Annotated in this window: 791 protein-coding genes, 15 tRNA genes, 3 rRNA genes, 1 other RNA gene, 9 pseudogenes and 1 riboswitch (2 of these 820 cut by a window edge); of the genes and pseudogenes, 487 read left to right on the forward strand and 332 right to left on the reverse strand. The window is 62.6% G+C overall.

What is annotated here, in order from left to right:
- From DAD186_RS10775 to DAD186_RS11240, 4 genes are all read right to left on the reverse strand, one after another.
- On the reverse strand, positions 1-29 hold the 5' portion of the coding sequence (locus tag DAD186_RS10775; protein WP_065247113.1) for a hypothetical protein. 898 nt of this gene lie to the left of the window's left edge; the window shows 29 of its 927 coding nt (coding positions 1-29); its start codon is at positions 27-29; the stop codon falls past the left edge of the window.
- Positions 30-290: 261 nt separating this feature from the next.
- Complete coding sequence (locus DAD186_RS00885) at positions 291-902, reverse strand: hypothetical protein (RefSeq protein ID WP_065247114.1); 612 nt, start codon at positions 900-902, stop codon at positions 291-293.
- Positions 899-1,666: a flagellar basal body-associated FliL family protein gene (locus DAD186_RS00890; RefSeq protein WP_065247115.1), complete on the reverse strand. Its 768-nt coding sequence runs from the start codon at positions 1,664-1,666 to the stop codon at positions 899-901. Before DAD186_RS00890 ends, DAD186_RS00885 begins: the two co-directional genes overlap by 4 nt.
- Positions 1,667-1,700: 34 nt before the next feature.
- Positions 1,701-2,387, reverse strand: a complete 687-nt coding sequence (locus DAD186_RS11240) for a hypothetical protein (RefSeq protein ID WP_157457055.1) — start codon at positions 2,385-2,387, stop codon at positions 1,701-1,703.
- A gap of 93 nt (positions 2,388-2,480) precedes the next feature.
- Here DAD186_RS11240 and DAD186_RS10780 point away from each other — a divergent pair.
- Positions 2,481-3,777: pseudogene (locus DAD186_RS10780) on the forward strand (IS3 family transposase).
- A gap of 31 nt (positions 3,778-3,808) precedes the next feature.
- Here the strand turns inward: DAD186_RS10780 and DAD186_RS10785 are convergent.
- The 4 genes from DAD186_RS10785 to DAD186_RS00920 form a co-directional block, all read right to left on the reverse strand.
- Positions 3,809-3,973, reverse strand: a complete 165-nt coding sequence (locus tag DAD186_RS10785) for a hypothetical protein (protein ID WP_157457056.1) — start codon at positions 3,971-3,973, stop codon at positions 3,809-3,811.
- Positions 3,960-4,676 carry a hypothetical protein gene (locus tag DAD186_RS00910; RefSeq protein WP_065247117.1) on the reverse strand — a complete coding sequence of 239 codons (717 nt, stop codon included), beginning with the start codon at positions 4,674-4,676 and terminating at the stop codon, positions 3,960-3,962. The genes DAD186_RS10785 and DAD186_RS00910 overlap by 14 nt, the downstream gene beginning before the upstream one ends.
- Positions 4,676-5,428: a flagellar basal body-associated FliL family protein gene (locus tag DAD186_RS00915; RefSeq protein ID WP_157457057.1), complete on the reverse strand. Its 753-nt coding sequence runs from the start codon at positions 5,426-5,428 to the stop codon at positions 4,676-4,678. The genes DAD186_RS00910 and DAD186_RS00915 overlap by 1 nt, the downstream gene beginning before the upstream one ends.
- Positions 5,429-5,589: 161 nt before the next feature.
- Complete coding sequence (locus DAD186_RS00920) at positions 5,590-6,150, reverse strand: hypothetical protein (protein WP_157457058.1); 561 nt, start codon at positions 6,148-6,150, stop codon at positions 5,590-5,592.
- A 195-nt stretch (positions 6,151-6,345) separates the two neighbouring features.
- Here DAD186_RS00920 and DAD186_RS00925 point away from each other — a divergent pair, with 195 nt between their 5' ends.
- Positions 6,346-7,134, forward strand: coding sequence for a DUF981 family protein (locus tag DAD186_RS00925; RefSeq protein ID WP_065247120.1), 789 nt, complete (start codon positions 6,346-6,348; stop codon positions 7,132-7,134).
- A gap of 66 nt (positions 7,135-7,200) precedes the next feature.
- On the opposite strand, the gene DAD186_RS00930 is transcribed toward DAD186_RS00925, so the two are convergent.
- From DAD186_RS00930 to DAD186_RS00945, 4 genes are all read right to left on the reverse strand, one after another.
- Positions 7,201-8,688, reverse strand: coding sequence for a DUF1846 domain-containing protein (locus DAD186_RS00930; protein WP_065247121.1), 1,488 nt, complete (start codon positions 8,686-8,688; stop codon positions 7,201-7,203).
- A gap of 167 nt (positions 8,689-8,855) precedes the next feature.
- Positions 8,856-9,686 carry a carbohydrate ABC transporter permease gene (locus DAD186_RS00935; protein ID WP_065247122.1) on the reverse strand — a complete coding sequence of 277 codons (831 nt, stop codon included), beginning with the start codon at positions 9,684-9,686 and terminating at the stop codon, positions 8,856-8,858.
- The gene (locus tag DAD186_RS00940; RefSeq protein WP_065247123.1) at positions 9,683-10,573 is read right to left on the reverse strand and encodes a carbohydrate ABC transporter permease; all 891 of its coding nucleotides are present in this window, start codon (positions 10,571-10,573) and stop codon (positions 9,683-9,685) included. The genes DAD186_RS00935 and DAD186_RS00940 overlap by 4 nt, the downstream gene beginning before the upstream one ends.
- 91 nt (positions 10,574-10,664) lie before the next feature.
- Positions 10,665-11,957 carry an ABC transporter substrate-binding protein gene (locus DAD186_RS00945; protein ID WP_065247124.1) on the reverse strand — a complete coding sequence of 431 codons (1,293 nt, stop codon included), beginning with the start codon at positions 11,955-11,957 and terminating at the stop codon, positions 10,665-10,667.
- 219 nt (positions 11,958-12,176) lie between these two features.
- On the opposite strand from DAD186_RS00945, the gene ptsP reads away from it, so the two are divergent.
- On the forward strand, positions 12,177-13,895 hold the full coding sequence (gene ptsP, locus DAD186_RS00950; RefSeq protein WP_082991010.1) for a phosphoenolpyruvate--protein phosphotransferase: 1,719 nt from the start codon (positions 12,177-12,179) through the stop codon (positions 13,893-13,895).
- A gap of 79 nt (positions 13,896-13,974) precedes the next feature.
- Here the strand turns inward: ptsP and DAD186_RS00955 are convergent, their stop codons facing one another.
- From DAD186_RS00955 to DAD186_RS00965, 3 genes are all read right to left on the reverse strand, one after another.
- A complete protein-coding gene (locus tag DAD186_RS00955) occupies positions 13,975-14,247 on the reverse strand; it encodes an HPr family phosphocarrier protein (protein ID WP_065247125.1) in 273 nt (90 codons plus the stop codon).
- 122 nt (positions 14,248-14,369) lie between these two features.
- Complete coding sequence (locus DAD186_RS00960) at positions 14,370-14,930, reverse strand: PTS mannitol transporter subunit IIA (RefSeq protein WP_082991011.1); 561 nt, start codon at positions 14,928-14,930, stop codon at positions 14,370-14,372.
- Positions 14,931-14,965: 35 nt separating this feature from the next.
- Positions 14,966-15,451, reverse strand: coding sequence for a GtrA family protein (locus DAD186_RS00965; protein ID WP_065247126.1), 486 nt, complete (start codon positions 15,449-15,451; stop codon positions 14,966-14,968).
- Between the two features lie 53 nt (positions 15,452-15,504).
- Here DAD186_RS00965 and fdhD point away from each other — a divergent pair, with 53 nt between their 5' ends.
- Positions 15,505-16,377 (forward strand): formate dehydrogenase accessory sulfurtransferase FdhD, encoded by an 873-nt coding sequence (fdhD, locus tag DAD186_RS00970; RefSeq protein WP_065247127.1) that lies wholly within the window; start codon positions 15,505-15,507, stop codon positions 16,375-16,377.
- Positions 16,378-16,447: 70 nt separating this feature from the next.
- Complete coding sequence (locus DAD186_RS00975; RefSeq protein ID WP_065247128.1) at positions 16,448-16,828, forward strand: hypothetical protein; 381 nt, start codon at positions 16,448-16,450, stop codon at positions 16,826-16,828.
- 94 nt (positions 16,829-16,922) lie between these two features.
- Here the strand turns inward: DAD186_RS00975 and DAD186_RS00980 are convergent, their stop codons facing one another.
- From DAD186_RS00980 to DAD186_RS00995, 4 genes are read right to left on the reverse strand one after another with little or no spacing between them, the layout of a single operon-like run.
- A complete protein-coding gene (locus DAD186_RS00980; protein WP_065247129.1) occupies positions 16,923-17,807 on the reverse strand; it encodes a carbohydrate ABC transporter permease in 885 nt (294 codons plus the stop codon).
- Positions 17,804-18,748, reverse strand: a complete 945-nt coding sequence (locus DAD186_RS00985) for a carbohydrate ABC transporter permease (protein ID WP_065247130.1) — start codon at positions 18,746-18,748, stop codon at positions 17,804-17,806. The genes DAD186_RS00980 and DAD186_RS00985 overlap by 4 nt, the downstream gene beginning before the upstream one ends.
- Entirely contained in the window at positions 18,745-20,133 is a 1,389-nt protein-coding gene (locus DAD186_RS00990; protein WP_065247131.1) for an extracellular solute-binding protein, read from the reverse strand. The genes DAD186_RS00985 and DAD186_RS00990 overlap by 4 nt, the downstream gene beginning before the upstream one ends.
- Before the next feature lie 13 nt (positions 20,134-20,146).
- The gene (locus DAD186_RS00995) at positions 20,147-21,079 is read right to left on the reverse strand and encodes an endo-beta-N-acetylglucosaminidase H (RefSeq protein ID WP_065247132.1); all 933 of its coding nucleotides are present in this window, start codon (positions 21,077-21,079) and stop codon (positions 20,147-20,149) included.
- A gap of 210 nt (positions 21,080-21,289) precedes the next feature.
- Here DAD186_RS00995 and DAD186_RS01000 point away from each other — a divergent pair, with 210 nt between their 5' ends.
- Positions 21,290-22,669, forward strand: a complete 1,380-nt coding sequence (locus DAD186_RS01000) for a glycoside hydrolase family 125 protein (protein WP_065248648.1) — start codon at positions 21,290-21,292, stop codon at positions 22,667-22,669.
- Here DAD186_RS01000 and DAD186_RS01005 read toward each other — a convergent pair.
- A complete protein-coding gene (locus DAD186_RS01005) occupies positions 22,666-23,691 on the reverse strand; it encodes a LacI family DNA-binding transcriptional regulator (RefSeq protein ID WP_065247133.1) in 1,026 nt (341 codons plus the stop codon). The two genes, DAD186_RS01000 and DAD186_RS01005, sit on opposite strands and share 4 nt — an antisense overlap.
- Before the next feature lie 71 nt (positions 23,692-23,762).
- Here DAD186_RS01005 and DAD186_RS01010 point away from each other — a divergent pair, with 71 nt between their 5' ends.
- The 6 genes from DAD186_RS01010 to DAD186_RS01035 all read left to right on the forward strand — a co-directional run bounded on the left by DAD186_RS01010 (position 23,763) and on the right by DAD186_RS01035 (position 33,005).
- The gene (locus tag DAD186_RS01010) at positions 23,763-24,953 is read left to right on the forward strand and encodes a glycoside hydrolase 5 family protein (RefSeq protein ID WP_065247134.1); all 1,191 of its coding nucleotides are present in this window, start codon (positions 23,763-23,765) and stop codon (positions 24,951-24,953) included.
- 89 nt (positions 24,954-25,042) lie between these two features.
- Positions 25,043-28,102 carry an alpha-mannosidase gene (locus tag DAD186_RS01015; protein ID WP_065247135.1) on the forward strand — a complete coding sequence of 1,020 codons (3,060 nt, stop codon included), beginning with the start codon at positions 25,043-25,045 and terminating at the stop codon, positions 28,100-28,102.
- Positions 28,103-28,268: 166 nt separating this feature from the next.
- Positions 28,269-29,549 carry an ABC transporter substrate-binding protein gene (locus tag DAD186_RS01020; protein ID WP_065247136.1) on the forward strand — a complete coding sequence of 427 codons (1,281 nt, stop codon included), beginning with the start codon at positions 28,269-28,271 and terminating at the stop codon, positions 29,547-29,549.
- A gap of 76 nt (positions 29,550-29,625) precedes the next feature.
- A complete protein-coding gene (locus DAD186_RS01025) occupies positions 29,626-30,510 on the forward strand; it encodes a carbohydrate ABC transporter permease (RefSeq protein WP_065247137.1) in 885 nt (294 codons plus the stop codon).
- Positions 30,511-30,523: 13 nt separating this feature from the next.
- Positions 30,524-31,465, forward strand: a complete 942-nt coding sequence (locus DAD186_RS01030) for a carbohydrate ABC transporter permease (RefSeq protein ID WP_208854262.1) — start codon at positions 30,524-30,526, stop codon at positions 31,463-31,465.
- A 151-nt stretch (positions 31,466-31,616) separates the two neighbouring features.
- Positions 31,617-33,005 carry an extracellular solute-binding protein gene (locus tag DAD186_RS01035; RefSeq protein WP_065247138.1) on the forward strand — a complete coding sequence of 463 codons (1,389 nt, stop codon included), beginning with the start codon at positions 31,617-31,619 and terminating at the stop codon, positions 33,003-33,005.
- Positions 33,006-33,045: 40 nt separating this feature from the next.
- Here DAD186_RS01035 and DAD186_RS01040 read toward each other — a convergent pair whose 3' ends face one another.
- From DAD186_RS01040 to DAD186_RS01050, 3 genes are read right to left on the reverse strand one after another with little or no spacing between them, the layout of a single operon-like run.
- Positions 33,046-33,912: a carbohydrate ABC transporter permease gene (locus DAD186_RS01040; protein WP_065247139.1), complete on the reverse strand. Its 867-nt coding sequence runs from the start codon at positions 33,910-33,912 to the stop codon at positions 33,046-33,048.
- 13 nt (positions 33,913-33,925) lie between these two features.
- Positions 33,926-34,846: a carbohydrate ABC transporter permease gene (locus DAD186_RS01045; RefSeq protein WP_202974886.1), complete on the reverse strand. Its 921-nt coding sequence runs from the start codon at positions 34,844-34,846 to the stop codon at positions 33,926-33,928.
- Positions 34,847-34,851: 5 nt separating this feature from the next.
- The gene (locus DAD186_RS01050) at positions 34,852-36,150 is read right to left on the reverse strand and encodes an extracellular solute-binding protein (RefSeq protein ID WP_065247140.1); all 1,299 of its coding nucleotides are present in this window, start codon (positions 36,148-36,150) and stop codon (positions 34,852-34,854) included.
- A 377-nt stretch (positions 36,151-36,527) separates the two neighbouring features.
- On the opposite strand from DAD186_RS01050, the gene DAD186_RS01055 reads away from it, so the two are divergent.
- The gene (locus DAD186_RS01055) at positions 36,528-37,037 is read left to right on the forward strand and encodes an NUDIX domain-containing protein (protein WP_065247141.1); all 510 of its coding nucleotides are present in this window, start codon (positions 36,528-36,530) and stop codon (positions 37,035-37,037) included.
- A gap of 100 nt (positions 37,038-37,137) precedes the next feature.
- Here DAD186_RS01055 and DAD186_RS01060 read toward each other — a convergent pair whose 3' ends face one another.
- The 3 genes from DAD186_RS01060 to DAD186_RS01070 are packed head-to-tail and all read right to left on the reverse strand — an operon-like array spanning position 37,138 to position 40,238.
- A complete protein-coding gene (locus DAD186_RS01060) occupies positions 37,138-38,013 on the reverse strand; it encodes a carbohydrate ABC transporter permease (protein WP_208854263.1) in 876 nt (291 codons plus the stop codon).
- 12 nt (positions 38,014-38,025) lie between these two features.
- Positions 38,026-38,946 (reverse strand): carbohydrate ABC transporter permease, encoded by a 921-nt coding sequence (locus DAD186_RS01065; RefSeq protein WP_208854264.1) that lies wholly within the window; start codon positions 38,944-38,946, stop codon positions 38,026-38,028.
- Positions 38,947-38,951: 5 nt separating this feature from the next.
- Positions 38,952-40,238, reverse strand: a complete 1,287-nt coding sequence (locus DAD186_RS01070) for an ABC transporter substrate-binding protein (RefSeq protein WP_065247142.1) — start codon at positions 40,236-40,238, stop codon at positions 38,952-38,954.
- Between the two features lie 393 nt (positions 40,239-40,631).
- Between DAD186_RS01070 and DAD186_RS01075 the strand changes: the two genes are divergently transcribed.
- From DAD186_RS01075 to DAD186_RS01095, 5 genes are read left to right on the forward strand one after another with little or no spacing between them, the layout of a single operon-like run.
- Positions 40,632-43,823, forward strand: coding sequence for an alpha-mannosidase (locus DAD186_RS01075; RefSeq protein ID WP_065247143.1), 3,192 nt, complete (start codon positions 40,632-40,634; stop codon positions 43,821-43,823).
- Positions 43,820-44,875, forward strand: a complete 1,056-nt coding sequence (locus DAD186_RS01080) for an alkaline phosphatase family protein (RefSeq protein WP_065247144.1) — start codon at positions 43,820-43,822, stop codon at positions 44,873-44,875. Before DAD186_RS01075 ends, DAD186_RS01080 begins: the two co-directional genes overlap by 4 nt.
- Complete coding sequence (locus DAD186_RS01085) at positions 44,872-45,546, forward strand: HAD family hydrolase (protein ID WP_157457059.1); 675 nt, start codon at positions 44,872-44,874, stop codon at positions 45,544-45,546. The genes DAD186_RS01080 and DAD186_RS01085 overlap by 4 nt, the downstream gene beginning before the upstream one ends.
- Positions 45,543-47,066, forward strand: a complete 1,524-nt coding sequence (locus tag DAD186_RS01090) for a beta-N-acetylhexosaminidase (protein ID WP_082991013.1) — start codon at positions 45,543-45,545, stop codon at positions 47,064-47,066. The genes DAD186_RS01085 and DAD186_RS01090 overlap by 4 nt, the downstream gene beginning before the upstream one ends.
- Before the next feature lie 59 nt (positions 47,067-47,125).
- Positions 47,126-47,803 carry a metal-dependent transcriptional regulator gene (locus tag DAD186_RS01095; RefSeq protein WP_065247146.1) on the forward strand — a complete coding sequence of 226 codons (678 nt, stop codon included), beginning with the start codon at positions 47,126-47,128 and terminating at the stop codon, positions 47,801-47,803.
- Here DAD186_RS01095 and DAD186_RS01100 read toward each other — a convergent pair.
- The 8 genes from DAD186_RS01100 to DAD186_RS01135 all read right to left on the reverse strand — a co-directional run bounded on the left by DAD186_RS01100 (position 47,787) and on the right by DAD186_RS01135 (position 55,237).
- Positions 47,787-48,653 (reverse strand): metal ABC transporter permease, encoded by an 867-nt coding sequence (locus tag DAD186_RS01100; RefSeq protein WP_065247147.1) that lies wholly within the window; start codon positions 48,651-48,653, stop codon positions 47,787-47,789. The genes DAD186_RS01095 and DAD186_RS01100 overlap by 17 nt on opposite strands.
- On the reverse strand, positions 48,650-49,582 hold the full coding sequence (locus tag DAD186_RS01105) for a metal ABC transporter permease (protein WP_065247148.1): 933 nt from the start codon (positions 49,580-49,582) through the stop codon (positions 48,650-48,652). Before DAD186_RS01105 ends, DAD186_RS01100 begins: the two co-directional genes overlap by 4 nt.
- Positions 49,579-50,307, reverse strand: a complete 729-nt coding sequence (locus DAD186_RS01110; protein WP_065248655.1) for a metal ABC transporter ATP-binding protein — start codon at positions 50,305-50,307, stop codon at positions 49,579-49,581. Before DAD186_RS01110 ends, DAD186_RS01105 begins: the two co-directional genes overlap by 4 nt.
- A 53-nt stretch (positions 50,308-50,360) precedes the next feature.
- Positions 50,361-51,302: a metal ABC transporter substrate-binding protein gene (locus DAD186_RS01115; protein ID WP_157457060.1), complete on the reverse strand. Its 942-nt coding sequence runs from the start codon at positions 51,300-51,302 to the stop codon at positions 50,361-50,363.
- A 529-nt stretch (positions 51,303-51,831) separates the two neighbouring features.
- Complete coding sequence (locus tag DAD186_RS01120) at positions 51,832-53,004, reverse strand: hypothetical protein (RefSeq protein WP_065247149.1); 1,173 nt, start codon at positions 53,002-53,004, stop codon at positions 51,832-51,834.
- 152 nt (positions 53,005-53,156) lie between these two features.
- Positions 53,157-53,241, reverse strand: a tRNA-Ser gene (locus DAD186_RS01125).
- A gap of 125 nt (positions 53,242-53,366) precedes the next feature.
- Positions 53,367-53,483, reverse strand: coding sequence for a methionine/alanine import family NSS transporter small subunit (locus DAD186_RS01130; RefSeq protein WP_065247150.1), 117 nt, complete (start codon positions 53,481-53,483; stop codon positions 53,367-53,369).
- Positions 53,480-55,237, reverse strand: coding sequence for a sodium-dependent transporter (locus DAD186_RS01135; RefSeq protein WP_065247151.1), 1,758 nt, complete (start codon positions 55,235-55,237; stop codon positions 53,480-53,482). The genes DAD186_RS01130 and DAD186_RS01135 overlap by 4 nt, the downstream gene beginning before the upstream one ends.
- Positions 55,238-55,415: 178 nt before the next feature.
- Between DAD186_RS01135 and ffs the strand changes: the two genes are divergently transcribed.
- Positions 55,416-55,511, forward strand: an RNA gene (gene ffs / locus DAD186_RS01140) — signal recognition particle sRNA small type.
- A 19-nt stretch (positions 55,512-55,530) separates the two neighbouring features.
- Here ffs and DAD186_RS01145 read toward each other — a convergent pair.
- Complete coding sequence (locus DAD186_RS01145; protein ID WP_065247152.1) at positions 55,531-56,121, reverse strand: DUF421 domain-containing protein; 591 nt, start codon at positions 56,119-56,121, stop codon at positions 55,531-55,533.
- A gap of 59 nt (positions 56,122-56,180) precedes the next feature.
- Between DAD186_RS01145 and DAD186_RS01150 the strand changes: the two genes are divergently transcribed.
- Entirely contained in the window at positions 56,181-59,105 is a 2,925-nt protein-coding gene (locus DAD186_RS01150) for a DNA polymerase III subunit gamma and tau (protein WP_065247153.1), read from the forward strand.
- Positions 59,106-59,311: 206 nt separating this feature from the next.
- Here DAD186_RS01150 and DAD186_RS01155 read toward each other — a convergent pair whose 3' ends face one another.
- A complete protein-coding gene (locus DAD186_RS01155; RefSeq protein WP_065247154.1) occupies positions 59,312-60,817 on the reverse strand; it encodes an amidase in 1,506 nt (501 codons plus the stop codon).
- A 7-nt stretch (positions 60,818-60,824) separates the two neighbouring features.
- Entirely contained in the window at positions 60,825-61,400 is a 576-nt protein-coding gene (locus tag DAD186_RS01160) for a GyrI-like domain-containing protein (protein WP_065247155.1), read from the reverse strand.
- Between the two features lie 78 nt (positions 61,401-61,478).
- On the opposite strand from DAD186_RS01160, the gene recR reads away from it, so the two are divergent.
- The 9 genes from recR to DAD186_RS01205 all read left to right on the forward strand — a co-directional run bounded on the left by recR (position 61,479) and on the right by DAD186_RS01205 (position 71,059).
- Entirely contained in the window at positions 61,479-62,072 is a 594-nt protein-coding gene (gene recR, locus DAD186_RS01165; RefSeq protein ID WP_065247156.1) for a recombination mediator RecR, read from the forward strand.
- A 107-nt stretch (positions 62,073-62,179) separates the two neighbouring features.
- Positions 62,180-63,787 (forward strand): hypothetical protein, encoded by a 1,608-nt coding sequence (locus DAD186_RS01170; RefSeq protein WP_157457061.1) that lies wholly within the window; start codon positions 62,180-62,182, stop codon positions 63,785-63,787.
- A 112-nt stretch (positions 63,788-63,899) separates the two neighbouring features.
- Positions 63,900-65,264 (forward strand): aspartate kinase, encoded by a 1,365-nt coding sequence (locus DAD186_RS01175; RefSeq protein ID WP_065247158.1) that lies wholly within the window; start codon positions 63,900-63,902, stop codon positions 65,262-65,264.
- 22 nt (positions 65,265-65,286) lie between these two features.
- On the forward strand, positions 65,287-66,357 hold the full coding sequence (locus DAD186_RS01180) for an aspartate-semialdehyde dehydrogenase (protein WP_082991015.1): 1,071 nt from the start codon (positions 65,287-65,289) through the stop codon (positions 66,355-66,357).
- A gap of 187 nt (positions 66,358-66,544) precedes the next feature.
- Positions 66,545-67,213: a TetR/AcrR family transcriptional regulator gene (locus tag DAD186_RS01185; protein ID WP_065247159.1), complete on the forward strand. Its 669-nt coding sequence runs from the start codon at positions 66,545-66,547 to the stop codon at positions 67,211-67,213.
- Between the two features lie 5 nt (positions 67,214-67,218).
- The gene (locus tag DAD186_RS01190; RefSeq protein WP_065247160.1) at positions 67,219-67,563 is read left to right on the forward strand and encodes a PRC-barrel domain-containing protein; all 345 of its coding nucleotides are present in this window, start codon (positions 67,219-67,221) and stop codon (positions 67,561-67,563) included.
- A 193-nt stretch (positions 67,564-67,756) separates the two neighbouring features.
- Positions 67,757-69,091 carry a UDP-glucose dehydrogenase family protein gene (locus tag DAD186_RS01195; RefSeq protein ID WP_065247161.1) on the forward strand — a complete coding sequence of 445 codons (1,335 nt, stop codon included), beginning with the start codon at positions 67,757-67,759 and terminating at the stop codon, positions 69,089-69,091.
- A gap of 36 nt (positions 69,092-69,127) precedes the next feature.
- A complete protein-coding gene (gene rfbB / locus DAD186_RS01200; protein ID WP_065247162.1) occupies positions 69,128-70,144 on the forward strand; it encodes a dTDP-glucose 4,6-dehydratase in 1,017 nt (338 codons plus the stop codon).
- A 9-nt stretch (positions 70,145-70,153) separates the two neighbouring features.
- A complete protein-coding gene (locus DAD186_RS01205) occupies positions 70,154-71,059 on the forward strand; it encodes an SDR family oxidoreductase (protein ID WP_065247163.1) in 906 nt (301 codons plus the stop codon).
- Here the strand turns inward: DAD186_RS01205 and DAD186_RS01210 are convergent.
- Positions 71,056-72,360 carry a hypothetical protein gene (locus DAD186_RS01210; RefSeq protein WP_065247164.1) on the reverse strand — a complete coding sequence of 435 codons (1,305 nt, stop codon included), beginning with the start codon at positions 72,358-72,360 and terminating at the stop codon, positions 71,056-71,058. The two genes, DAD186_RS01205 and DAD186_RS01210, sit on opposite strands and share 4 nt — an antisense overlap.
- 133 nt (positions 72,361-72,493) lie before the next feature.
- Positions 72,494-73,903 (reverse strand): NAD(P)/FAD-dependent oxidoreductase, encoded by a 1,410-nt coding sequence (locus tag DAD186_RS01215; RefSeq protein ID WP_065247165.1) that lies wholly within the window; start codon positions 73,901-73,903, stop codon positions 72,494-72,496.
- Between the two features lie 260 nt (positions 73,904-74,163).
- Between DAD186_RS01215 and DAD186_RS01220 the strand changes: the two genes are divergently transcribed.
- Positions 74,164-76,413, forward strand: a complete 2,250-nt coding sequence (locus DAD186_RS01220; protein ID WP_065247166.1) for a bifunctional metallophosphatase/5'-nucleotidase — start codon at positions 74,164-74,166, stop codon at positions 76,411-76,413.
- Between the two features lie 67 nt (positions 76,414-76,480).
- On the opposite strand, the gene DAD186_RS01225 is transcribed toward DAD186_RS01220, so the two are convergent.
- Positions 76,481-76,951, reverse strand: a complete 471-nt coding sequence (locus DAD186_RS01225; RefSeq protein WP_065247167.1) for a VanZ family protein — start codon at positions 76,949-76,951, stop codon at positions 76,481-76,483.
- Positions 76,952-76,993: 42 nt separating this feature from the next.
- Here DAD186_RS01225 and DAD186_RS01230 point away from each other — a divergent pair, with 42 nt between their 5' ends.
- The 3 genes from DAD186_RS01230 to DAD186_RS01240 all read left to right on the forward strand — a co-directional run bounded on the left by DAD186_RS01230 (position 76,994) and on the right by DAD186_RS01240 (position 81,902).
- On the forward strand, positions 76,994-78,187 hold the full coding sequence (locus tag DAD186_RS01230; protein ID WP_065247168.1) for an exonuclease SbcCD subunit D: 1,194 nt from the start codon (positions 76,994-76,996) through the stop codon (positions 78,185-78,187).
- A gap of 4 nt (positions 78,188-78,191) precedes the next feature.
- Positions 78,192-81,332 carry an AAA family ATPase gene (locus tag DAD186_RS01235; RefSeq protein ID WP_065247169.1) on the forward strand — a complete coding sequence of 1,047 codons (3,141 nt, stop codon included), beginning with the start codon at positions 78,192-78,194 and terminating at the stop codon, positions 81,330-81,332.
- A gap of 63 nt (positions 81,333-81,395) precedes the next feature.
- Complete coding sequence (locus DAD186_RS01240; protein WP_065247170.1) at positions 81,396-81,902, forward strand: DUF456 domain-containing protein; 507 nt, start codon at positions 81,396-81,398, stop codon at positions 81,900-81,902.
- On the opposite strand, the gene DAD186_RS01245 is transcribed toward DAD186_RS01240, so the two are convergent.
- Positions 81,899-82,882 (reverse strand): helix-turn-helix transcriptional regulator, encoded by a 984-nt coding sequence (locus tag DAD186_RS01245; protein ID WP_065247171.1) that lies wholly within the window; start codon positions 82,880-82,882, stop codon positions 81,899-81,901. The genes DAD186_RS01240 and DAD186_RS01245 overlap by 4 nt on opposite strands.
- Positions 82,883-82,970: 88 nt before the next feature.
- Here DAD186_RS01245 and DAD186_RS01250 point away from each other — a divergent pair, with 88 nt between their 5' ends.
- Both DAD186_RS01250 and DAD186_RS01255 read left to right on the forward strand, forming a co-directional pair.
- Complete coding sequence (locus DAD186_RS01250) at positions 82,971-83,336, forward strand: VOC family protein (RefSeq protein ID WP_065247172.1); 366 nt, start codon at positions 82,971-82,973, stop codon at positions 83,334-83,336.
- 124 nt (positions 83,337-83,460) lie between these two features.
- Complete coding sequence (locus DAD186_RS01255) at positions 83,461-84,300, forward strand: class I SAM-dependent methyltransferase (RefSeq protein ID WP_065247173.1); 840 nt, start codon at positions 83,461-83,463, stop codon at positions 84,298-84,300.
- 9 nt (positions 84,301-84,309) lie between these two features.
- On the opposite strand, the gene DAD186_RS01260 is transcribed toward DAD186_RS01255, so the two are convergent.
- Positions 84,310-84,939, reverse strand: coding sequence for a DUF6318 family protein (locus DAD186_RS01260; RefSeq protein WP_065247174.1), 630 nt, complete (start codon positions 84,937-84,939; stop codon positions 84,310-84,312).
- A 160-nt stretch (positions 84,940-85,099) separates the two neighbouring features.
- Here DAD186_RS01260 and DAD186_RS01265 point away from each other — a divergent pair, with 160 nt between their 5' ends.
- Both DAD186_RS01265 and DAD186_RS01270 read left to right on the forward strand, forming a co-directional pair.
- Positions 85,100-86,869 carry an ABC transporter ATP-binding protein gene (locus DAD186_RS01265; protein WP_065248657.1) on the forward strand — a complete coding sequence of 590 codons (1,770 nt, stop codon included), beginning with the start codon at positions 85,100-85,102 and terminating at the stop codon, positions 86,867-86,869.
- Positions 86,866-88,869 (forward strand): ABC transporter ATP-binding protein, encoded by a 2,004-nt coding sequence (locus tag DAD186_RS01270; protein WP_065247175.1) that lies wholly within the window; start codon positions 86,866-86,868, stop codon positions 88,867-88,869. The genes DAD186_RS01265 and DAD186_RS01270 overlap by 4 nt, the downstream gene beginning before the upstream one ends.
- On the opposite strand, the gene DAD186_RS01275 is transcribed toward DAD186_RS01270, so the two are convergent.
- Complete coding sequence (locus DAD186_RS01275) at positions 88,866-89,987, reverse strand: aldo/keto reductase (protein WP_082991018.1); 1,122 nt, start codon at positions 89,985-89,987, stop codon at positions 88,866-88,868. The two genes, DAD186_RS01270 and DAD186_RS01275, sit on opposite strands and share 4 nt — an antisense overlap.
- 126 nt (positions 89,988-90,113) lie before the next feature.
- Between DAD186_RS01275 and DAD186_RS01280 the strand changes: the two genes are divergently transcribed.
- From DAD186_RS01280 to DAD186_RS01290, 3 genes are read left to right on the forward strand one after another with little or no spacing between them, the layout of a single operon-like run.
- On the forward strand, positions 90,114-91,076 hold the full coding sequence (locus DAD186_RS01280; protein ID WP_065247176.1) for an ABC transporter substrate-binding protein: 963 nt from the start codon (positions 90,114-90,116) through the stop codon (positions 91,074-91,076).
- A complete protein-coding gene (locus DAD186_RS01285) occupies positions 91,073-92,026 on the forward strand; it encodes an amino acid ABC transporter permease (protein WP_065247177.1) in 954 nt (317 codons plus the stop codon). The genes DAD186_RS01280 and DAD186_RS01285 overlap by 4 nt, the downstream gene beginning before the upstream one ends.
- 56 nt (positions 92,027-92,082) lie before the next feature.
- On the forward strand, positions 92,083-92,859 hold the full coding sequence (locus DAD186_RS01290; protein ID WP_167550790.1) for an amino acid ABC transporter ATP-binding protein: 777 nt from the start codon (positions 92,083-92,085) through the stop codon (positions 92,857-92,859).
- Here the strand turns inward: DAD186_RS01290 and DAD186_RS01295 are convergent.
- The 3 genes from DAD186_RS01295 to DAD186_RS01305 all read right to left on the reverse strand — a co-directional run bounded on the left by DAD186_RS01295 (position 92,856) and on the right by DAD186_RS01305 (position 95,670).
- On the reverse strand, positions 92,856-93,641 hold the full coding sequence (locus DAD186_RS01295) for a hypothetical protein (protein WP_065247178.1): 786 nt from the start codon (positions 93,639-93,641) through the stop codon (positions 92,856-92,858). The genes DAD186_RS01290 and DAD186_RS01295 overlap by 4 nt on opposite strands.
- A 95-nt stretch (positions 93,642-93,736) precedes the next feature.
- Complete coding sequence (locus DAD186_RS01300; protein ID WP_065247179.1) at positions 93,737-94,336, reverse strand: hypothetical protein; 600 nt, start codon at positions 94,334-94,336, stop codon at positions 93,737-93,739.
- Positions 94,337-94,398: 62 nt separating this feature from the next.
- Positions 94,399-95,670, reverse strand: coding sequence for an App1 family protein (locus DAD186_RS01305; protein ID WP_065247180.1), 1,272 nt, complete (start codon positions 95,668-95,670; stop codon positions 94,399-94,401).
- Positions 95,671-95,787: 117 nt separating this feature from the next.
- Here DAD186_RS01305 and DAD186_RS01310 point away from each other — a divergent pair, with 117 nt between their 5' ends.
- Positions 95,788-96,315, forward strand: a complete 528-nt coding sequence (locus DAD186_RS01310) for an arsenate reductase/protein-tyrosine-phosphatase family protein (RefSeq protein WP_223845720.1) — start codon at positions 95,788-95,790, stop codon at positions 96,313-96,315.
- 17 nt (positions 96,316-96,332) lie between these two features.
- Here the strand turns inward: DAD186_RS01310 and DAD186_RS10790 are convergent, their stop codons facing one another.
- From DAD186_RS10790 to DAD186_RS01340, 6 genes are all read right to left on the reverse strand, one after another.
- Entirely contained in the window at positions 96,333-97,562 is a 1,230-nt protein-coding gene (locus DAD186_RS10790; RefSeq protein WP_065247182.1) for a hypothetical protein, read from the reverse strand.
- Positions 97,563-97,791: 229 nt separating this feature from the next.
- Complete coding sequence (gene pgm / locus DAD186_RS01320; protein ID WP_065247183.1) at positions 97,792-99,432, reverse strand: phosphoglucomutase (alpha-D-glucose-1,6-bisphosphate-dependent); 1,641 nt, start codon at positions 99,430-99,432, stop codon at positions 97,792-97,794.
- A 38-nt stretch (positions 99,433-99,470) separates the two neighbouring features.
- Positions 99,471-100,316 carry a hypothetical protein gene (locus tag DAD186_RS01325; protein WP_065247184.1) on the reverse strand — a complete coding sequence of 282 codons (846 nt, stop codon included), beginning with the start codon at positions 100,314-100,316 and terminating at the stop codon, positions 99,471-99,473.
- A 118-nt stretch (positions 100,317-100,434) separates the two neighbouring features.
- A complete protein-coding gene (locus DAD186_RS01330; RefSeq protein ID WP_065247185.1) occupies positions 100,435-101,502 on the reverse strand; it encodes an inorganic phosphate transporter in 1,068 nt (355 codons plus the stop codon).
- Complete coding sequence (locus tag DAD186_RS01335) at positions 101,502-102,131, reverse strand: DUF47 domain-containing protein (RefSeq protein WP_126848229.1); 630 nt, start codon at positions 102,129-102,131, stop codon at positions 101,502-101,504. Before DAD186_RS01335 ends, DAD186_RS01330 begins: the two co-directional genes overlap by 1 nt.
- 247 nt (positions 102,132-102,378) lie before the next feature.
- Positions 102,379-103,026, reverse strand: coding sequence for a hypothetical protein (locus tag DAD186_RS01340; RefSeq protein ID WP_065247187.1), 648 nt, complete (start codon positions 103,024-103,026; stop codon positions 102,379-102,381).
- Positions 103,027-103,138: 112 nt separating this feature from the next.
- Here DAD186_RS01340 and DAD186_RS01345 point away from each other — a divergent pair, with 112 nt between their 5' ends.
- The gene (locus tag DAD186_RS01345; protein WP_082991020.1) at positions 103,139-103,747 is read left to right on the forward strand and encodes a DUF4126 domain-containing protein; all 609 of its coding nucleotides are present in this window, start codon (positions 103,139-103,141) and stop codon (positions 103,745-103,747) included.
- Between the two features lie 3 nt (positions 103,748-103,750).
- On the opposite strand, the gene DAD186_RS01350 is transcribed toward DAD186_RS01345, so the two are convergent.
- A complete protein-coding gene (locus DAD186_RS01350) occupies positions 103,751-105,793 on the reverse strand; it encodes a M3 family metallopeptidase (RefSeq protein WP_065247188.1) in 2,043 nt (680 codons plus the stop codon).
- A gap of 119 nt (positions 105,794-105,912) precedes the next feature.
- Entirely contained in the window at positions 105,913-108,231 is a 2,319-nt protein-coding gene (locus DAD186_RS01355; RefSeq protein WP_082991021.1) for an alpha-galactosidase, read from the reverse strand.
- Positions 108,232-108,367: 136 nt separating this feature from the next.
- Here DAD186_RS01355 and DAD186_RS01360 point away from each other — a divergent pair, with 136 nt between their 5' ends.
- Complete coding sequence (locus DAD186_RS01360) at positions 108,368-109,579, forward strand: pyridoxal phosphate-dependent aminotransferase (RefSeq protein WP_065247189.1); 1,212 nt, start codon at positions 108,368-108,370, stop codon at positions 109,577-109,579.
- Between the two features lie 29 nt (positions 109,580-109,608).
- Here the strand turns inward: DAD186_RS01360 and DAD186_RS01365 are convergent, their stop codons facing one another.
- The 4 genes from DAD186_RS01365 to DAD186_RS01380 form a co-directional block, all read right to left on the reverse strand.
- The gene (locus DAD186_RS01365) at positions 109,609-111,060 is read right to left on the reverse strand and encodes an FAD-dependent oxidoreductase (RefSeq protein ID WP_065247190.1); all 1,452 of its coding nucleotides are present in this window, start codon (positions 111,058-111,060) and stop codon (positions 109,609-109,611) included.
- Positions 111,061-111,315: 255 nt separating this feature from the next.
- On the reverse strand, positions 111,316-111,981 hold the full coding sequence (locus DAD186_RS01370) for an AIM24 family protein (protein WP_065247191.1): 666 nt from the start codon (positions 111,979-111,981) through the stop codon (positions 111,316-111,318).
- A gap of 61 nt (positions 111,982-112,042) precedes the next feature.
- Positions 112,043-114,376 carry a heavy metal translocating P-type ATPase gene (locus tag DAD186_RS01375; RefSeq protein ID WP_065247192.1) on the reverse strand — a complete coding sequence of 778 codons (2,334 nt, stop codon included), beginning with the start codon at positions 114,374-114,376 and terminating at the stop codon, positions 112,043-112,045.
- A gap of 47 nt (positions 114,377-114,423) precedes the next feature.
- Positions 114,424-114,645 carry a heavy-metal-associated domain-containing protein gene (locus DAD186_RS01380; protein ID WP_065247193.1) on the reverse strand — a complete coding sequence of 74 codons (222 nt, stop codon included), beginning with the start codon at positions 114,643-114,645 and terminating at the stop codon, positions 114,424-114,426.
- A gap of 146 nt (positions 114,646-114,791) precedes the next feature.
- Here DAD186_RS01380 and DAD186_RS01385 point away from each other — a divergent pair, with 146 nt between their 5' ends.
- The 5 genes from DAD186_RS01385 (at position 114,792) to DAD186_RS10930 (ending at position 121,207) form a co-directional block, all read left to right on the forward strand.
- On the forward strand, positions 114,792-116,870 hold the full coding sequence (locus DAD186_RS01385) for a protein kinase domain-containing protein (RefSeq protein ID WP_065248662.1): 2,079 nt from the start codon (positions 114,792-114,794) through the stop codon (positions 116,868-116,870).
- Between the two features lie 81 nt (positions 116,871-116,951).
- The gene (locus DAD186_RS01390; protein ID WP_065247194.1) at positions 116,952-117,782 is read left to right on the forward strand and encodes a DsbA family protein; all 831 of its coding nucleotides are present in this window, start codon (positions 116,952-116,954) and stop codon (positions 117,780-117,782) included.
- A 38-nt stretch (positions 117,783-117,820) separates the two neighbouring features.
- Positions 117,821-117,896 (forward strand) — tRNA-Thr (locus tag DAD186_RS01395).
- A gap of 198 nt (positions 117,897-118,094) precedes the next feature.
- Positions 118,095-120,059 (forward strand): NAD(P)/FAD-dependent oxidoreductase, encoded by a 1,965-nt coding sequence (locus DAD186_RS01400; RefSeq protein WP_065247195.1) that lies wholly within the window; start codon positions 118,095-118,097, stop codon positions 120,057-120,059.
- A gap of 773 nt (positions 120,060-120,832) precedes the next feature.
- Positions 120,833-121,207, forward strand: a complete 375-nt coding sequence (locus tag DAD186_RS10930) for an endonuclease domain-containing protein (RefSeq protein ID WP_167550746.1) — start codon at positions 120,833-120,835, stop codon at positions 121,205-121,207.
- Positions 121,208-121,507: 300 nt separating this feature from the next.
- Here DAD186_RS10930 and DAD186_RS01410 read toward each other — a convergent pair whose 3' ends face one another.
- The gene (locus DAD186_RS01410; RefSeq protein WP_167550747.1) at positions 121,508-122,227 is read right to left on the reverse strand and encodes a TetR/AcrR family transcriptional regulator; all 720 of its coding nucleotides are present in this window, start codon (positions 122,225-122,227) and stop codon (positions 121,508-121,510) included.
- 250 nt (positions 122,228-122,477) lie between these two features.
- Positions 122,478-123,170, reverse strand: a complete 693-nt coding sequence (locus DAD186_RS01415; protein ID WP_065247198.1) for a uracil-DNA glycosylase — start codon at positions 123,168-123,170, stop codon at positions 122,478-122,480.
- 36 nt (positions 123,171-123,206) lie between these two features.
- On the opposite strand from DAD186_RS01415, the gene DAD186_RS01420 reads away from it, so the two are divergent.
- The 3 genes from DAD186_RS01420 (at position 123,207) to groL (DAD186_RS01430) (ending at position 126,106) form a co-directional block, all read left to right on the forward strand.
- Positions 123,207-123,443, forward strand: a complete 237-nt coding sequence (locus tag DAD186_RS01420; protein WP_065247199.1) for a DUF3263 domain-containing protein — start codon at positions 123,207-123,209, stop codon at positions 123,441-123,443.
- Positions 123,444-123,516: 73 nt separating this feature from the next.
- The gene (locus tag DAD186_RS01425) at positions 123,517-124,176 is read left to right on the forward strand and encodes a LytR C-terminal domain-containing protein (RefSeq protein WP_065247200.1); all 660 of its coding nucleotides are present in this window, start codon (positions 123,517-123,519) and stop codon (positions 124,174-124,176) included.
- Positions 124,177-124,471: 295 nt separating this feature from the next.
- Complete coding sequence (groL, locus tag DAD186_RS01430; protein ID WP_065247201.1) at positions 124,472-126,106, forward strand: chaperonin GroEL; 1,635 nt, start codon at positions 124,472-124,474, stop codon at positions 126,104-126,106.
- Between the two features lie 71 nt (positions 126,107-126,177).
- Here the strand turns inward: groL (DAD186_RS01430) and DAD186_RS01435 are convergent, their stop codons facing one another.
- The 4 genes and pseudogenes from DAD186_RS01435 to DAD186_RS01450 form a co-directional block, all read right to left on the reverse strand.
- On the reverse strand, positions 126,178-126,534 hold the full coding sequence (locus DAD186_RS01435) for a DUF4298 domain-containing protein (protein ID WP_236886264.1): 357 nt from the start codon (positions 126,532-126,534) through the stop codon (positions 126,178-126,180).
- A 138-nt stretch (positions 126,535-126,672) separates the two neighbouring features.
- Positions 126,673-126,726 (reverse strand): annotated as a pseudogene (locus tag DAD186_RS11275) (hypothetical protein); the annotation flags it as partial.
- A gap of 386 nt (positions 126,727-127,112) precedes the next feature.
- A complete protein-coding gene (locus DAD186_RS01445) occupies positions 127,113-130,649 on the reverse strand; it encodes a Rib/alpha-like domain-containing protein (protein ID WP_065247204.1) in 3,537 nt (1,178 codons plus the stop codon).
- A gap of 574 nt (positions 130,650-131,223) precedes the next feature.
- Entirely contained in the window at positions 131,224-132,225 is a 1,002-nt protein-coding gene (locus DAD186_RS01450) for an LLM class flavin-dependent oxidoreductase (protein ID WP_065247205.1), read from the reverse strand.
- A gap of 127 nt (positions 132,226-132,352) precedes the next feature.
- Between DAD186_RS01450 and DAD186_RS01455 the strand changes: the two genes are divergently transcribed.
- Positions 132,353-133,165, forward strand: coding sequence for an RNase H family protein (locus DAD186_RS01455; RefSeq protein WP_065247206.1), 813 nt, complete (start codon positions 132,353-132,355; stop codon positions 133,163-133,165).
- A 78-nt stretch (positions 133,166-133,243) separates the two neighbouring features.
- Here the strand turns inward: DAD186_RS01455 and DAD186_RS01460 are convergent, their stop codons facing one another.
- From DAD186_RS01460 to DAD186_RS01485, 6 genes are all read right to left on the reverse strand, one after another.
- Positions 133,244-133,594: a DUF4298 domain-containing protein gene (locus tag DAD186_RS01460; RefSeq protein WP_065247207.1), complete on the reverse strand. Its 351-nt coding sequence runs from the start codon at positions 133,592-133,594 to the stop codon at positions 133,244-133,246.
- 110 nt (positions 133,595-133,704) lie between these two features.
- Positions 133,705-135,171, reverse strand: coding sequence for a HAMP domain-containing sensor histidine kinase (locus DAD186_RS01465; RefSeq protein WP_236886266.1), 1,467 nt, complete (start codon positions 135,169-135,171; stop codon positions 133,705-133,707).
- Between the two features lie 50 nt (positions 135,172-135,221).
- Positions 135,222-135,941, reverse strand: a complete 720-nt coding sequence (locus DAD186_RS01470) for a response regulator transcription factor (RefSeq protein ID WP_016663830.1) — start codon at positions 135,939-135,941, stop codon at positions 135,222-135,224.
- A gap of 75 nt (positions 135,942-136,016) precedes the next feature.
- Complete coding sequence (locus DAD186_RS01475; protein WP_082991024.1) at positions 136,017-136,598, reverse strand: LapA family protein; 582 nt, start codon at positions 136,596-136,598, stop codon at positions 136,017-136,019.
- Between the two features lie 119 nt (positions 136,599-136,717).
- Positions 136,718-138,391, reverse strand: a complete 1,674-nt coding sequence (locus DAD186_RS01480; RefSeq protein WP_065247208.1) for a DNA repair helicase XPB — start codon at positions 138,389-138,391, stop codon at positions 136,718-136,720.
- Positions 138,384-139,232: a hypothetical protein gene (locus DAD186_RS01485; protein ID WP_065247209.1), complete on the reverse strand. Its 849-nt coding sequence runs from the start codon at positions 139,230-139,232 to the stop codon at positions 138,384-138,386. Before DAD186_RS01485 ends, DAD186_RS01480 begins: the two co-directional genes overlap by 8 nt.
- A 147-nt stretch (positions 139,233-139,379) precedes the next feature.
- On the opposite strand from DAD186_RS01485, the gene gndA reads away from it, so the two are divergent.
- The gene (gene gndA, locus DAD186_RS01490; RefSeq protein WP_065247210.1) at positions 139,380-140,840 is read left to right on the forward strand and encodes an NADP-dependent phosphogluconate dehydrogenase; all 1,461 of its coding nucleotides are present in this window, start codon (positions 139,380-139,382) and stop codon (positions 140,838-140,840) included.
- 89 nt (positions 140,841-140,929) lie between these two features.
- Here gndA and DAD186_RS01495 read toward each other — a convergent pair whose 3' ends face one another.
- On the reverse strand, positions 140,930-143,152 hold the full coding sequence (locus tag DAD186_RS01495; RefSeq protein ID WP_065247211.1) for a helicase-associated domain-containing protein: 2,223 nt from the start codon (positions 143,150-143,152) through the stop codon (positions 140,930-140,932).
- 42 nt (positions 143,153-143,194) lie between these two features.
- Between DAD186_RS01495 and DAD186_RS01500 the strand changes: the two genes are divergently transcribed.
- The 4 genes from DAD186_RS01500 to DAD186_RS01515 all read left to right on the forward strand — a co-directional run bounded on the left by DAD186_RS01500 (position 143,195) and on the right by DAD186_RS01515 (position 146,553).
- Positions 143,195-143,270 (forward strand) — tRNA-Leu (locus DAD186_RS01500).
- A gap of 110 nt (positions 143,271-143,380) precedes the next feature.
- Positions 143,381-144,088, forward strand: a complete 708-nt coding sequence (locus DAD186_RS01505) for a YggS family pyridoxal phosphate-dependent enzyme (protein WP_065247212.1) — start codon at positions 143,381-143,383, stop codon at positions 144,086-144,088.
- A gap of 63 nt (positions 144,089-144,151) precedes the next feature.
- A complete protein-coding gene (locus DAD186_RS01510; RefSeq protein ID WP_065247213.1) occupies positions 144,152-145,531 on the forward strand; it encodes an MFS transporter in 1,380 nt (459 codons plus the stop codon).
- Between the two features lie 77 nt (positions 145,532-145,608).
- Positions 145,609-146,553 carry a Bax inhibitor-1/YccA family protein gene (locus DAD186_RS01515; protein ID WP_065247214.1) on the forward strand — a complete coding sequence of 315 codons (945 nt, stop codon included), beginning with the start codon at positions 145,609-145,611 and terminating at the stop codon, positions 146,551-146,553.
- Between the two features lie 79 nt (positions 146,554-146,632).
- Here the strand turns inward: DAD186_RS01515 and DAD186_RS01520 are convergent, their stop codons facing one another.
- Entirely contained in the window at positions 146,633-147,628 is a 996-nt protein-coding gene (locus DAD186_RS01520; RefSeq protein ID WP_065247215.1) for a hypothetical protein, read from the reverse strand.
- A gap of 202 nt (positions 147,629-147,830) precedes the next feature.
- Here DAD186_RS01520 and thiM point away from each other — a divergent pair, with 202 nt between their 5' ends.
- From thiM to DAD186_RS01550, 6 genes are read left to right on the forward strand one after another with little or no spacing between them, the layout of a single operon-like run.
- Positions 147,831-148,709, forward strand: coding sequence for a hydroxyethylthiazole kinase (thiM, locus tag DAD186_RS01525; protein WP_167550748.1), 879 nt, complete (start codon positions 147,831-147,833; stop codon positions 148,707-148,709).
- Positions 148,706-149,401, forward strand: a complete 696-nt coding sequence (thiE, locus tag DAD186_RS01530) for a thiamine phosphate synthase (protein ID WP_065247216.1) — start codon at positions 148,706-148,708, stop codon at positions 149,399-149,401. The genes thiM and thiE overlap by 4 nt, the downstream gene beginning before the upstream one ends.
- A 46-nt stretch (positions 149,402-149,447) precedes the next feature.
- On the forward strand, positions 149,448-150,290 hold the full coding sequence (gene thiD, locus DAD186_RS01535) for a bifunctional hydroxymethylpyrimidine kinase/phosphomethylpyrimidine kinase (protein ID WP_065247217.1): 843 nt from the start codon (positions 149,448-149,450) through the stop codon (positions 150,288-150,290).
- 2 nt (positions 150,291-150,292) lie between these two features.
- Positions 150,293-150,991 carry a TenA family protein gene (locus DAD186_RS01540; RefSeq protein WP_065247218.1) on the forward strand — a complete coding sequence of 233 codons (699 nt, stop codon included), beginning with the start codon at positions 150,293-150,295 and terminating at the stop codon, positions 150,989-150,991.
- Positions 150,992-151,049: 58 nt separating this feature from the next.
- Positions 151,050-153,119: a prolyl oligopeptidase family serine peptidase gene (locus DAD186_RS01545; RefSeq protein ID WP_065247219.1), complete on the forward strand. Its 2,070-nt coding sequence runs from the start codon at positions 151,050-151,052 to the stop codon at positions 153,117-153,119.
- A 9-nt stretch (positions 153,120-153,128) separates the two neighbouring features.
- Positions 153,129-154,466 (forward strand): alpha/beta fold hydrolase, encoded by a 1,338-nt coding sequence (locus tag DAD186_RS01550; protein ID WP_065247220.1) that lies wholly within the window; start codon positions 153,129-153,131, stop codon positions 154,464-154,466.
- 3 nt (positions 154,467-154,469) lie between these two features.
- Here the strand turns inward: DAD186_RS01550 and DAD186_RS01555 are convergent, their stop codons facing one another.
- The 5 genes from DAD186_RS01555 to DAD186_RS01580 all read right to left on the reverse strand — a co-directional run bounded on the left by DAD186_RS01555 (position 154,470) and on the right by DAD186_RS01580 (position 161,338).
- A complete protein-coding gene (locus tag DAD186_RS01555; protein WP_167550749.1) occupies positions 154,470-156,149 on the reverse strand; it encodes a DUF2079 domain-containing protein in 1,680 nt (559 codons plus the stop codon).
- 616 nt (positions 156,150-156,765) lie between these two features.
- Entirely contained in the window at positions 156,766-159,000 is a 2,235-nt protein-coding gene (locus DAD186_RS01565; RefSeq protein ID WP_065247223.1) for a copper-translocating P-type ATPase, read from the reverse strand.
- A gap of 50 nt (positions 159,001-159,050) precedes the next feature.
- Positions 159,051-159,377 (reverse strand): heavy-metal-associated domain-containing protein, encoded by a 327-nt coding sequence (locus DAD186_RS01570; protein ID WP_065247224.1) that lies wholly within the window; start codon positions 159,375-159,377, stop codon positions 159,051-159,053.
- A gap of 114 nt (positions 159,378-159,491) precedes the next feature.
- Positions 159,492-160,619, reverse strand: coding sequence for a sensor histidine kinase (locus tag DAD186_RS01575; protein ID WP_065247225.1), 1,128 nt, complete (start codon positions 160,617-160,619; stop codon positions 159,492-159,494).
- The gene (locus DAD186_RS01580) at positions 160,616-161,338 is read right to left on the reverse strand and encodes a response regulator transcription factor (protein ID WP_126848146.1); all 723 of its coding nucleotides are present in this window, start codon (positions 161,336-161,338) and stop codon (positions 160,616-160,618) included. The genes DAD186_RS01575 and DAD186_RS01580 overlap by 4 nt, the downstream gene beginning before the upstream one ends.
- Before the next feature lie 404 nt (positions 161,339-161,742).
- Between DAD186_RS01580 and DAD186_RS01585 the strand changes: the two genes are divergently transcribed.
- From DAD186_RS01585 to msrA, 3 genes are all read left to right on the forward strand, one after another.
- A complete protein-coding gene (locus DAD186_RS01585; protein WP_065247227.1) occupies positions 161,743-162,321 on the forward strand; it encodes a CueP family metal-binding protein in 579 nt (192 codons plus the stop codon).
- 305 nt (positions 162,322-162,626) lie between these two features.
- On the forward strand, positions 162,627-164,198 hold the full coding sequence (locus DAD186_RS01590; protein WP_236886267.1) for an aspartate:alanine exchanger family transporter: 1,572 nt from the start codon (positions 162,627-162,629) through the stop codon (positions 164,196-164,198).
- Positions 164,199-164,262: 64 nt separating this feature from the next.
- Positions 164,263-164,943 carry a peptide-methionine (S)-S-oxide reductase MsrA gene (gene msrA / locus DAD186_RS01595; RefSeq protein ID WP_065247229.1) on the forward strand — a complete coding sequence of 227 codons (681 nt, stop codon included), beginning with the start codon at positions 164,263-164,265 and terminating at the stop codon, positions 164,941-164,943.
- On the opposite strand, the gene larC2 is transcribed toward msrA, so the two are convergent.
- A complete protein-coding gene (larC2, locus tag DAD186_RS11190; protein ID WP_167550750.1) occupies positions 164,940-165,398 on the reverse strand; it encodes a nickel pincer cofactor biosynthesis protein LarC2 in 459 nt (152 codons plus the stop codon). The genes msrA and larC2 overlap by 4 nt on opposite strands.
- Positions 165,391-166,305, reverse strand: coding sequence for a nickel pincer cofactor biosynthesis protein LarC (gene larC, locus DAD186_RS11195; protein WP_082991027.1), 915 nt, complete (start codon positions 166,303-166,305; stop codon positions 165,391-165,393). The genes larC2 and larC overlap by 8 nt, the downstream gene beginning before the upstream one ends.
- Positions 166,306-166,331: 26 nt before the next feature.
- Between larC and DAD186_RS01605 the strand changes: the two genes are divergently transcribed.
- The 3 genes from DAD186_RS01605 to larB are packed head-to-tail and all read left to right on the forward strand — an operon-like array spanning position 166,332 to position 169,278.
- Positions 166,332-167,666, forward strand: coding sequence for a lactate racemase domain-containing protein (locus tag DAD186_RS01605; RefSeq protein ID WP_208854267.1), 1,335 nt, complete (start codon positions 166,332-166,334; stop codon positions 167,664-167,666).
- Between the two features lie 17 nt (positions 167,667-167,683).
- Positions 167,684-168,532: an ATP-dependent sacrificial sulfur transferase LarE gene (larE, locus tag DAD186_RS01610; protein ID WP_418235825.1), complete on the forward strand. Its 849-nt coding sequence runs from the start codon at positions 167,684-167,686 to the stop codon at positions 168,530-168,532.
- Positions 168,529-169,278 (forward strand): nickel pincer cofactor biosynthesis protein LarB, encoded by a 750-nt coding sequence (larB, locus tag DAD186_RS01615; RefSeq protein WP_082991028.1) that lies wholly within the window; start codon positions 168,529-168,531, stop codon positions 169,276-169,278. The genes larE and larB overlap by 4 nt, the downstream gene beginning before the upstream one ends.
- A 16-nt stretch (positions 169,279-169,294) precedes the next feature.
- Here larB and DAD186_RS01620 read toward each other — a convergent pair whose 3' ends face one another.
- The 7 genes from DAD186_RS01620 to DAD186_RS01650 form a co-directional block, all read right to left on the reverse strand.
- The gene (locus DAD186_RS01620) at positions 169,295-170,605 is read right to left on the reverse strand and encodes a TRAP transporter large permease (protein WP_157457062.1); all 1,311 of its coding nucleotides are present in this window, start codon (positions 170,603-170,605) and stop codon (positions 169,295-169,297) included.
- Between the two features lie 3 nt (positions 170,606-170,608).
- Positions 170,609-171,244, reverse strand: a complete 636-nt coding sequence (locus tag DAD186_RS01625) for a TRAP transporter small permease (RefSeq protein ID WP_065247232.1) — start codon at positions 171,242-171,244, stop codon at positions 170,609-170,611.
- Complete coding sequence (locus DAD186_RS01630) at positions 171,241-172,179, reverse strand: TRAP transporter substrate-binding protein (protein WP_236886268.1); 939 nt, start codon at positions 172,177-172,179, stop codon at positions 171,241-171,243. Before DAD186_RS01630 ends, DAD186_RS01625 begins: the two co-directional genes overlap by 4 nt.
- Before the next feature lie 191 nt (positions 172,180-172,370).
- Positions 172,371-173,672 (reverse strand): TRAP transporter large permease, encoded by a 1,302-nt coding sequence (locus tag DAD186_RS01635; RefSeq protein ID WP_065247234.1) that lies wholly within the window; start codon positions 173,670-173,672, stop codon positions 172,371-172,373.
- Positions 173,669-174,241, reverse strand: a complete 573-nt coding sequence (locus DAD186_RS01640) for a TRAP transporter small permease (protein ID WP_065247235.1) — start codon at positions 174,239-174,241, stop codon at positions 173,669-173,671. Before DAD186_RS01640 ends, DAD186_RS01635 begins: the two co-directional genes overlap by 4 nt.
- 5 nt (positions 174,242-174,246) lie before the next feature.
- Positions 174,247-175,272, reverse strand: a complete 1,026-nt coding sequence (locus tag DAD186_RS01645) for a TRAP transporter substrate-binding protein (protein WP_082991029.1) — start codon at positions 175,270-175,272, stop codon at positions 174,247-174,249.
- 34 nt (positions 175,273-175,306) lie between these two features.
- Positions 175,307-177,820, reverse strand: a complete 2,514-nt coding sequence (locus DAD186_RS01650) for a glycoside hydrolase family 31 protein (RefSeq protein ID WP_065247236.1) — start codon at positions 177,818-177,820, stop codon at positions 175,307-175,309.
- Positions 177,821-177,972: 152 nt separating this feature from the next.
- Between DAD186_RS01650 and DAD186_RS01655 the strand changes: the two genes are divergently transcribed.
- Genes DAD186_RS01655 through DAD186_RS01665 form a run of 3 tightly spaced genes read left to right on the forward strand, consistent with a single transcriptional unit; the run spans position 177,973 to position 181,855 of the window.
- Entirely contained in the window at positions 177,973-179,010 is a 1,038-nt protein-coding gene (locus tag DAD186_RS01655) for a LacI family DNA-binding transcriptional regulator (RefSeq protein WP_065247237.1), read from the forward strand.
- The gene (gene uxaC, locus DAD186_RS01660) at positions 179,007-180,452 is read left to right on the forward strand and encodes a glucuronate isomerase (RefSeq protein ID WP_065247238.1); all 1,446 of its coding nucleotides are present in this window, start codon (positions 179,007-179,009) and stop codon (positions 180,450-180,452) included. Before DAD186_RS01655 ends, uxaC begins: the two co-directional genes overlap by 4 nt.
- On the forward strand, positions 180,452-181,855 hold the full coding sequence (locus DAD186_RS01665; RefSeq protein WP_065247239.1) for a mannitol dehydrogenase family protein: 1,404 nt from the start codon (positions 180,452-180,454) through the stop codon (positions 181,853-181,855). Before uxaC ends, DAD186_RS01665 begins: the two co-directional genes overlap by 1 nt.
- A gap of 25 nt (positions 181,856-181,880) precedes the next feature.
- Here DAD186_RS01665 and DAD186_RS01670 read toward each other — a convergent pair whose 3' ends face one another.
- The 4 genes from DAD186_RS01670 to DAD186_RS01685 all read right to left on the reverse strand — a co-directional run bounded on the left by DAD186_RS01670 (position 181,881) and on the right by DAD186_RS01685 (position 186,512).
- A complete protein-coding gene (locus tag DAD186_RS01670; RefSeq protein WP_065247240.1) occupies positions 181,881-183,191 on the reverse strand; it encodes a THUMP-like domain-containing protein in 1,311 nt (436 codons plus the stop codon).
- Positions 183,192-183,213: 22 nt separating this feature from the next.
- Positions 183,214-184,137, reverse strand: coding sequence for a carbohydrate ABC transporter permease (locus tag DAD186_RS01675; RefSeq protein ID WP_065247241.1), 924 nt, complete (start codon positions 184,135-184,137; stop codon positions 183,214-183,216).
- On the reverse strand, positions 184,134-185,117 hold the full coding sequence (locus DAD186_RS01680; protein WP_065247242.1) for a carbohydrate ABC transporter permease: 984 nt from the start codon (positions 185,115-185,117) through the stop codon (positions 184,134-184,136). The genes DAD186_RS01675 and DAD186_RS01680 overlap by 4 nt, the downstream gene beginning before the upstream one ends.
- 87 nt (positions 185,118-185,204) lie before the next feature.
- Positions 185,205-186,512, reverse strand: a complete 1,308-nt coding sequence (locus DAD186_RS01685; RefSeq protein ID WP_065247243.1) for an ABC transporter substrate-binding protein — start codon at positions 186,510-186,512, stop codon at positions 185,205-185,207.
- Positions 186,513-186,694: 182 nt separating this feature from the next.
- Here DAD186_RS01685 and DAD186_RS01690 point away from each other — a divergent pair, with 182 nt between their 5' ends.
- The 3 genes from DAD186_RS01690 to DAD186_RS01700 are packed head-to-tail and all read left to right on the forward strand — an operon-like array spanning position 186,695 to position 188,976.
- On the forward strand, positions 186,695-187,981 hold the full coding sequence (locus tag DAD186_RS01690; protein ID WP_065247244.1) for a molybdopterin molybdotransferase MoeA: 1,287 nt from the start codon (positions 186,695-186,697) through the stop codon (positions 187,979-187,981).
- A 57-nt stretch (positions 187,982-188,038) separates the two neighbouring features.
- A complete protein-coding gene (locus tag DAD186_RS01695; protein ID WP_065247245.1) occupies positions 188,039-188,332 on the forward strand; it encodes a DUF6457 domain-containing protein in 294 nt (97 codons plus the stop codon).
- Complete coding sequence (locus tag DAD186_RS01700; protein WP_065247246.1) at positions 188,329-188,976, forward strand: hypothetical protein; 648 nt, start codon at positions 188,329-188,331, stop codon at positions 188,974-188,976. The genes DAD186_RS01695 and DAD186_RS01700 overlap by 4 nt, the downstream gene beginning before the upstream one ends.
- 100 nt (positions 188,977-189,076) lie before the next feature.
- On the opposite strand, the gene DAD186_RS01705 is transcribed toward DAD186_RS01700, so the two are convergent.
- The 5 genes from DAD186_RS01705 to DAD186_RS01725 form a co-directional block, all read right to left on the reverse strand.
- Positions 189,077-190,783: an ABC transporter family substrate-binding protein gene (locus DAD186_RS01705; RefSeq protein WP_065247247.1), complete on the reverse strand. Its 1,707-nt coding sequence runs from the start codon at positions 190,781-190,783 to the stop codon at positions 189,077-189,079.
- A gap of 193 nt (positions 190,784-190,976) precedes the next feature.
- Positions 190,977-192,710, reverse strand: coding sequence for an ABC transporter family substrate-binding protein (locus DAD186_RS01710; RefSeq protein WP_065247248.1), 1,734 nt, complete (start codon positions 192,708-192,710; stop codon positions 190,977-190,979).
- Between the two features lie 75 nt (positions 192,711-192,785).
- On the reverse strand, positions 192,786-194,861 hold the full coding sequence (locus tag DAD186_RS01715; RefSeq protein WP_082991030.1) for a dipeptide ABC transporter ATP-binding protein: 2,076 nt from the start codon (positions 194,859-194,861) through the stop codon (positions 192,786-192,788).
- Positions 194,854-195,852 carry an ABC transporter permease gene (locus DAD186_RS01720; RefSeq protein WP_065247249.1) on the reverse strand — a complete coding sequence of 333 codons (999 nt, stop codon included), beginning with the start codon at positions 195,850-195,852 and terminating at the stop codon, positions 194,854-194,856. The genes DAD186_RS01715 and DAD186_RS01720 overlap by 8 nt, the downstream gene beginning before the upstream one ends.
- Positions 195,853-195,856: 4 nt before the next feature.
- Positions 195,857-196,852 carry an ABC transporter permease gene (locus DAD186_RS01725; protein WP_065247250.1) on the reverse strand — a complete coding sequence of 332 codons (996 nt, stop codon included), beginning with the start codon at positions 196,850-196,852 and terminating at the stop codon, positions 195,857-195,859.
- A gap of 367 nt (positions 196,853-197,219) precedes the next feature.
- Here DAD186_RS01725 and moeB point away from each other — a divergent pair, with 367 nt between their 5' ends.
- Positions 197,220-198,389: a molybdopterin-synthase adenylyltransferase MoeB gene (gene moeB / locus DAD186_RS01730; RefSeq protein WP_065247251.1), complete on the forward strand. Its 1,170-nt coding sequence runs from the start codon at positions 197,220-197,222 to the stop codon at positions 198,387-198,389.
- On the opposite strand, the gene DAD186_RS01735 is transcribed toward moeB, so the two are convergent.
- Positions 198,386-198,682, reverse strand: coding sequence for a MoaD/ThiS family protein (locus tag DAD186_RS01735; RefSeq protein WP_236886269.1), 297 nt, complete (start codon positions 198,680-198,682; stop codon positions 198,386-198,388). The two genes, moeB and DAD186_RS01735, sit on opposite strands and share 4 nt — an antisense overlap.
- Before the next feature lie 4 nt (positions 198,683-198,686).
- Positions 198,687-199,916 carry a GTP 3',8-cyclase MoaA gene (locus tag DAD186_RS01740; protein ID WP_065247253.1) on the reverse strand — a complete coding sequence of 410 codons (1,230 nt, stop codon included), beginning with the start codon at positions 199,914-199,916 and terminating at the stop codon, positions 198,687-198,689.
- A 98-nt stretch (positions 199,917-200,014) separates the two neighbouring features.
- On the opposite strand from DAD186_RS01740, the gene DAD186_RS01745 reads away from it, so the two are divergent.
- The 4 genes from DAD186_RS01745 to DAD186_RS01760 are packed head-to-tail and all read left to right on the forward strand — an operon-like array spanning position 200,015 to position 202,831.
- Positions 200,015-201,337 (forward strand): molybdopterin molybdotransferase MoeA, encoded by a 1,323-nt coding sequence (locus tag DAD186_RS01745; RefSeq protein WP_082991031.1) that lies wholly within the window; start codon positions 200,015-200,017, stop codon positions 201,335-201,337.
- Positions 201,334-201,861, forward strand: coding sequence for a cyclic pyranopterin monophosphate synthase MoaC (gene moaC, locus DAD186_RS01750; protein WP_065247254.1), 528 nt, complete (start codon positions 201,334-201,336; stop codon positions 201,859-201,861). The genes DAD186_RS01745 and moaC overlap by 4 nt, the downstream gene beginning before the upstream one ends.
- Entirely contained in the window at positions 201,858-202,352 is a 495-nt protein-coding gene (locus DAD186_RS01755) for a MogA/MoaB family molybdenum cofactor biosynthesis protein (RefSeq protein WP_065247255.1), read from the forward strand. The genes moaC and DAD186_RS01755 overlap by 4 nt, the downstream gene beginning before the upstream one ends.
- Positions 202,349-202,831, forward strand: a complete 483-nt coding sequence (locus DAD186_RS01760; protein WP_082991032.1) for a molybdenum cofactor biosynthesis protein MoaE — start codon at positions 202,349-202,351, stop codon at positions 202,829-202,831. Before DAD186_RS01755 ends, DAD186_RS01760 begins: the two co-directional genes overlap by 4 nt.
- A gap of 100 nt (positions 202,832-202,931) precedes the next feature.
- Here DAD186_RS01760 and DAD186_RS10795 read toward each other — a convergent pair whose 3' ends face one another.
- Positions 202,932-203,105 carry a hypothetical protein gene (locus tag DAD186_RS10795; protein ID WP_157457064.1) on the reverse strand — a complete coding sequence of 58 codons (174 nt, stop codon included), beginning with the start codon at positions 203,103-203,105 and terminating at the stop codon, positions 202,932-202,934.
- A gap of 483 nt (positions 203,106-203,588) precedes the next feature.
- Here DAD186_RS10795 and groES point away from each other — a divergent pair, with 483 nt between their 5' ends.
- The 6 genes from groES (at position 203,589) to guaB (ending at position 209,526) form a co-directional block, all read left to right on the forward strand.
- A complete protein-coding gene (groES, locus tag DAD186_RS01765) occupies positions 203,589-203,885 on the forward strand; it encodes a co-chaperone GroES (RefSeq protein WP_016663894.1) in 297 nt (98 codons plus the stop codon).
- Between the two features lie 10 nt (positions 203,886-203,895).
- Positions 203,896-205,482 (forward strand): chaperonin GroEL, encoded by a 1,587-nt coding sequence (groL, locus tag DAD186_RS01770; RefSeq protein WP_065247256.1) that lies wholly within the window; start codon positions 203,896-203,898, stop codon positions 205,480-205,482.
- 276 nt (positions 205,483-205,758) lie between these two features.
- Entirely contained in the window at positions 205,759-206,379 is a 621-nt protein-coding gene (locus DAD186_RS01775) for a hypothetical protein (RefSeq protein WP_157457065.1), read from the forward strand.
- Positions 206,380-206,408: 29 nt separating this feature from the next.
- Positions 206,409-207,386 carry a pseudouridine synthase gene (locus DAD186_RS01780; RefSeq protein ID WP_157457066.1) on the forward strand — a complete coding sequence of 326 codons (978 nt, stop codon included), beginning with the start codon at positions 206,409-206,411 and terminating at the stop codon, positions 207,384-207,386.
- The gene (locus DAD186_RS01785) at positions 207,379-208,020 is read left to right on the forward strand and encodes a hypothetical protein (protein WP_065247258.1); all 642 of its coding nucleotides are present in this window, start codon (positions 207,379-207,381) and stop codon (positions 208,018-208,020) included. Before DAD186_RS01780 ends, DAD186_RS01785 begins: the two co-directional genes overlap by 8 nt.
- A gap of 9 nt (positions 208,021-208,029) precedes the next feature.
- Positions 208,030-209,526 (forward strand): IMP dehydrogenase, encoded by a 1,497-nt coding sequence (gene guaB, locus DAD186_RS01790; protein ID WP_065247259.1) that lies wholly within the window; start codon positions 208,030-208,032, stop codon positions 209,524-209,526.
- A 299-nt stretch (positions 209,527-209,825) separates the two neighbouring features.
- Here guaB and DAD186_RS01795 read toward each other — a convergent pair whose 3' ends face one another.
- Positions 209,826-213,203, reverse strand: coding sequence for an ABC transporter ATP-binding protein/permease (locus tag DAD186_RS01795; protein ID WP_065247260.1), 3,378 nt, complete (start codon positions 213,201-213,203; stop codon positions 209,826-209,828).
- A gap of 97 nt (positions 213,204-213,300) precedes the next feature.
- Here DAD186_RS01795 and DAD186_RS01800 point away from each other — a divergent pair, with 97 nt between their 5' ends.
- Positions 213,301-214,005 carry an exonuclease domain-containing protein gene (locus DAD186_RS01800; RefSeq protein WP_065247261.1) on the forward strand — a complete coding sequence of 235 codons (705 nt, stop codon included), beginning with the start codon at positions 213,301-213,303 and terminating at the stop codon, positions 214,003-214,005.
- Positions 214,006-214,015: 10 nt separating this feature from the next.
- The gene (locus tag DAD186_RS01805) at positions 214,016-215,128 is read left to right on the forward strand and encodes a GuaB3 family IMP dehydrogenase-related protein (protein ID WP_065247262.1); all 1,113 of its coding nucleotides are present in this window, start codon (positions 214,016-214,018) and stop codon (positions 215,126-215,128) included.
- A gap of 77 nt (positions 215,129-215,205) precedes the next feature.
- Here the strand turns inward: DAD186_RS01805 and DAD186_RS01810 are convergent, their stop codons facing one another.
- Positions 215,206-216,423 carry an acetate/propionate family kinase gene (locus tag DAD186_RS01810; RefSeq protein WP_236886270.1) on the reverse strand — a complete coding sequence of 406 codons (1,218 nt, stop codon included), beginning with the start codon at positions 216,421-216,423 and terminating at the stop codon, positions 215,206-215,208.
- Positions 216,424-216,441: 18 nt separating this feature from the next.
- A complete protein-coding gene (pta, locus tag DAD186_RS01815) occupies positions 216,442-218,502 on the reverse strand; it encodes a phosphate acetyltransferase (RefSeq protein WP_065247264.1) in 2,061 nt (686 codons plus the stop codon).
- Between the two features lie 82 nt (positions 218,503-218,584).
- Here pta and DAD186_RS01820 point away from each other — a divergent pair, with 82 nt between their 5' ends.
- Genes DAD186_RS01820 through guaA form a run of 3 tightly spaced genes read left to right on the forward strand, consistent with a single transcriptional unit; the run spans position 218,585 to position 221,479 of the window.
- Positions 218,585-219,427: an SURF1 family protein gene (locus DAD186_RS01820; protein WP_065247265.1), complete on the forward strand. Its 843-nt coding sequence runs from the start codon at positions 218,585-218,587 to the stop codon at positions 219,425-219,427.
- Positions 219,428-219,468: 41 nt separating this feature from the next.
- Positions 219,469-219,849 carry a DUF3817 domain-containing protein gene (locus DAD186_RS01825; RefSeq protein ID WP_065247266.1) on the forward strand — a complete coding sequence of 127 codons (381 nt, stop codon included), beginning with the start codon at positions 219,469-219,471 and terminating at the stop codon, positions 219,847-219,849.
- Positions 219,850-219,874: 25 nt separating this feature from the next.
- The gene (guaA, locus tag DAD186_RS01830; protein ID WP_157457067.1) at positions 219,875-221,479 is read left to right on the forward strand and encodes a glutamine-hydrolyzing GMP synthase; all 1,605 of its coding nucleotides are present in this window, start codon (positions 219,875-219,877) and stop codon (positions 221,477-221,479) included.
- A 63-nt stretch (positions 221,480-221,542) separates the two neighbouring features.
- Here the strand turns inward: guaA and DAD186_RS10800 are convergent.
- The 3 genes and pseudogenes from DAD186_RS10800 to DAD186_RS01850 form a co-directional block, all read right to left on the reverse strand.
- Positions 221,543-222,839 (reverse strand): annotated as a pseudogene (locus tag DAD186_RS10800) (IS3 family transposase).
- A 159-nt stretch (positions 222,840-222,998) separates the two neighbouring features.
- Entirely contained in the window at positions 222,999-223,988 is a 990-nt protein-coding gene (locus tag DAD186_RS01845) for a GNAT family N-acetyltransferase (protein ID WP_065247268.1), read from the reverse strand.
- A gap of 50 nt (positions 223,989-224,038) precedes the next feature.
- Positions 224,039-225,592, reverse strand: coding sequence for an MFS transporter (locus DAD186_RS01850; RefSeq protein ID WP_065247269.1), 1,554 nt, complete (start codon positions 225,590-225,592; stop codon positions 224,039-224,041).
- Positions 225,593-226,007: 415 nt separating this feature from the next.
- Here DAD186_RS01850 and speC (DAD186_RS01855) point away from each other — a divergent pair, with 415 nt between their 5' ends.
- Both speC (DAD186_RS01855) and potE read left to right on the forward strand, forming a co-directional pair.
- A complete protein-coding gene (gene speC / locus DAD186_RS01855) occupies positions 226,008-228,185 on the forward strand; it encodes an ornithine decarboxylase (RefSeq protein ID WP_065247270.1) in 2,178 nt (725 codons plus the stop codon).
- Between the two features lie 67 nt (positions 228,186-228,252).
- Positions 228,253-229,659 (forward strand): putrescine-ornithine antiporter, encoded by a 1,407-nt coding sequence (potE, locus tag DAD186_RS01860; protein ID WP_065247271.1) that lies wholly within the window; start codon positions 228,253-228,255, stop codon positions 229,657-229,659.
- Between the two features lie 863 nt (positions 229,660-230,522).
- Here the strand turns inward: potE and DAD186_RS01865 are convergent.
- The 4 genes from DAD186_RS01865 to DAD186_RS01880 form a co-directional block, all read right to left on the reverse strand.
- Positions 230,523-230,596, reverse strand: a tRNA-Lys gene (locus DAD186_RS01865).
- Between the two features lie 219 nt (positions 230,597-230,815).
- Positions 230,816-232,348 (reverse strand): lysine--tRNA ligase, encoded by a 1,533-nt coding sequence (gene lysS, locus DAD186_RS01870; RefSeq protein ID WP_065247272.1) that lies wholly within the window; start codon positions 232,346-232,348, stop codon positions 230,816-230,818.
- A 308-nt stretch (positions 232,349-232,656) separates the two neighbouring features.
- Positions 232,657-234,837 carry an ornithine decarboxylase gene (gene speC / locus DAD186_RS01875; protein WP_065247273.1) on the reverse strand — a complete coding sequence of 727 codons (2,181 nt, stop codon included), beginning with the start codon at positions 234,835-234,837 and terminating at the stop codon, positions 232,657-232,659.
- Between the two features lie 676 nt (positions 234,838-235,513).
- On the reverse strand, positions 235,514-237,745 hold the full coding sequence (locus tag DAD186_RS01880; protein ID WP_236886271.1) for an alpha-amylase family protein: 2,232 nt from the start codon (positions 237,743-237,745) through the stop codon (positions 235,514-235,516).
- A gap of 445 nt (positions 237,746-238,190) precedes the next feature.
- Here DAD186_RS01880 and DAD186_RS01885 point away from each other — a divergent pair, with 445 nt between their 5' ends.
- The 4 genes from DAD186_RS01885 to DAD186_RS01900 all read left to right on the forward strand — a co-directional run bounded on the left by DAD186_RS01885 (position 238,191) and on the right by DAD186_RS01900 (position 249,660).
- The gene (locus DAD186_RS01885; RefSeq protein WP_065247274.1) at positions 238,191-240,050 is read left to right on the forward strand and encodes a ribonucleoside triphosphate reductase; all 1,860 of its coding nucleotides are present in this window, start codon (positions 238,191-238,193) and stop codon (positions 240,048-240,050) included.
- Positions 240,047-240,877 carry an anaerobic ribonucleoside-triphosphate reductase activating protein gene (locus DAD186_RS01890; RefSeq protein ID WP_065247275.1) on the forward strand — a complete coding sequence of 277 codons (831 nt, stop codon included), beginning with the start codon at positions 240,047-240,049 and terminating at the stop codon, positions 240,875-240,877. The genes DAD186_RS01885 and DAD186_RS01890 overlap by 4 nt, the downstream gene beginning before the upstream one ends.
- Before the next feature lie 271 nt (positions 240,878-241,148).
- Positions 241,149-247,331 carry a G5 domain-containing protein gene (locus DAD186_RS01895; RefSeq protein WP_065247276.1) on the forward strand — a complete coding sequence of 2,061 codons (6,183 nt, stop codon included), beginning with the start codon at positions 241,149-241,151 and terminating at the stop codon, positions 247,329-247,331.
- Between the two features lie 214 nt (positions 247,332-247,545).
- Positions 247,546-249,660 (forward strand): bifunctional metallophosphatase/5'-nucleotidase, encoded by a 2,115-nt coding sequence (locus DAD186_RS01900; RefSeq protein WP_065247277.1) that lies wholly within the window; start codon positions 247,546-247,548, stop codon positions 249,658-249,660.
- 134 nt (positions 249,661-249,794) lie between these two features.
- Here the strand turns inward: DAD186_RS01900 and DAD186_RS01905 are convergent, their stop codons facing one another.
- Both DAD186_RS01905 and DAD186_RS01910 read right to left on the reverse strand, forming a co-directional pair.
- The gene (locus tag DAD186_RS01905; protein WP_065247278.1) at positions 249,795-250,190 is read right to left on the reverse strand and encodes a type II toxin-antitoxin system VapC family toxin; all 396 of its coding nucleotides are present in this window, start codon (positions 250,188-250,190) and stop codon (positions 249,795-249,797) included.
- A complete protein-coding gene (locus DAD186_RS01910) occupies positions 250,187-250,474 on the reverse strand; it encodes a type II toxin-antitoxin system Phd/YefM family antitoxin (protein ID WP_065247279.1) in 288 nt (95 codons plus the stop codon). The genes DAD186_RS01905 and DAD186_RS01910 overlap by 4 nt, the downstream gene beginning before the upstream one ends.
- Positions 250,475-250,733: 259 nt before the next feature.
- On the opposite strand from DAD186_RS01910, the gene DAD186_RS01915 reads away from it, so the two are divergent.
- The 4 genes from DAD186_RS01915 to DAD186_RS01930 all read left to right on the forward strand — a co-directional run bounded on the left by DAD186_RS01915 (position 250,734) and on the right by DAD186_RS01930 (position 260,547).
- Complete coding sequence (locus DAD186_RS01915; protein ID WP_065247280.1) at positions 250,734-252,299, forward strand: MDR family MFS transporter; 1,566 nt, start codon at positions 250,734-250,736, stop codon at positions 252,297-252,299.
- Between the two features lie 85 nt (positions 252,300-252,384).
- The gene (locus DAD186_RS01920; RefSeq protein ID WP_065248674.1) at positions 252,385-253,032 is read left to right on the forward strand and encodes a TetR/AcrR family transcriptional regulator; all 648 of its coding nucleotides are present in this window, start codon (positions 252,385-252,387) and stop codon (positions 253,030-253,032) included.
- 26 nt (positions 253,033-253,058) lie between these two features.
- Positions 253,059-254,660 carry a helicase HerA-like domain-containing protein gene (locus DAD186_RS01925; protein WP_065247281.1) on the forward strand — a complete coding sequence of 534 codons (1,602 nt, stop codon included), beginning with the start codon at positions 253,059-253,061 and terminating at the stop codon, positions 254,658-254,660.
- Positions 254,661-255,090: 430 nt separating this feature from the next.
- The gene (locus DAD186_RS01930; RefSeq protein ID WP_065247282.1) at positions 255,091-260,547 is read left to right on the forward strand and encodes an LPXTG cell wall anchor domain-containing protein; all 5,457 of its coding nucleotides are present in this window, start codon (positions 255,091-255,093) and stop codon (positions 260,545-260,547) included.
- A gap of 288 nt (positions 260,548-260,835) precedes the next feature.
- Here the strand turns inward: DAD186_RS01930 and DAD186_RS01935 are convergent, their stop codons facing one another.
- Genes DAD186_RS01935 through DAD186_RS01945 form a run of 3 tightly spaced genes read right to left on the reverse strand, consistent with a single transcriptional unit; the run spans position 260,836 to position 263,858 of the window.
- Positions 260,836-261,576: a phosphoglyceromutase gene (locus tag DAD186_RS01935; RefSeq protein WP_065247283.1), complete on the reverse strand. Its 741-nt coding sequence runs from the start codon at positions 261,574-261,576 to the stop codon at positions 260,836-260,838.
- Positions 261,577-261,585: 9 nt separating this feature from the next.
- Positions 261,586-262,035, reverse strand: a complete 450-nt coding sequence (gene dtd, locus DAD186_RS01940; RefSeq protein WP_065247284.1) for a D-aminoacyl-tRNA deacylase — start codon at positions 262,033-262,035, stop codon at positions 261,586-261,588.
- Positions 262,035-263,858 carry a phosphotransferase gene (locus DAD186_RS01945; RefSeq protein ID WP_065247285.1) on the reverse strand — a complete coding sequence of 608 codons (1,824 nt, stop codon included), beginning with the start codon at positions 263,856-263,858 and terminating at the stop codon, positions 262,035-262,037. The genes dtd and DAD186_RS01945 overlap by 1 nt, the downstream gene beginning before the upstream one ends.
- Before the next feature lie 87 nt (positions 263,859-263,945).
- Between DAD186_RS01945 and DAD186_RS01950 the strand changes: the two genes are divergently transcribed.
- From DAD186_RS01950 to purM, 6 genes are all read left to right on the forward strand, one after another.
- Positions 263,946-264,395, forward strand: coding sequence for a DUF3151 domain-containing protein (locus tag DAD186_RS01950; protein ID WP_065247286.1), 450 nt, complete (start codon positions 263,946-263,948; stop codon positions 264,393-264,395).
- A 79-nt stretch (positions 264,396-264,474) separates the two neighbouring features.
- Positions 264,475-265,806: an adenylosuccinate synthase gene (locus tag DAD186_RS01955; protein ID WP_065247287.1), complete on the forward strand. Its 1,332-nt coding sequence runs from the start codon at positions 264,475-264,477 to the stop codon at positions 265,804-265,806.
- Positions 265,793-266,218: a sterol carrier family protein gene (locus DAD186_RS01960; RefSeq protein ID WP_065247288.1), complete on the forward strand. Its 426-nt coding sequence runs from the start codon at positions 265,793-265,795 to the stop codon at positions 266,216-266,218. Before DAD186_RS01955 ends, DAD186_RS01960 begins: the two co-directional genes overlap by 14 nt.
- A gap of 6 nt (positions 266,219-266,224) precedes the next feature.
- On the forward strand, positions 266,225-266,548 hold the full coding sequence (locus DAD186_RS01965) for a hypothetical protein (RefSeq protein ID WP_157457068.1): 324 nt from the start codon (positions 266,225-266,227) through the stop codon (positions 266,546-266,548).
- A gap of 182 nt (positions 266,549-266,730) precedes the next feature.
- Positions 266,731-268,206: an amidophosphoribosyltransferase gene (purF, locus tag DAD186_RS01970; protein WP_082991037.1), complete on the forward strand. Its 1,476-nt coding sequence runs from the start codon at positions 266,731-266,733 to the stop codon at positions 268,204-268,206.
- Positions 268,203-269,327: a phosphoribosylformylglycinamidine cyclo-ligase gene (purM, locus tag DAD186_RS01975; RefSeq protein ID WP_065247291.1), complete on the forward strand. Its 1,125-nt coding sequence runs from the start codon at positions 268,203-268,205 to the stop codon at positions 269,325-269,327. The genes purF and purM overlap by 4 nt, the downstream gene beginning before the upstream one ends.
- 231 nt (positions 269,328-269,558) lie before the next feature.
- On the opposite strand, the gene DAD186_RS01980 is transcribed toward purM, so the two are convergent.
- Positions 269,559-269,762 carry a DUF3073 domain-containing protein gene (locus DAD186_RS01980; protein WP_065248675.1) on the reverse strand — a complete coding sequence of 68 codons (204 nt, stop codon included), beginning with the start codon at positions 269,760-269,762 and terminating at the stop codon, positions 269,559-269,561.
- Positions 269,763-269,976: 214 nt separating this feature from the next.
- Between DAD186_RS01980 and DAD186_RS01985 the strand changes: the two genes are divergently transcribed.
- Positions 269,977-270,972 carry an alpha/beta hydrolase gene (locus DAD186_RS01985; RefSeq protein WP_065247292.1) on the forward strand — a complete coding sequence of 332 codons (996 nt, stop codon included), beginning with the start codon at positions 269,977-269,979 and terminating at the stop codon, positions 270,970-270,972.
- Here DAD186_RS01985 and DAD186_RS01990 read toward each other — a convergent pair.
- The gene (locus DAD186_RS01990) at positions 270,969-272,030 is read right to left on the reverse strand and encodes a lysylphosphatidylglycerol synthase transmembrane domain-containing protein (protein ID WP_167550753.1); all 1,062 of its coding nucleotides are present in this window, start codon (positions 272,028-272,030) and stop codon (positions 270,969-270,971) included. The genes DAD186_RS01985 and DAD186_RS01990 overlap by 4 nt on opposite strands.
- Before the next feature lie 104 nt (positions 272,031-272,134).
- On the opposite strand from DAD186_RS01990, the gene DAD186_RS01995 reads away from it, so the two are divergent.
- From DAD186_RS01995 to pntB, 4 genes are all read left to right on the forward strand, one after another.
- Positions 272,135-272,473: a hypothetical protein gene (locus DAD186_RS01995; protein ID WP_065247294.1), complete on the forward strand. Its 339-nt coding sequence runs from the start codon at positions 272,135-272,137 to the stop codon at positions 272,471-272,473.
- 94 nt (positions 272,474-272,567) lie between these two features.
- Entirely contained in the window at positions 272,568-275,312 is a 2,745-nt protein-coding gene (gene pcrA, locus DAD186_RS02000; protein ID WP_065247295.1) for a DNA helicase PcrA, read from the forward strand.
- Between the two features lie 160 nt (positions 275,313-275,472).
- The gene (locus DAD186_RS02005; protein WP_065247296.1) at positions 275,473-277,014 is read left to right on the forward strand and encodes a Re/Si-specific NAD(P)(+) transhydrogenase subunit alpha; all 1,542 of its coding nucleotides are present in this window, start codon (positions 275,473-275,475) and stop codon (positions 277,012-277,014) included.
- 3 nt (positions 277,015-277,017) lie between these two features.
- Positions 277,018-278,463, forward strand: a complete 1,446-nt coding sequence (gene pntB, locus DAD186_RS02010) for a Re/Si-specific NAD(P)(+) transhydrogenase subunit beta (protein ID WP_065247297.1) — start codon at positions 277,018-277,020, stop codon at positions 278,461-278,463.
- Positions 278,464-278,567: 104 nt separating this feature from the next.
- Here the strand turns inward: pntB and DAD186_RS02015 are convergent, their stop codons facing one another.
- From DAD186_RS02015 to DAD186_RS02030, 4 genes are all read right to left on the reverse strand, one after another.
- Positions 278,568-279,128, reverse strand: a complete 561-nt coding sequence (locus DAD186_RS02015) for a flavodoxin domain-containing protein (RefSeq protein WP_065247298.1) — start codon at positions 279,126-279,128, stop codon at positions 278,568-278,570.
- A gap of 83 nt (positions 279,129-279,211) precedes the next feature.
- Entirely contained in the window at positions 279,212-282,181 is a 2,970-nt protein-coding gene (locus DAD186_RS02020) for a multicopper oxidase domain-containing protein (RefSeq protein ID WP_065247299.1), read from the reverse strand.
- Positions 282,182-282,261: 80 nt separating this feature from the next.
- Entirely contained in the window at positions 282,262-282,765 is a 504-nt protein-coding gene (locus DAD186_RS02025) for a hypothetical protein (protein ID WP_065247300.1), read from the reverse strand.
- A complete protein-coding gene (locus DAD186_RS02030; RefSeq protein WP_065247301.1) occupies positions 282,765-283,052 on the reverse strand; it encodes a hypothetical protein in 288 nt (95 codons plus the stop codon). The genes DAD186_RS02025 and DAD186_RS02030 overlap by 1 nt, the downstream gene beginning before the upstream one ends.
- A 135-nt stretch (positions 283,053-283,187) precedes the next feature.
- Between DAD186_RS02030 and sucC the strand changes: the two genes are divergently transcribed.
- From sucC to DAD186_RS02050, 4 genes are all read left to right on the forward strand, one after another.
- On the forward strand, positions 283,188-284,357 hold the full coding sequence (gene sucC / locus DAD186_RS02035; protein ID WP_065247302.1) for an ADP-forming succinate--CoA ligase subunit beta: 1,170 nt from the start codon (positions 283,188-283,190) through the stop codon (positions 284,355-284,357).
- A 7-nt stretch (positions 284,358-284,364) separates the two neighbouring features.
- Positions 284,365-285,240: a succinate--CoA ligase subunit alpha gene (sucD, locus tag DAD186_RS02040; protein WP_065247303.1), complete on the forward strand. Its 876-nt coding sequence runs from the start codon at positions 284,365-284,367 to the stop codon at positions 285,238-285,240.
- Positions 285,241-285,487: 247 nt separating this feature from the next.
- Complete coding sequence (locus tag DAD186_RS02045; RefSeq protein ID WP_065247304.1) at positions 285,488-286,669, forward strand: Cmx/CmrA family chloramphenicol efflux MFS transporter; 1,182 nt, start codon at positions 285,488-285,490, stop codon at positions 286,667-286,669.
- Positions 286,666-287,667 (forward strand): IS481 family transposase, encoded by a 1,002-nt coding sequence (locus tag DAD186_RS02050; RefSeq protein ID WP_065247305.1) that lies wholly within the window; start codon positions 286,666-286,668, stop codon positions 287,665-287,667. The genes DAD186_RS02045 and DAD186_RS02050 overlap by 4 nt, the downstream gene beginning before the upstream one ends.
- On the opposite strand, the pseudogene DAD186_RS02055 reads toward DAD186_RS02050, so the two are convergent.
- Both DAD186_RS02055 and DAD186_RS02060 read right to left on the reverse strand, forming a co-directional pair.
- Positions 287,664-288,650: pseudogene (locus DAD186_RS02055) on the reverse strand (IS481 family transposase). The gene DAD186_RS02050 and the pseudogene DAD186_RS02055 overlap by 4 nt on opposite strands.
- Positions 288,647-289,885 (reverse strand): MFS transporter, encoded by a 1,239-nt coding sequence (locus DAD186_RS02060; protein ID WP_065247306.1) that lies wholly within the window; start codon positions 289,883-289,885, stop codon positions 288,647-288,649. Before DAD186_RS02060 ends, DAD186_RS02055 begins: the two are co-directional and overlap by 4 nt.
- A gap of 66 nt (positions 289,886-289,951) precedes the next feature.
- Here DAD186_RS02060 and DAD186_RS02065 point away from each other — a divergent pair, with 66 nt between their 5' ends.
- The 16 genes from DAD186_RS02065 (at position 289,952) to DAD186_RS02140 (ending at position 306,575) form a co-directional block, all read left to right on the forward strand.
- On the forward strand, positions 289,952-290,683 hold the full coding sequence (locus DAD186_RS02065; protein WP_082991038.1) for an ArsR/SmtB family transcription factor: 732 nt from the start codon (positions 289,952-289,954) through the stop codon (positions 290,681-290,683).
- A 164-nt stretch (positions 290,684-290,847) separates the two neighbouring features.
- Positions 290,848-291,267: a hypothetical protein gene (locus DAD186_RS02070; protein WP_157457069.1), complete on the forward strand. Its 420-nt coding sequence runs from the start codon at positions 290,848-290,850 to the stop codon at positions 291,265-291,267.
- Between the two features lie 67 nt (positions 291,268-291,334).
- The gene (locus DAD186_RS02075; RefSeq protein ID WP_065247309.1) at positions 291,335-292,723 is read left to right on the forward strand and encodes a hypothetical protein; all 1,389 of its coding nucleotides are present in this window, start codon (positions 291,335-291,337) and stop codon (positions 292,721-292,723) included.
- 141 nt (positions 292,724-292,864) lie between these two features.
- On the forward strand, positions 292,865-293,545 hold the full coding sequence (locus DAD186_RS02080) for a hypothetical protein (RefSeq protein WP_157457070.1): 681 nt from the start codon (positions 292,865-292,867) through the stop codon (positions 293,543-293,545).
- Positions 293,546-293,598: 53 nt separating this feature from the next.
- Entirely contained in the window at positions 293,599-293,898 is a 300-nt protein-coding gene (locus tag DAD186_RS02085) for a hypothetical protein (protein WP_157457071.1), read from the forward strand.
- Positions 293,899-294,053: 155 nt separating this feature from the next.
- The gene (locus DAD186_RS02090; protein ID WP_065247312.1) at positions 294,054-294,782 is read left to right on the forward strand and encodes a metal-dependent transcriptional regulator; all 729 of its coding nucleotides are present in this window, start codon (positions 294,054-294,056) and stop codon (positions 294,780-294,782) included.
- A gap of 184 nt (positions 294,783-294,966) precedes the next feature.
- Complete coding sequence (locus DAD186_RS02095; protein WP_236886272.1) at positions 294,967-295,884, forward strand: C40 family peptidase; 918 nt, start codon at positions 294,967-294,969, stop codon at positions 295,882-295,884.
- Between the two features lie 87 nt (positions 295,885-295,971).
- Positions 295,972-296,853 carry a hypothetical protein gene (locus DAD186_RS02100; protein WP_065247314.1) on the forward strand — a complete coding sequence of 294 codons (882 nt, stop codon included), beginning with the start codon at positions 295,972-295,974 and terminating at the stop codon, positions 296,851-296,853.
- 173 nt (positions 296,854-297,026) lie between these two features.
- Positions 297,027-298,433, forward strand: coding sequence for a GntT/GntP/DsdX family permease (locus DAD186_RS02105; RefSeq protein WP_065247315.1), 1,407 nt, complete (start codon positions 297,027-297,029; stop codon positions 298,431-298,433).
- A 49-nt stretch (positions 298,434-298,482) separates the two neighbouring features.
- Positions 298,483-299,853 carry a D-serine ammonia-lyase gene (locus DAD186_RS02110; protein ID WP_236886273.1) on the forward strand — a complete coding sequence of 457 codons (1,371 nt, stop codon included), beginning with the start codon at positions 298,483-298,485 and terminating at the stop codon, positions 299,851-299,853.
- 244 nt (positions 299,854-300,097) lie between these two features.
- A complete protein-coding gene (locus DAD186_RS02115; protein ID WP_065247316.1) occupies positions 300,098-301,309 on the forward strand; it encodes an ROK family transcriptional regulator in 1,212 nt (403 codons plus the stop codon).
- Between the two features lie 41 nt (positions 301,310-301,350).
- On the forward strand, positions 301,351-302,673 hold the full coding sequence (locus tag DAD186_RS02120) for an ABC transporter substrate-binding protein (RefSeq protein ID WP_065247317.1): 1,323 nt from the start codon (positions 301,351-301,353) through the stop codon (positions 302,671-302,673).
- Positions 302,670-303,641 carry a carbohydrate ABC transporter permease gene (locus DAD186_RS02125; protein ID WP_208854268.1) on the forward strand — a complete coding sequence of 324 codons (972 nt, stop codon included), beginning with the start codon at positions 302,670-302,672 and terminating at the stop codon, positions 303,639-303,641. The genes DAD186_RS02120 and DAD186_RS02125 overlap by 4 nt, the downstream gene beginning before the upstream one ends.
- Positions 303,634-304,533, forward strand: a complete 900-nt coding sequence (locus DAD186_RS02130; RefSeq protein WP_065247318.1) for a carbohydrate ABC transporter permease — start codon at positions 303,634-303,636, stop codon at positions 304,531-304,533. Before DAD186_RS02125 ends, DAD186_RS02130 begins: the two co-directional genes overlap by 8 nt.
- 36 nt (positions 304,534-304,569) lie before the next feature.
- Positions 304,570-305,574 carry a Gfo/Idh/MocA family protein gene (locus DAD186_RS02135; protein WP_065247319.1) on the forward strand — a complete coding sequence of 335 codons (1,005 nt, stop codon included), beginning with the start codon at positions 304,570-304,572 and terminating at the stop codon, positions 305,572-305,574.
- Positions 305,571-306,575 carry a Gfo/Idh/MocA family protein gene (locus DAD186_RS02140; RefSeq protein ID WP_082991039.1) on the forward strand — a complete coding sequence of 335 codons (1,005 nt, stop codon included), beginning with the start codon at positions 305,571-305,573 and terminating at the stop codon, positions 306,573-306,575. The genes DAD186_RS02135 and DAD186_RS02140 overlap by 4 nt, the downstream gene beginning before the upstream one ends.
- Positions 306,576-307,102: 527 nt before the next feature.
- Here the strand turns inward: DAD186_RS02140 and DAD186_RS02145 are convergent.
- The 8 genes from DAD186_RS02145 to DAD186_RS02180 all read right to left on the reverse strand — a co-directional run bounded on the left by DAD186_RS02145 (position 307,103) and on the right by DAD186_RS02180 (position 311,382).
- On the reverse strand, positions 307,103-307,687 hold the full coding sequence (locus tag DAD186_RS02145) for a hypothetical protein (protein WP_065247320.1): 585 nt from the start codon (positions 307,685-307,687) through the stop codon (positions 307,103-307,105).
- Entirely contained in the window at positions 307,684-308,154 is a 471-nt protein-coding gene (locus tag DAD186_RS02150) for a hypothetical protein (protein WP_065247321.1), read from the reverse strand. The genes DAD186_RS02145 and DAD186_RS02150 overlap by 4 nt, the downstream gene beginning before the upstream one ends.
- Positions 308,155-308,232: 78 nt before the next feature.
- Entirely contained in the window at positions 308,233-308,427 is a 195-nt protein-coding gene (locus tag DAD186_RS02155; RefSeq protein WP_065247322.1) for a hypothetical protein, read from the reverse strand.
- Positions 308,428-308,485: 58 nt separating this feature from the next.
- Positions 308,486-309,067 (reverse strand): HGGxSTG domain-containing protein, encoded by a 582-nt coding sequence (locus DAD186_RS02160; protein WP_065247323.1) that lies wholly within the window; start codon positions 309,065-309,067, stop codon positions 308,486-308,488.
- On the reverse strand, positions 309,064-309,297 hold the full coding sequence (locus DAD186_RS02165) for a hypothetical protein (protein ID WP_065247324.1): 234 nt from the start codon (positions 309,295-309,297) through the stop codon (positions 309,064-309,066). Before DAD186_RS02165 ends, DAD186_RS02160 begins: the two co-directional genes overlap by 4 nt.
- A 175-nt stretch (positions 309,298-309,472) precedes the next feature.
- On the reverse strand, positions 309,473-310,504 hold the full coding sequence (locus tag DAD186_RS02170; protein ID WP_065247325.1) for an AAA family ATPase: 1,032 nt from the start codon (positions 310,502-310,504) through the stop codon (positions 309,473-309,475).
- Entirely contained in the window at positions 310,501-311,007 is a 507-nt protein-coding gene (locus DAD186_RS02175) for a hypothetical protein (RefSeq protein WP_065247326.1), read from the reverse strand. Before DAD186_RS02175 ends, DAD186_RS02170 begins: the two co-directional genes overlap by 4 nt.
- Positions 311,008-311,178: 171 nt before the next feature.
- Positions 311,179-311,382, reverse strand: coding sequence for a helix-turn-helix transcriptional regulator (locus tag DAD186_RS02180; protein ID WP_065247327.1), 204 nt, complete (start codon positions 311,380-311,382; stop codon positions 311,179-311,181).
- Between the two features lie 79 nt (positions 311,383-311,461).
- Here DAD186_RS02180 and DAD186_RS02185 point away from each other — a divergent pair, with 79 nt between their 5' ends.
- Positions 311,462-312,109, forward strand: a complete 648-nt coding sequence (locus DAD186_RS02185; RefSeq protein WP_065247328.1) for a hypothetical protein — start codon at positions 311,462-311,464, stop codon at positions 312,107-312,109.
- A gap of 119 nt (positions 312,110-312,228) precedes the next feature.
- The gene (locus DAD186_RS11280; protein WP_418235827.1) at positions 312,229-313,188 is read left to right on the forward strand and encodes a tyrosine-type recombinase/integrase; all 960 of its coding nucleotides are present in this window, start codon (positions 312,229-312,231) and stop codon (positions 313,186-313,188) included.
- Between the two features lie 54 nt (positions 313,189-313,242).
- Here the strand turns inward: DAD186_RS11280 and DAD186_RS02195 are convergent.
- Positions 313,243-313,315 (reverse strand) — tRNA-Arg (locus tag DAD186_RS02195).
- Between the two features lie 128 nt (positions 313,316-313,443).
- Between DAD186_RS02195 and mobA the strand changes: the two genes are divergently transcribed.
- Together mobA and DAD186_RS02205 are read left to right on the forward strand one after the other, a co-directional pair.
- On the forward strand, positions 313,444-314,136 hold the full coding sequence (gene mobA, locus DAD186_RS02200; protein ID WP_065247329.1) for a molybdenum cofactor guanylyltransferase: 693 nt from the start codon (positions 313,444-313,446) through the stop codon (positions 314,134-314,136).
- Between the two features lie 26 nt (positions 314,137-314,162).
- Positions 314,163-314,843 (forward strand): copper resistance CopC family protein, encoded by a 681-nt coding sequence (locus tag DAD186_RS02205; protein WP_065247330.1) that lies wholly within the window; start codon positions 314,163-314,165, stop codon positions 314,841-314,843.
- 291 nt (positions 314,844-315,134) lie between these two features.
- On the opposite strand, the gene DAD186_RS02210 is transcribed toward DAD186_RS02205, so the two are convergent.
- Entirely contained in the window at positions 315,135-315,350 is a 216-nt protein-coding gene (locus tag DAD186_RS02210; RefSeq protein ID WP_065247331.1) for an Rv0909 family putative TA system antitoxin, read from the reverse strand.
- Positions 315,351-315,543: 193 nt separating this feature from the next.
- Between DAD186_RS02210 and DAD186_RS02215 the strand changes: the two genes are divergently transcribed.
- Genes DAD186_RS02215 through proC form a run of 3 tightly spaced genes read left to right on the forward strand, consistent with a single transcriptional unit; the run spans position 315,544 to position 321,065 of the window.
- A complete protein-coding gene (locus tag DAD186_RS02215; RefSeq protein WP_157457072.1) occupies positions 315,544-320,037 on the forward strand; it encodes a DUF4011 domain-containing protein in 4,494 nt (1,497 codons plus the stop codon).
- Positions 320,034-320,207, forward strand: coding sequence for a hypothetical protein (locus DAD186_RS10940; protein ID WP_167550755.1), 174 nt, complete (start codon positions 320,034-320,036; stop codon positions 320,205-320,207). Before DAD186_RS02215 ends, DAD186_RS10940 begins: the two co-directional genes overlap by 4 nt.
- An 18-nt stretch (positions 320,208-320,225) precedes the next feature.
- Positions 320,226-321,065, forward strand: a complete 840-nt coding sequence (gene proC, locus DAD186_RS02220; RefSeq protein ID WP_065247332.1) for a pyrroline-5-carboxylate reductase — start codon at positions 320,226-320,228, stop codon at positions 321,063-321,065.
- 41 nt (positions 321,066-321,106) lie between these two features.
- Here the strand turns inward: proC and DAD186_RS02225 are convergent, their stop codons facing one another.
- Positions 321,107-321,775 carry a potassium channel family protein gene (locus DAD186_RS02225; protein ID WP_065247333.1) on the reverse strand — a complete coding sequence of 223 codons (669 nt, stop codon included), beginning with the start codon at positions 321,773-321,775 and terminating at the stop codon, positions 321,107-321,109.
- Positions 321,776-321,794: 19 nt separating this feature from the next.
- Entirely contained in the window at positions 321,795-323,201 is a 1,407-nt protein-coding gene (locus tag DAD186_RS02230; protein WP_208854269.1) for a TrkH family potassium uptake protein, read from the reverse strand.
- Positions 323,202-323,346: 145 nt separating this feature from the next.
- On the opposite strand from DAD186_RS02230, the gene DAD186_RS02235 reads away from it, so the two are divergent.
- From DAD186_RS02235 to DAD186_RS10560, 3 genes are all read left to right on the forward strand, one after another.
- Positions 323,347-325,128, forward strand: coding sequence for a dynamin family protein (locus tag DAD186_RS02235; RefSeq protein ID WP_065247334.1), 1,782 nt, complete (start codon positions 323,347-323,349; stop codon positions 325,126-325,128).
- Complete coding sequence (locus DAD186_RS02240) at positions 325,125-326,819, forward strand: GTPase family protein (protein ID WP_065247335.1); 1,695 nt, start codon at positions 325,125-325,127, stop codon at positions 326,817-326,819. Before DAD186_RS02235 ends, DAD186_RS02240 begins: the two co-directional genes overlap by 4 nt.
- Positions 326,820-327,059: 240 nt before the next feature.
- Entirely contained in the window at positions 327,060-327,158 is a 99-nt protein-coding gene (locus DAD186_RS10560; RefSeq protein WP_005504750.1) for a 30S ribosomal protein bS22, read from the forward strand.
- A 359-nt stretch (positions 327,159-327,517) separates the two neighbouring features.
- Here DAD186_RS10560 and DAD186_RS02245 read toward each other — a convergent pair whose 3' ends face one another.
- Together DAD186_RS02245 and DAD186_RS02250 are read right to left on the reverse strand one after the other, a co-directional pair.
- Positions 327,518-327,853 (reverse strand): glutaredoxin family protein, encoded by a 336-nt coding sequence (locus tag DAD186_RS02245; RefSeq protein WP_065247336.1) that lies wholly within the window; start codon positions 327,851-327,853, stop codon positions 327,518-327,520.
- Between the two features lie 24 nt (positions 327,854-327,877).
- Positions 327,878-328,420 (reverse strand): YceI family protein, encoded by a 543-nt coding sequence (locus DAD186_RS02250; RefSeq protein WP_065247337.1) that lies wholly within the window; start codon positions 328,418-328,420, stop codon positions 327,878-327,880.
- 226 nt (positions 328,421-328,646) lie between these two features.
- Between DAD186_RS02250 and DAD186_RS02255 the strand changes: the two genes are divergently transcribed.
- The 9 genes from DAD186_RS02255 (at position 328,647) to DAD186_RS02295 (ending at position 336,803) form a co-directional block, all read left to right on the forward strand.
- Positions 328,647-329,153: a MarR family winged helix-turn-helix transcriptional regulator gene (locus DAD186_RS02255; RefSeq protein ID WP_065247338.1), complete on the forward strand. Its 507-nt coding sequence runs from the start codon at positions 328,647-328,649 to the stop codon at positions 329,151-329,153.
- 64 nt (positions 329,154-329,217) lie between these two features.
- Positions 329,218-329,865 (forward strand): histidine phosphatase family protein, encoded by a 648-nt coding sequence (locus tag DAD186_RS02260; RefSeq protein WP_065247339.1) that lies wholly within the window; start codon positions 329,218-329,220, stop codon positions 329,863-329,865.
- The gene (locus DAD186_RS02265; protein ID WP_065247340.1) at positions 329,862-330,440 is read left to right on the forward strand and encodes a TlpA family protein disulfide reductase; all 579 of its coding nucleotides are present in this window, start codon (positions 329,862-329,864) and stop codon (positions 330,438-330,440) included. The genes DAD186_RS02260 and DAD186_RS02265 overlap by 4 nt, the downstream gene beginning before the upstream one ends.
- A 5-nt stretch (positions 330,441-330,445) precedes the next feature.
- On the forward strand, positions 330,446-331,195 hold the full coding sequence (locus DAD186_RS02270) for a cytochrome c biogenesis CcdA family protein (protein WP_150333852.1): 750 nt from the start codon (positions 330,446-330,448) through the stop codon (positions 331,193-331,195).
- A 32-nt stretch (positions 331,196-331,227) separates the two neighbouring features.
- Positions 331,228-332,856 carry a cytochrome c biogenesis protein ResB gene (gene resB, locus DAD186_RS02275; RefSeq protein WP_065247342.1) on the forward strand — a complete coding sequence of 543 codons (1,629 nt, stop codon included), beginning with the start codon at positions 331,228-331,230 and terminating at the stop codon, positions 332,854-332,856.
- Positions 332,857-332,866: 10 nt separating this feature from the next.
- On the forward strand, positions 332,867-333,910 hold the full coding sequence (gene ccsB / locus DAD186_RS02280) for a c-type cytochrome biogenesis protein CcsB (protein WP_065247343.1): 1,044 nt from the start codon (positions 332,867-332,869) through the stop codon (positions 333,908-333,910).
- A 51-nt stretch (positions 333,911-333,961) separates the two neighbouring features.
- Positions 333,962-334,732, forward strand: coding sequence for a fructosamine kinase family protein (locus tag DAD186_RS02285; RefSeq protein WP_236886274.1), 771 nt, complete (start codon positions 333,962-333,964; stop codon positions 334,730-334,732).
- A 44-nt stretch (positions 334,733-334,776) separates the two neighbouring features.
- A complete protein-coding gene (locus tag DAD186_RS02290; protein WP_065247345.1) occupies positions 334,777-335,571 on the forward strand; it encodes a nucleotidyltransferase family protein in 795 nt (264 codons plus the stop codon).
- On the forward strand, positions 335,568-336,803 hold the full coding sequence (locus tag DAD186_RS02295; RefSeq protein ID WP_065247346.1) for a GHMP family kinase ATP-binding protein: 1,236 nt from the start codon (positions 335,568-335,570) through the stop codon (positions 336,801-336,803). The genes DAD186_RS02290 and DAD186_RS02295 overlap by 4 nt, the downstream gene beginning before the upstream one ends.
- On the opposite strand, the gene DAD186_RS02300 is transcribed toward DAD186_RS02295, so the two are convergent.
- The gene (locus DAD186_RS02300) at positions 336,800-337,330 is read right to left on the reverse strand and encodes a PLD nuclease N-terminal domain-containing protein (RefSeq protein WP_065247347.1); all 531 of its coding nucleotides are present in this window, start codon (positions 337,328-337,330) and stop codon (positions 336,800-336,802) included. The genes DAD186_RS02295 and DAD186_RS02300 overlap by 4 nt on opposite strands.
- Before the next feature lie 37 nt (positions 337,331-337,367).
- Here DAD186_RS02300 and DAD186_RS02305 point away from each other — a divergent pair, with 37 nt between their 5' ends.
- The gene (locus DAD186_RS02305; protein WP_065247348.1) at positions 337,368-337,652 is read left to right on the forward strand and encodes a DUF4229 domain-containing protein; all 285 of its coding nucleotides are present in this window, start codon (positions 337,368-337,370) and stop codon (positions 337,650-337,652) included.
- Between the two features lie 31 nt (positions 337,653-337,683).
- Here DAD186_RS02305 and DAD186_RS02310 read toward each other — a convergent pair whose 3' ends face one another.
- Genes DAD186_RS02310 through DAD186_RS02320 form a run of 3 tightly spaced genes read right to left on the reverse strand, consistent with a single transcriptional unit; the run spans position 337,684 to position 341,151 of the window.
- Positions 337,684-338,583: a 1,4-dihydroxy-2-naphthoate polyprenyltransferase gene (locus DAD186_RS02310; protein WP_065247349.1), complete on the reverse strand. Its 900-nt coding sequence runs from the start codon at positions 338,581-338,583 to the stop codon at positions 337,684-337,686.
- Positions 338,584-340,113, reverse strand: a complete 1,530-nt coding sequence (locus DAD186_RS02315; RefSeq protein WP_065247350.1) for an AMP-binding protein — start codon at positions 340,111-340,113, stop codon at positions 338,584-338,586.
- A gap of 57 nt (positions 340,114-340,170) precedes the next feature.
- A complete protein-coding gene (locus DAD186_RS02320) occupies positions 340,171-341,151 on the reverse strand; it encodes a 1,4-dihydroxy-2-naphthoyl-CoA synthase (RefSeq protein ID WP_065248682.1) in 981 nt (326 codons plus the stop codon).
- Between the two features lie 180 nt (positions 341,152-341,331).
- On the opposite strand from DAD186_RS02320, the gene DAD186_RS02325 reads away from it, so the two are divergent.
- From DAD186_RS02325 to DAD186_RS02340, 4 genes are all read left to right on the forward strand, one after another.
- On the forward strand, positions 341,332-343,794 hold the full coding sequence (locus DAD186_RS02325; RefSeq protein ID WP_065247351.1) for a phosphoketolase family protein: 2,463 nt from the start codon (positions 341,332-341,334) through the stop codon (positions 343,792-343,794).
- Between the two features lie 127 nt (positions 343,795-343,921).
- Positions 343,922-344,908 carry an o-succinylbenzoate synthase gene (locus DAD186_RS02330; RefSeq protein WP_065247352.1) on the forward strand — a complete coding sequence of 329 codons (987 nt, stop codon included), beginning with the start codon at positions 343,922-343,924 and terminating at the stop codon, positions 344,906-344,908.
- A gap of 9 nt (positions 344,909-344,917) precedes the next feature.
- On the forward strand, positions 344,918-346,582 hold the full coding sequence (gene menD / locus DAD186_RS02335) for a 2-succinyl-5-enolpyruvyl-6-hydroxy-3-cyclohexene-1-carboxylic-acid synthase (RefSeq protein ID WP_065247353.1): 1,665 nt from the start codon (positions 344,918-344,920) through the stop codon (positions 346,580-346,582).
- A 9-nt stretch (positions 346,583-346,591) separates the two neighbouring features.
- Positions 346,592-347,716, forward strand: a complete 1,125-nt coding sequence (locus tag DAD186_RS02340) for a S1C family serine protease (protein WP_065247354.1) — start codon at positions 346,592-346,594, stop codon at positions 347,714-347,716.
- Here DAD186_RS02340 and DAD186_RS02345 read toward each other — a convergent pair.
- On the reverse strand, positions 347,697-349,082 hold the full coding sequence (locus DAD186_RS02345; RefSeq protein ID WP_236886275.1) for an isochorismate synthase: 1,386 nt from the start codon (positions 349,080-349,082) through the stop codon (positions 347,697-347,699). The two genes, DAD186_RS02340 and DAD186_RS02345, sit on opposite strands and share 20 nt — an antisense overlap.
- Positions 349,083-349,094: 12 nt before the next feature.
- On the opposite strand from DAD186_RS02345, the gene DAD186_RS02350 reads away from it, so the two are divergent.
- A complete protein-coding gene (locus tag DAD186_RS02350; protein ID WP_065247355.1) occupies positions 349,095-350,597 on the forward strand; it encodes a cell division protein PerM in 1,503 nt (500 codons plus the stop codon).
- Here DAD186_RS02350 and DAD186_RS02355 read toward each other — a convergent pair.
- Positions 350,594-351,010: a hypothetical protein gene (locus DAD186_RS02355; protein ID WP_065247356.1), complete on the reverse strand. Its 417-nt coding sequence runs from the start codon at positions 351,008-351,010 to the stop codon at positions 350,594-350,596. The two genes, DAD186_RS02350 and DAD186_RS02355, sit on opposite strands and share 4 nt — an antisense overlap.
- A 73-nt stretch (positions 351,011-351,083) precedes the next feature.
- Here DAD186_RS02355 and purN point away from each other — a divergent pair, with 73 nt between their 5' ends.
- The 3 genes from purN (at position 351,084) to ppk2 (ending at position 354,435) form a co-directional block, all read left to right on the forward strand.
- Positions 351,084-351,659 carry a phosphoribosylglycinamide formyltransferase gene (gene purN / locus DAD186_RS02360; RefSeq protein WP_065247357.1) on the forward strand — a complete coding sequence of 192 codons (576 nt, stop codon included), beginning with the start codon at positions 351,084-351,086 and terminating at the stop codon, positions 351,657-351,659.
- Positions 351,660-351,724: 65 nt separating this feature from the next.
- Positions 351,725-353,335: a bifunctional phosphoribosylaminoimidazolecarboxamide formyltransferase/IMP cyclohydrolase gene (gene purH, locus DAD186_RS02365; protein WP_065247358.1), complete on the forward strand. Its 1,611-nt coding sequence runs from the start codon at positions 351,725-351,727 to the stop codon at positions 353,333-353,335.
- Positions 353,336-353,484: 149 nt separating this feature from the next.
- A complete protein-coding gene (gene ppk2 / locus DAD186_RS02370; RefSeq protein WP_065247359.1) occupies positions 353,485-354,435 on the forward strand; it encodes a polyphosphate kinase 2 in 951 nt (316 codons plus the stop codon).
- A gap of 24 nt (positions 354,436-354,459) precedes the next feature.
- Here the strand turns inward: ppk2 and DAD186_RS02375 are convergent, their stop codons facing one another.
- Positions 354,460-355,926, reverse strand: coding sequence for an aspartate ammonia-lyase (locus tag DAD186_RS02375; RefSeq protein ID WP_065247360.1), 1,467 nt, complete (start codon positions 355,924-355,926; stop codon positions 354,460-354,462).
- Between the two features lie 98 nt (positions 355,927-356,024).
- Between DAD186_RS02375 and DAD186_RS02380 the strand changes: the two genes are divergently transcribed.
- Positions 356,025-356,312 (forward strand): DUF3017 domain-containing protein, encoded by a 288-nt coding sequence (locus tag DAD186_RS02380; RefSeq protein ID WP_065247361.1) that lies wholly within the window; start codon positions 356,025-356,027, stop codon positions 356,310-356,312.
- 35 nt (positions 356,313-356,347) lie between these two features.
- Here DAD186_RS02380 and DAD186_RS02385 read toward each other — a convergent pair whose 3' ends face one another.
- Positions 356,348-357,004, reverse strand: coding sequence for a carbonic anhydrase (locus DAD186_RS02385; RefSeq protein ID WP_065247362.1), 657 nt, complete (start codon positions 357,002-357,004; stop codon positions 356,348-356,350).
- 51 nt (positions 357,005-357,055) lie between these two features.
- On the opposite strand from DAD186_RS02385, the gene DAD186_RS02390 reads away from it, so the two are divergent.
- Both DAD186_RS02390 and galK read left to right on the forward strand, forming a co-directional pair.
- Positions 357,056-358,618: a threonine/serine exporter family protein gene (locus DAD186_RS02390; RefSeq protein WP_150333577.1), complete on the forward strand. Its 1,563-nt coding sequence runs from the start codon at positions 357,056-357,058 to the stop codon at positions 358,616-358,618.
- Positions 358,619-358,628: 10 nt separating this feature from the next.
- Positions 358,629-359,828, forward strand: a complete 1,200-nt coding sequence (galK, locus tag DAD186_RS02395; protein WP_065247364.1) for a galactokinase — start codon at positions 358,629-358,631, stop codon at positions 359,826-359,828.
- A 6-nt stretch (positions 359,829-359,834) separates the two neighbouring features.
- Here the strand turns inward: galK and DAD186_RS02400 are convergent, their stop codons facing one another.
- Together DAD186_RS02400 and DAD186_RS02405 are read right to left on the reverse strand one after the other, a co-directional pair.
- Positions 359,835-360,881, reverse strand: a complete 1,047-nt coding sequence (locus DAD186_RS02400; protein ID WP_065247365.1) for an adenosine deaminase — start codon at positions 360,879-360,881, stop codon at positions 359,835-359,837.
- Between the two features lie 3 nt (positions 360,882-360,884).
- Positions 360,885-362,108, reverse strand: a complete 1,224-nt coding sequence (locus DAD186_RS02405; RefSeq protein ID WP_065247366.1) for a pyridoxal phosphate-dependent aminotransferase — start codon at positions 362,106-362,108, stop codon at positions 360,885-360,887.
- Positions 362,109-362,326: 218 nt separating this feature from the next.
- Between DAD186_RS02405 and DAD186_RS02410 the strand changes: the two genes are divergently transcribed.
- The 5 genes from DAD186_RS02410 to rplA all read left to right on the forward strand — a co-directional run bounded on the left by DAD186_RS02410 (position 362,327) and on the right by rplA (position 364,757).
- Positions 362,327-362,399 (forward strand) — tRNA-Trp (locus DAD186_RS02410).
- Positions 362,400-362,470: 71 nt separating this feature from the next.
- A complete protein-coding gene (gene secE, locus DAD186_RS02415) occupies positions 362,471-362,734 on the forward strand; it encodes a preprotein translocase subunit SecE (RefSeq protein WP_065247367.1) in 264 nt (87 codons plus the stop codon).
- Between the two features lie 28 nt (positions 362,735-362,762).
- A complete protein-coding gene (gene nusG, locus DAD186_RS02420; protein ID WP_065247368.1) occupies positions 362,763-363,518 on the forward strand; it encodes a transcription termination/antitermination protein NusG in 756 nt (251 codons plus the stop codon).
- An 81-nt stretch (positions 363,519-363,599) separates the two neighbouring features.
- Positions 363,600-364,031 carry a 50S ribosomal protein L11 gene (gene rplK, locus DAD186_RS02425; protein ID WP_055089313.1) on the forward strand — a complete coding sequence of 144 codons (432 nt, stop codon included), beginning with the start codon at positions 363,600-363,602 and terminating at the stop codon, positions 364,029-364,031.
- 6 nt (positions 364,032-364,037) lie between these two features.
- On the forward strand, positions 364,038-364,757 hold the full coding sequence (rplA, locus tag DAD186_RS02430) for a 50S ribosomal protein L1 (protein ID WP_065247369.1): 720 nt from the start codon (positions 364,038-364,040) through the stop codon (positions 364,755-364,757).
- A gap of 89 nt (positions 364,758-364,846) precedes the next feature.
- Here the strand turns inward: rplA and DAD186_RS02435 are convergent, their stop codons facing one another.
- Positions 364,847-366,430 carry a peptide MFS transporter gene (locus tag DAD186_RS02435; RefSeq protein WP_065247370.1) on the reverse strand — a complete coding sequence of 528 codons (1,584 nt, stop codon included), beginning with the start codon at positions 366,428-366,430 and terminating at the stop codon, positions 364,847-364,849.
- A gap of 364 nt (positions 366,431-366,794) precedes the next feature.
- Between DAD186_RS02435 and DAD186_RS02440 the strand changes: the two genes are divergently transcribed.
- Positions 366,795-367,976, forward strand: a complete 1,182-nt coding sequence (locus DAD186_RS02440) for a Gfo/Idh/MocA family protein (RefSeq protein ID WP_065248684.1) — start codon at positions 366,795-366,797, stop codon at positions 367,974-367,976.
- An 80-nt stretch (positions 367,977-368,056) separates the two neighbouring features.
- Here DAD186_RS02440 and adhE read toward each other — a convergent pair whose 3' ends face one another.
- Positions 368,057-370,672, reverse strand: a complete 2,616-nt coding sequence (gene adhE / locus DAD186_RS02445; RefSeq protein WP_065247371.1) for a bifunctional acetaldehyde-CoA/alcohol dehydrogenase — start codon at positions 370,670-370,672, stop codon at positions 368,057-368,059.
- 681 nt (positions 370,673-371,353) lie between these two features.
- Here adhE and rplJ point away from each other — a divergent pair.
- The 15 genes from rplJ (at position 371,354) to tuf (ending at position 391,627) form a co-directional block, all read left to right on the forward strand.
- Positions 371,354-371,869, forward strand: coding sequence for a 50S ribosomal protein L10 (gene rplJ / locus DAD186_RS02450; RefSeq protein WP_065247372.1), 516 nt, complete (start codon positions 371,354-371,356; stop codon positions 371,867-371,869).
- A 117-nt stretch (positions 371,870-371,986) separates the two neighbouring features.
- Entirely contained in the window at positions 371,987-372,373 is a 387-nt protein-coding gene (rplL, locus tag DAD186_RS02455) for a 50S ribosomal protein L7/L12 (protein WP_016664006.1), read from the forward strand.
- 149 nt (positions 372,374-372,522) lie between these two features.
- Positions 372,523-373,377, forward strand: coding sequence for a hypothetical protein (locus DAD186_RS02460; protein ID WP_065247373.1), 855 nt, complete (start codon positions 372,523-372,525; stop codon positions 373,375-373,377).
- A gap of 36 nt (positions 373,378-373,413) precedes the next feature.
- A complete protein-coding gene (locus tag DAD186_RS02465) occupies positions 373,414-374,169 on the forward strand; it encodes a hypothetical protein (protein ID WP_150333571.1) in 756 nt (251 codons plus the stop codon).
- An 83-nt stretch (positions 374,170-374,252) separates the two neighbouring features.
- Positions 374,253-374,552, forward strand: a complete 300-nt coding sequence (locus DAD186_RS02470) for a hypothetical protein (protein ID WP_065247375.1) — start codon at positions 374,253-374,255, stop codon at positions 374,550-374,552.
- Positions 374,553-374,897: 345 nt separating this feature from the next.
- On the forward strand, positions 374,898-375,839 hold the full coding sequence (locus DAD186_RS02475; RefSeq protein ID WP_065247376.1) for a hypothetical protein: 942 nt from the start codon (positions 374,898-374,900) through the stop codon (positions 375,837-375,839).
- Complete coding sequence (locus tag DAD186_RS02480) at positions 375,836-376,873, forward strand: hypothetical protein (protein WP_065247377.1); 1,038 nt, start codon at positions 375,836-375,838, stop codon at positions 376,871-376,873. The genes DAD186_RS02475 and DAD186_RS02480 overlap by 4 nt, the downstream gene beginning before the upstream one ends.
- Positions 376,858-377,577 carry an ABC transporter ATP-binding protein gene (locus DAD186_RS02485; RefSeq protein WP_082991042.1) on the forward strand — a complete coding sequence of 240 codons (720 nt, stop codon included), beginning with the start codon at positions 376,858-376,860 and terminating at the stop codon, positions 377,575-377,577. Before DAD186_RS02480 ends, DAD186_RS02485 begins: the two co-directional genes overlap by 16 nt.
- A 217-nt stretch (positions 377,578-377,794) precedes the next feature.
- Positions 377,795-381,280, forward strand: coding sequence for a DNA-directed RNA polymerase subunit beta (gene rpoB, locus DAD186_RS02490; protein WP_065247378.1), 3,486 nt, complete (start codon positions 377,795-377,797; stop codon positions 381,278-381,280).
- Positions 381,281-381,397: 117 nt separating this feature from the next.
- A complete protein-coding gene (locus DAD186_RS02495; protein ID WP_065247379.1) occupies positions 381,398-385,285 on the forward strand; it encodes a DNA-directed RNA polymerase subunit beta' in 3,888 nt (1,295 codons plus the stop codon).
- 337 nt (positions 385,286-385,622) lie between these two features.
- Entirely contained in the window at positions 385,623-386,870 is a 1,248-nt protein-coding gene (locus DAD186_RS02500) for a septal ring lytic transglycosylase RlpA family protein (RefSeq protein WP_074297688.1), read from the forward strand.
- 407 nt (positions 386,871-387,277) lie between these two features.
- The gene (gene rpsL / locus DAD186_RS02505) at positions 387,278-387,652 is read left to right on the forward strand and encodes a 30S ribosomal protein S12 (RefSeq protein ID WP_065247381.1); all 375 of its coding nucleotides are present in this window, start codon (positions 387,278-387,280) and stop codon (positions 387,650-387,652) included.
- A complete protein-coding gene (gene rpsG, locus DAD186_RS02510; RefSeq protein ID WP_016664015.1) occupies positions 387,652-388,122 on the forward strand; it encodes a 30S ribosomal protein S7 in 471 nt (156 codons plus the stop codon). Before rpsL ends, rpsG begins: the two co-directional genes overlap by 1 nt.
- A gap of 42 nt (positions 388,123-388,164) precedes the next feature.
- A complete protein-coding gene (gene fusA, locus DAD186_RS02515) occupies positions 388,165-390,312 on the forward strand; it encodes an elongation factor G (protein WP_065247382.1) in 2,148 nt (715 codons plus the stop codon).
- A gap of 127 nt (positions 390,313-390,439) precedes the next feature.
- Positions 390,440-391,627: an elongation factor Tu gene (gene tuf / locus DAD186_RS02520; RefSeq protein ID WP_065247383.1), complete on the forward strand. Its 1,188-nt coding sequence runs from the start codon at positions 390,440-390,442 to the stop codon at positions 391,625-391,627.
- A gap of 105 nt (positions 391,628-391,732) precedes the next feature.
- Here the strand turns inward: tuf and DAD186_RS02525 are convergent, their stop codons facing one another.
- Entirely contained in the window at positions 391,733-392,455 is a 723-nt protein-coding gene (locus DAD186_RS02525; protein WP_065247384.1) for a YflT domain-containing protein, read from the reverse strand.
- 467 nt (positions 392,456-392,922) lie between these two features.
- Between DAD186_RS02525 and rpsJ the strand changes: the two genes are divergently transcribed.
- From rpsJ to rpsQ (DAD186_RS02580), 11 genes are read left to right on the forward strand one after another with little or no spacing between them, the layout of a single operon-like run.
- Positions 392,923-393,231 (forward strand): 30S ribosomal protein S10, encoded by a 309-nt coding sequence (gene rpsJ, locus DAD186_RS02530; protein ID WP_055089348.1) that lies wholly within the window; start codon positions 392,923-392,925, stop codon positions 393,229-393,231.
- Between the two features lie 13 nt (positions 393,232-393,244).
- The gene (gene rplC / locus DAD186_RS02535) at positions 393,245-393,925 is read left to right on the forward strand and encodes a 50S ribosomal protein L3 (protein WP_065247385.1); all 681 of its coding nucleotides are present in this window, start codon (positions 393,245-393,247) and stop codon (positions 393,923-393,925) included.
- 5 nt (positions 393,926-393,930) lie between these two features.
- Positions 393,931-394,875 (forward strand): 50S ribosomal protein L4, sunset domain variant, encoded by a 945-nt coding sequence (gene rplD / locus DAD186_RS02540; protein ID WP_065247386.1) that lies wholly within the window; start codon positions 393,931-393,933, stop codon positions 394,873-394,875.
- On the forward strand, positions 394,872-395,174 hold the full coding sequence (gene rplW, locus DAD186_RS02545; protein ID WP_065247387.1) for a 50S ribosomal protein L23: 303 nt from the start codon (positions 394,872-394,874) through the stop codon (positions 395,172-395,174). Before rplD ends, rplW begins: the two co-directional genes overlap by 4 nt.
- 46 nt (positions 395,175-395,220) lie before the next feature.
- Entirely contained in the window at positions 395,221-396,057 is an 837-nt protein-coding gene (gene rplB, locus DAD186_RS02550) for a 50S ribosomal protein L2 (RefSeq protein WP_065247388.1), read from the forward strand.
- A 21-nt stretch (positions 396,058-396,078) separates the two neighbouring features.
- On the forward strand, positions 396,079-396,360 hold the full coding sequence (rpsS, locus tag DAD186_RS02555) for a 30S ribosomal protein S19 (protein WP_065247389.1): 282 nt from the start codon (positions 396,079-396,081) through the stop codon (positions 396,358-396,360).
- A gap of 59 nt (positions 396,361-396,419) precedes the next feature.
- A complete protein-coding gene (gene rplV / locus DAD186_RS02560; RefSeq protein WP_065247390.1) occupies positions 396,420-396,785 on the forward strand; it encodes a 50S ribosomal protein L22 in 366 nt (121 codons plus the stop codon).
- A complete protein-coding gene (rpsC, locus tag DAD186_RS02565; RefSeq protein ID WP_065247391.1) occupies positions 396,785-397,612 on the forward strand; it encodes a 30S ribosomal protein S3 in 828 nt (275 codons plus the stop codon). Before rplV ends, rpsC begins: the two co-directional genes overlap by 1 nt.
- A 5-nt stretch (positions 397,613-397,617) precedes the next feature.
- On the forward strand, positions 397,618-398,037 hold the full coding sequence (rplP, locus tag DAD186_RS02570) for a 50S ribosomal protein L16 (RefSeq protein ID WP_016664027.1): 420 nt from the start codon (positions 397,618-397,620) through the stop codon (positions 398,035-398,037).
- Positions 398,037-398,270, forward strand: coding sequence for a 50S ribosomal protein L29 (rpmC, locus tag DAD186_RS02575; protein WP_016664028.1), 234 nt, complete (start codon positions 398,037-398,039; stop codon positions 398,268-398,270). The genes rplP and rpmC overlap by 1 nt, the downstream gene beginning before the upstream one ends.
- Before the next feature lie 17 nt (positions 398,271-398,287).
- Positions 398,288-398,563, forward strand: coding sequence for a 30S ribosomal protein S17 (rpsQ, locus tag DAD186_RS02580; protein ID WP_016664029.1), 276 nt, complete (start codon positions 398,288-398,290; stop codon positions 398,561-398,563).
- A gap of 389 nt (positions 398,564-398,952) precedes the next feature.
- Here the strand turns inward: rpsQ (DAD186_RS02580) and DAD186_RS10805 are convergent, their stop codons facing one another.
- Together DAD186_RS10805 and DAD186_RS02585 are read right to left on the reverse strand one after the other, a co-directional pair.
- Positions 398,953-399,099, reverse strand: coding sequence for a hypothetical protein (locus DAD186_RS10805; RefSeq protein WP_167550756.1), 147 nt, complete (start codon positions 399,097-399,099; stop codon positions 398,953-398,955).
- A complete protein-coding gene (locus DAD186_RS02585; protein ID WP_065247392.1) occupies positions 399,096-399,497 on the reverse strand; it encodes a hypothetical protein in 402 nt (133 codons plus the stop codon). The genes DAD186_RS10805 and DAD186_RS02585 overlap by 4 nt, the downstream gene beginning before the upstream one ends.
- Before the next feature lie 567 nt (positions 399,498-400,064).
- Here DAD186_RS02585 and rpsQ (DAD186_RS10810) point away from each other — a divergent pair.
- From rpsQ (DAD186_RS10810) to rplQ, 24 genes and pseudogenes are all read left to right on the forward strand, one after another.
- Positions 400,065-400,145 (forward strand): annotated as a pseudogene (rpsQ, locus tag DAD186_RS10810) (30S ribosomal protein S17); the annotation flags it as partial.
- Between the two features lie 265 nt (positions 400,146-400,410).
- A complete protein-coding gene (locus DAD186_RS02595; RefSeq protein WP_082991044.1) occupies positions 400,411-401,121 on the forward strand; it encodes a hypothetical protein in 711 nt (236 codons plus the stop codon).
- Positions 401,118-401,681, forward strand: a complete 564-nt coding sequence (locus DAD186_RS02600) for an OmpA/MotB family protein (RefSeq protein ID WP_065247393.1) — start codon at positions 401,118-401,120, stop codon at positions 401,679-401,681. The genes DAD186_RS02595 and DAD186_RS02600 overlap by 4 nt, the downstream gene beginning before the upstream one ends.
- A complete protein-coding gene (locus DAD186_RS02605) occupies positions 401,671-402,444 on the forward strand; it encodes a response regulator transcription factor (protein WP_065247394.1) in 774 nt (257 codons plus the stop codon). The genes DAD186_RS02600 and DAD186_RS02605 overlap by 11 nt, the downstream gene beginning before the upstream one ends.
- Positions 402,441-403,352 (forward strand): sensor histidine kinase, encoded by a 912-nt coding sequence (locus DAD186_RS02610; protein WP_065247395.1) that lies wholly within the window; start codon positions 402,441-402,443, stop codon positions 403,350-403,352. The genes DAD186_RS02605 and DAD186_RS02610 overlap by 4 nt, the downstream gene beginning before the upstream one ends.
- Before the next feature lie 505 nt (positions 403,353-403,857).
- Positions 403,858-404,226, forward strand: a complete 369-nt coding sequence (gene rplN / locus DAD186_RS02615) for a 50S ribosomal protein L14 (protein WP_016664037.1) — start codon at positions 403,858-403,860, stop codon at positions 404,224-404,226.
- A gap of 1 nt (position 404,227) precedes the next feature.
- Positions 404,228-404,638 (forward strand): 50S ribosomal protein L24, encoded by a 411-nt coding sequence (gene rplX, locus DAD186_RS02620; protein WP_055089370.1) that lies wholly within the window; start codon positions 404,228-404,230, stop codon positions 404,636-404,638.
- Positions 404,638-405,195, forward strand: coding sequence for a 50S ribosomal protein L5 (gene rplE / locus DAD186_RS02625; protein WP_065247396.1), 558 nt, complete (start codon positions 404,638-404,640; stop codon positions 405,193-405,195). Before rplX ends, rplE (DAD186_RS02625) begins: the two co-directional genes overlap by 1 nt.
- 1 nt (position 405,196) lies before the next feature.
- Positions 405,197-405,382 (forward strand): type Z 30S ribosomal protein S14, encoded by a 186-nt coding sequence (locus DAD186_RS02630; protein WP_016664040.1) that lies wholly within the window; start codon positions 405,197-405,199, stop codon positions 405,380-405,382.
- Positions 405,383-405,445: 63 nt separating this feature from the next.
- A complete protein-coding gene (gene rpsH, locus DAD186_RS02635; RefSeq protein ID WP_065247397.1) occupies positions 405,446-405,844 on the forward strand; it encodes a 30S ribosomal protein S8 in 399 nt (132 codons plus the stop codon).
- Positions 405,845-405,862: 18 nt separating this feature from the next.
- Entirely contained in the window at positions 405,863-406,405 is a 543-nt protein-coding gene (gene rplF / locus DAD186_RS02640) for a 50S ribosomal protein L6 (RefSeq protein ID WP_034372280.1), read from the forward strand.
- Positions 406,406-406,407: 2 nt separating this feature from the next.
- Positions 406,408-406,794, forward strand: coding sequence for a 50S ribosomal protein L18 (rplR, locus tag DAD186_RS02645; RefSeq protein ID WP_034372282.1), 387 nt, complete (start codon positions 406,408-406,410; stop codon positions 406,792-406,794).
- A 35-nt stretch (positions 406,795-406,829) separates the two neighbouring features.
- Positions 406,830-407,522: a 30S ribosomal protein S5 gene (rpsE, locus tag DAD186_RS02650; RefSeq protein WP_065247398.1), complete on the forward strand. Its 693-nt coding sequence runs from the start codon at positions 406,830-406,832 to the stop codon at positions 407,520-407,522.
- The gene (rpmD, locus tag DAD186_RS02655) at positions 407,519-407,701 is read left to right on the forward strand and encodes a 50S ribosomal protein L30 (protein WP_034372287.1); all 183 of its coding nucleotides are present in this window, start codon (positions 407,519-407,521) and stop codon (positions 407,699-407,701) included. Before rpsE ends, rpmD begins: the two co-directional genes overlap by 4 nt.
- A 3-nt stretch (positions 407,702-407,704) precedes the next feature.
- Positions 407,705-408,157, forward strand: a complete 453-nt coding sequence (rplO, locus tag DAD186_RS02660; RefSeq protein ID WP_065247399.1) for a 50S ribosomal protein L15 — start codon at positions 407,705-407,707, stop codon at positions 408,155-408,157.
- Between the two features lie 158 nt (positions 408,158-408,315).
- On the forward strand, positions 408,316-409,623 hold the full coding sequence (gene secY, locus DAD186_RS02665; protein ID WP_065247400.1) for a preprotein translocase subunit SecY: 1,308 nt from the start codon (positions 408,316-408,318) through the stop codon (positions 409,621-409,623).
- On the forward strand, positions 409,620-410,204 hold the full coding sequence (locus DAD186_RS02670; protein ID WP_065247401.1) for an adenylate kinase: 585 nt from the start codon (positions 409,620-409,622) through the stop codon (positions 410,202-410,204). The genes secY and DAD186_RS02670 overlap by 4 nt, the downstream gene beginning before the upstream one ends.
- 6 nt (positions 410,205-410,210) lie before the next feature.
- Positions 410,211-411,071 (forward strand): type I methionyl aminopeptidase, encoded by an 861-nt coding sequence (map, locus tag DAD186_RS02675; protein ID WP_065247402.1) that lies wholly within the window; start codon positions 410,211-410,213, stop codon positions 411,069-411,071.
- 177 nt (positions 411,072-411,248) lie between these two features.
- On the forward strand, positions 411,249-411,470 hold the full coding sequence (infA, locus tag DAD186_RS02680; RefSeq protein ID WP_016664050.1) for a translation initiation factor IF-1: 222 nt from the start codon (positions 411,249-411,251) through the stop codon (positions 411,468-411,470).
- 75 nt (positions 411,471-411,545) lie between these two features.
- Positions 411,546-411,659 carry a 50S ribosomal protein L36 gene (gene rpmJ, locus DAD186_RS10570; protein WP_016664051.1) on the forward strand — a complete coding sequence of 38 codons (114 nt, stop codon included), beginning with the start codon at positions 411,546-411,548 and terminating at the stop codon, positions 411,657-411,659.
- A gap of 172 nt (positions 411,660-411,831) precedes the next feature.
- Complete coding sequence (gene rpsM, locus DAD186_RS02685; RefSeq protein WP_065247403.1) at positions 411,832-412,209, forward strand: 30S ribosomal protein S13; 378 nt, start codon at positions 411,832-411,834, stop codon at positions 412,207-412,209.
- Between the two features lie 77 nt (positions 412,210-412,286).
- Positions 412,287-412,694 carry a 30S ribosomal protein S11 gene (gene rpsK, locus DAD186_RS02690; RefSeq protein WP_016664053.1) on the forward strand — a complete coding sequence of 136 codons (408 nt, stop codon included), beginning with the start codon at positions 412,287-412,289 and terminating at the stop codon, positions 412,692-412,694.
- Positions 412,695-412,790: 96 nt separating this feature from the next.
- Positions 412,791-413,792 carry a DNA-directed RNA polymerase subunit alpha gene (locus DAD186_RS02695; RefSeq protein WP_055089393.1) on the forward strand — a complete coding sequence of 334 codons (1,002 nt, stop codon included), beginning with the start codon at positions 412,791-412,793 and terminating at the stop codon, positions 413,790-413,792.
- A 30-nt stretch (positions 413,793-413,822) separates the two neighbouring features.
- Complete coding sequence (gene rplQ, locus DAD186_RS02700; RefSeq protein WP_065247404.1) at positions 413,823-414,341, forward strand: 50S ribosomal protein L17; 519 nt, start codon at positions 413,823-413,825, stop codon at positions 414,339-414,341.
- A 137-nt stretch (positions 414,342-414,478) separates the two neighbouring features.
- On the opposite strand, the gene DAD186_RS02705 is transcribed toward rplQ, so the two are convergent.
- A complete protein-coding gene (locus DAD186_RS02705) occupies positions 414,479-416,785 on the reverse strand; it encodes an N-acetylmuramoyl-L-alanine amidase (protein WP_167550757.1) in 2,307 nt (768 codons plus the stop codon).
- Positions 416,786-416,878: 93 nt separating this feature from the next.
- On the reverse strand, positions 416,879-419,173 hold the full coding sequence (gene purL / locus DAD186_RS02710; RefSeq protein ID WP_065247406.1) for a phosphoribosylformylglycinamidine synthase subunit PurL: 2,295 nt from the start codon (positions 419,171-419,173) through the stop codon (positions 416,879-416,881).
- Positions 419,174-419,261: 88 nt separating this feature from the next.
- Here purL and DAD186_RS02715 point away from each other — a divergent pair, with 88 nt between their 5' ends.
- The 4 genes from DAD186_RS02715 (at position 419,262) to DAD186_RS02730 (ending at position 423,192) form a co-directional block, all read left to right on the forward strand.
- Positions 419,262-420,203 (forward strand): hotdog family protein, encoded by a 942-nt coding sequence (locus tag DAD186_RS02715; RefSeq protein ID WP_065247407.1) that lies wholly within the window; start codon positions 419,262-419,264, stop codon positions 420,201-420,203.
- 150 nt (positions 420,204-420,353) lie between these two features.
- Positions 420,354-420,641, forward strand: coding sequence for an FmdB family zinc ribbon protein (locus DAD186_RS02720; protein WP_055089403.1), 288 nt, complete (start codon positions 420,354-420,356; stop codon positions 420,639-420,641).
- Between the two features lie 34 nt (positions 420,642-420,675).
- Complete coding sequence (gene fmdA, locus DAD186_RS02725) at positions 420,676-421,932, forward strand: formamidase (protein WP_065247408.1); 1,257 nt, start codon at positions 420,676-420,678, stop codon at positions 421,930-421,932.
- 84 nt (positions 421,933-422,016) lie between these two features.
- Positions 422,017-423,192 carry a class I SAM-dependent methyltransferase gene (locus DAD186_RS02730; RefSeq protein ID WP_065247409.1) on the forward strand — a complete coding sequence of 392 codons (1,176 nt, stop codon included), beginning with the start codon at positions 422,017-422,019 and terminating at the stop codon, positions 423,190-423,192.
- On the opposite strand, the gene purQ is transcribed toward DAD186_RS02730, so the two are convergent.
- Together purQ and purS are read right to left on the reverse strand one after the other, a co-directional pair.
- Positions 423,189-423,917 carry a phosphoribosylformylglycinamidine synthase subunit PurQ gene (purQ, locus tag DAD186_RS02735; RefSeq protein ID WP_065247410.1) on the reverse strand — a complete coding sequence of 243 codons (729 nt, stop codon included), beginning with the start codon at positions 423,915-423,917 and terminating at the stop codon, positions 423,189-423,191. The genes DAD186_RS02730 and purQ overlap by 4 nt on opposite strands.
- Positions 423,917-424,174: a phosphoribosylformylglycinamidine synthase subunit PurS gene (gene purS, locus DAD186_RS02740; RefSeq protein ID WP_065247411.1), complete on the reverse strand. Its 258-nt coding sequence runs from the start codon at positions 424,172-424,174 to the stop codon at positions 423,917-423,919. The genes purQ and purS overlap by 1 nt, the downstream gene beginning before the upstream one ends.
- Positions 424,175-424,291: 117 nt before the next feature.
- Here purS and DAD186_RS02745 point away from each other — a divergent pair, with 117 nt between their 5' ends.
- On the forward strand, positions 424,292-425,035 hold the full coding sequence (locus DAD186_RS02745; RefSeq protein ID WP_065247412.1) for an MBL fold metallo-hydrolase: 744 nt from the start codon (positions 424,292-424,294) through the stop codon (positions 425,033-425,035).
- On the opposite strand, the gene pflA is transcribed toward DAD186_RS02745, so the two are convergent.
- The 5 genes from pflA to purD all read right to left on the reverse strand — a co-directional run bounded on the left by pflA (position 425,032) and on the right by purD (position 430,907).
- Positions 425,032-425,898 carry a pyruvate formate-lyase-activating protein gene (pflA, locus tag DAD186_RS02750; RefSeq protein WP_065247413.1) on the reverse strand — a complete coding sequence of 289 codons (867 nt, stop codon included), beginning with the start codon at positions 425,896-425,898 and terminating at the stop codon, positions 425,032-425,034. The genes DAD186_RS02745 and pflA overlap by 4 nt on opposite strands.
- A 164-nt stretch (positions 425,899-426,062) precedes the next feature.
- The gene (grcA2, locus tag DAD186_RS02755; RefSeq protein WP_055089418.1) at positions 426,063-426,314 is read right to left on the reverse strand and encodes an autonomous glycyl radical cofactor GrcA2; all 252 of its coding nucleotides are present in this window, start codon (positions 426,312-426,314) and stop codon (positions 426,063-426,065) included.
- Between the two features lie 101 nt (positions 426,315-426,415).
- Positions 426,416-428,533 (reverse strand): pyruvate formate lyase family protein, encoded by a 2,118-nt coding sequence (locus tag DAD186_RS02760; RefSeq protein WP_065247414.1) that lies wholly within the window; start codon positions 428,531-428,533, stop codon positions 426,416-426,418.
- A gap of 158 nt (positions 428,534-428,691) precedes the next feature.
- Positions 428,692-429,606 (reverse strand): phosphoribosylaminoimidazolesuccinocarboxamide synthase, encoded by a 915-nt coding sequence (locus tag DAD186_RS02765; protein ID WP_065247415.1) that lies wholly within the window; start codon positions 429,604-429,606, stop codon positions 428,692-428,694.
- The gene (gene purD, locus DAD186_RS02770) at positions 429,603-430,907 is read right to left on the reverse strand and encodes a phosphoribosylamine--glycine ligase (protein ID WP_065247416.1); all 1,305 of its coding nucleotides are present in this window, start codon (positions 430,905-430,907) and stop codon (positions 429,603-429,605) included. The genes DAD186_RS02765 and purD overlap by 4 nt, the downstream gene beginning before the upstream one ends.
- Positions 430,908-430,943: 36 nt before the next feature.
- Between purD and truA the strand changes: the two genes are divergently transcribed.
- From truA to glmM, 5 genes are all read left to right on the forward strand, one after another.
- Entirely contained in the window at positions 430,944-431,849 is a 906-nt protein-coding gene (gene truA, locus DAD186_RS02775) for a tRNA pseudouridine(38-40) synthase TruA (protein ID WP_065247417.1), read from the forward strand.
- Positions 431,850-432,202: 353 nt separating this feature from the next.
- Positions 432,203-432,646: a 50S ribosomal protein L13 gene (rplM, locus tag DAD186_RS02780; protein WP_016664071.1), complete on the forward strand. Its 444-nt coding sequence runs from the start codon at positions 432,203-432,205 to the stop codon at positions 432,644-432,646.
- A 44-nt stretch (positions 432,647-432,690) separates the two neighbouring features.
- Positions 432,691-433,182 carry a 30S ribosomal protein S9 gene (rpsI, locus tag DAD186_RS02785; protein WP_065247418.1) on the forward strand — a complete coding sequence of 164 codons (492 nt, stop codon included), beginning with the start codon at positions 432,691-432,693 and terminating at the stop codon, positions 433,180-433,182.
- An 87-nt stretch (positions 433,183-433,269) separates the two neighbouring features.
- On the forward strand, positions 433,270-434,862 hold the full coding sequence (locus DAD186_RS02790) for an aspartate:alanine exchanger family transporter (protein WP_236886277.1): 1,593 nt from the start codon (positions 433,270-433,272) through the stop codon (positions 434,860-434,862).
- Between the two features lie 67 nt (positions 434,863-434,929).
- Positions 434,930-436,303 carry a phosphoglucosamine mutase gene (gene glmM / locus DAD186_RS02795; RefSeq protein WP_065247419.1) on the forward strand — a complete coding sequence of 458 codons (1,374 nt, stop codon included), beginning with the start codon at positions 434,930-434,932 and terminating at the stop codon, positions 436,301-436,303.
- Between the two features lie 198 nt (positions 436,304-436,501).
- Here glmM and coaA read toward each other — a convergent pair whose 3' ends face one another.
- Positions 436,502-437,509 (reverse strand): type I pantothenate kinase, encoded by a 1,008-nt coding sequence (gene coaA, locus DAD186_RS02800; RefSeq protein ID WP_065247420.1) that lies wholly within the window; start codon positions 437,507-437,509, stop codon positions 436,502-436,504.
- Positions 437,510-437,580: 71 nt separating this feature from the next.
- Here coaA and glmS point away from each other — a divergent pair, with 71 nt between their 5' ends.
- From glmS to DAD186_RS02835, 7 genes are all read left to right on the forward strand, one after another.
- Positions 437,581-439,449 (forward strand): glutamine--fructose-6-phosphate transaminase (isomerizing), encoded by a 1,869-nt coding sequence (gene glmS / locus DAD186_RS02805; RefSeq protein ID WP_065247421.1) that lies wholly within the window; start codon positions 437,581-437,583, stop codon positions 439,447-439,449.
- Between the two features lie 43 nt (positions 439,450-439,492).
- Positions 439,493-439,942 (forward strand): holo-ACP synthase, encoded by a 450-nt coding sequence (locus DAD186_RS02810; protein WP_065247422.1) that lies wholly within the window; start codon positions 439,493-439,495, stop codon positions 439,940-439,942.
- Positions 439,939-441,705 carry an alanine racemase gene (gene alr, locus DAD186_RS11040; RefSeq protein WP_065247423.1) on the forward strand — a complete coding sequence of 589 codons (1,767 nt, stop codon included), beginning with the start codon at positions 439,939-439,941 and terminating at the stop codon, positions 441,703-441,705. Before DAD186_RS02810 ends, alr begins: the two co-directional genes overlap by 4 nt.
- A 1-nt stretch (position 441,706) precedes the next feature.
- Entirely contained in the window at positions 441,707-442,423 is a 717-nt protein-coding gene (tsaB, locus tag DAD186_RS02820; protein WP_065247424.1) for a tRNA (adenosine(37)-N6)-threonylcarbamoyltransferase complex dimerization subunit type 1 TsaB, read from the forward strand.
- Between the two features lie 74 nt (positions 442,424-442,497).
- Complete coding sequence (locus DAD186_RS02825) at positions 442,498-442,938, forward strand: GNAT family N-acetyltransferase (protein WP_236886278.1); 441 nt, start codon at positions 442,498-442,500, stop codon at positions 442,936-442,938.
- Positions 442,939-443,134: 196 nt separating this feature from the next.
- Positions 443,135-443,809: a DUF6318 family protein gene (locus DAD186_RS02830; RefSeq protein WP_065247425.1), complete on the forward strand. Its 675-nt coding sequence runs from the start codon at positions 443,135-443,137 to the stop codon at positions 443,807-443,809.
- 565 nt (positions 443,810-444,374) lie between these two features.
- Positions 444,375-444,818 carry a PKD domain-containing protein gene (locus tag DAD186_RS02835; RefSeq protein WP_065247426.1) on the forward strand — a complete coding sequence of 148 codons (444 nt, stop codon included), beginning with the start codon at positions 444,375-444,377 and terminating at the stop codon, positions 444,816-444,818.
- A 370-nt stretch (positions 444,819-445,188) separates the two neighbouring features.
- Here the strand turns inward: DAD186_RS02835 and DAD186_RS02840 are convergent, their stop codons facing one another.
- The 3 genes from DAD186_RS02840 to DAD186_RS02850 are packed head-to-tail and all read right to left on the reverse strand — an operon-like array spanning position 445,189 to position 449,591.
- Complete coding sequence (locus DAD186_RS02840; RefSeq protein ID WP_065247427.1) at positions 445,189-446,967, reverse strand: hypothetical protein; 1,779 nt, start codon at positions 446,965-446,967, stop codon at positions 445,189-445,191.
- Positions 446,952-447,740 (reverse strand): ABC transporter ATP-binding protein, encoded by a 789-nt coding sequence (locus tag DAD186_RS02845; protein WP_065247428.1) that lies wholly within the window; start codon positions 447,738-447,740, stop codon positions 446,952-446,954. The genes DAD186_RS02840 and DAD186_RS02845 overlap by 16 nt, the downstream gene beginning before the upstream one ends.
- Before the next feature lie 33 nt (positions 447,741-447,773).
- Positions 447,774-449,591, reverse strand: a complete 1,818-nt coding sequence (locus DAD186_RS02850; RefSeq protein WP_065247429.1) for a hypothetical protein — start codon at positions 449,589-449,591, stop codon at positions 447,774-447,776.
- A gap of 125 nt (positions 449,592-449,716) precedes the next feature.
- On the opposite strand from DAD186_RS02850, the gene DAD186_RS02855 reads away from it, so the two are divergent.
- On the forward strand, positions 449,717-450,991 hold the full coding sequence (locus tag DAD186_RS02855) for an AI-2E family transporter (RefSeq protein ID WP_065247430.1): 1,275 nt from the start codon (positions 449,717-449,719) through the stop codon (positions 450,989-450,991).
- 141 nt (positions 450,992-451,132) lie between these two features.
- Here the strand turns inward: DAD186_RS02855 and greA are convergent, their stop codons facing one another.
- Positions 451,133-451,621 (reverse strand): transcription elongation factor GreA, encoded by a 489-nt coding sequence (greA, locus tag DAD186_RS02860; protein WP_065247431.1) that lies wholly within the window; start codon positions 451,619-451,621, stop codon positions 451,133-451,135.
- 222 nt (positions 451,622-451,843) lie between these two features.
- Positions 451,844-452,251, reverse strand: a complete 408-nt coding sequence (locus DAD186_RS02865; protein WP_065247432.1) for a DUF4307 domain-containing protein — start codon at positions 452,249-452,251, stop codon at positions 451,844-451,846.
- 190 nt (positions 452,252-452,441) lie between these two features.
- On the opposite strand from DAD186_RS02865, the gene mca reads away from it, so the two are divergent.
- Together mca and DAD186_RS02875 are read left to right on the forward strand one after the other, a co-directional pair.
- Positions 452,442-453,284, forward strand: coding sequence for a mycothiol conjugate amidase Mca (gene mca, locus DAD186_RS02870; protein WP_065248689.1), 843 nt, complete (start codon positions 452,442-452,444; stop codon positions 453,282-453,284).
- The gene (locus DAD186_RS02875) at positions 453,281-453,550 is read left to right on the forward strand and encodes a hypothetical protein (RefSeq protein WP_065247433.1); all 270 of its coding nucleotides are present in this window, start codon (positions 453,281-453,283) and stop codon (positions 453,548-453,550) included. Before mca ends, DAD186_RS02875 begins: the two co-directional genes overlap by 4 nt.
- Here the strand turns inward: DAD186_RS02875 and trhA are convergent.
- Positions 453,547-454,323, reverse strand: coding sequence for a PAQR family membrane homeostasis protein TrhA (gene trhA, locus DAD186_RS02880; protein ID WP_236886279.1), 777 nt, complete (start codon positions 454,321-454,323; stop codon positions 453,547-453,549). The genes DAD186_RS02875 and trhA overlap by 4 nt on opposite strands.
- A gap of 131 nt (positions 454,324-454,454) precedes the next feature.
- Between trhA and uppS the strand changes: the two genes are divergently transcribed.
- Together uppS and DAD186_RS02890 are read left to right on the forward strand one after the other, a co-directional pair.
- On the forward strand, positions 454,455-455,228 hold the full coding sequence (gene uppS, locus DAD186_RS02885) for a polyprenyl diphosphate synthase (RefSeq protein ID WP_065248691.1): 774 nt from the start codon (positions 454,455-454,457) through the stop codon (positions 455,226-455,228).
- Positions 455,229-455,411: 183 nt separating this feature from the next.
- Positions 455,412-456,725: a PhoH family protein gene (locus DAD186_RS02890; RefSeq protein ID WP_157457075.1), complete on the forward strand. Its 1,314-nt coding sequence runs from the start codon at positions 455,412-455,414 to the stop codon at positions 456,723-456,725.
- Positions 456,726-456,731: 6 nt separating this feature from the next.
- On the opposite strand, the gene DAD186_RS02895 is transcribed toward DAD186_RS02890, so the two are convergent.
- Positions 456,732-458,144 (reverse strand): class II fumarate hydratase, encoded by a 1,413-nt coding sequence (locus tag DAD186_RS02895; protein WP_065247435.1) that lies wholly within the window; start codon positions 458,142-458,144, stop codon positions 456,732-456,734.
- A gap of 1 nt (position 458,145) precedes the next feature.
- A complete protein-coding gene (locus DAD186_RS02900) occupies positions 458,146-459,087 on the reverse strand; it encodes a carbohydrate kinase family protein (protein ID WP_082991047.1) in 942 nt (313 codons plus the stop codon).
- 85 nt (positions 459,088-459,172) lie between these two features.
- On the opposite strand from DAD186_RS02900, the gene DAD186_RS02905 reads away from it, so the two are divergent.
- Together DAD186_RS02905 and DAD186_RS02910 are read left to right on the forward strand one after the other, a co-directional pair.
- On the forward strand, positions 459,173-459,784 hold the full coding sequence (locus DAD186_RS02905; protein ID WP_157457076.1) for a DUF4245 family protein: 612 nt from the start codon (positions 459,173-459,175) through the stop codon (positions 459,782-459,784).
- A gap of 6 nt (positions 459,785-459,790) precedes the next feature.
- Complete coding sequence (locus tag DAD186_RS02910) at positions 459,791-460,432, forward strand: hypothetical protein (RefSeq protein WP_065247438.1); 642 nt, start codon at positions 459,791-459,793, stop codon at positions 460,430-460,432.
- A gap of 77 nt (positions 460,433-460,509) precedes the next feature.
- Here the strand turns inward: DAD186_RS02910 and pcp are convergent, their stop codons facing one another.
- The 7 genes from pcp to DAD186_RS02945 form a co-directional block, all read right to left on the reverse strand.
- Positions 460,510-461,154, reverse strand: coding sequence for a pyroglutamyl-peptidase I (gene pcp / locus DAD186_RS02915; protein ID WP_065247439.1), 645 nt, complete (start codon positions 461,152-461,154; stop codon positions 460,510-460,512).
- 13 nt (positions 461,155-461,167) lie between these two features.
- The gene (locus tag DAD186_RS02920) at positions 461,168-462,097 is read right to left on the reverse strand and encodes a DUF979 domain-containing protein (RefSeq protein WP_065247440.1); all 930 of its coding nucleotides are present in this window, start codon (positions 462,095-462,097) and stop codon (positions 461,168-461,170) included.
- Positions 462,094-462,807, reverse strand: coding sequence for a DUF969 domain-containing protein (locus DAD186_RS02925; RefSeq protein WP_065247441.1), 714 nt, complete (start codon positions 462,805-462,807; stop codon positions 462,094-462,096). Before DAD186_RS02925 ends, DAD186_RS02920 begins: the two co-directional genes overlap by 4 nt.
- 105 nt (positions 462,808-462,912) lie before the next feature.
- The gene (locus tag DAD186_RS02930) at positions 462,913-463,182 is read right to left on the reverse strand and encodes an exodeoxyribonuclease VII small subunit (RefSeq protein WP_065247442.1); all 270 of its coding nucleotides are present in this window, start codon (positions 463,180-463,182) and stop codon (positions 462,913-462,915) included.
- A gap of 21 nt (positions 463,183-463,203) precedes the next feature.
- Positions 463,204-464,487, reverse strand: a complete 1,284-nt coding sequence (gene xseA, locus DAD186_RS02935; RefSeq protein ID WP_236886280.1) for an exodeoxyribonuclease VII large subunit — start codon at positions 464,485-464,487, stop codon at positions 463,204-463,206.
- 148 nt (positions 464,488-464,635) lie between these two features.
- A complete protein-coding gene (locus DAD186_RS02940; RefSeq protein WP_065247443.1) occupies positions 464,636-469,198 on the reverse strand; it encodes a lamin tail domain-containing protein in 4,563 nt (1,520 codons plus the stop codon).
- 127 nt (positions 469,199-469,325) lie between these two features.
- Positions 469,326-470,525: a DNA recombination protein RmuC gene (locus DAD186_RS02945; protein WP_065247444.1), complete on the reverse strand. Its 1,200-nt coding sequence runs from the start codon at positions 470,523-470,525 to the stop codon at positions 469,326-469,328.
- Between the two features lie 89 nt (positions 470,526-470,614).
- Here DAD186_RS02945 and ychF point away from each other — a divergent pair, with 89 nt between their 5' ends.
- Entirely contained in the window at positions 470,615-471,718 is a 1,104-nt protein-coding gene (gene ychF, locus DAD186_RS02950) for a redox-regulated ATPase YchF (RefSeq protein ID WP_065248693.1), read from the forward strand.
- Positions 471,715-472,788 carry a type I restriction enzyme HsdR N-terminal domain-containing protein gene (locus DAD186_RS02955; RefSeq protein ID WP_065247445.1) on the forward strand — a complete coding sequence of 358 codons (1,074 nt, stop codon included), beginning with the start codon at positions 471,715-471,717 and terminating at the stop codon, positions 472,786-472,788. The genes ychF and DAD186_RS02955 overlap by 4 nt, the downstream gene beginning before the upstream one ends.
- 754 nt (positions 472,789-473,542) lie before the next feature.
- Here the strand turns inward: DAD186_RS02955 and DAD186_RS02965 are convergent.
- The 3 genes and pseudogenes from DAD186_RS02965 to DAD186_RS11050 form a co-directional block, all read right to left on the reverse strand.
- Positions 473,543-475,126 (reverse strand): recombinase family protein, encoded by a 1,584-nt coding sequence (locus tag DAD186_RS02965; RefSeq protein ID WP_065247447.1) that lies wholly within the window; start codon positions 475,124-475,126, stop codon positions 473,543-473,545.
- A gap of 177 nt (positions 475,127-475,303) precedes the next feature.
- The gene (locus DAD186_RS11045; RefSeq protein ID WP_208854270.1) at positions 475,304-475,966 is read right to left on the reverse strand and encodes a recombinase family protein; all 663 of its coding nucleotides are present in this window, start codon (positions 475,964-475,966) and stop codon (positions 475,304-475,306) included.
- Positions 475,963-476,241: pseudogene (locus DAD186_RS11050) on the reverse strand (recombinase family protein); the annotation flags it as partial. The gene DAD186_RS11045 and the pseudogene DAD186_RS11050, both read right to left, overlap by 4 nt.
- A 185-nt stretch (positions 476,242-476,426) precedes the next feature.
- Here DAD186_RS11050 and DAD186_RS02975 point away from each other — a divergent pair.
- The 6 genes and pseudogenes from DAD186_RS02975 to DAD186_RS03000 all read left to right on the forward strand — a co-directional run bounded on the left by DAD186_RS02975 (position 476,427) and on the right by DAD186_RS03000 (position 486,503).
- Positions 476,427-476,948, forward strand: coding sequence for an ECF transporter S component (locus DAD186_RS02975; protein ID WP_236886259.1), 522 nt, complete (start codon positions 476,427-476,429; stop codon positions 476,946-476,948).
- 37 nt (positions 476,949-476,985) lie between these two features.
- Positions 476,986-479,268 (forward strand): ATP-binding cassette domain-containing protein, encoded by a 2,283-nt coding sequence (locus DAD186_RS02980; RefSeq protein ID WP_082991210.1) that lies wholly within the window; start codon positions 476,986-476,988, stop codon positions 479,266-479,268.
- Between the two features lie 35 nt (positions 479,269-479,303).
- Complete coding sequence (locus DAD186_RS02985) at positions 479,304-481,046, forward strand: ABC transporter ATP-binding protein (RefSeq protein ID WP_013170751.1); 1,743 nt, start codon at positions 479,304-479,306, stop codon at positions 481,044-481,046.
- A gap of 14 nt (positions 481,047-481,060) precedes the next feature.
- The gene (locus tag DAD186_RS02990; protein ID WP_065247003.1) at positions 481,061-482,803 is read left to right on the forward strand and encodes an ABC transporter ATP-binding protein; all 1,743 of its coding nucleotides are present in this window, start codon (positions 481,061-481,063) and stop codon (positions 482,801-482,803) included.
- A 273-nt stretch (positions 482,804-483,076) separates the two neighbouring features.
- Positions 483,077-484,304, forward strand: a pseudogene (locus tag DAD186_RS02995) (IS256 family transposase).
- Positions 484,305-484,811: 507 nt separating this feature from the next.
- Positions 484,812-486,503, forward strand: coding sequence for a DUF262 domain-containing protein (locus tag DAD186_RS03000; protein WP_065247449.1), 1,692 nt, complete (start codon positions 484,812-484,814; stop codon positions 486,501-486,503).
- A 23-nt stretch (positions 486,504-486,526) separates the two neighbouring features.
- Here DAD186_RS03000 and DAD186_RS11120 read toward each other — a convergent pair whose 3' ends face one another.
- The 3 genes from DAD186_RS11120 to DAD186_RS03015 all read right to left on the reverse strand — a co-directional run bounded on the left by DAD186_RS11120 (position 486,527) and on the right by DAD186_RS03015 (position 488,026).
- On the reverse strand, positions 486,527-486,733 hold the full coding sequence (locus DAD186_RS11120; protein ID WP_065247450.1) for a hypothetical protein: 207 nt from the start codon (positions 486,731-486,733) through the stop codon (positions 486,527-486,529).
- A gap of 157 nt (positions 486,734-486,890) precedes the next feature.
- Complete coding sequence (locus tag DAD186_RS03010; protein ID WP_016664107.1) at positions 486,891-487,772, reverse strand: IS3 family transposase; 882 nt, start codon at positions 487,770-487,772, stop codon at positions 486,891-486,893.
- The gene (locus DAD186_RS03015) at positions 487,742-488,026 is read right to left on the reverse strand and encodes a transposase (RefSeq protein WP_016664108.1); all 285 of its coding nucleotides are present in this window, start codon (positions 488,024-488,026) and stop codon (positions 487,742-487,744) included. Before DAD186_RS03015 ends, DAD186_RS03010 begins: the two co-directional genes overlap by 31 nt.
- 225 nt (positions 488,027-488,251) lie before the next feature.
- Between DAD186_RS03015 and nrdI the strand changes: the two genes are divergently transcribed.
- From nrdI to DAD186_RS03040, 5 genes are all read left to right on the forward strand, one after another.
- Positions 488,252-488,767 carry a class Ib ribonucleoside-diphosphate reductase assembly flavoprotein NrdI gene (nrdI, locus tag DAD186_RS03020; RefSeq protein ID WP_019174207.1) on the forward strand — a complete coding sequence of 172 codons (516 nt, stop codon included), beginning with the start codon at positions 488,252-488,254 and terminating at the stop codon, positions 488,765-488,767.
- Positions 488,764-490,938, forward strand: a complete 2,175-nt coding sequence (gene nrdE / locus DAD186_RS03025) for a class 1b ribonucleoside-diphosphate reductase subunit alpha (RefSeq protein WP_065247451.1) — start codon at positions 488,764-488,766, stop codon at positions 490,936-490,938. The genes nrdI and nrdE overlap by 4 nt, the downstream gene beginning before the upstream one ends.
- 102 nt (positions 490,939-491,040) lie before the next feature.
- The gene (gene nrdF, locus DAD186_RS03030) at positions 491,041-492,069 is read left to right on the forward strand and encodes a class 1b ribonucleoside-diphosphate reductase subunit beta (RefSeq protein WP_016664111.1); all 1,029 of its coding nucleotides are present in this window, start codon (positions 491,041-491,043) and stop codon (positions 492,067-492,069) included.
- A 215-nt stretch (positions 492,070-492,284) separates the two neighbouring features.
- Complete coding sequence (locus DAD186_RS03035; RefSeq protein ID WP_034372399.1) at positions 492,285-493,505, forward strand: ATP-binding protein; 1,221 nt, start codon at positions 492,285-492,287, stop codon at positions 493,503-493,505.
- 222 nt (positions 493,506-493,727) lie between these two features.
- The gene (locus DAD186_RS03040; protein ID WP_065247452.1) at positions 493,728-494,540 is read left to right on the forward strand and encodes an Abi family protein; all 813 of its coding nucleotides are present in this window, start codon (positions 493,728-493,730) and stop codon (positions 494,538-494,540) included.
- Between the two features lie 16 nt (positions 494,541-494,556).
- Here the strand turns inward: DAD186_RS03040 and DAD186_RS03045 are convergent.
- Positions 494,557-495,773, reverse strand: a protein-coding gene (locus DAD186_RS03045; protein WP_157457077.1) for an IS3 family transposase whose coding sequence is annotated in 2 segments (ribosomal slippage) — positions 494,557-495,512 and positions 495,512-495,773 — 1,218 coding nt in all. Because the reading frame shifts where the segments join, the coding sequence is not laid out codon by codon here.
- Between the two features lie 137 nt (positions 495,774-495,910).
- On the opposite strand from DAD186_RS03045, the gene DAD186_RS11055 reads away from it, so the two are divergent.
- Together DAD186_RS11055 and DAD186_RS11060 are read left to right on the forward strand one after the other, a co-directional pair.
- On the forward strand, positions 495,911-500,947 hold the full coding sequence (locus DAD186_RS11055; RefSeq protein ID WP_208854272.1) for a non-ribosomal peptide synthetase: 5,037 nt from the start codon (positions 495,911-495,913) through the stop codon (positions 500,945-500,947).
- A gap of 14 nt (positions 500,948-500,961) precedes the next feature.
- Entirely contained in the window at positions 500,962-506,766 is a 5,805-nt protein-coding gene (locus DAD186_RS11060; RefSeq protein ID WP_208854273.1) for a non-ribosomal peptide synthetase, read from the forward strand.
- Between the two features lie 2 nt (positions 506,767-506,768).
- Here the strand turns inward: DAD186_RS11060 and DAD186_RS03060 are convergent, their stop codons facing one another.
- Entirely contained in the window at positions 506,769-507,755 is a 987-nt protein-coding gene (locus DAD186_RS03060) for an alpha/beta hydrolase (protein ID WP_224784305.1), read from the reverse strand.
- A gap of 77 nt (positions 507,756-507,832) precedes the next feature.
- On the opposite strand from DAD186_RS03060, the gene DAD186_RS03065 reads away from it, so the two are divergent.
- A complete protein-coding gene (locus tag DAD186_RS03065) occupies positions 507,833-508,777 on the forward strand; it encodes a methionyl-tRNA formyltransferase (protein ID WP_005325328.1) in 945 nt (314 codons plus the stop codon).
- Positions 508,778-508,842: 65 nt separating this feature from the next.
- Positions 508,843-509,859, forward strand: a complete 1,017-nt coding sequence (locus DAD186_RS03070; RefSeq protein ID WP_005291893.1) for an iron-siderophore ABC transporter substrate-binding protein — start codon at positions 508,843-508,845, stop codon at positions 509,857-509,859.
- 97 nt (positions 509,860-509,956) lie between these two features.
- Here DAD186_RS03070 and DAD186_RS11345 read toward each other — a convergent pair whose 3' ends face one another.
- Positions 509,957-510,679: a siderophore-interacting protein gene (locus DAD186_RS11345; protein WP_141750574.1), complete on the reverse strand. Its 723-nt coding sequence runs from the start codon at positions 510,677-510,679 to the stop codon at positions 509,957-509,959.
- A gap of 44 nt (positions 510,680-510,723) precedes the next feature.
- Between DAD186_RS11345 and rplE (DAD186_RS03080) the strand changes: the two genes are divergently transcribed.
- Together rplE (DAD186_RS03080) and DAD186_RS03085 are read left to right on the forward strand one after the other, a co-directional pair.
- Complete coding sequence (gene rplE, locus DAD186_RS03080) at positions 510,724-511,296, forward strand: 50S ribosomal protein L5 (RefSeq protein ID WP_019176091.1); 573 nt, start codon at positions 510,724-510,726, stop codon at positions 511,294-511,296.
- Positions 511,297-511,524: 228 nt separating this feature from the next.
- Positions 511,525-512,145 carry a DedA family protein gene (locus tag DAD186_RS03085; RefSeq protein ID WP_005291889.1) on the forward strand — a complete coding sequence of 207 codons (621 nt, stop codon included), beginning with the start codon at positions 511,525-511,527 and terminating at the stop codon, positions 512,143-512,145.
- Positions 512,146-512,155: 10 nt separating this feature from the next.
- Here DAD186_RS03085 and DAD186_RS03090 read toward each other — a convergent pair whose 3' ends face one another.
- The 3 genes from DAD186_RS03090 to DAD186_RS03100 all read right to left on the reverse strand — a co-directional run bounded on the left by DAD186_RS03090 (position 512,156) and on the right by DAD186_RS03100 (position 515,201).
- A complete protein-coding gene (locus DAD186_RS03090) occupies positions 512,156-512,992 on the reverse strand; it encodes an ABC transporter ATP-binding protein (protein ID WP_005291888.1) in 837 nt (278 codons plus the stop codon).
- Positions 512,989-513,963: a FecCD family ABC transporter permease gene (locus tag DAD186_RS03095; RefSeq protein WP_226998078.1), complete on the reverse strand. Its 975-nt coding sequence runs from the start codon at positions 513,961-513,963 to the stop codon at positions 512,989-512,991. Before DAD186_RS03095 ends, DAD186_RS03090 begins: the two co-directional genes overlap by 4 nt.
- 119 nt (positions 513,964-514,082) lie before the next feature.
- Positions 514,083-515,201: a FecCD family ABC transporter permease gene (locus tag DAD186_RS03100; protein ID WP_019176088.1), complete on the reverse strand. Its 1,119-nt coding sequence runs from the start codon at positions 515,199-515,201 to the stop codon at positions 514,083-514,085.
- Positions 515,202-515,528: 327 nt separating this feature from the next.
- Between DAD186_RS03100 and DAD186_RS10580 the strand changes: the two genes are divergently transcribed.
- Positions 515,529-516,533, forward strand: a complete 1,005-nt coding sequence (locus DAD186_RS10580) for an integrase core domain-containing protein (protein ID WP_208854274.1) — start codon at positions 515,529-515,531, stop codon at positions 516,531-516,533.
- On the opposite strand, the gene DAD186_RS03110 is transcribed toward DAD186_RS10580, so the two are convergent.
- On the reverse strand, positions 516,530-517,219 hold the full coding sequence (locus tag DAD186_RS03110) for an IS3 family transposase (RefSeq protein ID WP_257737092.1): 690 nt from the start codon (positions 517,217-517,219) through the stop codon (positions 516,530-516,532). The genes DAD186_RS10580 and DAD186_RS03110 overlap by 4 nt on opposite strands.
- 39 nt (positions 517,220-517,258) lie before the next feature.
- Here DAD186_RS03110 and DAD186_RS03115 point away from each other — a divergent pair, with 39 nt between their 5' ends.
- The 3 genes from DAD186_RS03115 to DAD186_RS03125 are packed head-to-tail and all read left to right on the forward strand — an operon-like array spanning position 517,259 to position 518,269.
- On the forward strand, positions 517,259-517,540 hold the full coding sequence (locus tag DAD186_RS03115) for a type II toxin-antitoxin system RelE/ParE family toxin (protein ID WP_055089482.1): 282 nt from the start codon (positions 517,259-517,261) through the stop codon (positions 517,538-517,540).
- Entirely contained in the window at positions 517,527-517,832 is a 306-nt protein-coding gene (locus DAD186_RS03120) for a HigA family addiction module antitoxin (RefSeq protein WP_065247455.1), read from the forward strand. Before DAD186_RS03115 ends, DAD186_RS03120 begins: the two co-directional genes overlap by 14 nt.
- On the forward strand, positions 517,829-518,269 hold the full coding sequence (locus tag DAD186_RS03125; RefSeq protein ID WP_065247456.1) for an HIT family protein: 441 nt from the start codon (positions 517,829-517,831) through the stop codon (positions 518,267-518,269). The genes DAD186_RS03120 and DAD186_RS03125 overlap by 4 nt, the downstream gene beginning before the upstream one ends.
- A 237-nt stretch (positions 518,270-518,506) precedes the next feature.
- Here the strand turns inward: DAD186_RS03125 and DAD186_RS03130 are convergent, their stop codons facing one another.
- The 4 genes from DAD186_RS03130 to DAD186_RS03145 form a co-directional block, all read right to left on the reverse strand.
- Positions 518,507-520,399: a heavy metal translocating P-type ATPase gene (locus DAD186_RS03130; protein WP_065247457.1), complete on the reverse strand. Its 1,893-nt coding sequence runs from the start codon at positions 520,397-520,399 to the stop codon at positions 518,507-518,509.
- Positions 520,396-520,755, reverse strand: a complete 360-nt coding sequence (cmtR, locus tag DAD186_RS03135; protein ID WP_065247458.1) for a Cd(II)/Pb(II)-sensing metalloregulatory transcriptional regulator CmtR — start codon at positions 520,753-520,755, stop codon at positions 520,396-520,398. Before cmtR ends, DAD186_RS03130 begins: the two co-directional genes overlap by 4 nt.
- Positions 520,756-520,818: 63 nt before the next feature.
- Positions 520,819-521,271, reverse strand: coding sequence for a flavin-dependent oxidoreductase (locus DAD186_RS03140; RefSeq protein WP_082991049.1), 453 nt, complete (start codon positions 521,269-521,271; stop codon positions 520,819-520,821).
- 242 nt (positions 521,272-521,513) lie between these two features.
- A complete protein-coding gene (locus DAD186_RS03145; RefSeq protein ID WP_065247459.1) occupies positions 521,514-521,897 on the reverse strand; it encodes a MerR family transcriptional regulator in 384 nt (127 codons plus the stop codon).
- A gap of 197 nt (positions 521,898-522,094) precedes the next feature.
- Between DAD186_RS03145 and DAD186_RS03150 the strand changes: the two genes are divergently transcribed.
- A complete protein-coding gene (locus tag DAD186_RS03150) occupies positions 522,095-523,618 on the forward strand; it encodes a SulP family inorganic anion transporter (protein ID WP_065247460.1) in 1,524 nt (507 codons plus the stop codon).
- A 93-nt stretch (positions 523,619-523,711) separates the two neighbouring features.
- On the opposite strand, the gene DAD186_RS11125 is transcribed toward DAD186_RS03150, so the two are convergent.
- Positions 523,712-523,840, reverse strand: a complete 129-nt coding sequence (locus DAD186_RS11125; protein ID WP_034372423.1) for a hypothetical protein — start codon at positions 523,838-523,840, stop codon at positions 523,712-523,714.
- A 439-nt stretch (positions 523,841-524,279) separates the two neighbouring features.
- Complete coding sequence (locus DAD186_RS03155) at positions 524,280-524,822, reverse strand: DUF488 domain-containing protein (RefSeq protein ID WP_034372426.1); 543 nt, start codon at positions 524,820-524,822, stop codon at positions 524,280-524,282.
- Positions 524,823-525,334: 512 nt separating this feature from the next.
- Here DAD186_RS03155 and DAD186_RS11130 point away from each other — a divergent pair.
- On the forward strand, positions 525,335-526,309 hold the full coding sequence (locus DAD186_RS11130; protein WP_082991050.1) for a GNAT family N-acetyltransferase: 975 nt from the start codon (positions 525,335-525,337) through the stop codon (positions 526,307-526,309).
- A gap of 101 nt (positions 526,310-526,410) precedes the next feature.
- On the opposite strand, the gene DAD186_RS03165 is transcribed toward DAD186_RS11130, so the two are convergent.
- On the reverse strand, positions 526,411-526,806 hold the full coding sequence (locus DAD186_RS03165) for a GNAT family N-acetyltransferase (RefSeq protein ID WP_065247461.1): 396 nt from the start codon (positions 526,804-526,806) through the stop codon (positions 526,411-526,413).
- Between the two features lie 186 nt (positions 526,807-526,992).
- Here DAD186_RS03165 and DAD186_RS03170 point away from each other — a divergent pair, with 186 nt between their 5' ends.
- Positions 526,993-529,155, forward strand: a complete 2,163-nt coding sequence (locus DAD186_RS03170; RefSeq protein WP_065247462.1) for a KAP family NTPase — start codon at positions 526,993-526,995, stop codon at positions 529,153-529,155.
- Positions 529,156-529,269: 114 nt separating this feature from the next.
- Here DAD186_RS03170 and DAD186_RS11225 read toward each other — a convergent pair whose 3' ends face one another.
- The 7 genes from DAD186_RS11225 to DAD186_RS03205 form a co-directional block, all read right to left on the reverse strand.
- Positions 529,270-529,548: a HepT-like ribonuclease domain-containing protein gene (locus DAD186_RS11225; protein ID WP_082991051.1), complete on the reverse strand. Its 279-nt coding sequence runs from the start codon at positions 529,546-529,548 to the stop codon at positions 529,270-529,272.
- Positions 529,496-529,666, reverse strand: a complete 171-nt coding sequence (locus DAD186_RS10955; protein ID WP_164497577.1) for a hypothetical protein — start codon at positions 529,664-529,666, stop codon at positions 529,496-529,498. The genes DAD186_RS11225 and DAD186_RS10955 overlap by 53 nt, the downstream gene beginning before the upstream one ends.
- A gap of 330 nt (positions 529,667-529,996) precedes the next feature.
- Entirely contained in the window at positions 529,997-531,421 is a 1,425-nt protein-coding gene (locus DAD186_RS03185) for an ApeA N-terminal domain 1-containing protein (RefSeq protein ID WP_065247464.1), read from the reverse strand.
- 106 nt (positions 531,422-531,527) lie between these two features.
- On the reverse strand, positions 531,528-533,054 hold the full coding sequence (locus DAD186_RS03190) for an Abi family protein (protein ID WP_065247465.1): 1,527 nt from the start codon (positions 533,052-533,054) through the stop codon (positions 531,528-531,530).
- 309 nt (positions 533,055-533,363) lie between these two features.
- Positions 533,364-533,645, reverse strand: a complete 282-nt coding sequence (locus DAD186_RS11290; RefSeq protein ID WP_375545358.1) for a nucleotidyltransferase domain-containing protein — start codon at positions 533,643-533,645, stop codon at positions 533,364-533,366.
- A gap of 136 nt (positions 533,646-533,781) precedes the next feature.
- Positions 533,782-534,084: a HigA family addiction module antitoxin gene (locus DAD186_RS03200; protein WP_065247466.1), complete on the reverse strand. Its 303-nt coding sequence runs from the start codon at positions 534,082-534,084 to the stop codon at positions 533,782-533,784.
- Positions 534,071-534,352, reverse strand: coding sequence for a type II toxin-antitoxin system RelE/ParE family toxin (locus tag DAD186_RS03205; RefSeq protein WP_055089482.1), 282 nt, complete (start codon positions 534,350-534,352; stop codon positions 534,071-534,073). The genes DAD186_RS03200 and DAD186_RS03205 overlap by 14 nt, the downstream gene beginning before the upstream one ends.
- A 423-nt stretch (positions 534,353-534,775) precedes the next feature.
- Between DAD186_RS03205 and DAD186_RS03210 the strand changes: the two genes are divergently transcribed.
- Positions 534,776-535,129 (forward strand): type IIL restriction-modification enzyme MmeI, encoded by a 354-nt coding sequence (locus tag DAD186_RS03210; RefSeq protein WP_311201274.1) that lies wholly within the window; start codon positions 534,776-534,778, stop codon positions 535,127-535,129.
- A gap of 70 nt (positions 535,130-535,199) precedes the next feature.
- Here DAD186_RS03210 and erm read toward each other — a convergent pair whose 3' ends face one another.
- The 3 genes from erm to DAD186_RS03225 all read right to left on the reverse strand — a co-directional run bounded on the left by erm (position 535,200) and on the right by DAD186_RS03225 (position 539,740).
- Positions 535,200-536,054, reverse strand: a complete 855-nt coding sequence (erm, locus tag DAD186_RS03215; protein WP_065247467.1) for a 23S ribosomal RNA methyltransferase Erm — start codon at positions 536,052-536,054, stop codon at positions 535,200-535,202.
- Between the two features lie 349 nt (positions 536,055-536,403).
- A complete protein-coding gene (locus DAD186_RS11075; RefSeq protein WP_233187660.1) occupies positions 536,404-536,616 on the reverse strand; it encodes a recombinase family protein in 213 nt (70 codons plus the stop codon).
- A 532-nt stretch (positions 536,617-537,148) separates the two neighbouring features.
- A complete protein-coding gene (locus DAD186_RS03225; RefSeq protein ID WP_065247468.1) occupies positions 537,149-539,740 on the reverse strand; it encodes an excinuclease ABC subunit UvrA in 2,592 nt (863 codons plus the stop codon).
- Between the two features lie 225 nt (positions 539,741-539,965).
- On the opposite strand from DAD186_RS03225, the gene DAD186_RS03230 reads away from it, so the two are divergent.
- The 5 genes from DAD186_RS03230 to DAD186_RS03250 are packed head-to-tail and all read left to right on the forward strand — an operon-like array spanning position 539,966 to position 544,768.
- Positions 539,966-540,853 (forward strand): siderophore-interacting protein, encoded by an 888-nt coding sequence (locus DAD186_RS03230; RefSeq protein WP_065247469.1) that lies wholly within the window; start codon positions 539,966-539,968, stop codon positions 540,851-540,853.
- A 53-nt stretch (positions 540,854-540,906) separates the two neighbouring features.
- A complete protein-coding gene (locus DAD186_RS03235) occupies positions 540,907-541,959 on the forward strand; it encodes an iron-siderophore ABC transporter substrate-binding protein (RefSeq protein WP_082738637.1) in 1,053 nt (350 codons plus the stop codon).
- Between the two features lie 3 nt (positions 541,960-541,962).
- The gene (locus DAD186_RS03240; protein WP_065247470.1) at positions 541,963-542,949 is read left to right on the forward strand and encodes a FecCD family ABC transporter permease; all 987 of its coding nucleotides are present in this window, start codon (positions 541,963-541,965) and stop codon (positions 542,947-542,949) included.
- Complete coding sequence (locus tag DAD186_RS03245; protein ID WP_065247471.1) at positions 542,946-543,980, forward strand: FecCD family ABC transporter permease; 1,035 nt, start codon at positions 542,946-542,948, stop codon at positions 543,978-543,980. Before DAD186_RS03240 ends, DAD186_RS03245 begins: the two co-directional genes overlap by 4 nt.
- Positions 543,977-544,768 carry an ABC transporter ATP-binding protein gene (locus DAD186_RS03250; protein WP_065247472.1) on the forward strand — a complete coding sequence of 264 codons (792 nt, stop codon included), beginning with the start codon at positions 543,977-543,979 and terminating at the stop codon, positions 544,766-544,768. Before DAD186_RS03245 ends, DAD186_RS03250 begins: the two co-directional genes overlap by 4 nt.
- 132 nt (positions 544,769-544,900) lie before the next feature.
- On the opposite strand, the gene DAD186_RS03255 is transcribed toward DAD186_RS03250, so the two are convergent.
- Positions 544,901-545,254, reverse strand: a complete 354-nt coding sequence (locus DAD186_RS03255) for a VOC family protein (RefSeq protein WP_065247473.1) — start codon at positions 545,252-545,254, stop codon at positions 544,901-544,903.
- A gap of 100 nt (positions 545,255-545,354) precedes the next feature.
- Positions 545,355-546,143, reverse strand: a complete 789-nt coding sequence (locus tag DAD186_RS03260; RefSeq protein WP_065247474.1) for a class I SAM-dependent methyltransferase — start codon at positions 546,141-546,143, stop codon at positions 545,355-545,357.
- Positions 546,144-546,387: 244 nt separating this feature from the next.
- Between DAD186_RS03260 and DAD186_RS03265 the strand changes: the two genes are divergently transcribed.
- The gene (locus DAD186_RS03265; RefSeq protein ID WP_065247475.1) at positions 546,388-546,816 is read left to right on the forward strand and encodes a tetratricopeptide repeat protein; all 429 of its coding nucleotides are present in this window, start codon (positions 546,388-546,390) and stop codon (positions 546,814-546,816) included.
- Here DAD186_RS03265 and DAD186_RS03270 read toward each other — a convergent pair.
- Together DAD186_RS03270 and DAD186_RS03275 are read right to left on the reverse strand one after the other, a co-directional pair.
- Positions 546,809-547,237 carry a GNAT family N-acetyltransferase gene (locus DAD186_RS03270; RefSeq protein WP_065247476.1) on the reverse strand — a complete coding sequence of 143 codons (429 nt, stop codon included), beginning with the start codon at positions 547,235-547,237 and terminating at the stop codon, positions 546,809-546,811. The genes DAD186_RS03265 and DAD186_RS03270 overlap by 8 nt on opposite strands.
- Positions 547,238-547,334: 97 nt before the next feature.
- The gene (locus DAD186_RS03275; protein WP_065247477.1) at positions 547,335-548,267 is read right to left on the reverse strand and encodes a DUF2382 domain-containing protein; all 933 of its coding nucleotides are present in this window, start codon (positions 548,265-548,267) and stop codon (positions 547,335-547,337) included.
- Positions 548,268-548,515: 248 nt separating this feature from the next.
- Between DAD186_RS03275 and DAD186_RS03280 the strand changes: the two genes are divergently transcribed.
- On the forward strand, positions 548,516-549,046 hold the full coding sequence (locus DAD186_RS03280; RefSeq protein ID WP_065247478.1) for a GNAT family N-acetyltransferase: 531 nt from the start codon (positions 548,516-548,518) through the stop codon (positions 549,044-549,046).
- Here the strand turns inward: DAD186_RS03280 and DAD186_RS03285 are convergent.
- On the reverse strand, positions 549,043-550,641 hold the full coding sequence (locus tag DAD186_RS03285) for an inorganic phosphate transporter (RefSeq protein ID WP_065247479.1): 1,599 nt from the start codon (positions 550,639-550,641) through the stop codon (positions 549,043-549,045). The two genes, DAD186_RS03280 and DAD186_RS03285, sit on opposite strands and share 4 nt — an antisense overlap.
- A 380-nt stretch (positions 550,642-551,021) precedes the next feature.
- On the opposite strand from DAD186_RS03285, the gene DAD186_RS03290 reads away from it, so the two are divergent.
- Positions 551,022-552,257 carry a threonine/serine exporter family protein gene (locus DAD186_RS03290; protein WP_065247480.1) on the forward strand — a complete coding sequence of 412 codons (1,236 nt, stop codon included), beginning with the start codon at positions 551,022-551,024 and terminating at the stop codon, positions 552,255-552,257.
- Positions 552,258-552,266: 9 nt separating this feature from the next.
- On the opposite strand, the gene DAD186_RS03295 is transcribed toward DAD186_RS03290, so the two are convergent.
- Positions 552,267-552,911 carry a hypothetical protein gene (locus DAD186_RS03295; protein WP_065247481.1) on the reverse strand — a complete coding sequence of 215 codons (645 nt, stop codon included), beginning with the start codon at positions 552,909-552,911 and terminating at the stop codon, positions 552,267-552,269.
- Between the two features lie 53 nt (positions 552,912-552,964).
- Positions 552,965-555,592 carry an MMPL family transporter gene (locus DAD186_RS03300; protein ID WP_065247482.1) on the reverse strand — a complete coding sequence of 876 codons (2,628 nt, stop codon included), beginning with the start codon at positions 555,590-555,592 and terminating at the stop codon, positions 552,965-552,967.
- 224 nt (positions 555,593-555,816) lie between these two features.
- Between DAD186_RS03300 and DAD186_RS03305 the strand changes: the two genes are divergently transcribed.
- Complete coding sequence (locus DAD186_RS03305) at positions 555,817-556,329, forward strand: phosphoribosyltransferase (RefSeq protein ID WP_065247483.1); 513 nt, start codon at positions 555,817-555,819, stop codon at positions 556,327-556,329.
- A 19-nt stretch (positions 556,330-556,348) separates the two neighbouring features.
- Here DAD186_RS03305 and DAD186_RS03310 read toward each other — a convergent pair whose 3' ends face one another.
- On the reverse strand, positions 556,349-557,284 hold the full coding sequence (locus tag DAD186_RS03310; protein ID WP_065247484.1) for a DUF808 domain-containing protein: 936 nt from the start codon (positions 557,282-557,284) through the stop codon (positions 556,349-556,351).
- Between the two features lie 185 nt (positions 557,285-557,469).
- Here DAD186_RS03310 and DAD186_RS03315 point away from each other — a divergent pair, with 185 nt between their 5' ends.
- Positions 557,470-558,729 (forward strand): MFS transporter, encoded by a 1,260-nt coding sequence (locus DAD186_RS03315; protein WP_065247485.1) that lies wholly within the window; start codon positions 557,470-557,472, stop codon positions 558,727-558,729.
- Positions 558,730-559,114: 385 nt separating this feature from the next.
- Here DAD186_RS03315 and DAD186_RS11135 read toward each other — a convergent pair whose 3' ends face one another.
- The gene (locus DAD186_RS11135; protein ID WP_065247487.1) at positions 559,115-559,378 is read right to left on the reverse strand and encodes a ribbon-helix-helix protein, CopG family; all 264 of its coding nucleotides are present in this window, start codon (positions 559,376-559,378) and stop codon (positions 559,115-559,117) included.
- A 1,359-nt stretch (positions 559,379-560,737) separates the two neighbouring features.
- Between DAD186_RS11135 and DAD186_RS03335 the strand changes: the two genes are divergently transcribed.
- Entirely contained in the window at positions 560,738-561,925 is a 1,188-nt protein-coding gene (locus tag DAD186_RS03335) for an MFS transporter (RefSeq protein ID WP_065248695.1), read from the forward strand.
- Positions 561,926-562,110: 185 nt separating this feature from the next.
- On the opposite strand, the gene DAD186_RS03340 is transcribed toward DAD186_RS03335, so the two are convergent.
- Positions 562,111-562,569, reverse strand: a complete 459-nt coding sequence (locus tag DAD186_RS03340; RefSeq protein WP_065247489.1) for a hypothetical protein — start codon at positions 562,567-562,569, stop codon at positions 562,111-562,113.
- A gap of 421 nt (positions 562,570-562,990) precedes the next feature.
- On the opposite strand from DAD186_RS03340, the gene DAD186_RS03345 reads away from it, so the two are divergent.
- The 3 genes from DAD186_RS03345 (at position 562,991) to DAD186_RS03355 (ending at position 566,666) form a co-directional block, all read left to right on the forward strand.
- Complete coding sequence (locus tag DAD186_RS03345) at positions 562,991-563,998, forward strand: PPK2 family polyphosphate kinase (protein WP_065247490.1); 1,008 nt, start codon at positions 562,991-562,993, stop codon at positions 563,996-563,998.
- A gap of 111 nt (positions 563,999-564,109) precedes the next feature.
- Positions 564,110-564,604 carry a thiol peroxidase gene (gene tpx, locus DAD186_RS03350; protein ID WP_065247491.1) on the forward strand — a complete coding sequence of 165 codons (495 nt, stop codon included), beginning with the start codon at positions 564,110-564,112 and terminating at the stop codon, positions 564,602-564,604.
- 151 nt (positions 564,605-564,755) lie between these two features.
- Positions 564,756-566,666, forward strand: a complete 1,911-nt coding sequence (locus DAD186_RS03355; protein WP_065247492.1) for a potassium transporter Kup — start codon at positions 564,756-564,758, stop codon at positions 566,664-566,666.
- A 20-nt stretch (positions 566,667-566,686) separates the two neighbouring features.
- Here DAD186_RS03355 and DAD186_RS03360 read toward each other — a convergent pair whose 3' ends face one another.
- The 4 genes from DAD186_RS03360 to pgi form a co-directional block, all read right to left on the reverse strand.
- Positions 566,687-568,921 carry an NADP-dependent isocitrate dehydrogenase gene (locus DAD186_RS03360; protein ID WP_065247493.1) on the reverse strand — a complete coding sequence of 745 codons (2,235 nt, stop codon included), beginning with the start codon at positions 568,919-568,921 and terminating at the stop codon, positions 566,687-566,689.
- Between the two features lie 72 nt (positions 568,922-568,993).
- The gene (locus tag DAD186_RS03365; RefSeq protein ID WP_065247494.1) at positions 568,994-569,767 is read right to left on the reverse strand and encodes a ZIP family metal transporter; all 774 of its coding nucleotides are present in this window, start codon (positions 569,765-569,767) and stop codon (positions 568,994-568,996) included.
- 50 nt (positions 569,768-569,817) lie between these two features.
- A complete protein-coding gene (locus DAD186_RS03370) occupies positions 569,818-570,852 on the reverse strand; it encodes a 6-phosphofructokinase (protein ID WP_016664171.1) in 1,035 nt (344 codons plus the stop codon).
- 196 nt (positions 570,853-571,048) lie between these two features.
- Positions 571,049-572,740, reverse strand: coding sequence for a glucose-6-phosphate isomerase (gene pgi, locus DAD186_RS03375; RefSeq protein ID WP_065247495.1), 1,692 nt, complete (start codon positions 572,738-572,740; stop codon positions 571,049-571,051).
- Between the two features lie 178 nt (positions 572,741-572,918).
- Between pgi and typA the strand changes: the two genes are divergently transcribed.
- The 11 genes from typA to DAD186_RS03430 all read left to right on the forward strand — a co-directional run bounded on the left by typA (position 572,919) and on the right by DAD186_RS03430 (position 584,110).
- Positions 572,919-574,835: a translational GTPase TypA gene (gene typA / locus DAD186_RS03380; protein WP_065247496.1), complete on the forward strand. Its 1,917-nt coding sequence runs from the start codon at positions 572,919-572,921 to the stop codon at positions 574,833-574,835.
- 15 nt (positions 574,836-574,850) lie between these two features.
- Positions 574,851-575,327, forward strand: a complete 477-nt coding sequence (locus DAD186_RS03385) for a hypothetical protein (protein WP_065247497.1) — start codon at positions 574,851-574,853, stop codon at positions 575,325-575,327.
- On the forward strand, positions 575,324-575,656 hold the full coding sequence (gene fdxA, locus DAD186_RS03390) for a ferredoxin (protein ID WP_065247498.1): 333 nt from the start codon (positions 575,324-575,326) through the stop codon (positions 575,654-575,656). The genes DAD186_RS03385 and fdxA overlap by 4 nt, the downstream gene beginning before the upstream one ends.
- Positions 575,657-575,888: 232 nt before the next feature.
- Positions 575,889-577,073, forward strand: coding sequence for an extracellular solute-binding protein (locus DAD186_RS03395; protein WP_065247499.1), 1,185 nt, complete (start codon positions 575,889-575,891; stop codon positions 577,071-577,073).
- Positions 577,074-577,082: 9 nt separating this feature from the next.
- Positions 577,083-577,976: an ABC transporter permease gene (locus DAD186_RS03400; RefSeq protein ID WP_065247500.1), complete on the forward strand. Its 894-nt coding sequence runs from the start codon at positions 577,083-577,085 to the stop codon at positions 577,974-577,976.
- A 1-nt stretch (position 577,977) separates the two neighbouring features.
- A complete protein-coding gene (locus tag DAD186_RS03405) occupies positions 577,978-578,778 on the forward strand; it encodes an ABC transporter permease (protein ID WP_065247501.1) in 801 nt (266 codons plus the stop codon).
- The gene (locus DAD186_RS03410; protein ID WP_065247502.1) at positions 578,775-579,920 is read left to right on the forward strand and encodes an ABC transporter ATP-binding protein; all 1,146 of its coding nucleotides are present in this window, start codon (positions 578,775-578,777) and stop codon (positions 579,918-579,920) included. The genes DAD186_RS03405 and DAD186_RS03410 overlap by 4 nt, the downstream gene beginning before the upstream one ends.
- The gene (locus DAD186_RS03415; protein WP_082991056.1) at positions 579,917-580,720 is read left to right on the forward strand and encodes a glycerophosphodiester phosphodiesterase; all 804 of its coding nucleotides are present in this window, start codon (positions 579,917-579,919) and stop codon (positions 580,718-580,720) included. Before DAD186_RS03410 ends, DAD186_RS03415 begins: the two co-directional genes overlap by 4 nt.
- Entirely contained in the window at positions 580,717-581,550 is an 834-nt protein-coding gene (locus tag DAD186_RS03420; protein ID WP_065247504.1) for an inositol monophosphatase family protein, read from the forward strand. Before DAD186_RS03415 ends, DAD186_RS03420 begins: the two co-directional genes overlap by 4 nt.
- Before the next feature lie 29 nt (positions 581,551-581,579).
- Positions 581,580-582,731: a succinyldiaminopimelate transaminase gene (gene dapC, locus DAD186_RS03425; protein WP_082991057.1), complete on the forward strand. Its 1,152-nt coding sequence runs from the start codon at positions 581,580-581,582 to the stop codon at positions 582,729-582,731.
- 29 nt (positions 582,732-582,760) lie between these two features.
- Positions 582,761-584,110, forward strand: coding sequence for a citrate synthase (locus DAD186_RS03430; RefSeq protein ID WP_065247506.1), 1,350 nt, complete (start codon positions 582,761-582,763; stop codon positions 584,108-584,110).
- Between the two features lie 19 nt (positions 584,111-584,129).
- Here DAD186_RS03430 and DAD186_RS03435 read toward each other — a convergent pair whose 3' ends face one another.
- Both DAD186_RS03435 and dapD read right to left on the reverse strand, forming a co-directional pair.
- On the reverse strand, positions 584,130-585,056 hold the full coding sequence (locus DAD186_RS03435; RefSeq protein ID WP_065247507.1) for a hypothetical protein: 927 nt from the start codon (positions 585,054-585,056) through the stop codon (positions 584,130-584,132).
- Positions 585,057-585,058: 2 nt separating this feature from the next.
- Entirely contained in the window at positions 585,059-586,009 is a 951-nt protein-coding gene (gene dapD / locus DAD186_RS03440; RefSeq protein ID WP_065247508.1) for a 2,3,4,5-tetrahydropyridine-2,6-dicarboxylate N-succinyltransferase, read from the reverse strand.
- Between the two features lie 69 nt (positions 586,010-586,078).
- Between dapD and dapE the strand changes: the two genes are divergently transcribed.
- From dapE to DAD186_RS03455, 3 genes are all read left to right on the forward strand, one after another.
- The gene (gene dapE / locus DAD186_RS03445; RefSeq protein ID WP_065247509.1) at positions 586,079-587,170 is read left to right on the forward strand and encodes a succinyl-diaminopimelate desuccinylase; all 1,092 of its coding nucleotides are present in this window, start codon (positions 586,079-586,081) and stop codon (positions 587,168-587,170) included.
- A gap of 10 nt (positions 587,171-587,180) precedes the next feature.
- The gene (locus tag DAD186_RS03450; protein ID WP_065248696.1) at positions 587,181-587,927 is read left to right on the forward strand and encodes an LOG family protein; all 747 of its coding nucleotides are present in this window, start codon (positions 587,181-587,183) and stop codon (positions 587,925-587,927) included.
- 98 nt (positions 587,928-588,025) lie between these two features.
- The gene (locus tag DAD186_RS03455) at positions 588,026-588,196 is read left to right on the forward strand and encodes a DUF3117 domain-containing protein (RefSeq protein ID WP_065247510.1); all 171 of its coding nucleotides are present in this window, start codon (positions 588,026-588,028) and stop codon (positions 588,194-588,196) included.
- A gap of 42 nt (positions 588,197-588,238) precedes the next feature.
- On the opposite strand, the gene DAD186_RS03460 is transcribed toward DAD186_RS03455, so the two are convergent.
- Positions 588,239-588,895 (reverse strand): O-methyltransferase, encoded by a 657-nt coding sequence (locus DAD186_RS03460; protein WP_065247511.1) that lies wholly within the window; start codon positions 588,893-588,895, stop codon positions 588,239-588,241.
- A 132-nt stretch (positions 588,896-589,027) separates the two neighbouring features.
- On the opposite strand from DAD186_RS03460, the gene DAD186_RS03465 reads away from it, so the two are divergent.
- Positions 589,028-589,468 (forward strand): twin-arginine translocase TatA/TatE family subunit, encoded by a 441-nt coding sequence (locus DAD186_RS03465; RefSeq protein WP_065247512.1) that lies wholly within the window; start codon positions 589,028-589,030, stop codon positions 589,466-589,468.
- A gap of 33 nt (positions 589,469-589,501) precedes the next feature.
- Here the strand turns inward: DAD186_RS03465 and DAD186_RS03470 are convergent, their stop codons facing one another.
- From DAD186_RS03470 to DAD186_RS03485, 4 genes are read right to left on the reverse strand one after another with little or no spacing between them, the layout of a single operon-like run.
- The gene (locus tag DAD186_RS03470) at positions 589,502-590,620 is read right to left on the reverse strand and encodes an Mrp/NBP35 family ATP-binding protein (RefSeq protein ID WP_065247513.1); all 1,119 of its coding nucleotides are present in this window, start codon (positions 590,618-590,620) and stop codon (positions 589,502-589,504) included.
- 6 nt (positions 590,621-590,626) lie between these two features.
- Complete coding sequence (locus DAD186_RS03475) at positions 590,627-591,289, reverse strand: DUF1003 domain-containing protein (protein ID WP_065247514.1); 663 nt, start codon at positions 591,287-591,289, stop codon at positions 590,627-590,629.
- A gap of 5 nt (positions 591,290-591,294) precedes the next feature.
- Positions 591,295-592,617 carry a magnesium transporter MgtE N-terminal domain-containing protein gene (locus DAD186_RS03480; protein WP_065247515.1) on the reverse strand — a complete coding sequence of 441 codons (1,323 nt, stop codon included), beginning with the start codon at positions 592,615-592,617 and terminating at the stop codon, positions 591,295-591,297.
- The gene (locus DAD186_RS03485; protein ID WP_065247516.1) at positions 592,614-594,146 is read right to left on the reverse strand and encodes an aminopeptidase P family protein; all 1,533 of its coding nucleotides are present in this window, start codon (positions 594,144-594,146) and stop codon (positions 592,614-592,616) included. The genes DAD186_RS03480 and DAD186_RS03485 overlap by 4 nt, the downstream gene beginning before the upstream one ends.
- A gap of 72 nt (positions 594,147-594,218) precedes the next feature.
- Here DAD186_RS03485 and DAD186_RS03490 point away from each other — a divergent pair, with 72 nt between their 5' ends.
- The gene (locus DAD186_RS03490; RefSeq protein WP_065247517.1) at positions 594,219-595,070 is read left to right on the forward strand and encodes a PHP domain-containing protein; all 852 of its coding nucleotides are present in this window, start codon (positions 594,219-594,221) and stop codon (positions 595,068-595,070) included.
- Between the two features lie 6 nt (positions 595,071-595,076).
- The gene (locus DAD186_RS03495) at positions 595,077-596,426 is read left to right on the forward strand and encodes a hypothetical protein (protein ID WP_065247518.1); all 1,350 of its coding nucleotides are present in this window, start codon (positions 595,077-595,079) and stop codon (positions 596,424-596,426) included.
- Between the two features lie 20 nt (positions 596,427-596,446).
- Here DAD186_RS03495 and DAD186_RS03500 read toward each other — a convergent pair whose 3' ends face one another.
- From DAD186_RS03500 to DAD186_RS03510, 3 genes are all read right to left on the reverse strand, one after another.
- Entirely contained in the window at positions 596,447-597,913 is a 1,467-nt protein-coding gene (locus DAD186_RS03500) for a DEAD/DEAH box helicase (protein ID WP_065247519.1), read from the reverse strand.
- 19 nt (positions 597,914-597,932) lie between these two features.
- Entirely contained in the window at positions 597,933-598,154 is a 222-nt protein-coding gene (locus DAD186_RS03505; protein WP_065247520.1) for a DUF3107 domain-containing protein, read from the reverse strand.
- Positions 598,155-598,352: 198 nt separating this feature from the next.
- Positions 598,353-598,964, reverse strand: a complete 612-nt coding sequence (locus DAD186_RS03510) for a TetR/AcrR family transcriptional regulator (protein WP_065247521.1) — start codon at positions 598,962-598,964, stop codon at positions 598,353-598,355.
- A gap of 141 nt (positions 598,965-599,105) precedes the next feature.
- Here DAD186_RS03510 and DAD186_RS03515 point away from each other — a divergent pair, with 141 nt between their 5' ends.
- The gene (locus tag DAD186_RS03515; protein ID WP_065247522.1) at positions 599,106-602,321 is read left to right on the forward strand and encodes a PD-(D/E)XK nuclease family protein; all 3,216 of its coding nucleotides are present in this window, start codon (positions 599,106-599,108) and stop codon (positions 602,319-602,321) included.
- Complete coding sequence (locus DAD186_RS03520) at positions 602,318-605,614, forward strand: ATP-dependent DNA helicase (protein WP_236886282.1); 3,297 nt, start codon at positions 602,318-602,320, stop codon at positions 605,612-605,614. Before DAD186_RS03515 ends, DAD186_RS03520 begins: the two co-directional genes overlap by 4 nt.
- Positions 605,615-605,618: 4 nt before the next feature.
- Here DAD186_RS03520 and DAD186_RS03525 read toward each other — a convergent pair whose 3' ends face one another.
- Positions 605,619-606,593, reverse strand: coding sequence for a phosphotransferase (locus DAD186_RS03525; RefSeq protein ID WP_065247524.1), 975 nt, complete (start codon positions 606,591-606,593; stop codon positions 605,619-605,621).
- Between the two features lie 57 nt (positions 606,594-606,650).
- Here DAD186_RS03525 and nudC point away from each other — a divergent pair, with 57 nt between their 5' ends.
- Together nudC and DAD186_RS03535 are read left to right on the forward strand one after the other, a co-directional pair.
- On the forward strand, positions 606,651-607,538 hold the full coding sequence (gene nudC / locus DAD186_RS03530; protein ID WP_065247525.1) for an NAD(+) diphosphatase: 888 nt from the start codon (positions 606,651-606,653) through the stop codon (positions 607,536-607,538).
- Positions 607,535-609,631 carry an ATP-dependent DNA helicase UvrD2 gene (locus tag DAD186_RS03535; protein WP_065247526.1) on the forward strand — a complete coding sequence of 699 codons (2,097 nt, stop codon included), beginning with the start codon at positions 607,535-607,537 and terminating at the stop codon, positions 609,629-609,631. The genes nudC and DAD186_RS03535 overlap by 4 nt, the downstream gene beginning before the upstream one ends.
- Positions 609,632-609,717: 86 nt before the next feature.
- Here DAD186_RS03535 and DAD186_RS10960 read toward each other — a convergent pair whose 3' ends face one another.
- Positions 609,718-609,879, reverse strand: coding sequence for a DUF5679 domain-containing protein (locus tag DAD186_RS10960; RefSeq protein WP_016664205.1), 162 nt, complete (start codon positions 609,877-609,879; stop codon positions 609,718-609,720).
- A gap of 582 nt (positions 609,880-610,461) precedes the next feature.
- Here DAD186_RS10960 and DAD186_RS03540 point away from each other — a divergent pair.
- Positions 610,462-611,004 (forward strand): M48 family metallopeptidase, encoded by a 543-nt coding sequence (locus DAD186_RS03540; protein WP_074297321.1) that lies wholly within the window; start codon positions 610,462-610,464, stop codon positions 611,002-611,004.
- A 12-nt stretch (positions 611,005-611,016) separates the two neighbouring features.
- Here DAD186_RS03540 and DAD186_RS03545 read toward each other — a convergent pair whose 3' ends face one another.
- Both DAD186_RS03545 and DAD186_RS03550 read right to left on the reverse strand, forming a co-directional pair.
- On the reverse strand, positions 611,017-611,553 hold the full coding sequence (locus DAD186_RS03545; RefSeq protein ID WP_065247527.1) for an NUDIX hydrolase: 537 nt from the start codon (positions 611,551-611,553) through the stop codon (positions 611,017-611,019).
- Positions 611,550-613,097 carry a zinc-dependent metalloprotease gene (locus DAD186_RS03550; protein ID WP_065247528.1) on the reverse strand — a complete coding sequence of 516 codons (1,548 nt, stop codon included), beginning with the start codon at positions 613,095-613,097 and terminating at the stop codon, positions 611,550-611,552. Before DAD186_RS03550 ends, DAD186_RS03545 begins: the two co-directional genes overlap by 4 nt.
- Before the next feature lie 144 nt (positions 613,098-613,241).
- Between DAD186_RS03550 and DAD186_RS03555 the strand changes: the two genes are divergently transcribed.
- The 10 genes from DAD186_RS03555 (at position 613,242) to DAD186_RS03600 (ending at position 624,764) form a co-directional block, all read left to right on the forward strand.
- Positions 613,242-614,345, forward strand: coding sequence for a YlbL family protein (locus DAD186_RS03555; protein ID WP_082991058.1), 1,104 nt, complete (start codon positions 613,242-613,244; stop codon positions 614,343-614,345).
- Between the two features lie 52 nt (positions 614,346-614,397).
- Positions 614,398-615,111 (forward strand): HAD family hydrolase, encoded by a 714-nt coding sequence (locus DAD186_RS03560; protein WP_065247529.1) that lies wholly within the window; start codon positions 614,398-614,400, stop codon positions 615,109-615,111.
- 101 nt (positions 615,112-615,212) lie between these two features.
- Positions 615,213-616,895, forward strand: a complete 1,683-nt coding sequence (gene ettA / locus DAD186_RS03565; RefSeq protein ID WP_065247530.1) for an energy-dependent translational throttle protein EttA — start codon at positions 615,213-615,215, stop codon at positions 616,893-616,895.
- A gap of 131 nt (positions 616,896-617,026) precedes the next feature.
- Positions 617,027-617,407 carry a GntR family transcriptional regulator gene (locus DAD186_RS03570; protein ID WP_065247531.1) on the forward strand — a complete coding sequence of 127 codons (381 nt, stop codon included), beginning with the start codon at positions 617,027-617,029 and terminating at the stop codon, positions 617,405-617,407.
- Positions 617,404-618,120 carry an ABC transporter ATP-binding protein gene (locus tag DAD186_RS03575; protein WP_065247532.1) on the forward strand — a complete coding sequence of 239 codons (717 nt, stop codon included), beginning with the start codon at positions 617,404-617,406 and terminating at the stop codon, positions 618,118-618,120. Before DAD186_RS03570 ends, DAD186_RS03575 begins: the two co-directional genes overlap by 4 nt.
- Before the next feature lie 67 nt (positions 618,121-618,187).
- Positions 618,188-618,943 carry a hypothetical protein gene (locus DAD186_RS03580; RefSeq protein WP_150333465.1) on the forward strand — a complete coding sequence of 252 codons (756 nt, stop codon included), beginning with the start codon at positions 618,188-618,190 and terminating at the stop codon, positions 618,941-618,943.
- A gap of 103 nt (positions 618,944-619,046) precedes the next feature.
- Positions 619,047-621,575, forward strand: a complete 2,529-nt coding sequence (gene glgP / locus DAD186_RS03585; protein WP_065247534.1) for an alpha-glucan family phosphorylase — start codon at positions 619,047-619,049, stop codon at positions 621,573-621,575.
- Positions 621,576-621,667: 92 nt separating this feature from the next.
- On the forward strand, positions 621,668-622,531 hold the full coding sequence (locus DAD186_RS03590; protein ID WP_065247535.1) for a carbohydrate ABC transporter permease: 864 nt from the start codon (positions 621,668-621,670) through the stop codon (positions 622,529-622,531).
- A gap of 11 nt (positions 622,532-622,542) precedes the next feature.
- Entirely contained in the window at positions 622,543-623,373 is an 831-nt protein-coding gene (locus DAD186_RS03595; RefSeq protein ID WP_065248699.1) for a carbohydrate ABC transporter permease, read from the forward strand.
- A gap of 98 nt (positions 623,374-623,471) precedes the next feature.
- Positions 623,472-624,764 (forward strand): ABC transporter substrate-binding protein, encoded by a 1,293-nt coding sequence (locus DAD186_RS03600; protein ID WP_065247536.1) that lies wholly within the window; start codon positions 623,472-623,474, stop codon positions 624,762-624,764.
- Positions 624,765-624,774: 10 nt separating this feature from the next.
- On the opposite strand, the gene DAD186_RS03605 is transcribed toward DAD186_RS03600, so the two are convergent.
- Positions 624,775-625,683 carry an NAD-dependent epimerase/dehydratase family protein gene (locus tag DAD186_RS03605; RefSeq protein WP_065247537.1) on the reverse strand — a complete coding sequence of 303 codons (909 nt, stop codon included), beginning with the start codon at positions 625,681-625,683 and terminating at the stop codon, positions 624,775-624,777.
- Positions 625,684-625,803: 120 nt separating this feature from the next.
- Here DAD186_RS03605 and DAD186_RS03610 point away from each other — a divergent pair, with 120 nt between their 5' ends.
- The gene (locus tag DAD186_RS03610; protein ID WP_065247538.1) at positions 625,804-626,577 is read left to right on the forward strand and encodes a TetR/AcrR family transcriptional regulator; all 774 of its coding nucleotides are present in this window, start codon (positions 625,804-625,806) and stop codon (positions 626,575-626,577) included.
- On the opposite strand, the gene DAD186_RS03615 is transcribed toward DAD186_RS03610, so the two are convergent.
- Genes DAD186_RS03615 through DAD186_RS03625 form a run of 3 tightly spaced genes read right to left on the reverse strand, consistent with a single transcriptional unit; the run spans position 626,574 to position 629,492 of the window.
- Positions 626,574-627,506 (reverse strand): SMP-30/gluconolactonase/LRE family protein, encoded by a 933-nt coding sequence (locus DAD186_RS03615; RefSeq protein ID WP_065247539.1) that lies wholly within the window; start codon positions 627,504-627,506, stop codon positions 626,574-626,576. The genes DAD186_RS03610 and DAD186_RS03615 overlap by 4 nt on opposite strands.
- Complete coding sequence (locus tag DAD186_RS03620) at positions 627,487-628,392, reverse strand: acyl-CoA thioesterase (protein ID WP_065247540.1); 906 nt, start codon at positions 628,390-628,392, stop codon at positions 627,487-627,489. The genes DAD186_RS03615 and DAD186_RS03620 overlap by 20 nt, the downstream gene beginning before the upstream one ends.
- Before the next feature lie 35 nt (positions 628,393-628,427).
- Complete coding sequence (locus tag DAD186_RS03625; RefSeq protein WP_065247541.1) at positions 628,428-629,492, reverse strand: D-2-hydroxyacid dehydrogenase; 1,065 nt, start codon at positions 629,490-629,492, stop codon at positions 628,428-628,430.
- 101 nt (positions 629,493-629,593) lie between these two features.
- Between DAD186_RS03625 and DAD186_RS03630 the strand changes: the two genes are divergently transcribed.
- From DAD186_RS03630 to DAD186_RS03645, 4 genes are all read left to right on the forward strand, one after another.
- Positions 629,594-630,112, forward strand: a complete 519-nt coding sequence (locus DAD186_RS03630) for a gluconokinase (protein WP_082991061.1) — start codon at positions 629,594-629,596, stop codon at positions 630,110-630,112.
- A gap of 45 nt (positions 630,113-630,157) precedes the next feature.
- Positions 630,158-630,478, forward strand: coding sequence for a putative quinol monooxygenase (locus DAD186_RS03635; protein ID WP_065247542.1), 321 nt, complete (start codon positions 630,158-630,160; stop codon positions 630,476-630,478).
- 106 nt (positions 630,479-630,584) lie between these two features.
- Positions 630,585-631,958 carry a sodium/glutamate symporter gene (locus tag DAD186_RS03640; RefSeq protein ID WP_065247543.1) on the forward strand — a complete coding sequence of 458 codons (1,374 nt, stop codon included), beginning with the start codon at positions 630,585-630,587 and terminating at the stop codon, positions 631,956-631,958.
- A 15-nt stretch (positions 631,959-631,973) separates the two neighbouring features.
- The gene (locus DAD186_RS03645) at positions 631,974-632,453 is read left to right on the forward strand and encodes an acyl-CoA thioesterase (protein WP_065247544.1); all 480 of its coding nucleotides are present in this window, start codon (positions 631,974-631,976) and stop codon (positions 632,451-632,453) included.
- Positions 632,454-632,462: 9 nt separating this feature from the next.
- Here DAD186_RS03645 and DAD186_RS03650 read toward each other — a convergent pair whose 3' ends face one another.
- Positions 632,463-633,389 (reverse strand): mechanosensitive ion channel family protein, encoded by a 927-nt coding sequence (locus DAD186_RS03650; RefSeq protein WP_065247545.1) that lies wholly within the window; start codon positions 633,387-633,389, stop codon positions 632,463-632,465.
- 116 nt (positions 633,390-633,505) lie between these two features.
- Positions 633,506-636,061, reverse strand: coding sequence for an aminopeptidase N (gene pepN, locus DAD186_RS03655; protein ID WP_065247546.1), 2,556 nt, complete (start codon positions 636,059-636,061; stop codon positions 633,506-633,508).
- A gap of 237 nt (positions 636,062-636,298) precedes the next feature.
- On the opposite strand from pepN, the pseudogene fdnG reads away from it, so the two are divergent.
- The 3 genes and pseudogenes from fdnG to nrfD form a co-directional block, all read left to right on the forward strand.
- Positions 636,299-639,487: pseudogene (gene fdnG / locus DAD186_RS03665) on the forward strand (formate dehydrogenase-N subunit alpha); the annotation flags it as partial.
- A gap of 242 nt (positions 639,488-639,729) precedes the next feature.
- Positions 639,730-640,713, forward strand: a complete 984-nt coding sequence (locus tag DAD186_RS03670; RefSeq protein WP_065247548.1) for a 4Fe-4S dicluster domain-containing protein — start codon at positions 639,730-639,732, stop codon at positions 640,711-640,713.
- Positions 640,710-641,813 carry an NrfD/PsrC family molybdoenzyme membrane anchor subunit gene (gene nrfD, locus DAD186_RS03675; protein WP_065247549.1) on the forward strand — a complete coding sequence of 368 codons (1,104 nt, stop codon included), beginning with the start codon at positions 640,710-640,712 and terminating at the stop codon, positions 641,811-641,813. The genes DAD186_RS03670 and nrfD overlap by 4 nt, the downstream gene beginning before the upstream one ends.
- A 134-nt stretch (positions 641,814-641,947) precedes the next feature.
- Here nrfD and DAD186_RS03680 read toward each other — a convergent pair whose 3' ends face one another.
- Both DAD186_RS03680 and selD read right to left on the reverse strand, forming a co-directional pair.
- Positions 641,948-643,390 (reverse strand): beta-N-acetylhexosaminidase, encoded by a 1,443-nt coding sequence (locus DAD186_RS03680; protein ID WP_082991062.1) that lies wholly within the window; start codon positions 643,388-643,390, stop codon positions 641,948-641,950.
- Between the two features lie 38 nt (positions 643,391-643,428).
- Complete coding sequence (gene selD / locus DAD186_RS03685; protein WP_065248702.1) at positions 643,429-644,472, reverse strand: selenide, water dikinase SelD; 1,044 nt, start codon at positions 644,470-644,472, stop codon at positions 643,429-643,431.
- Positions 644,473-644,512: 40 nt separating this feature from the next.
- Between selD and DAD186_RS03690 the strand changes: the two genes are divergently transcribed.
- From DAD186_RS03690 to selB, 3 genes are all read left to right on the forward strand, one after another.
- Positions 644,513-644,607: transfer RNA gene (locus tag DAD186_RS03690), tRNA-Sec, on the forward strand.
- A gap of 111 nt (positions 644,608-644,718) precedes the next feature.
- A complete protein-coding gene (gene selA / locus DAD186_RS03695; RefSeq protein ID WP_065247550.1) occupies positions 644,719-646,074 on the forward strand; it encodes an L-seryl-tRNA(Sec) selenium transferase in 1,356 nt (451 codons plus the stop codon).
- Between the two features lie 10 nt (positions 646,075-646,084).
- Positions 646,085-647,890, forward strand: coding sequence for a selenocysteine-specific translation elongation factor (selB, locus tag DAD186_RS03700; RefSeq protein WP_065247551.1), 1,806 nt, complete (start codon positions 646,085-646,087; stop codon positions 647,888-647,890).
- A gap of 66 nt (positions 647,891-647,956) precedes the next feature.
- On the opposite strand, the gene nagE is transcribed toward selB, so the two are convergent.
- The 4 genes from nagE to DAD186_RS03720 all read right to left on the reverse strand — a co-directional run bounded on the left by nagE (position 647,957) and on the right by DAD186_RS03720 (position 654,542).
- On the reverse strand, positions 647,957-649,942 hold the full coding sequence (gene nagE, locus DAD186_RS03705) for an N-acetylglucosamine-specific PTS transporter subunit IIBC (RefSeq protein ID WP_065247552.1): 1,986 nt from the start codon (positions 649,940-649,942) through the stop codon (positions 647,957-647,959).
- 104 nt (positions 649,943-650,046) lie between these two features.
- The gene (locus DAD186_RS03710; RefSeq protein WP_065247553.1) at positions 650,047-650,709 is read right to left on the reverse strand and encodes a ribonuclease FAU-1 family protein; all 663 of its coding nucleotides are present in this window, start codon (positions 650,707-650,709) and stop codon (positions 650,047-650,049) included.
- A gap of 210 nt (positions 650,710-650,919) precedes the next feature.
- Complete coding sequence (locus DAD186_RS03715; protein WP_082991063.1) at positions 650,920-652,767, reverse strand: ABC transporter ATP-binding protein; 1,848 nt, start codon at positions 652,765-652,767, stop codon at positions 650,920-650,922.
- Complete coding sequence (locus DAD186_RS03720) at positions 652,764-654,542, reverse strand: ABC transporter transmembrane domain-containing protein (protein ID WP_236886283.1); 1,779 nt, start codon at positions 654,540-654,542, stop codon at positions 652,764-652,766. Before DAD186_RS03720 ends, DAD186_RS03715 begins: the two co-directional genes overlap by 4 nt.
- A 109-nt stretch (positions 654,543-654,651) precedes the next feature.
- Between DAD186_RS03720 and DAD186_RS03725 the strand changes: the two genes are divergently transcribed.
- From DAD186_RS03725 to DAD186_RS03745, 5 genes are read left to right on the forward strand one after another with little or no spacing between them, the layout of a single operon-like run.
- Positions 654,652-655,272 (forward strand): mycothiol-dependent nitroreductase Rv2466c family protein, encoded by a 621-nt coding sequence (locus tag DAD186_RS03725; RefSeq protein WP_065247554.1) that lies wholly within the window; start codon positions 654,652-654,654, stop codon positions 655,270-655,272.
- Positions 655,273-655,310: 38 nt separating this feature from the next.
- Entirely contained in the window at positions 655,311-655,775 is a 465-nt protein-coding gene (locus DAD186_RS03730; protein ID WP_055089617.1) for a ribose-5-phosphate isomerase, read from the forward strand.
- Positions 655,776-655,792: 17 nt separating this feature from the next.
- Entirely contained in the window at positions 655,793-656,800 is a 1,008-nt protein-coding gene (locus tag DAD186_RS03735; RefSeq protein ID WP_065247555.1) for an Fpg/Nei family DNA glycosylase, read from the forward strand.
- 1 nt (position 656,801) lies between these two features.
- Positions 656,802-657,302, forward strand: a complete 501-nt coding sequence (locus DAD186_RS03740; protein WP_082991064.1) for a GNAT family N-acetyltransferase — start codon at positions 656,802-656,804, stop codon at positions 657,300-657,302.
- Positions 657,303-657,323: 21 nt separating this feature from the next.
- Positions 657,324-658,292, forward strand: coding sequence for an isoaspartyl peptidase/L-asparaginase family protein (locus tag DAD186_RS03745; RefSeq protein ID WP_082991065.1), 969 nt, complete (start codon positions 657,324-657,326; stop codon positions 658,290-658,292).
- Between the two features lie 96 nt (positions 658,293-658,388).
- Here DAD186_RS03745 and DAD186_RS03750 read toward each other — a convergent pair whose 3' ends face one another.
- The 8 genes from DAD186_RS03750 to DAD186_RS03785 form a co-directional block, all read right to left on the reverse strand.
- Entirely contained in the window at positions 658,389-659,969 is a 1,581-nt protein-coding gene (locus DAD186_RS03750) for a glycoside hydrolase family 10-like protein (protein WP_065247556.1), read from the reverse strand.
- A gap of 122 nt (positions 659,970-660,091) precedes the next feature.
- The gene (locus DAD186_RS03755) at positions 660,092-661,003 is read right to left on the reverse strand and encodes a MurR/RpiR family transcriptional regulator (RefSeq protein WP_065247557.1); all 912 of its coding nucleotides are present in this window, start codon (positions 661,001-661,003) and stop codon (positions 660,092-660,094) included.
- A gap of 10 nt (positions 661,004-661,013) precedes the next feature.
- Positions 661,014-662,012 (reverse strand): N-acetylmuramic acid 6-phosphate etherase, encoded by a 999-nt coding sequence (gene murQ / locus DAD186_RS03760; protein WP_065247558.1) that lies wholly within the window; start codon positions 662,010-662,012, stop codon positions 661,014-661,016.
- Entirely contained in the window at positions 662,005-663,228 is a 1,224-nt protein-coding gene (locus DAD186_RS03765) for an anhydro-N-acetylmuramic acid kinase (protein ID WP_065247559.1), read from the reverse strand. Before DAD186_RS03765 ends, murQ begins: the two co-directional genes overlap by 8 nt.
- On the reverse strand, positions 663,225-664,724 hold the full coding sequence (locus tag DAD186_RS03770) for a glycoside hydrolase family 3 N-terminal domain-containing protein (RefSeq protein WP_065247560.1): 1,500 nt from the start codon (positions 664,722-664,724) through the stop codon (positions 663,225-663,227). Before DAD186_RS03770 ends, DAD186_RS03765 begins: the two co-directional genes overlap by 4 nt.
- 9 nt (positions 664,725-664,733) lie before the next feature.
- Positions 664,734-665,534, reverse strand: coding sequence for a carbohydrate ABC transporter permease (locus DAD186_RS03775; RefSeq protein WP_070460129.1), 801 nt, complete (start codon positions 665,532-665,534; stop codon positions 664,734-664,736).
- Between the two features lie 65 nt (positions 665,535-665,599).
- The gene (locus tag DAD186_RS03780) at positions 665,600-666,568 is read right to left on the reverse strand and encodes a carbohydrate ABC transporter permease (RefSeq protein WP_065247562.1); all 969 of its coding nucleotides are present in this window, start codon (positions 666,566-666,568) and stop codon (positions 665,600-665,602) included.
- A gap of 89 nt (positions 666,569-666,657) precedes the next feature.
- Positions 666,658-667,962: a sugar ABC transporter substrate-binding protein gene (locus DAD186_RS03785; protein WP_065247563.1), complete on the reverse strand. Its 1,305-nt coding sequence runs from the start codon at positions 667,960-667,962 to the stop codon at positions 666,658-666,660.
- Positions 667,963-668,093: 131 nt separating this feature from the next.
- Here DAD186_RS03785 and DAD186_RS03790 point away from each other — a divergent pair, with 131 nt between their 5' ends.
- The gene (locus DAD186_RS03790; RefSeq protein WP_065247564.1) at positions 668,094-669,113 is read left to right on the forward strand and encodes an N-acetylglucosamine kinase; all 1,020 of its coding nucleotides are present in this window, start codon (positions 668,094-668,096) and stop codon (positions 669,111-669,113) included.
- On the opposite strand, the gene DAD186_RS03795 is transcribed toward DAD186_RS03790, so the two are convergent.
- From DAD186_RS03795 to DAD186_RS03820, 6 genes are all read right to left on the reverse strand, one after another.
- Complete coding sequence (locus DAD186_RS03795; protein ID WP_065247565.1) at positions 669,110-669,511, reverse strand: ankyrin repeat domain-containing protein; 402 nt, start codon at positions 669,509-669,511, stop codon at positions 669,110-669,112. The genes DAD186_RS03790 and DAD186_RS03795 overlap by 4 nt on opposite strands.
- Entirely contained in the window at positions 669,508-671,673 is a 2,166-nt protein-coding gene (locus DAD186_RS03800) for an ATP-binding cassette domain-containing protein (protein WP_082991067.1), read from the reverse strand. The genes DAD186_RS03795 and DAD186_RS03800 overlap by 4 nt, the downstream gene beginning before the upstream one ends.
- Positions 671,670-672,278 (reverse strand): ECF transporter S component, encoded by a 609-nt coding sequence (locus DAD186_RS03805; RefSeq protein ID WP_082991068.1) that lies wholly within the window; start codon positions 672,276-672,278, stop codon positions 671,670-671,672. The genes DAD186_RS03800 and DAD186_RS03805 overlap by 4 nt, the downstream gene beginning before the upstream one ends.
- The gene (locus tag DAD186_RS03810) at positions 672,275-672,919 is read right to left on the reverse strand and encodes an ECF transporter S component (RefSeq protein ID WP_065247566.1); all 645 of its coding nucleotides are present in this window, start codon (positions 672,917-672,919) and stop codon (positions 672,275-672,277) included. The genes DAD186_RS03805 and DAD186_RS03810 overlap by 4 nt, the downstream gene beginning before the upstream one ends.
- Before the next feature lie 53 nt (positions 672,920-672,972).
- Positions 672,973-673,078, reverse strand: a riboswitch (TPP riboswitch).
- A 46-nt stretch (positions 673,079-673,124) separates the two neighbouring features.
- Positions 673,125-673,667 (reverse strand): hypothetical protein, encoded by a 543-nt coding sequence (locus DAD186_RS03815; protein WP_082991069.1) that lies wholly within the window; start codon positions 673,665-673,667, stop codon positions 673,125-673,127.
- Positions 673,668-673,712: 45 nt separating this feature from the next.
- Positions 673,713-675,707, reverse strand: a complete 1,995-nt coding sequence (locus tag DAD186_RS03820) for a M13 family metallopeptidase (protein ID WP_065247568.1) — start codon at positions 675,705-675,707, stop codon at positions 673,713-673,715.
- 139 nt (positions 675,708-675,846) lie between these two features.
- Here DAD186_RS03820 and DAD186_RS03825 point away from each other — a divergent pair, with 139 nt between their 5' ends.
- Complete coding sequence (locus tag DAD186_RS03825; protein ID WP_065247569.1) at positions 675,847-676,860, forward strand: YeiH family protein; 1,014 nt, start codon at positions 675,847-675,849, stop codon at positions 676,858-676,860.
- Positions 676,861-676,875: 15 nt separating this feature from the next.
- On the opposite strand, the gene DAD186_RS03830 is transcribed toward DAD186_RS03825, so the two are convergent.
- Positions 676,876-677,697, reverse strand: a complete 822-nt coding sequence (locus tag DAD186_RS03830; RefSeq protein WP_082991070.1) for a hypothetical protein — start codon at positions 677,695-677,697, stop codon at positions 676,876-676,878.
- A gap of 193 nt (positions 677,698-677,890) precedes the next feature.
- On the opposite strand from DAD186_RS03830, the gene DAD186_RS03835 reads away from it, so the two are divergent.
- Positions 677,891-678,970: an ADP-ribosylglycohydrolase family protein gene (locus tag DAD186_RS03835; RefSeq protein ID WP_065248710.1), complete on the forward strand. Its 1,080-nt coding sequence runs from the start codon at positions 677,891-677,893 to the stop codon at positions 678,968-678,970.
- 176 nt (positions 678,971-679,146) lie between these two features.
- Here DAD186_RS03835 and DAD186_RS03840 read toward each other — a convergent pair whose 3' ends face one another.
- Positions 679,147-681,714, reverse strand: a complete 2,568-nt coding sequence (locus DAD186_RS03840; RefSeq protein ID WP_065247570.1) for an FtsX-like permease family protein — start codon at positions 681,712-681,714, stop codon at positions 679,147-679,149.
- Complete coding sequence (locus tag DAD186_RS03845) at positions 681,711-682,436, reverse strand: ABC transporter ATP-binding protein (RefSeq protein ID WP_065247571.1); 726 nt, start codon at positions 682,434-682,436, stop codon at positions 681,711-681,713. The genes DAD186_RS03840 and DAD186_RS03845 overlap by 4 nt, the downstream gene beginning before the upstream one ends.
- Before the next feature lie 279 nt (positions 682,437-682,715).
- On the opposite strand from DAD186_RS03845, the gene DAD186_RS03850 reads away from it, so the two are divergent.
- From DAD186_RS03850 to DAD186_RS03865, 4 genes are read left to right on the forward strand one after another with little or no spacing between them, the layout of a single operon-like run.
- Positions 682,716-683,855, forward strand: coding sequence for a trans-sulfuration enzyme family protein (locus DAD186_RS03850; protein WP_065247572.1), 1,140 nt, complete (start codon positions 682,716-682,718; stop codon positions 683,853-683,855).
- A 26-nt stretch (positions 683,856-683,881) separates the two neighbouring features.
- Positions 683,882-684,685 (forward strand): transporter substrate-binding domain-containing protein, encoded by an 804-nt coding sequence (locus DAD186_RS03855; RefSeq protein WP_065247573.1) that lies wholly within the window; start codon positions 683,882-683,884, stop codon positions 684,683-684,685.
- 21 nt (positions 684,686-684,706) lie between these two features.
- Entirely contained in the window at positions 684,707-685,393 is a 687-nt protein-coding gene (locus tag DAD186_RS03860) for an amino acid ABC transporter permease (protein ID WP_065247574.1), read from the forward strand.
- Positions 685,380-686,168 carry an amino acid ABC transporter ATP-binding protein gene (locus DAD186_RS03865; protein ID WP_082991071.1) on the forward strand — a complete coding sequence of 263 codons (789 nt, stop codon included), beginning with the start codon at positions 685,380-685,382 and terminating at the stop codon, positions 686,166-686,168. Before DAD186_RS03860 ends, DAD186_RS03865 begins: the two co-directional genes overlap by 14 nt.
- Positions 686,169-686,214: 46 nt before the next feature.
- On the opposite strand, the gene DAD186_RS03870 is transcribed toward DAD186_RS03865, so the two are convergent.
- On the reverse strand, positions 686,215-686,775 hold the full coding sequence (locus DAD186_RS03870) for a methylated-DNA--[protein]-cysteine S-methyltransferase (protein WP_065247575.1): 561 nt from the start codon (positions 686,773-686,775) through the stop codon (positions 686,215-686,217).
- A gap of 324 nt (positions 686,776-687,099) precedes the next feature.
- On the opposite strand from DAD186_RS03870, the gene dnaK reads away from it, so the two are divergent.
- The 4 genes from dnaK to DAD186_RS03890 all read left to right on the forward strand — a co-directional run bounded on the left by dnaK (position 687,100) and on the right by DAD186_RS03890 (position 691,207).
- Entirely contained in the window at positions 687,100-688,962 is a 1,863-nt protein-coding gene (gene dnaK / locus DAD186_RS03875; protein WP_065247576.1) for a molecular chaperone DnaK, read from the forward strand.
- Positions 688,959-689,606 (forward strand): nucleotide exchange factor GrpE, encoded by a 648-nt coding sequence (locus tag DAD186_RS03880; protein WP_065247577.1) that lies wholly within the window; start codon positions 688,959-688,961, stop codon positions 689,604-689,606. Before dnaK ends, DAD186_RS03880 begins: the two co-directional genes overlap by 4 nt.
- A 137-nt stretch (positions 689,607-689,743) precedes the next feature.
- Positions 689,744-690,739 carry a DnaJ C-terminal domain-containing protein gene (locus tag DAD186_RS03885; protein WP_065247578.1) on the forward strand — a complete coding sequence of 332 codons (996 nt, stop codon included), beginning with the start codon at positions 689,744-689,746 and terminating at the stop codon, positions 690,737-690,739.
- A gap of 33 nt (positions 690,740-690,772) precedes the next feature.
- Complete coding sequence (locus DAD186_RS03890) at positions 690,773-691,207, forward strand: heat shock protein transcriptional repressor HspR (protein ID WP_065247579.1); 435 nt, start codon at positions 690,773-690,775, stop codon at positions 691,205-691,207.
- Here the strand turns inward: DAD186_RS03890 and DAD186_RS03895 are convergent.
- From DAD186_RS03895 to DAD186_RS03905, 3 genes are read right to left on the reverse strand one after another with little or no spacing between them, the layout of a single operon-like run.
- Positions 691,204-692,256, reverse strand: a complete 1,053-nt coding sequence (locus DAD186_RS03895) for a glycosyltransferase family 4 protein (protein ID WP_065247580.1) — start codon at positions 692,254-692,256, stop codon at positions 691,204-691,206. The genes DAD186_RS03890 and DAD186_RS03895 overlap by 4 nt on opposite strands.
- 12 nt (positions 692,257-692,268) lie before the next feature.
- Positions 692,269-693,054, reverse strand: a complete 786-nt coding sequence (locus tag DAD186_RS03900; protein WP_082991072.1) for a TVP38/TMEM64 family protein — start codon at positions 693,052-693,054, stop codon at positions 692,269-692,271.
- The gene (locus DAD186_RS03905; protein WP_208854275.1) at positions 693,051-694,349 is read right to left on the reverse strand and encodes a glycosyltransferase family 4 protein; all 1,299 of its coding nucleotides are present in this window, start codon (positions 694,347-694,349) and stop codon (positions 693,051-693,053) included. The genes DAD186_RS03900 and DAD186_RS03905 overlap by 4 nt, the downstream gene beginning before the upstream one ends.
- Positions 694,350-694,655: 306 nt before the next feature.
- Here DAD186_RS03905 and DAD186_RS03910 point away from each other — a divergent pair, with 306 nt between their 5' ends.
- The 6 genes from DAD186_RS03910 (at position 694,656) to DAD186_RS03935 (ending at position 701,821) form a co-directional block, all read left to right on the forward strand.
- A complete protein-coding gene (locus DAD186_RS03910) occupies positions 694,656-695,966 on the forward strand; it encodes a carboxylate--amine ligase (protein ID WP_065247582.1) in 1,311 nt (436 codons plus the stop codon).
- On the forward strand, positions 695,966-696,715 hold the full coding sequence (gene cuyB / locus DAD186_RS03915) for a cysteate racemase (protein WP_065247583.1): 750 nt from the start codon (positions 695,966-695,968) through the stop codon (positions 696,713-696,715). Before DAD186_RS03910 ends, cuyB begins: the two co-directional genes overlap by 1 nt.
- 230 nt (positions 696,716-696,945) lie before the next feature.
- The gene (locus DAD186_RS03920) at positions 696,946-698,193 is read left to right on the forward strand and encodes an aminopeptidase P family protein (protein ID WP_065247584.1); all 1,248 of its coding nucleotides are present in this window, start codon (positions 696,946-696,948) and stop codon (positions 698,191-698,193) included.
- Between the two features lie 116 nt (positions 698,194-698,309).
- Positions 698,310-699,152 carry a creatininase gene (locus DAD186_RS03925; protein ID WP_065247585.1) on the forward strand — a complete coding sequence of 281 codons (843 nt, stop codon included), beginning with the start codon at positions 698,310-698,312 and terminating at the stop codon, positions 699,150-699,152.
- Between the two features lie 38 nt (positions 699,153-699,190).
- Complete coding sequence (locus tag DAD186_RS03930) at positions 699,191-700,945, forward strand: BCCT family transporter (RefSeq protein ID WP_065247586.1); 1,755 nt, start codon at positions 699,191-699,193, stop codon at positions 700,943-700,945.
- A gap of 75 nt (positions 700,946-701,020) precedes the next feature.
- Entirely contained in the window at positions 701,021-701,821 is an 801-nt protein-coding gene (locus DAD186_RS03935) for an IclR family transcriptional regulator (RefSeq protein WP_065247587.1), read from the forward strand.
- Between the two features lie 81 nt (positions 701,822-701,902).
- Here the strand turns inward: DAD186_RS03935 and DAD186_RS03940 are convergent, their stop codons facing one another.
- The 5 genes from DAD186_RS03940 to DAD186_RS03960 form a co-directional block, all read right to left on the reverse strand.
- Positions 701,903-703,531 carry a glycoside hydrolase family 13 protein gene (locus DAD186_RS03940; protein ID WP_065247588.1) on the reverse strand — a complete coding sequence of 543 codons (1,629 nt, stop codon included), beginning with the start codon at positions 703,529-703,531 and terminating at the stop codon, positions 701,903-701,905.
- Between the two features lie 64 nt (positions 703,532-703,595).
- The gene (locus DAD186_RS03945) at positions 703,596-705,545 is read right to left on the reverse strand and encodes a glycoside hydrolase family 13 protein (RefSeq protein ID WP_236886284.1); all 1,950 of its coding nucleotides are present in this window, start codon (positions 705,543-705,545) and stop codon (positions 703,596-703,598) included.
- 7 nt (positions 705,546-705,552) lie between these two features.
- A complete protein-coding gene (locus tag DAD186_RS03950) occupies positions 705,553-706,449 on the reverse strand; it encodes a sugar ABC transporter permease (protein WP_065247589.1) in 897 nt (298 codons plus the stop codon).
- Positions 706,450-706,473: 24 nt separating this feature from the next.
- Entirely contained in the window at positions 706,474-708,057 is a 1,584-nt protein-coding gene (locus DAD186_RS03955) for an ABC transporter permease subunit (RefSeq protein ID WP_065247590.1), read from the reverse strand.
- 119 nt (positions 708,058-708,176) lie between these two features.
- Positions 708,177-709,448, reverse strand: coding sequence for a sugar ABC transporter substrate-binding protein (locus DAD186_RS03960; RefSeq protein WP_065247591.1), 1,272 nt, complete (start codon positions 709,446-709,448; stop codon positions 708,177-708,179).
- Between the two features lie 205 nt (positions 709,449-709,653).
- Here DAD186_RS03960 and DAD186_RS03965 point away from each other — a divergent pair, with 205 nt between their 5' ends.
- The 3 genes from DAD186_RS03965 to DAD186_RS03975 are packed head-to-tail and all read left to right on the forward strand — an operon-like array spanning position 709,654 to position 712,558.
- A complete protein-coding gene (locus DAD186_RS03965) occupies positions 709,654-710,655 on the forward strand; it encodes a LacI family DNA-binding transcriptional regulator (RefSeq protein ID WP_065247592.1) in 1,002 nt (333 codons plus the stop codon).
- A gap of 5 nt (positions 710,656-710,660) precedes the next feature.
- The gene (gene trpS, locus DAD186_RS03970; RefSeq protein ID WP_208854276.1) at positions 710,661-711,761 is read left to right on the forward strand and encodes a tryptophan--tRNA ligase; all 1,101 of its coding nucleotides are present in this window, start codon (positions 710,661-710,663) and stop codon (positions 711,759-711,761) included.
- Positions 711,762-711,769: 8 nt separating this feature from the next.
- Positions 711,770-712,558 carry an SIR2 family NAD-dependent protein deacylase gene (locus DAD186_RS03975; RefSeq protein ID WP_065247593.1) on the forward strand — a complete coding sequence of 263 codons (789 nt, stop codon included), beginning with the start codon at positions 711,770-711,772 and terminating at the stop codon, positions 712,556-712,558.
- A gap of 18 nt (positions 712,559-712,576) precedes the next feature.
- Here DAD186_RS03975 and DAD186_RS03980 read toward each other — a convergent pair whose 3' ends face one another.
- Positions 712,577-713,116, reverse strand: coding sequence for a GNAT family N-acetyltransferase (locus DAD186_RS03980; RefSeq protein ID WP_257737090.1), 540 nt, complete (start codon positions 713,114-713,116; stop codon positions 712,577-712,579).
- 158 nt (positions 713,117-713,274) lie between these two features.
- Between DAD186_RS03980 and gcvT the strand changes: the two genes are divergently transcribed.
- The 5 genes from gcvT (at position 713,275) to DAD186_RS04005 (ending at position 720,467) form a co-directional block, all read left to right on the forward strand.
- Entirely contained in the window at positions 713,275-714,396 is a 1,122-nt protein-coding gene (gene gcvT, locus DAD186_RS03985) for a glycine cleavage system aminomethyltransferase GcvT (RefSeq protein WP_065247595.1), read from the forward strand.
- A 78-nt stretch (positions 714,397-714,474) separates the two neighbouring features.
- The gene (gcvH, locus tag DAD186_RS03990; RefSeq protein WP_065247596.1) at positions 714,475-714,843 is read left to right on the forward strand and encodes a glycine cleavage system protein GcvH; all 369 of its coding nucleotides are present in this window, start codon (positions 714,475-714,477) and stop codon (positions 714,841-714,843) included.
- Positions 714,844-714,866: 23 nt separating this feature from the next.
- Positions 714,867-717,860, forward strand: a complete 2,994-nt coding sequence (gene gcvP / locus DAD186_RS03995; RefSeq protein ID WP_208854277.1) for an aminomethyl-transferring glycine dehydrogenase — start codon at positions 714,867-714,869, stop codon at positions 717,858-717,860.
- 123 nt (positions 717,861-717,983) lie between these two features.
- Positions 717,984-719,207, forward strand: coding sequence for a cobalamin-independent methionine synthase II family protein (locus DAD186_RS04000; protein WP_065247597.1), 1,224 nt, complete (start codon positions 717,984-717,986; stop codon positions 719,205-719,207).
- A gap of 120 nt (positions 719,208-719,327) precedes the next feature.
- Complete coding sequence (locus tag DAD186_RS04005) at positions 719,328-720,467, forward strand: glycosyltransferase family 4 protein (protein ID WP_065248716.1); 1,140 nt, start codon at positions 719,328-719,330, stop codon at positions 720,465-720,467.
- A gap of 162 nt (positions 720,468-720,629) precedes the next feature.
- On the opposite strand, the gene DAD186_RS04010 is transcribed toward DAD186_RS04005, so the two are convergent.
- Complete coding sequence (locus DAD186_RS04010; protein WP_065247598.1) at positions 720,630-721,400, reverse strand: type 1 glutamine amidotransferase; 771 nt, start codon at positions 721,398-721,400, stop codon at positions 720,630-720,632.
- A 127-nt stretch (positions 721,401-721,527) separates the two neighbouring features.
- Between DAD186_RS04010 and DAD186_RS04015 the strand changes: the two genes are divergently transcribed.
- Positions 721,528-721,752, forward strand: coding sequence for a hypothetical protein (locus tag DAD186_RS04015; protein ID WP_082991074.1), 225 nt, complete (start codon positions 721,528-721,530; stop codon positions 721,750-721,752).
- 69 nt (positions 721,753-721,821) lie between these two features.
- Here DAD186_RS04015 and deoD read toward each other — a convergent pair whose 3' ends face one another.
- Positions 721,822-722,544, reverse strand: coding sequence for a purine-nucleoside phosphorylase (gene deoD / locus DAD186_RS04020; RefSeq protein ID WP_065247600.1), 723 nt, complete (start codon positions 722,542-722,544; stop codon positions 721,822-721,824).
- A gap of 29 nt (positions 722,545-722,573) precedes the next feature.
- Here deoD and DAD186_RS04025 point away from each other — a divergent pair, with 29 nt between their 5' ends.
- On the forward strand, positions 722,574-723,866 hold the full coding sequence (locus tag DAD186_RS04025) for an MFS transporter (protein ID WP_065247601.1): 1,293 nt from the start codon (positions 722,574-722,576) through the stop codon (positions 723,864-723,866).
- A gap of 32 nt (positions 723,867-723,898) precedes the next feature.
- Here the strand turns inward: DAD186_RS04025 and DAD186_RS04030 are convergent, their stop codons facing one another.
- Together DAD186_RS04030 and DAD186_RS04035 are read right to left on the reverse strand one after the other, a co-directional pair.
- Complete coding sequence (locus DAD186_RS04030; protein ID WP_065247602.1) at positions 723,899-724,519, reverse strand: L-threonylcarbamoyladenylate synthase; 621 nt, start codon at positions 724,517-724,519, stop codon at positions 723,899-723,901.
- A gap of 9 nt (positions 724,520-724,528) precedes the next feature.
- The gene (locus DAD186_RS04035) at positions 724,529-725,938 is read right to left on the reverse strand and encodes an AMP-binding protein (protein ID WP_065247603.1); all 1,410 of its coding nucleotides are present in this window, start codon (positions 725,936-725,938) and stop codon (positions 724,529-724,531) included.
- 155 nt (positions 725,939-726,093) lie between these two features.
- On the opposite strand from DAD186_RS04035, the pseudogene DAD186_RS04040 reads away from it, so the two are divergent.
- Both DAD186_RS04040 and clpB read left to right on the forward strand, forming a co-directional pair.
- Positions 726,094-726,530, forward strand: a pseudogene (locus DAD186_RS04040) (RNA-binding S4 domain-containing protein).
- A gap of 132 nt (positions 726,531-726,662) precedes the next feature.
- Positions 726,663-729,281 carry an ATP-dependent chaperone ClpB gene (gene clpB / locus DAD186_RS04045; RefSeq protein ID WP_065247604.1) on the forward strand — a complete coding sequence of 873 codons (2,619 nt, stop codon included), beginning with the start codon at positions 726,663-726,665 and terminating at the stop codon, positions 729,279-729,281.
- A gap of 62 nt (positions 729,282-729,343) precedes the next feature.
- Here clpB and DAD186_RS04050 read toward each other — a convergent pair whose 3' ends face one another.
- Together DAD186_RS04050 and leuS are read right to left on the reverse strand one after the other, a co-directional pair.
- A complete protein-coding gene (locus tag DAD186_RS04050; protein WP_157457081.1) occupies positions 729,344-730,558 on the reverse strand; it encodes a hypothetical protein in 1,215 nt (404 codons plus the stop codon).
- Between the two features lie 198 nt (positions 730,559-730,756).
- A complete protein-coding gene (leuS, locus tag DAD186_RS04055) occupies positions 730,757-733,741 on the reverse strand; it encodes a leucine--tRNA ligase (protein ID WP_065247606.1) in 2,985 nt (994 codons plus the stop codon).
- A gap of 169 nt (positions 733,742-733,910) precedes the next feature.
- On the opposite strand from leuS, the gene DAD186_RS04060 reads away from it, so the two are divergent.
- Positions 733,911-734,447 carry a GrpB family protein gene (locus tag DAD186_RS04060; RefSeq protein ID WP_065247607.1) on the forward strand — a complete coding sequence of 179 codons (537 nt, stop codon included), beginning with the start codon at positions 733,911-733,913 and terminating at the stop codon, positions 734,445-734,447.
- On the opposite strand, the gene DAD186_RS04065 is transcribed toward DAD186_RS04060, so the two are convergent.
- The 3 genes from DAD186_RS04065 to panD are packed head-to-tail and all read right to left on the reverse strand — an operon-like array spanning position 734,444 to position 736,277.
- Positions 734,444-734,908: a low molecular weight protein-tyrosine-phosphatase gene (locus DAD186_RS04065; RefSeq protein WP_065247608.1), complete on the reverse strand. Its 465-nt coding sequence runs from the start codon at positions 734,906-734,908 to the stop codon at positions 734,444-734,446. The genes DAD186_RS04060 and DAD186_RS04065 overlap by 4 nt on opposite strands.
- Positions 734,909-734,934: 26 nt before the next feature.
- Positions 734,935-735,852, reverse strand: a complete 918-nt coding sequence (locus DAD186_RS04070) for an AEC family transporter (protein WP_157457082.1) — start codon at positions 735,850-735,852, stop codon at positions 734,935-734,937.
- Between the two features lie 17 nt (positions 735,853-735,869).
- Positions 735,870-736,277: an aspartate 1-decarboxylase gene (gene panD / locus DAD186_RS04075; protein WP_065247610.1), complete on the reverse strand. Its 408-nt coding sequence runs from the start codon at positions 736,275-736,277 to the stop codon at positions 735,870-735,872.
- Positions 736,278-736,477: 200 nt separating this feature from the next.
- On the opposite strand from panD, the gene DAD186_RS04080 reads away from it, so the two are divergent.
- The 6 genes from DAD186_RS04080 to rlmB all read left to right on the forward strand — a co-directional run bounded on the left by DAD186_RS04080 (position 736,478) and on the right by rlmB (position 743,724).
- A complete protein-coding gene (locus tag DAD186_RS04080; RefSeq protein ID WP_065247611.1) occupies positions 736,478-737,941 on the forward strand; it encodes a DEAD/DEAH box helicase in 1,464 nt (487 codons plus the stop codon).
- A gap of 52 nt (positions 737,942-737,993) precedes the next feature.
- Positions 737,994-739,412: an L-serine ammonia-lyase gene (locus tag DAD186_RS04085; protein WP_065247612.1), complete on the forward strand. Its 1,419-nt coding sequence runs from the start codon at positions 737,994-737,996 to the stop codon at positions 739,410-739,412.
- Between the two features lie 82 nt (positions 739,413-739,494).
- On the forward strand, positions 739,495-740,655 hold the full coding sequence (locus DAD186_RS04090) for a LacI family DNA-binding transcriptional regulator (RefSeq protein ID WP_065247613.1): 1,161 nt from the start codon (positions 739,495-739,497) through the stop codon (positions 740,653-740,655).
- Between the two features lie 74 nt (positions 740,656-740,729).
- Positions 740,730-741,236 carry a phage holin family protein gene (locus DAD186_RS04095; RefSeq protein ID WP_065247614.1) on the forward strand — a complete coding sequence of 169 codons (507 nt, stop codon included), beginning with the start codon at positions 740,730-740,732 and terminating at the stop codon, positions 741,234-741,236.
- Between the two features lie 80 nt (positions 741,237-741,316).
- Positions 741,317-742,753 carry a cysteine--tRNA ligase gene (gene cysS, locus DAD186_RS04100; protein ID WP_065247615.1) on the forward strand — a complete coding sequence of 479 codons (1,437 nt, stop codon included), beginning with the start codon at positions 741,317-741,319 and terminating at the stop codon, positions 742,751-742,753.
- A gap of 8 nt (positions 742,754-742,761) precedes the next feature.
- On the forward strand, positions 742,762-743,724 hold the full coding sequence (gene rlmB / locus DAD186_RS04105) for a 23S rRNA (guanosine(2251)-2'-O)-methyltransferase RlmB (protein WP_065247616.1): 963 nt from the start codon (positions 742,762-742,764) through the stop codon (positions 743,722-743,724).
- Positions 743,725-743,737: 13 nt separating this feature from the next.
- Here the strand turns inward: rlmB and DAD186_RS04110 are convergent, their stop codons facing one another.
- Entirely contained in the window at positions 743,738-744,991 is a 1,254-nt protein-coding gene (locus tag DAD186_RS04110; protein WP_065247617.1) for a DUF4032 domain-containing protein, read from the reverse strand.
- Between the two features lie 99 nt (positions 744,992-745,090).
- Complete coding sequence (locus tag DAD186_RS04115) at positions 745,091-746,170, reverse strand: ABC transporter ATP-binding protein (RefSeq protein ID WP_065247618.1); 1,080 nt, start codon at positions 746,168-746,170, stop codon at positions 745,091-745,093.
- 180 nt (positions 746,171-746,350) lie between these two features.
- On the opposite strand from DAD186_RS04115, the gene DAD186_RS04120 reads away from it, so the two are divergent.
- Positions 746,351-747,166, forward strand: coding sequence for a peptide deformylase (locus tag DAD186_RS04120; RefSeq protein ID WP_236886287.1), 816 nt, complete (start codon positions 746,351-746,353; stop codon positions 747,164-747,166).
- A gap of 33 nt (positions 747,167-747,199) precedes the next feature.
- On the forward strand, positions 747,200-747,964 hold the full coding sequence (locus DAD186_RS04125) for a hypothetical protein (RefSeq protein ID WP_065247619.1): 765 nt from the start codon (positions 747,200-747,202) through the stop codon (positions 747,962-747,964).
- A gap of 73 nt (positions 747,965-748,037) precedes the next feature.
- Here DAD186_RS04125 and DAD186_RS04130 read toward each other — a convergent pair whose 3' ends face one another.
- A complete protein-coding gene (locus DAD186_RS04130) occupies positions 748,038-748,550 on the reverse strand; it encodes an inorganic diphosphatase (RefSeq protein WP_065247620.1) in 513 nt (170 codons plus the stop codon).
- A 195-nt stretch (positions 748,551-748,745) separates the two neighbouring features.
- Between DAD186_RS04130 and DAD186_RS04135 the strand changes: the two genes are divergently transcribed.
- The 14 genes from DAD186_RS04135 to DAD186_RS04200 all read left to right on the forward strand — a co-directional run bounded on the left by DAD186_RS04135 (position 748,746) and on the right by DAD186_RS04200 (position 761,819).
- Positions 748,746-750,248 (forward strand): D-alanyl-D-alanine carboxypeptidase/D-alanyl-D-alanine-endopeptidase, encoded by a 1,503-nt coding sequence (locus DAD186_RS04135; RefSeq protein WP_065247621.1) that lies wholly within the window; start codon positions 748,746-748,748, stop codon positions 750,246-750,248.
- On the forward strand, positions 750,245-751,345 hold the full coding sequence (gene tilS, locus DAD186_RS04140; protein ID WP_065247622.1) for a tRNA lysidine(34) synthetase TilS: 1,101 nt from the start codon (positions 750,245-750,247) through the stop codon (positions 751,343-751,345). Before DAD186_RS04135 ends, tilS begins: the two co-directional genes overlap by 4 nt.
- Positions 751,346-751,388: 43 nt before the next feature.
- Positions 751,389-751,934: a hypoxanthine phosphoribosyltransferase gene (hpt, locus tag DAD186_RS04145; RefSeq protein WP_372487308.1), complete on the forward strand. Its 546-nt coding sequence runs from the start codon at positions 751,389-751,391 to the stop codon at positions 751,932-751,934.
- A 118-nt stretch (positions 751,935-752,052) separates the two neighbouring features.
- Positions 752,053-754,086, forward strand: coding sequence for an ATP-dependent zinc metalloprotease FtsH (ftsH, locus tag DAD186_RS04150; protein ID WP_065247623.1), 2,034 nt, complete (start codon positions 752,053-752,055; stop codon positions 754,084-754,086).
- A gap of 53 nt (positions 754,087-754,139) precedes the next feature.
- The gene (gene folE, locus DAD186_RS04155; RefSeq protein ID WP_065247624.1) at positions 754,140-754,742 is read left to right on the forward strand and encodes a GTP cyclohydrolase I FolE; all 603 of its coding nucleotides are present in this window, start codon (positions 754,140-754,142) and stop codon (positions 754,740-754,742) included.
- Positions 754,743-754,782: 40 nt separating this feature from the next.
- The gene (gene folP, locus DAD186_RS04160) at positions 754,783-755,733 is read left to right on the forward strand and encodes a dihydropteroate synthase (RefSeq protein WP_065247625.1); all 951 of its coding nucleotides are present in this window, start codon (positions 754,783-754,785) and stop codon (positions 755,731-755,733) included.
- Complete coding sequence (folK, locus tag DAD186_RS04165; RefSeq protein ID WP_065247626.1) at positions 755,730-756,656, forward strand: 2-amino-4-hydroxy-6-hydroxymethyldihydropteridine diphosphokinase; 927 nt, start codon at positions 755,730-755,732, stop codon at positions 756,654-756,656. Before folP ends, folK begins: the two co-directional genes overlap by 4 nt.
- Positions 756,656-757,171, forward strand: coding sequence for a DUF3180 domain-containing protein (locus DAD186_RS04170; protein WP_065247627.1), 516 nt, complete (start codon positions 756,656-756,658; stop codon positions 757,169-757,171). Before folK ends, DAD186_RS04170 begins: the two co-directional genes overlap by 1 nt.
- Positions 757,172-757,202: 31 nt before the next feature.
- Entirely contained in the window at positions 757,203-757,763 is a 561-nt protein-coding gene (locus DAD186_RS04175) for a PH domain-containing protein (RefSeq protein ID WP_082991076.1), read from the forward strand.
- Positions 757,760-759,382: a PH domain-containing protein gene (locus DAD186_RS04180; protein ID WP_065247628.1), complete on the forward strand. Its 1,623-nt coding sequence runs from the start codon at positions 757,760-757,762 to the stop codon at positions 759,380-759,382. Before DAD186_RS04175 ends, DAD186_RS04180 begins: the two co-directional genes overlap by 4 nt.
- Entirely contained in the window at positions 759,379-760,272 is an 894-nt protein-coding gene (locus DAD186_RS04185; RefSeq protein WP_257737091.1) for a Rossmann-like and DUF2520 domain-containing protein, read from the forward strand. Before DAD186_RS04180 ends, DAD186_RS04185 begins: the two co-directional genes overlap by 4 nt.
- Positions 760,269-761,141: a pantoate--beta-alanine ligase gene (gene panC, locus DAD186_RS04190; protein ID WP_065247630.1), complete on the forward strand. Its 873-nt coding sequence runs from the start codon at positions 760,269-760,271 to the stop codon at positions 761,139-761,141. The genes DAD186_RS04185 and panC overlap by 4 nt, the downstream gene beginning before the upstream one ends.
- On the forward strand, positions 761,128-761,361 hold the full coding sequence (locus tag DAD186_RS04195; RefSeq protein ID WP_065247631.1) for a hypothetical protein: 234 nt from the start codon (positions 761,128-761,130) through the stop codon (positions 761,359-761,361). Before panC ends, DAD186_RS04195 begins: the two co-directional genes overlap by 14 nt.
- Positions 761,362-761,492: 131 nt before the next feature.
- Positions 761,493-761,819 (forward strand): histone-like nucleoid-structuring protein Lsr2, encoded by a 327-nt coding sequence (locus DAD186_RS04200; RefSeq protein ID WP_065247632.1) that lies wholly within the window; start codon positions 761,493-761,495, stop codon positions 761,817-761,819.
- Positions 761,820-761,885: 66 nt separating this feature from the next.
- Here DAD186_RS04200 and DAD186_RS04205 read toward each other — a convergent pair whose 3' ends face one another.
- Complete coding sequence (locus tag DAD186_RS04205; protein WP_065247633.1) at positions 761,886-762,800, reverse strand: aldose 1-epimerase family protein; 915 nt, start codon at positions 762,798-762,800, stop codon at positions 761,886-761,888.
- A gap of 10 nt (positions 762,801-762,810) precedes the next feature.
- A complete protein-coding gene (gene mqo / locus DAD186_RS04210; RefSeq protein ID WP_065247634.1) occupies positions 762,811-764,301 on the reverse strand; it encodes a malate dehydrogenase (quinone) in 1,491 nt (496 codons plus the stop codon).
- 175 nt (positions 764,302-764,476) lie between these two features.
- On the opposite strand from mqo, the gene DAD186_RS04215 reads away from it, so the two are divergent.
- Together DAD186_RS04215 and DAD186_RS04220 are read left to right on the forward strand one after the other, a co-directional pair.
- Positions 764,477-766,987 carry an ATP-dependent Clp protease ATP-binding subunit gene (locus DAD186_RS04215; RefSeq protein WP_065247635.1) on the forward strand — a complete coding sequence of 837 codons (2,511 nt, stop codon included), beginning with the start codon at positions 764,477-764,479 and terminating at the stop codon, positions 766,985-766,987.
- A 22-nt stretch (positions 766,988-767,009) separates the two neighbouring features.
- Positions 767,010-767,633 carry a DedA family protein gene (locus DAD186_RS04220; protein WP_065247636.1) on the forward strand — a complete coding sequence of 208 codons (624 nt, stop codon included), beginning with the start codon at positions 767,010-767,012 and terminating at the stop codon, positions 767,631-767,633.
- A gap of 15 nt (positions 767,634-767,648) precedes the next feature.
- On the opposite strand, the gene DAD186_RS04225 is transcribed toward DAD186_RS04220, so the two are convergent.
- The 4 genes from DAD186_RS04225 to DAD186_RS04240 form a co-directional block, all read right to left on the reverse strand.
- Positions 767,649-768,551 carry an HhH-GPD family protein gene (locus DAD186_RS04225; RefSeq protein WP_065247637.1) on the reverse strand — a complete coding sequence of 301 codons (903 nt, stop codon included), beginning with the start codon at positions 768,549-768,551 and terminating at the stop codon, positions 767,649-767,651.
- Positions 768,552-768,773: 222 nt separating this feature from the next.
- The gene (gene mscL, locus DAD186_RS04230) at positions 768,774-769,172 is read right to left on the reverse strand and encodes a large conductance mechanosensitive channel protein MscL (protein ID WP_016664342.1); all 399 of its coding nucleotides are present in this window, start codon (positions 769,170-769,172) and stop codon (positions 768,774-768,776) included.
- A gap of 70 nt (positions 769,173-769,242) precedes the next feature.
- Positions 769,243-769,920: an SAF domain-containing protein gene (locus tag DAD186_RS04235; RefSeq protein WP_065247638.1), complete on the reverse strand. Its 678-nt coding sequence runs from the start codon at positions 769,918-769,920 to the stop codon at positions 769,243-769,245.
- A 96-nt stretch (positions 769,921-770,016) separates the two neighbouring features.
- Positions 770,017-770,640: a 5-formyltetrahydrofolate cyclo-ligase gene (locus DAD186_RS04240; RefSeq protein ID WP_065247639.1), complete on the reverse strand. Its 624-nt coding sequence runs from the start codon at positions 770,638-770,640 to the stop codon at positions 770,017-770,019.
- Positions 770,641-770,731: 91 nt separating this feature from the next.
- Between DAD186_RS04240 and DAD186_RS04245 the strand changes: the two genes are divergently transcribed.
- The 11 genes from DAD186_RS04245 (at position 770,732) to DAD186_RS04295 (ending at position 780,065) form a co-directional block, all read left to right on the forward strand.
- Entirely contained in the window at positions 770,732-771,313 is a 582-nt protein-coding gene (locus DAD186_RS04245) for a GNAT family N-acetyltransferase (RefSeq protein WP_065247640.1), read from the forward strand.
- Positions 771,314-771,385: 72 nt separating this feature from the next.
- Complete coding sequence (locus DAD186_RS04250) at positions 771,386-772,270, forward strand: hypothetical protein (protein WP_065247641.1); 885 nt, start codon at positions 771,386-771,388, stop codon at positions 772,268-772,270.
- 29 nt (positions 772,271-772,299) lie between these two features.
- Positions 772,300-773,511, forward strand: a complete 1,212-nt coding sequence (locus DAD186_RS04255) for an alanine racemase (RefSeq protein WP_082991078.1) — start codon at positions 772,300-772,302, stop codon at positions 773,509-773,511.
- A 29-nt stretch (positions 773,512-773,540) separates the two neighbouring features.
- Positions 773,541-774,869, forward strand: a complete 1,329-nt coding sequence (locus DAD186_RS04260) for a D-arabinono-1,4-lactone oxidase (RefSeq protein ID WP_065247642.1) — start codon at positions 773,541-773,543, stop codon at positions 774,867-774,869.
- Between the two features lie 4 nt (positions 774,870-774,873).
- Positions 774,874-775,671 carry a molybdate ABC transporter substrate-binding protein gene (gene modA, locus DAD186_RS04265; protein WP_065247643.1) on the forward strand — a complete coding sequence of 266 codons (798 nt, stop codon included), beginning with the start codon at positions 774,874-774,876 and terminating at the stop codon, positions 775,669-775,671.
- Positions 775,672-775,676: 5 nt separating this feature from the next.
- Positions 775,677-776,483: a molybdate ABC transporter permease subunit gene (gene modB, locus DAD186_RS04270; protein ID WP_065248721.1), complete on the forward strand. Its 807-nt coding sequence runs from the start codon at positions 775,677-775,679 to the stop codon at positions 776,481-776,483.
- Entirely contained in the window at positions 776,480-777,499 is a 1,020-nt protein-coding gene (locus DAD186_RS04275) for a sulfate/molybdate ABC transporter ATP-binding protein (RefSeq protein ID WP_065247644.1), read from the forward strand. The genes modB and DAD186_RS04275 overlap by 4 nt, the downstream gene beginning before the upstream one ends.
- A gap of 72 nt (positions 777,500-777,571) precedes the next feature.
- Positions 777,572-778,468, forward strand: a complete 897-nt coding sequence (locus DAD186_RS04280; protein WP_065247645.1) for an inositol monophosphatase family protein — start codon at positions 777,572-777,574, stop codon at positions 778,466-778,468.
- Positions 778,461-778,949 carry a DUF4870 domain-containing protein gene (locus tag DAD186_RS04285; RefSeq protein ID WP_082991079.1) on the forward strand — a complete coding sequence of 163 codons (489 nt, stop codon included), beginning with the start codon at positions 778,461-778,463 and terminating at the stop codon, positions 778,947-778,949. Before DAD186_RS04280 ends, DAD186_RS04285 begins: the two co-directional genes overlap by 8 nt.
- Positions 778,946-779,554, forward strand: a complete 609-nt coding sequence (locus tag DAD186_RS04290) for a LysR family transcriptional regulator substrate-binding protein (protein WP_065247646.1) — start codon at positions 778,946-778,948, stop codon at positions 779,552-779,554. Before DAD186_RS04285 ends, DAD186_RS04290 begins: the two co-directional genes overlap by 4 nt.
- Positions 779,555-779,597: 43 nt before the next feature.
- Entirely contained in the window at positions 779,598-780,065 is a 468-nt protein-coding gene (locus DAD186_RS04295) for an S-ribosylhomocysteine lyase (RefSeq protein ID WP_065247647.1), read from the forward strand.
- Positions 780,066-780,083: 18 nt separating this feature from the next.
- On the opposite strand, the gene DAD186_RS04300 is transcribed toward DAD186_RS04295, so the two are convergent.
- Positions 780,084-781,673, reverse strand: coding sequence for a dolichyl-phosphate-mannose--protein mannosyltransferase (locus DAD186_RS04300; RefSeq protein WP_065247648.1), 1,590 nt, complete (start codon positions 781,671-781,673; stop codon positions 780,084-780,086).
- 37 nt (positions 781,674-781,710) lie between these two features.
- On the opposite strand from DAD186_RS04300, the gene rsmI reads away from it, so the two are divergent.
- Positions 781,711-782,577: a 16S rRNA (cytidine(1402)-2'-O)-methyltransferase gene (rsmI, locus tag DAD186_RS04305; RefSeq protein WP_082991080.1), complete on the forward strand. Its 867-nt coding sequence runs from the start codon at positions 781,711-781,713 to the stop codon at positions 782,575-782,577.
- A 52-nt stretch (positions 782,578-782,629) separates the two neighbouring features.
- On the opposite strand, the gene rpmF is transcribed toward rsmI, so the two are convergent.
- Positions 782,630-782,800 (reverse strand): 50S ribosomal protein L32, encoded by a 171-nt coding sequence (gene rpmF / locus DAD186_RS04310; RefSeq protein ID WP_065247649.1) that lies wholly within the window; start codon positions 782,798-782,800, stop codon positions 782,630-782,632.
- Positions 782,801-783,021: 221 nt separating this feature from the next.
- On the opposite strand from rpmF, the gene DAD186_RS04315 reads away from it, so the two are divergent.
- The 3 genes from DAD186_RS04315 to DAD186_RS04325 all read left to right on the forward strand — a co-directional run bounded on the left by DAD186_RS04315 (position 783,022) and on the right by DAD186_RS04325 (position 786,741).
- Positions 783,022-783,984: a TatD family hydrolase gene (locus DAD186_RS04315; RefSeq protein ID WP_065247650.1), complete on the forward strand. Its 963-nt coding sequence runs from the start codon at positions 783,022-783,024 to the stop codon at positions 783,982-783,984.
- On the forward strand, positions 783,981-784,877 hold the full coding sequence (rsmA, locus tag DAD186_RS04320; protein WP_065247651.1) for a 16S rRNA (adenine(1518)-N(6)/adenine(1519)-N(6))-dimethyltransferase RsmA: 897 nt from the start codon (positions 783,981-783,983) through the stop codon (positions 784,875-784,877). The genes DAD186_RS04315 and rsmA overlap by 4 nt, the downstream gene beginning before the upstream one ends.
- 61 nt (positions 784,878-784,938) lie before the next feature.
- Positions 784,939-786,741, forward strand: a complete 1,803-nt coding sequence (locus DAD186_RS04325) for an ABC-F family ATP-binding cassette domain-containing protein (RefSeq protein WP_065247652.1) — start codon at positions 784,939-784,941, stop codon at positions 786,739-786,741.
- A gap of 7 nt (positions 786,742-786,748) precedes the next feature.
- Here DAD186_RS04325 and DAD186_RS04330 read toward each other — a convergent pair whose 3' ends face one another.
- The 4 genes from DAD186_RS04330 to DAD186_RS04345 form a co-directional block, all read right to left on the reverse strand.
- Positions 786,749-787,078 (reverse strand): hypothetical protein, encoded by a 330-nt coding sequence (locus tag DAD186_RS04330; RefSeq protein WP_065247653.1) that lies wholly within the window; start codon positions 787,076-787,078, stop codon positions 786,749-786,751.
- Positions 787,075-788,328 carry a TFIIB-type zinc ribbon-containing protein gene (locus DAD186_RS04335; RefSeq protein WP_236886289.1) on the reverse strand — a complete coding sequence of 418 codons (1,254 nt, stop codon included), beginning with the start codon at positions 788,326-788,328 and terminating at the stop codon, positions 787,075-787,077. Before DAD186_RS04335 ends, DAD186_RS04330 begins: the two co-directional genes overlap by 4 nt.
- 89 nt (positions 788,329-788,417) lie before the next feature.
- On the reverse strand, positions 788,418-789,632 hold the full coding sequence (locus DAD186_RS04340) for an SPFH domain-containing protein (RefSeq protein ID WP_065247655.1): 1,215 nt from the start codon (positions 789,630-789,632) through the stop codon (positions 788,418-788,420).
- 75 nt (positions 789,633-789,707) lie between these two features.
- A complete protein-coding gene (locus tag DAD186_RS04345) occupies positions 789,708-790,367 on the reverse strand; it encodes a TetR/AcrR family transcriptional regulator (RefSeq protein WP_065247656.1) in 660 nt (219 codons plus the stop codon).
- 87 nt (positions 790,368-790,454) lie between these two features.
- On the opposite strand from DAD186_RS04345, the gene DAD186_RS04350 reads away from it, so the two are divergent.
- The 18 genes from DAD186_RS04350 (at position 790,455) to rrf (ending at position 813,283) form a co-directional block, all read left to right on the forward strand.
- A tRNA-Gln gene (locus DAD186_RS04350) sits at positions 790,455-790,526 on the forward strand.
- 47 nt (positions 790,527-790,573) lie between these two features.
- Positions 790,574-792,034, forward strand: coding sequence for a bifunctional UDP-N-acetylglucosamine diphosphorylase/glucosamine-1-phosphate N-acetyltransferase GlmU (glmU, locus tag DAD186_RS04355; protein ID WP_065247657.1), 1,461 nt, complete (start codon positions 790,574-790,576; stop codon positions 792,032-792,034).
- A gap of 4 nt (positions 792,035-792,038) precedes the next feature.
- Positions 792,039-793,019 (forward strand): ribose-phosphate diphosphokinase, encoded by a 981-nt coding sequence (locus DAD186_RS04360; protein WP_065247658.1) that lies wholly within the window; start codon positions 792,039-792,041, stop codon positions 793,017-793,019.
- Positions 793,020-793,243: 224 nt separating this feature from the next.
- Positions 793,244-793,876, forward strand: coding sequence for a 50S ribosomal protein L25/general stress protein Ctc (locus DAD186_RS04365; protein ID WP_065247659.1), 633 nt, complete (start codon positions 793,244-793,246; stop codon positions 793,874-793,876).
- A 149-nt stretch (positions 793,877-794,025) separates the two neighbouring features.
- Positions 794,026-794,628 (forward strand): aminoacyl-tRNA hydrolase, encoded by a 603-nt coding sequence (gene pth, locus DAD186_RS04370; RefSeq protein WP_065247660.1) that lies wholly within the window; start codon positions 794,026-794,028, stop codon positions 794,626-794,628.
- Positions 794,625-798,293, forward strand: coding sequence for a transcription-repair coupling factor (mfd, locus tag DAD186_RS04375; protein ID WP_065247661.1), 3,669 nt, complete (start codon positions 794,625-794,627; stop codon positions 798,291-798,293). Before pth ends, mfd begins: the two co-directional genes overlap by 4 nt.
- Positions 798,293-799,309 carry a MazG nucleotide pyrophosphohydrolase domain-containing protein gene (locus tag DAD186_RS11140; RefSeq protein WP_236886290.1) on the forward strand — a complete coding sequence of 339 codons (1,017 nt, stop codon included), beginning with the start codon at positions 798,293-798,295 and terminating at the stop codon, positions 799,307-799,309. Before mfd ends, DAD186_RS11140 begins: the two co-directional genes overlap by 1 nt.
- Positions 799,310-799,453: 144 nt before the next feature.
- Positions 799,454-800,734: a phosphopyruvate hydratase gene (gene eno / locus DAD186_RS04385; RefSeq protein ID WP_065247662.1), complete on the forward strand. Its 1,281-nt coding sequence runs from the start codon at positions 799,454-799,456 to the stop codon at positions 800,732-800,734.
- A 217-nt stretch (positions 800,735-800,951) separates the two neighbouring features.
- Positions 800,952-801,377, forward strand: a complete 426-nt coding sequence (locus DAD186_RS04390) for an FtsB family cell division protein (RefSeq protein ID WP_065247663.1) — start codon at positions 800,952-800,954, stop codon at positions 801,375-801,377.
- 30 nt (positions 801,378-801,407) lie between these two features.
- Entirely contained in the window at positions 801,408-801,962 is a 555-nt protein-coding gene (locus DAD186_RS04395; protein WP_065247664.1) for a DUF501 domain-containing protein, read from the forward strand.
- Entirely contained in the window at positions 801,959-802,924 is a 966-nt protein-coding gene (locus DAD186_RS04400) for a Ppx/GppA phosphatase family protein (RefSeq protein ID WP_065247665.1), read from the forward strand. Before DAD186_RS04395 ends, DAD186_RS04400 begins: the two co-directional genes overlap by 4 nt.
- A gap of 39 nt (positions 802,925-802,963) precedes the next feature.
- Positions 802,964-804,316 carry an NAD(P)/FAD-dependent oxidoreductase gene (locus DAD186_RS04405; RefSeq protein ID WP_065248725.1) on the forward strand — a complete coding sequence of 451 codons (1,353 nt, stop codon included), beginning with the start codon at positions 802,964-802,966 and terminating at the stop codon, positions 804,314-804,316.
- 188 nt (positions 804,317-804,504) lie between these two features.
- Positions 804,505-805,278, forward strand: a complete 774-nt coding sequence (gene nagB / locus DAD186_RS04410) for a glucosamine-6-phosphate deaminase (protein ID WP_065247666.1) — start codon at positions 804,505-804,507, stop codon at positions 805,276-805,278.
- Between the two features lie 71 nt (positions 805,279-805,349).
- On the forward strand, positions 805,350-806,846 hold the full coding sequence (locus tag DAD186_RS04415) for an NCS2 family permease (RefSeq protein ID WP_065247667.1): 1,497 nt from the start codon (positions 805,350-805,352) through the stop codon (positions 806,844-806,846).
- 55 nt (positions 806,847-806,901) lie between these two features.
- The gene (locus DAD186_RS04420) at positions 806,902-807,606 is read left to right on the forward strand and encodes a class I SAM-dependent methyltransferase (RefSeq protein ID WP_065247668.1); all 705 of its coding nucleotides are present in this window, start codon (positions 806,902-806,904) and stop codon (positions 807,604-807,606) included.
- A 495-nt stretch (positions 807,607-808,101) separates the two neighbouring features.
- Positions 808,102-809,619 (forward strand): 16S ribosomal RNA (locus DAD186_RS04425).
- A gap of 374 nt (positions 809,620-809,993) precedes the next feature.
- Positions 809,994-813,054 (forward strand): 23S ribosomal RNA (locus tag DAD186_RS04430).
- 112 nt (positions 813,055-813,166) lie between these two features.
- Positions 813,167-813,283 (forward strand): 5S ribosomal RNA (gene rrf / locus DAD186_RS04435).
- Together the 16S, 23S and 5S rRNA genes form the textbook arrangement of a ribosomal RNA operon.
- 282 nt (positions 813,284-813,565) lie before the next feature.
- Here rrf and DAD186_RS04440 read toward each other — a convergent pair.
- The gene (locus tag DAD186_RS04440) at positions 813,566-814,186 is read right to left on the reverse strand and encodes a hypothetical protein (RefSeq protein WP_065247669.1); all 621 of its coding nucleotides are present in this window, start codon (positions 814,184-814,186) and stop codon (positions 813,566-813,568) included.
- Between the two features lie 36 nt (positions 814,187-814,222).
- Between DAD186_RS04440 and DAD186_RS04445 the strand changes: the two genes are divergently transcribed.
- Genes DAD186_RS04445 through DAD186_RS04495 form a run of 11 tightly spaced genes read left to right on the forward strand, consistent with a single transcriptional unit; the run spans position 814,223 to position 826,137 of the window.
- The gene (locus DAD186_RS04445; RefSeq protein ID WP_208854278.1) at positions 814,223-814,993 is read left to right on the forward strand and encodes a hypothetical protein; all 771 of its coding nucleotides are present in this window, start codon (positions 814,223-814,225) and stop codon (positions 814,991-814,993) included.
- Between the two features lies 1 nt (position 814,994).
- Positions 814,995-816,008 (forward strand): HAD-IIA family hydrolase, encoded by a 1,014-nt coding sequence (locus DAD186_RS04450; protein WP_236886291.1) that lies wholly within the window; start codon positions 814,995-814,997, stop codon positions 816,006-816,008.
- Between the two features lie 10 nt (positions 816,009-816,018).
- Positions 816,019-816,879: a TlyA family RNA methyltransferase gene (locus DAD186_RS04455; protein ID WP_065247672.1), complete on the forward strand. Its 861-nt coding sequence runs from the start codon at positions 816,019-816,021 to the stop codon at positions 816,877-816,879.
- Between the two features lie 38 nt (positions 816,880-816,917).
- Positions 816,918-817,886, forward strand: a complete 969-nt coding sequence (locus tag DAD186_RS04460) for an NAD kinase (protein ID WP_065248726.1) — start codon at positions 816,918-816,920, stop codon at positions 817,884-817,886.
- Complete coding sequence (locus DAD186_RS04465) at positions 817,887-819,593, forward strand: DNA repair protein RecN (RefSeq protein ID WP_065247673.1); 1,707 nt, start codon at positions 817,887-817,889, stop codon at positions 819,591-819,593. It abuts the gene before it with no gap.
- A gap of 3 nt (positions 819,594-819,596) precedes the next feature.
- Entirely contained in the window at positions 819,597-820,778 is a 1,182-nt protein-coding gene (gene steA, locus DAD186_RS04470) for a putative cytokinetic ring protein SteA (protein WP_065247674.1), read from the forward strand.
- Positions 820,775-821,848 carry a copper transporter gene (locus DAD186_RS04475; RefSeq protein WP_065247675.1) on the forward strand — a complete coding sequence of 358 codons (1,074 nt, stop codon included), beginning with the start codon at positions 820,775-820,777 and terminating at the stop codon, positions 821,846-821,848. The genes steA and DAD186_RS04475 overlap by 4 nt, the downstream gene beginning before the upstream one ends.
- Positions 821,845-822,732 carry a hypothetical protein gene (locus DAD186_RS04480; protein ID WP_065247676.1) on the forward strand — a complete coding sequence of 296 codons (888 nt, stop codon included), beginning with the start codon at positions 821,845-821,847 and terminating at the stop codon, positions 822,730-822,732. Before DAD186_RS04475 ends, DAD186_RS04480 begins: the two co-directional genes overlap by 4 nt.
- Positions 822,729-824,399, forward strand: a complete 1,671-nt coding sequence (murJ, locus tag DAD186_RS04485) for a murein biosynthesis integral membrane protein MurJ (RefSeq protein ID WP_167550759.1) — start codon at positions 822,729-822,731, stop codon at positions 824,397-824,399. The genes DAD186_RS04480 and murJ overlap by 4 nt, the downstream gene beginning before the upstream one ends.
- A 4-nt stretch (positions 824,400-824,403) precedes the next feature.
- Positions 824,404-825,534: a glycosyltransferase family 4 protein gene (locus tag DAD186_RS04490; RefSeq protein WP_065247678.1), complete on the forward strand. Its 1,131-nt coding sequence runs from the start codon at positions 824,404-824,406 to the stop codon at positions 825,532-825,534.
- 3 nt (positions 825,535-825,537) lie between these two features.
- Positions 825,538-826,137 (forward strand): NUDIX domain-containing protein, encoded by a 600-nt coding sequence (locus DAD186_RS04495; protein WP_065247679.1) that lies wholly within the window; start codon positions 825,538-825,540, stop codon positions 826,135-826,137.
- On the opposite strand, the gene DAD186_RS04500 is transcribed toward DAD186_RS04495, so the two are convergent.
- The 9 genes from DAD186_RS04500 to DAD186_RS04540 form a co-directional block, all read right to left on the reverse strand.
- Positions 826,134-827,384: an HRDC domain-containing protein gene (locus tag DAD186_RS04500; protein WP_065247680.1), complete on the reverse strand. Its 1,251-nt coding sequence runs from the start codon at positions 827,382-827,384 to the stop codon at positions 826,134-826,136. The genes DAD186_RS04495 and DAD186_RS04500 overlap by 4 nt on opposite strands.
- 7 nt (positions 827,385-827,391) lie before the next feature.
- Positions 827,392-828,000, reverse strand: a complete 609-nt coding sequence (locus DAD186_RS04505; RefSeq protein ID WP_065247681.1) for a DUF3000 domain-containing protein — start codon at positions 827,998-828,000, stop codon at positions 827,392-827,394.
- 69 nt (positions 828,001-828,069) lie between these two features.
- Positions 828,070-828,510 (reverse strand): peptide-methionine (R)-S-oxide reductase MsrB, encoded by a 441-nt coding sequence (msrB, locus tag DAD186_RS04510; protein WP_065247682.1) that lies wholly within the window; start codon positions 828,508-828,510, stop codon positions 828,070-828,072.
- Positions 828,507-829,292 carry a dihydrofolate reductase family protein gene (locus tag DAD186_RS04515; RefSeq protein ID WP_065247683.1) on the reverse strand — a complete coding sequence of 262 codons (786 nt, stop codon included), beginning with the start codon at positions 829,290-829,292 and terminating at the stop codon, positions 828,507-828,509. Before DAD186_RS04515 ends, msrB begins: the two co-directional genes overlap by 4 nt.
- Entirely contained in the window at positions 829,292-831,073 is a 1,782-nt protein-coding gene (gene treZ / locus DAD186_RS04520; protein WP_065247684.1) for a malto-oligosyltrehalose trehalohydrolase, read from the reverse strand. The genes DAD186_RS04515 and treZ overlap by 1 nt, the downstream gene beginning before the upstream one ends.
- On the reverse strand, positions 831,070-833,589 hold the full coding sequence (gene treY, locus DAD186_RS04525) for a malto-oligosyltrehalose synthase (RefSeq protein WP_065247685.1): 2,520 nt from the start codon (positions 833,587-833,589) through the stop codon (positions 831,070-831,072). Before treY ends, treZ begins: the two co-directional genes overlap by 4 nt.
- A gap of 30 nt (positions 833,590-833,619) precedes the next feature.
- Positions 833,620-835,851: a glycogen debranching protein GlgX gene (gene glgX / locus DAD186_RS04530; protein ID WP_065247686.1), complete on the reverse strand. Its 2,232-nt coding sequence runs from the start codon at positions 835,849-835,851 to the stop codon at positions 833,620-833,622.
- 142 nt (positions 835,852-835,993) lie between these two features.
- A tRNA-Gly gene (locus DAD186_RS04535) sits at positions 835,994-836,069 on the reverse strand.
- Between the two features lies 1 nt (position 836,070).
- Positions 836,071-836,142, reverse strand: a tRNA-Val gene (locus tag DAD186_RS04540).
- A 367-nt stretch (positions 836,143-836,509) separates the two neighbouring features.
- On the opposite strand from DAD186_RS04540, the gene DAD186_RS04545 reads away from it, so the two are divergent.
- The 4 genes from DAD186_RS04545 to DAD186_RS04560 all read left to right on the forward strand — a co-directional run bounded on the left by DAD186_RS04545 (position 836,510) and on the right by DAD186_RS04560 (position 837,719).
- A tRNA-Gly gene (locus tag DAD186_RS04545) sits at positions 836,510-836,582 on the forward strand.
- Between the two features lie 22 nt (positions 836,583-836,604).
- Positions 836,605-836,675: transfer RNA gene (locus DAD186_RS04550), tRNA-Cys, on the forward strand.
- 47 nt (positions 836,676-836,722) lie between these two features.
- Positions 836,723-836,796 (forward strand) — tRNA-Val (locus tag DAD186_RS04555).
- A 68-nt stretch (positions 836,797-836,864) separates the two neighbouring features.
- Positions 836,865-837,719, forward strand: a complete 855-nt coding sequence (locus DAD186_RS04560) for an HAD hydrolase family protein (protein ID WP_065247687.1) — start codon at positions 836,865-836,867, stop codon at positions 837,717-837,719.
- Position 837,720: 1 nt separating this feature from the next.
- Here the strand turns inward: DAD186_RS04560 and DAD186_RS04565 are convergent, their stop codons facing one another.
- Positions 837,721-838,710 carry an L-lactate dehydrogenase gene (locus tag DAD186_RS04565; protein WP_065247688.1) on the reverse strand — a complete coding sequence of 330 codons (990 nt, stop codon included), beginning with the start codon at positions 838,708-838,710 and terminating at the stop codon, positions 837,721-837,723.
- Positions 838,711-838,875: 165 nt separating this feature from the next.
- On the opposite strand from DAD186_RS04565, the gene thrS reads away from it, so the two are divergent.
- The 12 genes from thrS to DAD186_RS04625 all read left to right on the forward strand — a co-directional run bounded on the left by thrS (position 838,876) and on the right by DAD186_RS04625 (position 852,218).
- The gene (gene thrS / locus DAD186_RS04570; protein ID WP_065247689.1) at positions 838,876-840,876 is read left to right on the forward strand and encodes a threonine--tRNA ligase; all 2,001 of its coding nucleotides are present in this window, start codon (positions 838,876-838,878) and stop codon (positions 840,874-840,876) included.
- 5 nt (positions 840,877-840,881) lie between these two features.
- Positions 840,882-841,484 carry an HIT family protein gene (locus DAD186_RS04575; protein ID WP_065248727.1) on the forward strand — a complete coding sequence of 201 codons (603 nt, stop codon included), beginning with the start codon at positions 840,882-840,884 and terminating at the stop codon, positions 841,482-841,484.
- A complete protein-coding gene (locus DAD186_RS04580; protein WP_065247690.1) occupies positions 841,481-842,761 on the forward strand; it encodes a PrsW family intramembrane metalloprotease in 1,281 nt (426 codons plus the stop codon). Before DAD186_RS04575 ends, DAD186_RS04580 begins: the two co-directional genes overlap by 4 nt.
- A 23-nt stretch (positions 842,762-842,784) precedes the next feature.
- On the forward strand, positions 842,785-843,540 hold the full coding sequence (locus DAD186_RS04585) for a YebC/PmpR family DNA-binding transcriptional regulator (RefSeq protein ID WP_065247691.1): 756 nt from the start codon (positions 842,785-842,787) through the stop codon (positions 843,538-843,540).
- Positions 843,541-843,560: 20 nt separating this feature from the next.
- Positions 843,561-844,145, forward strand: coding sequence for a crossover junction endodeoxyribonuclease RuvC (gene ruvC, locus DAD186_RS04590; RefSeq protein WP_065247692.1), 585 nt, complete (start codon positions 843,561-843,563; stop codon positions 844,143-844,145).
- Between the two features lie 27 nt (positions 844,146-844,172).
- Positions 844,173-844,829, forward strand: a complete 657-nt coding sequence (gene ruvA / locus DAD186_RS04595) for a Holliday junction branch migration protein RuvA (RefSeq protein ID WP_065247693.1) — start codon at positions 844,173-844,175, stop codon at positions 844,827-844,829.
- Entirely contained in the window at positions 844,826-845,935 is a 1,110-nt protein-coding gene (gene ruvB / locus DAD186_RS04600) for a Holliday junction branch migration DNA helicase RuvB (protein ID WP_065247694.1), read from the forward strand. The genes ruvA and ruvB overlap by 4 nt, the downstream gene beginning before the upstream one ends.
- Before the next feature lie 68 nt (positions 845,936-846,003).
- Positions 846,004-846,387 carry a preprotein translocase subunit YajC gene (gene yajC / locus DAD186_RS04605; protein ID WP_157457084.1) on the forward strand — a complete coding sequence of 128 codons (384 nt, stop codon included), beginning with the start codon at positions 846,004-846,006 and terminating at the stop codon, positions 846,385-846,387.
- 62 nt (positions 846,388-846,449) lie between these two features.
- Complete coding sequence (gene secD / locus DAD186_RS04610; protein WP_065247696.1) at positions 846,450-848,321, forward strand: protein translocase subunit SecD; 1,872 nt, start codon at positions 846,450-846,452, stop codon at positions 848,319-848,321.
- Positions 848,321-849,310: a protein translocase subunit SecF gene (gene secF, locus DAD186_RS04615; protein WP_065247697.1), complete on the forward strand. Its 990-nt coding sequence runs from the start codon at positions 848,321-848,323 to the stop codon at positions 849,308-849,310. Before secD ends, secF begins: the two co-directional genes overlap by 1 nt.
- Complete coding sequence (locus DAD186_RS04620) at positions 849,307-849,855, forward strand: adenine phosphoribosyltransferase (RefSeq protein WP_065247698.1); 549 nt, start codon at positions 849,307-849,309, stop codon at positions 849,853-849,855. Before secF ends, DAD186_RS04620 begins: the two co-directional genes overlap by 4 nt.
- Positions 849,856-849,935: 80 nt before the next feature.
- The gene (locus tag DAD186_RS04625; RefSeq protein ID WP_065248728.1) at positions 849,936-852,218 is read left to right on the forward strand and encodes a RelA/SpoT family protein; all 2,283 of its coding nucleotides are present in this window, start codon (positions 849,936-849,938) and stop codon (positions 852,216-852,218) included.
- Here DAD186_RS04625 and DAD186_RS04630 read toward each other — a convergent pair.
- Positions 852,173-852,901, reverse strand: a complete 729-nt coding sequence (locus tag DAD186_RS04630; protein WP_065247699.1) for a hypothetical protein — start codon at positions 852,899-852,901, stop codon at positions 852,173-852,175. The two genes, DAD186_RS04625 and DAD186_RS04630, sit on opposite strands and share 46 nt — an antisense overlap.
- Positions 852,902-853,002: 101 nt before the next feature.
- A complete protein-coding gene (locus tag DAD186_RS04635) occupies positions 853,003-854,631 on the reverse strand; it encodes a DUF349 domain-containing protein (RefSeq protein WP_065247700.1) in 1,629 nt (542 codons plus the stop codon).
- Between the two features lie 162 nt (positions 854,632-854,793).
- Between DAD186_RS04635 and DAD186_RS04640 the strand changes: the two genes are divergently transcribed.
- From DAD186_RS04640 to DAD186_RS04660, 5 genes are all read left to right on the forward strand, one after another.
- Complete coding sequence (locus tag DAD186_RS04640; RefSeq protein WP_167550760.1) at positions 854,794-855,534, forward strand: MBL fold metallo-hydrolase; 741 nt, start codon at positions 854,794-854,796, stop codon at positions 855,532-855,534.
- Positions 855,535-855,582: 48 nt separating this feature from the next.
- Positions 855,583-856,929, forward strand: coding sequence for a histidine--tRNA ligase (hisS, locus tag DAD186_RS04645; RefSeq protein WP_065247701.1), 1,347 nt, complete (start codon positions 855,583-855,585; stop codon positions 856,927-856,929).
- Positions 856,930-856,967: 38 nt separating this feature from the next.
- Positions 856,968-857,339, forward strand: a complete 372-nt coding sequence (locus DAD186_RS04650; protein ID WP_055087681.1) for a thioredoxin family protein — start codon at positions 856,968-856,970, stop codon at positions 857,337-857,339.
- A gap of 109 nt (positions 857,340-857,448) precedes the next feature.
- Positions 857,449-858,303 (forward strand): siderophore-interacting protein, encoded by an 855-nt coding sequence (locus DAD186_RS04655; RefSeq protein ID WP_065247702.1) that lies wholly within the window; start codon positions 857,449-857,451, stop codon positions 858,301-858,303.
- Positions 858,304-858,401: 98 nt separating this feature from the next.
- Positions 858,402-859,013 carry a DNA-3-methyladenine glycosylase I gene (locus DAD186_RS04660; RefSeq protein WP_065247703.1) on the forward strand — a complete coding sequence of 204 codons (612 nt, stop codon included), beginning with the start codon at positions 858,402-858,404 and terminating at the stop codon, positions 859,011-859,013.
- Positions 859,014-859,025: 12 nt separating this feature from the next.
- On the opposite strand, the gene nirD is transcribed toward DAD186_RS04660, so the two are convergent.
- Entirely contained in the window at positions 859,026-859,379 is a 354-nt protein-coding gene (nirD, locus tag DAD186_RS04665; RefSeq protein ID WP_065247704.1) for a nitrite reductase small subunit NirD, read from the reverse strand.
- Positions 859,380-859,607: 228 nt separating this feature from the next.
- Between nirD and nirB the strand changes: the two genes are divergently transcribed.
- Genes nirB through DAD186_RS04680 form a run of 3 tightly spaced genes read left to right on the forward strand, consistent with a single transcriptional unit; the run spans position 859,608 to position 864,251 of the window.
- Positions 859,608-862,316: a nitrite reductase large subunit NirB gene (gene nirB / locus DAD186_RS04670; RefSeq protein ID WP_065247705.1), complete on the forward strand. Its 2,709-nt coding sequence runs from the start codon at positions 859,608-859,610 to the stop codon at positions 862,314-862,316.
- Between the two features lie 4 nt (positions 862,317-862,320).
- On the forward strand, positions 862,321-863,409 hold the full coding sequence (gene cobA, locus DAD186_RS04675; RefSeq protein WP_065247706.1) for a uroporphyrinogen-III C-methyltransferase: 1,089 nt from the start codon (positions 862,321-862,323) through the stop codon (positions 863,407-863,409).
- Complete coding sequence (locus DAD186_RS04680) at positions 863,406-864,251, forward strand: uroporphyrinogen-III synthase (protein WP_065247707.1); 846 nt, start codon at positions 863,406-863,408, stop codon at positions 864,249-864,251. The genes cobA and DAD186_RS04680 overlap by 4 nt, the downstream gene beginning before the upstream one ends.
- Here DAD186_RS04680 and DAD186_RS04685 read toward each other — a convergent pair.
- The 3 genes from DAD186_RS04685 to metG are packed head-to-tail and all read right to left on the reverse strand — an operon-like array spanning position 864,232 to position 867,549.
- Positions 864,232-864,954, reverse strand: a complete 723-nt coding sequence (locus tag DAD186_RS04685) for a sirohydrochlorin chelatase (protein ID WP_065247708.1) — start codon at positions 864,952-864,954, stop codon at positions 864,232-864,234. The genes DAD186_RS04680 and DAD186_RS04685 overlap by 20 nt on opposite strands.
- A 9-nt stretch (positions 864,955-864,963) precedes the next feature.
- Positions 864,964-865,737, reverse strand: coding sequence for an ABC transporter permease (locus DAD186_RS04690; protein ID WP_065247709.1), 774 nt, complete (start codon positions 865,735-865,737; stop codon positions 864,964-864,966).
- A 15-nt stretch (positions 865,738-865,752) separates the two neighbouring features.
- Positions 865,753-867,549 (reverse strand): methionine--tRNA ligase, encoded by a 1,797-nt coding sequence (metG, locus tag DAD186_RS04695; RefSeq protein WP_065247710.1) that lies wholly within the window; start codon positions 867,547-867,549, stop codon positions 865,753-865,755.
- 51 nt (positions 867,550-867,600) lie between these two features.
- Between metG and DAD186_RS04700 the strand changes: the two genes are divergently transcribed.
- A complete protein-coding gene (locus DAD186_RS04700; RefSeq protein ID WP_065247711.1) occupies positions 867,601-868,974 on the forward strand; it encodes a UTP--glucose-1-phosphate uridylyltransferase in 1,374 nt (457 codons plus the stop codon).
- A gap of 287 nt (positions 868,975-869,261) precedes the next feature.
- Positions 869,262-869,618 carry a hypothetical protein gene (locus tag DAD186_RS10825; protein WP_126845834.1) on the forward strand — a complete coding sequence of 119 codons (357 nt, stop codon included), beginning with the start codon at positions 869,262-869,264 and terminating at the stop codon, positions 869,616-869,618.
- Between the two features lie 1,253 nt (positions 869,619-870,871).
- On the opposite strand, the gene DAD186_RS04710 is transcribed toward DAD186_RS10825, so the two are convergent.
- Together DAD186_RS04710 and DAD186_RS04715 are read right to left on the reverse strand one after the other, a co-directional pair.
- On the reverse strand, positions 870,872-871,444 hold the full coding sequence (locus tag DAD186_RS04710) for a TetR/AcrR family transcriptional regulator (protein WP_021353195.1): 573 nt from the start codon (positions 871,442-871,444) through the stop codon (positions 870,872-870,874).
- A 17-nt stretch (positions 871,445-871,461) separates the two neighbouring features.
- Positions 871,462-872,961 (reverse strand): MFS transporter, encoded by a 1,500-nt coding sequence (locus tag DAD186_RS04715; protein ID WP_065247713.1) that lies wholly within the window; start codon positions 872,959-872,961, stop codon positions 871,462-871,464.
- Between the two features lie 176 nt (positions 872,962-873,137).
- Here DAD186_RS04715 and DAD186_RS04720 point away from each other — a divergent pair, with 176 nt between their 5' ends.
- Entirely contained in the window at positions 873,138-873,377 is a 240-nt protein-coding gene (locus tag DAD186_RS04720) for a hypothetical protein (RefSeq protein WP_065247714.1), read from the forward strand.
- 220 nt (positions 873,378-873,597) lie between these two features.
- On the opposite strand, the gene pdxY is transcribed toward DAD186_RS04720, so the two are convergent.
- Together pdxY and DAD186_RS04730 are read right to left on the reverse strand one after the other, a co-directional pair.
- Complete coding sequence (pdxY, locus tag DAD186_RS04725; protein WP_016664434.1) at positions 873,598-874,452, reverse strand: pyridoxal kinase PdxY; 855 nt, start codon at positions 874,450-874,452, stop codon at positions 873,598-873,600.
- 41 nt (positions 874,453-874,493) lie between these two features.
- Positions 874,494-875,105 carry a thymidine kinase gene (locus DAD186_RS04730; protein WP_016664435.1) on the reverse strand — a complete coding sequence of 204 codons (612 nt, stop codon included), beginning with the start codon at positions 875,103-875,105 and terminating at the stop codon, positions 874,494-874,496.
- 82 nt (positions 875,106-875,187) lie between these two features.
- On the opposite strand from DAD186_RS04730, the gene DAD186_RS04735 reads away from it, so the two are divergent.
- The 8 genes from DAD186_RS04735 to DAD186_RS04775 all read left to right on the forward strand — a co-directional run bounded on the left by DAD186_RS04735 (position 875,188) and on the right by DAD186_RS04775 (position 886,066).
- Positions 875,188-876,159, forward strand: a complete 972-nt coding sequence (locus tag DAD186_RS04735; protein WP_065247715.1) for a sugar phosphate isomerase/epimerase family protein — start codon at positions 875,188-875,190, stop codon at positions 876,157-876,159.
- Between the two features lie 114 nt (positions 876,160-876,273).
- Positions 876,274-877,299: a 3-oxoacyl-ACP synthase III gene (locus DAD186_RS04740; protein ID WP_065248730.1), complete on the forward strand. Its 1,026-nt coding sequence runs from the start codon at positions 876,274-876,276 to the stop codon at positions 877,297-877,299.
- The gene (locus tag DAD186_RS04745) at positions 877,293-879,956 is read left to right on the forward strand and encodes an alpha/beta fold hydrolase (protein ID WP_065247716.1); all 2,664 of its coding nucleotides are present in this window, start codon (positions 877,293-877,295) and stop codon (positions 879,954-879,956) included. The genes DAD186_RS04740 and DAD186_RS04745 overlap by 7 nt, the downstream gene beginning before the upstream one ends.
- Positions 879,953-880,933, forward strand: coding sequence for an NAD-dependent epimerase/dehydratase family protein (locus DAD186_RS04750; protein WP_065247717.1), 981 nt, complete (start codon positions 879,953-879,955; stop codon positions 880,931-880,933). The genes DAD186_RS04745 and DAD186_RS04750 overlap by 4 nt, the downstream gene beginning before the upstream one ends.
- The gene (locus DAD186_RS04755) at positions 880,926-881,594 is read left to right on the forward strand and encodes a vitamin K epoxide reductase family protein (RefSeq protein WP_065247718.1); all 669 of its coding nucleotides are present in this window, start codon (positions 880,926-880,928) and stop codon (positions 881,592-881,594) included. Before DAD186_RS04750 ends, DAD186_RS04755 begins: the two co-directional genes overlap by 8 nt.
- A 92-nt stretch (positions 881,595-881,686) precedes the next feature.
- The gene (locus tag DAD186_RS04760; protein WP_082991085.1) at positions 881,687-882,529 is read left to right on the forward strand and encodes a ComEA family DNA-binding protein; all 843 of its coding nucleotides are present in this window, start codon (positions 881,687-881,689) and stop codon (positions 882,527-882,529) included.
- Positions 882,510-884,903, forward strand: coding sequence for a ComEC/Rec2 family competence protein (locus DAD186_RS04765; RefSeq protein WP_126845839.1), 2,394 nt, complete (start codon positions 882,510-882,512; stop codon positions 884,901-884,903). Before DAD186_RS04760 ends, DAD186_RS04765 begins: the two co-directional genes overlap by 20 nt.
- A 464-nt stretch (positions 884,904-885,367) precedes the next feature.
- Entirely contained in the window at positions 885,368-886,066 is a 699-nt protein-coding gene (locus tag DAD186_RS04775) for a GntR family transcriptional regulator (RefSeq protein ID WP_167550761.1), read from the forward strand.
- Positions 886,067-886,085: 19 nt separating this feature from the next.
- Here DAD186_RS04775 and DAD186_RS04780 read toward each other — a convergent pair whose 3' ends face one another.
- Together DAD186_RS04780 and DAD186_RS11200 are read right to left on the reverse strand one after the other, a co-directional pair.
- Positions 886,086-886,646, reverse strand: coding sequence for a sulfite exporter TauE/SafE family protein (locus DAD186_RS04780; protein ID WP_335582195.1), 561 nt, complete (start codon positions 886,644-886,646; stop codon positions 886,086-886,088).
- Positions 886,535-886,879 (reverse strand): TSUP family transporter, encoded by a 345-nt coding sequence (locus tag DAD186_RS11200; protein ID WP_250647503.1) that lies wholly within the window; start codon positions 886,877-886,879, stop codon positions 886,535-886,537. Before DAD186_RS11200 ends, DAD186_RS04780 begins: the two co-directional genes overlap by 112 nt.
- Before the next feature lie 108 nt (positions 886,880-886,987).
- On the opposite strand from DAD186_RS11200, the gene holA reads away from it, so the two are divergent.
- A complete protein-coding gene (gene holA, locus DAD186_RS04785; protein WP_065247723.1) occupies positions 886,988-887,977 on the forward strand; it encodes a DNA polymerase III subunit delta in 990 nt (329 codons plus the stop codon).
- Between the two features lie 291 nt (positions 887,978-888,268).
- Complete coding sequence (locus tag DAD186_RS04790) at positions 888,269-891,910, forward strand: coiled-coil domain-containing protein (protein WP_065247724.1); 3,642 nt, start codon at positions 888,269-888,271, stop codon at positions 891,908-891,910.
- A 183-nt stretch (positions 891,911-892,093) separates the two neighbouring features.
- Here the strand turns inward: DAD186_RS04790 and rpsT are convergent, their stop codons facing one another.
- Both rpsT and DAD186_RS04800 read right to left on the reverse strand, forming a co-directional pair.
- Positions 892,094-892,360: a 30S ribosomal protein S20 gene (rpsT, locus tag DAD186_RS04795; RefSeq protein WP_065247725.1), complete on the reverse strand. Its 267-nt coding sequence runs from the start codon at positions 892,358-892,360 to the stop codon at positions 892,094-892,096.
- Positions 892,361-892,613: 253 nt separating this feature from the next.
- Complete coding sequence (locus DAD186_RS04800; protein ID WP_065247726.1) at positions 892,614-893,216, reverse strand: type II toxin-antitoxin system PemK/MazF family toxin; 603 nt, start codon at positions 893,214-893,216, stop codon at positions 892,614-892,616.
- Between the two features lie 121 nt (positions 893,217-893,337).
- On the opposite strand from DAD186_RS04800, the gene lepA reads away from it, so the two are divergent.
- Genes lepA through hemW form a run of 3 tightly spaced genes read left to right on the forward strand, consistent with a single transcriptional unit; the run spans position 893,338 to position 897,133 of the window.
- The gene (gene lepA, locus DAD186_RS04805) at positions 893,338-895,179 is read left to right on the forward strand and encodes a translation elongation factor 4 (protein WP_065247727.1); all 1,842 of its coding nucleotides are present in this window, start codon (positions 893,338-893,340) and stop codon (positions 895,177-895,179) included.
- Positions 895,180-895,191: 12 nt separating this feature from the next.
- The gene (locus DAD186_RS04810; protein ID WP_065247728.1) at positions 895,192-895,965 is read left to right on the forward strand and encodes an MOSC domain-containing protein; all 774 of its coding nucleotides are present in this window, start codon (positions 895,192-895,194) and stop codon (positions 895,963-895,965) included.
- Positions 895,949-897,133, forward strand: a complete 1,185-nt coding sequence (gene hemW, locus DAD186_RS04815; protein WP_065247729.1) for a radical SAM family heme chaperone HemW — start codon at positions 895,949-895,951, stop codon at positions 897,131-897,133. The genes DAD186_RS04810 and hemW overlap by 17 nt, the downstream gene beginning before the upstream one ends.
- Positions 897,134-897,637: 504 nt before the next feature.
- On the opposite strand, the gene DAD186_RS04820 is transcribed toward hemW, so the two are convergent.
- Positions 897,638-898,519 carry a DUF3097 domain-containing protein gene (locus DAD186_RS04820; RefSeq protein ID WP_065247730.1) on the reverse strand — a complete coding sequence of 294 codons (882 nt, stop codon included), beginning with the start codon at positions 898,517-898,519 and terminating at the stop codon, positions 897,638-897,640.
- Positions 898,520-898,644: 125 nt separating this feature from the next.
- On the opposite strand from DAD186_RS04820, the gene hrcA reads away from it, so the two are divergent.
- The 11 genes from hrcA (at position 898,645) to DAD186_RS04875 (ending at position 909,342) form a co-directional block, all read left to right on the forward strand.
- The gene (hrcA, locus tag DAD186_RS04825; protein ID WP_065247731.1) at positions 898,645-899,673 is read left to right on the forward strand and encodes a heat-inducible transcriptional repressor HrcA; all 1,029 of its coding nucleotides are present in this window, start codon (positions 898,645-898,647) and stop codon (positions 899,671-899,673) included.
- A 33-nt stretch (positions 899,674-899,706) separates the two neighbouring features.
- The gene (dnaJ, locus tag DAD186_RS04830) at positions 899,707-900,858 is read left to right on the forward strand and encodes a molecular chaperone DnaJ (protein ID WP_065247732.1); all 1,152 of its coding nucleotides are present in this window, start codon (positions 899,707-899,709) and stop codon (positions 900,856-900,858) included.
- Complete coding sequence (locus DAD186_RS04835; protein WP_065247733.1) at positions 900,855-901,646, forward strand: 16S rRNA (uracil(1498)-N(3))-methyltransferase; 792 nt, start codon at positions 900,855-900,857, stop codon at positions 901,644-901,646. The genes dnaJ and DAD186_RS04835 overlap by 4 nt, the downstream gene beginning before the upstream one ends.
- Before the next feature lie 124 nt (positions 901,647-901,770).
- Positions 901,771-902,121, forward strand: coding sequence for an HIT domain-containing protein (locus DAD186_RS04840; protein ID WP_065247734.1), 351 nt, complete (start codon positions 901,771-901,773; stop codon positions 902,119-902,121).
- A 2-nt stretch (positions 902,122-902,123) separates the two neighbouring features.
- Entirely contained in the window at positions 902,124-903,131 is a 1,008-nt protein-coding gene (locus DAD186_RS04845; RefSeq protein WP_065247735.1) for a PhoH family protein, read from the forward strand.
- Entirely contained in the window at positions 903,128-903,622 is a 495-nt protein-coding gene (gene ybeY / locus DAD186_RS04850; RefSeq protein WP_065247736.1) for an rRNA maturation RNase YbeY, read from the forward strand. Before DAD186_RS04845 ends, ybeY begins: the two co-directional genes overlap by 4 nt.
- Positions 903,619-904,920: a hemolysin family protein gene (locus tag DAD186_RS04855; RefSeq protein ID WP_065247737.1), complete on the forward strand. Its 1,302-nt coding sequence runs from the start codon at positions 903,619-903,621 to the stop codon at positions 904,918-904,920. The genes ybeY and DAD186_RS04855 overlap by 4 nt, the downstream gene beginning before the upstream one ends.
- Complete coding sequence (gene era, locus DAD186_RS04860; protein WP_065247738.1) at positions 904,886-905,869, forward strand: GTPase Era; 984 nt, start codon at positions 904,886-904,888, stop codon at positions 905,867-905,869. The genes DAD186_RS04855 and era overlap by 35 nt, the downstream gene beginning before the upstream one ends.
- 177 nt (positions 905,870-906,046) lie before the next feature.
- Positions 906,047-907,759, forward strand: a complete 1,713-nt coding sequence (gene leuA, locus DAD186_RS04865) for a 2-isopropylmalate synthase (RefSeq protein ID WP_055088698.1) — start codon at positions 906,047-906,049, stop codon at positions 907,757-907,759.
- 15 nt (positions 907,760-907,774) lie between these two features.
- Positions 907,775-908,545 carry a DNA repair protein RecO gene (recO, locus tag DAD186_RS04870; protein ID WP_055087753.1) on the forward strand — a complete coding sequence of 257 codons (771 nt, stop codon included), beginning with the start codon at positions 907,775-907,777 and terminating at the stop codon, positions 908,543-908,545.
- Between the two features lie 11 nt (positions 908,546-908,556).
- The gene (locus DAD186_RS04875) at positions 908,557-909,342 is read left to right on the forward strand and encodes an isoprenyl transferase (RefSeq protein WP_065248731.1); all 786 of its coding nucleotides are present in this window, start codon (positions 908,557-908,559) and stop codon (positions 909,340-909,342) included.
- Between the two features lie 6 nt (positions 909,343-909,348).
- Here DAD186_RS04875 and DAD186_RS04880 read toward each other — a convergent pair whose 3' ends face one another.
- From DAD186_RS04880 to DAD186_RS04900, 5 genes are read right to left on the reverse strand one after another with little or no spacing between them, the layout of a single operon-like run.
- Positions 909,349-909,912: a DedA family protein gene (locus DAD186_RS04880; RefSeq protein ID WP_065247739.1), complete on the reverse strand. Its 564-nt coding sequence runs from the start codon at positions 909,910-909,912 to the stop codon at positions 909,349-909,351.
- A gap of 15 nt (positions 909,913-909,927) precedes the next feature.
- Complete coding sequence (locus DAD186_RS04885) at positions 909,928-910,335, reverse strand: Fur family transcriptional regulator (RefSeq protein WP_335582194.1); 408 nt, start codon at positions 910,333-910,335, stop codon at positions 909,928-909,930.
- A 5-nt stretch (positions 910,336-910,340) separates the two neighbouring features.
- Positions 910,341-911,210 carry a metal ABC transporter permease gene (locus DAD186_RS04890; protein ID WP_065247741.1) on the reverse strand — a complete coding sequence of 290 codons (870 nt, stop codon included), beginning with the start codon at positions 911,208-911,210 and terminating at the stop codon, positions 910,341-910,343.
- Positions 911,207-911,989, reverse strand: a complete 783-nt coding sequence (locus DAD186_RS04895; RefSeq protein WP_167550762.1) for a metal ABC transporter ATP-binding protein — start codon at positions 911,987-911,989, stop codon at positions 911,207-911,209. The genes DAD186_RS04890 and DAD186_RS04895 overlap by 4 nt, the downstream gene beginning before the upstream one ends.
- Complete coding sequence (locus DAD186_RS04900) at positions 911,986-913,116, reverse strand: metal ABC transporter substrate-binding protein (protein WP_065247742.1); 1,131 nt, start codon at positions 913,114-913,116, stop codon at positions 911,986-911,988. The genes DAD186_RS04895 and DAD186_RS04900 overlap by 4 nt, the downstream gene beginning before the upstream one ends.
- Before the next feature lie 140 nt (positions 913,117-913,256).
- On the opposite strand from DAD186_RS04900, the gene DAD186_RS04905 reads away from it, so the two are divergent.
- From DAD186_RS04905 to dnaG, 4 genes are read left to right on the forward strand one after another with little or no spacing between them, the layout of a single operon-like run.
- Positions 913,257-914,645 carry a glycine--tRNA ligase gene (locus tag DAD186_RS04905; protein WP_065247743.1) on the forward strand — a complete coding sequence of 463 codons (1,389 nt, stop codon included), beginning with the start codon at positions 913,257-913,259 and terminating at the stop codon, positions 914,643-914,645.
- Positions 914,646-914,661: 16 nt separating this feature from the next.
- Entirely contained in the window at positions 914,662-915,819 is a 1,158-nt protein-coding gene (gene dusB / locus DAD186_RS04910; protein WP_065247744.1) for a tRNA dihydrouridine synthase DusB, read from the forward strand.
- Between the two features lie 3 nt (positions 915,820-915,822).
- Positions 915,823-917,133, forward strand: coding sequence for a deoxyguanosinetriphosphate triphosphohydrolase (locus DAD186_RS04915; protein WP_065247745.1), 1,311 nt, complete (start codon positions 915,823-915,825; stop codon positions 917,131-917,133).
- A gap of 18 nt (positions 917,134-917,151) precedes the next feature.
- A complete protein-coding gene (gene dnaG, locus DAD186_RS04920) occupies positions 917,152-919,158 on the forward strand; it encodes a DNA primase (RefSeq protein WP_065247746.1) in 2,007 nt (668 codons plus the stop codon).
- A gap of 31 nt (positions 919,159-919,189) precedes the next feature.
- Here dnaG and DAD186_RS04925 read toward each other — a convergent pair whose 3' ends face one another.
- From DAD186_RS04925 to DAD186_RS04940, 4 genes are all read right to left on the reverse strand, one after another.
- Positions 919,190-919,681: a DUF3145 family protein gene (locus tag DAD186_RS04925; RefSeq protein ID WP_065247747.1), complete on the reverse strand. Its 492-nt coding sequence runs from the start codon at positions 919,679-919,681 to the stop codon at positions 919,190-919,192.
- A gap of 85 nt (positions 919,682-919,766) precedes the next feature.
- The gene (locus tag DAD186_RS04930; RefSeq protein WP_065247748.1) at positions 919,767-920,252 is read right to left on the reverse strand and encodes a peptide deformylase; all 486 of its coding nucleotides are present in this window, start codon (positions 920,250-920,252) and stop codon (positions 919,767-919,769) included.
- Positions 920,252-920,740: an OsmC family protein gene (locus DAD186_RS04935; protein ID WP_065247749.1), complete on the reverse strand. Its 489-nt coding sequence runs from the start codon at positions 920,738-920,740 to the stop codon at positions 920,252-920,254. The genes DAD186_RS04930 and DAD186_RS04935 overlap by 1 nt, the downstream gene beginning before the upstream one ends.
- Before the next feature lie 83 nt (positions 920,741-920,823).
- A tRNA-Asn gene (locus DAD186_RS04940) sits at positions 920,824-920,896 on the reverse strand.
- A 151-nt stretch (positions 920,897-921,047) separates the two neighbouring features.
- On the opposite strand from DAD186_RS04940, the gene DAD186_RS04945 reads away from it, so the two are divergent.
- A tRNA-Ile gene (locus DAD186_RS04945) sits at positions 921,048-921,124 on the forward strand.
- A 72-nt stretch (positions 921,125-921,196) separates the two neighbouring features.
- Here the strand turns inward: DAD186_RS04945 and DAD186_RS04950 are convergent.
- Positions 921,197-922,288, reverse strand: coding sequence for a site-specific integrase (locus tag DAD186_RS04950; protein ID WP_065247750.1), 1,092 nt, complete (start codon positions 922,286-922,288; stop codon positions 921,197-921,199).
- 285 nt (positions 922,289-922,573) lie between these two features.
- Between DAD186_RS04950 and DAD186_RS04955 the strand changes: the two genes are divergently transcribed.
- Positions 922,574-922,746 carry the 5' portion of a hypothetical protein gene (locus DAD186_RS04955; RefSeq protein ID WP_065247751.1) on the forward strand. Its footprint extends 109 nt past the window's final position, so the window shows 173 of its 282 coding nt (coding positions 1-173); its start codon is at positions 922,574-922,576; its stop codon lies beyond the right edge, outside the window.

The raw sequence follows: 922,746 nt of genomic DNA on the forward strand, positions 1-922,746 counted from the left end.
GCACCTGGCTGCCATTCGTTGTTGCTCATGTATGTTCTTTCTACTGTGCTGGGTCGCGAAGGTGCGAGGTGCGGATGGGACGTGTCGCTGGCGCAAATATAGGCGCAGCTGTCGGTGAGTATTACACATCACAGCGAAGGAAGCCTAGGGGTGGCCGCGTCGAGTTTGCGCTGGGAGAACGAGGAACCGAACGGCGAGGTCGAGTGGACTCCCGTCAGCCTTGCCTAGGCTTCGCATATAACGCGATGCGTGTTGACGTGGTGGTCGATGTTGTGCGGCAACCGTCGGAACTAGTCTTTGTTTTTAGTGCCTTTCAGCATCTCGGCTACGAATGCATCGCACCACCTCGACGATTCGATCGACGCAATGCTCGTGGAGTGCACAACGATGAGCCCTATCCCTTCGACCGTTCCTACGCACCCACTGCCAGTAGCGTCTACGCCACATTCAAGACGCCCAAGTTTGTGGCGGTCCTCGAGCGAATCGAGAAGCGCCTGACCCGAGCCGTCGTCCTCGTTTTTGACACCGACGTTGTACCTAGTTCCGTTCGGGTGTTCGTAGACTGCATCGATGTCGTACCCGTTTTGGCTTTGCCCCGGAGGTACGGAAGTCACGAGAGTTGTGGACCACACGGCTGCGGGCTCACCTGCCTGCGGCTCAACCTGGGGATGGATCGTGCCGCCGATCGATGTTGCCGGGGCCTCGGCGGCAGGATCGCTGCTCTGAGCGTGCACCGGGGTGGCCGTACCCGCGCCCTCGTTCTTGCCTTGGGTGGCAAGAGCCCACACGAGTCCTCCGCTTGCAAGTACGAGGACGAGGAGCAATACCGCGAGCGCTAGCGCGAGCCAGAGACTCAGGCGTGAGTGCCTGGGCGATGAGACTTGCCGATAAACGTTGTTCATTCGATGGGCTTCTGCGATTCTTCCGCGAGTTGATCGCCGAACTGTGCAATCTCGTTGAGGTCCTTTACTCCGGAAGCCATGATAAGCACGATTGCGCCTTCGGGACCTTGCGCGTAGCAGTCGCCACCGCTGTCAGCGAAGGCATCTTCTTGGCATTTCCAGTTCCCGATTTGCGTGCCGGTCGCGTCGATGTCTTGGACCCAAATTTTGCCGTTTTCAGGATCGTTGAATACTTGGACCCAGAAAGATGCGGTGCTGTTCGGCGAGGAGTAAGCCTTTTCCGTGTCCCCGAAATTGAACGGCGGCAGGGTGGAATCGACTTTGAACTCACCTACCTGATCCGGCGGCACATAGCCGCCGCCAGCGTTCGGCCCAGGGGCGGGATCTGGACCACCCGGTTTCGGGTTCGGTCCCGGGTTCGGCTGTGGTGCCGGATCGGGCCCTGGAGCCGGTGCCGGGTTTGGCCCTGGAGCCGGTGCCGGGTTGGGATTTGGTTGGGATCCGCCGGGGTTCGGTTGAGGTTTCGGAGCCGGCTCATCCCCACCGTTATCGCTTGCCGGGGGCTTGGGCTTTGGCTGCGGAGCGGGTGCGCTTGTGCTGGTTCCTTCTTTCGGTTCCGACGCTTTCTTGTCCTTACCGTTCAAGAGCATGAAGGCGAGAATCCCGCCCGCGATGAGAAGAAGAACGAACACGATCCCCATCCCGATCGCGACCCACACGAGGGTCTTACTTTTTTGTGGTGCCGCGCTGTTTGGGTACGTCATCGTGTTCTCCCTGTGTGATGGCTGTGGCGTGCGACTACTTCATTTGAGAAAGGAGCTGGTCGCCCCAGGCAGCCACGTTCTCCATCGGAAGGCCGCTTGCGGCCCCGGCACTGATGTACACCAGCTTGCCATTGGGCCCGGTCGCGTAACAGCTGCCGCTGATATCGGAGGTTTGGGCGCACTGCCAATTTCCGATGGCTTTCATTTCACCGGTCGAATATTTGGTGAGCATCTCTTGCATGTCGGAGTCGGTCACGATCGACACGATATACACCGTTTGTTTGTCGGGCGACATGTACGTGGCCTCCTCTTCACCGAGACCCATCTCGGACATCGACGAGTCTGCTGTCATGTCGCCGACCTTCGGCGGGAGACTTCCCATGCCCGCGCTGCCGCCCCCGTTACCGCCGGGGTCTGGAGCTGGGTTGCCGCCGGGGTCTGGGGCGGGGACGCCGCCGGGGTCTGGGGCCGGGACGCCGCCGGGGTCTGGGGCGGGGTTGGCACCGGGGTCCGGTGCAGGGGCCGGTTTGGGGGTGTCGCCGCCTGTGTCGCTTCCGCCGGCGTTTGGTGCAGGGGCGGGTGCGGCGGCACTCGTGGTGGTGTCATCTTTGGGTTCCGACGCTTCCTTGTCTTTACCGCTCAACAGCACAAAGGCGAGCACGCCACCTGCGATGAGGAGCAGAATCAAGAGAGCACCGCACCCGAGTGAACTGCTCCCCATTAGTTGGACTGAGAAATCAGTTACCGACTAGTGGGGAGTAGTTTTCTTTGAGAGCACGAAGTTCGCTGAGTGAGCATCAGCGCGAGCAGCTGGTTGAACTGTTTGAGCAAGGCATGGGCTCTCAAGCCGCTGCGAATGCTCTTGGTGTCTCCAAATACGCCGTCCGTAAGTTCTATCGTCGGTTTAAGCTGCATGGCAGGCTATGTCTTGTGGAGAAACCGACTAAGCAGCAGTATTCGTTCGACATCAAGAAGGAAGTTGCCGAGCGCCACCTTGCTGGTGAGACAGCGATGGATCTTGCGCGCGAATTTGGACTGTCATCAGAGCAGTTAGTCAGAGCGTGGTCGTGGAAATGGCGCAAAGGTGGCGATGAGGCACTAATGCCGAAGCCGAAGGGCAGGCCCAAAGGCTCGGTCGCGCCGAAGCCGCTCTCGGAGGAAGAGAAGCTGCGTCGCCAGATCGCACGGTTGGAAGCGGAAAACGCCTATCTAAAAAAATTGCGGGACTTGAGGAATCAGGGACGCGCCTGAAAGTCCAGGCGATTGTCATCCTCAAGTCACAGCATCCTCTGCAATACCTTTTGGATGCGGCAGATATGCCGAGATCGACGTTCTTCTACCACCAGAAACGCCTCAGCGAGCCGGATAAGCACGCTGCGCTCAAAGACGCGATCCGGGAAAGCTTCGAGCGTAACAAGTATCGCTACGGCTACCGGCGAGTGCTACTTGACCTGCGCAACCAGGGGTGGGTGGTCAACCACAAGCTCGTCTACAAACTCATGTGCGAGATGGGGCTTCGAGCGAAAGTCCGCCAGCGCAGGCCATATGTGTCCTACAGCGGGACGAGCAGCCACATTGCCGACAACACGCTTGACCGCAAGTTCACCCCAGATAAGCCCAATACCGTCTTTGCCAGCGACGTCACCGAGTTCAGGGTCGCAGGCCGCAAGGTCTACCTGTCACCGGTGATGGATCTGTTCGACCGTTCAATCGTTGCCCACACCGTGGCTACATCGCCGTCGACAGCGTTCACCGCCGATTCGTTAGCTAAGACGATTAACACGTGTGCGCCTGAACCTGGGTGGATGATCCACACCGATCAAGGTTTCCAGTACCAGCATTCGACCTGGCGCAACCTCATTCATGACAACGGTGGTGTTCAGTCGATGTCGCGTAAAGCCAACTGTTACGACAACGCGGTCATGGAGAATTTCTTCGGGCACTTGAAAACCGAGATGTACCACGGAGAAGTCTTCGACACCGTCGCAAAGTTCAACCAGGCGATCGACGAGTACATCCAGTGGTACAACACCGAACGCATCCAACAACGACTCAAGGGCCTGACCCCGATGCAATATCGAAATCAGACCCTTGAAGCCCTAACCGCCTAGAATTAAACCAGTCCAACTTTCGGGGGCCAGTTCAGAGACCGATCCACAGGCCCGTTTTGTTTTTCTTCTCGGGAGGCATCCCGTTCGCATACCCCATCGAGGACGCGTCATTGGGTATTTGATACTGGGGTGGCTGCTGGTATTGAGGTGCCTGGCCCGTGGGATCGGGCGCTTGCTGCCAATCATTGTTGCTCATTGAGTGCTCCTATAAATTGATCGCCCCATGCGGCGAGAGTTTTGAGGTCACTGGTTATGCTCGCGATTGCGACATAGCCGTGAGTGTCGTCTTGTGTCACGCATCCGGAGAGCGATCCGTTTTCTTCGGTAACGCATGTCCACCTGCCGATCTTCTGGGCGCCGGGGAGGTCCTTCGTCACGCTCGCGGCGGTGCGGTCGGCGTTCTTACCAGCCCCAACTTCGACCTGGGTACCGTCGGATTTCTCGTAAAGCGCGTGAATGTCAAAGTTTTGCGGCGGCTGGTGCGGTTCGTCCGACTGGACGAGGACAAAGTCTGCGAACTGTTGGGGCTCCCCACCTCGCGCTTCGACGGGCGTGGGTTCGCCGTCGGGGCCGGGTTCTGGTTGCGGTGCGGGCGCAGGTGTGGGGTCCGTTTCGTTGCCGCCGTCGTTCGGGCCGGGCGCTGGTGTCGAACTTTCGCCACCGCTGGTCTCGCTGGGATTCGGGGCGGGAGCCTCAGCGGAGGTCGTTGCCGTCTCGCTCTCCTGTGACTTCTTTGAGTCGTCGCCACCCATGAGGGTGAGGGCGAGGGCTATGCCGCCCACAATGAGGGCCAGCAGCACGAGGCAGCCGCAGCCGAGGCCGATCCACAGGCCGGTTTTGCTCTTTTGGGTCGGTGGCATGCTTTGCGGAAGGCCGCTGTAAGGTGAGGGTTGCGCCATCAGCTCGCGCCTCCCGCGGAGATGAACTGCTCGCCAAAGTTCGCGAGAGTTTGTGCGTCTGCATCACCGATGACCTTGATGACGTTCGTGCCATTGGTGGATTTCACGCAGATGCTCTCGTTGCCCGACGCACCCCCATAGAAGGGGCCGCACGTCCAGCCGCTGATCTCCTGGGCGCTTCCGCTCAGGGTCAGCATATCTATCTCGTCTTCGATCGGTGCGAGGGGGTTCTCAGCACCGGAGACGATGATTTGGCCGGTCGAGGAAGTATAGGTGGCGCCGTAGTCGGCGCCGACGACGTTGTCTGTTGCGACTTCACCCAGGGTGTATTCTCCAACCTGCTGAGGCAGATTGGAGTTGCCGCCATCAGGGGCCGGCGCAGGGTTGTCGCCGCCACCGTTCGGGGCAGGAGCGGGATTGGGTGCTGGGTTGTCGCCGCCGCCGTTGGGAGCGGGGTCGGGAGCTGGGTTGTCGCCGCCGCCGTTGTTCTGGCCGGGTGCCGGGGCCGCGGCCGATGTGGTTGTGCCGCCGTCGCCCGAATCCTTCGGGTCGTCCCCGCCCATGAGCATCACTGCGAGCGCGATGACGCCGATCAGGAGCGCCAGGAGTACGAGGCAGCCGCAGCCGAGGCCGACGTACAGGCCAGTTTTGCTCTTTTTCTCCGGAGGCATCGCACCCGGGTACCCCATAGGCGGTTGCCCTTGCGGCGCTCCTTGACCGGCTGGAGCCTGGTTCCACTGATTGCTCGACATATGCGTAATCCTCATCGGATGGGGCGGTCTGCGCACGCGCACAAGGGATAGCGCAGCACACTGTAATGCAGGCCGTGCGTCAGTATTACACATCACACCGAAGGAATACTAGGGTTGCCCTAAATCTCTGCCGCGGTGTCGATGGGCGAGGTCCCCCTCGGCTATTTGAGTTGCTCCATGAACTCATCGCCCCAGGCTGCAATGGTGCTGAGGTCGGCGTCTGAATCAAGCGGAACGAGGAGAACTCTTCCGCGTTCGTCGTCGGCCATGCACACGTTCATCTCGTATTGCGTTCCGCACGACCAACGCCCAATGGTCTGTGGGTTCGTGAGGTCGGCGACGTCCTCTTCGAATGTGCGACCCGGATCGTTCTCGATTCCAATCTCGTATCCGTCGCCGCTCTCATCTTCGTAGCGAGCGCGCACGACGTAGTCGAACTTTGGATCTTCGCCGCGGGCCTCGGACATGACGAGGCGTGTATTGCCCACCGTCTCGGGCTCACCCGATTTGGGGGTGACAGCCTCGGAGTGTGAAGTGCCCGAGGAGCCCGACGTTTGCTCGCCCGTATTGTTCAGCAGCACATAGGCGAGGATCCCGGCGCCCGCGAGTGCCGCGAGCACAGCGAACATGCCACCGCAGCCAAGTAGCACCCAAAGAAGAGTGTTGTTCTTGCGTGCCGGGGATGCAGAGGGGGGATTGAGGTGACCCATTGGTGGTTGCATGGCACAAGGCTAAAGGGAAACGGTGTTGCTCTCGCAGTGACGCGCACGAGTCTTTCGAAATCGCCGATATTTGATGACGCTTCGAGGCGATTGCTGAGCTTTTGACCCGCTTGGCACCCTCCAAACCTAGTCCTCTAGGATAAAACCTGCAGGCAGATGCTAGTTTGAGCAAAATCCACCTTTCAAGGAGGACCAATGGGAACATTTTTCACCGGTGAGAGCACGCCGGGGCTCATCGACTGGTCGTCGATGCCTACTTACAACACGATCATGGCGGTCGCCGCTGGTGCGACCCTATTCGCACTCGTACTTTTCGTACGGGGACTCGCGAAGCGCAGTGCACTCTCGCGCACTGAGGCATTCGCGGAAGGAACCGAGGAACGCCGCGAGCTCGCTGCTTTTCTCGACGGTTATGCCGTTGCCTTTGGGGTATTCGGTCTCATTCTTTTTGCGACCGGCCTCCACATGATCCTGACGTGGCCGCTCGCAGAGGGCGGCTTCCCGTTCGACAACATCGTCTTTGGTGAAACATGCGTGCCGCTCGGTGCCCTCGCTCTCGGACTCTCAATCTATTTGTGGCGCCGCCGCGATAGCGTGCTCGAGGCTCCGAACCCGCTCGTGCATCTTGCGCGCGTCGCGAGTCCTGTCGGGTTCTTTACGATCCTCCTGGGCCTTGCACTGATCGGCATCGCGCTTGCGGGTCTCGTTTATCAGCTGTTCGCAGCGCCCCCGCAAGAACCGATTTCGGGTGCGTTTTCGAACATGCCCATGCTCGAAAACGGTGCACTCGCGATTCTTTTCTGTCTTGTCGCCTTCGGTGCGATCTGCTTCCCCTTCATCACTAAGCAGATTCGTGACACAGGAACTCTCACGCCCCTCGCAACGGCCGCTGGTTGGTGTCTTGCGATTGCTGGCATCGCGTGGGGCCTTTTTGGCGCGATGAACTTCTACACCCACATTGGGCTCATCGTGAACACCATGTGAGCACCAGTCCTCGATAGTGAAGGCGGGCCGACTCGTTGAGGGTCGGCCCGCCTATCCTTCTACTCGCTATTTGTGGAAAAGGCTCTTTTTGCCGAAGACCGGCTCGCTCGTGACGAGCACGCCAAGCGCGCGGAACACCGATTCATCCACCGAGCCGAGGATCGTCGTGGTGTGCACGTCGCAGCCGCGCAGATTTTTAATCTGTGCGAGTGCCGCGGCGGCATTTTCGTCGCTGCCTGCCGAGACCGAAAGGGCGATGAGCACCTCGTCGGTGTGCAGGCGCGGGTTGCGTGACCCAAGGTGATCGACCTTGAGGGTCTGGATTGGCTTGATCGATTCGGGGGACAGCAACAGCGCATCCTCGGGAATTCCCGCGAGATGCTTGAGCGCGTTGAGGAGCATGGCAGCGGAAGCACCGAGCAGATTTGAGGTCTTTCCTGTAATCAGGGTGCCGTCGGAAAGTTCAAGACACGAAGCGGGCGCACCGGTTTTTTCGGCAAGCGCGAGCGCGGGTTGCACGGTGGGGCGGATCGTTTCCTCCACGCCGAGTTTGGCCATCACGAGCTTGATGCGCTGCGATTCGTTTGCGGGTAGTTCGAGCTTCTTTTCGGAGACCCGAGCCTTGTAGTAGCGGCGCACGACCTCTTGCGTGGCAGCCTCGCGGCACGCGTCATCGTCGGTGATCGCGTAGCCCGCCATATTGACGCCCATGTCGGTAGGGGAGGAGTAGGGGCATTCGCCAAGGATGCGCTCAAGGAGGATCCTGAGCAGCGGAAAAGCCTCAATATCGCGGTTGTAGTTCACGGCCTTTTCGCCGTAGGTTTCGAGGTGGAACGGGTCAATGAGGTTCACGTCGTCGAGATCCGCCGTTGCCGCCTCATAGGCGAGGTTCACGGGGTGCTCGAGCGGAAGATTCCAAATCGGGAACGTCTCAAACTTTGCGTAGCTTGAATCGATCCCGCGCTTGTGATCGTGGTAGATCTGCGACAGGCACGTCGCGAGCTTGCCTGACCCCGGCCCCGGCGCCGTCACGATAATGAGGTCGCGCTCGGTTTTCGCCCACTCGTTTTGACCAAGCCCCTCCTCGGACACGACGAGGGTCGGGTCCGGGTAGCCTTTGATCGTGCGGTGGCGCACGACCGTCAGACCGAGCCGCTCCATGCGAGTTTTAAACTGCGACGCCGCCTCGTTACGATCGTCCATTTGCGTGAGCACGATCGTGTTGACGAGGAAACCGCGCTCGCGGAACACATCCACGAGGCGCAGAACGTCCTCCTCATACGTGATGCCGAGGTCGGCTCGCATCTTGTCGTGTTCAATATCGTGGGCGTTGATGGCGATAAGGATCTCGAGCTCATCCTTCAGCTCGTAGAGCATCGCGATCTTGTTATCGGGTGTGAACCCGGGAAGAACCCTCGAAGCGTGCAGGTCGTCGAAAAGCTTGCCGCCCATCTCGAGATACAGCTTCCCGCCGATCTGAGCGCGCCTTTCGGCGATGTGCTTCGACTGCAGCTCGATGTACTTCTTCGGATCAAAACCTTGCGTGCGTGCCACGCGAGCCTCCTGCGATGAGATGAGAAAAATGAGGGGGCCGGTGGCATACGACCTGCATGTGCAGCCCTCGGCATTCTAGGGTAAAAATTCGGCGATTTCCGGGACCGTTGAGAGCCGACGGCCCCGCGCGCACCCGCGAGGCCTACTTTCTCGTGGAGGTTCCGCTCTCAGCCCTTCACGGAACCGCTCATCATGCCCGAAATGAAGTACTTCGATAGCAGGATGTACACGACGAGGGTGGGAGCCGAGGCGAGAAGTGCGCCAGCCATCGACACCCCGTAATTGGTCAGCAACGCGCCGTTGGCGAGGTTGTTGAGGGCGAGGGTTACCGGGCCGTTCATCGGCGTCGCGAAGAACACCGCGAAAAGGAAGTCGTTCCACGCATTCGTGAATTGCCAGATCATGACCACCACGAAACCGGGAATCGAGATGGGCAGCGCGACGGACCAGAACGTGCGGAGCATCCCCGCGCCATCAACCTTGGCGGCTTCGATGAGCGATTCGGGAACCGTCTCGAAGTAGTTGCGGAAGATAAGCGTGCAGATCGGGATACCGAACACGACGTGCACGAGAATAAGCGAGGGAACGCCCGAGTCGATGGGTAGAGCAAGCACGAGCGAGAGCAGGGGGATCATCACGGCCTGGTAGGGCAAGAACATGCCAAACAGGAGGAAGGTGAAGACCAGATCCGCCCCGGGGAAACGCCAGCGAGATAGCACGAAGCCGTTCATGCATCCGAGAGCCGAGGAGATGATCGTCGAGGGGATGACCATCGCAAACGAACGCCCCATCGCAGGCGAAAGCGTTTCCCAGGCTTCCGCCCAGTTCTCAAGCGTCCACTCGCTCGGCAGCGCCCATGCGCGGGCGGCTGAGGCATCGCCGCTCGTTTTGAAGCTCGTGACGATGAGGACGTAGACGGGAATCAGGACAAGGACGACGCCGATGAGGAGAAGGGCAAGGCGGACGTACCGCCACGGGGAAACCGAGGAGGTGTTCACGACTGACGCTCCCTGTGTTGCTGGATGAGATAAGGAACGATGAGGACGCCCACGATGATGAGAAGAATCGTGCCGACGGCAGCCGCGTTCGCGTAGTCGAAGCTCGACTTAAACACGAACATGTCCACGGCGGGGATCTTGGTTTGGTAGTTCGAGGGTTTCGAGATCGACATGATGAGGTCGAAGCTCTTGAGGCTCATGTGCGCGATAATTACGAGAGCACTCATGATGATGGGGGTAAGCTGCGGGAAAATCACGTGGCGGTAGATCTGCCACTCGCTCGCGCCATCCATGCGTCCCGCTTCGCGAAGCTCATCGGGAACGCCGCGGAAGCCAGCGAGAAAGAGCGCCATGACATAGCCGCTCAGCTGCCAAATCGCCGGAAGGGCGATCGCGGCGATGCCCCACGTAATGTTGTTCCACCAAGGGTTTTGGAGAAAGCCGAGCCCCACCATCTGAAAGAGGCGGTTAAGACCGCTAGCACTCTCGCCCTGGTTGGAGTTGAGGAGCCAGCGCCACACCACGCCCGAGGCCACGAAGGACACGGCCATGGGGAAAAGGTAGATGGTTTGGAACACTCGACCACCTTTGATGGGGCGGTCGAGAAGCCACGCCCACACGAATCCGGTGATCATCGCGCCGCCCAAGAACACCGCCGTGAAAATCACGAGGTTCATGAGTGAGTGGCGAAAATCGGGGCTCGAGAGAAGAGCGATGTAGTTATCGAGGCCCACGAACTTACTGGGTTGCACGCCGTTTGTTTGCGCTGCCGTGTGGTTGTCCGTGAGAGAGGTCCATACGTTCTGCGCCATAAGCACGTAGACGAAGATCCCCACGAGAATGAGCGAAGGCGAGATGAGCAGCAGTGGCGCCGCATACTTTTTCATGCCTGGTCCTAGGGTGAAGGTGGCATCGGTGGGGGCCGGGCGAGCGTCGGACATGAGATCCCCGGCCCCGAAACCGATGTGAAAGCGGAGCTTACTTCTTCATATTCGATTCGGCAGCGGACACGAGCTCGGCCTGGAACGCCTTGGCGTCGGTCGCGCCGGAGGTGAACTTGCTCGTTGCGTCGGAAATGGCGTTGAGCCACGCGACCGAAGTTGCCGCACCGTGGGCGATCGAGGCGCAGATCTTGTCGTGTGCGAAGGACTCGAGCGCAGACTGCTGATACGCCGGGAACTTCGAGACATCAGCGTCGGTGCGCGCGGGGATCGAGCCCTTGGCGAGGTTGAAGGCTTCCTGGCCCTCAACGGACGAGATGGTCTTGAGCCACGCCTTTGCATTGTCGGGGTGCGGTGCGCCCACGGGCAGGGTGAAGGAGTCCGCGAGGAAGCCGAAGATCTTGTCGCCAGAGGCGGCCGAGGGCACCTCGAAGTAGACATAGTCCTTCATGTCTTCCTTGCCGGCTTCCTGGAATGCCGCAACGGCCCAGTCGCCCATGACGTTGTAGGCGGCCTTCTCGTCGATCACAAGGGCGGTCGCTTCGGGCCAATCGAGTGAATCTCGATCGGAGTTGGTGTAGCCCACGAGCTTCTCGAACGCCGCGATCGCAGTGGCGACCTCCGCACCTGCCCAGTCAGTCGAGCCGTCGAACAGACCGTTATAGGCGTCCGTGCCGAGGTGGGACATGAGCACTGCTTCAAGCAGGTTGACCTGCGTCCACGGTGCCGCGAGAGAAAGCGCGGTGACACCCGCAGCCTTTGCCTTTTCGAGGTCAGCGAGCCAGGCATCGAACGTCTCGGGAACAGCCTTCGGGTCGATACCGGCCTTTTCGAGCACGGCTGTCGAGGCCCACACGACATTCGAACGGTGAATGTTGGACGGCACCGAGTAGATCTTGCCATCCACCGTCAGGAGCTCGACCAAGCTGTCAGGGAAGGCCTTGCGAAGGTCGAATTCGTCGTAGAGTCCAGAGACGTCCTCGATCTGGCCAGCATTGATGTAATCGGTCAGCTCGCCACCGGCGTGCGCCTGGAAAGTGTCGGGCGGATTCTTGGTCTGCAGGCGCGACTGGAGCATGTCTTTTGCGGCGCTGCCCGCGCCACCCGCGACGGAGCCATTGACGAACTTAATCTTGGGGTTTTGTTCGTTGAATACCTTGACGAGAGCATCGAGGCCAGCCTTCTCCGAGCCCTGGGCCCACCACGTGAACACCTCGACGGAGTCGTCCCCGCCAGCGGAACCGCCACCGGAGGAGTTGGAACATGCCGCGAGCGCGCCAAGCGCAATACCAGCGGACGTGAGAGTGAGGAAAGTCCTCCGTGCGATCATTGCTGTTCTCCTTTAAACAACAGGGGCGTCATTGCCGAGTGCCGCGAGGCGGCGGCCTCATTGTAGTCACACTGTGGCCTATGATCCAATCCTCACGGTTGGAATGTTGTAAGTGCCGGTCCCGCGCGGGCGCGGCGCATCGGCGTGTTTACGATGAGGTGGCATCGTCAGTAGAGAACAGAGACCGCGTCCGCCTAGGGCGCAAGAGGGAGAGAGAGCGTGACGACATACCGAGGTGTTGCCGTAAGTGCCGGCCGCGTCATCGACCCGGTCAAGGTCATGGCTCCTCCCGTGTCTGAGCCGGAACGCGGTGCGGCTATTGCCGAAGGCGAGCCCCGTGAGTTGGAGGCTTCCCGCATTACCGAAGCAGCTGCCGCGGTGAAGGCTGATCTCGAGGCCCGTGCCGCACGCGCAAGCGGCGACGGCAAGGCCGTTCTCGAAGCAACGGCACAAATGGCGGCAGACCCAACTTTGACCACGAGCGCCGAGCAGCTCGTACGCGGCCAGGGCCTCAGTGCCGAGCGAGCCGTGTGGGAGGCCGGTGACCAGGTCTCGGCGATGCTCGAAAGCCTGGGCGGCTACATGGCCGAGCGCGCGAGTGACGTCAAGGACGTGCGCGCACGCATCGTTGCGCAGCTTCGCGGCGTTGAAGCCCCCGGCATTCCCGTTTCCAAGGAGCGCTTTGTTCTCGTGGCGCACGACCTCGCCCCCGCCGACACTGCGATGCTCGACCCGAACATCGTGTCCGCCCTCGTTACAGTCGACGGTGGCCCGCAGTCCCACACGGCAATCCTCGCGCGCCAGCTCGGCATTCCCGCCGTGGTCGCCGCGAAGGGGGTCGATGAGATCGAGCCGGGAACCGTCGTGTACGTCGATGGCGCCGCCGGAATCGTCACGAGTGAGTTTGGCGAGCGCGAGCGGGAACTTTCCGCAGCTTGGTGCGAGCTCGTGAAAAACCCGCTCACGTACTCCGGTGGGGGAGCGGAGCTTTCCGACGGTACTCGCGTTCCACTGCTTGCCAACGTGGGAGGTGAGAAGGACGCCGCCTTCGCCGCCGAAGCCAACGCCGATGGCGTGGGGCTTTTCCGTACCGAATTTTGCTTCCTCGACCGTGATGAGGAGCCGAGCATTGACGAGCAGGCTGAGGCGTATGCGGGGGTGCTTCGTGAGTTCCCCGGCAAAAAAGTCGTGATCCGCACGCTCGACGCGGGAGCCGATAAGCCCCTGCCGTTTCTCACGGACGCCGAAGAGCCGAACCCTGCACTCGGTGTGCGCGCCTACCGCACGTCGTGGGAGAAGCGCTCCGTGCTTGAGAATCAGTTGAAGGCGATCGCTCAGGCGAGCGCCATGACCGATGCTGAGCCGTGGGTGATGGCCCCGATGATCTCGACGCTCGAGGACACCGAAGACTTCGTGTCGATGGCACGCTCCGCTGGGGTGGAGTGCGCCGGCATCATGGTCGAAACTCCGAGTGCGGCACTCACAAGTGATCACCTCATGACCGTCGCCGACTTCGCCTCGATCGGCACGAACGATCTCACGCAATACACGATGGCCGCCGATCGCATGCTCGGCTCGCTCGCGAAACTCAATGACCCGTGGCAGCCCGCCGTGCTTGCGCTCGTGGGCGCAACGGCGAGCGGTGCGCGCCTTGCCGGTGGTGACCCCGAAGCGTTTGGCGACGGTGCGAACAAACCCGTAGGCGTATGTGGCGAAGCTGCGGGTGATCCCGCGCTCGCGGTTGTTCTCGTGGGGCTCGGCGTGAACTCGCTATCGATGACGCCGCGCTCCCTGCCCGCGGTGGCAAAGGTTCTTTCGACCGTGTCGCTCGATCAGGCGCGCGAGCTCGCTCGCCTCGCCGTGAGCGCACCGACTGCGGCCGAAGGCAAGCAAACCGTGCGCGCGAAACTTCCCATCATTGACGAGCTTGGGCTGTAGACGCCCTCATGAACGAAAGAGAAAGGGCACGCCGTGTGACGTGCCCATTCTCTTTGCAGTGGAAGTATGCGGTGCCTTATTAGGCCTGCGCGTCGAGATCCGTCTCGAGGAGTTCCGCAAGAGCGTTGATTGACTCCTCCGCGCCATCGCCCTCGGCGCGCAGCACGACCTCGTCGCCGTGGCCAGCTCCGAGTGTCATGAGCATAAGGATCGAGGAAGCATCGATCGGCGCACCGCCGACCTTCTCGATCGTCACCTTTGCGGGCTGCTCACCCGCGGCCTTCGAAAAAATAGCGGCGGGGCGGGCGTGGAGCCCGGAAGCGGCCGCAATCTTGACGGTGCGTTCTGCCATGATGTGCCTTTCGACGAGCCGGGATGCCGCACGGGCAAACACCAGCGGAAAAAGTTGAGTGAGGCCACCCTACCGAATGACGCTGCGGGCGGCCTTGTCGGGGATATCAAGAGGGGCCACACTCATAGCCCGCGGATCTCCTCGAAGTCAGGATCAAAAACCGCAAGGATCTCCAGGGGAGCCTCCGCCTCGCTTAACGCTCGGCGACGATCCTCCTCGGCGAAGACCTGCGAGATCGCCTGAAGGAGCATGAGATGGTCATCGCCGATGCCCGCAATCGCCACGACATAGGAAACCTTTTCCTCGCCATCGTCGCCCCACGGAATCGGCTCGTCATACTTCACGACGCTCATCGCGGTGCGGTGAATGCTGCGCTTTGCCTCGCTCGTTGCGTGAGGCACCGCGACGCCGTGCCCCATGAACGTCGAAACCTCGACCTCGCGCTCATGCATCGCCTCGACGTACGCGGGATCAATTGCCTCAAGCTCGACGAGAAGGTCGCCCGCCTCCTCGATCGCTTCGCTCTGAGTGCGTGCAAGGCCCGGAACCCGAATGGCATTGGGCGATAAGATCACCGCCTCGCCCGAGGCCGAGGGGGAGCCCTTCCCGAGATCGCGCGTGACATCGCATACCCACCGGGGGGCTTCGTGCTCCGATCCTTCACGTCGTTGTGAAATGTTCATGATCCACGCCTTTCAAAAGAAGCTTCACCACAAGTCTAGGTGGCGTCGGACCCCTTCGCCTCCGGAAAAACGAACCGGCCATACGTGAAGTACCGGAACGTCGTGGACACCACCTGACCGATGAACGTGCCGCTCACGTTATCCGCGAGGGCCGAATCGAGCCCAAGAATGTAGCGAGAAAATCCCAGGCAACCGAGCTGCAGCGCGCTCGCGATCACATTCACGATAATGAACGCGACAATCGATTTCGCCGTGTGCGGCTTACCGCGATCCCCGTACGTCCAAAAGCGATTTCCAAGATAGGTGAGGCAGCTGGCCGCGGCAATCGTCACGATCTTCGCGAGGATCGGCTGGCCATGCATGAGGCCCTCGCCCCAGCCGTGCGTCGGGCTCCAAAACACGAGCACGTTGTACATCGCCGCATCAAAGAAGAACACGAGGCCGCCCACGATGAGAAACTTCGAGCCCCGCAACGCATGGGCGAGGGCAGCAGTTCTCGACGGGGAATCCTTCACGGTCACGAAGCAAGGGTACAGGCCGTGCCGGAGTGAGAGAATGCGGCTAGGGTGGGCTCATGGGACGAGTGACAGCATCGACGCGGCTAACGCGCATACGAATCCGGGACGGCAAGCTCTACCGCTCCGAACGGCCCGATAACGTGGCGGTCGAAGAACCGCTCGACATTCGCCTCAACGGCCAGCAGCTTTCGATGACGATGCGCACCCCCGGCCACGACGTTGAACTCATTCACGGGTTCCTTCATGCCGAGGGGTACATTACGAGCCGCGAGGATGTGCGTGAAGCCCGCTATTGTGACGGGGCCGTTGTCGAGGATGATTCCGGTTTCGAACGCAACACCTATAACGTCATGGACTTCACCACCCGCACCATCACCACAGCCCCGGTGATCACGAAGCCGTTCCTGACCTCGAGCGCGTGCGGCGTGTGCGGGTCCGCTTCGATTGACCAGGTCACGAAACGAGTGCGGCACGAATTCGTTCCGACGTTTGCCATGCAGCCATCGCACCTTCTTCGCGCGCAGCGTGAGCTAGGTGACGGACAAGCGGCGTTCTCCAAGACTGGTGGTGTGCACGCCGCGGCGCTCCTCACCCCCGAAGGGGAGCGTCTGGTGCTGCGCGAAGATGTGGGCCGCCACAACGCCGTCGACAAGGTCATCGGCTGGGCGCTCCTCGAAGATCGCCTTCCACTCAGCGACACCGTGCTCCTTGTGAGCTCTCGCGCCTCTTTCGAAATCGTGCAGAAAGCCGCCATGGCCGGCATCGGTCTCATCGCGTGCGTGAGCGCCCCGTCCTCCCTCGCGATCGACACCGCCGCACGCCTCGGCATCACCCTGTGTGGGTTCGTGCGCGGTGAAGACGACATCGATGGGCGCTTCAATGTGTACTGCGGAATCGAGCGGATTGATCTTTCGGGCAGCGAGAGCTGACAGTCGGGTTCTCTCCAGCACCGAGTGCCACGATGGGCGTGTCCATAGACATCCCCTTGGAGGAGGAACCATGAAGAACAAGCTCATTCTTGCGACTGGCATCGCCATCGGTTTCGTGATCGGCTCGAAGATGGGCCGTGAGCCCTACGAGAAGCTCGAGGCCACCGCTAAGCAGTATGTTGATGATCCGCGCGTGCAGGAGAAGGTTGGCCAGGCGCGCGAGACCGTGTCGAAGGTGGCGAAGGACGCGGCCGAGACGGTGAAGGATAAGGCCCCCGAGGTTGCCGAGCAGGCGAAGACCGCCGCGAAGGGTGCCGCCTCGACCGCGAAAGATAAGGCGAATGAGGTTCGCGCCTCGCACAAGGCCGATACCCCGAAGGTGAAGGCCACAGACACCTCGAGCGACTCGAGTGTGGCCGGCGGCGACGCCGAGGTGCACGAGGCGAAGTAACTCGCCTCGCGGCACCCACCACCGCATATATGAAGAGCGCTCCCGGCCATCGAGGCCGGGAGCGCTCTTCAGGTTAAAGCAACCGTCGGACCACCTAGCCCTTGACGCCGCCCGCCGCAGCGAACCCGGTGCCGAGGCTGCGACCGAGCGCCAAATACAGCACGACGATCGGCGCGGAGTAGAAGATCGAGAACGCCGCGAGCTGGCCGTACGCCACCTGGCCGTACTGGGACGAGAACGTGTACAGGGTGACGGCTGCCGGGAGTTTCTCGGGGCTGAGCAAAAGCATGAACGGCACGAAGAAGTTGCCCCACATGCCCACGAACGTGAAAATCGTGGCGACGGCGAGGCCCGACTTCATGAGTGGAAGAACGACCGAGAGGATCGTGCGCACCACACCCGCGCCTTCCGTCCACGCGCTTTCCTCAATCTCGACGGGCACCGAATCGATGAACCCTTTCGTGAGGAAGATGGCGTAGGGAAGGGACGACGTGGCAAGGAACAGAATCGCGGCGGGCATCGAGTCCACGAGATTGACCTGCACAAACATCGAATACACGGGGATCATAATCGCCGTGATCGGCAGACCAGTGGAGAACAGGATGCCCATGAGAAGTGGGCGGCGGGCGCGGAAGCGGTAACGCGAGAACGCGTACGCGCACAGAACCGCGACTGTCATCGTGATAATCGTGGCAAAGCCGCACAGCACGAGCGAATTGAGAAGCGGGCGGAAAGTCGTTTGCTCGTTCCAGATTGCCTGGTAGTTGCCGAGGCTCCAGTTCTTTGGGGCCTTCACGGCGAGAGTCGCTTCGGTGTCGAAGGACGCGAGCACGACCCACAGAATCGGGATCGCGAAGCTCACGCTGATCAATGCGATGACGATGGATGAGAGAACGGATGCGAGGCGCCCGCGCGCCGTGTGCGGCTTGTCGAGGCGGTCGTTCTGCGCGCGAGTTTTCGTAGGGGCTGCGGTGGTCATCGCTTGTCCTCCTCGGGCAGAAGCTTCAGATAGATGAGTGAGGCGATCGCCCCGATCGCGAGCAGGATGAGGGCGATGGCGGTGCCGTAGCCGAGCTGGCCGTACGAGAACGCCTGCTCATACATGTACAGGGGAAGAGTTTGGCTGCGACCGGAAGGCCCACCACCGGTCATGATGAAGATCAAACCGAAAACGGAAAGGGTCTGCAGCGTAATGAGCATGAGGTTTGTGGCGATCGCGGTGCGCATGAGCGGAATGGTGATGCGCATCAGTCGCGTGAACGCCCCGGCGCCGTCAATCTCCGCTGATTCGTACACGTCCTTGGGAATCGACGTGAGAGCCGCCGAGTAGATGAGCATCGTGAACGCTGTTCCGCGCCAAATATTCGCGAATGACACCGCGAGGATCGGCGCGCTAAAGAGCCAATCCTGCCCGGGAAGCCCGATGCTCGTGAGGAGCGTGTTGAGGGAGCCCTGATCGGCGAAGAAGGTGTACAGGAGGTAGCCCGCGACGACTTCTGGGAGGATCCACGCGAGAATCACGACCGACGTGCCAATAAAGGTCACGATGCGGTTGGCCTTCTCCATGAGGAGTGCGAGAACCATGCCGAGGAGATTTTGGCCGATCACCGCGGATATCAGAGTGAAAATCAGGGTGAGGACGACGGCGTTCCAGAACCGATCGTCGCTGAAGGCCGTGATGAAGTTGTCCAGCGCGACGAACTCCACGGATTTCGCGTTCTCGCCGCGCACGGCTTTATTCGTAAACGCGAGATAGATCGAATAGACGATCGGGCCGAGCATGAAAATCGCGATGAGCACGAACGCGGGAACCATGAGGAGGCCGCGGCGGGCTGTGAGGCGATTGCCGAGCGGGCCTTGCTTACGCTTCGGTGCTGCGTGTGGCGGGGGAGTGGTCACGGTATCGACTGAAGTACTCATGCCTTACGCACCTCGATGTTTTCCTTGCCTACAAGCTCGGTGAGCTTGGAGTCGTACCAGGCTGCGGCCTGCTCGGGCGTTTTATCGCCCACCATCACGGTGTCCATCGCATCTTGGAGGGCGGAGGACACTTCAGGGTAAATCGCGAACGCGGGTCGGTAAAAAGCGGTCTCGAAAATGTCGGTGAAAAATCCGACGGTTGGCGAATAGGTCCGGTACTCCTCATTTTTCGCGACGTCTTTCCTTGTCGTGAGGTTGGCGGCACTTTTGTTGCGGTAGACGAGGCTCTCGAGTGTGCACAGTTCCTTAATGAGCTCGAAGGAAAGCTCGCGATCGCGCGCGTGCGTGGGGATCGTCCAACCCCAGCCGCCAGCGAGGGTCGTGGAGCCCGGGTCTTCCCCGTTTTGCGTGGGCATCTGTGCGAGGCCTACGTCGTCCTGCCAGGTGGGCCACGGCGCGGGGCCGTCTTCAGCCCACTGATTGGAAATCCACGAGCCGTCGATGAGGATCCCGAGCTTGCCTGAGGGGAATACCGTCGATTGGATCGCCTCGGCGATATTTGGGTCGAGGTGCTGGGAGACGGGAAGCGTGAGTTTTTCGTCGAACTGGCGTTTGTAAAACGTGAGCGCATCGATGAAGCCTTGTGACCCCGCGACCCACTTCTTCGTCTCGGGGTTGTAGAGCGTGTCCTTCGTGCCGTAGAGCAGCATCTCGAAGCCTTGCATCGAGGCTTTCTCACCCTGGGTTTTGCCGCAATACATGAACATGCCGGTTGCGTCGATGTTCGCGTCGCGAACCGCCGCGGCCGTCTGTGCGATCTCGTCCCACGTACTCGGCTGCCAGTCGGTGGGAAGCCCCGCTCTCTCGAACACCTTCTTGTTGTAGTAGATGCCGCGCGTATCGGTCTCGGTCGGCACGCAGTGCACGAGTCCCTCGGGGTCGACGGCCGCGGCTTGCGAAGCGGGATAGAGGTTCTCCCAACCTTCCCACCCCTTCACGAGATCGTCGATCGGTTGAATGTATCCGGCGGCAACGTCGGAGAGCAGGATGAAGGTGTCTTCGAAAACGAGATCGGGGCAGCTTCGCGGCGAGGACATGAGTAGTTCGTTCTTCGTGAAGTAGTCGTTCTCTGCCGCGACGATCGGCACGAGCTCGACGCTCACTTCTGGATGCGTTTTCGTGAACTCCGCGATGATCTTCGTGAGCCACTGCTTGAGGGTCGTACCCGAACCAAACTGCTGATAGGCGACCCTGAGCGTAGACGAATCGCGGTCACCCGAGCAGCCTGCGAGCATCGCGAGGGGGAGTGTGGTGGCGATTCCTCCGGTCACCTTCAGGAAGGTTCGCCGTGAGGATCGCTCCGTCACCTTGACTGATGGACGCATCGCGCGGCTCCTTTCATAGGACGAATTCGCCCGTATAGGTGGCTTCGCTTCCATACAGCGCACGCGTGAAGGCGCTGACCTTCGCGGACTGATCGCCGGGTTGAAGCTCGTACGTCACGAAGGCTCCGAAACCGTCGTCGACAGTGCGTCGCGCAGTCTTTTCAATTCCGTCCAGGGAAATTCCACTCGCCTTCGAAAGGTCGATCGCGGCCGCGCCGTAGCGCTCTTTCGGCAGTCCCGGGACGTCGAAAACGTTGTACTGGTTGTAGTACGGGTTCCAGGCGTAATCAACGAGCTGGCCCGCGCTGAGACCTCGATACTCGGCGTGCTCGGAACTCGGGCCGATGAAGTAGAACGAGATCACGCGGTTGGGCAGTCGCTTGCGCAGCGACGACAGCATCGCAAGGAACGAGAAATCATTCGGTTCGCCCGTGTCATTCTTGCCGTATTCGACCCATTCGTCGTCGAGATCGACGCCGTCGAGGCCGTAGCGGCGAACGGTACGCGAGACCTGTTTTGCGAAGTCGTCGGCTGCCTTGCGGTTCGGGAAGTTCGCGAGACCAGCGCCCTCGTGGTTGCCGAGGACGGAAAGGAGGACCTTGATGCCGCGCTGCTGGAGAGGGCGGATCGTGGTGTCAGCATTATCGAGGACTCGTTGAACATTCTCGTTCATGTGGAGATAGGCTTTTTCTCCGTCATAATTAATATTGGCGGCAAAAATCACGACGTAATCGAATGCCGGTGAGCCATCGGAAAGAACGTAGTTGCCAACGTTCAGAATCGAATTACTGTTGACCTCGATATAGGCGACCGAGGCAATCCTCGAACCGCGCCCGGGGCGATGCGGGTGTGCAAGTGCAGGTGACGCCAGCGACAACGCACCTATGGCGGCGGCAAAGGCGGCACTTCCGCGAAGAAGGGTGCGGCGAGAAAAAGGGCGATTCATGTCTCACTCCGTTGTAGACGTGTCTATGCCAGTCGCTCATCTATGGCGCGATTCACGTTCGAGCCTAGAGTGCCTACCTGGGAATGTAAAGGCGCGAAGCGGGCGCGGGGCGTGTTGCCTTGATGGTGAGACATGCGAGAAAGTAGAGGCGTCTCAGTTAAGAAACCGCCGTTGGTGGCGGCCGAAAACCCCGAGCGAAATGAGCGAAAAGTGACCCGCTTAGCGACCGTCGGAACCCCCCACCCCCAAGGCATCGAGCTTGCCCCCGACCTCCTCGAAAAAGTGGCTGCCCGCGTGCGCGAAGCGGCCGGCGATGACGTTGCCGAGGCAGTGGTGCGCTTTCTCGACAACACAGCTCGCACGACCGTGCGTAAGCGCGGAGCGAATGACACGTTCGTGATGACGGGCGACATCCCCGCGATGTGGTTGCGGGACTCGTGCGCACAACTTTCGCCACTCCTTCGCCTGGTCAGCGAAGACGAAACTCTCGGTGACCTGATCGGCGGCCTGCTCGCGACGCACTGGCGCATGATCCTCATCGACCCGTACGCGAACGCGTTCAACGAGGAGCCGAACGGCAAGCGCTGGGACGACGACGAACCCGCGCAGGGGCCGTGGGTGTGGGAGCGCAAGTTCGAGATCGACTCGCTCGCCTACCCCATCGACCTCGCCGCGCGCATGCTCTCGACCGGCAATACCTCCTGGATTACCGCCGATACGCTTCCCGCCCTCGACGCCGTTCTCACGGTGCTCGAGACCGAAACCGCTCATGAGGAGCGCTCCGAATACTTTTTCCGCCGCACCGATTGCCCCGCGCAGGACACCCTCGTGCGGGAGGGACGCGGGCGCCTCACCACGCCCTGTGGGCTCGTGTGGCAGGGTTTTCGCCCGAGCGACGATGCGTGCACGCTCGGCTTCAATATCCCGGGGAACCTGTTCATGGCGTCGGCGCTGCGCGCGGTGCCCGCACTTGTGGAGGCATGCGAGAAGGCTGGGTTCCGTGAGGAGCCGGGGGAGCAGGGTGATGGGGTCCGACGCTTGCCTCTCTCGCGCCGCGCCGAAGATCTGCGCGAGGAGATCCTCAAGGGGGTCGAGGCGCATGGAATTATGCGGGATGAGGGTGCTACTCGGCTCTGGTACGAGGTCGACGGCGCCGGGGAATCGCTTTTCATGGACGATGCGAACGTGCCCTCACTGCTTTCGCTTCCGTATCTCGGCGTGGTTGAGGCCGATGATCCGCTTTACCTGGCGACCCGGGCCGCGGTGCTGAGCGAAAAGAACCCCTATTACTACGAGGGAACGGCGCTCGCGGGCGTGGGCTCCCCGCACACACCCGCGGGGTATGTATGGCCCATCGCGAAATCCGTCGAAGGCCTGACGTCGACAGACGTCAACGAGAAGCGTGCGATCCTCGAGCTACTGCTCGCCACGACCGGTGGGACCGGCTACATGCACGAGGGGGTTGACTGCAACGACCCCGCACAGTTCACGCGCGAATGGTTCTCGTGGTCCAACGCGATGTTTTGCGAATTGGCCCTCGACGTCGCGGGAGTGGAGAGGCCCGCGCTCATTCGCGAGCCACTGCTTTAGCCCTGAGTATTCGCGGGGAGTGTGTCGCGCGCGTGAAGCCGCGGGCACTCGAGCTCGCGCGTGCGCGGCCCCGGCCCCGGATTGTCGCGCATGTCGCGGAGGAGGTCGACGGCTGCTTCGCCCATGTCGGCGGGGCTTCGCTCGAGTGTCGAAACCGCGGGACTGCGCAGCGTGAGGCCTGGCGACGATTCCCATGACACCACGCCTGCATCTGCGGGAACGTTGATCTCGAGGTCTTGGAGCGCGCGCAGGGTTGCGAGCGTGAGGTCCTCGCTTTCGCACACGAACGTCGTCGCGGGGGTGAGGTCGAGCATCGAGACGAAATCGCGGATCGCGGCGTGGGCCTCGGTGATGCTGTTCGAGGGGATGCCGTGGTCGATCGCGGTGAGTCCCTCGCGGTGTCGCCTGAGGGCCGCGAGGCGCGCTTCGCCGTGGCTGTAGTGGGCGTGCGAATGGAGGTAGGCAACGCGCCTGGTTCCACGGGCGGCGAGGTCCTCGATGAGCGTGCCCATGACGAGGGCGTCATCGATGAACACCGAGGAGAACGGCTCGTTTGTGCCTGGTTTGCCAATAAACACGGTGGGAATTTCAAGCCGGTTCGTGAGCTCCGGCCGGGGGTCCTCGGGGCGTGGATTGACGAGGATGAGCCCGTCGACGCGGGACTCGCCGTGCCACTGGCGAATCGCCGTGAGCTCATCCTCGAAGCTCTCGACAATCTTGAGAACGAGAACGACGGGGCTTTCGGCGAGCATGCGTTCAACCCCCGCGATGAGCTGGAGAAAGAACGCGTCGCGTGCAAGTTCGGCATAGGGGGCGGTGATGATGAGCCCGAGCGCGTCAACGCGCGAAGTTGAGAGCGCCCGTGCTGCCCTGTTGGGACTCCAGCCCATGTCGTGGGCGATCGCCATGATTTTGTCGCGTGTAGGCTCGGCGACTCCCGGCCGCCCGTTGAGCGCGAACGAGACAGCAGTGTTAGAAACACCGGCTGCGCGAGCGATATCGGCGATAGTGGGGCGGGACATGCGTTCATGATACCTTTTGAGCTAAAGCGCTTTAGGTGGCGCGTGTGCATCAGTGACAACGAGGTGACGCGGTGAATCAACAGCATGCATGGGGCGCGAACTACACCCCCCGAAAGGGATGGTTCCACTCCTGGGCGAACCTCGACCTCGGCTCGGTCGAAAACGACTTTGCCACGCTTGCCGATCTCGGCCTCGACCACGTGCGCATTTTCCCCCTGTGGCCGCTCTTGCAGCCCAACCGCACCTTCATTGACACGAAAGCGATCGACGATGTTCTGGCCGTCACCGACGCCGCCGGAAGCGTGGGCCTCACTGTCTCCGTTGATCTCCTCCAAGGACACCTCTCGAGCTTCGATTTCCTGCCAGCTTGGGTGAGTACGTGGCACCGCCGCAACATCTTCACGGACCCCGACGTCGTGAGCGGCCAGCACACGCTCGCCCGCACCCTCGCGAGCGAACTCGTTACCCGCACACACGTTTCGGGTCTCACCCTTGGCAACGAAATCGGGCAGTTTGCGGCCCCACGGCACCCCGAGCGCCATGAGATTACCCCTGAAGAAGCCCACGGGTGGCTCGACGGCATGCTTGCCGAGATCCGCGGCGCCTTCCCGCGCGGATCCCACCACCATTGCTTTGACGACGACACGTGGTTCGTGGATGCCCACCCGTTCACGCCCCGGGCCGCGGTCGAACTTGGCGACTCCACAACCGTGCACTCGTGGATCTTTGGCGGTGCCGCCCAACGTTACGGTGTCGATGCACCTGAGCTTCCCCACTTCGCCCGTTACCTGCTCGAGGTTGCGGATTTGTGGCACAGGGTGAGCGGGCAACCGTCGGACCGCCCCGTGTGGCTCCAGGAGGTGGGCGCCCCCACCCCTTGGGTGAGCCCCGAGAACGCCGCCGATTTCCTCGAGGGGACCGTTCGCGCCGCTCTCGGGTACCGGAACCTCTCGGGTATCACCTGGTGGTGCTCGCATGATGTTTCGCGAACGCTTGCCGACTTCCCAGATCTGGAATATAGCCTGGGTCTCATCGACTCCAACGGCGAAGTGAAGCCCGCGGGCGAGCGCCTGCGGGAGCTCATTTCTCTCGAGAAAGCCGGCGAGCTTTCCGCGACCCCAACCTCGACGCAGAGCGTGATCGTGGAAGGGCTCAGGCCCGATGGATCGAACCGCTCCCTCACCAATACAGGATCCGATGTCTTCGGCGAATGGATGGACTTCGCTCGCCGTGGAGAGTACCGAAGCCTCGAGCTCGGATAACGCGAGCACCGTCGTTCGCCACACGCCCATCACGACCGTGCCCGCTTCCTACCCGATCGCGCCGCACACCCTCGACGAAAGGCCACCCGATGTTCAACAACCGCGCGCACAGTGAGGATCGAGTCCGACGGTTCCTCGCCGAACAACTCCCCGCGAGGCGCCACCTCGATACCGCGCCCGTCACGATCGAAGCGTGGGAGGTGCCCGGCGAGCCCGTGCCCTTCGCCGAAGCGAAAGCGCAAAACTATAGCCCCATCGAGGTCGGCGCGCGCTGGGGTCGCCCCTGGTCGACCCTGTGGCTGCACGTGACGGGTGAGGTCCCCGAGGAGTGGGTGAGCGACGACGAACGCGACATCGAACTCCAGCTCAACCTCTCCTTCACGAACATGCCGGGCTTCCAGGCCGAGGCGCTCATCTGGAATACCGACGGCACGACCGTCAAGGCGATCAATCCCTACAACCAGTACCTCACGCTCGAACCCGGCACCACGAGCTTCGAGTACTACCTTGAACTCGCCGCCAACCCCAATGTCGCCGGCGACTGGACGTTTGCCCCCACGACGCTCGGTGAGTGGGAGAGCGTGGGAGACGACCCGATCTACGACCTCACGGAACTTCGCCTCGCGTGGCGGTCGACAACCATCTGGGAACTCGAGCAGGACGTCGTTGCCCTGAGCGGCCTCATGCATGAACTGCCCGAGGACAGCACGCGTCGCCAGGACATCCTCCGCTGCCTCGACGATGCGCTTGACGTCGCCGATCCGGACGATCTGCACGCGACGGCTCACGACGCGCGCGAGGTACTGCGTCGCGAACTCGACAAGCCCGCCAATGCCTCCGCGATGACCGTGATCGCGACCGGCCACGCCCACATTGACTCCGCGTGGCTCTGGCCCGTGCGCGAGACCGTGCGCAAATGCGCGCGCACCTTCTCCAACGTGTGCTGGCTCCTCGAACATTACGACGACCTCACGTTCTCGTGTTCATCGGCGCAGCAGTACCAGTGGATCCGCGATTTTTACCCCGAGCTTTTCGAGCGCCTCAAGACACATGTCGCGAACGGTCGTTTCATCCCCGTGGGCGGCATGTGGGTCGAGTCCGACACAAACATGCCCGGCTCCGAAGCGATGGCCCGCCAGTTCATTCAGGGCAAGAGCTTCTTCCTTCGCGAATTTGGGCTCGAAACGACAGAAACCTGGCTGCCCGATTCCTTCGGCTATTCGGGCGCGCTCCCGCAGATCTGTGCGGCCGCCGGCAACACCAACTTCCTCACCCAAAAGGTCAGCTGGAACCAGTACTCGGTGTTCCCGCACCACACGTTCTGGTGGGAGGGCATCGACGGCACGACCCAGTACACGCACTTCCCGCCCGCCGACACCTACAACTGCCAGCTCACCGGCAAAGAACTCGCATACGTCGAGAAGAATTACAAGGACAAGGGCCGCAGCCACATCGCGCTCAGCCCGACCGGCTGGGGTGATGGCGGTGGCGGCCCCACGCGCGAGCAGCTCGCGGCGAGTCGCAGGGCCGCGAACCTCGAGGGTTCGCCGAAGGTCGAGTTCTCGAGCCCCACCGCATTTTTCGAGCGCAGCCGCGCCGAGTACGCCGATGCGCCCCGCTGGAACGGTGAGCTGTACCTCGAGCTGCACCGCGGCACGTACTCGTCGCAGATCCGGGGTAAGCAGGGCAACCGCCGAAGTGAAGCGCTCATGCACGACGTCGAGAAATGGAGCGCGCTCGCGGCACGCCTAGACGAGAGCTTTGAATACCCCTACGACGAGATCAACGAACTGTGGGAGAAGGTTCTCCTCCTCCAGTTCCACGACATCCTGCCCGGAAGCGCGATCGCCTGGGTACACAAGGAAACCGAGCACAACTACGAGGGCATCGCGGAGCGCGGCGAGGCGCTCGTAGAAAAGGCTCTCGACGCCATTGCGCGCGCTCGCGGCAGCGCGGGCGAGAGCGGCGGCGCGAGCGTGGGAGCGGGTGCCGTGACGTGCGAGGAGTCCGACGGCTGCTTCGCCCTCAGTAACGGTCACGTTTTCGCGCGGATTGACGGCGAAGGCCACCTCGTGAGCCTCCGCGCTGGCGAAAGCGGCCGCGAGCTCATTGCTCCCGGCGCCAAGGGCGCGCTGCTCCAGCTTCACCGCGATACCCCCAACGCGTGGGATTCGTGGGACATAGACGAGTTTTATCGCCGTGTTGGTAGGGACCTGGCAGCCGTCGGACCCGTGAGCGTGGAGCGCGAAGGCGAGGCGGTGCACGTGCGCACCACCTACGAGACTCGCACGGACGGCGTGCACACGAAGGAGCACCCGTACCCCGGAGCGCCCTCGAACGGGGCCGGCTCGAGGATCACGCTCACGTATGTGCTCGCCCCCGGCGCTAAGGGCCTCGAGATTGTGCTCGACGTCGACTGGCACGAGCGCAAGAAGGTTCTCAAGCTCGCGTTCCCGTTCGATCTGCGTGCATCGCACATGGCGAGCGAAATTCAATTCGGGCACATTGAGCGCCCCATCCCTGTGAATACGATCGATGACTTCGGTCGGTTCGAGACGTGCGCGCACCGCTGGGTGCGCATCCATGAGGGGGGCCAAGCTGGCGCTGCTGTGTCCCTGTCGAACGACTCGTCGTACGGCCACGACGTGCGCCGATGCCTTCGCGAGAATGACGGTGGAACGACGACGATCGTGCGCGCGACCGTGATCCGCGCCGCCGAGTTCCCCGATCCGCGCGCCGAAGAAGGCGAGTATCGGATGCGGTACTCACTCGTGCCCGGTGCGTCGATCGCCGAAGCGATCGACGAAGGTGTGCGCCTCAATCAGGTGCCGCGCGATATCGACGAGGACCTTGTTGGTGAGGCGCTTGCGCGCATCGAGGGCGAGGGCACGTCGCTGCGAATCCAGACGCTCAAGCTTGCCGAGGATCAGTCGGGCGACGTGATCGTGCGTCTGTACGAGTCCGAGGGCGTGCGCGGCGAAGGTACCGTCGTGGTTCCAGGCGCGAAGGACATCGTTGCCGTGGACCTCCTCGAGCGTGAGCTCACCGAGGAATCGGTGCTGCACTACCAGGCGCAGCGCGCCGAGGGGGAGCAGATCGAGGTTGCGGCGCGGCCGTTCCAGATCGTGACCCTCCGCGCCCGTTTTTAACTGGATTCCATAGGGGTTGTGGGGGTTTGAGCCCGCGGGTGGAGAGATCTGCCCGCGGGCCTTCAGTCTTCCGCGTGGCTGAGGAGGCATGTACACTTAACTTTAGCGGTTTAGTTATCACCGGTTCGGTGCCGCTCACGACATCTCAAGGAAGAGGTACACGGCAATGAAAACAACTCGTCGCGCGGTTCTCGGTGCGGGCGTGGGGCTCATGGGGCTCACCCTCGCGGGATGCGGTCTGAGCGGTGGCGGCGGCAGCGCCGAACAGGAGAAGGCCGCCAAGGAAGCCAAAGAGGGCAAGGTTGAGGGCGAGATTTCGTTCCAAACCTGGTCGCTCAAGAACGAAAAGTTCACCCCCTACTTTGAAGACCTCGTCGCGAGGTTCGAGAAGGAGAACCCCGGCGTCAAGGTGAAGTGGATGGACCAGCCGGGCGAAGGCTATGAGGACAAGCTTCTTGGGCAGGCAAACTCCGGTGCGCTCCCAGACGTCGTCAACGTTCCGCCGAACTTCGCGTACTCGCTCGCGAAAAACGGCATGCTCCTCGACCTCGCGAAGGCCGACGAGAAGCTCAAAGACGTGTACGTCGAGGGCGGCGTTAAGGCCTACGAAATGCCGGGAATCGACGGCAGCTATGGCTATCCCTGGTACCTCGGTACCGACATGTCCTGGTGGAACATCGATGCGCTGAGCAAGTTTGGCGTGAGCGAAGATTCGCTGCCCACAAACTTCGACGAGCTCTACGACCTGGCCATGGAAGCCGCCAAGCAAGGGGGATCCGCCCCGATCATCTCCTCGCTCCCCGAAATCATCATCACCTCTGGTGACGACGGCAAGTTCAACTTCAACACCGACGAAAACGTTGATTTCCTCCAGAGGTACGTGGAGCTGTACAAGGCCAAGGCCATGCCGGTCGAAGTGCTGAGCGATAACTACACGGGCAACGCTCAGCTGTATAAGCAGGAGAAAGTCCTCTGGACGACCGCGACCTCGAGCTACCCCACCGAGCTCAAGACCGATAACCCCGGCCTCATCGACAAGACTGTCGTGACGAAGCGCATGGGAGAGCCGCCACTCTTCGTGCAGGGCATTGCCGTATCGGCGAAATCGAAGGCTCCTGCCGCGGCGCTCGCCTTCGCGAAGTTTGCGACGAACACTGAGAACCAGATCGAATTCGTCAAGCTCGCACAGGGCTTCTTGCCCGGCACGAAAGAAGCGGCGGCGGATCCCAGCAAGTTCGCCGAGAAATCCGACATCGAGCTGCAGAACAAGGCTGTTGAGCTCGCCGCGGAGTCGATGAAGACCGCAGTCGACCCCACGAATGTCATGTGGACCGAAGACATGAAGACAAACATGGGCCAGCAAATGGCGCTCGCGATGCGTGGCGACATCACGGCGAAAGAGGCGCTCGACGCCGCCGTGAAGTACGGCAACGATCAGCTCAGCTGAGACCAAAGGTCGGGCGAAGCTCAAGGGGGCTTCGCCCGACCTTTTCACGCCTCATCGTTGGAAGGGAAGAAGTAGCGTGCATTCATACAAGTGGTACGTGCCGTGGCTCCTCGTGGGACCCGCGGTCCTGTGGGTCGTCGTATTTGCTCTCTGGCCGTTCGTCAATACTGTGGTCTTGAGTTTCACGAATGCGCGCCCACTCACGGGCGGAACCTTTGTCGCTTTCGACAACTATGCAGCGCTCTTTAGTGATTCGCGCGTGTGGACATCACTTGGGACAACGCTCCTCTTCACCGTCGCGTGCGTTCCCCTTCTGACGTTCCTGCCGCTCTTACTTGCCCTCCTCGTCCACCGCGTCATTCCCGGCATTTCGTTCTTCCGCACGACGTTCTATTTCCCGGTGATCGCGTCGGTCGTCGTCGTGGCCCTCATCTTCCAGTGGCTCTTCGACTCGCGCGGCGTGATCAACGAAACCTTGCAGTTCCTCGGCCTTGTCCAAGGGCCACTGCCGTTCCTGGCCTCGAGATGGGGCCTCATCTTCACGGCCGTCGTCCTCACCGTGTGGAAGGGCCTCGGCTACTACATGGTTGTGTACCTCGCGGCACTTGCCAACGTCGGCAACGAGCTCCACGAGGCCGCCGCCATGGACGGCGCGAGCGCCTGGCGCCGCTTCTGGTCGGTCACCGTGCCCGGCGTGCGCGGCGCCATGTTCCTCGTGAGCGCCCTCATCACCGTGAGCGGCATGCGCGTGTTCTCCGAACTGTACGTGCTCTCGAAAGGCTCGGGTGGACCCGGTGGCGAGGCGTCGTCGCTCGTGATGCTTGTCCAGCAGGTCGGCTCGGGCCTCAACGGCAGGCTCGGATACGCGTCAGCGCTCTCCGTGCTGCTGTTCCTCTTCACGGTGGGGCCGCTCATCCTCGTGGCCTACCTCAACAACCGGCCAGATTCGAACGCGCACTAAGGAATTGAAGGGCATGTCCACTCTTGAAACCGGGGCCGGCACCGTGAACCAGGAAGCCGTCGGAACCTCGCCTCGCACCTATCGCAACACGAACCGCCCGTGGCGCAGCAAGGAGTCAGGGGGGTTTCATAAGCCGACGCTTGCCGGGTTGATCGTGCGCTACGTTTTGCTCGTGGCGGTTTTCCTCGTGTCGGTGGGGCCGTTCCTGTGGCAACTCAGTACGAGCTTCAAAGGCCCGAGAGACCCGATCTACCAGTTCCCGCCGTCGCTCATCCCCAGCGATTTCACGCTCCACAACTATGTGGAGGTCGCCAACACTGTTCCGATTCTTGGCTACGCGTGGCATTCGCTCATCGTTGCCGTGACGCTGGCGATTGCGAATGTCGTGTTCTCGACCCTTGCGGGTTATGCCCTCGGGTGCCTCAGATTCAAGGGCAAGAAGATTGCTCTGGGGATCCTCTTTTCCACGCTCCTTTTGCCCGGCGAAGTAACGCTTATGAGCCAGTTCCTCACGATCAAATCGCTGGGCCTCGCCGACTCGCTCGCGGGCGTTGTGCTTCCCGGCCTGATCGGCGCAGTCAACGTCCTGCTCATGATGGCGGCGTGCCGCTCGATTCCGCCGGCGCTGCTCGATGCTGCCGTGATCGATGGTGCGAGCACCTGGCAGATCATCACGCGTGTGGTGTGGCCGAACGTTCGCGGCATGGCGAGCGTCGTTGCGATCTTCGCGTTCATCGGTGGGTGGGATGACTTCCTGTGGCCGCTGCTTGTGCTGAGCGATCCCGATAAATACACGCTCACCGTGGGTATGCAGTATCTCAACTCGAACTTCGGTTCGAACCCGCGCGTGATTGCTGCGGGCACCATGATTGCGCTCGTGCCGATTATTATCTTCTTCGCCGTATTCCAGCGTTTCTTCTTCAAAGGAGTGGAGGACGGCGCCGTCAAGGGATAGCAGTCCATGCGCCGCACGCGTTCGTGTACTCCTGATCGTCATCAGCGCCGGAATCGGTAAGCTGGGGAGACCTCGCCGGGGCCCGTGCCTTGAAAACGAGGTAACCCCAGCCGAGAGGACCGGTTGGCCCACGAGCGAGAGGATTGCGGCCATGCACCCACCCGTGACGGTCACGAGCGAAATTCCACGCCGCGGGTTTCTCAGGGTTGCGGGTGGTGCCGCTGTGGCGCTTCCCCTCGGGATGCTCGCGGGCTGCGGAACTGAGCGCGACGCCTCGACACTGCGAATAGCTTTCCAGCAGTTCGGCTCCGACACGAACCTCCAGCGGTGGCTCGCGGGGGTTGCGGAGGCGTTTACCGCGAAAAACCCGGGCACGAGCGTTGAACTCGTGCCGATCGTTGCCGCGACGAACGACTACTTCACGAAAAACGAGCTGCTCATGGCCTCGCCGCGCAGCTGCCCCGACGTTGTCTTCGAAGATTCCTTCATTCTCCAATCCGACATCGCCGCCGGCTACCTCCAACCGATCGACGATCTCGTTGAAGCGTGGGAAGCCTGGGAAACCTTCTACCCGGCCTCCAAGGAGGCTGCCAAGGACCCCGAGGGGCGCGTGCACTTCATTCCCACGGAGACGGATACGCGCGGCATCTACTACAACAAGAGAGTGTTTGAGAAGGCGGGGCTTCCCACCGAGTGGCAGCCGCGTACGTGGGACGACATTGCCGAAACCGCCGCGGTGATCCGCGACGCGAACATCGGTGCTACCGGGATGTTCATGTTCTGCGGAAAGGCCCAGGGGGAGACGGCCTCGATGCAGGGGTTCGAGATGCTCCTGTATGGCACAAAAGACACGCTCTACAACCCCGACACACAAAAATGGGTCGCGGGCTCGCAAGGGTTCATCGACTCTCTCGCGTTCTTCAAGCGCCAATTTGATGAGGGCCTTACGCTGCCCGTTGCCCGCCATTTCGACCCCAACCTCATGGATGCCGTGCAAGCCACGATGTTCCCCGAGGGAGAACTCGGCATTCTCGTGGACGGCTCGTGGATTTCATTTCTCTGGGCCGAGGGGAGCCTTGCACCGTGGCCCACGTGGCCCGAGGACGTTGGCGTTGCTGCCATGCCCACCCAGCACGGCGAAACCCCGGGTTCTACGACGCTTTCTGGTGGCTGGGGCTGGACGATCCCCACGCACGCTCGCGACCGCGACATGTCGTTCGAGCTCATTAAAGATCTGTGCTCGCTCGAGAAACAGGTGCAGCGGAATATCTCCGGCGGCACTCTCACCACGAGAAGGGACGTCGCGATGAACGAGGAGTACAGGTCATATTCGCCGACCGTCGGATTCTTCACCGACATGCTCGAATCTGCGTACTACCGCCCGGCGTTCGCGGTCTATCCCGAAGTGTCGACCGCCCTCCAGGACACGATGGACACCGTGATGGTGGGCGACAAAACCCCCGAGCAGGCTGCGAAGTGGTACGACGCGAAACTCATCGAGCTCGTGGGTGAGGAGAACGTCGAAACCCGCAAAGCCTGAGCGTCGAGGGAGTAGTTGCCGCCGCTCATGAGGGAGTGGGCTAGGATTTCACCGCGCCCTCGGCGATACCCGCGATGAACTGCTTCGCGCCAATGATGAACACGATGATGAGCGGCACGACCGCGATCAGAGCGGAGGCCATGAGCATGCCGTAGTCGCTTCCGTGGGCTGTCTTGAGCTGGCTCAATGCGACCTGGAGCGTGAGTTTATCGGGGTTCGTGAGCACGATGAGGGGCCACATGAAGTCGTTCCATGCGCCGATGAAGGTGAACATGCCAAGGAAGGCGAGGGCCGGCCTGATGAGCGGGAGGCACACGTGGCGGTACTGGCGCAGGAAGCCACAACCGTCGATGCGCGCGGCCTCGAGAAGCTCCGTTGAGATGGAGTTCGTGGCGTACTGCCGAAGCCAGAACACGCCGAACGCACTCGCGAGCGACGGGAAGATCAGGGCCTTGAGGTCGCCGGTCCAACCGAGCTTGCTCATGAACAGGAACTGCGGGATGCTCGCGAGCTGGGCCGGCAGAAGGAACGTGGCCATGATGATGAGGAAGAGGCCTTTTTTGCCGGGGAACTCGAACTTCGCGAAGGTGAATGCGGTGATCGACGAGATGAAGAGCCCGAGCACCGTCACGGACAGGGCCACGACCAGGGTGTTGCCCATCGCCGCCCAAATGTTGATCTTCGAGGTGATGGTCTCGATGTTGGTGCCGAGACGATCGCCGGGAAGCACATCCGGCGGGAACTTGAAGATCGCGGACGACGGGTGGGTCGCGAGAATGAACATCCAGTAGAACGGGAACAACGAGACGAGCGCACCCGCCGTGAGCGCAATGTATTTGAGGATCGTGGTGATCCGGATCGGTTTGCGGCGGCGCACAATCGTGTTCGTATGAGTCTGAGCTGTCATGTCGAGGCGCCCCTTAGTCCTTGCGCTCGCGGGTCACGAGCCAGTTGATGATCGAGAAGAACATGACGACAACGAAAACGCCCCACGCGATCGCGGCGCCGTAGCCGTAGCGGTTCTCTTGGAAGGCCACCGAGTAGAAGTACATCACCATGGTGAGACCAGAGTTGTTGATGCCGCCCGCGCTTGCTGCGCCTCCGGAGTTCGAGGAGGTCAGCACCTGCGATTCGGTGAAGCTTTGGAGTGAGCCGATCGTCGACATCAGGGTGACGAACAGGATGATCGGCCGCAGCTGGGGCAGGGTGATGCGGAAGAAGATCTGCCACGAGTTTGCGCCGTCGAGGGCGGCGGCTTCGTAGAGGGATTTGTCGATCGCTTGGAGGCCGGCGAGGATAAGCAGCGCGTTGTAGCCCACGAACGCCCAGGTCGTGAGGCATGAGATCGCAATCTTGATGCCCCATTCGGTTTGAAGCCACGCGATGTTCTCGAAACCGAACACGTTGATGATGGCGTTCGCGATACCGAATTGGCTCGAGAAGATCGAGCTGAACAGCATACCCATCGCGACCATCGACGTGATGTTTGGGATCAGGTAGATGACCTTGTAGGTCGTCGAGAACCTGAGGGTCGAGTTGAGCATGAGCGCGAGGATCGTCGCGAGAACGAGGGTGGGCACGGTGCCCATGACCCACAGGATCAGGGTGTTGACGAGGGATTTGTAGAAGAGGGGATCGGAGATCAGGTACTTGAAGTTGGTGAAGCCGATCAAGTCGAAGTCGCCCAACCCCGACCAGTTCGTGAACGCGAGCGCCATCGTGAAAACGACCGGCATCGCGCCGAACACGAAAAAGAAGAAAAAGTACGGCGAGATGGCCAGGTATTGCGGCAGCGCCTTTTTGATGCGCGTCCCGAGTGGCCGGGGTTGGGGATTGCTCATATCTGTTACTTCACCTTGATGCCGGCCTGTTCGGCGATGCGCTTAGCGGCCGTGACCGCGTCCTTCCACGCCTTTTCAGGATCCTTGCCTGTCGATTCGATTTGTTCGAGCTCTGCAGTGAACGGTGCGATGACCGATTCGGAGTTCGGGTCTTCATACAGCGGGCGAACGGTTTCGGCGGCGGCGCTGAAGACCTCCGCGGCTTTTTGGCCGCCGAGGAATTCAACGGCACCGTCGACTTCGGGCATCGAGTGCGCCTCGGGTGCGGCGGGGAAGTTGCCGCTGAAGGTGTACTCGACTGCCTGGTTCTTCGCGTTGAGGATGAAGGAGATGAGCTCGAACGACTTCTTCGGGTCCTTCGCGCCCTTCGGGATTGTCAGGAACGAACCGCCCTGGTTGACGGCCTCACCGGGGTGCTTGCACACGCGCCACTTGCCGGCAGTTTCGGGGGCGTCGACTTTCATGTCGGCGAGGTGCCAGGACGCGCCGAAGTCGGCGGGGAGGCGCCCCTCGTTGACGGCTGCCGCGGAGTCAGCGCTCTGCGAGTCAAGGGCGGCATTGATACCGGCAGCATTCGCCTTGACCGAGAGATCCCAGGCCTTGCGGATGTGGTCCTGATCGCCGATGAACATCTGGTTCTCGTCGATAAAGCCCTTGCCGCTTTGACGGTACGCGGTGCTGAAAATGCCGGAGCTGTTACGGATCAGGTAAGTGCCGGGTTTCTTGGAGATGAGTTCCTTGCCGAGTTCGAAGTAGGCGTCCCATTCGCGAATCGCGGCTTCGAGCTCGGCGGGTTCGGAGGGCAGGCCCGCTTCTTCGAATACGTCGATGCGGTAGAAGAGGGCGGTGGGGCCGATGTCGATCGGGATGCCGAGCTGCTTGCCGTCTTTCGAGGTGGCCTGCTGCCACTTCCAGTCGAGGTAGTTGCCTTTGATGTCTTTCGCGCCGAGCTCGTTGAGATCCTCGAAGTAGTCGGTCTTCGAGAGGAAGAAGGCGATGTCTTCACCCTTGACGCCGGTGATGTCGGGAAGGCCGGAACCGGCGCTGAAGGTGGTCGTGAGCTTCTGCTTGAAGTCGCCGCCGATGACATTTTGGCGGAAGTTGATGTCGGGGAACTGTTCTTTGACGGCCTTGAGGGTGTCCTCACTGAAGCCCTCGGGCCAGGTCCACAGAGTGAAGTCCTTGTCGCTGCCTCCGCCCGAAGCGGAGCCAGATTTACCGGTGGAGCAGCCCGTGAGGGCGAGAGCGATGGGGCCGAGGGTGAGCGCGCTGGCGCCCAGAAGCGAACGGCGTGAGATATCCATGGAAAACTCCGTAATTCAGAAAGCGCGAGGTTATGGGAGCTCCTGAGTCCGCAGCCGTCGCGAACACAGAGCACCGAACCTTACTTCCGGGTATTGATGATGTGAAAATCCGCGGGGATATAAAGCTATCCACACGTGTGGGGTGATGAAATATGTGCGCCCCGCCGACGGTGGCAGGGAGGGCGGCAGTGCCCCATTTCGCTGGCTCCGCTGCCCGTTCGAGTATAGCGCGCGAGCGGGGGACTTTCGCCCGCGCGCCGTGCGTGGTGCGGCGCGGGAGTGGCACACCGGGCGAGGCGACCTCGACGAGCATCGACGTAAAATGCAGGCGCCCTCCGACCCTGACCGGGCTCAGGCTGCCTCGCTACCGTGGAGGCATGAGCGACCTCCTCCCGAACCCCTACTTCTACCAGCAACTGCCTACCCTCTTCAGCTCGGGTGCGGCCGTGATCCGCGACGAGCGCGGTCGAATCCTCGTGGAAAAGCCGAACTACCGCGACCACTGGCTCTTGCCGGGCGGAGGCGTGGATGCCGGCGAGGACGCGCGAGAGGCAACCGCCCGGGAGCTGCGCGAAGAACTCAACCTCGATCTTCCGGTCGGCCGGCTCCTTTCGGTGAGCTGGGTGCCGTCGAGCGCCGCTTACGGCGCCCCGATGGGGGTTCATTTCGTGTTCGATGCCGGGGTGGTTCCCGAGGCGGAGCTTCGCGATCGAGTGCATCTGCAGGAGGAGGAGCTGGAGGCGTGGGATCTCATCGACCCACGGGACGCCGCGATTCTCTCGCCGTGGGGCGCCGAGCGCGTGTGGCATGCTCTCGATGTTCTTGAAGGCCGCTCGGAGGTCGATCTCTTCTCGGTCAAGAAAGGCGGGAACGCGGAAGCACCGTAAAGACCTCAGGAGCGCCGCGAGATGGGCGGGCGTCGGAAATTCCGACGGTTGCCGCGCTTACGGTGAGGGCTTTGGTGGAGGGGTGTGCTCGAGCGAGACGCTACTTCAGGGCGCCCTCGGCGATGCCGGCGATGAACTGCTTTGCGCCGATGATGAACACGATGATGAGCGGCACGACCGCGATCAGAGCGGAGGCCATGAGCATGCCGTAGTCGCTTCCGTGAGCGGTCTTGAGCTGGCTCAATGCGACCTGGAGCGTGAGTTTATCGGGGTTCGTGAGCACGATGAGGGGCCACATGAAGTCGTTCCACGCGCCGATGAAGGTGAACATTCCAAGGAACGCGAGGGCTGGCCTGATGAGCGGGAGGCACACGTGGCGGTACTGGCGCAGGAAGCCACAACCGTCGATGCGCGCGGCCTCGAGAAGCTCCGTTGAGATGGAGTTCGTGGCGTACTGCCGAAGCCAGAACACGCCGAACGCGCTTGCGAGCGACGGGAAGATCAGGGCCTTGAGGTCGCCGGTCCAACCGAGCTTGCTCATGAACAGGAACTGGGGGATGCTCGCGAGCTGGGCCGGCAGAAGGAACGTGGCCATGATGATGAGGAAGAGGCCTTTTTTGCCGGGGAACTCGAACTTCGCGAAGGTGAATGCGGTGATCGACGAGATGAAGAGCCCGAGCACCGTCACGGACAGGGCCACGACCAGGGTGTTGCCCATCGCCGCCCAAATGTTGATCTTCGAGGTGATGGTCTCGATGTTGGTGCCGAGACGATCGCCGGGAAGCACATCCGGCGGGAACTTGAAGATCGCGGACGACGGGTGGGTCGCGAGGATGAACATCCAGTAGAACGGGAACAGCGAGATGAGCGCGCCGATCGTGAGGGCGACGTATTTCAGCACGGTCGAAAGGCGAATGGGCTTTCGCCTGCGTGGAACCGCGTTCGCGAGGGGCTTTGCTTGCGTGGTCGAACTCATGACGTTGCTCCCCTAGTCCTTTTTCTCGCGCGTGACGAGCCAGTTGATGATCGAGAAGAACATGACGACAACGAAGACGCCCCACGCAATCGCGGCGCCGTAGCCGTAGCGGTTCTCTTGGAAGGCCACCGAGTAGAAGTACATCACCATGGTGAGACCAGAGTTGTTGATGCCGCCCGCGCTTGCTGCGCCTCCGGAGTTGGAGGAGGTCAGCACCTGCGATTCGGTGAAGCTTTGGAGCGAGCCGATCGTCGACATCAGGGTGACGAACAGGATGATCGGCCGCAGCTGGGGCAGGGTGATGCGGAAGAAGATCTGCCACGAGTTTGCGCCGTCGAGGGCGGCGGCTTCGTAGAGGGATTTGTCGATCGCCTGGAGGCCGGCGAGGATAAGCAGCGCGTTGTAGCCCACGAACGCCCAGGTCGTTAGGCATGAGATCGCAATCTTGATGCCCCATTCGGTTTGAAGCCACGCGATGTTCTCGAAACCGAACACGTTGATGATGGCGTTCGCGATACCGAATTGGCTCGAGAAGATCGAGCTGAACAGCATACCCATCGCGACCATCGACGTGATGTTTGGGATCAGGTAGATGACCTTGTAGGTCGTCGAAAACCGGAGGGTCGAGTTGAGCATGAGGGCGAGGATCGTCGCGAGAACGAGGGTCGGCACGGTGCCCATGACCCACAGAATCAGGGTGTTGACGAGGGATTTGTAGAAGAGGGGATCGGAGATCAGGTACTTGAAGTTGGTGAAGCCGATCAAGTCGAAGTCGCCCAACCCCGACCAGTTCGTGAACGCGAGCGCCATCGTAAACACCACGGGCATCGCACCGAACACGAAAAAGAAGAAAAAGTACGGCGAGATGGCCAGGTATTGCGGCAGCGCCTTTTTGATGCGCGTCCCGAGTGGCCGGGGTTGGGGATTGCTCATATCTGTTACTTCACCTTGATGCCGGCCTGTTCGGCGATGCGCTTGGCAGCCGTGACTGCATCGCTCCACGCCTTTTCGGGGTCCTTCTTTGTCGATTCCACCTGCTCGAGTTCCGCGGAGAAGGGGGCGTTCACTGCTTCCGAGTTCGGATCCTCGTAGAGCGGGCGCACGGTTTCGGCGGCAGCGCTGAAGACCTCCGCGGCCTTCTGACCACCGAGGAATTCGACCTCACCGTCAACTTCAGGCATGGCGTGAGCCTCGGTGGCTGCGGGGAAGTTTCCGCTGTGCTTGTACTCGAGTGCCTGGTTCTTCGCGTTGAGAATGAAGGAGAGGACCTCGAACGATTTCTTCGGATCCTTGGCGCCCTTCGGGATTGTCAGGAACGAACCGCCCTTGTTCACGGCCTCACCCGGGTGCTTGCACACGTGCCACTTGCCGGAGGTCTCGGGAGCGTCCGACATGAGATCGGCGAGATGCCATGAAGCTCCGAAGTCGGCCGGAAGGCGTCCCTCGCTCACTGCTGCCGCTGAGTCGGTGGTCTGTGCGGCGAGCGCGCCGTTGATGCCGGCAGCGTTGGCCTTGACCGCGAGATCCCACGCGGCACGGATGTGCTCCTGGTCGCCGATGAACGCGCCGTTTTCGTCGATGAAGCCCTTACCGGCCTGACGCCAAGCCGTGCCGAACACGCTGGCCGTGTTGCGAATGAGGAAGGTACCGGGCTTCTTCGCAATGAGTTCCTTGCCGAGTTCGAAGTACTCATCCCACGAGCGGATCGCGTTCTCGAGCTCCGTGGGATCGGAGGGAAGGCCCGCCTCTTCAAACACATCGAAGCGGTAGAAGAGGGCGGTGGGGCCGATGTCGATCGGGATACCGACCTGTTTGCCGTCTTTCGAGGTGGCCTGCTGCCACTTCCAGTCGAGGTAGTCGCCCTTGATGTCTTTCGCGCCGAGCTCGTTGAGATCCTCGAAGTAGTCGGTCTTCGAGAGGAAGAAGGCGATGTCCTCGCCCTTGACGCCGGTGATGTCGGGAAGGCCGGAGCCGGCACTGAAGGTCGTCGTGAGCTTCTGCTTGAAGTCGCCACCGATGACATTTTGGCGGAAGTTGATGTCGGGGAACTGTTCTTTGACGGCCTTGAGAACGTCGTCACCGTAGCCCTCGGGCCACATCCACAGGATGAACTCGTTGCTGTCGCCGGCGCTTGACCCGGAGTTGCTTGTCGAGCAACCGACGAGAGCCAGTGGGCCAAGCGTGAGCGCGCTGGCTCCGAGGAATGAACGACGGGAAATATTCATTGAAAACTCCAAGTAAGCCTCGGTGGGATGCGCCGTGGATGATTCCTGTACGGCCGCGTTGCCGTGCCAGTCAATACCCGTGCGGTTAACGTCAAGTAAATGGAAAATGATGACGTAAGTAAACTTTTATCGATGCGGTTTGCGCCGACCGAAGAGTGCACTGTCTTCGAGCTAGGCCTCCGGCGTGTTTTCCCCTGTCATGGGGGTTTTTCTGGGTCGGTGCGTGAGATGCCCGGTCGTGCCTCATCGAAAGCGTGGTTTCTTCCCAGGGGTAAAAGGTCATTAGGTGTGCGTTTAGTTACACGAGGTGTTTTTGTGGCTGATAGGCTCGCTGCGTGCGCGGTTTAGCTATGGTGCTGGCCGTGAAACGAGGGCGATGTTCTGGAGGGTGGAATGTTTGACGATTCAACGCTTGTGGAGGACCGCATCGAGCGTCTCCACGAGAGGCTGGGCAAGGAGCTCTTCAGGGTTCTCGCGCCCGTTCACGTCACCGCGTGGAAGGCGCCGGGTGAGCCCGTTGACTTTGCAACGGCAGCGGGCGCGAGCTATACCCCGATTGCCTCGGGGGATCGCTGGGGGCCGGCGTGGAGCACGTGGTGGTTCAAGCTTTCGGGCACGGTTCCCGCCGAGGCGAAATCTGAGCGCGTGCAGCTGCGCGTGGACCTCGGCTTCGAGGGGGATTGGGCTGGCAATCAGTCTGAAGGCCTCGCCTACACCACCTCGGGCACGCCGCTCAAGGGCGTCAACCCCATGAATCGCCTCATCCCACTCACGGGCAAGGGCCTTCCCGAAACGATCGCGAAGGCGGGCGAGAGTCTTCTCGACGAGAACGGGAATGTGGACCTCTTCATCGAGTCCGGCGCCAATCCCAACATGGGTGACTACATGAACAACCCCACCGATCTCGGGGATCTCTCGACTCGCCCCGATAAACCCGTGTGGACGTTCGGTGGTGCTGACCTCGTGGTGCGCAACGAGAGCGTGTGGCACCTGTGGCTCGACATCGAGGTGCTCTGGGGCACCCTCAAAGAGCAGCCCAAAGACTCGACTCTTCGCGCGACCCTCCTGCGCACGCTCGAAGAGGCGGCCGACATCGTCGATGCCGAGGGTATCCACGAGGGTGCCGACGCCGCCCGCGCCCACCTCGCGCCCGTGATCGCGAGTGGTGCCGGAGCCTCCGCCCAGGTGATGAGCGCCGTGGGACACGCGCATATCGATTCCGCGTGGCTGTGGCCCTTGCGTGAAACGCGCCGCAAGGTCGCACGCACCTTCTCGAACGTCCTTGCCCTTGCCGAGGACTACCCAGAATTCACCTTTGCGTGCACGTCGGCGCAACACTACGCATGGCTCAAGAGCGGCGCACCGGCGCTGTTCGAACGCGTGAAGGACTCGATCGCGAAGGGTCAATGGCACCCGGCGGGCGGAATGTGGGTCGAATCCGACACCAACCTCCCCGGTGGCGAAGCCCTCGTTCGACAGTTCACCGTGGGGCTTAACTGGATGGAGCGCGAGCTCGGAGTTGCCCCCACGTGCACGTGGCTTCCCGACTCCTTCGGGTACACGGGCGCTCTCCCGCAGATTGCGAGATTGAGTGGCATGACCACGTTCTTCACGCAGAAGCTCAACTGGAGCCAAACGAACACGCTCCCGCACCACACCTTCTGGTGGGAGGGGATCGACGGCACCCGCATCTTCACGCACTTCCCGCCCGTGGACTGCTACGACTCGATCGTGAGTCCCGAAGAGGTCTACAAGGCCGGACGCAACTTCAAGGAGAAGGGGCGCGCGAAGCGTTCACTCCTCCCATACGGCTACGGCGATGGTGGCGGCGGTCCCGTCGCGGAGATGGTCGAGCGCGCACGGCGTTTCGCCGATATGGAAGGGGCGCCGCGCCTCGAGTTCGATTCGCCCGACGGCTTCTTCGACAAGGCGCGCGAAGAGTACCCGAACGCTCCCGTGTGGAGTGGCGAAATGTACCTCGAGTTCCATCGCGGCGTGTACACGTCGAGCGCCGAGCTCAAGCGCGGCAATCGCGAAGTTGAAGCGAAGCTCGCCGTTCTCGAATGGCTCGGAGCCCTCGCGACCGAGCGCGGAATCGACTACCCGCTCGACGAGGTCGAAGAGCTGTGGCAGCGCGCCCTCCTTCTCCAGTTCCACGACATTCTGCCCGGCTCGTCGATCCACTGGGTCAACCGTGAGGCACGCGCCGAGTACGAGGCGCTGCGCACCGACATCGAACGCCTCATCGACTCGCTCTTCACCTCCCTCGCAGGTGAGCACAAGAGTCAGGTCGAGGTGCGCGAGGGCGGCCACGGTCAGGCCGCGGGGCTCGCGGGCTCCGAACCCACCGTTCTCAATCCCTCGCCCGTGGTTCGCCGCGAGGTGTGGGAGCATTCCGACGGTTGCTCCCTCATCGAGGTTGCTCCATTTTCCGCTGCACCTCTCTCCTCGGTTGAGGTGGAGCCGGAGAACCCCGTGACGTGTGAAAAGCGCGAAGGTGGCACCGTGCTCAACAACGGCCTCGTGGAGGTTGTGATTGACGCAAACGGTCTCGTGTCGTCCCTTCGCGACCTCGAGGTAGGCGGCCGGGAGTTGCTTGCTCCGGAAGCGAAGGCGAACGCGCTCAGTATCCACCCGGACTTCCCGAGCTGCTTCGATGCGTGGGAGCTCCAGCACCAGTACAAGCGAAGCGAGACCGTGCTGAGCGAGGCACTCGAGGTGAAGGTCGTACGCGACACGCCTTGCACGTCATGCGTCGAGGTGCGCCGCGCGCACGGTGATTCTACGTTCACGCAGCGGATCACTCTCGAGGCCGATTCGCGCGCGGTCGATTTCGAGGTGCACGTCGATTGGCGCGAGAAGCATCGCGTTCTCCGCGTGGGCTTCCCGCTTGCGCTCAATGCCCGCACGGATCGTTCGGAGATCCAGTTCGGGCATATCGATCGTGCAATTGCGAAGAACACGTCGTGGCAGGAGGCGCAGTTCGAGGTGAGCGGTCACCGCTGGGCGCTCCTCGAGGAGCCCGGCTACGCGGTCGCATTCGCGAACTCGCAGACCTACGGTCATGACGTGCGCGTACTCGATGCACCCGGCAATGAGAGGCGCGGCGGCGTGGCGTTCGGCTACACGCTCTTGCGCTCCGCTACGGCGCCCGATCCCGAGGTCGATCTCGGTGAACATACGCTTCGCTACAGCCTTGTGTGCGACGCGGGCCTCGAAGAAGCACATGCGGCCGGGCTTCGTCTCACGCAGCCGCTTCGCGAAGCAACGCCCGGTTTCGAAGTCTCCCCCGTCGCAAGCATCGACCTCCACGAGGGCGACACGCTCGCCTTCATTGACGCCGTGAAGCCCGCCGACGATGGCTCGGGGGACCTCATCGTGCGCCTGCACGAAGCCGAGGGACGCACGGGCAAAGCCCACGTGCGCTTCGCCACCGCACCACGCGAGGTTCATGCAACGAACCTCCGCGAAACCGACACACCTGAGGCCGCGCCAGGCCTCACAGCATGCAGCGAGGATTCCTCGCTCTACGAAGTATCGATGCACGAATTCCAGATTGTGACCTTGAGGGTGGCACACGCATGAAACTCCTGCTTATTTGCCTCGATGGTGTGAGGGCCGATGTGGCCCTTCCCGAATTCGTGGCGGCCGATCCGCACTTCGCGAAGCCCGATCATGACGCGGATCCCCGATTCCGTGCCGTGAACGATGCGGGTGAGCCTGCCGTCGGACCCCACGACCCCCCGCTCGACCGCACCCTTCCCCTTGATGAGGCCCCGAAGAACCTCGCGCCCACGCTCGCGCGCCTCGCGCGCGGCGACGACCACTCGGGCGGGCGCATCACGCCCATGTGGATGACCCCGCCCACGGATTCCGCGCCGGGGTGGTCGTCGATCCTCACGGGTTCCACTCACGAGGAATGCAACGTGTGGTGGAACGAGTTCGTGGGGCATGACCTCGCGCGCCATCCCGACATCCTCTCGCGCGTGTACTTTGCGAACCCTGCCGCACGCACGCTCGCTGCGGCTACGTGGGAGGCATTTTGCGCCCCTCACGGGCTTGGGCCGCTTCTTCAGCACCGCATGGACCAACAGCGCACCGGCCAGCACCAGACGTTCCACCCCGACCTCAACGACGGTCTGGACAGCGCAGACGATGACGTTGCGCACTGGGCGACGTGGAAGCTTCTCCACGAAGGTCCCGATGCGGCCGTCGTGTATTTCGAGGGCGTCGACGGTGCGGGCCACGCGCACGGTGCCGAGTCGGAACAGTATCGAGACGCGATCCGCCACGTCGATGAACTCACACGCCACCTCGTCAAAGCCGTGGCTGAGCGCCACGAGCAGCTCGGCGAGGACTGGCTCGTGGCCGTCACGACCGACCACGGCCACAAACCCGAAGGCGGCCACGGTGAGGATGAAGTGGAAGTGCGCCGTAGCTTCCTCATCACGCACCGCTTCGGCGCGCCCCTGCCCGCTGTTCTCACCTCGCGCGACGTGCTCCATAGCGAGCAGGTCATGTGGGATCTCCTCGATGCCATGGGCGTGAGCCAGGGCAGCTACGACTCCGAAAACGTGGGGGTGCTCCGCGACATCGAGCAGGTGGGCCCCACGCGCAACCTCGCCTTCGAGTGGTGAAAGCGACCGTGGTGGAGGCACTTCCGGGCAAGGTTGCCGGCGTCATTTTCGACATGGACGACACGCTTTTTGATTCCGAAAAAGCGTGGCACGAGGCGGCCGCGGCTCTCTGGCGCGAGGCCGGTGGGGTTTTCCGCGGCCACGATGATCGCGGCGGCACCGTCGAGGATGTCGCCAATGACTACCTCGACGAATTCGGGTTCGAGGGCGCGCGCGAGGACCGGATGGCGGAGGTGTGCGCTCGGATCGAGGCCTCGATCCGCGAGCGGCTTCGAACCGACCTCGAGCCCATGCCCGGCGCCGATGCACTAACGTCGCGTCTTGCGCGGGTCATGCCCATCGCGATCGGCTCCAACTCACCTCAGGCCATCGTCGAGCAGTGCGTGCATGCGGTTGGCTGGCAAGACCGTTTCAAAGCTGCTCTCGGTGTCAATGAGGGCATGAACCCGAAGCCGGCCCCCGACCTCTACGTCGAAGCTGCAAGGCGTCTCGGCGTCGATCCACGCGACTGCGTCATCTTTGAGGACTCGCCCACGGGTGCCCGTGCCGCGGTCGCCGCGGGCGCCTTTGTCGTGACGATTGGCGAGGCTGCGCGCGGAATTGGCTCAGCGGCGGTCGATACGCTTGAACACGACCTGATCACCTCGTGGACACCGGAGAAGCTGACATGAGAACACTCATCCCCGAACCGACCACCGTGCGCGAAATGGGCGGCGAGTTTGCCCTTCCTTCGCCCCTCCCGATCGCGGGTGGTGGGAACGCCGCGGCGTACCTTGCCGAGCGCCTTGGTCGTGCCGCGGGCGTGCGCGTGAGCGAAGGTTCTGGAGGCATCGAGTTTGCCCACGATCCCTCGCTCGGCGAAGAGGCTTACCGCATGCGTGTGAGCACCGAGGGCATCCGCATCGAAAGCGCCGACGAGCGAGGTGCCGGATGGGCGGTGCAGACCCTGCTTCAGCTTCTGCCTCCAGCGATTTATTCGGCCGGACCCATGGAACCCACGTCGTTGGTGGTGCCGTGTGTCGAGATCGAGGATGCCCCGCGCTACCACTGGCGTGGCTCCCACATCGACGTGGCCCGCAACTTCCTTCCGCTCGAGGGCCTCTACAGGCACCTCGAGATGATGGCGATGCACAAGCTCAACGTTGTGCATCTCCACCTCACCGACGACCAGGGTTGGCGAATCCCCATCGAGGGCTTCCCGAAGCTCATCGAGAAGGGATCCACGCGCCCCGGGACCCTCGCGGGGCATCAGCCGCCTCCCGACGAAAACGACTGCGACGATGTTGCCGAGCATGACGGCATCGAATGCGGCGGTTACTACACGCGCGAGGAGATCACCGCTCTGGTGGAACGCGCGGGGATGCTCGGCATCCAGGTGGTCCCCGAGATCGACATGCCCGGTCACATGGAATCGGTCGTCGCTGCCTACCCCGAGCTCGGCTGCGTGCCGATCGAGCATCCGCGCACGTGCTGGGGCATCTCCGAGCACGTCCTCGCTCTCACTGACGAAGCCGTCGAGTTCTGCCGCGCCGTGCTCACGGATGTCGCCACCCTTTTCCCGGGCTCGCCGATCCACGTCGGTGGCGACGAATGCCCGGGCAAGGAATGGGTCGAACATGAGGCTTCGCGCGCAACAATGGAGCGCATTGGCGCTACGACCCCCGCCGAGGCGCAGGCCTGGTTCGAGAATGAAATTTGTACTCACGTTCTCGACATGGACCGCCGCGTGATCGCGTGGGACGAAGTTCTTGAGGGTGGCGTCCCGCAGGGAACGACCGTCATGGTGTGGCGAAAGTCCGAGGCGGTCGAAGAGGCACTGCGCGCGGGTCACGATGCGATCGCCGCCCCGACCGAATTCACCTATTTCGACTACCGCCAGCATGCGGGCGAGGATCATCCGCTCACGATCGGTGGGAACCTCCCGCTCAGCAAGGTCGCGGGCCTCAGCGACCTCCTCGATGCCGTGGGTGGCGAGGGTGAGGGGGCCTTGCTCGGCGCACAGTTCCAGCTGTGGAGCGAATACGTGCACGATTGGGCGAAGGCCGAATACCTGCTGTGGCCGCGCGGGTGTTCCGTTGCGCAGCAGCTGTGGTCCGGCTCGGCCGGCAACGCTCGCGAGCTCGCGACCATGGAGGAGCATCTTTCGCGCCTCACGGCACGCGGCCTCAACTGGTGCCGCACGGCTGAATAGCCTTTGATCGGCTCAGCCGTGAGCCGCTCATGAGAGTGCTGTGTTGCTACTGTGGTGGCGTGTCAGTAGAGAAGCTCTCCGGTAGCGTGCAGGATTACCTCAAGGCTGTGTGGGTTCTAGGCGAATGGTCGAACGAACCCGTGACGACCTCGAAGATTGCCGCGCGCGTGGGAGTTCGACCGGCAACGGCATCAGAGACCATTAAGAAACTGGCCGCACAGGCGCTCGTGGAGCATTCACCTTACGGGGCAATCACGCTCACGGAAGAAGGACGCTGCCTCGCCCTCGCTATGGTGCGCCGACATAGACTCATCGAGACCTTCCTTGTTGAAAAGCTTGGCTACGGGTGGGAGGAGGTGCATGCCGAAGCAGAAGTGCTTGAGCATGCGGTTTCCGACCTCATGGTGGAGAGAATCGACGCCGCTCTGGCGCACCCCACGCGAGACCCGCACGGTGATCCGATTCCAGGGCCCGACGGAAAACTTGAAACGATCCCCGCGTTCCAGCTCACAAAACTTGCGGCTGGGGAGTCGGCACGGGTGGAGCGAGTGTCGGATGCTGATCCAGCGCTTTTGCAGTTCCTCGCGGGGAAAGGGCTCACCTTTGGGTCGATCGTGCGTGCGCGCGAATCGGAGCCTTTCTCCGAGACGCTCGACCTTGAGGTCGACGGCGTGAAGGGGATAGCGACGCTCGGCAAGACTGCGACCGACGCTGTGTGGGTCACTGTTCTCGAATAGGAGGGCGACCCCGAGAAAGCGCCTTTCGGACGGCGAGTACGCAGAAAAAGATGAGGCCATAGACCACTGCCATGCCCGCACTCGTCGCCGCGCCGAGAACGTAGGCGAGCCAAAAACCCACAAGTGTGCCGAGCGTTGCGACGAGAGCGCTTCCGATGATCATTTCTCGAATGCTTCTGCACCACAGCCTCGCGGTCGCCGCGGGAACCACGACGAGGGCAAGCACGAGGACGGCTCCAGCTGCGTGGAAAGCGGCCGTCACGGTGAGCGATGTGAGAAACATGAAGACCACATTGATGGCTCCCGTGCGCACGCCGATTGATTGGGCGAATGCTGGATCGTAGGTCGTGACGGTCAATCGTGGGAACAACGCGGCGATTACGCCGATGTTAAGGGCGAGAACCGCGAGCATGACGTAGAGGTATTGCGGTCCAACGTCGATGCCGCCGATAGTGAGAGGGGTCCACGCGGCGAGATTGACATCGCCCACTAGAACCGCGTGCTCGTCAAGGTGGACATTGCCGAAATCGATCGAGATGAGAAGAACGCCGGCGCTGAAAAGAGCGGGAAACACAAGGCCCTGCGACGCATCTCCCGCGAGCAAACGCGTGCGTGAGAGTGCTTCGCTTCCGAGCACGACGAGGAGCCCCGCGCCTGCGGCGCCGACGATGAGCAGGGGAGAGGTAAGAGAGTGCGTCAGCGCATAGCCGATCACGACTCCTGGAAGAACCGCATGGCTCATACCATCGACCATCATCGAACTCTTGCGAAGTACGACGAAAACTCCGGGAAGGGCAGTAGCGAGTGCCGTCGTGACAGCTAGGGCACACGTACCAAGGATGAAGTTCACCGTTTCCTCCCTTGCCCGGGCGACGATCGAAAAGTGCGGCGCGTCGTCGAAGACGCGACCATGCGCGCAAGGATTCCACGTCGAGGGGCGCACAAGAGTGACACGACGAGAGCCCCGACGAGCACGAGAACGGTCACGGGTCCGCTCGGCAGTTCCCCGAGCGCGACAGATGCATAGGCGCCGAGGCTGCTTGCGCCCGCACCAACGAGAGCGGAGCAAAGTGTCATGGAGGAAAGCTCGCGCGTCCACTGGCGTGCGACCGCCGGAGGGGTCACAACGAAAGCCACCATGAGCACGAGCCCGACGGCTTTTACCCCCGCGACCGTGGCGATCGCGAGCATGGCGAACATGGCCGCATCGATCGCCTTGCCGTTCAGTCCGAGTACCGTGCAAAACTCCGGATCGAACGCGCGCAGCGAAAACTCTTTCCACAGGGCGAGCGTCACGAGGATTGCGCACCCGCCGACTACCGCGCTCGAGGTGATGTCGGCTTTCGTGAGCGTTGAGGCGTTACCGAAAAGAAACACACCGATCCCACCCTTACCGGGGAGGGAACTTTTACTGATGAACTGAAGGAGCAGCATACCGGTTCCGAAAAAGAGCGAGAGCGTCGTGGCCATCGCGGCATCGATCGTGAGCGGTGTGCGAGACGCAACGATGTTCGCGACGAGATGCGCTGCCGTTCCGGTGACCGCCGCTCCTATGACGAGTAGAAGTGGCGAATGTATGAAGGCGCCCGGACCAAGCGTTGAAAAAAGGAAGGCGAGGAGAACCCCGGGGAGGGCTGAATGCGAGATGACGTCGCTCGCAAGCGACTGGTGGCGCACATAGGCGAAGCAGCCGAGCGCCCCAGCGATAGCCCCGATGAGGCTCGTCCCCACAAGGACGCTGCGGTAGGTGTAGACCGAAAGAAAATCGACGATGCTCACGAGTGACCTTCTTCGCGAGAGACGAGGGCGCGCGAGAGACATCCATCGAGGTCATACGCGCGCCGAATAGCTACGTCTGTGAGGGTGCGTTCCACGGGGCCCGACGCGATGAGTTCAGTATTGAGAATCGCAACGTCAGAGCAAAACTCCCGAACAGTCGCAAGATTGTGATGAACGAGCACAACGGTGCGCCCTTTCGAGCGGAAGTCGGCAAGAACATCAAAGATTGCACGCTCGCTTCGCGCATCGACCCCTTGAAATGCTTCGTCGAGGATGAGGAGGTCTGGCTCTTGTACGAGGGCGCGGGCGAGAAAGACGCGTTGGCGCTGACCACCCGAGAGCTCATTAATGTGGCGTGTGCTCAGATCCTCGAGGCCGACCTGGCGAAGCGCCGCGAGCGCACGCTCACGCTCGCGGCGCCCCGGCTGGCGAAACCACCCGAGAGTGCCGTAGGTCCCCATTGTCACAACGGTGAGCGTGGTCGCGGGAAAGTCCCAATCGACGCTCAGAGATTGCGGCATGTACCCCACTCGCGAACGCGCCACGCGGAGGCTTTGTCCGAAAAACTCGGCCGTGCCCGTGAGGGGTGGAACGAGCCCAAGCATGGCTTTGAGCAGAGTGGATTTTCCCGCCCCGTTGGGCCCGACGATTGCCATGCAGGCGCCGCGTGCCACCTCGAGCGTGACACCTTTGAGGACGATATTTTCGCGGTAGGCGACTGTCATGTCGGTGACGCGACACGCGGGCGCGGCGACACTCTTAGCAGGGGGTTGCGCCGTCACTTCGCAAGCGCCTCCGCGACAGCGTCAACGTTGTGGGTGAAAGCTCCCAGGTACGTGTCGACCCCGGGTTCCGCTCCAAGGGAATCCGCGTACAGCTCGGCATCCGAGATCTTGACGTCCCACCCTTTCGCGTGCACGGCTTCTTGGAGACTCTTGATGGCCTGCGGGTTGGCCTGGTTGTCGAGGAAGATCGTGGGAACTTTCTTCGAGGCGATGAGGGTTGCAAGCTCGTCGATTTCCTTTGCGCTCCGCTTGGCTTCCGTCGAGATGAAATCGGTCGCGTGAACCTCGAGATCGAAATGCTTTCCGAAATAGTTGAAGGCGTCGTGCCCCGTCACGAGGATGCGGGGCGCATCGATCTTTGCGAGTTTTGCGTCGGCCTCACTCACTGCTGCGCGAATTTTTTCCTTGTATTTCTCGGCGTTCGCGCGATAGGTTTTTTCGTTTTTGGGGTCGGCCTCGGCGATCTTGTCGGCAACCGAGTCAACGGCGATGAGCCATGCTTCAGGGCTGTTCCAGATGTGCGGGTCATGGAGCGGGCGCCCTTTGTCGTCCTTTTCTGGCCACGGCAGGAGAAGCTTCTCGGGGATCTTCGATCCGACAGCGAGTTGACGATCGCCGAAGCTTTCGAGCTGAGAGGTCATGTGGGCCTCGAGGTTCAAGCCGTTCCAGAAAACGAGGTCGGCGCTTCGCATTTTTTCGATGTCTTGGGTGGAGGGCTGGTAGGTGTGGGGATCCCCTCCGGGACCCACCATCGTCGTGATCTCGGCGTCTGGGGCGATGTTCGCGACGGCATCGGCGAGGTAGCCCGTCGTCGCGTACACGGAGAGTTTCTTGCCGTCGTCTTGGCTTGCGGTTTGGCCTGAGCAGCCTGTGAGTGCGAGCGCCATGGCAGCGAAGGCAACGACGGCAGCGCGTGCTGACTTTCGAAGGTTCACGTTATCCCTTTGATGCTGGAGTGAAGACGTGCCGAGCAGGCGTGCATCCGTGCACGTCGGATGTCGATCCGTCTCTCGCGTCCTATGACGCGAGAAATCCAGGATGCACTAACAACGAAGTTAGGGCAACCTAAAATCGTGAGTGTTGTGTGTCACGAGAGCGCGGTCGAGCAAGGAAGATGCATCGTTGTGCTCCCTCGCGCCTCGATTTAACCGTGGGTCGATTTCTCTCGATTAGCCGGGTGTCCTGGAGTGCTACGTATGGAGCATCGAAGGGTGTCCGCTTCGTGTTCGACGCTGACATCGTTCCCGAGGGGAGCTTCGTGGGATAGTCCGTTTACAGGAGGCGGAGCTTGAGGCTTAGGCGCCAGAGAGTTTCCTCGCGATCCGGGCAAACGGGGTGAAATCCCCGGCGGGGGAGCGAAGCACCTCGGGTTTGCGATTCCGACGGTAGCCAGGCAACCGTCGGACTCCACATCAAAAGCTGATGCCGCCGGGCCTAGCTTCCCGGCTACGCCAGCCCCCCCATTTAGCGTTGCGCGTTCTTCGCGGCCTGTGCACGTGCCACATCATGTGCGAGTGCAAATGCATCGGCGTTGCGCATGAAATCTCGTGCCCACTCCGCTCGTCTCGTGGCTGCACGTCGGTACTGACTGCGCTGAACCGTGTCCCCGGAAGTGGCAAACCCCTGCGCGTTCTCGAGCCTCTCAAAGTGTTCCATGACCTTCGCGAAGGCATCGTCGGGGGAGGCGAGAGCGTGCGTGATGCTCTCGCCGTTCTCGATTTCGTCGTACAGCCAGCGCCCCTGAGCGTTCCGAAGCGCCCACGCGGGGGCTCGGTCGCCAATCTCCCTGCGCAGGTACGCATCGGGTTCCTCGGCCACGGTGATGTCGATACGCGCATACCGATCGCGCACGGCGGGCGAGCAGCGGAAGAGACGGCTAATGTCCCGCGCGTCGAATCCGGAAAAGTAGGGAACCTGCCCTGCAAGGGAACCGTCGGACTGAATCAGGTGATTGAAGAGGTAACTCGCGCTCCCGATGTACAGGCGGTCGCTGCCGGAGGTTAACGGAGAGAGGTACTCTTCGACGTAGTACACGCACGAAAGGATGGCGGCCATGTCGGCGGCAATGGCCCGATCGAACTCTTGCGTACTTTCGGGGCGGAACTCCCACGTTGCACTTCCGTATTCCTTGTAAATCAGGTCGCGGAAAGCCTCAACGGCTTCGTCGATTTTGCCCGTCACGCGTGGATCCCCTTCACCGGAATCTTTGGTCGAAAACCGATGCCTAACGTGCTTATCCGCGCGATCGGCGAACACGAGCTTCCACGTACCGCTTCCGTCGCTCCTTACGTTACGAAAGATCCCATACGAAACCGGTAAAACCCGACTCGTCGCCGTGGTCACCATGTTTACACCTTTAATTTCGCCCGGCTCGCTCCCCTCAAATTTCTCGTCGAGGTCATCTTTGAGGGACCGAAGGAAGCGATCGGGGGCCCCGCTCCTCGGCCGCACACGCCTCAGCTCACGAATGTGGAAACCCGAAATGTGGTCGATGACACTCTCGGAGCGCAACTCATCGAGATAGAGGCTTGCAGCAATCTTCGTGGGGAAGTGGTGTTCGGGCGGCTCCTGCGAGCACGCCTCTGCGCTCTGGGCGGTGCACTGTTGAATCTTGTCGAGCGGGGTAATGTGCCACATGCGGGACTCCAGGCGCCGGTCGTCGCTTCGTCGTGATTGAAAGGTGTGCGCACCGAGTTTACGTACCGGTTCTGGTGGAACTGCGAGAGCCCCAGCGCGAAAAACGGGCACCGGCCCAACCGTGAAGGCTGAGGCGGTGCCCGTTCAATCCGCGGAGGATAGGGGATTTGAACCCCTGAGGGCGTGAACCCAACACGCGTTCCAGGCGTGCGCCATAGGCCGCTAGGCGAATCCTCCATTGGCTGCCGGCCGCGAAAAACTCGCGTGCGCAAGGCAACGCGCTCCAGTGTACCCAAAAAGCTCCGTGCGGCGCATGTGCGGGCCGGAATCGCTCGGTGCGGACGGGGCGAAGGTCACACGGCTTAGTCGTCTTCGGCTGAAAGGTCGGGGTGGCGAACGAGGTTAATGATCGCGGCGCCAAGCCCGCCCCACAGCATGAGCATCGAGACGACCAGCAGAGCAATCGCAGAGGCATTCATCGTGTGTCTCCCTTCGTGAACAGGCGCGAGAAGAGGCCTGCGCGCGCGGGGTCATCGTCGGCGCGCAGCTCTTGCGGGAACTGGGTTTCGGGCGTGGGAACCTCGAGGGGCTTGCCGCGCACGATGCTCTCGGCAATCGGGTCGCCGTCGGAATCGAGCTTGCCCGCGTTCGACTTTTGGGGCCAGGGGACCGCGCTCATGACAATTGAGAACGCGACGAGCACGGCAGCCATTCCCCAACCGAACGTGTTGACGAACCAGTCCGGCATGCCGCCGTAACCGTTGTTGACGATCTCTTTCGCATCGAGAACGAGGGTGACGGCGAGAATGGCCGGCGCGATCACAGAGACCATGACGTACCAGAAGTCGCCCACCTTGAACGACCCGTACATGTTGAGATGGTCGCGCAGGGCGGGGATTGCTCGCACAACGTAGGCGAGGATGAGCGTGCCCACGAGAGCGGCAACCACGATGCCGAACGAATTGACGAACTTGTCGGAGACATCGAGCAGGTTCAGGCCCGTCGTCGTGGAAAAGCCGAGGGTCGAAAGGACCGCCATGGGGATGCCCACGGCGAGCGTGCCGGCAACGCGGCCAAGGCCCAGCTTGTCCTGCACAGCGGCGATGATGACCTCGAGGATCGAGATGAGCGACGTGAAGCCCGCAAGCAGAAGCGAGCCAAAGAAGAGCGCCCCGATGAGCGCCCCGAGCGGCGCTTGGTTGATGATCGTGGGGAACGCAATAAACGCGAGGCCGATGCCGTCTGCGGCGACATCCGAGACCTGCTGACCCGTGGAAGCCGCCATGAATCCGAGCGCGGCGAAGACGCCAATACCAGCGAGCAGCTCGAAGCCCGAGTTCGAGAAGGCAACGACGAGGCCTGAGCCGGTCAGGTCGGTCTTCTTTTTGAGGTAGGAGGAGTAGGTCAGCATGATGCCGAAGGCCACGGACAGCGAGTAGAAGATCTGTCCGTACGCCGCGATCCACACCGAGCCATTCGTGAGCGCACTCCAGTCCGGAGTGAAGAGCGCATCGAGCCCCATCGCGGCGTTCGGCAGCGTCACCGCGCGCAACACGAGCACCAGGAACATCGCGATGAGCAGGGGGATGAAGATCGTGCTCGAGCGGGCGATCCCGCCTTGAACGCCGAGAGCAAGAACGGCGATGGTGGCGACCCATACGATGACCATCGCGATGAGAATCTTCGGCACGAAATCGAAGCCGATGCCAGTCGTTTCTGCCGGGACGGATGCCGTGAACGTCCCGAAAAATGCCGCCGGATCCTCGCCCCACGCCTTGTTAAAGCTGAAGATGAAGTACCACGCGGACCACGCGAGGATTGCCGCGTAGTAAGCCGCAATGACGATGCAGATCATGACTTGCCACCAGCCGATCGCTTCGGCCTTCCGGTTCATGCGACGCCACGCGAGTGGTGCGGAGCTACGCCAGCGGTGTCCGATCGCGTAGTCCACGAACAGGAGTGGGATGCCCGCGGTCAAAAGCGCGATCAGGTAGGGGATCATGAACGCCCCGCCGCCGTTCTCGTAAGCGGTGTAGGGGAAGCGCCAAATGTTGCCGAGTCCCACCGCGGAGCCGATTGCCGCGAAAATGAAGGCGCTCCTGCCGGAGAACGCCCCTCGGTTTGCTCGTTGCTGCTGCTCGGGCGCAGCGTGGGCGGTCGACTGCACGCCCGCGGGCCGGCTCGTGCTCGGGGCCGACGGTTCCGCGCCCAAATGGTGGGAATGCTCAGTCATGGTGTTCTTTCCTCGGTTTTTCGCTCGCGTGGCGAGATCAGACTTCACAGTGTGGGGAGGGGGAGCCTCGGTTGTCCACCGTCGTCCGCATTATGGTCGGGTCGGTCGGTGAAGCTCGGCTATGTCACAGAGGCCGACGGTGACTGTGCGAAAAATCCGGTGAGGCTGTATCGTTGTGGGCGACTCCCCGTGTGGTGTCATCCATCGGAATCCCCCAGGGCTTGACGGCAGCAAGGGTACGAAGGCTCTGGCAGGTGCGCGGGGAGTCGTTTTATGCCGTCAGTGTGCGGGGGCTAGTCGAGCGAATCGTCTTCGGGAAGAACAAATTCCTGGCCCACGACTCCCGTGATGAGGAGGGGGTCAATAGTTTCTCCCTCGCGGATGACGCTAATGAAGCCGTTCGGTTCCATGATGGCGCACTGCACCTGGGATCGGTGGGCGATGCCGGAGCGACGGAACGCGAATGCGAGGTCCTGGTCCGTGACGCGGGCCCGCCGCGCATAGTGCTCGATTTTCTTACCGTGCGCGAAGACGACGACGGGGCGTTTGTTGAGGCCAAGCGCGGGATATTTCGTCGATCGTGACAGCGCCGTGTTCAGCGCTCCAAAGATCACTTCCATGAGCACGAGGGTGACGAGCCCGATCACACCTGCGGCGAGTGTCGGTGGATGCCCGATCACGACGCGACCTGCGACCGCACCGAGCATGATGATGACCGCCGCGTCGAAGCTCGTGGAGCCCGTGAGAATGCGCGGCCCAAAAATGTGGATGAGCAGGTAGAAAACGAGGTAGATGACCACGGCGGAGAGGATCACGATGGGGATTCGCCACCATTCGATGCCGATCGCTGAGATCAATGCCGCGGTCCACTCCTCAATCGTCATGCCTCAAGCCTAGGCCACCCGACGAGAGCCGCGGTGCTCGCCTCCATTAGGCTGGTGTCGTGGCTACAGCTCTTTACCGTCGTTATCGCCCCGAGTCCTTCGCCGAAGTGATCGGCCAGGACCACGTCACCGAGCCGATCCGGCGCGCATTGAAGTCGGGCCGCATCGGGCACGCCTATTTGTTCTCCGGCCCCCGCGGCTGCGGCAAGACCACCTCGGCGCGCATCCTCGCCCGTTGTCTTAACTGCGCTGAAGGCCCCACCGATACGCCGTGCGGCACGTGCGATTCGTGCCGCGATCTCGCGCGAGATGGGGCGGGCAGCCTCGATGTCGTCGAGATTGACGCGGCGAGCCACGGTGGCGTTGACGATGCTCGTGACCTGCGTGAACGTGCAGCTTTCGCTCCGGTCCGCGACCGCTTCAAGGTCTTCATCATCGACGAGGCCCACATGGTCACCTCGGCCGGCTTCAACGCGCTCCTGAAACTCGTCGAGGAACCGCCCGAGCACGTCAAGTTTGTGTTTGCGACGACCGAACCGGACAAGGTGATCGGCACGATCCGATCGCGTACACACCACTATCCGTTCCGCCTCATCCCGCCGCAGGTGCTCCTTCCCTATCTCGAAGAGATCTGTGCGCAGGAGGGCGTCGCCGTGGAGGATGGAGTCCTCTCTCTCGCCGTGCGCGCTGGCGGCGGCTCTGCCCGAGACACCTTGAGCGTGCTCGACCAGTTGATCGCGGGTTCCGATGAACGCGGCGTTGAACTGGAGGTTGCGACCAACCTGCTGGGATTCACCGATGTGGAGCTGCTCAATCGCGCGGTTGAGGCGATCGCTGAGCACGATGCCGCGACCCTGTTCGGTGTGCTTGACGAGGTGATCGGTTCAGGCCACGAGCCTCGACGTTTCGTTGAGGATCTGCTCGAACGCTTCCGCGACTTGATCGTTCTGGTTGCCGCTCCGGAGCGTGCCCGCGACCTTCTTCCCGATGTGCCGCTCGATCAGCTCGACCGGTTGAGCACCCAGGCCGAGCGCTTCGAACCGCGCACTCTTACGGACTTGGCGCAGATCGTGAGCGAGGCCCTCAACTCCATGGTGGGCGCCACGTCGCCGCGTCTGCACCTCGAGCTTCTCGCCGCCCGCCTCATCCTTGGCTCATCCGCAAGCTCCGGCGCCGCAATGGGCGGGGCACACACGAACGCGAGCGGCACCGGCGGCTCGGCTCGCGGTGGTGCGCCGGGTGGGGCTTCTCAGTCCGACGCTTCCCGGCAAACACTCTCGCCACGTCAGCGCGCCGTGCAGGTGGCACGCGAACAAGCGGCGGCGGCAGCGGGTCGCGACAGCGATCGAGAGTCGCAATCGCCGCAAGCCGAGGAGACCGCGTCGGCGCAACCCCAGTCGCAGTCGGCGCAGCCTCAATCGCAGTCGGCGCAACCCCAGTCGCAATCGCCGCAGCCTCAACCACAGTCGCCGCAGCCTCAGTCGCAACTGGAAAAGCCTCAGCCACGGCGGGAGGCTGCGAGCAGCAACGACGATTCGTGGGGCGACCTCGTGGCGTCGCAACCGTCGGACTCCCTCAAGCCTGCCCCCGCCACCGCGCCACCGGCACCTTCCGCGCAGAGCGCGCCAACCCCGCAGGCCGCGTCGGCGAAATCGGGAGCGAGCGTGAGCGATGTCGAGGGGCACTGGTCGGCGCTTATGGATACGCTTCAGACGCTCAAGCGTGCGTCCTGGGCGCTCATCGCCCAAAACGCGGGCCTTCACTCGTTTGATGGGTCAACCCTCGTGTTGAGTTTCCGCAGCCAGGGGCTCGTGAACGCGTTCTATCGAGGCCAGCACGCGCCGAATATGGCCGAAGCTGTGCGCCGCATCATGCGTGTGGACGTGACGGTCGAAGCTACTTCTGGTGACGCGCCACCGAGTGGCGGCCAAAGCACCGGCGGCGGTGGCCGTTCCCGCGGTGGCGCGCCCAGCGGCGGGATGCCGAACGGCGCTCCTGCGAATGGAGGGCGGCCGAGTGGGCAGCCCAGTCAGGGAGGGCCCGCACCGGGTGCGTCGTCGAGCTCGGCTCAGAGCGAGCGGTGGGGCGATGCGCTCAACACGTCGGCGCCGAGCCGGGTGCACGAAGCGGAAGCGAAGAATGCGCCCGCGCGGGGCGTGGAGAACTCTCGCGGTGGGCGAGGCGCCCTCGATGATGCGCCGCCGTTTGTGGACGACGAACCGCCATTCGACGAAGACGCACCGCCAGAGGACTGGACGCCAGCACCGGAACCCAAGGCTCCCGAATCGCCCGCTTCGGAAATTGCGACGCCGGAAAACCCGCGAGGCGCCCGTGAAATGCCGCGCGGCGTGACGGAGCCGGTGCGGATTCCGGCGCAACCCGGCGAAGGTGAGCCTCGCACGCACGGCCAGCAGGCTCTCGAACGCGCGATGCGGCAAGCCTTCGGTGAGGGCTTCGAACCGGCAGCGACCCTCGTGGAAGAACCCGAGGCCAACGTGCCGGCGGGGCACGAGAAAGACCCTGCTCTCGAGAAAGCCCAGGCGGAGGTCGAGGCGGAGCACGCGGATGCGTGGTCCGGATCAGCATCGCCCGCTCCGGCGGGAGACGACGGCTGGGGGCTGGGCGAAGCGACGGGGGAGAAGGTCGAACCTGCCGCCGAGAAACGCGAGCTCAAGCGCGGCCCGGGACTAGGGCCAGCCGGTGCGCCCCGCCTCACGGGCGCCGCACTCGCACGCCAGGCACTCCATGAAGCACAGGCCAATCGCCACTCGGGCAGTGGTCGCAGCTACGGGGAGAACTCAAGCGCGTCGTCGGCGCAAGAAGCGCCCGCCGCCGAACCGCAAGGCTACGACGACCCGTTCCAGGGAGCGTCGCTCGATGATGAGGACGCTTCGTCCGTGGGATCGCAGCGTCGCCCTGGGCGCGACATCGTCGAGGAATTTCTCGGCGGCGAGGTGCTCGAGGTTATCGACGAGCAGCCCTGAGCTCTTCTGCCGCTACGGATGATGAAGAAAGTGCGGGTCAGGGGCCTGGTTGGGGGTTGTGCCGGTAGTTTTTTCATGAAGTGTGACGGCGAAGAAGCCAGAGTCGGTAGGAGCGGCAAAGTGTGACGGCGCGAGAGCCAGGGTCGGAACTGGAAACTGCGGCGGGGCAGTGCCGGGGCCGGTGCGAGCGGGGAATTTGGCGAGCCTCAGGGGGTGATCAGCGTGGGCCAGGGGTCGAGGGCCTCGAGCTGGGCGGCGATGCTCAGCAACACTCCCTCGGCTCCGGGGCGCGTTCCCCCGAGGTGGACGCCCACGGGGAGCGTGACTCCCTCCACCACGGTGCGGTGAATCGGCACACTCATCGCGGCAAAGCCGTTCATGTTCCACACACTCGTAAACGGCGTGAAGCGCGACTGGAAGTCGAAGTCCTCATGCGGATCGGAGGGAATCCGGTTAGCGAGCAAGGGAGGCTCGGACAGCATCGGCGTGAGGATCGCCTCGAAGCCCTGCCACGCCTCGGCCATGCGCCTCGTCAGCTCTTGAATCCGTGCGAGGGCAGCGGCGTATTCGATTCCGCTCACGCCGGCGCCAATGCTGCGTAACCAGCGTGTCAACGCACCCACCCCCGCGGCTTCCTCGCCGACACGAGCCTCGGCACTCCCGGCCGGCCCGAAGGGCAACGGCAACGAGGCGGCGCCCACCGCCCACACGGGCATAAACGTTTGCCAATCCTCGGGCGTCATGGGGGCGGGGATCTCCACGACCGTGTGTCCGAGGGCTTCGAGAAGCGAGCGGGCACGCTCGACGGCTTCGAGAGAGGAGGCCGCGAGCTCTACCTCGGCGACCATGGGCGAGGTGAGCACACCGATCCTGAGCGGTGAGACTTCTCGCGCATCGAGGGCGGCGAGCGACGACTCGACTGAAGAGGTTGCGCCGCAGCCGGCACTCCGTATGGACCGCGTGCCTGCGAATGCATCGCCTGGCCGTGCGTGGGCGATGAGATCAATGCCGAGGGCGAGATCCGCGACCGTTCGCGCGAGCATCCCGTGACGCGCAAGACCCGGCCCATCCAGCCCATGCGGGCCGGAGCTCACCGTGCCGCGCGAGGTCACCATGCCGAGCACGCCATTGCAGGCCGCGGGCACCCGCACGCTCCCGCCGGCATCGTTGCCGTGAGCGAGCGGCGCGATACCGCTCGCGACGGCTGCTCCGGCACCGCCGCTCGAGCCACCGGCGGTGCGCCGCGTATCCCACGGGCTGCGCGCTGCCCCAAGCGGCGATTCGCTGAACACACTCATGCCGAATTCGCTCGTGGTCGTTTTCCCGATCGTGAGTGTCCCGGCATCCATGATGTCCTGAGCCACGCCATCGGTGTGTGTCGAGACGTTCCCGGCGAGAGCTGGAGAACCGGCCTCGAAGGGGAGACCCTCGACCTCGACGAGGTCCTTGATCGGTACGGGAATGCCCGCGAGAAGCGGCGCCTTGACTCCATTTCCCGCACGGAGCATCTCCTCGGCGCGCTCGGCCTGCCTCCTTGAGAGATCATCGGCAAAGCACGAAAAAGCTCCGAGCTTCTCTCCTCGTTCGTGGGCGCGCTCAAGCACACGCTCAATGTGGACGCTCGGCGTGAGCTCCCCGTCGCGATAGGCACGCGCGAGGCGCAATGCGCTGAAATCGAGCGGGTCTTCTTGAGTGCCGGCGCTCACCATCATCAGCCTCTTAGTTCAGCGGTGCGAGAGGCGCGAAAAGGTCGGTGCGCGAGGTCGTCACGACCGTATCGTTCTCGCCCACCGGGACAGACACTTCCCAAAACGGAGGCGTGGGCTCGAGTCCACGGTCGGTCAGTGTTGTCAGCAGGGCACTCCACGAGTCGTCGCGCGTGCTGTAGGGGCCGTTGTGGGAAAGGGCCGCGATGCGCCCCTCGGGCAGGGTAACGGTGCTCGCCGCGAGGTCGGTGAAGGCTGAGGTGGCGTCGGAGACCACCGCGATTTCCTCCTCGAGCGGCGTTTCGATCGGGAAGCCGATCGCCACATCGCTTTTGGCGTGCGCGCTATCGATGCCGCCCACGCGGTAGAACACGACGACGAGATGCCCCGTGATCGCGGCCCCTTCGCGTTCGAGGGCCGGGGGAAGGGCCTCGGCAACCACGCGTGCACATTCTCCGAGAGCGTCCATCGCGAGATCGTTGACGCGGACGGCGGCGAGAGGCACGGAGGGCTGGTCGAGCACGGTCAGTGTCGAGTAGCCGCGGCCGTTTTCAACATCGCTTCCGCCGGGGGTCGTGTGGATGGTCATGGTGTGCTTTCGCGTTGAGAATAGGCGTGGGGCGAGTTTACGAGTTTATTTGTCTCACCCGTGCCATAGAGTTTAGGTGTGTTTCAGGGAATCGTGCAGGATCTGATCGACGAACTCGGGATGCTTCCCGGGGTGGGCCCCAAGTCGGCGCAGCGCATCGCGTTTTACGTGCTCGGTGCGGAAAGCGCGTCGATCGAGCGGCTGGCCTCGACCCTCACCGAGGTGAAAAGGCGCATCCGCTTTTGCGAGGTGTGCGGCAACATCGCGGAAGAAGAGCGTTGCGCGATCTGCCTCGACGAGCGCCGCAACGGTGAGCTTCTGTGCGTTGTGGAGGAGCCGCGCGATGTATTCGCGATCGAGCGTCTTCGCGAGTACCGGGGCCGCTACCACGTGCTCGGTGGGGCGATCGACCCCATCGGCGGGGTTGGCCCGGCGGATCTGCGCATTCAGGAGCTTCAGGATCGCGTCTCACAGGGAGGCGTCACCGAAGTCATCCTTGCGTTGGACCCGAACGTTCAGGGCGAGGCCACGAGCACGTACATCGCGCGCACGCTTGCTGATTCCGGAGTCGAGGTCACTCGCCTCGCCTCGGGGTTGCCGGTTGGCGGGGATCTTGATTATGCGGACGAAATGACTCTTGGCCGCGCCTTCGCGGGGCGCCGGGCGTTCTAGGGGGATCGATGGTGCAGGTCGTTCAACCGGGTGCGGCGCCACAGGGGGGAGTCGGGGGTCCGACGCCTCCTGGGCTCACCGCGCAGCCACTTCCTCCACTGCTCGGCTTGCCTGAGCCGGAAAAGTTGCCCACGGGGGATCAAGTGGTCGATCTTCCGGAAGAGGTTCTTTTCGAATCAGCGCAAGTGATGCGCACGAAGGCTCGCTGGAAGATTTGGGTGTGGATGGCCCTCGTCGGGGCCGCGTCGTGGGGAACCCTCGGCATGGTTTTTCTTGGCTCGCTCACGCCCCTGTTCATGTTCCTTCCTCTTTTCGCACTTGCGGAGCCTGGCTTCGTCACCTCGCTTTTGAGTGGCCTCGGGGTCTCCCTGTGGGAAGTGCTGGTCGTGGCTTTGGGATCGGCGCCTTTTGGCGCGCTCGCGGGCCTCGGCGCGGCGGCACTTGGTTTGCGTTCCGCCGCGAGGCTTCGCCCCCGTGAGTACCTCACGGAGCAGCTGTTTCGGCGGGCGATTGGTTGGTCGTTTGCGAAGTGGCTTTTATGGCCGCAGCTCGCGGTGCTCGGGCTCTCAATGCTGCTCACGGCCCTTCCTGGCAATAGTTTTATGCTCGCCGATTTCTCCTACATCGTTGTCGCGGGCTATCTTTCGATGCTTGCCGTAGCGATCGTGAGTGTGCCGGTCGCGGGCGGGTGTGCCCGCGCGGCGAACCCTCTCGGGCTCCCGGGGTACAACGCACTTGAAGGAAAGCGGCAAGCGGCTGTGGGCACACCCAAGTTTGCCCAGTACACGCGCGTGATGTTTGCGCAGGATCGCCGGCACTTGCCGCGCAACAAGCTTGTAGTGAACTCGCGCATGTTTCTCGAATCGTTCTGGACGATTCTTCGCTACCGCGCGTGGCAGATCGTGCTTTTTGCCGCTCTCCTTAGCCCGTTCTACTTCCTCTCCGATATCGCCCAGCTTTTCAGCAACATTGACGATCTGAAGCAGGCGAGCAACGCGACTGATTTCTCTCTTGGTACGCGCCTTGCGTTCGTTCTTCTCGTGATCGCGTGGGGGAGTGCCTTTGCGTGGCTTCCGCCTCTCGTGCTCTCGCTCTTCCACCTCATTCCCTCGTCAAAGCGAGGGGTTCGTGATCAGCGCACGTACCCCACGATCACCGAGCGATTCGCCGTGAACCGCTGGGAACGCGGAGTCGTGTGGGTAACGACCCTTGGGCTCGCGGCGATCGAGGCCACGTGTCTCCTCGCGTTCCTGATCGTGTTGAACGCTTCCGGTGATGCGGGCGGGGCGGGCAGCGTGCACATCATGGCCCTTGCGTTTGCCGGGTTCAGCGCGAGTGCGCTCGGCATGATCGCCACGTATCGCGCGATGGCGATTGACCTGCGCACGATCGTGTACGGCCCCGCCGGCTGGTACGCGCGCCGCGAAGTCCCCTTTGCGGCGATCGCTCCCAAGCGAGGAACCAGAACAGACATGGCCGACGACCCGCGCGTGAGGGCGGCCCTGCGAGAGCGCCAAGCGATGGCCCTTGGCCTACCGAAAAATGCGAGCCTCGAGCAGATCGCGAAAATTGCCTCGCGCACCGGGGTCCTCCCCGATTTCGGGCTCGGTGAGCAACAGATGGCCCCCGCGACCATCGAGCCGCCAAAAGTGAAAGGCGAACACGATATTCCGGAAACTCTCGAGGAACTCCACGCGGGACGCCTCACACTGTGAGCCTCGCCGGGCGTGCTGCGCTCGCACCTGCGCGCCGGCCTGCCACAATGACATGAGCATTAATATTCATGCCACCTTCGCGGGAAACCGCGCATGAAAGGGAAACTCGCCCATGGCGCTTGTCGTTCAAAAGTTTGGCGGATCGTCCGTCGAGGATGCCGCTGCGATCAAGCGCGTCGCCTCACGCATCTCGATGTACGCCAAAGCGGGGCACGAGGTCGTTGTCGTCGTCTCAGCAATGGGGGACATGACCGACGAGCTCATCGACCTCGCCCATGAGGTAACGGCTCAGCCGCCTGCCCGCGAACTCGACATGCTGCTCACGGCCGGCGAGCGCATCTCTATGGCCGTGTTGTCGATGGCGCTCAATGCGAATGGCGTGAGTGCCCGCGCCTACACCGGGTCGCAGGCCGGGATGATCACCGATGAGCTTCACGGCGGCGCCCACATCATCGATGTGACACCGGGGCGAATTCGCACTGCACTCGATAACGGCCATGTCGCCATCGTTGCGGGGTTCCAGGGCGTTTCGCGAACCACGAAGGAGATCACGACTCTTGGGCGAGGCGGAAGTGACACGACCGCGGTTGCCCTCGCGGCAGCGCTCGAGTCGGACGTGTGCGAGATTTACAGCGATGTGGACGGTGTTTTCACAGCGGATCCGCGCATCGTGCCGAGCGCGTGTCGCATTCCCGAAATCAGCTCGGAGGAAATGCTCGAAATGGCCGCGGGAGGTGCCAAGATCCTCGCGCTGCGGTGCGTGGAGTACGCTCGGCGCTTTGAGGTGCCGCTCCACGTGCGCTCGAGCTACAGCGGCCGGATCGGCACCGTGATTTGCGAGGATCCCGAGCGTGATTTTCCCATCGACCCCGATATGACGAGGCACGGCGCCCTCAAGGCCGCCCACGCCGTTTCACCCACGAATGAGGAGGCCCCCGTGGCGTTCCAGATAGAGGGGGGCCACGAGGCTCCGCTGATTACGGGTATTGCCCACGATCGAAGCGAGGGGAAGGTTACCCTCGTTGAGGTCCCGGATACCCCCGGTAAGGCCGCTGCGGTGTTCGAGCTCGTTGCCTCGGTCGGGGCTCACGTCGACATGATTGTTCAAAACGTGTCGACTGTTGACGGGACGGTCGCCATCTCGTTCACGATCCCGGAGGCCCACGCTGAAGCGGCAACGCGCGCCCTCGAGGCGGCAAAGAAGGACATTGGCTACCGCGAGCTTCGCTACACGGACCAGATCGGGAAAGTGTCGGTGATCGGTGCGGGCATGAAGTCTAACCCTGGGGTTTCAGCGATGGCATTTCGTGCGCTCGCCAACGCAGGAATCAACATTTCGATGATCTCCACCTCGGAGATTCGCATCAGTATCGTGACGCGCGCCGATCAACTCGATCAGGCCGTACGCGAATTGCACACGGCTTTCGGCCTCGACGGTGAGGGCGAAGCCAAGGTTTATGCCGGAACGGGCCGCTGAGAGCGGACGGAAGGAGAAGGCCATGGGCGAGAAGGTTATGGACAAGGACCCTTCGGGGCCCGTCATTGCAGTCGTGGGAGCCACGGGTCAGGTCGGCCGCGTGATGCTCGCGCTCCTCGAGGAACGGCGCGTTCGCCACTCGAGGATTCGTGTGTTCGCCTCCGAGCGTTCTGCGGGTTCGCGCCTTCGCGTGAACGGTGAGGACCTCGTGGTGGAAAATGCCGAGAAAGCGGAGCTCGAGGGCGAGGGTAACCGTGTGGACATTGCGTTGATGAGCGCGGGCGGTGCGACGTCCAAGAAACTCGCGCCCGTGTTCGCGGCCGCGGGGGCGACCGTGATCGATAACAGCTCCGCGTGGCGCAAAGATCCGGAGGTTCCCCTCGTCGTTGCCGAGGTCAACGGCCAGTGCGCGGAGAACACCCCGAAGGGGATCATCGCGAACCCTAACTGTACGACCATGGCGGCGATGCCGGCGCTCAAGGCGCTCCACGAGCGCGCGGGACTCGAGCGGCTCACGGTGGCGACCTATCAGGCCGTCTCGGGAAGCGGCGTCAAGGGTGTCGAGGAACTCGCGAGCCAGGCCCGGGCACTGTCGGCCACCCTCGAAGAGCTTTCCCTTGACGGTAGCCTCGAGGCCGAGCCGGCCCCGAGTGTGTATCCCGCACCGATTGCCTTCAACGCCGTGCCGTTTGCGGGCGCTCTTGTGGAGGATGGCTCTCTTGAGACAGATGAGGAGCAAAAGCTTCGTCACGAGTCACGGCGCATTCTTGAGCTTCCGGAGCTACGCGTCTCCGGAACGTGCGTGCGCATCGGTGCGTTTACGGGGCACTCGCTCAGCATTCACGCTGAGTTTGAGCGGCCGATCAGCGTGGAAGAAGCGCAGGAAGCGGTGCGGGCCCAGGCAGGCGTCAACCTCGTTGATCTGCCCACGTCGCGCCTCGCGGCCGGGCGCGACGGCACGTTCGTGGGGCGCTTCCGCCGTGATCAGGCGGTCCCTGACGGTCGTGGACTCATCTTCTTCGTGTCCTCGGATAACTTGCGTAAGGGGGCGGCCCTCAACGCGGTACAGATTTGCGAACAGCTCGTGGGGTGAAAAGTCTCGAGCTGTGCAATACTGGTAGTAACTGCTGTAATTATCGGTATTTGTCCGTGAATTTTCCCCCACCAGCATCACGGTAACTTACCGTACGTGCAGGTCGAGCCTCGAAGGTGCGGTTCGAATCATGCGTACGCGGCAGTCACTCGAAAGCACCGTTGAAAAAGCCTAGGAGTGTTGACACATGACCCCCGATCGCCGCACCTCTCGTCTCACGGTCGAGCCCTCGCGCGAAGCCGGTGCCCGAGTCAACCTCACGCGCGCCCGCGGTGAACGCACGAGAGAGGTCATTCTCGAAGAAGCCACAATCCTGTTCTCGAAGTATGGCTATCGCGGCACCTCGCTGCGAGACATCTCCGAGCGCGTGGGCATCTCCCACCCGGGAATGCTTCATCACTTCTCCCGCAAGGAAGCCCTGCTCCAGGCCGTTCTTGAGCGCGTCGCCGAGCACTTCGAGGCCCTCATTGACGACTTCGTGAAAACGGCACAAGAGCCGGCGGCCGTCCGCGAGTGGGATGCCGTTCGCCAGTACCAGTCGGTGATGTTCGCGGTCGTGCGTGCTGAGGCCGTGGAGAAGGATCACCCCGGTCACGAAGCAATCGTGGGCATGCAGACGATGGCCGAAGAAAAACTGACCGACCTGTTCAAGATGTACGAGGAAAAGGGCTGGCTTGAGCAGGGGGCGGAACCGGAGTGGATCGCCCGATCGATCGTCGCGATGTGGACCGGAGTGTTCATGCGCGATGCACTCATGGATGATGGCCTCTATGATCATGACCTCTCGATCTTCCTGCGCATGTTCGTGATCCCCCTGCGCGAAGCTGACCCGTTTCCCCCGAAGGAGAGAAAGTAGGGCCTATGGCGACCGAGGTTGAGCTCGACCGGCTCCGCAACGCTACCGTTCGGGAGTCATCAGGCGCGCGCCTCGGAAAGGTGTGCGAAATTTTCCTCAATGATCGCACGCAAAAAATCTCGTTTGTCACCATCGCACTCGGCCCTTTTGGGATGCGTGAAGTCTATATTCCCTATGAATATATCGACCTCGATAATGAAGGCCCCAAAACCTCTCTCTGTCGCGAAATACTCGAGGCTGCCCCCCGCGCTAACGGGCTTGGTCATTTGACGTTCACGCAAGAAGAACAACTGCGTGCCTACTACGAGTCGGCCGTCGTGGTCGATCCGCACTCCACCCCGAAGTTCTGATCCGCCGAGGCTTCGATGGGGCGCGGCAACCGTCGGAAAATCAGACCTTGTTAACGGGCGCGTGAACGCCCGAAAGTACCCGGTGAACTCTCGGTGACCCCGGCGGGCGCGCACCTGCGCGGTCGATAGAGTCGAATCAATGGCATTTTTTCGCCACTGGATAATAGTTTACTGATTCGGCACGAGGGTATATATGAAAATCTCGGTGATTGGGCTCGGATATCTTGGCGCGGTTCACGCAGTCTGCATGGCAGAACTGGGGCACGATGTCGTGGGAATCGATGTTGACACCGAGAGGATCGCCAAACTTGAGCGCGGCGAAGCGCCCTTTTTTGAGCCCGATTTCCCCGAAAAGCTCTCCGCAGCACTCGAGCGCGGAACACTCCGGTTTTCAGCAGACCTTTCGGATGTACGCGAGTGCGATGTGCATTTCGTGTGCGTGGGCACGCCACAGGGATCCGACGGTTCCGCCGACCTCGGTGCGCTTCACGCTGTTCGCGAAGGTCTTCAGAAGGTCCTCGCTGATTCCACTCGCGAGAAAGTTCTCGTGGTGGGCAAATCGACCGTGCCGGTGGGCACGGCGCGTGGCCTGAGCGAAGCCTTCGCCGAATTGCCAAATATTGAACTCGCCTGGAATCCGGAATTCCTGCGCGAGGGATACGCCGTGAAGGACACGCTCGGTCCCGATCGCCTGGTATACGGCGTGCACGAGGATCAGCAGTTTTCAATCGCGCACCTTGACGCGGTGTACGCTCCCATCCTCGAAGCCGGTACACCTCGACTCGTGTATGGCTATGAGAGCGCCGAACTCGTGAAGGTGAGCGCAAACGCGTTCCTCGCGACGAAGATCAGCTTCGTCAATGCAGTCGCGGAAATGTGCGAAGCGACGGGTGCGGATGTCGTCGAAGTCGCCGAGGCCATCGGTCTCGACGAACGCATTGGACGCCGCTTCCTCAAGGCCGGTATCGGTTTCGGCGGCGGGTGCCTCCCGAAGGACGTGCGTGCGTTCATCGCGAGCGCCGAGGACCACGGCGTGGGGGATTCCTTTGAGTTTCTCCGCAACGTCGACCGGATTAACCAAAAGCGCCGTGCGCGCCCCGTTCAGCTCGCTCTCGAACACTTCGGCGGCAACCTCGCGGGCGTGCCCATCACCGTTCTTGGTGCGGCATTCAAGCCCTATAGTGACGACGTGCGCGATTCGCCGGCCATCGACATTGCGCTCTCGCTCGCGCGCCACGGCGCCGATGTGCGCATCACCGATCCGCAAGCCCTCGACGTTGTGCGGGGCCGCTACGAAGAGCTGACCCTCGTGGACGACCTCGAAGAAGCGATGAGCGGTGCGCGCCTGCTGATCCTCGCGACGGAGTGGCAGATCTACCGCGATCTTGATCCCGAGCGCGTTGCTGAGCTCGTGGCGGAACGTGTGGTGATCGACGGCCGCGGCGTGTTCGACCTTGCTCGCTGGCGCAAGGCGGGATTCGAGATCATGGCGCTCGGTCGTGGTGATCGGGCCGGGAGGCTCGCCTAACGGTCTGGAGTGCCGTGCCGTGGCACACTAGCGGCTATGGGTGCAGCTCAGTTGATTGTGACGGGTGGCGCGGGGTTCATTGGTTCGAACTTCGTGCGCCACGTTGTCACACATACGGATTATTCGGTGACAGTGCTCGACAAGCTCACGTATGCCGGATGCGAAGAAAACCTTGCGGATCTTCCCGAGCACCGCGTGCGTCTCGTCGTCGGGGACGTTGCCGATCGTGAGGTGACGCGTACGCTCGTGGGGAGCCTCGACCCCGAGCGTGATGCCGTGGTGCACTTCGCCGCCGAATCCCACAACGACAATGCCCTTGCCGATCCCTCCGTGTTCGTGCACTCCAACATCGTGGGGACGTTCGCGCTCTTGGAGGCGGTGCGCGAGTATGGTGTGCGCCTGCACCATGTCTCGACCGACGAAGTGTACGGGGACCTCGCTCTCGATACCGAAGAGCGCTTTACGGAAGGGTCTCCCTACCGGCCCAGTTCGCCCTATAGCGCATCGAAAGCGTCGAGTGATCTCCTTGTGGGCGCGTGGGTGCGCAGCTTCGGCGTGAGAGCGACGATTTCGACGTGCTCGAATAACTACGGCCCTCGCCAGCACGTCGAGAAGTTCATTCCCCGGCAAATTACGAACCTTATCGACGGCGTGCACCCGCGCGTCTTCGGCGATGGCGCGCACGTGCGCGATTGGATCCACGTTGACGATCATTCGTCGGCCGTTCTTGCTATTCTCGAGCGCGGACGCATCGGTGAAACCTACCTGGTTGGCGCCGGGTGCGAGAAAAGCAACCGCGAGGTCGCCGAAATTATCCTTGAGGTATGTGGGCGCGAGGCCGGCGAGATCGACTTCGTGGCCGACCGGCCCGGGCACGACGTGCGCTACGCACTCGATGCCCGCAAACTCGAGCAGGAACTTGGGTGGCGCCCGCGCCACCGTGACTTCACAGCCGGTATCCGTGAGACCGTACGCTGGTACCGCGACAACGAGCAGTGGTGGCGGGCCTCGAAGGCCGCGACCGAGGCGACATACGCGAAAAACGAACAGTAAGGAATGCCCGTGTCCCACGATTTTGCAACCTCGCCTGTGGAGAGTGCATGGCAGCAGGCAACCGAAACCCCCGAGCGTACCCTTGTGGTGGGCGCCGGCGGGCAGCTTGGTCGCGCCCTCCAGGGTTTGTGGCTTGGCCGCGACGACGTGGATTTTATCGAGCGCGAGGTTCTCGATATTGGCGCGCATGCCTCGATTGAGGCCTTTGGTTTTTCGCCCTACTCGGTGATTGTCAACGCTGCGGGATATACCGACAAGGATGGCGCGGAGAGCGCCGAGGGCCGCCGTGAGGCGTGGGCCGTGAACGCTCAGGGCGTGGCGCTACTCGTGTCGGCCGCGCGCGAAGCGGGCGCCGTTCTTGTGCACGTCTCAAGCGACTACGTGTTCGATGGCTCGGAAGCGTTTCATACCGAAGAAGAGGGCTTTGCGCCGCTTGGCGTTTACGGTCAAACAAAGGCAGCTGGGGATGCGGCGGTCTCGACCCTCGCGGCGCATTACATTCTCCGCACGAGCTGGGTTGTAGGCGAGGGCAAGAACTTTGTGGCGACGATGCGCGAGCACGCACGAAACGGCGAATCGCCCTCCGTTGTGAACGACCAGTTCGGGCGCTTGACCTTCACCGAGGAAATCGCCCGTGCGATTGACTTCGTGTTGCGTGAACACGCGCCGTTTGGCACCTACAACGTGTCGAATTCCGGCGATCCCGCGTCGTGGTTTGACATCGCTCAAAAGGTCTTCGAGCTCACGGGGCACGATCCCAACATGGTCCAAAGCGTGTCGAGTGCGGAGTACCTCGATGCGCACAAGGGCATCGCTCTGCGCCCCATCAATTCGGCGCTTGATCTGAGCAAGATCACCGAAGCGGGTTTTCGCCCGCGTGAACAGTTCGAGGCTCTCGCGGCGTACCTCGCCTAGCGATCGAAGTTGCGGCGCATGAGCACGATTGCGCCCGTTGCCGCAAGGCCAAGGCCCGCAATTACGCCCCCGATGAGCCATGCGACCGAGAGCCCGAGTGGTTGGCGAGAGGGATCGGTAATGAGCTGGGTCGAGCCTTCGTTCGACTCGTCGTCAGGCTTTGCGGGGAAGCTGCCCGGCGTGGGACCGGGCCTGTCAACGCCATCACTGCCCTTGCCATGGCCCGCGAGTTTTGAATAGTCGCTTCCTACAGCGCCGAAATCGGCCGAACGGCCGTGACCATTTCGCGCGGGGATACGTGACATGTGCGGGGCTCGAGGGCGAACGAAGTCGGAGCCAGCAGCCTCGGTTGAGGAGTTTCCACTTTCGCCGTTGGTGTCGAGCCCGGGGGCCTGGTCGGTGTCACCGGGAGCCTCACTCGGATGTGCGTGCGAGGGCTCGCCTGAGTTGGGAAGAGGCGAAGGAGCTGCCGATGGTGAAGGCGCGGCCGGTTCCGAAGGCGCCGCTGTGGGGTGTTCCGTGGGTTCCGGTTCCTCGGAGGGAGACTCCGTGGGGCTCGGCTTGGGCTCTTTTGATGGCGTTGGGGAAGGGGAGGGCGTGGGTTCCGCCGTGGGTTCCGCCGTGGGCTTCGGTGTCGGCTCCGAGGTTGGCTTCGGTGTCGGCTCGGTGGTCGGTTCCCGGGATGGCTCGGGGGAAGGCTCCGTGGTGGGCTTCGGTGTCGGCTCCGGTGTAGGGGAGGGGCTCGCCGTGGAGTCCTCGGGAGGTTCCTTTGTTGACGTGGGGCTCGGTGCCGGGTCCGACGGTTCAGCCGGCGTCGTCGGGGGCGGAGCTTGATCGGTGATCTCGACCGTCGCCTTGGAGGCGGTTCCCTCCTCGAGTGGCACCACGCTGATCGCGTAGGTTCCGGGTTCGGCGATCACGAAGGTCACCGTTGCGCGCCCATCAGCGCCTACCGCAGCAATCTCGCGCGAATAACCGAGCGGTGCGGTGCCCTTGGGAATTCCCTCGACGGGAGCGGGCACGGCATCACCCGAGCCGGACGGCGAAGCATGTCGATACTCGCCGCGCACGCGCTGCCCTTCCTTGAGGCCGCACACGAGAGCGGTGAACTCTTTGGCCTTTTCCACCTTCTTCGCGGAAAGGGTAGCGGCGCCGGGCGTGCAGGTAGTGTCGGCAGCGAACGCCGCCACGGGGTGAAACGAGACCGGTGACGAAAGCGCAAGGCTCGAGGCCAGAACGCTCGCGCCCACGACGGCACCGCCGAGGCGGCGCCGAAGCGCGGTGTTCCGGTGCTGTGCCATGCGGTGTCCTCACGGGGTTGGCGAGCGGTGGTGAGCAGCGCGGCGAAATTGTCACGCACGATTCACCATAGGTGACGGAACAACCGCAAAGCGTTTAACGCGCTTAAAACCCGTGTAAAACCCGGGGCATGCCCTAGCGGCGCGTGCGCGGCTTGCCCGGATCCTTGAAGCGCTTGCCCGCCTGGTAGCCGAAGCGTCGGATCGGAGCGTTCTCACGGAAGGCTCGTCGTGCCTCGAACGAATCCACATCGCCCACGACCGGGTTCGGTACGCGCGACATCCCCGTGCCGTTGTAGAGGTAAAGAAGATTCGCCGCGACCGAGCGGCGGTTGCGTGTGCCGAGAAGCTTCGAGACGTGTACGCCGAGCCACGCGAGCCAACCGATCGACCCTTGTAGATTGACCCCACCGGGGAGTTCCGCGATAGCGGCACGTCGGCCGATTGTGGCCATCGCCCCCAGGTCGTTGTACTTAAACGGCTTCTCCGCTGCGGCTTCATCACCTTCGACGAGCGCCCTGATGGCGCGCGCCACGTGCTGGCCCATTTGGACCGCTGGCTGGGCGAGCTGCGGCTGAGGGTTGTCACCGCCGGCGATATCGCCCGCGGCCCACACGTTGTCGAAACCCTTGACGCGCAGCGTGGGATCGACATCGATTCGCCCCCCGCGCCCCTGCGGGAAGCCCCACGCGTTAACCGACGTCGACACGCTCACGCCCGCGGCCCAAATCGTGATGTCTGATTCGACGTAGGAGCCATCGGCGAGGCGCACAAAGTCGTAGCCGACCTCTTCAACGCCCTGGCCGAGACGTAGCCTCACGCCACGTTTTTCGAGCTCGCGCGCCGCATATTCACGGTGTTGCGGCTCAAAGGCCTTGAGGAGTTCATCGCCGCGTTGAATGAGGGAGATCTCGAGGGTGCCTGGGTCCACCTCCGGGTAGAGCACATCGAGCTCGCTGATGCGGAAATCGGCAAGCGCACCCGCAATTTCCACGCCCGTGGGGCCGCCACCCACGATCGAAATCGCGAGACGGTCGGTGAAGCTCATCTCCTTGAGCTGAGTTGCGCGCTCGAGCTCCGCGAAAATTCGCTCACGGATCTCAAGGGCCTGCGAGCGGGTGTACATCGGCATCGCGAATTCCTCCGCGCCCGGCGTACCGAAATAGTTCGTGGTGGCGCCACTTGCCAAAACGAGGTGGTCATAGCGCACCGAGCCGCCGTCGGAAAGTTTCACAACCTGCTCGTCGGTGTCGACCCCGGTGACCTCGCCCTGGCGGAAGCGCATGTTGGGGGCGTGGAGGGAGAGCCCGCGCAGGAACATCGTGACATCGCCGGAGTTCAGGCCGGCGGTGGCCACCTGGTAGAGAAGCGGCTGGAAGGTCTTGTAGACGTTCCGATCGATGAGGGTCACGCGCACGCGCACGTCGCGAAGGGCGAGTACGAGGTGGGCGCCGGCGAATCCGCCGCCAACGATCACGACATGGGGCCAGCTTGCGCCGTCTTTGGCGGGCACGGTTTTGCGGTAGAACGCGGGGAGCAAGGGCATGAACGATCTGTTCCTTCGGTAATGCAACTCGGCTACGGCCGCCCACAAGGTTAAGGCGAGAAGTGTGAAAGAAAGCTCCACATTGTGGTAGCGCCGAGGGGGAGCACGAGAACGACGCAAAATGAACGCGCCGTGAATTTTGCGTCCCAGTTGCGTCAAATTCACGCACGCGCGCGAACTCTCTCGTGTGCAATAAAGGTGAACCCTTTTAGACCCGCGCGGTCTTCCCCGTGCCCGCGCACGACCCCTCAAGGAAAAACATGGCTCTCTCCCTGCGCCGCGCCGGTGCACTCCTCGCCGCGGCATTCGTGACGGCTCCGCTGGTGGCCGCATCCCCGGCCTTCGCCGAGGAACAGCAAGACACCCTTACTCTTTTCAATATCAACGACTTCCACGGCCGCATCAACGCTTCGGCGAAGGACCTCGCCTGCACGCTCGAAGAAGAACGCGCGAAGGTCGACGGCCCTTCGTTCTTCCTTTCGGCTGGCGATAACGTCGGCGCGAGCGAGTTCGAATCGTTCATCCAGCAGGATGAGCCGACGATCGACTACCTCAATGCGCTCGGTCTCGAGGCTAGCGCCGTCGGTAACCACGAGTTCGATCAGGGACTTGATGATCTCACTGGACGCATTGCGAAGAACTCGCATTTCGAGATCCTCGGTGCGAACGTGTACAAGGACGGAAAGCGGGCGCTGCCGGCCTATTCGATTGAGGAGCACGACGGTTTCAAGGTCGCCGTGATCGGTGTTGTCACCGAGCAAACTCGTGACCTCGTGTCCCCCGCGGGAATCGAAGGTGTCGAGTTCACCGATGCCGTAGACGAGGTTAATAAGGTCGTCAAAGAAATGGAGGCCGAGGGCGTCGAGTACGACTTCCTCGTGGCTGAGTACCACGCGGGCGGTGCTAAGAGCGCCGAGCCTGGTTCGACGATCGACGACGCGCTTCTCGCGCGCCTCGCGGAGGACACCTCCCCAAAGGTGAACGCTATCTTCACCGGCCACACCCACAAGTCCTATCTGTACGTGCACAACGGTCGTTCGATCATCCAGACCGGCGAGTACGGGCAGAATCTTGGCGCCGTTTCCTTCACGAAGGATGCCGAGGGTAATTGGAGCGCCGGGGAACCGACACTCGTGCCCACCAAAGGTAAGTCTGAGGGGGAAGGCTGCGCGAACTACCCGCGGTACGTCGAGGCTGCGAAGATCGCCGACGCTGCGATTGCGAAGGGCGACGAGCTCGGCTCGAAGAAGATCGGCGAGGTCACGGGTGACGTTACGACCGCGTGGGACGGCTCGAAGGCCGAGTACAAGAACGATACGTGGAGCCGCAAGGCCGGTGATGAGAGCAAGAAGGGCGATGACCGTTCGTCCAGTTCCGCAATCTCCAATATCGCCGCTGAATCCCAGGTGTGGGCGCTGAACCGCGATTCCTACCCGGGTAAGAAGCCCGATCTCGGCGTCATGGGCCCCGGTTCGATGCGCGCCGAGCTCTATTACAACGAGGATGGAACGGTGAGCGTCAAGAACGCAAACGACGTCATGCCGTTCGCCAACAACGTGCACACGGTCGACCTGACGGGCGCGCAGCTCAAAACCATGCTTGAACAGCAGTGGCGCGATAACGCTGATCGCCCCTACCTCCAGCTGGGGCTATCGAAGAATGTGAGCTACACGTTCGATCCGAGCGCCGAGAAGGGCGAGCACATCACGGGCATCTGGCTCAACGGAAAGCAGATCGACCTTACCGACACCGAGAAGCTCTACACGGTCGTCGGCCAGAGCTTCCTGCTCGACGGTGGTGACGAGTTCAGCGTCTTCAAGGAGGGCAAGAACCACGTCGATACGGGTCTTCTCGATCGCGATACGTGGATGGACTACATCGCGAAGAATTCCCCCCTCACGCCCGATTACAGTCAGCGCGGCGCGGGCATCGAGTTCCTCAACGAGGATCCTGCGTCTGCCGGCACGAAGGACAACCCGCTGCGTGTGCGGATCACGAAGCTCCACTCGACTTCACTCGGGGCACCGAAGATTACGAAAGCAATCGTGACGATCGGTGGTCACACGTACGAGGCCGACTACGCGTTTGACGAGACGCTCGGCGAGTGGGCCGCAACCGTGGACCTCTTCCCGCATGAGTGTCTTGAGGCTGGCGAGTACGACGCAACCGTCACGGCTGTTCCCGAGACCGGCACAGCGATCACCCTTCCACTGAAGGTGACCCGCACGGGTGACGTCCCCGCGAACTGCTCCGAGGGCGGCACTGACGAGGGTGGCACCGATGAGGGTGGCAGCACCGAAGATGGCTCGGGTGAGGGCAGTGACCGGGGCGATGGCGAGGATTCCGACGCCGGCACGCCAGAATCGCAGCCGTCGACGGAGCACGACGCTCGCACACCTTCTGTGTCGAGCCTTCCGCGAACAGGTGCAGAAGTCACCAGCCTTGTCGCTCTTTCCGCTGTTGTCATGATTGCGGGTGCGAGCGTGCTTGTGCATCGCCGTCGCGCATAGATGTGCGCAGTTCATGAGCGCGGGGCGCCTTGCACCGGACCATCGAGCCCGGGTGCGGGGCGCCCCATCAATTTGTGGAGAGGCGTGAGCGAGAACGCTGGGCGAGCGCGAGTTCGATCCACAGGGCTCCGACGCCGAGAGCGATTCCGCAGGCATCTGCAAGGAGGTCGGTGAAGTCAGCCGAGCGCGCCGGCATGAACGACTGCAGGACCTCGATTGCGGCGCCCCAAAGAATGAGGGTCGCGATGACGGCGAGCAAGCGTCGGACCCGCACGGACCCGAACACCGAACCGAGCTGCGCGTGACCCCTTTCGTGGGCGCCGTGCGCTGGCGCGGAGGACCACGCGAGAACGCTTTGATCCTGAAGTGTCAGGAGCCTCGCAAAAGCCCAGGTTGTGAAGGCAAAGATGAGAGTGTGACCGATCTTATCGGCGCCGGGGAGGCTCATGACGGGCTCGGCGGCGTTCGGAATCTTCGGCATGAAAAACACGGCGTTGGCGAGCGCCGCCACGAGGGCGAGAAAAGGTGCGGAATTCATGAGGTGAGTTTAAATGTCCCACCCTCCTTTTAGAGTGAAAGCATGAAAATTCTTCACACGTCGGATTGGCACCTCGGGCGCACCCTTCACGGCGAAAACCTGCACGAAGAGCAGCGAACTTTTCAGGAGTTCCTCCTCGCGAAGGTTCGCGAGACGCGCGCCCACGCGCTCGTGATCGCGGGGGATATTTACGATCGCTCGGTGCCGCCCGTCGAGGCGGTCGAGCTTCTCCACGCATCGCTTGCGGCGCTTGCGGAGGAAACCACGGTGATCCTCACGCCTGGAAACCACGATTCGGCGGTGCGTCTTGGCTTCGGCGCAAAACTTATGCGGCCCGGCATCCACATTCTTGCGAATATCGAAGGCATTGAGCATCCGGTTTCGGTGGCCGATGAGCACGGTGAGGTGCTCTTTTTCGGCCTGCCCTTCCTCGACCCGGATCTCGCGCGCTACAGCCTCGCGCCGAAGGGCGCAGTGCCGTTGCCGCGTTCTCACGAAAGCGTCACAGCGAACGCGATGGATCGCGTGCGCGCGAAACTCGAGGTGCTCGGGAACCCGCGAAGTGTCGTGCTTGCCCACACCTTTGTCGCGGGTGGCGATGGCTCGGATTCGGAACGTGATCTGAGCGTGGGTGGCGTCGCGTCTGTTCCCGGCAGTGTGTTTGAAGGTGTCGATTACGTTGCCCTCGGCCACCTCCACGGCTGCCAAAACATGAGCGCCCTCGTGCCGGGGGAGCGGCCCGTCGCGTGGTACTCGGGAAGCCCCCTCGCATTCTCATTCTCGGAGCGTCACCACACGAAGGCCGTTCTTCTCGTGGAGATGAACGAATCTGGGGCGGTCGAGGTCGAACGCCTCCCCACCCCCGTGCGCCGAAGGCTCGTGGAACTCGAGGGAAGCCTCGCGAGCATTCTTGCGCACAAAGAAGAGCACGGCGAGGATTGGATCCACGCGATCGTGAGGGAGGAATCACGCCCCGCACACCTCCAACAGACCCTTCGCGCAGCCTTCGAGCACCTCCTCTTCACGGAGTTTCACTCGACACGCGCGCAGGTGAGCACCGAGGCACCGGTGGTGACGCGGGAAGCCTCGCCCGCCGAAGTCGTCTCAGAATTCTTCGACTACCTCACGGGTGCCGAGCCGAACGCCGCACAGCGCGAGATCATCGAGCAAGTTCTTACCGATGCGCGCGCCCGCGCCGATCTCACCGAATCGCACGCGAAAAGGAAGGTCTCCTAGACGCATGAAGCTTCACCACCTCAGCTTCGAGGGCATCGGTCCATTCAAAGATCGGGTCGATCTCGACTTTGATGCGCTCGGCGCGAGCGGGCTGTTCCTTCTCGAAGGAGCCACGGGCTCGGGGAAATCGACCATCATCGATGCGATTGTGTTCGCGCTCTACGGCAACGTTGCAGGCGGCGGTTCGAGTGATGCCCGTGTGCGCAGCGATTTTATGCCGAACACGCGACCGAGCGTTGTGGATCTCTTCTTTGAAGTACCGCGGGGCATCTACCGAGTGCGTCGTACCCCGGCCTACGAACGCGCGCGACTTCGCGGCACAGGTGCGCCCGTGCATGAGAATCAAACCGCGAAGCTGTGGAAGCTCAGTTCGCCGGAGGCACTCGCCGAGGCCATTCACGGAACCGAACGCGCCAACGACATCGAACCGATCGCGAACCGCCCCCAGGATGTTGGCGCGGAGGTTCGCGAGCTCCTTGGCCTCACACACGCGCAGTTCACGCAAACCGTTGTTCTTCCCCAGGGTGAGTTCGCACGCTTCCTCAAAGCCGACACGAGTGAACGCAAGATTGTGCTGGAGCGGATCTTCCAGACTCAGTTCTATGAACAGATCGAGCAGTCCTTTGGCGAGCTCAGGCGCGAGGCCCAGCGAGATGTCGATGCCTCGAAAGCGGAGCTCGGCGCAACCCTCGAACGTGTTCTCGAAGCGGCCTCGGCAAGCGAGGACCAACGAGCCCAGGCACTTGCCGATACGAGAGGCTTCACGCCCGCAGGCCTCGAGCGCGCACGTGAAATTGGCGCGGAACTCGAGGAAGCGGCCGAGGAAGCTCTTGGTGAGGCCACGCGCATGCGGGAGATGGCGTCAGTTGCGTCAAACGAAGCGGAAGAAGCGGCGAAGGATGCCGCCGAACGCCACGATCTGCTCGTGCGGAAAAGTCAGCTCGACGCCCACGAAAAGAAACGCGCGGGGCTTGACGAGGCGGTGCGTGAGGCGCGTGAACACCTTGCCGGCCACGAGCGCGCCGAGAAGCCGTTTTATGCCCACGAGCAGGAAAAGAGCGCGGCCGAAGCACTGCACGCCGCCGCTCGAGAACTGCCGGAGGCCGAGCGTGAGGAATCGCCGCAGTGGGAAGCGCGAGGTCAGGAGGAAAGTGAGCGCGGCGAAAGTGCGCTGCGTATGGCTGCCGCGCTCGCGGGGCTCGAAAAAGAGGAGGCTGCGCTCCCGCGTCGAGAGCAGGAGGTGAAGAAGGCGGAGCAACGGGCTGAACGCGCGGAGGCGGACTCGCAGAAAAAGACCACCCTCCTGAAGAAGCGTCCGGCGGAACGCGAGAAGCTCATCGAGAAACATCGTGAGTTCAGCGAGAAGGCCGCGAAGCTCGTCGCACTCAAAGAAAAACGCGAAGCCCACGCCGCTCGCGTGCGCATCGCTGCGGAGGCGCGCACAAGCCTCGACACTTACCGTACCCAGACACAGCGCGAGTGCGACTCCCTCGCGGTGCTCAAGCGCGCGAGCGAGGAAGAGTCGCTCCTTCGTCGCAAGAGAATCGACGCGATCGCGTTCGAGCTCGCCGCGAACCTTGTGCAAGGTGAGGCGTGTCCCGTGTGCGGTGCGTGCGAGCATCCGGCCCCGGCGCGTACCGAGGATGAGCTCGTAAGCCAAGAACGCATCGCCCAGGCGGAACATGCACGGGTGACGGCAGAGCAGTGCCTGAGTGAAGCGCGCTCGGCAGCTGCGGCGACCAAGGCCCTCCACATCGACGCGCTCGAGCGTGCGTGGGGCGAGAGCGTGAACGAAGATCTCACCCGATTTCAGGAAGAGTTGCCAGCACTCATCGAGCGCCTCGACAACGAAGGCGCCGCACTCGCGAGAGAAGAACACGCTGCGCAGGAAGCTGAAGTCGAGCGTGAACACGTAAGCACGGAAATCGCGAAGTTCGATGAGCGCACGAGTGCCCTCGAGCGCGAAGCGCATGAAAGTGCCTTGACCGCGGAGCGTGCAGCTGTCGACTCCCAGCACCTTGCGAAGAACCTTACGGAAACCCGCCAGGCGATTGCCGCTGAACTGAAGGCCCATAACGATACTCACGAGACTCTCGCAGAGCTTCGTTTGTCGCTTCTTTCGGTGGGGGAGGCCGCACGCGCGCACGCGCGCCTTCTTGACAAATGCCTCGAAGCGCGGAGCGTGCATGAGCGCGCGAAAACTCGCCTCGCCGAAGCACTCGCGGCGAGCGGCTTCGACAACGTCGAGGAGGTGGTGCACGCGCGTCTTTCGACCGAACGAAAGCACACCTACGAGAACACCGTGCGCGAATACTCGTCACTCACGGCAGTAATCGAGGAGGCCAAAAAGGACGAACGCCTCGCCCAGATCGAGGCGAATGCTTCCGCCCTTGAAGCGGCTACCGAGGCCCTTGAAGTGACGCAGGCGCGCGTGCGTGTCAAACGCGATGAGCACACCGCGGCCGCGGGTCTCCACGCCACCCGCGCCAAGATACTTGAGCGCGTGAAGCGTGCACGCGCCGATTTCACGGCCCGCGCCGCCGCGCACGAGAAACGCTCGGCTCGTCAGAGCGAAGTGTTGCACCTCGCGAATGTTGCCACGGGCAATTCGAGCGACGCGAAGGCGCGACTCACACTCTCAACCTTCGCGGTCATGCGCCGCTTCGAGAAAGTCATCGAGGCGGCAAATGTGCGCCTTGGTGCTCTTTCCGGCGGGATCTACGAGATTCGCCTCGCGCATCCAGAGAAGATTGGCCGTAAGCAGGTAGGCCTCGATCTCGAGATGGTCGACCTGCGTCACGACTCGTCCCGCTCACCCTCGACTCTTTCAGGCGGTGAAACGTTCTACGTGTCGCTCGCTCTAGCTCTCGGCCTCGCCGACATCGTGAGTGGGGAAACCGGCGGCGTGCAGATGAACACCCTCTTTATCGACGAGGGCTTTGGCACGCTTGACCCCGAGAAGCTCGACGGTGTCATCGCCGAGATCAGGGAACTCGCTGCCCACGGTCGCACAGTCGGGATCATCTCCCACGTTGCCGAACTCAAATCGCAAATTGCGGAAAAAGTGCACGTTGAAAGAAAGTCCGACGGCACGTCACGTATCAGCGTGAGTGCACAGCCCACGCAGCTCCCGCAATTCTCCTAGACTGAAGTTTCTACTCACGACGAGCATCCGGACCCTTGACCGCCCCGCACCGAGGAGAACATCGTGCCCGTGGACATCATCGTCACCATCATCGCCGCGCTGTGCTTCGCGGTGGGGATCACGGGCATCGTGCTGCCCGTGCTTCCCGGATCCTTCCTCATCCTCCTCGGGATGCTCGTGTGGGCTATCGGGATCGGCGGGTGGACGGGCTGGATTGCCTTCGCGCTTGTCGCCGTCTTCTCGATCGCAGGCATGACCAGTAGCTACGTGCTCACCGGCCGCAAACTCAAGCAGAGCGAAGTTCCCACATGGGCGATCCTCGTGGCGATCGGATGCGCGATTCTTGGCCTGTTCCTTATCCCCGGCCCGGGCCTCCTCATCGGGTTTATTCTCGGTTTCTTCCTCGTTGAGCTGAGCCGCAAGCGTGAGTTCCACGACGCCCTCAACTCGACCCTCTCGACTTTGAAAACCCTCGGGATCGGCATTCTCGTAGAACTCCTGCTCGCGATGGCGAGTGGAACCGTGTTCATCGTCGCGCTTGGCATCCACCTCTTTTCGAGGGCTGGTTAGCGATCGCGGCGGCGATGATCGGCAGTGCTTTGTGCTGAGTGAAACTGCACGATCTGGACCGCGATCTCGCGGAATCGAACCACCGCTGCGGCTGGTCTTAAGATCCGAATGTGGTCCCCGAATTGGAGGAGCTGTCGAACCGATTCAACGTCTGGATAGTGGACGACGATATGAGTCCACTCGTCCTCGGAGCCGTCGAAACGGATCATTCGCCCTCTAAGGATTCGTCGGGCCAGATCTAGGCGGGTCGAGCGCAGCTGTGCGTGCACCTCGATACCAGGCGCCGACTGAAAACTGGTCAGCAGTTCTTGCCACACTGAGCGCAGATCGCAGTCCGGTCGTAGCACTGCGGAATCCGTAAGCAGCTCGCGGGTCTCAATGCGGCTGGTGTTAAACATGCGGGGTTGTGAGGCGACGTCAGCCACTAGATACCAGGATCCGGCTTTGTTCACGAGACCGTAAGGGTCCGCGACAACCCACTTCCCGCTGCTCTCGCCGCTGCGTCGATATCGGAGGCGGATGCGTTGTCTATTTCGTGCAGCGGTGAGAAGGTCGGCCACGTCGAGTTCCTGCTCGGCCGTGAACCATCCAGAGGGATCGACGTGGAGCACTTCGGGCAAGGGCAGAGTGGCGGAAGGTTGCTCACGCGCCGCAACAGCAGTCAGCTTCTGCTGGGTTCTGACATGTACGGCATGGAGCCCGATCTGTTCGAGAAGATCCTCATCTAGTCCTGCGACGGAAAGCAGCTGCAGTTCATGTGGATCGAGGCGTGAGACGTCGAGCCGGGCCCGATGGTCCAGCACGATGGCTCCACCCCGGCCTCGCTCGGTGTAGATCGGCACCCCAGCAGCCGACAACGCCGTAATATCACGCAAGATCGTGCGTGAAGATACCTCGAGGCGGCGAGCCAGTTCTTGACTGGTCATTCGTTCATGGGTTTGCAGTAGAAGCAGGATCGACATCAACCGGGACGACTTCATTCCCAATCCCTTTAGAAAATATGACAGTAGGTGTCGTCTTTGCCTGATTATATGGGGCTCCCTGATCCACTGACTTAAGGAGAGACCCATGCCGGTCCCGAATCTGTTTCTGACCTACGTCAGCGATGTCGAGCGATCCACCGATTTCTATAGTCGCCTGTTCGACATCGAACCCACCTTCACCAGCCCGCGGTACGTCGCTTTTGAGGTTGCGCCCGGTGTGCTTTTCGCAATCTGGACTGGGCACAACGAAGATCTCACATCAGCAACACCGCGCACGAACGAAATCGGACTCATGATTCCCGGTCCCTCCTCTGCCATCGACGACGTCTACGAGGAATGGGTCGCGAAAGGAGTGCACGTGATCGAGGAACCGCACGACGATGTCTTCGGTCGCACCTTCGTGATAGCCGACCCCGACCACAACCTCGTACGGGTCAGCCCCGTTGACTAGCCCCAATAGCGGTTCCATCGGCGGCGGGCGCAAGCTCGCCGCCGCGTGGCACTTGTGCCGTTAACCTTGCTAAATCTGCAGACCATTACGCGGAGCATCAAGAGCCCCGCTAAGGTGGGCTTTCGTGAGTACTGACGATAGGCGCAGCGTTCCCGGCCCGATTCCGAATATTTCGGGTCGCGATGAACCGCGCTATGGCTCGCGGGAGCGAAAAGAAGAACTCGCGAAGGGATTTTTAGGCGAGGGCGCCGGCTATGACGAAGTGCGGCCGGGTTACCCAAACGGAGTGCTCGACGCGATGCTGGCGGCCGTCGGAACCGCTGCCTACCCCCGCGTGGTGGATCTCGGCGCCGGAACAGGGAAACTCGCGCTTGCCCTTGCCGGTCGCGGTTGCCACGTGACGGCGCTTGATACGAGCGAGTCGATGCTTGAAGTGGCGCGCACGCAAGCGGTCGCGGGCCAAATGGCGCAGCGGTTCGAGGCGTGCGTGGCGCCGGCAGAGGCCACCACTCGTGAGGCGGGAAGCGCGGATCTCGTGACTGCCGCGCAAGCGTGGCACTGGTTCGAGCGGGATGCGGTCAGCGCCGAAGTTCGCAGGATTCTCGCGCCAGGCGGTGTGCTCGCTCTCGTGTGGAACACGCTCGATGTGAGCGTGCCGTGGGTGCACAGGTATTCGCGGATTGCGCACGCGGGTGACGTGCAACGCGAAGGTTTTCTCCCCGATGTGGGTGAGGGGCTCGAGCTCGTGACGCGGCACGTCGAGCACTGGGGAGATGCGCGCCCCACGTGGGATTTTGTGCGCCTTGCGACGACCCGCAGCTACTATCTCACCGCTTCGGAAAAGATCCGCGCGAAGGTCCTCGACAATCTCGACTGGTACCTTCATGAGCACCTCGGGCACGCGCCCGGCAGCCGAATCTCGATGCCGTACCGCACGGACCTCTTTCTGTACAGGCCCGCCTAACCGGCGGTCTTAACCGACCGCCATCGATGTCACGCGCCAGTGGCCATCAACGAAACGGAGGCCTACGGAAAACTTCCCCTGTGAAGCCCCGCGCGTTGCGGGTTCGCGTGTGGGGTCGTCGATGAGCTGCGCGGGTGCCTCGTGGAATGTCGCGTCGACCTTCGCGGTCGTCGAGGCGCCATCACTCGCGCCGCTGCCCTTCGTGAGCGTCACCTTCTCGTCACTAAGGGTGATGTCGCCGCCCACGATCCAGCCTCCCGCGGTGTGAAGCTGCTCGGCGTTGTCGGCGAAGCGCATGCATTCCTCGCACGACGGGTCCATGAGCTCGCGCCACGCGCTCGTGTCACCAGTGCCGATCATGTAGGCGTAGACCGCGAAAAGGTACCGGGCGCTCGCCTGCGCTCCCGTTTCGGTTTCCTCATCGATACCCGGGAAGTCCGCGCGCGATGGTTCCGTGGTGTTTGTCGGCTTCGGCTGGCTCGCCGGATCGACCTTCTTGCGGGTATCTTGCGCGGAGTCAGCCACCTGCTGTTCGCCCTGTTTGTTCTGCGTGAACTGGCCCATCCCCACGAGCCCCGCGGGAATGATGAGGGCAAGAGCGAAGATCAGGACGACGATGCGCTGGGTCGTTTTACTCACCGCTCAAGGCTAATACAGCGCGTGATGGGAGGCAGTGTCGATCGTGCCTGGGTCGTTTTTGCGGGGTGGCGAGCAGCGATATTCTGATGTCGTCGTCACCTCGGGCGTGGCAGGCGTCGGCCTCCCCTCGCCCACACGAGCACGAAAGGCTCTTTCTCCCGTGACCCTCCTGAGACTCCTGTGGAATTACGTGAAACCATCGTGGTTCTCGCTCGTGCTCGTCGTGGTGTTCCAAGTCGCGGCGCAGCTCGCCGCGCTTTACCTCCCCACGCTTAATGCCGACATGATTGACGACGGCATCGCCAAGGGGGATATCGACGCGATTTGGCGCCTTGCCGGTTGGATGCTCTTCGTGAGCCTCGCGAATATCGCCGCCCTCGTGGCTGCGAATTATTTTTCGGGACGCGTTGCCATGAGGCTTTCGAGGGACCTTCGCTCGGACGTTTTCTCGCAAGTCCAGTCGTACAGCGCGAAAGAGATCAGCCACTTCACGCCCGCCTCGCTTATCACGCGCAACACGAACGATGTGCAGCAGCTTCAGAACCTGTCGTTCTTTGGGCTCATGTTTCTTGTGTCAGCGCCAATTACGGGCATCGGAGGTGTGGTGCTTGCGCTCAAGCAAGAGGCGCAGCTCGCATGGCTCATCGCGGTCATGGTGCCGCTCATGCTCGTGGCGATCGCGCTCGTCATATGGAAGGCGTCCCCGCTTTTTCGCGAGATGCAGGAGCGGATCGATGATCTGAACCTCGTGCTTCGAGAACAAATCACGGGCATTCGCGTGGTCAGGGCTTTCGTGCGCGAGCCCTTTGAGCGGGATCGTTTTGATACGTCAAATAGGCGTCTCACGAGCATTAACCGCAGCATTGGGCACCTCATTGCTTTTCTCAATCCGATCGTGATGTTCCTTCTTTCGTTCAGTTCCGTGCTCGTGCTGCTGGTGGCCGCGGGGCCGATTGACCGTGGCGAGATGCAAGTGGGGTCGATTACGGCATTTATCGCCTACCTCATCCAGATCCTCATCGCGGTCATGATGGCGACGTTCATGACGATGATGGTTCCGCGTGCGATGGTTTCCGCCGAGCGCATTACGGAGGTGCTCGATACGCACAGTTCGGTGGTGCTTCCTTCTCCTGAGGTCGCCGTCCAGCCGGGGGATCCGCGTGTCAGTGAGCGCGCCGAGCTCGAATTCGACGACGTCACGTTCGCGTATCCAGGAGCGGAACGCCCCGTTCTCGAAGGCATTTCATTTAAGGCCCACGCGGGCCACACAGTCGCGATCATTGGCGGCACGGGTTCCGGCAAAACTACGCTCCTTGGGCTTATCTCGCGCCAGTTCGACGTCACGGAGGGCGCGGTCAAGGTCAACGGTGTGGACGTACGCGAGGCGGCCCCGGAGATGCTTCACGGCACCCTCGGTTACGTGCCGCAGCGGCCCTATCTGTTTAGCGGCACGGTTGCCTCGAACGTGAAGTTCGGAAGGCCCGAGGCGAGTGAAACGGAGGTGTGGCATGCCCTCACGATTGCGCAGGCGCGCGATTTTGTTGCCGAGATGCCCGACGGGCTCGAGTCGCCTATCGCTCAGGGCGGCACGAACGTGTCGGGTGGTCAGCGCCAGCGCCTCTCGATCGCGCGGGCGCTTTTGGCGAAGCCCGACATCTACCTTTTCGACGACTCCTTTAGCGCGCTCGACCTGCAGACCGATGCGCGGTTGCGCGCGGCTCTTGCTCCCGAAACTCGTGACGCGCTCGTGGTGATCGTCGCGCAGCGAATCTCGACCATCACGAGCGCCGATCTGATCCTCGTGCTCGATCACGGCCGAGTCGTCGGGCGCGGCACCCACGAGGAGCTCTTGCAGTCGAATGAGACGTATCAGGAGATCGTGGCTTCGCAAGGCACGGCGGAAGAATATGAGGAAGGAGCGGCGCGATGAGCGAGGAAAAGAAGCATAGCGAGCGAGGCGTGCGTCCCGGGCAGAAAGCCCAAAACTTCGGGCCGTCCTTCACACGGCTCATGGGCTTCCTCATGGCTGAGCGCACCCTGCTTTTCAGCGCCCTCGGAATCGGGATTATTTCGGTCATTCTGAGCGTGATCGGACCGAAGATTCTCGGTCGGGCGACCGACATTATCTTCAACGGCGTCATCTCGAAACGCATGCCCGCGGGCGTCACGAAGGACCAGGTGGTCGCCGGAATGCGCGCGAGTGGCCAAGAGCAGCTTGCGGACATGGTCTCGGGCATGGATCTGAATCCCGGTCACGGGATCGACTTCGGTGCCCTCAACACGGTTCTGCTCACCGTCACGGTGCTGTATGTGGTCGCGGCATTTTTCGCGTGGCTGCAAACCCGGATGCTCTTGCGCGTGGTGTACCGCAGCATCTACCGGCTCCGCCGTGATGTCGAGGAGAAACTCCATCGCGTGCCGCTGAGGTACTTCGATTCTCGGCGGCGCGGCGACCTCTTGTCGCGCGTGACAAACGACGTGGATAACCTGCAAAATACCCTCAACAACACGCTCGGCGGCATTATCAGCGATGCCCTGACCGTTATCGGCACGATCATCATGATGCTCGTGATTTCGCCGATTCTCACTCTCGTCGCATTGATCGTGATCCCGCTTGCGCTCGTGATTACCGCGGTGATCGGCAAGCGCGCCCAGAAGCTCTTCGGAGAGCAGTGGGATGCCACGGGTGAAGTGAACTCTGAGGTCGAGGAGGCATTCTCCGGACACGAGATCGTGACGGTTTTCGGGCGTGAGAAGGATGCGCGCGCGAATTTCGAGAAGAAGAATGCCGAGATGTATCGCGCGAGCTTCGGTGCGCAATTTGTCAGCTCGCTCATCATGCCGTTCATGATGTTTGCGGGGAATATTTCCTATGCGGCGGTGGCCCTCGTGGGCGGCCTCAAGGTCGTCTCGGGGCAGCTCACGCTCGGTGATGTGCAGGCCTTTATTCAGTATTCGCGCCAGTTTACGCAGCCTGTTTCGCACCTGGCCTCGATGGTCACGCAGCTTCAGTCGGGCGTGGCGTCGGCGGAGCGCATTTTCGAGTTTTTGGATGCCGAAGAGCAGGTCCCGGAGAGCTCGAGGCAGGGGTCCGACGCTTGCCGCACCAAAGCCGAGGCCACATCGCCCGGTCGTGGCGAGGTGCGGTTCGACCACGTGCGCTTTTCCTACTCGCCCGAAAAGCCTCTCATTTCGGATTTGTCGCTCGTGGCGTGCCCCGGGATGACGGTTGCGATCGTGGGCCCCACGGGGGCGGGTAAAACGACGCTCGTCAACCTCATCATGAGGTTCTATGAGATCGACGGCGGTGCGATCACGATCGACGGCGTGGATACGCGCGAGATGACGCGCGAGGAACTCCGCAGCCGCACCGGAATGGTGCTGCAGGATACGTGGCTGTTCAGGGGTACCATCCGGGAGAACATCCGCTACGGCCGCCTCGGCGCGACCGACGAGGAGGTGCTCGAGGCCGCGAAGGCAACCCACGTGCATGACTTCGTGCAGCACCTCCCCGAGGGGTACGACACGATCATCGACGACGAAGGCTCGAGCGTATCGGCGGGCGAAAAGCAGCTGCTCACGATCGCGCGTGCCTTCCTCGCGCGGCCCGAACTGCTTATTCTCGACGAGGCGACTTCGAGTGTGGATACGCGCACCGAGGTGCTCGTGCAGAAGGCGATGAATACCCTGCGCGAGGGGCGCACGTCATTTGTGATTGCCCACAGGCTTTCGACGATTCGCGATGCCGATCTGATTCTCGTGATGGAACACGGTGACATCGTCGAGCAGGGCACCCACGACGAGCTTCTCGAGGCGGGCGGCGCCTACGCGCGGCTGTATCGCTCGCAGTTCGAGGGCGCAAGTAGCGAGATTGCGGACTCTCCCGAGCAGGAGCCGGTCGCTCCCGCCCAGGATTCGCCAATGTTTTAGTCCTCAAGGACGGGATCGGCGAGGATCGCCTCGATCCGCGAGATCTCCTCGTCGCTGAAGTGTGTGGCTGGAACGCTCTCGCCCGCGCGCACGATGGTTCGTGCAGCAGCGATGTTCGCGCGCAGCTGCTGCACGCTTGAGGCTCCCACGATCGCGGATGTCACGACGCGCTTGCGCAGCACCCATGCGAGGGCCATTTGCGCGAGGCTTTGTCCGCGGTCGTCGGCGACGCGGCTGAGTGCGCGAACCTTCTCGAGGTAGCGGGGGTCCTTCGCGACGTCCTCCCCGAGGAACACGTTCTGCGCGGCGCGTGACTTCTCGGGAATGCCCGTGAGGTAGCGGTTCGTGAGAAGCCCTTGCGAGAGCGGAGAGAACGCGACGACCCCGATGCCGAGCCGCTCGCATACCCCAAGGAGCGAATCTTCCGCGTGCCCGCTCGCACTCTCTTCGGGCGTACGGGAGAGCATCGAGTAGCTCGCCTGATTCACGACGAGCGGCACACCCATGGTGCGCAGCATCGTTGCGGCCTCGCGGGTCTTCTCGGGGGAGTAGTTCGAGATGCCTGCGTAGAGCGCCTTGCCGCTCTTGACGGCGTGCGCGAGTGCCCCCATCGACTCCTCGAGCGGGGTCGAGTCGTCTTGGCGATGGTGGTAGAAGATGTCGACGTAGTCGAGGCCGAGGCGCGTGAGTGACTGGTCGAGCGAGGCGAGCAAGTATTTCCTGCTGCCGCCGTCGCCGTATGGCCCGGGCCACATGCGAAAGCCCGCCTTCGTGGTCACGAGGATTTCATCGCGGTGTCCAGCAAGGTCCTTGCGGAAGATTTCCCCGAAGGTCTCTTCGGCGCTGCCGGCGGGCGGACCGTAGTTGTTGGCGAGGTCGAAGTGGGTGATGCCGTGATCGAAGGCGTAGTGCACGATCTCCCGTTGGCGCGAGAAGTCTGCTTTGGGGCGTTCGCGAACCTCGTGTTCGAAGCCGCCTTCGAAGCGTTCTCGCCCGAAGTTGTGCCAGAAACCGAGGGAAATTGGCGGGAGCATGAGCCCCGAGGTTCCAAGGCGGCGGAAGTGTGCGTAGCTCGCCTCATCCATGGTGGCGCGGCTTGTGGGGGTGCTCTCGTTCATGGTGGCCTCCTTGCCGGGTAATGCCTGTAATCCCAGTGTAATGCTCATCACCAAGTCTTTTGGCCTCGGGGCAGGTCACAGTGCGGCGCCTTGCGCCGCAGGAATAATCATGCATACGATTGCAAAATGATGCACGTTAGTGAATGTCGGTCCGACGCTCGCCAGGCAGCCGTCGGAACCCCCAGGCGCGCGTTCCTCCGCGCGATCCCCGCCGCCCTCGCGGCAGGCGCTCTCGCCCCCAGCCTTGGGGCGTGCACTCGCGCCTCCGAAACCCTCGCAGCCGAGGCGAGTCTCATCCCCGAGGTCGATTTCAGCGGGATCGAGTACCAGGACGACATTGCCGCACTCCTGCCCGAAGAAATCCGCGCGCGAGGCGAACTCGTGAATGGGGCCGAGCTGAGCTACGCGCCCGGCGAGTTCCTCAACAACGGTAAAGCGGTGGGCTACGACATCGATCTCCTCACCGCTCTCGGTATCGTGTTCGGGCTCAAAACTCGCACCGAATCCGCCGTGTTCTCCCAAATCATCCCTGCCGTGGGCAGTAAATACGACGTGGGAATCTCAGGCTTCACGATCAACGACGAGCGACTAGAAACCGTGACCATGGTGAGTTACTTCGAGGCCGGTATCTCTTACGCGGTCAAGAAAGGCAACCCCTATGGGATCGACCCGCACGACCTGTGCGGCAAACGCCCCGCGGTGCAGGTTGGCTCCTACCAGGAAGAGATCGCCCTCGCCGCCGATGAACAGTGCCGCGCCGAAGGAAGGCGCTCCGTGGACGTCCTCGCCTACGCCAACAACTCCGATGTCGTCACGAACGTTGCAGGTGGTAAGGCTGATGTGCTCATTGCCGATTCGCCCGTCACGAGCTACGCGATCGCGCGTTCGCGCGGCAGCCTCGAACAGGTCGGCGACGTCGAGGAATCGGCACTCAACGGGATCGTGGTCAAGAAAGGCGAGGACCAACTCGCCGAAGCGCTGTGTGCCGCTGTGCAGCATCTCATCGACACCGGCGCCCTGCGCACGATCATGAGCGCGTGGGGCAACGACGCAGGGCTGATCGAGAAAGCAGAGGTCAAGAAGGCATGAATACGAGTATCGACACCCCGATCCCGAACCGGATTCGCGCCAAACGAGCGCCGAGGCCGGGCACGTGGATCGCCGCGGTCATCGTTGCACTGCTCAGCGTGTGGCTCATCGCCTTCGCCGCGGGCAACGAGGTCTTCGAATGGAACGTCGTAGGAACCTACCTGTTCGACGTCAAGGTCATCAAAGGCGTTGGTTGGACCCTGCTTCTCACGCTCGTGTCGATGGTGATTGGCACGGTGATCGCCCTGACTGCCGCGATCATGCGGCTCAGCTCCAACCCCGTTCTGCGGGGTGTCTCATGGGCCTACATCTTCGTGTTCCGCGGTGTCCCCGTCTACACGCAGCTCGTGTTCTGGGGTCTCATCACCGTGATCGTTCCGAAGATCGTGATCGGCGTGCCCTTCGGCCCCGAGCTCGTGAGCCTTTCCACCCGTGAGTACTTCACGGCATTCTGGGCGGCAACCGTAGCGCTCGGCCTCAACGAAGGTGCCTACCTTGCGGAGATCATGCGTGCGGGGCTGACGAGCGTGGAGCGCGGCCAGAGCGAAGCCGCAAAATCTCTCGGCATGAAGAACTCGCTCATTCTGCGCAGGATCGTGATCCCTCAGGCTATGCGCGTCATCATCCCGCCGCTCGGCAACGAAACGATCGGCATGCTCAAGACGACCTCGCTCGTGCTCGCCGTGCCGTTCACGCTCGATCTCACCTATGCCTCGAATTCGATCGCGAACCTCCTATTCAAGCCCGTACCGATGCTCATCGTCGCGGCACTGTGGTACCTCGCCGTGACGAGCGTGCTCATGGTGGGGCAGTACTACATTGAGCGATACTTCGGTCGCGGCTTCGATGACCGCCCCGCCGCGCGTCCCGGATCGCGCGCCTCGCGACAGGCATCCGTCAACGCCTTGGGCACGACCCCGAAGGATCCGCTTCCGGAGGTGGAGCTGTGAGTACGAGCTCGGTAGCGACATCGACACACGACAACGGCAAGGAAAAGAACATGTCCATGGTGGCGGCGCCCAAGGTGCGGCTTGAGAACATCCACAAGGCCTTCGGGAACCTGCACGTTCTGCGTGGAGTCGACCTCGAGGTCGGCGAAGGCGAAGTGTGCGTGCTCATCGGCCCCTCCGGCTCGGGTAAATCCACGCTCCTTCGCTGCATCAACCAGCTCGAGGAGCCCACGGGCGGGAAGATCCTCATCGACGGCGAATTGCAGGGATACAGCCCGAAGCCGCTCGCCGACGGTCGCTGGCAGAAACTCTCCGAGAAAGAGATCGCGGCGCAGCGCTCGCGCATCTCGATGGTGTTCCAGCGCTTCAACCTATTCCCGCACATGACCGCCCTTGAGAACGTGTGCGAGGCACCGATCCACGTGCGTGGTGTGCCCAAGGTCGAGGCCCGCTCAAACGCGCTTGAGCTCCTCAAGCGCGTGGGACTCGGTGATCGCGCGGATCACTACCCGAGCGAGCTTTCGGGCGGGCAGCAGCAGCGCGTTGCGATCGCGCGGGCGCTCGCAATGGAGCCCGAGATCATGCTGTTCGACGAGCCCACCTCAGCGCTCGATCCGGAACTCGTCGCTGAAGTGCTCCAGGTTCTCAAGGACCTCGCTGTCGAAGGCCAAACCATGGTGGTGGTGACGCACGAGATCGCCTTCGCGCGCGAGGTCGCCGACCACGTCGTGTTCATGGATGGAGGTCAGGCGGTCGAGGCTGGGCCGCCGAGTGAGATCCTCGATCACCCGCGTTCGGAGCGGCTCAAGGCCTTCCTCGCGAGTGTGCTCTAGCGGCCGGATCGGAACCGTTCTGCTGCGGCGATAATCTCGCTTGGCGGAACGTCGAGGTACATCCCGAAATACACCATGTTGGTGTGGGGAAGGTGCACCACGAGATTCGTATCGCCCCTTGGTGAGGCCTTCGTGATCGAGAGGCTCACATCGTGCCACGGGTAGGTTCTGCGCTCGCCTCCCTTTTCGAGGAGGGCGAGGCCTTCTCGGTCGAGCCACAGCCCCTTGCCGTTCTTCGAGCGACCCCACTTGATGGTCCGATCCGTGGGGGCCGCGACGATCTTGCTCGCTCTGGCGCGGATCTCCTGAAAACTTGACGTGAACGCGTCGCTGAAGCGTGCCTCTTTCGGCACCGAAAACCCGCGTTCATCGAGGGTATAGACACCTTCGATGGGAGCGTTGTGATACGCGCTCGCGGCTTCCCTTTCAGCACGACGCTGTTCCCGGCGTACACGCGCGCGCTGCACGATGCGAAGAATGAACGGCAAGACGACAAGGAGCACGAACCCCATGATCAAGGGAACAAAGAACTTTAGTTTAGCCGGAAGAACGTCGCTATTGAGGAGCGAGAGGGTCACGCTCCCCGCGATCCCAATCGCAAGGAAGGCGCCCGCGACGCGAAGAACTTCACTCATGAGATGGGGGACGTCTTTGCGGAGGGAGTCGTGCATCTCCTCGCGAGAACCCCCGAGGGACTCGAAGGGCATCTTCGCAAGTGCCCCGAGCTTCTCTCGCGTATCCGGGAGGCCGTTGTCCTCGTAACCGACGCACATCTGATCCAAGCGAAGCCCCTCTCGCTCCCGTGGGTTCCACTTTGATTTTACGCGAGCGTGACTTGAAAAGTCACGCAATCACCTGCTGTAACAGCGAAATTGGGTTAGGCGCGAAGGCTTTGCGCGCGCGCGACAATTTCCGCGGCACTCAGCCCGAGTTTGTCACCGCTATAGCGCAGATGTCGGTGGGGCAAATGCACGATGAGGTCCTTCTTGCCGATGCGCGTGAGCGCTGTCTCCTCAAGGCGAACCTCGCTCCACGGGTAGGTCTCGTAGTGGTCCGCATCCGGTACGAGGCCGAGGAAGTCCTCGCCGAGCCACAGCCCAACACCGTCGATCGAGTAGGCCCATTCGAGCGCGTCGCTACCCGTCGCGGCTGGGGGAGCAGCTGGCGGGTTCTTGCGGTGGTCGAGGAACACTTGCTCGTAGAGTACGCGGCCCCTGCGGTAGAACGCGTAGCCGAGAAGTGCGAACACGGTTCCCGAGATCACGAAGGAAATGAAGAAGATGTGGATGCCGAAGGTTTTCTTCAAGAAAATATCGGCGAGAATGCCCGCAATGAGAAGCGCAATGAGGGTGCCGAGGTGCCGTCGACACAGCGCCGTGAGGGCCTGCAGGTAGCGGCGTGCGCGCGCCTCGCGCGGACTCGCGGCGCTTGCGAGGCCGCCTTCGTCGTAGCGCACGGTAAAGGCGTTTTCGTCCATGCCTCCCCCTCTTTTTTCCCCTTCAGGGTGAGGATCAACGCGCGACGAACCCTGACTTGAGGCTACCCTCTCTTTTTTACACCCTGAATTTTGCGGCTGCCGAGGATTCCGATCGCGCGCGCCGCCCTGATCAATCCGAAGCCATCGGGCGCACTCATCCACGGCACGCCGTGGTGCTCGTGCACACTCTCGTGAGCGCGCTCGTGTGCAGGATCCGCTGGAGTGCGGGTTTCGCCGTGTAAGGAAGGTCCGACGGTTGCCGGGCGATCGTCGGACTCTTTTCTCCCTACCGTGCTGCGCCACACCTTTGGCACGGCCCCCACGAGAGCGCGCCCGAGGGCGCCGATCGACGCGAGGGGGCGTTCGGCGCCGTGGGCAAGGTCCTGCTCATCGTCGGTGAGTTCGCGAATCGCGACCGCTGCGACCGACTCCGGGTGTTGATCAACAACATTGCCGTAGATCGAGGGATCGTGTTGGCCGTCGTCACCCACGAGGAGCCAGCGCGTGTTCGGGAACATCTCGCGCAGCGAGGCGAGAGTGGTGAGTTTGTGGCGCGTGCCGGAGCGGAAGAAACCCGTGTTCGTGGGGCCCCAGTCGGTGAGGAGAAGCGGCCCCGCGGGGTAGCCGTTCTTGAACAGGAAGCGTTCGAGCACCGGGGCCACATTCCACGCGCCCGTTGAAAGGTAAATGAACGGCGTATTCTCGCCGTAGTGGCGGCGAAGCTGCTGGTAGAACACGGCCATGCCGGGAACGATGCGGCGCGAGGCCTGCGAGATCACGAAGGCGTTCCAACCGGCGATGAGAGGCCGGGGCAAAAGCGTGATGAGCACCGTATCGTCGATGTCGCTCACGACCGCGATTTCCTGCGCTTCATCGTCAAACACGTGGGCGTTCGCCGTGACGGTGTTGCTGCCATCGGTACTGAGGGTGATGCTGTGAAGTCCAGGTTCGAGTTCGACGGCAATGACGTCGTCGACAATGCCCGAGCGATCCGCGTACGTCTCAAAAACCCGCGGCCCCTCGGAGGTGCTCACCGTGACCTCGACCCGTACGTGCGGGTCGATTTGCGACGTGAAATTACGAAATCCGCGCCGTGCGAGAGAACGCATATCGTACACGGGCTGATCGAAGTGATCGGGCTTCGTCCCGGCACCCGCGAAAAGAACCCGCCCGAGCACACGCAGTCGTGTACGCGAACCGTACGCCGTGTACGGCTGGATTCGGGCCTCGAAGCCGAGAGCTCGAAGGAGCCGGGCAGTCGCCGTGTTTTTCTTATCCTCGAGGCGGGCCGACCAATGGGGTCGGTCGGGGCGCGAAAACGAATGTGAGCCCAACGCACACCTCCCTGTACCTCGGATCGCGGCAGGCCCCCGGTGGGAGCTTGTCTATCCTAGTGGACGCGCCGCACGGGAGCCTTAACGCGCGCGCTGAAAATGCGGCAAGATAGTGGCGTGAGCAAATATCGAGTATTGACCGTGTGCACGGCGAACATCTGCCGTTCGCCTGCCGCCGCCGTCATGCTCAAAACCGGCCTCGAACAGGCGGGGCTCGAGGAACTCGTCGAGGTCGAGAGTGCGGGAACCACGTACGAGTCGGAGGGCTTCCCCATGGACGACCGCATCGTCCTCGCCCTCGAGCGTGCCGGGTACAGCCCCGAGGCGCACGCGGCACGCACCGTTCTTGTCCACCAGCTCGGCGAATGGGACCTCGTTCTCACGATGAGCACCAAGCACCTCGCGGAAATGAGCCGCAAACTTGAGGCGATTCCCGAAGGCGTGGAACCGCCCACGCTTCACATGTGGGGAGAGTTCGATCCCGCGAAGCCAGCCGTTGCCGAACCCGAAGACCTCGAGGTTCCCGACCCGTTCTACGAGGGGCAGAAATTTTTTGATCGCACCGTGCTCAAGATGGAGCGCGCGGTTCCGTCGATCTTGCTGTTCATCAAGTCGCGCCTTCGCGACCGCGGCGACATCGCCTAGCCGTAGCGCGCGACGGCTTACGGCCTCTTCGCGCGTGCCCTGAGCGTCAGGGCACCGAGACCTCCGGCGACACCGACGCCTACCGCGACCGTAGTCGCGAGAATGGTTTTGAGTGTGCCGAGCGCACTTCCATCGGGATTGGTCCACACCGAAAGGATGGTGTCGACCTTTTCCTCGTCCTCTTCACCGCGAATCTCATTCGCGGGAGGTGTTGAGCCATCCGTGGGGGCCTCAGTGGGGTTCAGGCGAACGCCCGGGGGAGCGGTCTGGGGCTCTTCTTCTTCGGGTACCGTGAGCGCGGGAATCTCAGTGGCGCCGTTTTTCGGAGTCAGGAGGGGATCGGGCTCAGGGGTGGGAACGGGAGGAAGGGGAGAATCTTCCGGCTCTGGTTGGGCCTCAGGCTTTGTTTGGGCCTCAGGCTCGGATTCGGCCTCAGGTTCGGATTCTGCCTCAGGCTCGGGTTCACTCTCGGGTGTGGGCTCCGCCTTGGGAGTCGGCTCAGCTTCGCGCGAGGGCTCCGCTTCTGGCTCGGGTTCAGGAGTTTCGAGGCGCTTTTTGGGTGCTGGGGCAGCGGCCGGCATCGCGGGGGCCGGTTCAGGCTCTGGCTCTGGCTCGGGCGCTGGTTCTGGTTCAGGTGACGGCTCTGGCGAGGGCACCGGGGCGTGATCTTCCGTGGGCTCGACTGTAGGCTCCGGTTCGGGCGTCGGCTCCTCGGTGGGTTCCGGTTCCGGCGCAGGCTCCTCCGTGGGCGTCGGGCTGGGCTCTTCCGTCGGCTCCGGAGATGGCTCGAGTTCGGGCGTCGGTTCCTCGGTGGATTCCGGTTCGGGCACCGGTTCTTCGGTGGGCTCGGGCTCCTCGGTGGGTTCGGGCTCCGGGGTGGGCTCGGGAGCCGGCTGCTCACCGAGGCACGGCTCTTCGCCCGGATGCTCGATCCACCACTTGACCCAGCGGAAACCCGCGATGAAGAAATACTCCTCGCCGGGAACCACGCAATCGGGGGTCTCTGGGGCCGACGGGTCATGGGCCTCGATCGGGGAGTCATTCGCAGGTTGAGCTGCGGCGACCTGGGGCAATGCCGGCGTAGATTCTTCGGCGGCAAAAGCAAGAGGCGCCGCCGGCACGCCAAGGATCGAGAAGGCGAGCGCGATGGCGCCAATGCGTTTGGCGAGCGGGCGATGTCGTGAGGGCAGACTGCGTGCCGGCGTGTGATGCGCCGCATGGCGCACGCCGGGGTGTGAAGTGAACATGCAGTCTCCCGAGGCCAAGAAAATTTATAGAAGCCTATTTTTCTTAAAGTGATAAGGCGCGACGGGTCAAGACTACGCGCGGGTAAGCGTGCCTGTCACCTCAGTTATCGTTTTGTAATAAAAACAGTAGCGTTTAGTGCACAAATCGTCACCGACAGGAGAGGAAATCGGGGGTATCCGTTCGCGCGGACACCCCCGATGATGCGTTGAAAGCGGCTGTGAACAGCGGTTATTTGCTCAGGGCTGCATCTACGACATCCTTGGCGGCTGCCTGGACGCTCTTAAGGTGATCTTCGCCCTTGAACGATTCGGCGTAGATCTTGTAGATGTCCTCGGTCCCCGAAGGGCGCGCCGCGAACCATGCGTTCTTAGTCGTGACCTTGAGGCCGCCGATCGGATCACCCGAAGGGGCGTTCGTCATGATCGCCGTGATCTCTTCACCCGCAACGCTCGTGGCTGTCACGGACTCGGGGGAGAGGTTCTTGAGCTTCGCCTTGGCCTCGCGATCCGCGGGAGCGGAAATGCGCGCATACGCACTCGCCCCAAACTCGCCAACGAGATCCTCGAGATGCTCGTGGGGATTCTTCCCCGTGACCGCGGTGATTTCTGAGGCGAGCAGCGCGAGAATGATGCCGTCCTTGTCCGTCGTCCACACATCGCCGTTCATGCGCAGGAACGATGCTCCCGCGCTTTCCTCCCCGCCGAATCCCACCGAAGAATCGAGGAGACCTGGGACGAACCACTTGAAGCCCACGGGGACTTCGAGAACGTCTCGGCCAATCTTTGCGCCGACGCGGTCGATGAGTGAGCTCGACACGAGGGTCTTACCGATCTTGGCGTTGCTCGGCCATTCGGGGCGGTGATTGAACAGGTAGGTGATGGCAACCGCGAGGTAGTGGTTGGGATTCATGAGACCGCCCTGTGGCGTGACGATGCCGTGGCGATCTGAATCCGTATCGTTACCCGTGGCGATATCAAACTTTTCGCGCTGCTCAAGAACCGAAGCCATCGCCCACGGGCTCGAGCAGTCCATGCGGATGATGCCGTCGGCGTCGAGAGTCATGAACGAGAAGGTCGGATCAACCTCGGGGTTAACGACAGTGAGGTCGAGTCCGTGGCGCTCGGCGATGCGACCCCAATACTCGACGGCGGCGCCGCCGAGAGGATCGGCGCCAATCTTCACGCCGGCTTTCGCGATCGCCTCCATGTTGATAACGGAAGGAAGATCCTCGACGTAAGTCTTCGTAAAGTCGTAGCGCCCGGCGCCCTCGACCGCTTTCGCGGTGCTGACGCGGCGCACCTCGCGAAGCCCGCCAGCGAGGATCTCGTTCGCACGATTCGCGATCCAGGAGGTCGCATCGGTATCGGCAGGCCCGCCGTGAGGGGGGTTGTACTTGAAGCCGCCATCGCGCGGGGGGTTGTGGCTTGGCGTGACAACAATGCCGTCGGCACGCGAATCATCGCTCGCGCCCTTGCCGCGATTGTGGACGAGGATCGCGTGCGAGATCGCGGGCGTGGGCGTGTAGCCATCACCCGAGTCAATGAGCACGGTGACGCCGTTGCCCACGAGTACCTCGAGGGCCGTGTCGAACGCGGGCTTGCTCAGCACGTGCGTATCGCGCCCCATGAACAGTGGGCCACGAATGCCCTGCCCAGCGCGGTACTCCACAATCGCCTGCGTGGTCGCAGCGATGTGGCCCTCGTTGAATGCCGTATCGAGCGAGCTGCCGCGGTGCCCCGAGGTCCCAAAGCTCACGGCCTGGTCTGGATTCTCGGGGTCCGGGCGCAGCGAATAATAGGCGTCGATGACCTTGGACGGGTCGATCAGGTCGGAAGGAAGCGGGAGTTCCCCCGCCCTTTCGTGAACCATGGAAAACTCCTCACATCCCTTGTGCCCTCGCGGGCTTTTTAATTCCTGCTCCGGCCGATCGCGCGCACGATCATGACGATGACGCCCACGAAGAACAGGAAGCCGCCGAGGAGGCCGCACACGAGCGAGGCAAGGCCCCAGCCGAAGCCGCCGCCGAGCATGTTGAACGGATTGATCGGGCCGATGACAGACACGGGTGCACTCACACCTTCACACGTGAGCGTGCCTTTGCCCTCGACGTTGTTCGCTACGAACGAGTCCTTGTAGGGGACGTACTCTTGCCCGTCAATGGTGAGGGGCTCGGAGTCCGACGACTCCGCCTCGGCTTGAAGCTCGGTTCCGTCCTCGAGAACGGCCTTGCACGTGGCTTTCTCAGCGTCGACTTTCGGAATGTAGACGATCATCATTTCAATGCCGTCGACCTCGAAGTCGTAGGTGGCCTTACCGCTCTCAAACTTGCTGTTGGACTTTTCGAAGTTTTCGAGACCACCCATCTCGTCCATGAAACCGGCACCGGTGCGCCATGCGGCGACGCCGAACAGGATCGCGGCAATAATCATGAACACCACACCGATAAGTGTGAGAGCGATGCCAATGGGCTTCTGCTTCGGCTTCGCCGCCGCACCACCGTAGTTGTAAGGAGTGCCGTAGCCGCCAAAAGCGCCCTGCTGACCCTGGGGCGCGTACTGGGGCTGCGAGTACTGCTGATTCTGCTGCTGGTATTGCTGGCCCTGCGAGTACTGCGGCGAGCCCTGATACTGGTTCGAACCCGCTGCCTCAGGGGCGCTCGGCTGGCCATAAGGCGAGTACTGGCCGGGGGCTTCGTTGGCGCTTTGGCCGTAGGTAGGGCGCGGGCGATCGTTGCCGTTGAAGGAATCGGACACGTGTGCCTCCATAAAAGTTCGGGGACCGCGATCACGGGCGTGACGCTCTGCACGCCAAGCCTACAAGGTTGCCCTTGAGGCCCGCGTGAAAATGCGTACCGTTTCCACGCGCCGATCTCTAGGGGAGCACAAGAAGAACGGCACCCCACGCGATCCCCGCACACGCGAGCGGCGTGAGCACCCACCACAGGGCGATGCGCCCGAGCAGATTCCACGCGACCGACTTCCTCGATACCGCGAGGGAGGAGCCGACGATTGAACCGACGATCGTGAACGACGACGAGACGGGGAAGCCGAGCCACACACTCGCGCCATACAGGAGCACCGCGGTTGATGTTTCCGCAGCTAGGCCCTGGCTCACCGTGAGGTCGGTGAGGCGCCGGCCAAGAGTGCGCACGATCTCGCGGCCCCCCACGAAAGTCCCGAGCGCCATCGCTCCCGCAAGAAGCAACGCAATCCATAGTGGCAGGGTGGACATTCCCGCATGCGCGGAAAGAAGGTGGCCGAGGGGACCGTCGGACTCCAATCCGTGCAGCTGCGAAACGCGCGTGCCCGACCCACCGAGGGCTGCGAGCGCGACAACTACGATCCCGAGCGGGAGGCGGATATTGCTAAGCCCATGCCCGAAGGCCACGAGCCCCGCGGTGAGGGTCTGCGTCCATCGCACCGTCTCGGTTGTGAGGCGGCGCTTGGCTTGTGAGCGGCTTACGGCCCGGGTGAGAGCGAAGCTGAGGGCAAAGCCGAGGAGGGGGCCGATGAGGACGAGGAGAAACAGCACAGCGATGTCGCCAAGCTGGCGTATGTCGCCGAGGGCACCAGTGAACGCCCCCGCGAAGGCCGCGAGCGTCGTCACCCAACCTGAGAGGGGAACGCCCCGCCACCAGCCTATGAATAGGCATGCGATCGCGGTCGATAGGCCGCACACGAGCGCGAGGCCAAGGGCGCGAGGTTCAGAAAGGAGTGCCTCGGGAACGCCCACAACCCGCACGAGTGAGAAATGTAAAAACACCATGCTCACGAGGCCGAACATTGCGCCCGCACCATTCATGATGGCCGCGTAGGTGAGGGCGAGCCGCTCGGGGAGAACACGTGTGACGATCGTCGTCGTGACCGCGTTCGGGGCGTCCTGGGCGCCGTTCGCGAAGGCCCACACCACCGCAAGAGCAACGATGCTCCACGCGAGCATCAGATGTCCTTGACGCGCAGCAAATCGACGCAGCGCGAAAGGTTCTGGAAAGCAAGCTGCACACACTCAAGCGCACCGATCACCTCGCGTGTGCGGGCCGCAACGGGGAAGTCAGACGGCTGCGTGTAGTTCTCCCACAGCTCGGCAATCGCCGTGCGGGAATGCTCAGAGGCGTGGGTCGCGAGGCGTCGCATGTCCTCATCAAATGCCGAGAGCTGCTTCGGGTTCTCGAGCTTCCACGCGCACTGCACCACGAGTTCCGCGGCGCGCTCGATGACCGAGAGGATCTCGAGAAGGCGATTGGGGAGCATGCCGAGGTTGAGCCGCACGGTGAGGTCGGCCGTACGCTCCATTTCAGTGACGCAAAGTTTCATGGCGGAGGCGACACCGTGAAGGGCATCGGCCTGAAACGGAGTGATGAGGCTAGTGGAGAGCCTGTTCGCGATCCTGTGATTGAGTTCGGCGGCATCGATGGCGTGCGCCTGGAGGCGCTCGAACGCCTCTTGTCGCGCTTGGCCCTCAAGCGCGAGAGCTTCCGCGAGGGTCTCGGAGCTTGCCTGCACGCACTGCGCGAGGTCCGTGAAGATGTGATACACGGACTTTTCGCGAGGTAGGGAAAACAGCGGCATGCGCTCAGGGTACCGCCCGAAAGTAACCAAATCGGGCGTGCGGAGCGTCGATCATCTCACGCGCAGAAAAGAAGAGTGAGGCGCCGGACCGGGGGCGCCTGTCGGCGCGAAGGCCGCTCGTAGCGGCAAATGTTGGAGCCCGGGGCCACCGCGGCCCGGCGCGCGTTCAAGCCTAGCAGTGCGCGGCGTGTGCGCTTCAAGCTCGCAGGTGGGTGAGTAAACAAACAGCATCCGCAGGTCTTCGTGGTTAGGCGAGAGTGCCCGCCGCGGCCGAGGTGGCGGCCTCGCTGAGTGCTTCGCCCGTGTGGAGAAGTCGTTCGGCGCGCGCCGTGAGCTCTTCGGGAGTGGCGGGTTTTCCAAGGGTCGTGGCGAGCTCCGCGCGAGCCTCAGAGGAATCAGCGGCGTGGGCAGAGCCGTAAGCGGCGAGCATCGCGACGGCTCCCGCGCGCGAGAGTGCCACCGAAAGATCGCCCGTGAATGCGCCCGAAAGGATCGCGTCGAGTGTCACGCGCATCGAATCGATCGTGGGTGGGTCGCTAAAGCCCACGAGATAGGTGAGCCCCGGCGCCGTGGAGCGGCCGAGTTCGAAGAGTCGCCGCACCTCGTCGGTATCGCGCTGAACCCACGTATGAAGCACATACAGCCGCCACAGGGCACCGGGAAGCGATGCTGCTTCCGCGCCTGACCACAGCGCAGCGAGATCCTCGAGACCCTCCCGCTCCACGAGTCTCAGCACGCGCTCGACAACCTCGGGTCGCGCATTCTCGCGCGTCTCGCGAAGGAGCGCCGCGGCACTCTCGTGCGCCGCCTCATTTTTGAGAGCGGGATCGACACCTCCCTCGATCGCTTCTTGACGCTGGGGAGAAAGTGATGCTGGACGCCTGAACTGTGCCATGTTTATAACCCTACTCGTGACGGCCCGAGCGCCTTTGGGTACGGTAGTTCCGACGGTTGCCCGGCAAGCGTCGGCCCCTCAGTTTTCCCGCCCTCACCCAAAGGAGACTGCCGTGGATGCTTTCATGATGACCTTGAGTTCGGGTGTCGTGAGCGGCGTGAGGCCGTACCTCATGCTGTTCGTGCTCGGTCTTTCGGGGCGACTTCTCGAAATTCAAGAGATTCCGCAAGTCATGCAGCGCACCGACGTGCTCGTGATTACCGCGGTCCTCGTGATCGTTGATTTTCTCGCGGATAAAGTCCAGTTCCTGGACTCGGTGTGGGACGGCATTAACACGTTTGTGCGCCCCGTTGCCGGCGGCGCGATCGGTTTCCTGCTCGGCGGCGAAACAGACACGACGACGGCGGTGATTTACGCCATCGTGGGCACTGGTGCAGCACTCGGCACGCACGGGGCGAAGGCCGCAACCCGCGCGGCGGTCAATGTTTCGCCCGAGCCGGTCTCAAACGTGCTCGTGAGCGTGATTGAGGACGTTGGCGCGGTGGTCCTCGCGATTCTCGCGGTGCTGCTTCCGATCCTTGCGGGCATCGCCGCAGTGCTGATTTTGATTGCGGCGATCGTGGCGATCGTTGTGCTCGTGCGGTTCGTGCGCAAGTGGTGCGCGCGCCGGGAGGCAAGAAACGGGGCGGTACCCGAAGGCACCGCCCCACCATTGAAGTAAGGACTAGATGAGGCCGCGTCGCTTGAGAAGCGGCTCGTAGCGTGCCTCGCGGCCCGTCATCTCCCTGAACGCCTCGGGGATCGGGCGCGTTGCGCCGATCGAGAGCACGTGTGTGCGGAACTTGTCGCCGTTTTCGCGCGTCAGCCCGCCGTTCTCCTCGTACCACGCAACCGTGTCGGCATCGAAGACTTCGGCCCACAGGTAGGAGTAGTAGCCGGCCGCGTAGCCACCCGAGAACGTGTGGTTGAGATAGCTCGTGCGGTAGCGTGACTCGACGAGCGGGTGCATGAGTCCCGCGTCTTCGAGCGAGGCCTGCTCGAACACGACCGGATCCTCGATCGGCTCGGCCTCGAGAGAGGCGGGCAGGCGGTGCCACGCCCAGTCGAGGGCCGCTGCGCGCAGGTACTCGACGGTGCCGAAGCCTTCGCCCCACTGCTGCGAGGCGGTCACGGCCTCGATGAGTTCTTGCGGAACGACCTCGCCGGTCTCAACGTGCTTCGCGTAGTTCGGCAGGATCTCCGGGTGGAACATCCACATCTCGTTGACCTGGCTCGGGTACTCGACGATGTCGCGCTCGACCGTGAGCCCCGAGAGAGTCTCGTACGTGACGTTCGAGAAGAGGCCGTGCAAGGCATGCCCGAACTCGTGGAAGAGCGTGCTCACCTCATCCAGCGACACGAGCGCCATATCGCCATCGGCGGGGGCGCTGATGTTGAGGTTGTTGACGACGACGGGCTTCGTGCCCTCCGAGAGCGACTGGTCAACGATGTTGTTCATCCATGCGCCGCCGCGCTTCGTGTCGCGTGTGAAATAGTCGCCGAGGAACAGGCCGAGCCCCTCGCCGCTTTCGTCGAAGACCTCCCACACTTTGACCTCGGGGTGGTAGCCCACGAGATCCTCGCGGCGCTTAAAGGTGATGCCATAGAGCTTCTCAGCGGCATAGAACACGCCGTCCTCGACCACGCGATCAAGCGCGAAGTAGGGGCGCAGAGCCGCGGTGTCCACGCTAAACTCCTCGGCCTTGACCTTGTCGCTGTAGAAGGCCCAGTCCCACGGCTCGAGAGTGTCGATGCCGTCTCGTTTCGCGCGGGCCGCGATTTTTTCAGCTTCGCGGTCGGCGTTCGTCATGGCGGGCTCGCTGGTTTTGGCGAACAGCTCATCGACCGCGGCGGTGGTGCGGGCCGTGCGATCGGCAACGGCGAGCGAGGCGAAATCCTCGAAGCCGAGCATCGCCGCCTTGCGGGCGCGCAGAGCAGCGATTTCGGCGGCCATTTGCCACGTGCGATCGCCGCGCTCGATGCTCGCCTCGTACAGGCGCTTGCGTACGTCGCGATTCGTGAGCGAGCTGAGCGCCGGCTGATTCGTGGGGAGGATGAACGTGAGGAGCCAGCCCTCGCGGCCGGCGTCCTTCGCGGCGCGGGCGGCGGCCTTGGAATCCTCGCTTAGCCCCGCGAGCTCGTCCTCGTTCGTCAGGTGGAGAGCGGCGGCATTCATGTCGCGCGTGACCTGCTGGCTGAACTCGGTTTGCGCCTTCGAAATCTCAAGGTTGAGCTTCGCGAGGTCCTCGCGTTGCTCCTCGCTCAAGGCTGCACCCGCAAGCGTGAAACGCTGGTGGAACTTCTCGGTGAGGCGCACCTGCTCGGCGCTCAGGCCCGCCGATTCGCGGCTCTCGTACACGGCGTTGAGGCGCTCGAAGATCCGCGGGTTGAGGTGCAGTTCGTTGTCGAGCTCGGTGAGCAGCTCTGAGACCTTTGACTCGATCTCGAGAAGAGGCTCGGTGCCATCGGCGCTCGCAACGTTGTAGAACACGGTCGCGGCACGATTCAGGGTGCGGCTCGGCTGGTCGAGCACGGCGACGACGTTCTCAAAGGTTGGTTCCGAGGCGTCGTTCGCGATCGCGGCGTAGGCCTCGCGTGCTTCGCGAAGCCCCTGTTCGATCGCGGGCAGGTAGTGCTCGTCGCGGATCGCGGCAAAGTCGGGAAGGTTGTAGGGGAGGGCTGATGCCTCGAGGAGCGGATTTGACGTCACTGTTGCTTCTTCACTCATGCGGCAACCGTATCGGACGCCGCATCCCTGCGCACCGGCGTACCAGAGTCCAAAACGCCTGCGTCCGCTCCGCCGGATAAAGCCCGGTGGAGCGGACGCGAAACGAGGATGCGGCGGGCTCAGCTCACGCGTGTGAGCTGGAACAGCACCGTGTTTTCGGGGTTCAAGATCGGGGCTGTGATTCCGATGTTTGCCCACGCCCTACCGCTCAGCACCTGGTCCGTGATGCCGCGATCGTGGAGTTCGGCATTGAGGCGCTCGTAGTCGCGCGCATTGCCCGGCGTGGGAGCGAGGAAGCCCGAGGCGTTGCTCATGACGGGCGAGGGGACGTAGCCCGACGGCTTCGCACCCGGCATCACGACGTCGAACTTGTAGCGTGCGTCATCGTCAAGTCCCGGGAAGTAGAGGCGACCAGTTTGGTTGGCGTCGCTCCTCGAAAGCGCGGTGAAGGCGAAGAGGGCCTTGGAAGCGTCGGACGCCACCACGCCGTGTAGCGCGACCGACTCGTCGCCGAGGTCCACGCGCACCCGATCACCCGTGAAGAGCAGATCGCGCACCTCCTTATAAAGCTGAACCCACTCGCGAAGCTCCGCCATTTCCTCCTCGGTTGCGAGGCGCAGATCCCACTCGATGCCGAGGTGACCGAAGAGCGCTGTTGCAGCGCGGTAGCCGATCGAGTGGAGGCGACCCGTGGTGTGCGAGGCACCCGAGGCGACGTGCGAACCCATGAGCTCGAGCGGGATGAGCTGGTTCGTCCAGCGGTTCATCATTTGGCGCTCGAGCGGATCGATGCAGTCCGAGACCCACACGCGATCCGTGCGTTCGAGAACGCCGAGATCCACGCGCGCGCCGCCCGAGGAGCATGATTCGATTTCGAGACCTGGGAAGCGCTCCTTCAGCTCGTCAAACAGGCGATACGCGGCGAGGGTCTGCGCGTGGGTTGCCGGCTGACCGGTCTCGCGGAAACCCGCCTCGATGAGGTCGCGGTTGTGATCCCACTTGAGGTAGTCGATGTCGTTGTTCTCGAGGATCTGGACCATCTGATCGCGCACGTGTGCATACGCCTCGGGAATCGCGAGGTTGAGAACCTGCTGGTGGCGCGACTGCTCGGGCAGGCGCTCCATCGTGGTGCCCATGATCCATTCGGGGTGTTCGCGCGCCACGTTCGAGTCCTCATTCACCATCTCGGGCTCGAACCACAGGCCAAATTGCATGCCGAGGCCCTTGACATGCTCGATGAGTGGCGTGAGGCCATTTGGCCACACGTCCTCGCTCACGACCCAGTCGCCGAGGCCCGCGTAGTCATCGCGGCGATCGCCGAACCAGCCATCGTCGAGAACGTAGCGCTCAACGCCGAGTTCGGCAGCGCGATCCGCGAGGTCCTTGAGCCGCTCGAGATCGTGATCGAAATACACGGCCTCCCACACATTGAGCGTCACGGGGCGCTGCGTATCCACGTGGTTTTCGCGCGAGCGCAGCCACGCGTGGAAGCGCTGCGCGACCTCGTCGAGTCCCACGCCGTGGCTCGCGTACACGAACGGCGATTCATAGCTCTCGTTTTCCGCGAGTACAACCTCGCCCGCGAAAAGCCCTTCGCCGCCCGCAAGGATCGTCTCGCCCGCGCTCGTGCGCTCCACAATGTGCCTGTGCTGGCCGGAAAAGCCCGTGTGCAGCGCCCACACTTCACCGGAGGAATAGCTGAAGCCGCGCTCGCCCACGTGCATGAGGAACGCCGAATCGGCGCCCGTGCGGCCTCGGCGATTTTCACGCAGGTGCTGACCCACGCGCACCGGGAGGCGCTGGGGTTCGCGCTCGCGGGTCCAGCGGCCAGCAAAGTCAAGGATCTCGTTCGCTTCCGACGGCACCGGGAGCGCCATCGTGAACGACTGTAGCCGGTAGGTGCCTTCTCCACGATTCGTGAGGGTGCCGCGCATGCGCACGAGGCCCGAATTCAGAAGTTCGAAGGTGAGCGTGACCTCGAGGCCAAGCGTGGCGTCTTCGAGCGTGAGAGTAAGAGAGTCTTTTTCGCCGGAACCGTCGGATACGTTGTGCTCGAGCGTATGTGCCGTGAGGCCAAGCCGCGGGGCGAAGCCGGCCCCGTTATCGCGCCCGCCAAGGAGGCCTGGCTCGCCGAGCCAGCCGTCGGCGTCCTGGGGAAGAAGGCCAGTGCGGGGTGGAATGTCGAGGGCATTTTGGTTGGGGGCGACCGTGGCTGCCTCGAGGATGAGGTCCAGCTCGTCGCTCGTGAGCTCGCCGAGGTCGGAGCCCCAGTAGGCGACGGCAGGCATGCGCCCCTCGGTGAGGTCGAGGACGATGCCCACTCCCGCGCGGCTCAGGTAGAGGGCGCTTTCGGTTTCGAGGGCGCGGTTTTCACAGGTGCGGAACGCGCGGAAGGAGCGCGAGGCGGCGGGGGAGTGGGCGGTGCGGGCGAGAGACATGAGGAAGTCCTTTGTGCTCGTGCGGGCTCGGGGTCGTCCGTGACCCACTTATTTTTTCACCAAAATAAATTAGCGTCCACCTCCGCTGGCAGGGGAGAGAAAATAACTCGTAGAGGCCAGGGAGTACACTCAGCCCATGGAATTCACGCAGGCGGCGAAGCTACAGAACGTCCTCTACGACATCCGCGGGCCGGTCCTCGACGAGGCCGCGCGCATGGAGAACGAGGGGCACCGCATCCTCAAGCTCAACATCGGCAACCCCGCACCATTCGGCTTCGAAACGCCCGACGAAATCCTCGTGGACTTCATCCGCCAGGCGCACGTTTCCCAGGGCTACACCGACTCCAAAGGCATCGTTGCGGCTCGCCGCGCCGTCGCCCAGCACTACCAAACCCGGGGCCTGCCGGGGCTGCGGCTTGACGACATCTACCTCGGCAACGGCGTGAGCGAGCTGATCCAGCTCACCGCGCAGGCCCTCGTGAACGACGGCGACGAGGTGCTCATCCCGATGCCCGACTACCCGCTGTGGACGGCATGCGTCACCCTCGCGGGTGGCACCCCCGTGCACTACCGCCTCGATGAAGACGACGAGTGGCTTCCCGACCTTACCGACATTGCCGATAAGGTTACGCCGCGCACCAAGGCCATCGTCGTGATCAACCCGAATAACCCCACCGGTGCGGTGTACACGAAAGAGAACCTTCAGGGGATCGTGGACATCGCCCGTAAGCATGGGCTCATGATCCTCGCCGACGAGATCTACGACAAGATCCTCTACGACGATGCGACCCACACCTCGATCGCCTCACTCGCCCCCGACCTCTTCACGATCACCTACAACGGCCTGTCCAAGGCCTACCGCGTTGCGGGCTTCCGTGCCGGCTGGATGGTGCTGTACGGACCGAAAGACCATGCCAAAGGCTTCATCGAAGGCCTTGACATGCTCTCCAACATGCGCCTTTGCGCGAACGCCCCCGCGCAGCACGTGATCCCCACGGCGCTCGGCGGCTATCAAACGATCAACGATCTCGTGGCCCCGGGTGGGCGCCTGCGCGAGCAGCGCGACGTCGCCTACGAATCCCTCGCACGGATCCCCGGCGTGAGCGTGAAGAAAGCCAAGGGCGCCCTATACATGTTCCCGAAGCTCGACCTCGACATGTACAAGATCGAGGACGACGAGGAATTCGCGCTCGGCCTGCTTCGCCAGAAGAAAATTCTCATCACAAAAGGCACGGGATTCAACATCCCCACGCACGATCACTTCCGAGTCGTGACCCTGCCGGACGTGGACGTGCTCGAAAACGCGATCGACCGTATCGCCGACTACCTCGAGGGAATCCGCCGCTAGGTGCGCCGCAAGAACCCGGCGGCGGCGGGCTATTCGCCTCGTGCGATCCGAATCATCTGCTCGCGGTCGATCTGCTTGAGCGATGGTCGGGGGCTGCCGTCGGAATCCTGCCGCTTCGCCCCCTCCTGAATTTCGTGGTCGTGCAGGCGCAGCCACCCGTCCCAGTCGACATAGCGGATGCCGCGCTCGTCGAGCAGGTGCACTATGGAGTTGGGGTCGCGGTCCGGGCAGGGTTCGAGCACGCCGCCCTCGATGTCCTCGATCATGTGGGTCACGGTTTCGATCGCGTCGGATTTCGTGGCACCGATGAGGCCCACGGGGCCGCGCTTGATCCAACCATTTGCATAGCATGCGGGCACGGCCTCGCCCTCGGCCGTCGTGACGCGGCCTTCGTCGTTGTGGATCACGCCGCGCACCGGGTCGTAGGGAACCCCGGGCAACTCCGAGCCGAAATAGCCCACGGCACGGTAGACCTGCTGAACGTCGTACTCGACCATCTCGCCCGTGCCTTCGAGCGAGCCGTCCGCCGTGAGGCGCGTGCGCTCAAACCTCATGCCGGTCACGCGGCCATCCTCACCGAGCACCTCCACGGGACGGTGCCAGAAATGAAGGTGGAGCCGACGCTTGACCTCGCCACCGTCGCGGTCGGTGGGCTCAGCGCCGCTCTCCTCGCGCTTCTTCTGCTCCTCGAGCCAGCCCTCGAACGTGCTGACGACCTGATCGATGCGCTTGTCGGCCCGGATGCGCTCCCATTCCTCGTCGCTGATCTGGGCAAAGTCGCGCTCGTCCAGAACGACCTGCACGCCCTTCGGATGAGCGAGCTCGCGGGTCTCGAGCGGGGAGAATTTCGCCTGGGCGGGGCCGCGGCGGCCAAAGACGTGCACGTCGGTGACCCGTGAGGCCGTGAGGCCTTCGTAGACGTTGTCGGCGATCTCGGTCGCGAGGAGCTCGTCGGCACTTTTGACGAGCATGCGCGAGACGTCGAGCGCAACGTTGCCGTTGCCGATCACCGCGACGGATTCGGCATCGAGGTTCCACTCGCGCGGGTAGTCAGGGTTCGAGTCGTACCACGCGACGAAATCGGCAGCGCCGAAGCTGCCCTCGAGGTCGATCCCGGGAATGTCGAGTTGGGCGTCCTTGAGTGCGCCGGTGGCGAAGATGATCGCGTCGTAGCGCTCACGCAGGTCTTCGAGGCTCAGGTCCTTCCCGAAGGCGACGTTGCCGAAGAAGCGCATGTCGCGACGGTTGAGGATGCGGTGGAGCGCAGTGGTGATGCCCTTAATGCGCGGGTGGTCGGGCGCGACCCCGTAGCGAATGAGGCCAAACGGCGTGGGGAGCGCGTCGAAAATATCAACCTCGATTTTCAGGCGTCCCTTTTTGACGTGTGGTGTTTTGTTGAACGTCTCCGCCGCATACACGCCGGCCGGGCCGGAGCCAATCACGGCGATGCGGAACGGGATGTCGGTGAAGGTGCTGCTCACGGAGGTCCTTGTGCTCGGCGGATACGCGCGGGACGTCGTTTGGCCCGCGGGCTTTTCGATACTCGAGCCTAGCGTTAAAAGAGGGGGCGGGCGAGGGAAGTGTGAGCAGGGCGAGACGAGTAGCGGGCGGCGAGCCGGCTACCCGGCATCCACCCTGGCCGTGAGCACATGGCTGAGGGTGGAGAAAACGACCTCGCACCCCTCATGTGGGGCATTCTTGGTCTTTTTCTCCACCCTCACAAGTGGGGAATGAGTTTAGTACTCGGCCGGCTGCACCACCACAAAGCCGGGGCCGTGGAAAGCGAGCTGGAAAGCTTCGCCCGAGCCGCGGCCAATAAGTGCACCGGCGTTAAAGTCGTTCTTGATCTGCGGCTGGAGGTTCGCCGACCAGCACACGACGGCCTGCGGATCCACGTACGTGGGCTGCTGCGAGCAGTCGAGCAGAAGTGGCTCGCCGTGCGAGGTGATCGCGACCATGCCGTGTCCCTGGAGGAACAGGTTCGTGAAGCCGCCCGCGACGAGACCCGCGCCGAGGCCGCCGCCGATCATCTTGATGTCCCACTCGATGCTCGAGTCGAAAGCGAGCATCTTCGAGGTGTTGAGAGAGAGGGCTTCGCCTTCGAGCTGGATGAGGAAGATCTGCGAGCCATTCTTGGCGAAGAAGATTTCGCCGTTGCCGGTGGTGCGCATCATGTTGGCGCCCTCACCTGTGGCCAGCTTCTTGACGAGCTTCATGCCGCCGCCCGAGCCCTGGTACTTGAACTTCATCTCGCCCTGGTAGGCAACCATGGCCCCGGCGGAGGAGACGATTTCGGGTGCGCCGGGATCGAGGCGGCAGCGCAGCATTCGCTTGGACTGGAGGGCCCAGCGGTCGTTGGTTTGGACTTCCTGGTGTTCTGGTGAAAAGAGTTCAGATCTCATGGCTTCACCCTAGAGTGAGCTAGCTCCTATCTTCCTGGAGATCATGAGAAAAGAACGATTGTTATTGGAACCGCTTGAGCCGTAGCGAATTGCTCACCACGAAAACGCTTGAAAACGCCATCGCCGCGGCCGCGATCACGGGGCCAAGAAGCCCGAGCATCGCGAGCGGGATCGCGATCACGTTATAGATGAATGCCCAGAAGAGGTTCCAACGGATCGTGCGCACACTCGCGCGTGAGAGCCGAATCGCGGTCGGGATCTGCGAAATATCGCCGCCCGTGAGCACGATGTCGCCCGAGTTCATCGCGGCGTCGGTGCCCGTGCCTATCGCGAAACCAAGATCGGCTTCGGCAAGCGCTGCGGTGTCGTTGATGCCGTCGCCCACCATCGCGACGCTTGCCCCTTCGCCACGAAGGGACTTCACGAGGTCGAGTTTTGCCGCGGGGGTAAGCGAGGCGTGAACCTTTCCGATGCCGACTTCGCGCGCAATGTGCTCGGCCGCGGCAGGGTTGTCGCCGGTCGCCATGACGGGCTCGATGCCGAGCGCGCGAATCTCCTCAACGACCTTCGTCGCTTCGGGCTTCACGGTGTCGCTCACGCGCACGAGCCCCGCAACCTCGCCGTTGACGCGCACGAGGGAGGTCGTGTGACCCGCCTGCTCGGCTTCGCGGAGGGAAGCGGCGAGAGGGGCGGGCAGGCTTTCCGGGGCGGGCTTTTCATCTCCGACGGTGGCCTGGCGAGCGTCGGACACCGCAGTAATCTCGACCTCCCACGGCCCCTTGTTCTCACCGAGCGCCCCGCTCACGCGTGCCCTGAGGCCCCGACCGACATGCGCCTGGGCGTCCTCGAGCGTGAGGGCATCGCTGCTGCTGCCAGCCGCTTCCACGATTGCCCGCGCGATCGGGTGCTCCGAACCGGATTCGGCGGCACCCGCGAGCGCGCGGACGTCTGCTTCGCTCCAGCCTTCGGCGGGTGTCACGGAATGCACGCGCATCGCGCCGCTCGTGAGCGTGCCGGTCTTGTCGAGAACGATCGACGCGATGTCGCGTGAGGTCTCGAGCGTGCGTGCGGAGCGGATGAGGATGCCGAGTTCGGCGCCGCGGCCCGTGCCCACCATGATGGCCGTGGGGGTCGCGAGGCCGAGGGCGCATGGGCACGCGATGATGAGCACGGCGACGGCCGCGGTAAACGCCTGTTCGGTGGTGTGGCCGAGAAGGAGCCACGCCACGAGCGTGAGGATCGCGAGCACGATCACGACGGGGACGAAGATGCTCGCGACCTTGTCGACGAGCTGCTGCACGGGGGCTTTGGAAGCTTGCGCGTCCTCGACCATTTTCGCGATGTGGGCAAGCTCGGTGTCCGCACCCACGCGCGTGGCGCGCACAAGGAGCCGGCCCGTAGTGTTGACGGTGGCGCCCGTGACCTCGGTTCCGGGGGCGACGTCCTCGGGGATGCTTTCGCCCGTGAGCATCGAGCGGTCGATGGCGGAGGAGCCCTCGAGGATCACGCCGTCTGTCGCGACCTTCTCCCCGGGCCTCACGACGAAAACATCGCCGACCCGCACCGCGCCGATGGGAACCTCGACTTCGGCGGTGCTGCCGTCGGACTGAAGCTCCATGATGGTGGCATTCTTCGCGCCGAGGTCAAGCAGCGAACGGATAGCTGCGCTCGACTGGTGGATGGCGCGGGCTTGCGCGTAGCGCCCCACGAGCACGAGGGTCGTGATGACCGCTGCCGACTCGAAGTAGATTTCGTGCGCACCGTGGTGGTTCCGGCTGAAAGCGGCGCCGAGGCTCATGTCCATCGTCATGCCGATCTCGCCTGCGCCGCCGAAGAGGAGCGCCCAGATCGACCACAGGTACGCGGCAAACGTTCCCATCGTGACGAGGGTGTCCATCGTGAAGCCGCCGTGCTTGATGTTCACCCAGGTCGCACGGTGGAAGGGTGCGCCGCAGTAAAACACGACCGGCGTCGCGAGAATGAGCATCGCCCACTGCCAGCCGGGGAACTGCAACGCCGGAATCATTGAGATGAGGAAAATTGGCGCCGAGAGGATGGCTGCGAGAATCGTGCGGTTCAGCGTGTCGCGCTTCTCGCGCGCGGCGCGCTCCTCGGCGCTTGTGTCGGGGCCGTGGATCGATGTGCTTTCGGCTGCCGCCTCCCGCACGTGCGCCCCATAGCCGCCCTTTTCGACGGCTTCGACGAGCTGCGCATCGGTGATCGACGGGTCGCTCACCTGCACGCTCGCGCGTTCGAGTGCGAGGTTGACGACCGCGTCGACATCGCCCACGCGCCGCAGCTTCTTCTCCACGCGCGCGACGCAGCTCGCGCACGTCATGCCGGTGACGTCGAGGGTGACGGTGCGCGGTGCGGTGTGGGTTTCAGTGCTGCTCATGGGGTCCTTCGGGGTGTGGTGCGGCCGGGTTCGGGATGGGGGAGGAGTTATCCGACGATGGCGTAGCTTTCGCCGGCTTCCTCGATTGCGGGGGCGATGTCGGCCTTGGTGAGGGCGCGATCTGCCTGGATCGTGAGGGTCGATTCGCCGCCCTTGACGAGTTCGACCTCGGCGTTTTCAACGCCAGCGAGCTCGCCAACTTCTTCCTTGACGGCATTGACGCAGTGGCCGCACGTGAGGCCCGTGATCTTGAAGGTCGAGGTGGTCATGGTGTGCTCCTTGATGTTTGTGATGGTCCTGGTTCGTGTGGGCGCGGTTGGTGGCCCGGCATCCAACATACCCCCTAGGGGTATCGACTTCAAGGGGGTGTGGCGACTTCAGAGCATCGATGAGGCGGATCGGTAGCATGGGGCGCATGAGTACCCCCACGAATCCAGGCGGCAACGTTGGCGCGCGCACGCCCCAGCGCCGCCCCAGTTTCTATGAATCGCACCTTCGCGAAATGCTCGCCGACTCGGGCTATGCCATTCATGAACGCATCGGCAGTGGGGGAATGGGGATCGTCTACCGCGCAACCGATGCGGCCGGACTCGACGTCGCCCTCAAGGTGCTTCGCCCCGAAATTGCCGGCGACGAGCGCGCCCGTGCCCGCCTCAGCCGCGAGATGCGCGCCCTGCAGCGCGTCAACCACCCGAACGTTTCCCGCGTTCTCGACGCCGAATTTGACCTCGACGTCGCCTTCCTCGTCACCGAGTACATCTCGGGCCCCACGTTCCAGAAAGTCATTGACGACTGGGGGCACCTTCCGCTGCGATGCGTACGCGAAATCGGCTTGCCGCTCGGCAAGGCCCTTCTTGACGTTCACGAGAAGGGGATCGTGCACCGCGACCTCAAACCAAGCAACATCATGCTTCGCACCGGTCATGGCTCGCACTTCGACTTCGACATCGATCCAGTCGATCCGGTCATTATCGATTTCGGCATCGCCCAAGCCGCCGAAGAGTCCCGCATGACCTCGACGGGGCTCATGATGGGCACGATCTCCTATCTTGCCCCCGAGGTGATCAGCAACAACATCGTCGACGCCGCTGCCGACTGGTGGGCCTGGGCCGCAATGCTCGCCCACGCCGCGACCGGCTTCCCGCCCTTCGGTAAGGGGCGACTCGGCACGGTCTACAACCTCGCTACGATGGCTGGCCCCGACCTCGAGGGGCTGCCGGAGCCGTGCATTGAATGGTTCAAGGGCGCGTTTGCCCCTGAGCCTGGCGATCGCACGCCGCCGGAGAAGCTCATCGAGGCACTCGAGCACGATGTGGATGCATGGGTGTATGGGAACTACGATCCAACCTCCTCGTCCCCGTCTTCCCCTTCCACCTCCGCCGAGCTCCCCACCTCTCGGATTGAGGCGGGTGAACGCGGCACACCGGGTGGTCCAATCGGCGCCGGAGCGTCGGGTTTGGGTGCCGCGGAATCTACGGATGCAGCAGCTCGCGCAGCTGAGGCGACTGCGCCGATACCTCCGCATAGCCCACTGAGTCCCGGAGGGGGAGAGGAGGAGGGCATGGGGGCAATGCGCGACGCCACTGATGAATTGGACGACACCGATGAGTGGGATGTCTCCAACGAAGATCCCACCCAAGTCATGCCCGTCCTCGACGAAACACCGACCGCGAAATTCGCTCCCATCTCGACCCCCGCGGCCCCGCCCACTCCCCACTACGAGGAAGCGATGCAGGGGTGGCAAGCGTCGGACCACATGCCGCAGCCGCCCGCCCCCACACCCGCTCCGCAAAGCCCCTACCAGCAAGCGCCCCTCGCACCGCAGCCCTACGGCGCGCAAAACTATGGGATGCCGCCACAGGGATTTATGCCGCCACCCGTGCCGTACCACTTGCGTGAGCCCGAGCGGCGTACCGTACTCGTGCTGCTCGGCATGGTGCTCTTTACAGCATTCGGCGCGCTCGTGCCTCTCGCCGCGCTGATTTTGCTCGTACTGATGACGGCGCTCGCACGCACGTGGCAACGCTCGTGGATTGCGTCGGAAAAGGGGACTGACAAGGGAAGAAGCTCAGGAAGCATCACAACCGCGGCGGTGCTCCTCGCCGTTCCGCGCTTGATACTCGCGCTCCTCGAGGCGATCCTTCAGGCACTCATCCCGGTGATCGTGACGGCGGGTGTGCTCCTCGCGATCGATGCCGCGATCGTGTGGCTCACCAACTTCGAGCTGCACTACGCGATCTACGCCGGTGTGCTCGTGGGGGTCACGACCCTGTCGCTGTGGTGGGGAATCGGCGCGCGCACCACACGCTACGGCGGCCACAGGCTCGTGCATGCGGCAGCCCCGAGCGGGCTATGGACCGCGATCATCGCGGCGCTGCTCATCCTGCTCATCGTCGCGGTGGGCTTCACTCTCGCCTCGCGCGGAGGCACAATCGATTACTTCCCGTACGTGGGCGAGTTCCGCCTCGAAGACATCTCGCCCTGGCGACGCTGATGCGCCCGCGAAGGCATCCGTTAGGATGGCACGCGGCGAAAGCCCCGCTCACCGTTCATATTTGACCCCTCCGGAGGATTCATGGCCGAGAAGCCCTCAGCTCAAGACGTGCGCGAAGCGCAGCGCGTGGAGCTTCGCAAACAACGCGAAAAAGAGCTGAACCGCCAAAAGCGCGTGCGCACCGCCGTCATCGCGGCCATCGTTGTGGTCGCGCTCGCGGTGGTGGCAGGACTCGGCTACCTCATTTATCAGGCGAATGCTCCCGAACCGGAACTCGAGCTGAACCAGCCAGCTTCGATCAGCAAGGAAGAGCCCACTCTCGCCTTCAAGGCCGACGATACGAAACCCGTCGTCGACGTCGTGTTCGACTACATGTGCCCGTTCTGCGGCGCCTTCGAACAGGTCAATAATGCGGACATCCACGAAATGATCGACAACGGCGAGGCGACCGTGAACTTCCATGTGCGCACCTTCCTCTCCTCGAAGATGTCCACCACGGAATACTCGGCTCGCGCGGGCGGCGCAGCCGTGTGCACCTACGAGGATTCGCCCGAAGTGTTCCTCAAATTCCACGAGCAGCTCTTCGCGAACCAGCCGGCCGAGGGCGGCCCCGGCCTGAGCGACAAAGAACTCGAAACCTACGCGAAGGATGCAGGCGCGAGTGAGGAAACGCTCTCGTGCATCAAGGACCAAAAGTTCCGCCGCTACGCGGTCGACGTGCTCGAGCCCGTTGGCGCGAAACTCTCGCCCGCCACTCCCGCCGTGTTCATCAACGGCAAGGAATGGGGATCCGACGGCGCCTGGCAGAAGCCCGGTGCTCTGAAGGAAGCCGTGGCCTCCTCGGGTACTCCCGGCGCGAGCGACGCCGGTGGCGCAAGCGATGCTGGTGGCGCAAGCGATTCGGGTAACTAAACTCGCGGCGCACGCTACACTAGTGCGAGCGCCGCATTGCTGAAGTAGCTCAGTTGGTAGAGCAGCTGTCTTGTAAACAGCAGGTCGTGGGTTCGAGCCCCATCTTCAGCTCCAATGAAAGCCCAGGTCGATTCGGCATTACGTCGTAAGGCCTGGGTTTTCTTGTGTTGTGTGAGAAGCCGCGAGCGTGAGAGAGCCGGAGACCCGCGCGGGTGAGGCGCATCGCGCCGAAAGTCCTGCCGTCTAGGGGGTTAGGGGCGTAGCGTGAGTCACAAGTGACTAGTGATAACCGACACGCGAAAAGGACCCCTGATGACTGCGACCACGCAGACCCAGCGCACACTCGCCACCCCCTTCACCATCAACACCGTTGAAATTCCCAACCGCCTCGTCATGACCCCCATGGGCAGCGACCTCGCAAACCCCGACGGCACGGTTGGCCCGCGCCTTCTCAAGTACTGGCTCGAGCGCGCCGAAGGCGGCTGTGGCCTCCTCATCACCGAGATCACCCGCGTGAACGACGAGCACGGCGCCGGCACCCCAAAGCAGCTGTCCGTGACCCGCGACGAGCTCGTCCCGCAGCTCGCCGAAGCGATCGAGGCCGTGCATGCGCGAGGCACCAAGATTTTCCTCCAGCTCCAGCACCCTGGAAACCAGGGCATTCCCCAGCTCAATAAGGGGCAGGTCACCGTCGGGCCTTCCGCCGTTCAATCCCAGCTCACCAAGGCTCCCGTGCGTGCCCTCGAAAACGAGGAAGTGAAGAGCCTCGTGCAGGACTTCATCAACGGTGCACGCCGCGCCAAGGAAGCCGGTGCGGATGACGTGGAGATTCACGGCGCCCACGGCTACCTCATCGACGAATTCCTCTCGCCGCACACCAACAAGCGCGAGGACGAGTACGGCGGCTCGTTTGAGAACCGGTGCCGCTTCCTCGTGGAAATTCTCGACGGCGTTCGTGAGGTTGTGGGCCCCGACTTCCCGATTTCGGTGCGTCTCTCGATCTCGCAGTGCTACGACCTGATCGGCATGCCCGGCGAAGGTAACGAGGTCGCCGACGGCGTGCGTATCGCGAAGCTGTGTGAGGAGCACGGTGCTGACCTCATCTCGGTGTCGTCGGGCACCTATGAGACCGGTGTGACCGTCATCGAGCCCGTCAACACTCCGCGCAACTGGCGCGATCCGATGATTCGCGCCGTGCGTGACGCCGTGAGCATTCCCGTCATGGGCGTATCGATTATCCGCGAGCCCGAGCAGGCCGAAAAGATGCTCAACGACGGTCTCGTGGACCTCATCGCCATGGGGCGCTCGTGGCTCGCCGACCCGCAGTGGGGAATCAAGGCCATCGAAGGTCGCGACGCCGACATCACCCGCTGCATCGGCTGCATGTACTGCTTCGAGGCGCTCTTCTCGGGCGGGCACGTCGAATGTGCTGTCAATCCGCGCTGTGGCTTCGAATCGGAGTTTCCGCTAGAGCCCGAGCGCAATGCTGAAGGTCGCACGGCCCTCGTGATCGGCGGCGGCCCCGCGGGCTGTGAAGCGGCGGAAACGTTCGCGAAGCGAGGTGCCAAGGTGACGCTCGTGGAGGCTGAGGATACCCTCGGCGGCCAGGTCGTGCCCGGCACGAACCCCCCGGGTAAGGACCCGATGGGCTGGCTCGTCGAGAGCTACACGCATCGACTCGAGCAGGCCGGCGTCGAGGTGCGACTCTCGACGCGCTTCAGCGCCGACGAGGTGCGAGACTTTGGTGCTGACGCGGTCATCGTCGCAACGGGCGCCGTGCCGGTTGTGCCGCCAATCCCGGGCATCGACGGCGATCACGTGGTGGACGCGATTGACGTGCTTGGCGGCACGCGCGAGGTGCGTGGCCGCGCCATCGTCGTGGGCTCCGGCATGACGGGCCTCGAAACCGCAGAGCTCATTGCCGCGAACGGCGGCAAAGTTGCCGTTTACGAGATGGCGCCGCAGCTTGGCGCAGGCGCGTTCCACATGAACCTCATCTCGGTCACCTCGAAGCTCAAGAAGGCCGGCGTGCCCATGCTTACCGGGCATCGCCTCGTGGAGGTGAACGATTCGGGCGCGGTATTCGAGGCCGACGGTTCCTCGGTGAACGTCGAGGCCGAGACCGTGGTACTCGCGATCGGTATGCGCAGTGCGAACACGCTCGCGTCTGAGCTCAAAGATGCGGGAATCGACTTCCGCACCGCGGGCGACGTGTCGAAGGTCGCGAAGGTCGCGCAGGCGGTGGCTACGGGCTACCGCGTGGGGCTCGAGGCCTGAAATTAGCTGAGGGGGGTGCTGCCACGGCAGCATCCCCCTTTTCTTTCCTCCTCACCCTCCTCACCCTCCCTCCCTTATCCTCCCTGCCCTCCCTCCTCTCCCTCTCTGACTCGCGAAAGTGGTGAATAACCGCGTGAGATCAATGAGCCTTGCCGTGAGGCGGCTGTTTCTCACCACTTGCGGAAAGTGGCGGCAGGGAAGCCGGGGCCTCGACTCGTGCTCCACATTCCCCGGCTATCCACGAGTGCGGCTTGCTCCTGGTGCGGGGAGTTCTAGCGCACCAAAGTGGAGGCATGACGCCTCGCCAACCAGCACCCCTGTTTTCAACGTCGCAGCTTCGCGAGCAGGGGTGGACGCGCGCTCGCATAAAGGAGTGTGCGGAACGTGGGGACCTCCTCGAAGTTTCACGCGGAAGATTTCTTCCGATGCGAAAGTCAACGCCCGAGTCGGTCCGCGTTGCCGCTAGAAGTGGCTGCTGGGTGACCTGCTTCTCGGCGCTCAAGCTCTATGGGCTCTGGGTCCCGCCGATGGATATAAGGCCGCACCTCACGACGACGTGGCGGCGACTTGAGACCGGCCGTGCACGCGCATCTGACTTGGGAAAACATCGCCGTTTGAATCGCCCAGTTCGGGGCGGCCTTGTTGTGAGTCCCAAGGACGCGCTGATAGCGGCTGTCAAGTGCGGCACGCCTGAGCAGGCCTTCATCGTCCTTGAATCGGCCCTAAAACTCGGGGTTGCCACTCGGGACGAAGTTCGCGAAATTCTTACGCACGTGAGTAAGAAGAAGGCGCGGATAATTGGAGTGCCCGGCTCCCGGTCCGATTCGGGTTCGGAATCCGCTCTCGCCTTTCGCTTACGGAAGCTCAAACTCGAATTCGCGCAGCAGGTGTGGATTCGTGACGTGGGTAGGGTGGACATCCTTGTGGGCCAATCGCTCGTCATCGAGCTGGACTCATGGCAGCATCATCAAGCCGACCGAAAGGCCTATCACCGAGACCGTGAGAGAGACGCGGTTCTCATTGCCCGCGGGTATACGGTTGTGCGCCTTGCCTATGCTCATGTGTTTTTCGATTGGCAGAAATATGAGGCGTTGCTCAGGGGATACATCAAGCGAAGGTTGCACAAGCGCCCTGTGCGGGCGTGGTGATATGAGCCCGCGAGGAAGCAAGCGTTAAAAGTGATGAAAAACTGCCGAAAAGATCGCGATCTGATCGCGTGGTGGCTGTTTTTCACCACTTACGCAAAGTGGGAATCGGATTCGGAATTCACCCTCGCGGCGGGCTAAGAATAGGTTGCAGCTTGGCGGCCCAGAGCTGAGCACTGGTGGCCCAGAGGTAAGCACTGTTGGTCCACGGCTGAGCACTGATGTATTTGAGGCTCGGCTGCGTAGCAAGTGCTGGGGCGGAGGCTGACGCAGGGGTGGGCGCGTGGCCGAGGCTGGGCCTCTTTACTCGCGGCTCGCCTTGAGCGCGGCCTTGACCATCGCGCGCACGAAGTCGGTGAAACCCGCGGCGTCGATGAAACCCTGGATTTCAAGGTGGGTCCAACCGTGGGCGCTTGCCCACACTGCGCGCAGAAGCGTCGTGGCATCCTCGGGAGAAATCTCGCCACTCGCACCGTACTTCGTGCGGCCCTCGGTCATGGCCTGAGAAAGATGCTTCGCGATCGCTTCGAATTCGTCAACATTGGTGCCGAGGTCGCGGAATGCCGTGAGCAGGTGGTTGTCGCGACGCGAAAGACCGGACCCAGTAGAGCCGGAGGTGGTGTCGGACTCGGTGGTGCCTGCCGCACCCGGGGCCCCATTGGCCTGTGCTGCCCGGCCGGGGACCTGGTTGGCTTGGGTGAAGATGACGTCGAACAGTTCGGGGTTGTTCACAGCCCAGTCGTGGAGGGCGGTTGCGAGGGCGATGAGGTAGTTTTCCGGATCCTGGTCGCGGTCAACTTCGGTGAGGTGCTTCGCGAGGTCGCCAGCGGAGGTGACGACGACTGAGTTGAGGAGCTGCTTTTTCCCGCCAAAGAGGGAGTAGACGGCGGTGGTGGAGGTATTGCATGCGGCGGAGATGTCGCGAAGGGAGACCGCTGTGGGGCCGCCTTTGGCGAGTGCCTTCGACGCTGCTGCGATGAGTTCGGCGCGCAGTTCTTCGTCGTGGTGGCGGGGAGTATTCATGCCCATGGACTCCAATCGGGTGCGGTGTTGGCGGGTCCGGTTTGTAACGACTTCGTAACTATAGGCCTTAATTCCATGAATGCAACCCCGAAAGTCCCGGCGTACGGCACGCGTAGTGCAGTCATTTAAGAGCTCTAACCTGGGGTTTTGCCAAAACTTTAATGGCTGGTGCGGTTTCGTAGAAGTCTAGACCCTTGCGAGGGTGAGGGATGTCACTCTCGAGGGTCGGGTTTGAGTCCTGTAGTGATGGTTACGGCGTGCTCCAGTCCACAGGCTCGGCGCCACGGTCGGCGAGCAGTGCGTTCGCGCGCGAGAACGGCCGTGACCCAAAGAACCCGCGGCGCGCCGACAGTGGCGAAGGGTGTGCCGACTCGATAGTGCCCACGCCACCCGCATTGAGCATTGGCGAAAGAGAGCGGGCGTCGCGCCCCCACAGAATTGCGACGAGTGGACCGCCACGCTCGATGAGCGCGTTGATCGCCCGCATCGTGATCTGCTCCCAGCCTTTGCCACGATGCGAGGCGGGAGCCCCCGGTGCAACTGTGAGAGCTCTGTTGAGGAGCATGACGCCCTGGCTTTGCCACGCCGACAGGTCCCCATGTTCGCTCGGCGGGATGCCGAGGTCAGCCTCGCGCTCGAGATAAATGTTTTGAAGTGACCGCGGCAGCGGGTGCACGTGGCGTTCGACGGCGAAGCTCAACCCAATGGGGTGGCCCGGTGTGGGGTAGGGGTCTTGGCCAACGATCAGCACGCGAACGTCGGCAAGCGGCGTTTCGAAGGCGCGAAAGATGCGATCGCCGGAAGGGAGGTAGTGGCGCCCCGCGGCGAGCTCGGCGCGCAAAAAGGCACCCATCTGGCGGATGTTCGGTTCGACGCTCGCGAGGGCTTCGGCCCAGTCGGCGGCCATAACGGCAGTCAGGGGAGGTGGCGCGGTCTCGTTCATGCCCCCAGGGTACGGGGCGTGCCTAGACTTGAATCCATGACCGATGAGCCACTGGCCGATAAACCGCAGCTAAGCGAAACCGATCGCGCGATCCTCGACCTCGAGGCACGCGTGTACCGCAGTGCGGGCGCGAAGGAACGCGACATCTTGCGGCTCACGGGCCTCACGCCGGCCCGCTATCACGCGCGGCTCGTGCGGCTCATGCGAGATCCTGCAGCGGTGCGGTATGCACCCGGTGTGGTCCGACGCTTGCTGGGGCGTACGCGTTCCTGACGTGAGGACCGGAGTGCGGCGCGCCGCGGGCGCAATCGCGCGTTCGGTGCGCTACTGCCGATAGCATGTTCTCGTGGCAGATCAGAGCACGTACCCGTACGAACCGGACCAGTTTGACCGCGAGGCCGATCAGGTGGGCGCCCACGGCGCGCACCGTGCTGAGGAGCCGTTCTTCAAGCGGAATCTTTCGACGATCATCGTGATCGTCGCGGCACTTGTGGCGCTTGCGCTCGTGCTGTGGGCCGTCTCTGGTCTCGGTAAGGGGAGCGAAAATTCTCCGGCTCCGGTCGAGTCGTCGACGTCGGCACCGGCAGCATCCGGCGAGGATGCGCCGGTCGCGAGCGACAACGGCGGCGACCGGGGTGATAACGGCGGCGAGGATGCTACCGAAAAACCGTCCGAGGAAGCAGCCCCCGAAGTCGATCGCGAATCTCCCGTGCTCGTGCTCAACGGCAAGCGAAAGCAGGGGATGGCCGGGCGCTGGCAGAAGGCCCTCGAAGAGCAGGGCTGGACCAAGGTCGATACCGATACGGGTAAGCGTTCCAAGAGCGCCGGCGTCTACTACAAGAACGACGAGGATCAGGCCACCGCCGAAGCTCTCGCGAAGTACGTGGGTGTTGAAGCCGAAAAGACCGACAAGTACAAGGCGAACATCACGGTGGTCATCATCGATGAGCCGGGCGACCTTGCCGAGGTTGATAACGCCGGTCAGGGCGGCGACGAGGGTCAGTAGAGCTCGCTGTAGGGCGCGCCACAAGGGTGGACGTGAGGCTCGCCGTCACGCTCCCAGAGAAATTCCCAGCGAGCGTTAGCACTCTTCGCCTCAGAGTGCTTATGATGGTTTAGCACTCGCATGGCGTGAGTGACAACGGGCTTCCGGCAACCGTCGGACCCACCGCCACCCGCGCCGCCGCGAGCATTCCAGTGAGGTGAGAGCCCCACCAACCCAGACGTGAAGGGGAGGGCAAGGCTCGTCCGTCGCGGGCACCTGGCTGGAGCACACTCATACACTTTGGGAGTTACCACTCATGGCAAAGCTCATCGCATTTGACGAAGAAGCACGCCGCGGCCTCGAGCGGGGCATGAACCAGCTCGCTGACGCCGTGAAGGTGACCCTTGGACCGAAGGGACGCAACGTCGTCCTCGAAAAGTCCTGGGGCGCACCGACCATCACCAACGATGGCGTGTCGATCGCGAAGGAAATTGAACTCGAGGATCCGTACGAGAAGATCGGCGCGGAACTCGTCAAAGAGGTCGCGAAGAAGACAGACGACGTTGCCGGCGACGGCACGACCACCGCAACCGTTCTCGCGCAGGCCCTCGTGAAGGAAGGCCTCCGCAACGTTGCCGCGGGCGCCAACCCGATCGCCCTCAAGCGCGGCATCGACAAGGCTGTTGCCGCCGTGAGCGAGAAGCTCATCGCGCAGGCCGTCGAGATCGAGTCCAAGGAGCAGATCGCGAACACCGCCGCGATCTCCGCCGCTGACCCGGCAATCGGCGAACTTATTGCCGAGGCTCTCGACAAGGTCGGCAAGGAAGGCGTTATCACGGTTGAGGAGTCGAACACGACTGGCCTCGAGCTCGAGCTCACCGAGGGCATGCGTTTCGACAAGGGCTTCATCTCGCCCTACTTTGTGACCGATCCTGAGCGCCAGGAAGCTGTTCTTGAGGACCCGTACATCCTGCTCACCTCGTCGAAGGTGTCGCAGCTCAAGGATCTGCTGCCGCTTCTCGACAAGGTCATCCAGGCGAACAAGCCGCTCGTGATCATCGCCGAGGACGTCGACGGTGAGGCGCTTCCCGCGCTCGTCGTCAACAAGCTGCGTGGCGTGTTCAAGTCGGTTGCCGTGAAGGCCCCCGGCTTCGGCGATCGCCGCAAGGCCATGCTCCAGGACATGGCGATCCTCACCGGCGGCACCGTGATCTCGGAAGAGGTGGGCCTCTCGCTCGAGACCGCCGACCTCAACGTGCTCGGCCGTGCCCGCAAGGTCGTCGTGACGAAGGACGAGACGACGATCGTTGAGGGCGCTGGCGACGGCGAGCAGATCGCCGGCCGCGTCAAGCAGATCCGCAGCGAGATCGAGGTTTCGGATTCGGATTACGACCGCGAGAAGCTCCAGGAGCGCCTCGCGAAGCTCGCTGGCGGCGTAGCCGTCATCAAGGCGGGTGCCGCAACCGAGGTTGAGCTCAACGAGCGCAAGCACCGCATCGAGGATGCTGTGCGCAACGCGAAGGCTGCCGTCGAAGAGGGCATCGTCGCCGGTGGTGGCGTGGCTCTGATCCAGGCTGGCAAGGATGCGTTCGCCTCGCTCTCGCTCGAGGGTGACGAGGCGACGGGCGCGTCGATCGTGCAGGTCGCGATCGAGGCTCCGCTCAAGCAGATCGCCGCGAACGCTGGCCTTGAGGGTGGCGTTGTGGCGTCGAAGGTCAAGCAGCTCCCCGTGGGCGAGGGCCTCAACGCTGCGAGCGGCGAGTACCAGAACCTCATCGAGGCTGGCGTGCTCGACCCGGTCAAGGTGACCCGCTCGGCCCTTCAGAACGCCGCGTCGATTGCGGGCCTGTTCCTCACCACGGAGGCCGTCGTTGCCGATAAGCCGGAGCCGGTGAAGGCTCCCGCTGGCGGCGACATGGATGCCATGGGAGGCATGGGCGGCATGATGTGATCGCCTTTTAGCGAAAAGGAACCCTCGCACCATTTGTGGTGCGAGGGTTTCTTTATGCCTCGGTGGGGGCGTTAGCCTTCCTGCTCCTCTTCGCCGGGCACGCGGGTGAAGAACCCTGAGGAGAGCGCGAGGAGTTCGCGCATGAGTTCAAATTGGCCGCCGTGCATGTCCCAGATTTCATCTTCGCCGGCCGCTTCGGGACGCTCGTAGATCGACTCGGTTGTGGTGACATCGGCGAGCCAGCCGTTGTCGTAGTACGCCATGAGGGGTTTCATAGCCTCGTTGTACGCCTTAATGGCTTCGAGCCCTTCAACGGCTTTTTCGTAGGCTTCGCGGGATTTTACAAGGTTCTCTTGAGCCACGGAAAGGCGTTCGAGGGCGGCCTTTTGTTCAGGGGTGTGCTCTTCGGGAGCGGCGTTAATGTTCATGGCTTTAGTGTGGCATGAGTGTTTGACGTAGCACTGGGAAGTTCCGTCGTCTTTGTAGGGGGCGAAGAGCTGGGGGAGGCGGAGCCAACCGGTTTTCTCGTAGAGCGCGATGGCGTCTTGTTGGAGGCTGCCGGTGTGGAGGTAGAGCTTGGTTGCGCCACGGGCGGCGGCGTCCCGTTCGATGTGCTGCATGAGTGCCGTGGCGATGCCTTGGCCTCGGTATTTTTTCCGACGATAAGCCGTTTGACCTCGAGACGGTCAGGTAGTGCGCGAAGCATGACTGTACCGACGGCAGTGTTGCCGTGGACAGCGAGGAGGACGGTGAGGATCGTTTCCGGGTCGAGGGTTTCGTCGCTGCGGCCCTGGTGTTCGGGGTGGGCGGCGTAGTAGGCGCGGTAGCGAGGCTCGAGTTCGGCGTCTTTCTCGGCGTGGAGCGCCGTAACGCGTGGGTCGTTGTGGCTCACGCGAATGATGCCCACTTGTTCGCTCATGCCTCGATGTTAACGGGGGTGGCCCCCACTCCCGAAGGAGCGGGGGCCACACCGTTTTTAGCTACTGAACGGCGGTGAGGGGTGAGCTCACTGCTCGTTCTTGCGGCGGCGAGTCACGAGAGCCGCACCACCAGCGAGGAGCGAGGCCGCAGCGGCGAGGAGGCCGCCGGTCTCAGCACCGGTACGCGGGAGGGCGTGCCTGCCACCCTTAGCGGGAACCTTCTTGATCGGCTTGGTCGGGCGGTCGGAGCCAGCATCGCCAGGCTGCTCGCCTGCGTCGTCACCGGGCTCCTCCGTGCCTTCGCCGGGCTCTTCGGTGCCGTTGCCGGGCTCTTCGGTGCCGTTGCCGGGCTCTTCGGTGCCGTTGCCGGGCTCTTCGGTGCCGTTGCCGGGCTCTTCGGTGCCGTTGCCGGGCTCTTCGGTGCCGTTGCCGGGCTCTTCGGTGCCGTTGCCGGGCTCTTCGGTGCCGTCGCCGGGCTCTTCGGTGCCGTCATCGGTTCCATCGACCGGGGTGTCGATGACGTTGATCGTCGCAACAACGACCTCGCTCGAGCCGTCGGGGTAGGTCACGAGGACCTCGTAGACGTTCTCAACCGCGGCGAAGGTCGTCTCAACGGTGATCGCGCCGGTCTCCGGATCGATCGTCACGCCCTCGATCTCACCATCGTTCAGAGCGAACTTGGTGCCTTCAGGCATGTCGCGCTCTTCGCCGGTCTCCTCGTCCGTGAACTTCGGAGCCTCGATGGTGCCAACCTTGCCGCGCTCCACCTCGGCCGGGGCGTACACCGGCTGGTAGAGGGTGGCCTGTTCGGGTGCGACGACCTTGACCGTGGCGACGACAGTTTCCTTCGAGCCGTCGGGGTAGGTCACCTCAACCTCGTAGACGTTGGTGGCAGGTGCGGCGTGGGTTGCCGACGACTTGATTTCGCCGGTTTCCTCGTCGATCCAGACACCTTCGATGTCACCGTCCTTGAGGGCGAACTTGGTGCCTTCGGGCATGTCGCGCTCTTCGCCGGTCTCCTCGTCGGTGAAGACGGGGGCTGCGACCTCGGCAACGTCACCCTGGGTGACGGTGACCTCGGTGTAAGCCGGCTGGTAAAGCTTGACCTGCGGAGTCTCTACGACGTGGATGGTCACGAAAGTCGTGTCGGTCGAGCCATCGGGGTAGGTCACGAGGACCTCGTACACGTGATCCGCAGGCGACGCGAACGTTGCGTTCGAGGAGATCGCACCTGTTTCTTCGTCGATAGTGACGCCTTCAATCTCTCCGTCCTTGAGAGTGAACTTCGTGCCCTCAGGCGCGAACTCCACCTCGTCGGTCGCGAGATCATCGAAGGTCGGCGCATCGACGAAAGCCGTCTCGCCGCGCTCAACCGTGACGTCGGTGTACACCGGCGTCAGGTTCTCAGCATCGGTCGGGCCAACAACGGTGATGGTCTCGTAGATGGTGTCCTTCGAGCCATCGGGGTAGGTCACGTCAACGGCGATCGGGTAACGGCCCGGCTCGGCGTCCTCAGCCACGATGATTTCACCGGTCTCCGGGTCGACAGTGATGCCTTCGGGGAGCGGGGAGTACTCGTTCGGGCCGAAGGTCGTGCCTTCGGGAACGAACTCGACTGCATCCGTGGTCGGATCATCGAACGTCGGAGCATCCGAACGCTCTCCCTGCTTGAGGGTGGTGTCCGTGTACTGCGGGTTGTACTTATCCGCTTCCGGCTTGGCCTTGATGACGATCGTCTCGTAGACGATGTCGGTCGAGCCATCGGGGTAGGTCACCTCGACTGCGATCGGATAGCTGCCGGGCTCGGCGTCCTCAGCAATGGTGAGGGCACCGGTCTCGGGATCCACCGTGACACCTTCGGGCAGGCCGTAGTTGTCCTCGCTCTTGGGGGCGAACTTCGTGCCCTCAGGTGCGGACTCGACCTCGTCGGTGGTGGGATCATCGAAGGTGGGCGCGGAGGAGATGTCACCCTGGGTGAACTCGTTCTCCGTGTACTGCGGGTTGTAGTTGTCCGCTTCTGGCTTGGCCTTGATGACGATCGTCTCGTAGACGATGTCGGTCGAGCCATCGGGGTAGGTCACCTCGACAGCGGTCGGGTAGCTGCCCGGTTCGGCGTCCTCAGCAATGATGAGCGCACCAGTCTCGGGATCCACCGTGACGCCCTCGGGCAGGCCGTAGTTGTCCTCGCTCTTGGGGGCGAACTTCGTGCCCTCGGGAGCGGACTCGACATCGTCGGTGGTGGGATCGTCGAAGGTGGGAGCGGAGGAGATGTCACCCTGAGTGAACTCGTTCTCCGTGTACTGCGGGTTGTAATCGTCAGCGGTCGGCTTCGCCGAGACGTTGACCGTCACCTCAACCTCGTCGGTGGAGCCGTCGGGGTAGGTGACCTCGACAACAACCTTGTGCTCGCCGGCGGGAACGTCCTCGCCGATCACGAGAGCGCCGCTCTCTTCGTCAACGGTGATGCCCTCGGGGCCGTCCTTCTTCTCGAACTTCGTGCCCTCGGGAGCGGACTCAACCTTATCGGTTGCCGTGTCGTCGAACGTCGGAGCGTCCGAGACATCTCCCTGCGTCAGATCCGTGTCCGTGTAAGCCGGCTCGTACTTCACCTTGTCGAGTGTGATGAATTCGACGGAAAGGTGGGGTTGCTTGGCCTCAACCGTGGTGGTCCCACCATCGACGAGGGGGCTCTCGGGGTCTACGCGGAAAGTCTTGGCGTACGAGCCACTGAAAGACACGGAGTATTCGCCTACGGGAATATCGCCAAGGTTCTTGCTGATGGCCTTGCCCCGCCAACCCCGCCATTTAGTTTCCGACCTGTATGATTTGCCGTCCTTATCGGTGAACGTCACCTCAAAGTCGCGCAGCTCCTCCGGCAATTCGCTTGCGTCGGGGTAGGGCAGGCCTGCAAGGTTGCCGTTGGTGGTGACGTTTTTACCATCGATCGTCACGCCGAAGTTCACGAAGCCGGTCTCGGGCGTGGCAGGTGTCTCAGGAGTCGGGTCGGTGGGCTGCTCCGGATTTGGCGCGGGTGCCGGCTCGGGCGCAGGCTCGGGTGCCGGCTCAGGCGCGGGGGCTTCTGGGGTTGGGTCAGCGGGCTGCTCCGGATTTGGCGCGGGCGTTCCCGGGGTCGTGTCGGCTGGCTTCTTATTGACGACGAGATCAACGTCCTGGGTTGTACCGTCGCCGAAGGTGACGCGGATCACGTACACGTTCTTGGACTTTGTCCATTTCTTGCCTTCTGCTGGCCGCATGATGCCATCGGCGTATTCGTAGCCCTTCACGCCCGACCAACGGTTAGCGAACTTGACGTCTTCAGGGATGTCGACGATGTTGCCGTCCTTGTCCTTGAAGACCGGAGCCTGGCTTCCTTCGCGGCTGCCGGCAGTCACGGTCGATTCAGGGTACTCAACAGTGAAGTCTGCAGCAGTCGAAGGTGCGGGCGCCGCAGCATCGCCTTCCGCCGCGAAAGCGCTCGGGGCATCGATGGCGCTCGCGCCAACAACGCCGGTGGTGCCGAGGACGGCGCCTACGGCGAGGGCTGCAGCACCGCGGCGCCACAGGGGGGTAACTGAGGATTCCGCGCGGTGGCTGTTCCGCTTACGGAAAGCATCGAAGACCATGAGTTCTCCAACTTTCTGTGCTTGGGGAGTTAAAGGATTCGCCGCACAACACCTGTTGTGGGCGTCCAAACTCGACGCTAATCGCTTTTGGGCCATTTGTGAAGTGAGCAATTTTCCTCGAGGGGCTGGGCCTCGTGCGGGCACGCGAGAGACGTCCGGTGAGCGGTGCTGTTGAAGCAGGGGTGGCTGGAGGGAAGGAGATTCGTGCATAGCGATCGCGTGGGGAAACGTTGGTATAGCAAATGTTACGACATTGTTACGGATTAGTGACCCGACCCTCGCGACCCCGATGGTGGCTCCGTCATGGAAGCTCGCACGTCACAGTGTTGCGTAGGCCTTACTTCTTAGTGGAATGGTTGGTCGCTAAGAATGAAGAAGGACTTTCGTGAGGTCACAAAAGAAAGAGAAGTAAGGCCTCGATTAGTCGAAAATAGTCACCAGTTGTTAACCGTTCTAAAAATTACTTCCGGGAAAGAAAACGCCGACCGACAGCACCTCGTGGGTGCCGCCGGTCGGCGTTGGTAACGAAATCGTTATCGTGACAAAGGGTGAAGGCGGGACTTAAGTCCGCTCCTCACTTGAGCCATGCTTCGGCGAGCAGGCGCTGGCTCTCATAGCGCTCCGCGGGGTCATGGAAGTAGTTCGAGACGATGAACTCGTCAGCGTGGGTCTCCTCCGCGAGGCGTGAAAGCTCGGCCTCAACCGTGCTCGGGGAACCCACCGCGCGCACCGCAAGCGCCCCGTTGACGCGCTCAAGCACGGGGGCGGGGAGCAGCGCCGAGATCTCGGCGGGCGGCTGAATCAACTGTCGCTTGCCTATCCCAAGCGCTGCAAAGGCCTGTTGCAGGGTGGAGAACTGGCGTTCAGCTTCTTGATCCGTTGAAGCCACATACACATTCACACCCACCATCACGTGCGGCTTCTCCACTTGCGCGGTCGGTGCTTCGGCATTGAACTCGCGGCGATAAAGCGCGATCGCCTCCTTGTACTGGAAGGGCGCGAAGTGGCTTGCGACCGCGAACGGCAACCCGAGCTGCGCCGCAAGACCTGCGCCCGCGAGGGAGCTGCCAAGCACCCACATCGGCACGTTTGTGCCTTGCGCAACGTATGCGCCGATCCGGTACCGCGAGAGCGTGTCATCGCTTGCCCAGGCCTGCATATCGGCAACCGCCCGCGCGAAATCCTCCGGCTCAGCGCTCGTGCGCCCAAGAAGCTGCGCCGTGAGCGGATCCGTGCCGGGTGCGCGGCCAAGGCCCAAATCAATCCTCGGGCCGTGGAACTGCGTGAGCGTGCCAAACTGCTCGATCACCTGGAGCGGTGCGTGATTCGGAAGCATGACCCCGCCGGAACCGACGCGAATGCGCTTCGTGCGCGAGGCCGCCCGATCAATGAGGAGCGACGTCGCATTCGAGGCGAGATTCAGCGTGTTGTGATGCTCCGCGAACCAATACCGCTTGTATCCCTGCTCGTCGGCGAGCTCAGCTGCCCGCATTGACGCCTCGATTGCGTCGGCGAACGACTGCCCCTCGCTCACCCCCACGAGATCAAGAATCGCCAGGTCAGGACGCTTAGACATAGGAAACCTCCACAGAAGTGCGCTCGATAGGTGCGCGAAACCGTCGGACTCTCACCAAACGCCCTTTGAGCGCGCCGCTATTCCACCCACCCGCCCGGCTATTCAGGGGCTGTGAAAAAATATGACCATGACGATCACCGCAGCAGCAGACGGCTCCGCACTTGGCAACCCTGGCCCCACCGGCTGGGCCTGGTACATCAACGACGAGTGCTGGAGCGCGGGCGGAAGCACCCACGGCACGAATAACATCGGCGAGCTCACCGCCGTGCGCGAACTGCTCAGCCAAACCCGCGAAGCCGGTCACGTGGCCGAGGACCTCGTGATCCTGTGCGACTCGCAGTACGTCATCAACTCCGTCACGAAGTGGATGCCCGGCTGGAAAAAGAAGGGCTGGAAAAAGAAAGACGGCAAGCCCGTGCTGAACGTCGAGCTCATGAAGGCGATTGACCGCGAAATGCAGGGCCGCAACGTGCGCTTCGAATGGGTCAAGGGCCATGCGGGCCACGAGATGAACGAGGCCGCTGACGAGCGCGCCCGGGCCGCGGCGACCGCCTACCAGAAGGGCACGGCGCCGAACGTGGGGCCTGGTTTCACGGGTGCGGTCCACGCGGGTGCCCCGCGCACGGTTCCGACGCCTGCCAGCCTAGAGCGCTCCCTGTGGTGTGAAAGCGCGTCCCCGCGTGAGCGCCTCGGCGAGGATCCTCATTTCATTGATACCCGCGCTCGTGTGATGAGCATCGAGGAATGGGTGACGGGGGTCGAGGCTTTGCGTGCCCGAGGGGTGAAGCTGTGCGGTGAGGTGACGTCGCGAGAGGTCGGCCCGCACCTCCACCTGACCGACACCGTGCTCGAAGCTGCCGGCCGGAACTTTCGCATCGTGACCCTGTGGGGTGGCGAGAATCCGCGGATCCTCCACCAACAGTGGGCCTCGCTTAGTTGAGCTCGCAGCCGCGGCTAGTTCGACGTAGAACGTTGCCTAGCCGTCCTGCAGGTCGGCGACAGGAGCGCCACGGGGGTGTTAGTTCTCGTCTGAATCTTCGCCGGGCACGCGCACGAAGAATTGTGAGGAGAGCGCGAGGAGTTCGCGCATGAGTTCGTATTGGCCGCCGTGCATATCCCAGATTTCATCTTCGCCGGCCGCTTCGGGGCGTTCGAAGATCGAATCCGTTGCAGTGACGTCGGCTTGCCAACCGTTGTCGTAGTAGGCCATGAGGGGCTTCATGGTCTCGTTGTAGGCCTTGATAGCTTCGAGCCCTTCGACGGCCTTCTCGTATGCTTCGCGGGACTTGACGAGGTTCCCCTGGGCAACGCTGAGGCGCTCGAGGGCGGCTTTTTGATCGGGAGTGTGCTCTTCGGGTGAGTTGTTCATGGTCTTAGTGTGGCACGAGATGTTTGACGTGGCGCTGGGAAACTCGATCTTCGGTGGAGGGTGCGAAGAGGTGGGGAGGCGGCCCCAGCCGGTCTTCTCGTCGTGGGCGCTTAGCTGAGCTCGGCTTCCGGGAGCTCCACGCGGAACGTTGCCCCGCCGCCGTCCGTTTGATGGATCGAGATCGTGCCGTCGTGATGCTGCATGATTGTGGCCGCAATCGAGAGGCCAAGCCCCGCGCCGCCGCCTTGAGTTTGCTGGCGTTGGCGGGACTCGTCGGTGCGGAAGAACCGCTCGAAAACCCTCTCGCGGATGTCCGCCGGAATGCCCTCACCATGGTCGCGCACCTCAATAATGGCCTTACCATCGCGGCCATTGCCGAGCGCGACCTCCACGGGTGAACCCTTCGGCGTGTGCCTGTTCGCGTTACCCACGAGGTTCACAATGACCTGTCGAAGTGCAGCTTCGTCGCCAAGCACCCCGAGCGGGGGAACGGTCTCGGGTGTAAGAACCGCACCCGCGAGGTCAACGATCGCGACTTCTCTCGTGGGATCGAGCGCCCGCAAATCCTGCACCACGTCCTTCACGATCCCCGAGGCATCGAGCGGCACGAGATCGAAAGAACGCTGCTCATCGAGCCTCGCGAGCTTCAAAAGCGATTCAACGAGGGACCCCATGCGTTTCGCCTCATCCTCGATGCGGCGCATCGCCTGCGCGACATCCTCGTCGCGCGGCATCGCCCCCATGCGATACAACTCGCCATTGCCGCGGATCGCCGCGAGGGGAGTGCGAAGCTCGTGCGAGGCATCCGCAACGAAGCGACGCATGCGCGACTGGCTCGCGAGCGCCTCCGCCTGCGACTCGGCCTGGGCTTGAAAACCCTTCTCGAGGCGAATGAGCATCTCGTTGAGGGCCACGCTCAGCGAATGCACCTCTTGCGAGGAGTAGCTCACGGGGATGCGCGTGCCGAGAGTGCCAGCCGCAACGTTCTTGGCGGCCTTCTCCACATCGCGCAAAGGCTCGAGAGCATAGTGGAGCACGTAGCCGCCAAGCCCCACGCCAACGAGCACCACCATCGTGCCCACGAGCACGATGATGAGCGCCATCTCATTCATTGTGTTCTCCACGCCACGAAGCGGGAGAGCCACGAAAACCGAGGGGCCATCCGGATCGTTCGACGCAACCGCGCGCACACGCCACGACTCGCGATCATCCGCGACCAGAGTGAAGGGCTTTCCCTGGAGAGACACAACCTCCTCGCGCGTCAGCGGAGGGAGGTCGAGAGACGGGTCGCCGTCGGAATCCTGCACCACGCGCTGCAAAACCCCACCGGACTGATCCTGCCACTCCACCACGTAATCCACGGGCGTGTACTGCGCGCTCGGTGACCCCGTGGTGATGAGTGAAATGTTGCGGCGTGGATTGGCGATCGCGCTTGGGCTGACCGCTGCGGCGAGATCAGCGTCCACGCTTTCAATGAGGGTGCGCTTGAGGAGGAACAGTGAAAGCGCGCCCGTCACGATCGTTCCCGACACGAGAACGAGCGCGATGAGCGCGACAATTCGGGTCCATAGGGACACCGGGCGATTGGCCCGCGAAGCGCGGTCCTTCTTGGGGGCGTCGGTCAAGGTCAGCGCGGATCGGCCGGGCGCAGCACGTAGCCGATGCCCCTCTTCGTGTGAATCATGGGTTCACCAACCACGTCGATCTTGCGGCGAAGATACGAAATGTAGCTCTCGACGATGCCCACTTCGCCCGACCAGTCGTAATCCCACACGTGGTCGAGGATTTGGGTTTTTGACACCACGCGGCCCGCGTTCAGCATGAGGTAACGCAGCAGCTTGAACTCGGTGGGGGAGAGGTCGATCGGCGAATCGGCGCGCGTCACCTCGTGCGAATCCTCATCGAGGCGAAGATCGCCCACCACGAGCGCGCTTTCGCTCGGCTCGGCGACACCCACGTGGGTGCGGCGCAGCACCGCGCGAATGCGGGCTACGACCTCTTCGAGGCTGAACGGCTTCGTCACGTAATCATCGCCACCGACCGTGAGGCCAGCGACCTTATCCTTCGTTTCATCACGTGCCGTGAGGAAAAGGATCGGGTAGTGGTGGCCCTTGTCGCGAAGGCGGCGGGTCACCGTGAAACCGTCGATATCGGGCAGCATGACGTCGAGAACGATCAGATCGGGCTCGTTCTCGGTCGCCAGCTTGATGGCCTCCGCGCCATTGGAGGCCGCAAACACCTCGAAGCCCGCAAAACGCAGGCTCGTGGCGAGAAGGTCGCGAATGTTCGGTTCATCGTCGACAACGAGGAGGCGTGCCTCGTAGTCCTGCTCCTGCTCCGTGTTCATGGGTCAATGGTGTAACCCGAAGGTGAAGTTTCGCTGAACGTTGCCTGTGACTTGCGGGCGGGTGTGGCGAATCAGCTACTTCTGGTCACGGCGGAACTTGCGAAGCTGCCAGCCCATCTGAATCATGCGCACCGAACCGGCGAGCGCCATGATGAGCGCGCCCGCGATCGCCGCGAGGAGCATCGCCACGCCAAGCGGAAGGTTGAAGTGCCACGTGAAGTACTCGAACTGCGTGGACACATTGTTCTGAATCACGAACACGAGCAGCAGAATCAAAAGGAGCGCGCCCACGATGAGCGACGCCCACACGACGCCCATGCGCGACTTCGGCGCGGGCTGGGCAGCATTCTGATCACTCCGGGGCGCAGTCGAGGGAGCGGCCTTCGGCGCTTGCTGGGCCTGCGAGGTGCGCTGGCTCGTGGGCGCGGCGCTGGGCGTGGCCGGCTTCGCTTGCGTGACGGGGGCACTCGGGGCGCTCTTGGGGTCCGACGCCTGCCCCGCTCCACCGAAGCTCGGTGCCTCGGGCGCTGCCTGCGCCGAAGAGGAAGCGGTGCTCGCATTAGTCACGCCCGAACCGGCCGGGTGTGCGCGCGTGACTTCTTCAGCCTTGCTGTCGCGGTAAGAATCGGAGAAACCGTCGTATTCCTTAGAGTTCATATCCCAAGCGTACCCGCCTTAATCGAACGGGTGGTGACAGCCGTGCAAAGAACGAGCGCAGCAATGGAGCGCGGCAAGCGTCGGACCCCTCACTTAAGCGCTTGGGGCCGAACGGGTGGCTAGATATTTCCCGGCTCCACATCGCGCGCATCGAGGATCCGGTACCCGTACCCTTGCTCCGCGAGGAAACGCTGCCGATTTTGCGCGAAATCCTGGTCCTGCGTATCGCGCGTGACCACCGTATAGAAGTGCGCCGTTCGCCCATCGCTCTTCGGTCGCACGATCCGGCCGAGCCGCTGCGCCTCCTCCTGACGCGAGCCGAAAGCGCCGCTCACCTGGATGAGCACGCTCGCTTCAGGAAGATCGAGAGAGAAGTTCGCGACCTTCGACACGACAAGCAGATCGATCTCGCCCTCACGGAACTGCGTAAAAAGCGATTCGCGCTCCTTGAGGGAGGTATCGCCCGTGACGACCGGCGCGTCGAGCCGATCCGCGATCTCCTCGAGCTGATCGAGATACTGACCGATCACGAGGATCCCCTCGCCCCGATGACGTGCGACAAGGTGCTCGACGACGGTGACCTTCTCGGGGCTCGTTGCCGCGAGTCTCTGCCGATCCCTCGCCTCCGCCGAGGCGTATACCTTCCGCTCGGTGCTCGACATCGTGACGCGCACCTCCGTCATCTCGGCCGGGGCGATCCACCCTTGAGCCTCGATCGACTTCCACGGCGCGTCGTAACGCTTCGGGCCAATGAGCGAGAACACTTCGCCCTCGCGACCATCCTCGCGCACGAGGGTCGCCGTGAGGCCGAGCCGTCGCCGGGCCTGGAGGTCGGCGGTCATGCGGAACACTGGAGCGGGAAGAAGGTGTACCTCGTCGTAAATGATGAGGCCCCAGTCGCGGGCGCTCACGAGCTCGAGATGGGGATGGATCCCGCGGCGCTTTGAGGTGAGCACCTGGTACGTCGCGATCGTGACCGGCCGGATCTCCTTCTTCGCGCCGCTGTACTCGCCGATCTCGCTCTCCGTGAGCGACGTGCGCTCGAGAAGTTCGCGGCGCCACTGACGGGCGGAAACCGTGTTCGTCACGAGCACGAGACACGTGCGCTCGAGCGCCGCCATCGCGCCAGCCCCCACGGTCGTCTTGCCCGATCCACACGGAAGCACGACCACGCCGCTGCCACCCTTCGTGAAGTGCTCAACCGCCTCGCGCTGATACGGGCGAAGCTGCCACGTGCCCGGAGAATCCGTGAGCGCAATCGGGTGGCTCTCACCGTCCACAAACCCCGCGAGATCCTCGACCGGCCAGCCCAGCTTGAGGAGCTGCTGCTTGAGGGCGCCGCGCTCGCTCGGATGCACGAGCGACGTGGTCTCATCGATGCGCGCGCCCACGAGCGGCGCGATGCGCTTTGAGCGAAGCACCTCCGTGAGGATCGCCGGATCCTTCGCGAGGAGCACGAGGCCGTGCGCGGGGGAACTCTGGAGGCTTAGAACACCGTAGCGGTCCATCGTGTCCGCGACGTCCACGAGTAGCGCGTTGGGAACGGGAAAACGTGAATGCGTGAGGAGGGCATCGACGACCCATTCCGCGTCGAAGCCCGCCGCCTTCGCGTTCCACAGGCCGAGGTTCGTGAGCCGGTAGGTGTGGACATGCTCGGGCGACTTTTCGAGCTCCGCGAACGGCGCAATCGCGGCGCGCGCCTGCTCGGCCGAAGGGTGAGCGACCTCGAGGAGGATCGACTTATCCGACTGAACGATGAGGGCGCCCGAGCCTGGGCTACCGGCGCTAGACAACGGGGGCCGGGCGTGTGCCCTCGATACGCGCCAACATCGACATGTAAAAGAGCGCCACAAACGGCAATGCCGCGGGGAGCAGGATCAGCCCGATGCCCGTGATCGCGAGCACGAACATCACCGCGAAGGACACGAGCGGGGCGAGGATCACGTGTGCGGGCTTCGCGAGAGCTTTATTCGCTGCTTCCTTGAATGCAGTGATGGGCCCCGCATCGCGTCCCGCGGAAAGATACGGCGCGAGCGAGAAGAAGAACAGGCACGCGAGCTGGCCGAGGAACGGGATGATGATCGAGAAGATCGAGATGACTCCGTACAGAATGGAGGTGAGGAACGTCTTCCAGTGGAAGAGACCACTGCCGATCGTAGGCTTCTCGCCCCTCGCTACGAGGCCGGCCGCCCTGTAGGCCCCGCTTATCCACGCGGCCAGCGGGAGTTGAATCAGGAACATGACGAGGAAGACGATGAGCACGAAAACGAGCACCGCCACAGCTTCCGCGCCGTCGTTATTACCCGATTTGGCGCCATTGGCGAGTGCGATGATCGACGCGAAATAGCCCACAAAGAAAATGGCCAGCAAGCCCGCGTACACGACTGCCCAGATGATTCCTGGAACAACGAGTGCGACCCAGTTCTTGGTGAACGCCTGCCACGCCCACGAGAACGACTTCGAGATGTCATTGCCCACGTCGGTTCCGGGAGGCGGGCCGTCGTAGGCGCTACCGGTGGTGAATCCGGCATTCGGCTGCTGAGCCTGTGCCTGGAACTGGGGCTGTTCGACATTCTGCTCTCCAGGCGCCGAGTAACGAAACGTGCCGGGGGCCGGTTCATACGGATCGGTCATGATCTCTCCTCTATTCGGCTTAGGTGCCGGGACCGTTGGCCCTCATTATTGCGTATCGGGGCTGTACACAGCACGGACTCTTAGACTGTTCTTGAACGAGCGCCACCATGCGCCACACTCACCACATACCGAAGGAGCCGCACGAGCATGGCCAACTTTGATCCCGCCCCCCACTCTGTTGCCGACATCGGCGTGACCGGCATGGCGGTCATGGGCTCGAACCTCGCCCGCAACCTCGCCCGCAACGGATTCAAAGTGGCGATCCACAACCGCTCCGTGGAAAAGACCGAGCGCGTGTTCGCTGAGCATGGCCAAGACGGCGAGTTTGTGCCCGCGGAAACGATGGACGAATTCGTCGCGTCGCTCCAGCGGCCGCGCGTCGCGATCATCATGGTCAAGGCCGGCAAGGCCACCGACGCCGTGATCGAAGAGCTCGCAAGTCGCATGGACGAGGGCGACATCATCGTGGACTGCGGCAACGCCCTGTTCACCGACACTCTGCGCCGCGAGCAAGAGCTTCGTGCACGCGGCCTTCACTTCGTGGGCTCGGGCGTCTCCGGCGGCGAAGAGGGCGCCCTCAACGGCCCCTCGATCATGCCCGGCGGCTCGAAGGCAAGCTACGACCGCCTAGGCCCCATGTTCGAGAAGATCTCCGCGCACGTGGACGGCGTCCCCTGCTGCACCCACGTGGGGGAGAACGGCGCCGGCCACTTCGTGAAGATGGTCCACAACGGCATCGAGTACGCCGACATGCAGGTCATCGCGGAAGCCTACGACCTCATGAGCAAGGCGCTCGGCATGAGCGCCCCCGAAATCGGCAAAGTCTTCGAGAAATGGAACGAGGGCAACCTCAACTCCTTCCTCATCGAGATCACGGCGGCCGTGCTCACCCACACCGACAACGTGACCGGCAAGCCGTTCGTGGACATCATCCTCGACCAAGCGGGCCAGAAGGGCACGGGCGCGTGGACGTCGAAGACGGCTCTCGACCTCGGCATCCCCGTCACGGGTATCGCCGAGGCAACCTTCGCGCGCTCGACCTCGGGCGGTGCGGAGCAGCGCAAAGCTGGCCGCGCCGTGCTCAAGGGTGAAGCGCAGACGATTCAGATCGACGACGCTGAGCAGTTCATCAGCGACCTCCAGCAGGCGCTGTATGCCGCGAAGCTCGTGAGCTACTCGCAGGGCTTTGACGAGATCAAGGCTGGCGCGAAGGAATACGAGTGGGACATCAAGCTTGGCGACATGGCGCGCATCTGGCGCGGCGGCTGCATCATCCGCGCAGGCTTCCTCAACCGCATTACCGAGGCTTACGAACGCAATCCCGAGCTCCCGCTTCTGCTTGCCGATGAGTACTTCACTGCCGAAATTACGAAGTGCATCCCCGCGTGGCGTCGCATCGTCGCGTTTGCGGCAGCCGTCGGAATCCCGGCCCCCGTTTTCTCCTCGACCCTCGCGTATTACGACGCGGTGCGGGCCGAGCGCCTCCCCGCGGCCCTCGTGCAGGCGCAGCGCGACTACTTTGGCGCGCACACCTACCGGCGCGTGGATGCCGAGGGCACGTACCACGTGGAGTGGACGGGTGACCGTACGGAGACCCGCCAGGACTAACTCTTTCCTCCGAATTGCATAGGGGTTGTGGGGGTTTCGTTGCGGCGAATAACCCCCACAACCCCTATGCAATTCACGAAGAAGGCGGGTTAGGGGAGGAGCACCCGGTGGATCAGCACCGTGAACTCCTCGCCCGATTCCCTATCGCGCGCACGCAGCCTCCCGCCCTCGAGCGCGAGCGGCTCGACCCGCAGCACGCGCGTGCCGCCGCGGCCGTCAACGATCCCGATCTGTATTTCGTGCTCGTCCGCGATCGCCGCGAGTAAACGCTGCGGGACACTCACCTCGTCGAGACGACCCGCCTCAGCGGCGCGAATCCGCGCGAGTGCCTCGGAAGGCTCCACGTCGAGGGCCTGCTCGCGCGCATCAGACTCAAGCTCGAGCCCCACCGGGCCGCCACGCACGGTACCGAGCATGCGTTCATGAGCCGCCGCGCCGCTCGCCCCCGCCGCAAGAGGCGCGAGACCCGCCGCACGCGCCGAGCCCATCACGAACCCCGGATCGCCGCTCGAGATCACGACGGTCGGAGCGAGCCGCTTGAGGCCCAGCCGGCTCGCCTCGCTCGAGGTCATGAGCCGATCCAGGTGCTCTTCCTCGCCTGTAATGAACGAGGTCGCGGGGCCGACGGTGACCTGGCCACGCTTGCGGGCCTCATCCCGCACGAGGTAGGCGAGCACATCGGGAACGCCCGTGAGTGAAAGCGCCGCGAGCTCGTCGAGAAGGGCATCGGCGGAGCCGCCCGCACTGAGCCCCCGCGCGATCGAGTCACCCGTCACGCGAGCCACGACTCCCGCCCCGCGCGAGGTCACGTCAGTCCACTCGAGCACCGCTGCCACTCGCGGGCCGGGAAGCCCCGGAACGGTCACGGTGAGGTCGGAATCGAGGAGCACGTGCTCAACGGGCTCCGGCAGTCGCTCGGCAAGAACAGATTCGAGATACTCGAGAGCTTCGACTTCCTCGCACGCGAGAGCCTCGAGCGCCGCGGGAGCGAGGGCGCTCGGCACACCATCCACGAGCAGCCCGAAAGCCTCTGTCTCGCGCGTGAACGCATACGCCTCCTCGATGATCGCCGCGCGCTGCACCGTGGGAAACGCCCACGCGAGCGACTCCGCAAGGCTCGCCGCCCTCGCCTCCCGCTCGGGATAGTCCGCAAGGTGGCGCAGCATGTGGCGCCGCCTCACCTTCACCCCTTTTCTTCCGACGCTTGCCGAGAGCGCAGCGCGCGGACTTTCGCCCGTGCGGGCCTCTCCCTCATGAAGACCATCGAGGCTCACGTCTCCGAAGCGCGTCCCGGCGAGGGAGCCGAGGTAGTTGGAGCGCAAATACGCCAGGCAAAGGTCGGCCCAGCGGCGTGCCGGGGAGGCGTCGGAAAACTCCTCGAATTCGCGCGTGACCTGCCACGTTTCGCCGTCGTTGCCAATGAGCCCGCCCACCCACGAGGCGTGAATGATGCTCGTCCACGTTTCGTGGCTCGTGTGTGCGGCGGCGGCGAGGCGGCGCGCCTCTCGCAGGGGGATGCCGCCGCGCTTGAGCACCGACGGGGGGTCGGCGTGCCACGTGGCGATCGTTGCGGCGATGCGGCTTGCCTCGAGTGCGGCCTCGAGCGCTTGGGCGTCGCGAGCGCCCTCGAATCGTTCGGGCGAAGCTTCGGGGCCAGGGGTTGGGGCGTGCGCGAAAGTGCGGTGAACGACGCCGCTGCGAAGGGCGAGGTGAACAGTGCGGGGAATGAGGAGGCGCGGGCCTTCGGGCCCGTTGACTTTGGTGACGAGGCGCGCTTTGGTGAGCTGCCGTGCGAGCGAGGAATCGGGAGAGCCCGTGAGACGCGCGGGGGCGAACGCGAGAGAGTCGGCGATCTCGCGAAGTTCAGCGGGGAGGCTCTCGACTATTTCACGCGCGTCGTCCGGTGTGGGGTCGCTCGAGAGGCGAGGGGCGAGGCCAGCCGGGTGGGGGAGAGCTTCGGAGAGTGCCCGAACGGGGATCAGAGCTCGGCCGTTTTCGTCCGTGTACACGAGGGCAAGGGTCGCAAGCCGGTACACGTGAGGCGCGATCTGCTCGGTTGAGGCGTTCACGGCATGCGCGAGCTGTTCCGGGGCAACGGGTCCCGCGTAGGCGGCAAAGACTTCGGCAAGCTGAAGTTCGGGAAGAACGAGACTGCCGATCGCTTTGTGGACGCTCCCGGGCTGCGCGGCTCGCGCGGCAAGTGGGCCGATCCCGTGGGGGATCGGGGAGGTGAGATCTTGGCGTGCACGCAGAAGCTCGATGAGCCGTGCATCATCGAACTCTCTCAGGGCATCGGCAAGAGTGCGGGCCATGCCTTCAGCCTATCCCCTAGGATGGAGGGGCCCTTCGGGCACGCCCCCATAGCCCAATGGCAGAGGCAGAAGACTTAAAATCTTTTCAGTGTGGGTTCGAGTCCCACTGGGGGTGCCATGCATGCAGGTCCCGCCCCGTGCATGCGCTCGCGTGATATGACGGAGGCGTGGGCTTATTACGGTCGATGACCCACGCACTAAGCAACGGTGAAAGGGACGTGAACGGTCATGATGAGCGAAAAGATCGACGAGCTTCTTCCTCGGATCGAGGCGGCGCTCGCGCGAGGCGGGCGGTCGATGGACGGCCTCCTCATTTTGCTTGCGACTAAGACGCGCACCGCGCAAGAGATTCGCGAGGCCGTGGAGCTTTTCGAGAAGCGGGGCGTAAAGGTGGATGTGGGCGAGAACCGCCAGCAGGAATTCGCGAAGCACGCCGAGCTCGAGGATCTGCACGAGGCTGGAGTCATGCGCCACTACATCGGCACGATCCAGTCGAACAAGGCACGCGACATTTCGCGCTTTGCGGATCTCGTGCATTCGATCGATCGCGAGAGCGCCCTCACGAGCATCGAGAAGCGCGCAGCGAATGACGGGAAGGTGCAGCGAGTCCTCATCCAGGTGAACACCTCGGGCGAGGATTCGAAGGGCGGCTACGACCCGGATCTCGGCCTGCTCACGGAGATCGCGCAGCGCTGCGACGAGAGCGAGTCGCTTGCTCTCGAAGGCCTCATGACGATCGGGACCAACACGGACGACGAAGTGGAGATTCGTCGCTCGCTGCGACAGTTGAGGGAGCTTCGCGATGGGCTCGGCATCGAGGCTGTCAAGGAGTTGTCGATGGGCATGAGTAACGACCTCGAGATCGCGATCGAGGAAGGCGCCACTATTGTTCGCGTTGGTTCGGCGGTATTCGGCCCGAGGGACTATTCTCACTAGTACATCCGGGCCCGAGGGCGCGCAGCGGATTGGCCCACCCGCCACTTCCGAAGAAGGATCCTCGTGCGCCCTACCTCCTATGACACCCTGACGCCCCTCCAGCGTGCCTTCGCGCTTTTCGCCATTGCGATCGGCGGCTTCGGCATCGGCTCGAGCGAGTTCGTGTCGATGGGGATTCTGCCCGATATCGCCCGCTCGCTGCTGCCCGAGCAGATGGCGGCGAATCCCGAGCACGCGATCGCGCAGGCCGGTTGGGCGGTGAGTGCCTATGCGTTCGGCGTTGTCGTGGGTGCCCCCACGGTGTCGCTTCTTGGTGTGAAGATCGCGCGGCCAAAACTCATCATGCTGCTCGCGCTAGGCCTGCTTGTAGGCTCGGTTCTTTCCGCAACGATGCCGGTCTTTGGCCTGCTTGTGCCCGCGCGTTTCCTCGCGGGCCTTCCGCATGGCGCATTTTTCGGCGTGGCCGCCCTGCTCGCTGCCGATGTCATGGGCCCCGGCAATCAGGGCAGAGGCATTGCGCTCGCCCTCATGGGCCTCACGGTCGCGAACCTCGTGGGCGTGCCGCTGCTCACGGCGTTCGGTCAGCAGCTCGGCTGGCGCACGGCTTACTGGATCGTCGCGGGAGTGTTTGCCCTGTCGATCCTCCTCCTGTTCCTCGCGATCCCGCCGCAAGAGGCTCCGAAGGGCCGCAGCGCGAAGGATGAGCTCGCAGCTTTCAAGCAGCCACGCATGTGGATGGTCATCGTGATTGAATGCGTGGGATTCACGAGCTTCTTCGCGATGTATGGCTACATCGCCGACGTCACGGTGAGTGTGGCGGGTATCGATAAGCACCTCATTCCCGTGATTCTTGCGCTCGCGGGCGCCGGGATGACCCTCGGCAATTGGATTGCGGGCCATCTCACTGACTGGTCGTATCGCGCGAGCCTGTTCATTGTGCTCCCGATTTTCATCGTGATGTTCATCGTGCTCATCGCTCTCCGCGAGAATCCCGTGGGCTTCGGCATCGGCGTGTTCCTCGTGAGCGCCACGAGCTCGATCACGAGCCCCCTCATGCAGGCCTGGCTCATGACGAACGCCGGCAAGTCGGTGACCCTCGCCGCTGCCTCGCACCACGGTGCGTTCAACGTCGCCAACTCCCTCGGCGTGATGTTCGGCGGTTTCGTTTTAAGTGCTGGGCTTGGCTTTTCCTCGGTGCTCTCCCTCGCCGGTGGCCTCGCCCTGTTCGGCATGGTGGTCACGTTCGCGGGCCTATGGATCGACCGCGACGGTGTGCACGACATCAATGCGCTCAATGAGGAGAGCGAGGATCAGACCTTCGGCGTGAGCATTCTGCGCACGGAAACGGGGGAGATGCTCGCGATCGCGGCGGGTGCGGGCGGCGAGAGCGTTGCGCTCGAGGCCGACGACTCCTATCTGGAATCGCACCACCGTAAGGAATAGTGCGTCCCTGAAAGTCGTTGAAAGAGGTGTAACTAGACTGTGGGCTCGTAGTGATGCCCTCGAGAAAAGGACACCCCGTGGCGAGAAACAACGGAATTTTGAAGAACAGCCCGGCTTTCAGCAATTCGGGCGGATACGCTCCCGCTCCCGAGTACAACCAGGCACCGGGCGCCCAGCAGCAGTGGGGCCAGCCCCAGCAGCAGTGGGGTCAACCCCAGCAGCAGGCCCCGCAGTACCAGGCACCCCAGTATCAGCAGGACAACTACAGCCAGGCTGATCTCGAGGCGATGTACAACCGCCCGGCCGCCACGGGCTTTGACACGGGCCGCATGACGTGGCGCAACACGATGAATGCGATCACGGCGACCTTCGGCGTGATCATCGCCGTGGCGTTTGTGGTGATGATGCTTCCCACCGTTGCCTCTCTCGTGATCGGCACGGAAGAAGGCCGCCAGATTGGCTTCGCCCTCTCGTCGATCCTTGCGATCGTGGGCGCGATCGGCTCGTTCGTGGCCGTCATTGTGAATGCGTTTAAGAAGCAGCCGAGCATGATCGTCACGCTTGCCTACGCCTTCTTTGAAGGTCTTCTGCTCGGTGGCATCAGCGTGTACTTCGAGAGTGTGTATCCCGGCATCGTGTTCCAGGCCGTGATCGCGACGCTGGCCGTCGCCGGCGCGATTGCTGTGCTGTTCCGCATGGGGAAGCTGCGCACGAGCCCGAAGCTCACGAAGATCTTCTTCGTCGCGTTCGGTGCCTATTTCGTCTTCACGCTCGTGAACCTCGTGCTGGTTCTTCTCGACGTCACGAATATGCGCACGGGCATGCTCGGAATCGTCATTGGCCTCGTCGCCGTGGCCCTCGCGAGCTACAGCCTCGTGATGGATCTTGAGCAGGTCAAGAACGGGATCGACAACGGTGCCCCGAAGGCGTTCGCCTGGACGGCGGCGCTCGGCCTCGCCGTGACGGTCGTGTGGATGTACACGGAGATCCTCCGCATCCTCGCGATCCTGCGCGACAACTGACCGCGCACAACAGGAAACGGCCCGGGCCCCGCGAGGGGCTCGGGCCGACATCATTTTTGGAGTGTCGAGGATCCGACGCCTACTCTGTGACCTCGAGCGAGGCGATTGCCTCCTCGAGACCTTTCACGTGGTCGGGGTGATCGGCGGCAACGTCGGAAACGAGGGCGCTCGGCCCCTTGGGGGTTTCCACGACAATCGCCGTGACGATTGACGCGTCCGTTGTTTCAAGTGGCATACTCTGGCTGTTCTCGTCGAAGCCGTAGGTGGCTTGGACGATCCATGCGGGGTAGCCATCGACCGTGAGCGACTCGCTCTTGTAGTTGGTCACGGTGGGGTTCTTGCCGAACTGCTCAACGACATTAAAGTGGGTCGCGTAGCACTGGAACATTGTGACCGCCATCTGCTCGGTGCCGGGGTATGTGCCCTCGATATCGTCCTGCCATTGAACGCGGCCAACGGTCACAACGCTGTACCAAAACGACTCGACCTGCTTCGCGTAAGCGCCCGTGTCGTAGAGGTAGGGCACGTTCTCGTTCTGGTACCACGGCGCGTCCCATCCCTTGGGCGTCGTGAATTGAAGCCCGCCGCCCTTGATCCTGCTGCCACGTTGGTCGCGTGACACCGTTGGTTTCGTGGACATGAGGCACTGGCTGGTGGGTGCCTCGGTGAAAATCTCGGGTGGCGGCTCGTTCGGGGCTGCCGGCGTTGGCTGCTCTTCCTTTTTGTTCGGGTCACCCTTGGTGTTGACGCCAACCGTGGAGTCGTGCCCCGCGAGGGGTTCTTGTTCGATGCTGCGCATGGCGACTTGTGAAACGAACAAACCGAGTGCGGCAATGAGTGCGATGCCGCCAATCACCACACCGATGACGACCTTGCGAGAGTTGCTTCCCTCATCGCCGTCGTGCATCTGCGCATTGAGTGCAGCGCCCGATTCGGCGCCGAATGATGATTCGCCGGGAGCGCGAGAGGCGTCGGACCCCTGCCCGCCCATGCCGGCCGAGCCTGCGGAAAAATCGGGGAGCCGGGGCTCCGCGGAGCCTTCTGAGCCGGGGCCCTCGTGATCGGGTGTGCTCACGCGCGTCCCTTTCCTTTTCGCCGAGCGTTGTCGTGTGTGCCCTTATTCTCACACCCCGCGCCCATAGGAACATTCAGAAGGCGTCGACCCAGGTCGCGATAGGGTTGAGCACTGTGACTCGGGGTGCCCCGGGCCCAATCGTGGGCCGCGAGGGCTGAGATCAAACCCGTCGAACCTGCTCTGGAAACCTACCTGCGAAGGGATGTCACTCGTGACACAGTCATACTCTGCTGGAATCGAAAAAGCCGTGAGCGCCGCGCGCGAGACCACGCCGCTCGTGCACTGCATGACCAATACGGTCGTTCAAAACATCACCGCGAACGTGCTGCTCGCAGCGGGCCAGGCCCCCGCGATGGTCGATCATCCCGGAGAGGCCGCGACGTTCGCGCAAATTGCGAGTGGCGTGCTTCTCAATACGGGAACGGTCGCACCGCACCAGGTCGAATCGATGCCGCTCGCCGCCGAAGCGGCTGTGAAGGCCGGCGTGCCGTGGGTTCTCGACCCGGTCGCGATCGGCGCCCTGGAAGTGCGCACCGCTCTCGCACATCGCCTGCTTGAGCTCGCTCCCACGGCGATCCGCGGTAACGCCTCGGAAATTTCCGCGCTCGCGGGCCTCGGCGCCGGTGGGCGAGGCGTGGATGCGACCGACTCCGTCGAGGAATCCTTGCCGGCAGCCGCGTCCCTCGCCGAGCGTACGGGCGCGGTTGTCGCCGTGTCGGGCAAGCGCGACCTGATCGTATGGGATCGCGATGGCGAGACGCGTGCGCTCTGGCTCGAATCGGGCCACGACCTTATGCCGCGCGTGATCGGTACGGGCTGCGCGCTCGGCGCCACGATGGCCGGTTATGCGAGCATCGCTCCCGCACTCGAGTCTCTTTTTTCCGACGCCACCTTCGCCCCCATCGACGCGAAGGCCCTCGCAGTGCTGACTGCCCATGCACACTTCGGCGCGGCCGGTCAGCTTGCAGGTGAGCGCGCGGAGCGCCCCGGCTCGTTCGCGGTCGCCTGGATCGATGCCCTTGATGAGCTCAGCGGCGCCGACATCGCCTCGCGCGTGAGCGTGACCGAGGCGTCGGCATGAGTGTTTCCGCTTCGCGCGAGCGCGCGGCGAAAGCCGATTGGGCGCTCTATTTCGTGACCGATTCGGCGATGGCGGGCGGTGCCGAGAAGGTTCCCGCCCAGGTAGCCGAGGCGATCGAGGGCGGCGCCCACGTGATCCAGGTGCGCGATAAGGACCTCGACGACGCCGCCTACCTCGAACTCGCGCGCCGGGTGCGCGATGTTGCCCGCGAGGTGGGTGAGCAGCACGGCCGCGATATCATCGTCATCGCGAATGACCGTGTGGAGGCGGCACGCGAGCTTGGCCTCGACGTTCACGTGGGACAGGGCGACATGCCGGCCTCCCAGGTGCGTGGGCTCCTCGGCGCCGAGGCGATCATTGGCGTGAGCGTGTCGAACGCCGAACAGCTCGAGAGCGTGATCGCTGAGGGCTACGCCGATGTCGTGGGGATCGGCCCGATCTGGAACACCGCGACGAAGACCGATACCGACCCGGCCGTGGGGCTCGAGGGCCTCGCCGCTCTCACCGCGCGTGCACATGAAGCCGGTATCGTGGCGGTCGCGATCGGCGGGATTTCGATCCGCAATGCTGGCGAGGTTGCGGCGACGGGTTGCGACGGTATTTGCGTCGTCTCGGCGATCGCCGCCTCTGACGATCCAGCGACCTCGGCGACGTTCCTTCGCCGCGAATTCGTGATGAACCAGCCACTGTAGTTTCACATCGCTCTGAACAGCGAGCTTTTTCGAGGAGGAAAATCCCATGCGCCCACCCATTGCCCTCACGATTGCCGGAAGCGACCCGAGCGGTGGCGCCGGCATCCAGGCCGATCTCAAGACCTTCACGGCACTTGGAACCTATGGCTGCGCCGTTCTCACGTCGCTCACCGCGCAAAATACGCAGGGCGTTGACGGTGTGTTCACGCCGCCCGCGTCGTTTGTGCGCGATCAGCTCACGACCCTGCTCGACGATGTGTACGTCGACGCGACGAAGATCGGCATGATCCCGAACGCGGAGATCGCCGGGGTGATCGCCGATGTCATCGAGGAACGCCGAAGCGATTTTGGCAAGATCGTTCTCGACCCCGTCATGGTCGCGACCTCGGGCGACATGCTCATGGGCGAGGATGCAATGTCGATTCTCCATGATCGCCTGCTTCCGCTCGCCGACGTGCTCACTCCCAATATTCCCGAAGCGGCCCTCCTGCTTGGCGAAAATCCGGCAACCGACGAGGCCGAAATGAAGGAGCAGGGCCTCAAGCTCATTAACCGCGGCCCGAAATCCGTGCTCGTCAAGGGAGGCCACCTTCGCGGCTCCGCACTCGTGGATGTGTTTGTGCAGCTCGGCAATGTCGTGGACGTGCTCACTGGCGACATGATCAACACCCGCAACACTCACGGCACGGGCTGCACGCTCTCTTCCGCGATCGCCGCACAATACGCACGCGTCGCGGGCGGTGCTGACGCAACGGACATCGGCGTTGTGGCGAGTGCACGCGAATTCCTCCAGAGCGCGATCCTCCACGCGAAAGAGTGGGAGATCTCGAAATCGCCCGAAAGTGGCCACGGCCCCACGAACCATCTCATTACCGTTCAGGGAGTTTAACCATGGCGCTCATCGAACCCGCAGGCGCTCACACCGCCCGAATGTGGGAGGCTACCGCCGATATCCGCGCACGCATCGACGCCCTGCCGTTTCTCACTGAACTCGGCGCCGGCACGCTTGACCCAGAAAAATTCACGTTCTACATCCAGCAGGACGCGCAATACCTCGTGGCCTACCAAAAGTCGATGACGACTCTCGCGGGCAAAGCACCCGGCGCGGATGAGCTTCGCTTTTGGGCGCAGTCAGCCGTCGGCGCCGTTGCCGAAGAAAAGGCGATGCAAGAAGAGCTGTTCACGAACGACACGCTCGCCGCGCATCGCGTTGAAGGACTCGGCATGAGCCTCCATACCGCTGCCTACAGCAACTTCCTGCTCGCAAGCGCCACCTACGACACGTACGCGGTTGCCGCCGCGGCCGTGCTTCCGTGCTACTGGATCTACGCTGAAGCGGGCGTGGCCGTGCTCGAGGCGAGTAAGGGCGCGCTCGAGGGCCACCCTTACGGTACGTGGGTCGAGGCGTATGCAGACGACTCCTTCACGAGAATCGCGCGCAAAGCCGTGCAGATCGTGGAAGAAGCGTGCGAGGCCGTGGGCGTGGCCGAACGCGAACGCGCCATCGAAGCATTCCGCCAGGCCACGCGCTTCGAGGAACTGTTCTGGACGCAGCCCATGGACGATCCGGCAGATCGCATTCTCATTTGAGGCGCGGCGTTTAGGCTTGATCCAGAACTCAACACCGCCGTGGGAAAGAGGAGACTCCATGAGTGACCCGCATCTGTGGCTCGAAGACATCACCGGCGAGAAGCAGCTCGCGTGGGTGCGTGAACGCAACGCCCGCACCGAGGCCGAGCTCGACGCCGATCCGCTCACCGCTGAACTCGAAGCGGAGATCCTCGAGATTCTCAACGCGAGCGATCGCATTCCCAGCGTTTCTAAGCGTGGCGATTACCTCTACAACTTCTGGACCGACGCCGAGCACGAACGCGGCGTGTGGCGCCGCACAACTCTCGAGTCTTACCGAACCGAGAACCCCGAATGGGAAACCCTTATTGACGTTGATGCGCTCAACGACGCCGAGGGGGAGGACTGGGTGTGGCACGGCGCCCACGCGCTGCGCCCCGCCGAGGGAGAGCCGTATCGCCGCTTCCTCGTGAGCCTCTCGCACGGGGGAAGTGATGCCGACGTCACCCGCGAGTGGGACCTCGAGACCCGCAGTTTCGTGCCGGAAAGCGAAGGCGGCTTCGTGCGGCCCGAAGCGCGCGGCTTCGTCTCGTGGATCGACGACGACACCGTGTGGGTCGGCACCGACTTCGGCGAGGGGACGCGAAGCAACTCCGGCCACCCGCTCCAGGCGCGCGTGTGGAAACGCGGCACGGCCCTCGCTGATGCCGAGCTCGTGTTCGCGGGCGATCCGAGCGACATGCTCGTCTACCCAAGCCACGACCAGACTCCCGGCTTCGAACGCGACTGGGTCACGGTCATGCACACCTTCTACACCTCGACCACGTATGCCGTGGCTCGCGAAGGCGACGAGTTTCAGCTCCTCAAGGTAGATGTCCCAAGCGACATCGACGTGAGTGCGCACCGCGATCTCGCGATCTTGAGGCCCCGCACCGAATGGTCGACGGGAGACCGCACGTACGCCGCGGGCAGCCTGCTCGCGTGCGACTTCGACGCGTTCATGGCGGGAAGCCGTGACTTCGACGTGCTTTTCGATCCCACCCCCACGACGTCGCTCGATGGCCTCACCATGACGAAGGACTACCTCGTTGTGACCGTCCTCGACGACGTCAAACACCGACTCGACGTTCACTACCGAACCGGCGACGGCACGTGGGTGCGCGAGGACCTCTACCCGGAACTCACGGGCTCGCTCTACGTGGCCGCCGTCGATTCCGACGAGAACAACGACGTGTGGATCACCCGCAACGACTTCCATCTGCCCGCAACCCTCTGCCTCGCGAGCCTTGACGGAATCCGCGAGGGCAGCGGCGCGGGCGAGATCGAGACGATCAAAACGACGCCCGAACGCTTCGACGCGAGCGACGTCACCGTTACCCAGCATTTCGTTGACAGTGCAGACGGCACGCGCATCCCGTACTTTGAGATCGCGAAGGCCCAGGCCACCGTCGGCCCCCGCCCCACCCTGCTGTATGGCTACGGCGGTTTCGAAATATCGCTCACCCCGGCCTACCTCGGCGCGACCGGTAAGGCGTGGATCGAACGCGGCGGCGTGTACGTGCTCGCGAACATTCGAGGTGGCGGCGAATACGGGCCCGCATGGCACCAAGCGGGACTCAAAGACAACCGCCACCGGGTCTATGAAGACTTCTCGAGCGTGGCGCGCGACCTCATCGAACGTGGTGTGACCGATGCGAAGCACCTCGCCGTGCGCGGCGGCTCCAACGGCGGCCTGCTCACAGGCAACATGCTCACGCAGTACCCCGAGCTGTTCGGCGCCGTCGTAATCCAGGTGCCGCTTTTGGACATGAAGCGCTACTCGCACCTTCTCGCGGGCGCGAGCTGGATGGCGGAGTACGGGGACCCCGACACCGACGACTGGGACTTCATCAAGACTTTCAGCCCGTACCACCTGCTGCGCGATGACGTGGAGTACCCGCCCACCTTCGTGCTCACCTCGACCCGCGACGACCGCGTACACCCCGGCCACGCCCGCAAATTCACGGCCGCGCTCGAGGAGCTCGGCGCCCCCGTCAAGTATTGGGAAAACATCGAAGGCGGGCACGGCGGCGCCGCTTCCAACGCGCAAGCGGCACGCATGAACGCACTGGTCCACGCCTTCTTGTGGGCAACCGTCGGAAAGAAATAAACCGAGCGCATGGACCTCTACGACCGCCCCGCCGCGAACGAGCTTCTCGCCTCCCGCAATGACGTGATGACCGTCTACCGGGAGTTCGAGAACTCCGAAGGGCGCCTGTTCCCGCTCAGGTATGTGCGGGCCGGCTATCAGTCGGAACTTCCCACGATCATGGTGCTTCCCGACGGGCCGGGCGTCGCGAGCGTGTTCCCGTACGAGATTCTGCGGCGGGACATGGTCAAAAAGGGACTCGACGTCATCATGATGGAGCATCGCGGCGTGGGCATGAGCCGCGCGGATGCGCAGGGCAATGACCTTCCCGTTGGCGTGATGAGTGTGGAGAACGTGCTCGACGATGTGCGTGCCGTGCTCGATCACGCGCAAGTGCCGCGCGTGGTGCTGTACGGAACCGGGTACGGCGCCTACATTGCGCAACGATTCGCGCTGCGTCACCCGGAGCGCGTGTTTTCCATGGTGCTCGACTCACCGTTTACGGGCGTGCGCGACGGGCGCGCCCTGCGCGAGCTTATGCGAGATTTGTATTGGCGTGGCACATTCGACGCCACCGAATCGATCGCCCGCGCCGTGCGGATGCTCGTCGAGCAGCGAATCGTGCCCGCCGAAGAAACCGGTGCGGTACTGGCCGCCGTCCACGAATACGGCGGCGTGAACTCCGTGCGGGACCTCGTGGATCTTCTCGTTCAGGGGCGCGGGCAACTCGCGTGGGCGTCGATCCACCAAATCATCACGGGCCGCGAATGGTTCAACACCACGCCATACGTGTACGAAAACGACCTTGCGGGCCGCATCTCCGCGACCGAGCTGGGATTCGCCGAGGCAAGCGACGGCAAACCGCTCGACCCGCTCACCGTGTATGCGCGGCGCGCCGCGAAATTCCCGCCATTTACGGGGGAGAGCTTCGACTTGGAGACGGCGCGGCGCTCGATCACGACCCCCACTCTCGTGGTGGGCGGCGCGCGTGACGTGATCGTGCCGCTGTGGCGCTCACGGCTCGCGGCCGAGGAGATCCCCGGGGCACACGTCGGTTCCGACCCCACGAACCCGCGCTTGCGGTTTATCTCCGCGCACAACGTGGGCCACGCGCTCATCGACTCGCACATTGAACTTTCGGTTGTTGCGATGCGCTGGGCGGCCGCTGGCGCGATCGATCCGCTGCTCGATCGCGACATCAGCTCCCTTAATCGCAGCGTGCGCAACGAGGCTTACGGCCGGGGAATCCGTACGGCGCTCCTCGCCGAGCAGTACTCGCCACTGAAGCTTTGGTCGGTGCGCTCGCTCGCCGCGGGGCCGCTTGCCTCAGCCGACGCGCGCGGGCCGCGGGGGCTTACTCGACGCTAGCGCTCACTCGCCGCTAGCGCCGCCCTGGCATGCAACCTGCACGTACGCGTTCGCGAACACCAGATCGTAGGGCTTGCGCGCGCTCGTGATGACGGATGCGCCGTTGAGTTGTTCAGGTTTTGCGCTTGCATTCGCGGGCCATTTCTCGTTCGCCCACTCGGCCCAGCCGCCGGGGAACTGCTCCTGCTCGTTTTTGCCATACACGCCCGCGATGCATTCGGGTGCCCGCTTCGTCTCGCCGTGCATCCACTGCACGTCGTTCGTGGGAATGAGCGGCGCCATGAAACGGATATCGGTGGCGACTGTGACCCCTTCAGGCACGTGGGCTTGCGCCTCCCGCGCGGCGTTCGCAAACTCGGAATTCGGGTCGAGGCCGCCGGTCACGACCCACGTGAGGGGCAGCGCTGTCATGAGATACGCGGTCGAGGCGAGTGAGGCGGCAACGCCGAGCCGTTTCGTCCACAACTTCGCGGTGTTCGGGGCGATGGGGCGTTCGCGCAGCTCACCGAGTTGGGTGAGCAGTGTGCCGTTCACGTGCGGCAAGGTCGCAAGGAGCGCCGCGAATGCGATCGCCATGAGGAACGAGTTGTAGTGCCACTGCCAGGTCCAATAGTGCTCCACGGAGCCAAGGAAGCGCCAGGCAAGCGTCGGAAGAAGACCGAGCGCAAGCGGGCTTTTCACCCCCACGAGCCCCATAAACATCACAAACATGAGCACCGTTTGCCACTTCACGAGCGGCGTTAGCACCTGCGTGATCGGGGCGAAATTCTCGGTGTACACGTACGCGCTCGCGGGGCTCAGCGCCGGCAGAATCACCCACGTGGCGAGGCCAAACCACACGAGACCCCACGCGGCAAGCAGCAGCGCGGAGCGGGGTTTCTTTTCCGACGCTAGCTTCGCCACCGACCTGCGGACCTTTTCGGATGAGCTTCCCGCCTTCGGCCCCGGAGTGCACCACATCCACGCCATCGCGAGGCCGAGCATCATGACGGTAAGGCCCAAATCTTCCTTCACGAATACGAGCGCGCCGATCCAGAGGAGTGCAGCTTTGGGGCGGTCCTCAAGGAAGGCCGCAAGACCGAACGACACGAACAGCACCGCGAACGCGTATTCATGGAATTGGACGTTTTGGCTGCCCTGAAGACCGAAGGAGAAGGCGTAGCTGGCGCCCGCGAGCATGCCGAGCCTCGGGCCGAGTTTTGCCATCGCGACGCGCGTGAGCGGGTAGGCGCTCGCTCCGAACATGGCGGCTTGTGCCCACAACAGCATTGCAGGTGACGGCCACAGCCACCACAGGGGCGCGAGGAGTGCGAGAACGGGGTGGAAGTGATCGCCGAGAAGATTGAAGTTGTCGCCCTTGATCGGCACGATAGGGGCGTTGAAGTGGGCGTATTCCTTGACCGCTTCGGCGAAAATGCCGAGGTCCCAGCTGGGGAAGAAGAAGGAGTCCCACTGGAGCATCGAGAGCCACCCATACAGTGTCGTTGCTGCAAGGGCGAGGCCGAGTGGGGCGAGGCGGCGTGGATCGAGAACCGCGTCGAGGAATGTATCGGTGCGGGAACGTTGCTCGGACACGCGTGGAGTTGCGCTTGGGGTGTCCTTTTCGCGTGTACGTGCGTTATCGGTTGTAGTGCTGTTCGCGTTCGAGTTCGCGCTCATGGCATCAGGCTGCGAAGTTGTCACGCGCCCCATTGTGCCAGGCATGCGCTTCGACGGGACCGTTTTCACGATGCGCATGCAGCTAGACGCGGCTCGTGGTGGTCGGTTCTTAGCGTTGGGAGCGCCCTCGTTTCTTTTCCGCCCCCTTGCCCCGTTTCTTGCTCTAGTTCAAGCGCGATTTTCGCTCTTCGGACAGTCCTCGCGACCGGTTGCGTCGCTATAACGGATTCCTGTCAGGGGCTTCGTCCGCTTTCTTCTCAGCCACCGTCTTCTGCTCAGGCTTCGCCTTCTGTTTCGGTAGCTTCTCCCTTCCCTTTGTTTGCTGAAGGTGGGGGACACCCCCAATCCCCCAATCAATGCTGCCCTGCCGGCAGACCAGGGCGGCCGTGTGAGTATCGGACAATAATGCGTAGTCCTCCAAGGGGCTGGACACAGGAGCTTTCCCCTTTCCTCAGTGGTGCGACCAGAGGGAGAAGAAACATCCACCCCGGTGCACCCGCTGCGGTGATAACGACCCATCGCCCGCAGCAGGTGGCAATCGTCACGGTTATCCCTCTTTGGCGGGAGCGGAAAGAACAAGGGGGCGCTTCATAGTGGAGCCGTTCAGGAGCATATGGGGGCAGTGGAGAGAAGTGGTGGATCAGTGGACGGCGGTGGATGCCGGAGTAGGCGTGGTGTGTTCCTCCTTCGACTCGGTCGGAGCCAGGTGAGCCGGATCCAGATCAATGCGGCGCAACAGCTGGGCGTTCAGGGCCACCACGATGGTCGAGGCAGACATCAAGATCGCGCCCACGGCCGGGGACAGCACGAATCCGATCGGGGCGAGCACTCCAGCGGCCAGCGGCACGGCGAGGATGTTGTAGCCAGAGGCCCAGATCAGGTTCTGGATCATCTTGCGGTAGCTGGCCTGGGACAGCTCAATCATCGACAGCACTGCCCGCGGATCATCACTGGCGAGGACCACCCCGGCAGATTCCATGGCCACATCCGTGCCGGCACCGATGGCGATACCGACCTCCGCGCGGGTCAGGGCGGGGGCGTCATTGACACCGTCACCGACCATGGCCACGCTCAAACCCCGGTCCTGCAGCTGCGTGACCTTGGCGTCTTTGTCCTGGGGCAGGACCTCGGCGAAGACCTCATCAATGCCTAAGTCCTGACCGACAGCGTGGGCCACCTGCTGGGCGTCGCCGGTGATCATCGCGACCTTCACCCCGCGGTCCTGCAGGGCTTTCACGGCGGCGCGGGATTCGGGGCGGATCTTGTCCTCGACGGCCACCGCACCGATGATCTGACCGTCGCGGACAATATGGAGCACACCGGCCCCACGCCCGGTCCAGGTGCTGGTGGTATCGGTGAGCTCGGCCGGGGTGGTGAGGTTGAACTCGCGCAGCATGTTCGGCCCGCCCACGAGGATCTCAGCGCCATCGACAGTGGCTCGGACCCCCCGGCCGGAGGCGGCACTGAAACCAGTTGCACGGATTTGCCGACGGGAGGCCTCGGGATGGGCGGCCGCGGCCGCCACGATGGCGCGGGCCACGGGGTGCTCGCTGTCGGCCTCCGCGGCGGCGGCCAGGGCCAGCAGCTCACCCTCGGTGACGCCGACAGCTGCCGCGACACCGGTGACCGCGTGCGCACCCTCGGTCAGGGTGCCGGTTTTGTCGAAGAGCACCACGTCGATGGTGCGCATCCGCTCGAGCGCCATCCGGTCCTTGATGAGCACCCCGGATTTCGCGGCCCGCTCGCTGGAGATCGCAATGACCAGCGGAATCGCCAGGCCCAGGGCGTGCGGACAGGCGATGACCAGCACCGTGACCGTGCGCACCACGGCATCGTCCGGGCTGCCGATGATGGTCCACACCACCGCGGTGATCAGAGCGGAGATCAGCGCGAACCAGAACAACAACGCCGCCGCCCGATCCGCTAGGGCCTGGGCCCGGGAGGAGGACTCCTGGGCGTCGGCAACCATGCGTTGGATCCCGGCCAGGGCGGTGTCCCCGCCGGTAGCCTCCACCCGGATGCGGACGGTGTTGTCGGTGGCCACGGTACCGGCGACCACCTTGTCACCGGTGTCGCGGAAGACGGGACGGGATTCGCCGGTGATCATCGCCTCATCGAATTCGGCGGCGCCGTCGACGATGGTTCCGTCGGCCGGCACCCGGGCACCGGCCCTCACCAGCACGACGTCGTCGACGACCAGCTCCGAGATGGCCACGGTGCGGGTGGTCCCGTCGATGACTTTCTCGGCCTCATCCGGCAGCAGGGCAGCCAGCGCGTCAAGTGCGGAGGACGCGGCCCCGAGAGCGGACATTTCCAGCCAGTGGCCCAGCAGCATGATGGTCACCAGCAGGGCCAGCTCCCACCAGAAGTCCAGCTCAAAACCGCCCAGCCCCAGAGTGGTGATCCAGGAGGCGACAAACGCCACGGTGATGGCCATGGCGATCAAGAGCATCATCCCGGGTTGGCGGGATTTCAGTTCTTTCCATCCGCCCTTGAGGAAAGGCGTTCCGCCGTAGACGAAGATGATCGTGCCCAGCACCGGGGGGATCCAGGTGGATCCGGGGAATGCCGGGAGGTGGTAGCCGAGCAGGTGGGCGACCATGGGGCTGAAAATAACGACGGGAATGGACAGAATCAGCGACCACCAGAAGCGGTCGCGAAACATTGCGGTGCTGTGTCCGGCGTGTTCGCCGTGACCATGAACGTGGTGGTCTTCGTCCAGGGCGGAGTGCGGGTGATCGTGGGGCATCGCCTGGCCGTGGGTGTCGGCATCTGCGTGGTGCTCGTGGCTGGCGTGATCCGGGTGGTAGGTGTGGTCTGTCTCCGGAGCGGGGTGATCACCATGGTGATCGCTGGAATGGTGGGGAGTGCTCATGACGTTCCTTCCGCTCAACCCGGTCGGGTCGAGATGATGGGTAAAACTGATCAGGACAAGACGGTGTAGCCGGCTTCCTCGATGGCCCGGCGAACCATCTCCGGAGGTACGACACCGGTGACCGTGACGGTGGAAACACCACCAGCAGCGAGATCAATCTGGACGTCGTTGACCTGGGGGAGGGCCTGAAGGGCCTGGGTCACGCTTTTCGCGCAGTGCCCGCAGGTCAGGCCGGTGACCTGGTAGCTAGGGGAGGACTCTCCTGCTGACGAATCGCTGGCGGCAGGGATGGAGGCGGTGTCGGCACGTGAGGCAGGTCCGCAACAGCTGCAGCCGTGGGAGGTCATCGGCAAGAGGCGGGGCGGGGAGGTGATCATGGGAAAGCTCCTACGGGTCGGTGGGATGCGGCGATGCCGCTCTCGAGTGTATACCCCCCGGGGGTATACTTTCAAGGGGTGGAGGGCACGGCCCTCACGCGGGGCAGGGTGTGGTCACCGCGCAGCCTCCTCGCTGTCGGGAGGGGACAGCGGGAGGCGGAGGGTAAACACCGCTCCGTGACCGGGTCCGGGGGAGGTGGCGGTGAGAGTGCCGCCGTGGGCCTCGATCAATGCCTTGGAGATGGTCAGACCGATACCGGCCCCGCCGTCGTCCCGGCTGCGGGCGGCATCCCCCCGGTAGAAGCGTTCGAAGATGTGTCCGAGCTGGTCAGGTGGGATGCCCTCGCCGTCATCGGCGACGTGGATGAGTGCGGTGGACGCCCCCTGTCGGTGGACGCTGATCCGGACCTGCCCGCCGGTCGGAGTGTGCCGTAGCGCGTTCGACAGGAGATTGCTCATCACCTGGCCGAAGCGTTGCCGGTCCACGAGCACCCGGGCGGTGTCCGTAATGGTCTCGACCTGTAAGTCGACGCCTTTGTCAGCATAAGCTTCCCCCGCGGCAGCAGCGGCGGTATGAAGCAGATCCCCGAGCCCTTCCTCTGCCAGGTCCAAATCGATCCGGTGTTCCTGGGCCCGGGAGACATCGTCGATGTCTTCCATCAACCGGGTCAGGCGGGTGAGTTGGTCAGCCATGATCGTGTGGGTGGCATTATTCCAGTCCACGACCCCGTCCTGGAGACCATCGAGGTAGACCGTGAGCACCGATAAGGGGGTGCCCATTTCGTGGGCCAGATCAGAGAGCATCTGGCGGCGGACCTGTTCGGTGTGTTCCAGCCGGTCGGCCATGGTGTTGAAGGCATGCGCCAGGGTGGTGACCTCGGGGCCTGCTTCTCCGGCGGGCACGCGGATACGGGAGTTGCCGGCCGTCAGGCTGGTAGCGGCGCGGGTGAGATCCTGCAGGGAGGTGCGCAGGCGACGCGATAACCACTGGCTAGCCAGCAGGGCGCTGATTAAGGCGGTGGGCAGGGCGACAGCCAGAGTGATCAAGTTGGCGTCCCGGTAGGCCTGCTCGGCATGGAACAGCTCCAGCGAGGGGTCCTCCGGGCCGGTCATCAACATATGATCATGGAACAGGGTCGGGCCCACCATCGTGGCCACGGCCGCGGCCACCAGCAGGCCAATCACCACGACCAACACCTGGGCGGCCAGGAAGCGGAAGGTCAGGCCGGGTCCGTGATTCATGGCTGCCCCACCCGGTAGCCCACGCCACGCACGGTGTCGATAAACCCCCGGCCCCGGGTGTCGGTGCCGAGCTTGCGACGCAAGTTGCCGATATGGACATCGACGATGCGTTCATCACCGACCCACGTGGTGTCCCAGACCTCGGTGACCAGGTCGCGGCGGGTCAGCACCTGGCCGGGGCGCAGGGCCAGGGCAACCAGCAGCTCGAACTCCGTCCGGGTGAGCTCCACGGTTGTCTCCCCCACCTGCACCCGATGGGCGACGGGGTCAAGGATGAGGTCACCAACGATCAAGGGGGTGGTCACCTGCGGTGGGGTGGTGCTGGTGCGCGGGCGGCGCAGCACCGCATGCACCCGGGTCACCAGTTCCCGGATGCTAAAAGGTTTGGTGATGTAGTCATCCGCCCCCAGGGTCAAACCGTTGATCTTGTCGTCCTCGCTGCCACGCGCGGTGAGCATGAGGATGTAGCAGTCCGAGAAGGTGCGGATCCGTCGACACACCTCCAGGCCGTCGAGTTCGGGCAGCCCCAGATCCAGCACCACAACATCGGGGGAAAAGCGACGGGCCTCGTCCACGGCCTGGGTGCCGGTGTGCGCCTGGCGGGTATCGAAACCGGCCCGGATGAGGTAGGAGGCCACCATCTGAGCCAGGGGTTGTTCATCATCGACGACCAGCACCCGCCTCGGGGGCGTGGCGGTGGTCGGTGTGCGGTTAGCCATAGACCCCAGCATCGCTCCGGCCAGGAGGGAATACCACCCTCGCTTAGTGCCCAGCGGGGAAATCTTCATCAAATCTTCAAACATCACCCTTCGACCGCCGTCACCCCTGTGCCCCACCCCGGGCCGGTGGCATCGCCTCCCCTGGTTGGTTCAGCAGGCGCCACCAGGGATTTCACTGCCTGCATCGCATACCCGGGGTGGGTAGAAGGGCATCGCCCACGGCTGTGGGGTGGTGTCTCGGTGGTGACCCAGCCCACCGAATTCACCCCCTTTTCGCCCTGTTATAAGGCTGTGAGCAGGGTTTTTGATTTCTAGTTCGTCAGGCACCCGTGCAAGATAAAGGTATGGCATCGGCCTTGAGGCGGTGTCTTCTCACGGTCTTACCACGATCCAAGGAGATTGACGTGAAAAAACGAGCAGCGATCGCAACCGTCGCCCTTGCCCTCGCCCTCGCGGGGTGTTCGGCCGCCGACCCGGAACCCACCGCCGACGGGACGGTGTCCCAGGATGCATTCTTGAATACCCATGGCCTGGCCGCCATGGACGGGGTGGAGATCATTGATCACCTCGACCGGCAGAAGGTCACTGAGCGTCCCACGGATCTGATCGCCTCGGTGCGTGTCGATGAACTGCTGCTCTCGAGCGATGACCAGGAAGTCGTGGTCGATCTTCCCGACAATCAAACGTATGTCTCGATCGCACCCTATCTGACCTCCACCCACGACTGCTTCTACCACAGCCTCACGACCTGCCAGGGGGAACTCGCCAATGAGGATATCCAGGTCAAGATCACCGATGAGGCGACCGGTGAGGTGCTGGTGGACGAGGCGACAACCACCTTCGACAACGGGTTTATTGGCTTCTGGCTTCCCGATGATGTCACCGGCCTGATTGAGGTCAGCCACCAGGGGCATACCGGCACCACGGAGTTTTCCACCACCGACGACGGTGCCACCTGTGTCACAGACCTGCGCCTGACGTGATGGCGCAGTCGGCGATCGGCCAGCAGTTCGTCGACGCCGCCGAGGGGCACGGTGGGTCAGGGGTGTCCCCGAGTAGTGGACACCCCTGGTGCGTCATGAGCGCATCCGGCTCCGACGCTACCCAGGCAACCGTCGGACCGTGCACGTGCACGCATGTGCGCAACCGAAGGTGAAGAAAACCGCAAAGGCACCACCGAATCAGGCTGGATAACGTGGTTGTCTACACCTTGAGGGTGGGGGAGAAGGGCAAGAGCGGGCGCACACGGCCAGCAGTGCCTATTGTGGGAAATATGATCGACCTGCTCGTGAGCTCCCCCCTTCTGACACTCGTTGTCACGATGGCGCTTGGCACCCTCGTGGGTGCGATTCCCTTCGGTCCCCTCCGCTTCGGCCCAGCCGGTGCGCTCTTTGTGGGGCTCGCGATCGGCGCTCTCGACCCGCGTCTCGGCAGCGGCCTCGACCTTGTCGAATCACTGGGCCTCGCACTCTTCGTGTACACGATCGGTATCGCCTCGGGCGCTTCCTTCTTCCGGCAAATGCGCGCGCAAGGTTCCCTCCTCGTGGGCGGCATTCTTCTCCTCGGGGTTCAGGCCGCGCTTTCGCTCCTCACCGGTTACCTCTTCGGGTTTGGTAGCCCCATGGCCGCCGGCATGTTCGCGGGTTCGGGTGCGGCGACGCCCGCGCTCAGCAGCGCCAACCAGATCGTGCCTGGCGACACCAACCCCTCCGTGGGCTTCGCGATCGCCTACCCGCTCGCCGTCATTCTCGGCATGCTGCTCATCCCGAAGATCGCGCGCTCCAAGATGAGCGGCAAGAACGACCCCTCCTCCGTCTCGGCAACGGACCTTCTCGACATCACCGTCGAAGTCGAGAACACGATGAAGATCAGTAAGATCCCCGGCATCGCTTCCGTTCCCGGCAAGGCGGGCGGCGACCTGCGCGTCTCTTACCTGCAAAGGGGCGAGGAAATCCGCGTTGCGCATCCTTCGGAAACCCTGCACGAGGGCGACCGCGTGCTCATGGTGGGCGTGCCCGATGCCGTTCATAAGGCCGCCGCCCTCCTCGGCCGTGAAAGCGAAACGCACCTCGCGAACGACCGCACGAAGGTGAACTTCCGCCGTTTCGTGGTCTCGAACCCGCAACTCGCGGGCCGTACCGTTGCGGACCTGCACATTCCCACGCGCTTCGAATCGATCATCACGCGCGTGCGCCGCGGCGACACCGACATGCTCGCCCACGCCGAAATGACGCTTCAGCTCGGTGACCGCGTGCGCGTCGTCATGCCGCAGGACCGCCGCAAGGAGCTCACGGAGTTCTTCGGCGACTCCGAAATGCGCATTACCGAGGTTGATTTCTTGAGCCTCGGGCTTGGTGTCGCGATCGGCATTATCGTAGGGTTCCTGTCCCTTTCGGTGGGCGGTGCGAGCCTCGCCCTGGGAAGCGCCGCGGGCCCCCTTGTGGTGGGCCTCGTACTCGGGTACATGGGTCGCACCGGCCCGATCGTGTGGACCCTCCCCACGAGCGCGAACCTCACCATTAGGCAATTTGGCCTCTTCATGTTCCTGACCACCGTCGGACTCAAAAGCGGCCAAGCCTTCGCCGGGACTGCCTTCTCCGTGACGGGCCTGCTCGTGGGTATCGCGACCCTGCTCACCCTTGGAATTGCCCTACTTGGGCTGTGGGGAGTCGGGGCCGCGCTTGGGCTCAGCGCGGCACGCACCGCGGGTGCCATCGCGGGTTTTGTGGGCCAGCCCGTACTGCTCAATCACGTGAAAACTTTTGTGGATGATGAGCGCACTGACCCCGGCTATTCGGCGATGTTTGCGGCGGGAATGATCGCGAAGATCCTTTTCGCACAGGCCATCGTGCTGCTCTAGAGAAGCGAGAACGGGGGAGCGCCTCGCCCATGGGCCGTCCAGTCCAGGCGCGTAGGTTCACCTCATGCTTCCTTTTCTCGAGTTCATGAACGCGCACAAAAAGATCATGGTGAAGCCCGAAGACGCGCTTGCCGGCCGTGACGATTACCCGTTCCCGCTGTCCCGCGATCATCTCGTGCTCGGCACGGACATGCTCGGCGAGGGCGCGCCGGAAGGAGCACGCGAGCTGATCCTCGCGGGCGGGTGCTTCTGGGGTATCGAACGCCTCATGTGGCAGATTCCCGGCGTGTGGACCACGGCGGCCGTGTATGCGGGCGGGTACACGCCCCACCCCACGTACGAGGAAGTGTGTTCCGCGAAAACGGCGCACGCGGAGGCTGTGAAGGTCGTGTACGAAGATGAGGAAGCGCTCGCGCGCGTTCTCACCGAGTTCTGGCAGCAGCACGACCCCACGACCGAGAATCGCCAGGGTAACGACATCGGCACGCAGTACCGAAGCGCGATCTTTTGGATCGATCCCGCTCAGGAGCGAATCGTGCGTGCGTCCCTCGAGTCATATCAGGAGGCGCTCAACGCCGCGGGTCGCGGCAGCATCACCACGGTGGTGGCGCCGCTGAGTGAGGCTGGGGCGGGTAAGTACTACTACGCCGAGCCGGAGCATCAGCAGTACCTTGCAAAGAATCCGGGTGGCTACTGCAATCACGGTTTCAACGGGGTCGCGTGTTCCCTTGAAGGCGCACTCTAAGAGGAGTAGGCGTCCCGGGCGCGCCGCAGCGCTTCGCGTTCGGTGATGCCCAATTTTTGGGCGAGGGCCTGCACGTCTCGAAATTCAGGTCCGACGGTTGCCACGGAACCGTCGGAACGCAGAGCGATCTTGAAGGCCACCTCCACGCCCTCAACCTCGATTCTTTCGAACCGCCTGGTGAGGATTCGCCTGTGGAGAGGCGCGTAGCGCACACCGAGGGAACCGGTGAGATCGAGGAGGAGGTCGGCGAGGCGAATTTCCTCGCCCTCGCGGGAAAGTGCGTGCACGGTGACCGCGGGACGGCCGTGCTTCATGATGATCGGGGTGAGCCAGCAGTCGAGCGCGCCGGCCTCGAGCATAGCGTCGATGATGCCGGGCCACAGGCGGGGGTCGGCGTCGTCAACATTCGCCTCGAGTTGGATGACCTGCTCGGGAGTGTCGTGGGCGTCACGCATGAGGGTAGCGCTCCCCGAGGAAGACCCGCACAACATTCGGTCGACCGGGTGTGTCTTTCGTGCCCGCCCCAATACCAACCGCGTGCGTGACCATGCCCGGCATGGGGCCGTAGCTTTCCGCGAGACCGCGCATGAGGGCTACGCCCGTGGGGGTCGCGAGCTCACCGATGCCTGGAGCGACGCCTGATGGGGGCGCAGCCGCGTGGGGGCCGCCCGCGGCGTGCTCGGGAAGCGAGTGTTCATGGTGGTGGTCGTGAGAGTGCCCGTGCGCATGATCGTGGGAGTGCCCGTGCGCGCGTGGCGGCAGCAGGTCGCCGGCAACCGTCGGCCATCCTTCCGCCAGATAAGCCGTGGCCGGAACCGGCACCGGAATGTCCCCGTGCGCGGCGCGAATGCGTCCCGAGCCGACCGCGATCGTGCTGCCCGTCGCGCCCCCGACTCCGAGCTGACGCCAGGCCTCGCACGACCCGATCACGTCGGCGATCGAATCGAGCGCGCCGACCTCGTGGAAGTGCACATCCTCGGGATCGATGCCGTGGGCACGGCCCTCGGCGCGCGCGAGAAGACCAAAAACGCGCAAACCAAGGTCAATCGTGGCGTCGGGAATCGAGCCGCGCGCACCCTCGAGCATCTCGCGGATCGATGCCCACGTGCGGTGGGGCGGGTTCTCGACGAGCATTTCAACGTCGACCTTGACGCCGCGCTGCCCGCAGCGGTCCACGACACGAGAGGAGAGCTTCACGGCGCCGGGGATAAGGGCATCGATCACGGCTTGGACCTGCTCGAGGTTAGCGCCCGCATCGACGAGGGCGCCGAGGAGCATGTCGCCCGCAATGCCGGCCGTCGCATCGATCCACGCGATCGTATGGGGGGAGGTGTCGTCGTTGAGGTGTTCACTGTGTCCCATGGCAACCGATTGTAATCCGCGCGATAATGGACACCATGAGCGAACGAGTAAGTCACGTGAAGCCCATTCCCGCCTCGCTAGTGAGCGCCGCCGCTCGCATTGGTGGCCCCAACGACACCCTCACCGACGAGCAGATCGCAAGTTTTGTGGAGGAACAGCTCGCGAACACCGACCTCGACGGCAAGCGCGTGTGCGTGATCATTCCCGACGGCACCCGGTCAGTACCGCTTCCGCGCGTGATGCCCGCCGTCCACGACGCGCTCAAGGACCGCGCCTCCCACGTGACAGTGCTCATCGCGCTTGGCACGCACGCCGCGATGAGCGAAGAGCACATCGAGCGGATGCTTGGCACGGGCCCCGGCAAGCTCCGCGAGACTTACCCGGCTTTCGAGATTCGCAACCACGAATGGGACAACGAGGCTGAGATCGCGGACCTCGGCGAGATCAGCGCCGAAACGATCGCGGAACTCACGGGCGGGCTTCTGAGCGATGTCCCGATGCGCGTGAACATCAACCGTCACGTCGTCGAAGCGGACGTCAACCTCATCGTGGGCCCCGTGTTCCCGCATGAGGTGGTGGGCTTTTCGGGGGGCAACAAGTACTTCTTCCCCGGCTGCTCCGTGCACGACGTCATCGACATCTCCCACTGGGTGGGCGCGCTCATCACGGCGAGCCGCATCATCGGCGCGCTTGGCCTCACGCCCGTGCGTGAGCTCATCGACGCGGCAAGCGCCCGCATCGAGACCGAGAAATACTGCCTCGCGATGGTCGTGCGCTCCGCGAGCAGCGACCTGCACGCGATGAGCTTCGGAAGCCCCGAGAGCGCGTGGGCGGCCTGCGCACAGATCTCGGCCCACACGCACATTCGCTACGTCGAAAAGCCGTACAAGCGGATCGTCGCGATCATGCCGGAGATGTACGAAGACATTTGGACGGGGGCGAAGGGCTTTTACAAGCTCGAGCCGGTATGTGCCGACGGTGGCCAGGTGATCATCTATGCCCCGCACATCACGGAGGTCGCCGCCATGCATCCGGGCCTTCGCGACATCGGCTACCACAACATCGAGTACTTCACGAAACAGTGGGATCGCTTCAAAAACCACCCGTGGGGCGAGCTCGCCCACTCCACCCACGTCACGGGCCTCGGCACCTACGATGCCGAAACCGGCGAGGAGAAGAACCGCGTGCGCCGCGCGTTTGCCACGCAGATCTCGCCGGAGGTGTGCGCGGAGTACAACGTCGAGTACGTTGATCCCGCCTCTCTCGACCTTGAGGCGCTGCGTCATGATCCCGACACCCTCGTCGTGGATCACGCGGGTGAGGTTTTGCACCGCCTCGCGAGTGAGCGGCAGCCACTGTGAGCGCTTCGCTCACGACGGTGCCTAAGCTCACCGGAGACCTCGCCGTGCGCGCGGATGCCGCCATGCGCGAGCTCACCGAACATGAGCGCGTGGGAATCGCTTACTCGGGTGGGGTGGACTCGGCGACCCTCGCGGCGCTCGCGGTGCGGGCGCTCGGCGCCGAGCGCGTCGTAGCCCTCCTCGGGGTGTCGCCCTCGCTTGCGCGGCGCGAACGGCAAACCGCCCACGAGGTCGCGAAAGCGATCGGCGTGCCCGTTCAGGAGATCCAGACTCACGAGGGTGAGCGTCCCGAATACATCGCGAACGACGTGGACCGCTGCTTCTTCTGCAAGGACGAGCTTTTCACGCGCATCGAGGACGAGGTGCTTGACGAACTTGACCTCGATGCCGTGGCCTACGGTGAGAATGCCGACGATGCGAAGCGCCCCGATCGCCCCGGTGCGGGCGCCGCGACGAACCACGCGGTGCTCCGCCCCCTCGCGAGCGCGGGCCTCACGAAGAGCGATGTGCGCGAGGTTGCGCGAGCCCTCGGCGTTCCCGTTGCTGATAAACCGGCCGCGCCGTGCCTCGCTTCGCGCATTCCCCACGGCGAGAAGGTCACGCCCGAGAAGCTCCGCCAGGTAGAAGATCTCGAGGATGCCGTGTTTGACCTGGGCTTTAGCGACTGTCGCGTGCGCCACCACGGCCGCATCGCGCGCATCGAGGTACCTCAGGGCGAGCTTCCGCGCGCCGTCGAACCCGAGACCCGCGCGGCGCTCGTGAACGTCGGAAGGAAGGCGGGGTTCCGCAACGTCACCCTCGACCTCGCCGGCCTCCAATCGGGCGCGTTCACGCTCAGCATCATGAACGCGAAGGGAACGCTGTGAGCGCGGGGCGTGGCGCGGGCGCAGGCGCAGGTTCGGGGAAGGGGCTCGACGCTTCCCTCGCCAGCATCGCCAACCTCGACTTTGATCGTGCCGCAAGGCGGGGTGCCCCCGAGGCGATCCTGTGCGACGCGAAGAGCACGAAGCAGGTCGCGAGGATCGCTCGCGCGATTCGTGAGCACGCTGAACGGTCGGGCAGCGAGCCCGCGCTTCCCACGCTCTTCACCCGCCTCGACACCGAAAAAGCCGCCACGATCCGTGAAGAGTTGCCCGGCATGGCTTACGACGAAGAAGCGTCGATGGGGGCGTGGCCAGCGTCGGAACCGGACCCTACGGGCGGGCTCGTGACCGTGGCGTGTGCCGGCACGAGCGATCTTCCCGTTGCGCGCGAGGCGGAACTGACAGCGCGCTACCTCGGCCGGCCCACCCGACTCATCCCCGACATTGGAATTGCGGGGCTGCACCGGCTGCTCGAGCGCCTGCCCGAGCTGCGGGAATCCGCATGCATCGTCGCCGTCGCGGGCATGGACGGTGCGCTCCCCACGGTGATTGCAGGGCAGGTCGCGTGCCCCGTCGTCGCGCTGCCCACGTCGGTTGGCTACGGCGTCGCAGCCGGGGGAGTGAGTGCGGCCCTCACAATGCTCTCGGCGTGCGCGCCAGGCATCGGCGTGGTCAATATCGACAACGGATACGGTGCGGGGCACCTCGCCGCGCAAATTGCACGGTGGGCGCCCCGCGATACCGAGTAGCGAGTGTGCGCACTCGCTAGGTGAGCACTCCGAACACACCCGGCAGGAACAACGTGATCTGCGGAATGAACATCACGAGCAAAAGCCCGATCATGAGCGCGATAAAGAACGGCACGAGTGCGCGAATCACGGGCTCCACGCGTACTCCACCCACCTTCGCGCCCACGAACAACACGTTGCCCACGGGTGGGGTGATCGTGCCGATACACAGGTTGAACGTGAGCATGAGACCGAAGTGGATCGGATCCACACCGAGCTGCTCCGCGATGGGAAGGAAGATCGGCGTGAAAATCAAAATCGCGGGAGTGGGGTCCATGAAGGTCCCCACCACGAGAAGAACCGCCATCATGATGAGAAGAATGAGAATCTTTGAATCGGCGAGCGACAAGAGTGCGTGGGCAACGGTTTCCGGGATCGTCGCGTAGCTGAGGGCCCAACCAAGAGCTGAGGACACCGAGACAAGGAGCATGACCACGGCGGTCGTGCGCGCCGAGGCCGCGAGGATCCCGGGCATGTCTTTGAGGTGTAGCTCGCGATACACGAGGCCGAGAATGAAGCAGTACGCGACAGCGATCACGGCCGATTCCGTTGCCGTAAATATCCCCGCGAGAAGACCACCCACGACGATGACGATCATGAGGATTGCCGGCACGGCCTTCACCAGCGTCATGGCGGCTACTGCGAGGGGAATGCGTTCGGTGGTGCCGCGAAGCTCGGTGCGCCTGCGTGCCGCGAGCAGCACAACCGCCACACACGCGAGGACCCACACAAGGCCTGGGCCGTAGCCCGCGACAAACAGTGCGGCGACCGAGGTCGACGACACGAGCGAGTACACGATGAGAGTGTTCGACGGTGGGATCAGCATGCCCGACGGTGCCGAGGCCACATTGACTGCTGCCGCGAACGCGGGGTCGTAACCCTCCCGGCGCTGGCGCGGGTTCATCGTCGTGCCAACGGCTGCTGCCGAAGCGACCGCGGCGCCCGACACCGAACCGAAAAGTGCGTTAGCCACGACATTCGTATGCGCAAGCGAACCGGGGAGGCGCCCCACGAGCACCTTCGCCGCGTCAATGAGGCGCGTCGCAATGCCGCCACTGTTCATGAGGTTGCCGGCGAGCACGAAGAACGGAATGGCGAGAAGCGTGAACGAGCTTGAGCCCGTGAACATTCGCTGCGCCGCGACAAAAACCGCGGAATCCGCGTCGAGAACCGCAATGAGCGCGATGACCGAGGGCAGGCCAATCGCGACGGCAATCGGTGCGCCAATGAGAATGAGAAGAGCGATGCCGATGACAAGAATAGAACCGGCAAGCATTGCGGGATCCACGGGCTACACCTCCGTCGAGTCAGTCTTTTCACCGGATTCTCGGTGACGTGAATGGGGGCCCGCATCCGCGCTCTGACGAGGAATCGCGGGGGCGGGGATGACGTCGGAAGCCTGTGGCTCGAGTGAGGGGAGAACGCCAAATCGTGCGGCATCGATGAGGTCCAGGATGGCCACGACGAACACGATTGCGCCGCACACGGGAAGCGCGAGGTACATGTGGCCGATCGTGAGTGACAGGCCCGGGATCGATTGGCCCCACGTGAGCGCAACACCGCGGATGCCGCCCCACACGAGACCGAGACCTGCGAACAGCGCAACGGCGAGCTCAACGAGGATCGCGAGAATCTTCTGCACCGCTGGGGGCGCGAGACGCGACACGATATCGACGGCGACGTGGCCACGCTCCGCGAACACGAACGCCATCGAGAACAGTGTGAGCCACACGAGCATGTACTGTGCGACGGTCGTGGACCAGGTTGAGGGCTGGCTGAGGACCTGGCGTGCGAACACCTGCCACAACACGACGAGAACGAGAACCGCGAAAATTACGACGCTGACCCACTTGAGGGTCTCGATGATGCCGCGACGAAGTGAGGACACCTGCGCGGTGACCTGCGTAGAGACGGATGCGGTACTCATTTTGAATCTCCCTTCGCCGATTCGTGTTCGCGGACTTTCGTGTAAAGCTCCTCGTCTTCGGGAGTCGTGAGGAACTGCTCGGCGACCGAATCGATTGCCGGGCCGAACACCGAAGGGTCAATCTCGTGAATCGTCGAGCCGGCCTCCTTCATCGCGTCGATCGCCTTATCGGTCTCCGATTTCCACAACTCAACGAAGTAGTCCTGCGCCTTCGTAAAACAGTCGAGGAACGCTTCGCGATCGTCCGCGCGCATTTTCTTGAGCGTGTTCTCACCCGCGACGACGTAGTCGAGGCCGACGAGGTGGTTCGTGAGAGTGAAGTGCTTCGCGACCTCGTAGTGCCGCTGCGTCACGTAGCTAATCTCGTTGTTCTCCGCGCCATCGAGTACGCCAGCCTGAAGAGCGGTGTACACCTCGCCGTAGGCCATAGGCGTGGGAGAGGCACTCATCGCGCGCATGAGTGAAATGAACACATCCGACTCCTGCACGCGGATCTTCTTCCCCGCGAGATCGTCGGGTGAAGACACGGGTGCCTTCGTGTACATGTGCCGTGAGCCCTGCGTCAACCCGCCGATAACCCTCAGGTTCTTCGATTCGACGAGTGACTCGAAAAGCTCACCCACAATTGACTCGTCCTTGAGCACCGCTGCCTGGTGGTCGCTATCGGTGAAGACACCCGGAAGGTTCAGAGGGCGGAAGCGCAGTGAGAGGTTCTCCATTTGTGGACTCGAAATGACTGCCATATCGACGGCGCCATCCGCGACGAGCTGGACCACTTCCTGCTGCGCACCGAGACTTTCATTTGGGTACACGCGCGCGCCCCAACGGCCGTTCGTGGCCTCTCTGAGAAGCTCACCAAATTTCGCGAGTGCGATGTAACTCGGGTGTGTTTCCGTTTGGTTGAGGGACACGGACAAGACGTGATCGGTGCTCACGCTGCCCTCCGCCCCTCCACACGCCGCGAGCGCAGTGACCGCCCCGGCGGCCGTGGCAAGGCCGAGAACGGACCGTCGCGATATGACGCGGGAAGGGGAGCGGTGAAGCCCATCCACCCCTGCAAAAGGGTGCACTGGTGCCATGACGATCAATCTCCTTTGATTTCACACGCTGCCGACTGGCCGGCAGCTTACAAAAGCCCCATTGCGCCCGGCAGCCACAAGGACAGCGTGGGCACGAACGTGACGACGAGCAGCATGAGGAACAGCGCCGCAAGGTACGGCAGGAGCCTCGGGATGACCTTCTCGATCGTCGTGCCCGCAAGGCTCGTACCGATGAAGAGCACGGAGCCAACGGGCGGGGTCATCGTGCCGATGCACATGTTGAACACGAGCATCACGCCGAAGTGGACCGGGTCCACGCCGATGCCCTCCGCGATGGGGAGGAAGATCGGCGTGAAGATGAGGATCGCGGGCGTGATGTCCATGAACGTGCCCACGACAATGAGGACGACGTTGATGAGCAGGAGAATCACGATCGGGTTATCGGAAACGCCGAGGAGCAGGTCGCTAATGGCCTGCGGCATGCCCGTGTAGGCCATGACCCAGCTCATCGCGGAGCTCGCGGCAATGAGCAGGAGGATCACGCCGGTCGTCGCGATCGTACGGCCCATGATCGCCTTGATGTCGGCCCACGTGAGGCTCCGGTAGAGGAGCGCAAGGATGAGGCAGTACGCGACGGCGATGCCCGCGCCCTCGGTCGCGGTGAAGATACCCGCAACGATGCCGCCCACGACGACGATGATGAGCAGGAGCGCCGGGATCGCGTCGAGGATCGTCTTGCCGGCCTGCGAGAGGCTCACGGCGCCCGAGGTTGGGTACTTCTTGCGGATCGCGTGCACGAGCGCGACCGCGATCACGGTGAGGCCCATGAGAATGCCGGGAACCGCGCCCGCCATGAACAGCGCCGCGATCGACGTGCCGCCCGCGATCATCGAATACACGATGAACGCCGTGGTCGGGGGAATAAGCAGGCCCGAGGGAGCCGAAGCAATGTTTGCTGCTGCGGTGAACGCGGGGTCGTAACCGCGCTCGCGCTGCTGTTTGCTCATCGTGCCGCCGATAGCCGCCGCGGCGGCAACGGCCGAACCCGAAAGCGCACCGAAAAGCATGTTGCCCACGATGTTCGTGTGCACGAGTGAGCCGGGCACTCGGCCCGTCACGAGTTCCGCGAGCGCGATGAGGCGCTTGGCGATACCGCCGTTGTTCATGATGTTGCCCGCAAGAATGAACAGTGGGATTGCGAGCAGCGTGAACGACTCGAGGCCCGTGTTCATCTTCTGCATGACAACGAAGATGGCCTGGTCAGGCGGCAGAATCATGAGGATGCTCGCGAACGCGGCAACGGAAATACCGATCGCGATCGGTACGCCCACGGCGAGCAGGAGGAAGAAGGTGCCAAACAGGAGCAGGGTGACCGTCATGGTGCTCATGCGCGGGCCTCCTTAGTCTCGGTGGGGATATCTGCGGCGGCTTCGGCCACGAGCGTCTCGTCGTCGGCGCCAAGGTCGGTGTCGGGGAGGGTTTCACCCGTGAAGTCCTCCCACAGGTTGATGATCTGGGCGAGCACCATGAAAATGCCGCCGACGGGGGCCGCGCCATAGGAGAGGCCACGGGGAATCTGGAGGATCGCGGACGGGGCATCGAGCGACACGAGGGTGAGCTGCGTGCCGCCCCACACGATCACGATCGCCGCGAAGGCGAGCGCGAGTGCGTCGACGAGGATCATGACGATGCGCTTTCCAGCCTCGGGGAGGCGGTCGCGGAAGAACACGAGAGCCATGTGCTTGCGGTTGACGAAAGCGTAGGCGCCGCACAGGAAGCAGGCCCACATGAGCGAAACGGTGACGAGCTCCTCGGTCCAATCGGCAGGATCGGAAAGGACGTAGCGCGTGAACACCTGGATGATCACGAGCAGCGCCATCGCGGCAAGCAGGATGCCTGCGATCACGAACAGGCACACGGTGATGCCCTTTTTGAGCTTGAGCATGGTGTCGTACATGACCTTTACGCCCCCTTGCGTGCGTTGTCGATGGCGTCGAGCACGGTGCTGACGCCGTCGTAGTGGTCAACGAACTCGGGAACGATCCCCGAGGTGAGTTCGCGGAACGGCTCGCGGTCCACATTTTTCACGAACGTGACGCCCATGGCTTCCGCATCCGTGATGGACTGGGCGATTGCCTCACTCCAGATGGTTTTGTGTTGCTCGGTGGAAGCGACCGCCGCTTCGGTGAGCACGGTGTGGTGATCCTCCTCGAGGAGTTTCCACGTCGCCTCACTGAAAGAGAGGACGTCGGGGATCATCGTGTGCTCGGTGTAGGTGAACACCTTCGCGACTTCGCCGTGAGCGGAGTCGGTGAGGGCGGTCTCGTTCGATTCGGCGCCGTCCACGAGGCCCGTCTGGAGGCCAGTGTAGATTTCGCCGAACGGAAGAATGAGCGGCGTGCCACCGAGCTTGCTAATGAGCTCTGTTTGCGAGCGGAAGTTCTGCACGCGGATCTTGAAGCCGCGCAGGTCGTCGGGTGTTTCGATCGCCGTATCGACCGTGTAGAACGAGCGTGCGCCCGACGTGTAGTAGGTGAGGGTGCGAAAGCCGTCTTCGGTGCTCGAATCGAAGAAGGAGCGCATGTCGCCCGAGTCCATCGCGCGATAGTAGTGCTTTTCGTCGTCGAACAGGAACGGCAAACCAAAGGCGTTGTAGCCCGAGGAGTACGGGGCGATCGACGGCGCCGCGCAGCGCACGATGTCCACGACACCGCGGCTCAGCTGCTCGATCGACTCGGTCTCGCTGCCGAGAACGCCGTTGCCGAAAACCTCGATGCTGATCTCGCCGTTTGAACGGCTCTCGACCTCGTCCACAAAAATCTGGAGGGCCTTCGAGGTGGGGTGTTTGTCGCCCAGCGTGTGGGCCATGCGCAGTTTGACCTTGCCGTCCTTCGTGAACTTGCCGGACGAGCATCCGGCAAATGCAGCGGCGGACAGCGCGGCGGCCCCGAGGCCGAGCGCCGATCGTCGTGTCATGCGACGAGCCATGTTGCCTCCTTGCAACGGTGTAGGGGAGGGGCAGTTACATGCCGATCATGTCGAATTGCTCGAACGAGATCACGATCGTGTGTTCGTTCGAGTCCCATGGGGTTTTGATGCGGACGGTGGAGGTTTCGAGATCGTAGAGCCACACCGTGGCCTGCGAGTCGAAGTCGCTCGGATGTAGGGCGTGCGGGATATGCTCGCCGTCGATGCTCACCCAGAAGGGTGCCTGGCCAGGGGAAATGGCCTGGAGTTCGAGCGTGGTGATGCGGGTGTCGAGGTCGCCTTCCTTCGTGAAGGTGTAGAGCACTCGGTCACCGGCGGTCATGGTCACGGTTGTCGCGCAGAAGACGCCGCGCGTGTAGTCCATCGTGGTGCCGTCGTCCTCGTACAGCGTGAATTCGCCGTCGCGGCCCGGCGCGGTCACGAGCGTGAGGGAGTCGACCTGCTCCCTCGAAACGCTCATGAGGTTCTCGCGCGAAAGCGGGACGATGCCACCTTCGCGCACGAACGTGGGGATCGAGGCGAGCGTGACGGGAATGTCGTAGGTGTTCCCGCCTTCGTAGCGCTCGCGGGTCGCGAAGTCGTAGAACACTTCGCCCTCGGGGAGGGCGAAGGTTTTCGTTTCGGCGCCTTTCTCCACCACGTTCGCGATCAACAGTGAGTCGCCGAGCATGTAGTTCACGTCTTCGTCCCACACCGCGGGATCGTGCTGGAAAGCGCTCACGAGCGGTTCAGCGATTGGGAGCCCCGTGCGGTGCGCGCGCTCCATGAGCGAGTACAAGTACGGGAACAGACGGTAGCGAAGCTGAATCGCCTCGCGCACGAGAGGTGTAAGGCTTGGGTACATCCACGGCTCGGTCACCGAGTTGTCGGAGTTCACGGAGTGGATCGAGAAGCGCGGCTGGAAGATGCCGTTTTGAACCCAGCGCACGAAAAGCTCACCCTCGGGGGCGGGGCCGTGGAAACCGCCGATGTCGCCACCTTGATTGGCAACGCCGGACAGGCTCATGCCGAGCATCGTCGCGATGTTCGCCTTGAGGGTCTCCCAGCACGTGTGGTTGTCGCCCGACCATGTTTGCGCGAAACGCTGGATGCCCGCGTAACCCGCGCGGCACACGATGAAGGGCCTCTTATTGGGGTGGGTTTTTCCGATCGCGTCGGCGGTCAGCGAGCACATAATGTTCGCCATGATCGAGCGGGCCTCGGCGAGTGGCGCGCCGTAGCCGTCGAAGTCGCAGCGGGCGTCCTCATCCACAATCGAGTCGTACTCGCAATTGTCGTTCCAGATCGACGCCGTGCCGTAGTCGAGCATGTTCTCGGTGAGATCTTTTTCCCAGCGATCGCGGGCTTTGGGGTTCGTGAAGTCCACGAGATGCCCGGGGCCGCCCCACCAGCGCGCCGGCGCGGGCTCATCGGAGTCAGAGGAGCGCACGAATACGCCGTCCTCGATCAGCTCGGGCATGCGCGGGTGGACGTTCAAAACGCCCGGCTTCACGTTCGGCGAGACGACGATCCCTCGTTTTTCTGACTCGGCAAAAAAGTTTGTGGGGTCCTTAAAGCGTTCGGTGTTCCACGTGAGCACGCATCGCTTGAGGCCCGCCTCGGTTTCCTGCTGGCAGAAGCCGGAGGACAGTTGGAAGCCGTCCATCGGGATTTTCTCGAGCGCGGCGTGCTCGTAGAAGTTGAGAATTGCGTCGTCGGCATCCTTCGGCAGCTCGGGGTAGTACATCGAGCTGCCGAGGTAGCCGAGCGCGGCGGCGGGCAACATCGCCGAGGTGCCCGTGAGGAGCGTGTAGCGCGTGACGACCTCGCGCACGCTCGGGCCTGCGATGAGGAAAAGGTCGAGATCTCCGCCGTCAGTGCGGTAGGTCGAGTGGGCGGGCCAGTAGTTCGAGTGGGAGCGGCCCATGTCAAAATCGCACGCGAACGTGTTGTGGTAGAAGTATCCGACGGCTGCTCCGCTCACCTCGTTCGCCTTGATGTAGAACGGGATGTGCTTATAGAGGGAATCGGCCTTCTCGGCGTCGTAACCGAGGCAGTCCTGGGCCCGCATCGTCATGAACGATTTCGCCTTGTTGAACTCGCCGGTTTTTTCGCCGAAACCATAGAAGTGGTCGCCCGGGGCGATCTCGCTCGTGTGGATGCGCCGTTGATTGCGGTCCAGTCGGTACCCGCGATCGATCAGATCGGCGTGAAGCAGGGTGCCGTCGGAATCGAAAACCCTCAGGCGGAAGGGTTCCCGGTCGATTTCGACCCGCAAGCGTTCGCCTTGCACCGTGACGGTGGGGGAGTCGGGGTTGTCATCGAGAGTGAGGGGGGAGGGTTCGATTCGGGTGCGTTTATCGCCCATGTAGTCATCGAGCTCGTCGCTCCACGCCGTGGTCACGAGGCTGTAGGACGCTTCGCGGAACGCGCCGTCATCGGTGAAGCCCGCGCGGATGCGAAGAATCTCGGGCGTGAGGGCAAGGAGGCGGATGGGGGCGGCATCCGTGTGGAGGGTGACGGTGGCTCCTTCCTGTGTGCAGGAGAGGAGAGTGGTGGCGTGTCGCATCTGCGGGACCCCTTGTCGCGGCGGCGTCGTTGATTCCTGACGTGATCAGGGTCGCACACATCGGAGAATTGTGCAACCGGTTGCCGTCGCGGTGAACTCGGGGGTAGTCTCGACACGACGAGAGAAGACAAGGACGTCGCCGAAAGCCCACAATGCCGAACGAACACTCCGCAACGCCGCCCCGCACCCCTGCGCGCCGTGTCACGATCTACGACATCGCGAAACACGTGGGCGTGAGCCCCTCGACCGCCTCGCGCGCCCTTCACAAGCCCGGCCGGGTCAGTAAAGCGACAGAAGAACGCATCAAGCGCGCCGCCGCGGAACTCGGCTACCGCGCGAACCCCGCCGCGCGTGCCCTGCCCACGGGGCGCACCGGCACGATTGCTCTCCTCGTTGCCGACATTACGAACCCCGTCTCGTTCGAGATCGTCCGTGGCGCCGAACGCGAAGCAGAAAAGCATGGCTATGTGCTCGTGACCTCAGAATTTCGCGAGGACCACGTGAAGGAAGCTTCGCGCGCCCACTCGCTCGCTCCGTCGGTGGATGCCTTCGTGCTCGCAAGCTCCCGCCTCGACGACGAAGCGATCGCAAAAATCGCGGCTCTCAATCCCGTGGTCACGATCAATCGCGAGTCACCGTCGGCTTTTTCGGTCCTTGCCGATCATGAGCCGGCCCTGCGAGAACTCGTACGGACCCTCGCCGCCGAGGGACATGAACGCCTTTGCTACCTCGCCGGTCCCGAGAGTTCGTGGACGGACGCGAGGCGCTGGAGCGTCATCGAAGCCGCCGCAGGTGAGCGGGGCCTCGAGGCCGTGAGGCTCGGCCCGAACCGCCCCACCCGCAAAGCCGGCTCCGCGGCGCTCGAAGCCGTGCGCGCCACCGGCGCGAGTGCCGTACTCGCCTACAACGACATCATGGCGATCGGTTTGCTCACCGCCGCGCGCGACGCTCGCCTCAGCGTTCCGGGCGACCTCTCGATCACCGGAATCGACGATATTTTCGGCTCCGACTTTACGGCCCCACCTCTCACCACCATTGCCGCGCCGCTCGAAGACATGGGCGCCGCCGCCATCCGCCACGTTCACGCCGCACTCAGCGGCGAGCGTGAACCTGGAACCGATACCTACCCCACGCAGCTACTCATGCGAGGCTCCGTCGGCCCCGCACCTCGAACGAAAGGGAAAAAGTGACCGTGACACTCGACCTCAACCCGGACCGCCTCTTCCCGGCCGATCCCGATACGCGCGCCCTCGCGCGCGAAATCTACGGCGAGGTCAAGGATCTTCCGATTCTCTCGCCGCATGGGCACGTGGATCCGCGGCTTCTCCTCGACAACGAACCCTTCCCCGACCCCACGAACCTTTTCCTCACGTTCGACCACTACGTGTTTCGCATGCTTCACGCGAACGGCGTGGACCTCGCGACCGTGGGCGTGGTGGGCACCGCCGAGCCCGTTGACCCGCGCGAGGCCTGGCGAATCCTCTGCGCCAACTGGCACGTGCTCGAGGGCACCGCGAGCGGGTACTGGCTCACCGACGAATTCGTGTCCCTCTTTGACATCAGCGAGGAACCGAGCGAGGAAAGCGCCGACAGGCTCTACGATCAGATCGCCGCGAAGCTCGCGACCGAAGAATTCCGCCCGCGCGCCCTTTTCGAGCGTTTCAAGATCGCCTTCCTCGCGACGACCGACGACCCCCTCGACGACCTCGAGGCCCACGCCGAGCTCGCGCGACTCCACGAAGCCGGCGAGCTGTACGGGCGCGTCGTTCCCACCTGGCGCCCCGACCGCTTCCTCGACCCGAACAAGCCCGGCTTCACCGAGGCCGTGACCGCGCTCGCGGACAGCGTGGGTGGCGACCCGCGCTCCCTCGCGGATTACCTGCGCGCACTCAAGGCTTCGCGCGAGCGCTTCATCAAAGCGGGGGCGATCTCCGCCGACCACGGCGTGCCGACCCCGTACACGATCGACCTCGACGACGACGCGCTCGAGGCGCTCCTCATCAAGGCCGTTGACGGCACCGCGACCGATGCCGAAAAGCGCGACTTCACGGGCGCGATGCTCGTGCGCTGCGCCGAAATGAGCGCCGAGGATGGACTGGTGATGACCCTCCACCCGAGTGTGTTCCGTAACCACTCATCGGCGACGTTCGAGCGGTTCGGTCCCGATACGGGCCACGACATTCCCGAAGGAATCGAATACACGCGCAACATTCGCCCGCTTCTCGAAAAGGTGGGGCTTGAGGAGGGCTTCCACCTCGTGCTTTTCGGGATTGACGAGACAATGTACTCGCGCGAGGTTGCCCCGCTCGCCGGTTTCTACCCGAGCGTGTTCATCGGTGCGCCGTGGTGGTTCATCGACGCGCCCGACGCGATCATGCGTTTCCGCTCGGCGATCACCGAGACCGCGGGCTTCACGCGCGGCTCGGGCTTCATTGACGATACGCGCGCGTTTCTCTCGATTCCCACGCGCCACGATATGGCGCGCCGCTGCGACTCGGCGTTCCTTGCCCGCTATGTCATGGAGGGGCGGCTTTCGAAGGCGAGCGCGCTTCGGATCATTCGGGAACTCACGATCGATCAGCCGACGCGCGTGTTCAAGCTCGAGAGCGTGCTTTCGAAGGGAGAAAAGTGATGACTGTTCTCAGCCGCGACGCTGATATTTGTGCGAAGGGTGGCCTTGAGCGCCGTAACGTGCGCATCGTCCACCTGGGCCTCGGTGCGTTCTTCCGCGCTCACCAGGCGTGGTACACGAGCGAAGTGGATCCCGAAGGGGCGTGGGGGATCTCCGCCTACACGGGCCGCAGCCCCCGCGCCGCAGAGGAACTCTCGGCCCAGGACTGCCTGTACACGCTCATCGTGCGCGGCGCGGAGGGGGATGACGCGCAGGTCATGTCGGTCATTTCCGAGGCGCACGCGGCAAGCGACCTCGAAGGTCTGTGCGCAGACCTACGCTCGCCCGACGTCTCGCTCGTGACGCTCACCGTCACCGAGGCCGGCTACGGCACGGATGCGAAAGGATCGCTCGACCGCTCGAACAGCGCCGTGCAGGCAGATGTGAAGGCACTCGCGCAGGTGGGCGAGGGCTCGGGTGCGGGGGAGGGGGAGTCCGACGCTTGCCTTCCCCAGCTCGAAACCGCACTTGCACGTCTCGTATTCGGCCTTGAGGCGCGCCGCCGCGCGGGCACCGGCGCGATCACCATCGTGCCGTGTGACAACCTCCCCGGCAACGGCCCGCTCACGCGCGGCGTGATCGATGAATACGCAGCGTGCCTCGGCGCCGAGGCCGCGGCGTGGATCAAAGAGAACGTGTCGGTGACCTCGACCTCGATCGACCGCATCACGCCTAAGGCCACCGACGACGACCGCGAGGCAGCCGAGAAACTCACGGGCTTCGAAGACGCCTCGCCCGTGGTGACCGAACCTTTCGCCTCGTGGATCATCGAGGGCGAGTTTGTGGGCGATCGGCCCGAGTGGGAAAAGGCCGGGGCGATCTTCACGGACGACCTCGAGCCGTACGAGAATCGCAAGCTGTGGCTCCTCAACGGCGCTCACACGCTCCTCGCGAACGCTGCCGTGAACCGCGGCTATGAGACCGTTGCCGAGGCGATTGGCGACAGTGAGGTGCGCGCCGAAGTGGAGGCACTGTGGGACGAGGCCTCGCGTTACCTGCCCGATTTTGTCGAGGCTGGCGCCTACCGCGAAGCTCTTCTCGAACGCTTCGAGAACCCCCACATCAAGCACTTGCTCTCGCAGATCGGCAACGATTCGCTCGCGAAGCTGCGCATTCGCATCCTGCCGATCGCCCTCAAGGAACTTGAGGCGGGGCGCGGCGCAAAAGGCGCCGTGCCTGCGATCGCCGGCTGGATTCGCCGTCAGCGCGATGGTGTCGCCTCGCCCGATGCACAGCAAAGCGCGATCGATGAGGCCGTGGCGAAGGCTGGCGACGCCCGCGTGGAGCGCGCCCTTCTCGAGCTCCTCGAACCTGAGCTGCTCGAGTATCCGGACTTTGTGGATCGCGTGCTCCGGTCGGTCTAAGGCCTGCCCGGCCCAGTGGCGCGCCTCAGCTTCTTGTCGGGGATGAGCAGGGCGTGGCGATGATGGCCACGCGGCTTCCCCCGGCTCGCGTGGCGATGAGCGTCGCCGAGCCCGGAGCTCGACGGTCAAGCTTGAGGTCCTTCCTCAGGCGCGCCGGATCGATATCCATGCCGCGCTTTTTCACCTCGAGAGTGCCCACCTCGAGTTCGCGCAGTCGCGCCGCGATCTTCTTGACCGTGAACGGCACGACCTCGCGCACTCGAAACGCGCGTGCGAGGGGTGAGGCAAGTGCCGGCTCGGCAGCCTCATCGCTGCTGAGGTAGGCAATCGATTCCTCGATCGTGTGCGCGCCGAGCTTCCGCGCGAGAGTCCCGAGCAGCCCCGCGCGGATCACGGCGCCGTCGGGTTCCCACACGTACTCTCCGATCTCGCCCACGGGCGGGTTGCGCAGCTCGGCTTCGTCAAGAGAATCGGGGACGAGTTGGGCAGGGCGAGCGTCGGAGCCGAGCACGAGGGCGGAGCGGGCGATGACGGCGCCCTCGGGGAGGGCGCCCGAAGGTCCGACGGTGGCCTCGCCCGGCACCGCGAGTTTCCCGTTCCCGACGCGCCGCGCGAGCGGGCCGAAGTACATGCACGCCTCGAGAACCTGGCCGCGCCAGCTCACCCACTGCGTCTCGGTGCCCTCGACTAGATGCTCGTGGTCGATCGCGGGTGCGAGTTTCGCCCCCACAGCGCCGATCTGCTCGGCAGCCGCACGCACGAACGACAAAGGGGGTGCGGCCTCCTCGGGATCGTGCATGCGGGCCGTGCGGCCGCGGCGGGTTTCTCGGCGAGCTGGGTCGAACCACGCGGCATCCACGCGCGAGAAATCGAAATCTTCGGCGCGGCCGAGTTCGATGCGCGCATTCGGGAAGGGGCGCACATTCACGGTCGCGAGGGCCGCCGTTTCTTCGTCGCACTCGAGGCCAAGAACGGTGAGGCCGAGCCCAGCCTTCGCGATCGTGTCCCCTCCCAGGCCGCAGCCCAGATCCGCCACGCTCTCGAGGCCCGCGTCGCGAAAACGCGCGGCGTGATGCGCGGCCACCTCGAGGCGCGTGGCCTGCTCGAGTCCATGCGCCGTGAACAGCATGCGCGAGGCGAAATCGCCAAACTTGTCGCGAGCCTTCGCGCGGAGTCGAGATTGGGTGAGGACCGCTGCGACAAGGTCGGGGGAGTGTCCCTCGCCGCGCAAGCGCTCGGAGAGCGCAAGAGAGCCCTCCTCGGTGTACTCGGGAAGAGTATCGAGGAGGGCCATGCCCTCGGGCGTGAGCAGTTGCGAAAGACCGGAAGAACTCATGCCCTCAAGGCTACGCGACGGACTACTTGAGCGAACCCGCGCTGAGGCCGCCCACGATGCGACGCTGGAACACGAGCACCATGATGATGAGCGGAACCGTGACGATCACGCCCGCCGCCATCTTCGTGCCATACGGGGTGTCGAACTGCGAGATGCCCGAGAACTTCGAAATGGCGACGTTCGCGGTTTGCATCGCGGGATCGTTCACCATCGTGAGGGCGATGAGGAACTCGTTCCACGCGGCGATGAACGTGATGATCGCCGTCGTGAAAATGCCTGGCGCGGCAAGCGGGAGGATGATGCGCGTAAACGCCCCGAGGCGGGTCGTGCCATCGACCATTGCGGCCTGTTCGAGTTCCACGGGGAGCTGGCGGAAAAACGCGTTGAGATTCCACACGGCGAGCGGGAGCGCGAAGCTGATCGTTGGCAGGATCATTGCCTGGTAGGTGTTGATCCAGTTGATCGGTGCCCAATCGTAGCCGCCGCTGAACAGCTTGAGAAGCGGCACGATAAGTGTGATCACGGGGAACATCGAGGTCGAGACGATCGCGAACATCACGAGTACCTTGCCCCAGAAGTTGAGGCGCGCGAGGGCGTAGGCACCCGCGGTGCCGAGCACGAGCACGAGCAGAGTCGTGCCGCCCGCGACGATGAGCGAGTTGAGGAGCGCCCTCCCGAAATTATTCGCCGGGTCGAATACGGCAGCGAAGTTCTCGAACGAGATCGGGTTCGGGATGAGGTCGGTCGAGCGGCCCATTGTGGGAAGGCGCAGCGAGCTCACGAGCATCCAGTAGAACGGCGCGAGGCAGTACACGAGGATGAAGGCGACGCCGAGGCCCACGGTGATTTTCGCCCACACATTGCCCTTCTTTTTCTTGGGCGTGACGGGCGTGCGCGGTGTTTCGGCGGTGGTCGTTGATGCGGTATGGGTAGCGGCAGTGCTCACGGCATGCTCCCCTCGGTCACGGTGGCGTTTTTACTGGCGAGCAAGCTCGCTCGTTTCTTCTTTTTGGGTTTTTTCTCGGCGCTCTCACCGAGCACATCCGCGCCGAGGAGCTTGATGAACACGAAGGCCACGAGGCAGATGTAGCAGAACAGCACGATCGAATACGAGGACGCCATACCGTAGTTCGTTTTCGTTGCGGCGTCCTGCGCGAGCATCGAGAGAGTTTGCCCGGATTCGAGCCTGCCGAGGAGCACGTAGGGGAGGTCGAACATGCGCATCGCATCGAGCATGCGGAACAGCACGGCCACCACGAGCACGGGGCGAATCATGGGAAGCGTGATCCGCCAGAAGGTCTGCCAGCGATTCGCGCCATCGACTTTCGCTGCCTCGTAAACCTGCTCATCGATCGTTTGGAGGCCCGCGAGGGTCAAAAGACCAATGTAGGGAGCTGTTTTCCAAATATCGGCGATGAGCACCGCAGCTTTTGCGTGCCACCCTTCGGTGGTCCACAGCACTTGATGCTGAATGAGCTTGTTCGCGATACCGTTCGCATCAAAAATGAGTTGCCACATGAGCGCCGACACCACCGTGGGGATCGCCCACGGCACGAGAATCGACGCGCGAATGAGACCCGTTGCCCGCATCGCGCGCGCCATGATGAGCGCCATCGCGACGCCGAGGACAGTCTCGATGCTGACGCCAATGATCGTGAACAGCGTGGTGTTCCAGAAGGCATTCCAGAACCCCGCGCCCGCCCCAACAGAGGTGAACGCGTCCATGTAATTTTGCAATCCCACGAACGTGTCGCCCTGCTTGATGAAGCCTGTTTCGGGATCGATGCCGCCGCCTGCGACGAAGAACGACTGCCACACGGACAGCACGAGCGGAAAGCCGACGACGATCGCGAGAAGAAGCAGAGTGGGTAACAGAAGTACATAGGCGAGGCGGCCCTCGCCCTTCGAGGTTCTTGAGCGTGACATGCGGATATTCCGTCCTGTGGCTGAAAAGAATGCCGGGTCCGCAGCGAGCGCGTGGCGGCCGCTGCGGACCCGGTTCGTGGAGAGGCGTTAGGCCTGGAGTTCCTCGAGGGTCTTTTGGAGGGCGTCGAGCGAAGCGTTGACCTCCTTGGATCCGGACAACACGTCGTAGGCTGCTTCCTGGATCGCCTGGGTCACGTCACCGTACTTGACGACCTGCGGGCGGGCGGTGCCGGCATCGACGGCCGCCTTGAGGGTCTGGTAGTACGGGTACATCTCGAGCACTTCGGGGTCGTCGTAAACGGCGGAGTGCGCGGGCGCTTCGCCGGTTGCGAGGGCTTGGGCCTTCTGCTGCTCCTCGCTGGCGAGGAATGCGATGAAGTCGATCGCCGTGCCCTTGTTCTTCGCGAACGCCGAGATGCCGTAGTTGAGACCGCCAAGCGCGGTCGCGCCTTCGCTCCCGCCGATACCCGGGATGGGGCATACATCGAACTTGCCATTGATTTTCGACGAGCCGTCCTCAGCATTCGCGAGGTTCCACACGTAAGGCCAGTTCTGAAGGAAAGCGAGGCGACCATCCTGGAAGGCCTGGCGGCTTTCTTCTTCCTTGTAGGTGAGGGCTTCCTTCGGGATGTAGTTCTTGTCGAAACCGTCCTTGACCGCCTGGAGGCCGGCCTTCGCCTCGTTGGAGTTCGCCTGCGGTTTGCCGTCCGCCCCAAAAAGGTCCTTACCCGCGGACTTCGAAAGACCCGTGAGCTGCACCGTGAGACCCTCGTACTTCGAGTACTGCGAGCCAAAACCGAGCGTGTCCTTGCCCTCTTCGGTGCCGCGCATCGCCTCGATCAGCTGGTACATCTCTTCGAAGGTCTTGGGCGGCTCGTTCGAGCCGGCAGCCTCGAGGAGGTCCTTGCGGTAGTAAAGCAGCTCGGCGTTTGTCGTGTAAGGAACGGCGTAGAGCTTATCGAAGTACTTGCCGGTCTCGACGGTCGAGGGGAGGAGCTTATCGAGGTCGAACTTCTCCTCGGGAAGCTCAACGACCCACTGCTGGGCCGCGAACTCGGCCGTCCACACAACGTCGAGGCCAAGAACCGTGTAGGCATCCGACTTCGCCTGGGCGTTGTTGATGAGCTGCGAGCGCTGCTCATCTGCCGATTCGGGAAGCTCGATGAGCGTGACTTTTTCGTCGGGGTGCTTGTCGTTCCACTGCTTGATGAATTCCTGGAACTTACCGGTGTTGTCCTTGCCGCGCACGACGCTAATCGGGCCGCGCTCCTCAAAATCAGCCTTCGCCGCGCCACCGGCGCCGCCGGAGGAATCATTGGAACATGCAGCGAGACCCGCGGCGGCGGCACCAACCGCGGAGGCAGCGAGAACTGAACGACGGGTGGGTTTAAACATGGGGATCCTTCCACTGCGTTTCGAAAGCATCGATGCATTCGGGCCCGGGCTTCGTTACTCCGGGTGTTGCCCTCATTGTAGGGTACGTGCGGCTCACCTCACACATGGGGCGGTAAGTGCGTGGCGTGTCGCGGGCGTGTACGTTGGTGAACAATGACTGCCTCAGGAGGAAAGCCCTGGTTATGCATGTAAGCCTCGACGAATGGCGCGCCACGGTTCTTGGCCTCGCCGCGCTTGCCCCCGACCGCACGGAGGAAGCCCCACTCGAGGGGGCTCTTGGCCGAAGGCTCGCCGAGCCGCTCACCGCCCGCCGCCCCGCGCCGGACTTCCGCATGAGCGCGATGGATGGTTTCGCGGTAAGCGCGCGAGAACTCGGTCTCGGGGAGGGGGATTCCGACGCATGCCCCGCGCACCTCGAGGTCACGTGTGACATTTCTGCGGGCCGAGCAGCCGTCGGCAACCGCCGCCCGGGAACTGCCGCACGCATCATGACGGGCGGGCTCATGCCCGATGATCTCGACACCGTGATCCCGGTCGAGTTCACTGACGCCGACCCCACCGCCGCCGAAGCTCCCGCCCGCATTGCGCTGACGATCCCCAAAGCCGAGGCAGCGAAGGCTTTCACGCCCGGACGGCACGTGCGCAAGGTCGGCGAGGAAATTCCCGCGGGGGACCTCCTCGCACGCAAGGGGGATTTTGTGACACCCCAGATCATCGGCATCGCGCTTTCGGTGGGCGTGACACACGCGAAGCTCACGAGGCCACGCAAGGTCGCGATTGTTATGACGGGCGATGAACTCGTGACCGACCTGCGGGCAGGTGCGGGTGCACGCCCGGGCGCCGTGCTCGAATCGAACGGGCCCATGCTTCACGCCTCGTGCGCAAGGCTCGGTGCAGAGGCGAGCATCCACCACGTGGGGGATGATCCCGCAGAACTCATCGCTCTCGCGCGGTCGATCGCCCCTCGCCACGATCTCATCGTGACGACGGGAGGGGTGGGTTCCGGGGCGCGCGACGTCGTGAAGGCCGCGTTCGGCGAAGGCTTCGGCGAGCACAGGGGACTCAACTGTTCGAGGTTCGAACACCTCGCGATGCGCCCGGGCGGGCCGCAGGGGGTGGGGCGCTTGCCTCTCGACCCCGACGAGAGCGGCGACGCGATCCCCATGGTGCACCTTCCCGGAACACCCGTCGGCGCCTTCACCGCGTTCCACCTGTTCGTCGCACCCCTTCTCGGCTCACCCTCGAGGCCGATCACCCTCCCGCAGGACAACGTGCGCCGCGAAGCGAAACCCCTCAAACCAGGCGCAACCGTGAAACCCGCCCACCTCGCCATCGAAAACGGAAGCCTCATCGCGACCGAATGCGAGGGGTCGCGCCTTCGCCCCTTTGCCGAGGCCAATGCCCTCCTCATCCTCGAAAAAGACCGTGTGCGCGTCCTCTCGCTCGCCGGGAGCCTCCGCGCCCGATAGGCAATAACGCCCGATAGGCAATAATGGGCGCAAAACCGTTGTAAAGGAGAGACACTCATGAGCCCCAAGGCCGATGACCCGAAAATGATCGAAGCCCTCCAGCGCTTCATTGACGCCTCCGCGAACGACGCGGGCTTCGAACCGCCCTTTACCGAAGCTGACCGTGACCTCATCCTCTCCCTTACGGGCGTCGCCGCCCACACCGTCGTGCGCCCCGCGGGCCCATTCGCCTCGATGGTGGTGGGCTACCTCGTGGGTTCCGGCAAGGCCGAAAGTTGGGCCGACGCTCACGATCAGGTCAAGCGTTTCGTGCGCGAGTACATCGGCGATCCCGTCGAAGGCGACAAGTGACCCCCGGATTCGACACGAACGGCGAAAAACCACTCACACTTCGGCCCGCAAGCGCGCTGTGGATCCCCACGGTGACGTGGGCAGTAATCGCTTTTCTCCTCGTCGATGCGATCATCAAGAACCGCTGGGACACCGTGCTCCAGTTCGGTCCGTGGCTCGGCCTCGCCGCCTTCCTCGTGTGGCTCATCCTCTTCTCGCCCGCCACCCTCGTGTACCCCGCCGGCGTGGTCGTGCGCAACGTTTTTCACGAATACAGCGCCCCCTACGCCGCGATCGACCACATCGGCCTCGGCGTCATGGTCTCGATTCGCGCGCGCACCGAAAGCGGCACCACCCGCACGGTCACCGCATGGAACGCCCCGGGCATTGGCCGCGACAAACCCGCTGACGCGCACGTACGCATCTCGGGCCGCGACCGCTATGCCGACCGCGGACACGTAGGCCCCGCCGAACGCCTCCGCAATGACCGAGAACGCTCGCCGTCACGCGTGCTCGTCCACGCGTGGGAAGCATGGCAGGTCAGGCACGAAAAAGATTCCGACGCCGGCCCGGGAACGGGTGTTCTCCACACCAAACTGAGGATCATCCCCCTCGCAATCCCCGCCGCGTTCCTCATTCTCGGGATTCTCACGTCGGCCCTCTAGCGTCGGACCTCAAAACTCCGCGTTAACGAAACGGGCCGGGCCCCGCCCCCACCCCGAACACTCGGGGAGAGCGGAACCCGGCCCGAAGCCGGAAAACCGATCAGGCCTTCTTGCCCACGGCCGTCCAGTCAGTCGTCTCAAACTGCGCAGCGCCAACGTTCACGAAGCCCTCGGTGAGGCCAATGATCGTGGGAGAAGCGTAGAATGGAAGCACCGTAAACGCGCCAAACTGCTCCTTCGAGAACTTGTTGGCGATCTCCACGCGCTTGCTCGGGTCAAGCTCCGAGTGAAGCTCCTTGTTGAGCTCCTCGAGGCTCTCCGGCGCAAAGCCCGTGAAGTTCTGACCCGAATCCTTGAGGAACACGTTCGTTCCCGACTGCTCCGCAAAGAGCGTGCCGCGCCACCCGAACGAGACCGCAGCGAAGCGGCCCGGGATCACGTAGTCGTCAAAGTACTTGTCGCTCGGAACCGTCTGCAGATCGACCTTGAAGCCTACGGCGTTGAGGTTCGTCATGATCTGGCGTGCACGGTCCTCGCTCGACTTCGTCTCCGCCGGAATGATGATCGAGAACGCGAGCGGCTTGCCGTCCTTCTCGTACACATCGCCATTCTTCTTGTAGCCGGCTTCTTCGAGGAGCTTCGCGGACGCCTCCGGATCGAACTTCAGGTCGCCGAAGGAATCTTCGTAGCCCTCCTGGCCCGGCATGTAAATGTAGTTGTTCACGAGGATCACGGGCGACTCGAGCGGCTCCATGACCGCACGAGCCACGGCGTTGCGGTCGATGCCGCGGAAAATCGCCTCGCGAACCTTCGCGTCACCGAGCGCGCCGTCAGCGCCGCCCACGTTGAGCGTGAGGTGAGCCCACGCAAGGCCGTTCGACTTCTGAATCACGGCATCCTTACGGCCCTTCGCCTGACCGTAGGTATCGCCATCGGAAATATCGATGTAGTCGAGCTCGCCGTTCACGAACGCCTGCGCCTGGTTCTGCTGGGTCGTCACCTTAAAGACGATCGACTCGAGCTTCGGGGCGCGGCCCCACCACTTGTCGTTGCGCTTGACGGTGATCACGCCGCCGGTCGCGTCGATGTTGTCAATCGCGAACGGGCCGCGCGTGAGAGTCGGCTCAGTCGACAGGCCGTTAAAAGCCTCGGGCGTTGCCGTGACCGCCTTCGGCAGGCTCGGGTAGAGGTAGATGTTCCAGAACGGGAACGTCTCCGCATACTCGATCTCCGCCTCGAAATCGCTGATCTTGCGGATCTCCTTGATCGAGCTCCAGCCGGTCGTCGAAGCGGTCTGGTACTTGTCGTTTTCCCCGTTTTGGGCTTTCTGCTGAGAGATGAGGTCATCGACCGTCACGGGCGTGCCGTCGCTCCACACGGCCTTCTCGTTAAACTTCACGGTGACGATCTGCGGATCCTCGCTCGTGAGCTCCGCCGAGGTGAGGTAATCGGTGTCAAGCTCAACCTCGCCGTTCTCCGACGCCTTAAGCGGCGTTTGGGGGCACACGGTCTCCATGATCGCGGAGAGAGAAACCTCGTTGCCATCGATATGGTTTTGATTCCAGTTCGCGGGGACCTGAGAGATCGACACCGTGAACGTGCCGCCATCGGCGACCTGATCGTAGTCAACGCGCTCCCACGCGGTCGAGGGCAGCTTCATCTGCTCCTCGACAGCCTTGTCGTTGGCGGCGTTGGCCTGCTGCGCCTGTTCCTCCGCGCTCTTTTGCGAGCACGCCGTGAGGGCTGCGGCAGCGCCGGTGAGCGCGGTGCCCTGGAGGAAGAGACGACGGGTGCTAGTGAAAGCCATGATGGCCTTTCTCGAGAGGGGGTAATTCCACGTTAATGTTATCCACGTTTCATCGGTATTTCGGACATAAGGCCTGTTGAGACGGGTATTTGTGGGGCAACGAACATTGGAGATGAACAAAAGTGACCCCGCTTTTGCGCGTGTGCACAAAAGCGGGGTCAGCTCGTGGTGGCGCGTCAGCGCGACGAAGGCTTTAGCCCTCCATGCCCTTCTTGTAGCCCACCGCCGTGTGGTCCACGGTCTCAAACTGCGCGGAGCCAATATTCACGAGGCCTTCCTTCAGGCCGGTGATGTTCGGCGTCGCATAGAACGGGAGAACCGTGTAGCCCGAAGCGACCTGCTTCGAGTACTCGTTCGCGATCTCGCGGCGCTTATCCTTATCCAGCTCGGTCTGGAGGCGCTTGTTGATTTCGTTGAGCTTCTCATCCTTGAAGCCGGTGTAGTTCTGGTTCGAATCCGGCAGGTACGTGTTCGAACTCGACAGCTCCGCGAGAAGCGTGCCAACCCACGAGAACGTCACGAAATCGAAGTTCTGCTTGAGAACGTAGTCCGTGAAGTACTTATCGCTCGGAACCGTCTTGAGATCAACCTTGAAGCCGGCCTGGTTGAGGTTCGTCATCACCTGGCGTGCGCGATCCTCGTTCGACTTCGTCTCCGCGGGGATCACGACCGAGAACTTGAGCTGCTTGCCGTCCTTCTCGTACACGTCGCCCTTGAGCTCGTAACCGGCGTCCTCGAGGATCTTCTTTGCCTTGTCGGTCTCAGGATCGCCCGAAAGCTCGCCACCGAACGAATCTTCGTAGCCCTCCTGGCCAGGCATGTAGACGTAGTTGTCCTTGAGAACAACGGGCGCCTCGAGCGGCTCAACGACGGAACGGCCCACCGCGTTGCGATCCACGGCGGCGAAGATTGCCTTGCGCACCTCGACGTCTTCGAGCACGCCGTCACCACCATTCACGTTCATGGTGAGGTGAGTCCACGTGAGACCGTTGGAGCGTTGGATCTGAGCTCCCTTGCGGCCCTTCGCCTGACCAAGCGTGTCACCATCGGCGATGTCGATCATGTCGATCTCGCCGTTCGCGAACGACTGCGGCATGTTCTGCTGAGTCGTGACCTTGAAAATCACCTTCTCAAGCTTCGGGGCACGGCCCCACCACTTGTCATTGCGTTCCAACGTGACAACGCCGCCGTTGCGGTCGATGTTCGTGATCGTGAACGGGCCACAGCCGGGGACCGGGTCGTTCACATAGCCGGTGTTGAAGGCCTGAGGCGTCTCGAAAAGCGCCTTCGGGCCCGAAGGATAGGTGAAGCTCAACCAGTCGGGGAAGGCAGTCTTGTACTCGATTTCCGCGGTGAAGTCGTCCTTCGCGCGGATCTCCTTGATCGAATCCCAGCCCTGCGTGGTGACGGTTGAAAACTCCTCGTTTTCGCCGTTGCAGGCCTTCCACTCGGCGATGAGATCGTTCACCGTCACGGGAGAGCCGTCGTTGTCCCACACGGCCTTCTTGTTGAACTTCACGGTGATGATCTGGGGATCCTCGCTCGTGATTTCAGCCGACTCGACGTAGTCGGGATTCGGGCTCATCGCGCCCTTCTCGTCCGCCTTGATATTGGCGCCAAAGCCCTTCCATTCCGAGACCTGCCTCGTCGACACTTCATTGCCGTCGATGTGGCTGGGGTTCCAGTTGGCGGGCATCTGACCGATGCCGATCATGAGCGTGCCACCGTCGGCAACCTGCTCATAATCGAGTCGCTCCCACGCGGTCGAGGGAAGCTTCTCTGCTTCCTTCGCAGCGGCATCATTCTTTTTCTTGTTGGCTTCCTTCTGCTCCTCGGCGCTCTTCTGCGAGCAACCGGCCACGGCCGCGGCCACACCGGTGATAGCCGTGCCTTGGAGGAAAAGTCGGCGAGTACTCGTGATCTTCATGGTTCTCTCACTTCCTGTGGGAAGCCGCGGCCCGTTTTAAGGGAAAAGGGGGTTGTGGCTCGCGGCAAAGGGTTTTTACTGGTCGTCCACTAGACGCCAGGTCTCCTCGGCATGATGGCATTCCACGCGGGAGGCTCCGACCTGCGTGCCCTCGGGGTCCGCAGTTCGGCACAGGTTCTGCTGCTCTTCGCTCAGCATCCCGATCAGGGGGCAGCGCGAAGCAAAATTGCAGCCGATGATCTCTTCAGTGGGGCTTGGTTGATCCCCTTCAAGAAGAACTCGCGTACGGGCGCGCTCAAGCTTCGGATCCGGGACGGGAACCGCGGACATGAGAGCACGCGTGTAGGGATGCTTCGGGTTCTCAAAGACATCCTTGACGGGGCCGTATTCAACGATGCGACCCAGATACATGACCGCAATGTTGTCGGCGATCTCGCGCACAATGGCGAGGTCGTGAGCCACGAACAGGTAGCTCAAACCGAGTTCATCGCGGAGATCCTCGAGCAGGTTGATCACGCCAGCCTGAACGGAGACGTCCAGGGCAGAGACGGGTTCATCGAGCACGAGAAGCTTAGGTTCGGTGATGAGCGCACGCGCAATGCCGATGCGCTGGCGCTGGCCACCGGAAAATTCGTGGGGGTAGCGATCGGCCATCTCCGGGTCGAGGCCTACGCGTTCAAGGAGCTCGTAGACGCGCTTGTAGCGTTCATCCTTCGGCACCTTGTGCACGGTAAGGGGCTCGGCGATGATGTCGCCCACGGGCATGCGCGGGTCGACCGCGGCCATCGGATCCTGGAAGACGATCTGCACGTCTTTTCGCAGGGCGAGGCGGTCCTTCTTGTTCTTGAGGGTCGACACGTCGACGCCGCTCACCTCGAGAGTGCCGTGCTGCGGCGCAATAAGCTCAAGGATCTCGAGGCTCGTTGTGGACTTACCCGAACCGGATTCGCCCACGAGGCCGAGGGTCTGGCCCGGCTTGATCTCGAAGGACACGTTATCCACGGCCTTAACGACGCCCACCTGGCGGCGGAACACGGCGCCCTTATAGAGCGGGAAGTGGCGCTGAATCTCGGTGGCCTTCACGATCGGCTTTTCGGCCGAGTGATCCTTGATGGCGCGCTCCACGTGCGGGGGGCGGGGGAAAATATCCGACGGCTTCAGGGTTCCCGCCGCGATCTCCTTTGCGCGGTGGCACGCGACCTCACGGCTCGCATCGCCAACATGGGTCGTGAGCTCCGGCTCCTCCGTGCGGCAGATATCGATGGCTGCGGGGCAGCGGTCTGCGAACGGGCAGCCAGGCTTGAGGTTGGCGAGGCTCGGCGGGCGGCCCTCGAGGGGCACAAGACGATCCTTGCCGGCCGTGAGCATGTTCGGAACCGAGCGGAGCAAGCCCATCGTGTAGGGCATGTGGGGCTCGGCGAAGATCTCGTCGACGCCGCCTTTTTCCACGAGCTTGCCGGCGTACATGACCGCGACGCGGTCAACATTGCCCGCCACAACGCCAAGGTCGTGCGTAATGAGCACGACGGCAGCCCCCGTGACTTCCTTGGCCTTTTGAAGAACCTCGAGGATCTGCGCCTGAATCGTCACGTCAAGAGCGGTCGTGGGCTCGTCGGCGATGATGAGCTTCGGGTCGTTCGCCATCGCGATGGCGATCATGGCGCGCTGGCGCATACCGCCCGAGAATTCGTGGGGGAAAGCCTTGACGCGTCGTTCGGCGGCGGGGATACCCACGATCTTCAGAAGCTCGATTGAGCGCGCACGCAGTGCCTGCGAACTCATATTCGAGTGGTGAAGCGTGAGCGCCTCCTCGATTTGCTGCCCGATCGTGTACACGGGCGTGAGGGCACTCAACGGGTCCTGGAAGATCATCGAGATCTCGCGACCGCGAAGGTCGGAGAGCTGGCGATCGCTCTTACGCAGGAGCGACTCACCGCGATAGGTGATCTCGCCCGTAATTTTCGCCGAGGAGGGCAGGAGGCCCATGACGGCCATCGAGCTCACGGACTTACCCGAGCCTGATTCACCAACGATGCCGAGGAACTCGCCCTCGTTGACGTCATAGTTCACGCCACGCACGGCGCGAACATCGCCGGCGGCGTTCGGGAAGGTGACCGTGAGGTCTTTGACGGAAAGAAGTGGTTCAGGCACGGTTGACCTCGCTCGTGGGATCGATTGCGTCGCGAAGAGCGTCGCCAAGAAGGTTCACGGCGGTGAGCAGGGCGACAAGGAAGGCTGCGGGAATCACGAAGAGCCACCAGCGGGTAAGAACCGCGTTCTGGCCATTCGCGATGAGAGTTCCCAGCGAGACGTCGGGCGGCTGAATACCGAGACCGAAGAAGCTCAGTGAGGTTTCGGCCAGGATCGCACCGCTCACGCCGAGCGCCGCGTCGATGATGAGCAGCGACGCCACGTTCGGGATGATGTGGCGCGCGAGGATCGTGGTGGTTCCCACGCCCATGTAGCGCGCGGCCTTCACGTATTCGCGGTCTTTGAGGGACTTGGTCTGGTTCTTCACGATCTGCGCCATGACCATCCAGCCGAAACCCGCGATCGCCACGACGATGACGATCCAGCTCACGTTGGACAGAAGCGGCGAAATAATCATGAGCACGTAGAACACGGGCAGCACGAGCAAAAGGTTGATGACCCAGTTCACGAAGGTCTCGAGCTTGCCACCGATGTAGCCGGCGAGCGAACCCACGAACGCTGCAATAAGCGTTGCCGCGGGCGCGGCCAGAAGGCCAATGAGAAGCGACTTGCGCAGTGCCTCGACCATCGAAGCGTAGAGATCCACGCCGATCGCATCGGTACCAAACCAGTGCTGGCCGCTCGGGGGTGAGTTGTAGCTGTACGAGTCGGTCTCGCCGAGCTCATACACGTTCGGAATGTTGCCAAAAATCGCGAAGAGCACGATGGCGCCAAGAACGATCGCGCCGATCCAGAAGTTCGGCTTGCGCTTGAGGCGGCGCCACACGAGTGCCCAACGGGACAGAGGCTTTTGGCGCTTCTTTTCGGCCTTGCGCTGTCGCTTATCGTTCGGGGTGCTCGAAGTGGTTTCCGCGAGCTCTTCGGTTGCGGGAACAGCCTCCGGAAGTTCCGTGGCGTCGTTGACGGGGGGAATTGGGTTGCTGGAGCTCATGGCGTCACACCCTCACTCGCGGATCGAGCGCCGCGTAAAGAACTTCGGAAAGCATCGAGGAGAACAGAATCACGATCGACGTGAAGCACACGTTGCCCGCGAGGGCGTTGACGTCGGATTGCTGAACTGCCTTAATGCCGTACTCACCCATGCCGGCCCACGAGAAGATCATCTCGAGGAACGCCGCGCCAGCGACGAGCGTGCCGAAGGAGTACGCGAAGTATGTGGACATGGGGATGAGCGCTACGCGCACACCGTGCTTCACGAGAGCATGGTTACGGGTGGCGCCCTTCGCGCGGGCCGTGCGAATGAAGTCGCTGCCAAGAACGTCGAGCATGATCGAGCGCTGGTAGCGCGAGTAGCTCGCCGCACCGAAAGCCGCGAGAACGATGGTCGGCAAAATCAAGTGATTGACGCTATCGAGGAAGGCTGTCATGCCTCCTTGAGCGTGATAGGTCGGCGAATACGAACCGCTGAAGCGAATCAACTGCGTTCCGAGGGCCTGGTTGAGTTTCGTGGCGACAACCATCAACAGGAGGCCACCCACGAAGGTCGGGGTCGAAATAAGAATGTACGAAGCGTAAGAGACGACCTGATCCGAAAGCTTGTACTGGCGAACCGCACCCCACACGCCGAGAGCGACGCCGATGAGTGCGCCGAGGAGCGCACCGGCAATGAGCAGGCGCAGCGACACCCCGGCGCGCATCGCCATCTGGTCGATGACCCACTGGCCAGAAATGTCCTTGCCAAGCTTCTGGCTCCACGGCTTGACGACGATGTTGGAGAGCCACGTCCAGGTGCGCTGGAGGATCGGCACCTTGTCGTTCATGTTCAATTCGTTGAGTGCCGCGTCAATCGAGGCCTCGGGGATCGGAGGGTTCTGCCCGAGCCAACGGCGGCGCGGATAGAAGAAGCTGCCAGCCGCAATGTAGGCGAAGACGGTAGCCACGACGGTGAGGATCGCGTAGTTCGCGAAGCGGCGAAGAAGATACTTTGTCACGAGAGTGCTCCGATCAGAGCGGTGAAACGCTCGTTGACATCCCAAGGATCCTGAACGAGGCACGCGTAGGCGGCGCGAGGATCGCGAAGGGGAGTGGTCATAAGGGTCACGTGCGCTGTCCTTATAGTGGTTCGGCGCCCGAAGGCGGCGGGGTCGGGTGCGCCCGGTTGGACGCGTGGTGCCCCAGGGTAGTCCAATCCGCAATTCGTTGGGCCTCTGAACGTATCGTGAACAGTGGCGTCACGGAAAGGTCATGAACTATTCATGGAACGGTTGAACTGTACCCCATGTGAGCTGGTTCACCGCCCCATTGTGAAGAATTTTTCTACGGCGCCTGGGTTCAGGTCAAACTGTGAGACTACAAACTATGGTTAATTATGCATCAGGCGAGGCGAAGGGCGAGTTGAGTGGGGCGGAGTATCGGCGCTACTCCCGGCACCTTCTTCTCCCTGGCTTCACGCCCGAGAGTCAGCGAAAGCTCAGGTCGGCCAAGGTTGCCGTCGTGGGTGCGGGTGGGCTTGGGTCGCCAATCCTCCAATATCTTGCCGCCGCTGGCGTCGGTTCGCTGACCGTTATCGATGCCGATTTAGTGGATAGTTCCAACCTTCAGCGGCAGGTTATTCATTCTGAGGCGGCCGTCGGAACGCCAAAAGTCGCCTCCGCCGCTCACGCTGTTCACGCACTCAATCAGGCCGTCCACGTGCGCGAGGTGCCCGAAGTGCTCACACCGGCGAATGCGCTCGCGACCCTAGCCGGGCATGATCTCGTGCTTGATGGGACCGATAATTTTCCTACGCGTTACCTTGTGTCCGACGCGTGCGAGATCCTTAATGTGCCCCTGATCTGGGGTTCCATCCTTGCTTTCGACGGGCAGGTCGCCGTGTTCTTTGGCGACGAAGGTCGAGGCGTGACCTACCGCGACGTGCATCCGCGACCGCCGGAGCCCGGCGAGGTTCCAAGTTGCAGTGAGGCCGGGGTGCTCGGCCCGCTCGTGGGCGTGATTGGCTCGACGATGGCGATGGAAGCCCTCAAGGTGCTTACGGGACTCGGGTCCCCGCTCTATGGGCGAATCCAGCTCTATAGTGCCCTGACCGGTGACTGGACGCGGCTTGATGTCGCGCGGCGCGCGGGCCGTGCGCCCGTCACCGAAATCGAGGACCTCGTTGAGACGTGCGGCTTCCCCGCAGTAGAAGCCTCCGGGGCCGCGCCGGTGCGGGCGGAGGTTCTTTCGCCAGCGGAGGCACTGCGGGAGGCAGCGACCGGCCGACTCCTCATTGACATCCGCGAAGAGTCGGAGGCAGCGGAGGGCATGCTGCCTCACGCCGTCAACATCCCAAAGACCCAGCTCATGGAGTTTGCGCGAGGGGAGCGGGCAGGCGTCGGGCCTTTGAGCGAGGTAGGTGATCTTCACGGTGCGATCCTGCACTGCGCGGGCGGTGCTCGATCGGCGGCGGCGCAGGCAGAGCTGGCGGCCCTTGGAATTAGCGTGGCGAATATGGCGGGCGGCTACGTGGCTTCGGTGACGCTTCGCCCTTAGCCTCCCGCGAAGGGTGGCAGCACGTCGACGCGCAGCGTGCCGTCCTCTCCAGGCCCAAGCACTGCCGAGGGGTCGTTCTCGCTCACCGTGTTCACGAGGAAACTGCATCGCCTGAGCACCGTAGCGGAATCGGGCCCTGCCGACTCGACGGCTCCCGCGCTCAAGGCCTCGAGCAAGTCTCCGAGAGTTGTCCCCTCGAATTCGACCGTGTGCTGGCTCGTGCCAAAAGCGTGGGCCGCGCCGGCAAAAAAGCGAACGTTGGCACTCGTCATCGCGCCGCTCCTTTCACTCATGTTTCTATCCTCCGATGGCGCTCATGGGCCGCTCGGGCTGCACGAAATCGCTGCGATCCATGCCGTGGCCTGCCTGTTTGCCCCATTGGGCGGCGCGCCACCGCTCGGCGATGGCCTCGTCGCTCGCGCCTTGGCGCATGAGGCCAAGCAGGTCGGTCTCGCTGTGCGAGAACAGGCACGTGCGCACGCGACCCTCAGCGGTGAGGCGGGTGCGGGTGCAATCCGCACAGAAGGGCCTCGTCACGGAGGCAATGATTCCGACGGTTCCCAGCGCCTGCTCGTGCGGCCTTTCGCCGGCTTCCGCAAATGGTTTACCTGGGGCAGGGGGCAGAATGCTGCGCACCGCATCCGTGTTCGCAGGATCGATGCCGCGTGCCTTGAGCTCTCCCGCGATCGTGCCCGGAGCACCGGGGGCCGCAACGGCGGGCCTAGGCCACACGTCGAATTTCTCGGCGGGGGCGCCGCCACGTGCTTCGCGCACGGGGTGCATCACGTAGTAGGGGCTGAGAAGCTGCCACACATCGCTCGCCGTGACCATGCGTTCGCGGGTCCAGCGACCCGCGCCATCGAGAGGCATGTATTCGATGAATCGAAGCTCGAGTCCCCGCTCGAGGCACCACGCGAGGAGCTCGGCGGCTTCGTGTTCATTGGCACCGGGCTGGAGAACCGCGTTGATCTTGATGGGGCTCAGCCCTGCGTCGCGTGCGGCATCGATGCCCTGCAAAACGCGGTGGAGGAACGGGCGGCGGGTCATTGCTTCAAACGTTTCGGAGTGCGCCGAATCGAGGGAAATGTTGAGGCGGTCCAAGCCGGCGGCCACGAGTGTTTCGGCTCGCTTCTCGAGACCAATGGCGTTTGTTGTAAGGGAGATGTCTGGTCGTGGCGAAAGCCCTGCCACCGACTCGATGATGTCGGGGAGATCGGCGCGCGTGAGCGGCTCGCCGCCCGTGAAACGTACCTCGCGGATGCCGAGCTTCTCCACGCCGATGCGCACAAACCGTGCGACCTCGTCAACGCTCATGAGCTGTGGTTTCTTTAGGAACTGCAGACCGGCCTCGGGCATGCAGTACGTGCAGCGGAGGTTGCAAAAATCGGTCAGCGAGATGCGAAGGTCGCTCGCCGTGCGGCCGTAGGTGTCGATGAGCGCGCCCGTCGCGGGGCGGCCCTCGGTCGAGGGGACTTCCTCGACGGGGTCCATGGCGCGGGGCTTCGGCATCCCGAGGTCGATCGACATGCTCTCCTTTGGGTCTCGCGAAAGAGGTGTCACACCAGCTTAGGGGACTTTCGCACGCTACCCTAGAGGCCCTGGCCACACGAGGAAGGAACAGCACTGTGGAGCACGAGTCGCGCCTCGCGCCTGGTCGCATCCCGCTCGCCGAACATCGGCGGAGCCTTCGTGAGCTCGTGGGCGCGGTGCTGGATTCCCCGAATGCGCCGGGCGTGGCAACCGTCGGAATCGAGAGCGCCCGCGACCGAGTCCTCGCGCGCGACGTGACCTCGCCCGTGAACGTCCCACCCGTGGCGAATTCGCAGATGGATGGCTTCGCGCTGCACGTTGCGAGCCTCGCGAACGCCCCGGATGGGGCCTCGATCAGTCTTCCGCTCGGTCCGCCCATCGCGGCGGGCGAAGCGCCCTCAAATCTCGCGCCAGGCACGGCGCGCCCCATCATGACGGGCGCCCCGATCCCCGCGGGCGCGAACGCCGTGATCCCGGTTGAGGCCACGGACGTTCGGCGTTTTTCACAGCTCACACGCGAGGGGGCCGACGCTTGCCGGCTACCGTCGGACCTCACGTTTTGCCTTGCCCCCGAGCACCGCACCGAGGGGCGTTTCGTGCGGCACGCTGGAAGTGATACCGAGTGCGGCGATGTCGTGGCGCGCGCAGGTCAGCTGCTCACGCCGCGTCTCATCGGTCACCTGGCATCGGTGGGTGTAGCCGAAGTGGAGGTGCGCGAACCTTTGCGCGCCGTTGTCGTTTCAACCGGGAGTGAACTGCGCGATCGAGGTGATGACGCTGTCGATCAGTGGCGTATTTTCGATGCGAATTCGCCGCTCATCGGCGCTGCACTCGAGGAAGCCGGAATCGAGGTGTGTGCCAGGCTGCGCGTACCGGATGATCCGCGAGCGCTTCTCGACGAGGTACGCGCGGCGTGTGAGGCCGCGAATGCGCACCTCGTTGTGTCGAGCGGTGGCGTGAGTGCCGGCGCTCTCGAGCCGATCAGACAGGCCGCCGAGATGCCCCGTTCGCCGCTACGCCTCGCCTTCGACAAAGTGGCGATGCAGCCGGGGGGCCCGCAAGGGCTTGGTGTGCTCGCGTCAGCCCACGGCGAGGTCGCGTGGATTGCCCTTCCCGGCAATCCCGTTTCGGCGTTCGTGAGTCTCGAGATGTTCGTGCGCGATGCTCTCGGTGCCCCGGCCCGCCCCCGCATGTCGCTGCCCGTGCGCACGCAAACCGGTGAAAGAGAAGTATCCCCCGAGGGCCTCGTGCAAGTGCGCCGCGCGCGCCTCAACACCGATTCAACCGTGAAGCTCGTGGGCGGAGCGAGCTCGCATCTACTGGGCGCGCTTGCCCTGAGCGACGCGCTCGTGCTCATTCCTGCGGAGGTCACGCACGTGGCCGACGGCGATATTCACGAGGTGATGATTCTTCGATGACACGCAACAACACCGACGCCAATGCGGATCTCACGCACGTGCGCGCCGACGGTTCGAGCCACATGGTCGATGTTTCCGGCAAAGCCGTGACAACCCGAGAAGCGAGCGCGAGCGCGACCCTCACGAGCCGCAGCGACGTGATCGATCGCATCCTCACGGGCGACCTTCCGAAGGGGGAGGCACTCAGCGTCGCACGTGTCGCGGGCATCATGGCGGCAAAGCGCACGCACGAGCTCATCCCCCTGTGCCACCCGCTCCCGATCACGAAGGTGACGATCGATTTTTCGCGCCGCGCGCCCGAGATTCTCGAAGTGAACGCGCGTGTGAAAACCGAAGGCAAAACGGGGGTCGAGATGGAGGCACTCACGGCTGCGAGCGTCGCCGCACTTACGGTCTACGACATGATTAAGGCTGTTGACCACCTCGCGGTCATCGGCGATGTCAAGGTGCTTGCGAAGTCAGGCGGGAAGAGCGGCGATTGGGACCGCGAGGTCGCGAGCGGTGAGAAAGGCGGCGCAGCGTGAGCCTCGTGGGGGAGCATGGATGGTCGGCATGCGTGATCGTTGCTTCAACGCGCGCGGCCCGCGGCGAATACGAGGACCTCACGGGGCCAGACCTTTCGGCTTGGCTTGAGCGGTGCGGGTTTCGCGGGTGCGGGGTCACGGTGGTCCCGGATGGGTCCGACGTTGGCCGCGCCCTCGGTGAGGCCATATCGTCCGGGGTGGATCTCGCGATCACGACGGGCGGCACGGGCCTCACGCCGAGCGACGTCACGCCGGAAGAAACGCGCCCGCACCTCACGCGGGAGATCCCCGGGATCGCCGAAGCACTGCGCCTCAAGGGCTCTGAATCGACGCCGTACGCGGTTGTCAGTAGGGGGCTTGCCGGTTTTGCTGGTCGCACGCTCGTGGTGAATCTTCCGGGCTCACGCGGCGGCGTGAAAGATGGCATGGCTGTGCTCGAGCCAATTCTCGAGCACGTGCTTCGCCAGCGCGATGGAGGAGGGCATGAATGAGTGAAGGTGCGAAGCCCGCGCAGGATGAGCGCGATCCGCACCTCGGTGGTGTCGAGGAACGCGTGCGCCACGCGAGTGTGAGCGGCGAGCCGATTGCGGTCGCCGAGATGGTTCGGCTTGTGGAGGACAGGCGATGTGGCGCCCTCGTCACTTTCGACGGTCTCGTGCGTGACCACGACGAGGGGCGTGGGGTGGAGCGCCTCGCCTATGAAGCGCATCCGAGTGCCGGCGACGTCATGAGGGAGGTCGTGCGCACAATCGGTGAGCGCTACCCCGATGTTCTCGTCGCCGCGAGCCACCGTCACGGCGCTCTTGAGGTGGGCGACTCCGCGCTTGTGGCGGCGGTTGCGGCGCCGCACCGAGCCCGTGCCTTCGAGGCGTGTGCGGATCTCGTGGATGAGGTGAAGGCGCGCGTGCCGATCTGGAAGGATCAGTACTTTTCCGACGGTTCCCACGAGTGGGTTGCCGCGATTGGCTGAGCGCCGTGCTTGACGCCTGGTGCGGGGTATGAAAAACGCCCTGCGCTGCATCGCTCGGGTGAGCGGCGCGCGGGGCGTTCGGTAGATGAGGCTGAAGTTTTTAGCGACCGAGGCCGAGAGTGGTGAGGCCTTGGGTGCTGCGGGCCTGGGCAATGGCGGCGAAGTCGCCACCGAGTCGGTTCTTGTCCACCGTGTTGTGACGTTCGACGTCTTGCCCCACCATGTGATCAGCGAGGTTTTCGAAGGTCTTGAAGATCGAGCGGATGACGGTCATTTTTGTGTGTTCCTCACTACCGTTTGTTTGGAATTAGGCGCGAAAAGTGGCGGTAGAGGGCGCTCCACCGCTGCATTCTCACGTGCTTCAATCTTATGAAGTGGACGCGCGCTCGCGCTAGGGCGATACGTGTGATACGGAACGTCGATTCCGATATGCCGGATATGTGGTGCGGGAAACATTGATGTTCGGGACCAACGCCCCGTTCTGTCCCGGATCCCACCTTCTCGGATTGCATAGGGGTTGTGGGGGTTTGGATTGCACCCACTCCCGGATTGCAGAGGGGTTGTGGGGGTTTGGGGTGCACGTGAAGCTAGCACTCAGCTTTGACGAGTGCTAACCGGCACACTAGTGTGGAACCCGTTGGCAGTCTCAGCGCGAGAGTGCCAAATGGTGCGCCGGGTTGCTCGGCACCGCGACGACGAGCATCCCACCGAGGCACACCCGTCAACTTCACATTGATAAAAGAAGGAGTGAGGTCGCATGTCGGTCTCCATTAAGCCCCTCGAGGACCGTGTCGTCGTCCGCCCGCTCGAAGCCGAGCAGGTGACTGCTTCGGGCCTGATCATCCCCGATACCGCTAAGGAAAAGCCCCAGGAGGGCGAGGTCGTCGCCGTGGGCGAAGGCCGTTTCGACGACAAGGGTGCACGTATCCCCATGGACGTCAAGGTCGGTGACAAGGTCGTCTTCTCGAAGTACGGCGGCACCGAGCTCAAGTACGGCTCCGAGGAGTACCTCGTTCTGAGCCAGCGCGACGTTCTCGCAATCATCGAAGGCTGAAAGGCTCATCGTGGCTAAAGAAATCATTTACGACGAGGATGCGCGCCGCGCGCTTGAGCGCGGCGTTGACAAGCTCGCGGACACCGTCAAGGTGACGCTTGGCCCCAAGGGCCGCAATGTCGTCCTCGACAAGAAGTGGGGCGCCCCCACCATCACCAACGACGGCGTGACAATCGCCCGCGAGGTTGAGCTCGAGGATCCGTACGAGGATCTCGGTGCCCAGCTCGCGAAGGAAGTGGCGACCAAGACCAACGACGTTGCCGGCGACGGCACGACCACCGCGACGGTTCTCGCTCAGGCACTCGTGCACGAGGGCCTGCGCAACGTCGCCTCGGGCGCGGCTCCCGCAGCGCTCAAGCGCGGCATGGAGAAGGCCGTCGAGGCACTCAGCGAAAAGCTCGGCGAGATTGCGATCGATATTGACTCGAAGGAACAGACCGCGTCTGTCGCGACCGTTTCCTCGCAGGATGCCGAGATCGGCGAACTCCTCGCGGAGGCTTTCGACAAGGTTGGCAAGGATGGCGTCATCACGGTCGAGGAGTCCTCGACCACGGCGCTCGAGCTCGACTTCACCGAGGGTATGCAGTTCGATAAGGGCTTCATTTCCCCGCACTTCGTGACCGACGCCGACCGCCAGGAAGTCGTTCTCGAAGACGCCTACGTGCTCATCAACCAGGGCAAGATCTCGAACGTGCAGGAGTTCCTGCCCGTGCTCGAGAAGGTTGTCGAATCGGGTAAGCCCCTCTTCGTGATCGCTGAGGACGTCGAGGGCGAGGCCCTCGCGACGCTCGTGGTCTCGAAGCTGCGCGGTTCCTTCAAGGGTGCCGCCGTCAAGGCCCCCGCCTTCGGCGACCGCCGCAAGGCCATGATGCAGGACATCGCGATCCTCACGGGCGCCGAGGTCATTACGCCCGATCTGGGCCTCGACCTCAAGACGACCGAGCTCAGCCAGCTCGGCACCGCTCAGCGCGTCGTCATCACGAAGGACAACACGACCATCGTGGGTGGCGCCGGTGATGTGGAAGCCGTCTCCGATCGCGTTCAGCAGATCAAGGCCGAGATCGAGAACACCGATTCCGAGTGGGACCGCGAGAAGCTCCAGGAGCGCCTCGCGAAGCTCTCGGGTGGCGTGTCCGTGATCAAGGTTGGCGCTCACACCGAGGTTGAGCTCAAGGAAAAGAAGATGCGCATCGAGGATGCGGTTGCGGCAACGCGCGCCGCGATCGACGAGGGCATCGTTGCTGGCGGTGGCTCGGCCATCGTCCAGGCCGCGACCGTTCTCGCTGATGACCTCGGGCTCGAGGGCGACGAGGCCGTCGGCGTTCGCGCCGTCGCCAAGGCCGTCGCCGAGCCGCTTCGCTGGATCGCCGAAAACGCCGGCGAAGAAGGCTACGTCGTCGTGGAGAAGGTCAAGGAGTCCCCGGTGGGCACCGGCCTCAACGCCGCAACCGGCGAATACGTCGACCTCGTTGACGCCGGCATCATCGACCCGGTCAAGGTGACGCGCAGCGCCCTGCGCCACGCCGCCTCGATTGCTGGCCTCGTTCTCACGACCGAGACCCTTGTCGTTGACAAGCGTGAGGACGACGACGAGTAAGCAACCGTCGGACCTCATCTCACTCGCCCCGCTTCTTGAGCTTTTTCGAGGAGCGGGGCGTATTCTTGGCGAAGCGCACTCGAAGTGTGCCGAGCGCGCCCGCGCACGCCAAAGCCTGACCTGCCGATACTTGCGAGAGGGAGAGGGGACTGCATGAGCGCTGTGTCTCAATCACCCTCGCGAAGCACGTCGAATCGCGTGCCATCGGCCGAGGAGCCGATGACTCGCAAGGGTGGGAAGCCCCACAAAATCGTGATGCGGCCGAGCCCCGCGGCCATGAGTGCCGCCCTCCTCGCAGCGATCGTGTTTACGGTGCTGCTCGAGTTCCTCGTGGGCATTAGTTTCATCGGGCAGAGCTTGTGGAGCGATCCGCGCCTCTTCCATGACCACTGGTTCACCCTTCCGCTGTACGGGTGGTTCGCGGTCGTGGCTCTTGCCATCGTTGCCCTGCTCCGGATCCTCACGCAGTGCGTTGTGCTCTACGAGGATCGCCTCAAGGTGCGCGGTCTTTTCCGCATTCCTCGTTCGGCGAAGTGGAGTGCGCTTTCCGGGATTTGGCTCGTGCGAGATATCTACCGTGGGAAAGAACCTCGCGACCCCGTGGAAACCGAGGTTGATGCTTTCGATGCCGCCCTCATCATGCGTTCACACACGAGCCGCGTGGCGAACCTTTCAGGCGCGTTCTATGGCACGCGCGCGCAGTCGATTCTCGTGCGGGAAGCGGAGGAGCGCGGCGTGAAGGTCGAAAACATTGACCACGCACGGCCGGGTGAACTCGCGCGTATGATGCCGGGCTCGCTCTCATTCATCGATCGCCACCCGAATCTTTCTGTGCTCGCGATCGTCGCGTTTTATGCAGCACATAACGTTTTGACGTTCATGATCTGGGGGATCTGAGGCCACCGGTTCCTTGGCACAATGGAACCATGCCTGCCCGCCGTACTAAGCGTTTTACTCGCCCGCCCCTGCCGCAACGGGGTGGGCTCGATGCCGTGCGGGTGGTGGCAACGCCGCGTGAAGTAGGTCGGCCCGTGGGGGAGGTTTTGCTCGAGCGGTTCCCGGCGCTCGGTTCGGTGGAGGCGCGTGACCTCGGTGAGCGTTTCACCGCGGGGGAGTTCGTGGATCAGCTCGGTGAGCCGTGGGGCGAGACCGAGGCGGTGACGCGTGCGCGCGAGGTGTTCTTTCACAGAGAGCTCGCCCCCGAGGAGGTTGAGCCGCGCGAGATTCCCGTGGTGTTCGAAGATGAGCATCTGCTTGTGGTCGCGAAGCCGCGCGACATGGCGAGTATTCCGCGCGGCGAGCATGTGCGCCGCAGTGCGCTCGTGCGGCTGCGGGTGGCGCATGCTCTCCCTGAGCTCTCGCCGATTCACCGGCTCGATAAACAAACCGGTGGGATCCTTGTGCTGTCGAAGATTCCCGAGGAGCGTGGCGCTTACCAGCAGCTTTTTGCGCGCGGGGAAGTCCGAAAGCGTTACGTGGCGTGGGTGGAGGGGGATTTTCCGACGCTTGCCAGTCTCGAGCGCGGCCCGCTTGAGATTCGTGAGCCCATAGTGAAGAGGCACGGTGATCTTTGGGCGCACATCGATTCCGAGGGAAAAGAGGCGTGGACGAGTGTGCGAATGCTGCGGCGGGAGGCTGGCAGCCGTCGGACTTTGCTGAGCCTGACTCCGCACACGGGCCGCACCCACCAGTTGCGTGTGCACCTCGCCCACGTGGGCCTGCCCATCGTGGGGGATGAACTGTATCCCGCACCTGCGCCCGATCCGCTCACGGGGGAGCGTTACCGCAGGGAGGTGAGTGAGCCGCTCGCGCTGTGGAGTGTGCTTATGGCGTTTCATGATCCGGTGACGGGGGCGGAGCGCTGCTTCGAGTGGTGGCCACGGGAGGCGGAGAGCGATGAGTGAGCAGATCACCGCGCGCGTGAGGGGTACTGACGTGGCGCTTGGACCCACTTTTGCCGCGCGCCTCGTGCCGTGGCTCAGGTGGGGCGCGCCGCTGCTTTCCGCGGTGTTCTTGCCGGTCACGGGGCTGTATGTGCATCGCGAGTTGTGGTGGCCGTGGTGGGCTGCTCTTCCCGCAGCATGGGCTGCGGGGTGGGTGCTGCTCGCGCTTCTCATGCTTGCGGTGCTTCTTCTCACGCACCGCACGACCTGGTGGAACCGGGAGTCGGGGCGCGTGCACAGGGGGCGGCAGTGGTGTGACGCCGCGCATGTGCGGGCGGTGGTCCCGGATTTTCGTCCGCAGGGTGTCACGGTGCTCGAAGCGGGGGAGGAAGGCCGACGCCTGCTTATCCCCTATAGCGGCTGGGACGATCGCAGTTACGAGGGGATCGCCGAGTTTGAGCGGCATGTGTGCGGTGCGGCGAGCCCCTCGCGGCGGGAGTTACTTGCACGCGATCGTGCCGCCCGAAAGTCTTGGCAAAATCGCGCCCTCGCGAAACGGTACGCGATGACCTGGCGCGAGGAGTTTGAGGATCCGCACGTGTTTCTTGAAGCATTTGATGCGCGCAGGAAGGAACTGGCAAGGCGACGGCGCTAAGGTTGGAGCATGACGAATGATCCCTTCGGTTTTGTTGGCCTGACCTATGACGACGTGCTGCTTCTTCCCGGGGAGACGGACGTCATCCCGAGCGATGTAGACACGACCGCGCGGCTGACGCGCGAGATCAACTTGAGGGTGCCCCTCGCTTCCGCTGCGATGGACACCGTGACCGAAGCTCGCATGGCGATCGCCATGGCGCGCCTCGGCGGTATTGGCATTCTTCACCGCAACCTTTCGATCGAGGATCAGGCCCACCAGGTCGACCTCGTCAAGCGCACCCAGACGGGCCGCGTGCCGAACCCCGTGACGATCGGGCCGGACGCGACGCTCGAGGACTTCGATGCGACGTGCGGCAACTACCGCGTTTCGGGTCTGCCCGTTGTGGATGAGGACGGCATGCTTCTCGGCATCTGCACAAACCGCGACCTGCGCTTCATTCCCGTTGCCGAGTGGGCCAGCACGAAGGTTTCGGACGTCATGACGCGCGAGGTGTACACCGCGCCTACCGACGTGAGCCGTGAAGACGCAACGGCACTGCTGCGCAAGCACAAGCGCGAGCGCTTGCCCCTCGTGGACGAAAGCGGCAAGCTCACGGGCCTCATCACCGTGAAGGACTTCGTCAAGAGCGAGCAGTTCCCGAATGCCTCGAAGGACGCCGAGGGGCGCCTCCTGATCGGTGCGGGCGTGGGCTTCTTTGGGGATTCCTACGAACGTGCGGGTGCACTGCGCGATGCGGGTGTGGACGTGCTCGTGGTGGATACCGCGAACGGCCACGCGCGTCTCGCCCTCGACATGATCCGGCGTCTCAAGAGCGATAAGGCTTTTGACGGCGTGCAGATCATTGGCGGCAACGTGGCGACGCGCGAGGGCGCCCAGGCGCTTATCGATGCGGGCGTTGACGCCGTCAAGGTGGGCGTGGGCCCGGGGTCGATCTGCACGACTCGCGTCGTCGCGGGCGTGGGTGTTCCGCAGGTCACCGCCATCTACGAGGCGTCGAAGGCATGCAAGAGCGCGGGTGTTCCCCTCATTGGCGATGGTGGCCTGCAGTACTCGGGCGATATCGCGAAGGCCCTTGTGGCCGGCGCCGATACCGTGATGCTCGGCTCGCTCCTCGCGGGCACCGCCGAATCGCCCGGCGAAGTGATCCTCATGAACGGCAAGCAGTTCAAGAGCTACCGCGGAATGGGCTCGCTCGGTGCGATGGCCTCGCGCGGCAAGAAGTCGTTCTCGAAGGACCGCTACTTCCAGGCCGACGTGGAGACCGACGACAAGATTGTGCCCGAGGGCATCGAAGGCACGGTCGCCTATAAGGGCGCTCTCGGCACCGTCGTGCACCAGCTTACGGGTGGCCTCGCGCAGTCGATGTTCTACGTGGGCGCGCACACGATTCCCGAGCTCAAGGAGCGCGGCAAGTTTGTGCGCATCACGGCGGCGGGACTCAAGGAGTCGCACCCGCACGATATGGCGCAGATTGTGGAGGCGCCGAACTACCGCGCACGCTAGGGCTTCGGTGGTGCGGGGGCGAAGGCTTGTGGTGCCTTCGCCCCTTCTGATTTTTCTCCCGCTGCGACCCTAAAGTGGTGAAGCTGTTTCTCTGAAGTGGTGAAAAATCGCCGCCACACGGAGAAATTCCAGGGTCTAACGCCGTTTTTCACCACTTCCAGGATCGGCTGGGGTGACAGGTGGATACCGGGGGGTGGCAGGTGGAAGCCGGGGGGGTGACAGGTGGAAGCCGGGGGTGGCAGTCGAAGCCGGGCTGGGGTGAGGCAGTGCCGCCCCGATGGTATGGGCTCGCCCAAGGGCTACTCGGAACGGAGCGCTTCGACCGGGTCCTGCCTCGCCGCCCTACCCGAGGGGATCACGCCCGCGAGCACGGTGAGCAGCACCGAGATCGCCACGAGAATGACGCCCGCAACGGGCGGCAGGCTCGCAATGTTCTCCACGTCGAATTTTTGCTCGACGATGATGTTCGCCGGAATACACAGCAGAAGCGTGACGCCAACGCCGATAAGACCCGCGAGAAGCCCCTCGATCACGGTTTCCGCATTGAATACGTGGCGAACGTCGGCCTTTGACGCCCCCACCGCACGCAGGATGCCAATTTCCTTGCGCCGCTCGAGCACGGAAATATAGGTGATGATGGCGATCATGATCGAGGAGACCACGAGCGAGATCGACACGAACGCGATGAGCATCCACGTGATGACGTTGATGATGCTCGTGACCGAGCTCATGAGCATGCCCACCATGTCGGTGTAGACGATCTCCTTGTTCTTCTCGCCCCGCGCTTTGGCCTGTGCATTGTAGGAGTCGAGAATGGCCTTGACCTTGTCCTTGTCCTTGAAACTCGCAGGGTAAATATCGACTTGATCGGGACTCGTGCGGTCAGCCCAGCCGAGCTTTTCGAGATTGTCCTCGTAACTTGCCGCGCGCGTCGACACCATGGTCGACATGAACGCCGCGAGCTCTTCTTCGTCCATGTTCATCTCGAACGCGTCGGCGAATTTCTCCGGGTCGACGCTCATGGCCTTCGCGAAGTTCTCGCCCATCTGGGACATCGCGCCATTGATCTGGCTCTCGATTTCACTTTGCAGCGCGGTCATGTACTGCTGCATCATCGCGCCGATGGCGTTCGTCAAATACCCGCCAATGGCCTGTTGAATTTGGCTTGCGAGGGCGCCGCCGAGCTGCGTGGAAAGCTGTTCGGCGATGGCGTTCGAAAGATCGCTGCTCACCGCCGAGGAAATCTCCTGGAGCGCCGGGTCCTCACCGAGAGCATCGGAAAGCTGCTGCTCGAGAAGCTCCCGATTGACGACCCGATCGGAGTTCGAAATCTCCTCGATCTTCGCGCGGACCTCGTCGGTTTGGAGATACTCGAGCACTACTTCGGCCGTGTCCCTGTCGGGAATCTGGTCACCGTCGGAATCGGCATGGGCCGCGTAATATGTCTGGAAACCCTGGATGAGCGCACCCGCTTCGCCGCTGAGGTACTCGCCGGCACCCGGCTGAATCACCTCGCCTTCAAGTGCTTTCGCAAGGACGCCCGGGAGGTCGATATCGGCGAGCTGAGGGTAGCGGGCCGTGAGATCGGCAAGGTCGAGATCCCCCACGTCCACGTTCGGGCTTCCGACGGCTGCCGCGCTCGGATCGAGACTCGAGAGGTCAAGGTCGCTCATGTCGAAGGAGCCGGGGTCGAGGTTCGGCTGAGGCATTGAACTGAGGTCGAGCCCGCCGAGGTCCATCTGGAGCTTCGACTCGTCGATCTGGAATGCGCCGCGGATCTTCTCTTGGTCGACCGTAAACAGGGAGCTCATATCGAAGTCGTCGCCCTGATCGTCGTTTTTGAGTTCGTCGAATGTCTTTCCGGTGAAAACGTCGACATCGGGATGCGCCCGCTGCTCGTGGACGATCTCGGACTGGGCAGCTTCGGTGATGACCTCGTCCGTGAGGGCGGGGAGATAGGAGATACCCTGCTGGAGCGCGCCCATGTCCTCACCCTCGTTCGGGCGCACGATCCCCACGACCCTGAGGCGCTCGCCCTTGTCGATTTTTTCGCGCATAAAGTCGGCGTCGTTGCTGCGGTCGATCCACGTGCCCGTGTCGTCGTTGTGGGTGTAGGTCTCGAAGGCATTCACGCGAGAAAATTCGGTGCCAATGATCTGATCGAAGGCGTATTCGCCTGGCTTTGTGGAGGCTTTCTCACCCGAGGAACCGTCGGAATCTCCCGTGGCCCGGCCCGCCTGCATGTTCTCCATCATCTCGTCGAGTTTCGCGTGATCTTTGAGCCCGAACGTGTATTCGTAAAGATCGGGCATCTCACCGTTTTCGTCGAGAACGAGCACGAGTTCGCGAGAATTCTTGGGCCAGTGCCCGCTGAGAACCCGGTATTTCGACGTGTAAAGATCGGTGTTCGCGGGTAGCTGCCTAAAGGCGTTCATGGAGAACATGGAGCTCGCGGGGCTCATGGAAAAGCCGCCCGCATACTGGGAGAACGCCTGCTCGGGGTGCACCTGCACCGGTTTGTCGGTGCCGAGCGCATAGATCTGAGGTTCGGCCGCATACGAGTATTCGATCGCCTTGACGTAGGAGTTGATCCCTCCGCCGTTAGCGTCGAAATACTTCTTGAGGGAGGCGAGATCGTTAGTGCTCGTCGAATTCATCGAGCGCGTGTACATCTCCACGGCGCGCACCGTGTTCGCTTTTTCTTCGCCCTTGGGCTCGGCATTCGCGAGTCCCGATTCCATCGAGACCCCCGTTTTTTGGATGCTGAGCGGGTAGTTCGCGAGCGCGTTTTCCTCGGTTTTATCGATGTAGCTGTTGACGCCGTTGGCGAGCGCGAGAATCGCGGCAATGCCGATAATGCCGATCGAGCCCGCGAACGAGGTCATGAGCGTACGGCCTTTTTTCGTCATGAGGTTGTTGAAGCTCAGCATGAGCGCCGTGAGAGGCCCCATTCGCGTGTTGCGCGTGGGCTTCGCCGCGCGCGTTTCCTCAAGGGCCGGATCGAATGGAGCGGAATCGCCCACGACCTGACCGTCGGCGAATTCCACGACGCGCGTGGCGTACTCGTGGGCGAGTTCGGGGTTGTGGGTCACCATGATGACGAGGCGGTCGCTCGCGACCTCCCGAAGAAGATCCATGACCTGAACGGAGGTTTCGGAGTCGAGTGCGCCCGTGGGTTCGTCGGCGAGGAGGATCTCGGGGTCGTTGATGAGGGCGCGCGCGATCGCGACGCGCTGCATCTGCCCGCCCGAAAGTTGGCTTGGTTTTTTGTGAACGTGATCGCGAAGGCCCACTTTGGTGAGGGCGTCGAGCGCGCGCTCGCGGCGCGCAGAGCGGCCGACGCCTGAGAGCGTGAGAGCGAGCTCAACGTTCGCGAGGACGCTCTGGTGGGGGATGAGGTTGTAGCTCTGGAACACGAAACCGATGCGGTTATTGCGGTAGCGATCCCAGTCGCGGTCTTTGAAGTTTTTCGTGGAAATCCCGTCGATCACGAGGTCACCGGAATCGAAGTGATCGAGGCCTCCAACGACGTTGAGCATCGTGGTCTTTCCGGAGCCGGACTGCCCGAGGATCGCCACGAATTCATTGTCGCGGAAGGCAACGTTCACGCCCGCGAGGGCGACCTGCGTGAAGGATCCGGTGGTGTAAGACTTCGTGATGTTGTGGAGTTCGAGCACGGCTCTCCAATGGCGAACGGCGGGGACTTCCTCGCGGGGGTATCTCCATCGTAGGTGCGTGGAGTTTAAATGTCTCACCCCCGCGTAGGCTTGTGACATGAGTTGGATTGACGGCCCGATGCTGGGCTTTGATACGGAAACGACGGGCACGGATACGGCGAATGATCGCATCGTGACCGCGGCGCTCGTGTTCTCCACGGGGCCGGGCCGCGAGGGGGAAACGATCGCCACGTGGCTCATCAACCCGGGCATGGAGATCCCCGAGCAGGCCTCGCGCGTGCACGGCATCTCGAGTGAGCACGCGCGCGCCTACGGCATGGAGCCTACGCCCGCGCTCGAAGAAATCGCACTCCGCATCGTCGAATGCCTCGAACAGGGCGCACCGATCGTCGCGTTCAACGGCGGATTCGATCTTTCGATCATCGAAGCGGAACTTCGCCGCAATAACCTTCCCACGCTCGAGGATCGTCTTGGCCGTGCGATCGCGCCGGTGGTGGATCCGCTCGTTCTCGATCGCGGGCTTGATCGCTACCGCAAGGGCAAGCGCAACCTCTCGACCCTCATGGAGGTGTACGGCGTGGAGGAGCCGGAAGGCAATATGCATACGGCCGATGTCGATGTGTCCATGACCCTCGATGTGCTGCGGGCGATGGCGAAGAAGCACACGGTGATCGCCGAGAGCGACCTCGCCGAACTCCACAAGAAGCAAATCGAATTGCATCGCGCGTGGGCGGAAAACTTCATCGAGTACCTGAAGCGCCAGGGCAAAACACCCGACGTCAATCCCGTGTGGCCTCTGTAGACTGGAAACCGTGCAAAACGAAATCGAAATTGGACGCAATAAGCGGGGCCGCCGCACCTACGGCCTCGATGATGTAGCCGTGGTGCCCTCCCGCCGCACGCGGGATCCCGAGGACGTCTCGACCTCGTGGCAAGTGGATGCCTACCACTTCGACATCCCGATTTTCGCGGCCCCCATGGATTCCGTGATGAGCCCCGAAACGGCGATCCAGCTCGGCCAGTTCGGCGGGCTTGGCGTGCTCGATCTCGAGGGCCTGTGGACCCGCTACGAGAATCCCGAGCCGCTTCTCGAGGAGATCGCGCACCTTGATCCTGGCGACGTGCACGGCCGCATCCGTGAAATCTATGCGGAGCCCATCAAGCCGGGCCTTATCCGCGAGCGCATCACGCAGCTTCGCGAAGCCGGCGTTGTGGCGGCGGGATCCCTCTCTCCGCAGCGCACTCAGGAGCACTGGAAGAGTGTCGTGGATGCGGGCGTGGACATCTTCTTCATTCGCGGCACGACCGTGAGCGCCGAGCACGTCTCGGGTAATCGCGAGCCGCTCAACCTCAAGCGCTTCATCTACGAGCTCGATGTTCCCGTGATCGTGGGCGGCTGCGCCACCTACACGGCGGCACTGCACCTCATGCGCACGGGCGCGGCGGGGGTTCTCGTGGGCTTCGGCGGCGGCGCGAGCCAAACGACGTGGGAGACCCTCGGCATTTCGGTACCGCTCGCCTCTGCTGTCGCGGATGTCGCCGCAGCGCGCAGGGATTACATGGACGAGTCGGGCGGCCGGTACGTGCACGTGATTGCCGACGGCGGCCTGGGTCGCAGTGGCGACATCGTGAAAGCCATCGCGTGCGGGGCCGACGGCCTCATGGTCGGTGCTGCGCTTGCACGCGCCACCGAAGCTCCCGGTCGCGGCTTCCACTGGGGGAGCGAAGCGCACCACCCCACGATGCCGCGCGGTCACCGCGTCGAGGTTGGCCAGGTGGCGCCGCTCGAGCAGATTCTCTTTGGCCCGGGTCTCTCGGCCGATGGCACCACGAATCTTGTGGGCGCGCTGCGCCACGCGATGGCGACCACGGGCTACACGGACCTCAAGGAATTCCAGAAGGTCGAGGTCGTGACGACCCGCTAATCCTCGAAAGAAAAATGGGGCTCGCCGTTGGTGGCGAGCCCCATTTTTGTACGGCAATGTGAGCCGTGTGGAGGCTGTTAGCCGCGCGCGACTTCGAGAGTCTGCTGCGCGATCGCGAGCTCCTCGTTCGTGGGGTACACGAGCACGGTGACCTTCGATTCGGGCGCCGAGATGATCCACGGCTCCTTCTTGCGCTGCGCGTTCGCTTCTTCGTCAAGAATGATGCCGAACTCCTCGAGGCCTTCGAGGGCGCTCGAGCGGGCGAGCGAGGCATTCTCGCCGATGCCCGCGGTGAACGTGATGACGTCGAGGCCGCCGAGGATGAAAGCGTAGGCACCCACGTACTTCTTGACGCGGTGGGCCCACATGCCGAGCGTGAGCTTCGCGTTCTCGTCGCCGGATTCCACGGCGGCGGTGATGTCGCGGAAGTCGCTCATTCCGAGCTGGCCCATGAGGCCCGACTTCTTGTTGAGCAGCGTGTCGACCTCGGCGGGATCCATGCCGGCCTGGCGGCTGAGGAGCGCGTACACCGACGGGTCGATGTCGCCCGAGCGGGTGCCCATGACGAGCCCCTCGAGCGGAGTGAGACCCATCGAGGTGTCAACGGGCTTGCCGTTCTTGACGGCGGAGGCAGAAGCGCCGTTGCCGAGGTGAAGGACGATCTGGCGGAGATCCTCGCCTTCGCGGCCGAGGAAGCCCGGCACTCGCGAGGAAATGAACTCGTGGGAGGTGCCGTGAGCGCCGTAGCGGCGGATTTTGTACTGCTCGGCGACCTCCTTGTTGATCGCATACGTGTATGCCTCAGGCGGAAGCTGCGTGAAGAACGACGTATCGAACACGACGACGTGGGGGAGGTTCGGCAGGAGCGCACGGGCACCGTTGATGCCGTCCACCGCCGCGTAGTTGTGCAGGGGAGCGAGGGCACCGAGCTCGTGGATCTGGTCGCGAACCTCGTCGGTCACGAGGGTAGCTTCGGGGAACACGGCGCCGCCCTGGACCACGCGGTGGCCAACGGCGCTCACGGTTTCCTCGGTGAGTTCAACGCCCACCTTCGCGAAGAGTTCCTCCACGACCTGCATGCCTTTGACGTGGTCGGGAATCGCCCCCTCCCACGTTTCTTCCTTGTCGCCGGCTTCGATCGAGGCGTTGCCAGTGGGCAGCGTGATGCGCTCAACGATGCCGGAGGCGGTCACGTGGTTTTCAACGGGGTCGATGAGCTGGAACTTGATCGAGCTCGAACCCGAGTTGATCACGAGAACATTGCTGTTGGTCACGGTTTCTCCGTTCGTAGTCAAGAGGGGGCGTCTCGCCCGTCAGTTCTGGTTTTGCGCCTGGATCGCGGTGATCACGACGGTGTTGATGATGTCCTCGACGAGGGCGCCGCGCGAAAGGTCATTCACGGGCTTGTTGAGTCCCTGAAGAACCGGGCCGATCGCAATCGCGCCCGCGGAGCGCTGCACGGCCTTGTAGGTGTTGTTACCCGTGTTGAGGTCGGGGAACACAAACACGGTCGCGCGTCCTGCGACTGCCGAATCGGGAAGCTTGGTCTTGGCGACCGAGGCGTCCACAGCGGCGTCGTACTGGATGGGGCCTTCCACGTTGAGGTCGGGGTGGTTTTCCTTGACGAGCGCGGTCGCTTCGCGGACCTTGTCAACGTCGGCACCCGAGCCACTCGTGCCCGTGGAATACGAGAGCATGGCGATGCGCGGGTCCACGCCGAACTGTGCGGCCGTCGCGGCAGACTGGGCGGCGATGTCAGCGAGCTGCTCGGCGGTCGGATCAGGGTTCACGGCGCAGTCGCCGTATACGAGAACGCGATCCTCGAGCGCCATGAGGAACACGGAGGAGACGACCTTCGCGTCGGGCTTCGTTTTGATGATCTGGAGTGCCGGGCGGATCGTGTGGGCAGTCGAGTTGACCGCGCCGGAGACCATGCCGTCGGCGTAGCCCATGTGGACCATCATCGTGCCGAAGTAGGAGACGTCCTGGACGGTGTCGCGTGCCTGGTCGAGTGTCACGCCCTTCTTTGCGCGCAGGCGCGCGAACTCTTCGGCGAACTTCTCGACGAGTTCTTCGTCGTGTGGCGAGACGATGCGGGCCTCGGTGATGTCGTGGCCGAGCTGCGTGGCCTTCTGGCGAATCACGTTTTCGTCGCCGAGAAGCACGAGGTTGGCGACACCGCGGTTGAGGATGACCTCGGCCGCGGCGATGATGCGGGGCTCATCGCCCTCGGGAAGCACGATGGTTTTCTTCTCGCCCTGGGCGCGCGCGATGAGTTCGAACTGGAACATCATCGGGGTCACGACGTCGCTCTTGGCGAGGTCGAGGGCGGAGATGAGCTCGTTCATCGAGAAGTTTTCGGCGACGAGTCGGCGGGCAGCGTCGACCTTTTGCGGGGTCGAGGTGAGCTTGCCGTCGATGTTGCTCGCGGCAACGGCGGCCTCGAACGTGTTTTCTTCGGTCACGATGATGGGCAGATCTCCCGTGCCGAGGGCCTTGATTTCCTCGGGGAGGTCGTAGCCGCCAGTGAGCACGAGCGAGCTGAGCGAAGGGAACGTCCCCGACTGCTGCGACATGAGGATGCCCTGGATGAGATCGTAGCGATCGCCGGGGGCAATCACGGTGCTCGACTCGTGGAGGTTTTTGAGCACATTCGGAAGACCCATCGCGGCTACGACGATGTCGAGTGCCACGCGCTCGAGAAGCTCCGGCTCCCCCTGAACGACCGTGCCGTTGACGGCGTCCTTGATCGCGTTCACGCTCGGCGAGTACACGATGTCCGATTCGGGAAGAGCCGCGGTAATGACGCCCTCGGGGAGGGCCTTGGCGATCTCCTCGCGGGTCTGGGGGAGGTTCTCCGGCTCGGCGCGGTTGATGACGACGGCGACGGGGGTCGCGTGGTTCTGTGCGAACTCGTGGAAAGCGATCTGGGCCACGGTTGCGGCCTGCTGCGGGTCGCGGCGGCGCGAACTGACCACGAGGACAACGGGGGCGCCGATATTCGCGGCCACGGTGGCGTTGAAGGCCACTTCGGTGGGGTTCGCGAGGCCGTTGTAATCCGAGCCGAGCACGAGCACCGCTTGATACTTCTCGCGCAGCTCCTGATAGCGACGCATGATCTCTTCTTGCGCCTTCTCAGGATTGGAGTTCACGAGGTCGTAGGTGACGCCAAGCGCTTCCTCGTAAGTCTGACTAACGCCTGGGTGCGAGGTGAGCAGCTCAACGGCGGAGTCACGGTCGTGGCGCGAATCGATGATCGGCCTGAACACGGCGACGGTTTCCGACGTGGCGACGAGGGCTTCAAGGAGGCCGAGGGCAACGGTGGACTTGCCGGAGCGTCCTTCTGACGAGGTTACATACACACTGTGAGACACGTCTTCTAGGATAGGTCTACCGGTTGGACGCTGCCCGGGAACTGAGGGCCCATTCGCTCAATCTCACGCCTACACTTAAAGAATGCTCCGCGTCGCTCTTCGCCCCAAATTCCTGGGCCTGTTCGCCCTCATGGCGGCAGCGACCCTCGTGTGCGGGCTCCTCGCGAACTGGCAGTTCGAACGGGCCACGCGCGCACTCGATGCCCATGACGAAACGGCAACCGCGGCGCCCGCCCCGCTCGAGACGCTCATGGAGCGGCACAAACCCGTCACGAATGAGACCCAAGGTCGCCTCGCGTCGTTCACCGGGGAGTTCGTGCCTGGCGAGCAGGTTTTCGTTCCCGAACGGGAAATCGATGGGCGCAAGGTCGCCGTCGTCGTGACCAACGCGCGCATCACCGATGGCCCCCTGAACGGCACGTCCATTCCGGTGGCGCGCGGTTACACCGCCGCACCCTCGAGCGAGTGGGACAGCCTTCCTGAACCCCCCGCCGGTCCACGCACAATTGTCGTGAGGCTCGAGGCCTCCGAGGAGGCAAGCGGCACCGTGTCTCACGAAGGCGATGGGGGCGCGGCAACCGTCGGAACCCTTTCCTCCACCCTGCTCGTGAACGTGTGGGAGGGGCCCATGCTGGCCGGGTACGGGGCGATCACGAGTGAGGCGCGCGAGTACATGGCCGGGTCGGGGGAGTCCGACGCCGCCCAGGCGGACGCGTGGCAGAATCTCGGGCCGCTTCCCGCCGCTCAATCAGAATTTGCGAGTGGTCTCAACCTCCAAAATTTCGGCTACATGCTCCAATGGATCCTCTTTGGCGTGTTTTTCCTCTATATCTGGTGGCGAAGCGTGCGCGCGACGTACCTCGATGAGCAAGCTGAGCGTAGGCTCGAACTCGAAGCGCGGCTCGCCGGCGAAAGCCAGGAGTAGCCGCCACCTTCCCGTCCCTGTCAGTGCCGCAAGGAGGCCCCGTGGCTCGCAAGCCGCTCGATGAAACTCAGATCCGCACGTCATTCGCCCGCTTTCGGGTGGCCTCGATCGTGGAAGGCGTCGCGCTGCTGATTCTCGTCGCGATCATGATCATGCGCTACCTCGTGTACGGAGGCCAAAGCGACCTGTGGGCAACGATCTCGAAAACGTGGAGCCCCATCCACGGGCTCATCTACATGATCTACGTCGTGCTCGCGTTTGACCTGTGGAGCAAGATGCGCTGGGGCCTGGAGCGGATGCTCCTTCTGATGTTTTTCGGCGTAATCCCCGTGCTGAGCTTCTTCGGCGAGCGCTGGACTCACGCGAAGGTTGAGCGCGATCTCGCCGAGCGCCCCACGCTTGGCGATGCGGCGGGCCAGTAGTACGCACATTAGGATGGAGAGCGTGATGAACGACAACCAGCTCAGCACCCAGCAAGACCCGGTCCTCGTCGTCGATTTTGGTGCGCAGTACGCGCAGCTCATCGCGCGCCGCGTGCGCGAGGCGAACATTTACTCCGAGGTCGTCCCGAACTCGATGAGCGCGAGCGAGATCCTCGCGAAGAACCCGAAAGCGCTGATTCTCTCCGGCGGCCCCAGCTCCGTGTACGCCGATGGCGCCCCGAAGCTCGACCCCGCGCTCCTCGAGGCGGGCATCCCCGTTCTCGGCCTGTGCTACGGCTTCCAAGCTATTGCGCAGGCTCTCGGTGGAAAGGTTGCCCCCACGGGCACGCGCGAATACGGCGCGACCCTGCTCACTGAAATCCAGGGCGATTCCGTTCTGCTTGCGGGCCAGGATCTCCACCAGAACGTGTGGATGAGCCACGGCGACAGCGTGCACAAAGCACCCGACGGTTTCGACGTGATCGCTGTTTCCGCGGGCTCACCCGTTGCGGCTTTCGAAAACCGCGAACGGCGCATCTTCGGCGTCCAGTGGCACCCCGAAGTCAAGCACTCGGAGCGCGGCCAAGAAATCCTCGAGAACTTCCTCTACCGCGGCGCCGGCATCACGCCCGAATGGACGATGTCCAACGTCATCGACGAACAGGTCGAGCTGATCCGCAACCAGATCGGCGAAGACGGCACCGCCATTTGCGCCCTGAGCGGCGGCGTCGACTCCGCCGTTGCCGCGGCCCTCGTGCAGCGTGCGATCGGCGACCGCCTCACGTGCGTGTACGTCAACCACGGCCTCATGCGCCTTCGCGAATCCGAAGAGATCGAGCGTGCCTTCAGCGGCTCTACGGGTGGCGCAAAGCTTGTCGTGGTCGATGCCGAGGAACGCTTCCTCACCGCGCTCGCGGGCGTTACCGACCCAGAGCAAAAGCGCAAGATCATCGGCCGCGAATTCATCCGCGTGTTCGAGCAGGCGCAGGAAGATATCCTGCGTGAACAGGGAGTTGTTGATGGCGGCGAGGCGCGCCGCAAGGCCTTCCTCGTGCAGGGCACGCTCTACCCCGACGTTGTCGAGTCGGGTGGCGGCGATGGCACCTCCAACATCAAGAGCCACCACAACGTGGGCGGTCTCCCCGACGATCTGACCTTCGAACTTGTGGAGCCGCTTCGCCAGCTTTTCAAGGACGAGGTGCGCGCCGTTGGCTCGCAGCTTGGCCTTCCCGACGAGATCGTGTGGCGCCAGCCGTTCCCCGGCCCGGGCCTTGGCATTCGCATCATCGGCGAGGTGACGAAGGATCGCCTCGACACGCTCCGTGCCGCCGATGCCATCGCGCGCGAAGAACTTACCCTCGCTGGCCTCGACCGCGACATTTGGCAGTGCCCCGTCGTGCTTCTTGCCGACGTGCGCTCCGTGGGCGTCCAGGGCGACCACCGCACCTACGGTCACCCGATTGTGCTGCGCCCCGTGACGTCTGACGACGCGATGACCGCCGACTGGGCGAAAGTTCCCTACGACGTGCTTTCAAAGATCTCGACGCGCATCACGAACGAAGTCGACGACATCAACCGCGTGACCCTCGACGTGACGAGCAAGCCGCCAGGCACGATCGAGTGGGAGTAAACCCAAGAAAAGAGCGGGCCCGCCCCAGATGAACTGGCCCCCGAAAGTTGGACTGGTTTAATTCTAGGCGGTTAGGGCTTCAAGGGTCTGATTTCGATATTGCATCGGGGTCAGGCCCTTGAGTCGTTGTTGGATGCGTTCGGTGTTGTACCACTGGATGTACTCGTCGATCGCCTGGTTGAACTTTGCGACGGTGTCGAAGACTTCTCCGTGGTACATCTCGGTTTTCAAGTGCCCGAAGAAATTCTCCATGACCGCGTTGTCGTAACAGTTGGCTTTACGCGACATCGACTGAACACCACCGTTGTCATGAATGAGGTTGCGCCAGGTCGAATGCTGGTACTGGAAACCTTGATCGGTGTGGATCATCCACCCAGGTTCAGGCGCACACGTGTTAATCGTCTTAGCTAACGAATCGGCGGTGAACGCTGTCGACGGCGATGTAGCCACGGTGTGGGCAACGATTGAACGGTCGAACAGATCCATCACCGGTGACAGGTAGACCTTGCGGCCTGCGACCCTGAACTCGGTGACGTCGCTGGCAAAGACGGTATTGGGCTTATCTGGGGTGAACTTGCGGTCAAGCGTGTTGTCGGCAATGTGGCTGCTCGTCCCGCTGTAGGACACATATGGCCTGCGCTGGCGGACTTTCGCTCGAAGCCCCATCTCGCACATGAGTTTGTAGACGAGCTTGTGGTTGACCACCCACCCCTGGTTGCGCAGGTCAAGTAGCACTCGCCGGTAGCCGTAGCGATACTTGTTACGCTCGAAGCTTTCCCGGATCGCGTCTTTGAGCGCAGCGTGCTTATCCGGCTCGCTGAGGCGTTTCTGGTGGTAGAAGAACGTCGATCTCGGCATATCTGCCGCATCCAAAAGGTATTGCAGAGGATGCTGTGACTTGAGGATGACAATCGCCTGGACTTTCAGGCGCGTCCCTGATTCCTCAAGTCCCGCAATTTTTTTAGATAGGCGTTTTCCGCTTCCAACCGTGCGATCTGGCGACGCAGCTTCTCTTCCTCCGAGAGCGGCTTCGGCGCGACCGAGCCTTTGGGCCTGCCCTTCGGCTTCGGCATTAGTGCCTCATCGCCACCTTTGCGCCATTTCCACGACCACGCTCTGACTAACTGCTCTGATGACAGTCCAAATTCGCGCGCAAGATCCATCGCTGTCTCACCAGCAAGGTGGCGCTCGGCAACTTCCTTCTTGATGTCGAACGAATACTGCTGCTTAGTCGGTTTCTCCACAAGACATAGCCTGCCATGCAGCTTAAACCGACGATAGAACTTACGGACGGCGTATTTGGAGACACCAAGAGCATTCGCAGCGGCTTGAGAGCCCATGCCTTGCTCAAACAGTTCAACCAGCTGCTCGCGCTGATGCTCACTCAGCGAACTTCGTGCTCTCAAAGAAAACTACTCCCCACTAGTCGGTAACTGATTTCTCAGTCCAACTAATGGGGAGCAGTTCAAGATGGGGAGGGCCCGCTCTTCTATGCGGCCGAGCTGAGTGCGCTACCGGCCTAGAGAGTAATCTCCTTGTGCCACGTTTCTTTGCGGAAGTCCGGGCGCCAATGCATCTTCTCGTAAGCGAGGTTGGCACCCGTGGGGGAATCGGCATCAACGAACAACTCGCCCCTCGCGAAGCCGTGCTCGGTCGCAAGCGCATAGAACGCGTCGAGAAGGGCATGCGCCGCCCCCTTACCGCGCCCCTCACGCGTCACGCCGAGGTACTCGACATGGGCCGTGTTCGACTCGGGCAGCCATGAGGTCATGAGCGTTCCGATCACCACGGGCTCGGAGCCGTCCTCGGGAACGAGCTCCGCGAGGAGGTCACGATCCCATTCGTGGTGTGCATAGAGGTTCGTGCGCTCGCACCATTCGTCAAAGTTTTCCTCAAAGTGGTTGAAGTGATCCTCGAAAGCGTGCTCAAGAGCCGTGTGCGCGGCTCGGCGATCTTCCTCCTGGGCGAGGGTGCGCACGCGCACATTCTCAGCCACGCGGGGTGCCCGGGCGGCGTCGGACTCCCGATCGTGAATTTCCCGCATGCGTGCCGGAATATCCTGGTCCATGACCACCCACGTGCGCGCCTTCGCAAAACCGGCGTCGGTGAGAGCCTCCGCGCGAATGGTATCGGAGGGGCCAACTTCCGTGACAATCACAAAGCCCTCTTCGCCGCGCTTTTCACCGAGCGCTCGGGCTTGCTTCTCCACCCATTCGAGGCAGCGCGCCGCGTGCGCAATGTAAAACTCATCGCCGCGGCGCACAGCCCACTTCGCATCGATGCGGCCGCGAGCGTGATCGTGCACCATTGCGAATGCCACCACCGGGGCCGGATCTTCCTCGGTGCTGCGGTGTTCGCGGATCACCATTGCCGGATGGCCCGCCTCAATAGTGTTGATGAGGTCGGTGCCATCGAATGCCTCTGAGGGATCCGAGGCGCGCAAAAGATCCCGGGCAATAACGGCGATAGCGGGGTAATCAGCAGGGGTGGGTTTATCGACGATAGCCATGGCCGCAGCCTAGAGCAAAGACCTGCACCAAAACTGTGTTGAAAAGTCCTTTACTGCAGGTCAGGGGACTTCTGGGGCGGTTTCGTGCCGAGCTTGTCCTGGAGCTTCAAATGGAGTTCAGCGCGCATGCCGCGAAGCGCGATAATCGCGGCGGCGAAAGCCGCGAGACCCGCGAGATACATCGCCGCATTCTGCCCATCCACGAACGAAGCCTTCGCAAGGGTCCATGCGAGATCCGGGTTCGTGGAATTTCCCGGCTCGGCAAGCACCGCAGCCGAACCAATCGTTTGCTTCGCTTCCGCGAGCACCTGATCCGAAACCCCTAGCCCCGACTCTCGTGCGGACAGCGAAAGCCGATACGCGAGCATGCCCACGCCACCGAGAACCGCGGTGCCGAGAGCGCCGCCAAGCTCGTATGCCGTCTCGGAGATCGCCGATACGGAACCGGCTTCCTTATCGGGAGCCGACGACAAAATCGTGTCGTTCGTGAGCGGTTCCGCGAACCCGATGCCGAGACCGATGAGGAAGGTGCACAGGAAGTAGAAGAACGGGTCGAAATGCACCGTCACGAGTAGCGGCACCGTGAGGCAGCCAAGCCCACACGTGAGAAGCCCAAGCGCAACGAGCTGATTCGACCGGAACCTTCTGGCGAAAATCGGGGAAATAAGAGCACCGAGGATCGTTGCGACCACCATCGGCAATGCCCACAGGCCAGCCTCGATCGGCGAGAGCCCCGAGACCACCATGAGGTACTGCGGGAAGAAGAACAACGTGCCAATCGTGATGAAGTACGCGATGCCGTTAATGAGCGTTGCCGAACGGAACGTTGGCTCCGAGACCACATCCACATCAAGAATCGGGTTCTCGACCCGGTACTGGCGGCGCCAGAAAAGTGCGAGGCCGAAGGCCCCCACGACCAGCAGTCCCACCTGCCAAAGAGCAAAGTCCTCGATGAGAAGTTTGAAGCTCAGCACGAGCGCAAAAATTGAGGCGATCAGCACAACGGGGGAGAGGAGATCGATCCTTTCGGACTCCTCGCGATCCGATTCCGGAACGAAGAGCTTCGCGAGCACGACGAACGCGATGACGATCGGCACGTTAATGAAAAACACGTACCGCCAGTTCGCTACCTCGATCAAGATGCCGCCGAGCAGCGGCCCGATTGCGCTACCGCTCGAGAACGCCGCCGACCACAGCGCGAGCGCGAGGCGCCTCTCCGATCGCTTCTGGAAAATATGGCGAATTATGCCGAGGGTCGACGGCATGAGGGTCGCCCCGCCGAAGCCCTGAAGGGCGCGGCCAATGATGAGCATGACGGCCGACGTGCTGAATCCCGACATCACCGAGGCCGCGCCAAAAATCACGGAACCCCAGATCAATAAACGAAGACGCCCGAAGCTGTCACCAAACTTGCCCATGAGGATGAGCAGGCACGCGAGCACAAACGAGTATGAATCGACGATCCATAGAAGTTCGTTGGCCGACGGATGGAGATCCTGCGAGATGCCCGGGAGCGAGATGCTCAAAACCGTGACATCGATACTGATGAGGAAAACTGGCAACAGAACGACAGCTAGGGCAGCCCAGCGCGCTCTCCACGACATCTCTATACACCGTCTTAAATCTTTAGTTTATGGATCCAGTATATCTGAACGAGTGACCGCGCGGCCCGTCGGTGTGGGGAACATCGTTGTGGGTGTGTCGCGAACCACTGAAGAGTTCAGTGTCACACGGCGGTTGGGGCGCTCTCAGATCGGTGCGGTGGACGATGCGGGGTGACTGTGGGCTTTAGGGGGCGGTGGGTGCAGATTGGCGAAAGTGAGGCGTCCCCAAGGGACGGGTTGTCAACTTCGTCCAACTCGCGGGACCAGCGTCCTGGTGCTCCGGTGTCATCTGTGTGAGGATTTCATTAGACCTTGAGGCCTAGAACCCGGGCGGGTTAGCCATCTAGGTGAAAGGTTGAACAATGAAACAAATCCGTATCGTCAGAAAGGGCCCCGGCTCTGCCGAGGGATTGAAGTGAAAAACGGAAACGTAGTTGTCAGCGACGCGCTCGCTGAAAGTTATAAACGTTGGTTCCCAACCGAGCGCCAGGTTGTGGCTCTCAGCGAAAGCGATCTCACCGATGCTGCTGTGGTCGTTCTTTCCGAAGAGGACGTCCAAGACGGCAAGGGTAAAGAGGTCGAGGAGCTTGGCTGGGGTCTCCCGGTTATTGCGTGCGTGTCGGCCGAGCGTAAAGACCTCATTGGCAAAGGTGAAATCGATGACGTGATCACCAAAGACCGTATTCAGAGCGAATATTACGCACGTAAAGTCGAAAAGTTCGCGCGCCGCTACGACCGCGAGATCCTGCCCCCCTTCTTTGAGGCCCTGGTGGACTACCGCGATCTCGGCAACTCGAACTTCCCGAGCCCTGGCCACCATGGCGGCCAGTACTTCCGCCGGCACCCAACAGGTCGCCGGTTTTTTGAATTCTATGGCGAGAATCTCTTCCGCACCGACCTTTCCAGCTCGGACGTTGCGCTTGGCGACCTCCTGATCCACGAAGGCGCCCCTGAGGAAGCGCTTGACCGTGCAGCCGAGGTTTTCCACGCTGACGACACTTGGTTCGTTCTCAACGGCACTTCCTCCTCGAACAAGGTTGTCTTGAACGCCCTCCTCGCGCCTGGAGACGTCGTACTGTTCGACCGCAACAACCACAAGTCGATCCACCATGGCAGCCTCGTTATGGCGGATGCCAAGCCTGTCTACCTTGAGACTGAACGCAATGCGTTCGGTTTGATCGGCGGTATCGACGCGCATTGCTTCGACGAAGACTACATTCGTGAGCGTGTAGCGAAGGTTGACCCGGAGCGCGCCAAGGCTGAACGCCCCGTTCGCCTCGCGGTGTTCCAGCTTGGTACGTACGACGGCACGATCTACAACGCTCGCCGCGTCATCGATCAAATCGGGCACCTTTGTGACTACGTGCTGTTCGACTCCGCGTGGGTTGGCTACGAACAGTGGATCCCGATCATGAAGCAGTCGTCGCCGATGCTTCTTGAACTCAACGAAAATGATCCTGGCATCATCGTTACCCAGTCGGTCCACAAGGGTATGGCGGGCTTCTCTCAGGCTTCGCAGATCCACAAAAAGGACAACCACATCAAAGACCAGGCTCGTTACTGCGATTCCGATCGCTTTAACAACGCTTACATGATGCATGCTTCGACCAGCCCGTTCTATCCAATGTACGCTTCGCTGGACGTTAACGCACGCATTCACGCTGGTGGCTCGGGTGAGAAGCTCTGGGAAGAGGCACTTCGTGTTTCGATCGAAGCGCGCAAGATGATTCTGAAGGAGTGCAAGTACATTCGTCCGTTCCTGCCGCCGACCGTCAACGGTGTGAAGTGGGAAGACACCCCGACCGAAGAGATCATGGCAAGCCGTGAATACTTCGAGTTCAAGCCGGGAGAAACTTGGCACGGATTCCCGTCGTATGAGGAAGGTCAGTACTTCATTGACCCGATGAAGTTCCTTTTGACCACTCCGGGTGTTCGTAACACTGAGGACGGTTACGAGTACGAAGACTTCGGTGTCCCTGTCAATATCCTCGCGAACTACCTGCGTACGCTTGGAATCATCCCCGAAAAGTGTGACCTTAACACTATTCTCTTCCTTATCACTCCAGCGGAAACCCTTCCGAAGATGCAGGAATTGGTAGCTGCGCTTGTTCAGTTTGAACAAATGCTGGAAGAGGATGTACCGTTGGCCGAGGTGCTTCCGCGAGTTTACGCTGAAAATGAAAAGCGTTACCGCGGGTACACTATTCGCCAGCTCTGCCAGGAGATGCACGACTTCTATAAAGAGCGCGAAGTTGCGAAGCTTCAGCGGGCAATGTTCCGAGAAGAGACGCTGCCAAAGAGTGAAATCAGTGCGCGCGATGCGAACACTGCGCTCATTGCCGGAAACGTCGAGCTCATCCCGCTCAGCGAGGCTGAGGGCCGAATTGCAACTGAGGGCGCGCTACCTTACCCTCCGGGCATTATCTGTGTTGTGCCCGGTGAGGTGTGGGGTGGTGCCCAACTCAAGTACTTCCTCACACTTGAAGAGGGCATCAATGTGCTTCCCGGCTTCGCGCCGGAGCTCCAGGGTGTGCACATGGTGAACGAAGACGACGGCTCGACGCGAGCTTACGCCTACGTAGTCAAAAACTAAATAATTTTTCAAAGGGGTGGGGCCGCGGAGGCCCCCGGCCCCACCCCTGACTATGGAGATTTGAAACATGAACGATAAACCAGTTCAAAAGAAAATGGGAGTTGTGCAGTTGACCATCCTCACGATGGTTAACATGATGGGCTCCGGCATTATTATGCTTCCTACGAAGCTTGCTCAAATCGGCACAATCTCGATCCTTTCTTGGATTGTTACCGCCGGCGGTGCGACAATTCTTGCGTACTGTTTTGCCAAGCTTGGTCGTTACAGCCGAAACGCTGGTGGGATGGGCGGCTATGCCGAATACGCTTTCGGTAAGTCCGGCTCGTTCATGGCCAACTACACCTACATTCTCTCGCTCGGCATTGCCAACATTGCTATCGCTATCTCGGCTGTTGGCTACGGCCTTACGCTCTTCGATATTGATACGTCAGGCATGAGCAACGGTCCTCTGATTGTGGGTGGCCTCGCCATCGCCACGATGTGGCTCGCGACCGTTCTTAACTTCGGCGGTGCCAGCATTACCGGCAAGATCGGTTCAATTACCGTGTGGGGCGTTATTGCCCCGGTTCTCGGCATCTGCATCATTGGTTGGTTCTGGTTCTCGCCGTCGACTTGGACCGCTGCTTGGAACCCGCATGACCTTGGCTTCTTCAAGGCTGTTTCGTCGTCGATCGCCATGACACTGTGGGCCTTCCTGGGGCTCGAGTCCGCATCGGCTAACTCTGACGCTGTCGAGAACCCCGAAAAGAACGTTCCGATTGCTGTTATGGGCGGTACCCTCGGTGCCGCAGTCATGTACATCCTTTCGACTAACGTTGTCGCGGGTATCGTGAACCACGAGGAACTCGCTGCATCGAACGGCCCGTTCGGTCTGGCCTTCGCTCACATGTTCAACCCGACCGTTGGTCGCATCATCACTGCCCTCATGGTCATCGCTTGCTTTGGCTCGCTGCTCGGGTGGCAGTTCACCATCGCCGAGGTGGCGCGTTCGATGGCGAAGGTTGGGCAACTCCCCAAGATCTTCAACCATGTCACCAAGGCTGGTGCGCCGATTATCGGCATGTGCATCATTACGGGTCTTCAGACCCTCCTCTCGTTCTTTACGATGAGCCCGAGCCTTGCTGAACAGTTCGAGGTTCTGGTCAACCTTGCGGTTATCACGAACTTGATTCCCTACCTCCTTTCGATGGGTGCAGTCAAGATTCTGCAGAAGCGTTCGGGAGTTCCGTCCAGCAAGGCACGTGTTGTCAACGTTCTTGCGTTTATCGCAGCTCTGTACTCGCTTTACTCGCTGTTCACCGCTGGGGAGCAGGCCATGATGGGTGGCGCGCTCGTCACGTTCTTCGGCTGGACCCTGTTCGGTGTCCTCGCTCCGCGGCTGCTTGACGGTCGACAGAGCGACAATGACAAGGTTCACGAAGAGATTGAGAAGGCTAAGCAATCCCCGTCTGGGCTCAATCCAGCATCGGCTTGAGTTGGCCTCTCGGAACGGTTTCAGCTCTGGCTCTGGTTTGTAGTTTGAGCTGTAATCCCCGTTAGCGACTACCGTCCCACCTGCTAATTGCTCCTGCAGGTGGGACGGTTTTATGTGCCTTGGGTCCATTTGCCTATTGGAAATCAATGCACTACCGCACTTGTCTTAGCACCTTGTGTTTTTGTGCTGTTCCCAGACGTCTATTCAAGCCTCACAGAGGTAATGCCGGTTGGGTTGCGCCGTATGCGGGCAGGTAAGTTGCAGCACGAGTATGGAGAAAGCGTTATTGGGCTGTGTTTAGGCGGCTCGGCCTTTGAGAGATATTCGTCCTCGCCCAATGGTGTTAGCAACGCCGCCTCTTTGACGAACTAGTTCCAGTCTTTTGGATCTCGATAAGGCGTTTCGGTCGATCCTGATGCCTGGTGCTTTCACACCGGGTTTACTTAAGCCTCTTATGCACTTCCCCACGGGTCGTGAAGGGGGGAGTGCGACGAGAAGATAAGCATCGTCGCTTCTCTACCACTCGGGTGCAATTTTGGCTGTCATTGACAGGAAGGCGTCTAACCCATGTCTTGTTCCTAACGAGGGACAGACGCGTGGGGAGAAGTCGATCGGAAAGCCCTTGAAGGTTTGCGAGTGAAGTTTTGTCTTGTTGGGGCGATCTGAAGAGCATGCGGCGGCAACATTGATTGATGTCGGCACCGACGAGGAGAGAAACGTGGGCACTCCTGCCGCGAGAGCGCCGTGAGGTATGTTGTGATGTCGTGAGAAGTGATTTTAGGTGTTTAGTCCTCGCCTCGGCAGTGAGTGGTAGGCGCGTAGAAATGGAGAATCCCCACCGGAAGACCGATGGGGATTGGTTGTGCGCCATCAGGGATTCGAACCCCGGACCCACTGATTAAGAGTCAGTTGCTCTAACCAACTGAGCTAATGGCGCGATTGATCCATCATATCAATAAGGTCTGAGTTTCTCAATTCTGGTTGCGAGTCGAGTTTACGGTCGCCCAAACGAGTTTGGAAGGGGCGCAGATTATCCTCTGATAAGTGGTAACCGGGCCACCGTAGGGGCGCGTATGGTCTACCCGCGGTGGCCCGGTGCTGTTCGGGCAGAGAGCTAGTTGGTCATCAAGACTCGGCTCTTTACCCGTTTGTTGCCCTAGTTCTCGATCGGCTTGATGAGCGGGAAAAGAATTGTTTCACGGATCCCCAAACCGGTGATGGTCTGCAGAACACGGTCAATGCCGATACCCATGCCGCCTGACGGCGGGAACCCGAATTCCATCGCATCGCAGAAGTCTTCGTCGTAACGCATAGCATCTTCATCGCCGCCGGCGGCAAGTTGAGCCTGCTGAACGAACCGCTCCCTTTGGATGACGGGATCGGCGAGCTCGGAATAGGCGGTGCCAATTTCAGACCCGCGGATGTAAAGATCCCACTTTTCAACAACTCCGGGGCGATCACGGTGGTCGCGCGTAAGCGGGCTAGTTTCAACAGGGTAGTTCATGACAAACACGGGGTTGTACAGCTCTTCGGCAGGGATGAGGTGTTCCCAAATCTCTTCCACAAGCTTTCCGTGACCGAGTGTTTCTTCGTCGACATCCACTTCGAACTTGCGGGCGAGTTCGCGGAGGTGCTCCGCCGAAGTCTCAGGGGTGATCTCTTCGCCGGCATAGTGGGAGATGCTTTCGTAGAGATCGATGCGCTTCCACTCGCCGCCCAGATCGAACTCGGTGCCATCGTCAAGGGTGACCAAAGTCGATCCTGTTGCTGCAATGGCAGCATTCTGGATAAGTTCCTGAGCGAGGTTGGCCATGACGTTGTAGTCGGCATACGCCTCGTAGCATTCGAGCATGGTGAACTCGGGAGAGTGGGTCGAGTCCGCGCCCTCGTTTCGGAAGTTGCGGTTGATCTCGAATACTCGATCGAGGCCCCCCACGACCGCACGCTTCAGGAAGAGCTCAGGTGCGATTCGGAGAGAAACCTGCATATCGAACGCGTTCATGTGCGTATCAAAAGAGCGCGCGGACGCGCCCGAGGGCACAACCTGAAGCATCGGAGTTTCAAGCTCGATGTAGTTGCGTTCACGGAAAGTGTCGCGAAGAGCCTGGATGACGCGGGTGCGCAGGCGTGCAATGCGCTGGGCCTCGGGATTGACGATGAGGTCGACATATCGGCGACGCATTCGCATCTCGTCGCTGAGGTCGGTGTGGAGGTTGGGCAGTGGGCGAAGGGACTTGGATGCCATTTCCCAACGATCAGCGTAGATGGAAAGCTCGCCAGTTCGCGAGGTGCCAATTTCACCATGAACGAAGATGTGGTCGCCAATATCAACAAGACGGTTGAAATCTTCAAAGGCTTGCTCGCCCACTGCATTTTCAACGAGCATCGCTTGCAGTCGCGAATGATCGCCCGCCTGCAGAACGGCGAAGACGAGCTTGCCCGTCTTACGCACGTGAATGACGCGGCCGGAAATGCCGACGATGTCGCCGCTCTTGACCTCGGAGCCCTCGAGATCGCCGTGCTTTTCGAGGACGGCCTGGATCGTCGTGGTGTTTTCCACACCGACGGGGTAAGGCAGTCGCTCTTCCTGCTTGAGCATGTCGGCCCGCTTACCCATGCGCACCGCGCGTTGGTCAGCGGTAGTTTGGGTCTCGACGCCCGCGTTGGGGCCAGCATTGAGCTCAGACACGATGATCTCTCTCTCTTGATGTTGTGACTTTGTTCCTAGGTAAGGAACACGCTCAGTGTAACAGTAAATTCATGCAATCGTGTTACCTGTCTTACGTCGTAAAGTCGCATCCATGGTTACTTATGCGTAGCGACATCTAGGCGAATGAAGAGTATAAAAATAGACGCCTAGTTCTAGTGTGGAGCGCGATTCTGACTTTCGAATGCTTTTGAAACGGTGAATCAAAAGAAGAGCGTCCGCGTGGCGATTTGGAAAAACCACGCGGACGCTCTTCGCCCTATCGCATACCGGACTTGGTCCGGCAGCCTTTACTTGTTGCGGATGACGTACCCGTAGGCACGCTGGCGGCCGTCTTCTTCGGTCACCATGTGAACGCCCTGGAGCTCAGGAGCGAAACCGGGCAGCTGGTTGATGCCCTCTTCAAGTGCCATGAAGTAGTCGTACTGCGGGCCGCCCCAGACCTCACCGGGAACAACCACGACGACACCCGGGGGGTAGGGAAGAGCGCCCTCGGCCGCAACGCGGCCCTTGCACTCTTCGATCGGCAGGTAGTCGACGTTGCCGCGGATGAACTCGACGTTTGCTTCCTGCGGGGTCATTTCGACCTTCGGGAAGTTCTCCTCGCGGAACATGTCCTTCTGGAGCTGCGCAACCGTGCGGTTCTTGTAGAAGTCGTGCATCTCCTGGCAGAGCTGGCGGATCGTGTAACCGCGGTAGCGGTCCTCGTGCGCAGCGTAGATCTCCGGGAGAACGTCCTGCAGCGGGACGTCGTTCTCGACGGCCTCTTCGAAGCGGCGGAGCGCTGCGACGAGGTTCGAGTACTTCTGGATCGTGTCCGCCGGGGTGAGGAGGAACAGGATCGAGTTGAGGTCGCACTTCTCGGGGACGATGCCCTGCGTACGCAGGTAGTTCGCGAGAATGTTGGCCGGGATGCCGAAGTCTTCGTACTCGAAGCCACCGGTCTTGTTGATGAGGCCCGGCGTGGTGAGCAGGAGCTTCATCGGGTCAACGAAGTACTGGCCTTCAACGTAGCTGTCGAAGCCGTGCCACTGCTCGCCCGGGTGGAACTCGAAGAACTTACGGTTCGAGGCGATGGTTTCGGTGTCGTACGACTCCCAAGGCTTGCCGTCAACCTCGGTGGGGACGAACGGCTTGAGCATCTTGAGGTTGCCGAGGATGAGCTTACGAGCCTCAATCGAGTTCTTGAGGGCTTCGTCCCACAGCTTCTCGCCGGCGCCGTTCTCGTGCATCTTGGCGTTGATGTCGAGCGAGGCGAACAGCGGGTAGTAGGGGCTCGTCGAGGCGTGCATCATGTACGAGTTGTTGAACTGGTCAAAGTTCACGTACCGATCCTGGCCCTTGATGTGCGAGTCCTTCTTGTGGATCTGCGAGGCCTGCGAGAAGCCAGCCTGCTGCTTGTGCACGGACTGGGTCACGAGGATGCCGGGGTCGTTCTCGTCGAGCTCGAGGAGCATCGGCGAGCCTTCCTTCATGATGTCGATCCACTGCTCGTAGCCAACCCATGCGGAGTCGAACAGGATGTAGTCACAGAGGTGACCGATCTTGTCGACAACCTGGCGGGCGTTGTAGATCGTGCCGTCGTAGGTGCCGAGCTGGATGATCGCGAGGCGGAACGGACGCTCTTCCTTTGCACGCTCGGGGGCAACCTTCTCGAGGCGCTCACGGATGTAGTCCTCTTCGAAGCAGTGCTCGTCGATGCCGCCGATGAGGCCGAACGCGTTACGTGCGGTCTCGAGGTAGACGGGCTTGCCGCCGGCCATGATGAGGCCGCCGTGGATGTTCGACTTGTGGTTGTTACGGTCGAACAGCACGAGGTCGTCCGGGCCCACAACAGCGTTGATGGCAACCTTGTTCGACGACGAGGTGCCGTTGAGGATGAACCAGGTGTTGTCGGCGTTGAAGATGCGAGCGGCAGCTTCGGTTGCCTGAACGGGCGGGCCGTCGTGGATGAGGAGGTCACCCATGGCGACGTCAGCGTTACAAAGGTCGGTGCGGAAGAGCTCTTCGCCGTAGAAGTCGAAGAAGCGGCGGCCGGCCGGGTGCTGGCGGAAGAACTGGCCGCCCTGGTGACCGGGGCAGTCGAACGGCGAGAAGCCGCGGTTGTAGTACTTCGTGAGTGCACCGAAGAACGGGGGAAGAACCTCGTCCTCGAACTTGTCGGCGGCAGCAGCAACCTGGCGAGCGAAGTAGTCGCCCTGGAGGTCGTCGAGGGCGATAACGCCGTGGAGACCTTCGAGGTTGGTCGTGTCTTTGGTGCTCTTCACGGCAGCGAAGACGGGAATGCCAAAGCCGTAATCGTTGATCTCGGCAACCTTGCCCGCGTCGATATCGTCCTGATCGAGGATGATCGCGGAGATGTTCGCGAGGTCGCCGCCCTGGAGTGCGGTGAGTTCATAGCCGGGGATCGGGTGGATCGTGGTGTCAGAGCCGAGAAGTGCGGCACTGACTCCGATAGTCCTGCTGAGCATTTTCACTTTCCTTGCATTGGAGAAAATCTCGTCGGCACAACTCTGTCCGACTCTTTGACGCTACACCTTCACGGCGATCTTTTTCTAGGGAGTTAAGTCCCTTCTTTCGGTGGTTGACGGAATGTTCACGTGAGGGGCGTCGCGATTTGCGTACGCTAAGTGTTCGTGTAGTAGGCGAGAGGGGTGAGACTCGGCATTCAGGGCGCCTTTGAGTTTAGGTGGTAAAGGTGCGGGGTAATGGGTCGATCAGGGGTTTGGGTTTGTCGACATGGCCTGCGCAACATTGTGGTTAAGGGCACGACTTGGCGACCCCCTTGGCGGCGGCGGAGGGGCGCGCGGCGCGACTTTGGGTCGCAGGTGTGATGTTTTCAGCGCACCGCAAGCGACAAATATGCAAGTGCGGACCGCTTGGTAGACCATAGTTATGACGGATGTCGACGAACTGGTTCGTTATTAAAGTGTTTTCCGCTGCAAGTAATTGGCGCCCTTTTTGCCGCCTTTCGATGGCTTCTCAGTTTTCGTTGGATCTCCAGCGATGGGATGCCGTCGACGTTGCCTCCCGAAGTGTCGCTCCTTTGTGCTGGGGCAGCAGTGTGCGTGTGCGCGGGGCGATGCTCCGAATCTTGGGGCGGAGTCAGGGTTCTTTGCCCTGAGGTGCGTGTAGCGGAAAGAGGCACTACTTTTGCGGGGCTGTCCGCTCCGGCCCAAGGAACCACAATGTGGCATAGGGCTGAATCATGACCTGGTCCACGTCGAGGTCCCATTCGACGCCGGCGATCGCTTCGCGCGGCGTTGACCCCACGAACTCCCGGAGGAACGTCGGATTGAGCGGCACCGGGTACTCACTCATATTGAAGACCTCGAGCATTTCGCTGAGCGGGTGGTCGCGATGAAGAACGAGGAGCCGCGCATCTGGCGCCGCCACCGCTGTGGAGGACACGCTCGCATGGAGCTGCGGCAGGCCCTTTCTCACGCTGACGAGGTGCACGAAACGGGAGAGCACTTGTGCGGCGGCAGGCGTCGGATGGGAAGCCGAACCCGAACCCAGCTCCGCGCTCGCACTCGAGCCTTGACCTTCGTCGACCTGCGCGAGCGCCTCCCGCGCGAGTTCCCAGTCCATGCGGGGGCGGTGCACCCAGCGGTTGTCATCGGCGTGGGCGGGGTCGCATGCCCAGTGGGGGTCATTCAGCATGCCGAGCTCATCGCCCATATAAAGCAGTGGCTGCCCGCCGAAGCCAAGCATGGCGGCGTGTAGGAGGGTGATGCGGTCGATCGCGAGGGCGATGTCGCTCTCGCGCCCCGATTTCAGCGCTTTTTCGAGCCCTGCGAGCGAGGCGAGGGAGCCGCTTATGCGCTTATCGCCGGTTGTGGGGTTGTGCTGGAACACGAGGCCCTCGGCGAAGCTGCCGGGGAAGGTGCCGGAGTAGAACTCGGAGAGAAAAGCGCGGTGCGCGAATCCGTCGAGGCCGGCCTCGGCGGCGTCGGCATCGGTGACGGCCCAGCCAATGTCATCGTGGCAGCGCACATAGCTTCCCCATGTCGTGTTCGCCGGTTTCGGCGGGAACTTCGCGAGCGCCACGCGCAAGAGAGTGGTGTCGCGTGAGGCGAGGGCGCTCCACAGCTGCACCATGTAGCTGTTGTGGTAGGTCATGTCGGAGAGCTTGCCGGCGTGTTCGCCCACGCCGAGGTAGCCCACGAGGTCTTGGGGGCCCACGATCGCTTCGGCTTTGAGCGCGAGTGCGGGAGCGGCAATGCGGGCCGCCGCGCGCAAGGCGCGCGTGAGGAAATGTACCTCCGGCAGGTTCTGCGAATCGGTTCCTTTGCGCTTCCACGTGAAGGCGATCGCGTCGAGCCGCAGCAGGTCAACGCCACGGTTGGCGAGGGCGCAGATGATCTCCACGAATTCGCAGAACACATCGGGGTTTGCCCAATTGAGGTCCCACTGGAAGTCGTTGAAGGTGGTCCACACCCAACGCTGCAACGTTTCGTCGAACGTGAAGTTGCCCGGCGCGAAGTCGGGGAAAATCTCCGGAAGGGATTTTTCCCATTCGTCGGGTTCGGTGCGATCGGGGAATGTCAGGAAGTACTTGAGGTATTTGTCCTCGCCGGCCCTCGCGCGCTCGGCCCATTCGTGTTCTTTCGCCACGTGGTTGAGAACGAGGTCGAGCTCGAGGCTCATCCCTTTCTTATGCAGCGCCGAGGCGAGGGATTCGAGGTCGTCCATTGTGCCAAGATCAGCGCGCACCTTGCCGTAATCCTTGACCGCGTAACCGCCGTCGGAATTGCCCTCGCGTGGTTCGAGCAGCGGCATGAGGTGGAGGTGCGTGACGCCGAGGGTCTCGAGGTAATCGAGGTGCTGTTCCACGCCGCGCAGGTTTCCCGCGAAGCGATCGGCGTAGGCCACGTAAGCGAGCTGGCGCGGGTCCTGCAGCCAATCGGGGGAGAGGAGGCGCTGCTCGTCGAGGGTGCGCAGGTCCTCGCTGCGTTCCACCATCGCCTTCGCGACGATGCCGAGGACGCGTTCGAAGGTGTCGTTGGCTTTTTCGCCGTAGATCATGGTGAGGCCGCGCCGAAGATCGTCGCCATAGCGGGCAAGACGCAGGTCGAAGCTGGTCGTGAGGTGGCGGCTTGGCGTCTGCTCGTCGGTGGCCTGAGGTGGTGCGGCCATGGAGCCGCGCTCGTGTGCGGGCAGGGGAGCGGCGTGCGTTTGGCGCTCTTCGGGTGGGAGCTGGGTGCGCGGCGCGGGCGCGGTTCCGGGCGGCGCCCCCTGTGGGGTGACCTCGGCTGCGGGGGGTGTCGTGGGTTGTGGGTCCGACGCTTGCGCGTCTTGCACGCGCTCCTTTTTCGTGCGGGCGCTCTCGGGAGAATTCGCTGGCGAGGAAGTCTTTTTTCTGCCGAAAAGTGCCACGGGAAGGTCCTTTGCTGGGAGGGGCCGGCGCTCCTCGACAAGTCTATCGGCCTACTCCGTGGAAGTTCGGGGACTCTGCGCCACCTATTGCGTCAACCCAGCTCACCCAGCCTCCGCTGGAATCGGCACCTGCTGATGCTTGCTTCCCGAGATCTGCGATCACGAAAGTGGTGAAAAATCGCCGCCTCGCGTCGAAAAGCAATCATCTAACGCGGTTATTCACCACTTTCATGAATCTGGATGCGCGACGACCCACCTCCGGGACGCTCGTCCCGATCTGTGCCGCTGACACCGTCACTGAAACCACTACATATTGTGGCCACCGCGTGTCGCACCACAAGATGTTCCGTCTCCGGGGGAATCTGGGTGGGCAGTCGAGAGCGGCGCCACCGCGGCCCCATCGGCGCATACAGCCACACCACCCTTTTTGCGATAGGAGCGCACCATGCCCGCACGCCAGAAACCTGAGCGCACCCTTGTGGACCCGATTTCCACAATCAACGATTATCTTGCTCGCGCCGATTGGCGCGTGAATGCGAACGCGAATCAGGGCTACAGCGTGGGCGGGCTAGTGCTCAATTCTGCGGGCAAGCTCGTGGCGAACTACTGGCTCGACGAGGTTTTCAGTGAGGAGGCGGGCCGAGCGCACCGTGAGGGGGACATCTATATTCATGACCTCGACATGCTCACGGGCTACTGCGCGGGCTGGTCGCTGCGAACCCTTCTTCAAGAGGGATTCAATGGTGTGCCGGGGGCGATCGCTTCGGCCCCGCCGAAGCATTTCTCGAGCGCATGCGGGCAAATCGTGAACTTCCTCGGCACGCTGCAAAACGAGTGGGCTGGCGCGCAAGCGTTTAGTTCATTCGATACGTACATGGCGCCATTCGTGAGACTCGACGACATGAGCTACGACGAGATTCGTCAAAACATGCAAGAGCTCATTTATAACCTCAATGTGCCGAGCCGCTGGGGAAGCCAGTGTCCGTTCACGAATCTCACCTTTGATTGGAACTGCCCCGAGGACCTCAAGGAGCAATACCCGCTTGTAGGTGGCGAGGTGTGCGATTTTACGTACGGCGAACTGCAAGAGGAAATGGATCTCATCAATCGCGCCTACATCGACGTGATGACCGAGGGGGACGCCAATGGTCGCGTGTTTACCTTCCCCATTCCCACCTACAACATCACGCGCGATTTTGACTGGGATGCACCGAACACCGAGCGCCTCTTCATGATGACGGCGAAATACGGCCTCCCGTACTTCCAAAACTTCATCAACTCGGAGCTTGACCCCGGGCAGATTCGCTCGATGTGCTGCCGCCTTCAGCTCGATCTTCGCGAACTCCTCAAGCGCGGCAACGGTCTATTCGGCAGCGCCGAGCTGACTGGCTCGATCGGCGTGGTCACGATGAATATGGCGCGCCTCGGCTACCTTCACAAGGGAGATGAGCGCGCGCTCGTGAACGCTCTCGATCGCCTCCTCGAACTCGGGAAAGACACGCTCGAAAAGCGCCGCGCGACCGTGCAGGAGCTCATCGATCGCGGACTCTACCCGTATACGAAGCGCTACATGGGCCACCTCGGCAACCACTTCTCGACGCTCGGCGTGAACGGTATGAACGAAATGGTGCGCAATTTTACGGGCGACACCGAGAACCTCGTGACGGATGCGGGGCGTGCGATGTGCGTGCGCATCCTCGACCATATTCGCGAAAAGATGGTGCAGTTCCAGGAGGAGACGGGGAACCTCTATAACCTCGAGGCCACTCCGGCGGAAGGTGCAACGTATCGCCTAGCGAAAGCCGATCGTGAACGCTTCCCCGGTATTCTCCAGGCCGGCACGGATGAAAATCCGTATTACACGAATTCCTCGCAGATTCCCGTGGGCGCCACCGAGGATCCGTTCGAGGCACTCGAATGGCAGGACGAGCTGCAAACCAAATACACCGGCGGCACCGTGCTGCACCTATACATGAATGAGCAAATGAGTTCGCCCGAGGCCGCGAAACAGCTCGTGAAGCGCGCCCTCTCGAACTTCCATCTTCCGTATCTCACGATTACTCCGACCTTCTCGATCTGCCCGAGCCACGGCTACCTCAAGGGTGAACACCACGAGTGCCCCACATGCGGCGACGTATGCGAAGTATGGACGCGTGTCATGGGTTATCACCGGCCGGTAAGCTCGTTCAATATCGGGAAAAAGGGCGAATTCGAAGAGCGTACATTCTTCACGGAAAGCGCGGCCGGAAACCACGGGAAAATCACGGGTTCCGACGCTCGCTCGGCAACCGTCGTGACTGCATGAGCGCACGCTCCACCCCGCCTGCGGCGGAGGATCTGCGAATCGCGGGCCTCGTGCCCCTTTCAACCGTGGATTGGCCCGGCACGCTCGCGGCGACCCTGTTTCTCCAGGGCTGCCCGTGGAGGTGCAGCTATTGCCACAATCGGGCGATTCTCGATCCGCGCACGCCGGGCACGGTGTCGTGGAGCGAGGTTCGCGACCTGCTGGCCAGGCGGCGTGGCCTTCTCGACGGTGTCGTGTTTTCCGGAGGGGAAGCCACAATGCAGCACGCGCTCATCCCCGCGCTCGAGGAGGTTCGCGACCTCGGCTTTCGCGCCGGTCTTCACACGGGAGGCGCGTTCCCTACACGCATCGAAGCACTCGTGAATGCCGCGGGCGGCCCCCTCGTGGATTGGGTGGGTTTCGACCTTAAAGCTCCGCCCGAGGTTTTCGAGGCAACCGTCGGAATTCCCGCCGCCGGGCGGGGGCCCGCCCGATCCTGGGAAAACTCGCGGCGCTCGTTTCTCGCACTTGCGCGCGCCGGCGTTGACGTGGAGCTCCGCACGACTCTTACTCCACTGCTCGCCCCGTATGCGCCGCGAATCGTGGAAGTCGCTTCGGATTTGTGGCGCGAGGCGGGCGCGCCGCGGTATGCGCGGAGCCTGGTGTTTCAGCAGGTGAGAGCCGTCGGAGTCTCTGAATCTTTTGCATGCTCGCTTCCCGAGAAGCCCCGGTGGGATCGCATGTTTGAGACGGTGCTCGAGAGCGCGCGCGCCACGGGTGAAATCGTGGGAGTCGACGTCGAGGCGCGCCGTGCGGATCTCACTGAGGCGAATGTGATGAAAAAATAAAAGGTGAGATGTGCTCCCACTGCTCATCCTCGTGGCGAAATGTGAAACGAAAGGCCTGGTAGGTGGCGATTTTTGGAATTGCTCACGAGAGGGAAATGGGGTCTAGCGCGGAGTACGGGTGTGCGTTAGGCTCAAGGGTGGTAACGAGGTGATTTCTGCGCCTACGCCGCCCGGTGGCGTTGGCGGAGAGATCCCAAGTGATGATGCACTGCATCCGTCGCGCTCATTCCCCCTGAGCGCGGCATTTTCCCCAACTAAGAAGGATTGAAGAATGGCTTCTTCTCGTAGTACGGCACCCCGCAGGCTGAGGCCGCGCGCCGGTGTTGCTGCGCTTTCGGCTGTCGCGCTCGCGGTAGGCGCGCTCGGCGCATTTCCCCACAGTATTTTCGCGCCGCAGCCCGCGGCCGCCGCGACACTCACCGGAGGCATCCGCGGCGCCAACGGCGAAGGCGTCGTGGAAGAGGACGCTCAGAAGGCCTCGGACCTGCCGGCGGGTTCCTGTACGCTTAAAGGCGCTTCAGGTGAAGGTAGCCAGGCGGGCTTCTCGTGGGATATCCACGAGCCCGGCAAAGTTAGCGCCGACAAAAGGTCGTTCGGGGTGCAGCTCTCCTTCGATGGTTCAAAGGATCGCACCTTCAATGACTGGGTTGTGCGTGGCACAAACGCTAAAGCCGGTGAATACGCGGTCAAAGGTGAATATCCCGCCCTGGGGCCCAACGACCAGAACCCTCTCAAGGGCTTCGAACCCCCAACGGACAAGGCCGACGAGGTCTTGTCCGTCGCTAAAATCGGTCGTCAACCCTGGACGGCGACGATAGCTCCGGAGCTGTCGCCTGAGAAGATCGCGCAATATGCGGAGGCGACCGCAGAGGAGCCCGTAAGGTACCTCTGGGCTGCCCGGTATTCCCAAGACAATCCGCATAGCGATACCCAGTTGTTCCGTTACCCAGACGTCAGCGCAACTGTGAACCCGTGGCCGAGCGAAAACGTGGACTGTAACCCGATCACGGTGACGTGGGAGGACATCACGAAGCACGTGATCGTTCCCGGCGAAGAAACCAAGGTGGGGCACATCAACGTGCCGAAGCCCGCAGAGGGCGCTGACGATTCGCTCTCCCGCATCGTCGTCGAAGCGAATGATGGCACCGGAAAGTTCCTCGGCACGAGCGACACCGCAGCCTCGGGCGGCGGCGAAAAGCTCCTGCGCGTGGATGAGAACGGCGATATTTTCTACACGTGGCCTGCATACCGCGATGCGGACAATGCCGATCAGATGAAGGAGCAGCGCGAGATCGCCGGCCAGCAGAACGTGAACTTCTCGGTGATCGCGAAGCCGCGCACGGTGAAGCAGCTTGAGGACGCGGCTCTCCAGCGCGATAACGGCCGAGCGTTTGCCGTCGTCTCTGAAGAGTCCAATTCGCTGAAGCGCTACAACACGCCAAACGTGATCGACAGCAAGCCGTTCTCGCTTGATGACACGATGTACCACGATCCGGGGTATGACAAGGCTGACGCAACCATCATCTCCGGCGTCGAGGGACCGAAGGGCCCGCTCGCCGAAGCTCGCCAGTCGGTGACCTTCACGCAGGTTCCCGACAAGATCGCTGACCTCATCAAGAAGAAGGGGGACGGCGGCCAGGAGGCCACGGTCGCGCTTGACGAGACGTACGTCTACGACGGGTGGGACGTTGCACTTGACCCCGCCACGCATAACGTGACCGTGACCGCCCCTGAGAACCCCGTCCCGGGCACGTTCGCCCAGCCGCGCGTGGTTGTCACGTATTCCAATGGGTCGAAGGACGTCATCCCGCTGCTCGTCGTGATTGACCCGAACAACACGCAGGTCACGGATCTCGTAAACCCCGGCATGACGAAGGGGGCGCCGAACACGTCGCTCACCTCGCAGATCACCACGAAACCCGTCATGAAGGGTAAGAAGGCAGTCGCGCCGGCGAAATTCGAGGTTGATCCCTCGACCGTTCCGAGCGGTTGGACCGTGACGGTGGACGAGACGGGGAACGTCACGGCGAAGGCCGACGACACGGTGCCTTCCGGTACCGTCATTACCCCGAAGGTCACCGCAACCTACCCGGACCAGACCACCGACGAGATCAAGGTGCAGTTCCAGGTTGTGGAGAACATCAAGGTGCCGGAGTACCCGACGGTGACCGGTACGAACGGTGACAAGGTTTCCCTGCCCGTGAGTGTTCCCGAGGAGGGGCTGACCGGTAGCACGGATGACGCTGCCCCGAACCGCTACACCTTTGAAGATGGCAGCCTCACCTACACGAATGGTGACTGGACCGTCACGATCGACGAAAACACCGGCGAGCTCACCTCCACCATCCCCGCGAGCGCCGAAGAGGGCGACACCCTCGACGTCCCCGTGCTCGCGCACTACGCCGATGGCGTGAAACCGCAGAAGGTGACCGGCACGATCGCGGTCATCGCGGACGGTGCTATCCCGAGCTACTCCGTGGAATCGACAAGCCCGAACACCGCGGCAACGCACAAGATCGACGGCGCGCCCAAGGGCTCCACGTTCTCCTTCGGCATCAAGGACGGTCAGCCCGTCACCGAGCAGGAGGTCGACGGCTGGAAGTACACGATCGATCCCAAGACTGGTGACGTCACCGCTACGCCGCCTGCTGATGCGAAGCCGGGCGACAAGAAGACCGTCTCCGTCACGGTGAATCGCCCCGACGGCTCCACCCCGAAGGTGCCCGTCACCACCGTGGTGAAGCTGTCTAATAACTGGGAAGCTGAACCTTCTTATCCCGTAGAGACCGTGTACCCGGGCGAGACCGCTAAGTTGCCGGTTGCTCTGGATAAGCCGGACAACGTCAACGTCGCGAAGGAAAACCCATACAAGCTGGGTGATGTGCCTGCCGGTTGGAAGGTCATCATTGACGACAACGGCCAGGTCACCGCGACCGCTCCCGCAGACGCGAAGCCAGGTGATCAGGTCAAGATTCCGGTTACTGTGACTTACGAGGACGGCTCTACCGACACCGCTTACGCTGTGGTGAACGTTATTGACGTTCCCACCCGCGAGGTGCCGTTCAAGGTCGAATACAAGTACGACGACACCATCCCTGCCGGCGAGTACAAGGTTGAGACCAAGGGCGAGCCGGGCTCGGAGAAGCAGAACAAGGACGGCAGCTGGGAGCAGACGAAGGCTCCGGTGAACGAAGTCGTCGTCATCGGCACGAAGCCCGCTGCAAGCGCCAAGGAAGTGACCTGGAAGGTTCCGATCCCCTTTCCGACTGAGGTTCGCGAGAACCCGGAGCTGAAGCCTGGTGAAACCCGGGTAGTCCAGGAAGGTGAGAACGGCGAGAAGACCTACACCGCCAAGTTCACCGCCGAGGGTGGCGACGCTCAGGTGGCCGAAGAGGAAACCACTAAGGAGCCGAAGCCACGCATCATCGAGCACGGTCCGGGCCTGGCCCCCAGCGAGCTCGTGACAAAGACTGAGAAGCCGATTCCTTTCCCGACGAAGGTCGTTTTCGATGGCACCCTCGCCGAGGGTGAGCAGGTTATCGACCAGCAGGGCGAGCTCGGCACCGAGGTAGAGACCTCGACTCAGAAGCTCGTGGACGGCAAGCCTTCGGGTGAACCGACCGTGACAACTGAGCGCACCAAGGAACCAACCGAGCAGATCATTCGCGTAGGTACGAAGACCGCCGGTGAGACCAAGAAGACCGTCGAGTCCGAGGTCCCGTTCGGTGTGAAGATCGAGTTCGATCCGAACATGCCTGCCGGTACGTCTGAGGTTGTGACCGAGGGCAAGCCAGGTAAGAAGACCACCACGGTGACCCAGAAGGTCACCAACTCTCAGCCCGATGGCGAAGCCACCGTGGAGGAGAAGGTCACCGAAGAGCCCGTCGACCAGGTCATCAAGGTCGGCACCAAGCCTTCCGAGGCGTCCGAGAAGGTCATCTGGACTGCCCAGGTTCCGTTCGAGGTCGAAACCCGCCCGAACCCGGAGCTGAAGCCGGGTGAGATCAAGGTCGTCCAGAAGGGCGTGCCTGGGGAGAAGACCTACACTGCTGACTTCACTGCCAAGGGCGACCAGGCAACTGTCACCCCTGAAGAAAAGCAGACCAAGGACCCGGTCAAGGAGATCATCGAATACGGCCCGGCAGCCGAAGACACCACCGTCGTGACCAAGACGGAGAAGCCGGTGCCGTTCGAGACCACGATCGTCTTCGACGACAAACTCGAGGCCGGCAAGCAGGTTGTCGACAAGCAGGGCGAGAACGGCACCGAGGTTGTCACCTCGACGCAGAAGATCGTCGACGGCAAGCCTTCGGGCGACCCCGAGGTGACCACCGAGCGCACGAAGGAGCCGACGAACGCGGTGATCCGCGTGGGTACCAAGACTGAGGGCACGAACACCATTGAGTCCGAGGTTGAAGTTCCGTTCGAGACCGAGATTCAGTTCGATGACTCCCTGCCGGCCGGTACCCAGGAGACTGTCCAGGAGGGCAAGCCGGGCAAGGATAAGGTGACTACCACCCAGACCATTGAAAACTCGAAGGTCACGGGTACGACGACGTCCACCGAGCGCATTGCTGAGCCGGTCAAGAAGATCATCAAGGTCGGCACTAAGGGTGACACCACCTCCAAGACCGTAGAGTGGACCGAAAGCACCCCGTTCACGGTCGAGGTTCGCGAGAACCCTGAGCTCAAGGCCGGCGAGACGAAGGTTGTCCAGGAGGGCAAGCCGGGTGAGGTCAAGCACACCATCACGGTGACTTCCGACAACGGTGAGATCACCACAGATGACTCGACTGAGACCGTCAGCGAGCCGACCAAGCAGATCATCGAGGTTGGAACCGCCCCGGCACAGACGGAGCTGACCGATAAGCACACCGAGCAGCTACCGTTCGAGACGATCGTCGAATCCGACCCGAACCTCGAAGCCGGTAAGGTTGTCGAGGATCAGCCTGGCGCTTTCGGTGAGAAGGAAGTCACCAAGGTCTGGAAGCTGGAGAACGGCGTTGCCGTTGGCGATCCGGAAACGACCGAGAACGTCACCAAGGAGCCGACTCCGCGCAAGCTGCGCATCGGTACCAAGACGACTGGCACGAACACCGAGTCCTTCGAGACCGAGGTTCCCTTCGGCGTGAAGGTCGTTTACGACCCGAACATGCCTGCTGGCGAGTCCAAGGTGACCACCGAGGGTAAGCCGGGTAAGAAGACCGTCACGATCACGCGAGAGATCGTGAACTCGGTTCCTGGCGAGCCGAAGCTCACCGAAGAGGTCACCGAGCAGCCCGTTGACCAGGTGATCACCGTCGGCACGAAGCCTGGCAAGGCTACCGATGAGCTCACGTGGACGACCGCCGTCGGCTACGAGACCATCATGCGACCCAACCCCGACCTCGCCCCCGGCGAAGTCAAGGTTGTGCAGGAAGGTGAGTTCGGCGAAAAGACCATCACGGTCAAGTTCGATGCCACGATCGAAGAGGGCGGCATCCCCAACGTGTCGACCCGCTCCGACGTCACGACCAAGGACCCGAAGCCGCGCATCGTTGAATACGGTCCGCGCGCGAAGGACACCTCAGTGGTGACGAAGATTGATCGCCCGATTCCGTTCGAGACGGAGATCATCACCGATGACACCCTCGAGTCCGGTACGCAGGTCATCGACCAGAAGGGCGAGAACGGTGTTGAGGTTGTGACCTCGACGCAGAAGATCGTCGACGGCAAGCCTTCCGGCGACCCCGAGGTGACCACCGAGCGCACGAAGGAGCCGGTCAAGCAGATCATTCGCATCGGCACTAAGTGCGACTGCGATAACCCGAACCCGGCTCCGACGGACGATCCGACGGATAACCCGACGCCGGGTGAGGACCCGACGCCTGCTCCGGGTGAAGATCCGACGCCTGCTCCGGGTGAGGATCCGACGCCTGCTCCGGGTGAGGATCCGACGCCTGCTCCGGGTGAGGATCCGACGCCTGCTCCGGGTGAGGATCCGACGCCTGCTCCGGGTGAGGACCCGACGCCTGCTCCGGGTGAGGACCCGACGCCTGCTCCGGGTGAGGACCCGACGCCTGCTCCGGGTGAAGATCCGACGCCTGCTCCGGGTGAGGACCCGACGCCTGCTCCGGGTGAAGATCCGACGCCTGCTCCGGGTGAAGATCCGACGCCGGCTCCGGGTGAGGATCCGTCGGATGACCCGACGCCTGCACCGGGTGAGGGCCCGACTGATGGACCGAGCGTTGAGCCTGGTACGCCTGATGAGCCTGGTACGCCTGATAAGCCGGGCACGCCCGATCAGCCTGCTACGCCCGAGAAGCCTGGTACGCCCGAGAAGCCGAGCACGTCGCCTCTGCCGCTGCCCCGTACTGGCGCAGAGATCGCCGCGACGGCAGGCATCGCAGCGCTGCTCGTCCTTGGCGGCGTGGGTGTCCTGGCACTGCGCAGGAAGTCGCGTTCGCAGCGCTGATGAAGCGCCGATGAGGCTGTGAGGCCTCGTCGCTCACCGCACACAAGTGGCGGGGGAGCGGGAGAGATCCCGAGCCCCCGCCACTTTCGTATGCCCAGGGGAAAACGCGCACGTTCACCAAGCCGTCACCGGACCCACCCCGAATGGCAAACCCGGGTGAGTAGCCTTGGGGTGCTTCCCCCACTCCATGCCCCCATCTCCGTGAGGATCATTCATGCGCCTTTTCCCCCGCCGTGCCCTGCTGACAGGCGCGAGCCTGGCCACAGCCAGCGCCCTTGCCCTTTCCGCGACCGCACCCGCGCTCGCGACCGTGAACGATGACGGTTCGAAGACTGTCACCGTTGCAGCCTTCACCGACCTCCACGGCCACCTTGAACGAGTCCCGAACCTCGCCTACCAGATCGAACAGATCAAGGCCGAAAACCCGGGCGACACGATCGTTGCATCCAACGGCGACTCGGTGGGCGGCAGCGCCTACATCTCGTCGGTGCAGAAGGACGAACCCACCATTGAGGCGCTCAACGCGATGGGCCTTCAGGTGTCCTCGGCCGGCAACCACGAGTTCGACAAGGGCTACAAAGAAGACATGGCCGTTGGTGCCCGCCTGAACAAAGAATCGAGTTTCCCGTATCTTGCCGCGAACCTTACCGGTGCCGATCCCGAAGCGATCCCGCCGTACACGATTATCGACACGGACTCGGGCGTGAAGGTCGGTTTCATCGGCACCGCGCCGATCTCGTCCCCGAAGGGCATCGCGGTGGCTTCCTTCACGAACCAGGGCCTCGCCGTCACGGACCCGGTTGCGGCTGTTGATAAGTACGCGGCGCAGCTGAAGGACGGCGACGAGTCCAACGGCGAAGCCGACGTCGTTATTGCGCTTGTACACGACGATGCCGAGATCGCCGCCAAGGTCGGTGAGAACGTCGATGCCGCGGTGGGTGGCCACAGCCACCGCAAAGCGGAACTCACAACGGCGAGCGGGGCTCCCGTGATTCAACCGGCGAACTTCGGCAAGCTCCTTGGCCGCTTCGACATTACCGTCGCTGCGGACGGTGAGGTGAGTGTGGAGGCATCCATGAGCGAGGTTGCCGACATCGAGCAGACCCCCGACGCGCCCACCAATCAGAAGGCCATGGACATCTACTCGAAGGCCGCCGCCTACGCGGAGAAGACCAACAAAACCCTCGCCGAAATCGAGGGCAAGGCCCTTACGGCCCGCTCCTCGGGCGCCGAATCCACGGCCGTGAACATGATTGCCGACGGTTTTCTTGCGTGGGGCAAGGGCCAGAAGCAGGGCGCCGATCTCGGCTACCAGAACGCCGGCGGTACCCGTGCTGACCTTGATCCGAACCAGGACGGCAAGATCACCGTTGTCGAATCGGGAACGGTGCAGCCTTTCGGCAACACCCTCGGCACGGTCGAGATCACGGGCGCGCAGCTGGTCGGTCTCGTGGAAGCCCAGTTCGGTACCGACGACTCCGGCAAACCACGTGTCAAGAATGCAGGCTTCAGCCGCAACCTTTCCTACACCTACAACCCCACCTCCCCCGAGGGCTCGAAGGTGATGGATGTGCGCCTCGACGGTAAGCCGGTCGAGGCGAAGACAACCTACACGGTCGCCACGACTTCCTACCTCCTCTCGTCCGTATTCGGTGAGGGCAAGAACCGCATCGATTCGACCGAAGTTGACCTCGACGCGTTCAATGCATGGCTCCAGAAGGTCTCGCCTTACAAGGTCGATCAGGGGCAGCGCGGCATTGGCTTTGCGGCCTCAGCAGAGTCGTTCAAGGCTGGCGACAAGGTTGAGATCAGCCTCAGCTCGCTGTCCATGACCGCTGACGAGGACAAGCCGACTGAGGCCATCATGTATGACGAGAAGGGCAACGAGCTTGGCCGTGGTCCTGTGGACAACACGCTTGATGGCAACGAGACCGGCAAGGCCACGTTCACCATCACGATCCCGAACTACACCGAGGCTGGTTCGTACGTTTACACGATCAAGGCCGGCGCCACGACCGGCTATGTTGTTCTCGCGTTCGATCAGAGCGCTGTAGCGCCCGATACCGGGAACGGTACCGAAGAGGCCCCGGCGGATGGGTCCGGCCAGGATGATTCCGACGGTACCTCCGCTCCCGGCGATACCGAGGGCGTTCCGGCGCCTGCTGGCGGCAGGGGCCAGGATGTTTCCGGTTCGGCTACCTCGCGCGGTTCGCGTGTGTCGGCGCTTCCGCGTACGGGTGCTGAGTCGCTTGGTGTTGCGGGGGTGGCCTTCGCGATGGTCGCTGCAGGTGGCGTGCTCGTCGCGCGCCGCCGCGCTGACCGCGCCTAGCTTCTCGCGATCTGCGTCGTGCGGGACTCGGGCCCGGGCCGATGAGGCTCGGGACCGAGTCTTGTCGTTTAATGGCGGCGGGCTGGGTGCCGAGCCCTCCCGAATTTCGACGGGAAGATGTGCGGGCTCGGCGACTATGAGGGGGCGATGGTCTCGAGGCCGACGCTTTCGCAAGCTTCCGCGAGGCGGTGATCGTATGTCAGCATGGCGGCTGCACCCAAGCGGAGAGCGCTTTCGAGATGGAGGGCATCGAGGGTTCGAAGATGCTTCCCGGGCAAGAGGCCTGCGCTCCGAAAGGCTGTGCGATCCAAAGTGGCGAGTGAAACCCCGGCGAGGATTGCCGTGGCGACTTTTTGCTCGACGCCTTCGCGAACGGCGATCCGCCTCAGCTCAGTTTCGAGCAGGTCGCTCGAAACGAGTTCGGTCTGTGAAGCGTCGAGCCAAGAACTGAGCGCGGAGGAATCCGGTTCGCCGAGGAGTAGCTTCGCCAACGCGGAAGTATCAACATAGATTCGCGGCGCGACAGTCATAGTCGTTCCGCCCGCACGTCATCTAATGCTCGCTGCGCGCGACCGCTCGGAAAGGACGTGACGTGGGAATCGACGAGGTCGCTCCAACCGCCGATTCTCGAGGCGGGCCGCGTGATCGGAAGGCGAGGTTCCTGTTCGTCGATGGGCACGAGACGAGCGACAGCTTCGCCGCGATTCGTGACGACGAAAGATTCGCCCGCAGCGACTGCGCGTAGCACGCGCGCGGATTGATTCCTTAGCTCACGCTGCGGAAGGGTACGGTCAATTCCGAGTGCTTCGCTCATGCGGCAAACGTAGCACGTGTGCTACGCCGGCTCAAGGGGAGTGCGCCGGTGCGTCAAGGGAGGTTGTCGCCGTAGGTGCATCAGTGTTGGCTAATTTCGGCTGGTGCTAGTCGGCGGTAAGGGGCGCCACCATGATCCCTCCGTCACGTTCCACCGCGCGCCCCTTGGTCGAGGCCGGCATAGACGATAATCTCGCAGGCGGTAAAGATTTGCAGTCGCTGCACGTTTTGTGTGGTGGTGCACTGGCGAAAAGGGGATCATGTCTACATCAGTCCAGACCCGCGTGGAGCGAGGCGACGCACCGGTAGAGTTCACCGGCCTTGACCGCGACGGCAAACTCGTGTTCTTAGGCCTCATGCTCGGCATGTTCGTTGCCGCGATCTCGCAGACGATCGTCGGCCCCGCGATGCCGCGCATCGTCGCCGAGCTCGGAGGCATGGAGCACTACAGCTGGATCGCGACCGCGGCGATGCTTGTGTCGGCCGTCGCGGTGCCCGTCGTCGGCAAACTCTCGGACATGTACGGCCGCAAAAAGTTCTACATTGCGGGCCTCGTCGTGTTCATGATCGGCTCGGCAATGTCGGGCATGGCCACGAACTTCTGGTTCCTCGTCGTCTCCCGCGCCGTGCAGGGGCTCGGCATGGGCACGATCATGCCGCTGAGCCAAACGATCATTGGTGACATCATTCCGCCGCGCCAGCGCGGCAAATACCAGGGCATCATGGGCGCCGTGTTCGGCGTGTCCTCGATCGCGGGCCCGCTGTTTGGCGGCTGGGTGACGGACAATTTCGGTTGGCGCTACCTTTTCTATCTCACGCTTCCGCTCGGTGTCGTTGCCCTCGTGTTCCTCGCGAAGTTCATGCGCCTGCCGCACATGGGGCGTGCCGGAAAGTTCGACCTCATCGGGGCGCTCACGCTCACGCCGGGCCTCGTGATCGGCCTGCTCGCCGTGTCGTGGGGCGGCAACACCTACGACTGGGACTCCGCGGTCATCATGACGATGTTCGTGGTGGCGGCGCTGTTCCTCGCCGCGTTTGTGCTGATCGAAATGCGCGCCGAGAACCCCCTTATCCCGCTGCACATGCTTGCTGACTCGCAGGTCTCCCTCTCGATCCTCGCAAGCTTCGCGATCGCGGTCGCCATGTTTGGCGGCATTATTTACATCCCCGTGTTCGCGCAGGGCGTGCTTGGTGTCTCCGCCACGAATTCGGGCGCAATCCTCATTCCGCTCAACCTTGCCATGATCATCACCTCGATCGTCGTGGGCATCCTGATCACAAAGTGGGGCCGGTACAAGGGTCTGCTCGTCGCGGGCGGCATCATCATGAGCGCCGGCTACCTCCTGCTCGCCCGCCTCGACTGGCAGTCCACGCAGCTTCATCTCACGCTCGTCATGATCGTGATCGGTATGGGGCTCGGGATGTGCATGCAGACCTACACCCTCATCGTGCAGAACGCTGTGCCCCGTGAAGAACTCGGCGTCGCCACGTCAGCCGTGCAGTTCTTCCGCAATGTTGGCTCGACAATCGGCACCGCCGTTCTCGGCTCCGTCATGAGCGCTAATCTCATGCCGAAGATTCAGGCGCAGCTCCCGCCGCAGGCTGCCGCAGCCATGGGCAAATTCGGTGGGGACTCCGGCGGTGGCGCCTCCGCGATCCTTGATCCGTCGAAGCTCAAGGGGATCCCCGCCCCGATTGTCGAGGCGATCCGTCACGGCATGGGCGATGCCATGCACGTCGTGTTCATGACGGCTGCCCCGTTCGCGATTGTCGCCCTCGTGCTCTCGCTGTTCATCCGCCACACCGAGCTGCGCAGCACCAACTAACACGTGAGGAACTGCGTGGGGCCGCCCGGGCCGAAATTGCTCGGGCGGCCCCGCCCTCCCTCCCTACGATGAAAAGGTGATCGACGTGAGCGATACGGCCGCAACTGACAACGGGAAACCGTTGGACGCTCCAGCGTGCCACGAGGGCTTACGCGAGCGGAAGAAACGCGAATCGCGCGAGGCGATGCACCTCGCGGCGCTTGAGCTCGTGGCCGAGCACGGTTTTGCGCAGGTCACGGTTGATCAGATCGCCGAGCGGGCGGGCGTTTCACCGCGCACGCTGTTCAACTATTGGGGCACGAAAGAGGCGGTCGTGCTCGGTGTGGATACCGAGAACGTGAGGACGTTTGTGGGCATGCTCGAGGAGAGGCCCGCTGAGGAGGCCGCGCGTGATTCCATGCGTGTTCTGATCGAGGCGCATGTCAAGGACGCGTCGATGCGCAGCGAGAGCCGCAACCTCAAGAAGCACGTGATGATGCGTGAGCCGCAGCTGATTCAGATCGTCGCTAACCGCAACAAAGAGGTGAGCATGCAGCTCAGGGATGTTCTCGCGCAGCGTCTTTCGCCGACCCTCGGAGCGGAACGCGCGCGCGATGCCGCGGCGATTCACGTTTCGCGGGCCGTGGCGACCTTGCGGAGCGTCTACGCTATTGCTGTCAATCGAAATGTGGATCTCGCCGAGGCTCTGCCGATCTTCTACGATCTTGACGAATCGGGATGCCTCGACCTGTAGATCGCAACCGCAAGGAGTTTCGCACCATGGCCGACACCGCCCAGCCCCACAACGCGCCTGCGACGAGCGACCTCGTTGCCGCCTACAACTTTGCTGAGCCGCGCATCCACCTCGGTGCGGTGGTCGAGAGCGGTGAACCGAATCCTAAGGCCCCGCTCTACATGCCGCTCGGAATGCTGAACCGGCACGGTTTGATCGCGGGCGCCACCGGTACCGGTAAAACGAAAACTCTTCAGCTCATTGCGGAGCAAATTGCGGCGGCAGGAACCCCCGTTTTCGTGGCGGATATGAAGGGTGACCTTTCCGGAATCGCCGTTGCTGGGCAGGCGTCGGAAAAACTTACCGCGCGCGCGAAAGCCCGCGGCCAAGAATGGGTCTCCCGTGCCGGTACCACCGAATTTTTCTCACTCGGTGGCCATGGCAAAGGAGTGCCGATCCGCACGACGGTCACGGAATTCGGCCCGGTACTCCTTTCGAAGGTTCTTGGCCTCAACGACACGCAAGAATCCTCGCTCTCCCTCATCTTCCACTACGCCGACCAGAGCGGTCTCGCGCTCCTCGACCTCAAGGATCTGCGCGCCCTCATTCAATACCTCACGACCGACGGCAAGGATGAGCTCAAGAGCATCGGTGGGATTTCCACCGCGACCGCCGGCGTCATTCTGCGCAACCTCACCCAGTTCGAAAACTCCGGCGCCGATGCCTTCTTTGGCGAGCCCGCGTTCAACGTCGAGGACTTCCTGCGGAAGGATTCCGACGGCCGCGGGATGATCTCGTGCCTTGAACTTCCGGGCGTTGCCGAACGACCGGAGCTCTTTTCGACCTTCATGATGTGGATGCTTGCCGAGCTGTATCAGGTACTGCCCGAAGTGGGCGATCTTCCGCAGCCGAAACTGGTGTTCTTCCTTGACGAAGCGCACCTCCTCTTCAAGGGCGCCTCGAACGCGTTCATTGACCAGGTCATTCAAACGGTTCGGCTTATTCGCTCCAAGGGCGTGGGCGTCTTCTTCATCACCCAATCGCCCAAAGACATTCCCGCCGATGTGCTCGCGCAGCTCGGCAACCGCGTTCAGCATGCGCTGCGCGCCTTCACCCCCGACGACGCGAAGGCCATCAAAAAGGCCGTTGCCACCTACCCCACGACCGAATACGACCTCGAAAAGCTCCTCACCTCGCTTGGGACCGGCGAAGCGGTCGTGACCGTCATGAACGAAAAGGGCGCCCCGAGCCCCGTCGCCTACACCGCGATGCGCGCCCCCGAATCCTCGATGGATCCCGCGCCCGAGGCGGAGGTGGACCGGATCGTCGCCGCGAGCACCCTCGCAGGCCAGTACGGGAACGTCGTGGACCGCGAGAGCGCCTACGAGATCCTCAAGGCTCGCGCGGAAGGTGGTCAGGTGGGCGAGAAGGAGTCCGACGCTTCCCCGGCAACCGTCGGAACCGAGAAGCCCAGGGCGAGCGAGAATGACGCTGCCGACTCGACGCCCGCGAAAAACGAGCCCGGTTTCGTGGAGAAGATCGCGAGCAATAGTGCGGTGAAGAGCTTCTTCCGTTCGGCGGGGACGGTGCTTGGGCGTGAGATTACGCGTTCGCTGTTCGGGACCACGAAGAAGCGCCGCCGGCGTTAGCCCTCTCGCCATCTCTGATTGACGCCCCTCACCCCCGGCATTCCTCCAATGACATGCCTGGCGTTGGGGGCGTCAGTTTTTAAGGACCGTTGGGCGCGTGTGAGGGCCTGGCGCATGAGTGGTCATGGCTTGCCTAACACTGGCATAACAATCTTGTAACGACTGTGCCGGAGGCTGTGAATGTGGAATAGCCCCAATAACTCAGTAGTAGCTTACGGACGGGTGGGAAAAGCCGCGTCACACCTGTTCATGGGTGTGGGCGAGAGTTGCGGATTGGGGGAGATGAGGAAGCGGTAAGTTATGGACCGGAATTATGGTGGCTTACTCAACTGTGAGCGCGGTGTTAGTGTTTCATTCATGGAGCGCCCTTGCGTATGTTCATGCGCTTGAGCGCTCCGTAACCCCTCAATGCTTATTGATAGGAACACTCATGGTTTTTGATGCTTTCCGTGCGCGGAACACCCACCGTGCGACCGCCGCAACAACGCCGCTGTGGCGCCGCGGGGCCGCAGCTCTCGCCGTCGGCGCGATTCTCGGCACCGCGAGCGTGGCTGGCGCTGGCGCGTTCGACACGCCGTTTGTGTCCGCTGCTTCCGCCGCAGATTCGACCTCGCCGCTCACTCCGATCAACGCCGACGCCATCGAGAGCGGTTACATCAGCAAGACGGTCGACACCACCAACGCGCGTGGTGTTCTTTCTGGTACGGCCCAGGTTGTCAACAACAACGGCAACCCGTCGACGTTCCAGAGCAACAACTTCCCCGTTCCCGACGGCACCACCGTGTACCTGCGCTGGTTCGACAAGGATGGAGCGGTGTCGCCCGTCTACACGGCGAAGACCACGAGCGCGGTTGATACCAACGGTGACGGCGTTGCAGGTGGCTCCTACGCGTTCGACCTTCGCGTCAACGAGAAGGGCGAGCTTGAAAAGGACGCCAAGGGTAAGGTCGTGGCGGGCTGGAAGGATCACTCCGGCAAACGCCACGCCTACACCGCATCTGCCGGTCAGTACTACCGTCTTTGGATCCCCGAATACAAGGATCCCGAAACTGGCAACACCGTGACGATGATCCGCCAAAATGGTGGCTTCTTCCCCGGCTCGTTTGTGAACTCGGTTACCGACTCTAACCTGGGCCAGTTCCCGCTTATCGGCACCAACATGCAGAAGACCGGCGTTCTCATGGCTGAGCGCGCCGAGGGCTACATGACCCGCCCGCGCAGTGAGTGGGTAGAGGACACGGCAGGTCCGATCGCCAATCCGGCCCTCGTGACCGGTTTCACCGAAGCGGATAAGTCCTCGATTTCCGGTCAGGTGTGGCTTGAGACGGGCGCCGGTGACCGTGCCAACTCGGCGACCGGCCCCGTGAACAACGGTGATGCCGATCCGGACGCCAAGGGCTACCGCGTCGTTATCTCGAAGCTCACCGACGAAGGCATCGCTGCCTATAACGACCAAGTGGCAAGCCTCGACGACTCGAAGAAGGCGGCCGCGACCAAGAGGCTTCTCACTGACCACCCCGAGTACATCGCGTTTACGCGCTACGCCACTACGGACGCCAACGGCCGCTACACGGTCCGCGTGCCCAAAGGTGCGATCGCGCAAGGTGCAGTCACGAAGGACAAGGGCTTCTACATGTTTGTCGAGAATGACAAGGGTGAGAAGCTCCAAACCTATTCGTCGTGGATCAACCCGGAGTACCGCAGCAACGAGAAGACCAACTGGGCTGCCCAGGCAGCGTCCCTCAAGGGCGGTCTCGGCAACACCTACAACGTGAACTTCGCCATCATCCCCACGACCCAGATGAAGCTCGACATTCCGAACTTCGACACCATCGCCAACCCGGCGAAGGTGGGGGACACTGCTGAGATCAAGCTCGACGGTGTGGCGCTCTCCCCGCTCAAGAACAAGATTGTGTGGACCGACTCCAAGGGTAAGGTCCTCAAGACTTGTGACAACCTCACGAGCATGACTGAGGCCGAAAAATGCACCTTCACCGTTCCGGAGGGTATGCCCTCCGGTGAAATTGTGCGTGCAACCCTCTACGCCGATACCAACGCAGTAGCCGCCGATTCGTTCATCGTCGACAACGATCCACGCTGGGCTGACAGTGCCAAGACCCCCGAGAAGACCGCAGTTACCATCAAGAACGACGGTGGCCCGGTAGTCGACGGCACCAAGATCGGCACCGTGGAAGGTCCCGGAACCGCCACGCTTAACGACGATGGCAGCATCACGGTGACGCCGAACGACACGGCGAAGCCTGGCGACACGATCACCGTGCCCGTTGTCGCTCCTGACGGCAAAGTCATCGACACCATCACCGTAACTGTCGAAAACCAAGACAAGGACACCGACGGTGACGGTCTGAGCGATGCCAAGGAGAAGGAGCTTGGCACGGATCCGAACAAGGCTGATACCGATGGTGACGGCGTCAATGACGGTGACGAGGTTTCGGGTGAGAAGAACAAGGACTTCGACGGTGACGGTAAGGGTGACCCGACTGATCCGAAGAAGGCTGACACCGATGGTGACGGTGTGAACGATGGTGACGAGATCACCAACGGCACCGACCCGAACAAGGCTGATACTCCTGCGGAGGGCGATAAGGACTCCGATGGTGATGGCCTGACCGATGCCAAGGAGAAGGAACTCGGCACCGATCCGAACAAGGCTGATACCGATGGTGACGGCCTCAATGACGGTGACGAGGTCTCGGGTGAGAAGAACAAGGACTTCGGCAACAAACCGACCGATCCGAAGAAGGCTGACACCGATGGTGACGGTGTGAACGATGGTGACGAGATCACCAACGGCACCGACCCGAACAAGGCTGATACTCCTGCGGAGGGCGATAAGGACTCCGATGGTGATGGCCTGACCGATGCCAAGGAGAAGGAACTCGGCACCGATCCGAACAAGGCTGATACCGATGGTGACGGCCTCAATGACGGTGACGAGGTCTCGGGTGAGAAGAACAAGGACTTCGGCAACAAACCGACCGATCCGAAGAAGGCTGACACCGATGGTGACGGTGTGAACGATGGTGACGAGATCACCAACGGCACCGACCCGAACAAGGCTGATACCGATGGTGACGGCCTGACCGATGCCAAGGAGAAGGAGCACGGCACGGATCCGAACAAGGCTGATACCGATGGTGACGGCCTCAATGACGGTGACGAAGTTTCGGGTGAGAAGAACAAGGACTTCGACGGTGACGGTAAGGGTGACCCGACTGATCCGAAGAAGGCTGACACCGATGGTGACGGTGTGAACGATGGTGACGAGATCACCAACGGCACCGACCCGAACAAGGCTGATACTCCTGCGGAGGGCGATAAGGACTCCGATGGTGATGGCCTGACCGATGCCAAGGAGAAGGAGCACGGCACCGATCCGAACAAGGCTGATACCGATGGTGACGGCCTCAATGACGGTGACGAAGTTTCGGGTGAGAAGAACAAGGACTTCGGCAACAAACCGACCGATCCGACGAAGGCTGACACCGACGGTGACGGTGTGAACGATGGTGACGAGATCACCAACGGCACCGACCCGAACAAGGCTGATACCGATGGTGACGGCCTGACCGATGCCAAGGAGAAGGAACTCGGCACCGATCCGAACAAGGCTGATACCGATGGTGACGGCCTCAATGACGGTGACGAGGTCTCGGGTGAGAAGAACAAGGACTTCGGCAACAAACCGACCGATCCGAAGAAGGCTGACACCGATGGTGACGGTGTGAACGATGGTGACGAGATCACCAACGGCACCGACCCGAACAAGGCTGATACTCCTGCGGAGGGCGATAAGGACTCCGATGGTGATGGCCTGACCGATGCCAAGGAGAAGGAACTCGGCACCGATCCGAACAAGGCTGATACCGATGGTGACGGCCTCAATGACGGTGACGAGGTCTCGGGTGAGAAGAACAAGGACTTCGACGGTGACGGTAAGGGTGACCCGACTGATCCGAAGAAGGCTGACACCGATGGTGACGGTGTGAACGATGGTGACGAGATCACCAACGGCACCGACCCGAACAAGGCTGATACTCCTGCGGAGGGCGATAAGGACTCCGATGGTGATGGCCTGACCGATGCCAAGGAGAAGGAACTCGGCACCGATCCGAACAAGGCTGATACCGATGGTGACGGCCTCAATGACGGTGACGAGGTCTCGGGTGAGAAGAACAAGGACTTCGGCAACAAACCGACCGATCCGAAGAAGGCTGATACCGATGGTGACGGCCTCAATGACGGTGACGAGGTCTCGGGTGAGAAGAACAAGGACTTCGGCAACAAACCGACCGATCCGAAGAAGGCTGACACCGATGGTGACGGTGTGAACGATGGTGACGAGATCACCAACGGCACCGACCCGAACAAGGCTGATACCGATGGTGACGGCCTGACCGATGCCAAGGAGAAGGAACTCGGCACGGATCCGAACAAGGCTGATACCGATGGTGACGGCCTCAATGACGGTGACGAGGTCTCGGGTGAGAAGAACAAGGACTTCGGCAACAAACCGACCGATCCGAAGAAGGCTGACACCGATGGTGACGGTGTGAACGATGGTGACGAGATCACCAACGGCACCGACCCGAACAAGGCTGATACTCCTGCGGAGGGCGATAAGGACTCCGATGGTGATGGCCTGACCGATGCCAAGGAGAAGGAACTCGGCACCGATCCGAACAAGGCTGATACCGATGGTGACGGCCTCAATGACGGTGACGAGGTCTCGGGTGAGAAGAACAAGGACTTCGGCAACAAACCGACCGATCCGAAGAAGGCTGACACCGATGGTGACGGTGTGAACGATGGTGACGAGATCACCAACGGCACCGACCCGAACAAGGCTGATACTCCTGCGGAGGGCGATAAGGACTCCGATGGTGATGGCCTGACCGATGCCAAGGAGAAGGAACTCGGCACCGATCCGAACAAGGCTGATACCGATGGTGACGGCCTCAATGACGGTGACGAGGTCTCGGGTGAGAAGAACAAGGACTTCGGCAACAAACCGACCGATCCGAAGAAGGCTGACACCGATGGTGACGGTGTGAACGATGGTGACGAGATCACCAACGGCACCGACCCGAACAAGGCTGATACCGATGGTGACGGCCTGACCGATGCCAAGGAGAAGGAGCACGGCACGGATCCGAACAAGGCTGATACCGATGGTGACGGCCTCAATGACGGTGACGAAGTTTCGGGTGAGAAGAACAAGGACTTCGACGGTGACGGTAAGGGTGACCCGACTGATCCGAAGAAGGCTGACACCGATGGTGACGGTGTGAACGATGGTGACGAGATCACCAACGGCACCGACCCGAACAAGGCTGATACTCCTGCGGAGGGCGATAAGGACTCCGATGGTGATGGCCTGACCGATGCCAAGGAGAAGGAGCACGGCACCGATCCGAACAAGGCTGATACCGATGGTGACGGCCTCAATGACGGTGACGAAGTTTCGGGTGAGAAGAACAAGGACTTCGGCAACAAACCGACCGATCCGACGAAGGCTGACACCGACGGTGACGGCATCAACGACGGTGACGAGGTTTCGGGGGCCAAGAACGACAAGTTCGGCAACCGCCCCACGGATCCGAACAGCGCCGACACCGATGGTGACGACGTGCACGATGGCAAGGAAATCGCTCAGGGCACCGATCCGACGACCCACAATGGCCCGGAGGCGCCCGCGGGGGGCAAGCAGGAGCCGGTGAAGGTGGTTCCCGCGAAGCCGTCGCACAGCAACAACGGGCACCTGCCGCGTACCGGTGCGGAGACCGGCGGCCTCATGGCTGCTGCCGCCTCCCTCATCGCGGGTGGTGTGGCGCTCGTGACGCGCCGCCGTAAGAACGAGCAGTGAGGAATCGCCCGTAGCGGCACCCTCATATAGCTGAGAGTGGCCCTTGCTCCTTCGGGAGCGGGGGCCACTCTTTATGCCCGGACGCCGTCGGTCAAACCCCCACAACCCCTATGCAATCTGAGGGAGGAGGAGAAGCCGGGAAGCAACCGGAATTAAAGAGAAAGCCCCGGCGATCCGTGTGGATCTCCGGGGCGCTGGTTGTGGGGCAACCGTCGGAACCCGAGCGATTACGGGGCGGGCCTCACGCCCAAACCCCCACAACCCCTATGGAATTCGAAGGGGGAGGGGTTACTTCTTGCCCTGGTTGGCGACGGCCTCGGCGGCCTTGCGTGCGGCTTCCTCATCGAGGTAGCGGCCGCCCTTCGTGACGGGCTTGAAGTTTTCGTCGAGCTCGTAGACGAGAGGCTGCCCAGTCGGAATGTTGAGGCCAACGATGTCCTCGTCCGAGATGTCGTCGAGATACTTCACGAGCGCGCGCAGCGAGTTGCCGTGCGCGGCCACGAGAACGGTCTTACCGGCGGCGAGATCAGGCTTGATGCCCTCTTCCCAGTAGGGGAGGAAGCGCGCGATGACGTCCTTGAGGCACTCGGCCTTCGGCACCTCGGTGCCCTCGTAGCGGGGGTCGCTGTCCTGGCTGAACTCGCTACCGGCCTCAATCGCAGGCGGCGGAACGTCGAACGAGCGGCGCCACAGCATGAACTGCTCGTCGCCGTACTTGTCGCGGGTCTCAGCCTTGTCGAGGCCCTGGAGCGCGCCGTAGTGGCGCTCGTTGAGGCGCCAGTCGCGCTTCACGGGGATCCAGTGGCGATCAGCGGCATCAAGCGCGAGGTTCGCGGTCATGATCGCGCGGCGCAGAAGCGACGTGTGCACGACGTCCGGGAGAATGCCCGATTCCTTGATGAGTTCACCACCGTGGGTGGCTTCGCCGCGGCCCTTTTCAGAAAGGGGCACGTCAACCCAACCGGTGAAGAGATTCTTTTGATTCCATTCGCTCTCGCCGTGGCGGAGCAGTACCAGTGTGTACGTCATGCCTCCACCCTACTCGGTCTCGATGAGTATCGTCATAGGACCATCGTTCGTGAAACTCAGCTGCATGTGCGCGCCGAATTCGCCTTCGTGCACGGTGAGGCCGCGCTCGCGGACCTTGTCGATCACTTGCTGCACGAGCGGCTCCGCGACGGGCCCGGGAGCAGCTTTGTTCCAACTCGGGCGGCGGCCCTTGCGCACGTCCGCATAAAGCGTGAACTGGGAAATGATCATCACGGGCGCGTTCTTCTCGAGCGCGGATTTTTCGTCGTCGAGAATGCGCAACTCGCAGATCTTCCGAGCCATGGTTTCCACGGCCGAGTCGCCATCCTCGTGCGTGATGCCGAGCAACACCACGAGCCCCTCACCTTCAAACTCGCCGCCCATGCGGGGTGGTGTCGCGGAAGAATCATCGAGGATCTCCACCCTCGCTCCGGTCACCTTTTGCACGATTGCGCGCATCAGCGCACTCCTTCCTGTGGGTCCTCGGGTGCGGGCGTGGCGTTTTTGGGTGCGGGCTCCGCCGTATCGGCACGGTGAGTATTGCGCGGGCGAGGTTCCGACGGTTGCGCCGCCGCCATCGATTCCATCATCGTGTGGCGCGCGGGGCGCACACGCGGGTGTCGCCGCATGCCCGGCGCATACACGGGAGTGGGAGGCGACATCGAGATTCCGGCACGGCCGAAGTGCTCGTGAGAGTGTTCGTTCGCGCCATCGAGGGCGATCTCCATCTGGTGATCGGAAAGCTCGGGGATGGGCGGTAGTGGAATCGTGGGATCTTGCTCAAAGTGAGCGGCGCCGTGCGCGAACGACGTGTCGGCGCTCGGGATCGACGGCACCACGATGGGGGAGCGCTCGGTAGCCTGTGGAGGCTCGAACTCGCTTACGGATTCTCCCGTGTCGGCCATACCGGAGGCCTGCTGCCCCTCGTGAACCTCAGCAGCGTCGCGGGGCGAGGTGGCGTCGGAACCGGAAATGAGCCCACCCGGCATGGGCCCCACGTAGTGCGGGCCATATTCGGCGACCTGCACCCACGTTTCGGCCACGCGCACCATCGCCTCCGTGGCGCGTTCCCAGTCGTTTTCCTGCTGGCGGTGCGGGCCGGTGGCGAGGGAGAGCACCACGCCGGCGGCGCGCAGCGCGAGCTCCTGCGGGTCCACGCGGCCCGCAAAAACGGGGTACCACGTGCGGATTGCTTCGGCGACGCGCTCGTGGATGTCGAGGGTGAGGCGCCCCTGATTGGCGTAGTCGCCGAGCACCGAGAGGTGGGCGCACAGGCACGCGAGGTCGTCGGCGCGGCGGCCCGGACCCACACCATCGATGTCGAGCACGCCGACCACGCGAGAATTGTCCACGAACACTTGCGCCTCGTAGAAATCTCCGTGGACAACCTCGGTGGGTTCGAGTCCAATGCGTCGTTCCACATCGGCGAGGCCGAGTTCGATGCGGTACACGAGCACGTCGAGGCGGTCCTTGAGCGAGGGGAGGCTCGAAGCGACCACACCCGCGTAAAACTCTGCGGAATCGGTCCACGGCGGTCGCACGGGCTGGTTCATGAGGGAAGCGGGCAGGCGATCGAGCATCGCGACCAGATCCTCGGCGTGGCACGCCTGCGCACCGTCGTCGATCACGGCCTTCGCGAGCACCGTGCCGGGAAGCTCGGCGAGGACAACGAGACCATCGGTCGCGCCGAGCACGGCGGGAACGGGCACGCCCGCATCGAGCAGTGTGTGGTGGAGATTCACGACGCTCGAGGTCGTGTGCGGCTGAAACACCTTGAGGAACACATTGCGGTCGGCAAGGGCGGCCTTGAGCACGGCGCGGCGACCGGGACGATAGCTCACGACTTCCACGGGTACGGGCGTGCCTTCCGCATACCCCGTTGCCACTCCAAGCTGCGCGAGAGTTTCATGGAGAACGTCCGGGTAGCACACCTGCGGGAGCATCGGCAGCCACGGGTCGTGCGGGTAACGCCACACGCGCACGTTCATGTCGCCGTCGGTCATCACGAGCGACTGCTCGGGGGCGAGCACGTTCTTTTCTTGCTCGCCGATATGAGCGCTTACGCCGAACAGCTCGTCGCGCGGCTCCGCCTCGGGGCCGTCGATCTCTACCCAGCGCACCTTCGTGCGGAACATGGCTTTCGTGGAGCGCGAGGGCCGGTGATCGACGTGGTCGAGTGTCCATTCAACGAGTTCGCCACCAGCGTTCGTGACGGCTGCCTCGAGCACACCTCCGGCCTGGGGCCCCGTGAGAAGCTCGGAACCGTCAAGGGTCTCAGTCATGCCCCCATTGTTGCAGGTTACGGCGGAGCCCTTCTGAAGGGTGAGGCGTGCAGGGTGTGTGACACGCGCTCTTTGTAGAGTGGAGGTATGAGCGACAACACGACTTCACGCCCCCGCCCGGAACTTGGAGGTAACCTCCTCGGCCCCGAGCCCACTCACCTCCCCGATGAGCTCGACCGCCCCGTACGCGAGCGCGACGGCGACGACCCGAAGAAGGTCGCTGCCGATCACCCCACCTCGCCGCTCGCGTGGGCACTCCTTGCAGAAGAAGCGAGTGCTGACGGCGATGTGATCGAGGCCTACGCGTTCGCACGAGTCGGCTACCATCGCGGTCTCGATGCACTGCGTCGCGCCGGCTGGCGAGGCCAGGGCGCGGTTCCCGCCTCGCACGAACCCAACCGCGGCTTCCTCCTGTGCCTCCTCCACCTCGTGCGTGCCGCCGAGGCCATTGGCGAGACGGGCGAGGTAGAGCGACTCAAAGACTTCATCGCCGAATCGGACCCGAGCCTGAGTGGTGCCACAACCCTCGCCCCTTAACCTCCGCGCTCGTCCCGCGTAAAATAGGTCTTTGCTGTTTCGCTACCGCGCGCCAGGATGACGCGCCGAAGGAGATGTCATGCCCGCGATCGTGATCGTTGGAGCCCAGTGGGGCGATGAAGGAAAGGGAAAGGCAACCGACCTTCTCGGCGACCGCGTCGATTACGTCGTCAAGCCCAACGGTGGCAACAACGCGGGCCACACGGTCGTTGTGCACGGTGAAAAGTTCGAGCTCAAGCTCCTTCCTGCCGGGATTCTTTCCCCGAACGCCACACCCGTGATCGGCAACGGCGTGGTCGTGAACCTCGATGCGCTCTTTGAGGAGATCGACGCGCTTGAATCGCGCGGCGTTGACACCTCGCACCTGCGCATCTCCGCGAATGCGCACATCGTCGCCCCCTTCCACCAGACGATGGACCGCGTCACCGAGCGATTCCTCGGCAAGCGCGCGATTGGCACGACCGGCCGCGGCATCGGCCCCGCCTACATGGACAAAGTAGGCCGCCTCGGTATCCGCGTGCAGGACCTCTTCGATGAGTCGATCCTTCGCCAAAAGGTTGAGGGCTCGCTTCGCCAAAAGAACGGTGTGCTCGTGAAGCTCTACAACCGTCGGGCCGTGGAAGTTGAGGAGATCGTGGCGGGCCTTTTGCGCTACGCCGAGCGGATCCGCCCCATGGTCGTGGACACGACCGAGATGCTGAACTCGGCGCTCGACCGAGGTGAGCTCGTGCTCATGGAGGGCGGCCAAGCGACCTACCTCGACGTGGACCACGGCACGTACCCGTTCGTGACGAGCTCGAACCCCACCGCGGGTGGCGCGTGCACGGGTTCCGGTATCGGTCCGACGCGCATCGATCGCGCGATCGGCATCGTCAAGGCGTACACGACGCGCGTGGGCGCTGGCCCGTTCCCCACGGAACTCTTCGATAAATGGGGCGAATACCTTCAGCAGAAGGGCCACGAAGTGGGCGTCAATACGGGGCGCCCGCGCCGTTGCGGCTGGTACGACGCCCTCATGATTCGCCACGCCGTGCGCATCAATGGCTTCACCGATCTCGTGCTCACGAAGCTCGACATTCTCACGGGTCTCGACGAGGTGCCGATCTGCACCGCCTACGAGATCGATGGCGAAATCCACCGAGACATGCCCATGACGCAAACCGAGTTCCACCACGCGAAGCCCGTATACGAGACGATGCCCGGGTGGAGCGAGGACATCTCGAAGGCTCGCACGTTCGAGCAGCTGCCGATCGAGGCACAAAACTACGTGCGCCGGCTCGAGGAGCTCGCAGGGTGTCGCATTTCGGCGATCGGCGTCGGCCCGGACCGCGATGACACGATCGCGGTGCACTCGCTCATTCCCGGCGAGGCACGCCTCGCGGGGGAGGAGTCCGACGGTGCCTGCGCGTAAGGCGATCTCGATTTCTGACGGCGTGGCCGCGATCCGTGCCTGGTGCGAGAGCCGCGAAAACACGCCGCGGGCAACCCTCGCGCTCGCGGTGCGCTTCACCCTCCAGGTGCTCGCCGAGGACTACCCCGGCGGTGCCGTTGAAGTGCGAGTACCACCGTTTGGCGCCGTGCAAATCATCCAAGGCACGAGCCACACGCGCGGCACGCCGCCCGCGGTCGTCGAGATGAATGCCGCGACCTGGATGCGCCTCGCCACCGGCGAACTGACCTGGGCGGAGGGCCGCGCGAAAGGTGGCGGCGTGAGTGCCTCGGGCGAGCGTAGCGACCTATCCGAAATCCTGCCCGTGCCGATCGCCAGGAGAATCGCCGCTGGAGAAAGCTCCGGGCGCTCCACTACGACCGAGGAGAACTAACACGTGATGAGCGAGAACACGCCCGAAGAGCACGAGAAAAGCGAAGCCGTCTGCGCTCCCCAGGGCTCTGATTCGCCCGAGAGCCCCGAATCGCCTCAGCCCACCGCTCTTTTCGTGCGCCGCGAGCGCCGCATGAACCTTGGCGGATGGGTTGTTCTTGCCCTCGTGATCGGCGCGGTCTCGGGACTCGTGTGGGGGATGTTCAGGGGCGTATTCGAATTTGCGCCGCTCGTGATTGCGGCGCTTTACGGCGTACTTTTTGTGGGAGTGGGCCTTGCCCTCGTTGCTGTGATCATCGATTGGGTGCTCGAGCGCGCTCGCGCGAAATAGAGTACCTACCTGGATTCCATAGGGGTTGTGGGGGTTTCGGGAGCGGATCAAACCCCCGCAACTTCTATGCAATTGGTCGGGCCTGATGGCAGCTTCGTGGCAACTTCGTGGCGAACTCGTGGCAAAACCCCCACAACCCCTCTGCAATTCACGTGAGGCGTGAGCCGTATTAGACTGGGTTGGTGCTACCCGCGAACGGACGACTCACTCACGACCTCCTTCCCGACGATCGCCGCCCGCAGGACGAGTGCGGCGTTTTTGGCGTGTTCGCGCCAGGGGAAGACGTTGCCACACTCACCTATTTCGGGCTGTACGCGCTTCAACACCGCGGGCAAGAATCCGCGGGCATCGCGACCTCGAACGGCGAGCAAATCCTCGTATACAAGGACATGGGCCTCGTGTCCCAAGTGTTCGACGAAGGCAACCTCAAAACCCTCCAGGGACACATGGCCGTGGGCCACACGCGCTACTCGACGACCGGCGCGAGCCACTGGGTGAACGCTCAGCCAACGCTTGGCCCGCGCCCCGACGGTACGATCGCCCTCGCCCATAACGGCAACCTCGTGAATACACTCGAGCTGCTCGAACTTCTCCATGAACGCCACGGCGACTCGAAGATTGGCGAACTCAAACAGGGCAACACGACCGACACGGCGATCGTGACGGCGCTGCTCAACCACGAAGGCAGCCTCGAGGACAACATCAAAGACCTCATGGGCCGCATCCGCGGCGCCTACTGCTTCGTGCTCATGAACGAAAAAACCCTGTACGCGGCACGGGATCCGCAGGGTATCCGCCCGCTCGTGCTCGGCCGCCTCGCGAACGGGTGGGTGGTGGCCTCCGAAACTGCCGCGCTCGACATTTGCGGCGCGAGTTTCGTGCGCGAGGTCGCCCCGGGTGAGCTCATTGCGATCGACGAGGACGGCCTGCGCTGCGAGCAAGTATGTGAACCCGCGCGCAAGAGCTGCGTGTTCGAGTACGTCTACCTTTCGCGCCCCGACACGAACCTCAATGGGCAAAGCGTCAACGAATCCCGCATCGAGATGGGCCGCGAACTCGCGCGCGAACACCCCGTTGAAGCCGACCTCGTGATCCCCACGCCCGAATCGGGTACGCCCGCCGCGATCGGCTACGCGCAAGAATCCGGTATTCCTTACGGCCAGGGCATGGTCAAAAACGCCTACGTGGGCCGCACCTTCATTCAACCCACGCAAACGCTGCGACAGCTCGGTATTCGCCTCAAGCTCAATCCGCTGCGCGAGGTCATCGAAGGCAAACGGCTCGTGGTGATCGACGACTCGATCGTGCGCGGCAACACGCAACGGGCCGTTGTGCGGATGCTGCGCGAGGCCGGTGCGAGCGAGGTGCACGTGCGCATCAGCTCGCCGCCTGTCAAATGGCCCTGCTACTACGGCATCGACTTCGCCGACCGAGCCCAGCTCATTGCCAACGGTCTCGATACGGAAGAAATCTGCCGCTCTATCGGCGCTGACTCCCTCGGATACATCAGCTTCGACGGCATGGTGCGCGCCACGCGCCAGGTGCCACGCGAACTGTGCTCCGCATGCTTCACGGGTGAATACCCGATCCCTCTGCCCGCCCCCGATTCCGAAGGCCGCGAACTGCTGGGCATGGCCGACAAGGAGGTTCAGAAATGACTGACGCACGCGAAGACCAAGGCCTCACCTACGCCGCGGCCGGAGTCGACACCGACGCGGGCGACCGCGCCGTCGAACTCATGAAAGCTGCCGTGAAAAAGACGCACGGCACGAGCGTCGTTGATGGCGTGGGCGGCTTCGCGGGCCTCATCGACGTGAGCGAACTCAAGAACTATGAGCGTCCCCTGCTCGCCTCGAGCACCGACGGCGTAGGCACGAAGATTGCGATCGCGCAGGCCCTCGACATCCACGACACAATCGGGCAGGATCTCGTGGCAATGGTCGTGGACGACATCGTCGTGAGCGGCGCGAAGCCCCTCGCCATGACCGATTACATCGCGTGCGGCAAGGTGCACCCGGAGCGGATTGCCGACATCGTGCGCGGCATTGCCGAAGGCTGCGTCCTCGCGGAAACGGCGCTCGTGGGTGGCGAAACCGCTGAACACCCCGGTCTCATGGGTGAGCACGACTACGACGTGGCGGGTGCCGCCGTCGGCGTCGTCGAGGCCTCCCGCATGCTCGGCGCCGAGCGCGTAGGCGCTGGCGACGTGCTCATCGGCATGGACTCGAGCGGGCTCCACTCCAATGGGTATTCCCTCGTACGCGCCGTCGTGGATCGCGCCGGACTGAGCCTCGAGCAGCACATCGAGGAGTTCGGGAAATCTCTCGGCGAGGAACTCCTCACCCCGACTCACATCTACAGCGCGCAGATTTTGCGCGTGCTTGAGCAGGCAGGCGTCGGAAAACTTCACGCACTCTCGCACGTGACGGGCGGCGGGCTTGCTGCCAACCTTGCCCGCGTGATCCCCACCGACTGCGGCGCGCACGTAAGGCGTGCCTCGTGGGAGCCGGGCGCGGTGTTCCACATGATTGGTAAGTGGGGGAGTGTGCCGCTCGCGGATCTCGAGGCGACTCTCAACATGGGACTTGGCATGGTCGCGGTCGCGAGCGCCGAGAGTGCGGATGAGATCGTGCGACTCTTCGAGGCCGAGGGCGTGCGCTCGCGGGTGATCGGCGAGGTTGCCCGGCGCGAAACGTTGCCGAAGCCGCGTGGTGAGAATGACGTGCTCGTGCAGGGGGCGAAGGGGGCTCACGGCGGTCCCGTGCTCGTGACGGCCTGAAAAAATCCGATCCCCGAATTGCATAGGGGTTGTGGGGGTTTGGTGTGCTCGTGAAACCCCCACAAACCCTATGCAATCCAGTTGGGTGGGGCGGGTGGGGTGGCGCGGATCGCGCGCCCGTCGTTGCCTCTCGCCTCCCCTCGGCATCAAAAAATTGACGCCACTGCACGGCGGTCATTCACGCGAATGATGTTCGTGTAGCGGCGTCAATCTACAAAAGAGAAGGGCGGGTTAGGACTCCTCGTCCTCGTCGTCCCAATCGTCGTATTCGCTCGCCCACTTGTCTTCGTAGCGGTCGTCTTCGTCCCACGACGCGGACTCGTTCTTTTTCCCGCTCAATTCGCGCTGGAGCGCATTGAGATCAGTAGGCGGGCTGTAGTACTTGAGGTCCCGAGCAATCTTGGCCTGCTTGGCTTTCTGACGGCCACGACCCATAGGTACGACCCCCTGTGCGTCGAACATGCGGGCGATTTTCGCCCCTGGAGAGTAAGTTTCGGACTCTAGGTTACACTGCGGCGCCTGGGACTTAAAGTAGAGGCACGCCCGTGCGGGATCACGTCACACCCCAGAAGGCCCAGTGCGACGGGCGGAACGACGAGCGCAGAGATGCGCCCTCGAGTGCGAGAACCAACGAAAGAAGCCCTCAGCGATGCCTGCCCGCCATGACCGTACGTACCCGCCCGTCGATGACTCGGCGCTTCTCAGCGACGGCTTCGAGATCGCCCACCACGACCTTGGCGAGGACTCTTTCGGGCCGTGCGGCTTCACGACGATCGCGCGTCGCGCCCCGGAAGACCTCGCGACGGGGGCGATCGCGCTCTACCTGCACGGGTGGTCCGATTACTTCTTCCACCCGCACGTCGCCCGCTTCTTCAATGATCGCGGGTACGATTTCTGGGCGATCGACCTGCGTCGCAATGGCCGCTCCCTGCGCGATGGTGATGTGGCCACCGCAATCGGTGATCTCGCCGACTACGAGGAGGAAATCGGCGACACGATCGAGATGGCGAGCGCCGATGTGCGAGGGCGCGGTCTCGACCCGAAAAAACCGGTGATCTATGCACATTCGACGGGTGGCCTTACCGCGGTGACGTGGGCGGCAAGGCACCCCGGGCAAGCGTCGGCCCTGCTGCTGAATTCCCCGTGGCTCGAGTTGCACGGCGGGCCCACTGTGAGGCGCGTACTGCTGCCCGAGCTTGAGATGCTCGCACGCGCGCGCCCGTTGCACACGGTGGTGCCGGGGATGCCTGATTTTTATGCCCGCACGCTCCACGCGAATTTCGGCGGGCAGTGGGATTGGCATGTGCCGTATAAACCGTTCGAGTCGTTCCCGATGCCGGCGTGCACGCTCGCGGCCGTGGCGCGCGCCCAGTCCCAACTCGCGCGCGGGCTCGATATTCACGAGCCGATCTTCATGACCGCCTCAACGCGATCGGCGCTCGGGCCGGTGTTCACGCGACGCGCCTACACGAGCGATGCGATCTTGAACGTTGAGCACCAGGTGTCGAACGCGCACAATGCGGGGAGTGATCTCACGATTGCCCGGATTCCGGGTGCGACGCACGACATGGCACTGGCCTTCGAGGCCCCGAGGAAGCTGTTCTTTTCGGCGCTCGCGACATTCATGGATTCTCGCGGGCTTTAGCCCTGCCGGGCTTCGGCATCGGCGTGCGCATCGCGAACGCCGAGCGGGATGGCAAGTGCCCCGGCGAGGGCAGGCGTGAGTACCTGACTCAACGTGAACGCCAGCGCGCATGAGACGGCCGCGGCGTTCGGAGCGCCGCAGTGGACGAGTGCCCACGCCACTCCCACGTCAATCACGCCGATTCCGCCCGGCGTGAGGGGAATGAGCGAGAGGAGTCGGCTGAGCGCATAGATCCCGAAAAGCACCAGCGGGCTGATCTCGAACCCGTAGCCGAGCGTGCACCACGCGATGAAGGCCACACCTTGCGCGAGGCGTGCAAGGGTAGGTGCGCCAAGGATCACGACGCGAGAGCCGTGGGCGTCGGCGACCGCCATCGCGCGTGTGTCGAGAGCGGGAGTCACGAGGTCTCGGCTTTGACCGCCGAAGCCCTCGTTGAAGGCATCCACGATCTTTTGCACGCGCTCGAGAACCTTCCGCAGGAGCTTTTCGCTCGAGACGAATCCGAGAGCGATACTCGTGAGACCGAGGGCCAGCGCGGCGGCAATGAGCAGGGCAACGCGCCCCCACAGCGGAATGTCGAGCGGGGAAAGTGCCACGAGGGCGACGGCAAGGATCGGCAAGAGAATCTGCGCGAGAACGTCGGCGATCGACGCGAGCATCGTGCCCGAAGCGATCGTCTTAGCCCGGAGGCCGGCGCGTTTGAGGCGCGCGTAGATGAGTCCGAGAGAAATGGTCGAGCCCATGGGCACGACGACGGTGACCGCTTGCGCGACAGCGTTGGTTTCCGCGGCGGCTCTGAGGCTCACTCCGCGGAAGCACGCGGAAAAACCCACGGAATCGATCGCGAGAACGACGAGCGCGACGGCGATGAGAAAGAGAATCCACCACCAGCTGATCCCGTCGAATGACGCGAAAATGTGCGGCCACGACGTGTCCACAGCGCGCGGAATGAGCCATACGATCACGATCGCGGCGATCACGACGGAGAGTGCGGCGAGCAGCGCGTGGCGGCGTTTCTGCCGCGCGGTGAGTGGAGTGGGGGTGGAGGACTCGTTCATCGCGGACCATTCTTGCAGAAAGCCGTGCGCCGGTGACGTGATGCGGCTGACCATCGCGGGCGGCCTTGAGTTTAAATGTCTCACCCCTTTCGTAGAGTGGAGGCATGTACACACTCATGATGATTTTCGTGTTCTTGCACGTCCTTTGCTGGGCCGGCGCGTTCGGCATGTGGATCGCCGCTGTGAAGAATCGCCAGCCGCTTCCCGGCATGGCGCACATGGCCGCCGCTGCTCCCGTGTTCGGCCTAATCGCGGCCATTATCGCGATCACGGGTGGCATGGGTATCAACCACATGGCGATCGGCATCAAACTCGTGCTGTCGATCATTGTGGCGGTGTGCGCGTTCATCGCGATCAAGAAGCGCGAGGCAACGCCCGCGCCCGTGTGGTTCGCGATCCCCGTGGGTATCGTCGTGAATATCGCCATCGGCGTGTTCATGTAACTGGCAAACCGTCCGCATCGCCCCGGCCGGAGCGGGGTAGGGTTCAACTCGCCTGACTCGCCGCCCGACCCACACCGCTAATGAAGGTTCATGAATGTCCTCGCTTTTCGATGATTTCCCGCTTCCGGAATCCTTCCGTGCGCTCGGTGAGAGCGGGAACGGCAAGAACGGCAGGGGCGGCGGTAGCGATGGCGGTCCGGGTGTTGGGAGCCCGGTGAGTGACGCCGAGGCGGAACGCTCGGCTGCCAGTGGGAGTGCGCGGGGAGAGTCTGACGCCTGCCCGCCTCCCGATGAGTGGGATTTTTCCGAGGATGCCCCGCCGGAGGATTGGGAGACGGCGTTTGGCGAGGAGGCGTCGGAACCGCACGGTGACGAGCCGAGCCCACGCTTTGAGCCGGTTCCCGAAGAGCCCGAGCCCGTGTGCCACGAAAACTTCGCGGCGTGGGGCGGTCGTGACGAGGGAGCACTCGAGGAGATCGTTGAGGGCCTCAATCCGCCGCAGCGCGACGCCGTTGAGCACCGCGGCTCCCCGCTCTTGATCGTGGCCGGCGCCGGTTCCGGTAAAACTCGCGTGCTCACGCGCCGCATCGCGCACCTTCTGCGCAGCGGCGAAGCGCTTCCCGGTGAGATTCTCGCGATTACCTTCACGAATAAGGCTGCCTCGGAAATGAAGGAGAGGGTCGAGGCCCTCATCGGGCCTGCGGCTCGCTACATGTGGGTCTCGACCTTCCACTCGGCGTGCGTGCGCATTTTGCGGCGTGATGCCGCGGCAGCGGGGCTCAAGTCGACCTTCTCGATTTACGACTCCGCCGATTCGAAGCGGCTCATCACGAACATCGCGAAGGATCTGGGGCTCGATTCGAAGCAGCATCCGCCGCGTGCTTTCCAGTCGAAAATTTCTTCGCTGAAGAATGAGCTCGTGACGCCCGAGGAGTATGCGGCCCAGGCAGAGAACGCGAAAAATCCCGCCGAACGCACGATCGCACAAATCTACACGCAGTACCAGGAGCGGCTTCGCACGGCGAACGCCGTGGACTTTGACGACCTGATCGCGCTGACCGTGCGGCTGCTCGCCGAAAATCCGGCGATTCGCGAAGGGTATCGCCGCAGGTTCCGGCACGTTCTCGTGGATGAGTATCAGGACACGAATACCGCGCAATACAGGCTCGTGCGCGAACTCGTGGGCGATGACCCTGGCGCTGACCTCACTGTCGTGGGCGATTCGGACCAGTCGATCTACGCGTTCCGCGGCGCGACGATCCGCAACATCATCGAGTTCGAAGAAGACTTCCCGAGCGCCCGCACGATCGTGCTCGAGCAAAACTATCGCTCCACGCAAACGATCCTGAGTGCCGCCAACGCGGTCATCAAGGAAAACCAGGGCAGGCGGCCTAAGAAGCTGTGGACTGACCAGGGCGATGGCCAGCAGATCACGCTGTATGTTGCCGACGACGAGCAGGGCGAGGCCCGCTACATCACTCGCCAGATCGACGCCTTGATCGACGGGGGTGCGAAGGCCGGGGACATCGCCGTGTTTTACCGCGCGAATGCGCAATCGCGCGCGCTCGAAGATCAGCTCATCCGCGTGGGACTCCCGTACAAGGTTGTGGGTGGCACGCGCTTCTACGAGCGACGGGAAATCAAAGACGCGATCGCGTATCTGCGGGTGCTCACGAACCCTGCGGATGAGATCAACCTTCGCCGCATTCTCAACACGCCGAAGCGCGGTATCGGGGAGCGGGCCGAGGCAGCCATCTCCGTTCTTGCTGACCAGGAGCGCATCAGCTTTGGCGAGGCCCTTGAACGCGCGAGCGAGGCCCCGGGAATTGCGACGCGTTCCCTCGGTGCGATCGAGAAGTTCGTGGCCCTCATGTCCCGTGGGCGCGAGCAGGTGGAAAAGGGAGAGGGCCCAAGCGAGGTACTCGAATCGATCCTGACCGAGAGTGGCTACTATGCCTCCCTTCAAAGTAGCGACGATCCTCAAGACGAATCCCGCCTCGAGAACCTTGCGGAACTCGTGAGCGTCGCCGCCGATTTCGAAGCGGATCTCGCCGCTGCCGAGGCCGCGGCGTCCGAGTTCGATGACGAAGCGGGGATAGAAAACGATGCCTCCACCGGCTCGCTCGTTGATCAGTTCCTCGAAAAAGTTTCCCTCGTTGCTGATTCCGATCAGATCCCCGAGGGCGAGGATCAATTCGTCACCCTCATGACTCTCCACACCGCGAAGGGCCTCGAGTTCCCGATCGTGTTCCTTACCGGCATGGAGGATGGCACGTTCCCGCATCAGCGCACCCTCGCCGATCCGAAGGAGCTCGAGGAGGAGCGGCGCCTCGCGTACGTGGGCATTACCCGCGCGAGGGAGCGCCTGTTCCTCACGCGTGCAAGCGTGCGTGCAGCGTGGGGTTCGCCGCAATTCTTCCCCGCCTCCCGCTTCCTTGAAGAGATCCCCGAGGCTCTCGTGCACGTGGCGCGCGCGGGCAATGCGCGCGCGTACGCGGATGTTGGTGGCGGTTTTGGTTCCGACGGTTGGGGCGCCTCCGGTCGCTCCCGAGGTTTTGGCGGCTCGAGCAAGCGCGGCCCATCCGTCACGGGTCTCGGCGTGGGCGGTGGCCGACGCGACGTATCGAGGCCGAGCTTCGGCTCGGGCAAGAAGGCGAAAACGGCGAGCGAGATTCCGAATCTCGAGGTCGGCGATCGGGTCACCCACGACAGCTTCGGTATGGGCACCGTGATCTCCGCAAGCGGTGTAGGGGAGAAGCTCCAGGTCGAGGTCCAATTCCGCGATCCTCATGGCAAAAAGCGCCTTCTCGTGCGCTATGCGCCGATCACGAAGCTCTGAGCGAGAGGGGCCCGGCGACCGCCCGGGTACCCGTCTCTCAGGAGTGAGGCGCAGTTTTTCTCGACCCTCGAGAGTTTCGGGCCGTACGCCTTGCGCACACGGGGTAGATTCGTAGCAGGCCACATGCGCCCCATGGGCCACCTTTCACTAAGGAGTGACATTGCGAATCGGAATCCCGAGAGAAACCCTCGAGGATCAGCCGCTCGTTGCCGCCACGCCCGACACCGTTCGCAAGCTTCTCAAGCTTGGCTACGAGGTCGTGGTGGAGCGCGGCGCTGGAGAGCGCGCCTCTTACCTCGATGCCGCCTACGCCGACGCTGGCGCCGAGATCGTAGGGGAGGAGGTGTGGCAATCCGATATCGTCACGACCCTTGACACGCCGCCGCGGGAGACGCGCGAAAAGATGCTTCCCGGTGCCGTGCTCATTTCCCGCATGGCCCCAGGGCGCAACCCGGAGCTCATTGACGAACTGAAAGAGCATCGACTCACGGCGCTCGCGATGGATGCGGTGCCGCGTATTTCGCGTGCGCAATCGATGGACGTGCTCAGTTCGATGGCGAACATCGCCGGCTATCGCGCGGTCATCGAGGCCGCGAGCAATTTTGGGCGTCTCTTCACGGGCCAGGTGACGGCGGCCGGCAAGGTGCCGCCCGCGAACGTGTACGTGATTGGTGCTGGCGTTGCGGGTCTCGCCGCGATTGGCACGGCCAATTCGATGGGCGCGATCGTGAAGGCTACCGATCTTCGCCCCGAGGCTGCCGAGCAGGTCGAGTCGATGGGCGCGGAGTTCGTGGCGATCCCGGCGAAGACGGAGAAGTCGGAGGATGGCTACGCGAAGGAGATGACGGCGGACCAAGCGAAGGCGGCCGCGGAGCTCTATTCGCAGCAGTCAGCCGAGGCGGACATCGTCATTACGACCGCGAACATCCCGGGCCGCAAGGCGCCGGTGCTTCTCACCGCCGCGGATGTACAGAACATGAAGCCCGGCTCGGTGATCGTGGATATGGCCGCCGCGAACGGCGGTAACTGTGAACTCACAAAACCCGGCGAGGTCTACCAGACCGACAATGGCGTGACGATCGTGGGCCACACCGATCTCGCGGGCCGGCTCCCCGGCCAAGCGAGCCAGCTGTATGGCCAGAACATCGTGAATCTCATGAAGCTCGTGACGCCCCAGAAGGATGGCGTGATGATGCTTGATTTCGAGGACACGATCGTTCGCGGCATCACGGTGACGTTCGCGCACGATGGTGAGGCGGATGTGCTGTGGCCACCGCCTCCCGTGAAGGTGTCAGCGGCGCCTGCACCCGCACCCGAAGCGGCACCGGCTCCCGCCGGAGCGCCCGAAGCGAAGAAAACCCACGCGGGAACTATCGCGGCGATCATCGGCGGAATCCTCGGAGTGGCGCTTGTGCTTGCGAGCCCCTTCCAGGTGGCGGAGCAGTACATGGTGCTCATGCTCGCGATCGTGGTGGGCTACTACGTGATCACGTCGGTCACGCATTCGCTGCACACGCCGCTCATGAGCGAGACGAACGCGATTTCCGGGATCATTCTCGTGGGCGCGATTTTGCAGGTGGGCAGCGCGAATATTGCCGTGGCGATCCTGTCGTTCATTGCGATCGTGATCGCGAGCATCAACATTTTTGGCGGGTTCACGGTCACGCACCGCATGCTCTCCATGTTTTCGAGGGAGGGCTGATCGATGGACATGCAGCTGATTGATTGGACGCTGAGGCTCACGACCCTCGCGTACATTGCCGCGGCCATTCTCTTCATCCTCGCGCTCGTGGGGCTCAGCGCACAAAAGAGCGCGAAGCGCGGCAACATTTTTGGTGCGGCCGGTATGGCCATTGCGCTTGTGGCCACGATTGCGCGTGCGCTCGCGAACTCGCAGGTGGATCCCGAGCACTTCAATGGCCCGATCGTCACGCTCATCCTGATCATTCTCGCGATGGGTATCGGCGCTGGCGTCGGCATTCCGCTCGCGAAAAAGGTGGAGATGACGGGCATGCCCGAACTCATCGCCATGCTCCACTCGTTTGTGGGCCTTTCGGCGGTGCTGATCGGCTTCAATAGCTTCCTGCATCCGTACGGTATTTCGCCCGCGATGGAGACCTTCCATCTGGGCGAGGTGGCGCTCGGTATTTTCATCGGCGCCGTGACGTTCACGGGCTCGATCGTGGCGTACCTCAAGCTTTCGGCGAAGATCAAAGGCGCGCCGCTCATGCTTCCGGGCCGCAACTGGATCAACCTCGGCGTTCTCGTTCTCTCGCTCGTTCTCGCGATCGTGTTCATGGCGAGTGGCGGCGAGGGCTTTGCCGGTTGGGCCTCGATTCTCCTGCTCACGATCCTTGCGCTCTTCCTTGGCTTCCACCTTGTGGCGGCGATCGGCGGTGGCGACATGCCGGTCGTCGTCTCGATGCTCAACAGCTACTCGGGTTGGGCCGCGGCGGCTGCGGGCTTCATGCTCGGCAACAACCTGCTCATCATCACGGGTGCGCTCGTCGGCTCGTCCGGTGCGTACCTGAGCTACATCATGTGCAAGGCGATGAACCGCTCGTTCATTTCGGTGATTCTCGGCGGGTTTGGTTCCGACGGTGGCGCCTCCACCGTCGAGCGTGATTACGGTCAGCACACCGAGATCACGCCTGAGGAGACGGCCGAGCTTCTCAAGGTCGCCTCGACGGTCATGATCACTCCCGGCTACGGGATGGCTGTGGCACAGGCGCAGTACCCCGTCGCGGAACTGACGAAGAAGCTCCGCGAGCATGGCGTGGATGTCACGTTTGGTATTCACCCGGTGGCAGGCCGCTTGCCCGGGCACATGAACGTGCTTCTTGCCGAGGCGAAAGTTCCCTACGACATCGTGCTGGAAATGGACGAGGTGAATGACGACTTCGGCGACGTTGATGTCGTGCTCGTGATTGGCGCGAATGACACGGTGAATCCGATTGCCGAGGAGCCGGGCAGCCCGATCGCGGGCATGCCCGTGCTGAAGGTGTGGGAGGCGAAGCACGTGGTCGTGTTTAAGCGTTCGATGGGTGCCGGCTACGCGGGCGTGCAAAACCCGCTGTTTTTCAACGAGAACACGGACATGCTGCTCGGCGATGCGAAGACGTCGGTCGAGGCGATCTCGAAGGCACTGTAACCTTCCGCGTGTGATCGCGAGGCTCCGTGCACACCCGTATCGGGTGGGCGCGGAGCCTTCTTTGTGTGTGTCGGTGCGGCGGCGCTAGCCTCGCGCCTGGAGGGTCAGCCGAGGAGCGCTTTGAGCAACGGCTCGATGTTCTCGCGCTTGACGAAGTCGGTGTCCGTGCCCCACGTGTCGAGCATTTCCTGGTCGTTCGCGTGGCGTTTGCTCGCGGGCGTCGCCTTCATGAAGGCGTGCACGCCCGTGAGGGCAGCCTTGTGGGCGAAAGACACCTTGGAGTGGGCGAGGCCGCCGCGCGCGTGAAAGCGTTCGGTGCGCTCATACACGTCGCTCGGGAGGTTCGCGCGATGCACCTTCTCGACGTCCTCGGTGCGGCTCGGGTCAGCCCAGGCTACGGAGAGCAGCACGAGGCGTGCGTTCGTGAAGGCGTGCGCGGCGTTCACAAAGGCTTTGACGTCGTGGAGCTTGCCCGCATAATTGCCGCCCGCGTACACGACGAGGTCGGGTTCACCTCCGAGCGTCGTTGTTGCCGCCTCGACGGTGAATCCTTTGGTGGTGAGGGTGTGCACGTCCCAGCCCGCATCCGTGAGGGCGCTCGCGACCATCTCGGCGTATCGGCCGGAGTGCCCGTAGATCGAGGCGTTGAGGATGAGGGCTTTCATGGGTGCTCCTTTGCGGTGGTGGTCGGTACTTCCAGCCTGCCACGCACCGCCGCGCACGGGCAGGGACCACCGGTGCCCGGCGTTCAGGCTGTCACGTGAATGAGTGCGAGGGCGCCGCGTTCGAGGTCCACGAACTGGTGATTGACGGCCTTGTACGTGCCTTCCTCGTGGAACACCATTTCAACGAAGCCGCCCTGGCAGCTGCCGAGATCGAGGGCTTGTGCCCCGCCGCCCGTCGTGTTGTCGGGGCGCAGGAGATACTCGCCTTCCTTGAACACCGTGTCGAACACCGTTCCCACCACGTGGAAGGCAATCCCTCGGCTCGGTCCCGCGGCGAGTACCCAGATGCGCACGCGCTCGCCGACTTTCGCTTCGAGCGGCTCGTGCACGTACTGGTTCGCGTGCCCGTTGAACACGGTGAAGTCGGGGCGCTCGGCGAAGATTTTCTCCGAGGAAATGGCGTGAAGCGCGCAACCGTCGGGCCCCTGAGCCGGGCTTCCATCCGCGCCGGTGCTGGCCTCCGGGGCGAGGTAGTGCTCGGATTGCACGAGTACGTATTCGCGATCGGCCGGCGCGAGTCCCTGCGGCGGGACGATGAGGATTCCATACATGCCGCCGGAGAGGTGCATCGTCATGGGCGCGGTCGAGCAGTGGTAGAGCCACGCGCCCGCGTAGTCAGTGGTGAAGGGGTAGGTGAGGCTTTCACCAGGTGCGATCGTGCGCATGTAGCGATTAGGTGCAACGGTGCCCGCGTGGAAGTCGATCGAGTGCCCCATGTCGCCGCTGTTGGTGAGGGTTAATTCGATTTTTCCGCCAAGGGGGGAGGTGATCACGGGCCCCATCACCTCGCCGTTGTACACCATCGACTCCATCGCGATGCCGGGCGCGATCTCGAGGTTTTCCTCGGTGACGGTGAAGGCGAGTTTTTGCGGCGTGGCCGGGGAGGGGACGGCGGGCATCACCGGATCGCGCCGCGTGCGGGAGGAGCCGGGTGCGGAGGTGAGATCGGCGCTCACTCGGGCAAGGGGATCCGTTCCGACGCCTGCCGCGCCACCGTCACTGCTGTGACTTCCGCTCGTGCGTGCGCCGGTTGGGGTGATGGTGAGGGTCATGCCCATCGCGCGGTGGCCAACGATTGAGCACCACCCCTCGATGGGCGCGGTGACCACTCCGGCCTCGAGCACGACCGTGTCACCTGGATGCAGGCGCTCCGTGTGGGCACCGGTATCGAGAACGAGATCGTGGGTGTTCGCGGGATCGACGTTGTGCACCTCGATCTCAAGCCGATCGCCCGCGGGCACCTCGAGCGTATTCGGCACGAAACGCATTTCGGCGTTGGCTTCGACCGTGAGGCGGGTCGTGCGGCCGGTGGGAGCGATGGCCGGGCCTGCACCGTGCTCGGAGCCGGCGCCTTGGGAGGGGATTCCGACGGCGGTCGCGCCCGCGAGCGTGCCGTCGAAGGCACGCCCGACCGCGGCGAGGGAAAAGACCGTTCCCGCGCCTGCGAGTGCGCTCGTGAGGTGGCGCCGGCCGAGTGTTGCCGGCTCACGGCGAGCCTCACCTTCATGCGCCAGAGCGGGAGTGGAGCTCACGCCGGAGGCAATGGCAGCCGGGGCCGAGCCGCTCGTCCCCGACTGCTGCGGGTTTGCGGGAGCACCTATGCCGGGCATTCCGAGCTGGGCCGAGCGCTCCTTGAATTCGAGGCGCTCGCGCAGATTCACCTTGACCATGCGGAGCATGAGGACGATGAAAGAGGCGAGCACGAGAAACGCCACCGCGGAAACCAGAACCCGCGTGACCGAGCCGAATTGGCTCGGTGCGAACGTGCCGAACGTGAGAGCATCAAAGAGCGCCTCGCCAACCATGCCCGAGATGCTCGCGAACGCAAACATGCCAAGCGCGAGATTGAGCGCAACGACGCGGAAAACTGCCCAGCGACTCATGACGGCGAGGCCAGCCTTGAGAGCACGCGGGCCTCCACCCATCGAGGCCGGCAAAAGGTAACTCATCGCGCCGAGGAGCACTTGGAGGAGGAAACCCGCGACGAAGGGGACGCTCAGGTCATGAAGGCGTGCCGCGGTGAGCGAAAAGTTGAGGGGCGAGGTGACCGGGGAACCGTCGGAACTGCCGATCGAGCTGAACCACAGCCCCCACAGCGCCACGCACGTGCCGAGGAACCAGAGTGCGCCCGCACCGATCGAGAGCACGGGGAACAGGGCAAGTGGCTCGCGGCGCACCTGGCGGGATGATTGCCGCGCGAGCGCCACGAGGAGCAGGCCGATGACGACCTGGCCGAGAATGTAGAGGGTGAGACCCGCGAGCCCCACGAGAACATTGTCCACGAGAGCACCGAGCATCGCGATGAGCGTGCCGATCACCATGACGATGAGGAAACGCGAGGCTCGCGTGGCTTTCGCCGTATCGAGCTTCGTGCGTAAGACCGTGGGCCATAGCGTGAGCAGCGTTGCCGAAACCGTGACGCCCACGAAGCCGAGAATATTCACGATCTGATGCGCGAGAAGCAGGCGCCCTTGCCACGGCTCGCCGGGGGAGAACGCGAGGATCGCGCCGAGCGCTGCGCCGAAGGGGAGGAGGCACGCGGCAATGAGGTACGCCCGTACCACGAACGCGAAGCGTGGAGCGAGGGCCGCCTTAAGCTGCGCACCAAGAGCGAAGGCGTACCACAGGATCATGGCGCTCACGCCGATGGCGCCCAGCACCGTGAGGAGCGGGAGATTCGCGAGCATGCCCGCCATCGTGAGGATGATCGAGGCGGTGAGAGCCCAAATGCGCGCCACTTGCTTCGGCCGAGTTTCCTCACCAAGGCGGGTCTTGAGAAGAGCCTCCGTGAAATGCTGACCCCACACCATGATCGACGTGGTGACGAGGCCGAGGGTCACCATGTGCACAAGAAGCCACCGGAACTGCGGGATGAGCGGGTGCGCTGCGACGGCGATGACGAGCGCGATCATCCAGTAGGAGACGGGTTTCGAGGCCTTCCTATGCCAGCTTCGACGGGTGAAACCTTCGGGGCGAGCATCTCTCGAGTGCACGTGCGGCCTTTCGCGCTGGGGGACGACGAACGGGGCGCGAAAAACGCCCCGTTCATGCTATCGGCGCACAGCGAGGTTGGTCAGGACTTAAACTTCTTGACCTTCGCACCCTCCGGGAGATCCTCGCCAGCAATCCCCTCGGGATCGTCCAGGTCGGTTTCTTCGTACGCGTCCTGCGTGAGCGCGGCAATGATGCGCAAGAGCACGAGAACCGCAAGGAGAACGAGCATCCACGTGACGGGGATCGGGATGATCCTCGAGAACACGAACCAGATCGCACCGAGCGAAAGCGCGATGATCGACGTGTCGCGCAGGGCGGCGAGAAGGCGCTTCGTCATATTCGCGCGGCGATACCGGCGACCCGCGACCTTTGCGGCTGCGCGCATCGTTTTGGCAGATTCGCTCGCGGAGTTCTTCGCGCTTTCAGCGCCGCGGCGCACGTTATCGGCAGCTTTCGCCTCCCACACTTTCTGTGCGCCGCTCGCGTAGGCGCGGGCCTCCCGCTGCACGGCACGCTTCGCGCCGGGAGCCTGCTTGCGCGCCGTATTGCGCACGGCTTTCGCGTAGGTCTTCCAATCGGCCATTACTTCTCATCCTTCATGCGAATATCGCCATCGCGGCTCTCGCGCGGATTCGCGCGGCCTTCGCGGATGGCGGCGCGCTCGCGGTCGCGGCGCCACTCGTAGTAGTAGGAGAGCCCCACGTTGAGCGCGAGCGTGAGCAGGATCGACAGGACGAGGCTCGCGAACTTCGCCTTGATTCCCATGAGTGAGAGGACCACGAAAAAGAGCGTCATGACCACGACGGAGAAAAAGAGGTGGTCCATGATGCGCTGGCGGAGAGTTTTGCGCTTGGGGCGGGGACTCGTCATTGCTCCATCGTAACGGCCACCCGCACTGTGAAGATCTGGCTCACTGTGATCGGCACGCGCTTTTGCCCTTCCGCGGGCGACGCCGAGGTGCCGATACCCTTGGAAGAACGCTACTTCTCATGGAGGGACACCCGCGTGGATCTTCTCGAACATCAAGCGCGCGATGTGTTTGCGCGCCATGGCGTCCCCGTTCTTCCCGGAATTCTCGCGAGGACCCCGGCTGAGGCGCGCGCCGCCGCCGACAAACTCGGTACACCGGTGCTTGTCGTCAAGGCCCAGGTCAAGGTCGGCGGTCGCGGTAAGGCCGGCGGCGTTAAGGTCGTGCGCACACCAGTCGAAGCCGAAGAGGCCGCACGCGCGATCCTCGGCATGGACATCAAGGGCCACACGGTTCATTCCGTGCTCGTTGCCGAGGGCGCCGAGATCGCCGAGGAGTACTACTTCTCTATCCTTCTGGACCGTTCCTCGCACGGCCTCACGGCTCTGTGCTCGAAGGAGGGCGGCGTAGAGATCGAACAGCTGGCGAAAGAGCGCCCCGAGGCACTTGCCCGCGTGGAGATTGACCCTCTCGAGGGCCTCACAGCGGAAGCTGCGCGCGATCTTCTCGAAGCTGCGGGCTTCGATGTCGAGCAGGTCGGCGCCATCGCCCGGGTTCTCGAGCGGCTGTGGGAGGTGTATCGCGACGAAGACGCGACCCTCGTCGAAGTCAACCCTCTCGTGAGAACCGCGGGGGGAGAGATCCTCGCGCTCGACGGCAAGGTTTCCATCGACGATAACGCTCTCTTCCGCCACGAAAGCTTCGCCGCTTTCGCCGCGGAAGAAAATGCCGACCCTCTCGAGGAGGAAGCGCGGCGCCTCGGCCTCAATTACGTGAAGCTCGATGGCGAAGTCGGCGTTGTGGGCAACGGTGCGGGTCTCGTGATGTCGTCTCTCGATGTTGTCGCCTACGCGGGCCGTGACTTTGGTGGGATTCACCCCGCGAACTTCCTTGATATCGGCGGCGGTGCCTCGGCGAGCGTCATGGCTGACGGCCTCGGGTTGGTCCTCGCCGACCCTCAGGTGAAAAGCGTATTTATCAACGTGTTTGGCGGGATTACCGCGTGCGATCAAGTCGCCCTCGGCATCGTGGGCGCCCTCGAGAAGCTCGGTGACCGCGCGACGAAACCGATCGTCGTGAGGCTCGACGGCAACGCCGTGGAGGAGGGGCGCGAGGTTCTTCGCCGCGCGAAGCACCCACTCGTGCACATCGCGGATTCAATGGACGACGCCGCGAGGCAAGCCGCCGCGCTCGCCGCTGGAAAGTAGGGCTACCATGGCGATTTTTCTTGACGACCACTCCCGCATCATCGTGCAGGGCATCACCGGAAGCGAAGGGCTCAAGCACGCGCGCCGCATGAGCGCCGCCGGCGCCCAGATCGTGGGTGGGGTCAACCCGAAGAAAGCCGGGAGCGACGTGGACCTCGGCAACCGTCGGACCCCCGTTTTTGGCACGGTGGCCGAGGCGATGCGCGAAACCGGCGCAAACGTGTCCGTGGTGTTCGTGCCACCCAGATTTGCGAAGGGGGCCGTGATCGAGGCGATCGAGGCGGGCATGCCACTCGTCGTCGTCATCACGGAGGGCATCCCGGTTCTGGACACGGTCGAGTTTCATGCGCGCGCGAAGGCGAGCGGCCGCACGCGTATCATCGGGCCGAACTGCCCGGGGATCGTTTCGCCGGGGCTGTCCAATGCAGGGATCATCCCCGATCACATCACGGGCCGGGGCCCAATCGGGCTCGTCTCGAAATCGGGCACCCTCACGTATCAGATGATGCACGAACTTTCCGACATCGGCTTCACGACCGCGATCGGTATCGGCGGCGACCCGGTCGTGGGCACGACCCATATCGACGCCCTCGAGGCTTTTGAGGCCGATCCCGCGACCGAGCTCATCGTGATGATCGGTGAAATCGGGGGAGACGCCGAGGAGCGCGCCGCCGAATTCATCCGCGCGAAGGTCACGAAACCCGTCGTTGGCTACATCGCCGGCTTTACCGCCCCCGAAGGCAAAACAATGGGGCACGCGGGCGCAATTGTGAGCGGCTCAAGCGGCACGGCGCGCGCGAAGAAGGCGGCGCTCGAGGCCGCAGGCGTGCGCGTGGGAACGAGCCCGAGTGAGACCGCGAGGCTCGTACGAGAGGCCCTCTAGTTGTTGCTGGCCATGAGGTTGTTGACGTGCTTTGTGGGTGGCGACGTAAGCGGCTACGATGAGTCGTATGTCGAGCCCTGAATCGGACACTCAGGGGCTTTCGGTCACGCCGTCAGCCCCTCACCTCAGCTGAGCCCCTAGCTCCCTGCTGCCCGCTACGTGCAGCATGTCATTCGGGTGTCCTTTGGGCGCTGACCGTGGTGACGAGACGTTCTCTTGTTCGTACTCTCGCTTCGGAGCTATCTCGATGCCTTTCGCTCTTTATCTTCTTGCCCTGGTGGTCTTTGCCATGGGTACTTCCGAATTCATGCTCGCCGGCCTCGTGCCCGACATTTCCAGATACTTCGGCCTTTCCGTGGGGACCGCTGGTCTCCTGACGTCGGCGTTCGCCGCAGGGATGGTAATCGGTGCACCTGTGATGGCCGCGTTCACTCGTCGCCTCCCTGTAAAAGCGACACTCCTGGGTTGCGTGATCGGTTTCGCGCTGACCCATATCATCGGGGCTCTCACCCCGCACTTCACTGTTCTGTTTATCACGCGCGTGATCGCGGCGATCGTTAATGCAGGCTTCTTGGCGGTCGCGTTGGGTGCGGCAACAAAACTCGTAGCACCCGATGCCAAAGGTCGGGCCGTGGCGGTTCTGCTGGCGGGTACCACCGTCGCCACCGTCGCAGGCGTCCCCGCGGGTACGCTACTTGGTACGGCACTTGGCTGGCAGTCGACGTTCTGGGCGATCGCACTTCTCTGCATCCCCGCTGCGATCGGCATCGCTGCGGGCTTCACCACTAAAGCCGACGACTCGTCAAAGGAGGAGTCGTCCTCGACCTCGTTGCGCGTGGAGCTGGCGCAGCTGTCCTCTCCGCGCCTCGTCCTAACGATGCTGCTCGCTGCCCTTGTGAATGCCGGCACATTCGCCACGCTGACCTTTCTCGCGCCGATCGTTACGGACACCGCCGGCCTGACCCAGTGGTGGGTGCCGGTGGCGCTTGTGTTCTTCGGCGTCGGCTCCTTCATCGGCGTCACCGTTGCGGGACGGCTCTCGGATGCCCGACCCCGCATCGTCATCGTGGGCGGTGGCAGCGTTCTGGTGCTCGGGTGGGTCGCGCTGGCGCTCTTCGCAACGAACCCCGTCGCCCTGCTCGGGCTCGTTTTCGCTCAGGGTGTGGTGGGGTTCGCCGTCGGGAGCACGCTGATCACGCGAGTGCTTTATGCCGCGGCGGGTGCGCCCACCATGGCGGGGTCATACGCGACAGCGGCACTCAACGTGGGCGCGGCAGCCGGTCCCGTGCTCGCCTCTGCCGCACTCAGCGTTATGCCGGGCGCGCTCGGACCCGTTTGGGTAGCCGTGCTCGTGACCACCACGGCACTACTGCTCGCAGTTCCGCTTCTTCGGCTGATTGCACCCGTCGAGAGCGAGGTGGTCAAGTGACGCACGCAAACGCGCCCCTGACGGTCGAAGGTCGTCGTCGACTCGTCGCGCGCTGTCGGACTCGACCCATTTCTCATGTTGCCGCCGAGATGGGGGTCTCCCGTGCGACCGCCTCGAAATGGGTCAACCGATACAAACGATTCGGGAAGGTCGGCCTAATGGACCGCTCGTCGTCGCCGATCCGGCAGCCCTCTGCAACGCCTGGCCGCCTCGTGAAGCAGATCGAGTCAATGCGACGAGAACATAAATGGTCGGCGTCGCGTATCGCATTCGAGCTCAAGCAAGCGGGAACACCGGTCAGCCGGCGCACCATCACCCGGCTCCTCGCGCAGCTGGGCCTGAACCAGCGCAAGTTTATTGACCCCAACGGCGAGACGAACCGGGAACCGCAACACATCACCACCAAACGTCCCGGCCACATGGTGCACCTGGACGTGAAGAAGGTCGGTCGCATCCCCGATGGCGGCGGGTGGCGCGTGCACGGCAAAGGCAGCGAGAAGGCTAAAGCTGTTGCACGTAAGAAGACCCGAGGCACGAAGACGGGGTACGTCTATCTGCATTCGGCCATCGACGGGCACACCCGACTCGCGTACACCGAAGCGTTGCCGGATGAGAAAGCCGTCACTGCCGTCGCGTTCCTCGGGCGTGCAAGAGCTTGGTTCGCCGAGCACGGCATCGCCGGGATCGAGCGCGTCGTAACCGACAACGGCTCCTGCTACCGATCCGCAGCTTTCCGCGACGCAGTCGGGACCAGCCGACACCAGCGCATCACCCCATACACGCCCCGACACAACGGCAAAGTCGAGCGCTACAACCGGATCCTCGCCGAAGAGTTTCTCTACGCTCGCACCTGGCGCTCAGAAGACGAACGCGCTACCGCGCTCGAAGTGTGGAACCGGCACTACAACTATCACCGTCCCCACGGCGCTCACGACGGGCAACCGCCCGCCTCTGCGACACCGACACGAGTCAACAACCTCATGACCTCATACATCTAGCTGTACTGATCGGGGACGTTCGTTAATCGCGTGAAGGGTGGCTGGTTGCCGCAGGCGGTGTGGGGCCTGTGGTGGTTGTAGTAGTACAGCCAGCCCTCGAGCTCACCGCGGCGCTCGGCTTCAGAGGTGTAGCAGCGGGCGTAGGCCCAACCGTCGGCCAGGGTGCGGTGGAATCTCTCGATCTTCCCGTTGGTCTGCGGCCGATAGGGCCTGGTGCGCTTGTGCTTGATCCCGAGCTCATGGCAGGTGTCTCGCCACAGGTGTGAGCGGTAGGCGCCTCCATTGTCGGACAACACCCTCTCGACGGTGACGCCACGCTGGTTGAACCACTCGACAGCCCGGACCAGCACGGCAGTGGCGGTGAGGGCGGTTTCGTCGTCATGGATCTCGGCGTAGGCGACACGGGAGTGGTCATCGATGACGGTGTGGACGTACGCCTTTCCCATCAACGGGTCCCGCCACTTGTTGCGAGGCTTGTCCGGGGTGGCAGCGCGGTTGCGGTCGTCTTGTTGTCGGCCGACGTAGCGCCAGCCCCCGCCGTCAGGGATGTTGCTGAGCTTCTTCACATCGGCGTGCAGCATCGCCCCGGGATGGTCGTGCTCGTAACAGCGAACGGGCTCTCCCGTGGCGCGGTCGACATGGGAAAGCCGGTTCAGGTGCGCGTCGACCAGGATCCGATGGACCGTCGACGGGGCGATCCCGAGCCGGCACGCGAGCTGGACCGGTCCTTCGCGCAGGCGCAGGCGGAGCTGGATGCAACGCCTGGTCGTGGCTTGGCTGGTCTTGTTCGGCGACCGGTGGGGCCGTGAGGAGCGGTCCTGCATGGACTGGCCGGTGCGGTAGCGGTCGGCCTAGCGCTTCACGGTGGGCCAGGAGACCTGGAATCGGGCTGCGACTTCGCTGACCGGCCAGCCCTGGTCGACCACGAGCCGGGCGACGATCAGTCGGTGGCGGGGTGTGAGGGCAGCGTTGGGGTGGCTCATCGCGGGTTCTTCCTCGACCTGCGGGAGCGGGTGAAAGTGACCAAGACCAGGACGGCTGCTCCGACCCACCAAAGTCCTGCTGCGGCTCCGGTTCTCACGAGCAGCGGCGTTCCGCTCCACCATCCGGCTGCCCAGCCTCCGAGGGCCACGCCGAGGCTGGTTCCTGTCTGTCGGAGGGCGTTGTTGAGCCCGCTGGCCACTCCTGGGCGGCCAGGCCAGGCGGACAGGCTTTCGCCCACGATGGCGGAGGTCATCAACCCGAGGCCGACCCCGATGCCCAGCAGCCCTGGGGCGAGCCCCATGGTTCCCGGCAGCCGGCCCAGCGTCGCGAGTCCCACGGCGCCGACGCCGAATCCCAGGGCAGCGACGCGGCGTCGGCCGAGGCGGACGACAGCCCTCCCCGAGAGGGGGCCGAGCACGACGAATGGCGCTGTGGCGAGCAACAGCAGCAGTCCAGTCGGCCCGGCACCCATCCCGAGCCCGGACTGCAAGTGGACCGTGACGGCCTGGAGAGTGCCGTTCGCGCCCGAGGTCATCATCGCGGCCGCGATCACGGACCCGACCAGCGCACGCTTGGCCATCTCACCTCGACCAGCGGCGGCGGGCGGGCCGGCGTGCAGGACCGCAGGGCGAGCCGCATGCAGCTGGCGCCCGGTCCCCCACGCGGCGAAGAGGCCGAGGGGCACATTGATCCAGAACACGGCCCGCCATGACAGCGCGGCGACGAGTAGACCGCCCACGGCGGGTCCCAGCGCGGTCGCCACGGCGCTGATGCTCGACCAGGCCCCCAAGGCCTTGGCTCGCTCACCGGGCTCGGGCCATGCCTGGCTCAGGGCGGCCAACCCGGCCGGCAGCATCACGGCAGCAGCCAACCCCTGACCCCAGCGGGCCATCAGGACCACGAGCCATGTCCCGGCCAGCCCTCCGAGCAACGACGCGGCGGTGAACACGGTGATGCCGACCAGCAGGGCGCGACGTGGCCCGATGCGGTCGACCAACCACCCGGCGGGCAGCAGCGCGAGGGCGAGGGGCACGGTGTAGGCATCCACGACCTGGGCCCAGCGCGCCACGGGCACATGGAAGGTGCGGCCGACCGTAGGCATCGCCACGTTCATGGCCAACACATCCAGCAGCACCAGGAACATGGGGATGCACAACACTACGAGCAGGAATGTCCCGCCGTTGCGGCGGGCACCACCCCGGCGTGAGGCGGGGGCATCAGGAGAGAGGTTCATGTCTACCACGATGAGGTATGGACGCTTCGGTGGCGGTCGAAGTGTGACGGGGTGAGAATGGGTGCCATGGACCCACAGCCAGACATCGCCTCGGTGGCCGCGCACTTCGCCGATCGGTCACGCGCCGCGATGATGCTCGAACTGCTCGACGGCAACGCCCGCCCCGTGACGCGCCTGGCCCAGGTGGCAGGGGTGCGCACCTCCACCGCCAGCGAGCACCTGTCCCGCCTGGCGGGGGCAGGACTGCTCGTCGTCGAGCCCGAGGGACGGGTGCGTCGCTACCGGCTCGCAGGCCCCCACGTCGCGGTGGTCCTGGAGTCGTTGATCCCTCTGGCGTCCACCCCTGGCGTCACGGGGCTACGCCAGGCCAGCCAGTGGGACCGGTTGCGGGTGGCGCGCAGCTGCTACGACCACCTGGCCGGCAGTCTGGGCACCGACATCCTGGCGGGCCTGGTCGAGGTCGAGACACTGCGCCGCACCGACGGCATCCAGGGCACCGTTCGGGGTCCGCTCGATGCCATCGCCGGCCCGACGGCCACCGGCTACGTGCTGGGTCCCCACGCTGCCCAGCACTTCGCCCGGATCGGTATTGACCTCGCCGTGGTGCAGGCTGGGCGTCGTCCCCTGCTGAAGGTGTGTACGGACTGGACCGAGCAACGCCACCACCTCGCTGGAGGACTCGGAGCCGCGCTCATGCGCGCCCTCATCGACCGAGGGTGGATCGAACGCCGCCCCGGACGGCGCGACCTCCTAATCCACAAACCAGAGGACATTCAAGACTGGCTCACCACTGCCTGACTCGATCAACATCTCCGGTCAGTACATCTAGCGGGCGTCCCCTCCCGTCACGGATAGGCGAAGCTCGACGTCGCTTGCTCGCGAGGCCTACGTCGCGGTCGCTGTCTCGAAATTGCGACAATCTGCGCGCCCCACGGTGCCGGCACACTCAGTAACCTTGCCGCATGAGTACATCAGGACCCACCAGGAAAACGCCGAGCGAGGCCCCACGCTTCAATCCCTCGATGCTTGAGGGCGCTTCGAATTGGGACCTCACGCCCGCGCGCACCTCTCGTAGCGGCGCGTTCCTCAAATATCTCTTTGGCACGGGTCTCGGCCTCGCCGCGCTCTCGCTCGTGCTGAGCTTTCTCGGTGTTGTCTGCGCCGTGTGCTCGTTTTTCGAACCGCTCGCGCGCATGGGCCTTGGAACACTGCCCCTCGCGGTTCTCGCGCTCGTGCTCGCGTTTGTGAGCGTTCGCCTTTCGCAGCGACTGGGCGGAAGCGCCCTCCTCTCGTTTGCCGCGATCGCCGCGTCGTTCCCGCTCGTGTTCTTCGGGCTGATCTCGTATTCGTTTCTGTTCACCATGCCGGTGGGGAAGGCCTGAGATCCGACGGCACCCCGGCCCACTCGTTGCCAAAGGTTTCTAAGGAAACCGCTTTTAGGATGGGGGCATGAGTACTCCTTACGGCAACGATCCCGTCAACAACCCCCAGGGCTACCCAAAGCCCGAGAACCCCGAGAATCCGCCGAGCGTCGAGAACGCCCAGCAGGAGCAGCCATCGGCGCCGAATTGGCAGGCGCAGGAAGCGCTCGCCCCTTCGCACGACGAGTCCGCCGCTGCGACGCCCGAGGGCGGCGTTGTGCACGAGGTTGGACCGTTCGCCTCGCAGAATGCTGAGGCTGAGGGAGACCGAAAGTCCCCTGAAGCTTTGCAGAATCCCGAAGCGACTTCGCACGATAGTGGCGTGCAGTCGTACGGTTCGACGTTCCAGCCGGCTCAGTACGGTAAAGCAGAGGAATCGGCTCCCGCGGCACCGACCTACGGCGCGCCGGAGCAGAGCACTTCCCAGAGTGACTCGGCAGGAAGCGACGCCCCGCAGAACGACCGCGCTCAAAGCGAACCTGCGCACGTCGAGCAGCCTGAGCAGGCTGAGCAGCCTCGCGAAGAGGCCACGCAATACGGCGCATACGGTGCGCCTTCATTCAGCGGCGAACAGAATGTTGCTCAGCAGTCGAATGAGCAGGCGCCGCAGAATGCCTCTTACGGCGCTCCCGGCCACGAAGGTGCAGCTCCCGAGGCTCAGAGCTACGGCGCTCCCAGTTACGGTGCCCCGAGCTACGGTTCCTCGAATGAGGCCCCGGGTTACGGCACCGCGAGCGGCGCCCCCAGCTACGGCTCCTCGAACGAGGCGCAGGGTTACGGCACCGCGAGCGGAGCCCCCAGCTACGGCTCGTCGAACGAGGCGCAGGGCTACGGTCAGAATTATGGCCAGCAGAGCTACGGAGAACAGACCCAGCAGCAGAGCTACGGTCAAGAGTACGGTCAGGGCTACGGCGGGTCGAGCTACGGCCAGCAGGGTCAGCAGGCCCCGCAGGGCGGCTACAGTGCGATGAATTCCGGCCCTCACCAGTCTGCCCCGCAGGGTGGCTACAGCGCGCAAAATTCGAGTGCCAACCCGTTCGCGCAGAGCGCCCCAAGCGCACAGAGCGCCTACTCTGCCCAGAGTGCGAACAACGGCTACGCGACCCCCGCGAGCTACAACCAGCCGCAGGCGCCTGCCGTTGACACTGCCCCGAAGAAGAGCGGCACCGTGCTTGCCATCATCGGCATCGTGCTCGCCCTCATCGGCATCGGCCTTACGTTCGTGCCGATCATGCTCGTCTACGCGCTCTCGATCCCGCTCGGCATCGTGGGTCTCGTGCTCGGTATCTGGGGCGCGGCACGCGGCTTCAAGGGCGGAAGCGGCAAGGTAATTGGCATCATTGCTGCCGTGCTTTCGGTGATTTCGATTCTGATCGGCATCGTCTCGATCATCATTGGCCTCATCGCCATGCTGTAGCGATCAGCTCAACATTCACGCGACATCGCCCCGTGCCTGCTCTGTTGAGGAGCATGGTGCGGGGCGATTCTCGTGCCGTCGCTCAACGAAATCTTGTGACGCGCCATACCTTTTTGTGTGTGCGGCGATTATGATGGCCGCATGAGCGCACCGCCACTCGAACCTGGCATGAGCCAGCAGCCCCCAAAACCCCCGCGAAATCCTGCTCTCACCGGACTACTGATTGGCGGCAATCTCATGGTGAGTGTCGCGATTCTCGCGGTTCTCGGCGTGTTCGCCTATGTTCTTTTCACGAGCCAGGGGGCGAGTGCCGAAGCCGGTAGCGAGGAAACACCCGAAACGGCAGCGATCACGCCCTCACCTAGTCCCACCGGGATGCAGTACGGCATCACGCTTGGCGGAGGTGACGAGGAAATCTACCCGCCACCGCCACCGCCCGCGCCCCTTCAGCAAGGCACGCCCGGAACTCCGGTCGATGCTGGCAAGGTGACCGTGACGGTCGTGGACAACGGCTTCCACCCTGAACAGCCTACAGATGCGGGACCCTCCCAGTGCATCACCGTGGAAATCACCTCGAAGAGCAACGAGGGTGATGCGAACGCGGCGATGTTTTGGCTGACAAGCAGCACGCACCAGGGGGTGCGTTCGCGCCCCATGATCGTGCCGGGCCAACTCATCCCCGAGATTTTGCAAGAAGGCGAGTCGACATCCGGTTTCGTGTGCTTTCCCGATGAGGTCATGGGGCAGGGCGAAAAGATTCTCACCTTTACCAACGACGACGAGGACGTCGTGGAACACAACGTGCAGTGGCGATTGCCGTGAACAGCACACAACACGAGTCGCCCTTAGAAGCGAGAGGGGGTAGTGCCACGACCGTGCCCGAGCCCGCATCCCCTCGCGCCACGACCCGGACGCTCGTCTTTGGAATCGTCGCGATCATCTTCGCAATCATCGGTGGCGCCTTTGGAATTCTCAAGGGCATGGCCCTCATCAGCATTGGCGTCGCGCTGTCGCTTCTGGGGCTCGTGCTTGCGGCATGGGCTCTCGTGCTTGCCGTTCGGCGCGCGTCCAAAGGCGGAATGGTTGTTGGTGCCATCGCGGCAACCGGATCGTTCTTTGCTCTCACCGCGGGAGCCCTGACGCTGATCTCGAGGATCATCACTAAGGATGTTTGAGCTCGCACCGCGCTTCGCTCGGCTTTTTGGCAGGGGGAGAGCGCTTACACGAAGGTGAGTCCGACGCTTGCGAGGCAAACGTCGGAGAGGGACTTATAGAATCGAGCAGCGCCACCCACACCCGCGCGCCCCCTGTACCCACTCGAAGGAGCACCGTGACTGACCTGATCGACACGACGGAGATGTACCTCAAAACGGTGTTTGAACTCCTCGAACTCGGGATTACACCGATGCGGGCACGGATCGCGGAGCGCCTTCACCAATCGGGCCCCACTGTTTCGCAAACGGTCGCGCGGATGGAACGCGATGGGCTGCTCTTTCTTGACGATGCGCGCGTGATCCACCTCAGCCTCGAAGGTGAACGAATCGCTACGGGGGTCATGCGTAAGCATCGACTTGCCGAGCGCCATTTGATCGACGTCATTGGGCTCGAGTATTCGAAGGTGCACGAGGAGGCGTGCCGATGGGAACACGTCATGAGCCTCGACGTGGAGCGGAAGATCGCCTCTCTTTTGAAGCCCCCGTACCGTGATCCGTACGGCAACCCGATCCCGGGCCTCGCCGAATTGGGCTGCGGGCTCGAAGACATCCACCCCGGGGTGGCCGAGGGCGTCAATGGCTCGAATGTTCGGCAAAGTGCGGGTCAAAGGCTTGTGGACTGTGACCTGAGCGGGGGAGAGCGCCGCGTAAGAGTCGCCTCGATCGGTGAGGTCATTCAATCGGACGTGACGTTCTTGGCGGATTTGGAGAACCATGGGATAGTTCCCGGCGCTGACGTGCGTGTTTATGCCGACGCGGACGCGATCGTTCTCGAAGCGGTCGCGGGGGAGTCGATCTCGCTCACGCCTTCTGATGCGGGACACATTGGGGTCGATTTAGTGTGACCTCACCCGGTCTAGGTAAAGGGTAGTCAAAGACTTGTCACAGCCTCCGTCAGATCTCTCTGGCGGAGGCTTTTCATTCCGTAGAGTTTTACTCGGTTGCGGATGACCCGCGCCCCCGCTCCCGGATTTTCACTCCTGCTCCGGGAAGCCCGAAAGCTTAGGCAGGAGCCGCAAGGCCGAGAACATGGAAGGTCCCCAAGTGTCGAATCGTTCCGCGAAGACCCATCGCCGCCAGATGCGCCCCGTCACGCCCGTGGCCCGCGCAACCCGTGGCACCGCTGGCGTTGCTTTCGCTGCGACCTTCGTTCTCACCGGCACCACCGGCGCTCTCGCCGACGGCACTACCCAGGCCGATGCGGCTGCGGAGTCGGCGAACATTATCGCGCCCGTCACCGCCCCCGCCGTGACCATCCCGGCCGCGCAGAAGCACGATGATGCCGCCTTTGGTGTATTCTCTGCCGAAGCTGCGACTCTCAAGCCCAAGGCGCCCGTTGTTGCGGTCGAAGAAGCAGACAGCCACGACGCGGACGCGGAGGAGAACACTCGCGACGAAGACTCGCGCAACCGTGAAGATGAGCGCTCGAACCGCGATGAGGAGCGCTCGAACCGCGATGAGGGGCGCTCGAACCGCGATGAGGAGCGCTCGAACCGGAACAACGAGCGTTCGAACCGCGATGATCGTAATCAAGACGAGCAAGATTCGCGCGCCCAGGACGAGGGCGAGACGCACGATGAGGAGACCGAAGAGGCTGCAAGCCCCGCGGTCGCAGGCAGCTCGATCTTCGCCACCGCGAAGAGTGGCATTGGCGTTCGCTACGTGTTTGGCGGCAGCTCGCGCTCCGGCTGGGACTGCTCGGGCTTCACTTCATGGGTGTACCGCCAGCACGGCATCAACCTTCCGCACAGCGCGGGCGCTCAGGCTCGCATGGGTAAGCGCATCTCGAAGTCGCAGGCCCGCCCAGGCGATCTCGTGTATTACCCCGGCCACGTGGGCATCTACGCCGGTAACGGCATGATTCTCGACGCGGGAAACTCGCGTAAAGACACAAGCCTCCGCAAGATGTGGAAGGCTAACTGGTCGTACCACCGCATCGTTGACTGACCCTCATTCTTTCGAGGCGGCCATCTCGGTTCATTCCGAGGTGGCTTCCTTATTTAACCGCCGACCGCGTTTCGGTAGGGTGAGGCTATGACTATCGTGCGTGAAATCGGGGCCGTGCTCCTCGTGCTTATTTCGTTTGTGGCCACGACCGTGAGCGTTCCCGCGGCGTGGGTACGCGACCGCATTGTCGATAGGGACGGCTTCTTATCGCTCACGAGCCCCCTCGCGCATGACCTCGATCTGCAAAAGGACCTCGCGAACGAGGCGATGAACCAGGTTGGTGCAGGGCTTCCCATTCCCGCGGGCCTGCGCTCTACGGTTCAGGACACGATTCTGAGTCAAATCGGGGTCGTGACAGAGACTGAAGCCTACGGGCACATGTGGACCGGAACGATGGGGGACATGCACGATCAGCTCACGAGCGGCGCCACGACCGTGACGGTGCACGCCGACCTCACTCCCGTGTGGGATGCCCTCCTTGCCCCCGTGCAGTCTATTCTCCCGTTCGATCTCCCCGATGTAGGGCCAACGGTCGTGACCCTGGGAACATTCGATTCCGGTTGGTTCGAGGTCCTGGAGGCCTGCGCAGTGAACGCCACGCTCTTAACGGTTGTGGGAGTCGCTGCTGGTCTAGGCGCCCTGGCTATCTCGAACGTGCGGCTGCGCACACTCGTGCTTCTTGGTATCGCGGTAGTTCTCTCGGCGCTCACGTGGATAGCCGTTCTCTACAGCAACAGTCTTTGGGCGCCCGAATCTCTCACCGGGTCTACCGTTGGTGGGCCGCTGGTGCAGCGCGTGCTCGATGCGGCCGCGCACGACGTTTTCGTGCCGGCTGTTATGTGCGCACTCACTGGGCTTGGACTCATCATCGTGGCCGTCACGGGCATGTCGATTGTCGCGGCGCGGCGAGCTTCTGCCCGGCAACAGGTGGTAGCGCCCGCGCATATCGGATACCCCGAGCGCTGGTAAAAATGCTCGCCTCTGGGCCTGTACTCTCGCGCACATAGCCCCTGACCTGGGGTTTATAAGGACTTAGGGGCAGCGCTCGTCCATGTGACGAACGATACGGTAGAAGCACCGGAACCGCTCCCAGCGGTGAGGGTGCCGGCCAGTTGCCCCGATACCGCCAATGGAGGCGTGTGATGTCTACAGGTGCACTCGTTGCCGTGTTGCTTGCGGCGATTGCTCTGATCGTTGTTCTTATCGTCAAATTTAAGATGCACGGTTCGCTTGCGCTTGTGATCGCGGCTCTCGCGGTGGCGCTCGTGACTGGCGTGAAGCTTTCCGACATTGCCGATGTGATCGAGGGCGGTGTGGGAGGCACGCTTGGCTTCCTTGTACTCATCATCGGTTTTGGTGCGGTGCTCGGCAAGATGCTCGAAGTGACCGGAGGCGCAGAGCGCCTCGCGACGTCGCTTGTGCAGGCTTTCGGTGAGAAGCGAGCACCGCTTGCCATGGCGGTTCTGGGGCTTCTCGCTGGCATTCCGGTGTTCGTCGAAGTGGGCTTCGTGCTGCTCGTGCCGCTCGTATTCGTGGTGGCGAAGAAAGCGGGAATCTCGCGCGTCATCGTGGGTGTTCCCCTCGCGATCTCACTTATGACGGTGCACTGTATTCTTCCGCCTCACCCGGCGGCAACGGCAATCGCGGGTACTCTCGGGGCAGACGTGGGTATGGTCATTATGCTCGGCCTCGTGGTGGCGACTGCCTCGGCGCTCGTTGCGGGCCCGATCTTCGCGCGGTTCGTGCTTCCCGCTCTCGACGTTCGTGCGACCGTTGCAAGTGGCCCCGGTGAGCCCACCATTCCCGGTAACGCTACTGGTGTCTCGTCGGCCGATGCGGCGGTTGTCGAATCGCGACTTACCGACGCAGAAGCGGAGCATTCGCTCCCGGGGTTCTGGATCACGCTCCTCACGATTCTTCTTCTGCTCATCATCATGGTGGGCCGCACGGTGCTGCTGATCTTCATCGACGATTCTTCGACGCTCGGGGGAGTGGTCTCCTTCGTGGGGAACCCCATCACCGCGCTTCTCATCTCGGTTCTCTTCTCGTATGTTTCCCTTGGCCTCAGCCGCGGCATGAAGCTCACGAGTATCTCGGAGATCACCGATTCGGCATTCGGTCCGATCGGTGGCGTACTCCTTATCATCGGTGCGGGAGGCGGCTTTAACGCGGTACTTGAAGCTTCGGGTATCGCGGAAGCTCTCGCGGATTCGCTCGGGCAGCTACCGGTGAGCCCCGTGATCGTCGCGTGGCTCGTTGCCCTCTTGCTGCACTTCGCCGTGGGCTCGGCAACCGTCGCCATGATCAGTGCCGCAGGCATTGTGCTCCCTATGCTTGCCGCGAACCCCGATCTTTCCCCGGAAATTCTTGCGCTCGCGATCGGCGCCGGCGCGATTGGCCTCACCCAGGTCACCGATTCACTGTTCTGGATGTACAAGGAGTACATGCAGATCAGCGTCGCTGATGCTTTCAAGACCCTCACGCTCGGGACGACGATCAGCTCGGTCGTCGCTCTAGGGGCGGTTCTGGCCCTCAGCATTCCCTTCTAATCCTCGCGAGACAACTGTCCATAAGACCGAACTGTTCAAGGAGACAGATATGACTGACATGACTGATATGACTGACACGATTGCCGGGCGCACACGCGCTGCCTGGATCGACGAGTTCCCGCTCATTAGCGAGTTGGCCGCGATGCGCGAGCTTTCGTGGTTCAATCCGGAAATCGCAGGGACCGCGGAGGAGGGGATCGCCGACGTGGGCCTGACCGAGGCGGATATCCGCGATGCCTCAGCCCGGCTCAAGCGCTTCGCGCCCTACATCCGCTCGGTGTTTCCCGAAACTTCGGTGTCGGCGGGCATTATCGAATCCCCGATTGCCGCGGTCCCGAACCTTGCCTCCGTGATCGGTGAGCGCAAGGGCGTGCAGATGCCCGGTTCTATGTGGGCGAAGCTCGATTCGCACCTCCCGATTTCTGGCTCGATCAAGGCGCGTGGCGGCATCTACGAGGTGCTCAAGCACGCCGAAGAGATCGCCCTCAAACATGAGCTCATCACGCTCGACAGCGACTACAGCGTGCTTGATTCTGATGAGGCACGCGAGGTGTTCGGCCGCTACCGCGTGGCGGTTGGTTCTACCGGCAACCTCGGCCTGTCGATCGGGATCATGAGCGCGAAACTTGGTTTCAAAGCAAGTGTGCACATGTCTTCCGACGCTCGCCAGTGGAAGAAGGACCGCCTTCGCTCGCACGGCGTTGAGGTCGTGGAGTACGAATCGGATTATTCGATTGCTGTGGCGGCAGGTCGCAAGCAGGCGGAAAGTGACGAAACGATTTACTTCGTTGACGATGAGAATTCCAAGAGCTTGTTCCTCGGCTACGCGGTGTCGGGTCATCGGCTCGCGGGGCAGCTACAGGCGATGGAGGTGCAAGTCGACGCTGACCATCCGCTGTTCGTGTACCTCCCCTGTGGGGTGGGCGGCGGCCCCGGTGGTGTCGCTTTTGGCCTCAAGGTCGAGTTCGGAGATGCTGTGCGCTGTATCTTCACCGAGCCCACGCACTGCCCGTCAATGCTGCTGGGTGTGCACACGGGTGCGCACGAGGCGCTCGCCGTGCAGGACTTCGGGATTGACAACGTCACAGCGGCTGATGGCCTCGCGTGCGGCCGCCCTTCTGGTTTTGTGGGGCAGGCGATGGGGCGGCTTATCGACGGCTTCTATACGGTCGATGATGACGAGATGTACCGTCTCGTCGCTGAGGCAGACAGCGCCGAAGGGCTGAAGATGGAGCCGTCGAGCGCGACGAGCCTCCTTGGCCCCACGCACGTGTTGGCGAATGCCGAGTACCGTGAGCGGATTGGTGTCGACGAGGAAAAGCTCGCGAACGCCACGCACCTGTCGTGGATCACAGGCGGCAACATGGTGCCCGAAGAGGAAATGGCGAGCTACATCGAGAAGGGGAATTCTCTTCTGTAGCATGCGCGTCAACGCCTAAGGAAGCCCCGAGCGGATGCGCTCGGGGCTTCTTGCTGCTCGAGGGACGTGAGCCGCCGGTTCCGGCCACAGGTTGTCATGCGGGGACGTGCGTCTGAATTATGGGTGAACAGGTGCTGACATTTCGTTTCCTGCCTTGAGGAAAAGTCACGCCATTGGTTTATTTAAATCGTCTTTAAAAACTCCTGGTGCGAACGCGGCAGGTGCGAATTCGAGGAGGGTAACCATGGCGCGAGCGCGAAGTGCGGCATCCGCAGCGCGTGCGGTGCCGGCTGACCAGCGCACCCCCGCGCTCCTCGTTTCTCCCGAAGAGCAGTGCCTTATATTGCTTCGCGATCACCGCTCGCTTACGGCGAGCGCGATCGCGAGCCGCACCGATCTTTCGCGGCCCACGATCGATGCTGCTCTGCGCTCACTCGAGACAGCCCACGTTGTCACTTCGGACTTGCGCCCGACCGGAAAAGCGGGGCGACCTGGGCGAACATACACGTTCGTGCCGCGCGACCGAATGATTGGCGTGGACATTGGCGCGCATGCGATTCGTGCGATTGCTACTGACCGCGCCGGTCGCATCCTGGCACGCTACGAAGCGGATCGCGTGCGCGAGCCTTCGCGCGACACCTTCCTCCGTGACCTCGATGACGTGGTTCGGATCGTGAGCGAGGGCGCCTCGATAGCGGGTGTTGGGCTCGCGGTTCCCGGCATCGTCAAGTCCCAAAAGGTGAAGCTTTCGCGTGTGCTGCCCTACCTTAATGATTGGGATTTTCACCGTGAAATTGAATCCCTCATAAACGTGCCGCTTTTTGTGAGTAACGACGTCAAGGCGGCCGCGCTCGGGGAAGCGCGTCTCGGTGCCGGCACGGTGGATTCGTCTCAGGTGACGGTATGGCTCGGTCGCCGTGTGTCGACCGCTGTGACCCTCAACGGCGAGCTTTTCGAAGGTGCCAATGGTGTTGCTGGCGAAATGACGACGGCGGTGGGCACCCAGTGGACTCCTGGGTCTGTATGCGGTGACTGGAAATGGCCGGAGGGCAGGAGTCCTCTTGAGACTGCCGAGCGCGCCCACGCGGGCGACGCCGAATCCCTCGCGAGCGTGCACGAGTATCTCGAGGCCCTCGCCGACCCCCTGTCGCGTCTCGTCGCGATCCTCGATCCAGAGGTGCTCGTTCTCGCGGGCGCTCTGAGCGAGACCTCCGCGCCCCTCGCGGATTTTCTCGCGACCAACCTGAAGGAACGCCTCACGGTGCCCTTCTTGCCGCGGATCAAGCGCTCAGCGCACGGCCGTTATTCAACAGCCGTCGGAGCCCTTTACACCGCGTTCACGAACCCGAGTGCACCCGCACTCGCCCACTGGCAGCTGCCCGCGCCCCTGACCCTGACCGCCCCCGACCTTCCGACCGACACCACTATCCACTCAACCCGCACACATGCCAGTTGACTGTTGATCCCTCTTTTCTCCCACGACCCAAGGAGCACATCATGACGACATCCACCATTGCTCGTCGGTCTCTTCTCGCCGCAAGCGGCGCTGCCTTCGCGGCCGCCGCAGCTGGATGCGGCGGTGCCGGAACCGGAAACACTTCGAGTGAGGGTACGAAGAACGAAATCGGCGACGACCCCGAAAAGGTCGAAGGCAGCATTTCCTACGCCTTTTGGGACGTCAACCAGCAGGACATGCTGGAAGAGATGATCAAGGCGTTCAATGAGAAGTACCCGAACGTCAAGGTCAGCCTCCAGATGACCCCGTGGAAGGAGTACTTCGGGAAGCTGCGCACGCAGGTGTCCTCGAAAGCTCTTCCCGACGTGTTCTGGATGACCGGCCCGAACTTCCGCTCCTACGCCGAGAACGGCCAGCTCGCCTCGCTCAAGGGCCTCCAGGATGCCGGCCTGTTCGATCCGAAGAATTATCCTGAGGCGCTCGCTGACATGTACAGCGTCGACGGTGAGCCGTTCGCTGCGCCGAAAGACTTCGACACCGTCGCCATTTGGTACAACAAGAAGCTCTTCGACCAGGCCGGTGTCGCCTACCCCGACGAGACCTGGACGCTCGACACCTACAAGGAAAAAGCCGTCGAACTCGGCGAGAAGCTTCCCGACGATGTCTGGGGCTGCGCCGAGGTGTTCTCGCGCACGGCGTCCTACTACCACTCGATCGCTATCACGGGTGGCTACGTGATTTCGGAGGATAAGAAGAAGTCCGGCTATGACGATCCCAAGACCATTGAGGGCGTGAAGTTCTGGCGCGATCTGATCGAGATCGGCGCGTCCCCCGACCTTGACTATCTCGCCGAGAACTCCGCCTACGCCATGTTCGAGAGTGGCAAGTGTGCGATGCAGTGGTCGGGCAATTGGCGCGTGCCGGCGATGCTCAAGGCATCGACCAAGGATGACGTGACCGTCGCGACGCTGCCCGGCGGCGACATTCCTAAGACCGCCGTGCACGGCATCGGTAACTGCATCTCTGCCTTCACCAAGAATATGCCTGCCGCTCAGGCCCTCGTCGCCTTCCTCGCCGGTGAAGAGGCCGCAAAGATCAGCGCCGAATCCGGTGCCGCGAACCCGGCCCTCAACGGCACTCAGGATGGTTACGTCAGCGCCCACCCGGAGCTCAACCTCCAGGTGTTCATCGACCAGGCCGAGAACAACGGCGTGGCGTTCCCGATCTCGAAGAACTGCCCCGACTGGCAGGAGCTCGAAGGCGAATACCTCACGAAGGTCTTCACCGGTGAACTCACTGCCGAGGAAGGCTGCACCGAGCTCGCCAAGGCCATGAACGAGGTTCTCGCAAAGGAGAGCGAGTGAGCTCGATCGACGCTTCGAACGCTGCCGCTGGCGCCGCCTCTGAAGAAATTCACGAGGCGAGCCAGCGGCCCCCGCGGAAGAAGAAGCGCCGCGGAAGCATGAGCGACGGCATCTGGCCGTGGCTCTTCATCGCCCCGACCGTGATCGGCATTGGCCTCATGTACTTCGTGCCGATGATCATGAGCTTCGGCATGTCACTCACGTCGTGGTCAACGTTCGAGCCCGCGCACTTCGTGGGGCTCGACAACTTCAAGCGCCTTGCCGAGGATCCACAGCTCCCGCGCGCATTCCTCAACACGGTGATCTACACGGTCATCATTTTGCTCGCGATCCCGATCTCCGTGCTTTTCGCGGCGCTGCTTGAGCGCCCGGGGCTCAAGGGCGCCGGCATCTACCGCGCCCTGTTCTTCCTGCCGTACATCGCGATGCCCACGGCGATCTCGATGGTGTGGCGCATGATCTTCCACAGCGAAGCCGGCATCGTCAACGTGGTTTTGCGATTCTTCGGTATCGAAGGCCCACGGTGGATCACGACCGAATGGGTGGCCCTCATTGTCGTCGCGATCGTGGGCCTGTGGATGAGCATCGGTTTTAAGATCATCGTGCTCGGTGCGGGTCTGAAAACGATTCCGCCCGAAGTGTACGAGGCTGCGCAGCTCGATGGCGCGGGAACGTGGCGCCAGTTCTTCTCGATCACGATCCCACTACTGACTCCGAGCATTTTCTTCCTCACGGTCACGAGCATCATCGGTGGCTTCCAGCTTTTCGATCTCATTTTCGCGGTTCTTGGCGACGCCAACCCCGTCACGAAGAAGACGCTCTCGCTCGTGTACCTGTTCTACCGCGCGGCCTTCCCGGGCGACGACAAGGGCTACGCCTCCGCGATCGCCCTTCTCATCCTCGTGATCGTCGGCATTCTCACGATCGTCCAGTTCCGGGTCCAGAAGAAGTGGGTGAACTATGACTGATTCCCTCGCCCCCGATTTTCCCTTCGACGACACCAAGGCGAAGAAAAAGAAGAAGCAAAAGCGCAGCAAAGGCCTGCACGGGCACACGTGGGACGCGCACCTGATCCTCGCGATCGGCGCCCTCACGATGCTGTTCCCGTTCCTGTGGCAGATCAAACTCGCGCTCAGCACCCGAGCCGAGGTCGTCGAGATTCCGATGAACCTCTGGCCCGAGAAACTCCGGTGGGAGAACTTCGCGCGTGTCTTCGAGTTTGTCCCGTTTACCGAGCAGATGACCGTCACCGTCAGTTACGCGATCCTGAGGGTCCTCGCGGAACTCGTGACATGTTCACTCGCCGGATACGCATTTGCGCGCATGCGCTTTCGCGGCCGCAATGTCATCTTCTTCCTCCTGCTCACGGTGCTCATGGTTCCCGGGCAAATCTTCCTCATCCCGCAGTACCAGATGGTTGACGCGGCGGGGCTTCTCGACAACTTCTTCGCGATCCTCGCCCCGGGCCTCGTGAGTGCCTTCGGCGTGTTCTTCATGATGCAGTACTTCCGCCGCATCCCCGAGGAACTCGTGGACGCCGCGAAGCTCGATGGCTGCAACCCGTGGCAAATGTTCTGGAAGATCATGCTTCCGCTCGCGCGACCGGCGCTGTTCTCCTTCGGCGTGATCACGCTCCTGTCGGCCTGGAACAGTCTCCTGTGGCCGCTCGTCGTTATCAACTCGACCGAGAAGTACCCGGTGGCGGTGGGCCTCGCGATGCTCCAGGGCGACCACCTGGTGGGGCCCGACTACCCGATGATTATGGCGGCGAGCCTCATGGCCATGGCCCCGGTGTTCCTCGCGTTCGCCATCATGCAAAAGAAGGTCATCGAAGGCTTCGCACTTTCGAGCTTCCGCTAAAACCTTCGGTTCAGTGTCACTTGAAAGAATGAATGAATGACTTTCCATTCAGAGCCGAACCCGCGCGTGGGCATCGTGGGAACCGGAGGAATCTCCCGTTCCCACGCCCGCGGCTGGCGGGCCCTCGGTGCCGACATCCACGTGTTCAGCAGTCAGGGAGCGGAAGATTTCGCCGCCCAGTTCGCGCCCGTCACGATCCACGACTCGTTCGACAGCCTCCTCGGGGCGGCCGACGTCATTGACGTGTGCACCCCAACCCCTTCGCATCCCGAGTACGTGCACGCCGCGCTCGATCACGGCACGCACGTGCTGTGCGAGAAGCCGCTCGCGCTCACCTCGAGCGAGGCGACGCGCATGGCGGAACACGCTCGCGAGGCTGGTTTGATTCTTTTCCCCGCGCACGTTGTGCGGTTCTTCCCTCAATACGAGGTGCTTCGCCGTGCTGTTGATTCCGGCCGACTCGGCGATCTTGCTGTTCTGCGCTTCGAGCGCTCCGGTTCGATGCCCGTGCAGCCCTGGTTCGCAGACGAGTCCGTCAGCGGCGGCATCATCATGGACCAAATGATCCACGACATCGACCAGGCACTGTGGCTCGCGGGCGAGGTGAGAAGCGTCTTTGCCACACAGAACATCTCGAGCGGCGACAAGAGCGTGCGCGCCGCTCACGTGATTCTCACCCACGCACACGGCGCACTCACGTTCTGCCGCGGCCTGTGGGGTGCGAAAGGCACCGTCTTCCACTACTCCTTCGACGTCGCGGGAAGCAGCGGCAAGCTCACGTACGACTCCGCAATAAACACCGGGATCGAATTCGATGCGGTTGCCTCGTCGAGCGAAAGCAAGAGCTACCTGCCGAGCGTCGCCGGGATGCGCGATCCCTACGGGGCCGAGATCGAGGATTTCTGGAACTGCGTGAAGCAGGCGAGCGTCGGAAACCCCGGGCCCGCCCCTCGCGTGAACGGTTCCGACGCCGCCTGCGCCATCGCCGTTGCCGAGGCGGCCCGCGAATCCATCCGCACCGGCGAAAGGATCGTGCTGTGAACGCGACCGACCCCACCCTTGCGGGCCGCGCCCTGCGCGTGGCCGTGCTGAGCGCCGCCCACGTCCACGCTGCCTCCTACGTGCGCCTGCTGGAAAGTCGCGCCGACATCGAGGTGGTCCTCGCGGATCCGGACGGCTTCGGCGATGTCCCCGCCGAGCGCACCGTCGCGACGATCGACGAGGCATGGACGGCATTCGACGGTGAAGCCCCCGACGCCGTCGTCGTCTGTAGCGACAACGCCGGCCACAAAGCTCTCGTGCTCGAGGCCGCGCGTCGTGGCATCCACGTCCTGTGCGAGAAGCCGCTCGCGACAACCGTCGAGGACGCCGAAGCGATGGTGACGGCGTGCACGGAAGCCGGCGTTGTGCTCATGACGGCCTTCCCCGTGCATTTTTCGCCCCAGGTTGCCGCGCTGCGCCAAGCCGTTGACAACGGCAGCCTCGGCGAGATCATCGCGCTCGCGGGTGCCAACAACGGCAAGCTTCCCGCAGGCCGCGATTGGTTCACCGACCCGGAAGCTGCCGGTGGCGGGGCGCTCGTCGACCACGTCGTGCACCTCGCCGAAATTCTCGATTCGCTCTTCGGCGAACCCGAATCCGTGCACGCGGTCGCGAACGGAGTGCTGTACGGCCACACCGGTGAGGGCGACGCGGAAACGGGCGGGCTTGTGACGCTTCGCTACGCGAACGGGCTCATCGCGACGATCGACTGCTCGTGGTCGCAGCCCGCCGAAGCCCCCACGTGGGGAGGCCTGAAACTGCACGTGGCCGGCACGGGCGGCCAGCTCGACATCGATGCGTTCTCGCAACGCGTCGAAGGTCCCGGGCAGTGGCACCCCTTCGGCCTCAACCTTGATGCGCGCCTTCTCGACGCCTTCCTTGAGGCCGTGCGCAGCGGCGAGGGGCAAGAGCCGTCGGGCGCCGTTGGCGCGCGCACAGTGCGGATCGTGAACGCTGCGCAGGAGTCGGTGCGCACGGGAATGCCGGTGCCACTGCGCTGACGCGGCGGCCGCATGGCGGTCGAAGCTCCTGCGTACCCGGTGCGTACCGGAAGGTTCGTACGACGAAGCCCAGGCCTTCTGACCTGGGTTTTCGTTGTGCCCCCGAGACGATTCGAACGTCCGACACCCGCTTTAGGAGAGCGTCCTAGGGTCTTCAGTAGAGTTCTCTATTTGTAACTTGAACTCTATTGATGCAGGTCAGAGCGTTGAGCGGGGTATCTTTGTGTCTGCTGGTGCTACTGACTTCTAGTTGCTTTTGAGGGTAATTTGAGGGCATGAAGGTTCGAAGGGGCGGATGTCGGTCACCTCGTGATCTACGTGCGGTTGTGGGCGTTTCTTGCAGAAAGGCCCGCTACTGGTGGCAGGCCTTTGACGTACTTAGGGCCTCATCAGTTGCCCTGTGGGATTTAGGGGGCGCGGGAGTACTAGGGGCGCGGGGCACGAGGACGCCAAAAGGCCGCCCACCTCGCGAAAGGTGAGCGGCCAAAGCAAGAAAGGAGTCAGGAAGAATCCCTACCCCTAGGGTATCAGGATTGCTCAGCCTCGTATACGGCGTACACCCAGTCCTTTAGATACTGGGGCTGGTCATTGAGGCCACTCTCTCTGTTTTTGCGTCCGTCGAGGAACATTTCCAACTGTTCGATTCGCTTTTCCCTGTACGAAATATCGCGCTCCATCATGTCGAGCCTGCTATTTACGTACGATGTGACGCTGCTTCCCGGGCTAATGTCCGGGTAGTAGGGGCGATACTCCGCGGCGTCCAAGTCCGTGAGTTGCTTCAGGAGCTTTTGGACGGCCTTCTCGTGCGTATTTTTCTTCTTGCGTACCTCCACGAGAGTCCGCTTATCCTCCACTAAGTGCGCCTCCACCACGCCTTTCAATGCGTCGATCACGTGGGCCTTAGCCTGCTTCAAGCCGTTCTCAGCGGCGCGGGTTTTCGCGCTTGCTTCAGCGAGGGCTGTGCCGTAAGCGTCGATTTGGTCTACCTCAGGCGGGGCCGCGGTCTCTGCTTTCGCCTGTGCCGTCTTTGCTGCTTCGAGAGCTTTCTCCCATGAGGTGACGGCCTCTCGTGCACGGTCGAGTTCAGTTTCTGCCTTCTGAACCTTAATCACTTCGTGTCTCCGTTCTTGGTGGTGATGATTCGGCCGCTGCTTTCTTCGAGCATGACGCGGCGCGGCCCTCGTTTCGAGGTGGACTTCCTGGAGGTCGTGGGCCTGTGCCCGCGGGATGCTGTTTCCGTAGCCGCGTGGCGCTCACGTACCGCGCGGTTTTGCTTTCGCTGCTGTGCGTCCTTCTCGAAGGCGTCGAGAGCTTCACGGGTGACGTCGAGGGGGAATGATCCTCCGAGGTCCTGGGCGGCGTTCCACGTCTCTCGAAGCTGAGTGACGATCTTTGTTTCTGTTGCCGGGACACTTTCCAGGCCAGGGCCGTGTACGGCTACTTCGTGAGCGACGGCCCTAACGCGGGCGTCGAAGGCGGTCCCGTCTGGGTGGTCGAGCCAGGGGCGTTTCGCTCGTTCTACGCTTTCCGGTGTTGCCCCTTCAGCGAGTTGAGCGCTAAGCACGGGGTCGTGTTTCATGGTGTTCTCCTTCGTTATTTTTCTGGTGCCTGTTTTGGGTAGGCGGCCCTCCGTGACGTTTTCCGTTCGGGGTCACGGCTAGTCAATGAGTGCCTTCAGTTCCTGGAGGTTGAGGCGTTCCTTTACGCGGCGTTCGAGTTCGGGGCTCGTGGGGTCGAGTCCTTCAGCTTCGAGTTCGGCGGCGACTTCGCGCGTGATTGGCGCAATGATGGGGTAAAGGCGCATAAAGCGGGCGAAATATGTCAGGGATTCTTGTTCGGCTGTGGTGTTCATGGTGTCTCCTTGTGGTTCGAGTGCATGGGGTGAGGGAAGGTGAGCGTTATGCATAGGGTTATTCGGCGGCGGCTTTTCGTTCCTCTTCGCCCCATTGCATGAGTTCTTTTCGTACGGTCTCGTTGTACAGTTCGCGCTGTTCGGGTGTGAGGTCAGCACTGTCGCGGACACGTTCGAGGATGTCGACTACTCTTCTGGCTGTTTCCTCGCTTAGGACGTTTAGCCGTTTGTCTATGTCTAAGCGCGCGAGTTGTTCGAACGCTCGTGAGCACCGTTCCATTGCCCGTTCAAACAATTGGACGGTGGCGTCGATTTGTTCCAGGCCTGTGAGCGTGGGGTGTGTGAGGGACTGGAGCTGTTGGACTTGTTCAGCGAGGATGTCCCGCCACGCGATTGTTAGTCGCGCTGTTTCGAGTAGTTCCTCATACACCCATTGCGCGCTTACTGGTTCGCGGCGTTCGACCGTGAGGTTTTCCGCGAGGTATTGCACGCGCTGTTCGGTGATTCGGCGGCGGGCACCTCGAAGGGCCTGGGGGCTTTTGCCTCCGTGCATTCGGCAAACTGTCGAGCCCTGTAGTGGGTAGTTGTTGCATGCCTTGCCGTCGCGGTTGTGGGCCTTGCAGCGGGGCTTCTTGGTCATTGTTCCCCCTTTGTGTCGAGGTGGTGAAGGACGGCGTTCAGAGCGTCGCGAAGAGCCCGTGCGCCTGTGGTGGTGAGTTCTGTATGACCGACGAAGAACATGGGGCCGTGTTCGGGGTCGAGGGTTGCTTGGAACTGTTCGGGTGGGTTGATCCCGGGGGCCTCCAGGTCGGTCAGGGGGGTTGCGGGGATTCCGTCTGTCAACGTGAGGGTGAAGGGGGTGGTGTTCATGGTTCTTTCTCCTTGTTTTTGTTGCGGTTTTTGGGGGTGTGGCCGGGTGGTGCCCCCTTATAGGGGGGCACACCCATCGGCCACCTTCCACCGCGCGAGGGGTGGCCGGGTGTGGCCGGATAGGTTCGGCCACGCTTTGAGCTGCTGTTTTGTTGTGGGTGGCCGGGGTGTTCGGCTACGTGCAGGGGGTGGCCGAAAGGTGTGGCCGTGGGGTATCTGTTTTTGGGGTGTCACGGCCACCCTCTTCGAGCCGTTTTTTTCGCTCTCTTATGGCGACTTGTAGGTACTCGGTCGAGTACTTGACGCCCGCTTCTGTGAACGCTGTTCGTGCTTTACGTCCCCCGGTATCGTTCGGGAGTCCTAGCCGGTCGAGTTCGGCTATAAGCCGTTCAATGGCGGCGTGTTGTGTGCTTTCCGTTGCGGTTATGGCGGCGTGGCGTAGCGGGTCCATGTTGACGGTGAGCACGACTTGTTCGGGGGCGTGGCCGTTCCTGGAGTGTTCGCGCTTTAGTGTTCTTGTTCCTTTCCGTGGCTCGTAGGTGAGGCTGAAGGCGGTGTCGACGTCTGCGGCCTTCGCGATGGAGCCGCGGGCCCCTTTCGCTGCGTCCTTGCCGGTGTGGTCTATCCATAGGGCCGCTATGCCGTTTCGTCTCAGCGGTAAGGCTGTGTAGCGGTAGAACCGGCCCCAGGTGGCTGCCTCGTTCTCGTCTCCTTCAATGAACTTGCTGAGGGTGTCGAACACCATCAGATCGGGCATGAAGCGCGCTGCGAGTTCTGCGACTTGCTTGCCACCGTTCTGGGTGTCTAGCGGGGGCACTGGTGGGAATGAGAGGTAGGTCAGGCGTTGGAGGTCTCGCGGGCTGTAGCCCATATCGGTGAGGCGTTCGCGTAAGTCCGTTTCGGTGTTCTCCTGGTCGAGGTAGAGCACGTCTACGGGGTCGTTAGCGCGGCGGCCAAAATAGGGGTTGCCCGCGGCGGCGGCCGCTGCCATCTCTAGGGCTAGGAGTGACTTTCCTTGTTTGGGGGCGCTGTAGAGCGAAGCGAGTTGACCGCGTTCCACGAGCGGCCAAAGAAGCCACTCAGGGGGCTTTATTGGGCCGTTGAGGAGCTTCTCCCAGTCGACGGGCTGGAACTGCCCGGCGGGGCCTTCCTGGGCCGTAGGCGGGGCTTCCTCGCGTGACTGCTTCTCCCACTCAGCTGCTTTCATACTGTGGCTGCTCTTTCTAGGCGTTCTGTGAGGTCTGAGAGCGCGTCACGGGTGGCCTGTAGGGCGTTCTCCCATTCGTCGCTGGGCACTGTTTCAGCGGCCTGGGAGAGGCGCTCCAGGTGCTCGCGGGCTTTCCTTCGTGATGACGCTTCAACAAGGCTGTAGGCGTACGTCAGCGCCACGGGGCCTAGTGTCGATTCGGGTGTCACGAGGTCCGAGACGAACACCCCCATGCGCCCGCGGTCTTTCGCGCGGATATAGCCTGCCTTCGTCGCGATATCGGGAATGGTGACCTGGTTCGCGTCTAGCTCGTGTTCTTCGGCGTAAAGGAGGGCACCTACGAGGGCGCGTGACGCGGGTGTCGTGAAGTCTTCGGGCTTGAGTAGGGCAAGGACGGGGCGGCGCTGTTCGCGGTTCGCGAGGATGAGTCCGCCACCTATTTGCCGTTCGAGGTAGTCGACGTCACGAGGGTTCATGACGGTGGGCATGAGAGCGACTGTCATGGGCTCACCTCCGACGGTAGGGGTTGCAGGGGTGAGTGGTGGTGACGGTCGCGCGTCGAGTTGCTCGCTGTGCGAAACTGGTGGTGTGTTCGCCTTCGTGGGTGGGCATGGGGCCCCTGTCGCTATAGCCGCCAAGCATTCCAGCGACGGGGGCTTTTTTCTGTGTGGTTCTCATGCCGCGGTCTCACTGCTCTCGAACTGTTCGTTGATCCAGGCGTCCACGTCGCTTTTGCGGAACATGATTCGACCGGCGACTTTGCCGTGTTTTGGTGCTTTGCCTTCGTAGATCATTTGCCGTAGGCCTCTCTCTGTTCGTCGGATGTACTTTGCGGTTTCCGAGACGAACATGAGTTCTGGTGCTGGAGTGGTGCTCATGGCGGTCCTTTCAAGTGGTGGACACTTTTTGTCAGGATGTGTCCACTAAGAACTTTGGCATAGTGGTCGAAACTTGTCAATGACTGAACCACTATGTACTTTCGTGTTCCGCTCTGGTAGCTTTGCGGTTATGCAAACTGCTCAGCCACAACACGGCAGAAATGATGCCGAGGGCAACCCCTCCCCGTATGTACTCCCCGGCGAGATTCTTACGTACGACCCTTTTGAGTACGACACACCGCTTTCTGCGCTGGTCAGATTGCGTATGCGCCCGGGACCTGAAGCTCTTTGCTTTGAAGTTGGGCTGGAGATGCTGGCACCTTCATGGGCGGATGATGCGGCGCGCTGGCCTTCAGTTGTGAACTCTCTTAAGGTCGAGCCCTCTGAGGGGGCGGTAGAGGAGCGACTCACGGCGGGACTCGTTCGGTCGATTCGTTTCGGCGAGGTCCATCACTTCGCGCACGTGGGGGTGATGCATCATTACTTGAAGTTTGCGGATCCTGAAGTGGATGGTGGTAAGGCGCGGTGGGCTGAGATGATGCGTCAAAATGGCCCCGTAGACTCAACACTGCGTGAAGTAGCGGCCATATACCGCCATGCCGAGGCGATGGGGGCCCGGCCGGTAAAAATGGTCACCGAAACGTTCGATTTGCCCAGAACTACCGCCACCCGCTGGGTCAGGATGGCGCGCGAAAAGGGGTTCCTTGAACCTAAGAAGGGCGGCTAGTCGTGCCCTCCGTGAAAAGGATGAAAAGTGGGCGATGGCGCGCCCGGTACCGGCGCGACGGGAAACAGTACGAGAAGCACTTTAGGCGTGAGATCGACGCGACGCGATGGGTGCGAGAAATGACCGCGTCTGACGTAACCGGGGCGTTCGTCGACCCCTCGCGCGGGCGCGTTACTATCTCCAGCATTGCAGACGTTTGGCTCCAAACGCCTAGTTGGACCGAGTCTACTCGTGCCCGTAATAGGTCAATTGTCGGCACGTACATAATTCCGCGGTGGGGGAGTGTTCGCGTTGACCGAGTTGCCTACGAGACGGTTCAAGCCTGGGTGAACGAGTTGAGCTTGACTCTCGCCCCCACAACGGTGCATAAGGTAGCGGGTGTGCTGCGAAGTATTCTTCGCGTTGCAGTGAAGTCGCGGCGCATTGCGGTTAACCCGGCCAGTGACTTGGAACTTCCACGTCCAAAGGTGAAAGCGCGTCGATACCTTGACGCCTGTCAAGTCGAGTCCCTCGCTGAAGCGGCGGATGAACACTCGTTGCTGGTCTACGTCCTTGCCTACACCGGCCTTCGTTTTGGAGAGTTAGCCGGGCTTCAGGTTGCAAACGTTGACCTCATGCGGCGGCGTTTCAGGGTCGAGCGCTCTGTTACTGAGGTCAATGGGGCTTTAGTTTATTCGTCCCCTAAGGATCATCAACGCCGCTCAGTGCCTTACCCGGCTTTTCTTGATGATGAGATTCGTGCTCTCGTGTCCGGGCGTTCCTTGGAGGCCCCTCTCTTCACGTCCCCGCTAGGTGGGGTGCTGAGGTCACGGAATGTTCGCCGGGACTGGTTCGACCTAGCTGCGAAAATTGCGGGTGTAGAGGGCCTTACGCCTCACGAGCTTCGCCACACCGCTGCTTCGATGGCGATTAGTGCAGGGGCAACACCGTTAGGCGTCCAGCGGATGCTGGGGCATGAGAAAGCAAGTGTGACCCTTGATGTCTATTCGGACTTGTTCGACTCTGACTTGGACGATGTCAGTAACCGCATGGGTGCCCTTCGATCAAAAGCTAGTGAGGGCAAAATGAGGGCAATTTAGGTTCCTCTACCTTAAAGAATTGAACCCCAGGTGCTTTGACCTGGGGTTTTGTTGTGCCCCCGAGACGATTCGAACGTCCGACACCCGCTTTAGGAGAGCGGTGCTCTATCCCCTGAGCTACGAGGGCAATCGAAAGTCGCATGCTTCACGCTTTCGAGCCCTTCCACTCTAGCGGCGATCGCCGCAGCCTCAAAGTTCCACGCGGTGTGCGGAAGCGGATGTCACGCGAGGCGGCGCGGGTGGGAGGATGGAGGCATGGAAGCTTTCGAGGTTAAAGGTGCGGCGATTGTGCTTGCCGGCGGCCGTGGCTCGCGCATGGGCGGCGTCGATAAACCCACTCTCGAGGTCGAGGAGCGGTCAATGCGCGCGAGCGTGCTGTCGGCGGCGCGTTCCGCGCTCGGCGAAGGGGCGCCTCTCGTTCTCGTGGGGGAGCGGGGCGCGGACGTGCAGGGTATCGGTGCGGTGTGCGTGCGGGAGGAGCCGCCCTTTTCCGGCCCGGTTGCGGGGCTCGCGCGTGGACTGGCCGAGTTGGAGCGGCTCGGGAGCACTGACGAGGTGGTACTTGTGCTTGGCGGCGACATGCCTTGGCTCGAGCCGCGAGTGCTCGGCGCTCTCGTGCATGCGTGCGCGGAAGCACCCAGAAAAGTTGCGGGGGCCGTGGATGCGGGCGGGCGTCGGCAATTCCTGTGCGCCGCGTGGCCGCGCGCGGTGCTTGCGCGCGCCCTTTCGCACCTTGCAGGGGAGGGGGGCGGCGGATCTCTCGTTGGGGCAAGCGCGAAGTCCCTCTATCGCGCTCTCGGCGAGCTCACGCCCGAGCCTGTCCAGGCGGAGTGGCTTGACGTTGGTACGCTTGCAGGCGCGAGCGGACTAGCGCCGGCGCTAGTGGCCCGCTCGCTCAGCGATATTGATTCACCCGAGCAGCTCGAGCAGGCCCGCTCGCGCCGCTGAGTGCCGGTGTTTGTGAAAGGACTTTCATGCACGCGCTATCACGCCCTGCCTCTCGCTTTTTTACCCTCGTGTGTGCGGCCCTTGCCGCGATGATGATTCTCGCGGCGCCCGCTCTCGCGCACGACCGACTCGTGGGGTCGACGCCCGCGGATGGCGCCGAGATCCTTCAGGGAGAGGCTCGCACCATCACGCTCGAGTTTTCTGCGGAGCCGCTCAAACTTGGCAACGAGGTGCGCGCAAAGGATTCTGCCGGAAGGGTTCTGTTTGAGGGGGAACCCCAGGTTGATGGTCACGAGGTTCGTGTCGAGCTCGACCAGCTCCCGGCTCCCGGCGACATGACCCTCGAATGGCGCGTCGTGAGTTCCGACGGCCACCCGATTTCGGGCACGCTGACCTATGCGGTCACGGAGGACCCGACCAACCCCACCGAGGAAGCGGGAAGCTCCGCCACGGAAGAGAGCGCCGGCGAAGGGGCCGACGGTGGCTCGGCTTCCGGTGACTCCGGCAAGAGCGGCGATGCTGCCGATCAGGGCGATAAGAAGGACGACGAACGGGCCGAGGCGACCCCGACGTCTGTCGAGTCACCCGACAAAGTCGTTGATGAGCAGAAGTCGTTCAACTGGGCGCTGTGGATCCCGGTGATTGTGGTGGCGCTGCTCGCGATCGCCGTGGCTATTTGGCTTCTGCGAAAGAACGATGACGACTAACTCGCTCTTAACTGGATTGCATAGGGGTTGTGGGGGTAATGGTGCGCTAAACCCGTGAGGTTCGGGCTGGTGCCGTCGGGCGTTACGAGGCGGTGGGGCCGTCCGGTTTCGTGAGGCGCCTCCCAAACCCCCATAAGCCCTATGCAATCCACGGGGTTCCGGGGGTGGTCCCCCTAAATCTCGGCGGACCAAACCCCCACAACCTCTATGGAATGCGAGAAGAGGCGCTCCCGAAACGGGGAGCGCCTCTTCGGTGCTAACGCCGTGGCGCTAGCGACGAGTCAATGGTGATCAGCCGTGGAACTTGTCGAAAGCGTCCTTGCCCTTCTCGGCACCGCCAGCGATCTTGTCGCCGAGCTGGTCGGGAGCGACGTCCTGAGCCTTCTCGCTTGCCTTGTCGATCGCGCCGTCAACCTGAGCGTCGTGCTCCTTGGCGAAATCCTTGACCTTGTCTTCGTTCTGTTCGAACGCGCCCTTGGCCTTGTTCAGTGCGTCATCGAATCCCATGTCAAGTCCTTTCCTAGAGTCTCAACTGCGTGAGCCTCCCTTGTGGAAGCTACGACGAAAACGCTAGGGAAGAAACCTGGAGAGTTCGTGAACGTCGTCAGAAAGAGTGCGCGAGGGTAAAAATGCGGTAAGGAGCGGCGTGCCACATGCCCGCCTCAGCGCCTCAGCGCGTCACCTCGGATACCGTGGGAAGGTGAGTTGGTTTGGACGTTCAAAACGCGCGAAATCTCAGGGCAGTAAGAAGGCCGAGGATGACGCGCTGACTTTGCGCGCGCGCGAAAGTCACGCGTGGGTGGGAAACTCTGCGACCCCCGAGAGGGGCGAATCCACGGAGGGCACGGAGAAAGTGCCCGCCGAAGGCGGCTCGAGCGCCATTGAGGAGCCCACGCTCGAGATTCGCGACCCGCGCGCCTCGAAGAGCACCCCTCATGAGTACGCCGAAAGCAGTATCGACGACACGGGTGCGCACGTCTTCACGCCCGCGGACTTCGAGAGTGACCCCGACGAAACTGATCTTCAGGGTGCCCTTTCGCGCGTGCTCGTGACCGAAGCCACCCGCGAAGAGCGCATCGAAGAGTCGCTCGCAACCTGGCGCACCGCACTCGCTTCTCTCGCCGGTGAACACGACTTCCTTACGGACATGCGCTCCGGTGTTTTTCTCGATCTTACGAACTCGCACCCGCAGGGACTCGCGCACCTGTTTGCGAGTCGTGGATCCACGAGACTTTCTTCGCTTGTGCGCGAAGAGGCTTCCCTTGAACGCGCCCGCGAAGCCGCTTTCGAGATTCGCGAAAGCGCTCTTGCGCACGCCGAGAACCGCGGCCTCACGACGTGTCACCTGGCGATCGGCGAGGCCACGTGGACCGATCTTTCGGGAGAGCCCGTACACGCCCCGCTCCTCCTGCGCCCCCTCAACCTCCATGTGCGCGGTGGTGCACGCGAGGACATCGACATCGATCTCGACGCCGCAGTTGACCTCAACCCGGTTGTGCTCAGAGCCCTTCGCGACGAAGGAGTGCTCATCGACGCGCGTGCTCTGCTTGAACTCACCGACTCCCACCATGGCTTCGACCCCCAGCCTGTTCTCGACGCCTTCCGCTCGCTCGGCGAGCCGCTTCCCGGATTCCGCGTTTCCCACGCGCTCGTGGTGGGCAACCTCGTGGATGCCTCGGGCCCGATGCTCGAGGACTTCGACGTCCCCGCGACCGACCTCGCGGATTTGCCCATCATTGGGGCGCTCGCGGGCGATGAGGAATCCCGCGAAGAACTCGACGCAGAGGCGTTCACGTCGCACGACGTACCCGAGCAGGTCGCAAGCGCCGACCCGGACGCACGCCTCATTGCCGAGAACCTCCAGGATCGTCCCGCACTCGTCGTTCACGGCGCCCCGGGCCGCCCCCTCGCGCGCACGGTTGTGGCATTCGCCGCCGAGCAGGTTGCGGCAGGTAAGCGCGTGCTCCTTGTATCGCAGAGCTCGAGCCGCCTCGCCGAACTCCAGCGGGCGGTCCAGGACGCGGGCCTCGACGATATCCTCCTGAGCCTCGTGCCGGACCCTCATCTGCAGCGGGAGGCGAGCCGTTCGATGCTGCTTTCCCTCGCGAAGGCCAGTTCGTTCGTGCCTCCCGTGAGTCTCGCGGAACCCGAAGGCTTGGCGGAGGCGCGCGACGTGCTCACGGGCCACGTAGAAGCCATGCACCGCGTGCAGAAACCGTGGGGCGTGAGCGCCCACGAAGCGATCAACGAACTTGCCGATCTTGCGCGGCGCCGCCCGGCCCCGCGCACCGGTGTGCGCCTCACTCCGAACGTCGCCCAAGCGATTCTCCGTAACCGCGCGCGCTACGAGCAGCTCATGCGCGAGGCTGTCGCCTCTGGTGCCCTCACGATGGTTCCCGAGGACACCCCGTGGTACGGGGCATCCATCACGAGCGAGCACCAGGCGAAGCGCGCGCTTGAACTCGTGACCGAGCTCGATGAGGCCTCGCTTCCGCAGCTCATGGAGCACGCCGAGGCTCTCGGCGCACCGTGCAACCTCGAAAAAGCCCGAAGCTTTGCGGAGCTGCGTCACACGGTGCGTGTGCTCGATGCCATGCGCTCCCTCTTCGCTCACGTGCGCCCTGAGCTTTTCAACGAGAAGATCGACAGGCTTCTCGCGGCTGTCTCCGACAAGGCCTACCGTGAAGAGCACGGCGCGGTCATGGGCTTTGGAGAGCGTCGCCGCTGGAAGAAGCTTGCAAAGTCGATGCTGCAACCGTCGGAAAGCACGGAGAATCTCCGCGCACATCTCCTGGCTGCGCAGGACATCCATCGCCAGTGGGAAGCCATTGCGACGGATTCGGGCCTGACGCCCGTCGTGCCGAAGTCCCTCGGTGAGGTCGAGGCGCTCGTGGGAAGCACGCAAAAGAGCCTCGACGAACTGCAGGTTCTCCTCGCCGGGACCGAGAAGGGAACGGACTTCGACAACACCGAGCTCAGCGCACTTCACGAGCGTATGAAAGGCCTGCATGCGCAAAGCGAAGTGCTCGACGTGCTCCCGCGTCGCACGAAGGTCATGCGCGAGCTCGAGTTTGAGGGCTTTGCCGCCCTCCTTCGCGACATTCGCGGCCCGGAGATCACCGCTCAGCTCGCCGTTGACGAATTGAACCTCGCGTGGTGGGTGAGCGTGCTCGAGTTCATCGCCCGTGCCGAGCCGACCCTTTCGCAATACGACGGAACGAAGCTCTCCCAGGTCGCCGAACGTTACCGACGCCTCGACGAGCGGCATCTCAAGACTGGCCGTTTCCGCGTGCGTAAGCACGTGGATGAATTGCTCGTGGAGACCATGAAGCGTTTCCCCGAGACTTCCCGTAGCGCGATCATTGAACTCAATACTCCCGGAACGATGAGCGTGCGTGACACCGCCGCGAAATACCAGGACATCATGTTCCGCGCCCGGCCCCTGTGGCTCGCCTCGCCGTTCATGGTGCCGCAAATGATTCCCGCCGGCCGCCACTTTGATCTTGTGATCCTTGCAGATGCCGCTCGCCTTCCCACGGCCGCGGCGATTCCCGCACTCTCACGTGCGCGTCAGGCCGTTATCGTTGGTGACCCCTTCGACTTCGTGGATGGCGACGACGTGCGCGCTCACCACTCGGGCATGGCCCGCCTGCTCGATGAGGCGAGCCAGGTGGCGCCTGTGTTGCGGCTCGTGCGCGACACCCACCCCGCAACCGGTGGTGTGCGACGCTTCGTCGAGAACCGCGCGAAAGCTCTTGACGCGGGTTGGGGTGCGCTTCTCGCACCGCCGAGCCCCGAACACATTGATGAGGACACCTTCATCTATGTTCCCGACGGTCGAGGCCCCGTGCACCACGGTGCCGAGTTCGTGGAGTCAACCGATGCCGAATTGCGCCGTGTGACCGACCTCGTGATCTACCACGCGCGGCACAACCCCGAGCGTTCGCTCGCGGTCGTCACCCTGACGCCGAGTCACGCGAAGGCCGTTCACGACTCGGTCATGCGGTCTGTGAGCCGACTTCCCGACCTCCACGATTTCTTCAATCCCGAACGCGAGGAATTCTTCACGGTGGTGCCGGCACAAGCGGCAACCGCGGTTGTTCGCGACGACGTGATCGTGTCGCTCGGCTTCGGCCTCACCCCGCACGATCGCCTCTTGCACCGCTTCGGCCCGCTTTCGACCGATGCCGGTCGGCGTGCCCTCCTCACGCTCCTCACTCGCGCGCGTTTCCACACGAGTGTCGTGAGCGCCGTTCGCAGCAGCGACCTCGAGATCGATAGGCTCCGCACCGACGGCGCCCGTGACTTGCGGCTGTTGCTCGAATTCCTCGAAGCGGGCTTCTCGCAGAACGTGCTTGAGAGCGCGGATGTGGCTGAACGGGAGGAAGCGTCGGAACCCGCCGAGGTGACGGAGGGCGCCGACGCCGCCACGGCCGAAGGCGATGCGCAGGAAAATGCCGAGGTCAGCGAGAGCGTCGAAGATGCCGAGGATTCTTCCAAGGAGCCTTCCGAGGAGGCGGGGCCTGAAAACGATGCCGCGCCCGAAGAAGGCTCCGACTCGCGAGAGGCGCCCGAGATCCCCGATAGTTCTGAGGCTCTCGTTGCCGACCTTGCCGATCGCCTGTGGCGGGCCGGTTACACGATCGAACTCGATTACGGGCTCTCAACCGAACGTGTGGAACTCGCGATCGCCCACCCCGAGCTTCCCGGTCGCTACCTCGTAGCCGTGGCGACCGATGGGCCGCGCTACCGTGAGATCACGGACCAACGCGAGCGTGACCGCTTGAGCATCGAGCGCCTCGAGGCCGCGGGCTGGGCCGTGGAACGCGTGTGGTCGTGGGCGCTGTTCATCGATCCCGAAGGTGAAGCCGAGCGCGTGATCAAGAGTGTTGAGCGCGCCTATCACGACTATCTCGAGCAGCAGGACCTCAAGATTGGTCGTGGAACTGCCCGCCACCGTCTGCCGAAGCCGAAGATCCCCGCCGGTCACCCGCTGAGCTTCTACGGGCCGGATGATTTCGATCAGGTCGTTGCCTATATCTGCTCGGATGGTCAGGCCAGGCTTTCGGAGCAGCTCGCCTCGGAGGTGCGGGACTTTCTCGCCTTCACCGAGCGCAGCGTGCTCCTTGATGTGTCAGTTTCAGCAGCGATCCGGCGTTACCTCGCAAAGCAAAGCGAGGGGGAGGCGCGGTGAGTGACAAGAAGCCCGCGCGGCGCCCCATCGTCTCCTCGCTCACGGGAAAACCGATCGAGGTCACGCCACCGAAAGAGCGCGTGATTCCGTCGCGCGCGAAGGCCGACCGCGGTGACGATTCGAACGACGAACGCCTCATGCGGGACGTCCCGCCGCACTGGGGCCGCTGAAAAGGAGGCGGAAGCGCGATGGTGCATCTCAACGATCTCACCGTGACGGTGATCGGTGCGGGGAACATGGGCGGCGCTGTCGCGCGTGCCATCCGTAAGGTCGGCGTCGGCGCTGAGAGGCTCGTTCTCCTCAACTCGAGTGAGGAATCCACGGCGAAGGCTGCACGGGGGATTGGCGCTGCGAGTGCATTTGAGAAATACGGTTCCGACGCCACCCTCGCGTCTGCCGTTGCCGAATCTCACGTCATTGTGCTCGGCTTCAAGCCCTACCACCTCCAGGCCATGGCACCGAAGATCGCCCCGCACGTGCAGGAGGGGGCGCTGATCGTGTCGCTTCTCGCGGGCGCAAGCCTCGATACGCTGAGCGAGGCCTTCAATGGTCATACGGCGCTCGTGCGCGCCATGCCGAACACTCCTATCGCCGTTGGCAAAGGCGTGGTGGGGCTCATGCCCGGCGAACAGACGAGCGAGAGTGAGCGTGAGCTCGCCCGCGCCCTTTTCGCGCAGTCCGCGACCGTCGTCGACATTCCCGAGCATCAGGTCCACGGCGTGATCGGCGCCGCGGGAAGTGCGCCCGCCTATTTCTTCCTCATCGCCGAAGCCATGATCGATGAGGCCGTCGCCCAAGGCTTCACCCGCGCCGTGGCGACTGACCTGGTCGTTGGCACCATGGTGGGCAGCGCAAGTGTGCTGCATGAAACAGGAGAGGCGCCCACGAGCGCTCGCTACGCCGTGACCTCGCCTGGAGGCGCGACCGCGCAGGCCATCGCCGCACTTGAAGAGGGCGGGATCCGTGCGCTCATGGCCCGCGGCATGCGGGCGGCTGCACAGACGTCGCGAAAAATGGAGGAGCGCTAAGGGCGCAGCAAGCGTCGGACCCTCGCCCCGAAAACACCGCGCTACGGGCGGTTGGAGAAGCGTTCGATGAGGTCCGTGTGACCCGACACGATGAGGGTGTCATGCGAGGACACAACCGTGTCCGGCTCCGCGTAGGTGAAATCGCGGCCGGGGGACTTCACGCCCACGACCGTCACACCGTACTTGGTGCGAATATCGGATTCGCCAAGGGAGAAGCCTTGAATTTCGCGCGGCGGGTGCATCTTCACGATCGCCCACCCGTCGTCGAACTCGATGTAGTCGAGAAGGCGGCCATTGACAAGGTGCGCGACCCGCTGGCCCGCGTCTTTTTCGGGGAACACAACGTGGTGCGCGCCGATGCGCTCGAGAATCTTGCCGTGGGCAACCGAGATGGCTTTCGCCCAGATGACGGGGCCCGCGAGGTCCACGAGATTCGCGGTAATCAGCACGCTCGCCTCGATTGACGTGCCCACGCCAACGACGGCGACATCGAAGTGAGAAGCCCCCACTTGGTTGAGCGCTTCGATATTCGTGGCGTCCGCTTCAACGACGTGAGTGAGCTTGCCCGAAAAGTCCTGGACGAGATCAGCGCGTTTATCGATCGCGAGCACATTCGTGCCGAGCGATTCAAGGTTGAGGGCCATGGACGCCCCAAAACGACCGAGGCCGATGATGAGGACGCTACGGCCGAAGGAGCGGGAGTTTGCCATGTGTTCCAGCCTACCGGACTTAGCCGACCACGGGCCGCTCTTCGGGCAGGTGAATGACCCTGCGGCGACTACGCAGAGCGAGAGCCGCGCCGAGGGTCATGGGGCCGATGCGGCCCACGTACATGCACACGATGATGACGTACTTCGCGGCAAGGCTGAGATCACTCGTGATGCCCGTGGAGAGGCCCACGGTTCCATACGCGCTGAGGACTTCGAACAGCACGCGGTCGAGTGGGTAGTTGGTGAGGCGAAGCATGACCCAGGTGGCGATCGCGACGAAGAGCACGCTGATGACGAGCACGGCGATGGCTTGGCGGATGGTGTCGTAGGGGATGCTGCGGCTAAAGATTTCGATGTCGCGATCACCCCTCGCCTCCGCGACGATGGAGAGCACGAGCAGAGCGAACGTGGTGACTTTGATGCCGCCACCAGTGGATCCCGAGCCGCCGCCAATGAACATGAGAAGGTCCATGATCAGCCACGTGTCGGTGTTCATCGCGCCGATATCGAGGGTGGAGAAGCCGCCGGAGCGGGTCATGACGCTTGCGAAAGTGGAGGAGAGCACCTTTGTGCCGAAGCCGTGCCCGCCGAGGGTGGCGGGGTTGCCCCACTCGGAGAGGAGAATGGCGATTGAGCCGGCGACGAGGAGGATGCTCGAGGTCCAAATCGTCAACTTCGCATGGAGACTCCAGTGCTCGGGCGTGCGCCAATTTTGTACGAGCACGAGGATGACCGGGAAGCCGAGCGCGCCGACGAACACGGAGGTGGCGATGGGGATGGAAAACCACGGGTCACCGAGATAGCGTTCGATGCCGCCCACCTCGGGGATGAAGCCCGCGTTGTTGAACGCCGAGACTGCGTAGAACACGGAGTTGAAGAGGGCGTATTTGAGGGTCGCTTCGTGTCGCATGAGGAAGGGGACGAGGGCGATAAACGTCGCGACCTCGAAACCTGTTGACGTGAGCACGATCGTGCGAAGCACACCGCCAACTTCGCTCAGCTTCGCAGCTTTGGTTTCCCGTGCCGTCACGATTCGTTGGGCGAGACCCATGTGCCGCATCACACTGAGGCCGAGGAGTGAGGCGAGCGTGAGAACGCCGAGGCCGCCCACTTTGATCGCGGCCATGAGCACGACGAGACCAAAGGTCGACCAGTGGGTTTGCGTGGGTACGGTCACGAGGCCCGTCACGCACATGGCGCTCACGGCCGTGAAAAGTGCGTCGACGAAGCGGGTGCGCTGGCCTGAAACGCTCGAGATAGGTAGCTCAAGGATGAGCGTGAACAGCAAAATCATCGCCGTGAACACGAATAGTGCGAGGCGCGCGGGGGAGGTGCGGGCCGCTTCGCGTACGAGACGCGAAATGAAGGAAGCGACCGCGTTGAGGCGGCGCCGTGGTTTTTGGTGGGCAATGGTGGGTGCTCCCACGGGGCCTCCTTTCGACGCGGGCAGTACGGCCTCGTTCACTCTATTCCCTTTGGGCGGATCGGGGTATTTTGCATGGGGCCGGCTGCGGTTTTGGGGTCCGACGGCTGCCGCGCCTTGGGCGAGGCCAGTTCGGTAGTCTTATGTCATGAATGCACGTGTGGACTCCTCCCTTCTTTCGCCGATCACGCGGCATGCGCGCGAGGCGAGCCTGCCGTTTGAGATCGCGGGTGCAGCCGAGGCGCGCGAGAAGGCAGGGCATATTGCCCAGCAAGTTGAGGACCACCTCGCGCCGAGGATCGCCTCGCTCGAGGCGCCGTTGCTGGCTGTGGTGGGTGGCTCGACGGGTTCGGGAAAGTCCACTCTCGTGAACGCGCTCGTGGGGGAGAGCATCTCTCGTGCGGGGGCGCTGAGGCCCACCACGCGCCAGCCCGTACTCGTGCACAACCCGGCCGATAGGGAGTGGTTCGAGGGGGAGCGGATCCTGCCGTCGCTTCCGCGCGTGCATATGAGCGCCTCAAGCCCCGAGGCACGTGAGCGCGGGACGGGTTTTGGCACGGCGCTTCACCTCGTGGCGAGTGAGCGGGTTCCCCAGGGCGTTGCTCTTTTGGACGCGCCCGATATCGATTCGGTGAGCCGCGAAAACCGCGAGCTTGCCGGTCAGCTTTTGCGCGCCGCCGACCTGTGGATTTTTGTGACGACCGCCCACAGGTACGCCGATGCCGTTCCGTGGCTCGCGCTCGCGCAGGCAGCGGAGCGCGATGTCACGGTGGTCGTGGTCATGAACCGCATCCCGCACAAGGACGGCGTGGCAGAGGATCTCACCTCGCATTTGAGCGCGATGCTCGCGGAGCGCGGAGTCGTGACAGAGCGCCTGCTCGCCATACACGAACAGGAACTCGACGACGGGGAGCTCCTCGAGACAGAAGAGGTGCGAGAGCTCTCGGCGTGGCTCGGGGCTCTGGCGCGGGATAAGGAGGCGCGCTCGGCGATCGCGAGGCGCACGCTGCGTGGAGCGCTCGTCGCGACCGCGCAATCGCTCGATGAGCTTGCTGAAGCCGTGGGGGCACAAGAAGAAGAGCGGGACCGGCTCGCGGCTCTCGCACGCGCGGAGTTTGATGCGGCGAAGGATTCGATCGCGAGTCTCACGCGTGACGGTGCGCTCTTGCGCGGCGAGGTGCTCGCGCGCTGGCAGGATGTCGTGGGCACCGGGGAATTCTTCAAGGGGGTGCAGGGATGGATCTCGCGCACGCGTGATCGCCTCACGGCCGCGATCACGGGGCGCACGCGTCCAATCGTTGCAGCGGAGAACGCGATTGAAACGGGCCTTGTGACCGTGGTGATTGACCATGTCGCCAATGCCCGTTCCCGCACCGTCCGCGCGTGGAATTCTCACGCCGCCGGGTCCTCCCTTCTTCAGTCGAGCCCTGGACTCGCGGTGACACTCATGCAGGTGCCCGAGGATTTCCACCGCACGGTCGAGGATCAGGTGCGGGCCTGGCAAAAGGATGTTCTCGAACTCGTCGAGGCTGAGGGCTCTGATCGTCGCACGCAAGCGCGTGTGCTGTCGCTCGGCGTGAATGTCGTGGGCATCGCTCTCATGGTCGTCGTCTTCGCGTCAACTGCCTTCATGCCCACGGGTCTCGAGGTGGGCGCGGGAACGGCAACGGCGCTCGTGGGGCAGAAGCTTCTCGAATCAATCTTTGGTGATGAGGCCGTGAGGCGCCTCGCGAAGAAGGCGCGCGGAATGCTGGATTCGCGCATTGCAAATGTCGTGGATGCACAAGCTACGGCGTTCGCCAAGGCTCTTGCCGCGCAGCCCATCACGACCCCCTCGAGTGACATGAGGGCGGATGCCGAGGCCATCCGTACTCTCATTGAGAGCCTTGGTGGTCCTTCCGCTCCACGCGCACGAGGTGATCAGCGATGAGGGCCCGATCCGTTTCGAAGGCTCGCGGCCGCCTCGACGTTGCCGTCGACGCCCTCAATGACGCAATCGCGCAAGCGGAACCGCTGCTCACTGATGCCGAGCTTGCGAGCGCGCGGGCTGCGCGTCACCGGCTCACGGAGCGTCTCGAGCACTCGAGCGAACATACCGTCATCGGGCTTTTCGGCGCGACGGGCTCGGGAAAGTCCTCGCTCGTGAACGCCATCGTCGGCGCAGATATTGCGCGCGTCGCGCACAGACGCCCCACGACCTCGAGTGCGCTCGCGGTGCTCCCGGAGCCCACCGATGAGCGGGAAGGCGATTCCGCGTCCTCACTCCTGGACTGGCTCGAGATTCACGAGCGGCACACGGTGGGGCGCGGCTCGCTACCGCAGGGTGCAATCCTCGTGGATCTTCCCGATTTCGATTCCGTGGAGAGCGCGAACCGCGAGATCGCGGAGCGTCTTGCGGGTACGGTCGACGTGCTCGTGTGGGTCACAGACCCTGAAAAATACGCTGATGCCGTTTTGCACACCGAGTTCATTCGTCGATTCGCGCGCCATGACGCCGTCACGATCGTGGTCGTCAATCAGGCCGACCGCCTCTCGAAAGCGGATGGTGCCGCCGTGCGCTCCTCAATGAAGGCGCTTCTCGATGAGGACGGTCTCGCAAAGACAGAGGTGTTCCTCGTGAGCGCACTCGAGGGTAGCGGGCTACCCAAGCTACGCTCCGAGATTGCTTCGGTTGTCGAGTCGAAGCGCGCGATCCTCGAGCGTCTTTTCGCAGATGCGCGTGCCGAAGGGCACGCCATTGCCGAGGCGACGGGCGTGAGCATCACGCGCAAGTCTGCCGAGGTTCCCTCACTTCCGCGTGAGGTCCCCGATGCCGAGGTTGATCGCCTCGAGGAGGCGTGTGCCGCCGCAGCTCAAGTGGAGAAGATTTCCGAGGCTGTGGCGAAGAGCTACCGCACGCGCGCGGGGCGGCATACGGGCTGGCCGGCACTTCGCTGGATCGGAGCGTTCAAGGTGGACCCTCTTGAGCGAATGCGCATTGGGCGCGCGAGCAACAGTCACCGCACTGGAGATTCAGGCGAGGAGTTCGTGTCGCGTTCCTCCCTCTCGATCGATGCGCCTGGTGCCCGTGCGCGCATGAATCGTGCGGTTGAGGAGTGTGCGCTGGCACTTGCAGGCGAGGCGCCACACCCATGGCCCGGGCGTCTCACCGCCGCCCTCGATGAGGAAAAAGAGAGCCTCCCCGACGAAGTCGATTACGCGCTCACCCACACGGATTTTCGAGGTGCCGAGAAGTCCTGGACGTGGCTTCCGCTCAATATCGTGCAGTGGCTCGCGTTCCTCACGGCGATCGCGGGGCTCGTGTGGTTGCTTGCGCTTGCGGGATTCGATTTCCTCCAGGTGCCCAAACCACCGATGCCAATGCTCGAAGGCTTGTGGGTGCCCGTGCCAGTGCCTACGGCCATGATCATCGCGGGGCTCGGGCTCGGGATACTGTTGGGGGCTCTCGCGGCGTTTCTCAATTCGCTCATCGCGGGCTCCCGCAAGCGTCGGGCTCGCCGCGCGCTGCGTTCCTCGATCCGCGAGGCGGCCGAACGAACTGTCGTGGCACGTGCCCAAAGCGAGCTTGACAGGGCCGCGCGCCTTGAGGCGGCTCTGGCCGCGCTTGTGGCATCGACGTGAGTCAGCGAACCGTTGGGCTTCGGGGCACGGAACTCGTGAGCCGAATGTGCGTGCGTGAGGCCTCTCACGCTTCGTCAATGACCTTTGAGCACGCCCGGGTGCAGCGCTAAAATAGTTCATTGTCTGTGTTTGTGGCCGCTGCCCCGCGAGGGTAGCCGCCCCGGCTGCGCTCGGCGCTCGCCGGCCACTGACACCTGGGCGGCGCCGCCGCCACCACGCACTGTAAGAAAAGAGGCAATCATGGGTTCCGTGATCAAGAAGCGTCGCAAGCGCATGTCGAAGAAGAAGCATCGCAAGCTTCTTCGTAAGACCCGCCACCAGCGCCGCAACAAGAAGTAAGGCGCGGCGGTCTCGATTCCGCACGTGTCAAAAACTGCCGTTCTCCATTCCGGAGGGCGGCAGTTTTTGCTTGTGCTCCGTCGCCTGATCTTGAGTTGCGCCACCTGCTTTGCTTTACCGCGCCCTCCCCGGCGGCAGCACCGTGGTGAAAAATCGACATCTGGCGGCCAAAAAGCTGCCTCCAACGCCGTTTTTCACCACTTTCGTGTTTGAGGGGGGGGCTGCTTGAGGGGCTGCTTGAGGTGGTTGCTTTGGGAGGGGGCTGCTTTAGGGGGGCTTGGGGGGAGCGGGGATGGTGTCAGTTTTCCACCGAGGGCATAGGGCTTTAGTGGTCCTTAGGGGCTCCGTGCCTCATGCGACTAGCCGCGGCGGAGAAACCTCGTTGCTGCACCAAAGATCGGGTGCGGGCGCTTGAGGCCACGCGTGAGGGCGGCCATCAGGTCTTTTTCTTTGACGCGGTAGACCGCCACGACTTTGCCGTCAACGGCCACAACCGGGATCTCGATCGACCAGCGCCGCGCGAGCGCGTCGTCACTTTCGATATTGACCCTCTCGACCTTCTCGCCGGTGGCGGTTGCGACACGCTCGACGATGAGCGCCGCTTCCTCGCAGAGGTGACAACCGGGGCGTTCGAGGAGCACGATGCGCGCCCCCGAAGATGAGGAAAGGCCGGGGTCATGCGCGTTGTGGTTCATGACCCCAGCCTAAGAGATCGATGCTCAAGCCGCGGTGGGCGCGGTGAATTCGGCGTCGATCGTGATCTTCACGGTGTCGCCCACGAGCACGCCACCGGCTTCAAGCGCGGCGTTCCACGTGAGGCCGAACTCCTTGCGGGAGATCTCGGTCGTGCCCGAGAAACCTGCGCGATAGGTGCCGAACGGATCGGTCGCGGCGCCTTCGAACTCGACGTCGAGCTCGACATTCTTCGTGACGTCCTTGATCGTGAGGTCGCCCTTGAGAGTCTTACCGTCGAACGAGGTTGAGGTGAACGCCATGGCGGTGAACTGTTCCGCGTCGAAGAAGTCGGCGCTCTTGAGGTGCTGGTCGCGGTCCTCGTTGCCGGTTGTGAGCGAGGCGATCTGAATCTCGGCGCTAATGCGGGTGTCTTCGAGCGTCTCACCCACGATCATCTGGCCCGAAACCTCGTCAAACTGGCCGCGGGTTTTGGAAATGCCGGCGTGGCGAACGGTGAATGCGGCGGCGGTGTGGGAGGCATCAAGGGTCCAGGTTCCCTGCGTGAGGCCTTCGGGAAGTGCGGTCATGTGGTTCTCTCCTTTGGTTGGTAGAGCGGCGGTCCGACGGCCGCCACCCTAAAGTTGAAAACTAAACTATGGGAGCTGTGTGGCGAAGTCAAGCCCGCGACCGTGCTCGCGAGCGCCGCCCGGGGTGAGGCGGGAGACACCCTTGCGTGCACGAGCACCTCCACACGCGCATAATAGGAGGCGTTTTCATGCATTTTCCGAGAGCGTCGAGCGAAAGGAGCCGCAGGTGGCGAACGAGAACAACGGGCAGGAGGCACCGTGGCTCGACCTCGACGAACAAAAGGCCTGGCGCACCTACCTCTTCACGACCACCCGCCTCAAAGACCGCCTCTCCCAGGCCCTTGAACAGAATCCGAGCATCGACCTCTCGCTCGCCGAGTACGAAATTCTCGTGCGCCTCAGCGAGAGCGAAAACGAAAGCGTGCGCATGTCGGAGCTTGCGCAACAGGTTGTGCACTCGCGCTCAAGACTCACCCACACGGTGGCACGCATGGAGAAGCGCGGTCTGGTCGCGCGTGAGCGTTCGGTTGCCGACGGTCGCGGGCGCGTTACCGTTCTCACCACCGCGGGCCGTGAACTCCTGGAAAAGGCGGCGCCGATCCACGTGGCAAGTGTCCGTGAGCTTCTCCTGGACCGGCTGGGCAGGGAGGATTTCCTGGCGCTTGCCCGCATCCTCGATAAGCTCGTGAGTGATGAGGACCGCGAGTGCATCGAGTTTGCTGCCGGCGAGTGACGCGAGCCGATAGGCTGGAGCGCCAAAGCTTCATTACCACCCCGTCCCACCATCGAGAGGGCTTATGACTACGACGATCGTTCACCTGGTTCGGCACGGCGAGGTGCACAACCCGGGAAAGATCCTCTACGGGCGCCTGCCGGGCTACCGGCTTTCCGAGCGCGGCGAGCAGATGGCGCGCCTCACGGGTGAGGCACTTGCCGAGCGCGACATCGTGAAGGTCGTCGCCTCCCCGCTTCTTCGCGCGCAGCAAACGGCAAAACCTATCGCAGAGCCCCACGGGCTCGACATCGAGACCGATGAGCGTCTCACGGAGGCTCTCAACTACTTCGAAGGTCATCGAATCGGCCACGGCGAGGCGAGCTTCACGAACCCGAAGAACTGGAAGCACTTCCTCAACCCCTTCCGGCCGAGCTGGGGAGAGCGCTACCGCGATCAGGTCGATCGCGTGATGGCATCGGTGCGCGATGCCCGCCATGCAGCCGAGGGGCACGAGGCCGCGCTTGTGCTGCACCAACTCCCGATCTGGCTCACGAGGCGCGCCGCCGAGCACAAGCCCATGCTGCATGATCCACGAAGGCGCGAATGCGGCCTCGCGTCCGTGACCTCCCTCGTGTTCAACGGGGAGCACCTCGATCACGTTGACTACTGTGAGCCGGCAGCCTCGCTCTACGACGGTGCCGTGGACGCGACGGGCGGGAAGCTCACATGAAACGAGCACATCTCACGCGCCGCGCGGTTCTCGCGCTTCCCCTCGGGGCTCTCAGTCTTGCCGGCTGCGCAAGCACCGACACCTCCGAGCGCTACGACACCGGCTACGTCGAAGGCTCGGGCGTCAGCACCGAGGTATCGATCGATAAGCGGGGCGACGCCTACGATTTCCAAGGCGAAACGTTCGACGGCACGACTTTCACGCTGAGCGAGAAGCGCGGCACGCCAGTCGTGCTCAACGTGTGGTACGCCTCGTGTGCGCCGTGCCGCAAGGAGGCGCCCGACCTCGTGAAGCTGCACGGAACCTACGCCCCCAAAGGCGTCGAATTCATCGGCATCAACGTGCGTGACGAAGCCGGCCCCGCCCAGGCTTTCGAAAAGAAATTCTCGATTCCCTACCCGTCGATTCCCGATCGGGACGGCGCCATCCTCTATGCACTTCGAGGTCAGATCTCCCCGAACGCCGTGCCCTCGACCCTCGTCTTCGACAAGCAGGGTCGGGTCGCCGCCCGCATCTCCGGCCTCGCGGATCCCTCGATTCTGAGCGCCATGATCGATCGGGTTCTCGTCGAATGACCGAAATTCAGCACGTGTTCGCGAGCACCGTTCTCGATGGCTCGCTCCTCCTGGCCGCAGCGGTGAGTGCGCTCGCGGGCATCGTCGCCTTCCTCTCGCCTTGCGTGTTTCCCGTCGTTCCCGGCTACCTCGCCTACGTCTCGGGCATCGCGGGGCAGCGCGAGGAGTCGAACAACCGCACGGGGCGCCTCGCCCTCGGGGCCCTCCTGTTCGTTCTCGGTTTCACCGTGATCTTCATGGTCATGGGCGGCTTCGTTGGCGCGATCGGGTACACACTGAGCGCGCACGCGACGTGGATCAACCGCATCGCGGGTGTCGTTGTCATCCTTATGGGTCTGCTTTTTATCGGCCTCTTCCCGCGCCTGAGCGGAGAGGTGCGTGTGAAATCACGCCCCGACGCGGGCCTGTGGGGTGCCCCGCTCATGGGCATCATCTTCGGCTTCGGCTGGACCCCGTGCATTGGCCCCACCTTCGCAGCCGTGAGCAGCCTCGCTCTCGACGGCGGGAGCGCCACGCGCGGCGCCCTCCTCGCCCTTGCCTACTCGCTCGGCCTCGGCTTGCCGTTCCTCGCCTTCGCTCTTCTGTTCGACCGCGCGCTTTCGTGGTCGGCGTGGCTCAAGAAACACCGCCGTTCGATCACGGTTCTCGGCGGCGCGCTCCTCATCATCATCGGCACGCTGCTCCTCACGGGCCAGTGGGGCGAGTGGATGGCCCAGCTGGCCACCTGGACCGGTTCGTTCACCACCGTGATATGACCGGCCGAAGAGGCGAGAGAGGAGAAGCAGCGATGAAAGACCAGCAAGCGTCGGAAAACCCGGAGCCCGCGCACGAGCGCGCCTACGAAGGCGCGAGCGCTCCTACGATGCCCCGCCTCGGTGTGCGCGGCACACTCCGCTTCCTGTGGCGCCAGCTCACGAGCATGAATACCGCGCTCGTGCTCTTGCTTTTGCTCGCGGTGGCGGCCGTTCCCGGATCGCTCCTTCCGCAGCGCTCAGTGAACCCGGCGAAAACGGAGCAGTTTCTTGCCGACAACGGTTGGTGGGGCGAGCTACTCGACTGGGCCGGTTTCTTCGAGGTGTTTACCTCGCCGTGGTTCAGCGCGATCTACCTGCTGCTATTCATATCCCTCGTGGGCTGCGTGGTTCCGCGCTGCATCACCTACGCACGTCAAGTCGTCGCGAAGCCGCCGCGCACGCCGCGCCGGCTGCAGCGGTTCACGGGATACACGCGCCGCCCGCTCGCGAATGAGGCGCCGAAGGACATCCAGCTCCGGGCCGCGAGGCATCTCAAAAAGGCTGGCTATCGGGTGCGGACCCTCGAGGAGGGCTCGGGCACTCTGAGCGTCAGCGCCGAACGCGGCTACCTGCGTGAAGCCGGCAACCTCGTGTTCCATCTTGCCCTTCTCGGCGTGCTTCTTGGCGTGGGGCTCGGATATTTGACCTCGTACCGCGGGCAGATCACTGTCGTTGAAGGGGAGGGGTTTGCGAACTCCCTTACGAGTTACGACTCCTTCGAACCAGGCGCGTGGTTCGACCCGGATCAATTACCGCCGTTCCGCTTTACGCTCGACGAATTCCGCGCGGAATTCTCGACCGATTCCTCCAACCCGAAGTCCTTTGGCCTCCCCACGAAGTTCGAAGCGGACCTCACGGTCGATGCCCCAGGGCGCGAGACGTACAAGCAGCGCGTGCGCGTGAATGAGCCGCTCGAGGTCGATGGCGCGAGCGCGTTCCTCCTGGGCAACGGGTACGCCCCGATCATTACCGTGCGTGACCCAGAAGGGCACGTCGTTGCCGACGGCCCCATCCGCACGGTTTCCAACGACAAAAACTACACCGGCCAGCTCGTGCTCAAGATGCCTGACGCCTCGCCGAAACAAATGGCGCTCGTGGGAATTTTCGCCCCCACCGCTGTGATCGACGAGCGCGGCCCCCACTCGAAGTATGCGGGGCTCGTGGACCCAAAGATCTTCCTGACGGCCCACACGGGGGACCTGGGCCTCGATGACGGCGTGCCCACGAACGCTTACCAAATCGATGTCTCAAAGCTCGATCAGGTCGTGGACGACGAGGGAAAGCCCCTGCTCATGACCCTCGCGCCGGGCGAGAAGTTTGATCTCCCCGACGGTTCGAGTATCGAGTTTCGCGATATCAAGCGCTATGCTGCCTTTGACGTGAAGCACGACCCCTGGCAGGGGTTCACGCTTGTGATGGCGCTTCTTTCGGCCGCCGGCCTGATGCTTTCGCTCTTCATTCCGCGCCGCCGCATGTGGGTGCGTGCCACCCCGTCTGGCGAAGGCTCCGAGATTGAGGTCGCGGGACTCGCGCGAAGCGAAGATTTCGCCCTCGCCGACGACGTGACGCGCCTCGCTGATCGCCTCGCGCCTACACCAGCCTCCGCCGACCTACGAGAATGAGGACCGGAAAGTGAATCTCCAAGAGCTCGCCGCGGCATCGGATTTTTTCATTTTGCTCGCGATGGTCGTGTACATGATGGCCTTCGTCGCCTTCGCGGTCGACATCGCGAAGGCCGTGAGGGTGCGTTCGGATCTGCGCCTCGAAAAAAAGGTGCGCAAGCGTGAACTGGCAACCGTCGGCGCTCCCGCAGATCCCGATTCCGCGAGCGCGGCACGTCCCGTAGAGCCTGATCTCTCCGAAAACGCGAGCGGGGCCGCTGTGCCGGAGAACAGGGGCGGCATGAGCCCGCTGTCCTTTGCGCTCGGTGCCGCCGGAATCGCGACCGCGTTCCAGCTGCTTGGCGTCGTCGCGCGCGGTGTGGCGACCCAGCGCGTGCCGTGGGGCAACATGTACGAATTCTCAATGACGGGCGCCGCGGTCATCATGGCGGTGTTCCTGCTGCTCACTTTGCGCGTGCGAGACATGCGCAGGCTCGGGCTCTTTGTGCTCACCCCCGTACTGTTCATCATGGTCATCGCGTACACGTCGTGGTACCTGCCAGCTGCGCAGCTCACTCCGAGCCTTCAGAACTCGCCGTGGCTTGTCATCCACGTGATCGTCGCGGTGCTCTCGATGTCGCTCTTTTCGCTCTCGGCGGTCGTGGCCGTTCTCCAGCTCCTCCAGCACTCGCGGGAAAGCCGGCTTGAGGCGGGGGAGAAGCCTCGCTTCGCGCTCCTTGATCGAATTCTCGACCACCTGCCTTCGGCGAAACGCCTCGAGCAGATCGCGTTCCAGACGACGGCCGTGGGCTTTGTGATGTGGACCTTCACGCTCATCTTCGGTGCGATCTGGGCGAATTACGCGTGGGGCCGCTACTGGAACTGGGATCCGAAGGAAACGTGGACGTTCATCATCTGGGTCGTCTATGCCGCCTACCTCCACGCGCGCGCCACGGTGGGCTTTCGCGGAAAGGTCGCGGCCTACTTCTGCATCGCCGGCTTCGTGTGCGTGATCTTCAATTACACGATCGTGAACACGGTCATCAATAGCCTCCACTCGTACTCGGGTCTCTAAAGGATGGAGCGGCACCCGGAAGTTTTTCGCAAGAGAGGTTCGGCGCGCGCCGTGCAGTGGGAGCGTGCGGGGCTTGAGTGGCTCGCCTCAGCGTCCGCTCACGGCGGTGCTCGGGTGGTGGGGATCCTGGCCTCCGACGCCTCCCAGCTGTGCCTCGAGCAGATTTCGCCGGTCGCACCGAGTGCGCAATCGGCGCGGGAATTCGGTGCGGCCCTTGCCGTGACCCACAGTGCCGGCACCGGGCGCGAGAGCGAGGCGGGGCGCAGGAGCTTCGGGCTCGGCCCAATCGATGCCTCCGGTACCGCTTTTGAAGGCGATGGTTTCCAGGGGCCGGCGGGTGAGCAATTGCCGCTTCCGCTCGCGCGCGAAGGTGAGTTCACGTCATGGGGCGCGATGTTCGGGGATCTCCGGCTCGCCCCACTCGTGCGGGCTTCGGGAGATCTCTTCGACGCGGATGACCGTGCCCTCTTCGGCCGCCTTATAGCGCGGCTTCGCGACGGCGTATTCGATGATGATGACCCTCCTGCGCGCGTCCACGGAGACCTGTGGGCCGGCAACGTGCTTTTCGATGCTCACGGCGCCGTGCTGATCGACCCCACCGCCTATTCGGGGCACCGGCTCGATGATCTCGCCGCGCTCACACTCTTCGGCGCGCCCCACCTCGCGCACATGTTCGAGGGGTACGAATCAGCGCACTCCCTCACGCAAGAGTGGCGCGAGCTGATCCCGCTTCACTCACTGCACCTCGTGCTCTTGCACGCCACACTTTTCGGCGGCGGCTACGCCCGCGAGGCGCTCGGGATCGCCAGGCGTTACGTCTAAAATTGAAAATCGCTTCTGCACAATCGTCGGTTCGGAGGAACCTCGTGATCAACACCGCCGTGATCCTCGCCCGCGGCCTCGGCACACGCATGCGCGCCGAAGGCCAAAGCTCATCCCTGACCGCGGGCCAAGCCGCGGCCGCGAGCCTCGGCTACAAGGCGCTCATGCCGATCGGTGCGCATCGCCTCATCGACTATTCGCTGAGCGCTCTCGCCGATGCGGGAGTCACGAGGGCCGTGGTTGTCGTCGCGCCCGAGCATGAAGCGTTCAAAACGCACATGCGCGAACTCGCCCCCAGCCGCCTGCGCATCGAGTTTGCGGTCCAGGACGAGGCACTCGGCACGGCGAACGCCCTCGCGAGCGCCGAGATGGCCGTGGGGGAGGAGCCGTTCCTCATGGTGAACGGCGATAACCTCTATCCGCTCGAGGCCCTCGAAGCGATGACGCACGTGTCGGGAAATGCGATCGCGGGCTTTGAGCGTTCCTCACTCGTCGCACAGAGCAACATTCCCGCAGAGCGCATCGCGGCATTCGCACTCATCCGGCACGCCGACAACCGCCTGATCGGCATGATTGAGAAACCGTCGGAAGCCGAACTGGCCGAGTACGGCGAGAGCGCACCCGTGTCCATGAATCTTTTTGCCTTCGAGCCGACCGTGTTCGAGGCATGCCGCACGATCAAGCCGTCGGCGCGTGGGGAGTACGAGATTGTTGATGCCGTTCTCGCGCTCGAGAACGTGCAGGTTGTGCCCGTTTCAGGCGGGGTGCTCGATCTTTCGCGCCGGGATGATATCGCCGATGTCGAAAGTCGCGTCGCGCACGTGAGCGTGCGCCTGTGAGGGGCTGGCGCGTTCCGGGCCGCATCGAAGTGCTCGGTAAACACACTGACTATGCGGGCGGCCAGGTGCTCGTGTCGGCGGTGGGGAGGGCCGTGACGGTGCGTGGGCAACAAAAGTCCGACGCCTCCTCGCCCTTCTCGATTCGCACGTCTTTGAACGGTGAACGAGCCGAGCTCGTGCCGCTTCGCGATCCGCGCTTGCCGAACGGGCACTGGGGGCATTACGTCCAAACCGTCCTCGACCGACTCACCACGAACTTCGGTCCTCTCGCTTCGGCTGAGTTGACGATCGAATCAGACCTGCCACCGGCCTCGGGCATGAGCAGCTCCTCGGCGGTGCTGACCGCCGTTGCCCTCACTCTCGCGGACCTCAACGATCTCCCGTCGCGTGAAGAGTGGCAAAGAACCATCGCGAACCGCGTGGATCTCGCGGGCTACGCCGCCTCGATTGAGAATGGCAAGCGCTTCAAGAACTTCGCAGGTCTCACGGGCGTGGGCACCTCGGGTGGCTCGCTCGATCACACGGGCATGCTCGCCACCACAGAGGGCTCCCTCAGCCACGTGGTATTTGATCCCCCAACGGTTCTTGGCACTGCCTCGCTTCCGGGCGACCTTACGTTCGTGGTCGCCGTGAGCGGGGTGCTCGCCGAGAAAACGGGCGCGGCGCGCGAGGCATACAACCGCGGGCCCGCCGCCCTCGGTGCTGTGCTTGAGGCGTGGAACGCGCACACGGGGCGCGAGGACTCATCGCTCCATCGAGTCGTGCGCGAACTTACCGGTGTCACCGATCCCGCACAGCCGGTGGAGCGATCTTCGCGCGAGCTCGACGCGCTTCGGCGTGTCGCGCCAGAAGGGTATGCGAGCCAGAGGCTCGAGCAGTTCATCGAGGAGTCCGAGGTACTTGTGCCCGAGGCTGCCGCAGCCCTCAATCGAGGGGATATTGACGCGTTCTCGTCGATCGTGTTGCGCTCGCAGGACCTTGCGGAACGAAAGCTCGGCAACCAGATTCCCGAAACCGTCGAGCTTGCTCGCTCGGCCCGCGCCCTCGGTGCGCGCGCCGCCTCCGCGTTCGGTGCAGGCTTTGGCGGCAGCGTGTGGGCGCTCGTTCCCCGAGGCGACGCCGAGGAATTCGCGAAGCAGTGGAAACGCGACTACGAGGCGAAATATCCGCTGCGCGAAGCGACTACGCTCGTATCGGATCCTGGTAGTCCTGCGGAACGCCTCGAGTTTTAGCGACGAGCGCCGTCGTCGTCGGGGCCTTCGAGATCGCCGGTGCGCTTATCTTCGGGGCGCTCATAGTCGCGAACGGTGTAGTCGCGCGGCCCCTTCCCGGGCGTAATCGAGGAATCGTCCCTCGGTGCGGGTGTACGTGGCGGCGCCGGGCGTGGCCCGGTCGACGCCGTGGAGCTGCCGCCGTCGGCCCCCTCTCGCTTCTTGCGACGCATTTCGTCCTGAATCTGCTCGCGGCGGCGTGCACGATTCTCCTGATCGAGTTTCGCGAGGAAGGCCGGGTCGTCGTCCGGAGCGATCGGTCGCTGCGGCCCGCGCGCGCGTGAATTTCGGGGCGAGCGCGGCTCGGAGCCGTTGCTCTTGCCCAAAAGAAGCCACAGGAACGAGCCGAGGAACGGAACGAACACGATCACGAGGATCCACCCGATTTTCGGAAGCACCTTCGCGCGCGACTCGGGGGTGTTCGCCACATCGGCGAGAGCGTATACCGTGAGGGCAACGTAGGCGAGGACCAGGATCAAGCGAGGCATGTCGGTCATTCTTTCATGACGGGGGATAATGGGGACAATGCGAAACTACGTGCTTTACTCGATCATCCGCCTCGCCCTCTTTGCGGGGGTGTGGGCGCTCCTGTACTTCCTCATGCCCGGCGTGCACTGGTTCTTCACCGGCATCCTGGCCGCCGTGATCGCGATGCTCATCTCGATCCTCGCACTCGGCGAGCTCCGCCAGGGCGTTGCGGCGAACCTCGAGCATTCGGTCGAGGCACGCCGCGATAAGCGACGCGACCTGAAGACCGAAGCGGAGCTCGACGCCGAAGCGGAGGATTCCCTCCTCGACCGCGGCGAGTAGAGCATCAGCTGAGCCATCCGGCGCATCGCCCCTAGAAAAGCATGGTGCTCAGTGCGAAGCCCGCGAGCATCAGAAGAGAAGCGACGAGCTCAAGCTTGCCTGTCGCCGCGAGCACGGGAATCAGGTCGCGTCCCCCAGCACGCTGTTCAATCACGCGCCGCACCGGTGCCATCGCAAGGGGAAGCGCGAGGAACGTGAGCGCCACGAGTGGAGCGTGCGGAACCACGGGAATCAGCAAAAGGAACGGCACGAGGATCATCGCCGCATAGAGCAAACGCGTGGCACCATCTCCGAGTCGCACGGCGATCGTTCGCTTACCGGACACGCGATCGGAGGGGATGTCGCGAAGGTTGTTCGTGAGCATCACCGCGCACGCCCATAGTCCGATGGCGCTCGCGACGAGCAGATCACTCAGTCCCGAGTGCCCCGAGAGCAGGTAGCTCGTGCCCATGACCGCGACGAGCCCGAAGAAGACAAACACCATGACCTCGCCGAGGCCCATGTAGCCGTAGGGATGTTTCCCGCCCGTGTAGAACCACGCGGCAAGAATGCACACGACGCCCACGAGAATCATCCACCAGGCACCCGCGAGAATCACGAGCACGAGGCCCGCGAGGCCGCCCACCCCAAACGATGTGAAAGCGGCGCGTTTCACCGCGCTCGGTTTCGCCGCTCCCGAACCGGTGAGGCGGAACGGGCCGACGCGGTCATCGTCGGTGCCGCGGATACCGTCGGAATAATCATTCGCGTAATTGACGCCCACCTGCAGGGCGAGCGCGAGCACGAGCGCGAGCACAGCCCGCGGTACCGTGACGCCCGCCTGGTAACCCGCGTGCATGAGGGCGAGGCCCGTGCCCGCGGCCACCGGGGCGATTGCTGCGGGAAGCGTGCGGGGCCGTGCCCCCGCGATCCATTGCGCCGCGCTTGCCATCTACTCGTCCTCCCCCTCGCCAGGACCGCCGAACTCGAGCTCGTGGTGCCCGCCGTCGCCGAAGCGCGTCCCGAGGCTCTTCGCGTAGTCGAACGCCTCGATGTTCAAGAGCGCCTCTCGTGCGAGCTCTGCGGCGGCTTTTCGGTCGACCTTGCCGCTTTCGAGGCGGGGGAGGGCACCGGTCGTGAGGATCCTGCGAGGGATTTCGTGGCGTGCGTACCCAGCTCCGGTGAGGGCGGTCGCGACCGTGAGCTGCGTCTGGAGATCTGCCGTCCACGTTTGCGTCGGCATCGCACCTTCCACGCGAGGAACGGTCAGGGCGACTGCCTGCTCGCCCCATTCGTTCGACTCGACGGGAACGATGAGAACTTCGCGGAACTCACCCGTATCCGCGAGGGTGCGTTCAAGGGCCTGCGGCACGATCTTGCGTCCGCCTGAGATGATCACGTCGTCGGCGCGACCGAGCACCGTGAGACGAGTGAGCCCAGTGGCCTCGTCGCGCGTGAGACGCGCGAGATCGCTCGTGCGCAAGAGCCGCGTTGCGGCGAGCTCTGGTGTGGAAAAGAAACGACGGCGCGTATCGGCATCGTTGCCGTCAACATTCGTGAACGCCCCCGTCTCGTAGATGTAGCCGAGCGCGATCGATGGCCCGGTGATCATGAGCTGATCCTCATCGTTGACCTTGAGTTCGACCCCCTGGAGGGGGAGACCGTTGTAGACGCAGCCACCGGCGGTCTCACTCGAGCCGTACGTCGTGACGATTCGCGCGCCGAGCTTTCGCGCGCGATCGAGGAGCGCGGGCGCAGTCGCGGCGCCGCCCACGAGGATCGCCTCAAAACGGGAGAGGGCGCGCGCGATCTCGGCGTCTCCCGCTTCTGCCGCGCTCACGATTCGTTCAAGCTGCGTGGGAACGAAGGAGGTGTAAAGCGGCAGATCAGCGAGGGCTTCATCGCTGCAGACACGTGCGTCCCAGCGCTCCAGTGCACCCGTCAGCACCGTCGCATCGAAATGGTTTGACAGGTCCACAAGAGGCGCGAGGGCGCCAGGAAGACCATCGTGATCGTCGAGTCCCAGAAGCGTGCTTGCCACGCTCGCCCGAGCGATGACCTGTATGCCCGCAATGTGCGTGGGCGGCAGAAATAGCATCCACGCGCCGTGTGAGCCAAACTCGTAGGCCGTCGCGTGAATCGACGCCTTGAGGCTCTGCACTGAATGCGCGACCGACTTCGGCGTGCCCGTCGAACCCGAGGTTGGAACGACGAGGGCGATCTCGCTCGGATCAGGCTCGCTTACGCCCGCGTTGGAGCGTGTGCACGTGCAGCCTGCACACGCACTTTCTCGCGGCTTGCCGCACTCGAGCGCACCGATGAGCTCCGGGCGCTTATGGGCGCCGAGCCACACGCGCGCGGTGCCCGCGAGGGCCTCCCCAATCGCACGGGCATACTCCACTTGCGACGTGACGGTTCCGTCGAACGGGCCGGGCGCCAGCCACGGCGTCGACTCGCGCTCAGGTGCACTTTGGGTGCTCACGCGGGCTCCTTTCTGTCAAAGATTTTTTCCGACGTTTGCCGGTGAAGCGTCGGAACGCTAACCCTGCGGGTGGGGAAAGGCCGACCAATCGGGATCGCGCTTTTCGAGGAAGGCATCGCGCCCTTCAACCGCTTCGTCGGTCATGTAGGCGAGTCGAGTGGCCTCGCCCGCGAAAACCTGTTGGCCCATGAGACCGTCATCCGCAAGGTTGAAAGCGAACTTGAGCATGCGGATCGCCTGCGGGGACTTCGTGCCGATCACGCGGGCCATGCACAGAGCCTCGTTTTCGAGTTCCTCGTGGGGCACGACGCGGTTGACGGCACCCCAGTTGTATGCCTCCTCCGCCGAATACTCCTCGGCGAGGAAGAAGATTTCACGCGCGCGCTTTTGCCCGACTTGTTTCGCGAGGTACGCGCTTCCGTAGCCGCCGTCGAAGCTGCCCACATTCGCATCGGTCTGCTTAAAGCGCGCATGCTCACGGCTCGCGATCGAAAGGTCGGCAACGACGTGCAGAGAGTGACCACCGCCGGCGGCCCAGCCGTTGACCGCGGCGATCACGACCTTGCCCATCGTGCGGATGAGACGCTGAACTTCGAGGATGTGGAGGCGGCCTGCGCTCTCCGGGCGGATCGATTCGGCCGTGTCACCGTCGGCATACCGATACCCGCTGCGCGAGCGGATCCGCTGATCCCCGCCCGAGCAAAACGCCCACACGCCGTCCTTCGGGGCGGGACCGTTGCCCGTGAGGATGATGACGCCAACCCCGGGGTTGAGGCGCGCGTGATCGAGCGCGCGGTAGAGCTCATCCACCGTGTGGGGGCGAAAGGCATTGCGTACCTCGGGGCGATCGAAGGCGATGCGCACGGCATTGAGGTCACGCGTGAGAGCCTCGCCGCGCTCATCGCGCGTGCGTTCAACCGCGCGATGGTAGGTGATGTCCGTGAAGGGAGCGGAGCCGAGTTCCTCCTCGGTGATGTCGCGCCAACGATCGGGATCGAACGTCGCCGATACGGGAGAGGGGAGGGGTGCTGCTGTCATGTTTTCAAGCTTAAAGGTTCGTGTGAAAAGCACGCCGTCTCGAGCCCAGAACGGCCAAGGGGCCCGTCAAAAATGAGGCGTAGACTACATTGTGCAATCGGCATTGGCGCACGAGCGGCCCCTGCCGCCCTGCTTCTTGCCACCCGTCTAGTGCAAGTCCCGAAAAGGGCAGGGAGAGACATGAGCTCCGCACACGAATGGCCGAACGAGCCATCCCATCCGCTCACCGCTGAAGAAGCTCATCAGATCAACTCGTGGTGGCGCGCCGCGAATTACCTTTCGGTGGGCCAGATCTACCTCATGAACAATCCGCTCCTGCGCGAGCCACTCTCGCGCGATGACGTGAAGCCGCGCCTGCTGGGCCACTGGGGCACAACCCCGGGCCTCACGTTCCTGTACGCGCACGCGAACCGTGCGATCAAGCAGCGCGGCCTCAACGCGTTCTACGTCACGGGCCCGGGCCACGGCGGCCCCGGTCTTGTGGCCGCAAGCTACCTCGAAGGCACGTACACCGAGACCTACCCCGCGATCACGAAGGACGAGCGCGGTCTCAAGAAGCTGTTCACGCAGTTCTCCTTCCCGGGCGGCATCCCCTCGCACGTCGCCCCCGAAACCCCCGGTTCAATCCACGAAGGCGGCGAGCTCGGCTACGCCCTGTCGCACGCCTACGGCGCCGTTCTCGACAATCCCGACCAGATTGCGTTCACCGTCGTGGGCGACGGCGAAGCAGAGACCGGTCCGCTCGCGACGAGCTGGCACTCGAACAAGTTCCTCAACCCGAAGAACGATGGCGTTGTGCTCCCGATTCTGCACCTCAACGGGTACAAGATCGCGAACCCCACCGTTCTCGCACGCATTAGCGACGACGAGCTGCGTTCGCTCATGGTCGGCTACGGCCACACGCCGTTCTTCTTCGAAGGGGGCTTCGACGACGAGCCGATCGAGGAAACCCACAAGCGTTTCGCTGCGGTGCTCGACGAGGTGCTCGACATGATCACCGACATCAAGAAGCGCGCCGCCGAGGGCGACATCGAGCGCCCCCTGTGGCCGATGATCGTGTTCCGTACCCCGAAGGGCTGGACCGGCCCGAAGGAAATCGACGGCAAGAAGACCGAGGGCTCGTGGCGCAGCCACCAGGTGCCGCTCGCGAGCGCACGCGACACCGACGAGCACTTGAACGACCTGCGCGAATGGCTCGAGTCGTACAACATCGAGGAGCTCGTGAACGAGGATGGCGCCTTCATCGATGAGATCGTCGATGCGGCACCCGCGGGGGACAAGCGCATGAGCGCGAACCCCATCACCAACGGCGGCGAGGTCCTCCACGACCTCGTGCTCCCCGACTTCCGCGAGTACGGCGTCGACGTTCCCCACCACGGCGGCACGAACTCCGAAGCGACCCGCGTGCTCGGCACGTGGCTTCGCGACGTGGTGAAGAACAACATGCACAATTTCCGCGTGTTCGGCCCCGATGAAACCGCTTCGAACCGCCTCCAGGCGATCTACGAGGTTTCGGGCAAGCAGTGGAATGGCGAGTTCGAGGACCACGATGCGGCTGAGAATCTCGCGCAAGAAGGCCGCGTTATGGAGATGCTCTCCGAGCACCAGATGCAGGGCTGGCTCGAGGGCTACCTGCTCACGGGCCGCCACGGCCTCTTCTCGAGCTACGAGGCGTTCATTCACATCGTCGATTCGATGGTGAACCAGCACGCCAAGTGGCTCAAGGTCACGAATGAGATCGAATGGCGCCGCCCCATCGCTTCACTCAACTACCTTCTGAGTTCGCACGTGTGGCGTCAGGACCACAATGGCTTTAGCCACCAGGATCCGGGCTTCATCGACCACGTGGTGAACAAAAAGAGCGAAGTTGTGCGCGTGTACCTTCCGCCGGATGCGAACACGCTCCTGTCGACCTACGATCACTGCTTGCGCTCGCGCCAGTACATCAACGTGGTCGTTGCCGGGAAGCAGCCGAACCCGAACTGGCTCACGATGGACGAGGCGATCGTGCACTGCACGCGCGGTATCGGCATTTGGGAGTGGGCAGGAACCGAGGTCGACGGCGAAGGCGTGGACGTTGTGCTCGGCTGCGCCGGCGATATCCCGACGATCGAGACCCTCGCGGCGGCGAAGATTCTCCGCGAGGAGATCCCCGAGCTGCGCGTGCGCGTTGTCAACGTCGTGGACCTCATGCGCCTCCAGCACGAGCGCGAGCACCCGCACGGTCTTTCCGAAAAGGACTTCGACGGTCTCTTCGGCAAGGACATTCCCGTGGTGTTTGCGTACCACGGCTACCCGTGGCTTATTCACCGTCTCGCGTACCGCCATGACCCGAACGCGCGCATTCACGTGCGCGGGTACAAGGAAGAGGGCACGACAACCACGCCGTTCGACATGCTCATGCGCAACGACATCGATCGCTTCCACCTCGTGATGGACGTGATCGACCACGTCGATTCGCTCGGTACGCGGTACGCGGGCCTGCGCCAGCGCATGGCGGATGAGCGCATCCGCGCCCGCCAGTACGCGTTCACCCATGGCGCGGACATTCCCGAGGTCGCGAACTGGGTGTGGGACGATGAGCAGCACGATGCGGCGATCGCGAGCGAGGCCGTGAACGTGACGGGTGGCGACAACGAGTAGTCCCTCCCTCATCCCGTGGATTGCATAGGGTTTGTGGGGGTTTTGCCGCGCGCATTACCCCCACAACTCTTATGCAATTCGGTTCTATGCAGTTCGGCTTGGAGACGCCATTTCCCCCACAACTCCTATGCAATTCGAAGGACAGATCGAGCGCATCGAGATCGTGCGCATCCCCATGCGCACGCGCTTTCGCGGCATCGACGTGCGCGAAGCGGCTCTCCTGCGTGGCCCCGAGGGTTGGGGGGAGTTCTCACCATTTCTCGAATACGGACCTGAAGAAGCGTCGGCCTGGCTCGCCGCCGCACTCGAGCAGGCCACACTCCCGTTCCCCGAACCCGCGCGAGTTCGCATCCCGATCAATGCGACCATTCCCGTGGTGAGCCCCGAGCATGCGTACACGCTTGCCCGGTCGTTTGGCGCCGCCACCGCAAAGGTGAAGGTGTCCGACGCCAGCTGCGCCCACAGCGATGATCTGGCTCGCGTCGCGGCCGTGCGCGAAGCCCTCGGCGATGAAGCGCGCATTCGTGTGGACGCCAACGCGGCGTGGGGCGTGCGCGAGGCAATCGAGAAGATTCGCGAGCTCGACCGCGCGGCGGGAGGCCTCGAGTACGTTGAGCAGCCGTGCGTGAGCGTGCGCGAGCTTGCCGAGGTGCGGCGTGAGGTGCACGTCAAGATCGCCGCGGATGAATCGGTGCGCAAGGCCGAGGATCCCCTTGCCGTGGCACGGGCGAAGGCCGCCGATATCCTCGTGATGAAGGCGCAGCCGCTCGGGGGAGTGCGCCGCGCCCTCGCGCTCGCGGAGCAGGCGGGCCTTCCCGCCGTGGTCTCGAGTGCGCTCGAGACGTCGGTGGGGCTCAGCGCCGGCCTTGCGTTTGCGGCGGCGCTTCCCGATATCGAGCACGCGTGCGGGCTCGGAACGGCACGCCTACTGAAGGGCGACGTGACTGAAGCGCCCCTCGTGAGTGAGGACGGCACGCTTCCCGCGGGCCGCGTCGAGGTGAGCGAGGAATTGCTCGAGAAGCATCGCGCCCCCGAGGAACGCACACGTGTATGGCAGGCCAGGATCGCCGAGGCTGCCGAGGTTCTCGAGGCGCGCGGGTACTGGCCCCGGTAGGCTTGAGGCATGCGTATTTCCGCCCCGCCCCGCACCGGCTCGGGCGCACTCGAGGCCGCGTACGTCCTGCTTGAATCGCTCATCGCGTGCGGCCTGCGCCACCTCGTTCTTGCCCCCGGCTCACGCTCGGCGCCCCTCGCCTACGCGGTGAGTGCACTCGCCGAGAGGGGGGCGGAAGGCTTCGAGGTACACGTGCGCCATGACGAGCGCGCCGCGGCATTCACGGCGCTTGGCTTGAGCCGCGCGGGTGAGCTTGCGGCCGTCGGAACCACGAGCGGAACCGCGACCGCCCACCTACTTGCCGCCGCCATGGAAGCCCACCACAGCGGGATTCCGCTCGTGCTCCTTACGGCAGATCGCCCGGCCGAGCTGCGCGGAACCGGGGCAAATCAAACGACGTACCAGGCAGGGCTCTATGCGCCGTTTGCGGTGATGAGTACGGACCTTCCTGCGCCGGGCGCGCACGACGCAACCGAGAGTGAACTGCGTCTTATGGTCGATACAGCCGCCCGTGCCGCCCACGCTGCGCTGAACGCCCCCGGCCCGGTGCACCTCAACCTTGGTTTCCGCGACCCCCTCGCGGCGACGCACGCGCCCGAGCAAGGCTCCGATGCCACGTTCCGCGTCCCTGCACACGCCGCACCCGCGCCACACGCGGGCACGGCTCTCACCACTCTTCCCGCGCGCACCGTCATCGTCGCGGGCGACGGTGACGAGTCGGGTCATCGAGCAGCCGCGCTCGCCGCACGCCTTCGCCTCCCGCTCTTCGCGGAGCCGAGCAGCAACGCACGCGAGCTGGCTGACACGCTCGTGCCGTGCTACCCGGACGCACTCGCTCAGGTCATGGCGGATCGGGGCCACGCCCTTCGCCCCGAAGCCGCGATCGTGTTTGGCCACCCCACGCTCTCGCGCCCCGTGCTTCGCCAATTGCTCGGCGCGAGAGACATGGAGGTCACCGTTGAAAGTGGCCGTCTCGAATGGCCCGATGCCTCGCGCAATGCCTCACGCATCGTGCCCCTGATCGACGTCGAACACTCGAGCCTCGCCGCACAGCAGCAGGGATTCCTCGAGGCGTGGAGGAGTCTTGGCAGCGCCCTCGCGGCGCACAGTAGTGACAATCGAGCCCCGCAGGCCGAGGCCGCGCTCGCGGTGTGGGAGGCCTGCGCGAGCGATCACGCGCCCCTCGTGCTCGGGGCAAGTGCCCTCATCCGCGACCTCGAACGATATGCGGGAGCGAGCCGTGCCCGCGTGCATGCGAATCGCGGGCTCGCGGGGATTGACGGTACCGTCTCCATGGCGAGCGGTATCGCCCTTGCCGAGCGCAAACGCACGCGAGTTCTGCTCGGAGACGTCAGTGCGATACACGACCTCACGGGCTTCGTGGTCGGCCCCACCGAGCGTGAACCCGAGCTCGACATTGTGATTGTGGACGATAACGGTGGGCGCATCTTCTCGGGCCTCGAGCATCGCGAGGCACCCCGAACGGTCCTCGAGCGTTTCTTCACGACGCCACACGGGGTGGATCTCGCCGCGGCGATCGAGGGGCTCGGTGTCCAGGTGAAGCGCTGCGTACCGAGCGACCTCGCTGTGAGGCTGTCGTCTGCCTCACACGGTGCGCGTCGGCGAGTCTTTTTTGTGAGAATCGGAAGCGATTTTTCAGGAAAGGGGGCTTAGATCGCGCCTATGAAGAAATCACCGTCATGGCTCGCGACCGCCAGTCTCGTCATTATCGGCATGTTCGTGTCGTCGGTCTTTACGATCGGCGCTGCCGCGGGCCTCGGGCTCATGCTGTGGGGAGCGCCGGGCGAAGGATCCGGCAGCAGCCCCCACTCGTCGAACCCGGCAGAGAACGTTGGGCACGGCGGCGACGTTGTGGAGGATTCATGGGTGGATACCGCGCGCGTGATCTCGCCGAGCGCGGTCTCGATCCGCGTCGACACCGGCAAGGGTGGTTCTGAGGGCACGGGCATCGTGTATGACGACAAGGGGACGATCGTGACCAACGCCCACGTCGTCGCAGGCGCCATCCTTATTGACGTGACCACCGCGGATGGCCGCACCTTCGACGCGACTTTGATCGGCACCGACGAGAGCACCGACATCGCACTCGTGCGCCTGGTGAAACCACCGAAGAACCTCACGCCGGCGACGTTTGCGGACTCCTCGAAGCTCACGGTTGGGCAGGACGTCATGGCGGTCGGAACGCCGCTCGGCCTCGCGAACACAGCCACGACCGGCATCGTCTCGGCGCTCAATCGCCCGGTCGTCACTCGCCCCGAGCGCAGTGAAAACCAGGACCCTTCTACCGCTTCCTACACCTCGGCGATTCAAACGGATGCCTCCGTCAATCCCGGCAACTCGGGTGGCCCGCTCGTGAATCGCGCGGGTGAGGTCATCGGTATTAACTCCTCGATCGCGTCGAACGCCTCAACGAGCGCGGGCGCGGGAAGTATTGGACTCGGCTTCGCGATCCCCTCGAATACCGTCAGGCTCATCGCAGAGCAGCTCGCGCAGAGCGGGAAGGCGCAGCACGCATTCCTCGGTGTGCGCATCAAGGACGGGGAGGCCGGCACTGATTCGGCCACGATCAAGGGGGCGCACGTCGTGGAGGTCACGCCGGGGAGCTCCGCGTCGAAGGCGGGGATGGTGAACGGTGATCTCGTGACGAAGGTCGATGATGTGCAGATCGGCTCTTCCTCGGCGCTCACGGCTTACGTGCGCAGCCTTGAGGTGGGCAGCACCCACGCGTTTACCGTGTATCGCGGCGGCAAGGAGGAGACCGTCAAGGTCACTCTTCAGGGGAACTGAGCGAAGCGAGAGCCCGCACGATCGGGCGTGTTTTTGCGAGTGCCTCGGCGTGCTCGGTGAGCGGATCTGAGTCACGTACGAGCCCGCCGCCCGCTTGCACGGTGAGAGTGGTGCCGTGAACGTGGGCCATGCGCAGTGCGATGGCAAGTTCCCCGTTGCCGTCCGCACCGATCCACCCCACGGGGGAGGCATAGCCGGCGCGATCAACGCGTTCGAGCTGCGCGATGACCTCGTTAGCAGCCGTGCGCGGCGTTCCGGAGACGGCCGCGGAGGGGTGCAGTGCCCCCGCGATCTCGAGAATCCCGAGCCCGTCAGGTGCGACCCCGCGAATATCGGTCGCAAGGTGCTCGATCCCGGGAAGGTGGAGCACGAAGGGCCCTTCCGATGGTGGCAGGCTCACACCGAGCCTCATGAGCGGCTCGCGGACCGAGCGCGCCGCGAAATCGTGCTCGGCACGCTCCTTGGGATCGTTGAGGAAAGCGTGACGTTCTTCGGCACTCAGTTCGTCGTCCCCGCTCACGGGGCGTGAACCGGCGAGCACGCGCGAAAACACCTTCGGTCCGTCGGTGCGCACGAGCATTTCGGGCGAGGCACCCACAATATCGTCGAGCGCGAAGGTCCATGCTGTCGGGTAGCGATGATTAAGCTGCGCGGCGAGCGCTGGAACGAGGCATCTCGCCTCGAGCGTGCCGAGGTCGATCTCAAACCGCTCGGAAAGCACGATTTTCTCGGCGACGCCGTCATCAATTTCCTGCACGGCCTGTTTTACGAGCCCGCGATAAGCCTCGCCGGAATGTGCGGGCTGCATCGTGCGTGGGGCGACCGTGGGCACTCTCCCGGCGGAGAAAAGTGCGAGGATTTCCTCCGGTTCGGTGAGGGTTTTTCCGACGCTTTCCTCGGAATCACTGTTCACACACGTGACGAAAGCGCGGCCCTCTACGGATCCGAGGAGGTAGCGGGGGATCACGAGTCGCGACGGGCGCGAGGACTCGGGGGAGTAGGAGAACGAGGCAAAAGCTACAAGGCCACTGCCGCGGAGATTCGCGAGGTCCTCGACATCGGTGCTGGCCTCAAGGTCGCGAAAGGCATTCGCGAGAGCGTCGAAGCGATCCGGGCCCGTGGCCTCGAGCCTCGCGGCCTCACCGATGCCGATGAGTCCACCCGATTCGTGAAGCCACAGGGTGCTCGGGGCCTCGGGGATATGGTCGGCGAGAGTCGCGGGGGCGTCGAGCCGGATCGATCGCACAGTAAAACGGGGGCTCTCTTGCGCGGGGCGGGGGGAACTCGTGAATAAGATGGGCATGATGTCCACATTATTGCGCACCGCCGTTTGTTCCTTCGCACCCGTCGCGGCCTCGTTGACCATGGGAAGCGTGCTGTGAAACGAAACGATGCGACCCCGATCTTCCTTGGCGTGACGGCTGCCGTGATCGCGTTCACGATCAACGTCGCGATCGTCGCGGTACCCGTTCTCGTTGCCCACGGCTTCAACACGCTCACGCAAGCGAGCACGCTCGATGCCGTGATCGTGGCGCTGTGCCTGGTTGTGCTCGGCCACGGGGGAGCGATGTCGTTCACCGGGGTGGGGATCGATGGCACGGCCGTTCTTCCTCCGCTCGGGCTGACTCTCGTATTTGCGCTTGTGTGCGGCACAACGATGCTGCGAACGGGGCGGTCAATGACGCTCACGGAGCCGTCGGGCGCCCTCAAGCGGGGTGCGCTTACGGCGCTCGGGCTTATCCTCGCGGGCTTCGGTATTTCCTATGCCCTCATGGCGACCGTCTCCTCCCTGCTCGCCCGAACACCGGGTGTGCAGCCGGTGACCGTGAGTGCGGGCGTGAGTGCCCTTGCTCTTGCCGTGATCGCGGGGGCCGCGGGCCTCATGGCCTCTCTCGTGCGCCGCTCGAGTGATTCCGCGCCGCGGGTGGGTTTGCTCGCTCTCGTGAGTGAGCAATACGCCGCGGCGTTGCGGTCGATTGGCGTGCTGGTGCTCGGTCTTTTTGGGGGCACGGCGGTAGCGCTCACGGTGTGGATGGTGATCCGACGTGACGCGATGCTCTCCGTGCATCGCGGGCTCGAGCCCGACCTTTTCGGCACGGTTGCGCTCGTTCTCGCGGCTCTCGCCTTTTTCCCCACCATGCTCGTATGGGCTGTGGCCTTCGTGTGTGCGGGGACGGTCACGGTAGGTTCGAACACTCACGTGTCCTTTGAAGGGTCGCTCACGGGGGTGCTCCCCGCATTTCCCATCCTCGGCGCCCTCCCCGAACCCGGCCGCTTTTCGCCGTGGGTGTGGGCCTTCATTGCGATCCCCGCGCTTGCCTCGATCGCGGCGTCGGTGTTCCTCGCCATGCGCACCCGTCACTTCGACGTGCGCGCAAGGGTGGTCGCGTGGCTCACCTATGCGGTCGGTTCGCTCCTCGCACTCACGGTGATCTTCACGCTCGGAAGTGGGAGTATCGGCACGGCGCAGCTCTCGCACGTGGGCCCGCAGTTCACGTCACTGATGCTCCCCGTGGCGCTCCTCGTACTCGTGCCGGCAGCCCTCATCGCAGGATGGAGCCAAACCGGTCTCGATTCGTGGGTGCTTGGGAAGGCGCGTGCGGGCCGTACATACGTGAGCGAACGAACCGCGTCACTACGCGCACGTGTCGAAGAGGCCGAGAACAAAGCGGCAGAGACCGAACGCGGCGATGACGACTCGCGCGCGAGCGAACGCGTTTTAGAGCAGGCCGAGGCTGAGCACAGCGATGCTGTAGCTGCCGAGGAAGCCGAGCCTGACGAGCCAGCCGACGCCACCGCGTTGGAGGGTGGATCCGAGGCTCCGCTCAGTGACGATCACGAGCAAGAGAACGCGCCCGCTCTCACTCGCGATTCAGACTAGAACGGCAGCCACTCGAGGATCGCGCCCGGCAGATCCTTGCCGCATGACGAGACGGCTGAATTCGTGAGCGCCGAATCAAGGCACTCCTGGTACTGGGTCATCGGCCCATAGAACACGAGCGATAAGAGCGCAAGGCCGATCACGACGATCGAGGCAGGGATCCCGAACGCCGCTGTGACGCTCGCCGAACGCCGCGCGGGGGTTGGCCATGCGATCACCATGAGCCGCACGAGGAACACGAGGGCGCCGATGCCCGCGAGGCCCGCAATGAGACTGAACGGTAGGGGAAGGAGCGTTGCACCCCACGCGACAATCATGCACATCGCGGCAGAAAGCAAAGTGCGACTGAACGCTTTCTGGCGTTCCGGCGAGAAAGCGGGCTGGTCCTGAGGGCGGCGTGGTTCGGAAGTCACGGATCCCATTGTGCCGCATAGCCGCCGCGTGGTCGTAAGCGCACGGGCGCTTCGTGCCCGCTACTGTGGGATCATGAACGATTTCACGTGCGTTGTGTTCATTTCGGGAACGGGGAGCAACCTCCGCGCCATCCTTGAGGCGATTGACTCCGGTGCGCTCGCGGGCGTGCGGGTCGCGGCGGTGGTCGCGGACCTCGATGCGCCGGGCCTCGCCTTCGCACGCGAGCGAGACATCCCTACGCACATCGTTGCGCTCGCTGATTACGACTCGCGCGAGGACTGGGATCGTGCGCTCGCCGAGTGCACGGGCCGGTATGCGCCGGACCTCGTTGTTCTCGCGGGCTTCATGCGGCTGCTCGGCTCGCCCATGCTCGAAGCCTTCGGCGGGCGCATGATCAACACCCACCCCGCGCTCTTGCCGGCCTTCCCTGGTGCCCACGGCGTGCGCGATGCTCTCGACTACGGCGTGAAGGTCACGGGGGCGACCGTGATCGAGATCGATGAAGGTGTGGACACGGGCGCGATTATTGACCAACGTGCCCTGACCGTGCAGGAAGGGGAGAGCGAAGAAGCCCTCCACGAGCGGATCAAGGTCATCGAGCGCGAAATGCTCGTTGACGTGATCGCGAAGCGCGCTCGGACGCAGTAGCTCACCTGCCTGCTCGCCGTCACGCCACGTTCACCTGAACGCGATAGGTTTAAAGGGCATACCGCATGAGTATTGACGACGAAGGAGCCTCCCGCATGTCCCAGCGTGCTGTTACGCGCGCCCTGGTCTCCGTGTACGACAAGACCGGGCTGACCGAACTCGCGACCACTCTCCACAAGAGTGGCGTTGAAATCGTCTCGACCGGATCCACGGCGAAGGCGATCGCGGAGGCAGGGATTCCCGTGACCGCCGTCGAAAGCGTGACCGGCTTCCCCGAGATCCTTGACGGGCGCGTTAAGACTCTCCACCCCAAGGTTCACGGCGGTCTCCTTGCCGACCGTGACAAACCGGCGCACGTTGCGGCGCTCGAGGAACACGAGATCGCTCCGATCGACCTTCTCGTGTGCAACCTTTACCCGTTCGAAGAGACCGTCGCGAGCGGTGCGTCCTTCGAGGACATCGTCGAGAAGATCGACATCGGCGGCCCCGCGATGGTACGCAGTGCTGCGAAGAACTTCAGCTCGTGCGCCGTCATCACCAGCACCGAACAGTACGACCTCGTGGAAGGGGCGCTCGCAAGTGGCGGCTTCACACGCGAAGAGCGCCTCGTGCTCGCCGCCGATGCCTTCTCGCGAATCGCCGAATACGACGCCGCGATTGAAGAATGGATGGCGGATCGCGCCGACGAAACGCTCGGCATCGATCCGCAAGAACAGGACCTCACGCCACTGCGTTACGGCGAAAACTCCCACCAGCAGGCCTTCCTTGACGCGAGCCGCTCGCTGTTCGAGGACTCCACGACCCTTGCCGAAGCCGAGCTGCTGAACGGCAAGGCCATGAGCTACAACAATTACGTTGACGCCGACGCCGCTCTGCGCGCTGCCTTCGACCACCCCGAGCCATGCGTGGCGATCATCAAGCACAACAACCCGTGCGGAATCGCGATCACGCCCGAAGCGAGCGACGTCGCCGAGGCGTACACCAAGGCCCACGCGACCGACCCCGTCTCGGCTTTTGGCGGCGTGATTGCCGTGAACCGCCCGGTGAGCCTCGACATGGCAAAACGCGTGACCCAGGTGTTCACCGAGGTCATCGTCGCCCCCGGCTACGAAGATGGCACTCTCGACGTACTCAAGGCAAAGAAAAACCTGCGCATTCTCGAAATTTCGGGCGCGCCGCGCGCCGATTCCTCTCTCGAAGGTCGCGAGATCTGGGGAGGCGTGCTCTACCAGGAGCCCGACCGGTACCAGGCGCCCGGCGACAACCCTGAGAATTGGGAACTCGTGTGCGGCGAGCAGGCGTCGGAAGAAACCCTCGCGGATCTTGCCTTCGCGTGGCGAGCCGTGCGCGCACCCCGATCGAACGCGATTCTGCTCGCGAAGAATGGCGCCGCCGTAGGCGTTGGGATGGGGCAGGTCAACCGCGTGGATGCGTGCCGCCTTGCGGTTGAACGCGCCAACACTCTCGGCGAGGACGGTGAGGAACGTGCGCGCGGCGCGGTGGCGGCTTCCGACGCCTTCTTCCCCTTCGCCGACGGCCCCGAACAACTCATCGCTGCCGGTATCACGGCCATCGTGCAACCCGGCGGCTCCATTCGCGATAGGGAGGTGATCGACGCGTGCCAGAAAGCAGGAATCACGATGTACACGACGGGCACTCGCCACTTCGCGCACTGATCGCTTTCGTCAAACGAATCTTTGGAAAGCGACCCGAAGCCGAGCAAGCGTCGGCCCCTACCCCGAACCCCGAACCGGGGCCCGCACCTGCCCCACCCGAATCCACTCATGAGGATCCAACCCCCACCCCCACGAGCGAAAGACCAGCGATGAAAAAAGGTAAAAAGGGCACCGTTCCTGAACTCGACCTCAACGGCGAGCTTCCCCACAGCAGCAACCTGCGCGAATTTATCGAACACTTGCGCGAGCTCGGCTACACGGTTGCGGACGGACACTCGCCCGACCCCGATCTGATCGACCCGTACGGCAACCCCGTGTACACGTGGCAGGAGGGCTACCCGTATCCCACGCGTATGGCGCGCGAAGAATACGAACGTGAGAAGTACTACCTCCAAGTCGAGCTGCTCAAGCTCCAGTACTGGCTCGAGGATGCGAAGAAAAAGGCCATCATCATCTTCGAGGGGCGCGACGCAGCCGGTAAAGGTGGCACGATCAAGCGCTTTACCGAGCATCTCAATCCGCGCATGGCGCGCGTGGTTGCGCTCAATAAGCCCACCGAGCGCGAGAAGGGCCAGTGGTACTTCCAGCGCTACGTCGAGCACCTCCCAACCGACGGTGAAATGGTGCTGTTCGACCGCTCCTGGTACAACCGCGCGGGTGTCGAACGCGTGATGGGATTCGCGAGTGACGAAGAGTATGAAACCTTCATGACACAGGTGCCGCATTTTGAGCGCATGCTTGTGGATTCCGGCATTCACGTGACGAAGTTCTGGTTCTCCGTGTCGCAGAAGGAACAGCGCACGCGCTTCGCCATTCGTCAGCTCGACCCGGTTCGTCAGTGGAAGCTTTCGCCCATGGACCTCGAGTCTCTCGATCGCTGGGAGGCGTACGGTGCGGCGAAAGAAGAAATGTTCCGCCGCACCGATAAAAAGTACGCGCCGTGGACGATCATTCGCTCAAACGATAAGAAGCGTGCCCGCCTCAATGCGATGAAGTTTTTCCTCTCGCAGTTTGAGTATGAGGGGAAGGACCACGAGGTCGTTGGCACTCCCGATCCGCTGCTCGTGATGCGCGGCAAGAACGAAGAAGCCGACGAATAGCTCGCTACGCGGGGGCGGCCCGAGCTAGAGCTCGAGGTCGTCCTCGGCGATGGGATCAGAGCTGTCGAGCGCGGGGATTGCCCCCGTGGCGGTTGCCCTGTACGGCTGGGTCATGCGCGCCGGCGTAAGGATTTCATCGAGGTGCCCCTCGCTCACAAGGCCCCTCTCGAGCACGATTTCGCGCACCGATTTACCCGTGTGAAGGGCTTGCGAAGCAATATCTGAGGATGCCGCATAGCCGATCACGGGCACGAGAGCCGTGACGATCCCGATCGAACGCTCGAGGTTGCCCGCGAGCACGTTCTCGTTGACCGTGATGCCTTTGATGCAGCGCTCGGTCAGGGTACGCATCGCGCGCGTCATGATGCGCGTCGAGTTGAGGATGTTGTAGGCAATCACGGGCTCGAACGCGTTGAGCTGGAGTTGTCCGCCTTCGGCGGCGAGCGTCACCGTGAGGTCGTTGCCGATCACTTGAAAAGCGACCTGGTTGACCACTTCGGGGATCACGGGGTTGACCTTCCCCGGCATGATCGAACTTCCCGGCTGGACGGCGGGAAGGTTGATTTCGTTGAAACCCGCGCGCGGACCCGAGGAGAGAAGGCGCAGGTCATTACAGATCTTTGAGATCTTGACCGCGATGCGCTTCAGCACGCTCGAGAAGGTCACAAACGCGCCCGTGTCGCTTGTGGCCTCGACGAGGTCAGCCGCGAGGGTGAATTCCTTGCCCGTGATGCGGGTGAGTTCCTCAACGACGAGCGAGGCATACTTCGGGTCGGTCGTGATGCCCGTACCGATCGCGGTCGCGCCCATATTGATTTCGCGGAAGAAGCGTGCGGTACGCGTGAGCCTCTCGACATCCTCACTCATGGTCGTCGCCCACGCGTGGAACTCCTGCCCCACGGTCATGGGCACCGCGTCCTGCATTTGTGTGCGGCCCATCTTGAGCACGTGGTCGAACTCTTCGCCTTTCGCGCTCAGCGCATCGATGAGGCCTTGCATCGCATCGGCGAGATCGGGAAAGCTCAGCAGGATCGCAAGCCGCACCGCGGTGGGATAGACGTCATTGGTGGATTGACCGAAGTTCACGTCGTTGTTGGGGTGGAGGTACTCGTACTCGCCGCGCGCGTGCCCGAGGATTTCGAGACCGCGGTTCGCGATGACCTCGTTGGCGTTCATGTTCGTGCTCGTGCCCGCACCGCCCTGGATGAGGTCGACCACGAAATGCTCGTGATGCTCGCCATTTTCGATCTCCGTGCAGGCCTTCGCGATCGCGTCTGCCTTGGCTTTCTCGAGTCCGCCGAGACGCTGGTTGGAACGTGCTGCCGCGTGCTTGACGTAGGCGAGTGCTCGCACGAGCGACGGGAAATGGTGGAGGCGGAAGTCCGAGATCCGGAAGTTTTCGAGGGCCCTGAGGGTCTGAACGCCGTAAAGGGCGTCGGCGGGAACTTCGCGGTCTCCGAGCAGGTCATGCTCGATGCGCACGTCGGTCATGTGATGGTTCACGTCCTTGTGGTGAGGCAGGCGGTACTGCGTGGCGCCGCGATCAATGCGGTATCTCTAGCCTAACCACCTCGGGCTACCATGGAGGCGTGAATCGATCGCCCTATTCCCTTGGCGCTGCCGTGTATCGCCAGCGGCTTTTGCTTGTGACGCTGGGGTTTGTCTTTTTTGTGGTGCTCCCGATCGGGCTTATTTTTTCTGTCCCGACCGCCGGATACATGCTCTCGGCGCTGCTCTTCGCTCTCGCGGCCGTGCGACTCTTCCTCCCCGTGGAGGCGCTCGGCGCGCTCGTGGTGAGGCGCCGCTCGGTTGATGTCGCGACGATTCTTCTCCTCGCGGTCCTCATTTTTGTGCTCGCCTCGAGCCCTGGGCTTTAACCGGACTACGCGGCCCCGACCCGGCGGCCCCGGTGTCAATTTTCGGCACCGCTGAAGGTGACTCGTCCCGTTTCGAGGTCGTAAATAGCGTGGGCGAGTTCAAGGTCGCCGGCCTCGTGCGCGGCACGAATGAGAGGCGAGCGCGCATAGACCTCCGCCCTCGCTGCCGCGGTATTTCGGGCGGCCTGGGTCATGGGTCGAGGGGCATCGGTGAGGGCAGGAGTTTTGAGGTGAGTCTCGCCAGAGCCGGCCCCCAAACGCCGTGAAATCTGTTCGGCGAGCGCATTGAGGTGCCCCGGAAGGAGAACGAGGGGCGCTCCCGATGCTCGCTGAGCCATGAGGGATTCGGCCGCGGCCACGGCCCCGCAGCCCTCGTGACCGAGCACGAGGATCAGGGGAACCGAAAGCTCGTGAACGGCAAACTCAAGGGAAGCAAGCACCGCATTCTCGACCATTTGCCCGGCCGAACGAACGACGAACAGGTCGCCGAGGCCGCAATCGAACACGATCTCGGGAGGCACGCGCGAATCGGCGCACGAGAAGACCGCCGCGAACGGCGCCTGGCCCGAGGACACACCGAGACGCCGATCCTCATCGCTGTGGGGGTGACGGGTCGTACCGTTAGCGAATCGGGCGTTGCCTTCGCTCAGGCGTGCGAGCGATTCGTGCGCGTGGATTGCGGTGTGTGCCATTCGTTGATCCTTTCCGTGCGCGGCCTGCCGGCCGTGTGCCACGATGGTGGGGTGAGCACTTCCCTGACCCGCCTGCACCAGGTATTCGAACTCGCCATGCGTATCGGTGAGGTCATGATTTCGAACGGTGCCGCAGCGGCCGACGTGACCGCGACAATGCTACGCGTCACCGCGTCTTCTGGCATCCGCAACGTGTCGGTGCAAACGACTCTGACGGAAGTCTCAGTGTCCTATTATCAGGACACGCAATCGGCGCCGTTTACGCGCATTCGCACCGCGGGCGGTTACACCTACGACTTCACGAAGCTTGATCGGGTCGACCAGATCACGAGCAAGTACGTGAAGGGTGAGATGGGCCTTCACGAAGCACTCCTTGCCGTCGATCGTGTGCGCTCGATGAAGCGGTTCTATGGCCCGATAGTGACGACGCTCGCATGGATCCTCATGGGTGGTGCATGCGCGATGTTCTTCGGCGCAGGCATTCTCGTGACGGTCTTCGCGGCCCTCGCCGCGGGCGTGCTGTGGCAGGTGTACATTCTTTTCGACAAGATGCGCTTTCCGGTGTTCTACGCCCAGATCGCGGGCGGGTTCATCGTCGTGCTCATCTCGCTCATCGTGAATAGGCTCGACCCCACGGCAAACTCCTCCCTCGTGGTGGTCGCGTGCCTGGTCATGGTGCTCGCGGGTTCGACGTCGGTAGGCGCGATGCAGGACGCGATCACGGGGTGGTACGTCACGGCCGCGGGGCGCTTGCTCGAGACGTTCATGCTCACGGTCGGTGCCGTGATCGGCATCCGTGGCGGCATGCTCGTTGCCGACTGGGTTGGGGCAGATATTTCGATTACGTCGACGGTGCCGGCGACGCTTATTTCCACCTTGCTCGTGGCGATCGCGGGGGCGTTCATCGGGCTCGGCTATGCGGTGGGTTTTCAGGTACCGCCGCGCCTTTTGCACTGGGTGACACTCCTGCCGGGCTTTACCGCGACTTCGGCGTTTGTGATCGAAGTTGCGGGGCTTGAACGCGCGTGGGCGACGGGAATCACCGCGTTCTTCGTTGGCGTTTTCGCGGTGGCGATCTCGCAGCACGCGAAAGCGTACGTCAATATCCTCATTGCCCCCGCGATTATCACGATGGTGCCGGGATCCGTGATTTACCGCGGTCTTCTTGGCTTCAGCGACGGCAGCAACACGGGTGCGAGCTATCTGTTGCTGGCGTGTGAGATCGCGATCGCGATCTCGGCGGGCGTGATTCTTGGCGAGCTCGTCGCGAGCCATGTCGTCACACTCCTTGCGAGCGGGCGTGTGCGCGTGCCCACTATTTCGCAGCCGTTCGGCACGAATCGTCACCGCCGTATGGTGACCTTCAGGCGCCGTCGTAAACCTGGCGCTCTCACGACCGCGATTCCCGTCGTCCACCTCGATCCGGACGAGCTCGACCCCACGATCGATATCGAGGCCGGTCCTGACTGGCGCGAGGATCTTGAGAACCTCCAGCCGGACACGCGCGAATCGGGATTCGAAATCGTGGAGATGGCCCCCGAAGACATCGAGATGCCGGCGATCCGCGCCGATGAAAGCGCAGACAAGGACACACAATCTTCCGAGCCCCTCTAAACTTGTGGGTATGACTGAGTTGCATGCTGCTCCCCACGACGCCGATGCCATCGAGAAGGTTTCCCGCGAATTTAGGGAGGCTTTCGGCAGCGAACCGGAGGGTGTGTTTTCGGCCCCCGGCCGCGTGAACATCATCGGCGAACACGTGGACTACCAGCAGGGCCTGTGTGTGCCCATGGCAATCTCGCACCGCTGTTTCGTTGCCGCGCGGCGCACTGATGCGGGCGTCGTGCGGATGCGTTCGGTGCAATCCAGCGAGACGGTCGAGGCTCCCGCTGAGGGGCTGGCCCCCGGCGCGGTGGACGGTTGGGCGTCCTATGTGGCGGGCGTCGTGTGGGCGCTCGCGGACCGCTTTGACGGGGGAGTCGCGAGCGGCGTCGATCTGCTGATTGACGGCTACGTTCCGCTCGGCGCGGGGCTCAGTTCGAGCGCAGCCCTCGAATGCGCGGTTGCCGCGGCGATTGAGGAACTGTGCAAACTCGGCACCACGCCGCACGAACGGATCCGCGCGGCGATCAAGGCAGAAACGGAATTCGCAGGAGCGGCCACGGGCGGGCTCGACCAGTCCGCGTCAATCCTCTGCGAGGAGGGCCACGCAATTCTTCTCGACTGCCGGGATTTTTCGACGACGTCCGTTCCTTGGGACCTCGCCGGTCAGGGTCTCGCGCTGCTCATCATTGACACGCGTGCCCCGCACAGCCTCGTGGGCGGCGAGTATGCGGAGCGCAGGGCGCAGGCCGAAGCGGGGGCGCGTGCGCTGGGCGTGGAAAGCTTGCGGGATGTCCCGTTCGAGGGGGCTTCCGACGTTTGCCGTGGCATCACCGATCCCGTGGTCCAAAGGCGCAGCAGGCACATCATCAATGAGATCGAGCGCGTGCGCGAGTTCGCCGAGATTCTTGAGACGGGCTCGATTCGCGAAGGCCTTGGACGCATTGCCGAGCTGCTCAATGCTTCGCACGACTCCCTTCGCGACGACTACGAGGTGACCGTTCCGGAGCTCGATGTCGCGGTGGAGGCGGCACGCGAAGCAGGTGCCCACGGCGCGCGTATGACGGGCGGCGGCTTCGGCGGAAGCGTGATCGCGCTTGTGGAGGCGGAGCGCGTTGAGGCCGTGGCGGGCGCGGTGGAGAGCGCCTTCGCCGAGCATTCCTTTACCGAACCGGTGTTCTTCCTCGCGACGCCGAGCCGCGGCGCCGGACGCGACCGCTAGGAGTCTTTAGCCTTCACCCTCGTACCAGGCGCTCACGCGTGCGAGCTGCGCGTGCTTCTCCGTCTCGCTCATGCGCGATGCGCGGATGGATCCCGCGGCGAGATCCGCGATCTCTCGATCGGTCATGCCCATCGCGCGAACGGCTTCGTATTGCGCGAGCAGTCGTGAGCCAAAGAGGAGCGGGTCGTCGGCGCCGAGGGCGATTGTTGCGCCGTAGCGGGCTAGCTGTGGCACGGGCACGTCGCTGATATCGCGGTAGACGCCGAGGGACACATTTGATGCCGGGCACACTTCGAGCGCAATATCGCGTTCGACGAGTGTCTCGAGCAGGCGGGGGTCTTCGATCGAGCGTACGCCGTGGCCGAGACGCGTGGGCTCGAGGGAGTCGACAACCTCGTGAATGTGGGGCGGGCCGAGGAGTTCGCCACCGTGGGGCATCGACGCGAGACCGCCGTGGCGGGCGATCCGAAAAGCCGCCGCAAAAGAGCTCGTGTCGCCGCGTCGCTCATCGTTGGAGAGGCCAAAGCCCATCACGGTGCCCGCGTACTGCACGGCGAGGCGCGCGAGAATACGCGCATCGAGGGGGTGGCGCATTCGGCTCGCCGCAACGATGATTCCCATGGAGATGCCGAGATCGCGCTCGATGGCGCGCGCTTCGTCCACGATAATCTCGATCGCGGGGGTGAGGCCGCCGACGAACGGGGCGTAACTTGTGGGGTCGATCTGGAGTTCGAGTCTCACCGAGCCCTCGGCGAGATCGTCTTCGGCCGCTTCGCGCAAGAGGCGGCGCATGATGGTCTCCGAGTTGACGACCTTGCGCGCCGCGTCGTAAAAGCGCTGAAAGCGAAACCAGCCGCGCGCGCTCGGCTCGACCTTGAGCGCCGTTTGCTCCGCGAGGGTGCGCGGTAGCCGCAGGTTCTGCGTCGAGGCGAGTTCCTGAAGCGTGTCGTGGCGCATCGATCCCGTGAAGTGCAAGTGCAAATGCGCCTTGGGGAGGGTGCGCAGGTCACGCTCACCTTCGCGGCGGGGGGCGTGAGTGCCGACGTTAGCCATGGCCTAGCCGAGCACTTTCTGAAGTCGGGACACGCCTTCCGCCAAGTCGGCGTCGGAAAGCGCGTAGCTGAGGCGGAGGTGACCCGGTGCATCGAACGCTTCCCCGGGTACGAGCGCTACTTTCGCGCGCTCGAGGATGAGGGAGGCGAGTTCGGCGGAGCTTTCGACCCGCACCCCGGCGATTTCGCGGCCGAGGAGGCCTGTGACATCGGGGAAGGCGTAGAACGCGCCGCGCGGAGTGGGGAGCGAGAGGCCGTCAATCTCCCGGAGCGTGTCGCACATGGTGCGGCGTCGGCGATCGAACGCGGCTCGCATGTCATCGAGCGGTTCGGTGGGGCCCGTGAGGGCGGCGATCGCGGCCCGCTGCGCGATGTTGTTGACGTTCGAGGTCAAGTGGCTTTGAAGCCGTGCAACGCCTTTCGCAATGTCAGGGGGAGCGATAAGCCAGCCCACGCGCCAGCCCGTCATGGCAAACGTCTTTGCCACGCCGTTGAGGAGCACCGTGCGGTTCTCGAGTTCGGGGACGAGATCGAGGATTGAGTGGAACTGGGCACCGTCATACGTGAGGTGCTGGTAGATCTCGTCGGAGAGCACCCACAGATCGTTCTCGAGGGCCCAGCGGCCGAGTTCCTCCACCTGGTGTCGCTCCATGATCGCGCCCGTGGGGTTCGAGGGCGAACACAGAAGCACCACCTTGGTGCGGGGCGTGCGCGCCGCCTCAAGTTGTTCGACCTCGGGAATGTATCCCTGATCGGCGCCAGCGCGAACTGTCACGGGAACACCTCCCGCAAGACGGATCGCCTCGGGATAGGTCGTCCAATACGGCGCGGGCAGGAGGACTTCGTCGCCCGGATCGAGGAGCGCGGCAAAGGCCTCGTAGACGGCTTGCTTGCCGCCGTTTGTGACGACGATTCGCGAGGGCTCGACGTCGAGGTTGTCGGCCTCGGAGGTTGCTCGCGCGATCGCTTCCTTAAGTTCGGGAAGGCCCGTCGCGGGGGAGTAGCGGTGATTTCTGGGGTCGCGCGCCGCGGCGATGGCAGCTTCGACGATGTGTTCGGGCGTCGGGAAGTCTGGCTCTCCGGCGCCGAAGCCGATCACGTCCTCTCCGCTCGCGGCGAGTGCCTTCGCCTTCGCGTCAACGGCGAGGGTTGCCGACTCAGCGATCGATGCGAGACGCGCAGAAAGGCGCCGTTCGTGCTGTGCGGGGGTGGAGAGATCGAGGCTCATAGCTTCGATCTTGTCAGAAAAACCATGGCGTCGTGTGAAACTGCCACGTGGGAAGCGTAAAGCAGGGCGAAGGTAGGCCGTGAGCGAAGGCATGCAAGCCGAGTGCGTCACACAATCGCTCTGAGAACGCCTGCGACTAGACCTGGACGAAGGATTCGCCTATGATCGTATCTGGCCCTTTTGAGGGCTTCGCTCCTCGGGCAGTGCTCGTGAAGCACAGGGCAGTGGCGCAATTGGTAGCGCAACGGTCTCCAAAACCGTAGGTTGCAGGTTCGAGTCCTGTCTGCCCTGCTTTTTCTTTAAGCGGAAATCCCCAGCGCCGGATCGCCACGTCGCCGACGTGGAGATGGAGAAGGAAAACGATGAGCGTTCACCCCGAGACCGATCCCACTCGTGGCGACTTCGAGCAAGAGTCGAATATCGGCACGAAGAACCCGTTTAAGGCGTGCTGGATTTTCCTTCAGCAGGTCTTCGCCGAACTGCGCAAGGTCGTCACGCCAACCGGCCGCGAGATGGTCACGTACACGATCGCGGTGGTGGCTTTCGTTGTGTGCATGATCCTTCTTGTGTTCGGCATGGACTTCGTGTTCGGCTCGCTCGCGCGCGCGCTCTTCACTGCGCACTGAAAATCTTAAGAGTAAGGAAACGAAACTCGTGGCAGAAGACATGAACGACGACCTCGCAAACGAGGCGCTCGAGACCGCCCCGGAAACGACTGAAGCCCCGGAGAGCACCGAGGCTCCCGAAAGCGCTGAGGCGACTGAGGGCACCGAGGCCCCCGTTGTGCTTGACGCAGACTCTGAAACCACAGTCGAAGACCCGGTCGTGGCACTCAAGCGTCACCTGCGTTCCGCCCCCGGTGAGTGGTACGTCATCCACTCGTACTCGGGGCACGAAAACCGCGTCAAGACCCAGCTGCTCACCCGCACCGAAACTCAGGACATGGAGGACTACATCTTCCAGGTCGAGGTGCCCATGGAGGATGCGACCGAGATCAAGAATGGCCAAAAGAAGGTCGTTCGCCGCGTGCGCATCCCCGGCTACGTGTATGTGCGCATGGACCTCACCGAAGCCTCGTGGCGCGTGGTGCGTGACACCCCCGGCGTGACCGGCTTTGTGGGAAACAGCACCGATCCTGTACCTCTCTCGTTCGATGAGATTTACTCTCTGTTGGCGCCGTCGGTCAACCTGCCCGAGAAGAAGAAGTCCTCTTCGTCGAAGGCCAAGGAAAAGGCCGTTCCGGCGTTCGAGGTGGGCGAGTCTGTCACCGTGATGGACGGCCCCTTCGAGACGATGCCCGCGACCATCGCGGACATCGACGACACCAACCAGAAACTTCGGGTTCTCGTGTCGATTTTCGGCCGCGAGACCCCGCTCGAGTTGGGCTTCGAGCAGGTCGCCAAGATCTGAAAACGCCCACCCGCACTCGCGGGACCGTAGTGGGAGGGTGTCGAACGGCATCCGCCCGAACCACGACAAGAAGGAAGAGCAATGGCTCCCAAGAAAAAGGTCGCGAGCATTATCAAGCTCCAGATCCAGGCCGGACAGGCAACGCCTGCCCCGCCGATCGGCCCGGCACTCGGTGCCGCCGGTGTGAACATCGTTGAGTTCACCAAGGCCTACAACGCCGCCACCGAAAGCCAGCGCGGCAACATCATCCCGGTTGAGATCACCGTGTACGAGGATCGCTCGTTCACGTTCATCACGAAGACGCCGCCCGCTGCACGCCTCCTCCTCAAGGCAGCTGGCCTTGATAAGGGTTCGCCCGTGCCCCACACCCAGAAGGTGGGCAAGGTGACCATGGAGCAGGTCAAGGAGATCGCGCAGACCAAGATGCCCGATCTCAACGCAAACGATATTGACGCCGCCGCGAAGATCGTGGCTGGAACCGCGCGTTCCATGGGCATCACGGTGGAGGGCTGATCCAACATGGCAAAGAAATCTAAGGCATTCAAGGACGCAGCTGCGCTCATCGAGGAAGGCCGCCACTATGCGCCCCTCGACGCCGTGCGCATCGTGAAGAAGTCCGGCTCCAAGAAGACCGATTCGACCGTCGAGGTCGCCATGCGCCTGAGCGTTGATCCCCGTAAGGCGGATCAGATGGTGCGCGGCACCGTCAACCTCCCGCACGGTACCGGTAAGACCGCCCGCGTCATCGTGTTCGCTACCGGCCCCCAGGCTGAGGCTGCGCGCGCCGCAGGTGCCGATGAAGTCGGCGACGACGACCTCATCGAGAAGGTCGCTGGCGGCTGGACCGACTTCGACACCGCCGTGGCAACCCCGAACCTCATGGGTAAGGTGGGCCGCCTCGGCCGCGTGCTCGGTCCCCGTGGCCTCATGCCGAACCCCAAGACCGGCACCGTCACGATGGACACCGCCAAGGCCGTGGGCGACATCAAGGGCGGCAAGATCGACTTCCGCGTCGACCGCGCTGCAAACCTTCACTTCATCATTGGCAAGGCCTCGTTTAGCGAGCAGCAGCTCGTCGAGAACTACGTCGCGGCGCTCGAAGAGATCCTGCGACTCAAGCCGGCGAGCTCGAAGGGCCGGTACATCTCGAAGATCACGATGTCCACGACCTTCGGTCCTGGCGTCCCGATCGACGTGAACCGCACGCGTAACCTCACCGAGGAGACCGACGAGGCCTGAGCCTCGCTCCTCCCGTAAGGGAAAAGCATAAGAATCGGGCCCCGCGCACTGCGCGGGGCCCGATTCTTATGTGTGGATCGAGAGCGTCGTTATTTCGCGACCTTCACGCCCACATCGCGTGCGCCACTAAGCTCACGCTGATCCACGTCGTCCATCTTCGACTGCACCCACGGAGCGATCAGGAACATGATGATCGCGACCACGATCGTCACTGCACCGAGGCCGTAGTAATACACGGAGTCACCGAGATTTGCCCTCTTGACCTGGTCAATGATGACCGACGTGAGACCCATGCCGACGCTCGGCGCAAGGTACCAAAGGGTCATGGTCTGCGAGGCAAACTGCTTCGGTGCGAGCTTCGTGGTCACCGAAAGGCCCACCGGGTTCATGCACAGCTCGGCAACCGTCTGCACCACAAACACAAGACCGAGGTACCAGAACGGGGCAAGCATGCCCGCACCCGGCCATGTTCCGAAGCCGTAGCCCATGAGCAATGCCGACAGCGCGATGATGACGAGAGAAAGCGCGAACTTTGCGGCCGTGTTCGGGAACTTGCCCTTGCGGCGTGTGAAGATCCACGCGATGACCGGCGAGAGCAGAAGCACCGCGGCTGGGTTGATCGACTGATAGATCTCGGGGGAGAGGTTGAGGCTGCCGATCGTGCGGTCCGTATTATTTTCGGCGAAGAACGCCATCTTGCCGGCCGCCTGCTCGAAGATCACGACGAACAGGATCTGACCGACCCACAATGGCAAGAACGCGCCGAGGTGCGTGCGCTCCTCAGCGGTGACCTTGGAGCTCTTAAACATCGTGAGGAAGTAGTAGGCGCTCATCACGAGTGCGAAGGCGAACAGCGAGTAGGCAATCGCCGAGTGCAACTCGCCGAGAAGGGCGTTGAAACCAAGAACGAGCAGGGTCGCGATGACCACAACTCCGAGGCCACCAAGGGCGAGACGCGCGCCTTCGCCCTTCTGGAGCGGGTTCGGGATGCGGTAGGCGAATTCGCCGAGCTTGTGGCGACCGTAGAAGAACGATACGAGAGCGAGCGCCATACCGACGGCAGCGGCAAGGAAGCCCACGTGGTAGCCGAAGTGGCCGCGCAAGAAGCCCACGATGAGCGGCGCGACAAGCGAGCCGACGTTGACCGACATGTAGAAGTACTGGAAGCCGGCATCGCGCCTCGGGTCGTCTTCGTCGTAGAGGCCGCCCACGATGGTTGCGAGGTTTGGCTTGATGAGGCCGGTACCGATCGCAATGCAGATAAGACCCGACCACGACGTGATCGCGGCAGGGAATGCCAGCAGCACGTGGCCGAGCATGATGACCGAACCGCCGATAAGCCCCGAGATCCACGGCCCGAGGATGCGATCGGCGATGATGCCGCCCGGGATCGTCATGAGGAGCACCGCGGCGCCGTAGGCCGACACGATGACCTGACCGGCGGTATCGGAAAGCCCGAGACCCTGGTGAGCGGCGACATCGGTGAGGAAGTACAGCAGGATCGCGCGCATGCCGAACCAGCTGAAGCGTTCCCACATCTCTACCTGAAGCATCCAGGGCAGGCCGCCAGGGTGGCCGATGAAGGATTTATCGTTCTTGGAGGGGCCCGTGCGTAGTTCCGAGGGCCGGTACTTGTAGACCGCTGAATCTTGTGCGGACGGATTGGTCGTCATCGATAAATCCTTGCTTTGTCGATCTCCTGAGGACCGCGTGTAGCGGGCGAGGGGCGGCCGGCGCACGGGTTGTGGCCGGGGTGGCGCGGGGTGTGCGCCGTGTTTCGTCCATGACATCAGACCTCGAGTACGCGGCCCGGGTCAGAAATGGGAAAAAACGTGATCGCCGCAACTACCGATCCGGATGATCGGAAAGATAAGAGGAGTAGGGACCTAGGGCACGGGAAAGAAGGGCACACAGAGGGAATGGTCCGGTCACGTCATTGACGAAAAATTTGGGCGGGCGGGCCCGTATTATCAGAGGAATAGAGACCCACGGAACGTGTGTGGACCACTCTTGGAAGGCACCCGAAAGGAAAACTCGTTGAGGCAGAGCACAGATCTTCGAGTGGGGGTGGTGGGCTTCGGTGCCCGCGGCCCTCTCGCGCGTCACGCACATAAGCCGGGTGAAGGCTCCCGCGTGTCGGTCATCGCGGATCCCTCCGAGCGAGGCAAAGCGAAAGCACGCGAAATTATCGGCGAGGACGTACGCACCGTAGACACGGTTGACGATCTCCTTTCGGGCGGTGACGTGGACGCGGTGATGATCCTTGCCCCCGATAATCTGCACGCCCCGATTGCGCTGAAGACGCTTGAGGCGCGCATTCCCACATTTACCGAAAAGCCCATGGCAATTTCGGTCGAGGATGCCGATGCAATGTTGAACCTCGCGTATGAGAAACGCGCGCGCCTGTACGTGGGGCACAACATGCGCCACATGCCGGTGATCCGGCAAATGAAAGACATGATCGAGCAAGGAAAGATTGGGCGAGTGCGTGCCATCTGGTGCCGCCACTTCGTGGGCGCCGGCGGCGATTTCTACTTCAAGGACTGGCACGCTGAGCGAGCGCGCGCCTTCTCCCTCCTGCTGCAGAAAGGCGCGCACGATATCGATGTGATCCACTGGCTCGCCGGCGGGTATACCCGGCGTGTATCGGGGATCGGGGGCCTCGAGGTCTACGGTGACATCGAGGATCGCCGGGATAATTCGGATCGTCTTATGGGGGACTGGTTCGATGCGGAAGTCTTCCCACCATCGAGGCAAAAAGAGCTCAATCCCGTGATCGATGTCGAGGACATCTCGATGCTGCACATGATGCTCGACAACGGCGTGTACGCCTCCTATCAGCAGTGCCACTTCACTCCGGATTATTGGCGCAACTACACGGTGATCGGTGACGAGGGGCGCCTCGAAAACATGGGGGATCGTGCTGGTGACCAGATTTTTCTGTGGAATTCGCGGCACTCGGGGGCGGGACGCCCGGATGAGGTGGAAGTGATCGCGAGGGCCGACGGTGGCCACGGCGGAGCAGACCCCAGGCTTATCGCGGAATTCCTCGAATTTGCGAGGAGCGGTGGCCTTACAGATGTGTCGGTTCTTGCTGCACGTGAGGCCGTTGCCACGGGCGTGTACGGGGCTCTTTCGATCCGCGCGGGCGGGCACATGCTTGACGTTCCACCCGTGCCAGCGCGCGTACGCGAGTATTTCGACTCGGGGCAGTCCTAGCTCGCACCGCCTAGCAATCATGAAGGGTGGCCCCGCCAAGCGGAGCCACCCCTCATGCACTCAGGTGGAGAGCCTTTCGACTACTTCGCGTGCGTCTCGCTGTAGTTGAGCTCGCCCTCGAACGCGTCGCGGATGAGCGCCTTGAGTTCGCTCACGAGCGGCTGCTTCGGGTTCGCGGGCGTGCACTGATCCTCGTAGGCGCGATCGGCGAGAGTGTCGATCGTCTTCTCGAGGTGCTCGATCGTGGCGCCGTTCGCCTTGAGCGACATCTCGATGCCGATATCCTCGGCGAGTTCGGTGACGGCCTTGACGAGCGAGGCAACGCCCTCCTCCGTGGTCTTCGCCGGGAGGTTGAGCGCGCGGGCGATTTCGGCGAAGTCTTCGTCGGCACGGAACGATTCATACTTCGGGAAGAGCGCGTGCTTGACGGGCTTCTTCGCGTTGTAGTTGATCACGTGCGGGAGGAAGATCGCGTTCGTGCGGCCGTGGGCGAGGTTGAACTCGGCACCGACCTTGTGCGAAAGCGAGTGCACGATGCCGAGGAAGGCATTCGCGAACGCGATGCCTGCCATCGTCGACGCGTTGTGCATGTTTTCCTTGGCCTCGCGGTCGCCCTCCAGAACGGACTTGCGGAGGTTCGCGAAGATCATTTGGATCGCGCGGAGCGAAAGTCCCTTCGTGTAGTCCGAAGCCATGGTCGACACGTACGACTCAATCGCGTGGGTGAGCGCGTCCATGCCCGAATCCGCGGCGGTGCGCGCGGGAACGGTATCCACGAACTGCGCGTCGGCGATCGCGACGTCAGGCAGGATCGCGTAGTCGGCGATCGGGTACTTCACGTGGTTCTCGGAGTCGGTGATGACCGCGAACGGGGTGCACTCCGAGCCGGTGCCCGAGGTCGTCGGGATCGCGACGAAGCTTGCTTTTTCACCGAGCTTCGGGAACGTGTAGGTGCGCTTGCGGATATCGAGGAACTTCTGCTTCATGCCGAAGTAGGAGGCATTGCCATCCTCGTAGAACATCCACATGCCCTTCGCGGCGTCCATGGCGGAGCCGCCACCGAGAGCGATGATCGTGTCGGGCTTGAACTGGTTCATCTGCTCAACGCCGCGGAATACGGTGTCCGAGCTCGGGTTGGGCTCGACATCCGAGAAGATCTGGTACTGGATCGGGTTGCGGCGTTCACGGAGCTGCTCGAGAACGATGTCAACGTAACCGAACTGCACCATGCCCGGGTCGGTCACGATGAAGGCGCGGTTGATGCCTTCCATATCGCGCAGGTACTGGGTGGAGTAGCGCTCGAAGTAGGTCTTCGGGACCTTGAACCACTGCATGTTGTTACGACGCTCCGCAATTCGCTTGATGTTGATCAGATCGATGGCCGACACGTTGCGCGACACCGAGTTGTGGCCGTAGGAGCCACAGCCGAGGGTGAGCGAGGGGATGAGGCCGTTGTAGATGTCGCCGATGCCGCCCTGCGAGCTCGGGGAGTTCACGACGATGCGGCACGCGCGCATGGCGATGCCGTATTCGCGCTCTTGCTGCTCGTCGCGCGTGTGGATCACGGCGGTGTGGCCGAGACCGCCGTGCTCAAGGAGCTGGTTGGCAAGGTCGAAGCCCTCGGCGGCGTCCCTGACGACCTTGTAGCCGAGCACGGGCATGAGCTTTTCTTGGCTGAACGGGTGGTCCTTGCCCACGCCGTCGATCGGCACGAGAAGAACCTTCGTGTCGGCGGGAACGTTGAGGCCCGCACCTTCAGCGATCTTGAGAGCGCTCGAACCCACGAGTGCCGGGTTGACGCCGCCCTTCTCGGTGATCATGAACTTCTCGAGCTTTGTGCGCTCGGTCTTGTTCAGGAAGTAGCCACCGTACTTTTCGAACTCGGCGACGAATTCCTTGTTGATGTCGGTGTGCACGAGGACGCTCTGCTCGGAGGCGCAGATCATGCCCGAATCGAAGGTCTTCGAGAGAAGAAGATCATTGACGGTGCGCGTGATCTTCGCGGTCTTGTCGACATAGACGGGAACGTTACCGGGGCCAACGCCGAGAGCGGGCTTGCCGGTCGAGTATGCGGCCTTGACCATGCCCGAGCCGCCCGTGGCGAGAACGAGGGCAACCTTGTCGTGGTTCATGAGCAGGCCGGTCGCCTCGAGCGAGGGTGTCTCGATCCACTGGACGCAGTTTTCGGGAGCGCCAGCTTCGACGGCCGCTTCGTACACGACGCGAGCGGCGTGAGCGGAGCTTTCCTGCGCACTCGGGTGGAACGCGAAGATGATCGGGTTGCGAGTCTTAAGCGCGATGAGCGACTTGAAGATTGTGGTCGAGGTCGGGTTGGTCGTCGGGGTCACGCCCGCGATGACGCCCACGGGCTCGGCAACCTCGATGACACCGCGGGTCTTGTCCTCGTGGATGATGCCCACGGTTTTATCGTGCTTGATCGAATTCCAGATGTATTCCGAAGCGAAGATGTTTTTGATGATCTTGTCTTCGTACACACCGCGCCCCGTTTCCTCGACAGCGTGCTTGGCGATCGCCATGTGCTGGTCGAGTGCGGCGAGTGCCGCGTGGTGCACGATGTGGTCGACCTGCTCCTGAGTGAAGTCGCGGAACTCCGTGAGCGCGGTAGCGCCCTTATCGGCGAGGGCGTCGATCATCGCTTGGGTGTCGACATCGGGCGTAGCTTTGGCATCTGCCATGAGCGTGTCCATCCTTTTCTGGCGGGTGGAGTGAATAGGGAAGTACGTCGTTGTGCTTCAAACCTACGTGGCCGATGTGATGCACACAACCGCGGCAACTACGAATATAGAACAAGCAAAAGTGCTGGTCATGAAGGGGGTTCGTCGTAGTGCGAAGTTTTGGCGTTGGAGGTTGAATCCGGCGTGGCGTGGCGGGCGTCGAACCCGGTCACAAACCCCATCCTAGTACCCTAGGGGCATAAGGTCCCCGTTTTACCTGCGTGTTTGTTGAGACCATAAAACCTGGGAGAAGTTGGACTTTGGGCTCAAGTTTGAAGATAGGCTTTTTGGCTCGGTAACGAGTCGGTAGGGGTTCGACGGTCGCCAGGGGATATTGGTCCCCTTTTCGTAAGTGTGGGCTGATTCACCCTCGGGTTTCGGGCAGTAAGTCTGTGGGAGGGATCACCGCATACGGGGTTTTGCTGCGGGGTGTGTGCGAGTAGAGTTGAAGTCACCGAAGACCGCCGGTCGTCGCCCTGCCATCAGGGGGACCGAAAGCTTTCACCGTGGTGAAGCGACCTGCGCAGGTGCTCAAGAAACGATACGCGTACTTCCGCGTGTCCAAGCCTTGACCCCTGCGGTCAGGGCTTTTTTCATGATTGAAGCTTTCAGGCCGGCCTCGAGACCTCTGGAAGGAGGGCCATGGCGAGGCCTGACAAGGCAGCTGCCGTTGCTGAGCTTACGGAACTGTTCCGTGAGTCGAACGCGGCAATTCTGACCGAGTACCGCGGGCTGAGCGTTGACCAGCTCAAGACGCTGCGTCGTTCGCTCGGTGCCGATACCACCTACGCCGTGGTAAAGAACACGCTCGCCGCTATCGCGGCCCGGGAAGCCGGGATTGATTCCCTCGAAGGTGACCTGAACGGCCCCACCGCGATTGCGTTCATTAAGGGTGAGCCGGTTGAACCGGCCAAGGCCCTGCGTGACTTTGCCAAGGACAACCCCATGCTGGTCGTCAAGTCCGGTTACTTTGAGGGCAACCCCCTCACGGCTGACGACGTTGAGAAGCTTGCCGATCTCGAATCGCGCGAGGTTCTTCTTGCCAAGACTGCCGGTGCCCTCAAGGCATCGATGTCGAAGGCTGTTTTCGTTCTCGCTGCGCCGCTTACCAAGGCTGCGCGCACCGTGGACGCCCTGCGTGCCAAGAACGAGGGCTGAGGCGTCGAGTCTCATCCCGAGGCGTCATGCACGCGCTCGGCACAACCTTTTACACAAACACTCGGCGCACATGCGCCAGACACCTGCGGGTGTCGCTTGACAGGAAGGACTAGCCCCATGGCTAAGCTCACCAACGAAGAGCTCATCGAAGCTTTCAAGGAAATGACCCTCATCGAGCTCTCCGAGTTCGTGAAGCAGTTCGAAGAGGTCTTTGATGTGACCGCTGCTGCCCCCGTTGCTGTTGCCGCTGCAGGCGGTGCCGCCGGTGGCGAGGCTGCCGCTGCTGAGGAAAAGGACGAATTCGACGTCATCCTCGAGTCGGTCGGTTCGGCCAAGATCGCCGTCATCAAGGAGGTGCGCGCTCTCACGGGTCTCGGCCTCAAGGAGGCGAAGGACCTCGTCGATGGCGCTCCCAAGCCGGTTCTCGAGGCTGCTTCGAAGGAAGACGCCGAGAAGGCCAAGGAGCAGCTCGAGGGCGCTGGCGCAACCGTCACCCTCAAGTGATCTCCGCGCTCTAAGCGCACTTCATAGCCGAAAAGGCCACCCCGCGCGGGGTGGCCTTTTCGTTTTCTCCATAGAAGTGTGAAGCGCCTCTCAATAACACTTGGTAGGGTGTGCCGTGATTCCACCCCCACATCCCTCAAGGAGTCGACATGACCCCCACCTCTCCCGCCTTGACCCGCGCCGCGCGAGGCGTCGCTGCATTGCTCCTTGCCACCTCCCTCGCTGGCTGCGGGGCGCTCGGGAGCAGCGTCGCTAAGAAGAACGAATCCTCTCCCGCGGCCTCCACTTCGACCTCGAGTGAAGGCTCTGTCGAGCCCAGCGAGGAGGCGAGTAGCGATCCAAGCGATACGTCGAGCGCCACGCCGGGGGACACCTCTTCTACGACTCCCACCGGCGATGAAAGCGGCCCTGCAGCTCAAGGGGAGGAGCAGCCGGCCGGCGAGCCTGATGCGCCCGCGACCTGGCTTGCGAATACCCCGTACGTCCCCCTCGAAGGTATCGACAGCGTGACAGTTGACGGTGTTTATGGGGGCGCGACCGCCGGCAACACGTTCACGCTGAGCTTCACCTTCGACCACCCGAATGCTTCGCAAGCGTGCATCGATGCTGTCGCCGCAGTGAATAAGATCGAAATTCCCATCCAGCAGATGGCGGTCGCAAAATACGAAGGAAACTTTAAGGCGTTCGACCCCTCATCGATCGCTCCAACGATTCAAGCCGCCGCCGTTCTGAGCGATGAGGACCTCAACCTCATGGACGCCTACAACGACATCCTCGCCGAATGCGCGAATACCCCCGGTGAGCCAGCATCGGTCGTGGAAAAGCTTCCCGATCACGAGGGGCTGCACGTGCAGCTTGGATCCGCGGACCTGATCCTCGCCGGCAAGTCCCACGGCAATCGCCACATTTGGATGATCCTTGCGAATGTCGAGCCTGAGCAAGCCAAAACCTATATCGATGCCCAAATCGATCTTTTTGATCGCACCGTGACGAACGCCGCCTGACCGGTGAGGATTTTCATGATCAACTCAACTGCGCTCATGTCTGCTAGCCGCCCACGTGTGTGGTTTTCGGGCCTCGCCGCACTCGCCCTAGCCACATCGCTGACGGGGTGCGGAGCGCTTACCGATGCTGGGCAGAACGACCGATCGGACTCCTCGTCGACCTCGCATAGTTCAAACGAAAACGGGCACACGAAGGGGAGTGGCGGGCACGGCGTTCCCGATCGGAAAAAGCAGCCCGCAGGCAATGCCGATGATGTGAAGTCATGGCTTCTTACCGAGGAGCATCTGCCGGTCGACGGCATGAAGCCCAGCGAGGTAGAAGTCGACAAAGAGGAGGGCGACTTCGAGCTGAGCTTCTCACTCGAGCACCCGAACATCTCACCAGAATGCACAGATGCGGTCACCACGCTCAACAACACCTCGTTTACTTCCGCGACCGTTGCGACGAGCGTGTTCCGAGGGCGGCCCGCTCCGGGCTCCGTCAATGCGGAGTCGATGATTAAGATTGTCGCGTTGACGACCCCCGACGACATGAACGTCATGGACTTCTACAACGATGTTGTGCAAAAGTGTGGAAATATCCAGGGCGCACCGCCGATCACCGTTGATAAACCTTTCGGTGGTGAAGGGGTGCACGTCAAGCTTCCCGACGAAGAATTCTTCCTCGCTGGAAAATCCAGCGGCAAGCGCCATATCTTTGTCGTCATGTCCGATGTCGGTGATGACGATGCTCAAGCCGTGATTGATGCTCAGCTGGATCTCTTCGACCGGTCGATTGCGAGCGACCATTAGGTGACCGGCGGCCTCTCCACCTCGGTTGGAGACACAACAAGTGGCAAAACTCCGCACCGACTGCAGGGTGGAATCGAGAGTGAATGAACAGTGCCCCGACGGCAACGGAGTCACCTGGGCAACCGTCGGACCATGGGGGCTCCGAAGAAACTCAAGCAGACCTCGCACGCTGGCTCCTTTCGGCTGAAGAATCGGAGCAGCTGTCAAGCTTCACCAAGGTGACCGTTGAGGTCGAAACGCCGAGTGATCAGCGGCTTATTTTTCCGGTAGAGATACCCGACCCGAACTACCTTCAAGCCGACTACCGGAAAGACGGCAGAGCCGCTGTCCAAGCGATGCAGGCGCCTCAATCAGGTGTGAACACAGTCGCCGTGGCTGACTGAAGACGAGGGCAGGTTCAGCCGCAATAAACACCGACGCCCCAAAGCCTGGGTCATGCCGTTCCGCACCGATGAAGAGGTGGATATTATGCAGCTCTTCCACCTCGACGATGGGCTGTGCGGTGATGAATGCGGTCCAAAGCCCCTGTCGCTTCGGATAAGTTGCGAAATGCTCTTACTTCAACCTTGTGGCGCTAAAAACGTGATGGTAATCTCACGGTCAAAGTCTTAGGAAAGTAGGCGCAGTTCAAGGAGGAACGGTGAAAAACCTGGTGGCGTTAATCCTTGCGGTAACTCTCATCTTTTCGCGTGTAGCAGCGTGGGGTGACGGCGGAAAGGAGCGGCGGCATGGTGGCGTTACCCCGGTCATCTAACCTCATCGGTCTTATTGCTGCGGCCGGTGTTGCGGTGGTTCTGGGGCTAGCAGCAGGTTCGCTCTCGTTTTGGGCCCTCGTGAGTACCGGAATGGGCCCGGAAGAACGGGTAGCGAATGGTGCGCCGGCGCTATATGTCGATGCTCCCCTCGGCGATAATCCATTCGTGCGTGATTCCTCGAGGAAAGTGCACGAGGCGCCGGCGTCGGTGAAATCCTTAGCTTCGCCTGTGTGGTTTTACTCGCTGGGCGACCCTAGGGGCTTTGGCGGGCACAACAGAAAAAGCGACGAGGTGTTCTTTAATCCGAACATCAAGGGGCCAAGTAGAGATCATCTCGAGAAGACTTTCTCTCGGTCAAAAGTTCACCCGATCCCGAAGTCCCTTATGGGGGACATCTCTCGCGACTCGTTCCTGTTTGTTCACCTCGATAAGCTTGATCGCCCCAGTGGTCTGTACGTCTTCCCTGGGCTAAATGAAGGTGAAATAGATCGTCTGAGAAAAGACATTGAGAGCGAAGGGTATAGCGTTACCGTGCCAGAAGGCGGGGTAGCGGCAGGATTCTTTGGTATCCCTATCTTCGTGATGTTCCTCGTGATGCTTGCTGTGACCTTTGGGGTCGCCTGGAAGCTGGGATCTTTGCTTCGATCTTCGGGTGGGCATGCGGCGCTGGTCCGAGCGAATCTGGGGATAATTGACTCTGGTGCGCGTGTCTTTCACGTTGGTGTTTCTATTGCAATCTATGTGTTATTCGCAGTTCTCGCCGTCATCGGCCTCTTCCGCTTTATGGGTGGGATCGGTATAAGCCCGTGGGGGATTGGATGGTCAATCGCGGTCATTATTACCGTGGCCGCGGGGTTTCTCCTGGGTCAATGGCGTAGTGGAAAGAGCATTAGCTCAGCAAAGGAGCTGTCATGAGCCTCTTTCGAGACACCATTCGTGAAGACTGGACGGTTCTGCTCTCTCTTATGCTCCCCGTTGTTCTTGCTGTTGCCGTCTTTGCCTTCCCCGTGTCGAGCACGGTGGCGCAGCGGGACCTGAGGCTAGGGACGGTCGGCGACAGTGCTCAAGAGAGCCTGCGATTGACGGAATTTTTTCCTGGGGACTTCACCGCGGACCCCAGCCAAGTTGCGGCCCTTCAAGGACTCCTGCAGAAGGGGAGTATCGAGCTGAGGCTTCCGTTAGGGGCATTCTCCAACGAGACCGCAAAAGCCTCGCAAGGTGTCGTGGTCTCCGGTGCGACCTTTGATCGAATATGCGGCGTACCGGATGACGAAAAATACGTTGCCGCGAGCAAACTGGACGACGCATCGGTTGCGAGGATGCTGGAACCAACTCCGTTCCGAAATCCCGCAGAGATCGTGGAACTTTCCTCGCGAGCCCGAAGCGGGGCGCTCGGGTACGAATACATTGACCTCGACGAGGGGGTACTTGTGTGCGTGGCTCCCGAGGCCTTGGATGAATTGATCGCTCACGTGGGGGCAGCGACGGTGATTGACTCCGCCAAGGTCACGAGGCCGCTCGCGGATGCTGACCTCGATCCACTCACCAACAATTACGGCGCTGTGAGTGTAAGTGGGCAAGGCGATGAATGGGGCCGCTCTCGGATTGGTTTCGTTGCAGCCCTGAGTGCATGCGTGTTAGCCCTATTTGTGATGGTTGCCTGGGTTTTCGTGCGCACCGTTCGTGACAATGTCGCCGCGCTCAATGTTCGAAACGCCCTCGGGTACAGCCCGGCCGCTCTTCTGCGAGATTTAATCGGCCTTGCAGCGGTGATTTGGGTTGTACCCAGCATGTTCGCGTTCGTACCCGCAGCTCTCGTGGGGGCCTACCCGGTTCCTCTCTCACTGGTGTGTGGGGTAGCGCTCGTGCCCGCTTGTGTGCTCGTTGCGCTCACCTGGCATGGCGTCACCTCTCAGGGGGTAAAAACCGCGGCATGGGTGAGACGATGAAGAGCGAAAGTGGGATGCACTGGGTCAGAGCTGACGGTGTGACCAAGGCCTACGCAGTGGGCAAGGAAGAGATCCTCGCCCTTCCGCCAACGAGTGCGGAATTCCAGTCCGGAGACGTCCTTGTTGTTCACGGTCCTTCGGGGGTGGGGAAAAGTACTTTCCTCAAAATCATGGGGCTTGCCATCCCGCCAACGTCGGGAGAGGTCATTGTTGACGGCGCACCCGCCCCGCGCGTGCCTTCGAAGGCGGCTAGTCGAATGCGCGCCGAATTTTTCGGCATGGTGTTTCAGGACCTTCTTCTGGACGAACGTTTGACAGCCAGGGAAAATATTGTGCTGCCCGTGCGCGCTTCGAGGGGATGGAGAGGGGGAGGCCTCAGCGAAGAGACGCAGATGTGGGCTCTAGAACTCGCGGAGCTTTTCGGAGTGTCTCACCGGCTCGACTTTCCTGCTCGGCTTCTCTCCGGCGGGGAAAGGCAGCGCGTCGCGATCGCGAGGGCGATGGTGGTGAGGCCACCAATCCTCATTCTGGACGAACCAACAGCGAGCCTGGACCCTAAGAATGTCGAGATTGTCGTCACGGGGGTGGAGGCGCTTGCGAAGAGGGGGCACGGGATACTTGTCGCAACGCACGGCGAGCACTTCGATGCCCTCGCAGGTGCGACGCTCACGCTTGGGGCTTCCCACCGCGGCGATGCGGAGTGACGTGCTGCTCGACGTGACCACAGTCTCGCCAATTTTTTCGTGCGAAGTCTTGAGGGGAGAGCCGCTCTCGCATACTCTTGAAACTTAGCGCCCGTGTTTCGTGCGCCCTTTTTCAACTCATTCGACTCATATAGCGGGGTTGGTCGTGAATGAGGGGCCGAAACACATCGAGTCTATCGAAGCGTGTACGAGTCCTCATCCCGTGGAAGGATTACCCTTGGCTGCCTCGAGCACCGATTCTCACACCACTGCACTGCGCACCGCCTCGCCCCGCGTCACCTTCGCGAAGCTTGGCGATCCCATCGAAGTTCCCGACCTTCTGTCGCTCCAGACGAGCTCGTTTGACTGGCTGCTTGGCAACGAGCGCTGGCAAGAGCGTGCCGCGGAAGCTGAAGCAGCAGGCCGCGAAGACGTTCCGCAGACCTCCGGCCTCGCCGATATTTTCGAAGAGATCTCTCCGATCGAGGATCTTGGCGGCAACATGTCGCTCTCCTTCAGGAACCACTCCTTCGAAGAACCGAACTATTCGGTTGAGGAGTGCAAGGAAAAGGATCTCACCTACGCCGCGCCGCTCTACGTCACGGCGGAGTTCATGAACAATGAGACCGGGGAAATTAAGACCCAGACGGTCTTCATGGGCGACTTCCCGCTCATGACTGAAAAGGGCACCTTCATCATCAACGGCACTGAGCGCGTTGTCGTGTCGCAGCTCGTGCGCTCGCCCGGCGTGTACTTCGAGGAAAGCATCGACAAGACGAGTGACAAGCACGTCTTTAGCGCGAAGGTCATTCCCTCGCGCGGTGCCTGGCTCGAATTCGAGGTCGACAAGCGCGACCAGGTCGGTGTGCGCATCGACCGTAAGCGTAAGCAGTCGGTGACGACCCTCCTCCAGGCGCTCGGCATGTCTAAGAGTGACATCCTCGAGGAGTTCGGCGAGTTCGAATCGATGCGCGCCACGCTCGAGAAAGACAAGGTTGAGTCGCAGGACGAGGCGCTCATGGACATCTACCGCAAGCAGCGCCCGGGTGAGCCGCCCAGCCGCGATGCTGGCGAGACGATGCTCAACAACCTCTACTTCAACGACAAGCGCTACGACCTCGCGAAGGTTGGCCGCTACAAGATCAACAAGAAGCTCGGTCTCGAAGGCCCGCTCAGCGAGAGCGTGCTCAACCTCGAAGATGTCATTGCGACGATCAAGTACATCGTTGCCCTCCACGCTGGCATGGACAGCATGGAGAACAGCTTCGGCACCGAGATCCGCGTGGAGACGGACGACATCGACCACTTCGGCAACCGTCGTATCCGCGCCGTGGGCGAGCTCATCCAGAACCAGGTTCGCACGGGTCTGTCACGCATGGAGCGCGTTGTGCGCGAGCGTATGACGACCCAGGACGTCGAGGCGATTACGCCGCTCACGCTCATCAACATCCGCCCCGTGACCGCGGCGATCAAGGAGTTCTTCGGAACCTCGCAGCTCTCGCAGTTCATGGATCAGAACAACCCGCTCTCGGGCCTCACCCACAAGCGCCGCCTCTCGGCGCTCGGCCCGGGCGGTCTTTCGCGCGACCGCGCAGGCATGGAAGTTCGCGACGTTCACCCGTCGCACTACGGCCGCATGTGCCCGATCGAGACCCCCGAGGGTCCCAACATCGGCCTTATCGGCTCGCTCGCCACGTTCGCGCGCATCAACCCGTTCGGCTTTGTGGAGACTCCGTACCGCAAGGTCGTGGACGGCGTTGTCACCGATGAGATCGTCTACCTCACGGCTGACGACGAGGACCGCCACATCATTGCCCAGGCGAACGCGAAGATCGACGAGAACGGCAAGTTCCTCGAGGAAAACGTCCTCTCGCGTATGCCCGGTGGCGAGCCCGAGCTCGTGGAACCGAGCGACGTGACCTACATGGATGTTTCGGCTCGCCAGATGGTGTCGGTCGCGACCGCGATGATTCCGTTCCTTGAGCACGACGACGCTAACCGCGCGCTCATGGGCTCGAACATGCAGCGCCAGGCCGTTCCGCTTCTGCGCACCGAGATGCCGCTCGTGGGTACCGGTATGGAGCGCCGTGCGGCCGTCGATGCGGGCGATGTGATCGTTGCCGAGAAGGCCGGTGTCATCACTGAGCTTTCCGCCGACCTCATCACCGTCGCGGCGGACGACGGCACGAATCAGACCTACCGCATCGATAAGTTCCAGCGTTCCAACGCCGGCAACTGCTACAACCACCGTGTGCTCTTTGACGAGGGTGACCGCGTGGAGGCCGGCTCGGTTCTCGCCGACGGCCCCTCGACGGACGACGGCGAGCTCTCGCTCGGCAAGAACCTCCTCGTGGCATTCATGTCGTGGCACGGCCACAACTACGAGGACGGCATCATCCTCTCCTCGCGCCTCGTCCAGGATGACGTGCTCACGTCGATCCACATCGAGGAGCACGAGGTCGATGCTCGTGACACGAAGCTCGGTAAGGAAGAGATCACGCGGGATATCCCGAACGTTGGCGAAGACGTGCTCGCCGACCTCGACGAACGCGGCATCATCCGTATCGGCGCCGAGGTCGTTCCCGGTGACATCCTCGTCGGCAAGGTCACCCCGAAGGGCGAGACCGAACTGACCCCCGAGGAGCGCCTCCTGCGCGCGATCTTCGGTGAGAAGGCCCGCGAGGTGCGCGACACGTCGCTGCGCGTGCCCCACGGCGAATCGGGCACCGTGATCGGTGTGCGCGTGTTCGATTCGGAAGAAGATTCGGACATCCTCCCGACCGGTGTCAACGAGATGGTGCGCGTGTACATCGCGCAGAAGCGTAAGATCACCGACGGTGACAAGCTCGCCGGCCGCCACGGCAACAAGGGCGTCATCGCGAAGATCCTGCCCGTTGAGGACATGCCGTTCCTCGAGGATGGCACCCCGGTGGACATCATCCTCAACCCGATGGGTGTGCCTGGGCGTATGAACATCGGCCAGGTGATGGAAACCCACCTCGGCTGGGTCGCGAAGTCCGGCTGGGACATCGATGAATCGAACCCTGCCGCGAAGGATCTCCCGAAGGACGCCCTGCACGGCGAGCCCGGCACTCCCGTTGCCGTTCCCGTGTTCGACGGCCTGAGCGACACCGAGCTCGGTGCCCTCGTGGAGAACTACACGCCGAACCGCGACGGCGAGCGCATGATCCAGGACAACGGCAAGGCGCGTCTGTTCGACGGCCGCACCGGCGAACCGTTCCCGCACGAGATCTCGGTTGGCTACATGTACATCCTCAAGCTGCACCACCTCGTTGACGACAAGCTCCACGCGCGTTCGACCGGCCCGTACTCGATGATCACCCAGCAGCCGCTCGGTGGTAAGGCGCAGTTCGGTGGCCAGCGTTTCGGCGAGATGGAGGTGTGGGCGCTCGAGGCTTACGGTGCCGCCTACGCTCTCCAGGAGCTCCTCACGATCAAGTCGGACGACATCACGGGACGCGTGAAGGTCTACGAGGCGATCGTCAAGGGCGACAACATTCCCGAACCGGGTATCCCCGAGTCGTTCCGCGTGCTCCTCAAGGAAATGCAGTCCCTGTGCCTGAACGTCGAGGTCCTCGGCGCCGACGGCCAGAACCTCGAGGTGCGTGACCGCGACGAGGACATCTTCCGCAGCGCGGAGGAACTCGGAATCAACCTGTCGAGCCGCCCGAACGAGGGCGCGATCAACATCGAAGAGGTCTGATCGATCATCGGGGGAGGGTCCGACGCTTGCCGAGCGACCGTCGGACCCTCACACCCCGGAGATCTCAGCCCCACTCATTCAGACCTTGACGACTTTCTAGACGAGAGAAGGACACACGTGCTCGACGTCAACCACTTTGACGAGCTCAAGATCGGCCTTGCGACGGCCGACGACATCCGTTCCTGGTCATTCGGGGAAGTAAAGAAGCCCGAAACCATCAACTACCGCACCCTCAAGCCCGAGATGGACGGCCTCTTCTGTGAGCGCATCTTCGGCCCGACCCGCGACTGGGAGTGCTACTGCGGCAAGTACAAGCGCGTGCGATTCAAGGGAATCGTGTGTGAGCGCTGTGGCGTGGAGGTCACCAAGTCCTCCGTGCGCCGTGAGCGCATGGGCCACATTGAGCTTGCTGCCCCCGTGACCCACATCTGGTACTTCAAGGGCGTGCCTAGCCGCCTCGGCTACCTGCTCGACCTTGCACCGAAGGACCTCGAGAAGGTCATCTACTTCGCGGCCTACATGATCACGAAGGTGGACGACGAGGCACGTCACGCCGACATGCCCGAGCTCCAGAGCCGCCACGATCTCGAGATCCGCGAACTCGAAAACGAGCGCGACGCCGCCATCAACGAGCGCGCCGTGACCGCCGAGAAGGACCTCGCCCAGCTCGAGGAAGAAGGCGCGAAGGCCGACGCGAAGCGCAAGGTTCGTGACTCCGCCGAGCGCGAGCAGGCGCAGATCCGCAAGAAGTACGACGCGGAGATCACGCGCGTGCAGAACGTGTGGGAGCGCTTCAAGAACCTCGAGGTTGCGGACCTCGAGGGCGATGAGCAGCTTTACCGTGCGATGAAGCTCCGCTACGGCCACTACTTCGAAGGTGGCATGGGCGCCGAGGCCGTGCAGCAGCGCCTGCTCGACTTCGACCTCGACTCCGAGGCTGAGAAGCTCCGCGAGGTCATCGCGAACGGCAAGGGGCAGAAGAAGGCCCGCGCCCTCAAGCGCCTCAAGGTTGTTTCGGCGTTCCAGCAGACGACCAACTCGCCGGCAGGGATGGTGCTCGATTGCATCCCGGTGATTCCACCGGATCTCCGCCCCATGGTGCAGCTCGACGGCGGCCGCTTCGCGACGTCCGATCTCAACGACCTGTACCGCCGTGTGATCAACCGCAACAACCGTCTCAAGCGCCTCATTGACCTCGGTGCCCCCGAGATCATCGTGAACAACGAGAAGCGCATGCTTCAGGAGTCGGTGGACTCGCTGTTCGACAACGGCCGCCGTGGCCGCCCGGTCACGGGCCCCGGCAACCGCCCGCTCAAGTCGCTCTCCGACATGCTTAAGGGCAAGCAGGGCCGCTTCCGTGCGAACCTGCTCGGTAAGCGCGTGGACTACTCGGGCCGTTCGGTCATCGTGAACGGTCCTGAGCTTCACCTCCACCAGTGTGGTCTTCCGAAGGGCATGGCGCTCGAGCTGTTCAAGCCGTTCGTCATGAAGCGTCTCGTGGATCTCTCGCTCGCGCAGAACGTCAAGGCCGCCAAGCGCATGGTTGAGCGTTCGCGCCCCGAGGTGTGGGACGTTCTTGAAGAGGTCATCACCGAGCACCCGGTGCTGCTGAACCGTGCACCTACGCTTCACCGCCTCGGTATCCAGGCGTTCGAGCCGAAGCTCGTTGAAGGCAAGGCCATCCACCTGCACCCGCTCGTGTGTGGCGCCTTCAACGCGGACTTCGACGGTGACCAGATGGCTGTGCACCTCCCTCTTTCGCCCGAGGCGCAGGCCGAGGCGCGCATCCTCATGCTCTCCTCGAACAACATCCTTAAGCCTTCGGATGGCCGCCCGGTGACGATGCCCGCACAGGACATGATTATCGGTCTGTACCATCTGACGACCCCGAAGCCGGAGGCGCTCGGTCACGGCCGTACGTTCTCGTCGATCGCCGAGGCGATCATGGCCTTCGACAACAACGAGATCGACCTGAACGCACCGATCAACGTGCGCTTCACCGATGTCGTGCCACCGTCGGACTGGAAGGCCCCCGAAGGCTGGAACGAGGGTGACGCGATCACGCTCGAAACCACGCTCGGTGCCTACTACTTCAACGAAACCCTTCCCGAGGACTTCCCGTACGTGGAAGGCCAGGTGGGCAAGAAGCGCCTCGGCGGGATCGTTAACGCGCTCGCAGAACGCTATGACAAGGGTCAGGTTTCGGCTTCGCTCGACGCACTCAAGTCGTACGGCTTCTCGTGGTCGACCTATTCGGGTGTGACGTTCGCTTTCAGCGACGTTGTCGCGCCGCCGAACAAGGCTGAAATCATTGCGAAGTACGAGGCGAAGGCCGCGCAGGTCGAAGAAAACCGCGATCTCGGTCTCGTCTCCGAAGCCGAGCGCAGCAGCGAGCTCATCGACATTTGGACCGAGGCTACCAATGAGGTTGCCGAGGCGATGAAGTCGAACTTCCCGCTCGACAACACCATTTATCGCATGGTGCACTCCGGTGCCCGCGGTAACTGGATGCAGATTCGCCAGATCGCCGGTATGCGCGGCCTCGTGAATAACCCGAAGGGCGAGATCATTCCCCGCCCGATTCTCTCGAACTACCGCGAGGGTCTTTCGGTTCTCGAGTACTTCATCGCTTCGCACGGCTCGCGTAAGGGCCTTGCCGATACCGCGCTCAAGACCGCACAGTCGGGTTACCTGACGCGTCGTCTCGTTGACGTCTCGCAGGACGTCATCGTGCGCGAAGGCGACTGTGGAACCTCCAAGGGCTTCACGATGGCGATTGGCCAGGATCTGGACGGCACCATCGTGCCCGCCGACAATGTGGAGATCACAGCCTATGGCCGTACCCTTGCGCAGGACGTGGCTGGCGAAGACGGCACCGTGCTTGCTTCCGCGGGTGAGGACGTCGGTGACGTGCTCATCGAGAAGCTCATCGCTGCGGGTGTGACGGAAGTGAAGGTTCGCTCCGTTCTCACGTGTGATTCCGCCGTGGGCACGTGTGCGCAGTGCTACGGCCGTTCGCTTGCGACCGGCCAGCTCGTCGATATCGGCGAGGCCGTGGGTATCGTCGCAGCCCAGTCGATTGGTGAGCCCGGTACCCAGCTCACGATGCGTACCTTCCACTCCGGCGGTGTCGCCTCGGCAGAGGGCGATATCACGCACGGTCTTCCGCGTGTGCAGGAGCTCTTTGAGGCCCGTACCCCGGCCGGCTTCGCCCCGATTACCGAAATCGCGGGCCGCGTGAGCGTTGACGAAACCGACAAGCAGCGCAAGCTCACCGTGACACCGGACGACGGCAGCGAGCCCGTGACCTACACGCTCTCGCGCCGAGTGACCCCGCTCGTGTTTGACGGAGACCACGTTGAGGTTGGCCAGCAGCTTTCACCGGGTTCGGTCGACCCGAAGCAGGTGCTTCGCATCCTCGGCCCGCGTGCCGTGCAAAAGCACCTCGTGGACGAGGTCCAGAAGGTGTACGTGAGCCAGGGCGTGGACATTCACGCGAAGCACATCGAGGTCATCGTGCGCCAGATGCTGCGCCGCGTCACCATCGTGGCTTCGGGTGACACGAAGCTCCTCCCTGGTGACCTCGTGGAAAACGCCGCGTTCATTGAAGCGAACCGTGCTGTACTCGCCGAGGGCGGGGAGCCCGCACAGGGCCGCCCCGAACTCATGGGCATCACGAAGGCGTCGCTTGCGACCGAGTCGTGGCTTTCGGCCGCGTCGTTCCAGGAGACGACTCGCGTTCTCACCGAGGCTGCGCTCAGCTCGAAGAGCGACAAACTCATGGGCCTCAAGGAGAACGTCATCATCGGTAAGCTCATCCCGGCGGGCACGGGCCTTCCCCGTTTCCGCAACTTCGAGGTCGAGCCGACCGATGAAGCCAAGGCGCAGATGTACACGGTTCCCGGCTACGACGATTTTGGCCTCGCCGATTTCAGTGGGACCGGTTCGAACCTGAACCTCGACGACTTCAGCTACTCGGATCCGTTCAACACCGATTTCCGCTGATTCGACACTGAGCCTCGCGCGCGAGCGCGTGCTGGAGGGCCGTCTCTTTCCCGAGTGGGGGAGGGGCGGCCCTTCCGCCGTGAATGCGGTGTTTTCGCGCCTGCCGGAATTTCGCCGCAGGTGCGATGGTGGCTCATGCGACGCGTGCGCTGACCGCTGTGAAGTAGACCGCGATAAGCGTCAAGTAATGGCAAAGTTGCGGTTGCTCTTGGCTCAAGCGTTGGTTTTTCCTATGTTCGCGCGCGTGAAGGCGCGACAAGATGGACGTATTCAAGAAATCCGCACTCGCGCCCACCGCGCGACGCTTCCTGTGCACTCGTCAATGCGAAGGACACTCGTGAAGAAGAAGACTCCGATCATCGCCGCAGCCGCACTCGCGACCGTATTCGCGGGTGGTGGCGGTGGCGCCGCCTACGCGATGTCGAGCGAGGTGACCGTGAACGCCTACGGTCGTGTGGCCACCTTCCGCACGTTTGACTCGAAGGTGTCCGACATCCTCGAAGCACACGGCGTGGATGTGACCCACACCGACCTCGTGAAGCCGGCACTCGGCGAGACCATCGACTCGGGCGACAAGATCGTCGTGAAAGAACGCGAAGAGGTCAAGCTCAGTGTCGACGGCAAAGAGCAGTCGGTTCTCGTCGAGGGCGGCACCGTTGCCGATGCTCTCTCGCAGGCCGGAATCGACGCCAAAGGGGCCGCGGTGTCTCCGAAGCCCGACACCAAACTTGAGGATGTCGACGGGCCCGTGACCGTGACGACCCCCAAGGACATCACCGTGACCGGCATGAACGGCTCGTGGGTTGCCAAGGGCACGACCGTTCGAACGGTTCAGGACCTCCTCGATAAGTACTTCGCCGATTCGGTTGATGCCGATGATGAGGTCACGCCTTCGCGCGACACCGTTCTCAAGGACGGCGACACGATTCACCTCGTGCGCCTCAACTCCGAGGAAAAGACCGAGAAGGTGGCGATCGACTACAAGACCGAGACCCGCAAGGACGACGCGATCTACGAAGGTGAAACTCGCGTGGTCACGAAGGGCGAAAAGGGCGAAAAGACCATCGTCAAGAAGGTTTCGACGACCGACGGAAAAGTGACGGGCGAGGAAGTCGTGAAGGAAGAGGTCACGAAGGAGCCCGTCACCGAAGTCATCGCCAAGGGCACCAAGAAGCGCCCCGTTGAGGAATCGAAGAGCGAGGACGTGAGCGCGGATAGCAGCGATGACACCAAGTCGAGCCGCAAAAAGCGCAGCGAATCCGCCCCTCAGGGCGGCAAGGCTGTGAGTGGCGTTCGTTCGTGCGGTGCCTCGTTCTACGGCAACGGCGACGGAACGGACGGTGGCCCCACGGCGAGCGGCGAGCGTTTCAACACGCATGCGTACACCGCGGCCCACAAGAGCCTGCCGTTCGGCACGCGCGTGCGAGTGACCAACAAGGCCAATGGCCGCAGCGTGGTCGTGCGTATCAATGACCGTGGTCCGTACGTGGGCGGTCGCTGCCTCGACCTTTCGTACGCGGCGATGAAGAGCATCGGGGGCGTGAGCTCCGGCGTGGCGCGCGTCGACTGGCAGATCGTCGAATAAATCAGCACTCGCGAATTTCGGGCCGACGGTACTCAGCAACCGTCGGCCCGTTTTCTTTGCTGTTGCCTGCGCGACACTTCAAAGTTTCTCCGCATGTGATGTACAACGAAGTCCGCCCAGTCCTTTGACCGAAATAAATCCTGCAACGTAGACTGATGAACTGTGTCTGGGTGCCCTATGCCCTCTCGCGGCCTCGCCTCGTGCGAGCGCAATGAGCGGGGGTACGGTACCTCAGCCACCGGGCCTCGCCTGAGGCTCGAGCGGGTCGAGATCGACACACCCGAACGCGGGGGTCGGCCTCGAGTCGCGGCCCACTCCACACCCGTGGACACGGTGCTTCGGCGCCTGTGGGCAAAGAAGGTGATCTGGCCTCGTGAAGAGCGTGGCTAGCGACAGAAAGAGAACAAGTGCCTACTATTCAGCAGTTGGTGCGCAAGGGTCGTCAGGATAAGCCTGTCGCCTCGAGCACGCCCGCGCTCAAGGGTTCGCCCCAGCGCCGCGGCGTGTGCACCCGTGTGTACACCACCACTCCCAAGAAGCCGAACTCGGCGCTCCGTAAGATCGCGCGTGTTCGTCTCTCCTCCGGTGTCGAAGTGACGGCCTACATCCCCGGTGAAGGCCACAACCTCCAGGAGCACTCGATCGTCCTCGTTCGCGGCGGCCGTGTGAAGGACCTCCCGGGCGTGCGCTACAAGATCGTCCGTGGTTCGCTCGATACCCAGGCCGTGAAGGGTCGCCAGCAGGCACGCTCGCGGTACGGCGCGAAGAAGGAGAAGAAGTAATGCCACGTAAAGGTGCAGCTCCCAAGCGTCAGCTCGTGGTCGACCCGGTTTACGGTTCGCCCATTGTTACTCAGCTCATCAACAAGGTTCTCCTCGACGGCAAGAAGACCGTCGCTGAGCGTATCGTCTACGGTGCCCTCGAGGGCTGCCGTGAGAAGAACGGCCAGGACCCTGTAGCGACCCTCAAGAAGGCTCTGGATAACATCCGTCCGTCGCTCGAGGTTCGCTCCCGCCGAGTCGGCGGCGCCACCTACCAGGTGCCCGTCGAGGTTCGTGCCGGTCGTTCGACGACCCTCGCGCTGCGCTGGCTCGTTGGCTACTCGCGTGCTCGCCGTGAGCACACGATGACCGAGCGCCTGATGAACGAGATCCTCGACGCTTCGAACGGCCTTGGTGCCGCTGTGAAGCGTCGCGAAGACACCCACAAGATGGCGGAGTCCAACAAGGCCTTCGCTCACTACCGCTGGTAATCGCCGGCGGTACTCGAACCGAAGCGCAGAAAGGCATAGCCCGTGGCACTTGCAGTGCTTAAGGACCTCAGCAAGGTCCGCAACATCGGCATCATGGCTCACATCGATGCTGGTAAGACCACCACCACCGAGCGCATCCTGTACTACACCGGCGTCAACTACAAGATTGGCGAAACCCACGATGGTGCCGGCACCATGGACTGGATGGAGCAGGAAAAGGAACGCGGCATCACCATTACGTCCGCGGCAACGACCTGCTACTGGCACGACAACCAGATCAACATCATCGACACGCCCGGCCACGTCGACTTCACCGTTGAGGTGGAGCGCTCGCTGCGCGTTCTCGACGGTGCTGTTGCCGTGTTCGACGGCAAGGAAGGTGTCGAGCCGCAGTCGGAGACCGTGTGGCGCCAGGCTGACAAGTACAACGTGCCGCGCATTTGCTTCGTCAACAAGATGGACAAGATGGGTGCAGACTTCTTCTTCACCGTCGACACCATCGTTGACCGCCTCAAGGCAAAGCCGCTCGTCATGCAGGTGCCGATCGGCGCTGAGTCCGAGTTCCGTGGCGTGATCGACCTCCTCGAGATGAAGGCCTACGAATGGCCCGAAGAGTTCGAAGAGGACGCCCCCGAGTTCAACAAGAAGAAGGGCGATGCCGCCCTCGGCCAGTACCAGAAGGAAGTTCCGATTCCGGAAGACCTTCAGGCGAAAGCTGAGGAATACCGCGAGAAGCTCGTCGAAGACGTCGCCGAAGCAAGCGAAGAGCTTATGGAGAAGTACCTCGAAGAGGGCGACCTCTCGCTCGAGGACCTCAAGAAGGGCATTCGCGAGCTCACGATTTCCTCGCAGGCCTACCCCGTCTTCTGTGGCTCGGCGTTCAAGAACAAGGGCGTGCAGCCCATGCTCAACGCCGTGATCGACTTCCTCCCGTCGCCGCTCGACGTGCCGCCGATGGTTGGCCACGACGTGAAGGACGAGGAAAAGGAGCTCACGCGTAAGCCGTCGGCCGATGAGCCTTTCTCGGCTCTCGCGTTCAAGGTCGCTGCGCACCCGTTCTTCGGTTCGCTGACCTACGTGCGCGTCTACTCCGGTCACGTGGAGACGGGCTCCCAGGTGCTCAACGCCAATACGGGCAAGAAGGAGCGCGTCGGCAAGCTCTTCCAGATGCACTCGAACCAGGAGAACCCGGTCGACGAGGCATTCGCGGGCCACATCTACGCGTTCATCGGTCTGAAGGACACGACCACCGGCGACACGCTGTGCGACGCGCAGCACCCGATCGCGCTTGAGTCGATGACCTTCCCGGAGCCCGTGATCTCGATGGCCATCGAGCCGAAGACGAAGGGCGACCAGGAGAAGCTCGGTATCGCGATTCAGCGTCTCGCCAAGGAAGACCCGACCTTCCAGGTTCAACTCGACGAGGAAACCGGCCAGACGGTCATCAAGGGCATGGGCGAGCTTCAGCTCGACGTGCTCGTGGACCGCATGCGCCGCGAGTTCAAGGTCGAAGCGAACGTGGGCTCGCCGCAGGTGGCCTACCGCGAGTCGATTAAGAAGACCGTTGAGAAGTTCGATTACACGCACAAGAAGCAGACCGGTGGTTCCGGTCAGTTCGGTAAGGTTCAGATCACCTTCGAGCCTCTTACCGACGCTGAAGAAGGCGTGTTCTACGAGTTCGAAAACCTCGTCACCGGTGGTCGCATCCCGCGTGAATACATCCCGAGCGTTGACGCGGGTATTCAGGATGCGCTCCAGTCCGGCGTTCTCGCCGGCTACCCGGTGGTGAACGTCAAGGCATCGCTTATTGACGGTGCTTACCACGACGTGGACTCCTCGGAAATGGCGTTCAAGATTGCCGGTTCGATGGCGACGCGCGAGGCCCTCAAGAAGGCCCAGCCGATTCTCCTCGAGCCGATCATGAGCGTCGAGGTTCGTACTCCCGAGGAGTACATGGGAGATGTCATCGGCGACCTGAACAAGCGACGCGGTCAGGTTTCGTCGATGGAGGACGCGAGCGGGGTCAAGATTATCCGTGCTCTCGTCCCGCTGTCCGAAATGTTCGGCTACATTGGCGACCTGCGTTCCTTCACGCAGGGCCGCGCGATGTACACGATGCAGTTCGACAGCTACGCGGAGGTCCCGAGGAACATCTCGGAAGAGATCATCGCGAAGACGCGGGGCGAGTAAGCCTTACGGGAATTAGCGGGTAGAGTAGATCTGTTCGCTGGTTCTCGGACCGCTTGGGTCGCCCCTTCGGGGGCGCCCCACCCGTTCAACAGAAGTACACCCAACCAAAGTCCTAGGAGGACACACTATGGCTAAGGCCAAGTTCGAGCGTACGAAGCCGCACGTCAACATCGGCACCATCGGTCACGTTGACCACGGCAAGACCACGCTGACCGCTGCTATCTCGAAGGTTCTGTACGATCAGTACCCCGACCTCAACGAGAAGCGCAACTTCGATCAGATCGACAACGCCCCTGAGGAAAAGCAGCGCGGCATTACGATCAACATCTCCCACATCGAGTACCAGACCGAAAAGCGTCACTACGCACACGTTGACGCTCCCGGCCACGCCGACTACATCAAGAACATGATTACCGGCGCTGCTCAGATGGACGGCGCAATCCTCGTGGTTGCCGCCACCGACGGCCCCATGGCGCAGACCCGCGAGCACGTTCTTCTTGCTCGCCAGGTTGGCGTTCCCTACCTCCTCGTTGCGCTCAACAAGTGCGACATGGTCGACGATGAGGAAATCCTCGAGCTCGTCGAGATGGAGGTCCGTGAGCTTCTCGCTTCGCAGGAGTTCGATGAGGACGCTCCCGTCGTTCGCGTTTCGGCGTTCAAGGCGCTCGAGGGCGACGAGCAGTGGGTCAAGTCGGTTCAGGACCTCATGGCTGCCGTCGACGAGTCGATCCCGGATCCGGTTCGCGACATGGACAAGCCGTTCCTCATGCCGATCGAGGACGTCTTCACCATCACCGGTCGTGGCACCGTTGTGACCGGTAAGGTCGAGCGTGGCAAGCTTGCCATCAACTCGGAAATCGAGATCGTGGGTATCCGCGAGGCTCAGAAGACCACCGTCACCGGTATCGAGATGTTCCACAAGCAGATGGATGAGGCTTGGGCAGGCGAGAACTGTGGCCTCCTCCTCCGTGGCACCAAGCGTGAAGACGTGGAGCGCGGCCAGGTTGTCGTGAAGCCGGGTTCGATCACCCCGCACACCGACTTCGAGGGCCAGGTCTACATCCTCTCGAAGGACGAGGGTGGCCGCCACAACCCGTTCTACTCGAACTACCGCCCGCAGTTCTACTTCCGTACCACCGACGTGACCGGCGTTATCACCCTCCCCGAGGGCACCGAGATGGTCATGCCTGGCGACTCGACCGAGATGACCGTTGAGCTCATCCAGCCGATCGCTATGGAAGAGGGCCTCGGCTTCGCTATCCGTGAGGGTGGCCGCACCGTTGGCTCGGGCCGCGTTACCAAGATCATCAAGTGATCTGACGCTGCATAGCCTGCAGAGTTAAAGGAAAACGCCCCGGATTCGTCCGGGGCGTTTTTCTGTGAGTGGGTGGTTGATTGGCGGTGAAGGGACCGTGCGAGCTTAGTCTCGTTCGGTCTTTTCAGCAGAGTCCGACGGTAGACCGTACGTTGGGCGCTTCGCCAGCTGGCTGCCGTCACTCGTGGCGGCACCGGTGTTGTCCGCATCGGTGTTGCCGTCGGCGGGCGTCGAGCCTGGTTGGCCGAAAGTCGGGGTTCCTCCGTTTTGTGCGCTAGGTCTTTGTGCTGGTCGACCGGAGGAAGGGGCAGCCGGGCCTACGCCGCCAAAAGCCCCCTCGCCGAGGCGTACCCCGGCCTCGGAGAGAATGCGGCGGGCGTCCATGACGTTGCGGTGCTCGACGAGCAGCTCGTATTGCATCGGAACTGTGGCGGTCATTGAGGTGAAGTCGCGCTCACCGCCACTCATGGCATGGCCGATCACTGCCCACACGGTGAAGAACACCGCGCCGAGCACAATTGAACTGAGGATAGTTGAGAGCCACTGCTCGGAGAGCATGCTGAAGAGGAGGCCCACGAATAGGCCCATCCACATGCCGCTCAGTGCCCCGCCGAGAATGACGCGGGTCCACGTTTTGCGTCCGGTCACGCGCTCGATGAGACGTAGGTCGGTTCCTACGATGAGGGTGTTGTGGACGGGGAACCCGGCGTCGGCAAGAGTGTCGACTAAACGTTGGACGTCGGAGTACTCGTGGTAAGTTCCGAGCGATTGCGGAAATTCGAGGGAGAATGCTCGTGACTGGAGCGGGTTGTTTGGCTGTTGACTCATGCCTCTACTCTAGTGTGCTTCGCTGCGCACGTGTGCGGAGGAGTGGGTGCCCGGCGGGCCTCGGCCGCGGGCGCCGAGCAGAGGGAACGCGTGTGCGCCGTCGTGCGTGTGACGAACGGTCTGGGTAGGGAAGCCGTGTGCCAGACGCTTCCTGCTTGTGAGGCGTTCCACGCCTGAGCCCCTGGTGCCCATTTGAGATACGTGGCAAACTAGATGAGTTGCTTGCGCGAGCGGCCATGCCCGGTTCCGTTCCCCATCTCTGGGAATGACCACCGGATGACGCTCAGCCCAAGGATGCGAACAGTGTGGAAACTCCGCTGAGGGCGCATCGTTTGAGGGAACAGTCGCAAGGACATGGGTTTCGCGCGGCCTTTTTGCGCCTCGCAAGAGCGACACACCCGACCGCGGGTGTCGGTCTGGCCCACTCCATGTAAGAGCGGTTTTAGAGAAAGAGATAGACCTAGGCTATGGCGGGACAGAAGATCCGCATCCGGCTCAAGTCGTATGACCACGAGGTGATTGACAGCTCGGCGCGCAAAATCGTCGACACTGTCACCCGCGCTGGTGCAACGGTCGTGGGCCCGGTGCCGCTGCCGACTGAGAAGAACGTTTTCGTTGTGATCAAGTCGCCGCACAAGTACAAGGATTCCCGTGAGCAGTTCGAGATGCGCACCCACAAGCGCCTCATCGACATCGTCGATCCCACGCCCAAGGCTGTGGATTCGCTGATGCGCCTCGACCTGCCTGCGGACGTCAACATCGAGATCAAGCTCTGAGGTATCGGAACACATGAGTAACGAACTGACAGGGCAGCGCGATCGCGTCATCAATGGCGTGCTCGGCACCAAGCTTGGCATGACCCAGGTGTGGGATGAAGACGGCAAGATCGTCCCCGTGACCGTGGTTCAGGCCGGCCCGTGTGTTGTCACGCAGGTCCGCTCACAGGACGTTGATGGCTACGACGCTGTCCAGATCGCGTATGGCGCGATTGATCCCCGTAAGGTGACGAAGCCCCTCAAGGGTCACTTCGAGAAGGCCGGCGTGACGCCGCGCCGTCACCTCGTTGAGCTCCGCACGAATGATGCGGCGGAGTACGAGCTCGGCCAGGAGATCGACGCTTCGATCTTCGAGGCCGGCCAGAAGGTCGACGTCGTTGGCACGACCAAGGGTAAGGGCAACGCGGGCGTCATGAAGCGCCACGGGTTCGCCGGTGTGAGTTCCTCGCATGGTCAGCACCGCAACCACCGCAAGCCCGGCTCGATCGGTGGCGCCTCGACCCCCGCACGCGTGTTCAAGGGCATGCGCATGGCGGGCCGCATGGGCGGTAACCGCAACAGCGTCCAGAACCTCACCGTTCAGGCGGTGGACGCCGAGAAGAACCTCGTGCTCATCAAGGGTGCCGTTCCCGGCCCCAAGGGTGGCATCGTTCTGGTTCGCTCGGCCGTCAAGGGTCCGAAGAAGGGAGCCTGATTTTCATGGCTAACAACCTGACGGTCGATGTTCTCGACCCCGCAGGCAAGAAGACTGGCACCGCCGAGCTTCCCGCTCACATCTTCGATGTCCAGACCAACGTGGCGCTTATCCACCAGGTCGTGACGGCTCAGCTCAACGCTGCACGCCAGGGCACGCACAAGGCCAAGACCCGCGGCGAGGTCCGCGGTGGTGGCCGTAAGCCGTGGAAGCAGAAGGGTACCGGTCGCGCTCGCCAGGGCTCGATCCGCGCACCTCAGTGGACCGGCGGTGGCGTTGTGCACGGTCCGGTTCCGCGTGACTACACGCAGCGTGTGCCGAAGAAGATGAAGGCTGCTGCCCTCCGCGGCGCCCTCTCGGATCGCGCCCGCTTCGGTCGCGTCCACGTTTTCACCGCGCTTCTCGAGGGCGACAAGCCTTCGACGAAGCTCGTGGCGAAGACCATCGCTACCGTCTCGGACAGCTCGAACTTCCTCCTGGTCGTTCGCCGCAACGACGAGGTCGGCGCGCTCAGCTCGCGCAACCTCTCGAACGCTCACGTGCTGTTCGCCGATCAGCTCAACACCTACGACGTGATGGCTTCTGACCATGTCGTCTTCACCGAAGGTGCACTCGAGGACTTCGTGGCTGGTGCAACTCTCGCCGCCGTGAAGGCTCCTTCGCAGTCCACCACCGAAGCCGCCCCCGTGGCCGCCAAGGCTGAGGAGAAGACCGCGCCCGAGGCTGTTGAAGCTCCCTACGGCGAAGGCAGCGCCCTTCCGCTCGACGGTGGCAAGGCCCCCGAAGGTTTCACCATCAAGGGCAACAGCAACTCCATGAAGTACCACACCGAAGAATCGCCGTGGTACGGCCGCACCAAGGCTGAGGTCTGGTTCGCGACGCCGGAGGCAGCGGAAGCTGCCGGCTTTGTGAACGCCGTTCGCCCGGCCGATGAGGAGGAAGCCAAGTGACCTCGATCCACAAGAACCCGCGCGACATCCTTTTCGCGCCGGTCCTCACCGAGAAGTCCTACGGCCAGATGGACGAAGGCAAGTACGTCTTCGTCGTCGATCGCCGCGCTAACAAGACCGAAATCAAGCTCGCCGTCGAGGAAATCTTCGACGTCAAGGTTGCTTCGGTGAACACCATCAACCGTCAGGGCAAGACGCGTCGCACGCGTTTCGGCATTGGCAAGCGCAACGACACCAAGCGCGCCATTGTCACCCTCAAGGACGGATCCATCGACATCTTCGGAGGCGCGACCGCCTGAGCGGTCGTGACCCGAAGACAAACGAGAGAGTCTGAGGAAACCCACGATGGGAATTCGTAAGAACAAGCCGACCTCGCCGAGCCGTCGCGGTTCGAGCGTCGCCGACTTCGTCGAGATCACTCGTAGTGAGCCGGAGAAGTCGCTGGTCCGCCCCCTGTCCAAGACGGGTGGCCGTAACAACAAGGGTCGCGTGACCTCGCGTCACCGCGGTGGTGGCCACAAGCGTGCCTACCGTGTGATTGACTTCCGTCGCCACGACAAGGACGGCGTCAACGCTAAGGTCGCCCACATCGAGTACGACCCGAACCGTACCGCTCGTATCGCGCTGCTCCACTACATGGACGGCGAGAAGCGCTACATCCTCGCCCCGGCGAAGCTTCGCCAGGGTGACGTGCTCGAAAGCGGTCCGAGCGCCGACATCAAGCCCGGCAACAACCTTCCGCTGCGCAACATCCCCGTGGGTACCGTTGTGCACGCTATCGAGCTCCGCCCCGGTGGCGGCGCGAAGATCGCCCGCTCGGCGGGTGCCTCCGTGCAGCTCGTCGCGAAGGAAGGCAAGTTCGCCCAGCTTCGTATGCCGTCCGGCGAAATCCGCAACGTCGATGCGCGCTGCCGCGCGACCATCGGCGAAGTGGGCAACGCCGAACAAGCCAACATCAACTGGGGCAAGGCCGGCCGCATGCGCTGGAAGGGCAAGCGCCCGCACGTCCGTGGTGTTGTGATGAACCCCGTGGACCACCCGCATGGTGGTGGTGAGGGCCGCACGTCGGGCGGTCGTCATCCCGTTTCGCCTTGGGGCCAGCCGGAAGGCCGCACCCGCAAGCCGAACAAGGAAAGCGACAAGCTCATCGTGCGCCGCCGCCGTACCGGCAAAAAGCGCTGATAGGACGAGGGATAAACAGATATGCCACGCAGTATTGCTAAGGGCCCCTTCGTTGACGATCACCTTCAGAAGAAGGTCGACGCTCAGAACGAAGCCGGTACCAAGAACGTCATCAAGACCTGGTCGCGCCGTTCGGTCATCACGCCGGACTTCCTCGGCCACACTTTCGCAGTGCACGATGGCCGCAAGCACGTCTCGGTGTTCGTCACCGAGTCGATGGTGGGCCACAAGCTCGGCGAGTTCGCTCCCACGCGCACTTTCCGCAGCCATGACAAGGACGACATGAAGGGACGTCGTCGCTAATCGCCGCTCCGGCGTAGTGATGATGGCCCTCGCTATTCACTAAAGAAAGCAGGACAGCAATGGAAGCCAAGGCGCAGGTGCGGTTCATCCGTATTTCGCCCATGAAGGCCCGGCGCGTCGTTGACCTTATTCGTGGTAAGAGCACGGGTGAAGCCCTGGAGATCCTGCGGTTCGCACCGCAGGCCGCCAGCGAGCCCGTCTCGAAGCTCGTAAAGTCCGCGATCGCCAACGCCCGCGTGAAGGCAGATCAGGCAGGGGAGCGTTTCGATGAGCAGGATCTCGTCGTGTCCGCTGCGTTCGTCGACGAAGGCCCGACCATGAAGCGGTTCCAGCCGCGTGCTCAGGGTCGCGCATTCCAGATCAAGAAGCGCACCAGCCACATCACCGTGGCTGTTGCCCCGTCGAAGAAGAAGGAGACCCGCTAGTGGGCCAGAAGGTCAATCCCAACGGGTTCCGCCTCGGTATTACGACCGACCACACGAGCCGCTGGTTCGCCGACTCCACGAAGGAAGGTCAGCGCTACCGCGACTACGTGAAGGAAGACGTCGCCATCCGCAACCTCCTCTCCGAGGGGCTTGAGCGTGCTGGCGTGTCGAAGGTCGAGATCGAGCGCACCCGTGATCGCGTTCGCGTTGATCTGCACACCGCTCGCCCCGGCATCGTGATCGGTCGCCGTGGCGCGGAGGCCGAGCGTCTCCGTGGTCAGCTCGAGAAGCTGACGGGCAAGCAGATTCAGCTCAACATCCTCGAGGTCAAGAACCCCGAGGCAGACGCGCAGCTCGTTGCTCAGGGCATCGCCGAGCAGCTCGCGAGCCGCGTGTCCTTCCGCCGTGCGATGCGCAAGGGCATTCAGTCCGCGCAGCGTGCTGGCGCGAAGGGTATCCGTGTCGCCGTTTCGGGCCGCCTCGGTGGCGCCGAAATGAGCCGCAGCGAGTTCTACCGTGAAGGCCGCGTGCCTCTGCACACGCTTCGCGCGAACATCGACTACGGCTTCTACGAGGCCCGCACCGCATTCGGCCGCATCGGCGTGAAGGTGTGGATCTACAAGGGCGACATCACGTCCAAGGAACTCGCTGCACAGCAGGCCGCCCAGGCTCCGCGCCAGGGCCGTGGTCCGCGCGCTGAGCGCCCCCGTGGCCGCCGCAACGAGCGCAACGCCGCCCGCCGTGAGAAGGCGGAAGCTTCGGCTCAGGCTCAGGCCGCTACCGAGGCTCCCGCTGCCGCTCCGGCCGATAAGGGAACGGAGGCCTGAGTCCAATGCTGATTCCGCGTAGGACCAAGCACCGCAAGCAGCATCGCCCCACCCGTACCGGTATGGCCAAGGGTGGCTTCGATCTCGCGTTCGGCGACTACGGCATCCAGGCTCTCGAGCCCGCCTACGTCACCAACCGCCAGATTGAGGCCGCACGTATCGCCATGACGCGCTACATGAAGCGTGGCGGCAAGGTGTACATCAACATCTACCCCGATCGCCCCCTCACGAAGAAGCCTGCCGAGGTCCGCATGGGTTCCGGTAAGGGTTCGGTGGAGTTCTGGGTAGCGAACGTCAAGCCCGGCCGCGTCATGTTCGAGGTTGCCGGCGTCGATGAGCCGACTGCACGCGAGGCACTGCGCCTTGCGATGCACAAGCTCCCCATGAAGTGCCGAATCCTCAGCCGAGAGGGTGGTGACATCTGATGGCAGCCACGAAGCTTACCGCTGACGAGCTCAACAAGCTCGATGACGCGAAGCTCACCGAAGAACTCGCGAAGGCCAAGGACGAGCTGTTCAAGCTCCGTTTCCAGGGCGCGACCGGTCAGCTCGAGTCGAGCGCTCGCTTGCGTTCGGTCAAGAAGGACATCGCACGGATCTACACGATCCTGCGCGAGCGCGAGCTGGGGATCCGCCAGGCCCCCGGTTCGGCCGAGTGAACGAGCGAGGTTAGGTAATGAACGAAAATCAGGTCGCTGAAGAGCGTCCGTACCGCAAGACTCAGCGCGGCTACGTCGTCTCCGACAAGATGGATAAGACCATCGTCGTCGAGGTCGAGGAGCGCGTGAAGCACTCGCTGTACGGCAAGGTTATGAAGAAGCACAAGAAGTTCAAGGCCCACGATGAGGAGAACACCGCCGGTGTCGGCGATCTTGTTCGCATCATGGAAACCCGCCCGCTGAGCGCTTCCAAGCGCTGGCGTCTGGTGGAGATTCTCGAGAAGGCTAAGTAAGCCGTTCTCAGGTTCGCCTGAACATAGAGAGGCCGGGGTGGAATCGCAATGCGGATCCACCCCGGCCTCTCTTTTGTGCCTTCGTGGTGCGGGTTGCGAGTGCTTCCCACGTGCGAGGTTCGTGACGCGCCAGCTGCCGTCGGCCTGCTTTGCCAACGTGAGGGACCCGGTGAGTTCGGGCGTGAAGCCCATATGTGCCGCGTCGCCGTACTCGTACTGGACCCGGGCAATCCTGCCGCGAACATCGATACCCGCAACGCGTCCGTCTTCGGGCATTCGGGGGCGGGGTGGTGCAACGAGCGGCTTCTGGAGTTCGCTGCAGCTGTGCGGGAAGTGGGGCCGACGGTTGCCTTCAACCCGGGGCACGAATCTTGCCGGCCGCTCATGGCTCATGCATGAGCGGATTCCTTGATTGTGTCTTCTTCGCTGTCCGAGGTGAGCAGCAGCCACAATGCGAGGGTTCCGGCACAAAGCCCAGCGATAACGAGGCCGGTGCACGCGGTGAGGATAATGGCGGCCTTGGGCTTCGCTGTCACGGCATCTTCCAGCTGTTGTTGCTGCTCTTGCTTCCAGTGATCTTCCATTCGCCATCCTGGAGCTCGAGGTCGAAGACGTGGTCTGTCTCGGGGACGCTCACGGCTGGGTCGTGCAGTGTGGTGGTGACCTCCACCTGGGCCTTGGTGTTTTCGGTGCTGATGTGTGTGATGTCGTAGTCGAATCCGCCGCGACGGTCGATTTCCGCTGCGGCTTCCTTGAAACGCTCGCAATCGACGCTGTCAGCCGCTTGATCCTCGAGAGCGCCCGTGAATGCCGAACAATCCTGGGACTCAATGGCAGCGAACATGTCGTCCACAGTGTCCTTGGGCCCATGGATGAGGGCCGCTCCACCGCCGATGACGAGAACGAGGGCGGCGATACCGGCGAGGCTGAGCAAGCTTAGGCAACCGCAAATGCCACAAAAAACGCCCCTACTGGAACCTTGGGGGCGGACGTATGGGGGAGGGGGTGCAGGGGAGTAGTGGGGGTAGGTCATTGTGCACCTTTCGCATGACCTGCGCTACAGTTGCCAACATACCCGCTTGAGATTGCACGTGCAAACATGTGTTGCGGAGGCTTGGGGATTGGGAGGTAGGGCGCAGCTTGGGCTTGGGCTTCGGTTGGGGTCACGGGCGAGAAGCTCGCCCGTGTGACGCGCGAACAACAACGAGGATTGGCAAAGCAATGTGGGGCCGGCCAAAGGGGGCCGGCCCCACATTCGGTGGAAAAGGGTTAATTTCTCAAACATGTTTCCGACGTCGGAGATGACCCACTTTCCATCTTCCTTGACGAGGGTGAACGTTGAGGTCTTTGTGTCCGTCTCTCCGGTCTTCTTGTTCTTGGCGGTGAGCTTCGTGGGAACCGTGGCCTTGTCGCCGAGGGAGTTCGACGGCAACGGCAACTACACCTTCGGCCTCACGGAACAGGTCATGTGTTCCATGAGATCGATCAGGACAAGATCGGCCGCGTTCGCATCATGGAGACCAGGCCGCTGAGTGCTTCGAAGCGCTGGCGTCTCCTCGAAATCATCGAGAAGGCTAAGTAAATCTGTCGGGCTGAGTCCCGAAAGATCTCCGAGAAGGGGTCGTCCGCTTATCAGCGGGCGGCCCCTTCCGCTATTGAGCGGGCGTTTGCGCCCGCGTGACGTTACGATGACCGATAGCCATGCGCGTGACGACAGTTGTCGCAAATCTGCGACACGGCATGGCAGAGTAGGTACCGCGTCGCAACGCCGCCGCGATATCCGGGCAATAGCGTGGAGGTAACGAGGAGGCGAGAAGCGGCTCCCGTGACTTTGAGGAGTGAATCCCATGACGACGACCACGATGACGAAGCGCCGCCTCGCGGCAGGCCTTGCAGCCGCGTCTCTTCTTGTTGCCGGTGCGAGCGGATGCTCTTTCGGCGTGCTCGGTAGCAGCGATGAGAAGCCCACGGAGCAGACGAGCGCGGCAGCCCCTGCAGACAGCAGCAACAGCGGCGATCAGGGAAGCGGGTCCGACGGCGCGAATCCCGCGCAGGGCGCGAGCGATGCCGGCGGCGCTTCGCCGGCAGGTTCCGATCAGGGCGGCGCAAACAGCCAGCAGGTGGCGGGGGACCCCAACGGGGCGAACTACCCCGCGCCGATCTTCACGACGGAGGCTCCTGTCGTCGTGAAGGGCGATCCGAACGCGACTGTCACGGCTTCGCTTCACGGGCTGAAGCGAGAGGGGGAGACCGTCACCGCCCTCTACTCGTTCAAGCTCAATACGACTGTGAAGGAGGCGCAGGGTTTCTTTTACCTCAACGGTAATGAAAGGTGGACGCCATTCGTTATCGACACGAAGAACCTTCGAAAGCACACGCCACTTGCGACGGAGAATACCCAAGAGCGTGCAATGACTGAGCTCCACGATGTGGACATCATGCCCGGTCAGACCGCGTATGCTTTTGCGACCTTTGCCGCTCCGCCGGCGGACGTCAAGACCATGGACGTGATGCTGTGGTCGACGGGTGAGGTCGCAAAGGGGGTCGAAATCAAGTGAAAAAGCGTCACCTTGTAAGCCTCACGGCCGCGGCTTTCGTCTTCGCTGCGGGCCCCGCGGCCCTCGCGGACAATGGGGACGAAACGCCTGCCCCCGAGCCGCCGAGCACGATCGGTACGTACGAGCCCAATATTTTTCCCCTCGAGCAGAATATCTACCAGCTCGAGCAAAACATCGAAGACCTCAATACCGATACACAAGAGGGCAACACGAAGGTTGTCACCTTGAACTCGGACATCCTCTTCGATTACGGCTCGAACAAACTATCTGACCCGGCGAAGAAACGCATCGGGGAGCTCGTCAAAGACGTTCCGCAGGGTGCGACCGTGAAGGTCGATGGGCACACTGACAACATCCCGTACCGCCGAGGAAACGACGTGCTCTCCAAGGAGCGCGCCCAGGCGGTGGCCGACGCGATCTCCGCGGCCCGCCCTGACCTCAAGCTCGAGGTCGCAGGCCACGGCGACACGAAGCCCGTGGAGCCGAACAAGAACGGCGATGAGGACAACCCGGAAGGACGCGCCAAGAACAGGCGCGTGGAGATCCGCTATGACGGGTAGCCACACTCCTTCATTCGCGTCGGGATCGGCCGGTTCATCGGAGCCGGCCGATCCGGCGCGTCAGCGCATCCTGCTCGTCGACGACGATGAGACGATTCGCGAGCATCTCGGGGGAGTGCTCTCACGCAGCGGGCTCGACGTGCGCATGGCAGCGAACGGCGCCGAGGCACTCGAGAGGCTCGATGAGGAGGAACCCGATCTCGTGATCCTCGACGTCATGATGCCGGTCATGGACGGTCGAGAAGCGCTTCGCCGCATCCGCGAACGCCATGAATGGCTACCCGTCATCCTTCTTACCCAGGTGGGGGAGAGCTTCGAGCGCGCATCCGCGCTCGACGAAGGGGCCGACGATTACCTCAATAAGCCGTTCGACCCGCACGAGCTCCTCGCGCGGATCAGGGCAGTCCTGCGTCGAAGCTCGCGCGGCTCGGCCCCGCTCAGCACGTCCTCGACACTCACCTCTGGTGAGCTGCGCATCGATCGCACGGCCCGACGGATCTTCGTGGGTGGCAAGGAAGACCAACTCACGCCACGGGCATTCGCGCTCCTCGAGTACCTCATGGCGCACCCCGGCGAAGTGTTCACGCGTGAGCGGCTCCTGCAGACCGTGTGGGGTTTCGATGCGATCGTGACCACGCGAGCCGTTGACCATCGCATCGCCGAGATTCGCCGCGTGATTGGTGCGGCCGACGGTTCCCCCACGTATATCGAGACAGTCCCGAGCCTCGGCTATCGCTTCGCCCAGAAGGTCGAACGTTCATGAAGAAACACCCACTTGCCTACGCCTCGGCTTTCGCCGCGCTTCCCCTCGCGATCGGCGTGGTGGTCTCCCTCGTATGGAGCGTCCTCGGCGAATCGAGGCACATCTACTTTTCGATGTCGCTCGCCTGGCTCCCGCTCACGATTGGCGCGGTTCTCACTCTCGCCGTTCTTCCAGCCCTCGGCGCGTGGTGGTACACGCGCCACGCCGTCAGCAAGGCGCGGCGCGAAACCGTGGCCGAGCAGACGGCAAGCCGGCGTCGGCTCATCGCCCGACTCGACCACGAAATAAAGAACCCGATCCAGGGCATTCGAGCGGCGCTTGCCGATGAGCCGTCCGAGCGCCAGCGCTCGAGCATCGACGCCCAATCACGCCGCCTCACCTCCCTTCTGAGCGACCTGCGCAAAATTGGGGAGGTCGAGCACACGCAGCTCGAGATTACGCAGATCGATCCTTCGCGCCTCGTCCACGACGCCATCGAGACCGCGCGCGAGGTGCCCGGTGCGAGCGAACGCTCGATCCGCGTCTCGCTTCCCACGGCTCCGCGTCCTCTGCCGCCGATCAATGGCGACGAAGACCTCCTCTTCCTGTGCCTCGTGAACGTTTTGAGCAACGCCGTGAAGTACTCGCGGCCGGGCGATGCGATCGAAGTGCGGGGGCGTCAGCTCGAAAACGGCATTGTGCTCGAGGTTGCCGATACCGGGCTCGGGATTTCCCCGGACGACCTTCCGCTCGTATGGGAAGAGCTTGGTCGCGCGAGCGAGGTTCGCGGTATCGAGGGCTCGGGCCTCGGCCTGCCCATGGTGAGAGCGATCGTCGAGCGACACGGAGGCGCTGCGACCCTCACGTCGTGGCATGGCGAAGGAACATCCGTGAGCCTTACGCTCCCGTTTGCGGGGCCGGCGCGGTAAAACACCTGGAAGGTGCGGGTCGGGAAAGCGCGCGAGCGCTCGTCCAGGCGAGGCTGGGCGAAGGGCGCGTGTCAAAAGAAGGTCCGACGCTTGCCGGCCACCGTCGGACCCACGGCTGCACGCCGTACCCCACCGACCCACCAGGCGTTGCCACACGCAGCGAGACCAAGCACACATGCAAAGGCATCCCCGCCCCCTTACGAAGAGTGCGTGTGTGCCGTAAACTAGACGGGTTGCTGTGTGAACGCACCCGAAAACCGAGAGGTTGGCGGGATGCGCCACTGAGCACAGGACCCGGTCCTCGGGCCCCAAGTGGGACCCATCCCAGCCGGAGACCCTGCATCGCCTTTCGGCAGTGCCTGAGTCCGGCTCGGGGTTTTTTGATGCCCGGGAACTGGAAGCCGCCGCGCCCACTCGTGAGCGTGGCGGAAAACAAGTCCGATATCCGTTCCGCAAGGCTCGAGGCTCACGCCGAGAGAACCGGCGAGACGCAAGGAGAACGTTAGTGATTCAGCAGGAGTCGCGACTCAAGGTCGCCGACAACACCGGTGCAAAGGAAATCCTCTGCATCCGTGTTCTCGGTGGCTCCGGTCGCCGTTACGCCGGCATTGGTGACACCATCGTTGCGACCGTCAAGGACGCAATCCCTGGCGGAAACGTCAAAAAGGGCGATGTTGTGAAGGCCGTCGTGGTTCGCACCACGAAGGAACGCCGCCGTGCCGATGGTTCATACATCCGATTCGATGAGAACGCAGCTGTCATCCTCAAGAATGATGGCGAGCCGCGTGGCACGCGTATCTTCGGCCCCGTGGGCCGCGAGCTGCGTGACCGCCGGTTCATGAAGATCATCTCGCTGGCACCGGAGGTGCTGTGACATGAGCATGAAGATTAAGAAGGGTGACCTCGTTCAGGTCATCACCGGTCGCACGAGCGACGCAGACAAGATCGCCAAGCGCAACGAAACCCGCGCCGAAAAGGGCAAGGGCGAACTGACCGCTGGTGACAAGGGCAAGCAGGGCCGCGTGCTCCAGGTGTTCCCCGACACCCAGCGCGTGCTCGTCGAGGGCGTCAACCGCATCACCCGCCACAACAAGCCCGGCTACAACGGCCAGGCCGGTGGCATTGAGCAGGTTGAAGCCCCGATCCACATCTCGAACGTCGCCCTCGTGGCTGATGACGGCAAGCCCACCCGCGTGGGCTTCCGTGAAGAGAAGGTCGAGCTCGAGGACGGTCGCACGAAGACCATTCGTGTGCGTTACTCGAAGCGCACCGGGAAGGACATCTGATGACTGAGACGACCACCCCGCGCCTTAAGACCAAGTACCACGAAGAAATCAAGGATTCGCTCCAGAGCGAGTTCAACTATGCCAACCCGATGCTCATCCCCGGTCTCACGAAGATCGTCGTGAACATGGGTGTCGGCGACGCCGCACGCGATTCGAAGGTGATCGACGGTGCCATCGCGGATCTGACCGCGATCACCGGCCAGAAGCCGCAGGTGACGCGTGCCCGCAAGTCGATCGCGCAGTTCAAGCTTCGTGAAGGTCAGGCCATCGGCTGCTACACGACCCTTCGCGGCGCTCGCATGTGGGAGTTCCTCGATCGCCTGCTCTCGACCGCTCTTCCGCGTATCCGCGACTTCCGCGGGCTTTCGCCGAAGCAGTTCGACGGCAACGGCAACTACACCTTCGGTCTCACCGAACAGGTCATGTTCCATGAGATCGATCCTGACAAGATCGACCGTGTTCGCGGCATGGACATCACCGTGGTGACCACCGCCAAGACCGACGACGAGGGACGTGCGCTGCTTCGTGCGCTCGGCTTCCCGTTCAAGGAGAACTGATATGGCCAAGACAGCGCTTAAGAACAAGCAGCAGCGCAAGCCCAAGTTCGCTGTGCGCGCCTACACCCGGTGCCAGAAGTGCGGTCGCCCGCACTCGGTGTACCGCAAGTTCGGCCTTTGCCGCGTGTGCCTTCGCGAGATGGCCCACCGCGGTGAACTGCCCGGTGTCACCAAGAGCAGCTGGTAAGGACTATCGCCACAGGTCCCCGCTTCACGCGAGGGAAACCACGGTGAGAAAGAAGCATTCGACATGACAATGACTGATCCGATCGCGGACATGCTCACGCGAATCCGGAACGCCAACACCGCGTTCCACGATTCCGTGACCATGCCGTACTCGAACCTCAAGTCCCGCATCGCGGAGATTCTGAAGGCCGAGGGGTACATCAAGGACTGGCACGAGGAAGAAGCCGAGGTTGGAAAAAACCTCGTCATCGAACTCAAGTACACCGACGATCGCGAGCGTGCGATCTCGGGCGTGCGCCGTGTCTCGAAGCCCGGCCTTCGCGTATACGCAAAGTCCACCAACCTGCCCAAGGTGCTCGGCGGCCTCGGCGTGGCCATTCTGTCCACGTCCTCCGGCCTCCTCACCGACAAGCAGGCCACGAAGAAGGGTGTGGGTGGGGAAGTCCTCGCCTACGTCTGGTAACCGGAAAGGAGAACCGTAATGTCCCGCATTGGACTTCGTCCGGTTTCCGTACCGGCTTCCATCACTGGTGTGACGATCGACGGCCAGCACGTTCAGATCGCTGGCCCGAAGGGCGAGCTTCAGTATGACGTTCCGAAGCCCCTCAGCGTTGAGCGCGCTGAAGACGGCTCGATCGTCGTGCGCCGCCCCAACGAAGAGCGTGAAAACAAGGCCCTCCACGGCCTCGCACGCACCCTCATCGCGAACATGGTCCAGGGCGTCACGGAGGGCTTCGAGAAGAAGCTCGAGATCGTGGGCACTGGTTACCGTGTTGTCGCGAAGGGAACCGACCTCGAGTTCGCACTCGGGTTCTCGCACCCCGTTCTCGTGAAGGCCCCCATGGGCATCACGTTCAACGTGGAGAGCCCCACCAAGTTCTCGGTGTCGGGTATTGACAAGCAGCTGGTCGGCGAGACCGCCGCGAAGATTCGCAAGATTCGTAAGCCCGAGCCGTACAAGGGCAAGGGTGTGCGTTACGCCGACGAGACCGTGAAGCGCAAGGCCGGAAAGGCTGGTAAGTGATTATGGGTTTCGCTGAAAAGCACACTCGCGGTGACCGCAAGAGCCGCGTCCGCGCACGCGGCCGCCGTCACCTGCGCCTCCGTCGCCGTGTGGCGGGCACCGCTGAGCGCCCCCGCCTCGCCGTGACCCGTTCGGCGCGCCACATGTACGTTCAGGTCATCGACGACACGAAGGGCATCACCCTCGCGTCGGCGTCGACCATGGAAGCAGACCTCCGCGCCTCGGAGGCCACGAAGACCGAGAAGGCCAAGCAGGTCGGCTCGCTCGTGGCGCAGCGCGCGAAGGAAGCCGGTATTGACGCCGTGGTCTTCGACCGTGGCGGCAACAAGTACCACGGTCGCGTGGCCGCCGTTGCTGACGGTGCCCGCGAGGCCGGACTGACTCTGTGACCACCCCCCGGAAATAGGACGAGAAGAGGATTCACATGGCTGCTGAGCAGCGTAACAATGGTCCCGCGGCCTCCGGTCGGAGGGGCGAAAACGAGGATCGTAACAACCACGGTCGTGGCAACGGCCGCAATCAGGGCGGTCGCCGCGGCGAGGGCCGTGGCGGTCGTCAGGAAGAGAAGTCGGCATTCCTCGAGCGCGTTGTCACCATCAACCGCGTCTCGAAGGTCGTCAAGGGCGGTCGCCGCTTCGCCTTCACCGCGCTTGTGGTGGTGGGCGATGGCGACGGCACCGTCGGCATCGGCTACGGAAAGGCGAAGGAAGTTCCTGCCGCCATTTCGAAGGGTGTTGAGGAAGCGAAGAAGAACTTCTTCCGTGTTCCCCGCATCCAGGGCACGATCGTGCACCCGGTTCAGGGAGAGGACGCCGCAGGCGTCGTTTTCCTTCGCCCGGCTGCACCCGGTACCGGTGTAATCGCCGGTGGTCCGGTGCGTGCGGTTCTCGAGTGCGCGGGCGTCGCCGACGTTCTGTCGAAGTCGCTCGGTTCCTCGAACACGATCAACATCGTGCACGCGACCGTCAAGGCCCTCAAGCAGCTCGAGGAGCCGGAGGCAGTGGCAGCACGCCGCGGTCTTCCCCTCGAGGACGTCGCCCCCGGCTACCTCCTCCGTGCGCAGGCCGAGGGCCGCGCTGCGGCCCGTGAGGCACGTGAAGAGAAGGTAGGTGCCTGATGCAGCTCAAGGTTACTCAGGTCAAGTCTGTAATTGGCGGTAACGACGCACAGCGTTCGACGGTGCGAGGCCTCGGCCTCAAGCGCATCGGCGACGTCGTTGTGAAAGAAGACCGCCCCGAGATTCGCGGCATGATCAATGCCGTCCGTCACCTCGTGACGGTTGAAGAGGTGGACTGATCCATGGTTAACGAAAACCCGCTTAAGCTTCACGATCTTCGCCCGGCTCCCGGCGCGAAGACTGCCAAGATCCGCGTGGGCCGCGGTGAGGGCTCGAAGGGTAAGACCTCGGGTCGCGGTACCAAGGGCACGAAAGCTCGCTACCAGGTGAAGGCCGGCTTCGAGGGTGGTCAGACCCCGATGCACCGCCGCCTTCCCAAGCTGCGTGGCTTCAAGAACCCGTTCCGCGTGGAGTTCCAGGTCGTGAACCTGGATACCATCGAGGCGCTGTTCCCCGAGGGTGGCACGATCACCGTCGAGGATCTCGTCGCGAAGAATGCCGTGCGCAAGAACCAGCCCGTCAAGGTGCTCGGTTCCGGCGACATTTCCGTGAAGATTGACATCACCGCCCAGAAGTTCTCGGCTTCGGCCGAGGAGAAGATCACCGCCGCCGGCGGCTCGGTCACCGTGGCGTGAGTTGAAGCAAATTTCATAGTGCTTCTTTGACCAGGCGCCGCGACTCGGGATATTTTGAGTCGCGGTGCCTGTTTCTATAGGCCATTAATCCCTTGCTCTAATGCGCCCCGTGTGCATTATTGGCCCACCCCTCGGGCCGCCCCGACAGGAGGAACCTGGTGGACAACGCCTTTGTGCGCGCTTTCCGCACCCCTGAGCTGAGGAACAAGCTTCTGTTTGTTCTGGGAATGCTCGCCATTTATCGCTTCGGTGTGTTCGTACCGACCCCCGGCTTCGACTTCACGAACATCAACGCCTGTGCTGATCAGGCGCTCAGTGGTGAAGGCGGCGGCGTGCTCGGCATGGTGAACTTGTTCTCCGGCGGGGCGCTGCTGCAGATGTCCGTCTTCGCACTTGGCGTGATGCCGTACATTACGGCGTCGATTATCGTGCAGCTTCTGCGCGTGGTGATCCCCAAGTTCGAAGAGCTTCATAAGGACGGTCAGGCGGGGCAGGCGACCCTCACGCAGTACACGCGTTACATGACGATTGGCCTCGCCGTTCTCCAATCCACCACCGTGATTACGCTCGTGCGCAGCGGTGCGTTCTTCCCGGGCTGCAACCTGCCCCTCGTGCCCAACCAGTCCTGGTGGATTCTTGTTCTTATGATCCTCACGATGACCACGGGCACCCTCGTGATCATGTGGCTCGGTGAGCTCATCACCGAAAAGGGCGTGGGCAACGGCATGTCGCTGCTCATCTTTACGTCGATCGCCGCTGGCTTCCCCGGCTCGTTCGGTCAGATCCTCAAGCTCCAGGGCTGGATGACGTTCGCTCTTGTCATGCTCGTAGGCATGGTGATCGTCGTGGCTGTGATCTACGTCGAACAGTCTCAGCGCCGTATTCCGGTGCAGTACGCGAAGCGCCAGGTCGGCCGTCGCCTCGTGGGTGGCTCCTCGACCTATATCCCGATCAAGGTCAACCAGGCGGGCGTGATCCCCATCATCTTCGCGTCCTCGCTTCTCGCCCTTCCCCAGCTCATCGCGTCCTTCGGTGATCCGACCTCCGCTTGGGTGCAGTGGATCCATGCCCACTTCGTGCTCGGTCAGGGATTCTCGTGGATTTACTCGCTCGTGTATTTCGCCCTCATTGTGTTCTTTGCGTTCTTCTACGTGTCGATCACCTTCAACGCTGAAGAAATTTCCGACAACATGAAGAAGTACGGCGGTTTCGTGCCCGGTATCCGTGCCGGACGCCCGACCGCGCGTTACCTCGAGTACGTGATCAATCGCGTGCTCTCCGCGGGGTCGCTTTACCTTGGCGTCCTCGCCCTCGTTCCGCTGATCGCCTTCGCGCTTCTTGGCGCGGACCAGAAATTCCCGTTCGGCGGAACTTCGCTCCTCATCATTATCGGTGTTGGCCTCGATACCTTGAAGCAGATCAGCTCCAAGCTCCAACAGCACCACTACGAAGGGATTCTCCGATGAACGCCTCTACCCCCGCACGCCGCCTCCTTATCGTTGGTCCTCCGGGTGCCGGCAAGGGCACGCAGGCCGAGCGGATCGTGGAGAAGCTCGGTGTCCCCGCCATTTCGACCGGAGACATCTTCCGTGCAAACGTGTCGAAGAAAACCGAGCTTGGCGTTCTCGCGAAGTCCTACATGGACAAGGGCGAGTATGTTCCCGATTCGGTCACGAACGACATGGTCGAGGGACGCCTCGGCGAAGCTGACGCCAAGGACGGCTTCCTTCTCGATGGCTACCCCCGTACCGTCGCGCAGGTTGAAGCCCTCGATGGTATTCTCGCGAAGCTTGGTGTCGAGCTCGACGCCGTGGTGCTTCTCGACGTTGACAGCGAAGCAATTGTTCAGCGTCTTCTTCAGCGCGGCAAGGAGCAGGGCCGTAGCGACGACAACGAAGAAACGATCCGCCGCCGGATCGATGTCTACGGCGAGCAAACAACCCCGCTGATCGACATTTACGAGCGCCGCGGTCTCGTCAAGCGCATCGACGGCATGAAGGACATCGACACCGTGACTGCCGAAATTCTCGCCGCACTCGGAGCCTGAACCCGAATGTCTTTTCGCCGAAAGCCCCGCGTAAGCCTCAAAACTCCCGAGCAGTTCGGGACGATGCGCCGCGCGGGGCTTTTGCTTGCCCGGATCCATGAGGAGATCGAAAAGAGCCTTTGCGCCGGTATGACGACTGCGGACATCGACCAAATCTCGCGCGACATCATCGCGAGTGCGGGCGCGAAGTCCAACTTCCTCGGCTACCACGGGTTCCCTGCCACGGTCTGCGTGAGCGTGAATGAAGAGATCGTCCACGGCATTCCTGGCTCCCGAGTCATCCGTGAAGGTGACGTGGTGAGCGTGGACGCCGGCTGCATCGTCGAGGGGTGGCACTCCGACGCTGCCCGGACGCACATCGTGGGCACAGCGAAAAGCGAGGCCGATCGCGAACTCGTCGAGGTGACTCGGGGAGCGATGTGGGAAGGCATCGCGGCTCTTGCAAACGCGAAGCGCGTGGGGGAGATCGGCGCCGCGATCGAAGACTACGTCGCCGACTGTGCGGGGGAGCGGATCCAGCACCTCGAAGAATTTGGCGGGCACGGCATCGGCCGGGCGATGCACGAGCCGCCCGACGTCATGAATTTCCGCACGCGCGATCGCGGCCCGAAGATCGTGCCCGGTATGGCCCTGTGCATCGAACCCATGCTCATCCAAGGCGACGGTGACTTCGAGATTCTCGAGGACGACTGGACCGTCGTCGCGACCAAGGGTGGCCGCGCCGCTCACTTTGAACACTCCGTCGCGGTCACCGAAACGGGGATCTTCGTGCTCAGCGCCGTTGATGGCGGCAAGGCGGAACTCGAAAAACGCGGCATTATGATCGCCGAGGAACCGTCGGACTCCTCCGCCACCACCGGAAGGTGAGCGAACCCACGCCTATAGCCACTTATCGCGGGGCTATCGCGCGTGTACGATAGAGAACCGAGTGCGCTCTTTGGGGCTACCCCCGTTAATTCTGGCGGTTCGCCGCCCGTTAAAGCGCGCTCGAAGGTAGCACATGCGAAACCAGTCCCCGAAAGGGGCAGAGGGACAGTAGAGACTATGGCGAAAAAAGACGGCGTGATCGAAGTCGAGGGCACCGTGACCGAAGCGCTCGCGAACGCGCGCTTCCGCGTTGAGCTGGACAACGGCCACAAAGTACTCGCGCATATCTCGGGCAAGATGCGCCAGCACTACATCAGGATCCTTCCTGAGGACCGCGTGGTGGTGGAGCTCAGCCCGTACGACCTTGAAAAGGGTCGCATCGTTTACCGATACAAGTAAGCCGGGCCGCACACGCGGTCAGGTACGCTCCTGAGCCTCGAAGGTTCAAGGGCAGATCAACTGTAGAAGGGCATCATGAAGGTTTACCCCAGCGTGAAGCGTATCTGTGACAACTGCAGGGTGATTCGTCGCCACTCGCGCGTCATGGTTATCTGCACCAACCCGCGGCACAAGCAGCGCCAGGGCTAAGTGCACCGCCTCTCGAGGAGAGGCACACCGCGGTGACAGCCGCACCTTATAAGTAAAGAGACAGCATGAACCTCATTTCGAGGATCACCCGCGGGCCAGGGGCCGCGGCGCACCGCTCATGCGGGAGCGACATGCTGGATCAGGCCCCTGAGAAACAGTAGGAGAACTGCTCATGGCACGTCTCGTTGGCGTCGATCTTCCGCGCGAAAAGCGCCTGGAAGTCGCCTTGACGTACATTTTCGGCGTGGGTCGCACCCGCGCACTTGAAGCTCTCAACGCCACCGGCGTTGACGGCAACCAGCGCGTCCACCAGGTTTCCGATGAGGACCTCGTCAAGCTGCGCGATTACATCGAAGAGAACTACCAGGTCGAAGGTGACCTGCGACGCGAGATCGCCGCGGACATTCGCCGCAAGATCGAGATCGGCTCGTACGCCGGCATGCGTCACCGCCGTGGTCTTCCGGTTCGCGGTCAGCGCACCAAGACCAACGCCCGCACCCGCAAGGGCCCGAAGCGCACCGTGGCCGCCAAGAAGAAGGCCACTCGCTGAGCCGCAGTTACTCCACGAGCGGTGCCCAGCACTGACTCGTATCGATCACCTTTTACAAACTCAAGGAGTTTTGGCATATGCCTCCAAAGTCACGACAGGCCGCTGCGGCGCGTAAGCCCCGCCGCAAGGACAAAAAGAACGTCGTTAACGGCCAAGCACACATCAAGAGCACCTTCAACAACACCATCGTGTCGATCACTGACCCGAGTGGCGCTGTGATCTCGTGGGCCTCCTCCGGCCAGGTCGGGTTCAAGGGCTCGCGTAAGTCCACCCCGTACGCTGCGCAGATGGCTGCTGAAGCCGCTGCTCGCCGCGCCCAGGAACACGGCCTCAAGAAGGTCGACGTCTTCGTCAAGGGCCCGGGTTCGGGTCGCGAGACCGCCATCCGTTCGCTCACTGCGGCGGGCCTTGAGGTCGGTTCGATTCAGGACGTCACCCCGCAGCCCCACAACGGCGTTCGCCCGCCGAAGCGTCGCCGCAACTGAGCATTGCTCGGGTGCGCGAAACGATAACCGTCATCCATCAGTGTCGTACCGCCACCGCGAACGTCATATAGCGGACGTTCCAAGAAAGGACACAACGTGCTCATTGCACAGCGCCCCACGCTGACCGAAGAGGTCGTTTCTGACTACCGTTCACGGTTCGTCATCGAGCCTCTTGAGCCGGGCTTCGGCTACACCCTCGGCAACTCGCTGCGCCGCACACTGCTCTCGTCCATCCCGGGCGCGGCAGTGACGTCGATCCGCATCGACGGCGTTCTCCACGAATTCTCGACCGTTCCCGGTGTGAAGGAAGATGTCACCGAGCTCATCCTGAACATCAAGAACCTCGTGGTGTCGTCGGAGAACGACGAGCCGGTCGTCATGTACCTGCGCAAGGAGGGTGAGGGCGTCGTGACCGCCGCCGACATCACCCCGCCTGCCGGTGTTGAGATCCACAACCCGGACCTGCACATCGCGACCCTTAACTCCAAGGGCCGCCTCGAGGTTGAGCTGATCGTTGAACGTGGCCGCGGCTACGTTTCGGCCCAGCAGAACAAGGGCGCCGAGGGCGAGATTGGCCGCATTCCGGTTGACTCGATCTACTCGCCCGTTCTCAAGGTGACGTACAAGGTTGAGGCAACCCGCGTTGAGCAGCGCACCGACTTCGATCGACTCATCATTGATGTCGAAACGAAGCAGGCGATCGCTCCTCGCGACGCCATCGCGTCGGCGGGTAAGACCCTCGTGGAGCTCTTTGGTCTCGCTCAGGAGCTCAACCAGGAAGCCGAAGGCATCGAGATTGGCCCTTCGCCGACCGACCAGGCTCTCGCCGCTGATCTGGCGCTTCCGATCAACGACCTCAACCTCACGGTTCGTTCGTACAACTGCCTCATGCGCGAGGGTGTGTACACCGTCGGTGAACTCACCAACCGCTCCGAGGCAGACCTGCTCGACATCCGTAACTTCGGCCAGAAGTCCATTGACGAGGTGAAGGCGAAGCTCGCTGAGCTGGGCCTCTCGCTCAAGGATTCCCCGGCCGGCTTTGATCCTTCCACTGTTCTTGACTCGTACGGCGACGACGAGTTCGGCGAGCAGTTCTGATTTCCATCTTTTTCTTCGAGGAGAAACAACATGCCTGCACCCACTAAGGGCGCTCGACTCGGCTCGTCCCCGGCTCACGAGAAGGCTATTCTCGCGAACCTCGCGACCGCCCTGTTTGAGCACGGTGCCATCACTACGACGCAGACCCGCGCGAAGCGCGTTCAGCCCCTTGCCGAGCGCCTCATCACCCAGGCGAAGAAGGGCGACCTTGCGAACCGCCGCCGCGTGATGCAGACGGTCAAGACCAAGGAAGCTGCGCACCTTCTTATGACCGAGATCGCTCCGAAGTTCTCGGAGCGCCCCGGCGGCTACACCCGCATCACGAAGCTCGAGAACCGCAAGGGTGACAACGCCCCCATGGCCCTCCTCGAGCTGGTTGAGGAAGAGTACTCGCCGAAGCAGGCCGTCGTGAAGGAAGCGGAAGGCGCTGCCAAGGCTTCCGCGAAGGCTGACGAGGCTCCCGCTGAGGAGACCAAGGTTGAGGAGACCGCTTCGGAGGAGTCCGCTGAGGAGACCGCCGAAGAGACCTCGGAAAAGACCGAGGACTGAGCCTCGGCTCCTCTTTACGTAGAAGAAACGGCCCGACACCCCGCTAAGGGGAGTCGGGCCGTTTCCTCTATTGTTGGCGACTACAGCTGTGCAGTTCTGCGCAGCAGTAACCGCGCAGGACGGCACGCAGTTGATTCTTAACGCCGTCGGGTAAAGGTGACCGATCGCCTCTTGGAATCCCACGTGAGACGCCCGCCTTGGAAATCTTGAACGGTACGCCCGCGGGAGTCTTTGAACTCGTCCGTGGTCGGGAAGCCGAGCGTGCTTTTTTCTCCCCCTTGCTGAAGCCAATAGGTGAGGAAACCATTCTTGATAATGTGTGCGCCAGTCGCTCGCGACCAGTACACTCGTTGACCGTTCTCGAAGACTTGGTATACACCGCCCTTGACCGCGGTTTCCTCGCTCGCGGGGTAACCGAGGCTTCCACGCTCGAAGTTCTCGCGCAGATAAACACCGCGGATCGCACCCTTGACGCCAAAGGTTTTACCGTTCCTTGCATCGTGGAGCACAATTCCACCTTGGAAAAACTGCGAGCTGCCGCCATTCTTAAGCCTGGTGAAAGGATCTCGGGCAGGGTACTTCAGCCAGCTCTTTTCGGCGCCAAGCTTGTTCCAGTAGTGGAGGATAGCCTCGCTTACCGTTACGGCCCCAGTAGCGCGGGACCAGACAATGAGGCCATTGCGGAAGGATTGTGCGAACCCTCCGCCGCTCAGAACTCGCTCGCGGCTCGTGGGGAACCCAAGCCTGGATCCGGTTGCGCCAAGGGAATTCCACTTGGCGCCGATGGCGTTACGCGTATCGTAAGCGCCGGTCGCAGGGTGCCACGAGATGGTGGAACGAGCGAATTTCTGCTGGTATCCGCCGTCGATGCGGAATTCCGAGCCTTGCGGGGCGCCAAATTCCGCTGCACCACCGTTGCTCACGTAGAAAGCCCCGATCGCGCCGGTGACGTCTTCGGCCGAAGGCGGGGCCGCGTTCTTCTGTGGCGTGAAAGTGACCTTGCCATTGGCGCGTTTTGCGGTGCCGTTTTCGAACCGCTGCGTCTCGCCTGCGGTGCTTTCCACAGGGCGGCCCCACGAACCCTTCCAGTCGGCAGCGAACGCGCTCTTGTGCGCCGTGGTGCGTCCACCTGCCGTGAGGATCAGGCCTTTCGTGAGGCGCGTGACGTCGAAGCCGCCTTCGGGGCGCCGCACGTGGGTGACGGTGCCGAACGCGGCTTTACCGCCGCCGTTCACGAAAGCCACGAGGTGCTCGGGGTAGCGGCTCTTGAAATCCGTGAGTTTTTGCTGCACGAGCCTGCGCAGGGCGGGGAGCTGGCCGTAGTACGTGTCACCGGGGCAGTCGGTGTAGTTAACGTCGCGGTGGGCGAACACGTGCGGCATGGAGAACGTTCCGGTGCGCTTCACGCGAGAGATGGTGACGGTCCACTCTTCGCTTCCGTAAACGTCCTGGATGAAAGCGCTGCCGAGCTTCCACGCGGCGGCCGTCGCGATAGCGTTGAGCGCGGCGGTGGGAACGGGAATGTCCATGTAGTCGCCCATAACGGAGATGCCACACGAGCCCGTGTTGAAGCCGCGGGCGTGGGCGCCGGCGACGTTGCGGTGGAGGCCGCCGCTGCGGCCTTCGAAGATTTGACCGTATTTGTCGACGACGATGTTGTAGCCGAGGTCGGACCAGCCGAGCGTGTCGTGATGGTAGGCGAACATGCCGCGCACGATCTGCGGGCTCTGCGCCTGCGTGTAGTTGTTGGAGCCACCGGTGTGGTGGATGCAAATCGCCTTGATTTCCTTCGCGTAGCTGAGGCGCGAGGCTTTCACCGATCCCGCATTCCACTCCTTGCGGGTGATGAACGTCGGTGCACCGGTGCCGGGCGTGACAGTCGCGGGGAGGATGCGGGTGATGCCGGTGTCGCCGCCGCTCGAGGCGAGGCGTACGTCGCTTCCAGCTTCGGAGGTCGTGATGAGGTGCGCGGTGAGCTGGTCAGAGACGTCGTGCCCGTCGCGGAATGCGCGTACGTTGACCGCGCTCGAGGGGCCGAGCCACACTGCGTCGGTCGCGTTTTCGTCGATGTCGGTCATGAGCTCTGCGCTGATCCAGTCGCCCCAGTCACCAGTGTTCACGTCTTGGCCCTGGAATTCAACGACGTCGGGGGCGTCGGTGTCCTTTGGCCATGTTGCCGCAGCCATCGTGATGTAGCCGGCGACCTGTTTTGCTTCGGTGCCGTCAAGTTCGGGGTTCTTTTCCGAGCGGCCCTGGGTCTCCACCGTGTCGGTGCGCGCGAGGTCGCGATCCACAACGGCGGTGTCGCCTCCGCTGGGAGCGGGGGAACCGTCGGCGAGGGCGAGGCCCATGCCAACTGCCCCCACGCCTGCGACAGCGAGGGGAGTAACGGCGCCGATCTTGAAAAGGGCGCGACGATTAAAAGGGGATTTTTCGAAGCTCATGGGGGAAGTGCTTTCGTGTGAGGGGGAAGTCGACTTCACCATAGCCCACGAGGACTCTTATTGGGAAGGGCCTCGTGGGCTCTTGCGTGAAGTTCAAGCGAGGTGCTGTGGAAGCGTTCGTGCGCGTCGCTCGCGCAGCTCCGTCACGGGGAAGGTTCCGACGCCTGCCAGCTCAAGATCAGTTCCACCGCTCGTGCCGATGCGGGCCGCGGGGACCGAAGCACTACGTGCGAGCTCCTCGAGGGCCGGGGCATCTTCGGGGCGCACGGCGACGATAGCGCGGGCGTGCGATTCGGACACGAGGGCGGTGAACGTATCGATGGTGTCGCTTTCTGTGAGTGAGGACAGGTCGATCTTCGCCCCCACGCCGAATCGAGTTGCCGAATCCACGAGTGCCTGGAAGAGGCCGCCTTCGCTCAGGTCATGGCTTGCCTGCGCGAGGGTTTTTTCCGCGGCGCCGATGAGCACCGAGGCGAGTGCTTGTTCTTTCTCAAGAGATACGCGTGGGGGCGTGCCGCCGAGGTGGGAGTGGATGGCGTCGGCCCATGCCGAACCGGAGAGCTCCTCGCGGGTGTCGCCAAGGAGGTAGATCTCGAGCCCTTCTTCGTGCCAGCCGGAGGGCACGCAGGTCGCAACGTCGTCGAATACACCGAGAACGCCAACGACGGGTGTCGGGTGAATCGCAGAGTTGAGGCGCCCGGGTTCGCCCGTGGAGTTGTAGAGGGAAACATTGCCACCGGTCACGGGGACCTCGAGCTCTTGGCAAGCGTCGGCGAGCCCCGTAATGGCTTCGACGAACTGCCACATCCGGTCGGGGTCTTCGGGCGAACCGAAATTGAGGCAATCGGTCACGGCGAGGGGGCGTGCGCCCACCGTTGCGACGTTGCGGTAGGCCTCGGCGAGTGCGGCACGAGCACCTTCACTCGGGTTCAGCATCGTGTAGCGGCCGTTGCCGTCGGTCGCAATCGCGATACCGCGGCCGGTTTCTTCATCGATGCGGAGTACCCCCGCGTCGTCGGGCATGGCCAGCGCGGTGTTGCCTCCAACATAGCGGTCGTACTGGTCGGTGACCCACGCGGTGCTCGCGAGGTTCGGGGACGTGGTGAGGGCCCACAGTTGCTCGACGAGTTCGTCGCTGCTTGCGGGGCGGGGGAGATCTTCGGCGCGGTCGGCCTCGAGGCCGTCCTGCCACGCGGGTCGCGCGTAGGGGCGGTTGTAGGTGGGGCCTTCGTGTGCGACTGTCGTGGGGTCGACATCGACGATGCGTTTGCCGTAGTGGTCGATCGTGAGCCGGCCTTCGCCCGTGACTTCGCCGATGACGGCAGCTTCGACGCCCCACTTATCGGTGATCGCGAGGAAGTCATCGAGGTTCTCCGGCGTGACGACGGCCATCATGCGCTCTTGAGATTCACTCATGAGGATCTCGCCGGCCGTGAGCGTGGGGTCGCGAAGGAGCACGTTTTCGAGGTCGATGTGCATGCCTGAGCCGCCGTTGGAGGCAAGTTCGCTCGTCGCACACGAAATCCCGGCAGCGCCAAGATCCTGGATTCCCTCCACGATGTTTTTCGCGAACAGTTCGAGGCAGCACTCGATGAGCAGCTTCTCCATGAACGGGTCGCCCACTTGAACGCTCGGGCGCTTCGCCGGCCCCTCGTCCTCGAAAGTTTCTGAGGCGAGGATTGAGGCACCGCCGATGCCGTCGCCGCCCGTGCGAGCGCCGAACAGCACGACCTTGTTGCCGGCACCGGTCGCGGAGGCGAGGTGAATGTCCTCGTGGCGGAGTACGCCTACGGCGAGGGCGTTGACGAGGGGATTGGTTTGGTAGGCGGGGTCGAACACGGTTTCACCGCCGATATTGGGCAGGCCGAGGCAGTTACCGTATCCGCCGATACCGGCGACGACGCCGGTGGCGACTCGCGCGGTATCCGGGTGATCGATCGCGCCGAAACGAAGCTGGTCCATGACGGCGACGGGGCGGGCGCCCATCGAAATAATGTCGCGGACGATGCCGCCCACGCCGGTCGCGGCTCCCTGATAAGGCTCGACGTAGCTCGGGTGATTGTGTGACTCGACCTTGAACGTCACGGCCCAACCATCGCCGATATTTACCACGCCCGCGTTCTCGCCGATGCCCACGAGGAGGTTTTCCTTCATCGCGGGGGTCTGCTTTTGACCGAACTGCTTGAGATGCACTTTCGAGGATTTGTAGGAGCAGTGCTCCGACCACATGACGGAGTACATGGCGAGCTCGGCGTTCGTGGGGCGGCGGCCGAGGATCTCGCGAATTTTCGCATACTCCTCTTCCTTGAGGCCGAGGTCGGCCCACGGCTGCGTTTCGTTCGGGGTTTCGAGGGCCCGTTCGATCGTGTCTGGCTCGTGGGTGTTCATGCTGGCGGCTGTCCTCCGTGTCGGTTGTTCTCAGCACCTTGCATTTTACGTCCTCGCGCGCGGCCGTGCGGGATGAAAGAGTAGAGGTATGTCGCCCACCACGAAGACCCTCGCGCGAGTTCCGAGCGCTGCAGCTGTGTGGGCGGCGATTCTTACGCGCGCGCCCATTGCGCGGTCCGAAAAACTCCCCGGTCTTCGCTACATTGTGCGCGGGGTGCGCGTGGACCGCGCACGCGCGGTGCGCTATGCGCGCCTCGTGGCCCCGCATCGCCGGGATCCGTGGCCTGACGCACACGTCGCTCACCCCGGATTCCTGCACGCTCTCGCGCAGCCTCTGGGCCTCGCCCTCATGGCGCGCCCGCGTTTCCCGCTTCCCGCACTCGGGCTCGTGCACGTCAAGAATTCTCTTCTCCTGCACAGGCCCGTGCACGTTGAGGAAAAGCTCGATATTGAAGCGCGTTTGGGATCGGTGTCGCACACGCCGCGCGGGCACATGTGCGAGATCGTCTCGGTGTTTTCACGGGGCGACGACATCCTCGCGACGAATGTGTCAACGTACATCTTGCGGGGCTCGGCTAGTCGAGAGCCGCGAGACGGTGAGGCGATGAGGAGTGAGCGACATCCGCTTGCCTCGCATACACCGCGCTCGCGCTGGAAGCTTCCAGTGGGGATTGGGCGAGAATTTGCGCGCGTGAGCGGGGATGCGCATCCGATCCACGTGAGCGCACTCGGTGCAAGGGCGCTTGGAGCCCCAGCTCCGCTCGCGCACGGCATGCTGCTTGGTTCCCGGGCGCTGAGTGAGGTTAGCCCGAGCGTGGGCACACCTCTTTTGTGGGAATTCGAGGTGCCCTCGCTTCCGCCTCTTCCCTCGACCGTGTGGGTGCGTTACGAGCGCGAGCAGCAGCAGATGGCACCCGCCGCAGGCCAGTCGGTCGCGTTTTCGGGCTTTAGTCTCCGAGGTCCGACGCCTGCCGAGCGCACGGTGCGCCTCAATTTTTTCGGGCGTGTGCGCACCCTGGCGTCGATGTAACGGCTTTATGAGTGCCGGCCGCTGCCGGGAGTAGGGGAGAGGTTCAGGAGGGTTCAGGAACGCTGCTGAGGTGCGCGTTAGTGTGAAACGCGCAAAGGCAAGGGGCGGTGCCGCAGGTGCACCGCCCGAAGGTGCGGACGAAGGAGTGCCATGCCCCTGTACGAGTTCCGGTGCGGTGAAGGTCACCTCAGCGAAGCCTTGTTGCCCATGAGCAGCACGACTCGAGAACGCCAGTGCCCCGAGTGCGAGAACCCCGCAAAGCGCCTCGTGAGCGCCCCCGCGGTGCGCTCGCTCAACCCGGCCCTGACGAATGCGATTGATTCGGCGAACCGCAGCGCGTATGAGCCTCAGGTTCATTCGTCGCTTCCGTCTTCGCCTGGCGCGAAGCCCACCCCCGTGTCGCACGATCCGCGCCATCGTGCACTTCCGCGTCCCTGACGCACTCGGGTAGGCGAGCAAAGGAGCACACGCAATGCCTAAGAATCTTTTCCCGCTTGATTCTTCGAAATCGTTCAAAGACCAGGACATCGTTGGTCACAACCGTTGGCACCCTGACATTCCCGCAGCTGTCACGGTCAACCCGGGCGACACGTTCCGCATCGACTGCCGCGAGTGGTTCGATGGCGACATCAAGAATGACGACAGTGCCCAGGACATCCTCGAAGCTCCCGTGAGCAAGGTGCACGCGCTCTCCGGCCCGTTCCACATCAAGGGTGCGAAGCCTGGCGACCTGCTCATCGTCGACATCCTCGACGTGGGCCCGATCCCGCAGGAAGACGAGGGACCGCTCGCCGGTCAGGGCTGGGGCTACACCGGCATCTTCGCGAAGAACAACGGCGGTAGCTTCCTCGTGGATCAGTTCCCGGATGCGTACAAAGCCGTGTGGGACTTCAACGGCCAGACCGCGACCTCGCGCCACGTCCCCGGCGTGTCGTTCACGGGTCTCATCCACCCGGGTCTCATGGGCACCGCGCCTTCGCACGAACTGCTCAAGAAGTGGAATGATCGCGAAGCCGCGCTCATCGCGACCGACCCGAATCGCTTGCCTCCGCTCGCGCTTCCGCCCGAACCGAAGGATGCCGTGCTCGGCACTCTTACGGGCGAGGATTTCGACCGCGTTGCAGCCGAGGGTGCACGCACCGCACCGCCGCGTGAAAATGGCGGCAACCAGGACATCAAGAACCTCTCGAAGGGCACGCGCGTGTTCTACCCCGTGTACGTGGACGGCGCGCACTTCTCGGTGGGCGACCTTCACTTCTCGCAGGGTGATGGCGAGATCACCTTCTGTGGCGGCATCGAGATGTCGGGCTTTATCGACGTGCACGTCGACGTGATCCCCGGCGGCATGGACAAGTACAACGTCAAGGAAAATGCGATCTTCATGCCCGGCAACGTCGAGCCGCGCTACAGCGAGTGGATCTCCTTCTCCGGCACGTCCGTCACGCTTGACGGCGAGCAGCGCTACCTCGATTCGCAGCTTGCCTACCAGCGTGCCTGCCTCCACGCGATCGACTACCTCACGACCTTCGGCTGGACGCCGGAGCAGGTATTCCTCATGCTCGGCGCCGCTCCGATTGAGGGGCGTTTCTCGGGCGTTGTGGACATCCCGAACTCGTGCGCGACCGTGTACATCCCGACCGCGATTTTCGACATTGATGTTCGCCCCGGCGCCGGCGACGTGCCGAAGATCGACCCGGGCATTGGTGCACCGCGCGCGGCAAATGCGTAACGCACGCGCGTGACATCGCCGAGGGCGGGAGACAGCTCGAAAGGGCCAGCTCTCGCCCTCGGCCTATGCCGTAGGCTCGACGTTATGATCTTCGCCCCTGAGGAGAATGCCGACGCTCTCGACCGCCTCATCGTTCATGACGCCGCCGAGAATGCGCCAAACGTACCGGGAGACATCCTCGTGCTCGATGACCGCTCGGGCGCACTCACGGCCTGGGCTTGTGCCCGGATCGAGGGGCGCTCGCGGGTATTCGTTCGCAGTGTCTTGCGCTCGCACGCTGCGTCGGCGCGTGCAATCGCGGCGAGATCGGGAAAATCCGATGATCGCGTGCTCATCGCCGGAGATAATCTCGCTGCGCCCGACCTCGGCACCTTCCTCGCCGAGCACAGCTTTTCCGGCAGCCTCGCTCTCGGGCGCCTGCCGAAATCGCTTGCGGCGCTCGAGGAAAATGCCCGGTTCCTCGCGCGGCACGCGCACACAATGGATCGGGAGATGACGCTCGTGCTTGGAGGCGCGACCAAACACATGACGCGGTCGATGAATGATGCACTCCGGGCCGGTTTTGGTGAGGTCCGTGGACTGCGCGGCAAGGGCAAGTTCCGCTCGCTCTATGCTTCCGTTCCAGGCGAAGGAGTCGCCCCGCCCCTGGCGCGTCGCTCGGCCTGGAGTAGTGGCGAGCTCGTCGCCTACGGGGGAGTATTTTCCGGGGCCAAAGCCGATCGCGGGGGAGAGGCCCTCGCACGCGTTGCCACGACGTGGATCGCGACCGCGACCGAGCGTGGGATCGCCTCGCCTCGCGTTCTCGACCTCGGCTGTGGGAACGGCATGCTTTCCCTCGCCGTGAGTGAGGCGGCTGCGCGCACCGGAGCGGCCCTCTCCCTTACGGCAACCGATGTCGATCTCGACGCGGTGCGTTCAACGCACGCTACTCTCGCGCCCTATTCGTGGCAGCCCGGGATCGACACGCGTGTCACGTGGGACGATGCCGCCGGCGGGGAACCGTCGGAATCTGCTGATCTCGTGATGCTTAATCCGCCATTCCACGACGGTACGCGCGTGGATGCGACCCTCGTCGAACCCCTGCTCGAGGCGGCGCACCGCGTCCTTGAGCCCGGCGGGGAACTGCTCCTCGTGCACAACTCGCACCTTCGCTACCGGGCGCTGCTCGAACGGCGTTTTTCCGCGACGAGAGAGGTGAGCCGCGACCGCACGTTTACCGTGCTGAGCGCGACGAAAGCGATCTCGAAGCGCGAGCGTTAGTCGAGGATCGAGTTCATGACGGACGCGAAGAACCCGAGGCCGTCCACACCCGTGCGTGTGCCCTCGCCGGGAACATCCGGGCCGAAACCTGCCTCAACCGCGTGCTCGGGGTGAGGCATGAGGCCCACAACGTTGCCGTATTTGTTCGTGATGCCGGCGATCCCTCGGTAGGAGCCGTTCGGATTGTCCTCGAAACCGGCGGGGCCGCCCTCGGCGCCCTCGGCGTAGCGGAACACCACGCGGTTTTCCGCTTCTAGCTCGTCGAGGGTTTTTTCGTCGGCGACGTAGAGGCCATCCTGGTTCTTGAGCGGAACCGTGATGACCTGGCCCTGCTCGTAGGCGGTCGTCCACGCCGTGCGGTTGTTCTCCACGCGCAGCGGTTGGTCTCGGCACACGAACGTACGGTGCGCGTTCTTGATCATCGACCCCGGAAGGAGGTGGGTCTCGGTGAGGATCTGGAAACCATTGCAGATGCCGAGCACGGGCATTCCGCCCTTTGCAGCATCCACAACGCGCTCCATGATCGGGGCAAAGCGCGAGATCGCGCCCGCCCGCAGGTAATCGCCGTAGCTGAAGCCGCCAGGAAGAATCACCGCGTCCACATCGCGAAGATCGTCGTCCGCATGCCACAGCGCCACCGGCTCTGCACCCGCGATCCTCACGGCACGCAGGGCGTCGCGATCATCGAGAGTACCCGGGAAGGTCACCACACCGATTGCGGGCATCAGGCCTGCTCCTCCTCGACGCGCACCGAAACGACGTCCTCGATGACGGGGTTGGAAAGGAGCTCGGTCGCGGCTTCGCGCACGCGCTTGAGAACCTCGCTCGTCACCTCGCCCTCGACTTCGAGTTCGAAACGCTTGCCTTGACGAACCGAAGTGATCTGCTCAAAGTCGAGCCTTCCGAGGGCGCCGAGAACGGCCTTTCCCTGCGGGTCGAGAATTTCGGGTTTCGGCATCACGTCGACGATGAGGCGGGGCATGTCATCTCCAGAAAACAGTAGGCACGAAAAAGTCGTCGAAAACTGCGCGGGTTGCGCACTCCTTGATTCTACCGGTCCGTGCGGGCTCCGCTCATCTTTCGCCCCTACGGTGGCGGTATGGAGATCACACACTTCGGCCACTCAGCTCTGCTCCTCACCTACGCGGGGGAGGGCAGGGCCGACGCCTACAGGGTTCTCTTCGACCCCGGAAACTTGAGTGACCCCCTCGTGGCGGGGCTCGAAGGTCTCGACGCGATTGCGGTAAGCCATCAGCACCCCGATCACGCGCACCCGCCCTACCTCGAAAAACTCTTCGAGAATAATCCCGAGGCGGCCATCCTGCTTGAGCCTCAGACGGCAACGCTCCTGGGTGAGGTCGATGAAACCTCCCGCTTCCGGGAACGGTTTACCGCTCTTGCACCCGGTGGGCGAGCAACCGTCGGAAATTCTCACGTGACCATACGGGCAGCCGGTGGTGCGCACGCGACGATCCATCCCGCGATCCCGCCCGTGGGAAACGTGGCGTTCATTGTCGAGGCCCCGGGGGAGCAGACCTTTGCCCACACGGGAGACTCGCTCGTGCCGCATCCCGAGCTGATCGGCGCTCACGTGCTCTCGTTCCCCGTCGTGGCACCGTGGTCGAAAATGCAGGAGACGATCGACTTTTTGCGAATCGTGAAACCGGACGTGGCGATCCCCGTGCACGATGGGGTCGCCTCGGCCGCTGGGCGCGCGATCTACCTCAAACAGTCGAGCGCGTACAGCCCTGACTCATGCGAGGTGCGGGATTGGCCCCGCGGAACGGAGCCTGGAGAAGGACGAGTCCTGAGCTTCCCGCGGTCAACCCGCGAAGCTCGTTAGTGAACCTCGAAGCCGCCGCGTGCGCGGAACTGTTCACGCACGCGCTCCACGAGTTCTTTCTCGGGCGGGCGCGTGTCGCGAAGCTTGTAGTCGAGGCCGAGTGAGTCCCACTTATCGGTGCCCATTTGGTGGAAGGGCAGCACCTCGATACGGCTCACGTTCGAGCGCCAGCGCTCAACGATGTCGGCGACCTTCTCGACGTTGTCGTAGTCGTCGGTGAGGCCGGGAACGAGGACGAACCTGGCCCATACCTCGATGCCCTTCTCGTTCAAGCGATCGCCAAAGTCAATCGTTGGCTGAAGCGCGCGGCCGGTCGTGCGCTTGTAGACCTCGGGATCGCCACTCTTGACGTCGAGGAGAACGAGATCGACCGATTCGAGCAGTTCGTCGGAAGCGTTGCGGCCGAGGAAGCCCGAGGTATCGATCGCGGTGTGAACGCCCATGTCTTTCGCTGCCTCGAGGAGGCGCTTCGCAAAAGCAGGCTGCTGGAGAACTTCGCCGCCCGAAAGAGTAATGCCGCCGCCCGATGCCTTGAAGATGCGGCGGTAGCGCTTGATCTTTGCGATGAGCTCATCCGCGGTGACGTCCTGACCGTTCTTGGCTTCGAACGTGTCGGGGTTGTGGCAGTACAGGCAGCGAAGCGGGCAACCGCTAAAGAAGATTGTGAGGCGCGTGCCGGGGCCGTCAACGGCCGTGACGAGCTCCCATGAATGGATGGAGGCGAGGTCGCCCTCGCGCACCGCCTGGAGGCGATCGGGGCGTTCAAGATGCGACTCTTCGAGGCCCTCGATTCCGGCGCCCTGGCGCCTCTTATGAAGCGGAAGATCAACCTGGGTGATGCTCGCGCCCGCGGACTCGGTCATGGATCGCCTCTCGTCAAAGTCGTGGTAGGCGTGGAATCGGAGGCCCGCATGGGTCGGGGACACGCCCTAAAGAGTTGGGCCCGGAAACCGGAGCTTCCAGGCCCAACAGGTGAACGCTTCGATGCGCTTAATTATTGCGCATCACGCGTGTGAAGTGATGTGTCTCAGGCGCCCTGGTGGAAGGTGCGGTTGAGCACGTCGAGCTGCTGCTCGCGCGTGAGCTTCACGAAGTTCACGGCGTAGCCCGACACGCGAACGGTGAGGTTCGGGTAGTTCTCCGGGTTCTCCATCGCGTCCACAAGGGTGTCCTTGTTGAGCACGTTGATGTTCGCGTGGTAGAGGCCGGACTCCATGTTGTTCTCGGCGCGGTTGGTCTTCATGGACTGAAGGCGCTCATCGAAAGTCTTGACTGCCATTGTTCTCTCCTCAATCAGAGTGATGGAAATGTGGGGGTGAAAACCGGTCGGGCCCAAGGGGGCTCGCGCCCGACCGATTCACGTTGTGGGGATTCAGACGATCAGTCTTCGTCATCCATGATGAAGCCCGAGTCGAGAATGCCGACCAGGTTCTTCACCTGTTCGTCCTTCGTACGGCCAAGGCCCTGCGGGGTAATCGTGTTGGTCAGCGAGATGCCGTCCAGCGCGTCGTTGTAGTCGAGCTTGCCAACGGAAAGCATCGAGGCCACCATGCCGTGGCTGTCCATGCCGTTCTCCGGGTTGGCGCCCGGTGCGAAGGGTGTGCCCTTCTCGTGGCCCGAGGGGAACGAGCCGGTCGCCTTGCCGTACACGACGTTCGACGTAATCGTGAGCACCGACTGGGTCGGGATCGCGTCACGGTACATCGGGATCGCCTTGATCTTCGACATGATCGTGTGGACGACGGTCGCGGCGATGTCGTCGGCGCGGTCATCGTCGTTGCCGTAGATCGGGAAGTCGCCCTCGGTGCGGTAGTCGACCACGAGGCCCGACTCATCGCGAACCGGGTAGACCTTCGCGTACTTGATGGCGGAGAGCGAGTCGGCAACGATCGAGAGGCCAGCGATGCCACAGCCCATCGTGCGCGTGATATCCGAATCGTGAAGCGCCATCTCGACTGCCTCGTAGGCGTACTTGTCGTGGCAGTAGTGGATGATGTTGAGCGCCTCAACGTAGGTGCCCACAACCCAGTCCAGCATCTCTTCGTATTTCTGCCAGACCTCGTCGAAGTCGAGCGGGCCCTCGCCCTGGATGGGCTCGAACAGACCTGCTTCGGTGACCTGCTTGCCGCTCATCTCGTCGCGGCCGCCGTTGATCGCGTACAGAAGCGCCTTAGCGGAGTTCACGCGAGCGCCGAAGAACTGCATCTGCTTGCCGACCTTCATCGGGGACACGCAGCACGCGATGGCTGCGTCATCGCCCCAGCGGTTGCGGATCTGCTCATCGGACTCGTACTGGACCGAGCTCGTCTCGATCGAGATTGCCGAGCAGAAGTCCTTGTAGCCCTGCGGGAGGCTCGGATCCCAGAAGATCGTGATGTTCGGCTCGGGAGCCGGGCCGAGGTTACGAAGCGTCTGGAGGAGACGGAACGAGGTCTTCGTGACGAGCGTGCGGCCGTCCTCGCCGATGCCGGCGTCGGACCAGGTTGCCCAGTAGGGGTCGCCCGAGAAGATCTGGTCGTAGTCGATCGTGCGGAGGAAGCGCACGATGCGGAGCTTGATCACGAGAGCGTCGATGAGCTCCTGCGCGTCGGTCTCCGTGATGCGGCCTTCGTCGAGGTCGCGCTGGATGTACGAGTCGAGGAACGGCGAGAGGCGGCCGATCGACATGGCGGCACCGTCCTGGCTCTTGACCGAGGCGAGGTAGGCCATGTAGACCCACTGTACGGCTTCCTGAGCGGTAGCGGCGGGGCGGCGGAGGTCGAGGCCATAGGCGTCACCGAGGTTCACAAGCTTGTTGAGAGCCTTGATCTGCTCGGCGTGCTCCTCGCGGAAGCGGGCCCAGTGCTCGCTGAACGGCTGATCCGAAACTGCGTCCTTCGCGGCCTTCTTCTCGGCGATCAGGAAGTCCGCGCCGTAGAGCGCGAGGCGGCGGTAGTCGCCAATAATGCGGCCGCGGCCGTACGCATCGGGAAGACCGGTGATGATGTGCGAGCTACGTGCTGCGCGGATGCGCGGGGTGTAGATGTCGAATACGCCATCGTTGTGGGTCTTGCGGTACTTGGTGAAAATCTTCTTGATCTCGGGATCCGGCTCCTTGCCGGCTTCCTTGATCGCGGTCTCCACCATGCGCCAGCCACCGAAGGGCATCATCGCGCGCTTGAGGGGAACGTCGGTCTGAAGGCCGACGATGACGTCATCGTCTTCGCTGATGTAGCCAGCGGGGAAGGCATCGATATCGGCGGGGGTCTTCGTATCCACGTCGTACACGCGGCGGCGGCGCTCCTCCGAGAGGTACTTCTTCTCGAGGGTGTCCCACACGCGAAGAGTCTTGTCGGTCGCACCCGCGAGGAACTCGGCGTCGCCCTCATAGGGGGTGTAGTTGAGCTGGATGAACTCGCGAACGTTGATGTTCTCGTTCCAGTCGCCGGACTTAAAACCGCGCCACGGGTCGAGTTGTTCGCCCTGGGCTCCGGTGTTCTTTTCTTCCACAGCAGTCATGTGAGCCTTCCTTCCATGGCGGGGGCTAAGCCGCATGCTCGTGAGGTGTGCTGGTAGTTAAACGGTAGGAGCGGTGCCTATTTATGTATGGGACTTAGAGCCCGTTCCGTGGCGTCGGCCACATGGTAGCGCCGGGGTCTGGAAGGGGGTTGGGGAGGTTAGAAGGTGGTGCCTGACAGTCGCTCGTAAGCTTCGATGTATTTCGCGCGCGTAGCCTCCACGATGCTCGCGGGGAGTGCGGGGGGCGCAACCAGGGAATTCTTGCTCCAGCCGCTCTCGTTTGCGAGCCAATCGCGCACGAATTGCTTATCGAAGCTTGGCTGCGCGGAGCCCGGTTGGTACTGGTCAGCGGCCCAAAATCGCGACGAATCGGGAGTGAGAACTTCGTCACCCAAGACGATGTTTTTGGTGTGTCGCGAACGGCCGAACTCAAGCTTTGTATCGGCGAGGATGATGCCTCGCTCCCGGGCAAAGCTCTCCGCCGCGCGGTACACGGCGAGCGTGCGATCTTCGAGTTCCTCCACGAGGCTCGCACCGAGCCTCTCTCGCGCTTCGCCAACCGAGATGTTCTCGTCATGCTCGCCCTGTTCAGCCTTCGTTGAGGGGGTGAAGATCGCGGAAGGCAAGCGGGAGCCGTCAACGAGCCCCGCGGGGAGTGCATGGCCGCCGACCGCACCCTCGCGGCGATAGTCTGCGAGCCCCGAACCCGTGAGATACCCGCGCACAACGCATTCAAGCGGCACCATGTCGAGCGCTTCGCACCGAAGGGCGCGCCCGCGCACCGCGGCGGGAACGTCGCTCGCGCTGAAGACGTGGTTCTCTGTGACATCTGCGAGATGCTCGAACCACAAAAGAGACATCGCCGTGAGGATGCGTCCCTTATCGGGGATCCCAGGGGTGAGCGAGTAATCGAACGCGCTAATGCGGTCGGTTGCGACGACGAGGACTTCGCTCGCGTCCTCGAGAGTGCTTCCATGGGGAACATAGAGTTCCCGCACCTTGCCGCTTAGCGCGTGATCCCAGCCCTCAAGGGTGGGAGCCTCCACTAGAGCCCCGTTTTCGTCCGTGTTCATAGTCGTACCGTCCTTTCGATCTCGCCGTGAGCAGCTCGTTCGGCGATATCCGTGCGGTAATGGGAGCCGTCCAGTAGCACGTGCGCGATAGCCGATTGCGCGCGAACGCGCGCATTTTCGAGGGTGTCTTCTCGGGCGACGACGCTCAGCACGCGGCCTCCACTCGAGAGGAGGGTGCCGTCGGCATCCCGTTTTGTGCCCGCGTGGATGACCGCGCAGTCTTCCTGTTCAACCGAGTCGAGACCCGTGATCTCGCGGCCCGTGTGCGCCGCGAGCGGATAGCCCTCGCTCGCGAGCACCACCGCGACGGCGCTCTCCTCGTGCCACGTGGGGGTCGCCACTTTCGTGAGGTTCCCCGTTGCGGCGGCGTGCAATAGTGCGCCGAGGTCGCTTTCGAGTCGCTCGAGAACCACGAGGGTCTCGGGATCGCCGAAGCGCACGTTGAACTCGATGACCTTGAGGCCGTCCCGCGTTGCGGCAAGGCCGCAAAAGAGAAGCCCTATAAAAGGGGTGTCTCTCTCTCGCATCGCCCGCACGAGCGGCTCGGCAATTTTTTCGACGCTCGCTCGCATGGCGGCTGCTTCGTCGAGCCAGGGAAGCGGGGAATACGCGCCCATCCCACCCGTGTTCGGGCCTTCGTCGCCCTTGAACGCGCGCTTGAAGTCCTGGGCCGGAACGAGTGGCAAGACCCGCTCGCCATCGCTCACGCAGAATACCGAGAGCTCGGGGCCGTCAAGAAACTCCTCGAGGACCACCCGGGCATCATCGGCGGTGCTTGTGAGGCATGCGCGAGCGTGCTCAAGCGCTTCGTCGCGCGAGGCCGTCACGACAACGCCCTTGCCTGCCGCGAGCCCGTCGGCCTTGACGACGTAGGGGACTTTTCCGCCGGTATTGAGCTGATCCATCGCTGTCTCGAGTGCGGCGGGATCCGTCACCGTGATCGAGCGCGCCGTGGGGATGCCCGCGTCGTTCATCACGCGCTTCGCGAAATCCTTCGAGCCCTCGAGCTTCGCGGCGGCCTTCGAGGGGCCGAAAACCGTGAGACCGGCTGCGCGCATCTCGTCGGCAAGTCCCGCGACGAGCGGCGCCTCCGGACCGATGACGACGAGCTCGATTCCGAGGTCGCACGCGAGACGCGTGAGGGCCGGGCCATCGCCGAGAGCGACGTCGTGAAGCGTCGCGTGCTCGGTCATACCCGGGTTGCCGGGAGCGGCATGGAGGTCATGAGAAGAGGAATCTTTGCTGAGGCGTCGCACGAGGGCGTGCTCGCGCGCGCCCGTGCCCACTACGAGAATTTTCACGCCCTCAAGCCTAGCGGTTCGGGCTAGGCTTCTCGCGTGAACACCGAGCCCAAAGCCCCAGACTCCTCGCCTGCCCCCGAGAAACGCCTTCGCGTTCGTCTCGACCTCGCCTACGATGGCACCGCGTTTAAGGGGTGGGGAATCCAGCCGGCACTTCGGACCGTGCAGGGTGAGCTTGAGGCGGGACTCGCGAAGATCGTGCGCGAGAAGGTGCGCGTCACGGTCGCGGGCCGCACCGATGCGGGCGTGCATGCGAGCGGCCAGGTTGTGCACGTGGACATCCTCGAAAAGCAGTGGCGACGCATGCCGGGCCGCAGCGATCGCACGTGCGAGGAGTCAATCATCCAGCGCCTCGCCGCTGTCCTGCCGAGCGACATCGCGGTTCACCGAGCATGCGTTGTGAGCGAGGATTTCGATGCGCGCTTCAGTGCGCTTTCGCGCACCTACCGCTACCGCATTTGCGACGATTACGCGCGCCGCGACCCTTTGCGCCGCGACGTTGCCTTTCACAAGCGCCCTCTCGATGCAGAGGCGATGCACAATGCGGCCCGCGCGCTCGTTGGCGAACATGATTTTCTCTCCTTCTGCAAACCCCGCGAGGATGCCACGACAATCCGCACCCTTCACGCGGTCACGTGGGAGCGCCCGAACACAGGCAAGGATGAGGGGCTCGTCGTCGCCACCGTCACGGCCGACGCCTTCTGCCACCACATGGTCCGCTCCATCGTTGGTGCGAGCGTTGCCGTGGGGGAGCATCGCCTCGACGCCGAGTGGATGGCAGCCCTCGTGACGATTCCGCGCCGTGATGAAGCGGGAAGCGCGCCCATGTTCTCTCCCACGGGCCTCACGCTCGAGGGCATCGAGTATCCGGAGGAGTCGGCTTGGGCTGCTCGCGCCACCCAAACGCGCGGCAAGCGCGGGGTGCCATTCACGCGCGGGTGAATGGTTCGGCGGTTGCTGAGGCCGCGCGAGTCTGCACTCCTCAAATGTGAGGGAAAACAAGGGCGCGGCAGCCGTCGGCCCGTTGCCCTCGCCGAGGATCCGGACTAGAGTTGTGGGCTGTTGTGCCATAGATGCGCGCTCTGCCGCTGCCGCTTTCTCACGCTCGGCGCGAAAGAGCTCCTCACACGCATCTGAGCTTTACGCCCGCTCCTAAACCCGGGCTCACGGTTCAGCACGGCATTTCTTGGTCATGCTTTAAACCAAAGGAAGCGTGTCCACGGTCCATTCGAACCGTGCTTTCGCACGCCCGAAAGGGGCGTTGCGGGGCACTTAAACGAGAGAAGAAGGCACGAGTGCGTACGTTCACCCCGAAGCACGACGACGTCGAGCGTTCCTGGTACGTCATTGACGCAACTGATGTCGTCCTCGGCCGGCTCGCTTCCCACGCCGCTCAGCTCCTGCGCGGCAAGCACAAGCCGGTCTTCGCACCCCACGTGGATGCGGGCGACTTCGTCATCATCATCAACGCTGAAAAGGTTGCCCTCACGGGCAAGAAGCTCGAGCAGAAGCTCGCTTACCGCCACTCGGGTTACCCGGGCGGTCTGCGCGCGACTCGGTACGCCGAGCTGCTCGAGAAGAACCCCGAGCGCGCGATTGAGAAGGCTGTCAAGGGCATGCTCCCGAAGAACAAGCTTGCCACCCAGCAGCTCAAGAAGCTCAAGGTGTACGCGGGTCCCGAGCACCCGCACCAGGCTCAGAAGCCGGTCCCGTTCACCATCGACCAGGTGGCGCAGTAACGGGCCCCGCCCGGCTACGCCGATACGAGATCTGAGGAAATCAAGTGGCAGAAACCACCCCCGAAGTTGAGGAGTTCGAAGGCGAAGCCTCGAACTACACCACCGAATCCACCAACGAAGCTCCCGTAGGTAAGGGCTCGTCGATCTCCGCCCCCGGCTACGGCACCGGCCGTCGCAAGCAGGCTGTTGCCCGCGTGCGCCTCGTGCCCGGCACCGGCGAGTGGACGGTCAACGGCCGCACCCTCGAGGAGTACTTCCCGAACAAGCTTCACCAGCAGGAAGTGAACGATCCGTTCAAGCTCCTGGACCTCCAGGGCCGCTTCGACGTCATCGCCCGCATCTCCGGCGGTGGCCCCTCGGGCCAGGCCGGTGCGCTGCGCCTTGGCGTGTCGCGTGCGCTCAACGAGATCGACTCCGAGTCGAACCGCCCGGCCCTCAAGAAGGCAGGCTTCCTCACGCGCGATGCTCGCGTCATCGAGCGTAAGAAGGCCGGCCTCAAGAAGGCCCGTAAGGCACCGCAGTTCTCGAAGCGCTGATTTTCAGCCCTTTGCACTGTATCGAAGGCGTCACCTTATCGGTGGCGCCTTCGAGCGTTAACGGTGTCAGGGCCTAAGGTTGTAACCGTGGTCGTTCTCGATATTCTCACCGAGCAGCCGCTCCTCGCCCTCTTTCTTGTGATGGCGCTCGGCACCCTCCTCGGGCGAGTGCGTTTTGGCCCGGTCCAATTCGGCGCGGCTGGTGCTCTCTTCGTGGGACTTGCTATAGGCGCGCTCGACCCCCGCCTTGGCGAAGGTTTTGGCACGTATCAAACATTCGGGCTTGCCCTGTTTGTGTACATGATCGGGCTCAGCGCTGGCAACGGGTTCTTCCGCGACATGCGCAAGCAGTACCGGCTCATGCTGGCCGTGGTGGGAATTTATGCGATTTATGCCTTGGGCGTGAGTGCCCTTGGTTCCTTCGCGGGTCTTGGCAAGGAACTCACCGCTGGCACATTCACGGGCACACTCACCTCGACCCCCGCACTCGCCGCCGCGAGTAGGGCCTCCGGAAACTCCACGATTCCAGCCGTCGGCTACGCGATCGCGTACCCGTTCGGCGTCATTATCCCCATGGTGCTCGTGTCGCTCATGATGGCAAGCCCCCGGATACGCTCGAAATTCTCCGCGCGCAGGGATCCAGGCCGCCCGCGCGGCGCACAGATCCGCGACATGAGCGTGCGCGTGACCTCCACAATCGCGCTGATGGATGTGCCCGGGGTGCGCGAGGGGACCGTTTCCGCCTCCTACCTCCTGCGCCGCGGCATGATGACCATCGTGCGCACGGATACGGTGCTCCACGAAAACGACGAAGTCGTGCTCGTGGGATTTCCCGAATCTCTCGAAAGGGCGCTCGAGGTGATCGGTGAGCGCGCCGAGCACCGCCTCCTTGATGATCGCAGCGCCGTGGACTACCGCCGCATCCTCGTCTCGAACCCGCGGCTTGAGGGACGGCTCCTTCGTGAAACCCGGATCGCCTCGCGCTATGGCGCGATGGTCACACGCCTGCGCCGGGGAGATGAAGATATGGTTGCCTCGCCCTGGACTCGCCTCGAGCTCGGCGACCGCGTGCGCGTCGTCGCTCCGCGCGAGGAGATTGGCCGCATCACCGAATACCTTGGCGACAGCGAGAAGCGCATCAATAGCGTGGATTTTCTCGCGCTCGGCCTCGGTATTTCGCTCGGCCTTCTCCTCGGTCTCGTGGGGATTCCCCTTGGCGGAGGCGCGTCGTTCGCGCTCGGAAACGCGGCGGGTCCCCTCGTCGTGGGGCTCATCCTTGGCCGGTGGGAGCACACGGGCCCCATTTTGTGGACCCTTCCGCGGCCCGTGAACCTCACGATCCGCCAGCTTGGCCTCTCCGTATTTCTCGCAGCGGTCGGCGTAATGTCGGGCCCCGCGTTTGCCGAGAACGTTTTTACCATGACGGGTCTCAAGGTCGCGCTTGTCGCTGCGGCCTCGCTCGCGCTCATGCTTCCCCTCGTTCCCATCGCCGGTGCTCTGCTCGGAGTAAGTCTCGAGCGCGCGGCCGGTGCCGTTGCGGCCTTTGTGGGGCAGTCGGTCGTTCTCGAGCATGCCCTCAACCTCGGCCGTGACGATGAGCGCACGGCATCGGGGTATGCCGCCGTGTACGCCCTCGGTATCGTTGTGCAGTTGCTACTCGTGCAGTTCATGGTCACCTAAAGCCTCCCCGCTACACTCGAAGAGTTTTCCTGCACGCCTCGTGCACCCCGATGAAGGAAGAAACCACATGGCGCGTTTGTTTGGAACCGATGGCGTTCGCGGAGTCGCGAACAAGGACATCACCGCGGAGCTCGCGGTCGAATTGGCTGTCGCAGCGGCCCATGTTCTTGGGCAATTCGGCGCATTCGAAGCGCGCAATAGCGGGGAGCGCCAGGCTAAGCCTCGTGCAGTCGTCGCGCATGACCCGCGCCCCTCGGGCGACTTCATTTCCGCCGCAATTTGCGCGGGCCTTGCATCCGCGGGCGTTGATGTTCTTGACGCCGGTGTGCTTCCCACCCCGGGCCTCGCCTACCTTGTGAAAGATTCGGGCGCCGATCTCGGCGTCATGATTTCCGCGAGCCATAATCCCCACCCAGACAACGGCATCAAGTTCTTTGCACGCGGAGGCACGAAGCTCCCCGACGAGGTCGAGGATGCGATCGAGGCGCGCCTGCACGAAGAATGGGCCCGCCCGCTTGGCGCAGAGGTGGGGTCGATCGCCCCGTACGAGAACGCGGTCGATGCCTACGTCGCTCACCTCCTGTCGACCCTCGAGGTTTCCCTCGAAGGCCTGAGCGTCGTTGTGGACTGCGCCAACGGTGCCTCCTTCGAAACGGGACCCAAGGTTCTCGAGCGTGCGGGTGCGAGCATCCACGTTCTTGGCGACTGTACCGATGGCCGGCACATCAACGAAGGCTGCGGCTCGACCCACCTTGAACAGCTCCAGGCCGCCGTGGTGGAACACGGCGCCGATATTGGCGTGGCGTTCGATGGCGATGCTGACCGCTGCCTCGCCGTTGACGCGGAAGGCGCGGTGATCGACGGCGATCAGATCATGGCCATCCTTGCTCTCGCACTCAAGGAAAAGGGCAAGCTCGCCGACGACACGCTCGTCGTGACCGTCATGAGTAACCTTGGCCTGAAGCTCGCGATGCGCGAGCATGGCATTCAGCTCGGCCAGACCTCCGTTGGCGACCGTTACGTCCTTGAAGAGATGACGCTCGGCGGCTACTCAATCGGTGGCGAACAGTCAGGCCACGTCATCCTTCTCGAGCACGCCTCGACGGGCGACGGTGAACTCACGGCTCTCCACCTCCTTCAGCGCATGAAGGAGACCGGAAAGAGCGCTCGCGAACTCGCCAGCGTCATGACTCGCATGCCGCAGGCCCTCATCAACGTGAGCGGTGTCGACAAGAACCGTGCGCAAATCGACGCGGTCGTGACGAAAGCCGTTGAGGAAGCGGAGGCCGAACTTGGCGACACCGGCCGCGTGCTTCTTCGCCCCTCGGGCACTGAACCGGTTGTGCGTGTCATGGTCGAAGCAGCCGAGGACGAGCATGCCCGTAGCGTCGCTGAGCGCCTTGCCGGGGTCGTGCGCGAGCGTCTCACGCTTGAGGGCTGACCCTTCGAGTGTGAAGGCAGTTCACGTCCTCAAAAATTTGGGGTCCGACGGTTGCTGAGCAGCCGTCGGACCTTATTTTTTTGGTGGAGAAGCGCGGACCGGGGGAGGCGGATCGTTCCGGTTGGCGCACTCGAAAGGGAGAGCGGTTGGGGACTGCTCACGAGGCTCGGGGCTTTGCGAGGTGGCAGGTGGTGGCTTCTAGATGCGGCGTAGCAAAACCGAGTGGATCTGGTGGTTTGGCCCTTTGCGGAGGATGAGGTCGGCACGCCCACGCGTGGGCTGCACGTTTTCCTTGAGGTTCGGGCCGTTGATTGTGTCCCACACGTGGCCGGCACGCTCGATTGCTTCGGTGTCGCTGAGATCGGCGTAGTTGCGGAAATACGACTCGGGGTTCGAGAAAGCGGTTTCGCGCAGTGTCAGGAAGCGGTCGATGTACCAGCGGCGGATGTCGTCTTCCTTGGCATCGACGTAGACCGAGAAATCGAAGAAATCGGAGACGGCAACACCGAGGCGGCCGTCGGCGCGAGGGCGAGCCGGCTGGAGCACGTTGAGGCCCTCGACGATGAGCACATCGGGGCGTTCCACGATGATGCGTTCGCCTGGAACGCGGTCGTAGGAAATATGTGAGTAGACGGGCGCTTCGACGCGGTCCTTGCCGCTCTTGACGTCGGCGATGAATCGTAAGAGTGCCCGGCGATCGTAGCTTTCGGGAAAACCTTTTCGTTCGAGGATGCCGCGGCGCTTGAGCTCTGCGGTGGGGTAGAGGAAGCCGTCGGTCGTGATGAGCTGGGCGCGCGGAGTTTCAGGCCAACGCGCTGTGAGGAGGCGCAAGAGGCGCGCCGTCGTGGATTTGCCAACCGCGACCGAGCCGGCGACGCCGATCACGAAGGGGGTGCGGCGGAAGTGCTCTTGGAGGAAGCTCTGGCGAAGGTTGCGCAGGTGTTGCGCGGTCATGACCTGAAGGTTGAGCAGTCGTGAAATGGGCCGGTAAATGTCGTTGACCTCGGCGTAGTCGAGAGGGTCGCCCTGACCGCGGATTTCCTTGACTTCCTCGGGTGTCATGGGAAGCGGCGTTTGGTCGCTGAGCCTTGCCCAATCTGCGCGACTGATCTCCGTGAAGGGAGTGAGATGGGAGTCATCGAGCGCCGCGCGGCCCTGATGCGGGTCGCGGGCAAAGGAGGCGTCAGAGTCCAAGTGGTCGAGCATTCTTTAAGTTTAGGGTGACGCGCGAGTGCGGAGTACCGTTTTTTCTCGGGTGGGGCGTTACTCTCAGTGGCATGTGTGGAATTGTGGGATATGCAGGACCCGCCGCCGCGGGCACGTCGTCGCGACCGAGTGAGGTCGTTCTCGGGGGACTTAGCCGCCTCGAATACCGGGGCTACGACTCGGCAGGCCTCGCGAGGTGTGGCGATGGCGAAATCGAGCTCTTCAAGGCCTCGGGGAAGATTCAGAACCTTCGCGACAAGCTTGAGGGGCAGGAATCGTCGATTTCGAGTGTGGCCATTGGGCATACGCGCTGGGCGACTCATGGAGGCCCGAGCGACGTTAACGCCCACCCGCATCTCGGCGGGAAGAACGGCGAGATCGCGCTCGTGCACAACGGCATCATTGAAAACTTCGCGTCCCTCAAAAAGGACCTCGCTGAGGCAGGCTACGAGTGCGTGTCGGATACCGACTCGGAGGTGGTGGCGCACCTGCTCGCACGCGAATTCGAGAACGCCGAGAACCTCACGGAAGCGATGCGCGCGTGTGTCGCTCGTCTCGAGGGGGCGTTCACGCTGCTCGCGATCCACAAGGACACCCCGGGAACAATTGTGGCGGCGAGGCGCAATAGCCCTCTCGTTGTGGGGCTTGGTGAGGGGGAAAACTTCCTCGGCTCCGATGTTGCGGCATTCGTGGACCACACGAAGCGCGCGGTTGAAATCGGCCAAGATCAGATTGTGACCGTGAGTGCCGAGAGCATCGACGTGATCGGCTTTGACGGCACGCCCGTTCCCGAACCGAAGCAGTACACGATCGAGTGGGACGCGGCCTCCGCGCAAAAATCCGGCTACCCCTCCTTCATGGCGAAGGAGATTCACGAGCAGGCGAAGGCCATCTCCGATACCCTCCTCGGGCGCCTCGAGAACAATGAGATCGTTCTCGACGAAATGCACATCGACCCCTCGCACTTGCGTTCGATCGACAAGATCATCGTGGTCGCGTGCGGCACTGCCGCCAACGCCGGCGAGGTCGTCAAGTACGCGATCGAACACTGGTGCCGCATCCCCGTCGAAGTGGAACTGGCCCACGAGTTCCGCTACCGCGACCCGATCGTGCACGAGCGCACGCTCGTCGTTGCCATCTCGCAATCGGGTGAAACGATGGATACCCTCATGGCGGTGCGCTACGCGAAAGAGCAGGGTGCGAAGGTCGTCGCGATCTGCAACACGCGTGGTGCCACCATCCCTCGCGAATCTGACGCCGCCATCTACTTGCACGTGGGCCCGGAAATCGCCGTGGCCTCCACAAAGGCGTACCTTGGCCAAATCGCCGCGTGCTACCTGCTCGGTCTTTTCCTCGCACAGGTGCGGGGCAATCTTTACGGGGACGAAATCGAGGCGATCATGCGCGACCTCGAGGAGATTCCCGCCAAGATCCAGAGCGTCCTCGACAACTCCGGTCAGGTGGAAAAGCTCGCGCGTGACATGGTCGATGCCACGAGCGTGCTGTTCCTCGGTCGCCACGTGGGCTTCCCGACCGCACTCGAAGGTGCCCTGAAACTCAAAGAGATCGCCTACATTCACGCGGAAGGCTTCGCCGCGGGCGAACTCAAGCACGGACCGATCGCCCTCGTGGAAGAGGGGCAGCCGGTGTTCATCGTTGTGCCGAGTCCCCGAGGTCGCGATTCGCTTCACGCAAAAGTCGTCTCGAACATTCAGGAGGTGCGTGCCCGCGGCGCCCACACACTTGTGATTGCCGAAGAGGGAGATTCTGATGTCGAGCCCTATGCCGATGTGGTGATCCGTTACCCGCAAACGCGCACCCTGTTCGCGCCGCTGCTGACGATCATCCCGCTGCAAATTTTCGCGTGTGAGCTTGCCACGGCGAAGGGGCTCGACGTTGATCAGCCTCGAAACCTCGCGAAGTCGGTCACGGTCGAGTAACGGCCTCGGGCAGGGTGAACCGCCCAGACCTACAATGGGGACTATGTCGAACCCCTCGAATGCGCGTGAGCACAGCTTCGTGCCCCTCGGGGGTGAAGCAGTTTCGGGAATCGGCGTGGATATTGTGGATATCGAGCGTCTCGGTGACCGGCTCGAGCGGCAACCGCGGCTTTGCGAGAGGCTTTTCGCGCCCGAGGAGCGAGAGCTGAAGCTTGCTTCTCTTGCTGCGCGCGTCGCCGCGAAGGAGGCGCTTGGTAAGGCGCTCGGGAATCCGGGCGACCTGTCGTGGCACGACGCGATCGTGCGCCGCACGGAGACCGGTCGCCCCTATCTCGTGCTTCGCGGCGCCGCGCTCGAGACCGCGATTGCGCAGGACGTACGATTCGCGCACCTGTCCCTTTCGCACGACGGCAACCTCGCGACCGCGATGGTTGTGCTGGAAACCGTCGGAAACCGTGGGCGGGCGCACGGGGATGAGGAGCCCCAATCATGAACCTGACACCGGACATCGACCCTCTTATGAGCCCTAACCGGGCGGAAGTCTCGCTCAAGGCGATCGCGCACAATGCCGCGCAGCTGCGCGCCGCGATCCCGGATTACATCGCCCTCATGGCGGTCGTCAAGGCTGACGGCTACGGGCACGGCATGGTCGATGCGGCTCGCGCGGCGATTGCCGGCGGTGCGACCTGGCTGGGCGTTGCCCACCCCGCGACAGCCCTTGACCTCGCGCGTGCCGAGCTCGAGGTGCCGATCCTCGCGTGGCTGCATGAGCCGGTTTCGGCCAAGGAGGTTCTCCCACACGCGATCGGCGCCGGCGTAGACCTCGCGGTGAGCTCCCTCGAGCAGCTTGAGGCAGTGATCGATGCAGCGCGTTCGATTGAGCGCCGCGTCCGCGTGCATGTCGCGCTCGATACGGGAATGGGGCGCGAAGGCGCGCGTGGCGAGCAGATCGAAGCGATTGGCGCGGCGATTCTCGAGAGCTCACACGTGTCGCTCGCGGGCGCCATGAGCCACCTGTATAACGCGGATGTGCCAGGTGAGGCGAGCGTGCGAGAGCAGGCTGAGCGGTTTGACGCGATGTGCGAGCGTCTTGAAGCTGCCGCGGGCCCGATTCCGCTGCGTCACCTGTCGGCAAGTGCCGGGGCGCTCGTGGGCGAGGAGTTCCGTTACGACATGGTGCGCCCGGGCATTACGCTGTACGGCTACTCGCCGGTCGAGACCGATCTGGATCTTCGCCCCGCGATGTCGCTGACGTCGCGTATCTCGCTTGTGAAGCGCGTCGAAGCGGGGCAGGTCGTGGGGTATGGCGCTCGCTATGTGACCGAGCGGCCCACGACTCTCGCACTCGTGCCGATCGGCTACGCCGACGGCCTGGATCGACGGCTCACGAACCGGCTCCAGGTGCTCGTGCAGACGGCGTCGACGTCGCGGCTTGTTCCTCAAGTGGGCACGATTTCGATGGATCAGATCGTTCTTGATCTCGGGCCCGAAACTGACGCCTCGCCGGGCGACCGCGTCGTGATTTTCGGCGACCCTCAGCGTTACCCGGGGGTGTGGACTGCGGAGGACCTCGCGCGTGAGGCAGGGACGATTCCGTACGAGATCCTGACATCTATCTCCTCGCGCGTTCCTCGAGTGGCGTTGCCTCTCGTGACTGATCCGTCCGAGCGAACGTGGAGTGTGCAGGGCGACCGCCCGGCGCCGCGATCGTTCACGGTGCACACGAGTGGCGCGGAAGATACGAGGCGTGCGGCACGCGCGATCGCGCATCATGCGAAGGCCGGCGATCTCTTCGTGCTGGACGGGCCGCTCGGCGCTGGAAAGACGACATTCACGCAAGGGTTCGCGCGGGCCCTCGATGTTCGCGGCAATGTGGCATCGCCGACGTTCGTGATTGCGCGCGTGCATCCCGCGAATGCAGAAGGCCCTGATCTTGTGCACGTCGATGCGTATCGGCTCGACGAGGACTGGGATATCGAAGATCTGGATCTGGATTCGGATCTTGACACGTCGATCACGCTCGTTGAGTGGGGCCGCGACCGCGTAGAGCATCTTGCAAGCTCATATGCGATCGTTGAGCTCCATCGCGAAGAGAGCCTGCAGGGTGGGCCGCTTGATGATGACCCGGATGACACGGATGAGGAGCGCAGCCTCAGCGTGACGTTTGTGGGCGAGCGTTATACGCGCGAAGAGCTCGTGCGTATTGGCATTGATTTGCGCGAGGCTGGTTTTAGCCCGGAACAGGGCGGGGAGTGACATGGCTAATCTGACGCTGGGAATTGATACGTCGGGTGCGGTGAGCGTGGCGGTTGCCGACGGCCGCCAGGTTTTATCGCGCCGCATGGATGAGCGTGCGCGGCACCACGACGAGGTACTCCTTGAGATGATCGACGCGGCGCTCGCCGAGGCGGGTGCGTCGCGCGCGGACATTTCGTGCGTCGTTGCTGGCCGCGGGCCGGGGCCTTTTACCGGGCTGCGTGTGGGTCTTGTGACGGCGCGGTCGATCGCCACGATCTTAGGTGCGCGGCTCATTGGCCTGCCGAGTCTCGACGCGATTGCGCTCGAGGCGGCGAAGGAGAGTCCGGACGCAAAAACGATCGCGGTTGCGCTCGACGCGCGACGCCGCGAGGTGTACTGGGCGCTCTACGAAGTCAGTGGTGGCTTTTCCGACGCTTCTTCGCGCGAGATTGTGCGCACGTTTGAGCCGGGAGTCGCTGCGCCGGCAGAGGTGGCGTCGAGTCTTGCCGCCGCCGATGTTCTCGTGGGAAGCGGCGCGCATTTGTACCCGGAGATCTTGCCACCCACGGGCGAGCTGCGCCATGCGGATGCGGGCTTTCTCATCCAGGCCGCGCTGAATGCTGAGGCGCGAGGTGAGGATCTCAGTTCCACGGAGCCTCTTTATTTGCGCGAGGCCGATGCCGCGAAGCCAAAGCGCCGTAAGTCGGCGCTCGGTCTCGGCGACCGACCCGCCTAGCCATGCCGGCGATTGGGCGGCCTCTTGAGCCCTCGCGTATGCGACCTGGTGCGGGGCCGTGGAGCCTTCGTCGTGTGACACGTGCGGATGCTCCTGTGCTCGCGCGTCTGGAACGTGAGCTCTTCCCGGATGAGGCGTGGAGTCTCGATATGGTTCTCGACGAGATCACCCACCCGAGCCGCGCCTACGTTGCCGCAGTTGACGAGGCCGGCGGTGTTCTCGGCTACGCGGGAATCTTTGTTGGGGGCGATGCCGCCGATGTGCAAACGATCGGCACGATTCGCGAGGGGGCGGGGATTGGGCGTGCCCTCCTCGCGTGGTGCGAGGAACGTGCGCGCGAGGAAGGCGCCGCGAGTTTGTTCCTCGAAGTGCGGTGCGATAACGCCCGGGCGAGAGACCTGTACGTGCGAGCGGGCTTCGCCGAGATAGGTGTGAGGCGAGGCTATTACCGCACCCCCGATGGGCCGATCGATGCAATCGCCATGCACAAACCCCTCCCCACTCGAATTCCATAGGGGTTGTGGGGGTTTGAAGCCGTCCCCCGCCCGCCTCTTACCCGAATTGCATAGAGGTTGTGGGGGATTGATGGCCCCTAGGGAAGCCGGTGTCCACATTTGTGTCACAGCCGTTGCGCGCGGCGAACGCGCATGGTTGGCTATGTGACATGGGCCTCGCTCGGGGGAGTGTGGCCGGCTTTCGGAAGGGGCGCACATGCGGAGCGGGCACACGCAAGTTTTCGGCGCGATCGCTGTCGTGACACTGGTGGCGGCATTGGCGGGTTGCGGGGGCGAAAAAGCTGGTGGCAGTCCGACGTCTGCTTCGCCCACCACTGTCGTTTCACCCGCTAGTGATTCCGGCGGTGGTTCCTCTCAGGATGCGTCGGATTCCGGTGGTGCGGAATCCGATGGCCGCACGGAGGGCTTGCCGCCGGAAAACGAGGCACTGAAGGCCCCAGACAAGGCGGATTACCTCGGTATCAAATATCCAACGGACCAAGGCGCGCAAGCGGCCGCGAAATACTTTTTCGACGCGATGTTCTATGGTCACGCGACCGGCGATACTACTCCCTTCGCGGAGATAATTGACCAGGACTCCTGTAGTACCTGCAGCGACACTCTTGACCAGATCGTTCAGTGGCGGAGTCAAAAGAAATTTATAGGCCGCGTCTCGGTGTCGCCGAATGATATTTGGGTGGACGAGAAGAACGATCAGTACTTTGTCGTCCAGTATCAATACTCCATCGGCGAGGTCCCGGTGTTTGTGAATGGTGAACGCGAGTCTTCGCTACCTGGAAAAAGCTTTTCTGCTGCTGTGAAGCTGCGCTTTGCTGATGATCACTGGCAGGTTATCGACGCCGCTTGGAAGGACCGTCAGAGCGATGACTAGCAAGCGGGCCGTGTTTGCCGCGATCATTGTTTTCTCGCTCCAGATACCGGTCGTCTCGACAGCTTTCGCTGAAGAGGACACTCCAAATTTTTACGGAGGTGCCGACGGAGGGAGCCTCGTCATCAGTGGTGAGCGAGGCCCGGGTGAGAAGAAAGGTGGCACCACTGATCTGCCTGATGACAGGGGCCGTGCGCGAGGTGATGCGGTGACGGATGGGCCTCGGAGGGTGTGGGCTGCGGCTGATGATCCGGATCTGGGTTGTCGGGCTGATAAAAGTAGTTTTGCTGTGCAGGCTGTAGGTATTGGGTGCAGTGGAATAAGCGTTGTGTGTTCGACTGCGTTCCCTGGCGCGTCGATGAGTGTTGGTAGGGATGTTGATGCTGCCACGGGGGCTCCGGTGTTTGGCTCTGAACGGTGGTCGGGTTGTTCGCGGCCGTCGTCGGGCGGTGGCGGTGTGGCGCCGGCGATGCCCGTGGTAACGGAGTCGGATTTCCGTTCGCTCGGTGTTCAACCACTTGTCGCACACATAGGACCGCCTGATGGATGGATTCCGATAGGGATCGACATGATCGCGTGGGCGGAATCGGATGTGCAGAATTTTGAGATGCAGATGCTTGGTCAGGCGGTTCGGGTGCGGGCGACCCCGGTGAAGTATGTGTGGGACTTCGGTGATGGCACGGTGCTCACGACGTCGTTTCCCGGTCGCCCATACCCTGAGCGAGACGTTTCGATGCGATACGCGCACCAGGGGTGGTATGAAGTTTCACTCGTGACGCAGTTCAGCGGTGAATACTCGGTCAACGGCGGCGCGTGGCAGCCGATCGCGGGAAACATCGAGGTGGCGAGTGAGAAGCGATGGATCTATTCGGATCTTCGCGAGTCACGCCTTGTGGGCGATGACATCCCAGAGCAGTACATGCGAGAGCCGGAGCGTGGCCCCGACACCATGGGGCCGCTGAACCCGAATGCCCGTGTGGAAACACTGACCGAGCCGAAAAAGCAACGCTAGAGCTTACAGGATTCCAGCGCCCTCCGAACTCTCCCTGGCGACAGACAAACTGTAGAGGTAGGGAGCGGAGCCAACACGATCACCCCGAGGCCCTCGATTGTGAAACGCCGATTAAGAATGCTGAGGCCAATGCTCGACGCTCCCCGCGGGCCGCACTCCAAGGCGAGCAAACGTCGGAATGAGTGCGTGAACCGGCCCCGGGGAATTCCCGACCAGCCCGCCCCGGCCCACTGACGGAAATTTCCTGCATTGAACCGTGCCAACCCGCGAGGGGGAGGAGACGGGTGGCAGTGAGCATAAGGGAGTGAGGGAAAGGTGCGCCGCTGTGGTGCACCAAACCCCCACAACCCCTATGCAATTCAGGTGGGAGCTAGTTGGTGAAACGCCTGATCTTCTGGAACTCATCCGCGTAGTGAGCGTCGAGGTGCTTTACCGCGAACTTTTGGCCGAGGTACAGCGTGATGGCGCCGATGACGAGTGCAAGCACTGCCCCCGCGTATTCAAGGCCGTGAACGAGCTTGAGGCCCACGACCATGAGGATGATGCTCGGGGCAAGCGGAAGCCACGTGCCTACGAACGTCGAGAGGAACGTGATCCACATGTTGCCGCTGCCACCACCGCTGTTCGAGTTTTTCATCGTTCCCGGTCGAGGCGCGGGAGAAGGAAAGAACGCCGTCGTGAGAAGGGAAACACCCCACGAGCTCGCCACGAACCCGAGCGAGGCCGGAATCGTGAGCACGATGAACTGGGGCTGAGATTGGAGGAGCGGAGCCGCGATCGCGACGATCACCACGAGCGGAAGCATGAGAACACCGAGAGCGACATACCTGCCGAGCAGATTCGCGCGATTGTCCATACCCGCGACGATGTGGACCCACGAGGATGGGCCGTCGAAGCCGATCTCGTTGCTGATCGTGATGCCGGCAAGCCACGCCACGAGTGCCACGGCGAAGTACGCCATAAAAGCGTTGCCGTCGACGACGACGCTCATCGCGAGCATGAAAATCGCGAGGATCGGCGCGATGATGAGCGCCGTCGAATAACGAGTATCGCGGCGCCAATACTTGAGCGAGCGCCCCGCCGAAGCTCCGAGCGGGCCCGGCTTGAGGAACCGCGGTACGAGAGGTTTGATCTTGGCATCTTGCTCCTGGCTCGCGCCCTTCAGCGCCTGGAGCTGGCCTTCGGCAAAGCTCAGGCCCCACCACTGCCACAACAGCCAAATGGTGGCGATTGTGAGAACAAAACGGATGAGCGCGGCGAGCCACAGTCCTTCGGCGAGGTCCATGGGCACAGCAAACGGGGCACCGAAAGGCGTCCATAGGAGGATTTCGTACACGGGCCCCGCGAGGCGGGCAATGCCATCCATGATCCCCCCGCCCGAGTTGAGAAGGAGGTTTGCGCCGTAGGCGATGACGAGGACGGCGATGAGCAGGAATGCCTGCAGTCGTTCCTTCTTTCGCTTCGCGATGCGGATCGTCGAGGTCCACGCGAAAATCGCGCGTGGAATGAGCACGCAAAGGAGAAGCCCGAGCACGGTCATGGGGACGAGAGAGATGAGGGCAATGATGGCACCCGGCGTCGAGATTGCGGCGCCGTTGTTCGAGACCAGTGCACCAATGAGCCAAATCGCCTCGAGCACAACAGCCACGAGCGCCGCAAGCGCTGTGAAGAGAAAACCGACCGAGATAAATGAGGCCACGAGGATCGGCTTCAAAAGCTCCTTGGGGCCTCGACCGAACTGCGCGAAGCGAGCGGGGGAGAGCGTGTCATCCACGCCGAACAGGAAGAGTGACTGGACGGTCCACACAACCACGGCGCCGAGGCCCACCGCGCGAATCACGAGGGTAAAAAGCCCCGAGTCGGCGGGAGCAAACAAGAAGCCCGACATGGCGATCGTAAAGAACACGAGTGCGCCGACGCCGTACAGAAGCGCGAATCCGAGCCCGATGATCTTAGGCCAATTCTTGTGGAAACTGCGCTTGAGCAGTGTCCATTGAAGCCGTGGGAGCAATCGCATGAGGCTCGGGGTCTTCTGAGGCGCTGCCTTCGATCCATCGTCGGCGGTCGTCGAGCTTTCTCGGTCGAGGTTGTCGAAAAACTCTTTGGTTCCGACGCTTGCCGGGGCCTGATCGTTTACTGGTTCAGCCACGAAAGATCCCCCTGTGCTTCGTCGACACCGGCGATTTCAATGAAGCGATCCGTGAGGCTGCCGCCACGTCGAACCTCGTCGATCGTGCCCTCGGCGCGCACTTCGCCATCGGCGATGATGGCAACGTGCGTGCACAGGCCCTCGACGAGTTCCATGACGTGGCTCGAGATGACGACGGTGCCTCCACCTTCGACGTACGAGGTGAGGAAGGTGCGGATGCCGTGGGCTGAGACCGGGTCGACGGCTTCGAGTGGCTCGTCGAGCACGAGCAGGCGCGGCGCATGGATGAGGGCGCACGCGAGCAGGATCTTCTTCGTCATGCCCGCGGAGTAGTCGGTGACGAGTTTGCCTTCGCTATCGGCGAGACCGAGCGCCTCGAGGAGTGACTGCGCGCGAGTGTTCACCGTGTCGATGTCCATGCCGCGGATGAGACCCACGTATGTGAGGAGTTCGCGGCCCGTGAGCCGGTCAAACGTCGGAAGCCCATCCGCGAGAACGCCCATCTGCGCCTTGGCGTCGTTCGGGTGCGACCAGACGTCGGTCCCGAGTACCTCGGCGCTGCCGTCGTCGGGGCGGAGCAAGCCTGTCGCGATCGACAGGGCCGTTGTTTTGCCAGCGCCGTTGGGGCCGACGATCGCGTAGAACGATCCGCGCGGAACTTCGAGTGAGACACCGTGGAGAACCTCGGTGCCGTCGAAGGATTTGCGCAGGCCACGCATGGACAGTGCTGGTGTTACGGCCGAGTTATCGACCGATGTGTCAATGGTAGTCATGCCATAAACGTAGCAGGGGGGGATGTGGAGAATTCAGGTTCGCCGGGAGCGCCTGGATTCCGCACCGATATTGCCGCGCACCCGCACAAGTGTGAGGGCGAAAGCCCCGAGGAGTACGAGCACCGTGACGATGCCCGCGAGGTACGGGTTTGAAAACACCGACAGCACACCGATGAACGCGATGAGGAGCACGAGGATAAGCTCGCGAAGCTCGTCGGCGAGGGCCGATTTTCGGCTCGCCCGCAAGCGCACAACTCCGAGTTGCGAGGAATCGAGGTTGAGCCTGTTGCGCAGGCTTTTCTCAAGCAGAATCGGTGCGAGATCAGAGGTCGCACCGAGGTGGGAAGTCGGGTTCGCGTAGAGGCCCGTTTTCGACTTTGTGAGAGCGCCGTGGCGGCGTTGCACCTCTTCGCTCATCGCTACCGCGCGCACGCGCACCTCAGGACTATGGCCATCCGGGTGAGGGCACCCTTCGATCACGAGTCGACCGCCATCCTTCATACCGAGGAGTCGAAGCGTGAGGGCATCGACGAGCGCAATCTCCGTTTCCATGTTCGAATGATCCGCGGTGTAGACCCGTGCCGTGACATAGCGTGTGGGGCACACCGCGTCCGCAACGGGATTTGAGGCAACGCGTGCCGGGGCAAGCTGCACGTATTCACCGAGACCCATGCCGAGCGATTCACGTATGGTCTGGTCAGCCTCGAGCGTGCCCTCGGGAACGTCGTCCCTATAGTCAACGGACGCGATGACGCCGGGCCGGGTCTCTAGTTCACCGTTGTTGCGGAAGCTTCGGTAGGTAGTTGTGACCGAGGCGTGGGTGCCGATGTCTTGGCGAAGCGACGGGTGGGCCACGACCTTCGTTTCGCGCGAGCGATTGAGGTCATCGCGCGTCGAGGTGACGCGAAGCCAGGGAGTGCGGCCGCTTCCCTCCCACGCGGGAGGCTCGAGCGAGGGGATTGTTGCGTACGCGGTGTACCCGTCACGTGCATGCGCAATAGCGCCATCGGGTGCGAGGTTCGGGAGGGCGCGCAGCTCGTGTTCGACGAGGAGCTTCTCGAAGCGAGCGATAGCTTCGGGGGAGGTGAAGCCCTCTTGGATCTCACGATCGTCTTTGGCGAAGAACTCGGCGAAGCTCGCGTACTCACTCCGCTTCGAGAGCTCACGGAAGTAAGCGAAAATTTCCGATTGCGTCGTGAGGATTTTCGCCTCGCGCGTATCGGCGTCAAGAATGTACCCCTGATCCGCGTCATACACGTAGAACGATTCGGGGCGCTCGGCAACGACCTCGCTACCGTCTTCGGCGATGGAGAGGATCTCGAGTGGAAAGTCCTCGGCACTGACCTCGCGACACGAATAGCCAGGTTCGGTTGAGTTGAGTGCAAGGAGCTGGTCGGTCGTGAGCCACGATGCCCACACGATCGTCTCCGCACCCCTTTTTTGAAGCGGGGTCGCGGCGATATACCCCCGCGGCGCGACGGAAGCGAAATAGCCAATCGCCATGTTCGTGACACGGGCCTTCACGATCGGGAAGAAATCCGAACCGTTCCAGTTGCGCTGGTAGAACTTATTGCACATGACTGACGGCGCCGCGTTTGAGCCAACCGCGATAACGAGGTGGCGAAACTCCGCCCACGGCTGGTGCTTGAGCTTTGCGAGCGAGTCGAAAGACCACACGTCGTCGTTGTAGCGCACGTTTGCAAAGCCGAACCGGCGCTCCTTGACGGGGTTGAGAGGGCTGGTCTTGAACGACGTGGAGCTTTCGATCTTGTGCACAAGGAGGCTGCCGCTTGGTGGCTCCCAAGGATAGAGGAGGGGGTCGTTTGTCGCGGAGATCGATTCCTGGCGCATGCCACCAGTGTGGCATAAGAGGGGTGCCTCACGGATTGAGGGGCTGAAGGCCGTTCGGTAGGATACGCTGTGGTTCTTCCGTCTCGGCTGCCGTGGGCGCCGGGCCCCACCTGTTTGGAGTGCATATGCAACCGCCTAGGCGCGTTAATCTTCCCACCGAAAAACCCACAGGCCGCAAGGGGCAGAATCTCGCCCTTCCCCTCGAAGTGGAGGAGCTGCCCATGGGGCTGCGCCGCGCGGCCGCGTGGAGCTGGCGCTTCATTGTCGTCATTGGCGCTTTGTGGCTCATCTTTAATGGCTTCGGTATGGTCTCGACCCTTTTCATCAGTGTGCTCGTGGCGATCCTGCTCGCCTCGATGCTCCAGCCATTCGTCAAGCTTCTCACGACCCACACTTTCCTTCCGCGCATGGCGTCGGCCGCGATCGCTCTCGTGGGCCTCATCGTGGTGGTCGTGGGAATGTTCGTGCTCGCCGGCCGCCAGCTCGTAGATTCGTGGGACGGAATTGCCACGGCAGCAGTATCGGGTTTCACGCAGCTGTGGAATGACATTACGGGGTACTTCAAGATCGACCTTGATTCACTTGGGAACCTCGGTCAGCTCCAAAAGGAGGCTCTCGATCAGCTCCAGAAGAACTCCTCGAGCATCATCTCCGGTGCCTCGAGCGCCGTAAGTACGGTGGGCAATCTTGGCACGGGCGTGCTCGTGTGCCTTTTCGCGTTGTTCTTCTTCCTCGCCGACGGTGGAAATATCTGGCGCTGGTTCCTGGGCTTTGTGCCCTCTCACTCACGCCACGTGACGCACGAGGCTTTTCGCCGTGGATGGAAGGCTCTTTCCTCATACTGCCGCACGCAAATTCTCGTTGCGGCAGTCGACGCGACGGGTATTGCCCTCGGTATGGTCGGCATCGATATCGTGAGCGGCATCATGGGGCGCTCAGCGGTCGCGCTTTCTCCCTACGCCGTTCCGATCTGGCTCATCGTGTTCCTCTTTAGCTTTATTCCGCTCGTTGGCGCGATCGTGTCGGGTGCAATCGCCATGCTCCTCGTGTTCGTGCTCCAGGGGTGGATCCCCGCGCTCATCATGCTTGGCATCGTGATTCTCGTGCAGCAGCTTGAATCGAACATTCTGCAGCCGATCCTCATGGGGAAGGCCGTGGAGCTCCACCCGCTCGCGATCTTCCTCGGTGTTTCTGCAGGCGCCGTTGTTGCGGGAATCCCGGGCGCGCTTTTCTCGATTCCGCTTCTCGCGTTCCTCAATGCTCTGTATTGCTACCTTGACGGCCGCGACCCCGATCCCTCGCTCGGTATCGATGAGAAAAACATCGCCTACTTCGAGACCCGTGAACGGGAGCAAAAGAAGACTCTCGCGGAACGCGCGCGACTCATCCCTCAGAAGTAAAACGCAGGCCGCAATAGTCACGAGAGCTTATCGCGGTCTGGCGCGCGGTCGCTCTCGTGAGTGAGCGCAAAGCGAAAGGGCGTGGAGTTCGCTCCCAAGGGGGAGGCTCCACGCCCTTCGTTCGTGTGGCGACTTCGCCGCTCACACCGTGTACGGCTTTGCGGCCTTAATTTCAATCGGAATCGACTTGCCGTTGGGGGCCGTGTAGTCAACCGTGTCCCCGGCCTTAGCACCAACGATGGCAGCGCCGAGCGGAGACTCGGGCGAGTACACCTCGACGTCTTTGCCTTCGGCAATTTCGCGGTTGCCAAGCACGAATGTGCGCTCCTTGCCGGCCATCGTAATGGTGACCAGCATGCCGGGCTCGACAATCCCGTCGTCCGCGGGGGTCTCGCCAACAATAGCGGTCTTGAGGAGGGCCTTGAGCTCGGCGATGCGAGCTTCGAGTTTGCCCTGTTCTTCGCGTGCGGCGTGGTAGCCGCCGTTTTCTTTGAGGTCGCCCTCGTCGCGGGCGGCCGCGATGCGCTCTACAACCTCGGTGCGTCCGGGACCCTCGAGATGCTCGAGTTCCTTGACGAGGCGGTCGTAGGCGTCCTGAGTGAGCCAGGTGCCCTGGTTGGGTTCGCTCATGGTTCTCCTTGGGATCAAAAAAAATGCGGACCCCATGGTGGCCATGGGCTCCGAATCCACGTCTCAGTGGTCACACAAGTATACAGTGAACGAACGTGAAAAGAGATGAGGCACTCGCCACAGCGTCACATTGAGGGGCAATCGTGCCGCGGCCGTTCCGCTTTGATGCGGCCATCAGCTCTCGGGACTTCTCCGATTGCTCGGGGATCATTGCTGAGACCGCTATTGCTGCGCTGCCTCACATTTCCTCACGACCCCGCTCACGGCGCTTCCCTGCGTCGTGATCTCGGCGGTGTGCGTTGACAGGCGGTTCGTTTGGGGTGGGATGTGCACGACCGTGTAGCCCACTTGCGCGCGTACAGAATTGAGGGCTTCGAGTGAGCAGTCGAGCGCCGTGCCGGGAGTGGCGTTAACGGAGAACGTCACCGAGACGCGAGAGTCGTTGATGTGGCGGTAGGAGAGCGTGTTCGTTTTGATCGCTTGCGAGGAAATGAAAGCGAAGGCTACCCAGATCACGGTTGCGACGAAGCCCACGGCGATGACCACGGTCCCCACGAGCGCCCAGCGGCGTTTTTCCGGGGAATTTCTCACGCCGTAGCGTTCTTGAAGTGTGCGCTCGCGGGAAGTCATGCCTACATTGTTTCACGTGTGTGAACTTTGTGTAATGACGACGGGGCGCTACCGCGCAGGCGTGGCGCCAGAGGAGACGGGTGTGCCGAAAGCTGCCCTCGCACCGAGCGATGAGACCTTCAAGGCACTCTTGAAGCATGGCGGGCACCCCGAAGCCGAAGTCGAGAAAAACCCGTGTCGCTTGCGACTCATGGCCGTTCATGCGCACCCTGACGATGAGTCCTCTAAGGGCGCTGGAACCATGGCCCGCTATGTCGACGAGGGCGCCGAGGTCACCGTTGTGACGTGTACGGGCGGCGAGCGTGGTGACATTCTCAACCCGCGCCTCAAGGACGATCCTGAAGCCAATGCCGATTTGAGCGCCGTGCGCCACCGCGAAATGGACCGCGCGCGAGAAATCTTGGGAATTAACCAGGTGTGGCTCGGCTACATCGATTCGGGCCTCCCCGAAGGCGACCCGCTGCCCGCGCTTCCGCAGGGGTGCTTTGCTCTCATTGATCCCGAGGAGGCAGCGCGTCCTCTCGTGAAGCTCGTGCGGGAGCTGCGGCCTCACGTCATGCTGACCTACGACGAAAACGGGGGCTACCCCCACCCCGACCACATCCACACGCACAAGATCAGCATGCTCGCCTACGAACTAGCGGCGGACCCGAACTACATGCCCGAGCTCGGCGAGCCGTGGGCCGTGGCGAAGATTTACTATCAGCTGCTGTTCCCGCCGGCCCAGATGATCGCGTACGCCAAATACATGCGCGAGCATGCTCTCGAGAACCCCTTTGAGGCGCAAATGGAGTACTTTGAAGGCCTCGATCAGCGCCCCATCACTACGCGGATCAACGTTTCGCGGTATCTTGAAGTTCGTGATGCTGCGCTTCTCGCGCACGCGACGCAGGTCGATCCGGATGGGTTCTTCTTCGCCGTCTCGAATGAGATCAAACGCGAGGCGTGGCCCACCGAGGACTTCCAGCTGCGACACTCGCGCATCGGCGTGACGCTTCCGGAATCCGACCTCTTCGAAGGGATTCGCCAATGATTCTCGCGCATTTCTCGCCCGTCATTCTCCTTGCCGATGGCGCGACGACGCCTCCCGGACTGGAGGAGATGACGACCGCGACGGTGACACCGGGGCTGCCCGGCTTTTTCGTGTTTCTTGCGATGGCCGTCGCGATGCTGCTCCTCGCGCTCGATTTATCGCGGCGCGTGCGCCGTTCGAGCGCGCGTGAAAACGTTCGGCGCCGCATGGAGGAAGCGGCGGAAGCCGAGCGTGGCGAGAGCCGTAACGAGGCTGAGCGTTCTTAGACGACCGATAGCCACACGGCGACGAGGTGGCATACGAAACCCACAACCGTGAACGAGTGGAAGATTTCGTGGAAGCCGAACCACGCCGGTGAGGGGTTGGGCTTTTTCGTGCCGTAGACAACCGCGCCGAGCGTGTAGGCGACGCCACCCGCGATGATGAGCGCGATGACGGCTGCACCGCCGCCGGCATAGAGCTGAGGCATGTAAAAGATTGCGACCCAGCCGAGGGCGACGTAGGCGGGGACGTAGAGCCAGCGCGGGGCGCTCGTCCAGAAGATTCTGAAGGCCACGCCGATGAGGGCGCCGACCCAGCACACCGCGAGGAGCACGGTCGCATCCTGCTGATTGAGGAGCGCGACGGCGAGCGGGGTGTAGGTACCGGCGATGATGAGGAAGATGTTTGCGTGGTCGAAGCGCCGGAGCGCCAGCGTCCCCTGAACCGACCAGGTCCCGCGGTGGTAGGTCGCGGAGACGCCGAAGAGCATGCCAGCGGTCACGATAAACACGACGGTTGCGAGCCGCACGGCGAGGGTGGAGCCAGTCGCGATGAGGAGCATGCCCGCGATGAGCGCGGCGGGAAAGGCCACCAGGTGGATCATGCCGCGCAGCTTCGGCTTATTCGGCAAAGTGGGCAGGTGAATGCCGTACGCGCCGAGGAGCTCGGGAACGCTTGTTCCGGTGCCGGCGCTGGGAACAGCTTCACCGGCGGTCGGGGTCTTGGAAGTTCCGACGCTTGCCTCGCTTCGCTGCGCATCTCGCTGGTCAGTGCTCATAACGGTAGCGTAACTTACGGTGACGTAGGTGTCACGGCGGCGGGTGAATCTTGACGTGTTCACCCCACTTTTGTGAAGGAGTCGTGGCAATCCTTTGCGGCGTGCACGGGAGAGCGTGCACGCCTGCCACAATGGGGGACGTGAATTCTTCGAGAAACCCCGACACTTCGCCGCCCGCCGCGTCTTCAGCGGAGCGTGGGCCGCGCCATGTCGGCATCATTCTCGACGGTAATCGGCGATGGGCGCGTGCGAAGGGGCTCGAGGTCTCCGAAGGTCACCGCGCCGGTGCCACGGTAGTTCTCGACGCCATCGACTGGGCACGCGAGAGCGGGGTCGAAATCCTCTCGCTTTGGTTGCTCTCCACCGATAACTTCCGAAGGCCCGAGGCGGAGCTCGCGCAGCTCTTTGACATCATCACCGACCTTGCGCGCGCAGTCGCCCACAAGGGCTACCCACTACGTATTCTGTGCGCTGAGAACGTGCTGCCCGCCCCCCTCGCCGAGCGACTCCATGCGCTGACTTCCGCGGAAAGTGCGACCGAGAAAGCGGAGCGGAATTCGCCCTTCGAGGTCAACCTGGCGATTGGCTACGGCGGCAGGCGCGAGATTATCGAGGCCGTCCACGCCCTCATCGACGAGGAAATCGCGCGCGGGGGAGACCTCACGAGCCTGCGCACCGCCGTGAGCGAAGGTAGCGTCGGAACCCACCTCTCCACCGCCGGTCAAAGTGCACCGGACCTGCTTATTCGCACCTCCGGAGAACAGCGGCTTTCAGGCTTTCTCCTGTGGCAATCCGTGCACTCCGAACTCGTGTTTTGCGAGGCGTTGTGGCCAGACTTCACGCGCGGCGATTTCGATGCCGCTCTCGACGAATACGCGAGCCGGGAGCGTCGCTTCGGCGCTTAAGGGCGAAGGTGTGTGCGGTTACTGCAGGGGATGATCCTCCGCCCCCGGGTAACGCGAGGGTGAAGGCTCGGTGACCGTCTTGCTTGCGCGGCGCGCCAGGCGGCTCGAGCGGCGAAAAGCGGTGCAAGGATCGAAGCGATAGCCGGTCGCGGGCGACCGGAAGGACTTCGAAAGCGAGAGACCATGAATGCGCCGCTGACCTATGTTCTCGATACGTCCGTTGTGCTGGCGGACCCCCACTCGATCTTTCGATTCGCGGAGCACCACGTTGTGCTCCCGATCGTGGTGATCACGGAACTGGAAGGAAAGCGGCACCACTCCGAACTCGGGTACTTTGCGCGCCAATCCCTGCGCATCCTCGATGAGCTGCGCGAGACTCACGGCACACTCGCCGAGCCACTCCCGCTCGGAACCCAGGGCGGCACACTGAGAGTTGAACTCAACCACCAGAGCCCCGAGAACCTTCCCGACGGCTTCCGCCTTGGAGACAACGACACGCGCATCCTCTCCGTGGCGAAAAACCTCCAGGTCGAAGGGGCCGAGGTCGTGCTCGTTTCAAAAGACCTGCCGATGCGCATTAAGGCGAGCGCCTCGGGACTGAAAGCCGAGGAGTACCGCGCGGAACTCGCGCGCGATCGTGCGTACACGGGCATCACGTCCGCCGAGATCACCGAAGAGCAGATGGCAGCGCTGTGGAGTGAAGAAAACGGCGCGCGCCACGTGGGCATCGAGATCCCGGAGCTTGCCGAACTTGGCACCCACACGGGCCTCAAACTTTCCTCTCCTCGTGGTTCCGCTCTCGCGCGCGTGCTTCCAAGCGGCAACGCGCGCCTCGTGCCGGGGGATAGCAATGTGTTTGGGGTGACGGGCCGCAGCGCCGAACAACGCATTGCGATTGATCTCCTCCTCGACGATGACCTCTCGATCGTGAGCCTCGGCGGCCGCGCAGGCACGGGCAAGTCAGCGCTCGCCCTGTGCGCGGGGCTCGAGGCCGTTCTCGAAAAACGACACCAACGCAAGATCATGGTGTTCCGGCCGCTGTACGCGGTTGGTGGGCAAGAGCTCGGCTATCTCCCCGGCGACCACGACGACAAGATGGGGCCGTGGGCACAAGCCGTGTTCGACACGCTCGGCTCGATGGTCTCCAGCGCGGTCGTGGATGAGGTACTCGGGCGAGGCCTCCTCGAGGTTCTCCCGCTGACCCACATTCGAGGCCGCTCTCTCCACGACGCCTTCGTGATCGTTGACGAGGCGCAGTCGCTCGAACGGAACGTGCTGCTCACGATGCTTTCGCGAATCGGCCAAAACTCACGCGTAGTGCTCACTCACGACGTGGCTCAGCGCGACAACCTGCGCGTCGGTCGATACGACGGCGTTGCCTCCGTGGTCGAGGCGCTCAAAGGTAACGAGCTCTTCGCCCACGTGACGCTGCAGCGTTCCGAGCGCTCGAGGGTCGCCGAACTCGTGACCCGCGTGCTCGACGCGCCGATTTCGTAAGCCGCGCTACTCGCCCGGGGTTGAGGCCGGGGGAGTGGTCATCGCCGACACGTCGAGCGCGGAATCGAGCTGCTCTTCGGTGAGCTCGCCGCGCTCGACGTAACCGAGGGCGATCGTCGCTTCTCGAACGGAAACGCGATGCGCGACCGCGTGCTTCGCGATCGCCGCCGCGTTCTCGTACCCAATGAGTCTATTGAGAGGCGTGACGACCGAGGGAGAGGCCTCGGCAAAGAAGCGTGCGCGATCCTCGTTCGCGCGGATTCCCTCGATCGTTTTCGTTGCGAGGACGCGCACGGAGTTCGACAAAAGCGTGATTGATTCCAGAAGCGCCGTGCCCATAAGGGGGATCTGGACGTTGAGTTCGAACGCCCCTTGCGCACCACCCCACGCGATCGCCGCGTCATTGCCCACGACGCGCGCGCACACCATGAGAACCGCCTCGGGAACAACCGGATTGACCTTCCCGGGCATGATTGAACTGCCCGGCTGGAGATCGGGGAGCGCAATTTCCCCGAGACCCGTGTTGGGGCCCGAGCCCATCCAGCGCAAATCGTTGCAGATCTTCGTGAGCGACACCGCGAGCGTGCGCAGCGCGCCGCTCATCTCCACGAGCGCATCGCGCGCCGATTGCGCCTCAAAGTGGTTGCGGGCCTCCGTGAGTGGAAGGCCCGTGCGCTCGCGGAGAATCTCAATCACACGGGGAGCGAATCCGGCGGGGGTATTGATCCCTGTCCCCACGGCGGTTCCACCAAGCGGGAGCTCGGCGGTGCGGGTGATCGCGGCCGTCACTCGCTCGATCCCGTAGCGCACTTGCGCGGCGTAGCCGCCGAACTCCTGGCCGAGCGTGACCGGGGTCGCGTCCATGAGGTGCGTGCGGCCGCTCTTGACGACGCTCGCGAACTCCTCTTCTTTGCGCTCGAGGGCCTCCTTGAGAGCCTCGAGAGCCGGCACAAGGCTTTCCGTAACGTCGCGGGTGACCGCGAGGTGCACCGAGGTGGGGAACGTGTCGTTACTCGATTGCGAGGCATTGACGTGGTCGTTCGGGTGCACGAGAAGCGCGTCCGTGCTTGCGAGACGGGCGAGCACTTCATTCATGTTCATGTTCGAACTCGTGCCCGAGCCCGTCTGGTACACGTCGATCGGGAACTGCGCGTCAAACTCGCCTGCGCTCACGTGCTCGGCTGCTCGTGCGATCGCCGTCGCGCGGGCGTTGTCGAGAACACCGAGCTCGGCGTTGGCGAGTGCAGCGGCGCGCTTCACTTCCGCGAGTGCGTGGATGTTCGAGGGTGCGAGAGGACGATGGGAGATGGGGAAATTCTCGACTGCACGTTGGGTCTGGGCGCCGTAGAGCGCCGAAACCGGAACGCGTACCTCGCCCATGGTGTCGTGCTCGATACGGAAGTTCTCGGTACCGGTCATGTCAGTCCTCCGCGGGGGAAAGCGTGCAGCGGTCAGCAATGTCGCGCGCCCACGGCGGGTTCGCTCCGGCGCGCGAAACGGTTACCGAGGCAAGGAGGGCGGCGTGCGAGAGGATTTCTTCGATTTCGGTGGCCTCGAGCGTGGCAATTTTCTCGCGGCCTTCAGCTCCGAGGAGGCCCTTGCGCGAAAGCGCATCGAGAAGGCCAGCCGAAAAGGTGTCGCCCGCGCCGACTGTGTCTGCAACGTCGACGCGCACGCCTGGAATGTCCACGCGGCCTCTCGCCGTGAATGCTGTTGCGCCCTGCCCGCCGCGCGTGATGACCGCGAGCTTCACCCCGCGGCGAAGCCACGACTGGGCCGCTTGATCGATATCGCTCGTCTCGTAGAGCCACTCGAGGTCTTCGTCGGAAGCCTTCACGATGTCGGCGAGCGCGATGTTCTCCTCGATCGGTTTGCGCGCGAGCGAAGGATCACCCATGAGGCTCGGGCGAGCATTCGGGTCGTAAGAGATGAGGGCGCTCTCGCGGAGCGAAGCCACGACCGTGCGGAGGGTATCGGCACCGGGATCGAGCGTCGCGGCAATCGAGCTCGTGTGCACCGCCTCGACTTTTGCGGGAAGATCGCGCGGATCCGGATCCCACGTGATATCGAACTCGTAGGTTGCCGCGCCACCCTCGCCGATCGTCGCCGCGGCGGTCGATGTAGTCGTTCCCGGCTTGATCGAACCCTGCGTGAGCGAAACGTTTGATGCTTCCACGTGACGCTCGATTGCGCGTCCACGCTCATCGTCACCGATGTGCGTGAGAAGGTGCGACGTGTGACCGAGACGGCCAAGGGCAACGGCCACGTTCATGGGCGAGCCGCCCGGGAACTCAGCCGTTGGGGCGTCGGTGCGGATCACGATGTCTGTCAGGGCTTCGCCGATTGTTAGATAGGTGCTCACCTTCCATATTGTTTCAGATCACAGCACGAGCCGCATCACTCAAAGTCACGGCGCGCACCGCGGTGGAATTTGGGACAATGCGGGTATGTCCGAATCACACGAGAGACCTCAGCGGAAAAAGCGCGAACTGCCCACGAAGAAAAACACCTCGGTGAGAAACCTGGTGTGGGCAATCGGACTCAATCTCATCGTTGTGGCGATTGCGGCGGTCGTGATCGTTGGTCTCGGTCGAAACGACAGGGATACGACCACATCCGCGCACTCCAACGTCAATGTGGAAGAGAGCGCTGCTCGTGCGAGCGAGGCACTCGGATTTCGTGCGGCTGATGCTGAACCCGAAGGTTTCACGGTGCGCGACGCGCAAATGTCGATGGCAGAACCGGCCTTCTGGGAGGTGCGCTACACCTCGCCCTCCGGTGCGCTGGAAACACTGCTGCAGGCGCAAACGGATTTTTCCACGCTCTCCCCTCGAATCCGCGGAAAAGTCACGCAGGCGGACTACTTTGAGATCACGGGCACCGAATGCGCCCAACTCAATGTCGAGGTTCGCTCAACCGATAAGGACAGTGGGGGTACCAAGGCCGCGACGGGCCTCGTGTGCTCCGCTCGAGAAACGACGCTCATCGTGTACGGGCCGGGGGAGAAAGATGAGCATCTCGCGCTCATGAAGGCCGCCCTCGACCGTGTCAACAAGTGAGGAACCATGAAAGAGAACTCCCACCGCGCCCCGCACGGCGCCGCCGATGCTACAGAAAAATTGGACGCCACCGAGAAACTGGGTGCCACTCTCGGGGCCGAGCCAACCGAGGTTCTTACGCCCCTGAACAACCCCACCTCCACTGCGCCAACAACCACGGCAACATCGCCGCGCGTGGCTGCACCCGCCTCTGAGCCGAACGCTGAGCCTTCGATTCCCCGATCCGCAGCCGCGACCCCTTCCAAGGCGCCGAAGCAACCGGCTCGCCGCCGACGCTCGACACTTGCCCCCGTCATCGTGGTGCTCGGTCTCATTGCCACCGTGCTTCTGGCGATTTACGCCTGGGGAGGCATTTTCACCACCGCACAGCTTGCGTGCGTCATCGCGGGAGCCGCACTGTTCGCACTGACGGGAATTCTCGCGGTGCGGACGTGCAAGAGTACCGCCGGGCTCATCATTGCGTGGATCCTCGCCTTTGTGCTTCTCTTCGCCCCGCTCCTCGTCGCGATCTTTGCGCAGGGCGGGCCAGCCCTCACAAGCACCCTTATTTTCGGGGCGATCGGCATGTGGGTCTCGGGTGTCGCAGCCGTCGCTCTCGTTGTCGCCGTAGTTGGCACTTTTCTTCACGCACGCGCGGCAGCGCGGTAATACGGCCACGCTGCCGCTACTCGCGCCGCCGTACACCGCGTGGGGTACATCGCGTACGTGCGCGACAGAACGACACGTCAGTGCGTGGCGCCCTCGGCCGTTGCCACGTCGCTTTCGTTTTCTACGATCGCGGCGATAGCGGCAGCGAGTCCCTTCGTGATCGTCTCCGTGGAGAGCGAGGGCTGGCCGGGCTTGCCAACGGTCTGCTCAGGGATGAAGGGAACGTGCACGAACCCACCGCGTGTTTCGCGGGGTCCGACGGTTGCCAGGTGATGGAGCACGCCAAACATGATGTGGTTGCACACGAACGTGCCCGCGGAGTTTGAGACGGACGAGGGGACGCCTGCTTCGCGGATCGCTTGCGCCATCGCCTTAATCGGAAGCGTGGCAAAGTACGCGGGGGGAGCGCCTTCGACCACAGGCTCATCGATCGGCTGTTGACCCTCGTTGTCGGCAATGCGCGCATCGTCGATGTTGATCGCGACGCGCTCGGGCGTGATGTCGAAGCGGCCGCCAGCCTGGCCAACACAGAGCACGGCGCTTGGTTGGTGCTCGTCGATTGCGGCGGTTGCGGCCTCAATCGCTTTGCCGAACACGGTCGGTACTTCGACAGTGACGATCTTTTCTCCCGCGATTTCGGCGGGAAGCGCCTTCACGGCTTCGAGTGCGGGATTGATTTTTTCCCCGCCAAACGGGTCAAATGCAGTCACAAGGATTGACATGGTGTTCCTCCAGTTAGAACGCGAGTGTGTACATCAGCACGATATGGACAAGCAAAAGCAGCGTGGCGGTCACGGCCTGCGATTTGATGACTCCGTACTTGTCTTTCATCTCGAGCAAGACCGCGGGAACCACGTTGAAGTTCGCCGCCATGGGAGTGAGAAGTGTGCCGCAGTAGCCGGCTGTCAGTCCTAGCGCCGCCACCACGATCGGGTTGCCGCCTTGCGCGACCACGAAGGGGATACCGATGCCTACGGTGATCACGGAGAACGCCGCAAAGCCGTTCCCCATAATCACGGTGAACAGTGCCATTCCTACGCAGTAGGCGATGACACCGATGAGGGGATTGTGCGCAGGAATGACCTTGGCGACGGTGTTCGCGATGACCTCGCCCACACCCGCGGCGGTAAACACCGCACCGAGGGCCGCGAGAAGCTGGGGCAGGATCCCCACCGGCCCGACGTCCATCGTGAGGCGCGCACCGTCGATCGCCACGAACTTTGCGGGCGCCTTCGTGACGATGAGCCCCACGACGGTGGCGAGCACGGCGCCGGTTCCCACCGCGAGGTAGGTGGGCATCTCGAGTTTCTGGTACACGGTTGCCGCGACGAGCGCGAAAACGGCGAGCGACAGCGCGGGAATAAACACTTTGTAGCCGAGTTTCGAGGCGCGTTCCTCGACGTGCGCGGGGTCGGGGCGATCCACCGCGGCGGGCTTTACGCCCCACACGGCGGTGATCGTGGCAAGCGCAATGACGCAGATGCCGATGAGCCACGCCGGAACCCACGGACCGGCGATAAACGCGAACGCGAGAATGAACCAGAAGGTTGCTGCGGGGATGCGGTTCTTGAGTGCGGCATCTTTCCCGCACAGGCCACCCGTGATCGCGAAGATCACGCCGACGAGAATGAAAAAGAATTCGCCGATCACGATATCGGGGGTCATGCCTTCACGCTCCCTTCAGTGCCAGCCGATGCAGTGCCGGAGGTCGATTCGGTGCGAAGGCGGCGGTCGAGAAGGAAGTTGCGCACGACGCCGAAGATCATGGTCGCAATCGCGACGGGAATCGACCACAGTGCCACCGAGAGCGGGGTGACCTGGGTGTAGCCCTGCTCCGCCATTGTCGACACGATGAGCAGAACGCCCGGTGCACCGAGGAACAGGTTCTGCGCGAAGAAGTTGCCGAAGTTATCGGCAGCGGCGGAGGCGCCCTTAATCGAGTCGCGCTGCTTCTCGGTGATCGAGCCGAACTTCGCCTCAGCAGCGCCCTCAGCCATCGGTGAAATGAGCGGGCGCACGAACTGCGGGTGGCCGCCAAGTTGAACCGAGAATGCGATCGCAACTGCGCGAATCAGCTGGTAGAGCGAAAGGACAGTGCCGGTCGTCGCATTCTTGACGGATCCGATGAGGTCCACGGCTTTTTGCTTGAGGCCGTAGCGCTCACAGATGCCGACGACGGGCAGGGTCAGGATAAACAACGTGGCAACGCGTTGATCGGTGAACGACTGGCCGAGAAGGGTCAGCAGTTCCAGTGGGCTCAGCCCAGCCACGAGGCCAGTAACCAGACCGGCTACGACCACGACGGCAAGCGTGTCTCGTTTGAGCACGAAGCCCACCACGATAATCACGATGCCGATGAGCTTCAGGTACTCCATGAGTAGCCTTTCTCATAACGGTAAGTAAGTGTGCGCAGTCACTCTAGTCGTTACAAAACGGTGACGTCGAGTCGTGCACAGGCGTGAGACGCCTCTTCGCGTGCGCTATTCCTGCGAAGCGTCTTCGTCGGGCACATCCTGCTGGCGCTCGAGTGCGCGGTCGAGCCGTTCGCGTGCTCCATCGAGCCACTGCTCGCATCGCTGAGCGAGAAGCTCGCTGCGCTCCCACAGCGCGATCGATTCCTCGAGCCCGCTCTGGTTGCGCTCGAGGGTCTGCACGATTGAGAACAGCTGGTCGCGGGCCTCCTCGTAGCCGAGCTCCCGAATATCCTCGGGAAGTTGTTGTGTCTCGTCTTTCGCGTTCTCGTTGTCCATAGCTTTTCCCTTCAGCTTCTGTTATTCCTCGCCGAGCGACGTTGCGCTTACGCGGCCACCCGCGAGCCTGATGGAGAGGCGAGCGCCCTCCGGCGCTTCGCTCGGATGGGTGAGCGCTGAGCCATCTGTGCCTTGCACGACCGCGTAGCCGCGTTCAAGGGTGTGAAGTGGTGAGAGTGCCCGGGCCTGATCGGCGAGTGCTTTCACGCGCTCGCGGGCGCGCTCGAGAGCAATCGTGACCGATGCGCGAGCCGAGGCAATAGCCCCATCGATCACTTCGGCGTGGCTTTCGATCATCGTGTGAGGCTCGGCGAAGGCCGGCCGCGCTCGAACCGCAGCGAGAGCTTCTTTCTCCCTATCGATTCGTGAAGTAAGCGCGGAGTAAGCGCGCCTGCGGGCCTCATCCAATTGCGTCCGTTCAACGACAATGTCGGGGACGACGGTCTTTGCCGCGTCAGTCGGGGTCGATGCGCGATAGTCCGCGACGAGGTCAAGCAGGGGCGTATCGACCTCGTGTCCAATGGCCGACACGATCGGTGTGCGAGCCGCTGCGGCGAGCCTTACGAGGGATTCATCCGAGAACGGCAGCAGGTCCTCGAGGGAGCCGCCGCCGCGGGAAATGATGATGACGTCGACGTCCCCGCGCGCATCAAGCTCACGCAGTGCTTCACTCACTTCCGCTACCGCCTTCACGCCCTGAACTGCCACTTCACGCGTGGCAAAGCGCACTGCTGGCCACCGCTTTTCGGCGTTCACGATCACGTCGCGCTCCGCCGCGGATTTACGGCCGCAAATGAGCCCGATTGTTCGTGGAAGGAACGGCAGTGGGCGTTTGCGATCAGCGTTGAACAGGCCTTCGTTGAAGAGCGTGCGCTTGAGTCGTTCGAGGCGCTGAAGAAGATCGCCAATTCCTACGGCTCGGATGTCGTAGGCATCGAGTTGGAGGCTCCCGCGCCGGCTCCAAAAAGTGGGCTTACACTGCACCACGACCTCGCTGCCTTGCTGCGGCTCGAGGTCAAGCTTGGCGAATGCGCTCGCGCGCATCGACACTGAAAAACTCGCATCGTCCTTCGTATCGCGCAACGTCATGAACACGAGAGCGCCTTTGCCTCGGCTCACCTGCACGAGCTCGCCGCGCACCCATACGACGCTCATGCGGTTCACGTAATCGCGTACCTTGCGGCTCAAGAGCGCTACAGGCCACGGGCGTTCCGCAGTCGTTTCCGCTGCCGTTGCGGGTAGCGCCGGGACGTTCTCTCCCTCCGGTGCGTACATGCGGCTGTGGTTCACGCCTCGCTTGTCCATATCTCTACTGTGCCAGAACTGCGGCAGTTCCCGTGGGCTCCGCCCGTTAGTGTGGACAATCCACCGGCAAAGAAAGGCCGACGCCACCCTGTTTCGGGTAGCGCCGGCCCTTTGGATAGACCGCTCGCTTAAGCGGGGCTCATGCTACTCAGCGCGAGAAGCGGCGCGAGCGGAGAATCGCGATACCGCCCGCAACGAGCGCGAAGCCTGCCGTGAGAATTCCCGCTACCTCAGCGCCCGTGCGCGGGAGCCCATGCGAGGGCTTCGCTGGCCTGGCGGCGGAGGAAGCGTCGGACCCGTGCGAGCCCTTGCCCGGATGCCCCGTGCCAGAACCAGCGCCGCCTGTGCTGCCGGTGTTGCCGTTTTCAGGCTCGCCGCCCTTGCCGGGCTTGCCGCCCTCACCGGGCTTGACCGTGCCGTCCGGGTCGACTGTCGTGCCGCCATCCTGGCCGCACTCGGTCTTCGTCACAGAGGCGTTGCGCACCTCGCTGTAGTGCTTCGCGCCGTACGGGTCGGTCGTGAGCGTGTACCACGAGAACTCGCCGTCGGGCAGATTGCTCGCGGGGACACTCACGGTGTCGCCGGAGGCGACGCCGTCCTTGTGACCGAATTCCTTGGTCGTGAGCACATCGATGCGTGCATCGTTCGTCGTGAGGTTCTTATCCTCGGGCTTGATTCCGAGCGTGCTGTAGGGCACCTCGAAGTGTTGGACGTTGCCCTCTTCCTCTTCAAACATCGGGTCGTCGGAGTCGTAGTCCTTGAGCGACGGTGAGTAGGTGCGGATGATCATGCGACCGTTCTTGTTATCGAAGTGCATGAGGCGGAGGTAGCCGAGGCCGCCCTCGGGAAGGCCCTGGTAGTCGAACAGCATCTGGGTCACGATGCGATCCGGGGTGCCGTCGCCGTTGTCATCGAACTTGTCGTAGCGTGTGTGAGCGTCGTGGTAGTGGCCGCTCATGACCGCGCGCACGTTCGGGTTGGTCGCGATGACTTCGTCGTAGATTCGCTGCGGGATCGGGCCAAGGCCACCGGTGGTGAGCATGTACTCGTGCAGCTCAATGAAAGCGATGCGCTCGGGGTACTGGGCGAGCACCTCGTTCATCCACTCGATCTCCTCATCGCCCGGGCCCCAACCCATGTACAGGATGATGTAGTCCTGGCCTCCGGCGCTGATGAGGTCGTAGTGGCCGCGGTTGTCCTTGTAGCTACCGCCGTACCAAGGGTTGTTCTCATAGCGCTTCTCGCCGAAGTACTTGCTGTACTTCGAGTAGTCGCCCGCCTGGTGATAGACGTCGTGATTGCCCGCGAGCACGCCGTAGGGGAGTTTCGCGTCGTCGAGCTTCTTGTAGGTCTCGTCGGCGCGGACCCAGCCCTCGTCATTCGGGAACTTATCGACGATGTCACCCGTGTGGAAGAGGTACTGGAGGTTCATTTTCTCGCGCACGCGCAGCAGATAGTCGTGAATTGCGAGCTGATGCTTGTAGATCTTCGGATCATCGTTGTAGTACTGGGTGTCGGTCTCCCACGCGAACGTGTAGTCGTAGTCCGAACGCGGGGTGTCGTCGGCGTGTTCGCCAACCTCTTCACCCGAGCGATCCGAGAGGTCCGCACCGGCGTATCCAACACCCTGCTGGACGAGAGCCTTGATCTCGCCATCCACATTGTGGTTCTTGAGCGGGACGATCGCTTCGAGCTTTGCCTCGCCAGACTTGCTATCCGTGAGGACCGACTGGACTTCTTCCCAGCCGTTCTTCTCGGTGTTCCACACGAGCAGGCGCACGCGCTGTCCCTTGTTGGAGGCACCGGTCCAGCTCACGCGAATCTCCGAGTCTTCGCCTGCGCCCTCGGGCACGGCGGTCGAGAACTCGTGGAAGGGAAGTGCCTCACCCGCAGTCGTCGTCTCGCCGGCCTTGATTGCATCGCCCTTGCGGTCTGCTTGATCGGCGTCGTGGACGCTTCCCGCGCTGCCCGCGAGCGTGCCTTCGCTCAGCGAGGTCGTGTAGCCCTCGCGGAACGACACCGTGAGGTTGTCCTTGCTCGGGTCAGTCGCGGTCGCCGAGAGCGAATCGTCCACGCACACGTTCAGGCCCGCGCCATCCGCCGTATCAAGGGTGGCCGACGGTTGCTCGACGGGCGTCGTGAACGTGATCGTCTTTTTCGACTCGTTACCGAGCTTGTCCGTCGAGACGATCGTCAGCGTGTGCGTGCCCGCCGCGAGGGTAAGCGAGGAGAACTTCGTGCCTGATGCGACCTTCTCGCCGTCAAAGGTCGCAGACGTGCTCGCGACGCCGGAACCGGCATCGGTCGCCTCGAAGTCCACGGTGAACTCGCCGCGCTGCTCGGAGCCATCCTCAATCGAGGACGTGATCGTCGGGGCGGTGTTGTCGACGATAACGGTCGTCTCAACAGTGTCGCCGGCAGCATTCTTACCGAGAACCTTGTGTTCGCCGTCAGCGACCTTGGTGGTGTCCCACTGGTAGGCGTTCGCGGTGAACGCATCGCTCGGGATCGAGAACCGCGCGTTGAGAATCTCGACCTTCCCCTTCGAATCGCCCATGTTAATGATCTGGGTGGGATCGCTGACCGGGACCGTTGTGCCTTCCGCGCCCGGGTAGTCGGCCGCGCGCAGGGTGCGCCCGTCCGGAAGGATGAGGCGTGCGTTGCGGGCGTTGAAGTCGTCGTTGTTTTCGTTCGGGTCGATACCGGGCTTTGCCTTGGTGCCCGCCGCGACGTCCACCTGAAGCTCTTCGCCTTTCGTGACGTACTTAAGCGGGACATCGGCGGTCACGGTTTCCCAGTTCTCGTAGAAACCCTTGTCGAAGATCGTGAGGATCTCGTCCTTGACGAGCACGCCGTTGCGGAAGAACGCATCGGTCTGCGTCGCGTCGATGGCGAAGACTGGCTCTTTCTCGAGCGAGGGGATATCCGCGTTGACCTCGATCCCGTCAACGGCAAGCGTGCGAGTGTCGTTTTCGTTGTCGCTCGAAACCGAGAGGCGGGTCGTGCCGCTCACGTACTGCTTCTCGGAGACGTTGAGGCGGACCGGGCCTTGCTCCGTTCCTTCGACCGCAACGCGAGTCAGCGGAATAGTGGCGATGTTGGTGCCGTCGGAGGCCTCCACCGAGTACTCGAAGTACTTCTTCCCCGTGAGGTCTGCCTGGGGAATCGTGAGGGTGAACGTGCCATCCTCGTTCGCGAGGAGGTCCTTCACCATCGGTTTGTCGTCGGTGTTCGACTGGAGCGAGACGGTGAGGCGGCGAACCTGGACGTTGTCGGTCGCCTTGATCGTGATCTGGGCGTCCTTCGTCGGGTCGAGGGACTTTGCGGTCTGATCCACCAGGGCTGGCTTTTCGGTGTCCTCGTTGAGCTTGACGAGTTTCGAGGGAACCTTCGCGGGAGCCGCCTGTCCAGGCGTCGCTTTCGAGACCTCTCCGATCTCGCTCACCTGGAAGTTCTCGGGATTGACCGCGTAGTGAATGCCCTGATCCGCCTGGGTGTCATCGCGACCGTCCTCGTTGTAGAAGACACGGCTTACGGTCTGGCCCGTGCGGGTCTGAATCTCCATGCCGCGAAGCGAGCCGTTGGCCATGCCCCCCACGTGGGACTCGACAATGGTGAGGCTGTTCGGATCAACACCGTAGTTCTTGGCGAAGTCGTCGACGGTCTTATCGTCGTTGTGGCCGTTCTTGATCCACACGATGACCGTACCGCCGGGCTCGACGACCTTATCGGCGGGTTCCATGGGCCACACGGCCTGGTTGCCCATCTTGCGGCCCGCACCGGGGTATTGATAGGCGACCTGGTAGTCAGCAAGGCTGATCGGCTTGGTGGTCGGGTTGTAGATTTCAATGAATTCGTAGCCGTCGCCCTCACCGGTGTTGGTGGAATCGGGAACGAGCTCGGTAATGAGGAGCTGGCCAACAGTCGTGTCGGCCGCCGGGCCGGGGATGTTTTCTTCCGGTTCGGGCTGCGCCGGTTCTTCGGGCTGAGAATCGGCCTTGCGATCCTCAAGTTGCGCCGGGTCAACTTTGCCTGCGGTGGGAGCGGCCGGGCCTTCGAGAACTTCGAGGCTCTTCACGCTCGAATCGGCAGGGGTACGGAACTGTGCGGACTTGTCCTCAGCGACCGAGCCTTTCGGGTAGAACGAGCGCGAGACTTCTTTGCTGTTCGAGTCGAGAACGCGAATGCCGCGGTTGCCGCCGTTCGCCATACCCCCCTGGCCGGTGATGCGCTCGACGCGGGCGGAAGCGTCCATTCCCCACTGAGTGCGGAATTCTTCGACGGTGTGAGCGCTCGAATCGACCTTGCCGTCATCGCTCGTGTAGCTCAGCCACAGGGTCACGCTTTCTCCGGCGGCCAGTTCGATCGGCTTCTCAGGTGCGAGGGCGACGTCCTTTGCGGTGCTATCGCTGTCTTCATAGATATAGGCGAGCGAGTAGCCGCCCTCACCGATCGTGAGGGGTTTGTCGGTCGTGTTGGTGACCTCGAAATACTCGTAGTGGTCCGAGCCCGCATTGTTCGGGGCAATTTCAGTGACGACGAGCGGCCAGGTGCTCGCGGGGGCTGCTTCGGCAGCGGTGAGGGTTGAAGGAGCAATACCGGCGGGAACGATCGCGGGGCTCGCGACAAGAGTCAAGCCGAGCGCCGCTGCGGCGAGGGATTTGGAGTAAATGGCGGGGGTGCGGCGCGTGCCGCGCGACTGAGGAGTCATACCCTTCACTTTCGCTAAGTGCCTGTTGGGAATTTGCGGGGAAACGCCCTCCAAATTGCTCCGGAACATTAACAAATCAGTAAAGCAACGGTTGTTATTTGCTGTACTCGCCATGTACGAGTGGAAATCAGGCATTCAGGTTTTGTGGATTGACCTCGCGTGCGAGCTGGGTCACTGGTTCGATTCCTTCGAGGGCGCCACCGACGAGGTGAAGCTCCTCCATCGAGCGCGCCGCTGGTACTACTCGCGCCTCGTATGAGCCCACCGCGTTGTTGAACGCGCGCACCGACGAATCGAGCGAACGGCCGAGTTTTGCAAGGTGGCCGCCGAGAGTGCCGAGCCTCTTGTGCACCTCTCGACCTGCTTCGAGCACGCGGAGGGCGTCCTGGTTCAGTGCGTCCGTGCGCCATGTGTGGGCGACGGTGCGAAGAAGTGCCATGAGGGTGGCGGGGGAGGCGATCACAACATCGAGCGTGAAGGCGCCATCGAGCAGCCCTGGATCTGCCTCGAGCGCTCCAGCGAGAAGACCGTCGCTCGGCACAAACAGGACCACGAATTCGGGGGAGTCGCCGAGCGAGGCCCAGTACGACTTCGAGCTGAGGTGCGTGACGTGCGAGCGCAATGCTCGCGCGTGTTCCGCGAGGTATTTCGCGCGTTCGTTCTTCTCCGTGGCCTGGGCAGCACGCAGGTACGCATCCATGGGAGCCTTCGCGTCCACCACGATTGTGCGCCCGTGGCTCAAATGAACGACGAGATCGGGGCGTTGGTTCTTCTCTCCGCTCACGTTTTTCCCGCTGAGCTGTTCGGTGAAGTCCGTGTGCTCGAGCATGCCCGCGGCCTCGACGATGCGCCGCAGCTGCACCTCTCCCCACTGGCCCCGGCTCGTGGGAGCCTTGAGTGCCGCCACCAGGGCGCTCGTGCCTGCTCCAAGATCGCGCGTGCGCTCCGAGAGGTTTTTCAACTGTGAGGTGAGGTCACCGTCGGCCTTTTGCCGGGCCGCCTCCGTGCGCGCAACCGAGCGCTCCAAACTCGTGAGGGTTTCCGAAATGGGGGAGAGCGTGCGGGCAAGCTGCTCCGAGCGTGCCGCATCGACTGCTTCGCGCCGAGCCGAATCGCGATCGAAGCGCTCCGAAGCGAGCTGCAAGAGCTGCGTGCTCGAAGCATTCACCGCGCGTGCCGCGAGTGCTTCGACATCGGCGCCGTTCGCCTCCGCCCGCGCTTCCGCTGAGCGCACCTGCTCGCGCATGAGCGCCCACCCGAGAAACGCGCCGATGACGCCCCCGATGAGGAGTGGCAAGAGGACAGTCACAAGAGTCGAAAAGTTCATACTCCTACCTCACCACGGGGGTGAGACATTTAAAGTGCGGCACGCCCTGAGGAAGGCAAGCGTCGGGCCCTGCCCCTAGAATGAAGGGCGTGGCTTTGACAATTGGAATCGTTGGCCTGCCCAACGTTGGTAAATCGACCCTGTTCAACGCGCTCACCCGTGCGGAGGTGCTCGCGGCAAACTACCCGTTCGCGACGATCGACCCGAACGTCGGCGTGGTGCCGCTTCCCGATTCGCGACTCGGGCGCCTCGCCGAAATCTTTGGCAGCGAAAAGATCCTCCCCGCGACCGTGAGCTTCGTGGACATCGCCGGCATCGTGAAGGGTGCGAGCGAAGGTGAAGGCCTCGGCAACAAGTTCCTCGCGAACATTCGTGAGGCTGATGCGATCTGCCAGGTCACGCGCGCCTTCAGCGATCCCGACGTCACGCGCGTTCCCGGCTCTGAGACTCCCGCGGGTGACATGGAGACGATTTCGACCGAGCTCATCCTTGCTGACCTCCAGACGATCGATAACGCCCTTCCGCGCCTCGAGAAAGACACGAAGCGCAAGGTCATCGATGCCGCGATCCTTCCCGAGGCGCTCAAGGCCAAAGAGCTCCTCGAATCCGGGAGCACTCTCTTCCAGGGTGCCGACGGCGCCGGAATCGACGTGTCGCTCCTCAAAGACCTGCAACTCATGACCGCCAAGCCGTTCATTTACGTGTTCAACACCGATGAAGAGGGGCTCGCGGACACCGCGATGCAGGAGGAACTGCGCAGGGCCGTCGCGCCTGCCGAAGCGATCTTCCTCGACGCGAAGTTCGAGAGCGAGCTCATCGAGCTCGAGCCGGAAGAGGCCGCGGAGATGCTCGCGTCGACCGGGCAGGAAGAATCGGGCCTCGATCAGCTCGCACGCGCCGGCTACGAGACCCTCAACCTCCAGTCGTACCTCACGGCCGGCCCCAAAGAATCACGCGCATGGACGATCCGCAAGGGGTGGACGGCGCCCCAGGCAGCAGGCGTGATTCACACCGACTTCGAGCGCGGCTTCATCAAAGCCGAAATCGTTTCCTTCGACGAGCTCGACGATGCCGGTTCCATGCAAGAGGCGAAGGCCCGCGGTAAGGTGCGCATGGAGGGCAAGGACTACGTTATGCAAGACGGAGACGTGGTCGAATTTCGATCAGGACTAACGTCTGGCGGTAGAAGGTGAGCCGCCCAGTTGTCCAGAGCGATGCGCCGCATGGCGGGTTTGCGATTGTCCCGCCCGGCAAAGTGCTCGACTTCATCGACGGCGCCACGTTGAGGCAGGACACGCCCGAGGAGTATGTCCGTCAGGAGATCCTCAAGTCGCTCGTGCGCGAGTACGGGTACGACAAACGCGACATTCGGGTCGAATTCCCGATCAAGTTCGGTAGTCGACGGGTCCGCGTCGACATCGTGGTGTTCCCGCCCGACCTTCGGGCGTCAGAGCAGACCCAATCAACTGCCTGGCTCATCATTGAGTGCAAGAGCGCCAAGGTCCGTCCCTCAATGAAGAAGGACGGTGTCGAACAGATGCTCAGCTACATGGCCGCATGTCCGAACGTCGAAGTCGGCATGTGGACCAACGGTGAGGATATGGCGAGCTACGCCTTTGAAACGGGGACGTCTGGCCAGCGGGTCTCCGTTGAGATCCCTGACATTCCCCACTGTGGTGACAGTGCTGAGGCGGGCACGCCGCGTTTCGACCAACTGCGCCCGGCTGCATCGGACTCTTTGCTGTTTGCTTTCCGGAGGGCTCACAGCTATATCGCTGGTAATCAGGGGATGCAAAAGCCGGAGGCGTTCTGGGAGCTGCTGAAGCTCATATTTTGCAAGATCCAGGATGAACGTGATTCCAGCTCGCCGCAGTTTTACGCAACACCTAAGGAACGTCAGAACATGACTGGCCTGATGCGGTGCTCCTCGCGGATCGGGAAGCTATTCGAGAACGTCAAGACTCAGTACCCTCAGATTTTCAAACCAGTCGAGCAAATCGAACTCGACCCTAAGGTTCTGGCATACATTGTCACGCAGCTTCGGATGTTCTCGTTGCTTGACTCCGATGTGGACGTCAAGGGTAAGGCGTATGAAGAGGTCGTAGGTTCGAACCTTCGCGGGGACCGAGGAGAGTTCTTCACCCCCCGCAACGTCTGCAACATGATGGTCGAGATGCTGGACCCCAGTGACAAAGACCTCATACTTGAAACTTTCATGCCACAACGGATACAAACGCGCGCCAACTACGATTTAGCCGCTTGATTGGTTCACGCCGAAGGAATTGACTAATGGAATTGAATCAAACTACCCGTCAGAGGCTTGAAAGCTTCATTACCGAGACTCCCCCACGCCTCCTTCACACTGCCGGACTGGCTTGCTTCTTCTTGACCGCAGCTCCCAGTACGTCTGGCGCGGTCTGCGTACCTGCCGCGTCTGCCATGCTCACGGCGTTGACTAGGTTCGAGATACCGGCAATCGCGGTTCCAGCTGTCGTACGCGTCTCTTGGTCCCGCTTCGAGAGAGGAAACAGATGCCCAACGCTTGACAGCGCGGGAAACACTAATGGACACGTTGTAGTTATCACCGAGGAGGACGACTTTATTGACGCCTCGGTTCTGCAGTTCGACGATGTTGTCGAGCGTCGCGACCCGTCTGGCTTGATGCCACTCGTTGGGAACCAGTGCGGACTGTGGAAGTCGCTGACTTCGCCAGCCTCGGCAGTTGGTGAGCCCCTGAATACCGCAGAGTTCCTACTTGCACCCTCAGGGGATCATATTTGCTACGCCCTCTACCATCCAGCACCAGCCGCGGATATTGTTCAACGCTACAGAGAGCTCAATAGTAGCAACAATTTGCTGGCGTGGGAGGAGAGTATGGCTGATTTGTATGCCTGGATAGCTGCTAATAAACTCCCACAGCTTCAACTTCCAAACGCTTCCGTCAACAGCGGGCTGCAGCAGGCAATGGATCTCTGGAGAGGGCAGCCGCAGCCCAACTGGAATAGCTGATGAGCTGGTCAGTCCTTGGCGATGTCTTGTTGGCTTCCGTCACGGAAGATGAACGTCACTGTGCCATGCTGGCTGACGGTGGCGTGGTCGAGGAGAGTCACGCACAGGTAGGGACTGAAGGTTAGATTGTTGATCTCGAGGTCGGTAGTTTCTTGCCGGTAGTAGCGGTAAGCGGCGAGGCGATTCTGTTTGCTCTGGATCTGGGCGTATACCTCGGCATGTCGCGCGAGGAGTGCTTGGTGCTGCTGGTGGACTGCGTTGAACTTCTGCTCATAGGCGTGTTGGTCTTGTGCGACGCGTGCGTTGTGGGCGATCAACGCTTGGATTTTCTTGGCCACCTCATCGATTTGGGCGACTAGACCTGCGGCTTGAACTTCCAGGTCGCTAGTATCGAGTACCTCTAATAACGCCTGGCTTGTGCTGTCATCGGCTGGCTTATCGAAGCGCAGTTGGATGGCGTCGAGGAACAGGTCTTTGAGGCGCTGATCGTCGATGTGCCCGGTGGCGCATTTTTCCTGGCCTGAGTATTTGTGGCCGCACCGCCAGATGACCTTTTCGTACTTACTGCCCGCGTGCCAGGTTTTCGATCCGAAGAAGTGTCCGCATTGGCCGCAGATGAGGGTGGATGAGAAGGGGCGGGTGCGGTGCTGTGTTCGCTGATCTCTAGCGCCTTTAGCGATTTCGGCTTGGACAAAGTCCCACACGGCGGGGCTGATGATGGCCTCGTGGTTTCCGGTGACGTAGTACTGGGGTACTTCGCCCTCGTTGATGACTTGCTTCTTAGTGAGGAAGTCTGCGGTGTAGCTCTTTTGCAGGAGTGCGTCTCCTTTGTATTTCTCGTTGGTGAGAATGGAGCGCACGGACTGGTAATGCCAGGTTTTATTCCCTGCTGCCGTGTAGGTTGCTGGCTCGTCTGTCAGGGTGTGCGCGATATGCCTGATGGAGTGGCCCTCCAGGTACATGCCGTAGATACGGCGCACCAGTTTTGCCTGCTCAGGGTTGACGACGAGGTTGCCGTCTTCACCCTTGTCGTATCCGAGGAAGCGGGAGTATGGGACGGTGACTTTGCCGTCGGCGAAGCGTTTGCGGTGTCCCCAGGTGACGTTTTCTGAGATGGAGCGGGCTTCTTCTTGGGCGAGGGAACTCATGATGGTGATGAGGAGCTCGCCTTTGGCGTCGAAGGTCCAGATGCCTTCTTTTTCGAAGAAGACCTCCACGCCTTTGTCTTTGAGGGTTCGAACGGTGGTGAGCGAGTCGACGGTGTTGCGGGCGAACCGGGACACACTCTTGGTGATGATCAGGTCGATCTTGCCGTCGAGCGCGTCGGTGACCATCTGCTGAAATCCAGCGCGGTGTTTGGTTGAGGTGCCTGTGATGCCTTCGTCGGTGTAGACCTTCACGAACTGCCAGCCCGCGTGATCGCTAATGTAGCGGGTGTAGTAGTCGACCTGGGCTTCGTAGGACGTCACCTGATCGTCGTGGTTGGTGGACACGCGGGCATACCCGGCGACCCTGCGCAGAGTCGTTTGTCCAAGTGGAGCACCAGTGTGGAGCGCTCGGGTGGCGGGGATTGCTGTGACGGTGCGGGCCATTTAGCGTTCGCCTCGCTCGGCGCGCAGGCGCTCAGCCTCTGCCTTGGCCACGGCCCGGTACTTCGCCAATGCTTCTGGTGGTGTTGGTGCTTGCCGTGGGTTGTTCAACCCGAGCCTTTTGGCTTCGGCCCAGCGGGCACGCAAGAGTTCACCCCAGGCGGCTTTTCTTGCTGGGGTTCACGAGCTCTTCTTCAGGTTTGGTCGCCACGTGTGCGAGCTGCTGGTGCCATCGGTGTAATGAAACGTGTAGTGGTCTTTTCCCTGCACGTCGATGTGGTCGATACGCTCGTTGAACACCTCTTGGTCGAAGGTCTCGATGTCAAGGACTTGGGCGATGAAGCCTTTGAGTGCCGTGTCAGAGATCTCGCAGGTGTCGCATCCGGTTTTGCGGCCTTTCTTGCGTTCGGTGCAGATCCAGTGCTCGGTGGAGATCGAGTTTTGGGTTTTCGGATTGCGTATGTTGCGCACGAACGAGCAGTTGCAGGACACGCATTTGATCTTCGCCGTCAACGCCACAGTTTCGATGGACCAGTTCGCCCGGGCCCCGAGTTCACGGCGGCGTGTGATCTCGGTTTGTACAGCGGTGAAGGTGTCGCGGTCGATGATCGCGGGGATCGCGTTTTCCACCAGGTATTGCGGCAACTGGCCGGTGTTGCGCACTGCTCGTCCAGGCCTGCCCTCCGGAGTGGACCATCGCCCTAACAAGAGGTCGCCGGTGTAGTGCGGGTTCTTCAGGATGTGACGGACCCATTCCCCGGGCAACTTGTTATCAGCCTGGTGCGGAACCCTACCGTCAGCGATGAGCTGTGCGGCCATCTTTTCGCACGAGGTCTTCTTCATGTACTGGGCGAAGATCCAACGCACCACTTCACGTTTTGGCTGATTTGCTCCGATTCTGCCTGCGCGAAAGACGCCAGCAGGGTGAGCATGAGTTCACCGCCAGCGCTGGTTGAGGAGATGTTCTCTTTATCGAATCGCACCTCCACCTCGAGGTCTTTCAGCTCGCGAACGGTTTCGAGCAGGTCGACGGTGTTGCGAGCGAATCGCGAGATCGACTTGGTGAGGATCAGGTCGATCGCTCCTTTCCGGGCAAGGGCCAGCATTTCTTGGAACTGGGGTCGATGCGTGGGCTGCGTCTCTGCGCAGGCTCAACGTCTAGCTCAAGGGACTTGACCCCAGTCGGGAGTTAGGTTAGGCTAACCTAAGTGAAAGGAGGTTTGCTGTGACAGACCGATCCGGTACAGTTCGACGCTCAGCTCGCGGGGGATTAACCGACTCAATTCTAGGTACCCGAAATCTCATGATGGTGGCCTCCCTGTCGGTGGTCGGCCTCATCATCCTCATCCCACTGAGCTACATCGCGCCGGCGGGTGCGGCTTCGCAGAGCGCAGTCTGGCTCGGGGTGTCCCTTCTCGGACTTTGGGTCATTCCCTACCTCCTTCCTCTGGCCGTTGTGCGAAGGCCGGGCGCTTCGCTGCTGGCCGCGCTGATCATCGGAGTTGTGAGCGTATTTACTACTCCCACTGGGCCTGCCGCGATTGTCGGTAACGTCATTGGCGGGCTCCTGGTTGAGTTTCCCATGGCGTTGATGCTGTACCGGAAGTGGACGTGGTGGGCGTATCTGATCTCCGCCGCATTCTTCGGGGCATTTAACAGCCTGTTGTACCTCACGCTGCTCAAGCACGCGGTGGGAATCTCGGTATCGGGACTGATCGTGCTGGTGGGAGTCACGTCGTCCGTCATTGGCGGTTTGGCCGTCGTCGGACTAACCCGTTTGCTCAACAATGCAGGCGTAGGCGTAGGCGTAGACCATCGTGAGTGAAAGGCTGGCCTCCACTTTGAGCAGCGAGCAACGGTCTGTGAGCGAGTCCGCGCGGGCGCTCCTGGCGGTTGAGGATCTTTCCGTTCACTACTTGGGTCAGGACCGGTGGGTGCTGCAACGTCCAAGCCTGGTCCACCTGAGCGGTCAGGTAACGGCCGTCATTGGGCCCTCTGGATGCGGTAAAACTACCTTCGTCCGAGCCGTGTGCGGCCTTGTGCCCCACTGTCTGCCGTCCGAATACTCCGGCAGCGTTCAAATTGCCGGCGCCGAAATCGCCGACGCCACGGTCCAGTTGATCGCTACCAATGTCGCCTACGTGGGACAAAATCCGGATGCCGCAGTCATTACCCGTACGGTGTATGACGATGTCGCGTTTGCGCTGCAGAACCTCTGCCTGCCTGTTCCTGAGATTGATCGACGGGTACGCGAGGCATTGGCTGCGGTTGGTCTGGAGACCAAGCTGTGGGAGAGCCCATGGAGATTATCGGGCGGCCAACGCCAGCGCCTAGCGATCGCGGTAGCACTGGCTATGCAGCCCCGCTTACTTGTCCTCGATGAGCCAACATCGACTATTGACACGCAAGGCACGGACGAGTTTTACAGCGTCATCCAACAGCTGGTTAGCGATGGCGTGGGCATCGTGGTGATCGACCATGACCTCGACCCGGTCCTACCCCTGTGCGATCACGTCATAGCGCTCAACGCGCAGGGCGCGGTGATCGCGCAGGGAACTCCACATGAGGTTTTTCTCAGCCATACCGCGGAACTTGAGGCGTGCGGAGTGTGGCTGCCCCGTGCGTTACGCGACGAATCCCCGCACCACGCCTTGACCTGCGAGCAGGCGGGCATTCGAGTTCCCCGCATCACGGATATCTGTGGTGATTCGGTGCAATATCAGCGGCGCACCGAAGCAGGATGGGAAACCATCGATGCGATTGACACGCTCGACGGTGGAGGCAGCGCCACGGTAGAGCTGGCAGATTTCTGTGTTCCCGGACGTTCCCCAGCTATCTCTATGCGGCTACGGGGTGGCGAGTTTATCGCGCTTATAGGGCCGAATGGCGCAGGCAAAACATCCCTGCTCGCGGCGCTGGCGGGTCTCATACCATCAAAGGCACAACGCGCTACGGTCTGCGGAGAGGTTGTGCGGCGAGGGCGGCACCAGGTCGGCTACGTGTTTCAAAACCCGGAACATCAGATGGTTTGTTCCACCGTGGCTGGCGAAATCTCCACGGGGGATGTTTCCGCGTCTAAAGCCGAGGCTATTGTGGAGCAATTCCATCTCTCCCAGTATCGAGACCAACACCCGTTGACTCTCTCAGGCGGCCAGATTCGTAGACTATCGGTGGCTACGATGGTCGCCGAGAGCCGCGATGTGATTGTCCTTGACGAGCCCACGTACGGCCAGGACTGGGCGAATACCTGCGAACTCATGGCCTTCATCGACGAACTGCGCGCTGAGGGCAGAACCGTCATCATGGCCACCCACGACCTAGAACTTGCCCTATCACGCTGCAGCCACATCATCGCGCTACCTGCTGCCGTTAGCGAAACTCGTGAAAACGCCGCATCCGCAGCACCAGCGAACCCGCCTTCGCCGTCCGTGCCCCGTGGACTCTTCTCATCGTTCAATCCTGTGACGTTGCTATTGGCGCTAATCCCGGCGATGGTCATGGTGTTCGTATGCAAGGACCCGGCCGTCAATGTTGGAGTGCTCATCGCAGCGAGCCTGGCCATGGTAGCCGCGAGAGCGAGTCGCGCTCGAACGGTCATGTCACTGCTAGCACCCTGGGTCATCGCAGCTGTGCTACTGCCGGTGTTCCGCTACAACTACACCATTGAAGAGGTCAGCCCACTCTACAATCACGGTGGCGAGCTTGCGGCAGCGAGCGGTATCGGGGCACTGTTGTCCCTCATGCTGCTTTCAGGCATCAGCACTCATCCGGAAGCGCTGCTTCGCACGTTGACGACGACGTTCAAGCTTCCCTATCGGGTCACTGCGGCGGGAGCTGCGGCTGTCGCCTTCGTCACTCGTTTCCGGCAAGATTTCCAGCTGTTGCGCACAGCGCGGGCATTGCGGGGTATTGGGGCATCATGGGGGCCGTTAGCGCCCGCAATTCGATGGGTGGGTTCCCTCGTGCCGCTGGCGATCCTCGCCGTCCAGCACGGCGAACGGGTTGCCCTGTCGATGGATTCACGTGGCTTTGGCGCCTATCCGCGGCGCACGGAACTCCAACACACACCGTGGCAGGTGCGAGATTGGTGCCTGGTGGGCCTCCTTTGGGCCGTTACTGCGTTGCTGTGGTGGTGGCGCCAATGAACGTTTCGAAAGACTCGACTCGACAGGAGCCTGATGTGAGTATTTCCGTCGCCGCACTAATCCGCCCGGCCAAGGGCGCGATGGTCCTTTCCGCAGTCCTCACAGCCTTAGGCGCTATCGTCACGCTGGTGCCGTTCGTCGCCTTACACAACATGGCCGCGATCTGGCTTGACGGGCAGGTGCGCACCGGCTGGACCGGAAAGCCGTGGGTTTGGGCCGTGATAGCGGTGCTTTCGCTGTTCGTGGGCCAATTGCTCTACCTGTTTGGATTGGGTGTCACCCACGAGGCAGAAGCCAAGCTCCGACATCGGTTGCGCGGCAATGTGGTCCAAGCGCTGGGCAGTTTGCCCTTGGGTAGGGTCTCGCAGGTGCCGCATGGGGCCATCCGCAAGATGGTGTGTGACGATACCGCAGCTATCCATACTCTCGTTGCGCATGTTCCCGGTGATGTCACCAACGCCGTGGTCTCGATGGTCGTAGGCCTCGGGTATCTCGTGTGGGTCGATTGGCGACTGGCGCTCGCGCTCTTTGGAACGTGGGCCGTAGCGATCATGATCATCGTCAGCACGACCATGCGCGGCTATAGCGATATCACCGAGCGATTCGGACATGCCCAGACCGCACTGGCCGCAGCCACCGTCGAAATGCTTGAGGGCATTAAGGAGATCAAGAATTTCCAGGCCACCGATGCGACCCGAACGCGCTTTAACGCCGCCCGCCAGCAATTTTCTGCCATCTCCTTCGACTGGGTTCGTCGCTCCGGCAGAGCGATTAGTCTGCTCGGTTCGCTACTGCGTCCAGCCACGGTCTTCGTCACGGTCGCGTTACTGGCGGCGCTATTCGTCGCGCAGGATTGGAGCACGCTGTCGGCGACGCTGCCATTCTTCCTGATCGCTCCCGGTATCCCGGAGGGGTTCACGGTGCTAGTCGGTCTGATGCAGCATATCTATGAGTCGCAGCTGGCGGCTCGCACCACGGCAGAGCTGCTTTCCGAGAAACCCATGCCCGAAGGCAGCCGCACCCAAGAAGAGGGCCCAAACCCCGGCCAAGTTGAGGTCTGTGAGGTTTCCTTCTCCTACGAGCCTGACGTGCCCGTTGTGCACGGTGTCTCCTTTACGGCTGAGCCCGGAACGGTCACGGCTCTGGTGGGCCCGTCGGGCGGAGGGAAGTCCACACTGGCCCGGCTGATTGCGCGCTTTTACGACGTCAATGATGGCGTGGTACGCATCAGCGGTGTGGATGTGCGCGAGGCGAGTTTTTCGTGGCTACTTTCCCGCGTCGCGATCGTCCTACAGGACGTAACGTTGTCGAACGATTCGGTCCATACCAATATCGCGCTGTCGAAACCGTCGGCAACGCGCGCCGAGGTCGAGGCAGCAGCCCGTGCGGCATGCATCCACGATCGCATTATGCGTCTGCCCGAGGGGTATGACACCGTGCTTGGCGAGGTTGGTGGCTTCCTCTCGGGCGGTGAGCGGCAACGCATCACCCTGGCGCGAGCATACTTGCAGGATGCGCCGATCTTGATTCTCGACGAGGCCACCGCGCAAGCAGACCCCCAGTCGGAGCGTGCGATCCACGAAGCGCTCAGCACCTTGGCATCCGGGCGCACGGTGATCATCATCGCGCATCGACTCGCCACCATCCGAGACGCCGACCAGATCCTCGTGATTGAGGACGGCCACATCACTCAGCGTGGTAGGCACGAGGACTTGGTCGACCAAGCGGGGACCTATAGCGAGATGTGGCGGGCCCAAGAACTCCATTACATGGCCTAAGGAGAAACACGCTCATGTGGAACCTAATGATCAGGGTCGTCAACAGGGCCGAGTTGCGTACGTTGGTGGGCTGGTTCGCCTTCTCCGCTGTCCTACAAGGCATCACACTGGCGTTGATGATCCCCTTCCTTCGGGCATTATTCTCCCGCTCTGAAACCCTTGGCACCTGGCTCGTCGTCGTTGCCATCCTCGGCGCGATCACGGTGACGGTCGACACCTTCGCGATGTACCGCTCCTATCGGATCAGCGTCTATGAAGTATGCGATACCTTAATTGATCGCGTAGCAGATCATGTCTTGCAGCTGCCGCTTGGGTGGTTTAATGCCAAACGCGAAGCGGACGTGGCTAATGCGACATCCAAGGAGATCAACACCCTGTCGCATCTGGCATCAATGGTGATCCCGAACCTGTGCAACGCCTTCATCGTGCCGTTGGTGATGCTCGTTGCCACCGCATTCATTGAGTGGCCGTTAGCTGTGGTCATGGCAGTGTCGATCTTGCCGTTTATTCTCACGTGGCGGAAAATGTCGGCGGCAACAACCAGAGCCAATGACATGGAAGACCGTACCTCGGCCGCCGCAGCCGGCCGGTTGATTGAGTTCGCCAGGCTACAACCGGTGCTTCGAGCCACGGGTGCCGCGACGTCGTGGGACCCCGTACAAGAGACTCTGCAAGCCGACTCTGAGGCGACGTTGGCCGGGCTTCGGATCAAGGGCCGACCTGCCCAAGGATTCAACCTCATCGCTAACGTGACTTTCGCGGTGGTGCTCGCCTTGGGGCTGTCGTTCGTGACCGGAGCGCGTCTGGACCCGATTGCGTATCTGGTGATCGCGGCGGTCAGTGCGCGCATGCTGCTGCCGCTCACAAAAGCCGCGCTCTACGCATCTGAGGTCGATAACGCCGCAGTGGCGTTGCGCCAGATGGGAATAATCCTTGATGCCGCGCCACTTGCCGAACCTGATTCCGAGCAGGCACGGGAACCGCGTGGGACGTCGATTGATTTCCGAGGAGTGTCGTTTTCCTACGAGTCAGGCCGGCCTGTCCTAGACGATGTCTCGCTCACCGCCCCGCAGGGAGCAGTCACCGCACTAGTGGGGCCGTCAGGGGCCGGGAAGTCGACGATCTTGCGTCTCACCGCAAGGTTTTGGGATGTCGACGCCGGTAGCGTGACCATCGGCGGGGTGGACGTGCGCGAGATTCCAACCACGCGGATCATGGAGCTGACCTCGATGGTGTTCCAGGACACCTACCTGTTTGACACCACGATCCGGGAGAATCTGCGGATTGCCCGTCCCAATGCGACGGACGCCGAGTTGGAAGAAGCAGCTCGCAAGGCGAGACTTGATCGGGTGATTGAGGCGCTGCCTCACGGTTGGGATACCGAAGTGGGGCCTGCCGGGCAGAGCCTGTCTGGAGGTGAGCGCCAACGAGTGGCAATCGCTCGGGCATTCATCAAGGATGCTCCGATACTGCTGCTCGACGAGATTACCTCGGCGCTGGACGGCGAGAATGAATCGGCGATTAGCGACGTCATCAGTCAACTATCTGAGGGCCGCACTGTGATCGTGGTAGCGCACAGACTATCCACCATAGATAGCGCCGATCAGGTGGTCTTCCTCGAACCCTTAGCGGACGGTGCTATCGTCGCCGAAACCGGCACGCCTAAGGAATTGTCTAGTCGGCCCGGACGGTTCCACGATTTCGTGGCTGCCGCCGATGCGTCGTATCGTTGGCAGCTGAGACACACCTCAGATTAGCGGACGCGGTCCCGGTGTCAGGCGCCAAGCCCTAAACCCACAGCTCGAATCGGAGTACCTCGACACGTTTGGCACACGTGGTGCTGTCGCGAACATGGCGCTAGTGGGATCATGTGCGAACAGCATCTCGCTGATGAGCGAGGGCGCTACTAATCACCAAGGGAGTTGAGTCCCTCATAGTGGTGTAGCGGGGTGGTCGTGCTGGACAGCAGGGCGGTCACCGTGTGATCCTCGAGTTTCGTCCCCTACAACTCACTCGCGAAAGGCCACACGATGACCGCTACCCATATTGTCGACCCTGCCGGGCTGCTTGGCGAACTGCTTGCCGAGGCGTCACCTGTTGCAGACTGTGATCAACGAGTTGCTGTCTGCGGATGCTGATGCGGTTGCAGGTGCCGAGTACGGCCGCCCAGATCCTGACCGACGTGCCCAGCGCAACGGCTACCGCCACCGGCCTCTCGATACCCGTGTTGGGACCTTGGACATCGCGGTCCCGAAACTACGCCAGGGCACCTATTTCCCTGAGTGGCTGCTGGAGCGTCGCAAGCGCGCCGAGTCCGCATTGATCACTGTTGTTGCCGACTGCTATCTCGCTGGAGTCAGTACTCGCCGGATGGACAAGTTGGTCAAGACGTTGGGAATCAACCGGCTGTCGAAGTCCCAGGTCTCTCGCATGGCCGCCGAGTTGGACGAGCACGTCGCCGAGTTTCGACACCGTCCACTAGGCGATGCTGGGCCGTTCACGTTCGTGACCGCCGACGCGTTGACGATGAAAGTTCGCGAGGGAGGTCGTGTGGTCAACGCGGTCGTCATGCTCGCGACCGGGGTCAACGCCGACGGGCATCGCGAAGTCTTAGGGATGCGGATCGCCACGAGCGAGACCGGCCCGGCCTGGAACGAGTTTTTCGCCGATCTGGTCGCCCGAGGACTGTCCGGGGTCCGGCTGGTCACCTCCGACGCCCACCAAGGCCTCGTGGAAGCGATCGCGGCGAACCTGCCCGGTGCCGTCTGGCAGCGTTGCCGCACTCACTACGCCGCGAACCTGATGAGCATCACTCCCAAGAGCTTGTGGCCGGCGGTCAAGGCCATGCTCCACTCCGTCTATGACCAGCCTGACGCCGATGCTGTTCACGCCCAGTTCGACCGGCTGCTGGACTACACCGCCGAGAAACTCCCCGACGTCGCAGACCACCTCGATGCCGCCCGCGCTGACATTCTCGCGTTCACCAGCTTCCCGACCGAGGTCTGGCAGCAGATCTGGTCGAACAACCCCACCGAACGGCTGAACCGCGAGATCCGGCGCCGCACCGATGCGGTTGGGATCTTCCCAAACCGGGAAGCGATTGTCCGGCTCGTCGGCGCCGTCCTGGCCGAGCAAACCGATGAATGGGCAGAAGGCCGCCGCTACCTCGGCCTGGAAGTCCTCGCCAAGAGCCGCCTCAACCTGATCACCACACCCACAACCACGACCGATGCCGACATGCCCGCACTCGCAGGCTAAAACCCCAAACGAGAGGAAAACACCGTTACACCACTACAAGGGACTTGACCCCCAACTTGCTAAAAGCTTTGTAGTTGACTAGGAGTGCAGATGGTCGTCGGCCCACCTGCAAGAACGAATAGCAAGCGGTATCGTCTACAGGTAGAGGTGCTACCCGCATCATTTGTCGAGACCCCGCGTCTATTCTTGCGCGCGAGATCCCGACTGGTTCACCCCCTCTACGGACGCCAGCCGGGTAGTGACGTGCCAGATACTCAGCGGTACAGCAGGCTAATCTCCAAACGTCCGCGGCAGCCGGAAATCCCAGTTCATAGCCGGTATCGAAGCTGTTCGATGGCCCTGCTCCGCACTGGGGTCTTGTATCCAACGTGACCAGTTGTGCGAAACTTTCATTCCACGACGGATACAAACGCGCGCGAGCTACGATTTGGCCGCCTGACTGGTTCACTCCGCAATCCATGAGCAATTTGAGAGAATGCCATCCAACCGACGACTTAGGGGCAAGTAATGACTGGCGAAAATAGGCAGCTCGATGCAAAGGAAATAAGCGTCGGCAGGCTACTTAATGATGGAGACTACGAGTTTGTCATCCCTGAATACCAACGCCCTTATGCCTGGGGCGTCGAGGAAACCCTGCAGCTCCTTTCCGACTTGCTTGGCGCGCTGGAACGTGACACTGACGAGCCTTATTTCCTCGGTTCCGTCGTCTTGGTCAAAGACCCAAGCAACCCCCGCGCTGAGGTCATCGATGGGCAGCAACGACTGACTACCCTCACCCTTTTGCTTTCGCTTTTACGCGACCTGGCTACCGATGACGAATTGCGTAGAGACATCCACAAGCTCATTGAGGAACCGGCGGTTGGCTGGGAGGACAAGGCCGCTCGCCCCCGTTTGGCGCTACGTCCACGCGACAACCAGTTCTTCTTAGAGAACGTCCAACAGCAGGGCGGCACTCTCGGGTTGGTCGGGCTGAGCGACAACATCCCGGAGACGGACGCCCAGCGCGGTCTGCGCGACAACGCCAAGGCACTCTACGAGGAGTTGCAGAGCCTTACTTCCGACCTGCGCAAAGATCTGTTTCGCCTCATCGCACGACGAGCATTCTTGGTCATCGTCGCAACCCCTGACTTGAACAGTGCGTATCGTATCTTCTCGGTGATGAACGCTCGGGGACTGCCTTTGTCTCCCCAGGATATTTTCAAGTCCCAGATCATCGGTGCGATCCCTGAAGAACAGAAGCAGCATTACGCTGACCGGTGGGAACGTCTTGAGGAAGATTTGGGCCGTGATGAGTTCGGAGATCTGTTCCTTTATATTCGTGCGATTAAAGCACGCACCCGAAGTGTCAAGAGTTTGTTGCAGGAATTCCCTCAGCAGGTTCTCAACGTCTATCTGCCTGACAACGGAATCGGTTTCATGAAGGAAGTTCTCGAGCCGTATGCCAAAGCAAACATTCGTCTGAATGCTCAAGACTTCCAAGGAGATGTCCCACTTTGGGAGCAGATCAACAACTGGCTAAAGCGTTTAGCTCAACTCGACAATGATGACTGGCGTCCCCCGGCTTTGTGGGCGATCACCGAACACGGCGAAGACCCCGAATTCCTAGTCGCGTTCTTCAGCAAGCTCGAACGCCTCGCTGCCAGCATGCTTGTCCGCCGGGTCTACGCGACGCCACGACAGCAGCGTTACATGGAGCTACTCAAACAACTCGCTGATGGACATGGCCTGGATTCGCATAGCTTCGAACTCACCGAAATTGAACGGGCAGAGACGTTGGAACGCCTCGACGGTGACATCTACTTGGCTACGCGTGTTCACAAGTATGTGTTGCTACGGCTGGACTCCGTGTTGGCTGATGACCCAGGAGCTTCCTACGATCACAAGATCATCTCGGTCGAGCATGTTCTGCCCCAAACCATCGATCCCGATAGCCAGTGGGCCTCGAACTTCACGGAGGAAGAGGCAGCGACGTGGACGCATCGTCTTGGGAACCTATTGCTGCTCAACCGCCGGAAAAACTCCAGCGCCGGTAATTACGACTTCGACGTTAAGAAGGAGAGGTACTTCAAGTCGGGGAAAGGCGTGGCGGTGTTCGCACTCACCACGCAGGTACTTGGAGAACCGGTGTGGACTCCGAGTGTTATCGAGCGACGTCAGAAAGAACTTCTTGAAATTTTGAAGAAGGAATGGCAACTCTAGTCACACCCTGACACCTTCCCAAGTTACTGCTTGATGGCGACTACTTGGGTGCTGCCGTCGCGGAAGTGGAAAGTCACCGTACCGTCGATGTTAACGGTGCCTTTGTCGAGCAAAGCTACGCAGAGGTATGGGTTGAAGGCCAACTGTTCAAGTTCAAGGTTGGCGGTCTCTTGCCTGTAGTAGTGGTAGGCGGCTAGTCGGTTGTGCTTGTTGTGGATTTCGTCGACCACGGCAGCGTGCTCAGCTAACAGCGCCTGGTGCTGTTCGTGGCTAGCGTTGAACGCCTTCTCGTAAACCTGTTGGTCTTGCGCGACGCGTGCGTTGTGGGTGATTAGTGATTCGAGCTTTTTCGCTACTGGAGTGGCCTAAGAATTAGGCCCACTCGGTTTAAGTGTTGACCGTGTTTTCTTGTTTCCATTGTTCCGCGTATTTCCGTGGGCTGAGGTAGCCGAGTGAGGAATGCGGATGGAAGTTATTGTAACGTGATGACCATTGGGCCACGAGTAGGCGGGCATGCTCGAGATTCTCGATACTGTTGTCCTCCAAGAGTTCGTCTCTCATCCGGTTATGGAAAGACTCAACGAACCCGTTATGCCAGGGCTGGCCTGGTGGGATGAATGCCTGGATTGTCTCACCCTCGGCTGCCCACTCCTGGAGCGCATGAGCGATGAACTCGGGCCCGTTATCCATCCGGATCACCCGCGGGCGCCCGCCGTGCTCCAGACAAGCCACGTCAAGGAGTTCGGTCACCGAGACCGCGTTAATGTTCTTGTCGACCGTGAAGGCGAGGTGTTCGCGGGTGTATTCATCGATAATGTTACAGATTTTGATTGTCTTGCCGTGCCAGGTTGAATCGAACTGGAAGTCCAACGCCCACACGTTGTTCGGGTACTGGCCGGCAGGAACATCACGATGGGTATCGGCAGCTAGACGCTTGAGCTTCTTCCTAGGCAAGACACGCAAGCCCTCTTCACGCCAGATCCTGCGGAAAGTCTCGCGGCATATCCCGTACCCTTCGGCGAGGGCGTTTCTCCAGGCGCGCCGGTGTCCCCACCGGCGATGATCCTTAACGAAGTCGTGCATCCACGCGCGTAGGTCCGCGTACTTATCCGGCTTGTTCTCGCGGGTCCTAGCGCGCCGGTAAGCACTGCGAGAGAGCCCAACAATCTGGCAGGCAAGTCTTTGGGAGTAGCCCAGCCCGACCAGATGCCAGACGGCATCATGGCGGCGAGCTGGGCTTAGAAGTTTCCCTCCGACAATTCTTTCCACGCAGCCTTTTCCAGCTCTGCCTGACCTAGGAGGCGTTTGAGGCGCGTGTTTTCCTCGCGCAGGCGCTGGAGCTCTTTCGCCTCGCTCTTGGTCATCGCCCCATAGGTAGCCTGCCACCTGTTCAACGTGGCTTCGCTAATCCCCAACGTGGTCAGGATCTGAGCTGTAGTTGATCCCGATTCCTTCAATTCCCGCGCCCTATCGAGCTTACGAACAATCTGCTCGGGAGTATGCTTGCTGAATTTCTTCACCATTCATCCATTCTCCCCACCCACAGGCAGGGCATCAATGGACAGCACTCAAGTCACCTGGACCTAAAAACCTAGAGCACTCCAGGTTCGGTATGACGTAGTCTGTACTTCGGCGTGTCGTAGATTTGTGAGATTATTCGTGCTAACCACTATATGTGGTGCCCGCAATGTGGGTCAGGACTAGATGTAGGGGTGGGATTGCTGAGGTGCAAATGCTGAGAGGAGAACATGCTGATGAGTGAACGCAGGGAAGGCCGAACACGAAGCGTCGCGGAGGTGCGAGTGCTCGAGGGGCAAGATTCACCTGACCTGGTGTTTTTCTCGAGCGTTTCGGAGAACACCCTCCGCTTCGTCGAGAAGCTCGAGCGCCCGGCGGTGCGGATCCCACTCCGACCGCGCACAGAGGGAATGATCCGAGTGACCAGGCCCTACGTGCTCGTGGTTCCGACCTACGGCGGCGGAGCGCAGGCCGGGGCGGTGCCGCGGCAGGTGATTACGTTCCTGAACGATCCTGCAAACCGCGCGCTGATCCGCGGCGTGATTACCGCGGGGAACACCAACTTCGGTGAGCACTACTGCATCGCAGGACCGATCATCTCAGCCAAGTGCAAAGTTCCTGAGCTGTACCGCTTTGAACTTCTTGGCACCAACCGCGACGTTGCTCGAGTCAAGGCTGGTTTAGACGAATTTTGGGCACGACAGAACACATTAGAAGCAGAAGCAAATGAGGAGGACGTCGCATGACGATCGCCACACCATCAGAAACAACCACCCCCAACACTGCACGGGTTGGCGGGGTCGGCGAGCGGAAGGACTACCACGCGCTCAACGCCCAGCTGAACCTGTTTGCGGCGGACGGGTCGATCCAGTTTGACAAGGATCACGAAGCGGCGGAGGCCTACCTGAACCAGCAGGTCATCCCGAACACGAAGCAGTTCGCTTCGGTGTGGGAACGCCTGGAGTGGCTGATCGAAAACGAGTACTACGAAGCCGAATACCTGCGCGCCTACGACAAGGACTTCGTCGAGCGCCTCCACGAACAGGCCGACGCTTTCGGGCACAAGTTCCAGACCTTCCTCGGTGCGTTTAAGTTCTTCACCTCCTACGCGCTGAAAACCTTCGACGGCAGCCTCTTCCTCGAAAACTTCGAGCAGCGAGTTGTTGCCACGGCGCTGTTCCTCGGTCAGGGTGACGAGGAACTGGCTTCGAAGACGGTCACCGAGATCCTCTCGGGCCGTTTCCAGCCGGCAACTCCGACGTTCTTGAACGCGGGTAAGAAACAGCGCGGCGAGCTCGTGTCGTGCTTCCTGCTGCGCGTTGAAGACAATCTCGAATCGATTGGCCGCAGCGTTAACTCTGCGCTGCAGCTGTCCAAGCGCGGCGGCGGTGTGGCGCTGCTGCTGTCAAACCTCCGCGAGGCGGGTGCCCCGATTAAGCAGGTCGAGAACCAGGCTTCCGGTGTTGTTCCCGTGATGAAGATCCTCGAAGACAGCTTCAGCTACGCGAACCAGCTCGGCGCTCGCCAGGGCGCAGGCGCTGCGTACCTGCACGCGCACCACCCCGACATTATGCGGTTCCTCGACACGAAGCGTGAAAACGCTGACGAGAAGATCCGCATTAAGACCCTGTCGGTTGGGGTTGTGATTCCGGATGTGACCTTCGAACTGGCTAAGCAGAACAAAGATATGCACCTGTTTAGCCCCTACGATGTGCTTCGCGAAACCGGTATTCCGCTTTCGGATCAGTCAATCACCGAGCGCTACGACGAGTTCGTCGCGAACCCGCGGATCCGCAAGACCACGATCAGCGCGCGCGAGTTCTTCAAGACCCTCGCTGAGCTGCAGTTCGAGTCGGGCTACCCGTACGTGCTGTTCGAAGACACTGTGAACCGTGCGAACCCGCTCGAGGGGCACATCAACATGTCGAACCTGTGCTCGGAGATTCTGCAGGTGAACACCGCCTCTGAGTACGACGCCGTAATCGGGTACGAGACGATCGGTCACGACATTTCGTGCAACCTCGGCTCGCTGAACATTGCGCAGGCAATGGCCAGCCCGGACTTCGGCGCAACCGTTGAGATTGCGGTGCGGGCGCTGACGAGTGTGTCGGATCAGACCGACATTCAGGCGGTGCCGTCAATTGCCGAGGGTAACCGTGCGTCACACGCCATCGGCCTCGGCCAGATGAACCTGCACGGCTACCTCGCTTCGCAGCGCATCCACTACGGCAGCGAAGAGGGAATTGACTTCACCGACGCGTACTTCCGCACGGTGACCTACCACGCGCTGCGCGCTTCGAACCAGCTGGCGATTGACCGCGGTGCGACCTTCGCGGGCTTCGAGAAGAGCGACTACGCTGACGGCAGCTACTTCGACCGTTACACGGCCGAGGAGTGGGTGCCAGAAACCGCGCGGGTGCGTGAGCTCTTCGCCGAGGCTGGAGTTGCGCTGCCGACGGTTGCGGACTGGGAACAGCTGCGCGAGTCGATCCGCGAACACGGTATCTACAACGCGTACCTGCAGGCGGTGCCACCGACCGGGTCGATTAGCTACGTGAACAACTCGACGGCTTCGATCCACCCGATCGCCTCGAAGATTGAGATTCGTAAAGAGGGCAAGCTCGGCCGCGTGTACTACCCGGCTCCGCACATGACAAACGACAACCTCGAGTTCTTCGAAGACGCCTACGAAATCGGCGCCGAGAAGATCATCGACACCTACGCTGCTGCGACCAAGCACGTGGATCAGGGTCTGTCGCTCACGCTATTCTTTAAAGACGAGGCGACCACTCGCGACATCAACCGCGCGCAGATCTACGCGTGGCGCAAGGGCATCAAGACGCTGTACTACATCCGCCTGCGCCAGCCCGCGCTCGAGGGAACCGAGATCGAAGGCTGCGTTTCCTGCGCGCTGTAGTCGCGTTCGCGCCCGTGCTGCGCGCGCGGGCGCACCGCGCGCCGTCCGCGCACTCCGCGCACTGACCACCAGACACCACTAGTGAAAGAGCTTTATTGAACTATGACTGATCCGTTGAACACCGACCGCCCGCTGCAAGAGATCTCGGTCACCCCGCCGTCGTACCGCCACGACCCGGCAGCGCGGCTGCGCCCCATTAACTGGAACCGCGTCACCGACGACAAAGACCTCGAGGTGTGGAACCGTCTGACCGCGAACTTCTGGCTGCCAGAGAAGGTGCCGCTGTCAAACGACATCCCCGCGTGGCAGAAAATGACCCAGGAAGAGCGCACCCTCACGATGCGCGTCTTCACCGGTCTGACCATGCTCGACACCGTGCAGGCAACTGTCGGTGAGATCGTGCAGATCCAAGACTCCCGCACCGAACACGAAGAGGCCGTCTACACCAACATTGCGTTCATGCAGTCGGTGCACGCCCGCTCGTACTCCTCGGTGTTCTCAACGCTGACGAGCACCCCGGAAATCGACGACGCCTACCGCTGGGCAGTTGCCAACGATCTGCTGCAGGAACGCTGCAAGAAGGTGCTGCACCACTACTACGGCGATGATCCGCTCAAGCGTAAAGTGTCTTCGACGCTGCTGTCGTCGCTGCTGCTGTACGCAGGGTTCTACCTGCCGCTGCACTTCTCGGTGCACGCGACGCTGACGAACACCGCAGACATGATCCGCCTGATTCTGCGTGACAAGGCAGTGCATGGTTACTACTCGGGTTACAAGTACCAGCGCGGACTCGAGACGCAGAGCAAAGAGCGTCAGGAAGAGATGCGCAAGTTCACCTTCGACCTGCTGGAAGAGCTCTACGAGCTTGAGCTGCAGTACTCGGGTGAGCTGTACGAGCCGCTCGGCCTGATGGACGACGTTGCCGTGTTCGTGCGTTACAACGCGAACAAGGCGCTGATGAACCTCGGTTACCCGTCGCGGTTTACCGCTGAAGAGACCGAAGTGAACCCTGAGATTCTCGCGGCGCTGTCACCTGGCAGCAACGAAAACCACGACTTCTTCAGTGGATCAGGATCGAGCTACATCATCGGTAAGGGCGAAGACACCACCGACGACGACTGGGACTTCTAGGCTCAAGGGCTTAACGGCTCGAGGGCTCAGCGGCTCGATTCGGGCCGCACCGTCCGAATAGCGCACCGCGGGTTGGACGCTGGCACACGCCGGCAACCTTCCCGCGGTGCGCTGTTTTGTGCCCGAGCCAGCGCGATTCTTGTCGACTATGATCGACAAAACCTCCGCAAAGTAGCAGCTTGTCGACTATACTCGACAAGACAGGGAGGTTTGTGGTGGACAGAATCATTGAACGCCCGAGATACTTTTCGCGGATCCAGCCCTTTATCGACAAACCCCTCGTGAAGGTGCTCACCGGTGTGCGTCGCTGCGGCAAATCTACGATTCTGCAGCAGCTGCAAGAAGTGATTCGCGCGGGCAGCGCTGATCCACAAGTGTTTGCGATGAATTTTGAGTCCGCTGACGGGCTTCACATCACAGACGCAGCGGCGCTGCTACGGCGCATCGAAGCCGAAAACCTCAACAAAAACACCCGCGCGTATTTCTTCTTTGACGAAATTCAGCAGGTCGCCGACTGGGAGAAAGCCATCAACGCGATCCGCGTCGACTATGACGCAGATATCTATGTCACCGGGTCGAATTCGCGCATGCTTTCCGGTGATCTCGCCACACATCTTGCCGGTCGCTACGTTGAGTTCTTGATCCAACCGTTTTCGTTTGCGGAATTTGTCGAGCTGCACCGCCAAAGCGACCGCACACTGAGCGAACACTTCCAGCACTTTGTGCAGTTCGGCGGTTTCCCGGCGTTGAAATACTTCAACCTCGACCGGGAACCCTCGCTCGACTACCTTGACTCGGTGTACAACTCGGTTGTGCTCAAAGACGTGATTGAGTATCACCAGATCCGCGACGTCGACATTTTTCACCGCATCGTCGGTTACTGCTTCGCAAATATTGGAAAAACCTTCTCGGCGCAGTCACTGGTGCGTTTTTTCAAAAGCGAGGGGCGCACCGTTTCGGTTGATACCGTGTTGAACTACCTTGAGTTTTGCGTGAACGCTTTCTTGATTTATCGGGTTCCGCGCTTTGACATTGCGGGGAAGGCGAGGCTTCGGGCAACTGAGAAGTACTATGCGGTGGATCACGGTTTTCGTGAAACGCTCGGCCTTTCGAACCAGGCCGACATTGAGCTGACCCTCGAAAACATCGTGTGCGTGGAGCTGCTTGCGCGCGGGTACGAGGTAAGTGTCGGAAGAGCCGGCGCGCGCGAGATTGACTTCATCGCCCGCAAAGGTTCCGACACTGAGTACTTCCAGGTGAGTTACCTGCTCGGCAGCCAAAACACCGTCGACCGCGAGTTCGGTGCCTTTCGCGGGGTTACCGACAACTTCCCGAAAACCGTGCTGAGCATGGACCAGTTCGACATGAGCCGCGACGGGATCCAACACAAAAACATTATCGAGTGGCTTGTCGAGCCCTCACCGTTGCACAGCTAGGTGTCATCGCCTAGCCTGAATACCAACATGACCGGTACCGCTACCCATTTTGGTGGGAGCCCAGGGCCGGTCTTTGTTTTTCTCGATCTAGCCGTCATGCTCCTGTAGCCAAATGAGGCCACCCAACGCGCTGGGGCCGTGGCATTATTTAGGTAATCGTTCAGCCCGCTTCGACCATCAGGTTGGAGACGGGCTGGATTTCTTTCGAGGCATGAAAACCCGATGAAGAAGATCAAAAATCCCACCACGGTTGAAGTGCAGATTGCCCTCATGCGCTCACGAGGGATGGAGCTCAACGAATCCCTAGCAAGGCAGTGGCTGTCTAGCGTCTCTTACTACAGGCTGTCCGGGTATTGGTACGCCTACCGGATTCTCCCAGAGCCTGAAGACCCCAAACAGCCGCAACGCGCCGACAGCTTTGTGCGAGGCACGAAGTTCGAAGAAATAGTCGCTCTCTACGAATTCGACCGTAAAATGCGCACACTTATTTACGATGGGATTGAGCGGATTGAGGTTGCGCTACGTGCACGGATCGGCGAACTACTCGTCGCGAAAGGAGCCTTATCTTACAAAGATCCAGGTATCTTTCGTGAGGATTTCCGGCATCAAGACTGGCTAGAGACTGCTGAGAAGCGTGTGGATCGCGAGCGAAAACGTAACCGCGCTGTGGCTCACTACAGTGTCAACTACGGGGATTACCCATTCTGGGTTCTTGCTGATGTCCTTGATTTTTCCGATATTTCCATCCTCTTTGATGGCCTCACTCTTGATGATCAGCGGAGTATTGCACACAGTTTCGGTTTCTTTGGCGACGTCGATCGATTGAACTCTAAGCAGAAGAAGAGCTACTACAACCAAGATCCCCTCGCTCGATGGTGCGAACAACTCACCGTTCTGCGAAACACAGGTGCACATCACGGCCGCGTATGGAACCGCCACTTCACCCCGGCAGCGACGAATGCTTTCCGAACGATACAAGAACTGTCTTGTCTCCCGAAGGGGCGGTGGGGTTACCCGCAAATCGTGGACACGTAGTGGAGCTACCTAGTGGTTAGGCAGCTATTCCTTTTCTGCTAGTGATTAGACCAATTTGGTTCTCAAAGTCGACGGGGCTGACCATACCGAGTGCGGAATGTCGGCGTCGACGGTTGTAGACGACTTCAATCCAGTAGGCAACGGCCTTGCGTGCAGCATCACGGGTCGTCCAGCGCTTACGGTCGTAGAACTCGGTTTTAAGCGTCGACCAGAACGACTCAGCCATCGCGTTATCGAAGCACACACCAGTACGCCCCACGGACTGAGCAATGCTCAGGCTGCGGCAAACCTCCCAGAGCTGCTCGCTAGTGAATTGAGCTCCGCGGTCAGCGTGAAACACCAGCCCATCAGGAACGTCACCACGCAACGTGTGCGCCATCCGCAGGGCTCGCTCGACCAGGGAAGTATCTTGAACGCTATCCATAGCCCAGCCCAGCACCCGGCGGGAATGGCCATCGCGGACCGCGCACAAGTACAACCAGCCTTCACCGGTGCGCAAGTAGGTAATATCTGACATCCACACCCGGTTGAGCTCACCAGTATCAAACATGCGCTTGACCAGGTCAGGAAGCGTGGACTTACGCTTAGCTTGAATCGTTGTCACCGGGACAAAGGCCCGCGGTGAAATCCCCTCAATCCCCATCATGCACATCCGTTTAGCCACAGTCTTACGGTTAAGCGCAATGTGGTAGCGCTCGGCAAGTTCTGCGGTGATCCGCGGCGCACCATAAACCTCATCGGAGTCTTTCCAAATCCGGTGAATCTTGCGGTCAACATCATCGTAAAATGCTGCACGATCATCTTCGCCCGATAGTCGCTTCTGCTGCGTATGGGCCCATTTGTAGTATCCAGACCGAGACACTTTTAAAAGCCGTGCCATGCGCTTGATGCTGTAGTTCGCCTTCTCCTGCTGCATCAATTCGAACTTTTCTGCTCGCGTTGCTTCGCAGCGAAGAAGGCTGTCGCTTTTGACAAAAACTCGTTATCCATCTTGGCTTCAGCCAGCTCCCGACGAAGACGAGCATTCTCAGCACGAAGATCAGCCTCGCTCATCCCATCTGATGCTCCTCGGCACTCACGCTCGAGTTTGACCCACCGGCCTAAAAGCCCGGCGGACACACCAATCTTCTTAGCCACATGAGCAATCGGACGCCGCGACTCTATTACCAGGTTCGCGGCTTCACGCCGATACTCCGGCGTGTACTTCTTGCGCTGTTGACTCACAATGAACATCCTCTCCTACGGACACAAGATCCACACTAATAGGGTGTCCACTAAACGAGGGTAACCTCAGGTTTTGGCTGACACCTAGCCCGACGTCCGCCATCCGCGTCTGATTCCCTGTTTCCCCATCAACCGAAAGGCTCTTTGTGCCCACCCGATCGTCTGCTCACACTCCGTTTTCCTCTGGCGATACGCTTGCTTCTCGAGATGGCGGCGCCGTCATCGGTCATGGCCGCAGTGAACAGGATCGGATCGCCCAGCAGCGCATATGGAATGACACGGATCAGGATCGCGATCGCCCGGACCTGATTAGCCTGCTCCTGCAGCATGCGCAGGAGACCCCGGATGCGCTCGCAGTGGTGGATGACCGGCACAGACTGACCTATGCGCAGCTCGTCGCCCATGCAACTGCTGTAGCGCGAAATTTGCGGGAACACGGTATTGACGCTGGTCAGAGTGTGGGAATCTCCCTGCCGCGCAGCGCGGAGATGGTGGTGGGTATCGTCGCCACGTTGCTCGCCGGTGGCAGTTTTGTCCCGCTAGACCCCTCGTGGCCGCAGGCGCGCCGGGAATCCGTCACCCACGATGCCAGCCTGAGCTTCGTACTCACGCCGGACAACTGCGCGCTCACCGAAGACGCGCTATTCGACCTCGATGCCACCCGCGAGCTGTTCACCCCGCCGTCCACGGACAGCGTTGCGTACGTCATCTTTACCTCTGGCAGCACCGGCCGCCCAAAGGGCGCAATGATCCGCCACGGTGCGATCGTGGAGCGCTTGCTCTGGCAGCGCGATCAGATCCTGTTCTTCGGCCGCGATGATGCCTCCCTGTTCAAGGCACCGCTGGCCTTTGATATCTCCATCAATGAGATCTTCCTGCCGCTGGTTTGCGGGGGCCGCGTGGTGGTGGCCGCGCCGGGCGTGGAGCAAGACCCCCAACGCTTGGCCCGCCTCATCCATCGCGAGGGCGTGACGTTTGCGTATCTGGTTTCGAGTGTTCTCGACGTCATGCTCAAACAGGCCGAAGGCACGAATCTATTAGACAGCTTGCGGCATGTCTGGTGTGGCGGAGAGATGCTCACCCAGGCGCTGTTCCGTCGCTTTCGCCAGCAGCTGGCCATCCCGCTGTACCACGGGTACGGGCCAGCGGAAGCTACCATCGGTGTCTCCCACGTCATCTACCGTGACGACGAGGATCGCCTCAACACGAGCATCGGTGTGGCCAATCCCAACTGTCGGCTCTATGTGCTCGATGAGCACCTGCGGGTGGTTCCAGACCAAGAAATTGGTGAACTCTATGTGGCCGGATTCCTGCTGGCCAAGGGGTATATCAATGCCCCAGGACTCACGGCCAGCCGCTTTGTTGCGGATGTGTTTGCGTCGGACGGAACCCGGATGTACCGCACGGGAGACCTGGTGCGCCGGCACAACGACGGCTCGCTGGAATTCGTGGGGCGGGCCGATAATCAGGTGAAAATCCGTGGCATGCGTCTGGAGTTGGAGGACGTGGAATCTGCGCTGGTGGGACACCCAGATGTGGAGGCGGCGAGCGTGATTGCTCGGGAGGGGCGACTGCTGGGCTACGTGACGGTGACTGCGGGCCTCGTGGGTGCTGCGATCCGTAGTTGGTGTGCCGAGGTACTGCCCGAATACATGGTGCCCGCGATTATCACCGTCATGGATGAGTTGCCGCGGACGGCCAACGGAAAAGTGGATCGGAAGGCACTGCCGGAACCTGATTGGAGCTCGCTCACTGATGCCCCGGCCGATGCTGAACGTGACGGGGAAACCGTTGCTCTGCTCGCGGAGGCAATGGCTGAAGCATTGGGGGTTAGCGCGGTGGGTGCGGAGACGGACTTCTTCGATATCGGTGGCGATAGCCTGCGGGCCATCACCCTGGTCTCGGCTCTGGGACGGCGCGGGGTGGAGGTGAGTGTGGGAGATATTTTCTCTGCGCGCACTCCACAGCAACTGGCTCGGTGCGCCGAAGAGCGCGGAACCTTCGTGCAGGATCCAGACGATGAACCAACCGGTGAGGTGCAGTCGCTGCCGATTCTGCGCTGGTTCGATTCCATTACTGATCACGTGGACGGCTTCATTCAGTCCGTGGAGTTTTCAGTTCCAGAAGATGTGGATGCGCAGCTGGCCGGGCGAATGGTGGCTGACGTGCTGCAGGCGCACCCTGCACTGCGGGCCCGTGTGCAGCGGAATCCCTTGCGGCTGGAACTCCCGGAGGGTCCTGGCGAAGAAGCGGTGGCGATCCACCCCACCACGGACATCGCTGCGCTTTCTGAACTGCTGGATCCGGCAGTCGGAGTGGTGGTAGCGGCTGGGCTGGTGCCCGGAAGATTGCGCCTGGTGGTGCATCACCTGGTGGTCGATGGCGTGTCATGGAACATTATCGGCGAGGACCTCGCCGCGGCGTATCGCGGGGAACAGCTCGCGCCGGAGCGGACGTCCCTGCGCCGATGGACGCAGCTGCTGCAACAGGCCGTTGATACTGGCGAATTCGCGGAGGATGCCAATAGTTCCCTGCCCCCATTGCCGAGTGCGGATGAACCTCTGCGGGACCCGCAGGTGCCAGCGCTTGCTGATAGTCCCGAGAAAGCGCCCACAGTCCGTGAGGAGCGCAGCGTGGTACATGAGGCATCAGTGCAGATCACGGACGAATTACTGGGTGCGGTGCCCCACGCTTTCCGCACGGGGGCGAATTCCGTATTGCTTACGGCATTGAGCGTGGCGTTGGCGCGTTGGCGTCGAAACAAACAAACATGGACCCTGGTGGAGATGGAGGGGCACGGCCGCGAAACCCGATTCGTACCCGGGCCACAGGGCAGGGAAGCGGACCTCTCACGCACCGTGGGCTGGTTCACCTGCCTATATCCCATGCTGATCGACCCCACCCGGGCGGCAGTGCAGGAGGCTTCCGCGGCGACCGAGGGCCACATCGCGCCGCTAGCGCTGGCACTCAATGCAGTGAAAGACCAGCTCGCGGCCATCCCCGGCAACGGCGTTCCTTACCAGGCCCACACCTGGTTGCATCAGTCCGCGAAGACCCCTCCGCAGGCACAGGTGCTGTTCAACTACTTGGGGCGCGTATCCGCAGGAGCACAAGATTTCGCTCCCGCGGGTTCCACCGGCCAACTCGGCGAGCAACGCGACCCGGACCAGCCGTTGGTCCGCGAGCTGGAGTTCAACGCGATCGCCGAAGACACCGGCGAGGGATACGTCCTGCGCACCACGATCTCCTGGGCGCGCGGCAGGATCTCCCCCGAACGGATCGACGAATTGGTCGCGCACTGGGATGTGGCATTGCGCGAGGTGGCAGCGCTTGCCGATCACGGCGTGTTGTCCGTGGGCGACGTTGCCCCCGCAACCGTGAACTCTGCGGACCTGGCACGAATCACTGCACAGAGCTCCGCGGAGCTGCAGGACGTGCTGCCGCTGACCCCGCTGCAGCACGGCATGTACTTCCACTCGCTATTCGAGGAATCGGCCAGTTCGTATGTGGAGCAACAGGTCTTGCGGGTGGAATGCAGCGAACCGTTTGACCGGGAGCGATTCGCTCGCGCTGCGCGTAATTTGATCCGACGCCACCCCGCACTGAGCACCCGCCCTTGGGAAACTGACGGTGGCGATGTGGTTGCCGTGATTGATCCGGGGATTGCCGAGCATCTGCGGGTGGACTTTCGGGAGGTGACGGTGCCTGCTGAGTTGGCTGAGGCTGGATTGGAGGGTTGGCTCGCGCAGCGTGCGGAGGAGATTGCCGCTGACGACATCTCGCGGGGAATCTCCTTGCAGCCGCCCGGTGATGCCGCGCCCGAGCCGCTCATGCGATGGACCGTTGTGCTCCCGACCAGTGTCGATGGTGCGGTGTGTGGCCAGGACATCGCCGTGATCCAGACGGTGCATCACCTGATCGCCGACGGATGGTCCGTGCCCATCATGCTGCGGGATCTCCTGGAGATCTACCGGGATGACGATGCCCGGATCCCGCGCTACGACCCGGACGCCGGAATGGCCGGCAGCGTGCGATGGGTGGCGCGCAGAGACGCGGAAGCCGATATGTCCGTCTGGCGCGAGGAAATGCGCGAGGTACGCCCCACGGTGCTGTGCCCTAATCCTTCGAGTTCGCTCGAGCGCCGGGAGTTGCTGGTAGACGATCCGCGGACTGTTGGCTTGTCTGAGCGTGCTCGGGCAGCGGGTGTGGGCCTGCCGGATGTGGTGCACGCGGCGTGGGGGCTGGTCCTTCGCACCTTGGTGGGCTGCGAACCTGGGGCTGACGTGGTGTTTGCCACTTCCGTTTCCGGCCGCGACATTCCCGTTCCTGGCGTGGCCGATGCCGTGGGCATGCAGCTCAACACCATCCCGGTGGTCGCGCCGGGGCAATCTGATCCCACCCTGCCGGTGACCAGCATGCTGCACGCCATGGTCCATCACAACAATCAGGTCCGCGATGTGCAGCACGTCAGCCTGGCTGATATTGCCCGCGACCTGGGAACCAACGCCAGCGAACTGCTGGATACGTTGATGGTGGTGGAGGTGCCGCTATCTCCACAGGACGTGGGCTGCCCCGGCTCGCCACTACAGGTTGCTGACGTGCGCAACAATGGCGCGCCGCACTTTCCCCTGTCCGTCGTGGTCAACCCTTCCGCTGAGCACCCACTGCGCCTGATCTACGATCCGCAGCGAATCACCGAGGTACGTGCCGAAAGGATCGCGCAGATGCTCGCGGTGAGTGTGGATTCTTTGCTGTCTGAATCCGGTGCGGTGGCGACCGTGGGTGAGGTTGCAGAGGCGTTGGGTGCGGTATCTGGTGTGGACACGCTTCCTTCTTTGTGGCGACGCAGCTTCGAACATTTCCGCGACCGGCCCGCCCTGACCAGCATCGGAGAAGACGGTGCTGCGGAGCATTGGACCTACGAAGAACTAGACGACGCCGCTCAGCGTATACGCGCTGTGCTGGACCGGAAGGTTGCCATCCACACCCCGAGAGTAGCCCTGCTCATGGAGCGCGATGCGTGGCAGGTTGCGGCCATTCTGGCGACCACGATGTCCGCCGGCACCTACGTTCCCGTGGATCCGTTGTCCCCGCAAGCGCGGGTGGAATTGATCCTGGAGGATTGCCAGCCCGATGCCGTGCTGGTGTCTCCCAGCGCGGAAAAATGGTCTCTGAGCTGGTAGATTGTCCCGTCCTCGTGGTCAGTGAACAGACGATGAGCGGGGAAGCGAAGCCGCCTGCGGGCCGGTCGGCAAGCGTGGCCCGTGCCAATGACATCGCCTACGTGATCTACACCTCCGGCTCCACAGGGCGGCCGAAGGGCGTGGCCGTCACACACGCCAACGTGACCGCGATGCTGGGCAATGCTCGCAGCCACGTGGAGTTTTCGCAGGAGGACGTGTGGTCGATCAGCCACAGCTTCGCCTTTGACTTTTCGGTGTGGGAGATGTGGGCAGCGCTGAGCTCCGGCGGGCGTGCCGTGGTGATGCCGTATGCGCTGATGCGCTCGCCCGAGGATGCCGCAGAGGTGTTGCGTGCCGAAGCCATCACGGTGCTGAGCCAGACCCCAACCGCCTTTGCCGCGTTGGAGCCGCACCTCGGGCAGGACTCTGCGGTGCGCACGGTGATCTTCGGCGGCGAGGCCTTGGAGGCCCGCGCAGAGGCTGCCTACTGCAGTGCTCATCCGAATGTTCGGTTTATCAACATGTATGGCATCACGGAGACGACAGTGCACGTCACAGCACACGAATGCTCCGAGAATGCAGGGGAGGCCCGCAGCCCGATCGGCCGCCCGATGGACGGGTTGCGTACCTATGTTCTGGACGCGCAATTACAGCCGGTGCAGCCTGGAGAGACCGGCATGATGTACGTTGCCGGGCCGCAGGTCACCGCGGGTTATTGGGGGCTTGCTTCTACCACGGCCTCCCGCTTCGTGGCCGATCCTTTCGTTGGCGGCGGCGCGCGGATGTACTGCAGCAATGACATGGCAAAGGTGCTGAACAACGGTCATCTGGATTACGTGGGCCGCGCCGATAGGCAGGTGCAGCTGCGCGGTTATCGCGTGGAGCTGGGGGAGATCGAGAGCGCGCTGGAGAAGGTCAGCGGTGTGCGGGAGGCCACCGTGGTGGTCGTCGATCTGCCCGAAGGCCAGGTGCCGGGTGCGTTGTTGATTACGGATTCTCGTGCCGACGCAAAGGCGATCACCTCCCGAGCTGCCGCAGCGGCCCGAGACGCGCTCCCTGCCTACATGGTTCCGCAGCTATTCGCGGTGAGTACGCAGGTGCCGCAGACCATCAATGGCAAGCGGGATGAGCGCGCGATCCTGGACTTTCTGGGTGAGATTCCTGCTGCTCAGGAGGCTTCGGGCACCTCGGATCTGGTGGAGGCGATCTCGCAGGCAATTGCTGATGCACTTCGCTTGGACCGCGCCGAGGTGGAGCCGGATTCGGACTTCTTCCGCTTAGGTGGAGACAGTATTCTTGCCATCCGCGTTACTCACGCGCTGGCGCGCGCTGATCTCAACGTGACTCCGCGGGACTTCTTCTTGGGCCGCACGCCACGCAAGATTGCCGAGCGGGTCACGCCGCAGGCCACCCAGCAGAAAATCCAGGAAACAAGGCAGAGCCAGGAAGAAGCCCTGCCCAAGGACGGGCACCAGGAGATCTCGGGGGCTTTCCCCATCCCGGCGATGCTGCGCAGGCAGATGGAAAGAGGCATGAGCGACCGCTTTGTGCAGGCGCGCCGCTTGGATCTGGGGCCAGTCGCTGTGGAGGACTTGGAACAGGCCCTGCAGCAGGTAGCGCAGGCACATCCGATGCTTCGTACGCGCGTGGACACCAGTTCTGCGTTCGCGCACTTTGTTGGTGCCGAGGGAGACGGCCCTATGGTTGTGCGGGCTTTGGACGTGGATGCATTGATCGATCACATCGATATTGCTGCTGGTCGTAGCGTGGTGCTCGGGTGTGTGGATGGGTACGTCAAGGCCGTTGCTCATCACGCGGTGATCGATAGCGCCAGTTGGATGATTCTGGAAGACGATCTGCGCGATGCGCTCGCAGGGCGCAGGATTCTCTCCGGGCAGGCGAGCTACAAGGATCTTTGCCTGCAAGAACTGCACGATGCTCACACCGCAGCAGCTCAGGATGCCCTGCACTGGAGTGAACTGGCTACGCTGCCACGGCCCGTCGAGGACTCGAACCAGTGGAGTACGGATCATGTGAGCACGCTCGAAGTGAACATTGACGGACAGACCGCGCAGGTCCTGCAGAGCGTTGCACCCGACGTGATGGGTGTGGACGTTCAGGACCTCGTGGCAGGACTGGTGACCGTCGCGGTGGCTCGAACAATGGGCACGGACGCGCGGAGCTGGGCCGTGGACGTAGAAGGCCACGGACGTCCGGCTGATCATTCCTATGGTCGAACCCTCGGATGGTTTACCACCATCGCGCCGGTGGAAATCCCGTTGGCTGATCCAGCGGATGCAGCACGTGCCGCAGCGGAAATGCGCGCGCTCCACGAGGACGGCACAGCCCCGGACCGCCGCACTTATCAGGCACTGCGATACACACACCCGCAAGGGCAGCGAACCCTGGCCCATGGGGCACAGATCCTGGTCAACTACCTCGGACGGGGAGAGACTGGCGCTGTCCTCCACGCGCCGGGCGATGCCGCCTGCCAGTGGACGGATTACCTGGTGGAGGCCGATGTGTGGTCTAGCGAGCGGGCCGTAAGCATGGAGCTGTCCGTGGTGAATGCGGTGATTTCCGCCGAGCGTTTGCGCAGCGCCATCGGCGAGGTTGCTCGCGAGTTGCAGGAGCACGTCAGCCGCGAGCAATCCTCAGGACGCCGCGCTCCGCTGAGCGTGCTGCAGCGCGGAATCTGGTTCCAGTCACAGGTGGCAGCACCGGGTGCCTACGTTGCACAGACTGCGTTGACGTTTGACCGGAGACTGGATGCCGAGGCCGTGGTGGAAGCCTTCCGGGACACAGTGACCGTGCATCCAGCCATGGGCGCGGAGTTCCACACCGATGCTTCCGGCCAACCCGTGCAGAACTTGCCGTGGAGTGGACAGGGCATTGACCTCCCCGTCGAGACCACCGAAGGGGATCTCGAGGCGATCATGCACGCTGATCGCAGCGCGGGCATCGATCTCGCATCCGTGCCGCTGGCGAAGGCAACCATCGTCACCGGCCGAAGTGACGGACAGCCTGGCGACACGCTGCTTCTTACCTACCACCTGGTTCTGGTCGATGGTTGGTCGCGTGCAGTGATGCTGCAAACCTTCCTCGAGAGGCTGACGTTGAGGTCCGGCCAGGCCCGCACGCAGGGTGCGGGAGAGTTGGTTCCTCGCGGTTGTTCTATTGCTGACGCCCTGCTCGAGTCCGTTGACAATCGCAAAGAGCAGGCAGATAGCGACTATTGGGTACATCGCCTAGAGACGTTGTCTCAGCCCACGCTCGTTGCCCCGCAGGCCGCGGATATCTCTTCAGAGCACGCTGGTAGCGAGTTGCCTCGCCAGGTGTTTGCCGAGGTCAGCGAGCAGCTGACCGGCGCACTGCAGGAAAAGATCCGGGCGCAGGCCGTGACGTTGACCTCCGTGGTCAACGCAGCCGTGGCCGTGGCCTTGGGTGCTGTCACAGGGGATTCGGATGTGGTGTTTGGTCAGTCTGTCAGTGGCCGCGATGCCTTGAGCGACCCCGCCATGTCTGATGTGGTGGGAGTGCTGCTCAACACAGTGCCAGTGCGAGTGACAGCTCGGCCCGGCCAGAGCATAGAAGAACTGGTCCAGGATGTTTATCGCCAGCGCATCGAGGATATGGACCACGATTCCGCGGACCTCGGCGCCATCCAGCGGCAGCTGGGGGTAGGCACGCTGTTCGATTCCATGGTGGTGGTGCAGAACTTCCTCGATCCGCAGGCAGCAGCGGAACTTCGGGAACGCCACGGGGTTGTGGAGGAGCGCGCGGAAGATTCCACGCACTTCCCTCTGACCTGGGTATTCACTCCGGGGCCGAAGCTGGGCATCAAGCTGGAATTCCGCCACGACGTGGTGGACGAGTCCCTCGCACATTCCGTGCTCAAGGCCGCGACCGAAGTCCTGACCGCGTTTGTGGACACACCAGAGGTCCCGCTCGCTCAGCTGGCCCAGTTGGCGCCAGCCCGAGCGGAGGATTCTTCCCCGCAAAGCACGACGGAGCAGATGGCTTCCTGGCAGAAGGCCGAAGGCATTGACCGCACCATTGCGGATGAGCTCAAGGACACCGCCCAGCGCTTCCCAGATCGCATCGCGCTAGCGGATGACGCACAGCAGTGGACGTTCGGTGAGCTGATTGCTCGCTGTTCCGACATTGCGGAAAAGATCAAGAATTGCGGCGTGACCAGCGGCGATACTGTCGCCATTGCGGTGGAGCGCTCCGCGCATTCGGTGGTGGCTCTGCTGGGAGCCCTGTGGGCAGGGGTGCGCTACGCGCCGCTTGATCTGACGCACCCCGATGGGCGGCTCCGGGTCCTCGTGGAGGACAGCCAGCCCGCAGCCGCGCTGGTGGACTCGAGTTCTCGGGAGCGCATGGAGCGGATCGGTGCGCTTCCTTGCGTCGACGTCACCACTGCCGATTCCCACGCCACCACCCACACGCCTGCGGCGGTGCCCGGGGACGATGCCTACCTGATGTACACCTCCGGATCGACCGGCAAGCCCAAGGGCGTGGTGATCAAGCATCGCGGGCTGCACAACATGCTGGACAATCACCGGCGCAAGATCTTCGCCCCAGCTGCTGCCGATGGGCGGACGTTGCGGATCGCGCATGCCATCAGCTTCGCCTTCGATATGTCGTGGGAAGAGCTGTTTTGGCTGGTGGAAGGCCACGAGGTGCGGATCTTCTCCGAGGATTTGCGACGCGATGCTGCGGCCATGGTTGAGGCCATTCGCGCGCATCAGGTGGATGTCATCAACGTCACCCCGACCGTTGCCGAGCAGCTGCTCGCGGAGGGGATGCTGGAATCCGGCGCGCATCGCCCGCGGCTGGTGCTCTTGGGCGGCGAGGCTGTCTCGCACGGCGTGTGGGAGACCTTGCGAAAGGCCGATGACGTGCGCGGATACAACCTCTATGGACCCACCGAGTACACCATCAACGCCCTGGGTGCTGGCACGGATGAGAGCGCCACGCCTGTGATCGGAATGCCGGTGGATCGCACGGCGGCGTTCGTTTTGGACCCGTGGTTGCGCCCCGTTCCTACAGGAGCGCCGGGTGAGCTCTACCTCGCGGGCAGCGGCTTAGCGCAGGAGTATCATGGGCTCGCGGCGCGCACCGCCAGCTCCATGGTCGCCTGCCCGTGGGGCGCCCCGGGTGAGCGGATGTATCGCACGGGAGACATCGTCCGCGTGCGTGCGGATGGCATGTTCGAGTACCTCGGACGCAGCGACGATCAGGTGAAAATTCGTGGTCACCGCGTGGATCCCGGCGACGTCTCGGCCGCCGTGTCCCGCGGCGTTGATCCCCGCATCCTCCACTGCGTGACCGTTCCTGTTCGTATATCCGACGACACACTCCTGGCCTGTCACCTCGTGGCCCCACAACTGCGCGATGCGGACCAGGGGGAGCGGCAGAGTTTCCTGACTGGCGTGCGTAATGCATTGCGCGAGGAACTGCCCAGCTACATGATCCCGGATCGATGGTCGATCGTGGATGAGTTGCCGGTGACGTCGAATGGAAAGACCGACCTTGCTGCACTGGGTGAGGGAGAAAGGATCACGGAGAAGGGCCGCGAACCGGCGAACGAAACCGAGGAGATCACGGCGGAGCTGTTTGCCGAATCGCTAGATATTGAGCCCGAGGACGTGCCGGTGGATGCTGATTACTTTAACATGGGTGGGCACTCCATGGCGGTCATCAAGCTCTGCGCACTGCTGCGTGGAGAGCTGGGAGTGGAGGTTGGCGTGCGCGAATTCTACGGTCTGCGGACAGTCGAGCGCGTGGCGGAGTTTGTGGAGGCGCGCTCGTAGATTCAGCCCAGCAATTCGGCGAGTGCCGGGATGATCCCGTGGCGCCACATCGCAGGGTCGTGGCCACCGGGCGTGCGGTGATTGGTGGTGGGAAAGCCGCGGCGTGTCAGGGCATCGGCCACTGCATCCACGTGTCGTTGCATGGGCGGCTCTTCTGCACCGCACGTCAGTACGATGCGTGCCAGACCGGAGCCACTGTGAGCCGCAGGATTTTCGAGTGAGGGGCCAGTGAGCTGTGCGGCAATGTCGCCTCCTGCGGGCCCGTCCGAGAGCGTGTCCGCGAGCTCTGCAGAACGGTCAGCGGACCACCAGACGGCAGGGGACTGGGCGATGGCTCCTTTGATTGCAGGCGTGGTTTCGGTGGAAGCCGTAAGAGCTGCGCGCAGGGCGGAGAGACCGCCGAAGCTTTGCCCCACCAGGACTATGTGGCTGCTGTTGATGATCGGCGGTAGCTCGGTGGCCAGTGCGCTGGCGAATGTTTGGGAGGTGTACTCCTCGCTGCGGTCTTTGGCTGCCGGCAGGAAGACGCGGTTGATCTGGGGGATAAGCCCTGCCGTGACTGCCCGGTCCAGTGCGCCCGTGAGGTCATGCAGATGGATCCAGTCATCGCCATCCAAAAACACCACGGTGGTATCCGCACCGCGGTCATCGAGGCGCGCGGTGCAGCGCCTGCCGAATACCTTCCGGTCGATGGACAGGCGTGCGCCGGGCAAGTCCGCGATGACTTCTGGGGAGCGAGGCGGCCAGAGTGTCTGGTCCACAGAATCGCCGCTCAATAGGCTCGCCTGTGGGCCTGCGCCGTGTGCGTTATGTGGATCGGGATATTTCAGCTCGCCGGATTGAAAGCTATAGGTCACTGCTGAGTGCGCCGGGATGCGCACATCGACGGTGGACATCGATTCGGTGAGCTCGACGTTCGAGCGGTAGGGGTCCGGGAAAACGAGGGCTTCCGCATCCGCGGGCACCGAGATTCGGTGAAGGGTGGTCACGTCCGGGGAGTCTGGCATGAAAATTGCGCCACTTTCATCATTGACTACATAGGTAAACCTAAGCTAACATCCCCTGCATGCGAGTTGCTGTTTTCGGCTATCAGTCGTGGGGACACCGGACGTTGTCTGCGGTCATCAATGCTGGTCATGAAGTAGTTTTGGTAGTTACGCACCCTGCCAGCGATCACCCTTATGAGCAAATGTGGGCAGACTCCGTTGAGGAGCTCGCCAGCGAACATGAGCTCCAGGTGTGTGTCACTGAGCGCGTGGGTCAAGACGTCATTGAGGCGTTGCGCGATGCTGCACCAGACATCATCGTGGCCAACAATTGGCGAACCTGGCTTCCTCCCGAGGTTTTCAGCCTGGCCAAGCACGGCGCATTGAATGTCCACGATGGTCTCCTGCCCGAGTACGCCGGATTTTCGCCCATCCTGTGGGCGCTGTTGAACCGGGAAACTCACGTGGGCGTCACTGTGCACGAGATGGATGAAGTGCTGGACGGCGGACCCATCGTTGCCCAGCGCGCGATCCCCGTGGGTCCGCAGGACACCACCACGGATCTCGTGGCCAAGACCATCGACCTCATCGAGCCCCTCGTGGAACGCGCATTGAGTGACGTCGCCCAAGGCACCGCCACTGCGCAACCTCAAGATCCCACCCGCGCTACGTACTTCCACAAGCGCGGCGAGCAGGAATCTCGCATAGATTTCACCCAACCTGCGGAAGATATCGCCTTGCTGGTCAGGGCGCAGTCCGACCCGTACCCCAATGCTTACTTTGAATTCCGAGGCCAGCGCGTCCGCGTGCTTTCCGCGCACGTCTCGCAGGGCCGCTTCGGCGGAACCCCCGGCCGAGTCACCATCCCTCACGAGGGAGGAATCGCGGTGGTCTGTGGATCGCCCCGTGCCAACGTGCCGGCGCCGGCGATTGTTCTGGATCGTGTTCGTCTCGACGACAACTCGGAACTGACCGCCACCGAATTCTTTGGACATAGGGCTGGATATATCCAACCAAAGGTTTGACCTTTCCCTTTTGTGTACGGGCCACGCCTCGCGCGGAAATCCGTCACCAGTAACAACGGAGAAAAATGACACTCAAGAAGATTCTCGTTAGCACCGCTGCTGTGCTGACCTTGGGCGCGGCACTGACCGCTTGCTCGACTGATGACCAGTCCGGAAATTCCGGGGACTCCCAGGCAGTCAACGCCGAGCAGGGCGCATTCCCCACCACCATCGAGCACCGCTACGGCTCCACCGAAATCAAGGAAGCCCCGCAGCGCGTGGTCTCCTTGGGCTACACGGATCAGGACGCACTGCTGGCGCTGGGAGTTACTCCTGTCTCCGTGAAGTACTGGGACGGAATGACCCCGGATGGTCAGGCTGCGGGCAACTGGTCCAATGACAAGATCGAGGGCGACACTCCTCGGATCGACAAGGACACAGAAGTCAACGCGGAAGCCATCGCCAAGGACAATCCAGACCTCATCGTGGCTGTGTACTCGGACATCGATGAAGACACGTACAAGAAGCTGTCTGAGATCGCCCCTGTCGTCGTACAAAAGGGCGAATACGAAGAACTACAGCAACCATGGGACGTGACCACGGAAGAGATCGGGCAGGCCGTGGGCAAGCCTGAAGAGGCAAAGCGCCAGGTGGAGCAGGTCAAGGAGAAGTTCGCAGAGCTCAAGGGCCGCCACCCAGAATGGGCCGAAAAGGAACTCGGCGTGGCCACTGTCTCCGACGAGAGCCTGGCTGTCTTTGCCGAGGGCGATCCGCGTAGCCGCTTCTTCACCGAGCTGGGATTCAAGATCAACCCGGCCTACGCGGGCATCACCAAGGACAAGTTCTACGGTGAGGTCTCCAAGGAAAACGCAGACCAGATCAACTCTGACGTGCTGGTGTGGGATCAACTGTCTTACTCTCCGAAGCAGAGCAAGGCTTCTGTGACCGAGGATCCGATCGTGGGCAAGCTGCCCGCCGTGAAGGACGGACACAGTGTCTACCTGGAAGGCGACCTGGAAAAGGCCTTCGGATGGCAGACCGTGCTGAGCCTGAACTACCTGCTGGACAAGATCGAGCAGCCGTTGGCAGACGCCACGAAGTAGTCTGAATCAACCGCCGAACCGCCCCGCATGAACGTGCTGGGGCGGTTTTGCTGTTGCTGGCTAGGGGACGGGCACTCACGGGGATAACGGATGCACGCTAGGGGCGAGCCTTGCCGACGAACCAATAAGGGCACCACAGGATGTTGTCCTTGTTGAGCTGCCAAGTCTTGATGGCGTGGGAGCGCACCACCTTGCAGAAATCCCCCTCCCCGGCGACCCACACATAGTCCACGTCTGGGTGGGGCTTGTGCTGTCGATTGCGCGAGGACTCAACGTCAATGTTGGCGAGATGCTCGGCGATGGCCTGCGCATAACCGTCAGAAGGTGCGGAGATCCGGGTGAGGCTGCTTAGACGGTTGCGCCAATCTTCCAGGTGGGGCTCTGAATCGGAATCGGTACTGGTGACCGCGATGACGTGCGTGGAAGCGAGCTGTTCGGGATAGAGCGTGGCGAGGTACTCTAGGATCGCGCGCATGGAAGGCAGGGAGGTGGGATCTGCCACCAGTAGTTGTGTGCGGTGCTCGCGATGCCACAGGCCTTGGCAAGTCCACAAGCCAGCAGGGTCGCCCGGCTGTGCGGACAAACACCACGAGAGCCCTGGGCCGGAGGTGGAGTGGACATCTTCCGCAGACACCCCGTGCGTAGCGACGTCAAACGCCAGCAAGCCGCGGGCTTTGTCGAGGTGGCGCACGGTGTACCACCGCAGGTTGGGCCGCACTTCGGGAGGCATTGCTGCCACGGCAGCCCGTATGTTCAGGCCCTCGATGGGTGTGGCGGCGAAGTCCTCCGGAGAACTAAAGGGCTGATTCGGTGGCGGCATCAGTAGACCGAAAACTCATCCGGACCCGGGAAGGACATCTAACGATGAGCGAAAACTACACTCCACGCCTCAAGTCCGAGTACCGTGCAGAAATCCGCGAGAAGCTGAACTCTGAGTTCAACTACGACAACGTCATGCAGATCCCAGGCGTCACCAAGGTGGTCGTCAACATGGGTGTCGGCGACGCTGCTCGCGATTCCAAGCTGATCAATGGTGCGATCGAAGATCTCACCCTGATCACCGGTCAGAAGCCACAGATCCGCGTTGCGAAGAAGGCTATCGCTAACTTCAAGCTCCGCGAAGGCATGCCCATCGGCGCTCGCGTTACCCTGCGCGGCGACCGCAAGTGGGAGTTCCTGGACCGTCTGCTGACCGTCGCGCTGCCACGTATTCGTGACTTCCGCGGCCTGTCTGACCAGCAGTTCGACGGCCACGGTAACTACACCTTCGGCCTGAACGAGCAGTCCATGTTCTACGAAATCGACGTAGACAAGATTGACCGTCCACGCGGTATGAACATCACCGTGGTCACCACTGCGACCAACGATGATGAGGGACGCGCCCTGCTCCGCGAGCTGGGCTTCCCATTCAAGTCCAAGCAGAACTCCGGCGAGTAATTCCCGCTTCTGTTTGAACGCCGGGCCTCTCGGCGACTTGGCTTAGAAAACCCGCACACTTCTTTGTTGAAGTTGGTGCGGGTTTTTCTGTGCAATGCCTGCGTTTCATGCTGACTATCTATGAACCAGGCGCAATCGGGCACGCCTGCCTGTATTCCGGTCAGAAACCGGGGTAAGAATAGACCAGTTGTTTTCTAGAAGGGATTCCCTGTGCACTTAAGCGACCTCATGGACGCCACCACCCTGCTCCAGAACTTTGGCGGCTGGGCGCTCGGCGGCATTGCGCTGATTATCTTTATTGAATCCGGCGTGCTCTTCCCGTTCCTCCCCGGCGATTCCATGCTGGTCACCGCGGCAATCTTGCGCGATCAGCTGGGCTTGAACGTTCCGATTCTGGTGGGCGTGGCCATCGTCGCGGCGTTCTTGGGCGACCAGGTAGGTTTCTGGCTCGGCCACCGCTTTGGCCGCAAGTTGTTTAAGCCCGACGCCAAGATCCTCATAACCGAGCACCTCGAACAAGCCGAGGCTTTCTTCCTGAAGTACGGGCCGTTGGCTCTGGTACTGGGGCGCTTCATCCCGATCGTGCGTACCTACATTCCCGTGGCCGCTGGTACCGCGGAGATGCCGTACAAGAAGTTCGTGGGATGGAACGTCACGGGTGCAGTGCTGTGGATTGTCAGCATGGTCGGCATTGGCGTGCTGCTGGGGGATATCCCGGGCATTGCGGATCGCATCGACATGATCGCCATCGTCATCGTGCTGGTGTCTGTGACTCCGGTGGTGATTTCCGCGATGATCAACTGGCGGAAGTCCAAGAAGACTCCCGCCCAGGAGCTGATGGAGGACTAAGCCCTGATCGTCACTTGGGGACGATCAGCGGACCGCCGGTGACAGGATCCTCGATGACTAGCGCGTTGAGGGCAAACGCCTCGAGCAGTAGCTCTGGGGTAATGACCTCGCTGGGACGCCCGGTGGCGAGGACCTGTCCATCCTTCATCACCACGAGATTATCGCTGTAGCGTACAGCCAAGTTGAGATCGTGCAGCACCATCACCACAGTCCGATCCAGCTCTCGGCGTAGACGCTGCACCAGCTCCAAAATCTCTACCGACGTGGCCAGATCCAGGTAGGTGGTGGGCTCGTCCAGGAACAGGATGTCCGTGTTCTGCGCAAGAACCATGGAGATCCACACACGCTGCCGCTGCCCTCCGGACAGAGAATCCAGGGTGCGCTCCGCCAGCCCCATCGAGCCAGTCATTTCCAGCGCCTTGTGCACCTCGGCTTCGTCCGTGGACGACCACTGACGGATCCACGATTGGTGTGGGTGCCGACCGCGCGAGACGAGATCAGCCACGTTGAGTCCCTCCGGGGCGGTAGGGGTTTGTGGCAGCACGCTGATGGTCCGTGCGAGGTCCTTGCGCCTGATGGATGAGATATCGGCGCCGTCTAACAGCACTTCGCCCTCATTCGCCGGAAGGAGACGAGACATGGCTCGCAACAACGTGGATTTGCCGCAGCCATTGGGGCCGATGATTGTGGTGATCTGCCCGCGAGGAAAGTCCACGTCCAAGCCTTCGATGACCGTCCGGTCGCCGTAGCCCACGGCGAGGCCGCGTGCGCTCATGCTGTGCTTCTGAGTCATGTGTCCTTCTTTGTTCGCGGCACTGCTAACTTCCAGGGTGGGATCTTTTCTCATGCCGTGGTTGACCTATTCCGTTGGACCAGCAAATAAATAAGGAACGCACCGCCGATTGCCGAGGTGAGAATGCCCACCGGCAGCTCTACGGGCAGAAGAGTTTGGGTGCTGATATCTGCCAGCAGGAGTAGCGCAGCGCCGGTCAGCGCAGAGGCCAGAAGCGGTGGTGCAGAGCAGTTGCACAAGCGCAGCGCCACCTGTGGGGCCACGAAGGCGACGAACCCGATGGGGCCAGCGGCCGAGACCGCCACTGCTGCCAAAGCCACGGCAGCGGCGAGCAGAAGCACCTGCACACCCTGGACGTTTTGTCCCAAAGCCCGTGCAGTATCCGAGCCCAGCAAGGTGGCTAAAAGTTGGTGACCAATCCAGGCCAGCAGCGGTGTAAACACCAACACAACAATGGCGATGGGCCACATCTTGGACCAGTCCGCAGTGCTCAGGGAGCCAGTAAGCCAGAACTGCGCGGCCGCGGCATCGCGCAACTCCGTGCGGATCATCAGGAAGTTGATATACGAGGTCAACAGAGCAGAGATGATGATGCCGAACAGCACTAGCCGGAAGGAATCAGTCGATCTCCTCCACGCCAGAGCCCACATCACCGTTGCGGTGACAGCCGCACCAAGCACCGCGGCCAAGGGAATGCCGATGCTGCTGAGCCAGCCGAGGAAACCACCAGCGCCACCACCCAGAGTGATGACGGTGACCGCGGCCGCGGACGCGCCCGTAGTGAAGCCCAAGATATCCGGGCTGGCCAGCGCATTGCGAGTCACGGACTGAGTGAGGGCTCCGGATAATCCCAGCGCACAGCCCACCAGAATGGCCGTCAGCGCACGAGGCATGCGCCAATCCAAAACCACCAGACGCTCAATGCGGGTGCCCTGGCCGGTGAACAGCACCTCCAGCACACGAGCCGGGGACACAGGATAGTCACCCAGGCCGATGGAGACCGCCGCTAGCAAGACGATCGCCACGAGCAGCAATAGAGACACCGTCAACGCGCGAGGGCGCCAGACCACAGAAAATGAGCCCACGCGGAATGGCGGGCGCCCAGGGATAGTGGAAGAGGTAGGGCGGGCAAGGAGGGAACTCATTAAATGGCCACCACCCGGCGTCGATAAATAAGGGCGATGAAGAACGGCGCGCCCACGAACGCGAGGATGATGCCTACTTGCAACTCGCCCGGACGAGCGATCAGACGGCCCACCACGTCTGCGAACAGCATCATCACCGCACCCGTCAGGGCAGAGTAAGGGAGGATCCAGCGGTAATCAGGGCCCGTGATGGCGCGCACGAGGTGCGGGACCACCAGGCCGATGAAGGTGATGGGGCCGGCGGCAGCTGTCGCGGCACCGGCCAGCAGTGCGATCAGAGCCATGCCAATCAGGCGGGCGCGCTGGGTGTTGATGCCCAGTCCGGAGGCGATGTCATCGCCCAGATTCAGGAGGTTTAGCTGCGGTGCCGTGATGAACGCCAGCAGGAGGCCCACCAGGATAAACGGCAGCACGCCGTAGAACACGGTGAGATCCCGGCCCGCGATGGAGCCGACGGTCCAGAAGCGCATGCGATCCAGATTGGCATCGTCAGTGAGGATAAAACCGCTGATGATGGCGCTGAGGACCGCGGACAAAGCCGCGCCGCCGAGGACCAGCGTCATTGGATTGGCCTGTCCTCCTCCTATGGACGCCAAACTAAACACCAACGCAGTAGCAGCGATGGCCCCACCGAACGCCCACATGCTGGTAGCCCACACGGGCGTCACACCCAGCAAGGAGAAGCTGGCAACCACGGCCAGGGACGCACCGTAGTTGATGCCGAGAATGCCCGTGTCCGCGAGAGGGTTGCGCGTGTGCCCTTGGATCAATGCACCGGAGGCGCCAAGGGCAGCACCGGCGACTAGGCCCAACAGGGTGCGGGGAATGCGGAGCTCGACGATCACGCGCTGATCCACATTCAGCCCCTCCGCGTGGCCGAACGCCGTGCCGAGATCGCGGAACACGGCGGACACTTCTCCAAAAGGGATCTGCCGTGATCCAAACACGATGCTGGCAACGATGCTGGCGAGCAATAGGAGGAAAAGGACGCCGAGGCCGACGAGGCGACGCGGGATTTTACCTGATGGAGCGCTGGCAGAAGCGTCCGCAGTAGCGTCCGCGCGAGACCCCAGGTGTGATTGAGAAGGGGATTGCGCATGCGGGGTAGAGATAGCCATGCATCCCTCCTTGACGCGTGAAAGTCCATGATCTTAACGTGAGCAAGCTTATATGAACAAGGTAAGCCTAATCAAAGTCCTACAAGGAGGGATTGTGGAGCTGTGCAGGTGAGTGTGTGAGTCATGGATATGGCTGGCGGGATCGGCTCTGAGTGGCGCCGACCCTACACCTCAGCTCCAAGCTTGTGAGCAGGGATTTGGACATGTTTTAGCTGGTTGCTAGGCTGGTCATGTGATGTCTAGAGACTTTTTGGACACGGAGTCCAGGATGTTTTTGGACGGGATGTCTAGTGGCTTTTTGGACGTTTGTGGCGGTGGAATAGCCGGATGGCTATTCCATTGCATAAGCGTAGAAAGGTCGCAGATTTCGATCCCGTTCGTGACGGTAAGACGGTCACACAGTTTTGCAAAGAATTAGGAATCTCGCGGCAGACGTACCACAACATCAAAAGCCGGATAGCGCAGAAGTGTCGCGCAGGTATTGTGCCTGATTCGACTGCCCCGAAGAATCCGATTAAGAAATTTGACGAGGCCGATAAAATCGCAGTCGTCCACGCCAGGCAGGAGTTGATGGAGCAAGGCTTGGATTATGGGCCTTGGTCGATCTACTACTTCTTGTTTGACACTTCAGGCCCAGATTCCACGCCGTCGCGTTCTACAATCGCCTCGTGGCTTCATGAGCTGGGATTTGTTGATGCCAATGCCCGCAAACGGCCACGCAGCTCCTATAAGCGCTTCGCCCGTGATCTCGTCGGTGAACTCTGGCAAATCGATGGACTGGTCTACCGCCTCTTTGACCATGCCCACACACATGTCACGATTTACCAGATTATCGATGATGCCAGCAGATTCGATGTCGGAACCACAGCGTTCGCTCTGCCAGAAAACGGTACTGATGCGCGCGCCGTACTGGCCGCAGCGTTCGCCGACTACGGCAAACCTCAAGAAATCCTTTCCGACAATGGCGATGCGTTCGCCACCTATCACCGTGGTTTTCTCTCTGCTACTGAAACTTGGCTCGCTAGCCAAGGTGTACTTGCTATTGCTGGTTTCGCCCCGACAACCCAGGGAAAAGACGAACGCTCTCACCGCACGTTGACCCAGTTCCTCGATGCACGCCACCCAGTCAGCCTTGCTGAGGTCAACACATATCTGGCTGAATATCGCCAGGTCTACAACGAACGACGACGGCACCAATCACTGCTGGTCGGCAAAATGCACATCACACCACGCCAGGCCTTCGATACCTTCCCCAAGGCACCATCGCCTCAGCATCCACTCGTGGGGTTACCCGCAAATCGTGGACACGTAGTGGAGCTACCTAGTGGTTAGGCAGCTATTCCTTTTCTGCTAGTGATTAGACCAATTTGGTTCTCAAAGTCGACGGGGCTGACCATACCGAGTGCGGAATGTCGGCGTCGACGGTTGTAGACGACTTCAATCCAGTAGGCAACGGCCTTGCGTGCAGCATCACGGGTCGTCCAGCGCTTACGGTCGTAGAACTCGGTTTTAAGCGTCGACCAGAACGACTCAGCCATCGCGTTATCGAAGCACACACCAGTACGCCCCACGGACTGAGCAATGCTCAGGCTGCGGCAAACCTCCCAGAGCTGCTCGCTAGTGAATTGAGCTCCGCGGTCAGCGTGAAACACCAGCCCATCAGGAACGTCACCACGCAACGTGTGCGCCATCCGCAGGGCTCGCTCGACCAGGGAAGTATCTTGAACGCTATCCATAGCCCAGCCCAGCACCCGGCGGGAATGGCCATCGCGGACCGCGCACAAGTACAACCAGCCTTCACCGGTGCGCAAGTAGGTAATATCTGACATCCACACCCGGTTGAGCTCACCAGTATCAAACATGCGCTTGACCAGGTCAGGAAGCGTGGACTTACGCTTAGCTTGAATCGTTGTCACCGGGACAAAGGCCCGCGGTGAAATCCCCTCAATCCCCATCATGCACATCCGTTTAGCCACAGTCTTACGGTTAAGCGCAATGTGGTGGAGTTCAGGTTTAATGTCTAGCGTTAATGACGGCCCCCGTTATAGACTGGCTTCATGATCAGATCGTTCGGCGACAAGGCGACCGAACGGCTGTGGCGTCGTGAGCGCGTGCGGTCCATCGATCCGAGGATCCATCGCGTCGCACTGCGCAAGCTGCGTCAGGTGGGGTCCGCGGAGTCTCTCGAGGACCTCCGGGTCCCGCCCGGCAACCGACTCGAGGCCCTCAAGGGTGATCGGGCCGGGCAGTACAGCATCAGGATCAACGACCAGTGGCGTATCTGCTTTGTGTGGAGCGACGCCGGACCGGAGGAGGTGCAGATCGTTGACTACCACTGACAGGATCGAGCCGATCCACCCGGGTGAGGTCCTCATGGAGGACTTCATCGGGGGCTTCGGCATCACGCAGAACAAGCTCGCCGTCTCGATCGGGGTTCCGCCGCGGCGGATCAATGAGATTGTGCACGGCAAGCGGGGCATCACTGCCGACACCGCGCTGCGGCTCGCGAAGTACTTCGGCACGTCGGCGGAGTTCTGGATCAACCTGCAGAGCCACTACGAGCTGGATCGTGCGGAGGACCTCGCGGAGGAGCAGATCGCGGCGATCACGCCCTTGGAGCGGGCGTCGTGAAATCCAGCGATGAGTGCATCTTCTGCGACATCATAGCTGGTTCCAGCCCTGCGACCATCATTGCGGAGAGTTCGCAGGCACTCGCCTTCTTGACGTTGACTGATTCTGCGCTGTCGGCCGGGCATACGCTCGTCGTGCCGAAGCAACACTGCCTTGGGGTACTGGAGGCGACGTCCGAATCTCGCGCAGCGGTGGTTGAGCTGTGCAGCGTTATTGGTTCAGCGATGGTGAAGGCGAGGCTCGGTACGGGGGTTAATCTGCTGAGCGCCTGTGGTCCGGGGAGTGACCAGTCGGTCGCTCACTGGCACGTCCATGTGGTGCCGCGTTGTAACGGAGACGGCGTGGATACCTGGCCCGAGAAGAACTCTGCTGTCACGGCGATCGATCAAGCGGCGGCTGGTGCTCGTCTCAGTGCGACGCTAGCGGCTGCCGTCTGAGCTTCCACGGTCCGCATTGGAGACCCGGAGCGCTCGGAGGCCTTTGGCCGGCTGGGGGAGCGTGCCGGACGGCGGCTCGCCCACAGCTCCCGTGCCCGCACGCATCGAGAAGGGCCAGGTGGCCGAGTACGATCCCGATTCCACGGATGCAGACCGTGAACTCGAATGACGTGCCTGGTCCAAGGAGCGTCCGCTCGACGTGTGGTTGAGTCCCTATCAGACTTGCCGATCAAAGCCTCAGCGCTTCGCTTGCGCAGCCCGCAGGCCGTTCAAAATCACGATGACTTCGGCGACTTCGTGAACCAACACGACGGCGGCCAGGCCCAGCACGCCGCTGATCGCCAGCGGCATCAACACGATGATGATGGCCAGAGACAGCACGATGTTTTGGTTGATGATCCTGCTGCCTCGGCGGGCGTGCTGCAGCGCCTTCGGGATTAGCCGGAGGTCGTGGCCAGTGAAGGCGACGTCAGCGGACTCGATCGCGGCGTCAGAGCCGGTCGCTCCCATCGCGATGCCCACCGTAGCGCCCGCCAGTGCCGGCGCGTCGTTGATGCCGTCGCCGATCATCGCTGTCGGCGTCTTAGAGGAGAGCTCGGCGACGATGCTTGCCTTGTCCTCCGGGCGCAGCTCAGCGCGCACGTCGTCGATTCCGGCGATTTGAGCCAGCGCCCGGGCGGTGCGAGTGTTGTCGCCGGTGAGCATGCTTACTTCCACGTCGTTGGCGTGCAGGGCCTGCACGGCTTCGGGCACCTCGGGCCGCAACTCGTCGCGGACCCCGATCGCCCCGGCGAGAGCGTCATCGACGGTGACCAGGACGCAGGTCTGGCCCTCGGACTCCATGCGCTCAACGTCCGCTTTCAGTGGCCCGGCGTCGATCCATCGGGGGCTGCCCACAAGTATCCGTCGACCTTCGACGGTGCCGCCGATGCCATGCCCAGCTTCCTCGCTGATGTCCGAGGCGGTGGGCGCTTGGGGCCCCGCTGCCGCGATCGCCGCGGCGAGGGGGTGCGTCGATTGCTGCTCAACTGCCGCCGCGAAGGAAAGCACCTGCGTCCGATCGAATCCGTCTGCCGGGACCACTCCGGTAACCTCAGGCTGGTTGCGGGTAAGGGTTCCGGTTTTGTCCACTGCCAGGTGACGGATGCCGCCGAGTCTCTCGAACGCCGCGCCAGACTTGATGACCACTCCGAACTGGCTGGCTGCGCCGATCGCGGCCACGACTGTCAGCGGCACGGAGATTGCCAGCGCGCACGGCGATGCTGCGACCAGGACCACCAGTGCACGGGTGATCCACGTCTCGGGGTCGCCGAGCAGCGAGCCGATCACGCCGACCAGCACCGCCAGGATCATCACCCCGGGCACCAGGGGTCGGGCAATCCGGTCGGCGATCCGGGCGCGGTCGCCCTTTTCCGCCTGCGCCTGCTCGACCAGGCCGACGAGAGTGGTCAGTGAGTTGTCCGTTCCAGCTGCGGTCGTCTCGACCTCCAGAACGCCGGCGGAGTTGATTGCTCCCGCGGGTACCTCGTCGCCGGGCGCAACCTCCTCCGGAATGGATTCTCCGGTGATCGCTGAGGTGTCAAGGCTGGAGCGCCCAGACCGAATGATGCCGTCCGTGGCGATCCGCTCCCCGGGGCGTACGACCATGAGCTCGCCAACCTCAAGGTCCTTCGCAGCGACCTCGGCCGTCGTACCGTCGCGCAGCACGGTCGCGGTTTGCGGTACCAGCTTCAACAGTGCCCGCAGTCCGCCTTGGGCCCGGTCCATCGCCTTGTCTTCAAGCGCCTCGGCGATCGAGTACAGGAACGCCAGCGCCGCGGCCTCTCCGACGAAACCAAGGATCACCGCGCCGACCGCGCTGATCGTCATAAGCAAGCCAATGCCGAGCTTGCGCTTCGTGACAAGGTTCCGGATCGCTCCAGGTGCGAACGTGTACGCGCCCAACAGCAGACCAAGCCAATACAGTACCGTTGCGGGCGTCTCCAAGTCGGACCAGTCCAGCGCCAGGCCGATGCAGAGGGCTACGCCGGAGAAGATCGGCAGTAGCAACTCGGGGTCCTTCCACCAAGGCCGATCGAGATCTTCGATCTCCGTGGCGGGTTTGTGTTCGCATCCACACGCCGAGCTCATGCGTCCGCTCCTTTCTCGCCGCAGCCGGGCACCGAGCACTCAGGGGTGATGCACGGGGCGTTTTCGTCGATAGCCAACGTCGCGTTCACTAGCGCGTCGAGCGCTGCCGCGAGGTGTGGATCGGCGATTTCGTAGCGAGTCTTGCGGCCCTCCGGCTCGGCGACGACGATGCCACAATCGCGCAGGCAGCTCAGGTGATTCGAGACGTTCGAGCGGGTCAGGTCCAGGTCGCGCGAAAGCACGGCCGGGTAGCCCGGACCGTCGAGTAGGGTCATCAGGATTCGGGAGCGCGTCGGATCCGCCATGGCCCGGCCGAGCCGATTCATGACGTCGAGGCGTGAAGCAATAGTCAGCATGTACTGAACTATACAGTATCCACTGAGCTGACATTGAAGCGAAGAGTTTGCGACCTGCAGGAATTACTCGATGGGATAGCCGGTAACTGGGCCTTCGCGGTTCGGCTGCCAACCGAAAGCGGGGGCGACATGCGTGGCGAAGTTGTCCAAGATCTTCACGTTGACGTCCACGCCCATCCCGGTGGGGATGATGGTGAGCAGGGCGTCGGCGGACATGACGGCGGGATCGGCTTTGAGCTGCTCAATGAGCTTGTCGGGCTCAGGGGCGAAGGTGCGACCGAAGGTGGAGGCGCCGACGTCGGGAAGCATGCCCAGCTGATCGGAGCCGGAGGCCTGCATGCCGAACATCTGCATGTCCGCGCCGTCAGCGATGGGGAAGACGGAGCGCGAAACCGACGCGCGCGGCGTCCAAGCATGGCCCGCCGTCTTCCATGCGGCGCGGTAGCGACTGATCTGGTCTGCCTGGATTTCGCTCAGGGGCTCGGCGTTGGTCTCGGAGACCAGGGTGGACGACATCAGGTTGAGCCCGTCCTCGGCGGTTTGCTCGACAGAAGCGTGGGTGCCGGAGCTGTAGGAAATGTGCTAACGCAGCTCGGGCACCATGGGGACGGCCGGCAGGGCGGAGCCGGGCTGGAATATGTTGGGCTACTGCCGGTCCAGCGGTGCGGCGGTGGCGAATCCGTTGCCGTCCACTGCAGCCATGAACGCTTCGAAGTGGCCTCGCTGGCACAGATAGCGCATCGTGTGTCTGTTTCGACTCAGTCCGAGGAGTGCGCGGCGAGCAGGCCGATGAACTCGTCAGCGGCGTCAAGCTGCTTGGCAAGCTTCGCGCGGCGTTCCTTCGCGTCGGTGCGGAAATCGTTCAGCGCCCGCCGGGCGCTCTCGGCGGCAGCGCCGACGCCATCTGCGCCGTCGAGCGCCCGGAGTAGGTCGCCCATCTGATCGAGCGAGTATCCCAGTGGCTTCATGCGCCGGATCAGCAGGAGTCTGCCGAGATCGCCCTCAGTGTAGAGCCGGAACCCGCCCTCGGAGCGTCCGGAGGGCGTCAAGAGTCCGATCTCGTCGTAGTGGCGGATCGTGCGCTGCGACAGAGCTGTCCGCTCAGCCAGCTCTCCGATGTGCATCATTCCCGCTTCGGGCACGGGAGCCTCCTCATCTCATCGTCTCAGTTCGACACAACTCTCACGTTACGTTAGTGTTGACTCTCGTGTCCACATGAGACTGGACATGCCTCCGCCGTGGCGATCTATCGCCAGGCGAAGCCGCGCGTTGTCGCGCACCACCAGACATTCTCCGCTCCTGGCCTGAGAGCGCCGCCCTGAACAGATGGAGGTACCGCATGGCCTTGCCCACTGCGACCAAAGAAGACAAGGGTCGGTACCGGCCCGAACCGTCGGTGCTCACCGCACTGAAGACCCCGCGCATCCTCACTCGCGAGGTTCTCGCAGGCCTGGTCGTGGCGCTGGCGCTCATTCCCGAGGCGATCTCGTTCTCGATCATCGCGGGCGTCGATCCACGTGCGGGCTTGTTCTCCTCATTCGTGATGGCAGTGTCCATCGCGTTCCTCGGCGGCAGACCCGCCATGATCACCGCGGCGACGGGCGCTATCGCTCTCGTTATCGCCCCCGTCGCCCGCGACTACGGCTTGGACTACTTCATCGCGACGGTGCTTCTGGCTGGGGTCTTCCAGATCCTCCTCGCCGTCTTCGGAGTCGCCAGACTCATGCGATTCATCCCGCGCAGCGTCATGGTCGGCTTTGTCAACGCGCTGGCGATCCTCATCTTCATGGCACAGGTGCCCGAACTCATCGGCGTGCCCTGGATGGTCTACCCTCTCGTCGCGGTCGGGCTGCTGATCATGGTCCTCATACCGAAGATCACCAAGGTCATACCGGCCCCACTGGTCTCGATCGCTCTGGTGACCGCCGCCGCGGTCGTCTTCTCGATCAACGTACCCGCAGTCGGCGACAAGGGTGAGCTGCCGCGCAGCCTTCCCGAGCTGTTCATACCGAATGTGCCGCTGACATGGGAGACTTTCACGATCATCGCGCCGTTTGCCCTCGCGATGGCGCTGGTAGGCCTGATGGAATCGCTCATGACGGCGAAGCTCGTGGACGATGTGACCGACACCCACTCGAACAAGACCCGGGAGAGCTGGGGGCAGGGCGTCGCGAACCTGCTCTCCGGCCTGTTTGGCGGCATGGGTGGCTGCGCGATGATCGGGCAGACCATGATCAACGTGAAGGCGTCCGGGGCCCGGACCCGCATCTCGACGTTCCTCGCAGGTGTGTTCCTCTTGGCCCTCATCGTCGTCCTCGGCGACATCGTTGCGATCATCCCCATGGCGGCGCTGGTCGCGGTGATGATTATGGTCTCCGTAGGTACCTTCGACTGGCACTCCATCAAGCCCTCCACCCTGCGCCGGATGCCTAAGAGCGAGACGACCGTCATGGTCATCACCGTCGCCGTCGTCGTCGCCACCCACAACCTCGCCGTCGGTGTCGTCGTCGGCGTGTTCGTCGCCTCTGTGATGTTCGTGCGCCGCGTCTCCCACCTCATCGACGTCAGGCGTGAGATCACTGAACAGGATGGCGCTCGGATCGCGCATTACACAGTCGAGGGTCAGCTCCTGTTCGCCTCCAGCAACGACCTCACCACCATGTTCGAGTACGCCGACGACCCTGACCGAGTCATCATCGACCTCACGAGATCCCACATCTGGGATGCCTCCACCGTCGCGGCGCTCGACGCAATCGAGACCAAATACGAACAGCACGGCAAGACGGTCGAGCTCGTCGGGATGAACGAGTTCACGACTGGGTTCCACGCCCGACTCACGGGAGGACTCGGCAACGGTCACTGACAGGGCTCGGGTGGGCCAGTCGGTCACGTCGGGGGCAACCGCGGCGCAGCCGCGGGCGGCAGCCGCTATCCAACGTCACAACCATGAGATGCGCTAGCGCATGTCGATGACACCGTTGGCCACCTCGATGTGTTTGGTGGTGGCCGCGACAGCACCGAGCAGCGGCATCGGGGCGGAGGCCTGCGGCACGAAGTAGTGGACTCGGAAGGACGCGTCGTTCACGCCGATTTCGTTCGCAGCCTGGGCGATCCAGATGAGTCTTGGCGATCTTTTCCGCGGATGACCCGCGCTGGCCACCGAAGGCGTAATGCCCGAAGCTTAAGAATCGGAACGCTTCATTGGATAACGCTCCTTTTGGTGGTGTTAACGAGAGAGTGACTTTGTAACGAGATATCGTGGACTTCAAGTTCAACGTCTAGGTCCGTGGCAAGTCGGTAGCACGTTTTTCGATTCGATGCTTCGGGGCACTATCGGGGTTCCCGGTGGTCTTCTTAGATTGAGGGGTTCAGATTTCCTAACCTAAAGCTCGTTTGAGCGTGCTATCCACTGGTGTGCCTCCGATGCTGCTGCTCATAAGGGGCGGGCGCTCCATGAATACAAGGCGTAGGTCGCGCCTGAGGCATAGTCCGAGTTTCCGCACCCCTGGCCTCTGGGGTACGCGCTAGTCCCGCTCGGGGTAGCGCACGAGGAGATCGTTGCCGATGACTGCGCCGTCGTTGAGCGTTGCCTCGTTCACCGTCGCCCCGGCTGCCCCCAGGCCCATAATGTGGCCAACCTCGTCACCGCGGGCGATGAGGTGGTCGGCGATGATACGCCGGTGGCAGCGCCACCACACCGCCTCGGAGCACATGATCGCGGTGGGGGTTTCGGCGGCGTTCACCCGTAGCTGCGAGAGCGCGTCCGAGAACTCCCCGCCCAGCGCATGGTCGGCGTAATTGTGGAAACTGCGGTTACGCCAGTTGCCGTTAACCTCAAACGGCACCGAGTGGGACACGTTGCGCCGCCCGGTGAGGCCCTCACTTCTGCTGTAAGTGATGCCACATGTAGGAAGGTGTTCGGCAAGGGGGTCGCCGTTGAACCACGGGTACTTCCTGGACCCGGGCAGCTTGCGCACATCCACGATGGATGCCACACCGGCAGCCTTGATCATTTCAGCGAAGTCCTCGAACTCGAGGTTGGAGTGGCCCACGGTGAAAATGCGCATGTCGCCAATGCTACGCGTCAAGCGGTTACACCAACATTGGCGTCCAGGTATCGTGCATCGGCAGGTGGTCGGACCGGTAGAACGCGGAGGTAGCAGACAGGACGTTTGATGCATTCGCGCCCACCTTTCCGCCGTATAAATCCCATTTATGGCCGAGTATTCCGCACGGACCGTTCGGTTAAGTTTCAACGGATCGCTTTGGTGACATCGGAAGCCTGAGTTAATCGTATGTGGGGCGAATCCCATGTATGTCTTGTTTAAGGATGCTGCTGCACGAGGAGCGGGGCTGAGGCTACCTGGTGTGCACTCTATCTTTGCCGCACATAGCGGGGTGTGGTGGTTTTTAGCTGCTATTCACGAATGAGAAGGTGTTTTTGCAACGATACGTCGTCGAATTTAGGTTCAATGTGTAGTTTCGGTTTGCTGAGCCGTCGAGCGATGGTGCTTTCACCATCTGGGTGAGAGACGAAAATGCCTGATGTCTCCAGTCTCGGCCGAGGTAGGCTGGCGGAGTGGATGTGACTCTCCGGCCGGTGAGTGCCGATGTTCTCGACTTCTTGTGGACCTGGCAGCACGCGACGCCGGATGCCGAGTGGAAGCTGTGGGATGGACCCTACTTCGAGGCCCCTGTGAACCCCAGCCGTGAGGAGTTTGATCAGCGGCAGCGTGCAGGATTAGGCAGTCATGATCGTCGGATCATCGAGGTCGATGGGGAGCCGGTTGGTTTCGTTTCGCGTTTTGAGGAGGAGCCCGCAGGCGGCGGCTGGTGGGAGCTTGGCATTGTGGTCTTCGACCCACGTTGGTGGGGGAGAGGGATCGGCCGAGCAGCGCTTACCCAGTGGCTCAACCTGATCTTTGACGAGACTGCCGCTCACGTCGTCACCCTTCAGACGTGGTCAGGCAACGAGAGGATGATCGCCTCAGCAAGACGGTGCGGCTTCGTGGAGTGTGGCCGGATTCCCGAGGCGCGATTGTGGAACGGCCGACGCTGGGACAGCGTGAAGATGTGCGCATTGCGTCCTCGTCCGTCACTCTGGGAGTGCCGCAGAGACGCTCAGCTCCCGGATGACGTCGCACGGCTTCTGGCGACAGTCCCGGAGTGGTTCGGCCTGGAAGAGGCGAATCAGGAGTACATCGACGCAGCCCGACACATGGAGACGTGGTCTGTGCGCGACGAACACGGAAAGGTCATCGGCGTGACCTTGGTCGACCGCGACTTCCCAATATCCGCCGACATTCACTTCATGGTCGTGGATCGAGCCTGGCATGGTCGGGGCGTTGGATCAGCCATGCTCAGGGCCGTGGCGTCTGCCTCCCGTGCCGATGGTGTCCGGCTGCTCCAAGTGAAGACCTTGGGGCCGTCGCATTCCGACGCTGGATACGCCCGCACCCGCCACTTCTACGAGAAGTGCGGTTTCCTGCCGCTGGAGGAGACTGATCTGTGGGGTGAGGACAATCCCTGCTTGTTCATGGTCATGCCCTTGTAAGGATCGCTGAGCTTCACGACCTGGGCTGCGGTGATCCGTCATGCTCTTCGGTGCCGTAACTAGGCGGCGTTCCGTACCCGATTTCAGTCTGCGTAGCGCCCTCAGCGCAGTACGTCCCGATTTCGCTTCCCCATCGCAGTGAATGAGAAGAAACCGAGTCGTTCGTAGTAGCCGATGAGATCCTCATCGCACGCAAGATCAATCGAGTACATGCCCTCAAGTTGGGCGACGAGTCGATTCACCAGTTCCGTTCCGACGCCCTGCCCCTGATAGTCAGGATGAACTTCCAGCCAAGGGATGAACGCAGTGAGCACACCATCGCTGATCGCGTTGATGTAGCCAACGACACGTTCCCCTTCGAGCGCCCACACCCGCCGATACGAGGAGTCCATGACCTCGATAAGCTTCTCCGCGCTTGGCGGCACCGGCCAGCCGACGAAGAACCCCGACACCTGGTTCGGGGCAACTGAGCCGACACCAGTCCGATAAGTGATCATGAGGTCACCCTAGCGATCGCTAGTTACCCCAGCCAGTGAATATGAGCGACCGAGAAATTCAGACTCCTGCTGCCTGTGGCCAGATTTGTCACGCGAAGCGGAATTCGTCCGCGTTCCGTAGCCGAATAGCGTCTCGACCGATGCCTAGCTGCACCGCTCATCACGGGTTGCATGTAGGCTCTAAGCGTGAACTCACCTGGGGACGAGTACCATCCGACCGCCGACCAACCTCAGCCCTCGCTCGGTTGGCGAGACGATCCGATCACAACAGCCGACCAGGACACTCTCCAGCGTGCACCGGTAGCCCAACGCATAGCGCGACTGATCGACGAGAACCACTCCCCGGAATCCAGCGTTGTCTATGGACTTGAGGGCCCTTGGGGTTGCGGTAAGTCCTCAGTAATCGCCTTGATCACCACCTCCCTCACGAAATCCGAAGAACACCGATGGCATGTCGTCCCGTTTACGCCTTGGGCGACATCCGGAACAGAGGGATTGCTTTCCGAGTTCTTTTCCTCTCTTGCAACCGTTGCGCCAAAATCGAGTAACAGTAAGAACCTGCGTGACCTGATCAGTACCTACGCCGACATTGCGCGGCCTTTTGCAGCCTTGATCCCGGTCGCGGGATCGGCAGTTGCCGAGGCGACGCGAAGTCTCGAGACCCGCTTATCGAAACCGTGGAATGTAGCCTTCGACGAGATCGCGAGCGAACTGCGGACCCTCGGAACACCAGTACTGGTCGTCGTCGATGATATTGACCGTCTCCAGCCCGGTGAATTATTCGACCTTCTCAAAGTGGTGCGCCTGCTTGGCCGCTTCCCCGGTGTCGACTTCCTCTTGGCCTACGATGAACAAACCCTCATCGAGACCTTGCAGAATCCAGACCAGTCCAACGCATCGAAGGCTAGGGCTCGGGCGTTCATGGAGAAGATAGTTCAGTATCCACTGAGTATCCCGCCCCTTCTCACGAGCCAGATCGTGAAAATGCTGGACGCCGGGCTGACGGAGATTTTGACCCAGGAACGTGTCGAGACAAGCTTCGACAGGAACCGGTTCGGTGACATCATCCTGTCAACCATGCCCTCCCAACTCAATACGCCGCGCGCCATTGAGCGATTCCTGGCGCAAGTTCGCGAGCAGTTCAGGAGCCACGATCTCAGTGAGATCAATGATGTGGACCTCATCTTGACCGTCTTCCTCAAGACTCAGTTTCCCGACGTCTTCGCCCGACTGCAGTCGTGGAAGAGTGAACTAACCCGTTCGTCTCCTTCGATAGCGAGCTTCGGCAGACGTGAGGTAGAACAGCCGGATTGGGATCAACTCTTTGAAGTCCTCGATCGCGACACGGATCGTCGAGATGCTCGCGAGGTTCTAGCTGTTCTCTTTCCTGCAACTCGCGCCCCAAGCCCTTCCCGCGCTGCGCCCAGACGGTTCGCGCATCCCGACTACTTCGATCGGTACCTTGCGCAAGCTATCCCTGAACACGACGTACCCGACGCCATCGTCAGCCGAGCTATTGAGGAGGCGGCCGTCGGCCTCGGCGCCAATCTATGTTCGCTGCTCTCGGCCGACGACGAATCACGGGTGACCTTGACGCTGAGCAAGATCCGCTCGCTATACCCAGATATCAGAGAGCTGCCGTACCACGAAGGTCCCTCCGGTCCAGTCACGCTGGAGTTGTTAACCGTCGGCATGACCCTTGTCAATGATGCCGAAGACAGGCTGAGTTCTTTGACTTCCAACTTAGTCCACTTAACACACTGGGCTGCGACGCTGATCCGTCGTCTTGTCGACGCAAATCCTAAGAGTGATATTGATCGCGCGCTGATGGCATGCTCCGATATTCACCGTCGCACCCAGGTAATTACGACTGCGAACCGCGACATAGAAGCGCTCAATGATGAAACTGCGCAGACTCTGCGCGAAGCGCTGAATCGAGAGGCCGATAGATTGTCATCGATTTTGCTGAATGATCTCCGCCAGGGTGACGAATCGAAGGCACAAGCAGGCAACAGTTTCCTCTATGACGTCATCGCCGAGTCGCCGACCCTGGAACGCTTTCGGGCCGACATTGCGAATGGCCTAAAATCTGACGATTTCTCTCTCGAAGACATTGCGGCGAGGCTCGTCAATTTCTCTTACATAATCGGAGGCTCCGGGCGACCCTCATATGCGTCATTCTCCGGGGCCCTCTTCACGAGGATCACCGGGGTAGAAGCACGGTCGGTTGAGAGAAAGGATGTGAGCGACTGTCCCGACACTGGCTGGCTATACCGTCGACAGTTCACCAAGCCGCTAATCTCACCGAGAGAGGCGGACGCCAAAGAAGCCAGCGGAAGCGACTCGTGACAAGCGACGTTGTCTGGTCCCATGGCTTTCCAATCCGAGTGCGAGGGGAAAGATTAGACGGCAAAACGAAAACTGACCGCGTTCCGTAGCCGAATAACCTTTCGAGCCGCACCGTCAGTCAGCAGAGATGTGACACCGCAGCAGCTTGCTGAGAGGCGGCAGATGAGTCTCGACGAGATCGCGAGCCACGTCGCCGTCGAAGTACTGGTGCACCAGGATGTTGCGAGAACCCCAGGTCTGCGGCCACGTGATCTCAGGGTGCGTGCCGGTGATCTCATCGGGAAGATGGTTCACGGCTTCGCCTGACTGCGACTCACAGCGGCACCGCCTCGGTGAGCGCCTAAGCGGTGACCGGACGCCTGAGCAACTGGGCAGGAAACACGTCGATGTCATCGCGCCCGAACAGCGCGCGACTCTCCTCGAGCAGACCGAACGCACGCATCAGAAGATTCCCCTCCGCGGGGTCCATCCCGACGGCAAGCGTCTCGGGTGTCATGACGGTCTCAGCCATGCGTCCCGGGTAACGGGACCGGCAGCACGTCGACATGGAGCTTAGACATTGAAGCAGAACTCCACCGCGTCCCTAAGGGTTGCCGACATTCTCCCGTCTCGCCGCCGCAGTAGGCAGCACTGACGCACTACCGCCACTTACAGCCGGTCCTCTCGCCCGCCCGCCATGACGCACTCAACGAACGAGCGATAAGGCATGCTCACACGCGCCTCGCACCAAAAGGCCGGACCGCAGAGTCACGGAGGTTCCGAAGTAGTGGCTATCGCAGAGCGTCTAAGGGTTGGGGGAGGGAACCAGCCTTTCGGCGGCGGTACGGACCGTGGCCCTCAGTTACGGGTGCTCCCGCACGATCTCTCGCTGCCGCCCCGCCGGCAATCCGAGCTCGTGCAAGACGTTGAGGATCACGACCGCGGTCGTCACCTCGACGACGGCGATCAGCTCCCCGATGGAATGGTTGGGCGTTCTGCCCTCGTGCACGAGGTCATTGCGGGCGTGCGTCGTCCTCTTCGCCCAATGATCGACATCCGGTAAGAGCTCTGCGATCGCTTCCTGATCGGGTCGCGCGGCGAGGGCGTGGAGCCGATCACGGAGGTTCGGGTCGTTGCGGATGGCCCCCTTGAACCTGCCTCGGTGCTCATGGGGAACCTGCGCCAGCATCGCCTTTCGCCTCGCCCTGCACTCCGCGTTGGGGAACGGCTTCTCGTCGGTGCGGAGGTTACGGTGCAACACCTCGGCAGCACAGACTGCCGTCAGAAGATTGTTCTCGACGAATCGCACCGGTGCGTAACGCAAGCCCAAGATTACGTTTGTAGCTGCCTGCAAGCGGCCATGGGCCTCGCACCATAGGGGCATGACCTCCTCAAACGGGATCGATCCGCAGGTGAAGAACATTCGGTGGTGATCGACGACCTTCGCATCATGCTTGCCCAGTGCGGCGGGCGAATAGAGTACATCGGCACGTCGGCGCGGCAAGGTCTGACCGTCAAGCAGCTGCGACTCGGAACCAGCCACTTCCAATCGGAGCCAGATCACTCCCGCTGCGCGATGCGTCGCCAGGGAGATCAGGTCCTGCACCAGGCTCGCCGCCGACTGAGCACCATTCAGCGAGAATGGTTCGGCGGGCGCGATACGGATGGACACGGTGTCACTCATACGCCCGACAGAGCCGCCCTTGCGCTGGTCGAAGTGCGGAAGCGTATGGGTGTGCTGAAGGCGATACTCGGTGCCGTCGACCACAACCGATTGCGCCTCGACCGGCTTCACCGAGATACCCCCGGTCCCGTCGATCTTGCCGTCGGGAGCCCCGAGAAATTCTTCGAACACAGAAGACGCTGCCCAGAGACTCAGATCCTCGACTGAGACTTCCGCCCCAGCGAACTCCGGATCCGCGTCACCGCTGGCATGCTCGCCGATGATGGCGACCGTCGCGGTCACGGTCTGCTTGTCAGGGCTCGCCACTCGCGCACCGATGGTCCTTCTGGTGCTCCTTGGAGCACAGCCGAGCAGAGTGATCTCCCTGCGCTCGGCCGTACCGTGTATGACTTCCCAGGTGCGGGTTCCTTCGTGAACAGCGGCCCATCCAGACGAGCCCGTCGTCAAGATCCGATCCTCTAAGGTACCGATCAGCGACAGAGAGAGACCATCTTCCGGGTCGTACCGGAGAACACCCGGGATCTTCTCGCTAGGGGCGTCAGGCAGCCACCACACGCCAGCCCACTCGCCGGCATTGTCGAGGTTCGGAGGATCATTAGGCATCGTGTTCCCGGTCCGGGCTCCCTCCTGTCTTACGGTCAGATTCCAGGTGGAAATTCTTATTTCTACCACATGCCCCTACGTAGGACTATCTATAGCGAAATCACGGTCAGCCGAGATCGGATGCAGCGAAGCTGCGCCTGGCATCCGACTCGTCGATCGCCGCGACGAATTCCTCCTCGGTGACCGAGTCCAGTAAGTCGAGGGGTGATCGGTCCGAGCCCTCCACGTCCTGCTGCAAGTCCGGACGCGGCGTCTGCCACCAGTCCAGGAGCGCCCTGGCGACGTCGGTCGGATCCGAGCCTCCGCAGGACCGGGCGAGCGCCTGGTTGATCTCGGCAAGCGCCTCGATGATCTTCCCGTCGCGGAACTGGAAGGCCGGGTAGAACTTCGTCCCTCCAAGCTCGACCTCGATCACGACGTCGTGCTTGAGGTAGGTACGCAGCAGGCTGCGCTGGGCGGCCTTCTTCGCCCGCGCTGCCTGCACCGGGGTACGAGTCCGCTCCTCGTCGATAACTTCCGCCCCCGTCAGCGACGCACGGGTCTCGGCGGCGGTCATGCACTCGGTTCGGTCGAGCAGGCTCGCGGCAGCCATCGGCGAACGGTCCAGCGCGAAGGCAAGGTCCCAGATCGGACTGCTACGCCAGCCGTCCGGGAATCCGAGCTGCTCCATGCCAAAGCCGACGGTGCGGGACTTGTCTTCGATGAAGTCGGCCAGGGCCACGACGTCGCCCCGCTCCGGCGCGATGGTCAGCAGGAGGTGGCGCAAGACTAGCAGTACGCCGTAGAGCCTGTTGTTCGTTCCGTCGTCCGCGAGCGGCGCGAGCAGGTCGTCGGCGTCCTTCCGAGCCTGCCCCGGCGCGTCGATGGTCACGTCGAATGCGCGGTTCCACAGCCGGCCGTGGTGGGCGCAGATGTTCCGTACGTTCCTGAGGTTGTTCAGCCAGTTGCTCAGGGCGCCGCGGTCTCCGCGGTCGTCGGCGGTGTGGACCTGGAACCGTGCGGCAAGGATCTCCTGGTCGGCCTGCAACATCAGGTCGTAAAGGCTACTCAGCACGCCGAAAGACATCACTTCTGTCGCGACCCAGATGGGCAGGTGGGGTCCGTACTGTTGACGGAAGTGCGCGACGAAGTCGCCCCGGGCGCGCTGCTCGTGTCGCTCGTACTCCTTGAGCCACTCGCGGTAGGCGGCAGTCGGCTCGGGCGGCGCGCTGGAATCTTCCTGCCTCGTCGCGCCGAGCGTCCAGGGATGCCGGTGGGCAAACGCGTCGAGCCTGCCGAGCCGGTGGCCGATGAAGAACCGGAAGGCGGTCTCGACGGTGCTGAGAACGTCGCCGAGGCGCATGCGGAGCTCATGATCGAACTCGTAGAGGGAGACCACGTGCGCGAGGCAGGTCCCGGCCACAAAGGTGTCCAGGCGGATCTCCCGGCCTTCGTCGTCGAACCGGGGCGCGGGTGGTGCGGGCCGGTCGCGGTAGAGGTGCCAGTAGCCCGACAACCGGTAATAGCCGTAGCGCTGCAGGATCTCGGCCGCGTAGGCGTCGTCGCCGCAATCCATGCCCCGACCGCGTAACCGCCGGATCTGTTCGGGGACCGTGAGGAACGGCTTGGCGTAGGTGCTGTCCGGCGTCGTCACGTGCGCATCGTCCTGATCTCCCCGGCACCCGGGGTAGAAAGAGAACAGACCCGCGTCTCATCTAGAGAAGCGAGCCTGCCGTGTTACCTCGAGGATACGGGTTCCACCTGCGCAGGTCAAACACTGCGCGCTCGTGCTGTCTCTTCGCTGACCAGATGCTAGAGCAAAAATCTCCGCTCCACCACGTTCCGGCACGGAGAACCATCTTCGGTCGAGTCGCGTCGACAGTCGCTCATCCCCTGCCCCCAACCAGGTCCCGGAGCAGCTCGAGATCGTGATGGTCCTCAGGTCGGAGCTCGTATCCCAACCTCAGCTCCATGAGCCTCGCCGCAGACGCGACGACCACGGGACGACCTCGAATCTCATCCCCTCGGCACGATCGCGCGCACAATGGGCGAATGTCTCGTCCCCGAAGCCTCTCTGGACACCGTCACCGGCTGCATCCACCTCCATCGGGTGGATGTCCACGGCCCGATCGTCCGATCGCAGTTCCACACGGATCGGCCGCCAGTCCTCGACGACCTCATACCCGCGATCGGACAGCCACTCGATGAGGGGATCCACCTCCGTCGCGTCAACGAAGACATCCAGGTCGCCGTGCGTTCTGGACTGGGCTCCAAGAAGGGCATCAACAGCCCAGCCCCCCGTTCACCTGATAGACGGCAGAGCGCTCGTCGAGCCAGTCGATGACACGGACGACCTCGTCGGCGTCCATTCCCCCCGAACTTCACGCGGCTTGCAGGGGCGTGATCGCCGCGATCTGCTCCTCCGCGAGGTCCTCCGCACGATCCAGCTCGTAGTGGCTCTGCAGGTTGATCCAGAACTCCGCCGACGTGCCGAAGTACTTCGCGAGCCGCAGCGCGGTGTCGGCAGTGATGCCCCGCTTGCCGTGCACAATCTCATTGATCCGCCGCGGCGGAACCCCGATCGAGACGGCGAGCTTGTTCTGCGTGATGCCGAAGCCCCCGATGAAGTCCTCCATGAGGACCTCACCCGGGTGGATCGGCTCGATCCTGTCAGTGGTAGTCAACGATCTGCACCTCCTCCGGTCCGGCGTCGCTCCACACAAAGCAGATACGCCACTGGTCGTTGATCCTGATGCTGTACTGCCCGGCCCGATCACCCTTGAGGGCCTCGAGCCGGTTGCCGGGCGGGACCCGGAGGTCCTCGAGAGACTCCGCGGACCCCACCTGACGCAGCTTGCGCAGTGCGACGCGATGGATCCTCGGATCGATGGACCGCACGCGCTCACGACGCCACAGCCGTTCGGTCGCCTTGTCGCCGAACGATCTGATCATGAAGCCAGTCTATAACGGAGGCCGTCATTAACGCTAGACGTTAAACCGGAACTCCACGGAGTGTCGTCGATAAATAACCGCTCGATGCGTAAATGCGGTATCCGATGTGCTGTAGCGGAATTTACAACGAAATACTGCTAAAAACAGACAACATATGGTGGTTCACAGAAACACATATAAGTTCTGCGGAAAACCTATAGGGTGCGTCGCTAAAAACCGCTGTGCGCGAAAAACATAAAGGGTTTACGGACCCGGTCCCAGACCCCTCAATACTCTGAGCCGGAAGAATGGAAAGTGGAAGGTTGATGTATCCCCACTATTTTTTTCCGTTTTTCGGAGTACATCGGGAGCTACAACTGCGGACCAGCTCTGTGTGAACTAGATGAGAAGGCGCAGCAGCGAATCATCGACGCTGGACAGTTGGTGCTGCGGGCACGCGAGCGGCACCCCCAGCGGTCACTCGCGGAGCACTACAACCCGTTATCGATGGACCCAATTCTGCTCAAGGCTCACAACAACTTGGACCGGGAAGTCGATAAGGCTTTCGATGTGGCACGCGAACTCACCAACGAGCGCCAGCGCCAGGAGCTACTGTTCGCCAGCTACGGGGAGTTGGCGAGGGGCTATGTCTCCTCGCTTTCATCAAAATCGAAACCACCAGCAGGGTCGTTCCCCGTGCGGGCGATTTTGATCGGTCCCGCTGCTGGGTGTAGAACCCTGTCGCTGGCAACGCCGGGAACTATGACTGTGCCCGACGAGAACACGTCACTGCCATAACGCGGCCCACGGTAGACGAACATGGGTCGTTCACTAATACTGGTGGATTTCGGTTTTGGTGGTGGGGGGATTACCGCCGCCGGCCTCGATTTTTCCGTTGAGGAGGGCGTTGACTACTTCCCGATTGTGAAATGGGCCGATGGCGCGGTGGAGAGGAACCAGTCACCTGGAAGAGATCGATCCAGTCGCTGGTGTGCAATCTGGGAGGTAGGGTTGCGGGGTCGATTCCTCGCGAGCGCAACCATGATTGTGTCTCTGAACGTGATGAAAACAACCCTGCCCTTCGGAGAATTTCCCCTATCCCGCGTCCCCGGGCGGTGAAAACGGTGTGCACCATCGCCTGAAAGGCTTTGCGTTGCTCTATCGGGATCTTCGGGTCACCCACCCGGCGGATCACTAAGATCCCCCCGTCAACGTTTGGCTGTGGCCGGAAAGCAGACCTTGGTACTCGGGAACCAAGGTGAAACGTGAACCATGGGGACCACTGAGCCGTCATCATCGTGCTTGCACCTACCCCGGCCCGGCGGCGAGCGACTTCCCACTGCATGAGGAGTACAGCGTCAGTCCATGCCGGCGCATGCAACAACTTTCGAAGAATGGCAGTGGTGAGGTGAAAGGGAATGTTTCCCACAATGACGCAGGGAGTGGCGGGTAACGGGAAGTTGAGGAAATCATCATGGACCACTTCGACCGACGCCGAGGCGGTCTTTTTTGTGAGTTTGGCAGCTAGTTTTGCGTCTACCTCAACTGCCGTTATTGCCCTCCCCAAGTGGGATATCGGGTGAGTGAGGGCACCGCTTCCTGGCCCGATCTCAATGATGGGGCCGGAGGTTTGTTTTACAAGATCGACGATGGAGTTGATGATCTTGTGGTCTGTGAGAAAATTTTGGCCATGTTCGTGACGGCCGTATCCGTATGTAGACATCAGGTGTGCTCCGTGGAGTTGAAACGGAGCCGGGCATGGCAAATGGCCGCCCGGCTAAAGGACCGGAGCGGTTTCTAACCTGCGGGAGGGAGAAAACCGCCTTAGCGGCTGGTGAGCGGCCGCATGAAAACGGAACCTGAAATCAACATGGGCCTATCGTATCCAATTGATTTCGCAGGGTCCAATAGGGTGAGAAAGAAGACAACCGCACCGCAACAGTGCAAGACCTCTCTGGATTGGAATTTGTCCTACCTTCGGCTCGTCGTACAGACGCCACTGGCGTATTTTGTCTCTGGGCAACGAGGGGGAGTTACCCCCACCTCCGGATGTTTTTAAGGTGCACCCCTTATTACGCTGTGGTGCGGGAGTAGTTTTGTCCGACTGATCGGACTACCCACCGACGTGGGGCGGGTAGTTCGAGGTCCCAGCAGATGATCGCGTCGATTTCGCCGCGTTCAAAGGATGCCACCATGGCGTCGTAGTCGGGGCGAGCCACATTCTTCTTTGACGCGGAAATGGACTGATCGACGTAGTTATGTCCTATGTCCAACGTCCAAGCCACGCTGCTTTGCAATGGCTTCACAGTCCTGACGCTGCCGGTCGATGGTGAGGCCATCCACGTCAGCGTCTCGCGAGATACGAAGGTAAATAGGAGCGCGTGTTGCCAAACGCTTTTAATAAGGCCCTTAGCTAACATTGAACTTAAACTCGACCGAATTCCAGTTTAACATGTAGCGCTGTTGAAGCCGTGCAATTGAGCTCCGAGTCTCACTCGATTTTGCTACGGGTGCCCCTGTCATCGCGCGCCCGCGTGAGGACCGTGAAGCCATTGCCAGCAGCATGACTGGTGAGTCGTGGCATGTACGAGGCTTAGTCGATCTTGGCCTCTGAGAAATATGGAGATTGTCCTGGCCACGACGCGGGCATGCCTCGTGTTGGGATTGAGGTCGCCTCAGACGGCAGCCCGCACAGCTCGACTATTGGATCTCGATTGCGACGACACCGCGACAGGCTGGCGCCTTACGGAAGAAGACCTAAAGCGCACGCACCGTCATAATTGGGCGGCTGGGTCTTTGGTGATGAGATGCTCAGGCTCAGTTCACGCCGGCTCGATCGGCCAACACCTTGGCCGTCACCGAGCGTGAATCCGGATCCAGAGCATGCTGGGCGACCGCCGCCGGTGTTCCGGTGACCAGGATCTGGCCACCCTCATCTCCGGCTCCCGGGCCGACATCGATGACGTGGTCGGCCTGCGCGACCACTCGAAGGTCGTGCTCGACGACGACCACCGTCGCGCCGTCATCGACCAGGCGACGTAGCTGGGTCAGCAATAGATCCACGTCCGCCGGATGCAGCCCCGTCGTAGGCTCGTCCAGGAGGTACAGGCTGTGCTTACGACTGGAGCCGCGTTGCATTTCGGAGGCCAGCTTGATGCGCTGCGCCTCCCCGCCCGAGAGCTCCGGGGAACCCTGCCCTAGCCGCAGGTAGCCAAGCCCGAGTGCGTGCAGGAACTCGACGGAACGCAGAATCCTCGGCTCCTCGGCGAAGACCTCGAGCGCCTCGTCCACGGTCAGTGCCAAGATATCGGCGATGCTGCGGCCGCCCCACTGCACCTCAAGGATCTCTGGCTTATAGCGCTTGCCGTGGCAGGCCGGGCAGGTGGTGTACGTGCCGGGCAGGAACACCAGCTCAACCTCGATGCTGCCCGCGCCGTCGCACTCCGGGCAGCGGCCCTTTTTCGTGTTATAGGAAAAGTCCGACACCGACATGCCCCGCCTGTTTGCCTCAGGCGTGTCAGCAAACAGCCTGCGAACATGATCGAAAAGACCTGTGTAGGTCGCGACGGTGGAGCGCACCGTACGCCCGATCGGCTTCTGGGTGATGTGAACCAAACGACGGATGCTATCGATCCCCGTTGCGCTCTCCACCCGGAAATCTCGGGTCGGGTCGGAGCCTGCCGTGATGTTAGCATCCGGATCCTCGTCCGAGACCTCGTCGGCGCCGACCACCTGCTTAGCCGCGCGGGATGCCACGTCGGCGAGTACCCCGGTGACCAGGGTGGATTTGCCGGAACCGGATACCCCCGTGACTGCGGTGAGTGCCCCTAGCGGGAAGTCCACATCGGCCCCGTCGAAGGCACGCGCGTGCACGCCGCGAAGGCCGATGGATTCACTACTTCCGGCCGGGGTGTCCGTCAGCTCGGGGAAGTCTGCGTTCAAGGCGGTAGCGGTGGGCGAGTCCAGCTGCTCGGCGTTGGCGCGGAACTGGTCAGTGGGGCCGGAGAACACCAGCTCCCCACCGCGTTCACCGGCGCGAGGGCCGATATCGACGATCCAATCGCATTTCGCCACCAGCGACATGTCGTGCTCCACGAGAAGCACCGAATTGCCCGCGTCGATGAAGCGTTGCAGCAGCTCAGAGACCGCCTTCCGCTCCACGACGTGCAGGCCGGCCGAGGGCTCATCCAGCACATAGGTTGTGCCGAACAGGTTCGAGTTGAGCTGGGAGGCTAGACGCAAGCGCTGGTGCTCACCCGCAGACAAGCTCCGTGCCTGGCGGGCGAGGCTCAAATGCCCCAGTCCCAGCTCGATCGCTGCGCGCACCGTGGGCAGCACCTGATCTAGCAGTAGCTCTTCGGCCTCGTCGTGCTCGTTCCACTGGTGTTTCGCGATCCCCGCCAAGTGCTGGAGACGGTCTTCCAGTACAGTCAGCAGATCCTTCAATGCCAAGTCGTTGAATTCGTCGATGGCGTAACCGGCGTAGGTGACCTTCAAGGTATCCGGCTGGAAACCGCGGCCCTCGCACACCGGGCATATCGATGAATTCATGAAAGAGAGCACTCGGCGGCGGGTCTTATCCGATCCCGTCTCCGCCAGAGAGTCAGTGAGGTAGGTGGCGACCGAGCGCCATTTGCCTTGATATGACAGATGTACGGCGTTTTCGTCCCGAACCGGGTGGACGGTGACCACCGGCTGTTCGTCAGTGAACAGGATCCAGTTGCGATCCTCTTGCGGAATGTCCCGCCACGGAACGTCGAGCGGATAGCCGAGAGCACCAAGGATGTCCCGGAAGTTCTTGCCCAACCACGCTCCCGGCCATGCCGCGATCGCGCCGTCCCGGATAGACAGGCTGGGATCCGGCACCATCGACTCTTCCGTCGGCCGGTGTATGGTCCGGGTGCCCTGGCACTCGGGACACATGCCGGTGGTGGTGTTAGGGGAGAAAGCGTCGGAGTGGAGCCTGCCGTATTCCAGCCGCTCGCGCATGCCGTCCGGGTAGCTGCCGGATCGGGAAAAGAGCAGCCGAACACTATTAGAGATATTTGAGATCGTCCCCACGGAGGAGCGCGCCCCACCGAGGGTGGTGGACTGCTGCAGGGCCACCGTCGGCGGCAGGCCTGTCACTGACCCTACGCGCGGGTTGACCGCGCCACCGATGAGACGGCGCGCGAAGGGGGAGACCGACTCCAGGTAGCGACGCTGCGCCTCCCCATGGATGGTGCCGAAGGCCAGGCTGGACTTGCCCGACCCGGACACGCCGGTAACCGCCACGAGGGTATCCCGGGGCAGGTCGACGTCGACGTGTTTCAGGTTGTGGAGGTGTGCATCACGCACCCGGATCATCGGATCGTGACTCGCGCGCGTCGAAGAATGCGGAGCTGGGGACTCGGATGTGGAGTGGGTCATCGTGGTTACTTTAACACCGCAGGTTGTGCCCTTATTGACGGAGGTTGCCATCGCTGCGTAGGCAGGCAGGGCCTTCCTAACCCGGTGCGCCTCACCGAGCTTGGCTCCGGCTCGCGGAGGGGCTACTGCCCCGTGGCTGGCTTGCTCCGGTTGATGCCGCGGCGGAGGACGGCACGAATGAATTAAGTAAGGCGAGCCTTTCCTAATTATGGTACGTTGTGCGGCATGCGATCAAAGCTCTCGTATACCGCGGTTGAGGTCCGCGTCGACGCAGTGCGCGACCTGTGCCCCTCGATGCGTCGAGTCACCCTAAGTGGAGAAGGACTGAGGAAGGCTGCTCCGCTTTGCCTTGATCGTCGGATCAAGCTCGTGCTGCCCCGATACCACGGTGACGCACTGGAGGACATCCCGCGTATCCCGGGCTGGTATGACGCCCTCGTGTCGTTACCGCCAAGTGATCAGCCGCCCGTGAGGACATACACGGCACGGGCAATGCGTCCGGGCATGGCCGAGCTTGACGTCGATGTGGTTCGCCACGGCACCAGCGGCCCCGCGGGCCGGTGGATCGAAACCGTGGCGATTGGCGATCGGCTCGTCGTTGCCGTCCCCCGGGCTGAGGTTAAGGATATTGACACCATTGGCCTGGCTTGGCATCCGGGCAGTGCCAAGCAAATCCTGGTGGTTGGCGACGAAACCGCGGCGCCGGCTATAGCCAACATCGCCGCCTCGCTGGCACCAGATGTCGTCGGCACCATTCTGGTCGAGATGCCGACCCCCGAGGACACCTGGCCTCTCAAGGCCCCGCCCGGGGTTGACGTTAAAGTGTTGTGCCGCGACGGTGAGGCTCCCGGAAGCCTGCTCGAACGCGAACTTCACACGCTGACGTGGCCGCCCGAACCGGCCGAAAGCGAAGCGGTCGATGACCTCGACGATGACGCTGGAATCCTGTGGGACGAACCCGCAGGAGATGCCGACGGCGAGCATTTCGCCTGGTTGGCAGGCGAAAAAGGAGCTGTGCAACGTATGCGCCGCTTCCTCGTACGCGAACGCGGCTGCCCCCGCGATCGGGTGGCCTTCATGAGCTACTGGCGTCAAGGGCACGCCGAATCCTAACCATCCCGGCGCGACCGCGTCGGTCCCACATAACCCCTAAAGGAACACCAGAAATGTACCCCTCAGATCAGCGTCTGAGCATGCCTCGTCGCGGGCTGCTCGCCCTGGCCGGAGCCTTCTCGTTGTCTGCCGTCACCGGTTGCGGCAGTAACCGTTCGAGTGCTGGGTCAACGTCCACCGAAACCGCGTCGGCGGGCAGTTTCCCCGTTGTGATTCGCCATGCCTTGGGATCCACGACCATCAAGCAGGCGCCTCAGCGAATTGTCACCATCGGGCAGGGCGCCACTGAGGCCCTCATCAGTATGGGGGTCTACCCGGTTGGCGTTGAAACCTATGCCTGGGGAGCTGACAAGGATGGACATCTACCCTGGAACCGAGAAGCCTTCGAGAAGGCGGGACGGCCCCTTCCAGCTCTATTCGCCGGCGGTGAGCAACTCGACGTCGAGGCCATTGCGGAGCTCGAGCCCGACCTGATCCTCGCTCCATGGTCAGGGCTCACCCAGAAACAGTATGACCAACTGACCGCGTTCTGCCCGACTGTCGCCTACGAGAAATCCGCCTGGACCACTACTTGGGACGGCGAGATCCGCATGGTGGCCAAGGCGCTGGGGCGCCCCAGCGACGGCGACAAAGTCATTAGCGACCTCAAGAAAACCCTCGCCGACACTGCTGCTCAGCACCCACATTGGGAAGGCACGACCTTCAGTTACATCTACACTGAAGGCCAGGGAACGCTTGGCATTTTTCGTCCCACGGAACAACGCGTGGCCTTGATCAGCATGCTCGGCCTGACGGTCGACCCAATTGTCGATACCATCACGGCCAACGATGGGTCCGATTGGGCGCTCATCAGCCTCGAGAATGCCGATAAGCTCAAGGATTCTGACCTCATCTTCACCTTTCATCTGGATGCCGCGACCAAGAAACAGGCCACCTCGCAGCGGCTCTACTCGTCCATCCCTGCCATCAAGCGTGACAGCGTGGTGGCCCCGACTGACCCGCAGCTCGTCACAGCGATCAGCATGATCAACCCGCTCACCGTGCCGTGGAGCCTTCCACGTCTCACTGATCTCATCGACCAGGCCGTCGCGAAGGTGACGGACTAACTCTTGCTGGCCCGTCGACGTACTCTGGTCGCCACCGCTCTCGTGGCGGTGGTGCTCGGTATCACCTGTGTGCTCAGTCTTGCTCTGGGCAGTAAAGCCATCGGACTCCGTGACCTGGCGGAAGCCATCCACAGTGGCGGCGATCCCCACGTGCGGGAGGTGCTGGCAGCACGTGTCCCACGCACCTTGTGCGGGCTGGTTGCGGGCGCTGCCCTCGCCAGTTCTGGCGCCGCGATCCAGACAGTCACTCGTAATCCCCTCGGGGATCCGGGGGTTCTGGGGCTGACAAGTGGTGCAGCAGCTGGAATCGTTACCGTCACGTCGATCCCCGGGCTCGCTGGCCTCCAGCTCGTCGGGGGAGCCTTCGCCGGAGCAGCGGCGGCCACGGTTGCAGTGATGGTACTTGGCAGTTTCGGGCGTGGCACCGATGCCACCAGGTTGGTACTCGCCGGGGCCGTGACGACAGCCGTCGCCGTTGCCTACTCGCAGGCCGTGAGCCTACGCCACAAGGCAGCCTTTGACGCGTTGCGCTATTGGTCAGCGGGATCGCTGGCGGTAGGCGACTTCCTCGATTGGTGGCCCGTGGTGGTGATCGCAGTCGCGGGCGCGGGGCTCTTCGCCGTGGGACGTGGGCTGGATGCCGTGGCTCTTGGCGACGAAGTTGCCGCGGGCCTGGGACACCATCCCGCACGTGTGCGCGCTCTCACTCTTACCGCGGTGGCTCTGATGACCGCGGCCGCGACAGCGATTAATGGCCCTATCGTCTTCGTCGGTCTCGCTGCACCGCACTTGGCCCGACGATTCGCTCAAGGCTCGGCGCGTGCGCTCATCGGGTTGTGTTGTCTGATTGGGCCGGTACTCATGCTGCTGGCTGATGTGATTGGACGCCTGGTCCTGCGTCCTGCTGAGGTACCTGTTGGAGTCGTGACCGCACTCTTGGGTGCGCCTTTGCTGCTCGCAGTAGTCCGCCGCTCACGAGGCGTGCTGTGAACGCGTCCCCCACCTCCCTCGCCGCGACTCAAGACCTTGCAGCTCGCCTCGCCCGGCGCAGTCGTACCCGGCATGTCCTCGCGGTGGTGATCCTGGTGGTGGCTCTGGTGGCATCCTGCGCGTGGACGCTGGCCATTGGCAAGCTCGGCACCCCCCTTGCACGTCAACCGCAAGCGTTGCTGGATCTGGTCACTGGTCGCGGCAGCCTCGCCCTGACGACACTGCGCGGACCGCGCCTTGTCGTGGCGGTCGGGGCGGGTGCGGCGCTGGGACTGGCAGGAGCATTATTCCAGCGAGCGACTGCGAATCCACTCGTCACTCCCGATGTCATTGGGATTACCACCGCAGCTGGAGCTGGGATGGCGGTGGCGAGTGCGCTCAATGTTCCGACCGCTTTTGGCGCGCTGGGTGGTGCCCTTGCGGCCGGCCTCATCATCCCGTGGGCCACGACAACAGGCTTCCGTAATCCCGGCGCGGTGATCGTCGCAGGGATCGGTATTGCAGCGGCCTCCACCGCGTTGACGCAGTTTGTCTTGGTCTTCTCACGCCAGTCCGAGGCCATGGCTCTCGCGGCCGCACTCACCGGGTCGCTGACCGCGCGAACCTGGGGTGATGCTCTGGTCGTCTGGTCAGTGCTCCTCCCGCTGGGGCCGGTGGCGCTGGGGCTGCGTGTTGACCTCGATCTCATCAGCCTTGGCGACGATGCGGCTCACGGTCTCGGATCGCGCCCGGCCAAAACGCGTTCTTTCGCGCTATTAGTGGGAATTCTGCTGACTGTGGGCGCGGTGGCAGCAGCAGGCCCGCTCGCCTTCGTGGCGCTCACTGCCCCTCATTTGGCTCGTGGATTGACCGGGCGGCCGGCGATGGGATCCGCGGCGTTAGTCGGCGCGACGACGGTGTGCCTGGCCGATCTCGCTGTTCGACACGTGGCGTTCCTGGCCGGGCTTCCCGTGGGTGTACTCACGGCCCTGATCGGCGGGCTGTTTCTCGGCGCGGTTCTCATCTCACAAATCCGGGAGGGCTCACTATGACCAGTTCGGCAATCGACATGAACGAGCTCACCATTCGCTTCGGTGGCCTGACCGCTGTTGACCGCCTCAGTGCCGCGGTGCCGAAGGGAAGCTTCAGCGTCGTCATCGGCCCTAACGGGTGTGGCAAGTCGACCTTGTTGCGTGCTGTGGCTCAGGTGCGGCCGGCCGACGAGGGCAGTGTTACGGTGCTCGGCCACGATGTTTCCCGCATGGGGCGTCGACAGCTGGCCCGCACCTGCAGCCTTCTGCCGCAGACCACCGTGGCCCCACGAGGTCTGCGCGTGGGGGAACTCGTGGCGCGTGGCCGCCACCCCTACCACTCGTTCCTCAGTAGCAGTGCCCCCGGTGACCAAGAGGCCATCAACCGGGCTGTTGAACGCGCCGGAGTTGCCGACCTCGTCGGACGGTACGTGCACGAGCTGTCTGGTGGCCAGCGGCAGCGCGTCTGGTTGGCGATGGTCCTTGCCCAGGACACCCCGGTCATCCTGCTGGATGAGCCGACCACATTTCTGGATCTCTCGGCGCAGTACTTACTTCTTGATCTATGCTCCGACCTGGTCGATGAAGGTCGTACGGTCATGGCCGTTCTGCACGATCTGCCCCAGGCAGCTGCCTATGCCGATCACGTGCTTATGCTGAACCAAGGGCGATTGGTTGCCGCGGGGTCTCCTGCCGAGGTGATCACTGAGGAGAATGTGGAGGAGACCTACCGAATCAAATGCCGCGTGGACCTCGAGGATCCGCGTGGGCCGGTGGTTCTTCCGCTTGCTCGCAAACACCGACTGTGAACTAGCCGGCGCCGCCCCGCGAGTCGTTCAAATCCGACGGCTCTAGGCGGTGAGATGCTGATCCCAGGTTCGGTATGCACGCAGTGGACTGCGGTCTGAAACAAGGAAGTGTTGAACAGTTCCGATCTGGGTCTAACCAGGGGTAGGGTCGCCCACACAGAACTCGTTGCCTTCCGGATCCTGCATAACGGTCCACACGAGTCCCGGTGCTTCATGACTGCCGAGTTCGGTGGCGCCTAGCTTCTTGAGGCGCTCTACTAAAGCTTCGCGTTCAACCCCGCCGCCGTCGAGATGCACGCGGTTTTTACCGGGAGTGGGATCTTCAACGCGCTGAAAGCCGAGTGCCGGAGTGGAGTCGAGCAAAACGAAGTCTCCGTAGTCGGCGGCGACAGCGCATCCTGTGGCGGACGCCCAGAATTCAGCGAGCTTAGAGGGATCGTCGCAGTCGAAGGTTACCTGGCGGATAGCAAAGGTTGCGTCACGCATAGTCCGCATCGTACTTGTGTGTCGTTGCTTCTGCCTGTTAATCGCAGGTAGGTAAATGCCCAACGGTGCGCCGTGGGATTCTGCTTTAATGCCTCGGTCGCTATCGACTCGTGTCACGTCGACGCTGGGCAGTGACAAGTGCGTAACCGGTAGTGGAGTCGATCCGCCCGGAAGCATCGGCGTGGGCCTCGAGGTGAGCGCGCAGCGCGGTCCAAAGAGCCTCTCGGCGGGCGCCGGCATTGTCGGCCATCCACGCGTGCGTCGGGCTTCCTTCTCGGTAAAGCTGCATACCCTCATCGACGCTTTCGAACGACCACTCCAGGTCGAGGTGTTCGATGCTGATGTGGTCGAACCACGGCGACAAGCGCTCGTGCGCTACATCGTCGACGCCCCAGGCCATGTGGGGTGGGGTTTGCGTCGAGGAGCCGGGGCTCACGGCTTCCGACATCGCGTCGGTCATCGTCGCGAGAAAACCTTTGAGATTCCACGTGGCCATCACAAGGGTTCCGCCAGGACGAAGGATCCGAGCCCACTCTTCGGGTCCAGCTACGGGATCGCAAAACATGGAGCCAAACGTGCTTGTCAACGCCTCGTAGGCGGAATCCTCTAGCCCGGTTGCCTCCCCTTGGGTGCCAAGCCATGTGGCCCCAGGTGCGCGCCGCTGCCCGATCGTGCGGATCCGTGCGGTCGGCTCAACGGCGGTCACGGAGTAGCCGCGGCTGAGGAGCTCCGCGACACCTTCGCCGTGCCCGGAACCGATGTCAGCGACGATCGCGGGGCTTTCCACGAATTGAGCCAGTCGGGTGGCAACGAGGGCAGAGACGGGCTGCAGGCGTGCGGCGGTCGGGGCGTAGTCGCTTGCGGACCAAATATCGGTGGGAGAGCTCATACGCCCACACTACATGAGAAGCGTTATCAGAAATCTTTCGCGGTAGCGCGCGGCAGGCCCGCTCAAGTAGTCAGAGGTGACGCTGGCGAGGATTCGGAGCGAGGGCATCACCATGCCCTTACCGCCAAGGTGCCGAGGAGTTCATGTTCGCCTAAGGACGCACGCCTTGCGCGTTCGTCACCCCGAACTACGCCCAGCCTTTCCTGCAACGCTGGCCCCGCAACTCCACACGGAAGGGGAAACCATGAGTTGGGAAGAAGACATCGACGCTCTCGCCGAAAAGGGAAACGAACGCATGGATGCTGAGGATTACCTTGGCGCGGTGGAGTTTTTCGATCTTGCCTGGACAATGCTCCCGGAGCCAAAAACACAGTGGCCGCAAGCGACGTGGCTGCTTGCGAGCATCGGCGATGCGCACGTGCTCCGCGGGGATTTCGAAACTGCGCACGCGGCGCTCACGACGTGCATGCACTGCCCTGAGGCGATTGGAAACCCGTTCATTCACTTGCGTCTTGGCCAGGCGCAATTCGAGCTTGGCAACGAGCCGCGAGCGGCGGATGAACTCATGCGTGCGTACATGGGGGCGGGACCGGAGATTTTTTCCGACGAAGACCCGAAGTACATCGACTTCTTGGCGAGCAAGGCCGCCCATATCGAGCGCCCGATCAGCTGAAGCTCACGAAAACACGCACCTGTTCGCTGAGGTCGCCGAGGTCGCGGGTTTCAGTGAAGCCCATGGCTTCGTAAAACGAGCGTGTGGCTTGCCCGCAGCCGGTCATGAGTACTTTTTGTCGTACGTCGCCATAGGGCTCAAACGCGCGCGAAAAGAGCTCGCGCCCGATTCCACGGCGGTGGTGACTTGGCCTCACGAGAATGTCTTGGAGATAGACGATGGTAAGTCCGTCGCCGACGATGCGGGCGAGCCCCACGAGCTCATCACCAACTCTCGCGGTGACGATCCGAAGAGAGGCATCAATCGCTGCTTCGAGCCGGTCAGGGGTGCGAGTGTAGACCGTCCAACCGACGGAATCGTAAAGCGAAACAAGCTCTTCACGCGTGGGCACGTCATCGATCGCGTAGGTCACGAAATCCATGGACGCAAGCCTACCGTCGGAAATAGTGAAGCCCCCGCCTTCTCGCAGATACGCGAGCAGGCGGGGGCTTCTTCGAGCCCTAGCTCCTGAAAGCTACTCAGATGGTGTCGCCCTTGCGGTTGCCCTCGGCGTCAACGCCGTCGACGGCAACCTCTTCGCGCGAAACGTCGGTCGCAACCTTCTCGGTGTCCTGAACGGTGCGGGTGCCCACGCGGACATCCTCGGTCGCAACGGTCTCCTTGTTCACGACGGGACGCTCTTCGGAGATCGACACCTCGACCTCGTCCTCGCCGAGGGGAGCGTCGGTTGCGGTGCCGGTCGCGGGGGTGCGCTCGACCACGAACTCTTCGCGCTCAACGGGAACCTCAACGGTCTTGGTGTCGGTCACGACGTGCTTGCGAAGGCGCACGCGGCCGGTCTCGACCTTCTCGGTGCCAACGTTGACCTGCTCCTCGTGGAGGGTGATCTTCTGCTCGCCGTTGACGTCGGCAGCCTCGCGGCGATCCGCATCAGCGGCGTAGTCCTCACGGTTTACGTCGCTAGCGGCATCGCGCTCGCCAGCAGCGCCAGCAACGCCCGCGGTACCGGTAACGCCGGCGGTGCCGACGCCTTCTGCGCTTTCGTTGCCCTCGGCATTATTCGCGAGGCCCTGCTGGTTGAGTTCGCGATCCTCGCGGACCTCGCCCGTGTTGGCGGTGGTTTCGGTGCCGTAGCCCGGGTCCTTCACGCCGTAGTAGCGGTACAGATCGTTTTCCTGCTCGGGGGTGATCTCGCCGTCCTCGCTGATGTTCGGAGCGTCCTTCACGAAGTCCTTCTCGTAGGGGACGGTGATCTCGTCGCCCGCGAGCTTCGCGTCATCGAGCGGGATGAACGTTTCGTTCGTGCCGAAAAGGCCGGTGTTCACCGTGACCCACGAGGGCTCACCGGTGCTGTTGTGGAGGTAGACCTGGCCGACCGAGCCGATCTTGTTGCCGTCGCGGTCGATAACGGTGGCCTTCTGGAGAGTGTCAATCTGGTCGCGGAGGTTCATGGTTGGTGTCCTTTCCTCGAACGTAAGACTTTCGAGACACTGTGGGAAGCTCGTGAGCGTCTCTTGTGGAACGCTCGGAGCTCTTCTGTGCCCCAAGCAAGAACCAACTTTCCATGTGAGCCTTAGGACTTCTTCCATGAACCCTGACTGCCGCGTGACAGTAGGCTTGTGATGAGCTGGGAGCATTGGGGCTAGCCTGAATGCTCTACGCGTAGGGCTTTCAACTTCGCATGCGGAACAATGGGGCAATGGACTTGGATGTGCGACATGCCCGCCTCTCCGATGCGTTCGCTGTTAGCGAATTTGCGGCGCGAACCTTCCCCTTGGCGTGCCCGCCGACGCTTGCAAGAGCCCACATCGACGCCCATATCCGTGAGAATCTTTCTCCCAAACAATTTGATGTGCACATCGCCCATCCGGACCACGATGTACTCGCGGCAGCCGTCGGACCTGAAATCCTTGGGTACGCACTCGCACTTTTCGGGCCTGACGGTTCCCCCGCTCCGGGCCTTGGCGTCACGCTCAACCCCGCGGGCCTCCTTTCAAAGTGCTACACGGACCCAAAGGTGCACGGCACCAAAGCAGGGGCCAGCCTCCTTGTCGCGGCCGAAGAGCGCGCTCGTGAACGCCACGCGGAAGGCCTATGGCTCAATACCAATGCGCAGAACATCCGGGCGCAGCGTTTCTACCGCAAGCACGGATTCAGTTGCGTTGGCAATATCGATTTCGTCGTGGGAGGGATTGTGCACCACGACCCCGTGTTCGAAAAGCGGGTTTAGCCGAAAACGGCCCTCAGGGTCACGATGCCCACCGCGCCGATGGCAGCCGCCGCCGGAAGCGTAATGACCCAGGCGAGGGCAATCGGTTTCATGAGTTTCCAGTTCGCCGCCTTGTTCACGAGACCGATGCCGAGGATTGCGCCGATCAGGATGTGAGTCGAGGAGACCGGAATACCAATCATCGACGCCCCCATCACGACGCCCGCGGCGGAAAGTTCGGCGGCAAAGCCGGAGGCGGGGTGCATCTTCGTGAGGCCCGTACCAACGGTCTTGATGACGTTGCGGCCGATGAACCACAGGCCACAGATCAGGCCTATGCCGGCGCTCAGCATGAGTGCTGCGGGCACCGTTGCGTCGGCGGAGATTGTGCCGGTCTTGAGAACGTCGAGCACCGCGGCAAACGGGCCAACGGCGTTCGCGATGTCGTTCGATCCGTGGCTGAAGGCGAACGCCGAGGCGGTGAACACCTGCATCCACGAGAACAGGAGGAAGGTCGAGCGGGAGAGATCTTCTTTCTTGAGGGTTTTCGCGAAAATGAACACGGCCATCCACACGGCAGCACCCACCATCGCCATGATGAGGATGTTGCCCGCGTTATCGATGTCGAGGTGCAGGTTCTTCAGGCCTTTGAAGAGGAGCATAGAAGAGATCACGATCGAGCCTGCAGCCGCAAGGAGAGGAACCCACGTGTCGAGGGCGCGGTGGGCGTTGATGTGCTCGGCGCGCTCTTCAATGTCGTGGAGTTCGCGGTAGTAGTCCGAGTCAAGATCTTCAACGTTGTAATCGGGGTCCGACTGAATCGTCGACGCGTCGCGCGCCATCGCGTTCGTGTAAGCGATCTGCTGGATCTCCGTGAGGCGTTCGAATGCCTTCTTGTGTTTTTCACGGTGCGCAGCGCGGTCGATCTTGAGCTGGCGGAGCTTTTCATCGGCTTCTTCGTTGTACACGAGGATGTAGCGCTTGATCGCCCCGAAGAGAATGTAGGCGACGATCCCGCCGAGGAGAGGTGACGCGACCCAGGACAGCGCGATCTTGCCGATTTCGCCCCACTGCACCATGTCGAAACCACCGGTGCCCGTGACGAGTCCGAGTGTCACGGCCGCGCCAACGATGCCGCCGACGATCGAGTGGGTCGTCGAGACGGGCCAGCCCATCTTCGTCGCCACGAGGAGCCAGAGAGCCGCGCCAAGGAGAGCCGACATCATGATGAAGGCAAAGTCGATTGGCTGGACGGTGAAGGCGTTGAGGTCAACGATGCCACTTCGCACAGTCTCGGTGACATCGCCGCCCGCGATCACGGCGCCGCTCACTTCGAAGATCGCGGCAACCATGAGTGCCTGCTTCATGCTGAGCGTTCCCGCGCCCACGGACGTGCCGAACGAGTTGGCGACATCGTTGCCGCCGATGTTGAACGCCATGAACAGGCCCACGACGATGGTCGTGATGAGGATGCCCCACGATCCAGTGCCGGTGTAGCCAAGCGCCCAGTAGATGCACAAAATGAGCGTGCCGAGTGTGAGGACACCGAAGGCAAGGTGCCAATTGCGATCGGGGCCAAGGAACTGGCGCTTTGGTTCGAGGACGTCGTGAGACATGAGGAACAATCCTTCGAGGGTGAGGAGTGGACCGCATCATGATGCATCGGCAGAGCAACTGAAAGGTTACGCGCACTTTGCCTTTGGGTGGATATTCCCAGTCTGTTGGCCATGACTTTCACAAAGTACGTGGGGTAGACGGCTGGATTCTGCGCGGGCGAAAGCCGAGGAAGGGACGATGGCGGCGAGGGGGGCAAGGGTTCTTCTCCTTCTCGGTTGTGCTGTTAGCCATCACGGTGCCTGTGCTGCATGAAACTGCCATGAGGCGAAAATGAAGAAACCTTCATGTACTGGGAGCGCTAGAGTTAAACGGGCGCACGCCCGGCTGTTTCTGGTGCGGGGCCGTTCACATACGAGACGCAGCGAAGAGAGAAGGATCCATGCGAGACGAGCGGATGCGGGCTCTCGCAACCGCGGCACGAACCCTCGTGGGGTACGGCCACCTCACGTCGGAGGCAATCTCCGCGGTCGAATCCCTGAGCGCTCGACTCGGCTTGCCGGTGCGGTGCATCGTTGAATGGAACCGCGTCGTCCTCGTCGATCTCGACGGCCTTGCTCATACAACCGTGCACGTGCGACCCGAGGCAATCAACATGGCGCGCGTGAACGCGACGCTACGAGCGATTGATTCGCTTCCGGCCGGCGGGGCCATCGGCGATCGTGAACTCGCGCGGCTCAATTCTCGGCTGGACGAAGCGGCTTCGATTTCGCACGCCCCGCTATGGCTTTTCGTCCTCGCCTGCATTGCGGGTGCCTGGGGGCTCGCCCTGATCTACGGGGCGCGGAGCCCTCTGTCCTACGTCCTGATGGCGATTGCCGCGGGAGTGGGCGGGGTTGTGAGACGCTGGCTCGGATCCCACGGGATTGCCGTGCCGGGCCAGGCGCTTGCGGCTGCCATGCTCGCGGGGATTCTGGGCGGAGTCGCCGATCACCTCGGTATCGCCTCGACAGCCCGGCTCGTGGCGGTGTGCCCCGCCATGATTCTCGTGCCGGGCCCCCACCTCATCAACGGCGCGCTCGACGTCACAGGCAAGAACGTCACGGTGGGGTGGCATCGCCTTGTGTATGGCGGCATCATCCTCGCGGCGATCAGCGGCGGACTCGTCGTGGGCCTTCTCTTGGTCGGGAGCGACCTCCCCGTTACGGCAGGAGCTCGCACGCCTTCGCTGTGGGTCGATGCGCTCGCGGCAGCGCTCGCCGCAATGGCGTTCAGCGTCTATTTCTCCATGCCGCTCACGCAGGCGGCATGGCCCATCCTCGTCGGGGGAATTATCCATGCAGGCCGTTGGATTCTCATGGTCGTGTGCGGCGTCAACGTCATCAACGGCGACCTCGCGGCGTGCATCCTCGCCGGGCTCGTGTTAAGCGCCGTTGCGCACCGCAAACGGCTGTCGTTCGCAGGCGTCGGATTTGCCGCGATCGTTGCACTTGTGCCCGGCATCTACCTCTTCAGGGCTGTTGCGGGGATGGTGCAGCTGACGGCGCGGCCCAACACGGTTGTCGTGGTCGGCGTCGCGCAGGATTTCTCCACCGCCCTGCTGATCCTCGCGGCAATGACCTTTGGGCTCATCCTTTCCCATGGTTTTATCATGAGGTGGCGCGCGGTCGCGCGGTAGGGGCGGTCGCTAGCCCTCGACCTTGCGCTTCGCCTCGCGTAAGAGAGTCGCGTATTCGGTCGCGCTCATCGACACTTCGGGCATATTGCGAAGCCCGTAGTGGGCCTTGCCATCGGCATCGTGCTCAAACTTCCACGCGAGCGGGAACCCTGCGCGGGCAGCCTTGCGGCGCGGCCACGCAAGAACGCCGGGGATCACGCGTTCACTCTTGAGTCCGAGCGCTGCGACGATCTCTGACGCTCCGAGCGTGTTCGGCGCAGCGTCCATAAAGAGGGTAAAAATATCTCGCTCGTTGCGTTTGAGGGAACGCCACCACTCAATGGCACCGTCAAGCAAGTCCTGATCACTCGAGGTGGGGCGGATGGCAGCGACGCTGCGGCGCGGGTTTTCCGGCACAGGGGGAGTGCGGTCCGACGCCTGTTTTGCCTCGTCCATGCTTCGGTTCACGGCGCGCTCGCCGCCTGGACTTTGAGGCGCGCTTGCGGCGGGGCGAGTTTCCGCAAGGGCGCCGCCTTCGGTCGCGGGCTTTTTGCGCACGTTGTCATTCGCCTTGGGCCAGGCGGCGTCGCTCCCCGCGAGCCACGTGCCAAAACGCGTGTAGAAATCGGCGAGCCGATCTTCGGGGACGAGAACCTTTACCTCATGCATGACCATAGGGCAATTCTAGGCCGCATCGAACGGCGTCGTGCCCTTTCGCTGCCGTGTCCCTATGCGCGTGGTGCCGCGTCTTTCGGAGCCACCACCCGGTCGAGAACGGCGAGCAGCGCAGGCAGAACTCCCACGATCAGGATGATCGCCGCCAACGCCCCGATCGCGATGGTTCGACAGATTTGGGCAACCGTCGGATTTGAGAACAGAAAACCGATCGCGCCGGTCACCAGCACCATGATGAGGCCCGAGGTGAGGATTGTGTGAATCGAACCGTCATAGGCGCGCGCAAGCGAATCTCGCACCCCGTGCTTCTGCCGCGCCTCCCGGTAGTACGTCGTGAGGACGATCGCGTAATCGATCGTGGCTCCCATCAAAATGCACTGCACGATGAGCATCGCGAGGTAGTACATGCTGTATCCCTGGAGCCCGACGGTGCTCACGGTGAGAAAGACGCCCACCTGCACAAGCAACACAAGAATCGCCGGCACTGCGATCGAGCGGAACGTGAGCGCCACAATGATGAATATCGCGGCCGCAGTGAAAAGCGCGATCTTCACATTTTCCGCGCCGAATCCCGCGCGCATTTCGTACACCATCACGGAGGCGCCCACGAAGAAATGCTCACCGGGAACCTTGGCGTCTGCGAGATCGACGAGATTCTCGACGAACGCGAGAGTTTCCGGGCTTTCCTTCGGGTAGTCAGTACGGATAATCAAGCGCGAGAACTCGGTTCCCACGAACCGCGTGCGAACATCGCCGATGTCTGCTGCGGCGTTCTCGAGTTGGGAGACCTGCTCAGTGCTCAGTTGCCCCTCAAATCGCCCGCCCTGCCCGGACTCCTCGAGCAGGAAGTGCACGAGGCCATCGATCGACATCGTCCAGGACGGATCCGATTCATGAAGCGCGCGGTGCAGCATGAAGAGCTGAGTGAGATCGTCTTCATTGAGAGGAGCCGCGTCGCTCGCGCCGCCTGCGTGGCCGCCCTCGCTCTCGCGCTCCTTCATGCTGTTCAGGGCCGACGCTAGCTGCCCCGGGGTGAACTCACGGCCCCGAACGTCACCGGGGACCTGACCTGACTCGAGTGCGTGCTCGAGAGCGTCGACTCCTTCAAACCGGCCGATGCTGCCCGAGGTGAAAGAGGCGAGTCCGCCCCTCTGGCTGAGGTTTTCAGCCTCGCGAGCGGCAGCCACGAATTCTCGTAGCGTCATCGTCCCCGCCTGACCGTCGTGGTAGGCGAAATACACCATCGAAAGGGCCGTGTCGTTGAGGGCCAAGGAGCCGTCGGACCCGTCCGTGCTCCCACTCGCGCTCCGGGAGTCGTGCGAGCCCCCAAATTCCTCCAGGGTGCTTTTCATCTCGCCCTTCGTGAGAGGCGCCCCGACGGTCGTGGGGTAGCCCATCACGCTGATCGCGTGCGGATCGCGCTTCGCGGCATCAGCAATCTCATGAATGTGCTCAGCGTTCGAATTGAGGTAGACGAGCGCGATGTCGTTATCGGGGGCGAAATGCTCGGCGACCCGGTCGGGGGTCGAAAGGGTGTACGCCGTCTCCGTGCGGGACTGGAGAAACGCGGAACCCGCGAGAATGGCGATGAACACAGCGAGCACGACCCATCGTGCAGCGTGCTCGAGCCGAGCGAGCACGCCCAGGCGGGGACTGAGGAACGGTTTTGGTGTGCGCGCTATCAAGGCGTCGCACATGACAAGGAGCGCGGGAAGGACCGTGAAAACGGTCAGCATCGAGATCGCCACGCCCTTGGCAAGGACGATGCCAAGGTCAGCGCCAACCTTGAAGCTCATGAAGATGAGCATGAGAAGGCCAACGATGGTCGTGATCGATGCCGAGGCGATTGCGCTGAAGGCCTTGGGCAGGGCTCGGCGCATGGCGATTGCGCTCGCCTCCGGTACGGAGTCCACACCGCGGCTTTTCTGCGCGGCGCGTTCTTGCCGATACCGATTGGCGAGGATGATCGAGTAATCCATCGACAAGACGAGCTGGAGGATCGCGGCAATCGAAAACGTCACTTCGGCGATTTCGCCAAGGAAGACGTTGGATCCCATGTTGAGCAGCACGGCGATGCCGATCGTCGCGAGATAGAGCAGAGGCTCGATCCACGACGCACTCATCGCGATGAGGATTGCGGCGAGCAGGGCGACGGCTATGGCCGCGATCCACAGGGGAAGCTCACCGCTCGTCGACGGATTATCGCTCGTGAAAGTGAGGGGGTGCCCGTTCAGTCCGGACTCGCTCAGTGCGGAGAGTTCCTCGGCTAGGGATGTCGCCGCCGGGTCTGCGTAGTCGGATTCGGAGGAGACGACGAAGAGTGTGTGGTCACCGTTGATGTATCGAGCTGGGTCGCCGTCGGCAGCAGTGGCATTCGTTGAGGAGGTGACGCGGTGAGCCCCCTCAAGCTTCTCGAGGGCAGCGAGGGCCTCTGTGCGCTCCGAGTCGTCAGCGAGTCCCTCCACCATGACTCGAAATGTCGAAAGATCGGGGTCATCGAACTGGTCGGTGAGGACTTCGGTACCTGCGCGCATCGGTGATGCGGATGGCAGGTACTTCGCCATGTCGGCATTCACGTCGACGAAGGGAATCAATGCGCCAAAGAACACCGCGCACAATGCCGCAAGGGCGACGATGAGGTGCCGCGCGCGAACGATGAGAGACGCACAATAATCAAGCATCCCGGCTCCTGCTGTTGTCACTGGTGAGGTGCCTATCGTGAGGATCGGCGACTACAAGCGAGGGGATGGCCAGTTTATACACTCGGTAGTAGCTTTGCGAATCTCACCCCTAGAATGGAGCTACGACCGGTGGGTCCCGTAAGGGCCGACGGGGGAGAAAACAACGCACACACCGCCGGCCAAGTGTCGGTGCAATCCGGGAATACCGGGGAAATGAGGACACCGTGACTGGCGCCTACCACGCCGACTCGAGCGATCTGCAGGTCAAGGAGGTCCTCACGTGGGACACCTTCGGCACCGCGAGTCGCGAGCTTGCCCAGGCCATCGCCGATTCGGATTTCGAGCCCGAAATCATCATTGCGGTGGCGCGCGGCGGTCTTCTGCCAGCGGGGTCCCTCGCTTACGCTCTGGGACTCAAACTTGCCGACGCTATCAACGTCGAGTTTTACACCGACGTGCACGAGACCCTTCCCGATCCGGTCCTTCTCGCGCCGCTCCTTGACACCGAGGCTATTGAAGGCAAGCGCCTGCTCGTCGTCGACGATGTTGCCGATTCCGGCCGCACCCTCGCGCTCGTACTCGAGCTTCTCGAGGCTCAAGGAGCCGAGGCGCGCTCCGCGGTCCTGTACTCGAAGCCGACGTCGGTTGTCGAGCCGCACTTCGTGTGGAAGCACACCGCCGACTGGATCGTGTTCCCCTGGTCGGCTGAACCGCCAGTCACCCCCACGGAAAAGTAGGCGGCCGGCCTCGCTGGCGCTAGTGGGCTTTCTTCCCCCACGGGATCAGCGCCCACACGCCAGCCACGACGGCGCCCCACGCGAGGCCGAACACCAGGGCGCACAGCGTATCGACGAGCCAGGCGAGCACGCCGCCTACGCCCGCGATTCCCTCGACACCCTCAGCGAGGTGGTGAACGAGGGCGTACGGTGCGTGCAGCCCGAGTTCGTCGAGGCCCGTGAGCATGATGTGACCTCCCACCCACAGCATGGCGAACATGCCGACGTAGCTGATGATGGTCATGACGACAGGCATAGCCCGCACAAGCCATGCGCCGAACGTCTTCGCGGCGCCTGAGTCTCGTTTCGTGAGCGCGAGCCCAACGTCATCCATCTTCACGAGGAGCCCCACGACGCCGTAAACGGCGAGAGTGATGACAATCGCGACGACCACGAGGATGAGGGCACGGTCCACGAGGGGCTGGTCAGCGACCTCGTTGAGAGAGATCACCATAATCTCGGCGGAGAGGATGAAGTCGGTGCGCACGGCCCCCGATACGACCTTCTTTTCGGCCTCTTCGCCTTTCACGACGGAGGGTTCTGAGTCCTTGGCGGCCTTATCGCCCGTCACGAGCTCCCAAATCTTGTGCGCGCCCTCGAAGCATAGGTACGTTCCGCCGAGCATGAGAAGCGGCGTGAGGACCCACGGCGCAAACTGCGAAAGGAGGAGTGCGAACACGAGGATGATGGCCTTGTTGAGCAAGGAGCCCTTCGTGATTTTCCAAATGATCGGCAGCTCGCGCTTGGGGTTGACGCCGCGCACGTATTGCGGAGCTACGGCTGCGTCGTCAACGACGACTCCCGCTGCCTTGGCGCTGACCTTCATTGATGCGGCGGCAACATCGTCCGCATTGGCCGCGGCCATGCGCGCGAGGGCGGCGATATCGTCGAGCAGTGCGGCAAAGCCAATGGCCATAAGGAAAACCTTCCGGTGTGCGCGTCTAGAGCGCTCCCATTTTATGGGTATCTGCGCGGTGAATCCCGCCACCACAACTTGGAGGAGTCTCCCGACTTTTTCTAGAGTGTTGGGCGCTGCGCGGGTCAACATCCGTGAGCCCAGGCACCGGAAGTGTCTGCCGCATACCGATGAAGGAGTGTGCCGTGTCGGCTGTTCCTCCTACCGTGACAGGCTCGATTCCCGCGATCAACCCGGAGGTCGATCCGTCGACCCTCCCGGAGGCAGCACCGAACAGCGAGCCGGAGCGCTCGAATTGGATCGCGGTGGTCGCGCTGGCTCTCGGGATCTTCACGCTTATCACCATCGAAGAGCTTCCCATTGGCGTGCTTACGCTTATCTCCAACGACCTCGGTGTGAGCCGAGGAACCGTCGGACTCGCCGTGACCCTCCCCGGGGTGATCGCGGGCGTTGTGGCCCTGCTCGTGCCGAGCGTGACTCGCTCCTTGAACCGCAAGACCGTGCTGCTACTCGCTCTTCTCTCAGTGGTCGTGAGCTGCACGATCTCCTTCTTTTCCACCTCGTGGCCGCTTTTTCTTGCCTCGCGCATTTTCACCGGGATTGCCATCGGGATGAACTGGCCCGTGCTTCCGCTCGTCGCGGTTGGCCAGGTGAAAAAAGAGGACCGCACGACTGCATTGACCATTGCGTTTGCCGGGAACGGGAGCGCGCTCGTGCTTGGCCTGCCTCTTGCGACGTGGCTCGGAACGGTGCTCGGATGGCGCGGAGCGTTCGCTGCCACGGGTATTCTCGCCCTCGTCGTGGGCCTCATGATGGTCGCCATGGTCAGGCCCGTGCAGTCGGCCGCGGTGGAAACCGTGCGCTCGACCCTCGGCGCTGTAAAGATCCGCGGCGTGCGCTACGCATTTGTGCTGACGCTCATTATCGTGACCGGCCAGTTCGTCTCGTACAGCTACGTGAGCCCGATCCTTCAAGACTTTGCCCACGTCGATCTCGAAAAGATCAGCATGTACCTGCTGCTTTACGGGGCGCTCGGCCTCATCGGAAACTTCGCCGCGGGCCCGCTCATCAAACGCTCGGCTGCCCTGGCGGTTCTTGTCCTTGCGGTGGGTACGGCGCTTTCGCTGACGCTCGTCGCGACCGTGATGTCCGCCCCCGTCAATGCTCTTCTCATCATCGCTGCGTGGGGCTTTTTTGGCGGCATGGCCTCAGTGTCGATTCAGTCGCTCGTCAACGCTGAGGCGGGGGATCGGGTCGAGGCGGGCACTGCCCTCAATAGCGCGGCATTCAACATCTCGATCGGTGGGGGCGCGATCATTGGTGGCCTCATCGTGGATAGCGCCGGGCTTCGCGCGGCGGTCTGGGTGTCGACGGCTGCCATCGCCCTCGGTGCCCTTATCGTGACGCGGTTCATCGCACTCACGCACAGGCGAGCCACGAGGTAAGTGTGAGTCGGGGAGGGCACCACCGCTTCCTAGACTAAAAAGGGCAAGAAGAACAAAAAGAGCACTGATCGTGCTCACGGGCTGGTGATTGCCGATAGTGCGCGGCGCGTATTCGGACCTGTCGCAAAACTCAACGTCTCGGTAACCCTGGCGCCCCGGCTTCGCAGCTCAGGGCACTACTTCTTTCTGCCCCGCACGTAGATCAGTGCGGCAGCGAGCATGAACAAAAACCCTGCGGCGACAGCACACCACCCACACAGCGGATTGTGAGGGATGGTCACCGCGCCGATTTCTACGTCGCCCTCGATAAGCAAGAACCCAAGTGTAAGGGCTGCTAGCCCGGCTGTAAGAACCCCGCCGACGCGCGGAACGGAGGGAGCAGGCATCATGCGGCGGCCCACTGCCTGACGGCGGCGCGGATTGCTGTCGAACGGTCGATCCCTTCGCGTTCAGCGCGTTCCATGAGGCTGGCTAATTCATCGTCAGAAAAGCGTGTGGGGATGACTTTGGAGGCTTTCTCGGCGCGTGGTGGGCGGCCCCAACGACGGGCGAGTTCTTCAACGTCGTATCCAGCCTCGGCTTCGTCGGCCCAGGCCTGCACTTGGCCTTCGCTTACTTCTCGGCCGTGGATGATTCTTTTCTTACCCACGCCACTATTGTCATACGAAAGTGGTGGGTGCTGTCTAGACGTGCGGTGCACTGCATCGAACTTGCTTACGCGCACCGTGCTAGGGAAAAGGTGGGGCACGAGCTGGTGGACCGCCGTCTTCTGGTGGCCTAAAGCGCACTGGGGGTGCGGAGGTTGGCGAGCTTCTGCCGCACGATTGCGCGCTTTGTGCAGCGGAGAAGGGTGGCGCTTAAGATGCTGGCGAGTTGGAGACTGGGGCACAATGAAGGAGCCTCTCGAGCTTAAGTGGCGGAGGGGACTCGTCCGCGTGCGCTCGACGCAACGTTCCTGCCTGGGAGTTCGTTGGCTGTATAGCTGTAAAGCATTACAGGTGGTGTTGTGGGGCTTCTTTTCGAGGTCGAGCGCCGCGTGAGTGGTGTGCGGCGATTGTCCGCCAGGTGACAGCCCGCAGCGTGGTGGCGTGAATCGACGCCTGGTCGACGCGCTAGCCAGCGATGCAAGATGGAGAGTTAACTGTCCCCACACGATCTTGCCGCGGGCGGTGCGGAAAATTCGCCTAACAAAGGGCATCGTTTCACTGGGCCTATCGGCTGCCGCGCATTGTTTTGCGTCGCTGGGTCTCGAAGTCGGCTGATGACTTTTTGATTTACGTAACGTAAGCGAGGGGTGAGTGTTATTCTCGCCACATGGAGCGATGGATGGATGCACAGGCGACCCACCGACTCAGTGAGCGGGAAGCAGGAAAAAACTGGATTGCTTATATTCCAGTGTCCCTAGCCTTGGTCATCATGTGTGTGCGGTTTCCCCCTGCAGGTTTGGTGGGATGGCTAAACAGCCTTGGAGGGGGAATTATCCCCACGGGGCTGGTCATCTGCGGAGCTCTGGCAATATTGAGCCTCGGGATGTGCGTGAGGCGAGGGCTTCGAGCCGGGTTCACACTGAGTGCAATTGTCGTCGGAATTGCGGTGGCTGGGCTCTTCTTCCCTGTCGGCTTCTAGTTACCGAAAGGCTAGTGCGGAGAGTAAATACTCTCGAAACACTCTAGTTGGAGCAGCACTGATGGGGGAGTGTACTGGGGCTCGCTCCGGCGCAAGCTGAAGATTCGGATCGCTCGCCTCTGCAGCTGCAAAGCGATCTTAGAAAGGCACTCATGGAGCGTCGCAAAGAACTTGGCACTCCCGCCAGCTTGGTTGAGGATGTCAGATATGCACCGAACTTAGATGTCATCATTGAGTATAAGAACGCCCCCAGGGCTTTGCATGCCCTGAGTAAAGATAGTAAGTGATCTTGATACAAGAAAACTCAGAACGATATCTCTTACGTTCTCTCCAAGCTTCTAACGCAAGCGATGCTGCCGGGCGTGAATTTGTTGACTCTTCCATGTCAATCATCGCAATTTCACTCCTTGGCTTCTCTACCACCCAGATAGGGGTTCTGGACTTCCTCGAGGCGGGAGCTGCAATCTTCTTGGCGCTCCCCATCGGGCTTCTGGTTGACCGCTACAAACCGCAGACAGTCCTAGCGCTCTCCCTTGCACTCAAGGTACTTCTCGGCGCATCCCTGTGCCTCGGTCTCCACTTTGGGCTGGAAAATCCTGTGTTTTTCATGGCAATCGTCTTTTTCCTTGGGGTGTCGATAATTGCTTCGGAAAATGCCCAAACGAGTCTCGTGCCCTTTATCGCCAGGGCTGACGACCGGATCGAAAACGCTGTGTCTAGGATGGCGATGGCGGATTCCATTGCAGGGGTCATCGCGCCTGCGGCAGCCGGCCTAGCGTTGACCTTCTTCGGCACTACCCCAACTACCGGTGTCGCCATCCTTTTCTTTGCCTTATCTCTATTCTTTGCGCTACGAATACTGCAACGTCTCAGGCAGCAGCAGTTCTCTAGCAACCAAAACACGACTATCCACTCAGCGGACGAGAGCAGTGAATCGACGCATCCCGGAAAAGACAACCGACCTCTCTCGCAGAAACTGACCGACGGTTTCCGAATTCTTGGAACCAACCGTTTCCTTCTCGGTGCTGTATGTCTGATTTCAGCAGGCAACGTTGGCCTCGCCTTGAGCGACTCAATGGTTAGCGTGGTGATCCTGCGCGTGTTGGATCTTGGAATGCCATTTTTCGGCATCCTTGGAACGGTTTCCGCGGCAGTAGGGATCCTCGCCGCAGTGATCGCGCCCCGAGTCATGAATGCTATCCCTGTGCGAACGCTCTACATTTGGAGTTCCATCACGCAAGCAATCGTGGCGTGTCTGCCGATTCTGGCACTCCTCATCCCATCGTGGGCGCACACCCTCTTTCTCATTAAATCAGTGTGCTGGGCTTTTACCCTCACCATCGCCAACATCGCTGGGTTTTCATACGTAGCAAAAGCGGTGGATAAGAAGTACCTCGGCCGCACGAGCGCGGCAATGCGCATGGTAACGATGGGCACTGTCCCCTTTGCTGCACTCCTTGGAGGCGTTCTCGCCGATGTTGGCGCGATCACCGTCCCCCTCATTATCTGGCCAATATTCACCGCCGCGGCAGTTACCGCTTACATCGTCCTCACACGCCAGTCCGCTTAGTGGCACTACATCAACCCGCGTCGTCCTAAGGCAAGTGGTCCGAGTACTTTCAAAACGTTTCGACCTGTCAGCGTGAGCCGAAGGTGCGTAATACGCTGCGTTCGGTGGGGATGACGAGGTGGGTTGTGCTCGGGCGTGGGGGAAGGCCATACCCGATAGTGATTAGCGTTTAAAGATGGATCGATTTAGAATATCGATTCGAAGGAATAGTAATTATCTGATGCTCTGCTGTAGCAGAGCATCAGATAAGACCCATCTTCCCTCTTGGTGACCGGATGGCACCGCAGATCACTGAAATCGTCCAGTTTGAATGGGGCGTTCGAGTTGGTGGTGACGGTCGTACCAACCCATTCATCTGGCGATTCTTGGAAGTTAGCTGGAGCCCACATCCCAACTTGGTCTGCCTTGGGCAGCTTCATTACGCGTAGATAGTCTCCGTCGCCTGTGAACCCTACATCGCTGCTGTAAAACTCTTCAGTAGTCATAGAGGCGGGGACGTCAATCCCCCAAGCTTTCGACAATACTTGCGGTGAGTCATCGGCATGTATCTCCGTGCTCAGGGCGTCGCCGCAGCCTTGGAGGGATAGGAGGAGTGGGACGATGGATACGCAGGCCAGAATCGTTGACCATAACTTCTTCTTCACCGAATCCCCTTCGATACGTGATACAGCCGGGTCAAACATTGTCTATCAGGAGACGCCATTTTATGCCTGACAGTCATGTGAATTACGCGTGCGCGATGCGGTAGGGGTGTTCCTAGGCGTCGATGATGAGGTTGTCTGAGAGCCTTGGCCGTGTTTATGGAGCTTGCGTGCGGTTTTTTGGGGGGCGACGGAAGGGGAGGTCGCATGTGGGGTGCCTGCCGTGTCGTCGAGGGCGCGGATTTTATGGGGCGCGTTCGGCGCCGGTTTTCTTCCGCTCGGCTGCCGCGGTGGTCTGGGTGTCGACGGCTGCCATCGCCCTCGGTGCCCTCATCGTGACGCGCTTCATCGCTCTCAGGCACAGGCGAGCCTCGAAGTAAGCGTGGGTTAGGGAGGGCCCCTCGCCGCTTCCTAGACTGAAGGCATGGCCAAAAAGAACAAGAAGAGCAAAAAGAGCACTAAGAGCGCTCAGGCGCCCGTGCGTGAACAGCGCGAACAGATCGTTCTCGATCAGGCAAAGAAACACCTAAAGGTGAGTGATGCTGCGCTCGACATCGTCGAGGACGGCACCTATGTGGACGCGCGCCCGCGCGGGCACGAGCTCCCGCTCGACCTTGAGGGCTTCACCTCCGTGCGCGACCTCTCGACGAAGGCGCGGCTCGACTTTGACGGCGACAAGCAGGACGGCAAAGCGATCCTCGCCGCCCGCACCGCGTACCTCAGTGAGCTCCAGGAGAGGCTGTGGGCTGAGCATCGTGGCCAGGACAATGGCCGACGTGTCCTTCTCGTGATTCAGGGCATGGACACGGCCGGCAAGGGCGGAATCGTGCGCCACGTGGTGGGCGCTGTTGACCCGCAGGGCGTACGGATCAAGGGCTTCAAGGCGCCAACGGCAACAGAGAAGAATCGCCACTTCCTGTGGCGTATTCGCCGAGCGCTTCCTGAGCCGGGCTTCATTGGAGTGTTCGATCGATCGCACTACGAGGACGTGCTCATTCACCGCGTCCACGGGTGGGCAGATGACAAGACTCTCGCGAAGCGCTACAGCGACATCAACAGGTTTGAAAAGCAACTCGTCGAGGAACGAGGCTACGAGGTCGTGAAGGTCATGCTTCACATCTCTAAGGAGGAGCAGTGGGAGCGGCTGTTCGAGCGCCTCGAGCGTGAGGACAAGCATTGGAAGTTCAAAATGGGCGACCTCGACGAACGAGAGCATTGGGATGCCTACATGGATGCGTACGACGCCGCGATCCGCGAGACGCACACGCCGTGGGCCCCGTGGCACGTCGTCCCCGCGGATCGAAAGTGGTACGCGCGACTGGCTGTTCAGCAGCTTCTGACCGATGCTCTCGAACGCATCGCCCCCGCTTATCCGAAAGCCGACTTTGATGTGAAGAAGGCCATTGAGCGTATGAAATCGGAGAAGGCGTAGGCGTGCGAAGGCATCCCGCTTTCTGGCAACGGTCAGATGGCGGCTCTACTGTACGAGACGTGGCAGGGCCGCAGGTCGCGGCCGGACATAGCGATGAAAGAAGGATTGACGATGGCAGAAGTCACCATTGAAGGCGCAACCGTGTCGACGAACGGGGAGCTCCCCAAAGTTGGCGATCAGCTTCCCGCGTTCACCCTTGCAGACGCCGAGCTGAAAGATGTCACTCTTGACGACTTCGCCGGCAAGCGCATCGTGCTAAACATCTTCCCCTCTGTGGACACCCCCACGTGCCAGGCGCAGCTGCGCACGTTCAACAAGCAGGCATCCTCGCTCGACAACACCGTCGTGATCGGTGTATCGGTGGATCTTCCGTTCGCGCAGGAGCGCTTCTGTGGCGCCGAGGGCCTCGATGACGTCCACACGTTCTCGGCGTTCCGTTCGAGCTTTGGCAAGGACTACGGCGTGGTGCTGTCCGACGGTGACTTCGCCGGCCTGTTCGCTCGTGCCGTGCTCGTTGCCGACGAAACCGGCAAGGTTGTGCACTCGCAGCTCGTGCCGAGTGTCGATGACGAGCCCGACTACGAGGCTGCACTCGCGGCTCTCTGATTTCGCGACAGTACGAAAGCGCCCCGGTGTGTGCCGGGGCGCTTTCGTATGTGGGCCTGATAGCCGCTGTACGGCCTTACGGATTCGTGAGCCACGAGACAGCCTTAACGGTTTCTTGACCCATGGGGCCAGGTTAGACTCGTCGGTCGTGATGACAACTCACGCCCGTTCACAAGGTATTTTTGCACTGTCCGTCGCCGCCCTCGGCGTTGTTTTCGGAGACATCGGCACATCGCCGATTTACGCATTCCAAGCGCTCTTCACAGAGGCCGACGGCCACCCGCTTCCCCCTGATCCCCAACATATTTTTGGCGCGTTGTCCCTCGTGCTGTGGGCAGTCACCTTCACGGTCTCCATCAAGTACATAGGTGTGCTCCTTCGTGCCGATAACGACGGTGAGGGCGGCGAGCTCTCGCTCACGGCGCTTCTGACATCCGTCCTGTCGAGCGCGCGCACGCGAGGTCTGCTCGGTGCGGTGATGGTGCTCGGTATGTGTGCGGCTGGTTTGTTTTACGGCGATTCGCTCATCACCCCGGCCATCTCGATCCTGTCGGCAGTGGAAGGTTTGGAAGAGGCCTCTCCCGCCCTTGGACCGCTCGTCGTGCCCATCGCCCTCGTGCTTGTGCTTGCCCTCTTTAGCATTCAGCGGTGGGGAACGGGCGTCGTGGGACGCGCGTTCGGGCCCGTCATGATCGTGTGGTTCCTTGTGATCGCGACCTTCGGCGTGCTGTCAATCGTGAAGACTCCGGAAATCATCGGGGCGCTTTCTCCGCATCACGCTCTCGGCTTCATCGTGACGGAACCGCTCTTGGCATTTTTTGCACTTGGCGCTGTTGTGCTGACGGTGACGGGCGCCGAGGCACTGTATGCGGATATGGGGCACTTTGGCCGAGGGCCGATCGCGAGGGCGTGGTTCGTGCTCGTCTTTCCGTGCCTCGCACTGAACTATCTGGGGCAGGGTGCGCTCGTACTTCGCGAACGCAACGCGAGCCACCCGTTTTACGATCTTGTGCCTCACTCGCTGCAGTTTCCAGTCGTCATCCTCGCGACTCTCGCGACGATCATCGCCTCACAGGCCGTGATTGCGGGGGCATTCAGCGTGTCGATGCAGGCGCAGCGCCTCGGTCTACTTCCGCGCCTATCGCATACGTATACGAGCGAGCACAAGGGGCAGGTGTATGTGCCCGGTGTGAACTGGCTATTGTGCGTGGGGGCACTCGTGCTCATCCTTGCCTTCCGCTCCTCGCAGGGGCTCTCGAGCGCGTACGGCATCGCCGTTTCGGGATCGTTCCTCCTCTCGACTGCCCTTCTGTTCCTCTACCTTCGCCACGTGCGAAAGTGGGCGCTGTGGAAGGTGATCGTCGTGGTCGCATTCTTTGCGAGCGCCGAGCTCTTCCTGTTTGCGGCCAACGCCGCGAAAGTGTTCACGGGAGGATGGATTCCCCTCGTCGTATCGGCGCTGTGCATTGCGACAATGCACGTGTGGCGTTTCGGCGCCGATCGCCTTCGTGAGCGCCGCCGGGACCTGTGCGGTACGTGGGAGGAATTCGTGGCGCGCACGGAAAAGAAGCAGCTCCAAAAGCTCCCGGGAACCGTCGTGTACCTCCACCAGGATGTCCATACACCGCCGCTCGCGCTTCTCACGCAAACGCGCGTGAATCGCGCTATCCACTCGCGCGTCGTGATTGCCGAGGTGACGACCGAGCCCGTTCCGCGCGTGAACGCGGAAGATCGCATCAAGATTCTGGACGTCCCGGGCGTGCCCGACGGCGTCGAATGCGTGAACGTCCACTTCGGCTTCAAGGAACACCTGGACGTGCCGAAGGCGATGCGTCTTCTCGCCTCGTGCCCCGATGCGAGCGAGCGTTGGAGCAATCAGCGATTGAAATCCACGTGGTTCGTGACAGCGCGCGCCAACCTCGTGCTTGCGCCTGCGTCCTTCGCAACGCTCGTCGCGAAGAAACTCTTCCGCGTCATGTTCAAGAACCAGGCGCGCGCGAGCGACCACTTCCATTTGCCGGTCGCGCGTTCGATGGGAGTCGAGACCGACCTGCGCTTCTAGGGAAGCTCGAGGCGGGCGCGTTAGCGCGCAGCGAGTTGGTCGATGATCGCGTTGAGCGTCGCCGAGGGGCGCATGACCGCTGCTGTTGATTCAGGGGCAGGCCGGTAGTAGCCGCCTATCTCTGCGGGTGAGCCCTGAACCTCGAGAAGTTCTTGCTCGATCTGTTCCTTGGCCTCGCTCAGGTCATGCGCGACGGGCGCAAAAGTCTCAGCGAGCACGGGGGAGTCCGTCTGTGACGCGAGTTCGCGCGCCCAGTAAAGCGCGAGGAAGAAATGCGAGCCGCGATTGTCGATGCCACCGAGGCGGCGTTCGGGCGACTTCCCCTCGTTCAGAAGGGTTTCCGTTGCGCGGTCGAGCGCGTTCGCGAGAACCTCGGCTTCTCGATTGCCGTCGTGGCGCGCGAGATGCCTGAGTGATTCGGCAAGCGCAAGGAACTCGCCGAGCGAGTCCCAGCGCAAGTAGTTTTCGCTCATGAGCTGCTGCACGTGCTTCGGTGCGGAGCCACCGGCACCGGTCTCGAACAGGCCACCGCCCGCCATGAGCGGCACGACCGAGAGCATTTTCGCACTCGTGCCGAGTTCCATGATCGGGAAGAGGTCAGTGAGGTAATCGCGAAGCACGTTTCCCGTGACCGAGATCGTGTCGAGCCCGGCACGTGTGCGCTCCAGGGTTTCCTTCATCGCCTCGACGGGACTCAGCACTCGAATATCGAGACCGTCCGTGTTTTCCTCGCCAAGGTAATGCTCGACCTTCGCTGTGATCTCTCGATCATGCGCGCGCTCGGGATCGAGCCAGAAAAATGCGGGAGTGTTGCTCAAGCGTGCACGACGCACGGCAAGAGCCACCCAGTCTCGCACGGGTGCATCCTTTGTGTGGCACGCGCGGAAAATATCGCCGGCCTGGACGGTGTGCGATGTCAGCGCCGCGTCGTGGCACCCGCATGTCGAGCGGATCTCGATTCGCCCGTCTGCGGGGGCGATGAAAGTTTTGTCGTGGCTGCCGTATTCTTCGGCTTTCTGCGCCATGAGGCCGACGTTCGGCACGGTTCCCATGCCCGCCGGATCGAACGCGCCGTGGCGGCGGCAATCGTCGATCACAACCTGGTAGATGGGGGCATAGGAGCTATCGGGAATGACGGCAAGCGTGTCGTGCGGGGCGCCGTCGGACCCCCACATTTTTCCGCCCGTGCGGATCATCGCGGGCATGCTCGCATCCACGATGACGTCGCTCGGCACGTGAAGATTCGTGATGCCGCGATCCGAGTCGACCATCGCGAGCTCGGGCCCCTCGGCGAGGCGGTCACTCACAAGCGTGCGAATCGCCTCGGCGGTCTCGGCATCGAGCGCCTCGAGGCCCGAGAGGATCGCGCCCAGACCGTTGTTTGCCGAGAGTCCCGCATCCTCGAGTTTTGCCCCGAACCGCGTGAAGACCTCGGGGAAGAACGCGCGCACCGCGTGACCGAAGATGACGGGGTCACTGACCTTCATCATCGTGGCCTTGAGGTGGAGCGAGAACAGAACGTCGCGCTCGCGGGCCCTCTCAATCTGAGCGGTGAGGAATTGCTCCAGGGCACCGATGCTCATGACACTTGCGTCAATAATGTCGCCATCCTCGGCAGTCACGGCGTTTTTGAGGATCGTTTCGGTGCCGTCGGTGGCGACATGGACGATCTGGAAGGTTTTGTCGCCGTGAACGACGAAGCTTCGTTCGCTCGAGCGGAAGTCACCTTCGCTCATGGTGGCGACCTCGGTGCGCGAGTGGGTACTCCACTCGCCCATGCGATGCGGGTGGGCCTTCGCGAAGTTTTTGACTGCACGCGGCGCGCGGCGGTCAGAATTGCCTTCGCGGAGCACCGGATTGACGGCGGAGCCTTTGACGGCGTCGTATCGCGCGCGGACGTCGAGTTCGGTGTCGGTTTCGGGGCTATCCGGGTAGTCGGGGAGGTCGTAACCGCGTGCCTGAAGTTCGGCGATCGCGGCTTTGAGCTGCGGAACCGAGGCCGAAATGTTGGGAAGCTTGATGATGTTCGCCTCTGCGGTGCGCGCGAGGGCGCCGAGCTCGGCGAGTGCATCACGTTCGCGTTGGTCCTCGGGGAGGCGGTCCGCGAATGCGGCGAGGATGCGAGCGGCGAGTGAAATATCGCGGGTTTCGATGTCGACGCCAGCCTTCGAGGCGAAGCCACGCACGATTGGCAGGAGCGAGGCGGTCGCAAGCATGGGGGCTTCGTCAGTGATGGTGTACATGATGGCGGACATCAGTTTCTCCTCGCGGTGACGGTCACGAACTTCTCAAACGTACCAGGCCGCGGCGGGGTGCAAACCTCGTGCTCAGCCGCCGAGCGCCCATAGGCTCGCCGCCATGACAAGCGCACCGATGCCACACCACGTGAGGGTTCGCGTGAGCCGAGAGTGCGTGTAGGCGAGGGGGAGGAGCTCGACCGCGCTGATTGCGATCATCACCCCTGCGATGAGGGGGTTTGCCCATTCGAGGTTCGCGGCGTGCCCCGTGGCGGTGAGGAGCCCGTAGAGCGCGAGGGCTCCGACTGGTTCGGACAGCCCCGAGAGCGCTGTCGCGGCGATGGCCTTCGTTCGTGACCCCGTCGCGTGGAGGATGGGGGCGGCGACGGCGACCCCTTCGGGGATGTTGTGCAGCGCGATCGCGCCAGCGAGCGGGAGTGCGAACGCGGTGTCCTGGAGTGCGCTCGAAAACGTCGCGAACCCCTCGGGAATGTTGTGCGCGGTGAGTGCGAGAGCCGTGATGAGGCCCGTGCGCAAAAGTGCTCGTGCACGTGAGGAGTCCGACGGTTGCGTCGCCTCCCTAGCGCTCGTGACCGCACGGCGCTCCCACGCTCGCGAGGCAAGGTCGAGGGCGCCAATAATGACGAGGCCGGCGACGCAGTAAAGGGTGGTCGTGCCCGCTCCGAGCACACCGATCGAGTGGGGGAGGAGCTCGAGAGCGCTGACGGTGAGCATCGCACCTGCGGCGAACGCGAGAGCTGCGCCTAGGGCTTTCGGTTCGCGGGCACGTTCACTCAAGGCTATGAGAGAGCCGAGGATCGTGGCGAGCCCGGCAATTGTGGTGAGGGCGAGCGCGGTCAGCATGTTAAGAATTATTATCAAAAAGCAGGACTGGGGCGCAAATGCGCGGCGTCCTACCCAAAAAGGACGCGAACCTCGTCCCATCTGGACCTGGGCACGCGCTTCACCGAGTCGATTGCCTCGGTGAGCGGCTCGTTCACGATGTCGGTCCCGCGTAGCGAGACCATGCGACCAAAACCGCCTTCGTGCACGAGGTCGATCGCGGCCATACCGAAACGAGTCGCGAGCACGCGGTCGTACGCATTCGGTTCGCCGCCGCGCTGGATGTGTCCGAGTACGGTCGCGCGGGTTTCGATACCCGTGGCTTCTTCGATATAGGGGGCGAGGCGCTGGGCGACGCCGCCGAGGATCGGTCGGCCGAATTCGTCCATCTCGTAGTCCATGAAGTCTGCCGGCGCGTCTTTCGGAACGAACCCCTCGGCGACGACGACGAGTGGGGAGCGGCGCTTTGAGCGTGCAGCGCGCTGCGCAACGTACTCGCAGATTTCGTCGATCGTGAGCGGGAATTCGGGAATACAAATCACGTGCGCGCCCGCGGCCATGCCCGAGTGGAGGGCGATCCAGCCGACGCTGCGCCCCATGACTTCGGCGACCATGCATCGGTGGTGGCTGTTGCCCGTCATGCGTAAGCGGTCGAGGTTCTCGGTTGCGATATCAACGGCGGTATTGAAACCGAACGTGTAGTCCGTGGCGTCGAGGTCGTTATCCACTGTTTTCGGGACGCCGACCACGGGGATGCCGGCCTCTGCGAGTCGATTGGCCGTGAACAGTGTTCCGTCGCCACCGATAGCGATGAGGGCGTCGACATCGTGGTCCTCGAGAACTTTGCGCACACCCTCGGCGCCGCCGCCGTCCTCGTGGAAGGGGTTGACGCGCGAGGTGCCGAGGATCGTTCCGCCCTGACGGCCGATGCCGCGCACAAGGCGTCGAGGGATCGGGATGAATTCGTTGTCGCGCACTCCCTTCCAGCCGTCGAGGTAGCCCACGAATTCATCTTCGTAGATGGAATCTCCCTTGAGGACAGCTCCGCGGATGACCGCGTTGAGTCCCGGGCAGTCGCCGCCAGAAGTCAGAATGCCGACCTTCATGCCACTCTCCTTCGGTTATGTCTTACGCCACGTCCATCCTAGAGACAAAGTCGCGGGACTTCGCGGGAATCCCGCTAGGCGGACCGACTGCCGAGCCGCAACGGCGTTGGATTGCATAGGAGTTGTGGGGGTTACCCACTCGTCAAAGAAAACGGGACCCCGCCTCGGCGGGGTCCCGTTTTCTTAAGCGCGCAATTTAGGCGCGGTGCGCGCGGTAGTACTCGATGAGCTGACGGGTCGAGGAATCCTGCTCGGCGAGAACCGACTCGTCGCCCGCGACGGCGCTCGTCAACTGCTTCGCGAGCTGCTTGCCGAGCTCAACGCCCCACTGATCGAAGCTGTTGATGCCCCACACTGCGCCCTGCACGAAGGTGATGTGCTCGTACAGGGCGATCAGCTGGCCGAGGACGCTCGGAGTGAGAGCGCTCGCCATGATCGAGGTGGTCGGACGGTCGCCTGAGAATACGCGTGCGGGAACAAGCGCGCCGGTCGTCCCCTCGGCCTCAACTTCCTCTGCGGTCTTGCCGAAGGCGAGCGCTTTGGTCTGCGCGAAGAAGTTCGCGAGGAAGAGTTCGTGGACGTCGGTATCGCCGTCCTTGAGTGCGTAGGTGGGATTAGCAAACGCAATGAAATCCGCGGGAATGAGGCGCGTGCCCTGGTGGATGAGCTGGTAGAAGGCGTGCTGACCATTCGTGCCGGGCTCGCCCCAGAAAATCTCGCCGGTCTCCGCAGTCACGGCAGAGCCGTCGTAACGCACGGACTTGCCGTTGGACTCCATCGTGAGCTGTTGGAGGTAGGCGGGGAAGCGATGAAGGAATTGGCTGTAGGGAAGAACCGCGTGAGTCTCGGCGCCAAGGAAGTTCACGTTCCACACGTTCACGAGCCCCATGAGCAAAGGCACGTTTTCCTCGGGAGCTGCCGTGCGGAAATGCTCGTCCATCGCGTGGAAGCCGCCGAGGAACTCTTCGAAGGCCTCGGGGCCGAACACGACGGCGAGGATCGTGCCGATCGCCGAATCGACCGAGTAGCGACCGCCCACCCAGCTCCAGAACCCGAAGGCGTTCGCCGGGTCAATACCGAATTCCTCGACCTTGTCGAGTGCGGTCGAGACGGCCACGAAGTGCTTCGCGACGGCTTCGGCATCCTGCGATTCAGCGACGCCCGCGGCGTGCAGGCCATCGAGCAGCCACGCGCGCACGAGCTTCGCATTCGTAATCGTTTCGAGCGTCGTGAACGTCTTCGACGCAACAATCACGAGGGTTGTTTCGGGATCGAGGTCGCGCGTCGTCTCGCCCACGTCGGTCGGGTCGATGTTTGAGATGAAGCGTGCCTCAATCCCCGCATCCGCGAGCGGGCGCAGTGCCTCGTACACCATCACGGGGCCGAGGTCGGAGCCGCCGATGCCGACGTTGATGACGGTCTCGATCTTCTTCCCCGTCACGCCGGTCCATTCGCCGCTGCGAACCTTGTTCGCAAACTCATAGATGCGCTCGAGAACCTCGTGCACGTCGTGATCGACGTTCTGACCATCCACCTCAAGCGCGGGCGTCGCGCCCTTAGGTCGGCGCAGGGCGGTGTGCAAAACGGCGCGATCCTCGGTCGTGTTGATATGCGCGCCCGCGAACATCTCATCGCGGCGCTCGCACACCCCCGTCTCTTTCGCGAGATCGAGAAGGAGGCCGACGGTTTCCTCGGAGACAAGGTTCTTCGAGAGATCGACGAACAGATCCGCCGCTTCAAAACTCAGCTTCTTCGCGCGATCGGGGTCTTCCGCGAACACCTCGCGCAGGCCCTTGTCGAGCATGCCGTCGTGTTCTTCGAGGCGCTGCCAGGCCTCCGTGGTTGTCGGATCAACTGGGATGGGGGAGAGGTTGCTGTTTTCACTCATGTTTCTATTGTGATCCCTCAGTCTGTGAGGCAGATTTCTATTCGCCACGTGAGACCCCACACGCGGCGGATTGGGAGCCTGGACGCGTTACCATGAATCGGGCGCGCGTGGGCCAGGCAAGCGTCGGACCCCCACACCTCACGAGACTTTCCGCCGATCCCGAACAGATAAGGCTCCTATGACCATTCAGCACCGCTCCGATCTTCGAAACGTCGCGATCGTCGCCCACGTCGATCACGGCAAGACGACCCTCGTGGACGCCATGCTTCGCCAGGGCGGCGCGTTCGGTGAGCGCGACAAAGTCGACGAGCGTGCGATGGACTCCGGTGATCTCGAGCGCGAAAAGGGCATCACGATCCTCGCGAAGAACACCGCGATCCACTACTCGGGGCCGACGGCAGCCGAGATCGGGCACCCCGAGGGCATTACGATCAACGTGATCGACACCCCGGGCCACGCCGATTTCGGCGGCGAGGTCGAGCGCGGTCTTTCTATGGTCGACGGCGTCGTTCTCCTCGTCGACGCCTCCGAGGGACCGCTCCCGCAGACCCGATTCGTTCTGCGCAAGGCCCTTGCCGCGAGCCTTCCCGTGATCATCGTCGTGAACAAGGTTGACCGTCCCGACGCCCGCATCGACGCGGTCGTCAACGAAACAACGGATCTTCTTCTCGGCCTCGCTGAGGACCTCTCGCAAGAGAACACCGAGATCGACTTCGACGCGCTGCTCGACGTCCCCGTGATCTACGCCTCCGGCAAAGCTGGGCGTGCGAGCGCGAACAAGCCCGCCGACGGCGAGCTTCCCGATTCCGAGACGGTCGAACCGCTCTTCAAGACGATTCTCGAATCGATCCCCGCTCCCGAGTATGACGACGACATGCCGCTGCAGGCACACGTCACGAACCTCGATGCTTCGCCGTTCCTCGGCCGCCTCGCGCTCTTGCGCATCGAGAACGGCGAGCTCAAGAAAGGCCAGCAGGTCGCGTGGGCGACCCGCCACGGCGATATCAAGAGCGTGAAGGTCACCGAACTCCTCGAAACGAAGGGGCTCACACGCGAGCAGATGACGCGCACGGCGCGCCCCGGCGACATCGTGGCCGTTGCGGGTATCCCCGACATCATGATCGGCGAAACCCTCACCGACCTCAACGATCCGCGTCCGCTCCCACTCATCACCGTGGACGACCCCGCGATCTCGATGACGATCGGCATCAACACCTCGCCGATCGCCGGCAAGGTCAAGGGTCACAAGCTCACCGCCCGCCAGGTCAAGGACCGCCTCGATGCCGAACTCGTCGGCAATGTGTCCCTCAAGGTTCTGCCCACCGATCGCCCAGACGCATGGGAGGTTCAGGGCCGCGGCGAGCTCGCTCTCGCGATTCTCGTTGAACAGATGCGCCGCGAAGGCTTCGAACTGACCGTGGGCAAGCCGCAGGTGCTGACCCGCGAGATCGACGGCGTGAAGTGCGAGCCGATCGAGCGCATGACGATCGACGTTCCCGAGGAATACCTCGGGACAATCACGCAGCTCATGGCGTCGCGCAAGGGCCGTATGGAAACGATGAACAACCACGGTTCAGGCTGGGTGCGCATGGAATTCCTCGTTCCCGCGCGCGGCCTCATTGGTTTCCGCTCGCGCTTCTTGACCGAGACGCGCGGAACGGGCATCGCCTCGTCGCTCGCCGAGGGCTTCGAGCCCTGGATGGGCCCCATCGAATTCCGCAACACGGGCTCGCTGGTTGCCGACCGTGCGGGCGCCGTGACCCCCTACGCGATGATCAACCTCCAAGAGCGCGGCTCGTTCTTCGTTGAACCCACTTCCGAGGTGTACCAGGGCCAGGTCGTTGGTGAAAACTCCCGCAACGAAGACATGGACGTGAACATCACGAAGGAAAAGAAGCTCACGAACATGCGCTCGGCAACCGCTGACGCGTTCGAGAACCTCATTCCGCCGCGCAAGCTCACACTCGAAGAGTCACTCGAATTCGCCGCCGAGGACGAATGCGTCGAGGTGACCCCCGAGATCGTGCGCATCCGCAAGGTCGTTCTCGACCCGACCGAGCGCGCTCGTGCGCGCGCCCGCGCCCGCAACTCCTGACCCGGGAGTCACGTGATGAATGCGAAGGATCCGAACGGCGGTGGCATCTTCTTTGATGGCACCGCGCCCGCATCGCGCCGCACGGAGATCATCGTGGGCGTAATCGCGGGTGTGTTCGGCGGCCTCGTCGTGATTGGGACGCACCGTATGCGCTCCACCGTGGGCGGCGTGAGCGTGCCGTGGGGAATTGCCTTCGGTTGTGCATTCCAGGCGATTGCGACCCTTGGGTTGATCGCCCTCAGCGGGCGTAAGCTCCCGCTCTTCATGGATGCCCTCGCCTTCACACTCGTCGCCATGTACTTTTCTGGTACGTCGCTCGGCGGTGGGCTCCTCGTCCCAGCGCAGATTGCCGGCGAGGCACAGTGGCAGGGCTGGGCAGCCCAATTCCTCGGCGTGATCGTGCCGCTCGTGGGTGCAGCGGTCGTGTGGGCCCTCCAAATTAGAAACATTGCGCGCGCGACTAAGCGCGAAGAAAGGACCGTGAAGCCATGACCTACGTCATCGCCCTCCCGTGCGTTGATGTCAAAGACCGCGCATGTGTAGACGAATGCCCCGTCGACTGCATCTACGAAGGCGAGCGTTCGCTCTATATCCATCCCGATGAGTGCGTCGATTGCGGTGCGTGCGAACCCGTGTGCCCCGTTGAAGCCATCTACTACGAGGACGACCTCCCCGATCAGTGGAGCGAGTACTACCGCGCGAATGTCGAGTTCTTCGACGAGCTCGGAAGCCCAGGCGGCGCCGCGAAGCTCGGCCCGCAGCCGTTCGACCACGAGGTCATCGAGAAGCTCCCGCCGCAGGAGAACCCACTCGAAGGCTAAAACCTCGGAACAGAAGTCCAAGTGACCTATAGGTGAGCATCAAGTAACAGAGGGCCTAAGTTCGGCTAGCAAAGCCCGGCACAAACGGGGCTTTTTATGACCACTGCGTGAACTCTTGACGACCTTTCACGAGCGTGGGCGGAGGACGGGGCAACGGGGACATCGGCACGCTTAACCTCGAGGCGTCGTCCAAATCGATGCGCCCCTAGTGCGCCAGTGGAAAGGCCACGCCATGTCTCTCAATCGACGTTCACTTCTGTTTGGTGGTGCTGCCCTTAGCTTCGCGGGCCTCGCGACAGCATGCGCGCCAGCCTCGAAAAACTCTTCAGGAGCCTCCGACCAGGGAGGTGAGTCGGCTGCCGATGTGACGGGCGAAGTCGAAGGGACCCTTCGCATCCACGCGGGCGGCGACACCAACGTGCGCGACCTATGGCAGGACGGGCTTGGGCCGGCCTTCACGAAGAAATACCCGAAGGTCACGATCAAGGTTGACCACGATCTGCACTCCGAACGCTCCCAGCAATCGCTCGCGCGCTTGTCCGCTGCCGGCGACGGCGATTCGGGCATGGACTTCATCGATGACGGCTGGGTGACGGACGCGGCAGACGCGAAACTTCTGCTCAACGTGAGCGCCAAAGAGATTCCCGCCCTCGGCGATGTTCCCCAGGAAGCGCTTGCCCAAGGACTTGGACAAGCCTTCCCCTACCGAGCCTCCTCCGTGCTCCTCGCGTACGACACGGAGCAGGTCGCCACCCCTCCGAAGACTCTCAAGGAGCTTCTGACCTGGATCGAACAGAACCCCGGCAAGTTCGCCTACAACTCTCCTTCGACGGGAGGCTCAGGCTCGGCCTTCGTGACGAGCGTGCTCGACTTGTACATCCCGAAGGACGTCCGCGAGCGTATGACGACGAGCTACGACGAGGCCGACGAAAAGCACTGGGACAAGGGCTGGGAAGAGCTCAAGCGCATCGGTAAGTTCACGTACGGCCAGGGCACCTACCCGAACGGCAACGAGCAGAGCATTGAGCTTTTGGTTAACGGCGAGGTCGCGATGATCCCGGTGTGGTCCGATCAGTTCATTTCCGGCCGCGAGTCCGGGAAGATCCCGGAACGGATCAAGGCGACGCAGATCTCGAATCCGTCGTTCGTGGGCGGCGCATCGTTCCTCGGGATCCCGAAGAACTCGAAGAACAAACCTGCCGCGCTCGCGCTCGCAAAATTTGCTCTTTCCCCCGAGGGACAGCAGATCATCTCCACGACAATGGCGGGTTACCCGATCATCCCGCTCGAGGACATGCCCGAGGAGATTCAGAAGAAATTCGACGGCATCGACACGCAGAACCTCGGCCAGGGCTACTTTGGCGATCACGAAGACAACAAAGCCAAGCTCTGGGACCAGAAGGTTCCGACCGCCTAGGGAGCAGGCGTGGCATCGAGACAATCATGGATCGGTGTGCTCCTCGCGAGTCCGCCAATTCTCCTCATCATCGTTTTTATCGGTTTTCCCGTGATCAATGCCTTCGGCTTGAGCCTCGGGTACACGGGCGGGTTGAACACGACGATCGCGATGATCGGGAAGAACACGCACGAGACGCAGTCATGGGCTCCAACTCTCGACGCGTATCGCGAGGTCTTTTCGAACCCGCGATTTCTCTCGGATTTGCGGGTGACGGTGAGCATTTCAATTCTCACTACCGTGATCGTCACGGCCCTTGCGTGGCTCGTGGCTCTCGCGATGAGGCTGCGACCGTCGGGCATCACCCGCATGCTTCCCGCTTTCGCCGTCATCCCGATGTTTATCCCGGGAGTAATCGGGGCGTGGGCCATGATTCGGTTCTGGGCGGCCGACGGCTTCTTTGGCTCAGTGATGAGGAGCCTTGGCGTGGCGAGCCCGCCTCAAATTGCGTTCACGTCGACCCTCGTGCTCATGACCCAGGTGTGGTCCTCGCTTCCGTTTGCGGTGCTCATGGTGTCGTCGGGGGTTCAATCGGTGCCTGACGCCCTGATTGATGCCGCTCGGGATGCTGGTGCGGGAACGATCCGCATTGTGAAGGACGTCGTGGCACCGATGGCGTTCGTGCCCACGGTCATCGCCATGACGTTCACCGCGATTGGGAACGTCGGGTCGTTCACTGTTCCCTGGCTCACGGGCCCCTCCGCGCCGACCATGCTCGGCGTCAGTATGACGAAGCACTTCAACACGTACGGAGAGCCGCAGCAGTCAGTTGTCATGGCCATTGTCGTGTTTGCACTCGCTGCGCTGATTGGGGTTCTGTACGTCTGGGCCAACTACCGACAAGCAAAAGAAGAGATGACCTGATATGCCCAGGAAAATTGCGTCGGGGCTTGCCGCGCTTGCGTTGCTGCTCGTCGTGGCCGGGCCGATCGTGTGGCTCGCCCTTCACGCCTTCGCGACCGAGTGGCGCGTGCCGAACCTCCTTCCAGCCGGACTCACCTTTGAGTGGTGGGGGAAGGTTTTCGGTACTCCGAAGTTCGTCACTTCGATCCTCAATTCGCTCATGTTCGCCGTCCTTTCGACGACGCTCACGGCTCTCATCTGCATGCCCGCTGCCTACGCTTTTGGGCGCATGCAGTTTCCGGGGCGCACGGTGATGCTCCTTGGTCTGTTCGCCACGAATGCTTTCCCGAAGATGGGACTTTTTGTGAGCATTGCGGCTTTGTACTATGCCTTCAATCTCATGGAGACCATTCCGGGTGTCACGATCGCGCACATGCTCGGTCAGGTCGTTTTTCTTACGTGGATTCCTGCCGCCTCGTTTGCGGCGGTACCGCGCCGACTCGAAGATGCCGCGCGCGATAGCGGCGCCGGATGGCTCAGGACTTTCGTGAGCGTCACGCTTCCGCTTGCAGCCCCGGGGTATTTCGTTGCCCTCATCATGGCTTTTCTCGCGTCGTGGGACGAAGCTCAGGCCACCTACCTTGTTGGCGCCCCAAGTTATTCCACGATGCCGACCGAGCTCTACACGCTCGTTCTCAACTCGCCGGAACAGGTCGCGGCCGTTTTTTCCATCATGCTCACCGTTCCCTCCGTTGTGCTGCTTCTTCTCGTGAGGAAGCACATCATGGGTGGGGCTCTCGCAGAAGGTTTCCAAATCCGATGACACAGACCGCACCGAAAGCTGCCCGAACCGCCCGCCGGTTCTCGCCCGAGCCGCTCACGCTCAGCTCAATTAGCATCACCCTCGGTGGGAAGAGCATCATCAAGGATCTTGACCTCGCGATCGGGAAGGGAGAGATGGTCTGCTTGCTCGGCCCTTCGGGGTGTGGGAAAACGACGACTTTGCGGATGATCGGTGGGTTCCTCACGCCGGATGCGGGCCGCATCACCGTGGGCGAGCGGGATGTGACGTCGCTGCCCCCGGAGCGCCGGCCCTCGGCGATGGTGTTCCAGAACTACGCGCTCTGGCCCCACATGAGCGTCGAAAAGAACGTGGCATTCCCGCTCAAAGTTGCGAAGGTTCCGCGCGACGAGCGCGCCGTGCGCGTGCGTGAGGCCCTCGCGCTCGTTGGACTCGAGGAGAAGGCCGGGCGCCGCCCGGCGCGGCTGTCGGGCGGCGAGCAGCAGCGCGTTGCCCTCGCCCGTGCTCTCGTCCAAAATCCCTCTCTCTTGCTTCTCGATGAGCCACTTTCGAACCTCGACGCGAAACTTCGCGTCCAGGTTCGCGAGGAGATTCGTCGTATCCAGCAGGAACTTGGCATGACGAGCGTCTTTGTGACGCACGATCAGGAGGAGGCGCTCGCCGTCGCTGATCGCATCGCCGTCATGAACGGTGGCCGGATCGAACAGCTAACTGATCCAACGAGCCTGTATCGCCGACCGGCGACGCGGTTTGTCGCGGGTTTCATCGGGACGATGTCCTTCGTGGAAGGGCGAGTGGAGCGTCGTGCCGACGGTTCCGGTCGCATCTACGTCGAAGGCCTCGAGCCGCTGCCGATTGACCTCGTGACCGGAGCGGCCGAACATGCCGAATGCGGTATTCGCCCCGAGAACGTCGTGATCGGCGATCCTCGCGCCGCCCAGCTCAAGGGCACCATTGAACGCATCACCCCCAAGGGCCATCTCAGCGACCTCGTCGTGCGCGTCGGCGCCATTCGTGTGCGCTCCCTCGCGAAGGCCGACGACTTGCGCGTTGGCGACGAGGTGGGGGTGCGCATCACCGAAGCGCTGGTGTATCGCGATGGTGTTCTCGTCGACGCGACTACCTCGCCTGCCGGACCTACCGGGGAACAGTCAGCAGCATGAACGGAGGAATGATGAGCCCTGTGCAGCTCGTTGCCCATCGTGGCGACCCTGTCGCCCACGCTGAAAACACTCTCCAGGCGATCGCACACGCGGTAGCCGAGGGGCTCGAGGTTGTCGAGGTCGATCTGAGGCTCAGCGCCGAAGGGGAGCCCATTCTTCTGCACGACTCCACGCTCGAACGCTTGTGGGAGTGCTCGGCCAGCCCCGCTGAGCTCTCGGTGAGCGCGCTTGCCGCCCTTGAGCCGGCTCAGCATGGCACGTGCACGAAGGACCACGGCTTTGAGCGGGGAGTACCCACGCTCGAGCGTGCTCTCGACGCCGTGGGCGATGCCGTGCTTCTTCTCGATTTTCCGGGTGAAGCTGACGGTGCGGAGCAGGAGATTGCGCGCGTGAGCGCCTCGAGGATCCGGGCGATCGCCTCGGGAGAGGGACACCACTCGGATGAACGCCGCGCGGCAGCGGCACGGGCGGAGTTCACGGGGGGAGTCATCGCCATGCGTGCCGTGCGCGAGATTCTTCCCGCGGCACGTCTGCGCATGACCTATCCGCTCGATGGCGTTCCGGATCCCGCCCTCGTCCAGGAGCTCGAGCCCTACTCGTGGAACCCCCACTTTGAGATGTGCTCGCCCGAAACCGTGAGCGCTGTGCGTGCCCTCGGGCTGCGTACCACCTGCTGGACCGTTGACGATGCCGAGACCGCGAGGGCGCTCGCGGTCATGGGCGTTGAGGCCGTGACGTCCAATCGTGCGGGCGATCTCCTGCGCGTCCTGAACCAGAACGCGGAGGTGTGGGAAGCATGAGCGCCGACCACGTGGGGCGAAAGCGCGATGTGTTGACGCGCGCGCACGAGCTTGCCCAGTCACTTGCCACATGGGCGATGATCCGCTCGACGTCCTCGAACGTTTCGATGTTTGCGACAAAAAAGAACGCCGCTGATTTCGTGACGGATATTGACCTGGGGATCGAGCTTTGGGTGCGCCGGACCATTGCGGAAGAGTTTCCGACGCACGCTTTCGTCGGGGAAGAGTTCGAGGACAGCGCCGGGGTTGAGTACACGTGGTACTGCGATCCCATCGACGGCACCACGAACTACGCCCACGGCATCTCCTGGTTTTCATTTTCCCTCGCCATGTGTGATGAGGATGGCCCCGTTGTTGGTGTCGTCGCAGACCCACGCACGAAAGAGATCTTTTCGGCGATTCGTGGGCGCGGCGCCATGCACCGCGGTGGCCCGATCACGATCGAACATCGGTCTGCTCTGCCTGGTTCCGTCGTTCTCACTGAGCTTCTAGGGGCGACATTCTTCGAAGGCCAGGCGGAATTTATCCGCTCTCTGGGCGAGATCGATGTGACGAGCCGGATCATGGGTTCGGGGACCCTGTCGCTCGTGGGGCCTGCGGTCGGTAGAGGGCACGGTGCGCTCGTGGGGCGATTCGGAGCTGTGGATCACCTCGCGTCTATGCTCATCGCACACGAGGCCGGTTTGAGAGTGCTCGATTGGGACGGCCACGACACCCTGTTTCCTTCTGATCCGTCCACCGGCATCATGGTCGCGCACCCCGCGATCGCGACTGAGCTGCACGGTATGTGGCGCCGCGCCGTCGAGAGCGAAGGCGATCGAGCTCGGTAAGAGGAGGCACTGGTCGTAGGATGAGCACCATGACTTCGCGAACCTCTCTCGTTTCGACCTTGCCTTCCTTCCCGTGGGACTCACTCGCCTCGGCGCGTGCGAAAGCTGAGCAGCACCCGGACGGGATCGTCGATCTCTCGGTGGGCACTCCCGTCGATGAAACGCCCCGCGCTGCACAGGAGGCACTCGCGGCCGCCTCGGATGCGCACGGGTATCCGACGGTTGCCGGAACGGGGGAGTTGCGTGAGGCCATCGTCGATTTTTGTCGCGCGCACCGCGGCGCTCCCCGAGCCCTCGAGGCGAATGGCGTGCTGCCCACGATCGGCTCGAAGGAACTCGTGGCCCACCTCCCCTTCCAACTTGGCATCGGCGCTGGGGAGGCGGTCGCCTTTCCTCATATCGCCTATCCCACCTACGACCTCGGTGCACGGCTCGCGGGGGCTCGGCCCGTCCCGCTCGATGTGCGTGCGCTTGCGCGTGAGGGGGAGGGGGCGCTCGGTTCCGACGTCTGCCTCGACTCGGTGCGCCTGCTGTGGCTCAATACGCCTTCGAACCCGACGGGGGCGGTCCTGAGCGTTGAGGAGATGCGTGCGCTCGTGGCATGGGCGCGTGAGCGCGACATCATCGTTGCTTCCGACGAATGCTATGCGCCGCTGACGTGGGATGTTGAGGAGGCGCCCTCGATTCTCGATGAGCGCGTGAATGACGGCGACCTCACGGGGGTGCTGTGCGCATACTCGCTTTCGAAGCAGTCAAACCTCGCGGGCTACCGCGCCGCCTTCGTGGCAGGTGATCCGGCCCTCGTAGGGGAACTACTCGCGGTTCGCAAGCATTCGGGACTCATGATGCCTGGCCCCATTCAAAAGGCTATGACTGCGGCACTCGGCGATGAGGCGTCGGCCTCCCGCCAGCGCGAAACCTACCGTGCCCGCCGCGAGATTCTCGCCCCCGCTCTAGAAGCGTTCGGCGGGAGCATTGAGCACTCCGAAGCCGGGTTGTATTTGTGGACCACGTTCGGGGAGTCGAGTAACGCGAGTATCGAGCGTCTTGCAGAATTGGGAATCCTCGCCGCCCCCGGTACCTTTTACGGCGAGGCAGGTACACGCCACGTACGCGTGTCCCTCACCGCATCCGACGAGCGTATCGACAGCGCTGCCGCGCGACTGCGAGCCGCCCGCTAGCAAGCCGCGAGAGACACGAAAGGAACGCGATGACCGCACACTTCAGCGTCAATGACCGAAGCCTGGATCTGCCGCTCGTCGAGCCGACCGAGGGGAACCACGGGGTGTCAATCGCGCGCATGCGCAAGGAAACGGGGGCAGTGACGTTCGACCCGGGGTTCATGAACACGGCTCCCACGACCTCCGCGATCACGTTCATCGACGGCGAGGCGGGAATCCTCCGTCACCGCGGCTACCCGATCGAACAGCTTGCTGAGCACTCGAGCTACCTCGAGGTGGCCTTCCTCTTGATCTATGGCGAGCTGCCCACGAAAGGGCAGCTCGACCAATTCGTGCATTCGATTGAGCAGCGCACACTTCTCGACGAGAACCTCAAACGCGTGTTTATCGCCCTGCCGCGCGATGCGGCGCCCATGGCGGTGCTCCAGGCGGGTGTGAGCGCACTGTCGACCTTCTACCAGGACTCCCTCGACCCGAGCGATCCAGAACAGGTGCACATCTCGACTCTGCGTTTGCTCGCGAAGATGCCCACGATGGCGGCGTACGCTCATCGTGTCGCGAACGGGCAGCCGCTCATGTACCCCGATAACTCGCTGAGCCTTGTGCAGAACTTCCTGCGGCTCATGTTCGCTTTTCCCGTCGAGGATTTCGTGGCGGACCCGGTTGTGGTGCGTGCACTCGAGCAGCTGTTTATTCTCCATGCCGATCACGAGCAGAACTGCTCGGCGACCGCGGTGCGCCTCGTCGGCTCGGCGGGAGCGGACCTCTTCTCCTCGATCTCGGCGGGCGTTGCGGCCCTGTCTGGGCCGGCGCACGGCGGCGCCAACACGCGCGTCATGCACATGCTCGACGACCTTCGAAAATCCGGTCAGGATCCGCGAGTGTTCATGGAGAAGGTCAAGAGCAAGGACGATTCGACTCGCCTCATGGGCTTCGGGCACCGGGTGTATAAGAACTACGATCCGCGTGCGAAGTTCGTGAAGGGCATTGCCGACACGGTGCTCGAGCGCCTGGGCATCCATGATGAGCGCCTCGAGCTCGCGATGAAGCTCGAGGAGATCGCGCTTCGCGACGAGTACTTCATCGAACGCCATCTCTACCCGAACATCGACTTTTACACGGGCATCATCTACAAGGCGATGGGTTTTCCCACGCACATGTTCACGGTGCTGTTCGCGATCGGGCGTCTACCCGGGTGGATCGCCCAGTGGCAAGAGGCGATCAACGATCCCGACACGAAGATTATGCGGCCGCGGCAGATCTACACGGGCGAAGCCGAGCGCGCATACGTGCCGATCGAGGAGCGTACGGGCACGTCGGAGCTCCTGCTCCACGATCTCCGCGAGGAACTGAAAGCGCGAGAGAACAAGGCCGAATAAGCGAGGCTGTGGCCGCGGCTCACGACCCCTTCGCAAAGTAGATCACGATCGCGTCCTCCTCGCCGCCTGCGCCGCCCGTTGCGTCGCTGTCCCACTGCGACGACGTCTGGGAGACGTGCCGTGAGCGGTCCCAGCGCTGACCGCGGTAGTCGACCCCCACGATATTGTCCTTCGCGGCATGAGCAACGGCCCAGTTCGCGAGCGCCCAGCCGCGCTTTTCGTCGGCCGTCTTGATGACGACGGTCGTCGCTCCCGCGCCTTCCGGTGCGTTCGATCCTGCGGCGCCGAGCGAGCTTTCCACCTCGCCTGACTCGCTCATCCGGGTGAACTCGCGCGCGAGAGACTCGCGAAGTTTCTCTGGATGCGCTGGACCGCCTGCGGCGGCGAGATCGCACTCGAGCTCGGGGCCACTGTTGCCGGTGAGCGCAGAGGAGAAGAGGCGCCCCTCGACCTCGTGATCGGCGTAAGCATCGGGGAATGCTGAACGCTGCACCTTTTGCGCCGCGATGGTGATCTCCATGTTCTCGTACCCCTTGACCTTGGCGAGTTTCTCGTAAAAGGCCGTCGAGGCAAACACAGGATCCATGATCTGCTCTTTCGTGCCCCACCCCTGAGAGGGGCGTTGCTGGAAGAGCCCAACCGAATCGCGATCCCCGTAGTCGATGTTCTTGAGCTTCGACTCCTGGTAGGCGGTCGCGAGGGCGATCGACGCGGCGCGCGGTGGAAGCCCCATGTCGATCGAGACCGCACTGATCGTGGCGGCATTGAGGGTTTGCTCGGTCGAGTACGAATGCGATGTCGAGAGCCCACTCGCGGTGCAGCGGCCCGTGCGCTGACCGCCGTCAAAGAGAGTGAGCGCAGCGAAGCTCCCGCCCACGACCGCGAGAAAAACCGCAAGGAGCGTGAGCGGGATGACCACGCGAGACAGCGCGGGGCGTTTGGCCATGATTAGTTCGCGTGAAGGTCGGAGTTCAGCTCAACGCGCTTGTTCGAGCGCGAGACGGCCTCGACGGCGCCCGATTGCGAGTTACGGCGGAACAGAAGACTCGGCACCCCGGAGAGGTCGCGAGCCTTGACGACGGAACGACTCTCGCCGTCGATGAGGGTTACTTTCGTGCCCGCGGTGACATACAGCCCGGCCTCGACGATGCAGTCGTCGCCAAGGGCGATGCCGACGCCGGCCTCCGCTCCCACGAGCGAGCGCTCTCCAACGCTCACGCGCTCCGTCCCGCCGCCCGAAAGGGTACCCATGGTCGAGGCCCCACCACCGATGTCGGAACCATCGCCCACGACGACGCCCTGCGAGATGCGACCCTCGATCATTGAGGTGCCAAGGGTGCCCGCATTGAAGTTCACGAAGCCTTCGTGCATCACGGTTGTGCCGCTTGCAAGATGGGCCCCGAGGCGCAAACGATCAGCGTCGCCAATGCGAACGCCCTCGGGCACAACGTAATCGACCATGCGGGGGAACTTATCGATCGAGTAGACCGTGGGGCGCCGGCCTTCGCTTATGAGGCGAAGGCGGGTGTCCTCGAAGCCTTCCACGGCGCACGGTCCCTCCGAGGTCCACACGACGTTCGCGAGAGTGCCGAAAAGCCCCTCGAGGTTCTGCTCATTGGGCTTCACGAGCCGGTGGGAAAGGAGATGGAGGCGCAAGTACGCATCCGAGGCATCATGCGGCGGTTCCTCAAGGGAGATCACGCGCGTGACAACCTCCTGGCGTGTACCGCGTGCGGCATCATCGCGCGCGGCTTTTTTAAGTGCTTCGGAAAGGGGACTCTGGGCGAGGTTCTCGGGAGCATTGCCGAGTTCGGGGGCCGGGTACCACGTGTCGAGGGTCGTGCCGTTGCTCGCGATGGTCGCGAGGCCGATTCCCCATGCGCTCTTGTTCTCAGTCATGGCTCACAGGCTATAGCGCGCCTCTTCGGATTTCGTTAGAGCACGCCGAAAACCTCTAGGCTTGTGCGCATGACGAACTCAACACCCCTACCCCTCGAGGCGGGCCTCACCGAACTCGCGCGCGCGATCGTCGATACGGAGTCAGTCTCGGGAAATGAAACTGCGCTCGCGGACAAGGTGGAGACGACCCTTCGCGCCGCCGGTCATCTCGAGGTCATTCGTGATGGCGATACGGTGATCGCGCGCACGCATCTCGACCGCGCGGAACGGGTGATTCTCGCCGGACACCTCGATACCGTTCCAGTCGCGGGCAATCTTCCGTCGTGCGTGCAGGTCGTGGACGGGCAGGAGCGGCTGATTGGCCGCGGTGCGTGCGATATGAAGGGCGGTGTTGCGGTGTTCCTCGCGCTTGCGTGCGCCCTCGAGACGCCGCGCCACGACCTCACGTGGATCTTCTACGACCACGAGGAAGTGGAGGCGAGCCTCAACTCGCTCACGCGCCTTGCGCGCGAGAGGCCGGAGCTTCTCGAGGCAGATTTTGCGATTCTGGGTGAGCCTTCGAACGGGGGAGTGGAGGCCGGGTGCAAGGGCACGATACGCGTGCGTCTCACGGCTCGCGGCGTTGCGGCACACTCCGGGCGCGCCTGGATCGGGAAGAACGCGATTCACGGTCTCGCCGGGGCACTCACGCGCCTTGCGGAGTATGAGCCGAAGGACGTGGAGATCGACGGGCTCGTCTACCGCGAATGCCTCAACGCGGTGGCGATCGACGGGGGAATCGCCACGAACGTGATTCCCGACCGCGCCGAGATCCTTGTGAACTACCGTTTCGCGCCGAACGTGACCGAAGACGAAGCGCTCGCGCACGTGAAACACGTTTTCGCGGGCCTTGACCTCGAGTTTGAGGTCACGGACTCCTCGGGTGGCGCACTCCCAGGCCTCACGCGGCCTGCGGCACGGGATTTTCTTGCCGCTCTCGGTGACGGCGTGAGCGTGGAAGCGAAGCAGGGCTGGACCGATGTGGCGCGTTTCAGCGCGCTCGGCACCCCGGCCGTGAATTTCGGTCCGGGAGATCCGCTTCTCGCGCACACGGATGGAGAATATCTTCCGACGGCTGCTCTCACCCAGTGTTATGAGTCTCTTGAGCGGTTCCTCCGCTAACGTGGAAATCATGAAAAAGCTTCATCACGGCTCTTTGAGCGACTACCGAAAAGGCCCCGTGTTTCTCCGCGGTAAGCAGCGTCCCACCGAAACCACCGATCAGCGTCTCCTCCAAAACGCGGAGAAAGGCGATTGGGTTCACACGGATCCATGGCGAGTGATGCGCATCCAGTCGGAGTTCGTGGAGGGCTTCGGCGCCCTTGCGGAACTTGGACCGGCTGTCGCCCTCTTCGGCAGTGCGCGCACCAAACCTGAGCATCCGCACTACGAGCTTGCACGCGAGGTGGCAAGGCGCATCGGTGAGATGGGCCTCGCGGTCATTACGGGCGGCGGCCCGGGCATCATGGAAGCTGGCAACCACGGTGCGGTCGATGCGGGCACGACGAGCGTGGGGCTCGGCATCGAGCTTCCCTTCGAGCAGGGAATGAACGAGTACGTGGAGCTCGGCGTGAACTTCCGGTATTTCTTCACGCGCAAAACGTGTTTCGTCAAGTATTCACAAGCATTCGTGGCGTTCCCCGGTGGTTTTGGCACCTTCGATGAACTTTTCGAGGCGCTTTGCCTCATCCAGACCCACAAGATCAAGAAATTCCCCCTCATCCTCGTAGGCCGTGAGTACTGGAGCGGGCTCGTGGCCTGGCTTGAGCAAACTGTCCAGGCGGGCTATGGATATATCTCTCCTGGCGATACCGATCTCATCAATATCGTCGATACCGCAGACGAGGTCGTTGACGTTCTCAAGCGCGAGATGGAGTAGCTGCTCATCGCGCGTGTTTCGCCCTCTCCCAGGATTGTGCGAATGATAGTGGGAGAATAGAAGCGATAGATCCATTGCCAGAGAAAGGGCGAACGATCATGGCAGCGATGAAGCCTCGTACGGGCGACGGCCCCCTCGAAGTGGCTGAAGAGAGCCGGAGCCTCATCATGCGAGTTCCGCTTGAGGGCGGCGGTCGTCTCGTCGTAGAGATTTCGGCGGATGAAGCGCGCGAGCTGCGCGACGCGCTCAATAAGGTTGTTCCCGCCTAACTTCCTTTTCTGAATTGCCTAGAGGCTGTGGGGGTTATGCCCTCACAGCCTCGCCTTGACTGCCGTCAGCACCCCGTCACCTGCCGGTGACATCGACACCACGAGATCTTCGCGCTCGTTGAGACCGGCTACGACCTCACGTATCCGGATGGTCTGCGGGTCGTTCGCGGTGGGGTTACCAAGCCGATCGTGATGCATCACATTCATCACGACGAGCGCTCCGCCGGAACGCAAAATGTTGAGTGCCCCCTCGACGAGCGCATCGAGCTTCGGTTCGCTCGCATTCACCACGATCATGTCGTAAGCGCCGCGTGTAAGCCGTGTGAAAACCTCTAGAGGCTGTGCATTGATGGTGCGCACGCGCGCCTCAGGAATCTTCGCTTCCGTGCAAGCCTCGCGCACAAGCCTCACGTTTTCCGGCTCGGAGTCGATCGCGGTGAGGGTAGCGTCGGAACCCATCGCGCTCGCGAGATAGAGGCTGAGCGCTCCCGCCCCCGCTCCCACTTGCACGATTGCGCGGGCCCCGAGCAGGGCCACGACGCTGCGGGCGTGCGCAGCCGACCCCGCAAGAACTGGTGGGAGCCCAATTGCGCTCCCTCGCTCGCGCGCTCTTTCGCACACACCGGGCACGGCGAAGAGCCGCTCCTCGTCGAGGAATTCCTCGCTGAGCGTCCAACTCGCCAACTTGCCCGTTGCCATTCCCGCTCCCTCTTTCCTCGTGAATTTCGTGGCACTCAAGCTTAGGCCACGACGCGCGAGTTTCCCACCCGTGCGTGCAATAATGGCGGAGCACCATTTTTACGAGCGGAACGAGACAAGGCAGGCACAGCGATGGGTCAAGAGTTCTTCCTCACCTTCGGAGGATGGGAACTCCTCATCATCGCCCTGCTCTTCGTGATCCTCGTGGGCCCGCAGCGCCTCCCGGAGTACACCCGGAAGGTGATTCACTGGGTTCGTGACCTGCGTAAATGGGCGGATGAATCGCGAGCGTCGATCGAAGACGAGATGGGCATCGCCGTCGATGACCTCAAGAAATACGATCCTCGCCAATACGATCCGCGCAAGATCATTCGTGAGGCGTGGGATTCGACCGGCCTTGAAGACGACGTCAACGATTTTCGCGATGCTGTAAAAAGCTCCACGAGCGCCACGTCGGCTGCGGTTGCGGGCGTCGGTGCAGCGGCCAAGGGCGGCTCGGGCAGCAAGGCGAGCGGGAGCAGCACGGATACGAAGATTCCCGACGGCACCCCGTTCGACCCCGAAGCCACATAAGCCGGTGGCGCGCTGTGCCTTCGCAGGTGCGCGCTAGGCGAGAGAAAGCGGGAGCTTGCGGCCCGCGAGACCGCGCGGCTTCGCGAGGTGCTCGGCGATGCGCATGAAGGCCTGAGAAGCCTCGCTCGAGGAATCGGAAGCGGTAAGAGGCTCACCGGCGTCGGACCCCTCGCGTACGCGGGGCGAAAGTGGAACCTGACCGAGAAGCGGAACTTCCGAGCCCTGATCTTCGCTCAGTTGGGACGCAACGCGCTCGCCGCCGCCTGTCCCGAAGATCTCAAGGCGCTCGCCGCCGTCGACGCTCAGCCAGCTCATGTTCTCGACGACCCCGATGATTCTCTGCTCGGTCGAGCGTGCGAGCGAGCCGATTCGTGAGGCAACGCCGCTCGCCGCCGAATCCGGAGTTGTCACGACAAGAAGTTCTGCCGTGGGCAACACCTGCGCAACGGAGATTGCGACATCGCCCGTGCCTGGTGGGAGATCGAGGAGAAGAAAATCGAGATCGCCCCAGAACACGTCCGTTGCGAACTGTTCGATCGCGCGGTGCATCTTCGGGCCGCGCCACACTACTGCTTGGTGCTCGGGCACGAAAACGCCGATAGACATGACCTTGACCCCGTGCGCGAGCGGCGGCATGAGCAGGTCGTTCACGCGCGTTGGTTGGGTGCTCACGCCGAACATTCCAGGCATCGAAAATCCGTGAATATCGGCATCGAGCACGCCCACGCTGTACCCGAGTCGAGTGAGGGCGAGGGCGAGGTTCGCGGTCACGGTGGACTTTCCGACGCCTCCCTTGCCCGAGCTGACCGCTATGACCCGCGTGAGAGAGCCCGGCTTATTGAAGGGCACCTCGCGGCGCTGAGCTCGCAACTCGTCGACGAGCGCGCGGCGCTGCTCCTCGCTCATCGTGCCTGATGTGACGCGCACCTCCGTGAGCCCAGCGACACGAGAAGCGGCCTCGGCGGCATCTTTTTCAATGCGCGAGCGCATGGGGCACCCCTCGACGGTCATGACGAGGTGGATCAAGGCAACGCCTTCCGCCGTGACCTCAACCGACTCAACCATGCCCACATCGGTGATGGGACGGCCAAGATCAGGGTCGATCACGCGCGTGAGCGCAGAGCGGACCTGGGAGGAGAGGTCAGGACTCACCGTGGCTCACTTCGCTTCTTCTGCGCGCATCTGCTCGAGCTCTTCGCGGAGCACGGTGCGGATGTCTTCGCGAAGGAGCGAACGCAAGTGCGCATGGTCGCGCGAGGGCTCGAGGGGATCGGCGCCGTCATCGGTCTCGGCGGCCGGCACCAAATCGTCGTCGCCTGCCTGGATCTCCTCGAGCAGATCGCGAAGCTCGCCGCGCACATAATCGCGAGTCGCGACATCCGCCATGGCAATGCGGAGGCTCGCAATTTCACGCGTGATGAACTCCGTGGTGGCGTGCGCCTTTTCATTTGACTGGCGATCCTGCTCAGCCTGCACGCGGTCGCGATCGGCTTGGCGGTTATCCGAAAGGAGCAGGAGGGGAGCGGCGTACGAAGCCTGGAGCGAGAGGATCAGCGTGAGAAGCGTGAAGTTGAGCGCTCGAGGATCGAACTGGATCGATTCGGGAAGGAAGGTGTTCCATCCGAGCCACACGCCACAAAAGATCGTCATCCCCACGAGGAACGCGGGCGTACCCATGAAGCGCGCGATCGCCTCGGCCATGCGACCGAAACCGTCGTTGTTGTCGTCTTTCGGGCGTCGCCTCGAGAACATGCGCCACAGGCCACGTTTCTTCCGTGCCGGGTCGTCGAGCTGGGGGCGCTTCTTTTTGCTGCGTGCCATAGTGCTCACCCCTCCTGATCCGAAATGGCCTTCGCGATTCCCGTGAGATCAATCTGCCCCGTCGTTGTCGTCGCGACAGGTTCATCGCTCTCGCGCCAGTCCTCGGGGAGAACGTGGTCGAGAACATCATCGACGGTGACGGATCCTAAAAGCCGGGAGTCCTTATCCACCACGGGAAGTGACACAAGATTGTACGTCGCCATCTCGCGCGTGACGTCATGGAGATGGCTCGTGGGGGCCATCGTCACCTGGTCCTGGTCGATAATCTCTCCCACGGGCCTTTCAGGTCGCTCGCGGAGGAGGTGCTGGAAGTGCACGCCGCCAAGGAGCTTCCCCGTGGGCGTTTCGAGCGGCTGGCGGCACACGTACACCATCGACGCGAGTGCGGGGGAGATCTCCTCGCGCGAAATGAGGGCGAGACAGTGCGCGACCGGGGTCTCGGGAGCTACGATGAGCGGCTCGGTCGTCATAAGACCACCGGCGGTGTATTCGTCGTACGCGAGGAGACGGCGAACGTCTTCCGCTTCCTCGGGTTCCATGCGCGTGAGCAAGTCCTGGCCGAGCGGCTCGGGGAGTTCCTGGAGGAGGTCCGCGGCGTCATCCGGGTCCATCGCATCAAGAATGTCCGCGGCGCGCTCCGACTCAAGGCCCTGCATGAGCTCGACGCGCGTATCTTCAGGCAGCTCCTCGAGAACCCAGCCGAGACGCTCGTTCGAGAGGTCGCGCACAATGTCGGCGCGACGCTTCGGCTCCATCTCTTGGATGAGGTCTGCGAGGTCAGCGGGCTTGAGATCCGAATAGGAGGCGAGCAGGATTTGAGCGGACTGCTCGGCTTGTGTACCGAACAAACCGCTCACATCGTCGACGCCCACCGTGAGGGTTTCATTCCGGCCCACGAGCTTCGAGAACGCGTTCTTCGCCTTTGCACGGCGCACGTGAAGCTTCGAAATCTCCCATTCCTTGGAGATTTGATCCTGCTCGAGTGCCACGTCCTCGACGAAAGCGTTGCCCGTGCCATCGACGAGACTCACTTCGCGGTCGAGAAGATCACCGATCGCGAGAATCTCACTCTTGCGCATCTCGAATCGACGCATGTTGAGGGAGCCGTCGGAAATCACCTGGCCGGTCGAGATCGAGGTGACCTTTGTGATGGGCAAAAAGATGCGTTTCTTGCCCGGAACCTCGACCACGAGACCAACCGCGCGCGCGGTATGGGTCTCCTGCGGGATGAGGACGACGTCTCGGACTTTGCCGATGCGGTCGCCGAGCGGGTCGAAGAGACCCGTGCCCGCAAGGCGCGCGGCGAAAAAACGCTCGTGGGTGCTCACTTGAGCAGCTCCGCCATCCAGGCCTCGATCGCGTCAATTTCGCGGGGGAGTTCGCGCGAAAGGTTCTCAACGCCGTCCTTTGTGACGAGAACGTCGTCTTCGATCCGCACGCCGATGCCGCGCAGCTCTTCGGGAACGAGCAGGTCGTTTTCCTTGAAGTACAGGCCCGGCTCGATCGTGAAAATCATGCCCTCTTCGAGAGTGGCGTCAAGATACATTTCTCGGCGTGCCTGCGCGCAGTCGTGGACATCCATGCCGAGGTGGTGGCTCGTGCCGTGCACCATCCAGCGGCGGTGGTACTGGCCCTCAGGCTTGAGGGACTCCTCGGCGCTCACGGGCAGAAGGCCCCACTTATCGAGACGATCCGCAATGACCTCCATCGCGGTCGCGTGCAGGTCGCGGAACTTCATGCCGGGCTTCGCGACGGCAAACACGGCGTCAGCGGCGTCGAGAACGGCCTGGTACACCTTCTTCTGCGCCTCGGTAAATGTGCCCGTCACGGGAAGGGTGCGCGTGACATCGGCAGTGTAGAGCGAATCCACCTCGCAGCCAGCGTCGATGAGGATCAGGTCGCCCTCCCTCACCGCGCCGTTATTACGCACCCAGTGCAGCGTGCACGCGTTCGGGCCCGAGGCGGCAATCGTGTCGTAGCCAACCCCGTTGCCGTCGGCGCGTGCCGTGCGGTTAAAGACGGTCTCCACAACGCGTTCGCCGCGCTCGTGGGCGATTGCTTCGGGGAAGTTCCTCACGACCTCGTGGAAGCCCTTGATCGTCGTCGCGACCGCGGTACGCATCTGCTCAACCTCCCACGCATCCTTCACGACGCGAGATTCGGAAGCGCTCTGCTCAAGGAAGTTATTGACGGCGTGGGCTTTTTCCCCGCCTTCGAGACCGTTTTGCTCGCGCAACTCTGCCACAAGCGAGTCGATGCGTTCATCGACGCCCTCGATCACAGCGAGATCGAGATTGTCGCCGAGGTCCTTCGCGAGTGCGTCGCGGAGGTCATCGATGTGGCGGCACGGCACTCCGATCTGCTCCTCGACTTCTTCGAGCGTGGGGCGGCGCCCGACCCACATCTCGCCGTAGCGAGAATCGGCGAAGAACTCGTGCGTTTCGGGGCCGGAGCGCGGCTTGAAAAAGTAGGTCGCGCGGCTCTTGCCGGGGTTGTCGGTATCGGGCTCCACCACGAATACCGAATCGGGCTCCTCATCGGTGCGAAGGCCCGAGTAGTAGGCGAATGCCGTGTGGGGGCGGAACTGGTAGTCGCAATCGTTGCTGCGGACCTTGAGACCGCCAGCGGGCAGCACCATGCGGGTTGCGGGCATCGTCTCCACGAGGGAGTCCCGCCTCGCGGGTGTGTAATCGGCGACGGCGCGACGGCCCGACGGTGGCAGGGTCTCATCCCATCCTTGGGTGAGGAAGTCGAGGAAGGCCTGGCTCGTGGGGCGCTGGCTGCGGGTATCGCCCCTCGACTTCAGATCGTCGGTGGTGTCGGTGACGCTGGACTTTGAATTCTTGATCTCACTCACCCTTCGATATTCTCACGGGGGAGCCTCAAGAGCCACCCTGGCCACCAACTACGAGGTGTGAGAGGAAGAACGATGCACGCAATTGACCTTCATACCCACTCAGCAGTGTCCGATGGGACGGAAACGCCGACTGCCCTCGTTGAGCAGGCACGGGCCGCGGGCCTTGAGGTCATTGCCCTCACCGACCACGACACGGATCGCGGTATCGATGAAGCACGCGAAGCCGCGGCGAGTGCGGGACTCGGGTTCCTTCCCGGAATGGAGGTCTCCGCGAAGCATCGCGGGCGCAGCATTCACCTCCTCGCGCTCGGCAATACCCCTGCCCCCGGCTCTCATTTTGCGCTGGCACTCGAGGAGGTGCGCGACTCGCGTGAAAAGCGCGCCCAGCGCATTGTCGAGCGGCTCAGTGAGGATTTCCCCATTTCATGGGAGGCGGTGCTCGAGATTGCGAGTGGGCGTGGTGTGAGCGTCGCAAGCGTCGGGCGCCCCCACATTGCCGACGCCCTCACCCGCGCCGGCGTCGTCGCGGACCGCTCAGAGGCCTTCCAACGCATGCTCGCACCCCACTCGCCCTACTACGTGCCCTACCGGGCCCTCGATGCCGCTGAGGCGATTGCGGGGATCCACGATTGCGGTGCGCTTGCGGTGGGGGCACACCTCATGACCGGCACGCGGGGCAAGGGACTCAGTTCCGACGCTTGCCTAGAACTCGTTGAATCCGGTCTTGACGGTCTCGAGGTTTACCACCGCGAGCACGGTGAGGCTGCGCGCGAGGCGCTCTTGACGATCGCGCGCGAGAAGGACCTCATCGTCACGGGCGGGAGCGATTATCACGGAAGCGGAAAACCCAATCGCCTTGGCGAGAACACCACGAGCGAAGAGAGCCTTGAGCGGCTTCTCGAGTCGACCTCTGCAAGGTTGTGATGGGTAATGGTGAGCTCTCGTCGCGCAAGGCACACGGATGACCTCCGTGAAATGGTCCGGGTGATCATCGGCAAACCGTCGGTATCTATTCCCATGACCGTTGGAACCTTTGCGCTCATTGCCCTCGCTCTTACGGCAACGTCGAGCGTGTGGATTGGGTGGGGGCCAAGCGTCTTTGTGGCGACCCAAAACATTGCGTGTCTCATTGCGAGCGTGGCGGGGGCACTCGTGTTTGCCTGGCGAAGCCTTGCCGAACGCGCCGACGAAGAAGCGAGAGAAAAGCAAAATTGGCTTCAGCGCGGGGCTGGGCGCGTATCCCGGCGAATCTCCCCCGCGTTCGTGATCGCCTCCATACTGTGGGGTGCACTTTTTACCTTTGTTCCGGCACTCGTGGTGTTTGCCTTGAGCCTCGCGTGGTGGGGCGTTGGTGATATGAGTGCCATCAATGTGCTCCTGTGGGTGCTGTGGAGCATCGGCACGTGGGCTTTTGTGTCGAGCCTGACGCTTGGCGGAGCCGTGCTCACACTGCGCATCAACAGTGCTTTCGCGATCTTGGCCGCGGGCGTGCTCGCGTATCTCCTTGCCTGGTGGACGCTCCTGTTTGGCGCCTCGGCCGCGCTTCCGGCGCTCGGCGGCTACGTGGATACGCCCTGGTTCTTCTATGAGCCGACGCTCACGAGCGCTGCGCTGCGAGCGCTTTTGTGGCTCGGCGTGGGCATCATCGTGCCGGCGATCGGCGAGCGGTCGCTCACGTGGGCGAGCGGGGGCGTGCTCGTGGCGGCACTCGCGCTAGCTGGGGGGATCTCGAACGACGGTCGCGTGCAGCCCGTCAAGTCGGCTTTTGAGGCGAGTTGCGCGGGGGAGAACCCCAAAGTGTGTACGCCGCGCCCATTCGAGACCTCGCTTTCGAGGCTTCAGGCTCAGCTTGCGCCCGGGGTCGATCTCTTGCCGAGTGACATGATCCCGAGTGTTGTGGGCACGCACCGGTTCGTCGAATCCGACGTCTCCACGGCGACGCTCCTCGTTGATCCAAGCGACCGCGAGGCTCTGCCCTCGAACAGGCCGAACCTCGTGCAAACCGCGGGGGCGCTCGGCATGAGCCAATTCATTTCCCCGTGCGGCGGTTTTGCCACGGCGAGCGAAACCAACCTCGCGGCTTACCTCGCGTTCTTGAGTCTTGCGACCGGCGGCGAGATCGATCTTGACAAGAACGGTTCGGCACCGGCGTCGGTTGTGCCCCACACCGAGGCGGTAAGTGCGGCCCTCCCCGAAGCTCGTGAGAAGGCCGCGCTTAACCCGAGTGAGTTCACAGCATGGCTCGCGAGTCACCGTACCGAGATCGCGAACTGCGGTTAGTCGCGTAGGGGCAGTGTGCGCTAGTCGTTTTTGCGCTCAACGACTTTGCCGTTGACACGGCGGGTGCGAGAGCGGCGGCGACGCTTGCGAGGCGCCTTTTCGCCCTCGGTCTTCGCGGCGCGCTCGGTGGAGTTCCGCTCTGCGCGACCGCTTCCGCGGCCACCGCGACGGTTCCCACCGCGGTGACGGTGCTCGCTGCGTCGATTACGTGAATCGGGCCCGCCGAGATCCTCGATCTTTTCTGCCTCGAGCCCCGCGCGCGTGCGCTTGTCCTTCGGGAGCGTGCCCTTCGCGCCCTCGGGGATGTTGAGGTCGCTGAAAAGGTGCGGCGAGGTCGAGTAGGTCTCGCGCGCCTCGGTTGACTCGAGGCCGAGCTGGCGGGCGATGAGCGCCCAGCGTGCGAGGTCTTCCCAGTCGACGAACGTGACCGCCGTACCGCGTTTGCCAGCGCGGCCCGTGCGGCCTGTGCGGTGAAGGAACGTCTTGTCGTCTTCCGGCGCCGTGTAGTTGATGACGTGGGTGACGTCGTCGACGTCGATACCTCGCGCCGCGACGTCGGTCGCGATGAGCACGTCAATCTTGCCCGTGCGGAACGCGCGCAGTGCTTGCTCGCGCGCGCCTTGGCCGAGGTCGCCGTGCAGGGGAGCGGCGGCGAATCCGCGCGACTCGAGGTCGTGGGCCGTGCGATCGGCCTCGCGCTTCGTGCGCGTGAAGACGATGGTGAGCCCGCGGCCCTCTGCTTGGAGAATGCGCGCGAGGACCTCGATCTTGTCGAGTTGATGGGCGCGGTAGACGACCTGCGTGATGTCGGCCTTCGTGCGGGCCGTATCGCCTGGATCATGGGCACGAATATGGGTGGGGTGCGACATGAAACGACGCGCGAGCGCCATGATTTGCGCGGGCATCGTGGCCGAGAAGAGCATGGTCTGGCGTTTTGCGGGTGCGGCCTTGAGAATTTTTTCGACGTCCTCGAGGAAGCCGAGGTCGAGCATCTCATCGGCCTCGTCGAGAACCGCGACCTTCACGTGTGAAAGGTCGAGGTACTTCTGGCGCATGAGGTCAATCAGGCGCCCCGGGGTGCCCACGACGATGTCGACGCCCTTATTGAGGGCTTCGATCTGCGGCTCGTACGAGCGGCCGCCGTAGACCGTGAGCACGCGAGCGCCGCCGCGCTTACCCGCGGCCTGAATGTCGGTGCTCACCTGAACCGCGAGTTCGCGTGTGGGCACAACGATGAGTGCCTGCGGCTTACCGAATGCCGAGTCGCTCTCGGGGATATCGCGGTCCACCGTTTCGAGCGCGGGGATGCCGAAGCCGAGAGTCTTACCCGTGCCGGTCTTGGCCTGGCCGATGATGTCCCGCCCCTTCAAAGCGATCGGGAGGGTCATGGCCTGGATCGGGAAGGGGGCGGTAATGCCTTTTTCCGCGAGCGAGGAGACGATGTCCTCGCGCACGCCGAAGTCGGCGAAAGTCTGGTTGTCAGTCACGTTCCGGTACTACTTTCCGTTAGCCCAGGAAACCGACGCGGCGCGGCTCTTCGGTCGAGTATTCGACGTAGTTGATGCGCGCCCCGGGCACGAGAACCGTGCGACCCTTGGTGTCTTTGACCGTGAGGAGCGAGCTCTCGGCGATGGCCTTTTCCACGAGTGCGGAGAGATCCTCTGCGCTCATGTCGGTTTCGAGCGACAGTTCCCGCGACGAATGCGTGACGCCAATGCGAATTTCCATGGGGTGTCCTTTTCTCATGTGCGCACTGGGGCGCACGGTTTGCGAGCCGCACTCACCGCACGAACCTCGGTGAAATCGTGGCGAGGATCGGGGGCGCGGCAAAAGGTCAGCGGCGCTCGGCGGGCTGGCCGCGCAGCGCACACTGATCCCAGTGTATCGACCGTGGGCGAAAAAGAGTGCAGCGTTCGCTGAGAGCGGTTACTCGGGATTCTTGGTGAGCTCGTCGTTGCGCGGCTCGAATGCGCGGATGCCGCCCGTGAGCAGCTTCGCGAGTGACGACAGCATCAGTTCGCGGCGCTCATCCGAGGCGCCGTCCGCTTCGCGCGCGATCGCTTGCACCGACGTCACGAATGTGCGCCCCACCACGACTGCCTGCTCGGGGGAGAGCTCGCGAGCACGGGCAAGGAGCGAACCGACTGATTCGGCGGCGCGCGAGGTCGCGCGCGTGACCTCCTCCTGTACGCGTTCGGTCACGTATTCGCTCCCGAAAAAGAGCTTGAGCATGCTTGAGCGCGTGTCGAACACACCGAAGAACACCTCGATGCCCTCGCGCACGCGCTCTTTCGTCGAAGCCCCCTCGAAAGCGAAGTCGTCGATACGAGCGCGAAGAACTTCACCGATGTGCTCGATCACGGCGATGTAGAGATCCTCTTTAGAATCGAAGTGCTGGTAAAGCACGGGCTTTGTGACACCAGCGGCCTCGGCGATGTCGTCCATCGACGTGGGATGGTACCCGCGCTCACCGAAACACGACGTGGCGACGTCGAGAAGCTGGGCGCGGCGTTCTGCGCGAGGAAGGCGGCGGCGCATGGTGTCTCCTGGTGGTTCGGGTAGGCGTTGGTGATCAACGCGATGGAGTCTTATCTGGGTAGTTTAGTTGTCTCACCCCCATGATGGGATGAAATACCTCCACCTAGGCTGGTGGAAGCTCGGTCAGGTAAGGGGAGAAGAATGCAGGAAAAGCCCGCGGGCCTGCGCCTTGCGTCGATGACTGCCCCGTCAAAACTCGCGAATTTTACGAGGGACACTCCGGGCGTGGCGGCAGCGCACGTGCTCGAGTGCGTGGGGCGAGGGATTCCGACGTTCGCCTACGGTCCACCGAGAAGCGGGAAATCCTCCCTGTGCGCCCACGCTGCATGGGAAGCGATGCGTGAGGGGACTCAGGCCCGGTCCGTCGTGCTTCTCGCTCCCACGAGGGAGCGCGCCGCGCTTCTTCGCGACGAGCTTTCGCGTCGCGCCATGGCAGCCCATGGCAGGGGCGCTGAGCAGCGGCGTGAACTTCCCACCATCATGACGCCGCTCGCCTACGCGTTTGCCCTCGTGAGTGAGGAAGCGGCGCGGAACGGGCGCGCACAGCCGAGCCTTGTGACCGGTGCGGATCAGGACGCGCTTCTCGAAGAGCTCCTCGCGGAGATTCCTACGACGTGGCCAGAGTCGATCGACCCGGCGGCCCTCTCTCTCGCGGGTTTTCGCGCGGAACTTCGCGACCTCGTGAGCCGTTGCACCGAGCGGGGCATGACACCCGCGCAGCTCGCCGCGCTCGGCGTGGAATTCAGGCGCGAGGAATGGCAGGCGGCAGCAAGCGTTTTTGAGTCCTATCTCGACTCGCTCGCGCTGGAGAGCACTATGGCGATCGATGCCGGTCTTCGCCTCGATTCCGGGGTGCTCGTGGATCGCGCGTGCGCGGTGATCGAGGCGGCGGACGAGGTGGCTCTGCTTGCCGTGGATGACGCGCAGGATTTCACCGCGAGTGGCGTGCGAATCGTCACGGCGCTCGCCTCGAGTGCCGCCCGCGTGCTCGTGACGTCGAGCCCTGATACGACTGTCGAGGGGTTCCGTGGAGGCATGGCGGATGCGGCCTCGCGCATGGCGAATTCACCGGCGCTCGCGCACCGCGAATGCGCATCGCTCGTGCTTGACGGGGGGCTCGATCAACACCCCGCGCTCGCCCGGGTCACAGCTTTACTCGCGTCGCGACTACCGCTCGCGGGGGCCCCGAGCGCGCTGCGGAGTGCAGCGCATGAAGAAAGCACCTCCGAGGCTTTCGCATTCGCGCTCGCCGCTAATGACGAGGGCGAGGCGCGCGACATCGCTACAGCTATCCGTCTTCTCGGGGCCGTGCACGACGTCTCTCGCGACGATATCGCCGTCGTCTGCCGTTCCGCCTCGGCTGCACGCGCCCTTGCAGAGCGCCTCACACGCGTGGGAATCGACGCTGAGGCTCCCCTTCGCGCGAATCCGCTGCGAGACGAGCCCGTCATCCGCGATCTCTTCACGATCCTCGCGTGGGCTCTCGGGATGCAGCAGCTACGCGCCGAGCGACTCGTGGAGATTTTGCGTGGGCCCTGGGGCGGAATGGACGACGGCATGCTGCGTGAGCTGCGTCGCTGGGCCCTCGCACACGACACGCACACCCTCGGGGATGCGGCGATCCTTGCGATCGTGGAGAACACGGACGCGCCGTTGCCGGATGCGACGAAAGAGAGCGACGGCACGGCACATAGCAGGGAGCGCTATCTCCGTGCGGTCACGGCGCCCCTTCGGCGACTGCGGCGCATGCGCGAGGCCATCGTGGCCGCTCGAGAGAACGGAATCCTCCCGCTCCTGTGGGCCGCGTGGGAGTCCTCGCACCTCGCTACTCGGTGGCAGAATGACGCGATCGCCCTGGCCTCAACCGTGCAGGCCCGCTCGCGCGCAAAACTCGCCAACTCGCGTCTCGATTCCCTCGGAGCGCTCTTCACGGCCGCCGACCGCTACGAGGAACGCCGCGGAGGCGACGACATCGCCGTCTTCATGGCCCATATTGAAGCCCAGGCCGTCCCGGAAGATTCACTCAGCGCCCGCGGAAGGGTGAGCGGCATTGTTCGCGTGCTCACGCCTGCAGCCGTCGCGGGAGAGAGCTTCGATACCGTCATCCTTGCGGGCCTCAACGAGGGAGCTTGGCCGAATCTTCGCCTTCGCTCGGGAATTCTTGGAGCCGCCGATCTGGCGCTCCACCTCGATAACCCCGGCATCGCGCTCAACCGCGCCGAGCTGCGTGCACTTCGGCGAAGTGCAAACCTCAACGACGAGATCCGCCTCGCAGTTGCGGCACTTTCCCGCGCGCGAAACCGCATTCTTGTGACCGCGGTGGAGAGCGAGGACACGGCGCCCTCCGCTCTGTTCCGGGTGCTGTGCAACGACGCGCGAAGCACGGGGATGCCGTTCGGCTGGGTGGCGTCGGCCCTAGCGAGCGCGAACCCGGGACCGTTCCCCGAAACCCGCCAGCTCGTTGCTGCACTCGCACGTGCGCTCGCGGTCGAGCCACGCGAAAGTCCCGGCAGAACCCACCTCGCTTCGCTCCTTGCTGCGCTCGAGCGTGAAGGTGTCGAAAGTGCGAACCCCGAAACCTGGTACCACCAGGACCTCACGCGTACCGATGCCCCTTTCCCTTCAGGCAGTACGCTCACCCTTTCCCCGTCGAGCCTTGCGACGGCCTCGCAGTGCCCGCGTGCGTTCCTCCTCGAGAGCGCGGGCGCGCGTAACCCCGGTGGAGTAGCGCAAGAAATTGGCACACTCGTTCACGCGCTCGCCGAGGCCCATCCAAAGGCAGGCGCGGCAGAACTCGTCGCCGAGTTTGCCAAGAGTGAGCCCGCGGACGACGTGGAGAAGCAGAACTGGCGTACGCGAGCCGAGCGCGCGCGCCTCATCCGCATGCTCGAAAAACTTGGCGCGTATCAGAGCGCGCACCAAAACGTCGCCGCGGTCGAGAAGCGGTTCTCGGTAGCGCTCGGCGACGGGGTCGAGATCCGCGGCTCGATCGACCGGATCGAGCGGGAGACGAGCGGCCTTCGCGTGGTGGATTACAAGACGGGGAAAACCGCGAAGTCAAAAACGGATGCGGAACGCGACCCGCAGCTTGCCGCCTACCAGTACGCGCTCGCGCACGGCGGAAGTGGGGAAAAGCTCGAGGGAGCGAGCCTCGTGTACGTTGGCACAGACGCACAATCGAGTGCTGTACGGTACCAGCCGGCGCTCGGCGAAGGCGATGACCCCGAGTGGTTCGAGAAGCTTGTGCGAGACATTGACGCACGCTTGCGCACCGCCGGCGTGAGTCTGGTGCGCAACCCTCACTGCACGGTGTGCCCCGTCAAGCGCTCATGTCCGCTCTACCAGGAGGAAATGTGACCACGGTGCGTTTTCGCGCGCGCGAGGTCGCGCATCTTCTTGGCCAGCACGAGCCCACGCCTGAACAGGTGGCGGTCATCGAATCGCCTCTCGCCCCAGCCCTCGTCGTCGCGGGCGCGGGAAGCGGGAAAACTGAAACGATGTCGGCGAGGGTCGTGTGGCTCATCGCGAACGGTCTCGTGGAACCCCGACATGTGCTCGGGCTGACCTTCACGAAAAAGGCTGCCCACGAACTCGCCGAGCGCATCGACCGAAGACTCGCGAGCCTCACCTCTGCGATGGTCTCGGCAGGTATCGAGCCGCCAGCAACACTTGCCGCGAGTACCGTGCAGCTCGGCGGACAATCGCCGCGCGTCGCGACCTACAACGGTTTTGCTCTCGATCTCGTTCACGAGCATGCGCTTCGCATCGGCATCGATCCGGACTTCACCGTCATTCCGCCCGCGGCCGCATGGCAGATCGCCTACGACCTCGTTGAATCGTGGCAGGGCGAGCTTCCCTTCGACCACTCGAGCGGCACGGTCGCGAGCGCAGTGCTCTCGCTTTCGGGGGCGCTGAGCGATCACTTGCGTACCCCGCGAGAACTTGACGAGTACCTTCGCGAGATCGAGGTCGAGACCATGAACCTCCCGCTCCAGGGTGAGGGTGGGAAAAAGCGCACCGCTCCCGCAAGCGTGAAGCGCCTGTGGCGCGTCCTCGAGCAGCGCCGGTCTCTCGTGCCACTCCTCGAGGCATTCGCGCGTGAGAAGCGCGAGCGGGGGGCGATTGATTTTTCTGATCAGGTGAGTCTTGCCGCTGCGATTGCCGAAGCGAGCAGCGAAGTGCGCGAGGATGCGCGTACGCAGCACCGGGTCGTGCTTCTCGACGAGTTCCAAGATACGTCGGTCGCGCAGCTCCAGCTTCTTGCTTCCCTCTTCGGCTCGGGGCACGCGACGTGCGCCGTGGGTGACCCAAACCAGGCGATCTATGGCTGGCGCGGTGCCTCAGCAGCGTCCCTCTCCTCGTTTGTCGAGCGGTGGGGAAGTGCGGAGTGTCCCGTGCGGCAGTACACGCTCAGCACGTCCTGGCGCAATGATGCGGCCCTGCTCACGGGGGCGAATGCCATCAGCAGGCCACTCGCGGGCAGCACGGCTGGCATCACCGTCCCGACGCTTGCCCCGCGCCCAGATGCGGGCCCCGGTGCGATCACCGTTGCCGCGCACGCGACCGAATTTGATGAGGCTACCGCGATCGCCGAGTGGATCTCGACTATCCGCACCGCGCACGAGGATGAAACCGAAGCCCTCGACGAGGCACCCCCGAGTGCCGCTGTGCTCGTGCGTTCGCGCTCACGAATTCCCGCTCTACAGTCAGCCCTCGAATCCGCGGGGCTGAGCGTGAGTGTTGCCGGCGGCGATTCCCTCCTCGCGCAGCGCGAGGTGAGCGATGTTCGCTCTCTGCTCGAGGTCATCAGTGACGCTTCGCGCTCCGATGCACTCGTGGAACTTCTCGAAGGGCCGAGATTCCGGCTCGCCCCTGCCGATATCGCCGCGCTTGGTGCGTGGCGCCGCGCTCTCGAGCGAAGTGCGGGGCCGCGGGCGGCGCTCTCGGACCCCGGCGCCGCCTTCACCCTCGTTGATGCCGTGACCTCGCCGCCGCCCCACGATTTTGTGAGCCCCGCGGGACAGCGCTTGAGCGCCTCGGCACGCGCGCGACTCGCCAGCCTCGCGCGGATCATAAGGGAGGTTCGCGGCGCCCAGGGGCTCGATATCCCGGATCTCGTGACGGTAGCGGTGCGCGCCCTCGGCGTTGATATCGCGCTTGAATCGGATCCTAGTCGCGATCAGCAACACGCGCTCGCGAACATCGAGCGCCTGCGCGCGCACGCGGAGACCTACGCACGTACTGCAAGCGCACCGAGCCTCGAGGCTTTCCTTGCGCACCTCGACGTGTCCGAGACCGAGGAGCGGGGGCTCGAGGCTGCATCCACGCAGGCGAGCGACCCGAACGCCGTCGTCATCTCGACCGTCCACGCCGCGAAAGGTCTCGAATGGGACCACGTCGCGATCGCCTCGCTTACCGAAGGCAGCTTCCCTTCCTACACGCGCCAGAGCGCCGCGAAACCCGAAACCCCGGGGGAGTACCCCGCACCGCGTGAGCCGGGATGGGTCAACGAGCTTTCGCTTGCGACCATCCCCGTTGAGCTTCGCGGCGACGGGGAAATCCTCTCCGAGCTTCGCTGGGCTGAGGCAGCAACGCAGGTGGAGCTTGAGGGGATGTTCGAGGAATTTCGCCTCGACAACGGTGCCGAGAGCCTCCGCGAGGAGCGTCGGCTTATGTACGTTGCCCTCACACGCGCCAAAAAGAGTGCCCTTCTCACCCACTCAGCATGGAGTGAGGGGGCGTCAAAGCCGCGCCAGGCCTCGCGTTTCGTGCACGAGATCAGCGCGCTCGACGGCGTAGAGCTCGTGCAGCGCGGAGGCGAGATCGGTACCGAGAACCCGCTTGAATCTGCCCCTCGCTTCGCCCAGTGGCCTACCGCCCCGCACACGCGGGAAAAAGACGTCAAGGAGGCGAAGGCAGCCGTCGGAACCGCCCGCGCGAGCGGAGTAAATGCCCTCGCTGATATCAGCGAGGAGCCTGACCTCGCCCTTTTCACCAAGGCCACGCGGCACGTGATCGCGAATCTCCGAGCCGAGCACGAAGCGCGCAGCGTGTACCTCCCGTCGCGTTTGAGCCCTTCGGATCTCGTAGCGCTCTCGGGTGCGAATGCGCCAGAGCGCGTGCGTGAACTCGTGCGGCCCATGCCCCGTAAGCCCTCCACGAGCGCGCGTCTCGGCACGCGTTTTCACGCCTGGGTTGAGGAGACACACACCCACGGCGCCCTTCTCGATGTGGACGACCTCTTGCTCGATCAGGAGGACGACGGCACGCGTGAAAGCTTGCAGGAGCTCAAGACAAAATTCGATCGTTCGATATTTGCGAACATGACGCCCCTTGCGCTCGAAATCCCCGTCTCACTCGCGCTCGAAAGAGCGTTCCTCTCGGGAGTAATCGATGCGGTCTACCCGAATCCGCAAGGCGAGGGCGTGTGGATTGTCGACTGGAAAACGGGGCGTGTGCCCTCGGGCGAGGAGCTCGCACGCAAGGCGCTTCAGCTCACCGTGTACCGCCTCGCGTGGCACCAGAAAACGGGTGTGCCACTCGAGAACATCGAGACGAAGTTCCACTACGTTGCGGCTGAGCGCACGGTGGAGATCACGCAGCATCCACGTGAGGAAGAGCTGGTCGAGCTCCTCGCCCAGCTCGGGTAGGAGATCAGCGCTCCGGCGTGACCTCGGGGTCGTGCGAGGCGAGCTCATCGAACTCTTGCTCGGCTTCGCGCCGGGCGAGTTCTGCGAGATCATCATCGACGTCGCGCAGCATTTCGAGAGCGTCAGCCACGATCGCCTGATCGTTCGTGTCGTTGCCCGAAAGCAGCCACTCGAGCACGGCGAACTCGCCGACGAGCTGGGTGCGCTCCTCGAGGCGGGCGTCAGGGCGCACATCGAGGTTCGCGCAATAGGCCGTGAAGAATGCCTCGAAGGCGGGGGCGTCCAGGCCGTGGAGCATCCACGTGAGGTCGCGAGCAGGGTCGGCGACCTGTGCATTTTCCCATCCCGTGAAGCCCGAAACCTCAGTGCCAACGGCGAGGGCCGTATCCTCATTGATCGAGCCGTGGGTGAAACGAGGAGTGAACTGCCACAGCGAATCCTCCGCGAGCAAGTGGTTCCAGCGCTGCGCAACGGCCGACGGAATCGGGTGCTCCGCGAGTGCACGTGCGACGCTTGCGCGGTAGTTCGCACGCACCTCTTCCGCCGTGAATTCCTCGACGCCCGACGCCTGGCACGCAGCCTTCGGCGCGTTGTGGATTGTGGCAACCGCGCGGCCAAGGTTCGCCGCGAGCACATGATCGTGGCTGACTTCATCGAGGTGCAGTGAAGTGCCCTCGAGCGCGAGTGCGATGGCTGCGCGTCCCCCCTCGGGAATCGACGCGAAACCCTGCGGAGCCTGCAAATACGGGGCGAGCTCGGTGCGAGAAAGCGCCTCGAGAACGCCGATCTCCTTCGCGAGACGCGCACCCGCCGTGGGCGTCGAGGGGGCGCTCACGACCCACAGGCGGTCCTGCGTGTCGCGCACGAGCGCAGACTCGATTTCCTCGCCCTCGGGCGTGGTTGAGGAAGTGGCCACGGGAATCACACCGGGAATCCCGGCCGTGGCAAGGGCGGCCAGTGCATAGGAATTTCGTCTCACCCTCTAACCGTAACCATTTCGTGCGCGTTGGATACTGTGGGACACATGCATGCGCCCATGAATTTTCCTCACACGTACCTCACCTCTCATTTCTCGGCACCGGGCGACGCGCGAGGAATCCCCACCCCCGCGGAGGAGGAAATTGAAAAGCACGTGATCCTCGTGCGAGGCGACGAGGTCGCTGTGCACGAGGGCGAGGGCGAGGAACTGCACCTGTGGACCCTCGCGCGCACGGGCACCGTGTTCCTCGGCTCCTGGAAGGACGGCGAGGTATGGGCTCTTGACGCGGAAAGTTCCGCAGACAGTGCGAGAGCGGCACTTCCCGATGGCACCCGCATGCGTAGCCTCCGTGAGATCGCGCCGATGCTCGAGGGGCGTGAACGAAGCCTCGCGCTGAGCGCCGTGGGGATGCTGACGTGGCACCGCGACGCCCGCTACTGCACGCGTTGCGGTAGTGCCGTGCACGCCACTCGCGACGGCTGGTCCCAGACCTGCGAGGGCGGGCACGAAACCTTTCCGCGCACCGACCCCGCCGTCATCACCCTTGTACGCGACGGTCTCGATCGCGCGCTTCTCGCGAAAAACCACCGCTTCACGAACGGCATGGTGTCCGCGCTCGCGGGCTTCGTGGAGCCCGGCGAAGATCTCGAGGATGCCCTCAAACGTGAGGTTCACGAGGAAACTGGCCTCGTCGTGGGTGACCTCGAATACTTCGGTTCCCAGCCGTGGCCGTTCCCACGCTCGATCATGGTGGCGTTCACATCGCGCCTTGCGAACGGTGCCGAAACGGATATCACCCTCCAGCGCGAGGAGCTCGCGAGCGCCACGTGGTTCACGCGCGAAGAGCTGACCGAAGCTCTCGAACGGGGCGACGTGCGCTTGCCGCCCTCGACCTCAATCGCCCATTCGATGATTACCGCGTGGAGGAAGGGAGAGCTTTCGTGAACACCGCACCGACCAGTGGGGCCGAGCGCATCCTCGAGGGGCTCGATCCTGAACAACGCCAGGTCGCTCAGTCGATTGGGGCGCCCCTGTGCGTTCTCGCGGGCGCTGGTACCGGCAAGACCCGAGCGATTACGCACCGCATCGCCTACGCGATCGCGAGCGGCGGCTACGCCCCGAACCACGTTCTCGCGCTCACCTACACCACCAAGGCAGCGGCGGAGATGCGCTCGCGCCTTCGCGACCTTGGGGTGCCGGCCGTCCAGGCGCGCACATTCCACTCAGCGGCGCTCAGGCAGCTCACCTATTTCTGGCCCTCGACCGTTGGAGGCCCCGCGCCTGACCTCGTGGATCGAACTCTCCCACTCGTGGCTCAAGCGATGGGGCGCCTACACATGCGCGCGGATCCCGCCGCGCTCCGCGACATTTCCGCCGAGCTCGAATGGGCGAAGTCCTCGATGATCCTGCCCGAAGAGTATCCACTTGCCGCAGCGCGCCTATCGCGCGAGGGCGTAGCGGGGTTCGAGCCGCGTACCCTGTCGCGGATCATGACCCAGTACGAGGATCTCAAGACCGAACTGCACCTGATCGACTTTGCGGACGTTTTGCTGCTGACCGCCTCGATGATTCAGGAGCATCCGCACATGGCGCATGCCGTGCGCTCCCAATACCGTCATTTCACGGTCGATGAGTATCAGGACATCTCGCCCCTGCAGTTCCGGCTCCTGCGCGCGTGGCTCGGCAATGCGAGCGACGTGTGCGTCGTGGGCGATGCGGCGCAGACGATCTACTCCTATGCGGGTGCCGACTCGAGCTACCTCCTCGATTTCACAAAGGAGTTCCCGCGCGCGAGTGTGATCCGCCTCGAGCGCAACTACCGCTCGAGCCCTCAGATCGTGCAGGTAGCGAACGCCGTGCTCGCGAGGGCTAAGGAGGGTCGGGACTCGCACGTGGAGCTTCGGGCGCAGCGGTCCGACGCCACCCGGCCCCTCGTTGTGGGCTACCCCGATGAGACCGCTGAGGCGCGAGAGGTCGCGAAGTCGATTGCCGAGCTCATTCGTGGCGGGAGAAGCGCGAGCGAAATCGCGATTCTCTTGCGTGTCAACGCCCACAGCGAACGATTTGAGGACGCTCTTGACCGCGAGGGCATCGCGTATCAGGTGCGCGGCGGTCAAAAATTCTTTGAAAGGCGCGAGGTCCAGGAGGCGATAAGCGCGCTTCGCGCGGCTCTCGGTGCAGGTGGCGGAAATGATCCCGATGTGAGCCGTATTGTGCGCGATGTGCTCTCCTCGCGGGGCTGGTCGGACAAGGCTCCCGAGGTACGCGGTGCGGTGTTCGAGAGGTGGGCGTCGCTCAACGCTCTCGTGCAGGTTGCCGATTCGATTGCCGAGCGCGAGGGCGCGAGCCTCAGGGACGTTGTTGCCGAGCTTGAGGAACGCCGCGAGGCGCAAAGTGCTCCCGTGAGTGAGGCCGTGACGATCGCGACCGTGCACGCCGCGAAAGGGCTCGAGTGGCCCGTGGTGTTCGTTGTCGGGGCGAGTGAAGGCACCTTCCCAATCTCCTACGCGAAAACGGACAGGGAGATCGAGGAGGAACGGCGCCTGTTTTACGTCGCGATGACACGCGCGCGCGACGTTCTCACGGTGACGTGGGCCGCGGCGCGCAGCGAAGGTGCGAAAGCGTCGAGGAAGGCCTCGCGGTTCATTGCGGGGAGCTTCGACCACCGTGACGAAGGTGCCGCTGAGCGAACGGCGATGAAACGTACGACCGGGCGGCGCGGCGCCCGCATCTTTACGACATGCAAAGGTTGCGGCGAAGCTCTCACAACTCCGGGCGAGCAGAAGGTCGGCCGCCACGCGGGCTGCGGGGGCGAGGAGAGCGCCGAACTCTTCGGAAAGCTACGGGCCTGGCGCCGTGAGCGTGCGAGTGAGCTCAAGCGGCCCGCCTTTGCGGTGTTTACCGACTCGACCCTTCTGGCGATCGCGGATCGAACTCCCGCGAGCCTCGAAGAGCTTCATCAGGTTCCCGGCGTGGGGCAGTCGAAGCTCACGCAGTTCGGCGAGGAGGTCCTCGCGATCATTGCCGAGGCACGCTAAGAAGGTAAAGAAGAACCGGTGCCGTGGCGGCACCGGTTCGTTCTTTCATGCATGTGCGGGGCGGGCACGGATGCGCCCGCGTGCACTCACTTGCTGGGGAGGAAGCGGTTAAGCTTCGTGCCGCACTCGGGGCATTCAGCCTTCGCCGCACGGCGGCCCTTGTCGTTGACCTGGATGGTGCCGGTTGCTTCGTGCTTCGCGCGGCACTTCACGCAGTAGAACTCGCCCGTGTAGGTTTCGTCAGCCATGGTTGCTCCTAGGGATTGTGGTGAACTCTCTGTTCGACGCCACTGTATAAGCATTTTTGAGGACTTAGGAACTCAACACTCCGCGAAGGAGACGGAGAAACCGCACGTCAGAGGCGTTTTTGGGAATGGTTCGCAAGTAAGGGTGTCAAAGAGGTGGTTTGGGGTGTCGGGTGATGAGGTGGAGCGGCATAAAAAAGGGCGATCCCCCGGGGACGCTTAATGCACGCGGGCCTTCCCCGCTCGCGAGCATTTGTTTTCCCGGAGGATCGCTTCTCCATCGAATGTAGTGGCCTGTTCGACCCCGGTCAAAGCGGCGACGGGCCGGCATTGTGGATAACTTAGCGATTGTTGTGGACACCCCGTCAAGCTGTGTGGAAAGTGTGTGTGGATAATTGGCCGTAGGGGTCTAATGTGCTCAATGACCTGGGCATTTATCGTGCCGTGATGGTGAATATTAATTTTTTGCAACATGTGTTGCAGTCCTCATCGATGCGTCACACGCGGGACGGAGGTCCTCATGTCGCCAGGCTTATCCACAACCTTGGGGTGCTTGTCAAGCCAGTTCCCCATTAGACTCGCACCGTGCCCCAGCGACGCCCCGAACGCGAAAAACTACTCCTCGATGGCATCTCCGAGCCCATCGAGGTGGTGCGCTCCACTCGCCGCCGAAAAACCATCACCGCACGTCGCAGAGGTGGAGTGTTTGAACTTCTCGTTCCCGCGAGACTTTCGGCACGTGAAACGCGCAAATGGGCGCGAGACATGTACGCGAAGCACGCAAACCGCTCCGAGAGCGCAGCCGCAAGTGATGAGGAACTCATGGCGCTTGCCTTAGTGCTGAGAGAAAAGTACCTACCGAGTGCTCCACCGCCTTCGAGCGTGCGGTGGGTCACGAACCAGGGCAAGCGCTGGGGCTCGTGCACGAGCGCCGATGGCTCAATTCGCCTCTCTCACCTTTTGAAAGACATGCCGAGCTACGTGATCGAATCCGTTCTTGTGCACGAGCTCGCCCATCTCCTCGAACCGAACCACTCGCGGGCCTTTCGCCAGCTCGAGGCCTCGTATCCCAAGCTTGAGCGGGCCAACGGTTTCCTCGAGGGGTACTCGTTTGCCGAGCAGCCCTAGCCAAGGGGCTCCTTAGGAGCGGAGCTTTGCGAGCGTAGGTTTAAGGTCGGGGACGACGCTTGCAGGGAGGGCCTCGAGCCGCCACCACCGAACGTCGTGGCTCTCCTCGCTCAAGGTGAGGGCGTCCGTGGGGGAGGCGGGCGTGACGGCCGCACGCATGAGGTATTGCACGTCCCAATGCTCGCTGCAGACCGCGAAATTCTTATTGAGGTTGTGCGCGTGCAGCGTGAACGGCGCGGCGCCCACGATCGCGAGCTCAGCGAGGCCCGATTCCTCGGCGACTTCTCGTCGAGCGGCCTCTTCGAAGCTCTCTTCACCTGCCTCGATGTGCCCGCCGAATTGGAGCCACGCGCCAACCTTGCGGTGGTGGTGAAGCGCAACGAACTGGCCGGAGGCATCGATCACGATCCCGCTCGCGGTGAAGTGCACGGGACCGCTCGATTTGAGGTGAGCTCTTTCGCTCGAGGTTGCGAGCGCAAGGAATCGCTGCCTCTCCCGAGAAGGCGCGCACGCCTCGAGCTCGGTGAGAAAGCTTCCGGGAAGGCTCACTGATCGTCGCCCGGCTTCCCATCGCCGTTGGGGGTGCCCCCGGGCTCTTCACCCCGATCGTCAAACTCACCGTCAAGCAACTTGCGAAGCTCCTCATCGAAATCGGGGGAGGCGGAGTTCATCGCGCCAAACTCGGGAAGATCGGGGAGCCCGTCACCGTCGGAATCCTTGGTGGGCACGGGCGCCTGAGGGGCCTGCGGACGCCCGCTCAGCACCTCGGGGCTCGGGAGAAGATCCGGGTGTGCCCAGACCTTTTCGCGGCCCTGCATCCCTTCGGTCGCGAGCACCGATTCCCACCACGCGTACGCTTCCTTGACCGAGCGTGGGTGTAGCTCGATGCCTACGAGATTCGTGAGGGTATCCAGAGCGCTACCGCCCGTTGCGCGTCGCCGCTGGACGAGTTCGCGCATCGCGTCGAGGCGGGGGAGTTTCTCGCGCAAGGCCTCTGTCACGACGAGGTCGACCCACGATTCGATGAGCGCGAGGGTCGTCGTGAGCTCCGTGAGGGCACGTTCCTGGTCGGCGGAGCGCGTGAAGGTGAAGATGTCTTCGGGGTTCGTGGCGCTCATCGCTGCGGGATTGTTGACGTCGAAGTCGCGAATCTTCTCCTCGAGAGCCCCCATGTCGAGGGTGATCCCTCGCGCGTATCCCTCAATCGCGGTGAAGAGATGCTCGGGGAGCCAGGGTGCGCTCTTGAAGAGGCTCTGGTGGGCGATCTCGCGCGCGGTGAAGAAAATGCGTGCCGCATCAACGTCGAGGTCGGTGCCCTCGAGAACGTCGGCGAGGTTCGCGGGCACGACCACGGGGGCGTAGAACGTCCACAGGGGGAGCGAAAGGTCGGTAACTCCGATGGCCTCACGTGCGATCGAGCCGATCGCATGCCCAAATTGGAGACCGAACATCGTGCCGCCCATTTTCTTCATCATCGAGCTCGGATCGCCGAGAGCCCCGCTCATGGCGCCGAGTGGCCCGGCGCCACCGAGCTGCTCGAGTCCACCGAGTTCCCCAAGCTGCTTCGCAAACGCGTCGCCGATGGCCTCGGCCATGTATTGCGCGACCGGCTCCACGATTTTTTGCCAGCGCGGGAGCGTGCGGTTCACCCATGTGCCGCGGCTCCAGCACTCGACCGCGTCGCTCACAACCGCGAAGTCGGTCTTCTCGGCGAGCCACATCGCCGCCACGTTTCCGGCTTCACGCATCGCGTGCTCGTCGGCCTCGCTCACGTTCGGATCGCCGGCCGTGCCGATCGACGTGCCACCGATTTGGGGGAGCGCCCCCGTGGGAAGGAGCGTGACGTTACCCGATGCGACCTGGCGCGCCAGATCATGACCAAGCTTCCAGTTGACGGGCCCATCGCCTCCCGCGGCGAAAAGCGACTGCATTTGAAGCGCGGCCATGCGGAGCATCGCGGGATCGCTGGGAAGGCCCGCCCCCTTCGCGAGCTCGGAAAGGTCAAGACCCTCCAGTGCGCCCGGGGGGATTTGCCCCTGGAAAATCTCCTCGAGGAACTTACGGAGGTTTTCTTCGTTGGACTCGTCGCTCATGCGCGCTCCTTACGATTGAGGCGGCGGTGACCGCCGATCACGGATTCTCCAAGCGTAGCGAGAGCGAGGGGCGGGAGGTAGACGTTTCGCTTCCCGCGAAGGTATCTGCAAGCGAGAGAAATAATTGTCTGGGACAATAGCCACGTGGAAAAACCCCTCAAGAAACTCACGGCCACGCCGCCGAATATCACGAATCCTCGCTTGTACAAGCGTCGCCTGTGGACGGTGTGCACTTCCGCCTTCGCACTCGTGGTGCTCACTGCGGTCGCGGCGGTGCTGCCCGCGCCGTACGTTGTTGAATCGCCCGGCCCCTCGCTCAACGTGCTCGGTGAATACGAGGGCAAGGACATCGTGAGCGTCGAGAATCGAGCTGACGGCCCGAGCGATGGCGAACTGCGGATGACGACCGTGTCGGTGCAGGGGTCGCCCGGATACGACATTCCGCTCGCGGGTGTGATGACCGCGTGGTTCGATCGGGATCGCTCGATTATTCCCGTCGAAGCGCTGTACCCCGACGATGCGGACGCAGAAGACAACAGCCTCATGAACACTGTCGAGATGAACGGTTCGCAACAAGAGGCGATCGCGGCGGCCCTCACCAAGCAGGGGGTTTCCTATTCGACAACGACGATGGTCGCGGGTCTGCGAAGTGATGGTGGTGCCGCGAACCAGCTCCAGCCCGGGGACGTGGTGCTCGAGGTCAACGGCCAGAAGATCGAGAATGTTTCGGCCGCGGGCGAGGCGATTGGCGCCACCCCGCGTGGAGAAAAAGTCAAGGTCACCGTGCGGCGCGACGGGGCGGAAGAGTCCTTCGCCCTCACCCCGCGCTACGAGGGGGATCGAGCGCTCCTCGGGATCGTGCTTGCCCGCGGCTTCGAATTCCCAGTCAAGGTGAACTTCGCGCTCGACGGGATCGGCGGCCCTAGTGCGGGCATGATTTTCGCCCTCGCGATCTTTGACGAAATGACGCCCGGTGATCTCACGGGCGGCAAGAAGATCGCCGGTACGGGCACGATTAACGAACAAGGCGCGGTGGGGCCGATCGGTGGTATCCGCCAGAAAATGATCGGGGCAAGGTCCGACGGCGCCGAGTTTTTCCTCGCTCCCGGTTTGAACTGTGAAGATGTCACGGGGCACATTCCCGAGGGCCTTCAGGTGGTCCGGGTCGATTCCCTTACCGAAGCGATCGAGGCCGTCGAACAAATCGCACAGCAGGGCTCCATCGAGGGCCTCGCCACGTGTGGCTAGACCCTGAGAACACGTTTTACTCGCTTTCGACACGAGGAACAGAGGAGAAGTCATGGCACGCGCGAGGCGCCGGGCACAGCACCCGGTTACCCAGCTCACGGTGGTGTTCGATTTCGGTGGTGTGCTCGCCGCGCGCCACAACCCCGTCCCCGTGATCCACCGCGAGGTGGGCGGCGATTACGAGGCTGTACGCGAGGTGTACTGGGGCGAGCGGAAGAAGCTCGATGGCGGTGAGATCTCGCTCGAGGACTATTGGCGAGCCGTGTGCGAGGCAGGTGCGATCGGTGCACCAACGGCGGACGAGATCGCTGACCTCGCTGACCTCGACGACCGCTACTGGGGTGAAATCGCTGCGGGGAGCCGCGAGCTCATTCACGACCTCGCGCGCAACGAAGTGCGACTCGCCATCCTGTCGAACACGAATGCTGCCTTCGGTGACTATCTGCGCAGGCAGGAGTGGTTCGAAGTATTCGAATTCGCGATCATCAGCGCCGAGGAGAAGGTGCAAAAGCCTGATCCCGAGATTTTCGAGATCCTTCTCGATGTGATCGCCCACGAGACCGGCGGGGTCGCGAGGCCCGGCAACGTGATCTTCTTCGACGACCTGCAGTCGAACGTCGACGCGGCCCGAAAGCTCGGCATCGATGCGCATTATTGGCCTCGTAATGACCGCACGCTAGCGTCGGACACCGCCGCCGAGCCCGACCGACCGGGCTGGGAGATCGCGCGTGAAATCCTTACCGCACGTGGGGTTCCGCTCGGCTGAAACGCAGGCGTCACCGTTAGACTGACACCATTGTGCCCGCCGCTGCGGCTCGAACCGGCGGCATGGCGGGGAAACCAACCCACGAGTCAAATGGAGAGACATTGGCAGAGTTCATCTACACCATGTACAAGGCGCGCAAGCAAGTGGGCGACAAGGTCATCCTTGACGACGTCACCATGAGCTTTTTCCCGGGCGCCAAGATCGGCATGGTCGGCCCGAACGGCGCAGGTAAGTCGACGATCCTCAAGATCATGGCGGGCCTTGATGAGCCGAGCAACGGCGAGGCACGCCTGAGCCCCGGCTATAGCGTGGGCATTCTCCTGCAGGAGCCGCCCCTCAACGAAGAAAAGACCGTTCTCGAGAACGTCCAGGAAGGCATGGGCGACCTCTACGCGAAGGTGCAGCGCTTCAACGAGATCGGCGAGCTCATGGGTGAGCCCGATGCCGATTTTGACGCGCTCATGGCCGAAATGGGCACTCTTCAAACGGAGATCGACGCCGCGAACGGCTGGGATCTCGACTCGCAGCTCGAGCAGGCGATGGACGCCCTGCGCTGCCCGCCTGGCGACGAGCCCGTGACGCACCTTTCCGGTGGCGAGCGTCGCCGAGTAGCATTGTGCAAGCTCCTCCTCCAGAAGCCGGACTTGCTTCTTCTTGACGAGCCCACGAACCACCTCGATGCCGAGTCCGTGCTGTGGCTCGAGAAGCACCTGCAGAGCTACGAGGGTGCCGTTATCGCGATTACCCACGATCGCTACTTCCTCGATCACGTCGCCGAGTGGATCGCCGAGGTCGACCGTGGCCACCTCTACCCGTACGAGGGCAACTACTCGACCTACCTCGAAAAGAAGCAGGAGCGCCTCGAGGTCCAGGGCAAGAAAGATCAAAAGCTCCAAAAGCGCCTCAAGGAAGAACTCGAATGGGTGCGCTCGAGCGCGAAGGGTCGCCAGGCGAAGTCCAAGGCGCGCCTCGCTCGCTACGAGGAGATGGCGAAGGAAGCCGAGTCGATGCGCAAGCTCGATTTCGAAGAAATCACGATCCCGCCGGGCCCGCGCCTCGGCAACGTCGTGATCGACGCGAAGAACCTCAAGAAGGGTTTCGGCGATCGCGTTCTCATCGATGGCCTGAGTTTCTCGCTCCCACCGAACGGCATCGTCGGCGTGATCGGCCCGAACGGCGTGGGCAAGACCACCCTCTTCAAGACCCTCGTGGGGCTCGAACCTCTCGACGAGGGCGAGCTCAAGGTCGGCGAGACCGTCAAGATCAGCTACGTTGACCAGAACCGCGAGAACATCGATCCCGAGAAGAACCTGTGGGAGGTTGTGAGCGACGGCCTCGACTTCATCGAGGTCGGCAAGGTTGAGATTCCCTCGCGTGCCTACGTGTCGCAGTTCGGCTTCAAGGGCCCGGACCAGCAGAAGAAGGCCGGCGTGCTCTCGGGCGGTGAGCGCAACCGCTTGAATCTCGCGCTCACGCTCAAGCAGGGCGGCAACCTGCTGCTTCTCGACGAGCCGACCAACGATCTCGACGTGCAGACCCTTAGCTCACTCGAAAACGCGCTCTTGAACTTCCCCGGCTGCGCCGTGGTCGTTTCGCACGACCGCTGGTTCCTTGACCGCGTTGCGACCCACATCCTTGCCTACGAGGGCACCGAGGAGAACCCCTCGAATTGGTACTGGTTTGAAGGCAACTTCGAGTCATACGAGAAGAACAAGGTTGAACGTCTTGGAGAGGACGCCGCGCGTCCGCACCGCGTGACGCATCGCCGCCTCACGAGGGACTAATAACGTCGCTCGCTCCTTTGAGCGAAGGAGTCGATAAGAAAACCCGGGACTCTTGAGGTCCCGGGTTTTCTTTGCCCTCACAACTGTGCTACTGTACTAAGTGCGTAATACAGTAAGACAAGGTGGTGTGGATGGAGTTCGACACTTCGAGACCGGTGTGGGTTCAGTTGGTCGAGGAGTTCACGCGAAAAATTGCGTCGGGCGCATGGATTGCGGGCCAAAAGGTCCCTTCGACTCGCGACCTCGCCCTCGACTATCGCGTCAACCCCAACACCGTGCAGAAAGCCCTCGCCGAGATGGACCGTCGGGGCCATACCAAGAGTGAACGAACATCGGGGCGCATAGTGCTGGTGACTGATGGCGCTACGGATGACCTCAAAACTAGCGAGAGTGAAGCGATCGCGGATCGTGCACTCGAGCAGCTCACGGGGCTAGGACTCTCGCCCCAGGATATTGAAACGCTCTTCCGTGAGCGTCTCTTAGATCGCTCTCGAAAGGGTGAAAAACCATGACTTCGCAACTTTTGCGAGTAGCCAAGGCTTCAAAGGCCTACGGGGCGACGACTGCCCTCGATAGCGTCGATCTCGACGTCGAGCCTGGAAGCATCGTCGGGCTGATCGGTGAGAACGGCTGTGGAAAATCGACCTTCCTCAAGGCAGTCGCGGGCCTCGTTCGACTGGATTCTGGCGAAGTGCGGGTGTGCGGCGAATTAGTCGGGCCACGATCGAAATCGATGGTGAGCTACCTGCCGGATCGGTCGGCGCTTCCTGCGCGCTTTACTGTCGAGTCCTGCATGCGCATGTTTGGGCAGGTGTTCGCGGACTTCGACGAGGTCAAGGCGCGTGCGATACTCAAAAACTTCGGGGTAGAGCCAACACGGCGTTTGCGCGAACTTAGTAAAGGGCAGCAGGAAAAGGCGCATATCGCGCTCGCCATGGCACGCGACGCGCGACTGTTCCTTCTCGATGAGCCGATCTCTGGCGTCGACCCGCTTTCGCGCGAGCAAACGTTGCGCGAGGTGATCGCGGCTCTCGGCGACGACTGTTGTCTCCTTATTACTTCTCACATGGTGCAGGATCTCGAGTTGATCGTGGATCGGGCGCTTCTCATGCGCCGCGGGCAGATCGTCGACGATGTCTGTCCCGATGAACTGCGTGAACAGACGGGCGACGGGCTCGTCGATCGACTGAGGAAGGTGTATGGATATGAACGCACACGCAGATAGCATGAGGTTGCCTGGGATCGGGACCGTCGTTCGGCTCGATGTGAGCCGGATGCTACCGATGACAGGCATGGCAACGCTCGCAGGTATTGCGGTGGCACTCGCGTTCTCCGGCCTAGGGGCCCTCGTGGCGCCTCTCAAGCCGGTTGCTTTTGTGGGTGTATGGATGGCTGCGGGCCTGTTGGTCGCCGCGACCGGCCTAGTGCTTGCGGGGTATTTCTACGTGAGCATGGTGGGGCGTGAAGCCCCGGTCACTCGCACGTGGCCCGTCGGTGGGCTCGCCCTTTTGGCAGGGAAGCTCGTGAGCGGCGTGCTCGCTCTATCCGTATCGGTCGTGGGGACGCTCGTGATGGTGGTTCTTTCGTTCGCGTTTCTTGCACCCAAAGGAGCCCTCGCCCTCGATGATCTCCTGACCGCAGTTGGGCAACTTTTCCGTGAGCATCCGGTGGTGTTGACGTGCGGGCTTATGTGGATTGTGCTTGGGGTCGTGTCGTTCCTCGTCTACGTGTATTTCGCCGTGCTTGTGGGAAGCAAGGGGTTCTTGGGCAGGCTTGGAGTCGCGGGGCCTGCGATTGTCGCGGTGTTCATGTGGGCCGTGGTGTCGCAACTCGTGGGTGTGGTGTCCATCCTCATTCCCCTGTCGTTTAATGTCGACTCGTGGTCTATTGAGACGGTGAGCATCCTCGGCTCCATCATCAACGCTGTGAAGACGGATGCGGAGGTTCCGCTGCTCCCAATCGCACTTCCTGTTCTCCAAAGCCTCGTCACGCTCGCGCTTCTCGTCTGGTGTGCGTGGGACTGTTCGAAAGTTCGCGATATCCAGTAACGATCGCCGAGGTCGAGCCCGCCGCTAACCACAAGCAAACTCCGCAAGAACATTTCATGCGGAAAAGCCTTGGTGAGCGGCGGGCTCGGCTACCTTAAGGGGTATGAAGGCACTACGTACCCTTTCCGTCACGTCCGAACTTCCCGCTGAGCTCGAGGGACTTCGCACCCTCGCCTATAACCTCCGGTGGACCTGGAACGCCGAAACTCGCGACCTTTTCGAGGCGCTTGACCCGCGCGCATTCGAGGAGAGCAACCGCAATCCCGTTGTGCAGCTTGGGATGGTTCCCGCGCGCCGCTACAGCGAGGTCGCTGCAGATCCGGAATTCCGCGCGGCTCTTGACGCGCGCCTCGCGGATCTCGAGAACTACATGAGTTCCGATCGCTGGTTCCAAAAGGAAGCGCCGGGATCTCCCGCGATTGCGTACTTCTCGATGGAATTCGGTATCTCGCCGACCCTCCCGATCTACTCCGGTGGCCTTGGCATCCTTGCGGGCGACCACCTCAAGTCGGCCTCCGATCTCGGCGTTGACCTCATCGGCGTGGGTCTGCTTTATCAGTGGGGCTACTTCTCGCAGTCGCTCAACCGGGAAGGGTGGCAGCAGGAAAACTACAAGCAGAACGTCACGGAAGATCTCGCGGTCGTGCCAGTGACGGATGCCGACGGTGACCAGGTGTGCGTCAATGTCACGTTCCCCGGCGAGCGCATCGTCACGATCGCGCTGTGGAAAGCGCAGGTGGGCCGTATTTCGCTCCTCCTGCTCGACACGAATGTCGAGGGCAACGACGAGGGCGCCCGCCAGATCACTGACCGTCTTTACGGCGGCGACCACTTCCACCGTATTGAGCAAGAGATCGTTCTTGGCATTGGTGGCGTGCGCGCCGTTGAGCGCTTCGCGGAGCTCGAGGGGCGCCGCGAACGCGATGTGTTCCACCTCAACGAAGGCCACGCGGGCTTCCTCGGCCTTGAACGGATCGGCCAGCTCATGGGCAAGGGGTTGAGCTTCGATGCTGCCCTCACGCAGACCCGCGCGGGCTCGGTGTTCACGACTCACACGCCCGTGCCCGCCGGTATCGACCGCTTTGACGCCGGTCAACTGCGCCACTTCCTCGATGCCGATGGCAACGGGATCTCGCGCCTCGTGCCGAACCTGCCGGTTGAAGCAGCGCTCGCGCTCGGCGTCGAGGATGGCGGCCACGTGTTCAACATGGCCCACATGGGCTTCCGGCTTTCCCAGCGGTCGAACGGTGTGGCGAAGCTCCACGGCGAGACGAGTCGCCGCATGTTCAAGGACCTCTACCCGGGCTTTGACGAGGCGGAAGTACCGATCACGTCGATCACAAACGGTGTGCACCGTCGCACGTGGATTTCGCGCCCCATGGATGCGCTGTACAAGAGCGTGTTCGGTGACGTGGACCTTTCGGCGCTCAGTGATTGGTCTGCGCTTGGGACTTTGAGCGATGAGTCGCTGTTGGAGGTGCGCAACACGCTTCGCACGAACCTTGTCGAGCGTGCGCGCGAAGATGTGCGTCGCTCGTGGGTGCGCCGCGGTGCTCACCCAGGCGAGCTCGGTTGGGTCGATTCGGTTCTCGACCCGAACGTGCTCACGATTGGTTTTGCGCGCCGCGTCTCGACCTACAAGCGCCTCACGCTCATGCTGAGCCAGCCTGAGCGTTTGCGCAAGATTCTCCTCAACGAGGAGCATCCGGTGCAGATCGTCGTGGCCGGTAAGGCACACCCCGCGGATTACCCGGGCAAGGAATTCATGCAGCGCCTCGTGCAATTCGCAGACGATCACGGGGTGCGCCACCGCATCGTGTTCCTCGCGGATTACGACATTCGCATGGCGCAGTACCTCGTGTCGGGTTCGGACGTGTGGCTCAACAACCCGATCCGCCCCGAGGAGGCTTCGGGAACCTCAGGCATGAAGGTTGCGCTCAACGGCGGGCTCACGTTCTCGACGTCCGACGGTTGGTGGGACGAAATGGCGACCGACGATGCCGGCTGGACGATCGATACGGTCGACATCGAGGACCGTGCTGAGCGTGACCGCCTCGAAGCGGAGAGCCTCTACAACATTCTCGAAAACCGCATCGTTCCGCTGTTCTATGACCGCGACGAGAACGGCGTTCCGGCGAAGTGGCTGCAAATGGTGCGCAATTCCCTCGTGGAAATTGCGCCGAAGGTCACCGCGACCCGCATGGTGCGCGATTACGTCAACGAGTTGTACGCGCCCGCATCAAAGGCGGTTGCGCTGTTTGCGAACGAGCCGGGCCTGTCGCACGACTTCGCCGAATACAAGCAGCGCCTCGCGCAGGGCTGGGGCGGTGTGAGTATCCATGATGTCGAGGATTCGGTTGACGGTGATGTTCTTGCCGTGAGCGCGAGCGTTGAACTGGCCTCGATCCATGTTGAGGATGTCGAGGTGCAGCTCATCGTGGGCAACGTCAACGACGAGGGGGACCTTACCGACACGATCGTGGCCCCCATGACCCAGGGCGTTGACGGTCGCTACGCGGCCTCGCGCCAGCTTGAGAGCCTGGGTGCGGTTGGTTACACCGTGCGCGTTGTCCCCTCGCATCGCGTTCTTGCTCACACTGCTGAGCTTGGCCTTGTGCGCGTTGCCCAGTGATCGGGGTGTACGCTGGCATAGCCAATCGTTAGGCCGGGCATAAGTTCCGGCCAGAGTCCAGAGAGAATCGGGTGGAAGGAGTTGAATCTGTGATGCGACTCCGCCACCCGATTCTTTCGTGGCTTTTCGTGTTGCCTGCAGCGATCGGCGTGTTCGCCTTTATTCTTCTTCCCGTCGTCGTGGCCTTCGGTCTTTCGCTGACGAACTGGGAGATCGTGGGCTCCCGCGACTTCATCGGCTTCAAAAACTACGAGATCTTGTTCAGCGGCGACGCGCTGTGGAACTCGCTCTTCGTGACGCTTCTGTTCACACTCATGAGCGTGCCTCTCGGCATTGCGCTAGGCCTTCTGCTCGCGGTTCAACTCAACAAAATGTTCCCCGGGTCGACACTGTTCAGGATCATTGTGGTGATCCCGTGGGTGTGCGCCCCCGTGGCGATCGGTGTGGTGTGGAAGTGGATCTACCAGCCGACCTACGGTGCCCTCAACGCCTTGCTCGGAACACGAATCGAATGGCTCACGTCGCACACGCTCGCCCTTCCGGCCGTGGCTTTCGTGGCGGTGTGGCAAGCCGTCGGATATAACGCGCTTTTCTATCAGGCCGGCCTTCAGAAGATCCCACCATCGATCTACGAGGCTGCGGAGCTCGACGGCGCGGGAAGCGTGCGCCGTTTCTTCGCGATCACCCTTCCGCTCTTGAATCCCACGACGTTTTTCGTGGCCCTCACGCAAATGGTCGCGAGCTTCCAGGTGTTTGACACCGTGTATTCGCTGACCGGGGGAGGCCCCGGTAATAGCACTCAGGTGGTGGCCTCGCTGATCTACAACGAGGCGTTCGGTGCTGGGCGCCTTGGCCGCGCCGGGGCGGTGGCCGTGATTCTCTTCGTGATTCTCGCTGCCCTCTCGTTTATTCAGCAGCGGTTCTTCTCGAGCCGCATCACCTACGACATGTCCTGAGGGTGGTGTTCATGAAGAAAAAGTCGGTTCTTTCGGCGATCGTGGCCTACACGATCCTCATCATTGCTGCCGTGCTCACTCTCGCGCCGTTTTCGCTGTCGATCATGACGGCGCTTCGTGAGCCGAGTGACTTCCTTCGCCAGGGCCTCATCCACCTCCCGGATCCTGCGACGCTCGAGAACTTTACGGCGCTCTTCACGGGGCCGCACAGTTTTGTGACCCCATTTGCCGTGACGGCCCAAATGGTCGCGGTGATCCTCGTGGGGCAGATCATTTTTTCGATTCTTGCCGCATATGCGTTCGCATTTTTGGAGTTCCCCGGCCGCGATCTGCTGTTCTGGGCCTTCATCGCGACTCTGCTCGTGCCTCAAGTCGTGGTTGTCGTGCCGCTCTTCCTGGCATTCCAAGAGTTGGGGCTTCGCAATACCTTCTGGGCTCTCGTACTGCCGTTCATGTTTGGCAGCCCTTACGCCGTGTTCCTGCTGCGCGAGAATTTTCGTAGCGTTCCACAAGAGCTCCTCGATGCGATGCGCGTTGATGGCGCGGGGCATCTGCGGTTGATTCGCAGCCTCGTGGTGCCCCTTAACCGTCCGATCATCGTGACGCTCATCGTGATCACCGTGGTGACCCACTGGAACTCCTTCATGTGGCCGCTCATTATCACGACGGGGGACACGTGGCAGACCCTTACGGTTGCGACCTCGGCACTCAGTACCCAGTACAACAACAATTGGACGATGGTCATGGCGGCAACGACGCTCGCGATGATTCCGCTCATCCTTCTGTATCTCGTGTTCCAGAAGCAGGTGGCGCAATCGATTGGTGGAACCGAACTGCGATAAACGTCGCTTATGGCATCCATAAATATCCGGTATGCTCTTGCGTTAACAATGTGCAGGGCACGAGGGTGCCCGCACGACCGTTGAAGAAAGGCCATCACATGGTTTCACGTCGCACAGTTCTCTCCGGTGGACTCGTAGCCTCCGCGGCCGCGGCACTCGCCGCGTGCTCGCCGTCAGATTCGGGCTCGTCCGCGAAGAAGGGCTCGGGTTCCGACGCCGGGGCGCTTAAGTTCCGCATTTGGGATAGCACGGCGAAGGCGGCATACGAGGAGTCGCTCAAGAAGTTCACCGAGGAATCGGGGATCAAGGTCGAGGTCGAGGTCGTTCCGTGGGACGACTACTGGACGAAGCTGCCTCTCGACCTCTCTGACGGCGCTTCGGATAGCGCCCCCGATGTGTTCTGGCTGAACTCCGCGAGCTTCACCCAATTCCAGCAGGCCGGAGCGCTCGTCGATATTTCGGAGAAGCTCGGCGGGTCCGTGAAGGACTGGGAGAAGGCTGTCGTTGACCTGTACACCCGCGACGGCTCGCTGTGGGGTGTTCCGCAGGTCTGGGACTCGATCGCCCTCTTCTACAACAAGAACCTCACCGACGCCGCTGGCGTGGACCCCACGACACTCGCCTTCGATCCCACCGCCGGCTCGGATGCCCTTCGCGATGCCGCCACCGCGCTCACGAAGGATGGCGTGTTCGGTTTCAATGCGGCGTGCGATCGCCAGTCCATTATTGGCCCCTTCCTGAGCTCGAACGGTTCCGAGTGGCAGGATGCCAACGATATGTACGCATTCGATTCAGAGCAGGGCGTCCAGGTGTTCTCCTACCTCGCTGCGCTCGTCAACGAACTCAAGGTTGCGCCTTCGGCCGCTGACACCAATACGAACGGCGATTTCGCGCGTGACCTGTTTATCCAGGGTAAGCTCGGCCTCTTCCAGAGCGGCCCGTTTAGCCTCAAGACGATCCACGACTCGGTCGACGGCGCCTTCGAGTGGGCTATCGCCCCCATGGTGGCGGGCCCGAAGGGGGCGAAGTCGCTCGTGCACGGCGTGGTTGCCGCGGGTAACGCGAAGCGCGAGGACCAGGAGTCGGTTGTGAAGCTTCTCGAATGGCTCGGCTCGAAGGAGGGGCAGCTGCCCCTGGGCGAGCAGGGAATTTCGTTCCCCGGCCACGTGGATGCGCAGCAGTCCTTCGTGGACTTCTGGAAAGAGCAGGGCGTCGACGTTGAGCAGTTCATTGAAGCGGCGAAGAACCCTGGCCCCGCGGATACCGGCGCAAAGTCCCTCGCCGGCCTCAATGCCGTAATGCCCGTCTTCCAGGAGATCTTCGCGGGCAATCTCTCCGCCGAGGAAGGTGTCAAGAAGGCCCAGGAAGAGGGTAATGCCGCGATGGCGTGAGCCCCGCGGTTTAGGCGAAAATTGCCTCGCTCCACCTCGTTGACTCGAGACCGAGCTCTTCGGTGAGCGCTCCGGGCGCGAGGCGTGATGGCGAGTCCCACAGATATCGTTGCTGAGAAAGCGAACGGAGTGTGGGGCTCGCCATCCCCGTTAAAGAGAGTGCCCATGCTGGGATTGTGCGAATCTTCGGCTCGCTCACGTTTGCGCGGGTGGAGACGATGCGCGCCAGTTCGCAGAAGGTGACCGGTGTGGGGGAGGGGGCGTTGAGCATCACGCTCGAGTCGCCCGCGAATACGCGCGTGTGCTCTCGGGCCACGAGGATCATGGCATCGGCGAGGTCCGACACGAACGTCATGGCGTGAGGGATGTCGGGGCCTCCGAATGCCCAGCATGTTTTTCCCGTGAGGGTGGGGTTCACGATGCTCATCGTGGGCACCGACGCCTTCGCGGAGGCGCCTTTTCCCACGAGGTCGGCGGCAACGACACTCGCGGTGTGCGCCGCATGTGCCGTGCGAGCTTCGAGGAGCTCGGCGCGCACGTCCCCGAGAGGAGAGCACGGGTGTATCGGCGCTCCCTCGTGCAGGTCGTGCGCCTGTGTTCCGAACGCGTAGACGGATTCGGGGAAGATAACGGGGATGCCAAGGCTTTCGGCGACGTCCATGACCGCTTGCTCGCGGTGGGGCAGTTCCTCTCGCCAGGCCTTTGCGGTGTAGGGCGCGTGGATGCAGTGCATGATCGCGTCCGCGCCGCGCGCTTCACGTTCGAGCAGAGCGCGCTTGCCTGCGTCGCCCGCAATGACGCGCACCCCTTCGATTGGGTGTGCGCTGCGCCGGATAACTGTCACATCGTCGCCCGTTGTGCGCAGTGACCTGACGATTGCGTTGCCGATTTGCCCAGCCCCCGTGACGAGAATCTTCACAACAGCCCTCCAAAATGTGATCAGTGCTCTCGTTTAAGGAATATAGGTGCTCGCACCCTTAAAAACAAGAGCACTGCTCTCGCTATCGATTTCGAGTCTGTTCAATGCGAGGATGGACGCATGAGTGAACGCCGAAGCCGCGCCGAGAATCGGCGGCGCATGGAAACTGAAATCCTGCGCCTTGCCAGGCAGCAGCTCGAGGAAAAAGGCCCCGCAGACCTCTCATTGCGGGAAATTGCCCGAGACATGTCGGTCGCGTCATCGGCCCTATACAGATACGTGCGCGACCGCGATGAGCTGCTCACGCTCCTCGTCATCGACGCCTACACCGACCTTGCTGATGCCGTTGACGACGCCTTGGGTCTGGACCCAGAAGAGCGGGGTGGCGCAGAAAGCCCCGAGGGCCTCGGAACGTTCGCGCGCGCCATGCGCTCATGGGCGCTCGCAAACACAGCGCGATGGGGCCTCGTGTACGGCACACCCGTTCCCGGCTATACCGCGCCAGCCGAACGCACAATCGCACCGGGTACTCGGCTACTCGCCCGCCTCGCGCGAATCGTCGCGTCCGGCACTTCCGTCGGCGCAAACCCGAGCGACACGTATGCCGCTTTCCTCGAGGGTGGGTTGGAGGACGTGTTCGGGGCCGTTGGCCGGCACGCTCTCGACAACGCGGAGGCCGAGATAGGAGAAGACTGCGCAATAGACCGCGGCGAGGCCACTCGACGCGCGGCGACCACGATCGACCTCTGGTGCGCGCTACTCGGCACGATCAGCGCCGAGGTTTTCGGACAGCTCGGTCCGGGCCTCGACGAAGTAGGCGGGGAGATTCTCGAGCGGCTCGTCGAATCGTGGACCGCGATGCTCTTTCCCGAGGCTGCAACGAGTAATCGCTAGGCGAAACTCCACGGCTCGCGCGTATTCGTGCGCAGCCGGTAGAGGCTCGTGGTAGCCGTAATGAACAGGTCTTGGCCGCTCTCACCGCCGAAACAGAGATTAGACACCACTTCTGGAACGGGCGCATGGGCGATCAGGGAACCGTCGGAATCGAACACGCTCACCCCGTCCCCGCCGGAGGACCACACGCGGTCCTCTTCGTCGACGGTGATGCCATCGGGAACTCCGGCCGCGGGGCAGGCAAACGGACGCCCGCTGCCCTTGACGACCGCGTTGTCGGCGTCGAGGTCGAAGGCCCAAATGTGGTGGCGGCCCGCGCTATCCGTGACGGATTCAGGGGCGTTCTCTTCGGGCTTATTCGGGTTGTCGGCGGTATTCGTGACGTAGAGGCGCTTACCGTCGCGGCTGAAAGCGATGCCGTTCGGGCGGCTCAGTTCGGTGACAACGGCCTCGAGGTCACCGTGGTGGTCGAGCTTGAACACGTATGAGCGCCCGTACTCCATTTCGCCCGGCTGCCCCTGGCCCTCGCTGAGGATCCCGTAGGGAGGGTCGGTAAACCAGATCGTGTGCTCGATCGGGTGCACGGCAACGTCGTTCGGGGAGTTGAGGCGCCCGCCTTCGAAGAAGTCGATGAGCATTTCCGCGTCCATGAACGGCACGAGCGGCGCCTTATCGAGGGAACGTGTGCCGTGGTTGCATTCGACGACTCCCAAATCGGGGTGGTGCGCGCGGCCATTCGTGTAGTTGACGTTGCTTTTCCACACGACGGTTTCGCCCGTTGCGGGATCGAGCTGGAGGATGCGGTTGTTCGTAATGTCGCTAAAGCGCACGACCTTCTCGCGTGGATACCACAGCGGGCCTTCGGCCCAGCCGGCACCGGTCGCGACCTTCTCCACGCGTGCGTTCGGGTCAAAGGGCGGGGTGGTCACTGTCTTTGACCTCCTTGCGGATGCGGAACATCCCTTCTTGGTTCACGGTCGCCACGAGCTTCCCCTCGCGCGTGTAGATCTGGCCGACGCTGAGTGAGCGCCCGCCTGTCGCCGCGGGGGAGCGCTGCACGTACAGCAGCCAGTCGTCGACGTTGAACTCCGAGTGGAACCACATCGAATGATTGAGAGTCGCGACGCGCAGGCCGGGCGTAAGCCACGTGAGGCCCTGGCGGCGGATGGTCGGCTCGAAGGGCGTGTAATCGCTCGCGTACGTGAGGAACGCTTCATGGGTGAGTGGATCGCGGGTGCCGATCGGGGTGAGGGTGCGCATCCACACGGCCTGTTCGGCGCGCTTTTCAGGATCGGGCGTGAAATATAGGGAGCCGGTCGCGTTACGGATATCCACGGGGCGCTGGTACGCCATGAACTGCGCGAGCGGGTGGTTGACCTGGCCCAGTTCGTCGCGCGTGCTCGGGAGCTGTTCGGGCGCGCTTTCCGACGCCACCTCGTCCACGTGGTGCACTCCTTCTTGGCGTTCCTGGAACGAGCCATTCATCGTGAGGACGAGGTTTCCGCGCTGCGTGGCCTCGAGTGCGCGGGTGGAGAACGACCCGCCGTCTCGGAGCGTGCGTACGGTGAAGGTCAGCGGCTCGCTCGCGCGAGCGGGCTCGAGGAACGATGCGTAGGTCGAGTGCACGCGGCGCCCCTCCGGCACGGTGCGCGCCATGGCGATCAGGGCCTGCGCCATCATCTGCCCGCCAAACACGTGCCCACCCGGTTGGGGGAGCGAGGTTCCCTCAAATGTGTGTTCGGGCCCATCGATTTTCCGAAGCTCGAAAAGATCGAGGAGGCTGCGGGTCACGGCTGCTGGCTCAGGAATCGACATGCGCCCATCTTAACGAAGAGCGCATGAACGCTCTCCTAATAAAAGTTGAGGGTGTCGACAACATTCGTGAGAGGTGTGCCGTCGAGGAGTGCCGTCGCGTTGCGTGCCACGATCGCCGCGATGCGCATGCCCTCCTGCGAGCTCAGGGCTGCCGAGTGCGGGCTGAGGAGAACTTTCTCGTGATCCCACAGCGGACTATCGCTGGGCAGGGGCTCGTGTTCCACCACGTCGAGTGCGGCGAAGTTGACAGTGCCGTCGTTGAGAGCGTCAAGTAGCGCCGCTTCGTCGATCACGCTTCCGCGACCCACGTTTGCGAGAAGCATGCCCTTCTTCATCGAAGAAAACGCCTGCCGATCGAGCATGTGCCGTGTTTCGTCCGTACCGGGAAGCGTGACCACGATTGCGTCGACTTTCGACAGTGCGTCGTGAAGGTCGGCGAGCGGCACGATGCGGTCCACATTCTCGACAGTGCGGCCTGAGCGCGAGGTTCCCCAGACCCCGGTGCCGAAAGCCTTGAGCCTCGCGGCAACAGCCTTGCCGATACCGCCTAGACCGAGCACGAGCACCGTCATTTCATCGAGGTGCCGCGGATGCACGCGAATGATCGGCCACTCGTGTGCCAACTGGTCGCGCTCGAGACCGCGCAGATTCTTCGCGCCCGCGAGAAGCCCAAAGATCGCGAACTCTGCAAGAGTGCTGCCGTGCACGCCAGCCGAGGTCGTGAAGGTCACGCGCGTGAGCTCCTCCTCGCTGAGGTTCGCGGCTTTCACCTGGGCGCCCCCGCCCGCAGCCATCGTATGGACCCAGCGAAGCTTCGGATTGCTCCGCACGAGTGCGGCGAGTTTTTGCGGGTCATCATCGGGAAGTCCCACAACGGCATCGGCACTCTCGAGGATTTCGCGGTAGCGGCGCTCGTCACCTTCGGATCGTGTGAAATGAGGATCGCCCACCCAATCGGAGTTATAGCGGCGCGGCCGCGCGAGAGAGCCCGTGGGAACGACATTCACGCGGGGCTCGCGCTCGCGGATCAAGGAGCACTCTTTTTCGGGAAGGTCAACGACGATCGCAAGGGTGAGATTGTGGGTGCTCGAAGCAGGCATGGCGTTCCTTTCGTTCTCTTAATCCTAGAGGTGCGCATCCTGATGGATCCTCTAGAGTGGAAGGCAGATTTTTGCCGCCCACAGCCAAAAGGAGACGCGTCGTGAGCCAAACCCCGCTCATCATCATGGGCGTGCAGGGCACGGGGAAGTCCACCGTCGGAAGAGCCCTCGCCGAACGGTTGGGCCTTGCGTTCATTGACGGGGACGACCTGCACCCGGCCGCGAACAAAGAGAAGATGGCCTCCGGCACGCCGCTCACCGACGACGACCGTGCCCCGTGGCTTGACGCTATTGGCCGCACGATCGCGACCGAGCGAGCGAAGGGGGTGACGTGCGCGATCGTGTGCTCGGCCCTGAAACGCTGCTACCGCGATCAGCTCCGCTCCTACGCACCCGATCTCACGTTCGTCCACCTTGCGGGAAGCCAGGACCTTATCGCGAGTCGTATCGCCCACCGTCACCATGAGTACATGCCCGCCTCGCTACTCGATTCCCAGTTCGCGACCCTCGAACAGCTTGGCGATGACGAAGCCGGGATTATTGCGAGCATCGAGCCGCCCGCGAGAGACGTTGTGGAGAACATCGTCGCCGGCCTTAGCGCTGGTTCGCGCACCTGCTGATGTGGCGGCAAGGCCACGTGCAGGGTCGAGGGCTAAAGTGGACGCATGATCTTTATCAACGTGAAATACCAGGTCAAGCCCGAAGAAACCGCCACTTTCCTCGAGAAACTCACCGATTACACGAACGCCTGCCGCGCGGAGGAGGGCTGCCTCTTCTTCGAGTGGTACCGCAGCGCGGAGCGCGAGAACGAGTTCCTTCTCGTGGAGATGTACCGTGACAGCGAAGCTGGCGAGAAGCACGTCAACTACCCGCACTTCCAGGCCGGCCTCGACACCATGCGCCCGCTCGTTGCTGAAACCCCCGAGATTATCTCGAAGGAGATTGAAGGTGAAGGCTGGGGCCCCATGGGAGAACTCGCGGACTAAGTCCCGTTCGGTGCTCCCCGTTACCTGAACGTGACGTAGGTGCCTTCGCGCGTGGTACCGTGACTCGTTTCCTTATATCACCGAGACGAGTCAAAGGATGTGAACCATGAGCGCGTGGGATGTCTTTACCGACCTCGGCTGGATGGGCCTCTTGATCCTCATCGGCGTGCTTCTGCGCGCCTGGGTCAAGCCCATCCAGTCTCTCTTTTTGCCCGCCGGCCTGATCGCCGGCCTCCTCGGCCTGATTCTGGGCCCCAATGTCCTGAGCATCATTCCGTTCAGCAGTTCCGTTCCGATCTACTCGTCGATCCTCATTGCGGTCGTGTTTGCCGCATTGCCGTTCACGTCAAAGATCGCGGGGCTCGGCAACGTATTCCGCGCCGTGCGCACCATGTGGTCCGTCTCCCAGGCGATCTCGGTGTTGCAGTGGGGCTTCGGTCTCCTTTTCGCGCTCGGGATCTTGAGCTTCTTTTTCACCGATCTGCCTGACGGCTTTGGTCTTCTCCTGGCTGCCGGCTTCATGGGCGGGCACGGTACCGCAGCTGCTATCGCCGACGGTTTCGGGGACACATGGCCAGAGGCGCTTTCCCTTGGCATGACCTCCGCCACCATCGGCATCGTTCTCTCAGTTGTGGGCGGTATCGCGATCATCAAAGTCGAATCGATGCGCGGCAACACCGCCTACCTCAAGGACTTCAAGTCGCTTCCGAAAGACTTGCGTACCGGCATCATCGCCGAAGAGAATCGCGAATCGATCGGTGTTTCTCCCGTATCCTCGACGAGCCTGGACCCGATCACCTATCACCTGGGCCTGCTCTTCATGATTGCGGCCTTCGCCTACATGTTCACGTCGTGGGCGAATAGTCAGGTCGAGTGGCTCTCCGTGCCCACGTTCAGTGTGTCCTTCCTGCTCGGCTACGTTGTGCTCTTCGTGCTCAAGGCCTTCAAGGCTGAGAACGCGTTTGAAGGGAAGATCTTTGAGCGTGGCAGCGGCATGTCAACCGACCTCCTCGTGGCCTTCGGCGTGGCGTCGATCGACCCGAAGGTCGTGGCCTCCTACTGGCAGCCGCTTCTGATTCTTATCCTCGCGGGCACCATTTTCGTGCTTGCCTACTACGTGTTCGTCTCCAAGAAACTCTTTGCCGATCACAAGGTTGAGCAGGGCATCTTCACGTGGGGCTGGAACACCGGTACCGCGGGCATGGGCATGGCGCTTTTGCGCATCGTTGATCCCGAAATGAAGTCGAAGACCCTCGACTACTACGGCATCGCCTATATCCCGATCGGTTTCGTCGACATCCTCACGATCGCGACGCTCCCGGCGCTCGTCATGGCAGGCGCTTCGTGGTGGGTCGCGCTCGCGCTCACGCTCGCGGGAGCGATCATCGTTGCTCTCGCGTTTCGCCACCGCGAACCGGATCCCACGACCGGCGTGATCCAGAGCGTCGGCGTGCATGGAACGTTCGACCACAGGGCCTGAGCACAGCCGAGCGTCGTGCCGTTTCTCGACATTCCCGTACCCGTCAGGTGGAGTGACCTCGACGGGTACGGGCACGTGAACAACACCGCGTATCTGCGGCTGCTCGAGGAGGCCCGCACGAGGGCCTTTTGGCAGCCGTCGGACACCGAGCTCGCGAATGGTGCCCCCGCCTACCCGACCGCGCTCGCGGAGCTGTCCCCGGGCGGTGCCTTCCACACGCTCGTGGCCGCCCACACGATCGAGTACGCGCGCCAGCTCGGTTACCGCCGAGACGGGGTCATCGTGCGCACGTGGGTCTCGAAGCTTGGGGGAGCGTCGCTCGACCTCGACTACGAAATACTCACGGCCGACGAGCTGGAGCGACCCTACGCGATTGCGCGCACGACGATCGTGATTGTCGAGGCCGAAACCGCGAGAGCCGTGCGCATGCCGGAACGGCTACGCACGGCTCTCGAGAGAGTCACAGGCGCGCCGCTGACATTCCGGCGCGCGTAGCGAGTTCTTCTACGCCGACTCCTGGAAACGGGGAAGCGCAAACTCGACGCCCCGCTTATCGAACTCGACGCGAAGGCGCTTGCGGATCTCGCGCTCCACCTCCCACTGTTTGCCGGGGATGGTGTCGGCAGTAATTCGGCGCTGATAGCGAGCACCGTCCACCGAAAGAATTCCAGTAGCCTCGGGCGCGCCGACAATGAGCTTTGACCACTTGTGGTCGGCCTTGAGCGCATCGAACACGGCGTGGATCGCCTCAGTCACCGCAGCATCATCGGCGCCGCTCGCGATATCGAGCATGACAAACGCGGTTCCGAGGCCGCGCGAGTAGTTGCCGAGCGAAATAATTTCACCGTTGCGCACCGTCCACAGGACGCCGTTGAGGCCACGCACCTGGGTGACGCGCAAATTTACGTTTTCGACGGTTCCCTCTGCGAACTGAAGATCGACGTAATCGCCAACGGCCACCAGATCCTCGAACAGCATGATCACGCCCGCAAGGACGTCCTTAATAAGCGTTTGAGCGCCGATACCGGCGGCCAGGCCCGCGACACCAAGCGAGGCGATGATCGGCGCGATGTTGACGCCCACTTGAGAGAGGATCATGACGAACGCGATCGACCAAATCACGACGCTCGCCACGTTCTTTGAGGCCGTCGAGAGCGTGTCTGCACGCTGCTTACGGCGCTCCTCGTGGGCGGCCGCAAGGCCGGCATCGGGGTGCTTCTTCACGACGACGTTCGTCATGCGAGAAATACGCGAACCCGATTGGTACATCGTCTGAAAAATGCGATTGACCAGTATGCCCACCACGAAGCGCACGAGTAGGGCGACCAGAATGATCACGAGGATCGTGACGCCATTGGAGAGCAGCCACTGACCTATCCGGTCCACGAGCGAGAAAGCCTCTTGGGTCGTGGTATCTGCCAAAAAATTCATGCCCCTACCGTAGGAGGGAAACCTTGAAACGGGCATGAAAAGGCGGCCCCACCGATGGTGAGGCCGCCCACGGTTTCCGACGGTGGCCGCGCCCTTAGCGCAGCCTCCTCAGCGGTTTACTTGTCGGCGTTTTGCACGCGCACCGCACGCGCGACGGAGTCGCGGCCCTCGAGGACGGGGCGGCGCATGCCGTAGATCGCGTCCTCGTGCGAGGCGAGCCACTCATCAGCTTTCGCGACGATTTCTTCACTCGGGTACTGACCCGGGAAGTAGCCCTGGATGAGGCGGTTCGCGATTTCGCTCGAACGCGAAGCCCATGCCTTTTCGATCATCTCGAAGTACGGCTCGATGTACGGTGCACGAAGCTCCTCGCTTGCGCGGTTGAAGCCGACGATCGCCGAGGTGAGGTGCTCGTTCGCGAGCGTGTCTTCCTCGACGGTCTTCTTCCACGCCGCGGCCTTGGCCTCGGCGGTCGGGATCGCCGCCTTTGCCGTGAGGGCACTCTTGCGGCCGTTTTGCGTGTCGTCGCTCTTGAGGACCTCGTCGATGCCGGCCTCGTCAATTCCGCCGAGTGCCGCAAGGGCGATCGTGATTTGCCACGTGAGGTCGGTGTCGATCTCGCGGTCCTTGAGGGTGACCGAGCCGTCGAACAGGCCCTTCACGGTGTCGAGGTCGCCCTCGCCAGCGAACTGGAGGTACGACTCGAGGAACTGAAGCTGCTGATCACTGCCGCCGTCGGCCCCTTGCGTGAGCTCCCACAGCGCCGAGGCAACCTTCTTTTCGCGTTCCGCGCGCTCGGCCGGGGCTGCGTAGCGCGTGCCCACGAGGTCCAGACGCCCGAGGAGCGTGCGCAAAACCGAGGAGTCCTTTTCGCGGTCGATGTTCTTCAGGAGAAGATCGAGGTAGCGGCGGCTCGGAAGCTCGGCGTCTCGCGTCATGTCCCACGTCGCGCTCCACACGAGGGTGCGAGCGAGCTCATCATCGATATCGCGCAGGTGCTCGAGGGCGAACGCGAGCGAGTCGTCGTCGAGGCGCACCTTGGCGTAGGTGAGGTCCTCGTCGTTGATGAGCCACAGGTCGGCCTTCTTGCCCGCGAGTTCGGCGATCTCGGTGCGCTCACCGTCGATGTCGGTCTCGACGCTCACGGTGCGGGTCACGACGCCGCCTTCGAGGCTGTAGCCACCGATCTTGAGGCGGTGCGGGCGGATCGTGGGGTGTTCACCGGCGGCCGACTGAAGGACCGCGAACGATGCCACGGTGCCGTCGTCATTGCGCTCAATTTCGGGGCGGAGCGTGTTGACGCCGGTCGTTTCGAGCCACAGCTTGCTCCACGAGCGAAGGTCGCGACCGCTCGTGGCCTCGAGCTCGTCGAGCAGATCATTGAGGGTCGTGTTCTGCCACTCGTATTTCTTGAAGTACGCGCGAAGGCCCTTAAAGAACGACTCCTCACCGACATATGCGACGAGCTGGCGCAAAACCGAGGCGCCCTTCGCGTAAGTGATGCCGTCGAAGTTCGTCTCCACCGCGTCGAAGTCCACCATGTCGGCCACGATCGGGTGCGTGGACGGCAGCTGGTCCTGGCTGTAGGCCCACGCTTTCTCGGAACCCGCGAAGGTCGTCCACGCGTTCGTCCAACGGGTTGCACGTGCCGAGGAGAGGGTCGAGGCGAACTCAGCGAAGGACTCGTTGAGCCACAGGTCATCCCACCACTTCATGGTCACGAGGTCGCCGAACCACATGTGGGCGAGCTCGTGGAGAATAGTGAGGTCGCGTCGTTCGCGAATCGCGTCGGAGACGGCGCTGCGGAAAACGTAGCGCTCAACGAAGGTCACCGCACCCGGGTGCTCCATTGCGCCCATGTTGTATTCGGGCACGAAGATTTGGTCGTAGGTCGGGAACGGGTAGTCGTAATCGAAAAGGTTTTCGTAGAACTCGAAGCCCTGCTGCGCGACTGAGACGATGTATTCGCCGTCGAGATATTCGGCGAGCGACGCACGTGCGTACACGCCCGCGGGGATCTCGCGGCCGTTGCGGGACTTGATCGTGCCGTCGTAGCCTTCGTACTTACCGGCGATGAGCGCCGTGAGATAGGTCGAGATCTTCGGTGTTTTCTCGAAGCTCCACGTGGCGATCGGCTGGCCGTCGGAATCCTCTCCGGCCGGGACTGGCTCGGGGCTCGGGGCAATCGAGATGACGCGCCAGTGGGCCGGGGCCGTGATCGTGAAGGCGAACGTGGCCTTGAGATCGGGTTGCTCGAAGTTCGCGTACATGCGGCGTGCGTCGGAGACCTCGAACTGGGTGTAGAGGTACACCTCGTTGTCGACGGGGTCGACCATGCGGTGCAGTCCTTCGCCCGTGTTCATGTAGGCGCCGTTCGCGCGGATGGTGATGATGTTTTCGCCGACCTTGAGGGCCGGCAGTTGGACGCGAGCGCCGTCGAAGCGCTCCGCGGGGTTATCGAGAGTTTCGCCGTTGAGAGCGATCTCGAGGACCTCCGGGGCGATGAGATCCACGAAGGTTTCGCGAGCCTCGGTCGAGTTCACGTGAATCGTGGATTCGGTGAGGAAGGTCTTGGGGCCTTGCGTGAGGTCGAGGTGCACGTCGTAGTGCGTGGTCTCGAGGAACGAGGAACGTTCCTGCGCTTCGGCGCGCGTGAGATTTTCGGAGGTCATTCTCGAAGTCTCCTTGGGTTGAAGGTCCGCTTCGTGCGCGGGTCACCTCCATCTTCGCACTCGAGCGTGGGAGTGCACGGGGGAGTGGGGAGAGCTGAGGGGCGAGCGAGCCGGGCGTGTCCGGGCGGCCGGGTGGCTGCCGGGGTCCGACGCCTGCCGGTTTTTGCAACGATGAAGTTTCGAAAAGTGGGCTGTGACCAGGGTTTCTTTTGCTGCGTGCCCTGGTAAGGTTGTGCCATGGCATCACTAAATCCTCTTAATTGGCCTGTGCTGAGGCAGGCCAAGTCTCGCGATGTGTTGGGGCTCGGCCCCACCTCCCAGTCGCCCACGTATCAAGACCTCAAGGCGCGCACCACGACCGCCGATAAGGTCGTCGAGAGCGTGTGCCCCTACTGCGCTGTTGGCTGTGGCCAGCGCATTTACGTCAAAGACAACAAGGTCATTCAGATCGAAGGCGATCCGAACTCGCCCGTCTCGCGTGGCCGCCTGTGCCCCAAGGGTTCCGCGAGCGAACAGCTCGTGAATGCTCCCGGGCGCGTGACCGACATCCTCTACCGCGCTCCCAAGTCGAAAGAGTGGGTCAAGCTCGATCGCGAGACCGCGATGTCGATGATCACCGAGCGCTACCTCGAGGCGCGCAAGAAGCACTGGCAGGATACCGACGAGCACGGCCGCCCCGTGCGCCGCACGCTCGGTATCGCCTCGCTCGGCGGCGCGACCATCGATAACGAGGAAAACTACCTCATCAAGAAGCTCTTTACCGCGACGGGCGCCATTCAGATCGAGAATCAAGCCCGCATATGACACAGCGCCACGGTTCCCAGTTTGGGATCCTCGTTTGGGCGCGGCGGAGCCACGCAGCCGGTGCAGGACCTCGCGAATGCGGACTGCATCATCATCCAAGGCTCCAACATGGCCGAGTGTCACCCGGTCGCTTTCCAGTGGGTAATTGAAGCAAAGCTTCGTGGCGCGCGCGTGATTCACGTGGATCCACGCTTCTCGCGCACCTCGGCCCTCGCGGACAAGTACGTGTCGACACGCGCTGGCGGCGACATCGTTCTGCTCGGTGCTCTCATCAACCACGTCCTCGAGAACAACCTGTTCTTCGAGGAGTACGTGAAGCACTACACGAACGCTTCGACGCTCATCAGTGAGGACTATCAGGATCCCGAGGATCTCGATGGCTTCTTCTCGGGCTTCGATCCCGAGACTGGCGCGTACGATCCGTCGAGCTGGCAGTACGAAATGGACGAGGAGAAGAACCTCCCCGTTCGCGACGAAACCCTGCAGCACCCGCGTACCGTCTTCCAAATCCTCAAGCGCCACTTCAAGCGCTACACCCCCGAGGTTGTGGAGAAGGTTTGTGGCGTGAGCCAGGAAGACTTCGCGTACATCGCCGAGTCGATTGTGAAGAACTCGGGTCGCGACAAGACGACCGCGTTCTGCTACGCCGTGGGCTGGACCCAGCACACAGGCGGCGCGCAGTTCATCCGCACAGCCTCGATTCTCCAGCTGCTCATGGGCAACGTGGGCCGTCCAGGCTCGGGTATTCTCGCGCTTCGCGGACACGCCAATATTCAGGGCTCGACCGACATCCCGGCCCTCTTCCATATCCTTCCCGGCTACCTTCCGATGCCGAAGGCAGGCGTGACGGACACGTGGGAGACCTATCTCGACTCGGTCGGCACGAAGAAGCAAAAGGGCTTCTGGGCGAAATCGGAGGAGTTCACCGCGAGCCTTCTCAAGGCGTGGTGGGGCGAGAGTGCAACGAAGGAGAACAACTTCCACTTCGACTACCTGCCGCGACTCACCGGTGCGCACGGTACCTACCAGACCCTGCAGCTTATGCTCCAGGACAAGGTGGACGGCTACTTTGTGCTCGGTCAGAACCCCGCGGTCGGGAGCTCGAACGGTCGCTTGCACCGCAAGGCGCTGAGCCACCTCAAGTGGCTCGTCGTTCGCGACTTCAACATGATCGAAACGGCCACGTTCTGGAAGAACGGTCCCGAGATCGAAACGGGCGAGCTGAAGACTGAAGACATCGACACCGAAGTGTTCTTCATGCCCGCCGCGAACCACACGGAGAAAGCCGGTTCGTTCACGCAAACCCAGCGCATGGTGCAGTGGCGCCATCAGGCCGTCACCCCGCCGGGCGATGCCGAAAGCGAGCTGCAGTTCTTCTTCGATCTCGGCAACCGCATTCGCGAGGCCCTCAAGGACTCGGACGATCCCCGCGATCGGCCCGTGCTTGACATGACGTGGGACTACCCGCTCGACGAACACGGCGAGGTTGACGCCGAGGCTGTGATTCGCGAGATCAACGGGTATTACACCGAGGGTGAGAACAAGGGCAAGCCCCTTGCGAAGTTCGTCGATATGAAGGCTGACGGTTCCACCGCCGGTGGCTGCTGGATCTACGCCGGTGTGTATGCCGACGGCATCAACCATGCGGCGGTGCGCGAGCCCGCCGATGGCCGCCCCTACACCGAAAGGGAATGGGGCTGGGTGTGGCCGGCCAACCGCAAGATCCTTTACAACCGCGCTTCCGCGGACCCCGAGGGCAAGCCTTGGAGCCCGGAGAAGGCATGGATCTGGTGGGACGAAGACCAGGAGAAGTGGGTCGGCCACGACGTTCCCGACTTCCCCGTGGGCCTCAACCCGAAGGCACGCCCCGATGCGACCGTGGGTGGCCCCGCGGCGCTTGCCGGCGATGACGCGTTCATCATGCAGCCCGACGGTAAGGGCTGGCTGTTCGCACCGAAGGGCATGATCGATGGCCCGATCCCGACTCACTACGAGCCCGTGGAATCGAAGCTGCCGAACATCATGTACCCGCAGCAGAACCAGCCCACCCGCGTGGTCATGCCTCGTGAGGAGAACCTCACCGCGCCCGGTTACGGCGAGCCTCTGCAAGAGGTGTACCCGTACGTGTTCACGACCTACCGCCTCACCGAGCACCACACGGCGGGCGGCATGAGCCGCTGGCTTCCCTACCTCGCCGAGCTCCAGCCCGAGATGTTCGCGGAGATTTCTCCCGAACTCGCTGATGAGGTTGGGGTGAAGAACGGTGAGTGGGCAACCCTCATCTCGCCGCGTGCCGCGATCGAAGCGCGAGTACTTGTGACGAAGCGCTTCAAGCCGCTGACCGTCAACGGCCACACCGTGCACCAGATCGGTCTGCCCTACCACTGGGGTGTGGGCGAGGACGCGATCATCACGGGCGACGGTGCGAACGACCTGCTCGGCATCACGATGGACCCGAACACCGGCATCCAGGATTCGAAGTACTCCTCGGTGGCGATGATTCCGGGCCGCAGGCCGCGTGGCCCCGAGCTCGTGGACCTCGTGGAGAAGTACCAGCGCGAGGCTGGTATTACCCTCGAGACCGGCATGCAGCGCGTGACCGTTCCCGCGAAGGACGCCGGCATCTCCGAAACGAGTACCGACCAGGATGCCAAGGTCGCCGAAGAGACGACCCGCGGCTCCAACAGTGCGGGCTTCACGGGGATCGCAGCGTCGAAACCCGGTTCGAAGGAAGCTCAGCGCCGTGCCGACAAGGTCGACGAGGACACCGATACCGGGTCCGACGGTCAAGACGGCGAGACCGGCCGCACGAGCATGGTCAACGACAACTCGCAAGCGTCTCACGATGAGAATGGAGGTGTGTGATGAGTCTTCTCAACACGACCGCTGACCCCATCTCCGTTTCGGGATGGGAGCACACGCACGACCGTAAGGGCTTCTTCACCGACACATCGATCTGTATTGGCTGTAAGGCCTGCGAGGTCGCGTGTAAGGAATGGAACCGCAATCCCCAAGACGGCAACTTCGAGCTGCTCGGCTCGTCGTTCGACAACACGGGCTCGCTCGGTGCGAACACCTGGCGTCACGTGGCCTTTATCGAGCAGTCCGAAAAGCGCATCGAGCAGGCCCGCGAGTCGGGTCGCCAGCTCGTGAACCTCGGCATGCCGAAGATCGGTCAAAAACCGCCGAGCGAGCAGCAGCCAAAGCACACGGAAGAATTCCGTTGGCTTATGGCTTCGGACGTGTGCAAGCACTGCACGCGCGCGGGTTGCCTCGATGCGTGCCCCACCGGTGCGCTGTTCCGCACGGAATTCGGTACTGTCGTGGTGCAGGCCGACGTCTGCAACGGCTGTGGCACGTGCGTGTACACGTGCCCGTTCGGCGTGATCGAGCGTCGTGACGACGGCACGGTCTCCCCGAAGACCGACCGCGACGATCGCCCGCATCTCGAGCAGGACATCCCGAACAAGGGCACGGCGAATAAGTGCACGCTGTGCTACGACCGCCTCAAGGACGGTCAGCAGCCGGCATGCGCGCAGACCTGCCCGACAACGTCGATCAAGTTTGGCGATCGCGACGAGATGGTCGCGAAGGCCAAGCAGCGCGTGAAGAAGCTCCACGAGGAGGGCATGACCGAGGCTCGCCTCTATGGCGCCAACCCGAACGACGGCGTTGGCGGCCTCGGCTCAGTGTTCCTTCTTCTCGACGAACCCGAGGTGTACGGTCTTCCGCCGGACCCGCGTGTGGGCACGATGGATCTGCCGAAGATGTACGGCCGCGCGGCCCTCGCCGCAGGGGCAATGATCGCGACGACCGCCCTCATGTTCGTGGGAGGTAAGAGGAAATGAGCCAGAACGAGTTCGACAGTTACCGCCCGCCGCAGCCGATGCGCCGCAAGCGTCGGCCTGAAGCAACCAAGTATGACGGCGCCCGTAAGCGCGGTCAGAACCGTATGGGCGAGGTCTCGATGGTCGAGGACGTCCAGTTTACGAGCTATTACGGTAGGCAGATCGTCAAGGCTCCGCCGTGGGAGTACCCGATCGGCGTGTACCTCTTCCTCGGTGGTGTTGCCGGCTCTTCGGGCCTCATCGCGCTTGCCGCTGAGGCGACCGGTCGTGACACGCTGCGCCGCAATGCGCGCGTCGGTTCGATCGCTGCGCTTGGCATCGGCACGGTCAGCCTCATTGCGGACCTCGGCCGCCCGGAGCGCTTCCTCAACATGATGCGCACTTTCAAGCCCACGAGCCCCATGAACCTCGGCACCTGGATCATTTCCGCGTACGGCGTGAATGCAGGCGTGACCTTTGCAAACGAGTTTGACCGTATGACGGGGGAGAAGCTCCCTCTCGGTCCTCTTCGCAAGGTCGCACGGTTCATGGAGAAGCCGGCCTCGTGGGGTCAGGCGGCAACGGGCGCTCCGCTCGCGGTGTACACCGCTGTGCTGCTTGGTGACTCGGCGCTTCCCGCGTGGAATGGCGGCAAGTTCTCGCTCCCGTTCTTGTTTGCCTCGTCGGCGAGCCTTGCCGCGTCCGGCACGGCGATGCTGTCGACCCCGCTTGACGAGATCGGTCCGGTTCAGCGTCTCGCCCTCGCGGGTGTTGCAGGCGACATGCTTTCGCTTCGCGCGATGAAGAAGGAAATGCACCCTCTCGAAGCTGAGCCGCTGGAAATCGGCGATGGCGGCAAGAAGATGCACATCGCGGAGAAGCTGCTTATTGCGGGCGCCGTGACGGGGCTTTTCGCGAAGAAACACCGCGCGATCGCGATTGCTTCGGGTGCGTGCCTCGCGGCGGCGAGTGCGTTTACGCGTTTCGGTATTCTCGACGCGGGCTTCCAGTCGGCGCGTGATCCGAAGTATACGGTGATTCCGCAGAAGGAGCGCCTCGAGCGCCGCCGCAAGCACGGAATCGTGGACGATTCGATCGTGACGGGTCCCGAAGCCGACTAGCGTCCTTTGGATTGCATAGACATAGTGGGGGTTATGGCTGGGTGCCATAGCCCCCATTTTTCGTAAGCCGCATCGACTTCGGTCGAGGTGCGGCGGTTCAAACCCCCGTAACCCCTATGCAATTCAGGGAGGGGTCAGGGGAGAGGGCGAAAGTTGAGGCCCTTTCGCTCGAGGATCTCGAGGTGCGCCGGTACGCGCTCGAGGAAGTCGCCAAACACGGGTGGGTTCTCGCTCCAAGCCCGCTCCGCGAGCGCAAAAAGCCTCGGGAAGAGCATGTACTGCAAGTGTTCGGCGCTCGGGATGAACTCGGACCACGTTTGTGCTTGAAGCCCCAGGATACGGGCCGATTCTTCGGCGGTAAGGTTTTCGGGGAATAGCTGGTCCGTGTACACGTTCTCGAGGGTCGCGATGTGCCCGCCCCAACGGGCGGCGAGTGGTTCGGCCTCGCGGTCGGGGGACTGCGGGAAGTCGAAATACAAGGTGGGTGCAGTCGAGACCACGACATCATGCCCACGGCGCACGGCCTCAGCGACCGTGTCGGCTGAGCGCCAGTTCATGATGACGGCTCCTTCGGGAAGTGTGCCCTCGAGGATCTCGTCCCAGCCCACCATGGCGCGGTCGCGTTCGGCGAGGATCGCGTGGGCCACTTCCGTGTATTTCTGCTGCACGTGCCCCGGTTCGCTGAGTCCCCACTCGCGAAGCTTTGCCTCAACGGCAGGGTTGTTTTCCCACTCGACCCGGGGGACCTCATCGCCGCCGATGTGCACGTAGGGTGCGTCGAAGATATCGCACACTTGGGTGAGGACCTCTTTGACGAACCGGAAGGCCTCATCGCTCACGCCGAGCACGTGTTCGCTCACGCCCCACGTGTCGCGCACCTTGTGCTGCACTTCGGGGCGAGTGCCAAATTCCGGGTAGGCGGCAATTGCGGCCTGCATGTGGCCGGGAAGGTCGATCTCGGGCACAACGGTAATGCCGCGCTCACGGGCGAACGCTACGAGTTCGCGCAGCTCGGCTTGCGTGTAGTAGCCACCGTGACGCTCCGCAAGATACTGATCGGCATCCGGATCCTTGACGTTGTGATGCCCGATCACGGTGCGCTCGCGCCACGCGGCAATGTCCGTCAGCCGCGGGTAGCCGTTGATCTCGATGCGCCAGCCCTGATCATCCGTGAGATGCAGGTGCAGGATGTTGAGCCGGTAGAGGCTCATCACCTCGACGATGCGGCGCAGTTCTTCCATGGGAAGAAAGTGTCGGCAGGGATCGATGTGGAGGCCGCGCCACGAGAAGCGTGGCTGGTCGCGAAGAATTAATGCGGGGATCCGCACTTTTTCGCCTTCGCGGCACAGCTCGGAGAGCTGTTCGAGCGTGAGACGTGCATTCAGCGCGGCTTCGTTGCTCCCGGCGCGCACCGCGATCGCCTCTTCGCTTACCTCGAGCTCAAATTCCGCGTCTTGAAGCTCATCCGTGATGTCGCACGTGAGCACCGCGAGAGGATCGGCACCCTCCCATGCCCCCTCGCGCGCCTCGAGGTGTGCGGGGCTGGGGATGAGAGGAATGGTGAGGGCAGTGTTCACGGGGCGGGCCTTTCGCTCAGTTTTTCTTCCGACGGCGCCTAGCGGACCTGGACGCTGCCTGCGGGCGCGTCGTCGCTCGCGGCCACGATCTCACCGATGACCGGGTACCCGGGGATCTCTCCCACGACGAGAAGGCCGCCCGAGGTCTGCGCATCGGCGAGGAACAGCAGATCTTCTTCGGTAATGCCCGCTCCTGCACGAAGTGAGGGGCGCACCCAGTCGAGGTTGCGCCGAGTGCCTCCCGAGATAAAACCCCCCGCAAGCGCGTCGAGCGCATCGCCCATCGCCGGCACGGCTGCACGCTCGAGCACGGCGCTCACACCTGAGGCGCGCGCCATTTTGTGCAGATGCCCAAGCAGGCCAAAACCGGTCACGTCGGTCGCGGCTTTCGCGCCGATCTCGAGAGCCTTCTTCGAGGCTTCGGCGTTGAGGGTCGTCATCCATTTCACGGCTTCGTCGATGCTCGAGCCCGTTGCTTTGTGGCGGTTGTTCAAAAGACCGACGCCAATCGGTTTCGTGAGCGTGAGCGGAAGTCCCACCTCGGCCGCATCGTTGCGCAGGAGAGCGTCGGGCTTCGCGATGCCCGTGACCGCCTGACCGTACTTCGGTTCGGGGTCATCCACGCTGTGACCGCCGATGACGGGTACGCCAGCCTCGCGCCCCACGTCGAGGCCCCCGCGCAGCACCTCCGAGAGCATCTCCATGGGGAGCTTTTCGCGGGGCCAGCCCACGAGATTGATGGCGACGACCGGTTCGCCTCCCATGGCGTAAATATCTGAAAGGGCGTTGGCTGCGGCGATGCGTCCCCAGTCGTAGGGGTCGTCTACGACGGGCGTGAAGAAATCGGCGGTGGAGAGCACCGCGAGGTCCCCGCGCACGCGCACCGCGGCGGCATCATCACCATCGTCGAGCCCCACGATCACCGAGTCGAATTTCTGACCGGTGAGGGCTTTCACGGCATCCTCGAGCTCGCCCGGCGGGATCTTGCACGCGCAACCGCCGCCGTGCGCCATGGTCGTGAGGCGCGGGTAGTTGCTGAAGTCAGGTTTGTCGGTGCTCTGGGGATCTTCGTTGACGTTCATGCTTTCCACTTTAAGCGTTTTCACTGGTAGATTCGTGCGCGGAGGCGTACGTGTCCTGGTGGGCGCCCCGGTCTTCAAAACCGGTGATATCGAGTAGCTCGGTATGGCGGGTTCGATTCCCGTCCGCCTCCGCCAAGCTTTCGCGCCTCGCCTTTTCGGCGGGGCGCGCGTGGCACGTGGGGATGCTGGTCCGACGCTTGCCACGTCATCCGCGATTTTGAGTTTCGAGCGAAGGTGCCCCGCGATATGTCACGAACCGCGCCCCCGGCAGCAGGCGACGATCCACGACGGCGAATCCCACGGACCGATGCTCTACTCGCGCTCGAGGCGGTCGAACAGGCGAAGCAGCGCATCGGTGAGGAGAACGTGCGCGAGCTCGTGCGCGAGGCGCAAAACCGCGCGCGCGCCGGGAAGATCGCGCCGGAAGAGGTGGAGGGCGAGGTGCTCGCCGCGCTCGAGAACACTCGCGTGAGTGCTTTTACGCCCGTGCTCAACGCGACCGGCGTGATCGTCCACACGAATCTTGGGCGCGCCCCGCTTTCACCCCAGGCGATCAACGCCCTGGAAGCCGCTGCGGGCTACGTTGATGTCGAGTTCGATCTCGAGACTGGTCTGCGAGGCAAGCGTGGCGTCTCTACGCGTGAGGCGCTGCTCAAGGCGTGCCCGGCAGCGCAGGACGCGCTTGTGGTCAACAACGGTGCCGCGGCGCTTTCGCTCATCGCGACGACCCTTGCGGGCCCCGGGGCGGGGGAGCGGCGTGAAATTGTGTTGAGTCGCGGAGAGATGATCGAGATCGGCGCGGGATTCCGCCTCACCGAGCTCATCGAATCCACGGGACCCGTGATTCGCGAGGTGGGCACGACAAATCGCACGCACATCGCCGACTACGAAAAGGCCCTTGGAGAAAGCACTGCCGCGATCCTCAAGATCCACGCGAGCAACTACGTCATTAAAGGCTTCACAAGCGCCGTGGGCGTTGCTGAACTCGCCGAACTCGCCCACGCCAATGACCTGCCACTCATCGTCGACATAGGTTCGGGGCTCTTTTCTCCGGAGCCGCTGCTACCGGACGAACCGACCCTCACCGAGGCCCTGGAACAGGGCGCTGATCTCGTGCTCGCGAGCGGCGACAAACTCGTGGGTGGTCCGCAAGCCGGACTCATCCTCGGGAAGAAGGAATGGGTTGAGCGCGTGGCCCGCCACCCCCTTGCGCGGGCGATGCGCGCCGATAAGCTCTTGCTCGCCGCGCTCGAAGCCACCGTCGGCGGCCCCACGCCTCCCGTTCTCGAAGCGCTCCACACCAACCCCGACGCGCTCAAAGCGCGCACGGAAGCACTCGCGGGAGCACTCCGCGCGCGTATCCACGAACCGTGCGAGGTCGTGCCACACGATGGCCGTGTGGGCGGAGGCGGCGGCGCTGAAGTCCCCATTCCCGGGTGGGCGCTGCAGCTACCCGAGCGCCTCGCCACCGAACTAAGGTGCCGTGAGCGGCCGATCATCGCGACGACGCGCGACGGTGCGTGCCTCATCGACCTGCGCTGCATTCCCGACCACGAGGACGACGAGCTTGAGAGCGCGATCGCTGCGCTCCTGAAACGCTAGAAAGGACGCCATGCACGTCATCGCGACCGCCGGCCACGTTGACCACGGCAAAAGCACTCTCATCCGTGCGCTCACAGGTATAGAAACGGATCGCTGGGAGGAAGAGCAGCGCCGCGGTCTCACGATCGACCTTGGCTTCGCGTGGTGCACGCTCCCTTCCGGGCGCGGCGTGAGTTTCGTGGATGTTCCCGGCCACGAACGGTTCATCGGCAATATGCTCGCGGGCCTCGGCCCGGTGCCGATCGTGTTATTCGTGGTCGCTGCGGATGAGGGCTGGAGCGCCCAATCGAGCGACCACCGCGATGCCGTGAAGGCCCTCGGGATCTCCCACGGCATCATCGTGGTGACTCGTGCCGATCGCGCACCTGATCGCGTCGAGGCCGTGATTGCCGAGGCACGGCGCGAACTCGCCGACACGGGACTTGCCCACGCTCCCGCATGCGGTGTTTCCGGCGTGACGGGGGAGGGCATCGATGCCCTCCGAAGTGAGCTCGATGCTCTCGTGGCAAGCGTCGCAGCGGCGTCCCCGCACGAGAGCGTGCGCCTGTGGATCGATCGCTCTTTCACGATCGACGGAGCGGGGACCGTTGTGACCGGCACGCTTGGGGCCGGCACCGTGCGCCCTGGCGACGACCTGATACTCGTGAGCACGCGACACGACGGCGCTGAGCCCCGAAAGGTGAGCGTGCGAGGCGTGCAGTCCCGGGGTGCGCGCGAAGACGCTGTTGAACCCGTGAGCCGCGCCGCCCTCAACCTTCGCCAAATTCCCGCGAGCGACATCCACCGCGGCGATGTACTCCTCACCCCCGAGGCCTTCCATCTCACTCGCGTCGTGGACGTGCGCAGCGTGAGCGGCGACAGCCTCGACGATATTCCACGCGAGACCATGATCCACGTGGGAAGCGCGGCCGTGAACGCGCGGGTGCGGCCCCTCGGCGCAGACCACGCCCGCCTCACCTTCGATAAACCCCTCCCGCTCGTGATCGGTGATCGACTCGTCATGCGCGGCACGGGGGAGAGAGCAGTGCTCGGCGGCGTGCGGGTGCTCGATGTCGACCCGCCAGAGTTGCGTAGAAGAGGGGCCGGGAGCGCGCGTGAAAGCGAACTTGAGCACATGAGCGAGCACGGCGACGTGGGGCGCGAGATTGAGCGCCGCGGAGCGATCCTCGAAACAGAACTGAGGAAAATGGGCTTCGAGGTGAGCGGCGAGCTTGAGGGGGTTGTGTCCGACGGCGCCTGGCTCGTGAGCGATGCCTTCCTCGAGAATCGTGGCCGCGCCCTTAGGGAACGCGTTGCCGGTGCGACCAAAGCGAATGCGCTTCGCCCCGGGCTCTCGCGTAAGGAAGCCTTTGAGGCCCTTGCCCTACCAGCTCCTGATCTCCTGCCGATGATCGTGCGAAAAGCGGCGCTCGTTGAACGTGACGGTTTGATCGTCGACCCCTCCGTGCAAGCGGGACTCGGCGAGGCCGAAGCGAGCGTTGCGAAGCTCGAAGCGAAGCTCAAGAGAGACCCGTTCAACGCCCCGGAACTTGGAGATCTCGCGGCGCTCGGTCTGAGTGCGAAAGAACTCGCCGCTGCCGCGAAACAGGGGCGGCTCTTGAGAATTGGGCAACCGTCGGACAACCTCGTGCTGCTGCCCACCGCGCCCGCCCTCGCGATGCGCGAGCTGGCGGCGCTCCCGCAGCCGTTTACCACCTCGCAGGCGCGCCGTGCTCTCGGTACCACGCGGCGCACCGTGATTCCGCTCCTTGAGCACCTCGACAAAAAGGGCTGGACGCGCCGCATCGATGCGGGGCACCGCGAAATCGTTCGTTAAATTGCGTTCTCCCCGCACCGAAGTGGTTCCAGTGCGGGGAGAACGATGGTGTACTGAGGCGCGTGCTTAGACGAACTCGATGCGTGAATCCGCGTGGCCGAGGATCACGACGGGCGTGATCGCCTTGTAGCCCGCCGCTTCGATCGCCGAGCGGTCGAAGTCCACAAGAGGCTGGCCCGCGACGACGCGATCACCGTTCTTTACGCGCACCGTGAAGCCCTTGCCGTTCATCTTCACGGTGTCGAGGCCCACGTGGATGAGGACCTCGGCGCCGTCGTCGAGCGTGAGCGCCACGGCGTGACCCGTCGGGAACGCTTGCGACACGACGCCAGCGGCGGGAGTCACGACCTGGTTGCCGCTCGGGTCGATCGCGACGCCGCCACCGAGAAGCCGTTCGGCGAACGTTGAATCGGGAACATCCTCGAGCGGGACGATTGCCCCCTCGAGGGGCTGGCGCATGCGCACGAGCGCAAACTCGGGTTTGTCGGCAACGGTAGTTGCGGCAGGAGAAGCCGCGGGGGCGGCAGCGGAGCCCTCAGTACTCGCGACGGGTGCCGGATCAGCAATGCTTTCGGCCTCGGCGCGCGCGGGCGGTTCAATCGAACCGTCCATGAGGCCCTCCATCGCGTCCTTCACGAACTGCACGTTGAGTCCGTAGATCACCTGATAAAGGTTGCCTCCAGGCTTCATGACGCCAGTCGCGCCCGCGGCCTTGAGAGCCTGCTCATCGGCAAGGGACACATCGTTGAGGCTCAAGCGCAGGCGCGTCGCGCAGTTCTCGACCTCGTCGATGTTGCTCTTGCCGCCGAGCGCCTCGAGAAAACGGTGTGCAGTGAGGACGTACTTGTCGGCGCCGGTGGCCTGAGAGTCGCTTTCGTCATCGGTCTCATCCTCGTCGGCACCGCGGCCCGGGGTCTTGAGGTCCCACTTGAGGATCACGAAACGGAACACGAGGAAGTAGATCACGAACCAGATTGCGCCCATGAGGAAGATTGCCCACGGGTTCATCGCGAGGGGGTTCACCCACTGCAGCACGAGGTCGATGAAGCCGCCCGAGAAGCCGAAGCCCGAGCGAACGGGGAGGGCAGCAGTGACACCCATCGAGATCCCCATGAAGATCGCGTGGATGAGGTAGAGCCCCGGCGCAAGGAACATGAAGAGGAACTCGAGAGGCTCCGTGATGCCCACGAGGAACGCCGCGAACGCGGCGCCAATGAGGATGCCGCCCGTGGCCTTCTTCTTCGACGGCTTTGAGGTCACATACATCGCGAGCGCGGCGCCGGGAAGACCCATCATCATGACCGGGAAGAACCCGGTCATGTACTGACCTGTCACGCCACGCGTGCCGGTGCCTGCGAGGAAGTTGTTGAGGTCGTTCACGCCCGCGATATCGAACCAGAACACGGCGTTAAGCGCGTGGTGGAGGCCGAGCGGAATGAGAAGACGGTTGAAGAAGCCATAGAGACCGGCACCGACCGGGCCGAGCGTAAGCATCCACTCGCCGAAGGCCACGAGGCCACCGAAGACGAGCGGCCACACGAACATGAGCACGAGTGCGGCGACGAGAGAGAGGAGGGCCGAGATGATCGCCACCGAGCGCTTACCCGAGAAAAATGCGAGGAAGTCAGGAAGCTTCGTGTCCTTGAATTTATCGAAGCTCCACGCTGCGATGAGGCCGCAGATGAGGGCTACAAAAACGTTATTGACCTTGCTGAATGCGGGGTCGACCTGCGTCACATCGCTCAGGCCCTGGAACTTCATGATGGTCTCGGGTTTGAGGAGAGTGGTGACCGTGAGCCACGAGGTCAGGCCGGCGAGGGCTGCGACGCCGTCGGCCTTCTTCGGCATGCCGATCGCGACACCGATCGCGAAAAGGAGCGGGATGTTATCGATCAGCGCGCCGCCCGCCGCAGCGAGGAACGCACCGATGACGTTGTTGGGGTCGCCGGTGGCACCCGCAATCCAGTAGCCAAGCCCCGAGAAGATCGAGGCGACGGGAAGTACGGCGACCGGCAGCATGAGTGACCTGCCGAGCCGCTGGAAGAAATTCATCAAGACGTATCACTCCAAGGGAAAGTGCGCATCCTTGCGCGAGGAACGCGGACGCGGTCACGCCCGAGGTAGGAATATACTACGGGGTTGGTAAAACGCAGAGATCAGCGTCGCCGTGCACGCGTGAGGTCCATGTCCCAAGAATAGTGCCGGGGAAGTTCCGGAAGATCCCATGAGGGGTTGGGGAAGAAATATTCGAAGCCCGCATTGAAGGGATAGCCCCAGGCCTCGATATCGCGTTCGGCCTCACGGCCCCACGTGCGAATCTGCTCCGTCATCTCGTGGCTGAAGTACCCGATTCGCTCGGCGCCCTCAAGTTCGTCCTCATCCTTGTAGTGGTAGTCGTGGCGGGGGAGCACCACGAGGTCGAGAACGAGATCGCGTGAGCGGACCCCCTCCTCAGTGCGCTCGAGGGGGGTTTCAAGGTTCACGTAGTAGCAGCCGAGTGTGCCATCGTCCTTATAGAACAACCACACCGAGTAGGGCTTATCGGGCAGGCCGATCATGAGAATGCCGTTGCCTGTCCACAGCTGCTTCGATTGGGTGCGGGGGGCAGTAAACATGCCCTCATCGCCGGCGCGCCTGAGCGGGGCGCCCGATTCAAGAACGGGGAGGAGAACCTCCGTGCCTGGCGCGATCCACACGACGATTCCGCGGTCATCATCAATGACGACGGTTCCCGGCCGCACGGTGATGGTCTCGTGCGCGTGCGTGTAGTACGTCCAGGTCACGTGGTCCCCGGCGGACCAACGCTTCTGGGTATTCATGACTCTTCCGTGGCCCCATAAGCCTCCCGGATGCTCCGCGACGGGCCGTTTTCGCGAAGTCATTTGTGCCCCGGAAGGGGAAACGAGTATGCCTCGAGCCTACCGGAGTGCGAGCACGTTATGCGAGTGTCATCCTTCACGGCGCGTCAAAGAGCGGTACCTGACGGAGGGAAAGGCGAGAGCGCTCAGCCCGAAAGCGAGGATTGCCCTTTAGCGAGACCAGGCATTCCACAGTTCGGCGTAGCGCCCGCCGAGCGCGACAAGTTCCTCGTGACTTCCCGATTCCACAACCGCGCCGTCGGCCATGACCAGGATTCGATCCGCCTCTTTCGCTTGTGAAAGGCGGTGCGCCACGATGAGCGTTGTGCGACCGCGTGCGACCTGGATCGCGGCCTGTTCGAGCACGCGTGCACCCGAACTACCTTCGTCGGCGGTGGCTTCATCCATGATGAGAATGGCTGGGTCCTGAAGCACAATCCGGGCGAGAGCGAGCTGCTGTCCCTGCTCTGCGGTGAGTTTCGCCCCCTTTTCACCGACCTCGGTGTCGAGCCCTTTGGGAAGGAGTCTCGCCCATTCTTCGGCACCGACCCGCGCGAGAGCGCTCCATAGCTCATCATCGCTCGCCTCAGCGTTCGCGAGGCGAAGGTCTTCGCGGAGAGTCCCGTGGAACACGTGGACGTCCTGCGAAACGATCGAGGCGTGAGAGCGCACGGCCTCGAGGTCCGCATGCGCGAGGTCGGCTCCGCCGTGGAGCACACGACCCCAGCGCGGGGTGAGCGTCCCCGCCATGATCGAGGCCAGGGTCGATTTGCCCGCGCCCGATGCCCCCACGAGTGCGACCGTTTCTCCCTCCTCGATCGATAGATCGATCGGAGCAAGCACGATCCGGCCGTTCTCGTGATACGAGTGGGCGACCCCCTCGAGGCGAATGGAGCCGTCCCTCGGCACTTCGGTCCCGGGCGAAGCGGCGGGGTCGATGGAGGTGATGACCCCGACCATGCGCGTAAGGCTCGCCGCGGCCGACTGAACGTCGTCAAGGGAGAAGATGAGCGACTGAAGGGGCCAAAAGAGCGTCACAATGTAGATGCACGCCGAGGCCACGAGCCCCACGGGCATGAGCCCCGCTTGGACGGTCGCGTACCCGATGAGCAGCACAAGAATGACGGCGAGGGTTTCGGGGATCATCATGATCCACACGACCTGGACGATGAGCCGGAAAAATTTCAACACGAGGGCGTAGGCGGCGGCGCTGAGCGCACCAACGTGCCGCGTCTCGCGCTCTTCGATGCCGTAGGCGTGCACGGTCGGGGCGCCATTGATTGCGGCAAGGAGACCCTGTGCACGCGCGCCCTTTGCAATGCGTTCGACGCGATAAATGCGGTTCGTACGCGGCAGGTAAAAACGCAGTGCCCACACGTAAAAGGGAATGATCGCGACAACGAGAATGAGAAGCCACGGGCTGATCATGACGAGCGCGATGAACGTCACCGTGATTTGGAAGATCACCGTGACGAGCCACGGCACGATGTTGTTGACGGCTTTCGCGGTCACATCGACATCATCGGCGACTCTCGAGAGTGCGTCGCCGATGCCCGCCTGCTCCATCGTTTGCGTGGGCAGATCGAGGGCGCGGTCGATCACATCCTCGCGCATTCCCGCTAGGAGGCGCTGGCCGAGTCCCGAGATGAGGGCGCGTGAAAGAGCCGAGGCGAGCGCTTGGACGGCGCCCGCTGCGACGAGCATTCCGGCGATGGTCCAGAGCGCCTGAGTAGTTCCTCCGGTCGTGACCACGTCTACCGCGCGCCCCATGAAGTACGGGCCGAGTGCACCTGCAAGCGCGGCCATGATGGTTGCCGCAAGCATCCCGAGGGCGAGAGGAGTGAAGTCGCGAAGCCGGCCGAGTACGAATCGGCCGGTCTCACCGAAGGAAGCAATCGGAAGGAGCTCCGCGTGGCGCGAAAGCTGGCGCGCCACGTCGCCTTCGGCCTCCATCGAGGCGATCAGGTCGCGTTCGGCTTCGCTCGCAGTGTTTGCTGTGCGCGTGCTGTTTTCGCTCATCGTTGCACCACCTTCCGGTATGCCTCGGCGTGCATGAGCTCGTGGTGGGGGCCTTCGGCGCTTACCTCGCCGCCTCGCACGAAGAGCACGCGGTCGGCCTGATCGAGAAGCGCCGGAGCCTTCGCGATGAGCACCGTGATGCGGTCCTCGACCTTGCGCGCCTCGCGCACCCCTTGGGCGATTTTGTGTTCCGTCACGGCGTCGACCGCGGTCGTCGGGTCGTTGAGCACAAGCACGGGAACATCCGCCGCAAGTGCGCGTGCGAGAGCCAGGCGCTGGCGCTGGCCACCAGAGAGGTTCGCGCCGCGGTCAAGGATGCGCGTGTCGAGCCCCTCGGGCAGGATCCTCAAAAGATCATCTGCACCTGCGGATTCGAGAGCCGCGTGCGCCCAGGTATCGGGATCGTTCGTCGTGCCGGGTGAATTGCCTGGAGCGGGGCGCTTTGTGTCGAGTTGCTCGCGCAGCGTGCCATCGAAAAGGTCGACCGCGTGCGGCTCGATAAGGAGGCTTTCGCGCGGAATGTCGAGCGAAGAAAGTTCGCTGAGGGCGAGGCGGGCGTCGGAAGCGGATTCCGGAACGAGTGCGACGATCTGAGAATCGCGCACGGTGCCGAGAAGAGGGGTGGAGATTTCACCGAGGCCCGGAAGGCGTGGGGGAGCAGTGGGCTCCGTGCGTGCCGAAAGGGCCTCGGGCGAGCCGGCCTTGACGAGAGAATTGAGCGCGGGTTCGGTGATGCTTCGCCCCATTTCACTCAGGAGGTGGCGGATGCGGCGCGCCGAGGTCGAGAAGCTCGCCCACCACACGGGCACCCCGGCGAGGCCCGCCATCATGCCCGAAAGGTTGCGCACGAGACCCGCAATCGAGATGAACACGCCTACCGACATCGCGCCCTCGAGCGTGAGCGTACCCGAGGCGACGACGACCGCGGCAATCATGATCGAAGAGGTAAAGAGCATGAGGCCGTCGGAAAGACCTGAAAAGCGAGCGTTGGTGAGCGCGGCATCGAGGGCGGTGCGTGACCGAGTGCGATACGTGGTGCGGGCGCGAGTCTGCACGCCGAGGCCCTGAAGCACGCGAAGTCCGTGGACGAGGTCTGTCGCGGTCGCGGCAGCGTCGGCAGCGCGTGACTGCTGGTTGTCGTACTTTTCGGAGAGGATCGGCGTGACGACTCGCAAGATCACCACCTGCAGGGCGAGGCTCGCAAAAACGATGAGCCCCACGAGGGGATTCATGACCGTGAGCCACACACCTGCCCCCACGACGGCGATCGACGCGGGCACGGCCTCCGTCATCATGTCGAAGACATCGGGAGCGCGATCAGCATCCGAGGTCGCGATTGAAAGGATTTCCCCTGCGGGGCGATCGATCTGTCGGGACGCGGGGTCTAGGGCAGCCGCGGTGACGGCGAGGCGCAGATTGTGCTGCTCGCGCGCTCGGATCTCCATGATCGGTTCGAAAAATCGCGCCCAGCACCAGTTGGAGAGAAGCAGGAGTCCTGCAAGACCCGCGGCACCGCCCACGGTGAGCCACAGATTGGCTTTAAAGATGCCGTGATCGATCACGAGGCCGATCCCGATGGGGATGACCATATTGATCGCTTCGCTCGCCATCGCGAGCACCATGAACCACGTGAGTGGGCGGGAATTGCGCCGCAGAATCGCGCGCATGACGGACCGCTCGCGCAGCTCGCTTTTGCTGAGGTGCGCTTCCGCGGCATGGCGCTTCGCGCGCTTCTTTGTGCGGGTGTTTTCGGTGCTCACGGGCGCTTCGCTCATCCCCATTAGTTAACTAAGAAATACGAGGTGTCGCAATCGCTTCTCGGAAAACGGACGGTGGCGTCTGACACAATGGCCCGGTAATGATTCGCGACGAAAGGATCTTCACGTGAGCGCCACGAAACGAGACGTTCTTCTCTACATCGACCCCACGTGCCCGTTCGCGTGGGTCACGAGTCGCTGGCTCCTTCACGCCGTGAAAGAGCGCCCCGAATACACCCCGCGCTTCTCCATCATGTCGCTGTATGTGCTCAACGAGGGCCGCGATCTCGACCCGAATTACCGCGCCCTCATTGACCAGACCCTGAGCCCCGCACACCTCTTCATGGCCGTGCAGCGCGAGCTCGGCCAGGAGGCGTTCTCGAAGCTGTACACCGCCTGGGGCGAGCGTTTCCACGTCCAGGACCGCCGCGACGACTTCCTTGAGGTGGCGCGCGAGTCCCTTGAGGAAGCCGGAATCGACGCCTCGTATCTCGAGCATTGGGAAGGCCGCACCTACGAGGCTGAGCTGCGTGAGGAACAGGCGAAAGTCCAAAAGATGGTTGGTGACGATGTGGGCACGCCCGTGATCTCTTTCGGTTCTGGCACCGCGTACTTCGGTCCCGTTTTAACGCGCGCTCCGCGAGGCGAGGAAGCCGGCGCCTTGCTCGATGGTCTCGCCGCGATGACGACCGTGCGTGGCTTCTCCGAACTCAAACGTGCCCGCACCGGCGGTCTCGACTTCTCCTGAAGCTTCCTCTATTTCGATTACAGAAGAAAGGGCTGCTCATGCGCCTTCACATCGCTACCGATCATGCCGGTTTTGACCTCAAAAACCGGCTCATCACCATCTTTGAGGGCAAGGGCCACGAGGTCATCGACCACGGTGCGTTCGAGGTCGACCCGCTCGATGACTACCCGCCGTTTTGTTCGGACTGCGGCGAGGCCGTGGTCGCGGATCCGGGGAGCCTCGGCATCGTGATCGGCGGCTCGGGCAACGGCGAGCAGATCGCCGCAAACAAGGTCAAGGGCGTGCGCGCGGCCCTCGTGTGGAATGAGGCCACCGCGAAGCTTGCACGTGAGCACAACGACGCGAATGTGATCGCCGTTGGTGCGCGCCAGCACAGCGAGGAAGAACTCATTGGCCTCATCGAGACGTTCGTCAACGAGCCCTTCTCGGGCGACGAACGCCACGTGCGGCGAATCGCCAAGATCGCCGAATACGAAAAGACGGGCACGTACGCCAAGCGCTAACGAAAGGGCGGTGAGTGATGCCCGAGGGGCACACAATTCACCGGCTCGCACGCGCGATGAACGCCGCATTCGGGAAAACCCGGGTGCGGCTTTCCTCACCGCAGGGCCGGTTCGAGCAAGGGGCCGCGGAGCTTGACGGTTGGGTCATGGTGCGCGCCGAGGCAGCGGGAAAGCACCTGTTCATGGGCTTTTCTCCGCACGGGGACACCGAACCGATTCGGTTCATTCATATCCATCTGGGGCTTTATGGCTCATGGACTTTCGCGGGTAGCGAGAGTTTCCACCGGGTGCACGCGATCGGGGCGCCTCGCAGGGAGCTTGAGGTGGGGTCCGACGGCACCTGGGCCTCAATTGTGCCCGGCGTCAACGTCAGGCTCCGCATCCGCGGGGCAGAGGGACTTGCTGACCTGACCGGCCCCAACCAATGTCGTGTGATCGACGTTGCCGAGCGCGAGGCGGTTCTCGAACGGCTTGGACCAGATCCCCTTCGCCGGGACGCCGATCCGCGTGAGTTTGTGCGACGCATTAAGAAATCACGCCAAAGCATCGGTCAGCTTCTCATGGATCAGCGCGTGTGTGCGGGCATCGGCAATATCTACCGTGCCGAGCTCCTGTTTCGCGCGCGGCTCGACCCTTACGTGCCCGGCAATGAGCTCACCGTGCCGCTGATTCAGGCCCTGTGGGAGGATCTGGTGCCGCTCATGGCCTACGGCGAGCGCACGGGCCGCATCGTCACGACTCAGCCCGAGCATCGAAAAATCCATCGCGAACTCAACGAACGCACGGTTCCCGTGTATCAAAACGGGGACGATGACCCCGCGAGTGTTCCGCGCGAGGAGTCGTTTTACGTGTATCACCGCCAGGGTTTCCCGTGTCGCGTGTGCGAAGCGAACATACGCGATGCCGACCTTGCCGGGCGCGCGCTCTACTGGTGCCCCCGCTGCCAAAAGCGTCGCGTGCGGAAAGCCGGCTGGACAGAGGCGAACAGCGCGGCGAGCTGGGCCTACACTCGGGAGGGTGAATGAGATGACACGACACCCCAAATACGAGATGCGGATCCTTGCCACGAGGCCCGACGGAGCCCAACTTAAAGCCTCCCACCTCAGTTTCATGGATCCCGAGATCGTGTACTCGCTGTGCATGCTCCGCCAGGACGTGTTCATCATTGAGCAGGGGGTATCGAGCGAGCAAGAGCTCGACGGGCTCGACCGCGAGGATTCCACCATCACCGTGTGGTGGGAAAAAGACGGCGAGGTGATCGGTACGATCCGCGTGTTCCCCGGAGAGGGCTGCATGAGAATCGGCCGTCTCGCGTGCGCGAAGAGCGCCCGACGCGGCGGTTACGGCGGCGCCCTCATGGCCGCGGCGATCGACCTGTGTAAGGAACGCGAGAGCACCCAGAAAATCGTGATCCACGGGCAGTCCTACCTCAAAGATTGGTACGAATCGCTCGGTTACGTGACCGTGAGCGACGAGTTCGACGAGGCCGGGATCGCGCATTACACGATGGAGTACCACCACCCGTAGATGTTTCCAGGAGGAGCGACGATGAGCACCAATGTGTCTGCCGCGCGCGCGGCCGGCGAAGAGAACGTCCAGCCACCAGCCACCCTTACGCTCCACCGGGCGAGCGCCGAGCCGTGGGCACTCGCGATTCACGGCGGTGCCGGCGGTCGCATCCTCGAGCTCGGCGAACAGGCCGACTACGAGAGCGGTATGCGCGAGGCGCACGCGGCAGGCGAATCGATTCTCGCCGCTGGCAGGAGCGCACTCGAGGCGTGCTGCGCTGCTGTGCAATCGCTCGAGGAGAACCCCCTGTTCAACGCGGGTCGTGGTGCGGCGCTCGCGAAAGACGGGCGCGCCGAACTCGATGCCTCGGTCATGGACGGGGCTAGCGGCCTCGCCGGCGCGGTTCTCGCGAGTCGGCATGCCAAGAGCCCCGTGCGTGCGGCGCGCGCCGTCATGGAACGCACCGACCACGTGATGATCGTCGATCCGCCCGCCGACCTTGTGCGTGACTGGGACCTCGAGGTTGCGGACCGCGCGTGGTTTGTGACCGAGCGGCGCCTCGCACAGCTGCGACGGCTGCTCGACAAGAAAGAGAGCGGCCCAAGGCACGGCACCGTCGGAGCCGTGGCCCTTGATACGAACGGCCACCTCGCCGCCGCCACCTCGACGGGAGGAATCAGCGCGCAGGATGTGGGCCGCATCGGGGACACTCCCGTGATCGGGGCCGGCACGTACGCGCGCGACGGACTCGCGGCACTGTCATGCACGGGGGAGGGCGAGGCCTTCCTCCGCGGCGTTGTGGCCTACGACGTTGCCGCGCGCATGAGGTATGCGACCTGCGACCTTCCCACCGCCGTCGCGGCCACCATCGAGGAGACCCTCACCGAGAAGGGCTCGAGCGGCGGCCTCATCGCAGTGCTGCCCACCGGGGAAATGGTCATCGCTTATAACTCGCCCATGATGTTTTCGGCGTACCGCGACGGGGCCGAGGTGTGCGTCCACCTCTAGTCAAGAGTCTCGCCCTTCGTCGCACACCTTAAACGGTGAGGGTGCAGAAAACGACGCGATGTGCCCGTTTTCTGCATCCTCAACCAGTGATTCCGTCTAGCGCGCGCGAGTGGCCTTCGACGGCGCGGATTCATTCCACAGGCGGTCGAGCGCCGTCACGACGATCCACTCACCGCCCGCGACCCCCTCAACGTGAACGCTCTGGCGCACGACTTGCTCATCGGCGCGCACACACGCGAGAAGGTTGCGGCCATCTGCGAGTTCGGCGGGATCGAATCGCGCACCCGAGACCCGGTAGATCGCGAAACTCGTCGCCTCAGAATGAGGGTGGCGATTGAACTCGACCACGGCGTTGCCGCGCGAGCAGCGCACCTTGAGGCCGTTTGGCGTGCGCGGCGCGGCCCCGCCCATGTGAGCGATGACAGGCACGATCGCGGGATGTGTGTAGTGGCGGCGAACAACCTCGCCCATCGCACCGTCTCGCTCATCCCGCACTGACTTCGCCGAGAAGTACACATCGCCCTCGACACGCGGGTAGTCTCGATTGAAGTCGAGGTGGCGTGCCATCTCTTCCGGATCCTCGATTGCGCCCGAGGCCTGCTTGTACATCGCTTGGCCGATGTAGAGTGCGACATCGGTGCCTTCGACGACATCGTTCCACCAGGGAACGAGCGCCGCGTAGTCGGCGACCTCAAGCCCGATCGGCCAGTAGATCTGAGGATTGATGTAGTCGACGAGGCCATCCTTGACCCACGCGCGCGAATCCGCGCAAATGATCTCGTAGCTCTCCGACCCGCTCGTGGCAGAACCGGCGGGATCGCTCGTGTCGTTGCGCCAAATGCCGAACGGGCTGATACCGAACTTCACCCACGGCTTGCACGAGCGGATCCTCTCTCGCATCTCGCGGATAAAGATCGTGATGTTCTCACGGCGCCAGTCATCACGCGAGGACGTGCCATCCGAGTAGCGCTCATAGGTCGCCTGGTCCGGGTAGTCCTTGCCTTCAACCTTGTACGGATAGAAGTAGTCGTCGAAGTGGACCGCATCGATGTCGTAGTGCTCGACCGAGTGCATGATCGCGCGTAGCGAGTGCTCGCGAACCTCTGGGATGCCCGGATCGAAATAGGTCTTCGTGCCGTACGCCCATGCCCACTCCTCGTTCACGAGCGCTGGATGGTCGGGGACGAGGTGGTCGACGGATTCGGTCATCGACACCCGGAAGGGGTTGTACCACGCGTGGAATTCGAGGTTGCGCTTGTGGGCCTCCTCGATCTGGAATGCGAGGGGATCAAATCCCGGGTCCTTGCCCTGTTCGCCCGTGAGGAACTGCGACCACGGTTCATACGGCGAGGGCCAGAAGGCATCGGCAGCCGGGCGAATTTGCGAAATCACCGCGTTGAGGTTGAGTTCTTTCGCCAGGTCAAGCCAGGCGAGGAATTCCGCTTTGGAGTCCTCGACGCTGAGGCCGGTGCGGCTCGGGTAGTCGATATTGTCGGTGGAGGCGATCCACATCGCGCGAAACTCGCGTGCGCGTGGGGCCACGGCTGCGTCGGAGGCGCTCGGCTCCTGCGGTGAAGGCGATGCGACGGCCGGGACCGCACCGATCGCGACGGCGAAGGCGCCCGCGCTGGCGGCGCCGGAGAGGGTCACGAATGAACGGCGTGAAAGATGAGTCATGAAGGTCTCCTCGTTGAGATGCTCGTGACGGTGGAGAAACGACGTTAAGTGCCGAATGCGGGCCCTGACCTGCAGTATTCCCCACCCTGAAAGTGGAAGGGATGAAGCGCCGGTGGTGTGGGTTACCGCCTCCTCGCCGAAACCGCGGAATAGGTGCGCGCGAGCGCCTCGTGAGCCTCGTCCATGCGCGTTTGCGCGATGGCGACAAAGAGGAAATCTACGACGGTGAGCTGCGCAATCCTTGAAGCCGTCGCCCCTGAGCGAAGCTCCGACTCGTGGGCGTGGGTGAGCAGAGTGATATCCGCAAGGCGGGCGATCTCGCTCGACGGTGCATTCGTCATCGCGATCGTCGCCGCCCCCGCATCCTGCGCAATCGCAAGAGAATCGAGAATGTCCAGCGTTTCGCCGGAGTGCGAAATCCCGACCGCGACATCGCCGTCGCCCATGAGCGACGCCGCAGGCAGGGCCTGGTGGGCATCCACATAGCTTGTGGCGCGCATACCGATGCGGGCGAGCTTTTGTTCGAGGTCCATCGCCGCAAACGCCGAGGCTCCCACACCGAACGTGACCACCTGGCGGGCTTTCGTGCACAGCGTCCGCGCACGCTCGAGTTCGCTGATGCTCACGGCATCGGCGGTATCGGCAACCGCGCGCGAATCGGCAAACGCCACTTTCTTGACGACGGCTTCGAGTGAATCCTGCGGATCGATATCGGCAGCAAGCGTGCTCGCGGCATGCTCATCGCCCCCCGCAATCGTCGTCGCCCGCCCGCGTGAAAACGCCAGGTCTTCACGGAACGCGGCCCTCAACTCCCTAAAGCCGCTGAAGCCGAGGCTCGTGGCGAGCCGAACGATGCTCGCCGGCGACGTGCGAGAGGCCGCGGCAATCTCGGCGATCGGCTGGGTGAGGGCCTCATCGGGATGATCCAGAAGGTAGCGGCTCGCGCGCGCGAGCGTACGCGACTCGCTCGTCGCGGCATCCTCGAGAGCATCGAGGACGCGTGCCGGTGGGCGCTGGGAGCCTTCGCTTGTCATGGTGGGGTGCCTATCGTTCCTCGGCGGCCGTCGGAGAGCTCACGCGGGCGCGCAAGGCTTCGCTTGCCGAACGAATCCCCGAGGCGTCCCCCGGGCGCTTGGCAGAAGGCGGGAACTGCGCGAGAGTCTCGAGGGCCTCCGGGGCCTGCTCGAGCGGAGCACCGGCAAGCACGAGGACAAGAGCGGCACGCAGATTGTGGCCCGTTGCCTCGAGCGCCGCACGCGCCTCCTCTTCGCTCACGCCGGTTGCCTCACGCACGATCCTCACGGTACGAGCGACGAGCTTCTCGTTAGTGGCCCGCACGTCAATCATGAGATTCTCGAACGTCTTGCCGAGACGCACCATCACCGACGTCGACAGGGCGTTGAGGAGCACCTTTTGCGCGGTCGCAGCTTTCATGCGGGTCGACCCCGTGACAACCTCGGGGCCAGTGTTCACGAGAAGCGGGACATCGGCAAGCGCCGCGAGCGGTGCGTTCGGGTTTGCGCTCACGAGCGCCGTTGCGAGCCCGCGCTCGCGGGCAGCCGCAAGCGCACCCTTCACGTACGGGGTTCGGCCACTCGCGGCAAGCCCCACGATGACGTCGTGCTCACCCGCGTGGTCCGCAACCACACTCGCGCCAAGCTCTTCGCTATCTTCGGCGCCCTCGACAGCTTTCATCATTGCCCCATCGCCGCCGGCCAGATGCGCGACGAACATATCGGAGCCTGCGTTGTAGGTGGGAAGGAGCTCGACCGCGTCAAGAACACCGAGACGACCCGAGGTCCCTGCTCCCACGTAGTGCACGCGGCCCCCATTCGTGAGGGCGTCCACGCAGAGGTCGGTCAAACGCGCGATCTCGTGCGTCAGCGCTTGCACGGCCGCGACGACCGTGGCATCTTCCGCGAGGATGCGCTCGACGACCTGTGCGGATGCGAGCGTGTCGATATCGCGAGAGCGGGGATTGCGCTCCTCGGTGGGCGAATGCACTTGGACAAGCGGCGTGAGCGGGCCATGTGAATCAGTCACGGGAATCCTCCACGAGAAGTTGGCGGGGTGTGGTTGTCGATATCGGGACGGTGCGCAGGGCGTGCGGCGGGGTGAGTTGACCGAGCACAGCGGGCTCTTTCGCGCCGGTGGCATCGATCAGCGCACCGGGCAGGCCGTGCGCAGAGTAGTAGCCGATCAGGGCCATGAGGAACGCTTCTTTGATGTCGGGGTCGAGGCCGCCAAGCGGACCTGTCGTCACCGTGCATGCAGGTAGGAGGGCTTCGATGCGGGCCATGAGGGTCGGGTTGTGGGCGCCGCCGCCGGTCACGTGAAGGCGAGTGCGAGGCTCGTGCCCCAGTTCGGCCTTGAGCGCATCGGCGAGAGTGCGGGCAGTGAGTTCCGTGAGCGTCGCGAGCAGATCCTCTGTGCTGAGCGCGTCCAGGTCGATGCCCGCCTCGTGGGCGCGGGCGGCGAGCCACGCCGGCGAAAAGTACTCCCTGCCCGTGGATTTTGGAAAGGGAAGTGCGAAGTAAGGGTCGGCGAGCAGCGCTGAAAGAAGCGTGTCGTCCACGCGTCCGGCGGCGGCTCGGGCGCCATCCGTATCGCACGCCGTTCCCGTGCGAAGGGCGGAGGCCGCGTCGATGAGCCCGTTACCGGGGCCCGTGTCGCCCGCGCGCACGAGCGGGGGAGCGGTTGGTCCGACGGCTGCCGGGGTGCACAGCGTCGCATTGGCTATCCCACCGATGTTCACCGCGCATCCGCCATCGGGGCCGAGCAGGAGTTGGTCGAGGAGTGGGGCGAGTGGCGCGCCGGTCCCGCCACGGGCGATGTCGGCGCTGCGAACGGTGCTCAGCGCCGCAATCCCGGTGGCGGCGTGGATACGGGAGGCATCCCCAATGGCGAGGGTCGCGAGGGTGCGCCCGCCCTCGACGTTGTGAAAGAGCGTTTGCCCGGGCGAGACGACAAGATCGAGTGGTGTGTCGTCCCCGAGGTCGCGGGCATCGTCGAGCACGCGTGTGACGACGTCAGCGAGGAACTCGCCGACGTGCGCATCGAGCAGTGTGAGCTCCGCGAGCGAGGGAACACTCGCGCTGGTCACGGCCTCGAGGACGCGGCCGCGAAGCGCTTCGGGCCACGGGTGCTCGCCCGAACTTTCGATACGCGCGCGAAGCACGTCGCCTTCGCGGGAGAAATCGACGAGGGCGAAGTCGGCCGAATCAACCGACGTGCCCGTCATGAGACCGAGGATCCTCATCGTGCGACCTCTCCCAGAGCGAGATCGGCTGCGGCGTTCATGACGCCCCGGCTCGCGCCATAGGTGAGAAGAACGGCTGCGGGCGATGAGAGCGTGTGGGGGAGCGGTGCCGTTTCCGGAACTCCCGTGTGAAGGACGAGCAGGCGCGAGCCCAACTCGTGTGCGTGAGCGGCGGCCTGTTCGAGACGAGCCGTTTCCGCGTCACTCGCCGAGCCAAGCCGCGTGAGCACGAACGTCACCTGCGGGCTTTCGTAGCCCGGCGGCGGGTCTGCGGGCAGAAGACGAATACCTCGATGCTCGAGTACCGGCGCGAGGAAGGTGCGCCCTTTACCTGCCGCGTAATCGTGCGCGAAACGCGCATCGACGATGGCGGCGGTCGAAACGTGGCGCGCAACAGGCGACGATCCGCGTGCCCACCGCACCGCACGTCGAGAGGCACGCTCACCACCTGCCTCGAGATGAGCCTCCGCACTCTCGAGCGCCTGCACGGTGCATTCCGACGCAGTTGTGCGGCCCGCGAGTGTCGCGCGCACGCGCTCAGCGCGCGAGCGCAGCTCATCGCGATTAAGCCTCCCCGAACGAAGGGCCTCAGCGATTGCGTCGTGGGCCTCCACAAGCATGTTTTCGCCATCGCGGCGGATCGACGTCCCAAGACACAGCAGGTGCGCGCCCGCGTCGAGCGCCCGCACGGCCGCCTCCGCGTAGCACACCGATGCGGTCATCGCCCCCATGTCGAGAGCATCGGTCACAACGAGCGCATCGGGATTGGTCTGCGCAGCGAGAGCATACGACCACGGGGCAATCGTCGCGGGCCCATCCCCGAGAGACGGCACACGTATGTGGGCTGTCATGACGGCATCGGGCGCGCTGCCGAGCGCGCGGAAGGCCGCGACATGCTGGGCGAGGGCGTCCTCGCGCGACAGGGCAACCGTCGGAAGACCCACGTGCGAATCAACCGCCGTGTCCCCGTGCCCGGGAAAATGCTTCGCACAGCTCAGCACTCCCGCGCGCGAAAGGCCCTCGCAGACCGCCCGCGCATGCCGCGCGACCCGCTCCGGCGCCGTGCCGAAACTGCGCGCACCGATCACGGGATTGGAAGGGTTCGTGTTGACATCTGCGACGGGGGCGAAATTCATGTTCACGCCAATCGCGGCGAGAACCCGCCCGATGGCCTCGCCGTACTCGCGCGAAAGCTCGGGATCGTCGATGTCCCCGAAACCACGCGCTGCGGGGAACGCGCCGCCGCGCGCCGCATAGAGGCGAGTGACGTCGCCGCCCTCTTCGTCGATCGTGACGACCGGCTCGGTGCGACTCGCCTCACGCACCTGGGCGATGAGCCTTTGGGCCTCGCGCGCATTCGGCGTGTTGTACCCGAACAGGCACACACCGCCGAGTCCGGCTTCGAGCGCCTGCGCGAGCCACGGCGGGACGTCAGTGCCGGGAAAAGACGCGAGAAGCGGTGCGAGAGCATCGGCATCAAAACGAGACTGGGACATGGTCACCTTCTACCCTTTGACCGCGCCTGCCGTGAGCCCCGACGACAGCTGGCGCTGGACCAGGACGAAGAAGATCACCACGGGAAGCGCGATGATGGTCGAGGCGGCCATGATCGGCCCCCAATCGGCCGTGTTCTGCGTGAAGAACGTCCGCAAACCAACGCCCACCGTGTACTTCGACGAGTCCGTCATAAACGTGAGGGCAAAAATGAACTCGTTCCACGCAGTGATGAACGCAAACACGCTCGTGGCAACGAGACCGGGGGCGACGAGCGGCAGGAGAATCGAGAAGAACATCCGGAACCATCCGGCGCCATCGATGTAGGCAGCTTCCTCGAGCTCCTTCGGGACCGCGGCGACGAAGCCCTTGAGGTTCCAAATCGCGAACGGAAGCGAGAAGGCGAGATAGACGATCACGAGGCCGAGGAGCGAGTTGAGCATGTTGAGGGTGCGCGCCTGAAGGAACAGTGGGATCACGAGAGCCTCGAGCGGCACCATCTGCACCATGAGCACGAGCACGAGCACGACGGTGCGAAGGCGGAAGCGGTAGCGAGCGACGCCGATCGCCGCGAACAGCGCGATTGCGCCGGACAGGAGCACGGTGCCGGCCGCGACGATGAGCGAGACTTTGATGTATTCGAAGAAGTTCGCGTCGATCAGGACGGTTTTAAAGTGATCGAGAGTGAAGCCCGAAGGCAAAATACCCGCGCCGCGAGAGTTCGCGTGTGTGTCCACAGCGGTCGTGAGCATCCAGTAAAACGGGAAGAGCGCGTAGAGGAGCAGAAGGGCGATGCCGAGAGCCTTCGCGATATTTGCGGGGCGAAGCGGGTTTTTCTTATTTTCTGCGGGCGGGGTAACGCTCGAGGTTGATGTACTCACAGTTCATCCTCCTTCATGAGTGCACGCATGTAGACCACGGAGATCGCGAGAAGGACGAGAGTGAGAAGCACCGCGATAGCAGAGCCCATGCCGTATTTTCCTTGCCCAAACGACTCGGTGTAGGACCACACGCCGAGGTTCATCATGTGCCTGTTCGACCCATCGCCGCCGGGCATGAGATAGATCTGCGTGAAGACCTTGAAATCCCAGATCGTCGACAAGATGATGCACACGGCGAGGATCGGCCGGATCATCGGGATGGTGACGTTCGTGAAGCGCTTGAACGCACTCGCGCCATCGACCTTCGCGGCCTCATACAGGGACTCCGGGATCGTGAGGAGCCCGGCGAGGGTCGTCACGGCGATAAAGGGAAAGCCGTGGTACACGACGTTGAGCGCCGCGATTGAATAGAACGCCAAGCGCGAATCCCACCAGTTCATGCTGCCCGGCGTGAACAGCCCGAGACTATCGAGCACGCTCGCCACGAACCCGCTCGTGGGATCGAACAGCCACACAAACACATAGGTGCCGGTAAGCGCGGGAACGGCCCACGCGACCATGATCGCGCCGATGCAGATGTTGCGCCACGTAAGCGAAAGCGTATTGAGAAACAGCGCAACGGCAACGCCCACGAGCATCGTGAGCACCACGCACACGGCCGCAAATCCGACGGTGTTGGGAAGCACGGTTGTCCACAGATGCGGGTCGCTGAGAATTGCCGAATAGTTGGCGAAGCCCACGTAGTTGGTGGTGCCCTTCAGAAGGTTCCGCAGGCCGTAGTCCTGAAGCGAGAGGTCGACTACTCGAAACAGGGGGAAGATCAGCAGGACCGCGAGCGTGAGGAGCCCGGGCGCGAGGAGTAGCCACGGCGGCAAGTGTCGGCGCGCCCACATCAAAAGTCGTGACGAGCGGCTCGTGTCCGCCGGGGGCAGCGCACTCTCGTGAGTGTCGTTCAAGGTGGTCATCGAGGAAGCTTTCGAACGTGAGCTGGAGGCTCGGGGCCCGGCCCTCAGAAAGTGGGCCCCGAGCGATGGTCGGTGAACGAAAAAATGGCTTAGGCGCCGAAGATTCCGTCCATTTCCTTAGCGGCAGCATCAGCAGCAGCCTGCGGAGCCTGGCCACCGGCGAGCACGTTGCTCAGCAGGTTCGGGAGGGTCTTCTTGCCCTCGATCTGGCCCCACATCGGGGTGACGGGAACCGACTTCCCCGCTTCTGTCATCTGCGAAGCAAAGACCTTCGTGAGGTCGGTGCCGTTCTTGATGGTGTCGTCGAGCGCTGACTTCGTGCCGGGGAAGAAGTTCGTCTCTTCGCTCCACCGAGTCGCGAATTCGCCGGTTGTCATGAGCTTGATGAGTTCAAAGGCAAGCTCGGGCTCCTCGGAGTCCAGGAACCGGCACAGGTGGGAACCGCCCACGAAGCTCGCGGCGATCGCCGAGTCCTTGGCGGGGATGGTGAAGGCCGTGAGTTTGTTGAACAGTTCTTCGTCGCTTGCCTTCACGGTCGCGGGCACCCACGAACCGGTAATGAACATGGCGACCTTGCCCTCCTGGAACTGCTTGAGGGAATCGGTTTCCTTCCAGGTCGAGGCGGCTTCGGTCGAGGCACCATGCTTGAGGGCGAGATCGGTGTACCACGCGAGGCCCTCGACCGCTGGCGCTTCGTTGATCGTGGCCTTCCAGTCTTTGCCGGAGCCTTCGGCGATGTCGCCGCCTGCTCCCCAGATGAAGGGGAGGAGCGCGAAGGGGGATCCGCCGTTGACGGGGAATGGGATGACGTCGGGGTTCTTAGCCTTGAGGGTTTCGATCATGGCGAGGAGGTCGTCCCATGATTGCGGTTGCGAATTCACGCCCGCCGCTTCGAGGATGTCCTTGTTCGCGAGGATCGAGCGGATACCCGCGTACCACGGCATGCCGTACAGCTTGCCATCGAGCGTGCCGGCTTCCTTGAGGGCGTCGACGAGGTCGGAGTCGATTCCGGCGTTTTTCACGTCTTCGGTGAGGTCATCGAGGCCGCCGGCATCGGCGAACTCGGGTGTCCAGGTCGTGCCGATCTCGGCGACGTCGGGGCCGGTGCCGCCCGCCATGGCGGTGACGAACTTGTCGTGAGCACCATCCCAGGGCTGGACCTCCACCTTGAGCGTGGCGCCCGTGTGGTTGGTGAACTCCTCCTGGAGGGCCTTGACGTATTCATCGGTCTTGGCGTTCGTGCCCTCCATGATCCACAGGGTGATGGTCTTGCCGTCGTTGGCGGCTTTGTCGGTGGGGTTGGAGGAGGAATCGCCTGATTTTCCGCACGCGGCGAGGCCGACGGTGGCGGCGCCGAGTGCGCCGGTGGCGATGAGGTTCCTGCGGGTGATCATAGTGTCTCCTTTGAGCTATGAGGGTCCGGGCACCGATGTGAAAAAATATTTCATACGCATGCCTCGTGATGAAACTTACCACAATCTGTGGCGCTGGTGACATACTGACGGAGACCGAAAGGACTGTTGATATGCCGATTCCCATGCTCCTGGGCGCCGACGTCGGCGCGACCCACACACGCCTCGCGCTCGAGGGCGTTCGCGAGGCTCACGCGGCACGCGCGCACGAGTGCGAAGGCTCCAGCGCGATTCGGGTCGATGGGGCGGGATTTAACGTGCGGTCCTCCGGCCCCGACGCGCTCGAGCACTTCGAGCAGACGCTTGCGCGGGCCTTCGCCCAACTCGAGAGCGGCAGCATCCTGGAAAAGGCCGTCTTCGGAATTTCTGGAGCGGGTCCCGCCCGCCACGAGCGCATCGAGGCACTCGTGCGTGAGGCCGTTGTTTCGCAAGCGACGGCCCACCACCTCCAGGTCGATCCCGCCAATGTTCGTGTCGTTGATGACCTCTGCACGGCATTCGCGAGTGCCTTCCCGGCATCCTCGTCCCGACCCACCGGCGTTCTTGTTCTTGCGGGTACCGGCGCGGCAAGCGTGAGCTACGTGAGGGGCGTGGAGTCAGTGCGCCGCGACGGCATGGGGTGGCTCCTCGGAGACATCGGTTCGGCCGTCTGGCTTGGGAAACGCGCGCTCGAAGCGACGGCGGCGGACCTCGATGCACGCGGCCCCGCAACGGCTCTCACCGGCCGCATCTGTCAAGAACTCGGTTTTCCCCCGCGGGAGAACGCCGCTTCCCTCGATCCGCGCCAAGCCCTCATCCGTGAAGCCTACGACCTGACCCCGGCGGAGTACGGGCGGTTCGCACCAATTGTCACCGAGCTCGGTCACCTCGGTGAGGGGGAGGGGGATCAGGTCGCGAGGGAGATTGTCGCGGAGGCTGTCGAGTCTCTCCTTGAGGGCGCGCTTGCGCTTGCGAAACCCCTGCGCGGTGAGTCTCCTGTGTGCGTCGTTCTCGCAGGAAGCGTTCTCACCTCGCGCGGTCCCATCGGGGACCTCGTGCGCTACGCGCTCGAGCGCGAAGGCTTCGACGTACGTGAGGCAGCCTCGCCGCTCGACGGGGCTCTCGCGCTCGCACGCGCGGAAAGTCGGCTTTAGAAGGTGTAGTGACGCGCGAAAAAGCTGGCACTGTCGCGCGCGCTTGGCCTGCCCGCGTCCGGATCAGCGCCAGCGTCGACGAGGGCTTCGACCACGTCGTCGAAGCCCTTGAAGACAGCGCCTGCGAGCGGGCTCTGGCCACGGTCGTTAAGGAGATCGACGTCCGCGCCGCGCTCTGCGAGCAGCCTCACGAGCGCCGCGTGGCCGTGGTAGGCGGCGAGCATGAGCATGGTGTTGCCGTCCGCATCTTGCATGTTGAGCGGAACGCCCGCGTCGAGCGCAGGGCGAAGGGCGTCGACGTTCCCCTCTCGCGCGGCGTCCATGAGGGCGCGCGCAAGAGCGGCGGCCTCATCGACGTCGGTATCGGTACAGGGCTGGGGCGCGGTGTTTTCGCTCATGCCACAAGCGTAGCGATGAGGGGTGCAGCGAGCAGGATGATCCCGAGTCCAAGGCCCCAGGCATCGTGCCACGTGAAGCGCGCATCGTGGACCCACGTGCGCCGCTGCGCGTTGGCGAATCCCCGTGCGTCCATCGCGAGGGCTTGGACCTCGGCACCTCGAAGCGTCGACACGAGAAGGGCAAACGTTGCTCCCGCATAGAGTGCGAACGAGTTGCGCTGTTGAATGCCGCGGATACGACGGGTAAAGACGATGTCGCTCCACTCAGCAAACATGTGCCCAAGCCGTGCGAGGCCCGAACTCATCGCCGCGGCGAACCGTGCGGGAACGCGACACCGCTGAGCAAGGGCCTGCCCGAAGCGTGTGGGGTCGAGGCCCTCGAGGAGAACAGCGCCGGGGCCGACCATGGCGAAGATTCGCAATCCCTCAACGCCGGCGCTCTGCCATGTCGCAAGCTCACCGAGCGGCTTGCCGGAGAGAATCCCCGCCGACCACGCGATGGTGAGCGCCGCGAGCACGATCGGAGCGAGGCGCGCCATGAGGCGTGCGGGTGTGCGCCATGCGAGGGGGATGAGTGCGAGCGTAAGGAGGGTGCCGGTGAGCGTAGGGGCAAGTGTGTGCATGCCAAACGCGCCGATGAACGCGAGCGCGGCGATCCCAAGAATCGTGAGCGGGTTCAGTTTATCGGCGGCGATGGGGCGCGGCGGGTGCGGAACACGCGGGATTGGGGGAGCGGGGGCCGGGTCCGACGTTGGCGTGCGTTCAGCGCTTTCGAGAAGATCCGTGCGCCCGGGCGCGGCTTCAAGTGGGATGACTCGGTCGCAGGCGTGCACCAGGCGCGCATCATGGGTCGCGGCGAGAACCGCGCGGCCACTCGCGAGCGCGCGGGCGATAAGCTCCATGACCGCGCCGAACGCGTCATGGTCGAGTCCCACGGTCGGTTCGTCGAGAACGATGATGTCGCGCCCCGAGGCGAGTGCCGTGGCGAACGCAAGGCGTCGCTGCTCGCCGCCCGAGAGAGTAAAAGGTCCCGCGTCTTCGAGGTGCGCGAGTCCCGTTGCCTCGAGCCACGCGCGCGCGGCTTCGTCGTCGTCAGGGTTGGCGGCACCGATTCTCACTTCCTCGAGCACAGTGCGTGCCACGAAGCTTTTCTCCGGGTTTTGTGGGAGCCACGCGGCGCGGAATGGTGCCTTTTTGGCGGCGCGTTTCCCGCCTCCCACGCTCTCGCGAGTTTCCTCGAGCACATGGCGAATCAGGGTGGATTTGCCGATTCCGCTCGGGCCCGTGAGTGCCGCGAGCTCCCCCGGGTAGAGCTCGACGTGCACGGGCGCGGCAAAGAGTGTGCGACCTTCGAGAGTGGCGGGGACATCGAGGTCGATGAGGGCAGAGTCATCGCCGGTGCGTTTTGCTAACGCGTGGCTGGCCGCGAAGGTGTCGTCGCTGCGAGCCCCGGAGCTTCGCCATGTCTGTGCGGAAACATCCTCCAGAATGCGACCGCCCTCTCCGATGCGAATAACGCGATCGACGTGATCGAGCCACAGTTCCACCTGATGATCCGCGACGATGAGCGTCAGGCCCTTTGTGGCCGCACAAATGGCGTCGCGCACCGCACGGGCCGTTTCCTCATCGAGCATCGCGAGAGGCTCGTCAAGAGCGTAAGCCCCCGATCCGGTCGCAAGGAGACCGGCGAGTGAGAGGCGCTGCTGCTGCCCTCCAGAAAGGTGGTAGGGATTCGCCTCGAGCGGCGACGAAAACGCGGCGGCCGCGTGCGCATCGCGCACGATTTCCGGCATGCGAGCAGGATCGACGCTCGCGTTTTCGGGGCCGAAGGCCGTATCGATTCCCGCGGTGGCACCCACGAACGAGTGCACGGGATTTTGCACCATGAGGGTAACCCCCGGCACGGGGGAAGGCTCGGGCAACGGAACAGAAGGGTCGGTTCCCTCCGGCGGATCCTCGGGAATGAGGCCGCTCAGAGCCTTGAGAATTGTCGATTTTCCCGAACCGCTCGCCCCCGTAAGGAGCACGCGCTCACCAGGGGGGATCTCGAGCGACAGTCCAGAAAGTGCCGGGGATGTACGCCCCGGTGGTGTGTAGGTGAAGTCGTCGATCCCCACACCCACGGCACCGCGTGGCGGGGCAAGCGTCGGACTCTCACTCACCGCTGTGCGGCCTCCTCACGCCCGGGCGCGAAGTTCCCGAGTGCCCCCGCTTTCGCGAGTGCACGTACGATCGCCGGTGCGGGCAGAGCGAGGAGGATGACACCCGAAATGAGGAAGAGTACGAGGTGTGCGAGGCGGAATGGCACGGCCCAGCTCGGGAAGAACACGAACTGCTCCCAGATCCACTGCGCGACCATCGAGATCCACGCTCCCGCGAGAATCCACTTGAACGACGGCTTTGCGTACTTGGTGGCGGCACCCATGACCTCGAAGCCGATCGCGACGATCGCCCCCGAAATGAGCACTGTCCACCCGAAGTGCGAGCCGAGAAGCGCCTCGATGATCGCGCCGATCCACATCGTGCCAAGAGCCGAGCCCGGCTTGCGAACGATGAGCATTGAAAGCGCCGCCGGCAGAGCCCACGGGCCAGCCGCGATGCCTTCGCTCGGGGGGAAAAGCGAGAACACGGGTTTGAGTGCACCGAGACCGGCGGCGTAGGCGAAGAATGCGACGCCCGCGATCAGGCCCATCGATACAACAACGAGCAAGTCGATTGTGCGGTAGCGAAGAGTGGAATGGGTATCAGGAGCAGCTGTGGTCATCATGCATCGATTCTAGAACTCACACGGGACCCTGCAGGCGCAACATGGTCCCTGCCTGCGGGGAACTGATTGAGGGCGCCGGCCTTCGCGAGTGCCGCGACAATCGCGCGCCCAAGGGCCGCGAGAAGCGTCAGGGCGCTGATCCAGAAGAAAACGAGAAGCATAGCTTTGTAGGTCGCCGACCACGAGGGGAAATACGCGACGATCTCGTAAAGCCACTCGAAGAAGGTGGAGAGAAGCGAGCCGCCGATCACGACCGCCGCGCTCGTGCTCGCCCACCCCGAGAGTGCGAACGCAATCTCGAAGCCCGCTCCTTGAAGAAGACCCGAGATGACGGCGCCCACGCCGAAGTGGCTCCCGAGCAGCGCCTCGAGGCACGCCGCGATAATCTCCGCGCCGAAGGCCGCGCCCGGGCGGCGGACGATCAACATCGCGACGAGAGCCGGAAGGCACCAGAAACCCGTGAGGAGACCCTCGAGCGGGGGGAACACTGCGGTGAGAGGCGCGGTGAGGTTGTAGAGCTGTGCGTACCCGGCGAACGCCACGCCGAAGGCCACGCCGACCATGACGATCACCACGAGGTCAATCGTGCGGTACTTGAGGCGCTCGGAAAAAGCCACGCGGGCTGTGCGTTGATCAGTCATCACCACTCCTTCCACTCGGAAGGGGCATGCCTTCGTGGCAGCGTGGCCGCGGCATGCGAGAAATCCCGACTCCCTACGCCGGTGCTAACCGGATCAGGTTCGAGGGTCAGCGCCCTTTGCGCACTCTCAGCACCGGTCGATGCTCCCCTGTCTTTTGGATGACGCCGAATATCCTACATGGATGCGCGAGCCATCGCGCGCATACTCAGCGTGCGAAGGAAATCGCTGCCGCAATCGCTTCCGCGACCTCGCGAGGATTTTCGGGACTCAGCAGGTACGCCCGGCCATCACGGCCGATGATCTCGACCAGCTCACCGCCGTGCGTGACCGCAAACCGTGTATCGGCCTGCGGCCCCACAAGCGTGCGGGGTTTGAGTGGCGCCACCGGGCGCACCTCACCCATGGTGGAGACCGTGACTTCGGCGCGCCCGAGCCCGATGTTGCCCACGAGGGAACCGACTCGTTCGGGTGCGACCGTGCGCAATTGGACCGTGCGGAAATTCTCGAGCGGCCACGTGGGCCGCGTGAAAAAACCCCCGAGGCGCGGCGTCACACCATGCTCGTCCACGACGAACGTGATCGACGTGCGCAGCCACGCCCAAGCCGCATAGCCTGCAAACCCCAAGGCGAGGATCACCGCGGTGCCAATCCCGGAATCGCCAAAGGTGAGAAGCACGAAGATACAGATCGCCGCGCCGATCACGAGGGTGAGGGCGACGCGGGTCCAGGCGACCCGCCCCGGCCTCACCCTGCCTTTAAAGGGTGCGAGAGTTCCGCTCGTGCGCGCCATCGCTCACCAGATGCTCACGCGATGCTCGGGGGCGAGGAAGAGCCCATCGCCTTCCTTCACCTCAAAGGCGTCGTGGAAGGCATCAATATGGCGCACGACCCCGTTCGCGCGGAATTCCATGGGAGCGTGCGGGTCGATCGCGAGGCGACGAATGGCATCAGCCTCGCGGTTCTTTCCGCGCCACACAGCACCCCACGAAAGGAAGAGGCGCTGGATGCCCGTGTAGCCGTCGGACCCCACCTCGTGTGCCGCCTCGCCGACCTCATTGAGGTAGGCCTTGAGCGCGATCGTGAGCCCGCCGAGGTCGCCGATGTTCTCGCCGATCGTGAAGGCGCCGTTCACGTGATGCTCATCTGAGAGATTGCGCGGGCTCATCGCATCGTAGTCGGCGATGAGTGAGCGCGTGCGCTTCTCAAATTCCGCTCGGTCCGCCTCGGTCCACCAGCTCTTGAGCGCGCCGTCACCGTCGTACTTGGAGCCCTGGTCGTCGAAGCCATGGCCAATCTCGTGACCAATCACCGCGCCGATCCCGCCGAAGTTCACGGCGTCATCCGCATCGATCCCAAAATACGGCGGCTGAAGGATTGCCGCGGGGAAAACGATCTCGTTCGCGCCCGGGTTGTAGTAGGCGTTTACGGTTTGCGGGGTCATGTGCCATTCGCCGCGATCGACGCTTCGGCCGAGCTTTGCCAGCTCGAAGTTGTGGGTGAAGGTCGCGATATTTCCGACGGTGGCGAGGAGCGAATCGGGATCGATCGTGAGGCTCGAGTAATCCCGCCAGGTTTCGGGGTGGCCGATCTTCGGCGTGAACTTCTCGAGCTTCGCGAGAGCCTTTTCGCGGGTCGCCGGGGTCATCCACTCAAGCGACGAGATCGACTCGCGGTAGGCGGTGATGAGCGCCTCGACGAGCTGCTCCATGCGTTCCTTCGCCTCCGGCGGGAAATACTCGGCCACGTACTTTTCGCCCACGGCCTCACCGAGCGCGGAGTCGACGAGGCTCACGCCGCGCTTCCAGCGCTCGCGAATCTCGGCGGTGCCCGAGAGCGTGGCGCCGTGGAAGGCGAAGTGGGCGTTCACGAAATCATCGCTCAGGTAGGGCGCAGCCGCGTCGATGGCATGGAGTGCAAGCCACGCGCGGAGGTTCTCGAGGCTTTCGCTGCCCCACAGCTTCGAAATGGCCGCCGTGTATTCCGGCTCGTTGATGTTGATGGTCTCGACCCACTCGGCCTTCGCGCCGGCGCCCTCGAAGTAGGCGTCCCAGTCGAAGCTCGGGAAGGCGCTCGCGCGCTCGGCGACATTCATCGGGTTGTTCGATTTCTCGCTGTCGCGCCGGCGCACGACGTCGACGTGCTCTTTCGCGATGCGGGTTTCGAGATCCATGACGGTTTCGGCCAGTGCGCGGGCATCGCCGTCGGGGAGCCCGGCACACCCAGGGAGCTGCGCAAGGTCGGCAAGAGTCGCGAGGTAATCAACGTAGGCCTCGCGGATCGCCCCGTACTGCTCGTCGCGGTAGAACGATTCGTCGGGAAGTCCGAGGCCCGCTTGTCCGAGCTGTGCCTGGTAGCGGTCGGGGTCGTTCGCGTCTGTCCACACGTACAGAGCGATGATGCCGGTGGGGGCCGTTGCTTCGCCAGTGAAGCTCGTGAGCGCTGAACGGTCGGCGAGGCCGAGGATCCGCTCGAGCTGCGGCTCGAGGTCGCGCGTGCCCACCTCGTTCAAGCGAGCCTCGTCCATGAAGAGTTCATAGAGCACGCCGATCTTTCCCTCATTCGAGTCGGCCGGGGCGTTCGAGGCCGCGGCCTTTTCGATGATGCCGCGCACGCGCTCCTCAGAGAGATCGTGCAGGCGCATGAACTCCGAGTAGCTCGGCTTATCGGCGGGGATCTCAGCCGAGGCGAGCCACGCACCGTTGATGAAGCCGAACAGGTCATCCTGGGGGCGAACACTCTCATCAATCTGGGTGAGATCGAGGCCGGTCATGGAATCGGGCGAGGTCATGAGTCTCCTCAGAGGTAGGGGAGTCGGTTGTCCGACGGTTCCCTCCACCCTAGCGATCCGGGCTTTGCAAAAGGTGCGTGTGTCACATTGCGGTCGCGAAAACCGGGGGAGAGCGGGACTGGATTTTTAGAATGGGCCCGTGCCTACGCCTTCTTCCCCCGTTTCGTCCTCCTCCCTCGCGCCCGGACTCGTGCCGTGCCTCCTCGTCGCAGTCCTCGCGGTGATCGTGAACCTCGCTGCACCCGCGGTGAGCCCGTTGCTCATCGCGATCGTGCTCGGTGCACTCCTCACGAACGTCACAGAGATTCCTGAGTCGTGGGGAGCAGGCATCCAGTTCGCGTCGAAGAAGCTCTTGCGCGTGGGAATTGTGTTACTGGGCCTGCAACTCGCGATCGGAGACATTCTGTCGCTCGGCTGGCGCGTGATCCTGGGGGTGGTGCTTGTCGTGACGCTCTCGCTTCTGGGAACTCTCGCGATGGCACGGCTACTGGGGATCAGCCGCCCGCTTTCGATTCTGATTGCGTGCGGTTTCTCGATTTGCGGAGCGGCTGCTGTGGCCGGTGTGGAGGACATCGCCGATGCCGACGAGGAAGAGGTCGCCACAGCAATCGCTCTCGTTGTCCTTTTTGGCACCCTCATGATTCCGCTCGCGCCGCTCGCTGCCCACGCCATGGGCATGGGAGAGGTGGCAGGCGGTACGTGGATCGGCGCGAGCACTCACGAGGTCGCGCAGGTCGTCGCCGCGGGCGGGGCCTACGGGGCTGCGGCGCTTTCGGTCGCCGTGATCGTGAAGCTCACGCGCGTCGTTCTCCTCGCACCGGTCGCCGTTGCGCTCTCCTTCGCGGAGCGCTCGCGCGGCACGCTCCGCGAAGGAGCGAAGCGCCCGCCGATCGTCCCGTTGTTCGTTGTGGGGTTCCTCGTGATGGTCGGTATCGGTTCACTCCACATCATCCCCGCCGGGGCGCTTTCGGGGCTTAAGTTGCTGCAAACCGGGCTGCTTGCTGCGGCGATGTTCGCGCTTGGCCTCGGCGTGAAGGTCAAGGGGTTGATGCGCGTGGGCGGGCGTCCCGTCATTCTTGGCGCGCTCAGCACCGTGTGGATCGCCCTGCTGGCGCTTGCCATGGTGGTTCTTTCGGGAACGATGGGCGCGTAGCAAGCGTCGGGCGCCTTAGGAGAGCGCCGCGACCCCGGGCGCAAGCACAAAGGCGACGGCGAGGGCGGCCGTCACGACGCCGATCGCACAGGGGGCGAACACCCACGGAGAGTTCTTGCGGCGCGCCGGGCTCAGGCTCTGCACGATGAGGGTGGAAAGGCCCGAGGCTATCGACAAAACGATTGTCGCGACCGTCATGATCGGAGCTGCTGTCACAAGTGTGCACGCGCCGAGTTGGAAGAGGAAAAGACCCGCGATATCAACAAAGCGCACGGTCATCGCTCGGCGCACCGAAATGCCACCGTCGAGGACGCTCAGGACAGTCTCCTTCGACCAATCCGACGGGCGCGCGATGCGCCGGCGTGACGTGGCAAGCTGCACGGTCGCAAGAATGGCCCACACGAGCATCGCCCCCACGCCGATCCACAGGCCCAAAGCGCCCCTCCATTGCCAGCTGAGGGTCACGAGGGCGATGAGTGCGACGAGCAAACGCAGGAGCTCTTCGATGGCCACGCGGCCAACGAGGAACCACGGCGAAGTGGTCATCGCCGGGCCCTTCTTCGCACCGACCGTGCCGGCCACGAGCATGAGCGCGAGATGCGCGAGTCCGAGTCCAATGCCGAGGAAGAGCACCCCGGCCGAAGTCGGTGTCGCCACGAGGCACGCGGCGAAGAGGACAAGGGCGAGAAGGGGAGTGAGGAGCGAGAGGATCGCAAACCCGCGCCCGAGCGCGTGAACGACGTCGTTGCCCGTAGGACCGTGATCATGATCGCTGCCGCACGAACAACGATCGGTGCCGGGATCCACAACGTGGGCGGGTTCGGGCGCTGTACTCACACATTCTCCTTGGTCAACCGGGTGCCGGATGCGCCCTCCAAGCGTAATGAGACAACTCGCATTTGCCCATTAGGCACAGGAAAATGCGAGGAACCCAGCTTAAACTTGGCACATTGGTGTGCGCGACGAGGCGTGGGCTCCGCGCCGTGCACTCACCGCACCGGCAAACTATGCGAAGAAAGGGGAACGAGAAATGTCGAACATCGCCCCTTCACACGAGGCCCCAGAAGGTCCAGGAAAACAGGACCTCCGCGACACCCCTACCCTGAAGAAACAGCAGCGTGAACGTGCACTCGGTGCAGTTCTTGGAGCTGCTACGGGCGACGCGCTCGGCGCTCCTTACGAATTCGAGCCGCCGATCGCAGACTCCGACGATGTGGCGATGGCTGGCGGAGGTCAGCTCGGCTGGAAGCCGGGGGAGTGGACCGACGATACGGCAATGGCGATCGTGATCTTGCGCGCCGCCGCCCACAGCGAACACACGGCACCTTTCGAACGCGAAAGTGCCCTCGATGCGATCGCCGCCGGCTGGTTCCAGTGGTCGCGTGAAACGCCCGACATTGGAATCCTCACCTCGAATGTGCTCCTTGCCGCGCTCGAAACAGCCGAGGCCCACGGCAACAGCGTGCCCTCGGGCCGCGACATGCACGAAGCCGCGCGCGTCATCAACAAGGAGAGGCATCACACTGCTGGCAACGGTGGGCTCATGCGGACACACTCGGTCGTTCTGCCCCACTTGCACGCGAGCGACGATGAACTCGAGCGTGCCGTCGTGGCCGTGAACACCCTCACCCACGTGGACCTCGACACCATCGAAGCCGCGGTGCTCTGGAGCTTCGCGATCCGCCACGCGATCCTCACGGGAGAGCTCGATGTCAGCATCGGCCTCACACGCCTTGCCCCCGAACGCCGCGAGCGCTGGGAGGGCCTCATTGCCGAAGCGCATAGCGCGCCGCCCGCATATTTCGCGCGCAACGGCTGGGTGATCCACGCTTTCCAAGCGGCGGTCTCGGCGCTGTGGCACGCGGGCGAGGTCCCGGAGGATAAGTTCGAGCGCCGCGCCTACTTCGCGCGCGTGCTCGAGGCCTCGGTACGCAGTGGCAACGACACCGACACCGTCGCCGCGATCGCCGGTGCGCTCGCGGGCGCCGCGGTCGGTTTCAAGGCGATCGACCCGGTATGGCGGCGCGCCCTCAATGGCTGGCCGGGTTTCACAGCGGACGATCTGGTGCAGCTGGCTTCGGCCGTGCTCGAGCGGTCCGACGCTTCCTGAGCCACCGCGATCGCCCGTGAGGGGCGGAGGAACCTGCCGAATACGCCTCCAGTGCGGGATTGCCCCCGCACCTTTTTCACCCGCAAAAGAAGAGGGGTGGAGGGCGGCGTGCACGCACCGCTCCCCACCCCTGTGCCGACCGCTACGAGATGAGCGGTGGACGAGGCATGTGCTTCCTACTCATCCCTTCGGGCGAGCGCTTGCGCGGGCGCTGCCGCGCTCGCCCGAAGCCCGGGAAGAATCGAGGCGAGGATGCCGGCGATGAGCCCGGCCACGACAATCACGATGAGATACAGCCACGGGACTGCAGGGTAGAAGGCGAAGTCCCCTACGAGGAGCGAGCGCACACCGAGGATGCCGAACAGACACCCGAGCACCGCGCCGATCAAAGACCCAAGCGAAGCGATGAACGCGCCTTCCCACAGGAGCATCGCGCGAATCGCCCCTTTGGATGTGCCGAGTGCCCGCATGAGCGCGTATTCACTCGAGCGTTCGATGACGCTCAAGCTCAGCGTGTTGGCAACGCCCACGAGTGCCACGACCACAGCTACGGCGAGGAGCACGACCGTAATCGTCAAGAGGGTTTGGATCACCGTGGACATGATCTCGCGCTGGGCGCCCTCGAGTTTCACCATCATGACGGTGTCGGGAGGCAACTGCTCGGAAAGTTCCCCGACTGACACGACAATGTCGAAAATGGAGGTATTTGCGCGTTCGGGGGAGTTCGGGTCCGCAAACTTTGCGAACACCGCCTTGCCCTCGCGAACGCCGAGACCGTGGAGGGTGTCTGGGTTGATGAGAGAAATCGCGAGCCGCCCCGAGACGCGGACCTTGAGCTCGTGAGACGAGCCGTCTTCGCCAGAGATACTAAGGGTTTGGCCGTCCTTGACGTTGAACCTTTCCGCGCGGTCCTTGCCGAGAATGATTTCTCCCGGTTGTGGCAGTTCGATCTGATCGGACGTTGCAACGGCTTTGATGTCGTCCGCGGTCGGGGCGAAGGTCGTCATCTCTTCGGAAGCGCCGCCGATCATCAAATCAGCGGCGGGAACCTCTCGGGCCTCGCCGACGCCCGGGGTGCCTTTGACCTTGTCGAGGAAACCGGCGGGCATATCCGTCGCCGCAATAATCGAGTCGACCGGGACGCGGTCGGTGACCTCCCGAATGAGGGTCTTTTCGGCCGTGACCGCCCCGGCGGCCATCGTCGCCATGAGGGTTGTGCCAATAATCAGAGCCGACATCGTGATACCCGTGCGCTTCGGATGGCGCGCCGCATTGAGGAGCGCAAAGCGTGCGCTCGTAAGGCCGAGGGCCGAGGCGATCGCGTTGCCGGCCTTCGCAACGGGCGGAATGAATGCGGGGAGAACCCCGATCACGCCGAGAAGTACGGTGATGGAGCCAACGAAGGCAAGGAGCATCGAGATAAGTGGCGCGTATTCGTCGTCTTTGAGTGCAATTGCCACGGCGAACGAGCCGAGTATCAGCACGATGCCGAACGTGACCACGGCGGCAGAGAAGATCGTGCGAATAAGCGAGGCGTGTTTGCCCGAGGCCACCTCCGCAGGCCGCAGAGCTTCGAGAGGCTTGACGCGCATCGCGCCGAGGGCTGGGAAAACCGATGCGCAAACGGCGAGGATAAGCGAGGATACGAGCGGGACGAGGACCGCGAGGATGTTGAAACCCGGGATCACCGGCAGTGCTTCGGTGTAGGTTGCACGCCCGAGGAGCAGGATGCCCCACCACGCGAGGTAGGCGAGGAGAACACCGGCAAGGGCGCCCACGACACCCACGAGGAGAGCGTCACGAACGATCGCCCACATCGCCTGTCGGCGTTTCGCGCCGAGTGCACGCGCGAGGGCGAACGAGCGTCGGCGCTGGGCCATTGTGACGGCGAAGGAATTGGTGACCACGAGCGCGCTCGTGGCAATCGCAATCAGGATGAATCCCAAGAGGACCGTTGAAAGCAACCCCATAATGATGAGGGTCATCGTTTCTGTTTCCTCGAGGTACTTCGTTACCGTGATTGCCGAATCGTAACCGGCGCTCTTGAGGTTAGCGACCAGCGTTTCTTCGCTTACCCCCGGTTTCGCGACGACGGCTATGGGGTACATAGAGAAGGATTGATTCTCGGAGTCGCTCCCGGTGGAGCCAATAATCACATCGATGCCGGCATTCGAAAAGGTGAGTCGGCCCCCCGGGATGAGCACCTGTGAGAGCAGGGGGCGATTGATACCCGAGACGGTGAACTGGAGAGTCTTACCGGTGTCGAGGGACTGGATCGCGAGCGTGCTGCCGACCTTGAGGTCGCGCTTTTTCGCGTACGTCGAGTCAACGGCCACCTCGTTTTCGGCACTCGGCTCCCGCCCTTCAACGTAGTCTGCCCCCACGCCTGGCCGCACGGGGTTGACCGGCACGAAAGTGCCCTTCGACTTGAGCGGGTTTTCTTGGCCTGTCTCGCCTTCATCGAGGGCGATGGCCACCAACCCGGTCGACATGTAAAAGGCACCGTCGGCACCCTCGACCTTCCCCAGAGCCTCGGGTGTGAAAACCGCCGAGTTCGTGTCGCTACCGTACGTGGGTTGCGCAACCGCGCTCGCACCGGCGACCGGCTCGGTCATTTGTGCGCGCACGGCGTCGCCAAGAAAACTGACGGCGAGAACAGCAATGGCGATGAAGGCGCTCGTGAGGGCAATCGTGATGGCGGCGGCAAGGTGCCTGCGCCGCGGCTGAAGTTTCAGAGTACTCACTGTGCCTGCACCGCTTTCTGGCCGATGTACTCATCGGCGACGATTCGGCCGTCATGCATGCGAAGAATGCGATCTGCCCTGTGGGCAGCGTCGTCTTCGTGCGTCACCATGACGACGGTGTGGCCGAGAACGTCGACGCTCTCACGCAAGAAGCTCAGTACGGCCTCGGTCGAAGCCGAGTCGAGGTTGCCGGTGGGCTCATCGGCAAAAATGACAGCGGGGCGCGTGACGAGAGCGCGCGTCAGCGCGACGCGCTGGATCTGGCCACCCGAGAGCTGACTGGGGCGGTGCCCGAGGCGCTCGGCGAGACCAAAGCGCTGCACAAGCATCCCGAACCATTGCTCATCCACCTTGCGACCGGCGAGTTCAAGTGGGAGAAGAATGTTCTCCTTAGCCGTGAGCATGGGCAACAGGTTGAACGACTGGAAGACGAATCCGATTCGGTCGCGGCGGAGGGTTGTGAGCTGCGAGTCCGAGAGCTGAGTGATGTCGACGCCCTCAACCACGATCGTCCCCGAGTCGATTGAATCGAGACCGGCGAGGGAGTGGAGAAGAGTCGATTTTCCGGAGCCCGAGGCTCCCATGATCGCGGTGAACTCTCCGGCACGGATGTCGAGCCCGACTGCGTTGAGAGCGGTCACCTGGTTGCTGCCGCTTCCGTAGGTTTTGGTGACCCCGCGCGCGCTGACGGCGACGTGAGAGGGGGGAACGGTTGTGGACATGGGTACTCCTCTGGATGTCCGGGGTGATGTGATCGGTCAGACATCTCTTATTCTTCGCGAGCGTATGCGCTGAGGCAACAGTCTCGAGGCGCGGATGTTCTGAGGGGATCTCATACGTGAGATTGAGGGGGATTGCGACTTTTGGAGCGTCATAGTGCGTCACACCTTTTGGTTTTCTCCGCCGAAAACCCCTACTATGGAAGAGCTTATGGGGTGCATAAGCGTTAGTTAGCGCGGATGGCCTCGAAGAACGGTGTAACGACACGATTGAGGAGAGACATGCATATCGATACCCGCGCCATTCTCGCGCCGCGCACGAGCGAATTCGGGGCGGTTGTTCCGCCCGTCCACCTTTCCTCAACCTTCGAACTCGATATCGACACGATTGATGGCGACTACGCCTACCAGCGCGGCTCGAACCCCTCGCGCGGCGATCTCGAGTCTGTGATCGCCAACCTTGAGGAGGCGAAGCATGGTTTTGCCTTCGCAACTGGAATGGCGGCGGTGAGCTCGGTCTTGAGCCTTTTGAGTCCTGGTGACGAGGTTCTTTTCTCCTCGAATGTCTACGGCGGCACCTTCCGCTACGTCGAAAAGATCTTCCCGCGCGCAGGTCTCACCGGCACGTTCTTCGACGACCTCGGCTCTATTACGAGCGCGGACCTCAGCGAAAAGACCCGCATGATTTTCGTGGAGACCCCCGGCAACCCCACGCTTCGCGTCGTTGATATTGAGCGTCTCGCGAAGCTCGCACACGAGCACGGCGTTCTCCTCGTCATCGACAACACCTTCATGACTGCGGTGCTTCAACGCCCCCTCGACATGGGTGCCGACCTCGTCGTGCAGTCCGCGACGAAGTTCCTCGGCGGACACAGTGACCTTCTTGCGGGTGCCGTGACCACGAATGATGCCGAGTTCGCCGAGAATATTCGGCTGAGTCAGAAGGTTTTCGGCGGGGTTCTCGAGCCTTTCACCTCGATCCGTCTTCTCCAGGCGATCAAAACTCTTCCGCTGCGCATCACACGTCAGCAGGAGAATGCCGAAAAGCTCGTCGCCTACCTCCGCGAGCATCCGGGTATCCAGACCGTGCTCTCAGCCGGATCCTTTAGTGAGCATGAGCGCGAAATCCACGAGCGCCAGGCCGCGGGCATCGGTGCAGTTTTCTCCTTCGAGCTCGCCGAGGGTTACGACCTCAAGACGTTCCTCCACGCGCTTGAGATTCCCTCCTTCGCGGTGAGCCTTGGCGGAGTCGAATCCCTCATGTCGATTCCCGCGACGATGAGCCACGACGGCATGACGCAGGCTGCGCGCGAACGCGCCGGCATCACGGATACTCTCGTGCGCTTCAGTGTGGGGATCGAAAACATCAACGACCTCCTCGCTGACTTCGATCAGGCGCTTGATGCCGCCAAGAACTCATAATCCAGCCCTCATTTCAAGGAGTCCTCATGTCCCGTTTTGTTTCGCGTCGCTCGATCCTTGCCACCTCCGGTATTTCTGCCGCCGCACTCGCTCTCGCGGCGTGCGGCTCCTCCACGGGTGAGAAAAGGGGCGGTGGCTCGAGCAGCGCCGGCGACGTGCTCAAGGTTGGTGTCGAAGGCGTCTACAAGCCCTATAACTTCCACGATGAATCGGGAAAGCTCGTGGGATTTGAGATTGACATCATCGAAGCAATCGCGGAGAAACTCGGCACGAAGGTCGAGTATTCCGAAGCGAAGTGGGACAGCCTCCTCGCGGGCCTTGACGCCGGGCAGTACGACCTCGTGATGAACAATGTCGCGGTGACCGACGAACGTAAGAAAGCCTTCGACCTTACCGTTCCCTACGCCCTCACCCAGGGACGGCTCGGCGTACCGGAAGGCTCGGACATTACGTCCCTCGCTGACGTCAAGGGGCGCCGGGCTGCCCAGACGACAACCTCGAACTGGGGGGAAGTAATGGCCGAAGCCGGTGCCGAAATTGTCGCGTCCCCCGGCTTTGCCGAGTCGATCGAGCTTGTCTCGTCGGGCCGCGCTGACGTGACCGCAAACGAAGTCGTCGCCTTCAACACGTATCTCGAAGAGCACCCCGATGCCCCCATCACGGTGCTCGACGAGGAACTCGAGACCGAGATCCTCATCGCCGGTGCGCTCAAGAAGGGAAGCGAGCTCACCGAGAAAATCAATACGGCCATCACTGAACTTCTTGAGGACGGCACGATCAAGAAGATCGACGAGGAGTGGCTCGGTCTTGACCTCACGCCCAAGCAGTAGTCTCGTCACGGAGCTGTCCAGGTGAATTTCGATCTTTCACGAGCGTTAGAAGTGTGGTCGGGCGCGCTCGGCCCAATGCTTCTCGCGACCCTCAAGGTCACGATCCCGCTTTCGCTCATCGCCTTCGCGATTTCGCTCGTGCTCGCCGTTCTCGCGGCGAGCGCGAGGCTCTCGCGTTTTCGCCCGCTCAAGGCGATTGCGTGGCTGTACGTGTGGGTTTTTCGCGGAACGCCCCTACTCGTGCAGCTCTTCATTGTGTTTTACGGTCTCCCGAAGGTCTTCCCGGGGCTCATGCTCAATCCGTGGACGGCCGCCGTCGGAACCCTCGCCTTGAACTGCGGTGCGTACGCTTCCGAGGCCGTGCGCGCGTCGATCCTTTCGATCCCGCGGGGCCAGTACGAGGCGGCGGCGACTTTGGACCTTGACCAGCGCACCACCTTTTTCAAGGTCATCGCGCCGCAAGCGTTCCGGATTGCGCTCCCACCGCTCAGCAACGACTTCATCGACCTCGTGAAGGGGACGAGCCTCGTATCGACCATTACCCTTCTCGACATGTTCATGGTTGCGCAGCAGCGTGCGGCCGCGACGTTCGAGCCGTTCTACCTCTATATCCTTGTGGCGGCGATTTACCTGGCCCTCGTCTCGGTGCTGAGCCTTCTTCAGGCGTGGCTCGAGAAGAAAGCGAGCGTGTACGTTGAGCGCGACTAGCATCCCGGAAAACATTGACGCGAGCGTCACTCGCGAGCCTCTGAAACTGCGGTCAATCACGAAACGGTTCGGCGCTCTCACCGCGCTTGATCACGTTGACCTCGATATCGAGCCCGGTAAAACTACCGTTCTCCTTGGCCCCTCCGGCTCGGGGAAGTCGACTCTTCTACGCTCGATCAATCTGCTCGAAAAGCCGGATGAGGGCACGCTCGATTTTGGCGGCGGGCCGATCGAGGTGAGCCAGAGACTTTCGGATCAGAAGATTCGGGAGATCCGGCGCCATTCGACCATGGTGTTCCAGCAGTTCAACCTTTTTCCGCACCTCACGGCCCTGCAAAACGTGACGCTCGCGCCCGTGAAGTCTCGAGGCATGGCGAAGGCCGAGGCGCGCGAGCGGGGTATTGAAGCCCTCACCCGCGTGGGCCTAGCGGAGAAGGTTGATTCCTATCCGTCGCGGCTCTCGGGTGGTCAGCAGCAGCGAGTCGCGATTGCTCGAGCGCTCGCCCTGAGTCCCGACTATCTGCTTTTCGACGAGCCCACCTCGGCGCTCGATCCGGAGCTAGCCGCCGAGGTGATCGCGGTACTTTCGTCTCTCGCGGCGGAGCATCGCACACTCGTGGTCGTGACGCATTCGCTTCAGTTCGCGCGCAGCGTTGCCGATCGCCTCGTGTTTCTCGAGGAGGGGAAGATCCTCTTCAACGGCGATCCCGAACACTTCTTCAACTCTGAGGATGAGCGCCTCAAGCGCTTTGTGAGCGTCGTGGGGTCCGTCTAGGAGTGTGAAACGGCAGGGAGGGCCGACGGTTGCCTTTTTTGCGGCGTCACGCCCGTGGCGCGTCGCCCTCTTCGAGCGCGAGCAAGAAGCGCTTTTTCTCAAGTCCTCCGCTATAGCCGCCCAGGCTGCCGTCGGATTTCACGACCCTGTGGCAGGGAACCACGATCGGGAGGGGGTTCATGCCGCATGCCGTGCCGACCGCGCGCACGGCCTTCGCCTTGCCCGCCCGCTCGGCGGCCCACGCGTAGCTTTGCCGTTCCCCAAAGCTGATCTGCTCGATCGCTTCGTGCACGCTTCGGCGAAAGCCCTGGGAGAGGGTGCGGTCAAGGGGGAGTGTAAAGGTCCGACGGTTGCCGGCGAGGAAGTCGAGGACCTCGTTTTGCGCGTGGTGGAGAACGTCGTGAGGGTTGAGCGGTCTCGCCGCGTCGATCGGTGGGGCGAATTTCCGCAGTTGCGCTTCGCAGAGGGCTTTTACGACATCAAAACCCTCGCTTTCGAAAGCGATGCGCACGAGCCCCCGCTCAGTTGCGGCGAAAAGGAGAGTGCCGAGAGGTGAGGGGGCTTCGGCGAACTCGAGTGAGAGGGCGTCGGCGCAGTGTGTGGGCATGGCCGCTTCTTTCTTCGGCTCGAGGGTGGAGGACGTGGCGCCTGGGCGCTGTGGTGATTGTGGCACGCGTGCCTTTGAGCTGTTTTCATGGGGCGCCTGAAGGGCCTCAATGAGCATAGATGTGTTGTGTGTCATATCTGGAGCGGCCTGGAATAAGCGCAGCCCCGCAAGAGTTGAGCCTAGTGAACTCAAGTTGAGTGATACGTCGATTGACAACCCCGGTTTGGGGAGCGTTGACTAATCGCGTTCTTGAGCACAGCCAAGTTGATAGCGGTGCGGCCACCACAGAAATCCACCGGTCGCACACTCGGAAGGAGAACACTTATGTCACAGGCAGTAGGAATCGACCTCGGCACCACCAACTCTGTTGTTGCCGTTCTCGAAGGTGGCGAACCCACCGTTATCGCGAACGCCGAAGGTGCTCGCACGACCCCTTCGGTTGTGGCCTTCTCGAAGTCCGGCGAGGTCCTCGTCGGTGAAGTCGCAAAGCGCCAGGCCGCGACCAACGTTGACCGCACGTACTCGTCCGTGAAGCGCCACATGGGCACCGACTGGATGACCGAAGTTGACGACAAGAAATACACCCCGCAGGAGATCTCGGCCCGAATCCTCGGCAAGCTCAAGCGCGATGCTGAGTCCTACCTCGGCCAGACCGTGACCGACGCGGTCATCACCGTCCCCGCATACTTCAATGACGCGGAACGCCAAGCCACGAAGGACGCCGGCCAGATCGCGGGCCTCAACGTCCTGCGCATCATCAACGAGCCGACGGCCGCCGCACTCGCGTACGGCCTCGAAAAGGGTAAGGACGACGAGCGCATCCTCGTGTTCGACCTCGGTGGCGGCACGTTCGACGTCTCGCTCCTCGAAATTTCGAAGGACGAAGACGGCTCCGCCATTCAGGTCGTCGCGACCGCGGGCGACAACCGCCTCGGCGGCGACGACTGGGACCAGCGCGTCGTGGACTACCTCGTGAGCCAGGTCAAGAACAAGGACGGCGTGGACCTCTCGAAGGACCGCATCGCCCTCCACCGCCTCAAGGAGGCCGCTGAGCAGGCCAAGAAGGAGCTCTCGAGCTCGACCTCGACCAACATCTCGCTCCAGTACCTCTCGATGAGCGAAAACGGCCCGATTCACCTCGACGAAAAGCTCACGCGCTCGCACTTCGAGGAGCTCACGAGCGATCTCCTCGAGCGCACGAAGGCGCCGTTCCACCAGGTCATCAAGGATGCCGACGTCTCGGTTTCTGACATCGACCACGTGATCCTCGTGGGTGGCTCGACCCGTATGCCCGCCGTTGCCGAGGTTGTCACTTCGCTCACCGGCAAGGAGCCCAACAAGGGCGTCAACCCCGACGAGGTCGTGGCGTACGGCGCTGCGCTCCAGGCCGCAGTGATCAAGGGCGACCGCAAGGACGTGCTCCTCATGGACGTCACGCCGCTTTCGCTCGGTATCGAAACCAAGGGTGGCCTCATGACGAAGCTCATCGAGCGCAACTCGGCGATCCCGACCAAGACCTCCGAGGTCTTCTCGACGGCTGACGACAACCAGCCTTCGGTCGCCATCCAGGTCTACCAGGGCGAGCGCCAGTTCACGCGCGACAACAAGCTTCTCGGCACCTTCGAGCTTTCGGGCATTGCACCGGCCCCCGCCGGCATGCCGCAGATCGAAGTGACCTTCGACATCGACTCCAACGGCATCGTGAACGTGTCCGCGAAGGACCGCGGCACCGGCAACGAGCAGTCGATCCAGATCACGGGCGGCTCGGGTCTCTCCGACGAAGAGATCGACCGCATGGTGAAGGACGCCGAGGCACACGCAGCCGAGGACGCCGAGCGTCGCAAGAACGCTGACGCTCGCAACACCCTCGAGCAGCTCACCTACCAGGGCGACAAGCTCCTCAAGGACAACGGCGACAAGATCCAGGATGCCGATAAGACCGCGGCTGAGGACGCGATCAAGGAGGCCAAGGAAACCCTCGCCAAGGAAGACGCCTCGACGAGCGACCTCGAAGCCGCACGCGAAGCACTGAGCGAGAAGCTCCAGGCTGTCGGCACCGCGATCTACTCGGCCGCTCAGGCCGAGCAGGAAGGTAACGCCGAAGGCGCCGACTCGGCCAACGCCGCCTCGGGCGAAGACGACGACGTCGTCGACGCCGAGATTGTTGACGATGAGGACGACAAGTGAGCGAGAACGACAAACCGTTCACGTTCACCGATAAGCGCACGTCCACGAAAGGCGAGGAGCCAGACATGAACGAGCAGCAACCAGGCGGCGCGCCGGAGGAAACTCCCGCGCCCGCCGCGGCCACCGCGAACAGCACTGACACGCCCGAAGGCGCCGAGGTCGACGATCTCTCCGCCGAGGCCGGAGCCCTCTACGAGAGCGCTGTCGCCGAGACCGAAGCCCTCAAGGCGAAAGTGAACGAGCTCGAAGAGCAGCTCAAGCGCGACCAGGCAGAGTACGTGAACTCGCGCAGACGCATCGAACAGAGCGCCGTCGTGGGTCAGCAGCAGGCCGTCGCAAAGGTCCTCACCTCGCTTCTGAGCGTCCTCGACGACATCGAGCTCGCTCGGCAGCACGGGGATATCGCCGAGGGCAGCCCGTTTGCCTCGATCACGAGCAAACTTGAGGAAGCACTCGGTGCGCACGGTCTCGTTCGCTACGGCGAGGTCGGCGAAGAGTTCGACCCCGAAAAGCATGAGGCGCTCATGCATTCGAGCAGTGATGAGGCCGAGGCAACGAGCCTCGAGGTCATCATGCAGCCCGGCTACATGATGGGGGAACGCGTCCTGCGCCCGGCGCGCGTGGGCACGGTCGGCCCCAACTAAGGCAGGGCAAGCGTCGGCCCCTCCCGCCACGTGACAGCAAAGCGGGGCGGGCCGACGCCACCAGCACACCGCGAGGCGGCGGGATCACCAACCCGCCGCCTCGCTCCATAGATTCACACTTATAACGAGGAGACACCATGAGCCAGCAAGAATGGCTGAGCAAGGACTTTTATAAGATCCTCGGCGTCTCCCAGGACGCCTCCGCAGCAGAGATCAAAAAGGCCTATCGCAAGAAGGCGAAGGAGCTGCATCCGGATAGGCATCCCGGGGATGCCAAGGCAGAAGAGCGCTTCAAGGAAGTGGGCGAGGCCTACTCGATTCTGAGCGACGCGGAGCAGCGCAAGCAGTACGACGCGATTCGCGCGATGGGCGCGGGCGGTGCGCGCTTCGCCTCGGGCCCTGGCGGCGCGGCAGGTGGCGGATTCGAGGATCTCTTCGGTGCCTTCACCGGCGGTGGTTTCGGTGGTGGCGCGGGCGGCGTCAACATCGAAGATCTCATGGGAATGTTTGGCGGAGGCGGCTTTGGCGGGGGGCAGGGCCGTGCAGGCTTCTCGCCGAACGGCGGTTTTGGGCGCCAGGCACCCCAAAAGGGCGCCGACGTGAGTGCGAGCGTGAAGCTCAGCTTCCGCGACGCAGTGCTCGGAACCGAGGTGTCGTTTAGCGCGGGCGGGCGGAACATTACGACCCGTATTCCCGCGGGAGTTCACGACGGACAGAAAATTCGGCTCAGGGGCAAAGGGCAAGCGTCGGCGAACGGTGGCGCCCCCGGCGACCTCATGCTGACCGCTCACGTTGCCGCCCACCCGCTCTACACCATGGACGGGATGAACCTGCGCATTGACGTTCCCATCACCCCCGCAGAGGCTGCATTCGGTGCGAAAGTGCGTGTGCCGCTCCTCGATGGCGGGCACGTCACCATGAAGGTCCCCGCCGGCACCCCGTCGGGCCGCACGCTTCGCGCCAAAGGCAAGGGTGTACGCATGAAGAAAGGCGAGGGAGACCTGTTGGTGACCCTCACAATCGTGCTGCCCGATACCCTGAACGAGAACGCTGAAAAGGCGCTTCGCGACTTTGCCGAGGCCACGACTGATTTCGACCCCCGTGCCAACCTCGTGGAGCGTGCCGCCCGATAAGAGCACCACCGACGGCCACGAGAAGGAGGAGACATGGCACCGTCACGTTTCGATGAGCACGCGGGAGTCTTCGTCATCTCGGTCGCGGCCGAGCTTACGGGGATGCACCCGCAAACCCTGCGCACCTACGATCGGCTGGGGATTGTGTCGCCGCAGCGCACGAGAGGGCGCGGGCGACGCTACAGCGCATGGAACATCGCGCAGTTAAGGCAGGTCCAAGCTCTCTCGCAAGAGGAAGGCATCAACCTTGCGGGAATCAAGCGGATCCTCGAGCTGCAAAACGAGGTGGAGAGGCTCAGGGCCGAACTCGACGAAGTCACCGAAGAGCGAGACGAGCAGCGCCGCCGCGATAGCCGCATTTTCGCGACCTCGCAAACCGGTGAAGTCGAAGCGATGCGCCGCGGCCAGCGGCCACGCCGACGCCAAGCGGGTGCGCTTGTCGTGTGGAGGCCCGACGGTTCCCGCTAGCGCGTGAGCTGGCTCCGGTAGAACTCGCGCCACTTCTCGGCGACCGATGCCCTCGAATAGCGGGCCGCGCCTTCGCGTGCGGCCTGCTGGGCCTTCGCATACGCGGCGGGGGAGTCCTTCAGGCTCGTGAGGGCCTCGACGAACCCATCGATCTCACCACGGCCGGCCTGCACGCGCGTCGCGTGATCGAACAGCACGCCTTCGTAATACACGAGGTCACGCACCACGATAGGGGTGTCGGTTGCCATGGCTTCGAGAATCGTCATGGGAAAGAGCTCCTCATAGCTTGGCAGGAAGAACGCATCCGCGGCGTTGAAGCACTCATTCATCTCCTCGCGCGGCACAAGCCCAATGAGCTTGACGTTCGCGGGGAGATTCTCTTTTGCCTTTGTGATTTGTTCGTAGCCGCTCGTGATGCGACCGAAAGAAAAGTCCCCGGCCCACACGAAGAGCGCCTCAGGCATCGCGCGTGCAACGTCGAGAAGATCAAAAAATCCCTTGCGGGTTTGGAGCTGGCCGGCACACATGACCACGAAGCGAGTGTCGTCTGCACCCCAGGCCCGTCGCCTTCGTGCGATGCTCTCGTTTCTCTCGAGCGGATGGAACTGTTCCTCCGAAACGAAATTCGGGATAAACGTGATGCGGGACGGATCGAAGCCGTATTCACTTTCGAGTGCCGTGATGAACCAGGGATTGACCGTGACGAGCGTATCCGTGGCGCGGTAGAAGTTCAGCATGTAGCGGTAGAACGCCCAGCGTGCCGGTTTCGGCATCGCGATCGAATCATCGACGGTCTCCGGAATAAAGTGCACGTGGGCGAGCGTCGCCCCACGCCGCTTGGCGACGGGGATCGCAGCGCGATATTCCGGGTTGATGGAATGGAAGTGGTTGATGTCGCCGAAGCTTCCGAGGCGTGCTCGCGGGTTGATATCGAATTCGTCGCCGAGCTCCGCGCTGATGAGTGCGACTTGCTCGAGGTAGGCGCTTCCCACGCCTTGCCCCGCGACGGAATCGGCCTTCGAAAATGCGTGAATGCGTGGTTTCGCCATGCGTGGGCCCTCTTACCAGGGGAGAAGATTGGTCACGAGCGCGCTAATGCCGAGCCCGTATGCAACGAGGGTGGGGATCTTCCCCAGGAGGATGATCCACGTGTACGTCGAGAACTTCATTTTCGTCGTGCCCGCGAGGTAGCAGAGGAGGTCATCCGGGGCGATGGGAAGCACGATCGCGGCTGCAAATGCGGTCGTGAAACCGGATTTTCGCGTCCACCCGAGGTACTTTTCGATCGTCTTCTCGCTAAACATTGCCTCGATGAGAGCCATGCCCACCTGGCGTGCCACGATGAAGTTCGTGATCGAGCCGGCGCACACCGCGAGCCAGTTATAGATTGTGCCCTCGATCGGCCCGAAAAGTACAGGCGCGGCGATCACGAGAAGCCCGGCGGGGATGATGGGAAACATCACCGAGGCGAAGCTCGCGGCCATGAAACCAATCGGCCCCCAAATACCGAGCGAGTCGATGTACGCCTGAAGGGAATCGAGGGACTTGAGTGTACCGGTCTTAATACCCCACGCGACGAGGCCGATCGAGAACGCGAGCCCTACGAACGGCATGACCTTGACCGCGATCTGAATGGCCTTCTTGTGGGCGGTGACGCGTTCGGCGGCGTGCTCACCGAAGCGCGATTGATGGTGCTCTTTCGCGCTCGCCTCCTCCCGCGGTTCGATCGCGGGAGCGATATTGGTGCGTGAACGCTCCGTAGGAGTAAAGGGAAGTTTCTCGGCCCCCGGGAACGCTGGCGAGGAGCTTTCGGTCGGTGCGGTCGTGGTGTCCTCGTGTGCACTCATGCGGCCAGGCGCTCTTCTCCATTGGTCGTGCGGCGAGGGGCCTTTGCGGCGCCCTCGGGTCGGGTGGAAATCTTCAAACTCAACGGGGTGCGGTGGCGTCCGGTTCCGACGCTTGCGAGCACCTTTTCGTAGACCTCTTTTGCGGATCGCCCAAAAGCTTCCGCCGAAAAAACCGTGGCGGCGCGCCGAGCGGCGCAGGCTGCCATGCGGGCACGCAGCGCATCATCCTCGAGAATGTCGGCAAGACGCTCGGCGAACTGGGTCGAGTCCGCGTAGGTGTAACCAGTTTTGCCTTCGAGGATCACGCCGTCGAGGGAATCATCCTTGCGGCACAGGAGCGGGAGGCCACACGCCATGGCCTCGATGAACGTGAGGCCCTGGGTTTCGCTGAGCGACGCCGAGACGAAAAGATCGGCCATGCGGTAGTAGTCGGCGACCTCCTCGGGCGGGCGGAAACCGGCAAAACGCACCATGTCGCGGATTCCGAGATGGTCGACGAGACCTTCGAGCTCGTCGCGCGAAGGGCCATCGCCCACAAGCACGAATACGGTGTTCGAGGGGCGAGCTTTCGCAAGGTGGCGAAGAACATCGTCGACGCTTTTCTCCTTCGCGAGGCGGCACACCGAGACGAGAACCTTCGTGCCTTCGGCGATGCCGAGTTCGCTGCGAATCTCGCGGCTGCGCTCGAGATCGGCACTCGTCTGGGCGGCGCGGAACCGGGAAAGGTCGAGGCCCGTGGGAATCACGGCGATCGGTTGTGTGACGCCGTAACCGCGAAGAAGCCTCTCCACCTTTGCCGTCGGCGTGATCACCGCACTGACCTGCTCGCAAAACTTCTTCGAAAAGGCCGTGATCATCTTCTTGCCCATGGTCTTCGTGGGCGCGTAGTAGTGGGTGTAGTCCTCGTAGATTGTGTGGTACGTGTGCACGATCGGGATGCCTAGCGCCTTCGCAATCGTGCGGGCCCACAGGAAGGTCGAAAACTCGCACTGCGAGTGAATGACATCGGGGTGCCATTCCTCGATTTCGCGGCGGATCTTCCGGTTCGGGAGCACCGAGATGCGCGCGTGGTCATAGAACATCGAAGCGTTGAGAGAAGCGAGCCGGTACACCCCGTCTCGTGAGGAGGACCTGAGGGACTCGGCGAGGGTCAACACACGCACGTCGCAGCCAAGCATTTCGAGCTGCTTCTTGAGCGTGAGAACGCTTGTGACGACCCCGTTGACAACCGGCTCGTACCAGTCGGTTGTAATAAGGACCTTGAGAGGCTCTCGATCACTGCTGTGCATCATCATGTCTCCATCGTGAGTCGCGGAGGCTTGTGGACACATCAGTCATGGGGATCGACTCAATCATCCCCGAGACTGATATTGCTCAACCCGCGAGGCTAAGACCTCACCGGCAAGCAAGGCTTGCAAACCCGCAGGCGGGCGCGTGACCACAACGCTTCGCACTTCGAGACTATGTGTCCTATGTTTCGGGGCGGTGAACGCCATCCCGGAGTTTTCCCGGAATCGCGTGCGGGGAGAAAGGCCTCAGTTGCGCGAAGTCACGCGCGCGGGAACGCAACTGAGACCTCGAGGCTCGATATAGTCGCGGCTATGGTGCACACGGAAAATTCGCCGGAAGCGGCGGCCTTGCTCGATATACAACCGGTCATTGTCGGGGGTGACATCGGCGCTTACTCACTAGCGCGCGCCTTTCACGAGGCGTACGGGGTCAAGTCGATCGTTGTGAGCGCGAAACTCGGTTGGCAGATCGCGAGGAGCGCGATTATTGACAACGTGTTGTGCGAGGATCCCATGGACCCCGAAGTGCTCGCGTCGTCGCTCACTGCCATCGCCGAGAAGATCAGGCGCGCGCGGCCGGACGCTCACGCCATCGTTTTGGGGTCCGCTGATGCCACGGTCAAATCCATCATCCGGGTCCGTGATGAGCTCGGAGCAATGGACCCCACGTGGATCGTGCCGTACGTGGGTCTCGAGGCGTTCGAGGCTGGCACCGAGAAAAACAACTTCACGCGCCTGTGCGAAAAGCTCGGTGTCGACCACCCCGAAACGGTGATCGTCGATCTCGCAGCGGGGGTGCCGGAATCATTCGACCTCCCCTTTGACTACCCCGTAATCGCGAAACCGGCCGACGTTTCGGCGTGGAAGCGAACGAGTTTTGTTGGGAAATCCAAGGTCCACACTGTAGCGAACGAGCAGGATCTGCGTGCACTTTTTGCGAAGATCCACGGGGCCGGCTATCGCAAATCGATCATCGTCCAGGATCTCATTCCCGGGGACGATCAAAACATGCGCATCCTCACCGCCTATTGCGACCGTGACTCCCGTATTCGGTTTGCCTCGTGGGGGCGGACGCTGCTCGAGGAACACACTCCAGGCGCCATTGGTAATCCCGCAGCGATCGTCTCGGGCGTCAATTGCGAAGCCGTGGCGCAGGCCCAAAAAATTGTGACTGAGCTCGGTTGGACCGGCTATGCGAACTTCGACCTCAAGTATGATCCGCGAACGGGCCGAACCGTGTTCTTTGAGCTTAATCCCCGACTCGGCCGCTCTAACTACTACATCACCGCAGCTGGCCACAATCCTGTCACCTACTACGTCAACGAGCACCTCCTCGGTGCCTTCAAAGAGCCGGGGGAGATTGTTCAGGACCAGCCCGAAACGCTCTACACCGTGGTGCCGGTGGCCCTGGTCAAGCACTACACCCGCGACCCCGAATCGCGCGCGATCCTCGAGCGCGTACTCAAGGCGAGACGTGTCAAGAATCCGCTTAACTATCGCGGAGTCGAAAAAGACCCGAAACGCTGGTTCTACTACTATGCAGCGCTCGTGAACTACGTGAAAAAATTCCGCACGCACTACAAACCCGATTATGCAGACGTGCAGGCTTCGGGGGAGAAGTGATGACGGTGTGGCAGAACCCTTTCGTAGGGGTACTTGGAGGGGTGGGCCCCGGGGCGACCGCCGTGTTCATGGACGTCCTTGTGCGAGCGACCGCTGCTCGAGCGGACCAGGACCACATTGATTGCATCGTGATGCAGCACGCCAGCACCCCCGATCGTACGCGCCATATCCTCGACCCTGAGCATGAGGAGGACCCGGGCCCCGTGCTTGCCCGCGATGCGGCGTTTTTGGAGAGTGCGGGAGCATCGTTTCTTGTGCTGCCTTGCAACACCGCCCATCACTACGCCGAAGCGATCGATTCCGCGGCGGAGGTAGACCTGCTATCCATCGTCGAGGTCACCGTCCGAGCCGCCGCTAAGCGTCTTCGCGAGCGCCGAGCAGAGGAATCGCCGGTGGCGATCTTTGCGACTGAGGGCAACATTCACGCAAACGTTTACCAAGATGCGCTAGCACGAGCGGGTCTCACGCCGCTGGTTCCCGACCGCGACGTTCAAGAGGTCGTGAACTCTCTCATCTACGACCAAGTCAAAGCCGGCCGCCCTGTTGACCTCCCTGCCCTTTCAGGCATTATCGACGCAATGGAGGCAGCGGGCGCCGGTGCCGTGATCCTTGGATGTACCGAATTGAGTTTGATTTTTGACAAGGAATCGATGTCCAGCGACAGGCGCATCGTTGACTCGCTGCGTGAGCTCGCAAAGGCGACGGTCAAGAAGGCAGGCAAGCGGCTCACTCCTGCCTTCGCTCATTAGCAATTTTTCCTTTTCCTGTGACATTCACAGCAGAGACGTGCATACTGTTAGTGCAACAGGGTTGCTGATGATGCAACGGTGATGGTTGTGGATTCGGCGCTCTCGCGCAGCGGCCGGGAGTCCGGCTGTACCGATCGCACGATGCTCAACGCAGCGCATTCGCGCGATCGCACATACGCAGTGCTGCGTACCGATCCGCGACGACGTCGCGTGAGAAGAAGGAGAACTCCATGACTGAGAAACCCGTTACCTCCGTATCCGAACTCGAAGCCCTCAAGACCATCCAGAACGGCGAAAAGCAGAAGCTCACCTTCTCCGACGCCGAAATGGAACGCCGCATCGGTGGCCTTCGCGAGATCATGGCCGCGAAAGACCTCGACGCCGTTGTACTGACGAGCTTCCATGGCATCAAGTACTATTCCGACTTCCTCTTCACCTATTTCGGGCGCCATTACGCCTTCGTCGTGACGCAGGAAAGCACGTGCACAATCTCTGCGAACATCGACGCGGGAATGCCGTGGCGCACGAGCTACGGTGACAACATCGTGTATACCGACTGGAACCGCGATAACTACTACGAGGGTATTCGCGAAGCGCTTCGTCGCGCGGGCGTGAGTGCGAAGCGCGTGGGCGTCGAGGACGATTCGCTGCCCACCCTCCTGCGCGGGCGCCTCGAAAATGCCCTCAACGGTGCGGAGCTTGTGGATATTTCGCTCGAATCAATGCGCCAGCGCATGTTTAAGAGCGCCGAAGAGATTGAGGTCATCAAGCATGGTGCGCGCATTGCGGACCTCGGCGGTGAAGCGATCCGCGATGCCATTCGCCCCGGTGTGACCGAGTATGAGGTCGCCCTTGCAGGTACCGAGGCAATGGTGCATGAAATCGCGAAGACTTTCCCGCATCGCGAGGTGCGTGACACGTGGGTGTGGTTCCAGTCGGGCATCAACACCGACGGCGCGCATAACTGGCCAACCACCCGCAAGCTCGAGGCGGGCGACATTCTCTCGCTCAACTGCTTCCCGATGACCTCGGGCTACTACACGGCCCTCGAACGTACTCTCTTCGTGGGAGAGCCGAGTCCCGAAGCACGCCGCTACTGGGACATCAACGTGGAGGTTCACGAGGCAGGTCTCGAGCTGATCAAGCCCGGTGCCGTATGTAAGGACATCGCGGCCGAGCTCAACAAGATCTACGTGGACTACGGGCTTCTTCCGAACCGCACGTTCGGTTACGGTCACTCGTTCGGCGTTCTCTCCCATTACTACGGTCGTGAGGCCGGCCTCGAGCTTCGCGAAGACATCGACACCGTGATCGAACCCGGCATGGTGGTTTCGATGGAGCCCATGATTACTATTCCGGAAGGACAGCCGGGCGCCGGTGGCTATCGCGAGCACGATATCGTCGTGGTCGGCGAGGACTCGACGGAAGACATCACGAAGTTCCCGTACGGGCCTGAGAAGAACATCATCCCGGCCTGAGGTCTCGCATTGTGAGCTAGTGCGCGGCGCGGCCACCACATCGTGGCTGCGCCGCCTACGCTTTTCATCAGATGCGCCCATATCGATTCATCCCGCCCCATTTCCAGGAGCCAACAGTGCACATCGACCCGACCGTCCTTGACGCCGCCGTGACCTCAAGCCCCGAACGCGACCTCGCATTTACCGCAGCTCCCGAATATGCCTCGTGGTGTCAAAAACGCTCGGTCGTGCTCATTCCCGTTGGTGCTCTCGAGCAGCACGGCCCCCACATGCCACTCGGCACCGATGCGCTGCTCTCGCACGCCATGGCACGCGGCGTATGCGACCTCATGAATGCCAAGGCCGATGCTGAAATCGGCTCCGCTAAAGTCGCCCAGCCCTTCGTGTACGGATATAAATCCCAGCAGAAGTCCGGCGGGGGGAATCACCTCCCCGGCACAATTAGCCTCGATGCCCACACTCTCACGACCTACGCACGTGATGTCACGCGCGGTTTTCTCGCGCAGGGGGTAAGCAGCGTGGTGTTCGTCAACGGCCACTACGAGAACTACCAGTTCCTCTACGAAGGCGTGGACCTTGCCCTTCGAGACCTCGGGATCGTGCAAGGGGCCGAGCGCAACGCGCTCTTGCTTAGCTATTGGGACTATGTGGATGACTCTACGCTCGCGAAGGTGTATCCCGACGGCTTCCCGGGATGGGATATCGAGCACGGCGGAGTTCTCGAAACTGCCCTCATGATGCGCCTTTACCCGAGTCTCGTGAACGAATCCGCGATGATCGATCACCCCGCGGCTGATCTACCTCGCTTCGACCGTCTCCCCGTCGTGCCCGAACGTACGCCCGAAACGGGCTGCCTCTCGTCACCGCGAGGAGCAAGCCGCGAAAAAGGAGAGTGGCTCTTTAGCGCCGCGACCTCCGCGATCGCTGCTGACCTCCTCCAAGAACTGAACCTTACCTAAGCGCCCATAGGCGTCCGCCCTCAACGAAGGACAGAACTATGCCCCGACCGAGAAAGCCCGAACCGGATCAGGTAGGGCCAGAGCAATCACAAGAGGAACCGAGTACCCAGACCACGGAGGTACAGCTCCCTCGCTTCCGCGGTTCGATCATCCCGCCTATTGATTCCCTCTTTATCAAGGCGCTGCCACCGGTTCTCATCGTGTGCGTGGTGGTCGCGGTTGTCGTGAATCCCGACGGAACCGCGAACGTGATCGACGGTCTTCGCACACACATCACGGCGGGATGGACCTGGTACTTCGTCGCATACTCGGTGCTTGCTGTAGCACTGTGCGTGTGGCTCACCTTTTCCAAGCTCGGCAAGGTGCGGCTCGGCGGCCCGAAAGCGAAGCCCGAGCACTCGGCTTTCGCGTGGTATTCGATGCTCTTCGCGTGTGGTCAAGGCATCGGCCTTATCTTCTGGTCGCTCGCCCAGCCCATCATGATGAAGGAGGATTCGGCGATCCTCCCGATCACTGGGAACCCTGGTGAGGGCGGCATCGTGTGGACGTACTTCCACTGGGGTTTTACCGCGTGGGCCATTTACGGCGGTATCGCCGCGTGCCTCGCGTACTCGCACCACAACCTCGGTAAGACCCTCACCTTTAGGGAGGCCACCGTCGACATCCTTCCAAAGAAGGCCCAGCGCCCCGCGGGTGTGGTCATCGAGATGCTCGCGATCATCGCGACCGTCCTCGGTCTCGCCACGAGTTTCTCGTTCGCTGCCATCCAGTTCTCTTCGGGGCTCAGCTCGCTTACGAGTCTCGAGAGCGGCAACACGGTGTGGCTCATCGTGATCGCCGTGTTCGCTGTTCTTGCCGCGTTCTCCGCCTTTATGGGAGTGGATAAGGGCATGAAACGCATTTCTGAGCTCAACACGATTCTTTCCGTTGTGCTCGTGCTCGGCGTGCTGCTTTTCGGCCCCACGGTCTACATCCTCTCGAACCTCGTGCAGACATCGGGAAGTTTCATCAGCAACTTTCTTTCGATGAGTTTCTTTACAGCGCCCGAACTTACGATGACCCCGATCGATTCGTGGCAGGACAGCTGGAACGGCTGGTGGACCGTGTTCATCTGGTGCTGGGTGATCGCGTTCAGCCCCTTCGTTGCCGGCTTCATCGCGCGCATCTCGCGCGGCCGCACGATCCGCGAGTTTGTCGTGGGCGTGACCATCGTGCCGTCGATCATCGTCATGGTGTGGGTGGGCATCATCGCCTCGGCCGGGATGTTCTACGACGAGAAGAGTGGGGGTGCCGTCACCGAAGCGGTGGGTATTGATAACGCGGCGGGTCTCTTTGAGATGCTCGGCATGATTCCCTACATCGGCACGATCCTCATCATCGTCGCGACCGTCCTCGTGGGCACTTACTACGTCACCTCACTGGATTCGGGTACGTACGCGCTCGCGGAATTCGTGAACGCCCCGAAAAAGGCGAGTAGCGCCTTCAGGGTTGTGCTTGTCGTCTCGATCGCCGTCGTCGCAATCGTGCTTCTTTCGCTCGGCTCCGATTCGGTTGTGGACACCGTGCAGACCGGCACGATCATCGGCGCGTTCCCCTTCTCGTTCGTGGTGCTGCTCATGATCATCAACCTGTTCAGGCGCTTGCGTCATCGCGACCGCGAAACCCGCTTGCTCGAGCGTGAGGTCAACGATCCCGAGGTACGCCCCGAGGACTTCACGGTCGACGAGCATGGCCTTCCGCTTCCGTCGGAGGAGATTCCCGACGACATCCCGGGCCTTCCCGAGAAGTCATAACGCTCATCACAGTATTTGCGAGAGGGTCCCCGCTTTGCGCAGGGGCCCTCTCAAGGTGATTAGCATGGAGCCGTCATGACGAAAGCGACCACGAACACCGCGCCTCAGGCACCGCGCTCGAACTCCACGATTTCGACCGTCGCGGCCATCCTTCGATGCTTTACCGTCGATGAGCCTGAATGCGGCGTCACCGAAATTTCAGAAGCCGTCGGACTCCATAAGTCGAGCGTGTCCCGCACACTCCGCACGCTTGAGGCCGAGCGGATGGTCTCCCAGAATCCCGAGACGAAACGGTACCGGCTCAGCTGGGGGCTCTTGTCGATCGTCGGCCCTCTTCTTTCGCACCTCGACCTGCGCTCGCTCGCGTATCCGATCATGAAAGATCTCGTTGCGCACACCCGCGAGACCGTCTCCCTGTGCGTCTTTGACGGGGTGGAGGCAATCGTGGTCGAGCAGGTGCAGGGCACAGAGATGATTCGCCATGTGACCCCGATCGGTACGCGCTACCTTTCACTCGAACACGCGACGGTGCGTGTGTTCCATGCGTGGCGCGGGGGCGAGGCGGGGCTCAAGACTGCGGGGGTACGTGAGGCACAGCCCGAAGCAGCCGGCTGGGATCGTGAACAATACGAGAAGCGCCTTGAAGACATCCGCCAAGACCAGGTCGCCGTCAATAATCGTGATTCAAACGACGACGAAATCGGCATTGCGAGCCCCATTTTCGATCACCGAGGCGGCATCGTGGGGGCCCTGCTGCTCGCCGCGCCGGCGTTTCGCACGCCGAATGCACGCCTCGATTCCCTGTGCCCAGCCGTGCGCGAGGCGGCGGAGAAAATCGGCAGAAGCATGGGGTTTACCCCCGAAAACTTCCGTTAAAGGCGGCGGGCGCCGGTCCCGGGGGCTTCCCGGTTCCGACGCCTGCCAGCTCAGCATCGCGCCTTTAGGCGCACGCGGTGCTTAGTTTTTGATCCACACCGTCGAGTTCGCGGCGAGAGTATTCTTCGCGTCCGGGACCGAGGCGAAGAGGACCTCGGCACCTGCGGGAAGCGGTGCGTCCTCACTGGTCGTGTTGACGAGCACCGTGACGGGGCCCGACGTGAGCGAGAGGATGCCCTCGCCGAGCGAATCGTTGATGGTGACGTCGGTGCCTTTGCCGAGCTCGAGCTCGCGACGCAGGCGCAGGGCCGTGCGGTACATCTCGAGTGTCGAATCCGGCTTTCCAGCCTGCTGATCTGCGGCGAGTTCGCCAAAGATCTCGGGTTGGGGGAGCCACGCCTCGCCCGTCGGCGAGTAACCGTAGGCGGGGGCGTCCTTTTCCCAGGGGAGCGGCACGCGGCAGCCGTCGCGGCCCGGAACACCAGCGCGCTTGTGGGCAGGGTCCTCGCGCAGCTCGTCGGGGATGTCCGCGACCTCTGGAAGGCCGAATTCTTCGCCCTGGTAGAGGTACGCCGATCCGGGCAGGGCGAGCATGAGCGCAGTCGCGGCGCGTGCGCGGCGCACGCCGAGCTCGAAATCAGGCTTTTCCTCGCGCGAGAGGCCCTCGCCGAAGCGGTAGCCGTGATCGAAGCCGTAGCGGGTCGCGTGGCGGATCGTGTCGTGGTTCGAGAGCACCCAGGTCGTGGGGGCGCCAACCTCGTTCGCAAACGTGAGCGGCTCCATGATTGCCGACGTGAGAGTCTCGACGCTCCAACCGGCCTGAAGGAAGCCGAAGTTGAAGATCTGGTGCATTTCGTCGGGGCGCACGTAGAGGTGCTGGCGGTTCTTCGGCACCCACGCTTCGGCCACCATCATGCGATCGCCGTCGTACTCGTTCATGATTGCACGCCACTCGCGGTAGATCTCGTGCACGCCATCCTGATCGAAATATACGGGGATGTCTTCGTCATCGCCCGTATCGAGCATGGCGGTCTCCTTGACCTCGGGAGCATCGGGAAGTCCCTCGGGCTTGACCATGCCGTGCGCGACGTCGACGCGGAAACCGTCGGCCCCCCGGTCCATCCAGAAACGCAGGACGCCTTCGAAAAGCTCGTGGACCTTGGGGTTCTCCCAGTTCCAGTCGGGCTGGGAGGTATCGAAGATGTGGAGGTACCACTGGCCCGGCTTACCGTCGGCCTCCGTCACGCGCGTCCACGCGCTCCCGTGGAAGATCGACTGCCAGTTGTTTGGCGGGAGCTCACCGTTTTCGCCCTTGCCGTCGCGGAACATATACATGTCGCGCTCGGGGGAGCCGGGCTTCGCCGCGAGGGCCTTTTGGAACAGCTCGTGCTGGTCGCTCGAGTGGTTCGGAACGATATCGACGATGACCTTGATGCCGAGCTCGTGTGCGCGGGCGATGAGAGCGTCGGCGTCGCTAATCGAGCCGAAGCGTGGATCAACGTCGGTGTAATCGGAGACGTCGTAGCCGCCGTCCTTCTGTGGCGACGTGTAGAACGGGGAGAGCCACAGGGCATCGACGCCCAGATCCTTGAGGTAGTCGAGTTTTGCGGTGATACCGGGCAGGTCGCCCATGCCGTCACCGTTTGCGTCAGCGAACGAGCGCGGATACACCTGATAAACAACGGCGTCGCGCCACCATTCGTTGGCCATGTGGAAATCCTCCTTGGGTTGTACGGGGTGCCCGCGAGGTGCGGGCGGGAACAGTTGGGGCGGCTCAGTGGCCGCGAATGGGTGCGGCCGCGAGGGGCCGCATGGGGGTGATCAGGAAACCTGCGCGTTCGGCTCGCAGGGTCATGATCTGGTCCGACGCTTGCTCACCGCTTACTGCACTCATGGTCTCAAGAGAGACGCCGGGGGAGTGCACGGCGGCGCTGTCGTGCCCGCTGGGTGAGGCCAGCACGAGCGATTCCGGAAGGGCGATGTCGTCGTGTGCTGCACGTGCGAGGTGAATGAGCACGGGCTCGGTGCGGTCGGTGCGCATGAACGTCAGCGAGTCCTCGCCTGCGTGTAGCCAACGCAGCCCCCCGCTTTGCAGAGCCTTGAAGGCGCTGCGCGCAGCGAAAACCGCGGCCGTGAGGTCGCGCCAGTGCCGTTGGTGCTCACAGAGGGTATCCGTATCGATAGCGGTCCACGGCATGGGCGTTCGCGAATGCTCGCCGTTATTACCCTCGAGTGCAAGCTCGTCGCCAGCGAACAACGTGGGGACACCAGGCAGTCCCACGAGAGCGCCGAGCGCCGCCGCGTGACGATCGGGATCGCCGAAAACGGTGCGACTGCGGGCAGTGTCGTGCGAGCACAGCTGGTTTTGCGAGTGTAAGCGCGCTTCGTATGTGAGCTGAGCATTGTAATCGCGCAGCGTGGCGAGCACCGCTCGCGTGGACAGTTTCGGCACCCCCATGGGAAGGCCGAGCCAATTCACCGTGGATTTTTCGGGGCTGAGCCACGCCCACAGGGGCTTCGTGAAGCCCGTGTAATTCATGGCGCCATCCCAGCCGTCACCGGCAAGGTCGGCTGAGGCATCGTGGAAATGCTCCGCCACGAGCCACGTGCCCTCACGCATGGCTTCGCGGATGTCGCGGGCGACCTCATGGGTGAGATCCTGCTCGCCATGGCGGCCCGTCATGTTCGCCACGTCGATGCGCCAACCATCCACGTTAAACGGGGACTCGAGGTAACGGCGAACGATCGAGTTTTCCCCGGAGTACATCCGCGCGCGAAGAGCAGCGCTGTCGTAATCGAGCTTCGGAAGCGAATCAATGCCGAGCCAGCCGTCGTAGCGATCGGGGTGCTCCGTAAAGAAGTAGAAGCCCGCTTCTTCGCTCGTCGCGTCCGCTTGCGCCTTCCTGAACCACTCGTGCGTGTTGCCAGTGTGGTTCGTAGTAAGGTCCATGATGATTTTCATGCCACGCTCATGCGCGGCTTCGGTGAGCGACACGAGCGCCTCGTTGCCACCGAGCAATGGATCAACCCGGTCAAACGTCGAGGCGTCGTATCGATGCGCCGACCCCGCGGGGAAGATCGGGCACATGTACACAACGCTTACGCCGAGATCCTTGAGGTAATCGAGCCGTTCCTCGAGTCCCTTCAAATCGCCGCCATAAATCTGGCGGCCATTTTTTTCACCGTTTTCCTCGCATGGCTCCTCCCACTGCATGGGAAGTGCCCACTCAGCAAGCGCGTCTTTCGGAAGCTTCCCGCTCGAGGCTGAGCGTGCAAACCGATCCGGGAACACCTGGTACACGATTGCGCCCTCGAGCCACTCGGGTGCCTTCGAGCCACACGCGAGATACGTGAAATCGTGAGCGTCGGACACGTCGTGGTCGGCGATTCCGGCGGCCGTGAGCCATTCATAGACGGGACGATCGCCCTCGCGCCCGGAAATAAGGAAACGATATTTCGTCACGGGGTTGCGCGCGAGAAGCTCGGCCTCAAACCAGCGTCCGGCACCGTCGGAATGGCCCGAGGTGCATGTAACCAATCGCGGCTCCCCGTCCACCACCTGGCGCAAAACAACCGTCGGATTCTCCACCGAATCCGGAACCCATACGCGAAGCGGAACGGACGCACCGAGACCAGCGGAGCGGGACGGCACCCCCGCGCGCGAACTGTCATGAAACGGTTCGCGCGCGAGAAGGGCGCCCGTGGAATGAGCGGGAATCTCCACGCGAAGATCAGCCCTTCACCGCGCCGGCGGTCGAACCGCCAACGATGTACTTCTGGAGGAATTGATACAGCGCGATGACTGGGATCATCGTCATCACAGCGCCAGCGGCGAAGATGCCGAGGTTGTTCGAGCGGTCACCCTGCAGCATGCCGTAAAGGCCCACGGCGAGGGTCTTCTTGCTGTCATCCGTGAGGAAGATCGAACCGAGGAGGAAGTCGCTCATGACACCCACGAGGGAGAGCACGAAGGTGGTCGCGAGAATCGGCGTGAGGGTCGGCACGAGAATGCGCCAAAACACCTGCCAGTGACTCGCGCCATCAATGATGGCGGCTTCGTCGAGTTCCTTCGGAACAGTGTCGAAGAAGCCCTTGATGAGCCACACCTGGCCGAGCGAACCGCCGAGCATCACGATGATGTAGCCCGGAAGCGAGTTGAGACCAAGGAACGGAATCGCTTGACCGAGATCCGCGATCATCGTGTACACCGCAATCATCGAGAGGATCGCCGGGAACATCATGACCAGCAAAAGCGCGAGGAGACCGCCGCGGCGTCCCTTGAACCGCATCCGGCTGAAGGCGTAGCTCGCAAGCAGCGACAGAAAGATCTGCGTGAACGACACGACCGCGCAGACGATGACCGTATTCAGGGCCCACTGCAAGAAGTTTCCGCGTGCGCCGCTCAGGAGAGTCTCGAAGTGCACCAAACTGAACTGAGTTGGGATCACCGAGGTCGAGCTCACCGTGCCAAGCGGATTGAGCGACGCCGAAATGACATACAGGATCGGGATTGCCGCAAAAATCATCGCGCCGATGCCCACGAGGTGGCGCCAACCGATTTCAAGGAACCAGTGACCAAACGGCATCTTGTTGGTGCGCTGGAAGCCTTCGGGATTTTTCTTAGCCATTGTTTTTCTCCTACCCCATGCGCCCTAGTTGATGTCCTCGAGCGCGCGCGTCGCGCGGAACTGCAGCGCGGCGAGCAGACCCGTGATGACGAACAGTGCGACCGACACCGCGGAAGCGAAGCCGAAATCGGCGCCGGAGCCGCCGAAGGCGAGGCGGTAGATCATCGAGATCAGGATGTCGGTGCCACCCGCGGTGTAGTTGTTTCCGATGAACGGGCCACCGGCCGTGAGCAGCTGGATCGCATTGAAGTTATTGAAGTTGAACGCGAAGGATGAGACGAGAAGTGGTGCCACCGCGACGAGCAAGAGCGGGGCGATGACCCTCACGGTTGTTTGGAAGCGGCTCGCGCCATCGATGCGCGCGGCCTCCTTGATGTCCTCGGGGATCGACTGGAGTGCGCCTGTACAAATAATGAACATGTAGGGGAAGCCCATCCAGAGGTTCGTGAGAAGCACGGCAACCTTCGCCATGGTTGGATCACCGAGCCAGTTGATGTCGAGGTGCAACAAATTGTTGATGAGGCCGAAGTCTTTGTTGTAGAAGTTCGACCAAATGAGGAGCGAAATGAACCCCGGAACCGCGTAGGGGAGAAGCAAGAAGGAGCGGTACAGTCGCTTGCCCTTGAGACGGTCGTCGTTGAGGACGAGCGCGAGGAAAAGCCCCAAGATAAACGTCGTGGCGACGCTCAGAAAAGCGAAGGCGAGGGTCCACAGGAACACCTGGAAGAACTGCGCGCCGATTTTGGCATCGGTGAACAAGCGCGCGTAGTTATCAAGACCGATTCCTTGAAGCCAGCCCTGGGAGAGGGCCTGACCGGTTTTATCGCTCACGAAACGATCGCTACCGTTCACGTTTTTGACCGACCAGGTCTCACCGGTCTCGGTGTTCTTGATCGTGTCGGACGCCTCGTCATAGCGCATGACCTTCGTACCCTCGAAGGCCATCGTCGGAGTGAGCAAGCGGATCGCCTCTGTATCGCTCTTTTCAACGGCGATTTCGAGGACCTTCTTTCCTGCCTGGTTGATCTCCTTGTTTGTGAGGATCTGGACGCCCGTACCGGCCTCAACGACGCGTTTATTCTCGACCTTGACGTCGGCCGGATCGACTTTCTCAAGCGGCTGCTCGGTGCTTCCGTGGAAGATCTCTCCCGTTTCTGGATTCACGAGATACAGCTCGAACGGGCCGTCGGCGGCGGTGCCGGTCGTCGCAACGCTCGCGTTGAAGCGCGTCGAGCCCTCAACTTCCTTCACCGAATTGCCGGTGATCGAAGCGATTGCCTGCTCCTTCGTGCCGCGCGTGCCGTCACCGTAGTTCGTGAACGAGTAGTTCACGGTGAGGAGGATAGGCGTGATGAGGAAGACCAGAAGGAAGAACGTTCCCGGGAAGATGTACTTCGCGGGGATAAAGCGTTTAGTCGAGTAGATGCAGAAAATCGCGATCGTGACGACGATGGTGATCGCGAGCCACATCCACAGCTTGAGGCCGATCAGCACGGGGACAAGCCAGCACGCGGTGGCGAGAACCGCGCCGAGGAAAACAATCTTGAGGATCAGGGGCAAAAGCGACGTGGAGCGTTCTTTGAACGCGGGCGCATCCGTTGCGGTCATGGGCGTGGACCCTTCCTAGAGGGGCGAAGTACGGGGTCACGCGCGCGGGCGAGGCGACGGGCCGAAGCCCGGTGCCCCACCCGCACGCGTGAGTGTCAAGGGGAAGTCTCCCGCGGGGATCAGATCTGCGACTTGATCTGCTCGCCTGCGGATTCCATGGCGTCCTTGGGGTCGGCACCCTTGACGATGTTCGCTTGAGCAATGCCGAGCGGCTGCCACACGGCAGCCATCGCGGGGATCGCGGGCATCGGCAGCGCCTTCGAGGCGAGCTCGGCGTTCTTGATCATGTCGGGATGCTCGCCCGCGAGCTTCTTCTGGATTTCCTTGTTGACCGGGGGAAGCGGGTTGATCGGGAACATTTCCTCGATCACGGTCGAATCCTCGGCGATCGACTGGAGGAACGTTTGGGCGTTGACCGCGTTCTTACCGCTCGCCGCAACGAAGAAGAGGTTGACACCAGCGAACGGCTCGGCCGGGTTCATGCCTTCGAAGCCGGGAATCGCACTCATCGTGTAGTCCATACCGGCCTTCTGGATGTCTGCGAGCGCCCAGGGGCCCGAGATGAGGTAGGCGGCTTTGCCGTCGGTAAAGCGCGCGATCGAGTTCTCGCCGGTAATCGAGGTCTTGAGAACACCCTCGGCGCCGAGTTCCTTGAGCTTCTCGCCGGCAGCGATCGAGCCTTCCTTGCCCACGCCGATGTCTGAAGGATCCGGGTCGCCCTCGGCGGTCTTACCGAAGAGGTAGCCGCCACCCGACGTGTAAAGGGGCTCCATGTGGTAGGCGTCGCCTTCTTCGCCAATCGGAAGGGAGAGGATATCCTCTGCGCCCGAGGCCTTGCCGGCTTCGACGAGTTCCTCGATGGTCTTCGGCTCGGGAACGTCCGTGAGGGCGTTGTTCGAGTAAAGGACGAGGGTTTCGACCGCGTAGGGGAGGCCGTAGACCTGACCCTCGTATGTCGCGGCCTTTATACCGATCTCGTCGATGCTCTCAGTCGCCTTGGCGCTCAGCTGCACGGGGGTGATCGCCGAGTTCTGGATGAGGTTACCGATCCAGTCATGGGCCGCGAGGATCATGTCGGGGCCGTTGCCGGCCTGGTTCGCGGTAATGAAGTTTGCTTGCGGATCCGTGGCAACGATCTGCACGGCGACGCTCATGCCGTTTGCTTCGCCCCACTTCTTGGCGGCGTCCTTTAGTGAGTTCGCCTTCTTTTCGTCGGTCCAGATGACGAGGTCCGCATCGGCGCGCTCGGGTGCTTCGGCTGCGCCGTCTTTGCCGCCATCAGAAGCGTTTGACGAGCCGGAGTTCGAGTTGTTGCCGCCACAGGCGGCAAGGGCGGTAGCGCCGATGGTTGCTGCGCTCGCAGCGAGGAAAGTCTTGCGGCGAATCTTCACCGTGTTCTCCTTTGAAATGGTGGTCCCGCGGATGCGGGGGCGACGGGGATCTGTCGTGGTTTCACAGTAGCGGGGAAACGAAAACTGTGCAAAAATAACCGAAATATCGCAAGAATCTTGCAGTAAGGTTTTTCTCCGCATGCGGGAGCGGAATTCTGGCACAGGCGCCCCTCGCACGTGAGAATTTTCGGCTCGGAGGGATCGCATGGCAAAGGTGCGACTCATTGACATCGCGCGCAAAGCCCACGTGAGCGAAGCGACTGTCTCGCGCGTTCTTGCAGGAAAACCCGGGGTTAATGCCTCAACGCGCGACAAGGTTCTTTCAGTCGCCCGCTCACTTGGTCGAACGGACGATGCGCTTGATGATCTTGCTCCGCTCGTGGGCCTCGTCATGCCCAACATGGAAAACCCCATTTTCCCGCTCTTTCTCGAGCGGCTTGAGGCCGAGGCTTACGCTGCTGATCTCGAGACCCTGGTGAGCATCAACGCCCGCAGCGAGGAGCAAGAGGCGGCGTCAATGGAACGACTGATTCGCGCCGGCGCTCGGGGAATCGTGCTCGTTTCTGGTCAGCACGCTCATGATGAAACGAGCATCGAGCATTATTTGGCCCTCGCGAAGAGAGGTATCAAGCTTTGCCTCGTCAACGGCGTACGGCCCGGCTTCGACGCGAGCTTCATCAGCACCGATGACTCGAAAGCGGTGTTCCTTGCCCTCGAACACCTGCGGCATCTTGGACACGCACGTGTGGGACTCGCGGTGGGGGATGAGCACTCGTGGCCAGTGCGCGGGAAAGTCGCGGCTTTCGAGGAGTATTGGCCGCACGAGTATGGATGCGTGGCCTACACCGACTTTTCGTTTGCGGGTGGATACCAGGCCGCCCTCGAACTCTACGATCAGGGCTGCACCGCGATGGTGTGCGGAAGCGACCAAATGGCGATCGGTGCGATTGCGGCGATTCGCGATCTCGGTTTGCGAGTCCCCGCCGATATGTCGGTCGTGGGGTACGACGATATTCCCCTCGCGGCGCACCACACTCCCGCCCTCACAACGATTCGCCAGCCGGTGCCGGCCATCGCGCGAACGGCCATCCGCAACGTCAGCAGTGCCGCGGGGGAGTCGAGGCAAGCCCCGCGCGCGGTTTTCGTTGTGCGCCCGGAGCTCGTGGTTCGCCAAACCACCTCACCGCCCGCGAACACGATAGGCTAAAAAGCGTGAATACCACGGACTCTGCCCCCACGACCCATATCGCCGAAATCCCGAACAAGACCTACGAGGCGGCGCTTAGGCGCAATGCCCAAGTGGAAGAGCAACTCGCGAAGGACCCGTCGGTCTTCCGCATGCTCACGGGCGATCGCCCCACAGGTGCGTTGCATATCGGCCACTACTTCGGCACCCTCAAGAACAGGGTGCGACTGCAGCAGCAGGGGGTTGAGACCTGGCTCCTCGTTGCCGATTACCAGGTGATTACCGACCGCGACGTGTCGGGCGACATCAAAGGCTCGGTGCGCGAGCTTCTCACCGATTATCTTGCGGCGGGTATCGACCCCGAACGCGCAACGATCTTCGCGCACTCTGGGGTTCCTGAACTCAATCAGCTCATGCTTCCGTTCCTTTCGCTCGTCACGCAGCCGGAGCTTGAACGCAACCCCACCGTGAAATCGGAGATGCAGGCCGCAGGCAAGACTGCCATGGGCGGCCTCCTCCTCACCTATCCCGTTCACCAGGCCGCCGACATCCTCTTCTGCCATGGCAATCTGGTGCCCGTCGGCAAGGACCAGCTCCCGCACATCGAGCAAACCCGCCTTATTGCGCGCCGCTTCAACGACCGCTTTGCGGGCGGGGAGAAGTACTTCCCGGAGCCCGACGCGCTCCTGTCGAAGGCCGCGGTCATCCTCGGCCTCGATGGCGACAAGATGTCGAAGTCGCGCGGTAATTCGGTCATGCTCAAGATGACCGCCTCGGAAACCGCGAAGAAGATCAAGAAGGCGAAGACGGACTCGGAGCGCCTCATCACGTTTGATCCCGAAAACCGCCCCGAGGTGTCGAATCTCCTGACGATTACGGCCGAGTGCACGGATCGCACCCCCGAGGACATCGCCGAAGAAATCGGCGATAAAGGCGCAGGAACTCTCAAGGTGATGTGCGCCGATGCCCTCAACGCCCATCTTGAGCCCGTGCGCGCATGCCGCGCCGAACTCGAGGCTCACCCCGATTACCTCTTTGAGGTGTTGCGCGCCGGAACTGAGCGGGCACGGGAAAAGGCGGTGCAAACCCTCGATGAGGTTCGTGACCGCATGGGTATGCGGTACTGAGCGCACGCGTGAGCACTCGTCAGTTTGAACTTCGGCCCCACCACGAGCGCGTCGTTGCCCTCACCGGCGCGGGCCTGAGCGCCGCAGCGGGGCTCGCAACATTCCGCGGACCAGGAGGTATCTGGGAGGAGAATCCCGACCTTGAGGAAGCGATGGACGTGGATCGCCTTCCGGGCAACATCCCGATCCTGTGGAGGGTATGGGGGAGCGTTTTCGAGAAGGCGCTCATTGCTGGCCCAACCCCCGGTCACCGAGCTCTCGCCGCGCTCGAGGCCACGATTCTGACCCAGAACGTTGACGGGCTTCACCAGTTCGCCGGTTCGCATGAGGTCGCCGAGCTTCACGGGAGCGCGGGTGAGGCCGTGTGCCTGAATCCCGCGTGTACGTGGCGCGCGCACCTTGCGGTGCATCTCGACCACGCCCGGGATCCGTCTGAACCCGAGCATTACGGGGTGCCGCGCGAGTGCCCCGAATGCGGTGCGCTGACGCGGCCCGACATCGTCATCTTCGGTGAAATGCTCCCGAGCGGGGTGCTCGAGTACTCCGAATACGCGGCGCGTCATTGCGACGTTTTCCTCGCCGTTGGCACGTCGAACACTGTCGCGCCGGCTTCGCTGCTTGCGCCGCTCGCGCGCGCCTCAGGTGCGGTGACCGTGTGCATTGATCCGTACGCCGATTCGGCTCGACTCGCGGGCGTGTTCGACTACGTGGTCCGGGAGGATGCGCACACCGTGCTCGCACGGTGGGCGGATCACCGGGTGCGCGAACGGCGCAACCCCTTCCTGGACCCGTTTTAGGCGCGCCTTTGCCCCGGTTTAACTGTTCGGGGCCCGACGCTCGCTCGGCTCCTGTTGTAGCGGATACTCCATGAGAAGTTGTTGGCTGCCGAATTCTTCGAGGCCGCGGCGCACGCGGAACCCGATTCTTTTCAGCTGCTCAACTGAGCGTTTGTTTGAGGTCTGCACGACGGCGATCATGAGCGGCTCGTCGAGTTGCTCTTTCGCGAATTCGATGATGCGCTCAACGGCTTCGCGCGCGTACCCGTGGCCCACGAACTCGGGGAGGAGTGCGTAGTTAATTTCGAGCTCATCTCTGTCGTAGCTGAGATTGGCGATGCCGAGCATGTGATCGGTGGCGCCGTGCGCAATGATCCACGCACCCCACGTGTTGCCGAGCGGTGAGAGCTCGAGGGCTTGTCGCGAGCCAAAGTTGACGGCACCGCCGAGGTAGCGGCTCGCCGAGGGGTCGGTCATGAGTCGCACGTAGTCACCCCGGTCCGCCTCTCCGGGTTCCCGGATATGAAGTCGTTCGGTGCGGAGCCGAACCGGCCAATAGGGTTCTTGTTCGCGTCTCACGCCTACTAGCTTAACTGTGACGCCTGAGACATTTCGAGGTGCTCGCGCATGGCGAGCACGTGATGTTTCGGTCGCGTTGATGTCACCGCAACTTGAACACCCCGCGAGGACGCGGGATACACCGCGCGAGATTCGCGCAAGAAAGGGCAGGAAACCCGATGGCCGAGCTCATCAATAGCCCGTTGTTCGCCGTTCACGAGCGCGAAGGCGCCTCGTTTACCGATTTCGCGGGCTGGAACATGCCCGTGCGATACACCTCGGACCTCGCTGAACACGCCGCCGTGCGCGAACGCGCGGGCCAGTTCGATCTTTCGCACATGGGAGAGGTGTTCTTTACCGGGCCCGAAGCTGGCGAGGCGCTCGATTATGCGCTCGCGGGCAAGATCAGCTCGCTCGAGGTGGGGCGCGCGAAGTACTCACTTCTCCTGAGCGAAGAAGGCGGAATCATCGATGACCTGATCGTCTACCGCCTCGCAGACGACCGCTTCCTTACTGTCCCGAACGCGGGCAACCGCCTCGTGGACGCGAAGACTCTCAAGGAACGCGCCGAGCGCTTCGATGTGGAGGTCACTGATCGCAGCGAGGAGATCGCCCTCGTTGCTGTGCAGGGCCCGAAATCGGCAGAGATTGTGCGCGGCTTTGCCGAGCGCAGCGACGTCGAGGTGGACCTCGACGCGCTTGACGCTCTCAAGTACTACCGCGTGCTCGCGGGCACGTTTGAGGGCGAGGAGATCTTCTTCGCCCGGACCGGCTACACGGGCGAGGACGGCTTCGAGATTTACGTTCCGAACGCTCTCGGCATCAAGGCGTGGGAGGCATTCGCCGAGATCGGCGGCGAAAATATCGAGCCGTGCGGCCTCGCGTGCCGCGACACGCTCCGTCTTGAGGCGGGCATGCCGCTCTACGGTCACGAGCTGACCCTCGACATCGTCCCAGCTCAGGCAGGGCTTGGTCGCGTCGTCGCCTTCAAATCCAAGGGCGAGTTTGTGGGCCGCGAAGCGCTCGAGGGGAAGGACTTCTCGGATCGCCGCACTCTCGTGGGCCTCAAAGCCGACGGTCGCCGCGCAGGCCGCGCTGGCTACATTCTTCGCGACGAGAACGGTGAGGAAGTGGGGGAGCTTACCTCCGGTGCTCTCTCGCCGACCCTCGGATACCCGATTGCCCTCGCCTACGTGGAGCCGGGCCTCGCGAATGAAGGTCAGGAGCTTTCGATCGATGTGCGCGGCAAAGCGCTCCCGGCAACCGTCGTACCACTCCCGTTTTACTCCCGCGCCAAGTAGTGCTTGAGGCTGCCTACCAGGAGGCGGCCCGTAGGATTTTCACGAAGTTACGCTTCACACACTCTGAAAGGAACAAAGATGTCGGATCTGAAGTACAGCAAGGACCACGAATGGGTACGCGATGAAGGCGACGGCACCGCGACGATCGGCGTGACCGACTTCGCCGCCGATCAGCTCGGCGACGTCGTCTACGTCGATCTGCCCTCCGTTGGTGAAGAGGTCGAGGCCGGCACCGAGATGGGTGAGATTGAATCGACCAAGTCGGTTTCCGATCTGTTCGCGCCGCTCTCGGGCGAGGTCACCGAGGTGAACGAGGAGGTCGTCGAGAGCCCGGAGAAGGTTAACGAGGATCCCTTCGGCGAGGCGTGGCTCATCAAGGTCAAGGTCACGGAGACCCCCGACGACCTTCTCTCGGCTGAGGAATACACCGAACTGACCAGCAAGTAAAAATATTGAGGAGTTTCCCGTTCATGTCTGAACACCACAGCAACGTCGCTGTCGACGACTCGGCGATCGAAGGTCTTCACTCGTTTGTTCGTCGCCATGTTGGTACGACGAGCGACGCGCAAAAGACCATGCTCGAGGCACTTGGTCTCGACTCGCTCGCTGCGCTCCTTGAGAAGGCCGTGCCCGGCACGATCCTTCTCGACGAGGGCCTGGATTCCTTGCTTCCCGAGGGGGCGAGCGAAGCCGAGGCTCTCGAGGAGCTTCGCGCGCTCGCGAAAAAGAACACCGTGAAGCGTTCGCTCATTGGCCACGGTTATTACGGCACGTACACGCCGTCGGTCATCCAGCGAAACATCCTTGAGAATCCCGCCTGGTACACGGCCTACACGCCCTACCAGCCCGAGATCTCGCAGGGCCGGCTCGAGGCGCTGCTCAACTACCAGACCATGATCGGGGACCTCACCGGTCTCGAGATCGCGAACTCGTCGATGCTCGACGAGGCCACCGCGGCCGCCGAGGCGATGCTGCTTGCGCGTCGCGCGGCGCGAGGCAACAAGTCGAACGTGTTCCTCGTGGACACGGACGTTCTACCCACGACTCGCGCAGTGCTCGGTGGCCGTGCCGAAGCGGTCGGCATCGAGCTTCAGGACGTCGACTTCGCAAAGGACGGCGCTCCCGAAGGCGAGTACTTCGGTGCGCTTTTGCAGTACCCGGGCGCTTCGGGCCGAGTGTGGGATCCGCGCGAGGTCATCGCCGCGGTCAAGGCGAATAAAGCGAAAGCCGTCGTAGCCGCTGACCTCCTCGCGCTCACGCTCCTCGCCTCGCCGGGTGAACTCGGCGCCGATGTCGCCGTGGGTAATTCGCAGCGCTTTGGTGTTCCGCTCGGCTTCGGCGGCCCGCACGCGGGCTACATGGCCGTCTCCAAGGGCCTTGAGCGCCAGATTCCCGGCCGTCTCGTGGGTATCTCGCTGGACGCGGAAGGAAACCCCGCTTACCGCCTCGCTCTCCAGACCCGTGAGCAGCACATTCGCCGCGAAAAGGCCACGAGTAACATCTGCACTGCCCAGGTTCTTCTCGCCGTCATGGCTTCGATGTACGCCGTGTACCACGGCCCGGATGGGCTGCGGCAGATTGCGAGCGAAGTCGCGGGGCGCACCGCGTCGCTCGCTACGTGGCTCACGTCCAATGGCTTCCAACTGGCGCACGAGACGTTCTTCGACACGATCGAAGTGCGTGTGAACGGTAAAGCCGGCGTGATCGCTAAGGCGTTCGATGAGCGCGGTATTCTCGTCGCTCAGCCGAACGAGGATACGATTCACGTGAGCCTCGATGAAACGGTGACGCCTCGTGCGCTTCGCGAGATTGCCGAGGTTTTCTCGCAGTTCTCGCCCTCACACGTGGGGGATGTCGAACTTGAAGACTGGGTCGAGCCCGGAGAGACCTGGGGCGAACTCACGCGCACCTCGACCTACCTCGAGGCGCCGGTGTTCAACTCGTTCCGTTCGGAGACCGCGATGATGCGCTACCTGCGCCGCCTTGCGGACAAGGATTACGCGCTCGACCGCGGCATGATTCCCCTCGGTTCGTGCACGATGAAGCTCAACGCCGCAACTGAAATGGCCGCGATCACGTGGCCCGAGTTCAACGCGATCCATCCCGCCGCTCCCGCGAGCGACGTCGAAGGTTACGTCGAGCTCATTACTCAGCTCGAAACCTGGCTCGCGGATGTCACGGGCTACGACACCGTGTCGCTTCAGCCGAACGCTGGCTCGCAGGGAGAGTACGCGGGTCTCCTCGCGATCCGTGCGTACCACGCGAGCCGCGGCGAGTCTGCGCGAACCGTGTGCCTCGTGCCGAGTTCGGCCCACGGCACCAACGCCGCTTCCGCGGTCCTCGCGGGCCTGCGCGTCGTGGTCGTTGCGAGCGATGCCAACGGCAACGTGGATCTCGATGACCTCAAGCAGAAGATCAAGGATCACGCCGATGAACTCGCGTGCATCATGATCACGTACCCGTCGACCCACGGCGTGTACGAGTCCGAGGTCCGTACGATCACGCAGCTCGTGCACGATGCTGGCGGTCAGGTGTACGTCGATGGAGCGAACCTCAACGCACTCCTCGAAGTGGCGAAGCCGGGCGAATTCGGCGGCGACGTTTCGCACCTGAACCTGCACAAGACGTTCTGCATTCCGCACGGTGGTGGCGGGCCGGGCGTCGGACCCGTTGCGGCGAAAGCCCACCTCGCGCCCTTCCTACCGGGCCACCCGGACATGCAGAACCCCGAACACCCGGTGATCGGCGGCGCAGACCGCACCCACGGTGGTGCGCCCGTGTCGCAGGCGCCGTACGGTTCTCCGTCGATCCTCCCGATCCCGTGGACCTACATCCGCCTCATGGGTGCGAAGGGCCTGCGTCACGCGACCGCGTCGGCGGTGCTCGCCGCGAACTACATGGCGAAGAGGCTCAGCGAAAAATTCGAGATTCTCTACCGCGGCGAAAACGGTCTCGTGGCCCACGAGTGCATCGTGGACCTGCGCCCCTTCACCGACCGCACGGGGATCACCGTCGACGATGTCGCAAAGCGCCTCATCGACTACGGCTTCCACGCGCCGACCATGAGCTTCCCCGTTGCGGGCACGCTCATGATCGAGCCGACCGAATCGGAGGATCTGTGGGAGATCGAACGCTTTATCCTCGCGATGCACCGCATCGCCGATGAAGCCGAGAAAGTGGTGTCGGGCGAATGGCCAAAGGACGACAATCCGCTCGTGAATGCCCCGCACACCGCGTACTCCGTGTCGCGTGAAGAGTGGGATCACCCTTACTCGCGCGACGAGGCGGTGTACCCGGGCGTGAACGCTGCGAGCGAAGCCGGCTATGACCCGGATTTCCACATGACGCAGCAGATGCAGTACCAGGCGAAGTACTGGCCGCCCGTGAGGCGCATTGACCAGGCCTACGGCGACCGCAACCTCGTGTGCTCGTGCCAGCCGCTTGATGCCTACGACCAGGGCTGATAGCGCGATGTGAGAGTGGGGCGTTCCTTCGGGGGCGCCCCACTTTTGTGTCCCGAGTCCACAACATGAACGAACGTGAACGGAAGTTTGGTGACGGGTCGGAACTCTCATAGGTTTATGGCCATGACAGAGATACTCACCACACACGCGGGCTCGCTTCCGCGCACCAAGGAACTGATCGACGCGAACTACAACAGGGAACTCGAGGCCGACGGCTTCACCCCGAAAAAGTCGCCTGAGTTTGAGCGCGTTCTCGCCGATGCCGTGGATGGCGTCGTTGCTCGCCAGAAGGAGATTGGCATTTCAGTGCCGGGCGATGGCGAATACGGCAAGGCGATGGGCTCGGCCATCAACTACGGCTCGTGGTGGTCGTACATTTACGACCGCACCGAGGGGCTTGAGCTCACGGGAACCGATTTCTTCAACGCCGAGCCGCATCGAAGTGAGCCGGGCAACATCGTGCTCACGAGCTTCGATGATCGCCGCGACCGCAGTCTCTTCCCCGGTGCCTACGCTGACCCGGTTACGGGTGTTCCCACGACTAACGACAAGCCGGAAACCTTCATCGTCCCCGCGGCCACCGGCAAGGTAGCGTTCTCTGAGCTCGGCAAGGAGCTGTGCGCGAACGACATCACGAACTTCTCGCACGCACTTGAGAAGTCGGGCTACAAGCAGGGCTACCTCTCGACCCTTTCGCCGGGCTCGGGCGCGCGCATCCACGACGAGTACTACGGCGACCCGGACGCGTTCCTCGATGCGTGGGTTGACGTGATGCGCCCCGAATACAAGGCCATCACCGATGCGGGCATCCAGATCCAGATCGATGATCCGTCGCTTGCCGAGAACTTTGACCAGATCAATCCGGAGCCAAGCGTTGAGGACTACCTCGCGTTCACGAAGAAGCGCGTGGAGGCGATCAACCGCGCGATCGACGGTATCCCGCGCGAGCTCGTGCGTCTGCACACGTGCTGGGGTTCGTGGCACGGCCCGCACGTCACGGACTTTGAGTTCAAGTACCTCGCGGAACTCATGCTCGAGGTCAACGCAAAGTACTACTCGTTCGAGGCGGCGAACGTGCGCCACGAGCACGAGTGGGTCGTGTGGAAGGATGTCACGCTCCCTGAGGATTGCGTGATCGTGCCCGGCATCGTTTCGCACTCGACCAACGTCGTCGAGCATCCGGAACTCGTCGCGCAGCGCATCGAGCGTTTTGCCGACATCGTGGGCCCCGAGCGCGTGATTGCCTCGACCGACTGTGGTCTCGGTGGCCGTATCCATCCGGAGATCGCGTGGGCGAAGCTCGAAAGCCTCGTGGAAGGTGCGGGCATCGCTTCGGCGAAATACTGAGTTTTTAGGCGGGAAATCACCGAGAAAACGGGGGCGTGACGCGCAGCGTTCACGCCCCCGTTACGTGTCCGACACGTGTCTTTCCCACGGCCGTTGCTCCCGAGGGACACAATGAGGAACGTGAAAATCCTCGTCGTTGCCGAATCGTTCCTTCCGCACATGAATGGCGTCACCAACTCGGTGCTCAGGGTTGTCGAGTGCTTTGCGCGCTCCGGCCACGAGGTCAGGATCGTCGCGCCAGGCGCCCCGGGTATCCCGAACGAACTAACGTTCGGCGCGGAACGTGTGCCGGTCATACCCGTGCTGTCACTACCGATGATGGGGTACGGGCAGGTGCGCATGAGCGCGACCACGAACTACCGGATTCGTTCGATTATCGACGATTTTCATCCCGACGTCGTGCACCTCGCGTGCCCGGCCCTCCTCGGTAACGCCGCCTCGAAGGCCGCCGTCAAGCGTGGCATCCCCACGGTCGCCATCTACCAAACCGACCTCCCGGGCTACACGCGCAAATACGGCGCTCCCGTGCTCGAAGAAGCGATGTGGATGTTCCTTCGCGACATTCATAACCGCTGCGAGATCAATCTCGCGCCCTCCTCGAGCACCCGCAATCAGATCGTCGAGCACGGCATTGAGCGCGTGCAGATTTGGCGACGCGGAGTTGATACTTCGCAGTTCTCGCCCACGCGCCGCAGCGAGAAGCTTCGTAAGCGCCTCGCTCCGAATGGTGAGAAACTCGTCGTGTACGTGGGGCGTCTTGCCGCCGAAAAGCAGGTAGACGACCTCGCCATTCTCGAGTCGATGCCGAATGTGCGTCTCGTGATCGTGGGGGAGGGGCCCCTCGAGGCGCAGCTTCGTTCTGCCATGCCAGGCGCCTATTTTGCGGGCTTCAAGAAGGGAGCCGAACTCGCAGAAATCGTTGCCTCGTGCGACCTCTTCGTGCATACGGGTGAGCTCGAGACGTTCTGCCAGACGATCCAAGAGGCCATGGCCTCAGGCCTTCCCGCGATCGCTCCTCGCTCGGGTGGCCCGATCGACCTCATCGACCACTCGCACACGGGTTGGCTTTACACGCCCGGCAAGCTTGAGGAGCTTCGCGCGTACGTCGAGGATCTTCTCGGTGACGACACGAAACGCGGGCATTTCGCTGCAGCTGCGCAGGAATCGGTGCGGCAGCGGACGTGGCCCGTTCTCGCGGAGCAGCTTCTCGGCTTTTATCGCGAGGCGGCGCGTCTTCACGAGGCCGCGCACGCCGCGTAACGCTCGCCCTTCTCCCGTGCCACTCGCCTTCCGTACCAATGTGAAGGTCACGGTGTGAGGGCAGGCCGAGTAGCTCATGGCCTCGGCATGTTTTCCACCCTCAAAGGTGGAGGTGGGGGCGCCAAGCCGGGCTTGCCGTAGAACGGCGACGCGGCCGGGCATTTAGCGAGCGGAGCAGGCAAACCTCACAAAGGCGTCGAGGAGGCGCACGGGGGCATCGACTCCCTGGTTCGAGCCGCGCCACCTCTCGATCTCACGCGCGAACGACTCGGGATCACGATCACTCGGTGTGAGCGCGCTCGTGGTCGCCCATCTCGTGGCAATCGCGGGCGTAATTTCGGGATGAAACTGCACGCCCCATGCCGCCTCCCCCGCGCGGAAGGCCTCGAGTCGGCCCTCCTCATCGCGAGCGAGGGGCACGATTGGTGCGCCGCTCGGGGTTGCACTCGGGAGCGCCGAAACTTCGTCCTGGTGCCATTGGAAGGCCTGAAACGCTTGGTGCGGTGCACGAACCTCGGCGCGGGCAAAGAGCGGATCGGTTGCGGCGGCGGGCTCGGGCAGTACTGTGCGCAGTCCGACGGCAGGCTTCGGCCTTCGCGTGATCTCACTTCCAAGCGCCGCTCCAAGAAGTTCCTCGCCGAGGCAAATCCCCAACAGCGGAAAACTTTCCTCGAGGGTATCGAGGCACAGTTGGCGGCACGGTGCGAGCCAATCGTAGCGCTCGTCTTGGAGAGGGCCGGGCCCGCCTCCGAGGATCACGAGGCCTTGCGAGGTGGAGGCGAGGTTGTCGAACGAGGGGAGTGGCTCGCCGCGGTAGGGGCGCACGAGAGCGAGGGCGAGGCCTGATCTGCGCGCAAGGCCTTCGAGCAAGCCCGGCGGGCAATCATCTTCGTGCTGAATGACCGTCAGTGTTCCGCGCACATTGTTTCCCATGTCCCCGTTATACAGGAGACAAACTCCATGCGACGTACTTGGAGGACTTTCGTCCATCGTTTAGACTGGCCACGCAGCGGCAACCCCTTGCAGCCGCGACCCCGACTCGAACATCATGGAGAAAAGCGTGACCCAGCACAACGACGCCGCGGCAAGCAACGAAACCTCGCAGGGCAATAGCCTCGCCTTTTCGATCATCGTCACTGCGCTCGTCTTCCTTCTCTTCGCGGGTGGTCTCTACGTCATGAGCCTCTACACCGTCGCGCCGATCTGGTTCGTTGTGGGCCTCGCCATGTCGATCGTCGCGCTTTTTGTCGCCTTCGAGATCATTCCGCGCTTCTTCACGAAGTAGAAGCTCTCCAGTCACAAGAAAGGCCTCGGCACTGTCGCCGAGGCCTTTCGCTATGCGTGCAGGCAGGAGCTACTGCGCGCGTTTCTTGTCGAGGGCCACGACCGCCTCGAGAGCCATGACGATCATCGAGTCGAACGTCTCCTGGCGCTCCTGGGCGCTCGTCTCCTCGCCCGTAAGGAGGTGGTCAGAGATCGTGCACACCGATAGCGCCTTGCGGCCGAACTGCGCGGCGAGCGTGTACAAACCTGCGGTCTCCATCTCGACGCCGAGGACGCCGTAGTTGGCGAGGGTTTCCGTGAGGGGTTTCGGGTTGTAGAACTGGTCGGCCGAGAAAAGCCCGCCAACGCGATAGGGGAGATTCTTCTCCTCTGCAGCCTCAACCATGAGGCGCATGAGTTCGAAGTCAGCAGCGGGAGCGTACGTGACGTCGCCAAAGCGTGCGCGGTTCATGGCCGAGTCGGTGCTTGCGGCGTTCGCGATCACAACGTCGCGCACCTTCACCTCGGGTGCCATGCCGCCCGCGGTACCCACGCGAATGATGGCTTGAACGTCGTAGTCGTTCATGAGCTCGTGCGCGTAGATCGCCATGGAAGGCTGGCCCATTCCCGAGCCTTGAACGCTCACGCGCACGCCCTTGTAGGTGCCCGTGTACCCGAGCATGCCGCGCACCTCGTTGTAGAGCTGTGGATCGTCAAGGAAGGTTTCGGCGATCCATCGTGCGCGATACGGGTCGCCGGGGAAAAGGACGTAAGGCGCGATGGCGCCTTCGGGGGCATTAATATGTGTAGACATGCCTTAAGCCTACGGTGTTTGGAGATGGGATGCCCGAAACCTTTGTGCCCGATCGTGAGGCAGTGCGTGCCCGTTGGGCGGTTTCGCTCGTTTTTCTTCTCAATGGTGTGAGCTTTTGCGCTATTTTGCCTCGCTACCCCGAGATCGTGCGTCAGCTCGGCATTACCAACACCGAGCTTGGCCTCGCCGTGGGCCTCGGGCCGCTCGGCGGTCTCGCTTTCGGTTTGCTTGCCGCGCCCATCATGAAGAAGATCGGCTCAGGCACAGCCGCGCTCATTTTCCAGATTCTCGCCTCGAGCGCGCACCTTTTGATCTACGTGGCGCCGAGCTGGGGTTTCCTCGCTCTCGGTTTTGTGCTTGCGATGAGCTTCGACGCCATCACGGACATCGCCCAAAATGCCCACGGCATGCGAGTCGAACGTCGCTATCGCCGCTCGATCATCAATAGCTTTCACGGATTCTGGTCGCTCGGTGCGGTTCTCGGCGGGGTCCTCGGTGCCGTGTGTGCGCAGTTCAGCGTCCCGCTTGCATGGCAGGGCTGGGGTGGGCTCGTCCTCTTTGGCGCGATTGCCATCGCGAACTTCCCGTTCCTGCTCAAGGGGTCCGACGCCGCCGAGCGGGTCAAGGAAGTCTCCTCGCCAAGTGCGTCCTCCGCGAACGAGGCCCCGGCGGATCTCGTGGGCGAAACGAGTGGCAATACCCTACTCGAAAGCACGTCACCCAGCCGCGGGAAGCTTGGCGCTCTCGCGTTGCTCGGTGCCCTCGGCATGGTTCTCGTCTTCGCTGGTTCGACCGAAGATGCCGGCAGTACGTGGGGTGCGCTCTTCATGACCCACACCTTCAATGCGTCGCCGTTCGTCGCTGGGCTCGCGTTCGTTGCCCTTCAGGGCGCACAGATGCTCGGCCGTTTCCTGGGGGACCCGATCGTGGATGCCTGGGGCGACCGCACAACCGCGCGCGTGGGCGCGGTGATCTCCTTCGTGGGCATGAGCGTCATGCTCGTGTGGCCGACCGCCGTGACCGCCGTGATCGGCTTTGCAGCCGCGGGCTGGGGTGTGGCGACGCTGTTCCCGGCCGTATTTCGAGCGGGCGACAACGTTGAAGAGCTCGGCCACGGAGTCGGCATTACCGTCGTTGGCTGGTTCGCTCGCATTGGCTTCCTCGCCGCCCCACCGATCGTGGGCTGGCTCGCTGACCTCTTCACTCTGCGCTATGCCCTCGCGCTCGTACCGCTCTACGCAGTGGGAATCCTCGTGTTCTCGGGCGCGCTCGAGAACACCACGAAGGTCGACAAACGGGCCACACTTGCGGAAGCGAGGTAGGCCTGGCAAGCGTCGGACCGGCCCTGCACTGCCTAGGCGAACGCGGATGTATCGCCTCGGCCCTCGCGAAGGACACGCGGTACGTCGTCGGTGAGATCGATGATGCTCGTGGGTTCCATGCCCGTGATCTCGCCGTCGACAATCGCGGGGATGAGGTGCCCGATGCGGTCCTCGACAATCCACGACTCGGTGAGCACATCGTTCTCACCGGGCATGATGAGGCTCGAAGTCATGAGCGGCTCCCCGAACGCGTCGACGATCGCGCGCGCGACCACGTCATCGGGAATGCGCGCTCCAATCGTGTGTTTTTTCGGGTGGAGCATGCGGCGCGGGAGCTCTTTCGTGGCCGGCATAATGAAGGTGTAGGGGCCGGGTGTGTGCGCTTTCACGAGGCGATAGTTCGGGTTCGAAATCCGCACGTACGTTCCAAGCTGCGCGAATTCGCTGCACATGACGGTGAAGTGGTGGTCCTTGCCCGTGTGGCGGATCGTGCGGATCTGTTCCAGGGCATCGTGCGCGCCTATGCGGCATCCGAGCGCGTAGCCCGAATCGGTGGGGTAGGCAATCAGTTCCCCGTCCCTGAGCCGCTCGACGACCTGGTCGAGGAGACGCGCTTGCGGTGTGACGGGGTGGATCGGAATGAGGCGTGCCATGTCCCCATGTTAGTGCTCTGGTGAAGGAATAAGCGTGACGTAGCCGTCGGTATCGATCGAGGCGAGCGAGGACGTCAATACCCACCCGTCCGCGCTCAGCACCGAGGTCGTCTCATCGGGTTTCTTCCAGTAGCCGTGAAACACCCGAGGGCCTTTGATCATGAGTTTTCCGACGGTGCCCGGGCCCACAACGTGCCCGCGGTCGTGCACGTCGACGACCCGCACCTCGATCGACGGAAGCGGCGTGCCCACCGTGTGCTCACGCCCCTCCACGGAGGTGCGAAGGAACAGGGCGACCCCCGCTTCTGCCCCATCGAAGCTCACCACGAGTGGCCAGCCAAGATCCCGGGCCCAGTCGCGCAGATTCGGCGTATGCTCCCTGCGGATGGGGCTCAAGGCAAGGCGAATCATGGGCGCTTTACCGGTGGTGCGCGCATACTCGGCGAGGAATCGGAAAACCTCGGTGTCACCTGAGATCACCGAGGGAGGGTTTTTCTTGAGAGCGCGCACGAGCGCCGAGTGGTCGAAGCGTGGGAAGAGAATCGTGTGGCGGCCATAAAACAGGCTCGTGGTGAGGGTGTCGGCAATCCCGATGGTCGAGTGCAAGGGCCACAGGGCGTAGCCCGTTTCGGTTCCCGCCGGCGCCGTTTCGAGATATTCGAGAGATTGATGGGCGAGCGCCGTCAGGTTTCCGTGAGTGATCATCGCGCCGAGTGCACTTGTGCGCGTGCCTCCCTCGTACACGAGAGCGGCGAGGTCGTTCGGTTCCGGGTACGGATAGTCCAGCGGAAGAGGTGCCGAGCCAAGAAGGTCCTTGAGCTTCGCGCGCGTGCCGAAGGAGAGAGGGAGCTGGGCGGGGCCCTTGGGTGGTGCCGCAACTCGCATGACGCCCTTGCCGCTCGCCTTCGCGATTTCCGCGAGCGCTCCCGTGAAAGTGAGGCGACGCGGTGCCTGCTTGGGAAGTTCAGGAGCCTGGACGGTAATCACGGTTTTCGGTCGCGCTTCTTCATCGAGCCCCGCGAGGGCATTGAGGCGGTATTCGGCGATAATGACTGCGACGGGGGAGTAGTCGGCAAACTCGCGGCTCAGGCGCATCATGGGCTCGCGATCAGAATGCTGAACGGCGATTGCGCCGATCCGGAGAACCGCGTGGAAGGCGATAACGGCATCGATGCTCATGGGCAGGACGATCGCCACGCGATCGCCCGCGCGAATGCCCGAATCCAAAAGACCCTGCGCGAGGCAGCGGATGCGACGACCGAGCTGGCCATAGCTCACACGTGTGCCGGTCATTTCAAGTGCCGTGCGTGAGCGGAAATGCGCGATGGCGAAATCGAGAAGTTCGGAGGCGTTGAGTGGAAGGGGGCGCGCGCTCAAGCGGTGAGCCGGATCATGTGAGTGCGGCTTCGCCGGGGCCATGAGCGCCCTCCTTTCACGTGAATGTTGGTGCGGGGCACGAGCGTGCACTGCGGGTGACGTGTGCAGTTTAGGGAGAGAACCTGCACGTTGACCTCAGGTTTCCCGGGCGTTTCGTGAGCACGCCCCGCGCGAAGCAGGTATGCGAGAGTAGCACCGTGAACGAGAGTCAGAATGCCGATGCAGGAAATGGGAACGTACGCCTTGATTCGTGGTTGCACGCGGTGCGGCTTTTCAAAACACGGTCGCTCGCCTCGAGCGCCATCAAGGCCTCACACGTGAGAGTCGATGGCGAGGTCGTCAAACCGAGCTTCCGGCTGAACATCGGCAGTACGGTTGCGGTGCGCCACCCCGGTTACACGAATGAGTACGTGGTCAAAAGCTGCTTGCGAAGCGTGTGGGAGCGCCGCTCGCGCGCGAGGCCTATACCGACATCTCGGCTCCGCCACCGCCGCAGTTGTTTGCTGCGCCACCTCGGCGCGCACGAGGAGCGGGGCGGCCTACGAAGAAGGAGCGCCGGGCACTCGATCGCCTTCGCGGCCGCGAGTCGCAAAATGGCAGGTGGCGAGCAATTTTTGACGATAATGAAAGTTGAGTGGAATAGACTCAACCTTGGTGGCGTTGCACGAGATGTAAGCGCGAAAGCGAGAGAGGCTGGAGAAGCGTCGGATCCCTCGGCGCCCGAGCCTTCCGCGTAGCGCACACCCACGTGAAAGGAGCGGAAAATATGCAATTTTCCTTTACACAACGCTCGCGCGAAGCCGTCGAAGCGGCCACGCGCAAAGCGGAATCATTCCGCAACACCAACGTCACCGGTCTGCACTTGCTTGCGGCACTTCTCGAGCAAGAAGATTCGATCGCCACGGCCGTTCTGGAGGACACGGGGGCACACATCGGTGCTCTCAAAGAACGTGTAGATCAGGAAACCCAGCGACTTCCCCGACTCACGGGGAACACCGATCAAAAGCCGGTCTTTCAAGGCGACGGCTACGACGCACTTGAAGCCGCCGGAAAAGAAGCCGGTGCCGGCATGGGGCAGGGTGCTGAGGGGTATATCTCGACAGAGCACCTGCTTTACGGAATCGCCAAGGCGGCGAAAACGCCTGGCGACATCCTCAAAGACTTCGGCGCGACCCCGAAAGCGATCCGCGCCAGCATCGCCACACTCACCAAAGGAACAAGCATGAACAAAGAAAACCCCGAAGGCTCCTTCAAGAGCCTCGAAAAGTTCGGGGTCGACCTCACGGCTCGCGCACGTGAGGGCAAACTCGACCCCGTTATCGGCCGCGATAGCGAAATCCGCCGTGTCGTCCAGGTGCTCAGCCGCCGCACGAAAAATAACCCCGTCCTTATCGGCGAACCCGGCGTCGGAAAGACGGCCGTCGTTGAGGGGCTCGCCCAGCGCATCGTTGAGGGAGATGTGCCCGAATCTCTTCGCGGCAAAACCCTCATCTCGCTCGACCTCTCCTCGATGGTCGCCGGCTCGAAATACCGCGGCGAATTTGAAGAGCGCCTCAAGAGTGTCCTCGACGAAATTCGCGACTCCAACGGCAACGTCATCACCTTCATCGATGAGCTCCACACCGTGGTCGGTGCCGGTGGCACAGGTGAAGGATCCATGGACGCCGGCAACATGCTCAAGCCCATGCTCGCGCGCGGCGAACTCCGTATGGTCGGCGCCACGACGCTCGATGAATACCGCGAACGCATTGAAAAAGATCCGGCGCTCGAGCGCCGTTTCCAGCAGGTATTCGTGGGTGAGCCGAGTGTTGAAGACACGATTACGATTCTGCGTGGCCTGAAGGACAAGTACGAGGCTCACCACAAGGTGACCATCTCCGACTCTGCGCTTGTCGCGGCGGCCTCGCTCTCGGATCGCTACATCAACAATCGTCAACTTCCCGATAAAGCCATCGACCTTGTCGACGAGGCTGCGTCGAGGCTGCGCATGGAACTCGATTCCTCACCCGTTGAACTCGATATTCTGCGCCGCCAGGTTGACCGCCTCAAAATGGAAGAACTCGCCCTCAAAGGCTCGGACGACCCGGGGTCGCTCGCGCAGCTTGCGAGCGTTCGCGAGCACCTTGCCGCCCGCGCCGAAGAGATGAACGAACTCTCCGCACGCTGGGAGCGCGAGAAGTCCGGCCTCAACGAGGTTGGCGAGCTCAAGGCGAAGCTCGAAGATCTACGCATGCAGGCCGACAGGGCTCAGCGTGAAGGCGACTTGAGCCAGGCCTCGAAAATCCTCTACGGCGACATCCCCGAGCTCAAAAAGAAGCTCGTGGAACTCGAACACGAAGAAGGTGCCGGGGAAGCCTCGAACGAGGAGGAGCAAAAGCCGCTCGTTGCCGACAAGGTGGGTCCCGACGACATTGCCGGAGTCGTCTCCGCGTGGACGGGCATTCCCGCGGGACGCCTCCTCAAGTCCGAAACGCAAAAGCTTCTCGATATGGAAGAGATCATCGGCAGGCGGCTTATTGGTCAGCATCGGGCCGTGACCGAGGTCGCCGACGCGGTGCGTCGTTCGCGCGCCGGTATCTCCGATCCGAACCGCCCCACCGGCTCGTTCCTCTTCCTTGGCCCCACGGGCGTTGGCAAAACGGAACTCGCGAAGTCCCTCGCCGAATTCCTCTTTGACGACGAACGCGCCATGGTTCGTATCGACATGTCTGAGTACGGCGAGAAGCACAGCGTTTCTCGCCTCGTAGGGGCGCCCCCGGGCTACGTCGGCTACGAAGAAGGTGGGCAGCTGACCGAGCAGGTCCGACGCCGCCCCTACACCGTCGTGCTCTTGGACGAGATTGAAAAGGCCCACCCGGATGTCTTCGACATTCTCCTCCAGGTGCTCGACGACGGCCGCCTCACAGACGGCCAGGGGCGCACGGTGGATTTCCGGAACACCATCCTGATCCTGACCTCGAACCTCGGCGCACACTTCCTCCAGGATCCGAGCCTCGACGACAGCGCGAAACGGGGCGCGGTCATGAACGCCGTGCGTGCGGCGTTCAAGCCCGAGTTTCTCAACCGTCTCGACGACATCGTGCTGTTCGACTCGCTCGGTCGCGAGGAGCTGCGCCATATCGTTGGTCTCCAGGTTGCTTCGCTCGCGGCGCGTCTCAAGAACCGCCGCATTACGCTCGACGTGAGCGAAGCCGCCGAGGATTGGCTTGCCGAACGCGGCTTTGATCCGGCCTACGGTGCGCGTCCGCTCAAGCGGCTCGTGCAAAAGGAGATTGGCGATGCGCTCGCGCGCCTTATCCTCACGGGCGAGGTCACGGATGATCAAACGGTCACGGTTGACGTGGAGCACGGGGAGGGCGATTCTTCCCGCCTCGCACTCCACTGAATTCCATAGGGGTTGTGGGGGTTATTCGCACCCTCCACTGGATTCCATAGGGGTTGTGGGGGTTATTCCTCGGGTTTAGCCCCCGCAACCTCCCGCATTGCCTGGCGCCGGAATGCTTCGCGAACCTTGATCACGAGAGGCCACTCGTGAGGCTCCGGCGCCAGAGTGTATGGCGATGACTTAAAGTTGACCCGATTGATGCGAGGCATCCCCGGCGCGTCTATTCGATACTTCGTTGGAAACTCGTCGCACCAACCGACATACGGGAGGTCGTCTTTAAAAATCGGGACGACCTCCCACCCTTCCTCCCGAAGAATCTCGGCGTGGTAGTGGTCGCGCGCCGCTCGTTGCGGCTCCTCGTGGGAGCTTCCCTGATACTCCACAACGACCTTCTGGGCCGGATAGACGAGGTCGCGATCGGGAACGACGATTCCTCCGGGAAGCGGGATAGGAATATTGAGCTGCGGTTCGGGAAGCCCTGCCTCGACGAGAAGAAGGCGGCACAGCGTCTCCTGAGGTGAATCGGAGCCTACGCGAATATTGTCGAGCGCCCAACGCGTGTTGGTGGCACCGTCGATTTTTGGATAACTTTCGCGCGCGCTCTTAAGGCTTGCCAATGTGCAATAAGGCCGGCTTCGCCCCTCGTAATTCGGGCGCGGTTGGCGCACGAGGTAGTCGCCTACGGCCACGAGCTCAAACGGGTTCAGCACCGTCGCAAGATCAAGGAACGTTCGTTCGCGAGACATAATCCTGAGCGGCTCTGTCCACAAGGGCGCGGTGGAGGGGTGCCACGGCATTCCGACGCCTGCTGAGCCACCGTCGGCACCTACACCCGCAAGAATCTGCTCGGGCTCCACATCAATGACATCGTCGCTTACCAAAAGATGCTGCCGCCATTCGGCACACGGCTGAGGAGGGGAGCGGTGATAGTCGGGGTAAACGAAATCCGGGACGCCACTGGACTTTTCGGGAGTGTGAAGTCTGCTGTTCGGGAATTGCAGGCAATCCCACGCGAGGAATCTGGTTGGTAGAGGAAATCCCCAGAAGAGTGCTGCAGAAATTTGAGAGAGCGCGGCTTTGGGGCAGGCGTGCGTCACGATGCGCGCGTAGTCCCAGCTTGTGGGCGAATGCGCCGTCGGAGCGTAAATTCCCCGGTAAAGCTGCTGATAATTGGGCCCCCGAAGTTGATCGCGCGTGACCGCCCTGGCATAGGCTTCTTGGGAGGTGAATACGGTGTGCGCGAGGGCGGCCGGGATAGGAGCTCGGGTGCGTGCCATAGCTTGCATGCTATGGATCGAAAAGGCGTCACCATGCGCGTCCCAGGGCGGAGTGGTGAAACCGAGAGGTGTGGAGCGCGAGCCGCCGCAGAGTGTTGGACGAGCGTCGCTGTGTCGTTTCGAAGCGCTCCTCAAACCCAAGAAGTGTGGGGGTCTGAGCACAAAGACTCAAACCCCCACAACCCCTATGCAATCCAGTTAGGAGAGGACGAGGTTGACGAGCTTCGGCTCGCGCACGATGACCTTTCGCACCTCGTGTCCTTCGATGAGCTTCTGCACGCGCTCCTCGGCAAACACTGCCTTTTCGAGGTCTTCCGCCGAGATCTCCGGGTCCACCTCGATGCGGTGGCGCACCTTGCCCTTGACCTGGATGACGCACGTGACAGCGTCGGCAACGAGGTACTGCGGATCCGCAACAGGGTAGGAAGCGCGCGCGAGCGACTCGTCGTGACCGAGCTTCGCCCACAGTTCCTCCGCAAGGTGCGGAGCGAACGGCGAGACCATGAGCACGAGTGCCTCGACGGCCGAACGCGGGGCGCCGTCGCCATCGCTCGCGACCTTCGTGAGGTGGTTGACGAGCTCGATGAGACGCGCGATCGCCGTGTTGAAGCGCATGTGCTCCATGTCGGCGCTCACCGCGTCGATGGTCTTATGCACGGCGCGCAGAGTCTCCACGCTCGGCTCGGCATCGCTCACGACGCACTCACCGGTCTCTTCCGAGACCGCGAGGCGCCACAGGCGCTGAAGGAAGCGCTGCGAGCCCACGACGTCGCGCGTGTTCCAAGGGCGCGAGAGGTCGAGCGGGCCCATCGACATTTCGTACACGCGGAACGTGTCGGCACCGAACTCGTCGTACATGTCATCGGGCGTCACGATATTGCGCAGGGACTTGCCCATCTTCCCGTATTCCTGGGTCACGGGCTTACCGTCATAAGTGAAGGAGCCGTCGGCTTCCTCGACAACCTCGGAGGCGTTGACGTACACGCCGCGCTCGTCGCGGTACGCGTAGGCCTGCACATACCCCTGGTTGAACAGAGTGTGGAACGGCTCGGCGCTCGCAAGGTAGCCGCGGTCGAACAGGACCTTGTGCCAAAAGCGCGCGTAGAGCAGGTGGAGAACGGCGTGCTCAACACCGCCAACGTACAGGTCAACACCGCCCGTGGGCGCGCCTTCGCGCGGACCCATCCAGTACTGCTCGTTGGCAGGCGCGGAAATCTGTTCGTCGTTCGTCGGGTCCGTGTAGCGGATTTCGTACCACGAGGAGCCTGCCCACTGAGGCATGACGTTCATTTCGCGGCGGTAGCGCTTCAGGCCATCGCCAAGGTCAAGCTCGACCCACGCCCAGTCATCGACACGCGAAAGCGGCGTTTGCGGTTCGGTATCCGCATCGTCGGGGTCAAACGTCTTCGGGGAGAAATCGTCAAGCTCGGGAAGCTGCACGGGGAGCTGATCGACCGGGAGGGCGATCGGAACCTCGGGCGCGTCTTCCGCGTACACGATCGGGAACGGCTCGCCCCAGTAGCGCTGTCGGCTGAAGAGCCAGTCGCGCAAGCGGTACGTCGTCTTTGCGTGGCCAAAGCCCTTCCTCTCGGCGAACTCGGTTGCGGCGGCGATCGCCTCGGCCTTGTTCATGCCGTTCAGGTCAAGTTCGGCGCTTTGCGAATTGATCTTCTTGCCGTCGCCCGTGTACGCCTGGCCCTCTTCGAAGTCGGCCGGGGGCTGCACGGTGCGAATGATCGGAAGCTCGAAGGCGCTCGCGAATGCGTAGTCGCGCTCATCCTCGGCGGGAACTGCCATGATCGCACCGGTGCCGTAGCCCATGAGCACGTAGTCGGCGGTGAACACGGGCAGCGCGCGCCCATCCATGGGGTTCACGGCGAAAAGACCCGTGAACACGCCCGTTTTTTCGCGCGAATCGGCGGTGCGCTCATCCTCTTCGAGGGCTGCGGCGCGCTCCTGATAGGTAGCCACAGCTTCACGGGGGTTCGCCGCTCCACCGGTCCACGCCGCCTTCGTGCCCTCGGGCCAGGACTCCGGAAGAATGCTGACATCAACCAGCAACGGATGCTCAGGGGAAAGCACCGTGAATATGGCGCCGAACAGCGTGTCCACGCGGGTCGTGAACACATCGAACGTGGCATCGGCGAGGGCGGGGCTAGCGTCGGACTCCAGCGCGAACGTCACCTGCGCACCGCGTGAGCGGCCGATCCAGTTGCGCTGCATGGACTTGACCGATTCGGGCCAATTGACGGTCTCGAGATCTTCGAGAAGTCGATCGGCGTACGCGGTGATCCGCAGGTTCCACTGCCGAAGTCGGCGCTTGAACACGGGGAAATCGCCGCGCTCGGAGCGGCCCTCGGCCGTGACTTCCTCGTTCGCGAGCACGGTGCCGAGACCGGGGCACCAGTTCACGGGAGTGTCGCTCACGTAGGCGAGGCGGAAACAGTCAACGAGCTCCCGCATCTCCTCGGGCGTGTACTGGATGAGGTAGTCGAAGGGCGTGTCGTGCTCGGGATTCCAGTGCTCGTGATCCGGTTTGCGGTCGTGCCACATCTGTGGGATCTCGATGCCCTGCTGCTCAGCGAGGGCGTACGGATCAACATCGCGATCCTGGATCGCACCCTTGAGCTCCGAAATGGGACGTGCAGAGCCGCGCGTGCCGTCAGCCTTCACGAAGTTCGGGTCGTACCACGAGTCGAACAGCTGGAGGAACACCCACTGGGTCCACTTGACGAACTCGAGGTCGGTCGTGCGCAGCGAACGCCGTGAGTCGTGTGAAAGACCAAGGCGGAAAAGCTGGCGGGCCATGTTCGCGACGTTTTCGTCCGTCGTGACCCGCGGGTGTGTGCCGGTCTGGATTGCGTACTGCTCGGCGGGCAAGCCAAAGGCGTCATAGCCCATCGTGTACAGCACGTTCTTACCGAGCATGCGATTGTGGCGCGCGACGGCGTCGGTCGCGATGTAGCCGAGGGGGTGGCCCACGTGAAGCCCCTTCCCCGAGGGGTAGGGGAACATATCCATGATGAACATCTTTTCGCCGAGTTCTTCGGCGGTGCGGCCATCGGAAAGTTCACCCTCGGGATTGACGGCGTTGAACGTGCCCTTCTCGAGCCACAGCTTTTGCCATTTCTGCTCGATCTGTCCCGCGAGTTCAGCGGTGTAGCGGTATGGGGCCTCAGCCATCGTGTCCCTTTCCTCGTGTCGGTTTCGTGCGCGGCAGGTCTCGAGCGCGCATGCACTGCCTCCAGTCTACGTGCTGCGCCTTTGGAGCGTTGCGGGCGGGTCCGACGCTTGCGTAGCCTCGATTGCGGCGCGTGTTTTGCGGGGTGGACGCGGCCCGTAGGATGGGTGCATGGCGATTCATTTGAGTGAGTATTCCGAGTCTTGGGTGGGCGACTTCATGGGGGTCGCCACGACCTTGGTAGACGCCCTTGACGGCCACGGAGGGCAAGGGATCGAGCACATTGGTGCGACCTCGGTTCCGAAAATGGTGGCGCGACCCATCATCGATATCGCGGTCATCGCCGCTCCCCTCGCGCTTGAGGAGGCGTGTGAGGCGCTCGCCCCACTCGGCTATGTGGCCGGGGGAGAGAAGCAGGAGGGGGAGGGCTACCGCAAGCTGAATACTCCCACCTCGGGCGTTTTGCACGCACTCACGGTCTTCGAGGAAGACTCCCCGCTGCTTCATGCGAGCATCGCTGCGCGTCAGGTTCTCATGAATAGCCCGGAGCTCGTCGCCGAGTTCTCGGGCTATAAGCGAGGGCTCGCATTCACGGGTGCGATTGACGTGGAGGAGTACCGCGCCGCGAAGGTGCCCATGTTCCAGAAGATCCTGCGCGAGGCGGGGATGGACGAGGAGGCTCTCGCGGGTCTCGCCGCGAGTTTTTAGGCGCCCTCGGCGAGGCGCTCGGCGAGGCGCGGTATTGCGCGCTCGAGAACGTCGAGCGTTCGATCGAAGTCTTCGGCGCCGCCATACCAGGGATCGGGCAGGGGATCGCCCGGCTCTGACTCGGGGTCGAAGTCCGTCATGAGCGCGAGTTGTTCCTCGCGCGCGCCGAGCGCACGTAGCCGGTCGAGGTGGAACTGCTCGGCTGCCACAAAGAGGTCGGTGTTCTCGATGTCGGTGGCGCTCACTTGTCTGGCGGCATGCCCGCTCGCGTCGTAGCCCTCGGCTTCGAGCACGCGAGCCGCGCGGGGATCCATGGGGTTGCCGATTTCCTCGCTGCTCACCCCGACGGAGTTCACGGTAACGCTTCCGCCACCGTCGAGCGAAGAGAGCGCGGAAAGAAGAATGCGTTCGGCCATTGGGGAGCGGCAGATGTTGCCCCAGCACACGGTAGTAACGATCATGCCTCGACCCTAACGCAGATCGCTTCTCACGCGCCGAAGAGCGACGCAATCACCATGAGCGCGATCATGGTGCCGACCGATGTCAGCAGCGCGATATCGCGCGTCATCTCCTCGCCAACCTCGTAACGCGCAGCGGCGACGTACACGTTTTGGGCGGTGGGAAGCGCTGCGAGCACGACGGCCGCGTAGAGCTCGGTGCCCGCGAGACCAAAGGCCCAGCGCGCGAGAGCCCACGCGATGAGAGGCATTGCGAGAAGCTTGAGTGCTGTGGCGAGGAGGATGTCGGCGCGATGGCCCGCTTCCTTCGAGAAGGGCTTCGAGGCGGTGAGCGACATGCCGAACGCGAGGAGCATTCCCGGGATGGAGATGCCCGCGATGACGTCGATCGGTTCAACGATGAAGGCGGGGAGGTGAAGGTCGAAGCCGAGAACTGCGAGGCCCGCTGCGGAGGCGATGATCATGGGGTTCGCAATGATTGTTCCCGCGAGGGCGCGCACGCTCGGTCGTTGCCCCGCGACCGCAGAGTGGAGAACCGACTGGAAGAGCGGCGTGAATACCGCCATTTGCCACAGCGCCACAGGCAGGGCGAGCGCGACGTCGCCAAGCACGTAGGCGGCGATAGGGAAGCCCATGTTCGCGCTATTGACCATCGAAGCCGAAACCGAGGAGATCACGGCGTGGGGCAGATCCTGCTTGAGGAAAATAAGCGAGAGAAGTGCGGCGAGCGAAGTCGTCAGGAGCGCCGCTAGGGCGGCGACCGCGAAATTCGCGGAGAGCACGAGGGCGAGATCGCTTTCGATGAGCGACACGAACACGAGGCACGGCCCCGCGAGGAAATAGGTGAGGCGATTGAGCACGAAACGGGCTTGCGGGCCCATGAGGTTGCTCCACCCCGCAAATGCGCCCACGGCGACGATCACGGCGATCACGAAAAAACCGCTCACGACCCTCGCCACGGAGGCTACCTCGAAGAAATCTGGTCGGGTGCGCCCGGAACCGCCTCGGCAGGGTCGTTGCCGAGTGCGACGATGCGGTTCTTCTCATCGACGTGAACGATACGCGGCGTGTGGGCGGCGGCTTCTTCGGGGGTGAACTGCCCGTAGGCGATGAGGATCACGAGATCCCCGGGATGCACGAGGTGGGCGGCGGCGCCGTTGATCTTGATATCCCCGCTACCCGCCTCGCCGCGGATGACGTAGGTTTCAAGGCGAGCGCCATTCGTGACATCGACAATCGCCACGAGCTCGTTCTCGATGAGGCCCGCGGCATCGAGTAAATCGGCATCGACCGTCACCGATCCCACGTAATGGAGATCGGCTTGCGTCACGGTGGCACGGTGGATCTTGGAAGTCATGAGTGTTCGCAGCACGATGCTTAAGTATTCCATCCCAATCGCGCACCTGCGAGGGTGCCGGACGTGAGTTTGCGAACGAAGAGACCGCGGCTCCCTTCCCGCAGTGGGGGTCGCTCACGGATACTTGAAGCGTTTACCGCCCTACGGGGCCCGGCGCTACGGCGCTCACGAGAAACACCGGACCGCGCGAAGGCGCGAAGAAAGGGGCCATCATCATGCCCAAGTCACGCAGAGTCCACAAAGCTGAACGCTTCGATGCGATGGCGCTTCCCGAAGAGCTCGTACAAGAGCTGCAGGCGCAGGGTTTTGAGCGCGCCTTCGAAATCCAGGAAGCAATCCTCCCCGACGCGCTCGCGGGCCGCGATGTTCTCGCTCGAGCCGAAACCGGATCGGGCAAAACCTTGGCTTTCGCGCTGTCCATGTGCGCACGCTTTCGCCACCGCAGCTCGCACAGGCGTCGCCCGCTCGGCATGGTGCTTGTTCCCACCCGCGAGCTTGCCGTGCAGGTCGTGGACACGATCCATCCGTTCGCGCGCGCCGTGGGCATCAAGGCACAGCTCGTCTCGGGTGGCATGAATATTGACAAGCAGGCCGATGCTCTTCGCCGCGGCGTCGAGATCATCGTCGCGACGCCGGGCCGCGTCGTGGATCTCGCCCAGCGTGGCGACCTCTTCCTCGACCGCATAGAGACGACCGTGATCGACGAAGCTGACCACATGGCCGACCTCGGCTTCCTACCGGTTGTGACCGAGATTCTCGCGCATGTCGAAATGGGCACGCAGAAGATGCTCTTTTCGGCCACGCTCGATCAGCAAGTCGACGCGATTACCGATCGTTTCCTCGTAGACCCCGTGACGCACGAGACGACGCCGGTTGCCGCGGCCGTGCAGAATATGCGCCACGTCGTGTATGCGATCAACCCGAAAAAGAAGCGCCAGATTACCGCGCAGATTGCCGCACGCGATGGCCGCACACTCCTTTTTGCCCGCACGCAGCTTGGCGCCGAACGCGTGGCCCAGGAGCTGATCGAGGTGGGCATTCCCGCCGCTGCCCTTCACGGTAATAAGCAGCAGGGACTTCGCACGAACGTTCTCGCGGGGTTCCGCCAGGGCGCCTTTGACGTGCTCGTGGCGACCGACGTTGCCGCGCGCGGAATCCACATTGACGATGTCTCACTCGTACTCCACGTCGATCCTTCCGACGACGCGAAGGAATATGTGCACCGCTCGGGCCGAACCGCGCGTGCCGGTGCCTCGGGTGTTGTCGTGACGCTGGCTCTTCCACACCAGGAGAAAAAGACACGCCAGGTGTTGGAAGCGGCAAAGGTCGAACCTGAATGGAGTGAGGTGAACTCCGAGACCGACGAGGTGATCCGGTATGTCGGAGGAAGGACGCCGAGCGGAACCCCCGCCCGGGACCCTCAGCTCGTCAAATACAAGGGGGCGCCCCGTAAGCTCGATGTCACCAGGATGCGCGGGGCCAACTCGAAAAACGCCGCCGAAAGGCGCGAGAACGAAAAGCGCCGCGCGGTCTACGACGAGCACGAGAGGTCTTCCTCTTCGCGCGCGTCCGGCCCGGGCAAAGGCCGCCGCACGGGTGGAAAAAAGCGAGGGTCCGACGCCCGCCGGGCACGAGGTGCTTCCACCACCCGCCCACGCGGCCAGCGTCGGTCGCGCTAAAGCTCAACCACACATCACATGATCCGCGTTCGATACGAGAAGGAGACCCCTCATGAGCGTGAGCCTCTTTGACCTGTTCAAGATCGGGATCGGCCCCTCGAGTTCGCACACCGTTGGCCCCATGCGCGCCGCGAAAGAGTTCGCTGACGAGGCCCTTGCCCATCCGACGATCGGGCCCGACATCGCCGATGTCGAGGTGCATCTTTACGGTTCGCTCGCGGCAACCGGCATGGGGCACGGGACACTCGACGCGGTCGTTCTTGGCCTCGAAGGCAATGATCCCGCGACCATCGACCCTGCGCAGGCATGGGCGCGTGCGAAAGATATCGATAGCAATGGTGGCCTCATGCTTGGCGGGCGCGTGCCCGTGAGTCTGCGCCCCTCCACGATCGTGCTTCACCCGCTCACCTTCCTTCCCGAGCACTCCAATGGCATGACCTTCGCGGTCCTTGACGAAAGCGGCAACGAACTCGAGAAACGCACGATGTTCTCGATCGGCGGCGGCTTCGTCGTGGATAAAGAGGAGCTTGAAGCCCAGCAGGCGTCGGAACCCCTCGCCGAAGGCGAGAGCGACGACGAGGGCGAAGGCAAAGTGAAGCCGATCTTCGAAAGCGGGGAAGAACTTCTTCGCGTGTGCGAAGAAAACGGCATCACCGTGTCGCAAGCGATGCTCATGCGCGAAAGGCATTGGCGAAGCGACAGCGAGATCCGCAAGGGCATCCTCGAGATTTGGGCGGTCATGGAGGCCTGCATCGAGCGCGGTATGCACACGACCGGTGTGCTCCCCGGCGGTCTCAATGTGCGCCGAAGGGCAGCGACCTGGCACGATGCTCTTCAGCTTGAAGACCCGAACCATCGCGCCGATAACGCCTTTGAGTGGGTGAGCCTTGCTGCTCTCGCGGTGAATGAGGAAAATGCGGGCGGGGGGCGAGTGGTGACCGCACCCACGAATGGCGCCGCCGGCATTATTCCCGCGGTGCTCTACTACGCCCTCACGTACCTGCGCTACGACGATCGCGATGACATGATCGTGCGTTTCATGCTCGCAGCTGCGGCTTTTGGCTCGCTGTGCAAGGAACGCGCCTCGATTTCCGGTGCGGAAGTGGGCTGCCAGGGAGAGGTCGGCTCGGCAAGCTCGATGGCCGCCGCGGGTCTCGCTGAGGTCATGGGCGCGAAGCCTCGGCAAGTGGAAAACGCGGCCGAAATCGCGATGGAGCACAATCTTGGCCTTACGTGCGATCCCGTGGGTGGCCTCGTGCAAGTGCCCTGCATTGAACGCAACGCCATGGGCGCCATCAAATCGATCACCGCTGTGCGCTTCGCGATGCGCGGCAACGGTGAGCACTTCGTCTCGTTCGATACCGTGCTCGAAACGATGCGCCGCACGGGCAAGGACATGAACGAACGCTACAAAGAAACCGCGATGGGTGGCCTCGCCGTCACGGTTCCCGTGTCTTTGCCCGCGTGTTGAGGCACGTGGGCTACCGTTAGACGCGAATGCCACGCGCCACCGCGGCGCGACCTGCATGACAGAAAAGGACGGCCAAGGCCCCATGAACGATAAAGCTAGTGGCGACATCAACGACGATTTCGCACCCGGTGAGAGCCCCGAAGAGCTCGAGGCGGCGGCGAAAGTTGCTCCCGAAGCTGAGGAGCGCACCGACGGCGAACGTGCAACTCTCACGGAGGTCGCCAACTCCCTCGGCATCACGGCTGCGGTGGCGCTTCGCGCGCTCCGCGGAGAATCTGACATCAACTCGAAGCTCGTGAAGTCCGTGCGGGAAACCGCCGAGCGCTTGCACTACCCGCTCGAGGATCTCACGGGCGAGGATGACCACCGTGGTGTCGTCGCGGTTCTCGTGAACACGATGCGCAACACGTGGATCTCCGATATCGTGCGTTCGATCCGCATCGAGCTGGCCGCGACCGGTCGACACGTGGTGGTGGTGCCGACGCGGCGCCGCATGCCCGAATATCCGATCACCCTCGAAGAGGAGACCATCTCTTCGCTTACCGCTCTTGGCGTTGACGGCTTCATTATGGCGAGTGAGCTTCCCGAACTCGACAAGGTCTTCGACGCAATCGGCACCCGACCGATCGTGGCGATCGGCGGCTCGAAAGAACGCGTTGGAAAATCTGACACGGTTCGCATCGACGACGAAGCAGGCTACGGCCTTCTCGTGGATCACCTCGTGAGCCTCGGGCACAAGGACATCGCCCACGTGGGCGGCGTGGGGTATGCCGTTGCGAAAGAACGCGCGGCGGCGTTCAAGGCCGCGATGAAACGCCATGGTCTCGAAGATCGCGCACGCGTTGAACCCGCCGATTTCAGCGAGCAGGTTGGCCAGACCGCCGGCTCGATGCTTCTTCGCGGAAGCCAGGTCCCTACCGCGATCACGTGCTCGAATGATGTGACCGCCGTGGGCGTGCTCTCGGCCGCGGCCGATGCCGGCTACGACGTGCCGGCCCAGCTTGCGGTGACGGGGTACGGCAACACGTCGCTTGCGTCCTCGGGTATCGCACAGGTGACGAGCATTGATCCGAACTCTCGTCGCATCGGTGCGCTCGGTGCGCAGATGCTTGTCGAGCGCATTGGCGGCTTTGAAGGGCCGGCGCGCGACACGGCAGTGTCACCGCACCTCATTGTGCGCCGCTCGTCCTCGGCAGGTCCCCGCCCCGAGCAACAGCGCCGCCGCCGCGTGACGATCGACTAAACATCACACGACAAACGGAGAAAACCCTTCGAATCCTCTGAATGCTTCAGGGGCCGCATTGATAGGCTGAGTGCATGATCAACTCCACGAACGACCGCTCTTCGAACGACCGCCGAACGAGCACAACCTCGCGGTCGATTGGCGAACTTGTCGCCTCGATCAAGAACGAATTCACCTCCGTGATCGATCAGCAGGTCGCGATCGCGAAGAAGGAAGTCACCGGAATCGCCGTCAAAGGCGGTGCCGTCGCGGCACTCGCGGCAGTTCTCGTGTTCTTCCTCCTGAGCGCGTGGGTCATGTTCCTCTTCTTCTGCGCGTGGGGCCTCGTGGCCCTCGGCCTCCCGGCTTGGGCGTCATTCCTCATCGTGTGCGGCTCGCTCGTCGTGCTCGGCGCGATTCTCGGCCTCATCGCCTACCTGATCGTCAAGAAGATCACCGCGCCCGAGGTCACGATCGAAACCGCGAAGAGCGCCGTCGATTCGGTGCAGGGGAAGCGTCGCGTGAACTCCGTTGATTACGACGACGCCTTCGAAGAGCTCTACGGTAAACAGGTCAGCGCCGCAACACCGCGCGAGATCTAACAATCATCACCGTCACAAAGCGAGGGGCGCCGCGAGTGCTCCTCGCTTTTTCGGTACCCACGAGAGGCTAGGCTTAAGACGTGACTCTACGACTGCACGATTCGAAAACCAGAACAGTTTCGGACTTCACCCCGCTCAAGGACGGTGAAGTCTCGCTCTACGTGTGCGGGCCCACGGTCCAAGACGGCCCCCACGTGGGGCATATCCGCACGTTCCTCGCGTTCGACGTGCTCGTGCGGTGGCTGCGCAGGAGCGGCTACCGAGTCACCTACGTGCGCAACGTGACCGACATCGACGATAAGATCCTCGCGCGCGCCGCCGAAGAGGGCGAGGCTTGGTGGAAGTGGTCCTACACAAACGAACGAAAATTCGGTGAGATCATGGATCAGCTCGGCGCCGTGCGCCCCGATTACGAGCCGCGCGCCACGGGGCACGTCACCGAGATGATCGACTTCATGCAGCGCCTCATCGAACGTGGACACGCCTACGCCGACGGTGAGGGAAGCGTGTACTTCGACGTCTCCTCGCTGCCCGAATATGGTTCGCTCACGAACCAGTCGATCGAGAACATGGTCGACGACGCCGAAGCAGCCTCGAACCTCAAACAGGACCCTCGAGACTTCGCACTGTGGAAGAAAGCCAAGGCAGGCGAACCCGAGACCGCCAAGTGGTCGACACCTTTCGGCGAGGGGCGCCCCGGGTGGCACCTCGAGTGCTCGGCCATGGCGAAGAAATACGTGGGGGAGAGCTTCGATATCCACGGCGGTGGCCTCGACTTGCGCTTCCCCCATCACGAAAACGAGCAGGCTCAGAGCTACGGCGCCGGCTACGGATTTGCGCAGCGTTGGATGCACTCGGGCATGCTCACCGTTGACGGCATGAAGATGGGCAAGAGCCTCGGCAACTTCATTACAGCCGAGGATGTCCTCGCGAAGCACCCGGCGGCCGCCGTGCGCCTCGCCATCGTTGGCTCTCACTACCGCACGAACGTCGAGTTCAACGACACGACGCTTGCCGAGGCGGAAACTGTACTCTCGCGACTTCGCGGCTCGCTCACGCGCGCCCTCGACGCGCTCGAGCAGGCAGGAGCACACGAAGAGCTTTGCGAACCCGGCGAGGGAGCGCTTCCCGACCGCTTCACCGAGGCGATGAATGACGACCTCGGCGTCGCCGATGCTCTCGCAGTCGTCCACGAACGACACGGGCAACTCAATACCCTTCTCGCGAAACCGCACATTGATGCTCATGAGGTTGCAAGTGCCGTCAACGAGCTGCGAGACATGCTCGATGTTTTCGGTCTCGACCTGCTCGGCGCGATGTGGTCCGATGAGCCTGGCGCGGGTGGTGCGGAGCACGACGCTCTCGATGCCCTCATCCGAGCGCAGCTCGAGGAGCGCGCAGAAGCACGGAAAAACAAGGACTGGGCGAGCGCCGATGCGATTCGCGATCGCTTCGCTGCCGCCGGCATTCGCATTGAAGACTCCGCGGGCTCCTCCCGCTGGAGTCTCACGAACTAGGAGAGACCATGGCAGGACACAAGAGCTCCCGCAAGGGCCCCAAAGTCGGTTCTGGCGGCGTGCGCCGCCGTAGGCTCGAAGGCCGCGGCCCCACCCCCAAGGCGGAGGATCGCCCTCACCACAAGGCCTACAAGGGTACGCACGACACCGTCGGAAAATCCGGTACCAAATCCGGCAAGCGCCGCCCGCCGCGCAGGTCTCCTAAGGACGCCGCGAATCGGCCCACCGTGATCGCGGGCCGTAATTCCGTGCTCGAAGCCCTCCAAGAGGGCGTTCAGGCGCTCTCTTTGACCCTCGCGATCAGGCTTGAGGCCGATGAACGCGTACGCGAAATCATGCGCCTTGCGCATCAAAAGGGCCTTCAGCTGCATGAAGCCACGCGCGCCGAACTCGATCGGCTCACCGACGACGCGATCCACCAGGGCGTGGCCCTCACACTTCCGCCGTATGAATACGCCGACCCGGCAGATCTCCTCGAGATTGCCGCGGACGACTTTGACACGCCGTTGCTGATTGCGCTTGACGGCATTACCGACCCACGCAACCTCGGCGCGATACTCCGAAGCGCGGGCGCGTTCGGCGCGCACGGCGTGATCATTCCCGAACGTCGAAGCGTAGGCATGACCGCGAGCGTCTACAAGGTTGCCGCGGGCGCCGCGACGCGTGTGAAAGTCGCCCAGGTCACGAACCTCAACCGCACGATCGACTCGCTCAAGAAACAGGGCGTCTTCGTTGTGGGGCTCGATGCCGATGGCGAATTGGAGCCGCGAGACATGGACCTGGCGACCTCGCCGATCATGCTCGTTGTCGGTGCCGAAGGTAAGGGAATTTCGCGCCTCACGCGCGAAAAGTGTGATGCGATTGTGTCGATCCCCATGGCGGCGACGACCGAGTCGCTCAACGCCTCGGTTGCCGCGTCGATCGTGATGTACGAGATCGCGGGTACGCGTACACGAACGGGGCGCGCCTAGCCCTGAGTGAGCCTTACAGCTCCGTCTCGGTCACGATCGGGATTGCCGAGGTCTCCGACGTGATGAGCGCTCGCTCGTCCTGGCGGTAGGCGAGGACGTTCAGGATGTAATCCTGCACGGCTTTATCCCACGTGACATCCTTGCCGAGACGCTGGGACATGAACCATTTGTGCTCGAGGAGTTCGTGGTAGAATTCGGGCGCGGGGAGCTTCTTCCGCATCGCGCGAGGGATTGCCCGCACAACCGGCTCGTACTGTTCTTGAAGCCATTCGTGGGCCACGAACTCTTCCTCCTCGCCCTGCTGGTCGGTGAGGGCGCGGAACTGATCGAGATCGTTGAGCAGACGCCTCGCCTGGTTCTCTTGCGCATCGATGCCCGTGAGACGCATGAGGCGCCGCCTATGGTGGCCGGCGTCCACAACCTTCGGCTGCACCGTCACGGTCGTGCCGTCGAGATCGGTTGTCATGTCGAGCTCGTCGACGTCGAAGCCGAGCTCGTTGAGTTTTTCGATACGCGCACTCACGCGCCAGCGCTCGTTTGCGCTGAAGGTCTCGCGGCCCGTGAGGGCATCCCACAGCTCGTTGTAGCGCTCAAGCAGGCGATCGCCCACGGTGATGGCGTCAACGTTGTCGGGCAATTGCTCGGCAGCTTGAAGATCAAGCATCTCGCCCACAATGTTTGTGCGTGCAATGTCGAGATCGTACTCACGCTGCCCCTTCGTGAGGTGGTCCTCGAGTTGGCCCGTCTCGACGTCGACGATGTACGCGGCGAAAGCCCCCGCATCGCGTTTGAAAAGCGTGTTGGAGAGCGAGACATCGCCCCAGTAGAAGCCTACGAGGTGGAGGCGAACGAGGAGTACGGCGAGGGCATCGAGGAGTTTGCGGGCCGTGTCTTCGCTATTGAGCTGCGAGAACACTGCGCGATAGGGAAGTGAGTACTGTAAATGGCGCGTGATGAGGATGGCGTCGAGCTCGCGGCCATCCTCGGACGATTCTCGGCCGCTCACGACGGCGAACGGTTCAACCGCGGGGATGCCGAGCTTTCCGAGGAGGCGCAGGGTCGTGAACTCGCCGCGCGCGAGGTTCTCGTTGATCTCTTTGAGGGCGAGGACTCGCCCACTCACGCGCGCGAAGCGCACGACGTGGCGCGAAATGCCGCGGGGGAGTGAGGCGAGGAGCGAATCGGGCCATTCGGCCAGGGGAAGGCCCCACGGTAGATCGAGGAGCGCCTCGTCGGCTCGCGCTGCGGAGATCTCGATGGGTGCCATGTTCTCTATTCTCCCTCACTCTGGTGCCGAGTATGCAAAGAAGGCACGCGATTCGCGTGCCTTCTTTGTGAATGTTTCCTCGTGAGAGGAAAGACGGGATCAGTCGCCGAGGCGGTTGCCCGACTTCAGGTCGAACAGGTGCACGTGGTCTGCCTTCGGGTGGAAGTGCACGGTCTCGCCCTTCTGCGGAGGGCGGCGGCCGTCAACACGCGCGATGATCGGCTTGTCGGTTTCACCGGCGCCAGCGAGGCGGCCGTAGACGTAGGCGTCGGCGCCGAGCACCTCGACCATGTCAACCTCGACCGGGAGGCCGTCCGCGGCGAGCTCGAGGTCCTCGGGACGCACACCGACGGTGACGGCCTTTTCATTGGACTCCGAGAGAGTGGAGCGATCCACGGGGATCACGGAGCCGCCGAAGGCAACGCCCTGGTCGGTGAGGGGCTGCTCGATAAGGTTCATGGCGGGCGAGCCAATGAAGCCTGCAACGAACACGTTGTTCGGGTGATCGTACATGCGCTGCGGCGAGTCGATCTGCTGGAGCACACCACCGGCGAGAACAGCGACGCGGTCACCCATCGTCATAGCCTCGGTCTGGTCGTGGGTCACGTAGACGGTCGTGACGCCCAGGCGGCGCTGGAGCGAGGCGATCTGGGTACGGGTCGAGACACGGAGCTTCGCGTCGAGGTTCGAGAGCGGCTCGTCCATGAGGAACACCTGAGGCGAGCGCACGATCGCGCGGCCCATGGCCACACGCTGGCGCTGACCACCCGAGAGGGCCTTCGGCTTACGGTCGAGGTACTGCTCGAGGTCGAGGATCTTCGCGGCCTCTTCCACGCGCTTGCGGATCTCATCCTTCGGCGTGCCCGCGATCTTGAGCGCAAAGCCCATGTTGTCGGCGACCGACATGTGCGGGTAGAGAGCGTAGTTCTGGAACACCATCGCGATATCGCGGTCCTTCGGCGGAACGTTTGTCACGTCGCGATCGCCGATGAAGATGCGGCCAGCGTCGATCTCTTCGAGACCCGCGAGCATGCGCAGCGAGGTGGACTTACCGCAGCCCGAGGGGCCAACGAGGACGAGGAATTCGCCGTCTTCGATCTCGATGTTGAGGTCGTCAACCGCGGGCTTATCGCTGCCCGGGTAGATGCGGCTTGCGTGGTCGTAAATCACCTTTGCCATGGGTATTCCCTTCACCGGCAGGTACGTGCCGGACGATCCGTTGTGAAGTCACAGCCAGCGTTCCTCGCTGACGTACGGATAACAATACCGCACTGTGGCACTCACCATACGGGACGCGCCGATGGGTGCGCCGGTCGCTTCGGTTTGGGAGGGCCGTAAGGTGGTCGGGGAGCCCGACGCATGCTCCGCTCTCTGAGTGCCTCGGTGGCGCGCGGCGACGATCGGCACATGCGGGCGTGTGAGATGGGCTGTGAAGCGACGATGACGAGAGCGAAAGGCGGCGATGGCATGACGAGCCTCGCGGAACTCATTGAAAAGACCCTGGCGAAGAGGCGGAGCGAGAACGAGCCGCTCAGGATTGTGCAAGCGGGGCACCCGGCACTTCGCGCCCACTCAAAGGACGCGGCAGGGGCGCTCGATCCCGAGCTGCTCGGTGAGTTCATCCAGGCACTCGTGGTCACGATGCACGAAGCGCCCGGTGTGGGGGTGGCTGCCCCGCAGGTGGGTGTGCCGATCCGCCTCGTGGTAATGGAAGATTTCGTGCGGGAAGAAGGCGAGGAGCGCGATGCTGGCGACGCTCTTTACGAGCGTGACAATCTCCCCCTCATGGCAGTGATCGACCCTCGCTATGAAGAAGTGGAGGGGGAAGATACCGTGACGTTTGGGTGGGAAGGGTGCTTGAGCGTTGACGGTTGGCGTTCGCTCGTGCCCCGACCAAAGAGCGTGCGCGTTTTCGGTACCGCGATCCTTGACGGCGGCGAAGTACGTGAACTCGACGAGGTGTGGACGGGCTGGAGTGCTCGCATCTTCCAGCATGAAAGCGATCACCTCGATGGAATTTTGTGCCACGATCGCGGCGTTGAGCGATCACTCGTGCAGGATTCCTACCTGCACCGTTACACGGATCTTTCAGCCGCGGTTCGTTACCTTGGTCTGCGCGGCGACGTCGCGAATCTTGAGCCCGGCGCCGTAGATCTTCACCGCACGCGGGCGTGAGTGCGCCCGAAAGCGTCCATGAAAAGGAGAGCAATGGCCTCGAAGGACCTGCGCACATCAAAGAAATCGAGCGGGAAGGGCAAAGGCGGGGAATCGCTCATCGATGACAAGCAGTTTGAACTCATCGATAAGGCCCTCGCCGTCCAAGGGCCGATCGCTCGCAAATACGTTGATTCGCTTCGCCGCAAGAATCCCACGTGGAGCGATGACCAGATCATCGCTCGCCTCGAAGGCCACTTCACGAAACTAGCCGTGGCAACGGGCGTCGGCATCGGCGGCGTGGCCGCACTTCCCGCGGTTGGCACCGCTACCGCGGTCGCGCTCACCGCGGGTGAGGGCATCGCCTTCGCCGAGGCATGTGCCTTTCTCACCCTCGGCATCGCACACGTGCGTGGCGTGGACATGAGTAAACCATCGGTGCGCCGCACCGTGATCCTCGCGATCCTCGGCGGTGAGCGGGGCACGGAGATCGTGACGAAAGCTCTTGGAAAGAACGGCCTTCAGTGGTCGACGGTTCTCGACGGCATGGCGCCGCCGTTCATTGCCGATGCGGTGAACACACAGGTGAACCGCTGGATTCGTCGAACTGTGACACGCCGCTTTACGGGGCTGTGGGCGGGGCGCCTCATCCCGTTCGGTATCGGCGCCGTGATCGGGGGGCTTGGCAACAAGGCGCTCACGAAGACCGTCATCGAAGCCGCGCGCGAGGTGTTCAGCCACGCCGACGACCCCGTGCCTTCGAGCCTCGTTGAAGATCCCGAGAGTGAAGACAGCTCCGGTGAGGGGCGCGACGCCTAGGCCCGCATAGCTTTTCGAAGCACAAAAGGCGCTTCCGGAACATCCGGAAGCGCCTTTCGTTCTCGCACAACGATTAAAGGTCCTGGGTGAACTCGTTTTCGTGTTCGGTACCCTTCGCGCGGCGATAGGACGCACGGATTTCCTCTTCCGCGTCATCGCGGCCCTCCCAGTGGGCGCCCTCGACGCTCTTACCGGGCTCGAGGTCCTTGTAGACCTCGAAGAAGTGCTGGATCTCGAGGCGGTGGAACTCGGAGATATCGGTGAGCTCTTGGCGGCGGATCTGGCGCTTATCACCAACCGGAACCGCGACGATCTTGTCGTCGCCGCCGGACTCATCGCGCATGCGGAACATGCCGAGCGCACGGCAACGAATCAGGCAGCCGGGGAAGGTCGCCTCTTCGAGAAGAACGAGCACGTCGAGCGGATCGCCGTCCTCACCGAGCGTGCCCTCAATGAAGCCATAATCATCGGGGTAGCGGGTTGCCGTAAAAAGCATGCGATCGAGCCGGATGCGACCATTGTGATGGTCGACTTCGTACTTGTTGCGATTTCCCTTGGGGATCTCGATCGTGACGTCGAATTCCACGTGCGTGACTCCATTGCCTCAGGTGTTTCTTGGTGTGTGAGGGACGCGCCCTCTGCGTGCAACAATAGCGAAGATCCTCAAGCGTCGGCTGTTTTACGGAGTCTGGGCGGGCAACGCGCGCGTAAACTTTGCACGAAGTCACAGACACAAAGACGCCCAGCGCGGTCAGACCAGGGTGAAGAGGAGCATTCTCAGATGGCGAAGTCGAAGGCAACCGAGATTGTTGCCGCGGCCCTTGCGCTCGCGCTTCCCGCAGCCTTCTATACGTTTGGGGACCTCGTCGATGGCTTCCCCGGCCCCCTCACCCTCCGCACCCAAAAGGTTGCTGACCTCGAAGGGGTTCCCGCCGAAGGCGAGGCATGGGAGCGTGAAGATCTCGTGCGGCCGCGGGATGCTGCGTCACCCGTCGAGCGCGTGAGTGGCGAGCACATTACGGCGGCAGTTGAAGCACTTCCCGGGCTCGGTGCCTATTCCGGGAAACTTTCCTACGCGGTCGTGGATGCGGCAAGCGGTGAAATGATTGCTGAACGCGATGCGAGCGTGAGCCTCACCCCTGCCTCGACCATGAAACTTCTTTCGGCACTCGCGGCGGCGAAAGCGGTGGGGCCCGAGCAGACACTCACCACGCGTACAGTTCTCGATGGTGAGCGACTCGTGCTCGTAGGCGGTGGGGACAACCTGCTGACGGTGAAGCCGAAGGAAACGAAAGAGGGGATCGCGCGTGCGTCCCTCGCCTCGCTCGCGGATCAAACCGTGCAAAAGCTGAAGGCGGAGGGTCGCACGAAAGTGACGCTCGTGTTCGATGACACTCTCTTTGGCAACGATCCCATCAATCCGGCGTGGGGCGAGAACGGCCCTGCCGGGGGGTGGGTTGCGCCGATTACGCCGCTCGGGATCGATGCGGGGCGAGCCGACGGTACCAAGTACGGCGCGAAATCGAAGGACCCCTCGTACGACGCAGCAAAGGCCTTCGCGGAGCTCCTCAAGGAGCGCGGGATCACGATCGAGGCAGAGCCCACTCGCGGTGCTGCGCCCGAGGGAGCAACCGAGCTGGGATCCGTGCAATCCGCACCTCTCAGTAGCTGGATTGCCCATACGCTTCTCTATTCCGATAACACTCTTGCGGAAACGCTCGCGCGCCTCGCCGCCGTCAAGACGGGACGCCCGGGAACCGTGGCAGGTGCTCGCGAAGCCGTGAAAGCGGAGCTTGACGAGGTCGCGCGCGAGAAGGGGTTTTCAACCGAAGGCCTCGTGATTGCCGACAACTCGGGCCTGTCGAAAGACAATCGACTATCACCGTCGCTTCTTGCGCATTTGACAGCGTGGGCATCCGGGAATGCGCCAGTCGAGATCAGGGACACTTTTGCACGTGTCCCGATCGGCGGGCTCACGGGAACGCTCAAGAATCGTTTCGGCGAGGCCGGTGCCGAAGAGGCCCGCGGTGTGGCACGTGGAAAAACCGGAACGCTTTCGGGAACCTCCACGCTTGCGGGCACGACCGTGCTCTCGGACGGCCGCGTGGTCGGTTACGCCATTTTCGCGTACGACTCTCAGGCGGATGGGTACGCGGAGGCACGTGCGCTCGTCGATGACGTTGCGAGCGCGATCATTTCGGCGGGAGGTCCGACGCCTGCGGGCCTCTACGATGCTCCAAGTTCTCCCGTAGAAGCCGGAGCAGGGGAAGGTGAGGAACAGTGAGCGGCCCGCCCGAACCCGTTGCACGGGCACGCGTTGCCGTGAAATCGGCCCTCGTGGCAAGGCTCGAGGAATGCGCCGACCTCTCCGAGGGAGCGCAGCTCGCGCCTCGCATCCTCGTTGGCGTGAGCGGAGGCGCCGATTCCCTCGCGCTTGCCGCGACAACCCAGTGGGTCGCCTCGAGGCTCGGTCTCGAGGTTGAAGCGGTACTCATCGACCACGGTCTCTCCGACCACTCCGCTTCAGTTTCCGAACGCGCGGCCCTCCAATGCGAGCGGCTGGGTCTCGCCCGGTGCCACATCCGCCGAATTCACGTGGACACGGCGGGGGAGGGGGGCCTCGAAAACGCCGCCAGAGTCGCGCGTCACGAGGCCTTCAACGACATGTGTGAGGAACGTTCCGCCCTCGCACTCCTCCTTGGGCACACACTCGATGATCAGGCCGAACAGGTGCTTCTAGGGCTCGCACGTGGCGCGGGAGCCCGCTCGCTCGCGGGGATCCCGCGAAAACGCGGGAGTCTCCTTCGCCCGTTTCTCGGCACGGGACGCGACGAGAAAACCGGACTGTGGAGGCGCGATACACGCGCCGTGTGCGAGGCCCTCGGCCTCGACGTGTGGGACGACCCCATGAACGACGACGAGGCCTATTTGCGAGTCGCAGCGCGTTCGCGAGCGCTCCCGATGCTCGCCGACGTTTTTGGCGAGCAGGTGGCCGCGAATCTCGTGCGCACCGCCGATCTCCTTCGTGATGACGCCGACTATCTTGAACAAGAAGCGGAAGAAACTTACGCGGGGCTGCGTCGGAATCCCCCGAGCAGAACCCCCGGCCTACTCGCGCTTGACGCTTACGCCCTTGCCCCGCTCAACCGTGCCCTGCGCACTCGCGTGATTAAGCATGCGATCGCCCAGGCGAGTGCGCTCGCGGGTGCAAGTTCAGGCAAGTCGCTCCTTCGACGTCAGATCCTTCACGTTGACTCCCTCGTGAGCGCCTATCGGGGCCAAGGCCCCATCCCCCTTCCGGGTAAGATCGAAGCGATACGCGACGAGGGGCTCATCGTTTTCCGTGCGGGAGGCACCCGCTTCCATGACACGCAAGGCTGAGCCCCCGCGACCTCGACAACGCGACGCACCGGGAAGGAACCCCATGACCATGGATGAGGACGTCGAGCGCATCCTGCTCGATGAGCAGGCGATCCGCGAGCGGATCAGCGAACTCGCCGCAGAAATCGATCGCGACTACGAAGGCGAGGCACCGCTGCTCGTTGGCGTGCTCAAGGGAGCCGTCATGGTCGTCGCCGATCTCGCGCGGGCGATCACGCTCGACGTAGACATGGACTGGATGGCCGTGAGCTCGTATGGAAGTGGCACGAAGTCCTCCGGAGTCGTGCGCATCCTCAAGGATTTGAGCGCGGATATCACCGATCGCCACGTGCTCATCGTCGAAGACATCATCGACTCTGGCCTCACCCTGAGCTGGCTTCGCACGAACCTCCGCTCGCGAGGCCCGAAGAGTGTCGAGATTTGCACGCTTTTGCGCAAGCCCGAAGCTGTCAAGGTGGATATTGACGTGAAGTACGTGGGCTTCGACATTCCGAATGAGTTCGTGATCGGCTATGGCCTCGACTACGCCGAGAAGTATCGCAACCTTCCCTATGTCGGAATCCTCAAGCCAAGCGTCTACGCCGATTGAGAACATCGGGGCGTCTGACAGCCCCGGCCCAGCGATTCGGGGTAGATTCGCGCTCATTCACGAAACGTGCGCGAGGCATGAGCCCCGCCCTACAAGAACGTAAGATTTAGCACTTCACATGGCAGAAAAAAAGAAATCCCCCGCTCGCAACCTGTGGCTGTGGAGCCTCGCGACCCTCGCGATTGTCCTTCTCGCCTTGAGCATTTTCGGTCGCGGCGGATTCCAAGACATCGACACCGAGCAGGGCCTCACACTCCTCAAGGGCGACACCGTTGAGCAAGCGGAGATCATCGACGGCAACCAGCAGCGCGTCAACCTCGTGCTCACGAAGGACTTCGAAGACAAGGGCAAGCGCGTGGCCTTCTCCTACGTGACCGCGCGCGGCGATGACGTGGTGAAAGCCGTGAATGATGCTGCGCCATCAAAGGGGTACACGGATAAGATCGCCACCCCCTCGTGGTGGGGGCAGCTGCTTCTCACGTTCTTCCCACTCATCATCATTCTTGGCCTCTTCTGGTTCTTCATGATGAACGCCCAGGGTGGCGGCCGCGCGATGCAGTTCGGCAAGTCCAAGGCGAAGCTTTTCAACAAGGACATGCCGAAGGTGACGTTCCAGGACGTCGCCGGGGCCGAGGAGGCCGTTGAGGAGCTTGATGAGATCAAGCAGTTCCTCGTGAGTCCCGAGCGATATCACGCGGTCGGAGCGAAGATTCCGAAGGGCGTTCTTCTCTACGGTCCACCCGGTACGGGCAAGACTCTCCTCGCGAAGGCTGTCGCGGGCGAGGCGGGGGTGCCTTTCTACTCCATTTCGGGCTCGGACTTCGTTGAGATGTTCGTGGGCGTAGGTGCGAGCCGCGTGCGCGACCTGTTCAACACAGCGAAGGAAAACGCTCCCGCGATCATCTTTATCGACGAGATCGACGCCGTTGGTCGCCACCGCGGTGCCGGCATGGGCGGCGGTCACGATGAGCGCGAGCAGACCCTCAACCAGATGCTTGTCGAGATGGACGGCTTCGAGGAGCATCAGAATGTCATCCTCATCGCCGCGACGAACCGCGTGGACATCCTGGACCCGGCGCTTTTGCGCCCGGGCCGATTTGATCGCCAGATCGCTGTCGAGACCCCCGACCTCAAGGGGCGCCGCAAGATCCTCGAGGTGCACGCGAAGGGCAAGCCGCTTGCGGCCGATGTCGACCTCGACAATATCGCGCGTCGCTCAATCGGCATGAGCGGTGCGGATCTGGCCAACGTGCTGAACGAGGCTGCACTCCTCACGGCGCGTTCGGGAAACCAAATCATTGACATGCGCGCCCTTGATGAAGCCATCGACCGCGTGTCTATGGGCCCGCAGCGCTACTCGAAGGTCATGAGTGAGCGCGAGCGGCAAATGACGGCCTACCACGAGGGTGGTCACGCACTTGTCGCCGCGGCCCTCAACAACTCGGCACCCGTGACGAAGGTGACGATCCTTCCGCGCGGCCGCGCGGGCGGGTACACCATGGTGGTGCCGACGGCCGACCGCAACTATCAAAGCCGCAACGAGCTCCTTGATCGCCTTGCCTACGCGATGGGCGGCTACGCGGTTGAGGAAGGCATCTTCCACGACGTCACGACCGGTCCGAGTTCCGACCTCAAGAACGCGACGGGCATCGCCCGCGCGATGGTCACTGAACTCGGTATGAGCGGTGTTGTGGGCCAGGTAGCTCTGAGCAAGGGACAGGACGAAGTTTTCGTGGGCATGCAGCAGGGCCAAGGGCCCGGCTACAGCGAGGACACGGCACGCTTGATTGACGAAGAGGTGCGCCGACTCCTCGATAACGCCCTGGATGAGGCCTGGAGCGTGATCAAGACCAACCGTGCCGTGCTCGATCATCTCGTTGAAGAGCTTCTCGAAAAGGAGACGCTCGGCGAGAAAGAACTGGCGGAGATCTTTAAGGACGTGACTAAGCGTCCGCCGCGCGAGGTGTGGCAGTCGAGCGAAGACCGTCCCGTGTTCAACGAACCGCTCGCGGGTAGCGACCGCCCCGGCACGATCGGCAGCACCGTCCCGGATGGAACCGAGAACGACCAGGCCGGTGAGGAGCTTGGCGGGACCCCGCCCGAGCTCCCGCAACCAGGTGACGGTTCTCCTCACATCCCGGGTGCCGAGTAGCGCATACCTCACGTCCCTCGCAAGCACATGCTTGCGCGAAGAAAGAAGGATTCATGAGCGAGAACCACAACGCCGTGGAGAGCATCGACCAGGAGAGGATCGAACGTGCTGTGCGCGAGATCCTCGAGGCTATCGGCGAGGATCCGAGCCGCGACGGTTTGCTCGATACGCCGGCCCGTGTTGCCCGCATGTACAGCGAGGTATTCCGCGGACTGCACGAGAACCCGCGCGAGCACATGCATACGAAGTTCGAGGTCGAGCATCGCGAGCTGGTTCTCGTGCGCGACATCCGGTTTTATTCGATGTGCGAGCATCACCTCGTGCCTTTCTTTGGGCGTGCGCACGTGGGGTATGTGCCGGGTAGGGATGGCACGGTTGCAGGCCTTTCGAAGTTCGCAAGGCTCGTCGAAGGCTACGCGGCGCGGCCGCAGGTGCAAGAACGCCTCACGAGCCAGATCGCCGATGCGATCCACGAAGAGCTTCACGCACACGGCACGATCGTGGTACTCCAGGCCGAGCACCTGTGCATGGCGATGCGGGGCGTGAAATCCCCCAATGCGGAGACCGTGACGAGTGCCGTGCGCGGCTCGCTCCAGTCCAATGCGGCCACACGTTCGGAGGCGATGAGCCTCATCCTCACGGGTCTGCACCACTGATTTTGGCGAAAGCGCCGCTCGCGGCGGGAAAGGGCATCACATGAGCGCAACGCGACCGGTTCTGGACTTCTCTAGCGCCCCGGCGTGGCGGCGTGTGGAGGGCCTGCCTTCTTCGCTCACGTGCGAGCGGACCCTCGTGATGGGGGTGCTCAATGTGACCCCGGATTCGTTTTCCGACGGTGGCGAGCACAACGAGTTCCACAGCGCGCTCACGCATGCCGAGCGCCTGGTAAGCGAAGGCGCCGACATCATCGATGTTGGTGGCGAATCCACGCGCCCGGGTGGAAGCCGCGTAAGTGAGAGTGAAGAACTCGAGCGAACGGTGCGGGTGGTCGAGGCACTGGCGTCGAGGGGCATCCCCGTGAGCATCGATACGATGCGTGCCGCGGTCGCCCGTGCCGCAGTCGAGGCGGGTGCTCTCATCGTGAACGATGTCTCGGCTGGCCTCGCCGACCCAGAGATGTTCCAGACCATCGCGGGTCTCACGACTCCTCTCGGCACGCCGCCCGTCTACATTGCTATGCATTGGCGTGGACACTCCAAGGAGGCAATGTCACGCGCGGGCTACGGTGAGATAGGCGCGGACGTCGCACGCGAACTCGGGGCACAAATCGAGAAGGCGGTGCACGCGGGTATCCCTCGTGAAAGCATCGTGGCGGACCCAGGCTTCGGGTTTTCAAAGACGGGTGAAGACAACTGGAACCTCTACGACCAGATCGATGCGGTTGAGGGGCTCGGCTACCCGCTTCTCATCGGTGTGAGCCGTAAGCGTTTCGTGAGTGCACTCGATATCGACCGCGACGCGGGAACCGCCGCCCTGAGCGGCTTCGCCCAGCTGAGGCGCTCGTGGGCGGTGCGCGTTCACGATGTCGCTTCTACCGTCGCCAACATCCGGGTCATGCAACGACTTATGGCTGGTCCGCAGGGGCGAGACTTGGGGCTTGGGGCGAGTATTGCCGACCGCAATTACGGGGAGGAGGCGCAAGCATGACGTGGAGCGATATCGCTTTTGCCGCGCCCGCCGCGCTTTCCCATATCGCGGTTGAGGGTGTGCGCGTGCACGGCAAGCACGGTGTGTTCGATCACGAAAAAGCGGAGGGCCACGATTTTCTCGTGGACGTCGATATGAGCGTGGACACGCGCTCGGCGGGGCGCGATGATGCGCTCGAGCGAAGCGTGAGCTACGCGGACGCCGCGGCAATCGTCGAAGAAATCGTCTCGGGGCGAAGCGTCGACCTGATCGAAACTCTCGCCGAGCGCATCGCCCAGTGTGTACTTGAGCGGCATGTGCTCGTGCGCGAAGTGAGCGTGAGCGTGCACAAACCCACCGCGCCAATTCCGCAGCCCTTCACCGACGCACGCGTTCGTCTCACAAGGCGCGCGGCACCCGTGAGCGCTTTCATCGCGCTTGGCTCAAATCTTGGCGATAGCGAGGACTTCCTCGCCGGTGCTCTCGCCGCACTTGCACGGATCCCCGAAACTCGTCTCGTTGCCGCGAGCCGCGTTTTCGAAACCGACCCCGTAAGCGACATTGATCAGGACGTGTACCTCAACGCCGCTGCGCTCCTTGAGACGTCGCTCAGCCCGTGGCAGCTTCTCGACTCACTCCATGAGATCGAGAATGCTGCAAGGCGCACCCGCACCCTTCGGTGGGGACCGCGCACCCTCGACCTCGACCTCATTTCCTTCGGGCAGTTCACGTGCGACGATGAGCGACTCACGCTTCCGCATCCACGTGCGCACGAACGCGCCTTTGTTCTCGCACCGATGCTTGACATCGATCCCGACTGGCGTTTCCCCGATGGCCGGCAGGCGTCGGACCTCGTGAAGGCCGCCCCTGACCGTGCGGGCTTGCGCCCCGGTCCCCGTGTTGCCGGTTTCGCGAGCGAGGCTCGCCCACGCAAGGGTGTGTGATGACAAGAACTCCTGCGCTGCGGCTTCTTGGAATCGCCCTCGTGGCGGGCCTTGCGGGCCACGGGCTGTCTCTCGCGTTTGCCTCGCGAGGTGCCCCGGTTCCCGTCGCCGGCATCATGCCGGGAATGGTGTTCCTCATTCTTTCCGTCGTCGTTCTTGCCCTGGGGCTTCGCGTGAAGAGATATCTCGATGAGTCCCGTGAGCGCGCGAAAACCCATCCGCTTACGCCGCGCAAGCATCACATCGACATGGTCACGGCTTACAGGATCGTTCTCGCGGCGCGTGCCGCGGCCTATACGGGTGCGATCGGTGCTGGCTTTTACGCGGGTATGTGCGCGTTCCTCGCCACCGCAGGGGGCGGAACACTCAGCGGTGCCATTCTTCCGCTCGGCTTCGATGCGCTTAGCGCGCTCATCCTCGCGGTGATCGGGCTTATCGTAGAACGGTGGGGTAGCTTGCCGCCGAGCGATTCCGGGCCTATGGGGCGCGCGGGTGAGAGCGCAGGTTCCCTTTGAAGCTCCCGTCCACTGTGTTAGAAAGATTCTCATGAGTAACTCAGTAGTTCCGATGCCGACCCTCGAGCCGGCCGACATCGAGCGCACGATGCTCGACGAGCCTTTTTCCGCGACCGATCCACGTACGGCACGCGTGTCGCCGAAGCTCGTCAAGGTACGGTTTCTTGGCAAACTCGCCCGGTGGGTGCCCGTGATTGCGGGGTGCATCGCGCTCCACATTGTCACGGCCGTGTTTGCGTGGCCGTGGTGGGTGCACCTGTGCACCATCCCCGTGTACCTCTTCGTGGCCCAGTCGATCGTGTTCACCCCTCGCCGCGCACGCGCTCTTGGCTACCTCACGCGCGACAACGACATCGTGTTTCGCAGCGGCATTATGTTCCGCTCCGTCACGATCGTTCCCTACGGCCGCATCCAGGACATCAATATCGACGAAGGCCCCATTGAGCGCGCGTACGGGCTTTCGACCATCACGCTGAAAACCGCGGGAGGCTCGATCTCGGACGTCTCTATTCCGGGCCTCGAGCGCAAGGAGGCCGAGCGTATTCGCGACCTCGTGACTCGCGAGGCGAGTGAAAAGATGGCGGCGCTATGACCGAACAGTCGCCTGACATCGCCAATGACCCACCGGAGTCCGCATACTCGAGGTTCCACCCTCTTACGCCGCTCGTCATGGGGTGGAAAGCGATCGCGGCAATCGTGGCGATCGTCGGGTTCCAAAACATCGACATGATCGAGGACTTGGTCAAGCACGGAGTCGTGAACACCGACAATCTGTGGCTTTTCGGTCTCGGCGCCCTTGGCATTATCCTCGTAGCGATTCTTGCCGGTGGGCTCCCGTGGTGGATCACGACGTACGCGGTGACGGAAGACGGCGTTTTCGTGCGTGAAAAATTCTTGAGCACGAAACGCAGAATTGCCCCACGCGAGCGCATCGACTCCGTCTCTGTTGAACGGCCTTTCATGGCGCGGCTTGTGGGGCTCTCCAAAGTGCGGATCGAGCTCGCCGGCGCGGGCGAGTCCCACGTGGACCTCCAGTACCTTGGCAGGGCGAAAGCCGAAGAAATCCACTCGACGGTCCTCGAACTCGCCCGTGGGGATGTGCCGAGTCATGGCAACGTGGCGGCGAACCCCGCATCCGCTGAGGCCGCGCCTGAGGCTCCCGAGAGCGCGGCGCCGAGCGAGGGAGGCGATGGTTCGCCGAGCATTGTGGAGCGCGCCGAGTCCATTGCCTACGACTCGGATTCCACCGGCGAACTGCTCGCGCGAATCCCGACCTCGCGCATCCTGCACTCGCTCGTGCTTGATATTTCGCTCATGTTCTGGCTCGCGTTCTCGATCGTCATGACGGCGATCTGGCTCATCGCCTCCTTCGCCGACGGTGAGTTCACGCTTTCTTTCGCGTCGCTCGCGGCGCTCGTTCCCGCGCTGCTTGCGGTTCCTCGAATGATTTTCTCGCGCGTCGACTCCGGTTGGGGCTTCACCTCGCGCGCGACCGCGACGGGTCTGCGCGCACGGCGAGGACTCTTGAACTCGCGCAGCGATAACCTCACAGCCTCGAAGCTTCAAGAGATGGAGATTTCTCAGCCGCTCCTGTGGCGTTCACGTGGGTGGTACGACGTGAGCGCGAAAACCGCGGGCATGGATGTTCTTGAATCCGTGACGGAAGGCACCGGTCGTATTCTTCCCGTGGGAACCGCCGCCGAACTCGAAGCGACGCTCTCGCACCTCATGCCACCGACCGGCGACCTCATCGTCCACCCCGCGATGCACGACGGGGCTCAGGCGCCGAGCCCCGCGGTGCTGGGTGCGAGCGACACGGCCCTACTTCAGGGTTTTCTCGCGGCGCCGCAAGCGCAACTGCCTGGCGCGCGCCCCTTCCACTGGTCCACCCCGATCAGCCGTCGCACCCACGTGTACGCGCTCACGCGCCACGCGCTTCTTGCACGTCACGGTTGGCTCACGCGAACCGTCACCGTGATCCCGCGCGAGCGCATCCAGGGGGTTGAACTCTCCCAGGGGCCGATCTCCCGGCGGATCGGCACGGCAGACCTCGCGGTCACGTATGCCGGTGGCACTTTCCATATCTCGAACATTCCCGTCACCGATGCCGCAGCCCTGTGCGCAACACTCGGCGTGGACGCAGGAACGTCGCGCCGATTCAGCGAGCGTGCAAGCTGGCTTCAACCGAGATTGTTGGGCGGAACGGCGTGAGCCCTGCGGAGCCTGCGCGCATGGGCGTGGGCATCATTTCCGCGGGGCGCGTGGGTGCGGTGCTCGGGAACGCACTGCGCGCAGCAGGGCACCAGGTCACGGGGGTGGCGGCCAGGTCCGACGCTTCCCGAGAGCGCGCCGATGTTCTGCTGCCCGGCGCCCCCATCCTTAGTCCCGAAGAGGTTGTCGAGCGCAGTGAACTCGTGGTTCTCGCTGTCCCTGATGACGAGCTTGCGCCGCTCGCGGCGAGTCTCGCGCAGCGGGGTATCGTGCCCGGTGCACAGATCATCGCGCACACCTCCGGCCGATATGGGATTGAGGTACTGCGTCCGCTCGAAGACGCTGGCGCGATCACCCTTGCGCTCCACCCGGCCATGACCTTCACGGGAACTTCGCTCGATCTTGCAAGGCTCGTGGGCTGCCCGTGGGCCGTCACTGCGCGTCCCATGTTCGCGCCCATTGCGAAGGCTCTCGTGCTCGAGCTCGACGGCGTGAGCATCGATATTGCGGAGGGCGATCGCACGGCCTACCACGCCGCGCTCGCCCACGGCTCGAACCATCTCGTTGTGCTCGTGAGCCAAGTGCTTCAGATCCTCGACGCGATCGGGGTCGAGGATCCACCCGCTCTCGTGCGTCCGCTTCTCAACGCGAGTCTCGAGGAGTCGCTCAGGCTTGGGCCCGGTGCGCTTACGGGACCGGTGCAGCGCGGTGATGCGGGAACCGTCGGAAATCATCTCGAAGCCCTTGAAGAGCTTGACCTCGAGCGCGTTCTGCCCACATACCGCGCACTCGCGCGTGCCGCACTCGACATCGCACCTATCGGTGAGCGTGAGCGGGCGGCGTTAGAGTTACTGCTATCAAGCGAGAGAAAACCAAGGCAGGATTCATGACTACGCTCATCCCCACCGTTAAGGAATTGCAGGCCTACCGCGCCTCTCTTAAGGGGAGTGTTGCACTTGTGCCCACGATGGGCGCGCTCCACGAGGGACACTTGACTCTTATCCGTGAGGCTCGTTCGCATGCCGATCACGTCATCGTGTCGAACTTCGTGAACCCTCTTCAGTTCGGCCCCGGCGAGGACTACGAGCGCTATCCGCGTACGCTCGACGCCGACCTCGAACTCGTCGACACACTCGCCGATGCGATGTTCGCCCCCGAGGCGAGCGACATGTACCCGTACCCGGAGCCGTTCCAGGTTGAAGTGGGGCCGATTGGGCGCATCCTCGAGGGCGAGATTCGCCCCGGCCACTTCAATGGCGTGGCCACCGTCGTCCTCAAGCTTTTCCTTCTTGCCCAGCCGCATGTCGCGATCTTTGGCCAAAAGGACGCGCAGCAGCTCGCGATTATTCGGCGCCTCGTGCACGATTTTAACCTTGGTCTTGAAATCGTGGGTGTGCCGATCGTGCGCGAAGAATCGGGTCTCGCACGCAGCTCGCGCAATAGCTATTTGAGCGAGCAGGCAAGGGCGGATGCCCTCGCCCTCTCGGGGCTTCTCTCGAAGGCGCTTGACTGCCCGACGGCGGCTGAGCTACTCGCGCTTCTTCGCACGCACGAGGATTCTTCGCGAGTGACGTGGGATTACCGGCTCGCGGTCAACCCGGCGACTTTCGAAGAGATTGACCAGGCTTTCGTGGGGGAGGCGCTCGTCGTGCTCGCCGCGAGGGTCGAGGGTGTGCGTCTGATCGACAATGCGCTCGTGAACCTTGCCCCTGCAAAGGAGCAGCAACCATCGAAGGAGGCGCGCAGTGGGAAACATTGATTGGGCATTCGAGCTGGGAGCGCTCCTGCCATCGATCGGGATTGGGCTCCTTTTCTGGTTCGTCCTGCGCTCGATTTTGCGCGCCGATAAGCATCAGCGTGAGGCGGAAAGGGAAGCCGAACGCGAGTACATTGCCGCGCATCCCGAGGCAGCGCGCTTTGTAAGAACGAAACAAACCGCCAACGCGGAAAAACGTAAAGACGCAACGACGTCGAAATAAAAGAGCGCTTTGTTATCGCGCTAAAATGGTTGCCACTATTGTGGTGGGCGATTATCCTGCTTTTAACCGTTGACGCGCTTCGCCGCTGAATCGGTCGACCACCGTTCTAAAACTTCATGAGGATGGCCTCGATGGCAACTAAGACTTTCACCGAACTCGTCGACGATCTCGATGGTTCGAAGGCGGATCTCACCGTTTCGTTCTCCCTCGAGGGCGTTGATTACGAGATCGACCTTTCGAACGCGCACGTCGACGAACTCCACGCAGACATGACCAAATGGATCGTCGCCGCCCGCCGCGTTGGCGGCCGCGCCCGTCGCAGCTCGCGCACGCCGAGCAGCGCGAAGGAGACCGCGAAGATCCGCAAGTGGGCGCTCGAGAACAACTACAACGTCTCGGATCGCGGCCGCATCGCTGCGGATGTTCGCGAGGCGTACTACGCCGCACACGAAGGCTGAGAGCACTGACGCATAAAAGCGCCGCGAGGGGAAAGGCCCCGCGGCGCTTTTGTTGTTCGTGAGGACTTAGTTCAGAGCTTTGCCGCCGATCGTCCACGAGACGGTGTGTGAGGCGCCCGGGGCGAGGTGCACGAGGTTTTCGCCGGTGCGGAAAGCATCGGGCGGGCACGTCATAGGTTCGACAGCGAGCCCTGCGCGATTCTTCGAGGGATCCGGGTGATCGGCCGTGTGGATCTGCGCCCACGGGAGGGCCTCCGGGTCGAATTCGACCCATACTTCACCGCTCGCACTGCGCACCGTGATTCGCCCCTCGGAGAATCCCGTGTAGGCGTGATCGATGAACCGATCACCGATAGGTGCGCCATCGAGGTGGAGTTCCGGGTGGTTCTCGACGGGTGAGAGCGCAACCGGCAGGAGGCGTTCGTCGACTTCGAGCACGTGGGAGGCCGGCACGAGGGTTTCCCATTCATTCATGTGCTCTGCGCCGGGCACGACGTAGGGATGGGGGCATACGCCGTAGGGGGCGCGGGTTTCGCCGAGGTTGGTCGCGGTGACCTCGGTGGTGATTGCGCTTTCGTGAAGCGTGTAGCGCACGCGAATGCTAAGGGGGAAGGGATAGCCGGGTACGGGAATAAGGTGGTGAAAGAAATCCACCGTGTTTTCCGTACGGTTTTCTACCGAGAAATCGCTCCACGATACGAGGCCGTGAAGCGCGTTGCGTCGTTCGTGCTCGTTGAGCGGCAGCTCGTATTCCACCCCGTCGTATGTATAGGTACCGTTGCCAATGCGATTTGGCCATGGGGCAATGATCCCACCGCGATAGCCGAATTGGACGTCATCGACGGCGCTCGGTACAACGAAGTCGCGCCCGCCGATGCAGAAACGATTGAGCGCTGCGCCCACGCTCGTAAGTTCGGCGCTTGACGCGCCATTCGTGAGGGTAATGATCTCTCCTCTGAATAAGGAGTGCGAGGTGCTCATGAGTGCCCTTTCATCGTGGTGGTTCCGTAAGTCCAAGAATGCGACTTGTGCGTGCGAGGTGATCTCGGGCGTCACCTTCGGTAGAGAATATGGCGCGAAGACGTGGCTCCCACTCAGACGCCTTCGCAGGGAAGGCACGCGAAAGCAAGTCGAGCATGATTGAGGTGGCCGTTGAGGCACCCGGCGACGCACCGAGGAGCCCGCTCATGCTTCCGTCGGCTGAGGTGAGTAGCTCGGTCCCGAATTGGAGGGTGCCGCGCGTGCGCGAGAGCGGTGCGATGACCTGCACCCGCTGGCCGGCCTCGAGCAGTTCCCAGTCCTCAGCCTTCGCGCCCGGCAGGTACTCGGCAAGTGCCGCGAGGCGATCGTCAAAACTCTGCGTGAGTTGCGAGGCGAGATAGGCGATCAGGTCGAGGTTGCCGGGAGCAACGGACGCCATGGGCAGAGCGTTCGAGGCGCGGATCGAGCGGAAGAGATCTGTCACGGAACCCGATTTGAGGAATTTCGGGCTCCATCCCGCGTATGGGCCGAACATGAGTTCGCGTGTGCCATTGATGACTCGGGTGTCGAGGTGGGGCACGCTCATCGGGGGCGATCCGACGGCAGCCTTCCCGTACACCTTTGCTTCGTGCCGCGCGGCGAGTTCAGGATTCGTGCAGCGAAGCCACTGCCCGGAGATGGGGAACCCGCCGTAGCCGCGGATCTCGCTGATTCCAGAGCGCTGAAGGAGGGGGAGTGCAGCACCGCCCGCTCCGACGAAGACGAATGGCGCGCGAACAACGTGCGTTGAGTTGTGAGTGCGGGCCATAACGCCCCAGTCCTTGCCCATGCGACGCAGATCCACGACGTTGGAGCCGAAATGTACGCTGGTGCCCGCTTTCGTCGCGGCCTCGAGGAGCGCACGCGTGAGGGCGCCAAAGTCCACGTCGGTGCCCGCGAGTGAGCGGGTTGCCGAAAGCGGCGTGTGCGCGGTCCGGCCCTCCATCACGAGGGGAGCCCACTCGGCAAGGCGGGAGGGATCCTCCGTGTACTCAAGTGAGGAAAACAGGGGGTGCGGGTGAAGAGCAGCGAAGCGCGCTTTGAGGAACCGCCGGTTCTCTTCACCGTGGACGAGGCTCATGTGTGCAACGGTGCGGATGAAACGCTCAGGGTGTTCGAGCGTGCCGTTTTCGACGAGGTGCGCCCACCATGCACGCGAGAGCTGGAATTTCTTGTTGATCTCGAGTGCTTTGTCGATCGAGACGCGCCCGTGGGTATCCATGGGCGTGTAGTTGAGTTCGCACAGTGCGCTGTGGCCGGTACCGGCATTGTTCCAGGCATGCGAGGATTCGAGAGCGGGGCCCTCGAGCCGTTCGAGAACGACGATGTGCCACGTCGGTTCGAGTTCACGAAGGAGCATCGCAAGGGTCGCCGAGGCGATGCCCGCACCGATGAGAACGGCGTCGGCGTGCTCGACCGTGAGTGCCGAGGTTGCGCGAGACGAGTGCGCGGATACTCGCATGTGCGGGGGTGCTCCTTCGGTTCGGTGGAAGCGGTCGCTGTCCTGGGCAGCGCTGGCGTTCCGTTCAATCCTAGGCGCTCAGGCGCGGGCCTTTCACGCCTCTGGCGAACAACGGCGCACCGAGTGGAGGCACGCAGTAGGCTCGTAAGCAACGCCGAAAAACCAAGGGAGATTCATGTTCGAGAGGTTTACCGATCGCGCCCGCCGAGTCATCGTGCTCGCGCAGGATGAGGCGCGCCTTCTCAACCACAACTACATCGGCACCGAGCACATCCTCCTGGGCCTCATCCACGAGGGTGAAGGCGTGGGAGCGAAGGCTCTCGAATCGCTCGGCATCACGCTCGAGGGCGTGCGCGAGCAGGTGCGCGAAATCATCACGGAGGGCACGCAGGCCCCCACGGGGCACATCCCGTTTACGCCACGTGCAAAAAAGGTGCTCGAGCTGAGCCTTCGCGAGGCCCTCCAGCTCGGTCACGGCTACATCGGCACGGAGCACATCCTCCTTGGGCTGTTGCGCGAGGGCGATGGTGTAGCAGTCAAGGTTCTCACGCGCATGGGCGCCCAGCCGGCTGCCGTGCGTCAGGAAGTCATCGAGAGGCTCTCGGGTTACCAGGGCAAGGAAACGGTGAACGCCGGTGGCGGCAACCAGGAGGGGACTCCGTCGGGCTCCCTCGTGCTCGACCAGTTTGGCCGTAACCTCACGCAGGCGGCGCGTGACAAGGAACTCGACCCGGTCATTGGCCGTGAGCGCGAGGCCGAACGCGTCATGCAGGTGCTGAGCCGCCGCACGAAGAATAACCCCGTGCTGATCGGTGAGCCGGGCGTTGGTAAGAGCGCCGTCGTCGAGGGGCTCGCCCAATCGATCGTCGCGGGTGACGTCCCCGAAACGCTCAAGGACAAGCAGCTGTACACGCTTGATCTCGGTTCGCTCGTGGCCGGCTCGCGCTACCGCGGTGACTTCGAGGAACGCCTGAAGAAGGTGCTCAAGGAAATCAAGACCCGCGGCGATATCGTGCTGTTCATCGATGAGATCCACACGCTCGTGGGTGCCGGCGCGGCCGAGGGCGCGATCGACGCGGCAAATATCCTCAAGCCGATGCTTGCGCGCGGCGAGCTTCAGACCATCGGCGCGACCACACTCGAGGAGTACCGCAAGCACATCGAGAAGGACGCCGCTCTTGAGCGTCGTTTTCAGCCGATCCATGTCGAAGAGCCGAGCGTTGAGGAGACGGTCGACATCCTTCGCGGCCTTCGCGATCGTTACGAGTCCTTCCACAAGGTCACGATCACTGATGACGCTCTCGACGCGGCCGCTCAGCTCGCGGCTCGCTACGTGAATGATCGTTTCCTGCCGGATAAGGCGATCGACCTGATCGACGAGGCCGGTGCGCGCCTACGTATTCGCCGACTCTCGGCTCCGCCCGAGCTGAAGGAATACGACCAGAAGATCGAAGAGGCGAAGCGCGCGAAGGAATCCGCGATCGATGCGCAGGACTTCGAGAAAGCCGCGAGCCTCCGCGATGACGAGCAAAAGCTCACGGCCGAGCGCAAGGCTAAGGAAGATGCGTGGCGTAATGGTGAGTCCGACGCGATCAGCATTGTGAACGACGACGTGATCGCCGAGGTTCTCGCGGCCGCAACCGGCATCCCGATCGTGAAGCTCAACGAGGCCGAATCTACGCGTCTGCTCAACATGGAAAACGAGCTCCACAAGCGCGTCGTGGGCCAAAACGAAGCGATCAAGGCGCTCTCGCAGTCGATCCGCAGGACTCGCGCGGGCCTCAAGGATCCGAAGCGCCCTGGCGGCTCGTTCATCTTCGCGGGCCCCACGGGCGTTGGGAAAACCGAGCTCGCGAAGGCGCTCGCCGAGTTCCTCTTCGGCGACGAAGACGCACTCATTACGCTCGATATGTCGGAGTTCGGTGAAAAGCACACGGCCTCGCGTCTGTTCGGCTCGCCTCCCGGTTACGTGGGTTACGACGAGGGTGGTCAGCTCACCGAGAAGGTGCGCCGCAAGCCGTTCTCCGTTGTGCTGTTTGACGAGATCGAGAAGGCTCACGTCGATATCTTCAACTCGCTCCTGCAGATTCTCGAGGACGGCCGCCTCACTGATTCGCAGGGCCGCGTCGTGGACTTCAAGAACACGGTCATCATCATGACGACCAACCTCGGCACGCGTGACATCGCGAAGGGCGTCTCGATCGGCTTCCAGGCCGGCGGCGACCTCTCGACGAGCTATGAGCGCATGAAGGCGAAGGTGAATGAGGAGCTCAAGCAGCACTTCCGCCCCGAGTTCCTCAACCGTGTTGACGACATCGTGGTCTTCCCGCAGCTCTCGCGCGAAGAAATCAAGCAGATCGTCGACCTCATGGTTAGTCGCCTCGACGTGCGCCTCGCGGAGCGCGGTATGTCGGTGACGCTCACCCCTGACGCACGCACGCTCCTCGCGGAAAAGGGCTACGACCCAGTTCTCGGCGCCCGTCCGCTTCGCCGCGCGATTCAGCGGGACATCGAGGATTCGCTCAGCGAGAAGATCCTGTTCGGCCAAGTGAAGGACGGCGACGAGATCGTGATCGATGCCGAAGGTGAGGGCCCGCTCGGGGTGTTCACGTTCGCCACGAAGAACGAGGACGGCTCGCTCGAGCCGATTTCCGAGGACATTTCTGTTGAGGACATCGCTGGCTAACCTTTGTGCGTGAGTCCTAGACATGCACGTCGTTGAAGAGATTGTCGTCCACGCGGGAGAAGCGTGGTGGGTCCACCTCGTGGTCGCCGCCTTCTCCCTCGTGGACGCTTTTTTCCCTACTGTTCCGAGCGAATCGTTGCTTGTCGCGCTCGGATCCCTGTGGGCGACCTCCGGTAAGCCGTCGCTTATTCTGCTCATCCTGGCGGGCTGGGCAGGAGCCGCGGTCGGCGACCACGTGACCTACCAGATTGGCCGTATGCTTCCGTGGCAGAAGCTCTCTTTCTTTAACGAGGGCCGTCGCGGGCATCGAGCGGTCGAGGCCGCGGAGCGTGGCCTCGAACGGCACGCCTTCACCTATCTCATGACGGCGCGGTTCATTCCGCTCGGGCGCACGGCGGTGAACCTCGTCGCCGGTGGTCTTGAGTACCCGCGTGCTCTATTTACGCCGCGCATTATCCTCGCGACCTTCATGTGGGCCGTCTATTCAAGCCTTATCGGGGCACTTGCCGGCCAGTGGTTCGAGGCGCATCCGCTGCTCGGAATCGTCGCCGCGCTCGTATTGGCGTTCGCCTTCTCACTTCTCGTTGAGCGCGTCGTCCGAAAGTTTCACGCATTGAAGGCGAAGCAGACGTCGGAACGGGCCTGACCCGCGCGCGAACCGCTAGTTCCGCGGTGAGAATCGCGAAGGCGAACCGAGAGCGATTTTTCCCTCCGGCGTGCGCGAAATGAAACCCTCGTCAAGGAGATCGGCCAGAAGCCGTGCGAAGCGGTCTGGGTCCGTCCCGCTTTCAACCTCGAGAGTTCCGACGGTGGCCTCACCACCCTCGCGCAGGGTCTTGAGGATTTTTCCGCGGATCTGTCGATCTGTTCCTTCATACCCCTGCGGGCGTGTTGTGCGCTCGCCGAGACCGGGGCGCCCAGCATCAAGCCACGCGCAGTGAGGCGCGAGCGGGCATGCCTCGCAAAGGGGCGTGCGGGCACGGCACACGAGCGCGCCGAGTTCCATGATGCCCTCATTCCATATGCGCGCGCGTTCGGGGGCGTCCGGAACCAGCGCGTCGAAGCGATCGCGGTCGTGCTTCGTCACGTGTGCTTTAACCGAGGGTTTGGCGTCGAGCACTCGCGTCAGTACGCGCCTGATGTTGGTATCGAGCACGCACGCGCGCTGTCCCTGCGCGAAACATGCAACTGCCGCGGCGGTGTAGGAGCCGATTCCCGGTAGCGCAGTGAGCGCGTCCACGCCAACCGGAAGCTCTCCGCCGTGGTCCCGCTCGACAATGCGCGCGCACTCAAGAAGTCTGAGCGCGCGGCGCGGGTAGCCGAGGGAGCCCCACGCGAGCAGGACTTCGGCCGCGTCGGCATGGGCGAGCGCGTGCGCGGTTGGCCAACGCTTCATCCACGCGCGCCAGGGCTCTGCGACGCGGGAGACGGGGGTTTGTTGGCTCATGATTTCGCTGACGAGAACGCCCCATGGGCTCGTGTGCGAATCGCGCCAGGGTAGGGGCCGACGGTGGGTCGCAAACCACGTGGCGACTGGCTCGTAGAGGTCGGGGCATGAAGGCATAGCGCTCCATGCTACCGAGATTCGGCAGGCGCTCGCGAGGACTACCTATGGGGCGCGCCGTTGAGGGGATGCAGGTAGGCGCGGTTGATCTCAAGGTCCGAGATTGGGCGTCGCTGCTGGAAGAAACAAGCGGACACAAGAAAGCCCCGGGGCGGGCGAAACCGTGAGGTTCGCGCCGTGCCGCCGGGGCGTGGTGCTTAACTCGCATATGCGAGTTAAGGCTTACTTGGTGTTCTGCGCCTTGAGAAGGTCGCGGATGTCGGTGAGAAGGTCGATGTCGGTGAGTTCCGTGACCTCCTCCGTGATGCCGCGGCGCTTCTTGTCGAGTTCACGCGCCTTGTTGACGGGCAGCACGAAGACGAAGTACACGACTGCCGCAGTGATGAGGAAGGAGATGACCGCGGAGATGATCGCACCAAAGTCGAGGGTCGTCGCTTTGTTGTCCGCGATGATGCGGTAGGCGAAGCCATCAACGTTTGCGCCGCCGAAAACGGCGACGACGGGCTGAATGAGGTGATCGACGAAAGCCTTGATGAGGGCGGTGAATGCACCGCCGATGACAACGCCGACCGCGAGGTCGAGAACGTTGCCCTTCATGATGAATTCTTTGAAGCCGTTCACGGCCGTTCCTTTCGATAAGGGTATTCGGAGCAGGTTCGGTCATCGCCGAAATAATCCCGCGAAAGTCAAACTAACCGACCACGGCGATAAAAGGGGGATCGTTCAGTGTGCAATGAGCAATAGTGGAAACTTGCGCCCGATCGATTTCGACTGTGGCCATGGTGCTGCTCGGGGCTGCGAGAGGCGATGCTTCGCCCGGTGCGCCGGTAAGAGGCGCGCGCAAGACGGCACGAACGTCGGTGAGGGGTGTGTCGTCGGCGAAACCTTCGGAACTCCCTGATGGCTTACAGATAATGCGGAGCTGTGTGCCTGGCTCTGCCGCATCCACGATCCCTCCGCTCGCAATCGGGATCGACACGAGTGCTCGATGCGCGGCAAGCGCCGATTCTTTTTCGCGCAGATGTTCGCGGAGCACGAGCGCACCCTTGCTGATCGAGCCCGCAGCGCTTTCACCAGCAATCTCTCGCGTGCTTCGCACCGCTCCTTCGGGAACGAGGTCGGGGCGCACCATCGTTGTCGTGAGATCCTGCTCCTCGATCGTGTCTCCCGGTGAAAGGTCACGCGCGGCAACGACGACCGCAACTCCGGGCAGAATGTGTGCGGCAAGTGGCGGCGCACTGACACTCATGAGCGCGGCGAGAACGACGAGGGTGACGAGCCCTCTGTTTTTGCGTACGGCACGGCGTAGGTGCGGGCCTGCTGTGGCAAGTGCGCGCTGAGCCCGCGCGAGCGATGATTCCTCTCCCATGAGCCCCACGCTAGGCGAGAATCCCCCCTCGTCTCCCGGCTCGAGGCGTCTGTGGGGAAGACGCGCGGCTGTGGAGCATGCCCCGTAGCGCGGGCGTTACGAGCGAGTATTCAGAGAAACGAGACCCGACTCGGTGAGGACCTCGGGGATCGGCACGTCATGAGGCTCGCGGGGGAGCGCGTCAAAATCAAGGAGCTCGGTCTCGTGGATCAGGGTGAGGACTCGCGTACCGGGACGGGCGTGGGCGAGGGCGCGATCGTAATAGCCCTTGCCGTGCCCGAGGCGAGTGCCTGAACGGTCGACCGCAACCGCGGGCGTGATGATGAGGTCGGCACGGGCGAGCCCTTTGGTCCCGAAGGATTCCCCCGAGGGCTCGGAGCCGAATTTTGCGCCCCCGGAAGGGGCGAGGACTTCCTCGCCGTCCCACGCGCGCCAGCCGAGAAGCTCCCCCTCGAAGGTAGGAAGGATCACGGTGTGGCCACTGCGTGCCTGACGCCGGAGCCACGTGAGGGCGCTTGCTTCGGCGGGCACCGGACTGTAGCCAGCGATCACGAAGGGGCGCCCCGCGGCCTCAATCCACGGGTCAATGCTTTGCTCGAGGTGGGATCGGATGCGAGCGGCGCTTTCTCGCGCGGCTTCAGCGACGTAGGTCTCGCGCCGAGCGCGGAGAATCTCGCGGCGAAGTGCGCGCTTCGTTGCGGGCGTGGAGGTCTTATTCATAGAAACATCGTGCCACAGCGGCGCAGTTCGGAACACAGCTTTCGAACGTCGAAAGCCGGCTCTCGCGTGTACTAGCGCTAGGCTTCCCGTCATGAGACTCCGCGATGCCCCGCTCACCCTGCGCCCATTCGTGCGCCGTGATCGCAAGGCCTACGTCCGTGTGCGCGAGAGCAGCGCCGAGTGGCTTGAACGCTGGGAAGCGCGAGATCCCGCGTGGGGAGACGGCGGCTACCCTCCGTTTGAGGCGCAGTTTAGAGCGCTCAGGCGCCAAGGACGCGAGATCGCGTGGTCCTCCCTGGGAATCTTTCACAATCGCGCACTCGTGGGGCACATTGGTTTTTCCCCGATCGTGTTCGGTTCGCTTTCGAGCGCGCAGGTGGGGTACTGGGTGGCCCCGGAATGGGCGGGGCGCGGAATAGCCCCTCGAGCCCTCGCTCTCGCGCTCGAAGAGGTGCTCATCGGGGAGGGGCTCCACCGCGTGGAGATTCTCGTGCGCCCCTCCAATACCGCGTCGCTCAGGGTGGTCCAGAAATTGAGGCTTCGGGAAGAGGGGATACGCGAGCGCTGCATCTACGTTTCGGGCGCGTGGCGCGACCATCGAGTATTCGCGCTGACCCGAGAGGAGGTCCCCGCGAGAGGTCTTCTTCGCGACCGAGTCTCGCCCGTGCGGTGAGGTGCGCCCCATGGCCGCGACACGCGGTCGAATGTGCGCCCTGGCACGGCATAAAGTCCCTACGATCGAGGGGTGAACAGCTTTAATCTCGGTGCGGTGCTGATCGCCCTCCTCGTGGGCGTGTGGCTACTGTACGCCGTCCCCAAGACCGCTGATCGGCGGTATACGCTGGGGGAGGCGGAACGAGTCGCGCAGCAGCGTCACTCCGAGAGCGCCAGGGACGTCACAGACGCCTGCCGCACCTATTCTTCGATCTCGCACGAGGTGACCGACATGCCCGAGAACCGCAGCCTTCTCCGCCCCGCGGACCCGACCTCGCGACCGCGCTTCGGTGTGGAGGAACGCACCGACCTCGTCGAGGATCGCGCACCCGGTCCGGGTCTCAACATTGCGCTTACAACGATTCTTGTCATTCTTGTCGTCGCTACCCTCGCGAGCGTTGTCACGACCTCGCTTTCCCTCACGGAAATCTGGTTCCCGCTTGGAGCGGTGAGTGTGCTCGGGCTCTACCTCGCGCTCGTCCGTGCAACCCGTTCGATGCGTGCACGCTCAGTGAGACGCCCCGAAGACGAAAGCGATGCCGGCGCGCCTACTGAGGGCGCGCCCGAAGCCGAAGAGGAAGGCGCTGCCGAACTGAGCGACGCCGTCGCTGAGCAGGCGTCGGAAACCGAAAACTCGCGCCCGAGCGAGATGAGCCCTGCCGAGCGTCACGAAGCGTTCCTTCGCCAGGTGCTCGAGGCGCGCGAAGCGGGTCGAGGCAAGGCGCTTGCCGATGAGCGTTTCGCCTCCCGCGTGAGCTTCCGTTACGGCGCACTCTCGACCGGAAACAGCCTCGAAGCCGCAGACGTCGAAGAACGCGAAGCCGAAGCCGAACAGGGCACGTATCTCGCCTCGAACGCCCAGGTCATTGGCTCGGGTCTCACCGTCGACGACGTCATGCGCCGCCGCCGGGCCTGATTTTCCCGGGCTTTCGCGCCGTGGCAGTGATGCCTGCACCTCTCAGCTCGCGAGACTTCGAGCGCTATGAACGCGCCCTCGCTGATGCGAGCCTCCATCACCGCCCCGTTGCGATCCTCGACCTGGAGCGTTTTGACGCCAATGTTCGTGCGCTCAAGAAACGCGCCGGCGACACACCCATCCGCACTGCCACGAAATCGCTGCGTGTTCCTTTCCTCATCGAGCGTGCCGAGCGTGCTTTTGGCGGCGGGCTTTTGGCCTTCTCGCTCGCGGAAGCGCTCGACCTAGTGGAAGAGGGCTTCGGCGACATCCTCGTCGCGTATCCCACTTCTGATTTTGACGCGCTTAGGCGCCTCGTGACGAGTGAGCGTGCACTCGCGTCGGTCACTCTCATGGTGGACTCGCTTGGACACGCCGACATGATCGAGGCTGCCCGGCGTACTTCCCGCAGCACCAACGCCCCCGTGCGCGTGTGTCTTGAACTCGACTGTTCCTACGTCCCCGTGCGAGGCGTGCACCTGGGTGCGCTTCGCTCGCCACTGTTCAGTCCCTCTCACGCCGAAAGTTTTGCGCGAAGCCTCACGCACTACTCGGGTCTCACTCTCGTGGGCCTCATGGGCTACGAATCGCAAATTGCGGGCACGCCCAATCGAGGCTTCACCCCCGGGCGGCTGCTGACGCGAGGCATCCAAAAGCTCAGCGCGCGCGACGTCGCCGCGAGGCGAGGCGAGGCTGTGAGACGCGTGCGAGCGATAAGCGATCTCGAGTTCGTGAATGGGGGCGGAACGGGAAGCATAGAATCGACGTGCGCCGATCCAAGCGTGACGGAGGTGGCCGCCGGTTCGGGACTCATCGGTCCCGCGAGCTTCGATCACTTCGTAGGGTTTCGCCCCGAACCGGCGCTTGTCGTCGGTTTTCCGGTCGTGCGGCGCCCTGCGCGTAACGTCGCGACGATCCTTGGCGGGGGATGGGTCGCAAGCGGCCCGCCTGGTCTTGACAAACTTCCGAGCGTCGTACACCCGCGTTCGCTGAAATACGTGGGGCTCGAAGGTGCGGGCGAGGTGCAAACGCCGCTGCGTGGTCGTGCGGCCGAACGGCTGCGCGTGGGTGACACCGTGTGGGTGCGACACGCGAAGGCCGGCGAGGTTGCGGAGCACGTCGACACCTATGCCGTCGTGCGCGAGGATAGCGTCGTGGATATTGTCCCCACATATCGTGGAAGTGGACGCGCGTATATTTAGGCTTCTGATCCTTAGGGGAAGGCTGGGACATGGCAAAGGTCGCTTTGGGCTCGGCGCGCGAGATTCGCGCGAACTGGTCGAAGAACGTTGAGTTTGCGCCAACTCAGGTTGTGCATCCGCGTAGTGAGCGGGAGATCGTGCACCACATCGCGCGCGCCACCGCCCATGGAATCGGCATTCGCGCGATGGGCGCTGGGCACTCGTTTTCTGCGATCGCGAAGCCTGAAGGGGCCCTACTCACCTTGGATCACTATCGCGGTCTCGTGCACCTCGATAGCGACACCGGCGAGGTGACTTTACGCGCCGGTACGCGGCTGTGGGAAATTGGGCCCATGCTCGCCCAGCACGACCGTGCGCTCGAGGTGATGGGCGATATCGACCGGCAATCCATCGCGGGGGCGGTCAGCACCGGCACCCACGGGACGGGTGGGCGATTCACGGGCGTTTCCGGTCTCGTGACAGGCCTCAAGATTGTGCTTGCAAACGGTGATGCCGTGTGGGCCGACAGCGAGCATAACGTGAAGCTTTTCGAGGCCGCTCGCCTTGGCCTCGGCGCGCTCGGCATCATCGTTGAGGTGCGGCTGCGCACCGTCCCGCTCTACAAGCTCCACAGGCGCGAATACTCAGCTCCGCTCGAAGAGACCGCCGCGAGGTTCCTCGAGACGAGCATGGAGCAAGACCACCAGGAATTCTTCTTCGTTCCGAGTGGCCGCAGGGCGGTCGTACGCGAGCTCAACCACGTGCCCGCGGAATCGTCGAATCGAGGTATGGGCCGCGTGCGCACCTCTATCGAGAGCGAGGTCGTGGGCAATGGTGCGCTTGCACTGGCCAATCGGCTCGTGCAGGCCGTTCCCGCGACGAAGAGGCCTCTTTCGAGTGCGGTTTCCGCCCTCATGCCCGCGGGCGAGGCCGTGCACTTTCCCTACCGCCTCTTTGTGGCCTCTCGGCGCACGCGGTTTCGCGAGTGCGAGATGGCGATTCCCGCGAGCCGTTTCGGCGAGGCGTTCGAAGCCCTCACGCGCGCGCTCGAGGGTTCGACCCGTTCGCTCATCTTCCCCCTCGAAGTGCGTCGGGCAGCAGCTGACGACGTGTGGCTTTCCACGGCGAGTGAGCGCGACACTGTGTATATCGCCGCCCACAACCCCTTGCACGCAGAAAGCGATGACTACCTGCATCTCGTGCACGATACGCTCGTCGCGTTCGAGGGGCGCCCACACTGGGGAAAAATGCATTGGCTTCGGGAGACTGAACTGCGCGAGCTGTATCCGAACTTTGAGCAGTTCGTTTCCGTGAGAGACGAACTGGATCCCGATAGACTTTTCTCCACCCCTTACCTCGATTCCCTTCTTGGAGGATGACACGATGAAGCGCCTCGTAGGCTTGGCAGCAGCAGTGACGCTGGTTGCCGCGTCGCTCGCGGGATGTAGCGGCGGTAGTGTCGCTGAGGGGGCCGACGCCTCCCAGGACCGCACTACGGTCACTGTTTTTGCCGCGGCTTCCCTCAAGAGCACTTTCGAGAGGCTCGAAAAGGATTTTGAGAAGGAACATCCAAACGTCGATATCGTCTTGACGTTTGCCGGATCTCAAGACCTCGTGACCCAGATGGATGCTGGCGCACCTGCGGATGTCTTCGCTTCCGCCTCGCACTCATGGATGCAGAAGGCCAAGGACAAGAAACTCGTGACGGCTTTTCCTGAAGTTTTTGCACGAAACTCGCTTGAGCTCGCCGTTGCCGAGGGGAATCCGAAACGCATTGAGGGCCTCGACGACCTTGCTGCGCGTCCCGAGCTTGTCACGGTGCGGTGTGCAAGCGCTGTGCCGTGTGGAGAGCTCACGGATCGTCTTCTCAAGAACGCGGGACTTGACGCTATCGAGTTCGATACCGAGCAGAACTCTGTGACGGACACGCTCGGTTTAGTGGTCGCCGGGGAGGCCGATGCCGCGATCGTGTACGAGACCGACGTTGCCGGCGCCGAGGACACCGTTGACGGGGTCGAGCTCGCGGGTGCGGAGCGGCTCGACAACACCTACGAAATCGCGGTCACGAAAGAAGCCGAAACGGCGAACCGCAGCGAGGCAGCGCAGGAATTCGTCGACCTCGTTATGAGCCACGAAGGCCAGATGGTTTTTGAAGATGCCGGTTTCGCCCCGGTGAAGTGAATCCCGTGAACCGTAATGGTGGAACGCGGTTTCCGGCAACCGTCGGACTCCTCGCACTCGTGGCGGGCCTGAGCACCCTGTTCCCGCTCCTGTCCCTCGTACGTGGAACGCAATGGGCGAGCCTCCCGGCGCTCGCGAGTGCACCCGAAAATCTCACTGCCGCCGCGCTTTCTCTCGCTACGGCGAGCCTCGCGTGCATACTCTCGACCGTGCTCGGATGTGCCCTCGCCCTCGTGCTCGCACGCGCTACGAGTCCCCTCGTCGCCGTTCTCAGGGCTCTCGTACTCGTTCCCCTCGTTCTTCCGCCCGTTGTGTCGGGACTTGCGCTCGTACTGGCGTATGGCCGCCAGAGCCTCCTCTCGCCCCTTTTTGAGACCGTGGGTGTACAGGTCGTTTTTACGACGAGCGCGGTCGTGCTCGCGCAGACTTTCGTGTCCCTCCCGTTCGTGGTGCTGACGCTCGAAAGTGCGTTTCGTGCGCGAGGGTTCGCTGAGGAGAGGGTTGCGGCAACGCTTGGAGCACGACCGATGCGCGTGCTCCACACCGTGACTCTCCCTCGTTTTGCCGGCCCTCTTCTCATCGCCGCCACGCTCGCCTTTGCGCGCTCGCTCGGGGAGTTCGGAGCGACCCTCACTGTGGCCGGTTCTCTCGCGGGCACAACTCGCACGCTTCCACTCCAGATCTACCTGGCTCGCGAGGCTGATCTCTCGCACGCCGTGGGGCTCTCGATCCTGCTCGTGGCGTTTTCGCTCATTGTGGTGTCTCTTGCCTACGCGCGTGGCCCGTTGAACGGCGAGGGTGAGGAGCGATGACACTCTCGATCGAAGTGGTGTGCCCCGAGCGCGGCGTCGAGGCTCGTCTCGAGCTGGCCGAGGGGGAGCACGTTGCGCTCGTGGGACCGAACGGCGCGGGAAAATCCACGGTTCTCGAGGCAGCCGCGGGTGTTCTTCGTGAGGGTCGACGAACTCGAGTGCGGGTCTCGCTCGGCGGTAGAGAACTTTCGGGAGTGCCCGTTCACCGGCGCGGCTTTGCTTCTCTTTCGCAATCCGCTCACCTCTTTGGGCACATGAGCGTCCTTGACAACATTGCTTACGGGCTCGTGAGCGGCGGCATGAAGAAGCGTGCTGCTCGCGCGAAAGCGATCGCCCTCGCCGCAGAGGTGGGCCTCGAAGGGCTTGAGCACAGGCGCCCCGCGACACTCTCGGGCGGTCAGGCGCAAAAATGCGCGCTTGCGAGGGCCCTCGCGATTGAGCCGCGCGTGCTTCTTCTCGACGAGCCCATGGCAGCGCTTGACGTGCGGGCCGCTCGCGAGCTGCGCGGCCTTATTGCTCGACTTTCACGTTCGCGCACGCTTGTTTTCGCGACTCACGACCTACTCGATGTTCTCGCGTGGGCGGATCGCGTGTGTGTTCTCGAGTCTGGGCGCGTGGTCGAAGTAGGGGAGTGCGACGCTGCCCTCGCTTCACCGCATTCGGAGTTTCTCGCGGAGCTCGCGGGTCTTCAATGGGTGGAGGGCGAAGTTCGGGCGCGCGGAGTCTTCGTGACGCGCGGAGGCATCGCTCTCGAAGCGACGGGAGAGTGCAGGCTCGGCCCAGCGCGAGCGTTGATCGATCCTCGGGCCCTGCGCCTTCGCGAGGAGAGCCCTTCGGCCGCATCCGGTGCGGGGATCATTCGTGGCCTCTCTAGGATCGGGCACCGCCCCGTGGTCTACGTCGAAGACGTCCCCGTTGAGTTGAGCGCGCACGAGGAAGCGCGGGGAACGGTTGCGGAAGGCCAGACGGCGACGATCCTGCAATCTGCTCCCGTCAAGGTCGAGCCGCGACGCTGACGGCATGGCACGGTTCTGAGACGCAAAGACACGTTTCCAGGTTGAGAGAAGTCTCTGTGATGGAATAGACGCGTGAACACGGACTCTTCGGCGACGGCAAACACAGTCGAGCACGCGAAGCTTGCGGCCATTGCCCGCGAGGCGGCCACCGCTGCCGCGAGCTACCTCGCCGAAATCGGCGCCGGACCGGTTGAACGTGAGTACAAGGCAAACGCTCATGACATCGTGACGATTCACGACCGCGCGTGCGAAGACCGTATCCGGGAGGTTTTGCTTGAGCGGTGCCCGAAAGCGAGCATCGTGGGCGAAGAGGGAGGAACACTCGAAGGAACGAGTGCCGTAACCTTCTACGTTGACCCGATCGATGGCACCTCGAACTTTGCGACGGGAAACCCGCTTTACGCTATTTCGATCGGCGTGGCCGTCGAAGGCGTTCTCGTGGGCGGTGTCGTGAATGCTCCCGCTCTCGGGCGTGAGTTTTGGTCGGATACGAGCGGCGCCTACCTCGGCGACACGCGCCTCGGCCCGAACCCCGAGCGCGACTTCGCCGATGCCCTCGTGCTCACCGGATTCCCCGGACTTCGCGATCTGAGAGACGATCGAGCATTTGCCGAGCGCGAGCGCCATGCACTCCTCGAGAGAGCCGGGGCGGTGCGTCAGCTCGGATCGGCCGCGCTTGAACTCTGCTTCGTGGCCGGAGGCTGGGCCGACGCCACGACACTCACGCGCATTAACCCGTGGGATATCGCCGCCGGCTTCCATATCGTCGAGAAAGCTGGCGGCAGCGTGCGCACCTGGACATGCCGTCCCGAGGGCAGCAACGCTACCGTGGTTGTGCCCCAGGAATGCCCCGCCTACGTTGCATGCGCGAGCGCGAAGCGCTACGAAGAGCTCGATTCCTTGCTTGACCGAATCCACACGTCTCGATGTGAACGATCCCTACGTGATGAAGGAGCCCACCATGAGTGACCAACCCTCGAATCCATACGGCTTTAGCAATCCCACGTCCGGCAACAAGGGCACCGGTGCATCTGGCTTTGGCGGCCCTACCGGCCCCGGTGGTGTGACGAGCGATGAGCGCACCTGGGCGATTCTCGCGCATCTCAGCGCGCTTGTGGCCACCGTCGTTTCGGTCGGCTGGCTCGGCTGGGTGGGGCCGCTCGTGATCTATTTGCTCTACCGCGACAAGAGCCCATTTGTGCGCAACGCTTCGGCGGGTGCACTCAACTTCGCGATTAATCTTTTTGTGTACAGCGTCATTGCGTGGGGCTTTTTCTTCATTGGAACGTTCCTGTCGTTCCTCCTCGTTCCGCTCCTCTTCGTGGTGATCGCCGCGATCATTGGGCTGGCGGTGTTTGTGGCAACGATCGTGGTGCCGATTATTGCCGCGATGAAGGCCAATAACGGTGAGGCCTACACCTACCCCTTCACCGTGTCGATCATCAAGTGACTCGGCGCGAGACAGACGACCAAACGGTTGCTCCTGCGCTCCGGGTGGGATTCATCCCCGGGGTGGAACCTGATGTTTTCGCGCGGCGCTGGCGCGCGAACCGGGAGAGGGTCGAACTGGAATTGATTCCGCTCGATTCTCGCGCACCCGAGGAAGCACTCTCGAGCGGTGCGGTCGACATGGTCTTCGCACGGCTCCCGTGGATTGGTGCCTCGAGCGGGGGCACAACCGTGCTTGAGCCTGAGGATGTTCACGCGGTTCCACTGTGGGAGGAGAGACCGGTCGCCGTTATGGCAAAGGACAACCCGCTGAGCCTTTTCGACGAGATTGCAGAAGAGGATCTCGAGGGGGAGCACCACTTCAGCCTCGAGGAATGCGGCGGTGCGAAGGGAGCCGTCGCGACAGTCGCCGCAGGTCACGGCTACGCGGTCATGCCCATGTCCCTCGCGCGCCTGCACGCGCGACGGGATGTCACCCACCGTCCGCTTGCCGAGCGCGAAGGTACACGCATCGCGCTCGTGTGGCCAAAGGATGCCGACGACGACGTGCGACAGGAGTTTCAAGGCGTGGTACGGGGCCGCACCGCGCGAAGCTCGCGTCGTTAGGATGGAACGGAAATGACGAAGCAAGACCATTGAGGAAGTAACGATGAACGACCGCATGAACGTAGAAAGCTTTAATCTCGACCACCGAACGGTAGCGGCGCCCTATATCCGCATCGCCGATCGCAAGGATCTCGGCGGCGCCGTTCTCACCAAGTTCGACATCCGCTTTACCCAGCCGAACGTGGACGCCCTCGAGTCTGAGACGGTGCATTCGCTCGAGCACATGATGGCGGAGTTCTCGCGCAACCATAGCGAAGACATCCTCGATATCTCGCCCATGGGCTGCCGCACCGGTTTCTACATGCTCATGCGCGGTGATCACACGACCGAGGAGGTTGCCCCGCTCGTGGAGGCGACCCTGAACGATCTGCTCGAGGCGAGCGAGGTCCCCGCTGCGAACGAGGTCCAGTGTGGCTGGGGCGCCCACCACAGCCTCGAGGGCGCGAAGGCTGCCGCGAAAAAATTCCTTGAGAAAAAGAGCGAATGGCTCCAGGTGGAGGCGGCTGCCTGAAAATCACCCTCGGCTCAATCAGATCCACGAATCGAACCACATGTGGGCCCGCCACAGGTCGTAGGGAATGACCTGGGCGGTCCACAGTGGCCACCAGAAAATCGACATGAGTGTCATCGTGACCACTAGTGAAGCGATCGCCAAAAGCGCGATGCGCTTCCTCGTCCGTGACGCCGCGTGACCCCCGAACATGAGAGCGAACACGAACACGATCGCCATGATGAGCCACGGCTCAAACACGACCGAATAAAACTGAAAGATCGTGCGGTCAAGATACTGAAACCACGGCAGGTAGCCGGCGATGAGGCCCGAGAGAATTGCTGCCGCCGTTCCGTTGCGCTTAGCGATTGCGACGATGAGCGTGACGAGAAGCGCGAAAGTGCCGAACCACCAGATGAGCGGATTGCCGATATTGGTGATGGCCGCCGAGCACTTCTCTACCTCGCATCCCGCCTCGCCGTAGGTGTACGACTCGTAGTAGAAGCTTGTGGGGCGAAGCTGAAGGAGCCACAGCCACGGCTTTGCGGCATACGTGTGGGTCGAATCGAGCCCCACGTGGAACGAGTACATCTCCTCGTGGTAATGCCACAGCGAGAGGAGTGCTTCGCTCACGGGGTTCGAGGCGTGAGCATTCTCTGCTGCCCAGTTCCGAAAGTACCCGCCTTGAGAGGCGAACCATCCGCTCCACGACAGCACGTAGGTCACAAACGCACTGCCCACCATCGCAAAAAATGCGGGGATCGCATCGAGTGCGAAGCCGCGAAGTTTCCAGCGAGGATCGCCGTAGCGTTTCCTCGCAGTCCAGTCCCACAGCACCGTCATGATGCCGAACACGGCAAGGAAGTAGAGCCCCGACCACTTCACGCCGCACGCGAGGCCGAGCGAAATCCCCGCGGCAATACGCCACCAGCGCACCCCAGTGACATGCCCGAAGCCTTCCCCAGCGCCCTCGATCCGCCCGAGCGCATCGCGAAAGTGATCGCGGTCCCTCAGGAGAAAGTAGAACGCAAGGAGGCAGAAGAACCCAAGAATCAGGTCGAGCAAACTCGTCCGGGAGTGAGTGAGGTGGACTCCGTCAATGGAGAGCAGATAGGCCGCGAGAAACGCGAGAACAGTATTCTGCAGCAAGCGTCGGACCGTGAAAAATAACAGGAGCACGCCAAGCGTTCCAAGGACGGCCACGGAGATGCGCCAGCCCCACGGATTATCGGCTCCAAGGGCCCACTCGCCGAGCGCGATGACCCATTTCCCGACCGGCGGGTGGACCACGTACTGCGGATCAGGGAGATACGAGTCGATATCGCCGCGCTCGAATGCGGCCTTCGAGATGTCTTTCGCCCACGCGCGCTCATGGCCTTCGCGAAGAAGCGTGTAGGCGTCGCGCACGTAATACACCTCGTCAAAGATGAGGGTCTTGACGTGGCCGAGTTTGTAAAGGCGCAGCGCCCCCGCCCACACAGCGAGCACCGCGGCGAGAATCCACGTCGTCGCCCGATCGCTCAGACCGAAAAATCCGCGGGGCTTCCCGAATGAAGGCCGTGCGGCGCGTTTTCCTGTAGTGGGCACCGCTGTAGAGCCGCCGCTTGGCATCGCTTTCCTTTTACTCACCAGGCCATACTAGAGGGCCGCGCGATAGGATCGCACGGTGGAAACCGAGAACAAAACCGTGCTCACACCTGGAACTATCGCACTTGCCGCAACGCCCATCGGCAACCCCCTCGACGCGTCTTTCCGTCTCGTCGCGGCGCTTCGCGAGGCCGATCTGATCGCCGCTGAGGACACGCGCCGCGTCAAGAGGCTCGCGACCGAACTCGGAGTGAGGCTCACGGCGCGCACGCTCGCCTACCACGAGCACAACGAGAAGGAGCGCACCGAGGTACTTCTCGAAGCCGCGCGCGAAGGCCAAAAGGTACTTCTCGTCACCGACGCGGGTATGCCCGCTGTTTCCGATCCTGGTTTCCGGGCCGTCGACGCGGCACACCGCGAGGGCGTCGCCGTGGAAGTCTTTCCCGGGCCTTCGGCACCGCTGACCGCTCTCGTGCATTCGGGCATCGCCCCCGATCGTTTCGCGTTCGAGGGCTTCCTTCCACGGACAGCGGGAAAACGCTTGACCGCCCTCGAAGCACTGGCGCACGAGCAGCGCACTCTGCTCTTTTTTGAATCGCCGCGGCGCACCCGCGACACCCTCGAAGCCATGGCCGAAGTATTCGGTGAGGAACGCGATGCCTGCGTGGCGCGCGAACTCACGAAAACCCACGAGGAAATCGTGCGGGGCCCGCTAAGCTCACTCGTCGAATGGGCGCGCGCGAACGAGGTTCTTGGAGAAATCGTGATCGTCGTGGCACCCGCTCCGCCGAGCGAGGAAGACCCGGCTGATCTTGCCGCGCTTGTGCTCGAGCGAGCGGAGTCGGGGGAGCGCCTCAAAGACGCAGCAAAGGCTGTGGCTCGCGCGCACCAGGGCGTTTCGGCGCGAGACCTCTACGATGCTGCCCTCGAAAGAAAGAACGATTAAACCGAAAGGGCGCCCTACCCGCAGGTGGAGCGCCCTTCGCGACGTGCTGAAATTAGCCGTCGATCTCAATGAGGCCGCGCTGGTACGCCTTCGCGAGGCGGCGCGGAACCGCGGCGGTGCGACCGCGCACGGTGACCTTAACGAGATCGGTGGTCTCGGCCTTCCAGTTCGCGCGGCGCGAACGGGTGCGGGCCCGGGACATCTTATACTTAGGCACTGCCATGATGCGCTCCTTGCTCGAACTGCGTGAAAATCGGGGTAGTGGCGGGCTTGATCCACAAGAGATCACCGTAAGGTGCGCGCCCACGCACAACAGGAATCAATCTAACCACATTTTCGCGCGTCGTGCGCGCGGGTAGGGGACGCGTGTGTTGGGCTTCACGGCCTTGCGAGGCTGGGTGCTGGGCCGGGGGTCCGACGCTCGCCCCGCACTAGACTAGCCGTATGACTAAGGCAGTGAACTCCCGTTCCGCGACCGCCGAGACCGGCCACCACCGCGACCTTTCGTGGCCTGAACCGCCCGAAGCTCTGCCCGGTGCCGTGATCGATAACCACGCACACCTCGATTTTTCCGACGGCGAAGGCTCCCACGGAATCGAGGAGCACGTGGCGTGGGCAGATCGAGTGGGCGTGCGCGGCATTATCACGATCGGTTGCGACCTCCCCTCGGCGCGCTGGACGGCCGAGGTCATGCGCGGCGAACATGTCGCCGAAGAGCACCGCGCTTTCGTGCGAGAGCGTCTCCGGGGCGGTTGCTCGATCCACCCCAACGATGCCGTGAATCACGTCGTGACGGGTACGGGCCGTAGTGGCGAGGAGCTCTGCTCACTCGACGAGGCGATCGCCGAAATTTCCGAGCTGCTCGATACGCCCGGAATGGTGACCGTTGGTGAGACAGGATTGGACTGGTTCCGCACGTCGAAGAAGAAGCCCGAGAAACGTAACGCGCAAATCCAAAGTTTTCGCATGCACATTGCGCTGGCGAAAGAAAAAGGTCTGCCCATGCAGATCCATGATCGCGACGCCCACCGGGACGTTCTTGACGTTCTCGATGCGGAGGGCGCGCCCGAACGCACGGTTTTCCACTGCTTTAGCGGCGATGCAGAATTTGCGCGAGAGGCGCTCGAACGCGGGGCTTACCTGTCGTTTTCCGGCACCTCAACGTTCAAGAACGCCGCCTACCTGCGCGAGGCGCTCGCCGTGACTCCGCTCAACCGCATCATGGTGGAGACCGACGCGCCGTTTCTCACTCCAGAGCCATACCGCGGCCGCCCTAACTCGAGTTACCTTATCCCGCACACGATGCGCGTGATTGCCGAAGCGAAGGGCGTGAGCCTCGAAGAGGCGTGCGCTGGTGTGCTCGCGACGGAGCGCGACGTGTACGGATTTGCGGGGGCCGAGGGGTGAGCGAGGAGTTTCCCGCGCTCGACGCGGGCACGAGCTTGCTCACCCCTCGGGATATCCGGGCGCTTGCCGCCTACCGCGGAATCACCCCTACGAAAAAACGAGGGCAGAACTTCCTGCTCGATGCGAATACCGTGCGTGCCATCGTCGAGCGGGCCGGCGTGGGCGAAGGCGACGTGGTGCTCGAAGTGGGGCCGGGGCTCGGTTCTCTCACCCTTGGCCTGCTTGAGGCTGGCGCGCACGTGGGGGCGGTTGAGCTTGACGGCGCTCTCGCCGAAATCCTGCCCTTGACCGTCGAGGCGAAGAACCTTGACCTCGCGTGTTTGTCCCTCGTCAAGGGCGATGCGCTCGCCCTTACGGAACTTCCCGTCCCCGAGGCGGCATCTCACGCACCCACGCGCCTCGTGGCAAATCTCCCGTATAACGTCGCGACTCCCATTCTCTTGACCATTCTCGAGCGCTTCGATGACCTCACTGAGGCTCTTGTGATGGTGCAGCTCGAAGTCGCGGAGCGTCTCGCTGCGAAACCGGATTCAAAGATTTACGGCGCCCCTAGCGCGAAAGCCGCATGGTACGGAAGCAGCGAACTCGCGGGCCGCATCTCGAGGCGCGTTTTCTGGCCCGAGCCGAACGTCGATAGCGCCCTCGTGCGCGTCCGTCGAGATCGGGTGAGGGAGCCGGGGGAAGCACCTCGCGAGGAAGTCTTCGAGGTGATCGACCAGGCCTTCCTCCAGCGTCGTAAAACGCTGCGGGCGGCTCTCAAAACGTGGGCCGGGGGAGGCGAGCGTGCGGGCGAAATCCTCGAGCGCGCCGGCATCGACCCTCAGCGCCGCGGTGAAACGCTCGAGGTTGTTGAGTTCATAGCGATCGCGAACGCCGCACGTGACCTCTCGTAAGAGGTCACAACCCGGTCGTGTGCATTTCACGGGCCTTGGCGAGTACGCGTAGGCTCTCGGTGTGAGTCTTCTTCTCGGCGCCGAACAGCTGCACCTGCAATACCCGAATAGGGTCGTTCTCGATTCCGTGACCCTCGGTATCTTCGAGGGCGACAGAATCGGGATCGTTGGCCGCAACGGCGATGGTAAGAGCTCCCTCATTCGCCTTCTCTTTGGGGAACTTGAGCCCTATAGCGGGCGGGTCACTCCCAAAAACGGCGTACGCATGGGCTTGCTTTCCCAGTCGGATTCGCTTGACGACAACCAGACCGTGCGCCACGAGATTGTGGGCGATGCCCCCGAACACGAATGGGCTTCCGACCCGAAAATTCGCGACATCATCCAGGGCCTCCTCTCCGACATTCCTTTCGAGCGGAGCATTGGCGCGCTTTCGGGCGGCCAGCGCCGCCGCGTGGCCCTCGCACAGTTGCTTGTGGGCGACTGGGACGTGATCGGCCTCGATGAGCCCACAAACCACCTGGATCTCGAGGGCATCCACTGGCTTGCCCGCCATATCAAAGGCCGCTGGGGCGCTGGCCAGGGCGCTTTCATCGTCATTACTCACGATCGCTGGTTTCTCGATGAAGTGTGCACGAGCACGTGGGAGGTGCACGATGGAATCGTCGAGCCCTTCGAAGGCGGGTACGCAGCTTACGTTCTCCAGCGAGTCGAGCGTGACCGCATCGCCGCCGCAACCGAACAAAAACGCCAAAACCTTGCGCGCAAGGAGCTCGCGTGGCTGCGCCGCGGAGCGCCAGCTCGCACGTCAAAGCCACGTTTCCGTATCGAGGCCGCCAACGCGCTCATCGCCGACGTGCCCGAGGTTCGCAACCCGCTCGAGCTCAAAAGACTTGCGACGGCGCGCCTCGGCAAGGACGTTGTTGACCTCATCGATGCCGGCGTGAGCTACGGCGACACCACGATCTTTTCGGACGTCACCTGGCGCATTGCGCCCGGAGAGCGCACCGGCATTCTTGGCGCGAATGGCGCCGGTAAGTCCACGCTTCTGGGTCTCATCGCGGGCACTCTCGAACCTACCGAAGGTCGGGTGAAGCGTGGGAAGACCGTCCAGGTGGCGGTGCTCGACCAGCAATTTCGCGAACTCGAAGAGATCGCGGATGATCGAGTGCGAGACGTACTCGCGCGCACCAAGACGACCTTCACGATCGACGGCAAAGACTTCACGCCGGCGAAGCTCCTCGAACGTCTCGGCTTTGCCAAGGATCACCTCTCCACGCGCGTGGGTGACCTGTCGGGTGGCCAGCGTCGGCGCCTCCAGCTTTTGCTCGTGCTTTTGAGTGAACCGAACGTGCTCATTCTCGACGAGCCCACGAACGACGTCGATACCGACATGCTCACGGCCCTCGAGGACATGCTGGATTCGTGGCCCGGGACTCTCATCGTCGTGTCGCACGATCGCTACCTGCTCGAACGCGTGAGCGATCAGCAGTATGCGGTGATCGGAGGAACTCTCCGCCACCTGCCAGGGGGAGTCGACGAGTACCTGGATTTACGTGCGAAAGAGGAGCGGGAGCGCGCGTTAGAAGGCACGGGTAGAGGCTCTTCCGACGCCACCTCAGGCTCGGATGAAGGCCTTTCCGGTGCGCAGCTGCGGGCCATCCAAAAGGAAGCGAGCGCGATCGAAAGGCGCATTGAGAAGCTTCGCGGGCAAATCGAGAACATTCACGCGGAACTTGCCGCGCACGACCCTTCTGATTTCGAAGGGTTGACCGTGCTTGGCCAGAAGGTGCGCGAGCGTGAAGACGAGATCGCCGAAGGCGAAGAACGTTGGCTCGAGATCCTCGAACAGATCGAAGAGGCGTGAAGCGGCATCACACCGACATGCGCCGAACACGCTCGCGGGGACTACCGTTATTGCGCCCCGACATCGTCGTGCTCTTGACGCCGTTGCGGCGCCGCCCGGCATTATCAAAAGCTTGGACGTTCGAGACACCAATGCGCGTTTCACTCTCGAAGCGGTATTTCTTGTCCGTGTTGCGGTAACGCAAATAGAAGAACGAGTACACCGACGTAAAAACGACGAACGCGAGAACGAACGGGGCCGCGATGACGGCGACACTCGCGTCCCCATTGCTGGAACTCGAATCAGCGAGGACGTGACCGAGCGTAAGGAGCTCGTGTATGGCGACTGTAGTTCTCATAGGAACACCGCCCCGAGTGCGAGAGGGAGAGTGACGGCGAATGTCGCGATCGCGGAGATTGCGGCGCAGCCGAAGAGCTTGAACTTGTCCACGGGAACGGAACCCATGGTGCGACCGTTTCGGCCGTTGACGGCAATGTAGTGGATCAAGCCATTGCGCTCATCCTGGTAGCTGTAGAGCCAGATTGGAAGGTAGAGCGCGACCCAGCGCGTGCCGTGGATCTCGAGCCCTTCGCTTTCCCAACGAACGCCGCGGTCGTAGTCGCGGATCATGAGGTCGGCGCGTGAGCGAGCGATCGAGAGGAAGTTGTTTTCGACCGTGTCGTCGATGTCGTCGATATCGAGGTCACGGCGCTCCGAGGTGAAGCCCGCAAGGTAGTTCGAGTTGTAGGCGACGGCATTCTTGGTGTCGAAAGGGAGAATCGCGTTGAGGACGTTGTTGGTATTCACGCTCGTGTTCATGTTCGCGCGTGAACTGTTGGTTTCCGCGATCAGATCGTCCACCGTGAAATCGAATTTTCGCCCGAGCGTGTATTCCTGGATGTCCGAGACGCGCTCGGTTTGATTTTCGCTTACGCGCCTCGTGTAGCGGCGAAGAGTCACTTCACCGCGGCCCTCGACGGTAGCGGTGAGGTTGCCATCAACGGTCATGTAGGGAACGTAGACTCCCACGACATTTTCGGGTGTGAAGTTCGACTTGAACTGGCTCGTGACGAAGAAGCGCCGGTCGCCCGCGAACTCGCGAACCTTCTCGACGCCCTGCTCGTGTGTGAGCGCAAAAGGCAGCACTGCATCGGGGACCGCACCGTTAGGGATTTGCTGATTGAGCGAGAGCACCTGGCGGCACCAGTGGCAGCGCGCCTGGAGCGATTCGTTCGCTTTGATAACGACCTCGGCACCGCAGCCCTGGCACTTGAGTGTCACGACTGAGGCATCGACCGCGATGTCGTTCGTGCCCGAACCGCGCACGATGCCATGAAGCTGTTCAATGGGGGAGTCGAGCCCGAAGGCCGTCTCCGCGATCTTCTCGTTGAACTCAAAGCGGCAGTACCGGCACACGAGTGCCTGGTGTTGGAGCGAATAGCCGATGTCGGTCGAGCCGCACCTCGGGCACTTGTCGAACCCGTCGGTTTTCCCGCTCGCGGTATTGATGACTCGCTCGGCGGTGGGCTCAACGAGCGTATCCACGATGTCTTGAGCGGCGGTGCGCCCCTTGACGACGTTCACGTCGTTGAGATCGGGGCCGCTCACGTGAGGTGCTCCTTCGGGCCTCGGGCGTGCAGAACCGGCCCCCTGGCCTTCATAAGGTGTGGGGACCGGTCCCGTGCCAGGTGCGTAGGTCAAAGGCCGAGTGCCTTCTTCTTCGCGGCCTCGTAGTCAGCCTCGGTGATGAGACCCTGGTCGAGCATTTGCTTGAACTGGGCGAGTTTCTCCGCGGGGTTCGGCTCGGCGCCGCCTTGGTTGGACTGCGCCTGCTGGCTCTGCTGGCCCTGCGGGCTCTGGCCCTGGCCGGCGAACGGGCCCGACGCTTGCGCAGGCTGCACGAGGCCCCCTACGGCACCGGCGCCCATGCCCATCATCGCGAGGCCCGTGCCCCCGCCACCGTTTTCGCCCGCAGACTGCACGCCGCGCGCCACCGCTTGGTTGACGAAGCTCTGGTTGCGGTTGCCCGAAAGCGCATCGGCAGCCTGAACATCCTTGAGGAGCTTTCGCGTGTTCTCGTCGTACTCGATCGACGCGATCGCGACTTTTTCGATGACGAGGCCGCGATCGGTCGTCCAGCGGTAGTTTTCTTCGACCACGCTCGAGAGCGAGGCTGCGAGGCCGAGGGAATCGGACTGGATCTTCGTGATGCGGTTGTTCTTATCCGGGTCGTTCGTGTAGCGGGAGAACGCTGGGGCAAGCGAGGACACGACTTCCTGGAACAGTTGGTTCGCGGCGTCGTTCTCGGTATCGGTGAAGTCGAAGATTGGCGCATTCGCCGAGATATAGGTGGCGGGCACCCAGTTATGAACGAAGAGGAGGGGATCGACGATACGCATCGTGTAGGTGCCGCGTGCAACGGCACCAACCTGCGCGTTCATGTATTGGTCATCCCAGTAGATTTCCGACTGCGTACCGAAGCGATTGTTCGGAAGTTCCTTGAGACTCACGAAGAACGCGAGCTGCTGCGAGCCGGGCTGGCCTCCGAACTTGAAACGCTCCCACGACGTACCGAGGGTCGAAGCGAGAATCCCGTCGTTCGCGAAAATTGTGCGCGAGTTCGGGTCGCCCGAGCGCCACTCGTAGCCGCCGGCCTCGGTGATGAGACCGGTCACGCGACCGTCCTGAAGGGTGATGAGGCCATAACCGGCCGGCACGACAATCCGCGAGCCGTTCGAGATAATGTTCTCGCTCCCGCGCGTGTTTGAGCCGCGGCCAGCATTGGTGCCACGCGGAACCGCGGGGAATAGCGCCGCGGTGGGCGCGAGACCGGAGGGAACGGTCAGGTAGTCCTTCCACTGATCGGCGAAGCTGCCGCCGAGTGCGTCCTTGAAAGCTTGAATGAAACCCACGAAAACTCCTCTGGTAGGGGCTGACGCTCGCATTATATAGGGGGTAGATCACAGCGAAATGGTGCTGCCTGGGTTTTATTTCGCCTTGCCCTTGCGTTCTGCGGTGAGGAGCTGAGGGCGCGCTTCGAGGCCGCGGAGCCCATTCCACGCGAGATTGACGATATGGCTCGCGACCACCTCTTTCGAGGGGCGGCTCGCCTCGAGCCACCACTGCCCCGTGTAGGACACGATCCCCACGAGCATTTGCGCATACATTGCGGCATGGAGCGACGTGTACTTTTGTGCGCGCATGTGCTTGACGAGCAAGTCCTCAACCTGGTGCGCGACGTCTACGAGTAGCGCCGAATACGTGCCGGATGTTTGCGTGGCGGGGGAGTCCCGCACAAGAATCCGGAAGCCGTCCTCGTTTTCCTCAATATAGGTGAGGAAGGCAAGCGCGGCCTTTTCTACGAGAACGCGCGGATGCTGATGAACGTCATGCAGTGCGTCCTCGAGAACACGCAAGAGATGGTCGGTTTCGCGATCGACGATGACGGCGTAGAGACCTTCCTTGCCGCCGAAGTGTTCGTAGACGATTGGTTTTGAAACCCCCGCCTTGGCCGCGATCTCCTCAACGCTCGTCGCGTCATAGCCCCTGCGCGCGAAGAGCGAGCGGCCAACGGCCACAAGTTGCTCGCGGCGCTGGCGTCCCGTCATGCGTGGAGAGCGGGAGCGAGGAGGGCGTGAATCAGACATGTGCAACATTTTCGCACGAGTGTGCGCGCATAGTTTTCTTTCGGGTGCCCTCAGAGGTTAGGCTTATCCTCGGTGCCTTCGGGCCCCTCCGCGATGGTGTAATCGGCAACACCCCAGTTTTTGGTTCTGGTATTCTAGGTTCGAGTCCTGGTCGCGGAACGATCCATCACCGGATTTATCGCACCGGATACAAGGAGCACCCTCCCGTGGTCACTCACTCGCCCGCAGCAGTTGTCGTTCTCGCGGCAGGCGCCGGGACACGTATGAAATCCGCACTTCCGAAGGTTCTCCATCCCGTGTGTGGAACCTCGATGCTCATGCACGCCATTACCGCAGCCCGTGCAACGGGAGCCGAAGAAATTGTTGCGGTCGTGCGCCACAAACGCGAACAAGTGCTTGCTCATCTCGAAGAAAACGCCCCCGAGGTCACGGTCGCCGATCAGGATGAGATCCCCGGGACAGGCCGTGCCGTGCAGTGTGGTCTCGACAAGGTCGAGGCAGCCGTCGGAACCGTGCTCGTGACGTACGGTGACGTGCCCCTCCTTCAAGGTGACACCCTCCGGGCCTTTGTGGAGGCCCACGAGGCAACCCACTCGAGCGTGTCGATCCTCACCGCGCGCGTCGCGGACCCGACCGGATACGGCCGAATCGTGCGAAGCGCTGACGGCACCCAGGTTGACGCCATCGTGGAGCACAAGGACGCGAGCGAAGAGCAGCGCGCCATCAACGAAATCAACTCGGGCATTTGCGCATTCGACCTCGAGTTCCTGCGCGAAGCGCTCACGAAGGTCGGCACCGATAACTCGCAGGGCGAGATGTACCTCACCGACGTCCCCGGCATCGCGCGTGCCGAGGGAAAGAAGGTCAGCGCCTACGTCACTGACGATCCGATCCAGGTCGAAGGCGCAAACGACCGCGTGCAGTTGAGTGCCCTGGGCGCTGAAATGAATCGCCGCACCCTCGTGCGTCACATGCGCGCCGGCGTGAGCATTATTGACCCCCACTCAACCTTCATCGATCCCGATGTCGAAATTGGCGAGGACACGACGATTCTTCCGGGCGTGCAATTGCACGGACGCTGCGTCATTGGCAGTGAGGTGACCGTCGGACCAGACACCACGTTGACGGACGTCACCATCCACGACCGAGCCGAGGTTGTGCGCACCCACGGTTTTGGTGCCGTCATCGGGGAGGGCGCTACCGTTGGCCCGTTCACCTACCTGCGCCCCGGAACCGTGCTCGGCAAGGCCGGCAAGATTGGCGGTTTCTGCGAAACGAAGAACGCCCAGATCGGCGATGGTGCCAAAGTTCCCCACCTCTCCTACGTGGGTGATGCCGAGATCGGTGAGGGGACAAACATCGGCGCGGCAACGATTTTCGCGAACTACGATGGAGTGCACAAGCACAGGAGCGTCGTTGGCAAGCACGTGCGCGTGGGGAGCGACAGCGTTCTCGTGGCGCCCGTGACGATCGGCGACGGTGCGGCGACGGGAGCCGGCACGGTCGTTCTTAAGGACGTCCCGCCGGGCGCACTCGCCGTCAATAACACCAAGCCTCGAATCACTGAGGGGTGGACGCTCACGAAGCGCGCGGGCACTGCCTCGGCCGAAGCCGCCGAAAATGCGCTTGACCACAACTCTGCAAACGCAACCACCGAGGAGAAGTAAAACGATGAGTGGCATCATCACCAGCGGAGAAAAGCACCTCGTTCTCGTGTCGGGACGTGCTCACCCCGTTCTTGCCGAGGAAGTCGCCAAGGAACTCGGCGTTGACCTTCTCCCGATGGACGCGTGGGATTTCGCGAACGGCGAGATCTATGTGCGGTACGGCGAAAGCGTGCGCGGCGCCGACGTCTTCGTTCTCCAGTCGCATCCTGCACCGATCAACAACTGGCTTATGGAGCACCTCATCATGGTGGACGCGCTCAAGCGCGCTTCCGCCAAGCGCATCACGGCGATTGCCCCGAGCTACCCGTATGCGCGCCAGGATAAGAAGCACCGCGGTCGCGAACCGATCTCGGCCCGCCTCGTCGCCGACCTTTACAAGACCGCTGGCATCGACCGCCTCGTCTCGGTGGACCTCCACGCCCCGCAGGTGCAGGGCTACTTCGACGGTCCCGTTGACCACCTCATGGCGATGCCGATCCTCGCCAAATACGTCGAGGCAACCTACGGCGAAGAGGACCTCTGCGTCGTTTCCCCGGATGCCGGCCGTATCGGCGTCGCTGAGAAGTGGGCGAAGCGCCTCGGCGGTGTGAACCTTGCCTTCGTGCATAAGTCACGCGATCCGCGCCGCCCCAACCAGGCCGTCGCCAAGCGGATCATCGGCGATGTGCAGGGCAAGACCTGCATCCTCGTGGACGACATGATCGACACGGCCGGAACGATTGTGCAGGCCGTTGAAGCCCTCACGAAGAACGGGGCGAAGTCCGTTGTTGTTGCAACGACCCACCCGATCTTTTCCGACCCTGCCGTTGAGCGCCTCAAGAACTCTGGCGTGCGCGAGGTCATCGCGACCAACACGCTTCCCGTGCCCGAGGAGAAGCAGTTCGAGAAGCTCACGATCCTCTCGATCGCCCCGCTCCTCGCACGCGCCATCCGCGCGGTCTTCGACGACGGTTCGGTGACGTCACTGTTTGACGGGGACGCGTAAAAGCTCTCCCCTTTTGCCGGCCGCGCTCTCGCGACGGGGTGACGTGCCTCGCTTCACGTCGCCGATCGCCACCCGAGTGTGCGGCCGTGCATTATGCTTGGACAGTACTTCGGCGAGGGAGGGGCACGAGCCCGCTCCGTTATCGACGCGGTTATTTCCTTGAGCACGCGCTCGCGCGCTCGGGGCGCGCCGTCTCGCCCCGCTTGACACTCAAGGAGTTTCACATGGCCGAGAACATCAAGGTCGATATCCGTTCTGACTTCGGCAAGGGCTTTGCGCGCCGCATGCGCGCCGAAAGCAAGATCCCCGCGGTTCTGTACGGTCACGGCACCGAGCCGGTTCACCTCGCGCTTCCGTACCACGCGACCGCACTTGCGGCGCGCCACTCGAACGCTCTTCTCGAGCTCGAGATTCCCGAAGCTGACAGCGAGCTCGCAATCATCAAGGACATTCAGCGTCACCCGCTCTCGCGCGACATCCTCCACGTTGATCTGCTCATCGTGAAGCGCGGCGAGAAGGTTGAGGTCGACATCCCCGTCGTCGTCGAGGGCGAGCCGGAGTCGCCCGCCGTTGCCGTGGTCGACATCCAGGAGGTCACCATCCTCGCTGACGCGCTCAGCCTGCCCGAGCACATCGTCGTTGACGTTGAGGGCAAGGTCGAAGGCGACGCCATCCACGCGGGCGACCTCGACCTCGGCGATGCCGAGCTCGTCACCGATCCCGAGTACCTCGTGATCTCGATCCAGGTCCCGCAGGTTGACGAAGCTGACCTCGAGACCCCGGGCTCCGAGGACGACGAGGACGAGGAAGCAGCTGAGGGCACCGAAGAAGAGTCGTCGGAGGGCGACGACGAGTGAGTTCTGATCCGCGACTTCGCGGATCGTGAAATCTGAGGCAGGGGCGTCGCACGAGGTGCGGCGCCCCTGTAGCCTGTCCAGGGGCCGACGGTTGCCGGCCTTTCGTTGTCACGGATTTCTTCCGTGTGACACGTGCGGAAAGTGGAGTTGTGAGCGAAACGATGCTGATCGTGGGCCTCGGGAATCCGGGTTCTAAATATGAAGCGACGAGGCACAACGTGGGGCACATGGTGCTCGACCGGCTTGCCGAATGGGCGGGTGCGTCGTTCAAGCGGCACAAGAAAGCCAATGCCTCGGTGATCGAAGGGCGAATGGGAGCGCCCGGAACTGGACGCAGGGTGATCCTCGCGAAGCTTGGCTGCTACATGAACACTTCGGGCGGTCCGGTCTCGACACTCGCCCAGTACTACGGGGTCGACCACGGAAACGTCATCGTGGTGCACGATGAGATCGACACGCAGTTCGGCGCGATCAAGGCGAAGCTTGGCGGGGGAGAAGGCGGGCACAACGGCCTTCGCGACATTACTCGTGCGCTCGGCACGAAAGACTACTTGCGCGTCCGGGTGGGTGTGGGGCGCCCGCCGCAGGGGCGCGACACCGCTGACTATGTTCTGGCGCCATTTTCTATGGCGGAGCGCAAGGTGCTCGGCGACCTTGTGACGTCAGCCGGGCAGTGCGTGGAAATGCTTGTGGAAAAGGGACTCGTGGAAGCGCAGCAGGAATTTCACTCGCGCGAGGCGATTCGCCCGTGAGTATCGCCCCCGTTCTCGCGGCTGCCGCGCAGTCCGCCGATCTCGCCCGATTTGCCGAGGCCGATTTCTCGCACGAGTCGCTTAGCGTTATCGCCACGAGCGGCATGCACCCGCTCTATCTTGCGGATGAAGCTTCGCGCAGGGGGCCGATGGCCCCACTCGTGGTGGTCACTGCCACGACGCGTGAAGCCGAGGACCTCGCCGCCCAGGTTGAAGCATTCGTCCCCGGTGCCAAGGTGGCGCTTTTCCCAGCATGGGAAACACTCCCACACGAGAGGCTTTCGCCGCGAAGCGATACGGTCGCGCGCAGGCTTTCGACTCTGTATACGCTCGCGCATCCCGAGGAAACGGGTGGTGTGGAGGTCCTCATGATGCCCGTGCGTGCGCTCGTGCAGCCCATGGCGCGGGGCCTCGAGAAGCTCGCACCCGTGCATCTTGAACGCGGCGAGTTTATCGAGATCGACGAGCTCGTGGAAAAGCTCGTGGGCGCAGCGTACTCGCGCGTGGATATGGTGTCCGCGCGTGGCGAGTTTGCTGTGCGCGGTGGGATTGTAGACGTGTTCCCACCGACTCTTTCGCATCCCGTTCGCCTCGACTTCTTTGGTGATGAGCTCGAGGAGATCCGCTACTTTTCTGTCGCGGATCAACGCTCGCTGGAGGAGACCCTCGAGGTCGTTGACGCGCCCGCGTGCAGGGAAATTCTCTTGACGGACGAGGTGCGCGAGAGGGCGCGCACCGCGATTGAGCAGCTTCCCGGCGCGGCCGATCTTCTCGGTCGTCTCGCAGAGGGGATCGCCGTTGAGGGCATGGAGTCCCTGACCCCGCTTCTCGTGGGGGAGATGGTCAGCCTCGTGGATGTGCTTCCGGCAAAGTCGAGTGTCGTTTTCGTGGAGCCGGAGCGGATCCGCACCCGCGTGGAGGAGCTCGTGCGCACGACGGACGAGTTCCTTGAAGCCGCATGGACCAGTGCGGCACAGGGCGGCGCTGTACCGATCGACGTGGCGCAAGCAAGTTTTTCGACGCTTGAAGACACGCTCGGAGAGCTTGAAGCTCGGCAGATTCCCGTCTCGAGTATTGCACCGTTTGGGCTCGATGCTGATCTCACATCACACGCAAAGCCGCACCCGGGCTATGGTGGCTCGATTGCGAATGCCGCGCGTGATCTCGCACAGCACGTGAGCGAGGGGTGGCGGATCGTTTTGACGACGGCGGGCGCGGGAACCGGGCGCCACATTGCCGAGGCGCTCACGCAGGCCGGAGTCGCGGCGCGCTTTAGCGCCGACCTCGACGAGGAGCTTTCCGCGACTCACGTGAGCATTACGACCGGGCCAATTACCGAGGGCGTCCTCCTCGAGGACGTCAAGATTATGCTCATGTGCGAGCGGGACATGACGGGCAAATCCGCTGCGCGCCGCTCCAGCAGCAAGAAGCTCGCCTCGCGCAGGCGTGCGAGCGTTGACCCGCTCCAGCTTTCTCCCGGCGATTACGTGGTGCACAATCACCATGGAGTCGGGCGGTTTGTGGAGATGACGAGCCGCACCGTGGGCACGGGCGATAAGCGTGCGACACGCGAGTATATCGTGATCGAGTATGCGAGCTCGAAGAAAGGCCAGCCGGGTGACCGGCTGTACGTGCCGAGTGATCAGCTTGATCAGGTCACGAAGTACGTTGGCGGCGAGACGCCGAGCGTGAACAAGATGGGGGGAAGCGACTGGTCGAAGACTAAATCGCGCGCACGCAAAGCCATCCGCGAGATCGCCGACGAGCTCGTGCGGCTCTATAGCGAACGCCAGCGAAGCTCAGGCTTTGCTTTTTCGCCTGACACACCGTGGCAGCATGAACTCGAGGATGCTTTCGAATATACGGAAACTCCTGATCAGCTCTCGACGATCGACGATATTAAGCGGGACATGGAAAAGCCTCTCCCGATGGATCGTCTCGTGTGTGGCGACGTGGGCTATGGCAAAACCGAGGTTGCGGTACGCGCAGCATTCAAGGCTGTCCAAGACGGTAAGCAGGTTGCGGTTCTATGCCCCACGACCCTTCTCGCCCAGCAGCACATCGAAACGTTTACTGAGCGCTACGCGGGATTCCCCGTGAACGTGCGAGGCCTTTCGCGGTTCCAGACCCCGTCCGAGTCGAAAGCTGTGATCGAAGGACTCAAGGACGGCTCGGTTGACGTGGTGATTGGCACCCACCGCCTGATCACAGGGCAGGTGCGATTCAAGGATCTTGGCCTCATCATCGTTGATGAGGAGCAGCGCTTTGGGGTTGAACACAAGGAAACGCTCAAGGCGCTTCGCACGAATGTTGACGTGCTCTCGATGTCGGCGACGCCGATCCCGCGAACTCTCGAAATGGCCGTGACCGGCATTCGAGAACTTTCTACGCTTGCCACGGCCCCCGAGGAACGCCACCCCGTGCTGACGTACGTCGGTGCCCACGAGGACGCACAGGTGAAGGCCGCGATTAGGCGCGAGCTGCTTCGTGAGGGTCAGGTGTTCTACATTCACAACCGCGTGGAAGATATTGACCGTACCGCCGAGCACTTGCGCGAGCTCGTGCCCGATGCGCGCGTGGAGGTTGCCCACGGCAAACTGAATGAGGCTCAGCTCGAGCGGGTCATTCTTGACTTCTGGGAAAAGCGCTTCGACGTGCTCGTGTGTACGACGATCGTCGAGACGGGACTCGATATCTCGAGCGCGAACACTCTCATTGTTGAAAACGCCGACCGTTTTGGGCTCTCGCAGCTTCACCAGCTCCGCGGCCGCGTGGGTCGTTCGCGAGATCGTGCCTACGCCTACTTCCTGTATCCGCCGGCAAAACCGCTCACGGAAACGGCTCACGATCGCCTGACGACCCTTGCAACGCATTCCGAGCTTGGCGCCGGCATGCAGGTCGCGATGAAAGACCTCGAGATCCGCGGCGCGGGCAACCTCCTCGGCGGGGAGCAGTCGGGGCACATCGCGGGCGTCGGCTTTGACCTGTACGTGCGCATGGTTGGCGAGGCTGTCGCGGCGTTCAAGGGTGAACTCGACCAAGGTGCGAAGGAGACGAAGGTCGAACTCCCACTCAACGCACACATCCCCGTCGAATACATCGATTCCGAGCGTCTGCGCCTCGAAGCGTATTCAAAGATTTCGGCGGCGAAGAGCGCGGACGAACTCGAAGGCGTGCGTGCCGAGGTCGAAGACCGCTACGGCAAGCCACCAGCCGAGGTCGAGCGACTCTTCCACGTCGCGCGTTTCCGCTTGGATGCCTCCGAGGTGGGCATCGACGAGGTGCAGGTGCAAGGCAAGATGATTCGTTTTGCCCACGTCGAAGTCTCCGACAGCGTCCAATTGAAGCTTCGCCGGCTGTACCCGGGAACTGTTCTCAAGCCTGCTCTTCGCCAGGTGCTCATTCCACACCCGCGAACCCAGCGCATTGGGGGCATTCCGCTTGCTGATGAGGAACTGCTTGAGTTTTGTCGCGGCGTGCTGGCGCACCTCAAGCCCGAGTGGGCGAAAGAACGCGGCATCGAGGTCGCTGAGCAACCGTCGGAACCTTCCCGCCCCCGTACTTTCGGTCAACGTTCGCCACGCGCGAGCAGGCTCGAGAATTCGCGTCGCGACGCGCCGCAAGGGACACGCCAGGCGGGTCTTGGACGAAAGGGACATGCGTGATGAACGGTTCTTTTTCGGGTGAGCTCAAGGTTGTTCCCGTCTCGCCTCTGAACGCGCCGGGGCTCATGACCTCGCGGGGCTGGGATGTTCTCAGGGAAGCCCAAAGCGTGGCACTGTCGTGCGCGCACCCGGCGTGGGAGGCACACGTGCGCGAGGCCGGGATCGAGTGCGTGCGACTTGAAAGCGCAAGTGCACACGAGCTTGCGCGCTCGGTCGGCGAGTGGCTCGGGGATTCCGACGGCTGCCCGGGTGGGTATCTCGCCTGGCTCTGCGATTCCGAGCACCCCCACCTTCCGTCGCCGATCGAGACGATTGGCGCGCTCGAAGAGGCCTCCGGTGGGCCCATCGATGCGGATTATGTTTTCGCGTCCCCCGTCGCTCCCGGCGCTGCGGTCGTCGAGTCGGTGAGGATTATGCACGAGCTTCGCAGCCCGGGGGGCGATCCGTGGAGCGCTGCCCAGACACACGGTTCTCTTTCGCGATACTTGCTCGAGGAAACCCACGAGGTTCTTGCCGAACTTGAGCGCGAGCCGATTCGTACATCGGAGCTCGTTGACGAGTTCGGGGACCTGCTGTTTCAGCTCGTGATTCATGCGCGAATCGGCATGGAGGAAGCTGAGCCGTGGACGCTGGATTCGGTTGCCCGGTCTCTCAACGCGAAGATGTATCGCCGAAACCCGCATGTGTTTGGACCCGAGCGCGAGGATTTGAGCGTCGAAGAGATTACGGCGCGGTGGGACCGCATCAAGTCGCAGGAGAAGCCGCGCCGGAGCCTCGGCGAAGGCATTCCGCTCGCGCTTCCGGCGCTTCAGCGCGCCTTCAAAATTGCCGCGCGTGCCGAGGCAGAGGGGCGCACAGAAGAGCTACGTGAACTCCTCAGCGAGGTCGCCCCGCACGACAGCGACGGAGCGCGACTCATGACCATTGCGATCGCGGCGGCGCGACGTGACGACGACCCGGAATCGGCGCTGCGTACGCTCGTGTCTCGGCTCGAAGCCGAGCTTCTTCGCGACTGAAGTCCCACCCTGTGACGTGGGACTCATGCGCCGCGCCCGAGGTGTGAGTGCCCCTTCAGGGAGATCACACATTTCACACTAGACTTGAGGGCGAAGGTCAAAGGCGACCCGCCACTTGAAAATCCTGACTAAGGAGGCCATCTCATGGCATTCATCTTCGACGTTCGCGGTCGCGAGATTCTCGATTCGCGCGGCAACCCCACCGTTGAGGTCGTTCTGACGACCGACGAGGGCTACCAGTTCCTCGGCCAGGTTCCTTCGGGCGCCTCGACCGGTGCTTTCGAGGCCGTTGAGCGCCGCGATGGTGACAAGGGCCGTTACCTCGGCAAGGGCGTTTCGCAGGCTGCTGCCGCGGTCGCCGAAGAGCTCTCCGAGAAGATCGAGGGCATGGATGTTACCGACCAGCGTGCGATTGACCTTGCGATGATCGAGGCTGACGGCACCGACAACAAGGGCAAGATTGGCGCAAACGCCATCCTCGGCGTGTCGATCGCCGTGGCAAAGGCCGCTGCTGCCGAGGCTGAACTTCCCCTCTACCGTTACGTGGGCGGCCCGAACGCGCACGTGCTCCCCGTTCCCATGATGAACATCCTCAACGGCGGCTCGCACGCTGATTCGAACGTGGACATCCAGGAATTCATGATCGCCCCGATCGGTGCCCCGACTTTCGTTGAGGCCGTCCGCATGGGCGCCGAGGTTTACCACAACCTCAAGAAGGTTCTTCACGATCGCAGCCTCGCCACCGGTCTTGGTGACGAGGGCGGCTTTGCCCCGAACCTTGAGTCGAACCGTGCCGCTCTCGACCTCATCATCGAGGCTATCGAGAAGGCGGGCTTCACCCCGGGTAAGGACGTCGCACTTGCGCTCGACGTCGCTGCCTCGGAGTTCTACGAAGACGGCTCCTACCTCTTCGAAGGTGAGAAGAAGTCGGCCGAAGACATGATCGCCTACTACAGCGAGCTCGTGGATGCCTACCCGCTCGTGTCGATCGAGGACCCGCTCGATGAGGAAGACTGGGACGGCTGGGTTGCCATCACCGAGAAGCTCGGCAAGAAGGTCCAGCTCGTTGGCGACGACCTCTTTGTGACCAACCCCGTGCGCCTCGGTAAGGGCATCGAAAATGGTGCCGCCAACGCGCTCCTCGTGAAGGTCAACCAGATCGGCACTCTCACCGAAACCTTCGAGGCCGTGGATCTGGCGACCCGCAATGGCTTCTCCTCGATGATGTCGCACCGTTCGGGCGAGACCGAGGACACGACCATTGCTGATCTCGCCGTCGCGCTTGGCACCGGCCAGATCAAGACCGGTGCTCCCGCTCGCGGCGAGCGCGTGAACAAGTACAACCAGCTCATCCGCATTGAAGATGAGCTTGGCGACTCGGCCGTGTACGCGGGCGCTTCGGCATTCCCGCGCTTCAAGGCCTGAGCAGTTTACGATAGGGCGTATGCCTGATTCAGTAACGCGCCGTAGGAGCGCCCCGTCGTCACCGGCGGGGCGCTCCTCGGCGTCACGGCGGCGCCAAAGCGCCGCCCCATCGGCCCTGGCTGCACGGCCGAGCCGCCGCCCGGCATCCGGCCGCACAAAGACCCCCCGTAGGAATACCTCCCGTGCGCAAGGATCGGTAAGAGCTGGCGCCCGCAAGGTGCTCACGCCCATCGCGGGGCTTACGGGCCGCTCGCTCGTGTTGCTCGCGATTACCCTGATCGCGCTCGTGGCGCTCGTACCAACCGTCAACGGGTACGTCATGCAGCAGCAACGACTCAGCAGCCTGCGGGCGCATGTTGCCGAGCAAGAGCGAGAGGTTGAGGGCCTCGAAGCCGAGGTGGCCCGGTGGCAGGATCCAACGTTCGTCTCCGCGCAGGCTCGCAAACGCTTGCTGTTTGCCTACCCCGGGGAAACGCAATATCGTTTGACGGATTCGAGCGGCGCCGAGGTGCCCCAGACCGAGCAGGCGGCTCATGAGGAAGAAGCCGCAAAAACCGCGTGGTTCGGCACGATGTGGGATTCGCTTGTGGCTGCGAGTCAGGCTGCACCGCCCGAGGATCCCGCCGCTACTTTAGGCCCGTAGGGTCCATAGACCGAAAGGTTTCAGTGCTCCATGCCCACCCCGCTTGAACCACTTCCGTTCGAGAGCGAGGCAACCGAGGGCGATCTTGCCCTCATGGCCCGTCAACTTGGCCGCACGATGCGCGGCGTCCACTCGATTGCACGTCGCTGCGCGTGCGGAGCGCCCGCCGTCGTCCGCACGACACCACGGCTTCCCGATGGTTCCCCTTTCCCCACCAGTCTCTATCTCACGCTACCGTCGATGGTCGAGGCCTGCTCGCGTCTCGAAGCGCGCGGGCTGCTCGCCGAGTGGACGGCTGAACTCGAGGGGAGCGAGGAGCTCAAAGAGCGCTATGCGCGCGCCCACGAACGCTATCTGGTGCGTCGCGCCGAGCTTGGCAACGCCGAGGAAATTGAGGGCATCAGTGCGGGCGGAATGCCGTCGCGAGTAAAGTGCCTGCACGCGGTGGTTGGTCAGGCCCTCGCAGAGGGGCCCGGCGTGAATCCCTTTGGTGACCGCGCGCTTGAGATGGCTTCCGCTGAAACAACTATCGACCGATGTCGCTGCGAGGTTACGCCTGCAACGCTTGAGGAGGCAGAAAAGTGAGCCGCCGCGTCGCCGCGATTGATTGCGGCACCAATTCGATTCGACTTCTCGTTGCCGAGGAGGATTCCGACGGCTCCCTGCGCGACATCGCCCGCGATATGAAAATTGTGCGCCTTGGTTACGGGGTCGATCGCACGGGGCGCCTTGACCCCGAGGCGATCGCGCGCACGCTCGACGCGACGCGCGAATACGCGAAAGTCATTGAAACGAGCGACGTCGAGGGCGTGCGGTTTGCCGCCACGAGTGCAAGCCGTGATGCTGAGAACCGTGCCGAGTTTATCGATGGCGTGCGGGAAATTCTCGGGATCGAACCCGAAGTTATTGAGGGAACGGAAGAAGCAAGTCTCAGCTACCGTGGCGCTGTGGCAACGCTCCCGGATCCTGGACCATCGCCGCGCCTCATTGTTGACATTGGCGGGGGCTCGACCGAGCTCGTGTATGGCGAAGATGAGCCGCTCGCCGAAGTAAGCCTCGATATGGGCTCGGTGCGCCTCACTGAAAGGCATTTGAGCGCGGATCGCGTAAGCGAAGGCGACATCGAAGCCGCGACGCGCGACATAGATGCGCTGCTCGACTCAGCCGCGCGCGCAATCGATTTCGCGTCGGTGCGAGGCATCGTGGGCGTCGCAGGAACCGTGACGACGCTGACTGCCATCGCCCTGGGTCTCGAGGAATACACGCCTGAGTTGAGCCACGGTGCGAGCATCGATCCCGAGGATTTCACGGCGCTCAGCTACCGAATTCTTCGCTCGAGCTCCACGGAGCTTTCGGCGTTTCCGGCGATCCACCCCGGTCGGGTTGACGTGATCGGCGCGGGAGCGCTGATCTGGGCGCGAATTCTCGAGCGCGTGGCGAACGAGGGGAGCCTCGAACGCGTCACCACAAGCGAACACGACATCCTGGATGGGCTCGCCATGAGCGTGCTCGATTCACTCAGTTTGGAAAAGCCCCAGCGTGATTGAATTGCATCGTTAGCGATGTGGAAAGGCAAGTTCACACACATGAACATCAATTCAGGAAACAAGCCGCACGTTCTCGTTCTCGGTGGCGGCAGCGTTGGCATGAACGTCGCAGCCGAACTGCGTAAGAAGGCTGGCAACAACGTTGCCATCACGGTCGTGGACACGCGCCCGTACCTCACGTACCAGCCGTTCCTGCCCGAAGTTGGCGCCGGTGCGATTGACCCGCGCAACGTTCTCGCTCCGCTGCGCAAGGTCCTGCAGGGGACGAAGGTCGTGACGGGCGCGGTCGAGAAAATCTCGCATGCGGATCGCGTCGTGACCGTCGCCCTCGAAGGCGAAGAGTCGATTGAGATTAGCTACGACTACCTTGTCGTGGGGCTCGGCTCCGTTCCGCGTACGCTCCCGATTCCGGGCCTCGCGGAAAACGCGATTGGCTTCAAGTGGGTCGAGGAAGCCGTCGCTGTGCGCGACCGCATTCTCAGCAACCTCGCTGAGGCTGCGTCGACCAAGGATCCGGAAACCCGCAAGCGTCTGTTGACCTTCACGTTCGTGGGCGGCGGCTTCGCGGGCTCGGAAGCCCTTGCTGAAGCAGAAGACATGGTCTCCGCTGCCCTCCAGTACTACCCGGATCTCCACCCCTCGGATGTCCGCTTCGTCATGATCGAAGCCATGGGCCGGATTCTCCCGGAGGTGGGCGAGGAACTCGGCAAGTATGCGCTCAAGCAGTTCCGTGAGCGCGGTATCGAGGTGAAGCTCGAAACGTTCCTCAACTCGTGTGAGAACGGCATCGTCAAGACCTCCGATGGCGACGAGTTCGCCTCCGACCTCATCGTGTGGTGCGCCGGCATCAAGCCGAACCCCGTTCTCGAGAACTCGGATTTGCCGCTCAACCAGACCGGTCGACTCGACTGCCTCGCGGATCTGCGCGTCAAGAGCGAAGATGGCCCCCTCGAAGGTGTTTTCGCCGCGGGCGACTGCACGACCGTGCCGGACCTCGCCTCGGGCGAAGGCAAGGTATGCCCGCCGAACGCTCAGCATGCTGTGCGCCAGGCCAAGACCCTCGCCGACAACGTGGCACGTGCGATCGATTCGCGCCCGCTCGTGGACTACTACCACAAGAACCTCGGCACGATGGCAACCCTCGGCATGTTCAAGGGCGTTGGCACGCTGTTCATCGGTGACAAGAAGGTGGAGCTCAAGGGCCTTCCGGCATGGCTCGGCGCCCGCGCCTACCACGTTTACGCGATGCCTACGCTCGGTCGAAAGGCCGGTGTCGTCGCGGGTTGGGCAAGCTCCCTTCTTGGCAACCGCGAAATCCTCGGCATTGCGCAGACGACCGAACCGCGCAAGGCCTTTGAACTCGCAGCAGCTTCAACCCCGAAGAAGAAGTAACTTTTGAGCATAAGCGCGTAGTTTTCTCGTGCGCATACGCAAGGCCCGGCACCTCGAGGTGCCGGGCCTTGCTGCTCTCGAAGTGGGGTAACTATGCTTGAGAGAGCGCATGCGCGAGAACAACACAGGCGTTGATGAAGGCCGGCAAGCGTCGGCCCCACGCGCCCCCGAACTGAGCCGGAGATGCCATGGAAATTTACATCCGTCCACATGCCGATGACGCGAGCAAGATCGTTGCCGATCACATCGAAGCGGTGATCCGCGAGGCGAACGGTGGCCCGGTCACGCTCGGTCTTGCCACGGGTTCGTCTCCAATTGCGGCGTATGACGAGCTCGCACGCCGCCACCGCGAGGAGGGGCTGAGCTTTGCGGAGGTCACGGTGTTCATGCTGGACGAATACGTGGGACTTTCTCCCGAGCACCCGCAAAGCTACGCACGCTTTATTCGCGAGCACCTCGTGGAGAAGGTTGACCTTGACCCCGAAAAGGTGTTTTGCCCCCGCGGTGACACCGGCGACCCGGCTCTGGAAGCAGCGCGCTATGATGCCGCAATCAAGGATGCGGGTGGTGTCGACCTTCAGCTTCTCGGAGTGGGGGCGACCGGCCACATCGGATTCAACGAACCTGGCACGTCGCTCGCCTCGCGCACGCACCTCGTGACCCTTACACCGAAGACCATTGCCGATAACGCACGATTCTTCGAGTCGAAGGATGACGTTCCCGTACACGCGATTAGCCAGGGCGTTGGTACCATCCGCGAGGCCAAGAAGCTTCTCCTGATCGCCACTGGCGAGAATAAAGCTGAAGCCATTCGCCAGACGATCGAGGGTGGCGTGAGCGCACGCTGGACTTCGACCGCGCTTCAGCTGCACGAAGATGCGACGATCGTCGTGGACAGCGCCGCGGCTTCGAAGCTTGACTACCTCGACTACTACCGCTTTATCGACGCGAACCGTCAGTAAGCAGCCCCTGCGCGAGGTTTTCGTCTCGCTGGCCCGGTGCAAAGCTTCGCTTTGACCGGGCCTTTCTTACAATGGGCTGCATGTCCCAAACCCAAAATGCACCCTCAACAGACGCGCCTTTGTCGCGCCTCGATTCTTTCTTCTCGATTTCGAAGCGCGGCTCGACCGTTGGGCGTGAAGTACGCGGCGGCATGGTCACGTTCTTCGCGATGTGTTACATCATCGTGCTCAATCCGCTCATCATTGGCACAGTCCCGGATTCCACCGGCATGTATCTCGGAGGCGGAACCGAGCCCAACATGCCCGCTGTCGCTGCGGGCACCGCGCTGATCGCCGCAATCTGCTCGATCTTCATGGGGGCGTGGGCGAACTTCCCCCTCGCGATGGCTGCGGGGCTCGGCCTCAACGCTTATCTTGCCTACGGTGTCGTTTCTTTGCCCGGAATGACGTGGGCGGGGGCTATGGGCCTCGTTCTCGTGGAGGGCGTCATTATCCTCCTGCTCGTGCTCACGGGTTTCCGTAAGGCCGTGTTCCTGGCGGTTCCGCAGTTCTTGAAAACCGCCATTGCCGTGGGGATGGGGCTCTTTATCGCTTTCATTGGCCTCATCAACGCGCGCTTTGTGACAACCGGTGGTGGCACGCCTGTACAACTCGGCAACTCCGGTTCGCTCATTGGCTGGCCCACTGCTGTGTTCGTCTTTGGTCTCGTCCTCATGATCCTGCTCTGGGTGAGGAAAGTTCCCGGCGCTATTCTCATTGCCATCATCGCCGCCACCGTGCTTGCCATTGTTGTGGAGAACACCGTGGGAATCGGCCAGTTTGCTCCCGCGACTGACGCCGATGCCGGTAATCCCTACGGTTGGTCCATGAATGTGCCGGCGCTCAGTACAAGCGCCTTCGCGCTTCCAGATCTTGGCACGCTGTTCCAGGTCGACCCGATCGGCGGCTTGCGCGCGGTGGGCGTCGTAGGCGCCATCATCGTGGTGTTCTCCCTCCTCCTCGCGGACTTTTTCGACACGATGGGCACGATGGTTGCCGTGGGCACCGAAGCTGGCCTCGTGGACGAGAACAGTGACGTTGAAAATAGCCAGCGTGTGCTCGTCGCCGATTCCGTGGGCGCAATCATGGGTGGCGTCGGCGGTGTCTCCTCCAACACGAGTTTCGTGGAAAGCGCGACGGGTGTGGGTGAAGGTGCTCGTACGGGTCTCGCCACCGTCGTGACGGGCCTGTGCTTCCTCATCGCGATGTTCTTGTCGCCAATCGTTGCGCTCGTTCCCTACGAGGCGGCAACGCCAGCGCTAGTTCTCGTGGGCTTCCTCATGATGAGTCAAGTGGTCGAGATCGACTTCAGCGATCTCACGAAGGCGATCCCGGCCTTCCTCACGATCATCCTTATGCCGTTCGCGTACTCCGTCACCGTTGGCATGGGTGCGGGCTTCATCATGTATGTGGTCATCCAGATCGTCGTGGGTAACGCCAAGAAGGTGCACTGGCTCATGTACGTTGTGAGCGCGCTTTTCGTGCTGTATTTCCTCCGTGACGCACTCACGGGGCTGCTCGGACTTTGACGCGCTTGCGATGAGCCACGCGCGTTCCGTGCGGCGATCAGGCACAATGGAAGTCATGACGCGAGCCGACTTGACGAAGAACCCCGCCGATGTTTCCACGATGTTCGACGACGTTGCGGGGCGCTACGACCTCCTCAACACCGTTCTGGCCTTTGGGCAGGACCGCGGATGGCGCACCGCCATGGTCGAGGCGCTTGAGCTGCCGAAGGGGAGTGGGGCTCGAGTACTCGATGTTGCCGCGGGCACGGGCACGTCGAGCGCAGCCATTGCGCGCGAGGGGCTTCAGGTGCTTGCCTCGGATTTCTCTGCTGGCATGATGGCTGAGGGGCGCAAGCGGCAACCGCATATCCCGTTCGTGGGGGCCGACGCCACCAACCTTCCGTTCAAACCGCACTCTTTTGATGCGGCCGTGATCAGCTTCGGATTGCGTAACGTCGTGGAACCGAAAAAGGCGCTTTCCGAGATGACCCGCGTGGTCAAGCCCGGTGGCGCGGTCGTGGTGTGTGAATTCTCGACCCCGAAGAATCGGGCGTTCAGGCACGTCTATTCGCGCTACATCATGGGGTTGCTCCCTCGCGTGGCCTCGCAGGTCTCGGCGAACGGTGCAGCCTATAGCTATCTCGCGGAATCGATTCTCGCGTGGCCAGACCAAGAGGGGCTTCGCGAGTGGTTTCTCGACCTCGGACTTGAGCGCGTGCAGTATCGCAACTTGAGTGGCGGGATTGTTGCGCTTCACAGGGGCTACGTTCCTGCCCACTAGAACTGCCGCTTCGCGGAGCGTTCCCACTCCTCCTTCACGACCCCCAAAAACCGTTCACCGAAGCGGCGTTTGGGGGTTTTTATGGTGTGGGCCACGAATGGGTGGTGTGGGGTTGCGTGGTGGTGGGGGTGTGGGTAGTGTTTTTCCTCGTTGCCCCGGAAGGGATGCGGCGGATGCGGACCGGTTGAGACTGGTTTGTGTGTGGCGTATTTTGGCTTGGTGGGCTGGGTTTTCACTCTTGTTGGTGCTGCGGATCACGTGGCATGGATTTGACGGGGTGGGCCTGGTTCGGTAAGTTGTAGGGGTTGCTCCAAAACGAAGTGCTCTGGTGGGTGCGGGTGTTTGGGTGCGCATGTTGTTTGATATCTCAATAGTGTGTCTGTTTATTGATGCCAATTTTTTTTTGGCAGGAACATTGAATTTCTTGTTCAATTTCTGGATGGTCAGCGTAATGTTGATTGTTTTGTTTCTGCTGGGTTTAGATTTTTCTGTTTTTTAATGGAGAGTTTGATCCTGGCTCAGGACGAACGCTGGCGGCGTGCTTAACACATGCAAGTCGAACGATGAAGCTGTGCTTGCACAGTGGATTAGTGGCGAACGGGTGAGTAACACGTGAGTAACCTGCCCTTCACTTTGGGATAACTCCGAGAAATCGGGGCTAATACCGGATATGACTACTGGCCGCATGGTTGGTGGTGGAAAGTTTTTCGGTGAGGGATGGGCTCGCGGCCTATCAGTTTGTTGGTGAGGTAGTGGCTCACCAAGGCGATGACGGGTAGCCGGCCTGAGAGGGCGACCGGCCACACTGGGACTGAGACACGGCCCAGACTCCTACGGGAGGCAGCAGTGGGGAATATTGCACAATGGGCGAAAGCCTGATGCAGCGACGCCGCGTGGGGGATGACGGCCTTCGGGTTGTAAACCTCTTTCAGCAAGGAAGAAGCGAAAGTGACGGTACTTGCAGAAGAAGCGCCGGCTAACTACGTGCCAGCAGCCGCGGTAATACGTAGGGCGCAAGCGTTGTCCGGAATTATTGGGCGTAAAGAGCTTGTAGGTGGCTTGTCGCGTCTGCCGTGAAAACCCGAGGCTTAACCTTGGGCGTGCGGTGGGTACGGGCAGGCTAGAGTGCGGTAGGGGAGACTGGAATTCCTGGTGTAGCGGTGAAATGCGCAGATATCAGGAGGAACACCGATGGCGAAGGCAGGTCTCTGGGCCGTTACTGACACTGAGAAGCGAAAGCATGGGGAGCGAACAGGATTAGATACCCTGGTAGTCCATGCCGTAAACGTTGGGCACTAGGTGTGGGGAGCATTCCACGTTTTCCGCGCCGTAGCTAACGCATTAAGTGCCCCGCCTGGGGAGTACGGCCGCAAGGCTAAAACTCAAAGGAATTGACGGGGGCCCGCACAAGCGGCGGAGCATGCGGATTAATTCGATGCAACGCGAAGAACCTTACCAAGGCTTGACATGCACTGGATCGCTGCAGAGATGTGGTTTTCTTTGGACTGGTGCACAGGTGGTGCATGGTTGTCGTCAGCTCGTGTCGTGAGATGTTGGGTTAAGTCCCGCAACGAGCGCAACCCTCGTTCCATGTTGCCAGCACTTCGGGTGGGGACTCATGGGAGACTGCCGGGGTCAACTCGGAGGAAGGTGGGGACGACGTCAAATCATCATGCCCCTTATGTCTTGGGCTTCACGCGTGCTACAATGGTCGGTACAATGGGTTGCGATACTGTGAGGTGGAGCTAATCCCAAAAAGCCGGTCTCAGTTCGGATTGGGGTCTGCAACTCGACCCTATGAAGTCGGAGTCGCTAGTAATCGCAGATCAGCAATGCTGCGGTGAATACGTTCCCGGGCCTTGTACACACCGCCCGTCAAGTCACGAAAGTCGGTAACACCCGAAGCCGATGGCCCAAGCTTTTTGCGGGGAGTCGTCGAAGGTGGGATCGGTGATTGGGACTAAGTCGTAACAAGGTAGCCGTACCGGAAGGTGCGGCTGGATCACCTCCTTTCTAAGGAGTTTACTTTTGCCCTGCACCGCCACGTTTGTGGTGGTGTGCGTGTTCTGTGCCGAGTGTGTGCAGCGCGTATGGGCTGGGTGGAACATCAATAAAAGACGTGTTGCTTTGTGCTGGTGCTGAGTACGCCCTGCTTGTGTGGGGTTGGAATGGTGCTGGGACTTAGGTGGCGTGTTGTGGGCACACTATTGGGGTGTGAGGCTGCATGTGCGGTCTTTCCCCCCTGGGGCTGCTGGCTTTGTGGTTGGTGGTTTTCGGGTGTGGGGGTGTTGTTTGTCAACTGCATAGTGGACGCGAGCATCTTGTAAGCAATTTTTTGTTACAGATAGTTCAATGATTTTTTGGTCTATGTGTTCATTTTCGAGTGTTTCTAAGTTACTTAGAGCATACGGTGGATGCCTGGGCACAAGGAGCCGATGAAGGACGTGGGAGTCTGCGATAAGCCTCGGGGAGGTGACAACCGACCTGTGATCCGGGGGTGTCCGAATGGGGAAACCCGCCGCGGCGTGAGTCGTGGTACCCGCCACTGAATGTATAGGTGGTGTGGGGGGAACGAGGGGAAGTGAAACATCTCAGTACCCTCAGGAAGAGAAAACAATAGTGATTGCGTGAGTAGTGGCGAGCGAAAGCGTAGGAGGCTAAACCATGCTGGTGTGAGACTCGGTAGGGGTTGCTGGTGTGGGGTTGTGGGGTGCATTTACATGACATCTACCGGTGTTGTGGCGTTGTGGTGTGTGGTAGGTGAAGCCTTGTGAGTGAGGCGCCATAGTGGGTGTGAGTCCCGTAGCTGAAACTGCATGGCCAGGCGTGGTGTTGCCCCGAGTAGGGCCGGGCTCGTGGAATCCGGTGTGAATCTGCCAGGACCACCTGGTAAGCCTAAATACTTCCTTGTGACCGATAGCGGACTAGTACCGTGAGGGAAAGGTGAAAAGTACCCCGGGAGGGGAGTGAAAGAGTACCTGAAACCGTGTGCTTACAATCCGTCGGAGCCTTGAGGGGTGACGGCGTGCCTATTGAAAAATGAGCCTGCGAGTTAGTGGTCGGTGGCGAGGTTAACCTGTGTGGGGTAGCCGTAGCGAAAGCGAGTCTGAATGGGGCGTTGAGTCGCCGGCTCTAGACCCGAAGCGAAGTGATCTATCCATGGGCAGTGTGAAGCGCGGGTAAGACCGTGTGGAGGCGCGAACCCACTTCAGTTGAAAATGGAGGGGATGACCTGTGGATAGGGGTGAAAGGCCAATCAAACTTCGTGATAGCTGGTTCTCCCCGAAATGCATTTAGGTGCAGCGTTGCGTGTTTCGTGCTGGAGGTAGAGCACTGGATAGGCGATGGGCCCCACCGGGTTACTGACCTTAGCCAAACTCCGAATGCCGGTACGTGAGAGCGTAGCAGTGAGACTGTGGGGGATAAGCTTCATGGTCGAGAGGGAAACAGCCCAGAACATCAGCTAAGGCCCCTAAGCGTGTGCTAAGTGGGAAAGGATGTGGAGTTGCTGAGACAACCAGGAGGTTGGCTTAGAAGCAGCCACCCTTGAAAGAGTGCGTAATAGCTCACTGGTCAAGTGATTCTGCGCCGATAATGTAGCGGGGCTCAAGTACACCGCCGAAGCTGTGTCACTCCATTTTTTGGGGTGGGTAGGGGAGCGTCGTGTGGCCGGTGAAGCTGCGGGGGAACCCAGTGGTGGAGGCTATGCGAGTGAGAATGCAGGCATGAGTAGCGAAAGACGGGTGAGAAACCCGTCCTCCGAATGATCAAGGGTTCCGGGGCTAGGTTAATCCGCCCCGGGTTAGTCGGGACCTAAGGCGAGGCCGACAGGCGTAGTCGATGGATAACGGGTTGATATTCCCGTACCGATAGTGTGAGGACCCATACCGAGGCGTGTGATGCTAACCACCCGAGCTTCCCCTTCCTTCCCTTTGGGTTGGTTGGTGGTGGTGAGGCTGGGAACCGAGCGCGTAGTAGGTCAGCGTGTGGGATGACGCAGTGAGGTAGCTTCCGCGGGGTAATGGTTGTCCCCGTTCAAGCGAGCAGCCCGAGTGCGAGTAATGTTGCGCTCTTTAGGGTGAGTCGTGATGAGGACCCTTTGTGGGGTAGGTGGGTGATCCTGGACTGCCGAGAAAAGTTCCGGCGTGACGAGCACTATTGCCCGTACCCTAAACCGACTCAGGTGATCAGGTAGAGAATACTAAGGAGTTCGAGAGAATCGTGGTTAAGGAACTCGGCAAAATGCCCCCGTAACTTCGGGAGAAGGGGGGCCTGAGGTGTGAGAGCACTGATGGCCGCAGAGACCAGGGAGAAGCGACTGTTTACTAAAAACACAGGTCCGTGCGAAGACGTAAGTCGCTGTATACGGACTGACGCCTGCCCGGTGCTGGAAGGTTAAGAGGACTGGTTAGCCCCTTGTGGGCGAAGCTGAGAATTTAAGCCCCAGTAAACGGCGGTGGTAACTATAACCATCCTAAGGTAGCGAAATTCCTTGTCGGGTAAGTTCCGACCTGCACGAATGGCGTAACGACTTCTCCACTGTCTCAACCGCGAACTCGGCGAAATTGCATTACGAGTAAAGATGCTCGTTACGCGCAGCAGGACGGAAAGACCCCGGGACCTTTACTATAGTTTGGTATTGGTGTTCGGAACGGCTTGTGTAGGATAGGTGGGAGACTGAGAAGCTGGCACGCTAGTGTTGGTGGAGTCGTTGTTGAAATACCACTCTGGTCGTTTTGGATTCCTCACTTCGAGCCATGATCTGGTTCAGGGACAGTGCCTGATGGGTAGTTTAACTGGGGCGGTTGCCTCCTAAAGAGTAACGGAGGCGCTCAAAGGTTCCCTCAGCCTGGTTGGCAATCAGGTGTTGAGTGTAAGTGCACAAGGGAGCTTGACTGCGAGACAGACATGTCGGGCAGGAGCGAAAGCTGGAACTAGTGACCCGGCACCTCATTGTGGAATGGGTGTCGCTCAACGGATAAAAGGTACCCCGGGGATAACAGGCTGATCTTGCCCAAGAGCTCATATCGACGGCATGGTTTGGCACCTCGATGTCGGCTCGTCGCATCCTGGGGCTGGAGTTGGTCCCAAGGGTTAGGCTGTTCGCCTATTAAAGCGGTACGCGAGCTGGGTTTAGAACGTCGTGAGACAGTTCGGTCCCTATCCGCTGCGCGCGTTGGATATTTGAGAAGGCCTGTCCCTAGTACGAGAGGACCGGGATGGACTAACCTCTGGTGTGCCAGTTGTTCTGCCAAGGGCATGGCTGGTTGGCTACGTTGGGAAGGGATAACCGCTGAAAGCATCTAAGCGGGAAGCCTGCTTCGAGATGAGATATCCGTACACGTTTGTGTGGGAGGTCCCCTGTAGATGACGGGGTTGATAGGCCAGATGTGGAAGCGTAGTAATGCGTGGAGCTGACTGGTACTAATTGGCCGATGACTTATCTTGCACTCTTCTTGTTGCTTCTTGTGTGTGTTCGCGTTCACTGTGTGGTTGACATTCCACACCCCCGTTGTTTCCTGGCCCCGTTTGTTTGGGTTTGGGGGGGGTGGTTGATTGTTTCGGTGGTCATTGCGTTGGGGAAACGCCCGGTTCCATTCCGAACCCGGAAGCTAAGCTCAACTGCGCCGATGGTACTGCACTCGGGAGGGTGTGGGAGAGTAGGACACCGCCGAACTATTCTTTCGGGTTTGGGCCCTGGTCGCAGCGACCAGGGCCCAACACGTTTAACCCCCGCTTTCCTGTAGTGATCACCGAATGCTCCTTACCAGTGTGAACTTGGCCGGAAAACGGTGCCTACGGAGGCCTCGGACCGCTCGCGTCTATTAGCGTAGAACTACGTTGTGTACCGCGCTTGCGCGGGACCGCCAACGATGAGAGTTCCCCGCGTGCTGCACGATCGTGCCCCGGCGCGCCCCCTGTGAGGAGTTGCGGATTGTCCGACAACGAAAGCTTTGAATCAGACTCGCGGCCTGCCCGCGATGACCGCCCCCGCGCCAAAGGCGAGTATGGATCGCGTAAGCCGCGTTCCGATGCCGGGCGCGCAGAAGGGCGTAAGAATGTGCGCGGTGAACACGATCAGCGGGGCGGAACCGGTCGCGAAGGCAAGCGACGGTCCTACGGATCTGATCGCAGCTCGCGCTACACCCGCGCTGGCCGCGACGGTGAATGGAAGGATCGCCGCACAAAGCGCGATGATCGTGATGGTGAACGACGCTGGGGTCGTGAGGATAGGCCGCGTCGTGATGGTGAGCGTCGCCGGGGTCGTGAGGATAGGCCGCGTCGTGATGGTGAGCGTCGGTGGAGTCGCGACGGCAAGCCCCGACGCGAGGGTGATCGCCGCCGAGGCGAATTCAAGGGTCGCGAAGGTCGCCCGGGTCGCGGAGATCGCGGCTTCCGCCGTGACCGTGATCAGAGGCGTTTTGAGAAGCGCGAACGTCTGTCGAGCGCGGAGGGGTTTGAGGCGGATCGGCAGGAGCGTTTGCGCGAAGGTCGCGAGCCCTTCGTTCCCGCGGAGATTACCGGCAGTGAGCTCGCCCCCGAACTGCGTGGCACGCTCAAGGCTCTTACTAAGGAACAAATGGAGCGAGTGTCTCGCCACCTCGTAGCCTGCGCGATGCTGACGGAAAGCGAACCGGAACGGGCACTCGAACACGCTAAATGGGCTGCGCGTTTCGGAGCGCGCGTTGCCTCGGTACGCGAACTTTACGGCGCCTTGCTTTACGAGGCCGGAGATTACCGCGGTGCGATGCGCGAAATGCGCGCAGCGATGCGCATGAGTGGGAACGTCGATCTTTTGCCGATCGTTGCCGACTGCGAACGCGGGCTCGGCAGGCCAGAAAAAGCCTTCGACATTGCGCAGTCCGAAGAGGCGGCAAAACTTACCAACGCCGAAACGATTGAACTCATGATGGTGGTTGCGGGCGCCTATGCTGACCTCGGCGATCTAGATACGGCGATCGCCACCCTCGAGATTCCCGCGCTGCGCTCCAAGGTCGATGGAAAATGGCAGTTCCGGCTGTGGCTCGCCTACGCAGATCTCCTCGAGGCCGCAGGTCGGGCCGACGAGGCCAAAAAGTGGGTCACGCTCGCCGCCGATGCCGACGTCAACGAAGAAACCGACGCGTATGCGCGCCTTGGGCGCGCCCCGCGTCCTCGCGAGGCAGCCATCGAGCGCACCGAGGAAGAAATCGGTGTGTTCGACGTGGAAGCAGACTTCGAAGAAGCCGAGCGTGAAGCCGCAAAAATTGAAGCCCTGAATGCTCAGCAGTCGTCGGACCTCGAAAAGGCGAGCGAGTCAGCCGAGCCCCCCGCTTCTGCTGAGGCTGCCTCATCTGCCCTGACCCCAGGCCCCTCCGATGCAGATTCCCCTTCCGAGGAGGAATGACGTGAAACTTCCTGAACCGACGTTCGTCGACCTTTTCGATGCGCTCCTGTTTGATATGGACGGGACGCTCATGAACGGTGCGCGCGTGATCGAGCACGGTGTCGAGGCGATGACCCATGCTAGAGCTAAGGGCCTCGCGATTGCCTTCGCCACAAACAATGCCTCGCGCACGCCAGACATGGTGGTTGACCACCTGACATCGCTCGGCTACGAGGCCCATGCGAACGAGGTCGTGAACTCGCCGATGGTGGCGATGAGCCTTGTGAAGAAGCATGTTGAGCCGGGCAGCACCATCCTCGTCGTGGGCGGCCGTGGGCTTGTGGAAGAGGTCGAGCGGCATGGTTATACCGTGACGCGTGAAGACCGCGAGGATGTCAAGGCCGTCATCCAGGGTTTCGCGCCGACCGTTGGCTGGGCTGATCTCGCGGAGGCGGCCTATGCCATTCGCCGCGGTGCGTTTTTCGTTGCCACCAATATTGATTCGACCCTGCCCACGGAAAAGGGTTTTGCCCCCGGTAATGGCGCGCTCGTGCATGCGCTCGAGTTTTCGACTGGGGTGAAGGCCATCGCGGCAGGCAAGCCTGAGCCGGCAATGTTTACGGTCGCGGCGGAAACTGCCGGATCGACGCGCCCGCTCGCGATTGGGGATCGCCTCGATACCGATCTTGAAGGCGGCAATCGCGCGCAAGTTCCCACTTTTCACACGCTCACGGGAGTTTCGAGCTGGCTTGATGCCGCGCACGCGCCGGCGATCCAGCGCCCTGTGTTCGTGCGCCCGAACCTCTCGTTCCTTGCGCAGAGCGCCGCGCACCCCGTGATTGACGGCGAGCGTGCGCATCTGGGAGGGACTTCAGCTCGTCTTGAGGGAGGCGACATCATCGTGACAGGGGATGCCTCCAGCTGGCGTGTAGCGCAGGTCGTCGTGTCGCTCGTCAATGCCCGTTTCCCCGAAAGTGCTTTCGAAGGCGAGATCCGCGCGGAATCGGGCGAACTCTTCGCGCCGTTTGGAAAGTAGCGTTTCCGTCGTGCCGCGTCTTGATGCCGCGCTATTTGCGCGCGGCCTCGCGCCTTCACGTACCCATGCACGCCGCATCGTCGAGGAGGAACGTGCGCTCGTCAATGGCCGCCTCGCCCGAAAGCCCTCGATGAGCGTCTGCGCCACTGACGTGCTTGAGGTGCGTGACATCCCCGAGGGGGGAGAGTTCGCCTCGCGCGCGGCCCTCAAACTCGAGGGAACGCTCGAGCGGCTCGGAGCGCGGGCTCCGCGCATCGAGGGGGCGCGGGTGCTCGACCTGGGAGCGTCAACCGGAGGTTTTTCCGACGTGTGCCTCCGCCGCGGTGCACGCCACGTGTGGGCGGTCGATGTTGGCCACGGGCAGCTTCTTACACGCCTTGATCGCGAGGAGAGACTCGCCAACCTCGAGGGTACTGATGCGCGCTCTCTCACGAGATCCGTGCTCGCCGCGGCAGAGCCGAACGGAGTGGGCACTCCCGATCTCGTGGTCACCGACGTGTCGTTCATTTCACTCACCCACATTCTTGAGGTGGCCGCGGGGCTCGTGGAACCGGGTGCTCCTCTCCTTTTCATGCTCAAACCTCAATTTGAGGTGGGGCGTGCGCGGCTGCCAAAGTCGGGCGTCGTGACCGATCCCAGGGCTTGGCGCGACGCGCTTATGAGCATCGTCGAGTGCGCCAGAGGCGTCGGACTTTCGCTCCTGGCTGTGCACCCGAGCCCGCTTCGGGGGCAGGACGGGAATATCGAGTTTTTTCTTCTGTGCGAAAAATTGCCCTTTGGCACACGCGCGGCCGAGGGTGAATGTGGAATGATCGAGGGTGCCCTTGCCGAAGCCGAGGGTCGTCGTCGCGAGGACTGCGCCGGCTCATAGGAGTTGGGCGCGCCGCACGTTCCGGGAGGAGGAGAGCCCTGAGGCGTTTTTTGCTGTACGTTCACACGGGCCGCGTCGTGGCGCTCAAGGCAGCCCGTCAGGTCGCTGAGGACCTCCATGCCGCTGGCGTGAAACCCACCCTGACGAGGGCGCAAGCGGAAGAAGTCGCCGCGTGCACAGATGAGCCGGCAGCACGTGCGCTCGTCGAGACGATTAATGCCGGCCAGCTCGAGGTTCTCGACCAGGAAAAACTGCCGGCCGAAACTGAACTGTGCATCGTCCTTGGCGGCGATGGCACGATCCTTCGCGCGCTTGAGTTGATCCGCCCACTGAGCATTCCGGTGCACGGCGTGAATCTCGGGCACGTGGGCTTCCTCGCGGAGAGTGAAGTGGCGGAGCTCGGTGCGACCGTGCGCAGGCTCCTTGCACGCGACTACGTTCTTGAAGCACGAAGCGTGATCCGCACGAAGGCCTTTGCTGCGAGCGGTGCCCTCCTTTACGCCGATTGGGCTCTCAACGAAGCGAGCCTTGAAAAGAGTGAGCGGGCGCGCATGATCTACGTCGTAGTAGGTATCGACGGACGCCCCGTTTCGGAGTTCGGGTGTGACGGGGTGCTCTTGTCGAGCCCCACGGGCTCGACCGCCTATGCGTTCTCGGCGGGTGGCCCCGTGATGTGGCCTGAGGTCGACGCGATGCTGCTGGTTCCCCTCGCCGCGCACGCGCTTTTTGCGAGGCCGCTCGTGATGGGGCGCTCTTCCGTTGTGGAGATCGAGATTTCGCCTGACTCGCCTTCGCCCGCCCTGTTAACGCTCGACGGCCGCCGCCAGGTTGAACTTCCACCCGGCTCACGTCTCGAGACTCACCTTTCGAAAAGCAGCGTCCATTTTGCGCGTTTTGCGGAGACCCCGTTTGCGGATCGACTCGTGGAGAAGTTCAAGCTTCCCGTGGAGGGCTGGCGCGGTGGCAATCCCGATGCGCGGTACGAGCCGGGCGCGGAGGAGAGCTGAATGCTGCGATCGCTTTCGATTCGCCGCATCGGGGTTATCGACGATGCCACGATCGATTTTGGGCCCGGTTTTACGGCGCTCACGGGCGAAACCGGTGCGGGCAAGACCATGGTGATTACGGGCCTCGGCCTTCTTATGGGGCGCCGTCTTGATTCGCGGCGGGCCGGTGTGTCGAGCACTGTTTCAGGGCGCGTGGGCCTTGAAAAAGGCGCGCCCGTTCTTGCACGACTCGACGAGCTGGGCGCAGAGGTGGAAGACGACGAAGTTCTCGTGGTGCGGCGCGTGACGAAAGAAGGACGCTCTCGCGCGCATATTGGCGGAGCTCCGGTTCCCGTGGGCACGCTCGGCGAGGTCATGGGGGCGGAAATCACGATCCACGGGCAGAGTGATCAGCTTCGCCTGCGAGAGCCGGCCGCGCAGCTTGCGGCACTCGACTCGATTCTGGGGGAGGAGGGCCGACGTTTGCTCGCCCAGCATCGTGCCCTTTTCACTGAAAGTGTTTCCCTGGAGAAAAACGTCCAGCGCCTCTCGAATGCGCTTCGGGATCGCGAGCGGCGCGAGGTTGAGTTGAACGAGATTCTCCAGGCGATCGAGGCCGCGAGCACTTTCGAAGGTGAGGATGACGCTCTGCGGGAGGAAATTGCGCGCTTGAGCGATGCTGCCGACACCCTCGCGGCGCTCGAGGGTGCGCTCATGCACCTTGCCGGCGATGAGACTTCGAGTGTGCTGACCCATGCCGATGCTGCTGCCGCTTCGCTTGGCTCGGCGCCCGGAACCCCCGAGATCCTCAATCGCCTTCTTGCGCTGCGTGAAGACGCGAGCGAGATCGCACGCGAGATCTCGCTTGTGCGCGACGGGTGGGAGGCTTCGCCGGGAAGGCTCGAGGAAGCGCAGGAGCGCCTGCACGAGCTCAGCGTTCTCGTGCGCGACCTCGGCCCACGTCTGGGAGGAGCGCAGAGTGTGAGTGCGCTTTTGCATCATTCGCGCGAGGCACTGGAGGCTCTTCATGAGCTCGAGGACGGAGCGAAGCAGCTCGAGGAGTACGAGAGGCGCCGCAGGGAGCTCGAGGGTGAGCTTACTGAGGTGGCATCGGCGTTGAGCGCTCAAAGGCGCGAGGCGGCCACTCGGCTTGCGGGGGAAATTGAAAGCGAGCTCGCGGAGCTCGAGATGCCAGGTGCGGCGCTTCGCATTGATGTTGAACCCGCGGCGCGCACCGCGAGCGGCAGTGACCAGGTGACGTTTACGATGCAACCGCACCCCGGTGCGGAGTTCATGCCGGTCGCCACCGGCGCGTCTGGTGGCGAGCTTTCCCGCGTGATGCTCGCACTCGAGGTTGCTATTGCTTCGCTTGCCGAGGCGTCGCGCGGCGGCGTCTATCCGGTTTTTGTTTTTGATGAGATCGATGCCGGAATCGGAGGGCGTGCGGCTCGTGCCGTGGGCGAGCGGCTCGCGCGGCTCGCCGAAAGTGCCCAGGTCATCGTCGTCACCCACCTTCCGCAGGTGGCGTCGTGGGCCGGCTGCCACGTGCGGATCGTGAAAGAAACGCGTGTCGAGGATGGCGAGGAGCGCACGCTCTCTCGGATCGAGCCGCTCGAGGGGGAGGCACGCGTACGAGAGCTCGCTCGGATGCTCGCGGGGGATGCAGAAAGCGATGCTGCACTCGAGCATGCAGCGGAATTGCTCGCGACCTCAACGGGGGGTCCGTAGCGCGTGAGTAGTGAATATGATTTCCCGATCGCCGGTCGGGCGAAAGTTGGGGCACGCACCAAGGATCTGACGAAACGCGTTGAGCCTGGCGACATCGTGGTGATCGACCACGAGGACATTGATCGTGTCGCCGCCGAAGCGCTCGTTGATCGCCATCCGGGTGCTGTGCTCAACGCCGCCCCATCGATTTCGGGCCGCTACCCGAACGCCGGCCCGAAGATCCTCGTCGACGCCGGTATCCCCGTTTTTGACGTCCTGGATCAGGATTTGTTCGACACGGTGCGCGAAGGGCGGTTCGTCGAGATCGACGAGAATGGTCTCTCGCTGAGTACCGGCGAGCGGCTTGAAGCGGAACTGTACTCACGAGAGGTTCTCGAGGAAAAGCTCGAGAAGGCCCGCGAGGGTCTCAGCGAGCAGCTCGAAGCCTTTGCCTCCAACACGATGGAGTACATGCTCCGAGAACGAGAACTGCTCATTAACGGTGTGGGAACGCCCGAAGTGCACACGCGTTTCCAGGGGCGGCCGGTCCTGATCGTTGTGCGCGGCTACCATTACCGTGAGGACCTCGCGACCCTCGTGCCGTTCATTCGCGAGAACAGGCCAGTCATCATCGGTGTTGATGGTGGCGCTGACGCCGTTCTCGATGCCGGATATCGGCTCGACATGATCATCGGTGACATGGATTCGGTTTCCGATCGCGCGTTGAAGAGCGGCGCTGAAATTGTTGTGCATGCGTATCGCGATGGCCGTGCTCCGGGTATGGAGCGCATTCGTGAGCTTGGCCTCGCGGACGACGCCGTGACGTTCCCAGCCTCCGGTACAAGCGAGGACATCGCGATGCTCCTCGCTGACGATCGAGGCGCTGACGTGATTGTCGCCGTGGGCACCCACGGGACTCTCGAGGAATTTCTTGACAAGGGCCGAGCGGGCATGAGTTCGACCTTCCTCACGCGTTTGCGTGTGGGATCAAAACTCGTGGACGCCAAGGGAGTCTCGCGCCTGTATCGACAGCGCATCTCGACCATTCAGCTTGTCTTCCTCGTTGTCGCGGGTCTCCTCGCGCTTGCCGTCGCACTTTCTGTGACCGACGGAGGCCAAGCACTCATCCAGATTCTTGGTGCGAGGCTCGATGATGCCTTGCGCTTTTTCACCGCTCTGTTTACCCAGGGAGGACCAATCCCATGATCGACTTTCGCTACCATCTTGTCTCGCTCGTGGCGGTGTTCCTCGCGCTCGCGATTGGTATCGTGCTCGGCGCGGGTCCCCTCCGCGACGGTGTTGGGCAGACACTGACCGCACAGGTCGAACAACTGAGAGTGGAACGCGATGAGATGCGGGCGTCGAACGACGCACTCACCGCCGAAAATGACGATCTCGAGGGTTTCGTGGAATCGTCTGGCGCAGGACTCGTGACCAACACGATGCGCGGCGAGAAGGTCGCAACGATTACGGATCACTCCTCGCTCAGGAAAGAAGCCGAGGCCACGCGCGCCCTTGTGGATGCCGCCGGCGGAGAGAGCGGCCCGCGCATTGAGCTTGGTCAGGCGCTGTGGGATCCGGCGGCGGAGGGCGAGCGCCGATCTGCCCTCGCGACGATCACGAAAACGTGGCCTGGCGTAAAGCCGAGAGGCGCCTCAACCTCCGAGATGCTCGCGTCGATCGTTGCGCGAATCCTCGCACCGAGCGAGGACCTTGATGATGCGGCACGTCTGGAGATTGCGAAGGTCTTGAGTGCGAGCGGTGTCCTTACACTCGAAGGCGATATTTCCGCTGTCGATTCCGTGCTTCTACTCTCGGGTGAAGAATCGCTGTTTGCGGTGACGAGCGATTCACCAGACTCGGCTTCGAAACGCGCGGATAATCTCCAGAAGGCTCGTCTTTCGCTTGTGACAACTCTCGACCGGCGAGGTGTATCGATGGCCGTTGGCGGTTCTTCGACCGCGCGCGGCAGTTCGGAAGGGATCGTATCGGATGTGCGCTCGGGCGATCTTCGCGACCGAGTCGCAAGCATCGACATGCTCACGTATGCCTCGGGTCCCGCGACGCTGACGCTTGCGCTTGCCGCGGCCCAAGTCGACATGCCTGGAGCGTTCGGCTCGGCTTCCGATGCCGAGACCCTGACCCCCGACGCGGCAGCGATTCGTGAGGCGTCAAAAACGATGGCAGAAGAAAAGGGAGATGAGGATTCGCGGGAGCCGCACACCGAGGCGAATGAGAACGAAGACGCTCCCGCAAGCGATGGCGGTGGGCAATGAACGCTACTGTGCGCTCGATCATGCTTGGGGCGGGAGCGGCGGCAACGGCGTCGCGCGCATGTGCCGAGGTTCTCGATAGGGCCCCCGCTTCGCTACTCACGCACCTCGCGCGCCGCAACTTTCGCGGCGAGCATGTCACGTTGGCCGAAGGGATCGAAGTCGCGAGCGCTCTCACTGCGGGTGCTCTCGTGAGTCTCGGCGCGAAGTCAGCAGCGGCGATGGCTCTCGTAGGCGCGGTTGGTCTTGGCGACGATGTGCTCGAGCCGGTCCTCATGCGGGGCGGCGAAGCGCCCCCGAAGGGACTCAAGGGGCACGTGGGGGCGCTCGCGCACGGGCGCCTCACGACAGGGAACGTGAAGATTCTTGGTATTGCCGCGGCAGCCGGCGTGCTCGCGCGAGAATGCGCAAGTGCTCGGGGAGAGAGAGGGGCCGACGCTTCCTGCTCTTCGACTGCTCTCGCCGTGGTCGATTGCGGTCTCGATACCGTTCTTATTGCCGCGAGCGCTAACCTCGCGAATCTTTTCGATCTGCGCCCCTCGCGGGCGCTTAAAGCAACGACGCTCGGGGCGATTCTTGCCCTTGCAGGTCCTTCGGGCGCAACTTCCTCGCGCGCGCGTGCCCGCCTTGCCTCCGCGCATGCGGCGGCGATGCTTCTTGCCGCACCTCGCGACTTTGGTGCGCGTGGCATGCTCGGTGATGCCGGTGCCAACGTGCTCGGCGCGAATGCGGGGGCGATGGCGGCACTTTCCTCTTCACGTGGTTTTCGTGGGGCGATGGCATGCGTGGCCGTGAGTCTCACACTCCTTAGTGAGCGTGTGAGTTTCACGCGCCTCATTGCCTCCTCTGAAGTTCTCACGGCGATTGACGAATGGGGGAGGTCATGACGGCTCCCTCTCGAACCGCCTCGCTCGTGCGCGCTACGGGTCTTATCGCCGCTATCACGGTCCTCGCGCGTCTCGCCGGATTTGTGCGTTACCTCGTGTTCGGCGCGAGCGTCGGCGCGGGTGAGATCGGAACCGCGTACGCGAGCGCCAACCTCGTGCCGAGCGTCCTGTTCGAAGTTGCTGCGGGTGGTGCGCTTGCGAGCATGGTGATTCCGCTTATTGCGGGGGTCCTTGAGGAATCGCCTCTTGAGCGTCACGGCGGAAGTCGTCCCGTTTCGCATGAGAGTGCCTCGGGGATCGTCTCGGCGCTGCTCACGTGGAGTGTGCTGCTCACGCTTGTGCTCGCTGCGGTGCTGTGGGTTGTCGCTCCGGTTCTCGCCCAGGTGATTCTCGGCAGCGGCGCCCTCGCGGCCCAGACGCCCGCGATTGACCTGGGCGCCCGCCTCATGCGGGTCTTCGCTCTTCAACTACCGTTCTATGCCGTGACAATCGTGCTCGGTGCCTACCTTCAGGCCCGCCGTAAGTTCTTTTGGCCTGCTCTTGCACCTCTCGTCTCGAGCGTGGTCGTCATGGGCACCTACGGGATCTATGCCCTCACCATTCCCGTGGGCGTTTCGCCTGCCACCCTTTCGACCGTTTCCGAGGCCGCGCTCGGCTGGGGCACGACACTCGGTGTCGTGGCTATGGCACTGTGCGTGCTGATTCCGGCGGTGCGTTTCGGTTTCGCCTATAGGCCGCGCCTTGCCCTTCCCCGGGGCGTGCGCTCGCGCGCGCTGGGACTTGCGGGCTCAGGCCTTGCCACCGTCGGCGCCCAGCAGCTCACGACGGCACTGATCCTTGCACTCGCCGTTCGTGCGGGCGGCACGGGAACCCTTCCGCTTTTCCAGTACGGTCAGGCCGTGCATCTCTTGCCCTATGCGGTACTCCTCGTTCCCGTGATGACGAGCGTTTTTCCCGAGCTCTCCGAACTTCGTGCCCTTGGTGATCGGGTGAAATTTTCGGCCCTCACGCTGCGCTCGGTGCAAACGGTCGTGGCCTTTGCCGCGGTGGGCGGTGCAGCGCTCTGGGGTGCGGGCATGCCGATCGATCGGTTTTTCGTCGTGGTCGATCGTTCAGGTATCCGCGGGGTTGGCGCTGTCACGGCGGCACTTGCCATGGGACTCATCGCTTACGGGATTGTGATGCTGACGACCAAGGTGCTCTACGCGGCGCTTCGGCCCGGAGAAGCGCTCGCGATCGGCGCAACCGGCTGGGGAATTGCAGGTGTGCTGATCCTCGTGACGGTTGTGACGTCGCCGCCGCGAACGACGGCGACCGCCGGGGTTCTTTTTGGTCTGTGCATTTCCGCAGGAATGTGGATTGCCTCGATCGGTGCACTCAACCTTATTCGCGAACGTGTGTTGGTCCGTGAACACGTGCGACCACTTGTCACGACGGTTCTTGCGTCCATCATTGCCTCCGCGCTTGGGTCGATTGCTGGGCTTGGGCTTGCGAAGCTGCTGGGCGAACTGTTCCGTGGCGTGTGGGGCACGCTTATTCTCGGCATCGGCACCGGTGTTGCAGGGGCAGCTGTGTGCCTCGGCGTGCTCATGCTCGCCGATCGTGCGCTCGCGGCCCCCGTGCTTGGACTCGTTTCACGCCTCGTGAAAATCCCGAAGGAAGCGTAGCGGTATGCGCCGTGTGATTCTCGTGCGGCCGCGCGCAGAAGGCGGTCTTCTCGCACACGTGCGCGAGGAAGCGCTCCTTCTCGCACATGCGGGTGTGCGCGTTGTGGACGCGGGGGAAGAGGCCCTCGTACCCAAGGCCACCCCCAACGCCAGTGCATCCAGCATCCACCACAGGCCTCTCGCAATCGCGTCCGGGGCGTCGCCGCGTCAAGCATGGGGTGCACGCCGGGCGCTGCGGGAGATCGTCCGGGAGGAAGTGGAAGGCGCCGACGGGGAGCTGCTCACGGTTCATGCCCACGGTGCGCGAGCCGGAGCGATCGCGGCCCTCGCGCTCACACCAAAGCTTCGCGCGCGCGTGCGCCTTGTCACGACGCTCCATAACCGCATGCCACGTTCGGGCTTTGCCGCACTCATTGGACGGGCGCTCTTCACCCTCGTGTCGCGAAAGAGCGCTCTCATACTCGCGGTGTCGCCGGACCTCGCGGTTGCCGCGCGTGCCCGCGGAGCACGCAGGGTTGAGGGCGCAGTCATCCCGGCACCTGGCGTGGCGCTCCGCGGTGAACGGGGATCAGGCCAAAGCGATGTTCTTGAGGTCCTGTGTGTTGCGCGCCTCGCGCCTCAAAAAGACCTTGCGTGCCTGTGCGAGGCTGCACGGATCGTGGAGGAACGCTACCCCGGCGCGCTTCGCGTGAAGATCGCGGGGGAGGGGCCCGAACGCCAAAACCTCTCCTCACGAATTACCGCCGAGAAGCTCCCCGTAGAGCTTCTCGGCCGGGTAGAAGATCCACGCGCGCTCATGCGCGAGGCCGATGTCGTTGTGCAGACGAGTCTCTGGGAAGGTCAGCCCGTCGCGCTTCAGGAGGCCATCAGCGAGGGCGCCGCGGTTATCGCCACGGATGCGGGCGGTACCCGGTGGGTGACGGGTGAGGAGATTCCTTTGGCCGCGCCGGGGGAGGCGCGCGAGATCGCCGAGCAACTCATAGCCGTGCTTCCCACCGTGCCCGGTTCCCGCGCGCGTCTTGAACGGATGCGCGAGGCCTCGCGACGACGCGCGGAGCAACTTCCCACCGAGGGCGATTTATTAGCGCAGCTCGAGAGCGCGCTTTTTCCCGACACACGCGACGAGGAGCGATAGTGCATGAACATTCACGAGGACACGCTTGCCGACGATTTCTGCCCACGGCCCGTTGCCGAGAGTCGAACCGTGTACGAAGGGCTCGTGTGGAACGTCGCTCGCGATAGCGTCGATTTTGCTCCGGGCGTGCGTTTTTCCCGCGACTACGTTTCGCACACGGGTGCCGTGGCGATTCTCGCCTTCACGGTCGAGGGCGAAGCGATTGTGATCAGGCAATACCGACACCCCGCCGGTGCTCACATGTGGGAGCTTCCTGCGGGCCTCCTCGACAAGGAGGGCGAAGATCCCGCCGCGGCAGCGTTGCGTGAGCTCGAGGAAGAAACCGGGTACACAGCGCAGAGCGCGCGCCACTTGCTCGACTATTACCCGAGCGCTGGAGGCTCAAACGAGAAAATTCGCGTGTACGTGGCGCACGGGTGCACGAAGGCCTCGACCATCGATTTCACGCGCGTCGACGAGGAGGCGGAGATTCTTACGCGTACCGTGCCAATTGACGATCTCGAAAGTGCGGCGCTTTCGGGCCGACTCCACAACGGTGCACTTCTCATCGCGACCCTCGCCTACACGTCACGCGCACGGAAAGGCGAGGACGTCGCGATCTAGGTGCTCGGAGGTGTGTAATCGCGCAGCGATTCGATGATCGCGGGTGTCGCTTGTGCAGCCTGCCACGGCCGCGCGCCTACGGCCTCGAGTTCGCGCTCGATCTGTTCGGGGCTTGCGTGAGGTATACGGTGTTCCGCCTCGGCGTTGAAGTGATTCCACACCCAGTGGCGCACATGGCCGGGAGAAATGAGATTCTCGACCGGCATGTGTAGTTCATCGGCGCGCGCAAGAAGCCCTTCACGAACCTTCTTGTAGGCGCCGAGAACCTCTGGGAAACGCTTCGGCCACGACCGGTGATTGGGGTAGGGGCCCGCGGGTCGCGTTGAGGGGAGGTGCACGCGGGGAAGTTCGCGTGCTTCGCGTACGCATCGCCACCACTGCTCGCGATGCTTGAGATTTTTCGGTGCCGCCTTGTCGAATGCTTCGCGGCCTTTGCTCGAGGCCTTCGCCATGGCCACGAGTGGTTTATCGCGAAGCACCATGAACGGCGCGATATCGGCATGACGGGCAATCGAATCGCGTCGCTCCCACATCGCACGTGCGACCGCCAGCTGAAGCGGGCTTTTGAGAGTACCGAGCCCGTGCAGGCTGCGCCACGGCTCGTCGGGTGTGTCGGGGTGCGCAAATGTTGCTTCGAACGCAAATTCTTCTTGAGCCCATGCGGCTTTACCGCTCTCGTCGAGCCGCCGCGTGAGAGCAGCCTTGAGCTCGGCGAGGTATTCCACATCGAGTGCGGCATAGTCGAGCCATGATTCCGGAAGCGGCCTCTTCGACCAATTCGCGCTCGAATGCTCCTTGGCGAGCCGCACGCCGAGCAGTTCTTCGGTGAGGGCGCCAAGATTCACCTTGGGCAGTCCCAGAAGTCTGGCGGCGACCTCGGTGTCGAAAAGCGCGGGTGGTGTCAGCCCGAGCATCGAGAGTGAGGGAAGGTCTTGTCGAGAGGCGTGCAGAATCCACGGGTGAGAGTTCATGATGTCCGTGAAAGTTCCCGGGAGTTGGCACGCGAGCGGATCGAGCAGCAAAATTCCGGCTGCCTCGGTTTTGATCTGCACGAGGTAGGCCTTCGCGGAATACCGGTAACTCGAGGCCCGTTCGACATCGATCGCAAGGTCCTCGCCGCTTTCAACGCGCTCGCACCACTCGAGGATGCCCTGGATGGTCGCCACGAGAGCTGGAGTTCCTCCCGCGGGCTTCTTAATGAGAGGCGCGGATGCGGTTTCCGTCGCCTGAGCGTTCGCGTCAGTCATGGATCCTTTAGCGGTCCTTCGCGGCAGAAAGATGAGGAGCCCTCGCACGGTGCGAGGGGTGAAGAGGGCTTACGGATAGCGGCTGCGGTGGGAGACCACCGGCAGCGCACAGAATCGCGGACCACGCGCCAAAGTGAGGCCCGAGGGCGAGCGAATCCGGTGTCCACGAAGCACGCATCGCGACGTCCACAGTCGTGGGGCGTGCCGCGAGCGCCCCGTAACTTTGCGACACGACGCGCGTCACGGTGCATCCGAGTTCGTGTGCCTCGGCGCCCGCAAGTTCAAGCGACTCGGTGACCCAGCTCCACGCGACATCGCCGAGCATCGATTCGAGGGCGAATTCGTGCTCCAGTTGGGCTTGGATAAGGGTCACGACCCTGGCCCGGCCCTTCCAGTCATCCTTGCCGTTCGGGTCGTAGAGCACGATGAACTTTCCGCTCGCGAGGTCGGTGTCGTGCATGACGACGTCGGCCTCGGCCGCCCATGAAAAGGGTGCCAGGCGAGAAGGCGCGGGGATTTCTTCCCACTGAACCTCGTGGCGGAGGGGAGCGGCAGTGAGCGCGTCGATCGCGCTCACGAATTCTTCGCGCTCCTGAGGAAAGTGATGAATGGCCACGGCTGCAAACCTATCGCCCCGTGTCGTGATGGCGGGGGAGGCGCGCCGCGACCGCGTTACTCGGCTGAGTTACTCGGTCGAAGCCTCCGCATCGTCGCTGTGAACGAGGCAGATGGAATTGATGCAGTAGCGCTCGTTGGTGGGCGTGGGGAACCCTTCCCCCCTGAAAACGTGCCCGAGGTGCGATCCACATGAGGCACAGCGCACTTCGGTGCGAACCATGCCGAGGCTGCGATCCTCACGCAATTCCACGCGGTCGCTTTCGGAAGGTGCCCAGAACGCGGGCCAACCGCAGTGGGCGTTGAACTGTTCGCTCGCGCGGAAAAGCTCTGCACCGCACGCGCGGCACGCGTAGGTTCCCGCCGCCCGCACTTCCTCGTATTCGCCTGTGAACGGTCGCTCCGTTCCGCCTTCACGCAGTACGTGATATTCGTCAGCATTCAAACGCTCGCGCCATTCGTCGCGCGAAAGGGCAAAGCGGTAGTGGCCTTCACCAAGCGGTGAGTTCATCGGTTCTCCTTGAGCGTCGTGGGGACGTAGCGTTCGATGCACGCTCCGGGGCTGTGGAAGAGATCCGTGAGGTGCCACGTGAGTCGGTGCAATTTTCCGACGCTTGCCCGCGGTGCCTCGCCTCCCACGGTGATCGCCGAGCGTGTCCATACAAGTTCATCAAACGCCCCATCATCAAAAAACATTCCATTGACGGAAGGACCGCCCTCAACCTGAATGCCTCGAAACCCTCGCTCAGCGAGGGCCTCGACGATCGCGCGGGCTCCGTCGGCTTCGATGATGGCGTGACTCGAAAAACCACTTTCGCGCGCCACCCGGGAGCCATTCCCGGACGGGCACACGAGGAGTGTCGGCCACGTTTCGTCAATGTGCGGGGGGATCTTACCGCTCGTCGTGAGGATCGCGAGCGCGGGAAGTTCCGCACCGCATGGACGCAGCCCTTCGCCGCGGAGCACCTTCCGGCCCGAAGGACGGCGAAAGTCTTCGCGTCGCACGGTTGTCGCGCCGCTCACGATGATGTCGGGAAGGGCCCGTAGAACCGTGAGCATGAAGAAATCCCACGGGTTTGAGAGCGAACTGGAGGAACCATCCTCGCCAGCGGTGGCGCCGTCGAGACTCTGATTCATCATCGAACGCACGTGAACGCGGTCGCTCGGGAACGCGAGCAATTCGCCGAGGCGAAGCGCGCCTTCGTCGTCGAGCCTGATCGACTCGGCGACGGGATGCCCACCTCCCACGAGGCGGGAGAGAGGTTGGGGGGTATCGGAACTGTGTGTCGCCATCAAGCGTCGGACCTTTCGCACACGAGTGCCCCCGCCCCCTCGAGCGTGAGGCTCTCTCCCTCGAGGTGTGCCTCACCGAATGAGGCCAGTTTCCGCACGGGAGAGGGCGACTGCCACGTCACGGGGGCGTCCCCGCGTGAGGCAAGAATGCTGTAAAGGCCCCGATGCATGAGGATGGCTCCCTCGCTGAGCACTTCCACCTCGATCGAGGCGAAATCGCCGCACTGGAAATCGGTGCGCTCGCGGCGAAGAGTAAGGAGAGTGCGGTAGAACTCGAGGAGCGCCGCGTGCTCACCGCTTTGAGTTTCACTCCAGTCGAGGAATGACTCCTCAAAGGTGGTGCGCGCCTGGGGGTCGGGAACCGCGTCCCCCCAGCCCATGCGTGCAAACTCTTCCCTTCGACCCGTGCTCACGAGTGGGCCGATTTCTTCGCCATGATCGCTGAAAAACGCGAACGGCACCTTCGTGCCCCACTCTTCGCCCATGAAGACCATCGGTGTCGTGGCGCCGAGGAGGTAGAGCGATGCGAGTGCCGCGTGGGTGCCAAAGCCGATCGTCTCCGTGAGGCGGTCACCCGCAGCTCGGTTGCCCACCTGATCGTGGTCTTGGATGAACGCGACGAAGGCGTGCGCGTTGTAATCGCCGCTTGCGGGATCAACCTTCTGGCCCCAGGTCTTTCCCCGAAAGGTCGAAAAGGAGCCATCGTGCTCGAAGATTCGCTCGAGAGTTTTCTTGACGCCCCTCGCTTCTCCGAAGTCGACGTAATAGCCCTCGCGCTCTCCGCTCGCCCACGCATGTAAGTGGTGATGGATGTCATCGGCCCATTGAGCATGCATGCCAAACCCACCCTCGGCCACGGGCGTGACCATTGCGGGATCATTGAGGTCAGACTCGGCGATGAGCGAGAGCGGGCGACCCTCCTCGGTGCTCATGCACTCTACGGCCCTGGAGAGCTCGGCGAGAATATGGGTGGGGGAATCGTCGCGAAGTGCGTGTACGGCATCAAGTCGAAGCCCGTCGAGGTGGAAATCACGCAGCCACTGGCGGGCGTTCGCGATGAGAAACGCGCGCACCTCGCTTGAACCATCGGCGTCGAGATTGACCGCGGGGCCCCACGGCGTGGAATGAGTATCTGTGAAGTACGGGCCGAAGTGCCCGAGGTAGTTGCCGTCCGGACCGAGGTGGTTGTACACGACATCGAGGATGACGGCGAGGCCGCGCGCGTGCGCAGCGTCGACAAAACGCGCCAAGGCCGCGGGGCCGCCGTAGGCCTCGTGCGTGGCGTAAAGACCAACGCCGTCGTACCCCCAGCCGCGTTCACCGGGAAACGTTGCGATGGGCATAATCTCGACCGCATTGACGCCGAGCGCACTGAGGTGGTCGAGGCGTGCGATCGCGGAGTCGAATGTGCCCGCGGTCCCGGCTGTACGATCTGCGCCGAACGTACCGATGTGCAGCTCGTAGATGACCTTCCCGCGAACGTCCATTCCCTTCCACGGAGCCTTGAAGCTCAAGGATCGCGGGTCGAAAACCTCGCTCAGGCCGTGTACGCCCTCCGGTTGTGAAAGCGAGCGCGGGTCGGGCAGCGGTGATGTCGAGCCGTTAAGGAGGAAGCCGTAGCGGGAACCGGGCTGTGCCGCGAGACCGGGAGCGTGCCACCAGTCGCCATCGCCGCGTTCCATCGCGATCTCACGGCGATGTGTGCCAGTGTGCGGCTCGAGCGCAAGGGCGACCTCGCGGGCGTTCGGCGCCCAAACCTCGAAGCGCGAATAGTCTCTCATCTTCCACCCTCCTCCAGGCCATCGGCATCCTCGCGCACAAGGAGCGCGATGGGCCAGTCGGCGAGCAGCGCGTCGAGCTCGAGCGTTCCGCCTTCGATCCGCTCGCCCGTGAGAACGTTCGTGTAGCGCCCCTCGTCGATCACGATCCGTGCATCCCGCCAGCCCTGAGCGCGCGTGTCGAGCACATGCGGAAGGCGGGTGGCGATGGTCACGACCTCGGCAGGGCCGCCAGCGCGGGCACGGGCGAACGCGACCGCGTGGGCGGACGACGTGGGGAGCGGCAGGTAGGTGGCATCGGGACCTATGAAAGCTTCGCGTCGATCGCGCCGGGCCTTGAGGACGCGGTGCACGAGCAGGAGCTTCTCATCGGCGATGCCGTCTAGCGCCTCACCGGCAAGAAGGGCGTCGAGCCGACTAGCGTGCGCATCGTGGTTTGCCGGGCGGCGGTTATCGGGATCCACGAGGCTCAGATCGAGAGTCTCGTTGCCTTGGTACACATCGGGAACGCCGGGCATGGTGAGCTGAATGAGCTTCTGGCCGAGGATCGCCGTACGCTGCGAGTCGAACGTGAGCGACGTCCACTCGTCGAGGATCGCGCGCACCTGCGTGCTGCCGAGAGCCCACCGCGCGAAGTCGAGCACCTCGCGCTCGTATTCCTCGTTGCCATCGACCCATGCCGTATGCACCTTCGCCTCGCGCATCGCCTTCTCGAGATAGCCCGTGAGGCGCTCATTCGTGAGGGGAGCGAGCCTCGAACCGGGAAGATCTGTCATCGCTGCGAGGGTCTGCCACACGAAAAGCTCGATGTGGGGGTCCACGAGTGGACCGCGGTGGTGAGTGCTTGCGGAATGCAGGCGCGCCACGTACTTGGCCCATTCCGACGGATACTCGGTGAGTGCCGATAGCCGCGCGCGCACGTCCTCGCTGCGCTTCGTGTCGTGCGTCGAGAGGGTCGTCATCGAGGCGGGGAATGTGTCGAGCATATGCAGGCAGAAGGCATGAAGCGCCTCGGGATCCACGCCTATGCGCCTCGGATCCGCTCCCACCTCGTTCACCGCGAGAAAGCGGTGGTAGCGGTAGAAGGCCGTGTCCTCGAGCGACTTTGCGTGAACGGGTCCGCATGTTTGCGCGAACCGCGTCACGAACTCGGCACGCAGCGGATCGAGAGTACCGTCGGGCATGAACTGTCCCTGCCCGGCAGCGAGCGCGGTGATGGTCTCGAGCGCAGCGAGGTCATCCGCGTCGTTGCCGATCTCGAGGGCCGCGCGCTCGGCGGCCTCTGCGAGCACCTCGCGTTCGGTAGCGGGGGCTTTTTCACCCGGCACAATGTACGCACGGTAGCGGTCCATCGCCATCAGGAGTTCGATAATGGCCTGTTCGAGCCGACGCGTGGTCGTATCCCGCAGCATGATGTCCGCATCGCAAATACGCCTCGCAAGGCGAACCAGCCGCGAGATCTCAGCCCACAGTGAGCCGTCGATGATCTCTTTTGCGCTTTCACGCACGATCTGGTCGAACGAACGGGTGTCGGAAGTGAAAACCTGCCACAGGCGCGTGAGTTCCGTGGCACCGACCGGGTCGTGGAACAACCCTTGGACGCGCCAGAGGGCGTCGTAGCCCGTTGTTCCCGCGACCGGGAAATCCGCGGGGAGCGACTCTTCGCCCTCGAGAATTTTTTCGATCACTGTCCAAGCGCCACCGGTCGCGCTCTCGAGGCGTCGAAGGTACCCGCGGGGGTCCGCGAGGCCATCGGGGTGATCGATCCGGTAGCCGTCTATGATGCCTTCGGATTGGAGGCGGATGAGCGTCGCGTGAGTCTTTTCGAAGACCGAAGGGTCCTCGACCCGAATGGCGGCGAGGGTTTCGACGTCAAAGAAACGGCGGTAATTCAACTCGTCGGTTCCGATACGCCAATACGCGAGGCGATAGTGCTGGGCCTCGAGCAATTCCACGAGGGGAAGGTCCTCGGTGCCCTTCGCCAGCGGGAAAACGTGATCGTAGTAGCGAAGGACGCTCTCGGTGCGCACCGAACCGTCGGGTTGCGGCACCTCCGCCCTACTTCGTTCGAACTCCTCGTCGAGGATCGCCTTTGCCACGGGACTGCCCAGAACGGGCAGCACGATCCCGTGTTCGCCGGTCCAATCGATATCGAACCACGAGGCGTAAACGCTCTCTTGCCCCTCCCTCAAGACTGACCACAGGGCGCTGTTGTGCCAGATTGGCGTGGGAATCGTCATGTGATTTGGGACGACATCGACGATGAGGCCCATGCCGCGCTCGTGCAAGGCATCCGCGAGCCTCCTCAGCCCTTCCTCACCGCCGTTCTCCAGGCTCACGCGCGAGTGATCCACGACGTCGTAACCGTGCATTGAACCAGGTGAAGCCTGGAGGATCGGCGAGATGAACGCGTGAGTGACCCCGAGCTGGTCGAGGTACGGCACGAGTTTTTCTGCGTCCTGGAAGGTGAACTCGGGGGTGATCTGTAAACGGTAGGTACTCGTAGGTGCATCGAGCATGGGCGCTCCCTCTCGTTGATGAGGCGTGTCTCAGTACTTCTCGCGGCCGTCTCCGCCTTCGGGCTCGCTTGGCGCTGCGGGAGTGAGCACTGACGTGTGAGGAGTGAGCGCAGTGGTGAGCGACGTGGAGTCGTCATTTTCGCCAGGGGGAGTCAGAGGCCCGCGGCCGAGAACGAGTGTGGTGAACGCAGGGCGCGTGAGCACCTGGCCGGCCTTAACCGTGTCGCCTTGGTTCAGCGACTTCGACGTCGAGGCGGTCACAACCCATTCGAGGCCGTACTCCTCACTCGGGACGGTGAACTCCACATCGGTTTCGGAGGCGTTGAACATGAGGAGCGCTGAGTCGTCGACGATGTGCTCGCCGCGCTTGTTCGGCTCGGGGATCGCGCTGCCGTTGAAGAACACGGTGAGGCACTTCGCGACCGGGTCGTTCCACTCCTCATCGCTCATGGGGGTGCCGTCAACGCCAAGCCACGCGACGTCCGGAAGGCTCGACTCCGCGCCATCGCGCACCTCGCCGAGCAGGAAGCGGCGGCGACGGAAAATCGGGTGGGCGCGGCGAAGCTCGATCAGCATGCGAGTGAAGTTCAGCATCTCCTGCTGGCGCGGACCAATCTCCCAGTTCATCCATGAGATCTCGTTGTCCTGGCAATACACGTTGTTGTTGCCCATCTGCGTGCGGCCGAGCTCATCGCCATGAAGGATCATGGGGACGCCCTGGCTGAGCAGCAGCGTTGCCATCATGTTCTTTGTGCGTTGAAGCCGAAGATCGAGGATGGATTCGTCATCCGTCGGCCCCTCCGCGCCCGAGTTCCACGAACGGTTATTCGATTCGCCGTCGTTGCCACCTTCACCGTTGTCGTCGTTATGTCGCTCGTTGTAGCTCACGAGGTCGCGCAGGGTAAAACCGTCGTGAGCCGTAAGGAAATTGACGGAGGCGATTGGCGTGCGCCCCGTGTGCTGATAAAGGTCGCTCGAGCCCGCGAAACGATTCGCAAACTTCGCGAGCATGCCCGATTCCCCGCGATGGAAATCGCGCATCGCATCGCGATATTTCCCGTTCCACTCAGACCACAGGGGAGGGAACCCACCGACCTGGTAGCCACCTTCGCCGAGGTCCCACGGCTCCGCGATGAGTTTGACCTGGGAGATAATCGGATCCTGCTGGATGATGTCAAAGAAGCTCGAAAGGCGATCGACCTCGTGGAGTTCGCGCGCGAGAGTCGAGGCCAAGTCGAACCGGAAACCATCGACGTGCATCTCGGTAATCCAGTACCGGAGCGAATCCATGATGAGCTGAAGGACGTGTGGCGTGCGCATGCGCAGGCTGTTGCCCGTGCCGGTCGTGTCGTAATAGTGCGCGAGATCCTCGTCCACGAGGCGGTAGTAATTCGCGTTGTCGATACCGCGGAAGCACAGCGTGGGTCCAAGATGATTGCCCTCGGCCGTGTGGTTGTACACAACGTCGAGAATGACCTCGATGCCTGCAGCGTGGAGGTTTTTCACCATCTGTTTGAACTCTTGAACCTGTTGGCCCGTATCGCCCGCGTAGGCGTATTCATTGTGCGGGGCGAAGAAGCCGATCGTGTTGTACCCCCAGTAATTGCGAAGCCCTCGATCCTGGAGATGTCCGTCCTGAACGAACTGGTGAAGCGGCAAGAATTCAACCGCGGTGATGCCGAGGGATTTGAGGTAGTCGATCGCCACGGGGTGCCCCATCGCCACGTAGGTACCGCGGATGCTTTCGGGGATTTCCGGATGCGTCGCCGTGAACCCCTTGAGGTGCGCTTCGTAAATGATCGAATCGTGGTACTCGTGGGCCGGCGGGTGATCATTGCCCCAGTCGAAGTAGGGGGAGACCACGACGGAGTGCATCGTGTGGTCTTTCGAATCGAGATTGCTGAGCTCGTCGGGGTTTTCGAGGTCATAGCTTAGGAGGCTCGCATCCGTATCGGGCATCCCTGCGATTGCGCGCGCGTAGGGGTCGAGAAGCAGCTTCGAAGGGTCACAGCGATGCCCCGCCGCCGGATCATAGGGCCCGTGCACGCGAAAACCGTAGCGCTGCCCCGGCTGAACAGCAGGGAGGTACACGTGCCACACGAAAGCATCCACTTCGGTCATCTCTACGCGGCGTTCGGAGAGATCGTCGCCTATGAGGCACAACTCGACCTTGTCGGCGATTTCTGAATAGAGAGCGAAGTTCGTGCCGCTGCCGTCGAAAGTCGCGCCGAGCGGATAGGGGGAGCCTGGCCAAATCTGCACTGTGAAAGATTCCTTGCGCTGAGGCAGCGGGTAGCTGCGCGTGAACAGGTCTGCGCCGCAATTATGTCCCGTTGGCCTGGCAGAAAACCGAAGTGCACAAGTATGAGAAAAGGCCTCGTGCGCGTGCACGAGGCCTTTCTACTGGAGCGGATGACGGGACTCGAACCCGCGACCCTCACCTTGGCAAGGTGATGCTCTACCAACTGAGCCACATCCGCGTGGGCGATACTGGGATCGAACCAGTGACCTCTTCCGTGTGAAGGAAGCGCGCTACCACTACGCCAATCGCCCGCATGAGCGCCGCGAAAATCTTCGGCTTCGCTCTGTGCGACTAGACAACAGTACACCACCTAGGCCGGGTCCCAAACTTTGATCGCCCTCGCGGGCCTCTTTTGTGGTGAGGCTCGCAGGCGCTTGAGGGAGTGCGGATTCTGCTATTGGAGCCGACCCAAACGAACGGGGTTCCAGAAAGTCTCGCCACTCACTACCAAGGCTCGGCGTTTCCGGAGCTTTCTTTATGGGCCGCGAATTTTCGCTAGTGGAGAAGGCGCGGGTGGGCTCCGAGGTGATCTGAGTCAAAAGGGGGCCTTTCGCTTTGCGCCGGGGGCCATCCTGACGTAATGTATCTATTCGTTGGTCCGAGCGATCGGCCAAAAATGCGGATGTGGCTCAGTTGGTAGAGCATCACCTTGCCAAGGTGAGGGTCGCGGGTTCGAGTCCCGTCATCCGCTCTGGAATCTCAGGTTTCCACGTGGTGGGTTGGCCGAGAGGCGAGGCAGCGGCCTGCAAAGCCGTATACACGGGTTCGAATCCCGTACCCACCTCTCGTGTGGCTTATGACCACGCATAAATAGACCGCACGGTCTCATACGGGCGATTGGCGCAGTTGGTTAGCGCGTTTCCTTGACACGGAAGAGGTCGCTGGTTCGAGTCCAGTATCGCCCACAAATAAAGGCGCCCCGCGGGGCGCCTTTTGTCATCTCTCGTGTTCCTTGACGTGAGAAGGTGGCAGCATGAGCGAACAGCACGCACTCTTTCTCGACTTCGATGGCACCCTTGCCGACCACGGCATCGTCCCCGCAGCGCACGTCGAGGCCCTCCAAAGGGTCCGCGAGGCCGGGCATCTCGCCTTTCTCTGCACGGGGCGCCCACACTCCCTCATTCCGCGCGACGTCGAGGAAGCCCTCGATGGCGTCATTGGTTCCGCCGGCGCCTACGTGAAATTTGGCGACCTTATTCTCGAGGATTCTCGATTCCCCGACGATCTCGCGAAGCGCACGCTGCGTGTTCTTCAGGAGGCGGGCGATTTTCCCTTCGTGCTCGAATCTCCCGAGGCAACCGTCGGGAATCACACTGCCGAGCGGTACATTCGCGAGCGACTCACGCGCTCCTTCTCAAATCAAGAGGTGCTCCCCGCGAAAGAAGTGGGGACCCTCGGTGGGGGAGCGTCGGAGCTGCTCGACGCCTTCGTTCTTCGTGAAAGCCTTGCGGGGGTATCCCTCGCGAAAGTCGTGGCGTGGCAAATCCCCGTGAGTATCACCGAGATCGCCCGGCGCATCGGCCCGAAGGTGCGCGACATGCCCTACTCGATCGGCGAGGACAAAGACACTTCGGGTGAGTTGCAGCTTGCCGCGATCGACAAGATCGACGGTGTGAAGCGCATGCTCGCGCACGTTGGAATCCCGTGTGAGCGGGCGGTGGGCTTCGGCGACGGCATGAACGATATCGGCATGCTCAAAGGGGTGGGGCTACCGGTACCGGTTGAAGGATCCGACGCCTCCCGAGCGATCACCGATCCCGCATTTGTGATGCGCGGCCCGCGCGAAGGCGGCTTCGCCGAGGCGATTGAACAGTTGGGGCTCGTGTGACCTATTCGAGCTCGAGGCCGAGCTCCTCCTGAATCGCGCTGAGCTGTCCGGCCGAGGCTCGGAAAAGCAGAGTTTCACGTTCGTCGAGGGGGATGTTGAGAACGCGCTCAACACCGCCACGGCCCACAACGCTCGGCACGCTCATCGCTACGCCGCTGACGCCGCGGTAGTCATCAAGCACGGTGGAAACGGTGAGCACGGCCTTTTCGTCATTGATAATCGCTTCGCAAATACGCGCGGCGGAAACGCCGATCGCAAGATTCGTGGCGCCTTTCCCCTGGATGATGGCGTAGGCCGAGTTTGCGACCTCGTCGCGCACCGCATCAAGGTCAGCTTCGGTGAAAGCGAGAGTCCCGTCGGCCCCTCGCCATTCACGAAGCGGAATCCCGCCGATGTTGGCGTTTGACCAGACCGCGAATTCACTGTCGCCGTGCTCGCCGATAATGCGCGCGTGTACGCTGCGGGGGTTCACGCCGATCTTCTTGCTGATGAGGAATTTGAGGCGGCTCGAATCGAGTACGGTTCCGGAGCTGAAAACTCGCGAGGAATCAAGGCCGGTAATCTGCTGTGCCGCGACCGTGAGCACGTCGCACGGGTTCGTCACGAGCATGAACATCGCCTCGGGGGCCTGCTCAAGGAGCTGCGGCATGAGTGAACGCAGAATCTTGACGTTGATGCCGGCGAGGTCAAGGCGAGACTGCCCCGGTTTCTGCCGGGCGCCGGCCGTGATGACGACGACATCGGCGCCGGCGACGCACGTAATGTCACCGCCACCGATGACGGTGGCCCCCGAGCCGAACTGCGACCCGTGAGCGATGTCGAGTGCTTCGGCCTCCGCCTTTTCGGCCGCAAGGTCATAAAGGGCGATCGTTTGCGCGCTTCCTCGCAGCATCGCAGCGTAGGCAACGGACGCTCCGACGCTTCCGGCGCCAACGATGGCGATCTTGGTAGGGCGGGTGGAAGGGGTGGCTGAAACATGCTGAGCGGTCATATTTTCATCGTTCGCCTCCCGGGCATCGTTTCGCAAGTCATTGATTCTCTTTTCACACCTTCCGCATGCGAAACCGGCGCAGAAACACTTCGTGGGTAGTCGTTAGACTGTGCGGTGGAGCCGGCAGCGTAGGTCGGTTCGCCCCCGAGATTAAAGGAGTTACCCGTGTCCCAGCTTTCCATCGTCCTCGACGGCTCGCCCACCACGATCGAGCAGGGGACCACGGGCGAAACCCTGTATGAGGGCCGCCGCGAAATCATCGCGCTTCGCATCAACGGTGAACTCAAGGACCTCTACATTGCGCCTGCCGACGGCGATGAGGTCGAAGGTGTGGATATCGCGAGCGACGATGGCCTCAATATCCTGCGTCACTCATGTGCGCACGTGCTTGCCCAGGCCGTCCAACGCCGTGACGAAAACGCCAAGCTCGGCATCGGACCGTTCATCACCGACGGCTTCTACTACGACTTCGATGTTGTCGAGCCCTTCACGCCCGAAGACCTCAAGGCGATCGAGAAAGACATGCAGCGCATCGTCAAGGAAGGGCAGCGCTTCCAGCGTCGCGATATCGATGATGCCGATGCGCGCGAAGAAGAAAAGAATGAGCCGTACAAGCTCGAGCTCATCGGCCTGAAGTCAAACGCGGACACCGCAGCCGAAGGCGCAAGCGTCGAAGTGGGCGACGGCGGCCTCACGATGTACGACAACGTCAATAAAAAAGGCGAGGTCGTGTGGACCGACCTGTGCCGCGGGCCGCACCTGCCCTCGACGCGCCTCATCGGCAACGGATTCTCTCTCATGCGCTCTGCTGCGGCCTACTGGCGCGGTAGCGAAAAGAACCCCATGCTCCAGCGCATCTACGGCACGGCATGGGCCACAAAAGACGACCTGAAGGCTTACAAGTTCCGCCTCGAAGAAGCGCAAAAGCGCGACCACCGAAAGCTCGGTAGCGAACTCGACCTCTTCAGCTTTCCCGATGAAATCGGCTCCGGCCTCGCCGTTTTCCACCCCAAGGGCGCCATGGTGCGCATGGAGATGGAAAATTACTCACGCCTACGCCACGTTGAGGCCGGATATGACTTCGTGTACACGCCGCACGCGACCAAAGGGCAGCTTTTCGAGACCTCCGGTCACCTGGACTGGTATCGCGACGGAATGTACCCCCCGATGCACCTCGATGAAGAGCGCGATGCCGAAGGCAACGTCACCAAGCAGGGCCAGGACTACTACCTCAAGCCCATGAACTGCCCGATGCACAACCTCGTGTTCGCCTCCCGCGGCCGCTCCTACCGCGAGCTTCCGCTGCGTCTATTCGAGTTCGGCACCGTGTACCGCAACGAAAAGAGCGGCGTGATCCACGGGCTCACGCGCGCACGCGGCTTTACCCAGGACGACGCGCACATTTATTCCACGCGCGAGCAGATGCGCGACGAACTCACGACCCTGCTCACCTTCGTGCTCGACCTTCTGAAAGATTACGGGCTCGACGACTTCTACCTTGAACTCTCGACCAAGAACCCCGAGAAGTTCGTGGGCAGCGACGATGTGTGGGAAGAAGCGACCCGCACACTCGAAGAGGTAGCGACCGCCTCGGGCCTCGACCTTGTTCCCGATCCGGGCGGCGCAGCCTTCTACGGTCCGAAGATTTCCGTGCAGGCGAAGGATGCGATCGGGCGCACGTGGCAAATGTCGACCATCCAGCTTGACTTCAACCTCCCGGAACGCTTTGACCTCGAGTACACGGCTCCTGATGGTTCGCGTCAGCGCCCCGTGATGATTCACCGTGCACTCTTCGGGTCGATCGAGCGTTTCTTCGGCGTGCTCACCGAACACTACGCGGGTGCGTTTCCGGTGTGGCTTGCGCCCGTGCAGGTCGTTGGCATTCCGGTCGCTGGCGAATTCGTGCCGTACCTCGACGAGGTCGCCCAAAAGCTCCGTGCGCACGGAGTTCGTGTGGAGGTCGACTCCTCAGACGACCGCATGCAAAAGAAAATCCGCAACCATACGAAGGAAAAGGTGCCGTACATGCTCATTGCGGGCGGTGAGGATCGCGACGCCGGCGCCGTGAGCTTCCGTATGCGCGACGGTAGCCAGGACAACGGTATTCCCGTTGATGACGCTGTCGAGCGGATCCTCGAGGCGATTCGCACAAAGGCTCAGGTGTGAACCCGATGAACACAGAGCACGAGGACGGAGTCGGGCAGGCCTTCGAGAGCGCGCACGCGTTCGCCGGCACCCCCGACTACCTCCAGCGCCTGTGGACACCGCACCGCGTGGCGTACATTCAGGGGGAGGGCAAACCCTCGAGCGCGGAGGCTACCGACGAATGCCCGTTTTGCACGGGGCCGGACAAGAGCGATGAGGACGCACTCATCGTTCACCGAGGCGACTTCGCGTTTGTGATCCTCAACCTGTTCCCCTACAACTCGGGGCATCTGCTCGTGTGCCCGTATCGTCACGTGAGCGACTACACCGAATTGACGCGGGAAGAATACACGGAGATTGCGGAACTGACGCGCACCGCCATGAGCGTGGTGCGAGCGGTCTCGAAGCCCGCGGGTTTCAACCTTGGAATGAATCAGGGCGAGGCTGCCGGTGCCGGCATCGCCGCGCATCTGCACCAGCACGTGGTGCCTCGCTGGCTCGGTGACGCGAACTTCCTCCCGATCGTGGGGCGCACGAAGGCTTTGCCCTTCTTGCTCTCGCAGACTCGCGAGATGTTTGCCGCCGCGTGGCCCGCAGCGGGGGAGAAAGGCACGAAGGAGCGCACGTGAGCACTACTGGAAAGGCGCTCGGGTACGGGTACGACGTGGAGCGTGAAATCCCCGCGGATCTTGCACATGTCATGCCGTCGTTTGCCGAGCGAGAGCAGCAAAAAAAGAAGCGCGGAAAGTTCGCCACGTGGGTCATCTTTACCCTTGCCTTCGCTGTTCTCGCGTTTGCCGCAGCAGCTCTTTTCCTGCTAGTGATTGTGCCGCTTGGGATCGGCACAAGCCTCGTCTCGCTCACGGCTGCGCTTGTGCCTTTTAGCATCGTGCTTTTCGCCGTGTGGTGGCTTGACCGAACGACCCCTCAACCGCGCTTCACGATGGCCTACGCCTTTCTATGGGGGGCGATCGGCTCGATCTCGCTCACCTACATCTTCGGCACCGCCGTGGTGATCATCATCGCGCTCCAAACCCAGGATGCCACTGCTCAGGAGTTTCTCTCGGTGGCATTCCAGGCGCCGGTTGTGGAGGAAACAACGAAGGCGTTTGGTCTCGTATTGCTGCTCCTCTTCGGCAGGCGGTACATCTCGGGAACGATCGATGGCGTGATCTACGCGGTACTGATCGCGGCCGGCTTCGCTTTCACTGAGAACATCACCTATTTTGCGCGGTCTTTCGCCGAGGCTCAGGTGATGGGGAACTCGACTGTATTCTGGCAAACATTTTTTATGCGCGGCCTGCTTTCGCCGTTCGCACATGCCTCCTTTACCTCGCTCGTAGGTTTGGGCATTGGCATTGCGGCACAGAGGCGCAGCCTTCCGCTCTACTTCTTCTTGGGAGCAGGCGGTCTCGGTCTTGGCATGGGGCTTCACGCCCTGTGGAATGGCGGCTCGATGCTCCTCGCGCTCAATGGCGTGACGAGCCTCAAAGAGTTGCTCTTTTGGTACGCCGTGATTGAAGTGCCAATTTTCCTCACGTTTGTTCTGGTCATGGTCTTCCTTCGGTGGCGTGAGAAACGTATGCTTCGAAGGCGGCTTTCGGAATACGGGCGCGCGGGATGGTTCACTCCGAGTGAGGTCGATATGCTCGTGAGCCTGCGCGGGCGGCGACGTGCGAAGGCGTGGGCCTCTAGTTTTGGCGCTGTAGCGACGTGGACCATGGCGGAGTTCCAGAGCCTTGCGCTTCGGCTCGCAGCCCAGAGGCAGGCGGCAGTTGCGGGACACACGTCCTCGAGAATCAAGGAATCCGAGGCACTGTTGCTTTCGCAACTCACCGAAACGCGCCGTGTGATAGCTGCACTGACGACTCCCGTCGTACCGGCGCGTACAATGATTCAGCGATAATTGACGACGAATGAGGGAAACCGATGTCAGGTCACTCTAAATGGGCAACGACGAAGCACAAGAAAGCGGCGATTGACGCCAAGCGTTCCAAGCTCTTCGCGAAGCTCATCAAGAACATTGAAGTTGCGGCGCGCATTGGCGGCCCCGACCCCGCCGGTAACCCGACGCTTTACGACGCCATCCAGAAGGCAAAGAAGAGCTCCGTTCCGAACGACAACATCGATCGAGCGGTCAAGCGCGGCGGCGGCCTCGACGGCGCGGGCGTGAACTACGAAACCCTCATGTACGAGGGTTATGCACCCGGCGGCGTTGCGCTCCTCGTTGAATGTCTCACCGACAATAAGAACCGCGCCGTGTCCGAGGTGCGCGTGGCGTTCACCCGCAACGGCGGCAACATGGCTGACTCCGGCTCGGTGTCTTACCTTTTCCACCGCAAGGGCGTTGTGACCGTGGCGAAGGCCGGTCACACCGAAGACGAGCTTCTCGAGATCGTGCTCGATGCGGGCGCGGAGGAAATCAATGACGAGGGCGAGGTTTTCGAGATTATTTCGGAGGCCACCGACTTCGTGAACGTCCGTAAGGCACTCCAGGAGGCCGGGGTCGACTACGAGAGTGCGGAAGCGTCGTTCGTGCCGACTATGCGTACGGCTGTTGATCTCGAGGGTGCCCACAAAGTGCTTCGTCTCATCGATGCACTCGAGGATAGCGACGACGTGCAGAACGTGTACTCGAACCTCGACATTCCCGAGGACGTGGCCGCACAGCTCGCGGCTGAATAGTTCCTCCGTCGGGGGCTTTGATGCGAGTCCTGGGTATTGATCCCGGTCTCACCCGGTGCGGGTTCGGGGTTGTCGATGGCGGCCCCGCCCGCTCCGTGCGCCTCGAGGGCGTGGGGGTCATTACCTCGAACAAGGGCCAGGGGGTGGATTTACGTCTCCTCGAGATTTACCGCGGGCTTACACACGTGATCGAGCAGTATGCCCCCGACATGGTGGCGATCGAGCGCGTGTTTTCGCAGAATAACGTCTCGACGGTCATGGGGACGGCGCAGGTGTCGGGCCTCGCGATCGTGCTTGCCGCCGAGCGGGGGATTCCGGTCGAGATGCACACCCCCTCAGAAGTCAAGCGCGCGATCACGGGCAACGGACGCGCGGATAAGGCGCAAATCCAGAACATGGTGCACAAAATTCTGAGGCTTGACGCGCCACCGAAACCGGCCGATGCCGCGGATGCGGTGGCGATCGCCATTACGCAACTGTGGCGCGGTTCTGGCCCGGTCAAGTTAGGGTCCGACGGTGCCCGGCGCACGAGTGCCCAAGCTCAGTGGGCTGAAGCCGAGCGGAAGGCTCGACGCGCCCAGGAGAAGTCGACCTCCCGTCTGTAGTCGTACGCGTGTTCTAAAATCGTGGGCGTGATTGCTTCCCTTCGCGGCGCCGTGAGCGCCATCGCTCTCGATTCGTTCGTGCTTGATGTTGGCGGTGTTGGCTACTTGGTGAACACCTCGCCTCAAACTCTTTCCGCCGTCCGCACGGGGCAAGAGGTTCTCGTGCACACAGAGCTTGTGGTGCGCGAGGATTCGATGACCCTCTACGGTTTCCTCACGAAGGATGAAACCGACCTCTTTCGCACGATTCAATCCGTCTCGGGGATCGGGCCGCGCATCGCCATTGCCGTGCTCGCGGTCATGGATCCCTCTCGATTTGCGCGTGCGGTGCTCGATGAGGATGTGAAGACCCTCACGTCGGTCCCGGGCATTGGCAAGAAGGGCGCGCAGCGCATGGTGCTCGAACTGAAAGATAAGGTCGCACCTTTCGCCTCGAGTCCCAAAGAGAGCGGGGAGCCTGCACCTTTGGAAGCAGATCCCGCGCAAGAATCGGTTTCTGAGACACGTGCGGCAAAGGACGTCGTGCAGGGGCTCCAAGGCCTTGGTTGGCCCGAGAAAGGCGCGCGTGAAGCTGTCGAAGCGGTGCTTGCGGGCTACGAGGAGAAAGAGAAGGGCTCGAGTGCGAACCTCGATTCGGGCGTGCTGTTGCGCCTCGCCCTGCGTCATCTAGGTGGCCGTGCATGATCGAACATTCACATGTGAGCGGCGAGAGCGAAGAGTCCAACGAGACCCTCCAGCGGATTATCGGTGCCGAGGCCGGTGCGCTCGACCGCGCCGCCGAGGGCGCACTGAGGCCGAGAGAACTCGCGGACTTCGTGGGCCAAAAGAAGGTGCGTGAGCAGCTCTCGCTCGTTCTCGACGCCGCTTCGATGCGCGGAACGCCGCCCGAGCACATGCTCCTTTCGGGGCCTCCTGGGCTCGGTAAAACGACTCTCGCGATGATCATTGCCCACGAGCTTGGTTCCCCGCTCAAGATCACCTCCGGTCCGGCAGTGCAGCACGCGGGTGACCTCGCCGCCATTTTGTCGTCCCTTGAGGAAGGGGAGGTGCTCTTCATCGACGAGATTCACCGCCTCGCCCGCCCTGCCGAAGAGATGCTTTACATGGCGATGGAAGATTTCCGCGTTGATGTCGTGGTGGGGAAAGGCGTTGGTGCCACGGCTATTCCACTCGAATTGCCGCCGTTCACCGCTGTCGGGGCAACGACGCGTGCTGGCATGTTGCCCTCGCCTCTTCGCGATCGTTTCGGTTTCACGGGGCACCTTGACTACTACACTGCCGAGGAACTGTCTCGTGTGATCGCACGCAGTGCTGCGCGCTTGGAGATCGAGATTGAGGCGAAGAGCGCCTACGAAATTGCTTCTCGTTCGCGAGGCACGCCTCGTATCGCCAATCGGCTCTTGAGACGTGTGCGTGACTATGCCCAAGTCCGTGGCGGCGGCGCGATCACGATGGAGTCCACTCTCGAGGCGCTCACGGTGTACGAAGTCGATCCTCGCGGGCTTGATCGACTCGACCGCGCCGTGCTTCATGCGCTTTGTACGAAGTTCGGGGGCGGGCCAGTCGGTCTCTCGACCCTCGCGATCGCCGTGGGCGAAGAAACAGAAACCGTCGAGACTGTCGTGGAACCGTTCCTCGTGCGCGAGGGACTCCTCGGGCGAACTCCGCGCGGAAGGATCGCCACGCCGGCCGCGTGGCGGCACCTCGAACTCGACGCTCCGGCTCCTGATTCGGCGCATGACTCTACGCTCTTCGATGTTTCCGGACGTGAGGACGGTCGCTTTACCTGAAGGGGAAATTGAGGGCCTTGCGCGGGTAGAGTGGAAGAGATTGTGACCCCCGATGGAAGGCTCGCCTCGTGCAAAACCCCATGTTTTTGATGATCATCATGCTCGTCGTGATGGCCGTACCGATGTTCCTCATGTCGCGCGGTCAGCGCAAGAGGGTTCAGCAGCATCAGGAGCTCGTCAAGTCCCTCGGCGTCGGTGATGAAGTGCGCACGCACTCCGGGTTCTACGGCATGATCGTCGAAGAAGAGGGCGACACTGTCATTCTCGAAACCGAGGACGGCTCGCAGCTCAAGTGGAACCGCAATGCCATCGCTGAGCGCACCGAGAGCTTCGGTGAAAGCGCCAACGAGCAGTCGGCCGCTGGCAGCAACGAAGCGTCGGTCTCTGACGCCGACCTTCGCAGCGATGCGGAAAAGTCCTCGGACTTCCTCGCGGACGACACCAAAAACTGAACCGTAAAGGGCGACGCGCGGAAGCTTCGCGCGTCGCCTTCGTGTGACATAAAGGACCGTTCATGCCAGCACGACGCATAGCGCTTTCGGCGCTCACCGTCCTGATTCTCGTCCTCGGGGGCATCCTCGGCTTCGGTGTGGCGAACAACGGGTGGAAGGCCGCCCCGAAACTCGCGCTCGACCTCGAAGGCGGAACCCAGGTCATTCTTCAAGCCAAATCTCACAACGGCGAGACCATCACCTCCGAGCAGATGGAGCAAGCGCGACAGATCATTTCCCAACGCGTCAATGCGATGGGCGTTGCCGAAACGGAGATCACCGTCCAGGGCGGCACGAATATCGTTGTCAACGTTCCCGGAAAAATCGATGAAGCCACGAGCGAGGCACTTCGACGCACCGCGACGATGAGCTTTAGGCCCGTTCTCCTCCAGGTCGGGCCCAATGCGGGGGTTTCGGATGCGGGTGGTGCAAGCGACGGCACCTCGGGGGAGGACGCGGCATCCCTCGGGCCCGTTGCCCAGGATGTGGCGTCGGCATCGGACGGCGGGGGCGAGAAATCGTCTTCTTCGAGCGAGGGCGTGAACACCTACGAAGGTGAGAAGGCCTGGAGCCAAGCTTGGCTGAACACCGTAGACCAAGAAGAATTCGCAAAACTCGACTGCACCGACCCGGATACTCTCAACAATCACACGATCTCGGGGCGTGACGACGAGGCAGTCGTCGCGTGCGGGGCAGGCGGTACCTCGAAGCTCATTCTCGGCCCCGTTGTCGTCTCCGGTGAGGCCATCAAGGATGCGAACGCCGGTGCTGATCACAACCAAGCGGGGCAGGCTACTGGGTATTACGCGGTCAACCTCTCTTTCAATGACGCCGCAGGCAAGGCCTTCGGGGAAATGAGTTCTGCGCTTTATGGCGGCCAGGGCGCAACTCAGCAGTTCGGTATCGTTCTCGACTCGCTCGTGATTTCCGCTCCGCAAGTGCAAGCGGTCACCACAACACAGTCCACGATCACGGGCAACTTCACGGCTGATCAGGCGAAGGAACTCGCCAGCCAATTGAAATTCGGTGCGCTTCCGCTCGAGTTCACGGTGCAATCCGAGCAGCAGATCTCGGCGACCCTCGGTTCCGATCAGCTCACTTCGGGTCTCATTGCGGGCCTCATCGGCCTCATTCTCGTCGTGATCTACGCGGCCTTCCAATACCGTGTGCTTTCGATCGTCACGACTGCCTCACTCGCCATCATGGGCGTGCTCGCCTACCTGATCATCACGCTTATGTCGAACATGCCGGAGATCGGCTACCGCCTGTCACTTGCGGGCGTTGCCGGCCTGATCGTGTCGATCGCCTTCACCGCCGACTCGTTCATCGTCTATTTCGAACGCGTACGTGATGAAATCCGCGATGGCCGCGGAATCGTCGCGGCAATCGATCACGGTTGGGATCGCGCGAAGCGCACGATTCTCGCTTCCGATGCCGTCAACGTCATTGCCGCGGTCGTGCTTTACCTCGTGAGTGCTGGCGGTGTTCGAGGCTTCGCCTTCACGCTCGGACTCACGACGATCCTCGACCTTCTCGTGGTTTTCTTGTTCACCCACCCTCTTCTTCAGAGTCTCGGTCGCACGAATTTCTTCGGCAAGGGGCACCCGGCCTCGGGTCTCGACCCGGCGCTGCTCGGCCGCGACCTTCCCGCGTATGCCGGCCGCGCGCGCTTCCGCAGCCCTGAGGAGCGCGGGAAGAGCCGCAAGAAGAAAGTGGGCGATCAAAGCTCGGCAAGCGTCGGAACTGAAACGCTCGCCGAGCGAAAGGCGCGGCTTGCTCGTGAAGCTGCGGAGGATTCGCACACTTCGGACACCTTAGTTGAGCGCTCTGGCTCGCACGCAGCGACGAGCGGGGATTCCTCCGCTCCCACCACGACCCCGAAGGAGGATCGCTGATGTCGCGCTTTTCCACGTTCGGCAACGAACTGCATTCCGGTGAGCGTTCGCTTCCCATCGTGACCCGCCGCAAGTGGTGGTACCTCGCCTCCGCAACCATCCTCGTGATCCTCGCGGTCATCACGGGTGTGCGTGGTGTGAATTGGGGCATTGAATTTACGGGCGGGAGCGAATTCCAGATCTCGCACGTGCAAAATCCGGACCAGTCGCTCGCGCGTGACGTCGTTCGCGAGCACGTCCCCACGAATGAACCGCGCATCTCCCAGGTGGGCGGCAACATTCTTCGCGTGCAAACCGAGGAACTCTCCACCGACGCCACCAAGGCACTCAGCGCTGACCTTGCGAAGGCCTATCGCGTTCCGGCAGAGGACGTCTCGAGTTCGTTCATCGGCCCAAACTGGGGTGGGGATGTCACCGCCAAGGCCATCCAAGGCATCGTGATCTTCATGCTCCTCGTGACCATCGTGATGGCGCTGTACTTCCGCAACGTGAAGTCGTCGATTGCGGCAATGGCCGCTCTGACGCACGATCTCCTGTTCACGGTTGTGGCCTACGGTGCGGTCGGCTTCGAGGTCACACCAGCGACCGTGATCGGTTTCCTCACGGTGCTGGGCTACTCGCTTTACGACACCGTGGTGGTGTTCGACAAGGTGCGTGAGAATACCGAGGGCTTCCTGGAGCGAACGGATGCGACTTTTGCATCGCTAGTGAACCGCGCTACCAACCAAACCCTCGTGCGCTCGATCAACACCTCGGTTGTGGCGCTCCTTCCCGTCGGGTCGATCCTCGTGATCGGCGCATTTATTTTGGGTGCCGGCACTCTCAAGGACATTTCGCTCGCCCTCTTCGTGGGCATCATCGCCGGTACCTATTCCTCCATCTTTCTCGCGCCCAGTTTCCTAGTGGACTTGCGCAAGGGCGAGAAAGCCATCAAAAACCACACCGCGCGTGTTGAGCGCACACATGAAAAGGACGTTGCCACGGCATGACCACCACTCCAGTTCCCCCCGAAATCGCCGAGATCGAGCGCACCCACATCGGGCTCTATAAGGACTTTCCACAGCCCGGTGTGCTGTTTCGCGACATCACCCCGCTGCTGCGCGACCCGAAAGCGATGAAGAGCATCATCAAGTATTGGGCGAGCACCGTTCCGGGCGACGTGGATCTGATCGTCGGTACCGAAGCTCGCGGATTCGTCTTCGGGGCCCCGCTCGCGTACGAGATGGATCGCGGCTTCGTGCCTGTTCGCAAGGCCGGAAAGCTGCCCGGTAAGCCCACGTCGCTGACGTACGACCTTGAGTACGGCAGTGCAACGATCGAAATCGCTGAGAATGCCGTGCCGAAGGGCTCTCGCGTGCTCGTGCTCGATGACCTTCTGGCAACTGGTGGCACTGCGGCGGCCACGATCAAGCTCGTGGAGTCGCTCGGTGCCGAGGTTGTGGCGGCGAGCTTCCTGATTGAACTTCTTGGCCTGGGCGGCCGCGACAAGCTCGGCGATATTCCCTTGCACACGGTCTGGAGCATTCAGAACTGAAGAGTCGCATCCCGGTGCAGGCGGTGGGCTAAAACGGTCTAGACTGGGATGATTCCACGATGAGGAAGGCGGTGAGCGGCATGGACGCGGATCGTGATGACTCCCGCCCGCGTAGCGTATGGGGAACGAAGGATGACCCTCTGCTTGTGCCGCTCATCGAAGCAATCAGGGAACTGCATCCTGACGCGGATCTCGCCCTCGTGTATCGGGCCTACGAGGTTGCCGAGTACTGGCATCGCCCGCAGTTTCGAAAAAGCGGCGAGCCTTACATCACGCACCCCATTGCGGTCGCGACTATCCTCGCAGGCATGGGCTCCCCGCCCGATGTGCTCGCTGCTGCCCTCCTTCACGACACGGTCGAAGATACCGACTACACGCTCGAGGAACTGACCGACGATTTCGGTGAAGTGATCGCGGTCATGGTTGATGGCGTGACCAAACTCGACAAGGTGCGTTACGGCGAGGCCGCCCAGGCCGAAACCGTCCGCAAGATGATCATCGCGATGAGCCGCGATATTCGCGTGCTGCTCATTAAGCTCGCCGATCGCCTTCATAACGCTCGCACCTGGAAGTACGTGTCGAGCTCGAGCGCCGAACGCAAGGCGAAGGAAACACTCGAGATTTACGCTCCTCTCGCCCATCGCCTCGGCCTCAACGCGATCAAGTGGGAACTCGAGAACCTGAGCTTCCAGGTGCTGTATCCGAAGCTGTACAACGAGGTGGTCGCTCTCGTGGCTGAGCACGCCCCGGCGCGCGAGGAATACCTCGCAGGCGTGATCGGCACGATTCAGGAAGACATTAAATCGGCACACATCGAGGGCACCGTGACGGGGCGCCCGAAGCACTATTACTCGGTGTACCAAAAGATGATTGTGCGCGGGCGTTCCTTCAGCGACATCTACGATCTCGTGGGGATCCGCGTGCTCGTGGATACGGTGCGCGATTGCTACGCGGTGCTCGGTATTCTTCATGCGCGCTGGAGCCCCATGCCCGGCCGGTTCAAGGACTACATCGCGCTTCCAAAGTTCAACCTGTATCAGTCGCTCCACACCACCGTGATCGGTCCGGGCGGAAAGCCAGTCGAAATTCAGATCCGTACGTGGGATATGCACCGGCGTGCCGAGTACGGCGTTGCCGCGCACTGGAAGTACAAGGCGGCGACCGCGCGCGGGGAAAAAATCGATGATTCATCCCAGGATGCGGCCGTGGGTGGGGATATGTCGTGGTTGCGTCAGCTCCTTGATTGGCAAAGAGACACGACCGATTCGGATGAGTTCCTCGATTCGCTGCGTTACGAGATGGCCTCGAACGAGGTGTATGTGTTCACCCCGAAGGGCGACGTGATTTCTCTGCCGCAGGGGGCAACGCCGGTAGATTTCGCCTACGCGGTGCACACGGAAGTCGGGCACCGCACGATGAGCGCGCGCGTGAACGGCAAGATCGTGTCGCTCAAGTCAGAGCTCGCCACTGGCGACGTCGTCGAGGTGTTCACATCGAAGGCCGAAGGGGCAGGCCCGAGCCAGGATTGGCTTAACTTTGTGGCTTCCACGCGTGCGCGCACGAAGATCCGCCAGTGGTTTTCGAAGGAGCGCCGCGAGGAAGCCCTTGAGCGCGGACGTGATGAGCTTGCTCTCCAGTTGCGCAAGCAGAACCTTCCTCTTCGCCGGATGCTCACGCACGAGATGCTCACGAACGTCGCTGCAGACCTCAACTACGATTCGGTTGATGGCCTTTACACGGCGATCGGTGAACACCATGTGAGCGCCGAGAACATTGTGGGTCGCCTCGTTGCTGAGGTTGGTGGCGCGGAAGGGGCACAGGATGACATCGTTGAGTCGGTTGTGCCCTCGAGGGCACTCGCGAAACCACGCCGTACCACGCACGCTGATCAGGGAGTGGTCGTTGATGGTCAGCGCGACCTCTGGGTGAAGCTTTCCAAGTGTTGTGCGCCCGTTCCTGGTGACGAGATCGTGGGCTTCGTGACGCGTGGCAACGGTGTGAGCGTGCATCATGCGGCGTGCGCGAACGCGATTCAAATGCGCGAACAGCAAGCGGATCGTTTTGTTCCCGTGAGGTGGTCGGGTGCCACGAACCAGGCGTACCTCGTTCATATCAAGGTGGAGGCGCTCGACCGCGCGCGGCTCCTGACGGATCTCGCCGACGTGATTTCGGAGCTTGAGGTCAATGTCCTTTCCGCTTCCGCTCATTCGTTGCCGGATCGGATTGGAATCGCGTTGTTCTCGTTCGAGCTTGCTGATCCGTCGCATCTTCGAACGGTACTCAAGCAGGTGCGAAAGGTCTCGGGAGTGTTCGATGCTTACCGCGTGACGAGCGACGGCAAACCGATGGGATCCACCCTCTGATGGCCCGGCGCTGGGCTGTGGGCCTCGAGTCTTTCCTCAATCTCTCTCGCGAGTGCGGCGAGCCGCTTGTAGAGTGCCCTCCCCGTGCGTGGACCTGAATAACCGCGGCCGCGGCCTGAGCGACGGGCACGATAGGCAATTCTCGTGAGGTCGCTGCTTGTGACCCAGCCCTGTGCCACGAGTCTTTCGGCGAAGTCCCTAGCGCCCTTCGGCGCGCTCGCGCGCGTTAATTCGGCGAACACGCGGTGAGGCGCGAGGGTAGGAACTCCGGCCGGGTAGGCGACGTCTCCCGTGGTGATGGTGATTTTCCGCAGGTGGATGCCCTCGTGTTTTTGGCTGTGCCGCTCGGAGGCGACGATGAGGCATCCGTGAGGCTTACCTCCGCACCACACCCACGCGGCTGTGTGGTCGGCGAGCACGGCGCCGGGAGCAGTAGCAGCCTGGGGAGAGCGCTCAAGGGCTATTCCGACGGCGGCTGCTCTTTCTCGAACCCCCATGTCGTGAGTGAGCATGACGGCAAAGCCGGCTCCAATCGGTGCGAGCGGTATGTCGCGTGCGTAAAACGGGAGGGATGCGCCGGGCGAAACGAGAAGGTCGTTTCCGGCTTCGAAAGCAAACGGCGAGCGGCCAGCGTTGCGAAGCAGGGGAGCGAGGGCCGCCGTGGCGTGTGAGTGCCGAGTCATGACTCAAGGGTCACACGAAAGGCGGGGTCCCGCTGGAACCCCGCCTTTCATTGTGGAGAACTTTCTCTCAGGAGCGTAAGGCGTACCTCGTGAGCCGTAGCTTAGCCGAGATCCTTTGCACTGCGCTCGATCACTTCGAGCCATTCACGCCTCGCATCGAGAGCGGCTTGCGCCTTCTCGATCTTCTTCGCATCGCCTGTAGCTTTCGCCTTCTCGAGGTCGTCCTCATAGCTCGCGATCGCGGCGTGTAGCTGCGAGGAAGCACCTTCAACGCGGGCTTTCGTGCGCGGGTCGGTGCGACGCCACTCGTCGTCCTCAGCCTTCTGGAAAGCGGCGCGCACGGCACGGATTCGCTCGTCGACGCGGCGCATCGCGTTGCGTGGAACCCGCCCCGCGGCATCGAAGCGGTCTTCGATCGAGCGGAACTGCTCCTTTGCTTTGCCGAGGTCGGTGATGGGTAGGAGTGCCTCGGCTTCGGCGAGGAGGCCTTCTTTAACTTTGAGGTTTTCGGACTGCTCGGCGTCGATCTTCTTGAGGTCCGCGTTACGGCGCTCGAAAAATGAATCCTGCGCGGCCTTGAACTTGGCCCACTGGGCGTCGTCTTTCTTGCGGTTGCCGCGCGGAGCCGCACGCCACTGGTCCATCAGCGAGCGGAATTCGCGTGCCGTGGGGCCGAAATCTTCCGAGTCTTGAATCGCCTCGGCCTGCTCAATGAGGCGCGCCTTGATCTTCTCCGCTTCGGCGTGCTGCTCATCGAGTTCGCTGAAGTGGGCGCGCCGCTTGCGGTCAAACTCGCTGCGGGCAGCCGAGAGGCGTTTCCAGAGCTTGTCTTCGACCTCGCGCTCGAGCGAAACCTCGTTCTTCTGCATTTCCTTCCAGTCCGGAACCATCGAACGCATGCGCGCGGCAGCCTTCTTCCAGGAAATGCGGTGCGAATCAGTTGCGACGAGCTCCTCGATTCCTTCGACAAAGGCCGTGCGCTTCTTGGTCGATTCTTCGCGAGCCTCAAGGCGAGCTTTTTCAAGTTCACCAATCAGTTCTTTGGCCTTTTCTCGAAGCTCATGGGCGCGCTCGCGAAGCGCGGGAATATCGCCAACAACCTTCGGTTCCTTCATGTTTTTTCGCATCTGCTCAAGGATGCGATTGAGATCGGCCTGGGTGAGCCCGGGGACCTGGAGTTTTTGATCCACGACATCGAGGAACGCGCTCAGGTCGAGATATGCGTGGGCGAAAGGCGTGAGAGCCTTGTCGCGCTCGGTGCCCTTTTCGACGGTACCGATCTCGCGGATCTGCGTGCCGTCTTTCACCGTGACCGTGCCTTCGGCGTTGACCTCGCCGTAAGCGAGTGCCTCGGTGACCTTGGCGTCGTCATAGCTCGTTGCGGTGGGAACGATGGGCACCAGGGGAGTGCGGGGGGCTTTGCCCTTGAGCTGCGCGGGGGAGCCGGGCTTCGGGGCCCCGGGCCTTGGCGCTTGCGGCTTTGGAGCGGCGGGTTTCGGTGCCTGGGGCTTTGCAGCGTTACCCGATGCGTCCATCGCCTCGAGGTCGTTGGCCGCGGCGGAGGCCTCAGGTGCGAGCCCGGCTTCCGAACCGCTCGTCGAGGATTCAGGAGCCTCCGTTGCCGTGGATGATTCGGTAGCCTCGGGCACTTCGGTCGTGCTGGGTGTTTCGACGGCTTCGGGAGCTTCAGGCGCGGTGGTCTCGGGGGTTTTCTGGTCGTTCTCGTTCACGAGCTTCTCCTAGGATTCGAGGGCACCGGAGTGCCTCGGACAGGGGGCGGGGCGTATTGCCTCGCACCAACGGCGGCGCTTGGGCCACGACATCACGTAAAACTGTATCGCGGATAACACTGCTAACGGAATTTCATGTGTCTTTCTGGGAAAAGGGGCACGATGGTGAGTATGAATGCAGAGCGCGCCACCCTCGATTTTGTTGTATCCCCTTATCTCAGCGCGACATGCTCGCTTCTCCACAACGACCGCGATGCGCTCCTCGTCGATCCCGGTCTCGACGTTGCGAAAGATGTGAGTGCCCTGCTCGAGAAGAATGACCGTGAACTTCGCGCGATCCTCGTTTCCCACGGCCACCTCGATCACGTCGCCGATGCGTCGCTGCTTGCCGAGACGTACGGCGTACCCGTGTACGTGGGCAAAGCGGATGAGTACAGGCTTGAGAACCCCTTGGGCCAGCTACCGTCGGCCTTTACGCATCACATTCGCCCCCGCTGGGACGAGCGCGGATGGAGCAAGCCTCGGGGAGTACATGCTCTCGCCGATGGTGAAGTCCTCGAAGCTGGGACCCTTCGCCTCGGCGCGCACGCCTATCCCGGCCACACCGAAGGCTCGACACTCTACTTTTTCGACGGTGAGGTGCAGATCAATCCACTCGTTGGTGTCACGCCGCGCGCGATGACCGCACCCGCGCTTGCGTTCACGGGCGACGTGCTGTTCAGAGGCACGATTGGTCGCACCGATCTTCCGGGTGGCGATGCCGAGGACATGAAAGCCTCGCTCACCAAGCTTCGTGCGTTCGCGCTTGAGCACGCTGAAGCCGTGATCGTGCCGGGGCACGGCCCGCTCAGCACCTTCCGCGACGAACTTGCCGATAATGGATACCTGCGCACCGCTTTCTAAAGCGGGTTTCGCGCACACGACACCACGACCAGAAAAGGAGAAGTGCCCATGGCGAAAGTGACGCCACTTTCCGGATTCCCCGAATGGCTTCCCGCCGAACGCCGAATCGAGCAGCACGTGATGGACACGTTCCGCGAGGTTGCCGAGCTGCATGGCTTCTCCAACATTGAAACGCGTGCGGTTGAGCCTCTCGATCAGCTCCTCCGTAAGGGCGAGACCAGCAAAGAGGTTTACCTGATCTCACGCCTTCAGGCCGAAGAGGAGGAGAGAGAAAAGGAAAGCCAAAAACTCGGCCTTCACTTTGACCTCACCGTTCCGCTCGCGCGCTACGTGCTTGAGCACCAGAACGACCTTGCGTTCCCGTTCCGCCGCTACCAGATCCAGAAGGTGTGGCGCGGCGAGCGTCCCCAAGACGGTCGCTTTCGGGAGTTTTACCAGGCCGATATCGACATCATCGGGCAGGATACTCTGCCGTCGCACATGGATGCCGACGTCGCGATCGTCATGGCCGAAGTACTTGGCAAGCTTCCGATTCCCGGTTTCACCATCTCGATTAACAATCGCAAGCTCTCGCAGGGGGTTTTTGAGGCGCTTGGCCTGAGCGATATCGAAGGCGTTTTGCGCCAACTCGACAAACTCGCAAAGGTGGGGGAAGCGGAGGTGCGCAAGCTCCTCATCGAACAGGTGGGGGCAAGCGAAGAGCAGGCCGACGGCTGCCTTGCCTTCGCGAGTATCAAGGCGACTCACGAGGACCTCGCCGACAAGGTTGGGGCGCTCGGGGTCTCGAGCGACGACATCACGAACGCACTCGAGGAACTGAGCTTCGTGATCCGCACCGTTAACTCTTCGGTGCCGGGCGCATGCATCGCCGATCTTTCGATCGCGCGTGGGCTCGACTACTACACGGGCACGGTGTTCGAAACGTTCGTGGAGGGCCATGAGGATCTTGGCTCGATCTGCTCTGGCGGCCGTTATGACACGCTCGCGACCGACAACCGCCACTCGTATCCGGGCGTCGGCCTCTCGATCGGTCTTTCACGTCTCGTATCAAGGCTCGTGACGCGTTCGCTCGTGACGGCCACGAGAGCCGTGCCGACCGTCGTGCTCGTGGCCGTGACGGATGAGGAGCACCGTGAGACGAGCGTCGAGCTGGCGCGAGTGCTGCGGTCACGTGGGATCGCCGCCGAGGTTGCGCCGAGCGCCGCGAAGTTTGGAAAACAAATTAAGTACGCGGACCGTCGAGGCATCCCGTTCGTGTTCTTCCCCGCCGAGGGTGGCGCGGGCGAAGTGAAGGACATCCGCACCGGCGAACAAGCCGCCGCCGACGCACACACCTGGCAGTCGCCGGAAGATGACATGTCCGCCCGTGTGGTAGCGGCCACGCCGGGCAACTAAACGGAAATAAGTGAACCGATCAGAGAGTTGGATGGAACATGGCTACCGTAGAAATGACCAAGGATAATCACGACGAACTCGTTAAAGACGGGATCGTTTTCATCGACTTCTGGGCGGAGTGGTGCGGCCCTTGCCAGCGCTTCGCGCCCATCTTTGAGAAGGCCTCGGAGGAGAACCCCGACCTCACCTTCGCGAAGGTCGACACCGAGGACCAGACCGAACTCCAGATGCAGTACGGTGCGACCTCGATCCCCACGATCGTGGCCTACCGTGACGGCATCCCCGTTTTCGGTCAGCCAGGCGCCCTTCGCCAGGCTGACCTCGACTCGCTTATCTCGCAGGTGCGCGGCCTCAACATGGACGAGGTGCGCAAGGCTTACGAGGAGCAGCAGGCCAAGCAGGGCAAGTAAGCACTCGCTCTCCGCAAGAGGGAAGAGGCTCGCCAGGAACGGCGAGCCTCTTCCCTTTTTTGAAAGGGTGCAGTTTTGAAAATGGGGAGCTGTCGGTATAGTGCTGCGCATGACATCGGAAAGCGCCGCAGCCCCTCCCCGTGGCAAAACCAAGCGCCAGCAGGCCTTGCTCACAGTTCAGGACAAGACGCAGGTGAGTAAGAACCTCGTGAGGCTCTGCCTTGGCGGCTCTGACTACGTAAAGCTCAACCGCAATTCGTGTACGGACGCATACGTCAAGCTCCTTTTGCCACAGCCGGGAAGCGGTCTAGCAGCACCCTTCGACATGGATCGGCTGCGAATTGAGGCCCCCGAACTCCTGCCCGCACGCCGCACGTATACGGTCCGCCGCTGGGATGATGCGAATGAACGGCTCTGGATTGACGTTGTCGTGCACAACGCTCCGGGTCAGCACGGCCTTGCATCCGACTGGGCCACACGTGCGCACGAAGGTGACCAAATCGCGCTCATGGGGGCTGGTGGTGGCTATTTGCCGCACCCAGAAGCCGATCTCCACGTCCTCGTGGGAGATCACGCAACAGTCCCGGCGATCGCCGCCGCACTGGAGGCAATGCCATCGAGCGCGCGGGGCTACGCCGTCATCCACGTCGAGGACGAAGCCGACGCCCTTGCCCTCGCTCACCCGGAAGGCATTTCGCTCGAATGGGTCGTGGGAGCGCGTGAAGGGCTTCTCGTGGCTGTCGAAACGCTCGATATTCCACACGACATCATCGAGAGGCGCGGTGTCCATGTCTTTTGCCACGCCGAACGCGGCCTCACGAAGCAGTTGCGTGCCCATCTCGTGCGCGAAAGGGGTATTGCGCGCGAAGACATTTCGATCTCGGCGTATTGGGCGCTCGGCCGAGTGGAAGATCGATTCCAAGCAGAAAAGCGCGAAGCGATCGGTCGCATCGACCCCGATTGAGGGCGGTCTTGCTACGGCTCGTGCTCCACACCTTGGTGTTTTCCATGTCCTTGCACTGCCGAGAACATGCTGCGAAGAACAGTCGCTAGTCTCGAAGCATGAACAGCACAGTCACGCAGTTGCCGAGCTGGGCGAGCTCGAGCCCGCTCATGGAGAACTATTACCTCACGGAATGGGGTGTCCCTGTCACTGATGAGACCGGCGTTTTTGAGCGTGTGAGTCTCGAGGTCTTCCAATGCGGGCTCTCGTGGTCCACGATACTTGCGCGCCGCGAGGCTTTCCGCGAGGTTTTTCACTCCTTCGAGGTGGACCGGGTCGCAGCGATGGGGGAGAGCGACGTCGAGCGCCTTATGGGGGACCGGCGGATCATTCGCAACCGTCGGAAAATCGAAGCGACCATTGGTAATGCTCGTGCCGCGCAGGTCTTGCGCGAAGAAGGTACCGACCTCGCCACACTCATTTGGAGTTACGTTCCCGAAGAGACGTACGCCCCTCAAGTACAAGAAGAAATCCCCTCGCGCGATGAAATCTCGACGCGAATGTCGAAGGACCTCAAAGCTCGAGGGTTCTCCTTCGTGGGGCCCACAACCTGTTTCGCCTTGATGGAGGCGATTGGAGTTGTGGACACGCACCTCGTGACGTCACCGCGACGCGGTAGCTCGGGTGTTTTCGGTTCCGACGGCCGCCGGGCTGACGCCGCGACGCTTTAGGTGAGGTCGAGGTTAGGCGGGATTTTTCGAATCGAGATCAACCTCGATCACGCCGTCACTCACGCGCGAATCGTAAACGGGCAGTGTGTAGGCATCGCTCCCGTAGCATTGACCATTCTCAAGGTCGTAGACCTCTTTGTAAATGGGGCTGGCGAGTGTGGGGCGTGAAGCGCCTTCCACGGTGCGGTCACCCACGATGCCGCGCGACATAACCCCCTGCTGGGTGCGCGGATCCACATTCGAGACAACGTAGATCTTGCCATTCCACGCCTTCACCACGGCAACCTGCTCGGTGCCGAAGAGCGCCGCTTCAGGCAGGTCCTGGTTGATGTCGGTCTCCTTGCAGATGCTCTGCCAGTTGCTCATGGTCGTCCTCGCTTGTCGGTCAAGTGGCGGGCAATGTCGATGGCGGGAGAGTTCGGCCAAAACTGTGTTTGGCCTGCGGCGTAGCGGACCAAAGTCCCCCGTGGAACTCGTGTGGACCGGCGCGAAAAATCCCTCGCTTGTGCACCTCCACTGTACTCGAAAACGGGAGCCGATTTTGTGTAGGGTGGAAAGACATCTACACCCCTAAGCCTTGAAGTAGGAGCTGCCGTGAGCACTACCGATGTTGCCCTCAACTCTGAAACCGCTAACGAGGATGCTCTCGTCAAGCACGTCGTCGTCGTGGGCGGCGGTCCTGCCGCGCAGCGCTTCGCCGAAACGATGCAGGCACGCGACAAAGCCGGTGCCTACAAGATCACCGTCATCTCCGAAGAAAAGGTCGAACCCTACGATCGTGTCAACCTCGCGAAGCGCTGGGACAAGAGCTACGACCTGACCCTCGGCGACCGCTCGCTGTGGGAGGATCCGCATATCGACCTGCGCCTCGGCGATCGCGTGAACTCGATTGAAACGGACTCGAAGCTCGTACGCACGTCCTCCGGCACGGTCTACGGCTACGACGAGCTCGTGCTCGCGACCGGTTCTAACGCCTTCACCCCGCCCATTAGTGGCTGGGATACGAAGGGTGTTTTCGTGTACCGCACCGTTGACGACGTTGACGGCATGAGCGCCACCGTCGAGGGGCTCAAGAACGACGCCAAGCGCACGGGCAAGGCAGTCGTGCTCGGTGGCGGTCTTCTCGGTCTCGAGGCTGCGGGCGGTCTCGCGAGCGAAGGCTACGAAGTGCACCTCGTTGAGCTTGCGGGCTGGCTCATGCCTTCGCAGCTTGACGAGGGCGGTGGCAACCTTCTCAACCGCCTCATTGAACAGCGCGGCATCGTGCTCCACACGGGCGTGAGCCTCGAGCAGGTGCTGCCCCGCGTCGAATACCGCAAGGGCAATACCGCTGACGAAGAGGCGATTAATGCCGCCGCCTCCAACGTGCGTGGCGTGAAGCTTTCCGACGGCACCGAACTCGACGCCGACCTCGTGTGCCTCGCCGTCGGTATCCGCCCCCGCGACGAGCTCGGCAAGGTCAACGGCTTCGAAATGGGCCCGCGCGGCGGCATTATGGTCGGCCAGGATTGCCGCACCTCGGTTGAACACGTCTGGGCAATCGGCGAATGTGCCGCCATGGAAGGCCGCACGATCGGCCTCGTGGCCCCCGCCAACACGATGGCCGAGGTCGTTGCCGACCAGCTCCTCGGCGGCGAGAAGCTCTTCGGCGAAATCGACGGCTCGACCAAGCTCAAGCTTTCGGGCATCGATGTCGCAAGCTTCGGCGATGCGAAGGGCGCCGAGAAGGACTCGCTCGACGTGGTGTACGCCGATCCCACGCGTGGCATCTATCAGCGCCTCGTGATGAGCCCCGATGCAGCCGTTCTCCGCGGCGGCATCCTCGTGGGCGACGCTTCGAACTACTCGACGCTTCGCGCGTACATCGGCCGCGAGCTTCCGGGTGATCCCGCCGCTTACCTCGCTGCGGGTGGCGGCGAGGTTCCTGACTCGGGCGACATGCCCGACGACGTCATCGTCTGCTCGTGCAACAACATCTCCGCGGGCACCATCAAGGCAGCGATCAACGGTGAGGGCGACTTCGCCGAAGCGTGCCACGATATTCCGTCAATCAAGGCTGCCACCACGGCAGGCACCCAGTGTGGCTCGTGTGTGCCCCTTTTGACCAAGATCCTCGGCAACGAGCTCGCAAAGTCGGGCATTGCCATGTCGCGCGGGCTCTGCGAACACTTCTCGATGCCCCGCGCCGAGCTGTTCCAGATCGTGAAGGAACATGACCTCAAGAGCTTCCCCGAGGTGATCGGTCGCTACGGTCAGGGCAACGGCTGCGATGTGTGTAAGCCGGTCGTGGCGTCGATTCTTGCGTCGCTTCGCGACGACTACATTCTCGGCAAGGGCCTGCAGGAACTTCAGGACACAAACGATCGCTTTATCGCGAACATGCAAAAGGATGGCACCTATTCGGTGATTCCCCGCATGCCCGGCGGCGAAGTGAACCCCGAAGCCCTCGTGGTTCTCGCCGAAGTTGCACGCGACTTCAACCTCTACACCAAGATCACGGGTGCGCAGCGCATCGGCCTCTTCGGAGCTCGCCTCGAGCAGCTCCCGAACATTTGGACTCGCCTCGTTGAGGCCGGATTCGAATCGGGCCAGGCATACGGCAAGAGCCTCCGCGCCGTGAAGAGCTGCGTGGGTACGGACTGGTGCCGCTTCGGCCAGCAGGATTCGGTTGGCATGGCCGTGCTTCTCGAGAACCGCTACAAGGGGCTTCGTTCGCCCCACAAGTTCAAGCTTGGTGTTTCGGGCTGTGCGCGCGAATGTGCGGAGGCCCGCGGCAAGGATATCGGCGTCATTGCGACCGACAAGGGCTGGAACCTCTACGTTGGCGGCAACGGCGGCTTCACGCCTCGCCACGCCGACGAATTCGCGCACGACCTGAGCGACGAAGAACTCGTGAAGTACGTTGACCGCTTCTTCATGTACTACATCTCGGATGCCGACAAGCTCCAGCGCACGGCGTCGTGGGTGGAGGCACGCGGCATCGACCACGTCAAGGAAGCCGTGCTCGAGGATTCGCTCGGCATGGGCGAGCAGTGGGAACACGAGATGCAGAAGTTCGTGGACAACCACAAGGACGAGTGGGTCGAGGCCGTGAAGGATCCCGAGAAGCTCTCGCGCTTCCGTTCGTTCATCAACGCCCCCGAGACCCCGGACCCGCTGTTCGCGCGTGTTCCGATGCGCGATCAGAATCGCCCGGCCACCCTTGAGGAGCGCGAACAGGTGTTGATCTCCGGCCCGGTGATCTCCTTCCGAGATGCGCATGGCCAGGAGGTTCCCGCCGCGCAGGTTCTCGAGCGCAAGTAACTTCGTGAAGGCTTCTGATCTCTCAGTAGCCCACCGGTGGCAGAGCCGCGCCGTTGATCTTACGGATCACCGCGGCCCCGCCACCTGGCGGGCGGCGCAAGCTCTCGCGCATGAGGGCGCTGCGGTATATGTCGGCGACTCCCCTGCTCGGGAACGCGCCCACGGGTTCGACCAGCTTGCGAAGGCACGTGGACTCGAGCAACTGACCCTCCAATGGGCGGCGGAGCCACGAGGCGTCATCAGTTTTGACGCATGCCCGCCCCACGCCGAAAAGATTGCGCTCCATGAGGTTGAGGAACCGTCGGAAAGTGGGGAGAATCCCGCCGGCGTTGTGACGCTCGTAGGCGGTGGCCCAGGAGATCCGAGCCTCCTGACCGTGGCTGCACTTACAGCGATTGCGCGTGCCGACGTCGTTCTTCTTGATCGGCTTGGGATTGCACTGAACGTTGTGGACCTCGCGCCCGCCGCCCTCGTGATCGATGTGGGGAAAGCCCCGGGCCGCCACAAAATGTCGCAAGAATCGATCAACGAGACCATGCTGGCTTTCGCCCGCGCGGGTGCGCGGGTTGTGCGTCTCAAGGGCGGCGATCCGTTTATTTTCGGGCGCGGTGGCGAAGAGTGGCGTTTCCTCGCGGAACAGGGGATCCGTGTCGACGTTGTTCCCGGCCTGACGAGTGCCCTGAGCGTTCCCGCACACGCGGGAGTTTCAGCGACGTATCGTGAGGTCACGCGCGCCGTCACGATCATGTCGGGCCATCAGCCATTCAACCAGGCCGAACTCTCTTCTCTCGTGTCTCTTGGAAGCACCATCGTGATCCTCATGGGAGTCGCGACCTTCCCCTCAACCGTCGCGGGGCTTCGAAAGGCCGGCCTGCCCGATTCTACGGGCGTTGCACTCCTCGAGCAGGGGTACACCGCGAACGAACGGCACACCTTTACGACGCTCGGCGCCGCGATCGACGATGCGCGCGCCCGAGGTGTCACGAATCCCGCCGTCATCGTCATTGGCGACGTCGTGAACGTCAGGGAAGCGTCGGCAGAAATCGTCGAAGCCTGCACCGATCGCTCTACTGAAGGAGAGGAACTCGCGTGAGTCACCCCAACCCCACGAGCCCGATTGACTCTCACGAGCGTCCTCTCGAGGGCCTCCGCGTGGCCGTGACCGCGGCACGCCGTGCCAACGACCAGATCGTCGCTCTTGAGCGAGCTGGTGCGAGCACCGTACATGCCCCGACGATGCGGATCGTGCCGGTAGAAGATGACACCGCCCTCATTGACGAAACCCGCGCACTCCTTGAGGCGGCACCGCCTACGTTCTTCGTGACGACCGGGCAAGGCATCAACTCGTGGCTCCAGATTCTCGAGGAGCCTCTCAAACAGCAGGTCCTCGACTACCTCTCGTCAACTCAGATCATTTGCCGCGGCGCCAAAGGGCGCGGCGCGGTTCGTAAGTGGGGCCTTCCCGACGCGCCGAGCAGTGAAAAGGAAACGAGCACGTCGATGGTGGAACTCGCCCTCGAGCTCGGTATTGCCGAGGGCCCCGTGGGCCTTCAGCGTCATGGCTACGTTCCCGAAAAGGCGCTTGCCCCGCTCGGTGACCGTGAAGTGTATGTGGTGGCTCCCTACCGTTGGGAGCTCGCGGAAGACGTCACGCCCGTGCACAATCTCGTGAAGAGCATCATCGCTCGCGAGGTTGATGCCGTGACGTTCACGGCGGCCCCGGCAGTTGTGGCGTTGTGTGAGGTGGCCGCCGAAATGGGTGCTCGTGAGGAGCTCCTCGAAGCCTTCGGCAGCGATGTGCTTCCGGTTGCCGTCGGACACGTCACCGCCGAACCCCTCGAAGACGAGGGTCTTGTGCCGCTGTACCCCGAGCGCGAGCGACTTGGGGCGATGGTCAAGCTCATGGGGGAGAAGCTCAGTCCTCGCGGGCGCTGATCGCTTCCAGCGCGGTTTCGTAGCGTGCCGCCACGGTCGGAGCGAGAGCATCGCCGAGGTGCGCGAGAACCTGCCAGCCGGCCCCTTTGGCGCGTTCACGTGCCTTATCGAGCAAAAGCCCGGGCGCAGTGAAAAGGGGCAGAACCGTGCCCGGCGTGTTGGCGGCTTCGAGACGGTCGTTTAAGCGCGGGGCACACGTGGCGAAACGCGCGCGCACATCCCGGCCCGTACGCTTGGCGAGTGCGGTCGCGAGCGACTCCACCGTTTCATTAGCGCCGGGGCGAGAGGAACCAACGGCGAGCAGAACGATTTCGCCGCGTGCACTTTGATCCTCGGTGCCGGCCAGATGAGTCTCAAGAACATCGACGAGATCCTCACCCGTGCCGATCACGTCAGCCTGGACGAGATCGAGGCCGTGGGCGAGCGTCGCGTCACGCAGCTCGCTCGGCGCATCCTCTGTTGCGTGATAGGCCTCAGTGAAAAGGAGAGGTACAGCGATCGCCGAGGAGTACCCGTGGTCGGCAAGCGCGCCCGCCACCTCTGGAATCGACGGCGAGGCGAAATCCTCGAGGTACGCCGCGTGAGCCTCGACCCCGAGAATCGCGCCCGCTTTGGCCACAAGTGATTCGGTGGCGACCGCAGCGGCGGGGTTGCGGCTGCCGTGGGCGATGCCTATGAGGGCGGGTGTTTCGGTGTGCATCATGCAAAAACCCTACCCGAGGTGGGATTTTTTCTCGCTTACGGCGCGCGAGGGGCGCCCGTTCGCGACGGGGTCCGAGCCCCACATCACGAGCGCCGCCGCGACCGTCCCCGTTGCCATGATGCCTGCAAGCACGAGAAGTTGGAACCGGCCTGCTTCGAGGGGGGAGGCACCCGCGAAGACAGCCCCCACGAATGCCCCCGGCATCGTGACAATGCCCGTCACACGCGTTTGATCAACGTTCGGAATGAGCGCCTCACTCATCGCCCTCGAGGCAATATCGCGCACTGCCCGGCGATTTGTCGCACCGAGCGCGAGCCACCCTTCGATCTCACCCCAATGCTCAGCGACGTCCTGGATGAGCCTGCGGCCCGAAAGCGTCACGACGCTCATGGCATTCCCCGTGATAATGCCGCCAAAGGCGAGAAGGTTCTGGCCCGTGAACTCGAGTGCCCCGGTGAGGAATACCGCAAGCACGGAGATCGCGACTGCGGCGGTCATGGCCCCTGCCACAAGCGCGACCGTGCGCGCATTGGCCCCGAGTCGGCGTGAGGAGGTCCAAATGCCGAAACCAAGCATGATGAGCAGTGCGAGGAAAACGTAGGTGACCTGCGTAATCGCGATGCTGAGAACACTTGCGAGGATCGCGAGTTGCACGAGCGCCCGCAGCAGTGCCACGGCGGGATCAGCCCACTTTGGTACCGTCCAGGCGCGCCTAAGCGCCAGGGTGAGAGCGAGGCAGAGCGCTAAAGCAACCGCTGTCGACACAAGAGAAACGGTGCTCACGGCGCTCCTCCCGAACTATTCGCTTGCGACCCCGAGGCGCTCGAGCTCCTCTTCGACAATGCTGGGGTCGAGCTTCTGGAAAATCGGCTTGGGCTTTGCGACCGGAGCGCCCACCGTGACATCGCGATGCCCCCACGCAGGAACGTGCGTGTAATCGCCCGTGATGATGGGGTAGGTGGCGTCGGCATCGAGATCCTCAACCTCTTCGATGCGTGGCATCGGCGCGATCTCGAGCGTGCCGCCCAGAACCTTCTCGACCTGGTTTGCGGAGAACGGCAGGAACGGCGAGAGCATCGTGTTGAGGTCGGTCACGGCCTGCGCCAGTACATGCAGAATCGTGAGGAGGCGAGGGCGCTCTTCTTCGGCTTTGAGCTTGAACGGCTCGGTCGCCGACACGTACGCGTTCGCTTCTCCCACGAGATGCATGATTTCGGCAATGGCCGCCCTCTGGCGGTGGGTGCGAATGAGGTTTCCGACGGTGTCAAAGCCCTCGGTGATCTTCGTCAGGAGGGCGTTGTCTGCTTCCGTGAGCTCGCCAGCTGCGGGAATTTCACCCACGTTCTTGGCGATCATGGCAGCGGTGCGGTTCACGAGGTTGCCCCATCCGGCAACGAGCTCGTTGTTCGTGCGCGACACGAACTCGCTCCACGTGAAGTCTGCGTCCTGGTTTTCGGGGCCAGCCGCGGAAATGAAGTAGCGCAGGGCATCGGCCTGGTAGCGTTCGAGGACATCGCGCACATAAATGACGACGCCCTTTGAGCTCGAAAACTTCTTCCCCTCCATCGTGAGGAACTCCGAACTCACGACCTCCGTCGGAAGATTGAGGGTGCCGAGCCTTCCCGGCTCACCGCCCTTGCTGCCGCCGCCGTTGTGCGCAATGAGCTCAGCCGGCCAAATCTGCGAGTGGAAAACGATGTTGTCCTTGCCCATGAAGTAGTAGGAAAGAGCCTCGGGGTCGTTCCACCACTTGCGCCACGCTTCCGGATCGCCGGTGCGGCGCGCCCACTCAATCGAAGCGGAGAGGTAACCGATCACGGCATCGAACCACACGTATAGGCGCTTCGTGGGCTGATCTTCCCAGCCGGGAACGGGGATGCCCCAGTCGATGTCGCGGGTCATCGCGCGTGGCTTGATGTCCTTGAGGATGTTCTGACTGAAGCGAATCACGTTCGGGCGCCACAGCCCCGTGGCCTCGCGCTCATCGAGCCACTTGCCGAGTGCATCGGCGAGTGCGGGCAGGTCGAGGAAGTAGTGGGTGGTTTCGATGAACTTCGGGGTTTCGCCGTTGATCTTTGAGACCGGGTCGATGAGGTCGGTCGGGTCGAGTTGGTTGCCGCATGCGTCGCATTGGTCGCCGCGGGCGCCGGGTGTCTTGCACAGCGGGCATGTGCCTTCGATGTAGCGGTCGGGGAGTGTGCGGCCGGTCGACGGGGAGATTGCGCCCCGCGTCACCTTTTCGATCATGTAGCCGTTGTCGCGCACGGTCGTGAACATTTCCTGCACGATCGCGTAGTGATTGCCGGAAGTCGTGCGCGTGAATAGGTCGTAGGAGAGCCCGAGGTTCACGAGGTCCTCAACGATCACGCGGTTGTTGCGATCGGCAAGCTCGCGCGCCGTAATTCCTTCTTGATCGGCAGCCACGAGGATCGGGGTTCCGTGTTCATCGGTTCCCGAGACCATGAGCACGTCGTGCCCGGCCATGCGCATGTAGCGCGAGAAAACATCGGAGGGGACACCGAATCCGGCAACGTGGCCGATGTGGCGGGGTCCGTTTGCATAGGGCCAGGCGACAGCAGAAAGCACAGTACTCATAGGGCACCAATTCTACGACGTTTTATGAGGGAAGCGCCTTATCCTGGACTCATGAGTTACGACAACGACACGAATGCCACCGGACTCACGCTTGCTCAGCAGAAAATGCGCGAGGCGGGCGTGGCCGAAGCCGCTATCAATGTCTTCAGCGATTTTTACCACCAGCTTGCGCAAGGCGTGACCGGTTCGATCCCGGAAGAGACGATCTCGCCGCTCACCGAGGTGGATCGACTTGCCGATGTCGAGGTTGATCCCGAGGTTGCGAAGGATGCTTTCTCGAAGCTCGTTGTCATTAACCTCAACGGTGGCCTTGGCACCTCGATGGGCATGGACCGCGCGAAGTCCCTCCTCCCCGTTCGTGAGGGAAAGAGCTTCCTCGAGATTATCGTTGAGCAGGTACTCGCGGCCCGTAAGAAGACCGGAGCGCGCCTCCCGCTTTTGTTTATGAACTCTTTCCGCACGCGCGAGGACACCCTCGAAGTACTCGCGAAGTACCCGGATCTTCAGGTGGGGGATCTGCCGCTTGACTTCCTCCAGAACAAGGAGCCAAAGCTCAAGCGCGATGACCTCACCCCCGTGGAGTTCCCGGAAAACCCGGAGCTGGAATGGTGCCCGCCGGGCCACGGCGATATTTATACGGCGCTTCTCACCTCGGGCGTGCTCGATGCGCTTCTTGAGCAGGGCTTTCGTTACGCATCGATCTCGAACTCGGACAACCTCGGCACGGTTCCTTCGCCCGAAATCGCCGGGTGGTTCGCCGCCTCGGGTGCACCGTACGCCGCGGAGTTGTGCCGCCGCACGGCCGCAGACCGCAAGGGCGGGCACCTTGCGATCCGCAAATCCGACTCCCGCCTCATCCTGCGTGATACCGCCCAAACCCCGGCGGAGCAGATGGAGTACTTCACCGATGAACACCGCCACCCGTTCTTCCACACGAACAACCTGTGGTTTGATCTCGTGAAGCTCAAGGAGATCCTCACCGAGCGTGAGGGTGTCATGGGCCTTCCACTCATCCGCAACGAAAAGACTGTTGATCCTTCCGATAAGTCAAGCACCCCCGTCTACCAGATTGAATCGGCGATGGGAGCGGCCATCGAGGTGTTCGAGGGCGCGACCGCGATTGTGGTGGACCGCTCGCGTTTCCTGCCGGTGAAAACAACGAGCGACCTGCTGCTCGTGCGCTCCGATGTCTACGAGCTCACCGAGGATTACGCTCTTGAGAAGGTCATCGAGAAGGCCCCGCTCGTCAAGCTCGCCGACAGCCCCTACAAGCTCGTGGGTGACTTCGAGAAGCGTTTCCCGGGTGGTGCGCCGAGCCTTAAAGACGCGTCTTCGCTCACCGTTGAGGGGGATTGGACGTTCAATGAGGGCGTCCGGATTGAAGGTGACGTGACCCTCGGAGCTGAGGGCGGAATCCTCCCGTAGTTCCCCTCCTCGAATTGCATAGGGGTTGCGGGGGTTTGGCGCGGTGCATGTGGCCCGCCCAGGCCCCCGTTTCCATGCTGCGCCGCCGCCCAGTCGTCATTGACGCGCCTGGCCGAGGCGAGGCGCCGCTAAGTCGAGCGGATGCCGGCTCGCCAAACTCTCTTCGCCCATGAAGAGCTTCCACAATTTCCAAACCCCCGTTGCGCAGGCTTTAGCGGTCTGGTTGGCTATGTGACATAGGCCTCGCTCGGGGGAGTGGGGCCGCGTCGAGCTGGATGGGGGAGTGTATGCGGAGTGGGCGGGCACAGGTTCTTGGTGCGTTGAGTGTCGCGGTTGTGGTGGCGGCGGGGTTCGTGGGCTGTGGTGGTGAGTCTGCGGGTGGTCCGACGCCTGCCGCGCAGTCATCCAGTTCTCCGCTGAGCAGTGATGCTGGCGGTGCAGATTCGGGTGGTGGCAGTGATGGCGGTGGTGAAGCGTCCGGCCGCACGCCGAATCTTCCGCCGGAAAACGCGGCGCTTGAGGCTCCTGATTTCAAGGACTACACGGGCATAAAGTACGAAACCGATCAGGGCGCCCAGGAGACAGCTAGGTACTTTGTTGATGGATGTATTACGGGTATGCCACGGGCGATACGGAACCGCTAGGGAACGTGGTTGATTCCCGTCAGTGCGAAAATTGCCAACGTGTTATTGACGGCATAGATCGGTGGCGGAAGAAGTCTAAACATATTTCGCCCGCCGAGATCTCTGAAGATGATATTTGGGTCGTTGAGACTAACGACGACTTCACTCAAGTGGAATATTGATACACCGTCAACGATGTGGTGGTGACAGAGCCGGGCCTAAGTAGTGAAACGGTTAAAGGTGAAAGAAAAGCATCAGCATTTCGCCTCCGTTACCTGAACGGATCTTGGAAGATCCAAGAGGGTGTTTGGAAAGGGGCGGACGATGTCTCGCGGTAAAATTTTCGGCTTGTTGATTGGTGCGGCAATCGCCATTTCAAGTTGGTCGGCACCGGTCTTAGGTGAAGAGAACTCAGATATTGATTTTGATGGAGTCGCTGAAACTGGATCTTTGACAATCGAGGGTAGAAAACCTGGAGGCCCCATTAATGGCGGGTCAAATGGGCGGGCGCCGGATAAACCTTCGGGCAAGCGTGATGCGGTGACGGATGGCCCGCGGCGGGTGTGGGTGTCGGCGAGTGATCGGGATTTGGGTTGTCGTAGTGGTGGGCCTGATGTGTTTCGGTTGCTTGCTGTGACGTCGTTTTGTCGCACTGCGCGGGCAGCGTGTCCGGTAGCGTTTCCGGGGGCGTCAGTTGTGGTGGGACATGAGGTAGAGGTATCGACGGGGGCGCCGATTTTGGGGACGGAGCGTGTGTCGGGGTGTTCGTCGCCGTCTTCGAGCTCGGGTGGCGGTGGTTCTGTGATGCCGGTGGTGTCGCAGGAGGATTTTCGGTCGCTTGGTGTGGAGCCGCTTGAGGCGCATTTGGGACCGCCGGGTGAGTGGATCCCGATCGGGTTGGACATGGTGGTCTGGGCGGAGTCTCGGGTGCAGACTTTTGAGGTGGAGATGCTCGGTCAAGCTGTGAGTGTGCGGGCGACGCCGGTGAAATATATCTGGGATTTTGGTGATGGGACGGTGTTGACGACTTTGTTTCCCGGTAGGCCGTTTCCGAGTAAGGATGTGTCGATGGGGTATACCCAGTGCGACAGATGTGTCGCAAAAATGGCGAGACCGAGCCTATTGGCAACAGCAAACTACTGCGCCGTAACTGTCCCGCTGGGGTGCCCCTGTATGGCACTGACTCGACGAGGCCGCGAACGAGCAGCCTCTTGAGAAGGCGAAAGGCAGCGGCAGCGAACCTGGATCGGTTCAGATCTGCGAGATGGATGCGCTCATCGGTTCGCCGCGTTGCTCGAGGTTCCGGCTGCGTCCGCAACGGAGTGGGCGAGGTGCTCTGCCAGCGCGGCGCGCAGTTCGGGCGGAAGGGGGGCGGCTCCGACGGATTCGCTAAGCCAGAGTCCGTCGGCGGCAAGGTACGCGACCATCTTCTGCAGCGCCCGAGGGTCAGTCGGGTCAATCTCGGCAGGGTCGGGTATCCATCGGGAGATGACCCTTCTCCACGGCTTGTTGAGCTCGCTGTCGGTGCTCGCCTCGAGCATGAACAGCAGCTCGGGGCCAGTGGCGCTGCGAGCGCTCACGCGGGCGTAGGCGGCGACGCGCTCGTCCTGCGTTGCCTCGTCTGGGTCCTTGCCCAGGACGTTGATCATCTCGTGGTCCCAGCGCTCGGCAAGATGCTCGTGCAGCGCGAGCACCAGGGCGTCCTTCGAGGGGAAGTGGTAGAGCAGCCCACCTTTGGTGAGTCCGGAGGCGGCGGCCACCGATTCGTACGTGACGGCCGTGACGCCGTCGGTTTCGACAACGTGGAGGGCGGCTTGGAGGATGGAGTCTCGTTTGCTGGTCCGCATGAGCGGTCCTTTCGTGGTCAGTGCTCGGAGTGCAGCTGCGACTGCGTGCCAGGCAGGTACCGACGCAGCAGCACTCCCGTGATGACAGCGGCCGCTGCCAGGACGCCGGCAACGACTAGCATCACGACGAGGTACGCGGAGTCGAAGGCCGTGGAGGCCGCCTGAATGATGGCGGCGTCTCCCTGCGCCGCCTCCAGTGCCTCGGCGATACCGTCACCAGCCGCCGCCGGTGCGCCGTTGGGGAGGACAACACTGGCGGTATAGATGGCCGTGAGCAGGCTTCCGAGCACGGACACGGCGATGAGGCTGCCGAACTCGTAGGAGACCTCTTCGAGGGAAGCGGCCATGCCTGCACGGCGCACCGGCACGTTCCCGATGATGGCGGTGGAGGCGACCGACATGGCAGCTCCGAGACCGGCACTCGTCACCAGAAGGCCGAGAACCAGCACGCCGAAGGATGATTGGAACCCGACTACCGTCACCACGACGCCGCCGGTGGCGACGGCGAGACCACCGGTGATCAGCGCGAGCAGCCCGACACGGTGCAAGAAGGCACCACCCAGGAGCGCTGTCGGCAACGAGCCCACGGCAATCACGGCAACCAAAAGCCCAGCCTCCAGCGGACTGAAGCCGACGACCTGCTGGAACCGTTGCGTGGTGACAAGCTGGATGCCACCGATGGCGAACATCGCGCACGCCGCGGCGAGCACGCCAGCACTGAACGCCGGGTTGAGGAAGATGGAGAACTCCAGCAGCGGATTCTCCAGGCGCCGCTGACGGCGCACGAAGAGCCAGAACCCGATGGCAGCAACGAGCAGCGCAACAACAATGGTCGCGACAGACGGGGGCGCGTGGCCGATCTCCTTGATGGCCACCACCGTTCCGACGAGCCCGATCATCACCAGTATCGAAGACACGGCATCCCAGCGCTTCGAAGGATCCGGGTCATTGGCCGGGCGGATCAACCAGGTAGCAACCAGCGCCAGCGCCACTACGGGCACGTTCACCAGGAACACCGAGCCCCACCAGAAGTTCTCGAGCAAAGTTCCGCCGAGGATGGGGCCCAGCGCGGCACCCACCACGGAGAGGCTGCCCCAGATCGCGATCGCAAAATTCCGCTCGCGCTCGACCGTGAAGTACGTGCGGATCAGTGCCAGGGTTGCCGGCATCATCGCTGCCGCACCGACAGCGAGCACAGCGCGTGCACCGATCAGCACCTCGGGCGACGGCGCCAACGCTGCGAGCAGGGACGCCAACCCGAAGATCACCAGGCCGACGACGAACATCCGCGTGTGGCCGATGCGATCACCGAGGGTCCCGCTACCGAGCAGCAGGCCCGCCATCACCAGGGGGTAGGCGTTGATGATCCACAGGCTCTGGGTGCTTGATGCCTGAAGGTCCTCGGTCAGTGTCGGCAATGCCGTGTACAGGATCGAGTTGTCGAGGGTGATCAGTAGGAGCCCCGCTCCGACAGTCACCAGCAGCGACCAGCGTCGCCGTTTCGTCATCGTGGACATGCGCGTCTCCTTAATCGTTTAATCGTGAACAACGTAAGTGTACCGGATGGATGGTGTAGTTATGTCTACTGCGAGAGAGATCCGCGTCACTCCCTGTTCACGGCGCCTAAGGCCAGTAACTACGAGCGTGGCGCTCATTTGGGTATGCGTTTGAGGGGTGGTATGAGGTGTCGTTGGTGACGGTTTTTAGTGGGGAGTTTTCGGTTGGTGGGGGTGCGTGGCAGCCGATTGATGGCACTGTGCAGGTGAGGTCTGAACCGAAGTGGATGTATTCGGATCTTCGCCAGGCGCGTCTTGTGGGGGACGAGGTCCCCGAGGAGTATCTCGGCATTCCAGAGCGGGGTAAGGAAACGCTGGGGCCGTTGAACCCGGACGCGGAGAAGAAAACGCTCACGAAACCGCGCAAGAAAAACTAAATTTTAGCCTCCCGTGGGGTGGGGCGAGGGTCGAGAAAGATGAGGCGCCACCGTTTCGGGAGTCCTCTCGTCGTTTTTCTCCACCCTCATGAGGCGGCCTCTGTCGCGCAAGTGCCCTGGGATCACAACTCCTGGGCTCTATAGAGTCAAAGCCCCACTGACCTAGGGGCCAATATCCCCTAAACCCTGTGGTTTCAAACCCCCACAACCCCTATGGAATTCAGTGAGGGAGGGGGTGGGCCTTGAATTTCGTGTCGGGATTGACGAACGCGTCCTGGCTTTCGACGATCAAGAGCTCACGTGCATTCACTTTGAGGGTGCGGTCGATGAGCTCGAACACCGACGCGGCAGTTTTCTCGAGCGCCTCAACGGGGCCGGCGCCGCCAAGCAAGTGTGCCGTGAAAAGAGCCGTCGTCACATCGCCGCTGCCGTGAACCTTGCGCTTCAGGCGCGGTGTCGAAATAAGGTGAGCGCCGGAAGAATCGGCCACGAGAAGTTCGAGGGTGCCGGGCGTGGTTTTATCGGTGAGTACGCTCGTGACAAGAACGGTGTCGGGGCCCTCGGCGCGCAGTTGTTCGACAGCAGTGAGGGTGCCCTCGAGAGTGGACACATCGGTGTCCGTGAGCACGCCCAGCTCGAAGTGATTCGGAGTCAGCACCTCCGCGGCCGGAACAACCTTGTTCGCCATGAGCGGCGGGATATCGGAATCGACGTAGAAACCTTCGCCCGCGTTGCCCATCACTGGATCGGCGATATACACGGCGCGTGGATTGTGCTTCTTGACGCGCTCAACGGCATCGAGGATGACGTCAGTGACGGCAGCGGAGCCCTGATAACCGCTGAGAACAGCGTCGGCTTCGCCGAGGATGCCGAGCTCTTCGATGCCGAGAACGACCTCGTGTACGTCCTTCGCGTCGATCACGGGGCCACGGAATGTGGGGTGGCCAGTGTGATTGGAGAAGAGAACTGTATTTACGGGCCACACTTCGTGGCCGAGACGCTGGAGCGGGAACACCGCCGCGGAGTTGCCCGCGTGGCCGTAGGCCACGGCAGATTGGATCGACAGAATTTTCATGCGTCACTCCTTGACGGCTTGGGAACGGGAAACATCGGTGTTTAGAAGAGAGCGGGGCCGAGCGCTTGAGCTTTCTCATCGAGGTAGCACGTGCCACACAGCGACTCGTAGGTCACGCGGCCCGCGCCATCGATCGCTACTTGGTCGCCTTCGAACACGAACGCGCCGTTCACGCTTCGACAATTGAACTCGGCTTGCGACCCACAGCGGCACATCGTGGGGAGTTTCTCGAAGTTGTCGGCAAGCTCGAACAGGCGCGACGAGCCGGGAAATTGACAGGCGAGAAAATCGGTGCGAAGCCCGTAGCAGATGACGGAGATCTGGTCGTTCTTGGCGACGAGGAACAGCTGGTCGATTTGATCGCGGTCCAGGAATTGGCTCTCATCGACGAGAACGACATGAAAGTTTCGCTCAGGGCGAGCAGCGATGAACGCTTTGATTTCTTCGCGAAGGTCGTGCCCGGACTCAATGAGAACATCGACCCGTCGCTTCGCGCCTCCGCGCGCGAGCACCCAGTCTTCGCCCTTCGTATCGACAGCGGGCTTGACGGTAATGGTGCCGAGGCCGCGTTCCTCGTAGTTGTAGGCCGTCTTGATAAGGGTGTCGGATTTTCCCGAGTTCATCGCGCCGTATTTGAAGTGGAGCTTAGCCATCGGTTCCTCCTGAGCATCCCTTCGGCGCGCGTGAATATATCCTCCACAACCTTAGTGCACCTGGCCTTGCTAGCGTGAAGGCGTGACGACAAGCGACAAAAGTGGCAACGGCCGAAAGGTCTTCACCCGTAAGAACCAGGCGAGAAAAAACTCGAGAGCGTGGCGTGAGAGGAGCCGAGCAGGCGTCGGACCCAGCGCTTCTCACTCCAATGATGGGGCGGGCCGAACTGAAACAAGCGAAGCCGCACACCCGAGAACCCGCGCTGGTCGCACGATTCCCATTGGGCTTTCCACTTCGTCGCTGTTCCCGCTCGGCCTCGAGGAAACATTCCAGGCTGCGCGGCACACGGGCTACGACGGCGTCGAGGTCATGTGTTCGCTCGACCCGGCTACCCGTGACGCCATGCGCCTTGAGACCCTCACGCGTGTGTATGACCTGCCGATTTTGTCGCTTCATGCCCCGACCCTCTTCTTTTTGCAGTTCGCAGGCGGCCTTGACCCCAAAAAGAAGCTTGAGGACACGATGCGTCTCGCCGTGGATCTTGGGGTTCCGACGGTTGTCGCCCACCCGCCGTTCCGATGGCAGGGGCGTTACGCCAAGAACTTCGTGGAGATCGTTGCCGAGCTCGAAGAGCGCTACGGGATCGCGCTTGCCGTCGAGAATATGTATCCGTGGCGCCTCGGGGTGCGCGAGGCCCTTCCGTATTACCCGGATCATGACCCGACCGATGAGGATTACGCCCACCTGACGATCGACCTCTCTCATGCGTCAACCGCGGGTGATGATGCCCTCGCGATGATCGAACGTGTCGGGGATCGGCTCAGCCACCTCCACCTCACCGACGGTTCAGGCCACACGCTGCGCGATGAACACCTTGTGCCGGGCGAGGGGGATCAGCCGGTTGCCGAGATTCTGCAGAGGCTCGCGCGTCGTGGATGGGGCGGGTCTGTCATCGTGGAGATCGCGACGGGCACGAGCCGGAACTTCGACGCGAAGCTCGCCCCTATCGAACGTTCGCTCGTCGTTGCGCGCCGAGAACTCAGTCACGTTTGAGCGCCAAAGCCCTTTGAACTGGTCACTTTTTCACCAAATCTCCAGTGCTTCGGTGGACAATAATGGGGCGCTTTGAGAGGCGCGAACCGAGACCGAAAGCGAATAGTAGTAGTGATTCCCAACACCGCGTTTGACCATAAAAACGCCGCCATTCTCTCCGTTTCCGCCGTGGAAGCTCAGGTTCCCGTCACTTCTGACTCGATCGACGAGATGCTTTCACCGGCCCGCAAGCGCTTGCGGTTGCCGAAGGGCACACTTCAGCGCGTCGCCGGTGTGTACGAGCGGCGATGGTGGAAAGATCCCGAGAACGGGTGGAAACAGGGTGCTGTGATTGCCGCTGAGCGTGCGATGGCGAGCGCGGGCATCACGCGCGAGGACATCGGGATCCTCATCAACGCTTCCGTTTCGCGTCAGCACCTCGAGCCGGCGATGAGTGCCCATATTCACGCGGCGCTCGGTATGCCCGCTTCGTGCATGAATTTTGACATCACGAATGCGTGCCTCGGCTTTGTTAATGCGATGACCCTCGCCGCCGGGCTCATCGACGCCGGTCAAATCGACTACGCACTCATCGTGGGCGCGGAGGATGTTGAAGAGGTGCAGCGACGCACCATCGCGCGCCTCAACGACAAGAACTCGACCCGCCAGGATTTCAATAACCAGTTTGCGTCGCTCACGCTCGGTTCGGGCGCTGCCGCGGCTGTCGTGGGACGCTTCGATAAGCACCCGGATGGCCACCGGATCGTGCACACGCAGACGCGCGCGGGCACCGAGCATCACGAGCTGTGCATCGGCAATATGGACGACATGCGTACCGATACGGCTGGTCTGCTCGAAAACGGCCTCGAGCTCGTGACGCAAACGTGGCGCGCCGCCGAAGAAAGCGGTCGCGAATATTCGAATAAGCAGTGGTACATCACCCATCAGGTGTCGATGGTGTACACGCGTGCGTTCGCGAAGGCCATGGGAATCAACCCTGAGATCATTCCGGTGACGTTCCCCGAACTTGGCAACATTGCCGCCGAGGCCGTTCCGCTTACGCTTGCCCTCAACCAAGACCGTTTCGCGAAGGGTGATGAGCTGCTGCTCCTCGGCGTAGGCTCGGGCCTCAACACCGCGATGATGGAGGTGCAGTGGTGAGCGCCAAGGACTTCCACGATGTACAGGACGTTCCCGACCTTCCCGGAGTGCAGCCTGAACTGCACCACACCCTTGAGGTGCGTGATTCGTTTGGCGATGTGCGCCGTTGGCACTACCTCGACAATGCCCGCCAGCTAGAGGAGCGAGGCGTCGAGCCCCGTGGCACGCTTCTGTGCGTGCACGGCAATCCCACCTATTCCTTCCTGTATCGCAGCCTGTTCAACGAGGAGATGCTCGCATCCGGCTGGCGCGTCGTTGCCGTTGATCAGCTTGAGATGGGGTACTCGGAGCGCACGGGTCACGAGCGCCGCCTTCAGGATCGCATCACCGATCTCTCGCTTTTCACGGATGCGCTCGGCCTTGCGGGCAATGTCGTGACGGTGGGTCATGATTGGGGCGGCATCGTCTCGATTGGTTGGGCACTCGATAATCGCCACGACGTGATCGGCATGATTCTCACGAACACCGCGATTCACCAGAAGCTCGGCGAATCGCTGCCGGCCTCGCTTCAGCTCGCGACCGCGCCTGGCTTCTTACCGTTCTCGACCTCGCGCACCGACGCTTTCCTCCGCACGACCGTCAATCTTTCCAAGCCGCCGCTGCCTCGCGAGGTGCGCGAGGGCTACTACGCTCCGTACCGTGGGAAGGCGCGCCGTCGCGGAATTGAAACCTTTGTGGCCGATATCCCGGCGAGTGCAGAACACCCGTCGCGCGCGACCTTGGAGCGTCTTGCCGAAGGTCTCAAGAGCATGGCCGTTCCGACCCTCATGGTGTGGGGGCCGCGAGATGTCGTGTTCTCGGACCGCTACCTGCGTGATCTTCTCGAACGTGTACCGCACGCGGATGTGCATCGCTTCGAGGGTGCGTCGCATCTTGTGTGGGAGGACGCGCCCGTTGCGGGTGTCGTGAGTCGCTGGCTCGATGAGCGTCTCGTCAAGGGCGAAAATCTGCGCGAGCGTTCCGTGTCGACCTACGCTGAGCAACCCGAATATCAACGCCTCGGATCTCTCATCACGGAGCGTGCGAGCGATCCCGCAACGGCCTTTGAACCCGCGGTCGTGGAGATGCTCGCCGAAGGGCCGCGAACGATTACGTGGAGCCTGCTTGAAAAGCGCGTCTCGCAGCTCGCGAGCGGCATGCGCGCGCACGGAATCAAGGCGGGAGATCGCGTAAGCGTTCTCGTCACCCCGGGCGCTGACCTCACCGCCGTGTTGTACGCGTGTTTGCGTATCGGCGCGGTCGCGGTCGTCGCCGATGCAGGCCTCGGCATTAAGGGCCTGACCCGGGCGATCGTGGGTGCGCACATCGACTACGTCGTGGGTATCCCCACGGCTCTCGCGGGGGCGCGGGCACTCGGTTGGCCGGGCGAACGCCTTTCGGTGCGCACACTCCCCACGATTGATCGCACCGTTTTTGGCGTCAGTACGTCGATTGACGAGCTTATGCGCGAGGGGGAGCAGATCCATGCGCTGGGCGGCGGGGATGACACCGCGGATATTGATCCGGATGCGGATGCGCTCGTGTTGTTCACGTCTGGTTCCACAGGGCCCGCGAAGGGTGCCGTGTACACGCACCGCCAGGCGAGCGCGATGTTTGCGGCCGTTGGCGACACGCTTCAGCTTCGCCCGGAGCGCGGCCTGGTTGCCGGCTTCGCGCCGTTTGCTCTGCTCGGGCCGGCTCTTGGTGCGCCGAGCATCGTGCCTGAGATGGATGTGACACGACCGGGAGAGCTCACGGCTAGCGCCCTCGCCGATGCCGTTGATGAACTCGGTTCGCCCGCGGTCTTCACCGCGCCGGCGGCGCTCCAGAACATTATCGATACCGCAGGTGATCTCAACGACCGCCAGCGCGAAGCGCTTTCGCGTGTGCCGAGCTTCTTTAGCGCCGGCGCGCCGATCCCGGCGCCTCTTCTTCGCGCGCTACGCGATGTGTTGCCGAATGCGCACTCGTACTCGCCGTATGGCATGACCGAGTGTCTCGCGGTTGCCGCGATTGATCTTGAGGGAATCGAATCCGCAGGCGAGGGCAGCGGTGTGTGCGTGGGCGGGCCCGTACCACGCGTGGAGCTTGCAATTGCACCGCTTGAGTCCGACGGTTGCGCAGCCTCGACTGTGACGACAGAGCCAGGCGTCGCTGGCGAGATCATGGTGCGCGCTGCGCACGTTCGCGACCGCTACCTCATGTTGTGGGATACGACCCGCGAGTCGATGCGCTGCGAGGGCTACCACGCGACGGGCGATGTTGGCCAACTTGATGCCGAGGGGCGTCTTTGGGTCGAGGGCCGCCTCGCCCACGTGCTGACCACCGCGGCGGGCCCCGTGACTCCCGTGCAAATTGAGAAGGCCGCGGAAAGCCTCGAGTTTGTGCGCCGCGCGGGTGTGTGCGGTGTGGGCCCTTCGGGCACCCAGCAGGTAGTGGTCATCTATGAGGATCCCGCGACGTTCCGCCCGGGCAAGGGCCAGACGCCGAAGCCTGCGACCCCGGAGCGTCAGGCTGCGATTCGTGAAGCGGTTGAGGCAGCGACCGGCATCGCCGTGACCGCCGCTTTTGAGACGACAACGCTCCCCACCGATATTCGCCATAACTCGAAGATCGAGCGGGCGCGTCTCGGAGCGTGGGCCGAGCGTGAACTTGCCGGTGAAAGGAGCGCGCTGTGAAGGTTCTCGTGACCGGTGCGAGCGGCATGCTCGGCGGTGAAGTAGCAAAGCGGCTCCGCGATGCAGGCCATGAGGTGAGCGCGTTTCAGCGCCGCCCCGCTGGGATCGACGGCGTCAAGGACGTGTGCGGTTCGCTCACCGAAGCGGCTGATGTGCGACGCGCCGTTGACGGTCACGATGCAGTCGTGCACCTCGCTGCCAAGGTCTCGATCTCGGGCCCCGAAGAGGAGTACCGCGCCGTCAATATCGATGGCACCCGCAACGTCGTGAATGCACTTCGCGCGCAGGGCGGCGGAAAGCTCGTGAACACCTCTTCGCCGTCGGTCGCACACTTTGGCGAGGCGATCGTCGGACTCGACGCGACCGCCCCCGAACCCACGCGCGCCCGCGGGCCCTACGCCCGTACCAAAGCCGCCGCCGAGCTCGTGGCGATGGAGGCTGACGGCAGCGATGGTATTCTCGTGACGACTTTGCGCCCGCATATCGTGTGGGGGCCTGGCGACACGCAACTTGTTGAGCGCATCGTCGAGCGTGGCCGCAAAGGCACCATGCCTCTCCTTGACCGCGGTATGGCGCTCATTGACACGACGTACATCGACAACGCCGCGGAGGCGTTCGTGGCAGCTCTCAACCGCATCGAGCACGTGCATGGCGAGAGCTTCGTGATCACGAATGGCGAGCCGCGCACCGTTCGCGACTTCGTAGTGGGGCTGTGCGACGCCGCAGGCGTCTCACGCCCACGGATCACGGTTCCCGGCCCTGCTGCGCGGATTGCCGGTCGCGTCATCGAGAAGGTGTGGGAGCTTCGCCCAGGTTATGATGAGCCGCCCATGACCGAGTTCCTCGCGGAGCAGCTTTCGACCGCGCACTGGTTTGATCAGCGCCGCACATGCGAGCGTTTGCAGTGGAAGCCGCGCGTAAGTATGGACGAGGGCTTCGCGAACCTCAAGGTATACTACGATAAGCAGCGTGACTGAAGATTTAACCATCTCCTCCGCTCATGATGCGGAGATTGCTGCCATTGATGCCGAGATTCGTGCCGAGCGGGATGCGAAGCCTCGCGCGTCGAGATTGACCGTAGGGCTCGTGTTGGTGCTCGGATCGACTCTTGGCCTCATCGCGTCTTTCGCGCTCATGCAGGATAAACTCGCGATTCTTGAAGATCCGAACGCGTCGCTGGCCTGCGATATCAACCCGTTCATTTCGTGCGGGACGTTCCTCCAAACATGGCAGGGGCAAACGTTCGGCATGCCCAACATGTACCTCGGCTTTTTCGGCTTTTCGATCATGGGGGTTGTGGGGGCGCTTCATCTTTCGCGCGTCGAGCTTCCGCGATGGTTCCAGTGGGCGACCTTCGGTGGGCTTGCCTTTGCCTTTGCTTTCGTGCTGTGGCTCTCGAGCAACGCGCTGTTCGCGATTCGCGCGCTGTGCCCGTGGTGTCTCGTTGTGTGGGTTGTGGTGGCGCCCATGTTCTTCTCCTTCGTGGCTTTCCTCGTTGAGGAGAACGTGATTGAGGTGAGGGGGCCGGTGCGCGCTGTACTGCGCTCATGGGTTGTGCTTTCGCTTGCGTGGTACGCGCTCGTGATTATTACGGCGTTCTTCGTATTCCTTCCTGAGTGGCAGGCGATGTTTTTCTAGTCCTGCTGCGCTTCTGCCTCCACATGCCCCGGTTATCCCCAGCGGATGGCCGGGCTATTTTCATGGTCGTTTCTTGTTTTTAGTGTGAGGCTATGAACACTGACACGGGGCGCGAGGGGCGGCATCGCGCGGACATCAACGGGAGCACGGGCACGCGCTCGTGGGACGAGATCGAGGAATGGTCCCGCGAGAGTTCGGGGGAACGCAGAGGGTTTCGATGGTCAGCGCTCAAGGAGCCTCGAGTGCTCCTCGGCATTCTCACGGCGGGTGCACTCGCCCTCGGCGGTGCCCACATGGCGACATCGATGACACCACGTGAGGACACGGTTGCCGTCAATGAGGAGGCGCCACCGGGACCGCCGCACTCCACTAGTTCGCCGCGGGACTTCGCGAGTGCAGCGCCCACGGCCTCAAGCCCTCCCGCAATTGTGGGCGGTGCAGCCCAGCCCGTAGCCTCGCCAGAGGCGCCGCACACCATACTCGTTCATGTTGTGGGAGCCGTGAAGGATCCTCGCGTTGTGGAACTTCCCGCCGATTCCCGCGTAGGGGAGGCACTCGAAGCGGCGGGTGGCGCCACGGATGAAGCTGACCTCAGCCGGCTCAATCTCGCACGAGTGGTGAGTGACGGTGAGCAGGTGTTCGTTCCGCGCCAAGGTGAGGATATTCCCGCAGGGCTACCCGCTCCTTCGCCGCAGCAAGGTGCAACACCCGGTGACTCCACGGGAGAGAACCCTTCGGATCACGGACTCCTCAACATCAACACCGCCACGGAAAGCGAGCTTGAAGAACTTCCCGGCGTGGGGCCCGCCATCGCGTCCCGGATTGTTGAACATCGCACCACAAACGGCGCCTTCACGAGTATCGAACAGCTCCAAGACGTCAAAGGGATTGGTCCCGCGATCTTCGAGAAACTTCGTGAACGCATCACCGTGTGACGCTCTCGGCGCTGGAGTCGGCGGTTTCGGCGAGAAGCCCGTTCGGGGTTTAAGCCTTATCCCTCACGCTGTGGTGGTATGGCCCGCGACGATTGCAGGGGTTGCCTTCGGCCCCGTTGTTCTGCTCGCCGTGATCCTCCCGGGCCTCCTCATGCTCATGGTTCGCGATAGGCGCGTGCGGGCACACGCCCTCCTTGCCGTTGCTCTCGGGGCGGCGATCGCCGGGCCGGTCGGGCGTGCGCACGCCGCGGAGCTGAGCCTCGACGAGGCGCTCTCGATAAGAAACGTCGTGACCGAGGTGCAGGTCGCTCTTGGCGAGCAACCGTCGGAACCCAGGAAAACACGCGCATGGGATACGGCACGCGCCCGCGCATCCGCTCGGCCTGTGACGCCGACGATTTCGGTGGGAGCGGGGAAGCAGGAGCTTCCTGGCAACGGACGCATTGTGTTGACGTGGAGCGAGAAGACGCGCGGGGAAAATCCGTTTTCGCTTGCACGGGGCGAGATTCTCACGGCGCGGGGCTACGCTGAACGGGACGGTTCGACCCTTTTCCTCGACGTCACCGAGTGGGAGCGATCGAAGGTCGCGAATGAGAAGAATGAGGGATTTGCGTCACGAATAGGGCGCTTCCTCGAAGACTGGCGCAACGCACGCAAGGACCTCGTGCGCGAGACATCGGCATTCCTCCCGCTAAATGAATCCGCGCTCGTGGTAGGCATGACGCTTGGCGACGTGACCGGGCTTGACAAAGACACGAAGGATGCCATGGCGACTTCGGGTCTCACCCACCTCGTTGCCGCCTCGGGCGCAAACATCGCGCTAACCTACGCGTTTGTCACTCTGCCGCTTCTCGCGTTCGGCGTGCGACGCAAGGCGAGGGTAGTCGCGGGTGCGGTGGGAATCGTCGTGTATGTCGCTGCCGTGGGATCCGAACCTAGTCTGCTGAGAGCCGCGCTCATGGCCGTGCCCCTCATGATTGGTCGCTACTGGGGATTTCGCACCCCAGCCGTGAACGCCCTCGCTCTCACCGTACTCACATGGTGCCTCCTTGACCCTTCACTCGTGGGGGAAGTGGGATTCGTGCTGAGCGTCGGGGCCACGTGGGCGATCCTCGCTCTCTCAGTTCCACTCGCGGATGTCCTCCAGCAGGTCAGCGGTGGGCGAATCTCGCGGAATCTTGCGCTCGTGCTTGCCGTTCCGACGGTTGCCCAGGCTGCGTGTACTCCCGTCTTGCTTTTGCTCGCTCCCGAAACTTCCGTGTGGGCGGTACCTGCCAATATCGCTGCCGAAATTGTTGTGGCTCCCGCGACCGTGGTGGGGTTCGCGGGCATTCTTGTCGCGCACGTCTGGCCGCCGCTGGCGATGCCGTTTTTCGCCGTCTCCGGGGCAGGCGCACACATCCTTGTGCTCATCGCGCAGGTAAGTTCCTCACTTCCGGGTGCGCATATTGCTCTTCCTGTCGGTGCAACAGGGGCGCTGACCGTGGCTGGGGTGATTGTGCTTGTGGGTCTCACGCTATGGCTTCGCAAGCGGAGAGAAGTGCGCCTCGCGATTGCCTTCGTTGTGATCGTTCTTCTCGTGGTTGGTGGCTCACGGATCGTGAGTCACGACGCGGGGGACTGGGATGTCGTGATGTGCGACGTGGGGCAAGGCGATGCCATGCTCGTGCGCGCGGGCGAGCACACGGTGCTCATCGATACGGGACCCGACCCGGCAAAGCTCGCGAGTTGCCTCGATCGGGCCAGCGTAGAGTCGATCGATCTTCTCGTCGTGACCCACCCTCACGCCGACCACGACGGGGGTATCCCTGCACTTGAGGGGCAGTGGGCACCAGAGAGTGCATGGGTGTGCCCTCTGGATACATCTACGGAACCCAAACTCCCGCGTGCTGAGGTGGAAGCGGTGCTCGCACCCCGCACGGAAACCCTGGGGGCGCTTTCCCTCGAGGTTGTGTGGCCGCGCTCAGCCGAGGAAGCGCGAGTCGTTGGTGCTGGCGAGGGTGGGGGAGAGGAGTCCGCGCTTAATGACTGTTCAATTTCGATGCTTGTGAAGGCGCCCGGATGGAGCGCCTTGACGCTAGGGGATCTAGAGCCAAATGCGCAAGCTAGCCTTGCGCGTTCGGGGGTCGTGGAACCCGTTGAGTTCGTTAAGGTTGCGCATCACGGTTCCCGGCGGCAGGCGCCCGAGCTTTATGAGCGCTCGCGAGCCGCACTCGCCGTCATCGGTGTTGGTGAGAACACCTTCGGGCATCCGCATCCACGAACGCTCACGATGCTTGAGCGGCAAGGGGCGGTGCTGAGGCGCACCGACACGGACGGAATGCTGGCCTTTGAGCGCACCCCGGAAGGGTGGAGGGTTGTCCCATTGCCATGAGTATGCATACAAAAGATCTCAAGATGTGAACCAAGTCGACGCACTCGATGTCACCCTTCAGGTCGTATACAAAGCTTCGGGGAGGTGCCTCGAAAGCTCCTCTGAAGGGGGCTCCGGGATGAAGCGCAGAACGGTACTTAGCGCAGGCCTCGTGGCGTTCGTCGGCGCGGGGTGCGTCCCACGCCAAAGTCTCGAAGATCCACCGGAGCGGCCCGACATTGTGGACAGTAATTCCACGGGACAGAGCTTTCGCAATGGTGGCGATCTCGCCATGGCTCTCTCAGCAGAACCCGACAAGCTTGACCCCGCGACCTCGCGGTGGTGGCGAATCTCGCGGATCACGTTGCCGTGATGAGGTCCGGAAAGCTCGTGGAAATGGGCCCGGTGTACGATGTCGTGCGAAACCCCCCAACATGAGTACACCCGGGGGTTGCTCGATGCCGTCCCCGGAAGGGAGTTCATGCGTGTCTGACGCCGCGGCGAAGACCGTGACCGCCACTCTCCGTAAGCGAATTATTGCCGCCCAGTATCAGGCTGGCACGCCGCTTCGCGAGGTAGCGCTCGCAAAGGAGTTCGAGTTCTCCCGCGTTCCCATCCGTGAGGCGTTGCGCATTCTCACAGCCGAAGGTTTCGTGGAGACGCGGGCAAACGTCGGATCCCGCGTGGCCCACCCACCCTTTGATGACGCGCGCGAGCTGTTTGACCTGCGCATCACTCTCGAGACCTCCCTCGTGCATGATGCTGCCGCCAGTTTTGCCGAGTTTTCCGCCCCCGGCGCCGCCCATGTGGAACGTTCGCGCCGTCTGTGCACGGAAATTGAGGAAGCCCTCGCGCAGGGGGATCAAGCCTTCGCGAACCGCGATGGTGCGGGAATCGCCGAGGCCAATCTTCGCGTGCACCAGGGGCTCGCGGATCTCGCCATGCGCCCGGTTCTCAGCAACATTCTTCAACAGATTGGGGGGCGTGTGGAGTGGCTTCACAGCGCCCACCACGGGTTCACGCTCACTCGCGACACGTCCGCGTGGGATGAGCATAAGCGGATCTACGAACTTGTGCGTGCGGGAGAGGCGATAAAGGCGCAAACGCTCATGGGCGAGCATCTCAAGGCCTCGCGCGATTCTTTCCTCGCGAGTCTCGCCAACCTCGCGGACGAGGATCGTTAGACCGTAACCGCCTCGGAATTCACACGAATTGGCGCACGAGAGCGACGAGCGCTACGACGACGATCGTCGCACGCAAAACAGAGTTCGGTAGGCGCTTTGCGAGGTGTGAACCCACGTACCCCCCAATCATTCCGCCGAATGCGAGGATGGCGACTCCAACCCACCACACGGGTGCGTCGAAAAAGACAAAGGCGACGAGGTACACGAGCGCCGCGGTCGCGTTTACATACAACTGCGTGAGGTTCTTAACGGGGTTGACGTCCTTCATGCTGCGCGAAGTGGTGATACCGAGGATGCCCATGTAGAGCACACCCTGGGCCGCGGTGAAATATCCGCCGTAGATCGCTGCGGCGCCCATGGGTGCCACGAGCCACGGGCTTTCGTATGCCGCCCCCACGGGACCTGTGGGCTCACTCGGCTCTGTCTCTCGTCGTTTTTTGAGCCATGCCGTGAGGGAAGGCTGGCCGATCACGAGGATGAGCGCAACGATGATGAGAATGGGGACGACAATATCGAGTGCGCGTGAGGGGGAGAGCAGCAGCAGGATTGAGCCGGCGCTTGCACACAGAATAGTCGTGATCGATAGCGGGGCGAGGTGAGCTTTTCCGCGGCGATTTCCTTGCGGAAGCCGAGCACCGAGGCGATCGTGGCGAATGACATGCCGATCGTATTGGTGCGAACGGCGACGCCGGGTGGAACTCCGAGTGCGAGGAGCACCGGGAGCGTGAGGAGAGACCCGGAGCCCACGGCGGCGTTGACGATGCCCGCGAGTATGCCCATGACGAACAGGAGCAACACGCTCAGGATCTCCACGCGACCCACCTCCGAAGCTTTGTATACATAGAAACGATAGGCGTTACGCTAGCCGGTTGATGGCGCGTAGACGCGGGATGTTCGCCCTGTGGTCGATAGACTCTCCCCATGGCCGAAGTCCAGTGGCACAGTATCGAACCCGCGCCCGTTGTGCTCATCGCGGGCAAGGAGGCGCTCCTCGCCCAGCGCGCGCTCGAACGCATCGTCGACCTCAGTCGCGAACGCCATGCGGACCTTGAGGTTCACCGTTTCATTTCGACTGAGATCACGAAGAGTGGCCTGCTCCAATACACGGCACCCTCGCTGTTCGGCGAGCCACGCCTCGTCATTATCGACGAGGTGACACGCGGCGCGGAGCCTCTCATCAACGCTCTTCTGGAATACGTGAAGAGCCCCGAGCAAGATGTCACGCTCGTGCTCATTAACCGGGGGGATCAACGTGCCAAGAAGCTCCTCGACGCCGTCAAGAAGTCGGGAGCACCATGGGTCAATGCAGCCGAGATTAAAACGCCGAAGGCGAAGATGACGTTCGCCATGAGCGAGTTTTCACGCGCACGACGCCGCGTCAATTCCGATGCCGTCAAAGCGCTCGTTGATGCATTCGGCACCGACCTCATGGAACTCGCGGCCGTCAGCACCCAGCTCATGCGTGACACCGAGCCAGAATCGGGGCAGCAGGCCGGTCCAATCACGCTCCGCCACGTGGAGGCACTCACGGCGGGGCGTGCGGAAACCACGGGGTTTGCGATTGCCGACGCTTGCCTCGCCGGCAAAGAGCGTGAAGCGCTCGTGCTTCTTCGCCAGGCGGAACTCTCGGGCCTTTCTCCCGTGGCTATCGTGGCGACGATCGTGCGTAAGGCTAGGCAGGTTGCGCAGGTAGCGATTCCTGGCGCGACGGCGAAGAGCGTGGGCATGCAGGATTGGATGTTCCGCAACAACGCTCAGCTCGCGCGGCACTACTCGGATCGAGCCCTCGCCTCGGTGTTTGAGTCACTCGCGAAGGCTGACGCTGCCGTCAAAGGCAATGATCGCGACCCGATGTGGGCACTTCAACGCCTTATCGTTGAGATCTCGCGTGCGAAGAGGGGGCGGGCATGAATCGTTTCGACTGGCGAACCGCTTTGTGGGTGGTGGGCGGTGCGCTTCTCACCCTTCTTCTCGTGCTGTCGTTTGCGAAGGACCTCGTGGCGCAACTGCATGCCATCCTTGGTTGAGCGAACCGCCGATTCCGTGTCTCATTGGGACTTAGGGCTCTGGCGTCGCGAATAATCTCGAGGTTCCCCCTCACACTCAATAACACTTTGATAACTCTTGTGGAGGGCCTCTACTGGCACGCGCATAACAGTGGTATCCATAAGGTGGTTTGTTTTCCCACCGGAGGTTACCCCCATGCCGAACCGCTCTGCCGCTTCCCCTCGCCATCGTGCTTTCAACGCTGGCATTGGCGCCCTTGCCGTCACGTCACTTCTCGCTCCCGCAGCTGCCATCGCCGCCCCCGCCGAGGCCGACCCTGCTGCACACGTAGGTACCGAAACGCCCGAGGCAACCGCCCCTGAGAGCGTCGAAATCCCCGAAAGCGGCGGTGATGCCACCCCTGAGCGCAGCCTCGAGGAGCAGATCGCCGATGCGAGGGTCGACGTCGAGAAGGCTACCGAGGCGCGCGATGTAGCTAGCGGCGAGCTCGCTGTTGCGCAGAAGCATCTCGATGCAGGAACTGGGGAGACGGCGGCCGCTGAGGAGTCCAAGGCTGCTGCGGCGCAGAAGCTGCAGGGCGAGATTGATCGCGAGATTGCCGAGGCGCAAGCCGCGGATCAGGCTGCTGCGGAAGAGCTCGATCAGGTGACCGCTGCCATGGAGCAGGCCCTGGCCGAGAAGAATGCCGCCGACAAGGCTCTCGCCGACGCCCAGGCAGAACTGGAGAATGCGCAGGCGACTCTTGGTGCTGTCGAATCGACCACACCCGACACCGCGGCCGAGGATCTTGCCAAGGCTGAGGAAAACGCCGCCGCTGCCGAGCAAGCGTTGACCGAAGCCCAATCACAAGTCGACGAAGCGCAAAAGGCCGCCGATGAAGCTGCCACGAAGGTGAGCGACGCCGAAGCCGCAAAGGCCGAGGCCGAGCAATCCCTCACGAAAGCTCAAGAGGAACAAAAAGCCGCTCAGTCGCGTGTCAATGACGCCCAGGCGCGCAAGGACGAAGCCGATTCGCGCGTCGCTGAGCTCGAAACGGCGAGCGGGACCGACACTACTGAAGCTAAGGCAGAGCTCGACAGCGCCGTGGCTGCCCGCGACACCGCGCAGAACGAATTGAGTGCGGCAAATGCCGCGCTTGCGGAGGCAAACACTGCCGTTGAGAACCAGCAGAATGCAGTCAAGACGGCAAAGAGTGAGCTTGAGAAAGCACAGGAAGCGGCGAACGAAGCTGAGAATGCTGTCACTACGGCGCAAAGCAACCTCTCCAGTTTAGAGAGTCAGCGTGATCAAGTCCAGGAACAGCTCGACGATGCGACTGCTGCTCTTAAGACTGAACAGAACAAAACAGCGAGCCTTGAGACCAAGAAGGATGCTGATGGTAGGGCACTTTCTGCAGCGCAACAAAAGGTGGAGGAGGCTCAGGCTGCGGTAACGACGGCCCAACAGAACGTGGCTGAGGCGGAAAAGTCACTGAAAGAAACGGCCGTCACCTACCCGAAGATTGCACGTGGCTTCTACGAATGGATGAAGGGCCAGGGGTATACAGAGTCGGCCACCATGGCGCTTGAGATTCTTGATGACAAAACTACGGTTTCGCCAGCGGAGAAAGAGGATGGAAGCCCCGTTGATTCTCGGGTGGTCACTTCCCTAACGAACGAGGACGACGCCAACGATGCGACGAGCCTTAAGAACATGCTGGCCTCCGTCAAGTGGATGAAGGAAGCAAACCGCTTGCGGAAGGATGTAGAGAAACTGCCGGAGGCGCAAGTGAGCCTGCGACTCATGGCGGTGTCTCAGGTGAAAGCCAACTGGTCCCAAGAGCACACGTTGAAACATTCGAATGTTTTTGGTGCAGGAGAAAATCTCGCGTGGGGCTGGGAAAGCTTCGATCCCTATGGCACTACCTCGCGTCAACGCCCTTACTACATGCCCGGTACGGAGGTTGACGGTCAAAAGCAGTACGAAGCCGCTATGGCCAAAGTTAAGGCTGGTCAAACTCCAGACGTCAATGATTTGCCTCAGGGGTGGTTCTGGCTCGAAAAATTTGTGCTCAAATCGCAGCAGGAGTATGGCTTTGATTTCAAGGCAAAATATCCGCAGGTGGGTAGCGCCACAGGGCACTACAGATTGATTGCTGATATGAATTCTGGCGCCAAGATTGTGGCCATGGGATATGGCCTCAATACGGATGCCAATGAGGTGGACGGGTTCAATTTCGCAGAAACGCATAGCCTCGGCATGGCGGCTGGTTACGGAAAGACACCAACGGGTTGGGCCATTAGCGAAGCGGAGTCCAAAGAGCTCATGAGCGTCGACCGCTTCGAGGAGCTTCTGAAGCAGTATGAGGGTCTCACTGAACAACCAGCGGTTGCGACCCCGGACGCGAAGGCCAACCTGGATGCCGCTCAAGCTGAGTTGAAGGACGCCGAAGAGCGTTTGGCTCAAGCAATGCGCGCTAGTGATCAGGCAGCGGCGAATGCCAATACGTCCGCGGATGCGCTCGCAAAGAATACGACTGCTATCGCGGATCTGAAGAAGGACCTGGAAGAATACTCAAACAAGCGCGATGAGCTCGCCGTGAAGGTTGAGGAGGCGAAGCAGGCTCTCACCGCGGCGGAAGAGGCGCTCGATCCGGCTCAAAACGCCCTTCAGCAGGCGCAGCAGGTTCACGCTACGGCTGAATCGGATTTGAAGCAGCTTGAGGCTGATACGCAAGCCAAGCAGCAGGCCGTAGCCCAAGCACAGAAGGCCTACGACGATGCCGAGGCTCGCGTAACGAAGGCCCAGCAAACCCTCGCTGACCTCGCGAGCGGTACGGAACTGGGCAACGCACGCGAGGCAGCTGCCGCCGCGGACCAGGAGCTTTCCGCAGCTCAGCGAGCACTCACTGACGCTAATACCGCGGTCGTGGACGCTCAGCAAAAGGCGACGAGCGCTACTAATGCTCTTGCAGAGGAAGAGAATGCGCGAGCGGCTGCCGAAAAGACTCTCGCTGACGCTACGGCACCCATGAAGGAGCTTGAGGAGGCGAAAGCCAATGCCGACGCTGCTCTCGCCGCCGCCCAAGCCAATACCAAGAATCTCGCCGATGCGAACGCAGCCGTCGCGGCAGCATCCGAGGAGTTGGATAATGCCCGGGACCGCGCTGAGAAGGCTGAAGCGGCATATAACGAGGCAGTCGCCGCCGTCGAACCTGCCAAGGCTAAGCGCGAGGCCGCAGCTATGGTGCTCGCCGCAGCCGAGGGCCTCACATTCGACGGCGTCGTAGCCAATGGTGTCGATCAGGCGACATACCCCGAAGTCGCAGAAGCCCGCGCAGCCTACCTCGCTGCAGAGGCAGGTCTCGAGGACGCTCGTGCTGCCGTTAGCCCTGCCGAAATAGCAGTGGCCGACGCACAAGCAGCGCTCGATATGGCCGAGGCCCGACTCGCAGCCGCAGAGGCAGAACTTGCACGGCTTGAAGCACTGGTGGAGCCGGGCGCTCCTGGCAGCACCGAACAACCTGGTGTAGGAGAGCCAGCTGACGAAGATTCCGGCGCTGATTCCTCTGAAACTGAGGTAGAAGGCAGCGAAGAGCAAACCGAAGCTGAAGGCGAAGACGCTGCCATCAGTGATGCCGTGGCCGAGGTTGAGGCGTCAGGCCGTGGGAAAGGCGGTTCTCGTAAGGGCACGCCAGCTCACACAGTTGTGGTGAGCGAGCACGATTCGCGCCCTGACGCGCTTCCACGTACGGGCTTCGGCGCCGCGGGTCTCGCAGGTCTCGCTGCCCTCAGTATGATCAGCGGCGCGGGCCTCGCCGCGCGTAGCGACTCTGGCCGCCGCGCGCGCCGCGACTAAGGCAGGGTCGCAAGAAGCGACATACACACACGAAAACCGCGCCCCGGTGGTTGCCATCCGCAACTGCCGGGGTGCGCTCGCACTTAAAGCGGCGAGCCGTCGGACTCCGCGCCGCTAAAGAGGCAACGAAAAAGGCCCCGCCGAAGCGGGGCCTTTCATTGCGCTAAAACGCGCGGACTATGCTCACTTATCGAGAGTCGCCACAAGCTTCGCGAGGCCCGACTTGCGGTTCGCGGCCTGGTTCTTGTGGATAACGCCCTTCGACACAGCCTTGTCGAGCTTGCGCGAAGCCTCACGAAGAGCCTTGGCCGACGCATCAGCATCGCCGGCAGCGACCGCGGTGCGAACCTTACGCACGTAGGTCTTGAGCTCGCTGCGGTACGCCTTGTTGCGCTCCTGAGCCTTCGCGTTGGTCTTGATGCGCTTGATCTGGGACTTGATGTTTGCCACGAGGTGCCTTTTCTAGATGTTGAGGTGAAACGCCGCTCATGAGAGGTGCTCGCGCTCGACGGGGACGGGCGGTGGGGTATCGCCTGGAGACGTCAAACGTTCGCATCACGAACGGAAAAACTCACGCCGGCGCATGCAGCACCACGCCCCAGAGACACGAAAGGGGTGTAAGCACGCCGCACGCAGCGCAGTATGTTCACACATACAGCCGTCAACTCTACCAGCGGCCGGCGCGAAAGCACAGGGCTTCAGCTCACCAACCGTGCTCTTCGCGTGTGGCATTAGCCACCCGATCAAAGCGAGCCTTGTCGAGCTTGCCGCCCTCGCGTCGCACCTTCGATGCTTCGAGGCGAATGAGGCGATCGACCCTCACTTCCGAGGGACGGTGCTTGGCGTCCCACGAACCGGTGCCGATGTCCACCCAGCGATTGCCGTGTTCATCGGTGTGATCGCCCTTGCCACGGTCGCGCGAGGTGAGCATAAGCGTGACAATGACGCCATTGCCCTCCTCAGCAAGCACGAGTACGGGGCGGTCTTTGCCCTTCGAGGGATCTTCCTCGAACGGTACCCATGCCCACACGACCTCGCCCGGATCGGGGTTGCCGTCTGCCGCAGGTGCATACGTGATGGTCAGGGGAGCGCTGCTGGCGCGATCGGGGAGCGCGGAGTGCGCTTCGCTTGGGCCGGCACCATCGCGGGTTTGTGGTCCGACGTTTGCCGGGCCAGCGTCGGACCCTTTTCGCTTGTTTTCGAAGGCCCGCACCCCCTCCCGGGCAAGGCGACCCGCGGCCCGCTGGACCTGACGGTTTCGGGCGAGTGAGCCCGCGATGGATCTAAGTGAGGAGAGAACGCTCATGGTGTGACCGTATCAACCCGTGCGATGGTGGGAGTGAACGGGCCAAAAACGAGTGTGCATGGGACAATGAAGGCATCTTTGCCCGTCGAAAGGATTCCCGTTGACTAGCGCCCCCGCGAACATGCGCGAGATCGAGCCAGCCGCGACCTCCATGGAGAGGATTCGTAACTTCTGCATCATCGCGCACATCGATCATGGCAAATCGACTCTCGCCGACCGCATGCTCCAGCTCACCGGCGTCGTTGATGAGCGTGCGATGCGGGCCCAGTACCTCGACCGCATGGATATCGAACGCGAGCGCGGCATCACGGTGAAAAGCCAAGCCGTGCGCATGCCGTGGGTCGTGGATGGCGAGGCATACGCGCTCAACATGATCGACACGCCGGGCCACGTGGACTTCACCTACGAGGTCTCGCGTTCGCTCGCGGCGTGCGAAGGCGCGATTTTGCTGGTCGATGCCGCTCAGGGGATCGAGGCACAGACCCTCGCGAATCTCTACCTCGCGCTCGATAACGACCTTGAGATCATCCCCGTGCTCAACAAAATTGATCTGCCGGCTGCCGATCCGGAAAAGTACGCCGCGGAGATCGCCCAGCTCGTGGGCTGCGAACCCGACGACGTGCTCAAGGTTTCCGGGAAGACCGGCGAAGGAGTTGAGGCGCTTCTCGATCACGTCGTGCGCACGATCCCGAAGCCCCATGGGCGCATCGATGCGCCCTCGCGCGCGATGATTTTTGACTCCGTGTACGACACCTACCGGGGCGTTGTGACGTATGTGCGTGTGGTTGACGGGCAGCTCGACCCGCGCGAGAAAATTCAGATGATGTCGACCGGTGCGACTCACGAACTGCTCGAGCTCGGCGTGATTTCGCCCGAGCCGAAGCCCACGAAGGGGCTCGGCCCCGGCGAGGTCGGCTACCTCATTACGGGCGTGAAAGACGTGCGCCAGTCGAAGGTCGGTGACACCGTGACCGCTGCGCTGCGCGGCGCCGAAGAACCGCTAGCCGGCTACTCCGAACCGAAGCCGATGGTGTTCTCGGGGCTCTTCCCGATTGATGGCTCCGACTACCCGGCGCTTCGCGACGCGCTTGACAAGCTCAAACTCAACGACGCCGCGCTCAACTATGAGCCCGAGACCTCGACCGCGCTTGGCTTCGGCTTCCGCGTGGGCTTCCTCGGCCTGCTTCATCTCGAGATCGTGCGCGAGAGGCTCGAGCGCGAGTTCAACCTCGATCTGATTTCGACCGCGCCGAGCGTGATCTACCACGTGACGATGGAGGACGGCACCGAGGTCGAAGTGCTGAACCCTTCGGACTTCCCCGAGGGCAAGGTTCACGAGATCCGCGAGCCCGTTGCGAAGTCCACGATCCTCGTGCCCAAGGAATTCGTGGGCACCGTGATGGAACTGTGCCAGTCGAAGCGCGGAACGATGAAGGGCATGGACTACCTGAGCGAAGACCGCGTGGAGCTTCGGTACACCCTTCCCCTTGCCGAAATCGTGTTCGACTTCTTCGACCAGCTCAAGAGCCGAACGAAAGGCTATGCCTCGCTCGATTACGACGTGCAGGGTGAGGAAGCGGCCGATCTGGTCAAGGTGGACATGCTGCTTCAGGGCGAAACGGTGGACGCCTTCAGCGCGATTGTGCACCGCGATAAGGCCTACCACTACGGCGTAGAGATGGCCGGCAAGCTCAAGAACCTCATTCCTCGCCAGCAGTTCGAGGTGCCCATCCAGGCGGCAATCGGTTCGCGCATCATCGCTCGCGAGAACATCCGCGCAATCCGTAAAGACGTGCTCTCCAAGTGCTACGGCGGCGACATCTCTCGTAAGCGCAAGCTGCTCGAGAAGCAGAAGGAAGGCAAGAAGCGGATGAAGTCGATCGGTTCGGTTGACGTGCCGCAGGAAGCGTTCATCGCGGCGTTGCGCTCGGACGCCGGCTCGGCCGACGGCAAAAACAAATAAGGAGGCACGATCATGAACGTTGAACCTCTTTCGGTCACCATTGCTGACGCCCCGGCGCGCGTGATCTCGACGTGCACGGTGGATTCCCTCTTCCACGTCGAAGCAACGGGTATCCGCTCGGGGATCAACAAGGTCCCGCGCCCGGAGGGGATCAAGCTCTTGACGCACGGCGTCCTCGGCGACGTGCAGGGCGATACCGAACATCACGGCGGCCTTTTCAAGGCTGTGTATGCGTTCGCGCGAGAAACTCGCGAGGAACTTGCTCGCCAAGAAGGTTTTAGTGGTCTGCCCGACGGTGCCTTCGGTGAAAATCTGGTCACGGAGGGCATTGATACCGACGAGGTCGTCATCGGCTCGCGCTGGCGGATTGGCGGTGCCGAGCTTGAGGCGAGCGTGCCGCGCCAGCCCTGCAAGACCTTTGGCGTCTGGATGGGGCGCTTCGCCGATCAGGCGGGGCTCGAACGGCGAGGCCCGTGGGGGCGCCGCTTCACTGCTTACGGCAAGTGCGGCGCGTACTTCCGCATCGTGCGCGAGGGCGTTGTGCGCCCGGGAGATGAGATCGAGGTCCAGTCGGTTCCCGAGCACGGCGTCAGCATCGGCGAAATGTTCCGCGGGCTCGCGGGCGCGATTGATCCGGCGAGCGCCAAGGCGCTCCTGACCTGGGCTCGCGACACTGAAACGCCCGTGTACACGTCCATGGCAAAGGGGTGCCTCGCGGCGCTCCAAAGTGCCGATATCGCGTTCGAATTCCCCGCCTCGCTCATCACCGATGGCCGCGGAAACTAACGCCAAGGGCCGAGGCCTCTCGGTCTATATTCATGTGCCGTTTTGCGCGGTGCGGTGCGGGTACTGCGACTTCAACACCTACACCGCGAAGGAACTCGGCGGCGGAGGATCGCAGGCGGAGTATCCGGATAATGCGATGCGGGAAATGGATCTCACGCTCGCGGATGATGAAGCGTCGGGCTTTTCCTACGACCGAGTTGACACGGTGTTCTTTGGCGGCGGAACCCCCACGCTTCTTCCGGCCGATGACCAGGCGCGCATGCTCGCGTACCTCACCTCGCTCATCCCTCTCGCATCCGATGTCGAGGTGACGACCGAAGCTAATCCCGATTCCGTCACGCGGGACTCCCTCTTCCGCCTCGCCGATGCCGGATTTACTCGCGTCAGCTTTGGGATGCAATCGGCGGTGCCGCGCGTGCTTGCGATCCTCGACCGCACCCACAACCCCGAATCCGTGCCACGGGCCGTCGCGTGGGCCCGGGAAGCGGGCCTTCAAGTGAGTCTCGACATGATTTATGGAACGCCGGGGGAGTCGCTCACGGACGTCGAGACCACGATCGAGGCGATCACCGAGATGCAGCCGGATCACGTGAGTGCCTACTCGCTCATCGTCGAGGGCAACACCAAAATGGCTCGCCAGCTGCGCCGCGGCGAGCTCAGCGAGCCCGATCCAGACTTCATGGCCGATGCCTACGAACTCATCGCCGACCGCACGCGAGCCGCGGGTTTCGAGTGGTACGAGGTCTCGAATTTCGCGCGGGGCGAGGAGTTTCAGTGCCGCCATAATCTCGCCTACTGGCGAGGGCTCGACTGGTGGGGGATTGGCCCCGGCGCGCATCGACACCGCGACGGGTATCGGTCGTGGAACCTCAAGCACCCCTCACGCTATGCCGCCGCCCTCGCCGCCGGGCGTTTGCCCGTCGACGGGTTCGAGAACGTTTCGCCCGAGGATCGCGCGCTCGAGCGCCTCATGCTCGAGATGCGCATCCGCGAGGGTTTTGAGGCGGCGAGCAACCCGCTCACCTCGAGCGATGAGGCACGCGAGGTGCTCGAGCGGCATGTGGCGGCGGGGCGGTTGGATGCGACTGCGTGGGACAACGGGATCGTGAGGCTTTCCGATGCCGGCCGGCTCGTCGCCGATGCCATTACGCGCGATGTTTTGCCTTGAGAGCGCCTTTGGAGCGGCGAAGACTCGAGTGATCCCTACGGTTCATGTTGATCACTTTCGTTGTCCGTTTTCTTATGTCGGGCGACGAATTGTTGAAGAACGGTAAAAATTAGAAAGCCGAGAAGCAGGATCGCCACGATCATCACGACAACAACGAAAATGACCATAAACCACGGGGACCTAAAAATCATGAGATTCCTACGCTTTCGAAAGTCACCGATAACCCGACCTTGCACCTACCTGAACCTATCACGTGGCTTGGATCACGTTTAGTGCAGATGAGGGCCCGGACAGTCGGACGGGCAGTCGTGGCGTCCGTCAGGGCAGTGCATGATGTCTCGGTTGCGGCTTACGGCTGGACCTTGAATGAATACAGAGCACCGCATGGTTTTTGGCAGAAGCGGGGACTCGGCCGCTTAGTCGACGCTTCCGATGGCTCTTAAGCGCGGGCGAGGTAAGCGTCGGATTTGGCCTCGTGCCAAACCCCCACAACCCCTATGCAATTCAGGGAGTGGCGGTGACGAAGTCGATCAGTTCCTCGATACGCCCGCTAAGGGTCGGCTCGACATCCGCGTACGAGCGCACCCGCCCGAGAATCTTCTGCCACCCTTCGGCGATATCCGCCTGCGACTCGGCAGGGAGCCCGAGCGCTCTGAGCGAGCCGACCTTGATGTCTGTTCCCTTGGGGATGTGGGGCCACTTCTCGAGCCCTACGCGAGCGGGTTTGACGGCCTGCCACACGTCCACGTACGGGTGGCCGAGGATCAGCACATGCTCCCGCATGCCCTTCTCCCGCATCACGGATTCGGCGATCCGCGTTTCTTTCGAACCGGGAACGAGATGATCAACGAGGATCCCGAGCCTGCGGCCTGGGCCCGGCCGGAAAGCCCGAACGCGCTCGAGAAGATTATCGGCGCCATCGAGCATTTCGACAGCAACGCCCTCGATACGCAGGTCATGCCCCCACACCTTCTCCACGAGTTCCGCATCGTGCTTGCCTTCCACCCAAATCCGCGAGCCCCGCGCCACGCGGGCACGCACCCCTTCAACGTAGGTTGAGCCCGAGGCGCTGCGTTTAGGGGCCGACGTTTGCCGAGCAGCCGTCGGACCGCCCTTCGTAGGGGGAACGAGGCGGACGGGTTTCCCATCGATCAAAAACCCCGGGCCGAGGCGGAAGGTGCGCAGCCGGTGGTGGCGATCCTCGAGCTCGGCGATGTGGATGCCGCCAGACTTTTCCACGCGCGTAACGGCGCCAACCCAGCCGGTTTGGACATCCTCGACGACGAGCCCGCGCTCGGCGGGGACATCCCTGCTCGCGGGGCGTTTCGGGTGAAAGGCATCCCCGGTACCGGAAAGGACGTCGTGGCCGTAGCGATCGATATTCACGGCGGTTTACGCTACCAGGGGCGTGTTCGCTCACAGGGGATCGCCACACCGTGCGAGGGGCGCGCACTCCGCGTAGTATTGGCACTCGAAGCCCGTGACTGCTAATGCGCGAAAGGATGAGATACATGGATGAGCGCAAGCTCAGCATCCTCGGCGCAATCGTGGAAGATTACGTGGCGACCCGCGAACCCGTGGGCTCGAAGTCACTGCTGGAACGTCACGAGCTAGGCGTGAGCGCCGCGACCGTGCGCAACGACATGTCGGTGCTCGAAGAAGAGGGACTCATCATGCAGCCCCACACCTCGGCGGGGCGCATCCCCACCGATAAGGGCTACCGCGTGTTCGTCGATTACGTCGCGCAGGTCAAGCCCCTTTCAGCGCCCGAGCGTCGCGCAATCCACACGTTCTTCGACGGTGCCCACGACCTCGATGATCTGCTGTCCCGCACGGTGCGTCTGCTCTCGCGCCTCACGAATCAAGTCGCCGTTGTGCAGTACCCCGCGTTGCGCCAGGCTCACGTGCGTCACGTTGAACTCGTGAAGACTTCCGAAACCCTCTTGCTCGTTGTGCTCATCACCGATGCGGGCCGGGTGGATCAGCAAACAATTTCTCTTCAGCACTCGCAGGATGCCGCGTTCTATGAACGCCTGCGCGAGCGCATCAATCGCGTGTGCGCATCGAGGCCCGTGACCTCAGTGGGCGGGGACCTCAATGCACTTCTCGAGGAGGAATCCGCATCAACACGCGCTGCCGCCACCGAAGTGCTCGAGGCGCTCGGCGAACTGCTTGCCTCGCGTCGCGAGGATCGTATGATCGTCGGCGGCGTCTCGAACCTCGCGCGCGGTGAACAGTTCTCGCGCGAAGTTGGCCCCATGCTCGACCTCCTCGAGGAGCAACTCGTGCTTTTGCGACTTCTTGGCGAGATGCATTCGAACTTCGGCGAGGTCGACGTGCTGATCGGCGAGGAGCTCAGTAGCGTTTCCGGTGATGCTCTTCAGCGCGCAGCCCTCGTGGGGAGCGCCTATACCGAAGCGGCTGGTGGCGCTTCGCCGTCTTCACGCATTGCGATCCTCGGCCCTTCGAGCATGGATTACGTGACCTCCATATCTTCCGTGCGCGCCGTCGCCCGGTATATTTCCCGTTTCATCGGTTAAGAACTGCACCCAACTCTCAAGGAACCACACTTCGTGAACGACGATTTTTACGAGATCCTCGGCGTCTCCAAAGACGCCAGCGCGGACGAGATCAAGAAGGCCTACCGCAAGAAGGCCCGCAAACTTCACCCCGACGTGAACCCCGATCCTTCTGCGGCCGATCAAATGAAGAAGGTCTCGCAAGCCTACGAGACGCTCTCCAATCCTGAAAAACGTCGCATGTATGACATGGGCGGGCAGAGCCCGTTCGGCGGCGGTGGTTTCGGTGGCTTCGGTGGGGGAGCGACGTTCGACTTCTCCGACCTGTTTGAGGCGTTCGCGGGCGCGAGTAGCATGGGCGGGCGCGGGCGCGGCCCCATTCCCCGTGAGCGGCGCGGCAACGACATTCTGCGACGCATGACGCTCGAACTCGACGACGTTGTGTTCGGCTCCGAAAAAGAGCTCACGTTCCCGACGGCTGTCACCTGTTCACGCTGCCACGGCAATTGCTGTGAACCGGGAACCGGAACGAAGAAATGCACCGTGTGTAGCGGAAGCGGGCACGTGCAGCGCACCGTGAACTCCCTGCTTGGGCAAATGGTGCAGCTCGCGCCGTGCTCGGCGTGCCAGGGTCACGGCACGACCATCGAGAATCCTTGCGCCGAATGCCAGGGCCACGGCCGTGTGCAAGAAGAGCGCACGATTACCCTGCGCGTTCCCGCGGGCATCGACACGGGACGCCGCATTCAGCTTCGCGGCGAGGGTGAGGCCGGCGAGGCCGGCGGCCCCGCGGGTGATCTGTTCGTCGAAGTGCGTGTCAAGGAGCACGAAATCTTCCACCGTGAGGGCAACGACCTGCTTGCGCGCCTCACGATTTCGATGGTGGCCGCGGCCCTCGGCACGAAGGCCACGCTCACGACCTTTGACGGTGAGCGGGAGGTCGAAATCAAGCCGGGCACCCAGCCGGGCGATGTGATTCGCATGCGGAACCTCGGTGTGACCTCGCTTCGCGGCGATTCGCGTGGCGACATCCTCATCGAAGTAGGCGTCGAGATCCCGAAGAAGCTTTCCGGTTCTGAGCGGGACCTCCTCACACAGTTTGGCGAGATGCGTGGCGAACCGGATCTGCGCGAAGGTGCGAAGAACGCCCAGCACAGCGACGGCGGAGTATTCGCCAAGATCCGCGAAAAGTTCCGCGACCTGTGAGCCTGAAGAACTTCCTTCTCCTCGAAGGCACGCTCGAAGGAGCGAGCACCGGGGCAGCGTTCTCGATCGGTGGGGATGAGGGCCACCACGGGGCGCGCGTCATGCGCTTGCGCTCGGGTGAGCGCATCCTCGTGACCGACGCGAGCGCGCACCAGGCTGAGGCCTCGATCGTGAGCGTGTCGAAATCGAGCTTTGACATCGAGCTCAGCGAAACGCCGCGGCACGAAGAGGCACCAGCGACTCTGCTCGTCCTCGTCCAAGCACTCGCGAAGGGTGGTCGGGACGAATCGGCGATCGAAATGGCGACCGAACTCGGCGTGGACCGAGTGATTCCGTGGCAAGCGGACCGCAGCGTCGTTCAGTGGAAGGGTGTGAAGGAAGAAAAGGGGCGCGAGAAATGGCGCTCGCGCATTATCGCCGCGGTCAAGCAATCGCGCCGCGCACGCATCCCTGCCCTGGAGACCGCTGTGACGAGTGCGGAACTTGTGCCCCTCATCGAGAGTGCGGTTTCTCGTGGGGCCATGGTCCTTGCTCTCCACGAGAGTGCGACCGAAAGGCTCGGTGGAGTGACTCGCGAGCTCGCGATGCGCGCCGCGAACGCGGGAGAAATGCCTGGGGAAGTGTGGGTCCTCGTCGGTCCCGAAGGGGGCATAAGCGACGAGGAGATTCGCCGATTTTCCGCCGCCGGCGCGGCCCCAGTTCTACTCGGGAACGAGATTCTTCGGGCGTCAAGCGCGGGACCAGCGGCTCTTGCCGCACTCTGCTCGGTGATCGGTCGATGGCAGTAGCTCGTTCACAATGACACCCGTGGCCCCAGGTGCACGCTCGAAGGCGTCGGACCCCACACGTGGGCACACCGCTTGCCCACTAGACTGGTGGGGCCAACGCTCTCATGCACCCGAGGAGGAGCCGATGACCACCACCGATCCGAACTGTATCTTCTGCAAGATCGTTGCTGGCGAGATCCCGTCGACCAAGGTCTACGAGGACGCCAACGTCGTGTGCTTCAAGGACCTCGAGCCGAAGGCTCCCGTGCACGTGCTCGCCGTGCCCAAGGAGCACTACTCCAACATCGTGGAACTCTCCGCCAATAAAGACCTGCTCGCCGCGGTCGTCAAGGCCGCGGGCGCCGTTGCGAAGGAACAGGCCCAGGGGGAGTTCCGCTTCATTTTCAACACCGGTGAAAGCGCTGGCCAAAGCGTTTTCCATGTACACGGACATATTCTCGCCGGTACGCCCCAGTCTGAAGGAGACCTCTTCTAACCGTGCAGGAGACCACCGAAATTCTCGAGCGCTACGTCGCGATCCCCGATCACTTGCGCCCCGTCGCCGTCCTCGGCGCAAACGACCAGGCCCTCAACGTCATCGAAAAAATCATGCCGGACATCGACGTGTCGATGCGCGGGCACCAGATCACGTTGCGCGGACCGGAAGGCTCGCTCGATCGCGCAGCCGCGATCATGAACTCCCTTATTGAAATCGCCGCGAGCGGCGAAACCGTGACGGGTGAGGCGGTCCACCGCGCGGCGGAACTCTACGGCGATGATCGACGCCGCGATCAGCACGTGTCGCAGATCCTCAGCCAGTCCGTGCTCTCGTCCCGGGGCCGTACGATCCGCCCGAAGACCGTTGGGCAAAAGGACTACGTGGACGCGATCGACGAGAACACCATCGTGTTTGGCATTGGCCCCGCGGGCACCGGCAAAACATACCTCGCCGTCGCGAAAGCCGTGCGGGCTCTGCTCGATAAGCAGATCAACCGCATCATTCTCACCCGCCCCGCGGTCGAAGCAGGGGAGAGGCTCGGCTTCCTCCCGGGCACGCTCAACGAGAAGATCGACCCGTACCTGCGCCCGCTTTACGATGCCCTCCACGACATGCTCGATCCCGAGTCGATTCCGCGCCTCATGGGCGCCGGAACCATCGAGGTTGCTCCGCTCGCCTACATGCGCGGGCGCACCCTCAATGACGCCTTCATCATCCTCGACGAAGCCCAAAACACGACCGCCGAGCAAATGAAGATGTTCCTCACGCGCCTTGGGTTCAATTCGACAATGGTGATCACCGGAGACGCGACCCAGGTTGACCTCCCCGGCGGAACGAAGAGCGGTCTCAAGGTTGTTGAGCGGATCCTCGGCAATGTTGATGACATTGCCTTTTGCCACTTGAGCTCGAAGGACGTTGTGCGCCACCGACTCGTGAGCGACATCGTTGATGCGTACGCACGCTGGGATCTTTCCGAGTTCTCTCCGAAAAAGAAGGCCAAGCGATGAGCATCGAAGTCAATAATGAGACCACCGCGAAGATCGACGCGCGCGAATTCGTGGATCTTGCCCGATATGTCTTTGACGCGATGTTCCTGCATCCCGCAACGGAACTCTCCATCACGTTCGTGGATGAGAGCGCAATGAGCGACCTTCACGAAGAGTGGATGGACCTCGAGGGCCCCACCGACGTGATGAGTTTCCCCATGGATGAATTGCGCGAGGGAAGCGAAGGCGAGCTCGCCCCCGAAGGGCTCCTCGGCGATATCGTTATCTGCCCCTCCGTTGCCGCCACCCAGGCGCGCATTGCGGGGCACAGCACCGAAGAAGAGATGCTCCTTTTGCTCACGCACGGCATCCTTCACCTGCTCGGCTACGACCATGTTGAACCCGAGGATGAACGCGTGATGTTCACGCTCCAGCGCAAGCTTCTCCTCACGTTCCTCGCGGGCCGTACCTCGCGCGTGGGCATCTCCGATACCGGGGGCCCGCGCCCGTGAACACGATCGCTATTCTTATTCCCCTCGCCATCATCGCGATCATACTCGCGGTGTGCTTCTCGGCGGCCGATGCTGCCCTGAGCACGCTGTCGCGCCACAGCATCGAACGCTACTTTGAGGATGAGGAGAAGAAGCGCGACCGCATCCTCACGATGCACGACGACACGCACACGACGTTCGCGACCATCGCGCTCGGGCGCGTCCTTGCCGAGGCAACCTACGCGGTCATCATTACGGCCTGCATGTTCGAGAGCCTCGAGGGCCTGTGGCTTCCGTTGCTCCTCGCGATCACGGTGACGTTCCTCGTGTCCTTCATGGGAGCCTCCGTCTCGCCTCGAACCCTTGGGCGTCGCGCTCCAGAGAAGACAATCTCGTTTCTCGTCCCCCTCGTGCGGTTCGCTCGCATTGTGCTCGCGGTGCCGTCGAAGGTGCTCATCCACATCTCCAATGCCTTTACCCCCGGCGGCAAGGTTGCGGGAGGTCCCTTCGCCACCGAAGAAGAGCTGCGCCACTTCGTTGATCGAGCGAGCGAAACCGAGGCGCTCGAAGACGACGAACGCAACATGATCAAGGGCGTGTTCGACCTCGACGACACGATGATTCGCGAGGTCATGGTGCCGCGCACCGACATGGTCACGATCGATGCGGATGCAACAGCAAATAAAGCGATGCGCCTCTTCGTGCGTTCGGGCTACAGCCGCATCCCCGTGATCGGTGAAGAGGGCGTTGACGACTTAAAGGGCATGCTTTACTTCAAGGACGTCATGCGCGCGATTCACTCGCCGTGGAATCCCGGCGGCGACAGGCTCGTGACCGAGATTATGAGGCCCGTAAAGTTCTACCCCGAGTTCCTCACCGCGGACCGCGTCATGGAGGACATGCGCACCTCGCGCGTCCACGTAGGTATCCCGGTCGACGAATACGGCGGCGTGGCGGGCATCGTGACGATCGAGGACATCCTCGAAGAGATCGTCGGCGAAATTGCCGATGAACACGATCGTCGCGAGCAAGAGGCCGAACGCACCTCCGAGGGCGAATATCGCGTGTCCTCGCGCATGTCGATCGTCGAGGTTGGCGAACTCTTCGACCTCGAGATCGAAGACGAAGACGTGGACACGATCGGTGGCCTCCTCTCAAAGACCATCGGGAGAGTGCCGATCATCGGTGCAGAGGGCGACGCGCACGGGATTCACATGGAAGCCGATCGCACGAGCGGTCGACGCAAACAAGTCTCGGCGATCCTCGTAAGCCGCACGCCGCGCGATGCTGCAGGCGAGGCTGGCGAGAGTGACGACTAGGAGGTCGAGAGTGGAAGCTCAGCATCGAAGCGGATTCGTCGCGCTCGTGGGCCGGCCCAACGTGGGGAAGTCGACCCTCACGAACGCCATGGTGGGTGACAAGGTCGCCATCACGAGTTCGAAACCCCAAACGACGAGGCGCGCGATCCGCGGAATCGTGAGCCGTGAAAATGACCAGATCATCATCGTCGATACCCCGGGAGTGCACCGGCCTCGCACGCTCCTTGGTAAGCGTCTCAATGATCTCGTGCGGGAGACCCTCGCCGAAGTTGATATCGTGGGATTTTGCCTTCCCGCCGACCAGAAAATTGGGCCTGGCGACCGTTTTATTGCCGAAGACCTTCGGCAATTGCGTGGCAACCGTCGGACTCCCGCGATCGTGGCGATCGTGACGAAAGCCGATCTCGTGAGTCGCGATGAGCTGGCCGCGCACCTCATGGAAGTGGAGCGTTTTGCCAAGGCTGAGGACATCGTTCCCATCTCCGCGCGCGAGGGTGAACAGATCGATGTGCTCATGGACGTGATCGCGTCGCACCTTCCCGAGGGGCCCGCGCTCTATCCCGATGACCAGCTCACCGAGCAGAGCGTGAGCGACCGCATCGCCGAGCTCGTGCGCGAGGCTGCCCTCGAGGGCGTGCGGGATGAGCTTCCGCATTCGCTCGCGGTCGTGGTTGAGGAAATCGTCGAGGAGTCGCTCGATGGGGACCCGTTCGCCGAGGTGGCCCCGGGAGAGGGACGGCTCGTCGTGCGCGTGTCTCTCTTCGTGGAGCGCGATTCGCAAAAGGGCATCGTGATTGGCAAGGGCGGCAAACGCCTCAAGCAAGTCGGCACGAGGGCGCGCCGTGGCATCCGCGATCTCATGGGCCGCCCGGTTCATCTCGACATCCGCGTGAAGGTCGCGAAGGATTGGCAGCGCGATCCCAAGCAGCTCGGCCGCCTGGGTTTCTAGGATCTTGGGCGTTTTCGTCTCACAGTTTGAGTTTCCGACGGTTGCCTCGCTCGCGTATGCGCCCCCAGGTGTAAGGTGACGGCCATGAACCGTCACGCTCGCACCGTCTCCGCGACCGAAGATCCCAGCACACCCGTCGTCGGGCAGCACGGCGATGCGCCTCAAAAGCCCTCCCGGATGCCCGTGGGGCGCTACACGCCGTTCCACGAGCAGATCCCCTTCACGCTCGAGGATCGCCAATGGCCAAACCGCGTGGCGACTCGTGCGCCGCGCTGGTGCGCGGTCGATCTTCGCGACGGTAATCAGGCCCTCATCGATCCCATGAACACCGAACGCAAGCTCCGGATGTTTACGCTCCTCGTCGAGATGGGGTACAAGGAGATCGAGATCGGTTTTCCCTCGGCCTCGCAAACGGATTTCGACTTTTGCCGTACGCTCATCGAGCAGGACCTCATTCCCGATGACGTGACGATCCAGGTTCTCGTCCAGTGCCGCGAGCATCTCATCGAGCGCACGTACGAGGCGCTCCAGGGGGCAAAGCGCGCGATCGTGCACTTCTATAACTCCACGTCGATCGTGCAGCGCGATGTCGTCTTTCGTGCAAGCGAAGACGAGGTGCTCGACATCGCCGTGCAGGGGGCGCTGCTTGCAAAGAAGTACGAGGAGTCGCTCGACGGTTGTGATATCACCTATGAGTACTCGCCCGAGTCGTTCACGGGTACGGAGGTCGAATACGCCGCGCGCGTGTGCAATGCCGTCATCGACATTATTAAGCCCACTCCCGAGAAGAAGATCATCATCAACCTCCCCGCGACCGTGGAGATGGCGACTCCCAATGTGTACGCCGATTCGGTCGAGTGGATGGACAGGAACCTTCATTCGCGCGAAAGCGTGGTGCTCTCCCTCCACCCGCATAACGACCGCGGCACGGGCGTTGCCGCAGCGGAGCTCGGCTACCTCGCCGGTGCCGACCGCATCGAGGGCTGCCTCTTCGGAAACGGCGAGCGCACGGGCAACGTTGATCTCGTGACGCTTGGACTCAACCTCGCAACCCAGGGCGTCGACCCCCAGATCGATTTCTCGAACGTGCCGGAGATTCGCCGCACCGTGGAGCACTGCAACCAGATCGATGTGCACGAGCGCCACCCGTACGGTGGCGACCTCGTGTTCACGGCGTTCTCGGGCTCGCACCAGGATGCGATCAAGAAGGGCCTCGAGCGCATGGATGTCGATGCCGCGAAGGCGGGCGTTGAGGTGGCCGATGCCACCTGGCGTGTGCCGTACCTCCCCGTCGATCCGAAGGACATCGGCCGCAGCTACGAGGCTGTGATTCGCGTGAACTCGCAATCCGGCAAAGGAGGAATGGCGTACCTCCTACGTACCGAACACGGGCTCGATCTTCCGCGTCGTTTGCAGATCGAGTTCTCGGGCATTGTGCAGCACCGCACCGACACCGCGGGCGGCGAGGTTACCCCGGCCGAGCTGTGGGAGACCTTCGTGGACGAGTATCTGCCGAACCCCGATTCGGCGAAACGCTGGGGCCGCTACGGCTTTCGAGGCGTCACCCAGCACTCGGAGGGCGACGGTACCGACCGGATCGCCGTGCAGTTGCGCGTCGAGGATCACGAGAGCACGGTGGAGGGGCTCGGCAACGGTCCGCTCGATGCCTTCGTCAAGGCGCTTGCTTCGCGTGGTGTGAAGGTCAGGATCCTCGACTACGCGGAGCACGCACTCAGCGAGGGCGACGACTCGCTCGCTGCTGCATACATCGAAGCAGAGATCGGTGAAGCGATCTACTGGGGCGTGGGCGTGGACGGCTCTATTACGCGTGCTTCGCTCCAGGCGCTCGTCTCGGCACTCAATCGCGCTGCGCGCGCCGGGATTCTCTAGGAGGTTTCCGGGCACGTGGCCTCGAGGCTTTACCGCGATGACGCGATCGTTCTTCGCACCCAGGACCTGGGCGAGGCCGATCGCATCGTCACGCTGTATTCGAAAAACCACGGAAAGATTCGGGCCGTAGCGAAAGGGGTACGGAAGACCTCCTCGCGTTTCGGTGCGCGGCTCGAGCCTTTTCAGCGCGTCGACGTGCAGTGCCACCGCGGTCGCTCGCTCGACACCGTTTCGCAGGTCGTCACGATTACGGCCTATGCCGAACAGATCGCGGGGGATTACGCGCGTTACACCGCCGCTGCGGCCATGGGAGAGGCCGTTGATCGCCTCACGAACGAAGGCTTTGACCCCACGAGTGCGCACTACATGATGCTCGTGGGCGCGCTTCATGCGCTCGTGCATTCGGGGCACCCACCCGTACTCATTCTCGATGCTTTTCTTTTGCGCACGATCGCGATGGCGGGATGGAGGCCGGAGCTTCGACGCTGCGCTGTGTGCGGAGCCGAAGGCCCCCACCAGGCGTTCGATGTGAGCCAAGGCGGAGTCGTGTGTCGCGACTGCCGTCGGCCCGGCGCCATTGCTGCTCGCCCGAGCGTGACCGAGCACATGATCTTTCTGCTTGCGGGCGATTGGGACGAGGCGCTCGCAACCGATCCCGCGGCGCAAGGGGAGGCGGGAAGGCTCATCGCGCGCATTCTCTCCTATCACTTGGAGCGACCCCTCGCTGCCCTAGACTTGGTGGACCGATCCATTGAAAGCGCCCCCGCGCTGAAGGAGCACGCGTGACATCCTCCTATATGAAACCGCCCGAGCATCCCTCGGGAGAAACCGCCCCGAATCTCGACAGTCGCTTTATTCCGAAGCACGTTGCGGTTGTCATGGACGGCAATGGTCGCTGGGCAAATCAGCGCGGTCTTCCGCGAACCGAGGGCCACGCCGCGGGCGAGGCGGCACTACTCGACGTTGTCGCGGGTGCGATCCAGGCGGGCATCACCCACCTGAGTGCCTACGCCTTCTCGACCGAAAACTGGTCGCGGTCGCCAAGTGAAGTGCGCTTCCTCATGGGGTTTTCGCGCAGCGTCCTTCGCCGCCAACGCGACACCCTTCACTCGTGGGGGGTTCGCATCAAGTGGATCGGTCAGGAAAAGCGCCTGTGGCCGAGCGTGATTAAAGAACTGCGAGAGGCCGAAGAGCTGACGAAGAGCAACCCGGGTCTCACGCTCTACATGTGCGTCAACTATGGTGGCCAGGCGGAACTCACGGATGCGGTAAAGAACATCGCCGCGAAGGTTAAAAGTGGCAAGCTCGCACCCTCGCGCGTGAGTGAGAAGACTATCCGTGCGCATTTGTACGATCCGGAAATGCCCGATGTTGACCTGTTCATCCGCACCTCGGGCGAGCAGCGCACGTCCAATTTCCTCCTCTGGGAGGCCGCGTACGCCGAGATGCTTTTCGTTCCCGAGCTGTGGCCCGATGTGGATAGGCGAACGCTCTGGCGCGCAATCCTCGACTATGCGAACCGCGATCGTCGATTCGGTGGGGCGATAGACAAGGTTGCGACGTCCGAAGGCTTCGGCGAGTAGGGCGCTTTAGCTGTCGCGCTCGGCTTTGCCGCTTTCGCTTTCGGGGAGCAGCGGGGCACGTTCGCCCGTTACGGCACGTTCGCGAGCAAGCTCTCGCGTGGCGCGGTTTCTCTCAGCGCGTTTGCGAAGGATGTAGTACGTCAGCAGTCCGACGGCTGCCACGGCAATCGCCGCCGCAACGTAGGGATTGGTGAGGGCCACCTCGCACCACAGGGCGAAGGCGGCGAGGCCCACTGTCGCGTAGATGACGGCCCACGCGAACCCGCCCACGATGAGCGCGGGGATGTAGCGCGTAAGGGGCATGCGGGTGATCCCCGCGGCGAGATTGGCGGCTGTTTGGAAGCCGACTGTGAGGAAGCTCAGGGCGACGATCGGTGCACCCCACCTATTGGCTTTCTCGGCAGCACTTTCCACACGTGGGCTCGTGAGGATCGCATGGAAGCGGCCGCGGCCCGCGAGTTTATAGGCGAGCCTTCCCAGAAGATACGTGCCCCCAGCGCGGCAGTAGATCACGACCATGAGGAAAGCGATCGCGGGAAGGAGGGGAAGGGAGTTGATCCAATCAAGCATTCGAACGGGGAGCGCCTACTGTGATGTGCCAGCGGCCGAGCATTCGGGGCACAGCCCAAAGATCTCCATCGTGTGCTCGATTTCGGTGAAGCCATTCTTGTGGGCAATCGTCTTCGCCCATTCCTCAAGCTCGGGCGGCAGAAACTCGACGGTTTTGCCACAGGCGCGGCACACGAGGTGATGGTGGTGCGATTCCGTGGTGCATTGGCGATAGATCGCCTCGCCGGAATCGGTGATGATGACGTCCACGAGACCGGCGTCAACGAGCGGCTGCATGTTGCGGTACACGGTCGCGAGGCCCACCGATTCACCGTCGGCCCTCAAGAGATCGTGAAGCTGCTGCGCCGTCATGAAATCTTGTGCCGATCCGAGCGCGCGCAAAATCGCTGTGCGCTGCTTGGTGGTGCGGAGTGGTTTCGCCACATCAATCACGTGCCCTTCGGTTCATGTGAGACTCGCGCGCGACCAAGAAACGTTTGCGCGAGAACCCCCAGGATATAGAACCCAATTGCAATCAGCACGATGACTCCGCCGGGTGGAAGGTCGACGTACACGGTGAGAAGCAGCCCGCTGACGGCACACACCACACCGAGGAGCATGCTCACGCGCATCGTGCGGGCGAAGCCACGAACGACCTGCTGTGAGGCGGCGACGGGAACGATCATGAGCGCAGAAACCATGAGCGCGCCCACGATTCGCATCGCAAGCGTGACGGTCAGCGCTGCCATGATCGCGATGAGCACGTTCACGGCACGCACGGGAAGCCCGATCGCGCGTGCGTGTTCTTCGTCGCTAGTGACAGCGAACAGGAGTGGGCGTGCCCCCACGCCAATGATGAGAATCGCGAGGGCGAGCGCGAGTGCCACCCATAGATCGGAGTGCGTCACTGTCGCAAGCGAACCAAAAAGGTACGCCATGAGGCTTTGTGAAGTGCCGCCCGCGAGTTGGATGATCACAACGCCGCCGGCGATACCGCCATAGAAGAGAATTGCGAGGGCAGTATCCCTGCTCGTGTGCCCCACTTCGCGCACGTATTCGATGAGGACCGCACCGATCACACTCGCAAGGAGCGCGCCTGGGATCGCGAGTGCATCGCTGCTCGAAAGCTGGAAGATTGAACCCGCGAGCCATCCAAGGGCAACTCCCGTGAGTGCGACGTGGCCGAGCCCGTCGCCGAGAAGCGAGAGACGCTTTTGCACGAGGTACGTCCCAACGACGGGGGCGGTGAGGCCCACGAGAACCGCGATGATGAGCGGGTAACGGACGATCGGTGAAAGGAGAAGGTCGATAGGGCTCACGGGTGGATCTCATTCCCTAGGCACTGGTCGATGGTCGCATTCACGTGATGCTTGCCGTCTTCGCTCTCACTCGCAGAGGCATGAGGATCGTCATGGGGCAGTGGCCCGTCGTGAACGATACGCCCCTCTTCCATGACGATCGCCCGCGTGATGAGTTCTCGCAGGGGGTCAAGGTCGTGGAGAACCACAACGACAGTTGTGCCGCGCTCGTAGAGCTTTGCGATGAGACTCGAGATGTTTGCCTGGGTAGCGGAATCGACACCAGTGAACGGCTCGTCGAGGACGAGAATGCGCGGTTCGCGCGCAAGGGCGCGGGCAATCATGACGCGCTGGCGCTGGCCCCCAGACATTTCTGTCACCGCCCGGGAGCTGAGATCCGCGAGCCCCACGAAGTCGAGAGCACGTTCAACCTTCTGTTTCGAAGCCCTCGCGAAAAGTCGACTGCTCGTGAGGAGGCCGCTCGACACAGTTTCATAGGCGCTCGCCGCGATGTTGCCGCTAAACGCCGCCATTTGCGGGACGTAGCCGATCGCATCGTGGACGCCTCGAGTCGTCGATGGCCGCCCAAGGATCTGCGCGCTCCCGCTCGCCACAGGAAGAACCCCGATCATCGCCTTGAGCAAGGTCGATTTTCCCGAGCCGTTTGGGCCGAGGATCGCGACGACTTCGCCCTCGCTAATGCGAGTCGTGACGTCTTTGAGCACGACGGAACCGCCGCGCACAAGGTTCACATGGCGAACCTCAAACGCGGCGGCGTCGTGAGTGATAGCGGTGCTCACTGCCAGGAAGCAACGAGCTTGTCGGCGTTCTCTCGCATAACCTGAGCGTAATCCTTCTTCGCATCAAGCTGAGTCTCAAGATTGTCGAGCTCCTCGGCCTTCGCGCCCGTGCGGCTCGCGAGTGCTTCCGCAACGGCAGGGGTTGCCGAAGTCTCGAAGAACACGGTCGTGAGCTTCTCCTTTTTCACGAGATCCGCGAGCTCGAGGAGGCGCTCGGTCGATGGCTCGTTCTCGGGGTCGATGCCCGCGATGCCGATTTGATGAAGATCGTACGTGTCCGCGAGGTAGGCGAAAGCCGTGTGGCTCGTGATGAAGGCTTTTTCACGCTTCACCGACTCATACTTCTTGTGAAGCTCCTCGTCGAGGTCCGTGAGCTCCTTCTCGAGCGCCTCGTAATTTTTCGCGTAGTCCTCGGCGTGGTCAGCGTCGATGTCCGAAAGGACGTCGGCGAGTGCCTTCGCTGCCTTGATCATGCGGTGGGGATCCTGCCAAAAGTGCGGGTCGATGCCGCCGTGATCGTGGTCGTGTCCCTCGTGGCCGTGATCGTCGTGCTCGTGAGCGTGATCTTCGCCGTGCTCATGGGCGTGCTCATCGCCGCCGGCATCGCTCGCGCCATGCTCATGCTCATCGTGGTCGTGGTCGTGGTCGTGGTCGTGGCCGTGCTCATGTTCATGCGCATGACCGTGCTCGTGCTCATGCTCGTCGCCGTTCGCGGGCAGGATGTCCACGAACTCGTTGAGGTTGAGGAGCTTCTTAGGCTTGTGCGCCTTGATCGCATCGTCAACGGCGTTTTGGTAATGCTCGATTTGCACCACGAGATCGGCGTCGGCCATTTGTGCGACCTGTTGCACCGAGAGCTCGAGGCCATGCGGGTCGATGCCCGGCTTCACTGGATTGATGATGGAAACGTGCTTGCCGCCAACCTTCTCAGCGAGGTACTGGGTGGGGTAACACGTGATCATGACCGAGACATCGCCGGATCCCGAGGTGCCGTCGGAACCCTTGCCTCCGCCCGAGGTGCCCCCGCACCCCGCAAGAAGAGCAGCGAACGAAAGCCCGCCACCGAGCGCGAAAGCGCGGCGGGAGACCGGCGTGGAGAAACCGCGAGACGAACGTGAAGTACTCATGAGAACTATTATCATTGATGGTTGTGGGATGCGGCAAATCTAAGGCTGTGCATGTGAAAGAAGGCGCAACGTTTCCGTGGTTTCTGGTTAGGGTGGAACAAAGCGCAACCCTTGCGCACCCATCGTTCCAAGGAGATCTCGTGGCGAAGCCCCAACCGTCGAAGCTCGATAACGTCATCGCTCTCGCGAAAAAGCGTGGATTCGTGTTCCCCGCCGGCGATATTTACGGCGGCACCCGCTCGGCGTGGGATTACGGCCCCCTCGGCGTCGAGCTCAAGGAGAACATTAAGCGCCAGTGGTGGCGCACCTTCGTGACATCGCGCGCCGACATGGTGGGTCTCGACTCCTCGATCATCTTGCCCACGCGCGTGTGGGAGGCCTCGGGGCACGTCAAGACCTTCACTGATCCGCTCATTGAGTGCCGAAGCTGCCACAATCGCTTCCGCGAGGATCACCTCATTGAAGAGTTCGAAGAACGCAAGGGGCGCAAAGCTGAGGGCATGAGCGAGATCCCGTGCCCGAACTGTGGAACCAAGGGCGAGTACACCGATCCCCAGCAGTTCTCGGGCCTCATGAAGACCTACCTCGGCGCGGTCGATAACGAGGAGGGCCTGCACTACCTTCGCCCCGAAACTGCGCAGGGCATCTTCGTGAACTTCCTCAACGTCGTTAATGCTGCTCGCGTAAAGCCGCCGTTCGGCATCGGCCAGGTGGGCAAATCTTTCCGCAACGAGATCACCCCCGGCAACTTTATTTTCCGCACGCGTGAATTCGAACAGATGGAGATCGAGTTCTTCACGCCGCCGGACCAAGCCGGCGCATTTTTCGACGAATGGGTCGAGGCGTGTGAGAAATGGTTTTTCGATCTCGGTATCAAACCGGAAAACATTCGCCGCTTTGACGTTCCGGAAGAGGAGCGTGCCCACTATTCGGATGCCACCATCGACCTCGAGTACCGGTTTGGTTTTCAGGGCAGCGAATGGGGCGAACTCATGGGCGTCGCTAACCGCACTGACTTCGACCTCGCAAGCCACACGGAAGCTTCTGGCACGAAGATGCAGTACTTCGACCAGGCAAGCGGCGAACGCTACACCCCCTACGTCATCGAACCGTCCTTTGGCCTTACGCGTTCGATGATGGCCTTCCTGATCGACGCGTACGAAGAAGACGAAGCTCCCAACACGAAGGGCGGCGTGGACAAGCGCACCGTGCTCAAGCTTGATCCGCGTCTCGCGCCGGTCAAGGTTGCCGTGCTTCCGCTCTCCAAGAGCGAGGATCTTCAGCCCACCGCGCACAAGCTCGCCGCGGAACTTCGCGGGCTGTGGAACATCGAGATGGATCTCTCGGGCGCGATTGGCCGCCGCTACCGCCGACAGGACGAAATCGGCACGCCGTATTGCGTCACGGTGGACTTCGACACGCTCGAGGACCAGGCCGTGACGGTGCGCGACCGCGACACGATGGCGCAGGAGCGTGTGGCACTTTCGCAGATCAAGGGTTACCTCGCCGAACGCCTCGCAGGCTGCTAAGGAGCGCCCCTCGCGTATGAGCCGTTCCCTCACGATTGGCCCCCACACGAGCGACACCCCCGTCGTTCTCGCCCCGATGGCGGGGGTCACAAACATGCCGTTTCGGCTTCTGTGCCGCGAATTCGGCGCGCGCTATTCGGCAAATGACGGTGGATTCTTCGTGTCCGAAATGGTCACGAGCCGCGCGATCGTTGAGCGCCATCCGGAAACCATGCGCCTCGTGACGATGGGGGAGCGCGAAACGCCGCGCTCTATCCAGCTTTACGGCGTGGATCCTGCGACCATCGCTGCGTCCATTCGCGTGCTGCGCGAGCTCGACCTCGTTGATCATGTGGACCTCAATTTTGGCTGCCCCGTTCCCAAGGTCACTCGCAAGGGTGGCGGTGCTGTGCTTCCGTGGAAAACGGAGTTGTTCACCCGCATTGTGACCGAGGCCGTGAAAGCAGCCGGGGATGTGCCCGTGACGGTCAAGACTCGCATGGGGGTTGACGATTCGCACCTCACCTACCTGGACGCAGGCCGCATCGCGGAAGAAGCGGGTGCTGCCGCGATCGCCCTTCATGGCCGCACCGCAAACCAGCACTACTCCGGGCATGCCCGCTGGGAGGCAATCGCGAAGCTCAAGCAGGCCGTGACGAGCATTCCCGTGCTTGGCAACGGCGATATCTGGAGCGCAGAGGACGCCCTGCGAATGGTTGAGGAAACCGGGTGCGATGGGGTCGTCGTTGGCCGCGGCTGCCAGGGGCGCCCGTGGCTCTTCGCCGACCTCGCGGCAGGATTCGCCGGCAAGCCAGACAGGGTGAAACCCACGCTCGGCGAGGTTGCCCAGGTGCTCATTCGCCACGCGGAGCTTCTCATCGATTTCTTCGAAGACGAGGGCCGCGGTGTGCGGGATCTGCGCAAGCACGTTGGGTGGTATTTCAAGGGGTATCCCGTAGGTGGCAAGGCACGGCACGCGCTCGCGACGATGGAATCGCTCGACGACCTCAAGGAAAAGCTTTCCGTGCTTGATTGGGAGGCTCCTTACCCGGGTGAGCCGGTCGAGGGTCCGCGAGGGAGAGCGGGCCACCCGAAGCGCACGCACATGCCCGACGGTTGGCTTGACTCACGCGAGATTTCCCAAGAGCATCGCGCCCGCTTACACGAGGCGGAACTGTCCGTCTCGGGAGGGTAAATCGTGCCACCACATATTCCCGCCCCTTACCATTCGCGCGACATCGAGCGTTTCTTTCAAGAGCCCCCGAAGTCGCAAGCCCGCACGCCCTTTCAGCGCGACCGCGCACGGGTGCTGCATTCCTCGGCTCTCAGGCGCCTCGGGGCGAAGACGCAAGTGCTCGGCGCTGGCTCCAACGATTTTTCCCGCACGCGCCTCACACACTCGCTCGAGGTCGCGCAAGTCGGCCGCGACATTGCTCACGAGCTCGGCTGCGACCCAGACGTGGTGGATGCCGCGTGCCTCTCGCACGATCTCGGACACCCGCCTTTCGGGCACAACGGTGAACGTGTACTCAACGATCTCGCGAGCGATATCGGCGGGTTCGAAGGGAATGCGCAAACCTTGCGTTTACTCGCGAGGCTCGAGCCGAAGGTGCTCGGCGGTGAAAAAAGCTTCGGTCTCAACCTCACTCGCGCGGCTCTCGATGCCGCGATTAAGTATCCGTGGCGGCGCGCGAAGGGACCGAACCCCGATTCGCCAAAGTTCGGGGTGTACGAAGACGACCTGCCCGTGTACGAGTGGGCACGAGAGGGCGCACCCGAACATCGCAAGTGCCTTGAGGCGCAAGTCATGGATATTTCTGATGACATCGCCTACTCGGTGCACGACATTGAGGACGCGATCACGGGTGGCTCAATTACGCTCAGCGCCCTCAAAGATCCCCAAGAGCGCGCCGCCGCGCTGTACGTCGTGCAGGATTGGTATGCCCCGCACCTTTCCCTCGAGGAGCTGGATGTTGCGCTCACTCGGCTCGAAACCGGCACGGTGTGGCAATGGGAGTACTCGGGTGATCCCTTTTCCGCGGCGGCGCTCAAGGATATGAGCTCGCAACTCATCGGTCGTTTCGTGGGATCTGTCGTTGAGGCGACTCGAGCGGCGCACGGCGATCATGCCCTCGCACGCTTCGAGGGGAGCGTCGTGGTGCCCGAAGAAACGGAGCGGGAGATCTCGGTGCTCAAAGGCCTCGCCGCCGCCTACGTCATGTCGAGTAGGGCGCAGCAGGGTGTGTACGCGCTCCAGGAGCAGATCCTTAGCGATCTTTTCGCGCTCTTTCGCCGCACGGGAGCGGCGCACCTCGACCCCATCTTCACGGTGCTCTACGAGCGCGCGAACAGCCTCGAGGAGCGCGAGCGGGTTATCGTGGATCAGATCGCCTCGCTCACTGACGTCTCCGCCGTGCGCCTTCATTCTGAATTCTTCTCGGGGGCCTATTCGGACGCTCTCGCGGGCGATGTACCACTCCCGGGCTTTGGCCCGGAGATCCCCTTTTAGAGTGCGAGGAAGGTGCGCGTGAAAGGCCTCATTAAGCGCGAGGACATCGTGGCCGTGCGCGAGCGCGCGAACCTTGAAGAGATCGTGTCCGAGCACGTGTCGCTCAGGAGCGCGGGCCTTGGCTCGATGAAAGGGTTGTGCCCCTTTCACGATGAAAAGACGCCGTCGTTCAACATTCGCCCCGCGATTGGCCGCTACCACTGCTTCGGCTGCGGCGAAGGCGGGGACGTGATCGAGTTCGTGCAAAAAATCAACCACATGAGCTTTACCGAGGCCGTCGAATATCTTGCCTCGCGTTATGGTGTGCAGCTTCGCTACGAGGAATCTTCGTCGAGGGGCGATCGCGATTCGGGACCGCGTACCGACTTTGGTACCCGCCAACGTTTGCTCGCCGCACACGAGGTCGCGGAGGAGTTCTTTCGTGAGCACCTCACGGGCCCCGAGGCTGAGACCGGGCGTCGTTTTCTCGCCGAGCGAGACTTCGGCCCTCGTGCCGCCGCTCATTTCGGTATCGGATTTGCCCCGCAAGGGTGGGACAACCTTACGCGGCACCTGCGCGGACGCGGCTTCACGGAAAAGGAATTGACGCTGAGCGGGCTCGTTTCCGAAGGTCAGCGCGGCGTGTACGACCGATTCCGCGGCCGCCTCGTGTGGCCGATACGCGATGTGACGGGCAAAACGATCGGCTTTGGAGCGCGCCGCCTTTTTGACGACGACAAGGGCCCGAAGTACCTCAACACCCCCGAGACCCCGATCTACAAGAAGTCGCAGGTCCTCTACGGTCTCGACCTCGCGCGAAAGAACATTTCCTCAAAGCGCCAGGTGGTCGTCATGGAAGGCTACACCGACGTGATGGCGGCGCATGCGGCCGGAATCGACACGGCCGTCGCCTCGTGCGGCACCGCGTTTGGTTCCGAGCACGTCACGCTCGTGCGCCGCATCATGGGAGATACGTCGGCGCTGAGCTCGCTGAACCTCGCGAGCGGCGCGGGCAGTGCTTTTGCCGGTGCTGGGGGAGAGGTGATCTTCACCTTCGACGGAGATGAAGCGGGCCAGAACGCCGCCCTCAAGGCATTCCGCGAGGACCAACGCTTTGTTGCCCAGACCTATGTCGCCGTGGACCCCCAAGGAATGGATCCGTGCGATATTCGCGTCAAGCGAGGGGAAGAAGCGCTCAAAGACGTGATCGCTGCGCGCATTCCCATGTTCGAATTCGCGATCCGAGCGGCGCTGCGAAGCGTGGACCTCGATACAGCCGAGGGGCAGATCGCGGGGCTGCGCATGGCCGCGCCGGTCGTGGCACAGATCCGTGATCACGCGCTTCGGCCCGAATACGCCCGCAGACTTTCGGGCTGGCTTGGCCTCGACGAGAGGACGGTGCAACGAGCGGTTCAAGACGCGGGCAAGGCGGTCTATGAACAACGCCGGATTGCGCAGCAGGCGTCGGAAAACGCCCCGGAAGGCCCGGGTCACGGCAGTTCCGACGCTACCCACGCACCCGAGGAGTCTGAACCGTTACTGTCGCCCATTCGCCTGCGGGATATCACGCAAACGCGCGACCCGATCGAGGCGGCCGAGGTGCAGGCGCTCGCGCTCATGCTCCAAGCACCCTGGGCTGTCAGCATTGAAGACGTCCATGCTCTTCCCGATGAGCCTTTTCGCACCGTGACGCTTCAAAGTGTGTGGGATTGCGTGATTGCGACCGGTCTCTTTGACGACGCAGCCGAGAACAAGGTGAGCGTTCGCGCATTCGTCGAGGCAGTTATGGAAATCGCAGGGGAGCCGCTCAGGCCCCTCATCGGTGATCTTGCCTCATACCCGCTTCCCGCGCGCGACGAGCAACAGCTCAATCGCCTCGGTCCCGCGCTCATGCGGCGTCTCCAGCAATTGAGCTACACGCACGAGATCTCGGAGCTTCGCCGGAAACTCGGCAGGCTTACACCCGATCGGGATGCCGAGGAATTCCGCGCGACGATGACCGCGCTACAAGTAGCGCAGCAACGGCTCCGGGCGCTCAAGGAGTAGGGGAGACGCGCAGTCGTCGGCCAACTCACAACTAGCCGACGAGGTGGAGGCGGCGAGGCTCCTCACCGCTTGCGGCGGCGCGGAAGCTCTCCAGTTCATGATCCCAGGCCTCGCCGAGGGCCTTACCGATCTCATGGTCGATGCGGGCGGCGTCGCCAGACCCTGCCGCGAGGCAATAGCGGATGCGATCCTCGGTGAGGGTGACGTTGCCCGCGGCGTCGATTGCTGCGTGGTGAATGCCGAGCGAAGGCGTGTACATCCAGCGCGAGCCTTCTTCCCCGACGCTCGGTTCTTGCGTGACTTCGAAGCGCACGCCGTCCCACCCTCGAAGCGCAGTCGCGAGGCGTGCGCCCGTTCCTTCGGGGCCGGTCCAGTTGATCCCCATGCGCAGCTGCGAGGGGTCGCCTTCGTGGCGATGCCACTTGACGCGCACGGGCACGCCAAGAACTCCGCTGACGGCCCATTCAAGGTGAGGTGCAAGGGCACGCGACACGGAGTGGATTGTGAGGGTTCCACGAGCCATGGGCTTACCTTTCGTATCAATCGAAACGTCTTCCCCACGATTCGCGTTGATACCTGTTGCGGCCTGGCTCGGGCCTCTGAACAGTCTAGAGGGTTTCGCGGATTGCCCGCAATGCCTTCTTCTTTTCGCTCTTCTCGAGGCCATCGATGTAGAGGGCGCCATCGAGGTGACCAACCTCGTGCTGAATGAGGCGCGCGACGATGCCTTCGCCTTCGAGCGTGACCTTCTTGCCGTCAAGGTCGATGCCCTCGCACGCGGCTTTCGCCGAACGCTCACGTTCGAACCAAAGCCCAGGCACGGAGAGGCAGCCCTCGTCGCCGCCTTGCTTCTCGTCCGAAAGGTACGTGATGACGGGATTGAGGATGTATCCGAGCTCGCCATCGATATTCCATGAGAAGGCCCTGAGGCTCACGCCAATCTGATTGGCGGCGAGGCCGGCGCGGCCCTCCTCGTTGACGTTTTCGAGGAGATCATCCACGAGGGCACGCACGCCGGGCGTGATCTCCTTAATCGGATCGCATTCGGTGCGCAGAACCGGATCGCCAACGACGCGGATATCGCGTTTCGCCATTACTTCTCCTCCTCGTGGGATGCGGCGGCCTCAGGCTCGCCAGCGTCGCTGATTGTGTGGCGCACCTCAGCGCCCGGAACAACGGTGCGTTGAATCGTGCACGCAGCTTCAATGACACGGTCGATCACGGACGCGAGCTTTTCTCGCTCGCGCTCGTCGAGACCGGAAAGATCCAACTGAATCGACTCGTCAATGACATGGTAGCGGTCGTCCTTCTCCTCGGACGTACCGTGCGCATAGAGCCTCGCCGCGAAGTCTTCACCGAGACGACGCGCCACCGCGTGATCCATCGACATGCCCGCGCACCCAATGAGGGCAAGCTTCAAAAGCTCACCGGGGCTTACGCGTCCATCCTCAAGCCCGATGGGGATCTCGACCCCACTTTGCGTGCGGCCGACAAACTGGCGCGTCGCGACCCTATCGACCCACACGCTGCCGGGACCGAAGCCCTCGGGGCGCTCGAACGTCTCGGGCGAGTGAACGCTCATAGGTGACTTCCTTCCAGCCGCGAGCGGCTTTTCGCCGCTTTTCGAAAAATGAAGGCCCCGGGTTTCCCCGGGGCCTTCGGTTGCTCCCCCAATTGGACTTGAACCAATAACCCTTCGATTAACAGTCGAATGCTCTGCCGATTGAGCTATGGGGGATCGACTCGAAATACATTAGCAGCGACCGCCCTCAGATCGCCAATTCAGAGGCCAGATCCGGCCAGGATGTGCCAAAGGCCACGCTGGCGCCCGCCACGGAGCCTCAACTTTCCAAGGAACCCCCCGAGCGGCGATAATGGAGCGCGCATACGGGCCCGTAGCTCAGTCGGTTAGAGCACCGGACTCATAATCCGTCGGTCGTGGGTTCAAGCCCCACCGGGCCTACCATATGCCCAGGTCACACCGTGTTTTTGGGCGTTTTTCGGCTTGATTTTTCGCGAAATCTTGCTGATCGTCCGCTTATTGTCCGTTTTGGTTTTGCTGCAACGCTTCCAGGGCACGCTGGGGCACACCGTGGGTGGAGTAGTGGCGCTCTGCCACTTGGATGGTGTTCCCCATGAGGGATTCACGATCCATTCGTGAAAGGCCTGACTCTTCTAACCTGCGTTCAACAATGCGGCGGAAAGTATGTGAACTCATCTCTGGGTGCCCGGCATCGGATAGTGTGCGTCTAAGTGACCGGGTGAGGGCGCGGGGGTCGGGGACGTTACCGGTTCGAGCCGTGGCGAAGACAAACTCCATTTCAGCATCTGTTGCTCCAGGCCTCATGCGCAGTGAAAGCTGCCGTTTGAGCACTTCGCACGCTTGCTGCGTGAGCGGGATAGAGCGGTAGGAGAGCTTCGACTTCAGCCGAGGCTCCCATCGACGCTCGCCATCTTCTGTATGGATCTGGCCGCGCAGGTGGATCGCTGGCGGGTCAGTTTTAAGATCGACGTCTTGCCAGCGCAGCCCGGCGATTTCTCCGATACGGCAGCCGGTTTGGAGAAGCAGCATGATGGCGTCAGAGGAGTTATTACCTTGGGCGCGCGGGTCATTCATCACCGTATCCATGAGGGTCGCGATTTCCTCATCGGTGTAGGCGCGGTCTTTATGAACCACCTGCGGGTTTTTGCTGACTGCGCCGTCGCGGGGAAGGCGTAGCCGGTCAAGTGGTGATGGTGGCGGGGTGTCGGTTACATCGCCATCGGCGATCTCCCATAGTTTTCGCCAGATTGTCAGGACGTGCTTGCGCTCGCCCGTCAGCCTTTCGCGACCAAGGCGCAGCAGCTCGTCGGTGAGCTGGTTTCTCGTGATGTCGTCGATCTTGAGGTCGGCGAGCGGGCTATTGAGTGCGTAGGTTTTTGCTGTGTAGCGATATTTCGTTCTCGTGGCGCTGGAGCGTTCGCGCTCGAGAACACCTGCGTCGATTCCATCAAGGTAGCGCTGCGCGTACTCACCGAGGGGCTGTCGAGAAGAGCGCTCCTCGATTTCTCGCGCAAGCTTCTCTTCTGCCTCGCGCATTTTGAGCTTGATCCGGTGTTCGATCGCGCCTTTCGTAGGGCCCGAGACCATGAACCGGACATCTCTGCCGTTGCTGAGTTTTGCGCGCGCTCTAGCCCGACGCGGAAGAGAGGAAGGCTTGACCCCTTGAGCTTCGCCTCCTCCTCAATGACCCATTTCCCTTCGAGCTTCACCTGGTGCGAGATGGTTCCGATTTCTCCGGGCGCGAGGGACTGGCGTGGTATGGCTGTACTCCAGGTGGATCAAGGCAAGGTCGCTCTTAGTCTCTCACCACGAGAAGGCTTCTAGCCCTTGGCGGTACACAAAATTGCATCGGCCAGTTTGAAAGGAAGCGTCATGGGATACCGCAAAAACCGCGACAGTAACGGAAAGCGTCGCTGTCCAAGCGGCAAAGTTATCTACGGATCGCGTGGCGAGGTGCAAAAAGCGCTCGACAACGGGCGATGGGTTGGCAAGTCTGGCCTGCACAAACACCCCCAGGAAGCCTATTTCTGCAAACAGCGCAAGCG

Origin of the sequence: Dermabacter vaginalis, from assembly GCF_001678905.1 — a bacterium.
Classification (GTDB): Bacteria; Actinomycetota; Actinomycetes; order Actinomycetales; family Dermabacteraceae; genus Dermabacter; species Dermabacter vaginalis.

Coding starts and splice junctions, on each gene's coding strand:
- fdhD (WP_065247127.1), top strand. CDS start 15,505: ATGGGACGAGTGACAGCATCGACGCGGCTAACGCGCATACGAATCCGG.
- DAD186_RS03795 (WP_065247565.1), bottom strand. CDS start 669,511: ATGAGCGAAAACACCGCGCCCCAGCCCTGTACCGATACCGACGTCGAT.
- DAD186_RS00920 (WP_157457058.1), bottom strand. CDS start 6,150: ATGCAACCACCAATGGGTCACCTCAATCCCCCCTCTGCATCCCCGGCA.
- DAD186_RS04060 (WP_065247607.1), top strand. CDS start 733,911: ATGGCGATTCATTTGAGTGAGTATTCCGAGTCTTGGGTGGGCGACTTC.
- DAD186_RS01900 (WP_065247277.1), top strand. CDS start 247,546: ATGCGCCTTTTCCCCCGCCGTGCCCTGCTGACAGGCGCGAGCCTGGCC.
- DAD186_RS04700 (WP_065247711.1), top strand. CDS start 867,601: ATGAGTTACGACAACGACACGAATGCCACCGGACTCACGCTTGCTCAG.
- DAD186_RS04420 (WP_065247668.1), top strand. CDS start 806,902: ATGACGCGAGCCGACTTGACGAAGAACCCCGCCGATGTTTCCACGATG.
- DAD186_RS03230 (WP_065247469.1), top strand. CDS start 539,966: ATGCGATCAAAGCTCTCGTATACCGCGGTTGAGGTCCGCGTCGACGCA.
- DAD186_RS03260 (WP_065247474.1), bottom strand. CDS start 546,143: ATGAGCTCTCCCACCGATATTTGGTCCGCAAGCGACTACGCCCCGACC.
- galK (WP_065247364.1), top strand. CDS start 358,629: ATGACTGAGTTGCATGCTGCTCCCCACGACGCCGATGCCATCGAGAAG.
- DAD186_RS02100 (WP_065247314.1), top strand. CDS start 295,972: ATGACTATCGTGCGTGAAATCGGGGCCGTGCTCCTCGTGCTTATTTCG.
- DAD186_RS01290 (WP_167550790.1), top strand. CDS start 92,083: ATGGTGGCGGCGCCCAAGGTGCGGCTTGAGAACATCCACAAGGCCTTC.
- leuS (WP_065247606.1), bottom strand. CDS start 733,741: ATGGCTGAGGCCCCATACCGCTACACCGCTGAACTCGCGGGACAGATC.
- DAD186_RS03670 (WP_065247548.1), top strand. CDS start 639,730: ATGAGTCTTCTCAACACGACCGCTGACCCCATCTCCGTTTCGGGATGG.
- DAD186_RS02875 (WP_065247433.1), top strand. CDS start 453,281: ATGATTCTCGCGCATTTCTCGCCCGTCATTCTCCTTGCCGATGGCGCG.
- DAD186_RS03405 (WP_065247501.1), top strand. CDS start 577,978: ATGCCCAGGAAAATTGCGTCGGGGCTTGCCGCGCTTGCGTTGCTGCTC.
- DAD186_RS01980 (WP_065248675.1), bottom strand. CDS start 269,762: ATGGGTCGTGGCCGTCAGAAAGCCAAGCAGGCCAAGATTGCTCGGGAC.
- DAD186_RS03710 (WP_065247553.1), bottom strand. CDS start 650,709: ATGAATACCCAGAAGCGTTGGTCCGCCGGGGACCACGTGACCTGGACG.
- DAD186_RS03140 (WP_082991049.1), bottom strand. CDS start 521,271: ATGTCGTCCACCCTGGTCTCCGAGACCAACGCCGAGCCCCTGAGCGAA.
- DAD186_RS11240 (WP_157457055.1), bottom strand. CDS start 2,387: ATGGGGAGCAGTTCACTCGGGTGCGGTGCTCTCTTGATTCTGCTCCTC.
- DAD186_RS02340 (WP_065247354.1), top strand. CDS start 346,592: ATGAAGAAATCACCGTCATGGCTCGCGACCGCCAGTCTCGTCATTATC.
- DAD186_RS03885 (WP_065247578.1), top strand. CDS start 689,744: ATGAGCCAGCAAGAATGGCTGAGCAAGGACTTTTATAAGATCCTCGGC.
- DAD186_RS03355 (WP_065247492.1), top strand. CDS start 564,756: ATGACAACTCACGCCCGTTCACAAGGTATTTTTGCACTGTCCGTCGCC.
- DAD186_RS02630 (WP_016664040.1), top strand. CDS start 405,197: ATGGCCAAGACAGCGCTTAAGAACAAGCAGCAGCGCAAGCCCAAGTTC.
- DAD186_RS02705 (WP_167550757.1), bottom strand. CDS start 416,785: ATGAGCTTCGAAAAATCCCCTTTTAATCGTCGCGCCCTTTTCAAGATC.
- DAD186_RS03600 (WP_065247536.1), top strand. CDS start 623,472: ATGGTTTCACGTCGCACAGTTCTCTCCGGTGGACTCGTAGCCTCCGCG.
- DAD186_RS03850 (WP_065247572.1), top strand. CDS start 682,716: ATGCATATCGATACCCGCGCCATTCTCGCGCCGCGCACGAGCGAATTC.
- DAD186_RS01695 (WP_065247245.1), top strand. CDS start 188,039: ATGAGCCCCAAGGCCGATGACCCGAAAATGATCGAAGCCCTCCAGCGC.
- cmtR (WP_065247458.1), bottom strand. CDS start 520,755: ATGCTGACTATTGCTTCACGCCTCGACGTCATGAATCGGCTCGGCCGG.
- rplV (WP_065247390.1), top strand. CDS start 396,420: ATGGAAGCCAAGGCGCAGGTGCGGTTCATCCGTATTTCGCCCATGAAG.
- DAD186_RS03810 (WP_065247566.1), bottom strand. CDS start 672,919: ATGACTGATCAACGCACAGCCCGCGTGGCTTTTTCCGAGCGCCTCAAG.
- secF (WP_065247697.1), top strand. CDS start 848,321: ATGTCGCGCTTTTCCACGTTCGGCAACGAACTGCATTCCGGTGAGCGT.
- DAD186_RS01990 (WP_167550753.1), bottom strand. CDS start 272,030: ATGAACGAGTCCTCCACCCCCACTCCACTCACCGCGCGGCAGAAACGC.
- DAD186_RS03890 (WP_065247579.1), top strand. CDS start 690,773: ATGGCACCGTCACGTTTCGATGAGCACGCGGGAGTCTTCGTCATCTCG.
- DAD186_RS01120 (WP_065247149.1), bottom strand. CDS start 53,004: ATGTGGCACATTACCCCGCTCGACAAGATTCAACAGTGCACCGCCCAG.
- DAD186_RS03740 (WP_082991064.1), top strand. CDS start 656,802: ATGACACGACACCCCAAATACGAGATGCGGATCCTTGCCACGAGGCCC.
- DAD186_RS03270 (WP_065247476.1), bottom strand. CDS start 547,237: ATGGATTTCGTGACCTACGCGATCGATGACGTGCCCACGCGTGAAGAG.
- DAD186_RS04010 (WP_065247598.1), bottom strand. CDS start 721,400: ATGGGAAACAATGTGCGCGGAACACTGACGGTCATTCAGCACGAAGAT.
- DAD186_RS02525 (WP_065247384.1), bottom strand. CDS start 392,455: ATGAGTCAACAGCCAAACAACCCGCTCCAGTCACGAGCATTCTCCCTC.
- purQ (WP_065247410.1), bottom strand. CDS start 423,917: ATGCCCGCAATCGGTGTGGTGACCTTCCCGGGTACTCTCGATGATCGC.
- DAD186_RS01910 (WP_065247279.1), bottom strand. CDS start 250,474: ATGAGCGAAGCACTCGGAATTGACCGTACCCTTCCGCAGCGTGAGCTA.
- DAD186_RS01450 (WP_065247205.1), bottom strand. CDS start 132,225: ATGTCTAAGCGTCCTGACCTGGCGATTCTTGATCTCGTGGGGGTGAGC.
- DAD186_RS01760 (WP_082991032.1), top strand. CDS start 202,349: ATGAGTGAAGGTGCGAAGCCCGCGCAGGATGAGCGCGATCCGCACCTC.
- DAD186_RS03235 (WP_082738637.1), top strand. CDS start 540,907: ATGTACCCCTCAGATCAGCGTCTGAGCATGCCTCGTCGCGGGCTGCTC.
- DAD186_RS01985 (WP_065247292.1), top strand. CDS start 269,977: ATGCCTGCCCGCCATGACCGTACGTACCCGCCCGTCGATGACTCGGCG.
- nagB (WP_065247666.1), top strand. CDS start 804,505: ATGGAAATTTACATCCGTCCACATGCCGATGACGCGAGCAAGATCGTT.
- DAD186_RS01550 (WP_065247220.1), top strand. CDS start 153,129: ATGGACCTCTACGACCGCCCCGCCGCGAACGAGCTTCTCGCCTCCCGC.
- DAD186_RS03580 (WP_150333465.1), top strand. CDS start 618,188: ATGGCAACGCTCGCAGGTATTGCGGTGGCACTCGCGTTCTCCGGCCTA.
- DAD186_RS03575 (WP_065247532.1), top strand. CDS start 617,404: ATGACTTCGCAACTTTTGCGAGTAGCCAAGGCTTCAAAGGCCTACGGG.
- DAD186_RS04120 (WP_236886287.1), top strand. CDS start 746,351: ATGCTCCGCTCTCTGAGTGCCTCGGTGGCGCGCGGCGACGATCGGCAC.
- sucD (WP_065247303.1), top strand. CDS start 284,365: ATGGCGATTTTTCTTGACGACCACTCCCGCATCATCGTGCAGGGCATC.
- DAD186_RS10825 (WP_126845834.1), top strand. CDS start 869,262: ATGCGGAGTGGGCGGGCACAGGTTCTTGGTGCGTTGAGTGTCGCGGTT.
- DAD186_RS03650 (WP_065247545.1), bottom strand. CDS start 633,389: ATGAATTTTTTGGCAGATACCACGACCCAAGAGGCTTTCTCGCTCGTG.
- DAD186_RS01655 (WP_065247237.1), top strand. CDS start 177,973: ATGCCGAACGAACACTCCGCAACGCCGCCCCGCACCCCTGCGCGCCGT.
- hrcA (WP_065247731.1), top strand. CDS start 898,645: ATGGATGAGCGCAAGCTCAGCATCCTCGGCGCAATCGTGGAAGATTAC.
- greA (WP_065247431.1), bottom strand. CDS start 451,621: ATGAGCGAACCCAACCAGGGCACCTGGCTCACTCAGGACGCCTACGAC.
- DAD186_RS01575 (WP_065247225.1), bottom strand. CDS start 160,619: ATGAATCACGGACCCGGCCTGACCTTCCGCTTCCTGGCCGCCCAGGTG.
- era (WP_065247738.1), top strand. CDS start 904,886: ATGCTGCAGGCGAGGCTGGCGAGAGTGACGACTAGGAGGTCGAGAGTG.
- DAD186_RS03855 (WP_065247573.1), top strand. CDS start 683,882: ATGTCCCGTTTTGTTTCGCGTCGCTCGATCCTTGCCACCTCCGGTATT.
- DAD186_RS01505 (WP_065247212.1), top strand. CDS start 143,381: ATGATGAGCGAAAAGATCGACGAGCTTCTTCCTCGGATCGAGGCGGCG.
- DAD186_RS01705 (WP_065247247.1), bottom strand. CDS start 190,783: ATGGCTTTCACTAGCACCCGTCGTCTCTTCCTCCAGGGCACCGCGCTC.
- selB (WP_065247551.1), top strand. CDS start 646,085: ATGCACGTCATCGCGACCGCCGGCCACGTTGACCACGGCAAAAGCACT.
- DAD186_RS10580 (WP_208854274.1), top strand. CDS start 515,529: ATGGCTATTCCATTGCATAAGCGTAGAAAGGTCGCAGATTTCGATCCC.
- DAD186_RS02225 (WP_065247333.1), bottom strand. CDS start 321,775: ATGGCAAACTCCCGCTCCTTCGGCCGTAGCGTCCTCATCATCGGCCTC.
- DAD186_RS01070 (WP_065247142.1), bottom strand. CDS start 40,238: ATGAATATTTCCCGTCGTTCATTCCTCGGAGCCAGCGCGCTCACGCTT.
- DAD186_RS03935 (WP_065247587.1), top strand. CDS start 701,021: ATGACGAAAGCGACCACGAACACCGCGCCTCAGGCACCGCGCTCGAAC.
- DAD186_RS03070 (WP_005291893.1), top strand. CDS start 508,843: ATGACACTCAAGAAGATTCTCGTTAGCACCGCTGCTGTGCTGACCTTG.
- DAD186_RS04565 (WP_065247688.1), bottom strand. CDS start 838,710: ATGACCGCTCAGCATGTTTCAGCCACCCCTTCCACCCGCCCTACCAAG.
- DAD186_RS01470 (WP_016663830.1), bottom strand. CDS start 135,941: ATGAACACGGAGCAGGAGCAGGACTACGAGGCACGCCTCCTCGTTGTC.
- DAD186_RS00945 (WP_065247124.1), bottom strand. CDS start 11,957: ATGATCGCACGGAGGACTTTCCTCACTCTCACGTCCGCTGGTATTGCG.
- DAD186_RS03280 (WP_065247478.1), top strand. CDS start 548,516: ATGGACTTGGATGTGCGACATGCCCGCCTCTCCGATGCGTTCGCTGTT.
- panC (WP_065247630.1), top strand. CDS start 760,269: ATGACTACGCTCATCCCCACCGTTAAGGAATTGCAGGCCTACCGCGCC.
- DAD186_RS02480 (WP_065247377.1), top strand. CDS start 375,836: ATGAGCCTCTTTCGAGACACCATTCGTGAAGACTGGACGGTTCTGCTC.
- DAD186_RS01950 (WP_065247286.1), top strand. CDS start 263,946: ATGAGCGACAACACGACTTCACGCCCCCGCCCGGAACTTGGAGGTAAC.
- thiE (WP_065247216.1), top strand. CDS start 148,706: ATGAGTGTTTCCGCTTCGCGCGAGCGCGCGGCGAAAGCCGATTGGGCG.
- DAD186_RS02240 (WP_065247335.1), top strand. CDS start 325,125: ATGAGGGCCCGATCCGTTTCGAAGGCTCGCGGCCGCCTCGACGTTGCC.
- DAD186_RS04620 (WP_065247698.1), top strand. CDS start 849,307: ATGACCACCACTCCAGTTCCCCCCGAAATCGCCGAGATCGAGCGCACC.
- DAD186_RS04125 (WP_065247619.1), top strand. CDS start 747,200: ATGGCCTCGAAGGACCTGCGCACATCAAAGAAATCGAGCGGGAAGGGC.
- hpt (WP_372487308.1), top strand. CDS start 751,389: ATGACCATGGATGAGGACGTCGAGCGCATCCTGCTCGATGAGCAGGCG.
- ppk2 (WP_065247359.1), top strand. CDS start 353,485: ATGAAAAAAGGTAAAAAGGGCACCGTTCCTGAACTCGACCTCAACGGC.
- DAD186_RS04225 (WP_065247637.1), bottom strand. CDS start 768,551: ATGCCTTCATGCCCCGACCTCTACGAGCCAGTCGCCACGTGGTTTGCG.
- selA (WP_065247550.1), top strand. CDS start 644,719: ATGTCACGAACCGCGCCCCCGGCAGCAGGCGACGATCCACGACGGCGA.
- rplJ (WP_065247372.1), top strand. CDS start 371,354: ATGGCGAGGCCTGACAAGGCAGCTGCCGTTGCTGAGCTTACGGAACTG.
- DAD186_RS01540 (WP_065247218.1), top strand. CDS start 150,293: ATGGCGCTCATCGAACCCGCAGGCGCTCACACCGCCCGAATGTGGGAG.
- DAD186_RS02250 (WP_065247337.1), bottom strand. CDS start 328,420: ATGACCGCACTTCCCGAAGGCCTCACGCAGGGAACCTGGACCCTTGAT.
- folK (WP_065247626.1), top strand. CDS start 755,730: ATGACGTGGAGCGATATCGCTTTTGCCGCGCCCGCCGCGCTTTCCCAT.
- DAD186_RS01445 (WP_065247204.1), bottom strand. CDS start 130,649: ATGGTCTTCGATGCTTTCCGTAAGCGGAACAGCCACCGCGCGGAATCC.
- DAD186_RS01785 (WP_065247258.1), top strand. CDS start 207,379: ATGAGTGAGCAGATCACCGCGCGCGTGAGGGGTACTGACGTGGCGCTT.
- DAD186_RS04365 (WP_065247659.1), top strand. CDS start 793,244: ATGGCCGAGAACATCAAGGTCGATATCCGTTCTGACTTCGGCAAGGGC.
- map (WP_065247402.1), top strand. CDS start 410,211: ATGTCTTTTCGCCGAAAGCCCCGCGTAAGCCTCAAAACTCCCGAGCAG.
- DAD186_RS02320 (WP_065248682.1), bottom strand. CDS start 341,151: ATGACAGCAGCACCCCTCCCCTCTCCCGTATCGGCGACGTTCGATCCC.
- DAD186_RS01110 (WP_065248655.1), bottom strand. CDS start 50,307: ATGACAGTCGCCTACCGCGAAAATATCGTCCTCAAAGGTGTCACGCTC.
- DAD186_RS02745 (WP_065247412.1), top strand. CDS start 424,292: ATGGAGATCACACACTTCGGCCACTCAGCTCTGCTCCTCACCTACGCG.
- DAD186_RS01420 (WP_065247199.1), top strand. CDS start 123,207: ATGACCGATGAGCCACTGGCCGATAAACCGCAGCTAAGCGAAACCGAT.
- dusB (WP_065247744.1), top strand. CDS start 914,662: ATGAGCCGTTCCCTCACGATTGGCCCCCACACGAGCGACACCCCCGTC.
- DAD186_RS04655 (WP_065247702.1), top strand. CDS start 857,449: ATGACATCGGAAAGCGCCGCAGCCCCTCCCCGTGGCAAAACCAAGCGC.
- DAD186_RS02265 (WP_065247340.1), top strand. CDS start 329,862: ATGAAACGAGCACATCTCACGCGCCGCGCGGTTCTCGCGCTTCCCCTC.
- DAD186_RS04255 (WP_082991078.1), top strand. CDS start 772,300: ATGCCTGCACCTCTCAGCTCGCGAGACTTCGAGCGCTATGAACGCGCC.
- DAD186_RS01455 (WP_065247206.1), top strand. CDS start 132,353: ATGACGATCACCGCAGCAGCAGACGGCTCCGCACTTGGCAACCCTGGC.
- DAD186_RS01040 (WP_065247139.1), bottom strand. CDS start 33,912: ATGACAGCTCAGACTCATACGAACACGATTGTGCGCCGCCGCAAACCG.
- DAD186_RS02065 (WP_082991038.1), top strand. CDS start 289,952: ATGGACCCACAGCCAGACATCGCCTCGGTGGCCGCGCACTTCGCCGAT.
- DAD186_RS04135 (WP_065247621.1), top strand. CDS start 748,746: ATGGCGAAGTCGAAGGCAACCGAGATTGTTGCCGCGGCCCTTGCGCTC.
- guaA (WP_157457067.1), top strand. CDS start 219,875: ATGAACGACAACCAGCTCAGCACCCAGCAAGACCCGGTCCTCGTCGTC.
- DAD186_RS04245 (WP_065247640.1), top strand. CDS start 770,732: ATGAGACTCCGCGATGCCCCGCTCACCCTGCGCCCATTCGTGCGCCGT.
- DAD186_RS03735 (WP_065247555.1), top strand. CDS start 655,793: ATGCCCGAGGGGCACACAATTCACCGGCTCGCACGCGCGATGAACGCC.
- DAD186_RS03785 (WP_065247563.1), bottom strand. CDS start 667,962: ATGATCACCCGCAGGAACCTCATCGCCACCGGCGCACTCGGCGCCGCC.
- DAD186_RS03965 (WP_065247592.1), top strand. CDS start 709,654: ATGGCAAAGGTGCGACTCATTGACATCGCGCGCAAAGCCCACGTGAGC.
- folP (WP_065247625.1), top strand. CDS start 754,783: ATGAGCGCAACGCGACCGGTTCTGGACTTCTCTAGCGCCCCGGCGTGG.
- DAD186_RS01180 (WP_082991015.1), top strand. CDS start 65,287: ATGGGCGAGAAGGTTATGGACAAGGACCCTTCGGGGCCCGTCATTGCA.
- DAD186_RS01135 (WP_065247151.1), bottom strand. CDS start 55,237: ATGACTGAGCATTCCCACCATTTGGGCGCGGAACCGTCGGCCCCGAGC.
- DAD186_RS00955 (WP_065247125.1), bottom strand. CDS start 14,247: ATGGCAGAACGCACCGTCAAGATTGCGGCCGCTTCCGGGCTCCACGCC.
- DAD186_RS04515 (WP_065247683.1), bottom strand. CDS start 829,292: ATGGCGACACACAGTTCCGATACCCCCCAACCTCTCTCCCGCCTCGTG.
- DAD186_RS03490 (WP_065247517.1), top strand. CDS start 594,219: ATGCACGCAATTGACCTTCATACCCACTCAGCAGTGTCCGATGGGACG.
- DAD186_RS03495 (WP_065247518.1), top strand. CDS start 595,077: ATGGTGAGCTCTCGTCGCGCAAGGCACACGGATGACCTCCGTGAAATG.
- DAD186_RS02030 (WP_065247301.1), bottom strand. CDS start 283,052: ATGACGAGTCCCCGCCCCAAGCGCAAAACTCTCCGCCAGCGCATCATG.
- DAD186_RS03570 (WP_065247531.1), top strand. CDS start 617,027: ATGGAGTTCGACACTTCGAGACCGGTGTGGGTTCAGTTGGTCGAGGAG.
- DAD186_RS01275 (WP_082991018.1), bottom strand. CDS start 89,987: ATGAACGAGAGCACCCCCACAAGCCGCGCCACCATGGATGAGGCGAGC.
- dapD (WP_065247508.1), bottom strand. CDS start 586,009: ATGACTGAGAACAAGAGCGCATGGGGAATCGGCCTCGCGACCATCGCG.
- groES (WP_016663894.1), top strand. CDS start 203,589: ATGTCGGTCTCCATTAAGCCCCTCGAGGACCGTGTCGTCGTCCGCCCG.
- DAD186_RS03465 (WP_065247512.1), top strand. CDS start 589,028: ATGGGTCAAGAGTTCTTCCTCACCTTCGGAGGATGGGAACTCCTCATC.
- DAD186_RS02110 (WP_236886273.1), top strand. CDS start 298,483: ATGACTGACATGACTGATATGACTGACACGATTGCCGGGCGCACACGC.
- DAD186_RS00960 (WP_082991011.1), bottom strand. CDS start 14,930: ATGAACATTTCACAACGACGTGAAGGATCGGAGCACGAAGCCCCCCGG.
- rplE (WP_065247396.1), top strand. CDS start 404,638: ATGACTGAGACGACCACCCCGCGCCTTAAGACCAAGTACCACGAAGAA.
- DAD186_RS02135 (WP_065247319.1), top strand. CDS start 304,570: ATGACTTTCCATTCAGAGCCGAACCCGCGCGTGGGCATCGTGGGAACC.
- DAD186_RS03635 (WP_065247542.1), top strand. CDS start 630,158: ATGATCTTTATCAACGTGAAATACCAGGTCAAGCCCGAAGAAACCGCC.
- DAD186_RS01160 (WP_065247155.1), bottom strand. CDS start 61,400: ATGACCATCCACACGACCCCCGGCGGAAGCGATGTTGAAAACGGCCGC.
- DAD186_RS02025 (WP_065247300.1), bottom strand. CDS start 282,765: ATGGCCGATTGGAAGACCTACGCGAAAGCCGTGCGCAATACGGCGCGC.
- DAD186_RS03950 (WP_065247589.1), bottom strand. CDS start 706,449: ATGGCTAAGAAAAATCCCGAAGGCTTCCAGCGCACCAACAAGATGCCG.
- DAD186_RS11045 (WP_208854270.1), bottom strand. CDS start 475,966: ATGAAGAAGACCTCGTGCGAAAAGATGGCCGCACAGCTCATCGCTGAC.
- DAD186_RS02990 (WP_065247003.1), top strand. CDS start 481,061: ATGTGGAACCTAATGATCAGGGTCGTCAACAGGGCCGAGTTGCGTACG.
- nrdI (WP_019174207.1), top strand. CDS start 488,252: ATGCTGATGAGTGAACGCAGGGAAGGCCGAACACGAAGCGTCGCGGAG.
- DAD186_RS03250 (WP_065247472.1), top strand. CDS start 543,977: ATGACCAGTTCGGCAATCGACATGAACGAGCTCACCATTCGCTTCGGT.
- DAD186_RS03755 (WP_065247557.1), bottom strand. CDS start 661,003: ATGACAAGCGAAGGCTCCCAGCGCCCACCGGCACGCGTCCTCGATGCT.
- DAD186_RS02120 (WP_065247317.1), top strand. CDS start 301,351: ATGACGACATCCACCATTGCTCGTCGGTCTCTTCTCGCCGCAAGCGGC.
- DAD186_RS04560 (WP_065247687.1), top strand. CDS start 836,865: ATGAGCGAACAGCACGCACTCTTTCTCGACTTCGATGGCACCCTTGCC.
- DAD186_RS01545 (WP_065247219.1), top strand. CDS start 151,050: ATGAGTGACCCGCATCTGTGGCTCGAAGACATCACCGGCGAGAAGCAG.
- rpmC (WP_016664028.1), top strand. CDS start 398,037: ATGGCAGCCACGAAGCTTACCGCTGACGAGCTCAACAAGCTCGATGAC.
- hemW (WP_065247729.1), top strand. CDS start 895,949: ATGGCCGCGGAAACTAACGCCAAGGGCCGAGGCCTCTCGGTCTATATT.
- DAD186_RS03955 (WP_065247590.1), bottom strand. CDS start 708,057: ATGACCGCAACGGATGCGCCCGCGTTCAAAGAACGCTCCACGTCGCTT.
- DAD186_RS01385 (WP_065248662.1), top strand. CDS start 114,792: ATGAGTACCCCCACGAATCCAGGCGGCAACGTTGGCGCGCGCACGCCC.
- DAD186_RS03150 (WP_065247460.1), top strand. CDS start 522,095: ATGGCCTTGCCCACTGCGACCAAAGAAGACAAGGGTCGGTACCGGCCC.
- DAD186_RS04630 (WP_065247699.1), bottom strand. CDS start 852,901: ATGACTCGGCACTCACACGCCACGGCGGCCCTCGCTCCCCTGCTTCGC.
- secD (WP_065247696.1), top strand. CDS start 846,450: ATGCCAGCACGACGCATAGCGCTTTCGGCGCTCACCGTCCTGATTCTC.
- DAD186_RS03720 (WP_236886283.1), bottom strand. CDS start 654,542: ATGAGCGAAGCGCCCGTGAGCACCGAAAACACCCGCACAAAGAAGCGC.
- DAD186_RS03510 (WP_065247521.1), bottom strand. CDS start 598,964: ATGCGCCGCCGCCTTCCTCGCGCAGAACGCCGCGCCCAGCTTCTCGAC.
- DAD186_RS01245 (WP_065247171.1), bottom strand. CDS start 82,882: ATGAAGTCGTCCCGGTTGATGTCGATCCTGCTTCTACTGCAAACCCAT.
- grcA2 (WP_055089418.1), bottom strand. CDS start 426,314: ATGGCAGTCAAGACTTTCGATGAGCGCCTTCAGTCCATGAAGACCAAC.
- nirD (WP_065247704.1), bottom strand. CDS start 859,379: ATGAGCAACTGGCAGAGCATCTGCAAGGAGACCGACATCAACCAGGAC.
- dnaK (WP_065247576.1), top strand. CDS start 687,100: ATGTCACAGGCAGTAGGAATCGACCTCGGCACCACCAACTCTGTTGTT.
- DAD186_RS10955 (WP_164497577.1), bottom strand. CDS start 529,666: ATGGCTGAGACCGTCATGACACCCGAGACGCTTGCCGTCGGGATGGAC.
- DAD186_RS10785 (WP_157457056.1), bottom strand. CDS start 3,973: ATGAGCAACAATGATTGGCAGCAAGCGCCCGATCCCACGGGCCAGGCA.
- DAD186_RS03015 (WP_016664108.1), bottom strand. CDS start 488,026: ATGGTGAAGAAATTCAGCAAGCATACTCCCGAGCAGATTGTTCGTAAG.
- DAD186_RS01185 (WP_065247159.1), top strand. CDS start 66,545: ATGACCCCCGATCGCCGCACCTCTCGTCTCACGGTCGAGCCCTCGCGC.
- larC2 (WP_167550750.1), bottom strand. CDS start 165,398: ATGCGTGACGCCCACGACACTCCCGAGCAGGTCATCCAACTCGAGGCG.
- gndA (WP_065247210.1), top strand. CDS start 139,380: ATGGCCAACTTTGATCCCGCCCCCCACTCTGTTGCCGACATCGGCGTG.
- fdxA (WP_065247498.1), top strand. CDS start 575,324: ATGACCTACGTCATCGCCCTCCCGTGCGTTGATGTCAAAGACCGCGCA.
- DAD186_RS03505 (WP_065247520.1), bottom strand. CDS start 598,154: ATGGAAATTCGCATTGGCGTCACGCATTCGTCGCGGGAACTGTCGCTC.
- DAD186_RS00985 (WP_065247130.1), bottom strand. CDS start 18,748: ATGAGTACTTCAGTCGATACCGTGACCACTCCCCCGCCACACGCAGCA.
- secE (WP_065247367.1), top strand. CDS start 362,471: ATGAGCGTTCACCCCGAGACCGATCCCACTCGTGGCGACTTCGAGCAA.
- DAD186_RS02470 (WP_065247375.1), top strand. CDS start 374,253: ATGAACAGTGCCCCGACGGCAACGGAGTCACCTGGGCAACCGTCGGAC.
- DAD186_RS04200 (WP_065247632.1), top strand. CDS start 761,493: ATGGCAACTAAGACTTTCACCGAACTCGTCGACGATCTCGATGGTTCG.
- rpmJ (WP_016664051.1), top strand. CDS start 411,546: ATGAAGGTTTACCCCAGCGTGAAGCGTATCTGTGACAACTGCAGGGTG.
- DAD186_RS02150 (WP_065247321.1), bottom strand. CDS start 308,154: ATGAAACACGACCCCGTGCTTAGCGCTCAACTCGCTGAAGGGGCAACA.
- DAD186_RS03770 (WP_065247560.1), bottom strand. CDS start 664,724: ATGTCCCAGTCTCGTTTTGATGCCGATGCTCTCGCACCGCTTCTCGCG.
- DAD186_RS03225 (WP_065247468.1), bottom strand. CDS start 539,740: ATGACCCACTCCACATCCGAGTCCCCAGCTCCGCATTCTTCGACGCGC.
- DAD186_RS03165 (WP_065247461.1), bottom strand. CDS start 526,806: ATGATCACTTATCGGACTGGTGTCGGCTCAGTTGCCCCGAACCAGGTG.
- lepA (WP_065247727.1), top strand. CDS start 893,338: ATGCGCGAGATCGAGCCAGCCGCGACCTCCATGGAGAGGATTCGTAAC.
- DAD186_RS01935 (WP_065247283.1), bottom strand. CDS start 261,576: ATGACGTACACACTGGTACTGCTCCGCCACGGCGAGAGCGAATGGAAT.
- DAD186_RS03430 (WP_065247506.1), top strand. CDS start 582,761: ATGACCGCACACTTCAGCGTCAATGACCGAAGCCTGGATCTGCCGCTC.
- DAD186_RS11280 (WP_418235827.1), top strand. CDS start 312,229: ATGACCGCGTCTGACGTAACCGGGGCGTTCGTCGACCCCTCGCGCGGG.
- guaB (WP_065247259.1), top strand. CDS start 208,030: ATGACGAATGATCCCTTCGGTTTTGTTGGCCTGACCTATGACGACGTG.
- DAD186_RS02300 (WP_065247347.1), bottom strand. CDS start 337,330: ATGCCTCGCTTGATCCTGGTCCTCGCCTACGTTGCCCTCACGGTATAC.
- DAD186_RS03790 (WP_065247564.1), top strand. CDS start 668,094: ATGCCGATTCCCATGCTCCTGGGCGCCGACGTCGGCGCGACCCACACA.
- potE (WP_065247271.1), top strand. CDS start 228,253: ATGAACGATAAACCAGTTCAAAAGAAAATGGGAGTTGTGCAGTTGACC.
- DAD186_RS01230 (WP_065247168.1), top strand. CDS start 76,994: ATGAAAATTCTTCACACGTCGGATTGGCACCTCGGGCGCACCCTTCAC.
- larC (WP_082991027.1), bottom strand. CDS start 166,305: ATGGGACACAGTGAACACCTCAACGACGACACCTCCCCCCATACGATC.
- DAD186_RS01995 (WP_065247294.1), top strand. CDS start 272,135: ATGTACACACTCATGATGATTTTCGTGTTCTTGCACGTCCTTTGCTGG.
- DAD186_RS03000 (WP_065247449.1), top strand. CDS start 484,812: ATGACTGGCGAAAATAGGCAGCTCGATGCAAAGGAAATAAGCGTCGGC.
- purH (WP_065247358.1), top strand. CDS start 351,725: ATGAGTATTGACGACGAAGGAGCCTCCCGCATGTCCCAGCGTGCTGTT.
- DAD186_RS04880 (WP_065247739.1), bottom strand. CDS start 909,912: ATGCTTGATTGGATCAACTCCCTTCCCCTCCTTCCCGCGATCGCTTTC.
- DAD186_RS03335 (WP_065248695.1), top strand. CDS start 560,738: ATGTCAATCATCGCAATTTCACTCCTTGGCTTCTCTACCACCCAGATA.
- pflA (WP_065247413.1), bottom strand. CDS start 425,898: ATGACCGAGTCCGCGGGCGCGAGCATCACCCAGGTTGATCTTCCGCTT.
- rplL (WP_016664006.1), top strand. CDS start 371,987: ATGGCTAAGCTCACCAACGAAGAGCTCATCGAAGCTTTCAAGGAAATG.
- DAD186_RS02460 (WP_065247373.1), top strand. CDS start 372,523: ATGACCCCCACCTCTCCCGCCTTGACCCGCGCCGCGCGAGGCGTCGCT.
- DAD186_RS01690 (WP_065247244.1), top strand. CDS start 186,695: ATGCATGTAAGCCTCGACGAATGGCGCGCCACGGTTCTTGGCCTCGCC.
- DAD186_RS03845 (WP_065247571.1), bottom strand. CDS start 682,436: ATGTCCACAACCGTTCCCCCCTCTCACGTCGCCGTCAGCGCGCGCGGG.
- DAD186_RS01930 (WP_065247282.1), top strand. CDS start 255,091: ATGGTTTTTGATGCTTTCCGTGCGCGGAACACCCACCGTGCGACCGCC.
- folE (WP_065247624.1), top strand. CDS start 754,140: ATGAGCGAGAACCACAACGCCGTGGAGAGCATCGACCAGGAGAGGATC.
- DAD186_RS02325 (WP_065247351.1), top strand. CDS start 341,332: ATGAGCTCCGCACACGAATGGCCGAACGAGCCATCCCATCCGCTCACC.
- nrdF (WP_016664111.1), top strand. CDS start 491,041: ATGACTGATCCGTTGAACACCGACCGCCCGCTGCAAGAGATCTCGGTC.
- DAD186_RS01945 (WP_065247285.1), bottom strand. CDS start 263,858: ATGACTGAGACCCTTGACGGTTCCGAGCTTCTCACGGGGCCCCAGGCC.
- DAD186_RS10795 (WP_157457064.1), bottom strand. CDS start 203,105: ATGACCGTCATCCGCTCGATCTTCAAGACCTTCGAAAACCTCGCTGAT.
- DAD186_RS03805 (WP_082991068.1), bottom strand. CDS start 672,278: ATGATGACCACAGCTGCTCCTGATACCCATTCCACTCTTCGCTACCGC.
- DAD186_RS03515 (WP_065247522.1), top strand. CDS start 599,106: ATGCAGGAAAAGCCCGCGGGCCTGCGCCTTGCGTCGATGACTGCCCCG.
- DAD186_RS04790 (WP_065247724.1), top strand. CDS start 888,269: ATGCCGAACCGCTCTGCCGCTTCCCCTCGCCATCGTGCTTTCAACGCT.
- DAD186_RS01065 (WP_208854264.1), bottom strand. CDS start 38,946: ATGAGCAATCCCCAACCCCGGCCACTCGGGACGCGCATCAAAAAGGCG.
- DAD186_RS01775 (WP_157457065.1), top strand. CDS start 205,759: ATGAGTGCCGCCCTCCTCGCAGCGATCGTGTTTACGGTGCTGCTCGAG.
- DAD186_RS02670 (WP_065247401.1), top strand. CDS start 409,620: ATGAACGCCTCTACCCCCGCACGCCGCCTCCTTATCGTTGGTCCTCCG.
- DAD186_RS02015 (WP_065247298.1), bottom strand. CDS start 279,128: ATGAAAGCCCTCATCCTCAACGCCTCGATCTACGGGCACTCCGGCCGA.
- DAD186_RS01175 (WP_065247158.1), top strand. CDS start 63,900: ATGGCGCTTGTCGTTCAAAAGTTTGGCGGATCGTCCGTCGAGGATGCC.
- eno (WP_065247662.1), top strand. CDS start 799,454: ATGGCATTCATCTTCGACGTTCGCGGTCGCGAGATTCTCGATTCGCGC.
- treZ (WP_065247684.1), bottom strand. CDS start 831,073: ATGAGAGACTATTCGCGCTTCGAGGTTTGGGCGCCGAACGCCCGCGAG.
- DAD186_RS04285 (WP_082991079.1), top strand. CDS start 778,461: ATGAGTGACCAACCCTCGAATCCATACGGCTTTAGCAATCCCACGTCC.
- DAD186_RS01565 (WP_065247223.1), bottom strand. CDS start 159,000: ATGAGCACTCCCCACCATTCCAGCGATCACCATGGTGATCACCCCGCT.
- DAD186_RS03455 (WP_065247510.1), top strand. CDS start 588,026: ATGGCAGCGATGAAGCCTCGTACGGGCGACGGCCCCCTCGAAGTGGCT.
- DAD186_RS03185 (WP_065247464.1), bottom strand. CDS start 531,421: ATGCCTAATGATCCTCCGAACCTCGACAATGCCGGCGAGTGGGCTGGC.
- pntB (WP_065247297.1), top strand. CDS start 277,018: ATGGACATGCAGCTGATTGATTGGACGCTGAGGCTCACGACCCTCGCG.
- DAD186_RS01300 (WP_065247179.1), bottom strand. CDS start 94,336: ATGGACGAAAACGCCTTTACCGTGCGCTACGACGAAGGCGGCCTCGCA.
- DAD186_RS01145 (WP_065247152.1), bottom strand. CDS start 56,121: ATGACGATTGAGGAGTGGACCGCGGCATTGATCTCAGCGATCGGCATC.
- DAD186_RS04465 (WP_065247673.1), top strand. CDS start 817,887: ATGCTGCGATCGCTTTCGATTCGCCGCATCGGGGTTATCGACGATGCC.
- DAD186_RS02910 (WP_065247438.1), top strand. CDS start 459,791: ATGAAAGAGAACTCCCACCGCGCCCCGCACGGCGCCGCCGATGCTACA.
- DAD186_RS03920 (WP_065247584.1), top strand. CDS start 696,946: ATGACTGAGAAACCCGTTACCTCCGTATCCGAACTCGAAGCCCTCAAG.
- DAD186_RS03780 (WP_065247562.1), bottom strand. CDS start 666,568: ATGACCACCTTGAACGACACTCACGAGAGTGCGCTGCCCCCGGCGGAC.
- dapC (WP_082991057.1), top strand. CDS start 581,580: ATGACTTCGCGAACCTCTCTCGTTTCGACCTTGCCTTCCTTCCCGTGG.
- DAD186_RS01370 (WP_065247191.1), bottom strand. CDS start 111,981: ATGAGATCTGAACTCTTTTCACCAGAACACCAGGAAGTCCAAACCAAC.
- DAD186_RS04480 (WP_065247676.1), top strand. CDS start 821,845: ATGAACGCTACTGTGCGCTCGATCATGCTTGGGGCGGGAGCGGCGGCA.
- rpsE (WP_065247398.1), top strand. CDS start 406,830: ATGGCTGCTGAGCAGCGTAACAATGGTCCCGCGGCCTCCGGTCGGAGG.
- DAD186_RS01415 (WP_065247198.1), bottom strand. CDS start 123,170: ATGAACGAGACCGCGCCACCTCCCCTGACTGCCGTTATGGCCGCCGAC.
- DAD186_RS00925 (WP_065247120.1), top strand. CDS start 6,346: ATGGGAACATTTTTCACCGGTGAGAGCACGCCGGGGCTCATCGACTGG.
- DAD186_RS01685 (WP_065247243.1), bottom strand. CDS start 186,512: ATGTTTAAACCCACCCGTCGTTCAGTTCTCGCTGCCTCCGCGGTTGGT.
- DAD186_RS01925 (WP_065247281.1), top strand. CDS start 253,059: ATGGCCGACACCGCCCAGCCCCACAACGCGCCTGCGACGAGCGACCTC.
- DAD186_RS01905 (WP_065247278.1), bottom strand. CDS start 250,190: ATGACTGTCGCGCCGCGAATCTATGTTGATACTTCCGCGTTGGCGAAG.
- DAD186_RS03910 (WP_065247582.1), top strand. CDS start 694,656: ATGGTGCACACGGAAAATTCGCCGGAAGCGGCGGCCTTGCTCGATATA.
- uppS (WP_065248691.1), top strand. CDS start 454,455: ATGGGGGACGTGAATTCTTCGAGAAACCCCGACACTTCGCCGCCCGCC.
- DAD186_RS01250 (WP_065247172.1), top strand. CDS start 82,971: ATGCCGGTCCCGAATCTGTTTCTGACCTACGTCAGCGATGTCGAGCGA.
- DAD186_RS01390 (WP_065247194.1), top strand. CDS start 116,952: ATGGCCGAGAAGCCCTCAGCTCAAGACGTGCGCGAAGCGCAGCGCGTG.
- DAD186_RS03625 (WP_065247541.1), bottom strand. CDS start 629,492: ATGCCTGCTTCGAGCACCCACAATCTCACCCTTGCGATCGTCGTTGAC.
- rplF (WP_034372280.1), top strand. CDS start 405,863: ATGTCCCGCATTGGACTTCGTCCGGTTTCCGTACCGGCTTCCATCACT.
- DAD186_RS01210 (WP_065247164.1), bottom strand. CDS start 72,360: ATGGCACAGCACCGGAACACCGCGCTTCGGCGCCGCCTCGGCGGTGCC.
- menD (WP_065247353.1), top strand. CDS start 344,918: ATGCGTATTTCCGCCCCGCCCCGCACCGGCTCGGGCGCACTCGAGGCC.
- DAD186_RS03940 (WP_065247588.1), bottom strand. CDS start 703,531: ATGGCCAACGAATGGTGGCGCGACGCCGTTGTTTATCAGGTGTATCCG.
- rplD (WP_065247386.1), top strand. CDS start 393,931: ATGGCTAACAACCTGACGGTCGATGTTCTCGACCCCGCAGGCAAGAAG.
- ftsH (WP_065247623.1), top strand. CDS start 752,053: ATGGCAGAAAAAAAGAAATCCCCCGCTCGCAACCTGTGGCTGTGGAGC.
- DAD186_RS04205 (WP_065247633.1), bottom strand. CDS start 762,800: ATGAGCACCTCGCACTCCTTATTCAGAGGAGAGATCATTACCCTCACG.
- DAD186_RS02405 (WP_065247366.1), bottom strand. CDS start 362,108: ATGAGCCTCGATCTCTCCACCCCCGCACAGCACGAACGGCGCCTTTCT.
- DAD186_RS01680 (WP_065247242.1), bottom strand. CDS start 185,117: ATGTCACGCTCAAGAACCTCGAAGGGCGAGGGCCGCCTCGCCTATGTA.
- DAD186_RS01015 (WP_065247135.1), top strand. CDS start 25,043: ATGTTCAACAACCGCGCGCACAGTGAGGATCGAGTCCGACGGTTCCTC.
- DAD186_RS02595 (WP_082991044.1), top strand. CDS start 400,411: ATGACGACGACCACGATGACGAAGCGCCGCCTCGCGGCAGGCCTTGCA.
- msrA (WP_065247229.1), top strand. CDS start 164,263: ATGCTTCCTTTTCTCGAGTTCATGAACGCGCACAAAAAGATCATGGTG.
- DAD186_RS03370 (WP_016664171.1), bottom strand. CDS start 570,852: ATGAAGGTCGGCATTCTGACTTCTGGCGGCGACTGCCCGGGACTCAAC.
- DAD186_RS03085 (WP_005291889.1), top strand. CDS start 511,525: ATGGACGCCACCACCCTGCTCCAGAACTTTGGCGGCTGGGCGCTCGGC.
- DAD186_RS02845 (WP_065247428.1), bottom strand. CDS start 447,740: ATGACTACCATTGACACATCGGTCGATAACTCGGCCGTAACACCAGCA.
- deoD (WP_065247600.1), bottom strand. CDS start 722,544: ATGTCTACACATATTAATGCCCCCGAAGGCGCCATCGCGCCTTACGTC.
- DAD186_RS04035 (WP_065247603.1), bottom strand. CDS start 725,938: ATGGCCCCGGCGAAGCCGCACTCACATGATCCGGCTCACCGCTTGAGC.
- treY (WP_065247685.1), bottom strand. CDS start 833,589: ATGCTCGATGCACCTACGAGTACCTACCGTTTACAGATCACCCCCGAG.
- DAD186_RS04490 (WP_065247678.1), top strand. CDS start 824,404: ATGCGCCGTGTGATTCTCGTGCGGCCGCGCGCAGAAGGCGGTCTTCTC.
- groL (WP_065247201.1), top strand. CDS start 124,472: ATGGCAAAGCTCATCGCATTTGACGAAGAAGCACGCCGCGGCCTCGAG.
- DAD186_RS11225 (WP_082991051.1), bottom strand. CDS start 529,548: ATGACATCGACGTGTTTCCTGCCCAGTTGCTCAGGCGTCCGGTCACCG.
- DAD186_RS04345 (WP_065247656.1), bottom strand. CDS start 790,367: ATGTCTGATTCACGCCCTCCTCGCTCCCGCTCTCCACGCATGACGGGA.
- DAD186_RS04925 (WP_065247747.1), bottom strand. CDS start 919,681: ATGGCTCGTGGAACCCTCACAATCCACTCCGTGTCGCGTGCCCTTGCA.
- msrB (WP_065247682.1), bottom strand. CDS start 828,510: ATGAACTCACCGCTTGGTGAAGGCCACTACCGCTTTGCCCTTTCGCGC.
- DAD186_RS03130 (WP_065247457.1), bottom strand. CDS start 520,399: ATGAGCTCGGCGTGTGGATGCGAACACAAACCCGCCACGGAGATCGAA.
- nrfD (WP_065247549.1), top strand. CDS start 640,710: ATGAGCCAGAACGAGTTCGACAGTTACCGCCCGCCGCAGCCGATGCGC.
- DAD186_RS03365 (WP_065247494.1), bottom strand. CDS start 569,767: ATGCTGACCGCGCTCGCCCTCACCACAATTGCCGGGCTCGCCACGATC.
- mobA (WP_065247329.1), top strand. CDS start 313,444: ATGGAAGCTTTCGAGGTTAAAGGTGCGGCGATTGTGCTTGCCGGCGGC.
- tpx (WP_065247491.1), top strand. CDS start 564,110: ATGGCAGAAGTCACCATTGAAGGCGCAACCGTGTCGACGAACGGGGAG.
- DAD186_RS01485 (WP_065247209.1), bottom strand. CDS start 139,232: ATGACCGATCCGTATGAACCGGCCCCCGGCACGTTTCGTTACTCGGCG.
- DAD186_RS04260 (WP_065247642.1), top strand. CDS start 773,541: ATGGCAAAGGTCGCTTTGGGCTCGGCGCGCGAGATTCGCGCGAACTGG.
- DAD186_RS01220 (WP_065247166.1), top strand. CDS start 74,164: ATGGCTCTCTCCCTGCGCCGCGCCGGTGCACTCCTCGCCGCGGCATTC.
- pdxY (WP_016664434.1), bottom strand. CDS start 874,452: ATGAAAATTCTGTCGATCCAATCTGCCGTGGCCTACGGCCACGCGGGC.
- DAD186_RS04840 (WP_065247734.1), top strand. CDS start 901,771: ATGACCACCACCGATCCGAACTGTATCTTCTGCAAGATCGTTGCTGGC.
- DAD186_RS01800 (WP_065247261.1), top strand. CDS start 213,301: ATGAGTTGGATTGACGGCCCGATGCTGGGCTTTGATACGGAAACGACG.
- DAD186_RS01780 (WP_157457066.1), top strand. CDS start 206,409: ATGCCTGCCCGCCGTACTAAGCGTTTTACTCGCCCGCCCCTGCCGCAA.
- DAD186_RS01645 (WP_082991029.1), bottom strand. CDS start 175,272: ATGGCTCGTCGCATGACACGACGATCGGCGCTCGGCCTCGGGGCCGCC.
- DAD186_RS03415 (WP_082991056.1), top strand. CDS start 579,917: ATGAACGGAGGAATGATGAGCCCTGTGCAGCTCGTTGCCCATCGTGGC.
- mqo (WP_065247634.1), bottom strand. CDS start 764,301: ATGCGAGTATCCGCGCACTCGTCTCGCGCAACCTCGGCACTCACGGTC.
- DAD186_RS02810 (WP_065247422.1), top strand. CDS start 439,493: ATGTCGAACCCCTCGAATGCGCGTGAGCACAGCTTCGTGCCCCTCGGG.
- DAD186_RS02330 (WP_065247352.1), top strand. CDS start 343,922: ATGCAATTCGAAGGACAGATCGAGCGCATCGAGATCGTGCGCATCCCC.
- DAD186_RS04405 (WP_065248725.1), top strand. CDS start 802,964: ATGAACATCAATTCAGGAAACAAGCCGCACGTTCTCGTTCTCGGTGGC.
- tuf (WP_065247383.1), top strand. CDS start 390,440: ATGGCTAAGGCCAAGTTCGAGCGTACGAAGCCGCACGTCAACATCGGC.
- DAD186_RS01075 (WP_065247143.1), top strand. CDS start 40,632: ATGTTTGACGATTCAACGCTTGTGGAGGACCGCATCGAGCGTCTCCAC.
- rplC (WP_065247385.1), top strand. CDS start 393,245: ATGAGTAACGAACTGACAGGGCAGCGCGATCGCGTCATCAATGGCGTG.
- DAD186_RS03285 (WP_065247479.1), bottom strand. CDS start 550,641: ATGTCTCACGACGTCCTCGAACCAAAGCGCCAGTTCCTTGGCCCCGAT.
- DAD186_RS02070 (WP_157457069.1), top strand. CDS start 290,848: ATGAGTACATCAGGACCCACCAGGAAAACGCCGAGCGAGGCCCCACGC.
- DAD186_RS01635 (WP_065247234.1), bottom strand. CDS start 173,672: ATGAGCACCATGACGGTCACCCTGCTCCTGTTTGGCACCTTCTTCCTC.
- DAD186_RS01190 (WP_065247160.1), top strand. CDS start 67,219: ATGGCGACCGAGGTTGAGCTCGACCGGCTCCGCAACGCTACCGTTCGG.
- DAD186_RS02965 (WP_065247447.1), bottom strand. CDS start 475,126: ATGGCCCGCACCGTCACAGCAATCCCCGCCACCCGAGCGCTCCACACT.
- fmdA (WP_065247408.1), top strand. CDS start 420,676: ATGCCTAAGAATCTTTTCCCGCTTGATTCTTCGAAATCGTTCAAAGAC.
- infA (WP_016664050.1), top strand. CDS start 411,249: ATGGCGAAAAAAGACGGCGTGATCGAAGTCGAGGGCACCGTGACCGAA.
- nrdE (WP_065247451.1), top strand. CDS start 488,764: ATGACGATCGCCACACCATCAGAAACAACCACCCCCAACACTGCACGG.
- rplO (WP_065247399.1), top strand. CDS start 407,705: ATGGTTAACGAAAACCCGCTTAAGCTTCACGATCTTCGCCCGGCTCCC.
- DAD186_RS04080 (WP_065247611.1), top strand. CDS start 736,478: ATGCCCAAGTCACGCAGAGTCCACAAAGCTGAACGCTTCGATGCGATG.
- cuyB (WP_065247583.1), top strand. CDS start 695,966: ATGACGGTGTGGCAGAACCCTTTCGTAGGGGTACTTGGAGGGGTGGGC.
- DAD186_RS01270 (WP_065247175.1), top strand. CDS start 86,866: ATGAGCGAGGAAAAGAAGCATAGCGAGCGAGGCGTGCGTCCCGGGCAG.
- pepN (WP_065247546.1), bottom strand. CDS start 636,061: ATGACCTCCGAAAATCTCACGCGCGCCGAAGCGCAGGAACGTTCCTCG.
- DAD186_RS02130 (WP_065247318.1), top strand. CDS start 303,634: ATGACTGATTCCCTCGCCCCCGATTTTCCCTTCGACGACACCAAGGCG.
- DAD186_RS02180 (WP_065247327.1), bottom strand. CDS start 311,382: ATGAGCACCACTCCAGCACCAGAACTCATGTTCGTCTCGGAAACCGCA.
- DAD186_RS02045 (WP_065247304.1), top strand. CDS start 285,488: ATGCCTTTCGCTCTTTATCTTCTTGCCCTGGTGGTCTTTGCCATGGGT.
- adhE (WP_065247371.1), bottom strand. CDS start 370,672: ATGGCAGATGCCAAAGCTACGCCCGATGTCGACACCCAAGCGATGATC.
- DAD186_RS04810 (WP_065247728.1), top strand. CDS start 895,192: ATGAACGTTGAACCTCTTTCGGTCACCATTGCTGACGCCCCGGCGCGC.
- DAD186_RS01330 (WP_065247185.1), bottom strand. CDS start 101,502: ATGCTCGCGTGGAGCATCGTTGCTCTTGCGGTGGTGTGGGCCTTCGCG.
- gcvP (WP_208854277.1), top strand. CDS start 714,867: ATGTCTGAACACCACAGCAACGTCGCTGTCGACGACTCGGCGATCGAA.
- murJ (WP_167550759.1), top strand. CDS start 822,729: ATGACGGCTCCCTCTCGAACCGCCTCGCTCGTGCGCGCTACGGGTCTT.
- mca (WP_065248689.1), top strand. CDS start 452,442: ATGGCCGTTCATGCGCACCCTGACGATGAGTCCTCTAAGGGCGCTGGA.
- DAD186_RS03610 (WP_065247538.1), top strand. CDS start 625,804: ATGAGTGAACGCCGAAGCCGCGCCGAGAATCGGCGGCGCATGGAAACT.
- DAD186_RS03620 (WP_065247540.1), bottom strand. CDS start 628,392: ATGTCGATTCCTGAGCCAGCAGCCGTGACCCGCAGCCTCCTCGATCTT.
- DAD186_RS04935 (WP_065247749.1), bottom strand. CDS start 920,740: ATGAGCGTTCACTCGCCCGAGACGTTCGAGCGCCCCGAGGGCTTCGGT.
- DAD186_RS03895 (WP_065247580.1), bottom strand. CDS start 692,256: ATGGCGAAACCACGCATTCACGCATTTTCGAAGGCCGATTCCGTCGCG.
- pcp (WP_065247439.1), bottom strand. CDS start 461,154: ATGTCAATCCTTGTGACTGCATTTGACCCGTTTGGCGGGGAAAAAATC.
- selD (WP_065248702.1), bottom strand. CDS start 644,472: ATGAACGTCAACGAAGATCCCCAGAGCACCGACAAACCTGACTTCAGC.
- DAD186_RS04900 (WP_065247742.1), bottom strand. CDS start 913,116: ATGAGTACTTCACGTTCGTCTCGCGGTTTCTCCACGCCGGTCTCCCGC.
- DAD186_RS01195 (WP_065247161.1), top strand. CDS start 67,757: ATGAAAATCTCGGTGATTGGGCTCGGATATCTTGGCGCGGTTCACGCA.
- DAD186_RS03115 (WP_055089482.1), top strand. CDS start 517,259: ATGATCAGATCGTTCGGCGACAAGGCGACCGAACGGCTGTGGCGTCGT.
- DAD186_RS02205 (WP_065247330.1), top strand. CDS start 314,163: ATGCACGCGCTATCACGCCCTGCCTCTCGCTTTTTTACCCTCGTGTGT.
- DAD186_RS01605 (WP_208854267.1), top strand. CDS start 166,332: ATGGACACCATGAGCGAACGAGTAAGTCACGTGAAGCCCATTCCCGCC.
- DAD186_RS03385 (WP_065247497.1), top strand. CDS start 574,851: ATGAATGCGAAGGATCCGAACGGCGGTGGCATCTTCTTTGATGGCACC.
- rpsH (WP_065247397.1), top strand. CDS start 405,446: ATGACAATGACTGATCCGATCGCGGACATGCTCACGCGAATCCGGAAC.
- DAD186_RS03290 (WP_065247480.1), top strand. CDS start 551,022: ATGCGAGACGAGCGGATGCGGGCTCTCGCAACCGCGGCACGAACCCTC.
- DAD186_RS04475 (WP_065247675.1), top strand. CDS start 820,775: ATGATCGACTTTCGCTACCATCTTGTCTCGCTCGTGGCGGTGTTCCTC.
- DAD186_RS01885 (WP_065247274.1), top strand. CDS start 238,191: ATGCCCGCACGCCAGAAACCTGAGCGCACCCTTGTGGACCCGATTTCC.
- DAD186_RS01215 (WP_065247165.1), bottom strand. CDS start 73,903: ATGCCCTTGCTCCCCGCGTTCTACCGCAAAACCGTGCCCGCCAAAGAC.
- DAD186_RS03205 (WP_055089482.1), bottom strand. CDS start 534,352: ATGATCAGATCGTTCGGCGACAAGGCGACCGAACGGCTGTGGCGTCGT.
- DAD186_RS00980 (WP_065247129.1), bottom strand. CDS start 17,807: ATGACCACCGCAGCCCCTACGAAAACTCGCGCGCAGAACGACCGCCTC.
- hisS (WP_065247701.1), top strand. CDS start 855,583: ATGGCGAAAGTGACGCCACTTTCCGGATTCCCCGAATGGCTTCCCGCC.
- DAD186_RS01895 (WP_065247276.1), top strand. CDS start 241,149: ATGGCTTCTTCTCGTAGTACGGCACCCCGCAGGCTGAGGCCGCGCGCC.
- DAD186_RS01340 (WP_065247187.1), bottom strand. CDS start 103,026: ATGGCACAGTTCAGGCGTCCAGCATCACTTTCTCCCCAGCGTCAAGAA.
- nagE (WP_065247552.1), bottom strand. CDS start 649,942: ATGAATTTCTTCCAGCGGCTCGGCAGGTCACTCATGCTGCCGGTCGCC.
- DAD186_RS04710 (WP_021353195.1), bottom strand. CDS start 871,444: ATGCGGACCAGCAAACGAGACTCCATCCTCCAAGCCGCCCTCCACGTT.
- typA (WP_065247496.1), top strand. CDS start 572,919: ATGACCATTCAGCACCGCTCCGATCTTCGAAACGTCGCGATCGTCGCC.
- DAD186_RS03040 (WP_065247452.1), top strand. CDS start 493,728: ATGAAGAAGATCAAAAATCCCACCACGGTTGAAGTGCAGATTGCCCTC.
- DAD186_RS00890 (WP_065247115.1), bottom strand. CDS start 1,666: ATGACGTACCCAAACAGCGCGGCACCACAAAAAAGTAAGACCCTCGTG.
- DAD186_RS04495 (WP_065247679.1), top strand. CDS start 825,538: ATGAACATTCACGAGGACACGCTTGCCGACGATTTCTGCCCACGGCCC.
- DAD186_RS10960 (WP_016664205.1), bottom strand. CDS start 609,879: ATGGCTGACGAAACCTACACGGGCGAGTTCTACTGCGTGAAGTGCCGC.
- DAD186_RS04050 (WP_157457081.1), bottom strand. CDS start 730,558: ATGGCACGCACCCGAGCTCCTATCCCGGCCGCCCTCGCGCACACCGTA.
- DAD186_RS02400 (WP_065247365.1), bottom strand. CDS start 360,881: ATGGCTAACGTCGGCACTCACGCCCCCCGCCGCGAAGGTGAGCGTGAC.
- DAD186_RS03100 (WP_019176088.1), bottom strand. CDS start 515,201: ATGGCTATCTCTACCCCGCATGCGCAATCCCCTTCTCAATCACACCTG.
- DAD186_RS03265 (WP_065247475.1), top strand. CDS start 546,388: ATGAGTTGGGAAGAAGACATCGACGCTCTCGCCGAAAAGGGAAACGAA.
- DAD186_RS00885 (WP_065247114.1), bottom strand. CDS start 902: ATGAACAACGTTTATCGGCAAGTCTCATCGCCCAGGCACTCACGCCTG.
- DAD186_RS01235 (WP_065247169.1), top strand. CDS start 78,192: ATGAAGCTTCACCACCTCAGCTTCGAGGGCATCGGTCCATTCAAAGAT.
- purS (WP_065247411.1), bottom strand. CDS start 424,174: ATGCCCCGCCTCATCGTCGACGTGATGCCGAAACCCGAAATTCTCGAC.
- DAD186_RS01225 (WP_065247167.1), bottom strand. CDS start 76,951: ATGAATTCCGCACCTTTTCTCGCCCTCGTGGCGGCGCTCGCCAACGCC.
- DAD186_RS01640 (WP_065247235.1), bottom strand. CDS start 174,241: ATGTACGACACCATGCTCAAGCTCAAAAAGGGCATCACCGTGTGCCTG.
- DAD186_RS02345 (WP_236886275.1), bottom strand. CDS start 349,082: ATGGTCAACGAGGCCGCGACGGGTGCGAAGGAACAAACGGCGGTGCGC.
- DAD186_RS03450 (WP_065248696.1), top strand. CDS start 587,181: ATGAAAAAGCTTCATCACGGCTCTTTGAGCGACTACCGAAAAGGCCCC.
- purM (WP_065247291.1), top strand. CDS start 268,203: ATGACTGACGCACGCGAAGACCAAGGCCTCACCTACGCCGCGGCCGGA.
- DAD186_RS01130 (WP_065247150.1), bottom strand. CDS start 53,483: ATGAATGCCTCTGCGATTGCTCTGCTGGTCGTCTCGATGCTCATGCTG.
- modA (WP_065247643.1), top strand. CDS start 774,874: ATGAAGCGCCTCGTAGGCTTGGCAGCAGCAGTGACGCTGGTTGCCGCG.
- DAD186_RS02920 (WP_065247440.1), bottom strand. CDS start 462,097: ATGACCCCCGATATCGTGATCGGCGAATTCTTTTTCATTCTCGTCGGC.
- DAD186_RS03595 (WP_065248699.1), top strand. CDS start 622,543: ATGAAGAAAAAGTCGGTTCTTTCGGCGATCGTGGCCTACACGATCCTC.
- DAD186_RS02485 (WP_082991042.1), top strand. CDS start 376,858: ATGGGTGAGACGATGAAGAGCGAAAGTGGGATGCACTGGGTCAGAGCT.
- rpsQ (WP_016664029.1), top strand. CDS start 398,288: ATGAACGAAAATCAGGTCGCTGAAGAGCGTCCGTACCGCAAGACTCAG.
- DAD186_RS02610 (WP_065247395.1), top strand. CDS start 402,441: ATGAAGAAACACCCACTTGCCTACGCCTCGGCTTTCGCCGCGCTTCCC.
- DAD186_RS04220 (WP_065247636.1), top strand. CDS start 767,010: ATGCACGTCGTTGAAGAGATTGTCGTCCACGCGGGAGAAGCGTGGTGG.
- DAD186_RS03460 (WP_065247511.1), bottom strand. CDS start 588,895: ATGGCAACGGGCAAGTTGGCGAGTTGGACGCTCAGCGAGGAATTCCTC.
- ruvB (WP_065247694.1), top strand. CDS start 844,826: ATGATCGAACATTCACATGTGAGCGGCGAGAGCGAAGAGTCCAACGAG.
- DAD186_RS04030 (WP_065247602.1), bottom strand. CDS start 724,519: ATGGCACGCCTCATTCCGATCCACCCCGTCACACCGCAAGCGCGTCTC.
- DAD186_RS04640 (WP_167550760.1), top strand. CDS start 854,794: ATGGTGAGTATGAATGCAGAGCGCGCCACCCTCGATTTTGTTGTATCC.
- pcrA (WP_065247295.1), top strand. CDS start 272,568: ATGTCCTCGCTTTTCGATGATTTCCCGCTTCCGGAATCCTTCCGTGCG.
- DAD186_RS01890 (WP_065247275.1), top strand. CDS start 240,047: ATGAGCGCACGCTCCACCCCGCCTGCGGCGGAGGATCTGCGAATCGCG.
- DAD186_RS02080 (WP_157457070.1), top strand. CDS start 292,865: ATGAGCGCACCGCCACTCGAACCTGGCATGAGCCAGCAGCCCCCAAAA.
- DAD186_RS03550 (WP_065247528.1), bottom strand. CDS start 613,097: ATGAGCGACGAGTCCAACGAAGAAAACCTCCGTAAGTTCCTCGAGGAG.
- DAD186_RS01280 (WP_065247176.1), top strand. CDS start 90,114: ATGATGCACGTTAGTGAATGTCGGTCCGACGCTCGCCAGGCAGCCGTC.
- DAD186_RS02465 (WP_150333571.1), top strand. CDS start 373,414: ATGTCTGCTAGCCGCCCACGTGTGTGGTTTTCGGGCCTCGCCGCACTC.
- DAD186_RS02115 (WP_065247316.1), top strand. CDS start 300,098: ATGGCGCGAGCGCGAAGTGCGGCATCCGCAGCGCGTGCGGTGCCGGCT.
- DAD186_RS04110 (WP_065247617.1), bottom strand. CDS start 744,991: ATGGCACCCATCGAGATCTCCGCAGCGCGAGCCGACGAGGCGCTCCTC.
- DAD186_RS01820 (WP_065247265.1), top strand. CDS start 218,585: ATGCTCCGCGTCGCTCTTCGCCCCAAATTCCTGGGCCTGTTCGCCCTC.
- DAD186_RS01475 (WP_082991024.1), bottom strand. CDS start 136,598: ATGAACTCTAAGGAATACGACGGTTTCTCCGATTCTTACCGCGACAGC.
- DAD186_RS01020 (WP_065247136.1), top strand. CDS start 28,269: ATGAAAACAACTCGTCGCGCGGTTCTCGGTGCGGGCGTGGGGCTCATG.
- DAD186_RS03090 (WP_005291888.1), bottom strand. CDS start 512,992: ATGAGAAAAGATCCCACCCTGGAAGTTAGCAGTGCCGCGAACAAAGAA.
- DAD186_RS02260 (WP_065247339.1), top strand. CDS start 329,218: ATGACTACGACGATCGTTCACCTGGTTCGGCACGGCGAGGTGCACAAC.
- DAD186_RS01335 (WP_126848229.1), bottom strand. CDS start 102,131: ATGCCGCTGTTTTCCCTACCTCGCGAAAAGTCCGTGTATCACATCTTC.
- DAD186_RS03745 (WP_082991065.1), top strand. CDS start 657,324: ATGAGCACCAATGTGTCTGCCGCGCGCGCGGCCGGCGAAGAGAACGTC.
- xseA (WP_236886280.1), bottom strand. CDS start 464,487: ATGGACAAGCGAGGCGTGAACCACAGCCGCATGTACGCACCGGAGGGA.
- DAD186_RS11140 (WP_236886290.1), top strand. CDS start 798,293: ATGAACGGTTCTTTTTCGGGTGAGCTCAAGGTTGTTCCCGTCTCGCCT.
- DAD186_RS03155 (WP_034372426.1), bottom strand. CDS start 524,822: ATGCGCATTTTCACCGTGGGCCACTCCAACCTCGAGTTCGAGGACTTC.
- DAD186_RS03360 (WP_065247493.1), bottom strand. CDS start 568,921: ATGTCCGCCATCATGTACACCATCACTGACGAAGCCCCCATGCTTGCG.
- DAD186_RS02975 (WP_236886259.1), top strand. CDS start 476,427: ATGATGGTGGCCTCCCTGTCGGTGGTCGGCCTCATCATCCTCATCCCA.
- DAD186_RS04235 (WP_065247638.1), bottom strand. CDS start 769,920: ATGGGAGAGGAATCATCGCTCGCGCGGGCTCAGCGCGCACTTGCCACA.
- DAD186_RS03345 (WP_065247490.1), top strand. CDS start 562,991: ATGGCCAAAAAGAACAAGAAGAGCAAAAAGAGCACTAAGAGCGCTCAG.
- DAD186_RS04950 (WP_065247750.1), bottom strand. CDS start 922,288: ATGGTCTCGGGCCCTACGAAAGGCGCGATCGAACACCGGATCAAGCTC.
- DAD186_RS03435 (WP_065247507.1), bottom strand. CDS start 585,056: ATGGCCAAACGCCCCGCGCTGTCTCGCGTGGTCATCCCGCTCACGCTC.
- dapE (WP_065247509.1), top strand. CDS start 586,079: ATGACGAACTCAACACCCCTACCCCTCGAGGCGGGCCTCACCGAACTC.
- DAD186_RS02890 (WP_157457075.1), top strand. CDS start 455,412: ATGAATGCGCCGCTGACCTATGTTCTCGATACGTCCGTTGTGCTGGCG.
- DAD186_RS02850 (WP_065247429.1), bottom strand. CDS start 449,591: ATGCGCCAGGAATCGATCTCCGCGACAAACGACCCCCTCCTCTATCCT.
- DAD186_RS02075 (WP_065247309.1), top strand. CDS start 291,335: ATGAGTACTCCTTACGGCAACGATCCCGTCAACAACCCCCAGGGCTAC.
- DAD186_RS01965 (WP_157457068.1), top strand. CDS start 266,225: ATGAGCGAGAACACGCCCGAAGAGCACGAGAAAAGCGAAGCCGTCTGC.
- rpsJ (WP_055089348.1), top strand. CDS start 392,923: ATGGCGGGACAGAAGATCCGCATCCGGCTCAAGTCGTATGACCACGAG.
- DAD186_RS01740 (WP_065247253.1), bottom strand. CDS start 199,916: ATGTCGATCGACCTCGGGATGCCGAAGCCCCGCGCCATGGACCCCGTC.
- DAD186_RS02155 (WP_065247322.1), bottom strand. CDS start 308,427: ATGAACACCACAGCCGAACAAGAATCCCTGACATATTTCGCCCGCTTT.
- DAD186_RS02605 (WP_065247394.1), top strand. CDS start 401,671: ATGACGGGTAGCCACACTCCTTCATTCGCGTCGGGATCGGCCGGTTCA.
- rplP (WP_016664027.1), top strand. CDS start 397,618: ATGCTGATTCCGCGTAGGACCAAGCACCGCAAGCAGCATCGCCCCACC.
- DAD186_RS03310 (WP_065247484.1), bottom strand. CDS start 557,284: ATGGCCATTGGCTTTGCCGCACTGCTCGACGATATCGCCGCCCTCGCG.
- resB (WP_065247342.1), top strand. CDS start 331,228: ATGAAAGACCAGCAAGCGTCGGAAAACCCGGAGCCCGCGCACGAGCGC.
- DAD186_RS04240 (WP_065247639.1), bottom strand. CDS start 770,640: ATGAATAAGACCTCCACGCCCGCAACGAAGCGCGCACTTCGCCGCGAG.
- DAD186_RS03275 (WP_065247477.1), bottom strand. CDS start 548,267: ATGAACCTCCGCGACCAGATTGACACTCTCCAGAAGGCCACCGTTATC.
- DAD186_RS00910 (WP_065247117.1), bottom strand. CDS start 4,676: ATGGCGCAACCCTCACCTTACAGCGGCCTTCCGCAAAGCATGCCACCG.
- speC (WP_065247273.1), bottom strand. CDS start 234,837: ATGCTCAGCAGGACTATCGGAGTCAGTGCCGCACTTCTCGGCTCTGAC.
- DAD186_RS04445 (WP_208854278.1), top strand. CDS start 814,223: ATGCTGACGGAAAGCGAACCGGAACGGGCACTCGAACACGCTAAATGG.
- DAD186_RS01080 (WP_065247144.1), top strand. CDS start 43,820: ATGAAACTCCTGCTTATTTGCCTCGATGGTGTGAGGGCCGATGTGGCC.
- rlmB (WP_065247616.1), top strand. CDS start 742,762: ATGGCAGGACACAAGAGCTCCCGCAAGGGCCCCAAAGTCGGTTCTGGC.
- DAD186_RS04685 (WP_065247708.1), bottom strand. CDS start 864,954: ATGATGCACACCGAAACACCCGCCCTCATAGGCATCGCCCACGGCAGC.
- DAD186_RS02760 (WP_065247414.1), bottom strand. CDS start 428,533: ATGACTGCTGTGGAAGAAAAGAACACCGGAGCCCAGGGCGAACAACTC.
- DAD186_RS00990 (WP_065247131.1), bottom strand. CDS start 20,133: ATGCGTCCATCAGTCAAGGTGACGGAGCGATCCTCACGGCGAACCTTC.
- DAD186_RS04730 (WP_016664435.1), bottom strand. CDS start 875,105: ATGGCTAAGCTCCACTTCAAATACGGCGCGATGAACTCGGGAAAATCC.
- DAD186_RS01035 (WP_065247138.1), top strand. CDS start 31,617: ATGCACCCACCCGTGACGGTCACGAGCGAAATTCCACGCCGCGGGTTT.
- DAD186_RS01055 (WP_065247141.1), top strand. CDS start 36,528: ATGAGCGACCTCCTCCCGAACCCCTACTTCTACCAGCAACTGCCTACC.
- DAD186_RS03640 (WP_065247543.1), top strand. CDS start 630,585: ATGAGCGCGTGGGATGTCTTTACCGACCTCGGCTGGATGGGCCTCTTG.
- DAD186_RS04175 (WP_082991076.1), top strand. CDS start 757,203: ATGAGTAACTCAGTAGTTCCGATGCCGACCCTCGAGCCGGCCGACATC.
- DAD186_RS10790 (WP_065247182.1), bottom strand. CDS start 97,562: ATGTTCACTTCACACCCCGGCGTGCGCCATGCGGCGCATCACACGCCG.
- DAD186_RS02310 (WP_065247349.1), bottom strand. CDS start 338,583: ATGGCAAGCGCGGCGCAATGGATCGCGGGGGCACGGCCCCGCACGCTT.
- rplX (WP_055089370.1), top strand. CDS start 404,228: ATGAGCATGAAGATTAAGAAGGGTGACCTCGTTCAGGTCATCACCGGT.
- DAD186_RS02060 (WP_065247306.1), bottom strand. CDS start 289,885: ATGAACCTCTCTCCTGATGCCCCCGCCTCACGCCGGGGTGGTGCCCGC.
- DAD186_RS02835 (WP_065247426.1), top strand. CDS start 444,375: ATGATCGCGTGGGCGGAATCGGATGTGCAGAATTTTGAGATGCAGATG.
- trhA (WP_236886279.1), bottom strand. CDS start 454,323: ATGAGCACTGACCAGCGAGATGCGCAGCGAAGCGAGGCAAGCGTCGGA.
- rpsG (WP_016664015.1), top strand. CDS start 387,652: ATGCCACGTAAAGGTGCAGCTCCCAAGCGTCAGCTCGTGGTCGACCCG.
- DAD186_RS10560 (WP_005504750.1), top strand. CDS start 327,060: ATGGGTTCCGTGATCAAGAAGCGTCGCAAGCGCATGTCGAAGAAGAAG.
- DAD186_RS03750 (WP_065247556.1), bottom strand. CDS start 659,969: ATGACTCATCTTTCACGCCGTTCATTCGTGACCCTCTCCGGCGCCGCC.
- DAD186_RS04715 (WP_065247713.1), bottom strand. CDS start 872,961: ATGTCCACGATGACGAAACGGCGACGCTGGTCGCTGCTGGTGACTGTC.
- DAD186_RS03295 (WP_065247481.1), bottom strand. CDS start 552,911: ATGGTCATGCATGAGGTAAAGGTTCTCGTCCCCGAAGATCGGCTCGCC.
- DAD186_RS02185 (WP_065247328.1), top strand. CDS start 311,462: ATGACTGAACCACTATGTACTTTCGTGTTCCGCTCTGGTAGCTTTGCG.
- DAD186_RS02210 (WP_065247331.1), bottom strand. CDS start 315,350: ATGGGATTCGATGACGCACTGAACAAGGCCAAGGGCGCGTTCGAACAG.
- rplQ (WP_065247404.1), top strand. CDS start 413,823: ATGCCTGCACCCACTAAGGGCGCTCGACTCGGCTCGTCCCCGGCTCAC.
- DAD186_RS00975 (WP_065247128.1), top strand. CDS start 16,448: ATGAAGAACAAGCTCATTCTTGCGACTGGCATCGCCATCGGTTTCGTG.
- DAD186_RS02165 (WP_065247324.1), bottom strand. CDS start 309,297: ATGAACACCACCCCCTTCACCCTCACGTTGACAGACGGAATCCCCGCA.
- DAD186_RS04090 (WP_065247613.1), top strand. CDS start 739,495: ATGAACGATAAAGCTAGTGGCGACATCAACGACGATTTCGCACCCGGT.
- DAD186_RS02235 (WP_065247334.1), top strand. CDS start 323,347: ATGAATGCACGTGTGGACTCCTCCCTTCTTTCGCCGATCACGCGGCAT.
- DAD186_RS02895 (WP_065247435.1), bottom strand. CDS start 458,144: ATGACCGGTACCGAGAACTTCCGTATCGAGCACGACACCATGGGCGAG.
- DAD186_RS01915 (WP_065247280.1), top strand. CDS start 250,734: ATGTCTACATCAGTCCAGACCCGCGTGGAGCGAGGCGACGCACCGGTA.
- DAD186_RS02855 (WP_065247430.1), top strand. CDS start 449,717: ATGCAACCGCCTAGGCGCGTTAATCTTCCCACCGAAAAACCCACAGGC.
- rplK (WP_055089313.1), top strand. CDS start 363,600: ATGGCTCCCAAGAAAAAGGTCGCGAGCATTATCAAGCTCCAGATCCAG.
- DAD186_RS01350 (WP_065247188.1), bottom strand. CDS start 105,793: ATGAGTGAAGAAGCAACAGTGACGTCAAATCCGCTCCTCGAGGCATCA.
- DAD186_RS04180 (WP_065247628.1), top strand. CDS start 757,760: ATGACCGAACAGTCGCCTGACATCGCCAATGACCCACCGGAGTCCGCA.
- DAD186_RS03420 (WP_065247504.1), top strand. CDS start 580,717: ATGAGCGCCGACCACGTGGGGCGAAAGCGCGATGTGTTGACGCGCGCG.
- DAD186_RS01030 (WP_208854262.1), top strand. CDS start 30,524: ATGTCCACTCTTGAAACCGGGGCCGGCACCGTGAACCAGGAAGCCGTC.
- DAD186_RS04875 (WP_065248731.1), top strand. CDS start 908,557: ATGAAACCGCCCGAGCATCCCTCGGGAGAAACCGCCCCGAATCTCGAC.
- DAD186_RS03300 (WP_065247482.1), bottom strand. CDS start 555,592: ATGCTTGATTATTGTGCGTCTCTCATCGTTCGCGCGCGGCACCTCATC.
- clpB (WP_065247604.1), top strand. CDS start 726,663: ATGCAATTTTCCTTTACACAACGCTCGCGCGAAGCCGTCGAAGCGGCC.
- DAD186_RS04315 (WP_065247650.1), top strand. CDS start 783,022: ATGACTAAGGCAGTGAACTCCCGTTCCGCGACCGCCGAGACCGGCCAC.
- DAD186_RS01850 (WP_065247269.1), bottom strand. CDS start 225,592: ATGTCGTGGAGAGCGCGCTGGGCTGCCCTAGCTGTCGTTCTGTTGCCA.
- glgP (WP_065247534.1), top strand. CDS start 619,047: ATGAAGGCACTACGTACCCTTTCCGTCACGTCCGAACTTCCCGCTGAG.
- DAD186_RS03410 (WP_065247502.1), top strand. CDS start 578,775: ATGACACAGACCGCACCGAAAGCTGCCCGAACCGCCCGCCGGTTCTCG.
- DAD186_RS04650 (WP_055087681.1), top strand. CDS start 856,968: ATGGCTACCGTAGAAATGACCAAGGATAATCACGACGAACTCGTTAAA.
- purN (WP_065247357.1), top strand. CDS start 351,084: ATGAACGATTTCACGTGCGTTGTGTTCATTTCGGGAACGGGGAGCAAC.
- DAD186_RS04000 (WP_065247597.1), top strand. CDS start 717,984: ATGACAGAGATACTCACCACACACGCGGGCTCGCTTCCGCGCACCAAG.
- moaC (WP_065247254.1), top strand. CDS start 201,334: ATGACACGCAACAACACCGACGCCAATGCGGATCTCACGCACGTGCGC.
- DAD186_RS04085 (WP_065247612.1), top strand. CDS start 737,994: ATGAGCGTGAGCCTCTTTGACCTGTTCAAGATCGGGATCGGCCCCTCG.
- DAD186_RS01285 (WP_065247177.1), top strand. CDS start 91,073: ATGAATACGAGTATCGACACCCCGATCCCGAACCGGATTCGCGCCAAA.
- DAD186_RS01380 (WP_065247193.1), bottom strand. CDS start 114,645: ATGACCACCTCGACCTTCAAGATCACGGGCCTCACGTGCGGCCACTGC.
- glmS (WP_065247421.1), top strand. CDS start 437,581: ATGTGTGGAATTGTGGGATATGCAGGACCCGCCGCCGCGGGCACGTCG.
- DAD186_RS04115 (WP_065247618.1), bottom strand. CDS start 746,170: ATGGCAAAGGTGATTTACGACCACGCAAGCCGCATCTACCCGGGCAGC.
- thiM (WP_167550748.1), top strand. CDS start 147,831: ATGTCACTCGTGACACAGTCATACTCTGCTGGAATCGAAAAAGCCGTG.
- DAD186_RS02245 (WP_065247336.1), bottom strand. CDS start 327,853: ATGAACCACAACGCGCATGACCCCGGCCTTTCCTCATCTTCGGGGGCG.
- DAD186_RS03835 (WP_065248710.1), top strand. CDS start 677,891: ATGTCGAACATCGCCCCTTCACACGAGGCCCCAGAAGGTCCAGGAAAA.
- DAD186_RS04095 (WP_065247614.1), top strand. CDS start 740,730: ATGATCAACTCCACGAACGACCGCTCTTCGAACGACCGCCGAACGAGC.
- DAD186_RS01625 (WP_065247232.1), bottom strand. CDS start 171,244: ATGAGTACCGCATCCGTCTCTACGCAGGTCACCGCGCAGGTGTCCTCA.
- metG (WP_065247710.1), bottom strand. CDS start 867,549: ATGAGTACTGTGCTTTCTGCTGTCGCCTGGCCCTATGCAAACGGACCC.
- DAD186_RS01060 (WP_208854263.1), bottom strand. CDS start 38,013: ATGAGTTCGACCACGCAAGCAAAGCCCCTCGCGAACGCGGTTCCACGC.
- proC (WP_065247332.1), top strand. CDS start 320,226: ATGGTGCATCTCAACGATCTCACCGTGACGGTGATCGGTGCGGGGAAC.
- DAD186_RS02475 (WP_065247376.1), top strand. CDS start 374,898: ATGGTGGCGTTACCCCGGTCATCTAACCTCATCGGTCTTATTGCTGCG.
- moeB (WP_065247251.1), top strand. CDS start 197,220: ATGGTTAATTATGCATCAGGCGAGGCGAAGGGCGAGTTGAGTGGGGCG.
- DAD186_RS03765 (WP_065247559.1), bottom strand. CDS start 663,228: ATGAGGATCCTCGGTCTCATGACGGGCACGTCGGTTGATTCGGCCGAC.
- DAD186_RS01710 (WP_065247248.1), bottom strand. CDS start 192,710: ATGAAGATCACGAGTACTCGCCGACTTTTCCTCCAAGGCACGGCTATC.
- pgm (WP_065247183.1), bottom strand. CDS start 99,432: ATGGTTCACGAAAGGGCGGGGGAACTCCCGCTTCCTTCCGACCTGATC.
- DAD186_RS01360 (WP_065247189.1), top strand. CDS start 108,368: ATGGAATTCACGCAGGCGGCGAAGCTACAGAACGTCCTCTACGACATC.
- DAD186_RS02905 (WP_157457076.1), top strand. CDS start 459,173: ATGTCCGAATCACACGAGAGACCTCAGCGGAAAAAGCGCGAACTGCCC.
- rplR (WP_034372282.1), top strand. CDS start 406,408: ATGGGTTTCGCTGAAAAGCACACTCGCGGTGACCGCAAGAGCCGCGTC.
- DAD186_RS02925 (WP_065247441.1), bottom strand. CDS start 462,807: ATGGAGTACCTGAAGCTCATCGGCATCGTGATTATCGTGGTGGGCTTC.
- DAD186_RS04585 (WP_065247691.1), top strand. CDS start 842,785: ATGTCAGGTCACTCTAAATGGGCAACGACGAAGCACAAGAAAGCGGCG.
- DAD186_RS03560 (WP_065247529.1), top strand. CDS start 614,398: ATGGCACGCGCGAGGCGCCGGGCACAGCACCCGGTTACCCAGCTCACG.
- DAD186_RS01155 (WP_065247154.1), bottom strand. CDS start 60,817: ATGATGGTGAGCGCCGGCACTCAAGAAGACCCGCTCGATTTCAGCGCA.
- rpsK (WP_016664053.1), top strand. CDS start 412,287: ATGCCTCCAAAGTCACGACAGGCCGCTGCGGCGCGTAAGCCCCGCCGC.
- rfbB (WP_065247162.1), top strand. CDS start 69,128: ATGGGTGCAGCTCAGTTGATTGTGACGGGTGGCGCGGGGTTCATTGGT.
- DAD186_RS04760 (WP_082991085.1), top strand. CDS start 881,687: ATGAACACTGACACGGGGCGCGAGGGGCGGCATCGCGCGGACATCAAC.
- DAD186_RS01410 (WP_167550747.1), bottom strand. CDS start 122,227: ATGAATACTCCCCGCCACCACGACGAAGAACTGCGCGCCGAACTCATC.
- DAD186_RS02730 (WP_065247409.1), top strand. CDS start 422,017: ATGATCTTCGCCCCTGAGGAGAATGCCGACGCTCTCGACCGCCTCATC.
- nudC (WP_065247525.1), top strand. CDS start 606,651: ATGAATTTTCCTCACACGTACCTCACCTCTCATTTCTCGGCACCGGGC.
- DAD186_RS02940 (WP_065247443.1), bottom strand. CDS start 469,198: ATGACTCCTCAGTCGCGCGGCACGCGCCGCACCCCCGCCATTTACTCC.
- DAD186_RS04170 (WP_065247627.1), top strand. CDS start 756,656: ATGACAAGAACTCCTGCGCTGCGGCTTCTTGGAATCGCCCTCGTGGCG.
- DAD186_RS00940 (WP_065247123.1), bottom strand. CDS start 10,573: ATGAAAAAGTATGCGGCGCCACTGCTGCTCATCTCGCCTTCGCTCATT.
- DAD186_RS02715 (WP_065247407.1), top strand. CDS start 419,262: ATGTCGCCCACCACGAAGACCCTCGCGCGAGTTCCGAGCGCTGCAGCT.
- DAD186_RS02945 (WP_065247444.1), bottom strand. CDS start 470,525: ATGAACTTTTCGACTCTTGTGACTGTCCTCTTGCCACTCCTCATCGGG.
- DAD186_RS04625 (WP_065248728.1), top strand. CDS start 849,936: ATGGACGCGGATCGTGATGACTCCCGCCCGCGTAGCGTATGGGGAACG.
- DAD186_RS01375 (WP_065247192.1), bottom strand. CDS start 114,376: ATGAGCAGCACTGAAACCCACACCGCACCGCGCACCGTCACCCTCGAC.
- DAD186_RS02435 (WP_065247370.1), bottom strand. CDS start 366,430: ATGACGACCAATCCGTCCGCACAAGATTCAGCGGTCTACAAGTACCGG.
- DAD186_RS04215 (WP_065247635.1), top strand. CDS start 764,477: ATGTTCGAGAGGTTTACCGATCGCGCCCGCCGAGTCATCGTGCTCGCG.
- DAD186_RS01090 (WP_082991013.1), top strand. CDS start 45,543: ATGAGAACACTCATCCCCGAACCGACCACCGTGCGCGAAATGGGCGGC.
- DAD186_RS01355 (WP_082991021.1), bottom strand. CDS start 108,231: ATGTCTCTCGCCCGCACCGCCCACTCCCCCGCCGCCTCGCGCTCCTTC.
- DAD186_RS03820 (WP_065247568.1), bottom strand. CDS start 675,707: ATGACCTCGCCCGATTCCATGACCGGCCTCGATCTCACCCAGATTGAT.
- DAD186_RS02160 (WP_065247323.1), bottom strand. CDS start 309,067: ATGACCAAGAAGCCCCGCTGCAAGGCCCACAACCGCGACGGCAAGGCA.
- DAD186_RS04275 (WP_065247644.1), top strand. CDS start 776,480: ATGACACTCTCGATCGAAGTGGTGTGCCCCGAGCGCGGCGTCGAGGCT.
- DAD186_RS04065 (WP_065247608.1), bottom strand. CDS start 734,908: ATGATCGTTACTACCGTGTGCTGGGGCAACATCTGCCGCTCCCCAATG.
- gcvH (WP_065247596.1), top strand. CDS start 714,475: ATGTCGGATCTGAAGTACAGCAAGGACCACGAATGGGTACGCGATGAA.
- DAD186_RS02385 (WP_065247362.1), bottom strand. CDS start 357,004: ATGGCACACACCGCAATCCACGCGCACGAATCGCTCGCACGCCTGAGC.
- coaA (WP_065247420.1), bottom strand. CDS start 437,509: ATGCTCGACCACTTGGACTCTGACGCCTCCTTTGCCCGCGACCCGCAT.
- DAD186_RS01400 (WP_065247195.1), top strand. CDS start 118,095: ATGACTGCGACCACGCAGACCCAGCGCACACTCGCCACCCCCTTCACC.
- DAD186_RS00995 (WP_065247132.1), bottom strand. CDS start 21,079: ATGAATCGCCCTTTTTCTCGCCGCACCCTTCTTCGCGGAAGTGCCGCC.
- DAD186_RS03730 (WP_055089617.1), top strand. CDS start 655,311: ATGCGCCTTCACATCGCTACCGATCATGCCGGTTTTGACCTCAAAAAC.
- rpsM (WP_065247403.1), top strand. CDS start 411,832: ATGGCACGTCTCGTTGGCGTCGATCTTCCGCGCGAAAAGCGCCTGGAA.
- DAD186_RS04295 (WP_065247647.1), top strand. CDS start 779,598: ATGAACGACCGCATGAACGTAGAAAGCTTTAATCTCGACCACCGAACG.
- DAD186_RS01045 (WP_202974886.1), bottom strand. CDS start 34,846: ATGAGCAATCCCCAACCCCGGCCACTCGGGACGCGCATCAAAAAGGCG.
- ruvC (WP_065247692.1), top strand. CDS start 843,561: ATGCGAGTCCTGGGTATTGATCCCGGTCTCACCCGGTGCGGGTTCGGG.
- DAD186_RS01570 (WP_065247224.1), bottom strand. CDS start 159,377: ATGATCACCTCCCCGCCCCGCCTCTTGCCGATGACCTCCCACGGCTGC.
- rplB (WP_065247388.1), top strand. CDS start 395,221: ATGGGAATTCGTAAGAACAAGCCGACCTCGCCGAGCCGTCGCGGTTCG.
- DAD186_RS01580 (WP_126848146.1), bottom strand. CDS start 161,338: ATGGCTAACCGCACACCGACCACCGCCACGCCCCCGAGGCGGGTGCTG.
- DAD186_RS01720 (WP_065247249.1), bottom strand. CDS start 195,852: ATGAGCTCCAGCAACCCAATTCCCCCCGTCAACGACGCCACGGAACTT.
- DAD186_RS11345 (WP_141750574.1), bottom strand. CDS start 510,679: ATGCCGCCACCGAATCAGCCCTTTAGTTCTCCGGAGGACTTCGCCGCC.
- rplE (WP_019176091.1), top strand. CDS start 510,724: ATGAGCGAAAACTACACTCCACGCCTCAAGTCCGAGTACCGTGCAGAA.
- DAD186_RS04360 (WP_065247658.1), top strand. CDS start 792,039: ATGAGTGGCATCATCACCAGCGGAGAAAAGCACCTCGTTCTCGTGTCG.
- DAD186_RS02305 (WP_065247348.1), top strand. CDS start 337,368: ATGCGAAACTACGTGCTTTACTCGATCATCCGCCTCGCCCTCTTTGCG.
- thiD (WP_065247217.1), top strand. CDS start 149,448: ATGCGCCCACCCATTGCCCTCACGATTGCCGGAAGCGACCCGAGCGGT.
- DAD186_RS03870 (WP_065247575.1), bottom strand. CDS start 686,775: ATGCCCACACACTGCGCCGACGCCCTCTCACTCGAGTTCGCCGAAGCC.
- DAD186_RS04575 (WP_065248727.1), top strand. CDS start 840,882: ATGAACACAGAGCACGAGGACGGAGTCGGGCAGGCCTTCGAGAGCGCG.
- DAD186_RS01845 (WP_065247268.1), bottom strand. CDS start 223,988: ATGGCTATCGTCGATAAACCCACCCCTGCTGATTACCCCGCTATCGCC.
- glmM (WP_065247419.1), top strand. CDS start 434,930: ATGGCGCGTTTGTTTGGAACCGATGGCGTTCGCGGAGTCGCGAACAAG.
- DAD186_RS03065 (WP_005325328.1), top strand. CDS start 507,833: ATGCGAGTTGCTGTTTTCGGCTATCAGTCGTGGGGACACCGGACGTTG.
- DAD186_RS03900 (WP_082991072.1), bottom strand. CDS start 693,054: ATGAGTGCACACGAGGACACCACGACCGCACCGACCGAAAGCTCCTCG.
- DAD186_RS01955 (WP_065247287.1), top strand. CDS start 264,475: ATGCCCGCGATCGTGATCGTTGGAGCCCAGTGGGGCGATGAAGGAAAG.
- DAD186_RS04025 (WP_065247601.1), top strand. CDS start 722,574: ATGCCCGAAACCTTTGTGCCCGATCGTGAGGCAGTGCGTGCCCGTTGG.
- DAD186_RS03475 (WP_065247514.1), bottom strand. CDS start 591,289: ATGGCACGCAGCAAAAAGAAGCGCCCCCAGCTCGACGACCCGGCACGG.
- DAD186_RS00915 (WP_157457057.1), bottom strand. CDS start 5,428: ATGTCGAGCAATCAGTGGAACCAGGCTCCAGCCGGTCAAGGAGCGCCG.
- DAD186_RS04415 (WP_065247667.1), top strand. CDS start 805,350: ATGGGCTGCATGTCCCAAACCCAAAATGCACCCTCAACAGACGCGCCT.
- pgi (WP_065247495.1), bottom strand. CDS start 572,740: ATGAGTGAAAACAGCAACCTCTCCCCCATCCCAGTTGATCCGACAACC.
- DAD186_RS01735 (WP_236886269.1), bottom strand. CDS start 198,682: ATGAGTGAAAGGAGCGGCGCGATGACGAGTGCCAACGTTCGCTTTTTT.
- DAD186_RS03930 (WP_065247586.1), top strand. CDS start 699,191: ATGCCCCGACCGAGAAAGCCCGAACCGGATCAGGTAGGGCCAGAGCAA.
- rpsS (WP_065247389.1), top strand. CDS start 396,079: ATGCCACGCAGTATTGCTAAGGGCCCCTTCGTTGACGATCACCTTCAG.
- DAD186_RS03590 (WP_065247535.1), top strand. CDS start 621,668: ATGCGACTCCGCCACCCGATTCTTTCGTGGCTTTTCGTGTTGCCTGCA.
- DAD186_RS04930 (WP_065247748.1), bottom strand. CDS start 920,252: ATGGCGAAACGCGATATCCGCGTCGTTGGCGATCCGGTTCTGCGCACC.
- DAD186_RS03395 (WP_065247499.1), top strand. CDS start 575,889: ATGTCTCTCAATCGACGTTCACTTCTGTTTGGTGGTGCTGCCCTTAGC.
- DAD186_RS02175 (WP_065247326.1), bottom strand. CDS start 311,007: ATGACAGTCGCTCTCATGCCCACCGTCATGAACCCTCGTGACGTCGAC.
- holA (WP_065247723.1), top strand. CDS start 886,988: ATGGCCGAAGTCCAGTGGCACAGTATCGAACCCGCGCCCGTTGTGCTC.
- DAD186_RS01650 (WP_065247236.1), bottom strand. CDS start 177,820: ATGCGACACGCCACCACTCTCCTCTCCTGCACACAGGAAGGAGCCACC.
- dtd (WP_065247284.1), bottom strand. CDS start 262,035: ATGCGCGCAATCGTGCAAAAGGTGACCGGAGCGAGGGTGGAGATCCTC.
- DAD186_RS02865 (WP_065247432.1), bottom strand. CDS start 452,251: ATGACTTCCCGCGAGCGCACACTTCAAGAACGCTACGGCGTGAGAAAT.
- DAD186_RS04395 (WP_065247664.1), top strand. CDS start 801,408: ATGCCCACCCCGCTTGAACCACTTCCGTTCGAGAGCGAGGCAACCGAG.
- DAD186_RS01495 (WP_065247211.1), bottom strand. CDS start 143,152: ATGGCCCGCACTCTTGCCGATGCCCTGAGAGAGTTCGATGATGCACGG.
- tsaB (WP_065247424.1), top strand. CDS start 441,707: ATGGCTAATCTGACGCTGGGAATTGATACGTCGGGTGCGGTGAGCGTG.
- DAD186_RS01460 (WP_065247207.1), bottom strand. CDS start 133,594: ATGAACAACTCACCCGAAGAGCACACTCCCGATCAAAAAGCCGCCCTC.
- DAD186_RS02375 (WP_065247360.1), bottom strand. CDS start 355,926: ATGACCGACGTGCGCATCGAGCATGACCTGCTCGGAGACCGCGAAGTT.
- DAD186_RS01050 (WP_065247140.1), bottom strand. CDS start 36,150: ATGGATATCTCACGCCGTTCGCTTCTGGGCGCCAGCGCGCTCACCCTC.
- rplA (WP_065247369.1), top strand. CDS start 364,038: ATGGCAAAGAAATCTAAGGCATTCAAGGACGCAGCTGCGCTCATCGAG.
- DAD186_RS02105 (WP_065247315.1), top strand. CDS start 297,027: ATGTCTACAGGTGCACTCGTTGCCGTGTTGCTTGCGGCGATTGCTCTG.
- DAD186_RS02095 (WP_236886272.1), top strand. CDS start 294,967: ATGGAAGGTCCCCAAGTGTCGAATCGTTCCGCGAAGACCCATCGCCGC.
- leuA (WP_055088698.1), top strand. CDS start 906,047: ATGCCCGTGGGGCGCTACACGCCGTTCCACGAGCAGATCCCCTTCACG.
- erm (WP_065247467.1), bottom strand. CDS start 536,054: ATGTCTACATACGGATACGGCCGTCACGAACATGGCCAAAATTTTCTC.
- DAD186_RS01005 (WP_065247133.1), bottom strand. CDS start 23,691: ATGTCCCGCCCCACTATCGCCGATATCGCTCGCGCAGCCGGTGTTTCT.
- DAD186_RS01665 (WP_065247239.1), top strand. CDS start 180,452: ATGACTGTTCTCAGCCGCGACGCTGATATTTGTGCGAAGGGTGGCCTT.
- DAD186_RS04500 (WP_065247680.1), bottom strand. CDS start 827,384: ATGACTGACGCGAACGCTCAGGCGACGGAAACCGCATCCGCGCCTCTC.
- DAD186_RS02930 (WP_065247442.1), bottom strand. CDS start 463,182: ATGGACAACGAGAACGCGAAAGACGAGACACAACAACTTCCCGAGGAT.
- DAD186_RS02830 (WP_065247425.1), top strand. CDS start 443,135: ATGCGGAGCGGGCACACGCAAGTTTTCGGCGCGATCGCTGTCGTGACA.
- DAD186_RS03255 (WP_065247473.1), bottom strand. CDS start 545,254: ATGCGTGACGCAACCTTTGCTATCCGCCAGGTAACCTTCGACTGCGAC.
- DAD186_RS02720 (WP_055089403.1), top strand. CDS start 420,354: ATGCCCCTGTACGAGTTCCGGTGCGGTGAAGGTCACCTCAGCGAAGCC.
- DAD186_RS01435 (WP_236886264.1), bottom strand. CDS start 126,534: ATGAACATTAACGCCGCTCCCGAAGAGCACACCCCTGAACAAAAGGCC.
- gcvT (WP_065247595.1), top strand. CDS start 713,275: ATGGCCGAGCTCATCAATAGCCCGTTGTTCGCCGTTCACGAGCGCGAA.
- DAD186_RS03905 (WP_208854275.1), bottom strand. CDS start 694,349: ATGATGATGCACAGCAGTGATCGAGAGCCTCTCAAGGTCCTTATTACA.
- DAD186_RS02765 (WP_065247415.1), bottom strand. CDS start 429,606: ATGAACACGGACGAAAACGGGGCTCTAGTGGAGGCTCCCACCCTTGAG.
- ybeY (WP_065247736.1), top strand. CDS start 903,128: ATGAGCATCGAAGTCAATAATGAGACCACCGCGAAGATCGACGCGCGC.
- DAD186_RS04660 (WP_065247703.1), top strand. CDS start 858,402: ATGAACAGCACAGTCACGCAGTTGCCGAGCTGGGCGAGCTCGAGCCCG.
- alr (WP_065247423.1), top strand. CDS start 439,939: ATGAACCTGACACCGGACATCGACCCTCTTATGAGCCCTAACCGGGCG.
- purL (WP_065247406.1), bottom strand. CDS start 419,173: ATGAACACCCACGAGCCAGACACGATCGAACGGGCCCTCGAAACCCCG.
- DAD186_RS04330 (WP_065247653.1), bottom strand. CDS start 787,078: ATGAGAACTACAGTCGCCATACACGAGCTCCTTACGCTCGGTCACGTC.
- DAD186_RS01670 (WP_065247240.1), bottom strand. CDS start 183,191: ATGAGTTCTTCCGGTCTTTCGCAACTGCTCACGCCCGAGGGCATGGCC.
- rpmF (WP_065247649.1), bottom strand. CDS start 782,800: ATGGCAGTGCCTAAGTATAAGATGTCCCGGGCCCGCACCCGTTCGCGC.
- DAD186_RS02170 (WP_065247325.1), bottom strand. CDS start 310,504: ATGAAAGCAGCTGAGTGGGAGAAGCAGTCACGCGAGGAAGCCCCGCCT.
- DAD186_RS04800 (WP_065247726.1), bottom strand. CDS start 893,216: ATGAGCGTTCTCTCCTCACTTAGATCCATCGCGGGCTCACTCGCCCGA.
- DAD186_RS03715 (WP_082991063.1), bottom strand. CDS start 652,767: ATGAGCGAAAACAGCACGCGCACAGCAAACACTGCGAGCGAAGCCGAA.